Source organism: Nesterenkonia sandarakina (genome assembly GCF_013410215.1).
Lineage (GTDB): Bacteria > Actinomycetota > Actinomycetes > Actinomycetales > Micrococcaceae > Nesterenkonia > Nesterenkonia sandarakina.
Map to the genome: position 1 here is coordinate 1 of NZ_JACCFQ010000001.1, position 904,241 is coordinate 904,241.

Sequence of the window (904,241 nt, forward strand, 5' to 3'; positions counted from 1 at the left end):
CCTCCTGGACGCGGAACAGGCCGTAGTGGGTAGCTAGCACTACCACTCCATCGGAGGGATCACGCGCGATGCCATGGACATGACCGACCGCAGCGTCGCCCTGGGAATCTGCACCGTTCTGGGGTCCTGCGCCGGTGCCGGTTCGTTCTGAGGAATCAGGTCCGGCGCAGGCGGTGACAGCACCGGCCCCCAGCAGGCCGAGTCCTCCTGTGAGCAGGAGCCTTCGGGTCAAGGTCGCCATAAAGCCTTTCCGGTTCATACCGCGGGTTTGCCGAGGAGATCGACCCCCAATTTTATCTGCCGTCCTGCCGCTGACAGGCTCGGTTTTTCTGAAGATTCAATGAAGCTGAGTACGAAAACCAGCTCTTGCACCATACCCCCTGGGGGTATATACATGGCGTAAGAGAAACCCGTGCCGTCCGAGTCGATCCAAGGAGCCTGAGATGACCACCGAATCCCGCCCGACCCTGCCGATGGCCTCCACCGGCTGCAGCTGCTGCGCCCCGTCCACCACTAACGACCGAGAAGTGTCCTCCCCTCCCTCTGCAGAGCTCTCGACCAGAACCACCTCCTACGCCGTGGAAGGCATGACCTGCGGACACTGTGTCGGCACGGTCATCGAAGCCATCAAGGCGCTGGAAGGAGTCGAAGATGTGCGGATCGATCTGCAAGCCGGCGGTGTTTCTACTGCAACCGTGACCGGTTCAACCGCCTCTGCGGCCTTGCGCACCGCGATCGAGGACGCTGGTTACTCCCTGGCCAGATCCTGAGCACTGAGTCCTGAGCGCTAAGTTCAGAGCACTCATCAGGCGATCTCGCGCTGACTCTCCCGCAACCCCTTGACCTCCGGAATCCCTCGGACTGCTGATTCCCCGGGCTCAGTGGAAGGAACACGATGAGCACCCCGCACCACCACGGCGACCATGTTGACGCCGACACCCACGGACAGGCCATGCCCGACGCTCACGCCCACTCGGGCCTGGACGAGGACCATCAGAAACACAGTCACGGAGAACACGCAGGGCACTCCACGGCGATGTTCAAGAACAAGTTCTGGGTCTCCCTGGTGCTCGCGATCCCGGTGGTCATCTTCAGCCCCATGGTGGGACACCTTCTCGGCTACGACCTCCCCGAGTTCCCCGGCGCTACCTGGATCGCCCCAGTCCTGGGCACCGTGATCTTCTTCTACGGTGGGACTCCCTTCCTCAAAGGCGGGCTCACTGAGCTGAAGTCCCGCCAACCGGGCATGATGCTGCTCATCGCCATGGCCATCACCGTGGCGTTCATCGCGTCCTGGGTCACCACCCTGGGAATCGGGGACTTCAACCTCGACTTCTGGTGGGAACTGGCGCTGCTGGTGGTGATCATGCTGCTGGGGCACTGGATGGAGATGCGCGCCCTGGGCGCCGCCTCCTCCGCCCTGGACACCCTGGCTGAACTTCTGCCCGATGAGGCAGAGAAACTCATCGACGGTGAGCCCACCACCGTCTCCATCGGCGAACTGACCGTCGATGACATCGTGCTGGTTCGCTCCGGAGCGCGGGTCCCGGCTGATGGAACGATCACTGATGGTGCAGCCGCGTTCGACGAGTCCATGATCACCGGGGAATCCCAGGCGGTCTCACGCGAGGTCGGTGACACCGTGGTCGCGGGCACAGTAGCCACCGACAGCGCCGTGCGAGTCCGAGTCGGGGCAACAGGTGAGGACACCACCCTGGCCGGCATCCAGCGGATGGTGGCCGATGCCCAGGAATCCTCCTCCAGGGCCCAGGCCCTGGCAGACCGCGCCGCCGCCCTGTTGTTTTGGTTCGCCCTGGCCGCAGGGATGCTCACTGCCATCGCCTGGACCATCCTCGGCAGCCCCGACGATGCGGTGGTGCGCACGGTCACCGTATTGGTCATCGCCTGCCCCCACGCCTTGGGGCTCGCCATCCCGCTGGTCACTGCCATCTCCACCGAACGGGCAGCCCGCTCCGGAGTGCTGATCAAAGACCGGTTGGCGCTGGAGCGGATGCGCACCATCGACGTCGTGCTCTTCGACAAGACCGGGACACTCACCCAGGGTGCTCATGCCGTCACGGGCACCGCTGCGGCTGCCGGGACCAGCGAGGGACGCCTGTTGGCCTATGCCGCAGCGGCGGAGGCCGACAGTGAGCACCCGGTGGCTCGAGCCATCGTCACCGCCGCCGGGGACAATGCGGAGGCCGCGCAACTGGGTCTGCGTGGGACCGGGTTTCACTCCACCTCCGGCCGCGGTGTGATGGCCACCGTCGACGGCACCGAGATCACTGTCGGCGGACCCAACATGCTCCGTGAGCACAACGTAGCCGTCCCCTCTGACGTCGCTGAGCACACACAGGCCTGGACCGACCGTGGTGCGGGCGTCCTTCATGTTCTCGCCGACGGAGAGGTCATCGGGGCACTGGCAATGGAGGACAAGGTCAGGCCTGAATCTCGGGCCGCAGTGGCAGCTCTGCAGGCCCGCGGGGTGAAGGTCGCCATGATCACCGGGGACGCGAACCAGGTCGCCCAAGCGGTAGGCGCTGAGCTGGGCATCGATAAAGTCTTCGCAGAGGTCATGCCCCAGGACAAGGACACCAAGGTCGCCCAGCTGCAGGAACGCAGAAACACTGTGGCCATGGTCGGAGACGGCGTCAACGACGCCCCCGCCCTGGCCCGGGCTGAGGTCGGCATCGCCATCGGCGCCGGCACCGATGTGGCTATGGAGTCTGCCGGAGTCGTCCTTGCCGGCAATGACCCTCGGGCGGTGCTGTCAATGATCGAGCTGTCCCGGACCAGTTACACCAAGATGGTCCAGAACCTCGTATGGGCCGCAGGTTATAACGTCGTCGCAGTTCCCCTGGCAGCAGGGGTGCTCGCGCCCATCGGGTTCGTGCTCTCCCCCGCCGTCGGGGCGATCCTGATGTCGGTGTCGACCATTGTGGTGGCGCTCAACGCTCAGCTCCTACGCCGCATCGACCTCAACCCCGCACACCTAGCCGCCACCGAAACAGGCCGGTTGGTTCCCTGAAGATTTGATGAAGCTTGAGCGCGAGAGGTGCTCTTGACGTGACTCCTCCTCCACACGGGACCACACTCAACGCAGGGAGGTTAGCGCAGGGTCCGTAGCGCGGTAGTCGGTCCTAGTCTGTGCATCGTCTCCCGTGACGAAGCAACTACACGGGCACGGTTCAATCCTTCCAAGATGCACTTGAGTTTGATCTCTAATATTCGACAACCGAAGCAGAAATTGACGAAGGAGCAACATCATGACTCATCACGTGACGTCCATGCTGGACACGTATCCGAAAGATATTTCGTGGGTGGACAAGCAGAAGCTGGCTGAGTGCATCGAAGCGTGTTTCGAGTGCGCTCAGACCTGTACCGCCTGCGCCGACGCGTGCCTTGCAGAAGACATGGTGGCGGAACTGACCACCTGCATTCGAACAAACGCGGACTGCGCCGATATTTGTGCGATGACCGGCAACGTTCTTTCCCGGCAGACCGGGGTCAATATTGATCTGGTCCGCGCCGTTGTCGAAGCATGCCGCATCGCTTGCCGGGCCTGCGCGGATGAGTGCGCTCAGCACGCTGACCATCACGAGCACTGCCGCGTCTGCGCCGAGGCGTGCCGCCGGTGCGAGCATGCCTGCGCCGACCTGCTGGCCTCCCTGGGCTGAGCACTATCCCGGGCGGCTCCCCGCGGCCCGGATTGCCACGGGAGCTGCCCGGGAGGTTCGGGCGGACGCTCTAGCATTTCGCGGCACACCTCAGGGATGCGGCCTGCTCGAAAGCCTTCTCCTTGGCCGTTCGGAGCGGGCATTCTCATCCGAATTTTCTGGACTGAATAGACACGCAGTCCCTCAACCCCTCAGAGAACGGAGCTTGCCCCATGTCAGATACTCACCAGGACCGCACGCAGGGCCGCGGTCACCAGGGCAAGCACTCCTCGCATCAGATGAAGATGTATCTACGGTTCGGGGCCATGATCCTGACCGGGATGGTGGTGATGTACGGCGTCATGTTCGTCAGCACCTGGGAGTGGAGCCACGTGCGCCTGAGTGAAAGCCGCATGATCATGGCGCTGACCATGGGCGGTACCATGGGACTGGTGATGTTCGCGTGGATGATGAACATGTACAAGAACACCAAGGCCAACATCGCCGTCGTCGTGATCAGCGTGCTGCTGCTCGGCACTGGTGTCGCCCTGGACCGCAGTCAAGTGACGGTGCAGGACACGGGGTACATGAAGTCGATGATCCCGCACCATTCGATGGCGATCACTCGTTCGGAACGTGCGAACCTCGACGATGTCCGGGTGTGTGAGCTCGCGGTGGCGATCAGTGAGGCTCAGCGGCGCGAGATCGCGGAGATGGATTGGCTGATCCAGGACATCGACAGCAACGGCACCGCCACCACCGCTGAGGAGGCAGAGTCTCGTCCGGTCCCCGAGTACGACGACACCGCCGACCTCGAATGCCCCACAGACTGAGTGGGCTCTCCCAGACTCCAAACTAGTTGGCCTGGATTCAACCATCCTCGGAGTATCGCCAACCGCACTCAGCTAACGTTGTATGACCGATCGGGCATTCCCTCAGCGCCCGTCTCCTTCTAGACCACGAGCCCCGAAAGGTTCGAGTGATTCTGCTGAGGGGTCCGTGAGGTCATCTGCGTCCTCAAAATCTCCCTGATGGAGCCACGGCCGCAAGGTAAGCATTGACCGTCAGGTACCAGAATCACTAACCATCGTCTGCGTCCGTAAGCCGATCCTTCACCGTGCGCTTAGTCGGGCGGGTTATACGTGCACCACGGAGTCGCGTTTGTATCGACTTGTGAGTCGCGGTGCTATAGAAGCGCACCAACCGCGGAAGAGGACCCGGGACGCGTCACACACCTGGCTTCAGAGTGAACATACTGTTAGTCGCAGTGAGAACGGTGATCCATCCGCTGCGGTCCATCGACGTCTCGAGCGAGCGTAGGAGGCCCGGATAACGCACAACAGCGGCCTACCTCACCGGATCGGAGAATGGCGTTCGCGGCAGCACTAATGTCCAGCCACTGCCAAGATCGACTGCGTAGCGTAAATGCATGAGTGCAACTCACAAGATCAGAGATTCTGTCGTTGTCATCACCGGCGCGTCCTCCGGCATAGGACGGGCCACCGCGCTGCGGTTCGCCAAAGCTGGTGCCGACCTCGTGCTCGCAGCGCGTCGCGAACCCGCACTGCAGGAGGTGGCCGCCCAGTGTCGCAAGCACGGTGTACGAGCACTGGTCGTCCCGGCCGACGTCACTGATTCCGAAGCCGTTGAGGCTCTGGCGGATGCAGCGGTGGAGGCCTTTGGACGGATCGATGTATGGGTCAATAATGCCGCAGTTTCACTGTTCGGTGCCTTGAACAGCACACCCCTCGAGGATTTCCGCCGGGTCCTGGATGTCAACATCATGGGTTACGTCCACGGGTCACGTGCCGCGGTGAAGCATTTCCGTCGTCAGAAGACCGGCGTGCTTATCAATGTTTCCTCTGTGGTGGGCGAGGTGCCACAGCCGTTCACCGCCTCCTATTCCATCTCCAAGGCGGGCATCAACGCGCTCTCGGCCAGCGTCCGCTCCGAGTTGTTCCTAGAGAAGCTCCAGGACGTCCACGTGGTCACCGTGCTGCCCCCGACTGTTGACACTCCTTTATTCGACGAGGTGGCCAACTACACGGGGCGTCGCGTTGTGCCGATGCCGCCGGTCTACTCGCCCCAGCGCGTAGCCGCCACCATCTTGAAGGGTGCGAAGAAGCCTCAGCATGAAATGCCCGTCGGCCAGGTAGCCCGACAGATGCTCAGACAGCATCGAATCTCTCCTGCGACGGCAGAGAAGATGATGGCCAAGCAGGTAGACAAGAAACACCTCTCCCGCACCGAGCCCTCCCGTGCGAACGCGGGAAACCTCTATGAGCCTGCCCCGTATAAGAGCGCAGACGTCCAGGGCGGATGGGACGGCCGGAAGCGGCAAGCCGCACGCCGTCTCCTAACGCTCGCGGCACTGGGCGGCGGCACCCTCGTCGCCGTGCCCGTCGCGATTAAGGCGGGCAAGGCGACGCTGGCCGTGGCAGCTACCCAGGCAAGCCGAAAATTATCCGCCAACGCTGGCAAGAAGGCCCTCTCGAAGGTCGGAGGTCGTCGATGATGCGTGCCAAGAAGGCCAAGAAGTTCGTGCAGCGTCTACAGGGTGCGCAGATGATCACTGATTTCGAGTGTTCTATCAACGCTGTGCGCGCCACGGCCAGCTACCTGCGCGGCCATGGACACGGGGCGATGTCCACAGGTCCAAGCAGCCGCGTGCTCGGCAAACTCGGCTCCCTTCCTCCGTCCCGTGTGCGCGCAGAGGCATTCCGGATGGCAGCGAGACCACAAGGCTTACCGCTGGAGCAGGCCCGGGAAATCGACGTGGATCTCATCGACACCTGGGTGACGCAGCAGTACGGTCCCGGCCCGTATCCAGCGGTGCTGATCGGTGCACCCAACGGAGCCGCCTTCCACCTTTCTGCAGCCTTGGGGGTGCCGTTTCTGCCGCAGACCACACTGGTCTCGGTCAAGGACACCGGAACTCATGAGGATGACCCAGTCCAAGCGATGGAGGCTCTGGCGCCCACTGCGCAGCTGATTGCGCAGAACAATCCGCGCGTGAAGGTCTATCACATGCATGATCCAGCCCAGGATCGTCCCATGATGCAGCAGCTGGCCTTCATGCGGCTCAAGCGTCTCTCCCTGGGGCCGGTCTATGAGAAGTTCCTGCGGGAACGCCTGGCCCCGGGTGCGACCATCATTCAGCTCGAGAACACACGAGATTGGCGCACCACATCCACCGGGGAGCGCACCGTGTTCCAGTTCGGCTGCCTGGGCGGGGTCCCCGAAGAGGAGTTCCACAACAGCGGGGAACGGATCAAGAAGTTCCTGGAACAGGAGAACTCCTCATACCGTCGCTGGGATCCGCCGCAGACAGATGACCGCAGTCCCGACGGTGAGTGGGGGTGGGATCCCGCCTTGGACGACAGCATCGCCCGGGTCGCCGAAGAGTCCAACCTGCAGCGCCGGCGACTGGTGGTCAACGAGCCTCAGGACGCTTCTGGCTTCATCGCGGAGCTCTATCGGGACTGGTATCGCAGCATGGGTTGGGAGGATAACCGCCTGTTGGTCCAGACCTACGCGCACGTTGATCCCGCTTGGACCCTGAATACCGGCTCCGTCCCACTGTGGAACAGGTTCCACGCCAGTCCGGAGTTCGATTCGGTGCAGGCTTACCTGGAGCAGGCACGCCCTTACGAGGACGTCTACATCAGTCTCTTCGCCCACGGCCTGGATTCACCCGGGATTGTTCCCATCGAAGACTGGGAGATATTGGCGCAGCGCCACGCCACCCGTCAGGGGAAGGTGATCGGCGTCGATCATGACGCCCACCCCATCGATCCCGGAGCGGTCTTCCGCTACCAGAAGGCGATCAAGGACATCCCGGCCCGCAAGCCAGCACCGAGCCCGCTGACGGTAAGTCTCATCGACGAGTTCTACCGGCGAGCGACCACCGAACAGAGCGGCGCCATCGGTCACGCACAGTGGCTGGTTCCATGACGTCGTCGAGTCGCGCACTCCACGGCTGAAAACTCCTGGAGACGCAGAGACACCGCAAAAGGGTCAGCGCGACGGGTGGAGCGATCAACCCTCAAGTGATCAATCAATGAGAAGTCAACCGCAAGAGGAGGCGCCATGACCGCAGAATCGATCTCCCCCGTGAAGAATCCGCTCCCGAAGGCCACCCTGATGGAGACCGCCCAGGTGCTCCGCGACGTGCAGATTCCGATGATCGCCAAGGGCCCCATCATCCGGCGCCCCAAGGTCGTGGCCGCTTCAGAACGCTTAGACCTCGACGGTCGGGCCGTGCGCAGGACCCAGACCCTGGCCAACAAATATGGCCGGGGCCCGCTGATGTTGAACATCCCAGGTCGTGACATGGCGTTGATCCTGGATCCCGACGACGTCCACCGCGTGTTAGAGGATTCCCCTGAGCCCTTCGCCACCGCCGAGACGCTCAAGACCAGCGCGCTGAAGCATTTCGAGCCCAAGGTGGCCCTGATCTCCCACGGGGCCGAGCGCGCCCAGCGTCGTCGTCTCAACGAGGAGGCCCTGGACCACGGACACCCAATCCATCACATGGCCGCCACCTTCATGCCAGTGGTCAAAGAGGAAGCCAAGGCGCTGGTGGACCAGGTGCGCGGCAGCGGCGGGACGCTCGACTATCAGACCTTCATCGATGCATGGTTCCGGGTCGTCCGGCGCGTGGTCCTGGGTGATTCCGCCCGCGAAGACACCGAGCTCACCGAGCTGACCGAGAAGCTGCGCGCCGACGGGAATTGGGGGTTCTTCAAGCCCGTGGACAAAAGCGGTCGTGCGGAACTACTCGATCGCATACAAGCGGCGCTGGACCGGGCAGAGCCCGGAAGCGTGGCGGCTTTCATGGCTCAGCTGCCTAAAGAATCAGACGCCGAGCCGGCCCAGCAGATCCCACAGTGGCTCTTCGCCTTCGATCCTGCAGGGATGGCGACCTTTCGCGGACTGGCGCTGCTGGCCGCAGATCCTAAGACCCTGGATGCCGCCCGGCGGCAGATCCGGGAGGAGCAGGAAGAGGCTGCTCCGATGCTTCCGCTGCTGCGCTCCACCGTGCTGGAGTCCCTGCGCCTTTGGCCCACCACACCGATGATTCTGCGCGAGACCACCACAGAGGTGGAGTTCGACCACGGGGTGATGCCAGCTGGGACCTCTGTGCTGGTCTTCGCCCCGTTCTTCCACCGCGACGACCGGAATCTGGATTTCGCGCACCGCTTCGCACCAGAGCTGTGGGGGCGCCCGCGCACCCGGAAGGACTGGCCGCTGGTACCCTTCAGCGCCGGGCTGGGAATCTGCCCAGGACGGCACCTGGTGCTGCTGTTGACCTCGAACTTCATGGCCGAGATCCTCGGCCACAGCGAGCTTGAACTGCAGTCACACACCCTCGATCCGGAGAGCCTCCCCTCACTACTGAACAACTATGGTCTGCGGTTCCGGCTGCACTGAGAAAACCGGCACAGGTCTTGGAGGCGCCGTCACAGCATTGCTCCGTGGACCTGTGCCCAGCGGGGACGCGCCCGCGGTCTCGGGAACTCACCTGCAAACTCCGAGCCCACCGGCATCTCAGCACGGGACGAGAATCCAGAAGATTCGGCACCACGGACCGAGGCTCCAAGCCCCGGTGGAAACGAGGCCGCTAGAAAGGAAGCATGAGCTCTTCCACCCCGAAACGACGAGTAGTCCCCCGGTGGGCCTCCCTCAAGACCCTCCCGCTGGGGGCGGCGGGGGCCGCTCTGGCAGTCCCGTTCACTGCAAGGTTGTGGGTCCTCACGGTTGGCGGCAACGTCACCCCATGGCGCGGGTCACGGAATGGGCGCTGAAACCGCTGCGCTCCGTGCTCTAATCCCTGCGAGCGATCGATATCTCTACGGTTGAGCGGCAACTGACCAGCCAGTCGCTCTGGATCCACACCTCAAGTTCCTATGTGAACCTCTGCAGGAAGTGTCGCGACCGGTGCCACCACGACGTCTGCGAGCTTCCAATCCATCTCAACAATTCCAGCTCGAAGTTCTTGGAGCTGGCCCAGGGTCAGTGAGGCACCGTCTTTGGGCACGATGAATAGTTCCGTATGGAAGACGTGCCCCTGGTCCCGGACCCGGGCGCCGGCGTCTTGGACCCACTCGAGACCGCGCGCATAATTCTCAACCGCCATGATCAACGGGTGAGGCGCGTTTCCCTCAATGGTGCGTGCCCGAGAATCGGTCAGGTCCGTGACCGCCACTGACATGTTGCTCACGCCGTCTTTGACGACGCTGAGTCCCACGAAGATCGCGGCGGCGGCATCGAACCACCACAGGCCGAACCCCACCCCCGCGACACCTACAGCGGTGCCCAAGCTGGTCCGCCAATCAGCCTTGAGCATGTCTGCATCGGCGTAGAGCACTTTGTCGTGCAGAGCGCCAGCGAGTTTGATCTTCATCCGTCCCAAGATCACTGGCACCGGAATGAGCAGCAGCATCACCACGATCATGAACCACCCCTGCCAGAGGGTGTGGCCGAAGAGGTGAAACGTGCCGATGGGCGGATGCTCACCCTTCACCAGGCCAATCGCGGACTCCAGGATCAGGAGCGATCCCATCACCAATAGTGCCGCGGCGGAGATCAGATGCCCCACCCCTACAGCGCGGTGCTGACCATAAGGCCTCCGACGCGTAGGCGGCTTCTTGATGATGGCCACGGCTACGAGGAATGCGATAGGAGGAATCAGAGCGAGCATGTCTTCGACCCACGCAGCCCTCATAGCCTGGGAATTCCCCATGACCGCGGCAATGAGCGAAACGGTGACGACTAAATACCCTATGGTGAACCATTCCAACCGGATCGCTCGGCGGACGGTCTGCTGAAGCTCCGGCGGCAGCTCGGTGCGCCCGAAGTTTAAGTCCTTTTTCACTGTGGCTCTGGAGAGGATTCGTCGAGATATGCCTCGAGTGTGGTGAGGAACTGGTTCTCTCCCATCGGTGCCGCGAGGACGAACTCAGTCACGGTGCCATCCGGAGCAGCGCGTTCCACGTAAGAACGCGTGATGGCCGCGTGAGTCGACCACGGTGTGTCTGTGGTGAAGCCCCCCGCGCCCAGATGGAGGTCACCTTCCTCGATGGCGGTCATGACAGCTTCCTCACCCGCTACCGTCCATTCGACATCGGCGTCGATCCGATCCGCGAACCCTTCGATGAGCTCCACTTCAGTCCCGCTCGGTGCAGGTCCTGTGGCATCGACGTGGGGCGGGTGGTGCACGATGCCCACTCGCAGGGTTGAGCCCGACACCTCATCCAGAGTTCTCTCCGGGTCCGCTGGGTAACCCGAGGATGTACAACCCATCAAGGTCAATGCCGCGACAGCCACGAGAGCGCCTCCACCTAAGGAGCGCACCAGTAGGTGAATCGCCACTGAACCCTCCCTCCTATGTGAGGTCACTGACCGTCCACAAACCCCAGCGAAAGATGAACCACTACTGGTCCGCTGGAGACTCTGATCAGCTTCGATCATGATTACCACTCTCGAGGAAAAGCTGCCAGAGCGCCACAGCCCGCGCATCGACTGTTGAGAAGCATGTCTTTACGTTCTGGGACCTGACCGATATCTTGAAATCAGCTCTAGCCACGGGCCCAACCCTTCGACACGGGGCCCAGCTATCGAGCACACACTCCTCCAGCCCTCGCTGCAGAAATCGCCTCCTGCCGCGACCTCGGAGCAGGCGAGCAAGCATTCGCCGCGATCCGCCAACTCACAGAGTCGCCCGAACGTCCTGCCACCGGAGGCTTTCTCCGGGGAATCTGGCCCACTCCAGCGACGCAACTACATCCATTCCAGCTCCCCGTACTTCTTAGAACCTGTGAAGGAGTTTTCTCATGAAGGCACTTGTATGGCACGGCGTAGGCGATATTCGTCTCGACAGTGTCCCCGACCCCAAGGTCCAGGAGTCCACTGATGCGATCGTGCGCATCACTCGCAGCGCGATCTGCGGAACCGATCTCCACTTCATCCGGGGCACGATGGCCGGGATGCGCGAAGGCACGATCCTCGGTCACGAGGCTGTGGGCGTGGTCGAGGAAGTCGGCGCCGCAGTGCGCGGACTGACCCCCGGGGACCGGGTCCTGGTGTGCTCCACCATGTCCTGCGGGGTCTGCCGCTACTGCCGGATGGGCCAGACAGCACAGTGCGATGTCGCCAACCCCAACGGCCCTCAAGCCGGTACCTGTTTCTTCGGAGGCCCTGCCCCCACCGGTTCTGTCGACGGGCTGCAGGCTGAATATGCGCGAATCCCGTGGGCTGCCAACACGCTGATCCCGTTGCCGGAGAAGATCTCCGACGACGACGCCCTGCTGCTCTCCGACATCTTCCCCACCGCCTGGTTCGGCGCCGAGCTGGCCGGGATCAGGCGCGGCGACACCGTGGCCGTCTACGGGGCAGGGATCGTGGGACAACTGGCCATCGCCTCGGCCTACCGCCAAGGAGCCGGGCGAGTCTGGGCCATCGACGGAGTCCAGACGCGGCTGGTCAAGGCAGCGGAGCAGAAGGCAGAGGTCATCGACTTCAACCGTGAAGACCCGGTGGAGGCCCTCATGGACGCCACCCTGGGAGTCGGAGTCGATGCGGTGATCGAAGCGGTAGGAGTCGATGCCCAGCGACCCACCCGCGGACCAGCCGCGCAGAAGTACGCCGCCCAGGCAGAGAAGTTCGACGCCGAGGTCGCCCAGACCGCACCCGAGACCAACATCGAAGGCGAGAACTGGGTACCGGGCGACGCGCCCTCGCTCTCTGCGCAGTGGGCGGTGGAATCGGTAGCCAAATACGGACGGATCGGCATGATCGGGGTCTTCTCTCCGGACCTGACATCATTCCCGCTCGGGATGGCCACGAACAAGAACCTCACCCTGCGTGGCGGCAACTGTGACCACCGCTCGGTGACGCCGCCGCTGTTGGACCTGGTGGCCGGCGGGTTGTTCGACCCCCCGCCGTTCATCACCCAGGAAGAACCGTTGGACGACGTCGTTGAGGCGTATCTGAGCTTCGACCGTCGAGAGGAGGGTTGGCTGAAGACCGTTCTGGCCCCGCAGTGAACACCCCCGAGAGCCGGCCCACCCGACCCTAGGAGATCCCATGTCCACCGCAGCCCTGTTATTGACCATCGCAGGCGCCGTCGTCGTGCTCTTCCTGCTCATCATGCAGCTGAAACTCCACGCCTTCGTCGCCCTGCTGCTGACCAGCATCCTCACCGCTGTGATCGTGGGGATCCCGCTTCACGAGATCATCGATACCGTCGAAGAGGGCATGGGCGGGGTCCTGGGCTTCGTCGCGATCATCGTGGGCCTGGGCGCAATGTTCGGCCAGGTCCTACGCGCCACCGGCGCGGCCGAGAAGATCGCCGACACCCTGGTGGAGGCCTTCGGAGAGAAGCGTCTCCCCTGGTCTTTGGGTGCGACCGGTCTGATCCTGGCGATCCCGGTCTTCTTCGACGTCTTGTTAGTGATGCTGATGCCGCTGGTGTTCAGTCTGGTGCGCAAAGCTCAGACCACCCTTGTGGTGCTCGCGCTGCCGCTGCTGGCAGGGATCAGCGCGGGCCACAGTCTGGTCCCACCCACGCCCGGTCCGGTGGCGGCTGCCGGGGTGCTCGGAGCTGACCTGGGGTGGGTGATCGCTTTGGGCCTGGCTGCCAGTGTGCCTGCGGTGATTCTGGGTGGGGTGTTCTACGGGAAGTTCATCAGCCGGTACGTCACCGTCGGGGTGCCTGAGGACCTTGATCAAGACGATGAGGACGAGGACGGACCCGAGTCGGACTCCACGCCCAGCTTCCCGCTGATCCTGACCATCCTGGCTATCCCGCTGGCGCTGATCCTGGGAAACACCGCCTCAGAGGCGCTGTTGGATGAGGACCACATGGTCACCCAGGTCCTCGCCTTGGTAGGAGACCCGATCGTCGCGCTGATCATCGCGGTCCTGTTGGCGTTCTACGTCCTGGGCGCACGGCGTGGGCTGGGTCGCGAGGACCTGCAGAAGGTGGCCTCCAGCGCGCTGACCCCGGTGGGTCTGATCCTGCTGGTCACCGGTGCTGGCGGGGTCTTCGGTCAGGTGCTGGAGGACTCCGGGGTCGGTGAGGCGCTCGAGGAGACGGTCGGCGGCCTTGGGGTCCCGGTGATCGTCCTGGCGTTTCTGACCGCCGCGCTGCTGCGCATCGCGCTGGGCTCCGGCACGGTGGCCACGGTGACTGCTGCCGCGATCATCGCGCCGCTGCTGGAGGGCGGCGAGCATACAGCCGGGATGGTGGCGGCGGTGGTGGTGGCCATCGGCGCCGGCGCCACAGTGCTCTCTCACGTTAATGACTCCGGGTTCTGGCTGGTCAACCGGTACCTGGGTCTGAATGAGAAGCAGACGCTGATGACCTGGACAGCCATGCAGACCATCCTCGGGGTCACTGCCTTCGGCACAGTCTGGGCGATCAGCCTGGTCGTGTGACTGTCGACGTCCTGGTCGATGGTGAGACAGCCTCAAGTTGGGACCTTTACCAGTCCGAGAAACTGAAGAAGGAGACGATTGTGGCTATTTTCTCTCACGAGAACCCACCAAAGAGCCCGCGGGACGTGCGCATCTACGCGGCATTCGAGCTGCTCTACACCGGACTCGACGTCGGCGCGTCGATCATGTTCCTCACCGGCAGCATCTTGTTCTTCTCAGGATCCACCATGACCGCTGGCACTGTCTGCTTCCTGGTGGGTTCCCTCTTCTTCTTGGCCAAGCCGGTCTCCCGCTTCATCCGCGAACTGATCTTCACCCGAACGAACACTGGCATCCAGGAACTTGCCGACAGAGCAACCCCAGGACTCCGCGAACGCTGAAGAGCTCAGCCTTCTCCGGAGAACCCAGAGCTGATAGCCACGCCCAGTTCAGCCTGCCGAGTGTCTACGTGACGCAGCTGAATCACCAACGCAGCGTCAGACTCCACTGTGATGCCGTAGGCCACTCCCAGCGGGATCGCCTGGGGGTCGATCAGGTCGTTGATCCGCACGTGGCGGACCCTACTCGCGGGCACCTCGATCAGATAAGGCCCCACCGGGTCATCTTCGACGTGGAACACCGTGACCTCGGCGCAGACTGTTTCACTTCCGGTGTTGAGCAGGCACAGCTCGTCTCGGCTGGTGAACTCCGGCTCGTGCCCGGTGGACCCATCAGGCATGAACCCAGCAGCGAAGGCCCAGCTAGTCCGTCCCATGGTCTTCTGCTCACCCATCACTGTTCTCCTTCCGCGCCGAGGATCCGGCGCAGGTAGTCGTTGAGATAAGTCCCTTGCGGATCCAGCTGCCGACGGATCTCACCGAACCGGTCCCAGTGGGAGTACATCTGGCTCAGCTGCTCCGCAGTGCAGGTGTGCTTCTTCCCCCAATGCGGGCGCCCACCGTCGCCCAGGAACAGCGGCTCCATATCCTTGAAGTATTCCTCGTAGTCGAGTTCCGCGTTGTGCAGCAGCGCGATTGTCATGGTCGGGCGCTCTCGGGCGTTGGAGAGCATCGCCTGGTCAGCAGCGATGGTCCGGACCAGGACCCGCCACCCGACGCTGGACCGGTGACGCTCCTTGATCCTCTCCCGGGCCGCACGGAACGTCTCCAGCCCGGTGGCGCGCGGGAGCATGTACTCCATCTCGTCGAACCGCAGATCCCGGTGGTTCGGGATGATCTCATACGAGGATCCGGTCTCTTCGCGCTTGACCCGACCGGGTGGGCGCAGCCCATCGAGCCGACCGGGTTCATCAAGGATTCTCACCTGGGCGTGATCGCTGCGCGGATACCAGTAGAAGTCCACATGGCGATAAGTCGCGGCCAATTCATCGAAATGCTCGAGGACCCAGTCGATATGGGTCATGATGTTGACCCGGTGCAGCTCATAGGCCGGGCGAACCCGCAACGTTAACGAACTCAGCGTCCCCAACGCACCGAGGGAGACCTGGACTGCTCGGGTCAGTTCAGAGTCCGGGGCTTCTCCCGCATCGACTCCAAACGGCAGAACTTCGCCCGTGCCGGTGACCAGTCGCCCGCCCACCAGAGTGGAGGAGAGATTCCCCAGAGTCTCCCCCGTGCCGTGGGTCCCGGTCCCGATGGCTCCAGCGATCGTCTGATAGTTCACGTCCCCGAAGTTCTCCAGGGCGAGCCCTACCTCGGCGAGTTCACCACCAAGGGCCTCCAGGCCGGTGCCCGGAAGGATAGTCGCTGTTCCTGCGTCGGCGTCGTGGCTTACCACCCCGCTCATCTGATCGAGGGAGACCAGGGTGTCTTCGGTGCGCATGATCGGGGTCGAGGAGTGCCCGGACCCGACAGGCCGCAGAGTCTCACCATTGTGTGCACTCTGGCGGACGAGCCCGCTGAGCTCCTCTTCGGTCCGCGGGGACGCCCGCTGTTGGGCGGTGAAGGAGAGGCTCCCCGACCAATTGGTGAAGCGGAAGTCCTTCTCGAGAGAACTTGTGTGCGTCATCTGTGGTTCCTTCCGTGTTGTTCGCTCTGGGGCGTCTTCGGTGCCCGCTCTCCCGCGTGCAACGTGGCGATCTCCTCGGGGGATAACCGAGGTTCAAGACGCACCGGGGCACGGTATTGCGGCCGTTCGGGAGGTCCATCCGTGGGGGCTGTTCCCGTGGGGGCTGTTCCCGTGGGATGTGGGCCGGAGCAGAATGCCCGATTTTGCGTGAGGGGGGGGGCTTGCTCGGGGGCCCTCGGGTGCCGGGAGGAGTCCGGGCGTCTCCCGGTCACAGGTCGTGGAGGAACACACGAGTCACGCGACGAAACGCCTGCAGTGGTATCGCACCACAGGTGCAGCGGATGCATCATAGCGGGACCTTGAACATCGTCAGTCGAGCGCCCGGGGCTAGAGCTACCACCATCGTATCGGTTGCCTGCTCAGCCTGCTGGCGTCGCAGGTGCTTCTGTCCGGTGCTTTTCATCAGGTGCGATCAAGCTCTGCACCCTTGCGCACTGGGTGCCCCGACCGTAGCGTGCTGCCATGGATACACAGCTGCACGCAGTGGCACTGAACTGCACGTTGAAACCCTCCCCCGACCAGTCCAGCACCGACGTGATCACCGACCAGCTGCTGACCGAGCTGGCGTCCCACGGTGTCACCGCAGAGACCATCCGTATCGTCGACTACGACGTCAAACCAGGTGTCGAAGCGGATATGGGGACCGGGGACCAGTGGCCGCAGATCCTTGAGCGGATCAACGCCGCCGACATCCTGGTCTTCGGCACCCCGACCTGGGTGGGTCATATGTCCAGCGTGGCCCAACGGGTGCTGGAGCGCCTGGATGCAGCGTTGTCTGCCACCGATGACCAGGGGCGTCCGGTCATGTTTGGCAAGGTCGCGTTGGTCGCAGTGGTGGGCAACGAGGATGGTGCGCACAAGATCATCGCCGATGCCTTTCAAGGACTCAACGACATAGGGTTCAGCATCCCCGCCCAAGGCGGGACCTACTGGAACCACGAGGCGATGAACCCGAAGGACTACAAAGACCTCGACGAGACGCCTCCTGCGGTGGCCGCGACCAATAAGACCGCCGCCGCGAACGCAGTCCACCTTGCCCGCCAGTTGGCCCGGGATCAGTACCCGGCCACATAAGTGGCCCTCCGGGAGTCCGCTCAAAGGGTGCGTGACACTTCTGTCCTGAGAGTCGCTCCTGACATCGAATCCATCAGGGCCCCGCCGGCCCGCTGCTAGACCGACGAGGTGCGGCGAGCCTACGCCCGCTCCCTCCCGGCTCGTTTAAGTCCCGGTGAATGTGACGTGGTCACCAACCGGTTCCGTAGACCGGCACTGCTGCAAGTCCTGCCCAGACTTGCTGGCGGAGCGCATCGTCGGCGGGCTCGGCACTGGCGGTGAGCCCTGGCCTCAGTGCTCTATAGCCTGTCCTTAGAACAAAGCCTTATGCACACCAGCACAACGAGCCTAGAAGCCCCGCCGCCCACTCGGTCCAGCACTCCGCCAGCAGTAACGAGCGGGCGACCGCGACGGGGCCCTCGGCATCACTCCTGGCTACCAATCCGGGGTACCGGATCCAGGCGCGCTCCTTGTGCATCAGACACATGAACAGGGACCATGGTCCTGACGTCACTGACATCTCTGGAGCGAATGGGATCAGAGGTGGACAGAGTAGAAGTCCTTGCTAGAAAAGGAGGTTCCACGGCGAGTCCGACCCCGGTCCTGCTGCTTGCGTCCGGGGGATGCGTCCTCGGCATGCCTGTTCAACACGGGCGCGGCTGCTGGGTCATGCTGCCTCGAGATTCGCCCGACTGCCCGGTCGACCCGGCGCCGCAGAGAGGTCCAAAGCGGGAGGTGCTTCGGTTCTCGCCTCGGGGAGCTCTGCGGTTGTGGTGGGGGTACCTGCTGCGGCGATCGCGCTGCTGGTCAGCGCTCCTCGCAGTACACCGCCTTCCACTACTGGCAGGTACTCGACCTGGTGGGTCGCCATCAGGGCCAGTGCTTCGTCGACCGTACTGCTCATCGAGACTAACGGTGTCGTGGTGGTCATCAGGTGCTGGGCCCTGAGTGAGTAGGCGAGATCTCCCATGGAGCTCAGTGCCCGCTCCAGAGCAACGTAGGTGACGATTCCCAGGTAGGACCCATCAGGGTCACACAGTGGCAACGCGTCAGTGCCAACCTGAGTCAGTCCGCAGGACGCCTCGGTGAGTGAGGAGTCCATGCGCAGCCACATCGGCGTGGAGTCCATCAAATCTTTGATCGTGTGCATCAAGGGCTTTCTCTTTTTGGGTTAATGCCAACTACTGTTAGACGTTCTGCGCGCGATCCCGAACAAGGGCCAGGGCCTCACCAGCAAGACCCACGCAAGCGGTGGGTAAAACATCCATGCCGCCGGGCCGCGGCTTTAGGTCGCTGGTGTTCCCGGAAGAAGCTCTACCGTGTGCTCGGGCTTCCGGTGCGTGGTTGCGCGGTAGATCATCGTGCACGCCTGAGCGCTGAGAAGAACTGTCAGGATCATCAGCGCCGCGAGGACGAAGCCGTTGATCGTGTGAAGAAGTGCCATATCCATGGGTGAGTCCTTTGAGATCATTCGGGACAGATAAGACCGTCAGCACACCAGGTGAGACGTGGGTGTGGTGCCCGGGTCAGCGCGCAGTTGAAGCGCCGGGAGTGAACGCGAATCGCAGGTCTCGGGAGGCGAAAGATTCCCCGAGCAGCGAGCCTTAAAGCCGATGTCTTATTGGGCGCAGTGTTCGCAGCAGAAGACGTCCCCGTTTTTGCGTACCCCGTGTCCGATCACGCGACTGCCGCAATGAGCGCAGCTCGGTGCCATCTTGTGGATCGCGCACTCGAAACTGTCGAAGGTGTAGGTGTTTTGGTCTTGGGTGATGGTCATCGCGCTGTTGTAGTCGTTTCCGCACGTGTCGCACACGGTCATGTCTTCCTCCTGAGATAGTTCTGGATCGTGAGGTGAGCGATCTGCCCAGCACGACCCATCTCACGCAGAGAATCTGGTGTCTGGATGTCCCGTGCCTGTCACGGGCCGGTCCGGCGACGAGGACGCGCTGTCCTCGTGTTCTCGCCGAACCGGCCCGTGTTGAGTCGCCTGTGGACTCACCAGGAATGCTCGGGTCTAGCTGTTGCGTCCGCCCTTGGCCTTGTCCTCAGTGGACTGGGCCTGAGCTCCCTGCTGGCCGGCCTGGCTGGGATCGGCCGAGTTGGAGTCTCCGAAGCTGCCGGAGCTCTGCTGGCCACCCTTCTGACCAGCCTGGCTCGGGTCAGCCGAGTTGGAGTCTCCGAAGCTGCCGGAGCTCTGCTGGCCACCCTTCTGACCTTCCCGGCTCGGGTCAGCCGAGTTGGAGTCACCGAAGCTGCCCGAGCTCTGCTGGCCACCCTTGCTGGCCTGGTCTTCGGTGTCGTTGCGGTTGCCGAACTGTCCTGAGTTGTTCTGATCAGCCATCACAATGCTCCTTACCTATTCGTTTCAGTCTCATTCGAGACCTGTACACGAGGCGCAATGCCTCTCCGTTCAGCGCCAGAGAGACTCGTTCTAGGGGTCTGGCTCTCTGGCGCCCCGCCCCGGCACCCGGTCCTTCGAGTAGCGGGGGCGTGGATCTAGGGTGGTGCCCCGTTCAGGGACGCCCACGCTGGTCGTGGCCACGGTGGGGAAGTTCCTCGTGAGTGCGGCGAGGCAGGAAGGACAGGGCGATCATGGTCACGCCGAGTCCCAGGTGCAGCCAGTCATTAGCGGTGTTCAGCGGCACAAAATTGGCCATGGAGTTCTTGTCGATGACAAGCCCGTAGATCCAGAGCCCGAGGTAGACCACGCCGCCCCAGAGCAGGAAGTGCCGGGCCGCGGTCCCGGTCCGGGCCAGGGCCACCCCGACCACGCCGTAGAGCAGGTGCACGATGTTGTGCAGCACCGAGACTTGGAAGATGCCCAGCAGCATCGCTTCTGAGTGATGCCCGGCGAAGGCCATAGTGTCGTATCCGGTGGTGATACCGGGGATGAAACCGGCTGCGCCGACCAGGAGGAACACTGCCCCGTAGGCCAGGGCCGCCCATTGCACCGGGGACCTCACGGTCTGTCTCTTCTCTGCTCGGGTCGTCGTCATCATGCTCCCCTTTCCTTCTTCGATCCTTGTCTGGACCCATCTGGCCTATCTGGCCTATCTGTCATCACCGTTGTCGCGGTGCCAGCTCGCCACCCTCGCTCCCGGTGTGAACCCCCTTGCGGTGACTGCCTCCGGGTGGTTCGCGGATGGTTGGTGGGTGGTTACTCGTAGGAGATGAGTTCCACCAGTTCCCCGGCGCGGTCCTCCGGCATGGCCCGGGCAATATCGGCCTGAGCGAGCATCCCGACCAGGTCGTGGCCATCGATCACCGGAAGCCGCCGCACCTGGTGGCTGGTCATGGTGGCGATGGCTTCTTCGATCGTGTCGTCAGCACCGATCGTGACCGGCTTGCCTGACCCGAGTTCACCGGCTGTGACCTCACGGGGGTCAGTGCCTGCGGCGATGCATTCGCGCACGATGTCGCGGTCGGTGAGCATCCCGTGAAGCCGGTCGTTCTCCCCACAGATCGGCAGCGCCCCGACACCGAGGTCTTTCATCTTCCGGGCAGCCTCTTGAAGGGTCTGGTTCTCCCCGATGCACTCGGCACCGGCGGTCATGATCTCGCGTGCTGTGGTCATCTCAACTCCTTGATATCGGTGGGTTACTCGCTTCAAGAAAACGTTCGCCACTACCGGTGGCTCCCGACAGGGGCCGATTCTGAGGGCCGCGGCCGGTGGGATTCCGACGGGCGCGGCCGGTGGCTGGTCGAGCGGGCCCGATCGGCGAGTTCTTCGACCATGGCGCCGTCGCGCTGGGCGCACCATTGGAAGACCTCAGTCGGGTGCAGCACCCCTACAGGTTCTTCACCGGCGAAGACCACCACAGGTCTGACCCCGTGGGCCTGGTAGTACGTCACGCACTCCTGGATCGGATCATCAGGACCCAGTAGGGCCGGCATGTGGGTCACCGTGCTCGCGCAGCGCTTGTGCCCCCACGCGTCGGGGTGGGTTGCCTTGATGGTTTTGAGGTCCTCACGGGTGAGCACACCGATAGGCCGGTCGTGGAGATCCCGGACGAGGACCATCTCGCTCTGGGTTCTGGCCAGAGCCTGGTGCGCGGCCTCGACCGACTGGGTCTCACACACCGAACATCCCAACGGGCGTAAGAGATCACCAATTCGTGTAGACATCCTTACCTCCTAAAGAAGATCCAAGACGGGTCAAACGGCTCGGTTCATTCCCCGGTCTCAGGGCGCGCACCGGAGTCGTGGCCTGCACGGTTTCAGCCGAGCCGAGGAGAGACACCTCCGAGCGCGCGTGCTGCACCGACACAGACTCCCCACCGGAGGCTTGTGACTCACCGCCGCACCGGTCCGGGGAGACGAACGTCGGGACGCTAACTGGAGCTGTAGCAGTGGTGGCGGTGATCCGGGTGAAATCTAAGTGCGGCTGATCCAGGCACCAGAGGAATACTGGTTCTGGGTAGAGAATCCCCACCGGTTTCCACCCGTTCAGCACCGCCAACGGCCGGACGGTTTCGGTGCGGTAGCGCCACAGCACCCCTTCGACCGGCTGGCCCATCCGGAGGAACTCGACCCCACCAGAACACGCATCAGCGCACACGCCCTGGCGCCACCCTTCGGGGTGCTCGGCGGCTCTGGTAGCCAGGTCCTCATCAGTGAGCACTCCGAGGGTACGACCACCCGGGTCAACCACCAGCACGGCAGTATCCGAGCCGCGCAGCAGTTTTGCGGCGTCATCGAGAGGTTGGTGTGAGCTCAGGGTGTGCTGCACCGGGGACATCAGATCCGCTACACAGGTCATGGGGCCACCGCCTGGCAGTCACAGGGCAGCGCCGGCAGGGCGGTGGTGATCCTTGGGAGGCCATCTTTGGTGCGGAGCTGGTCGATGTAGAGCTCCAAGGCGGCAAACCCGGCCGGATCGAGATGGTCCAGGGCTTGGAGATCGACCACCAGGTCAGGACACGAGATGAACCCGGCGCCGCGGTCTAAGATTTCGGTGACCGTCTGGACGGTGTCCAGGGTCAGGCATCCCAGTACCTGGAGGCGTATGGGGCCAGCGAGGCCAGCAGCGTCGATGGTAACGCGAGAGGAATGCTCCACGGGGGTAGTCCTTGAGAAGAGATTCAAGTGCCCGTGGCCTGAGCAATTCCAAAGTTAGTCGAAACACCGTGGGACTGTAAAGGCCCAGGAACCGATCTCCTTGGATCCCCTGTGTGGGCGATCCGCGACGGCGTGCCGCGGGATTGCGCACAAGCTGACCCAATTCGGAGGCAGCCCCCAATTAGGAACGGAGCCTGCCATGGATACCGCCGATTCCCCGCGCGATCTTTCTGAACTCCACCAGGTCCTTCTCGATATGACAACGAAGAAATGCATTTCCTGGGCAGCCGTCTGTCTCATAACGACCGCTAGCATCCAGGTCATCTAGCTCTGTCTCTCACGACCGAGGACGGTCCTTTGTGGCCCGAACTTCCTTACCGGCGTCGTACCCCCCGTGCTCTCTGTCTTCCATGCTCGCCTGATGTCTATCACCGGCACCCTCGTCGGTGCCGCAGTGGGCAACTGGCTCACCTCCAGATCGTCGGTCGCAAAAAGCGCCGTCGAAATCGGTCAGATAACCGGATCGACGGGAAGGCCTATCGGCGAGACCTAGCGCTGCAGAGTTAACCTGAACTGCGGCAATTCGTGCAGGACCGAGCCCTGCACGACGAGATCCCACCACCCTTTACAACCCCGTAGAAGCAGCGCTAGCTTAGGAGTTGCTCAAGCCACGGGCACCTGATCCTTTAGTCAAGGACTATCCCCGTGGAGCATTCTCCCCGTGTTGGCATCGGCACCACAGACCTCGCTGTGCGAACCCAGCTGAAGGCACCGGGCCGTCGAACCAGGGAAGAGCTTCCTGCGATCACCGCGACCTTGGACCCCGGGGCCAGGTTCATCCTCGGACCAGATGTTGCTGCGGACCTGAAGGGCGCCGAGCCCACTTACCCGAACGGGCTGAGGGCTTCAGAGTTATACATCGCCAAGCGCTGCGCCGAGGTTGGATTATCAGGGATCATCCCCTCACCTCCAAGGTTCCTCCGCCAGTGTCGAGCGCTGTGCCCATCGGTGTGGCGGAGGGGGCGGTCTCCCCCTCACCGCCTTGACACCGCGAAGCCCAATTCTCGGTTTCGCACCCGCACCCAGTGATTGCATCCGTTGTTCCATCTCCCAGGAGGCACCATGTTTTATCACAGACAGGCCCTGCAGTATCGAGCTACACCCGAGAAGCCCGACGCCGTCTACGCCCGCAAGCTTCAAGAGGTGATCGGTGGTCAGTACGGTGAGATCACGGTCGCCATGCAGTACAGCTTTCAGGCCTGGAACGCGCATATCCCTGGAAAGTACCGGGATCTGCTGTTCTCCACCGCGGCCGAGGAGTTCGGTCACGTGGAGATGCTCGCCACCATGGTGGCGCAGCTGCTGGAGAAGGCGCCCCATGGGATCGCCGAGGACGCGGTGCAGAACGATCCCACCGTGGCAGCGGTGGTCGGGGGCATGGACGTTCAGGACGCGATCCTCGCCGGTGCCGGGGCGCGTCCGGTGGACAGCAACGGCAACCCGTGGAACGCCGGCTACGTCACCGCCAGCGGGAACCTGCTGGCCGACTTCACTTCGAACATCAACGCTGAGATGCAGGGCCGGATCGCGGTGGCCAGGCTCTATCACCAGACTGATGACCCGGGGGTCCGGGATCTGCTGTCGTTCCTGCTGGCCAGGGATACGCATCATCAGAATCAGTGGCTCGCCGCGGCGAGGGAGCTTCAGGAGCAGAGGATCGAGGAGCTGCCGGTTCCGAGCAACTTCCCGATCAAGAAGGAGCATCGGGAGTTCTCCTACCAGGCGATCAACTTCTCCGACGGCGCCTCGATGGCTGACGGCCCCTGGGCGTCGGGGCCCAGCCCCGACGGTCTCGGTGAGTTCAGCTACGTGGACACCCCGATGGAAGGCGTTCCCATGCCGCCCCCGACCCATCCCGACTCCCGGTTCTACGGAACCACTGAGCTGCCCAATGCGGTGGAGAAGACCGCGGGAGCGGTGCAGGACAAACTCAAGAAAGAATAAGCCCCCCGAGGTGGTACGGCTGGGCTCAAATCAACACACAGGCAATTCGCTCCTCAGGACGCCAAAGCAACTCGGCCGCAAAACTACCCTCCTGTGGCGGATATTACATTCATGCCAAAACAAAATAACAAGTTAGGAATCTAAAAATGTCTATTTTTCGGCGAGTAAGCCTTGGCGCTGTGACGGCGCTGGCAGCGATGTCCTTGGCTGTTTCTCCGGCTGCGGCGCAGCCTTCTGAGCAAGATGCTGGATGGATGGTGAGCTCCCACCAGGGAAACCTCGCTGAGATCGCAGCTGGCGAGGCTGCTCTGGAGTACGGAACCAGCGACACGGTACGAGACATGGGGGCAACCCTCATCGAAGACCATCAGGCCCTGGATGAGGACCTCACGGCGGCAGCCGCAGACTTCGGGGTGGAGCTTCCAGGAGAACCGACCGCGGAGCAACAAGCCACGTTGGAGGACGTGTTGAGCCATCAGGGTGAGTCATTCGACACCGCTTGGATCGCCTCCCAGATTGAAGCCCATCAGATGTCACTGGCAGCAACCGAAACCCAGATCGCGTCGGGTTCCGAACCCGCGGCGATCGAGTTGGCAGAGGCCGCGGCTCCGGTCATCCAGGGGCACCTGGATCACCTGATGGAACTCTCCAGCGGTACGCCCGATCAGGTGCCCAGCGGTCTGGCAGCTGCGGGGCCACCGATGCTGCTCGGAGTCTCGATGATCACTCTGGGTCTGTTCGCTGGGGCCGGTTCACTGATGTTCTTTATCCGCCGCAGGCGACATGAGGCCTGAGAACCTACACGGCGTATCCCCACCCCCACCCCGGTCGGCCTCTAAATGGAGCGTCGCTCTGGCGGCGGGGGTGGGGATCTGCCTCGTCACCGGCGGAGTGCACGTGCTGGGCCAGCAGCCCGTTGTCGTCGCGGAGTCTTTTCAGGACGTCTCGGCTGCACCGGGCCATCCGGCCGACCCGGCGCAGTCCTCCCTGAACGACCCCACACCCAGGGACCCCACACCTCGGGACCCCACACCGGAGCGCCCGACACCGGAGCGCCCGACACCGCAGGATCCCGCGTGGGCGGAACAACCGCCCCCGTCCCCGCGCGCAGACAAAGACCAACGCGTGTCAAGGACAACTCCCCTATTGCCCCCGGGCCAGCTGTTATTCGTGGACACTGATGTTGCCCCTGAGGTCACCCCAGTGGGAGTGCTGCCTTCTGGTGCACTGCAGGTTCCGGATGACCCTCAGCGGGTGGGTTGGTGGAGCGGTGGAGCCCTGCCAGGCGATTCAGCAGGGACCCTGGTGCTGGTTGGACACATGGCCGGGTGGTCGCAGGACAGCGCGATGAGCACTCTGCTCAGCGTGAGCGAGGGAGAGACCGTCGAGATCGAAGACCGTGGTGGCACGACCCACCAGTACCGCATTGATACGCGCAGCAACACTCCGAAAGATGAACTCGATCCTTCCCTGTTCGCCACCGATGGTCCGCACAAGCTTGTTCTGATCACCTGCGGTGGCGTTTTCGACGAACAAAGCGGGCGATACTCAGAGAACATCGTGGTCACCGCTGAACCTCTTGGACCTTGAAGTGGTGCGCCCCAACGTGCGGGAGTCTCCTAGGCGATCAGGCCGCGACACAGACCCTTAGAAGAAGACCGTGGGATCCATACAAAGGTCTCGGCTGAGCGACGGGCTGGCGGGCACCTCGTTGACGCTACCCTCTGATCTGCTTACTGAAGTAGACACGGCGGTAGCGGTCTTCTGTATTGCGATGAGTCTCTATATAGCCACAGCGCGGATAGAAACTAGGAACTGCCGCACCTTGGCTGACGGGTGGGGCTATGCGCGCTGGTATACCAGCGAGAAGCAGCGCCGTGACACTCCGGCGGAATGGTTCCACGAATAGAGTCATCACTGACCCCACACCGCCTGCGGGAACAAGCCACCCATCACCAGATTGACTAACCTGTCAGGTCAGTACAGCTAGCCCTTGAGAAGAAATTCAAATGCCCGTGGCCTCAGCAATTCTCGAGGTAGCGGGTGGCTCCCGGGTTGTAAAGACCTGGACAACGAGCGGGTGACGACGAATGGCCGGGGCCGGGGTGACAGGCGTAGTCTCGAGTACAAGCTGTCCCCGGTTTGGAGGCAGGCCCCACCCCAACAGGACGGAGCCTGCCATGGCTACCGCCGATATTGCCCGCGATTTCTCCGCTGAACTCCACCAGGTCCTCCTCGACGATGAGAACATCTCCCGGGTATTGGGCTCGATCACCCAGCTCGCCGTCGAGCATCTCTCCGTCAACCGTCGCGTGCTCTGCGGGATCGTGCTGACCCGCGACCGCAAGAACATCGTGGTCGCCTCCAGCTCCGACGAGGCCCAGCAGATGGACGAAGTCCAAGCCGGCTTCAACGAAGGACCATGCTTAGAGGCCCAACGCTCCAACACGCTGATCCGCGTCCCCGACGTCCGGTATGAGAACCGGTGGCCCAACTACATGAACGAAGTCCGTGACCACGGGCTGCGCAGCGTCCTGGCCGTACCGTTGGGTCTCAACGAGAGGGCCAGTGCGGCGATGAACTTTTACGCTGTGGAACCCGGTGCCTTCCGTGATGAGGACGGCGAGTCAGCCCGGCGCTACGCCGATGTCGCCTCAGCGGTAGTCGGGATCGCGCTGCGCATCGCCACCCACGCTGAAACCGCTGAGGACCGCAGGCTGGCTATGGAATCGCGCACCACGATCGACCTCGCCGCAGGGATCATCATGGGGCAGAACCGGTGCAGCCAGGACGAAGCGATGACCATCCTCAAGAGCGCGTCGAATCACCGCAACATCAAACTGCGCACACTTGCCGAGCAGATCATCTCCCAGGTCGGGCACGGACCAGCATCAACAAACTTCGAATCCTAACCAAGCACAAACAGCTGTTCGGACGTCACGACTCTCGTGGGGATGCGGAGCGGCTGATCACCGGCGCCTCGATCCCACCGCCTTCGATATCTTGGACCTCGCCCCCGGCAAGCACCGTGTTGCCCGCACGAACCCCACGGTTCTCCACGACCCCCGCGACCCGGGAGGACCCCGCGAGCCGGCCCAGGGCGGCGACCTTTACCACCGCACCGGCAGCGACCTCGGTGGGACCATTCTGGAGACCCTCGACATCCAGGCGTGCTCCTTCTGCCACGTGCAAGGGACCCAGATGCTCCCCCACCAGGTGCCCGGTGCTCCCGGGGTAGAAGGTCAAGGGCCCGTAGTGCTGTCCGTGCTGCGCGATCGTAAACGAAGCACCTTGAGGGACATGGACCGCCCCAGAAAACGACCCGCTGAGCTGTTCGTGACCCTCGATCACCCACGGTTCGGCTGTCCCGTAGCTCTGGAATGAGCCGCTCGGGGGGTGTGCTGGATCGTCGTTGTGGTTCACGCTGAGACTCCTCTATGCCGGTAGAACGATCCCAAGGAACCGTCACGTTAAGACTCGAAATTATAGGCGGTGCCACCCCTGAGCGTGCGGATTCCCTGCCGCTTCAGCCGGTGGGCTCACTGGGCTCACTGAGTTCTTCTTCGCCGCCCTCGGATGGCACCTCAGCCTCGCCTCCACTGTCTTCGACGAGTTCCTTAAATTTCTGCAGATCCTTCTGGGCCGAGTTCCGCACCACCTCAACACTGCTGCTGCCCCCAGGCGCCTCCTCTTGGTCTGGGAGTTGATACTCACAGACCAAATGAATCTCAGTCTCTGCCTCGTCAGTCTCAGTGAAGGTCGCAGTCCCAGAATTCACCGCACCATCGACACCAGCCCAGGACACCTTCTGATCAGGCACCAACTCGAGGACCTCCGCTTCCCACTGCTGCCGGACACCCTCTGGTTCAGCGACCCACTCCAACCGGTTATCTGTCAGGAACCGCACACTGATCACCCCACCCATGAACTGCGGGAACTCCTCAAACTGTGTCCATCGGGTGTAAACGGCGCTGATCGGCGCCTGCACAACAATCGTTCCCTCGACCCTGGTCGCCATCGCTTCTTCTTCCCGGTAGAGAACGCTTCGCACCTTCGGTTGCCCTCACCTTGACTGCCTTCAGGGGAGCCCACAGGTGAGGTCATAGGCCCACTGTCTTGGTGCAACGGGAGAACTTTCGGCAGTACTCAAGCTTCTGCCGGGGATTGAACCGCACCGTCATACAAGGACTACACGGGTTCGTGCTTGATATTTCCAGGTCAGCCCTCCTCTTACCAGCGATTCTCCGGCTGAGGGACGGATTCGGGGGAAACCCATACGTGCCGTCCAGGGGGTGCACAGAAGACACCTATGGCTAAGGACACTAACTATTGGCAGAATCCGCCGCCCCCACTCCTGAGATCTTCTGGCATGAGAGTGCCCGTAAGCCGGTCGCTCACCGGGCACTCCCCCACCCCAGAACCACTCCATACGAACACTGGCGTGACAGTGCCCGTATACCCCGCCCGATTAAATGCACGATGAAGGTGCCCTATCTGCACCACTTGGATCGCGCTTGCACTGGAGATCGGATACGACCGCGTTTCACCCAAGCCATAGTCAGGTCGAACTTGTAGAACTTTGGCCTACGCACCTCGGGCCACGTAGGCCAAAGTTTCACGAAACAGAAACGCCCGGGAGAGCCGCTATCTCACCGTAACGGGCTCTGCGATCTACTTACCTTGGTACGCGAGGAAGCAACGCATCGCTGGCCTCCCAGAGTGCTTGGAGACGCGACAAGTCGTTTCTCCACTCTTCAATGTGAATGCCCCGGAACCTGGAGGCTCTTGTCCGCCCGTGAAGAACGTCTGACGTTTCGCGGTAGACATGAGCAGCTTGCCTAGCTGCCCTAAAGGCTTCCAGTCGAACCCCATCGTTCGTCATGGTGGCGAGCAAGAGAAGTCGACGTTCGACATGCCTTGCAGATACTTGGCTCCGAGGCAGACCGGAAGCAGTCACCCAAATCTCTACCGAAACTGATTCGATTGCCCGTCTCACGCGAAGGGCTTCCCGTTTGATGTTGTAAGGAAGCATGGTCACCAACGGATCCCGCGAAGCACATCGATTGTCTTCTCTGCGGTGTCAAAGTCTGTATCCAACTGAGCGGCGTCAGGGACGGCGGATGGATCATGCACGGCCTTAGACCATCGTTTCACCGACGACGCAACTAACTGCCACGCTTGTGTCAGTAGGCCCAGTTGCACCGGGCTATCTGCAAGAAACTGCCTCAGCGCCTTCTTTCGGTGTTCCGTAAGCATCGCTTGGTCGAAGGTTCTACGTGCCTCCTCGGCCTCGGTGACGCTGAGTCTCGCAAAATGGCGCAGAGCGACGTGCTCAAAGGCCTCGTCTAACGCCATGCGCAGCAGCGCCGTGACCTCAGCTCGACCTTCTGGCGCCTCAGCCTTTGTGAGGTCGGTGGCAAGTTCACGTCCGAACTTGATTAGTTCTGCTGGAGGATCCAGCGTGGGCGTCAGTGTCATTTGTCCGCTGCTGTCCCGTGCTGTGGCGAGGACTACGAAGGCCAGCGTGGCGTGGACACGCAGATACTCGACGAACCTGGCATCGTGCGTTGTGAGCACGAGCGATTGGTTCTTCCCAATTTCAGCCAATGTCGAAGACAGCTTATCGACCCGGAAGTCATCGAAAGCGTGCACAGGATCGTCCAAAATTGAAAACGCAAATATTCCGGACTCTGCTGTCGCAATTACTGGCCCGAGGATCAGTGCATTTCGTTGACCAGCACTGAGATGCGCCAGCTCTACGCTCTCTCCCTTGTCGTTTTGGAGATCCAGTCTGCTCTCGGATTTAGTGATGTCAATTGCGGACACTGAGATTCCGACATCCCCGAGAAGACTTTCGACCGCAGGTCCTACGAGGGCGTGCAGACTTGAGCTTCGTTCACGGCGAATCCGAGCAAGGTGGCCGTTCCATTTTCCTCGTGCCTTCTTCAACGTCGCTGTTTTGCTGGCGAGATGAATATTCTCGTCGAAGGCTGAAGCGTAGGATGTGACTGCATCCCAACGGTTGCAACGCCATTGGTGCTCGAGGCCAGAGGCCGCCAAAGCGGCTCTCTTTAGTGAGCGAGCTTCGGGCCGGTCGCTCCACTTGGCTAAACTGCGGATGGCCGTCAAGAGACTTACGTTCAAATCATCAGTGCTGTGCGATGCCTCGTCTACCTCTTTAAGCAGATCCTCGAGACCTACGGTTTCTGTCCGGTCAAAGTCGGAAGGCAGGACGAGTAGACACGCCCTAAGCGGCTCGACCATGTCATTCCGACTTCGTCGGACAAGTCTCTTGAGTTCGGAGGCCGCCTCTCGGGCTTCTGTGAGCCTGTTGGCTTCCTCTCGTAGATGTCTGCGCCAATCCGTATGCGGGGTGCCACACGTGGGGCAGACCCCGTCATTGTCGCCCTGCTGTGAACTAACGACACGAGCGTGCATATCGACAAGGGAGTCCGTGACCTGGGCCGTTAGAAGTGCCTTGGTCGCGGCATTCGACCATTCTTCCCATGCGCTCGTGAAGGCTGCACTGTACTTAGGGAGCGAATCCATAAAGTCTGCATCTAAGAAACTCTCGCGCTTCTTCCTTTCCGTAAGATCGTTGGCTTGCAACCAACATGTCAGTTCCTCTTGCGACTTATGCTCTACCCACTCGAGCGGTTTGATATCCCGTACACCCTGTCGCCGTGCTTCTTCGTCCGCCTCGGCAACCGCAGCGACACTTATTTGCTTCGCAGAATTGATGGTCTTTTCCGCATGTACAGAGGCGTCAACCTCTGCTTTTACACGGGAGTCGAATACGCGGCTGGCGTTGTCCATCGCTAGGCACGAAGTGAGCCAAATTTGCAGATCCTTCTTTTTCTGCAGTTCATCCGCTAGTTCGGCGTAGGCCAGCACCGGGGGCGAGGCTCGGATGGCATCGGCCCAGACGTTCCATGCTGGTGATCCACTGTCTAGCTCGAGTCGTTCATTGCTACTTTCGAGAAGTCCAGTCCGTTTCACACCACTCTCTGTGATCGTCGCCAGTATTTTGAGAGTGTCGGTCGTTGCCTCGTCAACGAGTACAACCCTTACTGTCGCGTTCTCGACGCCTTGGCTCCGTTGATCGTTCGCACCCCAGAGTTCGTGGACGGTTCCGTTGGTGCCAAGATGAGTGGCTCCGGTTCGTCCTTCAAGAGCTACCCGGACTGCCTCGGCAAGACTGGATTTGCCTGATCCATTTTCCCCAAAGAGAACCGTAACGCCTTGTAGATTGTCGATCGTGAGATTGACCTCGTGTTTTGCCCCTCGGAATCCGGTGACCGAAACTCTTCGGAGCAGCCACTTCCGATTCTTGGTCAGCAAGTCGATTCTGTCGCCGCTGTTTAACTCGTCAGCCATCTGAGTCAGCGCCTCCCAGGCCGTGCTATCAGCCCCGGTTTCGGAAAATGCTTGGGCGCGCAGAGACTCTGCAAGGTCTTCCAGCGTGAGTTCGGTCAGCTTGTTCATTCGCTCCCCCTGTGCATGAAGATCAGTCGATATGTTGCTGGCCCTGGACCGAGTTATGCCTGACCGCGCATTCGGATCGTTCCAGGGGCAGACCCGAAATGTTTCAACCCCGCTACCGCTGGACGTCGACCAGTTCGGCGATCTTGACGGCGATGTCTGCCATTGAATCCTCTGAGGTGCTCAAACCACTGCGCGAGCCCAACAGGGGGCTAACCGCCCTAAGAGCTTCATACGACGTACCGTGTACGACCGGAACGAGCTGGTCTCGAGCTAGGAGCTCTGAAAGTTCTTTATCGGCGATGCCTTCGGACTCAAGGCGCCTCAATAACCCAGGGGTGACCAACACGATCCCGGCACGAGATTTCGCTAATCCCTTGTCAATGGCGCGCAGTAGCGGCGCACCAAGCATGACGTCCTTCTCGCTGAACCAAACCGACACTTCATTGAGTTCGAGCAGGTCGTGCAGGTCTTTTGCAACACCACGCCGGTCATCCCAAGCGTGACAGAGAAACACATCACGAAGGTCAGGGTAAGCACGCGCTCGCGCCTCGACCTCACGACGAATCGGAGTAAGTGTCCGCACTTCGGCAGCTGTGTAGGTCACCGAGGAATTACTAGAAGACCAGTTCGGCCGTGCTTTGCTGCTTGATGCTCCTCGGCTGTTTGCGCCCCTACCACTGTGCGGATTGGAAGTCGGATAGTAGGCCCGGGGAGAGTATGACCTGAAACTCCCTCCGCAAGCAGGGCAGTCCGCCTGACCGCTCGCTGTGCGGTGGCCTTGGACCGGCGCGGTGCATCTAGTCGTGAACTAATGGGAACAAACTGTGGTTCAAATAACCTGTAGTACAAACGTCAATTTTATATACTCTTCCCGTGGCCGGCGTCCGAACACAGCAAACCAGCACTGGAATTTAGGACTGCCTACGCGGGAGGCGGCTACCGTATTCCACGTTCTCCGCAAGAATGCCTATACATCTCACTCTTCGGGGCCCCTGTGTCGATAGAAAGTCGCCCGACTCCACCCCACCAGCCTAGCCGCCTCAGTGGCCGTCCGACCTCGAGCCCGAGCTTCCTGGACGACCCGCAGTTTCTCCGCGATCACCGCAGGATCGGATGGTGGCCGACCAAAACGTGTGCCACTTTGCTTTGCAGCCGCGATGCCGGCGTTGACTCGTTCGGTGATGAGCTCTCGTTCGTACTCCGCGAGTGTGGCGAGCATGTTCAGCATCAGCCGGCCCGTCGAGGTCGCGGGATCAATCCCGTCACTGATGGACTTCACCGCTACTCCCCTGTCCCGGAGAAGGTTCACCGTGTTCAACACGTCAATGAGCGACCGGCCTAACCGGTCAACGCGCCACACCACCACGGTGTCCCCGGATTCCGCATACTCAAGCAGTTTTTTCATCCCTGGACGAGAGACCGCGGTCTTCGATCCCGAGGTGACGTCGAAGAAAACATCCCTACGCTGCACCCCCTCCCCCAGCAATGCATCGACTTGCAGCTGGGAATCCTGACTCGCCGTGCTGACCCGCGTGTACCCCAAAAGCCTCATGAGACAAGAATGCCCCACAAAAGTGCCCACAGTCGTGTTCTGAGACGGATTACGTCGAGACGTGTTTGTGAGACATCGCAAGTCCCAGATTCCCGCGGAGTTGGAGGTGGAGTAGAAAGTCCGTACAGAGTGTCTTGTAAGACTACAGATTTATAAGACACGATCATCTGGTCCCGGAGTCGACACTTAATCACAGACCGTCTTCTCTTTGCCTATGCGCGGCCACGTTGCCCCACCTCTCTTGACTTTCTTACAGCCAACGGGCGAACGAGAGCTACCCAGACTCGTGCCAACGAGGTCGCGGCCGCGAGGGCACCGACTGCACGTGTGGCACCGCTAAGGATTGCTGGTCCCAACCCCCAGTATCCGGACCTCCACCTGAGTAGCAGCACGCTGCTCCGCTGTCACCAGCGCGAAGACGCAGCCGTGGACGGCATTCACGACGTCCCCTGCTGGGCGGGATCCGTCGATGTACAGATCGATGTACACCAAAACCTCACCGTCACGGGCGACCACATCGACTACGGCCGCATCGGAGCCGTCTGCGCCGAAGAACTGCTTTGTCGCTGACGCAAGAACGTCTCGAAAGCTTGGAACCAGCCGGGATACTCCCGGAATGTCAGGAACTACCGTGGCGAGGGAGGAAGACAACGTCTCCGTCCGCGCAGGTGCAGGGTCATTCATCGTAGATATCCTCCGCAATCAGATCGAGGGTTCGGGTCCGGAGTCCTGCGGCTTCGCGGAGTCGAACCGTGATGCCCGCACGCAGCCGAACCTGCAGGTCAGAGATGGAACTGTGAGACGACATCGTCACGCTCAGGCGCAGATCGATGGTCATGGTGTCCTGGTCAAGTTCGAGGACGTGGACCCTGCGAGCCTGCACTCCGAGCTCCGCATCGACCACGGCGCGGACTTCCGCACGCAGGGCGGCCAGGAGCATGGCGTAGGTATGGCCCGCCGGAGTCGTCAGCTCCACGCTGGGGCCTCGGGCGAACTCGCGCCGCACTACCTCCATGATCCGCGACTTAATACTCGTCAGCTCGGCATCATCATTGATGCTCCTAGCCCGGTAGTCGGTGACCACTGCACGAAGTCGGTCATAGTTTCCGATTCCACGGGCGCTCTCGAGCGCTCCCCGAGTCTGTGGGATTTCAGGGATCCGCTCCGCACGATGATCAGTCCAACGGGGTTGATCCTTTGGCTCGTGCTTGGGGTTGGGGGCTGCTGACCTGGATGTCATGCCTGTCCTTCCCTGCCCTGGCGATGGCGTACTGGGCTCGTCGGATTCTTTCGCGCACTAGGTACGGAGAAACTCTGAGGATCTGCGCGATCTCGACAAGAGTCTGGCCGTCGACATCGTGCAGCATCCACGTCAGATGGACTTCCAGAGAGACCGCAAGCTACGCCGATGCCTGCGCCCGGATCTCCGCATACATCTCCATCAGCGGCGGTGCGTCGAAAAAGCTGCTTCCGGTGCGCGTCGGGGCCCCACCACGGTGGCGGACGAATCCGGTTGTGGACTTCTGGGAGGCCGGCCTCGGAGCACAAAGTGGCTGTGGTGCGCTGCGATCCAGAACAACCAGGAGGAAAAGTCTTCAGCGTCCCTCAGTGAGTCGAGTCGGCGCCACGCGGTCAGTAGAATCTCGTCCACCACGAGCTTCGTCTCCGCCTCGTGGTGCAGGATCCACAGGCACAACTCAAAGATGAGCGGCTCGTGAGCTTCCAACAGAATGGCGAAGGCCAGGAGGTCTCCGTCACGGGCTCGTAAGACGAGATTGCCCTCTTCGTTCTGCGCTGGGTCGGCGGCTCCAGCGGTTCCTAGACGAGTCCTGTCGTGATCTGTGGTCTCAGATGGTGGTCCCACTGCGGTGGTGTTGTCCTCCTGGTCGTGGATTCCTCTGTGAGATCAACTCCCGCGCGTTCGCGGCTGCGTCGATTCCGATACGGCCGCTGGGGGTTGGCCGGGCGGTGCAATTCGGTCCTTCGAGACCTGTATGCCCTCTCTGGCCTTCTTGCGAGAATCCCGGCGACCCGCCACGCTGCGCAGGTCACCGGGATCTCTTGCGAGAGCTGGGACCGCTTAGTTGAACATGTCCTTTGCGGCGTCCTTGGTCTTCTCTCCGGCCTGCTTGGCTTCGGCCTTGTTCTTCTGAGCCACGCCTTCGGCCTGGGTCTCCTCATTCCCGGTGGCCTTGCCCAGGGCTTCCTTCGCTGCCCCTGCGGCCTTCTCAGCGGCATTGCTGAAATTGTCTGCTGCACTCATGGTGAAACGTCCTTTCGATAGGTGATTCTCAAATCCACGGTTGTGGTCTGTTTTCGATGGTCAGGACAGTTCTACCTCATGAGATTCGGAGCGGCGTGTGCGCCGGACCGGGTCTACGATGAGCCTCACAGAACTCAGCTCCGCCTGGAGGGACTGCTCGACCTCGCGGAATGTCCGGCGGTACAGCTGGGACACCGAGTCAGCAATATCGCTGCGCTCATCGATCTCAACCTTCATCAACAGCCCCGGCGATTTCGCGGTTCCTTCAAGCCGAACGGTGCTCCCCACAACTCCTGGGACCATTTCGGCCGAATCGGAGATCGCACGCTGAAGCACCGTGGTGTTCAACCGAGTCACTCCCTCACGGCCATCGGTGTGCAGCTGGAACTCTCCCGCCTTGTCCGTGCGCGGGACTGCGGTGATGATCCACCAGAGGCTGAGCACCACCAGCCCCGCGCTGACGGCCAGGACTGCTCCCGGTAACCAGGCCGGCAACGCATCGGCGGAGCCCAGGGCATCTCCAGGCTGGGGTGAATGTTCCCACCCGCCGAGAAGCTGACTGAGCAGACCCATCGCCGTCACCAGGACCCCGGCACCGACGAGCAGGAGCAGCAGCCCCAGAATGAGGAGGATGAACCTGTTCGGAGCTTTCGATACTGCGATCATCGCTTCTCCTTCTTCGTGGTGTTCACCGAGACCCGTGGACTCCGGCGCAGACCCATGGAGCTGAACCGGTCCTGAATTCTTCCGGAGAGCTCGCGCTGCACCTCTTTGGTCCCGGGTGCCACAGTGCTCACCGAAAGCTTGACTCGGTTCGGTCTGGCATTGGCCCGGGTGGAAACTGTGCCATCGACGCGCTCAGCTTCAGCTGAGGCGATCCGGCCCAGCCCGCGGGTGGTCAGCACCGTCTTCTGGTGGGTTCCCGCGTCGGGAACCGTCATCTCGACCACCGCTGCACGTCCCGGCTTCAGAGCCAGCACGATCAGGACCAGTCCGATCAGGGCGAAGAGCACCGCCAGTGCGACCAGGATGGGAGCACCCCAGGTGAGCTCGACCAGCGCGTCCAGGCCAGTCAGCGCCTCTTGGTGGGTCACGGCGATGATGGACCACCAGAGCCCCAAGGCACCTAGGATCAACAGGACGGTCGCGACGGCGAGGGCAGGGACGCGCCGGTCAGGACGACGGCGGATCTTAGGGTGACTCATTGCAGTGTCCTTTCCCCGGTTCCCACCAGCAGCTGATCGATGCGCACATCGACCCATCCCACGCTGACCCCGGTCAGCCGGGTCACTTCATCGCTGATATGACGCCGGGCATCATCAGTGAGCTTCTCCAACGGGGCTGGATACGGCAGTGCCAGATGCACGGTGATGTTCGCGATTCCCCCGGTGATCTCCACCTCAGTCTTGGGTCGGGGGCGATTTCCCGGGCCGATACCGATCCCCGCGATGGTGAATCGGTCAGTGGCAGAGACACCGCTGAGCTGGCCGGCGATATACGCTGCCGTGTGCTCCACAGCGGCGTCTTTCACCGTGAGCCGACCACGAGTCTCCGCCGGGGTCATCGCCCGCTCTGGGGTCGGCGCCGAGCGCGCCGAGGCGTGGGCAGCGGCAGGGGTAGGTGCAGCGATACTCATCGCCGGCGCCGATCTGCAGCGGTGAGGTCATTGAGGTCGATCCGACCGTCTATGACCATTCCCACCACTAGTCCCAGCCCACCGAGGAACGCGACCCCGAGGAAGGCCAAGAAGCCAGCCCATATCGCGACGATGCCAAGGATGAGCCCGACGAAAAGTCCTACGTGTGATGTTTTCATGGTGTGTCTCTTTCACTGAATAGAAGAAGGAACCGCTCCCCCGCCCCACGGGCCGGACGTGGACTACCAACCAGTCGCGAGCCCGCCGGGGCGGGGGTGGTGAGCTTCATGACCTAGAAGATCGCAGGAATCAGGCGAGTTCCACACCGGAGTCGCGACGCTGGTCGTCTTCCTCCTCGGGCAGGTGCACATCAGCGACGCTGATGTTGACCTCGACCACCTCAAGGCCGGTGCCGTGCTCCACGGAGCGGATCACGTTGCGCCGGATCTTTTCGGCGACCTCGACAATCGAAACCCCGTATTCGACGATCACGTTGAGGTCGATAGCGGTCTGGCGCTCACCCTTCTCTACAGAGACACCGCCGGAGACCTGGGTGCTCGAACCTGGGATCCGCTCCGAGATCGCGTCGAAGGCGCGCCGGGCAGCGTTGCCCATGCCGTAGACACCGGGGACCTCACGGGTAGCAATACCAGCAAGCTTCTGGACCACGTTCTCTTCAACTGTGGTGATCCCCTGCTCGGTGATCAGCGGGCTCTTGGCTGCAGCCTGCTTGCGAGTCAGCTCCGCGCTCTGGGCGTTGCCGTTCTGGGCTGACCCCTGGTGGGCAGTCTGGCCCGGCTTGGCAGCGGCGGAAGTGTTCTCAGTCATGGTGTCTCCTCGTAGATCTTTCGAGCGGCAGACCGCTCGTGGATGTAGATTCGAGCCGACCTTTTCGGTCGGACACAAGCTAAGACGCACCGCAGCCAGAATCCTCACGCAGAATCTCAAACTTTTTTCTCGGCCCCGACGAGTGCCGACTCTCGGGCTCGATCGAGCGAACACTCGCCAGGCCTCTTGCAGACGAAAGGGCGGGACCCCACCATGGACACATAGTGGGATCCCGCCCTTTCTGCCGTTATCTGATCAGTACGCGGCTGACTGTCCTCCGTCGATAGGGATCACGGCGCTGTTGATGTAGCTGGCCTCGTCCGACAGCAGGAACGCCACGACGGCCGCGACCTCGTCGGCCTCCCCGTAGCGCTTGGTGGGGTTGGTCTGAATGAACTCCTCGGCAGCCTCCCGCGGGTTCTCTGCGTTGATCTGCTTCATAGATCCTTCGACCATGGCTGTCCAGATGGCCCCCGGTGCCACAGCGTTGACCGTGACGCCGTACTGGCCGTACTCGGTGCCTGAGTTCCGGGTGAGCCCGACAACTCCGTGCTTGGCTGCTGCATACCCGGACTGGTTGCCCACACCTCGTATGCCACCCACTGACGCGGTGTTGACCACGTGTCCATTGCCTTGGGATCGCATGACCTTGAGCACTCCAGCCAGGCTGAGGAAGACTCCTCGCAGGTTCACCGCGAGTACTTTGTCGAACTCCTGGGAGCCGAAGTTCTCGGTCAGGTTCTGCTTGCCCTCGATGCCAGCGTTGTTGAAGAAGCAATCAATGGTGGTGAATTCTTCAACGGTCTTGGTGATGAAGCTTTCGACCTGTTCGTCATCTGTCACATCAGCTGTGATGGTGAGGACTCGGGCGTCGGCGTTGGCCTCGAGAATTACCCGCTTGGTGTCCTCGAGCCCCTCCGCCGAGAGATCTACGAGGCTCAGGTTGGCGCCCTCAGAGGCCACGCGGGCCGCCGTAGCGCGACCAAGCCCCGATCCAGCGCCGGTGATCAGTACGGTCTTTCCTGTGAAACGTGCCATGAAGCAACGGATCCTTTCGTGGTGCGTGATGTATCTCTTGCAACTTTGAAACACCCGAGGAAAATTCCTGCACTGCAGTGCGACATTCTCTGTCATGCCCCAGAAGAATCTGCGAGAGTCTGGGGATGAACGATGACGATCTTGACTCACTGATCGAGGCCACCGAGCTCGTGGTGATGACCCAATTCGGCTCGACCCCCATGTTGCAGCGAAAGCTTGACCTGACTTACGCCGAAGCCGGGCAGATGATGGACCTCTTGGAGTCCCACGGCGTGGTCGGTCAGGAGCAGGAATCGAGGACGCGTGACGTGAGGATCCCGGTTTCCCGTCTGGCAACCACCCTCGATCGCCTCCGGCGTGAAGGGGGCGCAGCATGACGCATCCTATGGCGTATGGCGTGAGCGAAGTGACCAGGCCCCAGCGAGTCCTTGTTCTCGGTTCCACTGGATCGGTCGGCACCCAGGCGCTCGATCTGCTCGCTCAACATCCCGATCGTTTCGAACTCGTCGGCATCACGGCAGGGTCAAACCGCGCATTGCTCGCGCAGCAGTCGGCACGGTTTCCCGCGGCCCGGACCGCTCTCGGCATCGAGGGTGCAATCGACCTGATCCACGACGTTGCCGCGGACGTCATCCTCAACGCGATCACCGGTTCGGTAGGGCTCTCCGCGACCCTAGCCGCGCTCGACACTCCGGCCCGATTAGCACTGGCCAATAAAGAATCGCTCGTCGTCGGCGGTGCGCTGGTGCGTGAAAAAGTGCGACCAGGGCAGCTCCTGCCGGTCGATTCAGAGCATTGCGCGATCCTGCAGACTCTGCGCGCGGGTACCCACAATGAGGTACGCCGACTCATCGTCACCGCCTCCGGAGGTCCGTTTCGCGGACGCCCCCGCGATTCGCTGGGCGAGGTCACGCCCGCCGACGCGCTGGCACATCCGACTTGGAACATGGGGCGGGTCATCACCACGAACTCCGCCACACTCGTCAATAAGGGGCTCGAGGTAATCGAGGCGCATCTGCTCTTCGATATCGACTATGACGCTATCGACGTCGTCGTCCACCCGCAGTCGATTGTGCACTCGATGGTCGAGTTCATCGACGGTTCGACGATAGCGCAGGCTTCGGTGCCAGATATGAGGCTTGCGATCGCGCTGGGTCTTGACCCGAACCGCAGAATGCAACCGGTCACCCCGATGCTGGACTGGACGACGTCGAGCTCTTGGACGTTCGAACCACTCGATAATGAGCTGTTCCCCGCGGTAGAGCTCGCCAAGCAGGTCGGCAAAGCGGGGGCGACGTACCCGGCCGTCTACAACGCGGCGAATGAGGTCGCGGTCCACGCCTTCCACGATCGCGCGATCAGTTTCCTGAGCATCGTCGAGATCGTGCAGCGCGTCGTGGAGGTCCACGATGCCCCAGGCGAACTCACGCTCGAATCACTTGCAGACTCCGAACGCTGGGCTCGAGCGGAGGCAACCGCTCTCGTGTCCTGACCGCATCCCTCAGTTGACCCAGGACGGCAGACACATGTCCGGCCGTCTTAGGAGCCTAGGCCTTTTGAGACAGGCTCGCTTCGACGAATCCGGACAACCCCTCAGCGTCGTCACGTCGGCAGGCTGACCTCTAGCGTCGGCCTTCTAAGGCCCGCTCCAACGGGATGCGGCCGTCCTGCCAGGGTGTGAGAACCCATACCAACAGATACACCCCGACTCCCAACACTGGAAGCAAGAAGGACAGGAAGATCAGCAGGCGGACCAACCACACGTTGAGTCCGAACTTCGCGGCGAGGCTTCCCCCGATGCCTGCAACTACGCGTCCAGGTCCACGCCGGTAACCGATGCCACGAATGGAGTCAAAGAGTTTTTCCATGCTTCTCATAATAGCCGCGCCCAACCCGTTCACCCTCGCGCCGAGGTCACAGGCCGGCTATTCACCGCCGTCTTGCTGCGCCTAGAAGGCGGTGCTGGGCAGGTCCTTCTCGCCGTCGGTGATCGCCGTGATGATCCGCGCGGCCACCCGGTCGGGATCCAGCGGCTCGCCGAATCGCGGTGCCGAACCGGCGATCGGGTGCTCGGACAGCGAGGTGCCGGTGTGTCCCGGGCGGGCATCGACCAGTCGGATGCCTGCGCGGCGATATTCGCGCGCGGCTGCGACGACGAAGGCCGCGAGCCCGGCTTTCGACGCCGAATAGGCGGCCAGTCCCGCGACGGGTGTCTCCGCGACGACGCCGCTCAGTGTCACCACGAAGGGCTCCCGCCCGTCACCTGCCGAGGACGCGAGGTAGGGCTGGCTCTGGGTGATGAGATGGATCGCGCTGGTGGTGTTCACCGCGAACAGTTCCTCCACAGTGGCGGCCTCGAGCTCGGGAGCCGCACCGAAGGCGACAACCCCGGAGGCAACCACCAGCCCGTCGAGGCGCCCATGCTCCGCCTGCACACCCTCCAACACCTCCGGGATCGCAGCAGGTTCCCGCAGATCATGCCCCGCCGATTTCGAGGACCGGGCCACGATGGCCCCCTCGTCCTCCAGCTGCTCGGCGATCCGCGAGCCAAGCCCGCCGGTGGCGCCGACGACCAGAACAACCGCACCCTGAAGATCAGTCATGGATAGACCCTAGATCACCGGCGGCTGGCCGCGCGGTACAAGTCGGTGCGCCCGACCCGTATGAAAACCTGTGGAGCTGTACGTTGAACCGGAACTCCACCACGTTGCGTCACCGGATAGCCTCTGCTGTGGAAGACTGCCAGCATGGAGGCTCCAACGCGCAATCACGACATCGTCCTCTTTGGTGCGACCGGCTTCGTCGGGGAACTGATCGCTGGGTACCTTGCACACCACGCTCCACCGGACCTGCGAGTGGGACTCGCTGGGAGGTCGAGGGCAAAGCTCGAAGCCGTACGGTCCAGACTGCCCGCCGCCGCTCACGACTGGGCCCTCATTGAGGCCGATACCGAACGTCCTGACTCGCTCGCGGCAATGGCCTCGGGCACCAGAGTTCTCTTCACCACGGTGGGTCCCTACGCGAAGTATGGGCTGCCGGTTGTCGAGGCGTGTGCCCGCGCCGGCACCCACTACGGGGACCTGACGGGAGAGGTGTCCTTCGTCCGTGAAGCGATCGACCGTTGGGATGCCCTTGCGAGGACTTCAGGGGCAAGGATCGTCCATGCGTGCGGCTACGATTCCGTCCCGTCGGACCTCGCGGCGCTCCTCCTGCACCAGGCCGCGCAGGCTGATGGCGCGGGCGGGCTGACCGAGGTGCAGCTCGTGGCCAGGGCGAAGGGCGGTGTCAGCGGCGGCACCATCGAGTCCATGCGTGGACAGCTCGACGGTATCCGGACGGACCCTGAGCTGCGATCACTTGCGGGCGATCCCTACTCCCTCAGTCCAGACCGGACGGCGGAACCCGCAACGCGGCAGCCTCCGGATCTGGGCTGGGTCGGTCGCTCGGATGACGGCCCGTGGTTCGCGCCGTTCATCATGGCGTCGGCGAATACGCGGATCGTTCGTCGCAGCAATGCCCTGCAGGGTTGGGCCTACGGCAGGTCCCTGCGGTACGGCGAGGTGATGGGTACCGGGCGAGGGCCTGTCGGCGCCGTCACCGCCGGGGCGACGGCGCTTGGCCTGCGGCTGTTCGGAGCCGCACTGGCTCTACCACCCACGAGGAAATTGCTGGACCGTGTCCTCCCCTCGCCCGGTGCGGGCCCGAGTGAGGCCGCGCGGCGCTCTGGCTGGTTCCATTCCCAGGTGACAGCGTACACCGAGAGCGGCCAGCGCTATCGCGCCACCGCAGCGGGGCCCGGCGATCCGGGATACGCCGCCACCGCCGTGATGGCCGGGGAGACCGCGCTCTCACTTGCCCTCGACGGCGACCGACTGCCACCCGCCACAGGATCGCTGACCCCGGCGACCGCCCTCGGTGACGTTCTGGTTGAGCGGTTGCGCAAGGCAGGCCATACCTATGAAGTCACGGCCCTCACCTGACGCCGAAAGTGGGGCACTGGTCGTGCTTAACGTCTACAGAGAAGTTGGGGGCCCGCTCAGCAGGGAGGAAAGCAAGCCGTGTCCGCAGGCAGACAAGCGAATCAGCTCAAGAAACAGGAATTTTGCGTGGACCCGTAGACCCGTCACCGGCCCCTACTGGAACCTTTCGCCGTCCCACTGAGGGCAAGTCACAGCTCGATGGCGGGAGTGAACTCTCTAAGGACGCCGATTGAGTGGCCAAACCTGACCACGACGAGAACGGTCGGAAAGAGACGAAGTCTGTGGTCAGGGGCTCGCACTAAACATTGGATCTAAACTCCACCACGTTCCGTCACAGAAAAAACCGCACGCCCAAGATTCGTCGCGGTCACGTCAGCCGATGTGATGGTCACTCCTTCTTGCGTGGCAGCGATGCCGGCGGCGCGGCATCGTCACCACCGAGACCGGTCGCTCCGATCCCAATCGACTGACCGACCGCAATGACGGAGTCCATCCAGTCGTTGGACGCGACTGGCCACACCGTGGGTGGTGAGACACCCGGCAGTGCGATACTCGCCGAGTCGCCCCGCTTCCCCGAACCGGGGCACTCAATCGGATGTCGAGCGACCCCGCGACCACCGCTCACTCTTGTGGTTTCGGAAAGCAACCTCTCGAGCGACGCATCAGTGTGACACCTGTTGCCAGGTCGAAAGAACTTCGAGCAACAGGAGGATTTCTCGCTGCAGGCAGTCCACCCCAGAATTCTGTCCAGGCCTCACAGGCTTGATTCAATGCGCGCGCGCTCCTGCGGCGCCAACGAATCCCACCAACATTCGCTCGCATACCAGTCCAGAGTTCCATCCTCGAGGAATTTCCTCAGTGTGGAAGCAATGGTCTCACGCGACAGGTACTGGCTGACATAGCTGGGCAGAAAGCCATCAAAATCGACCTCAATGGTCGCGATCACCCGCGAATTACCATCATTTGGAAGCAAAGTTATCGATATGAGCGGCGCAAGTTTGGTCTCGAGAGTGATCGTCGAAATGAATGAGAACCCCTGGTCGTCGAGATCTTTCACAAATAGCCAGTCGGGGCTAACCTCACTTTTTGACAGCACGAACGCTTCTACACGTCGCAGCGTCGGCATCAAGCGGATTTGCATCCGTTCTTGGAGGCGAACATACGCTTCACACGCGTCCAGAACGGCCCTTAGGTCCTTCCCTTGTTCTTGTGTTAGAAAGTTGAGCTCAGTACTCAGCGAGAAAATTTTGTGAATCAACGTGCAAACAAGATCGGCGATTACTCGTCGTGATTCCACAAGCCAAGCTTCACGATGAAGTACGCGCATGATTTGGAGAGCATCGTCTCTCGGCGTAGACAAAAGAATGGCGTTCTCGAATTCAAAGGCATCCTCGTGGGTCACACAGTATCCAGGGAACAGGCTGGCGTTTTTCGCTGAAATAAGCCCAACGTTCAGCGCATATTCGCCACGGCTCCAGATCGGGCTATAGAGCTGGTTTCCGAGGGATTTACGCAGCGCGGCTGCCTGAATGGAGTGAGAGTTCTTTATGCTGTTCTTCGAGCAGCCGGGGTATGAGCACTGCACGGGTGCGAACCAATCGTCAGCTTTCGACTGCGCGGAACTCATCAGGGATTTCAGGTCTCTAGCATGCTGACTGTGAGTAGCCGACCCTTGCTTGATCGCAGCTAGGGCGACCGGCCGCACCTTATTCAGCAGCTCAATCGGTGGAACATCTCCCACGAGTGCACCTCCTATGCGTTCGCTCCAGCTACGGTGATGCTTCTTCTCATGAGAGAAGTCGCCCAACTTGCAGCGTATGCGAATGGGCACGATGTCTATCAAGACGTCAACCGTTCAACGTCACACATTAAGCCGGAACTCCACCAAGTTTCGTAGCCAAACAACCTGAGGAGTTCTCGTCCAACCTCGTTGTGTGCGAGATTTCTTTGTTCACCAGATTCTGCAGGACTTGCAGTGCTGACGGCGGTGGGGGGGCGCCGCGCATGAGCTTCCAATGGATGTGACAGGATGGGCGCAGTCGGCCGCCCCGTCGCGACAGCTTGGGTACTTGTGGCTGGGCCCGCCGCGCTGAAACGGTGAACTTGCGAGGAGAGTGTGTACCTTGGTTGCTCCTGTGTCGGAACACACTTCGGCCTCGACGAGCACTCACGTCCCTGCGGTGACCGCCGCCGCTGCGGAGGCCACCGCCACAGCGCACAACCGAACGCTGACCAGTTTCCTTACTACCGACCAAAAGACTCAACCTACGTCCCAGAAGTGCACGTGGTACCTGAGTACCGCGGTAGGACTTACCCCAGTCGAGCGAGCGGCAGTTGCGTGGATCATTGCTGAGGCGCTGATGCAGAACCGCGGTGGCAAATCGATGGTCTACCAAACATGGCGAACCGCTGCGCTCGCTAATGTAAAGCTGACCGGGACCCCACGCGAGCTCGTAGTGGCGTTCGTCGAAAGCGTCTTCGGCCTGCCGCCCGAGGGCAAGAGCGAGGATCATCTGGTCGGGCACGTGGCGGAGTGGATGTGGTACCTCCATGCCTCCGAGACGGTCGACCCCGTGCGCACTCCCGTCGTGCTGGAGCCCCCAAAATTCAACGTCACCGAGCCGGGTGCCGACGGGTTCATCGTCTTCCACGAGACGGTCACCGATGAGTACTACTACCGCCTATGGGAGCTGAAGAAGCACACCGCCTTCGGGCCGGTCTCTTCGACTGTCGGCACCGCCTACCATCAGTTACGCACAAACGCCATGCGTTACCTTGCGCAGCAGGTCTCGATCTACTCCACAACCGAAGGTCCTATTGGCGAGCTGTGCAGCAATCTCGTCGAGTTCTGGCTCGAGAGCCACGAACGTGCCGGGGCCGGTGTGGGGGTGACGTCTGCGACTATACCCCCACCTTCGACGTGCTTCACCACGATGGGCCAGCAGTTCCCCGGGTTCGTCAAGCCCGGGCAATTAGAGGGCCTTCTTCTTGCCGTCGAGGACCTTGTGGAGATTGCGAAGGACGTGCGGGGGTACCTGTGGATCGTGCTCTGAATCCTGAGATGCTCGCGGAAGCTCTCGGCGAGCATTCCGACGGAGTCCTGCCCACTGTGGCAGAGCTCACGGCACTCATCGCCGAGGTAGAGGTCCGCACTTTCGTCGAGCCGACCGACATCGACGACGACCTTCTGCGCACGGCTTGGTACCTGCACGGCGTCGCGTCGGCGGAACAAGCAGAGGACCTCTACACCCCGGCGCGACGGCAGCGTGCATTCGCCGTGTCCGCGCACATCTTCGACTTAGCTTTAAATGGCCCGGGCCGAACAATCCACTATCAACTGACCCTTGCCTTCGGCGCACAGGTCGGGTACCGCCGCGGAGACTTGGATCCAAACGCGACAGCCATCTGGCGCCGCGTCGACAGTCACCTGGATGATCCTGTGCCTGAGGCCGAAGAATCTGACAGCGGGGATTCTAGCGACCGGGCATCGAACATAGCCCACACAGATCACAGCCAAGCACTCGGCAGACTTCCCCGAAGCCTCGCGACGATGGCCCTCCGTGCCGGTGTCGCGTTCCTCGGACTCGATGTACGTCGCATCCAAGTCCTCCTGAGCCGGTGGCGAGCCGACATCTCCTCGATGCGGGCACTGATCAACCAGGACTCCCTCGCCTCGACAATGTTCGGTCCGGCGGAGTCAATTGCACAAGCGGTGGGGGACCTCATGGACTTCCTTCGCTATGGTGACCGCGACCGACTTATAACCGCCCAAGTAGCCTTGCGCTCCGTGGTGAACCTCGAGTCCGGCCAGGGCGATCACGACGGACGGTGGGTCGCCGTGCACCTCCTTCACATCGCCGAGGGGATGAAGAGCTCGAGCGTTTGGAGCGTTCTACCCGACGACACGCCACCTATCGTCGCCCAGGCTTTCACCGTTGGAACGCCTCCGGTGCTGACCCTGTGGCCGCCGCAGCGTGACCTTCTGACCCGTTCGGACCTGAACCCGCTCGACCCCGCCACGCGACGAATGCTGTTGTCGGTTCCCACCAGCGCTGGCAAGACCCTGATCGCTCAGCTGCTGATCTGTCATCATCTCGTCACCCAGCCGGGCAACGTCTGCTATGTCACGCCCCTGCGAAGCCTCGGACGAGAGATGCGTCAGTCGCTGACGGGGCGAATACGCATCCTTCAAAAGGGCTTGGCCGCCGACTTCGCCGATTTCGGCAACGTCACCATCGAGCACCTATTCGACCTGATTGGCGAGCCTGCCGAAAGCTCGGTAGAGGTGATGACACCAGAACGGCTAAGCCACCTGTTGCGTCACGATCCAACGTCTGTACTCGAGCGGTATTCGATGTTCGTTGTCGACGAGGCCCACCTGCTCGCCCAGCCGGGCCGCGGACTGCTCCTTGAGACCGTCCTCGGCGCCATCATGACGACGGACGCACGTGTCGTGTTGCTATCTGGCGTTATGGGTAACGCGCACCAGATCGCCTCATGGCTCAACCCGAAAGAGGCAGCGACACTGTTCGAATCAGGTTGGCGCGGACCTCGTCGCCTCCACGCGCTTCTCTACTCGAACGTCGAATGGAGCGAGCTTGATCGCCTCCCGTCGAAGTCGACGACCTTCACCCATATAGAGCGCTACCCAATCACCGCCGATCTCCGAGTGCGTCCAGCCGAGGGAGCTATGCGGAAGCTGGCGACTTCCATCGATACCCCGATCGGTCACCTAGAGCGCAAGGTGCGCCCGCCTAATGCGAGCCAGCGCAGGCGTAGGCGTAGCGACGACAGTTACGACGCGTTCTACAAGATGTGCGCGCGGACAGCGCTCAGGTTCCTCGATGCGGGTACTCTGTTGATGATTTTGTCGCAACGCGCGTATGCCCGTAACGCTGCACAAGAGCTCGTTAAACGGCTCGAGGTCACCGAGACCACCGATGACCTATGCGAGTTCCTTATCGGACGACTCGGAGCTGAGCACCCCCTCATCGACTGCGTTCGTCACGGTGTGGCCTATCACCATGCAGGACTCCCCATCGACGTCTTGGACGAGCTTGAGCAGGCCATGCGCGCTGAGACGCTGCGAGCGATGTTCGCCACTTCTACGTTGACTGACGGAGTCAACTTGCCGGTCCGCACCGTCCTGATCTGCGAGACTCGCTACGAAGGACAGGATCCGGGTCAGCAGCTCGACGGCCCGCGACTGCTCAATGCCGCCGGCCGTGCCGGACGCGCCGGTAAAGAAACCGAGGGCTGGATCGTCCTAGGTCTGAACCACCAGCCGCGCCCCGGAGATTTCGATGAACTACATCCGGCCGATAGCGATTTGGAGATCACTTCGACGCTCAACTCCGAGGCGGCGCTCGCGCGTCTGGCCGAGCTCGAGACACTCGTCGCGACCACCGCCGATGCGCTCTTCACTATCGCAAAGGGCGAGGCCGCCGACTTCGCTGCATATGTATGGTTCGTCCTGTCCGCCCAGGAACGCCTCGCTGACCTCGCGGCCGAGGCTGACCTTGCTGGCGCGATCGACGGGTTGTTGGCGTTCGTGCAGCTGCAGCCGGACATCGCGGCACGATGGATGGCTTTAGCCGAGCACGTCCGCGAGCAATACGAGGCAACTCCAACCGAGAGCCGATTGCGTTGGACCCTGACCGGGACGACACTAGCCAGCGCGCGACGCATCGAGAAGATTGCCATCACCGTCGCCGAGCAGACAACAACGCTGCTCAGTGAGATGCAGCACGAGAATGGCGGTTCCGTTTCGCGACCTCTAACCCTTGAGGAGTCCATGAGCGTTCTCGACCGCTCCGGTGCTCTTCGAGCCCTCCTGGAACTGCCCGAGGGCGCCGGTGTATGGAAGTTCAAGCCTTCCGTGGGCGCTAGGACAACCATTGATGTCTCAATCGCAGATGCATTGGGCGCATGGTTGACCGGTTTCAACATGCCGGACCTCGCTCAACGTATGCTGCCGGGGGTGCCGGACGTGTCGTGGAGGCTAGAGCAGACGGTTGACGCGGTCAGCGGTGCGTTCGAGCACTTTCTGAGCTGGACGATTGGAGTGGTCATCACTCAGGCGAACGAACTGCTGGTACGTGAAGGCAGTATCGAGGCGCTCCCCGAAGACCTTGCATACTTCGTCCGGTATGGAATCGACACGACGATCGCCCATAACCTGCTCACGAGCGGCATCCGGTCACGGAGGGTGGCGCACGCGATCAGTCGCGGTGCCACCGCACACGGACTGGACTGGCCGCAGGTCCGCGACTGGCTTCGCGGCCTCCACATCGACGGGTGGATAACGGAGTTCGCTGCTGCTCGACGGGAGATCGAAGATCTGCTCGAGTTCTGCCGCTCGCCGGCGATGAGTCCGCTGCGACAGTTGCTGGAGCAACACACGACCTCCGTTGAGCTACACACATCCACGGACGTGCCTCCGGTTGCTGGCACGATACCGGTCGAACTGCGGATCACGAGCAACTCCAAACCGATCGAGGTCTGGGCCTCAGGTACCGCCACCTTCCGAGTCGGAGTCATAGCCACTGCGTCACATGCAGATGTCTTCTTGCTTGATCTCAGCGGCCTGGAGTACAAAGCGGAAACAGATGGCATTTCAGTAATGATCCACGAGGTGCGACGACCTTGATAAACGCAATCGACGCCTCTACCACCAACCAGACCGGTGTTGTCGACACTCCCTATGTCAGCCGCTTGTTCCCGCGGCGGTTGGCGAACTCTCCACGGATGGAAGTCCCAGAACGCCTCGTGGTCGGTGCGATCCCCGCGTAGGAGGCCAGGTGGCCTGCGGTCTTGAAAATCTTCGCCCACCACTTCGGTGAGGATCCTGGCTGCGGTCCTGACTCCGATTCCGGGCATCGAAGTCAGGACCTCGTGAAGAGGGTGGGCCTCCACGAGAACCTCGACTTGGGACAGGACTCCGGCGCGCTGCCGGGTGAGGTCTTGGAGCTGTTGGGCCAGTATCGGCGTGATCGTCGTCGCCGTCCCGGTGCCGGCGACCACCACCGTCTGGGCCTCCATGGCGGAGAAGATCTCTTCAGAGACTCGCTCTACGAGTCGCGGGTTGTACTTTTTGATCCGGTTGCGCACACTACCCCGCCCTCCGTTGGGCCGATGATCCAACCCCAGCCCCTGTGAGGTTCGCAGACCCAACAAGTCCACGGGACCCAAGAAGGAAGCACTTCGCGTGTAGGCGCTCGCTATGGCGGATTTACACACAGGCGTCCGCCATTCATCGCAAACCTTGAACAGACAGGTAGCCATTGACTACCGCCCCCGCGTCCAGCGTGGTGAGAAGGACAAAGGAGTGCGGCGATTTTCGCGCGGATTCCGATAGGTCCCGACAAACGTCGTAGGACAAGTACGGGCTAGATAGGAAGACATCCCCATCAAGTGAAGCCAGACACTCACTGAGCCAAATGTCGGCCTTCTCAATTAACTCCATTGAGGTTGTCATGACCAGATCCTAATCGAGCACTAGTGCCTGGTCCCTGGAGTGGATCGCAGTTGCGATGACTAGAGCTCACGAGCCAAGCCAGCGAGACGTTGAATAAGAACTCGACTAAACGTTGAAGCGGAACTCCACCACGTCGCCGTCCTTCATGATGTAGTCCTTGCCCTCGATCCGCACCTTGCCGGCGGACTTGGCGTCGGCCATCGACCCGGCCGCAACCAGGTCATCGAAGGAGACGATTTCGGCCTTGATGAAGCCGCGCTGGAAGTCGGTGTGGATCACGCCGGCTGCCTCGGGCGCCGTCGCCCCCTGGTTCACGGTCCAGGCGCGGGTCTCTTTCGGCCCCGCGGTGAGGTAGGTCTGCAGCCCGAGGGTGGAGAAGCCGACGCGGGCCAGCTGGTCCATCCCGGACTCTTCCTGGCCGTTAAGCTCGAGCATCTCGCGGGCCTCCTCCTCGGAGAGCTCCACCAGGTCGGCTTCGAGCTTGGCGTCGAGGAACACGGCGTCGGCCGGGGCGACCAGTTCGGCAAGTTCGGCCTGCTTCTCGGGCGAGTTCAGCACGCCCTCATCGGCGTTGAACACGTAGATGAAGGGCTTGGCGGTGAGCAGGTTCAGCTGGGCCAGCTGCTCCATGTCCAGCTTGTCCTTCTCGATGGAGCTGAAGATGGTGTCCCCGCGCTCCAGCGTCTCCTGCGCCACCAGGTAGGCGTCCAGCGTGGCCTGCTCGGCCTTGCGCCCCTTGACCTGCTTCTCCAGCTTGGGCACCGCATTCTCCAGGGTCTGCAGATCCGCCAGCACCAGTTCGGTGTTGATGGTCTCCATATCCGAGGTCGGGTCCACCTTGCCGTCTACGTGGATGACGTTGTCGTCCTCGAACACGCGGACCACCTGGGCGATCGCATGGGCCTCACGGATGTTCGCCAGGAACTGGTTGCCCAGCCCCTCCCCCTCGGAAGCGCCCTTCACGATCCCGGCGATGTCCACGAAGGACACGGTCGCCGGGAGGATCCGCTGCGAGCCGAAGATCTTCGCCAGCGCGTCCAGCCGCTCATCCGGGAGATTCACGATGCCCACGTTGGGCTCGATGGTGGCGAACGGATAGTTCGCCGCCAAGATCGACTGACGAGTCAGCGCGTTGAACAGGGTCGACTTGCCCACATTGGGAAGTCCTACGATTCCGATAGTCAAAGCCACGGTCACCTAACCTACCGCCCCGACGGACTCTCCGGCGACTTCCGAGGGCCTTAGGACCCTTCCGTGTTTCGCCGTAGAATGAGGCTCCGTTCACTATGTGGAACGGTTCTTCCGAGTTTCAGGAGATCCGACTCACATACCGCGCCTGTTCGCATCCTGGACACGCTGGACCTGTGCCTAGGATGCCTGAGGCTTCATCACTCGCCGAACACTGATACTCAAGCGAACTGACACAGCACCGGAAGGAACATAATTTCATGGCATCGGCCACTCAAGACGTCCCGAGCGACGTCCCGAGCGATGTCCAGGGGGACGGCTCGTCAGGTACTCCTGCACGCTCAAAAGTGAATCTGCCGGTCTTCATCGGCTCCGCGGTGATCATCATCGCTTTCACCCTGTGGGCCTGGCTCGCGCCAGACACCGCCTACACCACCCTGGAATCCGTCTTCCTCTGGATCGGCGCGAACCTCGGCTGGTACTACATCCTGACCGCCGGCACCGTGGTGGTCTTCGTCCTGATCGTGGCCTTCTCCCGGGTGGGCCGGACCAAGATGGGACCGGATCACTCCACCCCGAAGTACAACCTCTTCACCTGGACGGCGATGCTCTTCGCCGCCGGCATCGGCGTGGACCTGATGTTCTTCGCCATCTCCGGACCCGCCACCAACCTCACCACCGCACCGGGCAATGAGGCGGGCTCCTCCGGCGCCACCGAGATGGCCGTGCTCTGGACCCTCTTCCACTACGGCATCCCCGGCTGGGCGATGTACGCCCTGATGGGCATGGCCTTCGGCCTCTTCGCCTACCGCTACCACCTGCCGCTGAGCATCCGCAGCGCGCTCTACCCGATCATCGGCAAGCGCGCCCAGGGCGCCACCGGCGACGGCATCGAGATCGCCGCCGTGATCGGCACCATCTTCGGGATCGCCACCAGCCTGGGCATCGGCGTGGTCTTCCTGAACTACGGCCTGGAATGGCTCTTCGGGATCGAACAGGGCACCGGCGCCCAGATCGGGCTGATCGTGCTCGCCGTGATCGTCGTGATCTTCTCCTCGGTCTCCGGAGTGGACAAGGGTATCCGTCGCCTGGCGGAGCTCAACGTGGTCTTCGCCGTGGTCCTGCTGCTCTACGTGCTGATCGCCGGAGAGACCACCTACCTGCTCAACGCGCTGGTGAAGAACATCGGCGACTTTGCCGCGTTCTTCCCGTCCATGCTCTTCGACACCTTCGCCTACAACCCGCCCGAGGGCCAGTGGCTGGAATGGTGGACGCTGTTCTTCTGGGCATGGTGGATCGCCTGGGCCCCCTTCGTGGGTCTCTTCCTGGCCCGGATCTCCCGCGGCCGCACGCTGCGCCAGTTCGTCGTCGGCACCCTGATCATCCCGTTCGGGTTCATCCTGCTGTGGATCTCGATCTTCGGCAACGGCGCCATCTGGGAGTTCCTCAGCGGGAACACCGACTTCATCACCAACGCGGTGGAGAGCCCGGAGGCCAGCTACTACCTGCTGCTGGAGCAGTACCCCGGCGCCACCTTCACCATCGGGCTCTCGGTGCTCACCGGGCTGCTCTTCTACATCACCTCCGCGGACTCCGGTGCCCTGGTGATGTCCAACTTCACCTCCAAGTCCCTCAGCGCCTCCGACGACGGGGCCCCCTGGCTGCGCGTCTTTTGGGCGCTGGCCACCGGCGCGCTCACCCTGGCGGTGCTGATGCTCGACGGGGTCTACACCCTGCAGATGGCCACGGTGATCATCGGTCTGCCGTTCTCGGTGGTGATGTACCTGCTGATGATCGGGGTCTGGCGAGCGCTGCGCATGGAGCGCTACAACCGGGACTCCCGGGAGGCCACCCTGCCCTGGATGGTCTCCGAACGCAGCCAGGGCTCCGGGGACCGCGGCGGCATGAGCTGGCGCCGTCGTCTGGCCAGGGGCATGCACTTCCCCTCCGCGAAGCAGGCCACCGAGTTCATCGAGACGGTGGCAGCCCCTGCGGTGGAGGACGTCGCCACGGAGCTCAAGGAACAGGGCGCCGAGGTCAGCTGCGAGCGCGGCCTGGTGCCGGACACCGACATCCCGCACATCGACCTGCACGTCTACTTCGGCGAGCAGACCGAGTTCAAGTACCAGGTCTACCCGGTCGCCTACTCCGTGCCGAGCTTCGCACGCAGCATGCGTCCCACCGAGGAGACCTACTACCGTGTGGAGACGTTCTCGGCCACCGGTTCCGAGGGACACGACCTCATGGGCTACACCCGGGAGCAGGTCATCGCCGATGTCCTGGACTCCTACGAGCGTCACCTGACCTTCCTCACCATGAGTGAGGAAGGTGGCCAGTCCGGCTCGCTGCACGCCGGAAGCAACATCCCAGATGACTGGGACCACGACCGCACCAACGGAAGCTGAGGAGCATCAATGAGCACAGCAGAACAGGTCTCCACGCTTTTCATCGACGGCAAATGGGTCCCCGCCCAGTCCGGTGAGACGCGCACCATCCACTGCCCCGCGGACGGCTCCGAAGTGGGTGTGGTCTCCGAAGCCGGCGAGGCCGACACCCTCGCTGCGATCGCCGCCGCACGCAAGGCCTTCGACTCTCACGTCTGGGCGGACACCCCCGCCGCGGAGCGCGGCGCGTTCGTGCTCGCAGTGGCCGACGCCATCGAGGCACGTAAGGACGAGTTCGCCCGGGCTGAGGCGCTGGACACCGGCAAGCGCTTCGTCGAGGCGCAGATCGACATGGACGACATCATCGGCTGCTACCGGCACTTCGGGAAGCTCGCCGACGTCGAGGCCGGCCGTCTGGTCGACGCCGGGGATCCCACCGTGATCTCCCGGGTCGTCTACGAACCGGTCGGGGTCTGCGGGATGATCACCCCGTGGAACTACCCGCTGCTGCAGGCCGCCTGGAAGATGGCACCGGCCCTGGCCGCGGGCAACAGTTTCATCCTCAAGCCCGCGGAGCTGACCCCGCACACCGGAATGCTGATCATGGACGTCTATGACTCCCTGGGGCTGCCCGCCGGTGTGGCGAACCTGATCACCGGGCCCGGCGCCACTGCCGGCGCCCCGCTGTCCTCCCACCCAGATGTGGACATGGTCTCCTTCACCGGAGGCGTGGTCACCGGTCGCAAGATCGCCGCCACGGCCGCGGAGACGGTGAAGAAGGTCGCCCTGGAGCTCGGCGGGAAGAACCCCAATGTGGTCTTCGCCGACGCCGACTTCGACGCCGCCGTGGACAATGCGCTCAACGCCGGCTTCGTGGACTCCGGGCTGGTCTGCTCCGCAGGCACCCGGCTGATCATCGAGGAGTCCATCAAGGAGAAGTTCGTCACCGAGCTGGTCCGCCGTGCCGAGAACATCCGGATGGGCGGGCCCTTCGAGGAGGCCGCCGAGACCGGGCCGCTGATCTCCGCGGAGCACCGTCAGAAGGTCTATGACTACACCCAGCGCGGCATCGAAGAGGGCGCCACGCTGCGCACCGGGCACCACTTCGGCGGCGAGGAGCACCGCAACGGCTACTTCTACGCCCCCACCGTGCTCGACGACGTCAAGCGCGGCATGTACGTGGTGAAGGAAGAGGGGTTCGGCCCGGTGATCACGGTGGAGACCTTCACCACCGAGGCCGAGGCCATCGAGACCGCCAACGACACCATCTACGGCCTGGCCGGAGCGGTCTGGACCTCGGACAGCGGCACCGCACACCGGGTGTCCTCCCGGCTGCGCCACGGCACCATCTGGATCAACGACTACCACCCCTACCTGCCGCAGGCGGAATGGGGCGGCTTCAAGCAGTCCGGCGTGGGCCGGGAGCTGGGCCACATGGGTCTGGATGAGTACCGCGAGGCCAAGCACATCTACGAGAACACCGAGCCCGCCGTCACCGGCTGGTTCAGCATGCCGGAGAAATAAGGAGATTCCGTGGAGAAGACCACCTACGACTACATCGTGATCGGCGGCGGCTCAGGCGGCGCCGCCGTCGCCGCTCGCCTGTCCGAAGACCCCAACGTCACGGTGGCCCTGCTGGAGGCAGGACCTACCGACGCGGACAAGCCCGAGGTGCTCCAGCTCAACCGCTGGATGGAGCTGCTGGAATCCGGCTACGACTGGGACTACCTCATCGAGCCCCAGGAGAACGGGAACTCCTTCATGCGTCACGCCCGCGCCAAGGTGCTCGGCGGCTGCTCCTCGCACAACTCCTGCATCGCCTTCTGGGCGCTGCGCGAGGACATGGACGAATGGGAGGCGATGGGCGCCACCGGCTGGAACGCCGAGTCCACCTACCCGCTGTTCAAGCGCCTGGAGACCAACGACGCCCCCGGGGACCACCATGGCCGCAGCGGCCCGGTGAACCTGATGACCATCCCCCCGGAGGACCCCTGCGGGGTGGCGCTGCTGGACGCCTGTGAAGAGAACGGCATCCCCCGGGTGCAGTTCAACACCGGAGAGACCGTGCTCAAGGGTGCGAACTTCTTCCAGATCAACCGGAAGGAAGACGGCACCCGTTCCTCCTCCTCGGTGTCCTACCTGCACCCGATCCTGGATCGTCCCAACCTGAGCATCCTCACGGACCACTGGGTGCGCGAGATCATCTTCGACGGCGATCGCGCGGTGGGCGTGGACACTGTGGACAACGCGTTCGGCCGGGCCCGGCGGATCAGCGCGAACAAGGAGATCGTGCTCTCCGCGGGCGCCATCGATTCCCCGAAGCTGCTGATGCTCTCCGGGATCGGACCCGCTGAGCACCTGGCGGAGTTCGGGATCGAAGCCCGCGTGGACTCCCCCGGTGTGGGCGAGCACCTGCAGGACCACCCCGAGGCGGTCATCGCCTGGGAGGCCAAGCAGCCCATGACCGAGGACTCCTACCAGTGGTGGGAGATCGGGATCTTCGCCTCCACCCGTGAGGGCCTGGACCGGCCGGACCTCATGATGCACTACGGTTCGGTGCCCTTCGACATGCACACGCTGCGTCAGGGCTACCCGAGCGCGGACAACACCTTCTGCCTGACCCCGAACGTGACCCACGCGAAGTCCCGCGGGACGGTGCGGCTGCGCTCAAAGGACTACCGAGACAAGCCCAAGGTCGATCCGCGCTACTTCACCGACCCGGAGGGCCATGACATGCGCGTGGCCGTAGAGGGCATCAAGCTGGCCCGTGAGATCGCGGCGCAGCCGGCGATGTCGGAGTGGGCCGGTCGCGAGCTGTTCCCCGGTCAGGACACGCAGACCGATGAGGAGCTGGCGGACTACGTGACCCGCACGCACAACACGGTCTACCACCCGGCCGGATCCGTGCGGATGGGCGCCGACGATGACGCGATGTCACCGGTGGACTCCCAGCTGCGGGTCAAGGGCGTGCAGGGGCTGCGGGTGGCCGATGCCTCGGTGATGCCCGAGCTCACCACGGTGAACCCGAACATCACCACCATGATGATCGGTGAGCGTTGCGCGGACCTGATCAAGGCGTCGAACGCCTAGATCCTTCGCGCTGGGCGGATTCCGCCCGGCCGCTCACACATCGAGTGTGCAATCTGTGCAGGTTTCTTCCCCGTTCGGGGTGGAAAAGCTGCACAGATTGCACACTCGTTTTTTATGCCGGTTGTTCCGGATCAGATCGCCGGGGTCTCCGCCACCGGGTGGGACAGCTCGGGGTTCAGCAGCTCCGGGGAGAGGTTGATCAGCCGCAGCCGTGCGTGATCGGCGATCTGCTCGTTGCTCAGCGCCCGGATCGCGCGGGCCTCGGCGTCGTCGTCGTGCTCATCGTCCAGCCCGGAGTTCGGCAGCGAGGAGGACACCGAGCCTGAGGTCAACGGGATGTCGAGCACGGTGACCGCGGCTGGGGTCAGCGGGATGAACTGGCGTCGATCCAGCAGCCCGAGCCCCTCGAAGAGCACTCGCAGCGCAGCCCCGTGTGAGACGACGACGGCGGTGCGCACCTCGAAGCTCAGATCCGCCGAGGCGGTGGGAGCGATCTCCGCGGTGCCGCGCACGACGTCACTGAAGGCGCCCGTCATCCGCGCCTGCAGGTCCGCGTGCGCCTCTCCCGCGGCGGGGGTGTAGCTGCCGGCGCGCCAGCCCTCGAAGTTCTCCGGCTCGGCGTCGCGGATATCGGCGGCGTAGGCGCCCTCCCACTCCCCCAGGTTCTGCTCACGCAGTTCATCCCAGATCCGGGGCTGGAGGTCCAGTCCGAACTCGGCGAAGGTCTGCTGGGTGCGCACCAGGCTGGAGACATGCGCCTGTGCCGGGTTCTGCGCGCGGACGAAGGCCCCGGTGGTGCGCGCCTGCAGCTTCCCGGACTCGGCGAGCGAGATGTCCGAATGTCCCTGGAGCCGGTGGGCCTTGTTCCAATCGGTCTCTCCATGGCGGACGAGCAGAATTCTGATCATGGGGCTCCTCTGGTTCGGGCGGGCAGCGCCTTCGGCTGCGCGGGTTCTCTGCTGCAACCCTATGTCAGCGGAATCGGCGGTGCGCAGATCACCCACAGGTCAGCGTCCAGATCCGTCTCCAGACCAGCGTCCAGATCAGCCGCCAGCTCAGCCTGGATGTCACCCGCCGGGTCACGCTCCTGTCGCAGTCCATCTCGCGGTCCATGTTCCTGACCATGTCGCGGTCCATGTTCCTGACCATGTCTCAGTCCATGTCTCAGTCCATGTCCCTGACCATGTCAGTGCCCAGTGGCATGCTGGATGGCATGACCATTCTGCACTTCGTCCTCGCGGTTCTCCTCGGTGTCCTGCTCGGCGTCCTGGGCAGCTGGCTGGTGCTCCACCTGCTGCGCCGGGGCACCGAGGATCCTGCCGCGCTGCGGGGCCAGCTGCAGCAGGCCCGGTCTGACCTGGCCGATTCGCAGCAGCGGCTCGTGGCCGTGCAGCAGGAGCTGGCCGGGGCGGAAGGGCGGCTCTGGGAGCTGGAGCGCCGCCGGGAGGAGGACTCCGAGGCGGCCCGGGAGCGCGAGACCCTGGTGGAGATGCTGCACCCGGTGCGCCAAGGGGTGACCGAGATGCACCGCCGGGTCCAGGAGCTGGAGACCGAGCGTGCCGCCCAGCATTCCCGGCTCTCTCAGCAGCTGAGCTCGGCGGCGGAGACCGATGCCCGGATCATCGAGTCCACCCAGGCGCTGCTGGGGAGTCTGCACTCGAGCTCGGCGCGCGGACATTGGGGCGAGGTCCAGCTGCGCCGGGTGGTGGAATCCGCCGGGATGCTGCCCCATGTGGACTTCACCGAACAGTTCAGCGGGCGCGGGGCTGATGGGCAGCTGCTGATCCCGGACATGGTGGTGCACCTGCCCGGAGGCCGCCAGCTGGTCCTCGATGCCAAGGCCCCGCTGAACCCCACCGACCCGATGGCGCAGGCCAAGGCGCTGCGTTCCCGGGTGGATGAGCTGGCGAAGAAGCGCTACTGGGAGGCCGTGGAGCTCTCCCCCGATGTGGTCTTCTGCTTCGTCCCGGCCGAGTCGCTGCTCTCCGCGGCGATGGAGGCGGACCCGATGCTGCTTGATGACGCGCTCTCCAAGGGTGTCACGCTGGTCTCCCCGGCCTCGTTGCTGGCCTCGTTGAAGGCGGTCTCTGCGGCCTGGCGGCAGGAGCGTCTGGCGCAGAACATCCGTGAGGTCGTGGATCATTCCCGGGACCTCTACCGGCGTCTGGCGAAGATGAGCGAACATCTCTCGCGCACCGGAGAGCGCCTGCGGCAGGCGGTGACCTCGTATAACTCGCTGATCGGCAACATCGAACGGCAGGTGCTGCCCAAGGTGGAGGCGATGAGCCGGCTGGAGGTCGGTGAGCCCACCGCGGCCTCCACCGAAGGGCTTCTCGAGGATCTCGGCGAGACCCTGAGCACCACCACGGTGACCACCGAGGTCAACCCGCTGGGCCCCCGGCTGGAGGCCGGACGCGCCGAGGCGGAGCGCTGAGGCCAGACGCGCTGAGGCGGAACGCTGAAGCTAGAAGCGCTGAAGGCAGAACCGCCCAGGCGCGGCGAGTCGAGTCCGGACACGCTGAAGGGCAGTGAGCCTCGGCGTCACCGATGACTCACTGCCCTTCAACCACGCCCCTCCACGGCCGGGCGTGCGGCTCGTGCGGCGTGCGGCTCGTGCGGCGTGCGGCGTGTGTGGCGTGCGCGGCGCTGCTAGAGGGTCAGCCCGAAGACCCAGACCAGGATGGTCATGCAGACCGCGGTGATGATCACGACGCCTGCGATGTTCAGCCACACCCCGCCCCGGATCATCTGTCCGATGGTGACGTAGCCGGAGCCATAGGCGATCGCGTTCGGCGGCGTGGCCACCGGGAGCATGAAGGCACAGGTTGCGGCCAGCGCCACCGGAGCGGCAAGGATCAGCGGGTCCACCCCGGTGCCCATGGCCACACCCGAGGCCACCGGGAGGAAGGTCGCAGCCGTCGCGGTGTTCGAGGTCATCTCGGTCAGCAGCAGGATCCCCACAGCCGCGACCAGCACCAGGACCCACACCGGGATTCCGGCCAGTCCCTCGACCTGGGTGCCGAGCCAGGTGGAGAGTCCGGAAGAGCTGAACTGCGAGGACAGTGCCAGTCCGCCGCCGAAGAGCAGCAGCACTCCCCAGGGCAGCTTCGCGGCGTACTCCCAGTCCAGCAGGCGCACACCCTTGGCGGCGCCACCGGGCAGCAGGAACAGCAGCAGGCCGACGACCATGGCGATGCCGGCGTCGGAGATGAACGGGTCATCCATGTCCAGGAGATTGGTGGAGATCAGCGGGATGGAGACCCAGGAGAGTGCGGCGAGCACGAAGATGATCAGCACGCGCAGCTCGGCGGAGGACATCGGACCGAGCTTGCTCAGCTCGCCGCGGATCAGGTCGCCGCCGCCGGGGATGTCGTCGATCTCGGGCTTGAACAGCACCCGGGTGAGCAGGACCCAGGCGATGACCAGCATGATGATCGAGATCGGGACGCCCACCAGCATCCACTGGCCGAAGCCGATGGTCAGATCGTGGGTCTCGGCCATATGGCCCACCAGCAGCGCGTTCGGCGGGGTGCCGATGATGGTGCCCAGTGAACCGATCGAGGCGGCGTAGGCGATGCCGAGCATCAGCGCGGTGCCGAAGTTGGACTTCAGCGCGTTGTTGGTCTCGTCCTCGCCGGCCTGTGCTGCCGTCGCGGGGTCCTCACCCTTGACGATCTTGCTCACCAGCATCAGCACCGAGACGCCGATCGGAAGCATCATCACGGCGGTGGCGGTGTTCGAGACCCACATCGAGAGGAACCCGGTGGCGATCATGAATCCGGCGATCAGGTTCACCGGCTTGGAACCCATGGCGCGCAGGGTCAGCAGCGCGATCCGGCGGTGCAGGTTCCAACGCTGCATCGCCAGGGCCAGCATGAACCCGCCCATGAACAAGAAGATGATGTTGTTGCCATAGCTGGCGCCCACGTCATCGACCGAGACTCCGCCCACGGCCTCCTCGGCGCTGCCGAAGTCGCCTGCGGGGACCAGCAGCGGGAAGATGATCAGCGGCAGCAGAGCGGTCGCCGGGATGGGGATCGCCTCGGTCATCCACCACACAGCCATCAGCACGGCGGTGGCCGCTGTCAGCCGGGGCCAGACCTCCATGTCCCCGGGCATCACCAGGTACACCAGAAGTCCCAGCCCCACGCCACCGGCGAGCCCGATCATCCGGCGCAGCAGCGCGGGACGCTCCAGGCCCTCCGCGCGGGCACCGACCGAGAGCTCCTCAGCCTCCGCCTCCGACTGTGTTCGGGGGTCATACTTCTTCAGGTGATCACCTGAAACACGGGAACGCGGAGGCGTCATTGCCGGTACTCCTGCTGGTGGGGTATGGATGGCGCGCTATCTCGCGATAGGGCTCACAGAGTCTACGGGGCCGGTGAAGAAGTTGCCACCTTGAACCGAATCGCCGGGGCCGGGCTGATCTGGACCGTGCAGTCCGTCGGCCCACCCGGGGCCTCGAGCCGAGCAGGGCGGGGCGCCGTCGTCGTCGGGGTGCCGTGCGCCGTCGTCGGGCTTCAGTCCTTGGGCAGGACGATGGCGGCCAGCAGGGTCGCCAGGCCGGCCAGCCCGAGCACCATCAGCACGGTGCCGGACCAGCCCGCCAGGTGCAGCGCGGTCCCGCCGAGGTAGCCGAAGATCGAGGAGCCGCCGTAGTAGCCCAGGTTGTACAGCGAGGCGGACTGGGCGCGGCCGGCGGTCGCCGCGGCGCCCACCCAGCCAGAGGCCACCGCATGGGCGGCGAAGAAGCCCGCGGTGAGCACCACGGTGCCCATGATGATCACGGCCAGATGCGGCACCAGGGTCAGCCCCACGCCCAGGATCATGATCAGATTCCCGGCCAGCAGCACCGGCTTGCGCGAGTACCGCGCCGCCAGCCGCCCGGCGCGCGGTGAGGACCAGGTCCCCGCCAGATAGGCCAGGAACACGAAGGAGGCGATCCCCAGCGGGATCGAATAAGGCGGAGCGGAGAGGTGGAAGCCGAGGAAGTTATACATGGCCACGAACCCGCCCATGGTCAGGAACCCCTGCAGGTAGAGGGTCCACAGGGTGGGTGAGCGCAGATTCCCGGTCAGCGCGGGCAGGATCTCGCGCACCTGGACCCGGCGCGGGGTGAAGTTCTCTGCGGTCGGTGCCAGCCGGAGGAACACCACCACACAGGCCACCGCGAGGATGGTCACGGTGAGCATGCCGATCTTCCAACCCAGTTGCTCGCCCACCGGTGCCGCGACGATCCGCCCGGTCAGTCCGCCCAGAGAGGTGCCCGAGATGTAGGTGCCGGCCGCGGCCACCGCGATCTTCGGGCTGACCTCCTCGTTGAGGTAGGCCACCGCCAACGCCGGCACCCCGCCGAGCATGAAGCCTTCGATGAAGCGCATCGCCAGGGCGAGCTCAAAGCCGTGGTTGGCGAACACCGCAGGCATGAGCACCGCCAGGAGCCCGAAGAAGCAGGCGAGGCTGATCGCGGCGATCATCGCCTTCTTCCGCCCGTAGGCGTCGCCGATATAGGACCAGGGGATCACGCCCAGCGCGAGTCCCAGCGTGGCGGTCGAGATCATCAGGGCCGCCCGGTCCGCGGAGACGTCCTGCTCCGCCGCGATCAGCGGCAGCAGCCCCTGGGGCGAGTAGAGCTGGGCGAAGGTCGCCACGCCGATGAAGAACAGGGCGATGAGCAGCCGGCGGCTGTGAGCGCTCTGCGCGGTCATGCCATGACGTCCAGGGTGCCGCGGATGATCGCCCCGGCTCCACCGAGCCCGGCCAGGGTCATCGCCAGCGCCCTCGCGGTGGGGATCGGCACCCGCTTAGCCAGCTGGGTGCCCAGTAAGATGCCCGCGATCACGGTCGCCACGATCAACGGGAACAGCCAGCCCAGCGGCGGCCCGGCCTGGCCGTTGACCTCCACCGAGCCCATCGCCAGCTTCGCGATCACTGAGACGGCGCCCATGGTCATGAAGATCGGCTGCAGCGTGGCGGCGAAGCTGCGCTGGTCCCAGCGGGAGACCCGGGAGTAGATGACCATCACCGGTGCCGCCACCCCGGAGGTGGTGTTGAAGAATCCCCCGATCAGACCCGCCGTGAGACCGGCTGACCGGCCGGGCAGATGCGGCAGCCGCGGCAGCGCCACGGTGACTGCCAGCGCGAACACCACGATCGCGCCCACGATGATGGAGAGCCAGCCGGCACTGAGCTGCCCGACGACCCAGGCTCCGGGAATGGCTCCCAGCACCGAGGCGGGCATGATCAGCCAGAAGCGCCGCCAACTGACATGGGACCACACCGCGATCATGATCAGGCAACCCGAGACGAAGGTGGTCATATTGGTGACCAGCACCCCGAAGGCGGGGCCCAGCAGCAGCGAGAGCACGGGGGCGACCACCAGCCCGACGCCGGTGCCGGTGACCCTCTGCAGGATCGTGCCGATCAACACCGCGGCCGCGATCACCGCAGTCATGCCCAGCACCGTCATGGACTCATCGTATGTCAGCCCAGGTCATGCCCGAATCCGGCGGGCGTCCCCGGCTCAGAACCCGCTGCGCGCAAACGTCGCATCGCTATGCCAAGTCCCATCGTTTTGGCGGGAAATAACCATGGGACATGGCAAAGGGATGCGACAAACTGAGGCGGGGGCCCGCGGGCGGCAGACGCTCAGGAGGTGGAGCAGGGGCTGGACTTGCGACCGCCGCGGCCGACGTCGTCGTGTCCTGCCTGGGTGAGCGCCTTCCGGATCTCCTTGGGCAGCGAGAAGACGATGTCCTCCTCGGCGGTGACGATCTCTTCGACCTCGCCGTAGCCATACTCGGCGAGCAGCCGCAGGACGTCGTCGACCAGCACCTCAGGCACCGAGGCGCCGGAGGTGACCCCGATGGTGGCCGCGTCCTGGAACCAGGCCTCATCGACCTGGTTGGCGTAGTCCACCCGCTCGGCGCGGGCGGCGCCGTATTCCTTGGCGACCTCTTTCAGCCGCACGGAGTTCGAGGAGTTCTCCGAGCCCACCACGATCACCAGGTCCGACTGCGGGGCGACCTTCTTGATCGCCGCCTGCCGGTTGGAGGTGGCGTAGCAGATGTCATCCGAGGGCGGATCCTGCAGCTTGGGGAAGCGCTCGCGCAGCTTCTGCACGGTCTCCATGGTCTCGTCCACCGACAGCGTGGTCTGGGAGAGCCAGATCAGCTGGTCCGGGTTCCGGACCTGAAGATCCTCGACCTCCCAGGGCCCGTTGACGATCGTGGTGTTCTCCGGGGCCTCGCCATAGGTGCCTTCGACCTCTTCGTGGCCCTCGTGCCCGATCAGCAGGATCTCGTAGTCATCCCGGGCGAAGCGCACGGCTTCACGGTGGACCTTGGTCACCAGCGGGCAGGTGGCGTCGATGGTCTGCAGGTCCCGGTCCTCGGCCATCTGCTTCACCGCCGGGGACACGCCGTGGGCGGAGAAGACCACCAGCGCGCCCTCGGGCACCTGGTCGGCCTCCTCAACGAAGATCACGCCCTTCTCCTGTAGCGTCTCCACCACATGGCGGTTGTGCACGATCTCCTTGCGCACGTAGACCGGAGCGCCATAGGTCTCCAGCGCCTTCTCCACTGCAATCACAGCGCGGTCCACGCCGGCGCAATAGCCGCGCGGAGCTGCGAGCAGCACCTTCCGGGGACCGGTGAAGGTGGACTCGGCGGCCACTTCCTCGGGGCTGCGGCGCCTGCGGGGCACCATCGGCACGGGGACCGCGATGTGCTGTCGCCGGGCCGGAGCTGCGGGGGCGGTGGCAGTGGAAGTCATGGCCCCGAGTCTACCGGCGGGGGCGCGGCACCGTCACACCGTGTCCCTGGTTGACGCCGGGGTCACCGCCGGCCTGCTCCGCGCGGCCACGCTGCCCAGCAGCCCCACGACGACGACGGCGCCCGCCGCTGCGCTGAAGATCCACCAGGCCGGCTGGGCCCAGTCCGTGAAGCGCTGCTGCAGCTGTTCGACCAGCGGCGCGGCGGCCTGATCCGCCACCGGGCCGAACTCCGGGGCGGCCACCGTGAGAGCGATCCAGAGTCCCAGGCCCACCCCGAGGAGTCCGCCGAGGGTCAGCGCCACCCAGCGGCTGCGACCCGGTCCCAGCAGCAGCCCCACCGCGGCCAGCACCCCGGCGAGCGCGGCGAGGACCAGCCAGTGCTTGCTCACCTCGGCAAGCAGCGCCCAGGTATAGGGGTCGGCGCCCTCGGCGATGGTGGCCTCGACGTCCACCACGACCTCGGGGGCGAGAAATTCGAAGCTTGAGGTGTCCAGGAACGGCAGCCAGCCCAGGGCGGAGTCCAGCCCTTCGCGCAGCGGTCCGGTGATCGCCTCAGCCATCGGGCTCAGGTCCACGGCGAGGTCAAGATCGCTGGCCTCACCGGTGGTGCCCTCGTCGAACAGGGTCTCCAGCTGCGCCGTGTAGCCCGACCGGGTGTCCTGCAGGGTCTGATCCCAGGCTTCGTCGACCTGCTCATTCTCCAACATGGAGGCCACGATCGAGTCCACCACGGAGTCTGCCCGGTCACCGAGCAGGCTGGTCAGGGCTCCGGGCAGCTCGGACTCCAGGCGCGTGAGCAGCGTCTCGGAGACCAGCTCGCTGAAGCCGTCCTGCTGGGGCAGCTCCCCGGCGATCTGCCGGATCGGCTCCTCCTCGCGCAGCAGCTGATTGGTCTGGAACCCGGCCAGCGCCGCCGCGGCCAGGAGCGCAGCCAGCAGCAGCGAGAGGACACTGAGCACCTGGCGCATGTGGATAACTCCTTCAACCATGTCAGGACGGTGGCATAGGCTGTAAGCACCATAGCGAACCTTCCGGGGAGACCGTCGATGATCGAAGGCAGGACATGAGCGAGCCGGCACAGGCGCAGGACACCTCGGCCGAGACCCCGTGGCCGCTGAGCACCTACTCCGGCAAGCTCAAGGCCCACATCGAGGCCGCGCCGCCCACCTGGGTGGAGGGCCAGCTGGTGGAGTTCAACCTGCGCAACGGCAACGCCTGGATGACCCTGCGGGACCTGGAACAGGAGGTCTCCTTCTCCACCGTCGCCTGGCGGAACGTGGCGGGCAGCCTCAACGGCACCGTCCAGCCCGGCTCCCGGGTGGTGGCGCTGGTCAGGCCGAACCTCTATGAGAAGTCCGGGCGGCTCTCCCTGGTGGCGCATCAGATGAAGCCGGTGGGGCTGGGCGATCTGCTGGCGCGGATCGAACAGCTCAAACAGCGCCTGGCCGCAGAGGGCCTGTTCCGGGCGGACCGGAAGCAGCCGCTGCCGGTGCTGCCGGGCCGGATCGGACTGATCACCGGACGGAACTCCGACGCCAAGAAGGACATCCTGCGCAACACCCACGCCCGCTGGGCCGCGGCGCAGTTCGAGATCCGCGAGGTCGCGACCCAGGGACCCAGCGCACCGCAGGAGGTCGCCGCGGCCCTGGCGCAGCTCGACGCCGACCCCGCGGTGGAGGTCATCGTGATCGCTCGCGGCGGCGGGGCGCTGGAGGAGGTGGTGCTGCCCTTCTCCGATGAACGCCTGATCCGCGCGGTGGCCGCGGCGCAGACCCCGGTGGTCTCCGCCATCGGGCACGAGGCCGACCGTCCGCTGCTCGATGAGGTCGCCGATATGCGCGCCTCCACCCCCACCGGGGCTGCGAAGCTGCTGGTGCTCGATGAGGCCCAGGAGCGCGAGGCGCTCACCAACGCCCGGGCTCGCATGTCAGCCGGGGTCGAGCGGGTCATCGGGCGCGAGTCCGAATGGTTGGCGACGCTGCGTTCCCGGCCGGTGCTCGCCCAGCCGCAGGACATGATCACCGGACGCGCCCAGGAGCTGATGATGCTGCGGCGTCGCTCGCTCTTCGGCATGGAGACCGCGGTGCGCCGCGGCACCGACTGGATCACGCAGACCCGGGCGCGAGTCCGGTCGCTCTCCCCGCAGTCCACCCTGGACCGCGGCTACGCGGTGGTCCAGACCCGCGGCGCCGCCGGCTGGGACGTGCTGCGCGATGCCGGCACCGTCAGCCCTGGAGACGAGCTGAGCGTCATGGTCGCCTCCGGCGAGCTGACCGCTCGTGCCGAACAGATCTACCCCGAGGACCGCACGGCCGCCCACGCGGCGACCTCAGCGCAGGCCGAACCTGCTGCGACGACCCCAGACACCCAGAACCGAGAGGCAGCCCGATGATCGACGACGCAAGCACCCCGCAGGCTTCGGCCTCGAAGTCCACCGAGTTCAGCACCGCGCAGACCGAGGACATCGAGACCATGAGCTATGAGCGCGCCCGCGAGGAGCTCGTCTCGGTGGTGACCAAGCTCGAGAACGGCGGCGCCCCGCTGGAGGAGTCACTGGCCCTGTGGCAGCGCGGCGAGGCGCTGGCCGACCGCTGCGAACGCTGGCTCGACGGTGCGCGGACCCGGCTGGAGGAGGTCCGTGAGGAGCTCACCGAGGACCGCTAGACCCGCAGCATCCTCATACGCCGCTGGCGAGCACGACAGGCTGCCACACCAGGATGAAGACCGAGATCAGGCTCAGCGCGATGATGTTCATCCAGAACCCGGCCTTGACCATGTCATCCATCTCCAGGTACTCCGAGGAGAACACCGCCGCGTTCGGCGGGGTCGAGATCGGAAGCATGAACGCGCAGCTGGAGGTCAGGGCGACCAGCGCCATGATCGCGAAGGGGTCCACCCCCATGCCCAGGGCCAGTCCGACGCTGACCGGGATCAGCATGTTCGACACCGCGGTGTTCGACATCACCTCGGTCATGAACAGCACGATCGCTCCGAGCACGACGACGATGATGACATAGGGCAGGACGTCGAGACCGCCGAGGATCTCCCCGAACCATGGGGTCAGGTCGGAGTCGTCGAAGGCGGCCGCCAGTGAGAGTCCGCCGCCGAAGAGCAGCAGGATGCCCCAGGGCAGTGCCTGCATGTCCTTCCAGACCAGGATTCCCCCGCGCCTGCCGTCCTCATCGGTCTGCCGGGCTCGCAGCAGGAACATCGCGGTGGCGCCGATCATCGAGACCGTCGTATCTGTGAGCGGGATCCCCCACTCCTCGGGGAGGAACCCGATGGTCATCCACATGGCTCCGACGACGCCGAAGATCGTCAGGACCATCTTCTCCTCATAGGACATGGGCCCGAGCTCGCGGAGCTGCTCCTGGGCGAAGTCCGGTGAGATCTCGGCCTGCGCGACGAGTCGGAACTGGACCTTGGAGAGGTAGAAGTAGAGCAGCACCAGCAGGATCACGGTCAGCGGTGCCGCGAAGACGAACCACTGCGCGAAGCTCACGGTGATGTCGAAGTGCAGGGAGGCCTGGGCGGCGAACACCGCATTCGGCACCGAACCGATCAGCGTCGCCAGGCCGCCGATCGAGGCGGCGTAGGCGATCGCCAGCAGCAGACCTTTGGCGAACTTCTTCAGGCCCTCCTCATCGAAGAATCGCTTCTCCTTGACCTCTTCGATCAGCGCCAGGCCGATCGGCAGCATCATCAGCGCCGTGGCCGCATTGGAGATCCACATCGAGAGCCCGGCCGTTGCCAGGATCACCCCGAGCATCAGGCGGTTGCCCTTGGTGCCCACCATCCGGATGATGCTCATGGCGATCCGCTTGTGCAGGTTCCACTTCTGGATGGCCAGGGCGATGGTGAAGCCGCCCATGTACATGAACACGATCGGATTCGCGTAGGCCATCGCGGCGGTCTCTTCGTCGGTGCCACCGGTGAGCGGGAGCAGAAAGAGCGGAAGCAGCGAGGTCGCCGGGATCGGCAGCGCCTCGGTGATCCACCAGGCGGCGACCCACAGCGTGACGGCGAGCACCGCCCTGGGGGCGTCCTCGAGACCGGTGATCGCCGGGACGAAGTAGAAGACGGCGAAGAGGGCCGGGCCCAGCACCAGTCCTACGCGTCTTCGGCTCAGCAGGGGTGATCGCTCGGTTCTGGCCTCGATGGTCTCCATGACGCACGAGTGTTCCAGACCACAACCTCGGGCTCCAAGTCAACGCCCAGCGCGCAGCTGGGAGAACCCGGGTTCAGGCCCGGAGCGCGGCGTCGCGGTAGTCCGCGAGGAACTCCGCGATCCCAGCGATGGCATGCTCGAGATCCTCGACCCCGGGGAGGGTCACCAGCCGGAAGTGGTTGTCGTCGATCCAGTTGAACGCCCGCCCATGGGAGACGAGGATCTTCTGCTGGCGCAGCAGCTCGATGACGAACTTCTCGTCATTCTCGATCGGGTAGATCTCAGGGTCCAGCCGCGGGAAGAGGTAGAGCGCGCCGTCGGCCTGATGCACATCCACGCCTTCGATCTCCCGGAGCAGCCGGTAGGCGGTCTCGCGCTGTTCGAAGAGCCGTCCACCGGGATCGATCAGGTCCTTGATGGACTGGTGTCCGCCCAGTGCCGCCTGGATCGCGTGCTGAGCTGGGACGTTGGCGCACATGCGCATGTTCATCAGGAGGGTGAGCCCCTCCATATAGTTCTTCGCACGGTGGGTCGGTCCGGAGACGTAGATCCAGCCGGAACGGAACCCGGCGACCCGCCAGGTCTTCGAGAGCCCGGAGAAGGTGATCGTGAAGACGTCATCGGCCAGCGTGCAGACGTTGATCATCTCGGCGTCGTCGAAGGTGATGTTCTCGTAGATCTCATCCGAGAGCAGCATCAGGTTGTGCCGCCGGGCGATGTCCACCATCGCCTCGAGGATCTCCCGCGGGTAGACCGCACCCGTGGGGTTGTTGGGGTTGATGATCACCAGCGCCTTGGTCCGATCGGTCACCTTCGACTCGATCTCCTCCGGGTCCGGCCACCAGCTGTTGTCCTCGTCGCAGATGTAGTGCACGGCTCGTCCCCCGGCCAGGGTGGTCGCCCCCGTCCACAGCGGGTAGTCCGGGGCGGGGATCAGCACCTCATCACCGGGGGCCAGCAGCGCCTGGAGCACCATGGAGATCAGCTCGGAGACCCCGTTGCCCAGGTAGATGTCTGAGGGATCGGCCTCGGTCATCCCACGCGCCTGGTAGTACTGGGCCACCGCGATCCGGGCCGAGTAGATCCCCTGCGAGTCGGAGTAGCCCTGCGCGTCGTGGAGGTTGCTGATCATCGCCATCCGGATCGAGTCCGGGGCCTCGAAGCCGAAGGGCGCGGGGTTCCCGATGTTCAGCCGTGTGATGGCGTGCCCTTCGCGCTCAAGCCGGGCCGCCTCCTGCGCGATCGGGCCGCGCACGTCATACCGGACGTCCTGAAGCTTGGGCGACTGGGTGAAGTCTTCGAATTCCTGCATCCTGGAGTTACGCACTGTCCTATCCTGCACCTTTCGAGGTGTTGGTACCCCTGTCGTTTCACATGCTGGGCGCGCCGCAGCCCTTCGGCCGCTGCGCACGTTCCGGCGGTCAGGCTCGGGCGAACGCGTCCCGGTAGGACGCGAGGAAGTCCGCGATCCCGGCGATCGCCTCTTCGAGCTCCTCCACCGGCGGCAGGGAGACCAGCCGGAAGTGGTTGTCGTCGATCCAGTTGAACGCCCGCCCATGGGAGACCAGGATCTTCTGCTGACGCAGCAGCTCCATCACGAAGGCCTCGTCGTTCTGGATCGGGTAGATCTCAGGGTCCAGCCGCGGGAAGAGGTAGAGCGCGCCGTCGGCCTGGTGCACATCCACGCCTTCGATCTCGGAGAGCAGCTTATGCGCCACATTGCGCTGCTCGTAGAGCCTGCCCCCGGGACGGATGAACTCTTCCACGGACTGGTAGCCGCCCAGCGCGGTCTGGATCGCGTGCTGGGCCGGCACATTGGGGCACATGCGCAGGTTCGACATCAGGTTCAGGCCCTCGATGTAGTTCTTGGCCCGATGCTTGGGACCTGACATGTAGAGCCAGCCCGAGCGGAACCCGGCCACCCGCCAGGTCTTCGAGAGCCCGGAGAAGGTGATCGTGAAGACGTCATCGGCCAGCGTGCAGGCGTTGATCATCTCGGCGTCGTCGAAGGTGATCTTCTCGTAGATCTCATCCGAGAGCAGCATCAGATTATGCCGCCGGGCGATGTCCACCATCGCCTCGAGGATCTCCCGCGGGTAGACCGCCCCGGTCGGGTTGTTCGGGTTGATGAGCACCAGCGCCTTGGTCCGATCGGTCACCTTCGACTCGACCTCTTCCGGGTCCGGCCACCAGCGGTTCGCCTCGTCGCAGATATAGTGCACCGCCCGCCCGCTGCACAAGGTGGTGATCCCGGTCCACAGCGGGTAGTCCGGGGCGGGGATCAGCACCTCGTCGCCCGGATTGATCAGCGCCTGCAGCACCATGGTGATCAGCTCAGAGACCCCGTTGCCCAGGATCACGTCGGAGACCTCAGCCTCGCGCATGCCCCGGGACTGGTAGTACTGAGCCACCGCGGTGCGCGCGGAGTAGATGCCCTGGGACTCGGAGTATCCCTGCGAGGTGGGCAGATTCTTGATCATGTCCACCAGGATCGAGTCCGGGGCGTCGAAGCCGAAGGGCGCCATATTGCCGATGTTCAGCTTGGTGATCCGATGTCCGGCGCGCTCGAGCCGAGCGGCTTCCACCGCGATCGGGCCGCGCACGTCATACCGGACATTGCGGAGCTTCTGAGCCTGGGTGAAGTCCTCGAATTCCTCCATGAACAGATTGTGCCTCATGCAACACGCTGCGCCGGGACGTTACGGTCTCGGATCTGTCTCGGCGCGTTGCCGCGCCCGGTGCGACGACGGCTTCGCACCCGCGGCGCGACGCCAACCACGCGCCCGGTACACCGACGGCTCAGCCCCAGTCCTCGGGCTCCGCGACAAATCCTTCCTGGACCAGCCAGTACTCTGCGGCCTCCTGCGGGCTGAGCCCCTGCTCGCCGTCGGTGAGCCGGCGCAGCGTCACCAGCGCCTCCTCATTCAGCGCCTGCGCCAGCTCCGTCGCCACCGGTGGGACCTCCTCGGCGATCTCCGCGGAGACCACCGGGACGAACTGCTCCTGCGGGAAGGCCCGCTCGGCGTCGGTCAGCGCGATCAGCGCCTGCTCCTGGATCCCGGGGTGGGAGGTGGTGAGGATGGCGGCGTCGAGCTCGGCAGTGATCACACCCTCAAGCAGCTCAGCCTCTCCGGCGACGACGATCTCGGCGGGCTCGCAGTCATAGACCTCGGCCAGCAGGGGCTCCGGCTCGGGCAGGTTCGGGCGCACACCGATGCGCAGCTCGTCGCAGGCCTCGGCGAAGGCAGGGTCATCCACCTCCCCCTCGGTGGCGATGTCGTTGAGCTCGGCGGTGACCGAGGTGATCACCAGCGAGCTCCCGAGCACGGCGGCACTCGGTTCCAACAGCGTGGCCTGCTCATCGAGACCGTCCCCGATCACGCCCAGCAGCTGCGAGGAGCTCGGCTGCTCCAGCTCGACGAAGCCTTCCGGGTCGACCTGCCGGGCCAGTGCCATGGACCGCCCGATGAACATGTCGCCGCCCCCCTCGGTGATCGCCTCCGCGGGCCGGCGCTCCGAGGTCTCCACCACCGCAGGGGTGTCACGGGAGTTCAGCGCCAGGGCGTAGACATTGGCGATGGTCTGATCCAGCGGATGCTCGCCCACCGCGATCGTCCAGGCCCGCTCCGCGGCGCTCCCGGTAGGTTCCTCGGCCGGTGGCGGCGGGGAACAGCTGGTCACGGCGATGGCGGCGGCGATCGCGACCGCCGCGGACCCCGCGACGCCGCGGACACGCCGAGGCGTCGAGGGGGGAAAAGTCATGGGCCTCATTCTACGACGGCAGCGGTTCGGCGTTACTCTGGTGCAGATGACGAGTCCGCTGATTCCGCGTCTGTCGGCACTCCTCGAGGCCGCCGGCGGCACGACTGTGCCCGCTGTTGATGCCGAAGGCTGGCTGGACCTCGCTTACGAAGGCGCCTACGGGGAACGGTACCGCTCAGCCGCCGAGGCCGCCGAGGCGGGACTGCGCTCCCCCGGCGGCGAGGACCCGGAGAATCGTCTGATGCTGCTGCGGATCCTGGCCGGTGTCCATGAGATGCGCGGTGACTCGGCCGCGGCGGCTGGCTACATCGCCCAGCGGCTGAGTCTGCTGCGCGAGCTGGGCCGGTTCCGCCAGGCCCGGGTGGAGGACGACCTCGGGGCGATGCTGCTGCGCGAGCCGGACCGGGTGGAGGGTGAGATCCTCTCCCGGGTCGCCGAGGATCTGCGCGCGGAGGATCGCTCCGCGGGCCGGGTCACCGTGGAGCTGGCCGATGTGCTCTCCTCCCTCGCGGTGCGACGACTTCAGGATGCGGGACCGGAGCCCACGCTGCCGCTGGTGCAGGAGGCCTGCACCATCCTGACCACCCTGGACCGGCCGGAGGCGCTGGCCGGGGCCCGGATGTTCCTGGCGCACACCCTGCTGCTCACCGGAGAGACCGACCAGGCGCTGAGGACCGCCGAACTGGTACTCGCCGCCCCGGCGAATCGCGCCGTGCATGGAGCCATGGCGATGCTGCAGGCCACGATCCACCACCATGAGGACCGCAACCGTGAGGCCATCGAGTCCGCGCTGCGCTCTGTGGAGCTCTACGCCGCAGCCCGGGTGCGCAAGGGGGCGGCCTCGGCGGCGGCGCTGCTGGCGGGGTTGACCGGGGAAGACGACGACGGCGAGGCCTCGGTGCTGGCCTGGCGGGTCGCCGTGGCGCAGGCTGAGCTCGGCGAGTTCCGCGAGTCCAGACTGTTGAGCCTGGCGCTGGGCCAGCAGCTCCTGGAGCTCGATGACTATCCCGAGGCCGAGAAGGTCCTCGATGCCCTCTCGGTCCGCCTGGGCGGATCCGAGGAGGACCGGTCCACCCGAGCCCGTGCGCTGATGGGGCTCGGTCACGCCGTGACCCACATGAACCGTCCCCTGGAGGCGATGTCGCACTGGAACGAGGCCGCTGAGCTCTTCGAGGAGATCGCGGAGACCGATGAGGCCGCCCGTGCCCATCTCGCCGCCGGCGCCCTGGCGGCGTCGCTGGAACGCCTCGACGTGGCGCGCAGACACTATGAACGAGGTCTGAAGCTGGTGGAGCACAGTGAGGACCTGGACCCCCAGGTGCTGCTGCAGGCGCTGCATTCTTTGGGCCACCTGCTCACCCGCACCGAGGATCACACCGGGATCGACCACCTGAACCGGGCGCTCGCGCTGGCCCGCGAGCACGGGACCACCTGGCAGCGCGCCGATATCACCGACTCGCTGGCCCGCGGGTGGACGGCGCTGGGTGAGGGGACCAAGGCGGTGGCCGCCGGTCTGGAGGCCGCTGACCTCTTCACCGAGGCCGGAGATGAGGACGGCGCCGGAGACGCCGAGGTCTTCGCCGCGAAGGTGCTCCTGGAGATGGGACGGGCCGACGAGGCCGAGACCATCTTCCGGATGTCCACCGATGAGCGTGAGGCCAGCCCTGCGCTGATGGCCGAGGCGCTGGAGGGCCAGATCGAGGCGCTCATGCGTCAGGGCAAGGCCGAGGCCGCGGCTGACCTGCGCCGGAAGCTCACCCGGCTCAAGCGCCGGATGCGCAGCTGACCCGCGCCGGCCCTAGATCCCCGGCCACTGCGGCAGCCCTGGATCCGGGGACCCCAGGCCCACCACGGCTTCCGCGCAGCTGAGTCGGTGCTCCGCCTGAGCCTCCCATTGACTCCGGCGCGTGTCCCGGGCACCGGCCACCAGTGACAGCGCCACCGATGCGGTGCGCACGCGCAGACCCGCACCATCCACGGTGGCGGCGAACCCTGCGGCGAAGCGCTGGAAGGCGGCCGGGACGTGCACGTAGCGTGCATCCACGGCCGGCAGCACCGCAAGGTGGCCCAGGAAGCAGGCGAGATCATCCACCCGGTGCCCCGGCCCCAGCGAGTCCACGTCCAAGAGCGCGGAGACCTCTCCGGCGCGCATCAGCAGGTTGGCCTCGTAGAAGTCGCCGTGGGTGGGCACCACCGGCCCACGATCCGTCCTGGGCAGCACCGCGCTGATGTGCTCCACCAAGGTGTGGATCCGACCTGCCGCCTCCGGCAGCGCCGAGGCGGCGGCCGAGGCGTAGGCGGTGAGCCGATCGGTCCAGGCCTCCCGGGCCGGCAGCGCCATGACCTCCGCCGGAAGCTTGTCGAGCAGGTCGATGAACAGCCCGGGGGCCGAGGCGGTGCCGCCGTCGGCGAGGAAATACTCCGCCAGGGACTCCCCCGGGCCCTCGCGCAGCGCGACGACGTCGAGCACCGGCTCGCGCACCGGCACCGCGGCCGGGACACCGGCATCGAGCAGCAGCTGGTGCCGGGTGTGCAGCTGCTGCGCCCGGCGGGTTCGCAGGACCTTCAGGAACAGCCGCGTGCCGTCGTCGAACTCCGCGGCGATCACGGCACGACGCAGCGGCCGGTAGCTGATGGTCTCCAGGCTGACCAGGTCACGTCCGGCACCCCAGACGCTGCGGACCGAGTCTGGGTCGGTGGCGATGCGCAGCCCCGGCAGCGCGGGGTCCAACGGATGCTGCCAGATGGAGAGCCGGCCATAGGGGCTGTGCGACTGGATCAGCCCTTCGGCGTCGGAGGGCACCTGCTCCGTGGTCATCCCGACGTAGAGCTCATCCACATGATCGGAGGTCTCGGTGTAGACCCCCGCAGGCCCTCCGCGCGGCATCACCGGTCGCCCGGTCGCCACCCGGTAGACCCCGGTGACTCCGGCGCCGGGACGGTGCTGCAGGGATTCCAGGTGCACGCTGGTGGCGTAGACCCCGGTGTGCTGGATGGCTTCCGCGATCGGCGGATGAGCGTCGTAGGACTCCATGAACGCCAGCTGCCGGGCCTCCAGCTCTGCTGGAGTCATGCCTCTGGACATCAGGCGCGCCGGCGCTTGAGCACTTCGTCGATGTCCATGGAATCTTGCTTCGGCGCGCTCAGCGGCTGTGCAGCGGCGGGCTCCTCGACGGGGGCCTGCGGGTCCAGGAAGCGCTGCTGGGTGAGCTTGACCTCGCCGCTCGGAGCCGGGGTCTGCACCTCGAGCGCCTCCGGTGCCTGCCGCTGCGCCTTGTCCAGGTCCAGGTACTTCGGGCGCGGAACCGAGCGAGGCTGCCAGGGCTCGACGGGCTCTCCGGCCTCGCCCAGCACCGGGCCGGAGGTCTGCACCTCGGCGCCGAAGGTGCGTTCCAGCCCCACCGGCAGTCCGTCTTCGTCGGTCTGCTGCAGCGAGTTCGGTCCGCCGGCGCCGCGCCGGTCGGCGCTGAGCGCGTCGAAGAGACCGGCGTCGGGACGATGCTGCCAGGGCTGGGCCTGCAGCGGGTTCATGGCCTCCTCGATGGCAGACTGCACGCGCGCCCGACGTCGGCTGCGTCGGCGCAGCACCGCCATGGTGCGCAACCCGATGAGGCTGAGCAGGAAGACCCCCGCGGCGCCCAGCGGCAGACCGGCCGGGATCGCGGTCAGCGGGGCCAGGACACCGGTGACCAGGGCAGTCAGCACAGCGAGCACGCCCACCAGGGCCACCAGGGTGCGCCCCCAGTGCAGGTGGAATTCGCCCGACTCAGGCTGCGCGGGCCGCCCGGGCTCAGCCGGGGAGGTCTCAGCGCCGGTGGCGCGGGCCTTCGCAGGATCAGTTCTCCCGGCGCTGGCAGGGATCGAGCCGGTGCGGGATGAATCGTGGGTGGAAGACATGGTCGCCCCTCGGTCGGTGTCGGGGTGGGCGGTGGCGCTGCTCGGCGGCATCGCCTCGATGTGGCTGGCCTGCCGCTGCCCGCGCAGGACCAGGGTCCCCAGGAAGAGCACGGCGATCAGCGCGATGAGCGCGGAGGAGGGAATGGGCAGGCTCTGGACAGCGGAGAGGAAAGCGCTCTCGGTGTGTTCCATGCCCAGCATCTCTGGCCCCCGCCCTTCATGAAGTACAGGGTGAGCCTATCTGACACCGGATTGTTATCCGCGGCAACGCGCCACAAGACCCGCGCCGATCTCCTCCCGGGTCAGTGCGAAGCAGCGGTGGTCCCGCCAGGCGCCGTGGATGTGCAGGAAGCGCAGCCGCAGGCCCTCCTCGCGGAACCCCAGCTTCTCCACAACTCGCAGGCTCGGCGCGTTCTCCGGACGCACCGCGATCTCCACCCGGTGCAGCCCACGGTGGAAGAAGAGATGGTCCACCGCGAGCGCCACCGCCATCGGGGTGATGCCCTGCCCGGCGTGTCCCTCATCGAGCCAGTAGCCCAGGGAGGTGGTCCGGGCGGAGCCTCCGATCACCGGTCCCACGGTCAGCTGCCCGACCAGTCGAGGGTGCTCACCGGCCGGGGTGAACCAGATCAGCCAGGGCAGATGGCTTCCGGCGCGGGCGCTGCGGTTCAGCGCCCGGGCCATCTGACGGAAGCTGCCCGCGGAGTCGCGGGGGTCTGGGTTCTCCGGGGTGGTGGCGTCCCAGGGCTGCAGCCAGGCCGCGTTGAGCAGGCGCAGCGCCATGAACCGGTGCTCGTCGTGGAGTCCCAGCGGGCGAAGCTCCACCCGGCCCGCCGGGATCTGCCCGGCAGGGCTGACCGGCCAGTCTCGGGACCGACCGGGAAGCAGCCTCATCGCCGCATGGCGAAGCGCAGCGTGTCCAACCCGATCATGCCCAGGCCGAGCAGCTCGGTGTGGAAGGCCCTCAGGTCGAAGGTCTCACCGGCCTGCTGGGCGGCCGATTCACGGTCCGCGCGGATCTGCTCGAAGACCCGCTGCCCGACCTTGTACGACGGCGCCTGGCCCGGCCATCCCAGGTAGCGGGTGAACTCGAAGTCCAGCTGGGCGGGAGAGATCGGCAGGTGGGCCCGCAGGAACTCCTTGCCCTGTTCCGGGGTCCAGGTCCCGCCGCCGTGCTCGGCGGGGGCGTCGAAGCCGCAGTGCACCCCGATGTCGAAGACCACCCGCGCGGCGCGCATCCTCTGCATGTCATACATCCCCATCAGGTCCCCGGGGTCGGTGAGGAATCCGAGCTCTGCCATGAGCTGCTCGGCGTAGAGCGCCCACCCCTCGGCGAAGCCGGATACGAAGCTGCCGTGCCGGCGCCAGGAGTTCAGCCGGTCCTTCACCAGGGTGGCGGTGGCGATCTGCAGGTGATGCCCGGGGACACCTTCGTGGTAGACGGTGGTGGTCTCGGTCCAGGTGGTGAAGCGATCATCCTCTGGCGGCACCGACCACCACATCCGGCCGGGCCGGGAGAAGTCGTCGCTGGGTCCGGTGTAGTAGACCCCGCCGTCCTGGGTCGGTGCGATCATGCACTCCAGGACGTCCATCGGGGCCGGGATGTCGAAGTGCACGTCCTTCAACGCGGCCAGCGCCTCATCGGAGAGTCGCTGCATCCATGCCTGCAGCTCCGCGGTGCCGGAGAGCTGCCGGGCGGGGTCGGCATCCAGGATCGCCTTGGCCTCGGCCACCGAGGCCCCGGGCTTGATCTGCTCGGCGACCTCCTCCTGGGCGGCGACCAGCCGGGCGAGCTCGGCGAGTCCCCACTGGTAGGTCTCCTCCAGGTCCAGGGCGGTGCCGGTGAAGTACTGGCTGTGCAGCCGGTAGGCCTCGCGGCCCACGGCGTCGGTCTCTGGAGCCTGCGGCAGCAGCTCGTGCTCCAGCCGCCCCGCGAGCACCCGGTAGGCCTGCTGCGCGGCGTTGGTGCCGGCGGCCAGCTCCTGCTCGGTGGCGGAGCTGGCCTGCGCCTGCTGACCGCTGTGCAGGTAGCCGGCGAGCGCGCCGTCCTCGGCGGCGTAGCTGCGGCACTGCTGCGCCACGGCCTGGACCTGGCGGCGGGCCGGCACCTGGCCGCGTTCAGCGGAGTGCACCAGGGAGGCCCAGTAGCCCTCGAGCGCGCCGGGCAGGTTGTGCAGCCGCCCGGCGATGTGGCGGAAGTCCTGCTCGGTCTGGGCGGGCATCAGCTCCAGGACCATCCGCACTCCCTGCGGCGCGGAGGCGAGGTTGTTCAGCTCGGTGCGCCCGGAGTCGTGCAGCGCCACATCGAGTCCGATGCGCTCGGCCATCGCGTGCAGCGTCACCTCATCGACCGGGTCCGCGGGCTGCAGCTGGGCCAGCCGGGTCAGCGTCTCGCGCTGCAGCTGCGCGACCTCCTCGCGGCCGGCCGGGGAGTAGTCGGCGTACTCCGTCTCGACCCCCGGGCGGCCCAGCACCGTGGCCTCCTCCGGGTTCAGCGCGAGCAGCCGCTCGAAGTAGTCCTCGGCGAAGGCGTCCACCTCGGTGGGTGCGCGTCCGCTGCTGGATCCAGGGGTGTTCGAGCTCATGCGGGGTCAGTCCTCGGGGTCGGTGACGTGCAGGTGGAGCCGGCGGGCGGCCTCGGAGATCGACCCGGTCAGCGAGGGATAGACCGTGAAGGTCGTCGCGACGTCGTCGACGTGGAGCTTATGCGTGACCGCCAGGGCCAGCGGGAAGATCAGCTCGGAGGCGCGCGGAGCGACGACGACGGCGCCGATCACCGTGCCGGAGCCCTTGCGCGAGAAGATCTTCACGAAGCCCTCGCGGATGTTCATCATCTTGGCTCGGGCGTTGGTGGCCAGGTCCAGCTTGATCACATCGGCCTGGTACTTCCCGGAGTCGACCTGTTCCTGGGTGACCCCGACGGTGGCGATCTCCGGGGAGGTGAACACGTTGGAGGCGACCTGGTGCAGCTTCAGCGGCTTCACGCTCTCCCCCTGCATATGCGCCACCGCCACCCGGCCCTGCATCGCGGCGACCGAGGCCAGCGGCATGACCCCGGTGCAGTCCCCGGCGGCGTAGATGTTGTTCGCGGTGGTCCGCGAGACGGTGTCCACCTGCACGTGACCGGACTCTGAGATCTCCACCCCGGCCTCCTCGAGCCCGATCCCGGCGGTGTTGGGGATCCCGCCCACAGCCATCAGGCAGTGCGAGCCCTGGAGCACCTCGCCGTTGGTCAGCCGGACCTCGACGCCGTTCTCGGTGCGCTGCACGGACTCCGCCCGGGTCAGCGAGGCGACGTGGACCCCGACGCGTTCGAAGGAGTTCTCCAGCACCGTGGCGGCGTCGGAGTCCTCCCCGGGCAGCACCTGGTCCCGGGAGGAGACCAGGGTGACCTCCGCGCCGAGCCGGCGGTAGGCCGAGGCGAACTCGGCGCCGGTGACCCCGGAGCCGACGACGATCATGTGCTCCGGGACCTCGGTGAGGTTATAGGCCTGGGTCCAGTTCAGGATCCGCTCCCCATCGGGCTTGGCGGAGGCCAGTTCTCGGGGGTGTGCCCCGGTGGCCACGATGACGGCGTCGGCGTCGATCTGCTCCCCGGCGTGGGCGCCGGAGGTGACCTCGATGCTGTGCGGGGGCACCAGCGCGCCGCGCCCGATGATCACCCGCACCCCGTAGGACTCCAAGGTGGCGTGGATGTCCCGGGACTGGCTGTGCGCGAGTTTGAGCAGTCGTTCGTTGACCTTGGAGAAGTCGGCCCAGGCCTCCGCCTCCACGGCGGACTCGGTCTGGGACCCGTTGCCACGCTCTCCCATGCGCTCGCCGAAGCGCACGCCGAAGGCGGTGGAGATGTTGACCCGGCGCATCGCGTCCGCGGTGGCGATCAGGGTCTTGGAGGGCACCACGTCGGTGAGCACCGCGGAGCCGCCCAGGCCCTTCTCCTCGATGATGGTGACCTCCGCGCCGGCGTCGGCGGCGACCATGGCCGCCTCGTACCCTCCGGGGCCGCCCCCGAGGATGGCGATGCGGTCAGGGGCGAAGCGTCGGCGCGAGTTAGTTGGAGTCACAGCCCCATTCTGCCCAGTTGCCGGGGCAATGTCATACGCCGGACGAGGATGTGACGGCTTCGGGGCCCCTGGTCTGCTCACCCTCGGGCAGGCCGCACCAGGGTTACGACCCCCGGTCGCGGCTGCGGCGGCGCGCACGGCCGCGTCTGCCTGCCGCGGTGTCTGACTCAGGCGGTAGATTGTGCTGTGTGAGCCACGACAGAGTCCAGACCCAGCCCAGTGCCCCGACCAGCGACCGCCTCGACGACCATGTGGTCGCCCAGCCGGAGCTGACTCCCACCAATGACCCCACGGCCCCGGCGAACCAGCGCGCGGAGGCTGCGGCGCGCGCGCTGCGCGAGCAGGCCGGGGTCGACTCCATCGACCTGGCCTGCACCCTGGGCTCGGGCTGGGGTGAGGCCGCCGCGCAGCTCGGTGAGATCGTCGCGGAGATCGACGCCGAGCAGGTGCCCGGCTTCCACTCCTCCGGGGTCTCCGGGCACAGCGGAACGCTCAAGGTCATCCGCACCAGCTCCGGGGCGCACGTGCTGGTGATCGGCGCCCGCACCCACTACTACGAGGGGCGGGGCGTGGACGCCGTCGCCCATGGGGTGCGCACCGCCGCTGCGGCAGGGGCCCGCACCATGGTGCTCACCAACGGCTGCGGCGGGCTGAACCCGCAGTGGAAGCCGGGCACCCCGGTGCTGATCTCGGATCACCTCAACCTCACCGGCACCTCCTCGCTGCGCGGGGCGCACTTCGTGGACATGACCGACCTCTACTCCCCCCGGCTGCGCGAGCTTGCCCGTGAGGTCGACCCGGACCTGCCCGAAGGCGTCTACGCCCAGTTCCCCGGGCCGCACTATGAGACCCCCGCCGAGGTCAGGATGGCCGGGGTCCTCGGTGCCGACCTGGTGGGCATGTCCACGGCGCTGGAAGCGATCGCGGCCCGGGCCGCCGGGATGGAGGTCTTCGGCATCTCCCTGGTGACCAACCAGGCGGCCGGGATCTCCCCGGAGCCGCTGAGCCACACCGAGGTCCTCGACGCCGGGCGCGAGGCCGCGCCTCGGATCTCCGCGCTGCTGGCCACGGTGATCGGGCGCATCCTCGCCCCCTGAGCCGGACCCCGTAGACCCCGAGCCGTGAACACAGACCCGATACTCCGACCCGAATGAGGGAGCAGACCGCCATGACCGAGAAGCTGATCGGCACCGTCCGCCGCTGGATCGAGCAGGACCCGGACCCCAGAACCAGGTCAGCGCTGCAGGAGCTGGTCCAGCGTGCGGAGTCCTCCGACACCGCCGCGACCACCGAGCTGGAGCGGCTCTTCGCCGGTCGGCTCGCCTTCGGCACCGCGGGGCTTCGCGCCGAGCTGGGCCCAGGCCCGCTGCGGATGAACCGTCTGGTGGTGCGTCAGACCGCGGCCGGGATGCTCAGCTACGCCGAGGAACAGCTCACCGAGGCCCGCACCAAGGCGGACAACCCGCAGGACCTGCTCAGCCGCGGGGCGCGCAAGATCGTGATCGGCTTCGACGCGCGGCACCAGTCCGATGAGTTCGCCGCCGACACCGCCGAGATCTTCTCCGCCGCCGGCTGGGAGGTCCATCTCTTCACCCGCCCCGGCCCGACGCCGCTGCTGGCCCGGCAGGTGCTGGTCCTCGACGCCGAGATCGGGGTCATGGTCACCGCCAGTCACAACCCGCCCCAGGACAACGGGTATAAGGTCTACCTCGGCGGAGAGCTCTCCCGCTTCCTGGAACCGCACGGGCGTGGCGTCGGCGCCCAGATCGTGGCCCCGGTGGATCAGGACATCGCCGCCCGGATCGCCGAGCTCGTCGAGGCCGCAGCCGATTCCCCCGAGGCCGGCGCTGCGGCCGACGCTGATGCACCGGCCGGCGCTGCCACCACTCACCCGGTCACCGAGGAGGCCCGCCGCAGCTACGAGCGCGAGGCCCTGGAGCTGCTGGACCCGCAGAACTACCCCGAGCGTGAGCTGCACGTGGTCTACACCGCGATGCACGGCGTGGGCGGGGAGATGGTGACCTCGCTGCTGCGCGCCGGCGGGTTCACGGTGACCCCGGTGGCTGAGCAGTTCGAACCGGACCCGGACTTCCCCACCGCCGACTTCCCCAACCCGGAGGAGCCAGGCGCCCTGGACCTGGCGCTGAAGGCCGCCGAGGCGCACAACGCCGACCTGGTGCTGGCCAACGACCCGGACGCCGACCGGCTCTCCGCCGCGGTCTATGACGAGGTCGCCGGGGCCTGGCGGCAGCTCTCCGGAGATGAGATCGGGGCTCTGCTGGGCCGGCATCTGCTCGAGCGCGGGCCGCTGCGCCCCCAGGCCGACGGCGGGGCTCCGGTGCTGGCCAGTTCGGTCGTCTCCTCCCGGCTGCTTCAGCGGCTGTGCCAGGTCCGCGGCGTCGGGCACGCCGCCACGCTGACCGGCTTCAAGTGGCTGGCCCGGGTCCAGCACATGAGCTTCGGCTACGAGGAGGCCATCGGCTTCAATGTCGACCCCGAGCATGTCAAGGACAAGGACGGCGTCTCGGCCGCGCTGATCTTCGCCGAGATGACCGCCTCGCTGAAGGCCCGCGGGACCAGCCTGGTCGCCGCCCTGGACGAGATCGCCGCCGAGGCAGGAGTCTTCGTCACCGGGCAGGTCACCATCAGGGTGGGTGACCTCTCCGAACTGGGCAAGGTCACCGCGGCGCTGCGCGCCCAGCCGCCTGCGGAGATCGCAGGCTCCGCCGTCGTCGAGTCCCTGGACCTCACCCAGGACCCGCTGCCTGGCACGGAGCTCAGCGAAGCGACCAAGACCGATGCGCTGATCTACCTCACCGAGGCCGGGGACCGGGTGATCGTGCGGCCCTCCGGGACCGAGCCGAAGGTCAAGTGCTACCTGGAAGCGGTCGCGGACACACCCGGGGTCGATGCCGCCCCCGAGGCGATCAGTGCCGCCCGGGCGCAGGCCGCCGGGCGTCTGGAGCAGCTGCGCAGCTCGATGGAGACCATGCTCAGCTGAGCCTCACCCCACCCCACCACCACTGATGTCACCGACTTGAGGACCCCTGATGACCCACACCCCCACCCCCGCCGAGATGGCGCCGCTGATCGACCACACCGCCCTGAAGCCGGACACCGATGAGGCCACCGTGCGCCGGGTCGTCACCGAGGCGCTGACGCATTCCTTCGCCGCGGTCTGCATCAACCCGCGCTGGGTGACCCTGGTGGCCGCCGAGCTCGCCGGCAGCCCGGTCACGACCTGCACCGTGGTCGGCTTCCCGCTGGGGGCCTCCACCACCGCGGCCAAGCTCGCCGAGACCGTGGAAGCGGTCCAGCTCGGTGCCCAGGAGGTGGACATGGTGGTGGACATCGCGGCGGCCAACGCCGGTGACCACAGCTATGTGGAAGCACAGATCCGGGCGCTGGCGGATGCCGCCCACGCCGGCGGCGCGATCCTGAAGGTGATCCTGGAGACCGCACTGCTCAGCGAGTCCGCCAAGACGCTGGTCTGCCGGGCCGCAGAGGCCGCCGGTGCCGACTTCGTGAAGACCTCCACCGGGTTCGCCGGAGGCGGGGCCACCCTGGCCGACATCACCTTGATGCACTCGCTGGTCGGCGGCCGGCTGGGCATCAAGGCCTCCGGCGGGGTCCGCAGCTACGACGACGCCGTGGCCATGGTCTCCGCCGGCGCCACACGCATCGGCGCAAGCTCCTCTCTTGATATCGTGGAGCACAGAGATTCCAGCACATCCGGTGCTGCCGGAGACTACTGAGTCAGGCTTCCAGCAGACCGCACCGCATCCTAAGGGGAGCACATGATCAGCAACGGTAAGGTCAAGGCCTATTCGGGCCAGGGCAACTTCGTAGGAAACTTCGCCGCGTTCTCCGTGGTCTTCCTGATGCTCGTCGGTTCGATCGTCGCGCTGAACTTCTGGGATCTGGACCAGGTGTGGCTTCCCGGTCTGATCTTCATCGTGCTCTACACCGGGTCGTTCCTGGTGGCCAAGGAGGTCATCGGCCGCTCGGACTCGCTGGAGCAGCAGGACCTCCACGGCGAGCATGGTGAACCGCTGGACGCCATGGCCTCCCGGGCCGCCTCCTCCCGCGAATCGGCTGCGGAGCCTCACGTCCGCTGACCCTCGCGTCAGCTGACCCCGCACGCAGAACTGCCATGACCACCCCGGCGCTGCGGCCCGTGAGCGCCCGGAATCTCGGCATCGACCTGCTGCGGGTGATCTCGGTGGCCGCCGTGGTCATCGGGCACGCCTGGGCGGGAATGCCGGGGGCGGACTATCTGCAGATCTGGCGGATGCCGCTGTTCTTCTTCCTGGCGGGCTTCTTCTTCTCCACCTCCAGGACCCTGCGTGGGGAGCTGCAGGCCCGCACCCGCAGCCTCGCGGTCCCCTACGCGGTCTGGCTCCTGCTGCTCAGCGCCGGCGTCCTGGCGATGACGCAGACCCCCTGGCCGTTCGAGCCTGGCACCATCCGCGGGGCGCTGATCGGTGGTGCCCGCACCGATATGCCGTTCCTGGCGTTCTGGTTCATCTCGGTGCTCTTCTTCGCCGCGCTGCTGCTGCGCGCGGTGCTCGCCCTGCCCTGGTGGGCCGGCGCGGCGGTGGGCCTGGCGGGTCTCACCCTGGCCCAGCTGCCGGACTCCGCCATGGCCTACACCCCACTGGGCGTCGGACTGGTCCCCGCCTGCATGGCCTTCATGCTCGCCGGTCACTGGTTCGGCCGGTTCATGCGCTCCCCGCGCGGACTCAGCCTGCCGGGCAAGCCCTGGATCGGGCTGCTCTGCCTGGGCATCGGCTTCGGCGCCCTGGCCGCAGGCGCGGGGACCATGAACATCAAATGGTCCGGCTTCGGCACCTTCCTGCTCTCCCCCGCGGTCTCCGTGCTGATCAGCATCGGGCTGGTGCTGCTGTTCTCCACCACGGTCAACGCCCTGCTCGGCGGGCCCCGGCCGGCCGAAGCCGGCCCAGACGGGGCTGCCACCCACCGCAGCACCGAGTCGCCGCGCGGGCGGGTCCTCGGCGTCGTCATCTCCGAGCTGGTGCAGACCGCCACCTTCGTGGTCTTCGCCCACGCGATGGTGCTCTACCTGTTGCTGCGGCTCTTCGAGCTGGAGAACCCGGTGCTGCGCACCGTGATCGCGCTGATCATCTGCTGGGGCCTGGGAATCCTGGTCAACCGCACCCCGCTCTCAGGCCCGCTGAACGGGCTGCCGCGGTCCGCGCTGCGCCGCCGGAGGGCGGATCACACCGGCGGGAAGATCGCCTCGAAGACCTGATTCAGCCAGGCCAGCAGCTCGCCGTCGGTGAGCTCCACCCCGGTGATCCCGCTGGTCTTGGGCTTGGGGATCAACACCTGCTTCATCGAGACCTTGTGCTGGCTGCCCGGATACAGGCGTTCCATGCGCATGGTCTTGGACTCGGCCAGCTCCGCCACCGGGCCGAAGCGGATGAACTTGCCCTGGGTGCCGACGTCGTGGATGCCCGCGGCCCGGGCGCGGTTGCGGAACCTCGCCACCTCGATCAGGTTGGTCACCGGGTCCGGCAGGTCCCCGTAGCGGTCCTGCCATTCGGTGATGACCTCGGCGATCTTCTCCTCGGTGTCTGCCGCGGCGAGCTTGCGGTAGCCCTCCAGGCGCAGCCGCTCGCCGGGCACGTAGTCGTGGGGCAGGTGGGCGTTGATCGGGAGTTCGATCTTGACCTCGGTGAAGGTCTCCTCCTCGTCGCCGCGGTAGTCGGCCACCGCCTCACCGACCAGACGCAGGTAGAGGTCGAAGCCGACCCCGGCGATATGCCCGGACTGCTCGCCGCCGAGCATGTTCCCGGCGCCGCGGATCTCCAGGTCCTTCATCGCCAGCTGCAGGCCGGCGCCGAGTTCGTTGTTCGCCGCCACGGCACGCAGCCGCTCCAGGGCGACCTCGCCCAGCGGCTTCTCCGCCGGGTAGAGGAAATACGCGTAGGCGCGCTCCCGGGAGCGCCCCACCCGGCCGCGCAGCTGGTGCAGCTGGGAGAGCCCGTAGGTGGAGGCGCGGTCCACGATCAGGGTGTTCGCGTTGGAGATGTCCAGACCGGTCTCGATGATCGTGGTGGAGACCAGCACGTCGAAGCGCTTCTCCCAGAAGTCCTGGATGATCTGCTCCAGCCGGGACTCGCTCATCTGACCGTGGGCGACCTCCACGCGCGCCTCCGGGACCAGCTCACGGACCCTGGCTGCGGTGGCGTCGATCGAGGAGACCCGGTTGTGCACGAAGAACACCTGACCCTCGCGCATCAGCTCGCGCCGGATCGCGGCGGAGACCTGCTTATCGGTATAGGGCCCCACATAGGTGAGCACCGGGTGGCGCTCCTCCGGCGGGGTCGCCAGGGTGGAGGTCTCCCGGATCCCGGCCATGGACATCTCCAGGGTGCGCGGGATCGGGGTGGCGGACATGGCCAGGACGTCCACGTTGGTGCGCATCTTCTTCAGCTGTTCCTTGTGCTCGACCCCGAAGCGCTGCTCCTCGTCGATGATCACCAGGCCCAGGTCGTGGAACTCCACCTCTTTGGAGAGCAGCCGGTGGGTGCCGATCACGATGTCCACGCTGCCTTCCCGCAGGCCGAGCATCGTCTCCTTGGACTCCTTGGCGGTCTGGAACCGCGAGAGCGGGGCCACCCGGACCGGGAATCCGGCGTAGCGCTCGGTGAAGGTCTCATAATGCTGGGAGACCAGCAGCGTGGTGGGCACCAGAACGGCGACCTGCTTGCCGTCCTGGACCGCCTTGAAGGCGGCACGGATCGCGATCTCGGTCTTGCCGTAGCCCACGTCGCCGGAGATCAGCCGATCCATCGGGATCTCACGCTGCATGTCCGCCTTGACCTCGTCGCTGGCGGTGAGCTGGTCCGGGGTCTCGGCATAGGGGAAGGCGTCCTCCAGCTCCGACTGCCAGGGCGTGTCAGGGCCGAAGGCGTGCCCGCGGGAGGCCATGCGTGCCGCGTAGAGCCTGATCAGCTCGCCGGCGATCTCCTTGACCGCCTTCTTCGCCTTGCGCTTGGTCTGCGACCAGTCGCTGCCGCCCATCTTGGACAGCGAGGGCGCCTCCCCGCCCACATACTGCGAGACCTGGTCGAGCTGGTCGGTGGGGACCATCAGCCGATCCTTGGCGCCGCCGCGCTTGGAGGCGGCGTACTCCAGCACCAGGTACTCCCGGATCCCGGCGGTGCCCGCCTTGATCGCCTGCGGGGAGCCGACCTTGCGCTGGATCAGCTCGACGAACTGGCCGATCCCGTGCTGTTCGTGGACCACGTAGTCCCCGGGCTTCAGCGCCAGCGGGTCCACCACATGACGACGACGCCGCGCAGGCACCTTCCGTGCGGAGCCGGAGTCCTGCCGGATGGAGCGCCCGAGCATCTCCGACTCGGTCAGCAGCGCCAGCTGCAGCGGGTCCACGGCGAAGCCCTCGGAGACGTTCGCGGTGGAGATCGTGATGGTCCCCGGCGCCGGTGGCTGGTCCAGGGAGTCCACCCGGACGCAGGGGACTTCGTGTTCGGTGAGCAGCTCATGGACCCGCTGTGCGGAGCCTGCCGCGGCGGTGGTCACCACCACGGTCCAGTTCGCCTTGGCCCGCTCGCCCAGGAAGGTCATCACGTCCTCGACGCTGCCGCGGTAGCCGATCGGCTCCCGGGAGTCCAGGGAGACGATGTCGGCGTCCTGCTCCAGCTCCTCGTCCAGGCCCAGCGAGGTCATCGACCACCAGCCCGCGCCGTGGGCGATCGAGGCTTCCCGGGTCTCGGCCAGACTCGCGAACCCTCCGGCGGCCAGGCCCTGCTGCTCGCTGCCGATCTGGGCCCCGCTGAGGTCCAGCGGGGCGGCCGCACCGTCGGGGGCCGCGGACCAGGCGGCGGCGAGGAACTCCTCGTTGGTGGCGGCGAGGTCATGGGCGCGTCCCCGGGTCTTCTCGGGTTCGATCACCACGGTCAGCGAGCCGGCGGGCAGCTGCTCCACGAAGGGCACCATCTCGGGCACCAGCACCGGGGCCAGGGACTCCATGCCCTCGGCGGCGATCCCTTCGGCGAGCTTGGTGAGCAGATCCGCGGCGTGCGGCATCTGCGCGATGAGCTCCTTCGCGCGGGCCTGCACGGCCTCGGTGATCAGCAGTTCGCGGCAGGGAGCGGCGTCGAGCACCTGGGGGTGGTCGGTGGACTCGGTGTCCAGTGAGCGCTGATCCGCCACGGCGAACCAGCGCATCTGCTCGACCTCGTCGCCGAAGAACTCGATGCGGATCGGATGCGGCTCGGTGGGCGGGAACACGTCGAGGATCCCGCCGCGCACCGCGAACTCGCCGCGCCGGGTGACCATGTCGACCCGGGAATAGGCGGCATCGGCGAGCTGGGCGACGGTCTGATCGAAGTCCGCGAACTCCCCGACCTCAAGGCGCACCGGGGCGAGGTCTCCGAGCCCGGTGACCAGTGGCTGGACCACCGCGCGGACCGGGGCGACGACGACGTCGAGGACTCCCCCGGCCTCATCCGGGTGCGCGAGCCGGCGCAGCACCCCGAGCCGGCGGCCCACGGTGTCCGAGCGCGGGGAGAGCCGCTCATGGGGCAGCGTCTCCCAGGACGGGAAGTGCGCCACGGCTGCGTCCGGGGCGTAGGCGGCGAGCGAGGTGGCCAGCTCATCGGCTTCCCGGTCGGTGGCCGTGACGGCCAGCAGCGTGCCGGTCGCACTGGTGCCGCGCAGCTTGGCGGCGATCTCCGCGATCAGCGCGGGGCGCAGCCCGGTGGTGGAGGCGATCTGCAGCTCTTCGGTGCGCTCCCGGGCAGGGTGCGCGGCAGCGGAGGCGACGCGCTTGAAGGACGGGTTCGCCGTGAGCGCGGTGCGCAGACCTGATAGAGCCATGGGAGAGTGACGCCTCGTTTCGCAGACAGTTTCGCAGACAGTTTCACAGGCAGATCGGTGCCGGGGCTCCGCGGGCGGGGTCTCGGCGAGTGCTGAGATTCTTCAGTTCAGGCCTCACACAGGATACTCGGTGCGACGGTCATGATGCCCCGGTCCGGCCCGGCTCCTCGGCGGCCTCCGCGGGGCCCGAGGAGCCTCCGGGGCTCTCGGCTCGGGCGGCTCGGCGAGTGCGCAGCACCCCCACCTCGTATCCGACCAGCGCCGTGATCCACAGCGCGGTGATCGGCAGCACGAACCAGAGCATCGCGGCGCTGAAGGGCTGCAGCGCGTCGTGTCCGGCGGCGTAGAGCACCAGGTAGACGACGTAGGCGCTGTAGAGCGCCACCAGGACCAGACCTTCCAGGCGGCCGATGGAGGCCGCGGTGAACGCCAGCGGCAGCAGCACCAGGGCGGCGGCGATCATCACCGGCAGGTCGAAGTTCACGGCAGCGGCGGCGACTTCCACGCCGTCGGGAGAGATGATCGCGGTCAGCCCGAGCACGGCTCCGATGTTGAAGATGTTGCTGCCCACCAGGTTGCCCACCGCCATATCGCGCTCGCCGCGCAGCGCCGCGATGACGCTGGTGGCGAGCTCCGGCAGCGAGGTGCCGATGGCCACGATGGTCAGCCCGATGATCAGGTCGCTCACCCCCAGGGAGAGCGCGATGGTGCTCGCGGCGGAGACCAGCATCTGGGCGCCGACCACGAGCAGCGCGATGCCGACCGCGAGCAGCACCAGGTCCACCATGACCGAGCGCAGCTTGGTGGTGCGCAGGCTCTTGGTCAGCTTCACCGAACCGCCGCCGACCGCCCGGTCCACGTCCAGCGGCTCTGCGCGGACTGCGCCGTCTGCCCGGTCTGGGCCAGCCTCCGCCCCAGTCTCAGCCTTTGTCGCTTCCTGAGCGTCGGACTTCTCGCCCCGAGTCTGGCGGCGGGCGAGCACCACGGTGACCACCAGGTAGAGCACCAGCATGCCCACCAGCACGGCACCCTCGAGGGTGCTGATGCCCCCATCGAGGGCCATCAGCAGGGCAATCACGGAGAACCCGATCATGATCGGGATATCGGCCTTGATCAGCTGGACCTTGACCACCAGGGCCCCGAAGATGGCGGTCAGCCCGAGCACGAAGAGGATGTTCGCGATGTTGCTGCCGACCACGTTGCCCAGCGCCAGACCGGGCGAGCCGCTCAGCGCCGCTCCGGTGCTCACCGCAAGCTCCGGAGCCGATGTCGCCGAGGACACCACGGTGAGCCCGATGATCAGCGAGGACAGGCCGAGCGTGCGACCCAGCGACGCGGCGCCCCGAACCAGGGCCTCACCGCCGCCGACGAGCAGCAGGAAACCGCCGAGGAGCAGGAGAAGAGTCATGATGGTCACTGGTGCAACTCTACAATGGGTAGGTTCCGTGACCGCCGTCGCAGAACGCCTTCACCACGACGTCAACGAGGAGACCATCCAGTGGCACTTGAATCAGAGCTCGTGATTCCGCACAGCGCGCAGGACATCATCGAGGCCTACGCGGACCGCGACTTCAACGAGCACCTCTCCAAGAAGGTCGGTGCCTCGCTGCGCAGCTTCGAGGTCGTCGGACCGCTGGACGGACCGTTCGAGATCGTCACCGAGCAGTCCATGTCCGCGGAGAAGCTTCCGGACGTCGCCAAGAAGGTCATCAAGGGCGAGGTCACCGTGCATGTGACCCACTCCTGGGGCGCCCCGGACGCTGCCGGCTCCCGCCGGGCGGACACCGCGGTGAAGATCGCTTCGGCCCCGGTGACCGCCCAGGCGGCGCAGAACCTGCACGTCCGTGGGGCCGAGGAGACGCTCTCCACGGTGCGCGGCGAGGTGAATGTGAACATCCCCATCGTCGGGAAGAAGATCAAGACGGCCGCCGAGCCCTATATGCGCAAGTTCGTGGACCTGCAGGCCCGCGAGGTCAGCGCCTGGATCTCCCGTCGCGGCTGACCCAGAGGTCTGGACCTCGTAGTGCTCGACGACGGAGGGGGCCGCATGGACCGCGGGATGCGACCCCGGGCTCATGCGGCCCGCTTCCCGGGGTGCTCCTCGACTGCTCCGGCCCCTGCTCTCCCGGCAGAGGCCGCAGGCCCTGCTGCCTGGCCGGGACCGGCCCTGGGCCCCCTGGTGTTCAGGTAGATCATCACGAAGAGCACTGGCACGAAGACCAGTGAGAGCAGCGTGAAGAAGGACCAGATCAGGTTCCAGAAATAGAGCCCGTCAAACATCACGCCCCCTGGCTGATGCATGCGCCTCAGTAGGGGCGCACGTTGAGTCGATTCTCGATCGCGACGACGTCAGGAGAGGACCAGGTGACCGCGTCTGCCTGGGCCCGCTGCGTCAGAGACTTCACATACCCGGTGAGGATGACCGTGTTCCCCCGCACCGAGACGCTGATCCGGCTCGCATCGATCTGCGGATTGCGGAACAAGGCGCTGCGGATCGTCTCCGCCGCGTCATCGGCCGCCGGACGGGGAATCAGCGTGATCTCGTTGCGGACGGTGTGCACGCCGCGGATGTTCTCCACGGCCCGTTCCGCCGCCTCACGCTGGAAATGCCAGTCCACCTGACCGGTGAGCGTGATGCATCCCGCCTCCACCCGGCAGCGGACCGAGCCTGGAATGTTGGCAGACCAGGTCAGGATCCGCTCAGCGACGCCAGCGATGTCGGGGTCGGTGACCCACCTGGCTGAGCGTGGTGTGACCTCCAGGCGGTTGAACACCGCCACGACGCCGTGGACCCGGCGCATGGCACGCTCGGCGGCCAGGTACTCGAAGTGATCCCGGACCTCTCCGGTAAGGGTGACGATTCCAGCCTCCACCTCGACTCGTATCTCCGAGGCATCCACCTGCGGCGTCCATTCGAGTTCGGCAAGAACCAAGGAATGGATCTTGGTGTCGGATCGGGTGCGTGTAGCAATGATCACAGCAGAATTCCCTTCTCGCGGGTCGCGGGCTGGACTCAGCCTCCCTGAACCTCCACTATCCGTGTAGGGCCAGAGGTCCTATCAGACACGCTCCAGGCTCGCCAGAGACCTGGCCTATTGTGGAGAAGCCGCCCGGGACGGGAGCCTCCCCATGTGGGGGGCCTTCTGATGCCTGCAGCCGATCCAGCGGTGCTGGTCGCCGATTCACCGATCCTCCTGGGATGGGATCGGGACGTGCCACCGGGCCCGGGTTCCGCCGCCCCGCCTCGGTGTGAGCTCGAAGTCGCCGCCGCGAGCCCGCGCCCTGGCACTGAGATTCGCGGTTCCGCTGGCCGCCTCGTCGCAGCGGCCGGGGCCCACGCCGTCGTCCTCCACCGTGACCGAGACCTCCCGGGCTGCGGCGAGAATCTCGATCGCGATGTTCGTCGCCTTGGCGTGGCGGGTCACGTTGGCGAGGGATTCGCGCAGCACCGCCATCACGTCATCAGCCAGGTCTGCGGTGATGGCGGCATCCACCGGGCCGACCAAGCTCACCCGGGGAGCCTGAGCGAGCCCGGTGGAGAGCTCCGTGACGACGTCGAGCAACCGGTGCTGAACTGTCCTGGTGGTGTCTCGGGTGCGAAGCGTGAAGATCGCGCTGCGGATGTCTTCGATCGCGGCGTCGATCTCCGCCACGTGTCGGTCGATGGTCGCTGCATGACGCGGGTGGGCTGAGGCAAAGGCCTGAAGTCCGAGTCCGGTGGCGAAGAGCCGCTGGATCACATGGTCGTGGAGGTCGCGCGCTGTGCGAGCGCGATCTTCGATCATGCTGAGCCGCTGCCGATCAACCCGGGCCCAGGAGAGCGCGACGGCGAGGCCTGCCTGGGTCGCGAAGTCGGCAAGCAGCGCAAGGTCGGCAGCCCCGAATGCCGGCCTGGCCTCGTCCCGGGTGGCGCAGAGAGCCCCGATCCGGTCGCCGGAGACCACCAGCGGGACAGCGATCACCGAGGAACTCGGAACGAGGTCCCCGAACGGTGGGGCATCGGTGCCATCGGGAGGTGAGATGCTCGCCTCACCCTCCATGGCGCGGGAGACCGCGCAGTCCACCCAGGGCAGGACGTCGCCTTCGATGCGTGAGGCCCCGGAACCACGAGCTGTGTCGATGCGCAGCTCCTGCCCTGCCCCATGGGAGGTCACGATGCCCGCGAAATCTGCCTCGGTCAGTGTCATGACCCCTTGGGCCAGGACCCCGAAGACGTCGATGGTCTCGGAGGCCAGCAGCGCCGAGGTGAGATCCCCCAGGACCACGCTGAGCTGCTGGGCGCGCCGGGTCTCCTCGTAGAGCCGGGCGTTGCTGATCGCCGTCGCGGCCGCTGCCGCCAGAGCGGTGACCAGTTCCTCGTCCTCTGCGGTGAACGGCCCATCGGCTCGGTTGGTGAGGTAGAGGTTGCCGTAGGCCTCACCTCCGATCGTGATCGGGACCCCCAAGAAGCTGCTCATCGGCGGATGGTGAGCGGGGAAGCCTACGGACCGCGGGTCGGCAGTGAGGTCATCCAGCCGGATCGGCTGCTGTTTCTCTATGACTGCGCCCAGGACGCCGAGCCCGCGCGGCAGGTCTCCGATCTTCGCGGCCTGCTGGGTCGGCACCCCCACGTGGATGAATCGTTCAAGACTCCCGTCCGCGGAGAGGACACCCAATGCGGCGAACTCCGCGTCCGCCACTCTCCGGGCCTCCTCGGCGATGCGCCGCAGCACCCGCTCCAGGTCCAGATCGCTGACCACCACGTTGCTGGCATCCAGCAGGGTCTGGAGCCGTTGCTGAGAGCTGAGCACCCGGAGGGTCCTCGCGAGGGATTCCCCCACCTCGCCGGTGAATCTGAACTCGTACGGCGGCAGGTCAGCAACACGCAGTTCCTCGGAATCCATAACCATCCTCGCGCCAAGAACTGACCCCATTTTAGGCATTCGTCCAGGAAAGGGAACCCCTTCGGGGCCGGTACAGCACGGCATGTCAGGAGCAGGCTGCGGCGCGAGGAAGGCGCGCCCCGAAAAGTCGGTATCCCCGAGAAGGTGCAGTCCGGCAGGAGGTTCGGTGGCGGCGGCGAGATCCATCCACCAGCCAGTTCAGTGCACCGCGTTCTGAGCGGCGGGCAGCCCCTCGGAGACCAGCAGCTCCACGGCGTCCGCGAGCCGGGAGATGAAGATGCCCAGCTCCTTCTGTTCGGCGGCGCTGAACTTCTGCAGCACGTAGTCGGCGCTGTCCATGCGGCCGGGGGGCCTGCCGACTCCGGCGCGCACCCGCAGGTAGTCCCGGTCACCGCCGAGGTGGGAGGTGATGGACTTCAGCCCGTTATGCCCGCCCTCGGATCCGCCGCGCTTGAGCTTCACACGTCCGAAGTCCAGATCGAGCTCGTCGTGGACCACGACCAGGCTCTGTGTGGGCACGGAGAAGTAGTCCATCAGCCCTCGCACGGGCTTGCCGGAGAGGTTCATGTAGCCCTCAGAGACCGCGAAGACCACCTTCGGCCCGCCGGCCCCGAGTCGGGCGGTGACGGCCTTGGCCCCGAACTTGGTCCGCGTGTACTTCGCGTCCATGCGCTCGAGGAGTTCGTCGAGCACCATGTGCCCGATATTGTGCCGGGTATGACGATAGCGGGACCCGGGGTTCCCGAGTCCCGCTATCAACCACGTCTCTGAAGCCATGCTTCGAGCCTAGTGGAGTTCCAGCCTCAGCTGGTTCAGCTCTCTTCGCCTTCGGCGTTCTCCTCGGACTCGCCTTCGGCGGTCTCGCCTTCGGCGGCCTCTTCCTCGGTGGTCTCTTCCTCGTCGCCCAGGTCCTGCTCGACGGGCTCGTGGATGGAGACGACCGGGGACTCCAGGTCGGTCATCGCCAGCGTGACACCCTTGGGCAGCGCGATGTGCTCCGGCAGGGCGTTCTCGTCACGGTCGGTGATGTCCACGGTGACGTGCTCGGGCAGGTGGGTGGCCTCGGCCTCGACGGAGACGGTGGCCTGCTCCAGGATCCACTCGAAGCCGACGGCCGGCTCGCCGGTGACCTCGACGTAGACGTCGACGACAACCTTCTCGCCGCGGCGCACGGTGAGCAGGTCCATGTGGTCGATGCTGCGCTTGATGATGTCGCGCTGGATGGCCTTGGGGATCACCATCTGCTCGGTGCCCTCGATGTCCAGGGTGATCAGTGCGTTGGGGTTACGCACTGCCAGGTGGGTCTGGTGACCGGGGAGCACCACGTGGATGGGGTCTTCGCCGTGGCCGTAGACGACTGCCGGGATCAGGTCCTCGCGGCGGGCCTTGCGGGCAGCGCCCTTGCCGAACTCGGTGCGCTTGGTGGCGGGAATGACGATCTTGTCAGCCATGGTGTTGTCCTTCGTTGGTTGGATTCGTATTGATCCAGGCACCAACGACAAGTGAATTTCAGGCTCTCCGCGCGATGAGCGGCGGTGATGTTTCCTGTCAGTTCGCCTCGTCGATCACGGGGCTGAGGTCTGCGGAACCGATCCGTGACGCTCGCCCCCTCGCCTGGGCACAGCTGATGACTATACCAGCTGGCTAGCCGGCGATCACCACCGGAAAATCGAACCGCTGCACCAGCTCCTCGGCTTCGATCCCGTAGGCCTCGCGCAGCACCAGCTGGAGCCCGTCCGCTGCCTGTTCGATCAGGAAGACCCCGTGGTCGGTGTAGACCCGGCTCACGCAGCCCAGCCCGGTGACCGGGTAGCTGCAGTCGGCCACGATCTTCGGGGTGCCGTCCTTCGCGAAGAGCGACATCATCACGAAGACCTCCTTGGCACCGATGGCCAGATCCATCGCGCCGCCCACCGCGGGGATGGCATCGGGCGCGCCGGTGGACCAGTTGGCCAGGTCCCCGCCGGCGGAGACCTGGAAGGCGCCGAGGACGCAGACGTCGAGGTGGCCGCCGCGCATCATCGCGAAGGAGTCGGCGTGGTGGAAGTAGCTGGCTCCGGGGAGTTCGGTGACCGGGATCTTGCCCGCGTTGATCAGCTCCTCGTCGATGTCTTCTCCGTGCGCCTCAGGTCCCATGCCCAGCATCCCGTTCTCGGTGTGCAGGGTGACCTGCTGCTCGGGCGTCAGGTAGTCCGAGACCTTGGTGGGCTGCCCGATGCCCAGGTTCACATAGGAGCCCGGCGCGATGTCCGCGGCGACGAGCTTCGCGAGGTCTTCCCGGGAGAGCGGCTGCTGACCCGTCTGGCTGGCGGTGCTGTTCTGGGTGCTCATGCTTCCTTCGCTTCCTGGTTCTGGATGGAGCCCAGGGTCAGGGCGGTCACCGTGTCCACGTAGATGCCGGGGGTGACGATGTTCTCCGGATCGAGGGATCCGCTGGGGACCAGTTCCGCGACCTGGACCACGGTGTGCGAGGCGGCGGCGGCCATGACCGGGCCGAAGTTCCGGGCGGTCTTGCGGTAGACCAGGTTGCCGGCGTCGTCGGCCTGCAGCGCCTTGATCAGCGCGACGTCGCCGCGGATCGGGTGCTCCAGCACGTAGTTCCGGCCCTCGATCTCGCGGGTCTCCTTGCCCTCGGCGAGGCTGGTGCCGTATCCGGTGGGGGTGAAGAAGGCGCCGATCCCGGCACCGGCGGCGCGCAGCCGCTCGGCGAGGTTGCCCTGCGGGACGAGCTCCAGCTCGATCTCCCCGGCGCGGTAGGCCGCGTCGAAGTGCCAGGAGTCTGACTGTCGCGGGAAGGAGCAGATCACCTTGCGCACCCGGCGCTCCTTGATCAGCAGCGCCAGCCCACGGTCGCCCTGCCCGGCGTTGTTGCTCACCACGGTGAGGTCAGTGGTGCCTGAGTCCAGGAGCGCGTCGATGAGCTCCATGGGCTGTCCGGCGTTGCCGAAGCCGCCGAGCAGCACGGTGGCGCCGTCGCGCACGCTGCTCACCGCCTCTGCGGCCGTGTCTACGAATTCAGTCATCGTTTCTTCTCTCTCCCTGTGGGTGGCCTGGCTAGGCTCAGCTGCTGGCGTTCTCGAGGACGACGGCGAGGCCCTGGCCCACGCCGATGCACAGTGTGGCCACGCCCCAGCGTTCGCCGCCCAGCTGCATCCGCTTCGCCAGGGTGGCCAGCACCCGGGTGCCCGAGGCGCCGAGCGGGTGACCGATCGCGATCGCCCCGCCCCAGGCGTTGACGATCTCCGGGTCGACCTCCCACGCGTCGAGGCAGGCCAGGGACTGCGCGGCGAAGGCCTCGTTGAGCTCCACCGCGCCGACCTCGGCCCAGCTGATCCCGGCACGGGACAGCGCCTTGTTGCTGGCTTCGACCGGGGCGTAGCCGAAGTACTGCGGCTCGTTCGCCGCCGCGGCCCAGCCGGCGATCCGCACCTGCGGGGTCAGGCCCAGCTGCTCTCCGCCGGCCGCGGATCCGAGCCAGACGGCGGAGGCGCCGTCGTTCATCGGGGAGGCGTTGCCGGCGGTGACGGTGCCGTTCTCGCGGCGGAAGACGGTGCGCAGCCCGGCGAGCTTCTCTTCGGTGACCCCGGCCCGGATGGTCTCATCGATGTCCAGGTCCACGCCGGGCACAGCCACGGTGAGATCCCTGAGGTGCCCCTCTGACCAGGCGTTGGCGGCGAGCTCGTGGGAACGGGCGGCGAAGGCGTCTTGGCGTTCGCGCTCAATGCCGTGGCGCTCACGCAGCTGTTCGGTGGCCTCGCCGAGCGAGACGGTCCACTGGCTGGGCATGCGCTCATTGATCAGCCGCCAGCCCAGCGTGGTGTTGGCCAGCTCGAGGTTGGCCATCGGGAAGGGGCGTTCGGTCTTGGGCAGCACCCAGGGGGCGCGCGACATGGACTCCACGCCGCCGGCGAGGACGACGTCGGTCTCCCCCAGCGCGATCTGCCGGGCTCCGGAGATCGCGGCCTCCATGGAGGAGCCGCAGAGTCGGTTGATCGTGGAACCCGGCACGGTCACCGGCAGCTGTGCGAGCAGCCAGGCCATGCGCGCCACGTTGCGGTTCTCCTCGCCGGCGCCGTTGGCGTTGCCGAAGATCACCTCCCCGACGATCTCCCCGGCGTTCTCCGGGGTCAGCCCCGGGGCCTGTTCCACGAGCGTGGAGATCACCAGTGCGGCGAGGTCATCCGGACGTTGGCCGGACAGGGCACCGCCGACCTTGCCGAAGGGGGTGCGCAGACCCTGGTAGATGAAGACATCCTGCATATGAGCTCCCCTGTCCTGAGCGAATCAACACGCGATGTTCGCTATGCAAACATCTGTGCGCTATGTAGAGCCCAGCATAGTGGGCGACGGCGGGTCGCGCCAGAGGTGCCGGTCAGGTGTACGAGTCAGAGGCCCTGGGGCACGGTGAGCCTGTCGACGTCCTCACCCAGGGACCCGATCAGGTCTTCCACGGCCGTGGCGCAGTCCAGCAGCTGGGGCAGCGTGCGATCCAGCGACTCCTGGACGGACTCTCGACCGGCCGGGAGCGAGGTGTTCAGCGCGAGCACCACACGCCCGCTGCGATCCCGGACCGGGACCGCCACGGAGCGCAATCCCAGTTCCAGCTCCTCGTCCACCACCGCCCAGCCCTCGGCGCGCACCTGCGTGATGATCTCGCGCAGTCGCTCAGGGTCGGTGACCGTGCGGGAGGTGAAGGCGCGCCGCTCGGTGCTGTGCAGGCGTTCCTCGAGCACCGCGTCCTCGAGCCCGGAGAGCAGCACCCGGCCCATCGAGGTGGCGAACGCGGGCAGCTTGGTGCCCAGTCCGAGGTCGATCCGCATGATTCGTCGGGTGTGCACTCGGCAGACGTACATCACCTCATCGCCGAAGAGCAGCGCGGCCGAGCAGGATTCGCCCAGTGCTGTGGAGAGCTCCCCCAGCGATGGCTGGAGCAGCTCGTGCCAGCCGCGGCCGGACCAGTAGCCCTGCCCCAGGCCCAGCACCTTCGGAGTCAGCTGGAAGTACCTGCCGTCTGCGTGGGCGTACCCCTCACGGACCAGGGTGAGCAGCATCCGCCGGGCGGTGGCTCGGCTGACCCCGGCCCGACGGGCGACGTCGGAGAGGGTCAGTTTCGGTTCGGTGGCCGAGAAGGCCTCCAGGACGCGCAGGCCGGTGGCGAGGGATCGCACGAACTCATTGCGATTGACGCCGGACTCGGCGGGGCTCTGCTGATCCATGCAGTGATCCTATCCACCACCGGTCACAGCAGCGCTGTCTCTGCAGTCCTCGGACCGGTCATGAGTGTTCGAGATGACATCCAGCCCGAAGACAACGAATATCGAGGGATCTGTTGGACCAGCCGGCTCGGCTCTCGCGCCGAGCCCTTCGTTGTGATGGTATTCATTCACGTGTCTAGGGCCGCCGGTGAGTTTAGGAGAGACATATCAGATGAGTCCAGAGGTCATAGGGTTCGCGATCGTCATGCTGGCAGCGGTGATGCTGTTGGGAAAGTATGTCAGGGTCAAGGTGCCCTTCATCCAGAAGCTATTGCTGCCCAGCGCCATCATCGCCGGCTTCATCGGACTCATCATCGGCCCCCAGGTCCTGGGCCGTCTCGGGGAACCCCTGGGTTGGGAATGGCTGGAGGACGGTGGACTGCTGACCACTGGAATCTTCGACGTCTGGGCCGAACTGCCGGGGCTGCTGATCTCGGTGGTCTTTGCCACCCTGTTCCTGGGCTCAAGGATTCCCTCCCCCGTTCGGGCCGCCAAGCTGGTGGGGCCGCAGCTCTCAATCGGTGTGGCCTACGGCTCCGGTCAGTACGTCGTGGGAATCGTGCTGGGACTGCTGGTGCTCTCTCCGCTGCTCGGAGTGGATCCGATCTTCGGCGCGCTGCTTGAGATCGCCTTTGAGGGCGGTCATGGCACCGCAGCCGGCATGCAGCCGGCCTTCGATGACATGGGCATCCCCGAAGCGACAGACCTCGCTCTGGCCATCGCCACGGTCGGGCTCGTCTTCGGCATCCTGATCGGCATCGCTGTCATCAACTGGGGCGTGCGCACCGGACGAACCCGAGTGATCAAGAACGTGTCCAAGCAGTCCAAGGCGGAGCTGCGCGGGCTCTACGGCAAGAAGGAGAACGTCTCCACCGGTCGGATGACCGCTCGTCCCAGCTCGATCGAACCGCTGACGCTGCACGTGGCCATCGTGGGCCTGGCCATCATCATCGGGTGGATCATCCTGGAAGGCCTGGTCTGGGTCGAGGACCAGCTGTGGGGCCAGCCGGGATCGGTCTTCTCCGAGGAGGGCCTGACCCTGTTGGGCTACGTTCCGCTGTTCCCGCTGGCCATGATCGGCGGAGTGATCATCCAGCTGATCCTGGATCGCACCGGCAACACCAACCTCGTCGACCACGAGACGATGAAGCGGATCCAGGGCCTGGCCCTGGACATCCTGATCGTCGCCGCATTGGCGACCATCTCCCTGGAGGTCATCGCGAACTTCTGGGAGACCTTCCTGATCCTTTCGGTGGCCGGGATTCTGTTCTGCACCACCATCTTGCTGCTGTGCACCCCGCGCATCATCCCGGAGTTCTGGCTGGAGCGCGGCATCGCGGACTTCGGTCAGTCCATGGGCGTCACCGCCACCGGCCTGGTCCTGCTCCGCGTGGCCGACCCCTATGACGAGTCCCCAGCACTGGAGGCCTTCGGGTATAAGCAGCTGTTCTTCGAGCCCTTCTTCGGTGGTGGGCTGGTCACCGCCCTGGCGATCCCGATCATGGTCGCCACGGGCAATGTCTACATCGTGCTGATCCCGATGGCCGTGTTGTTCGTCGGTTCCCTGGTGGTAGGCCGGATCTACTTCCGGGGAGTGCGCTCGGGCCGCTGGAAGGACCCATCGGTGGAGGCGGCCAAGGTCAAGCAGGATTGAGCCGAGCCGCGCTCCCGCGCCGCCGCCCCTCGGCAGCTGGACTCAGCTGCCCGGGCGGCCGTAGCTCTCCAGGAGCCGCAGCCAGATCTCGCTGATCGTGGGATAGGCAGGCACTGCGTGCCACAGCCGGTCCAGCGGCACCTCGGCGGTCACCGCGATGGTCGCGGCATGCAACAGCTCGCTGACATCGGGGCCGACGAAGGTCACCCCCAGGATCACCTCGCGCTGCTCATCGACGACCATGCGCGCCTTGCCTGCGTATCCGTCGGCGTGCAGCGCCGCACCTGCCACGTTGCCCAGCTCGTAGTCCACCACGCGGATCTCGTACCCTGCTTCGCGGGCCGCCGCAGCGGTGAGCCCGACAGAGGCCACCTCGGGGTCGGTGAAGGTGACCTGCGGAACCGCGCGCTGATCTGCCGTGGCCACATGGGCGCCCCAGGGGGCATCGTCGACTCGAGCACCCCGGGCGCGAGCAACGATCACGTCCCCGGCGGCCCGCGCCTGATACTTGCCCTGGTGGGTGAGCAGGGCACGATGGGTCACGTCGCCGACGGCGTAGAGCCAGTCGAAGCCCGGGACCTGCATGGTGTCATCTGTCTCGATCCAGGAGCCCGGCTCCAGGCCGACGGTCTCAAGACCCAGGTCCCCGGTGCGCGGGGTGCGTCCCGTGGCGACGAGCACCTCCTGGACCACCAGGGTCTCCCCGTCGGAGGTCTCCAGGCGGACCTCCTCCCCCGCGCGGGTCACCCGTTCCGGGGCGGTGTGCAGCCGCAGCTCCACCCCTTGGGACTCGAGCGCTTCCCCGACGAGCTCACCGGCGAAGGGCTCCATGCCTCTCAGCAGACCGCTGCGCGCCAGGACCGTCACTCTGCTGCCGAGGCCGGCGTAAGCGGTGGCCAGTTCTGCGGCCACCACACCGCCGCCGATGATCGCGAGGCTCTTCGGCACGCTCTGCGCGCTGGTGCCCTCTCGGCTCGTCCAGGGATGAGATTCGTGCAGCCCCGGCACCTCGGGGATCGCAGCGGCCGAGCCCGTGGCGAGGGTCACGGCATGCCTGGCAGTGATCGTGGTGGCGGATCCGTCGGCCGCGGTGACGCTCACCTGCTTGGGGCCGGTGAGTCGACCCTGCCCGCGCACCAGCTGGATCCCCGCGCCTTCAAGCCAGTCGACCTGCCCCTTGTCCTTCCAGCCGCTGGTGAAGGAATCTCGGCGATTCAGCACCGCGGCGACGTCGAGGTCCCCGGTGACGGCACCTGCAGCACCGGCCACCCCGCGGGCAGCCCGCAGAGCCTGCGACGAGCGCAGCAATGCCTTCGACGGCATGCATGCCCAGTAGGAGCATTCCCCGCCGACCAGTTCAGCTTCGACGATCGCTACGCTCAGCCCGCCCTGCGCTGCCCGACCCGCCGCGTTCTCACCGACCGCTCCGGCACCGATCACGATCACGTCGAAGGTCTGGTCAGTGGCGGATTCCTGATCGGGTCCATCGGTGCGGGGTTCCATGGCTGCTCCTGAGATAGATCGGGCCTGCTGGAACAGACATCCGGCGATCGCGTGTGTTGCGAGCCGCCTGTGCCTGCTCCCCTGCGTCAACAGTCCATGGCCAGCATGTATTCGACCGTGTGGCCCGCGGCCGCCAAGAGACTCACCGGAGAACGGCCCCCGACGCGGGAACGCGGAGTGCAGCTGGCGGCTATGCGTGTCCGTCGAACAGTGAGGTCACCGAGCCGTCGGTGAAGACCTCCTTGATCGCCCGCGCCAGGATCGGCGCGATGGAGAGCACCGTGAGGGTCTCGAAACGCTTGTCCTCCGGGATCGGCAGCGTGTTGGTGACCACGATCTCGCGTGCACCGCAGTTGGCCAGCCGCTCGGCGGCGGGATCCGAGAACACCGCGTGGGTGGCCGCGATGATGACGTCCTTGGCGCCGGCGTCCTTGAGCACCTGCACCGCCCCGGAGATGGTTCCCCCGGTGTCGATCATGTCGTCGATGAGCACGCAGGTGCGTCCCTCGATGTGACCCACGACCTGCTTGGAGACCGCCTTATTGGGCTGGGTGACGTCGCGGGTCTTGTGCACGAAGGCCAGCGGCGCCCCGCCCAGACGCTCGGCCCACTGCTCGGCCACCCGGACACGACCGGTGTCCGGGGAGACCACGGTGACCTCGTCGTCGGCGACGCGGGCGCGGATGTGATCGGCCAGCAGCGGGACCGCGAAGAGGTGGTCCACCGGGCCGTTGAAGAAGCCCTGGATCTGCGCGGTGTGCAGGTCCACGCTCATGATCCGGTCCGCGCCTGCGGCCTTATAGAGGTCCGCGACCAGGCGCGCCGAGATCGGCTCACGGCCGCGTCCCTTCTTGTCCTGCCGGGCATAGGGGTAGAAGGGCGAGACCACGGTGATCCGCTTGGCGGAGGCTCGTTTCATGGAGTCCACCATGATCAGCTGCTCCATGAGCCAGTTGTTCATCGGTGCCGGGTGGGACTGCAGCAAGAAGATGTCCTTGCCGCGGACCGACTCCGAAGAACGGACGTAGATCTCTCCGTTGGCGAAGTCGTAGGCACTGATCGGCAGCAGCTCGGTGCCGAGCTCCTTGGCGATCTCCTCTGCCAGCTCCGGGTGTGCGCGCCCGGATGCCAGCACCAGGGTCTTTTCCCCGCTCAGCCTGATTTCGTCCATGGGTGTTCTTGCCTCTCGCCGGCGTTGCTGGTGGGTGGTGAAGTCTGTGGTCTCGGGTGGATCTGTTCTACGGGGCGTCGCGACCGGTGGTCTTCTCGGCGGTGCCGGTGGCACTCACCGCGTTGGCGGCGGGCCCGGTGGCACTGGCCGCATCGGCGGCTGCGGACCCTGGCCGTTTGGCCTGGACCCAGCCCTCGGCGTTGCGCTGTGGGGCGATGGAGAGCGCCAGCGCGCCGGCGGGCACGTCCTTGCGCACCACGGCGCCGGCGCCGGTGTAGGCGCCGTCGCCCACTGAGACCGGGGCGACGAACACGGTGTTGGAACTGGTGCGCACGTGGGAGCCGATCTGGGTGCGGTGCTTGTTCTCGCCGTCGTAGTTCGCGGTGATGTTGCCGCAGCCGATGTTGGTGAACTCCCCGATGGTCGCGTCTCCGGCGTAGCCGAGGTGGCTCAGCTTGCTTCCGCGTCCGATGCTCACGTTCTTGGTCTCGTAGAAGGCACCGATCTTGCCCGTCTCTCCCAGCACGGTGCCTGGACGCAGGTAGGTGAACGGTCCCACGCTGGCGCCGGCGCCGATCTGGGCTCCGGAGCCGTGGACCCGGGTCAGCGTGGCGCCCTCGCCGACGATCACGTCGGTGAGCGTGGTGTCGGGGCCCACGGTGGCGTTGCGGCTGATGTGCGTGGCACCGTGGAGCTGGGTGCCCGGGAGGATGGTGGTGTCCTCCTCCAAGGTCACGGTGGCGTCGATCCAGGTGGTCCCGGGGTCGATCACCGTGGTGCCGGCGCGCATGGCGCGCTCCACGATGCGACGGTTCATCTCAGCGCCCAGGGCCTGCAGCTGGACCCGGTCGTTGGCGCCTTCGACCTGCCAGCGGTCCTCGGTGACCACTGCGGAGACCCGGCCGCCCTCGGCGCGAGCGATGGAGAGCACATCGGTGAGGTACATCTCACCCTGGGCGTTCTCGGTGGTGACCTGGGCCAGCGCGCGGTTGAGCACCGCGGCGTCGAAGGCGTAGATCCCGGAGTTGATCTCGGTGATGCGGCGCTGCTCGGGGGTCGCGTCCTTATGCTCCACGATCCCCAGCACGTCCTGCGGGTCCTTCTCGCTGCGCAGGATCCGACCGTAGCCGGACGCGTCCTCGAGCACGGCGGAGAGCACCGTGACGGCGTTGCGGTCGCGCTCGTGGGCGTCCACCAGCTCTGCGAGCATCTGCGTCTGCAGCAGCGGGACATCGCCGTAGGTGACGACGACGGTGCCGGTCTCGGCGGGTGCACCCGCGGCGGTGAGCGCCTGCAGGCCGCACGCCACGGCGCGTCCGGTGCCGGGGACCTCGTCCTGGTCAGCGATCACGGCGCCCGGCTCGACCGTGGCGATATGCCCGGCGACCTTCTCCCGCTGGTGCCGCACGACCGCGACCAGATGCTGCGGGTCCAGACCCTTCGCCGCGCCCAGCGCGTGTCCGATCATGGAGACGCCACCGATCGGGTGCATGATCTTCGGCGTGCTGGACTTCATCCGGGTCCCGGCTCCGGCCGCGAGCACGATCACGGCGGTGGGCTGGGCGGTCTGGGCGTTGGTCACGAAGGCTGCTCCTCGACGCGGTTCATGGGACTCCTCAGTGTAGGCAGGCCCGGCGATCTTGACTGCCGTTCCGCCTCTAGGATTCGAACCTAGACTGCACAGCTCCAAAGGCTGGCGTGCTGCCATTACACCAAGGCGGAGTGCGACGGCGGTCGAAGAGTGCTCGGCGCTGCGAACACTCTCGGCTCCGGCCACGCGCTGGACCATCTTCGCATGGGCCGCCTTGCCGGAGGAAACCGCGGCCACAGCGGGGCATTACCCTGGATGGGTGGCACATCTTCTCGGGGCCGAGGCCCTACACCTGGAATTCCCTACCCGCACCGTCTTCGATTCGGTGACGATCGGCATCAATGAGGGCGACCGCGTCGGCGTCGTCGGACGCAACGGCGACGGCAAGTCCTCGCTGCTGGCCATGCTCACCGGCCGGCTGGAGCCCGACTCAGGACAGGTCACCCGGCGCAAGGGGGTGCAGTTCGGTGTGCTGGACCAGTCCGATGACCTCGTCGATGAGCACACTGTGGGCTATTCGGTCGTCGGCGACGCCGATGACCACGAGTGGGCCTCCGATGCGAAGATCCGGGATGTGATCGCCGGACTGGTGGCCGATATCCCGTGGGAGGCGAAGATCTCCGAGCTCTCCGGCGGGCAGCGGCGTCGCGTGGCGCTGGCGAAGCTGCTGGTGGGCGAATGGGACATCATCGCGCTGGATGAGCCCACCAACCACCTCGACGTGGAGGGGATCTCCTGGCTGGCGAACCACCTGAACCGTCGCTGGCCGCGCAGCTCCGGCGGTCTGCTGGTGGTCACCCACGACCGCTGGTTCCTCGACGAGATCAGCACCACCACCTGGGAGGTCCACGACGGTGTGGTCGAGCCCTTCGACGGCGGCTATGCGGCGTATGTCCTGCAGCGCGTGGAGCGGGACCGTCAGGCCGCTACAGTGGAGGCCAAGCGGCAGAACCTGATGAAGAAGGAGCTGGCCTGGCTGCGTCGCGGCGCCCCCGCCCGCAGCACCAAGCCGAAGTTCCGCATCGAGGCGGCCAACGCGCTCATCGCCGACGTCCCGCCTCCGCGCAATCCGATCGAGCTCAAGAAGATGGCCACCGCCCGATTGGGCAAGGACGTGGTCGACGTTCTGGATGCCTCCATCGGCTTCGACGGCAAGCCGATCCTCAACGAGGTCACCTGGCGGATCGGTCCCGGTGAGCGCACCGGAATCCTCGGCGCCAACGGCGCGGGCAAGTCCACGCTGCTGAACCTGGTGGCCGGGAAGCTGGAGCCAGACACCGGCCGCGTCAAGCGCGGCAAGACCGTGCGCCTGGCCACCTTGGATCAGCAGTTCTCCCAGCTGGCGGCCATCGAGGGCGACCGGGTCCGTGAGGTCCTGGCCCGCGAGAAGACCCAGGTGGTCATCGACGGCAAGGAGCACACCCCGGCGCAGCTGCTGGAGCGCCTCGGGTTCTCCACCGCGCACCTCTCCGCGCGGGTCGGCGAACTCTCCGGCGGACAACGACGCCGCCTGCAGCTGCTGCTCGTGCTGCTCTCCGAACCCAACGTGATGATCCTCGACGAGCCCACCAACGACCTGGACATCGACATGCTCGCCGCCATGGAGGACCTGCTGGACTCCTGGCCCGGAACCCTGATCGTGGTCTCCCACGACCGGTACCTGCTCGAGCGCGTGACAGATCAGCAGTACGCGATCTTCGACGGCCAGATGCGTCATGTCCCCGGCGGCGTGGAAGAGTATCTGCGGCTGAAGGCCGCCCGCGCCAACGGCGGCTCCGGCGAGCCGAAGGGCGCCGGCTCAGGGGGCTCCGGCTCTGGAGGTGGCGCCGCCAGCAACGGGGCAACGTCCGGGAAGGCCGCGGCCGCGGCACGCCGTGAGGCGAGGAAGACCTCCTCCCCGTCATCGGCCGGCGGGACCACGCTGAGCGGCGCCGAGGAGCGCGAGGTCCGCAAGGAGGTCGGCGCGCTGGAGCGCAAGATGCAGAAGCTGATCACCCAGATCGAGAAGAAGCAGCGCCAGATGAATGATCACGATCCCAGCGACTTCGAGGGTCTGGGCAAGCTCACCGCCGATGTGACCCGGCTGCAGGCCGAGAACGAGAAGCTGGAGGAGCGCTGGCTGGAGCTCTCCGAGAAGGTCGGCTGAGGTGGGGCGGTCTCGAGGCCGGCGATCGCAGGGACGCACCGAACTCCGGGAGGCGCCGAGATCCGGGACGCGCCGAGATCCAGGCCGACGGACCCCCGGCACCCCCGGGGCCGATGGCTGGACTGTACCGGACCGACTGATCACAGGGGCTTCTGAAAAGCCCGGTGTCGCGCGGGGTCAGCTCAGTCGCTCTCCCGGCTGTTGATCAGCCGCGCCCCGGGAGCTGGGCCGGTGACGGGCACGGCCCAGACCTCGGTCCGTTCCTCCAGGCTGGTGCACAGCTGGTGGGCGGACTCGGCATCCCGGGCCAGGAACACCAGAGTGGGTCCGGAACCGGACACCATGCCCTGCAGCGCCCCTTCGATCATGCCGATGTCCATCATGTCCTCGAGGGAGGGCAGGCTGGCGACGGCCGGGGCCTGCAGATCGTTGGCCATCAGTGAGGCCACCAGTTCGGCGTCGGCGGTGCAGACCGCCCGCACCAGGTCGGAATCCAGCTCCGGCGCCTCGGCCTGGACGCCTGCCGCGGCGCGCATCTCATCCAGCGTGGCGTACACGCTGGGCGTGGACAGCCCGGTGTTGGCCGGCACGATGACCAGATGCAGCTCGCCTCGGGTCAGCAGTGGAGAGAGCTGGTCACCCACGCCCTGCCCCACGGCGGCTCCGCCCAGGATCGCGAACGGCACATCGGCGCCGAGCTCGGCGCCGAGCTCCGCCAGCTGCTCCTTGGAGAGCCCCGCCTCCCAGAGAGCCGAGCACGCCACCAGCGCGGCGGCTGCATCGGCGGAGCCTCCGCCCATGCCCCCGGCGACCGGAACGTTCTTGGTGATCGTGAGGTCCACCCCGTCGGTGATCCCCAGCCGGTCGCGCAGCTTCGAGGCCGCCCGGTGCGCCAGGTTCCGCTCGTCCAGCGGGATCGCCGCGGCGACGATTTCACCGGTCTCCGGGTCCCGGGTCTGGACCTCGGTGAACACGGAGTGTTCCGAGAGGCTCACCGTGATCGCGCTGTCTTCGCGCCGCTCGGCGCAGACCTCCTCGTAGAGGGAGACCGCAAGATAGAGCGTGGCGACCTCGTGGTATCCGTCTTCGCGCAGCGGACCGACCCGAAGGCTCACATTGATCTTGCCCGGAGCCACGGCCGTGACATGTCCGAAGAATTCGCTATCGCGCATGCCTCGACCCTACTTCTCGCCACTGACACGCGGAGCCGCACCGGCTGGACCCGAGTCGTCGACCTCGGCCGCGGCTTCGGTACCGGCTGGGGCGTCGACGTCGTCGACGTCAGCGTCGGCCGGGGCGTCGCGCAGCGCGGCGGCGATCGCGGTGAACCCGGTGATCTCCAGGGTCTCACCGCGGGCCGAGGGGTCCACCCCGGCTGCTCGCAGCGCCGCCTCGGCGCGGGAGGGCGAGCCGGCGAGCCCGGCGAGGCAGGCACGCAGGGTCTTGCGTCGGGTGGCGAAGGCGGCGTCGATCACGGCGAAGACCTCTTCGCGGCTCAGCTCAGAAGAGGCCTCGGCGCGCCGGTCGAAGCGGACCAGTCCCGAGGAGATCCGCGGCTCCGGCCAGAACACGCGCTTGCCGACCACGCCAGCCTTGCGCATGTTCGTGTCCCAGGCTGCCTTCACACTGGGGACACCGTAGATCTTGGAGCCAGGACCCGCGCACAGCCGGTCCGCGACCTCCTCCTGCACCATGACCAGGCCCTTGCGCAGCGAGGGCAGGATCTGGAGCAGGTGCAGCACCACCGGGACCGCCACGTTATAGGGCAGGTTCGCGACCAGGACCGACGGGCCCTGACCGTCCCCGAGGTCGGTGAAGGAGGCAGGGGTGAGCTTCAGCGCGTCCTGTTCTAGCACGCGCAGGTTTCCGGCACGCTCGGGTCGGAACCGCTGCACCGTCTCAGGCAGCTGAGCCGCCAGCTTGGGGTCGATCTCGACGGCGCTGACCATCGCAGACTCATCCAGCAGACCCAGGGTCAGCGAGCCGAGCCCCGGGCCGACCTCGAGCACGTGTTCGCTGCCGTCGAGCTCCGCGAGGCTCACGATCCGCCGGATCGTGTTGGGGTCGATCACGAAGTTCTGCCCCCACTGCTTGGTGGGGCGCACGCCCAGCTGCTCGGCCAGCGCACGCACATGCGCGGCGGAGAGCAGCTGCGGGGCTGAACCCTGCGCTGTCGCTTCCTGCGCTGCTGGTTCCTGCGCTGCTGGTTCCTGCGGGGCTGGCTGGTCGCTCATGTCCAGCTCCCGTAGGCCTGCGTGGTGTTGAGCATGACCTGTTGACACAGCGAGTCCAGGCCGGTCTCGCGCACCTCGGCCATGAGCCGGATGGTCTGCGGGATCAGGTATGGCGCGTTGGGCTGGCCGCGGTGCGGGTGCGGGGTCAGGAAGGGAGTGTCGGTCTCCACCAGGATCAGCTGCGGATCAGCCACCGCGAGCGCCTCGCGCAGCGCATGGGCGTTCTTGAAAGTGACCGTGCCGGCAAAGGACATGTACCACCCGTTGGCGTTGCAGATCCGGGCCAGCTCGGCGTCTCCGGAGAAGCAGTGGAAGACCACCGCGCGGGGCAGCGCCGGCGCGGCGTCGAGCACCTGGACCACCTCCGCGTGGGCGTCGCGATCATGGATCTGCAGCGCAAGTCCGCGTTCGACGGCGAGCGCGATGTGGTCCTCGAAGCTGCGTCGCTGGGCGGCGATGCCCTCCTCACCGGTGCGGTAGAAGTCCAGCCCGGTCTCCCCGATCGCGACCACCTGATCATGGCGGGCGAGCTCGGCGATCCTGGCGAACGCGGCGTCGTAGCCTCCCTGGGCCGCGAGCACCGGAGCGTCATTGGGGTGCAGCGCCACTGCGGCCTTGAGCTGGGGATGTTCTTCGGCTGCGGTCACGGAGAACTCCGAGGAGGCCACGTCATAGCCCACGCAGAGCGCTCCGAGAACCCCGACGGCGCGGGCGGCCTCGAGAGCCTGCTGCACCGAGACCGCGATCTGCCCGTCCCGGAAGTCCAGGTGCGCGTGGTTATCGATCACCGGGACCGACAGCGGCTCGGGGGCCGGCGGGTACTGCAGCCGACGCTTCTTCCCGGACTTCTCCTCTGTCTGGTCCCGCGCGGGACCAGACCCCGCGCCGGAGGCAGCGGCGGCGATCGAGCGCGCGTCGTCGTCGGACTGCGCCGGACGGTAGGCGGGCGGGGTCTCCCCCGGCACCGCAGCGGGGCTGGACTCGGCCTCTGCGAGGTTTCGCTGCTGTTGACTCACGGTGATCAACTCTATCGCCCACCCCCTGCCGGACCGCCCGCGCCCCGCCCGTGACGCCGACCCAGCAACCGAGCACCAGCCCGGCGGCGGCCCCGCACAGCGGCCCGCCCGAATCCCCGGGGCGAGAACAGGTGGAACGACGCGTGAATCCGTGCCCATAACCCCCGTCTCTGCCCCACGGATGCCTGATAGGTCACCCTCGACGGTGTGCAATGACGCCGCGCACCTGCCGCACTGCGGATGCGAACCCCTCAGCGTGATCCCGTGCGTTGAAGCGCAGCACGATCCAGCTTGCGGCGAGAAAGACGTTGTCCCGCCTCTGATCAGCCATCGCCTGCTCTGCGCTGAAATGGGTCGCACCCTCGTATTGGATGGCAATCTTCAGATCCGGATATCCGAGGTCGGCGCACCGCGCCCGCAGGTCCCCAGGGTGCACAGAGACTTGAAGCGAAGGTTCGGGCAGCCCGGCACGCACCAGAGACAAGCGCAGCCGGGTTTCCGCGGCCGAGTCAGCTCCCACGCGGACGTGCCGCACAGCCTCCAACGCCCGACGTCGACCCGGGACGCCGTTCGCGCGGGCCAGGGTCTCGTGGAGCTCGCGGATCGTCGTATACGGTTCTCGCCTCGCCTCGAATCGCGGATAGGGATGACGCACCAGGTGATCACCGAAGCAGATCAGCTCCACCTCCCCGAGCTGCCCGGCGAGGTCCAACCAGGTTCGCGCCGGGCTCGCCACCCGGGCCCCGGCGATCATCCACTGATCCTCAGCGTCGGCGGCCTGCCGGTGACTGATCACCTCGAGGCGCCTGATTCGACGATTCGAACCCCGCGGCTGAGTGAGATGGATGCTCTCGCGCTCCCCCAACCTGCGCGGCAGGTCCCATCCGTAGAGTCGGGCCGCCGTGGCGTGCGAGACCCAACACTCCGGCAGCATGCGGGCGAGCTCCAGTGCATCGCTGAGGGAACCCTGCCCTGAAACTGCGGTGTACAGTCCCTGGGTCAGGCGGCGAACGTCGCGACGACGGACCCGCTCCTCCGAGAGTTCGAGCGAGCGAAGATCGGCACGTGTGAACGCCCGGTCCTGGAGATTCGGAGGAAGCTGCTGCGGACGCCGCATGGGGAACAGCCTGACCTAGTTCTGGGGTCCCTCCGAGTTCTCCACAGTCCCAGGCCCACAGAATCGAGATCTCGGCATCGCTGGGGCGAATTCAGGTGGAACAGGCCCTGCATGTGGGGCTATTCCACCCGTTTGCGCCCCAGCGATGCCGCGCACGCCCGAGACCCGGCGGGTCAGTTCGCGTAGACCGAGTCGATGACGCCCTGGAAGTCGGCGAGCACCCGGTGCCGCTGCAGCTTCAGTGAGGGCGTCAGGTACCCGGACTCCTCGGAGAGTTCGACGTCGAGCAGCTCGAACTTCCGGATGGACTCTGCCCGCGAGACCCGCCGGTTCGCGGCCTCCACCGAGAGGCCGATCTCCTGGCGCACCTTGGGGTGCTTGGCGGCGTCGATCAGCGACAGTGACCGGTACCCGTTGAGCCGGCACCAGTCCGCGACCGCATCGGCGTCCAGGGTGACCAGCGCCGCGACGTAGGGACGGTCGTCTCCCACGACGAGGGCCTGAGCGACCAGCGGGTGTGCCCGGATGACCTCTTCCATCGGCATCGGGTAGACGTTCTTGCCGCCTGCGGTGACGATCAGATCCTTCTTGCGCCCGGTCAGGGTGAGGAACCCGTCCTCGTCCAGGGTGCCCAGATCCCCGGTGCGGAAGAAGCCGTCGTCGTCGAAGGACTCAGCGGTCGCCTCGGGCTTGTTGTGGTACCCGTCGAAGACCACCGGGCCCTTGAGCAGCACCTCAGAGTCTGCAGCGATCCGGACGGTGTTGCCCGGCACCGGGATCCCGACGGTGCCGATGCGCGTGGCACCAGGGATGTTGAGCGTGATCGGCGCCGTGGACTCGGTGAGCCCGTAGCCTTCTTGGACCGGCAGCCCGATTCCGGTGAAGAAGTGCGCGATCTCGGAGTTCAGCGTGGAGGCGCCGGAGATCATGTAGCGGACGCTGCCGCCCAGACGGGCATGCAGCTTGGAGTAGACCAGCCGGGCGAACATCGCTCGCCGGGCTCGCAGCCGTACCGAGGGACCGGGCCCCTCCCCCGCGGCCTCGACCTGGAGCGCCCGGGAGTACGCGACCGCTGTCTCTCGTGCGGCCTCGAAGATCTTGCCCTTGCCTTCGGCGCGGGCCTTGGTCGCCGCCCCGTGGTAGACCTTCTCGAAGACCCGCGGCACTCCGAGCAGCCAGGTGGGCCGGAAGCTGGCGAGGTCTTCGAGCAGCGTCGCTGAACCGGGGGAATGCGCCACCTGGACCCCACGGTGCAGACACATCAGCTGCACCGCGCGTGCCAGCACATGGGCCAGCGGCAGGAAGATCAGCGTGCGGGACTCCCCCTCGCCCAGGATCTCGTCCGCGAAGGGCAGCATGTTCGCCGCCCCCTCGGCCAGGTTGCGGTGGGTGATGCGCACACCCTTGGGCCGGCCAGTGGTCCCCGAGGTATAGACGAGCGTGGCGACGTCGTCCAGCCCGGCCCGGGAACGGGCGGCCTCGAGCTGCTCGTCGGAGATGTGCTCACCGGAGGCGGCGAGGTCGTCGAGCTGACGCAGCTCCTCGATGGGCAGCACGGTGGGCCGGTTCCCCTTGAGCTTCGCCCCGGCGGCGCGCAGGCAGTCCTGCAGCTCGCTGCTGCCGGCGAGTGCCAGCTTCGCACCCGAGTCCTCCAGAAGCTCACCGACCTGGTGCTGGGAGCTGGTCTCATAGATCGGCACCGAGATCGCGCCGGTGAACCAGATCGCCTGGTCGACCACCGCCCAGTTGTAGGAGGTCGGCGCCATCACCGCGATCCGGTCCCCGGGCTCCAGGCCGAGCGCGATCAGGCCCTTGGCCACGCCGCGGACCTGGTCGAGGAAACTGGTGATCGAGACGTCTACCCAGCCCCCGGTCCCGTTGGGCACGGCGTACACCGGCTGGTTCGGGCGGGCGGCGAAGAGATCGAGGACCCCGTCAGTGGCGTTGCGCTCTGGCTGAAGCCACGCGACCTGCGCCGTGGCCGCCTCGCGGATGGTCGTGCTGCTCGTCTGAGCAGCCTGTTCGCTGCCCGTGTGCTCCTCGGTCATGGCCCCGCCTGCTCATCGATTCCCCTGCGCTGGAGTGCCTCTCCGCTGTGCGGCTCAGTCTACTGTTCCCGCTGACCTTTCGGCGCGCCTGCGGAGCAGGGCCGCGTCGTAGACCTCGCTGGCCGGGACCCCGTGCGCCGCACCGGTCTCCTTGGCCGCAGTCTTGAGCTTGACCCCCTCGGCCACCCGGTCCAGCACGACGCCGGCCAGCTCCTGGAGGCTCATCGGCTCGCCGCCGGCCCCGGCGGCTGAGCCGCCGCCGATCACCAGGACCATCTCCCCGCGGAGCTGGCGCTGCGCAGCTTCCGCGGCGAGTTCGCCGAGCCCCCCACGCAGCACCTCTTCGTAGCGTTTGGTCAGCTCCCGGGCCAGCGCCGCCGGACGGTCCTCGCCCAGCGCCACGGCGAACTCGCGCAGCGTGGCAGCGATCCGGTGCGGGGACTCGAAGAGCACTGTCGTCCACTCTTCGGTGATCAGCCGGTCGAGCAGCTTCTTGCGCTCTCCGGCCTTGCGCGGGACGAACCCGGCGAAGCTGAACCTGTCGGTGGGCAGCCCGGAGAGCGCCAGCGCCGTGGTCACCGCCGAGGCTCCGGGGGCCACGGTCACCCCGACGCCGGCCGCGATGGCAGCCTCGACCAGCCGAAAGCCCGGATCAGAGACCGAGGGCATGCCGGCGTCGGAGACCACCAGGATCCGGGTGCCTGCTCTGGCCTGCTCCACGAGTTCCTCGGACCGGGATGCCTCATTGTGCTCATGCAGGCTGACCATCCGGGCGTGGAAGGTGACTTCCAGCGCCCTGGCCAGGTGGCGCGCGGTGCGGGTGTCTTCGGCGGCGATCACCTCGGCGCTCGCAAGCAGACGCTTGAGGCGGTCGGTGGCATCGCCCAGGTTCCCGATCGGGGTCGCGGCGAGCACGATCGGGGTGTCCCACAGGCTGGCATCGGCGGGCTCCCGGGTGCTCGCTGGTCGCGAGGTCTCGGCTGGATCCATGACACGCCCGCTTCTGATCGGTGACCGGCTTGCGCCAAGTAGCATACCCATAGTGATCCCCGCTGAGCCTGCCCGCCTGAAGCCGGACCCTGCCGGGGTGGCCGGTGGCCCTCGCGAGCCCGCGGCCGATCGGCTCGCTCAGCTGCAGCGTCGGCTCCACGCCGAACCGTTCCGTCCTGGTCTCTGGGGTTGGGTGCTTCCCGCGCTGATCACGCTCTTCGCTGGAATTCTGCGTCTGCGTGACCTCTCCACCCCGCATCTGCTGATGTTCGACGAGACCTATTACGCCAAGGACGCCTATGCGCTGATGCTCACCGGGTATGAGCTGGTCTGGCCGGAGGAGGCCGACGACGCCTGGCTCGCCGGTGACCCGCAGCCCACCGAGGACGGCTCCTATGTGGTGCACCCGCCGTTGGGCAAGTGGCTGATCGCTGCCGGGCTGCGGGTCTTCGGGCAGGACAGCGCCTTCGGCTGGCGGATCTCCTCAGCCGTGGCGGGAACTCTCGCGGTGCTGCTGATCATTCTGATCGCGCAGCGGATGTTCCGCTCCGTCTTCCTGGGCGCCTTCGCCGGGCTGCTGACCGCCATCGAGGGCCACCATCTGGTGATGAGCCGCGTGGCGCTGTTGGACATCTTCCTGATGCTCTTCGTGCTGGCGGCGTTCGGGGCGCTGCTGGCGGACCGGTACAGCGGACGACGGCGGCTTGCCGCCTGGGCGCTCAGCCGCGAATCTGACCTGGAGCAGTCCCGGGGCTCCGTCGGGAGCTCGGGCAGTCCTGGTCCGCGACGCCGCAGGCCCCGGGGAGCCTCACCAGCGGTCCGGCATCCACAACACGGCGGCCGGAGGCAGGAAGACGGGCGGGCTCTGCCAGGTGGACCGTGGCTGGGCGTCCGGCCATGGCGTCTGCTGGCCGGTGTGCTCTTGGGGGCGGCTGTGGCGGTGAAGCTCTCGGCGCTGGCCTTCCTCGCGGTGTTCGGGATCATGGTCATCCTGTGGGATCTGCAGGCACGGCGCCTGGCCGGCGTCGAGCGTTGGGCCCGGTCCGGGCTGCTCAAGGACGCGGTGCCTGCGGTGCTCACGGTGCTTCCCCTCGCGGCCGCCACCTACCTGGCCAGCTGGACCGGCTGGCTCAGCTCGCAGGGTGGATGGGGGCGGCAGTGGCACCTCTCGCACCCGGCAGAGGGCCTCGCCCGGTTGATCCCGGACCCGATCCGGTCACTGTGGAACTACCATGTCTCCGCCACCGAGTTCCATCAGGGGCTCAGCAGCGGACACGACTATGCGTCCTCCCCGTGGACCTGGCCGTTTATGGGGCGGCCGGTCTCGATGCACTATGACTCGATCTCCGCCGGGGAGGTCCATGAGCCCACCGGGGAGGTGTGCGGGGCGAAGACCTGCTCCTCCGCCGTCCTGGACCTGGCGAACCCGGTGATCTGGTGGGCCGGGCTGCTGGCGCTGCTGCTGGTGGCGCTGCTCTGGGCGGGACGCCGGGACTGGCGCTATGGCGCGATCCTCTCGGGCTTCGCGGCCGGGTATCTGGTGTGGCTGCTCTTCCCCGAGCGGACGACCTTCTTCTTCTACACGATCAGCTACCACCCGTTCCTGATCCTGGCCCTGACCGCCGTCGCCGCTCTGGTGCTGCGCATCGGCACCGGTGGTCACCGGGCCGACGGCACCGCGCGCAGCGTCGCGGCGGTGTTGGCGGCGCGCCAGCGCAACACGGTGATCCTGCTGTGCTTCGTGATGCTCTGCGTCGCCGCCTCGGCGTTCTTCCTGCCGATATGGACCGCGGAGATGATTCCCTACCAGCAGTGGCGGATGCGGATCTGGATCGACTCCTGGCTCTGAGGTTGCCCACACGCCCGGCCGGCAGCGGTGGTCTCCGGCGGGCCGGGCCTAAGCTGGAGAGAGCAGAACCTGCCGAGAGGAACGCCACCCGCATGCTTGACCCCGCCGCATCACTGCCCTCGCGCACCCAGTGGGCCGAGGGCGCTCGCTGGTCGGTGGAGCGGGCCTGGCCGGTCCCCGGTCAGCCGCGGGTGCTGGCGGTGGAGGTCACCTCCGCCGAGGAGAGCGAGGAGACCGAGCGGTCCGATCCTCCGGCCGGTGCTGGGCGTCGCGGTTCTTCCCCCTCGCGGCGTGCTCGTCGGGCGGGCCACTACCGCGTCCAGGATGACGACGGCGCCGCCGGCGGCAGCGCCGTGCTGGACCTGTTCCCGCACCATACCGATCCCGGGCTGCCTGCTCTGCACCAGGCTGCCGACGCAGCAGTGGTGATCGCCCATGAACCCGGACTCAGAGCCGTGGTGCATCACCGCACCGGGGCGGAGGAGAGTTACACCGTGGTGCTGCCCCCTGGCCAGGCGCAGTCGCTGCTCGACGGCCTGCGGCGCGCGCAAGCGTTCTCCGGTCCGTTCCGGCTCCCCCGGCTGACCGGCCACTGCGATTCCACCGCCACCTTCCAGGCGCTGCCCGGGGTCTCCCTGCACCGACCGCACCGGCTGGGCGCCGAGGTCTGGGAGACCGCCTGGGATCAGTCGCTGGATGCCTGGTCCACCGCGATCCAGCACCCCGGCGAGCTTCCCGCCAGCGCCCCGGTGCACGGGGCGGCCGCGGAGATCCGACGACTCCAGCACTGGGAATCGCTCATCCGGCCTTACATCCTCGGCGCTGAGCTCTTCCACGCCAGCGTGAGCGCGGCCTGTGATGCCCTGGCGGCGATCCCGGAGCGTCGGATGGTCCCGGCTCACCGCCAGCTCCGCGATGAGGACCTGCTCTACTCCGCCGATCAGGGACCGGCCCTGGTCAAGGTCTCCAATGCCGGGTGGGCGCATCCCGCGCTGGATCTGGGCGGGCTGCGCGCCTGCGCCAAATGGAATGAGCTGCGCGGGCTCTGGGACGCCGCCAGTCGCGCGGTGGTCGTGGGGCTGATCAATGACACGGCCTACCGGAACGGGGTCCCCGCCGACGCCCTGGAAGCCTACGAGCGGGCCGCACTGCTGCGGCTCAGTGCCCAGTTCACCTTTTCCCCCCGTCTGGCCGACGCCGCGGAGGCTCTGCGCGCCAGCCTGGTCCAGTCCGAATCCCTGCGCTGAACCGATGGCAGACAACGATCCCCAGAGCACCCCGGGCCTCGGTGCGGAACCCCGACCCGCACTCGCCGACCCGGCAGGCGAGGGTTCCGACCGGGCAGCCGGTCTGCCCGACTCGGCGCACGGCTCGGGGCCGGGCTCAGCGCACCGCTCAGCGCACGACTCGGCTCCCGGCTCAGCGCGGGTGACGGACGGCGCCGAGCCCGGCGGCGCAGCTGCCAAAGCTGCAGCCCGAGCCCGGCTTCGAGCGGCACGGCGGCGCCTGACACCCGCGGAGATCGCGGGCCGCGGCCAGGCGCTGGCCAGGGTCCTGTCCTCGCTGGTGCCCCCGGGCGTCGCCGTGGCGGGGTACCTGCCGATGCCCGGGGAGCCCGATGTGCGCGCCTTCCTCTCCGATCACGCCGCCGGCGGGGGCGCCGTGTACGTACCGGTGATCGCCAGCCCGGACAGCCGTGTCCTCGAGTGGGTGCGCTGGACTCCTGAGGCGGTCCTGCAGCGCAGCGCCTTCGCCCGCATCGATGAGCCCCAGGGTGACCGGCTGAGCACGCAGGCACTGCAGGAACTTCACACGCAGGGACTCTCCATCCTGGTTCCAGGCCTGGCCGTGGACGACCAGGGCGCTCGCATGGGCCAGGGGGGCGGCTTCTATGACACCGCGTTCGGAGCCGGCAGCGACCTCGGCGCCGCGCTGCGTCTGATCGCCGTGGTGCACGCCGCAGAGGTGCTCAGCCCGGGGGCCTTCCCCGTGGAGCCCCATGACCTGCGGGTGCACGCCATCGCGACCGAGCGCGGAGCCACCAGGCTGAGGGCTCTATAATCGACTGGCAGCATTGCCCCGGCCGACCGGTGGCAGCTGACCTACCAGCGACCTTCACCTCTGAGGAACCGATGCCCACTTATGCCTATGCCTGCAAGGACTGCAGCCATGCCTTCGACATCGTGCAGACCTTCAGCGACGATTCATTGACCATCTGCCCCGAATGCCAGGGCACGCTGCGCAAGAAGTTCGGCTCGGTCGGAGTCTCGTTCAAGGGCTCCGGCTTCTACCGCACGGATTCCCGGGCCGCGTCCAGCGCCGGGACCGACTCCTCGAAGCGCTCGAGCACGGACGGGGCATCCGGCAGCTCCAGCAGCTCCTCTGAGAAATCGGGCTCGGGAGCCGGCGCGAACAAGGCCTCGTCCGGGGCGCAGGCCTCGAAGGCCGGGGCCTCCAGCTCGGGCTCATCGAGCTCCTCCAGCTGAGTCCTCGGCGGGTCCCCTCTGCCGATCTGCGGGGCCGGGCGGCTCCACGGTACCGCGCAGGCTCAGGTGCAGCCGTCCCTCCTGCGTGGCTTCGGCGATGGACTCTGCGGTCGCTGGGTCCACGGCGAGGATCACCACCCCACCCGGTTCGGTCCCGCTGGGCAGCCAGTTCTCCGAGTCGTCTCGCGGAGTCCAGAGCACAGGCGCCGCAGTCGCCACGAGCTGCGAGGATGAGCCGCGTTCCAGGGTGTCGCTGGAGGCCAGCACGTCCACCCGCTGGCCCGGGGTGAGCAGCGCCACCATCGCAGGATCAGCCGGTCGCACCGGCACCGCGACGGTGCCCGGGTCCTGCCCGGCGAGCAGGCCTGGGCCCACCAGCTGCTCCGGGTGGATCAGCGCTCCTGCCGGTATCGGAACCGCGACCTGCCGCCCGAGCATCTGCTCGACTTCCACGTCGTAGTCGCGCGGGACCGCCGCGGCGTCGACCTGGACCTCCTCGATCACGGCGGCGCTCAGCCGCTCCCCCACGCCGAGATCAGCCGTCACGCGCAGCGCCGAGGTGGTCTCCAGCTGACCTTCGGCACCGGCGAGCACCGACGCCGCGGCGGCGCCCAGTCCCAGCAGCAGTGCCAGCGGTATCCGGAAGCGCTGCACCCAGCGCGGCAGGCCAGGACCACGCAGGCGCCGGTTGACCCGTGGTGGTCGCACCGAGGACTCACGGACCCTCCTCCGCCGGCCCGGCACGCCAGGCGCGGAAGACCGGCGCTCCGAACGGACCGCGCGACCCGAGCTGGCCAGGCTCTCCAAGCGACCCGAACTGCCAAGGCTGCCTGAAATGTCCAGGCCTCGCGGGCGACCCTGGCGACCCTGGCGACCCGAGCTGCCCGGGCGAGCCAGACTGCTGGGTCCGCCCTGTCGTGGATCCGGTCCCGGGACCGGCATTCGTGCCCGCCGGGGTCGCTGCGGAATGAACGCTGCGGTGGTCTCACGGGGAGCCGCCGGCGTCCGGCGAGCTGAATCGGCGTTCTGCATGCCTCCCAGCGTCGCCGGAGCGGCCCTCTGAGGCGTCGTCGCGGGCAGATCTGTGGAGATCAGGTGCGGCCTCGGCCGGGCCGGCACGCTGGGGAATACCCCGCCACGCCGGCGCTGCCTGAAGCCTCAGCCCCAGTGCGGCGGGCGTTGGCTGAGGATCCAGGCCTCGTGGGCGCTCAACGGCGCGGCAGCGACCGCGTCGCGGCGCACCGTCGCGCCGTGCAGAGTCTCTCCGGGGGCTGCTGGGGCCGACTCTGCGCCGTCGGACGCTGTGCTGTCGGGCGCTGTCCCGCCCGGTCGCCGTGCCGACCCAGACGAGCCTGCCGAATCGTCGGGCTCCGGGGCCAGGAACGGGTCCGTGAAGGCGGACTCGACCTCATGGGACTGTCCCGAGGTCGGGGGCGCGACCACGCGCCGTCGGCCCCGCCGCCGCCCCTGCCGACCGGCACCTCCAGCCCGGGAGGTCTGGTCCTGCTGCCCCCCTGAACCAGGCTCTACTGCTTCCATGCCCCGCGCTCCCTGGGCGGCAGCCACTTCTTGGATTTGCGGTGCGAATCCTCATCCGCGAGGTCAGCCGCTCCGCCGAACCGAATCCCCTCGCTGCGGGCCTGCTGTTCACGGGCCCGGCGGCTGCGCGCGGTCTCCCCGGCAGTGTGCACGGTGATCCGACCTGACTCGGCGAACTCCGGCCCCGAGGCCAGCCCGACCTGCTCGGCGACGAACTCGGTGCAGCGCACCGGGTTGGAGAAGACCTCAATGGTCCAGAGCACCATATAGCTCCAGCCCAGGGCCTCGAATGCGGCAGGGCGCTGCCGGGAGCGTTCACGCACAGACATCGCGCCGTAGCTCTTGGTCCCGTCCGAGACCATGGCCACCGGGACCATCGACTGGTCTGGGGTGAACCTGCGGGAGCAGGCGGCCAGGTCCAGGGTGCCACGGAACCCGTCCTCCACCCGTCCGCCGCGAGCCCGGATCCGATCCACCAGGTCCAGCACCAGCGGGTCGGTCAGCTGCGCGGAGGCGGTGGGGTTGTCCGAGCCCTCCAGGCCCAGGCTGATCAGGTCGTGGATCTGGGCGCCACCACCGGTCAGCGAGCCGCGGTCCATATCGGTGTGGGAGAGCGAGGTGACCACCCGCAGGTGCTCGCGCGCCCGGGTCAGTGCGATCGCGACGTGTTCCTGGCCGCGCGCCTCGGAGAGCTCGCCGAAGCGGGTGGCGGGTTCGCCCTTCACAGAACGCCCGAAGCCCAGGCTGAAGATCACGTCATCGCGGACCAGGCCCGCCGCGCGCTCCACCGGAGTCACGACGAAGCCCTCGCCATGGGCGCCCTGGGTGAAAAACGGCTTGGCCCAGACGTGGTTGGCCAGATTCAGCCGGATCGCATCGGCGACTCGGCGCGCATGCCAGGCGGAGCCGGTGACCACGGCCAGCGAATGGCCTCGGCGGGAGCGCACGTGCTCGAAGACCATGTCCACCACCCGGTTGACCTCACCGGTGGGCGATTCCACGGCGTCGCGGTATCCGGCTCGTCCGCCGGCCACCAGCTCCACGGTGAACCGGCGGTCCTGGCCGGTGAGCTGCGCGGCGTCGGGGAGCCGTGTCAGCTGATTCTCGTAGAGGGCAGAGGAGAGCAGCCCGGTCAGCTCCTGGTCCACCCCGCGGTGCACCTGGCGCAGCGCATAGTGCGGCAGCACGGCCGCCAGCTCGTTGTAGATGGAGGCCGGGCGGTGTTGTTCGGTCTCGCGCGCGAGCGGATCGGCCGAGACGTGGAAGGGCGTGGGTGACCCTGCCACCGGGTCGCCGAACGCGATCACCTGCTCGGCCCGGGTCACCGCATTCAGCGCGGTGGGCACGGCGAGGGACTCGGCGTCGAGGAGGATGACGACGTCGGCGCGGTAGTCCATCGGGAACTGCTCACCGAGCCCGAGTGGGGAGGTCATCCAGATCGGGACCAGCGGCTGGGTCACCTTGGGGTTGATCGCCTCCAGAGCTTCAATGCTCGGCGTGGCATCGCGCAGCATCCCGCGCAGGCTCGCGGCGGCCTGCGGATGGGCCTCCACGGCCGACTTCCAACGCACGGCCAGCGCATGGCCTAGCCGTTGCGCGCTGGACTCGATGTGCCCGGCATCGGCGTCGCGGAACGTCTCCTCGATGCTGCGCAGGTTCTCTCCGGTGGTCATCGCCAGGTAGTCGTCCCCCGAGATCATCGCCTCCAGTGCGGACTGCCACCAGGCGAGCTCCAGCTCTTCGGCGACGACGTTCGCGCTGATCTCGCGCTCGGAGAAGTCCTCCATCAGGTCCCGGAAACCCTGCTCGCGCAGCTGCTCACCGAGCAGGGTGCGCTCCGGAAGGGTCTCCAGCGGCTTCTCGTCGGCGGCAAGGGTCTCCACGGTCTCCAGCAGCTGCTCCACCGGCATCTCGCTGAGCGCTCCGGTCTCCACGACCTCGTCGAGCCGCTGCAGCCGGGCCTGGACCTTGCCGAAGGTGTCGCAGAGCTGGTCCAGCCGGTGCGGCACCTTCGGTGCGGAGCCGGACCTGGCCCACTGGTTCCACTCCTCCCGCTCGGACTGGACGTCGATCAGCGAAGAGTGCAGATCCCCGATGGCCACACCGGGGCGGACGTACTCCTTGGCGACCCGGCGCAGCCGCGAGCGGGTCACCGACGTCATCTCCACGTTGTTCTGCCGGCGCCACCAGCCCGGGGCCGTGGCAGCGATCAGGTCGTCCACCGCGCGGACGTAGACATCGTGGCTGAACCTGCCCAGAGATTCCTGGACCCGCTGGAAGAGCAGCACCTGGCTGTTCCATTCGCTGAAGGTCGCTCCCGGCGTGATGCCAGCGGCCTGACAGGCCGAGACCATCATCTTCTGCAGCTGCGGAAGCTCCTCGCGCAGCTGCACCACCAGGGCCATCGCGTCGCGGGTCTCCTGGCGGTTGGACAGGCGGGCGTTGAACCAGGGACTGTTCCGGGTCTCAGCGGAGAAGGCACCGAGCTCTGCGGCGCGCTTGAGCTTCACCGTGATCTGGCTGCGGTCCACGGTGTTGTCCAGCACCGAGCGTTTGAGCCGGACCGAGGTCGACGGCGCCGGGTTCAGGCTGGTCAGCGCCGCGAGTGCCTGCATGGCCTGGTAGGGCGAGCAGTCCCAGCGGCGACGCACATTGTGCAGCGACTTCACGTGATCCAGCAGCTGGTGGCGGGACTTCTTCAGCCTCGACTGCAGGGTTCCCAAGCGCGGGGGTTCGGCCCGTTCGTTGCGGCGTATGGCCCGAATGAGCTGGTCACGGATCTCCTCGGAGGTCGAGGCCGCGGAGATGTTGCCTGCCAGGGTGCCCAGGTGAACCTCGGAGAGCCGGTGCTTGAACTGCTCCAGCGTCGCGGTGCGCTCGGCCAGCACCAGGACCCGTCTGCCCTGCCACGCGAGCCCGGCGGCGGCGTTGATCGCGGTCTGCGTCTGGCCGGTCCCAGCCGGCGCGGAGATCACCGCAGACTGGCCCGCGAGCACGGCATCCAGTGCCGCCTGCTGGTCCGGGTCAGCATCGGCGACCAGACGCTCGTCACGTGGTTCCCGCTGGTCCACCGGGGGCAGCTGCTGCCGCGCCTGCTCCGCCTGGGTCTGCCCCAGGGGTTCACCGGTGGCCATCGCGTGAATGACGGGATGATCCAGCTGAAGTCCCGAGGGATCACCCAGGAAGGTCAGGTCCGCGAAGGTGGAGACGTAGAGCTGGCGCCAGACCTGGACCGAGTGCAGCGTCTGCACGCCCCCGGCGATCCGGGCGAGCGCGTCGGCCGGACGATTCGGATCAAAGCGTGCGGTCACGTAGCCGGTGTTGTGGAACTCCACCGGGTCCAATCGGGTGCTGTGCCGGGTCGCCAGGTGGCGGACCAGGGCAGGGTTGAGCCGGGCCGCGGCGCTGAACTGGATCTCGAAGTCCCCGCTGCCGTCTTCACGTGGTCGCAGCGTGATCGGCACCAGCATCACCGGAGCGGTGAAGTCCTCGGTGAAGCGCTCTCCGGAGGAGACCTCGCCGGCGTCCTCGGTCCAGCTCACCACACCGGCGGCCAGGAAGCCGACGTCGATCCCGCGCTCCTCAGACATCTCCCGGGTCTTCGCCCGGATGCCCTGCGCCGCCTGCTTGCCCAACGTGAACGCACTCTGGTCATTGAGCAGCGTGGAGAGCCGGGTCTTGCGGCCCGCCATGAGCTGCATCATGCCTGAGGCGTTGGCGTCGGTGAGGTCGATGGCATTGTGCTGGCTTGGGGAGAAGCGCAGCATCGTGTCGTTCTCGGTCCCGGAGCCCACTGATTCCAACCAGGCAGCCACCGGATCCCGGCCCTGGTCCCGCATGGATGTCGGATCGGCGGAGGCCGCCGACTCTGCAGAGGCCGCGGAATCAGCAGACGCGGCGGAGGCGGCCGAAGCGGGCGTGGTGGGAGATCCCGGGGAGTCTGGTGAGTCGGGAGAATCTGCGGAGCTCGGCGAGGCGGGGGAATGTGGGGAGGCCGGGGAGCTCGGGGAGGCAGGCGAGTGCGGCGAGGCAGGAGACCCTGCAGAGCGCGGGGAATCCGGCGAGTCGGGCGAACCCGGCGAACCGGCAGAATCCGTGGTGGGCGCCGAGGCGGCCGAGCCCCCGGAGTCCTCATTCCCCGCGGACCCGGAAGGTCGCGAGGCGGCGCGGGCGTCGTCGTCGGCGGTGTGCTCCTGGCCCGCAGCTGCGGCCTGCGCATTCTCGAACGGCAGGTCCCGCTCCCCAGCGGCTGGTTCTCTACTCACAGACGACCTTCCAGAATCCCCAAAGGGATGAGCTTACGCCCACTCCCGCATCCCCGTCTCCCTCAGAGATGACGGGGATCGCTGATAATGACATGGCTTGAAGTCTAATGAGCCCGCGGGCCCAACCTCCAACAGGTTTCAGCCTGACCTTGAAGCCGCCGGTCCGCTCCCGGTCAGCCCAGGAAGTGGACCAATGAGCCGATCAGAAACGCCGAGATCGCCAGCCCGGCGAGCAGAAACTCGAGCAGGATTCCCAGACCCACGGCGCGCAGCGCGTACAGGCTCGCGGTGCCCGCGGCGCGGAAGTCCCGGTCCCGGCGGACGAACTCTGCGCAGAAGAGCCCTGACGCGAAGCCGATGAACAGACCCAGCGGCGGAAGCACGAAGATCCCGATCAGCCCGGTCCCGATGGCGATCAGGATCGGCCCGCGCGGGATCTGCTGCCGGTGCAGCGAGCGACCGGTCAAGACGGTGGAGCTGCCCCACCCGATCACGGCCAGCACCACGCCGAGCAGCGCGGCGGTCCAGACCACCGGGCCGCCGAGCAGCACTGCCCAGACGATCAGGGTGATGATGATCAGCAGCGAACCCGGCAGGATCGGCAGCACCACACCGAGCGCGCCGAGCACCAGGAGCAGCCCGACGAGGACGGTGGTGAACGTCTCGGCGGCGGCAGAGTCAAGCATGAGTCCTCCGACTCACTCCCATTCGATGGTGCCAGGGGGCTTGGACGTCACGTCCAGGGTGACCCGGTTGACCTCTTCCACCTCGTTGGTGATGCGGTTGGAGATCTTTGCGAGCAGGTCATATGGCAGGCGGGACCAGTCGGCGGTCATCGCGTCCTCGGAGGAGACGGGGCGCAGCACGATCGGGTGGCCGTAGGTGCGGCCGTCGCCCTGGACCCCGACCGAGCGGACATCGGCGAGCAGCACCACCGGCATCTGCCAGACCTCCTGGTCGAGACCCGAGGCGGTGAGCTCCTCGCGGGCGATCGCGTCGGCCTTGCGCAGAATGCGCAGCCGGTCCTCGGAGACCGAGCCGATGATCCGGATGCCCAGGCCGGGGCCGGGGAACGGCTGGCGCTGGACGATCTCGGCGGGAAGTCCGAGCTCTGCGCCGACCGCGCGGACCTCGTCCTTGAACAGCGCACGCAGCGGCTCGACCAGCTTGAAGACCATGTCCTCGGGCAGGCCGCCGACGTTGTGGTGGGACTTGATGTTTGCAGCACCCTCGCCGCCGCCGGATTCGACCACATCGGGGTAGAGCGTGCCCTGGACCAGGAACTCGACCTTGGCGCCGTCGGCCGCAGCCTCGGCGAGGACTGCCTGTTCGGCGCCCTCGAAGGCGCGGATGAACTCCCGGCCGATGATCTTGCGCTTGGTCTCGGGATCGGTGACGCCCTCCAGAGCGGCCAGGAAGCGTTCACGCTCATCGGCCACGTAGAGCTTCGCACCGGTGGCCGCGACGAAATCGCGTTCCACCTGCTCGGCCTCACCTTCGCGCAGCAGCCCGTGGTCCACGAACACGCAGGTCAGCTGGTCCCCGATGGCCTTCTGCACGAGGGCTGCCGCCACGGCGGAGTCCACACCGCCGGAGAGCCCGCAGATCACCCGGGAGTCACCGACCTGGGCGCGGATCGCGGCGACCTGCTCCTCGACGATGTTGCCGGTGGTCCATTCCGGGGTCAGACCGGCTCCGTTGTAGAGGAAGTTCTCGATGACCTGCTGGCCCTGGGGCGAGTGACGCACCTCCGGGTGCCACTGCACGCCGTAGAGCCTGCGCTGCTCATCGGCGAAGGCCGCCACGGGGGCACCTTCGGAGGAGGCCAGGACCTGGAAGCCCTCGGGGGCCTGCTGCACGGAGTCGCTGTGTGACATCCAGGTGGACTGGACCGCATCGGTGCCGGTGAGCAGGGAATGCGGGGCGTTGACGCTGCGCACCTCGGTCTTGCCGTACTCGCGGTCACCGGTGCGGGCCACCTCGCCGCCGAGGCTGTGCGCCATGGCCTGGAATCCGTAGCAGATGCCCATCACCGGGATGCCGGCCTCGAAGAGCTCTGACTCGACCGCGGGGGCGCCCTCGGCGTAGACCGACGCCGGTCCGCCGGAGAGGATCACGGCGGAGGGGTTGCGCGAGATGATCTCAGATGCGGCGAGGGTGTGCGGGACGACCTCGGAGTAGACGCGGGCCTCACGCACGCGGCGAGCGATGAGCTGGGCGTACTGCGCGCCGTAGTCCACCACCAGAACGGTCTGGGCCTCGGAGTTCGAACGTTCCACGGCGGGGACGGCAGAGTCTGCGGAATCAGGCTGAGAAGTCACCGTCCCATCCTAGCGGCCCGGGCGGGCAGGCGGCTTCCGGGCACCCTGCCCTTCCGCTCGCCTCTCGCTCCTCTCGTGCTCGCTCATCGCTGGGGCGCAAAGCGGCGGAATGACCGCGCATGCGTTGCTGACAGCGACCGTCTGCGCCCCAGCGATGCAGCTCCGTCTGTGCGGCGTGCGACCGCGCGTTCCCGTCACGCTGGCGGGCGCGCCTAGGATGTACGGGACCGCAAGCGCCCCATGCAGGACAGGAAAGACGCACCATGACTGCCGAGCCAGCTCAGCTCCACGCCCAGCACGTCGGTGAGACGGGTGAGACCGTGGTGTTTCTGCACGGGCTCTTCGGTCAGGGCAAGAACTTCACCCAGATCGCCAAGGCGCTCACCCCGGATCTGCAATCGGTGCTGATCGATCTTCCGAACCATGGCGGTTCCGAGTGGACCGAGACGTTTGACTACATCGAGCAGGCAGACCTCGTCGCGGAGCATCTTCGGAGCACAGTGGCCAGTGAGCGTCCGGTGCACCTGGTGGGGCACTCCATGGGCGGCAAGGTCGCGATGGTGCTGGCCCTGCGGCACCCGGAACTGATCAGCCGCCTCGCTGTGGTCGACATCTCCCCGGTGGCGCGGGAGTCCATGGGTGAGTTCGATCATCTCATCGGCAGCCTGAGCCGCCTGGACCTGGCGGAGCTCTCCTCCCGCGGCGAGGCCGATGAGCTTCTGCAAGAGCCGATCCCCGAGCGGATGGTCCGCGGCTTCCTGCTGCAGAGCCTGGTGCGCGACGGCGAAGGGTTCCGTTGGCGGGTGAACCTTGACCTGCTCCACGAGTCTCTGCCGCAGATCGGGGGCTTCCCGGAGTTCACCGAGGAGACGTTCGAGGGCCCCGTGCTCTGGATCGCCGGAGCCGAGTCCGACTACGTGCAGGATGACTTCGCTCCTGCCATGCGCGCGCTGTTCCCGCGCGTGAGCCTGACGACGATCAAGGACGCGGGTCACTGGGTCCACGCGGAGAAGCCCGAGGTCTTCTCAGCCGTGCTCAAGGCCTTCTTCACGGCGGACTAGCCCCGAGAACGACGACGGCGCTCCCCCGCGCCGGCATTCGCTCCCCCGCGCCGACATTCGCTCCCCCGCGCCGTCATTCGCACCCCCGCGCCGGCATCAGCGTTGCTGGGGCGCGAACAGGCGGAATCATCGCGTGACGCGAGCTCAGAACACCCGTTCGCGCCCCCGCGACGGGGATGACGCCTCAGCTCGGCGGAGGATCGGAGCAGGCGGCGGTCTATGATGCGGGCATGACTCACGGGGACGCTCGGACGCGGACATTCACGCAGCGATCTCGGGCGAAGCGGACCGAGGCGAAGCGGACCGAGGCGAAGCGAGCCGAGGTGCAGCGGCGCACCCTAGTCGTCGTCGTCTTCAGCCAGATACTCGGCGGCGCCGGACTGGCAGCAGGGGTGACCGTGGGTGCCCTGTTGGCGGAGGAGATGCTCGGCTCTGCGAGCCTGGCCGGGCTGCCCATCGCACTGTTCACGCTGGGCTCTGCGCTGGCCGCGTTCTCCGTGGGGCGGGTGAGTCAGCGCTGGGGTCGCCGCGTCGGGCTGGGTCTGGGCTTCACTGCCGGAGGGCTCGGTGCGATCGGTGTGGTGGCCGCGGCGATCGCGGATCACGTCCCGCTGCTGTTCTTGGCGCTGTTCGTCTACGGGGCTGGGACTGCGACGAATCTGCAGGCCCGCTACGCCGGAACTGACCTGGCGCCAGAATCACGCCGTGCCACGGCGATCAGCATCGCCATGGTCTCCACGACCTTAGGTGCGGTGGCCGGCCCGAATCTGGCCCAGCCGCTGGGGGATCTTGCAGCGGGCCTGGGCATCCCCCCGCTGGCCGGGCCCTTCCTGCTGGCCGCCGCCGCGTACCTCGCCGCCGGAGCGATCCTGTTCGTGTTCCTGCGCCCGGATCCGTTCCTGTTGGCGCGGGAGCTCGCGGAGATTGAAGCTGCTGAGGCCTCCAGCATCACCCAAGCCGTTTCCGGAGCCGCCGCTGCATCCGCCGCCGAACCCGCCTCCACAGGCGATGCCGACCCCACCTCCGGGGCAGGATCCTCGGCCTCTGCACCTCCCGCCCCCGCCGCCAGGCCCGGCAACGGTGCATACATCGGCGCCACCGTGATGGTGCTGACCCAGGTGGCCATGGTCGCGATCATGACCATGACTCCGATCCACATGCTCGCCCATGGCCACAGCCTGGGGTCGGTCGGGCTGGTCATCGGGCTTCATGTGGGCGCCATGTGGCTGCCCTCGCTGGTCACCGGAGTGCTGGTGGATCGGTGGGGACGGATCCCGATGAGCGTGACGGCAGCTGTGATCCTGCTCGGCGCCGGGCTGGTGGGCGCCGTCGCCCCCGGAGATTCGCTCGGTCTGCTGATCCTGGCTCTGATCCTGCTCGGGGTGGGCTGGAATGTGGGCCTGATGGCTGGCACTGCGCTGGTCGTGGACGCCACCGTCCCGGAGAATCGCGCCCGCACCCAGGGCGGTGTGGATGTGCTGATCGCCCTCGCTGGAGCTGGAGGCGGCGCAATGTCGGGCATGGTGGTCTCCGCCACGAGCTTCGAGCACCTCTCGCTGGGCGGTGGGCTGCTCGCACTGCTGCTGATCCCGGTGCTGTTCTGGGCGCGCCGCTCCCCCGCGCGGTCAGCGGAACCCGCTCAGTAGCGGCGCACGGCCTCCGGGTTGGACTCCATGTCGACCCTGACCTCGCGGGCGATCTTGCGCTCCACCACGAAGCTCAGGAACGGCACGACGCCACCGAGCACGATGGTGACCAGCCGGCCGACCTTCCAGTTCATCAGGTACCAGAGCCGGAATCCGGCGATGATGTAGACGACGTAGATCCAGCCGTGGATCACCGCGATCCAGTAGGAGATCCCGGTGCCGTCCACGACCGAGTCCTTGGGGTGGAAGCCCAGCGTGTTCTCAGCTCCGTCCGCGGTCGTGCCGCCGGCGTAGAGCTCGTAGCCGAAGCCGTAGTCCATGATCATCTTGGCGACCAGGATCAGCAGCATGATGCCGGTGATGAAGGCGAACGCCTTATAGAAGGTCAGCGATCCCTGGATCTGCGCGGCGGTCCCGCCGAAGCGGCGCTGCCTGGGCCGCGGCGGAGCCGGCGGGAGGTCGTCGTGCACTCCGGCCTCGTGCACCGAGGCGTCGTGCGTCGAGGCATCGGTCGCCGAGGCATCGGTCAGGTGGTCGCCGGTACGGGAGTCACTCATGGGTCTCTAGTCTTTCGCTTGGTTCTGCTGCCGCAGGGCGAGCTGCTCGGCGCGCCACTGCTCCTGCCATTCGCGGTCCAGCCGCTCTTCCTCCAGCTGCTTCTCATGGGCATCCTTGACCAGGCGCCACCACAGGTAGAAGGCAAAGCCGGCGAAGACCGTCCACTCGACCCCGTAGAAGAGGTTCAGCCAGTTGATGTCCGAGGTCTCGGGCTGCGGGTCGACCCGCACCGGTTCCATGGTGGAGGACGACGACGCCGCGCCCAGCTCCGTCCCCTCGGCGTCCAGGGTCTGGAACGCCACGAGGAAGCCGGAGTAACCCGGCTGGTCCCACACGTTGATCAGCTCCGCCGGGGAGAGCGTGGGGAAGATCTGTGTCCCATCGGCGGACATCCCCCGCTGACCGGGACCGGGAGCCTCGGGGGGAAGCAGGCGGCCTTGGATCTCCAGCGGCTGTTCAGCCGGAAGCTCCTCGGCGGCGCCAGGGTCCTCGACCCAGCCACGGACCACCGGGATGATGTTCTCATCGGGCGCGTCCTCGGGGCGGAATGCCGCAACGACCCAGTAGCCGGATTCCCCGTCCTGGAGTCGTTCCTCGATCAGCACCTGGGTGTCCTCGAGGAACTCGCCGCTGGTGTCCACGATCCGGTCGGCCTCGGCCACCGTCATCGGCTGCTGCGGCTCATGCACCTCGGTGAGCGGGACCGCCGTCTCGGTGATCTCCTCGGTGGGAGGCGGTTCAGAGCTCGATTCGCTGAACTGCCAGGCGCTCAGCACCACGAAGACCGTGGCCAGGAGCAGCGCCAGGGCGAGGGTCCCGATCCATTTGGGCTGTAGAGCGGTCTTGAGCACCTATCAAGGATACGCGCCATGCGCAGGGCCGGGTGCGTCGGCGTCGCGATATTTCTACATTCAGTAGAAAAATGTGGAATAAGTATGAATATTCATCAGGATTTATATCTGCGCGTCAGTGGTGCCATGATGTTCTCATGATGCGCCTCGATCACGTCTCCTATGCAGTTGGTCCCGATGGAATGGAAGCCACGGTGGAACGAATCACCGATGCGCTGGGCGTGGAACGCGTCCGCGGCGGCATCCATCCACGCTTCGGCACTCGCAATGCCATCATCCCGCTCGAGAACCGGCAGTACCTCGAGATCGTCGAGGTGCTGGACCACCCCAGTGCCGACAAGGCCCCGTTCGGCCAGGCGGTGCGCAACCGCTCCCTGGTGGGCGGAGGCTGGATGGGCTGGTGCGTGTGCGTCGATGACCTCTCCCCCTTCGAGGAGCGGCTGGGACGCAAAGCGGTGCCGGGCAACCGCAAGTTCCCGGACGGCCAGGAGCTGACCTGGCAGCAGATCGGGATCAAGGGGCTCATCGCTGACCCCCAGGTGCCCTACCTGCTGCGCTGGAACGAGGGCAGCGACGAGCTGCACCCCTCCCAGGCCTATCCCCCCGAGGCGACGCTGACCAAGCTGAGCATCGCCGGCTCTCCGGACCGGGTCACCGAGTGGCTCGCCAGCCCGAGGGTGGATCCCTTTGAGGATGTCGATGTCGAATGGATCGCCCCCTCCGGAACTCCCGGGATCATGTCAGTGACCTTCCAGAGCCCCAAGGGCGACGTCACCATCTGAGGTGCGGTGTCGGCCGGTCAGGGCAGGGGCGAGCGCAGAGCCCCCTCGGTCTCCCAGCGCATAGAGGTCCGACGCAGAGAGAAGCGGGGTCCGCCGATGGCGGACCCCGCGATCTCCAGTCCTGCGATTGCTAGCTGCGCTTCAGCGCGTCCTGAACGGCCCCAGCAGCCTTCTCCACGAAGTTCGGCGCCTCGGTGGTGCCGTAGAACCTCGAGTCGGGGTGGGTCGGAGGCGGCATCGGCACGCCCTCCATTGGGGTGTCCACATAAGTGAACTCACCAAGCCCGTCCGGACTGGGCCCCGAGGCCCAGGGGCCCTCCGCCATGGATTCGCCATCGGAGAAGTTGATCGCCTGGTAGGAGAACTCTCGGTGCTCCTTCTTGATCGGGAAATTACTCGGTACTGGCAGCTGCTCCACACCGGACTCCTGCAGCTCCCGCGCTGCGGCCAGCCACTGGTTCTGGTGATGGGTGTCCCGAGCCAGCAAGAAAGAGAGCAGGTCCCGCACCCCGGGGTCATCGGTCTGGTGATAGAGCCGGGCAACCGCGATGCGGCCCTGCATCTCCGCGTTGATATTAGAGGTGAAGTCCGCCAGCAGGTTCCCGCTGGCGGTCACGTATCCGGCGTTCCAGGGGTTGCCGTTGCTGTCCACCGGGCGAGCCCCAGCACCAGCGAGGATCGCGTCCTGGACGTCCATCCCACCGACCACAGCGGCCACGGTGGGATCATCCTGCACCGCGTCATCGGTGATCCCGTGCGGGGCCTTCTCCAGCAGCTGGGCGACCATGGTCGCGAGCATCTCTACGTGGCCGAATTCCTCAGCGGCGGTGGAGAACAACAGGTCCCGATATTTGCCTGGTATGTGTGCGTTCCATGCCTGGAAGCTGTACTGCATGGCTACGGTGATCTCCCCGTACTGGCCTCCGATGACCTCCTGGAGCTTGCGGGCGTAGACCGCGTCTGGCTTCTCCGGGGAGGCACTGTACTGCAGGGCTTGTCTGTGCAGAAACATAGGTATCTCCTGTTCAATTGCAGGTGAGTGACGTTCTACGACGGTGTCGCCGGGCGGGCGTTCCCCCAGCGTTGCAGGCCTCAGCTCCGGCGGACCTCTTCCGCCGAGGATCTGGCGGAGTCTGTGAGCTGATCCTTCTGCTGCTGGCCTTCAGACTTGAGGTTCTGGGCGCTCTCGCCGGCGGATTCCCGGACACGCTGCGCAGATTCCTGCGCGGGTTCCTTGAGCTCCTCGGCCATGGACTGCGCCTGCTGCTTCGCGTCATCGATGACGGGCTGCGCGTGGTCCTCCAGCCTCGCGGCTGCCCGCTTCTCGGGCTGAGAGGCCGGAAGGACGGAGGCGGCGAGCCAGCCCGCCCCCAATGCGATCAGACCGGCGGCCAGCGGGTTCCCTCGGGTCTTGCGCTGAACCTGCTCAGGTGCCCGCTGCGCGCCGTCGGCAGCACTGTGGGCATGATCTGAGACCTTGTCGGAAGCCTCCTCGGCGGAGCCCATCACACTGTCCTTCCAACCTCCGACGGTGCTGCGAATCTTCTCGGTCTGGCGCTGGGCAGCCTTGGACGGGGAGACCTTATCGGCAACCGCGTCGACGTCGAGGGAAAGGCTGCTGCGGGTGCGCTCGATATCGGCGCGGATCTCTTCGGGAGTCTGCTGTGTCATCGGGTGTCCTTCGAGGGGGTGAGAGCGTCGGGAACTTCTTTGAGGGTCTGCGCCGTCTGCGGGACACCTTGGACCTGGTCGATGTTCTTCTTGCCCAGGACTGCAAGGATGGCGGCGATGATCGCCCAGATCACGGCGAGGATCACCGCAGACCAGGCAGCGCCCAGGTCGGTGGTGCTGAGGCCGGCCCAGAGTGCGATGGAGAGGAAGAGCAGGACGAAATGACCAGCGACGCCGGCGCCACCGAGCATTCCAGCGCCCTTCCCGGCCTTCTTGGCGGTCTCGGACAGCTCTGCCTTCGCGAGGGCCGTCTCTTGCCGGATCAGAGTAGAGAGGTCATTGCTGACCTGGGACATCAGCGAGCCCAGAGACTCCTGCTCTGCCTTGCGCTCCGGTTCGGTGGCTGGATGGATGCTGTTCATCGGCCACCACCGAGGTATGGATCCGTGACCCGGGCATCACCGGAGGTGGGCCCGGCGGAATTCGCTTGGTAGATCGGGTCGCCTGGCACAGGCGCACCTGACTGGTCCTCCCGCACGGCGTCGTTCCGCATGATGTCGGGGATGGCCCCTGTGGTGGACTCGGTGCGCGGGCCGGACCCGTAGCCGGTGTGGTCCCGCGGGGTGTCCTGCGAACCGTCCCGCGAGGCTGCGGAATGCGGGCCGGCATCCTCGGCATGGTTCTGCGCGATTCCGCGGGTCAGCCGTCCGGCGGCAAAGCCGACCCCGGCGGCGATCGCGAGGAAGGCGACCGGGCGACGACGGGCGAAGCTCTGTACCTCTTGGAGCACTTCCCTGGGGTCGTGCTGCTCGAGCCAGGTCGCGGCGGCCTCGGCCCTGGAGTCGAGCTGGTTCAAAAGGTCCTTCGCAGCTCCCTCTTCGGGCTCTTCTCCGCGAGCGATGCGGCCGACGTCGTCGCTGAAGCTGCGCACTGTGCCGGCGGCTCGGTCCAGCTGCTCGGAGGCTTGGGACTCCAGCACTGTGCTGGCCTGGCCCCCGAGACGCTTGGCTTCACGGACGGCATCGTCCTTGACCCCGGCAGCTTCCTCCGCTGCGGCGTCTCGGACTGCCCGGCCGGCGCCCTTGGCGTCACCGGCCACATCCCGGGCAGCCTCTTGGGCCTGCGGGGCCCTGCTGTCCCCGGTGGCACCGTTGCGGTCGCCCGGCTGACCGGTGTTGTGCTGGCCGTCGCTGGTCTGGCCTGCAGAGGGCTGACCGGCGCCCGGCTGCTGGCCGCCCGGCTGACCGGCACTGGGTGGACCGGTGCGGGGCTGCTCAGCCCTGGATCGTTCGGTGGTGCCCGGAGCCTGCACGTCTGAGGCATGCCGGGCCGAGTAGCCCGGCTCACCGGTCACGGACTCCAGCCCGGGAGGAGCCGCGTCGACCACCGGCACGGGGGCTGTGATCTCAGAGGCTGAGGCAGGTGAGGCATCGGTCGGGGAAGTCCCCTGCGGATCCTCGTCATGGGGCTCTGATCGCGGGGGTGTGGCGTGGGACTCTGTCATGACTGCCTTTCGAAGAGGTACTGCCTGACATGTTCTAACGGTAATTACGGACCTGACGGTAAGTTCGGTTCCTGAGTCCTGCCTGACGATCTCCCGGCAGTTGCCGGGACGCATGCGCGTCCTGGTCGGCGCTTCCCGTGCTGCAGCGCAGCGACTTCAGGCTGAAGGTAGTCGCCGACTCCGGCTGCCAGACGCAGCGTCGATGGAGATGGAATGCGCCAGACACCAGGCGAAGACGTCATCGGGAAGCAGCGTGCCCACGGCCTGCATCCGATCGAGCACCAGAAGGGGCAGCGGATCGCCGGTGCGGTACCTGGCCAGCGCGCACTCCACGGGATCTCCCGGGGCGAGGAAGTCCGCCGTCGACTTGACCAGGCAGGCACAGCGCATGCGGCGCCACCGCTCGGGGTGCCGGGCAGCCCGCTCCGCCAGATCAGACTCGGTGATCAGCCCCACCGGTCGGTGCGAGAGGTCTAACAGCACGGCGCCGCCATCGACTCCGTCGATGAGGCGTGCCGCCTCTCCCAAAGACTGTGTGACGGAGATCCGGCGTCGGATCGGTGTCATCAGCGCTCGGACCGTCGTCATCCCGGACCCCGGGAAGGACGTGCTGCGGGCGGTCAAAGAGTGGCTGGATCGTGAAGAGAAGGGCTCCATGGGTCTCCCTTGCATTCAGAAACAAGAGCCCGTTGCTGGAGCTGGTGCGAGCGTACCGCACCCGGGAGTTCATTTCGAGGGTCTTCCGCCCGCGTGATGTCTGCGCTTGTATGACACGATGAAACCCAGGGAAGCTCCTGGCACAGCGCCATGCTCGCCCGGAGGCCATACGCTGAGGGAACGGAAGCCCCGATGAACACCCCAGAGCCGACGCCTGACCTTGCGGCCCAGCTGACCGAGGTGCTGCTGCGCGACCACGATGTACCCGCGGTGCTGGGAGCCATCGCCGAGCTCGCCGCGGCGCAGCTCTCCGGGGACCGGGTGGTGCTCTGCGGCATCATCCTCAAACGTGCCAAGCGGAACACCGTCGTCGCCACCAGCTCCGCCGAGGCGCAGGTCATGGACGAACATCAGGCCGGCTTCGACGAGGGTCCATGCTTAGAGGCGCAGAAGACGGAAGCCCTGATCAGTGTTCCGGACGTGCGGCACGAGAACCGATGGCCGAAGTACATGCTGGAAGTCCGCGACCACGGGCTGCGCAGCATCCTGGCCGTGCCCCTGAAGATCGGGACCACCGCCACGGCGGCGATGAACTTCTACGCCCGTGACACCGGATCCTTCGATGAGACCGACATCGCGATCGCCCAGCGCTACACCGAAGTCGCCTCTCAGATGGTCGCGATCGCTCTGCGCATCGCGCAGCACGCCGAGGACGCGGAGGACCGCAGGAGAGCGATGGAGTCTCGCACCGCGATCAATCTGGCGGTGGGCATCATCATGGGCCAGAACCGGTGCAGCCAGGAGCAGGCGGTCGGCATCCTCAAGGCCGCGTCCAACCACCGCAACGTGAAGCTGCGTGAGCTTGCGGAGCAGATCACCAATAAGGTGGGCCAGGCCACGCCCTCCACCAGCTTCGAACCCTGAGCCGAGTCGAAGTCTCGACGGCGCGCCTTCAGCGCAGAGTGCCGGCCTTGGTGACCACTCGGTTGGCCAGCAGCACGGCGGGATCCACCAGGGGACGAGGAGACTCCTCGGTGGTCATCGCCAGCGGGATCTCGGTGCATGCCGCCACGATCACATCGGCCCCCTGAGCTACCAGAGACTGCGCGACTCGAATCAGCTGTGCACGCAGCTCCGTGGTGAGGCTGCCTGCCTTGACCGCGTAGATCGCTTCCATGACGGTGTGCTGATCCGCCGCCTGGGGCACGATCGGTTCCACCCCGAAAGCGGTGAGACTGTCCTGGTAGAGCCCCGCGCTCAGCGTGGCATCGGTGGCGAGCAGGCCTGCTGCCTTCACGTAGGGCAGCGCGCTGAGGTGCTCTGCGGTCACCTCGATCATGGAGACATAGTCCAGCTCCACCTGTTCCCGGACCCGCGGTAGGAAGGCGTGGGAGCCGTTGCAGGCCGCTACGTAGAACGCGGCCCCGGCGTCCTTGAGCTTCTGGGCGCCCTCTACGAGCTTCGCGGTGGGGTCCTCCCCGCGTCCCACGATCGCCTGAGAACGGTCCGGGACGGTGGGATCCGCCCAGATCATCACCCGCAGGTGCTGCTGGTCGGTGGCCGCAGGGGTGGCGGCGATCAGCTTCGAATAGAAGTCGACGGTGGCGGCAGGACCCATGCCGCCCAGGATCCCCACGAGAGGGCCCTGGGCGGCATCGGCTGCGGCGCTGTTATCACTGGTCATCAGCGAAGAGTGTACCCGTGGCGCCTGCAGGACAGGCGCCCTCGAGCGCTCTCGGATCAGCCCACCGGGGTGGTCTGATCCTGATCGAACCGGCGATCAGCCTTCCGGCCACGGGCCGGGGTGTGCGCGGGGGTCTCGGCGTATGCGCCATTGCCCTTGTTCAGCTCATCCACCAGCTTCACCTTGCGGCGTTCGTGCACCTCGGCCAGGCGGGCCGCCCGGCGAGCCCGACGACGGCGGGTCGGCCAGGTCGCGATGAGCAGGATCACGGCGAAGAGCACCGCGAGCGCGACGACGGCGACGCCGGCGTCGATCCAGAACTGCTCGGGGTAGAGCTGGATCAGCGTGGAGTCGTTCGGGAAGGTCCAGGTGCCGTCCGCGAAGAAGATCCGGTGGAACTCGGCGAAGAAGAGCTGGAAGTCGATGATCGCCAGCACCGCGACCGTGATGATCACTCCCAGGGTCACCCAGGCTCCGGCGAAGAGGCCGCGTGCCACTCCCCCGGGGCGCCAGGCACGCAGCAGCAGCGCCAGGATCAAGGTGAGCACCAGCAGGATGACTCCGGCCAGCATGGCCCAGAGGACCACGAACTTCACATCGACCATGTGCGAGACCTCAGCGTCGGTGAACAGCTCCTGACCCCCTGGGGCGAGCTCCGAGAGGTAGCGGGAGTTCGCAAGGTTGGTCAGGAAGTCAGTGCCGTAGGAGCCGTAGACCAGCCGGTCATCGGGGTTCATCGAATAGGCGCCCTCGGGGATCCAGGGCCGGTTATATGCCAGCCAGAGGAAGAGCGGGGAGGCGACCAGCCGCACCGCGGCGACCAGGAGCAGGATCGGGGTGAAGATCGCGATCAGGACCTGGAAGAAGCGGGAGACACCGCGCTTGGAGCGGGCCACCTCCTCGTCGAGGTCAGCGTCGGTGACCGACTCGTCCGAGCGGGTGGACAGCTGGGACTGGCTCGCAGCGGTCCGGTCGGAGTGATCGCCGGACCCGCCCCGCGTGCCGGTCCCGGTCGAGCTGCCTGCGGCTGCGCCGGCACCGGCCGCGGCTGCGCCGGTGGCGGCTGCTCCGGTGGCGGGAACCACCGCGGTGTCCTGGTCCTCGTCCTTCGTGGCCGCACGATCGCGACGACGCTGCTCGCGTCGGCTGAGCTCGGCCGCGTTCTCCGTGGGCTGCTCGGTGTCAGCGCCGTGGTGGGCGACGTGGGAACCATGGCTCGACGTGGCGGGGGTCGGGCTCGGCGTGTCCTGCTGGGCGGTCCTGGGCGCTGCGGCGGCACCTGAGGCGGAGGTGCCGGCCCCCTGGGCGGCGGCCGCCCCGGTGAAGGTCGCCGTGTCGTCCATGGACCGGTTCTCTCGGGACGTGCGCACATCATCGAGGGAGCGCGTGGCGTGGGGACTCTCGCCACCGGCCTCTCGAGCTGGTGTCCGTGCCACGGTCTCGGTGGGCGCGTCGTGGCCTTGCCCGGTCCGGTCCGGCGCACTCTGGGACTCGCGCGTCACCGGCAGGGCCTGAGTGGCCTGGGTGTCCGGCTGACCGGGTTCCGACTGGATCGGTTCCGACCGGCTGGTCTCCACCCGGCTGGCTTCCGGCGCTGCTCTTCGGGCAGCCGACTGATCCCGCGCGGCATTGAGGTTGTCATCGGGGAAGTCGGGCTCTTCGGATGCGAATGCACCGTAGTCAAGTCCGGATTCAAAATCTTCGTTCTCGCCGGCGGGCCTGCCGGCCTCGTTCCGATCGGAATTCGCGCTCATATCTGCCTCTCCACGCATTACTGACTCTCCTCAACAGTATGAGCGCGGCGGGTCTAATGTGGGGAGGAGGCGCGGAGAGTCGGCGAGGAGCATTTCTCCAGATGCGGTCGAGGGACGCGTCTCGAGTGGGTCAGGTGCCCCTGATGGTCCCTCGTGCCTGCGAGAGCGATCGATCAGCGTCCTTGAGCAGGGCCCGAGCCTGGGCCAGAGGGCCTCCCGGGGCCGACTCAGACGCCGCAAGACTCGGGTCCGTCCTGGGTGACCCGTGAACCTGCGCCAGCGGCTCCGAGGGACGCGTCTCGCCCGCAGAGGCTCAGGCCGTGAGCTCCACCGCGCCGGCGTCGTACTTCCCCAGGTCCCCGGTGACTCCGGCCCGGTGCGCCCGGCCACCCAGGACCAGGGTGTAGACCCAGTACCCGGCTAGCACTGCCGCGCCGATGCCGATGCGCAGCCAATGCGGCAGGTCCGAGGGGGTCACGAAGCCTTCTACGACTCCGGAGATCAGCAGCACCAGCACCAGGCCGAAGGCCACGGTGATCAGTCGGCGCCCCTCGGCGGCCAGCGCGGCGGAGCGTCGCATCTGACCCGGCGCGACCCAGGCCCAGAAGATCCTCAGTCCGGCGGCGCCGGCGATGAAGATCGCGGTGATCTCCATGAGTCCGTGCGGCAGGATGTAGAGCCAGAAGGTGGCGGCCTCGCCCTGCTCGGCCATCACCCCTGCCGCGACGCCGAGGCCCTGAGCGTTGACGAAGAGCACAAAGGGGACGAAGACCCCGGTGACCCCGAAGGCGACCTCCTGGGCCGCGATCCAGGCGTTGTTGGTCCACACCTGGGCGGCGAAGCTGGAGTTGGGGTGTTCGGAGTAGTAGTTGACGAACTCGGTGCCCGCGTAGCTCTGCCGGGCCTCCTCAGGCATGAGCAGATCGATCTGCGGGTGGTGGATGGTCCAGAGCGCGAAGGCGAGGGTGACCGCGATGAAGGCGGCTCCCAGGATCACGGTGAGCCATCGGATCCGGTAGAACGCCACCGGCAGGGTCTGGGTGAAGAAGTAGGCACTCGAGACGAAGACGTTCTCTCCGGTCCCGGTCAGATGCGCCCGAGCCCGACCCAGCGGGGCGGAGAGCGATGCCACCACCGGCGAGTCCGGCTCGGCGGCGCGGATCATCGACAGATGCGTGGAGGTCCGCTCGTAGAGGCGCAGCATCTCATCGGCCTCGCCGGCCGAGAGGCTCCGGCGCGAGGCCAGCTTGGCAAGCCGGTCCCACTCATGCTGATGCACGGCGATGAAGGCGTCGATGTCCACGCCATGAGACTACCGTCTCAACGGTCCGCCCAGGTGGGAGAGACCCGAGCCGTCTTCCCACGGGGTCGAGCATGTGCCACGATGCGGGGATGACTACTTCAGCACACTACGCCCAGCGCCTACTCGAGCTGCACCACCAGGCCACTCCGGTCATCCTGCCCACCGTCTGGGACGCCTGGTCCGCCGAGACCTGCGCGAGCCTGGGCTTCTCGGCCCTGACCATCGGCAGCCACCCGGTGGCGGACTCCCTGGGACAGGCCGACGGCGAGGCCATGGAGCTCGGCGAGGTGCTCGCCGTGGTGCGGCGGATCACCGACGTCGTCGAGATCCCGGTCTCGGTGGACCTGGAGTCCGGATACGACACCCCCGCGGAGGAGCTGGTGCACCGGACCCTGGAGGCCGGGGCGGTCGGCATCAACATCGAAGACACGGTGCACTCCATCGATGAGATGCGATCCGCCGAAGAGCACGCCGCCTACATTGCGGCGATCCGCGCGGCCGCCGACGCCACAGACACGCATCTGGTGATCAATGGACGCACCGACGCGTTCACCACAGACGCGGACCCGGAGGCCCAGCTGAAGGATGCCCTGCACCGGCTGCACCTGCTCGAGCAGGCCGGAGCCGATTCGCTCTACCCGGTGAAGGTCCCCACCCGGGGCCACCTGGAGACGATCCTCAGCGCGGTGAGCACTCCACTGAACGTGACAGCGCACCCCGTCAACGGCGCTGTGCCCGAAGGGCTGAGCCTGCAGGAGGTCTCCGCGATGGGCGTGAAGCGGATCTCCTTCGGCCCGCTGCTCCAGCGCAGCCTCACCGATGCCATGCACGAGATCCTCCAGCCGTGGACCCCCGCCTCGTAGCACCCCCTGCCCCGAGGGGCCCGCAGCCGGCAGCGCTGCAGGCCGCTCGGGTTCCGCCATGGACGGCGAGCGCTAGGCTTGGGCCATGCGCAATGTGATCACCGGTGAAGGCGTCGAGCTTGAACTCCCCGCTGCCTCGCTGATCACGCGCGCGGCCTCGCTGATCGTGGATCTGATCCTCGCCTGGGTCGCGCTGCTGGCCTTCGTGATCCTCTCCGGGATAGCCGCAGGGGCCGGCGTCGTGGACCCCGCCATGGAGGCCGCGATCATGCTCGGCGGCGCAGTGCTGTGCCTGGTGATCCTACCGATGACGGTGGAGACCCTCTCCCGGGGCCGATCCGTGGGCCGGCTGATCTTCGGCACCCGGGTGGTGCGCGACGACGGCGGCGCGATCCGACTCCGGCATGCCGGCATCCGCGCGCTGGTCGGCTTCGGGGAGATCTACCTCAGCTTCGGCATCATCCCGCTCTTCGCTGGGATGTTCAGCCGGCGGACCAAGCGTCTGGGCGACATGGTCGCGGGCACCTACGTGATCCGGGTCCGCCAGCCGGTGGTGCGACCGATGCTGCTCCCGGTCCCGGCTCAGCTGACCTCCTGGACCCAGATCGCTGACCTGGGGCGGATCCCGGACACGGTGGCCGCCCGCACGTCACGCTTCCTGCGCACCATCCAGGAGAGTCCGCGGGGGCACAACTCCCAGGCCCTGGAGCACACCGCCGACCGGCTCGCCCGGGAGATCGCCGGCCACGTCGCTCCCCCGGCTCCGCCCTCCTCGGCCACCGAGTTCCTCGTGGCTGTGATGGCCGAGCGTCGCAACCGCGAATACCGGCGGATGCGCATTCAGGCAGAACGCCAGCACCAACTCGGCCAGCGGCTGCACCAGCTGCCCTACAGCTGAACCCGCCCGTCTTCCTGGCTGGTTGAGTAATCCGGTAGATACGTTCGGACCGGATAACTCAACCAGCCAGGAGGGGCGAGGAGCGGGTGGGGCATGCGGCGGCACCCGCTCCGCTAGGCCTGAGTAGGGAACCTTCGCCGAAGCCGATCCCGCGCACTGTCTTGACCGCGCCCAAGCTCCACGGACTCGGTCGCCGCACTGAGCCCCGCGATAGGCGTGTCCACCGAGACCGACTCCACCTGCGCCACCACATAGGTCTCGTGCCAGATCCCGACGGCGCCCGGAACCTTCTTCGCACCCCGGTTGAACGCGGCCCATGCCGGTCGATGCAGCCCCTCCCGATCCGAGGCGTAGTCATAGAGACGCTCCGCGGAGGACCAGTACTGGATGCACAGCGGGCCCCCGCGGCCGATCACCAGTCGGTAGCCGAGCAGACCTGAGGCCGGGTCCCGCATGAGCTCTTCGAGCATCTTCGGCATCGCTGCGAACACCGGAAACCAGCTGCGCACCCGCAACGGCTGATTGATCGTCATCCCCACCATGAACACCACCAGGTCCCCCTCGTGGTGATGCGTGCGTCGACCGGTCATCACCTTGCGCATCCGCACTCCTTCGATCAGATCGGTGCACCCTTGGATCAGACCGGTGCACCCCAGGGGTTGAACTGATGAAGATTCTCTACCAGTGTTGCGCATCACATCTACCCATCGTAAAATGAACCGTAATCATTATTTGCATCTGGAGGAGATCTCTGTGAGCTCGCGGCTTGAGAACTACATCAACGGATCGTTCGTCGCGGCCAGCGGCTCGGGGGACTTCGACGTCACCAGCCCGGTCACCGGGGAGCGCGTCGCGGTCTCTCCGGTCTCCGACGCGGCTGACGTCGACGCCGCCTTCCGCGCGGCACGAGAAGCCTTCGGCTCCTGGAGATCGGTGACGCCCTCCGAGCGACAGCGCTGCCTGCTGGCCCTGGCGGACAAGATGGAGCAGCATTCTGAAGAGCTGGTCGAGGCGCAGCACCGCAACACCGGGCAGCCCCGCAGGATCATCGCGGAGGAAGAGGTGGCCGCGGGTGCGGACCAGCTGCGCTTCTTCGCCGGCGCCGCACGGCTGCTCGAAGGACGCGGAGCCGCAGAGTACCTGGAAGGGCACACCTCCTACGTCCGGCGTGAACCGCTGGGCGTCGTCGCACAGATCACTCCGTGGAACTTCCCGCTGATGATGGCGGTGTGGAAGATCGGACCCGCCCTGGCCGCCGGCAACACCATCGTGCTCAAGCCCTCAGAGACCACCCCAGAATCCACGCTGGTGCTCGCGCGCCTGGCTGGAGAGGTCTTCCCCGCCGGAGTCTTCAACGTGGTGCTCGGCGACGGCAGCACCGGACAGCTGCTCTCAGAACATGGCACCGCCGCAATGGTGGCGATCACCGGCTCGGTCCGTGCCGGCCAGGCGGTCGCGACCTCCGCCGCGAAATCGGTCAAACGCGCGCACCTGGAGCTTGGTGGGAAGGCTCCCGCGGTGGTCTTCGCCGACGCGGACCTTGAGAAGGCCGCGGAGATGATCCTGACCTTCGGCACCTTCAACGCCGGTCAGGACTGCACCGCCGTCACCCGTGTGCTGGTCCAGGACAGCGTCCACGACGAGTTCGTGACGCTGCTCGCCGCCCAGGCCGCGAAGCTCACCACCGGGGAGCTCGATGACGCCAAGAACGACTACGGCCCGCTGAACAACGCCCGCCACTTCGAGACGGTCTGCAACAAGCTGAAGAACATCCCCGAGCACGCCACCGTGATCACCGGGGGCGTCCCAGCGGAGGACGCCGCCGGATTCTTCGTGGAGCCCACGATCATCACCGGCCTGCATCAGGACGACGAGCTGGTCCAGGAGGAGACCTTCGCCCCGGTGCTCACGGTCCAGCCCTTCAGCTCCGAGGCACAGGCCGTGGAGCTGGCCAACGGGGTGGACTACGCACTGGCCTCCAGCGTCTGGACCACGAACCAGGGGCAGGCGATGCGGATGAGCCGGGACCTCGACTTCGGCTGCGTCTGGGTCAACACCCACCTGCTGCTCGTGGCGGAGATGCCACACGGCGGATTCAAGTCCTCCGGCTACGGCAAGGACCTCTCGATCTACTCAGTGGAGGAGTACACCCGGGTCAAGCACGTCATGCATGCCCTGGACTGAACGCCTCACCGCTGCGAACCCGTCGGGCGACCCCCTCCACCAGGATCTCCAGGGTCATCTCGAAGGCTCGGTCCGCCGAGGCGCGGGCGTCGGCGGCTCGCAGCTCAGCGGCTTGGGCAAAGGTGGGGGCGATCTCCACGCTGGCGCCGGGGTCAAAGATGTTCGCCGGGGCTGAGGCGTCGTAGGCGGCCCCGAACACCAGCGCCTCGATCCCGACGATGATGTCCACCGCGTCGCGGCCCTCGATCCCCGCGGAATGCAGCGCATGGAAGACCCGCTCGTACATCCGCAGCGACTGCGGGGCATCGGCGACGGGCAGCACCGCGATCAGCGGAATCAGCTCAGTGTGCTCGATGTAGCACTCCCGGTAGGAGCGCGCCCAGGCGATCAGCGCCTCAGGCCACGGGAGGCGATCGAAGGCGCTGCAGTCGATTCCCTCGTTGAGGCGTTCCTGGATCAGCACCAGCACGTCCTGCTTGGACGCGACATGGTTGTACAGCGCAGAGGCCGAGACTCCGAGCTTGCGCGCCAGGCCCGCCATCGTCAGGTGGTCATACCCGCGCTCCTCCACCAGGGTCATCGCCTTCCCGGCGATCACCGCACGGGAGAGCACTGGGGAGGTCGGTCGGCCTCGCCCTCGAGATCGCATCTTCTCCGGCGTCACTGCGCTCGTTCCTTTGCTCATGTCCCGCACATGCGGGCGCTGCCACGCGCTCGTTCGGTCCCGTGGCAGTCGGTCACAGATCGTCAGTCTATGAGCCCGACCTCGCACCGATGAAAATCTGCCCCAGGCCTTGACAACCGTCTGCGGCTGTCCGTTAATGAATATAGTTAATTTATCTGTGAAGGGGAACACCATGGATGCCAAGCGATCACTGGGCAGCAGCCAGGCGCGAGAGTGCGACGTCGTCGTCGTCGGTGCGGGGCCGGCCGGACTGATGGCCGCCCGGACGCTGCGTGCAGCCGGCCTCTCCACGATCGTGCTGGAGGCGCGCGACCGTGTCGGGGGACGCACCTGGTCCCAAGAGATCGACGGAGCCTTCCTGGAGATCGGCGGCCAGTGGGTCTCACCGGACCAGACGGTGCTCCTGGAGCTGCTGGAAGAACTGGGCATGGAGACCTTCTCCCGCTACCGCGAGGGAGCCAGCGTCTACCTGGACCGGAGCGGGGTGCGCCACGAGTTCACCGGCGAGATGTTCCCCGCCAGCGAGCAGACGGTTGCGGAGATGGAGCGGATCATCGGGACCCTCGATGAGCTGGCCGCGTCGATCGGACCCCAGGAGCCCTGGTCGCACCCCGCTGCGCGCGAGCTCGACACGGTGACCTTCAATGAATGGCTGCGCAGCCAGACCGAGGATGAGGCGGCGCGGGAGAACATCGCGATCTTCCTCGCCGGCGGCATGCTCACCAAGCCCGACCACGCATTCTCCGCGCTGCAGGCGGTCTTGATGGCGGCCTCCGCAGGATCCTTCAGCAACCTGGTGGATGAGGACTTCATCCTGGACCGGCGTGTGGTCGGCGGGATGCAGAGCGTCTCTGAGGCGATGCACGCCGGCCTCCCGGAGGACTCGGTGCAGCTCTCCTCCCCGGTGCGCACCATCGCCTGGGACCCTGCAGGCGGAGCCACCGTCTTCTCGGACCGGCTCACCGTCCGTGCCCGGGAAGTCGTCGTCGCGGTGCCGCCGAACCTGTACTCGCGGATCAGCTTCGAACCGCCGCTGCCGCGGCTTCAGCATCAGATGCACCAGCATCAGTCCATGGGCCTGGTCATCAAGGTCCACGCCGTCTACGGCCGCCCCTTCTGGCGCGAACAGGGACTCTCCGGCACCGGCTTCGGTCCCAACGAGATCTGCCAGGAGGTCTATGACAACACCAACCACCTGGACAGTCGCGGCACGCTGGTCGCGTTCGTCTCGGACGAGCTGGCCGATCAGATGTTCAGCCTCCCCGCCGAGGAGCGCCGGGAATCCATCCTGAGGTCCCTGGCCGCATACCTGGGCGAGCAGGCGCTGACCCCGGAGGTCTACTACGAATCGGACTTCGGTGCCGAGGAATGGACCCGGGGCGCCTACGCGGCGAGCTTCGACATCGGCGGCCTCTCCCGCTACGGCGCGCATCAGCGCAGCGCCGTGGGACCGCTGCACTGGGCCTGCTCGGACCTGGCCGCGGAGGGTTACCAGCACGTCGACGGCGCCCTGCGGCAGGGACGACGGGCCGCCCAGGACATCGTGCACCGGCTCAACACGGGCGGCGACCACGGCGACCACAACGGCCAGCGCGGCGACCAGGTCGCGGAGCAGACCGATCCTTTGGAGGTGAACCATGGCTGAACACGGCATCCGCCGGGTGGCGGTGGGCTTCGGCGGCGATGAGCGCAGCCACGATGCCCTGGCGCTGGGCATCGCCCTGGCCCGCGCGGCCCAGGCCCGGCTGGACCTGATCCTGGTGGTCCGTCAGGACTCGGCGTTCAAACAGGAGTACCCCCCGGTGGGCAGCGTGGTGGAGATCATCACCGAACAGGCGCAGCGCTGGATCGCCGAGGCCGAGGCCGTCATCCCGGAGCAGATCCGGCACCACAGCCATATCCGCCCGGCAGGCTCGGTGGCCGAGGGTCTGGTCAGCGCGGTGCAGGAGCTGGAGTCCGACGTGCTGGTCACCGGTTCCGGCATCGGGTTCGGCCGAATCATGACCCACCCTGCGGTGACCGCCCTGCTGCACAGCTCCCCGGTGCCGGTCGCCCTGGCCCCTTCCGGATACCGCGCGGAGACCCAGATCACCGATGTGATGGCGGCGGTCTCCGCGGCTCACCCGGATCATCAGGTGACCCGTTCCGGTCAGTCCTGGGCCGCTCAGCTCGGCACCGAGCTGACCTATGTGACCTTCGAAGACAAGGAATCCAGCGCCGGCAACAGCACCGGCCCCGGGACCGGGGATCCTAGCGCCGCAGCTGCTACGGGGCCCGGCGATCAACGTCTCGCCGGGTCTGACACGGGATCCGAACAGTCGGGCCGGCACATCCTCGCCACCGGACGCACGCTGCGCCACGCAGTGGGCACGGTGGACTGGCCGCAGGGCGGGATCCTGCTCATCGGCTCCTCCCCGCTGGCACGACGCCGGCACATCTTCCTGGGCATGACGGCCGCCCGGGTGCTCTCCCACCTTCCGATCCCCATGGTCCTGCTGCCGCGCGACCCTGACACCGGTGCGCCTGGCGCGCGCTGACCGAGGAGACCATCATGACCGAACCACGCAGCACCGGCGTCCAGGCGCCAGGCCAGCACACGCACAGCAAGGGACTGAGCATCGGCAGCATCGGCGCCCTCGGCGCCGTGGTGATCGGCGTGTCCACGATCGCTCCCGCCTACACCCTCTCCGGGGCGCTGGGCCCGACCGCCTCCGCCGTCGGGGACCACCTGCCGGCGGTGCTCATCGTCGGGTTCCTGCCGATGCTGCTGGTCGCGCTGGGTTACCGTCAGCTCAACCGGGCGATGCCTGATGCCGGGACCACCTTCACCTGGGCCTCGAAGGCCTTCGGCCCGTGGATCGGCTGGATGGGCAGCTGGGGGCTGCTCGCCGCGACCATCCTGGTGCTCTCCAACCTGGCCGGGATCGCGGTGGACTTCTTCTACCTCGCGATCAGCCAGATCACCGGAGTCGACTCCATCGCGGAGCTGACCCGGAACGTTCCGGTCAACGTGATCACCTGCGTGATCTTCATGGCGGCGGCCGCCTATGTCTCCTACCGGGGCATGGAGACCACCAAGACCGTGCAGTATGTGCTGGTCTCCTTCCAGGTGCTGGTGCTGCTGTGGTTCGCCGTCGCGGCCTTCCGGCAGGTCGCGGCTGGCTCAGCCTTCGACGCGACCGCCTTCAGCTGGGAGTGGTTCAACCCCTTCGGCATCGAGTCCTTCTCCGCCTTCTCCGCAGGCATCGCGCTCTCGGTGTTCATCTACTGGGGCTGGGACGTGGTGCTGACCATGAATGAGGAATCCCGCGGCACCACCACCACCCCGGGCCGGGCCGCCATCCTGACCATCCTGGTGGTGGTCAGCCTCTACACCGTGGTCACCCTGGGTGCGCTGACCTTCTCCGGGGTCTCCGACGGCGAGTTCGGCCTGGGCAACCCAGACATCCAGGAGAACGTCTTCGCCGCGCTGGCCGGTCCGGTCATGGGACCGATGGCGATCCTGATGTCCCTGGCGGTGCTCTCCTCCTCGGCGGCCTCGCTGCAGTCCACGATGATCTCCCCGGCCCGGACGATGCTGGCCATGGGCCACTACGGAGCGCTGAACCGCAAGTACTCGCAGGTCAGCCCGCGGTACCAGACGCCGGCCTACGCCACCGTGGTCGCGGTGGTGATCGCCTCAGCGTTCTACGTGGTGATGCGCATCATCTCGGAGAACGTCTTGTGGGACACCATCACCACGCTGGGCATGATGGTCTGCTTCTACTACGGGATCACCGCCCTGGCCTGCGTCTGGTACTTCCGCAAGGAGGCCACGACCTCGGCCGGAGATTTCTTCAACAAGCTCCTGGCACCCCTGGTGGGCGGGATCCTGCTGCTGATCTTCTTCTTCCAGACCATCTGGGACTCCATGGATCCGGACTACGGCTCGGGCTCGGAGATCGGCGGCGTCGGCCTGGTCTTCATCCTGGGCATGTTCGTCTTCGTCCTGGGCATCGCGGCGATGTTCTGGCAGCACCACAAGCGGCCGGAGTTCTTCCGCCGCCGCTTCGAGACCACCGAGTTCCCCACCACCTGACGGAGCCCCATGACCTCCCCTGACACCACACTGCGCATGCCCCCGGAATGGGCCCCTCATGAGCGCACCTGGATGGCGTTCCCGCCCGCCAATGCCACCTTCGGAGAGCCCGGCTCCGCCACACTGGGCGCCGCCCGGGAGGCCTGGGCACGCGTGGCGCGGAAGATCGCTGAGTATGAGCCGGTCACCGTGGTGAGCGCGCCGTTGGACCTTCCGATCGCCCAGGAGCTGCTCGGCGACGCCGTGACGCTGCGCCCGATGCCCCTGGACGACGCCTGGATGCGCGATATCGGCCCCAGCTTCGTGCACCGGGCTGACGGCGAGCTGGCCGCCGTGGACTGGGTGTTCAACGGCTGGGGTGCCCAGAGCTGGGCCACCTGGACCAAGGATGAACACATCGCGGCCGCGATCACCGCGGTGACCGGAGCGGCCCGGGTCTCCAGCCTGCTGGTCAACGAGGGAGGCGCCTTCCACGTGGACGGACGCGGCACGGTCCTGCTCACCGAGACGGTGCAGCGCGATCCGGGCCGCAACCCGGAGCTCTCCCACGCCCAGGTCGAAGCCGAGATCCACGCCCTGCTGGGCACCACCCAGGCCGTGTGGTTCCCGCGCGGACTGACCCGTGACTACGAGGAGTTCGGCACCCGCGGCCACGTGGACATGTTCGCCGCCTTCACCCCGTCCGGGAGCATCCTGCTGCACCGGCAGGATGACCCGGAACACCCCGACCATGCGGTCACCCGTGAGCTGCGCACCTTCCTGGAGACCGCGCGCGACGCCGCCGGCGAGCCGTTCCAGATCATCGACGTGCCGGCTCCGAAGACCATCCTGGACGACGGTGAGCACGTGGACTGGACCTATATCAACCACTATGTGGCCAACGGCGTGGTGCTGCTGTGCGCCTATGACGACCCGCACGACGACGACGCCGCCGCGATCCTGGCGCAGGCCTACCCCGACCGGCGCATCGAGCTGCTCGACGCCCGGGACATCCTGCGATTCGGCGGTGGCATCCACTGCATCACCCAGCAGCAGCCGGCGCCGGTCAACCGCGCCGCTCCGCTGGACCAGAGGGCTCCGCTGGACCAGAAGGCACCGGCAGGCCAGAGCGCGCCGGCAGGCCAGAGCGCAGGGCCGGGTCGCGGATGAGCGCCACGACCTTTGACGTCGTCGAAGCCACGATCCCCGAGCTCCGCGCGGCTCTGGAGGGCGGCGAGGTCACCAGCGAGGCGCTGGTGCAGGCCTACCTGGATCGGATCGAGGCCTATGACCAGCGTGCCGGCCGCCACGGACCCGCGCTGGGCTCCGTGGTCGTGCTGAATCCACGCGCCCTGGAAGAAGCCCGGGCCAGCGACGCCCGGCGCGCCGCCGGTGAGCCGCTGGGCTCCCTGGAGGGGATCCCCTACACCGCCAAGGACAGCTATAAGGCGGAGGGGCTGACCGTGGCCGCCGGCTCCCCCGCCTTCGCGGAACTGGTGGCCGGCCAGGATTCCTTCGTGGTGGGGCGGCTGCGCGGCGCCGGCGCGATCCTGCTGGGGCTCACGAACATGCCCCCGCTGGCCAACGGCGGGATGCAGCGCGGCCTCTACGGCCGGGCGGAGAGCCCCTACAACTCCGAGTATCTGACCTCGGCCTTCGCCTCGGGGTCCTCCAACGGGTCCGGCACCGCCACTGCGGCCAGCTTCGCCAGCTTCGGCCTGGCGGAGGAGACCTGGTCCTCTGGCCGCGCCCCGGCGTCGAACAACGCGCTCTGCGCGTACACCCCCTCCTGGGGGGTGATCTCCATGCGCGGGAACTGGCCGCTGGTGCCCACTATGGACGTCATCGTGCCGCACACCCGCAGCATGACCGACATGCTCGAGATCCTGGAGGTCATCGTCGCCGATGATCCGCACCCCCGGGGAGACTTCTGGCGCGTCCAACCCTGGCACCGGCTGCCCCCGACCTCAGCCCTGCGCCCCGCCTCCTACACCAGCCTGGGCGCACCAGATGAGGAGACCGCCCGCGAGATCCTCACCGGGGTCAGCATCGGCGTGCCACGGATATACCTGGGCGAGGACCCGGAGGCCGGGACGCGTGGCCCAAGTCCCAGTGGGATCACCGGCATCGGCGGGTCCACCGGGCGCCCGGTGTCTCCGCGCGCCTCGGTGCTCACCCTGTGGGAGACCGCCGCAGAGAGCCTTCGCGCCGCCGGTGCCAGGCTCACGCGCAGCGACCTGCCGGTGGTCTCCAACTACGAGGGCGACCGGCCCGATGCGCCGAGCATCACGACCCGGGGGCTCGTCCCCCCGGAGTACCTGCGCCAGGAGGTGGGGCTGCTCTCCGCCTGGGCCTGCGAGGACTTTCTGGCCGCGAACGCGGATCCCGCGCTGCACAGCATGGTCCGCGTGGACGGGGCGCAGATCTTCCCGACTCCGCCCGGGGCGCTGCCGGATCGCTACGACGGCTTCGAGGATGACATCGCGACCCTGCCCGAGCTCGTGCGCGAGCACCCCAACCTGCGCCTGGAGACCCTGCCGCTGATGCGCGAGGGCATCGAGGGTCTCCTGCGCACCCGGGAGCTGGACTTCGAGCAGTGGCTGGACCAGCACGGCTTCGATGTGATCGCCTTCCCTGCGGTGGCCGACGTGGGCCCCGCCGATGCCGACACCTCCGAGGCATCGGCCGAGCTGGCCTGGCGCAACGGGGTCTGGGTGGCCAACGGCAACCTGGTCTGGCGCCACCTGGGGATTCCCACCGTGACCGTGCCCATGGGCACCATGGCCGACACGTCGATGCCGGTGGGACTGACCTTCGCCGGGCGCGCCCATGACGACGCCCGGCTGCTGCAGATCGCCGCCGCCTTCGAGGCCACGGGCAGGCGCCGCACCGAACCGCCGCTGACCCCGCGGCTCTGAACCGCCCCGTTCACGCCAGAACCGACACTGGGCTGGCACGCAGCAACCCGGCACCGACTCCCCTCCCCACTCCTCCCCCGCACCCCCAGCGCAGCACATCCCTCTTGTGAAAGGCAGACTCCGATGACCACCCCGACCAGCACCACCCCCGGCCCGCCCCAGTCGCTCACGGACCTGCCGACCCGGCTCCCACAGCGCCGCGAGCTGCTCACCGAGGTCCCAGGACCGGCCTCCAGGGAGCTGGCGCAGCGCCGAGCGGCCGCCGTGCCCTCCAGCGCGGTCTCCGTGATGCCGGTCTACGTCGCCGACGCTGACGGCGGCGTGATCCGCGACGTCGACGGCAACAGCTTCGTGGACCTGGGCTCCGGGATCGCGGTCACCTCGGTGGGCGCCAGCGACCCCGCCGTGGTCACCGCGGTGGCCGAGCAGGTGACGCACTTCACGCACACCTGTTTCATGGTGACCCCCTACCAGGGCTACATCGAAGTCGCCGAGGAGCTGGCCCGACTGACCCCGGGCGAGCACACCAAGCGCACCGTGCTGTTCAACTCCGGGGCCGAAGCAGTGGAGAACGCGGTGAAGATCGCCCGGCTCGCCACGGGCCGGCAGGCCGTGGTGGCCTTCGACCACGCCTACCACGGGCGCACGAACCTGACCATGGCGCTGACCGCGAAGTCCATGCCGTATAAATCCAACTTCGGGCCCTTCGCCCCGGAGGTCTACCGGATGCCGATGAGCTACCCCTACCGCGACGCGCACCCGAAGATCAGCGGCAAGACCGCGGCGAAGCGGGCCATCGATCAGATGGAGAAACAGATCGGCGCCAGCTCCATCGCCGCGATCCTGATCGAACCCATCCAGGGCGAAGGCGGATTCATCGTTCCTGCCGAAGGGTTCCTGCCCACCCTGGCGGACTGGGCGCAGAAGCACGGCGTCGTCTTCATCGCTGATGAGGTGCAGTCCGGGTTCTGCCGCACCGGTGACTGGTTCGCCTCCCAGAACGAAGGAGTGGTCCCGGACCTGGTCACCATGGCCAAGGGGATCGCCGGAGGCATGCCGCTCTCAGCGGTCACTGGGCGCGCCGAGCTGCTCGACGCGGTGCACCCCGGCGGGCTCGGCGGCACCTACGGCGGAAACCCAGTGGCCTGCGCCGCAGCCCTGGCGGCGATCAAGACCATGAAGGACCACGACCTCGCCGGGAGGGCCCGCGCCATCGAAGCGCTGGTGCTGCCTCGGCTGCGCACCCTGGCCGATGAGCTGGGCACCGATCAAGGCCCCATCGGTGACATCCGGGGCCGTGGCGCGATGCTGGCCCTGGAGCTGGTGAAGCCCGGCACCACCGAACCGGACCCGGAGACCACCCGCGCCGTGGCCGCGGAGTGCCTGGCTCAGGGCGTGCTGATCCTGACCTGCGGCACCTACGGCAACGTGATTCGGCTGCTCCCCCCGCTGGTGATCAGCCAGGAGCTGCTGGAGGACGCACTGGGAGTCCTGGAGAACGCGCTGCGCCGGCACAGCATCACTGGCGGAGAGGGCTGAACCATGGACACTCCAGCATCCCAGCACCCGGTCCAGGACGACGCCGCCGCCCAGACCCGCACCACGCAGACCCGCACCACGCCGAGCCGCGCCACTCCAAGCCGGCAGCGCATCGACGCGCTGCTCGCCGCGACGCCCACCGACCTGTTCATCAACGGGCAGTGGCGGCAGGCCGCCGCCGGAGCCAGCTTCGCAGTGGAGGACCCGGCCACCGGAGAGACCCTGACCCGGGTGGCCTCCGCCGATGAGACCGATGCGCTCTCCGCCATGGACGCGGCAGCCGAGGCCCAGGACTCCTGGGCGCGCACCCCTTCCCGGGTCCGCGCGGAGATCCTGCGGCGCGGCTTCGACCTGGTCCAGGACCATGCCGAGGAGCTCGCGCTGCTGATGACCCTGGAGATGGGCAAGCCGCTGGCGCAGTCCCGCGGAGAGGTCAGCTACGGCGGGGAGTTCCTGCGCTGGTTCTCCGAGGAGGCGGTGCGTGATCATGGACGCTACGCGGACACCCCGGAGGGGAACCTGCGGATGCTGATCACCCGCAAACCGGTGGGCCCCTGCCTGCTGATCACCCCGTGGAACTTCCCGCTGGCGATGGCCACCCGGAAGGTCGCCCCGGCCCTGGCCGCTGGATGCACGATGATCCTGAAACCGGCAGCGCTGACCCCGCTGACCTCGCTGTACTTCACAGCTCTGATGTCTGAGGCCGGGCTACCCGGCGGGGTGCTCAACGTGCTGCCCACCGACTCCCCGGCGTCGATCTCCGGGCCGCTGATGGCGGATCCGCGGCTGCGCAAGATCTCTTTCACCGGCTCCACCGCGGTGGGCAAGCAGCTGATGAAGCAGGCCACCGAGAACGTGCTGCGCACCTCCATGGAGCTCGGCGGGAATGGGCCGCTGATCGTGTTCGAGGATGCAGACCTGGACAAGGCTGTGGCCGGGGCGATGGCGGCGAAGCTGCGCAATATGGGCGAGGCCTGCACCGCGGCCAACCGGGTCCTGGTCCAGGAATCGGTGGCCGAAGAGTTCATCGCGAAGCTGGCTCAGCGCATGTCCGCGCTGCAGGTCGGGTCCGGGCTCGAGGACGGCGTCGACGTCGGCCCGCTGATCGACGCGAAGGCCTGCACCTCCGTGGCGGAGCTGGTCGATGACGCCGTGCGCCGGGGCGCCGAAGTGGTGGTCGGGGGCCAGCGGGGAGACGGCCCGGGGCACTTCTTCGCACCCACGCTGCTGCGCAACGTCTCCCCCGAGGCCAGGGTGGTGCGCGAGGAGATCTTCGGGCCGGTGGCGCCGGTGCTGACCTTCAGCACCGAGGATGAGGCGGTGGCGATGGCCAACGCCACCGAGTACGGGCTGGCCTCCTACGTGTTCACCGAGAACATCTCCCGCGGGCTGCGCATCGGGGACCGGCTCGACTTCGGGCTGCTCGGCCTCAACGTCGGGGTGATCTCCAACGCGGCGGCGCCATTCGGCGGAGTCAAGCAGTCCGGGCTCGGACGCGAGGGCGGCGCCGAGGGCATCGCGGAGTACACCAGCACCCAGTACGTCGGGATCGAGAGCCCCTGGAGCGGATGAGCTGGCGCCGGCCTCGGCACGCAGGTTTCTCTTTGCCGGGGCTATACGCGAACGGCGCGCCCACCAGCACAAGGCTGGCGGGCGCGCCGTCGTCGTGGTCGCGCGAGGATCAGTAGCGGTAGTGCTCGGGCTTGTACGGTCCGGCCACGTCCACGCCGAGGTAGTCGGCCTGTTCCTTGGAGAGCTCGGTGAGCTTGGCGCCCAGGGCGTCGAGGTGGAGTCGGGCGACCTTCTCGTCCAGGACCTTGGGCAGCACATAGACGTCGGTCTCGTAGCGGTCCTCCCCGGTGTAGTCCGGGGCGGTCTTGGCGAAGAGCTCGATCTGCGCGATGGTCTGGTTCGCGAAGGAGGAGCTCATCACGAAGCTGGGGTGCCCGGTGGCGTTGCCCAGGTTCAGCAGCCGGCCCTCGGAGAGCAGGATGATCGAGTGACCCTCGGCGCGGGTGCCGTCGGCGGGCATTACCCACTCGTGCACCTGCGGCTTGATCTCGACCTTCTGCACGCCTTCGATCGCGGCCAGACCGGCGATGTCCACCTCGTTGTCGAAGTGGCCCACGTTGCCGACGATGGCCTTGTTCTTCATCTTCTGCATCGCCTCGGCGGAGATGATGTCCTTGCCGCCGGTGGTGGTGATGAAGATGTCGCCGGTCTCCAGCACGTCCTCCAGGCGGGCGACCTGGTAGCCGTCCATGGCGGCCTGCAGCGCGTTGATCGGGTCGATCTCGGTGATGATCACGCGGGATCCCTGCCCGCGAAGCGCCTCGGCGGCGCCCTTGCCCACGTCGCCGTAGCCGCAGACCACGGAGACCTTGCCGCCGATGAGCACATCGGTGGCGCGCATGATGCCGTCGGGCAGCGAGTGGCGGACGCCGTACTTGTTGTCGAACTTGGATTTCGTCACCGAGTCGTTGACGTTGATCGCTGGGAACAGCAGCTTTCCCTCGCGAGCGAACTGGTACAGCCGGTTCACACCGGTGGTGGTCTCCTCGGTGACTCCGCGCAGGTTCTTCGCGATCCCGGTCCAGCGCTGCGGGTTCTCCTGGAGAGATTTCCGCAGCGTGGCCAGCACGTAGTGGTACTCCTCGGGATCGGTCTCCTGCGCCGAGGGCACCGCGCCGGCGGCCTCGAACTCGACACCCTTGTGCACCAGCATGGTGGCATCTGCGCCGTCGTCGAGGATCATGTTCGCACCCTTGCTGGGGTCCTCATCCACGCCGGGCCAGGCGAAGATCTGGCTGGCGGTCCACCAGTACTCCTCGAGGGTCTCGTTCTTCCAGGCGAAGACCGGGACGCCCTGCGGGTCCTCCACGGTGCCGTGGGGACCGACGACGACGGCGGCTGCCGCCTCGTCCTGGGTGGAGAAGATGTTGCAGCTGGCCCAGCGGACCTCGGCGCCCAGCGCGGTGAGGGTCTCGATCAGCACGGCGGTCTGCACGGTCATGTGCAGCGAGCCGGCGATCCGAGCCCCTGCCAGCGGCTGGGAGTCGCCGTACTCCGCGCGCAGGGACATCAGTCCGGGCATCTCGTGTTCGGCCAGACGGATCTGGTGCCGGCCGGCTTCGTGCAGGGAGATGTCCGCGATGCGGTAGTCAAAACTCATAGGTGTGGGATCCTTTGCGGGTCGCGGATGGAAAATCATGGGCCTTCGCCGGTCAGGGCGCTCGGCAGTACAGAAACCCGGCTCAGCGCGGGGCGAGCAGCTTCGGCACGCCGCGCTCGATCGGGTAGCGCAGGCTGGGGTCGGTGACGGAGATCAGCTGATCCCCGTCCTGCCGCAGCGTGCTGCCGCTGACCGGGCAGCGCAGGATCGCCAGCAGTTCTGCGGGGAGTGCGGCGGCGGCCCGGTTCGGACTGGGCGCGGCGGAGGGCTGGGCACTTGGCATGTCTCCAAGCCTACCGCGCAGGGCATGCCGGAGGGCCGGCGTCGTCATCTGCGGACACCGGCCCTGTGTGCGGCCCCTCTGGAGCGGGTGGGCTCAGTGACCGGCGCCGAGGTTGCCGGCCATCCTGCCGTGCAGGTCTGCGCTGGCGGTGTTCAGCCCGGAGATCTCCACCCGCTTGCCGTATTTGGAGTACTTCTCGGTGATCGCGTCCAGCGAGGCCACCGTGGAGGCGTCCCAGACATGGGAGTTATACATGTCGATCACCACGTGATCGGGATCCTCCGCATAGTTGAACTGGGTGTAGAGATCGTTCGAGGAGGCGAAGAACAGCTCACCGGTGACCTCGTATTTGGCGATCTCCTCCCCGAAGTGCGTCTCGATTCGGCGCTGAACCGTGGCCAGGTGCGCCACGCGGCGGGCGAAGAGCACCATCGCGGTGAGCACACCGAGTCCGACACCGATGGCCAGGTTATGCGTCCAGACCGTGGCGATCACGGTGACCACCATGACCGAGGTCTCGGACTTGGGCATCATCTTCAGCGTGGAGGGCTTGATGCTGTGCCAGTCGAAGGTCGCGATCGAGACGAAGATCATCACCGCCACCAGCGCGGCCATCGGGATCATCGCCACGATCTCACCGAGGCTGACCGCGAGGATGAGTACGAAGATGCCCGCACAGAAGGTCGATATCCGGGTCCGCGCCCCGGAGGCCTTCACGTTGATCATGGTCTGCCCGACGACCGCGCAGCCCCCGATGCCGCCGAGGAACCCGCTGATGATGTTGGCCGCGCCCTGGCCCCAGGATTCACGCACCTTGTCCGAGCGGGTGTCGGTGACGTCGTCGACCAGCTTCGCCGTCATCAGCGACTCCAGCAGCCCGACGGCGGCCATGCCCAGCGCGTAGGGAGCGATGATCTGGAAGGTCTCCAGGGTGAGGGGGACATCCGGAGTGAACAGCTCCGGGAGCGACTGCGGCAGCTCGCCCTTGTCCCCCACTGTGGGCACGTTCAGGGCGAAGACCACGGCCAGCACCGTGATCAGCACGATGGCGATCAGCGGGGCCGGAAGGACCGTGGTGATCCGTGGCAGCAGGTAGATGATCACCAGACCCAGCGCGACCATCGGATAGACCAGCCACGGCACACCGATGAGGTCGGGGAACTGCGAGGTGAAGACGAGGATCGCGAGCGCGTTGACGAATCCGACCATCACCGAGCGCGGAATGAAGCGCATCAGCTTGGCCACCCCGAGCACCGCCAGGAGCACCTGGAAGATGCCCGCCAGGATCACTGTGGCGATGAGGTATTCGACTCCGTGACTCGCCATCAGAGGGGCGATCACCAGGGCGGTGGCCGCGGTGGCGGCGGAGATCATCGCAGGTCGTCCGCCGAGGAAGGCGATCGAGACGGCCATGGTGAAGGAGGCGAAGAGGCCGTAGCGCGGATCGACGCCGGCGATGATGGAGAACGCGATGGCCTCGGGGATCAGGGCCAGCGCCACGACCAGCCCGGCGAACAGCTCCGTCTTGAGCAGGCGCGGGGACTTCAGCGTGCGAAGGACTGACTGGCGCTGTTCCGGGGTCAGCTCCTCGGCGACGGCCGGAGGCGTACGTGCCATGAGGCTCCGTTCTCGGGTGGGGACACAGCGGTGTCCATGGGATGCAATGCGTCGGGCAGGTGCGCGGCGATGCGGGAGAGGAAAGGGAGGGTGGCGAGGCAGGCCCCCACCGGTGACACCAAAGACTCTACCCTAACGTAAGGGTAGGGTTATAGCTGTGTGAGCAACGCCTCAGCTGCGGGGACGCGTCAGCTGTTGAGCTGACCGCGCAGCTGATCAGCCAATAGGTCTGCCTGGACCAGATAGGCCGCAAGCTTCTCGCGCTCGCGCACCACGTGCTCCAGGGACGCCTGTGCACGTTCCCGCTGGTCGGCATCGAGGGAATCCAGCTCGAGCAGCGCCACCACCTCGGTGAGCTCCTCGAGGCTGAACCCCAGCGGCTTGAGGTACTTGATCCGCATCAGACGCTGCTGATCCGCCTCGCTGTAGAGCCGGAATCCGCCTTCGGTGCGGCCGCTTGCTGGCAGCAGCCCGACGTCGCCGTAGTGCCGAATGGTCCGCAGGGACAGCCCGGTGCGTTCTGCGAGTTCACCGATGTGCATCGTCTGCGCGTGCGGACCTGTTCCCACGTGACCTCCCGGAGTCTTTGGCACGTCACTCTACCAACGCGCGACGATGCTGTGGACCGGCCCGAGCGCTCAGGCCCGGCCGGCTCGATGCACTCTTCGGCGCACCCTCTGGTGCACCCTGGGCGGAGTCTTCAGCTCAGTCCTCGAACACCTGGGCGCCGCAGCTCAGTCCTGGATCATGCGCAGGTGCCCGCGTGAGATCCCGGGGCTCCCGGCGCGCACGGGTGGAGCCATCCGGTCCCGGGAGGAGCGCATGGGCAGCTCGGGCTCCTCGGCGCGCTCGGCCTCATGGCCGGACTGCTCTGCCTCGCGCTGGGCCTTCTGTGCCAGCGCCCAGGCGGCCTGGACCTCGGGAGACTCGCGCACGGCGTCGGCCAGTGCCAGCAGGTCATCCTCCTGCTTCGGTGCTGAGCTGAGCGTCAGCCGCAGCACCTCCCAGCCGCGCGGCGGCGTGACCGAGGTGGCGTGCCGATCGCAGAGATCGTAGGTGTGCGGCTCCGCGTAGACGCTCAGCGGGCCCACCACCACCGTGGAGTCCTTATACGAGTAGGTCAGAGTGGCGGCTGCGGGCCGCTCACAGCTGTTTCTGGTGCATCGACGCAAGGAATCCACGAGAGACCACCCTAGCAACCACTCCCTGAGACCTCCGTGAGGCACAACGGCAGGCGGCGGATCGGGGTCGATCGAGGCGGATCGGCCCGCGGCTCTGGAGCACGGCTTCACGCGCGACTACGGTGGTCAATCCGCGCGCTGCTGTGCCTCGGGGCAGCTTCTGCCAGGTCCGCCGACGTGCTCCGCCTTCCACTGATGAGGCTTGTCATGACTGCTGACTACACCTGGGACGTCTTCTGCACCCTCGACGGCTTTGGCGCCTTCGCCGAGGGCGCGGACTGGGGCGGTTACTGGGGCAGACAGGGGCCTGAGCTGTTGGAGCATCGCGCAGGACTGCTCGAGCCCGATCAGCTCATGATCTTCGGTGCCACCACGTTCCGCGAGGTCGCGGAGATCATGTCTGCAGGGACCGATCCGAACGCTCTCGATGCGTGGAACCAGCATCTTCTGCGGAAACCTGCAGCTGTGGTGTCCTCGACGCTGCAGAGCACTCTGGGCTGGCCTGACGCGCGGATCCTGCGTGGGGACGCCGCGAGGATCGTGCGGAGGTTGAAGGCGGAGTCTGCGGTGCCGCTGCGCTCCCAGGCGAGCCTGTCGCTGAATTGGTCGCTGCTGGCCGCCGGACTGGTTGACCGCATCCAGGTGACCATCTTTCCGGTCATCTCAGGCCACACCGGGGCCAGCCCGATCCTCCGAGGCGCAGGCGATCTTGATCTCGAGCTGCTGGAGAGTCGAACCCTCGACGGGCATATCCAGGCGCTGGTGTACCGCCCGACGCCGCACCGTTGAGCCGGGCCCGCGTGAGACGGCTCCTCAGCTGTGGGGAACCATCTGGTCGAGGAAGTCCAGGATCGCGCGCGGTGATCTCCGGCTGCTGGGACTGCGGAGAGTGGCCCGCCTCGGACACCATCACGACCTCGGCCTGCAGGGTCTCCCCGCTCCAGTGTGCCTCCGCTGCGGGGCCCTTGGAGACGGGGTCGCGCTCGCCCATCACGACCGGGGCGGGAGCGCTGACCTGGAGCAGCCTGGCCTCGGCCGGGGCGTGGTCGGTCTGTCTGGTGGTGAGCGAGAACGTCTTGCCGTCTTCGGGGCGGCGGAGGCTGGCGCCGACCTTCTCGCGGTATTCCTTGAAGTCCGCCGGCTTGCTGCCCGAGTAGAGGGTGGGCATATAGGCCTTCCACATCCTGGCCACCCAGAACGGCGTCGTCATCGCTCGGAAGATCGCCAGGCTGATCCTGGAAGCCGGTGGGTTCCGCACGAAGGGGCCCAGCAGGACGAGTCCGGTGACCTGTTCGGGAGGATCCGCCGCCGCGGGAGATGCACTCATGCCGGCAATGCTCCAGAGTCGCTGCCAGAGGTGTCAATGCTCCCCGGAGCGGCTCAGCGCAGCAGCCGCACCGGCACGTACTCCTCGGCTCCGCGCAGCGGCGAGACCGGGGTCAGACTGAACTGACCGTCGTCTGTGGAGGTGGACATCATCGCGTGCACGCTCCCCTCGCCGTCGAGCTGCGGATCGGCGAAGACGATCACCACGGGGCCGCCCTGGCTGCCCTCCGGCGCGGCCGCGGTCAGGTCCTCGGCGGAGATGACGCTGGCACTCTCGGCCGAGAGATCGAGACTCTGTTCGGCGCCGAAGCCCCCCTCGGCGTCGAGCACCCGGTAGGCGATGCTTCCCGAGGCGCCGGTGGCGAAGAGGTGCAGCTCGGTCTCCCCGAGCTCTGGCAGCAGCGTTCCGGACCCCTCCCGCAGCGGCGCCGCGGGTGCAGCCCAGCCGAAGTCGGTGCCCTCCTCGGTCTCGCTGCGCACCCCCACGTAGGCGGGCACGTCGGTGCGCACGCGGATATCGCTCACTCCGGGTTCCAGGCCGCGCAGATTGACCGCGTCGATCTCGCCTCCGTTGACGGTGAAGACGCCGGGGGTCTCGATGACCTGCTGGCCGTCCTCCCCGAAGACCTGCAGCTCCACGGTCGCGCCCTGGTCACCGGGGACGTGGATCCACAGCTCCGGCGGTGCGGTGGACTCCTCATCGTCGTCCTCGCCCGAGGCGGGGACGCCATCGGGGATCGGGACGCCCGGCATCAGGTGCTCGGTGCCCGGCGCGGTCATCCCGGGCAGGAACTCCACGCCGGTGCCGGTCAGTCCGGAGGCGCGGGAGGACTGCAGCTGCGCGGTCACCGGCGCTCCGGCCGAGCGGACCTGGACGCCCAGATCCGAACCGGAGGAGGCCAGCCCGGCGATGTTCACCGAACGGGTCGTCTCTCCGGGGACGACGATGGATCGGGTGCCGGAGGTCCCACGGTCGCCGTCGGAATCAACGCTGGAGATCTCCACCGTGGCGGAGCGGTCGAACGGATTGGCCAAGGTCAGCAGCGAGGCGGATCCGGCGGCGATCTCGGGTCCGAAGAACCATTGGCTGCGCTCGGGCGCGGTGCAGGCTCCGACCGCGAGTCCGGCCACCGGGCCTGCGTCGGCCTGGTATTCGTAGAGCGCGGCCGCCGCCTGGGCGCTGCCGTCAGCGGTCGCGGCCGTCTCCAGCAGCGGGGGCCGGGCGAGGTCGGCGGCGGAGGTGTAGACCGCCTCGCGCTGACTCAGCGGGGCAGCCGCGGCCGCCGCTTCCCTGGAGTCGGCCTCGTCCGCGGCGGAGGCCTCGGTCAGGGTGGTCTCGTTGATGCGACCCTGCTCGTTCAGCTGGGCCCAGGAGGCTTCCGAGAATGAGCCGCTCAGGTCGGTGGCGAAGAGCACTGCGGAGAACCGGGAGGAGGCTGAGGAGTCTCGGTCCCGGTACTCCACCAGGCCATCGGTGGTGAGGGAATCCGGCTGTCCCGGCAGCGGCGGACAGATGAAGCTCTGCCCGGCCTGCGAGGCGGTCACCGATGCTGCGCCGAGCGCGGCCGTCGCCCCTACGCCGGAGGTGGCGGCGTGAGAGCGGCCATCCATGAGCCCGTCCAGCGCCACCGAGCCAGCCATGGTGGCGAGCACTCCGGCGGTGACGACGACGGCGGCGGTGCGGGCCCTGGCTGCGCCTCGCGGCCTCCCCGCCGAGGCGGCAGAGGCGTCAGGCCCAGGACCAGGCTGGGTCTCATGCTCAGGACCGGGCTCGGTGTCATGCTCGGGACCGGTCCCGGTGTCACGCTGGTCGGAGCGGTCGGCATCCCCAGCGCGACCGGCGCGACGACGGCGCTCACGTCGGGTCTGCCTGGTGCTGGCGGGCTGCGCCGGGGTCGTAGACGCCGCGGCTGCCGAGGTCGCGGCAGCACCCGCTGTCACCGCACCTGACTTGGGGCTGAGACTGGGGCTGGGGCGATCACGGTCCTGCTCCTGCTGCCGCTCGCGCCCCTGTGCCTGCTCCTGCTTGCGCTCCTGCTGCTGCCGGGTGCGTTCCTGGTTCTGCTTCTCGCGCGTCTGCTGCCGCTCCTGGCGCTGCCGCTGCTCCTCGGCCTTCAACTCCGCGCGGGCTGAGGCCGCGTCCTGCTTGGCCTTCAGCGTGGCAGCGCGCTCCTGGTCACGGATGGCGCGCTTGCGTGCCCGGCGCTGCTCCTTGATGAGCTTCTTGACCCTGACCTTCTTGCCGCTCATCCCCTGCGTCCTTCCAGCTCATCGGTGTCCGCCACCGGAAGCATGCGGCTTCCGCGCGGCAGCGGGATGGCGATCAGCACCACCAGCAGCAGCAAGGCTCCCAGGGTGATTAGAACCGGCAGCTGGTAGGCGCTGCGGTGCTCGGCGCTGAGCTGCCCCTGCAGCCCGGCGCCCTGATCGGTCAGCGCCTGGTCGGGCAGCTGGAACCGCTGCGTCCAGGCGGCGGGTGCATCAGCCTCCGCGGCCGTCGCGTCGGATGTCACCGGCACAGCCTCCAGGTCCTGGCCGTCCCAGCTCGCTCGCCAGCCGCTGGCCTGCTCGGTGGAGAGCTCCACCAGGTACTCGCCCTGCGGATCCAGGCCCAGCCCCGCGCCGTCCTCGGCGGTGACCTGCTCCAGATCCACATCGAGTGACTGTGACCCGCTGGGCAGCAGCGCCTGGAGCTCACCGTCGGAGTTCACGATCCGAGCCCAGCTGGTGGGAACGCCGAAGAGTCCCTCTCCGGAGGGCAGCAGCGCGTCCTCGTCGACCTCGGCCCGCCAGAGCTCACCACGATCGGTCACTCCGACCGAGACCAGGCCGGCTGCGGTGTCCACGGCGTCGGTGAGCACTGCGGGCTCCCCCTGGTCGATGAGCACGTAGCCCACACCGAGTTCGGCCATCAGCTCCTCGGTCTGCACGGCGCCGGGAGTGATCAGCGCGGCGATCAGCGAGGCCAGGCGCTGCTCGGCGGCAGAGAACTCGGTTCCCGCCTCGGTCGCCTCGGGACCCGCCCCAGCCGGTTCGGTCGCCGCGACGGCGTCGTCTCGGGTGCCTCCGAGCAGGTTCGGCAGGAGTTCTGGCTGCGCCCAGAGCGGCAGGTCACCGGCGGCGACCACGGCGCGGGACTTCTCCAGTGTGCGTCCCTCGCCGGAGACGAGTTCGCCGGTCACGCCGGGATCGGCCGCGGAGAGCACCAGCGTGCGCAGCTGTGCGGGACCGGTGCCCTGGTCTGCGGCAGTGGCCGGGAGCTGTCGCAGCGTGCCGGCCTCGATGAGCGTGGGTGCAGCGTTCACGGCGGTCAGCGGCTGACCGGTCAGGGGTGCCCCGGGCATGACGCGGGGGCTGTAGAACAGGACCAGCGAGGCGCCGATGGCGAGCACCAGAAGCGTGGAGATCACCGGGGTGATCGTGCCGCCGACTCTTGGGAAGGCCAGCGGGAACCGATCCAGGGAGGCCATGCCTGCGGCGAGCAGGCAGAACACCATCACCGAGACCACCGGTCCGGGGTTGCCCGTGATCACGGCGGTGCCGTCGGATCCGGCGGCCAGCAGCCCGAGGAGCGCGGAGAGTCCGAGGGTTACAAGCAGCAGGGCGCCGGCCACGATCGGCAGCGGCCGGGTGCGGCCGCCGGTGATGATTCCCAGCAGCGCGATCAGCAGCAGCGGCAGACCGATCAGCAGCGCGATCCGCAGACTCCAGAAGTCCCCGGCCAGGTAGGCGGGCAGCCAGGAGCTGGCGGCGGTGGCGGAGGCCAGCCCTGCTGCGGGATCGAAGGCGCGGGAGAAGCCGAGCAGCTGCTGCCACAGCGGAGCGGCGTCGACGGCCAGCGCCGCGCCGGGTTCGTGGGCCAGGACCGCGGCGAGGTTCTTCCCCTGCAGCAGGGCGGAGGCGATCATCGGGGCGGCCACCGCGAGGGAGGTCAGCGGGATCAGCCAGAGCGGACGGCCGCGGCGCCCCAGGACCGCTGCGAGCACGATGCCGGTGAGCACCACCAGGGGCAGCAGCGCCGGGGAGGCGGCGGTGAGCACCATCAGCAGCAGCGCGGCACCGGTGGCGTACTCCCAGCTTCCGGCGACACCGAGTCCGACGGCGGCCCGGCCGACCGCGCGGACGGTGGCCACCACCGCCACCGGGAGCAGGATGTGGACCAGGACCGCGCCGATGCGCCCCTCCCCCACGGCGATGTGCAGGGTCGGCACCGCGGTCCAGAGCAGCGCCGAGACCACCCGTCGGGAGGCTTTGGTGGACCAGAGTCCGGCGGCGTACCAGGCGCTGAGTGCGCTCAGCGGCAGCGCCAGGATCAGCAGCCAGACCAGCACGGCGGAGGCGTGGCCGAAGCTCAGGGCGGAGAGCGCCAGCAGCAGCAGGTTGAAGGGGTCCGCGGCGGAGAGCGCGCCGAGGCTGTCAGCGGCCAGGAAGCTCACCGAGTGGGCGAAGACCTCCTGCAGCGAACCGGCCACCGGGAGCGCGGCCCCGCCGGTGATGGCTTCAGCCGAGAGCAGGTCGCGGAAGGCCAGGAGGGAGACTCCGGCCAGGGCCAGCAGCATCAGGAACAGGCCGAGGCGGTCTCCGGAGCGGCGCGATGGCATCTCGTCGAACTCGCCGTCGGAGGCGCCGATCTCCAGCAGCGCATCCTCGTTGTTCTCTCGCTCGGCGGTGTCCTCGGGCTCGCCGTAGAACCCCGGGGTGAACCGGGTGCGCGGGACAGAGACGGTCTCTGCGGTCATCGCGGAGCGCCGCTGCGCGCGGAGGTCGCTGCCGCTGAGCATCATGCGCGCCTCTGACTGTCTTCCGGCGCGCAGGACCTCGGTGGTGGAGCGGATCTGCTCGTCCCGGTGCAGGCGCGCCAGGGCCGCCTTGCGTCCCTGCGCGGCGAAGCGACGCGTGTGCCCGATGGCACCCCAGCTGAACAGGGCACGCACCGTGGCGAAGAACTCACCGGCGCCGGCGTCGGGGGCCTTGACCACGGTGAGTCCGATCAGCCGCAGCAGGGCGGCGATCCACATGCCCAGCCACAGGAACGGAACCGCCAGCGGTGTCACCGTGGCCAGGCGTCGGCGGATCTGGCTCACCCGCTGTTCGGCGGGAAGATACAGCGTGCCACCGAGACGGTGCACGGTATCCCGGCGTGGCGGGTCCTCGCGGAGCACCCGGGCGGTGGGTTCCACGACGATGTGCGCGCCGACCTCCCGGGCGCGGCGGCAGAACTGGGCGGCGGCGTAGTCTCCGGTGAGCGCCGGATCGAAGCCGCCGAGGTCACCGAAGAGCGAGGCGTGGACCAGCATGCCCTCGCCGGAGACGGCGGGGACCGCGTCGCGGCCGTCGTACTGGCCCTGGTCCAGCTCCTTGGGCTCGGTGGCGGTGAGCACCTCGGCGGAGCGGGCGTTGTAGAGACCCACATTGACCAGGCGCTCCGGGGTCTCGGCGGCGAGCTGCTTGGCGCCGATGACCTGGATCTGGGCGTGCGTCTCCTCGTCCTTGACCGTGAAGAGGCGCTCTTCGAGGCGCTCAAGCGCGTCGGAGGTGGGGATGGTCCCCGCAGGCAGGATCCACAGCCACTGGTGACGCGGCGCGAAGCCGTCGGGCAGTCCTCGCTCCAGGCTGCGCCAGAGCTGGGTGACCGTGGTCCCGCCGGGTCCCTTGCGCGCGGTGCTGCGCGCCTGCCGCCGGTCCTCCAAGAGTGCCGAGCGCACTGAGCGGGACAGGTCCTGGACGCCTCGATAGCCGGGCCCGGCGAGTTCGATGACGTGATCCGGCGCCCGGGTCTGCGCGGCAAGCGCCTGCCTGGTCCGCTGCGCCGCACTTTCCGGCTCATTGCCGGGGACGCCGGAACCGGCTTCTGGAGCGCCTGGTGTGGTGCCTGCTGCGGCGGGATCTGGAGCGGACGGCAAATCGCCGCCGTCGTGCAGGACGACGGCGGCGATGTGGGGTCCTGTTGGACCGTTGATCAGAGTGCTCTCTTCCGAAGCTTGCGCCGCTCGCGCTCGGAGAGTCCGCCCCAGATGCCGAAGCGCTCGTCGTTGCCCAGCGCGTACTCCAGGCATTCCTGCTTCACGTTGCAGGCGCCGCAGACCTTCTTGGCGTCACGGGTGGAGCCGCCCTTCTCAGGGAAGAAGGCCTCCGGGTCGGTCTGCGCGCACAGCGCGTCCACCTGCCAGGCGAGTTCGCCTTCGATCTCCTCGGTGGGGACCAGCGTGGGCAGCCCCAGCCAGGTGCGGCTGGGCTCTGCCGGTCGCGTCTGGGGCGCTGAGGTCTCCAGAGACTCATGACGCGGAGCCTCGTGGGTCGGCGCCTCAGTGCGGCGGGAAGGAGCCTCACTGAGGGCGGTGACCGAGGAGCTCGTCGCGGCGGAGGAGCCCTCGTCCGCGAGCCGTTCGGCCTCCTCGTGGGCCGCGAGGAAGGCGGTGGCCTGGTCCTCCAAGGTCTTGCCGTGCTCCAGGCGCTCAGCGGCCTGGGGATCAGCAGGGTCCACGAACCAATCAGCAGGAACCTCGAGTCCCGTCCTGCGGGCTATGGCCGTGGTGCCGGGCCGTTCTGCGCCCAGCCGCTCTGCGTTCCCCATCAAAGGGCCTCCCGAGATTGATCCTGCGTGTACTGCACCTAATTACACTGGCGTAAGTAATGATCCGTCAAGTGAGCGACTTAAGTCGCCACTACCAGACCGTCAACCCCTTGATCACGCCCGACACGCCGTCGAGAATTCGCTGTGCGCGAGGCGTGGCGAACTCAGGAGAGATCTTATGACCCCGCTCACACTCAGTGGTTCCACCGCCGGCCCGCCGCAGACCTTCCCCGCCCTGCTGGACCTGCTCGAGGCCCGTCCGCAGCCGGCGCTGATCTGGTACGGAGCCGGTCAGGGCGAGGAGCGCGTGGAGCTCTCCGGGCGGGTGCTGCAGAACTGGACGGTGAAGTTGATCGGGCTCTTCGACCAGGAGTCTGAGATCGAGGCTGACGACGCCGTGCTGATCCACGCCGCCGCGCATTGGAAGGCCGCAGCCGTTCTGCTCGCCGCGGGGGCCCTGGGCTGGAGGATCTCCGTGATCGATCCCGGAGCCCCGCAGAGCGACCAGGCGGTGCTTGCCGCCGCCATCGCAGCACAGCAGCCAGGACTGGTGGTCACCGAGCGTCCCGGCGACTGGACGGGATCCGGGACCTGGGGACAGCTACTGGGGGACGCGGAGCTCGCTGCGCTCTCCCCCGGACTGCTGGATGCCTCCTTCGAGGAGGCCACCGGCCAGCGGCTCCCGGCTTGGGCGCTGGACATCTCCGCCGAGGTGCGCCAGCATCCGGACCAGCTGCCGGCACCGCTGCCGCCGCGTGGGCTGTCCGAGGTCCTGGTGCCGGAGGGGGCACGCTCAGAGCCCGGCGCCGCGGCTGGGCGCAGCGGCGGGCTCGTCGTCGTCGGAGCCTCGCCGCAGGCGCCCCTGCAGGACTGGGGACTCACCCACTGGGGTGCGGCAGACCTGCTGCCGAAGATGCTGGCGACCTGGGCGCAGAGCCGACCGGTGGTGCTGTTCCAGGGCGATCCGGCCGCGCAGCCGCAGGCGTGGGAGCAGATGCTGCGCAATGAGGCGGTCCGCTGACCCTGTGCGCCCGGCGCGGGAGTCCGGCGTCAGCTCGGATCAGCGGGAGGTGACCTCGGCGGCGTCGGCGGCCGGGTCCTGGTCCGCGGGAAGATCCGGGAGTGAGCCGCGATCGGTGGTGAAGACCCAGTACTTATAGGCGAAGAACCGGAAGATGGTGGCCAGCACCAGTCCGATCACGTTGCCGGCGATGAAGACCTCGGTCACTGAGTCCAGGCCCAGCAGGTATTTGGACACGCCGACGCAGCCGGTCTGGATGCCCAGTCCGATGGCGTTCATCAGCAGGAACAGCATCAGCTCGCGGGTCTTGCCGGTGGAGCGCTTGTGCCGGAAGGTCCAGTAGCGGTTCGCCATCCAGGAGAACAGCGTGGCGACGACGCCGGCGACCACCTTGGCCTTGAGCTGCGAGTCGTCCATGGGTCCGCTGATCAGCCAGAGGAAGATCGCGGAGTCGATGATGAAGGCGACACCGCCCACGGCGCCGAACTTGGCGACCTCGCGCCAGAGCGTGAGGAAGAGGTTCTCGATACGCCGCCACAGCTTGGTGATCATGGGCGTGGGTGCTCCTGGTCTGGGCTGACGGAGGTGGTGTGGGCCACGAAGGCCTGGGCGTGAGCGAGAGCGCTCAGCCGGTGGCCGGTGGGGTCCGGCAGGAAGGCTGATTCGCCCGGTCTCAGGGTCAGCATACGAGAGGTTCCTGCGGAGTCGGTGACTGCAGACTCCTGGACCGGACGCTCAGGCTCCGCCGGGGCGCCCAGTGTGAGCTCTCCGGCCGTGCACAGCACGATGGCGCAGCCCGCGCCTTCGAGCACCGTCTCCCCCGGGAACTCCAGGCTCTCGAGCTGAAACTCTGGGAAGGGCGCCTGGTACTGGGCTCGACTCGGAGCCGATCCGGACCGTCGCACCGGGCAGTGCGGAACAGGCAGGACCTCCCAGTCCGTGACCCGCAGCAGCTCCTCCACGTCGAGGTGCTTGCTGGTCAGTCCGCCACGCAGCACGTTGTCGGAGTTCCCCATCAGCTCCACGCCCACTCCGTGCAGATAGGCGTGCAGGTTCCCCGCCGGGAGGTAGATGGATTCCCCGGGCTGCAGCCGGACCTGGTTCAGCAGCAGCGTGACGAAGATGCCGGGATCCGCGGGGAATGCCGCACTGACCTGGAGCAGCATTTCTCGGGTGCCGGGGTCCAGGGAGTCATCCAGCTCCGTAGCCGGGTGCTCTGCGGAGCCGGAGGAGAACTGCAGCAGCTCATGCAGCTCCTGCGCGGCGGCCTCGACCTCGGCGCGTCCGCTCCCGAGCAGGTGTTCCAGCGCCGCCCGGTAGTCCTGCGCCGCGACGAACCCCTGGAGCCGGTCCAGCACCGCGGGCAGCCGGGTCTGCTGTGCCGAACCTCCGGCCAGGGCCAGCGCGGCGCGCAATGAGGTCAGCACCTTCGACGCCTGCGGGTAGGGCCGGAAGCCGCAGAGCGCCGAGAATTCGGTCAGCGCCACGATCAGCTCCGGCTTGGCGTTGGGATCCTTATAGCTGCGATGCGGAGCATCGGCGGCGATCCCGGCGGCCTCCTCGGCCGCGAAGCCGCGGCGGGCACGGTCCGCGGTGGGGTGTGACTGGATCGAGAGCGGACGGTCGGCGGCGAGGACCTTGAGCAGAAAGGAGAACCCGTCGGGGAGCTGCTCGGCCTCGCGTAGATAGTCCGGCAGGGAGATGACCTCACCGCAGGCTCGCGGCGCCTCACGGGGGCGGGTCGCATCGGGAGCCTGGGTGGCGCCTGCTGCTCGGTCCGCTTCTGCGGCCTGGGCGGCGGGCAGGGTCCGGGAGGACTCTGCACCCAGCTCCAGACAGGAGGGATCTGAGGGATGGGCACCCATCCAGATCTCCGCCCGCGGAGTCGCCGAGGCGGCCCAGCCGAAGAGCTCGCTGAACGCGGTGGTGGAGCCCCACGCGTAGTCGCGAACAGGGTTGATCATCTTGAACATCGGGAGAACCCTACCAGCACTAATTCACGGGGTCGCAGCGGTAGTTCGAGGAGGCAGCCTGTTCCAGCACACCGGTCTGACCGGTCATCTGGGCCTCGATCAGGTACTCCCGGGTCAGTTCGGAGCCGTCCGGCTGGGTGGGCGGCGGCGTGGGGTCGATCGAGGGTTCGTCCTCCTCCACGGCGCCGGCGGCCTGCCCGCTGGCCGGAGGTGTCGCGAGCATCACACCGAGAGCACCGGACTGGGCGGGCAGGAACCCGGCGGAGCCGAAGAGCCCGCCGGCGTCGTCGGCCTGCTCGTTGGCGATCAGCTCATCCACCCGGCGTTGGATCTGCTCAAAGTCCGGGTAGGTGGAGAACAGGTCTCCGGAGGCGCCGAAGTCCGGGGCTCCGAGCACCAGGCGCTGCGGAGTCTGGCCCTGCGCGTCCACCGCGAGGTCGAGGAAGGAGCCCAGCTGAGACTGCGGCAGGTTGGTCTCCACCACGTTCCCGCCGGCCTGCATGATCTCACTGAAACGGGTCAGCAGGGTCTGCGGGTTGAACTGGGACATCATCGCCTGCTGAATGCACTGTTGGCGCTGGATCCGGTTGTAGTCGGAGCTGTAGGTCCGGGAGCGGGCATAGGCCAGCGCCTCCTGGCCGGAGAAGGTGTAGACCCCCGGGCCCCACCAGTTGTCCCCCCAGCTGCCATCGGGAAGCGGGCCGCGGTAGGGCACCCATCCGCCGGAGTCCACGGTCACCCCGCCCATGGCGTCGATCAGGTTCTCGAAGCCGCCCATATCGACCATCACATAGCCGGAGACCTCGAGGTTCAGACTGCCGGAGACCGCGTCCATCATGGCCTCGGCGCCGGGGTCCTCAGCATCGGGGTAGAGGTCCTGATGGTTGTTCATCACATCGGTGTAGAGGAAGTTGATGATGCACTCGTCCCCGCAGTCGTAGCCGGTCGGGTAGACGGCGTTCAGCGGTGAGTCCTCATTGAACTGGGCGTTCTGGAAGTTGCGCGGGATCGAGAAGATGATGGTCTCCGCGGAGTCCTCATTGACGCTGACCACGTGGATCGAGTCTGGGCGCAGTCCCTCGCGTCCCTCCCCGGCGTCGGCGCCCATGAGCAGGAAGTTATAGCGTCCGTCCACGGCGTCGATGGCGGGCCCAGAGGCGAAGATCCCGTCCAGCGCGGCGCGGCCCTCGTTGACCAGCTTGGCGCCGTAGCCCAGGGACCCGGAGGTCACCGCCATCAGCACCACCAGGACGACGGCGACGATCGGTTTCAGCCCCGGCGCCAGAGAGGTGAAGTGGATCAGCCGGAAGGTGTCCAGCCAGAGGATGAACCAGCCGATGGCCAGGGCGCCCAGCACCACTGCGCTGAGCCAGAGCATGAACGGCTGGGTCAGCAGCGAGAGCACCACGGAGCGCATGGTGAGGAACATCAGTCCCAGCAGCAGTGCGGTGAACCAGCAGGCCACCGTCACTGCCAGGGCCGCACGGCCCAGCTTCTTGGAGCCTGCCGCGATCTGGGCGGAACCGGGGATGAACAGGGTCATCCCGAGCAGCATCAGGGCACGCCGGGTGCGGTCGGTCTCGGTGCCGCGCTGGGGGCTGCGGATCACCTCCGGCTGGCTGTCGAACCGGTGATAGCTGATGGCGGAGTCGGTCATCGTGTGCGGTATGTCCCTAACTCGGCGGCTTCTTCGCGCAGCGCAGCGCCCTTGGCCTGGGCCTCGAGTGCCAGCGACTGTTGGAAGTCGAGCAGCTGCTCGCGCAGTCGGGAGGCCTGCGCGGAGTCCCCGGCGGCAAGGGTGCGCACCGCGAGCAGTCCGGCGTTGCGGGCGCCGCCGACCGAGACGGTGGCCACGGGGACTCCAGCGGGCATCTGGACGATGCTCAGCAGGGAATCCATGCCGTCGAGGTGCTTCAGCGGCACCGGGACGCCGATCACCGGCAGCGGGGTGACCGAGGCCAGCATGCCCGGCAGGTGGGCGGCTCCCCCGGCTCCGGCGATGATCACGCGGATCCCGCGCTGGTGCGCGGTCTTGCCGTAGCTGATCATTTCCTCGGCCATGCGGTGGGCGGAGACGACGTCGGCCTCAAAGGTGATCCCGAACTCGTCGAGGGCCTGAGCGGCGGCCTTCATGACCGGCCAGTCGGAGTTCGATCCCATGACCAGGCCGACCTGGGTGGACTGGGTCTCTGCGGGCTGAGTTTCTGCGGGCTGGGGCTCTGCGGGCGCTTCCGGCGCGGAAGGGTTCTCGGCGGGCTGGCTCATTGGGCAGGTCCTTCCACGATGATCTCGGCCACATCTGCTGCGGCTCGGCGCACGCGCTGGAGCCGGGCTCGCCGGGCCTCCCAGGTCTCCTGCGTGGAATGGGTCTGGGTGAGGATGTTCACATGTCCGATCTTGCGACCTGGCCGGGCGGCCTTGCCGTAGAGGTGGATCTTCGAGCCCTGGGAGCGACGCATCGCGGCGGGGAAGGACTCATGCAGTGACCGCTCTGCACCCGAGGCGCTGCCGAGCAGGTTCTTCATCACGGTGTAGCCCCCGGCGCCGCCCTTGACCTCGGTCGCCCCGAGCGGAAGCCCCAGGACCGCGCGCAGGTGCTGCTCGAACTGGCTGGTGATGGAGCCGTCCATGGTCCAGTGCCCGGAGTTATGCGGGCGCATGGCGAGTTCGTTGATGTAGATCCCGGCGACGGTGCCGGTCTCGGGGTCGGCCTCGTCCTCGCTGATCTCGAAGAGCTCCACGGCGAGCATCCCGGTGACCTGCAGCTGCTCTGCGATGGTGCGAGCAATGCGTTCGGCGACCTCGACGTGGTCCTGGCTGGTCAGCGGGGCGGGGGCGATGACTTCGTCACAGACCCCGTCGGTCTGCGTGGATTCCACCACCGGATAGGTGACGGTCTCTCCGGTCGCGGAGCGGGCCACCTGCGCGGAGAGCTCGCGGGTGTAGCGGACCTTCTCCTCGGCGAGCAGGCCCGCGCCGGATTCCTCCGCGCGCGAGAACCAGTCCTGGGCGGTCGACGCCGCATCGGCGGAATCGATCATGCGCACGCCTTTTCCGTCATAGCCGCCGCGCGGGGTCTTCAGCACGACGGGCCAGCCGGTCTCCTCACCGAAGGCGCGCAGCTCCGCGACGCTGCGGACCTCCGCCCAGCGCGGGTTCGGCAGGCCCAGCTGCTCCACGGCGCGTCGCATCGCGAGCTTGTCCTGCGCGTAGAGCAGCGCGTCCGGCCCGGGGTGCATGCTGACGCCGTCGCGGGTGAGCGCGGCGAGGACCTCGGCGGGGACATGTTCATGATCGAAGGTGATCACGTCGACCTCGGCGGCGAAGGCGGAGACCTGTGCTGGGTCGGTGTAGTCGCCCAGGGTGGTGTGCGGGATGACCTGGGCGGCTGAGGAGTCCGCGGAGCCGGCGAGCAGGTGCAGCTCCACGCCCAGCTCGACAGCGGCGGGAGCCATCATGCGAGCCAGCTGGCCGTCGCCGATGACCCCGATCCTCGGCGTGCCGGCCGGGCCGCGGGGGCCGTTGGGCGGGGCTGGGTTGCTGTCCTGTCGCGTCACAGTCCCCAATTATGCGTCATCAGTTCTGTCCCCTCGCACAGGGAAACACCCCCGGTCGGAGTGATCTGCGCCGGACGGTCGGCCGCTGGGAACAATCTCCAGGTCACTCGGCTGGTGTGCAGGTTGCGACCCTAGCCTGGTGCACACTTGTCGGCGCGGCGCAGAGATGGGACAGCCATGGAACGTTTCGTAGTGACCTTTGACACGACAGATCCCGAGATGTTGGAACGCGGAGCTCCCGGGCTGCTCAGCGCCCAGGGATTCTCCACCGACATCTATTTCCCGCGGCTCGGCGTGGGTGTGGTGGACGGTGAGCCCGGGGAGCTGGAGGCCTTCAGCGGGCGGTGCCGGGAGCGTCAGGCGCCGATGAGCTACAGCCGGGAGCTGACCTACTACGCGATCGGCGCGACACCTGCGGATCGCAGCCGGGTCGATGCCGGCGCGGTCAATACCAGCGCGGTTGAAGCCGGCGCGGTCGATGCCAGCGCCGCCACGAACGGCGCCATCTTCGCTGAGTACTCCGACACTGCCGCGCTGACCTGGGGGTTGCAGGCCGTCGAGATCGGTCGTGCCCAGGAGATCGGACTCACGGGTGCCGGGGTCCGCGTCGCGGTGCTCGACACCGGCTTCGACGTCGGGCATCCGGACTTCGCCGGGCGCAGCGTGACCGCGGAGTCCTTCATACCCGGGGAGGGCCCCGAAGATGTGCATGGGCATGGCACACATTGCCTGGGCTCTGCCTGTGGCCCCTGGGCGCCCCCGTCCGGTCGAGGCTTCGGAGTGGCCCCCGGGGTCGAGATCTTCTCGGGCAAGGTGCTCGGCGCGGACGGCTCCGGCTCGGACGCCTCGATCCTGGCCGGGATCGACTGGGCGCTGGCGAACGGGTGCCAGATCATCTCGATGTCGCTGGGCGCCGATGTGCGCGAGGTGCATCCGCCCTATGTGACCGCGGGCCGGCGGGCGCTGGAGCAGGGGTCGCTGCTGGTCGCAGCCGCAGGCAATAATGCCGGGCGTGCTGCCGGAGATCCCGGATTCGTCGGAGCGCCGGCGAACAGCCCCTACGTCATGGCGGTGGCCGCACTTGACCAGGGGCTGCGCGTGGCGGACTTCTCGGCCCGCTCTCTGCCGCACGACGGTGGCGCGGTCGACATCGCCGCCCCCGGTGTCGACATCTATTCCTCCTGGCCGCGACCCGAGCTGCACCGGAGCATCAGTGGCACTTCGATGGCCGCCCCGCATGTCTCCGGCGTCGCCGCGCTGCTCTCGGCTTCCACCGGGCTGCGCGGCCAGGCCCTCTGGGATGAGCTGACCCGGACCGCGCGCCCCCTCGAAGGCGCCGAGGTGGAGGATGTCGGGGCGGGTCTGGCCGTGGTCACACCTGAGGACGGGCGGTGAGCATGGCGGAGCAGCAGTGGGTCATCACCGTCGATGAGGAGCACCTGGACGGGATCGACGCTGTCGTCACGGAGCTCGAAGCCGCCGGACTCGTGGTGGACCGGGTGCTGCGCAGTCTGGGCCAGATCACCGGGCACACGCAGACCTCACCTGGGGTCCAGACCCAGACAACAGGGGCCGCGCCGAGCTTCTCGGCTGTGTCAGGCGTGGCCTCTGCCGATGGTGCCCAGCGGCACCACATCGCCCCGCCCGACGCCGAGGTCCAGTAACCGCCCTGACGAGGTGGGACGGAACCGGACCGTGGCCGGACCGGGACTGGGGCATCTATTTGAGCGGGGACCCGACCACATCGAACTGGTAGCCGCCCATCTCACCCGTGAGCAGAGGCATCGCCTCCGCGATGAGAGCCCGGACCGCAGGGAGCCGGAGTGACTCCCGATGCGCCTCGGCTGAGGTCCACAGTTCGGCGACGAACACCGTCTCGGGGTGCTCCTCACTGACGCCTACCTCGTAGAGGAGACACCCGGCTCGTTCCAGCTCCGCATTATGGCGGGTCAGGATCGCGACGACTTCCTCCTTCGCACCGGGCGCTACTCCCAAGGTCCCCACGTTCGCGAAGGTCATGGGATCACAGTAGAGGCGCCGCGCGGACCTGTCAGCCCCTCCGGGCGCGAACCCGTGCGTCACTGCCGGGTGTAGGACTCCCATTTGCGCGCCTGGTGCTCGGCGTCGATGATCCGGACGGTTCCGGACTTCGAACGCATCACGATGGACTGGGTGGTGACCTTGTCGCCCTGGTACCGGACGCCGCGCAGCAGGTCGCCGTCGGTGATGCCGGTGGCGGCGAAGTAGCAGTTGTCGCCTGTGACCAGCTCGTTGGTGGTCAGGACCCGGCTTACGTCGTGGCCGGCGTCGAGCGCCTTCTGCGCCTCATCGTCATCGGTCGGGGCGAGTCGGCCCTGGATGACGCCTCCGACGGCCTTGATGGCGCAGGCGGTGATGATCCCTTCGGGAGTGCCGCCGACTCCCATGAGCACGTCCACCCCGGAACCCTCGCGGGCTGCGGCGATGCCTCCGGCCACGTCGCCGTCCATGATGAAGCGGGTGCGGGCTCCGGCTTCGCGGATCTCCTCGACCAGCTTGGAGTGGCGCGGACGGTCCAGCACGCAGACATTGAGCTGACTGATCCGCTTGTTCTTGGCCTTGGCGATCAGGTGCAGGTTCTGCTTCACCGGCAGACGCAGGTCCACCATGTCGGCAGCCTCGGGACCGGTGACCAGCTTGTCCATGTAGAAGACCGCGGAGGGATCGAACATGGTGCCACGCTCGGCGACGGCGAGGACCGCCAGCGCGTTGTTATATCCCAGTGCAGTCAGTCGAGTCCCATCGATCGGGTCCACGGCGACGTCGGCCTCGGGCCCGGTGCCGTTGCCGACCCGCTCGCCGTTGTAGAGCATCGGGGCCTCGTCCTTCTCACCCTCGCCGATCACCACGATCCCGTTGAGGTTCACCGTGTCCAGCAGGGAGCGCATGGCGTCCACCGCGGCACCGTCGGCGGTGAGCTTGTCCCCCATGCCCACCCAGGCGCCTCCGGCGATGGCCGCTGCCTCGGTGACCCGCACCAGTTCCATGGCGAGGTGCCGGTCCGGCTCGGAGTCTCCGACCGCCAGCCGCGCCGAGAGGTGGGAGAAGTCCTGGGAGGACCCGTCGTCGGAGCGTTTGCCGCTGTGCTGCGAAGAATCGTTCATGGGCTTGGGCCACCTTGTCGTCTCGGCTTCTGGCCGGCCTCGTCGCCGGCCCTGCGGACATCATAGTCGGCGGCGTTGACGCGGCCCGTGGTCACGCGCCCTGGCATGTCCGCCGGCGGTGACACAATAGAGGGGTGACCGAGCCAGAGAACACCCCCACTCCGCAGCTGACGCAGTCCCAGGCGAAGCGGCTGCGCCAACCCCTGATCGGCGTCGTGGTCACCGTGGCCATCACGATGTTGGCGGTGTTCGCGGTGATGGGGCTCCGCCCGGAGCGTGATGTGACCTTCACCCCGGACGTGGACGTCGAAGAGGCCGCCGGATGGACCAGCGACGTGGCCCAGTTCCACGCCATCGTTCCCGAGGTGCCCGAGGGTTGGACCGCGAACTATGCCCGGTGGGAGAACCGGGCCGAGCTCGGGGTCACCGCCTGGGAGGTGGGGTACTCCGTGCAGGAGCACAGCTTCCTGAGCTTCGCTCAGACCGACGAGCCCAATCCCGCCTGGGTCAACGACGCGACCCGGCAGATCGGTCCCACCGGGGAGGAGACCGTGGCAGGGCTGAACTTCGAGGTTCGCGAGAACGACGAGCGGAGATACTACGTCCTTGAGGCCGAGGAGAACACGATCGACGGCACGGCCATCGTGCTGGGTGGCGAAGCCACTGCGGAGGAGTTCGAGATCTTCCTCGAATCGGTCGCCGAATCGATCGATGCTGAGGTAGAAACAGGGGAAGACAACGGAGGTTCCACAGAATGACCGCATCGACCGCACCTGCCCAGCCGCTGCCCGCCGAGGTCTGGGAGCTGCTGAAGGCCGGCAATGACCGCTTCGTCTCCGGAGAGTCCAAGCACCCCAACCAGAACGCCGCCCGCCGCTCCTCGCTGACCGAGTCCCAGCACCCGGTGGCGACGATCTTCGGCTGCTCGGACTCGCGGCTGGCCGCAGAGATCATCTTCGATGTCGGCCTGGGCGATGTCTTCGTGGTCCGCACCGCCGGGCAGGTCACCGACGACGCCGTGCTGGGCTCCCTGGAGTTCAGCGTCGCCGAGCTGAAGGTCCCGCTGATCGTGGTCCTCGGACACGACTCCTGCGGGGCAGTCTCCGCCGCGCTGGCGTCCACGGAGTCCGGAGTCACTCCCAACGGTTTCGTGCGCAGCCTGGTGGAACGCATCACACCCTCGGTGCTGGCCGCTCAGCGCGCCGGGATCACCAGCGTCAACGAGACCGTCGAAGAGCATGTGAAACAGACCGCGCATAGGGTGGTGGATCACTCCCGGGTGCTCCACGACGCGGTGGCCGAGGGGCGAACCGCCGTCATCGGTGTCACCTACCGGCTCTCCGAGGGGCGCGCCGACGTGGTCACCAGCATCGGCGAGATCTGACCAGCTGAGTCGGCGGCATCTGCGCCGCTTCTCCCCATTGCGGTCCTGCCCATTTTCGGGACCGACCCTGGGGTCTAGGGTGAAGGTGTGATCGCGTTCATCACTGAGCTGCTGAGCTCCGGGTCTCTGGGGCACGCCTCTGCAGGCCTGTTGCTGCTCATCGGTGGGATCGTCTTCGCGGTCTGCGCCATCGCGCTGAGCTTCATCGATCTGCGCGAACATCGACTTCCGAACCGGGTCATCTACCCGTGGACCGTGCTGACCGCGGCGCTCCTGGTGCTCGCTGCCCTGCTCCTCGGTGAGCCGCTGGCAGCCGTGCGCGCCTTCGCCGCCGCCCTGGTCTGGGGCGGATTCTTCCTCACGGTGCGCCTGCTCGCTCCCCCAGCTCTGGGCATGGGGGACGTGAAGCTCGCCGTGGTGCTCGGGCTCTACACCGGGTTCCTGGGGTGGAGCACCGTGCTGGCCGCCGTCGTCCTGTCCTTCCTGCTCGGCGGACTGCTCGCGGCGGCACTGCTGGTCTCCGGCCGCGGCACCGCCAAGACCGCGGTGCCTTTCGGGCCGTTCCTGCTGCTGGGCACCTCGGTGTCGTTGATCTTCAGCGGCGGTGTCTCGCTAGGCTGAGCACATGCCCACCCCTGATTTCATCAAAGAGCTGCGTCAAGACATCGGCACCAAGGAGCTCTGGGTGCCTGCGACTCGGGGCGTGGTGCTCCGCCGGCCCCCGGCACAGAACCACGCGGCCGACGGCGCCGCCGCGACGATCGGTGAGGGCTCCCCCGCCGAGATCGAGGTGCTGCTGGTGCGCCGGGCGGACAACGGGGCGTGGACCGTGACCTCGGGGATCCTCGACCCCGGCGAGGATCCAGCGGTCGGGGCCGTCCGAGAGATCGAGGAGGAGACCGGCGTCCTCGCACGCCCGGTGCGGGTCGCGGGGGTCTTCGCCACCGGACTGGTGCGCTACCCCAACGGGGATGCCTGCCGGTATCTGGACACGGTCCTGGAGATGGAGCCGGTCTCAGGACAGGCCCGGGTCAACGATGAGGAGTCGGTGGAGGTCGGCTGGTTCCCGGTCTCCGCGCTGCCGGAGCCGATCAGCGAAGACCAGCGGATGGTCATCGACTGGGCCCTGGACACCGAAGCCCCGGCCCGCTTCCGCAGCTGATCCACAAAAAACCTGGGTGGTTGAGTTCTCCGGTCACTGCGTAGCAACCGGAGAACTCAACCAGCCAGGAAGGGTGGGGGTCAGCCGGGGTGGGTCATGCTCATCAGGTCCAGGGACTCATCCAGCTGCGCCTCGGTGAGGTCGCCGCGCTCGAGGTAGCCCAGCTCGATCACGGCGTCGCGCACCGTGAGCTTGTTCTTCACCGCGTGCTTGGCGATCTCCGCGGCGGCCTCGTAGCCGATGTGCTTGTTCAGCGGGGTGACCACCGAGGGTGACGCGGCGGCGAGGAACGCGGCGCGCTCCTCGTTGGCGGTCAGGCCCTTGATCATCTTGTCCGCCATCACGTAGCTGGTGTTCTTCAGCAGCCGGATGGACTCCAGCAGGTTCGCGGCCATCACCGGGATCCCGACGTTGAGCTCGAAGGCGCCGTTGGTGGAGGACAGCGCGACAGTGGTGTCGTTGCCGATCACCTGGGCGCAGACCTGGATCGCGGATTCGCAGATCACCGGGTTGACCTTGCCGGGCATGATCGAGGAGCCAGGCTGCAGGTCCGGGATCGCGATCTCACCGAGTCCGGTGTTCGGGCCCGACCCCATCCAGCGCAGGTCGTTGTTGATCTTCATCAGCGAGTACGCGATGTTGCGCAGCTGTCCGGAGGCCTCCACCAGCCCGTCCCGGTTGGCCTGCGCCTCGAAGTGGTCCCGCGCCTCGGTCAGCGGCAGCCCGGTATCCTCGGCCAGGCTGGCGATGGCCTTCTCGGCGAAGCCCTCCGGGGTGTTGATCCCGGTGCCCACCGCAGTCCCGCCCAGGGGAACCTCGGCTACGCGCGGCAGCGCCGAGTCGATGCGTTCGACGCCGTAGCGCACCTGTGCGGCATAGCCGCCGAACTCCTGGCCCAGGGTCACCGGGGTGGCGTCCATCAGGTGCGTGCGGCCGGACTTCACCACGGAGGCGAACTCGGAAGACTTCGCCTCCAGCGCCTCGGCGAGGTAGGCCAGCGCCGGCTGCAGGTCGTTGACCAGCGCGGAGGTGGCGGCGACGTGCACCGAAGTGGGGAAGACGTCGTTGGAGGACTGGGAGGCGTTGACGTGATCGTTGGGGTGGACTTCCTTGTCCGAGCCCTTCTCCGCCAGGTAGCGGTTGGCCAGGGTGGCCAGCACCTCGTTGGTGTTCATGTTCGAGGAGGTCCCGGATCCGGTCTGGAACACATCGATCGGGAAGTGCTCATCGAGGTCTCCGGTCTCGACCTGCTCAGCGGCGTGCACGATCGCCTCGGCGAGCTCGGCGTCGAGCACCCCGAGTTCCTGGTTCGCCCGGGCGGCGGCCTTCTTCACGCGCGCGAGGGCTTCGATGTGGGCACGCTCCAGGGTGCGTCCCGAGATCGGGAAGTTCTCCACGGCGCGCTGGGTCTGGGCACGGTAGAGCGCCTGGGCCGGCACCTTCACCTCGCCCATGGTGTCGCGCTCGATACGGTATTCGGTCTCAGCAGTGTTCTCGGTCATAGCCTCAGTCTAATAACCGATCTTGCGGCGCCTGACCAGTGACGCGCCTCAGCCGACGCTGGCGATCAACCCGTGGAGGAACTTGGCCACAGCGGCACGCTCTGCCTCATCGAGGCTCTCCACGCTCTGGAGCATCCGGGTGTGCATCGCGGAGAGCGTCTGGCGCACCTCATGGTCCCCGGAGATGGTGGGCTCGATCGCCACGGATCGGCGGTCACCGGGGATCGGCACCCGGCGGACGTGCCCGTCGCGGATCAGCCGGTCCACCATCACGCTGACCGAGGCGGCGCTGATCTCCAGCTCACGGGCGAGATCGCGCTGTCGCAGCAGCTCCCCGGCGCTCTGGGCACGCAGGATGTAGCGCAGCGCGAGCAGGTCGCTCTCCCCCATGCTCATCGAATCCCGGGTTCGGGAACGCATCCTGCGCTCGGCCTCCCGGTAGCTGCGCAGCAGGTTCAGCACCTCCACCGAGCTCGGCGCGTGAGAGGAGTCCTGATACCAGTAGCCTCCCGGCCGCGCGGGCGGTGCAGCGTGGTCCTCGGGCGCAGCGGGCTCCGGGAGCGTCAGGGGCTGCGCAGCGGGCGCGGGGTCCAGGTCCGCCGCGTCGGGGGAAGGGGGCACCGCCTCGGGAGCCAGCACACTGACCATGTCTTTCTGGGGTCCGGGTTCGACCTTCGACATCTCCACCTCTGGATGGCCTGCCGACCACCACATCTCGATAGTTGCGCAGACTAAGTGTTAGCTGCTCGAGGCAATGGTAGGGCACCGATGGTCACCCCGCCACCGGTGTCACACCTTAGAGCTCGCGTCTGCGTAGCATGGAGTGATGCGCAGAGAATTCCAGCGACGCGGATCAGGCGAGCCCAGCGGCGTCGAATCCGGTGATTCGTGGGGCTCCCTCGGCACTGACCTGAAGTCCACCGCGGGGCGCACGTTCCTGCCCGTCGTCGTGCCGCTGGTGGGCATGTGGGCGGTGTACCTGGTGATGGTCTTCACCGGGAACTGGCTCAACCGGGCACTCGGGCTGCAGGCTCGGGAGGCGGAGGGCCTGATCGGGATCCTGTTCATGCCGCTGCTGCACGGCAGCTTCGGGCACATCCTGAGCAACTCGATGTCCTGGTTGGTCCTGGGGGGCATGCTCTCGCTGCTGACTCGGCGCTTCGCGATGATCACGGCCATGATCTGGCTGCTCTCGGGGGTGCTGCTCTGGATCGGGGGCACCCCGTGGATCTGCAACGCCCCGGCCGGCTTCGACTGCGGAGGACTGCACATCGGTGCCTCCGCCGTGGTCTATGGCTTTGCGACGTTCCTGGTCGCCTACGGCTTCATCACCCGCCAGATCCTGGCGGTCATCTTCTCCCTGGCGGTGCTTTTCCTCTACGGATTGAGCATGCTGATCGGAATGACACCGATCAGCCCTGGTGGCGTGTCCTGGTCCGGTCACCTGGCGGGGGCCGTGGCCGGGCTCATCGTCGCATTCATCTTCACCAGGTCCATCCGCGCCGAGAAGGCCGCGAAGAAGCTCGCCCGCGGCTGATCGCCCCGCCCACCGAGGGCGGACGGGGCGATCCCTCGCGATGTGAGGCGATGCGTCGGGGATTCGAGGGCTATGCGTCCTCGAGCAGCTCCGTGACCAGGGCGGCGATCCGCGAGCGCTCGGACCGGGTGAGGGTCACGTGGCCGAAGAGCGGGTTGCCCTTGAGGATCTCCACCACGGCGGCGATGCCGTCATGCCGGCCCACCCGGAGGTTGTCACGCTGCGCGACGTCGTGGGTGAGCACGATCTTGGAGTTCTGTCCCATCCGCGACATCACGGTCAGCAGCACGTTCTTCTCCAGGGACTGCGCCTCATCCACGATCACCCAGGCATCGTGCAGCGACCGGCCCCTGATGTGGGTCAGCGGCAGCACCTCGAGCAGCCCGCGGTGCATCACTTCATCCAGGGCGTTCTCGGAGACCAGCGCGCCGAGCGTGTCGTAGACCGCCTGGCCCCAGGGGTTCATCTTCTCCGCCTCGGAGCCGGGCAGGTAGCCCAGCTCCTGGCCGCCCACCGCGTAGAGCGGACGGAAGACGATGATCTTCTTGTGCTCACCACGCTCCAGCACGGCTTCGAGCCCGGCGCAGAGGGCCAGCGCGGACTTCCCCGTTCCGGCTCGACCTCCCATCGAGACGATGCCCAGTTCCGGGTCCATCAGCATGTCGATGGCCAGGCGCTGCTCGGCGGAGCGGCCGTGCAGCCCGAAGACCTCGCGATCTCCGCGGACCACCTGGACGTATTTGTGTGAGGCGCCGTTCTGCTTCACCCGGCCCAGCGCGGAGCCGCGATCGGAGGAGATCACCAGTCCGGTGTTCACCGGCAGCTCCTCGGCGTCCTCGAGGTCGATCTTCTCGCCCTCGTAGAGCTGATTGATCTGCTCAGAGCTGGCGCTGACCTCGGCCAGGCCGGTCCAGCCGGAGTCGGTGACCCATTCGTTGCGGTACTCATCGGCCGCAAGTCCCATGGCGGAGGCCTTCACCCGCATAGGCAGGTCCTTCGAGACCACGGTGACTTCCCGGCCCTCGTCGGCGAAGCTCTTGGCCACCGCGAGGATCCGCGCGTCATTGTCGGCATCTCGGAAGCCATGTGGGAGCACCTCCAGCGAGATGTGGTTGAGCTCCACGAGCAGCTTCCCGCCCAGGTCGTTGAGCGGGATCGGCCGGTTCAGCGCCCCATGCTTCACCCGGAGCTCATCGAGAAGCCGAAGCGCCGAGCGGGCGAAGTAGCCCAGCTCGGCGTCGTGACGCTTCTTCTCCAGCTCGGAGATCACGACGACGGGGAGGATCACCTCATGCTCGGCGAACCTCAGGAAGGCCTTCGGGTCGGAGAGCAGCACGGAGGTGTCGAGCACGTAGGACTTCTGCGCGATCGCGCCGGCGACGGTCGAGTCGAGCGCGTCACCCCTGACGGAGTCAGGGGCTGCAGGGGTCAGATGCGAGGAGGCCACGGTTTCTCCATATCCGGAAACACAGAAGGTTCCGTCCACGGGGCCGTGTGGCAGGCGCCTGGCGGCTCGTGGCGGAACCTTGTGCTGTCCCCGTTGTGATTCTCAGGGGTGGTCGGTTCAGCCCTGCGGGGCCGGTCCGACCCCTTCTCCGTGATGCCTGTGGCATACGTGATCGGGCCTCTCCGGTCAGTGTTCTGACATTTCTCAGAGTACTCCGGTGCAGAACTACATGGGAGTAGTTCTCGGTGATCTACGTGTGACGAGTCGGTAAACTCTTCGGCCCCGGACGCCTGTGAGGCTCAGTTCCCGAAGCGCCGTTGCCGCTGTGCGTAGTCGCGCAGTGCGCGGATGAAGTCCACCCGGCGGAAGTCGGGCCAGAGCGCCTCGCAGAAATAGAACTCCGAATACGCGGACTGCCACATCAGAAAGCCGGAGAGACGCTGCTCCCCAGAGGTGCGGATGATCAGATCGGGGTCCGGCTGGCCGCGGGTGTAGAGCCAGTCTGCGATCGAGCCCGGGGTGAGCTCCTCGGCGACTTCACTGATGCTGCGACCCTGCGCCTCGGCGTCGCGCAGCAGCTCCTTGACCGCGTCGACGATCTCCTGGCGCCCGCCGTAGCCCACCGCCACGTTCACGTGGACCGCGGGCTCCTGGTCGGTCTGTGCCAGTTCAGCGTCCATGCAGCGCAGACGTTCCGCCAGCGGCGCCGGCAGCAGCTCGGGCTGACCCACGGGATGGACCCGGACGGGGCGTCCTCCGGGGCGGGACTCGCAGAGCCGCTCCAAGGTGTCTGCGATGATCTCCATGAGCTGGTCCAGCTCCTCGGCGGAGCGGCTCATATTGTCTGTGGAGAGCATGTAGAGGGTCACGGTGGGCACGCCGAGCTCGGCGCACCAGTCGATGAACTCCACGATCTTGTTCGCACCAGCCAGGTGCCCGTCGGCGGTGGGAGTGCCGGCCAGCTTGGCCCAGCGCCTGTTCCCGTCCACCACGACACCGATGTGCTGCGGGATCCGATCCTGCGGCAGCGCACGGCTGATCTGCCGTTCATAGACGGCATAGGCGAGGGAACGCAGCCCCATGGGACCTCCTGCGGTATTGACGCATTCCCCACCCTAAGGGACGGCACCGCGATCTCCGCCAGGAGAGGGCAGGTCGTCGAGTGCGGCGTGCGACACATGATGTTACTGGTGAGTCACCTGTGGCTCTACACTGGTGTCGTGGCCCCGAAAGAGCATGAGACCGAGCTTCCCGACCGCAGGACCGCGCCCGCTGAGCGGCTCTTCGACTCCGAGGTGCCGCTGAAGCCGCGAATGCGCGGCTGGCTTCACGCGGGCATGGTGCCGCTGGCCCTGATTGCAGGGATCGTGCTGATCGCCCTGGCGCCCTCCGGCACGCTGCGCGCGGCCTCGGTGGTCTACGTCATCACCGGACTGCTGCTCTTCGCAGTCTCCGCCACCTATCACCTGGGGACCTGGTCGGCGCGCACACAGCGGGTGCTCAAGCGGCTGGACCATACCAACATCATGCTGATCATCGCCGGCACCTACACCCCGCTGACCCTGGCGCTGCTCCCCGAGCCCCGCGATGTGATCCTTCTCGCCGCGGTCTGGATCGGCGCCCTGGGCGGGGTCGCGTTCCGGGTGTTCTGGACCGATGCCCCGCGCTGGCTCTACACCCCGGTCTACATCATCCTCGGACTCGCGGCCGTGGTGTTCCTCGGAGACTTCTTCGCCGCCGATGTCGCCGCGGCCACGCTGATCTGCGTCGGCGGGCTGTTCTACATCGTTGGGGCGGTCTTCTACGCGCTGAAGCGGCCGAACATCTCGCTGCACTGGTTCGGGTTCCATGAGCTCTTCCACGCCTGCACCCTGATCGGGTTCATCTGCCACTACATCGCGATCATGTTCGCGCTGCTGGACTGATCCCTCAGCCGCGCAGCGCGTCCAGCGCCTGTTCCACCGAGCTTACCGGGGGCAGGCAGACCATCGCGCCCACGGAGTTCAGGCACACGCTCAGCTGAAGGTCAGCTTCAGGGCGCTGGGACCCCTTCTCGACGGGCTCCACCGGGACCCCGAGCAGCGCACCCGTCCGGCGCACCTGCACGAGGTCCTCCGTGGTGCCGGCGATGAAGCGGAAGGCTGGGGACCTGCGACCCGCCCGCCGGGCGACCAGCAGGGAAGCCCCGATCACCGTGGGGGCCTTGGCCGCGGCAAGTCTGACGTGCTGCAGGATCTGCTCCGGCCTGAGGTCCTCGGCGTCGAGCAGCTCCAGCGCCTCCGCCATCTGCAGCGCCTGGGCCAAAGCGGCGACGCTGCTGGGCTCCGGACCGTCCAGCGGAGTCGCCAGCAGCGGACCCTGCTGCGCCGTGGCGAGCAGCCCGGCGGTGTCCGGGTTCTCCAGGATCTCGATCACACCGTCCTGCTCACGCACGAAGTTCTGCAGGATCTGGCGCAGCACCGCGGCGCCGCGGCGGATCCACCCGGGATCCGCCCCGGCGGAGCTCAGCTGGAAGCAGGCCACGGCGAGGTGTGCGTGATCGGCGAGTCCGCCCAGCCCAGAGGCGGGGACTCCGGCGTAGGAGATGCGCCGCACCCGCGCCCGGCCGGCGTCATCCTCAGCGGGCATCCCTTCGGCAGCGCCGGAGGCACCCCTGGAATCGGCCTCGGATGCTCCGGTCGGCTCCTGCTGCACGTGGACCTGCCAGAGCCGGTCCGCGAGCGCCTCGGCCTGCCCCAGAAGCGCGGAATCCTCCCAGAGCGCGGCAGCGGTCGCCATCGAAGAGATGGCCTGCGCATTCCAGGCGGCGACGACCTTCTCATCCCGGGCCGGCTGATCCCGCAGCACCCGACGACGGCGCAGCTCCGGCACCAGCTGCTGCCACAGCTGCTGCTGGGCCTGACTCAGGGGCGCGTCGAAGTGCAGCGTGCGCGGGGTGTCTTCGTCGATGTGCAGCGGAGCACCCCGGGTGATCGCCTGTTCATCGGCAGGCACCCCTCGATTCAGCGCCACCAGCAGCTCCTGGCGCTGCTCCCCCAGACCCACGGCCGCGGCGGCATCGCGCAGCTCGGCGTCGGAGAACAGGTAGGTGGCACCTTCGGCGTGGTGGCCCTGGGCATCCACCGTGTCGGCATCCAAGGAGGACGCGAGCAGACCGGTCTCTGCCAGCCGCATCCGTTCGCGGAGCCAGTCCAGGCTGAGCCTGGCCACCCGCTCGGCGCGCTCTCGGCAGGGCTGATCCGCCGCCGGGTGCACACTGAGCCGGGCGTAGTGCCCGATGAGCGGGGCGTTGTCGTAGAGCATCTTCTCAAAGTGCGGCAGCGCCCAGGCCAGGTCGGTGGCGTAGCGCGCGAAGCCGCCTTCGACCTGGTCGAAGAGCGCGGAGCGGCCGAGGGTCTCCAGCGTGCGGACCGCCAGTCCTGCCGCGGCGGAGCCCGGATCCCAGGCGGACTCCTCGAGCAGGAAGCCCAGCAGCGGGGAGGGCGGGAACTTCGGTGCGGAGCCGAAGCCGCCATGGACCCGGTCCTCCTGTTCGGTGAGCACCGCCAGCGCCACGGTCACGAGCCCGTCGAGCTCTTCGGAGTCCATGCCCGCCGGGCGCGGCGTCCCTGAGCGCGGCCCGGCGCCCTCGGGGCCACCAGGCCCCTCTGGGACGCCCGGCTCCTCGCGGCGGCGGGGCGCGGCGTCGTCGTCCTGGGTGGTGACCGTGGTGGCGAGTCCTGCCTGCTGCCGCCGCTGGGAACCCAGCGATGCTGCGATCTGGCCTGCGGAGGTCTCCACCTCGGCCCGGCGCTGGGTCCAGGCCTGGTGCACGGCGTCGAGGACCTCGCTGAAAGAGGGGACCTGACCCACCCGGCGGGGCGGGAAATAGGTCCCGGCGTGGAAGACCCGCGCGTCGGGCAGGGTGAACACGCTCATCGGCCAGCCGCCCTGCCCGGTCATCGCCTGGGTGGCGGCCATATAGGTGTCATCCACATCCGGGTGCTCCTCGCGATCCACCTTGATCGCGACGAACCGCTCATTGAGCTTCTCGGCGAGCCCCGGGTCCGCGAAGGACTCCCGCGCCATCACGTGGCACCAATGGCAGGCCGCGTAGCCGATGGACACGAACACCGGGACATCCCGGCGGCGCGCCTCGGCGAACGCCTCGGCTCCCCAGAGGTGCCAGTCCACGGGGTTCTCCGCGTGAGAACGGAGGTAGAGCGACGAGCTTGCGGCGAGGCGGTGTCCCATCAGCCCAGTCTCGCGCACCACCGAGCGAGCGTCGAGCGCCCCTCGGGTGTCAGCCGGCCACCCCCCTCCGCGTTGAGAGGCGGAATCTGCGCGCATCTCGGGGTCCGATCCCACTCAACTGCTCGGAGAATCAGCCGCTCAAGATTGACGCGGGAGGGGTCAGCGGCTCAATTCGAGGTGTGGGATCCCCGCGGGCTCGAAGCCGAAGATCTGGCCGTAGAAGCTCAGCGAGGCCTCGAAGCTGGCGATGATGTTCTCGGCCTTGCGGAATCCGTGCTGCTCTCCGGCGAAGAGCAGGTAGGCATGCGGGATGGACTTCGCGGCCAGGGCGTCGCGGAACATCTCAGCCTGGTTGGGTGGGACGATCGGATCCTCGTCGCCCTGGAGCAGCAGCACCGGGCAGCTCAGGGAGTCCACGTGGTTCAGCGGGGCCCGCTCGCGGTAGATCTCAGCAGCCTCCGGATAGGGACCCACCAGCCCGTCGAGGTAGCGGGATTCGAAGTCGTGGGTGTCCTCGGCCAGCGCCACCAGGTCCGCCACGCCGAAGCTGGAGACGCCTGCCGCGAAGGTCTCGGTGCGGGTCAGGCACGCCAGGGTGGTCCATCCTCCGGCGCTCCCGCCCTCGATCCCCAGCCGCTGCGGGTCGGCGATGCCCTGGTTGACGAGGTGCTCCATCACCGCGACGGTGTCTGCCACGTCCACCACGCCCCACTGGCCCTTGAGCCGGTCGCGGTAGGCCCGACCGAATCCGGTGGATCCGCCGTAGTTGATGTCCACCACGCCGATGCCGCGCGAGGTGTAGTACGCGATGCCCAGCGAGAGCCCGACGGCGGCCTGTCCAGTGGGTCCGCCGTGGACCTGCGCGATGAACGGCGGCAGCTCCCCCGCCGGCGCCGCGTATCCGGTCTGGCGCGGCCGGTAGAGCACCGCGTGGACCTCTTCGCCCCCGGGCCCGGGCACCGTGATCGGCTCCGGGCTCGGCAGCAGCCCCGGATCTGGCGCGTCCTCACGGGAGGACCGGACGACGCCGAGCTGGTCGAGCCGCCACTGAGGTTCGGGGGCGCTGAGCCGCCCCACGCTGATCGCGGAGAACTCGGTCCGGGAGGCGCCGTGCAGCGCAAGCGCTCCGTCCGGGCGCAGGCTGACCCCGGTGATGCTGGTGTGCGGCAGCTCCAGCGGGGTCACCTCGCCGGTGTTCAGATCCAACACACCCAGCGTCTCCGTGGCCGTGCCATGGATGCTCAGCGCATGGTCGGCGTCGATCAGGCTGAGCCAGCTCGCACCCAGCTGCCACAGCGGACCGGCATACTCTTGCGGATCCTGAAGCAGCTGGCGCGGAGCCGGTGCCGCAGAGGGACCTGCTGAAGTCTGGACCGTCCAGGGATTCCACCAGCCGGAGCGGTCGCTGAGGTAGAGCAGCTCGCCGTCTCGGCGCCACTGCGGCTGCAGCACCGAGACCTCGGTTCCCCCGTCGAGCACCGAATCCTCGACCACGATCCCGCCGGCGACCCGGCCCAGGCGCAGCTCGGTCCCGTCCCACGGCATCTGCGGGTGCTCCCAGGAGATCCAGGCCAGCTGGGTCCCATCGGGTGAGAGCTGCGGGTGCGCCAGGAACCGGGAGGAGGGCGTCACCTTGCGCACCATCGACTGATCCTCGGCCGCGGCGCCATCCAGCGGGAGCGCCGCGATGTAGCGCTCGATCAGCGGGGCGCCGTGTACGTCTGCTCCGTCGAGGTGCTCCTCGCAGACCCACCACACCTCCGTGGCGCCATCGGAGAGCCTGACCGCAGTGGGCTGCGCCCAGCGCAGCGACGGTCCCCCGGCGGAGCTCACCTCGGGCCCCACCGGGCTGATCGGCTGCGGGGTGCCGCCCTCGACGAAGGCGTAGACCCGCTGATCGGTGAAGTTCACGAACAGCACCACCGGAGCCTGCGCCGCGCCGCCCTCGGGCAGGACCCCAGCGGGCAGGGCCCCAGCTGGCAGCGACGCGACAGGGGCTCCACCGGTGACGGAACAAGCAGCCTGCGAGTCGGCAGCGTGCGAGTCAGCAGCCGGTGAGTCAGCAGCCGCGGGCAGCGCGATCCAGGAGGCACCGCCGTATTCATGGACCCGAGACCGGGCATTGAACGGTGCCGGCAGCACGGTCACCGTTGCGGAGGGCGGCGGGGAGCTGGGGCGGGCGGCGCCGTCGTCGGCGTCATCAGCGCTGCGCGGATCCGCGTGGGTCCGGACGATGGTCTGCCGGCCGCCCTCGGCGGCGAGCGCCTCGCTCCAGAAGAGCTGCTCGCCCACCCACTGCGGGGAGCCCAGTCGGTTGCCACCGACGGCGAGCTGTTCAGCGGAGATCATAGAGGGCCAAGAGCCGTACGGAAGAGTTCTCACCATGGCGCCAGTGTAGGACACCCCACCGGCTGGTTGAGGGGCTGAATCTGCGGGTATCTGGCGCCGAGATCCCACTCAACTGCTCGCGAAATCCGCCCCTCAACGCAACGGCGGCGGGGGGAGGTTGGGCTCAGCGGGAGGGCGGCTGGGGTTCGTTCTCCACCGGCGGGGTCGCCGTGGTGGGGGCCGGGCCGAAGCGCGCCTCGGCGGCAGCGTCGCGGGAGCGCTGCTGAGCGGCGGAGATCTCCGCCTCGGTGATCTCCCCGGGGAACTCGGCCTCGTCCTCGACGGACTCCGCCTCTACCTGCGCCCGGTACTTCATCCGGCGCATCCGCTTGACCAGGTCGCGGACCACCACGATCAGCAGCACCACGACCAGAGCGGTGAACAGGAAGCCCTCGATCCCCGGCGTGATCTCGGCCTCTTCCAGGCCAGGACGGAGCTCGGGCGCGTCACCGCCGTCGCCACCACCTGGCCATGGGTTGTTGACCGAGGGAATTAGAACCACAGGTGTCTCTGCCTTCGAACGTCGTCAGTCCTGCCGGACCGGGCCTCTTCGACAGCCGCCGACGGCGACCGCTGGTCCAAGTCTACGCGCTGTAGAAATCCAGCGGTGAACCGAGTCGTCAGCGCAGTCCGCTGAAGAGATCGTGTTCCGGCAGCTCGGTCTCCACCCGGGAATCCACCAGCACATAATCGTCCCAGGGCCACACCTCGCGCAGGAACTCGTTGGGCGTCGCGAAGAAGAAGCCATCGGGCTCCACCTGGGTGCGGTGGGCGCGCAGTGCGCGGTCCCGGTGCTCCAGGAACGTGCCCACCGGGATCTGCGTGGTGACCTTGTGCTCGGTCATCCATGGGATCGAACCGTCCCGGAAGCGCAGGAGTCGATCCTCGTACGGGGACTCGTGTCCGGCTTCGATCAGGGCGTTATGGATCGCCTCGAACCTGCCTGGGTTGAAGGCGCGGTCGTAGTACAGCTTCTGCGGCTCCCAGGCCTCCCCCAGGCCCGGATACTGCGTGGGATCCCCGGCGGCACGGTAGGCCTCCACCGTGATCTTGTGGCTCATGATGTGATCCGGATGCGGGTAGCCCCCGACCTCGTCGTAGGAGAGGATCACGTGCGGCCGGAAGCGGCGGACCAGGCGCACCAACGGAGCTGCGGCTTGTTCCAGCGGCAGCGTCGCGAAGCTGCCGAACGGCAGCGGCGGGGTCGGGTCGCCCTCGGGGAGACCGGAATCGGCGAAGCCCAGCCAGACGTGGGAGATGTTCAGCGCCTCGGCAGCCTCGGCCATCTCCATCCGGCGTACCCCTGGGAGGTCGCGGTGGGTCTGCAGGATCTCTTCGGCCGCGGGATTCAGCAGATCACCCTGCTCACCGCCGGTGGCCGTGGCCACCATGACCTCCGCCCCGGCCGCGGCGTAGGCCGCCATCATCGCAGCACCCTTGGAGGACTCGTCATCGGGGTGTGCGTGCACGGCCAGCATGCGCAGCCCGCTCGAGGGCGGCAGGCTCCGGGCCGCAGCTCCGGTCACCTGAGTATGGACCACGTCGGTGCTCATATCGGTGCCGTGATGTTCGGTGCCGGGCTGTTCGGCCGCGCGAGGTGCGGGATCGGTGTGCGTATCCAGTGAGCCCTCCTGGTCTCCGGCCAGCGAGCTCTTCTCAGCCGAGGAACGGGTGGAGGCATCCGTCGAGGACGTCTGCGGGAGGGTGCGATGTGAACTCTGCATAAGCACCTAGAATAGTCCTGATGACTGAGTCCAGCACCACCGACGCCGAGTCCTCCACCGAGCTGGAGTCACGGTACGGCGCCCGCAGGCGCAGCGCCTCGCCGAAGTCCCAGCGCTGGATGATCATCGGCGCCCTGATCCTCGCGCTCGGCGCGATGGTCTACTTCACGGTGGGCAACGCGGTCGGTCAGATTACGCACAACGACGTCGGATACACGATCATTTCGGACACCGAGGCCACCGTCGACTTCGAGGTCTCGAAGGACCAAGATGTTACGGTGCAGTGCATGATCCACGTGCTGGACAACAGCTATGCGGTTGTCGGCGCCCGGGTCATCACGATCGGCCCTCACGAAGGGTCGGAACCAGGAGATCGCAGCGAGTACTACCGCACCGAGCTGCGGACCGAGTCCCGCGGAGTCACCGGAGTGGTGGACTCCTGCTGGGACATCGAGTAGCCAGCTGCCTCTTCGCATCACACAAAGAGCTCTAGCAGACGGGCTCCACACCCTTTTGGGGGCCTGCCCATGAAACCCGACTCTCTCTTCTACCGCATGCGCGGCGTGATCGCTCTGGTGCTGCTGCTCTGCTTCGTCGCCGCCTTCGTGCTCAGCGCCTGCGGTCCCGCCACCCAGATCTCCACGGCAGACCAGCGCAGCGTGAAGGTGCTCGCCGCACCCTCCACCGCCCCGGCACTGGATGCGCTCAACGCCGAGCTCCACGACCGGCAGAGCGGAGTCTCCGCCCACGTCGAATACCTGGACAGCGAGGCCCTGCAGCGCAGGGTCGAGACCGATCCCGACGCCGACCTGATCCTCACCGCCTCCCGAGAACAGATGCAGTCGTTCACCCAGGCTGGAGACATCGACGGCGACGCGCGTGCCCTGGCGAGCAATCGCCTGGTGCTGGTGGCCACGGCGGAGAACCCGCAGGCGATCACCGGCTTCGATGACTTCACTGCGCGGGCCGCTGATCTGCGGGTGAGCACCTGCGCCGGGGATGCTCCCTGCACCGAGGCGATCACCGGCCTCGCCGGGGACTTCGACCTCGACCTCGGCGTCGATGAGTTCGATGTCACCCCTGCAGGACCCAACTCGGAGCCGCCCCACCCGGTGCAGAGCCTGACGGCCGGCGAGAGCGACGCCGCCCTGGACTACGTCACCGAGGTGCTGGCCCAGGATGCGGCCCTTCAGACCTTCGACATTCCACAGTCCTTCCAGAGCACCACCCAGATCTGGGGTGCCGTGCTGGCCGAGCCCACCAGCGCCGGCGACGCCAACGAGTTCATGGGCATCCTCACGTCAGAGCGCGCACGTTCAGCGTTCAGCGGAGCAGGTTTCCTTCCCGCCCCGGCCGCGGAAGCCGAGGCCAGTTCCGATCAGTAGCCACGGTCCTGATTGAGAATCCGGAGCACCCCCACTAGCATGTGGGGAACGCATCAACACCCCGCCGAGGCATGTTCCGGGCCCAAGGCCGAACACCATGCCGCCCCACGGCGGGGTCTTTGCATGAATAAGGAGAGATGAAAAGTGTCAACGAACACCCCCGAGATCGACGAGAACGCTCAGTGGCTGACCCAGGAGGCCTACGACCGGCTGGAGAGCGAGCTCAAGCACCTCAGCGGACCCGGTCGCCAGGAGATCGTTGACCGCATCGAGTCTGCTCGCGAAGAAGGCGACCTCAAGGAGAACGGCGGCTACCACGCGGCCAAGGAGGAGCAGGGCAAGGCCGAGGCGCGGATCCGCTACCTCAGCGACCTGCTCGAGAACGCCTACGTCGGCGAGGCCCCCACCGGAGACACCGTGGTTCCCGGAATGCTCGTCGAGGCCAAGATCGCAGGCAACACCATGAAGTTCCTCTTCGGCAACCGCGAGATCGCTGGGGACACCGACCTCGAGGTGTACTCCGAGCGCTCCCCCATCGGTGAGGCCATCAACGGCGCCAAGCCCGGAGACAAGCTCAGCTACTCCGCGCCCAACGGCAAGGACATCCCGGTGGAGATCGTCTCCGCCGAGCCCTTCGGCGGCTGAGAGCCAGGCTCACAGCGCATAACGACGACGGCGGCTCCCTCCACCACGGAGGGGCCGCCGTCGTCGTCTGTGTACAGCCCGATGCTGCCAGGGCGTCAGTCCTGCAGTCCGGCGATGCGGGTCAGTGCTGCCGAGTCAGTGTTGCGGAACCATCGGTTCGTAGCCCTGGGCGCGGAGCCGGTTGAGCACCCGTTCGGAGTGTTCGGCGCCCTTGGTCTCCATGTTGATCACGATGGAGACCTCCCCCATGGACAGCGCCCCGCCGATCCGGCTGTGGTCGACTCCGGTGACGTTCGCGTCGGCGTCGGCGATGATCTGAGAGATCGTCGCGAGCTCCCCGGGCAGGTCCTTGAGCATCATCTTCACCGTGAGGAACCGGTCGGCCGCGGAGAGGCCGTGCTGGATCACGCGCAGCATGAGCATCGGGTCGATGTTGCCCCCGGAGAGCACCGCGACGATGTTCTTGGAATCGATGCCCAGGTCCGCGAGCTTGCCCTCCATCAGCGCGGCGACCGGCACCGCACCGGCCGGTTCCACGACCATCTTTGAGCGTTCCAGCAGGAAGATCAGCGCGCGTGCGATCGCATCCTCGCTGACCGTGACGACCTCATCGACCAGGTCCTTGATGATCTCGAAGGGGATCTCCCCCGGACGGCCCACGGCGATGCCGTCGGCAATCGTGCGCTCCCCCTCGATCGGAACCAGGGCGTCGGCCGCGAGCGAGGGCGGATACGCGGCCGCGTTCTCCGCCTGGACGCCGATGATCTTGACCTCACGACCCAGCCGGGCAGCCTGTTGTTTGATCGCGACCGCCGAGCCGGCGAGAAGTCCGCCGCCGCCGATGCCCATGATCACGGTGTCCACGTCTGGCTCCTGCTCCAGGATCTCCAGCCCGATGGTCCCCTGCCCGGCCACGACGTCAGTGTTGTTGAACGGGTGGATGAAGACCGACCCGGTCGCATCAGACTCCCGCTGCGCCTCGGCCAGTGCCTCGTCGACGTTGGAGCCGTGCAGGATCACCTCGGCCCCGTGGTCACGTGTGGCGGCGAGCTTGGGCAGGGCGACGCCGCGCGGCATGTAGATCTTCGCGGTGATCCCCAGCTTCTTCGCCGCCAGCGCCACACCTTGGGCGTGGTTGCCTGCTGAGGCGGCGACGACGCCGCGAGCCTTCTCCTCCTCGGAGAGCCGCGCCATGCGCACATAGGCCCCGCGCACCTTGAAGGACCCGGCGCGCTGCAGATTCTCGGCCTTCAGGTGCACCGTGGCATCCACCATCCGGCCCAGGGCTCGCGAGTGCTCCATGGGGGTGCGCACGATGATGTCGGCGAGCAGCTTCTGCGCGGCCTCGATGTCCTCAAGCTGCACGCTCAGCTGCGCGCCGGGTCGATCCTGCGCGTCGTGCTGGATCTGCGTCATGCTCGCCCGCCCTCGTCGTCGTGCCGCGAGTCGTGCCGCGAGTCGTGCCGCGCAGGGCCGGCCTGGCCGTGGTCCTCACCCGCATGGTCAGCGTCGGGGTGCGGTCGCGTCCCGGCCGCGGTGTGCGTCTCGGTGCGAGTCAGGTGCCCCTCGGGGGCGTCTCCGCGGCGGCCGAAGCCGCGCTTCTCCGGGTCCAGTCCGGGGATCGTCTCCTTGAGCCGGCGGGTGATGTTCGCCAGGGAGGCCTGCTCCTCGGCCTCGTGGACCTCCTTCTGCGCGGCGCGCTTGATCGCTTCCTCCTTCTCCAGCTTCTCCATCTCTTTCGCCTCGGGGTCGCCGCGCCACTCCTCCTTCACCAGGTACCTCGCGGCGCGAGTGACGAAGGCCAGCACCGGCACGGCGAAGAGCGCGCCGACGATGCCCAGCAGAGTGGTGCCGGCGGTGACGGCGAGGATCACGGCCAGCGGGTGCAGCCGCACGGCCTTGCCCATCACGATGGGCTGCAGGATGTTGGACTCGATCTGCTGGACCAGCAGCACCACGCCGACCATGAGCAGCGCGTTGCCCAGGCCGTTGGCCACCAGGGCCAGGATCACCGCGACGGCACCGGTGACCACGGCGCCCACGATCGGGATGAAGGAGCCCAGGAAGACCAGCACGGCCACCGGCAGCGCCAGCGGGACGCCCAGCAGCGCCGCGCCGATCCCGATCCCGACGGCGTCGACGGCCGCGACGAAGACCTGGACCCGCATATAGGAGCCCAGCGCGGTCCAGCCTCGGCGGCCCGCGCCATGAATGGCGGGACGGTGCTTGCCGGGGGCGAAGAACACCAGGAAGTCCCAGATCTTGCGACCATCGGCGAGGAAGAAGATCAGCGTGAACAGGGCCAGAATCCCGCCCACAACGATGTTGCCGGCGGTGGAGCCGATGGCCATCGCTCCGCCGAGGATCGTCTCGGAGTTGTCCTGCAGATAAGTCAGGCCCTCTTCAAGACCCTGGTTGATCTGGTCGGTGGAGAGCTCGATCCCGAACCCGGCGGCGGTCTCCTCGGCGAGGGTGACCAGCTCGAAGAGGCCCGCGGTGACCTGGCTGGCCATGTCGGCAAAGCCCTCCACGAGCTGCTGGCCGACCAGCCAGAGCAGTCCCGCGACGAACCCGATGAGCACCAGCAGCGTGGTGATCGCGGCGACCACGCGCGGGAACTTCCACTTCACGAAGAGGTTGTGCAGCGGGCGCAGCAGCGTGGCCAGCAGCGCTGCCACCAGCAGCGGGATCAGCAGCAGCGAGATGTGACTGAGCAGCCAGATCAGCACGCCCGCGAAGAGCAGGATGATGATGACGCGCCAGGACCAGGCGGCGGCGATCCGGATCCCCCACGGGACATCGTCCTGGATTCGCTGCTCCTCGGCCATCCTGGGCGGGACGTCCTCTTCCATCAGCTCAAGCTTCTCGACGGTGTTCATTGCTACATCCTGCCATGGCGGTCGGGGGTCAAGACGACGACGGGCCCGCCTGATGCGCTCACGCATCGGACGGGCCCGGTGTCTACGGCGGAGAGTCCATCACGTGCGCTCTTCAGCGCAGAGAAGGAACTCGGTTCAAGGGTGGGCCTATTCGGCCATTGATCGGACGATGGCGATCACCCGGAGGATCTCGATGTAGAGCCACACCAGGGACACGGTGAGCCCGAAGGCAGCGGCCCAGCCGTACTTCTGCGACACCCCAGCTTCGACACCCTCCTGGATGTTGGTGAAGTCCATGACCAGGGAGTACGTGGCCAGCAGGATGGCGAAGGCGCCGATGGCGACTCCCATCCAGCCCGCACGCAGACCGAACATTCCGATATCGGTGAACATCACCAGGCCGAAGTTCATCAGCGAGAAGACCGCGTAGCCGATGATCGCCACGAAGAACATCTTGTTCAGCTTCGGGGTGGCGCGGACCTTGCCGGACTTGAACAGCGCCAGCACGGTGCCGAAGACCGCCAGAGTGGCCAGCACGGCCTGCACCGCGATACCCGGGAACATCATCTCCATGACCATGGTGAAGGCACCCAGGAAGAAGCCCTGGGTGGCCGAGTAGGCCAGGATCAGAGCCGGGTTGGGCTCCTTCTTGAAGGCGTTGACCAGGCCGAGCCCGAAGCCGGCCAGGGCGGCGACCAGCGCCAGCGCCATGACCGCGCCCGGCATCACCAGACCGATGGCGACGGCGCCGGCGGCACCGAGCAGCACGACGGCGAAGCTGGTGACGGTCTTGCGGATGACATCGTCATAGGTCATCGCCGCACCCTGGGAGCCGGCGGCGTCGGGCAGGTTGAACTGCTGGTTGAGCTGGTCTGCACCGGCACGGCCGGCCTGCTGGCCCGGCATGCCGTATTGAGCGGCGAAGGGCTGGCCCTGCCCGGGGCTCTGCTGGCGCGACTGCTCGGTCACACCCTGGTCATTCATGTAGAACCGGCGCCGTTCGCGCTTCTTCTCGTTGAACTGGTCAGGGAAGGCACCGGTGTTGAAGATCGGGTTGGACATGTGTGACCGCACTCCTATCGGTGCTCGGTTGAATATCTCGACATCCGCCCTCACCGGACACGGGTGATCCACTGATCTGGTGAGGGACGTCTCCTGAAGTATTCTACCGTCCGGTCCCCGCCTGAGCTGGTGATTACCTGAGAATCTGCCAGCGGCGGACGACCCAGACCCGCAGAGGCTATATTTGAACGGTGTTCAACAGATCTCAGGTCGCCTCCGCGCCGACGCGCCCAGCCTCCATCGCGCCCGCCTCACCCAGTGCCGCCGTGCGTGGGATCAGCCAGATGGCCATGTTCGCCGCGCTCATCGCAGTGCTGGGACAGCTCCCCGCCATCCCCCTGGCCGGCGGCGTGCCCATCACCCTGCAGACGCTCGGGGTGATGCTCGCCGGCGCCGTGCTGGGCCCGTGGCGCGGAGCCGGGGCCGTCATGCTCCTGCACGCGCTCGTCGCCGCGGGTCTGCCGCTGCTCGCCCAGGGGTCTGGCGGGCTCGGGGCCTTCGCCGGACCCAGTGCCGGCTTCGCCCTGGGCTGGATCCCGGGGGCGTTCCTGGTGGGTCTGATCACTCAGGCGTCGTGGCCTCTGCGGCTCTGGCGCACCATCCTCGGCGTCACGCTCGGCGGGATCGTTGTGGTCTATGCCTGCGGACTGCCGGTGCTGGCGTTCCAGATGGGCCTGAGCCTGGAACAGGCCGCACTGATCAACCTGGCATTCCTGCCCGGCGACGTGCTGAAGGCCGTGATCGCCGTGGCGCTGACCCATTCGCTGGCTCGCGCCTACCCGACCCCGTTCAGCCACGCCCGGCGTCGCAGGCGGTGATCCCGCTCTACCGACCCGGGACCTCGCTGCTGCACCGGCTGCCAGTGGGTGCGAAGTTCCTGGGGATCTTCCTGGCCGCACTCATCGCCTCGATGTTCCGGGAGAGCCTCGGCGTGCTGCTGGTCATCTGGGCCGCGAGCCTGCTGGGGTTTCTCCTCGCCGGGATCGGGGTTCGAGGGCTGCTCGCCCAGCTCTGGCGGCTGAAGTGGCTGGTGGTGGTGCTGAGCGTCCCGCAGCTGATCTTCCTGACTCCGGCGGAGACCGGCTACAACGTGGCGCGCGTGCTCGCCGTCGTGCTGCTGGCGGCGCTGTTCACGCTGACCACGGCGACGTCCGAGATCCTCGCCAGCTTCGAGCGGGTCCTGCGACCGCTGGATCCGTTGCTGCGCAGGCTGGGACTCAGCGCCGAACGGATCTCCTTGGCCCTGTCGCTGACGATCCGTTCGGTGCCGGTGATCCTGTCCTTCTACGCCGAGATCCGGGAGGCGCAGCGGGCCCGTGGAATGCGCCCGACGCCGCGCGGCACGGTGCTGCCGCTGCTGGTGATGAGCCTGCGCCACGCGGAGGAGACCGCCGAGGCGCTGGCTGCGCGCGGAGTCCGCTGAGCCGCCGCCGCACCCCGGCAGATTGCACGCCCGCCAGGATCCGTGCGGTTCAGCCCTGTGACTCGGGTTCCGGTCCGGTCCAGGTCTGGAGCCGGCCGCACATGCCCCAGAGCCGAGGTTCCGGGCGAGGTGTCCCACGGATGACCGCGGCCTCGCGCAGATGACTGCCATCGCCTGTGCCCAGCGCCTGCAGCTGAGCCTTGGTGCGCCGAGTCTCGGTCTCGACGTTGTCCTCCCAGATCTGCCGCCAGTCCCCCACCCGGGGACGGACCAGAGCCACCGCGAGCTCGTGGAAACGCCGCATGGCTTCGGCGCCGTCGGCCTGGATCCTGCCCAGCAGCTGCTCGTAGCCGTCGATGGCCAGATCCCGGCGGGCCCGCGCGGCGTCGGCACGGGCGCCTTCGTCACCTGCGGCGGGCAGCGTCACCGCTTCTCGGTAGCGCTGCGGATCGGCGACGATCTCCTCGGGGAAGGTCAGCACCGCGTCCCCTGCCTCGGGAAGCCCGGCGTTGGACATGATGACCTGCATCTGCAGCTGGTCCTGGTTGACCAGCCGGTGCACGGTGCCCGGGGTGAACCAGAGCAGCGAACCGGCGGTGAGCTCGTCCACCGCCGGACCGGCAGCGCTGATGGTGTGCACCTCGCCTCGGCCGGAGGTGACCACATAGGCCTCGGTGGAGAGCGTGTGCAGGTGCGGCGAGCCGCCGTGCAGCCCGTCGGAGGTCTCCCAGTCATAGACGCACAGGTGGCTCAGCGAGGTTCCGCCGGGAAAACGAGGCAGCGACCGTGGCAGCGACCGATGCGCCGCCCGGGCCGGATCAGGGATCGAGCTCTGGTCCTGGACCGGGCCGCCCGTGCCTGGATTCTGGCTGCCCATCAGAGCGTGAACTCCTGCCCGATCCGCGTCCGCTCCTCGGGCTCCAACACCCGGGCGATGAAGAGGAAGCGGTGGTGCAGCCGCAGGGTGGCCCCGGCCGGGAGATGGATCTCTTCGTCGAACGCAGGAGACTGGCTGGCCACGGCGAAGATCGAGCTGCGGGTGAACCACTTGATCGGCGGCAGAGCGGTTCCGGCGCATTCGGAGGTGCCTGCGAAGGCCATGATGGTGCCGCCGCCGTCGAGGTCATCGTGCTCGGAGGAGAAGGCGACCCAGTCGGCCACCTGGCCCATGGTGTTCTCCTCACCCTCAGCCCCGGCCGAGTTGACCACCTGGCAGCCGCTCCAGGAGCGGGGCCCGCGCCAGAACCAGCCGGTGTATCCGGCATTGGGGCGCCCCGCCGTCGTCGGGCTGCCCAGCGGCAGCGTGTCCCCGGAGACGTTGGTGAGTTCGGTGGTCAGGTCGATGGCCCAGATGCCGCGCGCGGTGTCCAGGGAGTGCACGCGCTGGACCCGGTGCTCGTCGATCCAGTGCTCCTCGCGGGAGGTGATCCATTCCAGGGTCTCGTCGAAGACGACCTCGTCGCCTCCGCTGGGAGTGGCGCTGAATCCCTTGTGGTCCATGCGCCCCAGATTGCCGCGCATCTTATAGCCGTCCTCGGCGGCGAAGGTGGGCCCGCCCCAGAAGTTCTGGTCGGCCACATGGGACCAGGTGAACTGCAGCCCGGTGTGCCAGCGGTGGTCCCAGGGGCGACGGACGGAGGCCTCGCCGCCGTCGAGGAAGCGCAGCGGATACAGATAGGGCTTGGGGGCCTCCTCCTGCGGGGAGTCAGGGTGCGTGACGTAGCGCAGGATCTCGGTGCCTGCGGCGGTGACCACGATCTCCTTCTCCCCGGGGGTGACCTCGAACTGGGCGGCCTCGACGCCTGCGTGAGTCCCGGCGGCGGCCTCTGCCGCAGTCGTGGTGGTCTGCTCGGTGGTCATCGGATCAGCCCTGCTTTCCATAGGTGTGGGACTCGTCGTGCATGGCGGTGTAGTAGGTGCCCTCGTTGCGCAGCTCGGAGCGCTTCACGCTCTTCCCGGTCTCCGCGGACTGATACAGCGCCGCGATGAACTCCAGGGTGCGGCGGCCTTCCTCCCCAGAGGCGCGCGGCCGTTCCTTGGCCTCCATGGAGTCCAGCAGCTCAGCCAGCTGCTGCCGGTGCGAGGAGGGCACGTTCTCCTGCGGAGACCAGGAGTCCACGGTCGCCAGATCCTCAGCCGCATGCGGTGCCGGGGTCCACCTCCAGGAGCTGTTGTCATAGCCGTAGAGGTGCTCGACCTCCACGGTGGCGTCCTGGAAGTCGAAGCGCAGGTAGGAGACCTCTCGGGGGGAGAGCACGGACGTCACCACGGTGGCGATCGCACCGTTGGCGAAGCGCACGATGGCGGAGGAGAAGTCCTCGGTCTCCACATCCCGGTCCAGCTTCTCGGCCACCGCGGTGATCTCGGTCCACTCCCCCAACACCTCCAGGAGCAGGTCGATCTGGTGGATCCCGTGGCCCATCGCCGGGCCGCCACCCTCGGTAGCCCATTTCCCGCGCCAGGGCACGTCGTAGTAGGCATGGGGCCGGTACCAGAGGGTGTTGCACAGCGCGACCAGTGGGCGGCCCAGAGTGGCCTCGGCGACCTGCTTCTTCAGCGTCTTCGCCCCGGAGCCGAAGCGGTGCTGGTAGACGTAGGACGCATACGGGCCGCCCTCGGCCTCCTCGGCGGCGACTGCGTCGTATTCAGCCAGGGTGAGCACCGGTGGCTTCTCACACCAGACCCAGGCACCGGCCCGCAGGCCGGCGATGGCCGCGTCCTTATGCGCCGAGGGTGGGGTGCAGATGATCAGCAGGTCAGGGGACTCTGCGTCGAGCAGCTCCTGCGCGGAGCGGTAGCGTCCCGCGATCCCCCACTCGTCGGCGACCTGACCCACCCGATCAGGATCCAGATCGGCGATGCCGACGACCTCCACTCGGTCCTGGTGGGCCTTCAGCGTGGGCAGATGGGCGATGGTGGCGATCCCGCCCGCGCCGATGAGCCCGGCTCGGATCTTGCGATCCGGACCGGTCGGTGAGTGTGCGGCCTCTGACATGCGATCTCCTCGGTGACGGGGCGATGGGCAGGTGACGCCCGAATGTGAACGATCACTTTGATCGTCCCACCTGAGGTTATTGACTCTGCAGTGTGACTGTCAACACATTCCCTCAGGCGCATCGATCACCCGGTGTGCGAGGATCATCGCAACAGTCCACATCCGGTTCCGATCCAGTCCAGGAGCACCCCATGACCAGCCGACCCCCGCGCGCGGCCACTCTGCACGAAGTGGCTGCCCTGGCCGGGGTCTCCCACCAGACGGTCTCCCGGTTCCTGCACAACCGGGGCCCGTTCAAGCCAGCCACGGTGGAGCGGGTCGAGGCGGCCATCAAGGAGCTGAACTACCGCCCGAACATGATCGCGCGCTCGATGCGCACCCGTGAGACCGGGATCCTGGCGGCGATCCTGCCCTCACCAGTCACCGCCATGCCGACACCCACCCTCGCGGCCGCCGCGGAGGTGGCCCGAGGCAGCGGCTATTTCATGGAGATCTCTGTGATCGAGGGGCCCGCGACGGACCGCGCCCGACGCGCCCAGGAACTCCTGGACTCCGGACGACTGGAGGGCGTGCTGTCTCTGGGGTCACTGCCCGGCATGGCGGAACAGGCACGCACCTCCTCGACGACGGCGCTGGCGATCCTTGATCAGTACGATGACAAGCTGCGCGGGATCGGTCCGCTGGCGGACGCCTCGGTGCTGCGGGAGATCATGCAGACCCTGGCTGACATGGGGCATCGTCGCTTCCTGCACATCCAGGGGCCGCAGGAATGGTCCTCCGCGCGTGCCCGGCGCGAGGAGTACCTGCGCAGCATCGAGGTCCTTGGGCTGGAGTCCCATGGGGTGCGAGGCGGCGATTGGACCACCGAGTCCGGCTACTCGGCGATCAGTGGACTGGAGGAGGACTCTGGGGTCACTGCCGTGATCGCCGCCAATGACTACCTCGCCCTCGGTGCGGTGCGGGCGGCCCATGACCGGGGGTGGCAGGTGCCCCGGCGCCTGAGCGTCACCGGCTGGGATGATCTGGCCACCGCACGGTATGCCATCCCGTCGCTGTCCACCGTGACCGTCGACCGGGCCTCCCAGGGACGCTCCGCGATGCAGCGGTTGATCGCCCTGGTGCGCAACGAGCCCGCGCCGCAGCCGCAGATCCCGGCGAGCCGGTTGATCCTGCGCGAGTCCACGGGCCCAGCTCCAGAACTGGAGCCATCCGGGCTCCAACGGTGAACCAGGGCGAGCAGCCAGCCTCGAAACTCCGCGTGAACGTTCACAGGGCGTTCTGCACCTGGCGCACACCAAGGCTCAGCGCGGTCGGCCGATCGGTCGGATCGTCGCGATCGGCATGACGGGTTGCCGCTCCGCGACCAACGGGCCGTCAGACTGCGGCGACGCATAGAGCAGCGAGGACGGCGAGGTCGAACCGAGCATCCATTGATGGCACTCTGACGGCCAGCACCCGAGAGGGCCGACGCCGCGGCAAGATCCAGAGCGAGATGAGCTCACACGACGGCTCTCTGACCACGGTGGATCTTCGAGACACCCGCGGGGGGTGCCGTCGCTGACGGCCCACCCCGCCGGACCCTGCTGTGTACCGTGGGGCAGAAGAGAGAATCTTTACGGGAGACATATGAGACACAGAACCGCACCTCAGACCGCCTTGCTCTCGACGTTGGCTTCCCTGCTAGCGCTGGCGATGGTCGGCTGCGGCAGCTCCGAGTCGACCTCAACGGACCCCTCCCCGGGCTCTGCTCCGGAGGTGTCTGATACGCCCAGCTCCGACGCGGACTCTTCGGCCCCCGTCGATAGCGGGGACCTTGCCGATCCGCAGGAACCAGAGGGCTCAGCGTCTGAGGACGCCGAGGAGCCCCAGAGCGCCGAGGAGACCGAATCTCAGGAACGGCGGGCTCCAGGCAGCGGACTCCCGGCGGGCGGTGTCGAGCGCCTCGCAGCGGATGACTTCGACGAGGAGCGTCACGGCGAGGATGCCGAGAGGATCTACAACTCCGAAGAGGGCGACGAGGTCGGGGTTGCCGGGCTCGACCCGGTTGAGGAGCCACTTCCGGTCTACGCCGAACCCACCCGGTCCAGCGAGGTCACGGCGGAGCTCCAGTCACTCGATGCTGTGAACCTGGGCGGCCGGGAGCGTCATCACCCCAGCGGAGCCGATCGTGGCGACCTTCTGGAAGACGCCGAAGATGACCAGGGCGAACCCTCAGAGTCATCGGTTCAGGAGCAGACCTCCAACGGCGCAGCGGAGGATGAAGGCTTCTGGAGCGAGATCGAGCTCTCCGACGGCTACGGGTGGTTCCACCGCTCGGCGCAGGACGCCGGGCTCTTCTGGTTCGGCGAGACCACGGAGGTCACCGAGGACTTCGCCGAGGTGTCTGCGGCCCAGGACCCGAACGAGCTCGCAGAGTCGGTGGGCGTCCGCGCCACCGAGAGCCGCCAGGAGCCGGGGTTGGACTCCGAGATGGGGCCCTCCTGGGTGCTGGTGAGCGAACCGGCGGATTTCGATGAAGACTTCTATCGGATCGATGTGACCGGCGCCCTGGACGACTCGGTGGCCGGCCAACGCTTCTTCGTGCACGTGGATCAGGCTGAATACGGATACGAGCTCACCCGGGTGGAGCAGACCCTGCTCTGTTCCCGTGGCGTGGGTGAGACTGGGCTCTGCGCCTGAGCGGGGCTGTGTCAGCCTCGCCCCGCGGGTGAGGGCGCTCAGCTACGCGGCTTGCGGCGCGGGTGACCCGAGCTGGCACGCCAGCATCGATGAACTCCGCTGCAAGGTGCCCCCAGTGGGACTCGAACCCACACTGGACCGATTTTAAGTCGGTTGCCTCTGCCGATTGGGCTATAGGGGCAGAAGGCGGGCTGTCATGGACAGCCCGCCTTCTTGTTCAGTCTTGCGAGATCCTCACGCTCAGCCCTTGGCGGCTTCCTTCTTCTTCACGCCGCCGGCAGCCTCCTGGAACTGGCCGTAGGGGTTCTCCAGGTCGCGCACCGGGGTGTAGTCCCGGCCCAGCACCAGTTCGTTGACCCAGCCGCCGATCACGCGGATCTTGCGCTCCACGGTGGGGATGGCCAGTGCGTGGTAGCCGCGGTGAGCCATCCAGGCGGGGAATCCGTTGATCTTGACCTTCAGCGGGTTGCCCACGCCCTGGAACATGCCCAGACCGGCGACTGCTCCGAGGGAGTCGTGCTTGTACTCGCTGAGCTGGCCCTGGCCGTAGCTGGCCGCCAGCAGGTTCTTCGCCAGCACCTTGGCCTGCCGGGAGGCGTGCTGCGCGTTCGGCACGCAGGTGCCGTCGGGCAGTCCGCCGCCGCTGAGGTCCGGGATCGCGGAGATGTCGCCGGCGGTCCAGGCGTTCTGCAGCACCTTGCCGTCTTCATCTGCGATCTGCAGCGTGGCCGTGCCGGTGACGCGGCCGCGCGGATCCACCGGGAAGCCGGAGTTCTTGGCCACCACGTTGGCGGCCACCCCTGCGGTCCACACCAGGGTGTCGGACTCGAATCGATCAGCCTCGGACTTGTCCTTCATGTTGACCAGGCGCATCTCGCCGTCCACGACGGAGCCCAGCGAGGTGTTCAGCAGCACCTCGATGCCGCGGCCGCGCAGGTGCTCGACGACGCCGACGGCCTGGTCCTCGGTGACCTCGGGCATGACCCGACCCATGGCCTCGACCATCAGGATGCGGACATCGGTCTGGCTGATGCGCGGGTTGGCCCCCACGGCGGCCCGGATGATGTCTTCCATCTCGGCCACGGTCTCGATGCCGGCGAATCCGCCGCCGACCACGGTGAAGGTCAGGGCGCGGGACTTGGCTTTCTCATCCGTCATCACCGAGGCGGCCTCGATGCGCTCCAGGACGTGGTTGCGCAGAGTCAGCGCCTCTTCGATGGTCTTCAGGCCGATGCCGTGCTCGGCGAGGCCCTCGATCGGGAAGGTCTTGGTGGTGGCACCGGCAGACATGATGATGTCCTGGTACGGAAGCTCCACGGTCTCACCCTGGGAGAGCTCCACCGTGGCGGTCCGGCCGTCGTGGTCCACGGCGGTGACCTTGCCGGTGATGATCTCGGAGTCCTTGAGGTGACGGCGATGCGAGACGACCGCGTGGCGCGCCTCGATGTGGCCGCCCACGACCTCGGGAAGGAAGGGCTGGTAGGTCATGTAAGGCATCGGGTCGACGACGGTCACGATCCCGCCGGCAGCCTTCACCTTCTTCTGAAGCAGCTGCGCGGTGGTCAGACCGACATAGCCGCCGCCGACGATGAGAACACGGGGTTTCGCGGAAAGCGTCTGTGGGATAGCCATATGCATCATCCTATACGTAGCTCGATTGTGAGTGGTCAACGTCTGAGCCCCTGGGCGGAACTGGGTCGGGGACTTCAGCGATCTTGCTGGCGGTGGAGGAGCCGGTAGTGGATGGCGGCCATGCAGAGCACGGCGAGCACCAGCAGTGCGGCCGCGCTGACGGCCACCGGACCGGCCCAGTCCTGGGCTGTGCTGGACGCCTCGGGCTGGGGCATGGCGCGCGGCTCTCCCTCGGGTCCGGCCACCACCCCGGAGTCCTCGGGAATCTCATTGGTCGCGGTGTCCTCGACCTCGCCTCGGCGGTGGACTCGCACCCACTCCTGAAGCGTCGGGTACTGCGAGGCGTCGAAGGCGGGAACATCACCGGTGACCGCATCGGCGACATTGAGCACTCCGTGCCCGTACTCGGGGTCGACCCCCTCTGCACCTTCGGAATCCGCGGTGGAGAGCACCCGGTGCTTCACCTCCTGGGCGCTGAGCTCGGGGTTTGCGGCCCAGACCAGCGCGGCGGCGCCGGCGACGATGGGCGAGGCTCCGGAGGTGCCGTTCCACTGCATGTAGTCGTCCCCCGGCAGCGCGCCGACCAGCGGCTCTGAGGCGGCGGCGATCCCGATCGCGATGCCCTGCGAGGAGGAGTCCGCGCTGATCCGGCGGGACTCATCCACCCCCGCCACAGCGATCACTCCCGGGATGGTCGCCGGGGCGCCCACGGAGAGGTGCCCCGAGGCGCGGTTGCCCGAGGCCGCGACGACGAGCACGTCGTTCTGCTCTGCGTAGAGGAACGCCTCGTCCCATGACTCAGGCCATTCCTGGAAGCCCGAGCCCAGGGACATGTTGATGATGTCGGCGCCGTTGTCCACGGACCAGGTCACCGCCGCGGCGATCTGCTCCTCGGTGCCGCCGCCGTAGGGGTTGGGATCCTGCAGCAGCAGCGAGACCGAGAGGATGGAGGCCTCAGGTGCGACCCCTACGACCCCGTCGTCGGGGTTCTCCGCCTGGGTCAGCTCGCGGGGGGCAGACCGGGTCTGCTGAAACTCATCGAGGGCGTCGGGGTCGACCTCGTCCTGCCAGTCCTCGCCGTAGATCTCCTCCAGCGCGGCCTCGAAGTCCTCCCACCAGTCTTCCCACTCCTGCTCATCGAGGTCCTCGACGTTCTCCTCCACCAGGGCGGCCACCTCGTCGGCCTCTGCCGAGGTGCCGCGCCCGGCGGCCAGTGATGCCACCAGTGTGCCGTGTTCGGTGGCGATCTGGTCCACCGGGGCCCCGCCGTCGCCGGCGCCGGAGACATCGGTCCCGCCCACGACCGCACCGGAGAGGGTGGGGTGGCCCGAGTCCACGCCGGTGTCGATGACAGCGATCGTCATGCCTTCCCCGCGGGTGGTCTCCCAGGCCTCGGTGATGCCGTAGTCCTCGAGCCAGTACTGCTGGTCTCGCCACTGATCCGCGTGCGCTGCCGGGGCGGAGAGGAACACCGCGCTGACCGCGAGGCCGGCGGCCAGCGCGGCTCCGAGCGGGCGTGCGGCTGCTGTCATCTCTGCTGCTCCGCACCTGACGGTGCGTCTGGGACGGCCTGGATGTGCGTGGGGCTCGGGGCGGGCGAGACCCCCTTCGAGTGCGCCAGGGACATCGCGATGCCGTCGAGGATGTCGTGTTCGGAGGCGACCGCGGAGGTGACCCGCCCGTCGGTGACCTTGTTCAGGTAGTCCAGGATGGTGCCCCAGATCAGCGCGCCGGCACCGATGACGTCGACCCTGCCGGGATGCATGATCGGCATCTGGGCTCGCACGTCTCGGGTGGAGTGCACCAGCTGATCCACCGACTGATGCAAGGTGTCGAGGTCGATCCGTGCCCCGTGGATCAGATCCGGCTCATAGTCTTCCAGGCTCAGTGCATGCGCGGCCACCGTGGTGACGGTGCCGGCCACCCCGATGACCACCTCGGTCTCGTGCAGCGGCATCACCTCGGAGACGTTCTCGAGGAAGGAGAGCGTCTCGAAGCTCGCCATCGAGGTCTCGGTCTCCGTGGGCGGGTCGGTGCGCATGTGTCGCTCGGTGAAGCGCACGCAGCCCATGTCGGTGGAGATGGCGTGCTCGACCCCGGCGGAGGTGCCCAGCACGAACTCCGTGGATCCCCCGCCCAGGTCTACGACCAGGATCTTGCGCTCGGCGTCCCAGTCCAGCACCGAGGCGGCCCCGGCGAAGGAGAGTCCGGCCTCCTCGCTGCCGCGGATCACCTCGGGCTCCACACCGAGCCGATGCCGGACCCCGTCGATGAATCGGTCTCGGTTCGCTACGTCCCTGGAGGCGGAGGTGGCGACGAACCGCACGGCGTCCACGTGGTGCCGACGAATCAGCGCGCCGTAGTTGTCGACGGCGGCGAAGGTGCGGGTCAGCGCATCGTCTGAGAACTCTCCGGTCTCATCCACACCCTCGCCGAGGCGGACCACGGTCATCTGCCGGACCACATCGGAGACCCGGCCGTTGTCGTGGACATCGGCGATCAGCAGTCGGATGGAGTTGGTTCCGCAATCGATGGCAGCAACTCTCATGGGGTGTCCTTCTCCTCGCCGGTTCTGGTGTGGGATCGACGGTGCGACCGTCGATTCGGGGTCCTTCCGAGCACTCTATGCCGTCTCTTCGCTCGGCTGCGAGGCGGGGTGCGGCGCGGCGGACTTCTCCCCTCGGGCGAAGCCCTGGTTCCCCCGGCGCACGTGTCGGCTGAGATCGCGCTGCGGGACGGCGGCCTCGTGGTCCCAGGACGTGGCGCAGACACAGGTGTCAGGCGTGAACTCATCGGCGATGAGCCCCAGCACCTCATCCCCGAGCGGGTTGATCCCCGGTCCGACCGCCAGCGAGTGCCCGACGAGCACGTGGAGGCACTTGACCCGTTCCGGCATTCCCCCGGCGCTGATGCCTTCGATCTCCCATACCGGGTCCAGCCCGGCGAGGCCACGGATCCGTTCCCGCTCGGTGAGGTAGCTCTCGTGAGCGCCGCGGTAGGCCTGGGCCAGCTCCGCGTCGGCGCTCAGCCGCTGGGTCATCTCGGCCATGACTCCGGCGGCCTCCAGGCGGGAGACGGCTGCGGTGGCGGCCGGGTGGGTGAGGTAGAAGGTGGTCGGGAAGGGGATCCCGTTGCTCAGCCGCGGGGCCGTGGCTGCCACCAGGGGGTTCCCGCAGGTGCAGCGGGCAGGAATCTCGACGACGTCGCGCACCGGCCGGCTCAGCTGCAGGCTCAGGGTGTCCAGGTCTTCAGGCTGCGGAGTAGTCGAGTTCACGGGAGCCGAGTTTACTGCACCGCCGGGCCTCCCCGGCTCAGTCCGGGGCCTCCCTGGCTCAGTCTTCGGCGGCGGAGCGGACCAGGGAGTCCCAGAGCGCCTCGGCCCAGGGCAGATCGTGACGCACTTCTTCGGAGTCCAGCTCCGGGGCCTGCTCGGGGCTCGGCTCGGACTCACCCATGACCTGATAGCGGCGCTCCCCCGGCATGACCAGGTTGATGCGCTCCCGGGCCTGCTGGCGCACGAAGTCTGGATCATCCCAGCGCACCAGTTCCGACTGCAGCTGGGCCTGTTCCTCCTGCTCCGCGGCGATCTGGGTCTGCAGCTCGTTCATCTCCGAGCGCTGCTGGAAGAAGCTGTTCACGGTGGGCACCAGGAAGGAGATGACCACCAGGACCACGATGCTCAGCACGATCATCCTGCCGGGGAAGGTCCGCTCCGGAACCACCGTGGCGGCACTGACCGGGGTCTTCGTCGACCCGGAGGCGCTGGAGCTGCGCTTCTTGCGCCGGGCCGTGATGTCTGCGGGGGTGCGGATCTCTGAAGAGACCTGCTCGCGTTCGGCCAGTCGGCGCGCCTGGGCCGCGCGCGCTTTGGTCTGCGCTGAAGAGGCACGTCTGTTCGGCACGAGATGTCACCGCCTAGGAGGGGAAGAGGGGGAAGTCGGCGTGGCTTCCAAGGATATCGGGACTGCGGCCCGGGTTCGGATCTGACACGCGAACACGGCGGGGCGCCAGGTGGTGAGTCGTCGGTCGAAACCACGACTCCGCCCCTGACGCCCCGTGTGCTCAGTGCTCAGTGCTCGGACTTCCAGTGCTCAGTGCTCGAACTTCCAGTGCTTAGCCTCGCTGAACACTGGAAGCCCTGTGCGCTACGCCTTGAAGCGCGGGAAGGAGGAGGCGCCCGCGTAGCGTGCGGCGTCGCCGAGCTCCTCCTCGATGCGCAGCAGCTGGTTGTACTTGGCCACCCGCTCGGACCGGGCCGGCGCGCCGGTCTTGATCTGTCCGGCGTTGGTCGCCACCGCGATGTCCGCGATGGTGGTGTCCTCGGTCTCGCCCGAGCGGTGCGAGATCATCGTGGTGTAGCGGCTGCGCTGGGCCAGGGAGACCGCATCCAGGGTCTCGGTGAGCGAGCCGATCTGGTTGACTTTGACCAGCAGCGAGTTGGCGGTGTCTGCGGCGATGCCCTTGGCGAGGCGATCCGGGTTGGTGACGAAGAGGTCATCACCGACCAGCTGCACCTTGTCCCCGATCTGCTCGGTCAGCGTCTTCCAGCCGGCCCAGTCGTCCTCGTCCAGCGGGTCCTCGATGGAGACCAGCGGGTAGGCGTCGACGAGCTCGCCGTAGTAGGCGCTCATCTGCTCGGGGGTCTTGGACTCACCTTCGAAGGTGTAGACGCCGTCGGAGTAGAACTCGGTGGCCGCCACGTCCAGTGCCAGGGCGATGTCCTTGCCCGGGGTGTAGCCGGCGCGCTGGATGGCCTCGGTGATCAGGTCCAGGGCCTCCCGGTTGGAGGCGAGGCTCGGCGCGAAGCCGCCCTCGTCGCCGAGCCCGGTGGCCAGGCCCTTCTCCTTGAGCAGCGCCTTGAGCGCGTGGTAGACCTCCACGCCGGAGCGAAGCGCCTCGGAGAAGGTCGCCGCGCCGATCGGGGCGATCATGAACTCCTGGATGTCCACGTTGGAGTCCGCGTGGGAGCCGCCGTTGAGGATGTTCATCATCGGCACGGGCAGCAGGTGTGCGTTGGGACCGCCGAGGTACTTGTACAGCGGCAGATCCGAGGCGTCGGCCGCGGCCTTGGCCACGGCCAGGGAGGCCCCGAGGATCGCGTTCGCGCCCAGGGAGGCCTTGTTCTCGGTGCCGTCGAGGTCGAGCAGGATCTGGTCGATGACACGCTGCTCGGTGGCGTCCTGTCCCTCCAGGGCGGCGGCGATGACGTCGTTGACGGCGCCCACGGCCCCGAGCACGCCCTTGCCGAGGTAGCGGTCCTTGTCACCGTCACGACGCTCAACGGCTTCGAAGGCGCCGGTGGAGGCGCCGGAGGGGACTGCGGCCTGGCCGAAGCTGCCGTCCTCGAGGAGGACATCGACCTCGACGGTCGGGTTGCCTCGCGAGTCGAGGATTTCGCGGCCGTACACACTGACGATCAGAGACATATTCTTCTCGGCTCCTTGTTGTTCATTCGGTGGGAAACTCTTCGGGGGTGCCGAGCGCGCCTTTGCGCCGGTGCGTTCTTCTTCGCGAGCTGGCGGATCTTCTCGTTCCGCAGTTCCTGGATCAGGTCATGCGGTTCAGGTGGCTGCGCAGCGCCCGCTCCGGGTCCTGACCCGCAGCCCGTGCGGTGCGCACCACAGCAAACAGTAGTTCACCGAGCTCCTCCTCGTCAGCCGCCGCCACCGTGGTCGAGCCAGTGTTGGGCAGATGTTCACTGCGCTCCCTGCCCAGCCGGTCGATCACCTTGGCCGCCTTGGCCAGCGCCGGCAGGTGCGCCGGAAGCGACCCGACGACGCCGGAGAGGTGGGTGCCGCCGTCGTCGGCTCTGGTCTCTGCCTGCTCCGGGTCTGCAGGCGCGGCGCTCTCCGAGCCGGGGTTCTCACCTTCAGCGTGCGACGCCGCAGCCTTCTCCTGAGCCTTGATCTGGGTCCAGGCTGCCTCCACCTGTTCGATGGTCGCGTGCGCGTCCACCGAGAGGCGCCCATCGGCGGTGAAGACGTGCGGGCTGCGGCGCACCAGCTTCGCCGTGATGGCTTCAGCCACCCCGTCGAGGTCGAAGCTGCCGCGCTCCTCGGCCAGCCGGGCGTGCAGCGCGATCTGGAAGAGCAGGTCCCCCATCTCCTTGCGCAGCCCCTCATCCAGGCTGCCGGCCTCGATCTCTTCGAGCACCTCGTAGGCCTCCTCCACGAGGTACTCGGTGAGGTCCCCGTGGGTCAGCTGTGAGGTCCAGGGGCAGTGCTCGCGAAGCTGAGCGATGACCCAGCGCAGCTTCGCCACCTGGTCCTGGGGACCGGTCTCGGAGCGGTCCGGGCTCATCGGGTGTGCCTCGGGCAGGGTCACTGCCAGGCTTCGAGGATCATGCCGGCCAGGGCCTCGCGCTCCTCGTGCCCGAGGAAGGAGGATTCCAGGGCGTTGATCTGGAAGTCGGCGAGCTCGCCGAGGCCGTAGTCGAAGGTGCTGGCGATCAGCGCGAGCTCCCCGGAGAGGGTGACCCCGGAGACCAGCCGGTTGTCGGTGTTGACCCCGACGTTGAAGCCCAGCTGGTAGAGCATGTCGAAGGGGTGGTCGCTGAGCTCAGCGGCGTCCCCCTCGGCGAAGCCGGCGATCGCGCCGGTCTGCACGTTGGAGGTGGGGCTGACCTCGAGGTGGATCTGGCGGTCCCGGACCCAGCGGGCCACGGGACCCAGCTCCACCTGGAAGACCTCTTCTCCGGCCTCGGAGTCGGCGTCGCTCTCGATCACGCTGATGTCCTCGGCGACACGCACCCCGTGGCCCAGGCGCTGAGCCCGGCCGGAGACCAGCGCATCGCGGACCGACTCGATGCCGTCTCCTTCCCCGGCGTGGACCGTGGCGGGCAGCATCTCGGTGGCCAGTCGGGTGAAGGCATCGGCGAAGCGGCTGGGCGGGAAGCCGGCCTCGGGGCCGGCGATGTCGAAGCCGACGACGCCCTTGTCGCGGTGGCGCAGGGCGACCTCGACGATCTCATCGGCGCGGTCGGACTGACGCATCGCGGAGACCAGCTGGCCGACGACGATCACGCCGTCCTGAGCGGCCACGGTCTCCATGCCCTGGTTGAGTCCCTCCTGGACCGCCTCCACGGCCTCGTCCAGGCTCAGGCCCTGCTCCTGATGCTGCTCCGGGGCCCAGCGGACCTCGGAGTAGATCACACCGTCGGCTGCCAGGTCCTCGACGTACTCCTTGGCGACGCGGCGCAGGTTCTGCGCGGTCTGCATCACCGCGGTGGTGTGCGCGAAGGTCTCCAGGTACTTCTCCAGGGATCCCGAGTTCGCGTTCTCGCGGAAGTGCACCGCGAGCTCCTCGGAGTCCTGGGAGGGAAGCTCGTGGCCGATCTCGGCGGCCAGCTCGATCAGCGTGCCCGGTCGGAGGGACCCGTCCAGGTGATCGTGCAGCGAGACCTTGGGCAGGTTGCGCAGCTGCTCTTCGAGCTTGGCGGCGGCGGAACGGAGATCTGCAGCAGTGGAAGTCATGGTGATGAGTCTATCGAGGACCGGAGCTGAAGTCGCCCGAGACCACGACCCGGCGCGCGCCTCAGCGGGGCAGGCCATCCTCCGGAGGGTTTTCGTGATCCCGCCGGTGGCCGTGGCCGCGCGGGTGGTCGTGGTCCTCATCGTGATCCCCGCGGTCGCGGTGCAGCCGCAGCGGGGGCTCCACCGGCAGCGCGGCGGTGTCGAAGTAGCCCTCCGGGTCCAGGTGCACGCCCTTGCGATCCAGCCAGCGCGTGAGGAGTCGGAAGATCCGGTCGAAGATCCAGCCCAGCAGCACCGCCCCGGTGATCGAGACCGTCATCGCGACCAGCACCGAGTCGAAGATGTTCGCGCTGATCGCACCGATTCCCACCGAGTAGGACGCCCAGACCAGCGAGGCGATGGCGTCGATCACCAGGAATCGGCGCAGCGAGAACCCGGTGGTGCCGGCGACGAAGTTGATCGCCACCCGGGCTCCGGGGATGAATCGGCCGACGAAGATCAGCAGCACCCCGCGCTTGTCGAGCTCGTGGCGGGCCCAGATCAGCGTGCGCTGCGGGGTGGGGCGGCGCATCCACCCGAAGCGCATCGGCCCGATCGCGCGCCCGATCCGGTAGGCGATGAAGTCTCCGAGCAGCGCCCCCGAGGCCGCGACCAGGATCACCCAGAGCAGGAACGGAGTGCCGGGCTCCCCGGAGAGCGATCCCAGTCCGACCACCAGCGAGTCGGAGGGCACGAGGGGGAAGAACCCGTCGACCACGCACAGCACGAAGAGTCCCACCAGGGTCCACCATCCGGAGGCGGCCTCCAGGATGGTCTGGTTGATGGCGTCGAGGATCTGCCCAGGACTCATCCGGGCGGCCTCAGTCGGTCAGATCCGAGGCACTGATGCGATCAAAGACCAGCTCAGGGGTCTCGTACGGGCCGCCCTCGGCGTCGACGTCCACGGCACCCTCGAGCGCCTGCTGCGCCCTGGCGATCCGGTGCTCGTCATCGGTGAGCAGGGTGAACAGCGGCTGACCTTCGGTGATCCGGTCCCCGGGCTTGGCGTGCATACGCACCCCGGCTCCGGCCTGCACGGCGTCCTGCTTGCGCGCCCTGCCGGCTCCGAGCCGCCAGGCCGCGAGACCCACAGACATGGCGTCCATCCGGGTCATGGTGCCGGAGACCCCGGCGTTGATCGTGTGGCTGTGCGCCGCCTGCGGCAGCGCCGCGTCGGGATTGCCGCTCTGCGCGGCGATCATCTGGCGCCAGGAGTCCATGGCGCGTCCGTTGCGCAGGTTCTCCGCCGGGTCTGCCCCGGTGATCCCCACCGCGGTGAGCATCTCCTGCGCCAGCGCGACGGTGAGTTCGACGACGTCGGCCGGTCCGCCCCCGGCGAGCACCTCCACGGACTCCTCGACCTCGATGGCGTTGCCGGCGGTCAGTCCCAGCGGGGTGTCCATATCGGTGAGCAGCGCGGTGGTCTTCACCCCGGCGTCGGTGCCCAGGGCGACCATGGTGCGCGCCAGTTCGACGGCGTCGGCCCGGGACTTCATGAAGGCGCCGGACCCCGCCTTGACGTCGAGGACCAGAGCGTCGGTTCCCTCGGCGATCTTCTTGGACATGATCGAGGAGGCGATCAGCGGGATGGCTTCCACGGTGCCGGTGACGTCACGCAGCGCGTAGAGCTTCTTGTCGGCCGGAGCCAGGCCGGGGCCAGCCGCACAGATCACGGCATTGACCTCGTCGAGCTGGCGCAGCAGCGCGTCGTTGCTCAGGTCCGCCTGCCAGCCGGCGATGGCCTCAAGCTTGTCCAGGGTGCCGCCGGTGTGCCCCAGCCCGCGCCCGGAGAGCTGCGGGACGGGCACGCCGAAGCTTGCCACCAGCGGTGCCAGCGGAAGGGTGATCTTGTCCCCGACACCCCCGGTGGAGTGCTTGTCCGCGGTGAGCCTGCGTCCGCCCTCGGGCGTGCGCAGGGAGGAGAAGTCCATCCGCTCGCCGGAGGCGATCATCGCGGCGGTCCAGTGCCCGATCTCCTCACGGGTCATCCCGTTGAGCAGGATCGCCATCGCCAGCGCTGACATCTGCTCGTCCCCGACGTAGCCGTCGGTGTAGGCGGCGATCATCCATCGGATCTGCTCCTGGGAGAGCCGGCCGTGGTCTCGCTTGAGCCGGATCAGCTCGACGGCGTCATGGGCGGAACGGTCATAGGTGGCAGCTGTCATCGGGTCTCCATGGTGTTGATCTCAAGGTCGCGGGGGCCGAAGGACTGCGGCAGCAGCGCGTCCAGCGTGGTGGCGCCCTGCGCGGTGCGCACGTGCATGGTCTCGGCGGAGAACTCCAGCAGCAGCTGGCGGCAGCGGCCACAGGGGGTGATGTACTCGCCCTGTCGATTCACGCAGGTGAACGCCACGATCTTGCCTCCCCCTGCCATCTGCAGCGCACCGATCATGGTGCATTCGGCGCAGAGGGTGAGCCCGTAGGAGGCGTTCTCCACATTGCAGCCGGAGATCACCGACCCGTCCTCCAACAGCGCGGCCGCCCCGACCGGGTAGTCGGAGTAGGGCACATAGGCGCGGGTCATCGCGATCCTGGCCTGGGTGGTGAGGCGCTCCCAGTCGGCGTCGTGGTCCGGAACCGGGATGCGGGCGATCCGTCCGGTCAGAAAGTCATCGTCCTGAGTCATAGGGCTCATCCTACGAGGCCGTGCGAGGACCCGGGCGCCGATGTTGCAGGCGCGGAGCAGATTCGGCTAGCCGCGGCGAAGCTCGTTGATGGCGCTGAGCGCCGTGGTGACCATGATCTTGGTGCCGTAGCCGATGCAGCGCTCATCCGGGACATAGTCTCCGCGGTGCAGATCGAAGTCGGCGCCTCCGGGGGTCTTGGTCCCGAGCCGGAACATGGCCCCGGGAAGCTCCTGGGTCATCCAGGCGAAGTCTTCTCCACCCATGGACTGGGGAGCCAGTTCCAGGCCCTCCGAGCCGAGCACCTCGCGACCGGCATGCTCCAACAAGGTGGTCTCCCGTTCGCTGTTGATCACCGGCGGCACGCCGCGGATGTGTTCGAGCTCCACGTCGACCCCCCAGGGTGCGGCGACCTGTTCGACGATCTCGTCCAGAAGCTTCCCGGCGTCGCGCCAGGCATCGGCGTCGAGGATCCGCATCGTGCCCACCAGGGTGCCGCTGGAGGGGATCGCGTTGTGCGCGCTGCCAGCCTCGATCTGACCCCACACGAGTGAGACCGCGGAGCGCACGTCGACCCGGCGGGAGAGCACCGCGGGGACGGCAGAGGCGATGTGCGCCAGCGCGGAGACCATGTCCTCGGTCAGGTGCGGGCGGGAGGTGTGTCCACCGCGGCCGGTGACGTTGATCCGGACCACATCGGCCGCCGAGGTGATGGCCCCGATCCGTGTCCCGATCATGCCCACCTCGATGCGCGGGTCGCAGTGCAGCGCGAAGATCCTGGGCAGCGGCTTCAGGACGCCCTGCTGGACCATCTCCAGGGCACCTCCGGGCATGGTCTCCTCAGCGGGCTGGAAGATGACGCGCACCTTTGCGCCCAGCCCGTCCGGCTCGCCGCCTTCGATCCGGTCCTGATGCAGCCGCTGCAGGCTCAGCGCCACGCCCAGAGCGATGGTGGTGTGGATGTCGTGGCCGCAGGCGTGGGCGACGCCGGGGTGGGTGGAGGCGAAGGGCAGCTCCGTCAGCTCAGCCACCGGCAGCGCATCGATGTCCCCGCGGAACCCTGCGGCGAACTCCCCGGTGCCGATGTCCACGTAGAGCCCGGTGGTCTCGGGCATAAGCTCGGGCTGAAGGCCCGCTGCCTGCAGCTGTGCGGCGAGTCGCTCGGTGGTGCGTTCTTCCTTCCACGAGAGCTCGGGGTGGGAGTGGAGGTCTCGGCGCACCTCTATCAGGGACGCTTCCAACGCGTCGACCACCTCGGAGGCCGAGGCGTGGGCGGCCTTGAGCATCACCGTGTGGGGCGCGGGCTCAGAGGACATCGGATTCTCCCTGCGCCCGCAGCGCCTCCACGGCCTGCTTCACCGACTGTGCGTGGTCGGTGGTCGTCACCAGCAGCGCGTCGGGGGTGTCCACCACCACGATGTTCTCCACCCCGATCAGGGCCACCACCCGCTGGGTGTCGGAGACCACCACTCCGGAGGACTGGTCCGAGTAGACCCGGGCCTTCTCTCCGAGCACCGTCATGGATTCCTGTTCCCGCGCCGGGTTCAGCCGCGCGATCGCCGCGAAGTCCCCGACGTCGTCCCAGGTGAAGTTCCCGGGAATCACCGCGACGTCCCCGGCCGCAGCGGCCGGTTCGGCCACGGCATAGTCGATCGCGATCTTCGGAAGCTCCGGCCAGACCCGTGCGGTGACTGCGGCCTGCTCAGGCGTCCCCCATGCGGCGGCGATCTCGGTGAGCCCGGCGTAGAGCGCGGGCTCGGCGCGGGCGAGATGATCCAGCAGCAGCGCCACCGGGGCGACGAACATGCCGGCGTTCCAGAGGTACTCCCCCGAGTCGACGTACTTCTCAGCGAGCTCCTGGCCCGGCTTCTCGACGAACTCCGCGACGTCCCTGGCGTGCGGCGCCCCCTCGATCGGTGCGCCGTCGACCTCAAGCGTCGCGCCCTTGCGGATGTAGCCGAAGCCTGTGGAGGGGTGCGTGGGGGTGATCCCGATGGTGACGATCCGGCCCGTGGCCGCAGTCGCGACGGCCTCCCGCACCGCCTGCTGGAAGATCTCCACCGGCGCGATGACCTGGTCGGCGGCGAAGGAGCCCATGATGATCTCGGGGTCCCGGCGGTGCAGGATCGCTGCCGCCAGGCCGATCGCGGCCGCAGAGTCCTTCGGCTCGGACTCGAGCACGAGGTCGTTCTCGTCGAGCTCGGGGATCTGCACCCGAACGGCCTCCCGATGCGACTCCCCGGTGACCACCATCACGCGAGGGCCGGTCAGCGGGGCGAGCCGCTCGTAGGTGCTGCGGATCAGCGTGGTGCCGGACCCGGTGAGGTCGTGGAGGAACTTCGGCGCGCTGGCCCGGGAGAGCGGCCAGAGCCGCGTTCCCACCCCGCCTGCGGGGATCACGGTATAGAACTTGTCCAAAGATTCCTGTGAAGTCACCTCACCAGGGTAGTCCCATCCGTCCTGCAGCCCGCTCCGCCGCGCAGCGGACCCTGCAGACGAGGAGCGCCGGGCCGGCCAGGACGCCGCGCAGGTGCGTCTGCAGGCGCTGCACGCCCCCTCGGCGGATCCCGGGCCGCGCGGTGCGGAATTGAGTCTTCATATTGCGGTTTTTCTACACGTTGTAGAAGTCATTTGGCTCTCGCCGCCATTTCGCCAACAAGCCTGCATCAGGTCTAGGCTGAGCGGCGCAACAAAGCCTCCTGAAAGGCACCACGAGCCGCATCGACGGTTGCGGTGCTCTAGTCTGGTAGCTGAGAACAGACTCGCATCGGCGTCACGCATTCCGCACCGCCGCAGCGAAGAAAAACACGTACGTGACTGTGCGGCGCGGAACGCCATGCAACGATGCAGGGAGGTAATGACAGGTGACGCAGACTAAGGGCACCCTCTACAGAGGCCGGGAAGGCATGTGGTCCTGGGTGGGACACCGGATCACAGGCGTGGGGATCTTCTTCTTCCTCCTGGTCCATGTGCTCGACACCTCTCTGGTGCGAGTCTCTCCGGAGGCCTACGACGCGGTGATCGGCGCGTATAAGAACCCGATCATGATCGTCGGTGAGATCGGCCTGGTCGGCGCGATCGTCTTCCACGCGTTCAACGGACTGCGGATCATCCTGGTGGACTTCTGGTCCCAGGGCACCCGCTACCACCGTCAGATGCTGTGGGCCGTGATGGGCCTCTGGGTCATCACGATGATCGGCTTCACCGTCCGCCACTTGATGCTGTTCCTTGACGGCTGGGGAGGGTTCTGAGAATGACCACCACGCAATCTGACGCACTGCTGCCCGCGCAGGGCATCGAAGCCCCGCGCTCCGGTCGCATCGACCCGAAGTACCTGCGCAGCGGCTCCTCGAAGTCCAGCAGCTTCGAGATGGCCGCCTGGGTCTTCATGCGCGTCTCCGGCGCCGCCCTGGTGGTCCTGATCTTCGTCCACCTGGCAGTGAATCTCCTGGTCGGCGAGGGCATCCACCAGATCGACTTCGGCTTCGTCGCCGGCAAGTGGGCCAATCCGGTCTGGCAGTTCTGGGACCTCACCATGCTCTGGCTGGCGATGCTGCACGGCGGCAACGGGATGCGCACGATCATCAACGACTACGCAGAGAAGGACTCCACCCGAGTGTGGCTCAAGTCCATCCTCTACCTCTCGGTGATCGTCATCATCGTCCTGGGCACCATGGTCATCTTCACCTTCGAGCCCTGCCTGCTCGACAACGCTGGCCAGCTGCTCGAGTCCTCCCCCTCCTTCTGCCAGAACGTCTGATGCGCACCGGGTCCGCCCGGTGCGCATCCGTGCGCGTTCACATGCCTTTCGAACACCAAGAAAAGAGAGCCACAAGCTGATGCAGGTTCACAAGTACGACGTCGTCATCGTCGGCGCCGGTGGCGCCGGAATGCGCGCAGCCATCGAATCCGGGCAGCGCGCCCATACCGCCGTGCTGACCAAGCTCTACCCCACCCGGTCCCACACCGGCGCGGCGCAGGGCGGCATGTGTGCCGCGCTGGCCAACGTCGAGGAGGACAACTGGGAGTGGCACACCTTTGACACCGTCAAGGGTGGCGACTACCTGGTGGACCAGGATGCCGCCGAGGTCATGGCCAAAGAAGCCATCGACGCCGTGCTGGACCTGGAGAAGATGGGCCTGCCCTTCAACCGCACCCCCGAGGGCAAGATCGACCAGCGGCGCTTCGGCGGGCACACCCGCGATCACGGCAAAGCCGCCGTGCGTCGCGCCTGCTATGCCGCGGACCGCACCGGGCACATGATCCTGCAGACGCTGTACCAGAACTGCGTGAAGCACAACGTCGAGTTCTACAACGAGTACTACGTGCTGGATCTGCTCACCGTGGACGAAGAGGTGACCCGTGAAGACGGCACCACCTACATGCAGAAGAAGACCGCCGGCGTCGTCTCCTACGACCTGGCCAACGGTGAGATTCACGTCTTCCAGGCCAAGTCGGTGGTCTTCGCCACCGGTGGTCTGGGCAAGATCTTCAAGACCACCTCCAATGCGCACACGCTGACCGCCGACGGCATGGCTCTGGCCTACCGCGCGGGCATCCCGCTGGAGGACATGGAGTTCGTGCAGTTCCACCCCACCGGCCTGGCCGGGCTGGGGATCCTGCTCTCCGAGGCCGCACGCGGCGAAGGCGGGATTCTGCGAAACTCCGAGGGAGAGCGCTTCATGGAGCGCTACGCCCCCACCATCAAGGACCTCGCCCCACGTGACATCGTGGCCCGGTCCATGGCCAACGAGGTGCGCGAAGGCCGGGGTGCGGGTCCGAACAAGGATTACGTGCTGCTGGACCTGACCCACCTGGAGCCGGCGCACATCGACGCCAAGCTCCCGGACATCACCGAGTTCGCCCGCACCTACCTCGGTGTGGAGCCCTACACCGAGCCGGTGCCGGTCTTCCCGACCTGCCACTACGCCATGGGCGGGGTGCCCACCACGGTGAAGTCCGAGGTGCTTCAGGACAACGACACCATCGTCCCGGGCCTCTTCGCCGCCGGCGAGGTCGCCTGCGTCTCGGTCCACGGATCCAACCGCCTGGGTACCAACTCGCTGCTGGACATCAACGTCTTCGGCAAGCGCGCCGGCCTGGCCGCCGCCGAGTACGCGGCCACCGCCGAGTTCGTGGACATCCCGGAGAACCCGACGGCGTTCACCGAGAACCAGCTCAACGCGATGCGCGCCTCCACCGGTGGAGAGCGCACCGCGACGCTGCGCGCCGAGCTGCAGGAGACCATGGACGCGAACATGCAGGTGTTCCGCTCCGAGGAGACCATCAAGGAAGCCCTTGCGGTCATTGCTGACCTGCGCAAGCGCTATAAGAATGTGCAGATCCAGGACAAGGGCAAGCGCTTCAACCTGGACCTGCTCGAGGCTGTGGAACTCGGCTTCCTGCTGGACATGGCCGAGGTCATGACCGTGGCAGCCCTGCACCGCAAGGAGTCCCGCGGCGGACACTACCGCGAGGACTTCCCGGAGCGTGATGATGAGAACTTCATGCTCCACTCGATGATGTACCTGGACCCCGAGTCCTCGACCGATGGCACGAACGGCATCCGCGCCGACACCAAGCCGGTCGTCTTCACCCGTTACGAGCCGATGGAGCGTAAGTACTGATGAGCACTCCCACCAAAGAAGCCGCAGAGCCCGCCTCCAAGATCGACATGAAGGAGAGCGGGGGCGGAGGCGAGGTCCCCAGCTTCGACGTGACCATCCAGGTGCGCCGCTATGACCCGGAGTTCTCCGACGAGGCACGCTGGGATGAGTGGACGGTCACCATGTACGGCACCGACCGTGTGCTCGACGCGCTGCACAAGGTCAAGTGGGAGATCGACGGCTCGCTGACCTTCCGCCGCTCCTGCGCCCACGGCGTCTGCGGCTCGGACGCGATGCGCATCAACGGTCGCAACCGCCTGGCCTGCAAGGTCCTGCTCAAGGATCTGGACCTCTCCAAGCCGGTCCTGGTCGAGCCCATCAAGGGTCTGCCCGTGGAGAAGGACCTGATCGTGGACATGGAACCTTTCTTCCAGTCCTACCGCGAGATCATGCCCTTCATGGTGAACAACTCCCCCGCCCCGACCGGCGAGCGGATCCAGTCCCCGGAGGAGCGGGAACGCTTCGATGACACCACCAAGTGCATCCTGTGCGCCGCCTGCACCTCCTCCTGCCCGGTCTTCTGGACCGACGGGCAGTACTTCGGCCCGGCGGCGATCGTCAACGCGCACCGGTTCATCTTCGACTCCCGCGACGACGCCGGCGACATGCGCCTGGAGGTCCTCAACGACAAAGAGGGAGTGTGGCGCTGCCGCACCACCTTCAACTGCACCGACGCGTGCCCGCGCGGCATCGAGGTCACCAAGGCCATCCAAGAGGTCAAGCGTGCGGTGCTGACCCGCAGCATGTGATCCACTGTGCCTTCAGAGGTGGGGCGTCGGGCGCGAGCAGCACTCGCACCCGGCGCCCCACCTCTTGGTGCATCCCGCTCCCCTACGATGAGGTGTTGTCATGCAACGTTACGATGAGGCCGCCCGGCATCTGATCGAGGTGGGTGTGGGTCCGACCAACTTCACGAACATCGTGGTCGCCGCGGAGGCGCTGGAGCGCGGCATCACGGTCCGCAAGTCCACCAGCAGCCGCAGGATGGTCCTGGAGCACCAGGGACGCATGCGCACCTGGAGCGGCGGGAGCACCAACCACAACAGCGACCTGGTCAAGAAGATCGCCTCCTATAAGGATGTGGCCAGCCGGCTCTTCCGCGACCTGAAGATCAGCGCCCCGGAGAACGCCGTCTTCGCCGTGACCGAGGTCGAGCGGGCCTGGGCCTGGGCTGCTCCCTTCACCCGCAGCGTGATCAAGCCGCACAACGGCAGGCAGGGCCAGAACGTCCACGCCGGACTGCAGACCGAGGCGGAGTTCCACGCCGCCTTCGAGAAGGTGGCCGCGAAGAGCAGCCAGGTGCTGGTCGAGGAGTTCTACACCGGGGTGGAGCATCGATGCCTGGTCGTAGAAGGTCGCCTGGTGGCGGCCACGCGACGCCGGCCCGCGAGCGTCCTGGGAGACGGTGTCAGCAGCATCGCGCAGCTGGTCACCGCGAAGAACCGGGACCGCGGCCCCATCCACAAGGACCTGGTCCTCGACGGCGACTCCCGCGAGTATCTCGCCAGGCATTCTCTGGCCCCGGACTCAATCCCGACGGCCGGTGAACGCATCTATCTCCGGAGCACCTCCAACCTGCATACAGGCGGGGACGCGGTGGACGCGACCGATGAGCTGCGCGCGCCGGAGCAGGAGCTGGTCGAGCGTGCGGCCCGGGCCCTGCCCGGGCTGAAGATCGTCGGTTTCGACGTGCTGCTCCCGCGCGGCGAGGCGGACCTGCACGAACCCTCGATCCTGGAGATCAACGCCAGCCCGATGGTCTCGATGCACCATTTCCCCTGGTCTGGCCAGCCCCGCGACGCGGCCCGACATGTGGTCGACTCGCTCTTCCCGCGCACCGCACGCAGCTGAGACCCCACGCACCTCGGGCCGTGCGGCAGCTGAGGCCGTGCGGCAGCTCGGGCCGTGCGGAAGATCAGCGGCTGCGCGGGCGGAGCGCTCGGCTGCGGTCGTCGGTGGCCAGGGCTGCCCAGGAGGCGCAGAGCAGGTAGATCAGGCTGAGCAGGAAGAAGTAGACGAAGAAGCCCAGCACCGTGGCGAAGGAAGACACGATCAGGTTTCCGTCCTCCACGCCGCTGAGCAGGAACGTCGAGAGGTGGCGCAGCAGCGATGAGCCGACGGCGGCGATCAGCGCCGCACGCCACAGCACCGAGACCGGCATCACCACCCGTGAGGCCACCCGGAAGATCAGGATCGCCACCAGCACGTCCAGGATCAACGGCACGGCGAGGGTGATCACCGTGCCGACCAGTCCTTGCAGCACGTTGAGGTTCCATCCCAGCAGGTCTTCGCTGAACACCAGGACAGATTCTGAGAGCAGGCTGGTGGCGGTGGCGGCGAGCAGCATCACGGCCAGCAGCAGCATCACAGCCAGATCCCGTGACTTCACCACGAACACGTTCTCATCCATCAGCGGCCGGTCGAAGATGCTGCGGATACCCGCGCGCAGCCCGTTGATCCAGCTCAGCGAGGCCACCGCGGCGACCAGCAGCGAGACCACCAGGGTGAGCCCGAAGCCCTCGGTGTTGAAGAGCTGCGCCTGGGTCGCCAGTCCGTCCTCGCCGATCACCCCGGGCAGCGCGTCATTGGTGAGGTCCACGATCGTGTCCTGCAGCTGTTGATCACCACCGATGACCAGTCCTGCCACGGAGAACCCAGCCACGAGCGCAGCCGAGACGGAGAAGAACATCATGTAGGCCGCGCCGGCGGCCATCACCGTGCCGTAGTGGAACAGGAAGAGGTTGAATATCCGCATGCCGCGGGTGGTGTCGAGTCGGGTGAGGCCCCAGAACAAGGTCAGCCCGAACATGGCGGCCCCGCTGCGACCCTCCCGCCGGGCATGGCCCCAGGCCTGGCGTGCCCGGACCTCGCGGCGACGCAGCCCCTCGAGGTCCAGCGGGTTGACCATGCCGGAGACTTCCTCGCGGTCATTCATCGCCTTCGCCGCGGCACGCGCGTGCCCGGCGATCAGCCCGTGACCGCCGGTGCGTGGTCGCAGTCTGGAGGGGTCCTCGTTCACCGCAGGCTCACCCTCTGCTCAGCGCCCGCTCGCCGGAAGGAACCCGACCTTGTCGTAGACCTCGGCGAGGGTCTCCCCCGCCACGGCCCGCGCCTTGGCGGCTCCGGTGGCCAGCAGCGCGTCGAGCTGGGCCGGGTCTTCCAGCAGCTCCTCGGTGCGATCGCGGATCGGACCGAGCTTGGCCACCACCACCTCGGCCAGCTCCACCTTCAGGTGCCCGTACATCCGACCCTGGTACTCCTCGACGATCTCAGCGATCGGGCGGTCGGTGAGCGCGGAGTAGATGCTCAGCAGGTTCGAGACACCCGGCTTCTCGGCCTGGTCGAAGCGGATCTCGGCGCCGTCGTCGGTCACGGCGGACTTGATCTTCTTCGCGATCTGCTTGTCGGTGTCCATCAGGTTCAGCAGCCCGGCGGGCGAGGCCGCGGACTTCGACATCTTCGCCGTGGGGTTCTGCAGGTCATAGATCCGCGCCCCGGCCTCGGGGATCAGCGGCTGGGGCACCCGGAAGGTCTCCCCGTAGCGGTGATTGAACCGTTGGGCGAGGTTGCGTGAGAGCTCCACGTGCTGCTTCTGGTCCTGACCCACCGGGACCCCGTGCGGCTGGTAGAGCAGGATGTCAGCGGCCTGCAGCATCGGGTAGGTGAAGAGCCCGACCCCGGCCGCATCGGCGCCCTGCTTGGCGGACTTGTCCTTGAACTGGGTCATCCGGGCGGCCTCCCCCATCCCGGTCAGGCAGGTCATGATCCAGCCCAGCTGCGCATGTTCGGGCACGTGGGACTGCACGAACACCGTGGAGCGCTCGACGTCGAGGCCTCCGGCCAGGTACTGGGCCGCGGTCCGACGCACCCGGGTGCGCAGCTCAGCGGGGTCCTGGTGCACGGTGATCGCATGCATGTCCGGGATGAAGAAGAAGGCGTCATAGCGCTCCTGCATCTTCACCCAGTTGACCAGCGCTCCCAGGTAGTTGCCCAGGTGCAGGGAGTCAGCGGAGGGCTGCATCCCGGAGAGTACGCGCTCAGTCACGGCGGTTCCTTCGTGTTGTCGGGGTCAGGCGGGGGCGGGTCCGCCGGAGGTAGGGCCGGTGTCCTTCGGGAGCCGGTGCCCTCTAGGGGCGGTGTCCTTCGGGGGGGGGCCGCTCAGGGCAGCTGGTAGTCCACGACCAGCGGGGCGTGATCGGACCAGCGCAGCGAGTAGTCCTGTGCCCGGTCCACCTTGAGGTTGCCCGCCAGCTCGGCCAGGGCCGGGGTGGCCATGTGATAGTCGATCCGCCATCCGGTGTCGTTGTCGAAGGCCTTCCCCCGGTAGGACCACCAGGTGTAGGGGCCATCAATCTCTCCGGCCAGGTCTCGTGCGACGTCGCGGAAGCCGAGCTCGCCGAAGTAGGCATCGAAGTATGCCCGCTCCTCCGGGAGGAACCCGGAGTTCTTCACGTTGCCCTTCCAGTTCTTGATGTCGAGCTCGCGGTGGCCCACGTTGAGGTCACCCATGACCAGCAGATGATCGGTGCGCTGCGCGAGCTGCGGCAGGTACTCGGTCATGTACTGCAGGAATCGCATCTTGTGGTCCTGCTTGGGCGAGCCCACTTCCCCGGAGTGCACGTAGACGCTGACCACGGTCAGCGTGGAGCCGTCGCCGAGCTCATAGTCGGCTTCGATCCAGCGGCCGTCATCCTCGGGGTGGCCCTCGCCGATGCCGCGGCGGGTGGCGATGGGCGGCTTCCGGGAGATGATCGCGACGCCGGCCCGGCCCTTGTCGGCCGCTTCATACTCATGCACATGCCAAGTCTCGGGGGCGGTCATCTCACCGACCAGCTTGGTCAGGATCTCCTCATTGGCACGCACCTCTTGGAGCGCCAGGATGTCGATCTCACGGTCCGCGAGCCATTCACCCATGCCTTTGCGGTGCGCGGCGCGGATCCCATTGACGTTGACCGAGGCGATCCGGGTCTGCTGGCCCGATTTGGCGTCCTGGATCCGGTGCGGGTGCTCGCCGAAGTCTGCTGCCTCGGTGGGGGCGGCGCTGGACGCCGGGGCGGTCTTGGGCGTGGCTGTGCTGTTCGGGGTCACCTGGGGTCCTCTCAGGGCACGATCTCGCCCGTGATGGGCTGGTCGTCGTCGTTGTTCCGGGTCTTCGCGCGGCTGTTCTGGTCTCGGCGCCGGCTGTCGGGGGCGTCCTGGCGCTCCTGCGTCGAGTCGCCTGCTCCGCGCCCGACGTGCTCTGCGAGCATGTCTCGGCCGTTGCCTGCGGTCATCTCGATGGTGTCCAGGGCGCGATCCACCATGGCAAGGTCTGCCTCTTCGCCCTTGGCGAGCTCCTGAGCGATGACCCGCTTCTGGACCTCGACGATCTTGAAGGAATGATCCAGCTTCAGGTTCCTTCCGTGGGTGTCCTCGTCGACCACGGTGGCGCCGCCCAGGGTGTCGGCTCGGCGGGAGGCCGCGTCGGCGCGCGCCGAGTCCAGCGTCTGCCCGAACTTCTTGGCCCCGGAACGCACCGAGACCACCAGCACGGTGGCCAGCAGCAGCCAGCCTCCGGCGATGACGGCGATGATCCAGCCGATCACGTCGTTCTGGTTGGCGGCGAAGATCAGGGCCACCAGGAGCACAGTGATCATCACCGCGAAGCTGATGCCTGAGGTCCGGCGGCCGAAGTTCTTCAGGGTTTCCTGCGCGCCAGATGCGCCACCCGTGGGCAGTGACTGCTGAGAGCTCATGGGGCGATTATCCCTGCGATCACGGCTTGATGGCGAATCGACTCCCCCGCCGGACTGCCACGCGGCTGCTCCCCCGCGGCAGCCTGCTCGGAACTGCCTGTTGGTCTCTTATGATGGCCGTGGACCTCGTCCAGAACTGTCCCGACGATCCAGGAGGACCCGATGGTCGCCCAACCCGAGACCCCTCGCCCCGCAGACGCCGCCGAGCGGACCACGTATATGCGCCGCTACGCCCTGGACCCGGCGCTGGCCGAGGAGTTCGTCAGCTTCCTCACCAAGCAGGTCATCCCGGCGCGTGAGGAGCGCGGGTTCACCGTGGAATCGATCTGGCTCTCAGACGGCAAGGACGAGCTGACCTGGTTCGTCAGCCGCCCCGGCGATCGCGAGGAGTTCGCCCAGGCGGAGCAGGCCTGGGAGGAATCCGACGAGCGCGCGGAGATCTTCGCCGGGGCCCCGGCCTATGTGAAGGCCAAGGACCTGCGCCCGGTCACGCGTCTGCGCTGAGCCGGACCACTCGGCGCTGCGGCAGACCAATCGGCGCTTCACCAGCCCCGGTGGGCCAGCGCTGACCTGGTTCTACGCGGTCTGCTGGTCCTGGGCTGCCTGCTTATTCTGAACCTCCTGCTGATCCTGCATTTCTCGCTGGCCCTGGGCTCCCTGCTGGTCATGGGCTGCCTGCCGGGCCTGACGGGCGGCGAAGAGCGCGGCCGCCACCGAGGTGAGCATCAGCGCCGCGATCACCAGCGAGCTGGTCACGATGGCACTCTGATGTCCGGCGTCTGCGCTGACCGAGAAGTAGATCCCGGTGACCACCGCGATGCCGATCGCGGTGAACACCCGCTGAGCGGTCTGCGCCACCCCGCCTGCGGCGCCGGCCATGGGCTCCGGGACCTCCCGCATGGACAGCGTCTGTGCGCTGGGGATGATCAGCGCCTGGGAGAGACCGACGACGCCCAGAGCGGCGCCGATCAGCCAGAGCGAGCCGTAGCCGGTGCCCATGAGCGCCGCCGCTCCGGCCAGGGAGAGCATCGCGACGACGCCGGCCAGGGTTCCGCTGACCAGCATCCGGGGCCCCTTGCGCTCCACCGCCCGGCCCACCCGTGCCGAGAGCAGCATCACCATCACGGCGCTGGGCAGCGTCACCAGCCCGGCGATCAGCGCGCCCTCCCCGCGACCCTGCTGGACGTAGACCGCCACCACCGCCCAGGTCGCTGGCATCCCCGCGAAGTACAGGCCCAGCACCAGGGAGTTCAACGTATAGCTGGGCAGGGTGAACAGAGCCAGGTTGACCATCGGGGCATCGGCGTCGCGCCGGCCCAGCCGGCGCTCCCAGAGTGCCCACAGCACCAGCACCCCCACTCCGGCGGCGCCGAAGAGTCCGCCGAGCAGGCTGCGGAACTGGATGAAGGGCAGCATCAGCAGCAGCACTGCGACGCTGAGCAGCACCACTCCGAGCGGATCGAGCCGGGCGATGCCGCGCGTAGCAGCCCTCGGCTCGGCCGGTTCGGATGTCCCGCGCGGCGGGGTGGGCCTCGACTCCGCAGCGGCTTCGGGCTCCGCGGCGGGTTTGGGCTCCGCGGCGGGAGTCGGTTTCTCGGTGGCAGCCGGGGGCTCGGCGTCGTCGAGGGTCTTGGGCAGCCACGCCACGATCGAGATCAGCGCGATGATGGTGACCGGAACATTGATCAGGAAGGTCATCCGCCAGCCGAGGTCTGATCCGGTGGTGTCGATGATCAACCCGCCCAGCGCCGGCCCTGCCGCGACTGCGACCCCGATGACGGTGCCCATCATCCCGTAGGCCCGCCCCCGCGCGGCACCGCTGAACAGGCGCTGGATCATCCCGATGACCTGCGGGGTGAGGATGCCCGCGGCGAACCCCATGAAGACGCGTGCGATGTTGAGCACCAGCGGGGTCAACGCCAGAGCAGCGCCGAGGGAGGCCAGACCGAAGAGCAGCACGCCGAACATGAACAGGCCACGCCGGCCCCAGATGTCTCCCGCACGGCCGGCCGGGACCAGTGCCATGCCGAAGGCCAGCGCGTAGCCGGAGAGCACCCACTGCAGATCCGCCGAGGCGGCACCGAGGCTCTCCTCGATCGCTGGCAGTGCGACATTGACGATGCTGATGCTCAGCAGCGAGGCGAAGAGCGGCAGGAACATCGCCGTCATCATCCGGCGCGAGCTGCCCGTGGCAGAGGTCTGGTTCACCAGCTCAGCCTATCCCCGCGAGCGCCTCGCGGATCTTCATGTAACTCCTCCCGGATCTCCCGGTGCAGCGGTCACGACTCGGTGCAGCGGTCACGACGCAGAACGGGGACGCCCCCGTGAAGGAGCGTCCCCGTCGAGCAGGAGAAGAGACTACCGGCGGAACTGCGCCAGGTAGGTCTTGACCTCGGAGCTGAAGGCCAGCACCAGCCAGTAGGCGGCGACGCCCACGTGGGCCAGCGCGAGCACCAGGGTCAGCGGGTCCGCGCCGATGACGCCGATCATCGTGAACACTATGCCCAGGATCGCGAAGACGATGCCAGTGATCCGCGCCCAGTTCTTGTTCTTCTGGAGCCCGAAGAACACCAGCAGGTAGAGCCCCACCCCCACGATCAGGCTGACCCAGATGAAACCGGTCAGGAGTCCCCCGAACAAGTCCGCAGCCTCGGCTGCCTCGGCAGCCGTCATCCCTTGCTGCTCCATGCCGGTGATCATCTCTTGCCGAGTTGCGTCACCGCTGAGGAAGAGGCCCGGCAACGAGCTCAGCACGTAGACCGCCAGCGAGACCAGGGTCATCGTCTTGAGCAGGCTGTACTTCTTGGGCTCCGCGACCGGTCCGCCGTAGCTGCCCGGCGCGTAGGGGTCGGTGCCGTACTTCGAGGCGGGTGCCCCCTGGCCACCGCCCTGCTGGGCCGGGTAGCCACCCTGCTGGACCGGGTAGCCACCCTGCTGGGAGGGGTAACCGCCCTGCTGCGCGGGGTAGTCACCCCCCGGCTGGCCGCCGTAGCCGCCGGACGGGTTGGCGCCGTAGCCGCCTGGCTGGCCGGACTGGCCGCCGGGGACGCCGGGCTGCTCGCCTTGGGGAGGGTTGCTCATGTCTGCTCCTTGTTCATTGGTTGTGTTCACGAATCACTCTAGGCCCCGCGGACCGCGCTCACTCGTAGCGAAGCGCCTCGATCGGGTCCTTCTTCGCGGCTCGTGCCGCCGGCAGCGTTCCGGCGAGGAACGCGATGAACACGATCAGTGCGGTGATCCCCAGGATCGCCAGCGGATCCACGGCGAAGAGCGTCAGTCCCGCCACCGCACCCAGCGGACCGCCTTCTCCGGTGAGCCAGGCGTTGCCGGCCAGGCCGGCGCCGAGTCCGAGCACCACGCCGATGACCGATCCCAGGATCCCGATGACCACGGCCTCCATGGAGAAGAGCCCGAAGACCTTGCCGCTGGACATGCCCAGCGCCTTCATCAGGCCGATCTCTCGGGTGCGTTCCTGGACCGACATCAGCAGCGTGTTCACGATGCCGAAGCTGGCCGCGAGCAGCGCGATCAGTCCGAAGCCGGAGAGCACCCAGGCGACGGCGTCGATCACGCCCTGGACGGCCCCGATCTGATCCTCCACGGTCAGACCCAGCAGGTCCTCCTCGAGCAGCGCGTCCTTGACGCCCTGCTCGTTGGCCTCGATGTCATCGACGTCGAGCACGGCCATGGCGTAGGCGTTCTCTGCCTGGCCCTGGTAGCCCTCCATGGAGAGGTCGTTGAGCTCCTGGTTCAGCTCCCGGGAGGGCATCGGGGTCGCGCCGATCCCGGAGAGCGCCTCCTCGGAGACGCCGACGATCTCGGCCTCCACGGTGGACTGCTGACCGGTGACATCGCTGATCCCGATGCTCACGGTCTCGCCGAGGACCTCTTCCGCGTCCTCGGTGTCGAAGATGCTCAACCAGTCTGCCGGGATGCTGAGCTCCATCCCATCTTCACCGGGGGCCTCCCCGGCCTCGAGCTCGAGCCCCAGCGCGTTGGCCGGGACGTCGAGCTCCATGTCGTACTGAGACCCGTCGGGGGTCTCGATATAGTCCGGCGAGACGAAGACCATCGGGTCCACCGCCGAGACGTTCTCGATCTGCTCGATCGTCTCGATGTCCGAGTCGGTGAGCACACCTCCGCCGGAGCCCGGCCCGAACATGCCGCCGGTGCTGGCCGCGGCCTCCGGGTCATACTCGGCCGGACCATCGGTGGGCTCCGCATCGGAGGCCCCGGTGCTCATCACGAACATCTGCGAGGACCCGCCGAAACCGGCGACCACATTGTCCACGTATTTGTTGACTCCGGCGCCGAGCCCCGAGGTCAGGGTCAGCGTGAAGGAGCCGATCACGATGGCGACCACCGTCAGGGCGGTGCGCAGCTTGGAGCGGAAGGTGTTGCCCAGCGCGGTGCGTGCGACGTCGACTGATCTCATGCGTGCACCCCCGTCGCGCCGTGCTCCTCGGCGTGGATCTCGCCGTCCTGCATCATCAGGCGACGCTGACACTTCCCGGCCAGGTCCTCGTCGTGGGTGACCACGACCAGGGTGATGCCGTGGTCCCGGTGCAGACCGAAGAGGATGTCCTCGACGATCTCTGAGGTGGCGGTGTCCAGGTTGCCGGTGGGCTCATCGGCGAAGAGCACGGTGGGCCGGTTGACCAGGGCGCGCGCGATGCAGGCGCGCTGCTTCTGTCCGCCGGAGAGGTTGGTCGCCTTGTTCTTGGCCTTATCGGCCATATCCAGCTGTTCCAGGACCTCCATCCCGCGGCGGTTGCGCTCAGACTTGCCCACCCCGGCGATCTTCAGCGGCAAGGTGATGTTCTCCAGCACCGTCTGGTTCGGGTTCAGGAAGAACTGCTGGAAGACGAACCCGAAGGTGGCGTTGCGCAGCTGGGAGACCTTCTTGGGCTTCAGCGCGGTGACCGGCTCGCCTCCCAGGGCGACGACGCCGGAGGTCGGCTCGTCGAGCAGCGCCAAGAGGTGCATGAGGGTGGACTTGCCGGAACCTGATTTACCTACGATGGCGACGGACTCGCCCTCATGGATCTCGAAGGTCAGGCCTTTGAGCGCATCAAAACGAGTTGCGCCCTTGCCATAGACCTTGACCAGGTTCTCGGTCTCGAGAACTGGGGTGGACATTGCATACCTTTCATCCTGCGGTGACATCGTGCTCGGTGGGCTGCTGAGGTGCTCCGCAGCCCGAAGATTCGACTACCCGTTCATTCTCCCGGATGAGAGCACCGGGCACATCGGCCCAAAGGATGAGCCTCAGCCTGGCCAGAGCCCCAAGATCAGGCCCATCTGGCTCTCACCAGGGATCATCACCCCGAGTACACTGCAACCCATGCCCGTTGAACATGCGATCCGCGCCACAGGTCTGACCAAACGCTACGGTGATTTCACCGCAGTGGACGGCATCGATTTCACGGTGAACCGAGGTGAGTCCTTCGGCCTGCTCGGACCCAATGGCGCAGGGAAGTCCACGACCATGCGGATGATCGCCGCGGTGGCCTCGCGCAGTGCCGGCACGATGTCTGTGGCCGGACTGGATCCGGAGCAGAACGGACCCGAGGTCCGGGCGCGGCTGGGGGTGATCCCGCAGCAGGACAACCTGGATGAGGAGCTCAGCGTCCGGGAGAACATCATCATGTACGGGCGCTACTTCGGTCTGCCGCGTCGCTGGCTCAACGCCAAGACCGAGGAGCTTCTGGAGTTCGCCCAGCTCAGCCACAAGGCGACCGCCCGGGTGGAGGACCTCTCCGGGGGCATGAAGCGCCGGCTCACCATCGCCCGCGCGCTGGTCAACGAGCCCGAGATCCTGCTCCTGGATGAGCCCACCACCGGCCTGGACCCGCAGGCCCGGCACATCCTCTGGGACCGGCTGTTCCGACTCCGGGAGTCCGGGACCACGCTGGTGCTCACCACCCACCATATGGATGAGGCGGAGCAGCTCTGCGAGCGCCTGATCGTGGTGGATGAAGGCCGCATCATGGCGGAGGGCTCCCCCGCGGGACTGATCCGAGACCACTCCACCCGCGAGGTGCTCGAGCTGCGCTTCGGCATGGACCGCAACCAGGAGCAGGCTCAGCAGCTGACCACGCTGCTCTCCTCCGTCGACGCGGGCTCCCATGGCGCCGCAGCCGGGGACCTCGGCTTCAGCCACGTGGAGGTGCTCCCAGACCGGCTGCTGGTCTACGCCGGCTCCGCCGAGTCTGCGCTGGAGCGCATCCACGCGTCCGGACTGCGTCCGATGACCTCGCTGGTCCGCCGGTCCTCCCTGGAGGACGTCTTCCTGCGACTGACCGGGAGGACCCTTGTCGACTGATCACCTGACCCGGGATCCCGAGCTGAAGGACCCCGTCGGTCCCGCCGCGGACAAGCACACCATGGCCGGGCGGGCACGGCGCTTCGGTGCGCTGCACCAGGCCGAGCGGACGCTGCGCAGCATGCGCGCCTATGGCACCGTGATCCTCTTCTCCTCGGTGAGCCAGCCGATCATGTACATCCTGGCCATGGGGCTCGGACTGGGCATGCTGGTCGGCGAGGGCGGGGACTTCGCGGAATACGGGGCCAGCAGCTACCTGATGTACATCGCACCTGCGATCCTGGCCTCCACCGTCGCCATGGCCGCCGGCATCGAGTTCACCTTCCCGGTGATGGAGGGGTTCAAGTGGCGGCGGCTCTACTACGGCGCCCAGGCCTCCCCGCTGAGCCCGGGCCAGATCGCCTCTGGCCACCTCCTGGCGGTCAGCGTGCGCTTCGGCATCCACGCCGCGATCTTCACCCTGGTGCTCTACCTCTTCGGGGCGATCAGCTCCCCGCTGGGGGTGCTGATGATCGCCAGCGCGATGCTCGGCGGGCTCGCGATCGGGCTGCCGATCATGGCGTATGTCTCCACGCTGCGCGATGAGAAGGGGCAGATGTCCCTGATCCAGCGCTTCGTCATCATGCCGCTCTTCCTCTTCTCCGGCACCTTCTACCCACTGACCAACCTTCCGGCATTCCTGCAGGTCCTGGGCTGGTTCTCCCCCATCTGGCACGCCAATGAGTTGGGCCGGGTGCTCGCCTTCGGCCAGCCCACCCCGGCCTGGCTGATCCTGATCCATGTGCTCTACCTCCTGGGCATCACCGTCGCCGCCTGGCTCGCCACGGTGCGGATCTTCACCCGCCGGCTGGGTCTGGAAGAGTGGCGCGGCCGGACCCCGGGCGCCAAGGCCGATGCCAGACGTCAGGACCGGCTGGCGGTGAAGGACGCGGCCGACGTCGACCGATCGGTCGACACCGGGACAGCCAGCACGCCGGCACGCGCCGAGCTGCCCCGGATCTCGTTCCGCCGCGGGTTCGGCGCGAACTACTACTCCGGGAACATCCGCGCGGTGTTCGGGCGAGGACTCACCGCGATCCGAAACAACCGTGGCGTCATCTTCCTCTCCGGGCTGCTGGAACCGGTGCTGTTCCTGACCTCCTTCGGCCTGGGCATCTCCCCGATGATCGCCGGGGTCGACTCCGAAGCGGTGGGACTCAGCGGCGGGGGGACCATCAGCTACGCGGCATTCATCGCCCCGGCGCTGTTGGCGGTCTCCGCGATGAACGGCGCGATCTTCGACTCCACCTGGAACGTGTTCTTCAAGCTCAAGATCACCAAGCTCTACCGCACCATGATGTCGACATCGCTGGGCCCGGTGGACGTGGCGGTGGGCGAGATCTGCCTGGCGCTCTTCCGCGGCGGACTCTACGCGCTGGGCTTTCTGGGCGTGCTGATGGTCAGCGGCCTGGTGGATCCGCTGGCGGCGGTGCTGATGTGGTGCACCGCGCTCTTCGTCGCACTGGGCTTCGCGTCGATCGGGATGGCGGTGACCTCCTTCATGACCCGGTTCCAGCAGATGGACTGGATGATGATGGTGCTGATGCCGATGTTCCTGTTCTCGGCCACGCTCTTCCCGATCAGCGTCTACCCCGCGGGAGTGCAGGCGTTCATCCAGGCGCTGCCGCTCTGGCACGCGGTGGAGCTGATGCGCGATATCGCGTTCTGGGACTTCAGCGGCCTGACCCTGGTGCACATCGGTTACTACCTGGTGATGATCGTGGCCGGTCTGGCGTTGACCACGTACCGGATGAAGAAGCTCTTCCTGCGCTGACCCCTCCCCGCTTCCTGCGTTGAGGGGCGGTTTCTGCGTGTACTTCAGGCCTTCTGGCCCATGAGATGCCCGCAGAATCCGCCCTTCAACGAGTGTGGGTGAGCGCGTGTCCTTGAATATCTCAATCATTGACTTCTTGAACTATTGGCGGCCGGCCTCTATCCTGAATGAGATGTGTTCTGCATCACAGTGGAGACAACTTCACGGTGGTGATCCGAGCAACCTTGCACAAGGAGTCATAGATGACTGATGAGAGCTCCGGCCTGGGGCCGGTCCCCCGCGGCGAAGCCCCTCACGCCCGCGATGCCGAGATCCACCGGCTGCACCGCTGGGAGGCCTCCGCCGCCACACACCGCAGGGGCGGTGACATCCGCCGGCACACCGACGTCTCCACCTCGGCAGCCCTGGACATCGCCACTCGACCCGACCCCGCAGCGCCGCTGACCTCGGTGGCGCAGAGCGGTGCCACCGGTCGCGCGACGACCTCGGGGCCAGGGCGGGCCCGACGACGACGACGGCGCGGACTCGGCACCAAGGCCCTGGGCGCCGCCGGCGTGGTCGGCATGCTGCTGACCTGGGAGATCGTCCCGCGCACCGGGCTGGTCAATGAGCGGTTCATGCCGCCGGCCTCCGAGGCCATCGGCGGCCTGATCAGCAACTTCGGGCTCACCGACTTCTGGGTCGCGGTCGGCGACACGATGCACGCCTGGGCGCTGGGCATGGTCATCGCGGTGGTCGCAGCCACGGTGCTGGGCTTCGTCATCGGCTCCTCGACGTTCCTGCGCCGCTTCACGAACTCCACCATCGAGTTCCTGCGCCCGGTCCCCTCGGTCGCGCTGATCCCCCTGGCGGTCCTGCTCTTCGGCGTGGGCATCGAGTCCTCCCTGATGCTCATCGTCTACGCCTGCTTCTGGCAGGTCCTGATCCAGGTGCTCTACGGCGTGGCCGATGTGGACTCGGTGGCGATGAACACCGCACGGTCCTACGGGTTGGGACCGATGGCACGGATGCGCCACGTGACCTTTCCGACCGCCCTGCCCTACATCATGACCGGGGTACGTCTGGCGGCGGCCGTGGCGCTGATCCTGGCGGTCACCGCCCAGCTGATCATCGGCACCCCAGGGCTGGGGGCTGAGATCAGCCGAGCCCAGTCCGGAGGCAACTACGTCTCCATGTACGCCCTCGTGCTGGCAACCGGCCTGCTCGGGGTCCTGATCAATCTGGTCATGCGGATGGTCGAGCGCAAGGTCCTCTCCTGGCACTCCTCGGTCCGCACGGAGGTGGCGGCATGACATATATCCGGAGTTTCCTCAATATCGTGGCCCTGCCGCTGATCCTGCTCTTCATCTGGTTCCTCGCCACGCTCGGGGAGGAGAGCTTCTTCGTCCCGACCCCACAGCTGCTGGTCGAGACCTTCATCAACACCTGGACCGTGGACCGCTTCGTCGGCGACGTCTTCCCCTCGCTGGGGCGGCTCATCGTGGGCATCACGCTCTCCATCCTGATCGGGATCATCGGAGGCCTGCTGATCGGCTCCTTCCGCTGGCTGCGGGCCCTGCTGGAGCCCACCCTGGAGTTCTTCCGCGCCATCCCACCTACGGTGCTGATCCCGGTGCTGATGCTCCTGGTCGGCATCGGCGACGAGATGAAGGTCTCGGTGATCGTGCTCGGCGCCGTCTGGCCGATCCTGCTGAACACCATCGAAGGTGTGCGCTCCATGGATGAGGTGCTGGCCGACACCAGCCGGACCTACGGGATGACCAAGATCAACAGCATCCGCTATCTGATCCTGCCCTCGGCCATGCCGCAGATCATGGCCGGGATCCGGCAGTCACTCTCCATCGCGCTGATCCTGATGGTGATCTCGGAGATGTTCGCCTCTACCGAGGGCCTCGGCTTCACCATCGTGCAGTTCCAGCGCTCCTTCGCCATCCCTGAGATGTGGTCCGGGATCGTCCTGCTGGGACTGATCGGCGTGATCCTCTCGTTCGTCTTCCAGCTCGCCGAACGCTGGATCCTGGGCTGGTACCACGGCCTGCGCGAGATCGAACAGGCTGCCTGAGCACCACGCAGCGCAAACACTTCCGCCGGGCACACCCACCCGGCCCCATTGCCAAGAGAAGGGACCCGGAGATGACCTCCGCACACGCACAGCCCAGCAATCCCGTGATCAGCCAGTCCAGGATCCAGGACACCCCCGATGGCCGGATCCCCGTGGGGAAGACCATGCCCGACGAGCAGCCGATGCTCTCGGTGAAGAATCTGAAGAAGGTGTACCACACCGACGGCGGCGACATCGAGGCGGTCAGGAACCTCACCTTTGACCTCCCCAAAGGTCAGCTGGCCTGCCTGGTGGGACCCTCAGGTTCGGGCAAGACCACGCTGCTCAAGTGCATCTCGGGCCTGATGGCGCCCAGCGCCGGGGAGGTCACCCTGCACGGGGAGAAGGTCACCGGGCCGCCGAAGTCCATGGCTGTGGTCTTCCAGGAGTACGGCCGCTCGCTCTTCCCCTGGCTGCGCGTGGCCGAGAACGTGGAGCTTCCGCTGAAGAACCAGGGCATGGACAAGTCCACCCGCAAGGACATGGTCGCCGAGGCGCTGGAGGCCGTGGGGCTCTCCCATGTGCCGAAGTCCTATCCCTGGCAGCTCTCCGGCGGCATGCAGCAGCGCGTGGCCATCGCCCGGGCGGTGGCCTACCAGCCGGAGGTGCTGCTGATGGATGAGCCCTTCGCCGCGGTGGACGCGCAGACCCGCGCCGATCTGGAGGACCTGGTCCGGGGCGTCTGGAAGAAGCTGGGCGTCTCGGTGCTCTTCGTCACCCATGACATCGACGAGTCGGTGTACCTGGGCGAGCGGGTGATCATACTGTCCTCCTCACCGACGATCATCCAGGAAGACGTGCTGGTGGACCTTCCGGCCGAGCGGGATCAGCTCGAGACCCGATCCTCCCAGCGCTTCGCCGAGCTGCGCCACCATGTCTATGAGCAGATTCAGCTCGCCAAGAAGGGGTTCCGGCCCGAGGACGCCGCGGCGATGACCTAGTCACAGCCGAGCGACCCTGGGACCGTGGGGCTCGGCGCAGAGTCTGGGCTCAGCCCCAGGCCCAGGCCCAGGCCCAGCCCCAGCCCCAAACCCAAGCTCAGAAGACGATCTTGGCGAGCAGCTCGCGCAGCTGATCCCGCTCGGCCGGGCTCAGCGCCTGCAGGGTCTGCTCCTCGGCCTCCCGGGTGCGCTCGGTGGCCTGGGCGTAGAGCTCGCGGCCGGTCTCGGTGGCGACCAGGATCTTCGAGCGCCGGTCCCGCGGGTCCGATTCCCGACGGATCGCACCGCGCCCTTCCAGCACGTCGACCAGCGCCACCACCTGACTGGGATCCAGGTCCAGGAATCCACCGAGCTCGCGCTGGGAGGGATTGGTCCCGGAGCATGCCATGGCGAGCACCGAGAAGTGCCGCACCTTCAGGTCCAGATCGGCCAGCAGCTGATTCGCCAGAGCGTTCCCGCGGCCTCTGGCGCGGGCGGTGAGGAACGCGACCTCCCGTGCCAGCGGGGACTGTCGGAAGCGCTCCTCGCTCGTCTCGGGTGTCGCGGACTTCTCGGCTGACGGGGCGGGCGCCGCGGGGGTCGAGGGGGGCATGGATTCTCCTAGCAGCGGGTCCCGCTTCGGGGGTGGAACGGATTGAGAAGACAAATCATTGACTTTCTCAATATTATCAAGTGAGATGTATCACAGTAAGCATAGGCCGTGAGGTCCCACAGAAGGAGAGACTATGTCGTTGCAGGACAAGGTAGCCATCGTGACCGGTTCCGGAGCGGGGCTCGGCCTGGCATATGCCCAGGAGCTCGCCGCCCAGGGCGCCGCCGTCGTCGTCAACGACGTGGACCAGGCCCATGCAGATGCCGCCGTGGCAGCCATCGAGTCCGCCGGCGGGCGTGCCGTGGCCGTGGTGGCCCCGGTGGGCTCCACCGAGACCGCCGAGCAGCTGGTCGAAGCCGCGGTGAGCAGCTTCGGCGGCCTTGACATCCTGGTCACCAACGCCGGGATCCTGCGTGACAAGTCGCTGCTGAAGATGTCAGACGATGACTTCGACGCCGTGATCAACGTCCACCTCAAGGGCACCTTCACCTGTGTGCGGGCCGCGTATAAGCACTTCAAGACCGAGGGTGTGGCCGGACGGATCGTCTGCATCGGCTCCCCCACGGGTCAGCGCGGGAACTACGGACAGACCAACTACGCGGCGGCCAAGGCCGGCATCGTCGGGATGGTGCGCACCTGGGCTTTGGAGATGACACGTGCCGGGGTGAGCGTCAACGCCGTGATCCCGGTGGCGGCCACCGCGATGACCAAGACCGTGCCCTACTTCCAGAAGGCCGTCGAGGCCGACGAGCAGGGTGAGCCCATGCCCGACTTCTTCCGCAAGGGCCTGGGCTTCGGCACCGCCCAGGACGCGGCCGGCGTCGTCGCGTTCCTCTCCTCCGATGCGGTGAACGGCATCACCGGCCAGGTCATCGGCGCCGGCGGAGACCGGCTGCAGGTCTGGAGCCATCCGGAACCGGTGGTTCAGGAATTCCACGACGGCGGCTGGGACTACACCACGCTGCAGACCCAGGGGCGGGAGATCCTCCAGGCGAACCTGCAGTCGGTGGGCGAATCCATGCCGGAGCTCCCCGCCGAGCTGCAGCCCACCAGCTAGTCCACCCGCCCGCTCCACCCGAGCCCAGCAGGAGAGGTTCACCGATGCGCTACCAATCCGCGATCGACGTGCACGCCATCGAGGCCGTGGACACCCACGTCCACCTGGAGATGGACTCGGCAGGACATCGCGCGCTGCCCGAGCTGTTCTTCGAAGCCTCCGCGAAGTACTTCAAGACCGCCGAGCGCACCCCGAGCATCGATCGCATCGCGGAGCTCTACCGGTCCCACCGGATGGCCGCGGTGGTCTTCACCGTGGACGCCCGGACCCAGATGCAGCACGCGCCGAACTCCATCGATGACCTGGTGGCGGGGTGCCTGCGCAACAACGACGTCCTGCTGCCCTTCGGCTCGGTGGACCCGCGCACCGGCCCGGCGGCGCTCATCGAGGCGCGGCGGCAGGCCGAAGAGCTCGGCGTGCGGGGGTTCAAGTTCCATCCCACGGTGCAGGGCTTCGACCCCTCGGATGCGCAGTTCTACCCGCTGTGGGAGACGCTGCAGGAGATCGGGCTGCCGGCGATCTTCCACACCGGGCAGAACGGCATGGGGGCCGGCACGCCGGGCGGGGCTGGGTTGAAGCTGAAGTACTCCAACCCGCTGCTGCTCGACGACGTCGCCGCGGACTTCCCAGGACTGCCGATCATCATGGCGCACCCCTCGGTGCCCTGGCAGGATGAGGCGATCTCGATCGCCACGCATAAGTCCAACGTCTACATCGACCTCTCCGGGTGGTCCCCGAAGTACTTCCCCGAGGTTCTGACCCGCAGCGCGAACAACATCCTCGCCTCGAAGCTGCTCTTCGGCACCGACTACCCGCTGATCACCCCCGAGAAGTGGCTCGGCGCCTTCGCCGAGCTGCCGATCAAGGAGGAGTCCCGGCCCAAGATCCTCAAGCACAACGCCGTGAAGCTGCTGGGACTCGACGCCGGAACGTCCACGGAGCCCGGCAGCCGCGCCGGCTCGGTGGACGCCGCGTCCTCAGGGGTCCACGATGCGTGAACCGGTCACCGGCAGCGTGATCCCCTCGGACCTCTACGGCTTCGCCGAACGGCTCACCCCGGCCGAGCGCGCGGTGATCACCGAGCTGCGCGGGGTGCTCACCGAGAGGGTGCATCCGCACCTGAACGCGGCCTGGGACGAGGCGCGCTTCCCCGAGGAGATCATCGCCCCGCTGCGAGAACTGCACCTGATGGACCCGCCCGCGCTGCGCGAGGCCGGCGAGGGAGTCCGCGAGATCTTCCTGGGCTTCCGAAACTTCGAGCTCACCCGGTGTGACATCAACGTGGCCACCTACTACAACGCCCAGGCCAGCCTGTTCCGCACGGTCTGCACCATGGGCGGCTCCGCCGAGCAGGCCCGTGAGCTCGACGCCAAGATCGCCTCCTATGAACTCACCGGGGTGTTCGGACTGACCGAGCCCGAGCACGGCTCCGACGTCGCCGGAGGCCTGGCCACCGCAGCCACCCAGGACCCGGAGACCGGCGACTGGACCATCGACGGCGCCAAACGCTGGATCGGCGGCGCCACGGCGGCCGACGTCGTCGCCACCTTCGCCCGGGACACCGCAGACGGGCAGGTCAAGTGCTTCCTGGTCCCCACGCATGCCCCGGGGGTCACCATGGAGGTCATCGCTCGCAAGGCCTCGCTGCGGATCATGCAGAACGCCGAGATCACCTACCAAGGGGTCCGGGTCCCGGACAGCGCGCGGCTGCAGCGGATCAACAGCTTCTCCGACGTCGCCGGATGTCTGCGCCGGATGCGCTCCGATGTGGCCTGGATGGCCACCGGGGCGATGGCCGGCGCCTACGAGGCCGCCCTGGCCTACGTCGCGCGCCGTGAGCAGTTCGGCCGCCCGATCGCGGGCTTCCAGCTGATCCAGGAGAAGCTCGCGCTGATGCTGGGCAACCTGACCGCCGCACTGGGGATGGTCGTCCAGCTCACCGAGCAGCAGGCCGCCGGGATCTACCGGGACGAGGACTCGGCGCTGGCCAAGATGTACACCGCGCTGCGGCTGCGCGAGACCGTGGCGCTGGCTCGCGAGGTCTGCGGCGGCAACGGAATCACCCTGGACACCGATGTCGCCCGCTTCCACGCCGACGCCGAGGCCATCTACTCCTACGAGGGCACCCATGAGATCAACGCGCTGATCGTGGGGCGTGCGGTGACCGGAGTAGGAGCGTTCACCTAACCCCTCCCCTGCCCCGCAGATCTCACCGTCGAGATTTCACCTGGGCATACGTCTACCCAGATCCAAATGTGACCCAGAACACACTGGGCATCACGCACCACCTCAAGGAGCAGCATGACCGACACCCACACCGCCCGTACCGTCGTCTCGTTCGAGGACGCCCGCAGCATGGCCGGGACCGACCTGGGCGAGACCGACTGGCGCGAGATCACCCAGGAGATGGTCAACACCTTCGCGGACGCCACCGATGATCACCAGTGGATCCACGTGGACCCGGAACGCGCCAAGGACGGCCCGTTCGGAGCCCCCATCGCCCACGGCTTCCTCACCCTGTCCCTGATCATCCCGTTCTGGGGCGAGCTCTTCGATGTCACCGACGTCAGCACCAAGCTCAACTACGGACTGGACAAGGTCCGGTTCACCGCGCCGGTGACCGTGGGCTCGAAGGTGCGGATGCGCGGGCGCATCAGCGCCGTGGAAGAGGTCAAGGGCGGAGGCCTCCACCTCGTCGTCGACGCGACCTTCGAGGTCGAGGGTCAGGAGCGCCCCGCGGTGGTCGCGACCTTCCTGGCCCGCTTCTACCCCTGATCCACAACCCCCGCAACCGTCACTTCACACCCACTGAGGGCCGCCGTTCTGCGACCCCGCACCTGAAGGAGCACCCATGAAGAAGAACATCGCATCGATCACCGGACTCGCAGCGGTCAGCATCCTGGCTCTGAGCGCCTGCGGCTCCGGCTCCCCCTCCGGCGGGGACGAGGCCGAGAACGGCGCCGAGGCCGGCGGCGGAAACGGCGAGATGACGCAGATCACCGTCGGCGTGCTGCCGATCGCCCCCTCGGTGGGGATCTACTACGGCATCGAGAACGGCGTGTTCGAGGAGCATGGGCTCGACGTCGAGCTCTCCGACTCCAACGCCGGAGCCGCGATGCTGCCCGCCGTGAGCAACCAGCAGCTGCAGTTCGGCATCGGCAACCCGAACTCGGTGCTCAACGCCAACGACCGTGGCCTGGACATGCGGATCATCACCGGATACTCCAACTCGCTGGCCGAAGGCGATGACATCGCCGGCGTCGTCGCCACCGCGGAGAGCGGCATCGAGGACTGGGATGACCTCGAGGGCAACACGGTCTCGGTCAACGCGCTGCAGACCCAGGGCGACCTGACCATCATGGAAGCGGTGGAGCAGGCCGGCGGCGACCCCAGCGCCGTGGAGTTCTCCGAGATGCCGTTCCCCGATATGCAGGCGCAGCTGGAACAGGGCAACACCGACGCCATCTGGGTCCCCGAGCCGTTCCTGAGCAACGCACTGGCCGACGAGGCGAACCAGCTGGTCGGCTATTCCTTCCAGGACTCGATCCCAGGCATGCCGACCATGGTGAGCTTCAGCTCCGGGGAGTACGTGGAGGAGAACCCCGAGGTCGCTCAGGCCTTCAGCGATGCCATGAACGAGTCGCTGCAGATGGCAGAGGAAGACCCCGACGGCGTCCGCGCCCTGCTCCCGGAGTTCATCGACCTGCCCGAGGAGGCGGCCGAGAACCTGCGCATGGAGGAGCTCGACGGTGAGATCCGCACCGAGCAGCTCGAGCAGGCCGGGGAGCTGATGGTGAAGTTCGACTTCATCAGCGATGAGCCCGACACCTCCACGCTGTACTTCGACGGCGAGTAGCCCCACCCACCGCACCGCGCTGGTGGGCGGCAGAATCTGTTCTCCTGCCGCCTGCCACCGCGCCTGCGAGATACCCTGACCCCACCGCACATCGGAGAATCACCATGAAACACCCCTCCCATGGGGCCTTCGCCCTCTGCGCCGTTCTCGCCCTCACCGCCTGCGGCAGCGGCTCACCCTCCGGCGACGCCGACGGCGAGCCCGCCGAGGAGAACGCCGCGGCCGACGGCGAGCTCACCGAGGTTGAGCTCGGCCTGATCCCCATCGTCGATGTCGCTCCGATCTACCTGGGACAGCGAGAAGGCATCTTCGAGGAGCACGGCCTGGACCTGACGCTGACCCTGGCACAGGGCGGCGCCGCGATCATCCCCGCTGTCTCCTCCGGGGATATGGACTTCGGGTTCTCCAATGTGACCTCGCTGCTCATCGCGGCGGACAACGGGCTCCCGCTGCAGACCGTCGCGGCAGGACCGCAGACCACCGGCGATTCCGAGAACGACTTCGGGGCAGTCCTGGTCAAGCCGAATTCCGGCATCGAATCCGCCCAGGACCTCGAGGGCCAGCGGGTGGCGGTGAACACGCTGAACAACATCTCCGACTCGATGATCTCCCAGGGCGTGCTCGAGGCAGGAGGGGACCCCTCCGCCGTGGACTTCGTCGAGGTCGGCTTCCCCGACATGCTCGCCCAGCTGGAAGCCGATAATGTGGACGCCATCTTCGCCGTAGACCCCTTTGCGAGCATGGCCGACGATGAGGGACACGACAGGATCTTCGCTCCCTACGCCGACGTCGTGGAAGACCTGGGCGTGGGCACCTACTTCGCCTCCCAGCAGCTGGTCGATGAGGACCCCGAGCTGGTGGAGAGCTTCCACACCGCGGTGCGGGAGTCCCAGGCCTATGCCGAGGAGAACCCTGAGGCGGTGCGGGAGGTGCTGCTGGAGTACACCAGCATCGATGAATCCATGTTGGAGGAGATCAGCATTCCGGCTTTCCCGGAGGATGTGAACCTGGGTTCCTTGGAGGAGGTCGCGGAGATCTCTGAGCGGCATGGGCTCATCGGCGAGCTCCCCGACGTCGAGGATCTGGTCTGGGAGGGCGCCCGATGAGGAATCACGGACTGGGCGACTGGATCCACCGCCGCCGGGTGCGTTCGGCCGGTCAGACCGCGCTGATCAGTGCGGGTGGCGAACAGACCTATGACCAGCTGGCGCAGCGCATCGACAAGCTCGCCGACGCCCTGGCCGAGCGCGGGATCAGTCCCGGGGACCGAGTGGCGTATCTCGGGGAGAACTCCGCGGCCTTTCTTGAGACGCTCTTCGCCACCGGGAGCCTGGGAGCGGTGTTCGTGCCGCTGAACACGCGACTGGCTCCGCCGGAGATCGCGTTCGCGCTGCAGGACTCCGGGGCCCAGCTGCTCATCGCCTCCACCCCACTGATCCCGTTGGCGGCTCCGGCCTGCCGGGAGACCGGGGTGCAACGCGTGCTGACCGTGGCGGAGGGAGCCGCTGCGGGTGGCGAGCTCGCCGAGTTCCCGGTACCCGTGGAGGATTTCGCGGCGGCCCTGGAGGCAGGCGCGGAGTTCCACCGCGACGTCTCCGTGGAGCTCGACGACCTCGCCGTGATCCTCTACACCTCAGGGACCACCGGCAATCCCAAGGGCGCGATGCTCACGCACGGGAATCTGACCTGGAATGCGATCAACGTGCTCACCGACTTCGACCTCTCCAGCACCGACGTCGCACTGATGATCGCACCGCTCTTCCACGTCGCAGCGCTGGGCCAGGGGGCGCTGCCAGTGCTGCTCAAGGGTGGGAGCATCATCTTGGAGCAGCGCTTCGAACCGGGCCGGGTGCTGGCGCTGATCCAGGAGCACCGGGTCACCAACATCTCCGGGGTGCCCACCACGTTCCAGCTGCTGTGTGAGCATCCGACGTGGCAGGACACAGACATCTCCTCGTTGCGCAACCTCACCTGCGGGGGCTCCGCGGTGCCGCTGCGGGTGCTCGACGCCTACGAGAGCCGTGGACTGGCCTTCACCATGGGCTACGGGATGACCGAGACCTCCCCGGGCGCCACCACGCTGCCCCCGGCGTACTCGCGATCGAAGCAGGGCTCCGGCGGACTCCCGCACTTCCACACCGATGTCCGGGTGGTGGACCCGGCCGATCAGCCCTGCCCGGTGGGCGAGGTCGGTGAGATCCAGGTGCACGGCCCCAACGTGATCGCTGAGTACTGGAACCGACCCGAAGCGACGGCCTCCTCCTTCGTCCAGGAGCCTGATGGCCGCTGGCTCAAGACCGGGGATATGGGGTACTTCGATGAGGACGGCTTCCTCTTCATCTCTGACCGGCTCAAGGACATGATCATCTCCGGTGGAGAGAACATCTACCCGGCGCAGGTGGAGCAGCAGATCGCCGCTCTCGAGGCGGTGGCCGCCGTCGCCGTGATCGGGGTCGAGGATGCCCGCTGGGGCGAGGTCCCGCGTGCGGTGATCGTGGTGCGCGAGGGTCACGAGCTCACCGAGGAGCAGGTGCTGCGTCATCTGGACGGCAAGCTTGCCCGCTACAAGATCCCGAAGTCGGTGGTGTTCGTGGAGTCCATGCCGCGCACCGCCTCGGGCAAGATCCGCAAACCTGACCTGCGCCGGCAGTACGCCTAGGCGGTGGTCGAGGAGCCGGCCTCGGGGGTCTCGCCGGGCGATGCCGCGGGGTTCTCGGCGGGCGATGCCGCCTGCGGGGTCTCCTCGGGCGCTGCCGCGGCGTCGAGCGTTTCCAGCAGCTCCAGGCCCCGGTGCGCCCAGTCCACCTCGGCCTGGGCCTGGCGGATCAGCCCCTCATAGGCGAAGGCCTTGAAGGCGACGATGCGCTCGTGCTGCTCGGCGGGGTAGCGCTCGAGCCGGGCGGCGATCATCGGATGTTCATGGGACTCGATCGCCTGGACCTGGCTGCTCCACTGCGCGATCTGCTCGGTGTAGTGCGCCGCGTGCTGCGTCAAGTGCATGCGCACGCTCGCCGGGTCCGCCCATTCGAAGTACGCGGCCTGCATATGGGCCACATCGCGCCAGGGGGCATATTTCAGCGGAGTGGCCATCCACTCGCGGAACGCCGTCACTCCGGCCTCGGTGATGTAGTAGCGCGTCTTGGTGCCCTTCGGACCCCAGCGTTCCTGGCGTCCCTCCACCAGCGCCTCGGACTCCATCCGGCGCAGCTCGGGATAGATCTGCGAGTCCGGGGCATGCCAGACGTGCCCCACCGAGCCCTCGAACCGCTTGGCGGTCTCGTACCCGGTCAGCGGAGCTGCGGTGAGGATCGCCAGGAGGGCGTAGCGCAGGCTCAAGGCGTGGGGACCTTCCATGATGGGACAGATGCTTGCCCTCCACTATATCCAGAGCTATTGTGTGACTCGGAACACATATAACTATGGAGATAGCTATTGGCGTGGGCGAGTGGACCGGATGGGCCGCCGCGGCGTCGCAGAGCCTCAGGAGGCGGACATGACAGATCTCAGCCCGAGCGGCGCCACCGCGAAGAACATGGCCTACCCGCTCAACGCCTGGTACGTGGCCGGATGGGACTACGAGGTCAACCGGAAGAAGATCCTCTCCCGGAAGATCGCAGACCGTCCGATGGCGCTCTACCGCACCGAGGAGGGCCGCCCGGTGGCCTTGACCGATGCCTGCTGGCACCGGCTGGCTCCACTGTCCATGGGCTCCCTGGTGGGGCCCGACGGGGTCCAGTGTCCGTATCACGGCCTGCAGTACAACTCGGCCGGACGCTGCACCTTCATGCCGGCGCAGAAGACGATCAACCCCTCGGCGATGGTGAACTCCTTCCCGGTGGTGGAACGGCACCGGTTCATCTGGGTCTGGCCCGGGGACCCGATGCTCGCCGATGCCGCCCTGATCCCGGACATGCACCAGATGGGCTCGGATGAGTGGGCGGGCGACGGCAAGACCATCGAGGTGCGCGCGAACTACCAGCTGGTGCTGGATAACCTGATGGACCTCACCCACGAGGAGTTCCTGCATTCCTCCTCCATCGGGCAGAAGGAGCTCAGCGAGTCCGACATCGAGGTGACCCACGACGATCGCACCGTCACCGTCTCCCGGTTCATGGAGAACATCGACGCGCCGCCGTTCTGGCTGAAGAACATGCGGGACAAGTTCCCGGACTTCGAGGGCAAGGTGGACCGCTGGCAGATCATCGAGTTCCAGATGCCCTCGACCATCTGCATCGACGTGGGCGTCGCGAAGGCCGGCACCGGTGGGCTCACCGGGGACCGCAGCCAGGGCGTGAACGGGTATGTGATGAACACGATCTCCCCGGTGGATCAGGCCAATGCCATGTACTACTGGGCCTTCATGCGCAACTACCGGTTGGAGAGCCAGCGGATCACCACCGAGCTGCGCGACGGCGTGCACGGGGTCTTCGCCGAGGACGAGGAGATGCTCACCGCCCAGCAGCAGGCGATCGTGGAGAACCCGGATCACGAGTTCTACAACCTCAACATCGATGCCGGCGGCATGTGGGTGCGCCGGCTGATCCAGCGCGCCGTGGAGGCGGAGCGCTCCATGATGGCCTCCGACGCCGATCTCTCTGACGCCAAGGGCTGATCCCGGATGTCACAGGGAACCCAGCTGCGCTGGCAGCGCGCCACGGTGCTCTCACATCGGGCCGCCGCCGAGGAGATCGCCGAGATCGTACTCGCCGGGGAGGCTCCGCTGTTCACCGAGCCCGGCGCGCACATAGATGTGCGAGTACTCCCGGGCCGGACCGATTCAGAATCGGTGCGTTCCTACTCGGTGGTCGAGGGCGCGGCAGACGGCAGCTGGGTGAAGGTCGGGGTGCGCCGCTCCCCCACCTCGCGCGGCGGGTCCCGGTTCATGCACGCCCTGAAACCCGGGGATGCGCTGGAGGTGACCGCTCCGCTGCAGAACTTCCCGCTGCGGGTGGGTGCCCCGCGCTACGTGCTGCTCGCCGGCGGCGTGGGCATCACCGCGATCCATGCGATGGCCCGGGTGCTCAAACGCCTCGGCACGGACTATCAGCTGATCTTCGTCGGACGCTCCCGCCCGGCGATGGCGTTCCTCGAGGAGCTGCGCGAGGAGCACGGACCCCGGCTGCGGCTCTCGGTGGATGACGAGGGCGACGTCCTCGACGTGCACGAGCTGCTCGCGGATGTGGACGCCTCCACGGAGTTCTACATGTGCGGCCCCATCCGACTGATGGACGCGGTGCGCCGAGCCTGGATCGAGCGCGGGCTGCCGCTGCCGAACCTGCGCTATGAGACCTTCGGCAACAGCGGCTGGTTCGACCCGGAGGAGTTCGAGCTGCGGATCCGCGGGTCCGAGCGCAACACTGTCGTCTCCTCGGAGGAGTCGATCCTGGAGGCGCTGGAGCGGGTCGGGGTGGAGCCGATGTACGACTGCCGCAAGGGAGAATGCGGGCTCTGCGTGGTCAAGGCGCAGCAGCTGAACGGGGTGATCGACCACCGGGACGTCTTCTTCGACGAGGAGGAGAAGAGCTCAGACACCAAGCTCTGCGTCTGCGTCTCCCGGGTGGCCTCGCGCAGCGGGGCTGGTGCCGAGGCGTGCGGCGCAGACTCATCGGCCCACGCCCGGCCCTCGCTGACCCTCGACTTCCCCTGACCCCTCCCCCCAGCGTTGAGGGGCGGATTCGGCGGGTATCTCATGGGCGAGAAGGCCCCAAGTGGTCGCAGAATCCGCCCCTCAACGAAGGAGGCTGGGTGGGTGGGCTATTTCCAGCCCAGCGGCTTGGCCACGTGTTCCATCAGGGATTCGAGGATGTGGGCGTTGTAGTCCACCCCCAGCTGGTTGGGCACGGTGACCAGCACCGTGTCCGCGGCCTGGACGGCTTCGTCCTTGGCGAGCTCCTCCACCAGCACGTCCGGCTCGGCGGTGAAGCTGCGGCCGAAGATGGCCCGGGTCTTCTCGTCGATCATCCCGATCTGGTCCTGGGAGTCGCGCTGGCCCAGGAAGTAGGCCCGATCCTGGTCCGAGACGATCGGCAGGATCGAGCGGGAGACCGAGACCCTCGGTTCGAAGCCGTGGTCGTGCTTGGCCCATTCCTCGCGGAAGGCCTGGATCTGCTTGGCCTGCTGGATGTGGAAGGCCTCGCCGGTCTCGTCGTCTTTCAGCGTGGAGCTCATCAGGTTCATCCCGCGCGAGGCAGCCCAGCGCGCGGTGGCGTCGGAGCCCGCGCCCCACCAGATCCGCTGACGCAGACCCTCGGAGTGCGGCTCCAGGCGCAGCAGCCCGGGCGGGTTGGGGAACATCGGGCGCGGGCTGGGCTCGGCGAAGCCCTGCCCGGAGAGCACCTGCAGTGCCACCTCGGTGTGCCGGCGCCCCATGTCGGCGTCGGACTCCCCCTCGGCTGGCTGGTAGCCGAAGTGCCGCCAGCCCTCCACGGCCTGCTCTGGTGAGCCCCGGGAGATGCCGAGCTGCAGCCTGCCTTCGGCGATGAGATCTGCCGCTCCGGCGTCCTCAGCGAAGTAGAGCGGGTTCTCGTAGCGCATGTCGATCACGCCGGTGCCGATCTCGATCCGCGAGGTCTTGGCCCCGACGGCGGCGAGCAGCGGGAACGGCGAGGCCAGCTGCCGGGCGAAGTGGTGCACCCGGTAGTAGGCTCCGTCGACGCCGAGCTCTTCGGCCGCGACAGCGAGGTCGATGGACTGCAGCAGCAAGTCAGAGGCAGAACGGGTCTGCGAATGCGGTGAGGGCGTCCAGTGTCCGAAGGAGAGGAATCCGAGTTTTTTCACATTTGAAATAACACCCCCTCCGCCGGGACTATTCCGAGAGCGCGCGCTCCGCGGTGAGCACCACGTTGGCCAGCAGCTCGGCCCGGGTCATCGGCCCCACGCCTCCGGGGTTCGGCGAATACCAGGAGGCCACCGCCTCGATGCCAGGAGCGAAGTCCCCGTAGATCTTGGCCTTGCCGGTCTCCGGGTTCACCTCCCGGGTGACTCCCACATCCAGGGCGATCACACCGGGCTTCAGGTCCGCCGGGTCGATCATGTGCTTGACCCCGGCGGCGGCGACGACGACGTCGGCGCTCCCCAGATGCGCGGGGAGGTCCTTGGTCCCGGTGTGGCACAGGGTGACGGTGGCGTTGATCTCGCGCCGGGTCAGCAGCAGCCCGATCGGCCGACCGATGGTGACCCCGCGTCCGACGACGACCACGTGCTTGCCGCGCAGGTCCAGCCCGTAATGGTCCAAGAGGTCCACACAGCCCTTGGGCGTGCAGGGAAGCGGGGTGCTGATCTCGTCATTGACGTTGGCGACCAGCCGGCCCAGGTTCATCGGGTGCAGCCCGTCGGCGTCCTTCTCCGGGGAGATCGCCTCCAGCACCTTCTGCGTGTCCAGGTGCTTGGGCAGCGGCAGCTGCACGATGTAGCCCGTGCAGGCGGGATCGTTGTTGAGCTTCTCGATCTCGGTGAGCAGCTGCTCCTGGGTGGTCTCCGCCGGGAGCTCCACCTGGATCGAGGTGATCCCCACCTCGGCGCAGTCCCGGTGCTTGCCTGCCACATAGGACTGGCTTCCGGGGTCTGCGCCGACCAGCACGGTGCCCAGGCCGGGGGTGATGCCGCGGGCCTTGAGCGCGGCGACGCGGTCGGCGAGGTCAGCCTTCAGCGCCTTCGCGGTGGCCTTGCCATCGAGGACCCGAGCGCCGGCCGGGGCGCCGGCGTCGTCGTTCTGGGGGGCAGCGGGGGTCTGCGTCATACCTGGGTTCACCACTCCTCGAGGCCCTCATAGAGCGGGAAGGCCTTGGTCAGCGCGCTGACGCGGGACTTCAGCCCGTGCAGGTCCGCGTCTGGCTTGAGCGCCTCGGCGATGATGTCGGCGACCTCGCTGAACTCCTTCTCGGCGAAGCCGCGGGTGGCCAGGGCCGGGGTGCCGATGCGCAGCCCGGAGGTGGTCATCGGCGGGCGCGGATCATTGGGCACCGCGTTGCGGTTCACGGTGATGCCGACCTCGTGGAGCCGGTCCTCGGCCTGCTTGCCGTCCAGCTCGGAGCCGCGCAGGTCCACCAGCACCAGGTGCACGTCGGTGCCGCCGGTGAGCACCGAGACGCCGTGCTCGGTGACATCCGCAGCGATCAGCCGCTTGGCCAGGATCTGGGCACCTTCGATGGTGCGCTTCTGCCGCTCGGCGAACTCCTCAGAGCCGGCGATCTTGAACGCGATGGCCTTGGCCGCGATGGCGTGCATCAGCGGGCCGCCCTGCTGACCGGGGAAGACCGCGGAGTTGATCTTCTTCTTGTGCTCTTCCTTGGTCAGGATGATGCCCGAGCGCGGACCGGCAAGGGTCTTGTGCACCGTGGTGGTGACGACGTCGGCGTAGGGCACCGGGTTCGGGTGCAGTCCGGCGGCGACCAGGCCGGCGAAGTGCGCCATGTCCACCCAGAGGATCGCGCCGACCTCGTCGGCGATCTCGCGGAAGCGGGCGAAGTCCAGCTGCCGGGGGTAGGCCGACCAGCCGGCCACGATCATGTCGGGCTGCTCGGCGATGGCCTGCTCGCGGACCTTGTCCATGTCGATCACACCGGTCTCGGCGTCGACCTCGTAGGCGGCGATCTCGTAGAACTTCCCGGAGAAGTTCAGCTTCATGCCGTGGGTCAGGTGACCGCCGTGGGCCAGGGAGAGGCCCATGAGCTTATCGCCGGGCTTCAGGAAGGCGGTCATCACCGCAACGTTGGCCTGCGCGCCGGCGTGGGGCTGGACGTTGGCGTGCTCTGCGCCGAAGAGCGCCTTGGCGCGTTCGATCGCGAGGTTCTCCGCGACGTCGACGAACTCGCAGCCGCCGTAGTAGCGCCGCCCCGGGTAGCCCTCGGCGTACTTGTTCGTGAGCACTGAGCCCTGGGCCTGCAGGACTGCGCGGGGGACGAAGTTCTCACTGGCGATCATCTCGAGGGTGTCGCGCTGGCGTCCCAGCTCATCCGAGATCGCCTGCGCGATCTCTGGATCGACCTCGGCCAACGGGGCGTTGTTGATATCCGGTGTGCTCATGGACTGAAGCTCTCCTTGCGGATGAAGACGGGGCAGCGTGAGTCAGTCTATCGTCCAGTTCCGGCGCGCACGCCGAAGAGAGCGGGACGACCCCGTCAGGACAGGGATGTGGCCGTATGTGACACGTATCGGGTTTTATTGTGAATGATTCATAAGTGCGGCACACTGGAGTCATGATCACCTCCGACTGGCCAGACCGGCTGCGCGAACGCGGACTCCGCGTCACCCGCCAGCGTCTCGCCGTCCTTGAGGTGGTCGCGGCGCAGCCACATAAGCCTGCCGATGCCATCCATAGTGCCGTGAAGGAGCAGCTGCCTGAGATCACCGTGCAGTCGGTCTACACGGTGCTGCATGATCTCACCGCCCGCGAGCTGCTGCGCAGATTCGATCCCCCAGGATCCCCGGCCTGTTACGAGACCCGCACGCATGACAACCACCATCACGCGATCTGCACCCGATGCGGTCGGATCGAAGATGTGGAGTGCGTCCATGGGGAGGCCCCGTGCCTGCAGGCCCCGGCCAGTCTGGGAATGCAGATCCAGGTCGCCGACGTCGTCTTCCGGGGCATCTGCCGCGAGTGTGCCGCAGCCTCCGAAGATCTCGTGGGCTCCGGCGCCGCCGAGGCCTGAGGCCTTTCCCAAGCGTGATCCCCACGGGCGTCCGGTAACGCTCCCTTAGGTGGGTAGACCTGCACGACGAAGAGAGCCCCTGCGGGGAGCTGACGCTCTCCGCAGGGGCTCTCTCGAGAAAAGACGACGATCACATGTCTTCGTCTTCATCCATGGTCTCGTCCTCCATCGGGGACTCCTCCATGGTCTCGTCCTCCATCGGGGACTCCTCCATGGTCTCGTCCTCCATGGGGGTCTCCTCCTCCATCGGAGTCTCTTCCATGGTGTCTTCCTCGGTGGCCGGATCCTCGACTGCCGGATCCTCGGTGCCGCCGTCGTCGCAGGCGGTGGCGCCGAACAGGGCCAGGGAGCCGACGCCGACCACGCCGGCGAGGGTGCGAAGCTTGCTGGTTTCGGTGGTAGCCATAATTCGTTTACCTCCGTCATTCGCATCGAGAGATGCTGCGCGGTCTTTCCGCGGTCTGTCATCGTTGAGTGACCGTGTGGGGTCCCGTTGATGACCTGATTCCATCCTGCACAGATCGCAGGCCTCGGGAAAAGCCGAGGCGGGCCCCGGTGCGGAATTCACGGTGAACTCGGACGGGCTATGGAGCTGATGTTGTCCTGGAACGCGTTTTCTGAGCAAATCCTGGGAATCTCCCGAGCGTCGGTGTCCGCGCCGAGCAGCAGGTCCTCAGGTCAGACCAGGGCGTTGAGGATCTCCTGGAGCTGTTCATCGTTGATGACGGTGTCCTCCTCGGGCTGCTCGGGAGTCTCGGCCTCGTCCCAGTCTGAGAGCGTGGCCTCCAGGTCCTCGGTCTCACCGGGCAGGACCAGGCCGACCAGCGCAGGTGAGTCGGAATCTGCCAGCACGGCGATCTCCATGTCCTCATTGGAGTAGACCCAGACGTTCTGGCCCTCTCGGGTGTCCACGGTGGAGTCCAGGTCGAGCTCCGCCAGCGAGTCCACCTCCAGGGACTCGGTGATCTCCGCGCGCAGCATCTCCAGGACGGCGGCCGGGGTGCGCGGCACCGCTGGCTCGGCAGTGCTGACGTCGACCCATTCGCCCTCTGCTCGCAGGGCGGTGTCCAGCTGCGCAGCGTCCACCTCGGGCTCGACCTCTGGGGGGACCTGTGCCTGGTAGTCGAAGACGAAGGCCTCCAGGGACTGATAGACCTCGTCGCCGAAGCTGCGCACTTCGAACTCGGGTGTGTAGTCCAGCCTGGTGGTCGCGTCGCCCTCGAGCTCTCCGCTGACCGCGAGCTCGAAGCTCTCTCCCTCGCCCTCGTAGAAGTCTGGGGCGTAGCCGAAGAGCTCGTGGCCCCGGTCCAGGCCTGCGGTCATGGTGATGCTGACGCTCTCACCCTCCATGGAGGCAGCCCAGATCTCTTCTTCGATCTCCGCGATGTCCGCGGCCTGCTGATCGTCCTCGTTCTCTGCGATCTCATCCGAGGACACGCCCTGGTCCTCGGCTCCTGAGGGATCCAGGTCCTCCTGCGGATTCTCCTCGACCCGGGGGTCCTCGTCTGCCGCGCCGCAGCCGATCAGGGCCAGGGCCGCGATGCCCAGTGCCGCCGTGGTGCCCAGGGTCCGGGTGACGCCCCAGGAGGGACTCTGCGTAGTGTTGCTCATGGTCTTTCCCTTCGGATGTGTCGGGGACCCGGCTGTGGTGTCCAGGTTCCCCGTTTCTGCACAACCCCCCGTTGTGTTGGTCTTTCTGCGGCTCAGGCTCCCGTGTCAGCGTCCCCCGTGGACCAGCCCTGCTCGGCGGCGATCGCGTCGAAGATCTCATCCAGGGTCATCACGTTCTCCGGCGCCTCGGGACGCTGCGCCTCGTTCCAGGCGCTGAATCGGTAGCTGGACTCTTCGTCGCGCATCTCCAAGAGATAGGGGGCGCCGGTCGCCGCCACCACGAACTCAGTGGAGCCCTCCGCGGCGGAGTAGACGTAGACCTCGGTGCCGTCTCGGGTCTCCGCGATGCCTTCGAGCGTGGCGATCTCCGTGTCATCGAGCTCGCGCCGCCAGGTGCTGATGAGATCCTCAGCGGAGAAGACCGCCTCGGCGCCGTCGGTGTTGAACTGAACCCACTGCTCGGCCACCACGGAGACGAGGAAGTCCTCCTCGATCAGGGCCGCGATCTCATCGTCCAGCTCGCTCATCAGCAGCGAGGCGAAATCCTCGCCGCGGAAGTACTCTGCGCCGTCGATGGCGCGCTGGGTGAAGCTGACGTCCCCGGCGGTGAAGGTCATCTCGGAGTCGCTGCCGTCCACGGCCCCGATGATCAGCAGATCCCCGGTGTCGGTCTCGTCGATCTCTTGGAACATCTGGTCGACGTCGGCCTCGGAGGCCTCGATCTCACCTTCGATGCTCACAGTGTCGGCGGTCAGCATGGCGTCCCACATGCGGTCCTGGATCTCCCCGAAGCTCGGAACCTCAGGCTCGGCCTCCGCCGCCCCGTCCTTGAAGGGGTTGCCGCCGCAGCTCGTGAGCAGGACGACGGCGGCCAGACCGCTGCCAGCCAGAGCCGAACGCTTCATGGGGTCTCCTATAGGGGGTGTCACGGCGCGCACCGGTGAACGGTGTGAACGTCCCGCGCGGGTAGAGGTCTTCAGCGTAGCGCCTCACGGGCGCCTGACTGCGGCGATCTCAGCGGTCGGATGTCGCAGAGCCGGCGGGCGACAGACCGGACCTGCCTCGGCGCCGGGCGGTATCTCAGAGCAGCCGGGGATCACCCGGGCGCTTCACGCGCAGCCAGCGGTAGCCGTACCCCTCCAAGGTGACCTCGGTGCGCTGCTGGGCATCGATCCCACAGGCACCATCTTGGAGCAGGTCGATGAGCTCGCTGCCCTGGTCGTGCTCGTCCAGCGTGAGCGGCACCGTGAGGGACTTTGGTGAGAGGTTGTGCAGCAGCACCATGGACTGATCCCCGCTGGTCATTCGATGCGCGAGCACCTCCTGGTGCGGCTGTTCCAGGATCCTCAGCTCGCCCCATCCCAGTTCCGGGCAGTCGCGGTAGCGTCGCGCCAACCGGCCGATGTGGTGCAGCAGCGAGTCGGGGTCCCTGCGGGCTTGGGCGGCGTTGACATGTTCCGGGCCGAAGGGGCCTTTCACGACCTTGCGTGCCAGCTTCGAGGGCTTGGCGGAGGAGAAGCCGCCGTTCTTGTCCCGACTCCACTGCATCGGTGTCCGAACCGCCTCGCGACCGGGGACCTCGAGGTTCTCCCCCATGCCGATCTCCTCGCCGTAGAAGAGCACCGGGGTGCCCGGGAGTGCGAACAGCAACGAGTAGGCCATCTTGATCCGCCGTGGGTCTCCGTCGAACATGGCTGGCAGGCGTCGGCGCAGTCCACGTCCGGCGAAGCGCATGTCCTGCTCCGGGCCGAAGGTGTCCAGGACCTCGTCACGCTGCTCAGCGCTGAGCAGGTCCAGAGTGAGTTCGTCGTGGTTGCGCAGAAAGTTCGCGTACTGGGTCTCGGTGGAGAGGTTCTGCGGGCGCTCCGAGAGCGCCTCGGCGAGCGGCCTGGCATCTTCGCGGGCGAAGGACAGGAAGGCCATTTGGTTCACGGCGAAGTCGAACTGCATGGTGAGCTCGTCACCGTCCTCCCCACCGAAGAACGCCAGCTGTTCCTCGTGTGGGAGGTTCACCTCACCCAGGATCATGGCGGAGCTCGTGCCAGTGGACCGTCGCTGCAGGAAGGCGCGCAGCGTGCGCAGGTAGTCATGGGGTTCCAGGAACTCGTGCTCATCCGCGCCGCTCAGTGTGGTCTGATTGATCGCGAACGGGACCGCGTCGACCCGGAAGCCGTCGACGCCGAGCTGGAGCCAGAACCCCATGGTCTTGGTGATCGCCTCGCGGACCTGCGGATTGGCGGTGTTCAGGTCGGGCTGGGTGTGTAAGAAGTGATGCAGGTACCACTCCTCGGTCTTCTCGTCATAGGTCCAGATCCCATCTTCCTGGCCGGGGAACATGGCCTCCTCGGAGGTGTCCGGCGGAGTGTCGCTGCGCCAGACGTAGAAGTCCCGATAGGGGTTCTCCTTCGACGCCCGTGACTTTCGGAACCAGGGGTGCTGGTCCGAGGTGTGGTTGATGACCAGGTCCACGATCACGCGGATCCCGCGGTCGTGGGCCACCCGGACCAGCTCGACGAAGTCACCGTGATCGCCGTAGCGCGGGTCCACGCCGAACATGTCGGAGATGTCGTAGCCGTTGTCGCGCCTCGGAGAGGGATAGAAGGGCATGAGCCACAGGCAGCTGACCCCGATGTCGGCGAGGTAGTCGATGCGCTGGGTGAGGCCTGGGAGGTCACCGATACCGTCGCCGTCGGAATCCAGGTAGGTCTCGAGGTCCACGCAGTAGATGACGGCGTTCTTGTACCAGAGGTCTGCGGTGTCGGTGATGCGCATCAGGCGCCCTTCAGTTCGGGGAGGATCGCCTTGCCGGCGAGGTCGAGCCAGTCCTGCTGTTCCTGACCCACGTGGTGCAGGTACACCTGGTCGAAGCCCGGTTCAGCGGCGGCAGCGATCCAATCCGTCAGCTGGCCGGGCTCCGCGGAGATCCAGACCGCCTTCGCCACGGTCTCGAGGCTGACCTCGGCGGCGGCAGAGTCGAAGTGCTCGGGGGTGGGCAGATCCTGGTCCAGCGGTGCGCCGAAGGTGTTGGTCCGCCACTGGTCGTGGGCGATGGCCTCGGCCCGTTCCCGGGTCTCCGCCCAGCTGAGGTGGACCTGCAGCATCGCGGGGCCCTCGCCTCCGGCCTCGCGGTAGGCGCTGAGCACCTCGTTCTGGACGTCGTCGGGCTGGTTCAGCGTGATCATGCCGTGGGCCCAGGTGGCGGCGAGGCGCGCGGCCTCGGGGGTGATGCAGGTGGCGTAGAGCGGGATGGGCTCGGCGGGACGGTCGTAGAGGTAGGCGTCGTCCACGCTGACGAACCCGCGGTGGCTGATGATCCGTTCTCCGCGGTGCAGCCGGGAGATGATGTCGGCGCACTCCGCGAGTCGGCGTCGTCGGGTCTCCTTGTCCATCCAGAGCTCTCCGGTGACATGCTCGTTCATCGCCTGGCCGGCACCCAGGGCGGCCCAGTAGCGGCCGGGGAACATCTCTCCGAGGGTGGCCGTGGCCTGGGCGACGATGGCCGGGTGGTAGCGCTGACCGGGGGCGATCACCGATCCGATGGGGAACTCTGTGGTGGCCAGTGCGGCGCCCAACCAGGAGAGGGTGAAGCCCGAGTGGCCCTGCCGGTGGGACCAGGGCATGAAGTGGTCCGAGCTCATGGCCGCCTGGAAGCCGACCGTCTCGGCGTGCTGGACGTCGCGCAGCAGCTGGGAGGGGGCGATCTGTTCCTGGGATGCGTGGAACCCGTAGATGGTCATATGCGAGTGCCTCTCGTCGGGTGTGCTTCTCTCGAGGCTACTGAGAGTGCCCTGGTGATCGCCTGGACGTGGGAGAACTGTTACCTGGCGTCGTCGCCCTGCGCGACGCGGTGCGCGTCCTTATGCCCCAGGTAGACCTCGGCGTTGCCGCGCAGTCCGGCGATCTCCTCGGCGGTGAGCTCGCGTCGAACCTTCGCGGGGACTCCAGCGACCAGGGAGCGCGGCGGGACCTGCGTGCCTTCGAGCACCACGGCGCCGGCGGCGATCAGGCTCTGCTCGCCGATCACGGCGCCGTTCATGATGGTCGCGCTCATGCCGATCAGCGAGCCGTCACCCACGGTGCAGCCGTGGACCACCGCGGCGTGCCCCACGGAGATCCCGGCCCCGAGGGTGCAGGGGTGGCCCGGGTCGGCGTGCAGCACCGCGTTGTCCTGCAGGTTGGTGCCTTCGCCCACCACGATCGGGGCCGAGTCGCCGCGGACCGAGACGCCGTAGAAGGCGGAGGAGTCAGCCGCCATGGTGACCTCCCCGGTGATCGCGGCGGTGGGAGCCAGGAACACGCGCTCACCGATCTGTGGCGTGTGTCCGTTGACGGTGAGCACATGTGCCATGTGGGTGACTCCTGGGATCCGGAGGGTATCGGGACGTGCGGGGAGGCTGCGGGGATCAGTATCCCTGAGCGGGGTCCACCAGGCCCAGCATCGGTTCACCGGCGCTGAAGCGTCGATGGTTCGCGAGGATCCGCTCGCGCAGCAGCGGGACCACCATCTCGGTGGTGTCCGCGGTGTGCGGGGTGATCAGGCAGTTCTCCAGGCCCCAGAGCGGGTCGGTCTCCGGGAGCGGCTCGGGTTCGGTGACGTCCAGCCCGGCGCCGCGCAGGGCGCCCGAGCTCAGTGCCTGCGCGAGTGCCGCCTGGTCCACCAGGCTGCCGCGGCCGACGTTGGCCACCACGGCGCCGTCGGCGAGCAGTGCCAGCCGTTCGGCGTTGAGCAGGTGCCGGGTGGTCGGCGTCGCTGCGGCGGCCAGGGCGACCACGTGGGCACCCTGCAGCGCCTGGTCAAGACCCTCGAAGGCCACGGTGACATCGGCGTGCTCCACCGGTTCTGAGGTGCGACGGACCACGGTGACGTGGGTGTCGAAGGCCTTATAGAGCCGGACGATCTCTGCCGCAACTCCGCCTCCGCCGACGACGACGCAGCGCAGCCCGTTTAGCGAGATCCCACCCTCAGTGCCCCAGCTGGTGGCCAGGGCACGGGTCTTCAGCCCGCGCAGCGCGGCCAGGGTCAGCGCCAGCGCATGTTCCCCCACCGGCTTGGCGTAGGCGCCCTTCGCCGAGGTCCAGGTCAGGTCGGGGAACCGCTGCAGGATCTCGGAGTAGAGCTCGATCCCGGCGCTGGGCAGCTGCACCCATCGCACCTGCGGGTTGGCCTCGAGCACCTCGGTGAGGTTGAGCTTCTTGAACATGCCGGTGACGATGACGCCCTCGGGCTGCTCATCCGCGCCGACCAGCTCGGCGCCCTGCTCGCGGAGCCCGGCGGCGAGCTCGGGGGCAGCTTCGGGCATGATGTGAAGTCGTCGAGTCATGGATTCATCCTGCCACGCCCACTCCCCCACCCCCCGCATTACCTGGGCTTATGTGTTCTACCGGGCCTGCCGTGGGCCCGGTAGAACACGTAAGGGGAGGTAAAACGCTCAGGGGGTCAGGCCTTGAGGCCGTCGACGATGCTGTTCAGCGTCGCCGAGGGGCGCATCGCGGCGAAGGCCTTGGCCTCATCGGGACGGTAGTAGCCGCCCAGATCCACCGGCTCGCCCTGGACGCCGTTGAGCTCACCCAGGATCTGCTCCTCCTTGGAGGTCAGCTCCTCGGCCACCGGAGCGAAGCGCTGGGCCAGTTCGGTGTCCTCGCTCTGCGCGGCCAGCTCCTGGGCCCAGTACATGGCCAGGTAGAAGTGCGAGCCGCGATTGTCGATGCTGCCCAGCTTGCGTCCCGGGGAGCGGTTATCCATCAGGAAGGTCGCGGTGGCGCGGTCCAGCGCGGAGGCGAGCACCTTGGCCTTGGGGGCCTGGGCCTGATCGGCGTACTTCTCCAGTGAGGGCACCAGGGCGAAGAACTCGCCCAGGGAATCCCAGCGCAGGTAGTTCTGCTCGGCCAGCTGCTGGACGTGCTTCGGAGCGGAGCCGCCGGCGCCGGTCTCGAACAGCCCGCCGCCTGCCATCAGCGGCACGATCGAGAGCATCTTCGCGGAGGTGCCCAGCTCCAGGATTGGGAACAGGTCGGTGAGGTAGTCACGCAGCACGTTGCCGGTCACAGAGATGGTGTCCTCGCCGCGGCGCAGGCGCTCCACGGTGTACTTCGTGGCCGAGACCGGGTCCAGGATCTCGATCTCGAGTCCCGAGGTGTCCAGCTCTGCCAGGGCGTGATTGACCTTCTCGATCATGGTGCGATCGTGGGCGCGCTTCTCATCGAGCCAGAACACCGCAGGGGTGTCGAACTCGCGGGCGCGGGTCACGGCCAGCTTCACCCAGTCCTGGATGGGAGCGTCCTTGGTCTGGCAGGCGCGCCAGATGTCGCCCGCGGAGACCTCATGCTCGAGCAGCACGTCACCGGCGGCGTTGGTCACCTGCACGGTGCCTGCGGCCTCGATCTCGAAGGTCTTGTCGTGGGAGCCGTACTCCTCGGCCTTCTGCGCCATGAGACCGATGTTGGGCACGGTGCCGATGGTCGTGGGGTCGAAGGCGCCGTGGGCGCGGCAGTCCTCGATGACCGCCTGGTAGACCCCGGCGTAGGAGGAGTCCGGGATGACTGCGAGGGTGTCGTCGGTCTCCCCGCTGGGGCCCCAGGCCTTGCCGCCGTTGCGGATCATGGCGGGCATGGAGGCATCCACGATGACATCGGAGGGGACATGCAGGTTGGTGATGCCCTTGGAGTCATCGACCATCGACATCCGGGGGCCCTCGGCCAGGCCCTTGCTGATCTCCTCCTTGATGCCCGCTCCGGCTTCGCCCAGCTTCTCGGCTCCGGCGAGGATCGAGGCCAGTCCGTCATTGGCGGAGAGCCCTGCCTCGGCGAGGGTCTTGCCGTGCTTCTGGAACAGGCTGGGCAGGAAGGCCCGGACGATGTGCCCGAAGATGATCGGGTCCGAGACCTTCATCATGGTGGCCTTCAGGTGAGCCGAGAAGAGGACGTCTTCTTCCTTGGCACGGGCCACCTGGGCGGCGAGGAAGGCGTCGAGCTCGGCGGCGCGCATGACGGTGGCGTCCACGACCTCCCCGGCCTTGACCGGCAGGGATTCCTTCAGCACGGTGGTGGAGCCGTCGCTGGAGACGTGGGTGATCTTCAGCGTGTCCTCGGTGTCGAGCACCACGGACTGCTCGTTGGAGGCGAAGTCGCCGGAGTCCATGGTGGCCACGTTGGTCTTGGAGTCGGCGCTCCAGGCACCCATGGAGTGCGGGTTGGCGCGCACGTAGTTCTTCACCGAGGCCGGCGCGCGGCGGTCAGAGTTGCCCTCGCGCAGCACTGGGTTCACCGCGGAGCCCAGGACCTTGCCGTAGCGGGCGCGCACGTCGCGCTCCTCATCGGTGGAGGGGGACTCCGGGTAGTCCGGGAGCGCGTAGCCGGCGGACTGCAGCTCGGCGATGGCGGCCTTGAGCTGCGGGATCGAGGCGGAGATGTTTGGCAGCTTCACGATGTTGGCCTCTGGCGTCTTCGCCAGGTCTCCGAGCTCGGCGAGCGCGTCGCTCTCCCGCTGATCCTCACGCAGGTAGTGCGGGAACTGCGAGATGATGCGGCCCGCGAGGGAGATGTCGCGGGTCTCGACCTCAACCCCGGCGGGGGCTGCGAAGCCCTCCACGATGGGCTTCAGGGAGAAGGTGGCCAGCATCGGCGCTTCGTCGGTATTGGTATAGATGATCTTTGCCGTCGGCATGGATCTCCTCAAGTTCGGTTATATGTTGTTTCCCTGATCACAAATCTACCCCAGATGGGCCTGCTGGCCCTGTTGACCCAGGGCTCGGCTCCGGGGCTCAGATCCCCAGCACGGTGCGGGCGATCATGAAGTACACGATGAGTCCGGTGGCGTCGACGAAGGTGGAGATGAACGGGTTCGCGAAGACCGCCGGGTCTGCCCCGAGCTTCTTGCCCAGCAGCGGCATCAGTCCGCCCGCCGAGGCGGCGAGGGTGCAGATGGAGAACAAGGTCAGTCCGATCACGGTGCCGATGTCCCAGCCGTAGAACAGGCCGGCGACCAGGAAGCCCAGCACGCCGATCGTGGCGCCGAGCGTCATGCCCACGCGGACCTCGCGCCAGAGCACCTTGAACACGTCGCGGGTGCCCACATCGCCCAGCGCCAGCGCGCGCACGACCGTGGTCGCGGCCTGGTTCCCGGTGTTGCCGCCGGTGCCGATCAGCAGCGGGACGAACAGGCTGAGCACCACCATGGATTCGATGGTCCCCTCGAAGACGTCGAGCACCTGCACGGTCAGTGCGGCGCCCAGGGCCAGCACCAGCAGCCACACCACGCGGGAGCGCATGATCTGCAGCACCGGAGTCGAGAGGTAGGGCCGGTTCAGCGGCTCGGCGCCGCCGTGGCGGGCGGCGTCCTCGGATTCCGCGCGCTCCAGGATGTCCAGCGCGTCGTCGACGGTGAAGATCCCGACCACCCGGTGTTCGGAGTCGGTCACCGGCACGGCCAGGTGCTTGCGGTCCGCGCACATGCGGGCGGCATCCTCGGCGTCGTGGTCGGCGTCCACCGAGTCGGCCTCACGCATCAGGTCCACCACGAGCGCCTCCCCGGGGCTGCTGACCAGGTCGCGCAGCGAGACCACACCCTTGAGCAGCCGACCGTGATCGACCACCGGGAGGGTGTAGAGCGTCTCCGCGTCGTCGCCGGCCTTGCTGACCTTCTCCAGGGCCTGGGCGACGCTGAAGTGCTCCGGGATCGCGACGAACTCCGGGCTCATCTGGCGCCCGATGGTGCCGTTGGGGTAGCCCAGCACGATGTTGGTCAGGCTGCGCTCGCGCGGGTCCAGGTGACGCAGCATCCGACGAGCCACCGAGGCGGGCATCTCATCCATGAGCCGGACCCGGTCATCGGGGTCCAGTGACTCGAAGTAGTGGGCCACCTCGGCGTCCTTGAGGCCCTCGACGATCTCGCTCTGCAGCGCCTGATCCAGCAGGTCGAAGGCCTCCACGGCCACACCCTTGGAGAGCAGCCGGAAGGCCACCGCCCGGTCCTTCACCCCGAGGCGTTCCAGGAAGTCGACGATGTCCCCGACGTTGAGGTCATCGAAGGCGCGGCGCAGCTCCGTGAGCCGCTCCTCCCGGATCATGTCTTCGAGCTCGTCGAGCAGTTCGTTCACGGGTTCCACCCCTTTCAAGGGCACCGGGCGGGCATAGCGGCAGGTGTGCCGCGAGAACAGTCAGGACACTCAGTGGGGAGTCTCAGTCGTCACACACGATCAGGGCACGTGGCGGGGGCTTCGTCACGAGGTCTCCGCCGTGGCGGCCGGTCACCTGACCCGGACTTCCGGGCCGGGGCACGGCCTGCGTCGTCGCGGTCTCCCCTGTGCCGCGGCGCCGCAAACGATCAATGGAAGAAGTGGCGGGTTCCGGTGAGGTACATGGTCAGGCCGGCGTCCCGGGCCGCGGAGATGACCTCCTCGTCGCGCTGGGATCCTCCCGGCTGGACGACGGCGCGCACTCCCGCGGCGATCAGGCTCTGCAGCCCGTCGGCGAAGGGGAAGAACGCGTCGGAGGCCGCGACGGACCCGCGGGCCCGCTCCACACCGTCACCGGCGAGCGTGTTCGCCCGCTGGACCGCGAGCCGGCAGGAGTCCAGCCGGTTCACCTGGCCCATGCCGATCCCCACCGTGGCCTGGTGCTTCGCCAGCAGGATCGCGTTGGACTTCACCGAGCGGATGGCGCGCCAGGCGAAGTCCAGGTCTGCCAGCATCGCCTCGTCGGCGACCTCGCCGGAGACCAGCTTCCAGCCGGAGGTGGTGTCCCCCTCGGCGTCCACGGCGTCGGAGGCCTGCAGCAGCATGCCCCCGGAGATCTGCTTGTACTCCACCCGATCGCGCCGGTGCCCCTCGGGCAGACGCAGCAGCCGGATGTTCTTCTTCTTGGTCAGGATCGCCAGCGCCTCCTCCTCGAAGGCCGGGGCGACGACGACCTCGGTGAAGATCTCCGCCACGGTCCGCGCCATCTCAGCGGTGATGGTGCGGTTCGCGGCGATGACCCCGCCGAAGGCCGAGAGCGGGTCACAGGCGTGGGCGGTCCGGTGGGCCTGCGCCACGGTGGCACCCACGGCGACGCCGCAGGGGTTGGCGTGCTTGATGATCGCCACGGCAGGCTGGGCGAAGTCGAAGGCGGTGCGCACGGCGGCGTCGGCGTCGACGTAGTTGTTGTAGCTCATCGCCTTCCCGTGCAGGGTCTCCGCCTGGGCCAGGCCGGGGCGGGCGCTGGAGTCCGCGTAGAGCGCGGCGGGCTGATGCGAGTTCTCCCCGTAGCGCAGGGTGTCCAGGCGCTGCAGCGCGAGTCCGGCGTAGGGCGGGAAGTTCAGCTTCTTCTCGGTGCGGCTCAGCGGCGAGGCCGGCACGGAGGCGGCGTCGAAGTCGTCGTCGAACTGCTGGGAGGTCCAGCGCGCCACGGCGGTGTCGTAGGCGGCGGTGTGCGCGAAGGCCAGCGCGGCCAGGCGCTGCCGGGCGCTGAGCGTGAAGCCTCCGGCCTCGGCGGCGGTGATGATGTCGTGATAGCGCAGCGGGTCCACCACCACGGCCACGGAGGCGTGGTTCTTGGCGGCCGCGCGGACCATCGAGGGTCCGCCGATGTCGATCTGCTCCACGATCTGATCCTCGGCGGCACCGGAGGCCACCGTGTCGGCGAAGGGGTAGAGGTTCACCACGACCAGGTCGAAGGGCTCGATCTCCAGCTCTTCGAGCTGGGCCCGGTGGTCCTCGCGGCGGCGGTCGGCCAGGATCCCGGCGTGCACCCGGGGGTGCAGCGTCTTGACCCGACCATCCAGGCACTCCGCGAAGCCGGTCACCTCCGAGACCTCCACCACCGGCACCCCGGCGGCGGCGATGCGCTGGGCGGTGGAGCCGGTGGAGACGATCTCGACCCCGGCGGCGTGCAGACCGGCGGCGAGGTCCTCCAGCCCGGTCTTGTCATAGACCGAGATCAGGGCGCGCCGGATCGGCTGCCGGGCCTGGGCGCCGGAGCTGCCCGACGGTGCAGCCGCGGTGGGGTTCTGGGCTGCGGAATCGCTGACGGGGCTCATGCACACTCCTGGGGTGGGGACGACGCTTCAGGGACCTGGGTCAGTCTACCGACTCGGTTCAGGACTCAAACTTGTAGCCCAGCCCACGGACCGTGATCAGGAACTCCGGCCGTGAGGGGTCCGGCTCGATCTTCGCGCGCAGCCGCTTGACGTGGACGTCGAGGGTCTTGGTGTCCCCGACGTAGTCCGAGCCCCAGACCCGATCGATCAGCTGGCCCCGGGTGAGCACCCGTCCGGCGTTGCGCAGCAGCATCTCCAGAAGCTCGAACTCCTTCAGCGGCAGGCTCAGCGGCGCGCCCGCAACCTCCACGGTGTGGCGTTCGATGTCCATGCTGACCGGCCCGGCGGTGACCAGGGAGCCGTCGTCGACCTCGGTCTCCACCCGGCGGCGCAGCACCGCCCGGACCCGGGCGAGCAGCTCCCGGGAGGAATAGGGCTTGGTGACATAGTCATCGGCGCCGAGCTCCAGCCCCACCACCTTGTCGATCTCGGAGTCCTTCGCCGTGAGCATGATCACGGGAACATTCGACTGCAGCCGGATCTGCCGGCACACCTCGGTGCCGGACTGGCCCGGGAGCATCAGATCCAGCAGGACCAGGTCGGCCCCCTCTCGAGTGAAGATCTCGACGGCGTCGAGCCCGTTCTCCGCGACGACGACGTCGTAGCCCTCCTTCTCCAAGGTGTAGGACAGTGCCTCTGAGAATGAAGGCTCATCCTCGACGAGCAGAATTCTGGTCACGCGTCTCCTCCTTCGCCGGCCCTGGTGTGGCCGGATCTTCTGCCTGATGGTGCGGTGCGGTGTCCTCAGTGACGGCCTGCTCGGCGCGGGTCAGCGCGGGCATGCCGCGGCCGAGCCCTTCGAAGGTATCCAGGCTCTCGTCGAGCTCGGGCAGGCGCACCGTGAACGTGGAGCCCCTGCCCTGCTGCGACCACAGCGCGACCTCGCCGCCGTGGTTGGTGATCACGTGTTTCACGATGCTCAGCCCCAGGCCGGTGCCGCCAGTCTGCCGGGAGCGCGCGGCGTCGACCCGGTAGAAGCGTTCGAAGATCCGCTCCTGGTTCTCCTTGGCGATCCCGATCCCCTGGTCGGTGATGGTGACCTGAGCGATCCCGTCCCGGCTGGAGAGCCCGATGCCGACCCGGGTGGACTCCGGGGAGTAGCGCACCGCGTTGTCGATCAGGTTCCGGAACGCCATCGCCAGCTGGTCGGCGTCGCCGTGGACCCGGTGCGGCAGCGCGCCCCCGATCTTGAGCTCGATGTTCTTCGCCTCCGCCGGCAGCCGGGAGCGGTCTGCGGCGTCGGCGATCACGTCTTCGAGGTCCACCGGACGCCCGGCGTGCACCACGTTCTTGCCCTGCACCCGGGAGAGCTCGATGATGTCCTGGACCAGCGCCGCGAGCCGGCGGGACTCCTTGTGCAGGCGCTGGGTGAAGCGGCGGACGGCGACGTCGTCGTCGGCTGCGTCCTCGATGGTCTCGGCCAGCAGCGAGATCGCCCCGACCGGGGTCTTCAGCTCGTGGGAGACGTTGGCGACGAAGTCGTTGCGCACCGCCTCTATGCGGGAGAACTCGGTGCGGTCATCGGCGAGGACCAGGATGTACTCGTCCCCCAGCGGGGCCACGCGCAGATGCACCACCAGGGAGGTCTCCCCCTGCAGACCGCGGGCCAGCTCATGCTCCTGATCGATGATCACCCCGTCGCCTCGGACCCGCGCGGTGAGAGCCAGCAGCTGCTGGTGCACCACGGTGTGCCCGCGCACCAGGCCGAAGGCGTAGGCGGCGGGGTTCGCGCGGACCACCCCGTCCACGGTGTCCACCACGATGTAGGCCAGCCCCAGGGAGGCCAACACCTCGGTGGCGCCGGCGGGCATCGAGGGTTCGTCCACGTCGATGCCGGCGCCGCGCTGGGCCTCACTGACACGGAAGGCATACATGCCGACCACGCCCAGTGCCAGGCCGACGACGCCGGAGAGTGCGGCGATGAGCAGGGGATCCACGAGCTACAGCTTAGGCCCGGCTCCCGGTGCCCGGCACCACATGGCCCGGGCGGCGCCCAGGGTTCAACCAGCGTTCACCTTCACGTTGACTGCTGACTTCGCTGGTGTTCATCTGCGCCAGCGAGGATTCAACGTCGGGATACTCCACGGCGGGAAAGGAACGCGAACACGTGCGAAAGCTCTTTCAGGCAGACCTCATCAATCTCGGTGAGCAGCTGATCCAGATCACCTCTTTGGTCCATACGGCGATGGAGAAGGCCTATACCGCCTTCGACACCACCGATCTCCAGCTCGCGGAGGAGGTCATCGCCGCCGACGCGCAGATCGACCGGCTGCAGGTGGAGCTCGACGAGAAGGCCATCGAGCTGCTCGCGCTGCAGGGCCCGGTGGCCTCTGACCTGCGCATGATCGTGGGTGCGCTGCGGATGAGCACCTCGCTGGAGCGCATGGGCGACCTCGCGCGGCACATCGCGCAGCTGGCGCGGATGCGCTACCCGGACCGGGTGGCCCCGGAGGCGCTGCACCCGGTCTTCGAGAAGATGGCCAAGCTCACCACGCAGATCTCCGCCCGGCTGGTCACGCTGATGGAGACCCGCGAGCTGCACCTGGTGGCGGAGATCCATGCCCTCAACGAGCAGCTCAACGATCTGCACGCCTCGGTGTTCACCATCGTGGCCGCCGAGGACTGGCAGCAGAGCCCTGCCACCAGCGTGGACTCCTCCCTGGTCAGCCGGTTCTTCGAACGCTACGGCGATCACGCGGTGGCCGTGGCGAACAAGGTCGACTATCTGGTCACCGGCTCCTGGGACTCCCGCGAGCTCTCCTGAGTCACTGCCTCCGGTGACCCGCATCCGGTGACGCGCCGGGTGATGCTCGCCGGGTGACCCGCTGGGTGACCCGCTTCGACCGATGCATATCGGTCAACGCACATCGCTGGGGCGCAGACAGGCGGAACGATCGCATTCTCTGCGAGAATTCCACCCGTCTGCGCCCCAGCGATGTCTGCGACGGCTGCTCGAGCCGCGGCTGGTTGGGCCTTGGCTTGAGCCTTACTTCTTGCCCTGGTTCGCGACAGCCTGGATCGCGTCCTTGGCGGCCTCGGGGTCCAGGTAGGTCCCGCCCGGGTTCATCGGCTTCAGGTCCTCATCCAGCTGGTAGTGCAGCGGGATCCCGGTGGGGATGTTCAGCCCGGCGATGTCCGCGTCGGAGATCCCGTCGAGGTACTTCACCAGGGCGCGCAGCGAGTTGCCGTGCGCGGCCAGCAGCACGGTCTTGTTCTCGCGCAGGTCCGGGACCACCGCGGACTCCCAGTAGGGCAGCATCCGGTCCACGACGTCCTTGAGGCATTCGGTGCGCGGCGCGGCGTCACCGAGGTCTGCGTAGCGCGGGTCCCCGATCTGGGAGAACTCGTCGTCGGCGGCGATCTCCGGCGGCGGGGTGTCGTAGGAGCGGCGCCACATCATGAACTGGTCCTCGCCATACTGCGCCAGGGTCTCGGCCTTGTCCTTGCCCTGCAGCGCGCCGTAGTGGCGCTCGTTGAGCCGCCAGTCGCGCTTCACCGGGATCCAGAGCCGGTCGGCGGTCTCCAGCGCCAGGTGGGAGGTGGTGATCGCCCGCTGCAGCAGCGAGGTGTGCACCACGTCGGGGAGCAGCTGGTGCTCCTTGAGCAGCTCACCGCCGCGCGCGGCCTCTTCGCGGCCCAGCGCGGTCAGCGGGACGTCCACCCATCCGGTGAAGAGGTTCTTCTCGTTCCAGTCGCTCTGTCCGTGGCGGAGCAGGATCAGGTCATAGGCCATGGAGTGTGTCTCACTTTCGGAGTCGGACGTGCACATCGATGCAGCGCGTTCGGTCGGTCAGGTCCGGGGCGGAGGCGCCCGGCCACCGGGTCAGTTGGAGACTTCGGGGTTGACGTCGGTCAGGTAGACCATCGCCATGCAGGCCGCAGCCACTGGGAAGATCAGGCCGAACGGGCCGGCCCCGAAGGCGCCGAGCAGCGCCAGGACGACGGCGCCGCCGGTCATGCCCAGCCAGAAGCCCTTGGTCCGCTTGAACGCGACGTCGAAGCGCTGCGCGTTCTTGGGGATGCACTTGGCCAGTGCGACCACGGCGAGCCCGAGGCAGACCAGGGCGAAGGCCAGGTGCATCCAGGCTTCGGTCTGCAGGACGAAGATCCAGAGGTCAGAGAGGGGTGACTGCATACCTCGATGTTATCGGATGGGCTCCGCATCCGGCGGGTCTGCGACCGCGGCGGTGCGCAGCGCGTTGAGCAGGTCCGCGAAGAGGTCCTCCACGTCCTCGATCCCCACCGAGAGCCGGATCAGACCGTCAGGGACCGAGGCGGGCTCCCCGGGATGACGACGACGGCGCTCGGCCAGGGACTCCACGCCGCCCAGGCTGGTGGCCGGGGTCCAGAGCCGCAGCGCGCCGAGCACGGCGTCGGCCACTTCGGCCTCGGTCCGCTGCCCTGCCGCGGCCGAGGCACCGGGCCCTGCTGAAGCACCGGGCTGGTCGGCGTCGACCTCGATGGTCAGGATCGCGCCGAACCCGCCGAGCTGGGCGGCGGCGCGCGCATGCTGCGGATGTCCCGGCAGGCCCGGGTAGTTGACTCTGCGCAGCGGCAGTCCGACGTCCTGGCTGAGCTCTTCGAGCCGGCGGGCCAGCTCGGCGGCGCTGGCTTCCGAGGCGTCCAGGCGCACGGCGAGGGTGCGCACCCCGCGCAGGGCCAGGAAGACCTCCATCGGTCCCGGGATGGCGCCATGCAGGGTGCGGTGCTGGTGCAGCCGCGCGTGGATCTCGGGGTCTGCGGTCATCGCGGCGCCCATGATCAGGTCTGAGTGTCCGGAGAGGAACTTGGTCACCGAGTGGACCACCACGTCGGCACCGTGTTGCAGCGGACGCTGGCGCAGCGGGGTCGCGAAGGTGTTGTCCACCGCGGTGAGCACGCCGCGCTTCTTCGCGGCCGCCAGCAGCGCCGGGAGGTCCGCGACCTCCAACATCGGGTTGGTCGGGGACTCGATCCAGAGCATCACCGCGGCGTCCTGAGCGCTGGCCAGCGTGGCGACGTCGTGCAGCGTGGTGGTGACCTGCTCGGTGTCGGCGATGTCCACCCGGTGCAGCGTCAGCAGACCCTGATCGGCCATCTGCTGGGCCAGCGCGGAGAACCCCATATAGCTGTGTCGGGGCATCACCAGATGGCTTCCCGGGGCCAGCAGGTGGACCACCGCAGAGATGGCAGCCATCCCGGAGGAGAACAGCAGGCCCGGCAGCACCGGGACCGGATGCTCCTGCGCGGTGGTGAGCAGCCCCTGCGAGGCGGAGCTGGTGCGGGTCCCGGCCTCGAGCTGGGCCAGCAGCGCCTCCAACGGCTCCCAGGACGGCATGCCCTCGCGGGCATAGTCCAGCGCCGCATGGACGCCGGGCCGGTAGGAGTAGGTCGAGGTGAAGTCCACCGGCATGTTCACGGGCTGGTTCGGTCCGTGGGCGCCGCGGCCCGCATTGACCACAAAGGTGCGTTCGCGCTGGTTCACACCGTTACGGTACCGCAGCGCGCGGCGCGAGCCCGGTGGCCGGTCGCCCAGACTCAGATTCGCGGCGTCAGGTCCGTGTCCGTCCGGCTGGGTAGGCTGGGTCCGTGACCCATCTCAGACGCGGAGGATTCCTCGCCTTCGAAGGCGGCGACGGCGCCGGCAAGACCACGCAGCTGGACCTGCTCGAATCCTGGTTCCAGGAGCTGGTGGTGCCCTATGAGCGCACCCGCGAGCCCGGCGGCACTGTGATCGGCGAGCGCATCCGCTCTCTGGTGCTCGAGCACGATCAGGGCGAGGTGGACCCCCGCACCGAGGCGCTGCTCTTCGCCGCCTCCCGCGCCGCCCATGTGGTCCAGCGGATCGAGCCTGCGCTGCAGGCCGGCCGGTTTGTGCTCTGTGACCGCTACGTGGACTCCTCGGTGGCGTATCAGGGTGTGGGCCGCGAGCTCGGCGCCCAGGCTGTGGCTGAGATCAACGCCTTCGCCACGGGCGGGCTTCAGCCCGATCTGACCGTGGTGCTGGACATCGACCCATCCGCCGCGCGGGCGCGCCGGGAGGGTCGCGACGGCCTCTCTGACCGGATCGAATCCGCCGAGGACGCCTTCCACGACCGGCTGCGGCACGCCTTCCTCGACCGCGCCGCTGCTGCGCCCCAGCGGTATCTGGTGCTCGACGCCGCCGCCTCGGCCCAGGCGCTCCAGGCCGCGATCCGGGAGCGGGTCCAGGAGATGCTGGGTCAGGAGCTGCCGAACCCATGAGCGTCTACACCGAGCTGGTCGGGCAGGACGGGGTCGTGGAACAGCTGCGTCGAGCCGCGGGCTCCGGCACCCCGGCCCACGCCTGGCTCTTCACCGGCCCCCCGGGGTCGGGGCGGTCCAACGCCGCCCGGGCCTTCGCCGCCGCGCTGAACTGTGAGCAGGAGGAACCGGCGGCCCGGGGCTGCGGAGAGTGCCGGTCCTGCCGACTGGTGGCCGCGGAGAGCCACCCCTCGGTGAAGCTGGTCTCCACGGAGAACGTGACCTACAAGATCGACGACGTCCGTGAGCTGATCACCACCGCGCAGGAGAAGCCGCAGGGCGCGCGCTGGCGGGTGATCGTGGTCGAGGACGCGGACCGGATGACTGAGCGCGCCACCAACGTGCTGCTCAAAGCCATCGAGGAGCCTCCCCCGCATACGCTCTGGGTGCTCTGCGCCCCGAGCCCGGCGGATGTGCTGGTGACCATCCGCTCCCGCTGCCGGCTGGTGAGCCTGCGAATCCCACCCACCGAAGCGGTGGCCCAGCTGCTGACCAGCCGCGACGGGCTCAATGAGCAGCAGGCGCAGTTCGCCGCGCGGGTCTCACAGAACCACATCGGGGTCGCCCGGCGGCTGGCCCGGGACCCGGAGGCACGTCGTCGTCGGGAGCAGGTGGTGACCCTGCCGCTGCGGCTGACCTCCTCCTCGGCCGCGATCAAGGCGGCCGGGTCCCTGGTGGAGATGACCCAGGCGGATGCGGCAAGCACCGCAGAGGCCCGGCTGGAGTCGGAGCAGGCCTCGTTGCGCCGGTCGCTCGGCCTGGAGGCCGAGGAGAAGATCCCGCCCAAGCTTCGCAGCCAGTTCAAGAAGCTCGAGGAGGAGAACACCCGACGGGCCAAGCGCGCCGTGGCGGACTCCCTGGACCGGGCGCTGATCGACCTGACCGCCGTCTTCCGTGACGTGCTGAGCCTGAAGCTGGGCACCGGCGTCGAGCTGATCAACGAGCATCTGCGCGAGGAGCTGCAGCGCTATGCAGAGTCCCTCAGCGCCGAGCAGACCCTGGCGGGGCTGGACGCGATCAATGCCGCCCGCACCCGGATCACCCAGAATGTCCCCCCATTGCTAGCCATGGAGGCCCTGATGATGCAGTTCCTACCCGGGAGGTCCCGTGCCTGAGCGCCTCACCCTGTCCCGCAGAATCCGCCTGGCGAGTCTCACCGCCGTCTCCGCGCTGCTGCTCTCAAGCTGCTTGAGCTCGGGCGGAGAGTCCGGCGCAGAGGAGACCGAGGCGGAGCAGCCGATCACCCCGACCTCGGTGCCCGCCGAGGCGCTGCCCGGTGAGCCTGCGGGCTACACCGAGTACTACGAGCAGAAGCTGGACTGGAGCGCCTGCGAGGAGACCATGCGGTGCGCCGAGGTCACGGTGCCGATGGACTGGGCGGAGCCAGGCTCCGGGGAGGATCTGCAGATCCAGATCATCAGTTCCGATTCCGGCGGTGAGGACGCCGAGTACCTGCTCACCAATCCGGGTGGGCCCGGGTCCTCCGGCTACGACACCGTGGCAGAGGCGGCCTCGGCCGCGTTCAGCCAGGAGCTGCTGGAAGGCTTCAACGTGATCGGCTTCGATCCGCGCGGGGTGCACCGGTCCGCGCCGGTGACCTGCTTGGACGACGACGAGATGGACGAGTACCGCGAGCAGGTCACCGACGAGCAGCTCGACACCGAAGCCGCCTACGCGGAGGCCCGCGAGTCGGCCTCGGAGCTGGCTGAGGCCTGCGAGTCCGAGAGCGGGGAGCTTCTCGGCCATGTGGACACGCTCTCTGCGGTCCGCGATATGGACGTGATCCGAGCCGCCCTGGGGCAGGACGAGTTGAACTACCTGGGCTTCTCCTACGGGACGAAGCTGGGGATGACCTACGCCGAGCACTACGGCCCACGGGTCGGACGCTTCGTGCTGGACGGGATGCTCGATGTCTCCATCGATGCCCATGAGCTCAACCTTGGACAGGCCCGCGGCTTCGAGGAGGCACTGGAGAACTACGCCCAGTGGTGCACCGAGCAGGAGACCTGCCCGGCTGGTGACACCGTGGAGGAGGTCACCGCCAGCGTGCAGGATCTCTTCGCCGGGGTCGAAGAGAGCCCGGCGCAGGGCGCAGACGGACGCACCATCAACGTCTCCACCCTGGTCAGCGGTTTCATCACCCCGATGTACAGCCGCGAGGCCTGGCCGGTGCTCTCCGAGGCGCTGAGCATGGCGCTGCAGCAGCAGGACCTCAGCGCGTTCCAGTACTTCGCCGACCTCCAGGCCGGGCGCACTCCCGATGGCAGCTATGAGTGGATCAACAACTTCGCCTTCACGGCCGTGATGTGCCTGGACTACCCGATGCCGGAGGATCCCGAGCAGATCGAGGCCGAGTTCGAGGAGGTCTCTGAGGAGGCGCCCACGTTCGGCCCCTACCTGGGGCACCGCGCCGTGGTCTGCGAGGAATGGCCCGCCGAGAACGTCTCAGAGCCCTGGGAGCCGGACCTCGCCGAGGTCGAGAAGCTGCTGATGATCGGGACCACCGGGGACCCGGCCACCCCGGTGGAATGGGCTGAGAACATGCACCAGGAGGTGCCACAGTCCTCGCTGATCATTCGGGAGGGAGAGGGACACCTGGCGTACCGGTCAGGCAACAGCTGCGTGGACGAGGCGGTGGACGGTTACCTGCTCGACGGGGAGCTCGCCGAGGGCCGCACCGATTGCTGAACTTTCTTCTACCTCTTGTAGAAATGCGCAGGTAGACTCAGATCACCGGTGACGACGACGTCCACTCGGCCTCTCTGACTCATCGGCATCATTCAGCTGATCTGCGTTAGGACGCTGCCATGAACATTGAGTCCCCTGCCACTCCCGCTGCGACCTCCTCGGAGTCCAGCCAGGCCCATGACGCCCACGACCTCGCCCCAGAACCCACCGCAGCCGGTGAACAGCAACGCGCCCCACGACCGCTGGGGGTCCTCGTCGGATTCGACGGTTCGGCCAATGCCACCGCGGCGCTGCGCTGGGCCGCGCGTGAGGCGCACTTCCGCGCTCTGCCGCTGACCGTGATGAGCTCCTTCACCATCCCCCCAGCGGTGAGCGGATACCTGGAGAGCTTCCCGGATGCCGGGGGTCAGACCCTGGCACGGCAGGCCACTGAACGGACCCTGAACCTGGCCCGGGAACAGCTCGCAGGACATGCCGGAGAGGTCACCTACCGGCTGGAGCACGGCGACGCCGCCGGGGTCATGGTGAACCTGTCCGGGTCGGCCGAGTTGTGCGTGGTGGGAAGCCGCGGACGCGGCGGATTCACCGGACGGATCCTTGGCTCGGTGGCCGCGGCGCTGCCCTCCCACGCACACTCCCCCACCGTGGTGGTCCCGCACACCGATGAGTCCAGCGTGGGCGAGGGTCCGGAGGCGATCAGCACCGCTGACACCCGGCCTGTGGTGGTCGGCATCGATGGGTCTCCGCACTCCCGCAAGGCCGCGGTGGAGGCCGCCCGGACCGCGATCAGCCACGGCACCCGGCTGCAGCTGGTGATGGCGCTGCCACCTTTGACGACGGCGGCCATGTGGTACCCGGAGCTGGCGGCCCGGGAACAGGCCATGGTGCAGACCAGGGTGGATGACCTGAACAAGGACCTCGACGTGGAGGTCGGATGGGTCCAGGCCCAATTCCCGGAGCTCTCGGTCACCGGTTCCGTGGAAGAGGGCTTCCCGGTCAACGTGCTCCAGTCCATGGGCGGACGGGTCCAGCTGACCGTGGTGGGCACCCGGGGCCACGGCGGGGTGCGCAGCGCACTGCTGGGCTCGGTCTCCCGGGAGCTGCTGCACCACGCGAGCGCACCCGTGATGGTGGTCCCCGCGCACGACTGAGCGAGCTTTGACCGCGGTGAGGCGCACCAGTAAAGTAGACCCTCGTGCGCCTCACCGCGGCGCCACGCCGCCTTAGCTCAGTCGGTAGAGCGATTCACTCGTAATGAATAGGTCGCCGGTTCGATTCCGGCAGGCGGCTCCACGAAAACCCCGCCAACTCAACGAAGTAGGCCCCTCCGGGAAGATTCCCAGAGGGGCCTACTTCGTTCTGACGGCCTTTCTGAACGCCTTTATTGGTTTTGCGCCCAAAACTTCTAGATCCACAAACCCGCTTGTCAAGTAAGTTAGGAGCAATCACTCGACACGTCGGAGAGGCCCCATGAAACGTTCCGCGCCCGCAATGCTCATTGGCGTAGCCCTTCTAGCGGTTTCGTGTTCTGACGACCAACTCGCCTCTCCCGCACCGGAGGAGACAGCGAGCGAGTCGCCCGACACTCAGACAGAACCGCCTACCGAAGACGCGGCCAGCGATACTCCAGAGCAGTCAGAGCCCCCAACGGATCCAGACCTCCCCTCTGACGACGACATCGAGTCGTTCGTCAGCGCCATAGCAACCTCCTCAATTTCCGACTTGGAGAGTGCGCGAGACCTCGTCGTCGAGGACTCCCCTGCCGCCAACTACCTGACCTATTACAGGCATTCTGAAGAGGCAGCGATCGATGGCGGGCTGCCCGCCCTCGAAGGCAACCGAGTCGGCGAAATCGATGCGGGTTTCGAGATATGCGCAACGGAGGAGGGCGAGGAGCGATGCTCGACTTACACGGACTTTGAAGGCGACGAGGGACGGATTACCAGTTTCCAAATCCAGGACAGGAATCTAACGGACCGTTTGGAGATGGGAACTGGCGAGGAGGTGAAGGGACCAGGGGGTTCGACATTCAAACTCGTGGCCGCATACAGAAACGCGAACGACAGCCACCTCCTGGTCGGATACGAAATGCGCAGTGGCGACCGAGAGCTAGAAATGCCACTGGCGAGTTACAGGGGGGCCGAGGGGAGGCAGTCGTCCTCCGACGGTCACATCGGCAGCTTCTCGCTCGCCCCAGATTCAATGAGCCACTACGTGGTGTCTATCCCCAATGCAGATCCAGGCGGCGAGCTATTTCTTGAGGTGTATGGCGACGACATCGGCCTCGAGACCGTGACTCTTACTGCGGCCGACTAAGGGGCGATGAGATAATAGGGCTAGCCCGCTCGACGGGCCGCGAAGTCCGCGAAGCTGACCACCGTGGAATCGGCCTCGGGCTCGGGCTCCGGGGGCGGTGTGGGCTCCGGTTCGGGCGCCGAGGAGCCTCCGAACAGCGCGTCTCCCATCTTCCCGCTGGCCTCGCGCAGCAGCTCCTCCATGACGTGCTGATACCGGTTCAGCATTGACATCTGCGACCAGCCCATCATCTCCATAACCACCCGCTCTTCCACGCCCTGCAGCAACAGCATCGTCGCGGCCGTATGCCGCCGATCGTGAACCCGCATAGGCGAGACGCCCGCGGAGGCGAGGAAGGCCCGCCACCGGTCCAGGTCAGCCTCGGAGGTCCACGGCCGACCATCGCCCTGGTGGAACGCCAACTCCACGGAGGTGCCCGCCGGGTCGACATAGGACGGCCTGCCCGCCTCGACATGCTGGGCGTGCAGGGCCCGGAACTTTTCGAGCAGCGGGGCCGGCAGGTAGTTCGTCCGGGTCGAGGCGCTGGACTTCGCTACGCCGAAGTAGAGACCACCGCCATGAGCTTGCGTGCAGTAACGGGCGTTCCCATCTGAACCTGAACAGCTCCTAGGGTCGGAGCAGCCACGACCGCTTCGGTCGACCCCACCCGCTCAGCCCCGCCGAGGAGTCCGGCTGGCAAGCACCCCGCGGCCCCATCGCAGTCGACACCATCTGCTACCTCGCCCGACCAAAAGGCCACTAGCGCACCGGCCGATACGCCGACCTGCTCAGAGACACAGCCCCCACCTTCCACACGACCAAGCCCGATAAGGACAAGCTCGAGCGAGCGACCACTGACGCGCTCACCAGCTCAGGGGTCATCATCGACGACTCCAAAATCGTCGGAGGCTCCACCTGGAAGCAGTTTGCAGACACCCGCACCCCCGGAGCCCACATCATCATCCGAGACCTGCAGGAGCACACAGCATGAGCACCACCGCCCAGATCAAGACCACCGCCACCTGGCTACTCGAAGGACACGACCCGCTCGCCGAGCTTCGCCACAAAGGCACCCCCCCCCGGCCCTGGAAGCAGACAGACCTCACCGCCGAGCAGCGAGCGCACGCCGACGCCGGGGTCCTCGCCGAGCGGGCCCACCCGAACCTGGCGTCCTGGTCCATATCGATATTCTCGACGACCACACCGACCAGCAGCGCACCGCCCGAAGCACCGCCACCAGCATCGCCAGCAGCTCGGCGACGACACCATGCACGTCCAGCTCACCCGACAAGCCGACACCACCGCCACCGATGTGCTGCGATACGTCCGCGCAGCAGCACCGAGGCTCGACCCCGCCCAGCACGCCGAGGTCCTCGCCACCACCGCAGCGAAGCTAGACCAGATGAAGACGACCACCGCCCGCCACATGACCGAGGGCCAGCGGCTCAAGACCGAGTGCCCCTGGTGCCGCGGCGAGCAGCTCATGGTCCGCAGCATCGGAGCAGAGAAGAACCCGGGGGTGGTGATCCGATGCGAGACGGGCGCCTGTGAGCCCAGCCCGGGAGACTGCGGCACATGGCACCACGGGATGCCCTGCTGGCCACTGCACGAATGGGACTGGCTCACCCGGATGATCGACTGGTCCATGACCCGGACGAAATAGGAGCCACTCACGTCGCCTGACAGGTAGTTATGCTGAGAGGATGCCCAAACAGATAGACGAGGTCTTTGGGGTCTCCACTTCAATCCTTAGCGATTCATACGTAGACCGCGGTGACCTCGACGAGAAGATCACCTCATACCTCCGGCGAGACAACCACATCGCCATTCGAGGAGCGTCAAAGACCGGCAAGTCTTGGTTGCGACAGAAGGTCATCCCCAACGCGCTTGTTGTGCAATGCAGACTCAATAAGACGGTCGAGGATATCTACCGTGAGGCCCTGGGACAGCTCGGTATCCGGCTAGAGATTTCCCAGAGCGCCACCAGATCGCTCTCAGGCACGGTGGAGGCCCAGACGGAGTTCGGCACATCCCTCATTGGCAAAGTCAGCGCGAAGCTGGGCATCACGGGCAGCACTAGCAAGGCAATCGAAACGCAGGCTGTTCGCCAGAACATAAACGATCTGGATTTCATCTGTCAGCTGCTCAGAGAATCCGGCAAGCGGCTCGTGATCGAGGACTTCCACTACCTCAATCACGATGAGAGGAAGCGGTTCGCATTCGACCTCAAGGCCATGTGGGACCTAGAGCTTTTCGTGGTTGTAGTAGGAGTCTGGAGCGACACTAACCTCCTTCTACACCTGAACAGCGATCTGACCGGCAGAGTCCGCGAAGTGTCGGTCCTTTGGAGCGAGTCCGACTTGCTCGAGATATTGCGCCGCGGATCTCGTGCGCTCAACCTCCAGATCAGCCCCAAGTTGGCCACCGAGCTCGTAAGCATCAGCTACAAGAATGCCGGAATCCTTCAGCGGATAACCCTCGACTCTCTGGATGAAGCGGGCATCACAGGTGGGAAGGCAGCGGCGCAGAACCTCGATAGCCCCGAGTCGGTGAGCACCGCCGCTATGTTTTACGCCGAAGAGTTGAACAGCGTCTATCAGACCTTCGCGCAGAACGTGTCTGCGGGGATCAAGAAACGCAGCAACTCCACCGGGATCTATGCGCACGCCCTTGCAGTGGTGCTCGCAGCAGAAGATCAGGACCTAATAGAAGGGGTGCCGGCAAGTACCATCTTCGCCACGGCGCACGCCCGGGAAAGTCGCATCCAACAGGGCAACCTGAAGACCGCATTGGGCAACATAGAGCGACTCCAGATCGACGAGGATGGCCGAGGGCTGGTCCTAACCTTCGCCGACAACAAGGTGCGAGCTGTGGACCAGCAGTTGTTGTTGTACAGGCGCTTTGCGACTGTCCGCTGGCCGTGGGAAGACATGATCGCCCAGGCGGACGCCGCCGGGGAAGACTACGCTGCGCCCACTTCAGGGGATCTTGAGTAGACCAGATAGCCGCTTCGTCCACGTAGAAGACGATGAGGCAGCACGGAGGGTGCTTGCCGACAAACAGACCAACGACATCGCCGGCGACGACGACGGCGAGTTTGCAGACCTACTGGACTCGCTGGCGACCCTCGACGGCACGGAGTTTGGCGCGGCCAGTGTCGAGGAGAGCTTCTCCACGGCACCGGGCAGGACCCGACCCAGGCACCGGACAGTGCCCATGAGCTGCCGCTGATGGCGGCGCTGGTCGTCGATCGTGAACCTCGGCGAACCATCTCGCGGGACCGAGCAGCGCAGTTCCAAACGCACGAGACGGTGCACGCGGCGACCGCGATGACGGCCGGGGCAAAGGCTTCATCCTGCACCTTCGTTAGACCGAACACCAGGGTGTGCCGGCACCGTTCCCCCCAGGAAGAGATCACCCGCGACGTGATCCTGGCCCAATAAGCGGCCAGCACCGCCGGGGACCTTGCCATCCCGCCGGGATACCCGAGGATGACGGCAGGTTCCCTCACCCCGTAATCCCGCGGGTATCTCCGCTGTTAGTCGGAGGTCTGGATGAGCGCGTAGACCCGCGACGGGCTTGCAGTTCCATCTACGATCGGCAGCGGAGCGACCACCAGCATCGCCCCCACCGCCGGCAGCTTGTCCAGATTCTGCAGCGAGGTGATCCCGTATTTGTCGTTACCCAGCAGGTGATAGTGGACCGGGAAGGGCGGGTCCAGTTCGGCGCCGCGGCCGGCGTCGATCCCGACGGTCTCCACACCGATGCCGGAGAGCGAGGTCTCTTCCGCGAGCCACAGGGCTGCCTCAGCCGAGATGCCAGGGGTGTGGGAGCCGGTCTCGTCGGCATTGAGGAACGCTTCCTGGTCCTGGGAGAAGCGGTCCCAGCCGGTGCGCAGCAGCAGCCAGCCATTCTTCGGCAAAGGACCGTGCTTGCTCTCCCAGGCGCGGATGTCATCGATCTGCAGCAGGAAGTCAGGATCCTGCTCGACCTGCGCCCTGATGTCGAGCACGGCGGCCGGCCCGATCAGTCGCTCGGGCGGGATCGAGGCCACATCGTGACCGCCCTTGCCTGAGACCCAATGGACCGGCGCATCGAGATGGGTCCCCACGTGCTCGCCGGTGTGGATGTTGTGGTGCTTCCAGAACGGACCTGGTGCGTCGTACTCTGCAACCTTGTCCAAGCTGAAATCGATCAGGTTGACGAAGGGCTCCGGCAGCTTCAACGTCGGCGTTGAGGCCGAGAGCGGAGTTGTCATGTCAACGATGCGCACGGAGTTCTCAGACAGGCCTGCGATCAGCGCGTTGACTGCGGTCATGTGGTTCCACCTTTTTCTGGTCGGGACGCTGCTGGTGAGGATATCGGAGCGTCAGTGGCCCTTGAAAGCCTCCGCCAGCCACCAGGAGCCTCCATCGTCTGCGATCTTCGCGTCGATCACCATTGGTGCATCCGGGTTCGACGCGACCCATTCACGCAGCGGCTCCAGATCGTCCGTGGAGCGGACGGTCATTCCTTGGGCGCCGAATCCTCGGGCGACCGCGGCGATGTCGGTGTCAGGGAACGTCACCGTCGTCAGGTCTTGCTCCCGGCCGAAATGGTGGACTTCGGCGGAGTAGGCGGCGTCGTTGTAGACCACCACGACCAGTGGCAGCTTCAGACGCACGGCGGTCTCCAGCTCCTGCACGGCCATCAGGAAGCCGCCGTCTCCCGTTCCCAGAACCGGCATCCGCGAGGGCTGCGCCACAGCTGACCCGATCGCGGTGTACAGGCCGAGTCCGATCGACTGGAACGCCTGGGTGAAGCAGAATCCAAACTCATCCGGGACGTCGAAGTACTGACTGGGGTACCCCATGAAGTTTCCGGAGTCGATGCTGACGATGCGCTCGGCGGGAAGAATGCGGTTGATCTCCTTGGAGAGTTCCCGCGGATCCACGCTCTGACCGGGAGTGCCCAGGACCTCGGTCGGGGTCTGATCCCAGCGCGCACCGGCGGCGATGCGCTCTTGCACACCACGGGTGCGGTAGCGGACCTTCTCCCGGTCACCACACCCTTCTTGCAGCGCCCTGGCCACGGCGGCCGAACTGCCGAGGATCGGAATGTCCACCGGCCGATGCGCCGCGAGCGCGGAGTCCTCCACGTCTACCTGCGCGACCACAGTGTCGGGACCGATGAGCTTCCCGTGCCAGGTGGTCCACATGTTCAGGGCACAGCCGAACGCCACGATCAGGTCGGCGTTGCTGATCAACTCTGCACTCAGAGGCGATGCGAAGCCCCCGGAGATGCCGAGACTGAAGTCATCGTCGTTGAACAGCCCCTTGGCAACCGCGCTGGTCGCCAGCAGCGCCCCGGTCGCCTGAGCCAGGGACGCGATCTCCCGTTTCGCCCCGCGTGCACCACGCCCAGCCAGGAACACCGGCCGTTGGCTCCGCGATATCGCCGCTATGAGCGGCTCAAGCTCGTCCTGGGTCGGCACGATCTCGGGACGGGGATCCACGCCGAGCTGCGGGATCGCTCCGACCGCCGCTGCTGCCTGGAGGTCCAGGGGCAGGTTCAACACCACGGTGCGGCGATCTCTGAGGGCTTTCCGGTAGGCCCTCAGCGTGTCTGCGAGCGCCGATTCCGCGGAGTGGACGCGCTCAGCCTCGGCGCCCAGAGCTCCGGCGAAGCCGCTCTGGTCCATGGCGAAATTTGAATGAACCTGGTGGGCGGCGGCCTCGGCGGCCAGCACGACCATGGGGGTGCGCGATTTCGCGGCTTCTGCGATCCCAGTGCCGGCGTTGGTCAAGCCGCACCCCTGGTGCAGGCTCAGCACGCTGACCTGACCACTCATTCGTGAGTAGGCATCCGCCATCGTCGCCGCACCTCCTTCATGCCTGGCTGCGATGAAGGGGACTCCCGCCTCACGCAGCGCGTTGGTCACGACGAAATTGCCACTGCCGACAACTCCGAAGGCGTGGCCCACACCAAGGCGGGCCAGATATGCACCGATCTGCTCTGCGACCGTCGTCATCTGAACTCCTTCTTCGTGCGGAAGCGGCGCGCCCTGTTCCATGACCGGCGGCCCGGTGCGGGAGGCCAGCGGATCGAAGAATTCGCGACCCTGGCGGATGAGCGGATTCCCGCGCCCCCGGACAGGTTGCACTGCCCGGGCCCGGCCTCTTGAATCCAACCCGACCGAGCATAAGACTTCGTCAATGACTAGTCACCTGCTCACCTGGTCCGGCATCGATGATCCCGACCGGCTCGACCACGCCTGCGTCGAGATAGATTCGACCTCGATGCACGCCGTCGGAGGCACCCAGGCACGCCACTTCAGCTCGAGCTGGGAGCTCGAGATCGGCGAGGACTGGACGACGCGATCACTGCATGTGACCACCCGCGGGTTCGGCTGGTCACGCTGGCTGGAGCTCACCCGCGCCGAGTCGGGACGGTGGTCTGCCGAGTCCGGCGGCCGGGGCGACACCAAGCTGCCCCCGCCGGGCCTGGAGGAGCCCGCCACCCTGGATGACGCCACCGACTGTGATCTGGGCCTGTGTCCGGTCACCAACACGATGCCGATCCGCAGACTCGGGCTCCTGGACCGAGACGTGCCCTCCACCCACCTGGTCATGGCGTGGGTGGAGATGCCCTCGCTGCGCGTGCAGCGCAGTGAGCAGGTCTACGCCTCGAAATGGACCGATGAGCGCCGATTGGTGAAGTACAGCACTCTGCGCGGCGACTTCAGCGCAGACCTGACCGTGGACTCCTATGGATTGGTCATCGACTACCCCACGCTGGCCCACCGAATCTCCAGCGACGAGTGATCAGTCCGCCACCACCAGGCCCAGATGCTCGGCCAGCGACGGGGCCAGCTGCAGCAGCTGTTCCTCACTGATCACCGCACCCTTGAGCCCGGAGAGCCCCACGATCCGGCTGAGCTGAGCGCCACGCAGATCAACATCTTTGAACTGGGCGTGACCGACCTCCAGGGTTTCCACAGTGCACTCGGAGAACTTCATGCGCGTGGCGCGGGCCCCGGAGACGTCCAGCTCAGTGATCGTGCAACTCTCGAAGAGCACATCGCTGAGCACGGCGCTGCGCAGGTTCACCAGATCCAGCTTGCACCCGCGCAGCACCAGGCCGGTGACCCCGGCGTCGTAGAGCTCCGCGACCCCGAACCGGCTGGCCTCGATCACGACGTCGCGCCAGGTGGACCGTGGGGCCTTCAGATGTGGTGCGCTCACCCGCTCCCAATGGGATTCCGCCACCGAGGCCGCGGAAAGGTCCGCCTCCGCCAAGGTCACCGAGCGCAGTCTGCATTCGGTGAGCCTGCCTCCGGAGAGATCCACCCCGGTGAGGTCGGCGTCCTGAAGGATCAGATGATCCCCCTGACCGGTGCGCTGCAGCTCCGCGGCGCTGCCGATCTCCAGCTGGTCCAGTCGCGGGGTGCGGAGTTTCGGAGCCTGAAGCTTCGTGGCCTGGAGTTTCGGGGCGGGGATCGGGGCCTCGGTCGGTCGCATCAGTCTGCCTCTCAGTCGCGCCCAGCCTAGCCCGGTGCCCAGACATGGCCCGGTGTTACAGTGCCAAGATGGAACTTCGCGTAGCTGCCTATGCCGTGATCACGGACCAGGATGGGCGGATGTTGCTGCCGCACTGGCATGTCAGCGGCACCGCCAAGGGGTGGACGCTGCCCGGCGGCGGACTGGACCCGGGCGAGGACCCTGCCGACGGCGTCGTCCGTGAGGTCTTCGAGGAATCCGGCTACCAGGCCGAGGTGCAGGAGCTGCTGGGGATCGATAACTTCATCATCCCCGGTGAGCGCCGGATCCACCCGAGCGAGCGCGGCACGCCGTTGCAGAATCTGCGCATCATCTACCGGGCGCGGGTCACGGGAGGCTCACTCACCGTGGAGCCCGAGGGGTCCACGGATGATGTGCGCTGGTTCAGCCACCCCGAGATCGACGCCCTGCACCGGGTCTCACTGGTCGACGTCGGGCGCCGCTTCGCAGGCCTGCTGACCGACGCCGCGCACTGAACCCAGCCCGCTCGCTGAACCACGCTCAACCCGCGCTGAGCCCACAGGGTCAGCCGCTGCTCAGCCCGCCGCGTCGGAGGCGTCCTTGAGCGCCTCCTTCACCTGATCGGCCCGGCGACGCACCGCCACCAGCTCCCCATGACCCAGGCGCACCATCGCCGCGGCCTCCGCGGTCGTGGCCAGGTGGTTCGCGGCCCGAGAGAGCGAGGAATGCAGCTTGGTGGCTCCTCCGGGCACCTGCAGGCCGTCGCTGAAGTGGCTGATCTGCGCCCTGCGGCAGAGCTCGTAGACGGTGTCCAGCTGCTCGGCCAGCTCGTCGCCGATCAGCACCAGCTGGCTGTAGGTGGCGTCGTCCTTCACGCCGTCGATCACCTGGTGGTACCGATCCAGCCCGCGCACGTAGCGGTCGTGGGCCTGCCGCCACAGCCCCTTGCCCAGCTCTTTGTCCAGGCGGCGGGCGCGGCGGCGGCGGGGAAAGAGCTTCATCATGATGCCGGTGAGTCTATCGAACCCGGACTTCCGCCACGCACCGTGGCCTCATGATCCGTCACGGTCTCCCCCACGCGTTGAGTGGCGGATTCCGCGGCTGTTTCGGCCCGAGAACCCAGTCAACTAATCGTAGAATCCGCCGCTCAAAGCCGGCGTGCGGGTCGGGAGGGGTCACTGCATAGTGAGCAGGATCTTGCCGGTGTGGCTGCCGGAGTCGAAATACTCCTGGGCGGCGGCGGCCTCATCCAGCGGGAAGGTCCGGTCGGTCTGGACGGCGATGTCCCCGGACTCGATCAGCGGCCAGATCTCCTCCCCCACGGCCTGAACGATCTCGGCCTTGGCCTCGGCGTCCCGGGCGCGCAGGGTGGTGGCGATGATCCGCAGCCGCTTGGCCAGCATCAACCCCAGGTCCAGCTCGGCGCTGCGCCCACCCTGGAGCCCGATGATCACCAGCCGACCGGCGGTGGCCAGGGAGCGCAGGTTGGTCTCCAGATACTTCGCCCCGACGACGTCGAAGATCACGTCCACCCCGCGCCCATCGGTGAGTTCCTGGATCCGGGCCGCGAGGTCCTCCTCCCGGTAGTTGATCACCTGATCGGCTCCGAGTTCGACGGCGAGGCTCGCCTTCTCCGCCGAGCCGACCGTGGTGAGCACCTGGGCCCCCAGAGCGCGCAGGTACTGCAGCGCGAAGGACCCGATCCCTCCGGTGCCGCCGTGGACCAACACCGTGTCTCCTGGCCGGACTCCTGCCTCACCGCGCAGATTCGAGTGCACCGTGGCGGCGACCTCGATCAGCCCCGCGGCGTCGGTGAGACTGACCCCGGCCGGGACCGGCAGCACGTGCCGGGCGTCCACGGCGACCTTCTCGGCGTAGCCGCCTCCGGCCAGCAGCGCGACGACCTGCTTCCCGACCAGCTCCTTCACCGCGACGTCACTGCCCTGGCCTGCGGCGACGACGCGGCCGGAGATCTCCAGCCCGGGGGTCTCGGAGGCCCCCTTCGGCGGCGGATAGACCCCGAGGCGCTGCATCACATCGGCCCGGTTCAGCCCGGCTGCGGCGACCTCGATCAGCACCTCACCGGTGCCGGGAGTGGGATCCGGCATCTCGGTGAGGCTGATGACCTCGGGACCTCCGGCGTCCTGGTACTGGACTGCTCGCATGCGCACGCTCCTCAACTCGATCCGGCTCTGGGACTCACGTATAGTCTGTGTCTGGAGTTTTCCACGAAACGCTGGGGAGCTCCATCAGGGCTGAGAAGTCCAGGAGCGCTGTCCGAGCGGCCGAAGGAGCTGGTCTTGAAAACCAGTGTGCGGCAACCCCGTACCGTGGGTTCGAATCCCACGCGCTCCGCTCAATGATGAGGTGGGGTCCCGAGAACGGGGCCCCACAGTGGTTCCCGAGCAGGTCTCCCGAGTTGCGTCCCGCACCGAGCACGCGGACACCGGTGGTGAGTCGGAGGTGCGGATGCGCAAGGACACGGCCGGTCCCGGACTGCTGAGCGTGCTGCTCGGAGCGGTGGCCGTCGGCCCGCTGCTGCTCTATGGGCTCAGCGCCACCAGCGCAGAGATCATCACCGACCTCGGCATCAATGAGGCCCAGTTCGGGCTGCTGGCCACGGTCTGCTTCGCCTGCGCCGCAGTCGGCAATGCCACGCTGGGACGCCTGGCCGACCGGCACTCAGACCTCGCGCTGATGACCGTGATCTTCCTGATCGCCTCGCTCGCCCTGGGTCTCGCCGGGATCCCCGGCGGCTACCTGGTGCTGGTGATCGCCGCCGGGCTCTCCGGCATCGCGCAGTCCTTCCCCAACGGGGTCACCAACCGCATCCTGCTGGAGCGGGTCCCGGCCAGCAAGCGGATCGGCTGGGTGGGGGTGAAACAGTCCGGGGTCCAGGTCAGCCAGCTCGTGGCCAGCCTGAGCTTCCCGCTGCTGGCGGTGCTGCTGGGCTGGCGCGGCACGGCCCTGCTCGCGGCCCTGGTGCCGCTGGTCCTGCTGGTGGTGACCTGGCGGATCCTGCGCAGTGTCCCGCCGCTGCACCCCCGGCGCGACGCCGCGAGCTCCCCCGCCGACGGCGGCCGTGGCACCTCCGGGGCGCCCGGATCCAAACCTGGGTCCGGTACACCCAGTGACTCCGGCGCGAGCCGCGAGGCCTCCGAGCCCCACCCCGCGGCGCCGCGCGGTCATTCCGCGGCGGTCTGGGCCCTGGCGGCCTTCGGCTGCCTCAACGGGATCGGGGTGCAGGCGACCAACGTCTACCTGCCGTTGTTCGCGGTCCGGGAGCTGGACTTCTCGCTGGTCCTGGGCGGCGCGACGGCCGCCGTCGCCGGTGTGGTCGGTGTGACCGCCCGCATCGGCTGGGCCCGAGTGATGGCCCGGGGCACCTCCGGGCCGCTGCTGCTGCTGGTCCTGGCACTGACCGCACTGGCCGGCGTCGGCGCGTTCCTCGGCGCTGATGCCACCGGCTGGCCCGCGCTGCTGTGGACCGCGGTGGTCCTGCACGGCGCCTCCGCCCTCGGGGTCTCGGTGGTGCTGATGAGCGTGCTGCTGCGCAGCATCCCCTCGTCGAAGATGGCCTCCTCCTCCGGGGTGGTCACGGCGGGGATGTTCACCGGCTTCGCGATCGGACCGCTGGGGATGGGCCTGCTGGTCAGCTCCGCGGGAGGATTCACACTGGGCTGGGTCGCGGTCGCAGGGGTCTACCTGCTCTCCACGCTGCTGGCGGCGCTGCTGCTGCGCCGGCGTCGCCGGCCTTCGGGCCGCTGAGCGATCCCTGAGCAATCGCTGAGCCGCAACATACCGGTGACAGGGTTCGCGCGCGCAGTACAGTGACACCTGAGCAGACCCTACCCAGGAGGTCACCCATGACCGGTCACACGCCCCCGCAGGACGTCCAGCATGCCGCACAGCGGGCACTGAGCTGGATCGATGAAGGAAAAGCCGGTAAGGGATTCACCGACACCGGCCGGAACCGGGCGAAGGAGCTCGCCGAGGGCGCCGAGGTTCCGCTGGAGCACATCCGCAAGATGCGCCAGTACTTCGCCCGGCACACCGTGGACCGCGACGCCGAGGGCTTCCATCACGGCGAGAACGGGTACCCCACCCCGGGTCGGGTCGCGTGGGACGCCTGGGGCGGAGACCCCGGTGAGACCTGGGCCAACCGCGAAAAGTTCGACGACGCCGACTGATCATCCACCGCAACACTGATCCTCCACCACAGCAGAGAGCAGGCACACCCCATGGCATTCAGCAAAGGCGACAAGGTCTCCTGGAACACCCCGCAGGGCAAGACCCACGGGACCGTGAAGAGCAAGCACACCAAGGATCTGGAGCACCAGGGCCAGACCTTCAGGGCGTCCTCCGAGGACCCGGTCTACCTGGTGGAATCCGAGAAGACCGGCGCCGAGGCCGCGCACCACGAGAAGGCACTGGACAAGGGCTAGCCGTTCCGGACCAGGCCCGGCCGCCGGGTCAGGCCTGGCCGGTCAGGGCAGGTTCCTCAGAGCTGCACGCTCAGGACCGGTTCGCCGCGATCCGCGAGGGTGACCGCACGAAGAACGCCCCTGCCACGGCCGCCAGGGAGACGATTCCGGCGATCATGAAGGCCGACTGCGCTCCGGAGGCCTGGGCCGCGATCTCCCCGAGGGAACCTGCCTCCTGGCTGGCCACCCGGGACATGGTGGTGATCAGGACCGCCACACCGACGGCGCCGGCCACCTGCTGCAAGGTGTTCAGCACCGCGGAGCCGTGGGAGTACAGGCTCGGCCGCAGCGAGCTCAGCGAGGCCGAGAAGAGCGGTGTGAAGGACATCGCCAGACCGAAGGACATCCCGATCTGGATGCTGGTGAGCAGCGCGACCGAGGTGTCCTCCCCGACCATGGAGTAGGACCAGAGGCCGACGGAGACCAGGATCGTCCCGGGAATCAGCAGCGGCCGGGGACCGCGGGCATCGTAGATGCGACCGACGATCGGCCCGAGCACGCCCATCACCACGGAACCTGGCAGCACGATCAGTCCGGCCTGGGTCGCCGAGAGGCCGACGACGTTCTGCAGGTAGAGCGGCAGCAGGGTCAGGCTGCCGAACATCGCCAGCGCCAGGACGGACATCACCACGACCGCCATCGTGAAGTTCACCGAGCGGAAGACCCGCAGGTCCAGCAGCGCCTGCTCGCGACGCTGCAGTCGCAGCTGACGCCACACGAACAGAATCAGCGCCACTGCTGCGGCGCCGAGCATCAGCGCCACCAGGCTGATTGGGGTCTCTGCGGATTCTGCCCCGTGGGCGCTGCCGAGCTGGCTCAGCGCGAAGACCGCGCCGCCGAAGCCCAGCGCGGAAAGGATGACCGAGGCCACGTCGATCCGGCGGTACTGGGACTCCCCCAGGTTCAGCATCCACTTGGCGCCGATCAGCAGCGCGATCACGGCGATGGGCAGGATCAGTCCAAAGATCCAGCGCCAGCTCAGCGAATCCAGGATCACACCCGAAAGCGTGGGGCCGACGGCGGGGGCGAGCGCCATCACAATGCCGGCCCGGCCCATGATCCGCCCACGGGAGTGTTCTGGCACCACGTTCATCACGGTGGTCATCAGCAGCGGCATCATGATCGCGGTGCCCGAGGCCTGTACGATGCGGCCCAGCAGCAGCACCGCGAAGCCGGGGGCGACGAGACAGATCAGCGTGCCCAGGGTGAACAGGGTCATGGCGGCCAGGTAGACCCCGCGGGTGCTGAAGCGCTGCAGGACCAGGCCGGTGATCGGGATGACCACGGCCATGGTCAGCATGAAGGCGCTGGTCAGCCACTGCCCAAGGGTGGGCGCGATGCCGAGCTCCACATTCAGCTGCGGGATCGCGATGCCCATGGTCGTCTCGTTGAGGATCGCGACGAATGCGGAGATCAGCAGCAGCCAGATGACGCGCATCCCACGGGGATCGATCGCTTCTGGTCGAGCTTCGGTCTGGATGCTGACGGCCACTGCGGAACTCCTTGGCTGAATCACGGGACACGGGCGCGGTCTTGCGCGACGCCACGGAGAGACACTATATGACTATCGTGGCAGAGTCTGCCAAAAGTGAACGTTAGACTGGACACATGGAGCAGTCACCGGCCCTCGGCATCAGAGAACGAGCCCGTGGCGCGCTGCGCGGAGAGCTGGCAGATGTGGCGCTGCGCCTCTTCGAAGAACGCGGCTACGACCAGACCCCCGTGGATGAGATCGCGTCCGCGGCGGGCATATCGCCACGGACGTTCTACCGCTACTTCAGCACCAAGGAAGACGTGCTCTTCGGTGATCTGCCCCCGACCAGCGTTGATCTGCCGGCGCTGCTGGAGGACCACCTGACCCGGGTGGGTCCCTGGGAGGCGCTGCACCTGACACTGCGCCACGTGGCGGAGAACATCCGCACCGAACGTGGCCGGTGGTCCCGGCTGCTGCGGGTGGTCAACACCAGCGACACCCTGCGTGCCGGCCATCTGGAGCAGCAGATGAATCTGGCTCAGTCTTTGATCCCCACGCTGATCCCGGCATTGGAGGGTCCTGCGGGCTGGAGCGATCTGCGCGCCCGCGTGCTGGTGCACGCCGGGCTCACCTGCTTCGACACTTCCTTCTCGCACTGGGCCGAGCACGAGGGCGACATCGAGATGCTCGACGCCCTGGACATCGCGTTCACCACATTCCCGCGCACGGATACCGCGAAGTGTTGAATCCCGGGCTTTCCAGCAATGGAACACGGACCGGATCGGCGCCAGCCACCTAGGAGAAATGTCATTTCTCTTGGACACAGCGGCCGAAAGATTGGTCCAAGTTCTAGGGTCGTTCCGGATGTCGCTCGCCCGGATGCCCTCCGGAGAGCGCTCGTGCAACGACCACAGCTGCGGACTGAGCTGCAACTTCACCCCCGTCTTGTCGCATTGCAGTGAGTGACGAGCGGGCACTCATCGGGGTTGCCTTTTAGAAGTCTCTCCACGCCCGGGACGCCGACTAGGCCTTCAGGGGGCATGCTGCTCAACCGCGACGCTGACCTAGGTGAATCGCTCTCGAAGGACGTGGCGAAAGTCCTCGGCTGGAAGTAGGGTTCCCCTAATTGCGCACGCGTGGCTGCAGCGGAGTCGAGTAGCCGGCCGGGGGTTTGCGGAAACCTAACCTCCATCGTTCACGAGGGAAAGATTGGTCGCGATGCTTGATACGAGTCGGCTGCCGAACGGTGAGGTCGGTTGGGGAAAATTGCTCGATTTTGTCCTCGAGGCTGGGGACAAAGCCGAAGCTCACTTCCTTGAGGTGAAGGGCCCCCTGGATCTGGGCACTCAGCCCCATCGAGCGAAGGTAGCGAAGTTCCTGCTCGGAGTAGCGAATCGGCAGCCAGACACGGCTGCAAGAGACTACAAAGGCTATGCGGTTCTAGTCGTGGGTGTTGGCCAGGGTCGCGCGGATGGCGTTCCCACTGGGACGGAGCACCACAAGCTGTCGGACTCCCTCAGGAGATACCTCGGGGATGACTACCCTGGCTTTGATCTGCAACGGCTCCCACGTCCTGACGGCAGGGAAGTGCTGTTCATCATTGCATCCCCACCCAAAGCGGGCGATCCACTCTATCCCTGTCACGCCAGCCTTGATGATGAGGCGAGCAAGCGGAAGCCAAAGCAGCACCTCCTTACCGAGGGGGCGGTCTACGTTCGATCCACGACGGAGACGCGGGTCGCTACAGCACAGGACATCAAGATGTTGAGCACTCGCGCTCAGAGCGTGGGCGCAAAGGCCATCGCCTTGGAGGTCCGCAATGTTGGTCCGATCCACAACGTCCCAGACCTAGACGAGGTGATCCTCGGCCTGTACCAGGTCACAGACGAACGATATCGAGGGAGGTATCTCAACCACCCCAAGAAGAGAGTCGAACCAAGCGTCCTCGTGCAGGCATTGGGGCGCATGGACCAAGGTCTAGGCGGTTATAGAGAGGTCAGCGCAGAAGAGCGCCAGACCCGACTGATGGTCTGGAGGTCAGAATGGGATCAACTCCTCGTTCAGGCCCGAGAGAGGTTCCTCGGCACGCTGTTGTCCGGATTTAGCTTCACAGTCGTGAGTCCCGGAACATTCATCGAGGAACCGCGGCTTGAGATTCGCCTGCACGGTTGCGAAGCGGCGGAGGTCACTCTCGATGATTCCCCACACTTGGATGACTTCATCAAACCCGTGCCGGAACCGCGAAACTCCCTCATTCCACCGCATATGTCGTTTAACCCGGCGGCGCTGCGACGACATGGCGAGGATCCGATCTCGTGGCACCTTGACGGCGATGACGTGGTCGTTGTGATGGAGCGTAACGACTTGCGTCCTCACACGCCGTGGCAGGCACCCGATGACGAGCTTTCGGTCCTGGTCCGAGATGCGTCGGCTCAGACAATCAAGATCTCTTGGCGACTGACAGTGAAGGGAAGCCACGAATCCTGGGTGGGTGAAGAGGAAATCCCTACAGAGCAATCCCGCGACGCGCTGACGATCTTTCGGGAGCTCGTCGAGTTCGACTGACCGGCACGTGCGACGGTCGCACGGACAGTTCATCGTCCGCCGAGCGGGGGCGCATCAGGCTGCCCCTGGAGCGCCTACTTCAGGGAGCTCGTCACTTTTCGGAAATGAATGCTCGGGCACCACGTCCGTCATGCCCAGAATGGGTCTGAGCCCCCGTTCAGGTCTTGCGAGCCGCTAGGCCTTTACAGCAAGCGACGGCGGTCCATCCAGTGTTCTAGGTGCGGCCCTCAGGCCGCCCCTCACGACCGAGAGCCAGCAAGCTCAGACCAGTCTCGCGCCTTACCTGCACATCAATATCCGCTTCAGCCTGCATGGCCTCAGACGTCCGCCGCATGTGGGTGAAGACGTAGATTCCGAAGGCTATTGCTCCGACCAAAAGTACGTGACCAATGCCGGGGATCAATGTGAGGAGAGCCCCGAGCACAATCGACGTCACGAGGGCCGCGGTTGCCCCAGCACGCATGGTCCTCGGAGACGACTTGCGATCCGCATCTCGGACTGTGACAGGCTTGCCCCTCACTGAGTACCTGACGGTATTGCGCTCATCCCCCTCGAAGCTCAGGAGGGCGATGTCACCGACTTCGGCGAAAGGCTGACCTGGATCATCGGATAGCTCCACCAATCGGGACCCTCTATGGCCACTCGACTCAGACGTGGCGGGATTTCTTGGGACACGAGACGGTTGCACGCTGGGAGACTCTTGTCGAGGTCTTTTCGTGGGCCGTTCCGTCGAGGTATTGCGTCCATTGCGAGAGGAATTGCTGGAGTAGGCGGGAGGCACTTCGTAAGAGCGCGCTTCTGAGACCAGTCGCGGGAGGATTGGCATGGAACGCAACCACTGGTCTGGGACCTCTGTGGACTTAGCGCCATGGATCGTAAGTTCGGCCGCGAGTCCAGAGCCCGTCAATTTGGACCAGACTCCGATGGTGCGCTCCATGTCGTTCGCGTGCTGGACGAGCGGCAGGTAATGCCTGGAGGTAGCGGTCGTCAGTTCACCGACTCGTTCATCGTCTAAACGCAGCTCTATGGTCTCCCGGATGCTCCCATTTTTCAGCGTCGATTCATTACGGTGCATCGTCAAGATGACCATTCCGGTTCCGCTGCTCGGCACGTAGTTGAACAGGTGCTCGAAGTGGTCTTCCTCCTTGGTGACTTGGTAAGAACGGCCGTATGGAAGAACGGCCGTGTTTGACGGATAACCATCGTTGACGGGGATCATCATTTCCGGTTCGGGCAAAGCCACACGGACATTGATCTGCGGTTCACCCTTCCACTGGTTAACGTAGGCGTGGGCAGACGCGGCCGCTCTGACTCTTGCGCCGGACGCCACGATCCGTTGTACGGGGAGGGAGTACTCTGCGGCCATCTCTCTCGCGAGGTAGCCCAACACCTTCCCGTGTGAGCGCACTGAAACAGCCCTACGATCGTGCGGGTTGTCTTTCTCCGGGACGAGGTCGATGTGCAGCTCAGCCTGGACGGGATCACCGTTGGACGGCAGGCGAGGCAGTAACGCCAGGATCGCATCAGAATAGTAAAACTCACCGACAACATCCTTACTGGCCCACCCGCGGGCGGGGACCACGTACTCAAGACCTATCGCTTCGTCACTCATTCTTTCCCCTCAGGTAAGTCCAAACCAGTATTCCAGGTAATCGGTACATGACTAGGTAATTTTGGAAAGATTGAGGTCTCTCTCCCGGGCGGCATGCCCCTGAGCCATTCCTGGTCTACCGGAATTCAAGACCACCAAGGCCAGAACTCGCCAGTGACGCTCAAGACTGGCAAGAAGGGCAGAAGTAGATCACCCGGTCGGCCACCGCGGCCTTGCGCAGCTCCGCCTCGCCCAGCTCGCTCTTGCGCACCCGGGTCCCGCAGCGCATGCAAGGTTTCCCGCCGCGCCCGTAGACCCAATACGGCGGCCCTGAGGTGGGGTTGGCGGTGGTACACCGCCGGATGCGAAGCCGGTTCACGGTCAGCAGCTTCTCGCTGAGCTCGATGACCCGAGCGAGATTGGCCACCTCTGCGACGGGCCGGGTGGGCAGGATTCCCGCGAGGAAACAGATCTCACTGCGGAATACGTTGCCGACGCCCGCGAGGTTGCGCTGGTCCAGCAGGGCCACGCCGATGCTGCGCTGGGGCGCCGAGAGCAGCCGCCGGGTGGCTTCCGCAGCGTCCCAATCCGGACCCAGCAGGTCGGGCCCCAAATGAGCGAGTCGCTCCGCCTCCTCTGCTGGGGAGAGCACGCTGAGCTCCCCCAGCGAGAAGCCCACGGCTTCCTGGTCCTGGGTGCGCAGCACGCAGCGCGCAGTATGAGCCGGACGTCGCCACCGAGGTCGTCCGCCCTGCTCATCACGGGGGTAGACGTGCCAGGTGCCCTCCATCTTCAGGTGGGACTGCACGGTGAGATCACCGAACTGCATCAGCAAGTGCTTGCCGCGGGCGATCACCCGTTCCACGGTCCTCCCGGAGAGATCCACGGTGGCGTAGCTGGGCACCCGGAAATCGCTCGAGGTCAACACCTTCCCGGCGAGGGCGGCGTGCAGCACGGCCGCCTGCCGGAACACGGTATCTCCCTCGGGCACGTCAGGTCTCCGTCAGTGGCCCGGCGGGCGCCGTGGCGGGTTCGCTGGAATCCATCGAGGAGAGGTCCACGGATGCATACTGATCGTCCTGTACCCGCTCCTCCGGCTTCGCGCGAAGCTTCGGGGCTGGCGGGGTCCACGGCTTCAACCGTTGCAGCACGCGCCCGTAGAAGTCGTCGATCGAGGTGCCCACGGAGTCGATGAACGATGACTTCGCACGGGTGGATTTGGCTACGCCCATGGGATAGATGTGGGTGATCTTGAACCGGGTGATCTCCTTGTCGGGATCAGGGGCCAGGACCTTCTCGTCTTTGCGGATCTCGGTGATGGGTGCCGCCATCTTGCGACCTCGTCCGCTGGCCTCGATCACAACGTTCCCGAGGTCTTCCGAGAGCTGGCGCATCAGCCAGCGCACACGGGTCTCGCTGCGCGAATGGCCCGAGGCCGGAACAGTGACCGAGACGTGGATCTGCTGACCCCGGAGATCACACTTCACCTCGAGGTCCGCCACCGTGTCGGGGATCCGAATCCGCGCGGCAAGACAGCTGTCTGCCACAAGTTCATCGACGAGCTCCGCCGTGCGCTCCTTCGGGTTCTGCAGCTGACGCCGCGGAAGCTGGGGGAAGACCTCGGTCCCCAGTTTCTGGCCCAGCCTCAGGCAGGTGTATCGAACGAGCGCATCGAACTTGGTCGCCACATCCACGACGTCTGGATCGCTCTTGCGCAGCACACCTTTTCGGGCGTCCTCACGCACCTTGGTCCACGAGGCACCCATGTCGGTGAATGCCAGCGCCCCCGAGTTATCGTGCTCCAAGTAGCGAATGAGCTCGCCGAGAATCCAGGCTTGATCGGGATCCTGGACGCCGTGGACCTCCTTCTGCATGAGGGCGATAGAGACGATCCGCACCCAGGAGAAGTGATACACCGGCACGCTTTTGACCTTGCGCTTGTCCAACACCAGTGGGTGGCTTCCCGCCACCGGTGGAATCTCGTTGGAGATGGTGATGACGGCGTCGTAGCCGTTGTCTTTGGCAAGATCGAGGTAGTTCTCCACCTGCTCCACCTGGAGCTCATTGGAGGAGGTCTTCACCTCGACGAGAGCGGTCCACTCCCGCTTGCCGCGCGATACCCGAATGACTCCGTCGGGCCGCAGCGCCTTCTTCCCCAGCTCAAAAGGGACTTCGACATAGGTCTCCACGTGTCCAGCCGGTGCGCCACAGGGCTTGAGCAATGCTCGGCCGAACTCATCGACCGCGCTGATGACAGCCAGCAGCGCAGAGGTCGCTCTTCGCTCCTGCTCAATCGGACTTCCGATGCCCGATGTGGGAATAAGCCGAGCTTCATGCCAAGTCTTGGGAACCATCCGAATACCCCTTCGTACGCGAGAATTCACTCGAGCCTATAGGGATTTGCAATCCACCTGAGGGATTTCTTCTAAAAAACTCGTATCACTCTCGCGCTGCGGAGGTTCCGGAAGAAGGTCAGGTCTGGTTCTTGAAGACCACGAGGAACTTGCGGGCTTCCTCTTTGGTCAGCGGGGAGTGGGCGGAGAGCAGCTCGGCCGCCTCATCCACCAGGTCATCGCGGAGCAGCGCGTAGAGCTGGTCGTGGACCCAGGGCTCCAGATCATCGTGGGAGAGAGTGATCTTCTCGTCCCCGCGCTGGACTTCGAGGTGGAAGCCAGCCATCTCTTCTTCATCGGTGTCCCAGTCCGCGGGGATGGTCAGCTCATCCTCGGGATCGAACCCGGACTCTTCCATCAGACGCTTAGCACGGGCGTCCACATCGTGGGGAGCCTCAGCATCGTCCTTGTCGCCGCCCGGGATGTTCGGGATCTGCTGCGGGTTCTCCCCGATGATCTCGCCGGTCTGTGGGTCGGCCTCGCCCAGCGGCTTGGAGGGATCCCGCTCCGCACCGCGGCGATCCGAGGAGCCGGCGTCGTCGCGGACCCCGTCGATGACGTCTTCGATCAGCTCACCGTCGAGGACCTCATCCTCAGGAATATCGCGATCAGCGCCGCTGCGATCGGGGGCACCGAAGCCGGCGGCGTCGTCGGACCCGCCCAGTTCATCTGCGGCGCGCAGTTCAGAGGGCGACTGCTGTGGGTAGGCGTGCAGCGCCTGGACCGCGATGATGCAGTCCTTGATCGGCGCACCGGTGGACTGCTTGAAGATCGCCAGCGCGCGGCGGCCGTCCTCGGCGCCGATGGCGCGGTAGACCTCGCGGTGCTGCTCATCGGAGAGCGCTAGCGCGGCCTTGCGCGCGTTCTCCGGGGTCACCGCGTCCTTGATGCCGTCGTTGAGCTTCTGAGCCTGCCGCTGCATGAGCATGCGGATACCCAGGAACAACATGACACCGACTGCGAGCACTACCAGTATTTCCACACCACCAGTCTACGTCGCTTCACCTGGGCGCGAGCCAGATGAATCCCGCTCACGTACGATAATGCGCGTGACTATTGATCTTTCAGCCTCCTTTAAGGCATACGACGTCCGCGGACTTGTGGACGAGACCATCACCGAAGAGTCGGTGCGCGCCGTGGGCGCCGCCTTCGTCGACGTCCTGGGCCTCTCCGGGCAGACCGTCCTGGTCGGCGGTGACATGCGCGCCTCCTCCGGGGACTTCACCGCAGCCTTCACCCAGGGCGCCACCTCGCGCGGCGCGAACGTCACCCAGCTGGGCCTGATCTCCACAGACATGCTCTACTTCGCCTCAGGCACCATGGACGCCCCCGGTGTTGTCTTCACCGCCAGCCACAATCCGGCGCAGTACAACGGGATGAAGATGTCCAAGGCCGGCGCCGTGCCGCTCTCCGCCGAGACCGGACTGGAAGACATCCGCGACGCCGCCCAGGCCTACCTCGACGCCGAGGAGATCCCGGCCGTGGACGAGCCCGGCTCGGTGGAGCTGACCAACATCCTCTCCCAGTACTCCGAATACCTGCGCTCCCTGGTGGACCTCTCCGAGATCAGGCCGCTGAAGGTCGTCGTCGACGCCGCCAACGGCATGTCCGGGCTGACCACCGGGGCAGTGCTCGGAGATGACCTGCTGGCCGGGCTGCCGCTGGAGATCACCCCGCTGTTCTTCGAGCTCGACGGCAGCTTCCCCAACCACCCCGCCAACCCGCTGGAGTCGGAGAACCTCCGCGACCTCCAGGCCAAGGTGCGCGAGACCGGCGCAGACATCGGTCTGGCGTTCGACGGCGACGCGGACCGCTGCTTCGTGATCGATGAGCTGGGCGAGCCGGTCTCCCCCTCCGCGGTCACCGCGCTGGTCGCCCGTCGCGAGATCACCCGCGCCCAGGCCGAAGGCGAATCCACCCCCGTGGTGATCCACAACCTGATCACCTCCCGGGCGGTGCCCGAGGTGGTGGAGCAGGCCGGGGGCCGCGCCGTCGAGACCCGGGTGGGGCACTCCTACATCAAGGCCGTCATGGCGAAGGAGGAGGCGATCTTCGGCGGAGAGCACTCCGCGCACTATTACTTCCGTGACTTCTTCAACGCGGACACCGGCATGCTCGCCGCCATGCACGTGCTGGCCTCCCTGGGACACCAGGACCGTCCGTTGAGCGAACTCGCCGCCGAGTTCAACCCCTACTCCGCCTCCGGGGAGATCAACTCCGAGGTCGAGGACAAGGCCGGCGCCGCAGAACGGGTCGAGGCCGCGTTCACCGACCGCGACGTGGAGATCTCCCATATGGACGGGCTCACCGTGCGGGCCACCGACGGCACCTGGTGGTTCAACCTGCGTCCGTCGAACACCGAGCCGTTCCTGCGCTTCAACGGCGAGGCCCACAGCTCCGAGCAGATGGAGTCCGTGCGCGACGAGGTCCTCGGGCTGGTCACCCAGGGCTGATCGCGAGTTGATCACCGGCTGTTCCTAGCAGCGCGGGGCCCGGCACCTGGTGCCGGGCCCCGCGCTGTCTGGTCCAGCTCAGCTGCGCGTGGTGCGCTTGAGCAGCCACAGCAGGTACGGCGGGCCCAGCACCGCCACCACCAGCCCAGCCGGCAGCTGATCCGGGGCGATCACGGTGCGTCCGAAGGTGTCCGAGACCGAGACCAGCACCGCGCCCAGCAGTGCGGCCACCGGCAGGAACCAGCGGTGCTCCCGGCCCACCAGCATCCGGGCCATATGCGGCGCCGCCAGACCGACGAAGCTGATCACCCCGACGCCGACCACCGCCACGGCGGAGAGCAGCACCCCGATGATCAGCGCGGCGGCGCGCACGCCGGAGAGCCGCACCCCGAGGATCCGCGGGGTGAGGTCATCGATGCTGATCAGGTCCAGTTCCCGGCGCAGAAGGATCAGCACCGGGATGGAGAGCAGCAGCATCAGCAGGATCGGGGCCAGGTCGCTCCAGGTGGTCCCGAAGGTGGAGCCGCCCAGGAAGGAGATCGCCATCGCCTGGTTATAGGGGTTCGTGGAGGAGATCAGCAGCTGGGTGATCGCCTGCGCCGCGGTCATCACCCCGATCCCGACCAGCACCACCTTCTCCGGGGAGCTCCCGCGTGATCCCGCGAGCAGGAAGACCACCAGACCCGCGAGCACCGCCCCCACGCTCGCTCCGGCGGACATGGTCCACGCCGAGGTGTTGAACAGGATCAGCGCAACCACAGCCCCGGCGCCTCCGGAGGCGGCCACGCCGAGGATCCCGGGGTCCGCCAGCGGGTTCCGAGTCACGGTCTGCACCAGCGCCCCGGCGATCGCCAGCACCGCGCCGGCCAGGATGGCCGCGGCCACGCGGGGGCTGCGGAAGTCCAGGGTGATCTCGATGGCGCGCGCCGCCTCCCCGGAGAGCCACAGCTGCACATCCCCCAGGCGCAGCCACCAGTCCCCCAACAGCAGACCCACCCCGGCGAGCACCAGCAGCAGCACCGCCGCGGCGATGCTCAGGGTGACCCGGCGGCTCAGCGTGATCCCATGCGGCAGCGGCATCGCAGAGATCTCCTGATTGCCTCCGGCGCTGCGCATCCGCAGCGCGAGCACCACCAGGAACACCGCGCCCACCAGGGAGGTGACCACACCGGTGGGGATGGCCACAGCCAGGTTCGGCCCTGCCACCGCAAAGACCAGGGCGCGGACGGCGACATCGGCCCCGATCACGATCAGCGCGCCGAGCAGCGCGGAGCCGGTCAGCGCCCAGGTGAAGCGGCCCAGTCGGCTGACCCGGGACGCGAGCAGCCGCACGATCGCCGGGGCGCAGAGACCCACGAAGCCCAGCGGCCCCACCATGGTGACCGCGGCCGCCGAGAGCGCCACCGCGCAGACCAGCAGGCCCCCGCGCAGCAACGCCACGTTGACGCCCATGGACTGGGCGGTGTCCGCGCCCAGGGAGAGCACATCGGTGCTGCGCGCGAGCAGCACCAGGCCGATGGTCGCGGCGATCACCACCGGCAGCAGCGGCAGCAGCCCGGAGAGCCCCGCCAGGTTCAGCGTCCCAGCGCCCCAGAGGAAGAGCCCTTGGGTGGACTGGGCGTAGAGCATCAGCAGCGCCGCGGTCACCGAGGCCAGACCCATCGCCACCACGGTCCCGGCGAGCACCAGCCGGATCGGGGCATGTTCGGAGAATCCGGCCAGCAGCAGCACGACGCCGGCCGCCACCCCGCCGCCGAGGAAGGCCAGCGCCGCGGAGCTCAGCAGCGGCAGCGAGATCCCGAAGGCCGCGGCCGCGGTGAGCGCCAGGTGCGCCCCGGCGTTGACCGCCAGGGTGTCCGGGGAGGCCAGCGGGTTGCGGGTCATCGCTTGCAGGGCGCACCCGGCGATCCCCAGTGCCGCGCCCACCACCAGCCCGCCCACCAGCCGCGGAAGCCGCGAGTCCAGCGCGAGGGCCCGCAGCTGGGAGGCGGACTCGCCGTCGTCGGGGCTGAAGAGTGCCGCCAGCAGGTCCCCCGGCGAGGTGCCGGAGGTGCCCTGGGTCAGGTGGATCACCGAGAGCAGCCCCAGCAGCACCCCGGCGAGGACCAGCGTCCCCAGCGCGGTGGCGCGCGCCTTCGCCGGGGACCCCTGGGGTTCCCGGACCGGCTCGCGGGCAGGCGCGCCGGATGCCTGGGCGGCACTCTTCAGCTCAGTCACAGCGTGTCAGTTCAATCTCTGCAGGTCAGGTCAATCACTGCTGACCGGCGGTCTCGGCTGCGGTCTCGGCGAGGTAGTCGATCCACTGACCTGCCGAGGCGGGGCCGCCGTAGATCCAGATCTCCTCCACCGGGTGGGTGGCCTCATTCTCGACGAAGCCCAGCGAGTTCCAGACCGAGTTTTCCTCCAGCGCGGAGAAGGGGTCCTCGGGCTCCGTCTCGGCGGTCCACCAGTACAGGATCGTGTCATCCTCCAGCGCGGTGAGGCCCTCGATGTCGGACTGGCTGATCGCGAAGGCCTCATCGCCCTCGTCCTCCCAGGCCGACTCCAGCCCGATCTCCTCACCCAGGGTCTGCGCGAGGGCGCCCGGGCCGTGCATCCGGAAGGTGGCCGTGTTGCCCTCCACCGTCGGGTAGACCAGCACGAACGGAGTCCCCTCGGCGCCAGCGGCTTCAATGGCCTCAGCACCGGCGTCGCGGGTGGCCTCGAAATCGGCCCAGACCTCGTCCGCGCGGTCTTCGGCGCCGAGCAGCTCCGCGGTCATCCGGAAGTTCTCCTCCATGTTCCCCAGCGGATCCGAGGCGTCGGCGCCGGGCTGCAGCACCACCGGCGCGATATCCTCGAGGTCCTCCAGCAGCCCCTCCGGCACGGAGACGTCCACGCCGAGGATCAGGTCCGGGTCCGCCTGGCCGATGGCCTCCAGGCTGGGCTCGGTGCGCAGCCCCACGTCGGTGGTGTCCTCGTCCAGCGGAGCCGCGGAGTTCCACATCCCGTAGCCCTCCAGGTCAGCCACGCCGACCTGGTTGCCGCCGAGGATCTCGACGTTCTCCGTCTGCGCCCACTCCAGGGTGACCACGCGTTCCGCCGGGGCGTCGAGGGTGATCTCCTCGCCGCGGTAGTCGGTCACGGTGACCGGGCCGGAGTCGGCGGCCGCGGCGTCCTGCTCGGTCTCATCGACATCGGTGGTGCCACAGGCGGTCAGCGCCAGCAGGACGACGGCGGCTGCCGCGGTGGTCCTGCCGAGGCGGTCAGTGCGGTTCATAGTGGGCGGGGTTCCTTTCGGTAGGGGTGAAGCGAGGATGGAGATCTTGAGGCGGGCACGGCTGATTCCGGGCGCGACCGGGTGAGGGTCGGCCGGCCCGGCGTGCGGGGAGGCTCAGGCGGAGAGCAGCACCGGCTCGGCGAGCTCTTCGATCCGGGAGGTGGAGCGCCGACCGGCCCGCTGGGCGCGCACGGCGATCCCGCCGAAGGGCAGCGGGGCGACCTGGATGTCGACTCCGAAGGTGGCGCTGAGCCGTTCCGCGGTCATCACCTCGGTCGGGGTTCCGGCGGCGGTGATCCGGCCTTCGGAGACCAGGATGACGCGGTCGGCGATATCGGCGGCCTGCTCCAGGTCATGGAGCACCACTCCGATGGTCAGGCCGTGGGTGTCGGCGAGATCGCGGATCAGGTCCAGCAGGCTCATCTGGTGCTTGAGGTCCAGGAACGTGGTGGGTTCATCCAGCAGCAGCACGTCGGTCTCCTGGGCCAGGCAGGTGGCCAGCCAGACCCGCTGCAGCTGCCCGCCGGAGAGTTCCGCGACGGGACGGTGACGCAGCTCCTCGAGACCGGTGAGGCCGATGGCGCGCTCCACGGCGTCTCGGCAGGCCTGGTCGGTGCGGCTGAAGCGCCTGCGGTGCGGGTGGCGTCCGAGCTCGACCACTTCGGTCACGGTGAGACCGCCGGGGGTGGGGCGCTGCTGGGCGAGGATGGTCAGCCGCTTGGCGAAGGCCCGCGGTGAGAGTGCTGCGCTGTCCTCACCGTCCACGGTGACCTGCCCGGTGGTGTGCGCCAACCGGCAGATCCCGCGCAACAGAGTGGACTTGCCGCTGCCGTTGGGGCCGATCAAGGCGGTGACCCCTCCGGGGAGCAGCTCGATGCTGGCGTCGTGGACCACCGGGGAGGCTCCGTAGGAGACCGAGACGGACTCGGTGCGCAGCGCGGCGGGCTTCTGTTTGATTCGCACATCTGCATGTTAGCAAATTATTGGGAAGGTGAACCTAACTCGTTCGCAGAAGTTCCGTGGACCTGGTCCAGAGCCGCCTGGCATTCTCGGGGTCCAGTGCATAGGCCTTCACACCGTGGGTGCCGTTGACGATCTCCTCGACCGTCTCTGCCTGCTGGCAATCCTCGAGGTAGAGCCCGCCGACGCCGTCGAGCAGCGGGGATGCGGCGGCGAGGACCGACGTGGCAGCGCCCTGAGCGGGCGTCTTCACCGCGATGCCGGCCTCTGCCACATAGGCCTTGGTGTCGGCGAGCGCCTGCGGCTCCCAGTGACGCTGCAGGTTGGTCCAGATGCCTCCGGGCATCACGGCGTTGGCGGTAATGCCCGCTGTGGCCCACCGGCGTGAGGCCTCCACGGCGAAGAGCACGTTCGCGGTCTTGGACTGGCCGTAGGCCTGGCCGGGATCGTAGGTCCTGCGCTCGAAGAACAGGTCTTCGTAGACGATGTCTGACATCCCGTGTCCGGAGGAGCTGACCGAGACGATTCGGGCCTCGCCGGACTTGAGAAGTCCAGCATGGAGTCCCAGTGTGAGGGCGAAATGGCCGAGATGATTGGTGGCGAACTGCAGCTCCCACCCCTGCGGGGTCCGCAGCTCGGGCGTCATCATGATGCCTGCGTTGTTGATCAGCAGGTGCAGCGGACCTGACCAGCGGTCTGTGAACCGCTTCACCGAGCTGAGGTCGGCCAGGTCGAGTGCTCTGACCTCCAGGGAGGCCCCTGGATGGGTGCCGGCGATGTCATCGGCGGCTCGGCGGCCCGCCGGCACATCGCGCACGGCAAGCACCACGTGAGCTCCGGCCCCGGCGAGTGCGCGGGCGGTCTCCACCCCGATCCCGGAGGAGGCTCCGGTCACGACCGCGGACTTCCCGCGCAGATCAATCCCTTCCAGAACCTCGGAGGCGGTGCTGGTCGCGGTGAAGCCGGAGGTGAAGCGTGCCATCGGTATGGTCCTCTGATCCTTGGGGCATATGGGCTCCCACCTTCCACCGACAGTCTGGATGCTCGCCCGAAGCCGGGCGTCGCCAACCGGTGGTCGCATGGACTCCTCCCCCGGCCCCATAAGCTGATCACTATGACGCTCTCCAGCCCGCTGCCCGAGACCCCGGATCCGGCCGACGCCGCACCCGGGGAGGCCACGCTGACCATGTTGAACCCGGACTTCCCGTTCAGCTACGACCACTACCTGCAGCACCCGGCGGGTCTGGGCAACCTCCCGGAGCAGGCACAGGGCACCGAGGTCGCGGTGATCGGGGCCGGGCTGGCCGGCGTCGTCGCCGCCTATGAGCTGATGAAGCTGGGGCTGAAGCCGGTGATCTTCGAGGCGGGCGAGATCGGCGGCCGGCTGAAGACCCAGCCCTTCGCCGCGGCCCCGGAGGTGGTCGCAGACCTGGGCGGGATGCGCTTCCCCACCTCGGGCAAGGCGTTCTACCACTATGTGGATCTGCTGGAGCTGCCCACCCGGGAGTTCCCGAACCCGCTGACCCCGGCGACACCTTCTACGGTGATCGAGCTCAAGGGCCAGTCGCACTATGCCGAGGACGCCAGTCACCTGCCGCCCTTCTTCGCCGAGGTGGCCCAGGCCTGGCAGCGCGCCCTGACCGAGGACGCAGAGCTCGCGGCGGTGCAGCAGGCTATCTGCGAGCGCGACGTCGCCGAGCTGAAGCGGCTGTGGAACCAGCTGGTGCAGCGCTTCGATGATGAATCCTTCTACGGCTTCCTCTCCTCCACCCAGGCGTTCAAGGAGCTCAGCTTCGAGCACCTTGAGGCCTTCGGTCAGGTCGGCTTCGGCAGCGGCGGCTGGGACACCGACTTCACGAATTCGATCCTCGAGGTGCTCCGCGTGGTGTTCACCGGGGCCGATGATCACCACCGCAGCATCCTCGGCGGCGCCCAGCGGCTGCCGGTCCAGCTCTGGAAGCACTCGCCGGAGCAGCTGGCGCACTGGCCCGCCGGGACCTCGCTGGAGTCGCTGCACGGCGGCGCCCCGCGCGGCGCGGTCTCCGGGATCCACCGCGGCACCAGCCAGTCGCTGCCCGGCGGCGGGGTGCGGGTCACCGAGAAATGGGGCCGCACCCAGGAGTTCGCCGCCGCAGTGGTGACGTGTCAGTCCTGGCTGCTCTCGGCGCGGATCGACACCGATGAGAACCTGTTCGCCCCGTCGATGTGGACCGCGATCGAGAAGAGCCACTACATGCTCTCCTCGAAGACCTTCGTGATGGTGGACCGGCCGTTCTGGCGCGACATCGACCCGGAGACCGGGCGCCCGGTGATGTCCATGACGCTCACCGACCGGCTCCCGCGTGCCACCTACCTGCTGGATGAGGGCCCGGACCGGCCTGCCGCGATCCTGCTCAGCTACACCTGGAACGACGACGCGCTGAAATGGCTTCCCCTGGACGCCGCGGAACGGACTCGGCTGATGCTGCACTCGCTGGCGAAGATCTACCCCGGGGTGGACATCGGCGCGCATATGATCGGCGAGCCGATCACCGTCTCCTGGGAGGCAGACCCGAACTTCATGGGCGCCTTCAAGAACAACCTGCCCGGGCACTACCGCTATCAGGAGCGGCTCTTCGGACACTTCATCCAGGACCGGCTGCCGGAGCACCAGCGCGGGGTCTTTCTCGCCGGGGATGACATCTCCTTCACCGCGGGCTGGGCCGAGGGCGCGGTGACCACGGCGTTGAACGCGGTGTGGGGCGTGCTGCACCACCTGGGCGGCACCGCCTCCCCGCAGAACCCGGGCCCGGGTGATCTCTGGGAGGACCTGGCCCCGGTGCGGCTGGACTGAGCGGGCGCTCGAGGCCGAGCGCAACCTCTGGTGAACGGGCGCTCGCGACTGCTGGTGAGCACGGCTGCTGGTGAGCGCAACCGCTGGTGACCGCGCGATGCGCGGCTGAGGCTCCGCTCCTTACAGCCAGCCCCGGTGCAGCTCTGCCCGTCGGTCCTGCAGGTAGTCCGCAGTGGCGGCGCCGGGACCCTCGCTGAGTTCGGGCAGGTCCACCACCAGCAGTCCCGGTTCCGCGCCCAGCTGCCCCAGCGGCTGCCCGGCCGGTCCCAGGACGACGCTGCGACCGTCGAAGATCAGCCCACCCTCGGTGCCGCAGTGATTCGCATAGGCCAGGGTGATCCCGTTCTCCACCGCGCGCGCTGGCAGCAGGATCCCGGGCACCGAGGCCTCGTCCCCGGCCAGCGCGGTGGGCACCATCAGCAGCTCAGCCCCGCGCACCGCGGCGGCGCGGACCATCTCGGGGAACTCCACGTCGTAACAGACCAGCAGCCCCAGCCGCCGTCCACGCCAATGGATCACCGGCGGGGGCTGGTCCCCGGGGAGGAACGCCGCCCGCTCCTCGGGTCCGAAGAGCTGGACCTTCTGGTAGCTGGCGAGCAGCTCGCCGTGGTCATCGGCGAGCTCGGCGGTGATTCCGCGCTGGTCCGGCGCCTCGGTGCCGGGCAGGGACCACACCAGGGCGATCCCCCGCTCCCGCGCAATGCTGAGCAGCCTGGACCGCGCGGCCTCGACCTGCTTCGGGCTGACCTGGGCGCGGATCATCTCCGGGACGTAGCCGAAGCCGAAGAGCTCCGGGGTGAGCAGCAGCTGCGCCCCCTGCGAGCGGGCCTGGGCTGCGGCGTCGTCGATCAGATCGATATTGTGCTCCAGCGCCAGCGGGCGGGCGGTCTGCTGCATCAGGGCGATTCGCATGGGCCTAGTATCTCCCGAGCCCCTGATCGCGCGAGCCCCTGCGCACGGCGGCGCTCAGCGGCGTCGACCCTTGGTGCGTTCATTGGACTGCAGCCGCTTGGTCAGTGGGCGCATCAGCACGTCGCCGAGCACGATCCCGGCGGCGATCGCCATGATGATGATCAGCGCGTCGAAGATCTCGTAGAGCCCGGCGGTCCGGTTGACCGAGGACTGGCTGATGGCGATCTGGTACATCCCGCGGAAGACGATCAGCCCGGGGAGCATGAACATCATCGCCGGGACCGCCACCACCAGCTGCGGGGCGCGCAGTCGCAGCGCCACGACCCGGGCCAGGGCCCCGACCACGGTGGCGCCCAGGATCGGGGTGAACCAGCCTCCGAAGCCCATCATCTCCCCGACCGAGACTCCGCCGAACCCGAGCGCGGCCACGGCTCCGGTGGGCAGCAGCAGCCGGTAGGGCGCCTGCTGCACGATGGCCGCGGTGATCGCGGTCAGGAAGACCAGTGCGGTGAGCACGCCCGGGTGGTAGATCCGCATGATCTCCCGGGTCACGTCCAGCTCCGGCGCTCCGGCGCGCCCGGTGAGCACGACGCCGACCATGATCCCTGCGGTGAGTCCGGAGAAGGCCACCAGCGAGGAGACCAGACGCCCGGCCGCAGTGATCGGGAAGGCGTTGATCGCGTCCTGGATGGCCGAGACGATCCGCACGCTGGGCAGCAGGATCATCAGTCCCCCGGCGACCACCATGGAGGTGGTGATCGGGGCGCCCAGGGTGAGCGCACACAGCGCCACGGCCGTGGCGAGGAAGCCGCCCACCGCGAGGGTGAAGATCTCCGGCACGCGCCAGATGGTGAGCTGGCGGATGACCGCGAGGACCAGAAGTGTCGCGAGGAACCCCAGCGAGGCGTCCAGCAGCGGGGCCCCGGTGTAGCTCGCGAAGAGCCCGGCGAAGAGCGCCCCCGCGGTGGCCACCACCCAGCGCGGGTATGGCTTGGGGTCCCGGAGGATGTCCTGCAGCGTCTCCTCGGCCTCGGCCCGAGTGATCCGTCCGAACGCGATATCGGTGACCAGGGTGTGCACCTCGGAGAGCGCCCGGAAGTTCGCGGACCAGGAGCGCACCACCCGCACCCGCGAGTAGGGCACCTTTCCGGGTGGGGACCAGTTGAGGATGATCGATTGGTTGGTGATGTCCACGTCGGTGTTCTTCATCCCGAACGCCGAGGTCACCGCGAGGATCGAGGTCTCCACCTCGAGTGCGCCCGCGCCGTACCGGAAGAGCGCCTCCCCGAGGTCCAGGACCAGGTTGATGGTGACGAGCTCGTCGGCCTCGCCTGGCTCCTGTGCCTGGTGCGGGTTCTCGAACGGGGTGCCGGAGAGCCAGTCCAGGGTCGACATCTGACCGGTCGCCTGGGAGACCTGGGAGACCGGTCGGATGAGTCTCTGCGCCAGGAGCCGGCCAGGGAAGCTGGCCCGGCGGGCCGGGGTGAGCCCGTCCTGCTCGGGAGCCTCGGTGTGCCCCGTTGCGGGTGGGGCTCCCGCATCGGCGGGCCGGCCGGATCCTGGAACCGTCGCCGCGCCGGTCACCACGCCTGTGCCCGGGTGAGCTCCTACCCCCGTTCCGGTGTCCGGGGGGAAATAGGTTCCGGTGGGAAACAGCGGCGGGGCGCTGGAGTCTTCGAAGCGATAGGGCTCCCGGTCCGGCGCGGAGTCCTGGTCCTGGCGCGACTCCGGCCAATCCAGGTGAGCCTCCTCGGCGGCGGAGTGGTTCCAGGAGTCGACCACATGCTGGGTCAGGCTCTGCGTGAAGCTCAGCTCCGTCTCGGGCTCCTCCGCGGGACGCACGATCGGCCGGGGCAGGGCCGCCTGGTCCTGCCGATCGATGCGCGGATCGATCGCGGCACCCTGACCGCCGGCGTCGACACCGGTGCCGTTGATACGCGTGCTCTCACCACCAGGGCCGCCAGCGTCATTGCCGTCGACACCCGGGCCATCGACCCCCGAGCCGTCGACACCCGGCCCGTCGACATTCGGGCCGTGGACGCCTGAACCGTGGGCACCCGGGCGGCTGTCACCTGCGGCCGCTTGAGACTCGGCTGTGACGTCCCCGCTCGACGGCGAGAGTCCCGTGTCTGACCGGCTTGAGTTCTGGGGCAACATAGGGCCTCCGCGACGTGGAGCATCCGGGACGCACCCTGATCTGTGGTGTCAGTCTGTCACGCGCGAAGGACCTGAGAAACCCTTGCGCAGGATCAGATCTCGGCCCGGCGGTGGAGCTGCCCGACGGTGCCGTCCAGCACCGCCTGCTCCCGGCTCCGACCCCTCAGAACCTGACCAGTCACAGCAGCGACCACCCATGGCTCGGATGGTCGGTGGAGCCGGCTCAGAACACCATGTCGAAGGCGAGCGGGCCCAGGAGCACCGTGAAGATCGTGATCAGGATGACGCCGACCACGTTGAGGACCAGGCCGCCGCGGACCATCTCGGTGATCTTCACATAGCCCGTGGCGTAGACGATGGCGTTGGGCGGGGTGCCCACCGGGAGCATGAAGGCGCAGGTCGCGGCGAGCGCGGCCGGAATCAGCAGCGTCATCGGGTCCACCCCGATGCCCACGGCGACACCGCCCAGGATCGGGATGAAGGTAGCCGCTGTGGCAGTGTTGCTGGTGATCTCGGTCAGCAGCAGCACGATGAGCACCACCACTGCCAGGAGCAGGACGATCGGCAGTGCGCCGAGTCCGCTGACCTGCTCGCCGAACCAGGCGTCGAGCCCGGTGGCGGCCACGGCTGCGGCCAGCGAGAGTCCGCCGCCGAAGAGCAGCAGCACGCCCCAGGGCAGGCCCTCCTCGGCGTCCTTCCACTGCAGGGTCATGTTCCCGCGCTTGTCCCCGGGGATCAGGAACAGCAGGACGCCGGCGCCGATGGCGATCACGGTGTCATCGAAGAGCTCCAGCCAGGGCAGCTGCTCCGCGAGGTTTCCGATGCCGGAGAGCACGCCGGGAACGATCCAGCAGAAGGCGGCGGTGACGAAGACCCCGAGCACGACCTTCTCGCCCTGGCTCATCCGACCCAGACCGGCGATCTCCTCGTTGATCAGCTTCTTGCCGCCAGGGATCTCCTCGAGCTGGAAGCGGAACATCACCCGGGTGATCAGCAGCCAGGACAGACCGATGAAGACGATCACGATCGGCACACCGAGCAGCATCCACTGGGCGAACCCGACGGTCTGGCCCAGCTCATCGCTGATGTACCCGGCGACGATGGCGTTCGGAGGTGAGCCCAGCAGCGTGCCGAGCCCGCCGATGGTCGCCGCCCAGGCGATGGAGAGCACCAGGGCGACGCCGAAGACCCGCACCTCGCGGTTCTCGATGACGTCGCTGATCGCCTTGCCCGAGCGGATCTCCTCGGAGAGGGACGCGCTCTCGGCGCTGGTGCCGGTGTTCCGGCTGTTCTCCACGACCAGGGTCAGCACGCTGAGCCCGATGGGCAGCATCATCAACGTGGTCGCGGTGTTGGAGACCCACATGGAGAGGAATGCGGTCGCGATCATCATGCCCAGGATGATCTGCCGCGGATGTGTGCCGACCCGGCGCAGCGTGAGCAGCGCGATCCGGCGGTGCAGGTTCCATTTCTGCATGGCGATGGCGATCAGGAAGCCACCGAGGAACAGAAAGACGATCGGGTTCGCATAGGGAGCCGTGACCTCAGCGATCTCCAGCGCGGTCAGCACCGGGAACAGCACGATCGGCAGCAACGAGGTCACCGAGAGCGGCATCGATTCGGTCATCCACCACACGGCCATCAGCACCGCCACGGCGGCGACCGTGCGTGCATCCGCCGAGAGGTCTGCCGCACCGAGCAGCGCCCACACCAGGATCGCCAGCGCCACCCCCAGGCCGCGGAAGGCCCAGGTCCTCCCCGGAGCCCGGGCGGGCCCCGCCTCGTCGATGACGTCGCTGCGCTGCGCCGGGCCCGGCGTCGCACCCTCAGAATGATCAGTCAACGCACTGTCTCCTTCGTCATCTTCGATGTCACACAACCTCGTGTGACACGAACCACGTGCAGCTCGCAGCTAAGAGTACCTGCGGCGCGCTGGCCAGGGCCACAGGGTCGCGGGCTCCGCGGCCGACCCCGATCCGCCGGCGGCCACGGCACCATCACACACATCAGGTTCAGTATGCTGGTCCCCGATGTTCTGGCACTCGCCTGCGCATTCGTCGCGGCGGGCTGCAGGCTCGATTCGCTGAGCCAAGGACGTGTGAGACAGATGACCAGCCAGCACCAGAGGCCCGCTGCGGGCACCGACGCCGAACGCAATGGCACGGGACCCAGCGACACAGGACCGAGCGACCGGGGACCAAGCGGCCCGCACCAGGGCCTCGGGGAGAACCACGCCGAACGCAACGGCGCGACGCCTCCCCGCTCCCGCCCCAGTGGGGTCTTCATCGTCTCCGTGGCGGCGCTGCTGAGCTTCGTGCTTTGGGCGGCCCTGGCCCCGGAGAGTCTGAACCTGGTGATGACGGCGGCGTCGAACTGGTCCTCACAGAACATCGGCTGGGCCTACCTGGTGGTCACCGCCGGGTGCATCGTGTTGATGATCTACCTCGGGCTGAGCCGGTTCGGGAAGATCCGCCTCGGCGCAGATGATGACCGCCCGCAGTTCAGCAACTGGTCCTGGATCGCGATGATCTGCGGCACCGTGATGGGCATCGGACTGATCAGCTACGGCGCGGCAGAACCGATGAGCCACTTCATGGTGCCCCCGCACGGGCTCGCCGAGCCGGAGACCATGGATGCCGCCGTGCGCGCCATGCAGTTCTCCTACTTCAACTGGGGACCCAATGCGTGGGCGCTGTTCGGCGTCTTCGGTCTGGCCATCGCCTACTCCACGCACCGGCTGCACAACACCGGACTGATCTCCCCGATGCTGCGCCCGGTGCTCGGCAAAAGCATGGACGGGTGGGCGGGTCAGCTCATCGACATCTTCACCATCATCGCCACCCTCTTCGGCACCACCACCTCGCTGGGGCTCGGCGCGGCGCAGATCGCGGAAGGGGTCAACAGCCTCACCGGCATCCCCTCGGACCTCTTCGTGCAGGTCATCATCATCGCCGGGATCACCGTGGTCTTCACCCTCTCCGCGATGTCCGGAGTCACCCGCGGCATCAAATGGATCAGCAAGGCGACCATGCTGGCTGCGGCCGCGCTCGGGCTCTTCGTGCTGATCGTGGGCCCGACCAGCTTCATCTCCAACCTCTACTTCCGCTCCATGGGGCAGTTCGTCGCGGAGCTGCCGATGGTCGCGCTGCTCACCCCGGGCACCCCCGAGGATCTGCAGTGGATGCAGTGGTGGACCTACTTCATGATGGCCTGGTGGCTGAGCTGGGGCGCCTTCGTGGGAATCTTCCTGGCAAAGATCTCCAAGGGGCGCACCATCCGGGAGTTCGTGGTGGCGGTGCTGGGGGTCCCGACGCTGGTCTTCAGCCTGTGGTTCACCATCTTCGGCGGCGCCACGATCCACCTGGACATGTTCTTCGGGACCAGCCTCGGCGAGGCGACCCTGGAGGACACCAACGTGACCTTCTTCGCGCTGCTCGCCGAGCTGCCGCTCACCGCGGTGACCTCGGTGCTCACCGTGGCCATGGTGATCCTGTTCTTCGTCTCCAGCGCGGATTCGAACACCTTCGTGCTCAGCGTGCTCTCCTCCCGCGGCTCGATGCAGCCCAGGCGCCCGATGCTGGCCACCTGGGGCCTGCTGACCGGGCTGTGCGCCGTCGTCCTGCTGATCGCCGGCGGACTCGAGGCGCTGCAGCAGACCGCGCTGCTCTCCGCGGTGCCGTTCACGATCATCGTGACCCTGCTGGGGATCTCGCTGATCAAACAGCTGCGCGCCGATCCCCGGTTCACCCACGCCGGGGCGCCCCGCGCGGCGCCCGGCACCTCCGGCGACGCCGAGCCGCGCCCCTAGCCAGCACCGAGCCCGCGCTGTTGCCGCGATCTGGGCAGTCGCCGCGCAAGAATGAGGCGTATGAGCACCCACGACGCGCACGCAGATCACCCGGATACACCTGCAACCCCTGAGTCAGCAGAGGTCCCGCGGTCCCCGGTGGGGCCCCGGGACAGTTCCCGTACGCCGCGCTTCGCCGGGGCGGCGAGCTTCGCGCTGCTGCCGCTGCTGGACGCCGTGGGCACCGCAGACATCGCGGTCACCGGGGTGCCGTTCGACTCCGGGGTCAGCTACCGGCCCGGCGCCCGGTTCGGACCCTCCCATGTGCGGGAGTCTTCCCGGCTGCTGCGCCCGTACAACCCGGCTCAGGACATCGCGCCCTTCGCGGTGCAGCAGGTGGCCGACGCCGGGGACATCGTCGCGAACCCGTTCGACCTGGACGAGGCCATGGAGCAGGTCTATCAGGGCGCGAAGCAGCTGCTGACCCGGGCGGACCGGCTCGCGGTGATCGGCGGGGATCACACGATCGCGTACCCGCTGCTGCGCGCTGCGGCGGAGAAGCACGGGCCGGTGGCGGTGCTGCACGCCGACGCGCACCTGGACACCTGGGACACCTATTTCGGGGTGCCGCTGACCCACGGCACCCCGTTCCGGCGCGCCTCCGAGGATGGGTTCATCGATCTGACCGCGAGTGCGCATCTCGGGATCCGCGGACCGCTCTACGGCAAGGGCGATCTCACCGAGGACGCGGCGCTGGGCTTCCAGATCACCAGCAGCGAGTTCATCGAGGAACACGGGGTCCCCGCGGCGATCACCCGGCTCAAGGAGCGCCTGGCCGGGAAGCCGGTCTACATCTCGGTGGACATCGACGTGCTGGACCCGGCTCACGCCCCCGGAACCGGGACACCGGAGGCCGGGGGGCTCACCAGCCGGGAACTGCTGCGGATCATCCGCTCCCTGAGCGATCAGCAGATCGTCGGGGTCGACGTCGTGGAGGTCTCCCCCGCCTACGACCACGCCCAGCTGACCGGGATCGCGGCCGCGCACGTGCTCTACGAGCTGATCTCCGCCATGGGCGCCGAGAAGGCCCGGCCAGCGCGTTGACCGCGCCGGCCGGGCCTCAGGGCTCAGCTCGGGTCCTCAGTGCACCTCAGGGGGTCAGACGACGTCGCAGCTCTTCGCTCTGGGCCGCGATGGACTCCGGCAGGGAATCGCCGAACTGGGCGAACCATTCATCGATGCCCTCCAGTTCGGTGATCCACTCGTCGCGGTGCACGGTGATCGAATCGGTCAGCGCCTCGGGAGAGATCTCCAGCCCGGAGAGGTCCAGGCCGTCCATCGTGGGGGTGAAACCGATCGGGGTCTCCACGGCCTTCCCGCCGCCCTCCAGGCGTTCGGTGACCCACTTGAGCACCCGAGAGTTCTCGGAGAACCCGGGCCAGGCGATCTTCCCGTCGCGACCCTTGCGGAACCAGTTCACCAGGAAGATCTCCGGCAGCTTCGCCTGATCGGCCTCATCGGAGACCTCCACCCAGTGCTTGAGGTAGTCCCCGGCGTCGTAGCCGATGAACGGCAGCATCGCCATCGGGTCACGGCGCACATTGCCCACCGCCCCCTCGGCCGCCGCGGTGGTCTCCGAGGAGAGCGTGGCGCCGAAGAAGATCCCGTGGTTCCAGTCACGGGCCTGGGTGACCAGCGGGACGGTGGTCTTGCGCCGGCCGCCGAAGAGGATCGCATCCAGCTTCACCCCGTTGGGCTCGAAGTACTCCTCGGCGAGCATGTCGGTCTGATCGATCGGGGTGCAGAACCGGGCGTTGGGGTGCGCCGCGGGCAGATCGGACTCCGGAGTCCAGTCCTCACCGCGCCAGTCGGTCAGGTGCGCCGGGGGCTCCTGGGTCATGCCCTCCCACCAGACCCCGCCGTCGTCGGTGAGCGCGCAGTTGGTGAACACGGAGTTGCCCTTGGCGATGGCTCGCATGGCATTGGCGTTGGTGTGCCAGCCGGTGCCCGGGGCGACGCCGAAGTAGCCGGACTCCGGGTTGATGACCCGGAACTCGCCGTCGTGCCCGGGCCGGATCCAGGTGATGTCATCACCGAGGGTCTCGGCCTTCCACCCATCCAGGGTGGGGTCGATCAGCGCGAGGTTCGTCTTCCCGCAGGCCGAGGGGAAGGCGCCGGCGATGATGTAGCTGCGGTTCGCGGGGCTGGTGAGCTTGAGGATGAGCATGTGCTCGGCCAGCCAGCCCTCGTCCCGGGCCATCACCGAAGCGATGCGCAGGGCGTAGCACTTCTTCCCCAGCAGGGCGTTGCCGCCGTAGCCGGAGCCGTAGGACCAGATCTCTCGGGTCTCCGGGTAGTGCACGATGTACTTCTCCTCGTTGCACGGCCAGGGGACATCGCGCTGCCCTGACTCCAGGGGCGCGCCGACCGAGTGCACCGCGGGGACGAAGAACGCGTCCAGCTCCTGAATCTTGTGCAGCACATCGGTGCCGATCCGGGCCATGATGCGCATACTGGTGACCACATAGGCGGAGTCGGTGATCTCCACGCCGAATTTGGGGTCCTCCGCGTCGAGGTGGCCCATCACGAAGGGGATCACGTACATGGTGCGCCCGCGCATGGCGCCGTCGAAGACCCCGCGCAGGGTCTCGCGCATCTGCGCCGGCTCGACCCAGTTGTTGGTGAAGCCGGCATCGCGCTCGTTCTCGGAGCAGATGAAGGTGCGCGACTCCACCCGGGCCACATCGGCCGGGTCGGAGAACGCGGCGAAGGAGTTCGGGAAGTCGGGGCTGGTGAGTCGGGTGAATGTGCCCGCCTCGACGAGTTCGTCGGTGAGTCTGCGGTGCTCCGCCTCGGATCCATCCACCCAGTGGATCCGGTCTGGCTGGGTCAGGGCTGCGATCTCCTCGACGAAGCTCAGCAGCGGGGGGTGTGTCGTGGGAGCATCAGCAGTGATCGCGGAATCCGAGGTCCTCGATCCACTGGCCTTATTCGCACCGGGCGCCGTTGCAACGGTGTTGACCATTGTTTCCCTCCATTGGGTACAGGTTCTCTCTGACCCCCTCCTGGTTGGTGCGACCAGGACCCAAGGAAGTGGACATCGTCGATGCCCCGAGTGAGCACAGCATTGTGCCCCCTCATCCCTGCGTCCCCGTCAACACCGATGGGGACCAGCTGTAGACCACTGTAGCGGTCCAACATGACAGGGCTGTAAACGACGGAGCCCCACCGATGATTTGTTCGCCCCCACGGGTCCGTGTATAGTTTTCTAGGTCGCGATCGCCCAGCGGTCAGGCAGAAATAATTGAAGATGCGCCTATAGCTCAGCTGGATAGAGCGTCGGTCTACGGAACCGAAGGTCAGGGGTTCGAATCCCTTTGGGCGCACCAGATATATCCGAGAACACCCCTTGAATCCCAGGATTCAGGGGGTGTTCTTGTATGTCCTGAGACCCTGCAGATGAGACCTTGCCGCCCAGACCTGCACTGGCTAGTCTCGGCCCAGGCCGCTCAACGGCGCCACCCCTGGGAACGAGGTTCCGCCATGACCACAGCAGGACGAGGCTGGCTGAGCAACGGCGTGGCCGGGCTGCGGATCGTGGGCCACCTGCTGACCGGGCCGCTGCTGCGCCGTCGCCGGATGAGCTGGGGAGCCACCAGCTCAGATGTCGAGGCCTCGTGGCCGGGCGGTGAGCTGATCCCCGATCCGGCGTGGACCGCGACCCACGCGGTGACGGTCGCCGCGCCTGCGGAGCAGGTGTGGCCCTGGGTGGCTCAGCTGGGACAGGGTCGCGGCGGGTTCTACAGCTTCGAACGGCTGGAGAACCTCCTCGGGTGTCAGATCCGCAATGCCGATCGGGTCCTTCCGGAGCATCAGGACGTCGCCGCGGCCGGAGAGATTCGACTGGCACCTCAGATGGCGATGCGGGTGGCACGGGTCCAGAGCGCCGCCGACCTGGTCCTGGTCGTGGACTCGAGGCCCGGAGATGACTCGAGGCCCGGCGATGACGCAGGGCCCGGCGATGACGCAGGGCCCGGCGAGCCGGCTGCGCTCGTGGCGGGCCTCTGGTCGCTGCACCTGCGGCCGGCTCCTGGCGGCGGCACCCGGCTGGTCGAACGACTCAGCTACCCCAGGCAGAGGTCCATCTCGCAGCGGATCTTCAGCTCCCGTCATCTGATCGAACCGATCAGTTACGTGATGAGCAAGGAGATGCTGAGCAACATCAGAGATCTTGCACAGCGCCGCGAGATCACCTCTGCCTCCGACGAGGATCTCGCCCAGCCGAGTCTTCTCTGATCTGAAAGGTTCCCCCTGCCCGAGCCCGGTCCTACTCTTGAAACACGATCTACCCACAGATCCAGCCAAGAGAGCCCGTGATGTCACAGACCTCTCCACCCAGCGCGCACCGGGACTCCCCCACCTCCCCCAAGATGAGACCGGGACAGTGGGTCCTGTTGATCCTCGGTGTGCTGCTCGGCAACCTCGGGGTCACACTCCTGCTCGGCGCCCTGCTCAGGGCCCTGCTTCCGGAACCCGATGAATGGCGGGTCATGAAGCACCAGGAGGCGTCCGACTGGGGTATGCAGCAGGCCACCGACGCCTGGGAACGGCTGCAGGACCTGGCACCCACGCTGGCGATCATCGGGTCGATCGCATTGCTGATCGGCGTGGCCGGGGTGCTGCTCGGCGCGGCCGGACTCGGACGTGACATCGACCCGCAGCGGCTCGCCGCGGCATCGGATGCTCCCGGCGCACCGGGGGCATCCACTGCGCCCGGCCCCCAGGGCTCCCCCGCGGGCCCGGCCCCCGCCGTCGTCGGCTATCCGGTGCGGCTGATCGGGCTCCTCGACTCCCCGCCCTCCCGTGCGCTCTGGCTGGTGAAATGGCTGTTGGCGATCCCGCACTACCTGGTGCTGGCGCTGCTGTGGTCCGCGCTGGTGGTGACCACCTTCGCAGCGGGGCTGGTGATCCTGTTCACCGGCCGCTACCCGCGGGCATGGTTCTGCTTCAGCGTGGGGGTGCTGCGCTGGTCCTGGCGCGTCGGGTTCTACGGCTACGCCGCACTGGCCACGGACCGGTATCCCCCGTTCACCTTGGCCCCTGCGGACTATCCCGCGGATCTGAGCATCGCCTATCCGCAGCGGCTCTCCCACGGACTGGTGCTGGTGAAGTCCTGGCTGTTGGCGATTCCACACCTGCTGCTGATCGGGATCTTCACCAGCCCCTCTGGCACCGGGTGGCAGGGCAGCTGGGAGAAGGCCGGCAACACCACGGGCGGCGGCGGGGGCTTCTCGCTGCTGGGCCTGCTGCTGCTGATCACCGCGGTCATCCTGCTCTTCACCCGGCGCTACTTCACCGGGATCTTCGACCTGGTGATGGGGCTGAACCGGTGGGTCAACCGGGTCGGCGCCTATGTGCTGCTGATGCGAGACGAGTACCCGCCGTTCCGGCTGGATCAGGGACCCGAGGAAACCGACCGGGCCCGCCTGCCTGGTCACGAACCCTCCGAGCAACGCCCCGGGACCAGTCCTGCCACCTGGTCGGACTGGGTGTAGGCCTCTGATGAGAGCATGGTGCGCCAGTTCGATCAGCTCCACGCTGGAACGAGCCGAGATTCCGGTTCCGACCCCGGAGCCCGATGAGCTGCTGCTGCGCGTGGAGGCCTGCGGGGTGTGCCGGACCGATCTGCATGTGATCGATCACGACCTGCCACCGCACCGGGCCGATGTGGTGCCGGGGCACCAGATCATCGGGATCGTGGAGGCTCGCGGAGCGGCGGTACGACGCATCGAGCTCGGGGAGCGCCTCGGCGCCGCCTGGCTCAGACGCACCTGCGGCAGCTGCCGCTGGTGCCGGGCCGGCCGCGAGAACCTCTGTCCGGACTCCCTCTATACCGGGTGGGACGCCGACGGCGGCTTCGCCGACTACGTCACGGTCCCGGCCGGATTCGCCTACCCGCTGGGAGAGCGCGTGGAACCGGTGCAGACGGCTCCGCTGCTCTGCGCCGGGATCATCGGCTACCGGGCGCTGAGCCGCAGCATGCTGCCACCCGGGGGCAGGCTGGGCATCTACGGCTTCGGCTCCAGCGGGCATCTGACCGCGCAGCTCGCCCTGGCCGCCGGGGCCCGCGTCTGCGTGATGACCCGCGGGGAGCCGAATCGCAGACTTGCTCGGCGGCTCGACGTCGAGTTTGTCGGTGACGCCTTTGCGGATCCTCCGGCACCGCTGGACGCGGCGATCATCTTCGCACCCGCCGGGGATCTGGTGCCGGCCGCGCTGCAGGCAACCCGCCGGGGCGGCACCGTCACGATCGCGGGGATCCATATGAGCGACCTGCCCTCGATGCAGTACCAGGGAAGCCTCTTCTATGAGCGAGATCTGCGCAGCGTCACGGCCAACACCCGCGCGGACGGCGCCGCATTCCTGGGCCTGGCCGAACGGCTCGGCATCCACGCCCAGGTGACGCCCTACAGGTTCCAGGACCTTCCCGTGGCGCTGGAGGACCTGCGTCGTGGCCGCGCCTCGGGCTCGCTGGTGCTGACCTTCTAGGCCTCGACTACTCGAGGCGTCCGCCTGTCCAGGCGTCAGCCGCGACGACCCTCAGTGCCTGTGCCAGCGGTGTGGCTTATGCGTGGGGATCACCAGCACCGGGCAGACTGCTCGGTTGAGCACGGCCTGGCTCACCGAGCCCAGCAGCAGCCCGGAGAACCCGCCGTGTCCGCGGGTCCCGATCACCACCAGCTCCGCGGTCCGCGAGGCCTCGGACAAGACACCCGCCGGGGATCCGTCGAAGAACTGCCAGCGCACAGAGACCCCGGGGGATCTCTCCGCCACCTCCTGGGTCATCGCTTCCAGGTGGTCGGTATAGCGTCGGCGCAGATTCGGCAGTTCCAGGTTGTGCTCCACCGTGTTGGGGTACCAGTGGCCCTGCGCGTTCAGCGGAGCCGCGGAGACCAGGGTCAGCGGAGCCTTCACCAGCTCAGCGGCCTCGGCCGCCAGGTGGACGACGTCGGCCGCGCGGTCGCCGACGTCGACCCCGACCACGATCTCAGAGTCGAAGTTCAGCGCCTCGGTGACGTTGGCGAAGGACCGGCGCCGGTGGTCCCTGGCATGGGACTCCTCCATCAGGCTCACCGGCTCCTCATGCTCCGCCTCCGCACCGGGCCGGTCCTGTGCGGGAGCGAGCAGCTCCGTCTCGGAGTCAGACTCCCAGCGCTCCGGGACCACCAGGGTGGGACAGTGGGCATGCGCGGCCAGCTTGCCCGAGACGCTGCCCAGGAAACGTCCCGCGAACCGGTTGCGGCCTCGCTTGCCGACGACGGCGAGCCGGGCCTCCTGGCTCTCATCGACCAAGGTGGCGCCGGGGTCACCCTCCGCGGTGCGCGTGCTGACCTCGACCCCGGCCTCGGTGGCGCGGGCGGAGTATTCATCAAGCAGCGTCTGCACAGTGTTCGCGGCCTCAGATCGATACTGATCGAGCTGACGCACATAGTAGTCATCGGTGACGACCGGGCGGACGAAGGTCCCGATCAGACGCAGCGGCCACTGCCGCTGCTTGGCGACCAGCAGTCCCACCTTGAAGGCGCGCTCGCTGCCGGCCGAGCCATCAATGCCGACGAGCACGCGGGGGACGTTGCTGCTTTCGGATTTCTGGGTGTGTTCCATATCACGATGCTAGACCCGAAACAATGAACTTTACAGGCAGCGGGAGTCGGCAATTTCAGCCGGTTCTCCGAGCCTGCACCGCGGCCTGCGCCGCACGTCGGCCTCCCTCCACCGGGGACCCCGGGTAGCCGCGCAGATAGCTGGCAAGGACCCCGGTGTAGATCAGAGCCATCTCATCCGCCAACTCCTGGGCCTTGACCTGGTTCTGCGCGAGGGGCCGCGAGAGGTGCAGCAGGCGCTCGGTCAGGAGATCGGTGTGCGAGGCGAGCACCTGCGCAATCGCCGCAGGAGCACTTGGGAGCTCATCGGCGGCGGCGAGGAAGGCGCACCATCCTGCGGGGTGATGCTGCTCCTCGCGGTAGGTCGCCACGGCGTCGAAGATCGCCAGGAGTCGTCCTTCGTCGTCGTGGGCCGCGACCACGCAACGGTCCCACACCATTCGCCAGTCGTGGAGCCTGGTGTCGAGGACCTCCGCCACGAGTCCATCCTTGCTGCCGAAGTGCGTGTAGAGGGTGGAGACAGAGACCCCCGCCTCGCGCAGCAGGTCATCGACCGGGGTCGCCCGGATGCCTTGCTCGAAGAGCACTCGGTCTGCAGCGTCGAGGAGCCGGGTGCGGGCGGGAGGTCGTCGGGCTTCCGTCATCGTCCCAGCCTACCGATTCGGACTGCATAAACGTTTACCATGCTGTAGCGTAACGAACGTTCTGTTTTTTGATAGTGAGTGAGTATTCGATGAGGTTCTACATCTTCAGCGCCATGAGCCTGATCGCAGCCACCTACGGGTTGGCTCGATTCGGCTACGGGCTGTTCCTGCCACGATTCACCGAGACCTTCGAGATCGGCGCGGCAGCCTCGGGGTCGATCCAGGCGGGGAACTTCCTCGCCTTCTGCCTGGCCGCATCGCTGGCGATCCGCATCGACGCCCATCCGCGCCGGGTGATCATCTGCGCCGGAGCAACTGCCGCGATCGGGGCGGCAGGGGTGGCAGCCGCTCCGAATGTGGGCGTCTTCGCCGCAAGCGTGGTGCTCGCCGGCGCCGGGGCCGGCTTCGCCACACCAGGCCTGGTCACCCTGACCGCGCGCAACGTCATCGAGGCGCGCCGCGAGAGTGCGCAGACGATCGTCAACGCCGGAACCGGCGCCGGAATCGTCGTCGCCGGCATCCTGATGTTCCTGACCATGAGTCAGTGGCGCCTGGGATGGGCAGCCATGGCGCTGCTGATCGCTCTGGTCACGCTCTCCACGCTGATCAGTGACCGCCCCGACGAAAAGGCCCCGCCGCGCCGGTCGGCGCTGAAGCTGCGCCGCGAGATCCTTCGGCCATTGGCCTGGCCGATCCTCGCCGCGCTGCTGGCGGGAGCATCCAGCGCCGCCATCTTCACCTTCGGGCGCGAGATCATGGAGGAGGCCCGCCCCGATCAGGAGGCCTATTCCATCCTCGCCTGGATGACCCTGGGGGCCTTCGGCGTGCTCGGCGCAGCCGCCGGCCGCATGGCCCAGCGGTGGACCCCCGAGTTCGCCTGGAACCTGACCGTGGTGATCATGGCATTGAGCGCGGTCCTGCTGGCGGGCTTCCCCGGCATCACCCTCCCGGCCTTCACCTCGGTCGCGCTCTTCGGCGCCAGCTACACCGCGATCTGCGGAATCCTCATCATCTGGTCCTCCCGGATCATCCCGGATCGGGCCTCAGTGGGCACGGCCGTGCTGTTCATCGCACTGGCCATCGGACAGGCTGCCGGCGCCGTGCTGCTCGGGATCCTCATGGAATCCACCACCACCCTTCTCACCTTCCTTACAGCCGGGGCGCTCGGCGTCGCCGCGGTGATCCCAGCCGTGCGACTCAGTGCCACAAAAAGCGACCCAGAAACGGTTGCGAACACAGGCAAACACAGATAAAGTCTGTCTAAACCAACACGCACGTGTTGCAGATCACGATCCAGGGGGACCCATGACACTGCTCGCCCCCGAGCGGCACGAGCGGATCCTCGACCGGCTGCGCCGCAGCGGCACCATCACGGTCCAGGAGATCGCCGATGACCTCCAGGTCACCAAGGAGACTGTCCGCCGTGACCTCGACCAGCTCGAGATCGCCGGTTCACTCCAGCGGGTCCATGGCGGCGCCGTCGCCAGTTCCGCGCCTTCGCGCCGGGAGACCTCGCTGCGGCAGCGGCAGAACGAACACTCCCGCCAGAAGCGCGCCATCGCCCGGGAGGCCTTGAGCTTCGTGCCCTCCTCCCCGGATGCCTCCGTGCTGCTCGACGCCGGCACCACCACCGAGGCGCTCGCCGATCTGCTCGGTGCCGAGACCCAGGAGCGGCACACCCGGTTCGTGACCACCAGCTCGGTCCCGATCGCGCAGAAGCTGGCAGAGGTCAGCTCCCTGGACGTGGAGGTGCTCGGCGGGAAGGTCCGCGGGATCACCGGCGCCGTGGTGGGCGCGCAGGCCGTGGCCACACTCTCCCGGCGCCAGGCCGATGTCGCCTTCATCGGCACCAACGGGGTGGATGCCGGCTTCGGCCTGTCCACCCCGGACACGGCAGAGGCCGCGGTGAAGTCCGGACTGGTCCACGCCGCCCGCCAGGTGGTCCTGCTGGCAGATTCCAGCAAGCTCGGGCAACGCACCCTCGTACAGTTCGCAACCCTGGAGGAGATCGATGTGCTGATCACCGATGACGCACCGCACCCGGAGCTGGCCCACGCCCTGCAGGATGCCGATGTCCGAGTCCTGGTGGCGGTGACCCCATGATCGTGACCTTCACCCCCAACCCGAGCCTGGACAAGACGCTCGAACTCGACGCTCCGCTGCGCCCCGGCGCGGTGCAGCGCGCCATCGGGCACACCGCAGAGCCTGGCGGCAAGGGCGTGAACATCTCGCGCGCGCTCACCGCAGCCGGCACCCCGTCGGTGGCGGTGCTCCCGGGCGACCCGAAGGATCCGGTGCTGCTCGCCCTGCAGGAGCTCGGCGTCCCGGCGCGGGCGCTGCCGCTGGGCGCTCCGCTGCGCACCAACACCGCGATCACCGATCCGCAGGGCGTGACCACCAAGATCAACGAGCCCGGGCCGGCGTTCGACGCCGCGCTCACCGATGCGCTGCTTCAGCTGCTGCTTCAGGCCTCGGCCGGCGCGTCCTGGGTGGCCCTGGCGGGGTCGCTTCCGCCGGGAGTCCCGGTGGACTTCTACGCCCAGGCGATCACCGCACTGCGCAGCAGCTTCGGAGACCAGGCACCGCTAATCGCCCTGGACACCTCCGGGGAGCCGATGGCCGCCGCTCTGCCCGCGGAGCCGGATCTGATCAAGCCCAACGCCGAGGAGCTCCTTGAGCTGCATGCCGCCTTCGCTGGATCCGTCGCGCCTGACGCCTCGGGTGCTCAGCGACTCGCCGAGGAGCTCGAGACCGACCCGGCCCGCGCCGTGCAGCTGGCCACCGAGCTTCAGCATCACGGGGCTCGTGCCGCGCTGGTCACCCTCGGCGCCCATGGCGCGGTGCTCATCCCTCGGCTGACCCGCCGGGACGACGACCGTGCACCTGTTGCGCTGCGCGCCTGGGGGCCACCGATCGTGCCGCGTTCCACCGTGGGCGCCGGTGATGCCTCACTGGCGGGCTTCCTCGCCGCCGCCCAGGCCGGCGCCTCCGAGACCGATTCACTCAAGCACGCCATGGCCATGGGACGAGCCGCCGCAGAGCTGCCCGGCTCCATCATGCCGACCCCGCACCACCTCAGCACCGAAACACTCAGCACCGAACACCTCATCCTCAATCCGAGCACCACTACTGTGAATGTGGAGACACCATGAACACCATCATCACGCCGGAGCTGGTGAGCCTCGACAAGCTCACCGCCGGCAGCAAGCGCGAGGTCATTGATGCCCTCGCCGCCCTCGTCGGCTCCGCCGGACGCAGCACCGCCGTCGACGAGCTCGCCGCCGATGTCTGGGCTCGGGAGGAGACCTCCGAGACCGGCATGCCCGGTGGCATCGCCATCCCGCACTGCCGCACCGGCGCCGTCTCTGAAGCTACCCTGGCCTTCGCCCGGCTGGCTGAGCCGGTGGACTTCGGCTCCTCCGACGGACCGGCTGATCTGGTCTTCATGATCGCCGCCCCCGACGGCGCGGACCAGGCCCACCTGAAGATCCTCTCCGCCCTGGCCAGCTCGCTGATCAACGAGGAGTTCCTCGCGGAGCTGCGCAGCGCCGGATCCGAACAGCGCGTGGTCGACCTGGTCGCCGAGGCGGTCCAGCCGGCACCGGTGACCGCCGGCGCCGGGGCCCGCGGGTCCTCCTCGCCGGCGGCATCCACCGCCGGCACCGGGGAGGCCACGGGCCAGAGTTCGACGACGGCCGGTCGCCTGGTCGCCGTGACGGCTTGCCCCACCGGCATCGCGCACACCTATATGGCAGCCGACTCGCTGAAGAAGGCCGCGAAGGAAGCCGGCGTGGAGCTCCAGGTGGAGACCCAGGGCTCCTCCGGCTCGACCCCGCTGGGCGCCGAGACCATCGCCGCCGCCGACGCCGTCATCTTCGCCACCGACGTCGACGTCCGGGATCGCCACCGCTTCGCCGGAAAGCCAGTCATCGCCTCCCGGGTCAAGCGCGGCATCGACGAACCCGCCAAGATGATCGCCGAGGCACTGGCCGCGGCGAAGGACCCGAACGCCGCCGTCGTCGCCTCGGGCGGATCCGGTGACTCCGAGGGCAGCACCGCTGCCAGCGGGGAGCGCGAAAGCTTCGGCCGCGCGACCCAGCGGGTCCTGATGACCGGTGTCAGCTATATGATCCCCTTCGTCGCCGCGGGTGGTCTGCTGATCGCGCTGGGCTTCCTGCTCGGCGGCTACAACATCACGGAGGTCGCCAACGACGTGGCCCTGGGCAACTCGCTGTGGAACCTGCCGACGCCTGATCAGCTGCCCGAGGAGTTCCTCGGCTGGGGTGCACTCGGCGGCTACCTGGGCGCGGTCTTCTTCACCCTCGGTGGGGCGGCTATGGGCTTCCTGGTCCCAGCGCTGGCCGGCTACATCGCCTTCGGCATGGCCGATCGCCCCGGCATCGCCCCCGGCTTCACCGCCGGTGCGATCGCGCTGACCATGGATGCCGGCTTCATCGGCGGCATCGTCGGCGGTGTGCTCGCAGGTGCGGTGGCCCTGTGGTTCCGCAAGCTCAACGTTCCCCGCTGGCTCTCCGGGCTGATGCCCGTGGTGATCATCCCGCTGCTGGCCACGCTGGTCGCTGGTGGACTGATGCTGCTGGTGCTCGGTGGACCGATCGCCTCGCTGACCGCAGCCCTGGAGGGTTGGCTCAACGGAATGACCGGCTCGGCCGCGATCCTGCTGGGCATCATCCTTGGTCTGATGATGTGCTTCGACCTCGGTGGTCCGGTCAACAAGGTGGCCTACTCCTTCGCTGTGGCCGGCCTCTCGGCAGCGGTCGCCGATGGCAACACCGGTCCGCTGATGATCATGGCCACGGTCATGGCCGCAGGCATGGTGCCCCCGCTGGGCATGGCGTTCGCGACCTTCATCGATTCTCGACTGTTCAGCCCGGCCGAGCGGGAGAACGGCAAGACTGCCGTGCTGCTCGGCGCGGCGTTCATCTCCGAAGGCGCCATCCCGTTCGCGGCGGCCGATCCGCTGCGCGTGCTGCCGGCTTCCATGATCGGTGGCGCCGTCACCGGCGCTATGACCATGGCCTTCGGCATCACCTCCTATGCACCTCACGGCGGCATCTTCGTGCCGTTCGCCATCGAGAACTTCTGGCTTTTCCTGGTCTCGGTGCTGGTGGGCTCCCTGGTCACGGCGTTCTCGGTGATCGCCCTGAAGCGCTGGGCGCGTAAGGGTGTAGCCTCTGCTGCATGATTGAACGCACTGCGGTGATCGCCGCGGCGGCCGGGCTCCACGCCCGGCCTGCCGCGGCTTTCGCGTATGCGGCGGCAGAACAACAAGTCCCGGTGGAGATCGCGAAGCTCTCCGCGCCAGAGCTCTCCGTCCAGGCCGACTCTCTTCTGGGCGTGATGAGCCTGGATGTGGCCCACGGGGAGCGAGTCCTGCTGCGAGCCCGAGGCGAAGGTGCCGAGCAGGTTCTCGAGACCCTGGTGCAGCTGCTGGAGGAGTCACCGTGACGCTTGGCCGCCCCTACGGGTTCGCCGCTGTGACGAATTCGAGGCGCTGCCCAAGAAACGCCTCACCCTGAGGAGCCATTCGGATTCCGGCAGCCGCACCGACCGCGACGGTGAGCCCGCCGGCATCGATCTGCCGGCGGGCTCACCGGATCAGGCGCGTTCCACGGGGAGCCACAGGTCGCAGGTGGCCGTGCTGAAGTCATCTGCGCGCTCCAGCACCGCCACCATTGAAGGTCCCGGCCGGAGCCGCCACGGGTTCGATGGGAACCACTCTGTTGCGCTCGCCGCCCAGGCCGACTGCAATGCGGCAGGGTGCTCACCCTGGGTACGGAATACCACCCACGTGCCGGCCGGAACCTCGATCGTGTCGAGGTCCTCAGGAACTGGGGCTCCCTCTGTCACGGCGACGCCGTGGAGGTAGGTGAGTTCGGCACCTTCCGTGTAGTCCGGGTCGACATCGTCGCTGACCTGGAGCAGGCCCGGTGGCTCCGTGTTGCTCAGTTCCTTGAGCCGCGAATGCTCCGTCACAGGCAATGAGGCGATGTGCTGCTGGATATGAGAATTGGCGCCCTCATGGATGAGAGGCACGCGGGCAGCGTGGCCGACGAGCATGAAGGCTGGTCGTTCAGAGATGCGGGCGTCCATAGTGCTGTTCCCTTCTACGGTCAGGCGGAATCTGATCTGCGGTTGTGTGCGAAGGAAGCCGCCGTGACGGCGCACCTCACCGTGGCCGACCCCGTGAACTGATCGAAATGCTCGCCCGAACGCCTCGGTCGACCCGTAGCCGTAGCGCACCGCGATGCCCAGAAGGTCCTCGTTGCCGAGAACATCTGCGGCGGCAAGGGTCATGCGGCGTCGCCGGATGTACTCGGAGAGTGGCATCCCGGCCAATGATGAGAACATCCGCCGGAGGTGATACTCCGTGGTGCCAAGGTCCATGGCAAGCGCAGCCACGTCGATGTCCTCGGCCAGACGCTGCTCAACCGACTCCACCAGCGCGTTCAATTCGGCGATCATGGCACTCCCTTCAACCTCCATGCTTCCGGGCCGCAGGGAAGGGGCGCCCTACTATCTCTGCCCTATTCCATCGGGGTGGATCTAGGCCATTCCGCTCACTCGATCCGGACTCAGCCGGCGGTGAAGAAGTCCGTGAGCTCGGCGTCGCGCCCGTCCAGCTCTGCCCAGGGCTTGTGCACCTGGAACCGGGCGATTCCGGCAGGCGGCCAGGACCCCCCCATCTGGATCACGGGGTCCTCCTGGGACTGTGCGGAGGCCAGGTCCATGCTGAGCTCCTGGACCCCGGGCATATGGGCGACCACCAGCAGCGTGCGCACCGTCTGAGGAACCTCATTGATGATCGAGAGCATGGTGCGCGGGGCGGCCAGGTAGAGCCGCGAGTCCAGGTACGGCGTCGGAGCCTTCTCCCCCAGCTCGTGGTTGACCCAGATGCAGGTCTGCCGGGTGCGCATCGCGTCCGAGCAGACCGTGTTGTCCGGCAGATTGCCCGAGCCGACCAGCCAGCGTCCGACGGCGCGAGCCTGGTCCTGCCCGTGGCTGGTCAGGGTGCGGCTGTGATCCTCCCCGGAGAAGGAATGGCCGGCCTCGCCGTGACGCAGGATCAGCAGTTCAGGCACAGCGGACTCAGATCGAGTATTCCGGGGCCGCCCAGACGGTGACCTCGGGGTGCTCGTAGAAGCGGTATCCCTGGCCCCGCACGGTGCGCACGGTGTTGGCCAGGCGCCCCAGCTTGGAGCGCAGCCGGCGGATGTGCACGTCGATGGTGCGCTCGTTGGGCATCTGGTCCGGATCCACGTTGCGCCACAGGGTGGTCAGCAGCTCCTCGCGCCCCACAGTGCGGGACCCGTTGTCCACCAGGTAGTTCAGCAGCTCGAACTCCTTGAAGGTCAGGTTCAGGCCCTCCCCGTCCAGGCGCACCTCCCGGCGGGACAGGTCGATCAGGACCCCCGAGCTCGAGGGGGCCGGTGGGGTGTTGATCGGGACCTCGACTCCGCGGTGGGTGACGGTGGGGTCACCGAGCGCCTGTCGGACGACCTCCAGGTTGCTGCCCTCGTGGGCTGCAGAGGCCATCGCCATGGCGATGTGCACCTGAGACTCGGCCGCGATGTGCTCCACGTAGTCGCGCAGCTCGGTGGCGATCTTGTGCAGCGAGGTTCCTGCCGCACTGGCGGCGTCCTCATCCAGGCCGACGTAGACGACGAAGCCGCGGGTGACGATGTCGGGCTGGACCATCTGCGGACCACCGCCGTTCTGCGCCACCACCGGCACCGGCGCGGTGCGCGGGTGCGCGTCCCCGGCCTCATGGGTGGCGTTGGCCGCGCGGACCCGTCGGGCCATCTCGGCTCGGCGAGCGGCGTTGCGCACCGAGACATGGACGTAGCCAGGGTTCTGGGGCTGACTCAGGTGTGCGGACATGGTGGGCAACTCCCCCGCTGCTTGTGGACGGTGGTATCCATTACAGCGTGTCCGTCACATTTTGAATCCGCAAGTAACAAAAGGGGGGATCTTCCACATAATGAGATCGCGAGACCTATTTGTGACCGGGAACACCCATTGGGCGCCCTTGAGGCCTTGACTGCGGGCTGGAAGTGTTACTGAGCGAGCCCGTACAGCCGATCACCGGCGTCGCCCAGGCCGGGGACGATGTAGGACTTCTCGTTGAGCTTCTCGTCGATCGCGGCGAGGTAGAGCTCGACCTCGATGTCCCCCACCTTCTCGCGCAGCCGCTCGATGCCCTCAGGAGCTGCCAGCAGGCAGATGCAGGTGATCTTCGCGGCGTTGGCCTTCTTCAGGAAGCGGATCGCCTCGGCGAGGGTGCCGCCGGTGGCCAACATCGGGTCCAGCACAAAGACGTGGCGCCCGGTGAGGTCATCGGGAAGCCGCTCGGCGTAGGTGATGATGTCCAGGGTCTCTTCGTTGCGGGCCATTCCGAGGAATCCGACCTCAGCGGTGGGGACCATCGCGGTCATCCCGTCCAGCATGCCGAGTCCGGCGCGCAGGATCGGCACGACGAGCGGCTTGGGATCCGCCAGCTGAGTACCGGTCATGGTGGCCACAGGAGTCTGGATCTCCACCGGCTCGGTGGCGATGGAGCCGCTGGCCTCGTAGGAGAGCAACATCACCAGCTCGCGGGTGAGTTCCCGGAACTGGTTCGAGGCGGTCTCCACCCGTCGCAGCTGGGTGAGTTTATGGGAGATCAGTGGGTGTTCCACAACCTGTGCGCGCATGGTTCCAAAACTACCAGCACGCCTTCGACCAGGCCCCAGAAGGCCCGAGATCGCGGCGCAGAATATGCTGGGGCGGTGACAGGGAACTCTGAGCTCAGCCCATCGTGGTCACCACGCGCGCGAGCCGATCAGGAGGTGGCGCTCGGGCGCTGCCTGGAGCTGGCCGCCGAAGCCGGCCGCGGCGAGGACGTGCCGGTGGGCGCCGTCGTCTTCTCCGCTCAGGGGACGGTGCTCGGCGAGGGATTCAACACTCGGGAGCGCGATGCGGATCCGGCGGGCCATGCGGAGATCGCCGCGCTGCGGGCCGCCGCGTCAAGCCTCGGGACCTGGCGGTTGGACGGATGCGTGTTGGCGGTGACGCTGGAGCCGTGTCCGATGTGCGCGGGGGCGATCTATCAGTCGCGGATCGGGCATGTGATCTTCGGCGCCTGGGACGAGAAGGCCGGGGCGGCCGGATCGGTGTTCGACATCCTGCGTGAACCCCGGCTCAATCACTGGGTGGAGGTCCACCCAGGGGTCCGCGCGGAGGAGTGCGCCGCGCAGCTGCGGGCGTTCTTCGAAGCGTTCCGCGGATAGGCTTGGGCCCGTGTCCACACCCTCCTCGCCGCAGCTGTCCATGCCCTCCCCCGCGCGGTTGGCCCACGCAGAGTCGCTCTTCGCCGTGACCCCTGACTTCCCTGAACCCGGGGTCCTGTTCCAGGACATCTCCCCCGTGCTGGCCGATCCGGCGGCGCTGCGCACCATCGCGGAGGGGCTGCTCGCGCCCTTCGCCGGGAGCTTCGACATGGTCGCCGGGATCGAGGCGCGCGGGTTCACCTTGGCCGGGATGATCGCCGCGCTCACCGGCACCGGCTTCATGCCGATCCGTAAGGCGGGGAAGCTGCCCGCACCGGCCGGTCGGGTGGAGTACACCTTGGAGTACGGCACCGCGGTGATCGAGGCCCCCGATGTGCTCCAGCCTCAGCACCGGGTGCTCATCGTCGATGACGTGCTCGCCACCGGCGGCACCCTGGCCGCGACCCGTGAGCTGATCGGCCAGCTGGACTGCGAGGTGGCCGGCGCCGCCGTCGTCCTGGAGATCCAAGCACTCGGCGGACGCAAGCTCTGCGGCGAGGTCCACGCGCTGTTCCAGAGCTGAGGCTCCTCTCCAGATCCTGGCCCCTCGCGCGCTTTTGGGTGAGCGCGAGATGTTTGCGTATACTCAACGGGCCTGGTGACGTGTCCGAGCGGCCGAAGGTGCAGCACTCGAAATGCTGTGTGCGGTTACCCCGCACCGTGGGTTCAAATCCCACCGTCACCGCCAATGAAGAAGGCCCCTGCACCCTTAGATACCCGAGGGATGCAGGGGCCTTTCCTCTGCATCGAGCAGAGCGGCTCGCAAATGTTCGGCCAGCATCCATCCGACGCAGGGGTCGCCACACGCGGATAAGGCACGCACACCTTGGATCGACGCGGCCTACCCGGAATCGGTCACGCCAAACCGGGACTCGCGCCTCGTGAACTGACCCGCCGTGCAAGGTCTTGCCGCCGCCCTCGTCATGACTGGCACCACTCGCCATGACCCGCCGGCCCGTGCTGTGGACCGAGCCACTTCCTATGAATGCTGGTCCTGCCATGGCCTTCCTGCCTCATTGCATGCGGGTCTACGATGAAGCATGGACGCAGAACCCGCGAGTGAGACTGAACGGAAGTTCGACGTCCCGGAGAACATCGAACTTCCTCAGTTGACAGACCTCCCCGGGGTCAAGGCTGTCGATCAACCGATCGAGCACCGCCTAGAAACCGAATACTTCGATACCGCAGACCTGCGGTTGGCGTCGCGCAGCATCACTCTGGGCCGCCGGATCGGAGACGAGGACGCCGGGTGGGAGCTGAGACATTCCGCTCGCGCTGACGAGCGCCGCGACCACCATGCGCGGCCCCGTCGAACCTCCGACGATGTCCCGAAGACGCTCCTGCAACGGGTCCGGGTGTATAGCCGGGACAGCGCGCTGATGCCGGTGGCCCGGTTGAGGACTCGGCGTATCGTGTATCGGCTCCGCGACGACGACGGAGACGCTGTAGCGGCCTTCACCGATGACCATGTGAACGCTCAGACGCTCCATCCTGAACCGGCGTCGCAGTCGTGGCGCGAATGGGACTTCGAACTCTGCGATGCGCCGAAGGATCTTCTGAATGCCGGCAACAATCTCATCCTGGCCGCAGGCGGACACCCTTCAGCCCATGGTTCCGAACTGGCCCGGGCGTTGGGGACATTCCTGCACAACACTGTCAAGAGGGATTCTTCGCCCCCATCGACCAACCGGGCCGGAGATGTCGTCTTCGCCTACCTCCAGGAGCAGCTTGAGGTGATCCGGGACCAGGACCCCCGGGTGCGTCAGGACGATCACGACGCCGTCCACAAGATGCGGGTCGCCACCAGGCGCCTCCGATCCGTCCTGGCAACGTACGGGTCCCTGCTGGAGGACCGTGACACCGTTCACGTGGTCCGCGGCGAGTTGCGATGGCTCGCCGGTGTTCTCGCAACCGCGCGGGACACGGAGGTCATGCAAGGAAGACTCATGGAGATGATCGCGAACGAGCCAGCCGAGCTGCTGTCAGGCCCGGTGGCGCGCAGAATCGAAACCGAACTCGGGGGCGACTACAAGAAGGCATACCGGCGGGTGATGCGGGCACTCAACGGGAAACGCTACTTCCGTCTCCTCGACTCCCTCGAGTCTCTGATCGGCGCTTCCACGCTGTCGCCGCGGGGCGCGAAACCGGCGAAGAAGGCCCTACCCCCACTCATCAACCAGGACATCAAACGACTCCGACGCGCCGTCAAACATGCTCGCAGACACCCGGCAGGCACCGGTGATCCTTCGGCATTGCACGACGTCCGAAAAGACGCCAAGCGCCTGCGATACGCGGCCGAAGCAGCACGGACACTCGGTCGGAAGGAAACTGAGCGCCTTGCCGAGACAGCACATGGCATCCAGAAGATCCTTGGCGACTATCAGGACACTGTCGTCACCCGTGCTCTCCTGCGACGCCTGGGGGCCGAAGCCTTCGCCCAGGGAGAGAACGCATTCAGCTACGGCCGGCTCCACGCGCTGGAACAATCCACCGCCGTGAAAGCGGAAGCCGCGTTCCATCGGGGCTGGCAGCGCATTCCCACCCTGTCCGCGAAGAAGTAGACGGCCGCGCGTGCACCGGAGAGCGCTCGCAACCGCGTCTAGCTGGTTCGGCGCAGCACACCCCACAGCCGCTGGACCAGGAAGATCACCACGGCGAGGACCGCGAGCACCAGCACGATGTTCGAAAGCACACCGCTGAATTCTGCGAGCACCGGTTCGATGCTCGGTCCCAGTGCGAATCCCAGACCGATCCAGATGCCGTTCCAGATCGCGGAACCGATCAGCGTGAACAGCAGGAACGTGGACCAGCGCATCCGGGTGATCCCCGCCGGGATGGAGATGAAGGAGCGCACGATCGGTACGCAGCGCCCCAGGAGCACCGCCCAGGGGCCCCACCGATGGAACCAGCGCTCCGCCTTGTCGAAGTCCTGCACCTTCAGCAGCGGCAACCGGCCCATGATGCCCCGGGTCCGGTCAGCACCCAGCGCGGCACCCACGGCATACCAGAGCACAGCGCCGAGCAGGGACCCGAGATTGGCCCAGAGCCACGCGGCCCAGGGACTCATCAGGCCGGCATAGGCCAGGAAGCCGGCGCCGGGGAGAATCGCCTCGGAAGGGATCGGTGGGATGAAGTTCTCCAAGAAGATCGCCAGGCCCACCCCGGGTTCACCGAAGCGCTCCATGAGGCTGAGCACCCAGCCGATGAACCCCTGATACTCGCTGGCCCCGGGCGTCGGCGTGAGGCCAGTCGCCTCGAGATTGAATCTCATGGCAGAACACTAGCCCCACCCCCTTGCGGCGACGATGACAGAAGCCCAGGTCAGGCTAGTGTGATCAAAGACTCCTGCTCCCCGCACGGGTCCGTCACCCGAACTTGATGAGGTTCTCCGATGCTGCCGAAACTCCCGGGGCGCTCCTCCGCGTCCAAAAAGCGCTCCCGCCGCAGGAAGCACAGAGGTTCCGGACGGAACCGCTTCAAGCAGTGGCCGCTGATCGCTAAGATTCCGGCCATCGGATGCGCCGGAGTCGTCGCGCTGTTTGCGCTCCTGCTCGTCATAGGGATCATCGGTGTCGCGCTAGATCCCGAGGAGGCCGATGATCGCGCCGCGGAGACCGAGGAGCAGGAGCTCGTCAGCCAGGAGCCCGAGGAGTCTGCGGAGCCAGAGGAATCCGAGGAGCCCTCGGAGAAACCGACCGACTCCGAGACGCCCTCTGCCTCACCGACCCGCACAGCAACGCCGACGCCGTCTCCCACACCGAGCCCCACCCCGTCTCCCTCCCCCACTCCGACACGAACTCCGACACCCAGCGCGGACCCGAACGAGCACACCGCGGTTGTGGTGCGCATCATCGACGGAGACACCGTGGAGCTGGACTCCGGGGACACCGTGCGGATCAGCGGGATCGACACCCCGGAACGCGGGGAATGCCACTTCGACACCGCCTCCGCTCGGATGGGTGAACTGGTGCTGGGCAAGACCGTCACGCTGACTCGCGACCGCGAGGACACCGACCGCTACGACCGGATCCTGCGCTATGTCGACGTCGACGGCACCGACGCCGGCATCACGCTGATCGAAGAGGGTCTCGCCAAGGCACGCTATGACTCCCGGGACGGCTACGGGTTCCACACCCGGGAGCCGGACTACATCTCCGCCGACGACGGCGCCCCGCTGCAGACCTGCGCGCCAGAGCCGGCACCAGCCCCCGCGCCAGCCCCGGCGCCGGGACAGCAGGGCGCGAACTGCGATCCCAACTACACCCCCTGCATCCCGGTCTTCCCGCCGGACATCAACTGCGGCGATCTCGACGTCTCGGTCAGGGTCATCGGCACCGACGTGCATGGCCTGGACCGCGATGGGGACGGCGTCGGATGCGAGGGCAATGACTGAGGCACTATCGTGCTGACATGGCACAACGGCGCACATCCGGCGAAGATCAGCGCGTGGAACAGTTCACCGCTGACCCAGCTGTGCTCGAGTGGGCCACCGGTGGCAGATTCTGGACCCGTTGGCAGAGCGCGGTGGCGGTCATGGGCATCCCGCTCATCGCGTGGATGTATCTGGCCCCCACGGAGCTCCAGCTGACCCCAGGCTGGTACCTGGTGTCCTGGGTGGCGATCTTCCTCATCGCCTCCGTCGCGGGACGGGTGCGCCGACGCTTCTGAGCCGCAGTCTCAGGCCCAGACCGACCCCCGGCCGGAACCCCCTGCCGAACCTCACCCGCGGCGCATCGGCACGTGCGGGATCTCGTCTTCTAAGAACGCCTCCCCACACCGGGTGAAGCCGAAGGACTCATACCAGCTCTGCAGCGGCGCCTGGGCATCGAGCACCACCGCAGAGGAGGCTGACTGCCCCGCGCAGAACTCCAGCGCCCGGCGCATCAGCTCAGCCGCTACCCCGGTCCCCCGCGCCGCAGGACTCGCCACCACGCGCCCTATCCGGAAGCCCTCCGGCTCCCGGAGCACCCGCAGCGTGGCGGTGGGCGCGGCGTCGTCGTCGGTGGCCTGCTCATCAGAGGTGCCGCCTTCCGCCCAGAGCATCACCGCGCCAGGCTCCAGATCCCGGCCGTCGAGCTCCGGGTAGGCGCACTGCTGCTCGACCACGAACACCTCGATGCGCAGCTGCAGGATCCGGTAGAGCGTGACGGGGTCCATCTGAGCCACCGGGGCGGCGTGAAACTGAACAGGCATGGGCCCCATCCTAGGGTTGCCGGTAGTCTCGGGCGCATGAGCATCACTGCCCTGGCCATCGGGAAGAAGCATGAGAAATGGGCTCTGGAGGGGATCGAGCGCTACACCAAGCGGCTGCGCAAGCCCTATGACCTGGACTGGAAGCTGCTCCCGCATTCCTCCCGGGAACACGATGCCGCGCGGCAGGAGGAGTCCGAGCGGATCCTCGCCGCCCTGAAGCCGAAGGACCACGTCATCCTGCTCGATGAGCGCGGGAAGAACATCAGCTCCACCAGTCTGGCCGAGCATCTCCAGGGCAGCTTCGACGCCGGGCAGCACGTGGTGGTGATCATCGGCGGGGCCTACGGGGTCACCGATGAGCTGAACCACCGCGCCGACTTTGTCTGGTCGCTCTCCAGACTCGTGTTCCCGCACCAGCTGGTGCGGATGTTGCTCGCCGAGCAGGTCTACCGCGCCCAGGAGATCTCCGGCGGACGGTCCTACCACCATGTCTGAGCTCGAAGCGGTGGTCGGGATCCTCGGCGCCGGACGCGCCGGCACCGCCTTCGCCCGGGCCCTGCTGCGCGCCGGGATCGCCGTGGACATCGCCTCCACCCGACCGCCCCGCGCGCTGCAGCATCACCTGAAGATCTACGCCCCCGGCGCCGAGCCGGTCCTCGGTGCAGACGTCGCCGCCCGCGCCCGGACCAGCAGCGGGCTGGTGATCCTCGCGGTCCCGCAGGAGGAGCTCGACGAGGTCGACCCGGACTGGGTGGCCGGCACCGTGCTGATCGACGCGACCAACACCTGGCAGGACGAGCTGCTTCCGGGGTGGCTGCAGGCCGCCGTGGATGAACAGCTGCCCACCTCCATGGCGCTGGCGGGCCGGTTCGGCGCCGCCCGGGTGGTCAAGGCGCTGAACCACATCGCCCACACCGAGTTCGACGACGCCGCCCAGCCCGGCGCCGAGCTCACCCAGCGCCGGGCGTTGGCTGTGGCTGGCGACGACGACGACGCCCGCGGCCTGGTCATGGGGCTTCTGGTCCGCATGGGATTCGACCCCGTCTCTGTGGGCGGCCTCGCCGCGGGACGGATCATGGAGCCCGATGGTCCGCTGTTCAACCGTCCGCTGCGCCGCGAGGACATCCTGCGCTTCGCCCGCTGACCGGGTGGGCGTTGGCCCGGTCCGGCCGCACCCGCTCAGGCCGGCCGCACCCGCTCAGCCCGGCCGCACCCGCTCAGCCCGGCCGCACCCGCTCAGTCCGGGCGGCGGACGAAGATCAGATGCACCACGCCGCTCGGTGACGGGGTCGCCTCGATGTCGAAGCGCTCCTCGAGGCCCTCGAGCCCGTCCCAGAGCCGCTCGCCCCGTCCCAGCAGGATCGGCACCAGGACCAGATGCATCAGGTCGATCAGGTCTGCCGCCAGGAACTCCCGGAGCGTGGTCACCCCACCTCCGATTCGCACGTCGCGATTCCCGGCGAGCTCCCGGGCCCGGGAGAGGGCGGAGACCGGGTCGGCGTCCAGGAAGTGGAAGGTCGTCCCGCCTGCCATCTCCAGCATCGGTCGCGGGTGGTGGGTCAGCACCAGCACCGGGGTGTGGAAGGGCGGCTCGGCGCCCCACCACCCTTCCCATTCGGTGTCGGCCCAGGGGCCGCGCTGCGGGCCGAACTTATTGCGCCCCATGATCTCGGCACCGATACCGGCAGACCATCGGCTGGCGAACGCCTCGTCCACACCTCGGGACCCCGTGGTCTTCCCGGGAAGGCCCATCTTGCGGAAGGTGCGCGTCTTGAACGCCCATTCCATGAGCCGCTGGTCGGCATGACCGAAGGGAGCCTCGAAGGTCTGTCCGGCCCCGGTGCCGAAGCCGTCGAGGGAGACCGAGAAGTTGTGCACGCGGACCAGGGACATGGCGTCTCCCCAAGGTGCTCATAGGTATGATCGCCCCACGCTACTCCCGGGTCTGGGGGACCGCTATGCTCTCGCGGCCACCTGGATGCGTCAGACCATGTCCGTCCCGCCCTTTAGAGTGAGAACATGACCGCCCTGGGACCCTTCACCGAGCCGACCCGGCGCTGGTTCCAGGCCTCCTTCGGCCAGCCCACGGCGGCTCAGGCCGGAGCATGGGAGGCCGTGGCGCGGGGAAAGAACGCGCTGGTGGTCGCCCCGACCGGCTCGGGCAAGACGCTTTCAGCCTTCCTGTGGTCCATCGATCGGCTCTTCGCCGAACCCACCGAGGGCACCTCGGTGCTCTACATCTCCCCGCTGAAGGCGCTCGGCGTGGACATCGAACGCAACCTGCGCAGCCCGCTGGTCGGGATCGCGCACACCGCCCGCCGACTCGCCGCGGAGGGTGCAGCGGCGGAGCCGGCAGAGATCACCGTGGGTGTGCGCACCGGTGACTCCACCCCCAAGGAGCGCCGGGACCTTGTCCGCAAGCCGCCACAGATCCTGATCACCACTCCTGAGTCCCTCTACCTGATGCTCACCTCCCAGGCGCGCAGCACCCTGGCCGGGATCAAGACCGTGATCCTCGACGAGGTCCACGCCCTGGCCGGCACCAAGCGCGGGGCGCACCTGGCGGTCTCCCTGGAACGGCTGAACAACCTGCTGGAGACCCCAGCTCAGCGGATCGGGCTCTCCGCCACGGTGGAGCCCCGCGAGGAGGTGGCGCGCTTCCTGGGTGGCTCAGCGCCGGTGGAGATCGTGGCGCCGAAGTCGGAGAAGACCTGGGACATCACGGTCTCCGTCCCGGTGGAGGACCTGGCCTCCCCCAGCACCGCCCCTCCCCAGAACGCGACCCGCCCAGAGCCTGCCGCGATGGGCCCGGACGCTGGCCCCGAGGCTGTCACGAAGGCTGCCCCAGGCGCGGAGGGCTCCGCGGATGACGGGCAGCCGAAGGTGCTCTCCGATGTGCTCGCCGATCTCGCAACGGATGATGCGCTGCTCAGCGATCAGCCGCTGCAGCCCAGCATCTGGCCGCACGTGGAACACCGGATCGTGGACCTGGTCACCGAGAATCGCTCCACGATCGTCTTCGTGAACTCTCGTCGTCTTGCGGAGAAGCTGACCGGACGGATCAACGAGATCTGGACCGAGCGCCAGCCTCCGGCCGCCGAAGCCACCGAGGCCGAGGCGCCGGGCCCCGGAGAGGATGCGCAGTCCGCCGAGTCAGACCCCTTGGCCCGTTCCCACCACGGCTCGGTCTCGAAGGAACAGCGCAAGCTCACCGAGGAGGCGCTGAAATCCGGACGTCTGCGCTGCGTGGTCGCCACCTCGTCCCTGGAGCTGGGCATCGACATGGGCGCCGTGGACCTGGTCATCCAGGTGGAAGCGCCCTTCGCGGTCTCTGCCGGACTCCAGCGCATCGGCCGCGCCGGTCACCAGGTCGGCGAGGTCTCGGTGGGCTGGTTCTTCCCCAAGCACCGCGGTGACCTGGTGAGCACCGCCGTCGTCGTGGAACGGATGCTCGCCGGGCAGATCGAGGCGCTGCACATCCCACGCAACCCGCTGGACATCCTGGCCCAGCAGACCGTGGCCGCCTCCGCCATGGACGCCCTGGACGTGGAGGCCTGGTTCGAGACGCTGCGCCGCAGCGCCCCCTTCGCCACCCTGCCGCGCTCGGCCTATGAGGCCACCCTGGACCTGCTCGCCGGGAAGTATCCCTCAGACCGGTTTGCCGAGCTGCGCCCCCGGGTGGTCTGGGACCGCGACGCCGGCACCATCAGCGGGCGCCCCGGGGCGCAGCGGATCGCGGTCACCTCGGGCGGCACGATTCCCGACCGCGGGCTCTTCGGGGTCTACCTCGCCGGCGGGGAGGACTCCGGCTCGGCGCGCTCCGGCGGACGCCGGGTCGGGGAGCTCGACGAAGAGATGGTCTACGAATCCCGGATCGGGGATGTCTTCGCCCTGGGCGCCACCAGCTGGCGGATCGAGGAGATTACCTTCGACCGGGTGCTGGTCTCCCCAGCCTTCGGGCAGCCCGCGTCGCTGCCCTTCTGGCGCGGAGACGGCTTCGGCCGCCCCGCCGAGCTCGGCCGCGCGCTGGGCCGGTTCACCCGTGAGGTCCATTCCGGGGCGTCCGAGCCCACTGCGGAGCGGCTCACCGCCCTGGGCATGGACACCTGGGCGCAGGAGAACCTGCTGCGCTACTTCACCGAACAACACGACGCCGCCGGGGTGCTCCCCAGCGACACCACCCTGGTGGTGGAGCAGACCAAAGATGAGCTGGGCGACTGGCGGATCGTGCTGCTCTCCCCCTACGGGCTGCAGGTCCACGCGCCCTGGGCGCTGGCGGTCGGCGAGCGCCTGCATGATCGCTTCGGCCTGGACGGCTCCGCGATGGCCAGTGATGACGGGATCGTGCTGCGGGTCCCGATGATGGATGAGGACCCGCCCGGCGCGGAACTCTTCATCTTCGATCCCGATGAGCTCGAGGACCTGGTCACCGGCCAGGTCAGCTCCTCGGCCCTGTTCGCCGGGCGATTCCGAGAAGCCGCCGCCCGCGCCCTGCTGCTGCCCAAGCAGAACCCGGGTCAGCGCACCCCGCTGTGGCAGCAGCGGCAGCGGTCCTCCCAGCTGCTGGAGGTCGCCTCCGGCTACCCGGACTTCCCGGTCATCATGGAGGCCATGCGCGAGGTCCTCCAGGACGTCTATGACATGCCGGCGCTGCTGGAGCTGCTGCGCAGCATCGCGGCGCGCAAGCTCAAGATCGTGGAGACCACCACCCCTAAGCCCTCCCCCTTCGCCCAGTCCATCCTCTTCGGCTACATCGCCCAGTTCCTCTACGAGGGGGACTCACCGCTGGCCGAACGCCGGGCCGCGGCCCTCTCGGTGGATCCCGCACTGCTGGGCGAGCTGCTGGGCAGGGTGGAGCTGCGCGAGTTCCTCGACGCCGCGATCATCGCCGAGTCCGAGGCCTATGCCCAACGGCTGATCCCCTCCCGGCACCTGCGCGGGGAAGAGGGCGTCGCAGACCTGCTGCGCCTGCTCGGCCCGCTCAGCGTCGAGCAGCTCTCCGCCCGGCTCGAGGAGGGTGAGCCCGCCCAGAACCATGCCGAGGCCCTGATCGCGAACCAGCGCGCCTTCCGCGTGAAGTGGCGCACCGCGTCCCCGGGCGCTGCTGGCTCGGCCTCCGACCCCGATCAGACCGAAGAGCGCTACGCCGCCATCGAGGACGCCTCCCGGCTGCGCGATGGGCTCGGGACCCCCATCCCGGTGGGCATCCCCTACGCCTTCCTGGACCCGGTGGATGACCCGCTCGGGGATCTCGTGGGGCGCTATGCCCGCACCCACGGCCCCTTCCTGGTGGAAGAGGCGAGCGCTGAGCTGGGCCTCAGCCGCGCCGTCGTCGTGGACACGCTGACCCGGCTGGTGCGGGAGCACCGCGTGGTCGAGGGCCTGTTCCGCCCGGACCGGGTGCTGCCCAGCGATGCTCGCACCGAGACGGTGGAGTACTGCGACGCCGAGATGCTACGCCGGATACGACGCCGCTCCCTCGCCGCGCTGCGCGCCCAGGTCGAGCCCGTGCCGACCCCTGCCTACGCCCAGTTCCTCCTGGAATGGCAGGGCATCACCGCAGCCCGCGGCCGAGGCTCCTCCTCCTCGGGAGTCTCCGCGGTGGCGGAATCCCTGGCGCAGCTCTCCGGGGCCGCCGCCCCGGCCAGCGCGTGGGAGTCCTACATCCTGCCCGCCAGGGTCCCGGACTACCGCCCGGGAATGCTCGATGAGCTGCTCTCCGCCGGAGAGTTCCTCGCCGTGGGCAAGGGCGCGCTCAGCGGACACGACGGCTGGCTGGCGTTCTACCCCCGGGAGGATGCCGAGACCCTGTTGGCGCAGCCCGGCGGCGCCGGCCTGCGCGGCACCGGGTCAAACGGCCCTGGGTCGAACGGCGCAGGGTCGAACGGCGCTGGGTCGAACGGCGCAGGGTCGAACGGCGCAGGGCTCAACAACGCCGGGGATGCTTTCACCCCCACCGCGCTGCAGACTGCCATCCTCGAGGTGTTGGGGCGTGGCGGTGCCTGGTTCATCGAGGCGCTGCACGATCAGCTGGACTCCGAGCTCACCGGCTCGCGGGAGACCACGAAGAACGCGCTCTGGGAACTGTTCTGGGCCGGGCAGGTCGCCCCGGACAGCTTCGCCGCACTGCGCAGGTTCATGTCCACCGGGACCACCGCCCATAAGAAGCAGCCCACCCCGGCGCGGCCGCGGCATACCTCCCGGAGGATGGCGCTGCGCCACGCCGCTCAGTCACATCGCACCCGAGTCGCAGGATCCTCCGCCACCGGGCCCACCGGCGGCGGTGCGGGCGGACGCTGGCAGCTGGTCCCCACCGGGTCGGTGGACCCCACGGTGGCCGCACACACCCGCGCCGAGATCCTGCTGGACCGCTACGGCGTGGTCACCCGAGGTTCGGTGATGTCTGAACAGCAGTCCGGGCTCGGCGCAGCGTCGAAGGGTGGCTTCGCCGCGGTGTACAAGGTGCTCTCCGCCGCGGAGGATTCCGGGCAGATCCGCCGCGGTTATTTCATCGAACAGCTCGGCGCCGCCCAGTTCACATCCTCAGCGACCATCGACCAGCTCCGCTGGATCTCCGAGCGCCTCGAAGACGCCGCCGAACAGACCAGCGCGGAATCCAGCGCCGGATCCTCCTGGGCGGAGACCCCCGGACCGGCGGCCACGGGGGCAGCCAAGAAGCAGGATGTCGCCGTGGTGCTCGCCGCCACCGACCCAGCCAATCCCTACGGGGCGGCCCTGGACTGGCCGGAGCTGGAGAATTCCACGCACCGGCCAGGACGCAAGGCGGGCGCCGTCGTCGTGCTCTACCGCGGGCAGCTGGTGCTCTATATGGAGCGCGGGGGCCGGACGCTGCTGCTCTTCACCGAGGACGAGTCCACCATGGACCTGATCTCTCGCGCCCTGGTACCTGCCCTGCGATCCGCGAAGACCGGCCGGATCGCCGTGGAACGGGTCAACGGCGACCGCATCCTCACCCACCCGCTGGGTCAGCTGCTGCGCGACGCCGGCTTCAACTCCTCACCCTCCGGGCTCAGGTTCGCCCCATGACCACCGCAGCAGCAGCTCCATGTCAGCCCCGCGAACGGCAGAAGCAGCGTCCAGGACCAGGCACCCCGACTCCGCCGCACTGCCCCGCGAGCGGCGCCCAGCACGCAGAGACCGGGGACCCAGGATTTCCAGTTAGGGTGATGGCATGACTCTTTGCATTCCGTTTCTGATGTTCCAGGGTCAGGCTCAAGAAGCGATCGATCACTACCTCGAGGTCTTCCCTGACGCTGAACTCCTGGAGATCGTGCACCACCCTGACGGCACCGAGATCTACGACCCCGCCCCGGCGCCCTCCGAGGAGACCGAGTCCGTAGATCCCGCAGACCTTGAGGTCCCCGAGGACTCCGACGCCGGGGACTCCGACGCCGGGGACGCGCCGGGCAGCTCCGACGCCGGGGACGCGCCAGGCAGCCCCGACGCCGCAGCAGCCCCAGAGGCATCCGCAGATCTCGGCGAGAGTGCCTCCGAGGCCGATGCCTCCACGGAGACCACCCTGATCACCGTGGAGCACGAGCAGGACGACTCGGAGGAGCGAGAGAGCGTCAGCGTCCCGGTCCCGCTGGTCGCCACCGCGCAGCTGAAGATCGGTGGACAGGTCCTGATGATCCAGGACAGTCTGATGAAGCACCAGTTCAGCTTCACCCCCTCGATCTCCGTGGCCGTGGTCGTGGACTCCTCGGCTGAGTTCCACCAGATCGTCGACAGCCTCGCCTCCGGTGGGGAGTTCCTCATGGAGCCCGGCGACTACGACTTCGCCACGAACTTCGCCTGGATCAAGGACCGGTTCGGCATGTCCTGGCAGGTCAACCAGCCCCTGGCGCAGCCCGAGCCCACCGCCAGCGCAGAAGCGCCGGTCTGGGGCTGAGCCGCCGGCACCGCTCCGAGCACTGACCAGTGACACAGAAGTCTCCTCTCCCCGTGCGCAACGGCGTCAACGCCACGCGCCTGCGGGTCCCGCTGACCGGGCCGTGGCCCACCGTGCATGACTATGTCCTGGAGACCTTCGGGCACATCGACCACGGAGGAATCACCCAGCGCTTCGACGATGGCGACGTCGTCGATGTCCACGGGCAGCCGCTGAGCACCTCCACCGCGCTGGGCGCCCTCGAGTTCCTCTGGTACTACCGCTCGGTCAGCCAGGAGGTTCCGCTTCCGGTGACCGAGGAGCTCATCCACGAGGACGAACACCTCGTCGTGGTGGACAAGCCGCACTTCCTTCCCACCACACCGGCTGGACGCTACGTTCAGGAGTCACTGCTGGTGCGGCTGCGCAACACCTTGAACCTCCCCGACCTGGTGCCGATCCACCGGTTGGACCGCGGGACGGCCGGGGTCGTGATGTTCTCCAAACAGCCCACCACGCGGGGCGCGTATCAGCTGCTCTTTGAGAACCGTGTGGTGCAGAAGTCCTATGAGTGCGTCAGCGCGATCCCGACCGGGCTGAGCCCTGCCGCCATGGCTTCGCGGTTCCCGCTCACCGTGCGCAACAAGATCGAGAAGACCAAGGGGGTGGTGATCTCCCAGCTGGCCTCCTACGCGCCGGAGCACTCGGGCAAGCGCCCGCATGATCGCACCGCCCGGCAGGGCAAGCGCCGCACCGACCCCATACCGGGGGCGAACTCCTCCTCGCAGATCGAGCTGCTCACCACGGGCCGCAGCCCCTCCGGGCACGACGTCGGCCATTTCCGGCTCAACCCGCACACCGGGAAGACTCACCAGCTGCGCATCCACATGGCGCTGCTGGGCCTGGGTATTCTGAATGACCGGTTCTACCCCGACCTTCTCGATGACGCCCCGGATGAGTTCGACAAGCCGCTCCAGCTGCTGGCCAGGACGCTGGACTTCACCGATCCGCTGAGCGGGATGCCGCGTCGCTTCATCTCGTCTCGAACCCTCCAGGAGTCTCCGCAGTGACCAACCCCGCGATCGCCTTCGGCATCAACGACCTCGGCGATCCGGCGCTCTACCAGGAGTGGGGGCTCTACTACTTCCTGGTGCTGGCCGTGGCGGTGGCCTTCACCGCGATCGTGCCCCCGTTCCCCTCCGAGGTCATGGTGATCGCCTCGGGCACGATGGCCGCCGAAGAGATCTTTCCGCTGCTGCTGGTACTCTCTGTCACGTTCCTAGGCTGTCTCGCCGGTGACATCGGGGTGTATCTGCTCTTCCGCTACAAGCTCATCCGGCTGCTCTATCGGTGGAGATGGGGACGTCGGATGCACCGAAAGATGCTGCGAATCTCGCTGCGCGCCGGCGGCGCCTCCACCTGGGCCGGCCTGCTGCTCATCCGCGGCATTCCGGGGGGCCGTTCGGCCTCCATGGCCACCGCCGGGCTCGTCCGGCTGGGCGGTCGCTCCATCGTGGCGCTGTGCCTGCTGGGCGCGCTCACCTGGAGCCTCTGGCTGGTCGGCTTAGGTTACATTACGGGAACAACTACCGGGCTCCCACCTTGGGCCAGCACGGCAGCGGCCATCGTTGTGGGTACCCTGGTGGGGTTGGGAATCACGGTGCTGATGACCCGGCAGCGTTCGCGTCGGGGGTCCGAACGAGAGCCGGCGAGAACCTGACCAGCGCGTTTGACGGGGTGCCAGGCTCCGGCAGCGACCAGATACGCCACCCATGACTTAGAGGGGGAACACGGGCTTGACCGAGAAGTCCCAGGACGAGTCCGCCGAGACGCTCTCCGTCGCCGAGACATCCGGCGCGGAATCCGCGAACTCACCTGCGTCCAGCAGGGACAGCTCCGCCGAGGACACCTCGACCGGGCCCAAAGGTTCTCCTCAGACGCAGGATCCCGCCACCACGGTCCCAGGGACCACGACCCCAGGCACTACCGAGTCACCCGAGTCGGGCGCCCCGGATTCTGCGGCCGATGCTGAGCCGGAACACGCCCCGTCAGGCGACTCCCCCTCACACGACTCCGCGATCACCCCGGACGGCTCCCCCGCCGACGCCGCGGCCCCATCCGCCGAGGCCCCGGCCGTCTCCTCCGCCGAGCCTACGACAAATTCCGAGCCCGATTCCGAGCCTGATTCCCCGGCTGACTCTGGGGACGAAGACGCGGCAGATCCGCAGGACAAGAAGCTTTCGGCAGCCCCGGCGGCCGCCGGATCCGCGGTGCGCTGGAGCCAGCCGACTCCCAAACTGCAGACGTCGAAGGAAGCCGGCACGGCAGACTCCGACATCAGCAGCTTCTTCGATGACCTCGACGAGAAGTTCATGGCCGGTGCACGCAGACTCGGATCCTACTTCCGCCGCACGGCGCCCGACGCCACCTCCGATAGCTCCGATAGCTCCGATGCGGGCAGCTGGGATCAGCCCTCGACTGCTCCGAGCCATGCCCCTCCGGCTCCACCTGCCGGTGACCGGGATTCTTCGTCCCACCCCGAGCCGGCGCACAGCAACGGCGTGAGCTACTCCGACTCGGAGCTCGACGGGACGAGCTCAACCTCGGAGGCGGCCCAGCTGCACCTCCCTCGGCCTCGACGCGCCCTGGACGAACAGCGCCAGCGCGACGTCATCCTGAGGAAGGCTGCGGCCATCGAGGCGGCCACCGACTGGAACCACCGGCCGGCAGGACGCGAAGTCTTCGAGTCCGCCGACGATGAAGAGGACCTCTTCACCTACATCCCGCCCTATAACCTGCCCTCCCGGGATCCTGACCCGGCGCCGTCGCGCACCGACCTGTACCGGCAGATCTTCGTGACCATCGGCGCCCTGGCGTCCCTGGTCTCCCTGTTGTGGATGTTCGGGATCTTCACGGACGCCCCGGCGATCTTGGGCGGCAATGGACTCGATGAGCTCGCCGACGGCTGGTACTCCGGGGGCCAGGCGCTGCTCTCTCCGGACGCGAACTTCTACTGGTTCTGGCCGATCATCGTGCTGGGCCTGCTCGCGCACGCGGTCCATCAGTGGACCACCACGCAGATCTCCACGCCGCGGCAGCGCCGCTCCGGCTGGCAGGTCGGCTCGGCGTCGCTGCTGATGCTGATCTGGACCGCGGCGGTCCATCACGACCTGCTCACGCTCGCGGCGCTGGCCGCGCTGGCCGCCGCGCTGGCGCTGATCGACGCGATCCGCCAGTTCACCTTCCGCACCGCACGCACCAGCTCAGAGCGGCGCTTCGCCGACACCCCCACAGGGCTCTTCACGGGCTGGGCGATGGTGGCGGCGATGTCGTCGCTCTCGGTGTGGCTGACCGCCATGGGCTGGCGCGTCCCCGGGATACCCGCGGTGCTCTGGGCGCTGCTCGGACTGGGCGTGTGCATCTGGGCCGCCGCCTACTATGCGATGACCGAGCGCGGCAGAATCGCCCTGGCCATCGGCATGGGCTGGGGCATGTTCTGGCTGATCTTCCCGCGGCTGCTCTCTGACGTCACCTCGGTATGGGTCGCCATATCGGCCGCGATGGGAGCCTTCGTGGTGATCCTGGCCACCGAGTCCCGCCGGCACAAGATCAACCACGCAGAACGACGCGCCGCCATGGGACGCCCACTCGAAGACATCATCTGAATCTGAGCCGGACCGACCCAGACCACCGCACAGGAGGCACGATGAGGCACCCCCGCAGCAGCCATCTCACCGCACTCGGGGCAGCCATGCTGCTGCTGGCCTCTTGCGGCTCCCCCGCCGCCGAGCAGGACTCCGCCCCCGCGGAGGACTCCACCTCTGATCAGGCATCCCAGCCCACCGCGGACTCGACCGCCGACCCGTCGCCTCAGGAGAGCGAGGACGCGCCGTCCTCGGAGGAATCCCCGCAGGAGACCCAGCAGCCGGAGGACACCGCCACCCCCGACTCCGCGTCCCCGTCCCCGTCCGAGGAGCAGGACGACGACGCCGGCGCAGCGGACTTCAGCACCGAGGCCCAGGAGTCCGAGGGCTTCCCTGGGGAGTTCACCACCGGTGATGAGCCCTCGTACCTGGTTGACGTCCGTTCTGGTGTCCACGACGGCTTCGACCGGGTGGTCTTCGAGTTCGCCGGCGACGTCGTGCCCAGCTGGCGCGGTGAGTACACCGAGTCCGCAGCCGAACTGGGCCGCGGTGAACCGATCGATGTCGCAGGCGGGAACATTCTGGAGATCAACGTCAACGGCCCCTCCTGGATGCTGGGGGACGAGCCGACGGATCAGCTTCCGACCCAGGAATACTACGAGCGCGATCGCGGCGGGGCCTTCGAGGAGATCTTTGTCCAGGGACCCTTCGAGGCGCATTCTCAGTACCTGATCGGCATGGAGGAGGAACTGCCCTTCCAGGTCCGGCTGCTCGAGGAACCGACCCGCCTGGTGGTGGACCTCGCCACCGAGCAGTGACTCGCATCTGAGCCCTGATCCGCGGCAGGCTGGGTTGTGGTGCATGATGGGACTATGAGCATTCGAACCCCAGATCCGAACCCCGGATGGTTGAACGAGGATGACCTGTACGAGGCCCGGCGTCGACTTCCGATGGTCTATGTGGAAGCGATCCCGGTCCGGCTGGATCCGCTGGGCTGCATCACCGAGCTGGGCCTGCTCTACACCGCAGACGCTGAGGGGCACTTCTACCGCACCGTGGTCTCCGGACGAGTGATCTACCGCGAGACCATCAGGGCCGCGCTGCTGCGTAACATCGAGAAGGATCTGGGCTCGATGGTGATGCCTCAGATCCCAGCCTCTCCGGTGCCGTTCGCTGTGGCCGAATACTTCCCTTACCCCTCGGAGACCGGCCTGGTCGATGACCGCCAGCACGCGGTCTCGATGGCCTATATCGTGCCCGTCTCCGGGGACTGCTCACCGCGCCAGGATGCGCTGGAGCTGAGCTGGATGACACCCGATCAGGTGCTCAGCCCGGAGGTCCAGGCGGAGTTCCTCGGAGGACGGGAGAAGCTGATCCGGCAGGCTCTCGCCCACCTGGGTCACACCGGCTGAGCTCCTCCAGCTCCGGCCGGTAGAATCAGGCCAATGACCACCCCCGCCCCAGAGAAGTCCGCCCGCCGCAGAAGACCATCCCGTCAGCGCGATTCCGGACCGCGTCCGGTGCTGCGACTCGGGGTGGCGGGGTGGATCGTCTCCTGGTTGATCCCCACCGCAGTGATGGGCGGCCTGCTGCTGACGCTGGGCTTCATCCCGGGCCTGACCGACGATGGATTCCTGGCTCCGCTGATCCCGCTGATCGCGGCTGCCGCCGTCGTCGTCGGGATCCCCGGCACCCTGCTGGTGGGCCGGCTCTATCGGCACCAGCTGCGCCCCACTGTCCACATCCTGGGCTATATCCTCGTGGGGCTGCTCTACGGCCCCGTGGTGCTGGTGGTCGGAGCCGGAGGGCTGATCCCGATGCTCATCCCGCTGATCGGCTTCCCGGCCGGGCTGCTGCTGGGAATCGGCCGCTGGATGGCCCAGCCTCTGGCACGGGTGGAGCACCCGGACCAAGACGACGCCGAGACCCTGACCACCGATCCGGACGCAAGCCACGACCCCGTCCAGACCCGCGACGCAAAGGACCCTGAGAATGCCTGAGACCACTGCTGCTCCCGCCATGACGCTGACCATCGCGGGGTCTGAAGCCACCGGCGGCGCCGGCGCGCAGGCGGATCTCAAGACCTTCCAGGAACTGGGCACCTTCGGCATGGTGGCGCTGACCTGCATCGTCTCCTTCAACCCCAAGGATCAGTGGAACCACCGCTTCGTTCCGGTGGAGACCCAGGTCATCCAGGACCAGATCGAAGCGATCTTCGGCAACTACGGGTCTGAGGTGCTGGACACGGTGAAGCTGGGCATGATGGGCTCGCCAGCGACCATCAGCACGGTGGCTGCGGCAATCGCAGCGCGGAAGCCCAAGAACCTGGTGCTGGATCCGGTGCTGATCTGCAAGGGCCAAGAGCCCGGACATGCCCAGGACACCGACAACGCGCTGAAGGCTGAGCTGCTTCCGCTGGCCAGCTTCGTCACGCCCAACCACTTCGAGACTGAGCAGCTCTCCGGGATGAAGATCGAGACCCTGGAGGACCTGCAGACGGCGGCAGCCGAAGTCCATCGACTCTCCGGTGCGGCGGTGCTCGCCAAGGGAGGTGTCCGGATCGCCGGAGAGGACGCAGTGGACGTCTTTGTCGACGCCGACGGCCTCGAGGTGCTCCGCGCGCCGAAGATCGGTGAACATGCGGTCTCAGGTGCCGGCTGCTCTCTGGCTGCTGCGGTCACCGCTGAGCTCGCCAAGGGTGCGACGCCCCGGGAGGCGGCTCGGCGCGCCAAGGAATTCGTCACCGCTGGGATCGAGCAGCGCGTGGCCGGCAACACCCCGTTCGACGCCCTCTGGCAGGGCGGTCTGCGCGGCTGATCCGCGCGCGCCCCGCGCGCCACGCACGCGAGCCGACACGGAGGACGCTCAGGGCCTCATGGGCGCTTTTTTGCGGTGACGGCCGCGGCCTGCTTCAGCCAGACTGTTCCGCGTCGCGCTCGTCTTCGAGCTCTGGTTCGATGAAACCCAGCTGAGTCGCCCGGATCAGCAGCTGCACCCGGTCTCGCACGCCGAAACGAGTGCATAGGCGGCCCAGGTGCGCCTTGATCGCACCTTCGGTGAGCACCATCCGCGTCGCAATCTCGCGGTTGCTGTATCCCCGCGCCAGAAGATTCAACACCTCTGATTCCCGGGGTGGGATCCGCGGCAGATAGTCCGATCCAGCGAGCGCCGCAGAGAATTCCTCGGCCTCGTTGACGGCGTTGAACTCAAGCCTTCGCGCCACGTCCGGAGAGATCGGCACCGAGCTGCCGTGCACCTGCCTGACCGCCTCCAACACCTCATCCGCGGTGGCGTCTTTGACGATATAGCCCTTGGCTCCGGCGTTCAGGGCCTGCAGCGCGTGCCCCTCCGAACTGAACGTGGTCACGGCCAGCACCGAGGTCTCCGGAGCGATCGCCATGACCGCGGCAGTCGCCTCGACCCCACCCATCTCGGGCATCTTCAGATCCATGATGACGACGTCGGGCCTCGTCTCGCGAACGACTTCTACGACCTCGAGCCCGTTGGCCGCCTCTCCAATACATTCCATATCTGGGGCGGAGTCCACATAGGCGCGCAGCGCAGCGCGCATGATCGGGTGGTCGTCAGCTACGACGAGACGGAGCATCGCTGAACCTGTTCTTTCTCGGCCTTAGGCACCTGGCGCGGTGCTCCAGCCTATCCGACCTACCCGGTGGCACCCCTCGACGGGCAGCTTTCTGTGGCCTGAGACACCAAAATCAAGCAATTCCGGATAAATTAGCTACTTAAGTCCACTATACCTAAATCTAGGCACACCTTAATCTAATATTACACGCTACAAACTCTCAGGTACACCCTCGAAAGGAACAGAAAATGTCTCTATCTTTGTTTGTCTACCAAATTGCCGTCACTTTCGCATTAGTAACCACTGCTGTTCTTGGATTCTTTGATATCACAGGCGTCGAGGCTGAAGGGTTTATACGTTCATTCTTTTGTCGAGCCTTTCCCAACGCTTCGGCCTGCTGACCCCTTCCTGACATCGGGTCTTGAGGCGTATCCTGGAGAGTGACTTTTTCGAGTGATGTGACCCCTAGCCGTCGAGTCCTGACGATCCTCACGCTGGGCACCCTCGGCGGAATATCGGCCGACATCACGCTGGCACTGATCTTCGATCCGGATTACCTCAGCGTGACACTGCAGTACGGTTACCTGATCTGGGTTCTCGCCGTTGCCCTCTTCTGGCTGCACCCCGCGGCTGGGGCACTCGCAGCACTCGCTGGGGCGGCCTTGGGACTGGTCACAGGTTCCCCATTCGAAACTCTCATCCTGGTCACCCTGTTCAGCGGGCTGTCTGCGCTGTACTGCGCTCCGTGGGCACGGCGTATTTATCTGGCGCTGGCATTATGCCTTGCCGTCAACGTCGGCCTCGCGGAGAGTGACCCCATCCTCGCCGCCGGATTCGGCCTGACAACGGGAGCCTTGATGACTCTCTCCTACACCGTGGGCCGAGCCACTCGAAAGCAGATGTCATCCCGCCTGTCGGCCGAACGCGACCTTGTACAACTTCAGGCGACCCACGAGGAGGCTCTCGCAGGAGAGCGTCGCTCGATCGCCAGGGACCTCCATGACATCTTGGCCCACGACCTGACCGTGATCTCCATGCAGACCCAGGTGGCCGCTGCCACCGGCACCCCCGAATCTCGCGCAGCCGCCTTGAAGCAGATCTCCACCTCTGCCAGCGCGGCCCTGCACGATCTGCGACGCGTACTCCTGGTGCTCCAGCGGGAGAACATCATCGAGGCCGGACCGGGCGACGCGCCCGAGCTGGACCTGGAGTCCGGCCTTCGGAGGTTCACCGACCGACTCCAGGACCTCGGCTTCAAGGTGGAGACTTCGGTGCACGGCGACCTCGGGCGGCTCTCGCAGTCCGTGGGGGCATGCCTCTACAGGATCCTCCAGGAGTGCACCACAAATGTGGTGAAGCACGGCTCGAAGGGAAACGAGAGCAACGACTGCACCATCGAGGTCGAGGTGAAGGCAGATACCGTGAACCTCGCCGTGACCAACCGCACCGAGGACAATCACGTCTCTGCCCTGCGACACCCCTCCTCGGGAACCGGGCTGATCAGCATGGAGGATCGCGCGGCAACCTTCGGGGGAACCGTGGACGCCGGAGCGCCGGCTCATGGGATCTGGAGCGTGCAGGTCACCGGCATCCAGATGCGCCTGCTGCGCTGAGACTGGGACCGCACTCTTCGGTGCTGCAAGACCCCTGAACAGCGGCAGGGCTCCAGGCGCGCAAACAGCTCGCTACCCGAGACTGACCTTGGACACAGAGAGGCTCGGGCGGTGCCGTTCCCACCGCCCGAGCACTGGAATCAGCCGAGGTTCCGCTCCGAACCCTTGCACCGTAACTCGGAGCTCCTCGAGGCTGATGCCTCTTCCCTGAATCATGCATTAGTGATGCACGTCCAGCTTCAATTATAGACCTACGCCCCGGTCTGACTAGTGGACTTTGGTCCAGTGTTTGAAGATGCAACTAAGCACCACAGCTTGTGACTATCGAGTAACATGTGTGCCATGACACACCATGCTCCCGATGCCTCCGTTGACCCGGTCTATGACGTCTCCACCGCGCAGGACCTTGACTACTACGGGGTGTTTGATGACCTCCCCGAGGCTGACCGGCTGTGGTGGGCGCGCGCGAGAGAGTTCACCTCCGGGCTGGAGACGCGGATGGCCCAGCACTGGGAGCACGCCGAATACCCGGTGGACCTGGTCCGCAAGGCCGGTGGCCTGGGCCTGCTGACCGACGGTGTAGACGTCTCGGCGGCCTCGATGGAGACGCTCTCCCCCATGGCCGCCGGTCTGGTCAACATGGAGACCTCTCGCGCCGATGGCTCGCTGGGCACAGCCCTGGCGGTGCAGGGCGGACTCGCGCTGCGTACGCTCGCCTATTTCGGCTCGGCCGACCAGAAGGCTGAGCATCTGACCAAGCTGGCCACCGCGGAGACCCTGGGCTCCTTCGCCCTGACCGAGCCGGCGCACGGGTCCGATTCGGTGTCCCTGTCCACCACGGCTCGTCTGGTCGGTGACGAGGACTCCGGGTACTACGTGCTCAACGGCGCGAAGAAGTGGATCGGCAACGGGGCTTCCGGCGGCCTGACCTTCACCTGGGCTCGAGTGGCCGGTGGCGTCCATGACGGCAACGTGCGGTGTTTCCTGGTGGATCAGGACACGCGTGGGTACCGGGCCGAGGTGATCCAGGGCAAGGCCTCGCTGCGGGCCATCCACCAGGCATTGATCCAGTACGAGGACGTGGAGGTTCCAGCACACGCGGTGCTGCCCGGGTCCAAGACCTTCAAGGATGCCTCCAAGGTGCTCTTCGCCACCCGACTCGGCGTGGCCTGGTCCGCCGTCGGACATGCCTCAGCCCTGGTGGAGGCGGCGCTGAGCTACTCGAAGCAGCGCGAGCAGTTCAGCCGGCCGTTGGCCAGCTTCCAGCTCGTCCAGGAGCGGCTGACCTGGATGGTCTCAGAGCTGACCTCGATGCAGCTGCACGTGCGCCAGGTGACCGAACGCGATATGGCCGGGACCCTGACCGGACCGCAGGCCTCGCTGGCGAAGTACCACAACACCCGAAAGGCCCGGGCGATCGCGCAGGTCGCACGCGACATGCTCGGCGGCAACGGGATCCTGCTCAAGAACAAGGTTCCGCGTCACATGGCAGACATCGAGGCCATCCACACCTATGAGGGCACCGAATCTGTGCAGAGCCTGATCATCGGGCGGGATCTGACCGGCTATTCAGCCTTCGCCTGAGGCGACCTGCCGTCCCGAGACCCCACCGTCCGAGGCCCTGGGGCCTGAGCCCTGAGCCTCGGACGCCGGCCGCCGGGCGCTGTGCGCTCAACGCTCAGCACTCAGCACTCAGCGTTCAGCACTCGACGACGTTGACCGCGAGGCCGCCCAGGGCCGTCTCCTTATACTTCGAGGACATGTCCTTGCCGGTCTCGCGCATGGTCACGATGACCTCATCCAGGGAGACCCGGTGCTCGCCGTCGCCCATCAGCGCCATCCGCGCGGCATTGACCGCCTTGGTCGCGGCCATGGCGTTGCGCTCGATGCAGGGAACCTGGACCAGTCCGGCGATCGGATCGCAGGTGAGCCCGAGGTTGTGCTCCATGGCGATCTCCGCGGCGTTCTCCACCTGCATCGGTGAGCCGCCGAGCACCTCACAGAGTCCGGCAGCGGCCATCGAGGACGCGGAGCCGACCTCTCCCTGACAGCCGACCTCGGCGCCGGATATGGAGGCCTGCTCCTTATAGAGCACCCCGACGGCGGCCGCGGTGAGCAGGAACCGCACGGCAATGTCCTCCCGGTCCTCCTCTCCCGCGTAGCTGGCACCGGGCCCGTAATGGGTGGCGTAGAAGCCGACGGCGGGAATGATCCCCGCGGCCCCGTTGGTGGGGGCGGTGACCACCCGTCCGCCCGAGGCGTTCTCCTCATTGACCGCCAGCGCCACCAGGTTCACCCACTCCTGCCAGTAGGCGTGGGTGCGCCCCGGGTCGTCCTTCCACATTCGGGCGTGCCAGTCCGGAGCCCGACGGCGCACCTTCAGCCCGCCGGGCAGGTGTCCCTCCCGCTCCAGGGCAGAGTTCTTGCAGTCCTCCATGACCTGCCAGAGGTGCAGCACCTGCTCGGTGATCGCCTGCTCGGCCTCCGCCTCGCCGCCGCCGTGGCGAGCCCGGTGCAGCGCGCGCTCATTGGCCAGCATCACCCGGGAGACCGGCAGCCCGGAGCGGGCGCAATGCTCCATCAGCTGCGCGGAGGTGGTGAACGGGTACGGCAGCTCTGCCTCCGGGGTGGCCAGCGCCTCCCCCAGTGAAGCGTCGGAGCCCACCGCATCGGACTCCGAGAGCACGAAGCCACCGCCGATGGAGTAGTAGATCTCCTTCGCGACCTGCTCCCCCGCGGCGTCGCGGGCGGTCAGCGTCATGGCGTTGGTGTGCCGGTCCATGACGGTGAGCGGGCGTTGGATGAAGTCCTCCACCCGCAGCGGGATCTCCTTGCCGGTCTCGTGGTGCTGGGCGCCCAGCTGGACCGTGCCCGAGGCCTCCATGACTGCCAGCCGGGTGTCCACCTGTTCGGGCAGGATGGTCTCCGGGTCCCAGCCCTCAAGTCCGAGCAGCACCGCGGTGAAGGTCCCGTGCCCGCGTCCGGTGGCGGCGAGCGAGCCGTAGAGGTCCACCTGCACCGTCTCGGTCCTGGCCAGGGCCTCAGGGCTGGAGAGCTGCTCGGTCACGAAGCGCCGGGCGGCCCGCATCGGACCCACTGTGTGGGAGGAGGAGGGGCCGATGCCGACCCGGAGCAGGTCGAAGATGCTGATCGTCATAGAGTCTCGAGTTCCGGTCGTCTCAGCGTTCGCGGCGGTAGAAGGGCAGCGGGATCACTTCAAAGGGCTGTGGCTTCCCGCGCAGGTCCACGTCGAGCCGGGTGCCCGGCTCGGTGTGGGCGATGTCCACATAGGCCATCGCGATCGGGTAGCCCAGGGTCGGGCTGGGCAGCCCGGAGGTCACCGCTCCCACGGTCGCCCCGGCGTCTTCCCCCTCGACCGCGAGCACCGGGTAGCCGCCGCGCCCGGCCCGTTTGCCCAGTCCCTTGAGTCCGACGAGCCGCTGGCCTGTGGTCTTGCCCCGACCCTCGGCCTTCGCCGCCTCCAGCGCGGCGCGCCCTCCGAAGTTCTCCTCCTTGCTGAAGGAGACCACCGGCAGGCCGGCTTCGAAGCTGACCCGTTCGGTGGAGAGCTCGTTGCCGTAGAGCGGCATCCCGGCCTCCAGGCGCAGCGAGTCCCGGCAGGCCAGACCGCAGGGCACCAGGCCGTCATCGGACCCGGCTTCCAGCAGCGCCAGCCAGAGCGCGTGCGCCTTGTCATTGGGCAGGAACAGCTCGAACCCGTCCTCACCGGTGTACCCGGTGCGGGCGAGCAGGATCTCGTCGCCGCCGATGCTCACGGTGGTGAACGCGTAGTAGCCGAGCTCCTCGACCAGGAAGGTCTCATTGGCGCGCACCACGGAGCTGATGATCTTCTGCGCGGCCGGTCCCTGGACCGCGATCAGGCTGATCCCCTCGGACTCGTCCCAGACCTCGACCTCGAACCCGGTCCCTTCTGGTGCGGCACCGTCGGCTGCGGCGCCGGCCGGGCCGGCAGCGGCACGTTCGCTCAGTGCCGCGGCGACCACCTCGCGGTTCGCCGCATTGGGGACCAGCAGGTACTCGTTCTCATCGATCCGGTAGGCGATCAGGTCATCGAGGATCCCGCCGTCCTCCTGGCAGATCAGCGTGTACTTGGCCTTGCCGATCTTAACCGCGGCGAGGTTGCCCACCAGCGCGGTGTTCAGGAAGGTCGCGGCGTCGGGGCCGATGATCCGGATCTCGCCCATATGCGAGAGGTCGAAGAGCCCGGCAGTGGTGCGCACCGCGTGGTGCTCCTCGAGTTCGGAGCTGTACTTCAGCGGCATCTTCCAGCCGCCGAAGTCGGTGAAGCTGGCGCCCAGTTCGGCGTGGGCGGCGCTCAGCGCGGTCTCTCTCATGCGGTGCTCTCCTCGAGTTCGAAGGCCTCCGGCGGGGGGCAGGAGCAGACCAGGTTGCGGTCGCCGTGGGCTCCGTCGATCCGGCTCACCGGCGGGAAGTACTTGTCCTGGCGCAGGTTGGCCACCGGGAAGGCCGCCTGCTCACGGGGATACGCCCGGTCCCAGGCGTCACCGGCGACGACGGCGGCCGGGTGCGGAGCCAGGCGCAGCGGGGAGTCTGCTGCGCTGATCTTCTCCTCGATGATCTCCTGGATCTCCGCGCGCACCCCGATCATCGCGGCGATGAACCGGTCGATCTCCGCCAGGTCCTCGGACTCGGTGGGCTCCACCATCAGGGTGCCGTTCACCGGGAACGCCAGCGTGGGGGCGTGGAAGCCGTAGTCGATGAGCCGCTTGCAGACGTCCTCGGCGGTGATCCCCGAGGCCTTGGTGAGCTCACGCAGGTCCAGGATGCATTCGTGGGCGATCAGCCCGTTCTCCCCGGTGTAGAGGATCGGGAAGTGCTGCTTCAGCTGCTCGGCGATGTAGTTCGCGCTCAGCAGCGCGTGGGCGGTGGCGCTGGTCAGACCCTCGGATCCCATCATCGCCAGGTACGCCCAGGAGATCGGCAGCACTCCGGCGGAGCCGAAGGGGGTGGAAGTGACTGGAGCCCCGTCGCGACCTTCACCCTCGTGCTCACCGGTGGCCCAGGAGGCACCCACGGAGGTGCTGGGCAGGAACGGTTTCAGGTGCTCGGCCACGGCCACCGGGCCGACGCCGGGCCCGCCGCCGCCGTGCGGGATGCAGAAGGTCTTGTGCAGGTTCAGGTGCGAGACGTCGCCGCCGAACTCGCCCGGCTGCGCCAGGCCGACCAGGGCGTTGAGGTTCGCGCCGTCGATGTAGACCTGCCCGCCGGTGGCGTGGACTGTGGAGCAGACCTCGCGCACCTCGGCCTCGTACACCCCGTGGGTGGAGGGGTAGGTCAGCATGATCGCGGCGATCCGGTCCGGATGGGCTGCGATCTTGGCTTCCAGGTCGGCCATATCGATCGTGCCGTCCTCCGCGGTGGCGACGACGACGACCTGCAGTCCCGCGAGCACCGCCGAGGAGGCGTTGGTGCCGTGCGCCGAGGCGGGGATCAGACAGATGTCCCGGGCGGCATCGCCCTGGGCCAGGTGGTACTGGCGGATGGCCAGAAGCCCCGCGTACTCCCCCTGGGAGCCGGCGTTGGGCTGAATGGAGACCGCGGCGTAGCCGGTGACCTCGGCGAGCCGAGACTCCAGATCCGCGATCATCTCCCGCCACCCGGTGGTCTGCGCGGCCGGGGCGTAGGGGTGGATCCCGGCGAACTCAGGCCAGGAGATGGCCTCCATCTCGGTGGCGGCGTTGAGCTTCATGGTGCAGGAGCCCAGCGGGATCATGGTCCGGTCCAGGGCGAGGTCGCGGTCCGAGAGCCGGCGCAGGTAGCGCATCATCTGCGTCTCGGAGCGGATCTCGTGGAAGATCGGGTGGGTCATGAACTCCGAGGTGCGGGTCAGGGACTCCGGGAACGCGAAGCCATCGCCCTGTGATGAGGTCTCTGTCTGCGCGGCACCTCCGGAGGAATCCGCACCTAGAAGGGGATCCTCGACGCCGAAGGCCCGGGCCACTGAGGTGAGCTGCGCCGGCGTCGTCGTCTCGTCCACGGAGATCCCGGCGACGTCCTCGCTGACCCGGCGCAGGTTGACCCCTGCGGCTTCAGCGGCGGCGATCACGTCCTCGGCACGATCGTGGGAGTCCAGCCGAACCTGAACGGTGTCGAAGAAGGACTCAGCAACCAGCTCGTGGCCTGCGCCGCGCAGCGCGGTCGCCAGAGTGCGCGCGTGGCCGTGCACCCGCTTCGCGATCCGGGTCAGCCCTTCGGGACCGTGGTAGACCGCGTACATGGACGCGGCCACGGCCAGCAGCGCCTGGGCGGTGCAGATGTTCGAGGTGGCCTTCTCACGGCGGATGTGCTGCTCGCGGGTCTGCAGGGCCAGCCGGTAGGCCGGGCGGCCCTCGGCGTCCTTGGAGACTCCGACGAGCCGGCCAGGAAGCTGACGCTGCAGACCGGACTTCACGGCCATGAAGGCCGCATGCGGGCCGCCGAAGAACAGCGGGACTCCGAAGCGCTGGGAGCTGCCCACGGCAATGTCGGCGCCCTGTTCTCCCGGTGAGGTGATCAGGGTCAGCGCCAGCAGGTCTGCGGCGATGGTCACCATGGCCCCGCGCTCCTTGGCCTCGGCGATGACCGCGCGGTGGTCGACGACGGCGCCGGAGTCGGCCGGCTGCTGCAGCACCAGTCCGCAGATCTCACCCTCGGGCAGACCGTGCGCGGCGATGTCCACGGTCTGAAGCTCGATGCCCAGCGCCTCGGCCCGTCCGGTGACCACGGCGCGGGTCTGCGGGAAGATGTCGGCGTCGAGCACGATCTTCGCGGTGGCCCGCTTCTTGTTGCCACGGCGCATCAGCAGGATCGCCTCGGCGACGGCGGAGGCCTCGTCGAGCAGCGAGGCGTTGGCGATGTCGAGACCGGTGAGGTCCGCGACCATGGTCTGGAAGTTCAGCAGCGCCTCCAGCCGGCCCTGGGAGATCTCGGGCTGGTACGGGGTGTAAGCGGTGTACCAGGCCGGGTTCTGCAGCACATTGCGCAGGATGACCTGCGGGGTGTGGGTGTCGTAGAAGCCCTGCCCGATCATCTGGGTGCGCGGCTGGTTCTTCTCCGCATAGCCGCGCAGCGCCTGCAGCGTCTCGGCCTCGGTCAGGGCCTCGGGGAGGTTCAACGGGGCGGGCTGCCGGATCGCCTCGGGCACTGCGGCGTCGACGAGATCGGTCAGCGAGTCATATCCGAGGGCGGCCAGCATGGTGCCGGCGGTCTCGGAGGTGGGCCCGATGTGCCGGGCGGAGAACTCGGTGGCATCCGGGGCGAGGGTGGAGCTGCGAATTGCAGATGTGACGGTCATTGAGGAACCTTCCAGGCATGGAGATGGCGCGGGTTCCTCCCCCGCTCTGTGATGGACCTGAGAGATTCACCGGTGGCTGACCGCCGTGGGGCGGAGCAGGCCGGCTTGCACCTTCGGTGAGCACCTCGGGGGTCAGACCCGACGTGCTGCTTTCCAGAGTTGCCACCCCTGTACGGTACTGAGTGCCTGAGAGGTTCCCGGGGAGGATATTGCTCCTTCGGCGCCGGATCCGCGCCCCGTGGGCAGTGTCAACACTGCCCTGGGCGCCAGCCGGACTCTCCCACACAGGGGACGTGGCGATGATTGAGTTTCCCTTCATTGTGCCACAGCAGTGTTTTCGGCCACGTTTCACGATGCCCTCATTCGGCACCGGCGCTGCGGTCGCCTGGGGCTTCCGGAGTCTGCCTGGGCTGCCGCTCGGAGGCCTCAGCGGGATGGTGCTGCACGTGCTCGGGGAGCAGACCGACCCCGACCAGGTGGGCCAGGATCCGGCGCAGCACCGGTGAGCCCAACCGCAGCAGCCGCACCGCGCCCGGGGAGAGCACCCGGTGTCCCACCGTGGCGCGAGCGATCACCCGGTGCCCGCGGCCCTGGATGGCCTGCATCAGCTTCACCGGCCGCTGCCGGCGGGTCTGCACCGCGATGAGCGAACGCTCCGTCACCGTTCCCTGCCGCAGCTGCGGGATGATCACGTTCGCCAGCGCGACTGCGTCCTGGATGGCGTAGTTCACCCCTACTCCGAACATCGGTGACATCGCATGGGCGGCGTCGCCGATCGCGATGAAGCCCGGCCGGTGCCAGCGCGGGAGCCGGTTGATCTGCACGGTGAGCAGCTTGATCTGCTCCCAGTCGGTGAGGCTGCCTGCGACCTCGGCGAGCACCGGGGCAGCCTGCACCAGCCGGGTGCGGAACGCGGCGATGCCCGCCTGCTGGATGACGGGAAAAACGCCCTTCTTCACGATCAGGCCGGACTGGTAGGTCTCACCCCGGTCGATGGTCAGCACCATGCCCGCTGAGGAGACGTAGGCCAAGGTGGCCGGCGGCGGGTCGGAGGGCTTGGGGAGGCTGAACCAGAGCACGTCGATGGGCACCCCGAACTCCGCGGGTTCCAGCCCGGCAGCCTCTCGCAGCAGCGAGGTGCGCCCGTCTGCGGCCACGGTGAGCCGGGCGCGGATCTCCTGCTCACCGCCGGATGAGCGGACCCGCAGCCCGCGGACGGCAGCCTCGCCGTCCAGCAGATCCACGGCTTGTGTGCCCATCTGCAGGTCGAAGCCTGGCATGCGCCGTGCCTCCCGGGCCAGGAAGTCCAGGAAATCCCATTGCGGGGCCAGGACCAGGAAGTCATCGGGACCGCGCAGCACGCCGAAGTCCACCAGCGTCATCCGCTGGCCCTCGACGACGGCGTCCAGGGCGGAGAGCCGGGTGACCGGCAGTGCCAGGAACCGCTCGCGCAGTCCAAGCTCGCCGAGCAGCGTGAGCGTGGAGGGATGCACGGTGTCCCCGCGAAAGTCACGGAAGAAGTCCCGGTGCTTCTCGACCACGGTCACCTCAAGTCCGGCGCGGGCCAGCAGGTAGCCCAGCACCATCCCGGCAGGTCCTCCCCCGGCGATCACGCAGTCGCGCTCCCGTGCCGCCGTCGGGGGCCGCCGGCTCTCGAATGAGCTGCTCATCTCGGCCAGTCCGGGGCAACGGTCTCATCCGCGGGGAATCGGTCGGTCCGCTCCGGCGAGACCACGGAGTCGTTGAACGGGAGGCCGCAGCGAACCGTGGTCTCCACTTCGGCAGGCAGCCGCTCGCGAAACTCACGGAACACGATGGGCACGCCCTGGACGCGGTGAAGCTGAAGACCATCCATGACTTGGAGGTGGATATGCGGCTGGGTGGAGTTTCCGCTGTTCCCGCACTCACCTATCAGCTGCCCTGCACTGACCGTCTCCCCGGACCGGACCCGGATCGACCCTTGCCGCAGGTGCACCACCGCGATGAAGCACCCGCTCTGCGGCTCTTCGAGGATCACATGATTACCGGCGATGGCCGCAGGTCCCTGCCGGATCCGAGCGGGCTGACCCAGCGCGTAGCGGAGCAGGCTCAGCGGCGAGCGGCGCGCCGCGTGATCGGCTTCCCCGTCATGGGCCACCCGCACGGTCCCCGCGCGCGGTGCCAGCACGCCGAGGCCGTAGCCGAAGAACAGCTCCGGCGGCTTGGTGGTCAGAGCGCTGCGCCAGCTTCTGGACGCGGCGGACCGGCCCTGGCGGTCCACGGCGATGAAGTCGATGGCGTACCGGGCCCCGAAGAGATCGGTGCCGTGACTGGGCACCCGGTTCGCCGGGCTGTTCTGCACCGTCCATGTGCCGTGAAAGGGCAGGTGCAGTTCAAGCGGGTGCGGTGCAGAGGGCCGGTGCCGCGGTGGCATAAGTCCAGCGTAGACCCGGGCCGCCCGGGAGTCTCTAGCTCCCGATCTGCACGATGCCCCTTGTCAGAGCGCTGGTCTCTGGGAGAATCAGCCCATGGCTCTCCACGACTTCGTCCCAGCAGCGAACCAGGGTGGCGACCCTGCGGTGTACGAGATCGAGAATGAGGCGATCGACCCGCAGGGCACGCTCTGGGAGGCACTCCGGCGGGCTGCGGACTGGCGTCACAAGGTGCTGGTGGACCTCGGCTGCGGCTCGGGCTACTGGTTGCCGAAGTACTCCGAGTCAGAGAAGACCATCGGGATCGAGCCCGACGAGCGGCTGCTGGAGGCGGCGCGGGCCCGGACCCGGCGGGCCCATGTCTATCACGGCTCGGCGGAACATATCCCGCTGGCTGACTCCAGCGTCGAGTGGTCCATGCACGCTTCGCCTACTTCTTCCCCTCGGAGTCCTTCGACCCCTCAGCCGGGCTGGAGGAGGTGGCCCGAGTGCTGCGCCCTGGAGGTCGACTTGTGGTGATCGATAACGATCACGTGCTCGGGGAGTTCGCGGCGCTGCTGCGCTCCAGCGCCCCGGCTGCGGGGCAGGGCCGGGACAGCTATCCCTCCACCTGGTGGCGGGAGAAGGGCGCCAGGACCCTGGCCGTGATGAGCGGGTGGATGTTCCACCGGCGCACCGACCTTGAGCGGGTCCTGCATCTGGAGTTCCCGGAGGAGCTCGCGCAGCAATGGCTGAGCAGCCACCCGGAGCGACTCGGTCTCTCCTACGGCTATCTGCTGCACATCTGGACCAAGCCCTGAGCGTCGGACGGGCGCGGAGCACGCGCGGAGCCGGTGCCGGAGGGCGAGCCGAGATTCGCTCATGCTGCCGCATGTCACAATTCGCAGGGGGAGCGTTTCGACCCAGCTGCGCACGCTATCTTTCAGAGCAGGGCACCACGCCCCTCACTTCTGAAAGGTCCCACGTTGACTCAATACCGCGTAGCTCTGACCCTGGAACGCTCTCTGGATGAGCAGGAGATCCAGAACCTTCGTGAGCAGCGCGGCGAGCCGATCTCGGACTACGAGATGGATGGCGACAACGTGGTCCTGGCGGTCCTCAATGCCGCAGACTCGCTGACCGCCCGTGACACCGCCGAGGCGCTGGTCTCACGCGCCACCGGGGTCGGGATCCAGTCGGCGCAGCTGATTCCCTGATCACCCCAGCACCCCAGCACCTCGTCACCTCAGCACCTCAGTGCCTGAGAAACTCAGCACCTCAGACCTTCAGCGCCTCAGCGCCGTCGCGCGGAGGGGCTCGGGACCTGGTGGATCAGCCCCAGCGTGAACAGGGTGACCGCCGCGCAGAGGTGCAGCAGCAGACCCATCAGCGGCACCAGCCCCGGTCCGATGCTCTCAGTGGGCATGGCGCGCACCAGGACCTCGCCACCGAGGAACAACGCCGCCGCCAGCACCGCCACCGCGCCCAGCAGCAGGTGCAGGGTCCGGGCCGGCGCGGCGCGGTGCAGCGCGTAGAGCGTGCAGCCCGCTGCGGCCAGTGACCCGGTCCCGGCGGCGAGGCTGAACTGGCTCAGGCTGATGACACCGGAGACGACCAGCGCGAAGGCCACTGGCGGCAGGAGGTTCAACAGCGCCGCGGCCAGAAGCGCTCCACGGGACCGACGCCGCGCCGTCGTCCTCCGGCTCACGCTCAGCGCGCCTGGCGCTGGGACAGCCGGTAGTCCAGGAGCACCAGCACCAGCACGACGGCGAACCCTGCGGCTCCCAGCCCCAGGGCCAGTCCGAGGTTCTCACCTGGGCCCAGCAGTCCCCTGGCTTCGTCCTGCCAGGGCCACAGCGTGCGCAGCGCCCCGACCATGACCCCGGCGAGCACGATCATGGTGATCCGGTGCCGGTGATCGAGCAGCCACTTCAGGCCCTTGACGATGCAGATCATGCCCAGCGCCAGGCCCAGCGCGAAGATGCTCAGGTAGCCGAGGTCGAGGTCGGCAGCGGCGCGCAGGGTCGGTTCATAGAGCCCGAAGGTCAGCAGCAGGAAGGACCCGGAGAGTCCGGGCAGCAGCAGCGCCGACACGGCGATGGCGGCCGCGGGCAGGATCACGTACCAGGTGGGCTCCACGGACGTGGCGGGCAGCGAGACCAGCCAGAAGGTCAGGGCTGCGGCGAGGATCCCGGCGAACAGATGTGAGACCTTCAACGGCCCGGATCGGTCGAACCAGGCCATCTGCAGCGGCACGAAGATCGAGGCCAGCACCATCCCGAAGAAGGTCGCGCGGGTGAGCTCGGGATAGGTCTCCACCGCCGTGGCCATGGGGCCCGCCACGGTGAACACGGCGATCACCATGCCGATCATGACCGGGATGATGATCTTCCACTCGGCCTGGCGCAGGTGGTGCATGAAGCCCGCCCGACGGTCCGGACCGGTGATCAGCGCCTTGCCGGCGGAGACCACGTGGGAGGCTGAATCGATCAGCTGCCGGTAGATCCCGACCACCAGCGCCACGGTGCCGCCGGAGACTCCGGGCACGGTCTCCACCGTGCCGATCATCGCGCCGCGGATCAGGTTCCCCGGCAGCGAGGTGCGGCGAGCTGGCGGCGGGGTGTGGGGCGTATCCCGGGGCGCCGCGGGCGCGACGTCGCCCTGCGGACCGGCCGGTGAGGCGGAAGACTCGGCAGCGATGATGGACTCCTGGGTGATGAGTTTCGGGAAGCGGACGCGGTGACCTCATCTGGGCCCCACGACGTCGGACATTATCTCATCGGGCGCGGACCGCTCCCAGCGTCTCTGGGTCCACGGCCTGGAAGCGCACCTCGGCCCCTGCTGGCAGCTGTGCCGCCAGGGAGAGGTCCTCGCGCACCACCACGCCGAGCACGGGCTCGGTGCTGGTCACCGGGTGTTCGGCGAGCGCCACCGAGGGCTGCCCGGACTCCGTGACGCAGATCGCTCCCCGCAGCAGCGGTTCCGCCGGCAGCGGCTCGGGCTGGGTTCGTCTGATCGGGTCATCGCCCTCCAGCACCAGAGCTGACCTGCCGGAGCCGGCCATGACCTCCCAGGGCTGACCTTCGAGCCGGGCGAGACCCGCGGCCCCGGCGCGTCGGGTGCCGAAGTAGTCCACCCGGGGCCCGGGCACGTAGCGCAGCACGGTGGCCTCCCCCGGCACCGGCAGCGGCGTCGGCGCCACCGAGGCGATGCCCACCAAGCGAGACGCCGCGCCGGCAAGCTGGAATCGATCGTCAACCTGCACCGGGGCCGGGCCGATCTTTGCACCCGTGTCCGTGGAGGCGCTGCCCAGCACCGCCGGGACCTCGAGTCCGCCGGAGATCCCGAGGTAGCTGTAGACCCCGCGCTGCGGCGGCCCGATGTGCAGCACCTCTCCGGGGAAGACCCAGAATGGCGCGCGCCCTGGCACGCTGCGGGTCCGTTCGGTGAGCTGGGCCACCTCGGTGCCGCCGCGGGAGACCGGGGCCGCCTCCTGCGTGGTGATCTCCAGTGGCACCTCCGCGCCGGTCACCGCGAGGATCGAGGTCTGGCACAGACGCAGTCTGAACGCGCCGGAGCAGATCTCGAACACGGCGGCGGAGTCGTCATTGCCGATCAGTCGGTTCGCCTGCCGCGCGGCGGAGAAGTCGGCTGGTCCGGCGCGGCCCACACCCTGGGCGCCGAAGCCGAACCGGCCCGGGTCCTGAACCAGGACCACCCCAGGGATCTCCTCGGCGATCAGTGGCAGCACCTGCACCACGGCCTCACGCTCCTGCGGTCGCAGTCCCGCGGCATAGGACCGCGGGACACTGGGCTTCGAGGGTTCTGTGCCGCTGCGGCGGCGCAGCTTGAGCCGCTTGGCCGGCTTCAGCGCCGCCTGGGCGTCCCGGCGCCGACGGAAGTCCACCAGAACGGTCTTCTCCCCCGGGATCAGATCGAGCTGCCCGGTGAAGGGCTGCTCGCTCAGATGCGTCATCAGGCTGGGGCCGTCCTTCGCCGCGATGACCTCGATGAGGAGGGCCCGCTGCCCCACTTCCCGGACGCTGTGAATCATTCCCCCAGCGTGCCATACCCCGGCGGACACACCGGGATTCCGAGGAGGGGCGAGAACTGGGCGCCGGCAGTCGTTTCCCCTGCGAACCATGAAACAATCAGGCTGTGATCCCACCCAAGAAGTCCGCAGCTGCCCCGAAGGAGCCGCTCTTCACCCGGGACTTCCTGTTGGCGATCCTGATCAATCTCTTCCTGGCCATCGTGTTCTTCGTCCTGGTCACCGGCCTGGCGGTCTATGCCGCAGAGGAGTTCTCCGCCGGAGAGACCGCTGCGGGGTTCGCCGCCTCGGCCTTCGTGGTGGGCGCGCTGGCCGCCCGGATCTTCGCCGGGAAGTACGTGAACTTCTTAGGCAGACGGCGCACCGTGCTGGCCTGCCTGGTGGTCTATGTCCTGGCGGGCCTGGCCTATCTGGTGGTGGACAGCTACGAGATGCTCATCGCGCTGCGCGCGGTGCACGGGATCTCCTTCGGCTTCGGACAGACCGCGCTGAACGCCGGAGTCTTCGCGATGATCCCGCATACCCGCCGCGGCGAGGGTGCCGGGTACTACCTGCTGGCGAACTCGCTGCCCCCGGCCATCGGGCCGCTGGCCGCGATCCAGCTGACCCAGCGCTATGACTTCTGGGCGATGTTCGTCGCGGTCACCATCGTCTCGGTGATCGCGCTGATCTTCTCGCTGTTCCTGCGCCTGCCCGAGGACAAGCCCTGGCGCATGAGCCTGCGTGAGAAGCTGACCCTGCGCCCCCGCGACATCATCGAGCCGCGCGCGTTCAAGATCTCGCTGGTCGCGATGCTGCTGGGCATCGGCTTCGCATCGGTGATGACCTTCCTCAACGGCTACGCCCGCAGCCTGGACATGGTCGACGCAGCCTCGATCTTCTTCGTGATCTACGCCGGCGCCGTGCTGGTCTCCAGGCTCTTCATGGGCAAGATCCAAGACCGCTTCGGGGACAACGCGGCGGTGTACCCGGCGGTGATCTTCTACATCATCGCCATGGGACTGCTCGCCTGGGCCCCGAACCAGACGGTGCTGCTCACCGCCGGGGTGCTGGCCGGCTTCGGCTTCGGCTCGCTGCTGCCGGTGCTCCAGGCGATCATCGCCTCGGACCTGCCGGCACATCGCACCAGCATCGGGATCTCGACCTTCTTCATCATGCTCGACGCCGGCTTCGGCTTCTCCCCGCTGCTGCTGGGCCCACTGGTCAGCTTCGCGGACTACCGCTTCATGTACGCGATGTGCGCCGGCGTCGTCGTGGTCTCCCTGGTGCTCTACTGGCTGGTCCATGGCCGACACGACGTGCACCAGGGCGTGGCGCGACGGATCCCACGCTGCGGCACCCGGGGCAAGGACGACGGCGGCGCCGGGTCCAGTGCGCAGGCCGGCTGACGCCGAGGGGCCCAGTGCCTGCTCGGCGCTCGATGAGCGGTCGCCGCGCACATAGGCGGGGCGACGCATCTGCGCCGCCCCGCCTATGTGCATCAAAAAGCTGCTCCGGTCTCAGTGACCACTACGGCGTGGGTGTGCCGCCGTTGGCGTTGAGCGTCTCACCGCTGACGTAGCTGGACTCCGGGGAGGCCAGGAACACGAAGGCCGGCGCCATCTCCACCGGCTGCCCGGGACGACCCAGCGGGGTGTCGTGGCCGAACTCGGGCAGCTTCTCCTTCGGCTGACCATCGCTGGGCTGGATGACCGTCCAGACCGGGCCCGGCGCCACGGCGTTGACCCGGATGCCCCGGGGGCCCAGCTGCTGGGCCAGACCCTTGGTGAAGTTGTTGATCGCGGCCTTGGTGGCCGCGTAGTCCAGCAGCATCGGGTTGGGCTGGTAGGCCTGGACCGAGGTGGAGTTCACGATGGTCGAACCCGGGCCCATATGCTTCAGCGCGGCGCGGCTGAGCGTGTACATCGACTTGATGTTGATCTGGAAGGCCTCATCGACCTGCTCGTCGGTGAGCTCCTCCAGGGAGTCGTTGACGATCTGCTTGCCGGCGTTGTTGACCAGGATGTCCAGTCCACCCAGGCCCTCGGCGGCGGCGTCCGCCAGGCCCTCGCGGTAGTCCTTGTCCATCAGGTCACCGGGCAGCGCGACCGCGGTGCGTCCGGCGGCTTCGATCGCGGCGATGACGCGCTCGGCGTCCTTGCCCTCGGCGGGAAGGTAGGCGATGGCCACATCGGCACCCTCACGGGCGAAGGCGACGGCAGTGGCCGCGCCGATCCCTGAGTCACCGCCGGTCACCAGAGCCTTCCGGCCCTGCAGGCGACCCAGTCCGCGGTAGGAGTCCAGCCCGATGTCCGGCGTCGGCTCGGCGTCCACCTCCAGGCCCGGCTCGGCCTGATCCTGCTTCGGCGGGGAGATCTTGCTGTGCCGGGTGGTGGGATCGTCGAAGGCCAGCTGGGTGCCCTGCAGCTCGCTGATGGCGGGGAAGGATGTCTGGGTTGATTCGGTGCTCATGCCTTCGACTGTATGGCCGCAGCCAGAATACCCGCAAGGACCGTCTCACGACAATGCCCATGAGGTTTCCCACACCGGTCTCGGGAATGAACCGCAGCGTCCAGCACCGCAGGTGGCGCCCAGCCCCCTCGGTGGGACCGGTGGTGCCCAGCCCCCTCGGTGGGACGCGTGGCGCCCGGCAGGCCCGCGCCACAAGCGCGCTGATGTCTGGTGGCCCGAGGCTCAGGGCACCTGCAGCGCCGTGTTGGGCAGGTCGGTGATCAACATGTGCCCCGGGGCGTGGCTGATCGCCAGCTCCGGTGCAGACTCCATCACCGCCGCCTGCGGGGTGACCCCGCAGGCCCAGAACACCGGGGTCCAGCCCGCGGGGATCTGCACCGGATCCCCGAAGTCCGGCGCGTCGAGGTCCGTGATGCCCAGATCGGCGGGGCTGCCGATGTGCACCGGAGCGCCGTGCACCCCGGGGTAACGCGAGGTGATCCGGACCGCGTCGGCGATCAGATGCGCCGGCAGCGGGCGCATCGAGACCACCAGGGGTCCGCTGAGCCGGCCCGCCGGTTCACAGCGGATGGCGGTCTTGTACATCGGCACGTTCACGCCCTGCTCGATGTGGGCGATCGGGATCCCGGACTCGAGCAGCGGGGCCTCGAAGGTGAAGCTGCACCCGATCAGGAAGGCCACCAGGTCCTCGCGCCAGTGCTGTGTTGCGTCACCAGGTTCGGCGGTGAGCTCACCCTCGCGGTAGACCCGGTAGGCCGGGATGTCGGTGCGCAGATCACCCTCTGCCAGCAGCGGATTCGCCGCGCCGGCGTCGTGGAACTGCCCGGGTTCAAAGACGCCGAGCACCGGGCAGGACTTCGGGTTGCGCTGGGCGAAGAGCAGCATGTCGAAGGCCAGCTCTCGGGGCAGCGCCAGCAGGTTGACCTGGGCGAAGCCAGGGCTGATCCCACTGGTGGGCCGCCGCAGCCCGGCGCGGAACTGGGCGCGGGCTGCGGCGGGACTCAGCGCAGCTGTGGAACCTGCGGCCTGGCTCATCCTTCGGTCCAGAGGCTGGCCAGACCGCCCAGCGAGTTGTAGCCCATGTAGATGGTCAGCAGCCAGACCAGCACGCCGAGGATCAGCAGCCACTTGGGGTACTTATAGCCCTGGAGCAGGTCACGGCGGCGCCAGGCGGCGTAGAGGATCACGGCGAAGCCCAGCGGCAGCACGGTGCCGTTGAAGGCTCCGGCCATGATCAGCAGGGTCTGTGGTGCCTGACCCAGCATCAGGAATACGCCGGTGGTGAGCACCAGGAATCCCAGGAAGTACCAGTTCTTGGTCCGGGCCGTGGTGTTCTTCGTCGTCAGGAAGGACACCGTGGTGTACGTGCAGCCCAGGACCGAGGTGATCGCGGCGACCCAGAAGACCGCGCCGAAGACGCGCAGCCCGATCTCGCCGAGCGCCACGGAGAACGCGTCCGCGGCGACGTTGTCCTCAGCCAGGACCACACCGGTGGAGACCACGCCGAGCACGGCGAGGAAGAGCAGGAAGCGGATCACGGTGGCCACCACGATGCCCAGGATGGAGGTCTGGGAGATCGCCTTGACGTTCTCGACCCCGGTGTTGCCCGAGGCGATCAGCCGGTGGGCGCCGGCATAGGTGATGTATCCGCCCACGGTGCCGCCGATCAGGGTGGTGATCACCAGGAACTCCACCTGGTCGGGCACGAAGGTCTGGCGCAGCGCCTCGCCCAGCGGCGGGGCGGTGGTGGCGGCCATGAAGATCATCAGCAGGATCAGCACGGCGCCACAGGCCACCACGATCCGGTCCAGCGCGACCCCGGCCTTCTTGGAGAGGAAGATCAGCAGCGCGAAGATCACCGAGAGGCCGCCGCCGATGCGGGCGTCCATGCCGGTCATCGCGTTCAGGCCCAGCCCGGCACCGGCGATGTTGCCGATGTTGAACACGACCCCGCCGAAGAAGATCAGCGCGGCCAGCGCCCAGCCCAGTCCGGGAAGGATCCGGTTGCCCAGGGTCTGCGCGTAGAGCCCGGAGACCCCGAGCACCCGCCAGACGTTGAGCTGCACGGCGATGTCCACCAGCACCGAGATCAGGATGGCGAAGCCGAAGGCGGCGCCGAGCTGGTAGGTGAAGGTGGCGGTCTGGGTGATGAAGCCCGGACCCACGGCGCTGGTGGCCATCAGGAACATGGCACCCAGCAGCGCGGTGCGACGGGTGCGGATCAGCACCGGTCCGCTGGGTTCGGGAGTCTCGGTCTGGGAGCTGCGGGGTGCATCCGCGGCAGAGGATCTGGGGGTTGAGGCGTCAGCCACAGGAGCCCTCCGGGGTGAGTAGGGGGAACACCGTGGGCACTGCGCCGGTGGCACATGTGACGCACGTCTATTCCGTGGATCACAGCTCACAGTACTGTTGTTCAACAATCCAGGCAAGGGATTGTGGAACAATCCGCCCAGGTTTTACATGCCCGTCACACGCCCGGCGGCTTGGAGCACGGTCAGGTCCCGGAGAGGATCCGCTGGTTGATGCCGTGGCCGAACCCGAACCAGATCAGTGTGCCCATGATCGGAAAGCCCACCAGCACGATCACCCAGCACACCCGCAGCACCGGGGGCAGCAGCGGTTCGCGAGCCACCTGGATCAGGGCGACCACGATGAAGGCGATGACGGCGATGACTGCTCCGAGCCCGAAGATCAGCATCAGGCTGGACATGGCGGCGTTGGTCATGTGTGTGACCCTAAGCGGCGGCGACTCCACGCTCAAGGGCGGGCTGACCTGGGGTGGGGCGCGGCATCGGAATGCGAGTAGCGTGGTGTCGGTTGTGGCCTGTGCGCTCAACGGTGCCGTCGCAGCCAGCGCGGCACCCGGGAAGATCTTGGGGGTTAGTGCGTGAGCATGGAACGCGCGGCATGGGGCTCGCTGTACAGCATGACCCACGCGAAGAAGGACTACCGGCCGTTCAACCGGGAGACGCTGACCCGGATCGGCCGGTTCGCCCGCCCGCATCGCACCAGGCTGATCTGGTTCCTGATCCTCTCGGTGGTCACCGCCGCACTGGCGGTGGCGACTCCGCTGCTGGCAGGCCAGGTCATCAACGCGATCACCAGCTCCGCGGAGGTGGGGGTCGTGATCCGACTCGCCGTGCTGATCGCGATCATCGCCGTGGCCGACGCCGGGTTCAACATCCTGAGCCGCTGGCTCTCCTCACGGATCGGCGAGGGCCTGATCCTGGATCTGCGCACCGCCGTGTTCGACCACGTGCAGAAGATGCCGATCGCGTTCTTCACCCGCACCCGCACCGGAGCGCTGGTGAGCCGGTTGAACAACGACGTCATCGGTGCTCAGCGCGCCTTCAGCGGCACCCTCTCCGGCGTCGTCGGGAACCTGGTGATGGTGCTGCTCACCATCATCGCGATGCTCTCGCTGTCCTGGCAGGTCACGCTGCTGGCCCTGGTGCTGCTTCCGGTGTTCGTGGTGCCTGCTCGTCTGATGGGCGGCCGGCTGGCCAAGCTGCAGCGCGAGGCGGCAAACCACAACGCCACCATGGGCACCCAGATGACCGAACGCTTCTCTGCCCCGGGCGCCACACTGATCAAGCTCTTCGGACGCCCCGAGGAGGAGTCCGCGGAGTTCGAGCGGCGCGCCCGCCGGGTGCAGGACATCGGAGTCAAGACCGCGATGCTGCAGTCCACCTTCATCACCGCGCTGACCCTGGTCTCCGCGCTGGCCCTGGCTCTGGTCTATGGCCTGGGCGGCTTCTACGCGATCGCCGGCGACCTCGAGGCTGGCGCCGTGGTCTCCCTGGCGCTGCTGCTCACCCGGCTCTACGCGCCGCTGACCGCCCTGGCCAGCGCCCGGGTCGAGGTGATGAGTGCGCTGGTCAGCTTCGAGCGCGTCTTCGAGGTCTTGGACCTCAAGCCGCTGATCACCGAGAAGGAAGACGCCCAGCCGCTGCCCAAGGGCCCCACCGCCGTCGAGTTCGAGAACGTCAGCTTCTCCTACCCCTCCGCGGAGAAGGTCTCGCTGGCCTCCCTGGAAGAGGTCGCCACACTGGACCAGCGCGGCGGCGAGGAGGTGCTGCACGGCATCAGCCTGCGGGTGGAGCCCGGTCAGACCGTGGCCATCGTGGGGTCCTCCGGGGCCGGGAAGTCCACCATCGCCGCGCTGCTGGCCCGGCTCTACGATGTGGACTCCGGCGCGGTGCGCATGGCCGGCGTGGACCTGCGCGAGACCACCTTCGACTCGCTGCGCGCGACCCTCGGTGTGGTCACCCAGGACGGACACCTGTTCCACGACACCATCCGGGCCAACCTCACCCTGCCGGCGCCGGATTCCACCGACGAGCAGGTCTGGGACGCGATCCGCCGGGCCCGACTGGAGGAGGTCGTGCATTCCATGCCCGATGGCCTCGACACCGTGGTCGGGGAACGCGGCTACCGGCTCTCCGGCGGCGAGCGCCAGCGGATGACCCTGGCCCGGCTCCTCCTGGCCCAGCCCCAGGTGGTGATCCTCGATGAGGCCACCGCCGCCCTGGACTCCACCTCCGAGGCCGCCGTGCAGGCGGCCCTGACCGAGGCACTGGTGGGCCGGACCGCCCTGGTGATCGCCCACCGGCTCTCCACCGTGCGCGCAGCGGATGCGATCCTGGTGGTCGAGGCCGGGAAGATCGTCGAGCGCGGCACGCACACCGAGCTGCTTGCCGCCGATGGCCGCTACGCCGAGCTCTACCGGACCCAGTTCGCCACCGAGGGTTCGACGACCCCTCCCCCGCACGAGACGACCCCTACCCGAGGAGAGACCCCCGCATGATCGCACGGTTCGAAGAGCTGGACTGGCAGCAGACCCCGATGGGTGAACTGATGCTGCGTCGGCGCACCGAGCCCGGCACCGGCACGCAGATCTATGAGGTCAAGCTCGGCGAGGAGTTCCTCATGTCGAGCCTGTTCACCGTGGCGGAGGAACAGATGTCGGTGCTGGGTCTGGCTGCGACCAGGGGCGAGCAGCTCGACGTCGTCGTCGGCGGTCTGGGCCTGGGCTACACGGCGGTGACCGCGCTCGGTGATCCCCGGGTCCATCGGCTGCAGGTGATCGACGCGCTCCCAGCGGTCATCGACTGGCACCGGCGCAAGCTGCTGCCGGTCTCAGCAGAGCTCGTCGATGACCCTCGCACCACCCTGCGCCACGACGACTTCTTCGCGGTGATGGGAACCCCGCCGGCCCCTGATGCAGCTGGCCATGACCTGATCCTGCTCGACGTCGACCACTCCCCTCGGCACACGCTTCACCCCAGCCACGCCGATCTCTACACCACCGACGGGCTGGGCGTCCTCGCGCAGCATCTCACCGAGCGCGGGGTCTTCACCCTGTGGTCCGATGATCGGCCTGATGAGCAGTTCATGGCCACTCTCGGGACGGTCTTCGATGACACCGCGGCGCACGTGGTGGAGTTCGCCAATCACCTCACCGGTGGGATCTCCTCGAACACGGTCTATGTGGGGGTGCGGCGGGATGACCCGCCCCGGGCCTGAGACCAGTTCTCTCAGACCACCCAGCCGAGGTGCGGCCGCCCCGAAGCGATGGTGCGATCAGCCTTCGAGCTCACCGATCTCAAGCTCGGCCAACTGGGATTCAGGGGCGGAGTCCCCGCCGTGCTGGGCTCCGAAGTCCTCGGTGGCGTCGGTGCCGCAGAGCTGCTCGATGCGCGCCTCGCCGCCGGGGTGTTCCTCGATCCAGGTCGTCAGGTCATAGACCGTCTCATCCAGGACGGCCCAGCAGGAGTCTGGTGAGTCGTTGGACTCCACCTCGGCCATGGAGATCGCCTGCCCCGCACCCTCGGAGTCAGTGCCCTCGGGCTGCTCCTCCTCGGCCTGCTCCTCCTCGACAGGGTCCTCGCCGGGGGCAGTCTCATCGAGCTCTGTCGTCTCCGCCTGCTCCGCCTCCTGGTCCTCGGCCGGGGACTGTTCCTGGGAGCTCTCGCCACAGGAGGTGAGCAGCAGCAGAGCCGGCAGGGCCAGGGACGCCAGCAGGGTCTTGGGCAGCGCAGCGCTCGGGGCAGAATCAGTCATCATGGTCTTCCTTCTCGGAGAGTCTCGCGCCGCGGGTCGGCGTCGAGCGGGCGGTGGGCGTCGAGGGACGGGGCGTCAGGGTGGTCGAGAACGTCCAGAAGGCGAGTCCCGCTGCCATCAGGGTCAGCACGACAGAGCCGGAGATGTGCTGCGCGATGTCCAGTCCGCTGCCCAAGGATGCCTGGAGGAACGTCAGGGCGAACAGCGCCACCGATACCGCGGCCGCGACTCGACCGGTCTTCGCACGCCAGGCCAGCACCAGGAGGTTCAGGGCCAACACCCCCGAGGTGACATGGAACGCGATGGCGCCGAATCCATGGACCCCCAGGGCGCGGGACTCCTCCACCAGGAGCCCGGCGGAGACGAAGAGCAGGATCACCACGGCCACGTTGATCAGGGCGGTGACTCTCGCCGCCACCAGCAGCTTCTGGGAAAGATCCATGTCAGCACCTTACTTGCCGGGACAGACCGGTGCTCTTCTGTGACTCGGCATCCTCTCGGCAGCGCCACAGGCAGTCCCGCTTCGCCGCGTTCCTCGGAGTCGCCGGTGCACTTCGGAGCACTTGGAGACAGCGTCGGAGCGACACCGGGGTGCAGACGCTCCTGCGCGGCGACACCTGGTCGCACGGCCGGTCATGTAATACGACGTAATGTGAGGTCAGCGGCACGCGAGGTCTTCCCAACCGGGCTTCTCCGAGTGATGATGACGGTGAGCGAGAGCTCACCGATCCTCTGCACCGCAGCCATGCGGCGCCGACATTGTTCAGGAGAAGCAGCCATGACTGAGAGCACCCGCCCCGAGAGCGTGAACCCACAGGGAAACCAGCCCCACCAGATCGGTGACTGGGCAGATCTCGGCCAGGAGATGTGGTCTTACCTCACCGGCCGGGGCGCCGTGGTGAACTACACGCTCCAAGACATGACCGTAGAGGTCCCCCGCGACATCGGCCCGGACGCTCCACGGGCGATCTGGAAGTTCAACGGCACCCTGCGGGTGACCACCAGCGACGACGCAAGCTGACGGTGAACGACTGAGGTTGGAGGAGCCATGCGTCTAGACATCGATCTTGCCGTGAGTCTCACCCAGGTCGCAGAGGACGGCACCCCGGCTGCGCCGGTGAACGCCACCATCACAGCAGCCGGCCGCCACATCGAGGTCCGCACGGACGATTCTTCCCTGCTCGATGGGATGCCGCGCTCGATCACCCGCGTCGCCGACGGATTCGCCAGTCAGCTCGCGGCGCGGGACCTGACGCTCTCCATCATCGGTCCCGACGGGGAGATCGTGAGCCTCGGGGCGGTGAAGCCCACGATGATGAGCCGGGTGCTGACCCGGTCGAAGCATATCCGGCTGGGTTCGCTGAAGTCTCTGCCGCGCTTCGCCGGTGCCGGATCGGGTGACACCCAGGGCGCCTCTTCGCTGATCCCGCCGGAGACCCCCTGGCCCCCGGCTCCGACCTTCAACCGCATGATCCGACGCCGGGTCACGACCACCCACGCCCCGCGAGGGGCGGGACGTCCCCGGCTGATCATGAGCCGGACGGACTACCCCGGGGCGGGCCCGCTGGAGTTCAACCTGGTCTCGGATCGAACCCTGATCGGCAGCGATGAATCCTCGGATCTCCTGCTCTCGGGGTTGGAGCCGCTTCATGCCGAGATCCTGCATGATGAGTTCGACGAGTATGTGATCGTCCGGCACGGCTCCATCGGCGGCTCTCGGAGCGCCGAGCCCGGAGCTCCGGTCACCCTGCGCACCGGTTCCCGGATCGACCTGGGCGTCTGGCGGGTGGTGTTCCTGCGCGAGGAGTACGCCGATCACGGTCGCCCATACGGGGGACGCCAGGGTGGAGAGTACGCCTACCAGAAGCCGCAGTTCGATCCCTACCGGCAGAAACGCTGATCTTCGGGGCTGAACCCTTCAGGTCCAGCCCCGAAGAACCCGTCAGCTCCAGCCCCGTCGAGCTCAGCTGTCCAGGTGTTCCAGCAGCTCGGCCTCGGCCGCGTCGAGGTAGCTCAGCAGGTACGCCTCGGCGGCGGCCCGATCACCCTGGCTCAGCAGCCGTGCCAGCTCTCGGTTGCGCACGATGTAGGTGTGATGGAAGCTCGGCTGCTCGGACTTGGCGTAGAACGCCAGTCGCATCCGCGCCAGCACCTGTTCCATGAGCGCGTCGATCATCGCGCTGCGCACCTGGGCGGCGATGGTGCGGTGGAAGACCTGGTTCGCCTGCGCCATGGCGGGGATGTCTCCGCGCTCGCGCGCCAGCTCGGCGGCAGAGACGATCCGATGCAGCTGCTCCAGCTCCTCCGGAGGAAAATCCGCGGTCCGCACGGCCCCGACCTCCAGCACCCGGCGGACCCGGTAGACCTCCACGACGTCGGCCGCCGTGGGCTGGTGCACGAATACCCCGCGGTTGGGGTGCCGCTCCACCAGGCCTTCCGAGGCCAGGATCTGGAAGCCGCTGCGCAGCGTGTGTCGAGAGATGTCCAGCTGCCGGGTGAGCTCCACCTCGGGGAGCTTCGACCCCGGACGGATGGTGCCGGCTGAGATCGCTCCGCGCAGCAGCTCCGCGACTCGTTCCGGCGCCTGAGCGTGCTCATGCAGCCCTTCGGCGGACAAGGAGCTCCACGTCACGTCGGTCATGACCTCAATCTATCCGAGACGCCTCCCCTGCACCTCAACGTCTGGCAGTCCGTGTCATTCGATGCTGCCGAGCACCTGACCGGCCTGCAGCGCCGCACCCGGCGCGAGGTCCTCCCGGTGGAATCGTCCACCGCGCGGCGCCGCCACAGTGGACTCCATCTTCATCGCCTCCACCACCGCGATCGGATCCCCTGCGGCGACCTCGGCCCCGTCCTGGACCGCGAAGCTGACCAGGCTGCCCGCCAGCTTCGAGACCACGGCGCCGGGTGCGGTCTGCCCCGGGGTGGTGGCCGCGGCGTCGTCGTCCGGGCTGGTCGCCTGACTGCCGCCGGCGTTGAGCAGGTTCAGCAGAGCCCCGGGCAGTCCCAGGCTCACGGCTCGGCCGTCGATCTCCACGGTGGTGCGACGCATCCGCTGCTCACGGTGGCGCAGCGCCGCGGCCAGATGCTCGGACTCGGCCATGGACTCGCCGTAGGCGGCCTCGAACTCGGTCTCGATCCAGCGGGTATGGACGCGGAAGCTCTCGGCTCCCTCGGCGGCGAGGAAGTCCTCGGCCTCCAGGACCTGGCGGTGGAAGGGCAGCACGGTGGGCAGGCCCTCGATGCGCATCTCGGCCAGGGCCATCTGGGCGCGGCGCAGCGTGGTCGCCCGATCCGGGCCGGTCACCACGAGCTTGGCCAGCATCGAGTCGAAGGCCCCGGAGATCTCATCACCGCTGCGCACCCCGGTGTCCACGCGGATGCCGGGCCCGGTGGGCGCGGCGAAGAGCTCCACCGGCCCCGGGGTGGGCAGGAACCCGTGGGCTGGCTCCTCGGCGTTGAGCCGGAACTCCACCGAGTGTCCGCGCGAGGGCGGATCCTCGGTGAAGCGCAGCGGCTGGCCCTCGGCGATGCGCAGCTGCTCAGCCACCAGGTCCACGCCGGAGGTCTCCTCGGTCACCGGATGCTCCACCTGGAGCCGCGTGTTGACCTCCAGGAAGCTCAGGAGTCCGGGCTGCTCCCCCTGGCCGGGGCTGAGCAGGTACTCCACGGTGCCCGCCCCGATGTAGCCCGCCTCGGCGCAGATCGCGCGGGCGGAGCGGTGGATCTCCGCGCGCTGGTCCTTGCTGAGGAACGGCGCGGGGGCCTCCTCGACCAGCTTCTGGTTGCGCCGCTGCAGCGAGCAGTCGCGCGTGCCGATGACGACGACGTTGCCCTGGGTGTCCGCGAGGACCTGAGCCTCCACGTGCCGGGGCCGGTCCAGGAAGCGCTCCACGAAGCACTCCCCGCGACCGAAGGCCGATTCTGCCTCCCGCACGGCCGAGGCGAAGGCGTCTTCGATCTCAGCCTCCTCGCGGACGATGCGCATGCCGCGCCCGCCGCCGCCGTGTGCGGCCTTGATCGCCACCGGCAGACCGTGCTCGGCCACGAACCGGCGGATCTCCTCGGCGCCGGCGACCGGGCCGTCGGTGCCGGGCACCAGGGGTGCACCGACCTTGACCGCGAGCGCCCGGGCGGTGACCTTGTTCCCTAGCGATTCGATGGTCTCCGGTCGGGGTCCGATCCAGGTGAGCCCGGCATCGATGACCGCCCGGGCGAAGTCGGCGTTCTCGGAGAGGAAGCCGTAACCCGGGTGGATCGCGTCGGCGTCGACCTCGCGGGCCGCGGCGAGCAGCTTCTGCTGATCCAGATAACTCTGGGCCGGGGTGGTGCCGTGCAGCGCGACGGCGTCGTCGGCGAGCTGCACGTGCAGCGAATCAGCGTCCTGATCCGCGTAGACGGCTGCGGCGTGATACCCGGACTCGCGGGCGCTGCGGATGATGCGGACGGCGATCTCGCCACGGTTGGCGATCAGGATGCGCTTCATGGGGAGGTCTTCTCTTCTGCGTCAGGGGTCGTGGCGGTCTGGGTGGCAGGGGCTGCCGGAGTGTCCGGGACAGTCGGGTCGTGGGGACCTGGCAGCGGGGTGAGCGTGTCGGGGTCCACCGGCAGGAGCGTGATCTGGTCTCCAGGGGCCAGCTGGGCCGCGCGGGGCAGGTCTTCGTCGATCACCACTCCGATCACGGGGTATCCCCCGGTCACGGGGTGGTCGTTGAGGAAGAGCACCGGGGTGCCCGCCGGGGGCATCTGCAGCGAACCACGGACCACGCCCTCACTGGGCAGCTCGCCCTCCTTCAGCCGGCGCAGCGGGCGCATGGCTCCGGCGGCCTCATCGGTGTCGTGCTCGGGGACCCCGAGTCGGATGCCGATCCGGTTCGAGGACTGGGACACGGACCAGGGCTGAGCCGCCAGCCGGGCGGCCTCCTCGGGGCTGAACCAGTCGGCGCGGGGGCCGTAGGTGAAGCGCAGCACGGGACCGGCCTCGGTGGAGCCGTGCTCCGCCCCGGGCTGGGGTCCGGGGTCCATCGGCGGCTCGACGGCGCCGCGGACGGCCCCGGCGGTGCGCAGCCGGTCGCCGACCGCGAGCGGGTCGGGGCCCAGCCCAGACATGGTGTCTGCTGAGACGCTGCCCAGCACCGGGGTGGCGTGGACACCTCCGCGCAGGCCGATCACGCTGCGCAGTCCACGCTCGGGGCTCCCCAGTCTCAGGATCTCCCCCGCGCTCAGGGCGAAGGGGGCGCGCAGCGGGACGCTCCGGCTGGCGCCGTCGGGGGCGGTGACCTGCATCGGCACCTGGGCACCGGACACGGCGAGCACCACGGTGGCCTCTGCCTGGAGGGTGAGTCCGCCGTGCAGCGCTTCGATCACCGCGGCCTGCGGGGCGTTGCCGAGAAGCCGGTTCACCTGGCGGGCGGCGGCTTCGTCGGCGACCCCCGCGCGGGAGACGCCGAGGTCGCTGAGCCCGCTGCGGCCGAGGTCCTGGATCAGGGCCTGCAGGCCCGGGTCCAGGACCGTGAGCGCGGCGTCCTCCTCCTGCTGGGTCTCTTGCCTTGAGGCGGGCTGCTCGGAGGTGGATCCGCTGGTGACCGACCGGGCGGGCACGGGCTTATAGCGCACCGAGTCTCCTGGGCGGACCAGCGCCGGTGACTCCCCGTCGGCTTCGCGGGAGAGGTCCCACATGGTGGCCTGGGTGTGGCCGATCAGCTGCCAGCCGCCCGGGGAGACTCGCGGGTAGACCGCGGAGAACTCACCGGCCAGGGCGACGGCACCGGCGGGCACGGCGGTGCGTGGGCTGCTGCGGCGCGGCACGTCGAACCGCCCGGACGCCACCGAGGCGGACTCGTCCGAGACAGCATCGCCGGACTCGTCCGGGAGGTCCTGACCGGACTGGCCCGAGAGGTCCTGACCGGACCCGGCGCTGGGCACGCAGTAGGCGAACCCCGGGGCGAAGCCGCCGAAGGCGCCGGTCCAGGTGGTGCTGCTGTGCCAGTGGATCAGTGCCTCGGCGCTGATCCCCAGCTCGGAGGCCAGGTCCTCGAGGTCCGCGCCGTCGTAGACCACCTCCAGCTCCACGTGGCGGGCGTCTGCGGCGGAGAACTCCCCGAAGGTCAGGGTGGAGAGGCTCTCTCGCGCCTGGCGCAGCGCCGGACGGGCGGTGAAGCGCAGCAGGATGGTGCGCGCCGCCGCGACGGCCTCCAGCTGACCGGGCAGCGGTTCGCGGCGCAGCTGCTGGTGGCAGGCGAGCACCTCATCTAGGGTCTGGAACTCCAGCAGCAGCGCGCGGGGGCCGGCCTCTCGAACGGAGCTGATCATGCGAAGCTGCGGATCTCGACTCCGGCGCCCTCCAGGGCGGTGCGCACCGCGTGCGCCATGGCCACCGCCCCGGCCGTGTCGCCGTGGGTGCAGATGGACTCGGCGCGGGTCTCGATGCGGGTGCCGTCCCGGGCGATCAGCACCGACTCCTCGGCCAAGCGCAGCATGTTCTCCACGATCTGCTCGGTGTCGTGGAGCACCGCGTCGGGTTCGCGCCGGGAGACCAGTGTGCCGTCGGGGTTGTAGCTGCGATCGGCGAAGGCCTCGGAGACCCCGCGCAGACCGGCTTCGGCAGCGAAGTCCAGGGCGATCGAGCCCGGCAGCAGCAGCACCGGCAGATCGCGTCCGGTGCTGCGCTGATAGGCCGCAATGGTGTCGATGACGGCGTGGGCGTGCTCGGTGTGCGAGATCATCGAGTGGTAGAGGGCACCGTGGGGCTTCACGTAGCGGATCTGGGAGCCGGCCGCGGCCGCGATCCCCTCCAGCGCGCCGAGCTGGTAGAGCACATCGGCGGCAAGCTCGTCCCGGGAGCATTCCAGGTGCCTGCGGCCGAATCCGGCCAGATCGCGGTAGCCGATATGCGCACCGATGACGGCATCGTTCGCCACCGCTTCGGCGGCGGTGGCACGAATGGTCATCGGGTCCCCGGCATGGAATCCACAGGCGATGTTCGCGCTCGAGACGGTGCGCAGGATCGCGGCGTCGTCGCCGATGGTCCAGTTGCCGAAGGACTCTCCGACGTCGCTGTTCAGGTCGATCTGTGCCACAGGGTCCTCCTTGAGCAGATGTTGCCCACGTCTCAGTGTGAGCTGAGTCAAGAATGCCTGACTCCGCAGGATTGTTCAACAATCCAACTCGGGATTTCCCCGCCCGGATGCACCCGGACAGGCCCGGCCGTCCACCAGGATGCTCAGTCCTGACGCGAGTGCCGCTCCAGGAACTCATAGACCTCGGTGGTGTCCACTCCGGGAAACGCTCCCTGCGGCATGGCCGCGAGCAGGTGGCTGTTGGCGCGCGCCGCCGGCCATGCCTGACCCTCCCAGCGAGCGGCGAGCTCGGTCGGGGGCTGCCGGCAGCAGGTCGGATCATCGGGGCAGCGGGAGGCGGATCGGGAGGTGGTGTCGGAGCCGCGGAACCACTTCACATGCTCGAAGGGCACGCCGATGGAGAGCGAGTAAAGCCCCGAGGAGTGCGCCTCGGTGCGCGCAGTGCACCAGAAGGTGCCCACCGTGGTGTCGGTGTACTGGTGGAAGGAGCGGAACTTGTCGTCGACCTCGAAGACCTGCCGTGAGGTCCACTGCCGGCAGATGGTCTGGCCTTCGATGGCCCCGGAGTGATCCGCCGGGAAGTTCACGCCGTCGTTCTCATAGGCCTTGTGCAAGATCCCGGACTCATGGACCTTCTGGAAATGACACGTGATGCCCAGATGCTCGGTCGCGAGATTGGTGAACCGGTGTGCCGCCGACTCGTAGGAGACCGCAAAGGCATCCCGCAGGTCCTCGATCGCGATCTCCTTGCGCGCCTTGGACTCCTGGAGGAACTTCACCGTGGTGGCCTGGGGCATCAGCAGACTCGCCGCGAAGTAGTTGGTGTAGACCCGCTGACGCAGGAACTCCGAGTAGTCCTCCGGCTCGGTGTGACCCAGCACCTGGTGACCCAGCGCCTGGAGCAGCACCGAACGCGCGTCCCACTGCCGGGAGGCGCCCTGGGTGAGATAGATGATCCGGTTCTTCTGATCCGTCAGCGAGCGGGTGGACTCCGGCAGGTTCTTCACGAAGCGCAGCGAGAACCCCAGATGCGCCGCGATGTCCGCGGCGACGTGGTGGGACAGCGGACCGTCGCGGTGATCCACCGCCTCCAGCAGCCCCTGGGCGGCAGCCTCGATCTCGGGATAGTAGTTGTGCTTGGCGCGCATCTCTTCGCGCAGCTCGGTATTGGCTCGCCGCGCCTCCTCGGGAGTCGCGGCCTGCTCCTCCAGACGACGGCGCAGCTCGCGCTGCAGCGCCACCAGGGATTCCAAGACGTCCATGGGCAGCCGGTTGCTGATCCGCACCGGGGGAAGGTTCAGCGCTGCGTAGAGCGGGCCGCGCTGCGCCTTCTCCAGCTCGATCTCCAGGGCGGCGCGCTTCGAAGGCGGCTCGGCGCCGAAGAGGTCGTCGAAGCTGACCTCGAGCACCTTCGCCAGCTGCTGCAGCTGCGAGAGCTTGGGTTCGCGGCGACCGTTCTCCAGCAGCGAGAGCTGGCTCGGCGCGGTGCCCAGCGCCTCCGCGAGGGCATCGAGGGTCATTCCGGCCTGTTTGCGCAGGTGGCGCACACGCCTGCCGAGCGCGATCAGATCGAAGCCGTCCTCTTCAGACTCGACCGAGGCGCGCTCGATGGAGCGCAGCTGCCCGGAGGTGACCGGAGGTCTGGATGGTGTCGGGGCGGACCTCGGTGTCCGCTGCGGCTGAGCTGTGCTCATGGAGTCGAGTCTACCCAGTGAGGTGCCACACAGTTTCCTCTCGCGCGCAGCGGGACTCCCCGCCCCAGTCGCCCTCCGAAGGACCCGGCCGACCTGCCGGTTTCTTCTTCAAGCCTCGGGGACGGGGAGCGCACGCTGACGTTGATCATCGAGCCGCTCAGCGGGCCCGCTTCTGCAGCAGGACGGCCCCGCCGGCGTCGTCCTGCTCGGCGCTGAACGTGATGGCCCGGATGGTGCCGGCGGGAAGTCCGACCAGCTCCTCGGCGCGGGTGAACATCTCCTGCCAGATCTCGAGCTCCTGCTCACCCTCGATGCCGAGCAGCGAGATGAACGGAGCCCTGCCCTCCGAGACCAGGCGACGGGCCCGGCGCTGGATGTGCAGCGCGAAGTCGACCAGTCCGGCCGAGAGCGGCTGCCCCTGCGAGAAGATCCGGTCCTCGGACCGGGTCAGTCGCCGGGGCGTCGTGAAGGCCGCGGGTGGCTCCACCAGGTACCGCTCGACCAGCGCCTTCCAGGAGGCCTCGGCCTCCTCCGCACTGCCGCGCCGGCCCGTCGGGCTCGGTGCGAAGTTCCGCTGCGGCTGCAGCTCCGGCGCCTGAAGTTCGGCGATGCGTGTGCCGAATTCGCGGTGCAGGGTGCTCAGGAAGGTCAGCGCATCCGCGGTGAACACCTCGTTCTGCCGCGGTGCCCGCGGTGCCGTGAGGGTGATCCCGTTGATGGTGATGCCGGTGCTCTGCGTCTCCTCGGTGGGACCGGCGATGCTCTCATTGCGGCGTTCGGTGCTGGACTGGATGGATGTGCTGGTCTGGGCGTTCATGGCTGACTCCTTTGTCAATGCCGGTGGATCAATGAAATTGTCCTGCTTCGGTGGAGCCCTTATAGGCCACCGTGGAGGACTCGGGGTTCAACGTGGTGGAGATGGCGTCGAAGTAACCGGTGCCGACCTCGCGCTGGTGCTTGGTGGCGGTGTAGCCCTCGGCCTCTGCGGCGAACTCCTTCTCCTGGAGCTCCACATAGGCCTTCATCTGGTTCTCCTTGTATCCGCGTGCCAGCTCGAACATCGAGTAGTTCAGCGCGTGGAAGCCGGCCAGGGTGATGAACTGGAAGGTGAAGCCCATGGCGCCGAGCTCGCGCTGGAACTTCGCGATGGTCTCGTCGTCGAGGTGCTTCTTCCAGTTGAAGGAGGGCGAGCAGTTGTACGCCAGCATCTGGTCGGGGTATTCGGCCTTGACCGCCTCGGCGAACTGCTTGGCGTACTCCAGGTCCGGGGTGCCGGTCTCCATCCAGATCAGGTCCGCGTAGGGCGCGTAGGCCTTGGCGCGGGCGATGCAGGGTTCGATGCCGTTGCGCACCTTGTAGAAGCCCTCGGCGGTGCGCTCCCCGGTGATGAAGGGAGTGTCACGCTCGTCGACGTCGGAGGTGATCAGGGTGGCCGCCTCGGCGTCGGTGCGGGCGATGACCACGCTGGGGGTGTTGTGCACATCTGCGGCCAGCCGGGCCGACTGCAGCGTGCGCACGTGCTGACCGGTGGGGATCAGGACCTTGCCGCCGAGGTGTCCGCACTTCTTCTCCGAGGCGAGCTGGTCTTCCCAGTGCACACCGGCCGCGCCGGAGGCGATCATGGACTTCATCAGCTCGTAGGCGTTCAGCGGCCCGCCGAAGCCGGCCTCGGCGTCGGCGATGATCGGGACCAGGTAGTCCTCCACGGTGCGAGTGCCCTCGAGGTAATCGATCTGATCCGCGCGCAGCAGCGCGTTGTTGATCCGGCGCACCACAGAGGGCACCGAGTTCGCCGGGTAGAGCGACTGGTCCGGGTAGGTGTGCCCGGAGAGGTTGGCATCACCGGCGACCTGCCAGCCGGAGAGGTAGATGGCGCGCAGCCCGGCCTTGACCTGCTGGACCGCCATGTTCCCGGTCAGTGCGCCCAGGGAGTTGGTGTACTTGCCCTCGGCGTGCTCTGCGGTGAGCTGGCTCCAGAGCTTCTCGGAGCCGCGCTTGGCCAGCGTGTGCTCCTCCTGGACGTTGCCCTGCAGCTTGATGACCTCGGCTGCGGAGTAGTCACGCGTGGTGTGCTCCCAGCGCGGGTTGGTGTCCCAGTCCTGCTGCAGCGCGTCGACCTTCTGCTGGAAGACCTCTTGGGTCTCGGGGCTGAGCGTGCCCTGGGGCTGCGAGGTCTGCGATGTCTCGAACTGCGGAGTAAGTGTCTCGGTCATCTGAATCTCCTTTGAATCGTGGACCGTTTTTCGGGGACAACCCCAGTTCACGCCCTGTGAACCCCCAAGACCAGAGATTCTTCATCAAAGATCTGCGATTCTTTGCGCAATCGAAGAAACTGCGGAAGATTCGAGCCGATCCCATCTTCTACACTGTGTAGAAGACGCAGGACCCCGAGATTCAGCCCATCCGAGACCACGAGGAGCACCCATGACAAACCCCGAAACCTCCACACACCCGACGACGACGCCGGCCGCCCCCTCCAGCCCGATGCCGCGGCTGACCCTGATCGTGGGCGGGCTGCTGCTGGTGGTCGGCATCATCGGCTACGTGGCCACCTCCTTTGCGAGCATGACCGCACTGATCCCCTCGGTGGTGGGTGTGCTGCTGCTGATCAGCGGCGGCATCGCGCTGAAGAACCGCAAGCTCGGGGTGCACATCGCCCTGGTGGTCGCGCTGCTGGGCGCACTCGGCATGATCATGCCGCTGATGAGCCTGCCCGAGCTATTCGCCGGCGAGTCCGAGAACCCTGGCGCCGTGATCTCCGCCCTGGTCACCGTGATCGTGCTGGTGGTCTACATCATCCTGGGCGTGCGCAGCTTCATCGCTGCGCGCCGCTGGAGGAACGCACGCTGAGACTGACTGAACTGGGCAGAGCTGTTCCGAGCCGCGCCGGATCGCACCGAGCTGGCTGAGCGAACTCAGCCGGTGGAGCAGCGCAGCTGGCCGGGGACCATCTCGAGGTCCCCGGCCTCTTCCATGTCCAGGACCGAGAACTCAGATCCCAGGATCAGATCCACGCTGTAATCATCGCGCTCATCGACGTCGACCATCGTGCCGGGGATGTGCTGCTGGAGGGTGTACGCCTGGCGCAGACCCCGGTCCCCCACCCGGATGATCCCGGCGAAGCCGGTGTCCGCGAAATAGTCGTTGTCCACCTCGGCGACTCGGAAGCTGCGATCACGGAGCTCGTCCGCCACCTCGTGGGCGAGCCCGGCGGCGTTGGTGGTGTTGAACACCGAGATCCGCACCCGCTCGGGCACCACCGGCTGCTGCGTGCTGGAGGGGCACTGCTCGGCGGTCGGGATCGATCCGCGGCCGAAGATGCTCAGCGGAAGCGTCCCGTTGATCATCAGCCAGCTGGCCCCGCTGATCATCCCGATCACCGCGAAGGTGCCCAGCCAGATGAGGAGCCTTCGGGTGCGCGTGCTCGCGGGCCGGTGATCCATGGGTTCGATTCTAGAAGCTCACAGCGGCCGCAGGTCCTGCCCCGGTCGAACCTGGCGCGCCGGAGACATGAAGAGCCCCACGTGCACCTGCCAGAGCCCACTTACCCTTGCTACCTTCCGGTCCTGGGGGAGTTCAGCAGGATGGCACCGCACGTGGGGCCGGGGTTCATCGTATCTCGGCCTCAGGGTCCAAGGCCAATGGAGCTCATCGCTTGAGCGCGTTGGCCACATCTTCGAGCAGCTGCGGGATGTCATCGCGGTCGGTGATCGCCTCGATGAAGACCAGCTTCTCGCGGTTGCTCATGGTGTCCTTGCAGGCCGCCAGCAGCTCCGCCTCGGTGGTGACCCGGCGGTAGAGGTAGTCCTCCTCTTCCGCGCCGAAGAGCCGGGGCACCAGCTCCCAGCGCCAGGGAGCGATGTCGTTGTAGATCTCGTCGGGTCCGTGGATGGCGCGCTCCACGGTGTAGCCGTCGTTGTTCACCAGCACCACCACCACGGGCAGCTTCTCGCGGATCATCACGCCCATCTCCTGGATGGTCAGCTGCGCAGAGCCGTCACCGATCAGCAACACCGGGCGGCGGCTGGGATCGGCGAGACCGGCACCGATGATCGCGGGCAGGGTGTAACCGATGGAGCCCCACATGGGCTGTCCGATGAACGTGGACTTCGCCGGGAACCGGTGGGAGGCCATCCCGAAGTAGCTGGTGCCCTGGTCGGCCGCGACGATGTTCGCAGATTCCAGCTGGGAGGCCAGCACGGACCACAGACCGTCCTGGGTCAGCGGACCCTCGGCCGGATCCCGTGGCGTCTGGGTGGCCGGGGCATGCGCCGCGGGCATGGGGGCGACGTCGTCGAGCTCGGTGGTCACTCGGTGCAGCACCGCCAGCGCGTCCTGCAGCGAGATCGGGGTGAAGACCTCGTCCCCGACCCGGGCGCCGAAGCGGGAGACGTCGATCATCCGTGCCGGATCGAGATCCATGGAGAAGCCCGCGGTGGTGTTGTCGGTGTATTCCACTCCCAGGGTGATCAGCGCATCGGCTCCCTCGATGACCTCGCGCACCCTCTCCTGCGAGGCGGCTCCGGCGTAGATGCCCACGAAGTTCGGGTCCGATTCATCGACCAGGGTCTTGCCCCAGGCGAGGGTGGCGAAGGGCAGCTCGGAGTCGGTGAGGAAGGAGGCCAGCTCCTCGGTGGCGCCGAGCCGGTGGACCAGCAGATCGGCGAGCACGGCGGTGCGCCGTCCGGGCAGGAAACGGCGCACGGCGTCTTCGAAGGCGGCGACGGCGCGCGGGGTGGTCACCGGGAGATCGGTGGTCAGCGGCTCCGAGGGCGGGTAGGCGGCCACCTCGGCGACGTCGGCGGCGAGCATCAGATAGCCGGGGCGACGGCGGAAGACGACGTCGCGCAGGACGCGGTCGATCTCCCAGGTGGCGGTGGGAGCATCGAGATCGGCGTGGGCGCAGGTGACCTCTTCGGCCATGCGCAGGAAGTGCTTGAAGTCGCCGTCGCCCAGGGAGTGGTGGATCTTCCGGCCCGAGGCCTGGGTCTCCTTCGGCGGGGCCCCGACGATCTGGACCACCGGGACTGATTCGGCGTAGGAGCCGGCCACCGCGTTGATCGCGGAGAGCTCCCCGACCCCGTAGGTGGTCAGGAACGCGCCGATGCCGCGGATCCGGGCATAGCCGTCGGCGCTGTAGCCGGCGTTGAGCTCGTTCGCGGAGCCGACCCAGCGGATGCTGCGGTGGGCGACGACGTGGTCCAGGAAGTGCAGGTTGAAGTCTCCGGGGACGCCGAACAACTCGGTCAGGCCGAGCTCGGCCAACCGATCCAGCAGGTAGTCACCGATGGTGTAGTTCTCGAGGGACTCTTCCTGGGTGACTTCGGTCTTGTTCTCTTCGGGCATGGGTCTCGCCTTCATGGTCTTGGCCGGCTCCAGCGATGCGGGTGGTTCGACTGGGCGGCCAACGGTCTACGGTGCGCTCAGTCTACGTGGGAGCCGTCACAGCAGATTGCCGCAGGAATAGGCGTCCGCGATCTCCTGTTTTCGAGCGCATACCCCCGAATGGAAGTAGGAGAAGATGCGCGCAGTCACCCAGCAGACCTTCGGAGAGCCCTGGGACGTCCTTGACGTCGAAGAGGTCTCCACCCCGGAACCCGGTGCCGGCGAGGTGCGGGTGCGGACCCTGCTCTCCCCGATCCACAATCACGACCTCTGGACCATCCGCGGGTCCTACGGCTTCAAGCCGGAGCTGCCGGCCCGCACCGGGTCTGAGGCCGTCGGGGTCATCGACGCCCTCGGCGAGGGCGTGGAGAACCTCGAGCTGGGTCAGCGGGTCGCCGCTGGTGGCGTCTTCGGCGCCTGGGCGGAGTCCTTCACCGCGCCGGCGGCGGGCCTGATTCCGGTGGACGACGACGCCGACGACGAGGTCGCCGCTCAGCTGGTCGCGATGCCCTTCTCCACCATCGCGCTGCTGGACTGGTTGGATCTGAAGGAGGGCGACTGGATCATCCAGAACGCCGCCAACGGCGCCGTGGGGCGGATGCTGGCCCAGCTCGCGCCGACCAGGGGCATCAACGTGCTCGGCCTGGTGCGTCGCGACGACGGCGTCGAGGAGCTCAACGCTCAGGGCATCGACCAGGTCGTCTCCACCGAGTCATCGGGCTGGCAGGACCGCGTCGCCGAGATCACCGGCGGGGCGAGGGTCGTCGCCGGCATCGACTCTGTGGGCGGGGATGCGAGCAACCATGTGCTCTCCCAGCTGGGCGAGGACGCGACACTGGTGATCTTCGGCGCGATGGCCGGGGGCACCATGGGACTGAACTCCGGGGCCATCATCTTCAACAACATCACCGTCAAGGGCTTCTGGGGCTCCCGCGTGATGAGCGAGCTGGCGCCGCAGCGCCGGGGCGAGCTGTTCACCGAGCTGCTCACCCGCGTCAAGGACGGCACCCTCTCGCTCACCGCCGAGGCGACCTACCCCTTCGATCAGGTGCGCGAGGCGTCGAAGGCGAACTTCGTCCCAGGCCGCAAGGGCAAGATCCTGCTGCGGCCCTGAGTCCCAGCGGGGGCCCGGGGTCTGGACTGACCAGGGCATCGACTTCCCGGGGTATCGACCCTCAGGGGGTGTCAGCTGGCCGGGGGCTGAAACACCCACGGTTCGCTGGGCAGCGCCTGCGGGTCGAAGGACCTCAGGGCCCGGTCCAGCGGGCCCGCGGGCAGTCCCAGTGAGACCAGCAGCAGGTCGCGCAGCGCCTCGGCGTCGACCCCCTGGTCCTTCAGCGCGGCGCGGGTCACGGCGCCGTCGCGCTTGGCCAGGCGTTTGCCCTCGGTGTTGAGCACCAGCGGCACGTGGGCGTACTGCACCTGCGCGGCGGCCTCGGCGCCGTAGAGCAGTCCGCGCAGATAGGCCTGGTTCGGCGTGGAGGAGGCCAGGTCGTCTCCGCGAACCACCTGGTCCACCGCGGTGAGCTGATCATCGACCACCACCGCAAGGTTGTAGGCCGGGGCGCCGTCGTTGCGTCGGATCACGAAGTCATCCACCGCGGTGGTGATCCGGCCCAGCAGCACGTCCTCGGCGGAGAACTCCTCTGCGACGCCCGCTCCGGACCGGGGGGCCCGCAGCCGCAGCGCGGCTGGCCGCTGCGCCCGACGGAGCGCCCGCTGGTCCTCGCTGAGGTTCCGACAGGTGCCCGGGTATACGCCGGTGGGCGCGTGGGGTGCTCGGGTCGCCTCGCGGATCTCTCGGCGCGAGCAGAAGCACTCGTAGGTCATCCCGTTCTGCGTGAGCTCTGCGATGGCCGCGGCATAGCGATCCATCCGTTCTGACTGCCGGATCAGCCCGGCGCCGTCCTGGTCGTCGAAGCTGACTCCCATCGCGCGCAGATCCTCGGCCTGCTGCTCCTCCGCCCCGGGCACGGTGCGCTCGAGGTCGAGGTCTTCGAAGCGCAGCAGGAATCTCCGGCCGGTGGAGCGGGCGAAGAGCCAGGCCAGCATCGCGGTGCGCAGATTGCCCAGATGCAGCTCCCCTGAGGGACTCGGTGCGTAGCGTCCGGCGGGCATCGGTATCCCCTCTCCTCAGGTCAGATCACGGCAGTGACCCATCCTACGGGGGCCCGATGTGCATTATGCGTCGGTTCTCCGCTAGTATGAAGTCTGCTCTCGAGGGCCGTGCCGATAAGGCAGGCCAGCGGGGAGCAGCCAGGAGGATTCGCCTAGCGGCCTATGGCGCACGCTTGGAACGCGTGTTGGGTTCACGCCCTCGGGGGTTCAAATCCCCCATCCTCCGCCGATGGAAGCCCGTCAGTCTGAGAGATCAGACCGGCGGGCTTCTTCGTGTCTTCACCCGCGCCTGGCACCAGCGGGACAGGTTCAGCGGCCGAAGATCCGGCTGAAGAACCCGCTCGAGGGTGCCGGCTCGTGCCCCGGACAGCGCTGGGCGGCACTGACCCCGCGCATCACCTGATCCACGTGCTGGCCGCATCCGGCCCAGGTGGTCTTTCCGCAGGTCTTACAGGTCACGGCTCGGCACATGGTGGCTCCTTCTTCTCGGGGGAACAGTGACTCCATAATACCCCAGGGGGTATACAGGGTCCGCCGTCCGCTTCGCCGCCGCGAGGCACAACGGTTCGCGTGCTCGCCGCCGAGCTGGAGGAAGGGGGTTTCCCTCGCCGTAGCATCCTGTTCACATGACTTTGCTTGGATTCGAGGTGGTCCCGGTCGGCGGCGGTCTGCTCGCGGCCCGCCCGACCCTTGGATGCAGCACTGACGTGACCATCGGTGAGCGCAGGACGATCACCTAGACCCGAAGAGGACTCCACCTTGATGAACACCTCCCGCGACGTCTCCCCACCCGGGCGAGGACGACCACTCCCCCGCGCACTTGCCGCGCTGGGGCTCAGCGCGGCCCTGCTGGCCCCAGCTCCGGCCTTCGGCTCCACCGCCCCACCAGCCCCCGAGGAGACCGACAGCGAGGGCGGCGCGAACTGCGTCGTCATCAACGAGGCCTTCCCCAACGGCGGCAGCGGTTCCGCTGCACTCTCCCACCGGTTCGTGGAGCTGCTGAACACCTGCGAGGTGGCCGTGGACCTCAGCGAGTGGTCCCTGCAGTACCGGGCCAGGACGACGACGGGCGCGCCGAGCACGACGATTCCGCTCGGCGGGGAGATCGCCCCCAATGGCCACTACCTGATCCAGGGCGGCGGCAACAACGGCGACGGCGCCACCCTGCCCACCCCGGATGCCCAGACCGGAGCGGCCATCGGCGCGGCTGCCGGAGGCACCTTCATCCTGGCCAGCACCTCCGAGACGCTCAGCGAGCTGCCCGTGGACTCGGTGGTGAACCACGACCAGGTGGCAGACCTGCTGGGCTTCGGCACCAGCAACACCTTCGAGACGGCACCGGCTTCCACCGGCACGAACGCCACATCGATCAGCCGCACCTCCGGTGCTGACACCGATGACAACTCCGCTGACTTCACCCGTGGCGAGCCCTCTCCGACCAACGCCGCCGGGGAGACCCTGGGAGAGCCGGGCGAGCCGGAACCCACTGAGCCGGGCGAGCCTGAGCCGACGGATCCGGACGAGCCCGGTGAACCGGGACCCAGCGAGCCCGCCGATCCGGAACCCACAGACCCTGAGCCCACGGATCCCGAGCCCACCGATCCCGAGCCCACCGATCCCGATGAGCTCGAGATCGCCGAGATCAACCAGGCCCTGGACGGCGCCGGTGAGGAGGACCTCCCGGTGACCACCCGCGGCGTGGTCACCGCGGTCTACCCTGCGCAGCAGAGCTTCAACGGCTTCTACCTGCAGACCGCCGGCACCGGCGGGGACGTGGATCTCGAAGACCACGAGACCTCGGATGCGATCTTCGTCTACTCCCCCACTGCGATCGCTGAAGACAGCGTTCAGATCGGTGACTTCGTGGAGATCACCGGCGACGCCACGGTCTACTTCGACAACCCGCAGATCGCGCTCTACCCGGGGTCCACGCAGACCCCGCACCACGAGCTCGCACTGATCCAGGACGAGCCCTTCGAGGCGGTGAAGCCGGCCTCCATCGAGGTCCCGGAGAATGCGGAACAGCGTGCATCGCTGCTGGGCATGCTGCTGGACCCGCAGGGAACCTACACCGTGACCGACCACTACACGCTGAACCAGTATGGCGAGATCGGCATCGTGCTCGGCGAGGAGCCGCTGGTGAATCCCACCTCGGCGTTCCGGCCCGGACCTGAGGCCCAGGCGCTGGCCGCTCAGAACGAGGAACGGGTGATCTACCTCGATGACGCGGCGTCGACCTCCTGGCAGTCCTGGAGCGCAGACCGCGCACAGCCCCTGCCGTACCTGACCATCGAGGATCCGATCCGGGTCGGCGCCGAGGTGCTCTGGGAGACCGACGTGATCATGGACTACCGCTTCGAGGAATGGCGTCTGCAGCCGCTCTCCAAGCTGACCCCGGAGACCGCCGAGCAGGTCCAGCCGGCCAGCTTCGAGAACACCCGGGAAGGCAACGAGTCCCCGGCGGAGCGCGAGGGCGATGTGCGAATCGCCGGATTCAACGTGCTCAACTACTTCATCTCCCTGGGTGAGGATGAGCCGGGCTGTGAGTTCTACACCGACATCGACGGCGAGCCCACCACGAACGACTTCTGCGATGCCCGGGGCGCCTACAGCCAGGCCAGCTTCGAGCGTCAGGAGTCCAAGATCGTCGCGGCGATCTCCGGGCTCGACGCCGACGTCGTCGCGCTCCAGGAGATCGAGAACACCCGGCACTTCTTCGAAGACGGCGGCCGGGACCATGCCCTGGCGGCACTGGTCCAGGCGCTGAACCAGGCCGAGGGCAGCGCAGGTACCTGGGACTACGTGGAATCCCCGGAGCAGGTGCCCGCGGCGGAAGACGTGATCCGCAACGGATTCATCTACCGCACCGACCGGGTGGCCCCGGAAGGGGATTCCCGGATCCTCTTCGAGGACGGCGTGGAAGACCTGGACCAGAGCCAGCTCGGGGAGCTGGACCTGGACGCGATCTTCTCCAACGCCCGTGAGCCGCTGGCCCAGGAGTTCACCGCGGTGGACGCAGGGGCACAGGGAGGCCAGGCAGAGTCTGAGGACAGCTTCCTGGCGATCGTGAACCACTTCAAGTCCAAGGGCGGCAGCGGCAGCGGAGACAACGCCGACACCAACGGGCAGGGCTCCTTCAACGGGGACCGGGTGCGCCAGGCCGAGGCGCTGGTGGCCTTCGCCGAGGCCCTGGAGGAGGAGGCCGAGACCGAGAAGGTCTTCCTGATGGGCGACTTCAACTCCTATGAGATGGAGGACCCGATCCAGGTCATCGCCGACGCCGGCTATGCGAACCTCTCCGCGGAGACCGGCGGGTACAGCTACATGTTCGGCGGCGCCGTGGGGTCCCTGGATCACCTCTTCGCCTCCGAGGCCGCTGCGGCGGACGTGGTGCAGACCGAGATCTGGAACATCAACGCCGTGGAGCCCCTGGCGCTGGAGTACAGCCGGTACAACTCGGTGGGCACCTTGCTGCACACCCCGGACCAGTGGCGCTCCTCCGACCACGACCCGATCCTCGCCGACCTGGCGCTCTCCGGCCCCGCGGCCCCCGGAGACGGTGACGACGGAGACGATGAGGGCGACGGAGACACCGGCGAGACCCCCGAGCACCCGGCCTGGGACTCGGCGGCGGTCTACACCAACGGGGACACCGTGAGTCACGAGGGCGGGGTCTACCGGGCGCTCTGGTACACCCAGAACCAGACCCCGGGAGCCACCCCGTGGAGCGCCTGGTCGCAGATCGGTGCGCCCACCATGTGCGGCGGCGAGAGCCTGCCGCAGTGGGCGCCGAGTTCCCAGTTCGACGGCGGCGAGACCATCGTGCACGAGGGGCTCAGCTACACCGCGAAGTGGTACACCCGGAACCAGGAGCCGGGGAACCAGTACGGCCCCTGGGAAGCGGCCGGCAGCTGCTGAGCTGGTCCAGCCGTCGCTGAAGCCGGCGCAGCGGGTGAGGCGTCGGTGAGCAGGGTGGGATGTCGCAGGGTGGGATGTTGCAGGGCGTGAGCCCCGCGGCATCCCACCCTCGCGCCGAGAGCAGGTTCTAGGACAGACCCCGAGCGGCGCGGCGGGCGGCGATGGCCCCGGACTTCCGCAGGCCCAGCCAGGTCAGCACGGCGACGGGCAGGCTGGTCGCCAACAGGCCCAGGACGCTGGCCATGCCGCCCCAGGAGAAGATCCCGAGCGACATGCCCAGCGCCACCACGGCGGCCCCCAGCAGGGGCTCGAAGCGCACAGTCTTCTCAGTCCCGGAGAATCTGCGCAGGAGCTGCACTGCGAGCACGGCAGCGCCGGCGCTGAGCAGCGCGGGAAACACCACGATGATGAACACCACCGGGTAGAAGCCCCAGGTGGCGGCGCTGGTCGACCCGGCGAGGAGCACCTCGCCCAGGCCGACCAGCAGAAGTCCCCCGGCCACGCCCAGTACGGCAGCCGCGAGGCACATCAGGGCGTCGAGGCCCACTATCCTGCGGGCAGCCGGAGCCAGATTCTGAGTCATGGACCGGATACTACCCAGCGGTGCGATCTCAGCGGGTCTGCTGGCCCATCGGGGAGACGATCGCGTCCACGCGCTGGAAGGACTTCAGGTCCACGTAGCCGGTGGAGGCCATCGCGTGGCGCAGCCCGCCCATCAGGTTCGAGGAGCCGTCGGTGTGGTGCGCGGGGCCCCAGAGGACCTCCTGCAGCGGCGCCACGGTGCCCACCCGGGTGCGGTGCCCGCGCGGGAAGTCCGGGTGCACCGCTTCGAGTCCCCAGTGCCAGCCCTTCCCCGGCGCCTCCTCGGCGCGGGCCAGGGTGGTCCCGAGCATCACAGCGTCGGCGCCCATGGCGAGCGCCTTGACCAGATCCCCGGAGGAGCCCATGCCGCCGTCGGCGATCACATGGACATAGCGGCCTCCGGACTCATCCAGATAGTCCCGGCGGGCAGCGGCGATATCGCTGATCGCGGTGGCCATCGGGACTCGGATCCCCATGGCGCGGCGGGTGGTGGTCGCGGCGCCGCCGCCGAAGCCCACCAGCACCCCGGCCGCACCGGTGCGCATCAGGTGCAGCGCCGGGGTGTACCCGGCGGCCCCACCGACGATCACCGGCACGTCGAGCTCGTAGATGAACTCCTTGAGGTTCAGCGGGTCACCGTTCTGCGCGACGTGCTCGGCCGAGACGGTGGTGCCGCGGATGACGAACATGTCCACCCCGGCCTCGATGACCGTGCGGTAGAACTCCTGGGTGCGCTGGGGAGTCAGCGAGCCGGAGACGACGACGCCGGCCTCGCGGATCTCGGCCAGCCGTGCGGTGATCAGCTCGGCCTTGATCGGCTCGGAGTAGAGCTGCTGGAGCCGTCGGGTGTTCTCTGCCGAGACCTCCTCGGCGCCCAGCGCCGCGATCTCGGCGAGCACCGGGGCCGGGTCCTCGTAGCGGGTCCAGAGCCCTTCGAGGTTGAGCACGCCCAGCCCGCCCTGCCGGCCCAGCTCGATGGCGGTGGCCGGGGACATCACCGAGTCCATCGGCGCGCCGATCACCGGCATGGAGAAGTTATACGCATCGATGCGCCAGTCCAGACTCACGTCTGCGGGGCTGCGAGTGCGCCGGTTCGGGACGATGGCGACATCGTCCAGAGCCCAGGCCCGACGGCCGTTCTTGGCCAGGCCGATGGGGATCTCGTTGCTCAAAGCTGCTCCTTTACTAGCGCCGGTAGTTCGGCGCTTCCACCGTCATCATGATGTCATGCGGGTGCGATTCCTTGAGTCCGGCGGAGGTGATCCGCACGAACTTGCCCTTGTGCTTCAGCTCGTCGATGGTGTGCGCGCCCACGTAGAACATGGTCTGCCGCAGACCACCGGTGAGCTGGTGGAACACCACCTCGAGCGGTCCGCGGTAGGGCACCTGGCCTTCGATTCCCTCGGGGATGAGCTTCTCGTCGGTGGGCACATCGGCCTGGAAGTAGCGGTCCTTGGAGAAGGAGGTGTTCTTCCCGCGGGTCTGCATCGCCCCCATCGAACCCATGCCGCGGTAGGCCTTGAACTGCTTGCCGTTGTAGAAGACCAGGTCTCCCGGGGACTCCGCGGAGCCGGCCAGCAGCGAGCCGAGCATCACCGAATCGGCCCCGGCGACCAGCGCCTTGCCGATGTCTCCGGAGTGCTGCAGGCCGCCGTCGGCGATCAGCGGGACCCCGGCGGGGATGGCCGCCTTGGAGGCTTCGTAGATGGCGGTGACCTGAGGCACTCCGACTCCGGCCACGATGCGGGTGGTGCAGATCGAGCCAGGCCCGACACCGACCTTCACCGCGTCGGCCCCGGCGTCGATGATCGCTTGGGCGCCTTCCCGGGTGGCCGCCTGACCACCGATCACGTCCACCCCGGCAGCGGCCGGTTCGGCCTTGAGCCTGGCGATCATGTCCAGCACCCCGCGGGTGTGCCCATTGGCGGTGTCCACCACCAGGGCGTCCACGCCAGCGTCGATCAGGGTCATCGCGCGTTCGAAGCCTTCACCGAAGAAGCCCACGGCCGCCCCCACGCGGAGCCGGCCCTCGGAGTCCTTGGTGGCCTGCGGGTAGCGGTCGGCCTTGTCGAAGTCCTTGATGGTGATCAGGCCCTGGAGCACGCCCTGGTCATCGACCAGCGGCAGCTTCTCCACCCGGTGCTCGGAGAAGATCCGCAGCACCTCTTCATTGGGGATCCCGACGTGAGCCGTGATCAGCGGCTGCGGGGTCATCTTCTCGTAGACCTTGGTGGTCAGGTACTGCTCGCGCGGGATGAACCGGGTGTCACGGTTGGTGATGATGCCCAGCAGCTTGGACTCCCCATCCACCACCGGAAGCCCGGAGACCCGGTAATGGGCGCAGAGCTCGTCGAGATCGGCGATCGTCGCGTCCGGGGTGATCGTCACCGGGTCGCTGATCATCCCGGACTCGGAGCGCTTGACCTTGTCCACCTGCCGGGCCTGGTCCTCGATGGAGAGGTTCCGGTGCAGGATGCCGATCCCGCCCTGGCGCGCCATGGCGATGGCCATCGGCGCCTCGGTGACGGTGTCCATCGCCGCGGAGGCCACCGGGGACTGCAGCTCGATGTTGCGGGAGAACCGGGTGGTGGTGTCTGCCTCGGAGGGGATGACGTCGGTGGCGCCGGGGAGCAGCAGGACGTCGTCGTAGGTCAGTCCGACGAAGCCGAAGGGGTCGTGCTCCGGTCCTCCGGCGGCGCTCGTCTGATGATGAGTTTCAGTCACGGTGGGGCCTCTCGGGGTCAAAGCGAATAGCTCAGCGACAAGTCTACGTCCCGTGCCCGTCCGCCCGGAGCCAAAGCCTTAGCACTCTGCTTGACCGAGTGCTAAGGCCGTCTATAAAGTCAGACTTAGCACTCGGGACCCTCGGGTGCCAGCTTGTCCGTGGGCCGTCAACCTGCGGAGATCAGCCTGACGGGGCACCATCCGGCACCGCGACGACGGTTGGCCACTCCTAAGGCGTGCGAGAAGATTTCGGCTCGTCGAGCACCCCGGACGCACCGGGAGGCTCAGCACGGGCCTGTGCAGATAAACCGAATCCACACCACGCAAAGGAGAGTACTGACGTGTCAGTCTCCATCAAGCCTCTCGAAGACCGCATCGTTGTCCGCCCCCTGGAAGCAGAGCAGACCACCGCTTCCGGTCTGGTCATCCCCGACACCGCCAAGGAGAAGCCCCAGGAGGGCAAGGTCGTCGCCGTGGGCCCAGGCCGCTTCGATGAGAAGGGCAAGCGCATCCCGGTCGACGTCTCCGAGGGCGACGTCGTCATCTACTCCAAGTTCGGCGGCACCGAGGTCAAGGTCAGCGGCGAAGAGTACCTGGTGCTCAACGCTCGCGACGTCCTGGCCATCATCGAGAAGTAAGAACGGACCGCTGAAGGCTCTTCACGGATCGCCTCACGTTCCGATTCTCACACTCTCAAAGGAGCACTAACCTATGGCAAAGCAGCTTGAATTCAATGACGCTGCACGCCGCGCTCTGGAAGCCGGCATCGATAAGCTCGCAGACACGGTCAAGGTCACCCTCGGCCCCAAGGGTCGCAATGTGGTCCTGGACAAGTCCTGGGGCGCACCGACCATCACCAACGACGGCGTCACCATCGCCCGTGAGGTGGAGGTCGAAGACCCCTACGAGAACCTTGGCGTGCAGCTGGCCAAGGAAGTCGCCACCAAGACCAACGACGTCGCAGGCGACGGCACCACCACCGCCACCGTCCTCGCCCAGGCTCTGGTCAAGGAAGGCCTGCGCAACGTCGCCGCCGGCGCGGCGCCCAGCGAGATCAAGCGCGGCATCGAGACCTCGGTCGCCGCTGTGACCCGCCGGCTGCGCGAGAACGCTCGCGACGTCGAGGGCCAGCAGGTGGCCAACGTGGCCGCAATCTCCGCGCAGAACGACGAGGTCGGCGAGCTGCTGGCTCGTGCCTTCGACGCTGTGGGCACCGACGGCGTGATCACCATCGAAGAGGGGTCCTCGACCTCCACCGAGCTGGAGATCACCGAGGGCATGCAGTTCGACAAGGGCTACCTCTCCCCGCACTTCGTCACCGACGCAGAGCGCCAGGAAGCGGTCCTCGAAGATCCACTGATCCTGATCAACCAGGGCAAGATCTCCAACATGGCGGAGTTCCTGCCGGTCCTGGAGAAGGTCCTGCAGGCCAAGCGCCCGCTGTTCATCATCGCCGAGGACGTCGAGGGCGAGGCCCTCTCCACGCTGGTGGTCAACAAGCTGCGCGGCACGCTCAACGTGGTCGCAGTGAAGGCTCCCGGCTTCGGGGACCGCCGCAAGGCCATGCTCGAGGACATCGCCGTGCTCACCGGTGCACAGGTCATCTCCCCTGATCTGGGCCTGAAGCTCGACCAGGTGGACCTGGAGTCGCTGGGCACCGCTCGTCGGGTGACCGTGACCAAGGACGCGACCACCATCGTCGACGGCGCCGGGTCCAAGGAAGATGTGGACGCTCGCGCGGCCACCATCAAGGCCCAGGCTGACGCCTCTGACTCCGAGTGGGACCGCGAGAAGCTCCAGGAGCGTCTGGCGAAGCTCTCCGGCGGCATCGGCGTCATCAAGGTCGGCGCCGCCACCGAGGTGGAGCTCAAGGAGCGCAAGCACCGGATCGAAGATGCCGTCTCCTCCACCCGCGCGGCTCTCGAAGAGGGCATCGTGGCTGGCGGCGGCACCGCCCTGATCAACGCACTCTCGGTGCTGGATGAGGACGCTGATGTCAAGGCGCTCACCGGTGATGCCGCAGCTGCTGTGGGCATCGTGCGCCGCGCCCTGGTCCAGCCGCTGCGCTGGATCGCGCAGAACGCCGGGGAGGACGGCTTCGTCGTCTCCTCCAAGGTCTCTGAGATGGCACCGAACCACGGCTTCAATGCCAAGACCGGCGTCTACGGCGATCTGATCGCCGATGGCGTCATCGACCCGGTGAAGGTCACCCGTTCTGCCCTGCAGAACGCCGCCTCCATCGCGGCGCTGGTGCTGACCACCGAGACCCTGGTGGTCGAGCGGAAGGACGAGGACGAGGAGCACTGACCTCGCCTGAACCCTGACCACGTGGGGCCCTGACCGTTCTCGGTCAGGGCCCCACGTGCGTCGCAGCTACTGCAGCGAGGCCAGCCGCAGCACCAGCGGGAACGCCAGGAACGCCACCACATCGAGCAGCAGGTGGGCGATCACCAGCGGCATCACCCGTCCGTAGCGCTGATAGAGCCACCCGAAGATGATCCCCATCAAAAGATTCCCGATGCCCGGGCCGAAGCCCTGGTAGAGGTGATACGCCCCGCGCAGCAGCGCGGCGGCCAGGATGATCAGCCAGATCCCCGCTCGGGGCCAGATCCGACGAGCGCGGTCGAAGAGGTAGGCGACCATGATCACCTCCTCCAGCAGCGAATGCCGCAGCGCGGCGAGGATCAGCACCGGGGAGGTCCACCAGTGCTCCCCGACGTCGGCCGGGATGATTTCGGTGGTGATCCCCGCGGCCCGCCCGGCGCCGTAGACCACCAGCGTGCCCAGCCCGATGATCAGGAAGAGCCCGACGCCGAGGCTGAGGTCCCGGGCCGGCCGGCGCAGGTCAAGCCCGAAGCGACGGAACGGGTTCACCCCCTGGAGGAAGAACAGGTAGCAGACCAGCGCGACCGGGAAGAGCGCGAACAGCGAGTCCAGCACCTGATAGCTGAGGTCGAAGAACTCCGCCCGCGACCGTGAGGTCTGCACCGTGGCGCTCTGCTCTGCCAGTGGGGCCAGCGTCAGGCGCTCCGCGAGCTGGAGCACCGCATAGACCGCCGAGCGCCCCAGCGAGAGCCCCAGCACGATCGCCAGCTCCCAGCCCAGGAAGCGCCGCGTCATCGACATCGGTCCTCCCGCCGAGTTCTCAGCGGTGGTGGCGGGGGTGCTGGCGGGCTGCGGACCGGAGACCTCCGGCGTCGTGGGCTTCACGCTCATGAGTCTAGATCTGCCCGCGGCCGATCAGTGTGGTCAGATGGAAGATATGACTGAGACCTACACCCTGCTCGCCGTCTGCACCGGGAACATATGCCGCTCCCCCGCCATGGACCGGCTGCTCGCCCACGTCTTCGCCTCCGAGGACGGCATCGAGGTGCGCTCGGCCGGCACCCAGGCGCATGTCGGAGACGATATGGAGCCCCAGATGAAGCACCGACTTCTCGACTACGGGGCCGTCACCGAGAACTTCGTGGCCGAACAGCTCAGCCCCGAGATGATTTACGGCTCCGAGCTCGTGCTCACCGCCACCCGCGGGCATGTACGCGATATCCTCACCGACGTCCCCGAGAGCGAACCGAAGGTCTTCACGCTGCGCGAGTTTGCGCGGCTGCTGGATTCCCTGGAGCCAGCCGCCCTCACCGAGGTGATGGCATCCTCGGAGACCACCGCGCAGAAGCTCGCGGCCCTGGTCCCGCTGGTGGCGGGCCAGCGTAATCACGCTGCGACCGCCACGGCGCAGGACGACGTGGTGGACCCGTACCTGATGCCCGATGAGGTCTTCGACGAGTCCTTCGCCCAGGTCCGCGGCCCGATCGAGACGCTGCGCGACGCCCTGCAGCGCTGAGCAGGCGACCCAGCGCTCAGCGGCTGCTCCTGGATGCGAGCTGCAGCACAGACTCCGCAGCACTCAGGGTGGGCCCGCTGTAGCTGGCCCCGAACAGCAGCCAGTGCACGCTGAGGCAGAAGAGCTGATGCAGCGGAATCCGCTCCTGCCAGCCCTCGCGCAGCGCGTGCTGCTGCTGGTAGCCGCTGATCACGGCGTCGAGCTGCGGGAGTCCGAAGAGGTGCAGCAGCGCGATGTCGGTCTCCCGGTGACTGGTGTGCGCGGCCGGGTCGATCAGCACCCCCTGCGCCTGGCCGGAGTCGGTGGACGCCCAGACCACATTGCCGGCCCAGAGGTCCCCGTGGATCAGCGCGGGCGGCTCGGCGTCGTCGAGCGCCCCGCTGCCGATCGTCTCCCGTGCCGAGCGCAGCAGCCGGGCGTCCTCTCGCGTGATCCTTGGCTCCAGCGCCGCCAGCACCGGGTCCAGGCGCTCCGCGGCGAGGAAGGCGCCCCAGGAGTCGTGCACACCGGTGCCCAGCTCCAGGGGCTGGTCCGCAGGGCCGAAATAGGCCGGGGTCCGCGCCGGGTGCTCCGGGGGCAGCGCCCCGAATCCAGGAGCATCGGTGGTCTGTGCAGCCAGCCAGTCGTGTGTCCGCGCCAGCGCGGCGCCGAAGTCCCGGGCCGCCTCCGGGTCCGGGGCCACCGGGGTGAGCTCTTGAAGCCTCAGCTCACCGCGCCGCACCTGCGGTCCTGGAGAGCGATCGGCTCCGGAGGCCTCCCCCGGGGAGGCGGCGAGGACCGGCACCACTGGGGCGCCGCCGTCCTGGGCCGCCTGGGCGAGCCAGCGAAGCCCGGCAGCTTCGACCATGGTGGCCTGCGGGTGATCTGCGGGGGCCTGCTTGAGGAAAGCCATGTGTCACACCCTAGTCAGGACTAGACTCGGACGAGTGAGCGAATCAACCAAGACCCCCGCCGCTGACTCCCCCGAGGCCATCCCCTCCCATGCGCTGCGCGAGGAGTACGTGGAGCTGGTGGAGGAGGTGCGCAAGCACCGGATCGCCTACTACCAGGACAATGATCCGATCATCTCCGACGCCGAGTTCGATGTCCTCTTCGAACGCCTGGAGGCGATCGAGGCCGAGCACCCGGAGATCGTGGCCGTGGACTCCCCCACCCAGGAGGTGGGCGGTGAGGTCGCCGAGGCCTTCTCCCCGGTGCAGCACCTGCAGCGTCTGTACTCGCTGGAAGACCTCTTCACGCTCCCCGAGCTGCGCACCTGGTACGACCGCGCCACCGCCTCGCTGGCCTCCCTGCGCCCGGAGGAGACCGTGAAGTGGCTCGTCGAGGTCAAGATCGACGGTCTGGCCATCAATCTGCTCTACCGCCGGGGCAAGCTGGTCCGGGCCGCCACCCGCGGTGACGGCACTACCGGTGAGGACGTCACGCACAACGTGCTCACGATCAAGGACATCCCCGCCCAGCTGGCCGGGCAGGACCACCCCGAGGAGCTGGAGGTCCGCGGCGAGATCTTCATGCCGACGGCAGACTTCCATGCCTTCAACGACCAGCTCACCGAGGCCGGCAAGGCCCCGCTGGCGAACCCGCGCAACGCCGCCGCAGGTTCGCTGCGGCAGAAGGACCCCGCAAAGACCGCCCAGCGGCCGCTGTCCATGTTCGTCCACGGCATCGGCGCCCGCACCGGCTTCGAGCCGGAGAGTCAGCACGCCGCCTATGACCAGCTCGCCGCCTGGGGTCTGCCGGTCAGTCCCTACACGGCGCTGCTCGATGATTACGCCGCCATCGAGGCCTACCTCGATGAGCATGAGAAGAAGCGGCACTCGCTGGTTCATGAGATCGACGGGGTGGTCATCAAGGTCGATGACTTCGCCGCCCAGCGCGGACTGGGACACACCTCCCGAGTCCCGCGCTGGGCCGCGGCGTATAAGTACCCTCCCGAGGAGGTCCACACCCGGCTGCTGGACATCATGGTCCACGTCGGGCGCACCGGGCGGGTCACGCCCTTCGCCGTGCTCGAGCCCAAGAAGGTCGCCGGTTCGGTGGTCTCCCGGGCCACGCTGCACAACCGCGACGTGGTCAAGGCCAAGGGGGTGCTGATCGGGGACGACGTGATCGTGCGCAAGGCCGGTGACGTGATCCCGGAGGTGGTCGGACCGGTGCTTCCTTCACGGAAGAACCGCGAGGATGAGCTGGTGGAGTTCAGCTTCCCCACCCACTGCCCGGTCTGTGGCACCGAGCTCGCCCCGGCCAAAGAGGGCGACGTCGACTACCGCTGCCCCAACGCCGAGAGCTGCCCGGCCCAGGTCAGCGAACGCGTGGTTCACATCGGTTCTCGCGGCGCCCTGGACATCGAGGCCCTCGGCGAGGAGGCCGGACTGGCGCTGACCAACCCTGATCTGCGCCGTCCCATCCCTGAGCTCATCGACTGGGCGGAGACCAAGACCTCTGGCATCGAGCTCCCGCTGGACGACGACGGCGCGCCGCTCCCCCAGGAGCCGGTCCTCCATGGCGAGGCTGGGCTCTTCGACCTGCGCGTGGAGGACCTCAAGGAGGTGTACGTCTGGCGGGAGACCCGGCGCAAGAACGAAGAGACCGGGGAGCGGGAGCCCACCGGCAAGTGGGCGCCCTCACGGTACTTCTACACCAAGGCCCAGCTCGCCAAGGACGGCACCGTGAAGAAGGCCTCCGAGCCCACGGCCAACACCGTCCAGCTCTTCGCCGAGCTCGAGAAGGCCAAGGCCCAGCCGCTGTGGCGGGTGCTGGTCGCGCTCTCGATCCGCCATGTCGGGCCGACCGCCTCTCGCGCGCTGGCCAACGCCTACGGTTCGATGGCCAAGATCCGCGCCGCCAGCCAGGAGGAGCTTGCCGGGATCGACGGCGTGGGCCCGAGAATGGCCACCACGCTCACCGACTGGTTCAGCACCGACTGGCACGTGAGGATCGTGGATCGCTGGGCGCAGGCCGGGGTCCGGATGGTCGATGAGATCGACGACTCCACACCGCGCACCTTGGAGGGGCTCAGCGTGGTGGTCACCGGCTCCCTGGAGGGCTACTCCCGGGACGAGTCCAAGGAGGCCATCATCACTCGCGGCGGTCGAGCCGCCGGGTCGGTCTCGAAGAAGACCCACTACGTGGTGGCCGGCGCGAACGCCGGAACCAAGCTCGAGAAGGCCGAGGCGCTGGGTGTGCCGGTGCTCGATGAAGAAGCGTTCACTGTACTGCTGAACAAGGGTCCCGACGGATTGGATGATGCATGACGAAGCCGAACCCGCAGAAGCTGCAAGACCTGCTGGAGATCGCCCACGAGGCTGCCGCCGCCGGCGCCGGCGTCCTGGCCGAGCGCGAGGAGGTCTCTCCCTCGGGACTGGTCCTGGGACAGGAGCACTCCGGGGTGCAGACCAAATCCTCGGCCTCGGATCTGGTCACCGATTTTGACCGGCGCGCGGAGCAGGCGGTGCGGGAGGTCATCCATCGGCGGCGACCCTCGGATGAGGTCTCCGGGGAGGAGTATGGGACCACCACCCCTGCCGAGCCCAGCGGCTACCGCTGGTCCATCGACCCGCTGGACGGAACCACGAACTTCGTGCGCGGGATCGTGTACTACGGCACCTCGGTGGGCCTGCAGGGCCCGGACGGGACCTGGCTGGCCGGCGTCGTCGTCGCTCCGGCGCTGGCCAGGATCTGGTGGGCCAGCGCCGGCCAGGGCGCCTGGAGCACCCACGCAGACTCGGAGCCGAGCCGGCTGAGCGGGCCCGCAGGGGCGCTTGACGCCGGACTGCTCTCCACCGGATTCGGGTACGATCCAGCGCGGCGCGCCGAGCAGACCGCCGCCGTCACCGCGATGCTGCCCCACTTCGGCAATATGCGCCGCCTCGGAGCCGCCGCCCTGGACATCTGCATGGTCGCCGACGGCACCCAGAACGCGTATGCCGAGTACGGCATCTGGGAGCACGACTGGGCCGCCGGCGCGCTGATCGCCGAGGAGGCCGGCGTCTTCGTGCGCCGCCCCATCGCCGCAGACAGCAGCAAGACCCCGGACTGGACCGTTATCGGGGACATCGGCATCGACCCCAGCGAGCTGTCGCCGGCTCCGCTGACCCGTTGAGCCCCATGCCGCAGCGATCGAATCAGCACGCCGGGCCGGCCCCGGCGCGGCACGGGCTTGCGCCGATGCGGATCCGCGCCGCCACCGAGGCCGACTGGGACCGGATCGCGGAGCTCACCGTGGCCGCCTACGTCGACGGCGGCTTCCTCACTGCCGGGGACTCCTATGTGGCCCACCTCAGCGACGTGGCGACCCGTGCCCGCGGCTCGCAGCTGCTGGTCGCCGAGGTCAGCACCGCCGATGGTCCCGCCGTGGCCGCCTCGGTGGCGGTCACCGACGCCGGGGGTCCGATGGCGGAGGTCTCCCTGCCCGGGGAGATGGAGTTCCGGATGCTCGCCGTGGCGCCGGAGCACCAGGGCCGTGGGATCGCTCGGGCGATGCTGCGCCACATCATCGACCTGGCCGAATCACGACCGGAGATCCAAGCGCTGACCCTGTGCAGCCTGACCTCGATGACCGCAGCCCACGCGCTCTACCGCTCGGAGGGCTTCCACGCGATGCCCGAGCGGGACTTCTATCTGCCGGAGAAGTCGGCACGCTTCCCGTTCTTCCTGCGCAGCACGGTCCAAGACCCGGTCTGAGCCGCAGCACAGCTCCTGGACCGCAGGACGTCGAACCCAGCGCCCTCCTCCAGCGCCGCGGTCCAGCCCCCTCCTTCAGCGCCGCGACTGCTCTGCTCCAGGCACGAAGAAGCCCGGTGGCCCCTCTCCCCTCGAGAGGTGCCACCGGGCTTCTTGCTCGGCTCAGCGCGAGGTCTCGCGCTGGGCCATCAGGATCAGCGGCGCTCCGCCAGCTCGTGCGGAAGCGGCTCCGGATCCTCCAGCAGACGGCCGGCCTTGCGGTCTGACATGTACTGCTTCATCTCTTCCTTGACCTTGGGCGCCAGGATGACCAGGCCGATCACATTGATGAAGATGCACATGAACAGCGCCGAGTCGGCGAAGTCGAAGATGTTCTGCGTGGAGACCAGGCAGCCGATGACGACCAGGACCAGTGCGATCGAACGGAAGATCGCATCACCGACCTTGGTGGTGCCGAAGAGGTGGCGCCAGGCCTGGATGCCGTAGTACGCCCAGGTGATCAGCGTGGAGTAGGCGAACAGCAGCACTGCGATGGTCAGCACGATGTTGAAGCCCGGCAGGAACGAGTCGAAGGCCGCCGAGGTCAGCCCCACAGGGTTGTCCGCGCCGCCGGCGTCGAGTGCTTCCTGGTACTCCGGGGTCCAGGCGAAGATGATGACCAGCGCGGTCATGGTGCAGATCACGACGGTGTCGATGAAGGGCTCCAGGGCGGCGTTGAAGCCCTCGGAGATCGGTCGACGGGTCTTCACCGCAGAGTGTGCGATCGGTGCGGAGCCGATGCCGGCCTCGTTGGAGAACGCCGCACGGGTGACACCGATGATGATCACGCCCAGCACGCCGCCGGAGATGCCCTCCGGGGAGAACGCGCCGCTGATGATCGCACCGAAGGCCTCGCCGATGTTGCCGAAGTTGACCGCGATCACGATCAGGCAGGCACCGACGTAGATGATCGCCATGGCGGGAACGAGCTTGGCCGTCACCGAGCCGATGGATTTGATGCCACCGATGATGACCACGCCGACCAGTGCGGCGAACACGACGCCGAAGATCAGCGCTGCCAGGTCCGAGCCGAAGACGCCCTCTTCGCCGCCGGTGGCTGCGCGCAGCTGGCCGAAGGCCTGGTTGGCCTGGAACATGCCGCCGCCGACCACGCCGAAGAGCATGATGGCGATGGCGAAGAGTCCGGTGATGATGGCCACCGGGATGCGGCCCAGCTTGTGGTAGGCCACCTTGAGGTACTGGAAGGGTCCGCCGTGGACCACCCCGTTCTCATCGATGTAGCGGTACTTCACACCCAGGGTGCACTCCACGAACTTGGTGCACATCCCGAAGAGACCGGCGACGATCATCCAGAAGGTGGCGCCGGGGCCGCCCAGAGAGACCGCGGCAGCCACACCGGCGATGTTGCCCAGGCCCACGGTGGCGGAGACTGCAGAGGTCAGCGCCTGGAAGTGTGAGACCTCGCCCGGGTCCTTCTCGGTGGTCCACTTGCCGCGGACGACCTCGAGGCTGATCAGGGGCGTGCGGAACTGGACGAATCCGAAATAGATCGTGAAACCGATGGCGGCCAGAATCGACCACAGCACCACGACCGGTGCGTCGAAGCCGCCCAGCGGGACGGTGGCGAAGATGATTCCGGCGAAAAACTCAGTGATTCCCGCGAACCAGCCGTCCACGGTGGTGGCGGCCCCTTGCAGCGCGGATTCCTCCGTGGCTGCCGCCGAGATAAATGCACTCATGGTGCTCATGTGATTCCCTCACTCGATGATCGGTGCAAAGCGCGTGCGAACTGACACTCCAGGGCCAGGCCCTGGGTTGCGCAACAATCTACTCCCCCACTATTACCGCGAGTTTGCGACACGCAATGATTGTGTATCGTGCATGTTTCCAGGTGGTGGAATATTGCACAAGAGAGAATTGTGCCATAGAACACAGAAACGGCCCAGAATCGCGCATGGGGGCGGATTCCGGGCCGTCTAAGGGTGTGTCAGTGGCTCTGCGGCTCAGCCGGGGTGAGGCCTGCGCAGCAAGGGGTCAGCCGTCGATCCCCAGCTTCGCCAGGACGATCTCGCGGACCTTGCCGGCGTCGGCCTGGCCGCGGGTCTCCTTCATCACCGGACCGATGAGCGCGCCGATGGCCTTGAGCTTGCCGGCGGCGATCTTCTCCACCACGTCGGGGTTCTCGGCCATCGCCTTCTCCACGGCGGCGGTGAGCGCTCCGGAGTCATCCGAGACGACCTCCAGGCCGCGGGCGGTGACGATCTCCTCGGGGGTGCCCTCGCCGGCGATCACGTGTTCCAGGACCTGCCGGGCGATCTTGTCATTGATCCGGCCCTCTTCGATCAGTGCGTTCAGGGCGCTGATCGTGGCGGGCTGCACCCCAAGGGCGGACGGTTCCAGGTCCCGGGCGTTGGCGAGCCGGGAGATCTCACCCATCCACCATTTCCGCGCCACGCTGGGGGCGACCCCGGTGGCCACGGTCTGATCGATCTCATCGAGCAGGCCAGCGGCGATCACGTCACGGAACTCCTGGTCCGAGAAGCCCCAGGCGGCGAGCAGCCGACGGCGGCGCTCGGCCGGGGGCTCGGGCAGCTGGGAGCGCAGCTCCTCCACCCAGGCGGCGGTGGTGACGATCGGCACCAGGTCCGGCTCGGGGAAGTAGCGGTAGTCATCGGCGTCGGACTTCGGGCGGCCCGAGCTGGTGGTGCGGGTGCCCTCCTGCCAGTGCCGGGTCTCCTGCACGATTGTCCCGCCGGCGGCGAGGATCCCGGCGTGCCGGCGCATCTCGTAGCTGACCGCGTGCTCCACGGCGCGCATCGAGTTCACGTTCTTGGTCTCGGAGCGGGTGCCGAAGGTGGTGCTGCCCTTGGGCATCATCGAGACGTTGGCGTCACAGCGCACATTGCCGCGCTCCATCTTCGCGTCCGAGATGTCCAGGGCCTTGACGATGTCGCGCACCGCGGAGACATAGGCGCGCGCCAGCTCCGGGGCCCGGGCGCCGGCGCCCACGATGGGCTTGGTCACGATCTCCACCAGCGGGATACCGGAGCGGTTGTAGTCCACCAGGGAGTAGTCCGCGCCCTGGATCCGGCCGGAGGTCCCGGCGTGGGTCAGCTTGCCGGCGTCTTCCTCCATATGGGCACGCTCGATCTCCACGCGGAAGACCTCCCCGTCGGCGAGCTCGATGTCGAGGTAGCCGTCGAAGGCGATGGGCTCGTCGTACTGCGAGGTCTGCCAGTTCTTCGGGGTGTCCGGGTAGAAGTACTGCTTGCGGGCGAAGCGGCAGCGCTCGGCGATCTCGCAGTTCAGCGCGAGACCGAGCTTGACCGCATACTCCACCGCCTTGCCGTTGACCACAGGCAGGGTGCCGGGCAGGCCCAGGCAGACCTCGTTGACATTGGTGTTGGGCTCGTCGCCGAAGGCATTGGGCGCCGAGGAGAACATCTTGGTCTTGGTGTTGAGCTCCACGTGGACCTCGAAGCCGAGCACCGGGTCGAACTTCTCCAGTGCCTCCTCGAAGCTCAGCGGGGCTGCCTCAGTCAGCGTCTGCGTCATCTCTTCCTTCACTTCCCGGCGGGGTGAGCCGCCGCTTCCGATGTCTCCGCGAGCTCCGGGGCCTGGGCCCAGAGCGGTTCAGCGTCCTGGGTCAGCAGCTTCTCCAGGGCGGCGCCGGCGCGGTAGACCCGTGCGTCCTCCCGGATCGGGGCGAGGAACTGGATGCCCACCGGAAGGCCCTCGGAGAGTCCGCCCGGCACCGAGAGGCCGGGGATGCCGGCGAGGTTGGCGGGGATGGTGGCCACGTCGTTGAGGTACATCGCCAGCGGATCGTCGTCCTTCTCACCCAGCGGGAACGCCACAGTGGGCGAGGTCGGGGAGATCAACACGTCGGTCTTGGTGAAGGCGGCGTCGAAGTCCTGCTGGATCAGCGTGCGGACCTTCTGCGCGGAGCCGTAGTAGGCGTCGTAGTAGCCGGCCGAGAGCGCGTAGGTGCCCAGGATGATCCGGCGCTTGACCTCGTCGCCGAACCCGGCGGCGCGGGTGGAGCCCATGACCCGTTCGATGGTCATCGGGCCATCCTCGGGCAGCACCCGAGTGCCGTAGCGCACGCCGTCGAACTTCGCGAGGTTGGAGGAGGCCTCGGAGGGCATGATCAGGTAGTAGGCGCCCAGCGCGTAGTCGAAGCTGGGGCAGTCGACCTCCACAATCTCGGCCCCGGCAGCGCGCAGCGCGTCCAGCGCCTCGTGGAAGCGGGCGAGCACGCCCTCCTGGTAGCCCTCGCCCTGAAGCTGCTTGATCACCCCGATCCGCAGGCCGGCCACATCGGCGCCGCGGACGGTCTCGGCCAGGGCCGGGACCTCTCCGGTGAGCGAGGTGGAGTCCTTCGGGTCGTGTCCGGCGATCAGCTCATGCAGCAGCGCGGCGTCTTCGGTGGTCCGGGCCACCGGGCCGATCTGGTCCAGCGAGGAGGCCATCGCGATGGCTCCGTAGCGGGAGACCGCGCCGTAGGTGGGCTTCCCGCCCACAGTGCCGGTCATCGCGCCGGGCTGGCGGATGGAGCCACCGGTGTCGGTGCCCAGCGCCAGCGGGGCCTCGAAGGCGGCCACCGCGGCGGCGGACCCGCCGCCGGATCCGCCGGGGATCCGGCTGAGGTCCCAGGGGTTGCGGGTCACGCCGTAGGCGGAGTGCTCGGTGGAGGAGCCCATCGCGAACTCGTCCAGGTTGGTCTTGCCCAGGATGGGCAGCATCGCGGCGCGCAGCCTGGTCACCACGGTGGCGTCGTAGGGGCTCATCCAGCCGTCGAGCATCTTGGACCCGGCGGTGGTGGGCTGGCCCTGTGTGACGATCAGGTCTTTGACCGCGATCGGCACCCCGGCCAGCGGGTGCAGGGCCTCGGCCTCGGCGCCACCGGCGGCGCGGATCGCGTCGACCTCGGCGGCGGTGCGCAGCGCCTCCTCGGCGGAGACATGCAGGAAGGCGTTGATGCCGCGCTCACCGGCGTCGACGGCGGCGATCCGGTCCAGGTGCGCCTGGGTCAGCTCCACCGAGGTGATCTCCCCGGCGCGCAGCTTCGCGGCCATCTCGGCGGCGGTGAGCCGGATCAGCTCATGGGTGTGGGTGCTCATATCGGGGGTCACTCCTCGTCCAGGATCGCCGGGACCTTGAAACGGCCGGCTTCAGCGTCAGGTGCATTGAGCAGCGACTGTTCTTCGGTGAAGACATGCCCGACCTCGTCCTCACGGAAGACGTTGGTCAGCGGCAGCGGGTGGCTGGTGGCGTGGACCTCGCCGGAGACGGCCTCAGAGACGGTCGCCACGGAGTCCACGATCACGGCCAGCTCCCCGGCCATCTTCTCCAGCTCCTGCTCGGTCATGCTGATGTGGGCCAGTTTTGCCAGATGCTCGACGTCTGCGCGCGAGATCTCAGACATGCAGCTCCCTCGGGGATCGGTGGTGGATGAACTCGGTCCAGTCTATCGGCCAGGACACGACGACGGCGGCCGCTCACCTGTTCAGGTGGGCGGCCGCCGTCGTCATGTGGTTAGGCTGATCAGTCGATTCGACCGGTGGCTCGGAGCGCTGTCTTGAAGCAGCGTCTTAGGCGCCTGTCCCGGTCAAGCTGGTCAGCCCTCAGATTCTGCCCTGGGCTCAGTCCGCGACGTCCTGGACCGGAGCCTGGTAGCGCAGGATCGCGGCAACGTCCCCGGAGACCGGGGCGCCGACCAGGCCGAAGGAGGCGCCGCCAGCGGTGGCGTCCGCCAGCAGCTGGTCCTCGCCCTCGGCGCGCTCGTGCTGGCGCAGCAGCAGGGTCTCGACCGCACCCAGCCGGATCGCTGCCCGGACCTCTTCGGCGCCCTCGGCGGAGCGGCCGTGTCCGGTGGCCTCGCCGTAGCGGTCGGTCGCCTCCTTGCTGCGGGCGATCACGACGCGGCGAGCGATCACGGTGAGCTCGTCACGCAGCGCCTCCTCGGTGCCCTCGTCGGCGCTGCCGGAGGGGATGCCGCCGCCGGTCTCGGCCTCGACGGTGAGTTCCTGCAGGGCCTTGGGGAGCTCCTCGTGGAGTCCGCGTCGGCCCTGGGTCTCACCGGCGACCACGATCACGTCGGGGTTCCAGGAGTCTGCGATCTTCGCGACCCGCTGGGAGATGTCCCGGATGTTCTGGGTGGCGGCCTCGTCGGCGGAGCGCTGGATCTGCTTGTGGCTCAGCGCGCCCTGGCGCGGCTTGTGCACCGACTCGCTGCTGCTGCCCTGGACCGATTCCTCGGCGCCGGAGGCGAGCAGGTCATCGCCGGAGACCACCAGGCGGCGGATCACGGCCTGCTGCTGGTCAGCGATGACCACCAGCATCCGGGCGGCGCCGAGGCGGTGCCGGACGTAGTCCCCGAGCTGCGGTGGCTCGCCGACGGTCGCGATGTCCCCGGAGCCCTGGGCGGCGTCGAAGTGCTCATCCAGGATCACCCGGTTCTGATCGGCGACCAGGACACGGCCCTCGGTGTGGACCTCGGTGGGTGCCGGGCCGGTGACGGACTCGTCCAGCTCGCTCAGGGCCGCGTCCGGGGTGCCGGCGTCGGCGAGCTGGCTGCGCAGGTCCTGCCAGCGCAGACGGAGCTGGTCCTCGGCGTCGGCGGCGGGGGAACGTGCTTCAAGATAGACGGTGGCGAACGGGCCCTGGGCCTCGTAGACGCCTCGTAGATTGGTCAGCTGCATCGTGAGCTCCTTCCTGCGCCCATGATGCGGCGGAAGCTGAGCTTCGCACCGTGGGACGCGAGCTGTTGGTGGCAACAGGTGACTGTCTTCGACGCTATCGAGGACGGAAAGGCAGGGTCAAACGACCTGTTCCTGGACGTCGACGACGACGACGGTCACGTTGTCCCGGCCCCCCGCGCGCAGCGCCTGGTGGATCAACCAGTCGACGGTGTCCTGGGCATTGCGCCCGGCGCCGAGGATCTTCTCGATCTCGGAGTCGTTGAGCTCTCCGCTGAGACCGTCGGAGCAGATCATCAGCCGCTGCCCGGCGCGCACCGGGGCGCTGAAGTAGTCGGCGTCCCACATGTCTCCGGCACCCAGCGCCCGGGTGATCACGTTGCGCTGGGGATGACTGTGCAGCTCCTCGGCGGTGATCAGTCCGGACTCGAACATGTCCTGGACCTGGGAGTGGTCTCGGCTGAGCTGCCTCAGAGCGGAATCCTCGAAGAGGTAGGTGCGGGAGTCCCCGATGTTGAAGACGGTCCAGTTCAGGCCCTCGCCCTGGTCTTCGAGCAGCGCACCGGAGACCGTGGTGCCGGCCTTGGAGTCGGTGGCCTCGCGGATCCGCCGGTCCGCCTCGGTGAGGAACCCCTGGATCTCGTCCCGGGAGATCCGCCCCTCGGCCTGGTTCCAGCCGTCGGCCAGGGTCTGCACGGCCAGCGCCGAAGCGACCTCGCCCGCCTCGTGTCCGCCCATGCCGTCGGCCACCGCGAAGAGCGTGTCGGTGATCACCGAGGAGTCCTCGTTGAGCTCGCGGCGCAGGCCCACATGGGACCCGTATCCGTAGTCGAGGTAGAGGCCTGCGGGCGGGGTCTGCTGCTCCCGGGGTTCCTCTGAGCTGTCTGTGCTGGCTGCCACACGCCCATCTTGTCACGGGGTCGGTCACTGTGGTGACCGTATGGCGCGTTTCGCGGCCCCTCGCCCGTGCTCAGCGGGATCTTGTGATCAGCGAGGCTCTGTGCTGATCCCAGCGCCCTGGCCGCGCAGCAGCATGTTCGGCTGGACCTCGCCGAAGCCGCGCACGATCCGTGGCGGCTGCGGCACCAGCAGGTAGTCCGGGTTGGACTCCAGGGTCTGGGCGGTGACTTGGTCCACCAGGATGGTGCCAGGGTCTGCCAGTGCGGTGAGTCGGGCCGCCAGGTTCACGGTGGGACCGTAGATGTCCCCCATCCGGGAGAGCACCCGGCCCCAGACCACTGAGACCCGCGCCTCAGGCAGGACGCCGTCGGCGGCGATCGACTCTGCCAGGGCCAACGCGATCTCGGCTCCGGCCTCAGGGGTCTCCGCGTTGTAGAGCACCTCGTCCCCCACTGTCTTGACCAGTCGGCCGCCGCCGATGGAGATGATCTCGGCGCATTTGGACTCGAAGTGCTGGACCATGTGGGCCAGGGTGCGTTCGTTCATCTGCCGTGAGAGTGAGGTGTAGGAGACCAGGTCCGCGAAGCCGACGGCCCGGGCCAGCGGCAGGGCGGCGTCGTCCTCGGCGCCGGTGCGTCCCTGCTCGGTGGCCGCCAGACCCGATTCCACTCGGACCGTGAGGCGCTGCAGGGCCGCGGAGAGCTGGCGCCGCCAGGTGTAGCCCATGAGCTTCTGGATCGGCTCGATCAGCTGCGGCAGCGTCTCCACCACCTGGGACCGAGCCACCGCGTCGGAGAGCTGACCGTTGGCGATCTTGTCCTCGACCAGGGCCTCGATCTGCCAGACCACCATGCGGTCGGTCATCTGACCCACCGAGCGGGTCATCGAGATCGCGGTCTCCTCGTTGAGGTGCCCGTCCCGGACCAGCTCGATCATCGTGGCCAGGGCCTCGACGTCGGTCTTGGTGAAGGCCTTGACGTCGTCGTCGAGGTTGGGGAAGCCCAGGGCACGCCAGAGCCGCCTGGCCGAGCGGGTGGAGACGCCCAGCTGATCGGCCATCTGCCGGTAGGTCAGGGTGCGTTCGGCGCCGAGCAGCCGGTGCTCCAGCTCACGGATGGTCCGGTGCCATTCGCGCTGCTCCATGCTGGGAATCGGGATCGCGGCGGTCTCCGGCGAGCGCTCGTGACCGTTGAACGCCGCGGCGTTTGTCTTGGTCGAGCTCCGGGTGCCGGTGTCAGCGCCGGTGCCCAGACCGGTGTTGGTGTCCGTGCCAGTGCCCGGCGCGCGCTGGTCGGAGCGATCGGCGCCGACCTCCGGCCGGTCCTGGTCGGCGACGCCGGGGCCGCGATCGGCGAGACCCTCTGCGGGGACTCGCGGTTCCGGGCTCACGGTGATCCGGGCCTCGCCGGCCTCCTGCAGAACCGTCCGGCGGACCCGGCCCTGGAGTCGGGGGGAATGGAAGTCGGACCAGTCCTGGCGGGCAGCCTCGAGCTCCGCGGAGGAGTAATGGGCCGAGACCTCGTTGGAGGGACCGTCGGCTTCCGCGGCCTCTGCAGATCCGGCGGCCTCCGCAGAGATCCGCATCGGTTCACCGCTGAGCTCGAGGCCGTGGCTGGCTCCGGGCGGGGTGAAGCGCACCGCCCGCCAGGAGGCGTCGGTGTCCTCCCCGCCGAGATAGATCGGCGGAGCATCCGGGCGCGCGAGCGACTCAGGCCGCTCGTGGCCCGGCGATTCCGAGCGAGCGGGCGACTCGGTCCGCTCATGGCCCGACGATTCCGAGCGAGCGGGCGACTCAGGCCGCTCATGGCCCGGCGATTCGGCTCCCGTGCGGGGCTCAGGCATAGCGCGGCTCTCCGTATCCTCCAGGAGCAGGCGCCTGGCTCGCGTACTGCGCGGCGACGTGGCGTCGGTACTGGCCCAGTTCCTCGGCGATGACGGTCTGAAAATGCGCGGCGTCGGGCATGTTGCTCAGCCGCGTGCGCTGATGCTGCCCATACGCGCCGTGGAGCAGGAGCAGTTCCCCGGCCTCCGACATGGCCTGCAGCCGGGACTGCTTCAGCTGCACCTCAGAGAGCAGCCCCAGGGGCACCACGCTCGCTTGCGCCGCCCCGATCAGGTTTTTCTGCACCACACGGTGGCTGGTGAGATACGTCATCCGGTTGGCCCAGGTAAGCAGGGGCTTGAGCGTGCCGAAGGCGAGCGCGAGGAGCCCCCCGGCCCAGATCAGGAACACCCCGATGTGGTGATAGTGCGCGATGAACGCTGGCTGGTCCGCGCGGGCGATGTAGCCCAGCAGGAAGCTCATCACCATCACCACGATGAGAAAGTTCAGCAGTGCCGGGAGCAGGGCACGGTGATGGGCACGGGTGCGGATGATCACCTGCTCGCCGTCGACCAGCTTGAGCTTCATCGTGAGCCACAGCCTCCTGCCGGTCCTTGTCCACCCCTGGCTCCCCGAGCCAGGTCGTGCCAGTTGATGTGCGTGCTGAAGCCAAGTCTACCGGGGGTCGCTGAGCACGAGCTTGACCCCTCCCCCACCCCACCCCCAGCTTTTACCGGGCCCGCCGTGGATGACCGGGCCCACCGTCGGGCAGGTATCCCACCTATGGCCCGGTAAAACGTCAGGGGTGGGCAAATACGTCAGGGGGTGGGTCGGAGGTGGGTCACGTCCCCGGCGGAGAAGGCTGCGAGCGCAGGCATCACCGGCGTCCACTCCAGCTCCGGTGCTGCGCGACGGTCCGTCACCTCCACCTGCAGCGCACCCAGCGGTGTGAGGCCGACGGCGACGCCGCGCTGGGCGCTGCCGTCGGGAAGCTCCACCCGGACCTGCTGACCGAGCGTGGCCAGCACCTCGGAGACCTGCGCGATCAGCAGCTGCGGCACCGTCTCCGGGTCCCGCTCGGCGGCGGATTCGACGCAGTGCAGAAGGGCCGCGAAGCGCTCCAGAAAACTGCACAGCAGCTCGGTGCGCAGCGGTCCCAGCTCCGAGCTGCCCAGCTCCAGGCTGCTCGACTGCGGGCTGCTCGACTGCGCGCTGCTCGCCTCGAGCCCGGCTCCCTGTGGTCCCCGCGGTCCATGAGCGGCGCGGCGGCGCAGCTCGATCAGCACCGAGGTGGAGTTCTCGATGGGCAGCTGCTCCGGAGTGAGCAGCACGTTGATCCCCACTCCCAGCACGACGGCGCCCGGCCCGGTCCGCCGGGGCCCGGTGGACCCTGCCGAAGTCACCGCCGCCCGGGCGCCGGTCGAGACGGGTCCGAGCGGGATGGCTGATGAGCCGGGGGCAACTGATCGGGCGGCTGTGGCGGATGAGGCCGGGGAGACCGCAGCGGCGAGGATTCCGCTGATCTTCTTCGCCGGTCCCTCGGCCTGGGTCACCTGAACATCGTTGGGCCACTTCAGGATCGCGCGCTGGCCCTCGGCGTCCAGCCCGCAGTCCTGGCGCAGCGTGTCCACGAGCGCGCGCCCGGCCAGCATGGATAGCCAGCCCAGGTGAGCAGGGTCCAGCTGCGGGCGCAGCACGATCGAACTCGAGAGGGACGCGCCCTTCGGTGAGCTCCAGGCCCGCCCGAGCCGGCCCCGCCCGCTGGTCTGTTCCTCCACAGTGAGCACCGAGAGATGCGGCCACGCAGTGCCCCGCTGCTCGGTGGCCTCGGCGGTGAGCGCCTGGGTCAGCCACTGATTGGTGGACCCGACCGAGTCCATCCGTTGGATCCGGGAGTAGGCGCCGCCGGCATCGGTGAGCAGTCGTCGGGCGAGCAGCCCCTCGTCGAGCGGGGGCAGGGCGGCAGTCATCTGCTCAGATTAGGCCACGGAGCCCCCACCCTGCCTCAGAGGAAGGCGTCGGCGATCAACTCGGCGTCGGGGTCCACGGCGTAGTCCGTGAAGTCCTCGACGCCGAGCCGGCGCAGGACCTGCTCATCGGTGAGGAAGGCTCCGCTGATCGGCCGTTGCGAGCCGTCGGGCGCCGTCTCGCGCACCTGGCCGGAGAGCATGGCCACGGCGGCGTCGGCGACGATGTCCACCCGACGGGCGCCGCGGATCATGGTCTCGCCCTGTTCCCCGGCGAGCGCGGCGAGGTTCCGGATGGCGGCGGTGTCGATGTAGGTGGCGGGCCACAGTGAGTTCACCACCACGCCGTCGGGCTCGAGCTCGGCCGCCAGACCCACCGTGGTCATCGACATCCCGTATTTGGACATCGTGTACCCCAGGTGCCGGCCCAGCCAGACCGGATCCAGGCCGGACTCGCGCAGCGCCAGCGGCGGCGAGAGGGTCAGGATCTGCGGGGTGAAGCCTTCCTGTGCCGCCGCTGCCGCGGCTGGGCCGGCCGCCCCGGAAGCCGAGCGCGCGTCGTCGTCGGTGCTGGCGTCGGTGCCGGCGCGGTGCTTTGCGGCGCTGGTGCGCAGGTGTGGGGCGGCGGTCTTGGAGAGCAGGAAGGTTCCCCGGACGTTGATGTCATGCATCAGGTCATAGCGCTTCATGTCCAGCACCTCGGTGGGTGAGAGATCGATGGCCGAGGCGTTGTTGATCACGATGTCGATCCCGCCGAAGGCCTGGACGGTCTGCTCCACGGCGGCGATCACGTCCTCATCGCGGCGCACGTCGCCGACCACGGCCAGCCCCTGGCCTCCGGCGGCCTGGATGTCCTCCACGGCGGTGTGCACCGTGCCAGCGAGCTTGGGGTGCGGGGTGTCGGTCTTGGCCAGCAGGGCGACATTGGCTCCGCGGGCGGCCAGCGCGACGGCGATGGCATGACCGATGCCGCGGGATCCGCCGGAGATCAGCGCGGTGCGTCCGGTGAGGTCGTCGGTGGCGGCCAGGCTCGGCGCCACGGCCGGGGCGCTCTCGGAAGGTGTGAACTGAGTCATGGCGACACCCTACCGGTGGGTAACCTCACGTGGAAGCGTCCGACCCGGTCGGAGCACGCAAGTCCCGCCGGGCTTTTTGTAGAGAGTCCACAGCGGAACCACCCTCGGCCGTGGATAGACTGGCCGCTGAATTGTGGACTTCCTCCAGCCTGCGATCGGAAAGGTGCCCCCGCGCAGCCATGACGTCAGATCTCACCACCACCGCCGGCAAACTGGCAGACTTCCGCCGGCGCCGCGACAAGACCCATGCCCCAGCCGGGGAGGAAGCCGTGGCCAAGCAGCACAGCCGCGGGAAGAACACGGCTCGCGAGCGGATCGACATGCTGCTGGACCCCGACTCCTTCGTGGAGCTCGACGCGCTGGCGGTGCACCGCTCCACCTCCTTCGGGATGGAGACCCGCCATCCGCTCGGGGACGGCCTGGTCTCGGGCTACGGGACCATCGATGGCCGACTGGTCGCGGTCTACTCCCAGGACTTCACCGTCTTCGGTGGCTCGCTCTCGAAGGTCAACGGCGAGAAGATCGTCAAGGTCCAGGAGTTCGCGGCCCGCAACGGCTGCCCGGTGATCGGGATCAACGACGGCGGCGGCGCGCGCATCCAGGAGGGCGTGGCCTCACTGGCGATGTTCGCCGACATCTTCCGGAACAACGTGCACTCCTCCGGAGTGGTCCCGCAGATCACCCTGATCATGGGACCTGCCGCCGGCGGCGCGGCCTACTCTCCTGCCCTGACCGACTTCGTGATCATGGTGGACAAGACCTCGCACATGTTCATCACCGGACCCGACGTCATCAAGTCGGTCACCGGTGAGGACGTGGACATGGAGACCCTGGGCGGGGCCCGTTCCCATTCCACGGTCACCGGGACTGCCGCGTATATGGCCTCCGACGAGGCCGACGCCGTGGAGTTCGCCAAGGAGCTCCTGGAGTTCCTGCCGCTGAACAACCTCGCCGAGGCCCCCATCGAGGACCACGAGGAGCGGCCCAAGATCGAGACCGGGGACGAGGCGCTGAACGCGCTGATCCCGGATGCCTCCTCCGCGCCCTATGACATGCGCACGCTGATCGAGCAGATCCTCGACGACGGCCACTACCTGGAGCTGCAGAGCCTCTACGCGCCCAATGTCAGCATCGGCTTCGGCCGGGTGGAGGGCCGCTCGGTCGGCGTGGTCGCCAACCAGCCCTCGCAGTTCGCCGGCACCCTGGACATCGCGGCCTCCGAGAAGGCCGCCCGCTTCGTCCGGTTCTGTGACTCCTTCAACATCCCGATCCTGACCCTGGTCGACGTCCCGGGTTTCCTGCCCGGCACCGACCAGGAGTTCAACGGGATCATCCGGCGCGGCGCGAAGCTGCTCTACGCCTACGCCGAGGCCACCGTCCCGAAGATCACGGTGATCACCCGCAAAGCCTTCGGCGGCGCCTACATCGTGATGGGATCCAAGAAGCTCGGCGCCGATGTGAACCTGGCCTGGCCCACGGCGCAGATCGGCGTGATGGGCGCTCAGGGCGCGGTGAACATCCTCTACCGACGGGACCTCGCTGCAGTGGAGAAGTCCGGCGGCGATGTCGAGGGACGCCGGAAGTCCCTGATCGCTGACTACGAGGCCGAGCTGCTGAACCCCTACCAGGCTGCCGAGCTGGGCTACATCGACGCGGTGATCGAACCCGCCGAGACCCGCTGGCAGATCGCCAACGCGCTGCGCGCCACCCAGCACAAGCGCGAGGCGCTGCCGGCCAAGAAGCACGGGAACATTCCGCTCTAGGAGGGCCCCAGAACATGACCGATGCGACCCTGGACACCGAGACCGAGCACACCGCCGCGACGGGCACCGCTGCCGACTCCGCCGTCGACTCCGAGGTGAGCCCCGATCTCGACCCCGAGACTGACCCGGAGGCCGAGAACGAGGACGAGGCTGAGGACGGGCAGACCACCGGAGCCGAGGAGGGATCGGACCTGCAGCTGGCCGGAGGGTCCCTCACCGCGGAGGAGCTCGCCGCGGTGACCGCCCTGCTGGGCACCCTTGCCGGGGCCGCTGAGACCCAGGACACCGGGGCCGGCAGCACCGGGCCGAAGGACCGCACGCTGCAGCGGCGCCGTCGGCTCGGCCTGTGGGGTCGGCCCGGACCGGACTCCTGGCGGCATGCGGCGGGCCTGCGGTGACCCGCCTGATCCTCGGCTCCGCCTCAAGCAGCCGGGCGCGGATCCTGACCCAGGCCGATATCAGCTTCACCGTGCGCGTCTCTGATGTGGACGAACCCGCTGCGGTCGCCGCCGCGACGTCCACGCTCGACGGCGAGCAGCTCACCCCCGCCCTGGAGGCGCAGCTGCTCGCGGACCTGAAGGCCGCCGCCGTCGCGAACCTGCCCGGGATCAACGGCCGGCCCTCGGTCCTGGTGCTCGGCTGCGACTCGGTCTTCGAGCTCGACGGCGAGAGCTACGGCAAGCCCTTCGAGGTGTCGGTGGCGGTGCAGCGCTGGAAACAGATGCGTGGCCGCACCGGGGTGCTGCACACCGGCCATACTCTGGTGGACGCGGCCAGCGGCGCTCGGGCCCAGCGCACGCTCTCCACCCGGGTCAGCTTCGCAGAGCCCAGCGACGCCGAGATCCTGCGCTATGCCGAATCTGGTGAGCCGCTGCACTGCGCCGGAGGGTTCACCATCGACGGGCGCGGCTCCGCCTTCATCGAGGAGATCGAGGGTGACCACCTCTCCGTGATCGGTGTCTCCCCCGCCGCACTGCGCTCGATGCTCTCCGAGCTGGGGCACTCCATCACCGACCTCTGGTCTCCGCCGACGCGGTGACCACCCCCTGACACACACCAGGTGCGGGACGTCCCGCGCCCACACACCCACCGACGGGTGAGAACGACACAGAAAGAGGAACCATGACCGAGTTCACCAAGGTCCTGATCGCCAACCGCGGCGAGATCGCCGTGCGCGTGATCCGCGCCGCCCAGGACGAGGGGCTCACCGCCGTCGCCGTCTACGCCGACCCGGACCGTGACTCGGTGCATGTGCGCATGGCCGAGGAGGCCTACGCCTTGGGCGGCGCCACGGCTGCCGAGAGCTACCTGAGCATCCCCAAGATCCTCGCCGCGGCCCGCGCCACCGGCGCCGACGCGGTGCACCCGGGCTACGGGTTCCTCTCCGAGAACGCCGAGTTCGCCCAGGCAGTGATCGAAGCCGGGCTGACCTGGATCGGGCCTCCGCCGAAGGCCATCGACACCCTCGGTGACAAGGTCTCAGCACGCCAGCTCGCGGAACGGGTCGGCGCGCCGCTGGCTCCGGGGACGAAGGAGCCGGTCAAGGACGCCAAGGAGGTCCTGCGCTTCGCCGAGAAGCAGGGACTGCCGCTGGCCATCAAGGCCGCCTACGGCGGCGGCGGGCGCGGGATCAAGGTGGTCCGCGAGTACGACGAGATCGCCGAGCTCTACGAATCCGCGGTGCGCGAAGCCGTCTCAGCCTTCGGGCGCGGCGAATGCTTCATCGAACGATTCCTGGACTCCCCGCGCCACGTGGAGACCCAGTGCCTGGCGGACGAGCACGGCAACGTCGTCGTGGTCTCCACCCGCGACTGCTCGCTGCAGCGGCGGAACCAGAAGCTCGTGGAGGAGGCCCCCGCGCCGTTCCTGACCCGGGCGCAGAACCGACAGCTCTACCGCGCCTCGAAGGCCATCCTGAAGGAGGCCGGCTATGTGGGCGCCGGCACCTGCGAGTTCCTCATCGGCCAGGACGGCACCATCAGCTTCCTGGAGGTCAACACCCGGCTGCAGGTCGAGCACCCGGTCTCCGAGGAGGTCACCGGCATCGACCTGGTCCGCGAGCAGTTCCGGATCGCGCGCGGCGAGCGTCTGGGCTATGAGGATCCGGAGATCCGCGGGCACAGCATCGAGTTCCGCATCAACGGCGAGGACCCGGGCCGGAACTTCATGCCGGCACCGGGCACCCTGGAGGTCTTCGACCTGCCGCACGGACCAGGGGTCCGGGTGGACTCCGGGGTCCACGCCGGAGAGACCATCTCCGGGGCCTTCGACTCCATGATCGCCAAGGTCATCATCACCGGCGCCACCCGCGAGCAGGCGCTGCGCCGCGCCCGACGCGCGCTGAAGGAGATGAAGGTCGAAGGCATGCCCACAGTGCTGCCCTTCCACCGCGCGGTGCTCGAAGACAGCGCGTTCGCTCCGGAGCTGGTCTCAGAGGGCGCCGGCTCGGCCTCCAGCAGCTCCGCTACAGCCGGTGGCCACGGCAACGCGGTCTCCCAGGCGGCGGAGCGACTGGCACGACGACGGGCGCAGGCCCCGGAGCGCTTCCATGTGCACACGCGATGGATCGAGACCGAGTTCAACAACCAGATCCCGCCCTATAACGCGCTGATGGCCCACCCGGCGCACGAGCACGAAGCCCCGCGCGAGTCAGTCGTGATGGAGGTCAACGGCAAACGGATCACCGTGAACCTGCCCGCCGCCCTCTCCGGCGGCAAGCTTGGGGGCAAGCCGGCCGGGGGCAGGAAGCGGCGCAAGACCCGCAGCGCCGCGGCCGCCGCGGCCTCCGGAGATGACCTGACCTCGCCGATGCAGGGCACGATCGTCAAAGTGGCCGCGAAGGACGGCGCGAAGGTCGCCGAGGGCGATCTGGTGCTGGTGCTGGAGGCGATGAAGATGGAGCAGCCGATCACGGCGCACAAGGCCGGACGACTCAAGGGGCTCAAGGCGAAGGCCGGCTCCACGGTGACCGCCGGCCAGGTCGTGGCCAGCATCGTCGACTGAGCCCCACCGGCACACGCAGACGATCAGGCCCGCCCCGGCGGTCTGTCGCATGCCTGTGCCATGTCCCATCGTTGTTTCCGTCTAAAACGAGGGGACATGGCACAGCGGTGCGACGGATGCGGACGGGGCCGCGGTCAGCGCTGCCGCGCGGCGACCAGCTCGCGGACCCTGCTGAACAGCGGATCCGCCGGGCCCAGGCCCGTGACCTCGGTGGTCAGCGCGTCGGCGTCGAGCTCGGTGAGCAGCTTCTGCAGCTGCTGGGCCTGCTCGTCCTCCGCGGATTCGAAGTGCAGGGCCGCCTCGATCACCGCGAGCAGCCCCTCCACGCGCAGCCCTCGTTCCTGAGCCTGAACGGCGGGGCCGATCAGACGCTCATGCCGGGAGAGCTTGCGCAGCGGCTGCCGCCCCACCCGGTCCACGGTGTCGGGCAGCTCCGGATTGCGGAAGCGCTCCAGGATGGTCTCCCGGTATTCCGCCATCTCCGCCTCGGCGAAGCCGTGCTTGGCCACCAACAGCGCTGAGGTCTCCTCCAGCGCCGCCCGCACTCCGGCGAACACCGCCTCATCGGCCAGCGCCTCGGCGATCTTGCTGCGGCCCGCGCGGGAGCCCAGGTAGGCCGCGGCCGCGTGCCCGGTGTTCACTGTGAAGAGCTTGCGCTCGATATACGGTCCCAGGTCCTCCACGAAGTGGGCCCCCGGGATGTGTGGACGGTCCGCACCGAAGGGCCCGGATTCGATGGCCCACTCGTAGAAGGGCTCCACGGTGACATCGATCCCGGCGTCGGCGGGCTGTCCCGGCACGATCCGGTCCACCGCGGTGTTGGCGAAGACCGCCCGGGCGGAGAACTCCTCCCACTGGTCCCCGGCCAGGTCCTGGATGTGTCCGCGCAGCGTGTCGGTCGCACCCAGGGCGTTCTCACACGCCATCACCTGCAGCGGTTTGGCCTCGGCAGGACGCTGCAGCAGTCCCGCGAGGACATGGGGAGCGATGAACCGCAGGATCGCAGGACCCACGGCCGTGGTGACCACATCGGCCGCGGCGACCTCGGCGGCCACCGCCTCAGGATCCTCCGCGCTGTTGATCGCCCGGAAGTTCTCCACCTCCCGGTCGACGCCGCCGGCTCCGACCTCGTGGACGGTGTAGCTCTGCGCCGCGGACAGCGCGTCCACCAGGGGTGCGGCGACGTCGGAGAAGACCACCTCATAGCCGCCCTCGTGCAACAGAGTGCCTACGAAGCCTCGACCGATGTTTCCCGCGCCGAAATGGACTGCCAGCATGTTGACTCCTGAAGATTGAGTGCTCAGATTCATGTCGTGTGTACAGATGCGAAGGGGGTGCGCCCCCGGGGTGACCCGGCGTGACGCACCCCCTTCGGCTCAGCTGGTGCGCGCAGGCACCGGCAGCAGCGGACTCAGCTCGCGTTGACCGCCGAGAGCAGCTGCAGCAGCTCCTCCTCGGTGGAGGCCTGCTTCAGCCGGGCCACCTCCGCATCGTCGGAGAAGAGCTCCGCGATCTTGGAGAGGATCTCCAGGTGCTCGTCGCCGACCCCGGCGATGCCGATCACGAAGGTGACCTTCTCCCCGGACCAGTCCACGCCGCCGTCGTAGCGGGTCACCGAGAGGGCCGAGGCCTTGATCGCCGACTTCGCGTCGTTGGTGCCGTGCGGGATGGCCAGCTCGTTGCCCATGTAGGTGGAGACCGTGGCCTCGCGCTCCTTCATGGCCGAGAGGTACTCCCCGGTGACCGCGCCGGCCGCGCCGAGGATCTCGGCGGCTTCGGTGAGCGCCTCGTCCTGGGTGGCAGAGCCGGCGTGGATCCGGACCTGGGAGCGGGTCAGGATCTGCGCCTCGCTGCGCACCCGGGTGTCTGTGGCGACTCCCCCGGCGGATGCGTCCTGTGTATCCGTGGTCCCCTCCGGGTTGGACCCAGAGGACTGGGCCTCGCTCTCGCGGATCAGCTCGACGACGTCGTCGTACTCCGGGGCGTTCATGAAACTGTCCACGGAGACATGCACGGCCTGGGGCTCCTTGGCGCGCGCCCGGTCGGTGAGCTGCTGCTGGGTGATGACCAGATCAGCGTTGCCCGGCAGGGAGGCGACGGCCTTGTTAGTGACCGTGACACCCTCGATGCCGGCACCGATGATCTTCTTGCGCAGCACCGAGGCGCCCATGGCGGAGGACCCCATTCCGGCGTCGCAGGCGAAGATCACATTGGTGATCTTCTGCGCCGGGACCTGGGCCGCGGCAGAGAGGTTCGCAAGATGTGAGGAGGACTTGCCCTTATTCGCGGCGGTCTTCGCCACCGCGGCGGAGAAGCCGTCCTCGGTGGCCAGGAGGTCACGCTTGCGGCTGGAGAGCAGGATCGCCGAGGCCACCGCGAAGGTGACACCTGCGGAGAAGATCACCGAGAGGATGACGCCCACGTAGGAGTCCGATGCCGTCTGCAGCATCACTGCAAAGATGGAACCTGGCGCAGCGGGGGCGCGCAGTCCGGCGTCGAAGACCATGTTGGTGCCGACACCGGTGGCGCCGCCGGCGACGACTGCCAGCAGCAGCGCAGGCTTCATCAGCACGTAGGGGAAGTAGACCTCGTGGATGCCGCCGAGGAACTGAATGAGGATCGCGCCCGGTGCCGTGGCCCGCGCAACTCCGGTGCCGAAGACGGTGAAGGCCAACAGCACACCCAGCCCTGGGCCGGGGTTGGCCTCGAGCAGGAAGAGGATCGACTTGCCGTTCTCGGCGGCGTCCGCGATGCCCAGTGGCGTCAGGACGCCGTGGTTGATGGCGTTGTTGAGGAAGAAGACCTTCGCGGGTTCGATGATGACCGAGGTCAGGGGCAACAGGTTGGTCTCGATGAGCCAGCGCACCGCCGTGCCCATGACGTCCATCAGCGCGTTGATCACCGGAGCCAGCCAGTAGAAACCGGCCAGAGCAAGCAGGAATCCACCGATGCCAGCGGAGAACATGTTGACCAGCATCTCGAAGCCGGACTTGATCTTGCCCTCCCACAGACCGTCCAGTGCCTTGATCGCATAGGCACCCAGCGGGCCCATGATCATCGCGCCGATGAACATGTGCACTGGATTCAGCTCAGCCGCACCTTCGGGGAGGGTCGCATTGAACTGCAGGACGAGCCAGTCGGAGCCTGCGATGACGCCCATGGTGGCGATGGCGCCGACCACCGCGCCGCGGGTCTCATAGATCATCCGTCCGCCCTGCATGGCGATCAGGATCGGCAGCAGATAGTGGATCATCGGTCCGACGATCGAGGCCAGACCTTCATTCGGGAACGGACCGACGTCGATGAACAGCGCGGTCACGATGCCCCAGGCGATCAGGGCCGGAATATTGGGCATGATCATGCCCGAGAGGAACGAGCCGAATCTCTGGACGGCTACTCGGGCGCCGCCCGTCTTCTTCGTCTCAGCTGACACCGTTGTCATGACGGGGCCTCTTTCTTGTACTGGTGCGACGCTCCCGAGGGAGCCTCAAAGGTGGTGGCCCTCGGATGAGGGACCAGTTTCAGTGATTCAGGCAGTGCTTCATTCAGTTGTGGCCCCGCCGTGGCTCAATGCGGCACCGCGGGCTGGACCGTGTCCTGGACTGCGTCCTGAGCGGCCTGCTGCGCGGTCTCCCGGGCCTGTCCCGCCGTGGCGGCGGTGAGCGCGGCGGCCGCGATCCCGCGCGCCTGCTCCAAGGTGTGCAGCTTCAGCTCGGCACGGACCTCGGCGAGCGCCGCCGGAGACATCGAGAGCGTGTTCACCCCGAGCCCGACCAGGACGACGGCGAGCAGCGGGTCAGCGGCCGCCTCGCCGCAGACTCCCACCGGCTTTCCGGAGGCGATTCCCGCTGCGCCGACTTCACGGATGAGCCGCAGCACCGCGGGGTGCCAGGGATCCTGCAGCGAGGCCACGGAGCCGAGCAGCCGGTCGGCCGCCATCGTGTACTGGGTCAGGTCATTGGTCCCGATGGAGGCGAAGTCGGTGCGCGAGAGCAGCTCGTCGGCCATCAGCGCGATGGAGGGAACCTCCACCATCACCCCGGCAGTGGCCAGGCCGTGCTCCTTGGCCAGGGCGGTGAACGCCTCGGCCTCCTCCACGGTGGAGACCATCGGAGCCATCACCCAGACATCGGCCTCGGTGCTCTCCTGGGCCTGGGCCAGGGCGGTGAGCTGGTCGCGAAGGATCTGCTCGTTGGCCATCAGTGCGCGCAGCCCGCGCAGGCCCAGTGCCGGGTTCTCCTCGGGTGCGTCGTTGAGGAAGCTCAACGGCTTGTCCGCACCCGCGTCGAGAGCCCGGACCACGACCTTCTGGCCCGGGAAGGCCTCGAGCACGGACTGGTAGGCCTCGCGCTGTTCCTCGACTGAGGGGGCTTCGTCGGCGCTGAGGAAGAGGAACTCGGTCCGGAAGAGCCCCACGCCTTCGGCGCCCAGCGCCACGGCCTTCTCGGTGCTCTTGGCGGAGCCGAGGTTCGCCAGCAGCGGCACCGCGGTGCCGTCTGCCAGGGCGCCGGGGGTGATCGGCGCCTCGGCCTGCGCCGCGTGTGCCGCGCGGCGGGCCTGGGCCTCGTCGAGCTGCTCCTGAGTGGGTTCGGTGATCACGGCACCTGCTCCGGCGTCCACGATCACCTGCTGGCCCTCGGTGAGGCTCGCGGCCTCGGCGACGCCGACGATGGCGGTGATCGACTTCTCCCGGGCCAGGATCGCGGTGTGCGAGGTCGGCCCGCCCTGGATGGTCACCAGGGCCTGGACCTGGTCCAGGTTCAGCAGCGCGGTGTCCGCCGGCGCCAGGTCCTCGGCCACCAGGATGAACGGGTGGCCGGGGTCCGGCACGCCTGGGGCGGGGAGCCCGCGCAGGCTGGCGATCACCCGCTGGGAGACGTCGGAGAGGTCCGAGGCGCGCTCACCCAGGTATCCGCCGAGCTCTTCAAGCGTGGCGCGGAACTCGGCGAAGGCCTCATGCACGGCGTACTCACCGGTCTTGCCGGCCTGAAGCCGGGTCGCGACAGCCTCGTGCAGGGTCGGGTCCTGGGCCATCATGGCTTGGGCCTCGAGCACGTCGCGCGCCATGCCCCCGGCGGTGCGGCCGCGGGCTTCAAGCTCGGCCGCCACCTCGGCGACCGCCTTCTGCACACGCTCGGTCTCGGCCGCGGCGCTGCGCTCGGAGGCTTCATCGGCGGGCGCCGGCGGCGGAGGGGACATCCGTGCCACGGGTCCCGCGGCGATGCCCCTTCCGACGCCGATTCCGGAGAGCTCCGGCATCAGGAGGCCTCGTCGTGGTCGGTGGTGAGGAACTGCTCCAGGCTGTCCAGGGTCTGCTCCTCGTTCTCGCCCTCGGCGGTGAGCTGCACCTGGTCATCGCGCTCCACGCCCAGCGAGAGCACGCCGAGGATGCTGGCCGCGTTCACGGACTTCTCACCCTTGGCGATGCTCACCTGTGCACCGGAGGCCTGGGCGGCCTCCACGAACAGCTTGGCCGGGCGGGCGTGCAGGCCCTGGGAGGAGGCGACGGTGACAGTGCGAGTTGAGCTCATGAGAGTCCCTTTCGGGTTGATGCGGCGGCAGCCACGTCGGGCATGGGGAGCACCTCGAGGATCAGCGCCAGTGCGCTGGTCCCCTCGAGGTCGGTGTAGATGTCTTCAGGAAGCAGCCTCACCTGGGTGCCTGCCGGCGCGGTGAGACCTCGGATGTCCTCAAGCGAGTCCGCGAGGTGCGGGCCCAGCAGGATCAGATCCGCGGAGTCGAGATCATGGAGCAGGGAGGCCTGGTTTCCGGCGCGCACCGCGTAGGGGACGCCGGATGAGCGCATCGCCTGCTTCAGACGTTGCGCGACGAAGGTGCTGGACGCACCAGCACCGCAGACCACCAGGATCTCCATTGATCACACACTCCTTCCTCTTCGATTGTGCAGTGATTCAGGGCACACCGCACCGGGATGGGGCCGAGAGTTCTTTCCGCCGGGGAGGAAATAACGAGTCCCCCCTAGACGGGTGCCCGGTAAGGTTTGAGCGTGGAGAGGATGAACAGACGCCAGGAGCAGCTGATCACTGTGCTCCTGCGTGAGCCCGGATGGATCACCGCCGGCTCCCTGGCCGATCTGCTCGGCGTCACCCCGCGCAGCGTCCGCTCCTATATCGCACAGCTCAATGCCCGCGTCCCCGCCGGTGCCCGCGCAGCCGACTCGCAGACGGCCCTGATCGAATCCGGCCCCGCGGGGTACCGAGCGGACCGGGCCGCGCTGGCGTCCCTGCGCAGTGACTCTGGTCGCGCATCGACCCGAGACCGGCTCCACGGTCTGGTGCGCGATCTGCTCGAGGCGCAGAACGGAGTCGATCTGCGTCGGACTGCCGAACGGCTCTACGTCTCGGTGGCCACGGTGGAAGCAGATCTGGGACGGGTCCGCGAGCTGCTCGCGGGCACCGGCAACACCGTCCACCGATCAGGCTCCCGTGCGTTCCTGGTCGGTGATGAGCTGGCCCAGCGGCGGCTGGTCTCGAAGCTCGCCCATGAGGAGATGGAGCACGGATCCTTCGACGGCGAAGGACTGCGCCGCGCGGCAGGGCTGGGGTCCCTGGAGGCGGAGGCCTTCGGTCCGTTCAAGCGCGAGCTGGCGACACAGCTGGCCGAGCAGGGCTACTACGTCAACGAGTTCGCCTCCACGGACGTGGTCCTGCACGTGGCCATCGCCGCGGATCGGGTCAGTCACGGCCACCCCCTGGCGGGGACCCATCTTCAGCCCAGCGCCCAGCAGGAGCGGCTGGCCGGCGTCGTCGGGAAGCTGGCGTCTGCGCATTTCGGAGTCAGCCTGGGCCAGGGCGACCTGCAGCATCTGGCCTCGCTGGTGCTGACCCGGGTGGTCGCCTCCGACGGCAGCGCGGGCACCGAGGTGCCGCTGGACGCCGAGGTGGAACGCGCGGTGGTCCGCGCCGTGGGCCACGCCGCAGAGGAGTATCTGGTGGACATCGCTCACGCGGACTTCATCCGGCGGCTGAGCCTGCACGTGCAGAACCTGGTCCACCGGGCACGGGAGCAGGCGTTCTCACGCAACCCGCTGACCAAGTCGCTGAAGTCCACCTATCCGATGATCTTCCAGGTGGCGGTCTCCATCGCCAGTGACATCGCTGAGCAGCTGGATGTGCTGATCCGTGAGGATGAGATCGCCTATATCGCCATGCATGTGGGCGGACGCCTGGAGCGCAGCCGCCGCACCGAGGCGGCGCTGACCGCGACCATCGTGTGCCCCGGCTACTACGAGCTGCACGACCTGCTGCGCTCCCGGCTCGATGAGTCCCTCGGTCCGGGCATCGAGGTCACCGCAGTGGAGACCCGGACCGACCCGGATTGGGCCTCCATGGCCACCGATCTGGTGCTGACCACGATCGAACCGCCGGTGCCCGATGAGCGCACCGTGCAGCTGGCCCCGTTCATCACCGACGCTGACATCCAGCGCATCGCCGCGGTGGCCTCGAAGCGGCGTCGCGCCCGGCGGCTGACCCGGCTGCGCGGGGAGCTTGAGCGGTATTTCAGCCCCGAGGCGTTCATCCGCCCGCTCAAGGCCAAGGATGAGGAGGACGCGATCCGCCAGCTCAGCGCCCCGCTGCTGGCACAGGACATCATCGATGAGGACTATCTGCGCGGCACCATCGAGCGCGAACGTCTCTCCTCCACGGCCTTCACGGAATCGCTCGCGGTCCCGCACGCGCTGAGAATGACCGCCCGGCGCACCGCGCTCTCCATCGGAATCGCCGAGGGCTCGATCCGCTGGGGCGAAGGAAGGATCCAGGTCGTGGCCCTGGCGGCATTCTCCGAGTCCGAGCGCGACGCGTTCCAGACCATCTTCGAACAGCTCGTCGAGGTGCTCAGCGAACGTGACTCGCTGCAGCGGATCCTGCGCCGCGGCACCGACTTCGGTGGATTCCTCGATGAGCTGGTCGCGGTGATCGACGGCTGAGCCGACCTGCGACGTCCCGCTGCCAGCCCTAAGACACAGCATTGCCCCGCCCCAGGAACGCCGCTCACCCCAGACACAGAGCTGCCCCGCCCCTGGCTCACGAACCGGGGACGGGGCAGCTGGGGCCGGCTGATTACTTGGCGGCCTCGGTGTAGAGCGACTTCTTCGAGGTCTCCGGGGCCAGGATCAGCGCGATCAGAGTCAGCACGCCCAGGCCTGCCAGGTAGAGCCCGACCGCACCGACCCCGTAGGCCTGGACCAGCCAGGCGGCGACGAAGGGAGTCAGCGCCGCACCCAGGATGGAGGCGGCGTTATAGGCCACGCCAGATCCGGTGTAGCGGGTGTTGGTGGGGAAAAGCTCCGGCAGCACTGCCGACATCGGGCCGAAGGTCAGCCCCATCAGCGACATGCCCACGGCCAGGAAGGCCAGCATCTGCCAGACGTTGAGGTCCTCGCCGGTGCCCATGGAGCCCGCGGAGAGCCACCATCGGAAGCTCAGGCCGAAGATCATGATCGCGATGGTGACCACGATCAGCATCGGGCGGCGGCCGAAGCGGTCGGCCAGTCGACCTGCCACCGGCACGAAGATCGCGAAGAAGGTGATCGCGACGATCTGCAGCACCAGGAAGTCCTGGTAGCCGTAGCTCAGGCCCCCGACCTCGGCGCTGCCGATGGCGTAGGAGAGGATCCAGGTGGTCATCAGGTAGAACAGCCCGTAGGTGGCCAGCATGATGAAGGTGCCCAGGATGATCTCCCACCAGTTGCGCCGGAAGACCTCCCCGATGGGGGCCTTGACCCGCTCGTTGCCGGCCATGGCCTTGGCGAAGACCGGGGTCTCCTCGATTCGCAGCCGGACGTAGAGCCCGACGACGACCATGACCACCGAGAGCAGGAACGGCAGCCGCCAGCCCCACACCAGGAACGGGTCGTTGAGGTCCCGAGCGGTGGAGTCATAGGCGAAGAGCGTCGCCAGGATCAGGAAGAGCCCGTTGGCGAGCATGAAGCCGAACGGGGCGCCCAGCTGCGGCCACATGGCGGCCTGCGCGCGCTTGCCCGGCCGGGCGGTCTCCGAGGCCAGCAGCGCGGCGCCTGACCATTCGCCGCCCAGGCCCAGTCCCTGGCAGAAGCGCAGGATGGTCAGCATCGCCGGCGCCCACAGTCCGACCTGGTGGTAGGTGGGCAGCGCACCGATCAGGAAGGTGGCGATGCCCATGGTCAGCAGCGCGCCGACCAGCGTGGCTTTGCGCCCGATCTTGTCTCCGTAGTGACCGAAGATGATGGCACCCAGCGGGCGGGCCACGAAGGCGGCCCCGAAGGTGGCCATGGAGGCCAGCAGTGCGGAACCCTCATCGCCGTAGAAGAAGAGCAGCGGGAAGACCGACACGGCCGCGGTGGCGTAGATGTAGAAGTCGTAGAACTCGATCGTGGTCCCGATCAGCGAGGCCATGATGATCCGGCGGCGCGGGACCGTCAGATTCTCATCGGCCACGTCGTCGACTTTTCGGCTCGAAGCACCGGGCCCGGTGGGGTCAACAGAGGTAGACATTGCTGGGCATCTCCACAGAAGTATTGGTGGTGAACAGCACCGAGTCCGGCGCAGACCCAAAATGATAGGTCGGGGCTTGCGGAGCGATGTACCCAGGTTCAGGCAGTCTCAACTGTTGAGACCCGACGCAGCCGCCTGTGAGGCCGGAGGGATGCTCAGTAATACACCGCCAGCGGCCCGCGCGGGCCGTCGATCACGGTGACCTCGGTGTCGAAGACCCTGCTCAGCACCGCATCCTGCATGATCTCCGCCGGGGTTCCGTGCTCCACCACCACCCCGTCCTTCATGGCTAGGATCTTGTCCGAGTAGCGGGCGGCGAAGTTGATGTCGTGCAACACGATCACCACGGTGCGGCCCAGTTCGTCGGCGGCGCGGCGCAGCTGCTGCATCATCTGCACCGCGTGCTGCATGTCCAGGTTGTTCAGCGGCTCATCCAGCAGCACATAGTCGGTGTCCTGGGCCAGCACCATCGCCACATAGGCGCGCTGGCGCTGACCCCCGGAGAGCTGGTCCAGGTACCTGCCTTCCAGGGCGGTCAGATCCAGGAAGTCGATGGCCTCGGAGATATGCCGCTCGTCCACCGCGGTGAGCCGGCCCTGTGAGTGCGGGAACCGACCGAAGCCCACCAGCTGGCGCACCGTGAGCCGGGTGACGAAGTGGTTCTCCTGGCGCAGGATGGAGAGGATCTTGGCTATGGTCTTCGAAGGCGTGCTCACCACGTCGTGCCCGGCCACCTCGATCCGGCCTGCATCCACCTCGAGCAGCCGCCCGATCATGGTCAGGATCGTGGACTTTCCGGCACCGTTGGGCCCCACCAGCGCGGTGACACCGCCCGCGGCGATCTCCACGCTGACCGGGCCGATGGCGACGGCGTCGTCGGCCTTCCCGGAGCCGTAGTTCTTGGTGACCTCGGTCAGGCTGATCACAGGCGACCCTTTCGCATCAGGACTATCAGGAAGACGACTCCGCCCAGGAGCTCGATGATCAGGGTCACCGCGCCCTGCGCGTAGAAGATGTTGCGCATGATGAAGTACGCCCCAGCAAGGACGGTGTAGCCGATCAGGATGGCCATCGGGAAGAGCATCCGGTGGGAGTAGGTGTCGGCGAACTGATACGCCAGGGTGGCGACCAAGAAGCCCAGGAAGGTCATCGGGCCCACCAGCGAGGTGCTCATCGCCATCAGCACCGAGACCAGCGTGAGGATCAGCATCACCTCACGCCGGTGGTCCACCCCGAGGTTCTCTGCGGTGTTGCGTCCCAGGGCGACCACGTTGAGCCGGCGCGCCCGCCACCACAGCAGCAGTGCCGCGGCCAGCACGATCGGGAGCGCGTAGGGCAGGTACTCGCTGCGGGCATTGCCGATATTGCCGAAGAGCCGGGCGGTGAGCACGTCGAACTCGCTGGGGGTGAGCACCCGCTGCATGAAGGTGGCGAGCGAGCCGAGCCCGCCGCCGAGCACCACACCCACCAGCAGCATGATGTGGATGTTGGAGAACCTCCCACTGAGCAGCCAGGAGTAGAGGATCACGGCGAAGAGCACCATGGCGGCGGCCTGCATCAGGAACTGCGGCAGACCGGTGACCAGGGTGACCCCGGCGATGCCGAAGAAGAACACGGCACCGGTCTGGATCGCCACGTAGAGCGACTCGAACCCCATGATGGAAGGGGTGATGATCCGGTTGTTGGTCGCGGTCTGGAACGCCACCGTGGCCATCGCCTGAGCGAGAACGACGACGCCGATGACCAGCACGGTCTCAGCGCGCATCCTCGCGATCAGCCAGTATCCCTCGGTGCCGAAGGGCATCGGGTTGTCATAGCCGAGGATCCCGGCCGTGAAGAACACCGAGAGCCCGCCCAGCAGCGCCATGACGCCCCAGTAGCGCACCCGGTGGCGCCCAGTGGTGATCGCCCCGGAATGCCGACTGAGCTGCGCGGGGGTTTCCCGGTCAGGGGCCTCGTCGCCCGGGGCTCCGCCACCAGGGGCGGTGGTCCCGGAGTCGGCGGGGCCGCCGGCGGCCGACTGGCCGGTGCGGCGCGCGCGATCCAGCTGCTCGGTCATGCGACCAGCCCGCCTTTCCGCCGCTGCCGCAGCAGCAGCCCGATGAAGACCACTGCTCCGAGAAGGCCCAGCACCAGTCCCACCGGGATCTCGAAGGGCGCCCGGATGGTGCGACCGATCAGGTCACAGGCGGTGACGGTGGCGATCCCCAGCAGCGCCACCCAGGGCAGGTTGCTGCGCAGGTCATCGCCGCGGAAGAGCGAGACGATGTTGGGCACGATCAGCCCGAGGAAGGGCAGGGTGCCCACCACGGTGGCGGTGACGCCGGTGGCCACGGCGACCATGGCGGTGCCCAGGAACAGCACGGCGGTGTAGTTCAGCCCCACGTTGGTCGCCATATCGCGTCCGAGTCCGGCCACTGTGAACCGGTCGGCGGTGAGGAAGACCAGGACGGTCACCACCAGCACCAGGAACATCAGCTCATAGCGCCCTTCCACGACCCGGGTGAAGGATCCGGCGAACCAGATGCCCAGGGTCTGCAGGTGGTCGGTCATCAACGCGATGTAGGTGGTGAAGGAGCTGACCACCGCCCCCAGCATGATGCCGATGATCGGCACGATCAGCGAGGACTTCAGCGTCACCCGCTGCAGGAAGAGGAAGAAGATCACAGTGCCGATGAAGGCCATGGTCACGGCCCCGCTCATCCGGGCGAGCATGGAAGCGCCGGGGAAGAGCCAGAGCACCAGGATCAGTCCCAGTCCTGCCCACTCGGTGGTGCCAGTGGTGGTGGGCTCCACGAAGCGGTTCTGGGTGAGCAGCTGCATGATCAGCCCGCACATGGCCATGGAGGCACCGGCGAGCACCAGTGCCACGGTGCGCGGCACCCTGGTGATGCCGAACATCCAGAACCCATCTTCGGAGAAGACGGCGTACTGCCCGGTGCTCAGCGAGAGCAGCAGCAGTCCGAGGGTGACCAGGATCCCGATCAGCAGTGCCGGGGTGAACCGGCGCTGCCTGCGGATCGCGCGGGCATCCGGGAACGGCGACGGCGGCTGCGGCGGGGTCTGCTGGAGGGATCGCCGCGGTGGCTCCGGACGGGCGGATCGGTGGCGATGCGGTGCCGCGGAGGTGGTGTCAGGCATAGGAGGCTTTCACGAGGACGAAGGCAAGGCTGAGCATCGAAGCATGCAGTGCCGCCCAGTGGACACGTATTAGCGGATACCGGCGTGTTGATATTGGGACGGTCCCGCGCAGGTTGTCCAGGCCTGCACGGGACCGTCGGGCGACCATCATTCACCGACTGGCAAGAGAGTGAACTGCGGTCATTCCGCGGCTTCGAGTGCGTCTGCGAAGTCGCGGAAGAATTCGGTGTACGCCTGGATGTCCTCGGTGAGGTAGAAGTTCTCCGGCAGGTACACGATCTGGTCGTTCTCCACGGCGGAGACGTTGGCCAGCGCGGCCGAGTCCTCCACGATCTCGGCCGCGGGACTGTACTCCTCACCCTCGTCCAGGGTGAGCCGGGCGTCGCGGTCCAGCACGAGCAGCCAGTCCGGGTCCGCTGCGGCGATCGCCTCCACGGAGATGTCATCACCGTGGGACTCGTTCTCACCCTCCTGCTCCAGCGCAGGGGTGAGGCTGAATGAGTCAAAGACCGGGCCGATGGCTCGACCATCGGGACCTGGCGCCACGTAGCTCATGTCACCGCCGGAGGTGAGCAGGCCCATCACGGTGGATTCGCCGTCGTAGGCGTCCTGGACCCGAGTCATCTCGGTCTGAAGCTCCTCGACCAGCTCTGCGGCGACGTCTTCCTTCCCGAAAACCTCGCCGAGCGACTCGGTCTTGCGGATCAGCTCTTCGACCAGGTCAGCGTCGGGCTGCGGTTCGAACTCCAAGATCGTGGCGTCCGGCGCCAGGGCACTGAGATCCTCGTAGTAGTCCTGGAAACGCTGCCCGTTGATGATCAGGTCAGGCTCCGCGGCGACCACGTTCTCCAGATCGGGCTCACGATGATTCCCCAGATCCAGGATGGACTCATCCTCCGCATAGGCGTGGGTCTGGGCATCCATCAGACTGCGGGCGGCGGCGGTGGGCTCGACCCCGAAGGCCTCCAGTGTGCGGTAGGACCTGTTGTCGGTGACCACGACGCTGCTGGGATCCGTGGAGACCTCATGGGTGCCGTGATCATCCTGGATCGTGACGGTGCCAGAGCCCTCAGCATCGCCCCCGGCCTCCTCAGCCGTCTCACTGGCACCGGCTTCATCGGCTGCCGCGTCGGAGCCGCAGGCGCTGAGTGCGAGCAGGGCGATCACACCGACGCAGAGTCCGCCCAGGATCCGGGACCCCGGCGCTCCGGTGGAGCTGCGCATCGGGGACCGCTTCTCACCCTCGGGGCCTCCGCGGATGATGCGACCGGTGTTCTGGGATGCGAGTTCTGCAGTGGGCATAGCCCTGCCTTTCAAGGTCTGGGGTGCGAAGTGCGCGACATGGCGTCGCTGGTTAGTCTGTCCTAAGCTAAATAGAACTTACATAGTTAACTAATTCAGCGCAAACGGTGACTGCGATGTGACGCTTTCTCGCCATTCGCACATTCAACTGTGAGCTATTCTCCTGCGCGTCCCGCGGCGCAGCGCCTCCACTCGGCGCACTCGGCCCGGTAGCGTAGGGGCGATGTCCTCTCCCGCCGCAGATGCGCTCGACCCCGTCCTCACCCCGGAGGGGTGGGAGCTGCTGAACTCCCTGCCGCCCTATGACGAGCAGACGGCGCTGCAGCTGAACCTGCGGCTGCGCGACGCCGGTCACCCGCCTGAGCGGGTGGCCTCCGCCCTGACTCAGTCCCGGCTGCGCGCGGCCGGACGCCAGAAGTTCGGCGAGTTCGCCGCGCGGATGCTCTTCACCCATGAGGGGCTGCAGCAGTCCACGCGGCTTCCCGTGGCGGCGCGCCACGCCCAGCGCTTCCGCAGCGCCGGCCTGGACCGGGTGGTCGATCTTGGCTGCGGCCTCGGCGGTGATGCACTGGCGGCGGCGTCCCTGGGGCTGAGCGTGACGGCCGTGGAGGCGGATGAGAACACCGCTGCGGCGGCCACCATGAACCTGCATCCGTTCCCGGAGGCGAACGTCCAGCACGGCACCGCCCAGGACTTCGCGGCGACCTTCGATCTGCTCCGGGCAGGGGCCCCCAGAGGCTGGGGGCTGTGGCTGGATCCAGCGCGCCGGGATCCGCACGCGGCCCAGGAGACCGCGGCGGCCGGACCCACCAGGCTCTGGGACCCCGAGTCCTTCTCCCCGCCGCTGAGCTTCGTGAAGGCGCTGGCCAGCACCGGCACCCCGATGGGGGTCAAGCTCGGTCCGGGGCTGCCGCATGAGCTGATCCCCTCCGACTGTGAGGCCGAGTGGGTCTCAGTGGACGGAGATCTGGTCGAGTTGGTGCTCTGGTTCAACGCACTGGCCCGGCCCGGCGTCCGGCGGGCCGCCACGCTGCTGCCTGAGGACGGCAGCGCCGCTGTGGAGCTGGTCAGCGACACTGACTTCGGCGCCGGCGTCCAGGCCGAGCCGTCGGGGCGAGCAGGGCTCGTCGGAGTGCTGCATGAACCAGACCCTGCGGTGATCCGATCTGGACTCATCGCCGAGCTCGCGGACTCGCTGGGAGCTCATCTGCTGGATGAACACATCGCCTACTTCTGCGCCGATGAGCCCGTGACCGACCCCGACTACCGGCTCTCCCGGCAGTTCCAGGTGCTCGAGGTCGACTCCTTCAACCTGAAGACGCTCAAGGCCTGGGTCACCGAGGCCGCAGTGACCAGTCTGGAGATCAAGAAGCGCGGCGTCGACGTCGTCCCGGAGAAGCTGCGCCAGCAGCTGCTGCCGAAGAAGCGGCCCAAGGGGCCGAAGCGTCACGCCACGCTGGTGATCACCCGGCTGGGCGAGGAGCGGGTCTTCGCGGTGGTGGAGCCGCTGTGATCGCTCAGCATGCAGAGTGGCCGCGAGGCAGCTCTCCCACCTCCACCGGGAGCGTTCCCGGCGCCTGAGTTCCGGCGAGCACCGCGGCGAGAGCCTGGAAGGACTCCTCGGTGCGCCCGTAGAGCGCGATCTGCGTGGCCGCATCGGCTCCAGCCAAGACCTCGGGGCGGTCCAGGGCGACCGCGACGTCTCCCCCGGCGGCGCTGGACTCCCCGACCAGGTTCACCACAGTCCCGGTGCCCACGCTGAGGCCGGCGGCCTCGGCGGCTGCGGTCAGCCGGGAACGATCCTGTTCACTGCCGCCCACGATGCTGATGCCGGAGGCGGCCAGGTCCGCCTCGCACTCCCCAGCGACCAGGGTCACCGCGGATTCACTCAGCTGCGCCGCAGTCGCTTCTGCACTGCCGGAATCCGATTTCGCGGCGGCGTCTTCATCCTCCTGCTCCCCGCGCAGCTCCTCGGGCAGCTGAGCTCCCGGCCCGGCGGCGAGATCCCCGGCGGCCAGCTCGGCCTGCCAGAGCTGCAGCGCAGCGACACGTTCCGCCGCCTCCTCAAGGCGTTCGCGGTCCAGCTCGCCCGACTCCACGGCCGCGAGGATGCCGGCGTGCGCGCCGCGGACATCGGCGGGCATCAGCAGCAGGTCCGCGCCTGCGGTGAGCGCACTCACGGCGGCCTGGTCACCGCCGTAGCCCTGGACGATGGCGCCCATGTTCAGCGCGTCGGTGACCACCACCCCGTCGTGACCCAGTTCGCGCAGCTCGGTGTAAGCGGCGGCGGAGAGAGAGGAGGGCACGCCTTCTTCCAGCGCGGGCACCTCGATGTGGCCCATCATGATCATCGGCACACCTGCCTCGGCGGCCTCGGCGAAGGGCGCCCAGTCCCGGGTGCGCAGCTCCTCGAGGCCGGCGTCCTGGACCGGGAGCGTCTGATGGGAGTCCTCGGTGACCGACCCATGCCCGGGGAAATGCTTGATCGATCCGGCCAGGCCACCCTCGGCCAGACCCCGGATGCCCTGCATCGTCAGCTCGGTGACGGCCTCGGCGTCGGAGCCGAAGGAGCGCGAGCCGATGGTCGGATCTGTGGCCCCCGCGGTGACGTCGCCGTTGGGCGCGAAGCTGGTGCTGAATCCGAGCTCGGCGAGCTCCGAGGCGAGGAACCGGTGCCCGGTGCGGGCGAGCGCGTCGTCGTCGGGTCCAGCCTCGTCCTGATCAGCCTCGTCCTGATCAGCCTCGTCCTGCCCGGCGGCCGCTCCGTAGGCCATCGGGGTGGGCCATTCGGTGAGCGGGGCGCCGACTCGGGTGACCAGTCCACCCTCCTGATCCACGCTGATCATCGGGGGCACCTCCCGCTCTCCGGCGGCCTCGCGCAGGGTGCTCAGCTGGGCGGCCAGCTCCTCGGTGGCCACACCCTGATCCGCGCTCGGCACGTTGGCCCCCATGATGATGGCGCCGCCCAGGTGCAGCTCCTCGATCAGGTCCGCCATCGGCGCAGCATCGGTGGTGGCGTACTCCCCCACCAACACCGACCCGGCCAGCTCGGTCAGGGAGTACTCCGCGACGATCTGCTCGGCGCGCTCCTGATGCTGCGGCCCAGGTCCCGCGAGCGCGGCCTCCCGAGCCTGCTCGGCCTCGACGCGACGCTGCTCTTCCGCGGCGGCCGCGGACTCCTCGGTGCTCTGCCCGCCGGGGCTGGAGGTGTCCTCGGGGGTTTCAGGACCAGCTCCTGGGGCGCAGGAGCTGAGCAGCAGACAGGACAGCGCGGCGGCAACCAGCAGCGGGCGAGGACGCGAGGAACCGGCAGAAGACATGTACCTCAGGGTATCCGCGCCGGCTGGACGACAAGGGCAGCGACCGCGGGCGTGACCTTGCACGCCGAGGCAATGTCCTGCCGGGCGCCAGGCAATGACCGGTCTGGGCAGTATTCTGTGTGGTGATGCGGCCGCCGGCCCCGACACCTGAGGAGCCACTGTTGGAACTACCCTTCGCTGAATCACGACGTTCCACCCTGGGCCTCGAGTGGGAGCTGGCGCTGGTGGATCGGCAGACCGGAGATCTGCGCTCGGTGGCGGACCGCGTCCTGCGCGCCTGTCATCAGGATCTTCCGGAGCTCGGCTCGGAGGATGAGCATCCCTACGTGAAGCAGGAGCTGCTCACCAACACCGTGGAGCTGGTCACCGATGTCTGCCCAGACGTGAACACCGGGGTGGACCAGCTGCGCGAGACCGCGCGCAACGTGATGCGCCACTGCGAGCCGCTCGACGTCGAGCTCTACTGCCAGGGCTCGCACCCGTTCGCCGCACCCACCGCGCAGGAGGTCACGGACAAGGAGCGGTACGCGGAGCTGATCAGACGCACCCAGTGGTGGGGCCGCCAGATGGTGATCTACGGGGTCCATGTCCACGTGGGCCTGGACGACGTCGCCCAGGCGATGCCCGCGGTCAACGCGCTGTGCAACTACAACGCGCATTTCCAGGCGCTGACCGCCTCCTCGCCGTACTGGTCAGGTGAGGACACCGGCTACGCCTCGCAGCGCGCCCTGGTCTTCCAGCAGCTGCCCACCGCCGGGGCCTCCTTCCAGTTCGAGGAGTGGTCCGGCTACGAGAAGGCCGTGAGCGACTTGGAGCACACCGGGGTGATCAACGACGTCACCGAGGTGCGCTGGGACGTCCGCGCGGTGCCGAGGCTGGGCACCGTGGAGCTGCGGGTCTGCGACGGCCTGGCCACGCTGGAGGAGATCGCCGGAGTCGCCGCGCTGACCCAGTGCATCGTGCACTCCACGGTCAAGGACCTGGAGAACGGCGGCAAGGTGGTCTCGATGCCACCCTGGTTCGTGCAGGAGAACAAGTGGCGGGCCGCGCGCTACGGCCTCGACGCCGAGATCATCCTCAACGCCGAGGGCGACGAGATGCTGGTCACCGATCATCTTCAGCAGGAGCTGAACCGGCTGGAACCGGTGGCCAAGGAACTGGGATGCGCCGATGAGCTGGCGCTGGTCGAGCAGATGATGCGCGACGGTGCGGGTTATATGCGGCAGCGCCAGGTTGCGGAGACCCACCAGGGGGACCTGCGCCAGGTGGTGCTCGATGCGGCGGCGCGCACCCGGATGTCGATCAACGGGCCCCGACGGGTCTGATCCGACCAGCCCTCAGCGGGAGCCGGCTCAGACGCTGATCCGCTGAACCGGCTGGGAGGAATCGGCCGGGATCGAGAGCGAGGACGGCGCCGTCCCGGCGGCGACGAGCTGGGCGCCCAACGCGGCGACCATCGCGCCGTTGTCGGTGCACAGGCTCACCGGGGGGATCTGCAGCTCGATGCCGGCGTCGGCGCAGCGGTGCGCCAGCAGCTCGCGCAGCCGCTTGTTCGCCGCGACTCCCCCGCCCAGCAGCAGCGTGGTGATCCCGTGCTCCGTGGCGGCGCGCACCGCTTTGGCGGTGATCACGTCCACCACGGCCTCCTGGAAGCTGGCCGCGATATCGGCCACCGGGACCGGCTTTCCGGCGGCCTCGAACTGCTCCACCGCGCGGGCCACCGCGGTCTTCAGCCCGGAGAAGGACCAGTTGTGCCGGTGCTTTCCCGGGGTCTGCGCAGAGCCTTCGAACTTCGGCAGGGTCAGCCCGCGCGGGAACCGGAAGGCCTGCGGATCCCCGCTGGCTGCCGCGGCGTCGATCGCGGGTCCCCCCGGGTAGCCCAGGCCCAGCAGGCGCGCGGTCTTGTCGAAGGCCTCACCGGCGGCGTCGTCGATCGTGGAGCCCAGCAGCTGGACATCACTGGTCAGCGAGCCGACCCGCAGGATCTCCGTGTGCCCGCCGGAGACCAGCAGCGCCCCGGAGTTCTGCGGCAGCTCCCGCATACCGGATTGCCCGGTGCCGTTCGCCGCAGTGCCGTTCCCTGCGGTGCCGTTCTCTGCAGTGCCGATCCCCCCGGGACGGTGGTGCTCCGCCGGGTCCAGCAGGCCCACGCCGACGTGGGCGACGAGGTGGTTGACCCCGTAGAGCGGCTTGCCGGCGGCCAGGGCGAGTCCCTTGGCGGCGGAGAGTCCCACCATCAGGGCGCCGGCCAGGCCGGGGCCCGCGGTCACAGCGATCGCGTCCACCTCGTCGAGCTCGATCCCAGCGGTGTCCAATGCCTGGCGAAGCGTAGGCCGGAAGGCTTCGAGGTGCGCGCGGGCGGCGATCTCCGGGATCACACCGCCGAAGCGGACGTGCTCCTCCATCGAGGAGGAGACGGTGTTCGCCAGCAGCTGGGTTCCTCGGACGATCCCGATGCCGGTCTCGTCGCAGGAGGTCTCGATGCCGAGCACCAGCGGGGCGCGGGGAGCCGGGGAAGTCTCGGTCATGGGGTGGGGCTCCTGAGGTCTGTCGCCGAGCTGGGCGCGGAGAGGTCGGTCAGAGGCTTCGCCATGATCAGCGCGTCCTGGCCGTCGGGGTAGTACTGCGCCCGGGTGTGGATGTGGGTGAAGCCCTCACGCCGGTAGAGGGCCTGCGCCCCCGGGTTGTCGGCGCGGACCTCCAGCAGGATCTGCTCGGCGGCGTCCTGACGTGCGGCGAGGATCAGCAGGCGCAGCAGACGGGTGCCAAGCCCACGGCCCTGCGCCTCGGGCGCCACCGCCAGGGTCTGCACATCGGCCAGCGGCAGCAGGCACATCATCCCGGCGTATCCGGCGAGCTGACCGGCGGCATCCCGGGCCACCCAGTAGCGCCGGGTGGGCGCCTCGCCGGAGCTGCCGGTGGTGTGCGCGAGCTCGTCGTAGAAGAAGCTCTCCGGCCAGGCGTCGTGCGGGAAGAGCCGGTTCTCCAAGGCGAGCACCTCGGGCACGTCCAGCGCCGTCATCTGGCTCACCTGGTGGCGCTCCGAGTCCGAGCGTTGCACTTCTGGGCTGCTCATGAGGCCTGCCTGGCTCTCATCTGGGCCGGCACCTTGGCGTCGGACTCCCGGAGGTAGAGCGGGAGCGGGTCGCGCAGCACCACACCGGAGCGAGTCTCGGCGGAGCGAGACTCGGCGGGGCGGGGCTCGGCGGAGGGGTCGCGTTCGAGCGCGCGCTCGGCGAGCTGGCCCAGCTCCACGGCATCGGGCAGCCAGTGCCCCTGTTCCGCCGAGCGCGGGGTCAACACCTGTGGATAGAGGCTCGCCGCGATGCCCACCACCGGCAGATCCGGCAGTTCGCTGGCGGCACTGACCTGTGGCCCCTCCAGCAGCTCCGCGAATCCATGGGCATCGCTGCGGTAGCGGGCCCAGTACACCTCGCGGCGCCGAGCATCGCTGGCGGCGAGGAATTCCCCACTCGCGGGTCCTGAGTCCTCAGCCGACGCGTTCTGGGCAGACTGGTTCTGGGCAGGCTGGTTCAGGGCACGCTGGGCCAGCGAGTCCAGGCTGCACACCCCGTGCAGCGGCACGCCCCAGACCTCGGCGAGCGAGTGCGCCAGCGCCAGTCCGACCCGCAGCCCGGTGAAGGGACCCGGCCCCACGCCGACGACGACGCCGCGCAGCCCTGCTCCGGTGACCGCGGCCTCGCGCATCGTCTGCGCCACCGCTTCGGCGAGCACCTCGGCATGGGTCGTCGTCTCGGCGGTGCGCCACTGGGCCCGCACCTGGCCGTCGTCGAGCACGGCCACAGAGGCGCCGGCGGAGGAATCGATCGCGAGAAGCACCCCTCCATCGTAGTTCGTCACAGCTGCGGCGGCTGCGTCCAGTCCGGGCCGTAGCCGCGCAGGACGGCGCGCCGTCGGGCTCCGAGCAGGTCGGCCTCGGTCTCCGAGAAGTCGGTGCGGATGGTGTCGGCTCCTGGTTCTGTCCCCGGGGTGGAAGCGGCTGCCGGGTCCCGGATCAGCTCGAGATCCAACCAGGACCCATCAGCCCCCATCAGCGCCGTCTCAAGGATCCCGCGGCCCCACTCCACCACGGTCACGGAGTCCGCCAGGGTGGAGGCCAGGTCCAGAGACTCCAGGCTCCCTGACGCGGCCCGGTAGGCATCGACGTGCACCAGGTCCGGACCCTGGTCCTGCGCTCGGTGGATCCTGCTGAGGATGAAGGTCGGTGAGCTGATCGATCCGCTGACCCGCAACGCGCTGCCCAAGGACTGGGTGAAGGTGGTCTTGCCTGCGCCGAGGCCTCCGGTGAGCACCAGCAGATCACCGGGCCTGAGCTGACCCGCGAGCGCCTCGGCGAACTGCGCAGTGGCGCTGAGGTCCTCCAGGATCACCTCACGGCTCCAGTGCTCACCCGGCAGCGCGGCGACCGGCCCCTGGTCGCGGCTCATGCGAGATCCCGCCGCTCTCCCCCGTCTGGGGTGCCCGCAGCGTCCGGCCCTGCGTTCTGTCCAGAGTCCAGCCCCGAGTCCTGCACGATGCGGGGCACGCGTTCCCCGATCCGGGTGATGATCTCGTAGTTGATGGTTCCGGCGGCGCTGCCCCAGTCGGCGGCTTCGATCCCGGAGTCTCCGCCGAAGATGACCACCTCATCCCCGACCTGGACGTCGGTCTCCTCCTCCCCGAGGTCGACCACGAACTGGTCCATGGCCACACGTCCCACTGACTGGTAGCGCCGGCCCTGGATCCAGACCGGGGCGTGGACCGCCACTCGTGGGATGCCGTCGGCGTAGCCCATCGGGATCAGCGCCAGGCTGGTGGGGCGGTCCACCCGGTGGGTCAGCCCATAGCTGATGCCCTGGCCGGTGGGGACGCGTTTCACGTTGGCCACTGTGGTGCGCAGCTCCATGGCCGGGCGCAGGCCCAGATCCTCGGCGGTCCGGTCCGCGAACGGGCTGTGTCCATAGACCCCGACCCCGACCCGGACCATGTCGAAGTGGGCGTCCGGGCGGGAGAAGGCGCCGGGAGTGTTCGCCACATGCCTCAGATCCGGCACGATCCGATGCTCTTCGGCGAGCTCGAGTGCGCGCCGGTAGACCGCGAGCTGCTCATCGGTCTCGCGACGGTCCGGCTCGTCGGCCACGGCGAGATGGGTGAAGATCCCCTCCACGCTGAGCAGGCCGCGCTCCTGGTACTGCGCGGCCAGGCGCAGCAGCTCGGGCCATTCCTCGATGGTGCAGCCGTTGCGACCCAGGCCGGTGTCGATCTTCAGGTGCACCCGGGCGGGCTTCTGCAGGGACTCGGCCGCGCGCGCCACGTGATGGATCTCCCAGCCGGAGATCCCCAGGTCGATGTGCTCTCCGAGTGCGGCGGCGAAGTCCGTTCCCCGGGTGTGCAGCCAGGCCAGGATCGGCGCCTGGATTCCGGCTCTGCGCAGCACCAGCGCCTCACTGACATGGGCGGTGCCCAGCCAGTCGGCTCCTGCCTCGAGCGCGGCTCGGGCCGCGGTGACGGCGCCGTGTCCGTAGCCCTCGGCCTTCACGGCCACCAGCACCTTTGCTGGCTGCACATAGGACGCGATGGTGCGCACGTTGTGCCTGATCGCCGCAGGGTCGATCACCGCTGCGCGCTCAGCGGCCTCGGGGTGGAAGGTGGCGCGGGGGTCGCCGTGGATGCTCATGGAACCACCCTATCGAGTGCCATGGACACGGTCGCGGCGCGGCCGCTACTCGCGCAGCGCGCCGACGAGCGCGCTGGCACCGAAGTGCCCGCGGCCCTCGGGGTCCAGGCGGGCGGCAGCGGCGGAGTGCAGACGCGCGCCCTCGGCGGCGATGCCGGAGAAGCTCAGATCAGGGGTGCGCGGTGCGGTGGCCAGCAGCGCCCCGATGATCCCGGTCAGCACATCCCCGGTCCCCGCCGTGGCCAGCCCGGGGGTCGCCGCGCGCACGATCCACGCCGGCTCGTCCGTGGGGCCGGCCACCACGGTGCTGGGCCCCTTGAGCAGGACCGTGACCCCCAGCGCCCGCGCCAGGGCCCGCGCCGCCTCGAGAGTGTTCGGTTCACCGGCCAGAAGTTCCTGCAGCGCGTCGTCCTCCAGTGCCTCTGCCAGGCGCCGGGCTTCCCCCAGGTGCGGGGTCACGATCAGCTGCGCCCCCAGATCACCGGCGCTCAGCAGGTCACCGCGCAGCAGCTCCAGGCCGGTCGCGTCGAGCACGCAGGGCAGCTCGGCCTGCACTGTGCCGCGCAGCATGGTCTCAGCCTCCACCAGTCGTGACCGGTCCCGTCCCAGTCCCGGGCCGATGGCGACGGCGGTGGCCCCCTCGAGCGCCTTCTCAGCGCGGCCCTGACTCATCACCGCCTCCGGCCAGGAGTGCAGCACGGAGGAGGAGACGGCCGGCTCGGCCTGGAGCCGGACCATGCCGACTCCGGAGGTGATCGCAGCACCCACGGTGAGTTCGGCGGCCCCCGGGAACTGGCCGGAGCCGGCGACCACCTGCAGGATGCCGCGGGTGTATTTGTGGTCCCCCGGACGTGGTCGTGGGGCGCCGTGTGCGGGACCGGTCAGCTCACGCGCGGCGGGGGCCGGCAGCTGGTCGCCGAGGCCGATGTCCACGGTGTGGATCTCGCCGCTGAGCAGCCCGCCTTCGCCCAGCAGCAGACCCAGCTTCGCAGCGCCGAAGCTCACGGTGTGCTGGGCGGCGAGCGCGTCTCCGGGGCAGCGTCCGGTGTCGGCATCCACCCCGGACGGGATGTCACAGGCGACGACGGTGCTGCTGCGCGCGGCCTCGGCCAGGCCCGGGATCGTGGGCAGCGTGAAGGCGCCGCGCGCTCCGGTGCCCAGGATCGCGTCGATCAGCACCGTGGTCTGGCCCGGCACCTCCTGGCTCAGGCGCCCTCCGGCGCGCCGGAACTCTTCCAGCGCCGCGGCGTGGGCTCGCTCGGTGACCAGCACCGCTCGCGCGTCGACGCCCCGGGCGCGCAGCTGAGCCAGCGCGTAGAGCCCATCTCCGCCGTTGTTGCCGGAACCGATGAGCCCGACCACCAGGGACCCATAGATGCTGCCCTGGCTGCGCAGCAGGCTCAGCACCTGGCTGGCCAGGCCGTGGGCGGCCCGGCGCATCAGAGCAGGCCCCTGACCCTCTGCCAGCAACGGCTCTTCGGCCGCACGGATCGCGGAGCCGGAGTAGACGGGCAGCGAGGCAACAGGCATGCTCAGCCCTCCGCGATGACCATCGCAGTGGCCACATCACCGTCGTGGGAGAGCGAGAGGTGCCAGCGCTTGACCCCCTTGGACTCGGCCACCTGCGCCACGGTGCCGGAGACCTCCACATGGGGTGCGCCGGCGGAGTCCATGACCACCTGTGCGTGCTGCCAGTTCATCCCGGCAGGGGCGCCCAGCGCCTTGGCCACCGCCTCCTTCGCGGCGAAGCGGGCGGCCAGGGATCGGGTGTTCAGCTCCCGCTCGGCCGGGACGAAGAGGCGCTGCCGCAGCGCCGGCGTCCGCCTCAGCTGGTGCTCGAACCGGGTCACCAGGACGACGTCGACGCCGATTCCGACGATCATATGCTGCTCCTTCTGCGCGAGGGGTCACTCCGATGCCGGGTCACTCCGATGACCGGGTCATCCCGCGGATCGGGCAACCTGATCAGCGGGCCGACCTGCTGATCGGGTCACCCGATCAGCAGGTCAGTGCATACCGATGGTCACTCCACAGTGACCGACTTGGCCAGGTTGCGCGGCTGGTCGACGTCGTAGCCCTTCTCGGCGGCCAGCGCGCAGGCGAAGATCTGCAGCGGGACGGTGGTCAGCAGCGGCATCAGCAGCGGCTGGGTCTCGGGGACGTAGAAGACCGTCTCGGAGTAGTCCACGACGTCGCCGTCGCCGGCCTCGGCCACGGTGATCGTCCTGGCACCGCGTGCCCGGACCTCCTGGATGTTCGAGACCACCTTCGCGTGCAGCGAGTCCCGGCCGTGTGGGGAGGGGACCACGACGAACACCGGCTGGCCCTGATCGATCAGCGCGATCGGGCCGTGCTTGAGCTCACCGGCGGCGAAGCCCTCGGCGTGGATGTAGGCGATCTCCTTGAGCTTGAGTGCGCCCTCCATCGCCACCGGATAGCCGACGTGGCGGCCCAGGAAGAGCACCGAAGGCTCCTGCGCCATCTCGCGGGCGAGCTCGCGGATCTGATCCCCGCCGTCGAGGACCTCTTGGATCTTGCCGGGGATCTTGTGCAGATCGGCCAGGATGTCCTCGATCTCGCCCTGGAAGAGCTTCCCGCGCAGCTGCGCCATGTAGAGGCCCAGCAGGTAGGAGGCGGTGATCTGCGCCAGGAATGCCTTGGTGGAGGCCACCGCGATCTCCGGTCCGGCGTGGGTGTAGAGCACGGCGTCGGACTCACGCGGAATGGTGGAGCCGTTGGTGTTGCAGATCGCCAGGGTGCGTGCGCCCTGCTCCTTGGCGTAGCGCACCGCCATCAGGGTGTCCATGGTCTCGCCCGACTGGGAGAGCGAGACGATCAGGGTGGAGTCGTCGATGATCGGATCGCGGTAGCGGAACTCGTGGGAGAGCTCCACCTCCACGGGCACCCGCACCCAGTGCTCGATGGCGTATTTGGCGACCATGCCGGCGTAGGCGGAGGTGCCGCAGGCCAGCACGATGATCTTGGAGATGCCCTTGAGCTCTTCCGGGTCGATCCGCAGCTCGTCGAGGACCAGACGGCCGGAGGCGTCGGTGCGGCCCAGCAGGGTGTCCTCCACGGCCTTGGGCTGATCGTGGATCTCCTTCTCCATGAAGGTCCCGAAGCCGCCCTTCTCCGCGGCGGCGGCGTCCCAGTTCACCGAGAAGCGCTTGCCCTCCGCGGGGGTGCCGTCGAAGTTGATGATCGTGACGTCCTCGGTGGTGATGGTCACCACCTGATCCTGCTCCAGCTCCACGGCTTCCCGGGTGAAGTCGATGAACCCGGAGACGTCGGAGCCCAGGAAGTTCTCTCCCTCCCCCAGCCCGACGACCAGCGGGGAGTTCCGCCGCGAGGCGACCACACGATCCGGCTGGTCGGCGTGCACGGCAAGCAGGGTGAAGGCGCCCTCGAGCTCGCTGGAGGCCAGTCGCATCGCCTCGGTGAGGTCACCGGCCGCGGAGCCGGTGAAGTACTGACCGATCAGCTTCGCGGCCACCTCGGTGTCGGTCTGCGAGCTGAACTCTTCCCCGGCTGCGACCAGCTTCGCCTTGAGCTGGGCGAAGTTCTCGATGATCCCGTTGTGGATCACGGCGAGCTTGCCGCCGTCGGCCAGGTGCGGGTGGGCGTTCTGATCCGTGGGAGCTCCGTGGGTGGCCCAGCGGGTGTGCCCGATGCCCACCGAGGCTGCCTCCATCGGGGCGGCGTCGATCTCGGCGAGCAGGTTCGCGAGCTTGCCGGACTTCTTCCGCGTGGAGACGGTCCCCGCCGCCACGGTCGCCACACCGGCGGAGTCATAGCCGCGGTACTCCAGGCGACGAAGTCCCTCTAGAAGCACGTCGAGTGCTGAGTGCTGACTGGTCTTCTCGGGCAGGCCTATATAGCCGACGATTCCACACATGGGGGATAGCGTATCGTGTCAACGTGTCTGAGCACCCATCCGAAGATCCTCACCCGCGCGCCTCCACGGGGCCGCTGCCCGCCCTGGTGGCGGGCACCGCACCGTGGGCAGGATCACCCTCCAAGCCCGAGCCGCCGAACACCTCCCACTCCCCTTTCGCGGAGCTGGACCGGCAGGCCTGGGCCCGGTTGGCAGACACCATCGAGCAGCCGCTGAACCAGGACGACGTCGACCGGCTGCGTGGCATCGGCGAGCACCTCTCGCTCAACGAGGTCGAGCAGATCTACCTTCCGCTGAGCCGGCTGCTCTCGATCTACGTGGAGTCCGCCGCGCAGCTGCGCTCCGCGGCGAACGAGTTCCTGGGTGAGCAGACCCTGCGCACCCCCTTCGTCATCGGGGTGGCGGGGTCGGTGGCGGTGGGCAAGTCCACCACCGCGCGCGTGCTCCAGGAGATGCTGCGCCGCTGGCCCTCCACCCCGCGGGTGGAGCTGGTCACCACAGACGGCTTCCTCTACCCCAATGCCGAGCTGCAGCGCCGCGGCCTGATGGACCGCAAGGGCTTCCCGGAGGCCTATGACCGCCGGGCGCTGCTGCGGATGGTCTCCGAGGTGAAGTCGGGCAAGCCTGAGGTGCGCGCCCCCTGGTACTCCCACCTGGTCTATGACATCGTCCCGGATCGTGAAGTGGTGATCCGGCAGCCTGACGTGCTGATCGTGGAGGGACTCAACGTCCTGCAGCCCGCCCGGGTGCGCGAGGACGGCACCACTGGGCTGGCGCTGAGCGACTTCTTCGACTTCTCCATCTACGTCGACGCCAAGCCCAAGCACATCGAGCAGTGGTACGTGGATCGGTTCATGCGCTGGCGGGACGGGGCATTCGCGAACCCGGAGAGCTACTTCCACCAGTACTCCTTCCTCGACGACGAGCAGGCCCAGGCGCGCGCGACGGATATCTGGAGCCGGATCAACGGCCCGAACCTGCGCGCCAACATCGCCCCGACCCGTTCCCGGGCCCGCCTGGTCATGGCCAAGGGCGAGGACCATTCGGTCTCCCGGGTGCTGCTGCGCAAGGTCTGATTCTCAAGATGTTCTTGCCGCCCCTGTGTGTCCCCTGCCCCGTCCGCCGCAGCCGGCCCCGGTTCGGGGGCCTGTGATGCCACGAGCCCGGCTCACCGACCAGGGGCGCCGTGAGTTCCAGGAGCAGGCGGACCGCCGCGCTCGGATCTATCGTCGGCGTCGAGCGCTGGCAGCGGTGCTGGTGATCGGCGTACTGCTGCTGATCGGCTACTTCGTGCCGCGCGCCTTCAACGCTGTGGCCACAGGGCTGGGCGCGGAGCAGCCGCTGGCCGAGGTGCGCGGGGACCAGCTCCCGCAGGCCCCGGATCCCGAGTCCGAGTCCGACGGGGCGTCAGGCGCCGAGTCCGACAGTGCGTCAGGCGCCGGGGCTGATGCGGATCCCACCGAAGAACCCGCCCCGGAGTCGACTCCAGAACCGACCCCGGAACCGACGCCGGAGCGCGCCAGCGAAGCCTCGTGGGACCCCGACTCGATCCACGTGCTGGTGAACGCGCGGAACCCGTTGGAGCCCCTGAGCTACGCGCCTGAAGACCTGGTGGTGCCAGAGGTGCGGATGACCACCCAGAACCAGTTGCTGCTGCGCGAGCCGGCCGCCGAGGCGCTCGCCCAGCTCATCGAGGCCGCGAACCAGGACGGTGAGGTCCTCGCGATGACCAGCGGCTACCGCTCCTACGAGGCCCAGCGAAGCATCTACACGAATCGGCAGGCGGCGGTGGGCACCGAGGAGACCGATGAGCTGGTGGCCCGGCCGGGCTACTCGGAGCACCAGACCGGACTTGCGGCAGATGTGATCAGCATCGAGAACCCCGAGTGCACCCAGGGTCATTGCTTCGCCGAGACCTCCGAGGGCCGGTGGGTCGCGGAGAACGCGGCCGAGCACGGCTTCGTCATCCGGTATCTCGAAGGGGCTCAGGAGATCACCGGCTATGAGTTCGAACCCTGGCATCTTCGCTATGTCGGCCGGGAGACCGCCGAGGAGGTCGCGGCACAGGGGCTGACCCTGGAGGAGTACTGGGACCAGCCGGCGGCACCTGACTACGACTCCGCGGAGCCGGAGCTGCCCGCAGCCCCCTGACAGGACGACGGCGGCGCCACGGCTGGCCCTGCGAGCCTCGCCTGGCCGTCATCTTGGCCGCTACGGGACGCCGCCGTCGCAGGTCAGTGGTGTCCTAGACTTCTCTCATGCTCAAAGGATTCAGGCACTTCATCACGCGCGGAAACGTCGTGGACCTGGCCACTGCAGTGGTCATCGGAACGGCATTCACCGCCGTCGTCAGCGCCCTGGTGGAGAGCGTGCTCATGCCGCTGATCTCCGCGCTGGTCGGGACCCCGGACTTCGACGACTTCGCCGTGGTGATCCTCAACGACACCCCCATCCGGTTCGGGGTGCTGCTGACCGCGATGGTGAACTTCCTGCTGATCGCCGGTGCGGTCTACTTCGTCATCATCGCCCCGATGACCCGGATGGTGGAGGCCCGGGAGCGTCGGGCGAAGACGGCGCCGCCCGCCGTCGAAGACGAGAACATCTCGCTGCTCCGCGAGATCCGCGATCAGCTCAAGGCCCAGACCGAGGTCACCAACCCCGCGTTCCTGGCCTCCCTCGCCGAGGCGCAGCGGCAGGCGGCGGAGGAGGCGGAGCAGAGGAGCTCCCAGGAGCCCAGGCGTCACCCAGTGCTGGGCAAGGCCAAAGACGTGGTCTGGGGCAAGGGCTAGCCCCTCCCCCAGCCGTCGAGAGTCGCCCCGAGAGGACCTTCAGCGAGGTGCCTGTGCAGCTACAGGGCGAGTTCGGCCTTGACGATGTCCGCCAGCGCCTCGGACTCGGCGCGGGCCAGCTCCGCGGTGGAGGCCTCCACCATCACCCGGACCACCGGTTCGGTGCCCGACGGACGCAGCAGCACCCGCCCGGTGGCTCCCAGCCGGGCTTCGACCTGCGCGACGGCCTCCTGCACCGGCTCGTGAGTCTTGACCCGGGTGCGGTCCACGCCCTTGACGTTGATCAGCACCTGCGGGAGACGGGTCATCGCCTCATCCGCCAGGGTCCGCACGGAGCGGCCGGTGGCCGCGACCCGGGCGGCCAGCTGCAGGCCGGTGAGCAGGCCGTCACCGGTGGTGGCGTAGTCCGCGAAGATCAGATGGCCCGACTGCTCCCCGCCGAGGTTGTACCCGGAGGCGCGCATGGCGGCCAGCACGTAGCGGTCCCCCACGGCGGTCTCCACCAGCTTGACCCCGGCTGCCTCCATGCCCAGCTTCAACCCCAGGTTGGACATCACGGTGACCACCAGGGTGTCATCGATCAGGGTGCCGGCTTCCTTCTGCGCGATCGCCAGGATGCCCATGATCTGGTCGCCGTCGATCACCTCGCCGGTATGGTCGACCGCCAGGCAGCGATCGGCGTCGCCGTCGTGGGCGATGCCCAGGTCGGCGCCATGCTCGCGCACCGCCTCCTGCAGCGGACCCAGGTGGGTGGAGCCGTAGCCTTCGTTGATGTTCAGCCCGTCGGGCTCCGCGCCGATGACGATCACTGCGGCCCCGGCGTCGGTGAAGGCCTGCGGGGAGACTCCGGCGGCGGCGCCGTGGGCGCAGTCCAGCACGATCTTGAGCCCCTTGAGGCTGGTGCCGTCCAGGGAGCGCAGCAGGTGCACCAGGTAGCGGTCCTCCGCGTCGGCGAACCGGCTGACCCGTCCGACATCGGCCCCGGTGGGCCGTGGCGGCGTCAGTCCCATCTGGGTCTCGATCGAGTCCTCCGCGGCGTCATCGAGCTTATGCCCGCCGCGGGCCAGGAACTTGATGCCATTGTCCGGGGCCGCGTTGTGCGAGGCGGAGATCATCACGCCGAAGTCCGCGTCGATGTCGGCCACCAGGAAGGCGGCTGCAGGGGTGGGCAGCACTCCGGCGTCGAAGACGTCGACGCCGCTGCTGGCGATGCCCGCCTGGACGGCGGCGGAGATGAATTCTCCCGAGATGCGCGGGTCGCGCGCGACCACCGCGGTGGGTCGGGTGCCCGGGAGCACCTGACGGTGGCCGAGGACGGTTGCTGCTGACTGGGAGAGGGTGAGGGCGAGTTCAGCGGTGAGCAGCTCGTTGGCCACACCGCGCACGCCGTCAGTGCCGAAAAGTCGTGCCATGATGACGTTCAGTGTACTGGCCGAGGCCCGCTCAGACGCGAAGAACCCCGCCGGAGAGTCTCCGGCGGGGTTCTTCGAGCGGAACGATCAGTCCCGGGGCAGCGCGTCGCGCCCCGGGAGCAGGTCGATCAGCGCTTGGAGTACTGCGGGGCCTTGCGGGCCTTCTTCAGACCGGCCTTCTTGCGCTCCACGGCGCGGGCGTCGCGGGTCAGGAATCCAGCCTTCTTCAGCGGCGCACGGTTGTGGTCACGGTCGACCTCGTTCAGCGCCCGGGAGATGCCCAGCCGCAGCGCGCCGGACTGACCCGAGGGGCCGCCGCCGTCGATGCGGGCGATGACGTCGTAGGCGCCCTTCAGGCCGAGCAGGGTGAAGGGGTCATTGACCTCCTGCTGGTGCAGCTTGTTGGGGAAGTACTCCTCCAGGCTGCGACCGTTCAGGCTCCACTTACCGGTGCCCGGGGTGATGCGCACACGGGCACGGGCGCGCTTGCGGCGTCCGATGGCGGCGCCGCCGACGGTCAGCGGTGCACGCTCGGACTCGCCGGCGGTCTCCTCGGTGGGGGTTGATTCCGAGGTGTAGCTTGAAAGCTCCTCGGTTTCGGTGAGCTCTTCAGTGTTCTGAGCCACGATTCTCCTTGAAAATTCTAGTGTCGGGTGGCCAGGACTACTGAGTGACCTGGGAGATGTCGAACGGCTTCGGCTGCTGCGCGACGTGCGGGTGCTCAGCACCTGCGTAGACGCGCAGCTTCTTCAGCTGTGCCGTGCCGAGCTTGTTGTGGGGCAGCATGCCCTTGACCGCCTGGTAGACGGCGCGGGTCGGGTAGCGCGTGACCATCTCGTTGAAGGTCAACGACTTGATGCCGCCGGGGAAGCCGGAGTGGCGCCAGTAGCGCTTCTTCTCGGCCTTGTCGCCGGTCACGGCGACCTTCTCGGCGTTGATGATGATGACGAAGTCGCCCATGTCCTGGTGAGGGACGAAGGTCGGCTTGTGCTTGCCGCGCAGCAGCGTGGCGGTGTGGGAGGCGAGACGGCCCAGCACGACGTCAGTCGCGTCGATGACGTGCCACTGGGCATCGGCGTCGCCAGGCTTCGGGGTGTACGTACGCACGTTGGTATGCCTTCGGTCGATGTTCTACGGTTCAGTGCACTGGACTCTGCGATGTGTGAGAAGCACCGAGCGTCAATGACTGTTTCTTCGCGAGTGCGACATCCGGATTCCCAGGTGAGGACTGGGAAAAGACCGGGCCCGTGAGTTCCCCTGCAGTCCGTGGAGGCTGACGACCATGCAACTGAGCCGCCTCGACACGGACCCACGCAGGGGTGGACACGCACAACAACCAATAACTATACAGAGCGCCCCCGCCTTTGAGCAAAGTCGCGCTGCGGGCGGGCCGCTGGCGGGACGCCCAACGGGGCGGGGGCGGCACTGGTTCTGGGGGGCCTGCCAGCTGAGCCGGCCGGGGATCGCGGGCGCAAGTCAGCGTGTCTTCGCGACCCGCGGCGTCTTCTCGTAGGCGGCGTCTGACATGTCTTCGAGCTCGCGCCCCTTGGTCTCGGGCACCCATTTGAGCACGAAGAACATGGAGAGCAGCGCCGAGGCCGCGTAGAAGCCGTAGGCGAAGACCAGGGAGAACGCCGCCATCTCGGGGAAGAGCATCGAGATCAGGAAGTTCGCGGCCCAGTTCGCGGACGCGGTCACGCCCAGCGCCACGGCGCGGACCCGGTTGGGGAACATCTCCCCCAGCAGGACCCACATGAACGGCCCCCAGGTGGCTCCGAAGAAGAGCACGAAGACATTGGCGGAGACCAGCGCGATCATTCCCCAGGCGCCGGGGAGCGAGACCAGCTCTTCGCCGTCGGCTCCCACGGTGATGATCGCCTGGCTGAAGGCCACCGCCATCATGCCCAGTCCTGCGGCCATGCCTGCAGAGCCCACGGCGAGCGGGATCCGGCGACCCACCCGGTCCACGATGATGATGCCGATGACGGTGGCCACGATGTTCACGCTGGTGGTGATGATCTGGACCAGGAATGCCTGGTCCTCCGCGATGCCCACCGCCTGCCACAGCGTGTTGGAGTAGTAGAAGATCACGTTGATGCCGACGAACTGCTGGAAGACCGCCAGGCCCAGTCCCACCCAGACGATCGGGGTGAGCCGCCCGCCCACGATCAGGTCCCGGAAGCGCTGTCGGGCCTCCATGTTGATGGTCTCGCGGACGTCTTTGATCTTCTGCGCGATGGCGGCCTCACCCTGGATGCCGACGATCTCCTGCAGCACCTTCGCCGCCTGCTTGTCCCGGCCTCGGGAGACCAGATAGCGCGGGGATTCCGGGATGGAGGAGGCAAGCAGGGCGTAGAGCAGCGCCGGACCCGCCTCGAGCAGGAACATCCAGCGCCAGGCCTCCAGTCCGAACCACAGCTCCTCGGCTGCCCCGCCAGCGAGGTTGGCGATGAACGCGTTCGACGCGGCAGCCATGAAGATGCCGACCACGATGGCCAGCTGCCAGGTGGAGCCCAGGCGTCCGCGCAGGTGTGTCGGGGCGACCTCGGCGATGTAGGACGGAGCGATCACTGAGGCCATGCCCACGCCGATGCCGCCGAGCACCCGCCAGAGCACCAGGTCCGCGGCGCCGAAGGCGAGTCCCGAGCCGATCGCAGAGATGAAGAACAGCGCCGCGGCCACCATCATCGCGCGCTGGCGACCGATGCGGTCTGAGAGGCTCCCGCCGGCCCAGGCGCCCACCATGCAGCCCAGCAGGGCCGAGGAGACGGTGAAGCCGATGGCAAGGTCTGAGAGTGAGAACTGGTCCTGGATGGGGCCGACGGCCCCGTTGATCACTGCGGTGTCGAAGCCGAAGAGGAAGCCGCCGAACGCGGCGACCAGTACGACCCACGCGACGCCGCCTAGACCGGATTCCTGGGAGCGGGGAGTGGTGCTCATCAGAGGTTGGTTCCTTAGCAGGTCAGGGATGAGGGCCTTCGTCGATGAAGGCAAGCCCGAATGAGTATGCTGCCTGAACGTGAACCACGCCACCCCCGGACCCCCGGGTGACCCCCGCCCGCCTGGGCTGATGCTGGCATTCTCCCGCGCGGTGACAGGCTTCAGGCACGCCAGGACCTGACTGAAAGACTTCCTCCGATGTGCTTGATATCACAGCTTTGCGCGCAGCTCAGGTCTGCTCGGCGCTGCGCCGAAGCGCCCGGGTCTGCTCGGCGCGGTGGCCCAGCTGCTCCGGAGCCGGGTACTGCACCGATTCCAGCACCAGCCCCGCGGGCTGGGCGAGCCTGACCGACTGGTCCCAGCTCGGCTCGGCGAGGCGGCTGCTCAGCCAGCCAGGGGCTCGGCGCCCCTCCCCCACGTCCAGGCAGGCGCCGATGAGCGCACGCACCATGTGATGGCAGAAGGCGTCGGCGGTCAGTTCCGCGACGATCACTCCCTGCGGCTCACGCCCGATGTTGAAGCCGTGGAGCTCCCGGATGGTGGTGCTGCGCTCCCGAGGCCGACAGAAGCTCCCGAAGTCCTGGAGTCCGGCCGCAGAGGCTGCTTCCAGGCGCATCGCCTCCGCGTCCAGGGGCGTGCGATGCCAGGCGGTGTCCCAGCGGCGCAGCGGGTCCTGCAGCGCCGGGGCATCCGCGATGCGATAGCGGTAGCTGCGACTCAGCGCGGAGAACCGAGCGTCAAAGCTCGGCGGCACCGCGGCGGCGGAGAAGACGACGACGGCGCCGTGCTCCCGGTGCAGGACCCCGGCGAGCCGGCGCACCAGTGCCTGATCGGGGGTGATCCCCCGTCCTCGGCCGAGACCGGAGTACTCGGCGTCGCTCAGGTCCAGGTGGACGACCTGCCCCCGGGCATGAACCCCGGCGTCGGTGCGTCCGGCGACCACCAGCGGCACCTCGCGACGGAAGAGTGTGGCCAGACCCTCCCGGAGAGTTCCTTCCACGGTGCGCAGACCCGGCTGTGCGGCCCAGCCGTGGTAGGCGCTGCCGTCATAGGCGAGATCGAGACGCACCCGCTGAGTCGGGTCCTGATGGGCTTCGCGGACGCGCATGGGCGCTCATCCCTTCCTGCGGCTTCCGTGCTCGCACCGGATGTGCCCCCGGTGCGCAGGGCGGTTCAGACGTCGCTGCAGACACGTCAGGCGCCCGCGATCGGTGAGATCGGGGCGCCTGAGGTGTGCGTTGTTGAGAGGCTTACTTCTGGCTCTCACCCTCGGTGGACTCCGCTGCAGCGGACTCCGCCTCGGTGTCGGCAGTCTCGGTGGACTCGACCTCGGCGGTCTCCTCCTGGACCGGCTGCGCGGCGGGGGTCGCGGTGGCCTGCTCGGCCTCCTTGACCACTGCCTGCTTCGGCGAGACGGGCTCCATGACGAGCTCGATCACGGCCATGGGCGCGTTGTCACCCTTGCGGTTGCCGATCTTCACGATGCGGGTGTAGCCGCCTTCGCGCTCGGCCATGGCCGGGGCGATCACGGTGAACAGCTCGTGGACGATCGCCTGGTTGGTCGCGCTGTTGGCGCTGATCTTGCCGACCACACGACGACGCGCGGCGATGTCGCCCTGCTTCGCCATGGTGATCAGACGCTCGGCGTAGGGACGCAGGCGCTTGGCCTTGGTCAGCGTGGTGGTGATCGAGCGGTGCTCGAACAGGTTGGCGGAAAGGTTCGCCAACATCATCTTCTCGTGCGACGGGCTGCCGCCCAGGCGCGGACCCTTGGTGGGGGTAGGCATGGTCTGGTTCTCCTTGAGTGGTGCGCAGTCGGTTCAGGTGAACGTCAGCGCGAATAGTTGTTCTGGGCCGCAGTTCTTCAGAACCGCTGCTGCTCTTCTTCGACGTAGTCCTCGTCGCCAGCATCCTGGAAGCGAGCCGCGGTCGGGTCGAAGCCTGCCGGGGAGTCCTTCAAGCTCAGGCCAAGCTCGACGAGCTTGTCCTTGACCTCGTCGATGGACTTGGCACCGAAGTTGCGGATGTCCATCAGATCAGCCTCGGAACGTGCCACGAGCTCACCCACGCTGTGGATGCCCTCGCGCTTGAGGCAGTTGTAGGAACGCACCGTCAGTTCCAGGTCCTCGATCGGCAGAGCCATGTCCGCGGCAAGTGCGGCGTCGGTCGGCGACGGGCCGATCTCGATGCCTTCTGCCGCCACGTTGAGCTCGCGAGCCAGGGAGAAAAGCTCCACCAGGGTGGTGCCCGCCGAGGCCAGTGCGTCACGGGGCTCCATGGAGGGCTTGGTCTCCACATCGACGGTGAGCTTGTCGAAGTCGGTGCGCTGCTCCACACGGGTAGCCTCGACCTTGAAGGAGACCTTCAGGACCGGGGAGTAGATGGAGTCCACGGGGATCCGGCCGATCTCTGCGTCGGCCATCTTGTTCTGAGCCGCCGAGACGTAGCCGCGGCCGCGTTCCACGGTCAGCTCCATGTCGAGCTTGCCGTGCTCGTTCAGCGTGGCCAGGTGCAGCTCCGGGTTGTGGAACTCCACTCCTGCCGGAGGGGTGATGTCGGCCGCGGTGACGGGGCCGGGGCCCTCCTTGCGGAGGTAGGCCACGACGGGCTCATCGTGCTCGGAAGAGACGGAGAGCCGCTTCACGTTGAGGATGAGTTCGGTGACGTCTTCCTTTGTCCCGGCGATGGTGGTGAACTCGTGGAGCACACCATCGATCCGGACGCTGGTGACGGCGGCACCGGGGATGGAGGAGAGCAGGGTGCGACGCATGGAATTGCCGAGGGTGTAGCCGAAGCCCGGCTCGAGGGGCTCGATCACGAAGCGGGAGCGATTCTCGGCGACAACTTCTTCGGTCAGCGTGGGGCGCTGTGCAATGAGCACTGATTGTTCCTTTCAGAGTGCGTCCGCTATATGACGCATTCTCACTGAGTAATGATGCTCGGCCTGCCCCCGGCGCGACGGCCGGGGGCAGGCTCTAATGTCTTTTAAAGAAGTTCGCTCAGACGCGGCGGCGCTTGGGCGGGCGGCAGCCATTGTGCGCGCTCGGGGTGACGTCCGAGATGGAGCCGACCTCCAGGCCAGCGGCCTGCAGCGAGCGGATCGCAGTCTCGCGGCCTGAACCGGGTCCCTTGACGAAGACCTCGACCTTCTTCATGCCGTGCTCCTGGGCGCGCTTCGCGGCCTGCTCGGCGGCGAGCTGTGCGGCGAAGGGCGTGGACTTGCGGGAGCCCTTGAAGCCGACCTCACCCGAGGATGCCCAGGACACGACGGCGCCCTGCGGATCGGTGATCGAGACGATGGTGTTGTTGAAGGTCGACTTGATGTGCGCCTGACCCTGCGTGATGTTCTTGCTGACTTTGCGGCGCGGCTTGCGTGCCGCTGCGCGTGACTTTGGTGGCATTTCTTCTCCGTGACTGAGTTCTTCGGATCAACTGCTGACTCGATGTGAGTCTGCGCTGCTGAACTACTTCTTCTTACCTGCGACGGTCTTCTTCGAGCCCTTGCGGGTACGAGCGTTGGTCTTGGTGCGCTGACCGCGGACCGGGAGGCCGCGACGGTGGCGGATGCCTTCGTAAGAGCCGATCTCGACCTTGCGGCGGATATCGGCGGCGACCTCACGGCGAAGGTCGCCCTCGACGGTGAGGTTGCTCTCGATGTAGTCACGCAGAGAGATCAGCTGATCGTCAGTCAGATCCTTCACGCGGGTACCAGCTTCGATACCGGTTGCTTCCAAGGCTGCTTCGGCGCTCGTGCGCCCAACGCCATAGATATAAGTGAGTGCGATCACCGTGCGCTTTTCGCGCGGGATGTCTACACCTGCCAGACGTGCCACAGTGGCAGTCCTCCTTGTTCTCTTCCGAAGGTCTTCAGCAGTGCAATTCCCTCTGGGACCTTCACGGTCCGACATCGGAGGTGATGTCATCAGCGGGTCCCCGGCCTTCGGAAACCGGGGGTGTGCCCGTCCAGCTCAGTGACGGGCTGCACTGCATATGATGTGAGCTGTCCAGCGCGGGTGCGCCCTCACTTACGAGGTGTAAGTGAAGGACTCAGCCCTGGCGCTGCTTGTGGCGTGGGTTTGACTTGCAGATCACGCGGATCACGCCGCTGCGGCGGATGACTTTGCAGTCGGTGCAGATCTGCTTCACGCTCGGCTGAACCTTCATGGGTTCTCCTCTTATTCGGTCGCGTGCGACAGGTTTTTACGTTGACCGACGCGTTCGTCGACTCACTTATAGCGGTAGACGATGCGCCCACGGTTGAGGTCATACGGGCTCATCTCCACCACTACGCGGTCCTCGGGGAGGATGCGAATGTAGTGCTGGCGCATCTTGCCCGAGATGGTCGCGAGGACAACGTGCTCGTTCTCCAGACGCACGCGGAACATTGCATTCGGCAGGGCTTCAGAAACCCGGCCCTCTACTTCGATGACGCCTTCTTTTTTACCCATATGCTCCACATACCGTTCGTGACCCGGGGCCGATCGAAGCACGCGCTGCGGCGCAGCGCGCTTCCGACCGACCATAGGGTCTGATTCGATTGCTGCGGCGTCTCGAGATCCGCCAGTGCAGGCACCGTGTGAAGACACCGTGTGCAACACCGTGCGCAGGCACGCAGAACGGCAGAGACAACCAGCAGTAAAGCCTACAGGACGGTTCTGCCCCGGACAACTCGCACCCTGGAGGGCAGGCACGTCTGGGACGCCGCGTGGACCGCGCGGAAGTGCTCAGTGCGCGGGCAGCGGCACCGGCGTGACGCCCAGCGGCGCCAGCTCGGCGGCGCCGCCGTCGGCCGCGGTCAGCACCCAGATGCCTTCGGCGTGCCGGGCCACGGAGTGTTCCCACTGGCTGGCTCGGGAGCCGTCACTGGTGACCACGGTCCAGTCGTCCTCAAGCACGTCGGTCTCGATGCCGCCCCGGGTGAGCATCGGCTCGATGGCCAGCGCCATGCCGGGGCGGACCTTTGCTCCTTTGAACCCGGTGGCGTAGTTGAACACGTCCGGGGGCATGTGCATCTGAGAGCCGATGCCGTGGCCCACGTAGTCCTCCAGGATGCCCAGCTTCTTCCCAGGCTGGGAGGAGACGTAGTCCTCGATGGCCTCACCGATCTCCCCGGTGCTCTTCGCCGTCGCGAAGGCCGCGATCCCCCGCCACATGGCGGCTTCGGTGACGGCGGAGAGCCGCTCATCCTCAGGATCGGCGGTGCCTTCCTGGGAGGAGCCCAGGATCCGGGTGCGGGCGGAGTCTGAATGCCAACCCTCGACGATGCAGCCGCCGTCGATCTTCAGCACGTCTCCCTGCGCAAGGACCCGCTCCCCCGGGATCCCATGGACGACCTCTTCGTTGACCGAGGCGCAGATATAGCCCGGGAACCCGTGGTAGTTCAAGAAGTTGGGCTTCGCGCCGCGAGAGGTGATCACCTCGGCGAACACGTCATTGAGCTCCCCGGTGGTCACCCCTGGCGCGGCGGCCGCCAGCGTGGCCTGAAGCGCCTCATTGAGGATCTCTCCGGCCGCGGCCATGTGGCGCAGCTGCTCGGGGGTCTTCAGCTCGACGCGGCTGCGGGAGAACATCAGGGCTTCAGCGCTTCCATGATGCGCGCGTTGACCTCATCCACGGCGCCCAGGCCGTCCACTCGGCGCACCAGTCCGCGCGCATCGTATTCAGCGATCATCGGGGCGGTCTCGGAGGCGAAGATCTCCAGTCGACGGCGGATGGCGTCCTCGTCGGCGTCGTCCTCTCGGCCTTCGATCTCCGCACGCTTCTTCAGGCGCTGGATCAGCTCCTCGCGGTCCGCGGTGAGCTCCAGCACGACGTCGAGGCTGACATCGAGCCGGGAAAGCATCTCATCGAGTGCGGCGACCTGGGTCCGGTTCCGCGGGTAGCCATCGAGCAGGAAGCCGTTCTTGGCGTCCTCCCAGGTCAGTCGATCCTCGACCATCCGGTTCGTGACCGAGTCCGGCACCAGGTCGCCGGCGTCCACGTAGCCCTGCGCCTCGCGGCCGAGCTCGGTCGCCTCCTTGATGTTCACCCGGAAGATGTCCCCGGTGGAGATCGCGACGATGCCCAAGTCCTCGGAGATCCGCTTGGACTGAGTTCCCTTGCCCGAGCCGGCCGGCCCGACTATCAACATGCGCGTCATCGCAGCAACCCTTCGTAGTTCCGTTGTTCCATCTGTGCGTTGATCTGCTTCACGGTGGTCAGTCCGACTCCGACCATGATCAGGATCGAGGTGCCGCCGAACGGGAAGTTCTGGTTCGCCCCGATCAGCACAAAGGCGATCAGCGGGATCAGGGCGATCAGGCCGAGGTAGAGCGCGCCGGGGAAGGTGATCCGCGAGATCACATAGGCGAGGTAGCTCTCAGTGGGCTTGCCTGCTCGGATCCCGGGGATGAATCCGCCGAACTTGCGCATGTTCTCGGCGACCTCATTCGGGTTGAACGTGATCGTCACGTAGAAGTAGGTGAAGAAGATGGTCATCAGGAAGAACGCCGCCATGTAGAGCGGGTGCGTCCCGCCGACGAAGTAGGTCTGGATGAACTGGATGAAGGCGGAGGGCTCCTCACCGGGACCGGGCTGGTTGAACTGCGCCAGCACCGAGGGCAGCATCAGCACCGAGGAGGCGAAGATGACGGGGATGACGCCCGCCATGTTGACCTTGATCGGGATGTAGGTGGAGGTCCCGCCCACGGTGCGACGGCCCACCTGGCGCTTGGCATACTGCACCGGGACGCGACGCTGTGACTGTTCGACGAAGACCACGGCGGCGATGGTGACCAGACCGATCAGCATCACCGTGCCGAAGGTCCGCCAGCCCTGGGTGGTCCAGATCTCGCCCATGGCTCCGGGGAACCCGGCGGCGATGGAGACGAAGATCAGGATGGACATGCCGTTGCCCACGCCTCGCTCGGTGATCTGCTCGCCGAGCCACATGATCAGCGCGACGCCGGTGACCAGGGAGAGGATCATCAGCAGCACGACGGGGAGCACGTCCTCGGTGATGATCGGGATGTCACAGCCCAGCAGGGCCCCGGTGCGGACCATGGAGACCAGGGTGGTGGCGTTGAGCAGGGCCAGTGCGATCGTCAGATACCGGGTGTACTGGGTGAGCTTGGACTGACCCTGGGGGCCCTCGCGCTGGAGGTTCTCGAACCGTGGGATCACCACGCGCAGCAGCTGCACGATGATGGCCGCGGTGATGTAGGGCATGATGCCCAGCGCGAAGATGGACACCTGGAGCAGAGCTCCGCCGGAGAACATGTTCACGAAGGAGTAGAGGCCGCCCTCAGTCGTCCCCAGTGCCAGGCACTGCTGCACTGCTGAGTAGTCCACCCCGGGTGCCGGGATGAATGCGCCGATGCGGTAGATCGCGATGATCGCGATGGTGAACCAGATCTTTCGACGCAGGTCGGGTGTCTTGAACACCCTTGCGATCGCGCTGAACAAGCGGCCTCCTGATGCGTGAATTGCCGTTGCGCGGCCATCGGCCGCACAGTCAGTCATACTAACGCGCAGTGCGCACGGTAAAAGAATCCTATGGCCGGGACCGGCCGGGAGATGACAGGCCGGAACCGGCCAGGATATGACAAGACCCCCGTGGGAACCACGGGGGTCTTCATCATGGCGAGCCGATCAGGCCTGCTTGGAAGCAGCCTTCAGCGGCAGCTGCTCGGTGGAACCACCGGCAGCCTTGATCTTCTCTTCGGCGCTGGCCGAGAAGGCGTGAGCCTTCACGGTCACGGCGACCGAGATCTCGCCGGAGCCCAGGACCTTCACCGGGCGGCCCTTGCGGGCAGCCCCCTTGGCGATGAGGTCATCGGCGTGCACGTCGCCGCCCTGGGGGAACATCTCGCTCAGCTTGGTCAGGTTGACCGGCGAGTATTCCACCCGGAACGGGTTCTTGAACCCGCGCAGCTTCGGAAGGCGCATGTGCAGCGGGAGCTGCCCACCTTCGAAGCCGGCGCGGACCTGGTAACGGGCCTTGGTGCCCTTGGTGCCACGGCCTGCGGTCTTGCCCTTGGAGGCTTCACCACGTCCCACACGGATGCGGGACTTCTTGGCGCCGCGTGCTGGACGCAGATCGTGGACCTTGAGGACGTTGGATTCTTCAGCGGTGTTCTCTGGCATCCTTAGTTCGCCTCCTCAGCCTGCACTAGATGCTTCACACTGTTGAGCATGCCCACGGTCACGGCGTCGGCGTCACGGACCACGGTGTGGCCGATCCGCTTCAGACCAAGCGAACGAACAGTCTCGCGGTGCTTGGGGTTGGCACCGATCAGGGACTTCACCTGAGTGACGGTGAGCTTGTGCTCGCCGACCTTCAGGTTCCGCGCGGTGTTGTAGTTGACGGTACTGCGCAAAGTCATGCACCTGCCTTCTGTGCACGGGCTTCGCGGTCAGCCGCCATGGTGCGCAGCATCCGGGCCGGTGCGATCTCGTCGAGAGCCTTGCCGCGGCGAGCCGCCACGGCTTCGGGCTCTTCGAGCTGCTTGAGGGCGTCGATGGTGCCGTGAACGATGTTGATGGCGTTCACCGAGCCCATGGACTTGGTCAGCACGTCGTGAATGCCTGCGCATTCCAGGACCGCGCGGACCGGACCGCCGGCGATCACACCGGTACCCGGTGCGGCCGGACGAAGCAGGACGACACCGGCTGCATCCTCACCCTTGACCAGGTGCGGGATGGTGGAACCGACGCGCGGGACGCGGAAGAAGCTCTTCTTGGCCTCTTCCACACCCTTGGCGATGGCTGCCGGGACTTCCTTGGCCTTGCCGTAGCCGACGCCGACCAGGCCGTCGCCGTCTCCGACGATGACCAGGGCGGTGAAGCTGAAGCGACGACCGCCCTTGACGACCTTGGACACACGGTTGATGGTCACGACGCGCTCGAGGAACTTGTCCTTCTCCTCTTCGCGTCCGCCACGACCACCACGACCGCCGCGGCCGCCGCTTTCGCCGCGACCACCACGACCGCCGCGGCTCTCACCGCGGCCGCCGCGCTCACCGCGAGCAGCATTGCTGTTCTCGCCGGCGGCCTGAGTCTGCTGGGCAGTCTCGGGTGCGGCGGTTTCCTTGGCCTCAGTCACAGACGAGTCCTTCTCAGGGTTGTTTGCGTTCTCACTCACAGCTTCAGACCACCTTCCCGGGCGCCGTCGGCGACGGCGGCCACGCGACCGTGGTACTTGTTGCCGCCGCGGTCGAAGACCACAGCGTCGATGCCGGCAGCCTTGGCGCGCTCGGCGATCATCTCGCCGATCTTCTTCGCCTTGGCGGTCTTGTCACCGTCGAAGCTGCGCAGGTCTGCCTCCATGGTGGTGGCGGAGACCAGGGTCTTGCCCTCCAGGTCGTTGACGACCTGAGCGACCATGTGGCGAGCGGAACGGTTGACCACCAGGCGCGGACGCTCGGGGGTTCCGTTGAGCTTCTTGCGCAGGCGGAGGTGGCGGCGGCCGCGGGCAGCGGATTTGGATTTGCCCTTGATACCAATAGCCATGGTTTACTTACCTGCCTTTCCGGCCTTGCGGCGAACCTGCTCGCCCTCGTAGCGCACGCCCTTGCCCTTATACGGGTCAGGCCTGCGCAGTTTACGGATGTTCGCGGCGACCTCGCCGACCTGCTGCTTGTCGATGCCGCTGACAGAGAGCTTGGTCGCGCTCTCCACCGCGAAGGTGATGCCCTGGGGGGCCTTCACCGGAACGGGGTGGGAGTAGCCGAGTGCGAACTCCAGATCGGAGCCCTTGGCCAGCACACGGTAACCGGTGCCGACGATCTCGAGCTTCTTGGAGTAGCCCTCGGTGACGCCGATGATCATGTTGTTGATCAGGGTGCGGGTCAGGCCGTGGAGGGAACGCGATTCGCGCTCATCGTTGGGACGGGACACCGTGAGGGTGCCGTCCTCGTTCTCGACGGTGATGCCTTCGGCAAGGCTGCGGGAAAGTTCGCCCTTGGGTCCCTTCACAGAGACCTGGCGACCTTCCAGCTTGACCTCGACGCCGGCAGGGATGGTGATCGGAAGACGACCGATGCGTGACATAGTGCTTCGACTCCTTCCGGTTACCAGACGTAGGCGAGGACTTCCCCACCCACACCCTTCTTGGCTGCCTGCCGGTCCGTGAGGAGACCGGAGGACGTGGACAGGATCGCGATGCCGAGGCCACCCAGGACGTGCGGGAGGTTCGTGGACTTCGCGTACACCCGGAGACCGGGCTTGGAGATGCGGCGCAGGCCGGCGATCGAACGCTCACGGTTCGGGCCGAACTTGAGGTCGATGGCCAGGGTCTTGCCGACCTCGGCCTCCTCTTCGCGCCATTCGGAGATGTAGCCTTCCGCCTTCAGGATGTCAGCCAAGCGAACCTTCAGCTTGGAGCTGGGCATGGAGACCTGATCGTGGAAAGCCGAGTTGGCATTGCGCAGACGTGTCAGCATGTCTGCGACTGGGTCAGTCATTGTCATGAGGGGCTTCTGCCCTTCCTCGCCGTGGTTTCAGATCTCCGAAGGAACTCGAGCCTGAGCATGTGACTGCTCAGGGTTCGGAACCTTTGGTGAAAGGACCTGCGGCGTAGTGCTTGTTAGTCGGTCTTGAAGGGGAAGCCCAGCGCCTTGAGCAGCGCACGGCCTTCCTCGTCAGTCTTTGCGGTGGTCACCACGGTGATGTCCATGCCGCGGGGGCGATCGATCTTGTCCTGATCGATCTCGTGGAACACCGACTGCTCGGTCAGCCCGAAGGTGTAGTTGCCGTTGCCGTCGAACTGCTTGCCGCTGAGTCCGCGGAAATCGCGGATACGGGGCAGCGCGAGGGTCACCAGGCGGTCCACGAATTCCCACATGCGGTCGCCACGCAGCGTGGTGTGCGTACCGATGGGCTGTCCTTCGCGGAGCTTGAACTGCGCGATGGACTTCCGTGCGCGGGTCACCTTGGGCTTCTGACCGGTGATCTTGGTCAGGTCCTCGACGGCGCCCTGGATCAGCTTGGAGTCGCGAGCTGCCTCGCCCACGCCCATGTTGACCACGACCTTGACCAGGCCGGGGACCTCCATGACGTTGGAGTATCCAAACTCATCCTGCAGCGTGGAACGGATCTCCGCGCGGTACTTGCCCTTGAGACGGGGGGTGGTCTTCACAGTCTCGCTCTGAACCTCAGTCATCACAGGTCCTTTCCGGAAGCTTTGGCGAAGCGGACGCGCACAGTCTTGCTGACGCCGTCACGCTCCACGGTCTCCTGCCGGTAGCCGACGCGAGTGGGCTTGCCCGTCTCGGGGTCGACCACGGCGACGTTGGAGATGTGGATAGCAGCCTCAGACTCCACGATGCCGCCCTCGGTGCTGCCGAACTGGCCGGCACGGAGGTGACGCTTGACGCGGTTGACGCCCTCGACGAGGACGCGCTCCTTGGCGGGCATGACCTGCAGGACCTTGCCCTGCTTGCCCTTGTCTTTGCCGGTGAGGACCTGGACGAGGTCGTCCTTCTTGATCTTGGCCATGAGTCAGAGCACCTCCGGAGCGAGCGAGACGATCTTCATGAACTTCTTCTCGCGCAGCTCTCGACCCACGGGCCCGAAGATACGGGTACCGCGCGGTTCGGGAGTCTCACCCTTAAGAATCACAGCAGCGTTCTCATCGAAGCTGATGTAGGACCCGTCGTTGCGACGGATCTTCTTCTTGGTGCGCACGACAACAGCCTTGATGACGTCGCCCTTCTTGACGTTTCCGCCCGGAATTGCGTCCTTGACGGTGGCGACGAATGTGTCGCCGATACCTGCATAGCGGCGTCCCGATCCACCGAGGACCCGGATGACAAGGACTTCCTTGGCACCGGTGTTGTCGGCGATCTTGAGCCGCGATTCCTGTTGAATCACTTGTTCTCTCCTGTCGTCTCACTGGTTCTCGCAGTCGTGCCGAGCCTTGTGGAACTTCTAGCCTGAGCCGGGGCACCGTCGGCGGCGATCATGCCGTCGAGCGCCTCGGCTTAGATGACAAGTCCCCTGGCCGCTTACCCACACACTCTCCATCCCTGTCGGGACGGGCAGATGAATGCATGGCCGAGGCGGCGTTTCCCGGGACCCCGCGGGGCCCTTTCGGGGACATGCGCTGTCCTTTGAGGTGGATAGCCTCATCGATAAGGGCGCACAGCCTCAATATCTTACACGAGATGCACCAAGGGCCCAACTCCCACACCGGTGAGGTGTGGGCGTCGGGCCCTTGGAGGACGCAGAATGCCGTGTTCCGCGATCAGCCTCGGAGCGTGCCGGGCTGATCGCGGAACACGAGGATCACTCTGCCTTTTCGAGGATCTCGGCCAGCCGCCAGCGCTTGGCTGCCGAGAGCGGGCGGGTCTCGGAGATCAACACGGTGTCCCCCACGCCTGCCTGCTCGTTCTCATCGTGTGCCATGAACTTCTTGTGCCGCTTCATGATCTTGCCGTACAGGCCGTGCTTACGACGGTCCTCGACCTCGACGACGATGGTTTTGTTCATCTTGTCGGAGACGACGACGCCGCGCAGGGTCTTACGGTCATTGCGGGTCTCTGCAGTTGCTTCGCTCATGCTCAGTCCTCAGTCTTCTTCTCGTTCTGCTCATCAGCCGAATCCGAGGAGTCCGCGGCGGCATCGACATTCTCACGAATGCCCAGCTCACGTTCACGCACCACGGTGTAGATCCGGGCGATGTCGCGCTTGATGTCCTTGAGCCGGCTGGAGCTCTCCAGCTGGCCGGTCGCGGACTGGAAGCGGAGGTTGAACAGCTCTTCCTTGGAAGAGCGCAGCGCCTCTGCCAGGGCTGCTGAGTCCATCTCTGCGAGCTTCTCAACGGTCAGCTCTTTGGTTCCAACTGCCATTGTCACTCACCACTCTCTCGGCTGATCACGCGTGCCCTCATGGGCAGCTTGTGGATTGCCAGGCGGAGCGCCTCTTTGGCGACTTCCTCCGTGACACCGGACAGCTCGAACATGACGCGTCCGGGCTTGACGTTGGCGATCCACCACTCCGGGGAACCCTTACCGGAGCCCATGCGGACCTCGGCAGGCTTCTTGGTGAGCGGCTGGTCCGGGTAGATGTTGATCCAGACCTTGCCGCCGCGCTTGATGTGGCGGGTCATGGCGATACGCGCAGATTCGATCTGGCGGTTCGTCACGTAGGCGGGGTCAAGGGCCTGGATGCCGTACTCGCCGAAGGCGAGCTCGGTTCCACCCTTGGCCCGGCCGCGGCGCTTGGGCCGGTGCGGCTTGCGGTACTTGACTCGGCGGGGCATCAACATCAGTTCTGCCCTCCTTCCGCTGCAGCTGAGGCTTCGGCAGGCGCCTGGGCGCCAGCCTCGCGACCGCGGCCCGGACCACGACGACGGCGCTCTTCGCCTCCGCCACGGGGTCCACCGCGACCGCCGCGTGCTCCACCGCGGCCAGAAGGCTGTGCAGCCTGCTGCGCGGCGAGCTCCTTGGCGGTCAGATCGCCCTTGTAGACCCAGACCTTCACGCCGATGCGGCCGAAGGTGGTCTTGGCCTCGTGCTTGCCGAAGTCGATGTTCGCGCGCAGGGTGTGCAGCGGAACGCGACCTTCGCGGTAGAACTCGGAGCGGGACATCTCTGCACCGCCGAGGCGGCCGGCGCACTGGATACGGATACCCTTTGCGCCCGAACGCATCGCCGAGGTGATGGCCTTCTTCATCGCGCGGCGGAACGCCACACGAGCTGCGAGCTGCTCGGCCACACCCTGGGCAACCAGCTGAGCATCGGTCTCGGGGCTCTTGACCTCGAGGATGTTCAGCTGGATCTGCTTGGCGGTGAGCTTCTCCAGCTCGCTGCGGATCCGGTCCGCCTCGGCGCCGCGGCGACCGATGACGATGCCTGGGCGTGCCGTGTGGATGTCCACACGGACCCGATCGCGGGTGCGCTCGATCTCAACCTTCGAGATGCCGGCGCGCTCCACGGTCTTGGCCAGGAGTTCACGAATCTGGACATCCTCTTTCACGAAGTCCTTGTAACGCTGACCGGCCTTGGTCGAGTCGGCGTACCAGTGCGAAACGTGGTCAGTGGTGATGCCCAGACGGAAACCATTGGGGTTGATCTTCTGTCCCACTACTGATCCCCACCTTTCTCTTCGGCGCCGACCACGATCGTGACGTGGCTGGTGCGCTTGTTGATGCGGAACGCCCGGCCCTGAGCCCGGGGACGGAACCGCTTCATGGTCGGACCTTCGTCGACGCGTGCCTCGGTGATGAAGAAGGCGTCCTCGTTAAAGGCGACTCCTTCCTTGTCTGCGTGCTGGCGAGCGTTCGCCAGCGCAGAAGCGACCACCTTGGCCACCGGCTCTGTAGCGCCCTGGGGGGCGAACTTCAGAATAGCCAGTGCTTCGTTGGCCTGCTTGCCGCGGACAAGGTCGACGACGCGCCGGGCCTTCATAGGCGTCACACGCAGGTAGCGCGCAATTGCCTTGGCTTCCATTGCTTTCCTTCTCTCGTCTTGTGACACGAAGTACAAGCTCACTCATCGCTCCTCGGTAGAGGAAGCGATCAGCGGCGCTTGCCCTTCTTGTCGTCCTTCACATGGCCGCGGAATGTACGCGTCGGAGCGAACTCGCCGAGCTTGTGCCCGACCATCGACTCAGTGATGAACACGGGGATGTGCTTGCGCCCGTCATGCACGGCAACGGTGTGTCCGAGCATGTCGGGGATGATCATGGAACGGCGGGACCATGTCTTGATGACATTCTTGGTGCCCTTTTCGTTCTCAGCGACGACCTTGAGGTACAGGTGCTGATCGACGAAGGGGCCCTTCTTCAAGCTGCGTGGCATGTCTCCAGGCTCCTATCGCTTGTTCTTGGTACGACGGCGACGCACGATGAGCTTGTCGCTTTCCTTGTTCGGACGGCGGGTGCGGCCCTCCGGCTTGCCATTCGGGTTGACCGGATGACGACCACCGGAGGTCTTGCCCTCGCCACCACCGTGCGGGTGGTCCACCGGGTTCATCACGACACCGCGGACGGTGGGACGAACACCCTTCCAGCGCATGCGTCCAGCCTTGCCCCAGTTGATGTTGGACTGCTCGGCGTTGCCGACAGCGCCGATGGTCGCCCGGCAGCGGACGTCGACGTTGCGGACCTCGCCGGAGGGCAGACGCAGCTGGGCGAACTTGCCCTCGCGGGCCACCAGCTGGATGCCGGCTCCTGCGGAGCGGCCCAGCTTGGCGCCGCCTGCAGGACGCAGCTCCACTGCGTGCACCACGGTGCCCAGAGGGATGTTGCGCAGCGGCAGGTTGTTGCCCGGCTTGATGTCGGCGTTGGCGCCGGACTCCACGGCTGCACCCTGCTCCAGCTTGGCCGGGGCCAGGATGTAGCGCTTGGTGCCGTCGATGAAGTGCAGCAGGGCGATGCGTGCGGTGCGGTTCGGGTCGTACTCGATATGAGCGACCTTTGCCGGCACGCCGTCCTTGTCTGCACGGCGGAAATCGATCACGCGGTACTGGCGCTTGTGGCCACCACCCTTGTGACGTGTGGTGATCTTGCCCGAGCTGTTTCGGCCGCCGGTCTTGGACAGCGGACGCAGCAGGGACTTCTCCGGGGTGTCCCGGGTGATCTCTGCAAAGTCGGCCACAGACGAGCCGCGCTGGCCCGGTGTGTTCGGCTTGAGGTTACGGATAGCCATATTCTTCTTCCTCGATCAAGTGGTTCCGATCAGCCGTTCAGGCTGCGGATCCTCCGAAGATGTCAATGTTGTAGCCCTCTTTGAGGGTGATGATCGCCCGCTTGGTGCCGGTGCGCGAGCCCCATCCGAACTTGGTGCGCTTGCGCTTGCCAGCCCGGTTGATGGTGTTGACCGAGTTCACACGCACGGAGAAGATCTTCTCCACGGCGTACTTGATCTCGGACTTCGTGGCCCGGGGGTCCACCAGGAAGGTGAACTTGCCCTCATCGATCAGGCTGTAGGACTTCTCCGAGACGACGGGTGCGATGACGACGTCGCGCGGGTCCTTGCTAGTCAGGACGCTCACTTGGTCTCCTCCTTCGCAGTGCCCTGGGCCAGGAAGGCGTCATAGCCGGCCTGCGTGAACACGATGTCATCGGAGACGATGACATCGTAGGTGTTCAGCTGATCGGCGTACAGGGTGTGGACGTGCGGCAGGTTGCGAGTCGAGAGCGCGGCGACGTCGTCGCTGCGGTCGATCACGACCAGCCAGTTGCGGTTCGCGCCGCCGAGACCGGCCAGCGCAGCCTTGGCCGCCTTGGTCGAGGCCTGGCCGGTGACCAGGGAGTCCACGACGACGATGCGGTCGTTGCGTGCCCGGTCCGAGAGGGCTCCGCGCAGGGCGGCGGCCTTCATCTTCTTGGGCGTGCGCTGGGAGTAGTCACGCGGAGTCGGGCCGTGGACGATGCCACCGCCGATCATGTGCGGACCGCGCATGGAACCCTGACGGGCACGGCCGGTGCCCTTCTGCCGGAACGGCTTGGCGCCGGTGCCGGAGACCTCTGAACGAGTCTTGGTCTTGTGGGTGCCCTGGCGTGCCGCAGCGCGCTGCGCGACGACCACCTGGTGGATCAGCGCGACATTGGTCTTGGCGTCGAATACCTCGGCGGGGAAGTCGACGGAAACCTTGTTAGCCATGTGGATCATGCTCCCTTCACTGCGGTGCGGACCAGGACGACCTGGCCGCGAGCACCCGGAAGGGCGCCCTTGATCAGCAGCAGGTTCTTCTCGGGGTCCACGGCGTGGACGGTCAGGTTATGGGTGGTCTGGCGGACGCCGCCCATCCGACCTGCCATGCGCAGACCCTTGAAGACGCGACCCGGGGTGGATGCGCCGCCGATGGAGCCTGGCTTGCGGTGGTTCTTGTGGGCACCGTGCGAGGCACCCACGCCGCCGAAGCCGTGACGCTTCATGACACCGGCAAAGCCCTTGCCCTTGGTCTTGCCGATGACATCGACCTTCTGGCCGGTCTCGAAAGACTCGACGGTGAGGTCCTGTCCGAGTTCGTAGGACCCGGAGTCACCGGTGCGGATCTCCACCACGTGGCGGCGCGGGGTCACGCCTGCCTTCTCGAAGTGACCTGCCAGCGGCTTGGTCACCTTGCGGGGATCGATGCGTCCGAAACCGATCTGGACGGAGTTGTAGCCGTCGCTGTCGGTGGTGCGGACCTGGGTCACGACGTTGGAGTCGGCCTGGACAACAGTGACTGGGATGAGAACGTTGTTCTCGTCCCAGACCTGGGTCATGCCGAGCTTCGTGCCCAGCAGTCCCTTGACGTTCAGTTCAACGCGGGAAATATTGGTCATAGTGTTCTCAGCACCTCCCTGCTAGAGCTTGATCTCGATATTGACGTCTGCAGGCAGGTCGAGTCGCATCAGGGAATCGACGGCCTTGGGCGTCGGATCCACGATGTCGATCAGGCGCTTGTGGGTGCGCATCTCGAAGTGCTCGCGAGAGTCCTTGTACTTATGGGGAGAACGGATCACGGCGTACACGTTCTTCTCGGTGGGCAGCGGCACTGGGCCGACAACCGTTGCACCAGCACGTGTGACCGTGTCGACGATCTTCCGGGCCGAGGTGTCGATGACTTCGTGGTCATACGACTTCAGCCGGATGCGGATTTTCTGTCCCGCCATGCGTTGAGCCTCTTTCTGGTGTTCTGACATTCGTCTTACGTCGCAGCCCAAGACCGGGACGGAGCCATGGGGCTCCCAGAGAGGCATTCAGCGCTGGCCCCTGGTGGGGCGCAGGCGGTACTGACCTTCTGCAGTTATGGGCTGCGCAGCCGCGACACGATCTGCTCGATCTCCCGAGCCTGACGATGAGGCAGCAGCTGCACGACCCGCTCAGTCCGAATCCGTGCCTGCGAATCCTGCATGACACAGGAGTCGACGGGTTCCTCGGGCTGACGGGCTACCGACCCCCGCGGTCGGGCGTGTCGCTTATATGAGCAGGATTCCTGCGCACAGCGAAACACATCGCGAGGTGTCGGATGGTAAGTTTCGGTATTCGCTCCACACGGTGGACCCGAGGGCACACCGGGGCATAGCGCCCGTGAGCAACCTGTCTATTCTCACACAGATCCCCGACCATGACAAACAGAAGACCCCGGTGGCCTCAGCCACCGGGGTCTTCTGTTCATCGCACTGCGCTGCGGGGCTTCTCAGCCCTGCGGCGCTGCTCTGAGGTTGGTGATTACTTCAGGATCTTCACAACTCGACCCGAACCAACGGTGCGTCCACCCTCGCGGATGGCGAAGCCGAGGCCGTCTTCCATCGCGATCTCCTGGATGAGCTCCACGGTCATCTCGGTGTTGTCTCCGGGCATGACCATCTCGGTGCCCTCGGGCAGCGAGATGACGCCGGTGACGTCGGTGGTCCGGAAGTAGAACTGCGGACGGTAGTTGGTGTAGAAGGGGTTGTGGCGACCGCCCTCATCCTTGGAGAGGATGTAGACGTTGGCCTCGAACTGGGTGTGCGGGGTGATGGAGCCGGGAGCTGCCACAACCTGGCCGCGCTCGACGTCATCGCGCTTGAGACCGCGCAGCAGCAGGCCACAGTTCTCGCCGGCCCATGCCTCGTCGAGCTGCTTGTGGAACATCTCGATGCCGGTCACCGTGGTCTTCTGCTTGGCACGGATGCCGAGGATCTCGACCTCGGAGTTGATCTTCAGCGTGCCGCGCTCGGCGCGACCGGTGACCACGGTGCCGCGACCGGTGATCGTGAAGACGTCCTCGATGGGCATCAGGAACGGCTTGTCCTTATCGCGCTCCGGCTCGGGGATGAAGCTGTCCACAGCCTCCATCAGGTCCTCGACGGTCTTGACCCACTCGGCGTCGCCCTCGAGAGCCTTGAGGCCCGAGGTGCGGATGACCGGTGCGTTGTCGCCGTCGTAGCCCTGGGAGTCGAGGAGCTCGCGCACCTCCATCTCGACCAGGTCCAGGAGCTCTTCGTCCTCGACCATGTCGGACTTGTTCAGTGCGACCAGCAGCGAGGGGACGCCGACCTGGCGTGCCAGCAGGACGTGCTCGCGGGTCTGTGCCATCGGGCCGTCGGTGGCGGCGACGACCAGGATCGCGCCGTCCATCTGGGCGGCACCGGTGATCATGTTCTTCACGTAGTCAGCGTGACCGGGGGCGTCCACGTGTGCATAGTGGCGCTTGTCGGTCTGGTACTCCACGTGGGAGACGTTGATCGTGATGCCGCGCTCGCGCTCCTCGGGAGCGTTGTCGATCGAGGCGAAGTCACGGCCCTGGTTGAGGTCCGGGAACTTGTCCGCCAGGACCTTGGAGATCGCGGCGGTCAGGGTGGTCTTGCCATGGTCGACGTGACCGATGGTGCCGATGTTAAGGTGCGGCTTGTTACGCTCGAACTTTGCCTTGGCCACAGGTTCCTCCTATAGAACTTGTTCAGGTAAGAAGACTTACTCCAGCCGCACTGTCAACGAGGCTGAAACTCATGCAAGTCTACTAATCGCTAGGTATTTGGTGAAATTCTCTGCAATGGTGCTGGGTGAGGAGCGGCGGAGGTCACTGGAGACCTCGCATCCTCGCGGCGCTGGGCCCGCCTGGGTCCGGCCGGCCCCGGGTCCGCCGCGCGGCGGCGACGAACCCGGGGAGCCGAAGCGGGATCAGGCGCCGCGGTTCTTCTCGATGATCTCTTCTGCCACGGCCTTCGGAACCTCCGCGTAGGAGTGGAAGGACATGGTGAAGACTGCGCGGCCCTGAGTGCGCGAGCGCAGCTCACCGATGTAGCCGAACATCTCCGAGAGCGGCACGAGTGCCTTGATGACCTTCACGCCCGCCGCGTCATCCATGGACTGGATCTGTCCGCGGCGGGAGTTCAGGTCGCCGATGACCTCGCCCATGTACTCCTCGGGAGTACGGACCTCGACCGACATCATCGGCTCGAGCAGCACCGGGCTGGCGCGGCGTGCGCCCTCCTTGAACACCTGGGAGCCTGCGAGCTTGAACGCCATCTCCGAGGAGTCCACGTCATGGTAGGCGCCGTCGACCAGTTCGGCCTTGACACCGACCATCGGGTAGCCGGCGAGCACGCCGAGCCCCATGGCGTCCTGGATGCCTGCATCCACCGAGGGGATGTACTCGCGGGGGATGCGGCCACCGGTCACCAGGTTGGCGAATTCGTACATCTCGCCGTCGGAGGTGTCCAGGGGCTCGAAGTTCATCAGCACCTTGGCGAACTGACCCGAACCACCGGTCTGCTTCTTGTGCGTGTAGTCGACCTTCTCCACACGCTTCTTGATGGTCTCGCGGTAGGCCACCTGGGGCTTGCCCACGTTGGCCTCGACGTTGAACTCACGCCGCATGCGGTCCACCAGGATGTCCAGGTGCAGCTCACCCATGCCGCCGATCTCGGTCTGGCCGGTCTCGTCGTTCTGGGTGACGGTGAAGGTCGGGTCCTCGGCGGCCAGCTTCTGGATCGCCGTGGAGAGCTTCTCCTGGTCGCTCTTGGACTTCGGCTCGATGGCCACGGAGATCACGGGCTCCGGGAAGGTCATCGACTCGAGCACGATCTGGTCGTTCGGGTCGCACAGGGTGTCACCGGTGGTGGTGTCCTTGAGTCCGATGACCGCGTAGATGTGCCCGGCCTGGATCTCGTCGACCGGGTTCTCCTTGTTGGCGTGCATCTGGAAGAGCTTGCCGATGCGCTCCTTCTTGCCCTTCGTGGAGTTCACGATCTGCGCACCCGCGGCGAGCTTGCCGGAGTAGACGCGGATGAAGGTGAGCTGCCCGAAGAACGGGTGGGAGGCGATCTTGAACGCCAGAGCGGAGAACGGCTCGTCCTTGCTCGGGCGACGAGTCAGGATCTCGTCTTCCTTGTTCGGCTTGTGACCTTCCATGGCCTCGACGTCTGCCGGGGTGGGCAGGTAATCGATGACCGCGTCGAGCATCGGCTGGACGCCGCGGTTCTTGAACGCGGAGCCACAGAAGACCGGGTAGGCGGCGGAGGCGACGGTGAGCTTGCGCACACCTTCCTTGAGCTCGTCGTTGGAGATCTCTTCGCCCTCGAGGTACTTGTTCATCAGCACGTCGTCGGCTTCCGCGACCTGCTCGATGAGCGTGTTGCGGTACTCCTCGGCCTGCTCCTGCATCTCCTCGGGGATCTCACGGGTCTCGTACTGAGCACCCATGGTCACATCGCCCTTGGCGTCGCCTGGCCAGACCAGCGCCTTCATCTGGAGCAGGTCCACAACACCGACGAACTCGCTCTCGGAGCCGATCGGCAGCTGCATCACCAGCGGGGTGGCACCGAGGCGGGACTTGATGGTGTCCACGGTGTAGTAGAAGTCAGCGCCGAGCTTGTCCATCTTGTTGACGAAGCAGATGCGCGGGACGTTGTACTTGTCGGCCTGGCGCCAGACAGTCTCGGACTGCGGCTCCACGCCCTCCTTGCCGTCGAAGACTGCGACGGCGCCGTCGAGGACGCGCAGCGCACGCTCCACCTCGACGGTGAAGTCGACGTGGCCGGGAGTGTCGATGATGTTGATCTGGTTGTCGCCCCAGAAGCAGGTCACCGCGGCGGAGGTGATCGTGATGCCGCGCTCTTTCTCCTGCTCCATCCAGTCCGTCGTGGACGCACCGTCGTGGGTTTCACCGATCTTGTGGTTCATACCGGTGTAGAACAGGATGCGTTCGGTTGCGGTGGTCTTACCGGCATCGATGTGGGCCATGATGCCGATGTTGCGGACCTTCTTGAGGTCAGTGAGCACGTCTTGTGCCACGGTGATTCCCCTTTTCTATTACCAGCGGTAGTGGGCGAAGGCCTTGTTGGACTCAGCCATCTTGTGAGTGTCCTCGCGGCGCTTCACAGCAGCACCGAGGCCGTTGGAGGCATCCAGGATCTCGTTCATCAGGCGATCCGTCATCGACTTCTCGCGGCGATCCTTGGAGTAGCCGACGAGCCAGCGCAGGGCCAGCGCGGTCGAGCGACCGGGCTTGACCTCGACCGGGACCTGGTAGGTCGCACCGCCGACGCGGCGGGAGCGGACCTCCAGGGCCGGGCGGACGTTGTCCATGGCCTTCTTCAGGATGGTCACGGAGTCCTCACCGGACTTCTTTGCGACACCATCGAGCGCGCCGTAGACGATGCGCTCTGCGGTGGACTTCTTGCCGTCGACCAGGACCTTGTTGATCAGCTGGGTGACCAGCGGGGATCCGTGGACCGGATCCTGGACGAGAGGGCGCTTGGGTGCGGGTCCCTTACGAGGCATTACTTCTTCTCCTTCTTCGCGCCGTAGCGGGAGCGAGCCTGACCGCGACCCTTGACACCCTGGGTGTCGAGGGCGCCGCGGACGATCTTGTAGCGGACGCCGGGAAGGTCCTTCACACGACCGCCGCGCACGAGCACGATGGAGTGCTCCTGCAGGTTGTGACCCTCGCCCGGGATGTAGGCGGTGACTTCGACGCCGCCGCCCAGGCGCACACGGGCGACCTTGCGCAGTGCGGAGTTCGGCTTCTTCGGGGTCGTGGTGTACACACGGGTGCACACGCCACGACGCATCGGGCTGCCCTGCAGGGCAGGGGTGTTGTTCTTGGTGCGCTTGGGATGACGCCCCTTGCGCACAAGCTGCTGGATAGTAGGCACTATGCGTTCTCCGTACGTGTAGTGAGGGAAGCAGAGCCTGAGGTCTGCCCGCGGTCGAGAGTTCTATACACTGTCCGCGGGCTCTGGTCCCCAGGCGTGCAAAAATGTGGCATGTGTTGCGCACCTTCCCCGCAACCCGGACCGAGTCCCTCTGCCACATCAGAAACAATCAGGTTAACACTACCAGGTGCACCCGCGGAGCGCGAACGCACCCCGGGACGCCGAAGAGGTCCGGGCGAGCATCGCTCCCCCGGACCTCTTCGTGAACCTCAGCCGCCGGACCCCGACCTGCGGATCCGTGCGACCTCAGATGTCAGCTGCGCTCAGCGGAAGTCGACATCGGTGTTGTAGTCGTCGAGCGGGATGGCATGGAACTCGCCGTCGCCCTCGGCTCCTGCGTAGTCGAAGCTCGAGCCGTAGAGGCTCGGGCCGGTGAACAGGCTGGCCTTGGCCTCCTCGGTCGGCTCCACCGTGGACTGGGTGTACCGGTCCAGACCGGTGCCGGCCGGGATCAGCTTGCCGATGATCACGTTCTCCTTCAGGCCCAGCAGCGGGTCGGACTTGCCTTCCATCGCCGCCTGGGTGAGCACCCGGGTGGTCTCCTGGAAGGAGGCCGCCGAGAGCCAGGAATCCGTGGCCAGCGAGGCCTTGGTGATGCCCATCAGCTCGTCGCGCCCCGAGGCCGGCTGCGCACCCTCGGCGACTGCCTTGCGGTTGGCCGCGGTGAAGCGGAACCGGTCGGCAAGCTCGCCCGGGAGCAGATCGGTGCCACCGGAGTCGATGACGGTGATCCGGCGCAGCATCTGCCGGACGATGACCTCCACGTGCTTGTCGTGGATGCCCACGCCCTGGGACTGGTAGACGTCCTGGACCTCGGAGACCAGGAACTTCTGCGCGGCGCGGGGGCCGAGCACACGAAGCACCTGCTTGGGATCCACGGCACCTGCGACCAGCTGCTGACCGACCTCGACGGCTTCACCGTCAGAGACCAGCAGACGCGCACGACGCAGGATCGGGTAGGCGTGCTCCTCGGACCCGTCATCCGGAGTCAGCACCAGGCGGAGCTGCTTCTCGGAATCGTCCAGGTGCACCCGACCAGCGACCTCCGCGATCGGCGCCACACCCTTGGGGGTGCGGGCCTCGAAGAGCTCCTGGATACGGGGCAGACCCTGGGTGATGTCGTCCGCGGAGGCGATGCCGCCGGTGTGGAAGGTACGCATGGTCAGCTGGGTGCCCGGCTCACCGATGGACTGTGCGGCGATGATGCCCACCGCCTCACCGATGTCCACGGTCTGCCCGGTGGCCAGCGAGCGTCCGTAGCAGCGAGTACAGGTACCCACGGCGGACTCACAGGTGAGCACCGAGCGGATCTTGATCTCGCTGATCCCGGCGGCGAAGAGCTCATCGATCAGCACGTCCCCGACGTCGGAGCCTGCCTCTGCGAGCAGGTTGCCCTTGGCGTCGCTGACGTCGACGGCGAGCGTCCGCGCATAGGCGGAGTTCTCGACCTCTTCATGCAGCTTCAGCTCACCGGAGTCATCGGCCACCGCGATGGTGACGGTCAGCCCGCGGGAGGTCCCGCAGTCCGCTTCACGCACGATGACGTCCTGCGAGACATCGACCAGACGACGGGTCAGGTAACCCGAGTTCGCCGTCTTCAACGCCGTGTCCGCCAGGCCCTTGCGGGCGCCGTGGGTGGCGATGAAGTACTCCAGGACCGAGAGGCCCTCCCGGTAGGAGGACTTGATCGGACGCGGGATGATCTCACCCTTCGGGTTGGTCACCAGACCACGGATGCCCGCGATCTGCCGGACCTGAAGCCAGTTGCCTCGGGCACCGGAGGTGACCATCCGGTTGATGTTGTTGTGCTCATCCATGCCGGCCTGCATCGCTGCGGCCACCTCGTCGGTGGCCTTGGTCCAGATCTCGACCAGCTCGGAGTGGCGCTCGTCGTCGCCGATCAGACCCATGTCGTACTGGGACTGGACCTTCGCGGCCTGGTCCTCGTAGACGTCCATGATCTTCTTCTTGTCCATGTTCGAGGTCACGTCGGAGATCGCGACGGTGACACCCGAACGGGTGGACCAGTAGAAGCCGGCGTCCTTGAGGTTGTCCAGGGTGCGCGCGGTGACGATGTTCGGGTAGCGCTCGGCCAGATCGTTGATCAGGGTCGAGAGCTGGCCCTTGTCCGCCACCGAGTCCTGCCAGGGGTAGCCCTCCGGCAGCAGCTGGTTGAAGAGCACCTTGCCCATCGTGGTGGTCAGCGTGGCCGGAGTGCCCGGCTCCCAGCCCTCAGGGGCCGGGACCGCCGCCGAAGGGGTATAGCCCTCCACGGTGATCTTCACGGGCGCGTTGATGTGCAGCTCCCGCAGGTCAAAGGCCATCTGAGCCTCACCGATGGAGGAGAAGGCACGGCCTGCGCCGGTCTCGTCCTCGCGCTGAGTGGTCAGGTGATGCAGACCGATGATCATGTCCTGCGAGGGCAGCGCCACCGGGCGTCCGTCCGAGGGCTTCAGGATGTTGTTCGAGGAGAGCATCAGGATGCGCGCCTCGGCCTGGGCCTCGGGTGAGAGCGGGAGGTGGACTGCCATCTGGTCGCCGTCGAAGTCGGCGTTGAACGCCGAGCAGACCAGCGGGTGCAGCTGCAGCGCCTTGCCCTCCACCAGCTGCGGCTCGAAGGCCTGGATGCCCAGACGGTGCAGGGTGGGTGCGCGGTTGAGCAGCACCGGGTGCTCGGTGATGATCTCTTCGAGAACATCCCACACCTGGGGACGCTGCCGCTCCACCATGCGCTTGGCCGACTTGATGTTCTGCGCGTGGTTCAGATCCACCAGGCGCTTCATCACGAAGGGCTTGAACAGCTCCAGCGCCATCTGCTTGGGCAGACCACACTGGTGCAGCTGCAGCTGCGGGCCCACCACGATGACCGAACGGCCCGAGTAGTCCACGCGCTTGCCCAGCAGGTTCTGCCGGAAGCGTCCCTGCTTGCCCTTGAGCATGTCAGAGAGCGACTTCAGCGGACGGTTGCCCGGTCCGGTGACCGGACGACCGCGACGACCGTTGTCGAAGAGCGAGTCCACGGACTCCTGGAGCATCCGCTTCTCGTTGTTCACGATGATCTCGGGCGCACCGAGATCCAGCAGACGCTTCAGACGGTTGTTGCGGTTGATCACGCGACGGTAGAGATCGTTCAGATCCGAGGTCGCGAAGCGACCGCCGTCGAGCTGGACCATGGGCCGGATCTCCGGTGGGATCACCGGGACGGCCTCCAGGACCATGCCGCGCGGAGAGGTGCCGGTGGAGAGGAACGCGTTGAGCACCTTCAGCCGCTTCAGAGCACGCGTCTTGCGCTGGCCCTTGCCGGTGGCGATGATCTCGCGCAGTCGCTCTGCCTCGGCCTCCATGTCGTAGCTGGCCAGGCGACGCTGGATCGCCTCGGCCCCCATGGCGCCTTCGAAGTACTGGCCGTACCGGGTGCGCATCTCGCGGAAGAGCGCCTCATCGCCCTCGAGGTCGGAGACCTTGAGGTTCTTGAAGCGATCCCAGACCCGCTCGAGCTGCTCGATCTCGGCGTCGGCGCGCTTGCGCACCTGTGACATCTGCTTATCAGAGGTGTCACGTGCCTTCTTCTTCTCGGCAGCCTTGGCGCCCTCGCCCTCCAGTCGCTCGAGGTCACCCTCGAGGTCCTTGGAGATCGCGGCGATGTCGGCGTCGCGCTGATCTGCCAGGTGCTTGAGCTCCTGGTCGATCTCGGCCTGCAGGTTCGGCAGGTCGTCATGGCGACGGTCGGTGTCGACCTCGGTGATCATGTAGGCGGCGAAGTAGATGACCTTCTCGAGGTCCTTCGGCGCCAGGTCGAGCAGGTAGCCCAAGCGCGAGGGAACGCCCTTGAAGTACCAGATGTGGGTCACCGGCGCGGCGAGCTGGATGTGGCCCATCCGCTCGCGACGCACCTTGGCCCGGGTCACCTCGACGCCGCAGCGCTCACAGATGATGCCCTTGAAGCGCACGCGCTTGTACTTCCCGCAGTAGCACTCCCAATCCCGGGAGGGTCCGAAGATCTTCTCGCAGAAGAGTCCGTCCTTCTCGGGCTTCAGGGTGCGGTAGTTGATGGTCTCAGGCTTCTTGACCTCACCATAGGACCAACCACGGATTTCGTCACCGGTGGCAAGCCCGATACGCATTGTGCCGAATGAGGATTCTTGGGACATAGTCCGGTATCTCTCTTTTCTCTAAAGATTCGTGACGGAGTGAAGGTGCATCGGTGAGGTCCTCAGACCTCTTCGACCGAGCTGGGCTCTGCGCGGGAGAGGTCGATGCCAAGCTCCTCCGCAGCGCTGAACCCGGTTTCCTCCGAGTCACGCATCTCGACCTTGCTGCCGTCTGCGGAGAGGACCTCCACGTTGAGGCAGAGCGACTGCATCTCCTTGATGAGCACCTTGAACGATTCCGGAACGCCGGGCTCCGGGATGTTCTCGCCCTTCACGATGGCCTCGTAGACCTTCACACGACCGTGGATGTCATCGGACTTGATCGTCAGCAGCTCCTGCAGCGTGTAGGCGGAGCCGTAGGCCTCCAGGGCCCAGACCTCCATCTCACCGAAGCGCTGACCGCCGAACTGCGCCTTGCCGCCCAGCGGCTGCTGGGTGATCATCGAGTACGGTCCGGTGGAGCGGGCGTGGATCTTGTCGTCGACCAGGTGGTGCAGCTTCAGGATGTACATGTAGCCCACTGCCACACCCTCGGGGAACGGCTCGCCGGAGCGGCCGTCGAAGAGCTGCGCCTTGCCGTTGGCGCCCACCAGCTGCTCGCCGTCGCGTGACGGGTTCACAGACTCCAGGATTCCGGTGAGCTCGGCCGGCTCGGCGCCGTCGAACACCGGGGTGGAGACCTTGGTGGGTCCGGTCTCACGGGGCAGGTTCGGCAGCTTCTGGATCCACTCGGGCTCGCCCTCGATCTTCCAGCCCTGCTTGGCGGCCCATCCGAGGTGGACCTCCATGACCTGACCGATGTTCATACGGCCCGGCACGCCCAGCGGGTTCAGCACGATGTCCACCGGGGTGCCGTCGGGCAGGAAGGGCATGTCCTCCACAGGAAGGATCCTGGAGATGACGCCCTTGTTGCCGTGGCGCCCGGCGAGCTTGTCGCCGTCGGTGATCTTGCGCTTCTGCGCCACGTAGACGCGCACCAGCTGGTTCACGCCCGGGGGCAGATCGTCGCCGTCCTCCGCGTCGAAGATCCGGACACCGATCACGGTGCCGGACTCGCCGTGGGGCACCTTCAGCGAGGTGTCGCGGACTTCGCGGGACTTCTCCCCGAAGATCGCGCGCAGCAGCCGCTCCTCAGGGGTCAGCTCGGTCTCGCCCTTGGGCGTGACGCGACCGACCAGGATGTCGCCTGCCGAGACCTCGGCGCCGATGTGGATGATGCCGCGCTCGTCGAGCTGGGCGAGCATCTCCTCGGAGACGTTGGGGATGTCACGAGTGACCTCCTCGGCACCGAGCTTGGTGTCGCGAGCGTCGACCTCGTGCTCCTCGATGTGGATCGAGGTGAGCACATCGTCCTGGATCATCCGCTGCGAGAGGATGATCGCGTCCTCGAAGTTGTGACCCTCCCAGGACATGAACGCCACCAGCAGGTTCTTGCCCAGGGCGAGCTCGCCGGCCTCGGTAGAGGGTCCGTCGGCGATGATCGACTGGCGCTCCAGGCGATCTCCCTCGGAGACCCGCACCCGCTGGTTGTAGGCGTTGCCCTGGTTCGAGCGCTGGAACTTCATGATCGGGTAATGGATCTGAGTGCCGTCGTCGTTGAGCACGGTGACCATGTCGGCGGCCACACGGGTGACCACGCCGGGCTTCTCGGCGGTGACCGAGTCTCCGGCGTCGATGGCGGCGAACTTCTCCATGCCGGTGCCCACCAGCGGGGACTCCGACTCCAGCAGCGGCACAGCCTGACGCTGCATGTTCGCGCCCATGAGTGCACGGTTGGCGTCGTCGTGCTCCAGGAACGGGATCAGGGCGGTGGCCACAGACACCATCTGGCGCGGCGAGACGTCCATGTAGTCGATCTCTTCGGGAACGGTCAGCACGGGCTCGCCCTGCTCACCGGTGCCATCGGCACGACCACGGCAGAGCACGGTGGCCTCGGTGAAGGTCCCGTCCTCGTTCAGCGGCGCGTTGGCCTGAGCGATCTGGGAGATCAGCTCGTCATCGGCGGTGAGGTACTCGATCTGGTCGGTGACCACACCGCCCACGACCTTGCGGTACGGGGTCTCGATGAAGCCGAACGCGTTGATCCGTCCGTAGGTGGCCAGCGAGCCGATCAGGCCGATGTTCGGGCCTTCCGGGGTCTCGATGGGGCACATGCGGCCGTAGTGCGAGGGGTGGACGTCACGGACCTCCATGCCGGCGCGGTCACGGGAGAGACCGCCCGGGCCCAGCGCGGAGAGGCGACGCTTATGCGTCAGTCCGGCCAGCGGGTTGTTCTGATCCATGAACTGCGAGAGCTGCGAGGTGCCGAAGAACTCCTTGATGGAGGCGACGACGGGGCGGATGTTGATCAGCGTCTGCGGCGTGATGGCCTCGACGTCCTGAGTCGTCATCCGCTCGCGGACCACACGCTCCATGCGGGACAGGCCGGTGCGGACCTGGTTCTCGATGAGCTCCCCGACCGCGCGGATGCGTCGGTTGCCGAAGTGGTCGATGTCGTCCACGGTGATGTGGACGTCGATCTCTTCAGCGTCGCGGATCCCCTTGATGGTCTCCTTGCCGGCGTGCAGCGCGGCGAGGTAGTGGATCATCGCGACGATGTCGGCCTCGCTGAGCACCGAGGCGTCGGCGTCGGTGAAGGCCTTGTCCACGCCGAGCTTGCGGTTGAGCTTATAGCGGCCCACCTTGGCGAGGTCGTAGCGCTTGGGCGTGAAGTAGAGCCCGCGCAGCAGCGACTCGGCGGCCTCCACGGTCGGCGGCTCGCCCGGGCGCAGCTTGCGGTAGATGTCGATCAGCGCATCGGCCTGGGTCTCGAAGGCGTCCTTCTCCATGGTGGCGCGGATCGAGTCATACTCGCCGAACTCTTCCAGGATCCGGGACTCGGTCCAGCCCAGCGCCTTCAGCAGCGCGGTCACCGGCTGCTTGCGACGACGATCCAGACGCACGCCGACCTGATCGCGCTTGTCGATCTCGAGCTCGAACCAGGCCCCGCGGGAGGGGATGACCTTCGCCGTGTAGATGTCCTTGTCGCTGGTCTTGTCCGGGGTGCGCTCGAAGTAGGCTCCCGGGGAGCGGACCAGCTGGGAGACGACGACACGCTCGGTGCCGTTGATGATGAACGTGCCGCGATCGGTCATGAGCGGGAAATCGCCCATGAACACGGTCTGCTGCTTGATCTCACCGGTGTTGTGGTTCATGAACTCGGCCTTGACGTACAGCGGAGCGGAATACGTGGTGTCCCGCTCCTTGCACTCGGCGACCGGCATCTTGGGGTCGGCGAACTCGGGATCGGAGAAGCTCAGGGACATGGTGCCCTGGAAGTCCTCGATCGGTGACATCTCTTCGAAGATGTCGGAGAGTCCGGAGGTTTCGGAAACGCCCTTGATGCCCTTCTGCCGGGCCTCCTCGACCCGAGCAGCCCAGCTGTCGTTGCCGATCAGGCGGTCGAAGGAGTCGATCTGCAGAGCCAGCAGCTCCGGAACATCGAGGGGTTCGTGAATCTTTGCGAATGAGAGTCGGCCTGCGTATTCAGCAGTGCGGGCCGAGGCAGCGGTTTGCGTCGTTGAGGTGCTCGAGGCGACCAAGTTGGATCCTTCCACAGACCTTCGTAGCTTCCGTAGGAATCACGCATAAATTCAACTGCCCACCGCTATTTGAAGGCACTGATGTAGAGAAGATGCGCAAAGGTACAGAGTAGACCATGAAGGCAGCCCAGGGCAAGAGAAAGCCGCTGGGGCGAAAGACGCGAGGGCTGAGCCTGGCGCCGAACGGGAAGGCCGGCGGAGAGTGAAGATGGGCCTCCGGGCTTTCTGGGCAGTAACTGTACCAGCCTGCACCGCCGGGCGTGCGGTGCGACACATCCACGGCGCGCCCAGGTCGGTGAGGGATCAGACGATCCTGCGCCGCTCCGCCCAGCGGGTGAGCTCATGGCGTGAGGAGAGCTGGAGCTTGCGCAGCACCTTCGAGACGTGGGTCTCCACGGTCTTGATCGAGAGGAACAGCTCGCTCGCGATCTCCCGGTATGTGTAGCCGCGGGCGATCAGCCGCATCACCTCCACCTCGCGTGCGGAGAGCCGGTCGAGCTCCTCGTCGCGGACATCGGCGACGCCGGCGGTGCCGAAGGCATCCAGCACGAATCCCGCCAGCCGCGGAGAGAAGACCGCATCTCCGGTGGCCACGCTCTCCACCGCTGCGGCGAGCTCGGTGGTGGAGATGGTCTTGGTGACATAGCCGCGCGCCCCGGCGCGGATCACCGAGACCACGTCCTCGGCCTGGTCCGAGACGCTGATCGCCAGGAAGCGCACCTGGGGCAGATCCCGGCAGGCACGCACGACCTCGGCCCCTCCCCCGCCGGTCCCGCCCGGGAGGTGGACATCGAGGAGCACCACCTCTGGCAGCGCGGCGCGGACGGCGGCGATCGCGGAGTCGACGTCGTGCCCCTCCCCGACGACCTGGACCCGTCCGGACATCTCGGACTTCAGTCCGGCACGGAAGATGCCGTGGTCATCGATGATCACCACCCGGCGCAGCGCGGGCGCCTCCGTGGCGCCTGCCAGCTCAGCCATGGGTCTCCTCTCGCTGGGCCGTCGGTTCCACCGGCGTCTCCGGTCCGCCCGCCACAGCCACGGGCATCCGCAGCTGGACCTCGGTGCCGGTCTCACCCGAGCGGATCCGTACCGAACCCCCGGCGCGCTGCATCCGTCCGATGATCGATTCGCGCACTCCCAGCCGGTCGGACTCGATCCCCGAAGGGTCGAATCCGGCCCCGCGGTCACGGATGAACACCGCGTCCTCGGCGGGAGTGGACTCCAGGTACACCGAGGCCGGTCCGGCGTGCTTGAGCGCGTTGACGATGCCTTCCCGTGCCGCCGCGACCAGGACCCGGTGGTCGCTGCGCCGTGACTCGCCGACTGCGATCAGCTCCACCGGGTCGTGGTGCAGCTCCTCCAGCTCGGCGGCGACGCTGCTCAGCTGCTCCTTCAGGGTTCCGGTCTCGGGGCTGTCCCGGGAGTACAGCCAGCCGCGCAGCTGCCGCTCCTGCCGTCTCGCCAGCCGCTCCACAGCGGCAGGATCATGGCGGTGCTTCTGGATCATGGCCAGCGTCTGGAGCACGGAATCGTGCAGGTGGGCGGCGATGTCCGCGCGCTCGGCCTCGGCGGCGGCACGGGCGCGTTCGCTGTTGGAGGTGCGGTAGAGCCGGATCAGCCAGGGAGCGGTCACCAGGGCGACGCCGGCGAGCAGCATCGCGGCCACCATCAGGCCCAGCAGCAGGTCAGCGGCGGGCAGGAAGCCACCGGCCAGCAGCAGCAGGGCGAGGATCACTAACAGCGCACCGATGGAGAACTGCCAGAGGATCGCCTGCCGGGAGCGCGCGGTCGGCGCGTGCAGATCGGGATCCTGATCCCCGGTGCGCGGCCCGATGGCGTCGACCTGGGACCAGGCGAGCAGCACCCCGACGCCGAGGATCAGCGGGGGCCCGATGAGCCACCAGTTGATCTGGGCACCCAGCAGCTGCAGCGCGATCAGACCGGCGCCGCCGAGCAGCGCTCCGCCCAGCAGCACCTGCGGCGAGCTGGTCAGCGAGTGCAGGAGTTCGCGTCCCCGGGCACTCCAGTACTGGACAGGCTCCGCCCCAGGGTCGATGCCGCTGGCGGCGCTGCCCCAGGACCTGGTGCTCGCTGCGCCCTGGGAGGTGTCACCCTCGACGGCCGGTCCGCTGAGCCCTCGGGCCGCGGCATCGGGGCGCGGCTCGTCCTCCCGGGGGACGAAGATCCAGAGCCAGCAGTAGAGCAGCAGACCGATCCCGCCGGCGATGCTGAGTCCGATCATCACGGTGCGCACCGAGGTCACCGAGACACCCAGATGCCGGGACAGGCCCAGGCACACCCCTGCCAGGGGGGTCTGCGCGGCGCGCAGCAGAGGGAGCCGCTGCGGGCCTGCGCGCTTCGACGCCGGGGGCGGCGGGCTGGCGCTGTCCATATCTTCCATACTGCCACGCCACCCGGCGCACTTCGATGGCTCAAGCCCCATATCCGGGGCGCTGGAGCCAGGATTCAGGGTTCAATCAGGGTGCCCCCTCATGGCGGGGACCGGCGGGTCCGGCGGAGACTGGAGGCATGGACAATCAGAAGCCTGAGACAGGCCGCCGCTTCTTCGACTGGATGCGCACCACAGGACTCACCCGTCCCGAGGAAGGCTGGCTCGGAGGGATCTTTGCAGGAATCTCACTGAAGGTGGGATGGGACGCCGCCCTGGTGCGCGGGCTCGGCGTCGTCGCGTTCATCATCTTCTTCTCCCCCGCGGCTCTGCTCTACGGGCTGGCCTGGATGTTCGTCCCGGACCGGGCGGGCAGGATCCATGCCCAGGAGGCGGTGCGCGGGGACTACACCTCGGGCTTCATCGGCGGCGCGGTGCTCGCGGTGATCGGTGCGCTGAACATCTTCACCCCGGTCAGCGTCGCGGGTCCGCTCGCGGTGCTGCTGAACCTGGTCATCCTGGCAGCCGTGGCCTGGCTGGTCTACGTGATGGTCCGCAATCACCGACGCAACTCCGGCGCCGCGCAGACCCCGGGATCCGGGCCGGCCGGTGCCGATGGAGGGTCCACACCGGGCCGCTTCGGCACCTCGGGGCAGGACGCGCCGGGAAAAGCTGAGGCCGGGAGCTCGAAGCCGCCGCGCGCGGACGGGAAACCGGCCTGGTACCCCAAGGAGGAGTCGCAGGCTCCCAGCCCGGCTCCAGGCTCGACGGCGCAGGCCTCCGCCGCCGGCACCGCCGGTGGTCACCCCTCCCCCGCTGTCACCCCGGCGAGCTCGGTGTCCACCAGGAGCCGTGAGTCCCGCCCGCAGGACTCACCCCGCGAACGGGCCGCCCGACGGCGTCGTCGTCAGCTCAGCTGGGGGCTGGGGATGCTGGCGGTGCCGGTCATCGTGGGCCTCGCCTGGCTGGGCGGGACCCTCGGGCTCTCCACCATCACGGTGGCCCTGGCGGCCACCGCCGGGCTGGTGCTGATCCTGGGGCTGACACACTTCACCGCGGCGCTTCAGGGCCGGCACGGGACCCCCGGGCTGCTCGGGCTGAGCACCGCCGTGATGCTCGTGCTCTTCGCGGGTCAGTCGGCTTCCGGATTCGGCGGCGGCGCGAACCACGTGTTCGGTGACTACAGCACCTCGGAGTCTCAGGTGCAGAGCGTCTTCTCCAACACCACGGTGGACCTGCGCGAGCTTCCCGCGCAGGACGGCCCGGCCGATCCGAGCGTCTGGGACGCCCAGGTGAACCAGGCCTTCTCCAATGCCACCGTGATCGTCCCGGATGAGACGCGGGTGATCGTCAGCAACGGCCAGGCGTTGAGCAACCTGGAGATCCTCACCCAGGATGAGCGCCTCGAGCGCTCCGGGATCTCCGGCGATGATGTGGTCATCGGCCCTGAGGAGTCCCAGGACGAGATCCACCTGGAGCTGAACTCCGCCTTCGGGAACACCACGATCTATGACTCCACCACCTATGAGCAGGAAGAAGCTGAGCTGTGATGAACCCGGAACGCCCAGAACCCGAGGCCGGCACCCACCCCACCAGGCCGCTTCCGGCCGAGCCCGCCGACGTCGACGAGCTGCTGGCGGAGTCGCTGCGCGCCCAGAGCGAGCGCGACTTCACCTGGAAGGAGCCCGAGCGCGGCCCCCGCTGGTTCGAGCGCGCCGAGCAGCAGGCGGCGCTGAGCGCAGCCGCCGCTGCGTCGAGCCACTCGGTGGCGGTGCCCGAGCCGCAGTCCCCGCCGGCGGGGAGATCTGGCCGCGCGGGTTCCCGATCCGGCGGCGGACCGCGCATCGCCGGGGTGATCTACGCGGCCATCGCCATGGCGCTGGCGCTCTGGGTGCTCGCGAGCATGGTGCTCGGCATCTACATCGACTGGCTGATCGTGGCGCTCGGGGTGTTCGCCCTGGCCGGACTGGCGCTCGTGGTGACCGGGCTGATGCCCAAGCCCGGCACGCGACTCTGACCCGCCAGCCAGAGATCCCCCAGACGCAGATCCCCCCCCCCGAGACAGAGAGATCTTCAGACGCAGAGAGATCCCGATACACAGAGAGAGATCCCCCGGGAGGAAGCCTTCCGGGGGATCTCTCTATGCAGTCAAGACTGCCTGGCAGCGGCTGAAGCCGCACCGATCACTTGAGGGTGACGGTGGCGCCTGCGCCTTCCAGTGTCTCCTTGGCCTTGTCGGCGGTTGCCTTGTCGACACCCTCCAGGACGGCCTTGGGTGCGCTGTCGACCAGGTCCTTGGCTTCCTTCAGACCCAGGGAGGTCAGACCGCGCACCTCCTTGATGACGCCGATCTTCTTCTCGCCTGCGGACTCCAGGACGACGTCGAACTCGGTCTGCTCTTCGGCTTCCTCAGCTGCGCCGGCTGCCGGAGCAGCTGCTGCTGCCACGGGGGCAGCTGCGGTGACGTCGAAGGTCTCCTCGAAGACCTTGACGAACTCGGAGAGCTCGATCAGGGACATGTCCTTGAACTGTTCGATCAGTTCTTCGTTGCTCATCTTCGCCATGGGGGCGCTCCTTCTCAATGTTTAGGGGGTGTTGCTTGCGGATCAATGCTGAGCTCGAGCTCAGGCGGCTTCCTGCTTCTCGCGCAGCGCCTCGACCGTGCGAACGGTCTTGGACAGCGGCGCCTGGAAGACGGCAGCGGCCTTGGACTGGACGCCGATGAAGGCACCAGCCATCTTGCTGAGCAGAACTTCACGGGATTCAAGATCCGCGAGCTTCTTCATACCTGCCTCATCGAGGGCGGCGCCATCCATATAGCCGCCCTTGACGATCAGTGCAGGATTGCTCTTGGCGAAGTCACGCAGCGCCTTGGCCACGTCCACGGCGTCGCCGTGGACGAAGGCGATCGCGGAGGGTCCGGACATCTTGCCTTCGAAGGCGTCGATGCCGAGTTCCCGTGCCGCAATCTCGGTAAGCGTGTTCTTCACCACAGCGTAGTGTGCGTTCTCTCGCACGGACCGGCGCAGTGTCTGCAGCTGGCCCACGGAGAGGCCGCGGTATTCCGTGAGCACTGCGGCAGTCGATGCGTTGAAGAGTTCCTTCAGCTCATCGACGGCGGCAGCCTTCTCAGGATTCGCCATGGCACTCCTTCCGATCATATAAGCCGGTCACCTGCTTCGGGCTGGGCATAAAAAATGCCCCGCTGCGCAAGGCACGGGGCATATCTCCGGCGAGCAGGCTGACCGCGAATGATCGCAGACGGCGTGATACAAGAAGAGCTGAACGTGTCCTGCGCAGGTCGCCCGATTAGGGTCTTTACGTTGCATCGCATCACAGACTTGGTATCTGCTGACCGCGCAGATCAGCCAATGATCTGCGCACGAGAACAACGACCGGCGGTCTTTGGTCAGCCCTTACTCTACACGGGGATCCGGGCACCCGCAACGCAGGAACAGCAGAAGGCCCCCGTCCGAGGACGAGGGCCTTCTGAGCTGCTGCACCAGGAGCTGGTATCAGTCAGCGATCACCTTGGTGACGTTCGGGTCCACGGGGATGCCGGGGCCGAAGGTCGTGGTCACGGTGGCCTTGGAGATGTAGCGACCCTTGGACGCCGAGGGCTTCAGCCGAAGGATCTCCTCCAGGGCAGCGGCATAGTTCTCCGCCAGCGCCTTGGCATCGAAGCTGGTCTTGCCCACGATGAAGTGCAGGTTGGCGTGCTTGTCCACGCGGAACGTGATCTTGCCGCCCTTGAGCTCGTTGACCGCCTTGGCCACGTCCGGGGTGACGGTGCCGGTCTTCGGGTTCGGCATCAGGTTGCGGGGACCGAGCACCTTGCCCAGGCGACCGACCTTGCCCATCATGTCCGGGGAGGCGACGGCGGCGTCGAAATCGGTCCAGCCGTCAGCGACCTTGGCGATCAGCTCATCGCCGCCGACGTGGTCGGCCCCGGCCTCTTCGGCCTTGGCGATGTTGTCACCCTGGGTGAAGACGACCACGCGGGCGGTCTTGCCGGTGCCGTGGGGCAGGATGACCGTGCCGCGGACCATCTGGTCCGCCTTGCGCGGATCCACCGAGAGGCGCATCGCGACCTCCACGGTGCTGTCGGTCTTGGAGGGGTTGATCTCCTTGGCCAGGGCTACCGCCTCGGCCGGGGAGTACAGGGCATCCTCGTTGACCTTCTGTGCCGCTGCTTCATAAGCTTTGCTGCGCTTTGCCATCTGCGTTGTTCTCCTTAGCAGTCGTGGTACGCGGGTCGCGCTCGACCCTTCCCACCGTCCGACTCTGGGCCGGACTGTTTGTCAGTTGATGATGGGCGTGAGCCCGGTTCAGCCTTCGACCGTGATGCCCATGGAGCGGGCAGTTCCGGCGACGATCTTGGAGGCCGAGGCGAGGTCGTTCGCGTTGAGGTCCTCCATCTTGGTCTGAGCGATCTCTTCGACCTGTGACTGGCTGAGCTTGCCGACCTTCTCGGTGTGCGGCACGCCTGAGCCCTTGGCCACGCCTGCTGCCTTCTTGATCAGCTCGGCGGCCGGCGGGGTCTTGGTGACGAAGGTGAAGGAGCGGTCCTCGTAGACCGTGATCTCCACAGGAATCACATTGCCGCGCTGGGACTCAGTCGCGGCGTTGTAAGCCTTGCAGAACTCCATGATGTTGACACCGTGCTGACCGAGTGCGGGACCGATCGGCGGGGCCGGGTTAGCGGCGCCTGCGTTGATCTGCAGCTTGATCAGGCCGGAGACTTTCTTCTTCGGGGCCATGTTCAGCGTCCTTTTCATGCGTGGCGGGTTCTGCCCTCCGTGCCGAGAAGCGGCACGGCGTCGAACCCTCACCTGGTGTCCCTGTGCCACAGGAGCGTGACGCAGGGGGGTGGCCATCATGGCGTGATGACCGGTTCGGCGCCGCCGGCCAAAGCCACCTGCGGCACCGAAAGTCTCTAGGTCTCACACGGTGCGCTCCGACGACATCGTCGGTGCGCACCTGCGAGGAACATCAGTAGATCTTCTCGACCTGGTTGAAGTTCAGCGTCACCGGGGTCTCGCGCTCGAAGATCGAGACGAGCACCACCAGCTGACGCGAGTCTGCATGGATCTCCGAGATCGACGCCGGGAGGGTGGCGAACGGGCCGTCGGTGACGGTGACCGACTCCCCGATCTCGAAGTCCACCTTGATGTCGGAGGCCGCCGCTGCGGGGGTCCCGTCCTCGCCGACGCCCTGCTTGGGTGCATCGGGCTTGCCCAGCAGGTGATCCGAGAGCATGTCGAAGACCTCGTCGGAGCTCAACGGGTGCGGGTCGTGGGCGTTGCCGACGAATCCGGTGACACCTGGGGTGTGGCGCACCACGCCCCAGGAGGCGTCGGTGAGCTCCATGCGCACGATCACGTAGCCGGGGATCCGCACCCGGCTGACGACCTTGCGCTGGGTGCCCTTGATCTCCACGACCTCTTCCATGGGGACCTCGATCTCGAAGATGTGGTCTTCCATGTCCTGGGTCTGGATGCGGGTCTCCAGGTTGGACTTCACCCGCTTCTCGTAGCCGGCGTAGGTGTGCACCACGTACCAGTCACCGAGCTGGCGGCGCAGCTTGGACTTCAGGGCGGCGGCGCGCTCCTCGTAGGACTTCTCCTCCTCGGGCACCTCGGCGTCAGCCTCAGACGTGGCCTCGGCGTCAGTCTCTGCCTCAGACTCGTCTCCGGTCTCGGCGTCCTGCGCCGCATCCTCGCTCGGGGCGTCGGTCTGCTCGGCCGTCTCGACAGCGGCTGAGGCGTCCTCGGTGTCCGCGGCTGCTTCGGCGGCGGCATCCTGGGCGGCGTCGACCTCTTCGGTCTGCTGCGAAAGATCCTGTTCAGACACTGTTCTCCTGCTTTCCGTGGTGCTCACCGACGCACGGCGAGCTCTCGTTCACGTGGTGGATGCCCCGGCTGCGGCATCACATCATGGTCATCTGGTGAGCCCTGCTCAGTCCTCGACTCCGGCCGGCGGCGCGGCGGGCTGCTCCACGCCACCTCCGGTGGAGCCGAAGAGCGCCTCGGCGCCCCGGCTGAAGACGGCGTCGAAGCCGGTGACGATCCCGATCACGATGACCACGAAGACCAACACGACCAGCGTGTAGTTGGTCAGCTCTCGACGGGTCGGGACGACCACCTTGCGGAGTTCGTCGATGACCTGGCGGAGGAACAGCCACAGCTTCCCGAACGGGCCCTTCGCATCGCCACCGGCGGGCGTGGAGCCCTGATCTGGCGTCGAAGGCGACTGGGACACGAAGACTCCATCTGTTCACGGTTAAGGCGGATGCCTAGCAGGGCAGACAGGACTCGAACCTGCAACCTACGGTTTTGGAGACCGTTGCGCTACCAATTGCGCCACTGCCCTAGGGGACTCTTCAGCTTCCGTCACGCTACCGCACCGAGGACCGGAAGTCCGGTTTCGGGGCACGATCGATCGGGGCGCCTGAGACACCGAACGACCACTTTACGCCCTCGGCCCGGCGCAGGACAAACCGGTAGGCTGGAAACAGTCCATGAATCCCGAAAGGATCCCTCAGACATGACTGCTCCGAGCTCCCGCATCTCCGATCGCATCGGCTCCATCGCCGAGTCCGCCACCCTCGCGGTGGACGCCAAGGCCAAGGCCCTGAAGGCCGCGGGTGAAGATGTCATCGGCTTCGGCGCGGGTGAGCCGGACTTCCCCACCCCGGACTACATCGTCCAGGCGGCTCGCGAGGCGGCGCTGAACCCGCGCTTCCACCGCTACTCCCCCGCGGCAGGCCTGCCCGAGCTGCGCGCCGCGGTGGCGGAGAAGACCACCCGGGACTCGGGCTACCGGATCCAGGGCAAGGCGCTCGAGTCAGGGAACGTGCTGATCACCAACGGCGGGAAGCAGGCGGTGTACAACACCTTCGCCACCTTGCTGAACCCCGGTGATGAGGTGATCCTCCCGGCACCCTTCTGGACCACCTACCCGGAGGCGATCAAGCTCGCCGGCGGCGTGCCGGTGGAGGTCTTCGCCGGACCCGAGCAGGGATACAAGGTGACCCTCGAGCAGCTCGAGCAGACCCTGACCCCGGCCAGCAAGGTGCTGGTCTTCGTCTCTCCCTCCAACCCCACCGGCGCGGTCTACTCCGCCGAGGAGGTGCGCGAGATCGGCCGCTGGGCGGCGGAGAAGGGCCTGTGGGTGGTCACCGATGAGATCTATGAACACCTCACCTACGACGAGACCGAGTTCACCTCGATCGCCTCGCTCGAGGAGCTCGCCGATCAGGTGGTCATCCTCAACGGGGTCGCCAAGACCTACGCGATGACCGGCTGGCGGGTGGGCTGGATGGTCGGCCCCAGCGACATCATCAAAGCCGCCGCGAACCTGCAGTCCCACGCCACCAGCAACGTCGCCAACGTCTCGCAGATGGCGGCGCTGGCCGCGGTCCAGGGCCCGCTGGACGCGGTGGTGGAGATGAAGACCGCCTTCGACCGACGACGCCGCGCGATCGTCACCGGGCTCAACGCCATCCCAGGGTTCTCCTGCCCCACCCCCGAGGGCGCCTTCTACGCCTACGTCGATGTCCGGGGAGCACTGGGCCGCGAGGTCGCCGGTCGCACTCCGCAGACCTCGGCGGAGCTGGCCGAGGTGATCCTGGAGGAGGCCAAGGTCGCCGTCGTCCCGGGTGAGGCCTTCGGCCCCAGCGGGTTCCTGCGGCTCTCCTACGCCCTGGGGGATGAGGACCTGGCCACCGGGATGAGTCGGCTGAAGGACCTGCTCGGGGGATGACCCACGCGCCGCCGGACCCCATAGACTGAGCCGCAGCAACCTGCCGAGGACGTCAGGCCTGAGATTTATCCTGAAATCCATGAAGGGACGAGCTGAATCACCATGCGCATCGGACTGCTCACCTCCGGCGGCGACTGCCCCGGCCTGAACGCTGTCATCCGCTCCGCCGTGCTGCACGGCATCAAGAGCTACGGCGACGAGTTCGTCGGCTTCAAAGGCGGTTGGCGAGGACTCATCGAGGGAGACTACATCGATCTTCCCCGGCAGTCGGTGCGCGGACTCTCCCGCGAGGGCGGCACCATCCTCGGCACCTCACGCACCCACCCGTACAACCACCCGGGCGGCGGGCCGCAGAGCATCGCCAAGCAGCTCAAGCGCCATGACATCGACGCCGTCATCGCCATCGGCGGCGAGGGCACCCTGGCCGGCGCCAAGCGGCTCGCCGACGACGGAATCCCGGTGGTGGGCGTGCCCAAGACCATCGACAACGATCTCAAGGCCACTGACTACACCTTCGGATTCGACACTGCGATCTCCATCGCCACCGACGCGATGGATCGGCTGCGCACCACCGGGGAGTCCCATCACCGGTGCATGGTCGCCGAGGTCATGGGCCGCCACGTGGGCTGGATCGCGCTGCACTCCGGCATGGCCGCCGGCGCCCACGCGATTCTGATCCCGGAGCACAAGGTCTCCATGGATCAGGTGTGTGAATGGGTGGAGCAGGTGCACTCGCGCGGACGCTCACCGCTGGTGGTCGTCGCGGAGGGCTTCATCCCCGAGGACGCCGAGTCCGCGCTTGCGGGCAAGGGCGAGGAGTCCGATGGACGCCCACGGCTGGGCGGCATCGGGGAGTGGGTGACCCGCCAGATCGAGACCAAGACCGGGATCGAGTCCCGCCACACGACCCTGGGCCACATCCAGCGCGGCGGCAACCCCACCGGCTATGACCGGGTGCTCGCCACCCGGTTCGGCATCCGTGCCCTGGATCTGGTGCATGAGCAGGCCTGGGGTCATATGGCCGCGCTGCGCGGCACCGAGATCGTCAAGGTCGATCTCGCCGAGGCGCTGGACGGGCTCAAGACCGTGCCGCCCGAGCGCTACGAAGAGGCTCAGATTCTCTTTGGCCGCTGAGGAAGCACCGGGCGGCGGCCTCGCGGAGCACACCCGCAGCATCATCGCGCTGTCCTGGGCCCGCAGGCTCGGCCTCGGCGACGAGGATCTGCTCGGCCCGGGCTCCCGGCATGAGCTCAGCACCCCCGCGGGATCCCCGGTGAGCTTCCTGCGACTCTTCGACCACACGGTGCTCAGCGCACCGAGCGAGGTGCTGCACCAGGCACGCCGGCTCGCCGATGCCGAGCTCGCTGATGAGCGCAGCCTGCTCGCCCTGGCGCGCCGCTGTGCCGCCGGTGCGCGCAGCCTCGGTGCAGCCCAGCTGCTCTACGCCGAGGAGCCGCCGATCCTGACCGCCGCCCAGCGCGGCGCGATCTCCTTCGAGCCGGAGGCGGTGCAGGCGGCGATCGCAGCCTCACCGGCCGATGACGTCCAGGCCTCTGGGATCGGGGCGGCGCCCTGGAGGGCCGCCCTGGTCGACGAGGACACAGGGGTCAGCCTCGGCGCCGCCGGACGCGAGATCTGGGCCGGGATGCTGGCCCAGCTGGGCGTGCTCACCGTGCCGGGCCAGCGTCGCCGCGGGGTCGGGCTGCAGCTGGCCGCCGTCGCGGCCGAGGAGGCGTTCACCGAGGGACTCATACCGCAGTGGCGAGCCGGCACCGAGTCGCTCGCCGCGCTGCGGATCGCCGCCGGGCTGGGGTTCAGCTCCGCAGGGACCCAGACCACGGTGACCCTGGACTGAGCCCCGGCCGTGGGCCAGGCTCAGCGGCGCTGGCCGCGCAGGAAGTCGCCCTGGGGACGCCCCACGGCCTGCCCGGCATCCGGGCGGACGATGACCTCCTGAGCGGCGGCATAGAAGGTCGCCTCCTCGGCGGCGCCGTCGCGCACCACCAGCTGCACCGCGGGGTCCACCTTCCGCTTCACCAGTGCGAGCGCGATCGGGCCCATCTCATGATGCCGTGCCACCGAGGTCACCTTCCCCACGGGGCGCTCCTGAGCCAGATCCTCCGCAGTGGCCTCCGGGCCGGCGGAGAGCACGTCGGAGCCGACGGCGGGCAGCGTGTGCTCGCTGCCGTCGAGGTGCAGGAAGACCAGGCGGCGCGGTGGATGTCCCAGGTTGTGCACCCGCGCCACGGTCTCCTGACCCTTATAGCAGCCCTTGGACAGGTGCACGGCGGTGCGGATCAGGTCCAGCTCGTGCGGGATGGTCTTCTCGTCCACCTCACGGGCCAGCCGAGGCCGCCAGGCAGCGACGCGCAGCGCCTCGGACGCCATGGTCCCAGCCAGGGTCCACCCCGCCTGCTCCAGCTGCTCCACCACGCCGTGCAGCCCCGTGCGCGGAACCACGCTCAGCCACCAGGACCAGTCGAGGCCGGGATGCTCCTCCTCGGCGACCTGGGCGTAGCTGGAGGCGCCGGGGCCCAGCTTCGGCCACGGGTCCTCCCAGGCGACGGCGAGCTCGGCGTCGGCCGGAGTCGGCAGCGGCGCAGTGGATCCGAGCACGGCATAGTCCGCGGTGCGATCGGTGATCTCCACCCGGAGCATGAACTTCATCGAGTCCAGCCACTGGGCCAGGTCGGCGCCGTGGGAGTTCTCGGTGATCAGCCAGACGGTCTCGCCGTCGTCGACCACGGCGGCATCATGTTCGATGCGCCCAGAGATGTCCAGCAGCAGCAGCTCGGTGGACTCCCCCGGGGCCAGCCCGGCGATCTGCTGGGAGGACAGCGTGGTCAACCAGCTCAGCCGGTCCGGTCCGGTGACCGTGACCACGCTGCGATGGGAGAGGTCCACGACGCCGGCGCCGCGGGCCAGCGCGCGCTGCTCCCGGGTGGGGTCTCCGTAGTGCGCGGCGACCGGGGCGTCATCGCCGGCCTCGGGGACGGCGCCGGAACGCTCTAACAGGGGCGACTTCGAATACTCTTCCACGGGCGGACTCCTTCATCGGTGCGGCGGGTGCGCGGGGGCGCACCGCGCGCGAGGCCTGCCGGGGGCAGGTGCGAGCGGAGCTCAGGCGGTGCGCGTGGCGCTGACCTCTTCGGCGGAGGCGGTGCGGTCCAGGATCGCCGAGGCGTGCGGGACCATCTCACCGTCGGCCGCGCGCAGGTCCCAGCGCCAGAACAGCTGGCTGTTCACCAGTCCGAACATCCGGGAGGCGCTCGGGTATTCCGCGGCGTGCTCTCCGCGCATCACGGCGTCCGTGGCCAGATGCAGCTGCGGTCCCTTGATCTTGCCGTAGTAGAGCTCTGCGATGCTGCCAGGATGGGCGATGGTGGCGGTGATCGCGAAGGACCCGTCTGACTCGGCGAGCTGGTCGACCTCGGCCGCGCTCTTATACGCCGGCACCACATCGGCCGGCTCCAGGCCCGGTCCGACGTCGGCGTCGGTGCGGGCACGGTCCAGGGACCAGAATCCGGATTCCACGGAGAGCGGGCGCAGACGTGCCCCGGCCTCATCGGAGAGCCAGGTCTCCGCGCGGTACTCCACGAACTCCAGCCCGGTGTCACGGAACGTGACGTCCTGGGTGAAGATCGGATCATCCTGCTCCCCCGAGCCGAGACGGCCCTGGCCGCGCCAGCTGCCGAGCAGCCAGTACAGCGGTGCCAGCTCCGGGGTCAGGTCGGTGGGAAGCTCCATCGGGGCCATCGGCTCAGCTCCTGGGCGCGCGGTGGACGAGGCCCGGACGGGCCGTTTTCGGGCGGCGGTGCAGGCGGATCAGCGCTGACCCTTGTACAGCCGGGAGATGACGGTCCAGGAGATGCCGGCGATCATCAGCGTGACCAGGACCAGCAGCCCGATGAAGAAGATCTCCAGTGCCAGCAGTGACACGTTCTGCAATGCAAAGTTCATGGGGGAAGTGTACAACTTCACACCAGCAGAAGACGCTCCGTGAAGTAGGTCAGCGCACCCATGGCCGCGATCGGTGCCGCGCCGACCGCGATTCCGGAGAGGACCCCCTGCGGCGGGCCCTGGGTGATCAGGAACCGGCGGAAGGACCCGAGCAGCAGCCCCGCGATCAGGCCCAGCGTCCCGGCGAAGAGCAGGGTGAGCTCGCCCCAGGCCAGGGTCATGCCCAGGGCGGCCGCGGTGCTTCCCACCACCACCAGCAGCATCGCCCACATGTTCGGCAGCGGGATCACGGCCAGCAGGGTCGCCACGATCAGAGTGCCTGCGGCCAGCGTCACCACCGCGAGCTCCCCGGAGGCGCCGGTGACCGCAAGCAGCGCGGTGTCCTCGAAGAGCAGTCCCCGCACGGCCAGCAGCCCTCGGGCACCCTCTGCCCCGGAGGCCTCGGCGAGCTCCACCGGGTAGCGCAGCCCGGCCACCCACCCGGCTCCGGTGGTGGCGATCAGCACGCCGGCACAGGCTCCGATGGTGGACTCCAGGCGGTGCGGCCTGCCGGTGCCGCGCAGGACCTGGATCAGGAAGACGCTCATGACGCCGAAGGCCAGTGCCACCGAGGACCAGAAGAACAGATCACTCGCCGAGCCGACGACCCCGGCACCGAGGGCCGAAATCACGCCGGCGCCGGCGATCACCGCTGAGAGCGAGCGCCGAGCGGAGACGCCCATCAGCTGGGGCCATCCCAGGGCGATCAGGATCGAGAGCCCGCAGACCACCATGGTCATCGCGAAGGCTCCGGCCCAGGAGGCCAGAGCGAGCGCCATGGCTGCGAGCAGGGCGGAGGCTGCCACTGGGATGTACTTCACAACAGGCCATCCTAGGGGGCGGCGCTTCACACGTCGCATATACTCAACGGCAGATCGCTGAATCGCGTTTTCACATTGTGAAATCCCTGGCGTTGAAGACCGCAATCACCGTTGAAGACCCTGCGGGACCCGGACAAGACAGTGACCCAAGGGGAAGGAGTCATGGATGGCTCAAGTTCTGCTGCTCTCAGACACCCCGGACGACGCGCTTCCGTCCCTGGAGCTGCTCACGCACCGCATTCGCAGCTTCCCCGCGGAGGCCTCCTCGATCGTGCGTGCTCCCAATGTGGATGTGACGCTGATCGATGCGCGCAGCAAGCTCGCCCACGCCCGCTCGCTGTGTCAGCTGGTGAAGTCCTCCATGCTCTCCCCGGTGCTGGTCATCGTCACCGAGGCCGGGCTGGCCACGCTGAACGAGTCCTGGCAGGCCGATGACTTCATCCTCGGCGAGGCCAGCCCCGGCGAGATCGACGCCCGGATCCGACTGGCTGCGGTGGAGACCGTGGAGGAGACCCCGGTGGGGGAGATCCGCGCCGGGGGCATCACCATCGACGAGACCACCTATATGGCCACGATCAACGGGCGTCTGCTGAACCTGACCTATAAGGAGTTCGAGCTGCTCAAGCACCTGGCTCTGCACCCGGGCCAGGTCTTCACCCGGGACCGGCTGCTCCACGATGTCTGGGGCTATGACTACTTCGGCGGCACCCGCACCGTGGACGTGCACATCCGACGCCTGCGCGCGAAGCTCGGACCCGACCACGAGTCCCTGATCGGGACGGTGCGCAATGTGGGATACCGCCTGGTGATCAGCGGAACCGACACCGTGGACCCCCCGGAGGGCGACCGAGAGGACGACGGCGCGGACGCTGCCTGAGCCGGTGACCCCAAGGGTTCAGCTCCGATACAGTGAGCCCATGAACCCAGGCGACGTCACCCCAGAAGGCAGCGACCCAGCAGTCGTCGAGCTCAGCGAAGGCGCACCCGACGCGGATCTGCACCACGCGCTGCTCGAGCTGGCCGCCGTGGCCACCGAGGCCGACGCGAACCCGCCGTTCTCCGAACAGACCCTCATCGAGCTGCACCGAGCGGCAGACCGGCGGGCGACCGAGGCCGGCACCCGGTCCGATGTCGCTGATGCCAGCGAGTCCGCTGATGTTCAGGCGCAGGGGCGCATTCCGCTGCGCATCGTCTATGCCTGGACCGACGCGCGGCCGGACTCGCGGCTGCTCGCCGGAGCCGGCGTCGTCGTCGAAGGTGAGACCGGGGTCCCGGACGTGCTGGAGATGGTGGTCCGTCCGGACTGCCGACAGCGCGGGATCGGCGCCGCCCTGGTCGAGGCGCTCACCGAGGCCGCCCCCTCCCCCGAGTCGGGCCGGGTGCAGCGCGCCTGGGCCCACGGGGAGCACGACGCGGCCGCCCGCCTGGCCCGTCGCTTCGGCTGGGCCCCGGTGCGTGAGCTCTGGCGGATGCGCCTGACCGACCTCGATGAGGCGCCTGCTCCCCAGCTGCCGGAAACCGTCTCGATCCGCGCCTTCCGACCCGGCGTGGATGATCAGGCCTGGCTGAGCGCGAACGCCGCGGCCTTCGCCGATCACCCCGAACAGGGACGGCTGACCCTGGAAGACCTGCATGACCGCATGGCCGAGGACTGGTTCGACCCGGAGGGGTTCCTGCTGGCCTGGGAGGGCGAGACGCTGCTCGGCTTCCACTGGACCAAGGTCGCGGACCCGGAGCTCGGTGAGGTCTATGTGGTCGGCGTGGTGCCCGAGGCCCAGGGTCGAGGACTGGGCCGCAGTCTGACCCTGGCGGGGATCGAGCATCTGCACCAGGCGGGACTCGCCGCCATCATGCTCTACGTGGACGCCGACAACGCCGCCGCCGTGAAGCTCTACAAGAAGCTCGGTTTCACCAAGTGGGACGCGGACACGATGTACGCCCCGACCGTGGAGGCTGCGGCGGAACCAGCCTGATATCTTGGTCTCTCGTGAGCTCCCCCGAGACCATGAGCAAGGTCCCCCGCCGCAGAACTGTCACGGTCTCCGATGACGGGCTCGACGCCGAGATACTCGCCGCCGGCGCCCTGTGCTGGCGCCTGCGCCGCTCCGAGCTTGAAGTGCTGGTGATCCACCGGCCGCGCTATGACGACTGGTCCTTCCCCAAGGGGAAGCTCGATGAGGGCGAGACCCTCCCGGAGTGCGCGGTCCGAGAGGTCCGCGAGGAGATCGGGCTGAAGGTCCGGCTCGGCATGCCGCTGCCGATCACCCGCTACTGCGTGGGCAAGGCCCGCGGCACCAAGAACGGCAACGGCGGCAAGGACAAGGCCGTCTGGTACTGGGCCGCGCAGGTCTCCGAGGGCACTCCGGTGCCCGATGGTGACGAGGTCGACGAGACCGCGTGGGTCAGCGTGGCCCGGGCCCGGGAGCTGCTGAGCAATCCGGGCGACGTGCTGCCGCTGGACGAGCTCGAACGGCTCCACGAGGATCAGCGCCTGCACACCCTGCCCTTCATCGTGCTGCGCCATGCCAAGGCCAAGCCGCGGTCCTCCTGGTCGCGTGCCGAGTCGGAGCGTCCGCTCGCCGCGACCGGCAAGCGGCAGGCCCGGGCCGTGGAACGGCTGCTGGTCTGCTGGCGACCCCGGCACCTGGAATCCAGTCCGTGGCGGCGCTGCGCGGAGACCATCGCTCCCTATGTGAAGGCCCACCGCAACCGCGCCACCTACCGGAAGTCGCTCACCGAGAAGCGCGCCGAGGTCCACCCGGAGCGCACCCAGGCTCGGGTCCGACGGGCCCTGGAACTGCTGCTGCCCACCCTGATCTGCAGCCACCGCCCGGTGCTGCCGCTGATCCTCGAGACCACCAGCGGCTGGCTCCAGGACCGGGCGCTGCTGGAGGCGATCCCGGATGAGGACCCCTACCTGCGCCCCGGCGCCGTGCTGGTGGCTCAGCAGGCCATGGACCGCGGCGGGGAGATCGTCTCGATCGAGGTCTACGAGCCCTTCGAGGACTGAGCCTCGCCGGCTCGGCCGCCAGGACTGACAATCACGGACTGTGACGGTACTCTCAGTCCATGAGTGCGCCGAAGAACGTTCATCCCACCGCCGAGCTCAACATCGACGAGGACCGAGGCCGTGCGGAGCTCTGGGACACCATCAATGGCCGGCGCACCTTCATCGGGTTCATCGGGTTCACCCCCGAGACGCTTCGCGGCCAGGAGGTCACACTTCTGCAGCACACCATCGTGCACCCGCAGTACGGCAGGCAAGGCTACGCCCGCTGCCTGGTCACGCTGCTGCTGGACCAGCTGAAGGCGGAGGACCGGCTCTTCGCCTCGGAATGCACCTATGTGGATGCCTATCTGCACCGCTACCCGGAGTACCGCTCCCAGCAGGCCACGTTCTCCTGAGCCGCCGGACGCGGTGACCGGCAGCCGCTGCGAGCCGGCCATCAGCCGGACTGCGACGGCGGACGAAACGCCTCAGGTGCGCTTGGCCTGCACCGGTATGCTGGGTCCGTGAACTCGCCGATCCCCACCCCTTATGAGGACCTGCTGGCTGACGTGCTGCGCACCGGCACCGCCAAGTCCGACCGCACCGGAACCGGCACCCGAAGCGTCTTCGGACGCCAGATCCGGTTCGACCTCAGCGAGTCCTTCCCGCTGATCACCACCAAACGGGTCCACTTCAAGTCGGTGGCCCTGGAGCTGCTGTGGTTCCTGCGCGGGGACTCCAACGCCGGCTGGCTCCAGGAGCGCGGCGTGCGGATCTGGAACGAATGGGCCGGTGAGGACGGTGAGCTCGGCCCGATCTACGGAGTGCAGTGGCGCTCCTGGCCGACTCCGGATGGCAAGGACATCGATCAGATCCAGCAGCTGATCACCTCGCTGAGGACGAACCCCGATTCCCGGCGCCACGTGGTGAGCGCCTGGAACCCGGCGCAGATCGATGAGATGGCGCTGCCGCCCTGCCACATCATGTTCCAGTTCTACGTGGCCGACGGGCGACTCTCCTGCCAGCTCTACCAGCGCAGCGCAGACATGTTCCTCGGTGTGCCCTTCAACATCGCCTCCTACGCCCTGCTCACCCGGATGGTCGCCCAGCAGGTCGGGCTGCAGCCAGGTGAGTTCATCTGGACCGGCGGCGACTGCCACATCTATGACAACCACGTGGAGCAGGTGCGCGAACAGCTCTCCCGCGCCCCCTACCCCTCCCCCCGCTTGGAGTTCACCCGCACCCCGGAGTCGATCTTCGACTACGAGTTCGAAGACTTCGACGTGCGTGACTACCAGCACCACCCGGCGATCAAGGCCGTCGTCGCCGTATGAGCGGGGACCCCACCCCGGCACAGATCGGCATGATCTGGGCCCAGACTCAGAACGGTGTGATCGGCGACGCCGGGGCCATGCCCTGGCACCTGCCCGAGGACCTGGCGCACTTCAAGGCCACCACCGGCGGCGCCCCGGTGGTGATGGGCCGCCGGACCTGGGAGTCCTTCCCGGCGAAGTACCGTCCGCTCCCCGGGCGGCAGAACATCGTGATCACTAAGGATCCGCATGCCGCGGAGCAGATCCGCGAGCTGGGCGGACATCCGGTGACCAGCCTGGACGAGGGGATCAAGATCGCCTCGGAGCTCGCGACGGAGAAGATCTGGATCATCGGGGGCGGGCGGGTCTATGCCGAGACCGTGGACCGAGGCCTCGCGGATCTCGCCGTGATCACCGTGATCCAGTCCGACGCCTCCGGCGACACCTCGGCCCCGGCGCTGACCCCGGAATGGGAGCTGACCGAGCGTGAGCCCGCTGCCGGGCGGCATCAGGGAGCCAACGGGCTGGCGTTCCACATCGAGACCCACCGACGAAAGCCTGAGATGACACCGACCTCCCTCTCCACCGAGGACGCGACCCGCAGCGCCGAGACGAGCTCCCAGGCCACCTCGACGAACCTGATGCTGCTCGGCCTCGGCGGTTACCTGATCCTGCCGTTCCTGGCTCTGTTCACGGTGACACTGGGCTTCGTGCTGGTGCTCAACGACCGGATCATCCCGGGCCTGGCCTTCCTGTTCGTCGCCCAGCTCTGGGTGGCCGGGGGGCTGTGGGCGCATCTGAAGCGCCGTCGTCTGCTGCAGGAGATCAAGGAAGCCAGCGCCTCCACGAACCACCAGGAGAACCTCGGCGCCGAGGGCTGACTCTGACCCGCTGAGTCGACTCCGCTACCCTGGAGGCATGACTTCTGCAGTGAACTCCTCCGTGTCCCCTGCCCTCTCCGCCGTCGCCGGCGAGTCCCCTTCGGTGGGCCTGATCGGTTGGCGCGGCATGGTCGGCTCGGTGCTGATCACCCGCATGCTCGAAGAAGGCGACTTCGCGCACATCAACCCGGTCTTCTTCTCCACCTCGAACGCCGGGGGTCAGGCGCCGAGCTTCCCCGGGGTCACCCCCGAGGAGACCACGCTGCAGGACGCCTTCGATCTGGACACGCTGCTGAAGCTGCCGATCATCGTCACCGCCCAGGGCGGGGACTACACCTCCGAGGTCTACCCGAAGCTGCGCGAGGCTGGCTGGAGCGGGATCTGGATCGACGCCGCGTCCACGCTGCGCATGGCGGACACCTCGATCATCGCGCTGGACCCGATCAACCGCGATGTCATCGACGCCGGCCTGGAAGCCGGCGTGAAGGAGTACATCGGCGGCAACTGCACCGTCTCGAACATGCTGATGGGCCTGGGCGGGCTCTTCACCCATGACCTGGTCGAGTGGGGCACCGCGATGACCTACCAGGCGGCCTCCGGGGGCGGCGCCAAGCACATGCGCGAGCTGCTCAACCAGTTCGGCACCCTGCACTCCGCCGTCGCCGAGGACCTCAGCGATCCCGCGGCCGCGATCCTGGACATCGACCGCGCCGTGCTCGAGGCCCAGCGCAACGACCTCGACGCCACCCAGTTCGGCGTCCCGTTGGCCGGCTCGCTGATCCCCTGGATCGACGCAGACCTCGGCAACGGTGTGGCCAAGGAGGAGTGGAAGGCCGGTGTGGAGACCAACAAGATCCTGGGCCGCGGTGAGAACCTCGCCCCCGGGGTGACCTCCCGGGGCGCCGCAGTGCCCTTCGACTCGCTCTGTGTCCGGGTGGGCGCGCTGCGCTCACATTCCCAGGCGCTGACCCTGAAGCTGCGCGAGGACCTGCCGCTGGCCGAGATCGAATCGATCATCGCCTCGGGCACCGAGTTCTCCAGCTTCGTCCCCAACGAGAAGGACGCCACCGTCGCTGCACTGACCCCGGTCGCCGCGACCGGCTCGCTTCAGATCCCCGTGGGGCGGATCCGCAAGCTCGAGATGGGTCCGGAGTACATCTCGGCGTTCACCGTCGGGGACCAGCTGCTCTGGGGTGCGGCCGAGCCGCTGCGCCGGATGCTGCTGATCAGCGTCGGCAAGCTCTGAGCCCAGCCCCGGAGGACACCTGAGTCCATCCCGGGGAATCGGCTGCGCCCGGGCCCGGAGAATGCTTCGGCCCCGGGCGCAGCCCCGCTGCGGGCCTGTGAGAGCCCCTGAAAGTCGCTGCGAGGCGCTGCGAGGCGCGCTTAGAGCGAGTGACCGATCAGCACCGGCTCTTCGTGCATCGTGATGCCGAAGGCCGTGGAGACCTGATCCCGCGCGGCCCGTGCGACAGCCAGCAGGTCATCGGTGGTCGCCGTGCCGCGGTTGGTCACCGCCAGGGTGTGCTTGGTCGAGAGTGACGCCCGGCCTCCGGCGATCCCGGCCCCCTGGGCTCCGCGTCCGGCCACCGGACCATCGGGCAGCCCGAAACCCTTGCCGCAGCCCGCGTTGTCGATCAGCCAGGCCGCGGAGAGCTTGACCAGGGGGACGCCCGCGTCGTCGACCCCGGCGGAGAACTTCGGGGCTGCGCTGGGCAGCGCTGCAGCGACCTCGCGGGGAACGATCGGGTTGGTGAAGAAGGAGCCGGTGGACCAGGTGTCGTGGTCACCCTCCTGCAGCACCATGCCTTTGCCCTCACGCAGCCGCAGCACCGTGCTGCGGACCTCTTTCAACGGCGCCCGGCGCTCGTGGTCCGCGCTCTCGGCATCCAGGCCCAGGGTCCGGGCCAGCTCGCCGTAGCGCACCGGCGCGGAAAGCCCGTCTCGGCGGTTCTGAAGCATGAAGCGGACCTGGAGCACCACGTAGCGCGGGGAACCGTGCACGGTGGTCTGCTTGAGCACCGAGTCGCGGTAGCCGAACGCCAGCTCGGCGTTGCTGAACCGCACCAGCTCTCCGCGCTCCCGGTCCCAGGCCTGGATGTCTTTGAGCGTGTGGGCGACGTCGGCGCCATAGGCGCCCACGTTCTGCACCGGGACCGCGCCGGTGGAGCCGGGGATCCCGGAGAGCGCCTCCAGCCCGGTCAGGCCGCGCGCCACGCTGAACCGGACGACGTCGTCCCAGTTGTGCCCTGCGGCGACGGTGAGCAGCACATCATGCTCGCCGTGGAACTCGGTGCTGATGCCGTGGAATGCCAGCTGCAGCACCGTACCGGGGAACCCGTCCTCGGTGACCAGCAGGTTTGATCCGCCGCCCAAGACGATCAGGGTGTCCTCCCCGCGTTCACGCGCCGCGTGATCCGGCAGCGGGTGCGCCTGCAGCACCTGAAGCGCCTGCTCCTGGGTGTCCGCGCGGACCCACCGGCCGGCGGGCCCACCGACACGGGCGGTGGTGTGAGCGCTGAAACGGCTGGGGGCTGCGAGGGAGGAATCGTCGACACTGGTCACAGCCCAGAAGCCTACCCGGCGTCGCGGCAATGGGCATCTGCGCCCCGGCGAAGCCAGTCGGGACCCCTGGGAGCCCGGGTGGACCCCCGGGACTGAGGTCTTGCTACTCGCCGAGCGGATTCAGCACCCGGCGCAGGAAGTCCTGCGTGCGCGGCTGCTGCGGGTCGCCGATGACCGCCATGGCCGGGCCCTCCTCGACCACGAGACCCTGGTCCATGAAGACCACGCGGTCCGCGACCTCGCGGGCGAAGCCCATCTCGTGGGTGACCACGAGCATGGTCATCCCGGCCTGAGCGAGCTTGCGCATGCTCGCGAGCACGTCACCCACGGTCTCCGGGTCCAGCGCGGAGGTGGGCTCGTCGAAGAGCATCAGCTGCGGCTTCATGGTCAGTGCCCGGGCGATGGCCACCCGCTGCTGCTGACCACCCGAGAGCTGGTCGGGGCGGCGCTCGGAGAGGTGCTTGAGCCCGACGGCGTCGAGCTGGGCCATCGCCTCCGCCTCGGCCTCCGCCTTGGACTGCCCCAGCACGCGCCGTGGCGTGATGGTGCAGTTCTCCAGCACGCTCAGGTGCGGGAACAGGTTGAACTGCTGGAAGACCATGCCGATCTGCCGACGCATGGCGTCGAGGTTCACGTCTGGATGCGTGGCCTCGTGCTCGCCCACCGTGATGGTGCCTGCATTGGGCGTCTCCAGACGGTTCACGCAGCGCAGCAGCGTGGATTTGCCCGAGCCGGAGGCGCCGATCAGGCAGACCACTTCGCCGGGGGCCACGCTCATGTCGATGCCTTTGAGCACCTCGTTGTCGCCGAAGGACTTGTGCAGTCCGGTGATGGTGACCCCTGCGGCGTCTGTGCCGTGGCCTCCGGGCACGCCCTTGGCTGAGGCGGCGCGTGCTGCCGGGACTTCTGGGGACTCGCTCTGGCTCATGTTCGCGTCCATCTCTACTTCTTCGCCGTCCGGGGGTTGCGGTGCTCCATGCGGCGCGCCAGCAGCGAGAGCGGCACGGTGAGCAGCAGGTAGCAGAATCCAGCGACCACCAGCGGGGTCAGTCCCGCCTGGTAGATGTTGATGCCGTCACGGCCCATCTTGGTCAGCTCGGCGGCGCCGCCGGCCATGCCGACCACGAAGATCAGCGAGGAGTCCTTGGTGAGCAGGATCGCCTCATTGGTCAGCGGGGGCAGCACGACCCGGAAGGCCTGCGGGATCTGAATCGTGACCATGGCGCGCCAGGCCGGCATGCCCAGCGCGCGGGCCGCCTCCAGCTGGCCCTTGGGCACGGCCTGCAGCCCGGCACGCAGGGTCTCTGCGATATAGGCGCTGGCCACGATGGCCAGCGCGGAACCGGCGATCTGCAGGGTGGAGAGGTTCCAGCCGAAGGCCAGCGACGCACCGAAACCGAGCGCGATGAACACCAGGATCGCGGGGATGCCCCGGAAGAACTCGATGTACGCGGTGGCCACCCACCGGTAGATCGGGAACGAGGACATGCGCATCAGCGCCAGCAGGGTCCCGCCGAGCAGACCGAAGAAGAAGCCCACCACGGTGTACTGGACCGTGTTCACCAGTCCGACGGTGATGATCTCCGGGAACATCGGTCCCAGGTTCTCGAAGGCGAAGAAGCTGCCGCGGATCGCGGTCCAGTCGATCAGGACGGCCAGCACGATCACGACTGCCAGGAAGATCGCTGCCTGGATCCCGAGGCTCAGTCGCGCTCGGTCACGGGTTGTCATGGCCATGAGGGTTATTCGTCGCCCTCGTCCTCGGTGGCTGCGTCCTCAGTGGGCTCCTCGGAGGCCTCACCTTCGGCGTCGCCCTCTTCAGGGGTGTCACCCTCGCGGAACCAGCTGTCTTCGAGCTCCTGCATCTCACCGGATGAGTCCATCTCGGCGAGCGCCTCGTTGACCGCGTCGATCAGCTCGGTGTTCTCGCTCTGCGCGGCGATCCCCAGCTGCTCTCCGGTGTCGATCTCTTCGATGAACTCGGAGGTGTCAGACTCCCCGGCCTGGTAGCCGAGGATCGAGATGTTGCCGATCGCGGCGTCGACCTGTCCGGACTCCAGGCCCTGGATCAGCAGGCCGGAATCCGGGTAGTCGCGCACGTCGTATCCGGCCTCGGTCGCGTAGTCCGCGCCGGTGGTCTCGGTCTGGACTCCCACGGTGAGGCCTTCGAGGTCCTCCAGCGAGGCGACATCGGCGTCGGTGGCGGCGAGCAGGCCCAGGTTGTCATCGAGGTACGGCTCGGAGAAGAGCATGTTGCCCGCGCGCTCCTCGGTGATGGTCATCCCCGAGATCGCCAGGTCGCAGGTGTTCGAATCCAGCGCCACTCCGGACTGGATGCCTTCAAATCCGGTCTGCACGATCTCCAGCTCGACGTCGAGCGACTCTGCGATCGCCTCGGCGATGTCGATGTCGAAGCCGACGACCTCACCCTCGGCGTCGTAGTACTCGAACGGCGGGTAGGGAACGTCGGAGCAGACCTGGAGGGTGCCGGCGTTGTTGAGCATCTCCTGGTCCGCGTCACCGGACCCGTTCTCGTCGCCGCCGCAGGCGGTCAGGACGAGCGCTGCCAGCGCGGAGGCGCCTACGGCCTGGGCCGCGGTCTTATGCATAGCCATGTTGGGATCCTTAGGTTGATCAGCAGAAACCGAAGTCTGACGGTCCCGGCGATTATACGGTGAAGCTGTGTTTCCGCCCTATGACCACCGGGCAGGAGCTTGACGGCGTGTTGTGTCTGAGCTCGACTTCGCGAGCTGGGCGCCACCGGGCGCGGCTTGCGACCTAGAGCTGCACCAGGGCCTGGGACTTCGCGAGCACCTTCGTGCGGACGGGTTCCGCAGTCTCATCCTGGGATTCATTCGTTCCCGCCTCGGGGGCGGGCTCGGTGAGCAGCTCTACGCTGAGGTCCACCCGGACGCGGCGCTCATCGAGGTCCAGCGCGCCGATCTTCCCGCTGATCACCAGCCGTGCGGTGGGCGTATCCGGTGCCCCGGAGGCGGCGTCGGGCACGGGCACCGGTTTGGTGAACCTGGACTGGTAGTCGACGACGGCGCCCGGATCGCCCGCCCAGGCGCTGACCAGGTCCACCGCGGAGCCCATGGTGAGCATGCCGTGGGCGATGACCCCGTCCAGGCCGACCTCCCGGGCGAACCTCTCGTTCCAATGGATCGGGTTGTGGTCCCCGGAGGCGGCCGCGTAGCGGATCAGATCGGCACGGGAGAAGCGCAGCTCGCGGGTGCCGATCTGCTGTCCCTTCTCGAGCTCTTCGAAGACCGGGGCGCTCATGCGTCATCCTTCTCATTGCGGGCCGGCGAGTCGGCGGGATCATTGCGGACCAGCAGGCTGGAGGTCACGGTGGTCCGGGGCGAGCCGTCCTCGGCGCTGATCTGCACCACGGTGGTCACCATCGCGCCGGCGCCCATGGTGCGGATCTTCTCCAGGGTGACCTGGGAGCTCAGCGTGTCTCCCGCCAGGATCGGGCTGTGATGGGTGAAGCGCTCCTCGGCGTGGACCACGCGGGAGAAGTCGATGCCAGCCTCGGCGTCGTTGACCACGGCGGCCTCGGCGCGCTGGGCGATGATCACTGCGAAGCTCGGCGGGGCCACCAGGTCTCGGTGCCCCAGTGCTCGGGCGGCGTCGACGTCGTGGTGGGCCGGGTGCTCGGCCTGCACCGAGAACGCGAACTCACGGATCGCCTCCCGGCTGACCTGGTAGGGCGCGGCGGGCGGGTACTGGTGACCCTGCCGGTCGGGGTTGATCATTCAGTCGTCCTTCGACGCTCGGCGGGAGAGGATCTGCACGGCCTGGCGGCGGCGCAGCCCTATGGAGATCAGGTGACTCAGGATTCCGGCGCCCAGCAGGACCAGGCCGATGCTGCGCAGCGCCGTCGTCGCCTCTGCGGAGTCCAGCATGGCCGCCAGGATCACCAGGATCACGCCCACGGCGGTGCAGGCCATGCCCAGGACCAGGGTTACCCGGTAGGCGCGCGTCCCGCTGTTCCACGGATCGAAGGGCTGAGTGCTCACGGCGGCCAGCTTACAGGCCCCGAGGAGGCGAGCTCGAAAAACCTCACAGTGACCGGCGCAGAGCTGGTTTCGGACTGGGTGAACGCGATCCGGCACCTGCTCGACACCCGCCCGACTCTGCACCCCAGTGGCCGCTGCTTCGAGAATCACCTCCGCGCGGCGGATGATGCCATACCGAGCGCGGGCCGGTGCGCAGGTGTCCCGCGTCATGAATCCCCCTGCGAAGGCTGAGATTCGCCCCGCACGCGGTACGCTGGCTGGGCCCTCCCGGCGGGGCACGCTCCATGCGTCGATCTCTTTCACGGATCCGCTGGACCAGCTTGTGCACCGGGACGTCTCTGCCGAGACTGCTCGGACGTCCCTCACCCCGCCGCGGGTGCAGTGTGGGCTCTGTCCCGCCGAGAGGAATGACCCATCGCTCCAAGGAGGACTCCGTGGCTCGAGGAGCCCAGCGTCAGAACCCCACGCGCAGCCGCGCCCGCCGGCGACCCCGCCGACGCGAGGACGGCGGGATCATCGCGCTGCTCGCCAAAGTCGTGCGCGAGGTCGAGTCCGCGGTCCAGCGCGGCCTCGACCTGCCCTCGACCCGGACCAAGTTCCAAGTGGTGGCGCTTCTGGTGCGGGAGGAGCGCGCCCGGCTCAAAGCGGTGGAGGCCAAGACCGGATCCCGAGGCGCCGAGGACCTGAAGCGGCTCGACGGCGTCGCCACCATCCTCGCGACCACCGCCGCCCGCGACACCTCGCTTCTGGGACTGCTCGCCGACGACGCCGTCATCTCCGACCGCGCGCGCTCGCTGCGCCGGGAGCTGCTGGAGTCCGCCGGCATCGAGGTCCCAGACGAGCCCGCCAAGGCGCCCGAACCGGCCGCCCCCAGAGAGGACCGGCAGCGCCGAGTGGTGCCGGTCTCGGTGGAGTCCCGCCAGCTCGCCAACCCCTTCCTGGAGCCTGACTACTCGGCGGTCGCCAAGCGCACCGCCAAGCCGCGTCGCCTCGTGGGCTGGGAGCTCATCGAGCCGCTGATGAAATCCTTCGCCGAGGGCGGCTCGCTGGCCTGCATGGACCTGCCGCAGCCCGGCGCTTCCCGGATGAGCCGGGAGCTGGACCTGATGCCGCACCAGGCACGGCTGGTCGCCTCCGCCGCGCAGGGACACCGGTCCTTCCTGATCGCCGACGAGCCCGGTCTGGGCAAGACGGCACAGGCGCTGCTGGCCGCACAGGCAGCCAACGCCTACCCGCTGCTCGTCGTCGTGCCGAACGTGGTGAAGATGAACTGGGCGCGAGAGGCTGAGCTGTGGACGCCGAATCACCCGGCCACCGTGGTCCACGGCGACGGTGAGCGGATCGACGGCTTCGCGGACATCATCATCGTGAACTACGAGGTGCTCGACCGGCACGCGGGATGGCTGCAGGAACTGGGGCTGCGCGGGATGGTGGTCGATGAGGCGCACTACATCAAGAACCGCCGCTCACAGCGGTCACAGAACGTGCTGCACCTCTCCGAGCGCATCCGCACGCGGATCGCTGACCCGCTGCTCATCGCGCTCACCGGCACCCCGCTGATCAACGACATCGAAGACTTCCGGGCGATCTGGCAGTTCCTCGGCTGGGTCGATGAGACCAATCCGATCGGTGAGCTGATGGAGTCGCTCGAGGAGATCGGCCTGACCCCGGCCGACCGCGGCTTCTCCCCGGCGGCCCGCGCGGCCGTGATCAACCGCGGCATCGTGCGCCGGCGCAAGATGGACGTGGCCGCCGACCTGCCGGCCCGCCGGGTGGCCGACGTCCCGGTGGAGATCGACGACGCGGCCGCGCGCTCCATCCGAGCCGCCGAGCAGAAGCTCGCCGATCGCCTGCTCACACGCTATGAGCGGGCGCTGGCGGCGAAGCCGGCGGGCGAGGCCGCTGAGGGCACCGACCACGCGCTGGTGCGTCAGGTCGCCGCACAGGAGCGTGCGAGCAAGTCCACGAAGAAGTCCACCGAGAACGTGTTCACCATGACCCGGCGCATCGGTCAGGCCAAGGCCGGGCTCGCGGCCGACTATGCCGCGCAGCTCGCCCGCAGCGCGGGCAAGGTGGTCTTCTTCGCCAAGCACATCGATGTCATGGACATCGCCGAGGAGACCTTCGCCAAGCAGGGCATCCGGTACGCCTCGATCCGAGGAGACCAGACGGCCTCGGCCCGGCAGAAGCACATCGACGCGTTCACCAACGACCCCGACGTCAGCATCGCAGTGTGCTCCCTCACGGCCGCAGGCGTCGGGCTGAACCTGCAGGTCGCGTCGAACATGGTGCTCGCGGAGCTCTCCTGGACCGACGCCGAGCAGACCCAGGCCATCGATCGCATCCACCGCATCGGGCAGGAGGAGCCGGTGACGGCGTGGCGGATCATCGCGGCGCAGACCCTGGACACCAGGATCGCTGAGCTCATCGACGCCAAGGCGGGGCTGGCTGCTCGGGCGCTGGACGGGGCCGAGCAGGAGCTCCCAGACTCCGCAGATGTGCAGCTCGAGGCGCTCGTCACGCTCCTGGAAGCGGCTCTGGAAGAACGCGGCATCCGGCAGGAGCCCTGAGGCTCCTCGGCGAGGCGGCAGAACGGGTGGGCCCGGTCCTGGAGCGTGAAGCGGTCCAGGCCGCCCGCCGATGGGCGGAGACAGATCGGGCCCCCACGCGGTGATGCGTGGGGGCCCGAATCGTCTCGCTCGCCTGTGCGGCGTGTGGTAGCGGTGCCGGGGCTCGATCCCGGGACCTCACGATTATGAGTCGTGCGCTCTAACCAGCTGAGCTACACCGCCATACCCCGTTCCTCCGGCTCGCTGTGCGGGTGGAGAATCGGTGTGAATGAGAAACACCCGCGCCGCGCAATATGCTGCGCTGCGCGGGCTCTCAATCAGAGCCCCAAGCGGGAATCGATCCCGCGACCTCAGTCTTACCAAGACTGCGCTCTACCACTGAGCTATTGGGGCAACAGCACTAAACTCTACCATCAGTCCAGCACCGTTCAAAAACCGGTCAGAGGTGAGCTGCGTCTCCCCTGACCGGGGGTCTTCGCCGCCACAGATCGAGACCTGCGGCGACGAAGACCGACCCCCTCGCGGGGGACGAGATCACTTCCAGCGGGGCTTGCGATCCTTGTTGCCGAATCGGCTGTCGCCGGAGCCTGCGCGGCCGCCTCGATCGCTCGAGCCGCCGTCACGCTTGCCGGCGTAGCCGCCGCGGGACTCGCCGTAGCCGCCCTCACGCTTATAGCCGCCGCGATCGCTGGAACCGCCGCGATCGCTTGAGCCGGAGGGAGCGCCGGTGTCACGCTCGATCTTCAGCAGCTCGCCACCGATGCGGGTCTTCGCCAGGGCGGCCCACTGCTCGGAGGAGAGCTTCTCGGGCAGCTCCACCAGGGAGTGCGTGGGGCGGATGTCGATCCCGCCGATCTCGCGGGCGCTGAGCCCAGCCTCGTTGGCGATCGCCCCGACGATGTGCCCGGGGTTCACCCCGTTGCGACGGCCCACGGCGATCTTGTACATCGCATTGCCCGGACCGGCGGTGCGCGGTCCGCGGTCCCGCGGTCCACGCTCGGGGCGGTCCCCGCTGGGGCGGATCTCGCCGACCTCGCGCTTGGACTCGCGAACCAGCTCGTCGTCGCGCTTCTCATCGAGCAGCAGCGGCCGGCCCTCGTGGACCATTGCCACCAGGGCGGCGGCGACGTCCTCGGCCGGGGTGTTGTGCTCCTGGGTGTAGGAGGAGACCAGTCCGCGGTACTCCTCGAGCTCCTCAGAGGCCAGGGTCTCGGTGATCCGCTCCGAGAAGCGCTCCAGCCGCGAGGAGTTCACGTCCGCGATGGTCGGCATGGACATCTGCTCCACCGGCTGGCGGGTGGCCTTCTCGATGGCGCGCAGCATTCGCTTCTCTCGAGGAGTCACGAACAGCACGGCCTCGCCGGAGCGACCGGCGCGGCCCGTGCGCCCGATCCGGTGCACGTAGGACTCGGTGTCCAGCGGGATGTCGTAGTTGAACACGTGGCTGATCCGCTCCACGTCGAGCCCGCGGGCCGCCACATCGGTGGCGACCAGCACGTCGACTCGACCGGCCTTGAGGTTCTCCACGGTCTTCTCGCGCAGGTTCTGCGGGATGTCACCGTTGATCGCCGCGGTGCGGAACCCGCGGGCGGCGAGCTTGTTGGCGACCTCCTCGGTGGCCGAGCGGGTGCGCACGAAGACGATCGCGGCGTCGTGCGGCTCGGTCTCCAGGATCCGGGTCAGGGCCTCGTGCTTCGCGGAGTGCTTGATCAGCACGAAGCGCTGCCGGATGTTGGTGCCGGTGGAGGTCTTCGACTTCACCGAGACCTCGACCGGGTCGTTGAGGTAGTCCGCGGAGATCCGGCGGATCGCCTTGGGCATGGTGGCGGAGAACAGCGCGACCTGCTTGGTCTTCGGGGTGCGGGCCAGGATCTGGTCCACCTCCTCGGCGAAGCCCATGCGCAGCATCTCGTCGGCCTCGTCGAGCACCAGGTGCTTGATCGTGGAGAGGTTCAGCGAACCGCGGGTCATGTGGTCGATCACGCGCCCCGGGGTGCCGACGACGACGTGCGCGCCGCGGCGCAGGCCCTCCAGCTGCGGGCCATAGGGGGAGCCGCCGTAGATGGGCAGCACGGTGATCCCGGGCACGCCCTGGGCGTAGGTGGAGAACGCCTCGGCGACCTGGATCGCCAGCTCACGGGTGGGCGCGAGCACCAGGGTGGAGGGGGAGTTCCCGAGCTCACCGGAATCGTGGGCCCGAGCCATGTGCGAGAGCGCCGGCAGCGCGAAGGCAGCGGTCTTGCCGGTGCCGGTCTGGGCGAGGCCCACGACGTCGCGGCCCTGGCTCAGCAGCGGGATGGTCTGCGCCTGGATCGGCGACGGGGTCTCGTAGCCCAGCTTGGTCACCGACTCCAGCACCCGGTCATCCAGGCCCAGCTCCGAGAACTTCGGTCCGGTGGACTCTTCGGCGGCCTTCGGAGCCTTCTCGGCCGGGGCCTCAGCCGCCGGAGCCGCGTCAGCGGCCGGAGCCTCAGCGGGTGCGGCCTCGGCAGCGGGAGCCTCAGCGGCCGGAGCCTCAGCAGTGGGGGCAGTCTCCGGCGACTGCGTCGCGCCGGACTCGGTGGTGGCCGCCGTCTGAGCGGCAGCTGCGGTCTCCGCGTCGGCCGGCGTGGGCTCGGTGGGGAACTGGTCCTGGATGGTCATGTTGACTCCTCGTCACATGTCACGCGACCGAGAGTCCCCGCTGAGGATCCAGTCCCAGAAACCTGCACAATCAACCACCGCTGCTCGAAGCAGCTGGGCATGCCGAATGGCACTGCACGCAGCCGCTGCATGGGCAGGGCAGGTTGCTCAAGGTTCTAGGACGGGACTGGATCAGTCACAGGGACTCGGCCGCTTTGTCGGCTCCGGAGTCGACCCGTGGATACACACAACCCTCAACGAGCTTCCGGCCCCATGCGGATGGGGCACGCTCGGAGTCAGCAAGAGAAAACGGGATCATCCGGAGAATGCCCATTGAGTCTAGCCCACATCATCCTCAGCTGTCGCCTTAGGAGACGAAGCTCACGATGTGCCGGATGCGCTGGCGGCTCAGTCGCCCGGGCGAGCCAGGGCCGGGCCCCGCCGCAGCGCAGTCTCCCGGATGCTGGGGCCCGGGGTCTCTGGGATCGCGCTCACCACGGCGCGGTCTCCCGCCTGCACGGTGCCGGGAGTGATCACCTTGAAGTAGGTGCCGGGCCGGCCGGCCGCCAGGAAGCGCCTCACCCAGCCGGGCTCGCCCAGCCACCGGCCGAAGGTGGCGCAGGGGATCCGTGGGACCGTGGCCTCGAGCACCACGTGATCCCCGATCTGCCAACGCTCCCCAGGGTGGGCGCCGTCCAGGTCGATCCCGGAGATCCGCAGGTTCTCCCCGAAGCTTCCTGCGGGGATCTCCCGTCCCAGCTCCTGGGCCCACCAGGCGGCGTCCTCGGCGGTGTAGCCGTAGATCGCCTTCTCTGCTCCACCATGGTGCTTGCGGTCGGCCTGGACATCACCGTGGAGTCCCAGGGTGCGCACCCGGACCGGGCCGGAGACCGGGCGCTTGTCGATCCCGCTGACCCCGACCTGCCCGACGTCGTCGGCCACCAGCTGGTGCACCACACAGACCGCATCGATCGTGCCGGTGAGTCCCAGCCGGTCGGCCGCGCCCGCCAGACAGGTCGGTGACGCCTCGGTCATCGGATCAGAGTCCGGCGAGCGCGGTGTCGAGGTCGTTGATCAGGTCCGCGACATCCTCGATGCCCACCGAGAGCCGCAGCAGGTTCTCCGGGACGGCGAGCTCGGTGCCGCGCACCGAGGCGTGGGTCATCTCATGCGGGTAGTTCATCAGCGACTCGATGCCTCCGAGAGACTCCGCGAGGATGAACAGCCGGGTGCCTTCGGCGACCTTCCGGGCGGCAGCCTCACCCCCGGCGAGCTGGACCGAGACCATCCCGCCGAAGCCGCTCATCTGAGCCTTGGCCAGCTCGTGGCCGGGGTGGTCCGGCAGACCCGGGTAGAGCACCCGTTCCACGGCGGGGTGGTCCACCAGGTGCTCGGCGATCGCCTGGGCGTTGCTGCAGTGCCGGTCCATCCGCACCGCGAGGGTCTTCAGCCCGCGGGTGGTCAGGTAGGCATCCAGCGGGCCGGAGACCGCACCCACGGCGAACTGCTGGAAGCCGATGGCGGCGGCCAGCTCGTCATCGGAGGTGACCACCGCGCCGCCGACCACATCGGAGTGCCCGCCGATGTATTTCGTGGTGGAGTGCACCACGATGTCCGCGCCCAGCGCCAGCGGCTGCTGGAGGTACGGGCTGGCGAAGGTGTTGTCCACCAGCAGCAGCGCGTTGTGGGCATGGGCGATCTTCGCCAGGGCCGCGATGTCGGTGATGGCCATCAGCGGGTTCGAGGGGGTCTCCACCCAGAGCAGCGTGGCCTCCGGCGCCGAGATCTCAGCCTCGACCCGGTCGAGGTCGCTCAGGTCCAGCGGGGTGTTCGCGATCCCCCAGTCGCCGTGGATCCGGCTGATCAGCCGGTAGGAGCCGCCGTAGGCGTCGTTGCCCATCACGATCCGCTGCCCGGGGCGGGTCACCGCCCGGATGATCGCGTCCTCGGCGGCGAGCCCGGAGCCGAAGCTGAACGCGTGGCGCCCACCCTCGAGTGCCGCCAGCTGGGTCTGCAGCGAGGTGCGGGTGGGGTTGCCGGCCCGGCCGTAGTCGTAGCCGCGGCGCAGGTTGCCGATACCGTCGGGGGCGTAGGTGGTGGAGAAGTGCAGCGGCGGCACCACAGCACCGAAGACCTCGTCGATCTCCTGTCCGGCGTGGATGGCGTCGGTGGCGAATCCGTGGCGGTTCTCGGTCATCGGGTCTCCTTCTTCTGGGCACCGGAGAGGTGCGCGAGCAGGTCGTTTCGGGTGAGCACTCCTACGATGTCGCCGTTCTCGGCGACCAGCAGGGTGGGGCTGGTCCGCAGCTTCTTCAGGATCTCCGGCAGCGTCTCGGTGATCCCGACCAGCGGCAAGTTGATGTCCAGATGCTCGGAGACCAGTTCATCGGGGGTGGCATGACCGATGATCAGGTCCTCGGAGAGGTGCGCGACGTCGACGACGCCGTAGACCTCCCCGATCCGGGCCACCCGGCCGGGCTGGTCGATCACCGGGACGATGTCGATGCCGTAGCGGTTCATCACCGAGACCGCCTCGCGCAGCGTGGTGTGCCGGGAGATCGAGACCACCTCGGGCATCGCGGAGGAGAACAGCGAGCTCTTCGCCAGCAGCACGTCGGAGGCGGTGACCGGTTCAGCGTCCTGACCCCCGGACTCCTCGGCGGCCTGGGCCTCGCCGTCCTCGGGCTCGGCGCCGATCAGCCCGGTGCTGACCGCCTCGCTGAGCTCTGCGGAGGTCTTCACGCTGATCTCCACGCCGGTGGAGTTCGAGACCACGGCGCCGAAGCCGTGGTCGATCATCCACTGGTCGTTGAAGATCTTGCCCAGGTAGCCGCGGCCGGAGTCGGGCAGCACCGCGACCACCACATCCTCGGGGCCGAGGTCCTTGGCGATCTTCAGCGCGGCGACCACGGCGGTGCCGGAGGAGCCGCCGACCAGCAGACCCTCCTCGGTGGCGAGCCGGCGCGCCATCGCGAAGGACTCGGCGTCGGAGATGGCGTGGTGCTCATCGGGGATCGAGGCGTCGTAGTTCTTCACCCAGATGTCCTCGCCGACGCCTTCCACGAAGTAGGGGCGGCCCTCCCCGCCGGAGTAGATGGAACCGTCCGGGTCGGCCACCACCACGCGGACGGGCCCCTGTGGGCGATCCGCGGAGACCTCCTTGAGGTAGCGCCCGGAACCGGTCACGGTGCCCCCGGTGCCGGCGCCGACCACCAGGTGGGTGATCTTGCCCTCGGTGTCCTCCCAGATCTCCGGCCCGGTGGTCTCGTAGTGCGAGTTCGGCGCGGCCGGGTTGGAGAACTGGTCCGGCTTGTAGCCGCCCTTGATCTCTTCGGCCAGCTGATCCGAGATCCCGTAGTAGGACAGCGGAGACTCCGAGGGGACACCGGCCGGGCCCACGACGACGTCGGCGCCATAGGCGCGCAGCACGTCACGCTTCTCCTGGGCCACCTTGGGAACCGTCACGAACACCGCCCGGTAGCCCTTCTGCTGGGCCACCAGCGCCAGGCCGACGCCGGTGTTCCCGGAGGTCGGCTCGACCACCACTCCCCCGGGCTTGAGCAGGCCCGCGGACTCGGCCTCCTCGATCATCCTCAGCGCGATGCGGTCCTTGATGGACCCGCCGGGGTTGAGGTATTCGAGTTTCACAAGGACAGTGGCGGAGACGCCCTCGGTGATCCGATTCAGCTTCACCAGGGGGGTGCGGCCGATCAGCTCGACGACAGACTGGGCATATTTCATGCCGCCAACTCTACCGACCTGGGAAGCGGATCAGTCAGGCCCGGTCTTCTGAGGAAACCTCACCCCGCTGATCTGGGTCTGTGGGGGCCCACCGGACGGGCGCCGGGACGATGCCGCGGGCCTGTGCCACAGTGGAACCATGACCACGGGAGCAACCACCGGCGCGACCCCGGGCCCGACCCCTGCGGCGACCCCGGCGGCGCACCATCACGAGGTGCTCCTGGACCTCGGCGGGCCGATCGATCTACCGCGCACGCTCGCGGTGCTCCAGCGCGGCGCCGGCGACCCGAGCATCAGGCTGGATCCGGGTGCCGCGTCGATGACCGGAGGCCCGCGCGGCACTCCCGGCGCGGGCGCATGGATGTGCCAACGGATCTATGACCCGACCGGGGCGCAGCTCGGGGCGACGACCTGGCGCTTCGATCAGCGCACCGCCTCTACGGTGCGGGTGCGCGTGGCCGCAGCAGGCCCCGGGCTCGAGGCCGAGGCGGTGGCCGATCTCGCCGCCCAGCGGGGCGGGCAGATCCTCGGCGTCGAGGATGACTGGCAGGAGGTGGAGCTGCTGCTGGACGCCCTTGGAGACCAGCTCTCGGCCGCGCTGGTGCGGGTGCGACGTCGGCATCCCGGTGTGCGCCTGCCGGCCACCGGCGGGCTCTTCGATCAGCTTGTGACAGCCACCTTCGAACAGAAGGTCACCCACGATCAGGCGCGCAGCGGATGGCGGGAGCTGCTGCGTCGGCATGGTGAGCTCGCCCCAAGCTCGGCGCATCTGCCGGCTCCACCGTGGATGCGGCTTCCGCTGACCGGTGCGCAGCTGCGCCGGGTGCCCTCCTGGGAATGGCATCGGCTCTGGGTCCAGCCCGCGCTGTCCAAGACCATCCAGCGGGTGGCGGAGCGCGCCAGCACCATCCATCAGCTCAGTGCGCGCACCGCCGCGCAGATCGACGCAGTCGCGGAGCTGGCTCAGCGGCTGCGCTCGATCCCCGGGATCGGGGAGTGGACGGTAGCGGAGGCGCTGCAGCGCTCCCATGGGTCGGCCGATCTTCCCTCGGTCGGGGACTATCACCTGAGCAACTTCGTGGGGGCCGCGATGACCGGGGCGCGCACCGATGATCCCGGCATGCTGCGCCTGCTCGCGCCCTATTCCCCGCACCGGCAGCGGATCATCCGACTGCTTAAGCTCTCCGGCTTCCGGGACCAGAAGTATGGTCCCAAGCTGACCCCGGCGGATCACCGGGGCCGCTGAGTGAGGTCAGGCCTGCGGAGTGGTGTCCTGCGTGGCCTGGTCCTCGGCGATCTGCTTATGCACCTCAGCCATGTCAAGGTCCTTCACCGCAGTGATGACCTCGTTGAGCTGCTCGGCGTTCAGCGCGCCGGGCTGGGAGAAGACCAGGACCTTCTCCCGGAAGGCCATCAGGGTCGGGATCGAGGTGATGTTCGCGGCGGCGGCGAGCTCCCGCTCGGCCTCGGTGTCCACCTTGGCGAAGGTGACGTCGGGGTGCTGCTCGGAGACCGCGGAGTACACCGGGGCGAACTGCTTGCACGGGCCGCACCAGTCGGCCCAGAAGTCGACGAGCAGGATGTCGCTGTCCTCCAGGGTCTGCTGGAAGTCTGTCGTGGTCAGGTCAGTGGTAGCCATGCCTCGCCACCCTACGCGAGCACGCGCGGATTGTCGGCCCCCGCCCTGCGCCCCCGGGAGCACTTAAGCGTCCAGCGGAACCCGCGTCCGGGGAACACCGTTGAAGACTGCAACCGGGCATTCAGGACATGATGTTCAGGTGATACAGATCATCCTCACCGGGATCTGGCTGGGACTTCTCTACAACGCCGCCCCTGGTCCGATCTTCACGGAGTCGCTGCGCCGCGGGGTGCGCGGCGGGTTCCGGTCCGCACTCGGGGTCCAGCTCGGATCCCTGGTAGGCGACGCCGTGTGGGCGGTTCTGGGGCTCGCCGGGGCGGCGGCCCTTCTCACCCAGCCTCATCTGCACATCCCGATCACCCTGGCAGGCTGCCTGGTGCTGGTGATCCTGGGGGCGCAGGGGATCTACGCCGCGTCCGGGCGCGCCGTCGCCCCCGCGACGGGCAGCAGCGCACCCGGTACGCACCTGCTTCGAGGTCCACTGGCAGCCGGGGCGCTGCTGTCGGTGGGCAACGTCTGGAACGTCGTCTACTGGGGCGGAGCCGGCGGCGCGGTGGCCGGAGCACTCGGGGAGGATGCCGCGCTGAGCTCGCTGCTGGTCTTCTTCATCGCCTTCATGATCACGTCCCTGCTCTGCTGCTTCCTCTGCGCCGGCTTCATCGCCGGGGTCAAGCGCACGCTGAGCTCCGCCTGGATCCGCGTCGTCGAGGGCGGGTCCGGTCTGGCCCTGCTGGTGATGGCCGTGCTGCTCGCGCTGCAGGCTCTGACCTGAGCCGCTGGGACGGACTTGGCACACGAAGAAGGGCCCTGAACCGAAGTTCAGAGCCCTTCTCTGATGTCCTGAGACATCCCATGGTGGCAGATGAGGGATTCGAACCCCCGTAGGCGATGCCAGCTGATTTACAGTCAGCCCCCTTTGGCCGCTCGGGTAATCTGCCGTGCAACCATGCGGACGCTCCCTGAGGAGTTTCCGGCGCCCCGTATGAGGCACCCCATTACTTTAGCGACAACAGGGGAAATTTTCGAATCCGCGGCTCATACCAGGAGTAGGGTTGAACTCATCATTGCTGCGTGTTCGACGATCCCCGTTCAGATCGTCGACGTCGACGCATGCCCGATCCCTAGCACCCATCTCAAGGAGCACCGTGGCCGATATCGAGGCTGAGACACTGGCTCGACACCTCAGTGAACGCAGTCCCAATGGAATCGCCGAGCAGGTGCGCGAGCTGATCAGCGCCGGCACCCTCAGTGGCGGGATGCGCCTGCCCACCGTCCGTGACCTGGCCACCGAGATCGGTGTCAGCGTAGGGACGATCGCGCAGGCCTGGAGCCTGCTGCGAGAGTCCAACTTGGTCGAGACCCGCCGCCGCGGCGGGACTCGGATCGTGGAGCCCGGCGACGTCGGCGGGCCGAACTTCCGCAACTGGTCCGGAGTCGATCTGCTGCACTCCAGCCCGGATCAGCGACTCCTGCCCTCCTTGGAGGAGGGGCTGGTGCGCAGCCTCAAACAGCCTCAGCTGCACAGCTGGAGCCGGGAGCACATCCTGCCGGAGCTCCAGCGCGCCATGGAGAAGAAACTGGGACACCCGGCCGAGCCCGCTCGCGGGCGCAGCTTCGCCGCCGTCTCCTCCGCCACCGAGGGGCTGTGGCTCGCGACGCGATCCGTGGCTGGCAGCGGTGCCCTGATCGCCGTGGAGGAGCCCGCCTCCCCCGGTTATCTCTCCGTCCCGAAGAGCTTGGGACTGGGCACCATCGGGGTCCCGGTGGATGAGCACGGCCCGGTCCCCGAGGCGCTGCAGCGGGCGCTCGACGCCGGCGCCGTGGCGTTCCTGCACAGCCCCGGCGGCGCCTTCTCGCCACGCCACGTGTTGAGCTCCGAGCGCGCTCAGGAGCTCGCGCAGGTGCTGGAGTCCTCCCCTGAGACCGTGATCATCGAAGAGGACCCACTGGGCCCGCTCGCCGAGGAGACACCGTTCGCGCCCTCCCTGGACGCCCTGCTGCCCGAGCGCACGCTGCGCGTCATCGGGTTCGAACGCGCCTATGGCATGGACCTGCGCACCGCCGTGGTGGCCGGGCCCAAGCACCTGATCACCGCGGCGATCGCGGAGCGCTCCGGAGGTGTGAGCTCGAACAGCCGGATCCTGCAGAACACCCTGGCGTTCCTGCTGCGCGACCCGGCTGCCGCTCGACGGGTAAACAGCGCCAGGACACGCTATGCCAATCGCCGTCGACTCGCGCTGGAGGCATTCACCTCAGCGGGGCTCTCGGCACAGGCAGGTCCCGGCAGCTGGGCCATCTGGGTCCAGGTCCCCGATGAGCGCGCCGCTGCGCTGACCCTCAGCGCCCAGGGCGTCATCACCGATGTGGGGACCAGCTCCTTCATCACCGAACAGCCCACCGGCCTGCTGCGCCTCTCGATCGCTCAGCTTCCCGAGGACATGGAGCTGCTCGACGGACTGGCGCAGCTGGTGCTCCACGCCACCGAGGACGGACTGAACTCCACCTTCGTCTGAGCAACCCCTGCGCAGGAGCATCGCTCGAGCGGGCGAGGTGCTGCGTCGTCGTCGGACCGGTTCCTCCGCTCGGAGCGGCCACAATGATCGCCGTGGCCACAATGATTAGACTCAGCCGCATATATCCATGCCGATCAGGAGGTACTCATGGCCAAGGACTCGACGTTCGACGTCGTCTCGAAAGTGGACAAGCAGGAGGTCGCCAATGCGCTGAACCAGGCGCAGAAGGAGATCGCGCAGCGCTATGACTTCAAGGGCACCGGTGCGGAGATCGACTATTCCGGCGAGAAGCTCCTGATCAAGGCCAACTCTGAGGAGCGCGCCAAGGCCGTGGAGGACGTCTTCGGCTCCAAGCTGGTCAAGCGCGGGATCTCGCTGAAGTCCTTCGACTCCGGGGAGCCCTACGCCTCAGGCAAGGGGTTCCGGATCGAGGGGACCATCAAGGAGGGCATCGATCAGCCCACCGCGAAGAAGATCACCAAGCTGATCCGCGATGAGGGCCCGAAGTCCGTGAAGGCCACGATCCAGGGTGATGAGCTCCGTGTGACCTCGAAGTCCCGGGACGATCTCCAGGAGGTCATCACGATGCTGAAGAACTTCGAGGACGCCGACCTGCAGTTCGTCAACATGCGCTGACCCTCCCCGACACCCCAAGAAACCCGGCTGGTTGAGTTCTCCGGTGGATACGTATCCACCGGAGAACTCAACCAGCCGGGTTTTCTGGTGCCGGACCGGTTCTAGGGTCGCGAGGTAGCCTCGCCGTGCCCGGCTCGTGCTCGGCGGCTCTGGCGGCACAGCAGCAGCGCCAGGATCGGTCCGAGGATCGGCGCGCTCAGCGTCAGAAGCAGCAGCACACCCTTGGCGGTGATATCCAGGGTCGCGGTGCGCATGACCACCACGATGGCCCAGATCGCGAGCGCCAGCGCGAGCAGCGGAACGATCAGGAAGAAGCCGAGCCCGAGCACGTCCACGGGGTTGGGCACCATCGGGTTGGTGTCACCGGCGCTGAGCAGCGTGGTCAGGGTCATGGGGTCCTCCATGTCGATGTCATGGCGCTGACCTGCGCGATCAACGTCCAGCGCCCCACGCTAGTGCGACTCCACACACGAATAAACCCCGTTGGTTGAGTTCTCCGGTGGATACGTATCTGCCGGAGAACTCAACCAGCGGGGTTTGGTGGGGTGTGAGGCTCAGAACAGGATGCTCAGGCCGATCAGCGTGAGCGGGACGAGGACGAAGACGCCGAGCACCCAGGTGAAGGCCCAGAGCTTCTTCTCCGCGGCCAGGTCGGCCAGCCAGGTGGCGCCGCGCGGCGGGAGGTCCCGCAGCCACGGGGTGCAGAAGATGATCAAGGTGGCCATCACGTTGAACAGCAGGTGCGCCAGGGCCGCAGTGAGCGCGATCTGCCCCGCGGGGCCGTCGAAGGCGAAGGCCGCGATCAGCGCGGTCACCGTGGTGCCGATGTTCGCCCCCAGGGTGAAGGGGTAGAGCTGCTTGAGCGAGAACGCGCCGGAACCGGCCAGCGGCACGATCAGCGCGGTGGAGGTCGAGGAGGACTGCACCATCACGGTGACCGCCGCCCCGGAGCCGATGCCCGCGATCGGACCGCGGCCGATGGCGGCGTGGAGCACCTGACGGGCCTTGCCGACCAGCAGCACCTTGAGCAGCTTGCCGATGAAGTTGATCACCAGCAGGATCAGCACGATCGCGACGACGATCATCGCCACCCCGTGCCAGCTGCCCGGGATGAAGCTCAGCGAATCCTCGATCAGGTTCGCCAGCGGCTTGGTGCCGGCCTTGATGGTGGAGCCCACGCCTTCAAGCACATAGGCGACCGGGCCGCCGTCGGTGCCCACCGCGAGTCCGGCGAAGAAGGTGGAGAGCCGCTCGAGCAGGCTGAACATCATCTCCAGCGGCAGGAAGATCACGACTGCGATCAGGTTGAAGAAGTCGTGCACGGTGGCGGCGGCGAAGCCGCGGCGGAAGGACTCCTGCTCGCGCACCATGCCCAGGCTGACCAGGGTGTTGGTCAAGGTGGTGCCGATGTTGGCGCCGAGGATGATCGGGATCGCGATCCCCAGCGGCAGCCCGCCGGCGACCAGGCCTACCGTGACCGAGGTGGTGGTGGAGGAGGACTGGGTCAGCGCGGTGGCTGAGATGCCGATCATCAGACCGATCACCGGGTTGCTCGCGAAGGCGAAGAGGCTCTCGGCCTGATCCCCGGTGGCGATGCCGAAACCGGTGCCGATCACGTTGACCGCGGTGATCAGCACGTAGATCGCCAGGGCCACAGAGACCCAGTTGGCGGCGTCGAGGGGGCGCCCGGTGAGGCCGAACCGTTCGAAAGGACTGAAGGTCCGCGTGGCGGGTGCTTCGTCTACGGTGCCGGCGACCCGCTGCGGGGCCTGAATCGACGGTGCGGACATGCAATCTCCTCTTGGAACACGAGCGTGGTGAGCCCTGTTTGAGTCTTGGCGCTGGCACTTGAGCGAACCGATCCTCACAGCGTCTGCGAGGCGCATCACAGGGGCGGATACCACTGCCGGATGAAGGGCCGTGGAACACTGTGCACCGCGTGCTCGACGAGCGTCACACGGGAAGGTGAACTGCAGGTGAACGATCCACCGAAACCGCTCGAGAGTAGGATGTCATTGGTCACATGGCGACCATCAAGACCCTGATCCCCCTCTAGGAGAGTCCATGCACCAGCACCACGGACGGCTGCGCACAGCGGGTCTGCTCGCGTTCCTCTTCGCGATGCTCCTGCTCGTCGGCGCCGTGATCGCCTATGCCACCCAGACCCCGGGACTGATCTTCGTCTTCGGGCTGATCGGCCTGGTCTCCGTGGCCTACTCCTACTGGAACTCGGACAAGATCGCGCTCAAGGCGATGAAGGCCTATCCGGTGACCCGGGAGCAGGCGCCCCAGCTCTACCAGATGGTCGAGGAGCTGGCCCAGCGCGCCCAGCAGCCGGCCCCGCGGATCTTCATCGCCCCCTCCCCCACGCCGAACGCCTTCGCCACCGGTCGTAATCCGGAGAACGGCGTGGTCTGCTTCACCGAGGGCATCCTGAACCTGCTCAACGAGCGTGAGCTGCGCGGAGTCACCGGCCACGAGCTGATGCATGTCTACAACCGCGACATCCTGATCTCCTCGGTCGCCGCGGCCGTGGCGGGCTTCCTGACCACCATCAGCCAGTTCTTCCTGCTCTTCGGCGGCGGCCGGGGCAACAACCAGGGCGGCAACCCGCTGGCCCTGATCGGGGCGATCGTCGCGGTGTTCCTGATGCCGATCGCCGCCAGCCTGATCCAGATGGCGGTCAGCCGCACCCGGGAGTACGACGCCGACGCCGACGGCGCCGCGCTCACCGGAGATCCGCTGGCGCTGGCTTCCGCCCTGGACAAGCTGGAGCGCGGAATCTCGCGCTACCCCCTGAAGGAAGATCCCAAGCACGACGCGCACGCGCACATGATGATCGCCAACCCCTTCGGGGCCCGCGCGAAGAAGCTCTTCAGCACCCACCCGCCGATGCCGGAACGGATCGCCCGACTCGAAGCGATGGCCGGTCACAACCCGAGCTGAGCCGGCTCCGGCTGAGCCGGACCCGGCTGATTCAGGCCGAGGGAACCAAGCCCGGCTAGATCCACCCCCGGGTGATCCGCCCCCGGACGCAGCGATGCCCCCGCGCCATCAGGCGTGGGGGCATCGCTGCGTCCGGGCTCTGGCTGGGACGCTCGCGCCGGCTCAGCCCTCTCGGGAGATCCGGATCATGTCCTCGCGCTCGACGACCTTGACCCGCTCCCGGGCACCGCCGTCGGGCAGCGGGCCGTAGGCCTCGCCCAGGGAGACCTCGTGGGCATCGAGCTTCTGCCAGCCGTCCCAGGTGGTGTACTCCACGCTGCGGGATTCCAGCAGCTCGATCACCGCGTCCTCGGCGGGCTCCGGCGCCACCGGCAGGTGGTGCAGGTCCTCGAGCAGGCAGCCGATGGTCTCCAGGGCGTCGCCCTTGGTGTGCCCGATCAGCCCCACGGGTCCGCGTTTGATCCACCCGGTGGCGTAGATGCCAGGGACGTGGGCGCCGGCGTCGTCCTTGACCCGGCCGGCCTCGTTGACCAGCACGCCTCGGCGCTGGTCGAAGGGCAGCCCGGGGATCTCCGAGCCGAGGTAGCCCACCGCGCGGTAGACCGCCTGGACCTCGAAGTCCTGGAACTCACCGGTGCCGCGCACGTTGCCGGTCCCGTCGAGCTCCATGCGCTCGAACCGGATGCCTGCCACGGCGCCGGTGCCCTGTCCGGCCTCGTCGGTTCCTTCGAGGATCTCCACCGGCTGCAGCAGGAAGTGCAGGTGCAGGCGGCGGGAGGCCTCGGACTCACGCTCCTCCTGCTCGACCAGCCAGTTGCCCAGGGTGTTGACCATCGTCTTGACCTGGTTATTGGTCCTGATCGCCTCGTCGGAGCCGGCGTCGAAGTCGAAGTCCTCCTCGTTCAGGATGATGTCGACGTCGCGGCTGTGCGAGAGCTCGCGCAGCTCCAGCGGGGTGAACTTCACCTGCGCCGGGCCGCGCCGCCCGAAGACGTGGACATCGGTGACCGGGGAGGCCTTCAGTCCGGTGTAGACGTTCTCCGGGATCTCCGTGGTGAGCATGTCCTCGGCGTGCTTGGAGAGCACCCGGGCCACGTCCAGGGCGACGTTGCCGTTGCCGATGACCGCCACCTGCTCGGCGTCGAGCGGCCAGTCGCGGGGGTAGTCGGGGTGCCCGTCGTACCAGGAGACGAAGTCAGCGGCGCCGAAGCTGCCCTGCAGCTCGATCCCCGGGATGTCCAGCTCGGCGTCCTTGATCGCGCCGGTGGCGAAGATCACGGCGTCGTAGTGTCGGCGCAGGTCCTCCAAGGTGAGGTCCTTGCCGATCTCGACATTGCCGATCAGCCGGATGTCGCCGCGGTCCAGGACCTTGTGCAGCGCCTTGACGATCCCCTTGATCCGCGGATGGTCCGGGGCCACGCCGTAGCGGATCAGCCCGAACGGGGCCGGGTAGCGGTCATAGAGGTCGATGCTGAACTCAAAGTCGCTCTTCTTCTGCGCCTTGGCCAGGATGTCGGAGGCGTACACGCCTGCGGGGCCGGCGCCGACGACGGCGACTCGGATGGCCCGGTCTGCTGGCCGCTGCGAGGAATTCTGGGACACGGATAGGTTCCTATCGATCGATTAACTCAGCACAGTATGCCGTATTGGTCTCAACGTCGGCGGCGAATGACTCTGTTCCCGGTCTTCTAGACTGTGGCCATGGCTGATATGTTCCTCGACAAGTTCCGCGCCCTGGTGCCTGCCTATCTCGACGCCAAGTGGACCCCCGCCGAGGGCCTCACCGTCGATCAGCTGCGCCAGATGATCGCCGATTCCGAGCTGCCCGACGAGCTCAAGGCCCGCCCGCGGCTGCCCCAGGTGCTCGAGGAGTTCTACCTGGCGCTGGGCAGCTGCGAGGAGATCATGGAGGCCTACCACTTCTTCTTCGATCCCGATGAGCTCATCGTCGAGGACGGGCACCTGCTCTTCCTGGAGGATGAGCAGGAACGCTGGGTCTGGGGCGTCGATGTGGACACTCTGGATGTTCCGGACCCGCTGATCGTGCGGCGCAGCAACAACTCCGGAATGTGGAACGACGAGGGCGCCACGGTCAGCGAGTTCATCTTCGACCTGCTGGAGTTCTCCTTCGAGGAGGAGGACTCGCCATGAGTGCCCCGGATCTGGCGCAGCTGTGGAGCTCGCACGCCCCGGAAGGCTATTCCTGTCCGTTCTGCGGACTCGCCCGCGGGGATGTGGCGGACCCCGGGAACCGGTGCGAGCTCAGCGACCTGGTGCACCAGGATGCGGATGTTTTGGTCTTCATGGCCTGCGACGGCTTCGGCCCGCATGAGGGGCACGCGATGATCACCCCGGTCCAGCACCGCGAGGCGCTCTACGACCTCGACGACGAGCTGCTGGGAAAGATCGCGATCATGTCCCGCGAGGTCTCCAAGGCGATGAAGCTGGCGTGGAACCCGGAGGGCACCTCGGTGCGGCAGCACAACGAGCCCGCCGGGAACCAGCACGTGTGGCACTACCACCTGCATGTGTTCCCGCGCTACGCCGACGACATGCTCTACCGCCAGGTCCGGCATCCGGTCGACGTGGAGGTGCGCGCCGAGAAGGCCCGTGAGCTGCGGTCAGCCCTGATCCAGGTCCTCGCCGAGCGCAGCTGAGCCACCTCGGAGAAGGTCACCTCTGTCGAGGGCACCTCCTATGAGGCCACCTCCGAGGAGATCACCTCCGGGCAGCTCCGGACGGGCTCAGCCCTCGCGCTCGACCACCGCGTCGGCGAAGGAGAGCAGCGCGGACTTCACCGTGGACTCCGGCAGCTCGGCGATGGCGTCCTTGGCCCGCTCGGCCCAGCTGTGCGCCACCTGCCAGGATTGCTCGGTCACCGGATGGGCGACGACGGCGGCGACGGCCTGCGCCAGCGCCTCGTCCGAGCTGAGGTCGGCGTCGATCATGGCCAGCAGCCGCGCCGCCTCCTGCTGCCCCTGCACCGAGTCGGCATTCTGGGCCTGCTGGCGCAGCAGCAGCACCGGCAGCGTGGCCACCCCTTCGCGCAGGTCGGTCCCTGGAGTCTTCCCGGAGGATTCCGGGTCTGCGGTGAGGTCTATGACGTCATCGGCGAGCTGGAACGCGACGCCGACCGCCTCGCCGTAGCTGGCGAGCATCGCGATGGTCTCAGCGGAGCAGCCGCCGAAGTGCGCACCCAGCCGTGAGGCCGCGGCGACCAGGGAGCCGGTCTTGTCACCGATCACGCGCAGGTAGTGCGCGTACGCGTCCTCGCCCTCCTGTGGGCCGACGGTCTCATGCAGCTGACCCATGACCAGACGCTCGAAGGTCTGGGCCTGGATCTCCGAGGCCTGCACGCCGAGCTCGGACATCAGCCGGGAAGCCCGGGCCAGGATCAGGTCCCCGGTGAGGATCGCCACGGAGTTGCCCCACACCTGATGGGCCGCGGGCGCCCCGCGGCGCACCGGCGCGGAGTCCATCACGTCATCGTGGTACAGCGTGGCCAGATGGGTCATCTCCATGACCGCCGCCGCTCGGCGGACCCGGTCATCGACCCCGTCGCCGAGCATCGAGGTCAGCACGGTGAGCAGCGGACGGACCCGCTTGCCGCCGGCCTGGGCCAGGTATCGCGCCGAGGCGTTGACCAGCTCATCGGCGCTGGCCAGGGAACCCAGGAGGTCCTCCTCGACCTGGGTCAGGGCCTCGGCGACCTCGGTGGCCAGCGCCACGTCGTCGGCCAGCACGTCGAACCCTGCCGGAAGCTTCGCGGTCAGGGGGTCAGCAGCTGATTCAGTCATCGGTGTCTAGCCTATCCAGGGTCAGGATGCGAGGAGGTCGCCGGGCTTGGTGGCGTGATGAATCGCGACGATTCCCCCGCTGAGGTTGCGGTACTTCACCGCGGCGTAGCCGGCGGCAGAGATCTCGGCGGCCAGGTGGTCCTGATCCGGCCAGGCCCGGATGGACTCGGCGAGGTACACATAGGCCTCCGGGTTCGAGGACACGGCCCGCGCCGTGGGAGGCAGCGCGCGCATCAGGTACTCGTTATACACGGTGTTGAAGACCTTGTTCGTGGGGTCGGAGAACTCCATCACGGCCAGGCGTCCACCGGGCCTGGTGACCCGCAGCATCTCGCGCAGCCCGGCCAGCGGATCCACGATGTTACGCAGACCGAAGGAGATCGTGACGGCGTCGAAGGTGTCATCGGCGAAGGGCAGGTTCATCGCGTCCCCGGCGATGAAGCTCATGTCCGGACGGCGGCGCTTGCCCACCTGGAGCATGCCCAGGGAGAAGTCGCAGGCCACGGCCTCGGCACCGGCGTCGTGGAAGGGTTCGGTGGAGCTCCCGGTGCCTGCGGCCAGGTCCAGGACCCGCTCACCTGGGCGGACCGCGAGCGCGGCGACCAGCTTCCGGCGCCAGCGCCGGGTCTGTCCCAGCGAGAGCACGTCATTGGTGATGTCGTAGCGGTCGGCGACCTCATCGAACATCGAGGCGACGTCCTCGGGCTTCTTCGCGAGGCTTGCGCGGCTTCCGGTGCTGGGGCGATTCACCTTGGCATTCTCCCACATGCGCCGATCCCTCCCACCGCCATGTCCTAGACTTGTCCAGCCATGACAGCGCTCCCCGGTTCCCTCGACTCCACCACCCTGGTGGTGGATCTCCCCCTCGGAACCACCCTGGCGGACCTGTTGCCGGGGCTCGAGCCCAGCGGGGTGTGGCTGCTGCGCGGGGAGGGCCTGATCGGTCTGGGCACCACCGCGCACGTGCGCACCCGGGGAGCGGAGCGTTTCGCCGAGCTGGCGGAGTGGCATGCCCAGCATCTGACCCCGCTGGCCGAGACCTCGCCGCTGCCGGACGAGCTCCGTGGAATCCCCGGGGCCGGGCCGGTGGCGCTGACATCGATCACCTACTCCTCCACCTCCGGCGCCGATTCCCACCTGATCCTTCCCGAGCTGATCCTGGGCGCGGCCGAGGGCACCGCCTGGGTCACCGCGGTGGTCCGCACCTCCGCTCTGGACGAACCGATCGACGCGGAGGACGACGCCGCGCGGCTATCTCAGGTGCAGCAGCTCCTGGCGAAGCATGCCCTGCAGCTGCGAGAGGGACGGCTGAGCCTGGCCGATCCGGGCGAGACAGGATCAGCCGGGGCCGGCACGGCTGAAGTGGGCACCTCAGCGGCCACCTCGTTGATCCAGGGCGCACATTCCGAGCAGCACTATCTGCAGGCGGTGCGCGCCGGTGTGCAGGCGATCGGGCACCGCAGGCTGGAGAAGCTGGTGCTGGCCCGCGACGTCGTCGTCGCCGCCGACGCACCGCTGGCGACCGGTCCGGTGCTGGCCGCGCTGGCCGCCGACTACGCCGACTGCTGGACCTACCTCGCCGGAGACGTGCTGGGCGCCACCCCGGAGATGCTGGTCAAGATCCGGGGCCGCCAGCTCTCGGCCCGGGTGCTGGCCGGGACCGTGGACGGCGGCACTGGTCTGCAGCAGGCGCGGGCCCTGCTGCTGGAGGATCCGAAACAGCGCGACGAGCACCGCCTGGCCGCCCAGTCGCTGCTGGACCAGCTGGCGCCGGTGGCGCAGCATCTGCACGCCCAGGATCCTCCGGCGGTGCTCCAGCTGCCCAACGTCTTTCACCTCTCCACCGACGTGACCGGCGAGCTGACCGCCCAGACCCCGGCGCTGCTGGTGGCCGAGCGCGCCCACCCCACGGCTGCGATCTGCGGCACCCCCACAGCGACCGCCGCCGAGCTGATCTCCACGCTGGAGGGTCTGGACCGCGGCGCGTTCTCCGGGCCCGTGGGCTGGCTCGACGCCCAGGGCAACGCGGACTTCGGCATCGCGCTGCGCGGCGGGGTCCTGGAGGAACAAGGCACCCAGATCCGGCTGTTCGCCGGCTGCGGGATCGTGGCCGGGTCAGATCCCGAGGAGGAGCTCGCCGAGACCTGGGCCAAGATGCGCCCGATGCTCGGTGCCCTCGGCGTCCGCCAGCCCTGAGGCTTCCCCTCGCCAGCGTTTTACCGGCCCTTGGCGGTGTTACTGGGCCTGCCGTAAGGCCGGTATCTCACGTAGAGCCCGGTAAAACGCGGGGAGGGGGGTGCGGGCGGGAGGGGTCAGAGGTCGGCGGCCGCGGCGCGGAGCCGGGCGTGGAAGTCCCGCAGCACGCTGCGGTCGGTGCGCACCTCGATGATCCGGATGCCCACCCGGTCCTCGAGCCCGGAGAGTCCTTCGCCCAGCGCCTCGAGGTCCTCGGCGAAGTGGTAGTCGTGGCCGTAGGCATCGGCGAGCGCCTCGATGTCCACGGTCTGCGGGGTGCCGAAGAAGCGCTCTACCGCCTCGGCCTGGCCCTCTCGGCGCCCGACCGCCCCGTGCTCGAGCTGGTCGAAGATCGCGCCCCCGGAATCGTTGACCACCACGATGTCCAGGTCCGGCTCGCGCTCGGTGGCCGGAAGCAGCAGCGCATTCACATCGTGCAGGAAGGTCAGATCCCCGACCAGCGCGGTGACCCGGGTGCTGCGGGCCAGCGCGATCCCGGAGGCGGCGGAGAGGTTGCCGTCGATCCCGGACAGACCGCGCATCGCATAGATCCGCCGGGCGTCGTCGCGGGCGCCGAGCACGGTGCGGTTGAGCACCGCGGCGAGATCCACGTCGCGGATCACCGAGGAGGAGCCCAGCAGCAGCGGGGTCTTCACCGTCTCCGCCACGAACTGCGCCACCCGCACCGAGGAGAGCTCTCCCTGGGCGAGGGCCTCCTGCTCGGTCAGCGCCGCGTCGATCAGGCGCTGCGCGGCCAGTCCGCGTTCGGTCCAGGAGTCATGCCACCCCGGGGGCGCCTTGCGGGCGAACTGCGCCAGCGCGAGCAGATCGGGAAGCACCCGCCGGGCAAGCCGGTGATCGAACCAGGCCTCCCCACCGGGGGCGTACTGCACCGCCTCGACGTCGGACCGGTTGATCAGCGCCTGGACCGGTCGGGTCAGCGTGGGCCGACCGGCGACGACGACGCGCTCCACGCTGTCGGTGAGGATGCCCGCGGGCGAGCCCTCCGGGGCCTGCAGGATCAGCCGGTAGCCCTGGATGGTGCCCAGATCGCTCCAGCGAGCGTCGCTGCTGGGTTCCGCGAGCAGCGGGTGCCCGAGCCGGCGGGCCAGCTCACGGGCTTCTGCAGGGGCGTCGGCGCCCATGACGAAGACAGTGCGCGCCGTGCCCAGCCCGGCCTCGAACCGGGCCGCGGCCTCGGCCGGTGACTCCCCCGCCGCAGCGGACGCCGCATCCGACGCCGCATCCGACGCCGCATCGAGCGCCGGATCCGCCGACACGGGGGCCGGCCCCTGCGCACCTGGGGCATTCGGCGCCTGGTCCGAGGACTCCCCCGGCTGCGGATCGGCCGCAGGGCCGACCGCTTCCGTCAGACCGGGAGCCGTCTCGGTCCCGGCGTCGAGGATCTCGCTGCCGATGATCTCGGCGCGCAGCTGCTCGGCCGAGTCGGTGCCTCGGCTGCGCCGGACGATCGGGGTGCGGGCCCAGCGCTGGACGCCGCTGGGCCGATCCTGCCCCGGCGCGGCCGGGACCAGCGGGTCGCGGAAACCGATGTTCAGGTGCACCGGTCCGGGCGAGGTCCCGGTGGCGGCGCGCAGCAGCAGTCCCACCTGGGTCTCGGCGGCGAGCATGTCATCGCGGGACTCCGGCTCCAGTCGGGCCTCACCCTGTTCCAGGTGGATCTCATCACGGACTCGACCGGCGAACATCCCCTGCTGCCAGGTGGTCTGGTTCGCGCCGGTGCCGTGCAGCTCCTCAGGCCGGTCGGCGGTGATCGCCACCAGCGGGATCCCCGAGAGGTCAGCCTCCATCATCGCCGGCAGCAGGTTCCCGGTCGCCGTGCCGGAGGTGGTCACCACTCCCGCGGGGGCCTTGGTGGCCAGCGCGATGCCCAGCGCGGTGAAGGCCGCGGAGCGCTCGTCGATGCGCACATGCACCGTGATCGCGCCGAGCTCCTCCGCCTCACGCAGCGCGTAGGCCATCGGTGCGGAACGCGAGCCCGGAGCCAGCACGATGTGCCGCATGCTCATGGTCAGGCCCCGGATCACCCGACGGGCCAGGCGCAACGACTCCACGTCATAGGCGTCGTCGAACTCACGGAACGGGCGCCGGGGTGTACTCATGCCCTCAATCCTAGAAGCTCTGCGGCGAGCACCTGGTGGGCGTCACGTAGACGCTGGACCCACCACTGTTCCCGGTCTGCCTCGACTCGGTGCAGCTCGAGCAGGGCCGCAGAGGGCTCCACGGCCCCCGGCAGCACCAGTTCCCCTGCGGTGGGCAGCAGCGGGGCGTCGACAACGTCATGTTCGAACAGGGCGGCGGTGCCCAGCCCGCAGGCGTAGGGCAGGCTGGGCAGCCGGGCCGCAAGCGCCAGCCCTGCGGCCAGACCCACGGAGGTGTCCAGCGCCGAGGAGACCACCGCGTCCAGACCCGCCTGCTCCACGATCTGCAGCGCCCGCCGCACCCCGCCCAGCGGGGGGACCTTGACCACGATCAGGTCCGCCGCGCCGAGCCGGGCCACCCGCAGCGGGTCCTCGGCCTTGCGCACCGCTTCATCTGCGGCGATCCGCAGCGGGGCTCCCGCGGAGCTGATCCCGGCGGCGGCGAGCGCCTCACGCAGCTGCGCCAGCGGCTCGACGCCGGCCACCGGCTGTTCGGCGTATTCGAAGTTCCCGTCGGAGATCTCGGCGAGCCGCTCCAGCGCTGGCACTGCCTCGGCGATGCTCCAGCCGCCGTTCGCGTCCGCGCGCAGCCCGGCCTGAGGTGCCAGCCGGCGCACCTCCCGGAACCGGGCGACGTCGTCCTGGAGGGTCTGACCCGGTTCGGCGACCTTGATCTTCACTGCAGGGATGGACTCCACCGCGCCGAAGCGGGCCAGGACCGATTCCACCTGGCCCGGTGAGACCGCCGGCATGGTGGCGTTGATCGGGATGCGGCGGCGCAGCGGCGCCGAGAGGTCCTGCCAGCCGGCTTCCAGACCGGCGCGCAGCCAGGCCGCAGACTCACCGGCGGCGTACTCCGGGAAGGGCGCGAACTCACCCCAGCCGGCGGGTCCGCGGAACAGCATCGCCTCGCGGCGGGTCTGCCCGCGGAAGCGGGTGCGCAGCGGCAGCGAGACCACATGCGCCTGGGCGAGGATCTCCTCCACCGCGGGCAGCTGCCAGGTCTCACGGTTACCGAGGGAACGCGCAGTGTGGGGGTCCATGGCGTTCAGTCTAGGCAGAGCCGGACCTGCGATACTGGTGGACATGTCAGCTGCCAGCGCGCTTCGTCCCCCGGCCCGGCGGACCGGCCTGTGGATCCTCGGAATCCTGCTCTGCTGCGCGGTCTTCATCGCCGTCTATGAGTACTTCGTCCGCTCCGACTCTGGCCAGTGGGTGGAGTATGCGATGCTCGACGCCGCGGCGGAGCGGGTGAGCTCGCTCTCCGAGCGCGGCTACGACCTGTGGTGGCTCAGCCCGGTGATCATCGCGCTGCCGGCGGTGATCTTCCTGGTGATCGTGCTGGTGCGGCAGCGTTTCCTGGCCGCCCTGATCGCGGCCGGTTCGGTGGTGGGCGCGAACCTCTCCACCCAGGTGCTCAAGACCTACTGGCTCGAGCGCCCCGATCTCGACAACGGCGTCCCCTACTGGACCGGAAACTCGCTGCCCTCCGGGCACACCACCCTGGCGGCGTCAATGGCAGTGGCGGTCTTTCTGGTCAGCTCCCCCCGGCAGCGACCCTTCGTCGCCGTGCTCGCCGCCTCCTACGCCGGGCTGGTCGGGGCCTACACCTTCACCGAGACCTGGCATCGTCCCGCCGACGTGATCGCGGCCTACCTGGTGGTGGCCGTCTGGGCGCTGATCGGAGGCTGGCTGGTGATGCGCACCGGCCCGGAATGGAACACCGCCGTGGTGGACTACGAGCCGGAGACCGCACCGCTGGCCGGGCTCGCCTGGTTCCTCGGTGTCACCCTGACCGTGGCGGCGGTGCTGTGCTTCCTCTTCTCAGGCGGATGGAGCGGGATCGCGCTGGCCGGTGAGGAGCCCAGCCTGTGGCACTGGTTCGCCGGACTGCTCTTCTCCATCGGGCCGGGCTTCCTGATGGCGGCCGCCGGGATCAACCTCTTTGGCGCAGAGACCGGGCGGCGCCAGCGCGGCGCCCCGGTTCCCTCTCCCAAGGGCGAGACTGTGCGGTATCCGATTCCCCCGGAGTTCAGCGAGCTCTACCGGGTCTGAGCCGATCCGCAGCTCAGCGGCCGCGCAGCCGGGTGATCAGTTCGCGAGATTCCCCCGGGCCGTAGGGGATGATCGGGATCGCCTTGGTGGCGTCGTTGACCGCGTCCCGGATCGCCTGGGAGGAGACGTTGTAGCCCTGCTGCATCCTTCGGCGCATCGATCCGATGAACTCCGCATCCACCTCCTGGCCGTGACCAGGGATGAAGCGGCTGTAGGTGCCCGACATGGAACTCAGCCGGCCCAGCGAGCGCACCCATTCCTTGGGGTAGGAGTCGTGGAACTCGGGATCATCGCCCTCCCGGACCAGATCTCCGCAGAAGATGATCCCGGTGGAGTCCTCGGCGCGGACCCCGACCACCAGGTCACCTTCGGTGTGCGCCCGGCCCAGATGCTCCAGGACGACGTCGACGCCCCCACCCAGGTGCAGCGTCACCGGTTCGGAGGAGACCAGGTCGGTCGCGGTCGTCACCCCCGCGTCGGCATGGGCGAAGATGCGTCGCACGCCCTCCCGGAGCAGCAGCTCATTGGCCCCGATGTGGTCAGGGTGGCCGTGGGTGTTGACCACGACGAGCTCGGCGGAGCTGAGCTCACGCACGGCGGCCAGCAGCGCCTGATGGTCTCCCTCGGCTGGGCCTGGGTCGACGAGGACTGCGGTGTCCTGTCCCAGGATCAGGCCCACGTTCAGCGGCGTGGGACCCCCCAGTTCGGCGAGGAAGACGTGGTCGTCCAAGCGGCGGAAGAGAGCGGATTCGGGAGCGTGGTCCATCATGATCACCTTCTGTGAAACCGTAGTTCCCCCCATTCTGCCTCACCATCCGCACAGAGGCTGGGAGCAAGCTTGGGGCGCCGTGGGCGGTAGAGTCTGGCCATTATGACTATGGACAATCTCCTCGACTCGATCGGCGCGGTCGAAACCCTGGCCTGGAACACCGTGGGCATCTTCGTGATCCTCGCCGTGGGCGTCTACCTCGGTTACCGCACCCGGCTGGTCCAGCTGCGCCACATCCCTGACATGTTCCGAGCCATCACGGACAAGGCCACGAGTGATGCCGAGGGTCGGACGCGATCACTCTCGGCCTTCCAGACCTTCACCATCACCGCCTCCGCCCGGGTGGGCACCGGCAACATCGCCGGAGTGGCCGGCGCGATCGCGCTGGGCGGCCCCGGTGCGGTGTTCTGGATGTGGCTGATGGCGATCTTCACCTCGGCGGCCTCCTTCGTGGAGTCCACCCTGGCGCAGCTCTATAAGGTCCGTCGGTTCGACACTTTCAAGGGCGGGCCCGCCTACTACATCGAGCGCGGTCTGGGCAGCCGGTCCGGGGGCATCGTCTTCGCGGTGATCTTCATCTTCTGCTTCGCGCTCTCCTTCACCTCGCTGCAGTCCAACACCATCGTCGACGCCGCCACCGGTGCGGCCACCGAGCTGGGCCTCGAAGACACCACCAGCATGGTCTGGATCCTGGCCATTGCCCTGGCCGGGCTCACCGGACTGGTGGTGCTCGCCGGGCTGCGCCGGGTGGCGCAGGTGACCCAGCGTGTGGTTCCGCTCATGGCCATGGCCTACATCCTGCTGGGCCTGGTGGTGGTCGCGCTGAACATCGAGGCGATCCCCGCCGTCTTCGGGATGATCTTCGGAGAGGCGTTGAACTTCACCTCCGCCGCGGGCGGCGCCTTCGGCGCGATGATCATGGCCGGGGTCCAGCGCGGCATGTTCTCCAATGAAGCCGGCATGGGTTCGGTGCCCAATGTGGCGGCCACCGCTGATGTCTCACACCCGGTCAAGCAGGGCCTGGTGCAGACCCTCGGGGTCTACCTGGACACGCTGATCATCTGCTCGGTCACCGCGTTCATCATCCTGGTGACCTTCCCCGATCAGGCGGTCCGGGCGGAGACCAACCTCGGCGGTGAGCTGACCCAGGAGGCGCTGACCGCGAACTTCGGGGCGTTCGGCGCCATCGCGCTGGCGGTGATCATCCTGCTGCTGGCCTTCACCTCGATCCTGGGCAACTACTCCTACGGCGAGATGAACGTGCTGTTCATCTCGAGCTCGGAGAAGAGCCGCAAGATCTACGCGGTGGCGCTCACCGCCGTCGTCTTCCTCGGCGCGATCATTCCGGTGGACCTCGCCTGGGCGATCGCCGGTGTGACGATGGTCATCATCGCGGTGTACAACCTGGTGGTGATCTCCCTGCTCGGCGGGACCGCGGTGCGGCTGCTCAAGCACTACGAGGCGCAGAAGCGCCAGGGGCTGGATCCGCTGTTCCTGGCCTCTGACATGCCAGACCTTCGCAACATCGAGTGTTGGGGTGAAGCCGACATGGCCGATCATCGGGCAGGACCTGCAACAGAGTCCCGGACCTCGGCGGGGCGGCAGGACACGCGCAGCCAAGGCTGAACGGTGCGGCAGAATGGCCGCATGCCCTCACACAGCAGAAACCCGGCCTTCCACCTTGAGCGGTGGGTGGCCGGGTTTCTGCTGTGTGTGGCGCTCTTCGGGGTGCTCTACCTCGGGGCGGTGCGCACCGGAGGCGGTCAGCTATTGGATCAGATGATGCAGCGCACCGCCGCCGGGACCTGGAACCCGCTGCCGGAGCTGAATGCGCACAGGCAGTGGGCCACGGTCTGGATCCTGCTTCCCCCGGTGCTGGCCTGCCTGGCGCTGGGCCATCAGCGTGGACCCCATCAGCGCTGGCTGATCCTGCTCTGCGGGGCCGCGGTGGCGCTGGGCTCCAACATCACCACGCAGCTGATCAAGCTCATCTGGTCCACGCGTCCGGCGCTGGTGACGCTGAGCGAGGAATGGTCGGCGAACTCGCTGCCCAGCGGTCACACCACCATGGCCGCCGGCGCCGCGGCCGCCGTGTTCCTGATCTGCCGCCCCCGGGACCGCGCCTTCTGGGGAGTCCTGGCAGGAGTGTGGGCCGCCGGATGGGGCGGCTACATCTTCATCGAGGGATGGCATCTGCCCAGCGACATGTTGGCGGCCTACCTGGTGGTGGCGGCGTGGACTCTGCTCGGCGGGGCCGTGGTGCATCACGTCGAGGCGACGGACCCGCAGCTGGCGCCGCTGCCCGCGGAGCCGGGGATCCCCGGAGGTCGGCAGGCCGGGATGTGCCTGACCCTCGGGGTCATGGGCACTGCGATCGGATTGGCGGCGCTGTTGGGACCAGTGGCGCGCCACGGACTCGCCGAGGCGACCGCCTCGCCCACTCCGTGGCTGTACATGGCCGGTGCGGCCCTGTCCTCTGCCCCGGCGTTCCTGCTCGGCGCGGTGCTGATCCCGCTGTTCTCCAGCGAGACCAAGCACCTGACACGCACGGCGCGGCGGAGCTGATCCCTGGCTGGTCTCAGCGAGGACGGTACTGGTTCATGATCGGGCAGTCCATGGGATCCGCGTAGCCCAGACCCACCCGGTTCAGGTAGGTGACGACCATGCCGTAGGACTGGACGAGTCCGGTCGCGGTGTAGCTGATGCCCTTCTCGGCGCAGAACTCCTCCACGATCGGCTTGACCTTGTGCAGGTTGGGGCTGGGCATCCGCGGGAAGAGGTGGTGCTCGATCTGCAGGTTCAGCCCGCCCATCGCCACATCCATGACGCGCCCGCCCTTGATGTTGCGGGAGGTCAGCACCTGGCGCCGCAGGAAGTCCATGTCGGAGTCTTTGGGGATGATCGGCATGCCCTTGTGGTTCGGGGCGAAGCTGCCGCCCATGTAGACCCCGAAGACCAGCAGCTGCACGGCGAGGAAGCCCAGCGCCAGGCCGGGGCTCATGGCCAGGAACAGCAGCACCGGGAAGCCGAGCAGGCGGATCGCCAGCATGGCCAGCTCGGACTTGCGGCGCTTGAGCTTCTTCGCGGTGAACACGGTCTTCAGCGCGTTATAGTGCAGTGCGATCGCGAACAGGGTCAGCAGCGGGAAGAACATCCATCCCTGACGGCGCGCCAGCCAGCCCATGAAACCGGTGCGCTGGGCGGCGTCCTCGGCGACGAAGACCAGGGCGCCGGGAGCGATGTCGCCATCCTTGCCGATGGTGTTCGGGTTGGCGTGGTGCTTGCCGTGCTTCTTGGTCCACCAGCCATAGGAGAGACCGACGATGAGGTTGCCGGTGACCCGACCGAACCACTCGTTGCGCTTGCCGGTGCGGAAGACCTGCTGGTGGGCGCCGTCGTGAGAGAGGAACGCGACCTGGGTGAAGAGGATCCCGAAGATCGCGGCCAGGCCGAGCTGCCAGAGGCTGTCACCGAGGGTGAACATCGCCACGAAGGCGCCGGCGAAGGCCAGGGTCAGCACCACCACGCGCGCCACGTAGCTTGAAGCGCCCCGGTCCATCAGGCCCTCGTCCTTGACCCGCTGGGCGAGTTCGAAGAATTCGTTGACCTGCTTATTGCCTGCCGGGCGGGACCGCGGGGCCGGCGACCGTGTCTCGGTGATTGTCATACCCCCACGGTATTCAGCCGGGCACTGCCGGGCGTCACCCGGCGGAGCCAACTTCACCCCCTACCCGGGTAGGGGGTGAGGGTCAGGTCGGCGGGCTCACAGCGGGAAGGAGGCCCGGATGAAGTATCCGCCGTCTGGGGTCTCACCGGTCTCCACCGTCCCGCCGACTGCGCTCACCCGTTCCCTGATCCCGTCCAGGCCCAGGCCGGCACCCGGGGCGGGCACCGAGACCGGGTGCGGCGGTGCGGTGTTGCGCACCTGGAGCAGCAGGTGCCGGGTGTCGGTGGGCGCGCCCGGCTCATCGGGGCCGCCGAGCAGCTCCGCGCTGACCTCGATGGTGGAGGACGGCGCGTGGCGCAGCGCGTTGCTCAGTCCCTCCTGGACCATCCGGTAGGCCGCAAGCCCCACGGCGGAGGAGGCCTCCACGACGTCGAGCCCGGTGACCCGGATCGGGGTGCCCGAGGCCCGGGTGGCCTCCACCAGGGAGTAGATGTCCGCCAGGCCCGGGGTCGGCCCGGTCGGCGCCTCTTCCTCGCTGCGCAGGGTGCCCAGCAGCATGCGCATCTCACCGAGCGCCTGCCGGGAGGAGCGGGCGATCTCCTCGAACTCCTGCTGCGCCTCGGGGGTGATCGCGGGGAGCCGGTATCGGGCGGTGGCGGCCTGCACGCTGATCACCGACATGGAGTGGGCGACCACGTCATGGAGCTCCCGGGCGATCCGGTTGCGCTCCTCAAGCTCACGACGACGCCGGCTCTGCTGGGCGCTGGTGCGTTCTGAGACCTCAAGCCGGTCGGCGTCGCGGATCCACTGCCGGGTCAGGCTTCCCAGCACGGCGACGCCCACCCCTACCGAGGCGAACACGATCCCGGTGCTCACCGCACCCTCGGGCAGTCCGGGGGCGGCGGTGACGATCGCCGCGGCGGTCAGCAGCGCACTGGCGGCCCAGCCGCTCGCCGCGCAGTACCAAGGTTCGCGCAGCGCCGCGACCAGGATGACCCCAAACTGGATGAGCATGGCGGTCACCGGCCAGGGCCAGACTCCCACCCCGGCGTCTGCGGTGGCGCCCATCAGCGCCGCCGAGACCATCACAGAGGCGCCGATCCCGGCCCACGGGAACTTCAGCGTGAGCACCAGAGAGAGGCAGTGCGCGAGGGTCAGCACCAGGGAGAAGGCCGGGTGGACCCCGTAGATGCTGCTGGTCAGCGGCCAGGCCACCGCGAAGCCCACCACCGCGGCGAAGCAGATCCCGATCCAGGACCAGGCTGCGGCGCTGAAGGAGGCCGAGGATTCCTGCTCCTGGGAGGTCTGGAACCCCGGCGGCGGCGCGGCGACCCGGGAGAGCGTGCGCTCCAGCGGGTGCGCCTGGGGATGTTCCAGGGGAATCAGCCGCCCGCGCCCGCCGGCGCCGAGCAGGCTGGTGGCCAGCAGCGCGTCCAGCGCCGCGAGACCGCGCATCACCGCCGGCAGGGTGACCAGGAAGACCACGCCAAGGATGAAGAACACCGCAGAGTCCAACAGGTACTGCCAGAACTCAGAGTCCGGGACAAGCGCCGGGCCGATGAGCTCCAGCAGCCGGATCAGCCCGCGCTCACCGGGGATGAAGCGGGACCAGAAGAAGTAGGTGATCCCCACCGGGCCCATCAGGATCCAGAGCAGCGCCACCACGAAGGTGACCAGCCGCACCGGTAAGGCCAGGACCATCTCGAAGATCAGGTCCAGCCAGCGGCGTGGATCCCCCACGGGTCGCAGCCGTCCGGAGATTCCCCGGTCCCGTGGCAGGTAGCTCACCGGGTCCAGCACCGCGCCCCAGATCCGCAGCCTGCGTCGGGAGAGCTCCGCGAACTCCGAGGCCGTGACCAGGGTCAGGGGCAGCACCAGGGCGCCCACCCACAGCGGCGCCGTCGCGATGGAGACCACCAGCAGGGTCAGCAGCAGACTGGTCCCGAAGAGCGCGATCGGCAGTCCCGGGAGCACATAGGCGCTGTCCCGCAGCAGCCGTCGGATCAGAGATTCAGGGCGAGGACTGTGCACGGAGAAGATCCTGGGCTGGAGGCATGGTGCTCACATCACACCACAGGCACCGGGGCGTGCGGTACCGGGGTAGCGTTGCACCATGTCCCCCGTCGTTCCCGCCGCGCCCTCGGCTCCGCTCCCCGGTCCTGCCATCCGGGTGCTCATCGTCGATGATCAGTCCATGATCCGCGCCGGGTTCGCCGCCCTGCTCGACGCCCAGTCCGACATCACGGTGACCGGCACCGCAGAAGACGGTGCCGGGATCGAGGAGGTGGTGCGCAGCACCACCCCGGACGTGGTGCTGATGGACATCCGGATGCCTCGGGTCAACGGGCTCGAGGCCACCCGGCAGATCCTGAGCATGGACGGAACTCCTCCGCGGATCCTGATGCTGACCACCTTCGACGCCGATGAATACGTCTTCGACGCGCTGCGCGCCGGGGCCAGCGGCTTCCTGCTCAAGGATGCGACCCCCGAGGAGCTGGTCCAGGCGGTGCGGGTGGTGGCCCAGGGCGAAGCGCTGCTCTCGCCGAAGATCACCCGCACCCTGATCTCGGACTATGCCGGGCGTCCCACCGCCACCCCGGTGCAGTCACAGATGCTCTCGGAGCTCACCGACCGGGAGCAGCAGGTGATGATCGCCGTCGCCCGTGGCCGGTCGAACGCGGAGATCGCGGGGGATCTCTACCTGGCGGAACAGACCGTGAAGACCCACGTCTCACGGATCCTGACCAAGCTGGCGCTGCGGGACCGGACCCAGATGGTGGTCTACGCCTACGAGTGCGGGCTGGTGCGCGCCGGGGAGTGAGCCCAGAGTCGCGCTCGGGACGCCAGCCGGCACTGGGCGGTCTGGTTGAATGGCGGCATGTCTGATTCCACTGCCCCGCAGGCCAAGCAGGTCCCCACCGAGCGCACCCACCACGGGGACACCTTCGTGGATCACTATGAATGGCTGCGCGAGAAGGACTCCCCCGAGGTCCTGGAGCACCTGCACGCGGAGAACGCCTACGCCGAGGCGGTGACCGCGGCGCAGAAGCCGCTGCGAGAGCGCATCTTCGAGGAGATCAAGCACCGCACGGTGGAGACCGACCTCTCGGTGCCCTCCCGCCGGGGCGACTGGTGGTACTTCACCCGCACCATCGAAGGCGAGCAGCACCCGGTCTACTGCCGGGTCGCCGCCGGCCCAGCAGCAGATGTCAGCCCCCAGGAGACCGGGGCCGGTCAGAACGACGGCGAGCACGGGTCCTGGACTCCGCCTGAGGTCGAGGCCGGCGTCGCGCTGGAGGGCGAGCAGACCTTCTTCGACACCAACGCCGAGGCGGCGCAGCACCCGTTCTACCAGCTCGGCGGACTCTCGCTGAACGCCGAGGGGACCCTGCTGGCCTACTCCGAGGACACCTCGGGCGATGAGCACTACACCGTGCGGTTCCGGGACCTGGGCACCGGGGAGAACCACCCCGAGCAGATCGGCAACGTCCATGGCGGACCGGTGCTGGACCCCACCGGGCGGCGCGCGTACTACATGGTCGCCGATGCCGCGTGGCGGCCGTACCGGCTCTACATGCACACCCTGGGCACCCCGGCCGAGCAGGATCGGCTGGTCCTGGAGATCAGCGACGAGCAGCTCTGGACCGGCGTCGGGCTCTCCGCAGACAAGCGCGAACTGGTGATCATCTCGGGGAACTCCGAGTACGACGAGTCCCGGCTGCTCGATGTCACCGACCCTGATGCGGAGCCGGTGCTGCTGATCGGCGCCGAACGGCGACTGCTGCACAGCATCGACCCGATCGAGGTCGACGGCGAGCGCCTGCTGCTGATCACGCACAACCAGTCCGGGCCGAATAATGCACTCTCGGTGACCACCGCCGAGGCGCTGACCGCGCAGGCCGCTGGCGTCGGCTCTGACCCCGATCAGCCGCTGGACCTGGGCAGACCGGTGCTGCCACATGAGGAGACGGTCAAGCTCGAAGGGGTCACCGTCACCGCCGCGCAGGTCATCGTGACCGCGCGCAGAAACACCGTGGAGTCCGTGCAGCTGCTGAGCGTGGACGCGCTGCGGGCCGCACGCACCGGCGCCGATCCGGTGCGCACCTCCACCCTGCCCGGCCCGGCCTTCGAGGAGGAGCTTTACACCTGCGCGGTGATCGCTGCGGAGTACGAGGCGCCGCTGTTCCGGGTCGCCTATGAGTCCTGGCTGACCCCGACCCGGATCTATGACATCGACCACCGCACGGCCGAGCCGGTGCTGCGCCGGGAGACCCCGGTCCATGATGTGGACCTCGAAGCTTACCGGGCCACCCGGATCTGGGCTCCCACCGGGGACACCCGCGCCGACGGCTCCGCGATCGAGGTTCCGGTCACGGTGCTGCACCATCGCGACGTCGTCGCCGACGGCACCAACCCCACGCTGGTCTACGGGTATGGCTCCTATGAGATGAGCATGGATCCCAGCTTCGGGATTCCGCGGCTCTCGCTGCTGGATCGCGGGATCGTCTTCGCGATCGCGCATATCCGCGGCGGCGGCGAGCTGGGCCGCGGCTGGTACGAGGACGGCAAGAAGCTGAAGAAGATGAACACCTTCACCGACTTCATCGCCGCCACCGACCATCTGATCGATCAGGGCTGGGCGGATCCGGCCCGAGTCGCGGCCCTGGGCGGTTCCGCCGGGGGCCTGCTGATGGGCGCGGTGGCCAACATGGCCCCGGAGAAGTACGTGGCGATCCTGGCCCAGGTGCCCTTCGTGGACAACCTGACCACCATCCTGGACCCGGAGCTTCCGCTCTCGGCGCTGGAGTGGGAGGAGTGGGGCAACCCGATCACCGACCCCGAGGTCTACCGCTACATGAAGTCCTACGCCCCCTACGAGAACGTCCGCGAGCTGGCCTACCCCGCGATCGCGGCGGTCACCAGTCTCAACGACACCCGGGTGCTCTACGTGGAGCCCGCGAAATGGGTGCAGGTGCTGCGTGAGCACCAGCGCGGGGAGTCCCCGGTGGTGCTGAAGATCGAGATGGACGGCGGCCACGGCGGCGCCTCCGGACGGTACGAGACCTGGAAGGAACGCGCCTGGGACTACGCGTTCATCGCGCACCACCTGGGGGCGGACCAGAAGCTCGGCGCGGGGCAGGACCTCAGCGGCAGTGAGCCGCGCCGATGAGCTTCCCCGAGGCGCCGGGCCCCGGGACCCCCGCGAGCGCGGGCGGCTCCGGCGACTCCAGCCAGCACAGAGCCCCCGAGGTCGACCCGGTCTTCGCCTGGGTGAGCGACCCGGAGCTGGTGGCGATCTATGACGTGGAGAACACCGGCGGCTGGGACCACGAGTTCTACCTCGAGCTGGCCCAGGAGCTCGGGGCCGAACACGTGGCCGACATCGGCTGCGGCACCGGGGTCTTCGGGATCCTGCTCGCCGAACATGGCATCGCGGTCACCGGGGTGGACCCGTCGGCGGCGATGATCGACGTCGCCCGCGGCAGGACCCCGGCGGACCGCGCCGAGGCTGGCTCCGCAGAGCCGACTCCGCCGCCGCGCTGGATCCATGGCTTCGCGGATCAGCTTCCTGCGGGGGTCGCGGACCTGGCTGTCATGGAGGGCCATGTGGCGCAGTACTTCCTGACTCGCGCGGACTGGGAGGCGGTGCTGAGCCACGCCTTCTCCGCGCTTCGACCGGGAGGCCACCTGGCCTTCGAGGTGCGCAACCCGGCGGCCCTCGAGCTCGACGACTGGGACCCGGAGTCCACCCGAGAGACCCAGCCGCACCCCGACGGCGGCGAGTTCACCTCCTGGCTGGAGATCGTCAAGGTCACCGAGGATCCTGCCGAGGGCGCGCTGATCACCGCGCGGAGCCATAACATCCTGCCTGATGCCCGCACGATCATCGCCGAGGAGACCTTGCGCTACCGGCCGCTTCCGGCGCTGCGCGAGACGCTGAGCGCCGCGGGGTTCCGCGAGGTGCGCATCTGGGGAGACTGGGACCGCGAAGAGCTCACCGAGGACTCCCCCGAGATGATCTTCCTGGTCCAGAAGCCCGGCTGAGCAGCAGCCTCGGTGCGTCCCCGCTCCTGGGTGGCAGCACGGGGTGGCGGCACAGGATCGGGTCAGAGCCGAGTCGGGTCAGGGCAGCGCAGCGCCGGTTCAGCGCCGCAGCGCTCGGGCGGACTGACCGTGCGGGGCTGTGCGCGCGAGCGGCTGGCCATCGAGGCTGAGCACGAATCCGGATTCTGACACGGTCTCCCCTGGGAGCTGCTCGGCGATTCCGTCGACCACCCGCAGCCCCTCGTTGCTGACCCAGCGGGCACCGGAGGCTTCCACCTGCCGGCGGAACCGCCGCCGGTCCTCCCGGCTCAGGTAGGCCAGGACCGCGGTGTGAAAGACCACCGGGATCATCGAGGCCGGCACCTGGGCCAAGACCTCGGCGAGTCGTTCGTTGAGGTCTCCGGCGTGGAGCTGCGGCGGGTCTGCGGCCACCAGTTCAGCCCCCGCGGCCAGCCGAGGGGTCCGGTGTTCCATGCCGGGCCAGATCAGCATCTCCAGCCAGCGCAAGTCTCCCTCAGCGGTGACGTCCAACGGGTTCAGGTCGATCCCCGCGCGGTGGCCGACCCGAGGAAGCGCGGCAGGAGCGTCGAGCCCGTGGAGCTCACATTCGAGCTCCACGGTGCCGCACAGCTCGCCCTGGACCGGGCTCAGCAGCACCTCCGCCGTGGCCCCGGTCCGGTATCGCACCGGCCAGGCGTCAGGGTAGAGGCAGAGCCCGGCGGAGGCGCCGACCTCGATCAGCGCCAACGGGGCCGGCTCCTGCGTCTGGATCCGCGCGAAGGCCAGGTTCAGCGTGGCGATCCGACCGGGTTCATTGGTCTGCGTGGCGCGGGTGCGCATGGTGGCCTCGATCTGTGGCCAGCGCAGGCTGATCAGCGCGCGCGCCTGGGACCAGGCCTCCGCCTCGACTCCGTGCAGCCGGGCCGCGGCGAAGAGCAGGTTCGCTTGGCGCTTCGCGGCGGGAAGCCGGGCGAGCCGGGTGAGCATCTCCGCATCCTGGCTGACCCCGTGCGCCCAGTCGGTGTAGCGACGCGAGACCCAGGCCGCCTCCACCTGGGCGAAATGCCGGTAATAGGTCGCAAGCTCCTCTAGGGCGGCTTCGTCCTGGGCCTCGCGACCGGGCAGTTCACGCATCGGTTTCACCTCTCATCAGGATCTCAGCGACCTGGCAGTACACCACCCCTGAGCTCAACACCCCTGAGCTCAACACCCCGAGCTCCCCACCCCGAGGCTCATCACCCCCGGCGCTCAGCCGACCGGCCAGTTCTCCCGCCGGTGGGCTGCGTCCCAGAACATCCACTCGTACTGACTCGCCCGGAGGTAGGCGGCGTGCATCGCGGCCAGGGTCGCTTCGCTGGCCGTGGCGGCGAGCTCATCGACCACCCGCTTCGCGGTCTCGGTGAGTTCGTGGAACTCCGGGTCACCGTAGGCGCTGATCCAGTCCGCATAGGGGTGCTCCTCGAGCCCACCCACCCGGGCCTTGAGCCGGGTGCCGACGTCGTCATAGATCCAGAAGCAGGGCAGCACCGAGGCTGCGAGCACCGGCAGGGAGCCGGCGGAGGCCAGCGCGAGCTCGTAGGAGGTGTAGGCCACGGTGGTGGGTGAGGGCTGCACGGTGGAGAAGTCCATCACATGGCTCGCGTGCAGCGCGCGCTCCTCCTCGATCGCTCCGGCGGCGGCCCGGGACCAGAAGATGATGTGTTCCGGGTCGCTGGACTGCGCGGCGCAGGCGGCGAGCGCGCGGGCGTAGGCGGTCAGGTACAGCGCGTCCTGGCCCATATAGTGCTCGAAGACCTCCCGCGGCAGCGATCCGTCTTCGAGCTGCTGCAGGAACGGCAGCTCATCGATCGCAGCGCGGATCCCCGCGGTGCTCGCCCAGGCCTGCTCGGTGAATCGTCTCGCGCTCATGTTCTGCCTCTCCATCACCGCCTGACCAGCGGCTTCAACGGTCATCCAGGTCTGCTCACCCCAACGTATCGCAGGACCGCCTCTGAAGAGTGGACCGGGGCCAGGACGACGACGCACCCAGGCTCCTCGGTAGACTCGGGCTCGTGACCGGATCCGATACCCCCAGCAGCCCGACCGTTCCCAGCCTCCCCCCAAAGGTCTCTGACATCTTCGACCCCTGGCAGTGGCGCAGTGTGGAGGGCTTTGACTTCACCGACGTCACCTACCACCGGCGCGTGCAGCGCGACGCGGCCGGCACGATTACCGCTGATCTGCCGGCGGTGCGCATCGCCTTCGACCGCCCCGAGGTGCGCAACGCCTTCCGCCCCGGCACCGTGGATGAGCTGTACCGGGCGCTGGACCACGCGCGGATGACTCCGGACGTGGGGGCGGTGCTGCTCACCGGCAACGGGCCCTCCCCCAAGGACGGCGGCCACAGCTTCTGCTCCGGCGGCGACCAGCGGATCCGCGGCCGCGACGGATACCGCTACGCCGAAGGGGACACCGCTGAGACCATCGACCCGGCGCGCGCCGGACGGCTGCACATCCTGGAGGTGCAGCGGCTGATCCGCACCATGCCCAAGGTCGTGATCGCGGTGGTCAACGGCTGGGCGGCCGGGGGTGGGCACTCGCTGCACGTGGTGGCCGACCTGAGCATCGCCTCGCGGCAGCACGGGAAGTTCAAACAGACCGACGCCACCGTGGGCTCCTTCGACGCGGGCTACGGCTCGGCGCTGCTGGCCCGCCAGGTGGGGCAGAAGAAGGCCCGCGAGATCTTCTTCCTGGCCCGGGAGCACTCGGCTGAGGAGATGGTCGCCGCCGGAGCGGTCAACGAGGCGGTGGACCACGAGCTCCTCGAGGAGGTCGCGCTGGGCTACGCCACCGACATCGCCCAGCAGTCCCCGCAGGCCATCCGGATGCTGAAGTTCGCCTTCAACGCCCCCGACGACGGCCTCGCCGGCCAGCAGGTCTTCGCCGGGGAGGCCACCCGGATGGGCTACATGACCGACGAGGCGGTGGAGGGCCGGGACGCCTTCCTGGGCAAACGGTCACCAGACTGGTCGGCGTTCCCGTACTACTACTGATTCGGGGTATCACCGCAGGTCAGCAGGCTGCGGGCGTTCTACTGGGCACAACAGGAGTCGCTAGGCACAATGGGGCATCGAAGCAGGCGGCAGCAACCGCCGCCGGGGGAAACCGTGCAATGCACCCCCTAGCTAATGGATATCCCCGTGGGCGACACACGCGAACTGACCTTGGCCTCAGACACCACCCTCACCTTCACCACCGGACTCAACCTGAGCGGCGACATCGTCATGCTGTGCCGTGCCGGCTCCTATATCCCGTCCCAATTGATGCTGACCACCCCCTGAGGGCGACCTGGAGCACCTCTCGATCACCTATGGGCCCGGCTTCCGCGCTATGTGCCCAAATCCGATCTGCTGATCAAGAACTACAGTGAGCACACCGGCCTGCCGGCAGCACTGGAAGCAGCGGGAGTCGGCGTCATCACTGACACTCTCGAGCTCCCGCCCTTAGGATCCGAGATCTGCAGCTTCCAGCCGCCTCTGGCCTCACAGGCGGTCAACGCCATCCTCAGCGAGCAGATTGCGGCGTTCGATGCTGTGACCGCTGATCCTGACTGGGAGTGGGCCCGATGGTGGAAGCCGAGCGCAGGCGCTATCAGCGCAGCTGATCCGCAGCCAGAGACGAGACAGCCCCGTAGCCTGATCGGCTGCGGGGCTGTCAGCGATTGGGCACAGAAGATGCATCAGCTGAGCGCCACACTGGTCGCCGAGGGCCTGGAGACCAAGCAGCTGACGGCATTCGAGACCGACGAGGCGTTCTGGCAGGCTCATCCCGCCTACGAAGACCTGCCGGTGAGCTTCTATTAGCCAGCCACCGGAAGAGCTGCGGCGCAGCTTCTGGCCGATCACGGGCTCGACATCGACTTCCGAGGAGGATCGGACAGCGGCGACTGACAAAGAGAGCGTCGCTGATGAGGTTCGCCAGATGCAGCAGCAGATCACTGCGAAGGAATCGGAGCTCGCAGACCTTGTCGCCAAGCGCAGCCAGGTCCTGATCGATGCTACTGAAGCGGGGCTAAACATGTCCGCCATCGCGCGCGCCGTCGGGGTCGCGGGCCCGCGCCTGTTCAATATGCGCCGCGGAAACCCGCAGTGGAAGACGAAGGCCGACTGACCGGGCTTCAGCGCTTTCTCACCGCGGCTCTACCGCTTGCCGCGCTTGCCCAGACTCGGAAGTCCGCTGGAGGTGATCGAGCCGATCTTCTTTCCCTTGATCTGTGCAGGCCGCACAGGTCCGGAGCCCTCGATCCCGGGCGAGTAGTACCGCAAAAACTCCAGCGTCGATCGGCAGTGGCCAAGCCGGCGCAATGAGTCGCGCCGATCGTAATCGTCCTCGACCCGCTCTGCCTCAGCACGCAACGTGTCGATTTGCTTGATCGTCTGCCGTGCGACTGGGTAGAAGTCCTCCGAGCCCTTCTCCCAGAGCCTCAGTGCCATCAGGACGTACTTCTCGATCCGGCTGACCGCGTAGTCCGCGCCGTGGGGATCCTCTTGTCCCAAATGCACTTCTGGGAGCTCGATGACTCTGTCGTCGTTCTTGACTCCCCGAACATGACCGTGGCCGTCGCCGCTCATGGCGTAAGCGGTGCCGGAGCGGTACCGGAAGGCAATCAGCTCCGGCATTCTCTCGCCGCTCTGCACACGCTGTGCTGCCAACAGGTCCTGGAAGTGGATTCGCATCTCAGCTGTGAGGATTACCTCACCAAAGGGTCGCTCTCTCACCGGCCACTGACGCGATGTGATCTCATTCAGCCGACTCAGGGGCAGCCGCCCGTACTTGGCGAAGACCATATCGAGGATCTTTGCCTCAGCTTCGGTGTAGGTGGGATCACTGTCCTTCTCCAGCACTTCTTCGCGACCTCTGTCGTCTAGCAACGCTGGCCACTCTGGACCGGACTCTCCTGCGAGAACCGTGTCGTCGATCAGGGTCACTCCCTGTATGCCGAGGCTGTAGCCCTCTATGAGATACAGCAGACGATGGATCTGGCCGAATGAGATCTCTTCATTGCTGCGGGCCAAGAGGTCGCGGGCGACCATCCATGTGCGGCCTCTATGGTGGCTGTTCCACACCCCTCGTCGACCTGACATGCTGTCGATCCCCCTCTGACTGGCTGTTTGTCCAGCATAGGGGTAGGGCCGGACTCTCTTTTTTCTTCAGCGGAGATCGCACGTCCGGCCGTCGATTACCTTGCGCACCTTTTCAAAGATTTCGGGGTACGAGTGGCACAGAGACGCGATGTCCGTGCTGATCGGTAGAGTTACACACGAGAAAGGCCGTGATCAAAGTCGTACAACCCAGTTAAGCTCGTCGAACGGGTTGATGAGCTGCGAGCTGCCGAGGAAGTCGAAAACTCACGCATCTACGAGTTTCTCCTCTCGGGGGAAGAGAGGAATCAGCTTCTCAACATCCGCCTTTCTAAGGGCAACATCGTCGATCACACCTACAAACAGCAGAGACAAGGCCGAGGCCGAAGGTCTGTCGAACTGCCCGCTCTGCGCCATCAGCGGCACATCGAACGCTACGAAGATTTGGAAGAAGTCCGAAATGGACGCTGATCACGTCGCCGCGTGGTCAAAAGGCGGAAAGACTGACTTGGATAACTGTCAGATGCTCTGCAAGACCCACTACCGCGCCAAGGGTAACAACTGGCCTCTCTGAGCCTCAACCAATCCCCAGCACATCTGAGCGGTTAGCTTCCTGTCTCCTGAAAGCGCGTCCTGACTTTACGAGCAAACTCTTCAATTTTCTGGCGGTTCTTGAAGAAAGACATAGGAAACCCACCTGGGTTCTCATTCTCGTGAAGCTCTACGACTATCGCGGCGAGCCCATATATGTCTGCACCTTTAGAAGAGACCCAGGATTCAACATCAAGGTCAATGTCGCTGAAGTCCAATTTTTCGTTTCGTGCTTTCTGCATGAACAGGGCACACGCCATATACGTAGAGTTCTTGATGATCCCGCCGGATCGCGTGTCCATCCACCTGCTTGACGCCATGTATCTTTCGTCAAAAACTCTGCGAAACTGTACGGCGTTATACATCGTGGCGGGATGGAGGTTGCGCGGGAAGAGTTCACGGTATGGGTTTGCGGTGATATCAGACCACATGCGCCCGATTTCCCGTTTGGCACGCGTTGCGTTGTCCACTCCGGTAAGGCACGCCAAGGCTCGGGTGGCTTCCTCTAAATCGAAAGCGAAGGCGTGTTCATCATAGTCCAGTGTCTGTCCCGTTCGGAACGAGTACTGGATCTGCTCCGAGAGCAGACTTTCACTCAGCTCTTGCTGGTAGGGGTCGAGAGAAACGAACTCGCGATTCGTTACCTGGTTCTGAGTGTTTGTGTAGCGGGTTACCTTCTTCGTGAAATCCTCTGAGTGTCCCTCCTTGGACATGACGCGGACAGTTACACGCACATCTTCTAATGGTGCGTTTTCGCGCAGGGCTCGCCCCAGTGCCCCACATGTCTGCGCACCGTTGACGACACTCAGACCCTGTAGCTTGAAGGTCTCGTCGGCTGTTCGAGGGCTCGTTCTTGCGCAGCTTATGGAGTTCGAAACGATTGTTATACCATTGTTATAATACCAAAAGTCTTGAGGAGATCTTTCGAGAGTTGCGTCCAGGATTTTGTTCGTGTCAGTGGCCTTGAGTACAGCGCGGATATTCTTATCGAATAACCTCTCGTTGAATGAATCGACCATTCGCGCAAGTTGGTCGCCCGTCACGACGCCCATAATTTCCGACCGGTAATCATTCATAGTGATCCAACGCTCAAAGACAAGATCGTAGTCTGGCAGACCCAACCCGCTGGCAATGTTGCGATTGTCGTGATTCTCACGAAGACCTTGATACTGAAAGTCAAGGATGTTGCCCGACGAGTTAACCTCGGAAAGCAACTTGTCACTTAGCTTTGTAGCCGCCTCGTCAGTCTTTTGTGCGCCAAAGTGCGAAAAGATGGCTATGACCTTGACGTCGTCTTCAGAGGCGGCCTCAATTTCCCCGCGACGTTTCTGCGTCTTTCCTCCGAGACTGTCCCAGTCCCAGTCAAGGAGGTATCGAATCCCCTGATTGAACTTCAGAACCTCTGTCGGGCTTGGGGAACCCGATGAGGCCTTTGCCTGAACGACGTAGATTTCCCCGCGTGCGAGCGTAATGCCGATGGCATCAAGTCCTTCGTCTCCGGACTCATCAACGACTGAAGCGCAAGCATCCTCGACAGAAATCTGTGCATTTGCGGCAATGGTCAGTGCAGCGAGGGCTCGCGAAGTACGAATCTTGGCTTGTTCTTCTTCGTTGTGGTGCTGAGAGTCAGACATGTCAATGAGAGGCTCAAAGTCCTCTCTAAGCCGTTTGCGTAGCTGCCGTTCTTGAAGTTCCAACTCAAGGCCCCCTAAAAGATAGTCTGAAACGGATCCTACCGAACAGTGCGGGGCATGGGGTTGCACGGGTGACCCGCTGGCTTACAGACACGGTGTAGATATGACACAAGCGGTCACTCACCTTCGTTGTCGCTGCCGCAGGACTCGCTGATCCCCATCGGCCTCAGCGACGGCAAAGCCCGCGGCCACCTCCGTGTCGACCTCGTGCCGCTATCCACTTTTCCAGGAGCGCAGGCCCAAAAGCTCGCCGACTGGATGCTCACCGACACAGCCAAGGCCCTTCAGACACTCGCTGTGCTTGTCGCGGACCAGAACCAGCTGCTCACCGAAGAGGAGACTGAAGCGATCTCCAGCGCCGTCGGCACTGTCTTCAACGATCGAAACGTCTTCATCGCAGCAGAGCATCGGCTCACAGATCACCAGCACTATCTGCTCAGCCTGCAGTAAGCGCTGGAGAAGCAGCCGCAGCTGGCTGTGGCGACCGCTGATCCTGTCACTGAGGCTCGGGAATGGCTGAGCCGTCCGGCTGAGGCGATCACGTATCCCGACAACCACAGCCTCGATGTGCTGCTTCCGGACCTGGTGGAACTGGTGGTTCAAGCCGAGCAGCCCGATTGGTCGACGATCGATGAGCTGGAGACTGCCATCGATGCGGCTCTTCCGAAGACGAATTCGGACTATCAGCACCTTCTCCGAGCAGCGAAGGCTTTGGTCGTTCACGCCAAGGGCAGAGCAACCGCTGCCGGCGCGCACCTCGAGAACATCGGCAACGAGGACAACCCTGTCGCGCGGTTCGCACGTCTGCAGCTCCAGCATGTCCACCGCTTCGCGCTCAGCTATGCAAGCAGCTACTCCGCGTACAAGAACAAGCAGTGACGCCACCCTCAACGCAAAGAGACCCGGTGCCAATGCGGCATCGGGTCTCTTTGTTTTTCTCAGCTGACCGATGCGCTGAGACCGTTCTGCGCGATGCGGATGATGTTTCTGACACATTAGAGGGGGCTGTACTTACGTCAGCAGTGCGTCACAATGGAGAAATGAATAACCCTGAAAGTGCAGAAGAGCTCATTGAGCGTTTGGGACACGAAGCACGAACGGCCGCTACCCGTCTCGCCTTCGACCAACGCGCTGAACTGATCCGAGCCGTCGTCAGTGGCGTTCGCGACGGCGTGAAGTTCGACGCGACGTTGGGCGGTGCACCCGAAGGGCGGGAGTGGGAGCTGGAGAGACTGACCCCGATCCACACGGCAGCCGAGGACCACTACCACGAGACTCTCTCCGCAAAAGCAGCAAGGGCAACGGACTAGACGACCGAATGAGGATCCGCACCCTCAATGAAGAAGAGACCAGGTGCCCTAAGCGCATCGGGTCTCTTTCTTTTTCGGATCCTCGTCGTTCTAACTACCTTCGCCGAAGTTCCGGAGGGTTTCGCCGGCTCCTTCTGCCACATCGAAGATCAGTGCACGGCCTGTGGAGACAGCGGCTTCGCCCAGCATGATCAGAGGCAAGATCTGGCTCAGCCTCACTGGCGTACCTGCCTGCCGGCGGGGGAGGTGTGATCAGCCGCCGGAACAGCCTGATTCCGCCCCAGACCAGCGCCGCCATCCCGATCAGGCCCAGGCCAAGACCGCCGAAAGTCTGGATGGCATTGTGCGCGTTGCCCAGCAGGTTCTCCAGCGTCCAACCCGTCAGCACCGCCGTTATCTCAGTGCCCCATGACGAAGCGTTCGGTATCGCCGCAGAGGCCGATAAAGCGCGGCATCACGTCTTCGCGATCGTCGTCACTGACATAGCCGCCTGCAGCGTTGCTGTAAGCATTGAACTCCAGCTCCCGCTCGGAGATCGCCACATCGCGCACCCGGTCATCTGCGTGATTCAGCGGAGAATCTCCATAGCTGATGTTGATGTCGAAGAGCTCGTCGTCATAGCGAGCGTCGCTGAGACTGCCGATGCCGGTGTCCGTCTCGTCACCGATGCAGTTCCACCGCGAGTATTCGTTCTCGGTGCCGGCGCCTACCGTCTCAGCGTCGCCGTCGTGGAGAACGACGAAGCGCTCCAGGCTCGGATTGAAGGAGCGGTGATAGCCGAAGTACACAAGCACTTCGTCCTCATCCTCGGGCATCAGCGCGACCTCCGCAGCACCGGCAGCAGAGCCGCCCGAGATCCCGTCATCGCCCAGGATCTCGCCGACCAGGGACGTCGAGCCCTACCGCGGGATCAAAGCCATCATCTGCCCGCCGAATTACAACTCCTACAGGACTGTCGCCATTCCAGATGAGCTGATCGAGATTCTGCTGGCTCACTTCGCCCTGCACACACCCGACGGTGCTGCCGACCGCTGGCTATTCAGTGATGATGAGGGCCCGCCGCACACCGACAACTCGATCAACTGGCGCTGGAGGGGTACCTGCAACGCGGCTGGCATCACCGGCTTCAGCCTGCACGACCTCCGTCACTTCTACGCCTCGGGACTCATCCATGCAGGTTGTGACCTCATCACTGTGCAGAAGGCGCTGGGACACAAGAGTGCCACCACAACGCTGAACACCTACGCGCATCCCGATGCTGGCGACCGCACGCGCACAGCCGCTTCGGAGCTGGCCCAGCAGGCCCTGGCCCCGCAGGCTACTGGGCACAAAAGGCTCGAAAGCCACCCTCTCTCACCAGCACGACAAACATTCTCTGGACGCATAATGACTGATCAACTGCGGCTACTAGCGCTCACAAACCATGCCAATGAGGAATATACGATCACCCACAGTTCCCGTACTACTACTGACTTCCCCGCGTGCAGGCGGTTCCGATGGAATCGCAGCCGCTAGGAAGAGGTTGCCAGTGCGTGCTTCTTGATCGCCTCGAACTCCCCCGGCGTGATGGTGCCCGCGTCGGCCAGCGCCTGTGCCTTGGAGATCTCCTCTGCGGGGCTGCTCTGCCGGGCGACGCTTCGGATACGTTCATCCACGGCCTTCTGTGCCTGCTCGGTCGCGGTGGCTGCGCGTTCCTGCATGCCGGTTCCTCGTGCGATCAGGTAGACCAGGACTGTGAGGAACGGGACGAAGATCAGGAAGACCATCCAGGCCGCCTTGCCCCATCCACTGAGCTTGTGGTCCCGGAAGAGGTCACCGATGACGGAGAACAGGGCCATCAGGTAGGCGATGAATGCGAAGATCCAGAAGAAGGACCAGACCACGCTCCAGAATTCAGACCAGTCGAACATCGTTCTTCCTTTCGTCGGTACCTATGGTTCTGTTTCACGCGGCCCGACTCGGTCGCATATCCAGCGTGGCCCCGCGCATCAGCGATTCCCAGGGCCGAAGGTCACACCCCTCCATCCCACCCCCGTGCAGACCATGCCTCGGCGCCGGACGGCTGGCACAGCGCACCGGCCCACGGTGAACGGGAAGCACGGTGAACGGGGTGCACGGTGAACCGGAAGCACGCCCCGGGCGCTGAGGGACCAAGGACCCTGGCCACCTCACGTGAGACCGACCAGAGTAGATCGAGGCGCGCAAGAGGGCGTGCCTGAATCGAAAGGCTCGGCACATGGCAACCGCTCCGCCCCATCAGACCGACGCTCCGCGCGCCACCCTCACTGCTCCAGCACCGCCGAAGGCCACACACGAGCTGTGCAGCCCGGGGGCTGTGCGGCGAAGTGTAGAGAACGCACTACACCACACCCGGAATCAGCCGACCCACCTCGTGATCGTCACCATCGTGGAGAACACCGTCGTGCTCAGGGGACGCGTGAAGTCTCGAGCCGAGAAGAAGCGGGCCGGTCTGGCCGCCTGGGCATCTCCCGACGTGCTGCGAGTCGACAATCGCCTGCAGATCCGCCACTTCTGAGCCTTTCTCATGAACCAGACGTGGACACCGCCACGCGGGGCACGCGTGGGCTCCATGAGTGAGGCCCCCAGTCAGTGCGCCGCCGATGTTGCGGGCGCTGTCGGCATCGGCGGGCGCGCTGTCGGCGCTGCCATCGGCATCGAGGAGGAGTTCCTCCTGATCGACCAGGAGCAGCTGCTGCCCGCCACGCCCACCGCGGGCCAGACCCGCATCCTGCAGGCGATCACCCCAGGCGGCGGGACCACCTCGCAGGAGTGGCTCTCCTGTCAGGTGGAACACGCCTCCGCTGTGCTCGACGACGCGACCGCCGCCACGGCGGCCCTCTCCGGCTTCCGACGGGAGCTCGCCTCCACCGCGCAGCGGCTCGGCATGTTCGCCGCACCCCTGGGCGCTGCTCCGAACATCGGCGCAGGCTCCGCAGCCATCAGCGAGAACCCTCGGTATCAGCAGATGACTGAACTGGCCCCGGCCATCCCCGCAGAGCAGCACATCAACGGCATGCACGTCCATGTCAGCATCCCAGATCCAGAGACCGGGATTCGGGCGCTGAACGGGATTCGCCGGTGGCTCCCTCTGCTGACCGCGCTGGGGGCCAACTCGCCGTTCTGGCGCTGTCGCGACTCCGGCTTCGCCAGCTGGCGATCGATCCACTACCGACGTTGGATGATCAATGGAGCACCCCCGGTCTTCCAGGACTTCGCGGACTATCAGCAGCGCATCGGCGCGCTGGTGAATTCCGATGTGGTGGCCGATCAAGGAGGCGTGTGCTGGCTCGCCCGGCTCTCCCAGAACCATCCCACCCTGGAGGTGCGCGCCTGCGACGTGCAGCTGGGAACACTCGACGCCGTGACCCTGGCCTTCTTCATCCGCGCCCTGGTCTGTGCTGGTGCGGAAGCCTCTGCCGACCCGCAGCCGGCACCCGAACTCTTGGACGTCGCGCATTGGCAGGCCGCGAAGTTCGGCCTCCAAGCGCGACTGCTCGACCCCTGGTCCGGAAGCTCGGTTCCCGCCTCGAGGGTGGTGCGGCAGGCACTGAGCCACGCGCGGCCCTACCTGATGCAGTTCGGCGATGAGGAGTTGGTCCATGCCGGGCTGGAGCGGATCCTGCGCCAGGGCACCGGGGCATCCCGGCAGCGCAGCCTGGCCCAACGCTCCGGCCTCACCGGGCTGCTCCGAGGCTCAGGAGAGTCGATCGCGGATCTCGATCTGCACCTCACCGCGAGCCCCTGACTGAAGAATCTAGATTCCCGAGGTGAGATGAATGCGCAGCATCGCCTCCGGCCGGCGACCCGGCTCGCTTCGGTGAAACTCGCAGGCCAGGACCTGCCCTTGGCTCACCACCAGGGCCATCAGAGGGTCCCAGAAGCTTGGCGCCGCCTGTATGCTCAGGCCCATACGCCGAGGGGAGAAACCCATTGGATTCACCAATTCACCATTCCGGAGACTCTTCAGGCGCTGAAACCACCCTCCCGAACCCCAAAAACGTTTCCGATGATAACCAATTGCAGGCTATGCAGAGCAGATTCCAGAATCTTCTCGCGGCCAGCCAGCTGGTCACCGGCGAGCTGGACCTGGAACAGGTGCTTCGGCAGATCGCGGAATCAGCGGTCACTCTGGTGAACGCCCAGTACGGCGCCCTGGGGGTTATCGATCCCGATGGCCACCTGGAACGCTTCATCCATGTCGGGATCCCGGCGGACCTGGTGGACCGGATCGGGCACCTCCCGGAGGGTCATGGGGTGCTGGGCGCTGTGATCGACGCGGCGAGACCGATCAGGCTCCCGAATCTCAACACCGACCCGCGGGCTGTGGGCTTCCCCGAACACCACCCCCCGATGGATTCCTTCCTCGGAGTCCCGATCACGATCCACGGCGAGACCTTCGGGAACCTCTACCTGACGAATCGGTCGGGCGGCCCGTTCACGGCAGAGGATGAAGATCTGGTCACCGCCCTGGCAACCACGGCGGCCACGGCCATCAACAATGCGAGGGTCTACGGGGAGGCGCGCCGCGCCCAGCGCCTGAGCGCTGCACTCGGCGAGGTCACCTCGGCCCTGCTGGCCTCCAATGACGCTGACGTCTTCGGTGTCCTCACCCAGAGCGTCGCCTCCCTGACCGGAGCGCAGCTGGTCAGCGTGGTGGTCTGCGAGGCCGTGGGCCGGGAGCTCTACGTCGACACCGCCCGCGGGGATCAGGCAGCCGAGGTCGAGGGGACGTCGGTCCCTTGGATGGACTGCGTGATCTCCCGCGCCATGGAGGGCGAGCCCGGCATGACTCCGGAGGGGGAAGACGAGCCGGTCCCCTTCGCCGCCGACATCCCCAGCGCCTCGATGATCGCCGTTCCGCTGGTCATCTCCGGAGACCGCATGGCAGCGCTGTGCGCCACGCGCTCGACAGACCAGGCTCCCTTCCACCGTCGTGATCTGGAGCTGCTCTCCGAGTTCGCCGCACAGGCCGGTCTCGCCGTGGCGCTGGTCTGGAGCCGGGCCGACCAACAGCGCCTGGAGATGGTCGAGGAACGGACCCGCATCGCCAGGGACCTCCACGATCACGTCATTCAGAGACTCTTCGGCACGGGGCTGGGTCTGGAGGCACTGGCATCGACCTACCCGCACCTGGCCACCAGCATCGACACCCACGTGACGCAGATCGACGCGGCCATTGCCGATATTCGCGCCGCGATCTTCGCGCTCCAGACCCAGGCACCCTTCCAGAACGTGAGGCACCGGCTCTTGGAAGTCATGACTGAGCTCTCGCCAAGACTCTCGACGATTCCCCGCCTGATCTTCACCGGACCTGTCGATCTGATCCTGGAAGGCGCACTCGCCGACGACGCTGTCGCGGTGCTCCGGGAGTCCCTGAGCAACGTCGCCCGTCATGCTCAGGCCGAGACCGTCTCCGTGGAGATCACCGCGACCGAAGCTCAGATCACCATCACGGTGGACGACGATGGCATCGGGGTGCCCTCCGACTCCACCCGGCGCAGCGGCACCAAGAATCTCAGCGCCCGCGCGCAGGCCTGGGGCGGAGACTTCACGCTCTCCCCCCGCATCGCCGGAGGGACCCGCGCCCTGTGGCAGGCCCCAGTCGGCTCGGAGGTGCGCCCATGACCCGGGTCTTCCTGGTCGATGACCACGAGATCGTGCGACGCGGGATCGCCGGTCTCATCGACGCGGAGCCCGGCTTGGAAGTCGTGGGTGAGTCCGCCACCGCACGGGGGACGCTCGCCCGGATCACCGCGACGCTGCCCGACGTCGCGGTCCTCGATGTCCAGCTGCCCGACGGCAACGGCATCGAGCTGTGCCGCCGGATCCGGTCCGCGCATCCGGAGATTCCGTGCCTGATCCTCACCGCCTACGACGACGACGCCGCCAGCATCGCCGCCGTCGTCGCCGGCGCCTCGGGGTACGTGCTGAAGAACATCCGAGGACGCAACCTGGTCGACTCGATCCTTCGAGTCGCGCAGGGCGAGAACCTGGTCACCCGGGATCTCGCCCGCAGGGTGCACTCCTCGCTGAGCGCCCAGCGGGTCCAGAAGGCCCAGGCCGCGCGGGACCCCCGACTCGATCTGACGCTGCGCGAGACCCAGGTGCTGAAGCTGATCACCGAGGGACTCACCAACCGGCAGATCGGTCAGCGGCTCAACCTCAAGGAGAAGACGGTCAAGAACTACGTCTCCGGCCTGTTGGCCAAGCTCGGGATGGACCGCCGCACACAGGTCGCGGTCTATGGGGCGACGCTGGGCGCAGAGGGGCTGAAGGGGTAGTGCGGAGCCTCTTGCTGCGCAGCGCGGCACCCAGCACGTCACCGGGAAGGGACTAACGGCCCTAACGGACTTCGGGCCCGCGGGCCAGAGTGGAACCAGACGCGCAACCTCGTGCCGTCAGCCTGTCATCCCCGTGCGCGCAGACTGGAGGATTCCACCCGTGCAGACCGCCTCACCGATCGGAACTCCCCGGGATCTGAGCCTGGACACCGCGCTGCTCGCGGAACTGGAATGGACACCGGACCTGGACGCCTCTCCGTGGGTCCCCGACATCGACCTTCACAGAGACGTCGAGCGGGCCCTGAACGCATCCACCGTCGTGCCCCGAACCGTCACCGCTGAGGTGCGCCACCGGCACGTCACCCTGAGCGGAGAGGTCGACTGGGACTTTCAGCGCGATGCCGCCGCGCAGGCGATCCAAGACCTTCGCGGAGTGGCGTCCCTGGACAATCAGGTGCAGCTGATCCCTGGCAGCGCGGTGGTCAACTCGGAGCGGCGACTGCGCAGCGCGATGCTGCGGAACCCCCAGCTCGACCCGCGCCACGTGACGGTCACGATCCTAAAGGGCACGGCGATCCTCACCGGCCATGTGAGTTCCCTGGAGGAGAAGAAACAGGCGGGGTTGGCGACCGGGGTCTGCCCCGATGTGACCCGAGTCGAGAACCGGCTGCTGGTCCGTCCGTACTGACCAGCACATCCTGTGCGACCAATGGCCCTAGGAAGGGGTTTTCAGGTCGCGCACACTGGGCTCAGGTCACTTCACCAGTCCAGAGAGGCACTGCCATGAGCGGCTACTCCCCCACCCGGCGATTGCTCGCCGCCACTCTGATCAGCGGGGTGCTGATCATCGGTCCAGCGGCAGGAGCCTTCGGGACCTCCTCCACCCTCGACGCCCCAGACTCCACCCCCTCCAGCTCAGACTCCGCCACGATCCTGGCATCAGCCGACGCCTCGCCGGGCAGCGACGGGCAGGGCCCGCAGTTCTACAACGGATCCGTCATCGACGTCTCGGAGGATGTCCAGGGGGATGTCTATGCGGCCGGACAGCACGTCACCATCAGCGGCGATGTCAGCGGCGACGTCATCGCGGCAGCCCAGACCATCGAGATCACCGGGACTGTCGACGGCAACGTCCGACTGGCCGCCCAGAATGTCTCGATCAGCGGTGAGGTCGAACGCAGCGGCACGATCTTCGCCGCCACCGTAGACCTCACCGAGCGGGGTTCCATCGGCACCGACCTGGTCGGCGCCGCAGCCGAGATCGACATCAGCGGCGCCATCGAGAGAGACATGGTGGCCAGCGTCGAAGAGCTCCAGATCGATGGCTCCGTCGGCGGGGACGTGACCTACTACAGCGCAGCCGAGGCGAGCATCAGCAATGACGCTGTGGGCGGTGAGGTGGAGCGGATCACTCCCAGCCCCGCTGCTGAGCAGCCCGAGGCCTCCCCAGGCCAGATCTTCCTCTTCTGGCTGCTGGGGCTGCTCTACGCCCTCGTGGCGCTGAGCCTGATCACGGTGCTCGCCGGACTGCTGCTGCCACGCCGGCTGACCCTGGTGACCGATCAGCTGCGACACTCCCCCTGGAAGGCTCTGCTGGTGGGCTTCGTCGCCGCGGTCACGGTTCCTATCGTGCTGGTGGTTCTGCTGATCACCATCATCGGCGCGCCGCTTGCCCTGCTCGGCGCTCTGATCTGGCTGTTGATGACCCTGGCGACGTTCGTCTACGCCTCCTTCTTCCTCGGGCGGCTCATCCTGCGAAACTCCAGGCCACCGGTGGTCATGGCGCTGCTCGGCGGGGTGATCCTGATCATCGCGCTGCACATCCCCTGGGTGAACATCCTCGTCTGGCTGGCGATGGTGTTCTTCGGTCTCGGCGCGCAGCTCCTGGACCTCTACGACCACCGGACACGCCGGGCCCCGCGGCAGCCGGCCGCTGCTGTTAGTGAGACGAGCCCGTGAACACCCACACCGACGTGGCCCCACGTCCGATCGACTTCGACCCGGCAGCCCGTCTCGCAGGAGTCCTGGTCGGCTTCGACGGCTCCACACAGTCCATGCTGGCGCTGCACTACGCTGCCGTGGCAGCCCGGCACAGCAGCCGGGCACTCACCGTGGTCACGGCCTTCGGCGCCACGGCCCAGATCGAGACCGCCAGGAGCTCCACAACAGATCGATCGGGGTCCGATCATGCGCTGGAAGCGGCGAAGATCGTGCTCAATGACGCGCGACGGTACCTGAGGAGCCATCCGGGCCCGGTCGCCTACCGGGCAGAACGCGGCGACCCCTCCGGAGTCCTCGCGAACCTGTCCGCGGAGGCCGAGCTCGTGGTGGTGGGGGCCCGGGGCCGCGGCGGCTTCCTGGGCCGGATCATGGGATCGGTGTCCTCCGCGCTTCCAGCACACGCGCACTGCCCCACCATCGTGGTGCCTCGGCACTACCAGATCGCCGCGCCAGAGGCACAGGGTCGATCTGCCAGCCCAGGTTCCGGTCCGCGCCCGGTCCTGGTCGGCGTGGACGGTTCTCAGCACAGCAGGATCGCGGCCCTGCACGCCGCACAGTTCGCCCAGGATCAGCACGCGCCGCTGCATCTGCTGCTGGTCCTGCCGTCGCTGGAGGGCTGGCTGGACTGGTACCCGGAGCTCGACGCCCCTGATCAAGGCTTCATCGACCGGCGGAGGGTGCAGCTGGAGGACTTTCTTCACACCGAGGCGACCTGGGTGCGAAAGCACTATCCGGGGTTGAGCGTGACCTGCTCGGTGCGACCGGGAGATCCCGCCGCGCAGTTGAGCAGGTCCACTCGGGAGGCTCTGCTGACCGTGGTCGGCACTCGCGGGCGGGCCGGATTGAGCGGGGCTCTGCTGGGGTCGGTCTCACGCAGCGTGCTGCTCCAGGCAACCGGCCCCGTCATGGTGGTCCCGGAACTTCACGACGCGCGGCTCCGCGATCAGCCCGGACCGCTGCGCTGACCTCCCCGCGTTGCCGGGTGCGGTCTCTCCCGGGCTGAGGAGCACAGTTGCTAACCTTAGGACATGCCTTGGGTCGCGTGGGTCGCCATCATCGCCATCATTGTGTTCGGTGTCACTCAGATCGTGAGCATGGCCACCGGACGCCCGCTGCCCTGGGGCTCAGACTCGGAGGAGGAGATCGAGGCGCTGCGCAAACGGCTGAAGAAGCTGGAGAAGGGCGGCGCCGCGCAGCTTGAGGAGCCGAAGCTCCCCTCGAAGTCTGAGGAGAACATGTCCGCCGAAGACCGTTGGCGCCTGGACATGCTGGAAGCTCGGCTCGAAGAGCTGGAGAAACGCCGCCGCGATGACCAGGACACAAAGGACGACGGCGGCAGCTGAGGTGCCAGAGACCACTCCCCCGACCGATTCCTGGATCCCGGCGGCGCTGAGCGCGCTTGCGGCAGCCCTGAAGACGAACTCCGGTTCGCGATCCGACTCCGGAATCGACGCGCCCCCGCTGGAGTTCCAACCCGCCGATCCCACGGAGAGCCCCACCTGGGTCACCCGACCCGAGGTGCCTGTTGATCTGGCGGCGGTGATCGTGCGCACCTCCGGCTCCACGGGCACCCCGAAACAGACCCTGCTCCCCGCCACGGCCATCCGCGCCTCAGTGGCGGCCACCGCGCAGGCACTCGGCGGGCACGGACAGTGGCTGCTGACCCTGCAGCCCAGCTACGTGGCCGGACTCGCCGTGCTGGCCCGCAGCCTGGCGGCAGGCACCACCCCGGTGGCCCTGCTGGAGCACACCACCGACCCGCTCGCCTTCACCCTGGCCGCGCAGCAGCTCACCGCGGAACGCCGATACGTCTCTCTGGTCCCCACCCAGCTGCAGCGCCTGCTGGAGCACCTGCCGCACGAGAAGGCGCTGGCCGCAGCACTCGCCCGCTTCGACGCGATCCTTCTCGGTGGCGGCGCCTCCTCGGAGGACCTGATCGCCCGCGCGCAGGCCCACGGGTTGAACCCGGTGCGCACCTACGGGATGAGCGAGACCTGCGGCGGCTGCGTCTACGACGGACGGCCGCTGCCGGGCGTGCAGCTGGAGACCGTGGGCACCGGGAAGCAGACCCCCTCCCGGGTGCGGATCAGCGGTCCGATGGTCGCTGCCGGCTACCTCGACGACGCCGATCTCGACGCAGCGCATTTCAGCTGGGACCCTGGCTCCGGTCAGCGTCGGTTCCTCACCGATGACCTCGGGGAGCTCAGCACGGACGCTCAGGGCCAGCTGCTGCGTCTCTCCGGCCGGGCCGATGATGTCATCAACACCGGAGGCGTCAAGATCTCGGCGGAGCGGGTCCGCTCGGTGCTGCTGAGCCACCCACAGGCCACCGAGGTGTTCGTCGGTGCGCTCCCAGATCCGGAGTGGGGGCAGATGGTCGGCGCCGCCGTCGTCATCTCCACCGGCCTGGACGAGGGTGAGCTCGACCAGGATGAGCTCGGTCGCGAGCTCCGTGAGCTGGCCGGGGACGCGCTGGGCCGTCCCGCGGCACCGAAACGGCTGCTGTTCCTGCCCCGGCTTCCGACGCTGGCCAGCGGGAAGCCGGATCGGCAACGGCTGCTGCAGATGCTGAGGGCTCAGGCAGGGTAGAGACCCGCTGGGGAGCCGGGGTCGGCTCGGCTGACCCGGCCCGACACGGGCGAACTCGCACCGAGATCCCGTGGTGATCACGCTTGACCGCGTAAGAAGAGAGCAACGAGAGGACACGATGTGGCAACTGTGAAGGAATGGGCAGCGGGTGCGCGGCCGCGGACCCTGCCGCTGGCCGTGGCCCCGGTGATCATCGGCGCCGCCGCCGCGCAGGCCCTGGGGCGCTTCGATCTGACGATCGGCCTGCTCGCCCTGGTCGTGGCGCTGGCCCTGCAGGTCGGCGTGAACTACGCCAATGACTACTCCGACGGGATCCGCGGCACCGACGACGTCCGGGTGGGGCCCATGCGCCTGACCGGGTCCAAGGCGGCGAAGCCTCGGCAGGTCAAGGACGCAGCGTTCTTCAGCTTCGGGCTGGCCTCGCAGGCCGGACTGATCATCGTGATCCTGACCGGCATGTGGTGGATGCTGGCAGTGGGCGCAGCCTGCGTGCTGGCTGCGTGGTGGTACACCGGGGGCTCCCGACCCTATGGCTACCGCGGGCTGGGCGAGATCATGGTCTTCGTCTTCTTCGGCCTGGTCGCCACCCTGGGCACCACCTGGGCCATGGCGGCGCAGCTCAGCGTTCACGCGTGGATCGGCGCCGTGGGCTCGGGACTGATCGCAGCCGCCCTGCTGATGGCCAACAACGTCCGTGACATTCCCACCGATCGCGAGGCCGGGAAACTCACCCTTGCGGTCCGGCTCGGCGATCAACGTGCCCGGATCAGCTACGTCCTGATGGTCGGACTCGCACTGGTGCTGCCGCTGACGCTGCTGGTGCACAGCCTATGGTTCCTGCTGGTGCTGCTGGCCTGGCCGCTGGCGCTGGGACCGGCCCGGATCATGCTCTCACCCGAGAAGAAGGGCCACGCACTGATCAAGGTGCTGCAGCTGACCAGCCTGATCGGGATGGCCTTCGCGCTGAGCTATTCGGCAGCGCTGATCCTCAGCTGAGGCCGACCCCGTCCAACCCTGGCCCCGTCCAACCCTGGCCCCGTCTGACCCTGGCCCCGTCCAACCCTGGCCCCGTCGAGGCTTCGCTGGCGCCGCCGCCGGGCGGAGTGCCGCTCGGCTTCCCAGGGCCAGGCCCAAGAGCAGCTCAGCTCTGCGGGGCGGGCGCGGGTCCGTCGTCGTCATCTGAGGACTTCTTGCGGGTGCCCTCGGCGTCCTCATCCACCGGGCGACCGTTGCTCGAGGAGCCGCCCGCGGCCTCATCCTGCCCTGCCTCCGGCGCGGCGGTGTCCCCCGCGACGGCGGCATCGGCGGCCTCGCCGAGCTGCTTCTCACGCTCATCGTCGCTGCGCGACTGCAGCTCCCGCTCCTTGCGGCGGGCTTCCGCCTCACGCTGGCGCTGCTCCTCGGCGCGCTGACGCTGCCGACGCTGGATCTCCACCTGACGCAGGAAGTCGGGGTCGTCATCGGGCGAGCGCGGACGGCGCGAGGCCGCAGCACCATTCTTCGGGGCGCGGACGCGACCAAAGCCCAGCCACAGGCTGGCTCCGATGATCGGCAGCAGCACGATCACCGCGATCCATGCCAGCTTCGGCATCACGCGGATCCGATGGCGCGGGGTCTGCAGGCATTCGATCAGGCTGTAGATCAGCAGCCCCAGCCCCACGATTCCCAAGCCGATAATGATCCTCATCATCCTTCCAGGGTAGTTGATCCGTGAACTCGGATTCACCAGCGTGCAGACCTACACTGGGGGCATGTCTGTGCTGAAATATTCGCTGCTGCGCCTGGGGGCCTTCTTCATCGTCTTCGCGGCGTGTCTGCTGCTGGACCTGGGGCAATACACGGTGTTCTTCGCCCTGATCGTGGGTCTGATCGTGTCCTGGGCGCTGGGGTATCTGTTCTTCAACAAGCTGCGCCTCGAGGCAGGCCAGGAGCTCGCCCGGCGCTTCGGCGGAGGCCGCAAGCTGGGCGGCTCTGAGCTCGATGACAACGCGGCGGAGGACGCCCTGGCCGAGGACTTCCACCTCAGCCAGGAGCAGCTGCGCGCGCAGCAGCGCGGCGCGGAGGAGAACGGGCCCCAGTCCGGGTCCACCCGCTAGCCGCCCACCCCGGGACGACCTGCTCGGGGCGGGCTGCTCGGGCAGCCCGGCAGGTCGACTCGGGCAGGTCGACTCGGGCAGCCCGGCCCGGGCAGACCTGCTCGGGAACGACCTACTCGGGCAGGCCGGCGTAGGAGTGCAGGCCGGGGAAGTAGACGTTGACCACCGCGTAGTTGAAGATGATGCAGCCGTAGCCGATGATCGAGAGCCAGGCGGCGCGGTTGCCGGTCCAGCCGCGGGTCGCGCGGGCGTGGAGGTAGCCGGCGTAGACCGTCCAGATCACGAAGGTCCAGACCTCCTTGACGTCCCAGCCCCAGTACCGGCCCCAGGCCTCCTCAGCCCAGATGGCCCCGGTGATCAGCGGCCCGAGGGTCCAGAAGACGAAGCCCACGGCGTTCATCCGGTAGGCCCAGTTCTCCAGCGAGGTCGCCGAGGGCACCAGACGCAGGAACTGCCAGCCGCTGCGCCGGGTGGCCTGCCCTGCGGCCTGGGCGAGTTCCCGACGGTGCTGGATCAGCTGCAGCACGTTCATCGCGAAGGTCAGCGTGAACAGCGAGATGGCCATGACCGCGAGCGAGACGTGGATCGCGATCCAGGGACTCTGCAGAGCCGGCTGCACATGGGCCACCGGCGTCGGGAAGCCGATCGTGGCGCCGGCCATCATGGTGACCACCAGGCCCAGCGCGAAGGTCCCCAGGAACCGGACGTCCTTGCGGGTGAGCACCAGCAGGTAGACCGCGGCGACCACCAGGCCCCCGGTGACCAGGAACTCATACATGTTCGCCCACGGCACCCGGTTCGCCGCGATCCCGCGGGCTGCGACGGCGAAGGCATGTGCGGCCACGCCGAGCACCGTCAGCGCCACCGCGACGTTGGCGAACGGCCGAGAGGTGCCCAGGTAGGCCATCTCCTCATCGACCAGCTCCTCGGCCGGTGCGGCGGCCGGACGTCCGGCGTCGTTGTCCGCCTCGGCCGACCCGGCGGAGACGGACCCCGCACCGACCAGCTCGCGCTCGGCGGCGTTCTCAGCCGCCAGCTCGGCCTCGACCCGGCGGATGGTGGCCGAGCTGCGGATCATGTCCACCGCGAAGAGCATGAATGCACCGGTGTAGATGAACGCGGCGATCAGCGTGAACAGTTCGCTGTACTGCGCCAGCTCCATATTGATGGATTGCATCAGGATTCCTTCTCTGGGTCGCGCACCGGCCACTTCTTCTCGAACTGGGCGCGCAGGGCAATGTTCTCATCTCGCAGGCGGAAGTCCTCCCCGCGGGAGAGCAGGCCGTAGCGCACCAGGGTGCGTCCGGCCGGTGTGGTCTCCACGGTCACCCAGGCGCGACGACGGCGCAGGAAGAGCGAGAGCACGAGACCGCCGAGTGCGGTCAGCGCGAAGATCAGCACTCCCTGCTGCGCCGGGTTGTAGTGGATGTCGATGGCGATGTAGTCCTTGACCCCGTCGAAGCTGATCGAGCCCATGCCTTCGGGGAGTTCGTAGGTCTCGCCGGGAGAGAGCACGATGCCGCCGGCGTCGAGCTCTCGGGAGTTCAACGTCTCGAGAGATTCGGTGTCGAGCACGTAGACGTTCTGGGCGAGCCCGTCGTCGAGGCCGAGATCGCCGTAGTAGGAGTTCAGCTGCAGCTCCGGGTTGCCCAGCTCGGGGTCCACCGAGACGGCGAGGCCGTCACCGGAGTCCTGTGAGGTCGGCAGGAGCAGCCCCACGAAGCCGAGCTGCTCGGGGGCGGCGTCGGGTGCCTTGATCACCGCCATCGAGGTGTAGACCTCGTCCTCCGGGCGGGTCACCACCGGGCCGGAGAAGGCGACGTCGCCCGCGCCGTCGCGCACCGTGACCTCCGGGGCGTAGCCGTTGCCGACCAGGAAGACCCGGGCTCCGTCCATGGTCAGGGGCTGGTTGACCTTCAGCTCCTCGGTCTGCGGCTGACCATCGGCACCGAGTCGGGTGGTGACCTCGGCGGTGAAGTCCAGGGCCTGGCCGAAGTGGGTGGTGGACTCCCGGTCGAAGACCCGCTCGAAGCTGTCCAGCCGGACCGAGAAGGGCTGCATCTGATCCTCGTTGAAGGAGCCCCCTGGGTAGAAGTTGTCATAGGCCACCAGGGCGTTGACGAAGCTCTCATCCTCCACCAGGACCTTCTGTCCCCGGTAGCTGAACATCGAGCCCAGCGCGACGCAGATCAGCACCCCCACCAGCGACACGTGGAAGAGTAGATTCCCGGTCTCCTTGAGGTAGCCACGCTCGGCCCCCACGGAGGTCTCTCGCACGTCGACCCGGTAGCGGCGAGCCTTCAGGATCGCAGCGGCGTCTTCGAGCGCCTGATCCCTGCCGGGGCCGTCCTGGGCGTCCCCGGCGGCCGAGGACGCCAGCTCCAGGGCCCCTGACTCGGGGAGCCGCTCCAGTCGGAGCGGGGTGCGCGGCGGCGGCGAGCTGATCTGCTGCCAGTGCTTCTTCGCACGCGGCAGGATGCAGCCGATCAGGGAGATGAACAGGAGCAGGTAGATCGCGGAGAACCAGATGGAGGAGTAGACGTCGAAGAACTGCAGGAAGTCCAGCACCTCCCCGACCCCGGGGTTGTCCTCGATCCAGGTGGCCACCGCGAAGGAGTCCTGCACCCGCTGCGGGAAGATCGATCCGGGCACGGCCGCCACGGCGAGCAGCAGCAGCAGCATCAGCGCAGTGCGCATCGAGGTCAGCTGGGTCCACGCCCAGCGCAGCATGCCCTTGACGCCCAGCGCCGGAGCGGTCACATCCGGCTTGCCGCCGGTGCCGCGCGGGGTGTTCTCGGCTGCTTCGGGGGCGTCACGGTGCCCGGCCGGCATATAGGTGTTCTCGCGTTTCTCGGCCATCAGATGGGCAGCCTCACTTCATTGGCGAACCAGTCCTGCAGAGCATAGACCCAGGTGTTCCAGATCCCGGAGAGCATCAGCAGTCCGACCAGGATCAGGATGGCGCCGCCGAGGCGCATCACGGCGACCTTGTGTCGGGTGAAGAACGCCAGCGCAGTCATCCCGCGCTTGAGTCCCAGGCTGATCAGGATGAACGGGATGCCCAGACCCAGGCAGTAGATGAACATCAGGAAGACTCCGCGGCCTGGGTCTCCCCCCATCGGAGTGGCCAGGGCGAGCACGGCGGCCAGCGTGGGCCCGATGCATGGTGCCCAGCCGATGCCGAAGGTCGCACCCAGCAGCGGCGCGCCGAGCAGGCCGTCGGGCGGGCGGCGCTCGATCTTGCGTTCCCGCTGGAAGAAGCTGAAGGCCCCCATGAAGACCAGACCCATGATCACGACGACGCCGCCGAGCACCTGGGTCAGCCAGCCCCCCTCCACCCGGAGCCAGACCATGGCCTGGGTGAAGACCACGCCGATGAGCACGAAGACCACGGAGAAGCCCAGCACGAAGAGCGAGGCGCCGAGCACCATCCGGGACCGGCGGCGATCATGGAGCTCCACCCCGGAGAGACCGGTGACGTAGCCCAGGTAGCCGGGTACCAGCGGAAGCACACAGGGCGAGAGGAAGGAGACCAGCCCGGCGAGCAGCGCCACCGGGGCGGAGATCAGCAGAGACCCGTCGAAGACGATCTCGGCGAAGCGGTTGTCTGCGGCACCCGCCAGCGGGGCCGCCAGAAGCAGTGTGTCCGTCACGGCTGCGCAGACTCCGAGTCTTCATCCAAGGCGGTGTCGATCAGCGCACGCAGGGTGGCCGGCTCGGCGATCCCAAGGATCCGCGCGGAGACCCGACCCTGCTTGTCCAGCACCAGGGTGGTGGGCACCGCTGATGGTGGAACATAGTCGGTCATGGCGAGCATGACCTCACCGCTGCGATCCTCCATGGAGGGGTACTCGATGCCGAAGGTGCGTTCGAACGCCTCGGCGGTGGGCTGGGTGTCGCGGGTGTTGACCCCATAGAACTGCACCCCCTCGTCTTCGAACTCCGCGTGCAGGTCCGCCAGGTCAGGAGCCTCCACCCGGCAGGGAGCGCAGGCGGCGTACCAGAAGTTGATCACGGTGACCTCGCCCTCCCAGCGTTCGGGACCCACCGGGGAGCCGTCGAAGAGCGTGGACTCGAACTGCACGGGTTCGCCCCGATCCGCGACGGCCAGCTCCTGGACCGAGCCGTCTCCCGCGACATAGTTGGTGCCATCATTCTGGGCGCGCTGGCTGAGCTCGTCGTTGGCGGAGCTGCATCCGGCGAGCGCCAGCATCGAGGCCAGGGCCACTGCGGCCAGGGCGCTCAGGCGTGACGTCCGGGGGGTGGTCTTCTCAGTGACGGTCATGCGCGCGGTGTCCAGATCTGAAGAGGGAGTCAGGGTCAGCCGAGCACTAATTCTACAGTCCGTAGAAGTGCTGCCGGAGCCAGAAGTCACACAGGGGTCTCCTGGCGGTATTCCCCGCCGTCTCGGCGCACCGGTGGTGTGGAGCGGACGTGGTGAGCCGATGGCGGTGGGCCGGGCAGAGAGATCAGGCGCCGGGGAGGTTCGCGGCGTTCTTGAGGAGTTCGTGGTTGGGCTCGGCGTAGCTCACCGACTCCACCCCATCGGGGCCGATGTGCAGCGAGGTCACCGAGGTCAGTGAGCACTCGCGGTCACGCGGGTCATGGAACAGCGGGCGGCCCTCCGCCCAGAGCCTGGTCACCCAGATCGGCAGCTGGTGGGAGACGACGACGACCTCGGCGCCATCGCCATGCTCGGCGACGGCCTGGTCAGAGAGCTCTTTGACGGCGGCGAGCACCCGGTTGACCTGCAACTTATAGGGTTCACCCCAGGAGGGACGCCACGGGTTGACCAGCAGCGGCCACCAGCGCGGGTTCTTCAGCTGCCGCTTGACCTCGGAGAGACCCTCGAAGGCGTTCTCCGCCTCGAGCACCCGATCCTCCACGGTGACCGGGAGCCCCAGACGTGCCGAGATCGGGGCCACGGTCTCTTGGGCCCGCTGCAGCGGCGATGCCGCCAACATGTGAACCGGGCGTCCGGAGTCGGCGCGCGCCTGGAAGTACTCGGCGATCCCCTGGGCCATCTGCTGACCCAGCACCGAGAGCCCGAAACCGGGGAGCCTGCCGTAGAGCACCCGGTCCGGATTATGCACCTCACCATGGCGCACCAGGTGCACGGTGGAGCCTGCCAGCGGCGCTGTGAGTGGATCCGTGTTATCCCGAGGTTTCATGGCGCACAGTCTTGCAGAAATCTCTGCGGCCGCCACACTTCCAGGCAGAGCACGGGTACGGTGCGCGCCGGCCCGCCGATACAGTAGTGCTGAGATCGGACCGCGGCAGCGTCGCAGGTCATGCTCTGCACACGGTGCACCGAGCGGACCCAGGCGCGGAGGAGGCACAGCATGAGCAGCACACCCGAAGAGAATCTCCCCCCGGAGCAGCCCCGTTGGGGTCAGCGCCGGCCCGAGACACCGGCCCCCCAGCACCAGCCGCCGCAGGGCTCGCCACAGCCCCAAGGCCCGGGGGCTTCCTCCGGCTACGGCCAATCATCGGGCTACGGCCAGCCATCGGGTTACGGCCAGCCCTCCGGCTACGGCCAGCCATCGGGTTACGGCCAGTCCTCCGGCTATGGTCCGCCCTCCGGTCAGGGCGCATCAGGGGGCTATGGCGCCCCGCAGGGGCAGCAAGCCGGTCCCGGACGGCATCAGGGCGGCTACGCCCAGCCCGGCGCACCGGGTGCCGCCGGAAAACCGAAGCGGCCGCTGACGCTGATCCTGGCCATGGTCCTGATGCTGCTTGCAGGCGCGGCAGCATTGATCCTGAGCATCTTCAGCTTCCTGGACTTCACCTCCATGGACCCTCAGGACGTCGACCCGTTCTGGACCGAGGTGGCGGAGGAGTCCCAGGCCCAGCAGGGTCCCGGCGCCGAGGAGCTCTCGGTCCAGGACATCATGCTCGGACTCGGGGTGATGGTGCTGCTGGGAGGGATCATCCTGGCGGCGCTGTACACCGTGTTCGCCTTCGTCGGCACCATGACCGGCAATGTGGGGCGCATTCTGGCCACCATCTTCCTCGCCGGCAGCGTGTCCATGATCCTCTTCGGTCCCGCGAACCTGATCGTGACCGGCCTCAGCCTTGCCGCTCTGGTGGCGCTCTGGCTCCCGGCCAGCAATGTCTACGTGCGCGATCGCAAGGCCTTCAAGGATGCCGCGCGGTCACCGGGCCCCTACGGGGGTCCCGGTCAGCCCGGGCCGCAGAGTCCTCAGGGACTGGGTCCAGCATCGCCGGGCCAGCATCAGCCGGGTCCCTACCATTCCGGCCCGTACCAGCAGAACCCGTACCAGCAGAGCCCCGGCCAGCAGGACTCACCGCAGCAGAACCCGTACCAGCAGGGTCCTTACCAGTCGGGCCCGCGCCCGCAGGATGATCCTTATGGCGGCTCTACTCCACGGTGATCTCACCGGCGCCGAGCCCGCGCAGCGTCTCCACCAGCAGGCGTCGTTCCTCGGTCTTGATCCGTTCGTGCAACGAGTCCTGATCGTCCTGCTGCTGCACTCTGACGGCCTCCTGGGCGAGGATCGGGCCGGTGTCGACTCCTGCGTCGACCTGGTGCACGGTGCACCCGGTGATCTTGACGCCGTGGGCCAGCGCGTCGCGGACCGCGTGAGCGCCGGGGAAGCTGGGCAGCAGCGCCGGGTGGGTGTTGATGATCGGCGCGCCCACCCGCGCGAGGAACTCGGGCCCCAGGATCCGCATGAATCCGCTGGAGACCACGAGGTCGGGGTCATGTTCGCGGACGGCTCGGGCGAGTTCCAGGTTCCATGCCGAGCGGTCGCCGCCCTTGACCAGGGGCACCGCGAACGTGGGGATCTGCGCCGCCGTCGCACGCTTGAGCCCGCCGCAGTCCGGGACGTCAGAGCCCACCGCGGCGATCTGAAGGTCAAGCTCACCGCCATGCACGGCATCGATGACGGCTTGCAGGTTCGTCCCCGCACCGGAGACCAGGGCCACTATTCGCATGACCGCCAGCCTAATGCCGGTTCTTCGACTCGGCAGTCCCGGCCCTTGCTGGTGCACGGATAGGGTGGTGGACCATGAGCATGACACCACCGGGCCGCAGCCGCGCCGCTGACCTTGATGAGAAGACCTTCCGCTTCTACGGTCGCTTCACCGGGTGGCTCGTCCTGGCCCTGTTGCTGAGCTACCTCGGGCTGCAGCTGCCGCTCCCCTACAGGCTGCTCGCAGTGGTCGCTGGTCTGCTGGGCATCGTCGGAGGGATCATCCTGCTCGTCGCCTGCTTCCGCCGGCGACTGCCGGTCATGATGCATATCAGCGCGATCGCGGCCCTGCTGTGCTGTGGGATCTTCACGTTCACGGCCGGTTCGCAGGCGATCTTCTGGCAGGCCACGGTGGACTTCGACCAGTGCCAGGCCAGCGCCCTGACCGAGCGGTCGATGCAGCGCTGTCTGCTCGAGTACGAGGACGGCATGATGAACTCGGTCCCCGGCCTCGGCCGCTGATCCCAGTTGAGAGCCGGGCTTTCTCAGCTCCTGGTCCGACGGCGCAGCCGCTGGGCCCCGAGGGAGATGCTGTAGCCCAGGATCGCACCGAGGGCGACCCAGGCGCCGAGCATCCCGGCGCTGAGCAGGGCATGCGGTCCAAGATCGGTCATCCGCCCCACGCCCAGGGAGATGTGGGAGAGCCAGAGCGGGCCCAGGGCCAAGAGGCCGGTGACCAGACCGGTGAGGACCCCAAGCGCAAGGGTGGAGAGTCCTGCCGCGAGCGGCCGGAAGGAGATTCGCAGCGTGAACCAGTCGTCCAGGTGATTCTCGCCCTCCCGCATCAGCCACCACCCGGCCATGACGCCGGCGAGCACCGGCAGCCCCAGCACGAGCAGGCTGTAGGGGGACGCCTCTGCCGGCAGCGCGGCGAGCACCGGCACCGCCGGCACGGCACCCAGCTCGGTGCTCAGCGGTGAGACCAGGGTGCCGGTGCCCAGCGCGAAGCCAGAGCCCGTGGAATAGGCCAGGGCCCAGAGCACCAGGTTCGGGGCCAGGCCAAGATGCAGCACGGTGAGCCCCGTGACACCGGCAACACCGGGGTTGAGCTGCTCGTAGACGTTGGCGATCTCCATCCACCGCATGCCCAATGCTCCGGCGAGCAGCAGTGCCGCCAGCCCGCAGGCCGCGATGCAGCCGACGAAGCCCGCCCTGGCCACTGCCCAGGCATAGGAGCCGGCCCAGCGCAGCCGCTGCGAGAGCGCATCGATCCGCTCCTCGAGGTCTGTGCCGAACATCCGCCCCGCGCTGCGCGCCTCGGCGTAGCAGCCGGCGAGCGCGGCAAGGCTCATCAGCACCGCGGCGCAGAGCGCTCCCAGCAGCGGCATCACCTGGAAGGTCTCGCTCTGGGCCAGCCACGCCAGCCCGGCGGCCCCGCTCGCGTACCCCAGGATCAGTGGCAGCAGCCCCTGCCAGAGCTGGTCCGAATAGGACCCGCGGGCGATGCGCCCCCCGGCGCGCCACCCCAGCCAGAGCGGGATCAGGGTGAGCCCCAGCGGCACCAGGTGGAACCAGCCGGGCGCAGGCACGGTGAGACCTCCGCCCAGGGCGGCCGCGTCTGAGTCCAGGACCAGCTGCACCGGGGTGCCGTGGAGCACCAGCCAGGCCTGCGCGGTCAGCTCCGCCACCGCGCCCAGGTCAAACCCGGAGAAATCTCCGGCCAGGCTCATCACCAGCACCGGCAGCCCCACCAGCAGGATCGTGATGAGCAAGATCTGAGCCGCCTCCACCAGTCCGATCAGTCACAGCGGAGGGGCCGGCAGGCGGAAGCGGCGTCGGGGCCCCGAGGGGGCGCCGGGCCGGGAGCGCGCGGCGGCGCTGGGGGTGGAGTCGGTGGTGGCCATCGCTTCTATGGTGCCAGCAGGTGCTGGTCTTCGGCTGGAGCAACAGGCCTCAGTCGAGCATCAGTCGCAGACCTGTGATCAGAGCCATGATCGAGCCGATGAAGGCCAGGATGAGCACCAGCCGCCGCACCAGGGTCTCGTCGATGCGGCGCTGGAGCCACTCCCCGATCCCGATCCCGACCACGATCGCCACCACGGAGCCCGCCCAGGCCCACCAGGGCAGCCCGGGCAGCGCGCCGTCGTCGAAGGACCATTTGATCCCGAAGGAGCCCAGGGAGAGCAGGATCCAGATCGGCTGCAGCGTGGCGATCATGGACATGATCGGCCAGCGCGAGACCACCGCGTAGATCGTCATCGCGGGGCCGCCGACCCCGGCGATCACGGTGCCGGCACCGGACCCGAGTCCGGCGATCACCCGGGTGGTGACCCCGTCGGCCTGGAAGGTGATCCGGCTCAGCAGCATCGAGGTGATCAGTCCGATGATCACCAGCGCCGCGACCACCACGTAGAGCGGACCGGAGGAGGAGTTCACCGAGATCCACGCCGCGGCGGGCATCACCGCGAGCGCAGGGAGTCCCAGCCAGAGCACCTTGCGCCATTCGATGTCGCCCCAGATGCGGGGCAGCACCAGGATCGGGGCGAAGATGCTCAGGAAGTTCACCAGCATCACGCCCTCGTGGGCGCCGATGAGCACCACCAGGAACGGTGCCATCACCATGCCGAAGCCCAGACCCACCAGACGTTGGATGACGGCGGCGAGCAGGACCAGGCCGACGACGGCGAGAGGGATCAGTGACTCCACCTGGTCACCCTATCCGCTGGGCAGGAAAACGTTTGAGCGGCGTTCACAGAGCGGTCACGACGACGTCGACCCGTGCTTCTCCGGGCTTCCTAGCCTGAGGGCGTGAGAGTTCTCGTGGTCACCGAATCCTTCCTGCCCCACATGAACGGCGTGACGAACTCCGTCCAACATGTGCTCGCCCATCTGCGTCGCCGCGGCGACCAGGTCACGGTCATCGCCCCCTCGGAGTCCATGTTCGACATCGGCCCGCGCACCGACCCGGGCGCCCTCGGCGGGGAGCTCCATGAGGGTTTCCCCGTCATCCGGGTGCCGTCGCTGCCGCTGCCGGACTATCCGAAGGTCCGGGTGGCGGCGGGATCCGTGACCCGGATCCGCCAGATCCTGGAACGGGTCCGCCCCGATGTGGTCCACGTGGCCTCACCCTTCGTGCTGGGCTGGCGTGCCATCCAGGCGGCCGCCGCGCTGGGCGTGCCCACGGTGTCGATCTATCAGACCGAGGTGCCCACCTACGCGGCGCGCTACCGGCTGCCCTGGGCCACAGAGCTGCTCTGGCAGCACGTGGATCGGATGCACACGGCTTCTACGCTGACCCTGGTGCCCTCCTCCTTCTGCCGGGAGCAGCTGACCCGGCGCGGGATCAGACGGCTGAAGACCTGGCGGCGCGGTGTGGACACCAAGCGCTTCAACCCGGCCCGACGCAGCGAGGCGCTGCGGGCGCAGATCCGCAGCAGCGCCGGGGCGCGTTCCGGTGACACGAACCCCGAGGAGCTGCTCATCGGCTTCGTCGGGCGGCTCGCCGCGGAGAAGCAGGTGGAGGACCTGGCGGTGCTCGACGCGCTGGAAGGCACCCGGCTGGTGATCATCGGTTCGGGCCCGCAGGAGGACGCGCTGCGCCGGAGACTCCCGCGCGCGCACTTCGCCGGTTTCCAGTCCGGTGATGCGCTGGGCACCCACGTGGCCAGCCTGGATGTCTTCGTCCATCCCGGAGAGGCTGAGACGTTCTGCCAGACCATCCAGGAGGCGATGGCCGCTGCGGTGCCCGTGGTGGCGGTGGGCCGGGGCGGGCCGCTGGACCTGGTCGACGTCGGACGCACCGGCTGGCTCTACCGGCCCGGTGACCTCACCGGACTGCGTTCGGCTGTGGAGCACCTGCTCAGCGATGACTCGACGCGCCGGGACTTCGGGCTGCGAGCCCATGAGAGCGTGCAGTCACGCACCTGGGAGGCGCTCTCGAACGAGCTGATCGGGCACTACGCCCGCGCGGTGGAGGTCAACCGGCGCGTGCTCAGCGGCGATGCCCGGCCACGGCGGGCCGAGTCCTGGACCACGGAGGTCAGCTCAGCACGCTGAGCGGTGAAACCCCACTGCCGCCGGGCTGCCGTGCCGCCGGGGGCTGGGAGCGCGTCGGTGCTCCGCGGCCTCCGCTCAGGAAGGCGCCTGCTGGGAGAGCAGTCCGTGCTGGGAGAGCTTCGCGGCGATGTCCTTGCCGTCCGGCCCGTAGATCCACGGGATGCGGCGATCTCCGGCGAGCTGGACCGCATCGGAGGGCTCCGTGGGGTCGCCGTAGTTGAGCAGATCGTTGCCCGCCGGGTCCTCGGCGCGGCCACCGGCCAGCATCGCCTCGGAGTAGGTCAGCTCCCGGATGATCACCGCGGTGACGTGCTCCGGGTGACGGCGGACGAAGTCGGCGTAGATGCTGGGGTCATGCTGGCCGTCATCACCGATCAGCACCCAGGACATCTCCGGGAAGTCCTGGGCCAGCCGCTCCAGCTGCTGGACCTTGTGCTCGCGACCGGAGCGGAACCAGCGGTCCTCGGTCGGCCCCCAGTCGGTGAGCAGCAGCGGCCCATGCGGGTAGAGGTTCCGGGTGAGGAAGCGGGTCAGGGTCTGGGCCACGTTCCAGGCGCCGGTGGAGATGTAGATCACCGGGGAGCCGGGGAAGCTGACCATCAGTCGTTCCATCATCACGGCCATGCCGGGGGTGGGGGTGCGGGCGTGCTCGTCCAGCACGAAGGAGTTCCAGGCCGCCAGCAGCGGGCGCGGCAGCGTGGTGACCACCACGGTGTCGTCGATGTCGCAGACCACCCCGGTGAACGTGTCATCGTCGATGATGTGCACATCGGCCGTGGTCGGCTCGCTGCCGGGGGCACGCAGGGTGACCTGCTGCCAGCCCGGCTGGAGATCGGTCTCGATCACTGCGTCCACGATCCCGCCCCGGTCGGCCACCACTTCGAACTGCCGGCCTGCGATCTCCACGGTGAGCTCCGCGAAGGGAACCGGGGCGGAGACGAAGTTGCGCCAGCCGCGGACCCCGTCGGCGATGACCTTCGCCACGCGCATGCCGTTCTCGAAGTCGGAGTCCGGGGCCATCACCACTCGGGAGAAGATGCGCACCCAGCGGCGGCAGCCGTAGCCGGTCATGGAGAGCATGGTGACGTTCTGCCCACGCCGCCGGGCCAGGCCGAGCCGGAACTGGTGCCAGCGGTCCTCGGTCTTCATCACCCGGTTCCGGGTGCGGTCGCTGTAGTGGGACCGCGCGGCCGCATCGTCCTGAATGACCTCGGTGGGCTCTGGGTTCGTCATCGGCTCGATCATACCGGCTTGTGCCCTGGGCCACTGCCGCATCCCCGGGTGGGTAGGGTGAACATGTGCCGAACACCACCGCCGCCCGACCCTCCACGCGCGAGCTGCGCAGGATCGCCCTGCACGCCGCGCAGACGGCGGGGCTCCCGCTCATCGAGGCCTTCCGCCCCTGCGCCGAAGCCAGCCCCTCATCGGCGAGCCCAGCGGCAGCCGGCCCCGCAGCAGGCAGCCCGACTGCGGCCCGCCCAGCCGCGGCCCACCCAGCCGCGGACCCGTCCCGCTCGGACATGGGCGTGCGCGCGAAGACCAACAGCCATGATCTGGTCACCTTCTACGACGGCGCCACCGAGGACGCCCTGGCCCTGGCACTGACCCGCGCGGTCCCCGACTCCTGGGTCACCGGTGAGGAGTCCGGGGCACGCGGCAGCGGCTCCCTGGAGTGGATCATCGACCCCATCGACGGGACCAGCAACTTCGCGCACGGCTTTGCGATGTTCTCGATCTCCATCGCGGCGGTCTTCGGCGGCGAGGTGATCGCCGCGGTGGTCCATGACCCGGTGAATCGGCTCAGCTTCTCCGCCGACGACGACGGCGCCTACCTCTCCTCCTCCCAGCGGCCCGAGATCCGACTGGGATCCCCCCGTGAGGCGCCGCGCTCGGGCGCCGCGCTGAACCTGATGACCAGCTATCCCTCCGCGGAGGTGCTGGCCCAGGAGGGACCCCTGGCCCTGGAGGCCTTCGGGGAGATGGTCACCAGCTTCTCCACGGTGCGCCGGGTGGTCTCCGGAGCACTGGAGCTCTGCCACGCGGCCGCGGGATGGACCGATGTCGTGCTGGGCGTGGACACCAAGCCCTGGGACATCGCGGCCGGGATGCTCATCCTTCGTCGGGCCGGGGGCAGCTACCTCGCCTCCCGCGGCACCACGGATGATCTCGGGCAGAGCCCGGACCACCTGGCGCCGGACTATCTGGGGCTGGGCCCCGGGGTGGACTCCCCCGCAGCCCGCCGACTCTTCGACGCGGCCAGCGCGCGTCGTCGTCGGTTTAGCCATTCCTGAACTTCGTCACAGGCCGTCCAGAGGTCCGCGGCGAGCATAGATCGGGAAGACTGAGCTCAATGAGCTCCCCAGATCCCGCAGACCCGTCAGCGCCTGCCCGCCCCGCGAACACCCCGAGCACGAAGGCCTCACCCCCGACTCCGCGGCAGATCCGCCGCTGGCGCAAGTACCTCGCCGATGAGCAGGCCGAGGGTCGGCTCTACACCGCACTGGCCGAGCGCAAGCGCGGCGAGGAGCGTCAGATCCTGCTCGGGCTCGCCGCAGCGGAGAAGCGTCACGAGCAGCACTGGCGGGATCTCCTGGGCGCTGACGCCGAGCGGCTGCCCGCACCCTCCGCGCACCGGGTGCTGCTGGGCTGGATGGCGCGCATCTTCGGCTCTGTGTTCATCCTGGCGCTGGCCCAGCGCGCCGAGGGCGGCTCGCCCTACGACCAGGACGACGATGCGACCGCCCGCATGGCCGCCGATGAGGCCATCCACGAGGAGGTGGTCCGAGCCCTGGCCACCCGCGGGCGCGAGAAGCTCTCCGGGGGGTTCCGCGCCGCGGTCTTCGGCGCCAATGACGGGCTGGTCTCGAACCTGGCGCTGATCGTGGGCATGGGCGGCACCGGGGTCGGGGCCGGTGTGATCCTGCTGACCGGGATCGCCGGACTGCTCGCCGGGGCTCTCTCGATGGCCGCCGGGGAGTTCGTCTCGGTGCGCAGCCAGCGCGAGCTCCTGGACGCCACCCGGCCCACACAGGTCACCCTGCGCGCAGCACCGGACCTGGACTTCGACCACAATGAGCTGATCCTGGTCTACCGGGCACGCGGCATGAGCCAGGCCGATGCCGAGCACCGCGCCCTGGAACGGCTGAACGTCTTCACCTGCGACTGCAGGCCGGAGCTCTCCCATGACCCCGAAGAGCCTGCCGATTCGCACGAGATCGTGGGATCGGCCTGGACCGCGGCCGGCTCCAGCTTCGTGTTCTTCGCCGTGGGAGCACTGATCCCGGTGCTGCCATATCTGCTGGGCAGCGAAGGGATCACCGCGATCGTCATCGCCAGCTCGCTGGTCGGGGTCGCGCTGCTGGCCACCGGCGCGGCAGTGGGACTGCTCTCCGGGGCCTCACCGCTCAAGCGCGGCCTGCGCCAGCTGGGCATCGGCCTCGGCGCGGCCGCCGTGACCTATCTTCTGGGCACGCTGCTCGGCGGCACCGTGGCCTGATCCCCCGCCTGAGGTCCCCCGGGACGCCGGCGCGGCCCCTGGAGACGGGACCGGGAAGCAGGTCTAGACTCGGTGGGGCATGGTGAGCTGCATCACACATCCCTGACGAGAGGCGGCGACGATGTTCGAACACGTTGAGGGCGAACCGGTCCTGGTGCTCAGCGAGGACCGGTGCTGGGCCCTGCTGGAAGGCGTCGCCCATGGCCGGCTGGTCACCGTGGTCGGCGGGCGGGCCGATATCTTCCCGATCAACTGCGCCGTCGCAGACCGGAGGATCGTGCTGCGCACCGCTCCGGGCTCCAAGCTCGCGGAGATGGCCGTCAATGAGAGCGTGCTCTTCGAGGCCGACGGGATCCTCTCGGATCAGGCCTGGTCGGTGGTGGTGCGCGGCACGGCCGCCCGGCTGGAAACCTCCGCGGACCGGGAGGCCGCCGAGGCGCTGCAGATCAAGCCGTGGGTGCCCACCGTGAAGGACTACTTCGTGCGGATCACCCCGCAGGAGATCAGCGGACGTCACTTCCGCTTCGGCGAGCACCCGGAGCGCGAGCTGGGCGAGGGCTCCGAGGGCGGCTGAGCGCACAGACGAGGACGGGGCCGCCCCTGATGATCAGGAACGGCCCCGCTCTGTGACTGTTGAGCCTGCGGCTGGTCAGGCTGCGAGGTGCAGTGAGCCTCAGCCCTTGAAGACCTCGCGGAGCAGCGCGGCGGTCTCGGACGGCGTCTTGCCGACCTTCACACCGGCGGCCTCCAGGGCCTCCTTCTTGCCTTCTGCCGTGCCCGAGCCGCCGGAGACGATGGCGCCGGCGTGGCCCATGGTCTTGCCCTCGGGAGCGGTGAAGCCGGCCACGTAGCCCACCACGGGCTTGGTGACATGTTCCTTGATGTAGTCCGCGGCACGCTCTTCTGCGTCGCCGCCGATCTCACCGATCATCACGATGGCCTTGGTCTCCGGATCGTTCTCGAAGGCCTCCAGCGCATCGATGTGCGTGGTGCCGATGACCGGGTCGCCGCCGATGCCGATGGAGGTCGAGAAGCCGATGTCGCGCAGCTCGTACATCATCTGGTAGGTCAGCGTCCCGGACTTCGAGACCAGGCCGATGGGTCCGGCCTCGGTGATGTTCGCCGGGGTGATGCCGGCCAGGGCCTGACCCGGGGTGATGATGCCGGGGCAGTTCGGGCCGATGATCCGGGTGACGGGCTTGCCGTCAGGACCGGTCTTGGTCAACGAGAGGTTGAAGAACTCCGCGGAGTCCTGCACCGGGATGCCTTCGGTGATGACCACCAGCAGACCGATGCCGGCCTCGATCGCCTCCACAGCGGCATCCTTGGCGAACTTCGGCGGCACGAAGGCCACGGAGACGTCGGCCCCCGTCTTCTCCATGGCCTCGGCCACGGATTCGAAGACGGGCAGCTCGACCTCGTCGCCGGCCTGGTCCTTGTGGGACACGGTGGTGCCGGCCTTGCGGGCGTTGACGCCGCCGACGATGTTGGTGCCTGCTTTGAGCATCAGGGCGGTGTGCTTGGTGCCCTCGCCGCCGGTGATGCCCTGGACGATGACCTTGGAGTCCTTGTTCAGGTAGATAGACATTGTGTGAGCAGGTCCTTACTTGTCAGTCCGCGCGGAATGCGCAAGTTCGGCGGCCTTGTCGGCGCCGGCGTCCATGGTGTCAGCGGTGGTGACCAGCGGGTGGTTCGCCGCTTGCAGGATCCGGCGCCCCTCCTCCACGTTGTTGCCGTCGAGGCGGACCACGAGCGGCTTGCTGGCGGAGTCGCCGAGGATCTCCAGAGCCTTGACGATGCCGTTGGCCACGGCGTCGCAGGAGGTGATCCCGCCGAAGACGTTGACGAACACCGATTCGACCTGCTCGTCGCCGAGGATGACGTCGAGGCCGTTGGCCATGACCTCAGCCGAGGCGCCGCCGCCGATGTCCAGGAAGTTCGCCGGCTTCACGCCGCCGTGGGCCTCGCCCGCGTAGGCGACGACGTCCAGGGTGGACATGACCAGACCGGCGCCGTTGCCGATGATGCCGACCTGGCCGTCAAGCTTGACGTAGTTCAGGTCATTGGCCTTGGCCTTGGCCTCCAGCGGATCCTCGGTCTGCTCGTCCACGAGCTCGGAGTGACCCGGCTGGCGGAATCCGGCGTTCTCGTCGATGGTGACCTTGCCGTCGAGGGCGATGATCTGCCCGTCGCCGGTCTTCACCAGCGGGTTCACCTCGACCAGCGTGGCGTCCTCCTTGGAGAACACGGTCCACAGCTGCACGAAGGCGTGCGCCAGCTGATCGTGCTGCTCGGCGGGGAAACCGGCCTTCTCGGCGATCTCCTTGCCCTTGGCCGCATCGATGCCGGTGTTCGGGTCCACGTTCACCCGTGCCAGCGCCTCGGGCCGCTCTTCGGCGAGCTGCTCGATCTCCACGCCGCCCTCTTTGGAGCACATCACGAGGTAGTCGCGGTTGGCTCGGTCCAGCAGGATCGAGAAGTAGTACTCATCTGCGATGTCTGCACCCTGGGCGATCATCACGCGGTGCACGGTGTGCCCCTTGATGTCCATGCCCAGGATGGCTTCAGCATGCTGCTGCGCTTCATCGGCGCTCTTGGCCAGTTTGACGCCGCCGGCTTTGCCGCGGCCTCCGACCTTTACCTGAGCCTTGACGACGACGACGCCACCGATCTTCTCGGCGGCCGCCTTCGCTTCTTCCGGGGTCTGCGCCACGATTCCGGCCAGCACGGGAACACCGTGTGCCTCGAAGAGATCGCGCGCCTGGTACTCATACAGGTCCACGTGTGTGTCCTTCTACGTCGAAGTCATCTCTACATGTGAAGGCCCGCGGCGCGGCGCGGTTCACGCGCAGCGCTCAGCTGACCTTCTCCAGTGGAGCATATCGCAGGAGGAGTCGCTTCTCGGACCCGGCGAAGCTGACCTTGGCCACGGTCTTCGCCCCTGAACCTTCCACCGCGAGCACCTCACCCACCCCGAACCGCTGGTGACTGACCCGATCACCGGGGCTCAGACTGGGCAGCTCCCGGTCCGGGTCCACCTGACTCGGCGCGGCTCCTCGGGTGGCCCCGGGCAGCGAGGAGGAGACCTTCTCGCTGCCGGCCGCGCCGTAGATGGTGGCGCCTGAGCGCGGTGCCCCGGAGCCGTAGGAGTTCGACCCCGAGCCCCAGCCGCCGCTGAGGCTGCCGGCCCCGCCCTGGATGGAGCCCCCGAAGCCGGAGGATCCGAAGCCGCCCGAGCCGAAGCGCGGGCCGCGGGAGGAGGTGGAGGACGCGGCGTCGACCTCGATCAGCTCCTCCGGGATCTCTCCGAGGAACTGGCTCGGCGGGTTGAACTGGTGCTGGCCCCAGAGATGCCGGGACTCAGCCCGGGAGAGGTAGAGCCGCTGACGAGCACGGGTCAGACCGACATACGCCAGCCGGCGCTCCTCGGCGAGCTCCTCGGGATCAGACATCGACCGGGAGTGCGGGAAGATCCCGTGCTCCATGCCGGTGAGGAAGACCACCGGGAACTCCAGGCCCTTGGCGGTGTGCAGGGTCATCAGGGTCACCTGGCCCTGCTCCACCGCCAGCCGCTGAGACTCGGCGTCCTCCGCGGAGGGGATCGCGTCGGCGTCGGCGACCAGAGAGACCTGCTCCAGGAAGTTCGCCAGCGCACCGGGGCCCTCCTGCGGTCCCGCGCCGGTGAGCCCGGCGTCGGCGCTGGCGCCGGCGGTCGACCCGGTCTCGGTCTCCAGGAAGTCCTCGCCCGGGACGACTCCCCCGGAGACGGTGTCCCCGTTGGTGTCTCGGGCGGAGTCTGCGGCGGCGGCCTCGGTCTCGTATTCCTTGACCACGGCCACCAGCTCACCGAGGTTGTCCGCCCGGGATTCGTCCTGGAGGTCCTTGGACTGGCGCAGCGCCTCGAGCATCCCGGACTGCTCCAGCACGGCCTCGAGCACCACTGAGGGCCGGCCGTCCTGGTTGAGCTGGATCAGGTCATCGATCATCCGCACGAAGGAGGCGATGGCCTTGAGCGAGCGGGTCGCGATCCCGGGGGCCTGATCGGCCCGGCGCAGCGCCTCCAAGAAGGTGGTCCGGTCCCGGGTGGCCAGGGTGGCCACGGCACCTTCGGCGCGCTCCCCGATCCCGCGCTTGGGCTCGTTGAGGATCCGGCGCAGGTTGACGTCGTCGTCGGGGTTGTTGACCACCCGCAGGTAGGCGAGGGCGTCCTTGATCTCTTTGCGGTCGTAGAACCGGGTGCCGCCGATGACCCGGTACGGGATGCCCCGGTTGATCAGCCGCTCCTCCAGCGAGCGGGACTGCGCGTTGGTCCGGTAGAACACGGCGACGTCGGAGGGCTTGATCCCGTGCGAGTCGCCGAGGGAGTCGATGGTGCGCGCGATCCATTCCGCCTCGTCGTTCTCCGAGGGGGCCACGTGCAGCACCACCGGGGACCCCTCGCCCAGGGCGGTCCAGAGCTTCTTCTCGGTGCGGTTCGGGTTCTGCGAGATCACCGCGTTGGCGGCGTTGAGGATGGTCTGCGTGGAGCGGTAGTTCTGCTCCAGCTTGATCGTGGTGGCATCGGGGTAGTCCCGGGCGAATTCGACGATGTTGCGGATGTCGGCGCCGCGGAAGGCGTAGATGGACTGATCCGAGTCCCCGACCACGGTGAGCTCCGCGCCGGGCGTGGGGACCTGGTTCATCGCCTCCGCTGCGGTCTCGGTGGGGCCGGTGAGCTGGCGGACCAGTCGGTACTGGGCGTGGTTCGTGTCCTGGTACTCATCGACGAGCACGTGCCGGAAGCGGCGCCGGTAGCTGTCCAGGATCCGCGGGAAGGCGTCGAACATGTAGACCGTCTCGGCGAGCAGGTCATCGAAGTCATAGGCGTTGGCCGCGCGCAGCCTCTCGCTGTACTCCCGGTAGACCGTGGCGACCGCCTCGGAGAACGGCTCATGGGCGGCGGTGGACTGGAACTCATCGGCGTCCACGAGTTCGTTCTTCAGCGCCGAGATCTTGTTCTTCAGCGCACGCGGGGCGAACCGCTTCGGGTCCAGGTCATGGGACTTCGCGATGGTGGTGATCAGCCGCAGCGAGTCCGCACTGTCATAGATCGTGAAGGTGGAGCGACGACCCAGGTGGGCGGCCTCGGCGCGCAGGATCCGCACGCAGGAGGAGTGAAAGGTGGAGATCCACATCCGCTCCGCCGAGGGGCCGATCATCTCCGCGATGCGGTCCTTCATCTCCCGGGCCGCCTTGTTGGTGAAGGTGATCGCGAGGATCTCATGCGGCCGGGCGGCTCCGCTGCGCAGCAGGTGTACCACCCGTCGGGTCAGCACCCGGGTCTTGCCGGAGCCTGCACCGGCCACGATCAGCAGCGGGGATCCTGAGTGCAGCACGGCCGCCTGCTGCTCGGGGTTCAGCTCGGCGTCGGCGTCGGCGGGCGGCTGAGCGGCCGAGGGCTGGGACTGCTGCAGCACGGCGGGCCCGCCGTCGTCCTGGGGTTCGGAACTCTCGGCAGCGCCGGGGCTGGTGGGCTTGCGTGAGTGCTCGGCGGGCGCGGCCTTCGGCGGGGTGAAGAGGAAATCCATGGTGGACCCAGTCTAAGCGCCGGAGCTGACACCCACCCGGGGCGTGCGCGGGTGAAACCTCTGCCAGACTAAGAGCACGCGGATCTATCCAGGAGGGTCATGTCCAAGCGGCGCAAGAAGGTGCGGGGCAACCCCGCGCGCGAGCCCACGCAGCCAGAAGCCTCGGGAAGCCCGGGTGCTGCCGGCGGGCTCCGGGCGTTTCGGCAGGCCCGCCGGGAGGGCCGCGACATCTCCACGACGCCGCAGCGGCGCGACGACGTGCGCCCGGGCTACCTCAGCGAGGCGAGCCAGCGGGCCGGGGCGGGCACGGATTCCAATCCGCACCTGCTGCTCTACGCGCTGCTGGGCCTGATGGCCTTCCTCTTCGCCTACCTGCACCTCTATGCGCTGCCGCAGATGAATTATTTCGCCGGCGGCTTCTCCATGCCGGACAGCCGACTGCTGGGCTACTCGGTGGAGGACATCGAGAGGCTGCGCAATGGCATGGACGCCGACGGCACCGGGCAGCTCAGCTTCCTGCACCGCACCGCCGGCATCCTCTTCCCGCTCTCCTTCCTGCTCGCGAGCTGGGCCGTGGTGGGGCTGGTGATGAAGCGCGGAGTGATCCGCTGGATCGTGCTCAGCGGGGCGGTGCTCTTCGCCGCGGTGGACATCACCGAGAACTTCCTGATCGACCGGATCCTCACGATGGAGCCGCTGGATCCCGGACTGGTCGCCGTCTCCTCGGTCTTCACCGTCACCAGTTGGGCGCTGCTGATGATCCTGGGGGTCGTGGTGCTCGGTTCAGTGGTGATGAGCCTGATCCGACAGGGCGTGGAACGGCGCTAGCCCGCAGGCCAGCTCCGGGCGGGACGCGCCCCAGGTAGGATGGTCCGGTGCCGCGCAGGACTCACGGCATACGGTGGTCTCCACCGGTCAACCCTCCGTAGCTCAGGGGATAGAGCACCGCTCTCCTAAAGCGGGTGTCGCAGGTTCGAATCCTGCCGGGGGGACCATGCCTGCCTCAGCCACCGCATTGCCTGGCCGAGTTCAGCATCAAAAGACGCCGAACCGGGTGCAGTGTGGCAGAACACATCTACAGTAGACCTAGCCGGCCCGCTCAGGACCGGGGCTAACTGGAGGAGAGCGACATGTCCGAGACCAATTTCCAGGATGAGGTCCTGCATAAGCTTCGGTCGCTGGAAGAGTCGAATCAGAGAATCGAACGCGAGCTGCGGCTGATCAAGAACTACCAGCAGGAAGTCGTAGACGACCACACCGACTACACGACTCGAGGCTGAGCCGCGCAGCAGCCTGGGGTCAGATGCGCTGCTGCAGGTCTCACGAGAGGGCCGGTCCTGGTGACCGGCCCTCCCTCATGTCCTGAGGGTGCGGGAGATGCACCTACCTCGACTCAGCGCCCGAGGTGGCGCTGCAGCGCCTCGGCCCGCTCGGCTCGTCCCATCAGCCGGTAGGCCGCCAGCCATTCCTCCGGACGCGCCATCCTCAGGCCCTGCCACATATGCCCGGGCCTGGCCGGAATGCTCACCACGCGACCCTGCGACTCCAGCGCGAAGCCGACCAGCACGTCGATGCTGTGGTCCCCGGCATCGACCTGCAGGGCGGCGCTGGTGCGGAAGATCCCGGACCGCTCCCGGCGCAGGTGCCGCAGCCCCATCGCCGCCAGCACCTGCTCCACGGCGGGCACCGGGTCGACCCAGCGCCCGCCCTGGACCCCCGCCTCTGAATCGATCACCAAGTCCCAGTCCTGGACCGTCTGGATGAGCCCCAGGCTTGCCAGCAGCCAGGATCCACCGACCACACTCTCGATCCCGGCCTCGCTCAGCGCCGACTGGAGCCTGGTCACCGTCTGCAGCGGCGGGATCGACGGGGCAGCACTGGCTGCGAAGACATCCATCGCTCCACGATATCCACCCGGGACTGTGACCTTCGCCCGGATCAGGAATCGAAGCCGCCCGGTGACGGTTGGTCTGTGCAGAACGGACCGGGCGCCTCCTTCACCGGGGGCGCGCGGACCACCACGGATGAAAGGACCTTCTCCATGACCACTGCCGCTGAGACCAGCCAGGTGCAGGACACGCTCTTCTCCCCGCTCTCTCTGGGAGCCATCGAGATCCGCAACCGGCTGGTGATGGCCCCGCTGACCCGGATCCGCGCCGGCGAGGACGGGGTGCCCAATGAGCTGATGGTTCAGTACTACACCCAGCGCGCCTCGCTGAGGCTGATCGTCACTGAGGGCACCTTCCCGGTGATGGAGGGACGCACCTGGATCGGTCAGCCCGGACTGCAGACGCCCGAGCAGGTCGCCGGCTGGCGCAGGGTCACCGATTCGGTGCACGCCGCGGGCGGGAAGATCATCGCCCAGATCATGCACGGCGGGCGGATCGGCCATGAGCTGATCTCCGGCACCGGCCGCGTCGTGGCACCCAGCGCGCTCGCCGCCCCCGGTGAGATCCGCACCCCTGAGGGCAAGGCGCCCCACCCGGTGCCGCATGCGCTGAGCGCCGAGGAGGTCGCACAGACCATCACCGATTTCACCGAGGCCTCGCGCAACGCGATCGAGGCGGGCTTCGACGGCGTGCAGCTCCACGGCGCCAACGGCTACCTGCTCCATGAGTTCACCGCCCCAGGGTCGAACACCCGCACCGACGGCTACGGCGGCTCCCCGCAGAACCGGGCGCGGCTCTCGGTGGAGGTCGCGGCCTCGGTCTCCGCGGCGATCGGCGCTGACCGCACCGGCATCCGGCTCTCCCCGCAGCACAACATCCAGGGGGCCATGGAGGAGGACCACGACGACGCGATGGCCACCTACCGCGCCATGGCGGAAGGTTTCGCACCCCTGGGACTCAGCCACATCGATGTGCTCAACGCAGACCCGGCCAGCGAGATCGTGCAGCTGATCCGTTCCGTCTCCGGCGCCCCGCTGATCGCCAACTCAGGCTTCGGCGTGCAGACCACCCGCGAGGAGGCGCTCCGGCTCCTCGAACAGAACCTCTCCGAGGCTGTGGGCGTGGGCCGCTCGGCGATCGCCAACCCGGATCTGGCTCGCCGCTGGGAGCTCGGACTCGAGGAGAACGAGCCCGATCCCTCGACCTTCTACGTCGGCGGAGAGCGCGGCTACACCGACTACCCGGCGCTGCGGAACTGACCCGGCGGAGCGTCGGCTGAGGGCACTGCCAGCGGCGGCACCGTCAGAGGCAGCGCCGTCAGGGGTGATCACCGTCCGGCGGCGGTCACCGGCTGGCGGTGCCTACCGGATGCCGGTGACCGCCGCTGAGCGCTGCGGCACACGCAGCTCCAGGTGACTCGCGCCCGGGGCCTGAAGCTCGAAGCTGGCCACCGCGCCGTCGACCTCGAGCTCATAGCCGCCGAGGAAGCCCTCCAGGCTGACCCGGCCGGCCTCGTCGGTGCGCAGCGGGGTCTCCGGGGTCCACCATTCGCCTTTGATCAGCTCATGGAGCCGGTCGTAGGCGGGCTTGGGGCTGCCGTCGCGGCGGAGCAGACCGCCGGGGGCGTTGAGCCACATGTCCTTGTCCGGCAGACCCCAATAGGTCAGGGACTCTACGGCCGGGTGCGCGAAGAGCCGTCGGTAGTGGGCCTGGATCTCCTCGGCCTGGCGCGCTTCCCCCTCCTCGGTGGAGGGCCACTGCGCGGCTGAGACCTGCCAGTCGTTGAGGTCGGAGATGTGCTCGGGCACCGGGGTGCCGGAGAGGATCGTGGTCTCGGTGAAGTGGATCGGGATGTTGAAGCGCGAGAACCGCTCCAGCACGTCGTGGGTCTTCTCCTCACCCCAGGCGCCCTGGTGCATATGGGACTGCAGACCCAGCCGGTCGATCTCCACCCCTGCCTCCAGCGCCGCCTCGATCAGACACTCGTAGCCGGTGGACATGTCGAAGTCGTTCAGCAGCAGGGTGGCCTCGGGGTTCGCCGCTCGCGCCTCCTCGAAGGCCAGCCGCAGCATCGCGACCCGCCCCTTCTGCCGGGCGAGCGTTGTGACCGCATTGGGCTCGGCGGTGAACACCGGCATGATCACGGCCTCGTTGATCGCATCCCAGGTGTCGATTACTGTGCTGAAGTCCGCCACCTCGCGGCGGATCCGCTCGCGGAGCGCCTGGTCGATCTGCTCGGCCCCCAGGTCCATCAGCCACGGCGCGGTCAGCGTGTGCCACAGCAGCGGGTGGCCTTTGACGCCCACGCCGCGGTCCTTGAACCACTGCGCGGCGGCACGCAGCTCGGCGGTCTTCGGCTCGCCGCGGACCGCCTCGAACCGGCCCCAGTAGAACGGCAGGGTGGCCTTGTTGAACAGGGCCGTCCAGCGCCGCGCGAGCTCGGCGTCGCCGGTCTCGTCCTGGGATCTCCCGTTGATCCAGTCGATGAGCTCGAACCCGATGCAGCCGAACCCGAAGGCGTGGTCCCGCTGGCGCACCAGCACATCCTGCTCCGCCAGAGGCGACCCGTCCTCACCGGTGACGGTGAGCGTGGCCTGGGCCCGGCGGTGCGCCAGACCGGGGTCGGGGCGGAGCGATGATCCGGGCGAGGTGAAGAGCGAGGTCATGGTTGAAGTCTGCCATGGACATGTGACTCAGCGCATAGTCGCCTATCGAAGCCGCCTGAACCCCTCGGTCTTCTTGGCCGGCCCGGAGACCAGGATGATGTCGTCGGCGGCCAGCACGGTCTGCGCGGTGGCCGGCTCCCATCCCCTGCCGGCGTGCTTGACCGCGGTGATCGTGACCCCGTGGCGCCGCCGGACGTCGAGGGCGCCCAGCTCGCGCCCCAGAATCTCCTGGTGCGGTGTGGTCTTGGCCAGGGCATAGTCCTCGTCGATCAGGATGTAGTCCTGCAGACTCCCGCGCACCATATGCGCCACCCGGCGCCCCATGTCCTGCTCCGGGAAGACGATATGGCGCACGCCGAGCTGCTGAAGGATCGCCCGGTGCGGCTCGCTGACCGCCTTCGCCCAGAGCTCGGGGATGTTGAACTGCAGCATCAGTGAGGTGACCAGGATGCTGGCCTCCAAGTTCGAGGCGATGGCGATGACCACGTGGTCGAACTCGTCCACCGCGAGTTGGCGCAGCGCCTCCTCGCTGGTGACATCGGCCACCGCGACGTGGGTCAGGCGCCCGTTCAGCGACTGCACCACCGACTCGTCCTGGTCGATGCCGAGCACATCGGTGCCGTGGGACATCAGCTCCAGGGCCAGGGCGCGGCCAAACCGGCCCAGTCCGATCACCGCGACCGAGTCCGGCCCTGCGACGTCGCCGGGGTTGGTTCCTCCGAAGAGCTTGAAACTAGCCAATGATCGGCCTTTCCTTGGGGAGTTCATAGAGGGTTCGGCGCTCGCGCAGCGCCAGTGCCGAGGCGAAGGTGATCGGGCCGACCCGCCCGATGAACATCAGCAGGACCAGCATCAGCTGGCCCAGCATCGGAAGCTCCGCGGTGATCCCGGTGGAGAGCCCCACGGTGGAGAACGCCGAGACGGTCTCGAAGAGCACCTGATCCAGGGGCAGGCCGCTGAGGTGCATCAGCGCCCCGGTGACCACGACCACGAGGCTCCCCGCCAGCAGCACGACGGCGATGGCCTGCCGGTGCACCGCCCGGGAGAGCCGTTTGCCGAAGATGTTCACCGCGGCGTCTCCGCGCAGCTCGGTGAAGACGATGAACAGCAGCACCGCGACGGTGGTGACCTTGATCCCGCCGGCCGTGCCGGCAGGGGCGCCGCCGATGAACATCAGCACGTCCATCCCCAGCCAGGTGGTCGGCTTCATGGCAGAGATGTCCACGCTGTTGAAGCCGGCGGTGCGGGTCTGGACCGACTGGAAGAAGCTGGCCAGCAGCTTCTCTGGCCAGGACATCGGTCCCAGCGTCGCCGGGTTCGACCACTCCAGCGCCAGGATCATCCCCGTGCCCAGCACCAGCAGCACGCTGGTGGCCCAGACCACGATCCGGGTATGCATGGACCACAGCCGCGGTGTCCGGAACCGTCGGCGCAGCTGCATGATCACGGGGAAGCCCAGTCCGCCGAGGATGATCGCGGCACACAGCGGCAGGCCGATCACCGGGTCCCCGACGAAGCCCATCATGGAGTCGCTGTAGAGCGCGAAGCCGGCGTTGTTGAAGGCCGAGACGGCGTGGAAGCTGCCGTGCCAGATCGCGTCCCCGAGGCTCATGTCGTAGCCCAGGTGGAGCCGCAGGGAGAGGATCACCGCGAGCACCGCCTCGATGACCAGCGAGATCTTGATGATTCCCAGGATCAGGGAGCGCAGGTCTGCCAGGCCCAGGCTCTTGGCCTCGGTCGCGGCCAGCAGCTTCGAGCGCAGCGAGAGCCGGCCCAGCACCATCAGGCCTACCACGGTGGCGAAGGTCATCACCCCGAAGCCGCCGAGCTGGATGAGCACCAGGATCACCACCTGACCGAACACGGAGAAGTGGGATCCGGTGTCCACCACGGTGAGGCCGGTGACGCACAGGGCGGAGGTGGCGGTGAACAGCGCGTGGATGAAGTCGGTCTGCCCTCCCGGGGCCGTGGCGGCGGGGAGCAGCAGCAGTCCGGTTCCGGCAGCGGTGACCAGGAGGAAGCCGAGGAAGATGAGCTGGACCGGTCTGACCCGGCGCAGCATCGCCCGCTGATCAGCGGGCAGGGGCTGATTCACAAAGCTGAAGCGTAGACCTGCAGGCACCTCCGGACAAGGCCTGCGGCGGTATGACCTCGGTCGTAGCGATCAGCCCGGGTCGGAAGGGGGATAAACCCAGAAAAAAAGACCGACCCCTGGACTCGCAGCTGCGAGTCCAGGGGTCGGTCTCTATGAGGTTCTGTTCATCGAACCCGAGGTGCTCAGCGTCAGACGGCTAAGAAGCCATCCTCGGCGAACTCAGTGGAGTTCAGAGCGGGTTGACGTTCTCAGCCTGGAGACCCTTGGGGCCGCGGGCGGTCTCGAACTCAACCTTCTGGTTCTCCTCGAGGGAACGGAAGCCGGAAGTGGTGATCGCGCTGAAGTGCACGAAGACATCGTCTGAACCGTCTTCGGGGGCGATGAAGCCGTAGCCCTTTTCAGCGTTGAACCATTTAACTGTGCCAGTGGCCATGATGTTTCCTTAATATACTTGCTCTTGCTACGCATCGATCTCACGATGCATGTGCCGCAACCAACCTGGCCGGTCGAGAGCGGTGTCTACTGGACGACCGCATAAGTGTAGAAGCCCGTGTAGTACTCCGTCAGCCTACGCTAATAATCGGCTGGGGTCACTACTGGTCTCGGGAGCATCATCATATGCCCACTGTGGCCGTGAAGCCCCGGCGTTGGCACACCCTCCCGGCTTAGCTCTCCTCTGCCGGGATCCCGTTGTGGGCCTGGAACCGGACCATCATCGCCTTGAACCCCGGGGTGTTGGATTCCCGAGCGACCAGATTCCGGTGGGTCAGCGCGTTGGCCTCCGGGTAGTAGGCCGCCACGCAGCCGCGCGCCGTGGGGTAGGCCACCAGGTGGAAGCGCTGCGCGCGGCGCTCCTCGCCCTGGAACACCGAGATCACGTCGACCAGCGCCCGGTCCTCGAAGCCGGTCTCGGCCAGGTCCTCCGGATGGATCAGGATCACCCGGCGGCCCCCTGAGATCCCCCGGTAACGGTCATCGAGCCCGTAGAAGGTGGTGTTGTACTGATCGTGGGAGCGCATGGTCTGCAGTACCAGGTGCCCCGGGGGCGGGGTGAGGTACTCCAGGGCGCGCACCGTGAACCCGGCTCGGCCGTCCGCGGTGGCAAAGGAGCGGTGATCCCGGGGCGGGTTGGGCAGCACGAATCCCAGCTTGCCCCGGATCCGGCGGTTGAAGTCCTCGGTGCCCTCCACCACGCGGGAGGCGTGGTCACGGATGACGTCGTAGTCCTCCGCCATCGACTGCCAGTCCACCACGTGGTCGGGCCCGAAGATCGCCTGCGCCATGCGGGCGATGATGACCGGCTCCGCGAGCAGGTGGTCCGAGACCGGCTCCAGTCGCCCCCGTGTGGAGCTGACCACCGACATCGAGTTCTCCACGGAGAGGAACTGGGCGCCGCCGGGGTGCTTGTCGTCGCGGTCGGAGCGTCCCAGCGTGGGCAGGATGATGGAGGTCTCCCCGTGGACCACGTGCGAGCGGTTGGGCTTGGTGGAGATGTGCACCGTCAGGCCGGTGCGCTTCAGCCCGGCCTCCATCACCGCGGTGTCGGAGTTCGCGGCCGCGAGGTTTCCCCCCATGGAGACGAAGACGTCGACGTCTCCGGCGTCCATGGCGGACATCCCGTGGGTGGAGTCGTAGCCGTGGGCTCGCGGGGAGCGGATGCCGAACTCGGCGTCGAGCCTGGCCAGGAAGGGTTCGGTGGGCTTCTCCCAGATCCCGAAGGTCCGGTCTCCCTGGACGTTGGAGTGCCCGCGCACCGGACAGGCTCCGGCCCCGGGCTTGCCGAAGTTGCCCTGGAGCAGCAGCAGGTTGACGATCTCCTTGATGGTGTCCACCGAGTGCGGCTGCTGGGTCAGTCCCAGCGCCCAGCAGAAGATCGTCGCCTTCGAGGCCGCCATCAGATCGGCGATGTGTTCGATCTCTTCGCGCTGCAGGCCGGTGGCCCGCTCGATCTCGGTCCAGTCCAGGGTGGCGCGAACCTGGGCGTATTCGGCGAAGCCCCTGGTCTTGGACTCCACGAACTCCCGGTCGACCACGGAGCCGGGGTGCTCCTGCTCCTTGCGCAGCAGCAGGTGGCCCAGGGCCTGGAACAGGGCCTGGTCTCCGCCGACCTTGATCTGGAGGAACTCGTCGCTGATCCGTTCCCCGTCCCCGAGCATGCCCTTGGCGGTCTGCGGGTCCTTGAACCGCAGCAGCCCTGCCTCGGGCAGCGGGTTGACCGAGACCACCTTGCCGCCGTTCTTCCTGGCCTCGGCCAGGGACCCGAGCATCCGGGGGTGGTTGGTGCCGGGGTTCTGACCGACCACGAAGATCAGCTCGGAGTGCTCGATGTCCTTCAGCGAGACGGTGCCCTTGCCGATGCCGATGGTCGGGTTCAGCGCGGTCCCGGAGGACTCGTGGCACATGTTCGAACAGTCCGGCAGGTTGTTGGTGCCCAGCGAGCGCGCCAGCAGCTGGTAGAGGAACGCGGTCTCGTTCGCCGTGCGCCCGGAGGTGTAGAACATGCACCGCTCCGGCGTCGTGGCCCGGACGTGCTCTCCGATGGTCTCGAAGGCCTCGGTCCAGCTGATCGGTCGGTAGTGGGTCTCCCCGGCCCGGATCATCATGGGGTGGGTGATCCTCCCGGACTGGCCCAGCCAGTACTCGGTCTTGGTCTCCAGCTCGGCGATGGGATGTTCGGCCCACCACTGCGGGGTCACGATCCGGGTGGTGGACTCCTCCGCGAGCGCCTTCGCACCGTTCTCGCAGAACTCCACCGGCTTGCGCTTGGTCTCGGTGGGCTCGGGCCAGGCGCACCCGGGGCAGTCCACGCCCTGGGACTGATTGACCCGGTACATCGACCGCACGGTGCGGGAGAGCCCGCCCTGGGCCATGCCGCGGGCGAAGGAGACCTCCACCGCCTTGAGCCCGGCCGCGTGGGTCTTGGGCTCGCTCACCTGCAGCGAGTCCTCGTCGATGTCCTGGAACTGCGCGGCGTGGCCGCGGACTGATTCATCACGCACCTTGGTCATGAGTCCTCGTCCTCCCTCTCGATGCGCTGGAAGTGGGTGTAGAGATTGATGGATCGGCCTCGGGAGAATCCGGCAAGGCTCAGTCCGGAGCGTTCGGCCAGGTCCACCGCCAACGACGACGGCGCCCCCACCGCGCTGAGCATCTCGATCCCCGCCAGGGCGGCCTTCTGCACCAGCTCGAAGGAGGCCCGTCCCGAGACCTGGAGCACCGTTCCGGCCAGCGGGAGCCGCCCCTGGGTCAGCGCCCAGCCGACCACCTTGTCCACCGCATTGTGCCGTCCCACGTCTTCGCGCAGGCACAGCAGCTCGCCGGCGGCGTCGAAGAGGCCTGCGGCGTGGACACCGCCGGTCTTGGAGAACAGCGTCTGGGACTCGCGCATCCGCTCCGGAAGCTGCAGCAGCGTCTGCGGGTGCATCCGCAGCGTGTCCGTGGGGTGCGCGGGCAGGGTCTTCTCCACCGCGTCGATGGAGGTGGTTCCGCAGATCCCGCAGGCCGAGGTGGTCAGCACGTTGCGAGTGCGCAGCAGCGAGGTCGGCGGCAGCGCCGGATCCAGTTCGGCGTCGATCACGTTATAGGTCTGATTGCCCTGCTCGTCGGTCCCGGCGCAGTAGCGCAGGCTGCGCAGGTGCTCCTGGGCGCTGATGATGCCCTCGGCCACCAGGAACCCGGCGACGAGCTCGAAGTCGTGACCCGGGGTGCGCATGGTCACGGTGAAGGACTCCCCCGCCAGGCGCAGCTCCAAGGGCTCTTCCACGGCGAGCAGATCACCCTTGCTGCGGGTCCCGTCGGCGCGCAGGGTCAGCACCCGGCGACGTTGGGTCAGCCGTCCCATATCGACTCCTGGGCGTGCTGTCCGGGGACCGGGAGACACTCCACCGGTTCCCCTGCGGCCACCCCGCGGGGAGGGACGATCGCCAGCGCATCGGCGTCCGCGAGGCCGCGCATCATATGTGGCCGACTGTGACCGGCCGGGCGCATCCCTTCCGGGCAGCGCCGCACCGGCAGCAGCCGGACCCCGCGGCGCGCACCGGGCAGCGGTTCGGCCGCGGTGGCAGAGAGCACCCGGGTGCGTGCTTGAGCATCGATCCCGCGCAGCGCGCGCAGCAGCGGCACACCCAGCGCGGTCAAGCCTGAGAATCCTGCCAGCGGATTTCCGGGCAGCCCCAGCAGGTACAACGGTCCCTTCCGGCGCGGGAGCTGTGCCAGCAGCACCGGATGACCCGGGCGCATGTCCACCGAGTCCACCACCAGGCTCGCGCCGAGCATCTCCAGGGCTGGTCGCAGCGCGTCGGCGCGGGAATGGGCGGTGCCGCCGCTGGTGATGATCAGGTCGGCGCGCCCGGCCTGCGCGACCTCGGCCAGCGTGGCTGCCAGCACCTGGGGGTCATCGCCCAGCCGCTGCGCGTCCACCGAGGCGGCGCCCATCTGGGTGAGCATCTGCGGCAGCGCCAGGCCGAAGACGTCGCGCACCTGTCCGGGGGCGGGGATGCCGGTGGTGGTCACCTCCTCACCGGTGAGCACCAGCTGCACCTCTGGTCGCGGGATCACCGTGACGTGATCGTGGCCGGCCACCGCGGCGACGGCGGCGCGCGCCGGGGTCAGCATCGCGCCGGCCGGGACCAGCAGGTCCTGGGCACGGCACTCCTCCCCCGCCAGGCGCACGTTGCGCCCGGGCGCGGTGTCGGGGCTGGTGCTCAGGGCCTGCAGCTGTTGCCCCTCGGTGATGCCGTGCTCGGCACGCAGCACCGAATGTGTGCCCTGGGGCAGCGGGGAACCGGTGAGCACCGCCGTGGCCTCTCCGGGGTGCAGCGGGGACTGCCGGACGGCAGGGCTGTGCGCGATGCCGGCTCGCAGCGCCCAGCCCCGGTCTGCTTCGGTGCGCGCCAGGGGCTCGGCGGTCAGCGCCCAGCCGTCCATCGCGGAGGTCGAGACATGCGGGATGTCCTGCAGGGCCCGGACCGGGCTGTGCAGCACACCGCCGATCCCGTCCTGGAGGCTCACGCGCACCGGAGACAGGGATTCGGCGGCAGCGGCCCGGTCCCGGGCCTGGGTCAGGGTCAGCATCACAGGGCAGGCATCGATCAGCCCACGGCTCCGGACCGGCGCTCAAGCAGCTCTGCGGCCACCCGGGAGGCGGCGCGTGAAGCCGTCTGGAAGTCGGCCTGCCCAGTGGCCTCGGCAAGCCCGGCGACGTAGCCGATGAGGTAGGTGGTCACCGGCGCCGCGGGACGGACCACGGTGTGCGCGGCCTGTCCGGCGAGTGCCAGGACCGCATCGATGTCGATCTCGATCCCGTCCACCTCAAGATGATGGGCGAGTTCCTTGACCCAGAGCTCGATGGGCTCGTGCGGGTGGGTCGATTCAGCGGTCATCTCGGCTCCTTCATTGACTGGCTCAAGAGTCTCACAGTCGGGTTGGTCGGGGCAGCTGGACTGGTCAGGGCAGCCGGACTGGTCAGGGCAGCCGGATGCCGAGTCGCTGGGCGTCCGCAAGGGTGTCCACATCTGTGCAAAGTCCGTCCGGGATCACGGGCTGCCGCAGCCGGGCTGCCTCCTGAAGCCCGTGGAGCAGCCAGCGCAGCGGCTGGTTCTCGGCCTGGGCCGGGGTCAGCTGCTCCACCCGGCGCAGCAGCCAGCCTGTGGGGACCGCCGCGCTGAGATACTGCCGGCGTCCGGTGGCGTCACAGGGGAGCACCGCGACCGACTCTGGACCCGGATCGTCATCGGGCACCTGCGGGAGCGGTGGGAGCTGGTGCAGCAGCCAGTCCAGCAGCGCGGCGGGTTCGGTGAGGTCCACGGCGAGCAGCAGGGTCCAGCCGGGCAGGTCGGCAGGGTCGACGTCGGGACCGGGAGCGAGGCCGCTGCGTCGCAGTTCACCAGCACCAGAGAGGACGGCGGCAGCTGGTCCGGAGTAGGCGGGCTGCTCTTGGACCAGCGGGACCGCGGCGCCGATCACCCCTCGCAGCGACGCCGGGCCCACCACGACGGTGCCGATGCCGCGGCTCTCCAACGCCTGGAGCCAGCGCTGGATCTGAGACTGCCCGTCGCTGCGCAGCAGCGACTTCTCCACTCCTCCCAGGCGGCTTCCCCTCCCTCCGGCGAGCAGGATCGCAGAGACCGAGGACGCGCGGGGGCGCCCGGTTCCGGACGGGGGGTCAGTGCGTTGCACGATGGGCCAGGAAGGGCATCCAGACCTCGCGCGGCGCCTCGAGCTCCACCGGCATCCAGACATGGTGCAGCGGCGCCGCCGGCGTGATGCTCAACATCCAGCCGAGCTCGTCGAGGGTCTTGCTGCCTTTGCGCGCATTGCAGGCTCCGCAGCAGGCCACCAGGTTCTCCCAGCTGGAGTCGCCTCCGCGGGCCCGCGGAATCACATGGTCCACGGTGGCGGCGGGGCGCTGGCAATAGGTGCACGTGCGGCCGTCGCGGCGCAGGATGCTGCGTCGCGAGGGGGCGGCCGGGCGCCGTCGTGCGACCCTGACGTAGTGATGGAGCAGGATCACCGCCGGGCGCGGGACCATCGCCGTGGGCGTGGCGATCGGAGTGAGGTCCTCAGCGAGCACGCTGGCCTTGCCGTGCATCACCAGCACGGCGGCGCGGCGTGAGGTGACCACGCTCAGCGGCTCATAGCCTGCGTTGAGCACCAGTGTGCGCATATCGGGGCTCCCGTGCGTTCACCCCTGCTCGTCGAGCTGCCGATGCATGCGCCTCAGGGCGCTTCTCGGCGCGGTCCTCACAGGGTTCCACAGCGTTCTGCTCTGCCTGTACAGGCTCAATATAGACGGTGCGCTCGATGATGCCCACTTGATGACATCGCATCTGGCGACACAAAAGCCGCAGGGCACGATCCCGGTGATGGATCGCGCCCTGCGGCCGAGGTGTCTCTTACCGCCGAGGCGGAAGAAGCATCAGTTGACGCTGAGGTACATGGTGTTGGACCAGTACGGAGAGTTCAGCGGGTACTGCACGGTGCCGACGCGGGGGTTGTTCGCGCCGATCAGCTGGCCGTTGCCCACGTAGATCGCGGCGTGGCTGCCACCGTTCTGGATGACGATGTCGCCCGGGGAGGGCGAGGAGACCTGGCGCAGCGAGCCCATCATGGCGTAAGTGCTGCGGGGCACGTCGATGCCGGCCTGGCCGTAGGCCCAGTTGATGAACCCGGAGCAGTCCCAGCCGGCGGGAGTGGTGCCGCCGAAGGAGTAGGGGTTGCCGAGGCCGGCGTAGGCTGCGCCCACCACCGAGCCGTTGCCGCCGCCGGAGGAGGCCGGAGCCTGATCCTGCGAAGAGGAGGTGGAGGCGACCTGGGTGTTGCCCTGGGACTGCTGGCTGGTCTCGGCCTGCTGAGTCTGCTGGCCGGTGTTCTGCTGCTGACCGGTGCTCTGCTGCTGACCGGTGCTCTGCTGCTGGCCGGTGCTCTGCTGCTGGCTGGTGCTCTGCTGCTGGGGCTGCGCGGGGGCGCTGGCCTGCACGGCCTCCTGCTGGGGCGCCTCTGCGGCCTGCTGCACGGGAGCTTCCGGCTCTGCCTGCGGTGCGGCGGGAGCGGTCTGGACCTCTTCCACCACGGGAGCGGGCTCCGGTGCGGGCTCCGGCTCGGGAGCCGGGGTAGAGGTCACCACGGGACGGTCGAAGGAGAGCTGCACGTCCTGCGCGGCGGTCACTGCCACCGAGGAGGTGGTGCTGGCGCGCTCCACGCTGAGACCGGACGCGGTCACGTCCAGGGTGGTGACCTCGGGGGTCTCGATGTCGGTGCCGGCGTTCGCGGCAACTCCCGAGGAGATCACGAGGCCGGAGGCGGCGACGGCGACTGCCGCGCCTCGTCCGACGGTGCCGGCGTTGGATGCCACGGCCTGTGCCAATGACGGCTTGGCCTGGCGGCGCCGGTCACGGCGCGAGACGAAAGTCATGTCTGTCACTTCTCTGGAAACCTCTCCCTGTAGTTGTGGGGCCGCCTACGTGAAGTGCGAGCCGGGAAGCTCACGTTCTTCAGGTCCTGATCGACCGCGATGCCCCACACCCTGCCGTGCGGTAGTTTTCGTGGAACGGCTCCGGTCAGCGGCAGGAGAAGATCTGACCAGAGGGGCTGCGACTTCGGACATCGGCCGCAAGCACGAGTAAGACGTTATAACAGATCGATAAAATTGTCACGCTCAGGTCACGGTCTGCGCAGAGATCTCCGCGATTCTCCTGCTTCACGGTGCCCGTCAGCAGCCAGCAGACACTGTTAGACAGACTAAAACCGCATGTCAGAGCGATTTCTAGGCAGATCACGCAAGGTATCGAACGGATCACGGATACTACGAGATCTGTGACCATGTGCGTCATCTCACCGTGACATTGCGCGGTGCGGGCGCCCCCGGAGTCGCCTCAGGAGGCGGCGGCGTGCTCCACGAAGAGGTGCTGAGCGACCTCCAGCGGCAGCTCCACCTCCACGTCCTCCTCGGATCCGAGGACGACTTGGAGCATCACGTAGGCCTGGTTCACGCCACGCAGCCGCACGGCGCCGCCGGGGCGCAGGCCGGCCTCGAGCAGCTGCTCCAGGACTTCAGGCTCCATCTGGATGGACTCCGCGAGCCGCTTGAGGATCCAGAGCTGGGAGCTGCTGCCCGCCGGGTCCGCTTCGGCGGCCTGGCGCAGCGTGATCTTGGTCGGCACCGGAGGCTCCTCGTCGAAGACCACTCCGAGCTGGTCCAGACCCGGGATCGGGTTGCCGTAGGGGGATTCCACCGGAGACTGCAGGATCTCCACCAGTCGGCGCTCCACCCGCTCGCTCATCACATGCTCCCAGCGGCAGGCCTCCTCATGGATGTACTGCCACTCCAGCCCGATCACATCTGAGAGCAGCCGCTCCGCGAGACGATGCTTGCGCATCACCTGCACGGCCAGCTCGCGCCCGGAATCGGTGAACTCCAGCCGACGGTCCGAGGTGAGCACCAGCAGGCCGTCGCGCTCCATACGAGCCACGGTCTGGGACACCGTCGGACCGGAATGCTCGAGACGTTCAGCGATGCGGGCACGCAGCGGCACGATGCCCTCTTCCTCGAGGTCGAGGATGGTGCGCAGGTACATCTCAGTGGTGTCGATCAGATCGGTCACGTATGACTCACTCTCCTGCGCCGCGCACTTGATAACGTGAGCTTCGGCGCTGTTCGTCCTGGTGGAAGCAGCTGCTGTACAGCATAGTTCCGCACCGGAACCCCTCGGCAACGACGCTGACCGATGCGACTGTCCAAGAACCCCGTGAGCGCACCGCCTCACCCGATCGAGGAGTCACCATGTCCCAGCGCGTCACCATCCCCCGCGAGCTGCTGCCCCAGGACGGTCGCTTCGGCGCCGGGCCCTCCAAGGTGCGCTCGGCACAGGTCGAGGCGCTCTCCGCCGCAGGCCGTGAGCTGCTGGGCACCTCGCACCGTCAGGCCCCGGTGAAGAACCTGGTCGGCGAGCTGCGCGAGGGCCTGCACAGCTTCTTCGGCGCCCCGGAGGGCTACGAGCTGATCCTCGGCGTGGGAGGATCCACCGCCTTCTGGGACATCGCGTCCTTCTGCCTGGTCGAGCGCAAGGCCCAGCACCTCTCCTTCGGCGAGTTCGGCTCCAAGTTCGCCAAGGCCACCGACAAGGCTCCCTTCCTCGAGGCCTCCAGCATCCTGACCTCCGAGGCCGGCACCCTGCCCGCGCCCTCGGCCGAGGCGGGTGTGGACGCCTACGCCTGGCCGCATAACGAGACCTCCACCGGAGTGGCGGCGCCGGTCAGGCGAGTCGCCGGAGCTGACGACGGCGCGCTGCTGCTCGTCGACGGGACCTCTGCCGCCGGAGGCCTGGCGGTGGACGTCACCGAGACCGATGCCTATTACTTCGGTCCGCAGAAGAACTTCGCCTCGGACGGCGGACTGTGGCTGGCCATGATGTCGCCGGCGGCCCTTCAGCGGGCGGAGAAGCTCGCCGCGCAGCGCTGGGTGCCGGACTTCCTGCAGCTGACCACGGCCATCGAGAACTCACGCAAGAACCAGACCTATAACACTCCGGCGCTGGCCACCCTGATCACACTGAACGAACAGGTCCGCTGGCTCAACGGCAACGGCGGCATGGACTTCGCCGCGGCGCGCACCGCAGACTCTGCGGGTCGGGTCTACGCCTGGGCCGAAGCCCATGACCTGGCCCAGCCCTTCGTGACCGATCCGGCGGAGCGCTCGAACGTGATCACCACGGTGGACTTCGCCGAGGAGGTCGATGCCGCAGAGCTGGCTCAGACGCTGCGCGCCAACGGGATCGTCGACGTCGAGCCTTACCGCAAGCTCGGGCGCAATCAGCTGCGCATCGCGACCTTCACGGCCATCGAGCCCGAGGACATCACCGCCCTGCTGAACTGCATCGACCACGTGCTGGGGCACTGAGCCAACGGGGCCGGGCGCCTGGGCTGCTCCAGGACCGGATCGGGCTCGAGCAGCCCAGGGCCGGAATGGAGCAGCTCCGCGCTCAGCCAGCGCTGGATCAGCTCCGCGTCCGGTTGAGGCCGGAGCGGGTCCGCGCCCGGTTCAGGCTGGAGCGGGTCCGCGCCCGGTTGAGGCCGGATCAGCTCCGTTCGGAGTCGGCCTGCTCAGCCTGGTGGGCCTGCTTCTCCTCGTCGTTCATCCGCTCCAGCCACGGGACCCATGGGGGCGCGATCAGCGCCTGATCCCCAGGCAGCAGACCGATCTCGCAGACCGTGACCTTCTTGGCGCGAGGCGCTCGGGCCACGGTGACGAACCATTCCCAGCCCCGGTATCCGGGCTTGTCCGCGGCGAAGCGGTGCGTGAGCAGCCGATCCTCCTCTGCGCTGACCCCGAGGTGGTCCCCCACCTGTTCGGGGGCGGCGATCTCGTGGAGCGCCTCATGGGCAAGCTCCACGGCCGCCGAGAGCACCGGGTCCACCTTCGGCTTCCCGGGGCGCCGCTTGCGCGCCACCGGCTCTGCGGGTGCAGGCGTGGCGGGCGCATCGGTCGACCCCGAGCCGGACTGCTCAGGGCTGGACTGTTCACTCATCAGGCATCAAACTCATCGGCCACGCGACGCAGCATGGCGGCGATCTTCTTCGACTGCGCGGTCTGCGGGTAGTGCCCGTTGCGCAGCGCTCCGGTGGAGTTGTCCAAGACGTTCACCAGGTCCTGGACCAGCTCCGCCATCTCATCGGCGGGCTTGCGCGTAGCACGGGCCACGGAGGGGGCCTCCTCGAGCAGGCGCACGGAAAGCGCCTGCTTGCCCCGTCTGCCGTCGGCGATCCCGTATTCCATGCGAGCGCCTGCTTTGACGCTGGGCACTCCCGCCGGCAGGGCCGAAGAGTGCAGGAACACTTCCTGGCCGTCATCTGAAGTCAGGAATCCGAAGCCCTTCTCGGCGTCGAACCACTTCACTTTCCCGGTTGGCACGGTGTTCTTACCTCATGAATCGCTGTAGACGGATGCTGATGATCAAGGCCTCTAGAGTACCGCCGTCCACGCCTGAGCCCGAACTTCGGCCCCGGACTCACAGGCCCGCGCGCTAGAATCGGGACATGTCCCCAACCACGACCGCCGTTCACGGCTCGGATCGGCGCCGCACTTCCCGCCCCGGTCAGGCGCTGCTGTGGTCAGGAGTGGTGATCACCGCACTCTCCGGGATCGCGCTGCTGGTGATCCTGAGCCTGTACTTCATGCAGGCCGATCCGCATCCTGTGTTCTACGGCCTCGCCCTGTGGGGCTTCCCGCTGGGATTCGCGCTGCTGGTCGGCTTCCTGCTGTTCTCGGTGAATCGGCGCCGCCGCGGCACCGGCATCGGCTGAAGTGTCGCTGCTCAGCCTGGAAGCTCTGCTGGAGCGCCTCGAGACCTGGGACCAGGATCGACTGGCCGCACTGCTGCGACTGCGCCCGGACCTGCTGCAGCCCAGCCCCGGGGATCTCACCACCCTGTCTGTCCGGGCCGGCTCCGAGTCCAGCATCCGCCAGCACCTGCAGCGCCTGGACGCACCGACGCTGCGCGCGGCCACCGAACTCTCGCGCGCGGCGACGCAGTCAGCGTCTGAGGCCGAGGTGGCCCCGGCCGAGCGCGCCGCACTGGACGCCGCAGGACTGTTCTTCGACGAGCCCGCAGCGCCCGAGGGCGCAGGCGAATCCGCCGGGCACTCCGTCCCTCATGCCTCTGAGTCGGCAGAGGTGGCGACCCCGGCGCGGGTGCCACACATCATCGACTCCCTGCTGGCGCACCTGCCGCAGCTCACCGACAACCTCGTCGCGCAGAGCCCCGCCGCACCGTCCCCGGCCGGAAGCTCGACCGGGGTCTCCGCCGCCGTGCTTGAGAACGCCTCCCTGGCAGCGATCTCGGAGCTGCTCGACGACGTGGCGGAGCTGCTCTCACTGCTCGCCGACTCCCCCGCCGCGACCCTGCGCACCGGCGGGGTGGGCATGCGTGAGCTGCGGAGGATCGCCGCGACGTCTGCCCGCTGGGGGGCTCCCAGCTCTGGGCAGCGCGGACGCCCCAGCTCCAGCCTCGGAGCCGGTGCGGGAAGCGATGCCGGCGTCGGTGAGATCGGATGGCTCTTGGAGCTCCTGGCCGCATCCGGACTCATCGAGCTCACCGACGCTCAGGCCTGGTCCCCGACCCGGCTGGCTGAGCAGTTCAGCGCCGCGGCGCGGCACCATCAGCACCAGCTGCTGGTCTCCGGGTGGCTGCTGGCGCCGCGCGCGCCGATGCTGCTGCGCGAACCGCACCCCACGAGCCGGATCGCCCCGACCCTGGGGTTGGACCGGCAGCGCGGAGATGCCGAACGGCTGCGCCGGACGCTGCTGAGCACCGCCGGGACGCTCAGCGCAGAGGCCGCCGATCCGGGGGCGGTCCTCTACGCGCTGAACCTGCCCGAGGATGATCTCCCCGGACCCGATGCGCTCAGCGGCACGCTGCCGCAACGACTCCAGTGGGAGCGCCCGCTGATGAGCGCGCGCGTGGCCCACCTGATGCCGTGGCTGGTGCGCGAGGCCGAACGCCTGGGCCTCTTCGCCGTCGGCGCCCTCAGCCTCGCAGGAGCCGCGCTGCTCAAGGGCGCAGCAGCGGATGGCTCTGCAGAGGGTGCGGCGCGGGAGGCACCCGCGCCACTACCACCGATGACCGGATCGGACTGGCGAGCGGGGCTGAACAGGCTCGCCGAGCAGCTGGCCTCTGCCATGCCGGCCCAGGTGGACACGATCCTGCTGCAATCGGATCTCACAGCGATCGCCACCGGTGCGCTCTCCCCCGCCAGTGCCGCGGCGCTGGCGGACTTCGGTGAACGTGAGGGACACGGCTCGGTGCCGACCTTCCGATTCAGCCCCGATTCGCTGCACCGCGGGCTCGGCAGAGGATGGACCGAAGCGGAGATCCTTGACTGGCTTCAGACGCACAGCCTCACCGATGTGCCCGCCCCGCTGCGGACCCAGATCCAGGACGCCGCCCGCACCTGGCGCGGGGTCCTGATCGGTGAGGCCGGCGCCTGGCTGCGCGTCTCGGATCCCGCGCAGCGCGAAGCCCTGCTCGAGGACCCGGTGCTGCGCGAACTCGGACTGCGCGTGATCAGCGAGGACACCATGATCTGCCGCGCCTCCCCGGCCGCACTTCACAAGGCCCTGCAGGAGGCGGGATTCAACACCGCACGCGAGACCCCGACCGACCCCGGCCCGACCCGAGGCGGATCCCCCGCGGCCCCCGCGCAGCACACCGCCTCCTGGTCGCTGGAGGCCTCCCCCTGGGAGCAGTCCCCGGTGCACAGCAGCAGTGCAGAACCCGGCCAGGTGGACGAGTCGCTGGTGCACTCCACCGCCGCCGCGCTGCTCAAGGCCGGACGCGCCGCGCCCTCCTCCTCCGCCTCAGCCGCCGCCCAGGACGTCATCGGGGTCCTGCGCTCGGCGCTGGCCGCGCGGCGCGAGGTGCGGCTGACCAGGGTCTCTCCGCAGGGCAGCACGCACCGACTCACCGGGGTTCCCACCGGGATGAACGCTGGCAGGGTCCGGATCAGGGTGCGCGAGGACGACGGTGAGGCTACGGTGATGCTGCACCGGATCGCCGCCGTCGAGGAGACCTCTGCGGCGACTGCGGCGGAGCACAGGAGCACTAGCGAGGAGAGCAATGGCTGATGGACCGCTGATCGTGCAGTCGGACAAGACCGTGCTGCTGGAGGTCGATCACCCGCAGGCCGACTCTGCTCGCCGGGCGGTGGGCGCCTTCGCCGACCTGGAGCGCGCGCCGGAGCATATCCACACCTACCGGATCACCCCGCTGGGGCTCTGGAACGCCCGCGCCGCCGGCTTCGACGCCGAGTACGTGGTGGACACCCTGCTGAACCATTCCCGGTTCCCGGTGCCGCACTCGCTGCTGGTGGACATCGCCGAGACCATGAGTCGCTACGGGCGGCTGCGCCTGGAGAAGGACCCGGTGCATGGGTTGGTGCTGCGCAGCCAGGAGCCGGAGATCCTCAGCGAGGTGCTCCACTCCAAGACGCTGACCTCCCTGCTCGGTCCCGAGATCGATGAGACCACCGTGGCGGTGCACGGCCAGGCCCGCGGCGAGCTGAAGCAGCAGCTGCTGCGGCTGGGCTGGCCGGCAGAGGATCTCGCCGGTTTCGTCGACGGCACCGCTCATCCGATCGCGCTGCGTCAGGACGGCTGGGCGCTGCGCGGGTACCAGCAAGAGGCGGTGGACAACTTCTGGCAGGCGGGCTCCGGCGTCGTCGTGCTGCCCTGTGGCGCGGGCAAGACGCTGGTGGGCGCGGCCGCGATGGCCACCTCGGGGACCATCACCCTGATCTTGGTGAACTCCACGGTCTCGGCGCGGCAGTGGAAGGACGAGCTGCTCAGGCGCACCTCGCTGACCGAGGAGGAGATCGGCGAGTACTCCGGGGCCAGGAAGCAGGTCCGCCCGGTGACCATCGCCACCTACCAGGTGCTGGCCTCCCGGCGTCATGAGCTGTTCACCCACCTGGAGCTGCTCAACGGCCACGACTGGGGACTGATCATCTACGACGAGGTCCACCTGCTGCCCGCCCCGATCTTCCGGATGACCGCAGACCTGCAGGCCCGCCGCAGGCTCGGACTGACCGCGACCCTGGTCCGCGAGGACGGTCGGGAGCGTGAGGTGTTCTCCCTGATCGGACCGAAACGCTATGACACGCCCTGGAAGCAGATGGAGGCTCAGGGCTGGATCGCCCCGGCGACCTGCATCGAGGTGCGCACCGACATGCCGCGCAGCCTGCGGATGGAGTACGCCTCTGCCGCGGACAAGGAGCGCCACCGGCTCGCCGCCGGGGCCGAGGTCAAGGACGCCGTCGTCGCCCGGTTGGTGGCCCGGCACCGGCACCGCGGTGAGCAGGTCCTGGTGATCGGCCAGTTCGTGGACCAGCTGCAACGCCTGGGAGAACAGCTCGGTGCCCCGGTGCTCACCGGCTCCGCCTCCGTCGCCGCACGCCAGAAGCAGTTCGACGCCTTCCGCGCCGGCGAGCTCGAGGTGCTCGTGGTCTCAAAGATCGCGAACTTCTCCATCGACCTGCCCCAGGCCTCGGTGGCGATCCAGGTCTCGGGAACCTTCGGGTCCCGGCAGGAGGAGGCACAGCGCCTGGGTCGGCTGCTGCGCCCCGGTGAGTCCGCCGACGGCGAGGACCCCAAGCGCGCGCACTTCTACTCCGTGGTCACCCGCGACACCGTGGACATGGAGTACGCGGCCAAGCGCCAACGGTTCCTCTCCGAGCAGGGTTACGGGTACTCCATCCTGGACGCCGAAGACATCGTCTGAGCACCCCGGGCAGCCGTGGCGCGTCCCCACCGCAGGCATGGACCGATGCGTCACCGCGCAGCCAGGTAACGTCCAGCGAGTTTCCAGGAGTGAGGAGCATCCTGGACGGGTGAGTGAGAAAACCCCTGAAGCCAAGCTGCTCGTCGTCGACGACGAGCCCAACATCCGCGAGCTGTTGGCCACCTCGCTGCGGTTCGCGGGATTCGAGGTCGCCGCGGCCGGCAACGGTCGAGAGGCGCTGGAGATCGCCGAGGAGTTCCAGCCCGACCTCGCCGTCCTGGACGTGATGCTCCCAGACATGGACGGCTTCACCGTCACCCGCCGGCTGCGCGCCGCGGGGAAACACTTCCCGGTGCTCTTCCTCACCGCTCGCGACGACACCGATGACAAGATCACGGGTCTCACCGTGGGCGGGGACGACTACGTCACCAAGCCCTTCTCCCTGGATGAGGTGGTCGCCCGGATCCGGGCCGTGCTGCGCCGGACCGCTCCGTTCGAGGACGAGGACGCCGTGATCATGGTCGACAACCTCGAGCTCGACGACGACGCCCACGAGGTCCGTCGCGGAGGTGAGATGGTGGAGCTCTCCCCCACCGAGTTCAAGCTGTTGCGCTACCTGATGATGAACCCCAACCGGGTGCTCTCCAAGCAGCAGATCCTGGATCATGTCTGGGAGTACAACTTCAACGGCGACGCCTCCATCGTGGAGTCCTACATCTCCTATCTCCGCCGGAAGATCGACTCCGGCTCCGAGGGAGCTCCGATGATCCAGACCAAGCGCGGGGTCGGCTATGTGCTCCAGACCTGGGAGCGCCGGCAGCGCTCGCAGGGGCTGTAACAGACTGCCCGGACCCGTCGCGGCCTCCACCCCGATACGCCGCTGCGCGTAAGGTCTGAGTATGCGCCCGTTGAGCTCCGCCACCCAGACCTGGCGCAAGGCGTCGCTGAGGACCCAGCTGGTGCTGATCATGTCCGGGCTGCTGGTGCTGACCCTGTTCGTGACCACCTTCGTCTCGGCCTCGCTGTTCCGCCAGGAGCTGCTGCGCAACCTCGATGAGGACATCTACGCCAACGCGAACAACGTCTCGGTGTTCCTCACTCGGCGCAGCGCCCCGGAGTTCGGGGACACCCAGTCCATCCTGCGCTTCTACGGGATCCTGATGGACTCCGAGGGGCAGCCGCTCCAGGCGACGGCGGGCCCCGGCGGAGATATTCCTGAGATCCCCAGCATGACCTTCGACGAGGTCTTCGAGCTCTGGCAGGACGGTGAGCACCTCGACGTCGCCGGCACCCAGGAGGGCTCCCGGGGCTGGCGCGTGCACGTGATGCCGCTGGAGAACGGGGAAGACACCCTGGCGGTGGCCCTGCCGCTGGAGCAGGTGGAGACCTCGGTGGAGCGCGCCACCTTCCTGGTGGCGACCATCGGGCTGATGGCCACGCTTGGGGCCTCCACCATCGCCTACGCCCTGGTCACCCGCGCCTTCCGCTCGCTGTTCCATGTGGAGAAGACCGCCGCGGAGATCGCCGGCGGGGACTTCTCCAAGCGTGTCGAGACCACCGCTCCCGCGGACACCGAGATCGGCAGGCTCTCCCGGTCGCTGAACGTGATGCTGGAACAGATCGACACCTCTTTCCAGGCCAAGAGCGCCTCGGAGGAGAACATGCGGCGCTTCATCCAGGACGCCTCCCATGAGCTGCGCACCCCGTTGGTCACCATCCGCGGCTTCTCCGAGCTCTACCGGCAGGGCGGGGTCAGCGACAACCCCGAGGCGGTGGGGATGGCCATGGGACGGATCGAGTCCGAGGCCAAGCGGATGGGACAGCTGGTCGAGGACATGCTCACCCTGGCCCGTCTCGATGAGCAGCGTCCGCTGCAGAAGGCTCCGCTGGACCTGAACCTGATCGCTCACGACGCGATCATGGACCTGGCGGTCAACGCGCCGGACCGCGAGACCCGGGTCACCGGGCTCGACGGCGGCGCCCCGGTCCCGGCCCCGGCCGTGGGCGACGAGGGCAAGATCCGCCAGATCGTGACGAACCTGGTCACCAACGCGCTGCGCTACACGCCGCAGGGGACTCGGCTGGAGATCGCAGTGGGCACCCAGGAGCGCACCGACTCGCAGATCGACGCCGTCCTGGAGGTCCGCGACCACGGCGACGGGATCTCCGAGGAGGACGCCACGAAGATCTTCGAGCGCTTCTACCGGGCAGACAACTCACGTCAGCGGGAGACCGGCGGCACCGGCCTGGGCCTGGCGATCTGTGCCGCGATCGCGGCTCAGCACCAGGGCACCGTCCGACACAGTCCCACGCCGGGCGGCGGCGCCACGATGACGCTGCGACTGCCGATGGTGGCCCCCGACGACCAGAGCGACCACGAGACCGACATCGACGAGGATGAGCTGGACCAGCTCCGCGCCGCAGCCAGGGAACACCACACGCCTGACTGAGCCACCGCGCCACCGGCCGGTCTGCCCCGGTTGGGTCTGGCCCGCTGGTCTGCCTGCTGGTCTGCCTGCTGTGCTGGACCATCGCGGTCTGCCCCAGCGCGTTCTGCGCCTGGCGTCCCAGCCCGGGGTTCCACAGCGGAAGCTGCAGCGCCCGATGTGTGCTCGGCCCTCGGTAGCGTCCTGTGCCATCGGCGGGGCAGCGGGTCCCGCCAGATCCCTACTACGCACCGGTTGGACCGGTCACCCGAGGAGAGAACCATGGCACTGCTACAGATCGACACCGCCGAGCTGCTCGCCAAGAGCCAGACCGTGGAGGCCACGCTGGGCCGCATCCAGAGCGATGTCAGCTCGATGGAGTCCCAGCTGCGTCAGCTGCAGGACTCCTGGAAAGGCTCGGCGTCCACGGCCTTCCAAGAAGTGCTCACCCAGTGGCGCGCCACCCAGGTCCAGGTGGAGCAGTCTCTGGCCAGCGTGCGCCAGGCGATGGCCTCAGCCTCCAGCCAGTACGAGGAGACCGAATCGGCGAACACCCGGATGTTCGGCCACTGAGCAACGTCCCCGCGCAATTCGTCTGAGCAAGGTCAGGGGGCAAGGTCGCTGGGCGAGGTCACTGGGCGCCCTCGCTGGGCAACCTGTCAGGGCAGACGAAGAACCCCGCCACAGACCAGGTCTGTGGCGGGGTTCTCAGCTAGCGACGGTGCGCGAGGGATCGGCTGGTCAGCTGATCACATCATGCCGCCCATGCCGCCCATCGGGTCCATGCCCTCGGCGCCGGCGCCGGCAGCGTGCTTCTCCGGCTTGTCGGCGACGACGGCCTCGGTGGTCAGGAACAGCGAGGCGATGGAGGCGGCGTTCTGCAGCGCAGAGCGGGTGACCTTCACCGGATCGTTGACGCCTGCTTCCAGGAGGTCCTCGTAGACACCGGTGGCGGCGTTGAGGCCGTGGCCGTCGGGCAGGCCGCGGACCTTCTCGGCCACCACTCCGGCCTCCATGCCGGCGTTGATGGCGATCTGCTTCAGCGGGGCCTCCACGGCGAACTTCACGATGTTCGCGCCGGTCGCCTCGTCTCCGCTGAGCTCCAGGGCCGCGAAGGCGCGGGCGCCGGCCTGGATCAGGGCCACGCCGCCGCCGGCGACGATTCCCTCATCCACAGCGGCCTTGGCGTTGCGCACGGCATCTTCGATGCGGTGCTTGCGCTCCTTGAGCTCGACCTCGGTGGCGGCGCCGGCCTTGATGACGGCCACGCCGCCGGCCAGCTTCGCCAGGCGCTCCTGGAGCTTCTCGCGGTCGTAGTCCGAGTCGGAGTTCTCGATCTCGGCCTTGATCTGGGCCACGCGACCGGAGATCTCGTCGGCCTCGCCGGCACCTTCGACGATGGTGGTCTCGTCCTTGGTGACAACCACCTTGCGGGCGGTGCCCAGCAGCTCCAGGGTGGTGTTCTCCAGCTTCAGGCCGACCTCTTCGGCGATGACCTGTCCACCGGTGAGGATGGCGATGTCAGCCAGCATGGCCTTGCGGCGGTCACCGAATCCGGGGGCCTTCACGGCCACGGACTTGAAGGTGCCCTTGAGCTTGTTGACGACCAGCGCTGCCAGGGCCTCGCCCTCGACGTCTTCGGCGATGACCAGCAGCGGCTTGCCGGACTGCATGACCTGCTCGAGGACGCCGATGACGTCCTTGACCGAGGAGATCTTGGAGTTCGCGATCAGGATGTAGGGGTCCTCCAGGACGGCTCCCTGGCGCTCGGCGTCGGTGACGAAGTACCCGGAGAGGTAGCCCTTGTCGAAGCGCATGCCCTCGGTGAGCTCGAGCTCCAGACCGAAGGTGTTGGACTCCTCGACGGTGATGACGCCTTCCTTGCCGACCTTGTCCAGTGCCTGCGCGATCAGTGCGCCGATCTGGGGGTCTGCGGCGGAGATGGAGGCGGTGGCAGCGATCTGCTCGGTGGTCTCGATCTCCTTGGCCGACTTGAACAGCTCGGCGGTGACGGTCTCCACGGCCTTGTCGATGCCGCGCTTGAGCGCCATCGGATCGGCACCGGCCGCGACGTTGCGCAGGCCCTCCTTGACCAGGGCCTGGGCGAGGACGGTGGCAGTGGTGGTGCCGTCGCCGGCGACGTCGTCGGTCTTCTTGGCGACCTCCTTGACCAGCTCGGCGCCGATCTTCTCGTAGGGGTCCTCCAGCGTGATCTCCTTGGCGATGGAGACACCGTCGTTGGTGATCGTGGGGGCACCCCAGGACTTCTCCAGCACGACGTTGCGGCCGCGGGGGCCCAAGGTGACCTTCACGGCATCGGCGAGGACGTTCAGTCCACGCTCGAGGCCGCGGCGGGCCTCTTCATCGAATGCAATAGTCTTTGCCATAGTGGCGCGTGTCCTTCCTGGACTCGGCTTGTCTCAAGCCGTGGTGTGTGACTGTCAGACGTGTTCGCGTCTGCTGGGTCGAACCATTCCAGGTGCCCGCGACGGACGGCCGTTCCCGCGTCACCGGGAACATCTGTATGGCCTCACCTGCTCAGGTTCCTCTAGCAGTCTCGACACGAGAGTGCTAAACCAATTTTTAGCACTCTGACCTATCGAGTGCAAACCTCTGCGCCGAGGGCGGATCCAGCCTCCTCCGGCGGACCGCAGGCCACCGCCGGGACCACCACCGGCAGCCGCGCTCCGCTCCCCGAGTGCGGGACCGGCCTGCGCAGCTGATCTCCCAGTCGCCGGGCACGCAGACGGTACCCTTGAGGCGTGATGGAGCATAGAGATTCAGGCGTCGCCGCCGCGTACCAGGTCCGCCCGATCAGCACCCAGGAGCACACCCGCTTCCTCGCTGATCACAAGACCGCATCCTTCCTGCAGAACCCGCGCTGGCCCGCGGTGAAGAAGGAGTGGCAGGCGCAGAGCCTCGGAGTCTTCGAGTCCGGATCGGGCTCCGACGCCTCGCCGGTGGCCGCCGCGCTGGTGCTCTTCCGGCGACTCCCCATCCCCGCAGCGGTGCCGCTGCTCGGAGGGAAGAAGCTCGCCTATATGGCCGAGGGCCCGGTGATGGACCCGGCGGCCGCGGATCTGGAGCAGCTCCTGCCGCCGCTGATCGATCATCTGAAGTCCTCCGGCGCGTTCCTGATCCGCATGGGTCTGCCCTCGGTGCTGCGCCGCTGGGAGGCCAAGGAGGTCCGCCGGGCACTCGCCGCCGGGGAGAACACCAGCATCGAGGAGCTCGCAGAGCTCGAGGTCGACACGGCAGGTTCCGCCCAGGCCCGCCAGTGGCAGGAGCAGCTGCGCAGACTGGGATTCAAGGCCCCCGCGCCGAGCACCGACTTCGAAGCCGGACAGCCGCAGTTCCAGGCTCGGATCCCGCTCACCGATCCCTCAGGCGCTCAGCTCTCGATCGATGAGGTGCTGGCCCGGATGGATCAGTCCTCGCGCCGGCAGACCAAGAAGTCCACACGCTCGGAGCTGACGGTGAGCGTCGGGGCGGAAGCTGACCTTCAGGCCTGGCACACGCTCTACGCGGAGACCGCCGAGCGGGATGACTTCACCGGTCGGCCGCTGAGCTATTTCCAGGACATGTACTCAGAGCTCAACGCCTCCCCGTTGAGCGAGTGCACGCTCTACCTGGCGCACTTCGAGGATCAGCTGCTCGCCGCGGCGATCTATGTCCGGCAGGGCGAGTTCGCCTGGTACGTCTATGGCGCCTCCTCCGCTGCGGAGCGCAAGCGCTACGCGCCGCGGGCGCTGCAGCTGCGCCAGATCGAGGACTCCCTCGCCGCGGGCTGCCAGTTCTATGACCTCGGTGGGCTCAGCCCGTCACTGGACCCGGAGTACCCGCTGGCCGGGCTGACCCGGTTCAAGACGACGATGGGCGCCGATGTGGTGCAGACCCTCGGTGAGTGGGACTACGAGGTCAACCCGCTGCTGGCGAAGGCGTTCAACCTCTACATGTCCCGGCGCTGAGCCCGCGCTACTCCGGGACCGCGATGGTCAACGACGCGATCAAGCCGGCCTCGTCCAGGACGAAGCTGCTCCGGAGATCGACCCGGCCGCCGGGGAAGTCGCCCTCCACGCGTTCGGTGATCTCCACGACGTCCTGTGCCTGCTCAGCAGACACCATGGTCTTGGTGTAGCTGAAGGCCTGCGCGACCTCACTGCGCCACCTGGCGATCTCCTCGCGCCCGTGGTGTCGTCTGCCGTCGTCGACGACGACCGCGTGTTCGTTGAACAGCTCGGCGAGGGCCCGCGGTGAGCTCGACGCCTCGGCGTCGAGGTAGGCCGTCACCACGGCTGGCAGCGCGGTCGGGTGTGTGGTGCGCTCTGTCATGAGGTGGCTCCTGTCCATGCAGTGGTTCGACTCTGGTGGGGTTCGGCGCAGTCCGCTGGGCGAGTTCTCGCGCCCACGTCCCGCTCTGGCCACGCTGCCCCTTCCCCTTGGGGCAAGGTCAAGCGCTGGGCTGGATCCGCGAGTCGGCATTGGCGCTGGCCGAGTGTCAGGGGTGAGGATGTGTCCATGGCTGCCTATATGACCATCGGAGACTTCAGCCGGGCGACGAGGCTGAGCGCCAAGGCGTTGCGCTTCTACCATCGGGTCGGCCTGCTGGAACCGGCAGTGATCGACCCGGTGAACCACTATCGCCTCTACGAATCGGCGCAGATCCCCGAGGCCCGGATGGTCCAGCGGCTGCGCTCCCTGGACATGCCGGTCGACGAGATCCGGCGGATCCTGGGCTCGACCGACCCGGCTGCCGGAGCGCAGGCGATCGCGCATCATCTGCACCGGATGGAACAGCGTCTGAGCGAGACCCGAGACGCCGTCGCTGCGCTGCGCGAGATGCTCACGGAGCCAGAGACACCCCTGGAGATCCGACGGGTTCCCGCCCTGGACGTGGTGATCATCAGAGACTCCATCGAGCTGCCCCAGCTCGGAGACTGGTTCACATCCGCCCGGCGGGAGCTGCGCGCTGGGCTCGAGGCGGCCGGGGTCGACGCCGTCGGGCCCCTGGGCGGGTTGTTCTCCACCGAGCTGTTCCTCCACGAGGCGGGCGACTGCGCCCTCTTCCTTCCAGTGGAAGCCGCACCCCGCGCGGCGTGCGGCGGACGGGCGACCTTCGAGACCCTTCCCGCCACCCGGATGGCGGTGGCGGTCCACCAGGGATCCGACCACACGATCTCTCGCGCCTACGCCGCGCTGGGAGCGCGTGTCGCAGACCGCGGCGACAGCGCAGCAGGCCCGATCCGGGAGACCTATACCGGCGACGCCCCCTCCGGTGTCGGCACCACGGAGATCGGCTGGCCGCTCACCGACGCAGCCGCGACCTAGGTGCAGAGCCGCCAGACCTCACGGCGCACCAGTCAGCCCTGACCGGTGCGCTCCTCCTGCAGCACCCGACGCCCGATGCTGAACGCCGTGTTCGCCGCGGGGACCGAGCAGTAGATGGCGCATTGCAGGAAGACCTCTTTGATCTGATCCTCGGTGAGCCCGTTGCGCAGCGCCGCGCGGATATGCATCTCCAGCTCCTCCCAGTACCCGCCGGCGATCAGGGCGGTCAGCGTGATCACCGAACGGGTCGACCGGTCCAGCCCGGGGCGGGTCCAGATCGAGCCCCAGGCGTAGTTGGTGATCAGTTCCTGGAAGTCCTCGGTGAAGTCGTCCTTCTTGGCCTCGGCGCGGTCTACGTGGGCGTCGGAGAGCACCTCGCGGCGGACCTTCATGCCGTCCTGGTAGTGGGGATCAGTCATTGAGGAACTCCTTGAGCAGTCGGGCGGTGGCCTCCGGGGCTTCGGCCGGGGCCTGATGGGCGACGCCGTCGAGCACCGCGGTCTGGGTGTGCGGGGCTGCGGCGAGGTCCTGCACCGCCGAGGGCGGACACACCGGATCCTCCACCCCGCTGATCACCAACAGCGGTCGGGCGACGCCGGCGAGCTCGGCCGTGAGGTCATAGCGGCCCAGAGCCCGGCAGGCGGCGGCGTAGGAATGCCGGTCGGTGTGCTGCAGGCAGTGCAGCAGCCCGGTGACCACCTCTGGCTCACGGGCCATGAACCCCGGGGCGAACCAGCGCTGCGCGGAGCCCTCGACCATGGTGGGAGTTCCCGCCTGCGCGACGAGCTCCGCGCGTTCGCTCCACATCTGGGGGTCACCGATCTTCGCCGCGGTGCACAGCGCCGCCAACCGGGTGAACCGCGTGTTCCCGCGCAGCGCGAGGGTCAGACTGACGGTCCCTGCGATCGAGACCCCGGCGGCGTAGACCGGAAGATCGGCGGGCAGTCCGTGGTTGTCGGCGAGCTCGGCGACGAGCTCCTCCAGCGCGTCGGCGAGGTCGCTGATCTCGAAGGACTCGGTGAAGGGCTCCGCATCGCCGTGGCCGGGCAGGTCCCAGCCGATCAGCGTGAAGCTCTCCTGCAGATGTGCCAGGGCACCCTGCCACAGGACGGCGACGCTGGTCCCCAGCGAGGGGCCCAGCACCAGCACCGGCCGGGCGCCGGTGCGCAGATCCTCGACGGACCCGGAGAGCAGCTGCGGGGTCAGGGTCAGCGTGGCGGCTGACCCCGACGCATCCGGGTGGGGCAGGTGTGATTCAGACATGATCGGTGGATCCTTCCGGCTGCACGAGGGTCTGGTCGGGGTGCGGTGGGTGGATGTCGGGCTGGGTGGCGCTGTGCTGAGTGGCGCTGTGCTGCGCGAACTCCTCCACGGCGGCGTCGATGAACTCCTGCGCCCGGCCCAGATACTGCAGCGGGTCCAGCAGCTCATCGAGCTCCGCCGCGGTGATCCGATCCCCGAGCTGGTCCTCGAGCAGGCCTCGCAGCGGCACCGCTTCGACGACGCTGCGCCGCACCAGATCCTGCAGCGCCTTGCCTCCGCCGGGAAAGGAGCCTCCCAGACGCGCCATCAGTCGTTCGCTGAGCACGGCGTCGCCGCTGAGTCTCAGGTTGGCGCGCATCGCGTCGGGGCGCACCACCAGTCCCTCGAACAGCTCGGCGGCATGAGTGGCGGCGCCACCGGCGAGCCGGCTCAGCTCGACCAGGCTGGGCCATTCCGCGTGCCAGGCTCCCGCCGGCCGCTCGTCCTCGGCGGTGGCCGCCGCCAGGTAGAGCGTGCTCAGCTGCCCCGGGGCGCTCAGCGCCGCGGAGCGGATCAGCGTGGAGAGCACCGGGTTCTGCTTCTGCGGCATGGCAGAGGATCCGCCGCGACCCGGCGCAGCAGGTTCGCGCAGCTCGGCGATCTCGGGGCGCTGCAGCGTGAGCACGTCTCCTGCGGCCTTCCCCAGCGCCGCGAGCAGGCCTGCCAGCCCCGAGCCGAGATCCAGGATCACCTGGCGCTGGGTGTGCCAGGGGCGGGTCATCGGGCGCAGATCAAGACGGTCCGCGAGGTCAGCCGTGAGCGTGCCGGTGCGCTGGGCGCCGAGCGAGTCACTCAGCGAGGCCTGGGTGCCCACGGCCCCGCCCCACTGCAGCGGGAGCGCTGCCGCTGCCAGCTGAAGCCGCTGGATCGCCTGGGTCAGCCCGTCGAGCCACCCCGCGCAGCGCAGTCCGAAGCTGGTCGGCAGCGCGTGCTGGGTCAGGGACCGGGCCACGCAGATGGTCTCCCGATGCTCCTGGCTCAGGCTGCTCAGCGCCGCCCCTGCCCGGCGCGCCTCGTCGAGGACCTCGGCTGCGGCGTCGCGGCAGAGAAGCATCAGCGCGGTGTCCAAGATGTCCTGGCTGGTGGCGCCGCGGTGCAGCGCGGCGTCGGACTCCCCGGACTGGGCCAGGGCGTGACGGACGGCGGCGAGCATCGGGATCACCGGGTTGCCCCCGCCAGGGCCCTGCGCCGCGATCGCCTCGACCTCGATTCCGGCACCCGCGGGGTCCTCGCTGATCGCCTGGATGGCCGCGGCACTCTCAGCAGGTGCCTGGTCGGCATCGGCGAGCGCCTGGGCCCAGGCGGCCTCCACGCGCAGCATTGCCCGCAGGATGGATTCCTCGGACATCAGCCGCGCCGTCGAGGTGCCGGCCCATGCCGGGCTCAGGATTCCGAAGGGTCCGGTCATGGTCGGGGCACGCTCCTGTCGATCACTCCACCGGGCCGGTGAACTGCGGGGTGTTGGGATAGGTGAGGAACACGGTCTCCTGGGCACCTTGGAAGTGGATGTCGAAGCCCAGACTCCCGTCGGGCTCCCGGGTGGCGATCAGCGTCTGGCGGCGATCGGCCGGCACCGAGCTCAACAGCCGGTCCTGCTCGAGGGTGGACGGGTCGGCAGGCAGATAGGCCCGGGTGAAGAGTCGATCCATGAGCCCGCGGGCGAAGACCGTGACCAGGAAGTACGGTGCCACGCCGTCGCCGGTGCTGCCCGGTTCCACGGTGGTGAACGAGTAGTGCCCCACCCCGTCGACGGCGGCGCGGCCCCATCCGGTGAAGGTGTAGCCGTCGCGGTGCAGGGATCCCGGCTGCTGGGAGATCCCGCCGTGCTCATCGGGCTGCCAGATCTCCAACAGCGCGTCGGGCACCGGCACGCCGTCGCCGTCGTAGACGGTGCCGTGCAGCCGCACCGCGCCGGGGTGCGAACGGTCCACCAGGGCCTCGCCTCCGGCGTAGGGCAGCGCGTAGCCGAAGAAGGGCCCCACGGTCTGTGCGGGGGTCGGGGTGAGTCTCATATCAGTGCTCCTCCTCCTGCTCGGCCCAGGTGCGGTTGCTTCCGGAAAGGACGATGTCCCAACGGTAGCCGGTGTTCCATTCGTGCTGGGAGACCGAGTGGTCGTAGGTGGCGACCAGGCGATCCCGGGCGGCCTGGTCGGTGATGGACTGGTAGATCGGGTCCAGGGCGAAGATCGGGTCCCCGGGGAAATACATCTGGGTCACGATCCGCTGGGTGAAGTCGGTGCCGAAGAGCGAGAAGTGGATGTGCGCCGAGCGCCAGGCGTTGTTGTGGTTCTTCCATGGATACGGCGCCGGTTTGATGGTGGTGAAGCTGTACTCACCGTTGGGACCGGTCAGGGTGCGCCCCACCCCGGTGAAGTTGGGATCCAGCGGCGCGGGGTGCTGGTCACGCTTGTGCATATAGCGTCCGGCGGCGTTGGCCTGCCACATCTCCACCAGCTGACCGGCCACGGCGCGTCCGTCCCCGTCGATCACCCGGCCGGTCACGATGATCCGCTCCCCGATCGGCTCGCCGTTGTGCTGGATCGTCAGGTCCGCCTCCAGCGGGGAGACGTCGCGGTGACCGAAGGCCGGGCTGTAGAGCTCGATATCCTCGGGGTCCGCGTGATGCAGGGACTTCGTCGGGTGTCGCAGCAGCGAGCTGCGATACGGCGGGAAGTTCAGCCGGGCGTTGGTCTCGACCTGGCCGCCGGCGTCGCGCTGGGCGCGATACTCTCCGTGGATGGCGGCGATCTCGGCGTCGATCTCTGCCTGAGAGAGCGCGGCGGCATCCGGGTTCGTGTTCTTCTCAGCCATGGGTCCAGGCTCCTTGACGGGGATCGGCGGTGTGCGTCGCCAGTGTGTGACGTGGTTCTCACTCAGTCTGCTCAGGGCAAGCCCGCACCCGCCACACCATTGCCATTCAATGGCTCAACTGGCTAGACCGGCCGGACGGGCTGAGCTGGCTGGTTGGGCCGGACTGGCTGAGCTGGCTGGGCTCAGTGGCTCATGCCCTCCAGCGCACGGGTGATGCCGCGCCCCGCGGTCTGCAGCGCCATCAGGAACTGTGGGATCTCGGCAGCGTCGCGCGGGACCACCACGGTCAGCGCCGCGACGGCGTGGCCGCCACCGCCCAGCACCGGCACCGAGACGCCGGTGGTCTCCGCGTTGATCACCCCGCTGAGCTGGGCATGCCCCCGGGTGCGCGCCTCCGCCAGCTCCCGGTGCAGCTGCGGCCGAGCCTCCTGGATCTGCGCTGCCCGGGGAGCCCACCAGCGCTGGACCACGTGGACCGGGGAATGGGCGAGCAGCACATGCCCCATCGAGGTCAGATGCGCCGGCATCGTGGTGGCCACCTCCGCGGGATTGATCACGGCCCCATGGCGGGAGAGTCGCTCGACGATCAGCACCCCCTGGTCATCAAGGACCGCAAGCTGGGTGGTCTGCCGGACCACGGCATTGACGTCCTGCATGAAGGGAAGGGCCGCGGCCCGCAGGGTCCGGCTGATCGGGGCACCCTGGGCGATCTCCCAGAGCCGCTGCCCCAGCACCAGCTCCCCGGAGTCCGAAGCGGCGAGCAGGCCATGGGCGCGCATGGTCCGCAGCAGCCGGTATCCGGTGGTTCGAGGCAGCCCCGCGGCGTCGATGAGCTCACCCGCAGGCAGGCTGGGGTGAACCTCAAGGACGGCGAGGATCCGCATCGCACGGTCGAGCACCGCGTCACCGCTGGACGAGTTGGCCATGACGCCAGCCTAGCCAAGCCTGCAGCGTCAAGGCTTCGCCCGTTGAATGAGCCGTCGGACGCTTTTCGAGCCGCGCAATTGTGTCTCGGGTCACGAAGGGCTAACGTCCGGTGAGTTCTGTGACCTGAGCCACGGCACGTCACCACCGTCCAAGGAGATCCTCATGACCCAGACCAGCCTCCGGGAATCGATCGACTCCCGCCCGATGAGCCGCTACCAATGGTTCGTCGTGGCGCTGGCCACTGCCCTGATGGGACTGGACGGCTATGACGTGCAGGCCATGGCGTTCACCGCCAACCCGGTCTCTGCCGACCTGGGCCTCACCGGCACCGAACTCGGCCTGCTGCTCAGCGGAGGGCTGATCGGCATGGCCCTGGGCGCGATCTGGGTGGGACCCTTCGCAGACCGCTTCGGACGGCGCCGGATGCTGGTGATCGCGATGATCATCAACGCCGCTGGGCTCTTCCTCTCCGCCACCGCATCCTCGATGCCGGAGCTGATGGCCTGGCGAGTCATCACCGGGCTCGGCGTGGGTGGGATCCTGACCTCCGGCACCGTGCTGGTCTCGGAGTATTCCAACGCCAAGTACCGCGGCCTGTGCATGAGCATCTATGCCGCCGGCTACCCGGTGGGCGCCACCCTGGGCGGACTGGCCGCGATCCCACTCATCGGGAACTTCGGCTGGCAGGCGGTCTTCCTGCTCGGTGGCGCGGTGACCGTGCTGGCCGTGATCTTCGTCTGGCTCAAGATGCCGGAGTCCCTGGACTTCCTCGGCGCGCGCGCCAGCGGGCCGCAGGCGAGCGGCGACGGCTCCGAACAGCGCCGCGCCGAGGAGATCGCCGCGCGGATGGGCATCACCGGCCCGGTGACGCTGGAGCGCGAGGATCCCAGCGACACGGGGACCCCGGACCGCTCGAAGAACTCCTATGCAGCCTTGTTCAGCCCGGAGAATCGGAGTCGCACGCTGCTGCTGTGGGCGATGTTCTTCATCGTGATGTTCGGCTTCTACTTCGCCAACACCTGGACCCCGCAGCTGCTCACTGAAGTGGGCTTCTCCACCGACGAGGGCATCATGGGCGGGATCATGCTGATGATCGGAGGCACCATCGGCGCGGTGCTCTTCGGCGTGTTCGCCTCCCGCTGGGACGTCCGCCGGGTCCAGGCGGTCTTCGCCATCTGCTCTGGCGCGATGTTCATCGTCTTCATCAGCGCCACCGCCTGGCTGCCCGCGGCGCTGGTGGCCGGAGTGCTGCTGGGCATGATCATCAACGGCTGCATCTCCGGGATCTACACGATCGCTCCGATGACCTACGCGCCCCGGCTGCGCTCCACCGGGGTGGGTGTCGCCCTCGGCGTCGGGCGCACCGGCGCGATCATCGCCCCGATCGCCGTCGGTGCACTGCTGGACCTCGGAGCCACCCCCACGGCGCTCTACATCGGCGCCGGAATCATCGTGGCCATGGCTGCGGTCGTGGTGCTGCGAATCTCGCTGCACCAGCGCACAGCGAGCGAGCTGCGCGCTGATCCGGTCGCGGCCCGGGACTGAGCCGTGGGCACCGCACGGCACCGGGGACCCCGCCCGACACCGGAAGCTAGCATGTGAGCCATGGCGAACTCCCCCACCGGTGACTCGGTGCTGACCCGGCTGGACCGGGTGCTCTCCACCTTCTCTGCCGCGGAGAGCCTGCTCAGCGCCGCAGAGATCGCTCGTCGCACGGGACTTCCCCCGGCCACCGCACACCGGCTCTGCCGGGACATGGCGGAGCTGGGCTGGCTGGAGTCGCTGCCGGCGGGGTACATGGTGGGGACCCGACTCTGGGAGATGACCAACCGCTCAGCGCCGACGATGAAGCTCGCCGTGCGAGCCCGCCCCTACCTCACCGATGTCCACGCCGTGATGGGCCAGCACGTGCAGCTCGGGGTCATCGAGGGTCGCGAGGTGCTCTTCGTGGATCGGCTCTCGGCCCGGGAGGCCCCAAGCATCCATGGCGGGGTGGCCGGCCGGCTGCCGCTGCATGTCTCTGCCACCGGGCTGGTGCTGCTTGCTCATGCGCCCTCGGAGTTCCGCACCTTCTACCGCACCCAGCACCAGGACGCCGCCGGAGGACAGATCATCTCCGAAGACCGGCTGGAACAGGTGCGCCAGCAGGGCTACTGCGCACAGACCGGAGTGATCGAGCGCGAGGTGACCGGGGTCGCGGTCCCGATCCGGCAGCGCGGCCGCTCGGTGGTGGCGGCCCTGGGCGTGGTCACCGACGACGACGACGTCGCTCGCCGCCCCGCACCCTGGGTGCAGATGCTCCAGATCGCCGCCCGGGGCATCCAGCGCGAGATCAGCGGCAGAAGCTGAAGCCAACTCGCTGCATCCTCGCATTCAATGAGATGACTGTGGCGCCACACACACCGGGTGCGCAGACTGAGGCACAGAGACAGACGTGGCTGGCCACCCGGAGGACCGGAGGCTGCTTCGAGAGGGAGAGACATGACCGAGCACACCACCCGAGTCGACGTGGGCATCGTGGGCGGCGGCCCGGCAGGGCTGATGACCGCGCTGCTGCTGAAGCGCCGGGGCATCTCCGCCGCGGTGATCGAGACCCGCACCAAGGACACCATCCACCACACCCAGCGCGCGGGGATCCTGGAGGCCGCCACCGTGGACATGCTGGTGGACGCGGAGGTCGGATCGCGGGTGCTCACGGCAGGCCATGAGCACGAGGGCACCGTGCTCAGCTTCGACGGGGAAGCGCACCGCATCGACTTCCAGGCACTGGTCGGCCGCTCGGTCTGGCTGTACCCACAGAACGAGGTGTTCTTCGACCTGGCCAACGCCTGGGAGCGCGAGGGCGGGGAGATCCACTGGGCCGTCACGGACACCGAGGTCCACGGGGTCGAGACCGCCTCCCCGCGGATCAGCTTCACGGACGCGCACGCTGCGCAGCGCAGCATCGAGGCCGATCTGATCATCGGCACCGACGGGTCCAGGTCGATGTGCCGCAAGCTGATTCCCGAGGCGGTGCGCACCGATCACTTCATCTCCTATCCCTTCGCCTGGTTCGGCATCCTCTGCGAGGCCCCACCCACCGCGCCGGAGCTGATCTATGCGAACTCCGAGCTCGGCTTCGCGCTGATCTCCCAGCGCAACGAGACCGTCCAGCGGATGTACTTCCAGTGCGACCCGGACACCGATGTCCAGAGCTGGTCCGAGGACGCGATCTTCGACCACATCCAAGCGGTGCTGGGCACCGAAGGCGGCGTGCAGCTCAAGCGCGGACCTATCATCGAGAAGACCGTGCTGCCCTTCCGGTCCTACGTCTGTGACCCGCTGAGCCACGGCCGGCTGGTCCTCGCCGGCGACGCCGGGCACACCGTGCCGCCCACCGGGGCCAAGGGGTTGAATCTGGCCTTCGCGGATGTGCGAGCCCTTGTCCCGCGCGTGGAGGAGTTCATCACCGAGCTGCGCGAGAACCGCACCGCAGATCCCGCCAAGGGGTCCGAAGGGCCTGAATCAAAGGAGCCTGGAGCAGCGGTCGAGACTCCGGAGGCGCTGCGCCGCTACTCGCGCACCGCCCTGGACCGGGTGTGGAAGGCGCAGAACTTCTCCTATTGGGCGACGAACCTGCTGCACCGCCAGCCCGAGGAGAACCCGTTCACCCATCAGCGCCGCCGAGGCGAGTTCGAGGCGATCACCGGCTCGGTGTACGGGCAGGCATACTTTGCGGATTCCTACACCGGGTGGAGCGACTGAGGCCTCGGGTCTGGTCCGGCAGGCCTCTGGTCCGGCAGGTCTCCGGACCAGCCCGGTCTGCGGTCCGGTCGGGGACCGCGAGCGCCTCGGCTACCTGGGCTCCAGTCGGATCGCCCCGTCGAGCCGGATGGTCTCGCCGTTGAGCATCGGGTTGCCCACGATATGCATCACCAGCCGGGCGTAGTCCGTCGGCTCACCGAGTCGGGCCGGGTGCAGCGTCTTGGCCCGCAGCGATTCCCTGGCCTCCTCGGGCAGTCCCGCCATCATCGGGGTCTCAAAGAGCCCCGGGGCGATGGTCATCACCCGGACGGCGTGACGGGCGAGCTCGCGGGCGGCGGGCAGCGTCAGCGAGGCCACCGCACCCTTGGAGGCGGCATAGGCGATCTGACCGATCTGACCTTCGAAAGCCGCCACTGAGGCGGTGTTGATCAGCACCCCGCGCTCACCCTCGGTGGGATCGTTGTGCTGCATCGCATCGGCAGCCTGGCTCATCAGATTCACCGTGCCACCGACGTTGATGCCAAGCACTCCCATGAACTGCTCCGCCGAGAGCGGGCCATCCCGACCGAGCAGCTTTCCCGGGGTGGCGACCCCGGCGCAGCTCACGGCCACCCGCAGCGGTCCCCGGACGACTGCCATCTCCACGGCGTCGCGGGAGGTGGCAGGGTCGGTGATGTCGCCGGCGCAGAAGGCGGCGCGCTCACCGAGCGAGGCGACGGCCTCGGCGCGCTCGGTGCTGCCCTCCGCGTCGGGCAGGTCCACCACCACCACCTGCGCGCCGGCCCCTATCAGGGCCTGGGCGGTGGCATGACCGAGGCCTGAGGCGCCTCCACTGACAACCGCACTGGCTCCCGACAGCTCCATGCTGGTCTCCCTGTTCCTTCCGTCGAGCCGGCCGCGACGGTTCAGATACCGGTCGCACGCGCGATAGTTGCACATCCAATAACTCGAGCCTACGCTAACACAGTGAGAGCTGCATCACAGGTGCCGCCGAGTGGATCAGCTCCGGCACAGGCGCCCTGCGGCCGATCTCAACGCGAAGGAGTTCGTCCATGACAGAGCTGACCCACTTCATCCATGGCAAGCACGTGCAGGGCGCCTCTGGCAGGAGCCGAGAGATCTTCAACCCGGTCCGGGGCGAGCTCACCGCACGGGTCCCCCTCGCGAACTCCGCGGAGGTGGCACACGCCATCGAATCCGCTCAGGAGGCCTTCGGTGCCTGGTCGGGCATGAACCCGCAGCGGCGCGGGCGCATCCTGCTGAAGTGGGCGGAGGCGATCAATACGCATCGCGATGAGCTCGCGGAGACGCTCTCCAATGAACACGGCAAGACCTTCGAGGATGCCAAAGGTGACATCCAGCGCGGCGTGGAGGTGGTGGAGTTCGGCGCCGGAGCCCCGCACCTGCTCAAGGGCGAGTTCTCCCACGATGCCGCCGCCGGGATGGATGTCCACAGCCTGCGCCAGCCCTTGGGCGTGGTCGCCGGCATCACCCCCTTCAACTTCCCCGCCATGATTCCGCTCTGGAAGGCCGGGACCGCCCTGGCCGCGGGCAACACCTTCGTGCTCAAGCCCTCCGAGCGCAATCCCTCCGTGCCGCTGCGCCTGGCCGAGCTCGCGCTTGAGGCCGGCATGCCGCCGGGCACGCTGAACGTGGTCAACGGGGACAAGGAAGCGGTGGACGCGCTCATCGAGGACCTCCGGGTCAAGGCCATCGGCTTCGTGGGTTCGACTCCGATCGCCCAGGCCATCTACACCGCCGCCGCGGCCGCGGGGAAACGCGCCCAGTGCTTCGGCGGGGCGAAGAACCACATGGTGATCATGCCCGACGCGGACCTCGACCAGGCCGCCGATGCCCTGATCGGCGCCGGTTATGGCTCCGCCGGTGAGCGGTGCATGGCGATCTCCGTGGCCGTCCCGGTGGGTGAGGCCACCGCCGAGGCATTGCGGGCCAAACTCCTGGAGCGCATCGAGAAGCTGGTGGTGGGACCCTCGCTGGATCCCTCCAGCGATTTCGGTCCGGTGGTCGGCGCGGACGCCAAGTCCCGGATCGAGGGCTACATCGGGCTCGGCGTCGAGGAAGGTGCCGAGCTGGTGGTGGATGGGCGCGGCGTCGTCGTCGAGGGCCACCCCGACGGGTACTGGATCGGGGCCACCCTCTTCGACCACGTCACGCCGGTGATGCGGATCTACCAGGAGGAGATCTTCGGTCCGGTGCTGTGCATCGCGCGGGCCCGGGACTACGAGGAGGCGCTCCGGCTGCCCACCGAACACCAGTTCGGCAACGGCGTCGCGATCTTCACCCGCGACGGGGACACCGCGCGAGACTTCGCTTCCCGAGTGGAGGTGGGGATGGTCGGGGTGAATCTGCCGATCCCGGTGCCGATCGCCTACTACACCTTCGGCGGGTGGAAGGCCTCAGGATTCGGCGACCTCAATCAGCACGGCGTCGACGGGCTGAAGTTCTACTCCAAGACCAAGACGGTGAGCACACGCTGGCCCTCGGGCACCAAAGAGGGCGCCAGCTTCACCATGCCTGAAGGGAGCTGAACCATGGCGACGGATTCAGGAGGAACGTCCTTGAGCAGCACCAGCAGCGAGACACCCTCGCACCCGAGGGTGGCGTTCATCGGACTCGGCAACATGGGCGGGCCCATGGCTGCCAATCTCGCCCAGGCGGGCGTGCCGGTCTCCGGCTTCGACCTCAGCGCCGAGGCCCTGGAGACCGCCCGGGCCAAGGGCGTCGAGACCGTCACCGACCCGCTCGAGGCCGTCGCCTCCGCCGAGGTGGTGCTCACCATGCTCCCGTCTGGCCAGCACGTGCTCTCGGCCTACCGGGATTCACCGGGACTGCTCTCGGCAGCCAGGCCCGGGACGATCTTCCTGGACTGTTCGACGATCAACATCTCCGAGGCGCAGCAGGCCGCAGAGCTGGCCGAGCGCGCCGGATTCCGGGCCGCCGATGCCCCGGTGTCCGGGGGCGTGGTGGGTGCGGAGGCCGGAAGCCTGGCGTTCATGGCCGGGGGCCGAGTCGAGGTCTTCGAAGAGATCCGCCCACTGCTGGAGATCATGGGCGCCCGCGTGGTCCACTGCGGCGGCAGCGGCCTGGGCCAGGCGGCCAAGCTGTGCAACAACATGATCTTGGGCATCAGCCAGATCGCCGTGGGAGAGGCCTTCGTCCTGGGCGAACGGCTGGGACTGGACCACCAGGCGCTCTACGACGTGGTCTCCAACGCCTCGGGTCAGTGCTGGGCGCTGACCACCAACTGCCCGGTCCCTGGACCCGTGCCGAGCTCCCCGGCCAACCGAGACTTCGCCCCAGGCTTCGCCGGCGCGCTGATGGCCAAGGACCTCACCCTCGCGAACAACGCGCTTCAGGATCAGGGAGTGGACGCCCAGCTGGGTCGACTCGCCGCCGCCATCTTCGCCGAGTTCGCGCAGGGCCCCGGGGCACGGCAGGACTTCTCCGGCATCATCAACACCATCCGAGACAACTCCACACACCCAGGAGCCTGAGGCATGACCGACTATTCCACGATCCTGGTCTCCGCCGAGGCGCGGGTGGGCCGGATCACGCTGAACCGGCCGGAATCACTGAACGCCCTGAACACCGTGCTGATGGAGGAGGTGGTGCGTGCCGCCGGCGAGTTCGACGCCAGCACCGAGATCGGTGCGATCCTGATCACCGGCTCGGAGAAGGTGTTCGCGGCCGGAGCCGATATCACCGAGATGGCGGAGCAGGACCACCCCGGGATGTACGCCGCCGACTGGTTCCGCCGCTGGGACGACCTCACCCGGCTGCGCACCCCGATCGTGGCCGCGGTCAACGGCTACGCCCTGGGCGGCGGCTGCGAGCTGGCGATGATGGCCGATGTGATCGTGGCCGGAGAAGGCGCGAGCTTCGGTCAGCCCGAGATCAACCTCGGCGTCATTCCCGGGATGGGGGGCTCGCAGCGCCTCACCCGATCGGTGGGCAAGGCCAAGGCGATGGACATGATCCTCACCGGGCGACGCATCCACGCCGAGGAGGCCGAGCGCATCGGCCTGGTCTCACGAGTCGTGGCCGATGCCGACACGCTCACCGAGGCCACCAGGGTCGCCGAGCTGATCGCCTCGAAGTCCAAACCCGCGGCGCAGATGGCGAAGGAGGCTGTGGGCGCGGCCTTCGACTCCTCGCTGCATCAGGGCCTGAGCTTCGAGCGGCGGATGTTCCATTCGCTGTTCTCCCTGGAGGATCAGTCCGAGGGCATGCGCGCGTTCCGCGAGAAGCGGGAACCGCGGTGGAGGCATCGCTGAGCAGCGGCTCAGGAGGGGAAGTCCCCCGCTCGCTGGCGGAACTTCGCCAGGATGGTGTTCAGTTGATCGATCTCCTGTTCTTCGAACCCGGTGTGCTCGAAGAGCTGCTCATTCAGCGCCCGGGTCGCCTGTTCGGCCACTTGTTTGCCCTCCGGGGTGAGGACCAGGAGCATCGCGCGCCGGTCGGAGTCATGCGGCTCCCGGCGCACCAGGCCTGCTGACTCCAACCGGTCCACGGCGTTGGTGATCGATGTCGGATGGACCTGCAGCAGCTGGCTGGCCTTGTTCATCGGCAGCCGCTCCTCCCGGGAGAATCCCAGCAGTGCGAGCACCTCATAACGGGCGAAGGTCAGCTTGAACGGTTTCAGGATGTCCCGTGCTCGCCCCAGGAGGATCTGCTGGGTCCGCATGATGGCGGTCACCGCCGCCGCCGGGGCAGCCGCGGACGTCCATCCCTGCCGCTCCCAGTTCTTCTGGATCTCAGCGATGGGGTCCTTCGCAAGCGGGGGCTGCATGTGGGGCGTCTCCTCTTCCGTGCTCGGTCAGACAAGTGTGCGGATGCACCGGAGTTTATCGGGGAATCCGCGCAGGCTCGGACCTGCCGGGGGAGCCGAGGCAGCGCCGTCGGACCGTCTCCTCACCGAACCGGACCGTCTCACGGGCGCTTCAGCCCCAGATCGACATCTCGGTACTCCACACCGAATCCTGCTGGGCTCGCACCTGCCTCGGCTCGCTGCGCCTCGGACTGGCGCAGCTGGACCCGCCGGATCTTCCCCGAGATCGTCTTGGGCAGCTCGGAGAACTCGATCCGCCTGATCCGCTGGTAGGGCGCCAGCCTGCCCAGCGTGAACTGGAGGATCTCCGCCGCGGTCGCCTCATTGGGCTCCCACCCGGAGGCCAGCGTCACATATGCCTTGGGAACGGAGAGCCGCAGCTCGTCCGGGGCCGGCACGATCGCTGCCTCCACCACCGCCGGATGCTCGATGAGCACCGACTCCAGCTCGAAGGGTGAGACCTTATAGTCGCTGGACTTGAAGACGTCATCGGCTCGTCCCACATAGGTGATCACGCCGCTGCTGTCCCGTGAGGCGATGTCTCCGGTGTGGTAAAGCCCCTCGCGGAAGACCTCCGCGTTCTTCTCGGCGTCGCCGTAGTACCCCTTCATCAGACCCACCGGGCGCGGGTCCAGAGCCAGGCAGATCTCCCCCTCATCCGCCTGCGCGCCGGTGACCGGGTCGATCAGGACGACGTCGAATCCCGGCAGCGGGAGGCCCATCGCGCCGAACTTCACCGGCCGTCCCGGGGTGTTCGCGATCTGCAGCGAGGACTCGGTCTGCCCGAAGCCATCCCGGATGGTCCTCCCCCAGGCCCGCTGAACCTGTTCGATGACCTCCGGGTTCAGCGGCTCGCCGGCGGAGACGGTGACCCGTGGCGGTGTTTGCAGCTGTGCGAGGTCCGCCTTGATGAGCATCCGCCAGACCGTGGGCGGAGCGCAGAAGCTGCTCACCCCGGCGTCGTCCATCGCATGCATCAGGGCTTCGGCGTCGAACCTGCTGAAGTTGTACAAGAAGATCGTGGCCTCCGCGATCCACGGTGCGAAGAAGTTCGACCAGGCATGTTTGGCCCAGCCCGGTGAGGAGACGTTCAGATGCACATCGCCGGGCTCGAGTCCGATCCAGTACAGCGTGGAGAGGTGGCCCACCGGATAGGAGGTATGGGTGTGCTCGACCAGCTTCGGCTTCGACGTCGTGCCGGAGGTGAAGTAGAGCAGCATCGTCTCCTCGGCTGAGGTCAGCACGACCTGCTCGAGCTCCGCTGATGCGGCGTAGGCATCGCAGTAGGAGTTCACGGTGCGCTCCGACACCTGCGGCACGACCGCTGCCTCCCGGTCGGCATACACCCCGGGCACGTGGATCAGCGCGTAGTCCCCCTGGACCTGCGTGAACTTCTTCAGCGTCGCGGAGTCCCCGACCACCCAGCTCGCCTCGGCCCGCTCGACCCGGTCCTGCAGATCGCGTGGGCCCATCTGTGTCGTGGTGGGGACCAGCACCGCGCCGAGCTTGATCGCCGCGAGCATCGTCTCCCACAGCTCGACCTGGTTGCCCAGGATCAGGAGGATCCGGTCACCCCGACGGACCCCGATGCTTCTCAGCCAGTTCGCCACCCGATTGGAGTCATCCCGAAGCTCGGCAAAGGTGCGGGTGAGCCGGGATCCGTCCTCCTCCACGATCACCAATGCGTCCTGACCGGAGCGTTCGGGACGCTTGGCGACCTGGTCGAACCAGTCGAAGCCGAAGTTGAAGTGACTGAAGCGGGGCCAGACGAAGTCCCGGCGGGCGCGCTCCCAGTCCTGCTGAGCGCTCACGAGCTGATCCCGGGCCGCGCGGAACTCTTCGGTCACTGTCATGGTGGTCTCCCTCGCGAAATGCGTGATGCAGGTCACTTTCGAATATACTTGGAAGTCATATAGTCGGTAAAGATGCTGTTTCACGTGCATCGACATGCCGTCTTCGCCAGAGAGGCCCGGGACGACCGGCTGAGAAGGAGACTCCGATGACCACTCAGGACACCCACGGTGCCACTGCCTCCATCTCCGAGGATCCGGACCTGATGCAGCTGGCCCGCCACCTCAGCCCCGAAGAACGTGAGCGGCTGCGCTTCATCGAGGATCACGCCCAGCGCACCGTTCGGCACCAGTCCCTCGAGGCCTGGAATGAGGCTCGCCTTCCGCTCGACATGCTCTCCGGACTGGGAGACATCGGACTGGGGCAGCTGCACCTGGACGGCTCCTCGCCGCTGCTGCGCGGACTCGTCCACGCCGCACTGGCGCGCGCCGATGTCTCGATCTCGGCGGTGATCGGGATCCACAACGAGCTCATCGTGGGCATGATCCATGCCCTGGGATCCCAGCGTCAGCGCGAGGAGTGGCTTCCGGATCTGCGCCGGCTGCGCACCTTCGGCGCGTTCTGCCTCACCGAACCCGACCATGGCTCCGACGTGGCCGGAGGACTGGCCACCTCGGCGACGCTGCGCGGCGGGCAGTGGCGCATCCAGGGAGCCAAACGCTGGATCGGGATGGGCACGGCGGCCGACGTCGCCCTGGTCTGGGCTCGAGACACCGCCGATGGGCAGGTCAAGGGATTTCTCGTCCCCACCTCGAGTGCCGGGTATCAGGCTCGAGAGATCACCCATAAGACCGGGCTGCGCATCATGCCCAACGCGGACATCGAACTCGATGTCACCGTGCCGCAGGACGCACTGCTGCCAGGAGCGACCTCGTTCGCCGCCACGAACACCGGACTGCGCAGCTCCCGAGCCTGGGTGGGATGGCAGGCGGTCGGCGCCCAGCAGGCCCTGCTGGACATCGCGCGAGACTATGCATCGCGGCGCGATCAGTTCGGAGTTCCGCTGGCATCCTTCCAGCTCATCCAGGCTGCGCTGGGCAAGGTGGCCGGGAACCTGGCGGTCTCCACCTCCTTCATGGCCGAACTGACCAGGCTGCAGGCCGAGCGTGGACTGACCATGATGCACGCATCCCTGGGCAAGGCGACGCTGACTCGACTGGCGCGGGACTCGGCCGCCGCCGCGCGGGAGATCTTCGGCGGCAACGGCATCCTGAGTGACCACGAGGCCGCCAAGATCGCCGGAGACATCGAGGCGATCTACACCTACGAGGGGTCCCAGGGCATCAACCTGCTGATCGTCGGCCGGGAACTCACCGGAGTCTCCGCCTTTGCGCCGCACCGCAGGCCCGAAGGCACGGGCGTCAGCGTTGCGGCGGCGCAGTCCCAGGTTCAGAGCTGAGCGGAATCAGCCCTGGTATTCGTCCCCGATGATCAGCGTGACGTAGCTGGCCTGGTCATGGGACTCCACGGTCTCCGCCCCGAAGCTCTCGGCGAGCTCCTCGGCGAGCGCCTGCTCGGCCTCCCCTGAACCGGCGGGGTAGACCACGGCCGGGGTTTCGGCGCGCTCTTCGAAGTTCCAGCTGCCGTTCCAGACCACGTTGTAGTCGAGCTCCTCGAGCTCGGCGCTCATCGCCGTCTCCCCGCCTTCGACGCCCTGGTAGTTCGCGACCTGGACCGGGGTCTCGGTGTCACTGGCCGGCTGCGGCCCTGCGGGCTCCTCAGCTTCCGCCGTCTCACCTTCCTCGGCGGCGCCGTCTTCCGCCGCGTCCTCCTCGGTCACCGCGGCGTCCTGCTCCTCCGCCGTGGTGTCGGCGTCGGAGTCTGAGAGCATCGGCACGATGAAATAGGCGAACGCCCCGACCAGCAGCACGAACCCTGCCAGCAGCCCGATCCAGCGCAGCCCGCTGCCACCGGCGCCCCCGGTCCCGGAGGCCCCCGGCGCCCGGTGCTTGCCGGCCTCTCCTGCCTGGTAGGGCGGGACGTCGTCGAACTCGTCGTGCGGGTGCTGGCTCATAGGTCCTGTCCTCAAAGGTGCGTGGTCGATGCTCGGCGCTGCGGGGCCCGACCGGGTCAGCGGCGGGTCGCGCGGGCCCGGTGCCGGGCGTCGCGCTGCCGACGCAGGCGTTTGACCAGCATCGGGTCGTGGGCGAGTGCCGCCTCTGTGTCGATCAGTCGATTCAGCGCCTGGTAGTACGCCACGGCTGACATCTGCAGCGCGTCACTGATGGCCTCGTCCTTCGCGCCGGCGTACTTCCACCACTGGCGCTCCAGGTCGAGCATCTTCTTCTCCGGTTCGGTGATCATCTCACCGTCATCTTACGGCGGGCCGACGAGCATTGCCGGAATATCGGTGCAGATGAACCCGGCGGTGTGTTCCTGGGAGCACGCTGTCTATGGTGGTGGAGATGACATCACAGACTGAACTGATCGCTCCGCTGGAATCCGGCTGGCAGCGCGCCCTGGCCGGGGAATCCGCTCACTTCCAGAATGTCCGGGATGAGCTGACCCGCCGCCGCGACGCCGGGGAGCAGGTGCTCCCCGCCCCGGAGCTGGTGCTGCGCGGGTTCCGCCAGCCGTTCGAGGCGGTGAAGGTGCTGATCCTCGGGCAGGACCCCTACCCGACACCGGGCCATGCCATCGGGATGTCCTTCGCGGTGGACCCGGAGGTGCGCCCGCTGCCGCGCAGCTTGAGCAACATCTTCACCGAGCTGGAGTCTGATCTGGGGATCCCGCGGAGCCCGCATGGAGATCTCAGCGACTGGACCACGCAGGGCGTGCTGCTGCTCAACCGGGTGCTCACGGTCACGGCCGGCGCACCGGCCTCGCACCGGGGCATCGGATGGGAGCAGATCACCGAGGCCGCGCTGAGCGCCCTGGTGGACCGCGGAACCCCGCTGGTCTCGATCCTGTGGGGGGCCGACGCCCGGAAGCTGGCGCCGCTGCTGGATCGGGGCGAGCACACCGCGGTGCTCACCAGCCCGCACCCCTCACCGCTCTCGGCTCGGCGCGGGTTCTTCGGCTCGCGCCCGTTCTCACAGGCCAACGAGGCGCTCAGCCGACTCGGTGGGGAGCCCGTGGACTGGCGGCTGAATCCCGCCGAGCAGGCCGAGCAGGCCGGGCAGGCCGGGCACGCCGGGCCCTGAGGCTCGCGGCTTCGGAGAAGTCCTCAGCGACGTCGGGTGCGGGAGCGTTCGTGGGACTGCAGCCCTGCGGTGAACGGGCGCATCAGCACATCTCCGAGCACGATCCCGGCGGCGATCGCCATGATGATGATCAGCGCGTTGAACAGCTCGGTCAGTCCGCCCATCATGCCCACGGTGGAGGCGTCCATGGCGATCTGATACATCCCGCGGAACACCATCAGCCCGGGCAGCATGAACATCATCGCGGGGACCGCGACCACCAGCTGCGGCGAGCCCATGCGCAGCGCCAGGACCCGTCCCAGCGCCCCCACCACCACGGCTCCGAAGACCGGGGTGATGCGTTCGCCCAGGCCGATGACCTCGGCGGCGTAGTAGGCGCAGAAGCCCAGCGCCGAGACCGCGCCGATCGGCAGCAGCATCCGCCAGCTCGCCTGTTCGACCACGGCGGCCGCCACGGCCGCCAGGAACACCAGTGCCACCAGGACCGCCGGGTGGTAGAGCCGGGTCAGGCCCACCGCCACCTCGATCTCCGGGGCGCCGAGCATATTGGCGATCACCACCGCGGCCATGATGCCGGAAGTCATCCCGGCGAAGGCGATCATCGAGGACATCAGACGACCGGCAGCGGTGATCGGGAACCCGTTGATCCCGTCCTGGATGGCTGAGACGATCCGGGCTGAGGGCAGCAGGATCATCAGCCCGCCGGCGACCACCATGGACGGGCGGATCGGCATGTCCATCGCGAAGGCCCCCATGGCGAACGAGGTCGCCATGAACCCTCCGGCCGCCAGTCCGAAGTACTCCGGCACCCGCCAGGTGGCGAGCTGCCGGGTGGTCCAGAGCACCAGGATCGTGGCGAAGAAGCCCATCGAGGCGTCCAGCAGCGGGGCTCCGAGGAATGCGGCGAAGAAGCTTGCGAAGATCGCACCGCAGATGGTGACCATCCAGCGTGGATACGGCTTGGGCTCGCGAGTGATCTCCCGCAGCCGGTCCTCCGCGTCGCCGCGGGTGAGCCGGCCGGAGATGATGTCGGTGACCAGCTGATGCACCGAGGCCAGCGCCCGGAAGTTGTTCGACCAGGACCGCACCACTCGCACCCGGGAGTACGGGATCTTCCCGTCCGGGGCCCAGTTCAGGCTGATCGACTGGTTGGTGATGTCTGCGTCGGTGTTCTTCATCCCGAAGGCGGCGGTGACAGCGATGATCGAGGTCTCGACCTCCAGCGCACCGGCCCCGTAGCGGAAGAGCGCCTCCCCGAGGTCCAGCACGAAGGCGATCGTGGCCAGCTCATCGGTCTCGACGTGCGCCTCGGCCTGGTAGGGGTTCTCGAAGGGCGTCCCGGCGAGCCGGTCCAGGATCGGCACGGTGCCGGTGGCCGCGCGCTCGGCCTGCATGATCCGGCGCAGCACCTGGGGCGAGCGCGGCCTGCGATCGAAGACGCTGGGGTCGAAGTCGGGGTCGCGCCGAGCCGAGCCGCTCAGCTTGGCCTTGAGCCAGGTGGGACGAAGCGCGGTTCCCCGGCGTGGGGAGTGGCTCAGCGGTGACTGCCGCAGCCGAGCCCCGGGGGCGCTGTGCGGCAGGCTGATCAGACCCGAGGAGGTCGGTGAGGCGGGCTGCTCGGTCCGCTGCGTCCAGGAGGTCGTGGTCTCCTGCGGTCCGGTCGGGATCTGCGGACCCAGCGGATCGGTCTGATGCCAGTCCCCGGTGGCAGGAAAGGCGTAGTGGTCCGTGGGCTCGCTCGCGCCGGGGGCGGTGGTGTAGGACTGCTCGAAGCTGGGATCCGCGACGTATTCGTGGCGGGCCGCGTCGTTCTCGTCCTGTTCTGCGGCGCGGGCCACCGCCTCGGCGTCGTACTCCTCCCATTCCAGCGCGGCCTCGGCCTCTGCGGAGGCGTGCCAGGAGGAGGCGAAGGAGCTGCGCAGCGTCTGTACGAACCCGGTGGGGGTGGCTTCCTCCAGCACTTCCTGGGTGGAGTGCACCACGGGGATGTGCGTGACATCGTCGGTGGGCTCGGTGCGCAGCGGGTCGATCGCTTCGGCGACGTAGTCTCCCGTGGGATGCCGGTCAACGTACTCGGGTGCCACGAACCCTCCTCGCAGGCAACTGAACCACAAAAGGACCCTGGCAGATGCCGGGGCCTTGCGGGGTGTGTGAGTGGTGGTGCCTGGATCACAGGCCAAGAGAGTGGATCTGAATGGACTCGAACCATCGACCTCTCGCGTGTGAGGCGAGCGCTCTAACCAACTGAGCTACAGATCCTGAGGCACCTGAGCGCGGAATCCCGCGTTCACGTGCCTCAGAAGGTTATCACCTGTTCAGACTCAAGACGAAACCGATGCCAGTGCCTCCGGGATCGGGGTCTTGCCATCGAGGAAGTTCACAGTGGCGCGCACCGCGGCGCCGCTGCGCAGGGTCTCGGTGATGACCTCCGCGACGTTCTCCCGCGAGGTGTCCGTTGAGGTCTCCTCGCTGGACATGGTCTCCCCGGCGGTGGCCGGGTCGAGCACGGTGATCTTCCCGCTGGCAGGCTCCAGGGTCAGCGCACCCGGGCCCAGGATGGTGTAGTCCAGGGAGGTGCTGCGCAGATGGTTGTCCGCCTGGTGCTTGGCCAGCGCGTAGGGGTAGAACGAGCTGTTGGGGTCCACCGTGTTGATGTCGGTCTCGCTGCGCGCGTAGGAGACCATCACGTAGCGCGACACGCCTGCCTCGGCGGCGGCATCCATGCTGCGCACCGCGGCCTCGTGGTCCACGGCCTTGGTGCGGGCGGGGTTGCCTCCCCCAGCCCCGGCGGCGAAGACCACGGCGTGCGCGCCGGTGAACGCCTCGGTCAGTTCGGCGGTGTCGGCGGACTCGATGTCCAGGACCCGTGGGGTGGCTCCGGCTTCGGTGATGTCCTGGGCCTGATCGGGATCTCGGATCAGGGACTCGACGCTGAAACCGGCGGCGGTGAGCTTCGGTGCTGCCAGGAGTGCGATCTTGCCGTGGCCGCCGACGATGACGACGCGCTGAGATTCAGCCATGGGGTGCTCCTTCGGGTCAGGGTGCCTTCTCGAGTTCAGGCCCGCCGGGATGGGTCTTCCCGACGGTTCTCTCCCCACAACGTCACAGCGCCCGCACTATTCCTGCGGGCGCTGCGGCGGGCCGATCTCCCACGGCGCGGCCCGGCTGGTGCCGTGGCACCCTGGCCGCGGGACCCGCGCCGGGTGACCGGCGCCGGGTGAGGCCTTAGCCCCGGGGCTGAGGCATCAGCCTCGGGGGCTGGGTCCTGCCTGTGCGCGGTCCTCGATGTCGGTGTCGGCAGCGGCGCCCGTGAGCTTGGGATCTGCGACCACGGAATCCGTGACCTCAGGATCTGCAACTTCAGAATCCGTGACCTCAGGGTCTGCAATCTCAGAATCCGCGACCTCATCGCTCGTCGCCTCGACCGCGGGGGTGGCGCGCAGCGTGGTGGCCAGGATCAGGGTGCCGATGCTCAGCCCCGCAGCGAGGCGGAACGCCACGCGGAAGCCCTCCACGGCGGCGTCGTCCGGGTTCATCCCGGAGTTCACCGCGGCGGCGGTGCCCAGGCCGACGGCGGCCACCAGGGCGGCGGTGCCGATCGCGGCGGCCAGCTGCTGCAGCGTGTTCAGCGCCGCGGTGCCGTGAGAGTACAGCGCCTTGGGCAGCGGGTTCAGCGCCGTGGTGAAGGCCGGGGTGAATAGCAGCGCCAGGCCAGAGGAGAGCAGCAGGTGCAGGCCCAGCACCAGCGGCACCGGAGTGGTCGGCGAGAGCAGGCTCATGCAGAACAGTGCCACGATCAGGATCGAGGCGCCCGGGATGACCAGCGGCTTGGGTCCCACCCGGTCGTAGAGGCGGCCGACGAAGGGCGCCATCAGCGCCATCAGCAGCCCGCCAGGCAGCAGGATCAGCCCGGTCTGCAGCGTGTCCAGGCCTCGGATGGTCTGCAGGAACAGCGGCAGCAGGATCAGCGCTCCGAAGAGCGCGATCATCATCAGCAGCATCATGGCCAGAGCGCGGGTGTACATCGTGTACGCGAAGGGCTTCAGGTTCAACAGCGCGGAGTCGGTCTTCTGCAGCTTCACCTGCAGCAGTCCGAAGCCGATCAGGCACAGCACACCTGCCACGAGGACGGCGATGGCCACCGGGTCCACGCCGGGGGCCGCGTCCGCGGAGACCTCCTGGGTGCCGTGCCCGCCGCCGATCTGGCTGATGCCGTAGACCACGCCGCCGAAGCCGGGGACCGCCAGCAGCAGCGAGGGGATGGAGAGTCGCTTCCCGGCGGTGCCGGGGTCCTTGTTCAGCCGGGGACGGCCCAGGAACAGCGCGATCACCGCGATCGGCAGGATCATCAGGAACAGCCAGCGCCAATCGGCCAGGTGCAGGATCAGACCCGAGAGCGCCGGCCCGGTGGCCGGAGCCACCGAGATCACGATCGAGATGTTGCCCATGACCACGCCCCGGCGGTGCAGCGGCACCAGGGTCAGCACAGTGGTCATCATCAGCGGCAGCATGATGGCGGTGCCGCTGGCCTGGACCACGCGACCTGCCAGCAGGACCTCGAAGCCGGGGGCCGCGGCGGCCAGGGCCGTGCCGGCGATGAACAGGCCCATGGCGGCGGTGAACACCGCGCGCAGGCTGTAGCGCTGCATCAGGAAGCCGGTGATCGGGATCACCGTGGCCAGGGTGAGCATGAACGCGGTGGTGAGCCACTGGATGGTCGGCTCGCTGACCTGGAACTCCTCCATCAGCGGCTGCAGCGCCACGTTCATCAGAGTCTCGTTGAGGATCATCACGAAGGTGGAGACCAGCAGCGCGCCGATGGTGAGCTTGTCTGCCGAGGGCAGTCGGCCGCCGTCGGGCGTCTTCACCTGCGAGCGGTCGTTGTGGGGTGAAGCGGGCACAGATCCTCCATAGAACACTAAAGAACCCCAGAGCGGTTCACCGCTGGGGTGACACCACTCTGGGGTTTTCGGAGCCCCCTGCCGGGTTCGAACCGACGACCTGCTGTTTACAAGACAGCTGCTCTACCAGCTGAGCTAAGGAGGCGAGGCGCCCCGCCAGGCGGGGCGCCAGTCACCGATGGTATCAGTTCGTCAACGTCAGCTCTCCGACTGGTATTCCTCGATGTGCTCTTCGACGAGTTCCCGGAAGGGGCGCTCGGAGTCGGCCCAGGAGACCTCGTCCACGTAGACGCTCGGGGTGCCCTCGATGCCCGCGGCCTGCGCGTGGCGGGTGGTGTAGCTCGCGAACGCCCGGTAGGTGCCGTCCTCGATGCACTCGCCGATGTCCGCGTTGAAGGTCTCGCTGGCGAGCTGGGTGAGCTGATCGTTGGACATCTCGTCGTTGTTCACCCGGTTCGCGGTGACCTGCCCGAGGTACTCGCTGTAGTTCTCCGGGGACTCCTCGGCCATGCAGGCGAAGGCGTTGGCCGCACGTGCGGAGTAGTTCGTGGAGGAGGAGAGGTAGGACACCGACCGGTACTCCGCGGTCACCAGACCCTCGTCGAGCCATTCCTGCATCTGCGCGGAGTGCTCAGCCTCGAAGTTCGCGCAGTGGATGCAGTAGGCGTCGGTGTAGATGATGATGTGCGGAGCCTCTCCGGTCTCGCGCTCGGCCACCCCGGGCGGCAGCTCGGACTCGGGGTCTGCGACCTCGGAGGCGTCGATCTGGCCCAGGTCATCACCCTCGGCCAGCTCGGTGGAGGAGCTCAGCACGAAGCCGCCCTGCTCGTTGGCCGCTGCCGGCGCCGGACCCTCGCTGGGCGCGGCACCGGAGTCGTCACGGTTGAGCACGAAGAGGGTCAGGCCCACGACGACGGCGAGCGCCACCACCACCACGCCCACTCGCAGCAGCACGGAGCCGAGCTTCTGCTTGCGCTCCTGCTCCTGCTGGATCTTGCGGGCCTGTTCACGCGCGTTGCCGCTGCGCGGGGATTCTGTGCTGCGAGCCATGGTGTTCTCCGGTGACTATCTGGATCATCTCTGTCCTGGTGCCCAGGACGATGATCGGGGTGTGGCTGGGGTCGAGATGACGCCGGGATCTGAATCCGGCAGTGCTCAAGATACAGGGTCAGCCTCGGGGCGGATGCCAGGGTATAGGCTCATGACGACGGCATCGCTGTCGCCAGGGGGTGTCTGCAGCTATCCACGGAAGGTGTCTCACGTGCCAGAGAGCAACGAGAACGGCAACGGCTATGACTTCGTGGTGGTGGCCAACCGTCTGGCCGTCAACCACGTCACGAACGAGGATGGAACCACCGGCTGGGAGCGTTCCCCCGGCGGTCTGGTCACCGCGCTGGCGCCTCTGATGGAAAGCTCCGAGGGCGCCTGGGTCGGCTGGCACGGCGCCGCCGACGACGTGCTCGAGCCCTTCGACCACGGCGACATGCACCTGGTCCCGGTCCCGCTGAGCAGCGAGGACATCGAGGACTATTACGAGGGATTCTCCAACGGCACGCTGTGGCCGCTCTATCACGATGTCATCGCCCGGCCAGATTTTCACCGCCACTGGTTCGAGGCCTACCGCCGGGTGAACCAGCGCTTCGCTGAGCACACCGCGCAGGTCGCCGCGCCCAAGGCCACCGTCTGGGTCCAGGACTACCAGCTGCAGCTGGTGCCCGCGATGCTGCGAGATCTGCGTCCGGACCTGACCATCGGCTTCTTCAACCACATCCCGTTCCCTCCCCCGGGCCTCTTCGCGCAGCTGCCCTGGCGGCACTCGGTGCTGCGCGGGCTGCTCGGAGCGGACCTGATCGGCTTCCAGCGTGCCTCTGACGCCTCGAACTTCCGCCGTGCGGTGCACAACCGGATGGGCTATTACGTGGAGGACGAGATGATCCACGTGCCGCTGCAGACCAACGCCCCGGATCACGGCTCCCCGCTGGCCGGCTTCAACGCCGACGCCGACCGCGGCACCGCGGTCCGGGTCAACAGCGCGCCCCCGGCCGGCGTCGCGCGCCTGGTGGAGGCCAAGGAGTTCCCGATCTCCATCGATACCGCCACCATCACGGCGCTGGCCAAGCGGGAGGACATCATCGCCCGCTCCCAGGAGATCCGTGAGGAGCTGGGCAACCCGGAGACCGTGCTGCTCGGGGTGGACCGGTTGGACTACACCAAGGGCATCCGGCACCGGATGAAGGCCTATGAGGAGCTGCTGCAGAACGGCTCGCTGACCGTGGGCCAGGTCTGCATGGTCCAGGTGGCGAGTCCTTCCCGGGAAGGCGTGGAGAGCTACCGGCTGCTCAAGGAAGAGATCGAGCAGACGGTGGGCCGGATCAGCGGCGAGTTCGACACGCTCTCCCACCCGGCCATCCGGTACTTGCACCACTCCTACCCGATCGAGGAGATGGTGGCGCTCTACATGGCGGCCGATGTCATGCTGGTCACTGCGCTGCGTGACGGGATGAACCTGGTCGCCAAGGAGTACGTGGCGGCCCGGCGCGGGGACGACGGCGTCCTGGTGCTCTCCGAGTTCACCGGCGCCGCCGATCAGCTGCGCCAGGCGCTGCTGATCAACCCGCATGACGTCGACGAGCTCAAGGCCGCGATCCTGCGCGCGACCACCATGGACAGTGAGGACGCCAGCGCTCGGATGGAGAACCTGCGCCGACAGGTGGTCCATCACGATGTCCGCCGCTGGGCCACCGACTTCCTGGACCGCTTGGGCGAGCTGACCGGCGTCGTGAGCGTGAAGGGATGAACATGGAGGCCTCCGTGGACACGGACCGTACGCTGCGCGGCGCTGTAGAGCGCTTCGCCGATCACCCGCGGATCCTGATCGCCCTGGACTTCGACGGCTGTGTGGCCGAGCTGGTCTCCAACGCCGCCGATGCCCGCCCGGTCCCGGCGAACGCCGAGGCCATCGCGGCCCTGGCAGAGCTGGACGGGGTGGACGTGGCCTATGTCTCCGGGCGCTCCCTGGAGTCCCTGCGTGAGCTTGCGCAGCCACCCGCGGGGGTGCTGCTGATCGGCTCGCACGGCGCGGAGAAGGATCTCGGCGAGGACGCGCCCGGCCTGGAGCTGAGCACCAACGAGACGCTGGCCCGTGGACAGATCATCTCCACCCTCGAAGAGGTCGCCGCGGATGCCGAAGGCGCCTGGGTGGAGCACAAGCCGGCCGGGGCGGCGCTGCACGTGCGCAACGTCGACGGGGATCAGCTCGGCGAGCAAGTGCTCGAACACGGACGGGCCGCGCTGTCCCTGGTCGACGGCGCGTACCTGAAGAACGGCAAGAAGGTCCTGGAATCCGTGGTCGTGCTGGCGACCAAGGGCGAGGGGATCACCGAGCTGCGCCAGCACACCGGCGCGGACGCGGTGCTCTTCGCCGGGGACGATGTCACCGATGAACATGGCTTCGCGGTCCTCGAGGGAGAGGACCTCGGCATCAAGGTCGGCGAGGGTGAGACCGCCGCCGGTCACCGGATCGCCGAGCCGAAGGACCTCGCCGGCGTGCTGCGCCTGATCGTGCAGCGGCGCAGCACCGACTCGGAAGCCCGACCGACCCGCTAAGGACCGCCCATGACCACCCTGCCCGGACTCGGCCTCACCGCCTCAGGCACCATTCCCCAGGAGCTGCTGGATCTGCCCTGGCAGCTTCCGCTGGAGGACTGGCCCGAAGAGGTCATCGCCGCACTTCCGCGCGGCATCTCTCGGCACATCGTGCGCTTCGCCTATCTGGGCGGCTCGGTGATCGCGGTCAAGGAGACCTCGGAGCGTGCCGCGCGGCATGAGTACCGGATGCTGCGCCAGCTGGGCAAGCTGGGCGCGCCCTGCGTGAAGCCGGTGGCCGAGGTCACCGGGCGCACCACCCCGGAGGGTGAGGAGCTCTCCCCCGCCCTGGTCACCCGGCATCTGCGCTTCTCCCTGCCCTATCGCGCGGTGTTCAATCAGATGATGCGCAAGGAGACGCTGCTGCGGCTGATCCACGCCCAGGCGCTGCTGATGGTGGAGCTGCACCTGATCGGCTTCTACTGGGGCGACGTCTCGCTGTCCAATACGCTCTTCCGGCGCGACGCCGGCGCCTTCGCCGCCTACCTCGTGGACGCCGAGACCGGCGAGATCCATCCGAAGCTCTCCACCGGTCAGCGGGAGTATGACCTCGACGTCGCCCAGGTCAACATCGCCGGGGAGCTGATGGACCTGATGGAGGGCGGCATGGTGGACGAGGAGGTGGACCCGATCGCGACCTCGCACCAGTTCATCGACGCCTACCGCGGTCTCTGGCAGGAGCTCACCGGTGACACTGCGTTCAACCCGGACCAGCGGTGGCTGATCGAGGAACGGATCCGGCGGCTCAACGAGCTCGGCTTCGACGTGGAGGAATATGACATCCGCACCGTGCGGGAGGACTCCAAGCTGCTGCTGCGCCCCAAGGTGGTCGACCCGGGTCACCACCAGCGACGCCTGATGAATCTCACCGGACTCGACGTGCAGGAGAACCAGGCGCGGCGGCTGCTCGGTGCGATCGACGCCTACCGGGCCGAGTCCGACCCGCACGGCGACGAGGCGGTCGCCGCCCATATGTGGACCCAGCAGGTCTTCCAGCCGCTGATCGCGCAGATCCCCAAGGAGCTGCGCAATAAGCTGGAACCTGCGGAGATCATGCACCAGCTCATCGACCACCGCTGGCGGCTCTCCGAGCGGGAGCACCGGGACATCAGTCTGGAACAGGCGCTGCCCTCCTTCATCGACGAGGAGCTCAAGGGCCTGCGCGACGAGGCAACCCTGATGATCGATCCTCCCGGGGAAGTGATCGATCAGATGAACCGGCTCAACCGCGGCGAGGGCTGAGCCGGCTCATCCGGCGGCCGATCTCCACTGCGGTGCGGCGCATCAGCGGCACCGCATGTCGGACGAACCCGTCATGCATCCGGCCGGTGGGGCCCGAGACCGAGAGCCCCATCGGCGAGGGACCGTGCGGCACCACGACGGCGAGGCAGCGCACCCCCATCTCCTGCTCCTCGTCATCGAGGGCATAGCCCTGGGCAGCGATCCGGGGCAGCTGGTCCAGCAGCGCCTGCGGCCGGGTCAGCGTCTTCTCGGTCAACGAGGGCATCCCGGTGGCGCCGAGGATCTCCCGCACCCGCACCGGGTCCATTCCGGCCAGCAGCGCCTTGCCCACCCCGGTGGAGTGCAGGTGTGCTCGTCGTCCCACCTCGGTGAACATCCGCATCGAGTGCGGCGAGGGGACCTGCCCGATGTAGACGATCATCTCGGACTCCATGGCCGCCAGGTTCACGCTCTCGCCCAGCTCGGCCACCAGGGCCTGCATCTGGGGCACGGCGGGGCCGCCCAGCTGGCGGGTGGCAGACTCCCCCAGCGGCACCAGATTCGCACCGAGCGCATAGCGCCGGTCGCTGAGCTGGTGCACCACCCCCACACCCATCAGGGTGTGCAGCAGCCGGTGCACGGTGGGCCCGGCGAGCCCGGTGGCGGCCTTGAGCTCCCCGGCCGTGGCGGACCCGCCCAGACCGGCGAGCACCTCGAGCAGCGCGAAGGCGCGCTCCACCACCTGTACGCGCTGTGAGTCCGCATTGCGGACATTGGCTTCCATGATGCGAACTCTATGCCATAGGAATGGAGCAAGCGAGAGCATCCGCGTCGTCGTCATCTCTGCAAAGGAGCAGCGCATGAGCATCACCATCCACGCCCCCTATGAGGTTCCCGGCACCGAGGAGATCCTCACCGATGAGGCCCTGGCATTCCTGCAGGAGCTGCACACCAGGTTCGCGGACACCCGCAACGAGCTGCTCGAGGACCGGCGCGCCGCGCAGGCGCAGGCGGCGAGCACCGGGACCGTGGACTTCCCCGCCGAGACCGCGCAGGTGCGAGACTCGGACTGGACGGTCGCCGAGCACCCCGCCGCGCTGCAGGATCGCCGCGTGGAGATCACCGGCCCGGCCGCTCCGGCGAAGATGGCGATCAACGCGCTGAACTCCGGCGCGAAGGTCTGGCTGGCCTGCTTGGAAGATGCGCTGGCCCCGAACTGGTTCAACGTGATCGACGCCCAGCGCAATCTTGCCGGTGCCGCCTCCGGGACCTTGGAGTTCACCTCTGCTGAGGGCAAGCAGTATCGGCTCCGCGACGACGTCCAGGCGCCCACCGTCGTGGTGCGCCCGCGCGGCTGGCACCTGCCGGAGAAGCACCTGAAGCTGGACGGAACTCCGATGATCGGTGCGCTGGTCGACTTCGGGCTGCACTTCTTCCACAACGCGAAGACGCTCACCGCACAGGGCCGGGGCCCCTTCTACTATCTTCCGAAGCTTGAGCACTATAGGGAGGCGCGGCTCTGGGATGAGGTCTTCAGCTTCGCGGAGGAGAAGCTCGGGATCCCCCATGGCACGGTCCGCGCCACCGTCCTGATCGAGACGCTGCCCGCGGCGTTCCACATGGAGGAGATCCTCTATGAGCTGCGCGATCACGCCTCCGGGCTCAACGCCGGACGCTGGGACTACCTGTTCTCCTTGATCAAGTACTTCCGCGCCGCGGGCGAGAAGTTCGTCCTGCCCGACCGGGCGCAGGTCTCCATGACCCAGCCCTTCATGCGGGCCTACACCGAATTGCTGGTGCAGACCTGTCACAAGCGCGGAGCATTCGCCATGGGCGGGATGGCGGCGTTCATCCCGAACCGGCGCGAACCCGAGGTCACGGCCAAGGCCATCGAGAAGGTCCGGGATGACAAGTCCCGCGAAGCCGCCGACGGGTTCGACGGCTCCTGGGTGGCTCATCCGGATCTGGTCGAGCTCTGCAGCGAGGAGTTCACCGCCGTGCTGCAGGAGCAGCCGAACCAGCTGCACCGGCAGCGCGAAGACGTGTCGGTCTCCGCGGCAGACCTGCTCGACGTCGCCGCGGCGGAGGGTGACGTCACCGAGGCCGGCGTGCGGATGAACCTGTACGTGGCCGTCTACTACACCGCCATCTGGCTCTCCGGCAACGGCGCCGTGGCGATCCATAACCTGATGGAAGACGCTGCCACCGCGGAGATCTCACGCTCCCAGGTCTGGCAGCAGATCAACAATGGGACCGTCACCGCCGACACCGGCGTGCCTGTGACCAATCAGCTGGTCTCGGGGCTGCTCGACGAGGAGGTCGAACGCCTGCGCTCGGAGATCGGGGACGCCGAGATGTTCTCGAAGTACTTCGAGCCGGCCGCCGAGATCGTGCGCTCCCTGGTCCTGGATGAGGACTACATCGATTTCCTCACCCTGCCGGCCTACGAGCTCATGCCCTGACACCAGCCGCATAGCGCCTCCGCGAAGGTGCTGAGAATCGGTTCTCAGCGCGGGGGTGCCAGCAGACGTTGCAGGCCATGGCGGTAGATTCTTTCTGCGGCCATGGCCTGCGGCGCGCCGGGGCCCCGCCCGGTAGCGGGCTGGGCCGGCTGCAGCAGCGCCTGATTCTGCTCGGTGGCCACGGCCCCCAGGGCGAAGCGCATCACCACTGCGGTCGTCTGCTCCGCCTCAGCCGGCGCCCACCCGGCATCCCTGAGCCGCTGCGGCAGCAGCTGCGCCGGTGGCAGCGTGGTGTCGAGCGCGTAGGCCAGCAGCAGCAGATCGCCAGCATCGCGCAGCGGAAGCACAAGCAGGCGGAACCGAAGCATGAGCGCCAGTGCGTCCCCGGGCTCATCCAGGAGAGGGTCCAGGATCTCCTGGGCCACCGTGCGCAGCAGCTCCTGTTTGCTGGGCACGTGGTAGTAGAGCGCACCGGGGGCGACGTCGAGCTCCCTGGCCAGTCGACGCATGGAGACGTCCTGGAGACCGTATTGGCTCAGCAGCGATCGCGCCGTGGCGGTGATCAGCTCCAGGGAGAGTGCCAAGAGGGTCGGTTCCTCACGTGATCAGGGACAGAGGGTGAAACGCTGGGGCGGCGGTCTCCCGCCGTGCCTGGCAGCCGGCGCCGGGAGCCGCACACAGGCGACGCCCACCGGGCCGCGCAGGGCAGGCAGCAGCTACAGGCCGTTGTCGCGGAAGAGCTTCTCGTCCGGGTCCGTCAGGGACTCTTCGATCAGCCAGCGGTTGGTCTGCAGCGCCTGGAGGTTCTTGGAGACCAGGGTGTCTCGGGTCTTGGCCACACCTTCAGCCAACAGCGCGATCTGCCCCTTGAACTCCGCGGCGTGCTGCGGCTTCTCGCTGTCGGGCAGAGCCAGAAAGAGCTCCAGTGTGCGTGGCAGGTGACGTTGGATGGTGCGATTCACCGCATCCTGATGTTCGGGATACCGCGAGAGAGTGTCCCAGCGATCTACGATCTCCTCGAGACCGACCAGCATCATCCGGAGCTGACCCTTGGTCGAGGGGGGCAGCTGCGCGGACCGGTCTCGCACGGTGTCGCTGATCTGCGTGAGCTGGGCGTGCAGTCGCTGCTGGTCATCGTTGATCCGTTCGGTGCGCCGCAGTCGACTCTGCGCACTGCCGACGACGACGCCGTAGGTCCCGGCGGCGGCGGCTCCTCCGACCATGGCGCCGGCGAGGATCGCCCAGAGATTGGGCAGCATGACCAGCAGCATCAGCCCGAAGCCGAGCAGGAACGCCAGGAGAGGCAGGGCGATGTGCGTGCGGCGCTGGGCATCGGTGCCCTGCGGTTCGCCGCGCGAGAGTTCAGAGCCGATGGGAACCTCCTGCTCACTGCTGCTGGGTATCACTCAAGGATATAGCCCGCCGATGGACAGACTCTGGACGAGGCATGAGGCAGACCTGGCGGCAGGCACCAGGGTCTGGAGGGGGCCCGTGCGAGCCAGGCCTGCCAACCCCGGGCCGTCACCGAACCAGGGCGGTCAAGAACCTGGGCGGTCAAGAACCCGGGAGGTCAAGAACCCCGGCTGGTGGAGCAGCGGCGGACCTGTCCCGGAGGATGCATCGGATGGTGAACCCAAAGATGGGCCGGGGTCCTGCCTGGCGGCAGATCCACGGCCCATCTCATCAGTGGTCGGGGTGACAGGATTTGAACCTGCGACCTCGTCGTCCCGAACGACGCGCGCTACCAAGCTGCGCCACACCCCGTGATCCCACGCCCCGAGAACCTTCATGGTCCAAGGGCGCAGACTGTCATCCTATCCAGGAAGGCATCCGCTGAGCAAAACGGCGAATACCATCCCGGATACAGGTCAAGCCCGGACCCCCGCAGGGGACCGGGCTTGAACCCTCTTTACTAAATAGTGTCCGGCGGCGACCTACTCTCCCACACACTCCAGTGTGCAGTACCATCGGCGCAGTGGGCCTTAGCTTCCGGGTTCGGGATGGGACCGGGCGTTTCCCCCACGCTATGACCGCCGTAACTCTAGAACAACACCTCATGTTTTCCCACACCACCACACACCCCGTACATCTGGGCTCTTGTGGTGGGGTACTCACCGGTGCTGTAAACCTAAACTCACAACAACACTCTTCACTTATCCCCCACACCGGCCCCTCGAACACTCGAGGAACCAGCACACATGGGGGTCTGACCTGACCCACACCACCACCAACAGGCCCCTCAAAAAGAGAGGGCGCGGTGGTGTTGTGGGGTTGTTGGCAGAGAACCGCCTAGTGGACGCGAACACGCAGTGTTCTAATGAAACTCACCGAGCACACTTGATAAGTGTGGTGTAAGTGATCGGCTTATTAGTACCAGTCAGCTTCACGCATTGCTGCGCTTCCACATCTGGCCTATCAACCCAGTAGTCTAGCTGGGAGCCTTCACACCTTAAAGGTGACGGAGATCTTATCTTGAAGCCGGCTTCCCACTTAGATGCTTTCAGCGGTTATCCATCCCGAACGTAGCTAATCAGCGGTGCACTTGGCAGTACAACTGACACACCAGAGGTTCGTCCGTCCCGGTCCTCTCGTACTAAGGACAGACCTTCTCAAATCTCCTGCGCGCGCAGCGGATAGGGACCGAACTGTCTCACGACGTTCTAAACCCAGCTCGCGTACCGCTTTAATGGGCGAACAGCCCAACCCTTGGGACCAACTCCAGCCCCAGGATGCGACGAGCCGACATCGAGGTGCCAAACCATGCCGTCGATATGGACTCTTGGGCAGGATCAGCCTGTTATCCCCGAGGTACCTTTTATCCGTTGAGCGACGGCCCTTCCACACGGTGCCGCCGGATCACTAGTCCCAACTTTCGTTCCTGCTCGAGCTGCCGCTCTCACAGTCAAGCTCCCTTGTGCACTTACACTCGACACCTGATTGCCAACCAGGCTGAGGGAACCTTTGGGCGCCTCCGTTACTCTTTAGGAGGCAACCGCCCCAGTTAAACTACCCACCAGGCACTGTCCCTGGACCCGATCAGGGCCCGAAGTTAGATGCCTAACAACACCAGAGTGGTATTTCAACGATGACTCCACAACCACTAGCGTGGCCGCTTCACAGTCTCCCACCTATCCTACACAAGTGATGTCAAACACCAATACCAAGCTATAGTAAAGGTCTCGGGGTCTTTCCGTCCTGCTGCGCGTAACGAGCATCTTTACTCGTAGTGCAATTTCGCCGAGTCCACGGTTGAGACAGCGGGGAAGTCGTTACTCCATTCGTGCAGGTCGGAACTTACCCGACAAGGAATTTCGCTACCTTAGGATGGTTATAGTTACCACCGCCGTTTACTGGGGCTTAAATTCAGAGCTTCGCCACAAGGACTAACCCTTCCTCTTAACCTTCCAGCACCGGGCAGGAGTCAGTCCGTATACATCGTCTTACGACTTCGCACGGACCTGTGTTTTTAGTAAACAGTCGCTTCCCCCTGGTCTCTGCGACCACCACCAGCTCACCAAAGCAAGCCTGGATCACCAGGGTGGTCCCCCTTCTCCCGAAGTTACGGGGGTATTTTGCCGAGTTCCTTAACCGTGGTTCTCTCGATCGCCTTAGTATTCTCTACCTGACCACCTGTGTCGGTTATGGGTACGGGCGGTACAAGCCCTCGCGCCGATGCTTTTCTTGGCAGCATAGGATCACTGAATCCCCCACATAGTGGAGTCCCATCAAGTCTCACCCTTATAACGAGTCCCGGATTTGCCTAGGACTCGGGCTACACTCTTAGACCCAGACAACCATCGCTGGGCTCAGCTACCTTCCTGCGTCACACCTGTTAATACGCTTGGCTCCCCGGTTCAGGTCCTGCGCTCCTCGTACACGTCGATCCCACAAGGGGACCGCTCTAGCACGATTCGGGCAGTTAGTATCACCAGTTCACCATGGGCGGTCTTATACCGGTACGGGAATATCAACCCGTTGTCCATCGACTACGCCTGTCGGCCTCGCCTTAGGTCCCGACTAACCCAGGGCAGATTAGCTTGACCCTGGAACCCTTAGTCATTCGGCGGACACGTTTCTCACGTGTCTTTCGCTACTCATGCCTGCATTCTCACTCGAACACACTCCACAGACGAGCTTACGCTGCTGCTTCACCGCAGTGTTCGACGCTCCCCTACCCATCTAATCCTCAAGGGACTAAATGCCACAGTTTCGGTGGTGTGCTTGAGCCCCGCTAAATTGTCGGCGCGGAATCACTTGACCAGTGAGCTATTACGCACTCTTTCAAGGGTGGCTGCTTCTAAGCCAACCTCCTGGTTGTCTAAGCAACTCCACATCCTTTCCCACTTAGCACACGCTTAGGGACCTTAACTGGTGGTCTGGGCTGTTTCCCTCTCGACCATGAAGCTTATCCCCCACAGTCTCACTGCTGCGCTCTGACTTGACCGGCATTCGGAGTTTAGCTGACGTCAGTAACCTTGTAGGGCCCATCGGCCATCCAGTAGCTCTACCTCCGGCAAGAAACACGCAACGCTGCACCTAAATGCATTTCGGGGAGAACCAGCTATCACGGAGTTTGATTGGCCTTTCACCCCTACCCACAGCTCATCCCCCCAGTTTTCAACCTAGGTGGGTTCGGTCCTCCACGCGCTCTTACACGCGCTTCAACCTGGCCATGGGTAGATCACTCCGCTTCGGGTCTAGACCCAGCGACTAAAAACGCCCTATTCAGACTCGCTTTCGCTACGGCTTCCCCACACGGGTTAACCTCGCCACTGAGCACTAACTCGCAGGCTCATTCTTCAAAAGGCACGCCATCACACCCCTCAAGGATGCTTTGACGGATTGTAGGCACATGGTTTCAGGTACTATTTCACTCCCCTCCCGGGGTACTTTTCACCATTCCCTCACGGTACTGATTCACTATCGGTTAGTAGGTAGTATTTAGGCTTACCAGGTGGTCCTGGCTGATTCACACAAGATTCCTCGAGCCTCGTGCTACTCGGGATACATCTACAGGCCGGCGGAACGCATTACGACTACGGGACTCACACCCTCTACGGCGAAGGACTCAACCTTCTTCGTCTATACGCCCGCACCTCAACCCCAAGGACTGGTAGATCCTCAACGAGATGTCCCACAACCCCGGCCACGCAACCCCTACCAGGTATCACACGCAACCGGTTTAGCCCCATCCGCTTTCGCTCGCCACTACTCACAGAATCACTACATTGTTTTCTCTTCCTGTCGGTACTGAGATGTTTCACTTCCCGACGTTCCCTCCAACCGGTCTATACATTCAACCGGTGGTCACACACCACAACAGCATGCGGGGTTTCCCCATTCGGAAATCCTGGTATCAACGCTCGGTTATCAACTCCACCAGGCTTATCGCAGATTCCCACGTCCTTCATCGGCTCCTACTACCAAGGCATTCACCATGCGCCCTAAAACACTTACGACCATCATCACAGTAGCTGCGATGACACTCACAACATTAAGTGCTCGACTAAAAATTGACACAAAGAACACTGACCACACCACACGGCGTGATCAGCATGATTCGAGTACTTTCGTTCAATTAAGAACAAAGATGCTCGCGTCCACTATGCAGTTCCCAAACAACAACCCCCACCACCATCACCAACCCCACTGACGGGGCCGGCTACCTGAAGCCGAGGGCCAGATCATGAAACAACCATTGTTGTCTCAGGACCCAACAGTGTGCCAAGCACCATGACCACCAGGCACTGACTCTCTTCCCAACCCGAACCCCACACAAGGTGAGGATCAGGCGTACCGGAGAAACCAGCGCCAAGACCATGATGACGATTCGTTGATATTCCACCCTTGAGCAAACCACCAGTCACACGAACGGTGACATCAAGTGGCGGACCCGACTCGGGTCCAGCTCCTTAGAAAGGAGGTGATCCAGCCGCACCTTCCGGTACGGCTACCTTGTTACGACTTAGTCCCAATCGCGAGTCCCACCTTCGACGGCTCCCCCCACAAGGGTTAGGCCACCGGCTTCGGGTGTTACCCACTTTCGTGACTTGACGGGCGGTGTGTACAAGGCCCGGGAACGTATTCACCGCAGCGTTGCTGATCTGCGATTACTAGCGACTCCAACTTCACGAAGTCGAGTTGCAGACTTCGATCCGAACTGAGACCGGCTTTTAGGGATTAGCTCCACCTCACAGTATCGCAACCCATTGTACCGGCCATTGTAGCATGCGTGAAGCCCAAGACATAAGGGGCATGATGATTTGACGTCGTCCCCACCTTCCTCCGAGTTGACCCCGGCAGTCTCCCATGAGTCCCCACCATGACGTGCTGGCAACATAGGATAGGGGTTGCGCTCGTTGCGGGACTTAACCCAACATCTCACGACACGAGCTGACGACAACCATGCACCACCTGTGAACCGACCCCGAAGGGAAACTGCATCTCTGCAGCGGTCCGGTCCATGTCAAGCCTTGGTAAGGTTCTTCGCGTTGCATCGAATTAATCCGCATGCTCCGCCGCTTGTGCGGGCCCCCGTCAATTCCTTTGAGTTTTAGCCTTGCGGCCGTACTCCCCAGGCGGGGCACTTAATGCGTTAGCTACGGCGCGGAAAACGTGGAATGTTCCCCACACCTAGTGCCCAACGTTTACGGCATGGACTACCAGGGTATCTAATCCTGTTCGCTCCCCATGCTTTCGCTCCTCAGCGTCAGTAACAGCCCAGAGACCTGCCTTCGCCATCGGTGTTCCTCCTGATATCTGCGCATTTCACCGCTACACCAGGAATTCCAGTCTCCCCTACTGCACTCTAGTCTGCCCGTACCCACTGCACACCCGGGGTTGAGCCCCGGGCTTTCACAGCAGACGTGACAAACCGCCTACGAGCTCTTTACGCCCAATAATTCCGGATAACGCTCGCGCCCTACGTATTACCGCGGCTGCTGGCACGTAGTTAGCCGGCGCTTCTTCTGCAGGTACCGTCACTTTCGCTTCTTCCCTGCTGAAAGCGGTTTACAACCCGAAGGCCGTCATCCCGCACGCGGCGTCGCTGCATCAGGCTTTCGCCCATTGTGCAATATTCCCCACTGCTGCCTCCCGTAGGAGTCTGGGCCGTGTCTCAGTCCCAGTGTGGCCGGTCACCCTCTCAGGCCGGCTACCCGTCATCGCCTTGGTGAGCCATTACCTCACCAACAAGCTGATAGGCCGCGAGTCCATCCAAAACCGATAAATCTTTCCACCAGCACCCCATGCGAGGACTGGTCGTATCCGGTATTAGACCCAGTTTCCCGGGCTTATCCCAGAGTTAAGGGAAGGTTACTCACGTGATACTCACCCGTTCGCCACTAATCCAACCGTGCAAGCACGGTCTTCATCGTTCGACTTGCATGTGTTAAGCACGCCGCCAGCGTTCATCCTGAGCCAGGATCAAACTCTCCATTAAAAAATTAATAAGAGAAAGCATCCACAACTAACAACAAACAGACCAGACCCTGCCAGAAAAACAAGGCCCTCACGATCCGTTCATCACCAGCCACAGACACCTGTTTAATGAATCCTTGGCTAAATTTGCGATCACTACCACGGGGGTGGTAATGTCACTGTTATAACCAAATAAATAATTTGGTATCAACAAACTTGGCACACTATTGAGTTCTCAAACAACAACCGCTACCGGCACCATCAGGACTGTTGTTTTCCTGAATCGCTCCGAAGCAACTTTGTAAGCTTACCAACAAGCTTCCGCATCGTCAATTCGGTGTTTCCACCGTATTTGACTGACATGATCAGCACCACGCGGCTGCAGCGAAGATTCGCTGTCTGCCAGACCGTGCTGCTCGTCGTCTGCGCGGTTCTCAACTCTACGTCGTGATCCTCGCTGGCGTCAACTCGAGGTCAACACCAGATGAACACCATAAAAACAGTAGAACGAGAACCCCCTGATCAGTGGTTTCCCTTCGCTGGTGTGGGGCCTGATTGGTCCGAAAACCCAGGCCGCCGCAGCGAGGAACTCACTGGTGGGGTGAAGCTATGTGGTTATCAAATCCGCTCCGAGTTCCAGCCGGTCTGCCTCTCGGCTTTCCGCTGTGCCCCGTGAGCACGAGATAGAACTTTACACACACCCCAGACCAGCGCGCAAACCAGATCCGCTGCGACCTCGGTCACACCCCTGGATCCCCGCGAGCCGGGGGTTCACTCGGGGTGCAACGCCAGGGAACGGCCGAATATCCATCGCCCCTCGCTGCGCTGCACCAGCTCCAGCGCCTCGGTGAGCACCGCGGCGTGGAACAGGGTCGAGTCCAGACCCGCCTCGGCAGCGTCGCTGTGTCGGTATCCCTCCAGCAGAGCGGTGGTCACCTGCTCGCACCAGAGTTCGCCGTCCAGCTCCGACGCATCGGCCTGCGCAGATCTCGGTGTCTGTGCCGATGCCGTCGTCGATGCCGGTGTTGATTCCGTGGTCATCCTCTGCATCGTGAGCTCCGCGATGGAGATCAGCACGGCGACCACGTCGCGAAGCGGCAGAGCGTGGTCCGACATGCCGCCCTGCTCGTCGATGATCCAGGGACCTTCGGGGCCGGTGGCCCGGATGCGCTCCAGGTTCAGTGCGCCGTGGATCTTCTGCAGGCTCATCGCCTGGTCGGTCTCGCGGAGCTGGGTGATCAGCCGGTCTACCGTCGCACCCAGCACATCGGCTTCGGATTCCTCGAGGGTCGTGTGCACCTGGGACCAGCTGTGCTCCAGCGCTGCCACGGCCTGGTCGATCGTGGTCCTGCGCTGCTGATCCGTCTGCGGATAGGCCCCGAAGGTCCCGGCCAGATCAGCGTGGAAGTTCCCGAGGGTGCGCCCGATCTGTTCAGCTTCGCTCTGGAAGTCCGATGCTTCGAGCAGCGCGGCATCCACCTGGGCCGAGGCAGCCGGGGCACCGAGAGAGGCTTCACGGATGAGCCCGAGGTCACAGGAGACCCACGGCTGTTCCGCCGCTTCGGAGTCCGCCTCGGGCCAGGTTCCGGTGACCACTCCCAGAACGCGGGAGACCGTGCGGCTGCCCGTGCGTCCCATCCGCACCACCGTGTCCAGGGCACCGGAGCGCTGCTCTGGTCTGCGGGGGAAGTCGATGATGGTGCGCTGGTCCTGCCCGGTGCCGGCCTCGAGGGTGATCGCGGTGCGAGTCATCGCTGCGGTGGGCGCCTCGAGCACCGTGCGCTGCAAGGTGGCGCTGAAGGCGGGCCAGTCGGCGAAGTCCTCGAAGGCCTGGCCGCGGGAGCGCCCATTGCGGCTGCCCTGTCCGCGGCGGACCATCTCGTGGATGGCTGCCAGGAAGGCACGATCGTGTGCGCCGTCGTAGACCCAGAGGTCTCCATCGACTCCGCGAAGGCGACCGATGAAGGCGGCCTTGCCGGCCAGCGCGGAGGGCCTGCTGCGCAGCGCCATCGGCACCGCGAGCCGCTCCTGGCCGGCGGCGTGCTCCACCAGAAAGACATGCAGCTCCAGGCGCACCCTCTGGTCGGGCTCACCCTCCGGGGCGGGAAGCCGCAGACCACCGACGCGGGTGATCACGCGGCGACCTGGTGCAGCCGTGAACCAGGACTGCTGGGACAGCCAGGTCCCCACCAGATCCAGGAACCCTGGCTGCTCCTCGCCTCGGAAGCTGCGCATCTACCGCTGAGCCCCCTGGCGCCGCATCGCGATCTCGTAGAGGCTGATGCCCACCGCCATGGAGGCGTTCAGCGACTCGGTGGCCGAGGTGATCGGGATGGAGACGATCTGGTCGCAGGTCTCACGGACCAGGCGGGAGAGTCCCTTGCCTTCGGAGCCGACCACGATGATCACCGGCTCCTGGGCGAGTTCGATGTCTTGGAGCGAGATATCGCCCCCGCCGTCGAGGCCGAGCACGAAGTATCCGAGCTGCTTCGCCTCCTTCAGCGTCTGGGTGAGGTTCTTCGCCCGCGCCACGGGAATCCGTGCCGCGGCTCCCGCAGAGGTCTTCCAGGTCGTGGCGGTCACCCCGGCGCTGCGCCGTTCCGGGATCAGCACCCCGTGGGCGCCGAATGCGGAGGCGGCGCGCAGCATCGCGCCCAGGTTGCGCGGATCAGTGATCGAGTCGCACGCCAGGAACAGCGGCTGGTGGGCGATGTGTCCCTTGGCCGCGCGTTCCAGCTCGTCCTCGGCCAGATCCAGCGCGTCGAGGTAGTCATAGGGCTCCAGCAGCAGCGCGAGTCCCTGGTGGACCGCTCCCCCGGTGGCGTTGTCCAGGTGGCGGCGGGTGACCTCGCGGACCCGCACCCCGGCCTCGGCGGCGAACTGCAGAGCCTCGCGGACCCGACCGTCGGACTCGACGTCCGTGGCGACGTGGAGTTCCTTGGCAGGGACTCGTTCGCGCAGCGCCTCGAGCACCGAGTTGCGTCCGGCGACCATGTCCTCGGCGCCGAACCCGGAGCCGCGCTGGCGCGGTGCGTTGCTGCTGGACTTGGTGGCCGCCCGTTCGGCGAGCATCTTCTGCCGGTGCGCCTTGTGATACACCCGGTCCTCGGCCTTCGGCGTGGGGCCCTTGCCGCGCAGCGCGCGCCGCCCCTGACCGCCGGACCCGGTCTGGGGGCCCTTCTTCTCTCGTCGGATCGCGGCCGACTTGGGCCGTGAATCTCTTGCCATGATCAGCCTTTCCTCGCCCCGGTGGCGGGGCTGGTGGTCGAACCCGTCCGGGCAAGCGCCCAGCGGGTTCCATCTTTGGAGTCTTCCAGCGCGATCCCGGCCTCGGTGAGCCGGTCGCGCAGAGCGTCGGCGCGGGCGTAGTCCTTGGCGGACTTCGCCTGCACGCGCTCATTGAGCAGCGCCTCGACCAGCTCAGCCAGAGACTCTTCGGCCTCAGAGCTGCCCGACTCCCCGGCTTCGGGGACATCGCTGAGTCCGAGCACCCGCATCATGGTGTTCACGGCTGCCGCGCTGCGGGTCATAGCTTCGGTGTCCCCGGCGTCGAGCGCGGTGTTGCCGGCCCGCACACTCTCATGCAGCACCGCCAGCGCCTGGGGAACGTTGAGGTCGTCGTTCATCGCCGCGGCAAACGCCTCGGGCACGGTCTGACCACCGCCCAGGTCCTGGTCTCCGAGGCTGCGCTGGGCACGCGCCAGGAAGGTCTCGACCCGTTCGACCGCTGACTGGGCCTCCTGCAGGGAGGTGGGTCGGTAGTCCAGCTGGGAGCGGTAGTGCGCCTGCCCCAGGAAGTAGCGCACTGCGCGCGGGCGGGCCGCGGCGAGCATCTCCTCCGGTGCGATGGTGTTGCCCAGGGATTTGGACATCTTCTCTCCGGCGTAGGTGACCATCCCGTTGTGCAGCCAGAAGCGTGCGAAATCGTCGCCCGCGGCCGCGGACTGCGCCAGCTCGTTCTCGTGGTGCGGAAAGCGCAGGTCCAGGCCGCCACCATGGATGTCGAATTGGCTGCCGAGGTACTTGGTCGCCATCACGGAGCACTCCACGTGCCACCCGGGACGCCCGGCGCCCCAGGGCGCGTCCCAACGGGCGGTCACCGGGTCGCTGGACTTGTGGCCCTTCCACAGCGCGAAGTCGCGGGGATCGCGCTTGCCCCGTGCGTCGGCGTCGGCCGCGTCCTGCATGTCTTCGGCCCGCTGATGGGTCAGCTCCCCGTAGCGGGGCCAGGAGCGGACATCGAAGTACACGTCCCCGGAGCCGTCCTGGGCCGGGTAGGCATGCTCGGCGTCGATCAGCCGCTGGATCAGTGCGAACATCTCGGTCATATGTCCGGTGGCGCGCGGCTCGTAGCGTGGGCGCTTCACTCCGAGCGCGTCGTAGGCCTGATGAAACGCCTGCTCGAAGCGGTACGCGAGGGCGAACCAGGGCTCCTGCGCCGGGTAGTCCGGGGTCGCGGCATGTTCTGGCAGGTGGGACTGGGCCGACTTCTCCAGGATCTTGTCATCGATGTCGGTGACGTTGCGGACGCTGAGCACATCGAAGCCGCTGTGTTCGAGCCAGCGGATCAGAATGTCGAAGGCCACCGCGGATCGCACGTGCCCGACGTGGGGACGCCCCTGGACGGTGGCGCCGCAGTAGTACAGGGACACCCGTCCCGGTTCCAGGGGCTCGAAATCCCGCACGGTCGCCGTCTTGGTGTCATAGAGTCGCAGTCCCACGCGCTCAGCCTATCCGGTCCTCGGTTCGCAGCGTGTAGACCACAGCGGTGGCGGTGGCCAGGATGCCCTCGCCGCGCCCGGTGAAGCCCAGTCCGTCCGAGGTCGTGGCGCTGATCGCGACCGGCGCTCCTGCCGCGGCGCTGAGCACCTGCTGCGCCTCAGCTCGGCGCGGGCCGAACTTGGGGCGCTGCCCCACGAACTGCACCGCGATCGAGCCGATGCCGAAGCCCTCCCGGGCCAGGATGCGCGCGGCCTCGGCCAGCAGCTGCGCCCCCGAGGCGCCTTCGAGCTCCGGGCGGGCGGTGCCGATGGTGTCTGCCCCGAAGTGCACGCCCAGATCGCCCAGCCCAGCGGCACTGAACAGCGCGTCGCAGCAGGCGTGGGCCACGGCGTCGCCGTCGGAGTGTCCGGTCAGTCCCTGCTGGCCCGGCCAGTACAGCCCCGCCAGCCAGAGGTCCCTCGGCTGGTCCTCCGGGGCGAAGCCATGGACGTCGTGCCCGATCCCCACCCGCGGGAGCACCGGCTGGGCTGCGGCGCCGGTGGTCTGGATCAGCGACTCGGCCGCCGCGAGATCGGAAGGGCCGGTGATCTTCACGGCCTGCTCGGAACCAGGCACCACAGCGACCTCGACTCCCATGGCTTCAGCGATCATGGCCTCATCGGTCAGCGTCTCCGCCTGGGCGTCCGGGAGGTCTCCGATGAAGTCGAAGGCCCGCTGCAGCAGCTGAAGGGTGAAGCCCTGCGGGGTCTGCACCGCGCGCAGCTCGGACCTCGGCACCGTCTCGAGGACCGTCTCCGCACCGGTGGCCGCGCCAGGCTCGGTGTGCACCCGCTTGATGGTGTCGGTGACCCGCAGAGCCGGGACGACGGCGGGGGCGCCTGCCTCCACGGCGGCGAACACCGTCTCGTAGACGCCCGGTGGGGTCATCGCCCGGGCGGCGTCCTGGATCAGCACCGAGGTGGACGCGGGATCCCACGTGCCTGCTGCCGCGCGCAGCAGCTCATGGACTCCGGCGCGCACCGAGGAGGATCTGCTGGCGCCGCCCCGGGTGAGGTGGACAGGGACCCCCGTGGCGGTGCGGAACTGCTCCCCCACGGCGGTGAGCGTCTCGACGCTGCTCTTATCCGCAGGCAGCACGAGCACCACGGCGTCCAGGCCCGGAGCCTCTGGGTCTGGAGTCCCCGGGCCTGGAGCCGCCCCGCCTGGGTTCATGGGGCCCTGGGTGAGCTCCTGGATGCGCTGCATCACATGGGCGAGAATCGGGCGTCCCGCCAGTTCCACGCAGGCTTTCGGTATGCCGCGGCCAAGCCGCTCTCCGCTGCCGGCGGCCACAACGATGATCGCCCGGCGCGCTGTGACAGGTGTCCCTGTCCCGGCGTCCGGGCGATTCATCGACGAGGCTCCCTGAGGAGCTTCCCTGGCTGCCGGTGCGACCTGTGGTCCCACCTGGCTCATATCTACTCGGCGACCTTCTCGGGCTCTGCAGCCGTCGGGGCCTGATCGAGGATCTCGTCGAGGAGCTTTGCGGCGTCCTCCTCGTCGAGCTTCTTCGCCAGCGCCAGCTCCGAGACCAGGATCTGCCGGGCCTTGGCCAGCATGCGCTTCTCCCCGGCGGAGAGACCGCGATCATTCTCGCGCCGCCACAGGTCACGCACGACTTCGGCCACCTTGTTCACATCGCCGGAGGCGAGCTTCTCAAGGTTGGCCTTGTACCGGCGCGACCAGTTGGTGGGCTCCTCGGTGTACTCGGCACGCAGCACGTCGAAGACATGCTCCAGACCTTCTGCACCGACGACATCACGCACACCGACCAGGTCCACGTTGTCTGCTGGCACCTCGATGGTCAGGTCACCCTGGGAGACCCTGAGCTTGAGGTACATCTTTTCCTCGCCGCGAATGGTGCGGGTCTTCACTTCTTCAATCGTCGCCGCACCGTGGTGTGGGTATACGACCGTCTCGCCGACCTCAAAATTCATGTAATGATTCCCCTTTCCCGACCTCAAGTTTATCACGCGTCACAATCGGCTCCGCGTGTCGCACCGGGGCGCCTGCGCCGTCACCACATAGGGTTCGCCGCCATCTGATTTCGACATCCTGTAGAATTGTGCTCAGTTCAGACCGGCACGAAGGCGAGGATTTCCGCGCTGACGTGGACGACATCTGCGACGCACACTGATCTCCGGGCACCGACACCGCGTACCCTGGAGCTGATCTGCATCGCCCCAAGCCCGTGAGGAGACTCTCCCCGTGAAGTTCTCAGCCGATAAGACCCGCCGCCTGGCAGCGGTCTCTGTGGCAGCTGCCGCGCTCCTGGGCGCCAGCGGCTGCAGCGCCGTCAACTACCAGGCCACCACTCAGCAGTACGCCGCCTCCGACGGCACCCGCGCCGACGTCGAAAACGTGCAGTTCCGCCACATGGCCTTCGTCACCGACGAGGCCGGCAACCCTGCCCGGGCGATGGGCTCGATCATCAACAGCGGCGCCGAGGACGTCGAGGTGGAGCTCGACGTCGACGGCGAGAGCTTCTCCGCGACGCTTCCGGCCGGCGAGAAGGTCTCCCTGGAGCTCGACGAGGAGCTCGTCGTGGAGTCCTTCCAGGGCGATCCCGGCGAGATGCATGAGATCACCGTCAGCGTGGACGGCGAGTCCGAGCAGATCATGGCTTCGGTCTTCGACGGGGTCCTCCCGGAGTACCGGCACCTGCTCCCCAACGGCTTCGACGAGTCCATGGCAGAGCACCTCGTGCATGGTCCCGACACCTGGGGCAGCGGCGCAGCGCACCACGATCCAGACGACGAGGGCCACTGAGGCTCAGTGACACGACGAAGGACCCACTTCACGATGAGGTGGGTCCTTCTTCGTGTCCGGGGGCTGATCGTCCTCAGGACCCCGCAGTGGCCTCTCGGAGCAGCCGTCGCAGACGCTGCGGGTCGATGCGCCAGAAGTCCCTGACCCGCCCATCGATGCGCAGCACCGGGATCTCCTCGGCGAAGCTGGCCAGCAGCGTCGCGTCCTCGGTGATGTCGTGTTCGATGAATGTCACGGAGAACTCCGCGCAGGCTTCGCGGGTGACCGCCACGGCCTCTTCGCAGAGGTGGCAGCCCTGCTTGGTGAGCAGCTCGACCTCGACCGTGTGACCCATGACGGGGCCTCCCCTCTCGGTGGTTTCCTGATCCGACGAAGAAACCCCGGCCGCCTGTGGGCTGCCGGGGTTTCTTCACGCGTCCAAGAAGTCTTATTTCTTGTTGCGGCGCTGGTGACGAGTCTTCCGCAGACGTTTGCGGTGCTTCTTCTTCGCCATGCGCTTGCGGCGCTTCTTGATCACTGAGCCCATGGGGTGCAGTCCTTGTCTGTAGGTAAACAACGAGAAAAAGGTCTCGGAACAGTGTAGCCGCAACGCCCTGCTGGCACAGAATCGGCGGATCCGCCCAGGATCAGTCGAACCAGGGGTCGAGCCCATAGAGCGGGAAGATCTCCCTGCGGGTCTGCATCACCGCGCGATCCACGGCATCGGATGGGTCGTAGCCGAGCTCCCAGGAGCGCCACCACAGCTCGGCGTCGTCGCCCATGGTCTCCGGTGTGAGCACCTGGTGGCGCTCACGCACATAGTCCCGCCAGGCCCCCGGCACCGGGGTCTTCAGGGAGAGCGGCGCCCCCACGATCACCCCGGTCAGATGGGTCCAGCTGCGCGGGACCACGGTGTGCACGGCGTAGCCGCCGCCGCCGGTGGCGATCCAGCGCCCTTCGCAGTGCTCATCGGCGAGGTGGGCGATGTCCAGCGCGCTCTGCCGATGCGCGTCCACGCTGAGCAGCAGATCAGACAGCGGGTCATCGCGGTGCGAGTCGCAGCCGTGCTGGGAGACGATGACCTCGGGCTCGAAGGCCGCCACCAGCTGCGGGACGACCGCGTGGAAGGCGCGCAGCCAGCCGGCGTCGCCGGTGTTCTCCGGCAGCGCGATGTTCACGGCGGAGCCCTCGGCGCCGGGTCCTCCGGTCTCGTTGGGGAACCCGGTGCCCGGGTAGAGCGCGACCCCGGTCTGATGGATCGAGATGGTCATCACGCGGGGATCGTCGTAGAAGATGTCCTGCGTGCCGTCCCCGTGATGGGCGTCCACATCGATGTAGACCACCCGGCGGGTGCCCTGCTCGAGCAGCAGCGCGATGGCCACCGCGGAGTCGTTATAGACGCAGAAGCCGCCTGCCCGGGATCTCGCGGCATGATGCATCCCTCCGGCGAAGTTCAGCGCGCGCACCGCGGTTCCCTCCACCAGCGCCTGGGCGCACTGCCGGGTGCCGTCGACGATGCGGGCCGCGCCGAGATGGATCTCGCTGAACACCGGGGTGTCCTCGGTGCCGAGACCGTGATCTTCCGAGGCGTGCCCGCGCTCGGCGGCGTTCTTCACGGCGCTGATATAGTCGCCCGAGTGCACCGTGCCCAGCACGGCGTCCGAGGCGATCCCGGTCTCCAGCCGCTGCACGTGCGCGCCGTCGAAGAGGCCGAACTCCCGGCAGAGCCGCGCGGTGAGGTCCAGCCGCACCGGATCCATGGGGTGGTCGGAGTTGAAGCGATACTCGAGCAGCGCCTCGTCCCATACGAGAGCGACAGGAAGTTCTCCCACGGGTGGCCTCCTCAGGCGTGGTCGGCGAAATACTCCAGCTGGGAGACGTCTCCGGAGACGATGATGGTGTCTCCTGCGGAGACCAGGGTGTCGGGCTGGGCGTAGACGAAGTCCTTTCCCGGTGACTTCACGCCCACCACATTGACCTTGTGCCGGCGCCGGGGCTGGCACTGGTCGATGGTCTTGCCGTGAAGCTCGCGCGGCGGGCGCATCTTCACGATCGCGAAGTCGTCGTCGAACTTGATGAAGTCCAGCATCTGACCCGAGACCAGGTGCGCGGCGCGGACCCCGGCGTCGTGCTCCGGGTAGATCACGTGGTGGCACCCGATCCGGGTGAGGATCTTGCCGTGGGTCGGATTGATCGCCTTGGCCCAGACCTGACTCACCCCCAGGTCGACCAGGTTCGCGGCGATCAGCACCGAGGATTCGATGGAGGTGCCGACGCCGACGACGGCGGAGTCGAACTCCTGGGCACCGACCTGACGCAGCGCCTCGATATCGGTGGCATCGGCCTCGACCACATGGGTGAGCATGTCGGCGTACTTCTGGACCAGGCTGCGGTCCCGCTCCACGGCGAGAACTTCCTTGTTCTGGCTCACGAGCTGGTTGCTCAAGGCGATGCCGAAGCGGCCGAGGCCCACGACCAGGACCGGCTTGTTGCTCTGGGGGTTCAGCTTGGCCACGAATGCGTCCTTTTCCGCGAAGAGGCTGCTCGGCCCTGCGGAGCCGAGTCTTGAAGTGCTGACTCAAGGGTAAACCCCCGGACTCGCCCCGGCGGCACCGGGAAGACGCCCCGCTTCCGGGGATCCGCCCGGATTCCAGGGGGACCTCAGCCGATCATCGGACGACCCTCGGGGTAGCGGTAGCGGACCCGGCTGCGCTGACGCACGGTCAGCGAGGCGGCGAAGGTGATGATTCCGACGCGGCCGGCGAACATCAGTGCGGCGAGCACGTAGAGCCCCTCCGGCGGCAGGTCCTCGGTGAGCCCGCTGGTGAGACCCACGGTGGCGAAGGCGGAGACCGACTCATAGAGCGGGCGTCCCATGTCGAGTCCGGTGATGTACATCAGCCAGACGGTGGAGATCAGCACCAGGGTCGCACCCATGGCCACCACCGAGACGGCCACCCGCACCGCCGAGGGCGGGATGGTGCGTCCGTGTGCGGTGGACTCGGTGTCGCCGCGGGCCTCGGCCAGGAATGCCAGCCAGATCACCGCGATGGTGGTGACCTTGATGCCTCCGGCGGTGGAGGCGGACCCGCCGCCGGCGAACATCAGCGCGTCTGAGATCAGCATGGTCTCGGAGTTCTGCAGGTTCGACTCGACCACCGAGAACCCTCCGGAGCGCATGTTCACCGAGGCGAAGAGCGAGTTCTGCAGCTTCTCCGCGACGCTCATATCGCCGATGGTGGAGCTGTTGGACCATTCCATGACCCCGTAGAGCACCGCGCCGATCACCATGAGCAGCAGCGTCACCTCCAGGGTCAGCTTGGTGTGCAGGTTCCAGCGCCGGACGTGCCAGCGGTTGGTCCAGAGCATGAAGAGCACCGGGAAGCCCAGGCTGCCCAGGAAGACCCCGACCATGATGGTCCAGATGACCACCGGGTCGTTGCCGAAGCCGGCGAAGCCCTCGGCGTGCGCCACGAATCCGGCGTTGTTGAATGCGGAGATGGCGTAGAAGGTGCCGTCCCAGACCCCGCTGGAGATATCTCCGTTGATCTGGATGAAGCGCGGAATCAGCACCAGCATCAGCAGCGCCTCCACCACCGCGGAACAGATCACGACGGTTCGGATGACCTGGCCGGTCTCCCCCATCGATCCGGTGGAGATGCCGCCCTCCTGGGCCACCAGCCGGGTCCGCAGCCCGAGGTTGCGGGTCACCGAGATCGCCAGCAGCGCGGCGATGGTGATGATGCCCAGGCCGCCGACCTGGATCCCGATCAGGATCACCAGCTCACCGGCGAAGGACCAGTGCTCAGCGGTGTTCACCGGGGTGAGCCCGGTGACGGTCACTGCTGAGGTGGCCACGAAGAGCGCCTCGTGGAAGGCGGCGGACGACCCTGACGCGGTGGCCCAGGGCATGTTCAGCAGCGAGGCGAACACCGCGATGGTCACCCCGAAGATCAACATCGCGGCGCGGGCCGGCGAGGTGCTGGTCAGTCGTCGCGTCCAGTGCTTCAGGTAGGCCCGGAACCCGACTCGGCGGCCTCCGCCGGGCTCAGTCTGCGCTGCGGAGCTCATCGGTGATCTCGGCTGAGCGGTGTGCACTGGCGCTGACCGCGGCGCGGACGGCCGCCGGCAGCCCGTGGTCGTCGAAGGCGTCGATGGCGCGCTCGGTGGTCCCGTTCGGGGAGCAGACCGCACGGCGCAGCCCCGCGGCGTCGGCGGTGCCCGCGCGCTGGTTCTCGACCAGCATCTTTCCTGCCCCGTAGATGGTCTGGGCGGCCAGATCCGCGGCCAGCGCCGGATCCAGTCCCAGCTCTTCCCCGGCCCGCGCCATCTGTTCAGCGAGGTAGAAGGCGTAGGCGGGCCCGGAGCCGGAGATCCCGGTCAGCGCGTCGATCTGAGACTCCTCGATCACATGCACCGCACCGCTGGCACCGAGCAGCTCAGCCACCGTCTCGGTGTCTGCTGGGCTGACGTGGCTGCCCGGGACCAGCCCGACCACGCCGAGCCCCACCGAGAGCGGAGTGTTCGGCATCGACCGGATCACCGGCTGACCCGCGGGCAGTGCGTCCTCGAGCATCTCGACACTGATCGCGGCGGCCACAGAGACCACCACGGCCCCCGGCTTCAGCGCCTCGGCGATCTCTGCCGCCAGGGCCGTGGTGCCGTGCGGCTTGACCCCGAGGAAGATGATGTCGGCCTCCGCCGCGACGCGCCGGTTGACCTCGGCGTCGTCCTGCTCGGCGAGCACCCGGATCCCATAGTGGGCCGCGCGCTCCCCCGCGGTGGCGGCGCTGCGGGTGGTGGCCTGGACCTGCTCCGGGGTCACCGTCGACTCCAGCAGACCCGCCAGGATCGCCCCGTTCATGGAGCCCAGGCCGAGCATCGCGATCTGCGGCGCGGCGGGAGTGCTGGTGCTGGTGCTGGTGCTGGTGCTGGTGCTGGTGCTGGTGGGCATCGTCACTCCTGGCCGAGGTGGGTGCGGGCGAAGGCCAGGGATTCGGCGAGCCAGCGCTCGCGATCTCCGACGTTGCGGGCGGTGCGGGTGGCGACCTCCACGGCGACGACGCCGTTGAAGCCGGTCTCGGCGAAGTCCGGACGAGCCAGCAGCTCCATGGCCTCGGCCACCCGCTGCTCTCCCTGGCCGGGGATCAGGTGGTCGTCCTTGAAGCCGTTGGACCAGCCGTCGGTCAGGTGCACATGGCGCAGCCGCTGCCCCAGGGCGCGGACCGCCTCCAGCGAGTCGGCCTCAGCCGTGGCTGCGTGGGAGAAGTCCCAGGTCACGTGGGGGTAGGGCTGGTCCACCGGGTCCCAGTGCGGGAGGTACATGGTGGCCTCCCGGGTCCCGGCCCGCCACGGGTACATGTTCTCCACGGCGAAGAGCACGCCGGTCTCCTGCTCCAGCTGCTCGATCCCCTCGGCGAAGCCTTCGGCGTAGCCGACCTGCCAGCGGAAGGGCGGGTGTGCGACGACGACGCCGGCCCCGACCTCCTGCGCGAGTGCGGCGCTGCGCTTGAGCTTCTCCCAGGCGGAGCCCCAGACCTGCTGGGTGAGCAGCAGGGTCGGAGCGTGGATGGCCATGATCGGCAGACCGAAGCGCCAGGAGAGCTCGTTGAGCGTGGAGGCCTGCTGCGACTCGCTGCGGTGGGTCACCATGACCTCCATGCCGTCGTAGCCGAGGTCGTCCGCGATGGAGAATCCCTCCGCGACTCCCATCGGGTAGACCGAGGAGGTGGAGAGCGCCACGGGAATCCGGGGCAGCTCGTGGGGCGGGCGCGGCTGGACGTCTTCAGTGGGCATGTTCCACCGCCGCCGCCGCCAACGGCCGTCCGCCGGGGATCTCGCCGCGGGAGGGCTTGCGCAGCTCGCGGGCGAGGTTGACGTGTCCCACGCCGGGGGCGGTGGGCACAGCCACGGCTCCCTCGCGGACCAGCGAGTCCAGCCGACGCAGGATCAGGCCCTCGCGCAGCGCCCAGGGGCAGATCTGCAGCGTCTCGATGCCGAAGACCTTCATCGCCTGCTCGGCCACCAGCGCCCCGGCGAAGACCTGTCGGGCGCGCAGGGTGGAGACCCCGGGAAGCTCTGCCCGTTCCGCCGCGCTCATCGTCGCCAGGCGCTTCACCAGCGGCTTCAGCTCGGCGTGGGCCAGGCCTCGAGGCACATAGGGGCCCTCCGCGGAGGGTGCGGCACCGGTCATCCGAGCCAGCGAGCGGAAGGTCTTCGAGGTGGCGAGCACCTCGGTATGTCCGCTCAGGGTCGGGAACTCGCGGCGCGCCGCCTCGAGCTCCTCGCGGACATAGCTCTTCAACGCCTTGACCTGATCCTTGCTGGGCGGGTCCTCGCCCAGCCAGTCCCGGGTGAGTCGTCCTGCTCCCAGCGGCACCGAGACCGCCGTGGAGGGCAGCTCGTCGCGACCGTAGGCGATCTCGAAGGAACCGCCCCCGATGTCGAAGTTCAAGATGTCCCCGGCGCTCCAGCCGCGCCAGCGCCGGGCCGCGAAGAAGGTCATCGCCGACTCCTGGGCGCCGCTGAGCTCGGTGAGCTCCACACCGGTCTCAGCCGCCACCCGTTGAAGCACCGCCTCCCCGTTCGCGGCCTCGCGCAGTGCAGAGGTGCAGAATGAGAGCAGGTCTTCGGCGCGGTGCCGGGCGGCGAAGCGCGCGGCCTCGGCGATGAAGCCGGTGAGCTCGCGCTGGCCCTCTTCGGTGATCGCTCCCTGCTCGTCGAGGTGCTTGACCAGGGAGAGCGGTCGCTTATGGGAGGCGAAGGCCTCGGGCTTGGCTCCGAGGTGAGCATCGACCAGCAACAGGTGCACGGTGTTCGAACCGATATCCAGCACGCCCAGACGCATCAGGTGACTCCTTGACTAGGATCCGGTCTTCGCGGTGGTCTTCTTGGCTGGTGCCTTCTTCTTGGCCGGAGCCTTCTTCGCAGCAGGCTTCTTGGCCGCGGGCTTCTTCGGGCCTGCGGCTCGCTTCTCGGCGAGCAGCGAGTACGCGTGCTCCTTGGTCAGCGTCTCGAGTGAGACGCTGCGCGGGACCGTCACGTTGGTCTCCCCGTCGGTGACGTAGGGGCCGAAGCGGCCGTCCTTGACCACCACCTGCTTCTCGGAGGTCGGATCGGCGCCGAACTCGGCAAGCGGGGGCACCGCGGCCCGCCGGCCGCGCTGCTTGGGCTGGGCGTAGATGGCCTTCGCCTCCTCGAGGGTGATCGAGAACATCTGGTCCTCGGTCTCCAGGGAGCGCGAATCCGAGCCCTTCTTCAGGTAGGGGCCGAAGCGGCCGTTCTGCGCCGTGATCTCCTCGCCGTCCTCGTCGACGCCGACCACGCGTGGCAGCGAGAGCAGGCGCAGCGCCTGCTCCAGCGTCACGGTCTCCAGCGTCATGTCCGAGAGCAGCGAACCGGTCCGGGGCTTGACCTTGGCCGGCTTCTTCTTCGGCTTGGGCTTGCCGTTCTTGTAGTACTCGGTCGGCATCGCCGCCATATGCTCTTCGAGCTGGGCCTCGGTCAGCTCTTCGATGACCTCGGTGACGTAGGGGCCGTATCGTCCGTCCTTGGCGACGATCTCGCGACCGGTCTCCGGATCGGTGCCGAGCACCCGTCCGGAGTGCTGGGCCTGTTCGAAGAGCTCCTCGGCCTTGGCGGAGGTGAGCTCGTCGGGGGCCAGGTCCTGGGGCAGGTTGGCACGCTGGGGCTCGAGCTCTCCCTCGGCGTTGACCACGCCATCGGGGTTCGGCCGCTCCAGGTAGGGGCCGTAGCGGCCCACCCGCAGATTGACTCCGGGAGCGATCTCAATGGAGTTGATCGCCCGGGCGTCGATCTCCCCGAGGTTCTCCACGACGTGCTTAAGCCCTTCGACGCCGTCTTCGGCCCCGAAGTAGAAGCCCTGCAGCCATGCCTCACGCTGAAGCTCGCCGCGGGCGATCTGGTCCAGGTCTTCTTCCATGCGAGCCGTGAAGTCGTAGTTCACGTACCGGCCGAAGTGCTCCTCCAGCAGGCGGATCACGCTGAACGCGGTCCAGGAGGGGATCAGCGCCGACCCGCGCTTGGTGACGTAGCCGCGGTCCATGATGGTCGAGATCGTCGGCGCATAGGTGGAGGGACGTCCGATCTCGCGCTTCTCCAGCTCCGCGACGATCGTGGCCTCGGTGTAGCGCGCCGGCGGGGTCGTCTCATGGCCCTTGGCCTGGACGTCGCGCCCGGTCAGGCGCTCCCCGGTCTCGATCTTGGGAAGCCGCTTGTCGGTCTTGCCGGCCTTGGCGTCCTCGTCCTCTGCGGAGCTCTCGCGGACCTCCTCGTAGGCGGCGAGGAACCCGGGGAAGGTGATCACGGTGCCGGAGGCGCCGAAGGTGGCGGTGGTCCCGGCCTGGGCTCCTTCGGAGACCTGGGCGCTGAGCCGGACCGAGGCGGTGAAGCCCTTGGCGTCGGCCATCTGGGAGGCGACGGTGCGCTTCCAGATCAGCTCGTAGAGCTTGAACTCATCCTTGGAGAGTTCCTGGGCGACCTGGCCGGGGGTGCGGAAGTGATCCCCCGAAGGGCGGATCGCCTCGTGCGCCTCCTGTGCGGTCTCGTTCTTCTTGGCGTAGTGCCGCGGGCTGGAGGGCACGTGATCGGAGCCGTAGAGCTCGGTGATCTGCCGGCGAGCCGCGGTGATCGCCTCGGTGGAGAGCGTCACCGAGTCGGTACGCATGTAGGTGATGTAGCCGTTCTCGTAGAGCCGCTGCGCCACCTGCATCGTCGCCCGGGAGGAGAAGCGCAGCCGTCGGGAGGCCTCCTGCTGCAGCGTGGAGGTGATGAACGGGGGCTGCGGGCGGCGCGAGTAGGGCTTGTCATCCACCGAGTCCACGGTGAACTGCGCCTGGGTCAGTCCCTCCGCGAGGGCCTCCGCGGCCTCCCGGTCCAGGACGCTGACCTCGGTCTTGGACCGGGTGGATTTCAGCTCGCCACGGTCGTTGAAGTCCGATCCGGTGGCCACCCGGGCCCCGTCCACGGCGTTGAGCTTGGCGGTGAACTCCTCACCGGCGGCGGTGGCGAAGCCGCCGGAGAGGTCCCAGTAGCCTGCCGGGATGAAGGCCATGCGTTCGCGCTCGCGCTCGACCACCAGCCGGGTGGCCACGGACTGCACACGGCCTGCGGAGAGGCCCTTGCCGACCTTGCGCCAGAGCACCGGGGAGATCTCGTAGCCGTAGAGCCGGTCCAGGATGCGTCGGGTCTCCTGCGCGTCGACGAGGTCGTCGTCGATCTGACGCACGTTCTGCAGCGCCCGGGTGATGCCTTCTTTGGTGATCTCGGTGAAGGTCATCCGGTAGACCGGGACCTTGGGCTTGAGCACCTGCAGCAGGTGCCAGGCGATGGCTTCACCCTCGCGGTCGGCGTCAGTGGCGAGGTAGAGCTCAGAGGCTTCCTTCAGCGCACGCTTGAGCTCGGTGACCTTCTTCTTCTTGGAGTCAGAGATCACGTAGTAGGGCGCGAAGCCGTCGTCGGGGTTCACCGCGAACCGGCCGAAGGGGCCCTTCTTCATGTCCGTGGGCAGCTCGGAGGGCTGTGGCAGGTCACGGATATGCCCGGCGGAGGCGTCCACGATGAACTCATCGCCGAGATACTTGGCGATGGACTTGGACTTCGCCGGGGACTCGACGATGACGAGTTTCTTGCCTTCGGGCACTGATCTCCTTGAGGGACTTCTTGCGGTGCAGCTTCGGGCGCTCAGCAGTGGGCTGGCCGTCGAGTGCTCAATATATCAGCGAGCAGAACACGTCGAGGCCGGGGAATCAAGACTCCCTGAGGTAGCCCTCCACGTAGAGCTCGAGGACCTCACGGCGCAGCGCCTGCTCGAGATCCTCCTGCTCTGCAGCCTCGGCAGCGGTCAGTGACGCGACCGCTGTGATCAGCGCTCCGGTCTGATACTCCCCGTCGGAGGCGCCCAGCAGACCCGCCGCGGCGCTGGAGACGGGACGGCTGCGGCGCAGCCCGGAGCCCTGACGTGCCAGGATCACCTCGGGGTGGGCAGCGCCGAAGCGCTGGTGGCGCTCCTCGGTGACATCGGCGCCCACGCACAGCGCCGTCTCGAACACCGCCTCAGGGTTCGCTGCGGCGCGCTGGGCCCGGGCGGCGGTCGCACCGATGACCGGTCCCAGCGGCTGCTCCACGGGCCCGGTGAGCTCCTCGAATCTCCTCCAGGGCAGGTTCTCGGCCTGGTCTGCGCCGCGCCGGCGCAGGAAGATCATCCCGAATCCCACGGCGAGCACCGAGCGGGAGCCGAAGTCCTGCAGATACGCGGTGTAGCCCTGGCGGTACTGCTCGGGGTCGCGCTGCGTGGAGGCGTCGCGCAGCCAGGTCTCGGCGTACTGCGAGCCCTCCTGCCGGTCGCGCTGGATGAACCAGGCGTCCATCTCTGCCGGGAGCTGTTCGCACCACAGGCGGGGTCGCGCGTCCCAGGCTTGCTGGTCCTGGATCTCCCAGTTGCCCAGCAGCTGCGCGATCCCGGAGTCGGTCAGGTGCTCGGGCAGTCCGGAGATCAGCTCCGCCATCAGCTCATCCCCGGCCCGGCCGCCGTCGCGGTAGGTGTAGCGGGCCTGTGTCTGCTCATCCGCGGTGCGCGGGGTGATCACGAAGGGCGGGTTGGAGACGATCAGGTCGAATCTGCGTCCGGCCACCGGTTCCAACAGGCTGCCCTGGATGAGCTCCACGCGGGCACCGAGGTCCTCCGGGTCCAGGTCCAGCGCAGGCGCGTTGAGAGCCAGGTTGAACTCGGTGAAGGCCAGGGCGCGCGGGCTGAGGTCTGTGGCGACCACGTGCTCGGCGTGATCGAGCAGGTGCAGCAGCTGGATCCCGCAGCCGGTCCCGATCTCCAGGGCCTGCGGCACCGGGGCGCGGTGGATGCTGGCGGCCAGGGTCAGGCTCGCTCCGCCGATGCCGAGCACATGCTCCGGATGCAGCGCGGCCTGACGCTGCGCGGCGGGCAGGTCGCTGAGCACCCAGAGATCGGTGAGTCCCTGGGACTGTTCTGCCTGATAGGGCTGCAGGTCGACGCTGGGGCGGTAGCGTTCTCCAAGCTGCGGCTCCCCGGACACCTGGTGCACCAGGTTCAGCCGGCGCAGCCCCTGCACGCCGAGCTGCGGCAGCGCGGCCTGCAGCTGCCCGGCGGGGATCGGGTGCCCGAGCAGCCAGAGCTGGGCGAGCACCGCGCAGGGGTCGGGAGCAGGCTCGGCGGCCAGCAGCTCTGAGAGCTCCAGCTCCGCGGGCAGGAACTGATCCCGGTCCAGCGCGGCGAGCGCGTCGGCGCTCAGCAGCTGCGCGATCCGCTCGTTGGTGAACCGTGCGGCGTCCAGGTCAGCGCGCAGCGCAGCGATCAGCTCCCGGTCGGCCACCGGCGCGGGAAGCTCCTCGGCACGGTCTGCGCGGCTCATGCGCGGCGCACCTTTCCCAGGGCTCCGGCGTTGGGGTCATCGGGGTCCTGCTCCAGGCGGGCCCGGCAGTTCTCGCAGCGGGTGGTCTCGGGAATGTGGCGGTGTTCCTCGCAGTAGAGCTCCAGCGTGGAGCAGCCGCGGTCCATGCAGTTATAGAAGGAGCTGGTCGCCGCGGAGCAGCACACGCACTGCCCGAGGGTCTTCGCCTGCTCGGAGAAGCGGGTGTTCATCCGGGAATCGAAGACGTAGAGCTCTCCTTCCCAGAGGCCCTGGTCCCCGAAGGTCTCTCCGTAGCGGACGATCCCGCCGTCGATCTGGTAGACCTCCTCGAAGCCGCGCCGACGCATCAGCGCCGAGAGCACCTCACAGCGGATCCCGCCGGTGCAGTAGGTCACCACCGGCTGGTCCTTGAGATGGTCATACTTTCCGGAGTCCAGCTCGGCGATGAAGTCCCGAGTCGTCTCGGTCTCCGGGACCACGGCGTTCTTGAACCGGCCGATCTGGGCCTCCATGGCGTTGCGGCCGTCGAAGAACGCGACCTCCACCCCCTGCGAGCGCTTGTGCTCCACCAGGTCGTGGACCTGCTGCGGCTGCAGGTGCTCACCGCCGCCGACGACGCCGCGCTCATCGACCTCGATCTCCTCGGGCACGCCGAAGGCGACCAGCTCGGGGCGCACCTTGACCGAGAGCCGCGGAAAGTCCTCTGCTGCACCCTCGGACCATTTGAAGGCCATGTCCGCGAAGGGGGCGTAGGCCCGAGTCTGCTTCACGTACTGTTTGACCGCCTTGATCTCACCGCCCACGGTGCCGTTGATCCCCTGCGGCGAGATCAGGATCCGGCCCCGCAGGCCGAGCTCCCGGCACAGCGTGTGCTGCCAGAGTCTGACCGCTTCCGGGTCTGAGAGGGGGGTGAAGGTGTAATACAGGACGATCCGGGACATGCTCACCTCTCAAGGGTAGTTCTGAACAACATCTTTATGAACTCGTTGTCCGGTCCTCTCACGGGGACTGGTTTTTCTTTGTATGGTCGGACTATGACTTCTGAGCTCAGCGATGACCTTGTCCGCCATTGGGTGACCGGATGGGCGCGAACTCACGACTACGACGTCCAGCATGAGGGCAACGTGCACTCAGCTCTGCGCTCCGGGGACTCCGATGAGTGGGAGTACGTGCTCTACTCCCCCCAGGACACAGATCTGCGCAAGATCGCCTCGGCGGTGTCCAAAGACTCCGCTCGGCTGCTCACCGTGATCGCCGAGCCCGGTGCGCCGGCGCTGAGCCAGAACCCGGTGGACGGTCTGCAGCTGATCAGCGACGAGGAGAAGCTGATGGTGGTGGACATGGAGACTCAGGACGTCGAGGATCCGATCACCCCTGAGGGATACACCACCAGCCGCGAGGACCACGAGGGATGGACCCGCCTCACGGTCCACGACGGGGACAAGATCGCCGCCCGCGGGCGCGTGGCGACGGTGGGGCACTACGCCATCCTGGACCGGATCTACACCAACCACGACTACCGTCGGCAGGGCCTGGGGACCTTCGTCACCCGCGCGCTGATCGCGATCGCCCATGAGCACGACGTGGAAGAGGGCCTGCTCGTGGCCACCGCAGACGGCCAGGAGCTCTACGAGTTCCTGGGCTGGACCCTGCTCGGCGATGTCCACGTCTATGGTGCGACCTCCGGATCCCGGCTGCAGCCCAGCCACTCGCAGTTCGACGACCTCAACGACTAGGCACCCCGCCGCACCTCGGGTAGCATCGGCGCACAGCTGCATTAAGTTCAATTGTTCACCTGACTTTTGAGGTGTGCAGCTCCGCAGACTCGCCGAAGGAGCCGCCATGAACGGGAACCCGCTGACCGACCGCCTGGACACCGGGCCGCTGCTGTGCGCCGAGGGCTTCCTCTTCGAGCTCGAGCGGCGCGGCTACCTCACCGCCGGGGAGTTCGTCCCGGAGGTGTCGCTGGAGAACCCCGACGCGCTGCGCAGCCTGCACCGAGACTTCCAGCGGGCCGGCTCTGACATCGTCGAGGCGTTCACCTATAACGGGCACCGCGAGAAGATGCGAGTGATCGGCAAGGAAGAGCTGCTGGAGCCGTTGAACCGCTCGGCGCTGCGCATCGCCCGCGAGGTCGCCGACACCCGGCCCGGTGACCTGATGGCCGGGAACATCTCCAACACCAACATCTGGGATCCTGCCGACCCGAGCCGCCAGGACGAGGTTCGCGGAATGTTCGAAGAGATGGTCGGCTGGGCGGTGGATGAGGGCGCAGACCTGATCATCGGGGAGACCTTCTACTACGCCGGGGAGGCGCTGACCGCGCTCGAGGTCGCCCGCTCCTCCGGTCTGCCGGTGGTGCTGACCCTGGCACCGATGGCCGCCGAGGCCATGGCGGATGGACCTGGCGTGGTGGAGACCGCTCAGCGCCTGGAGCAGGCCGGGGCCGACGTCGTGGGCCTGAACTGTTTCCGCGGACCGGACACCATGATGCCCTGGCTGCGTCAGATCCGAGCGGCGGTCTCCTGTCATGTGGCCGCCCTGCCGGTGCCCTACCGCACCACCCCGAGCGAACCCACCTTCTTCAACCTCTCCGATGTGCAAGCCGGGGTGCCCTCCCCGCACGGCCGGACCTTCCCCACCGCGCTGGATCCGCTGTTCACCAACCGCTACGAGATCGGCGCCTTCGCCAGGGAGGCCTACGAGCTGGGAGTCCACTATCTGGGGGTCTGCTGCGGCGCCTCCCCGATGCATATCCGGGAGACCGCCGAGGCGGTGGGACGTCAGACCGAGGCCAGCCGCTACTCCGAGCGGATGGAGAACCACTTCATGTACGGCTCCCACGACCGGCTCCCGGCACATATCCGCTCCCTGGGCGAGCGCGCCTGAGTCTGGGCGGCGCAGGGCTGCGAGCCCCATCCTGACGTAGCCTGAGGGTGATGCCCGATCAGGACCCCTATGAGCTGCTGCGCCGTGCAGGTCTGCCGGCAGAGATCGGCGATGCCGGTCCGCTGCGGCATGTCCGCACCCTCCCAGCTCGTGCGGCGCATACTGCGGCCTGGCCGGAGTGGGTCCCCGAGGAGCTGCGCGCCGGGTACCGCCAGCTGGGGGTCACCGGGCTCTACACCCACCAGGTGCGCGCGGCTGAGGCGCTGCACGCCGGGCACCATACGATCCTGGCCACCGGCACCGCCTCTGGGAAGTCGCTGGGCACCCAGCTGCCCGGACTGGCGGAGATCTGCGGGGGCCGACGCGGACGCTCGACGACGGCGGGCCTCGGCGCTCCCCGGGCAGGCTCACCCGAGGGCCGGAGCGCCGAATCGGGCACCGCACCCGGCGCGGGCACGACCATGCTCTACCTCTCCCCCACCAAGGCACTTGCCGCGGACCAGCTCGACGCGCTGACCCAGCTGGCCGAGGCCACCGGGCCCGCCGGGACCCAGGGCGGCATCCGCGCCGCCGCCTATGACGGCGACACCGACCCGCAGGAGCGCCGCTGGGTCCGGCAGCATGCCAATGTGGTGCTGACCAACCCGGACATGCTCAACGTCGGCATCCTGCCCAACCATCGCGCCTGGGCCCGGTTCTTCGCCCGGCTGCGCTATGTGATCATCGACGAGGCGCACAGCTGCCGGGGGATCTTCGGCTCGCACATCGCGCTGCTGCTGCGCCGGCTGCGTCGGATCTGCGCGCACTACGGGGCTGACCCCGTCTTCACCGGCGCCTCGGCGACCAGCGGTGACCCGGCGACGTCGTTCTCCCGGCTGATCGGCCACCCCGAGACCTCGGTCCAGGCCATCACCGAAGACGCCTCGCCGCACGGCGCGGTGGATGTCTACCTGTGGGAGGCCTCGAACTCCGCGCTGACCGGGGACAACGCGGCTCCGCTGAAGCGCAGCCTCACCGTGGAGGCCGCCGACATCCTCACCGACCTGGTGGTCGCCGGGCACCGGACGCTGAGCTTCATCAAGTCCCGCCGCGGAGCCGAGACCATCGCCCAGATCGCCGCGGACTCCCTCGCGGAGGTGGACCCTGACCTGCGTGGACGGGTGGCGGCCTACCGCTCGGGGTACCTGAAGGAGGAGCGCCGCGAGCTCGAAGACGCGCTGCGCCAGGGGCGGCTGCTCGGCGTCGCCTCGACTCCCGCCCTGGAGCTCGGGATCGACATCTCCGGGCTGGATGCGGTGATCATCGCGGGGTGGCCGGGCACCCGCGCCTCGTTCTTCCAGCAGCTGGGCCGGGCCGGACGGTCCGGCCAGCGTGGCGCCGCGTTCTTCATCGCGGGCGATGACCCGCTGGACTCTTACCTGCTGGATCACCCGGAGGCGATCTTCGAGACCGCTGTCGAGGATGCGGTCACCGACCCGTCCAACCCGCATGTGGCAGGCCCGCACATCCTCGCCGCCGCGCAGGAGCTGCCGCTGACCACGCCGGACCTGGAGCTGTTCCCGGCTTGGCTGATCGACTCGCTCACCGAGCAGGGACATCTGCGGCGCCGACCGCGTGGCTGGTTCTTCGCCCACGACGACGTCTCTGCCGCCGCCTGGGTCAAGCTGCGCTCCGACGGCGGGGGGCCCTACACGATCGTGAACTCCCAGGACGGCACCGTGATCGGGGACATGGGTTCCGCCCAGGCCCAGCCGCAGGCGCATCCCGGGGCGGTCTATCTCCACCAGGGGCGCAGCTACATCGTCGAGGAGCTGGATCGGGAGAACAGCGCGGTGCTGGTCTTCCCTGCGAGCCCGCCGTATTACACCCAGGCCCGAGCCACCACCTCGATCGAGGTGCTGCAGATCGAGGAAGCCGTGGACTGGGGCCGCTACCGGCTGCATACCGGGATGGTGGAGGTGACCAGCACCGTGGTGGGCTTCCAGCGCAAGGCGCTGGGCTCCTCCGAAGTGCTCTCCGACGAGCCGCTGGACCTTCCGCCGTCCTCGCTGCGCACCCAGGCGATGTGGATCACCGCTCCGGAGACCGAGCTCGCGGCCGCCGGGGTCACCCCGGAACATGTGCCCGGTGCGCTGCACGCCGCAGAGCACGCGATGATCGGGCTGCTGCCGCTGCTGACCTCCGGGGACCGCTGGGACATCGGCGGGGTCTCCACCGCGCTGCACCGGGACACCGAGCTGCCCACGATCTTCGTCTATGACGGGCACCCCGGCGGGGCAGGCTTCGCCCGGCGCGGGTTCGAACTCGCCGCCGAATGGATCTCCGCCACCGCGGAGACCATCGCCGGCTGCGACTGCGCCACCGGCTGCCCCTCCTGCGTGCAGTCCCCGAAATGCGGCAATAAGAACAATCCGCTGGAGAAGCAGCCGGCGCTGCACCTGCTGCGCGCGATGCTCGCAGCCCGTCCCGAGGCGCCCACCGCCGGTTCGGGCGTCTCGACGGAGTGAGGCGTCCGGCCGGTGGGAGTGACCCCGCGGGCGTCTGACGTCTCCCCCGGTGCGTGACGTCTCCCCGGTGCGTGACGTCTCCCCGGTGCGAGGCTGAACACACTGCGCTCTGTGACGGAACATGAATCCCCGTCCGGAGGCTGAGAAACCTGAGTTATGATGGAACCTGCTTCACGAGAAGTGACCTGGGGATCCGCCGTCGGCGGTGACCCGACGATCCGTTCACGGTCACTCACCAACCCCATGTTCAAGGGTGGTCCCGGATCACGAAGCGGCTTGTTCTCACCAGAAGTGGGGCCCATGGGCCTCAGCTGAGGTGCTGACCGGAACAGGCAAGAGCAGCGTCGAAAGGACATTCCCCTCCCACGCACCCATCGGTGCGTTCTTCGCTCGTGCGTGAACATTCGCGAGCACTCCAGGCACATTTCCCTGGACACCCTGTCTTCATTTCGGGCGAGGATCCGCCCGTACTGACCGAAGGATCACTCATGACTCACCAGCAGACCCCCGCCGGACCCCTCTCCAACCAGCGTCGCCGTGGAATCAGCGCACTGGCCCTCAGCGCCACACTCGCGCTGGTGCTGAGCAGCTGCAGCGCCTTCGATCGCGGCGACGCGGCCGAGGCCGCGCCAGAGGACCAGCAAGAGTTCACCATCGGCGTCGTCGGCGCCACCGAGAGCCACCGCGAGGTCGAGCGGATCGCGGAGGAGGAGCTCGGCTACGAGATCGAACTCGTCGAGTTCACCGAGTACACCCAGCCCAACCCGGCGCTGACCAGTGGTGACATCGACGCCAACTGGTTCCAGCACATCGCCTACCTGGCTGACTACAACGTCAGCTCCGGTGAGGACCTGCAGCCGATCGGCTCCACCGCCGCTGTGCCGCTGACCCTGTACTCCAACGAATACACCGACGTCAGCGAGTTCGCCGACGGGGACACCATTGCGATCCCCAATGATGCGGTGAACCAGGGGCGCGCGATCAACGTGCTGGTGGAGGCCGGGCTGCTGGAGCTCTCCGAGGAGACCCGCCAGCCCGAGCCCCGGCACATCGATGAGGAGGCTTCCACCGTGACGGTGCAGCCGGTCGCCGCCCAGCAGACGGTCAACGCGCTGGAATCGGTGGAGGGTTCGGTCATCAACAACAACTTCGCCCAGGACGCCGAGCTGGACCCCGAGGGTGACGGCATCTTCGCCGATGACCCCACCGACGCCTCGGCGTTCCCCTACATCAACGCCTTCGTCACGCGCGCCGAGGACAGCGAGAACGAGGCGCTGCGTGAGATCGCGGCGGTCTACCACGATGAGCGGGTACTGGAGATCGAGGACGAGCTCTCGGCAGGCACCTCGGTCCCCGCCTCCGAGGTGACCCCGGAGCAGCTGCAGGAGGCGCTGGTGGACTACGAGGACTCGCTGCGCAACGCTGGTACCGAGTCCGAGGACGAGAATGGCTCCGACGACGAGGAAGCGGACGAGGACGCGTGAGCCCAGCTCCGCTGATCGAGTTCAACAACGTCACCCGGACCTTCGGGTCGGGAGACAAGACCGTCACCGCGGTCGACGAAGTGAGCCTGCGCGTCGACCGCGGTGAGGTCTACGGGGTCATCGGGTTCTCCGGGGCCGGGAAGTCCACCCTGATCCGCCTGGTCAATGGACTCGAGCGCCCCACCGCCGGGTCCGTCCATGTGCTGGGCCAGGAGATCTCCGCAATGCGGGAGGGGCAGCTGAACAAGGTCCGCTCCCGGATCGGGATGGTCTTTCAGCAGTTCAACCTCTTCCACTCCCGCAATGTCGCCGGCAACGTGGCGTATCCACTGAAGGTGGCTGGGTGGAAGAAGGCCGAGCGTGAGGCCCGAGTGGAGGAGCTGCTGGAGTTCGTGGGACTCACCGAGAAGGCAACCCAGTACCCGGAGCAGCTCTCCGGTGGGCAGAAGCAGCGTGTTGGCATCGCCCGCGCGCTGGCCGCCAAGCCGGACATCCTCTTGGCGGACGAGTCCACCTCTGCGCTGGACCCGAAGACCACCGGAGAGGTGCTGCGGCTGCTGCGTCGCGCCAATGAGGAGCTCGGCATCACCATCGTGGCGATCACCCACGAGATGGAGGTCATCCGCTCCATCGCGGACCGGGTCGCCGTGATGGACCAGGGTCGGATCGTGGAATCCGGACTGGTCTATGACGTCTTCTCCAGCCCGCGCGAGACCAAGGACGCCAGCTTCGTCGGCGCCGCATTGAAGAACCGCCCCACGGCCGAAGATGTGCAGCGGATCCGCGGGCACGCCACCGGTCGGCTCGTGGTGGTCTCGCTGCAGAACGCGGCGGCGGTCAGTTCGGTGCTGGGCGAGGCTGCGTCGCATGGGGTCTCCTTCGAGATCGTGCACGGCGGCATGAACACCACCAAGAACGCCTCCTACGGCCTGCTCACGCTCGCCCTGGAAGGTGATTCCCGTTCGGTCGAGGCCTTCGTGGCGGCGCTGAACTCAGCCGGAGAAGTCCAGGAGGTGCACGAATGATCGACACATATCGAGCTCTGGACTGGAGCTACTACGGGCCCGAGCTGCTCGAGGCGATCTTCGACACCATCTACATGGTCGCCTGGGCCTTCCTGCTCGGCGGCTTCATCGGGCTGACCATCGGACTCACGCTCTACACCACTCGGGAGGGCGGGCTGCTCTCGAACAAGTACGCCTATATGGCGATGAACGTCATCGTGAACCTGATCCGCCCGATCCCCTTCGTGATCCTGATCGCCGCCCTGCAGCCGGTGACCATCTTCGTGATCGGATCCGGGATCGGCAATGATGCGGTGATCTTCGTGATGATCTGGGCCTCCACCTTCGCGATTGCCCGAATCGTGGAACAGAACCTGGTCTCGATCGACCCAGGCGTGATCGAGGCGGCCCGAGCCATGGGTGCTTCCCGACTGCGCATCATTCTCACGGTGCTGCTGCCGGAGGCGCTGGGCCCACTGATCCTGGGGTATACCTTCGTGATCATCGCACTCACCGACATGTCGGCGCTAGCGGGGATCATCGGCGGCGGCGGCATCGGCAACTTCGCCATCGTGGAGGGTTACAACAGGTTCCGCCCCGAAGTGACCTGGCTGGCGGTGATCGTGGTGATCCTCTTCGTCCAGTCACTGCAGCTGGTGGGCAACTGGTTGGCGCGCAAGGTGATGCGGCGCTGACCCAGGAATGGCGCGGGTGACGGTCTCGCGCTCCCTGGACGGTGTCTCCGAGCGCAATGCGGGCATCAGATGGCGGCGGAGCTGCGGACCGAGACGGTTTGCCCCAGCCCTGATGATCTGCTCGGCCTGTGTCCCGCCAGTGCACAGCGCGAGACTCTTCGTCCTCGCCGGTGGTGCAGCGGCCAAGACTGGTGGGACCTGCAGCCAGCAGGTCCCACCAGTCGTCGGCTCTGCGGAACCGCGACCGTCACGGAAGGCACGGTCATGAACAGCATGGTCATCACACGCGCGGACCAGGAGAGGACTCCGAAGGGTCCCGCTGCGCAGCGGGTCGAGGTCTGGGCTCGGCAGCTGCATCAGGAGGAAGACGGCCTGGCGACCGCCGAGTACGGCATCGTGATGCTTGCCGCAGTCGGCTTCGCGGGACTGCTGGTCGCGGTGCTGAGCTCCGGCACAGCCCGCGGACTGCTCACCGGCATCATCGAACGTGCGCTCTCCTTCTGAGCGCGGCTCGATCAGCGCCGAGTTCGCCCTCGCGCTGCCCTCGGTGGTGCTGGTGCTGCTGCTCGTGCTCTCCCTCGGGCTGCACGGAGCGACCCAGGTCAGCCTGGAGGCTGGCGCCGGCGCCGCGGCCCGCGAGCTCGCGCGTGGGCAGGGACCGGAGGCTGCGCAACGGACCGCCAGACGGATCGCTGGCGAGGAGGTGTCCTTCGCGCTCGGCCACGACCAGGATTACGTCACGGTCTCACTGACACGTCCCGTGCGAATCCTAGGAGGGATCGAGGTCGCGATGACCCAGGACGCTCAGGCCACCGCCCGGGTCGAGACCCTGCCGTGAGTCACCTGAGGCGTACCACCGAGGAGCGCGGCTCGGGAACGGTGGCGGCGCTGGGGCTGATCATGGTGCTGCTCCTGCTGCTCGCGGCGGCGCAGGTTGCGAGCCTGGTCGCGGTCTCCTCCGCGCAGGCTGCCCGCGGGGCGGACCTGGCGGCGCTCGCCGGAGCCGATGCGGCGCGCGGGCTGAGCACCGGCAGCCCGTGCGCCGTGGCGGAGGCTGTGGCCCTGCGCAACGCGGTTCAGCTCACCAGCTGCACTGTGACCGGCGAACACGGCACCGAGGTGCTGGTGCGCACCGCAGTGCCGATCCTTCCCGGCCGACTGATCGACCCCGGTGGCGTGGACCTCTCCGCACTGCTCAGTCGTGGTGCGGCGCGCGCCGGGCCTCCCGGGTGAGCCTGGATCAGAGCCGGGACAGCAGCGCCGCCAGCAGCGCGATCCGTTCCGGGATCGATTCCAGCCGGACCTGTTCGTGATCGGCGTGGGCCCCTGCACCGTCAGGACCGAACCCGTCGAGGGTCGGCAGCCCGGAACCGAGGAAATTGGTGTCTCCGGCGCCAGCCGCAGGACGACCGCCGACGCCGGGAAGTCCGGCGTCCTGGGCAGCGGCCTCCACAGCGGCAAGCAGCTGCTCATCCGCGGCGTCGGCCTGCCAGGCGGGACGCTGGGACAAGGTGTGCACCTGCAGCTGGGCATCTGGACGCACCGGAGCCAATCCCCGGATCGCCGCCAGCACCTGCTCCTCGACCTCGGGGGTGCGGAACCGCAGTCCCACCTCCACAGATGCCGCCGCGGGCACCACGTTGGTCTTCCCTCCCCCGGTGATGGTGCCGACATTGCACAGCACGTCTGCCGGGGCGGCCTCTTGGGCAGCACCGATGATCTTCCGCAGCGCCAGGATCTGATCCACCAGCTCCTCGATCGCGTTGATCCCACCCTCGGGGTCCAGTGCGGCATGCGAGGCGCGCCCGGTGACCTGCAGCCGGAGCCTGGTGCTGCCCAGCCGACCCACCTTCAGCGCCCCACCCGGGTGTGGCGACTCGAAGCCGAGCACGGCACTGACCCCCTGCGCACTGGTCAGCAGCAGTTCCCGCGAGCTGGGGGAACCGATCTCTTCATCCCCGACCACGATCACGCGCACCGGCGGCCGGGAGAGCCCCAGTTCGGTGCTCACGCTCAGGCCTTGGTGCATGATCAGCAGCCCGGACTTCATGTCGAAGATTCCGGGCCCATAGGCGATGCCGTCCTCGATGCGGAACGGCATGTTCTGCAGCGTTCCGGTCGGCCACACGGTGTCAGAGTGCCCGACGAAGAGCACCGGAGCAGCATCCCGCTGCTCCCCGGCTCCCGGAATGTCCAGCACCAGGTGGGTCCCCCACTCCCCGGTCTGGGCAGAGACTTCGGCGTCATGTTCGGCGAAGAGCTCGCGCACCTGATCCGCGACGGCGGTGACTCCCGCTGCGTCGCCGGTGGGAGACTCGACTCCTACCATGCGTTCCAGAAGTTCCAGGGTGCTCTCGTAGCGATTCCTCGCCAGATCAAGCAGGGCAGTGGGAGAAGGGGTATCCATGGGACTATGATACGCAACGTAAGAACATTGACCAGGCTTCGAGAGGACCGCATGAGAGACCAGGATGCCGTCGCACCCGCTGCCCCCGCCATGCCGGAATCGGTCAGCCTGGCAGACGGGGTGCAGGTCAGGGGCCTCACCGAGGTCGCCGAGCTGGAAGCTGCCTGCCGGCTCTATCGCGATGTCTTCTCCTACAGCGGGGAGGATCAGGGCATCAACGCTCGGCTGCTGAAGAACCTGCTCACCTACGGGGGCACCGTCGTCGGGGCGCTCGACGCCGCGGGCGCCGTGCGCGGGATGGCGTTCGGCTGGACCGCCGTGGAGACCGATCCGGAAGACCCGCACATCTATCACTTCTCCCAGGCCGCGGTGATCGCCCAGGACCTGCAGGGCCAGGGGGTGGGCCGTGCGCTGAAGAACGTCCAGGCCGCCGTCGCACACCGGCAGGGTGCAAGCCGGATGCGCTGGACCTATAACCCGATGATCAGCCGCAACGCGCACTTCAACCTGGACGTGCTCGGCGCACAGGGCCGCTGGTTCACCCGGGACGCCCTGGCCGGCCCAGGCACCGATCGCATCACCGTGGAATGGCGCCTCGGCGGTGACAGCGCCCCGACGCTGCCCGGCGCATCCCATGAGTTCGACGCCGAACTGACGGAGCAGCCGCTCACCGCTCCCGGAGAGACCCGGTCTCATGGCGACTCGATGGCGCTCGCCGTTCCCGCCCAGCAGCCCACCGATCCGGCAGTCGTCGTGGTGCTCCGGAGCCGCTTCAGCGAGATCTTCGACCAGGGGTTCGTGGCAGTCTCCTGCCGCCGCGTAGATGAGGATCTGGCCGTCTACAGCTTCACGAGGCCATCGTGAGCAGCAACGGAACCAGCAACAGCCGCGACGATATGCCGGGCCAGGACCCGGGCACGGCGCCGGAGGAGCAGGTGCCGGACGAGCAGGTGCCGGAGGAGCTTCGGGGGCCGGATAGTCCCGCGGCACGCTTCGGAGCCAGCATGACTCCTCGTGCCTCGGCCAAGACCCTGCAGGCGAGGTTGATCCGCAAGGAGCGCGAGAACCTGGACCGGGTCTTTGCCAGCTTCGAGACCGAAGACTCCGTCGCCCGAGCCGCCGCGTTGATCGCCGGGGCCCGCCGTCGGTTCATCGTCGGTCATGGGAGGTCCGCCGCCTTCGCGCACCTGCTGGATCTGGATCTCTCTCACGGGCTCTCTCAGGTCTGGCTGATCGATGGCCAGAGCACCCGCGGACTCGACGTGCTCACCGATGTGCGCGGCACCGATGTCCTGGTCGCGTTCTCGATGCGCCGCTACCGCCGCGAGACTGCAGAGCTGGTGCAGGCCTTCGCCGCGCGCGGTGGCACGGTGGTCGTGGTGACCGACTCAGCGGAGGCACCCGTGGTGGAACCGGCCAGCGAAGCAGTGATCGTGCTCACCGACTCCGCCTCCGTCACGGACTCCGCCACCGGCATCGCCGCAGTGATCCACCTGCTCACTGCGTTGACCACGGCAAGCGCCAAGGGAAGCCGACGCCGGCTGACCGAGAGGGAATCACTGATCCAAGAGATGGGACTGTATATCTGATGCGCGCCACCGAGATAGTGCTCCACGACGTCGAGCTCCCCCTGCGGCATGCCTTCGAGACCAGCTCGCACCGGAAGTCCTCGCTGCGTCACCTGCTGGTGGAGATGATCGCCGAGGACGGGTCCGTGGGCTGGGGCGAGATCGCCTCACCCGCTGGACCCTTCTACGCCCCCGAGACCACGACGACGGCGTGGCAGACCGCCGTCGAGCATCTGATCCCCGCCGTGCTCGGCGCCCAGTGGGAGCACCCCGATGAGATCGCCGGACTCTATGCCAAGGTCCGCGGAAACTACTTTGCCAAGGCCGGAATCGAGATGGCCGCCTGGACCCTGTGGACGCAGGCGCAGGGTATCCCGTTGGCAGCAGCACTTGGCGGTGAACGCGACAGCGTCATCGCGGGGGTGTCACTGGGCATCGAGCCGAGCATCGAGGCGCTGCTCACCGAGGTGGCCCGGCATGTCGACTCGGGCTACCCGCGGGTGAAGCTGAAGATCGCCCCGGGCTGGGATGTGGAGCCGGTGCGCGCGGTGCGCGAAGCCTTCCCCGACCTCGATGTCCACGTCGACGCCAACGGGGCCTACCCGGGATCCACCGAACCCGGCGGTGAGGCAGCCTTCGAGGTGCTCCGCACCCTGGACCCCTACCGATTGACCATGATCGAACAGCCCTTCGCCCCGAAGAACTTCTTGGACCACGCGCGGCTGACCGCCGCGCTGGAGACCCCGGTCTGCCTGGACGAGTCGGTGGAGACCCTCGATGACCTGCGCACCGCGCTGGCCCTGAAGGCGGGCAACGTGCTCAACATCAAGGTCTCCCGGATGGGTGGGCTCAGTGCAGCCCGAGACGCCCACCGCCTCGCCGCCGAGGCTGGTTGGCCGGTCTGGTGCGGAGGCATGCACGAGTTCGGTGTCGGCCGGCTGGCCAATGTGGCGATCTCTTCGCTGCCCGGCTTCACGCTGCCCTCAGATGTGTCAGCCTCCGGGAAGTACTACGCGGAAGACATCATCGACCCTCCGGTCACCGCGGACCAGGGAGTGGTGCAGGTCCCGACCGCACCAGGGCTCGGCCACGGCGTGCGCCGCGAGGTCATCGACGCCCATGCCACCAGGCAGGAGCGCTTCCGGGCCTGACGCGTCCCTGCGGCGCACTATCCTGACATCAGTACCCTGAAGAGTCGGCAGTCCTCGCGACGTCTCATCTACTGAGAGGCAGAGAAAGACCATGGTCACCGCATTCGTGATGATGAAGACCGATCCGCACCGGATCCCCGAGTCCGCGCAGGACATCGCCAATATCGACGAGGTCCAGGCCGTGTATTCGGTCACCGGCAAGTGGGATCTGGTGGCGATGGTGAAGACTCCGAACCTGGAGGATCTCAGCGACCTGGTCCCGGCGAAGATCTCCAAGGTGGCCACGGTCCATGACACCGAGACCATGGTCGCGTTCCGCACCTACTCGGATCAGGAGCTCGAAGCCAGCTTCAGCCTGGGCGGAGAGTAGCCCGGGCTCTGCTCAGACACTGAGGGCCCGACCGGAATCCGGTCGGGCCCTCAGTGACTGCTCGGGGTAGAGCGTTTCAGGCCTTCAGCGCCTCGGGTTCAGCATCCCGCGTGCAGCGCCTGAGGGACTCCACCCGCTGCGCCTGGACTCAGGCCATCCCCGGTGCGGGGTTCTCCACGGAACCGCCGCCGCGGGCGGTGACCCGTGCGCCGTCGTCCTGGGGCTCAGTCGTCTCAGACGACCCGTCCCCGCGGCCACGCCGGACGACCTGCAGGACCACGGCCACCGCGAGGGCCGCCATGCCGCCGACCGAGATCAGCAGATCCGGGTAGATCAGCATCAGACCGCCCAGGATGAGCAGCACCCGCTCGACGACGTTCGCGCGCAGCAGCAGATACCCGGCAAGGCCTGCGGCCAGCGCGATCATCCCCACGATCACAGTGAGCAGGGACGTTGCCAGTTCGTCCCAGGTGCCCTGCAGCAGCAGCGCCGGCTGCAGGATGAACACGTACGGGATCAGGAACCCGGCCAGCGCGATCTTCACCGCCGCCACACCGGCCGCCATCGGGTTCGCCCCGGCGATGCCGGCACCGGCATAGGCGGCGAGACAGACCGGTGGTGTGATGTCTGCCAGGATGCCGAAGAAGAACACGAACATATGCGCCGCGATCAGCGGGACGTCGAAGTTGTTGTACAGGATCGGCGCCGCCACGGAGGCGGTGACCACGTAGTTCGCGGTGGTCGGCAGGCCCATGCCCAGGATGATGCAGGCGATCATGACGAAGAAGAGCACCAGCAGGAAGCTGCCTCCGGCGATGGAGACCAGCCCGCGGCCGAGCTGACCACCGAGTCCGGTCGCCGTCACGGTGCCAGCCACGATGCCCGCCGTGGCGCAGGCCGCGATCACCGGCAGCGCAGTCCGTGCCGCCGCGATGAAGAGCTCCACGAACCCACGCAGGTTCAGTCGCGTGGAGGAACGGAAGAAGCTCAGCACGATCGCTGTGGCGATGCCCAGCAGCGCCGCCCGCGTGGGGGTCAGCCCCGAGATCAGGGTGCCGATGATGACCACCAGCGGCAGCAGCAGGTCCGCCCGGGTCAGCAGGGACCGGATGCTCGGAAGCTCCTCCACCGGAAGTCCCTCGATCTGCTGACGCTTCGCCTCGAAGTGCACCGAGAGGAAGGCCCCCAGGAAGTAGAGCAGCGCAGGGATGATCGCGATCACGATCAGGTCGTTGTACTCCACGTTCGGGACGTTCTGCGCCATGATGAACGCCGCAGCGCCCATGATCGGAGGCATCAGCTGCCCGCCGGTGGAGGCGGTGGCCTCAGTGGCCGCGGCGAAGTGTGGCTTGAACCCTGCCTTCTTCATGATCGGGATCGTGAAGGAGCCCGAGGCGACGGTGTTGGCCACCGAGGACCCTGAGACCATGCCCTGCAGACCTGAGGCCGCGACGGCGGCCTTCGCCGGTCCGCCGGTGTACTTGCCCGCAGCCCGGAAGGCCAGGTCGTTGAAGAACTGGCCGATGTTCGTGCGCAGCAGGACCACGGCGAAGAGCAGGAACAGGAAGATGAAGTTCGCTGAGACCTGCAGCGGGGTGCCGAAGATGGAACGGGTGGAGAGGAAGGTCTCCGCGGCGAAGGCATCCAAGGATCGCCCGCGATGCGGGAAGATCGGGCTCATGTTGCCCCAGATGCCGTAGGCGATGGCCACGCTGGCGATGATCACGATCGGCAGACCCACGCAGCGGCGGGTCGCTTCCAGGACCAGCAGGGTCCCGGCCACAGCCACGGTGTAGTCCAGCGCGCTGAAGCCCAGGATCTGCACGGCGTTGCCGACCAGGTAGTCGTAGCGGAAGACGATGTAGAGGTTCACCGCCATGCCAGCTGCCGCGAGAACGGCGTCATACCAGGGCACACCGCGGCCACGACCGAGCAGCAGGTCCTTCCAGAGGACCCCGCTGGGCGGGACGTTGAGCAGCTTCTTGCTCGCTGGGTAGAGCAGGAAGACCAGGGAGGTGGCGCCTGCCAGGTGCAGGGCGCCGTGGATCCAGCCCGTGAAGGGCCGCTCGAGAGCGTAGTAGAGGTGGTACAGGGTGAAGGCCACGGAGAGCCCGCCGACGAGCCAGGTCCACCATCCCAGGTCCGTCCGGAATCGACTCGAGGTGTCGTGCTGCCGAAGAACCTCGGCCGCCCGCTCCTCCGCACCGACCCCCGGCTCCTGCTGATCCGCAGGAGCCGGGGAGCGATTCTCAGCGGTGCTGCGTGTCACGGCAGTTCGATGCCCTGCTCTTCGAAGTACCGCTGCGCACCGGGGTGCAGCGGGATGTCGCCGATGCCGGTCAGGGCGTTCTCCTCGGTGATGTTCTCGCCGACCTCGAGGGTGATGTCGCCGGCGTTCTCCAGCGTGGCGGCGGTGATCTCGTAGCCGAGATCCTCGCTGACCTGGGTGGTGGAGGCGACCAGCGCGGCGAAGACCGAGACGGTGGTGACGTCCTCGTCGAGGAAGTCGTAGGCGTCTGCGGAGATGTCATAGGACTCAGCGCCGGAGTTCTCCGAGATCGCGTCGGTCATGTCATCTTCGATTCCCAGAAGCCTGACATCGGTGGAGGCCGCCAGCTGGGTCAGCCCGGCGACCGGGGTGCCGACCACGAAGATCGAGGCGTCGATCTGGCTGTCCGCGAGCATGTCCGTGGAGGTGCCGAAGTCGGCGACCTCCGCGGTGTAGTCGCCCTCCTCGATGCCGTGGGCGGCCAGGATGGCGTCGGAGATCGCGCGGGTGCCGGAGCCGGAGTCGCCCACGGCGATGGTCTGACCCTCGAGGTCCTCGATGGACTCGATGCCGGAGTCCTCGCGGACGATGATGTGCGCGGCCTCCGGGTAGAGGTTGGAGATCCAGCCGAAGTTGTCCAGCTCGATGCCGTCGAGGTCCTCGATCTCACCGGCCACGCCGCTGGCGGCGGTGTCGTTCTGACTCAGGCCGAGCTGCATCTCCTCCTGATAGATCCCGCCGAGGTTGTCTGCGGATCCGCTGGTCTCGATGGCGGTGACCGAGACGTCCTCGATGTTGTCCTCGAAGATCGCGGCCAGCTCGTCTCCGAGCGGGAAGTAGGTGCCGGCGGTGCTGCCGGTGCCGAAGGTCAGCTCATTGGTGAAGCTGTCCTCGTCGCCGGTCTGGACCTCTGCGTCCCCACCTTCGTCGTCCCCTCCGCAGGCGGACAGGGCCAGTGCGGCTGCGGCGGTCGCCGCAATTGCTGTTCGACGCATTTTCATGAGTCTTCTCCTCAGTCGGGTGATATCAAGGTGCGTGGGATGTCCAGAGATGCGTTGAGCAGCCCACGGATTGAGTACACGGTGCGATGTGTAGTCAGCCACTTTACCGTGGTGCAAGACACTTTAGTGGCTAGATGGCGACCCTCCTTAGACTGTCCTATACGGATGATCAGGGTGTTTCGTGTTTTTCGCAGCGTGGAAACCACGCGCCGAGGCGTCGAGAGTCGGGAGGAGCTGGGATGACGATCTATATCGACCCGCCGACCTGGCCGGCGCACGGCACCGTGTTCTCCCACCTGATCTCGGATCACTCGCTCGAGGAGCTCCACGAGGCCGCCCAGGCCGCCGGCGTGAGCATCCGCGCCTTCGATCGGGATCACTATGATGTGCCGGCCCACCGGTTCGATGACCTGGTGGGGCGTGGGGCGGTGCCGGTCTCAGGGCGCGAGCTGACCCGGATCCTGCTCGGCTGCGGGTTGCGGATCCCAGCCGCGCAGCGCCCGGAGAAGCTGCGCCGGAACCTGACGCGCGCCTGGGACCGGTTGGGCGCGCAGTGGGACCAGACCCGGCGCAGCGCACCCGCCTCCGGGCCCCGCGAGACCGACGACGACGGCCCAGCCTCCCGGCTCGCCGGCGCAGACGAGCCGTGGGTGGCGCTGGGCGAGGAGCTGCTCGGCCGCTGGTCCGAGCCACACCGGAACTACCACTCACTGACCCATCTCGGCTCGGTGCTGCACGGGGTGGGTGCGCTCCAGCGGGCCGGAGAACTGACGTCACAGCAGCGCCCGGTCGTCGCGCTGGCCGCCTGGTTCCATGACGCCGTCTACGCCGGGGCGCCGGAGACCGATGAGGAGCTCTCTGCGAGGCTTGCGGAGGAACGGCTCGAGGCGCTGCTCCCCGCAAGTGCGGTGGCGGAGACCGCACGGTTGGTGCGGCTCACCGCGCACCATGACCCTCAGACCGGGGACCGCTCAGGGGCGGTGCTGGTGGACGCCGATCTCGCAGTGCTGGCCCAGGCGCCGGAGCACTACTCGCGCTACGTCGCAGCCGTGCGTGCGGACTACAGCCACGTGGACGAGGAGGACTTCCGTCGCGGCAGGGCGCAGGTGCTGCAGCGGCTGCTCGCAGCGCCGTCGCTGTTCCGCACCGCCACCGGGGTCCAGCGGTGGGAGCCGCAGGCTCGGGTGAATCTGATGCGCGAGCTCGAGCAGCTCAGTCGCCGCTGAGGCGCTGCTCGAGCCGGGTCACCTTCTCGGTGAGCTGCCCGGTGAATCCCTCGCGGATATCCGCCTTGACCACGAGGCTGACCCGGGAGCTGACCGCGGCCACGGCCTCGGTGGCGCGTCGGATGACATCGAAGACCTCGTCCCAGTCGCCTTCGACGGTGGTGAACATCGACGTGGTCTCGTGCGGCAGCCCAGACTCACGCACCACACGGACGGCTTCGGCCACGGCCGCGCTGAGCGACCCGTCGGGGATGTCCACGGCGACGGGCGCGACGGAGAAGGCTGCCAACATGAGTCACAGATTACGTCAGTTCCTGGACCATGCCCAGGACCACGGGGATCACGCCGATCAGGATGAAGCCCGGCAGGAAGCACAGCCCCAGAGGCAGCACCATCTGCACTCCCAGCCGAGCGGCCTGCTCCTCCACGGCGCGTCTGCGCCGTCTGCGCGCCTGGGTCGCGGTGAGTTCCAGAAGCTCTGCGGTGGGCGCACCGGTGGCGTGAGCGAAGGCCAGTTCCTGCCCGTACTCGCGCAGCGGGGTGTCACCGGCTACACAGGACCAGGCGTGCTTCCACTGCTGACCTGCGGCGAGTCCACGATGTACCCGGGCCAGCGGTGCGCAACCCGGGACGTCCTCGCCCAGCCGCTGGACTGCAGCGTCGATCCCGACACCAGCGCGCAGCATCGCCGCCGTGAGGTCCAGAAGCGTCGCCGCGTCGGGGGCGCGCGGCGACGCGGATCTCTCCGCGGAGCAACTCTGCGCTGGGGATCTCGCGGAGGATCTCTGCGCGGTGAACTTCTGCGCGGCGAAGCCGCCTGCGGGGGTTCGTCGCTGGCGAGGCACTGGTGGGACCGACACCAGCAGCACCAGGAGACCTACCAGCAGCGCGCACACGAGTCCCGAGAGCAGCTGCCACTCAGCCATGCCGCGCCACCGACCGGATCATGGCGCTGCTCCAGTGCCAACCCAGGAGCATGCACCCCAGGCCCAGCAGAAGACACCCCCAGCCCAGCACCGAGCCGAACAGGACTGCGAGCGGAGCAGCGCCCATCAGTGCCCCCAGCACCACTCCGCCCACGGGCAGTGCGGCGAGGATGCCTTGGGTCAGACGCGGACCAGCCGCCGCGGCGCGCACGGCGGCCTCCAGCGCAGCCGAGTCCTCCATGGAGTCGGCCGCTTTACGGCAGAGCCTGGCCAGTGGCGCGCCCGTGGATTGAGAGAGCGCATGGCTGCTGATCAGACTCTCGAGGACCTCTGCGAGGACCCCCTGAGCGCCGGGCGAGGCACCGGACCCGAGGACCCGGGAGTGCACAGTGGCCGTCGCAGTCCACAGGCGCCGCCCCCAAGCCGAAGACCCCGGGATGCTCAGCGAGTCCAGGCTGCGCCGGAGCCCGACCACGGCACCGAGTCCCGCCTGCTCCGCCGCGGCCGCCAACACACAGACCTGGGTCAGCGGGTGCTCGGTGTCCCGCGAGCGCCAGTGTGAACTGAGGTCGGCCCAGGCCTGCGCCTGCGACCTTCCCGACTGCAGCAGCGACGCGTATTGGTGCAGCAGCACCTCGGCGCTGCCGCGCAGCTCATCCTCACCACCGCCATGAGACCTGCTGCCTCGCAGAATCCCGCTGACCAGCGGAATCACCCTGAGCACCCGGCGCCGCAGACCACCGGACGCCCGGCGAGACGGCGGAACCCCGAGGAGACCTGCGATCGCCGCGGCCGTCCCGAGAGCGCAGATCAGCAGCAGCTGCGCCGGCTCGGTCATCGCAGACCGATCCGGCGGGTCAGCTCGTCCCATCCGCTCTGGGTCTGCACGTCCGCTCGGCCAGCCGAGCCGAGCGGCCCGCCCACCAGCGCCGGCACCATCTGCAGCACCCGTTCTCGGCAATGGACCAGGGAGATCGCCACCGGCATCCGACGTCCGCAGCGGCGCTCCATGTGGATGACAGCGTCCAGGGCGGCCCCGGCCTGAAGCGCCACCGATTCCGGTGAGAGCTCGGCGAGCGCGCCCATCGCGGTGAGCCGGGCTGGCACCGCTTGAGGAGAGTTCGCGTGGACCGTCCCCACCGCCCCCTGGTGCCCGGTGTTCATCGCCGCCAGGAAGTCCTTGAGTTCACTGCCCCGGCACTCCCCGACGATGAGTCGGTCCGGGCGCATCCGCAGCGTCTCTCGGACCAGCTGGCCGATTCCCAGCGCACCGGCTCCTTCGACGTTGCCCCGGCGCTGCTGCAGGTGCAGCACATGCGGGTGGTCCGGGCGCAGCTCCGTGGTGTCCTCCACGATGATGATCCGCTCCTGCTGCGGGCACTCGGCGAGCATCGCTGCCAGCAGGCTGGTCTTCCCGGAGCCGGTGGAGCCGGAGATCAGACAGTTCATCCGGGCCTCGATGATGCCGCGCAGGACCGGCAGCCACACCTCCGGGGCGTCCCACTGCTGCGCGAGGTGATCCAGGCTCGAGGTTGAGCCGCGGGAGATGCGCACCGAGATCATCGTGCCCTCCACCGCGACCGGCGGGATCACGGCGTGGATCCGGCAGTCCCCGATCCGGCCGTCGGCGCAGGGCTGGCCTTCATCGAGCCGACCGCCCGAGAGTGCGATCAGTCGCCGCGCCAGACCGCGCACCTGCGCCTCCGTCGCGAAGCTCACAGCGGTCAGCCTCAGTCCGGCCTCTCCGTCGGTCCAGACCTGCCGGAGCCCATCGATGAGCACATCGGTGACATCGGGCTGGTCGACCAGCGGCTGCAGCGGCCCTAACCCGACCAGCTCATCGCGCAGCGCCCTGACCAGCTCACCGGTGCTTCGAGCTCCCAGCGCCAACCCTGCGGCGCGGACCGCCTCAGCGATGCGCGCGGCGGTCACCGGCTCCGGAGAGCTGGTCAGCTTCTCCCGGAGGGCCTGAAGCTGCTGATCACTCATGGCGGACCCGTTGTTCCAGGTCCAGGACCTCCAGCAGCGCTCCTATACAGGAGGCGCCTCGCCGCGAGCGCAGCAACTCATAGGCTGCACCGAGGTCCTCTTCGCGGCGGAGCCAGCGCTGTTCGGGGATCGCTCCGGCCAGTGGAAGATCCGCGGCGAGCGTCAGATCGTTGAGATCCCACCCAGCCTGCGCGGCTCCGTTGACGACCAGCATCCGCGGGGCTCCGTCTGCGTCGCCCAGCTGCCGGGACGCGGCGGCGCCGCGTGCGCTGCACGGGGTGACCAGCAGCAGCTGATCCAGGTGTTCGCGCACCAGCGACTCTGTTTCGGGATCCCGTCCGAGGTCGATCAGCACGGTGTCGAAGGCTCTGCGGGCCGCACGCACCACCGGTTCCAGCATCCGCTGCCGCACCTGGCGACCGGGAGCTCCGCTGAGCACGTGCACTGCGTCCCGGACCGGCAGCGCGGCGGCCAGCTGCGTGGCGGCTATCTCTCCCTCCAGGTCGGCAAGCTCCTCCCACCCGAATTCTGCGGCTCCCTCTGCGCTGTGCCCTGGCTCCGGCCTGCGACGTGCATCTGGGGTGGGCATCCCCACTCCAGATGCCATCCGATGTGACCGGGCATCTGAGAGTGTTGCGATCCCAGACCCCGGCGCCGGGTCAGCATCGATGAGCAGCACCGACGCCCCGCGCACTGCCTGCTCCGCCGCCAGGAGATACGCCACGGTGCTGGCTCCGACCCCGCCCAAGACGCCGGCCACTGCCACGACCCGGCCGGGGCTGCGGTCCAGGAGCTGCTCGCTGAGGTGCCGGGCCAGCCATCCCTCTGCGGCGGGCAGCGGGACCGGCCGCAGCCCGGTGTGCTCTGCCGCGATCTTCCACAGCCGCTGCTCCTCTCCGGGACCCCCGCCTGGGTCTCCCAGCAGCAGAGCGCCCCGCCCGTGGCGGGCCGACGCGGGCGGGGCGTCAGCACCGCACATCAGGACCGCCCAGTCCCGGGACGCGGCGGCATCCCAGCTTTCACGACACTCCAGCGCAGCACCCACGGTGGCCGCGATCAGTGCGACGTCGTCACGCAGCACACGGTTCGCCGTGATCAGCAGAAGGCGAGGTTCAGGGTCCATGCCTTCACCCTGCCGCGGGTTGGGGCTGGGGTCCGCCGGGGCTGCCGAGCTGTGGGCCGCTCCATCGGGGAGCGGGATCTCACCCGAGGTGGGGAAAAGTCCACAGAGGAGACACACCCCGGCTCCGAACCCGTCTGCGTGCGCCAGAGGTGCCAAGAGCTCCAGCCCCTGCGCACCGCGACGGCCGCCTCTAGACTGGGCCGATGAGCCCAGACTCCTCTCCCCTGCCCACCTATCAGGACTCCGAGCTGCGCCGGGTGCTGTGCGTGGTGGCGCACCCTGACGACATGGAGTACGGCGGATCGGCCGCCGTCGCCCGCTGGACCGCGCGCGGCGCCGAGGTCTCCTATCTGCTGCTCACCGCTGGGGAAGCCGGGATGCGCAGCCGAGACCCCGAGGAGGCCGCGGAGATCCGCGCCGAGGAGCAGCGGCGGGCCTGTGAGCTGGTCGGCGTCTCCGACCTGGTGATCCTGGATCTCCCGGATGGGACGCTGGAACCCTCCCTGGACGCCCGACGCCAGATCGCCCGGCGCATCCGGCAGCTGCGCCCCGAGGTGGTGCTGACCCAGACCTGGGAGCTCGAGGTGGCCTGGGGACTCAACCATGCCGATCACCGCGCGACCGGGCTCGCCACCCTCGACGCCGTCCGGGACGCCGATAATCCCTGGGTCTTTCGTGAGCTTCTCGAGCAGGAGCGGCTTGAGCCGTGGGCGGTGCGTGAGCTGCTGGTCTTCGGCTCGGCACCGACGCATGTGATTGACATCAGCGGGGAGCCGCTGCAGCAGGGCCTGGCCTCGCTGGAGGCTCACGAGCAGTACCTTCAGGAGCTGGGAGGCGCCGCGGAGACCCGGCAGATGCTGGAGTCCATGGCTGCAGAGCAGGCGGCGGATCTGCCCGGAGTCGACCATGCCCTCGGCGTGGCCGTGCACCAGATGAGCTGACCTGCGACCCGGAAACCCGGACTCATCTGCAGCGGGAGAGCCCGCCTGGGCATCGGGACCTAGAGCCCGGGCAGGTACTCCCCCGGGTCCACGCTGCGCTCGGGGTCCCAGGGCTGCTCCCAGCCCAGCCGGTTGAGCACCCGGTCCACCAGGATCCCCGTGAAGCCCCAGATCAGCGTGCCGTCCACGAGGAACGCCGGGGCCTTGAACACGGTTCCTGCGCGCCGCAGAACGGTCATCCGGCGATTCTCCGGCTCGACCAGGGCGTCCAGTCGCACGGTGAGCACCCGCTCGACCTCACCGGTCTGGGGCACCAGCGCACCGGTGTGTCCGGTCATGCCGATCACCGGTGTCACCATGAAGCCGCTGATCGGCACCGGAGCCGGCGGGAGCGAGCCCAAGACCCGGACCCGGGCGGGGTCCAGGCCCACCTCTTCCTGAGCCTCGCGCAGTGCCGCGGCGGTCGGATCGCGATCGAACTTCTCCTGCGCCCCGCCGGGGAAGGAGATCTGCCCGGGGTGCTTCTTCAGCCCCGGGGAGCGTTCGGTCAGCAGCAGGTGCGCCTGGTCTTCGTCGGGGGTGGGGGCGCAGAAGAGCATCAGCACCGCGGCCTGCCGGGCGTTCTCCATACCTGCCGGAGTCTTCTTCGGGGGCACGGTGATCGGGCGCGGATTCCACCAGCCGCCGGAGCTTGAGGATTCCGGATGCGTGCTCGCGTACTCGCGCCCCTGCTGCAGCAGGGCCTCGAGCCGGGTCGGGACCGCGGCGCCGGTCAGCGAGAACTCCGCAGGGACTCCCCCGCCGAGCACATCGGGTCCCTGCCGCGCGGCCTCGGCATCACGCACTGAGCGGGTATCCCTGCGCGCGCAGCTCCCGGCGGGTGTGCCCGGCCTGCATCTTCGCCAGCAGCTCCTCGCGCCCCGGGGCCAGCTCGTACTTCAACAGGGTGGCCGCCGTCTCCGGATCGACCTCCCCGGCGCCGAAGGACGGACACAGCGAGGCGATCGGGCAGGCTCCGCAGGCAGGGCGCCGGGCATGACAGATCCGCCGCCCATGGAAGACCAGTCGGTGGGACAGGTCGGTCCAGTCGCGCCGCTCGAAGAGCTCGGCCACCTCCTGCTCCACCTTCACCGGGTCCTGCTGCTGGGTCATCCCCAGCCGGCGGGCGAGCCGGCCGAAGTGCGTGTCCACGGTGAGTCCCGGTTTGCCGAAGGCGTCCCCGAGCACCACGAACGCGGTCTTGCGCCCGACCCCGGGCAGCTTGACCAGCGCGTCCAGGGAACCGGGCACCTCGCCGTCGTGCTCGGTGACCAACGCGTTGCAGAGCCCCAGCAGCGAGCGGGTCTTGGCCCGGTAGAAGCCCGTGGACCGGATGACCTCGGCCAGTTCATCCTCCTCGGCGTGGGCCATGGCGTGGGCGTCGGGCCAGCGGCGGAAGAGCTCCGGGGTGATCGTATTGACCCGCACATCGGTGGTCTGCGCGGAGAGCACCGTGGCGACCAGCAGCTCGAAGGCGTTGCTGAAGTCCAGCTCGGCCACGGCGTAGGAGTAGACCTCCCCCAGGACACGATTGATCCGGCGCACGCGGCGCTTCTTCCCCAGCAGGGTCTCTTGACTCATCGCAGACCATTCTACGAAAGCCTCATGGGTGCGTCCGCTATGTGATATCCACCTCAGACCTGGCGGCCCGGAAGATGTATTGTGAGCGGGAACACAGGAGTATCCAAGGAGGAGCCGCATGACCCAGAATCCCCAGCAAGAGAACAAATTGGACTCGATGCAGAAATCGGGTCAGGTATTCCCCCCGAGCGAGACTTTTGCGAAGAACGCCGTGGCCACCCAGGACCGGTATGACAGCGCAGCCAAGGATCGACTGGGCTACTGGGCCGAGCAGGCCCGCTCCGTGCTCAGCTGGGACAAGGACTTCACCGAGGTGCTGGACTGGTCCGAGGCCCCGGTGGCCAAATGGTTCGTCGGCGGCGAGGTGAACGCGGCCTACAACGCAGTGGACCGCCACGTCGAGGCCGGCCACGGCAGCCGCGTCGCGCTGCACTTCGAGGGCGAGCCCGGAGATTCCCGCAGCATCACCTACCAGGAGCTGGCCGACGACGTCGCCCGCGCCTCCAACGCCTTCGAGTCCCTGGGCCTCACCAAGGGTGACCGGGTGGCCATCTACATGCCCATGATCCCCGAGACCATCGTGACCATGCTGGCCTGCGCCCGCATCGGCGCCATCCACTCCGTGGTCTTCGGCGGGTTCTCCTCCGATGCGCTGCGCTCCCGCGTGGACGACGCCGAGGCGAAGCTCGTGGTCACCGCCGACGGCTCCTACCGCCGCGGCAAGCCCTCCACCCTGAAGCCAGCCGTCGACGACGCGCTCGCCGAGCCCGGACACACCGTGGAGCACGTGATCGTGGTCAAGCGCAACGGTGAGGAGGTCGCGTTCAACGAGGACCTCGACGTCTGGTGGCACGATGTAGTGCCGCAGCAGTCCACCGAGCACTCCTATGTGGCACACGACTCCGAGCACCCGCTGTTCATCCTCTACACCTCCGGGACCACCGGGAAGCCCAAGGGCATCCTGCACACCACCGGCGGCTACCTGACCCAGACCGCGGTGACCCACCGAGACAGCTTCGACCTGCGTCCAGAGACCGATGTCTACTGGTGCACCGCCGACGTCGGCTGGGTCACCGGGCACTCGTACATCGTCTACGGCCCGCTGGTCAACGGCTCCACCCAGGTGATCTACGAAGGCACCCCCGACTCCCCGCATAAGGGGCGGCTCTGGGAGATAGTGCAGAAGTACGGCGTCACGCAGTTCTACACCGCGCCGACGCTGATCCGCACCTGCATGAAATGGGGCCGGGAGATCCCGGACCAGTTCGATCTCTCCACGCTGCGCGTGCTCGGCACCGTGGGCGAGGCGATCAACCCCGAGGCGTGGCTGTGGTTCCGCGACGTGATCGGCGCGAACAACGGCGTCGGCAAGGACCCCAAGACGGAGCCCGCCCCGATCGTGGACACCTGGTGGCAGACCGAGACCGGGGCGCATATGATCGCGCCGCTGCCCGGTGTGATCGCCACCAAGCCGGGCTCCGCGCAGACCCCGGTCCCGGGGATCTCGATCGGCATCGTCGATGAGATGGGCACACCCCTTGAGAAGGGCGAGGCCGGGCTGCTGGTCATCAAGGAGCCCTGGCCGGCCATGCTGCGCGGGATCTGGAAGAACCCGGAGCGCTACCAGGAGACCTACTGGTCCCGCTTCGGTGACGTCTACTTCGCCGGCGACGGCGCGCGCACCGATGAGGACGGCGACGTCTGGCTCATGGGTCGCGTGGACGACGTCATGAACGTCTCCGGACACCGGCTCTCCACCACCGAGATCGAATCGGCCCTGGTCTCCCACCCCTCGGTGGCCGAGGCCGCCGTCGTCGGAGCCAAGGACGCGACCACCGGCGAAGCCGTCGTGGCGTTCGTGATCCTGCGCGGCGACGCCGAGGGAGGCGATAAGGAGCAGATGGAGCAGGACCTCCGCGCCCATGTGGGCAAGGAGATCGGCCCGATCGCCAAGCCGCGCAACGTGCTGGTGGTCCCTGAGCTGCCGAAGACCCGCTCGGGCAAGATCATGCGGCGGCTGCTCAAGGACGTGGCCGAGGGCCGGGAGGCCGGCGACGCCTCCACCCTGGCTGATCCGACGGTGATGCTGCAGATCGCAGAGGACATGCGCGCCAAGCACGGCGCGTCCTAGCTCCACCGGGTCTCCCCACCTCGTTGAGGGGCGGATTCTCCGGGCATTCTGACCCCTCAAGGGGATGAGATGCTCGCAGAATCCGCCCCTCAGCGCGTGGTGGGGGCTTCTGCGGGCCGGTAAAGTGTGTCCATGCCCACTGAGACTCCCCGCCTGCTGATCATCAACGGCCCCAACCTGAACCTGCTGGGCACCCGTGAGCCGGGGATCTACGGGGCCTCCACACTGGCCGACGTCGAGCAGCTGTGCCGGGAATCGGCCTCCGCGCTCGGCTTCGAGGCCGAGCTGCTGCAGTCCAACCATGAGGGCGTCATCATCGACGCGATCCAGGCTGCCAGGAACAACGCGGTGGGCATCGTGATCAACCCCGCGGCCTACACCCACACCTCGGTGGCCATCGCCGATGCGCTGCGCGCGGTGGAGCTTCCCGTGGTGGAGGTGCACCTCTCCAACGTGCACTCCCGGGAGGAGTTCCGCCGGCACTCCTACGTCTCCCCCGCCGCGGTCGCGGTGATCGCCGGCGCCGGGATCAACGGCTACCGCTACGCGGTGGATCACCTGGCCTCGCTGCTGCGCGAAGACTGAGCTGCTGCTCGAGAGCTGAGTGCTCAGCTGCCCATGGAGCTGCGCCACGCGGCGTCGAGCTTGGCGTAGTAGCCGCCCTGGGCCGCCAGATCTGCGGGAGCCCCGTCCTCGACCACCCGGCCGTCGTCGATCACCAGGACCCGGTCGGCGATCGCCACTGTGGAGAGCCGGTGCGCGATGATCAGCGCGGTGCGGTTGCCCAGCAGCCGCTCCAGCCCCTGCTGCACCAGCGCCTCGCTGGGCAGGTCCAGCGAAGAGGTCGCCTCATCGAGGATCAGCACCGCCGGGTCGGCGAGGAAGGCGCGGGCGAAGGAGATCAGCTGGCGCTGACCGGCTGAGAGCCGACCGCCGCGCTTGTTCACATCGGTGTCGTAGCCCTCGGGAAGGTCCATGATCAGCTCGTGACATCCCACGGCCCTGGCCGCGGCGATGATCTCTGACTCGGTGGCCTCCGGGCGGCCCAGCGCGATGTTGCCCCGGATGGTCCCGGAGAAGAGGAACGCCTCCTGGGTCACCATCGCCACGTGCCGGTGGTGATCGGCCACGGAGAGGTCTCGCAGGTCCACGCCGTCCAGGCTGACCGAACCGTCGCTGACATCGTAGAAACGCGCCAGCAGCTTGGCCAGGGTGGACTTCCCCGCCCCGGTGCGCCCCACCACGGCCACCGTCTGACCGGCGGGGATACGCAGGTCCAGGGCATGGAGCACCTCGGGGCCATCCTCGGAGTACCGGAAGGTGGCCTGGGCGAACTCTAAGTCTCCGCGGGCGGAGGGAAGGCGTCGCGGGTGCTGCGCCTCGGTGACTGTGGGGCTCTCCTCGAGCAGCCCGGAGACCTTCTCCAGCGCCGCGGTGGCGGACTGCAGGGAGTTGTAGAACATCGCGATCATGTCCAGCGGCTGGAATACCCGCTTGCTGGCCAGCACCAGGGCCACGAGCACCCCGATGCCCAGATCCCCTTCCAGCACCCGGTATCCGCCCCACAGCAGCACCACGGTGACCGTGACGTTGCCGATGAGCATCAGCGAGGGCTGCAGCACGCCGAAGAGCGAGATCGAGCGGACCATGTCATCGCGGTAGTCAGCCGCCAGGCGGCGGTACTGCCGGGACCGGGAGTCCTCCCGGCGGAACGCCTGCACGGCGCGGATGCCGGTCATGGACTCCACGAAGTGCACGATCATCCTCGCCGAGGACACCCGGGTGCGCCGGTAGGCCACCTCGGAGTTGCGCTGGTACCAGCGGGCGAGCACCGTGATCGGGATCAGCGCCGCCACCAGGACCAGCCCGGAGCGGAAGTCCATGATCCAGATGGTCACGGCGGTGAAGAACATGAACATCACGCCTTGGACCAGCGAGTTGACCCCGCCGTCGAGCAGCTCGCGCAGCGACTCCAGGTCCGAGGTCTGCCGCGAGATCACCTTCCCGGAGGTGTAGTCCTCATGGAAGTCCAGGCTCAGCGCCTGGGTCTTGCGGAAGACCTCCCCGCGCAGCGTGAAGAGCATCTGCTGCGAGGCCTCGGCGGTCATCCGGGTGTAGTGGAAGATCAGCACCCCTGCGGTGACCGCGCAGGCGATGTAGGACAGTCCCGGCAGCCACATCCCGGAGCTGTCCCCCTCGGTCATCCTGGGCAGCCCCCAGTCGATGGCCCAGGCGACGATCAGCGGGATCGAGGCCTGCGCGGCCTGGGCGATCACCACGAACAGCGCGGTGATCAGCAGCTTGCGCCGGACCCCGACGGAGAGCTGGACCAACAGCCTCCAGGAGCGGTGTCGGATGAATCCGCGCTCCTGCTTGTCCAGCTGGATCTGCTCCTCACCGGCGGTGCCGCGCAGGTGCGCGAAACGATCCGACTCCGGGTCACCGGACTGCGCGGGAGCCTCACTGAGCCCGGGCAGGCTCCGAGGTTCTTCGCTCTTGCGGGTCTGGCGGCTGGACTCACTCATGGCTGAGCACCTCTTCGGCACTGACGGGGCGGATGCTCGCGCTCATGACCTCGCGGTAGGCGGTGCTGCGCTCCAGGAGTTCGGCGTGGGTGCCGACGTCGCTGATCCGGCCGTGCTCCAGCAGCGCCACCCGGTCGGCCATCGCCACGGTGGAGGGACGGTGCGCGACGATCAACGTGGTGGTCCGGTGCAGCACCTCGCGGAGCCGGTGGGTCACGGCCTCCTCGGTGCGCACGTCCAGGGCGGAGAGCGGGTCATCGAGCAGCAGCACCGAGGGTGCGGCGGCGATGGCACGGGCCAGTGCCAGACGCTGGCGCTGACCGCCGGAGAGGCTCAGCCCCTCCTCCCCGACCGGGGTGTCGACGCCCTGGGGCAGGGTCTCGACGAACTCGGCGTCGGCGGTGAGCAGCGTGCGGCGCAGCACCTCCTCGAGCTCCTCCGGAGCGGGGGCCGCGTCGCGGTGCGGGTCCTGGGGATCGTCCACGTCGCGCAGATGGGAGGTGCCCAGCAGCACGTTGGACTTCACCGAGGTGGAGAACAGGATCGGGTCCTCGAAGGCCACCCCGATCCGGGAACGCAGATCCGCCAGGCTGAAGTCCTTCACGTCGACACCGTCGATCCGGATGGCACCGCCGGTGGCCTCGTAGAGTCGGGGGATCAGGTTCAGCAGCGTGGAGGTCCCTCCACCGGTGGCGGAGACCAGGGCCATGGTCTCTCCGGGTCGCACGTGCAGGGTGACCCCGTTGATCAGGTCACGCTCCCCGGTCTTGGTGTCCGGGTAGCGGAAGTGCACGTCGTCGAGTTCGAGCAGTCCGCGCTCCGGGGCGCGGACCGGCGAGGCCGGGGACGTGATCTCGGTGCGGGTGTCCATGACGTCGACGTGCCGGTCGATGGCGGTCTTCGCGGTGAAGGTCATGCCCAGCATCATGCCCACGCCTTCGATGGGGCCCTTGAGCACGGCGGCGGTGGCGAAGAACGCGGCCAGTGCGCCGACGCTGACCCCGGTGCTCTCCTGGTTGGCGACCTGCCAGAGTCCGATCAGCAGGCACAGTCCCAGGATCCCTTCGGGCAGGATCACCATGGCCATCAGGAACTTCGCCAGGGTGCGGGCCTTGGAGACCTCGAGGTCGCGCAGCTCATCGGCCTCTTCGGTGAAGCCCTGCAGCGCGTGGTCGCCGCGGCCAAAGGCCTTCAGGACCCGGATGCCGTGGACGGACTCCTCCACCTTGGTGGCCACGTCTCCGGCCTGGTCCTGGGAGGCACGCGAGTAGTGCACGAACTTCTGCCGGAATCTCGGTCCGATGATCATGATCGGCAGCGCGGCGCCGAGGAACACCACGGCCAGCAGCGGGGAGAGCGTGGCCATCAGGGTGAAGCCGACCACCAGGCTGACCACCGAGGTGATCAGCATCAGCGAGCCGAAGGCGAACCAGCGGCGCAGCAGGTTCAGGTCTGCGATGGCGCGGGACTGCAGCTGCCCGGCGCCCCAGGCGGCGTGGAAGGAGGCGGAGAGGTCCTGGAGCTTGTCGAAGAGCCCGGTGCGCATCGAGGTCTCCGCATCCGAGGCCGGGGGGATCACGAAGAACCGGCGCAGATAGACCAGCCCGGCCTCCAGGATGCCCAGACCGAGGATCACCGCGCCGGCGGCCCACACCGCGCTGACCTGGGCGCCGTCGTCGAGCAGTGAGTTGACCAGGACCTGGAGCACCTGAGGGATGGACAGCGCGACGACGCCGGCGCCGATCGCCGCGATCAACCCCAGGGTCCAACGCAGCTTCAGACCCTCGAGGTAGGGCCCTAACCGCGCAAGCGACTGGAAGAGCGTACGACGGCCCCCGTCGGTCTCAGCCTTCTCCACCCCGGTCGCTCGTTGCATCAAGCAACTAACCTATGTGGTTTCCTGCTGAACTTCAATGAGTGTGGCCTCGGGTGGGCAGAACAGCCGCACCGGCGCGGTCCGGGAGGTTCCGATGCCTGCAGAGACATGGAGCGGGACGGACCGGGCAGGCTGCTCCGGATGGCCTGGCGGCTTGCGCGCCGGAACCTGCACCGAGCTCAGCCCCTTGGCCCGCGGACGCGGCAGGTCACAGTTGGTGACCAGGGCGCGGCCGCCAGGCAGGCAGACCTGTCCACCGTGGGTGTGCCCGGCGAGGATCAGCTCGGCCCCGCTGCCGGCCAGCGTGTTCAGCGCCGCGGAGACCGGGGCGTGGGCCACACCGATGCGCAGCAGACCGGTGCTCGAGTCCTGTTCCGGCGAGGCTGCCGCGTCCGTGGGCCAGCCCTGGAAATCGTCGCGACCGATGTGCGGATCATCCACCCCGGAGAAGGCCAGCGGCTGCCCGGCCACGCTGAGTGTTGCGGTCTGATTGTTGAGGTTCTTCCAGCCGCTGGATTCGAAGCTGCTGAACAGGCGCTGCCAGTCCAGATCCTCAGGGTGCGCATCCAGGCTGGAGGGGCCGCGGAAGTAGCGCAGCGGATTCTTCCAGGTGGGCGCGTAGTAGTCATTGGATCCCCCGACAAAGACCCCGGGCAGTTGACGCAGCGGCTCCAGCGCCTCGAGCACCTCGCCCACGGCGTTCGGGTGCGAGAGGTTGTCCCCGGTGTTCACGACCAGGTCTGGCTGCAGCTGCGCCAGGGACTGCAGCCAGGCGAACTTCTTCCGCTGACCCGGGACATAGTGGATGTCCGAGATATGCAGAATCCGCAGTCCCGCACCGGCTCGCAGCGGCAGCGCGAGGCGGCGGGTCCGGAAGTCAGTGACCCCCAGGCCGACCACCTTCAGAGACGCGACGGCGCTCAGTTGTCGTCCCCGCCGTTGTTGCCGCCGTTGTTGTTGTTGCCGCCACCTCCGTTGTTGGAGTTGCCGCCGTTGTTGTTCCCGCCGCCTCCGTTGTTGTTGGAGTTGTTCCCGCCTCCGTTGTTGGAGTCGTTCTCGGAATCCTCATCGGACTCGTTCTCGCTGGAGTCTCCCCCTCGCGAGACGGTGCCGCCGTCGCGGTAGCGTGCGCGGTCGCGACGATCATCGAAGGGCGAATCATCGGCCTCGCGGAAGTCGGAGGTGTCATAGTCGCCGCCGACCTGCTCCATGTATGCCAGCCACATGGGGGCGGCCAGGGTGGATCCGAAGAGCTCCTCGTAGCGCTCGCCGTTGATCACCCGGTCCCGGTAGCCAGTGCTGCCCTCGGGGTTCCCGACCCAGCTCGCGGTCGAGACTCCGGAGGAGAAGCCGACGAACCAGGTCTGGGCGTAGTCCTCGGAGGTGCCGGTCTTGCCCGCCATCGGGAACGGCGGGTTCCCGGCGGCGATCGTTCCTTCGGCGATGTTGATAGTGATGTCATTGACCTGCGCGACGACGTCCTCATCGATGACCTGCTCGCAGTTCGCCTCGGGGACGTCGTAATCATTGCCACGAGCGTCGGTGACCTCAAGGATGGCGCGCGGTTCGCAGAAGTTTCCGTCGTCGGCGAAAGCCGCGTAGGCCGCGGCCTGAGTCAGCGGCGCGATCTCATCGGTCCCCAACACGAAGGACGGGTTCTGAGGCGACAGGCCCAGGCTGGTGTCCGAGGCGCGGTGGATGCCCAGGCGGTCGGTGAGATCCGTGATGGCGCAGAGGTCCATATCCGCGGCCGTGGCGATGGTCGCGGTGTTCACCGAGAAGTAGACGCCGTAGTCGATGGTCATGCGACGATTGGAGTCCTCTTCGACGTTCTCCACGTTCCACTCACCGTCGGTCCTGGCGAAGCCGCCGTCGAGGCAGCTCGCCTCCCAGCGTTCGGTGTCGGCCCACTCATCCCCGGAGGCGTCCACCACGTCATCGGTGGCACCGCCTTCTTCAATGTGAGCGGCGACGACGAAGGGCTTCAGCGAGGAACCGGGCTGGAAGCCGATGCCGCCGCCGTCCTCCTGATCGACGTTGTAGTTCAGCGTGGTGTTGCCGTCGCCCTGCTCCGGCGTGTACACCCGGTTCTGGGCCATGGCGATAATGTTGCCGGTACCGGGCTCGACCGAGGAGATGGCGGCACCTGCACCGGAACCGTCCGTCGCCGGAACGGTCTCGTCAACCTGGTCCTGCGCGACGGTCTGAGCGTCCGGGTCCAGGGTGGTGGTGATCCGGAGACCGCCACGGTCGAGCAACTCCTCGCGGGCCGCCTCGTCGGGACCGAAGGTGTCGCTGGCCAGGATCTCGCGGCGCACATAGTCACAGAAGTATGGCGCCATGGAAGCCGAGACACAGCCGACCTCTTCGCGGTTGATCTCCAGGCCCAGGTCTGAGGCGATCGCCTCGTCGTACTCCTCCTGGGAGATGGCGCCTTCGTCGAGCATCGCGCCGAGCACCACGTCGCGGCGCCCCTGGGATGCCTCCGGGTTGACCTCGGGGTTGTAGCCGTTGGGCGACTGGACCATGCCGGCCAGCACTGCGGACTGCGCCGCGTTCAGCTCCGAGGCCGGGATCCCCCAGTAGTACTGCGCAGCGGCCTCCACACCGTAGGTGCGGCCACCGAGGAGCACGATGTTCAGGTAGCCCTCAAGGATCTCGTCCTTGGTCATCTCCTGCTCCACGGCCACGGCGAGCTTCATCTCACGCAGCTTGTCCGCGTAGGTCTTCTGTCCGGTGCCGGAGATGGTCAGCCGGCCCTCACCGGTGAGCACCACCGCGTTGATCAGCATGTTGTTCACATACTGCTGGGTCAGGGTCGACGCGCCCTGCTGGGTATCTGAGGTGGCGTTGTGCACCAGCGCGCGGGAGAGGCCGCGGGCATCGACGCCCCCATGCTGGTAGAAGCGCTCGTCCTCGATCGCGATGATGGCGTCGATCATCTCCTGTGAGATGTCCTCCAGGGCGACCGGCTGCCGGTTCTCCGCGTAGAAGGTGGCCAGCTCGGTGCCATCGGAGGCGTAGATGTAGGAGGGCACGCTCAGCGGCTCCTCCGCCAGCTCGGCGGGGATGTCCTCCAGGATGTCCGTGCCGGCTGCCGCGGCGGCACCGCCGGAGGCCGCCAGCGGGAAGATCAGCCCTGCTGCCAGCAGGCCGCAGAGAGCACTCACGCCCAAGAAGGACATGATCTTGCCGACCGTGGTGGCAGTATCAAACAGGGGAGATTTACGAGACGCCATGGGCTGTATCTTACCGGCAAGGTCCAAGCGGCCGTGTGAGGTGACATCGAGGTGATCGGGGCGGTCCCTTCAGGCTGACGGCGAGCGTCCGTTAGTCTGAGGATATGAGTGCATCGCAGACCCAATGGGAATACGCCACGATTCCGCTGATCATCCACAACACCAAGGGCATCCTTGACCAGTGGGGCGAGGACGGCTGGGAGCTGGTGACCGTCCTGCCCGGACCAGAGGGCAACGCCCCGGTCGCCTATCTCAAGCGCCCCCGGAACTGAGCAGGTCGGCGTGGCTGAGCAGGTCTCTGCAGTCGAATCCCGCCTGGCCGAGCTTGGCCTGAGCGTCCCCGAGGTGGTTCCCCCGGTCGCCTCCTACCAGCCGGCGGTCATCGCCGACGGCGTGGTCTACGTCTCCGGGCAGCTGCCCTTCGTCGACGGCGCCCTGCCGATGACCGGCAAGGTCGGCGCAGAGGTCACCGAGGAGCAAGCTCATGAGCTCGCGCGCCAGTGTGCGCTGAACTGCATCGGCGCGCTGAAGTCGGCACTGGGCGATCTGGATCGCGTCACCCGGATCGCCAAGGTCGGCGGCTTCGTCGCCTCAGCACCAAGCTTCACCGGTCAGCCCAAGGTGCTCAACGGCGCCTCGGAGCTGCTCGGCGCGGCCTTCGGCGACGCTGGGCAGCACGCCCGCAGCGCCGTCGGCGTGACGGTGCTGCCGCTGGACACCCCCGTGGAAGTCGACCTCATCGCCCATGTCCGCTGAGCCCGCCGTGGTCCTGACTCAGGACAGTCGGTGGCAGAAGCAGGAGCGCGCCTGGGCCGCCGTCGGCTTCGCCCCGGTGATCATCGGCGGTGACGCCGGAGCCTACGGGGCCGCCCGGGCGTTCCATGAGGCCTACGGCATCACCTCGCTGGTGCTCTCGAAGCACCAGATGTGGATGATCAAGCATTCCAAGATCATCACGCATCTCGAGATCGAGAACGGCACGGTGATGGAGCATGTGCGCACCGGGCTGAACCTGGCACCGATCCGCCGACTGCGCGATCAGGGCATCCCGATCCTGCTCCTGGGGGCGATCGACTCCACCGTGCAGGCCATCATCGAGCTGCGCGAGGCCCACCCGGAGGACCTGGGCGAGGACGTCGTCGTCCCCTATGTGGACCGGGCCCGGTTCGACGCCGCGACCGTGAAGGACAACTTCACCGCGCTGGCCGAGAAGCTCGGCGTGGACCACCCCGTCACCCGGGTGGTGGACTTCAGTGCGGACCTGGACACCCAGCTGCCGCTGGATCTCAGCTTCCCGGTCTGGGCGAAGCCGGCCGATGTCACGGCCTGGTACTGGACCGAGTTCGAGGGCAAGCACAAGGTGCACCGGGTCGAGACCCCCGATGACCTGGCTGAGCTCTTCGGCAAGGTCTACGCGGCCGGCTACCGGGCCAGCTTCGTCGTCCAGGAGGAGGTCCCCGGTGATGATCAGAACATGCGGGTCCTGACCTGCTATGCCGATCAGAACTCGCGGATCCGCTTCGCCTCCTGGGGCGAGACCGTGGTGGAGGATCACTCTCCCGCCGCGCTGGGGAACCCCTCGGTGATCCTCACCACGAAGAACTCCGAAGCGGTGGACCAGGCGCAGAAGCTGCTCACCGCGTTGGACTGGGTGGGCTATGCGAACTTCGACCTGAAATACGATCCCCGCGATTCCAAGACCAAGTTCTTCGAGCTGAACCCTCGGCTGGGCCGCTCCAGCTACTACATCACCGGGGCAGGGAACAACCCTGTGGAGTACTACGTGCGGGACTTCATCCGCGGCGAGCTCTCCGCCGACGGCGGGACCTCCCGGGTGGAGGACCAGGCCGAGACGGTCTACACCGTGCTGCCGGGTTGGCTGGCGGCTCGCTACGTCTCGGACCCGGACCGACGACGCCGGATCCGGCGCGTGCTGCGCTCCGGTGGCACGCGGAACCCGTTCTTCTATGCCGCTGACCGCAGTCCGCGACGGATCGGGCTGCTGCTCGCCGCCCAGGCCTCATTGGTGCGCAAGTTCCTGCGGTTCTACCCGCCCTCGCGCGTCACCGGGGAGTAGCGCCCCGCACAGACACCAGACATAGAAGGAGCGCCCGGCAACATGCCGGGCGCTCCTTCTATGTCGTGGGAACGATCTCTCGGGAGTCAGCGCTGGTCGCTGCCAGCCGGGTCAGCTCAGCGGGAGCGCTGGCGGATCCGCTGGATGTCCAGGATCACCACGGCTCGCGCCTCCAGACGCAGCCAGCCGCGCTGGACGAACTCGGCCAGCGCCTTGTTCACGGTCTCGCGGGAGGCGCCGACCAGCTGGGCCAGCTCCTCCTGGGTGAGCTCGTGGGCCACCAGCACGCCGTCGGGCGCCGGGCGGCCGAAGCGGTCAGCCAGGTCCAGCAGCGCCTTGGCCACGCGGCCTGGGACGTCGGAGAAGACCAGGTCCGCGAGGGACTCGTTGGTCCGGGTCAGGCGCTTGGCCAGGGCCTGCAGCAGCTGGACCGAGACCTCGGGGTTGGTGGTGATGACGTTGCGCAGGCTCTCGTGACGCAGGCCTGCCAGTCGCGTCTCGGACACGGCGGTGGCCGTGGCGGTGCGAGGGGCCGGGTTGAACAGGGCCATCTCGCCGAAGATCTCGCCCGGGCCGAGCACGGCCAGCAGGTTCTCGCGACCATCGGGGGTGGTGCGTCCCAGCTTGATCTTCCCAGAGATGATGAAGTACAGCTGATCACCCTGGTCACCCTCGTGGAAGACAGAGGAGCCACGGGAGAGGTCAACCTCATTGAGCTCTTTGATGAGGGCGCTGAAGACGTCGTCGTCGAGCGTGGCGAACAGCGGTGCGCGGCGCAGTACTTCAAGGTCCATGGGCGATCCGTTCTTCCTGGATGTGTGAGATGACAGACTCTCGGTGCTTAGAAGTTACCAGTTCGCCTCGACGTGCGGAAACGTTCGGCAGGCGGCCAAGGATTCTATGTCATTCTTGAAGCAGCGATTCTGCGGCCCCCGCGCGCCGGGGTTGCGCCCCTGCAGCTGCCCGAGAAGGCGCCCCGCTGCACAGACCACCCTGGACCATAAGGAGCCCGCCACTGATGGGAATCACCCTGCTCGACGTGATCTTGGTGGCGGTGCTTCTGGGCTTCCTGATCGCGGGATTGCGCCGAGGCGTCTGGGCCACCCTGGGCGGGGTCTTCGGGTTCCTGGTGGGGGCCACCGCGGCGTTCTTCGCCATCCCGCTGGTCGCCTCCTGGGTCGCGGACCCGCTCTGGCGGGTGATCGCGGTGATCGCTGCGGCAGTGGCGCTGGTGGCCGCCGGTCATGGACTGGGATCCGCCGCCGGCGCCGAGATCCAGCGGATGTTCCGCTCCCGCGCCGTGCGTGGCATCAGCGCGCTGATCGGTGGTGTGCTCAACGTGGTGGTCGCCTGCTTCGTGATCGCGCTGCTCTCCTTCTCGATCTCCGCAATGGGGTTCCCGGCGGTGAACCAGGCGATGAAGCAGTCCACCGTGCTGGAGACCATCGACTCGGCGGTGCCGGAGCAGGCGGAGTCCTGGTTCGCGCAGGTCCGCTCGGCGGTCCTGGAGTCTGACATCCCGGAGATCGCCCAGCTGGTGCCGGAGCCGGCAGAGCCGCCGGAGAGCCAGGACCTCAACGACGCCGGGCTCGCCTCGGCAGCCTCCGTGGGCCGGATCACCGGGGTGGCCGAGCAGTGCGGGCAGTCTCAGTCAGGCTCGGGCTTCGCCGTGTCCCCTACCCGGGTGGTGACCAACGCCCACGTGATCGCCGGAGTGGGCGAACCTGCGGTGGAGATGCCCGACGGCGAGGTGCTCACCGGCCGCGCCGTGCACTTTGACCCCGCCTCCGACCTGGCGCTGATCGCGGTGGACGGCCTCGGCGTGGAGCCGCTGCAGGTCAGCGACGGGATCGACGTCGGGGACTCGGGCTACGTGATGGGCTACCCGGCCGGCGGGCCGTTCTCCGCAGGCAGCGCCACGGTGCAGGCTCGCGACGTCTCCCAGGTCAACAACATCTACGGCAGCTCCCCGGGCTCGCTGGAGATCTTCCAGCTCAGCGCGGATGTGCGGCAGGGCAACTCTGGCGGTCCGCTGATCGATACGTCCGGGGACGTGGCCGGTGTGGTGTTCGCCCGCGCGGTGGAGGGCAGCAACGTCGGCTTCGCGATCACCGCGGACCAGGCCGGGAGCGTGCTGACCGACCCCGACCGCTACACCGAGACCGTCTCCACCGGTCAGTGCACCGACCGCTGACCCGCCCCCAAGCTCTAGATGGGCCGGTGGCCGCGGCTAGAGCAGCAGCTCGGTGCCGGTGAGGCGCTGATAGGCATCCAGGTAGCGCCGACGGGTTGCGGCGATGACCTCCTGCGGCAGCTCCGGGGGCGCCTGGCCGGAGTTCCGGTCCCAGCCGGATTCCGCCGAGGTCAGCCAGTCCCGGACGAACTGCTTGTCGAAGGAGGGCTGCGCGGTGCCGGGCTCCCAGCTCTCGGCAGGCCAGAATCGTGAGGAGTCCGGGGTCAGGACCTCATCGGCGACGGTGAGCGCCCCGGCCGGGTCGAAGCCGAACTCCAGCTTGGTATCGGCCAGGATCACGCCCGCCTCCCGGCAGGTCCCCTCGGCCAGCGCGTAGATGCGCAGCGTGGCTTCGCGCAGCCGCGCCGCCAGCTCTGCGCCCACCTGCTCGCTGAGCGTCTCGAAGCTGATGTTCTCATCGTGATCCCCCTGCTCCGCCTTCGACGAGGGGGTGAAGATCGGTTCCGGCAGCGCGGAGCCATCGGTGAGCCCCTCGGGCAGCTGCAGCCCGGTCACAGTCCCGGTGGAACGGTATTCGGCGAGCCCGGACCCGGTGAGGTAGCCGCGAGCGATGCACTCTGCGGGCACCATCTGCAGGTTCCGGCAGATCATCGCGCGCCCGGCCACGGCCTCGGGCACCTCCACGGAGACCACGTGGTGCGAGATCCCCGCGGCCTCGAGCTGGTCGAACCACCACAGGCTCAGCTGGGTCAGGATGATGCCCTTCTCCGGGATCGGGCTGCTCAGCACATGGTCGTAGGCGCTGATCCGGTCGCTGGCGACCATCAGCACCACGTCCTGCCCGTCCCAGGGCGAATCCGGCGCGGGGCGGTAGAGCTCCCGGACCTTTCCGGAGGAGACATGCACCCAGCCCGGCAGGTCCTCGGTCGTTTCCTCCCGCGGGTGCGCCTGCCCCGTCGCGTCCTGTGTGGTCAGCGCGATCTGACCGGCGAGCGCCTTCGCGGCGATGTCCGTGCGATGCTGTTCCCCGTCCCAGGAGATCTCCTGAACCCCGGCGTAGGCGCCTCGCACTGCATCGCTGAGCGAGTCCCCGGTGCCGACGACGGCGAGCACCCGGCCACCGTTGGTGATCAGCCGGCCCTGGTCGTCGAGGGCGGTGCCGGCGTGCAGCACCGCCACGCCCTCGAGGCTCTCGGCCTGGGCGATCCCGGTGATCGGGTCACCCCTGCGGGGGGACTCCGGGTAGTTCTCGGCGGCCATCACGACGTCGGCGGCGTAGCCTCGGGCCCATTCAAGGGTGCGTCCCGGGCCCAGCGAGCCGGTGGAGCACTCCAGCAGCAGGGCTCCCAGCGGGGTGGCCAGTCGTTCCAGGACCGCCTGGGTCTCCGGGTCTCCGAAGCGGGCGTTGAACTCGATGACCCGCACGCCGCGGGAGGTGACGGCGAGCCCGCAGTAGAGCACCCCGACGAACGGGGTGCCGCGGCGGGACATCTCGGCCAGGGTCGGGGCGGCCACGGTGTCCACCACGATCTCCACGAAGTCACGCTCGGTGCCCGCAGCGTCGGTCTCGGTGTACCCCTGAAGCCAGTCCAGCGGGGTGTAGGCGCCCATGCCGCCGGTGTTGGGGCCGGCGTCGTCGTTGAAGATCCGTTTGAAGTCCTGGGCCGGGGACAGCGGGACCAGGTCCACCCCGTCGGAGAGCACGAAGAGCGAGACCTCGGGACCGTCGAGGAACTCTTCGACGACCACGGTGCCGCCCGCGGCGAAGCATGCCTGGGCGTGGTCCAGCGCCTCGGCGCGGTCCTCGGTGACCACCACTCCCTTGCCGGCGGCCAGCCCGTCGTCCTTGATGACATAGGGCGCACCGAAGTCATCGATGGCGGCCTGCGCGGCGCCGAGCTCGCTGACGTGGACGGCTCCGGCGGTGGGCACTCCGGCAGCCGACATGACCTCCTTCGCGAAGGCCTTGGAGGCTTCCAGCCGGGCCGCGGCAGCAGAGGGTCCGAAGGCGGGGATCCCGGCCTCGCGGACCGCGTCGGCCACACCTGCGGCCAGCGGCGCCTCAGGCCCGATGACCACCAGATCGAAACCGCCGGCCACGGCGAGCGCCGCCACCGCGGCCCCGTCCTGGGCGTCGAGGTCGTGGCAGCGGACCTGCACCGCGATCCCGGCGTTGCCCGGTGCGGCCTCCACGGTGGTGACTGCTTCATCACGCAGCAGTGCTCGGACGATGGCGTGCTCGCGGCCCCCGGGGCCGACTACAAGTACCTTCACGCCGCTCAGCCTATCGAACGGCGACCTGTGCCGGTCTGTCTCGCGGCGCGCGGCCTGGCCGCTTCCGTAGACTGAGGCCATGACTGATGCGCGCCGCTCCCCCGTTGCACCTTCGGTGCCCGCCCCGCACAGCTCCGCGGTGGGTTCCCCTGACCAGCGGGAGCTGCAGCCGGCCTCGGTCGCGGAATCGGCCGAGCTTGCGGTGGTGACCCGCGCCGGCGTCGTGGAGTCCCGGCACATCGGCTCGGCGGTGCTGGTGGGACCCGGCGGTGAGGTGCTGGAGTCCATCGGCGCCCCGGAGCGGCTGATGTTCCCGCGCTCCACGCTGAAGCCCTTCCAGGCCATCGCCGCGCTGCGCTCGGGAGCCCTGATCTCGCCGGAGGCGGTCGCCCTGGCCTGCGGCTCCCATGTGGGTTCGCGCAAGCACCAGGAGCTCGCCGCCAGCGTCCTGCAGGCCGAAGGACTGGACGAGTCCGCCCTGAAATGTCCCAGCGCCTGGCCCGCACGTCACGAAGACCTGCGGGTGCACCTGCAGGCGGGCAAGACCGAGACGCCGCTGGCCTTCAACTGCTCCGGCAAGCATGCCGCGTTCCTCGCCGCCACACGGACCAACGGCTGGCGCCTGGCCACCTACCTGGAGCGCTCACATCCGCTGCAGCAGGTGATCATGGAGGTGATCGCCGAATACTGCGGCGAGGATCCCACCGAGGTCGGGATCGACGGCTGCGGGGCCCCCGCCCCGGCGCTCTCCCTGACCGGGCTGGCCCGAGGCTTCTCCAAGCTGGCCGCCGCCACCTCGCGCCGCGACGCCGAGGTCCACGCCTTCACGGTGAACCAGGCCATGCTGGACTACCCCTGGGCGGTGCACGGCTGGGGCGAGGCCAACACCGTGGTGCTCGAAGATCTGGGGCTGACCGCGAAGCTCGGCGCCGAGGGTGTCCTGGTGGTCGCCGCACCGGACGGCACCGCCGCGGCGGTCAAGGTCCTCGACGGCTCCTCCCGCGCCACGAACTTGGTCGCGCTGAGCCTGCTCGCCGCCCGCGGGGTGATCGATGTCGAGGCGCTGGGCCCGGTGCTGCGCAAGATCGTCAAGCCGATCACCGGCGGTCTCGCCGCCGAACAGGTGGGCAGCATCCGGCTGGCGCCTGCGCTGATCGACAGGCTCTGAGAAGCACCTGCGGCGCAGGACCTGCAGCTCAGGAGGACCCGGCGGTTTGTAGCTGACATTCAGGTTCCTGCCGTCCAATGAGGTCTGCGCAGCCGCTGCCCGCAGCGGCACCCGAGAACCGCGCCCGGACTCCGACGACCCAGTCTGCGCCCCGGGCGGCTGATGAGGAGAACCACGCATGCCACGCCTGAAGCGGGTGATGCCCGGCAAAGACCCGGGCATCGAACGGATCGCCGGAGACTCTGGGTTCAGCTACCAGGACGACGACGGGGCCCCTCCGAGCCCAGAGGATCTCGAGCGCATCGAGGCGCTCGTGATCCCACCCGCCTGGACGGACGTCTGGATCTGCCCGATGCCACACGGACATGTCCAGGCCGTGGGCACCGACCAGGCGGGTCGCCGCCAGTACCTGTACCACCCCGACTGGACCTCCCGGCGGGACCGCGGCAAGTACGCGAAGGCGCTGACCCTGGCCTCGGCCCTGCCCCGGGCTCGGGCCCGGGTCACGGTGGCGCTGCGCGCGGAGACCGTGGACCGGGACCTGGTGCTGGCAACCTCTTTCCGGCTCCTGGACGTCTCGGCGCTGCGGGTCGGCTCCAAGCGGCACCTCTCCCGCACCGGCAGCCGCGGCATGACCACCCTGCAGTGCCGGCACGTGCGCATCGAGGAGTCGCAGATCTCCTTCACCTTCCCCGGCAAGTCCGGGCAGCGCCAAGCCATCGTGGTGCAGGACCCCGAGCTGGCTCTCTCCATGACCTCGTTGGTCTCGGCAGGTCAGCGCGCCCCGCTGCTGGCCTGGAAGGAGGGACGACGCCGGGTGGCGCTCACCCCGCAGCAGGTCAACCGGTATGTCGGTGAGCTCACCGGCGGTGCGTTCACTGCGAAGGACTTCCGCACGCTGCGCGGGACGATCATCGCCGCGCAGACCCTGGCCGAGATCGGGGACCCCGGCACCAAGCGGGAGCGGGATCGCGCGGAGCGCGCCGCGGTGGCGGCGGTGGCGGAGGCGCTGGGCAACACCAGCGCCGTGGCGCGGGGCTCCTACATCGATCCCCGGGTGTTCGCTCGGTACCGCCGGGGAAGGGTCCTGGACACCTCACGGGCCCCGGAGTCTGCGCTGCGGTCCCTGCTGCTCACCCGCTGAGCCGCCGAGCCGCTGGGCCGCTGGACACCTGAGCCGCCTGAGCCGCCCGAGACGTTGAGCCGCCTGAGCCGGGCCGTCCGCTCAGATGACAGCACCAACCCGGGTTTTTATTCCGCACCTCGGGTGCATTTCGCGCATCGGTGAACTGCCCGCCCCAGCGCCGCATCGGCTTGTGTCAACCGGGTCGGGACCATAGCGTCGAGGAGTCCGCCGCTTCGGCGGGCAGGTCACCGATCGACCACTGAAAAGCGAGGCAGAGATTCCCATGGCCGACTACAAAGTCACCAACCCAGCCACCGGAGAGGTCGAGGCGGAGTTCGCCACCCTCACCGACGATCAGCTGCGCGAGTCCCTGGACCGCACCGCTGAGACTTTCACCTCCTGGTCCGAGTCCGAGCTCTCCGAGCGCGCGCAGCTGCTGCGCCGCGCCGCGGAGCTCTACGAGGAGCGCAAGGACAAGCTCGCCGAGATCATCACCCGCGAGATGGGCAAGCCGGTCAAGCAGGCGCGTTCCGAGCTGGACATCGTGATCTCGATCTTCAACTACTACGCCGATCACGGCGCCGAGTTCCTGCAGGACGAGGAGATCACCGACGCCCCCGACGGGCGCGCCTTCATGCAGAGCGAGCCCGTGGGCGTGCTGCTGGGCATCATGCCCTGGAACTTCCCGTACTACCAGGTGGCACGGTTCGCCGCGCCGAACCTGATGATCGGCAACACCATCCTGCTCAAGCACGCCTCCCAGTGCCCTGAGTCTGCGGCCGCGATCGAGGAGATCTTCCACGACGCCGGCTTCCCGACGAACGCCTACACCAATGTCTACGTCTCCAGCCAGCAGATCGCTGAGATCGTCATCCCGGACCCCCGGGTCCAGGGCGTCTCGCTGACCGGGTCCGAGCGGGCCGGCACCAAGGTCGCCGCCACCGCGGGGGAGAACCTCAAGAAGGTCGTCCTCGAGCTCGGCGGCAACGACCCGCTGCTGGTGCTCGATCGCGAGATCCTGCCCAAGGCCGTCAAGGGCGCCGTCTCCGGCCGGATGGCCAATGCCGGACAGGCCTGCAACGCCGCCAAGCGGGTGATCGTGCTCGAGGAGTTCTACGACGAGTTCATGGAGGCGTTCCGCGAGTCCCTGGGCAAGATCGAGCTGCGCGATCCGCTCTCCGAGGAGGCCTTCATCGGTCCGATGTCCTCGGTCTCCGCAGCCGAGGACCTGCACGAGCAGGTCCAGGACACCGTGAAGCAGGGCGCGACCCTGCACATGGGCGGGGACTTCGATGAGCGCGGCGGCGCCTGGTACCAGCCCACGCTGCTGACCGACATCACCCCGGAGATGCGCGCCTATGGCGAGGAGCTCTTCGGGCCCGTGGCGATGGTCTACAAGGTCGCCGACGAGGAGGAGGCCATCCGTCTGGCGAACGACACCCAGTACGGTCTCTCCGCATCGGTCTACTCCACCGATGAAGCACGCGCCCAGCGCGTGGGAGAGCGGATCCAGACCGGGATGGTCTTCGTGAATCAGCCTCCAGGAACCTCCGCGGAGCTTCCCTTCGGCGGCGTGAAGCGCTCCGGTGTGGGCCGCGAGCTGGGCCCCTACGGCATGGCGGAGTTCGTGAACAAGCGTCTGGTGAAGATCGCCGGATGACGAGCCGCTGAACATGGCACGACGTCGCATCACCGCCGACGACGGCATGGCCGCGGTCCGCGCTTGGGAGTCTGGAGACTCCGAGCGCCGGACCGTGGCCACTGCTGTGCGGTACTTCCTCGAAGAGCTGGCCGAGACCGCGCCTGGGAACTCCGTGGAGGTCCGAGTCCCGCCCTTCGGGGTGACCCAGTGCGTCGAAGGGCTCTCCCACTCCCGCGGCACTCCCCCGAACGTCGTCGAGCTGGCCCCGCAGGACTGGCTGGAGCTGGCCACCGGGGTCACGGACTGGCAGAGCGCGCGATCCCAGGGGCGGATCTCCGCCTCCGGCACCCGCGCGGACCTCTCGGCGCTGCTGCCGCTGACCCGAGGCTGACCCAGGTGCTGGCGCGAGGCTGACCCAGGGGCTGGGACGGGCAGAGCCGGCACCCAGGCAGGGCCGGTAGCATGGAGGACATGTCATCACGTGAGCAGACGGGCGAGCCGCAGCCTCGGCAGGTGACCGTCCGCCCCACCCCGCGACTGAGCCCGTTCCTGATCGCCGGCGTGGTTGCGGCCGTGCTGGCCGCCGTCGTCGTGGTGCTGGTCACCGGCCCCGCCGATGACTACTCGCTGCGCGGCTCGCTGGGCTATCTCATCGTGGCCTTCGCGATGCCCGGGCTCGCCCTGGGCGCTGTGACCTGGCTGTTCATCGACTGGCGCTCACGCAAGCGCACCCGCACTTATGACCTGCAGAAGATCGACTCTGCAGAGAGGACTCCTGCGCATGACCCGGAATGATGGTCGGTTGAATTTCAATCTGCTCGACGAGGACCCGCTGCCCCAGGATGAGTGCGGGGTCTTCGGCGTCTGGGCGCCAGGGGAGGAAGTCTCCAAGCTGGCCTACTACGGGCTCTACGCCCTGCAGCACCGCGGTCAGGAATCGGCCGGGATCGCGGCCTCCGACGGCAAGAGCATCCGGGTGTATAAGGACATCGGCCTGGTCTCTCAGGTCTTCGACGAGTCCACGCTGAACTCACTGACCGGGCACATCGCGGTGGGTCACTGCCGCTACTCCACCACCGGAGCCAGCCAGTGGTCCAACGCCCAGCCCACCCTCGGGGACACCCCACACGGGACCGTGGCGCTGGGCCACAACGGCAACCTGACGAACTCCGCAGATCTGCGCGAGCGGATCATCGAACGCCACGGGCGCGCCGATTTCGGCGAGCTCAACCAGGGCAACACCACCGACACCGCCCTGGTCACCGCACTGCTCAAGGATCAGCCCGGAGACAGCCTCGAAGCTCAGGCGATGGCGCTGCTGCCCACCCTGGAAGGCGCGTTCTGCCTGGTGTTCATGAACGAGAACACGCTCTACGCCGCCCGAGACCCGCACGGAGTGCGCCCGCTGGTGCTGGGCCGCCTGGCCAGCGGCTGGGTGGTCGCCTCGGAACAGTCCGCACTGGCCACCGTGGGCGCCTCGGTGATCCGGGAGATCGAGCCCGGTGAGCTGATCGCGATCGACTCCGACGGCGTGCGCTCGCACCACTTCGCCGCCGCCACTCCGGCGCGCTGCGTCTTCGAATACGTCTACCTGGCCCGCCCGGACGCGAACATCAACGGCCGCTCGGTCTACGAGTCCCGGGTCGAGATGGGCCGCCAGCTGGCCCGCGAGGACACCCACGACGCCGACATCGTGATCCCGGTCCCGGAATCCGGCACCCCGGCGGCGGTGGGCTACGCCGAGGCCTCCGGGCTGCCCTTCGCGCAGGGGTTCATCAAGAACGCCTATGTGGGCCGGACCTTCATCCAGCCCTCGCAGACGCTGCGCCAGCTCGGGATCCGGCTCAAGCTCAACGTCCAGGATCACGTGGTGCGCGGCAAGCGCGTGGTGGTGGTCGATGACTCGATCGTGCGTGGGAACACCCAGCGCGCCATCGTGCGGATGCTGCGGGAGGCCGGTGCCGCCGAGATCCATGTGAAGATCTCCTCGCCGCCGGTGCAGTGGCCCTGCTTCTACGGCATCGACTTCGCCTCCCGCGCGGAGCTGATCGCCAACGGCGCCACCATGGAGGAGATCACTCAGGCAGTGGGAGCGGACTCGCTGGCCTACATCTCCGAGGACGGGATGATCGCGGCCACCCAGCAGCCGCGCTCCACCCTGTGCACCGCATGCTTCTCCGGGGTCTACCCGATCAAGCTGCCGCCGGAGAGTCGGCGCGGAAAGATGCTGCTGGAGACACCCTCGGCCACAGACGCCGGTTCCACGCAGAACCCCGGTGGCGGCTGTGACCCCGGTCCGGACGCCGAATTCGACATCGACGAGATCCCCCTCGCGGAGGCCAAGAAGTGACTGCACAGAACACCAGCGCCGCATCAGCTTCCGGCGCTCCGATCACCTATGCCTCCGCCGGAGTCGACGTTGAAGCCGGGGACCGCGCGGTCGAGCTGATGAAGGCCCATATCGAGGCCACGCACACCCCGCAGGTGATGGGCGGGGTGGGCGGCTTTGCAGGGCTCTACGACGCCTCTGAGCTCAAGCGGCTGCCGCGGCCGCTGCTGGCCACCTCCACCGATGGGGTGGGCACCAAGGTGGCCATCGCCCAGGCCATGGACATCCACGACACCATCGGCTTCGACCTGGTGGGCATGGTGGTCGATGACATCGTGGTGATGGGCGCCAAGCCGCTGTTCATGACCGACTACATCGCCACCGGGAAGGTGGAGCCGGCCCGGATCGCCGCGGTGGTCTCCGGCATCGCCAAGGCCGCCGCGGAGACCGGCACCGCGCTGGTCGGCGGGGAGACCGCCGAGCACCCCGGGCTGCTGGAGCCGGAGGAGTACGACGTCGCCGGTGCCGCCACCGGCGTGGTCGACGCCTCCGCCGTGCTGGGCCCGGAGCGGGTGCGCGCCGGGGATGTGATCATCGGCATGGCTTCTTCCGGCGTCCATTCCAACGGCTACTCGCTGGTCCGCCGGGTGATCTCCTCCGCCGGCTGGGACTATGAGCGCGAGGTCGAGGAGTTCGGCCGGACGCTGGGTGAGGAGCTGCTGGAACCGACCCGGCTCTACACCACGCCCTGCCTGGACCTGGTCACCGCACTCAACGGGGATCCGGCCGAGACCGAGGTCTCCCCGGAGGCTCCGGTCCGCGGCTTCAGCCATGTCACCGGCGGCGGTCTCGCGGCCAACCTGGCGCGCGTGCTGCCGGCTGGACTGATGGCGACCGTGGACCGCTCCACCTGGTCCTGGCCCGCCGTGTTCTCCCTGATCGCGCGGCTCGGCTCGGTCCCGCAGGCCGATCTGGAGCGCACGCTGAACCTGGGCGTGGGCATGATCGCCGTGGTCGCTGCGGAACGGGCCGAGGACGCCGTGTCCATGCTCAACGCAGCCGGGCAGAGCGCCTGGGTGATGGGTGAGGTCAGCGCCTACAGCGCCGACGAGTCACGGGTGGCCCAGGCCGGTCTGGACTTCGTCCAGGGCGCCAAGGGCGTCGACGGCGGCGGCGTGCTGCTCACCGGGCGCTACAGCTCCTGATCCGCCCCTCAGCGCCGGCGCTGACTTCAGGGGCGGCGCGGCTTCAGGCCCGGCGCGACGTCAGCGGGGGTCTGCGGAGGGGTCGTTCACGCTCTCCGTCAGGGCGCGCAGGAACTTCGCAGCCCCGGCGCGCTCCTGCTCGCTGAGCGCCTCGGTCACCGAGATCATCCTCGCGTGCATGCCGCTCAGAGTGGCCTTGACCTCACGATCCGTCTCGCCCAGGACCTCGATCGCCACCGAGCGCCGGTCATCTGGATGCGGGATCCGGCGGACGTAGCCGTCGCGGCTCAGCCGGTCCACCAGCACGCTGGTCGCGGCTGCGGTGAGGCCGAGCGCCTCCGCCAGATCACGCTGGCGCGGGGTGCGTTCGGCGGAGCGCTCCCGGACCAGGAAACGCAGGGCCACCAGATCCGTCTCCCCCATCCGCATGGAGTCGCGGGTGCGGGCGCGCATCTTCTTCTCGGCCTCGCGGTACTCCCGCAGCAGATTCAGCAGGTCGATGGAGGAGAAGGTTTCCTCGTTGCGTCCGTACCAGTAGCCGTCCCCGGGGTCTCCACCGGGGGCGGCGCTGCGGTCCGGTCCTGCGGCGTCTGCGATAGGCGCCTGGAGTCTTGACGCGGTGTTGGTGGCGCCGGAAGTCCTAGATTTCACGTGTGCCTCCTTAAGTCACTGACTAGTCTACCCGCTTGCGTAAGTCCGTCTAACCGTTATATCTTCTAACTGTTACCTGTTGAACAGTTTTCAGAGGGAACAGATATGCGACGACATCGACCCGCTCAGCTCTTGTGGGATCAGTGGACGTCCGGCAGCCGCCTCGTCACCCAGGAGAGCACGATGAACCACCCAGCCCCCGCCACGCCCCTCAGAACCTCCACCGCCGCCGTCTCAGCCGTGCCAGACACCGCCGATGCAGAGCTGGCACGCGCCGCGGAGGCCGCACACTCGCTGCCGGAGCTGCCGGATCAGCGGTACAGCCAGATGGCCAAGGCCGCGTCGACGGGGCTGATGGCCCACCAGCACGTGGACAGCGCAATCGTGGAGATCTCCGGCACCGCCGGGGACCTCGTCTTCCACCTGCAGTGCGCCCTGGTGCCAGGATCCGAGTCCTCCTCGGTCATGGAACTGATCACCCACGGCGTGGTCCCCAACATCGAGCGCATGCTGGGTGAGGCGTTCACCTCCAGAGACCTGCACTTCTCCTTCGCTCCAGCCTCCTAGGCACCTTCCCAAGGCGTGCTGACAACGCCTTCTCCCACTTCATCCTCCGCCCCGCCGCTGAAGCGGAGCACCTTCTTCGAGGAGTCCTCATGGACCTGGCTCTCATCTACACCATCAACGCCTTCGCAATGCCGCTGCTGCTCATCGCAGCGACTGCACTGATGGTCAAAGGACTGATGCTTCTGCGCGCCCGGCTGCGACCTGGCATGACCGGCGACCCGGTTTCCCCTGCGCTGCCCGGCGCTGAGACCTCACCCGCAGCCACCCCGCTGCGACTGAACTGACCCCGTCGCCGAGACCCACCGGAGACTCCCTTGGGTGACGTCATGCCAGAAGATCACCTGGATTCCGCGCAGAGCCTGCGCCAGGACCCGGCGGACCGGTGCGCGGAGCTGCTGGTGAAGATCCAGGCCGGGGACGAGCAGTCCTTCGTTCAGCTCTACCGGGACCACGGCAGAATCCTGCTGCTGATCCTGCGCAAGGCGCTGCCCGAGAAGGCTGCCGCGGAGCGCGCGCTGCGGGGCGTGTTCGCGCAGATCTGGGCACAGTGCGCCTCCTTCGACCCGGCGCAGACCAGCGGGTCCGGATGGATCACTCGGCTGGCCCGGGAGCAGATCCTCAACCAGGCCAAGAACCCGGTCCCAGGACCCGAGGTGCCAGAGCCTCGACTCAGGACGCCGGGCCTCTGGTCACCCCCAGGACGCGTACCCGCAGGGTGAAGCTGCCGGGCGTCCCGGGGTGCGGCGCATCCGCACCGGTCGAATCCGCGCCGGTCGAATCCGCGCCGGTCGAATCCGTACTGGCTGACTCCCCACTGGGTGAATCGGCGTCGAGGATTCCGTGCACCGCCCGGTGGATGTCGTCGACAACATCACCGGCGGGTCGTGAGCCGTCGGTGTAGAGGTCGATGAAGACCTGCGTCTGATCGTCTTCGGTGACGATGTCGACGACCCGGGCCTGGGAGTCGCCGGCCCCGAAGAACTCTTTGGTCGAGGCCGTGAGCGCTTCCTTGAAGCTGGGCACCAGACGGTCCACCCCGGGAAGGTCCGAGACGGCGTCGACGATCGACGCCGAGAGAGCCTCGAGCGAGGTCGGTGCAGGGTCAGTCATCATGGATGTCCTCCGCGATCAGATCGATGGTGCCGGTGCGCAGACCCACGGCGTCGCGGAGACGCTCCGCGATGCTGGTGCGCAGCCGGTCCTGTAGGTCGGGGATGACGGTGGACGCAGAGAGCGTCATCGTCACCCGAAGGTCTAGTGTCATCTGGGCAGCGTCGATGCTGCCCAGATGAACTCGGCGGGCGTACACGCCGGGTTCCTCGTCCACGGCCTCGCGCACCAGCGCGCGCAGCGCGGAGAGGGTCATGGCGTAGTCGCGTCCCAGAGCCGTGGTCAGGGCGGCGCTGGGACCTCTGGCGAGCTCTTGGGCGAGGATCTCCATGACGCGGGACTTCACTCGTGAAAGCTGGGCCTCATCGCCGAGGCTGCGGTCTCGGTAGTCCAAGACCACCTGCCGCAGCCGAGAATCTCCGTCCAGGATGCGGGGCTCGCCATCGGGGCGTCCGGCGTTGTGCACCGGTTCCGGGGGCACTGGTTCTTCAGGCACTGGTCTGGTCGTCATGCCTGTCCTTCCCTGTCGGTGAGGAGGGCTCGCTGCGCTCGTCGGATCCTTTCGCGCACTCGTTGCGGAGCCACCTCGAGGATCTCCGCGATCTCTTCGGGTGTCTGACCGTCTACCGCGTGGAGCAGCCACGCCAGATGCTCCTCGACCGGGAGACGAAGCAGCGCGGTGTGCGCCGCCTGGACCGGGTCCCCGGCGTCCGGTGAGACAGGTTGCTTGCGCAGCACGAAGAGGCTGTGGTGGGCGGCCATGCGGCTGAGCCAGTCGGGGAACTCCTCGGGGCGCTGCAGGGCGTCCAAGCGTCGCCATGCGGTCAAGAACGTCTCTTCGACGATCAGTTCTGCTTCGGCCTCATGATGCAGGATCTCCCGACACAGGGCGGTGATCCGGGGGCCGTGGGACTCCAGGAGCAGCGCGAAGGCCAGCAGGTCGCCGTCCTGGGCCCGGAGGACCAGAGTGGACTCGTCTGTTCCGCGGAGGCCGGGGTCGTCTTGGGCAGTGCCAGGCGCTGCGGCTGACGGGTCGTGCACAGCTGGTTCTTACCTCCAGGTGATCTGTTGCGGCGCCCGAACCTCCTGGTCCCGGCGCGGGCCGCCGGCCCCGGGGGTCTCCGGGGCCGGCAGCGGTGTTTCAGCTGGTGAAGCCGTCGCGGACGTCTTTGGCGGCGTCCTTGGTCTTCTCACCGGCCTGCTTCATCTCGGCCTTCTGCTTCTGCGCAGCACCCTCGGCCTGGGTCTCACGGTCCCCGGTGGCCTTGCCCACGGTTTCCTTGGCCGCGCCGGCCGCCTTCTCTGCGGCGTTGCTGATCTTGTCTCCGATACCCATGATCTGGATTCCTTTCGTGTTCTTCGTCTAGTTCTCCACGGTTGTGGCCTGGCCCGGTCAGTGCAGCGGGTTCCCTCCACCGGCCCCGGACGCCATCTCCACCTCTGCGTCGCGGGATCGGCTGGAATGCCGCACCGGGTCTACGATCAGTCGCACCGCGCTGAGCTGCGCCTGCAGGGACTGCTCGAGCTCACCGCAGGTGTCTCGATGGATCCGCTCCACGGCGGCCCGGACGTCGCTGCGTTCATCGATCTCGACCTTCATCAGCAGCCCCGGCGCCTTCGCGGTGCCCTCCAGCCGAACGGTGCTGGAGACCACGCCGGGGACCGCCTCAGCGGATTCGGCGATAGCGCGCTGAAGCACCGTGGTGTTCAGCCGGGTCACGCCCTCGCGGCCGTCGGTGTGCAGCTGGAACTCTCCGGCGCGTTCGGACCGCGGGACTGCGGTGAGGATCCACCACAGGCCCAGCAGCACCAGAAGGGCGCTGACGGTCAGGGCCGCGGCTGGAAGCCAGGCGGGCAGCGCATCTGCGGCTCCCAGTGCATCCTTGGGTCCGGGCGCCTGGTCCCAGGAGCCGAAGAGCTGGCTCAGCAGGCCCAGCGCGGTGGCGAGCACGGCTGCGCTGGCCAGAAGAAGCACCAGTCCCAGCAGGAACAGGATGGCCCGGTTCGGAGCCTTCGATACGGCGATCATCGCTTCTCCTTCTTGCTCGTGCGCACTGTGACCCGCGGGCTGCGACGCAGGCCCAGGGCGTTGAACCGCTCCTGGATCCGCCCGGTGAGCTGGGCCTGGACCTCACGTCCGTTCGGAGCCACGGTGGCGACGTCGACCTGAACCCGGCCGGGCCGGGAGTCTGCCCGCGAGGAGACGGTGCCGTCTGTCCGGTCAGCCTCCGCGGCGGCGATCCGCCCCAGTCCGCGGGTGGTGATCACCGTGGTCCGGCCTGGGCCGAACTCCTGAAGCGTCATCTCCACCACCGCGGCGCGGCCCGGCTTCAGCGCCAGCACCAGCAGGACGACGCCGATCACGGCTGCCAGTCCCGCGAGCAGCACCACGGGGATCGCGCCCCAGGTGAGCCCCTCGAGACCATCCAGTCCTGCGAGCGGCTGGGCAGCGGCGACCGCGGTGATGGACCACCACAGGCCCAGGGCGCCGAGGGCGACGATCAGGGTCGCGACGATCAGCGCGGGGACGCGGCGGTTCGGCCTGCGGCGAATCTTCGGGTTGCTCATTGCAGCGTCCTTTCCCCGGTTCCCACCAGCAGCTGATCGATGCGCACGTCGACCCATCCCACGCTGACCCCGGTGAGCCGCTGGACCTCGGCGCCGATGTGGCGCCGGGCGTGGTCGGTGAGCTTCTCCAGAGGGGCCGGGTAGGGCAGGGCCAGGTGCACGGTGATGTTGGCGACCCCGCCGGTGATCTCCACCTCGGTCTTCGGCCGGGCCCGGGGTGCGGCGCCCAGGCCGATCCCGGCGATGGTCATCCGCTCGGTCGCGGAGACTCCGTTGAGCTGCCCGGCAAGGTGCGCGGCGGTCTTCTGCACCGCAGCGTCCTTGACGATCAGCCGCCCACGAGTGTCAGCGCCGGCACTCATCGCCGGGACCGTTCTGCTCCGGTCAGACGATTCAGATCCACCTGACCTTCGATGACAAGACCCACGAAGAGCCCCAGCCCGCCAAGGAAGGCGACGCCCAGGAACGCCAGGAAACCCTCAAGGATCGCGACGATGCCCAGGATCAGGCCGGTGAACAGTCCTACATACGATGCTTTCATGTGCTTTCTCTTTCACTCGATGGACGGCAGGTGTCCAGCTCGGCTGGGGTCTCAGGCGAGCTCGTGACCGGAATCCCGGGGCTGGTCGTCCTCTTCGGGGAGGTGCACGTCGGCCACGCTGATGTTGACCTCCACGACCTCCAGTCCGGTGCCGTGCTCCACCGCGCGGATGACGTTGCGACGGATGTTCTCGGCGACCTCGACGATGGAGGCGCCGTATTCGACGATCACGGTCAGGTCGATCGCCGTCTGGCGCTCGCCCTTCTCCACCGAGACGCCGCCGCTGACCTGGGTGCGCGAGCCGGGGATCCGCTCGGAGATCGCATCGAAGGTGCGGCGCGCGATGTTGCCCATGGCGTAGACGCCGGGGACCTCGCGGGCGGCGAGACCGGAGAGCTTCTGCACCACGGTCTCTTCCACGGTGGTGGCGCCGTACTCGGTGACCAGCGGGCTCTTCGCGGCGGCCGCGGCCTGCTTGCGGGTCAGCTCGGCGCTCTGCCCGTTGCGGTCCTGGGCGGCGGTGTTCTGGCCGTTCTTCAGGTTGGCGGAGGTGTTCTCAGTCATGGTTCTCTCCTTCTTCATCGCCGAGCGCTGCGGAGCGCACTGTGCAGTGGTGTCTCGCTGACCTGTCCGGTCAGTCACAAGCTAAGACGCACCAGCTCGGAGATCCTCACGCAGATTTCTCAAGTTTTTTTCTGGCGTCTTCTCGAGCCGCCCGAAGCTCCTGGTCCATGCGGGCAGACTCGGCCTGCTCCGCCTGGCTCGGGCGCATCGCCAGCAGCGCCCAGCCGATGCAGGCCAGGTCCACCACCTCTTGGAGCCAGGCGCCGAGGATCGCGGGCAGCAGGCCTGCCGCCGCCAAGATCATCAGCCCCACGGACATGCCGACCCCGAGCCAGATCGCCTGCCAGGCGATGCGCATGGTGCGCCGCCCGATCTGGACTGCGCGGGCACTCCGGGAGAGGTCATCGACGGTGACCACGACGTCGGCAGACTCACTCGCCGCGCTGGACCCGCGCGCCCCCATCGCGACCCCGACGTCGGCGACCGCGAGCACCGGCGCGTCGTTGACCCCATCCCCGACCATCATCACCGGACGTGGCTGCGCGGCCTGCACCGCGGAGACCTTGTCCTGCGGGAGCAGGTCTGCGCGGACGTCGTCGATGCCTGCCTGCTGCGCGATGTGGCGGGCGACCTGCTCGCCGTCGCCGGTGAGCATCACGGTGCTTACGATCCCCGCGCGGCGCAGCGAGGCCATAGTGGCCCGGGTCTCCAGGCGCAGCTCATCGGCCAGCGCGATGCACCCGGCGTAGGCGCCGTCCACCGCCACGTGCACGCCGCTGGCACCCGCCGGCGGCGCCTCGGTGCGCTCACCGGTCTCTGCGGTGATGAACCGGCCGCTTCCCACGACGACGGCGCGGCCCGCCACCACTCCGCGGACCCCGTTGGCCGGGACCTCGGTGACGTCCTGGGCGCGCGGCACACCGGTGGTCTTGCCCCGGGCGGCCGCGACCACCGCGGCGGCCAGCGGGTGCGAGGAGTACTGCTCGATTCCGGCGGCCAGTGCGAGCATCTGGTCTGGGCCGATCCCGACGGCGTGGACCTCGGTGACCTGGGGCCGGCCGTGGGTCAGCGTGCCGGTCTTGTCGAAGGCCGCGGTCTTCACCCGGGCCAGCTGCTCCAGGGTGCCGCTGCTCTTGACGATGATGCCGTTGCTGGCCGCGCGGGACATCCCCGCCATGAAGGCCACCGGTGCCGCGATGATCAGCGGGCAGGGTGTTGCCACGACGAGCACCTCGGCGGCGCGGGAGGGATCCCCGGAGACCGCCCAGGCCCCGGCGGCGAGCGCCAGCGCACCCAGGGTGAACGGCACCGCGACTCGGTCGGCGAGTCGGACGAAGGGCGCCTTGGACTCCTGCGCCTCGCGCACCAGGGCGATGATCCGTTGGTACTGGGACTCGGAGGCGTTGGCGGCGGCGCGGACCTCGATGGCCTCACCGCCGTTGACGGCGCCGGAGAGCAGCTCCTCCCCGCGGGTGCGTTCCACCGGCAGGGACTCTCCGGTGAGTGAGGACTCGTCGAAGGTGGCCGCGGCGCTCAGCAGAACACCATCCACCGGCACCACCTCGAAGGGCCGCACCAGCAGTCGGTCGCCGACCTCGACCGCTTCCACCGGGACATCTTCGGGTCCGCCGCCGGTTTGCAGGCGGTGGGCGGTGTGCGGAGCATTCTCCAGCAGCCCGGTCAGCTCCCGACGGGCGCGGCCGGCGGCGTAGTCCTCCAGGGCTTCACCCCCGGAGAGCATCAGGCAGACCACCAGGGCGGCCCAGTACTCCCCCACTGCCACCGTGGAGCCGATGGCGGTGATCGCCAGCAGGTCGATGCCGTAGGTTCCGGCGCGCAGATCCTTGATCATCCGTCGGGCCTGGAGCAGCGCGATGAGCACCGCGAAGCCGGAGATCAGCCAGCGCGCGCCGTCGGACTGGCCGCTGATCTCCAGGACGCCTCCGAGCAGACCGACGGCCACGGTGGCGAGAACCATCGGGTAGCGTGCCAGGCCGAGCGCGGTCTTGCGCATGCTTCAGTGATACGCCGGAATCCTGTGGCTGTATAGCAAGGCGTCACTAGCCGCATTATGGCCAGCGCTCAGGGGCTATTCCCGGTGCGCCCCCACGAGGGCGTCCCCCTCGGGACGGGAACTGATCCGCACCGAGGCGGGCCCGGCCGAGCAGGACTGGCACTTGGAGGAGGCCGGGTAGAAGACTCCTGCGCCCTGCACGGTGAGCTGGACCTGGGTGCCCGGGGCCAGCGGGACCGCGTTGAGCCGGCGCAGCCGCAGCGGTGAGGCCACACCGTCGAGCTGCACCAGGGCGGTGGTGTCGTGACCGAAGTACTGCGAGCTGAGCACTGTGGCTGCCACACCGTGGTCGCTGAGCGTGATCTGTTCCGGGCGCAGCATCACCTGACCTGTGGCGCCGCGCACGGTTTGGTGGGCGCTGTCCAGGTTGGGGCAGACCAGTTCCACGTTCACGCTGCCCAGGGCGGTGGCGGCGTCCCAGGCCGTGCGGGCCTGGCCGGACTGGTGGTCCAGGTGGCCTGCGCCGAGCGGGTCGGGGAGCTGACTGAGGAGCTCTCCGGGCAGCAGCACCGCGTCGCCGAGGAACTGGGCGGTCTCCACGTCGCAGGGCCGGGTGTAGACCTCTTCGGGGGCACCGATCTGGCGCAGCCGCCCGTTCTTGAGCACTGCGACCTGATCGGCGAAGGACAGCGCCTCGTCCTGGTCGTGGGTGACCAGGATGGTGGTGGTCCCGGTGACGTGCAGGATCTCGCGGATCGCCTGCCGGGTGCTCTCGCGCAGCCCGGCGTCCAGGGCGGAGAACGGTTCGTCGAGCAGGATCATCTCGGGCTGCCGGGCCAGCGCCCGGGCGAGTGCGACCCGCTGACGCTGCCCGCCGGAGAGCTGGTCCGGGCGTCGGGCGGCGTGATCTCCGGTGAGGCTGACCAGTTCCAGCAGCTCCGTGACCCGGCGCTGCCGTTCTCGGCGGGGGGTGCCGCGCGGAAGTCCGAACGCGATGTTCCCGGCCACGTCGAGGTGCGGGAACAGCGCGCCGTCCTGGGCGACCAGCCCGATGCTGCGCCGGTGCGCGGGCACTGCCGTCACGTCGGCGCCGTGGAGCCGGACCGCTCCGCGCTCAGGCACCAGGAACCCGGCGATCACCCGCAGCAGCGAGGTCTTGCCCGAGCCGGAGGGGCCGACGATCGCCGTCGTCGTCCCGGTCTGCACGCTCAGGTCGATCTCATGCAGGACCGGCTGGTCGCCGAAGCACACCTGGACGCCCGAGACTTTGAGCATCGTGGCGCCGGCGTCAGCGGCGGTGCCAGCAGCGGCGGTGCCTGCGGGGGTGGGGCCAGCGGCAGGGGTGTCACGAACGGTGGCGTTCATCGGACCTCCTTGAGTAGTCGCGAGATCATCATCCAGGCCGGGACCGCTGCGAGGAGCACGAGCAGCGCGGCGAACGGGGCTGCGGCGGCATAGGATTCGCCGCCGGTGTAGGTCCACAGCCGGGTGGCCAGGGTGTCGAAGCCGGTGGGGCGCAGCATCAGGGTAGCCGGGAGTTCTTTGATCGTGGTCAGCAGCACCAGCAGCGCACCGGAGAGGATCCCGGGCAGCATCAGCGGCAGCGTCACGCGCAGATAGCCCATGCCGGGGCTGCTGCCCAGGGACTGGGCGGCCTCCTCCAGCTCCGGCGGCGCGGAGAGCGCGGAGGCGAGCACCGGTCCCAGGGCCAATGGCAGCATCAGCGCGCAGTAGGCCAGGGTCAGCATCCACATGCTCTGGTAGAGCGCCGGGAGCACGGCGATCCCGAGCATCACCACCGAGAGTCCGATCACGACCCCGGGCAGCGAGTGCGCCAGGTAGGCGGTGCGCTCGAGCAGCCGGGCCAGCCGGGAGGGACGCCGCGCCAGCCACAGCGCCAGCGGGATCGCAATCGCGGTGGTGGCCAGCGCGGCAAGACCGGCTGCCCAGAGCGAGCTCAGCAGCGCCGAACCGATCTCGGCCAGCGACCCGGGCCGGGAGACCCCGCGCAGGCTCCAGACCAGCAGGGCGGAGAGCGGGACCGCCAGCGCGGTCAGCACCGGCGCCCAGGCCAGCGCGAGGATCGGGAGCCCCCACCGGCCCATGCTGAAACGAGCCGGGCGGGCGCGTCCCTCGCCGGAGAGCGTGGAGTACCGGGTCCCGGTGCGGCGGACCCGGCCTTCGAGGATCAGCAGGCACAGCGTGAAGACCAGCAGCACCGAGGACAGCGCGACCCCGCCGAGCCGGTCGAAGCCCATCGAGAAGCTGGTGAACACGGCCCGCGTGAAGGTGTCCACCCGCAGGATCGAGACCGCACCGAAGTCGGCGATGACGTAGATCGCGCAGAGCAGGGTTCCCGCGGTGATCGCCGGGGCGGCCTGCCGGACGGTGACATGGAAGAACGTGTCCACCGGGCCGCGGCCCAGCGCGCGGGCCGCCTCCTCCTGGGCCGGGTCCACCGAGACCAGGGCGGCGACCACCGGGAGGTAGATATACGGGTAGGTCACCGAGGTGATCACGATCGCCGCGGCGAGGAAGCCTTCGAAGCTGGTGCCCGGGTTGATGAGGGCGTTCATGGACTGCCAGCCGAAGGCGGCGACGTAGCTGGGGACCGCCAGCGGCAGCGCTGCGGCGACCCCGAGGATCAGCCGCCCCGGGAGCTGGGTGCGGGTGACCAGGAACGCCAGTCCCACCCCGAGGACCAGGCAGGCCACGGTGACGGTGCCGGTGAGCGTGAGAGAGGTGTAGGCCAGTCGGGCGCTGCGCGCGCTGAACACGGTGTCCAGGAAGTCCGGCAGCGGGAACTGGGCCAGCCGGATGATCAGGTAGATCAGCGGCAGCAGCGCCACCGAGGTGGCGATGAGTGCGGCGGCGCGCAGCCACAGCGGCACCGCCACGCGCCCGTTCCCTGCGGAGACGGAGCGTGCGGCGGTGCACGCGGGTGCTTGCAGCTGCGGGGAGATGGGTCAGCCCACCAGGCCCGATTCGACGATCATCTCCACGGAGGTCTCCAGGTCATCGAGCTGGTTCAGGTCGATCTCGGGGGCGTCGAGCTCCTCCAGGCTGGGCATGCCCTCGGGCCCGTCGACGCCCTCGATCAGCGGGTACTCCGCGGTCTCCTCGGCGAAGTAGGTCTGACCCTCGGTGCTGAGCATGAACTCGGTCAGAGAGGCGGCGGCGGGGTTCTCGGAGTTCAGCACGCCGACACCTGCCACATTGACCAGCGAGCCGACGTCGCCGTCGCTGAAGAGGTGGTTCGCCACGTTCAGCTCCTCGGGGGCCTCACCGAGCTCCTTGGCGCGGCTGTAGAGGTAGTAGTGGTTCACCAGACCCATATCGAGGACACCCTCGGCGACGTCGGTGACGATCTCACCGTTGCCCTCGCGGATCTGCGGATCGTTCGCGGCCAGATCGTCGAGGAAGCTCTGGGTCTGCTCCTCGCCCTCGATCTCGCGGTGCGCGGTCACGAAGGACTGGAAGGAGGCGTTGGTGGGGGCGACTCCGACCCGGCCGGTGTAGTCGGCGCCGGTGAGCTCATCCACGCTCGCAGGAAGGTCAGCCTCATCCACGGTGTCGGTGTTGTAGATCAGGGTGCGGACACGGCCGGAGAGACCGACCCACTGGTCCTCGGTGTCACGGTAGGCCTCGGGCACCTGCTCGAGAAGCTCGGCGTCGAGCTCATCGAAGAGGTCCTCGGCGGCCACGGCTCCGAGTGCTCCGGCGTCCTGGGCGAGGAAGACATCGGCGGGTGAGCCCTCCCCCTCCTCCAGGATCTGCGCGGCGAGCTCGGCGGTGTCTCCGTACCGGACCTCGACCTCGATGCCGGTCTCCTCGGAGAAGGTGTCGATCAGCGGCTGGATCAGTTCCTCATTGCGCCCGGAGTAGAGCACCAGGCTCTGCGCCTCGGCGCTGGCCTCCCCGCCTTCGGCGTCGGCGTCGGACTCGGCGGTGTCGCCGCAGGAGGTGACGGTCAGCGCGAGGATCGCGCCCAGAGTGACCGCCAGGGAAGTTCTGCGCATAGCTGTGTTCCTTCTTCTCGCATCGCAGGCTCACCCGTCCGGAGCCTGATTGATCTGATCCAAGGTTACCCTAAGATACGCAAGACAAGTGTGTCTTAATTGAATAAGGCTCTCTATGTAGCGGGGCCTTCGGGTGCACCCGGCACAATGGGACGGGTGATCCCTCTCTTCCTCGACTGTGACCCCGGCATCGATGATGCACTCGCGCTGGGCTGGCTGTTCTGCCAGGACGACGTCGAGATCACCGGCATCGCGGCGAGCGGCGGCAACGTCTCCACCGCCCAGGTGCTGACGAACACGCTGGGCTGGCTGCAGCTGGCCGGGCGCACCGACCTGTGTGTGCACGCAGGGGCAGAGCACCCGCTGGCCGGAGTCAGCGAGTACGCCGAGGAGACCCACGGCGACACCGGCGCCGGCTATGCCCAGCTGCCTGTCGGTGGGATCGCCGGCGGATTCACCGCCGATGCGCTTCCCGCCGCGCAGGCCTGGGTCCGGGCGGCCCACGCTCATCCGGGTGAGCTGCTCGGAGTGCTCACCGGACCGGCCACCAACCTGGCCCTGGCACTTCAGCTGGAGCCCCGGCTCCCGCAGCTGCTCAAGCGGCTCTTCATCATGGGCGGGGCCTTCAACTACCGGGGCAACACCCGGCCCACCACCGAGTGGAACATCAGCTATGACCCGGAGGCCGCGAAGGGCGTGCTCGACGCCTTCGGTGCCGCAGCCCGGCTGCCGGTGATCGGCCCGATCGAGGCCACCGAGGCGGTGGCGCTGACCCCTGATCTGCTGGCGAGAATGCTCGAAGGTCCCTGCTCCGCGCAGTGGTCAGCCTTTCTGGAGCAGCTGGCCGAGGCGCTGCGGTTCTACTTCGAGTTCCATGAGAGCGATGGCCACGGCTACCTCGCCCATGTCCACGACCCCTATGTCACGGCCGCCGCCGTTCTCTGGGCGCGAAACCAGGCTCAGCACCAGCCGCAGACCCCCGTCCGGCGCCATCAGGAGAGCCCCTCCCCCACGGCGAAGGCTGACCCAGATTCGTCCGCACCTCCCGCAGACGGGATAATTCCCTGGGCGCGCAAGACCGAGCAGGCAGCGGTCGACGTCGAGCTCATCGGCTCCCTGACCCGTGGCGAGACCGTGGCCGATTGGCTGGGCCGCTGGGGCCGTGCGCCGAATGCGGAGATCATCCGCAGCCTGGACGCCGAGGCGTTCCTGGATCACCTCACCACCACCTTGAGAAGAGGACCACAACACCATGACTCACACTGACCCGCACTCTGGGCAGGGGTCCGTCACCGCGGCGGATCCCGGAGAAACCCCGAAGACGCACCCGCAGCAGACCCGCACTCCTAAAGCTCGCACCGCCAAGACTCGCGACACCGACCGCGCGGGCAACCAGCTCCGCCCCGCTCCCCCGCTGTGGTCGACTCTGGCGCTCACCGCCGGCGCCGCCGTCATCCTGGGCACCTATCTCTGGGTGCTGACCAGCCAGCCCGCCACCCTCGGCGCCGACCTGGGCCACACCACGCTCGGCGTGATGGTCGGCTACCTGCTGGGCGCCGCGCTGATCGCAGCCGGCACGCTGCCGCGGATCCCGCGCAGCGTGCTCGCCCTGATGCCGGTGATGATCGCGCTGAACATCGCCACCGGCCAGATCGTGGGCACCATGACCCCGATCCCGCTCTACCTGGATTCCCTGGGCACCGTAGTCATCGGCGTCATCGCCGGCCCCGCCGCCGGAGCGCTGACCGGAATCCTGACCAATGTCATCTGGGGCGTGACGATCAACCCCACCGTCATCGCCTTCACCGCCGGCTCCGCCTTCATCGGCGCCGCCGCCGGCTGGGCCGCCCGGCTCGGCGGCTTCCGCCGCATCTGGTGGGCCGTGATCGCCGGAGCCCTGGCGGGGATCCCCACCGGCCTGATCGCCACCCCGGTGGCCGCCTTCATCTACGGCGGAGGTCTCGGCGTGGGCACCGGGAGCCTCGTCGCCGCCCTGCAGGGGGCCGGTGCCTCGATGCTGGGTGCTGCCACCATCCAGGGGCTGGGCAGCGACGTGGCCGATAAGGCGATCATCTTCGCTCTGGCCTTCCTGGTGCTCGCCGCGCTGCCGAACCGGCTGCGCAGCCGATTCCCGTTCACCGAACACTCCCGGGTGAGGCGCCGGAACCGGACAGACGCGGGACCTGCGCATGCGGCTGCATCCGGCCACTGAGCTGGTCCTGCTCGGCTGTGCGCTGCTGCTCGTCTACGGGGTTCCCTCCCCGCTGATCCCGGCCGCCGTGCTTCTATGCGCGGTGGCCGGGGCGGCGGCCTCCCCACGAGTCCGCTTTCGCAGCTGGGCGCTGACCCTGGTGGTGCTCGCCGGACCCATGCTGGTCATGGTCGGGATCATCCAGGGACTGTTCTATCCCGGCGAGCAGGCCCAGGTCCTCGCCGAGTTCGGGCCCGCCGCGGTCACCGTGGAGGGCCTCGCGCTGGCGATCCAGCTCTGGCTGCGTGTTGCCGCGATGGTCGCGGTGTGCGCACTTTTCGCCTTCGGCTCGGATCCCTCGCGCGCCTTCGACGGGATGCTCACGCTGCGCCTTCCGCTGTCCCTGGCCTATGTCTGCGCCGCCGCGATGAGTCTGATCCCGCTGGCGCGGCACCGAATCTGGGCGGCGCTCACCGCCCGCTCGGCACGCGGCTGGGACACCGACAGATTCCTGGTGCGGCTGCGCCTGCTCCCCGGAGTGCTTGCCGGCCTGCTGATCACCGCCATCACCCAGCTGGACCAGCGCCATGACGCGCTGACCCAGCGCGGGTTCGGCCTGACCCCGCGCCCCACCCCTGCCCGGTTCTATCCCGCAGGGCCCGGTCAGCGCGGGCTGCGCTGGGGCGCCGTCCTCGGGTCCTGTCTTCTCGTGGGCGCCTCCCTGGCCGGGCTGCTCCCGCTGCCCTCGGCCACCGACCTGCTCGGAGTCCTAGATGTCTGATCCCACGATGTCTGATCCCTCGACGCCCGATTCCAGGACGCCCCCGCCCGCAGTCGTGCCCTCGGGGTGTTCCCCGCTGCTGCGTCTGACTGACTTCGGATTCACGTACCGCGGCGCCGAGACCCCGGCCCTGCAGAGCGTGGACCTGGTGCTGCGCCCCGGTGACGCCGTGGCGGTGCTCGGCCCGCAGGGCGCGGGCACCTCCACCCTGGCCCGCGCCGCCGCAGGGCTGCTGGGTGAACATGGGCAGAGCACCGGGGTGCGTGAGGTGGCCAAGGACCGCGTGGGCATGCTCGGCGATGACCCGGAGGCCCAGCTCACCGGCCTGACCGGCACCGTCGAAGACGAGGCCGCACTGCCGGGGCGGCTCCTCGGGCTGCCGCTGAAGGACTGCCTGGAGCGTGCCGAAGCCAGCCTGCAGGCGCTGGGCATCGCCGCCCTGGCGCAGCGTCAGCTAACCACGCTCTCCGGCGGGGAGCGCCAGCTCACCGCGCTGGCCGGGCTGCTCACCCTGCGGCCCAGCGTGCTGGTCCTCGATCAGCCCTCACAGGCCCTGGACGCGGGCGCACGACGGCGACTGGCCCGGTCCCTGCGCGCGTTCCGGGATGCCGGGGGCGCGGTGCTGCTCACCGGACATCAGCACGATGATCTCACCGCGGACTGTGACCGGGTGCTGTTCCTGGACCAGAGCCGACCGGCCACTGATGCAAAGGAGGAGCGCTCAGCACCGGACCGCGTCACCGAGCAGCCTGGTCAGGGGGAGCCAGCGCAGCCTGACCTGGCGGAGCCAGACCAGCCGGATCAGGCGTCGGGGAGGCCTGACCAGCGACCCCAGGATGAGCTGCGGCTGGACCCCGCGCGGCTTGATCGGCATGGGATCTGGGATGTCCGGCGCGCACCCTCCCGCCCCGCTCCGCAGCCCGCCCCGACCACGCAGCCCGCCCCATCACGGCAGTCCGCCCCAGCCCGGCACCCCGAAGCAGCATCCAATCCTGCCCCGGAGCCCAGCCGCGATGCGGCAACCGGCCGCAACACAGACGTGCAGCTGCACGTGCAAGGACTCTCGGTCACCCGAGGTGACCGCCCGGTGCTCCAGGACCTCGGGCTGGAGCTGCGCGCCGGGGAGGTCACCGCCCTGCTGGGCGCCAATGGCTCCGGGAAGTCCACGCTGCTCGGCGCCCTGGCCGGACTGCTGCCCGTGGCGCCGGGGGCCCAGATCACCGGGCCGCGCGGCGTCGAGCTCGCGGGGACCCCGGCGCATGTCCGGGCCGCTCATCTGGCCTGGGTGGGCCAGGACCCCGGGGACCAGCTCTCCGCCTCCACGGTGCGCGCGGAGCTGCTGCGTGCGGCACCGCTGGGCCCCGGCGGGCGTCGGCTGCGCCGGGCGGATCGTCAGCGCGCCCGGGCTCAGCGAGAACTAGCCGTGGACCACGTGCTGCAGACCGCGGGACTCACCGACCACGCGCAGGAGCACCCCTATGATCTGGTGCCCGCCCAGCGCAAGGATTGTGTGATCGCCTCGGCGCTGCTGCTGGGGCCTGCGGTGCTGCTGCTGGACGAGCCCACGCTGGGCCGGGATGCGGCCGGGATGGATCGGCTGAGCACCCTGGTCCGCGGATTCACCGCGGCGGGGGGCGCGGTCTTGGTGGCCACCCATGATCAGCGCTGGGCGGCGGAGATCAGCGAGCATCAGCTGCGCCTGGACGGAGCAGACTCACCTTCGCAGTGATCCAAGGCCCGCACCGACGCGAGGTCGCTGCGTCGGCACCCTTGAAGCGGCACCGCACCTAGACCGGCGCCACACCTAGAGCGGCAGCGACTCCCAGGTGTCCACGATGGCGGGCACCACCGAGGCCACCAGCAGTCCGGCCATGACCAGGTTGAAGATCAGCATGTGCTTCGGCTGGGAGATCACCTTGCCGGCGCCGACCCCGAGCAGGGTCCAGGCCACGGTGAAGGGGGCGCCGAAGGTGCAGGCCACGAGCGCGATCACGGCGACCTCGAGCATGAAGGAGTCCCAGAAGCCGGTGAAGGCGCTCAGCGCCGCCACCGAGAGGGTCCAGGCCTTCGGGTTCACGAACTGGAAGAGCGCCATCTGCACGAATCCCGGCGGGGTGGCTCCGGGCTTGGGGGTCAGCGTGGTGGGGCCGTTGGCGATCTTGAACGCGAGCCAGAGCAGATACAGGATCCCGATCGGACGCAGGATGTCGAGGATCACCGGCCACTGCTCCAGTGCCTGGCCCAGACCGATTCCCACCAGCAGCACCATGGTCGGGAAGCCGACGTTGACTCCCAGGATCGCCGGCAGCGTGCGCTTGAAGCCATAGGCGGCTCCGGAGGCCATCACGATGGTGTTGTTAGGTCCCGGGGTGCCCGCGCCGGCCACCACGAAGAGCATCAGAGAGAGAATCGCCACTGGTCGAGACTACTCTGCCGGTACGGTCGCGTTCTGCGCGAGCGCGATGATCTCCTCGGTGACTCGTTCCCGCAGCCGGGGGTCCAGCCGTTCGGTGGAGAGCGCCTCGTAGAACCACAGTCCGTCGGCGGCGAGCCGCGCGATGAAGCGCTGGACCGCGGCGGCTTCCGCGGCGTCGTCGTCGGAAGCCTGCGCCGTCTCGGGGGGCTGCGGGGCCCAACGGGCGAAGATCTCATCCCAGGCGGCGTTGGCCACCGGGTCCTCGGATGCCTCGAGCATCAGCAGCAACTCCGCGCGCTCCGGGTTCTGCGAGAGCCGCACGAAGGCGCGGAAGCGTTCGTCCCGGTTCAGCTGGGCCGCGGTGCCGCCGGCCTCTGCCTCCAGCGCCAGCTCCCAGTTCTCCGCCACGTGCCGGTGCAGCCCGAGCAGCAGCTCCTCCCGGGACGGAAAGTGATACAGCAGCCCGCCCTTGGTCATTCCCGCCTCGGCGGCCACGGATTCATAGGTCAGGGTGGTCACGCCTTCGCGCTGGACCACACGGGTGGCGGCGTCGAGGATCTCGCGGCGTTTGGAGGGTCGCACAGGGGTTCGTCTCCGCTCAGTGGTTCTCGGGGTAGGCCTGGGACTCGGTGCCCGGAGTGTAGCGGCGCAGCATCCAGGAGGAGGCGACGGCGGCGAGCACCATCACCACCGCCACACCGATCAGCACGCCCAGGTAGGCGATGTCGAAGGCCTCCGCAGCCGCGGCCATCGCCGGGGCGTCCCCGGATTCCAGCACCGCGGCGGGCGCCTGAGAAGCGTATTCCTCGGAGCCGGCGGGCAGCACCAGCACCCGGGTGTAGACGAAGGTGAGCAGGCTGCCCAGCAGCGCCACCCCGACCAGTCCGCCGAACTCGTAGGAGACCTCCTCGATGGAGGCCGCCATGCCGGCCCGGCGCGGGGGAACATTGCCCATGATCGCGGTGGAGGCCACCGACATCGAGGCACCCAGCCCGGCGCCGAGCACGCAGAAGCTGATCACCAGCAGCACCAGAGAATCCTCCAGGGTGGCGTAGATCGAGCCCAGCGCGCCCACTGCGGCCAGCGCCATGCCGCCGCCGATCAGCGTGAGCAGTCCGGCGCGGTGCAGGATCGCGCCGCCGAAGAGTGCGAAGGGCATCGAGCCCACGGCGAGGGCGGAGACGATCAGGCCGGCGTCCAGCGGGGAGAAGCCCTCGACCAGCTGGAAGCGCTGGGTGGTGCCCAGCTGGACCCCGACGATCGCGAAGATGCTGGCGCCGGCGGCGATGACTCCGCCGCTGAACCCGCGGTTGCGGAAGATCGTGAAGTCCACCAGAGGCTCGGCGGTGCGGGTGAGTCGCATCTGACGCCGGGCGAAGACGGTGAGCATGACGACGGCGACCACCACGGAGACCACGAAGCGCACCCAGTCCACCGGGGTCTCGGCGATGGTCTTGATCGCCAGCACGGCGGCGGTGAGCCCGATCATCACCTGGGCCGAGGACAGCCAGTCCCAGCGGCGGCCCGGGCTGGCGATGTTGGCCGGGCCGACCACCAGCATCAGGACCAGGGCGGCGACCACGATGGGCACGTTGACCAGGAACACCGAGCCCCACCAGAAGAACTCCAGCAGCACCCCGGAGACGATCGGGCCCAGCGCCATGCCCACGGTGGCCACTGCGGCCCAGATGGCGATGGCCATATTGCGCTCGCGCTCCACGGAGAAGGTCAGCCGGATCAGCGCCAGGGTGGCGGGCATCATGGCGGCCGCGCCCACGGCCAGCAGGGCCCGGGAGGCGATGAGCATCTCGGAGCTGGGTGAGAAGGCTGCCAGGATCGAGGCGACACCGAAGATGCCCAGGCCGACCTGGAAGATCCGTTTGTGACCGAACCGGTCCCCCAGCGCGCCGGAGCCCGGCAGCAAGCCGGCGATCACCAGCGGATAGGCGTTGATGATCCACAGCTGCTGGGAGGAGGAGGCGCCGAGCTCCGCGGTCAGCGTGGGCAGGGCGGTGTAGAGGATCGTGTTGTCCAGGGCGATCAGCAGCAGCGCCGAGGAGACGATGGCGAGCATGGTCCAGCGCTGCCACGCGCTGAGGGCGGGCCGGGCGTCGGCGCGCACAGAAGGAAGGGTCATCACCCGAGTAACTATACTATACGTACGGTATAGTTACTGGTGATCCTGCTCACCCAGCAGAGCGTTCAGACTCTGCAGCGCCGGGGTGATCCGGGTCCGCCAGCGCCAGTCGGCCTTGGTGTCAGCGCGGGAGGGTCCACCGTTGATCACCCCGATGGGCCGATTCGACTGGTGCATGGTCAGCGCGATCTTGAATCCGCTCATCACCGCCATGGAGCTGCCTACCACCAGCAGGGCCGAGGAGGCCGCGATCAGCTCCTGCACGGCGGCCTTGCGCTCAGCGGGCACGGATTCGCCGAAGTAGACGACGTCGGGCTTGAGCTTCTCCGAGCCGCAGACCAGGCAGGTGACCATGTGGAACTGCTCCACCCAGGACTGATCCAGGGTGACATCGCCATCGGGGTTCACGTTCTCGGCCGCGGCGAAGGCGGCCTCGGCGTAGCCAGGGTTCGCCTCCTGCAGCCGGGTGTCCAGTGAGGAGCGCATCTCGCGGTTGCCGCAGTGCAGGCAGATCACGGAGTCCATGTCGCCATGCAGGTGGATCACCGGGTCTGCCCCGGCGGCGCGATGCAGGCCATCCACGTTCTGCGTGATCAGGCCGCTGAGCAGACCCTCAGCCTGCCAGTCGGCGAGCAGCCGGTGCGCCTCATTGGGCTCCGCGCGGTGCATCTGGCGCCAGCCGACGAAGCCGCGGGCCCAGTAGCGGCGCCGCGAGGCGGAGTCGTGCTGGAACTCCTGGTAGGTCATCGGGCGGTGCCGATGCAGGGATCCCTGGGGTCCGCGGTAGTCCGGGATCCCGGAGTCGGTGGAGACTCCGGCTCCGGTCACGCAGAGAACATCGCCGGAAGCCAGCATCTCGCGGATGCCCTCGCGGGCGATCTCCTCAGGTTGCGGTTCGGCGGTGTCGTGCACCACCCGTGCGATGGATCGCAGAGCCGCCTTATGGGCGTTCTCGACGGGCTTGGTGAAGGCCGCTGGGGTGGGCTCTTCCACAGGTCAGCGCCCGTACTTATCCTCGTACGGGTCGAAGCCGCTGCTGCGCTCTTCAGTGTCCGGCCGTACTGGGCGGCTGGACGGCTCCCTGTCGCCACGGGTCTTGGCGAGCTCCCTCTCGAGAGCGGTCAGGTCGGTGTCAGGAGTGTAGTACTTGATCTCCCGAGCCTGCTTTGTAGCTTTCGCCTTCTGACGGCCACGCCCCATAAGCGAGACCCCCTCTGTCTTCTCGTGTCCCTGTGCGATGCCGGGCAGGCGCTATCGCGGGATTAGCCGTATATGAAGTAGTTCGTGATCACTAGGTTAACATGACTGGCGCTGCGTCGTCGTCCGATGCACGCTCAAGGTCAGCACGATCACATGCAGATCGGCCCTCCCCGCAGCTCAGTCATCCGGTACAACGCCGCGGCAGCGCCGTCTGTTCCGCAGCATCGACCCGGGATCCAGGCGTGAGTGGACCTTGCCCGCTGAGCGGTGGAGAATTTGGTTTATGACTGCCGCACCGCCGCTTGAAGAGTCCTACCTGCCCGAGCTTCGCTGGTGCTCGGCATCCCTGGAGGGCCTGGGCGCGATCGTGGTGATCTACTCCCCGGAAGATGACACCATCCGCGCCGCCTCGCTGGCGCAGGCCTCCGGGGACGAACCGGAGGTGGCCGCCATCGGGCGGGTGCTCCTAAAGCTGATGGACCAGCTCGAGGTGCTGGCCCCGGCCACGGCGGCCCGAGAGATGAAGCCGCTGCCGGCAGGATCAGGCCCGGTGCCCGAGGCGGTGGCGGCCTATGCCGCCGGGGATCATGCAGCACTCGACGCACTGACTGTGGTGCAGCCGGGTTCGGCCTACCGTCAGGAGGTCTGGGCCGCGATGCGCGAGGTCCCGGCCGGGGAGACGGTCTCCTACGGAGAGCTGGCGCAGATGGCTGGGCGCCCGCTGGCGCACCGGGCGGCGGCCAGCGCGTGTGCGAACAATCTGGTGGCCTTCGCAGTGCCGTGTCACCGCGTGATCCGCTCCGACGGGAGCCTAGGCGGCTACGGCTTCGGCGGCGTCGAGACCAAACGCGCCCTGCTGGCCCGCGAAGGCCTCCCCCTCCCCCGCTAACCCCTTCCTGGCTGACCCCTTCCTGGCTGGTTGAGTTCTCCGGTAGCTACGTACCGACCGGAGAACTCAACCAGCCAGGAGGATGTCCGGGGTGCACGCTTCCCTAGCCGTGACAGCCTGCCCGCCGTGGTGCAGAATCGAGCTCTTCGACTCGGGAGGTCACATGGCCAGGGAATTGGTGTGGACAGGTTTCATGACGCTGGACGGGGTCGTGGACTCCCCGGGCGGGAGCAGCGAGGGACATCCCAGCGGCGGCTGGGTGCTCGGCACCGAGTTCCTGCCGGAGGCATTCGCGCTGAAAGCCGAGGAGCTCGAAGACACCACGGCGCTGATGTTCGGGCGGCGCAGCTATGAGGCCTTCGCCCCGATCTGGGCCACCTCCGAGGATCACGCGGGTTACCAGGACCTCCCCAAGTACGTGGCCTCGACCAGCCTGGAAGAGGACGCCCTGGTCAGCAACTGGGGACCGATCACCCTGCTGCGCTCCACCGAGGACATCGCGGCGCTCAAAGACGACGACGGCGGCGCGATCTTCATCCACGGCAGCGCCGAGCTCGCGCGGAGCCTGCAGGATGCCGGGCTGATCGACCGGTACAACCTGTTGATCTTCCCGGTGCTGCTGGGCTCCGGGAAGCGACTCTTCACCGCCGAGGACCGGGAGTCGACCGCGCTGAGCCTGCGCGAGTCAGCCCACTACCCCAATGGAGTCATCAAAGCGGTCTACGAGGTCCATCACTGAGCCCCTCCCGCACCGACCCCTTCCTGGCTGGTTGAGTTCTCCGGTGGTGACGTTCCGACCGGAGAACTCATTCGGCCAGGAGGAGGGGGGACTTCGGCTTCTTGGTCACGGTCAGACCATGCACGGACTCCCCTTCCAGGGTCAGCTCCTCACGGTCCACCAGGACGGTGTCGCCGTCCTCGACCTCCCCGGAGAGCAACGCGCGGGCCAGCTGGTCACCGATTTCGCGCTGCACCAGCCGGCGCAGCGGCCGGGCACCGTAGGCGGGGTCATAGCCGGTGAACGCCAGCCAGTCCCGGGCAGCCTCGGTGACCTCCAGGGTCAGCCGGCGCGCCGCCATCCGCTCCTGAAGCAGCCCGATCTGCAGCTGCACGATCCCACTGAGCTGATCCATGCTCAGTGGATCGAACATCACGATGTCGTCCAGCCGGTTCAGGAACTCAGGCTTGAAGGAGGCATGGACCACGTCCATCACCCGCTGATGCTTCACACGAGTCTCCAGGGCCTGGTCCACCAGGAACTGGGAGCCCATATTGGAGGTCAGGATCAGCACCACGTTGCGGAAGTCCACGGTGCGGCCCTGCCCATCGGTGAGCCGGCCGTCGTCGAGCACCTGGAGCAGGATGTCGAAGACCTCCGGATGGGCCTTCTCCACCTCGTCCAGCAGGATCACCGAATAGGGACGACGCCGGACCGCTTCGGTGAGCTGACCCCCCTGGTCGAAGCCCACGTAGCCGGGGGGCGCCCCGACCAGGCGCGCCACGGAGTGCTTCTCGGAGTATTCGGACATGTCGATCCGGATCATGGAGCGCTCGTCGTCGAAGAGGAACTCTGCGAGCGCCTTGGCCAGCTCGGTCTTGCCCACGCCGGTCGGGCCTAGGAACAGGAAGGAACCGGTGGGCCGGTCCGGGTCGGAGACTCCGGTGCGGGCGCGACGGACCGCGTCGGAGACCGCGCCGACGGCCTTCTCCTGCCCGATCAGCCGGGAGCCGATGAGCTCCTCCATCTGCAGCAGCTTCGCGGTCTCGCCCTGGAGCAGCCGGCCGGCGGGGATGCCGGTCCAGGCGGAGATGACTCCGGCGATGCCGTCGGCGTCGACCTCATCGGCGACCATCTTCTTCTCCGGGGCGGGGGTGGAGGCGTCTTCCTCCTCGGCGGCGGCCAGGTCCTTCTCCACCTGCGGGATCTCCCCGTAGAGCAGCCGGGAGGCCTCGGCGAGGTCACCGTCGCGCTGGGCGCGTTCGGCGGCGGACTTCAGCTCATCCAGGGTCACGCGCAGCTCACCGGCACGGTTGAGCTCGCCCTTCTCGGCCTCCCAGCGGGCGGTGAGCTCGGCGAGCTCCTCCTTGCGGTCGGCCAGGTCCTCGCGCAGGGTGATCAGCCGCTCGGCGGAGCCGGCGTCGGTCTCGTTCTGCAGCGCGAGCTCCTCCATGGTGAGCCGGTCCACCACGCGGCGCAGCTCGTCGATCTCCACCGGGGCGGAGTCGATCTCCATGCGCAGCCGGGAGGCGGCCTCGTCGATGAGGTCGATGGCCTTGTCCGGGAGCTGCCGGCCGCTGATGTAACGGTCGGAGAGGGTGACCGCGGCGACCAGCGCGTTATCGGCGATGCCGACCTTGTGGTGCGCCTCGTAGCGTTCCTTGATCCCGCGCAGGATCGCGATCGCGTCCGGCACCGAGGGCTCGCCCACGTAGACCTGCTGGAAGCGGCGCTCCAGGGCGGCGTCGGCCTCGATGTTCTCCCGGTACTCATCCAGGGTGGTCGCGCCGATCAGGCGCAGCTCCCCGCGGGCGAGCATCGGCTTGAGCATGTTGGAGGCGTCCATGGAGCCCTGGGAGGCGCCGGCGCCGACCACGGTGTGGATCTCGTCGATGAAGGTGACGATCCGGCCTTCGGCGGCCTTGATCTCCTCGAGCACGGCCTTCAGCCGCTCCTCGAACTCGCCGCGGTACTTCGCCCCGGCGATCATCGCGCCGAGGTCCAGGGAGATCAGCGTCTTCTCGCGCAGGGACTCTGGGACGTCCCCGGCGACCATGCGCTGGGCCAGGCCCTCGACGACGGCGGTCTTGCCGACCCCGGGCTCACCGATCAGCACCGGATTGTTCTTGGTGCGGCGCGAGAGCACCTGGACCACGCGGCGGATCTCGGAGTCGCGCCCGATCACCGGGTCCAGCTTGCCCGAGCGCGCGATCTCGGTCATGTCGGTGCCGTACTTCTCCAGGGCCTGGAAGGTGTTCTCCGGGTCCGGGGTGGTGACCTTCCGGTCCCCACGCAGCCCCGGCAGCTCGGCCTTGAGCGCCTGCAGGGTGGCGCCGGCATCGGCGAGCGCGCGGCCGACCGGGCCGCCGTCGGTGGCGGCACCTATGAGCAGGTGCTCGGTGGAGACGAAGTCATCGCCGAAGTCCTCGGCCTGGGCCTGGGCGGCCTTGATGACGTTGAGTCCTGCGGGTGAGAACTGCGGGGCGGCCACGGAGTCCCCACTGGTGGCGGGCAGAGACTTGATGATGGCAGAGGCGCGTGTGCTCACGGCGTCGGGATCCGCGCCAGCGGCCTTGAGTAGCGCGACGGCCATGGATTCACGCTGATCCATCAGCGCCTTGAGGATGTGCGCCGGTTCCACCTGCGGGTTGCTCGCGGTGTTGGCGTTCATGGCGGCCGCGGAGACGACCTCCTGCGATTTGGTCGTGAGCTTGACGTCCATGTCTTCCCCTCCCAGTGCTAGGTGACGCCGGATGCACGACGACGCCGAATAAACTTGAGTCCATCCTACTCAACTTTGAGGCGAGCGGAAGTATTCCAGGAGATGTCACCTATTGGTTCGGAAGCACTCCTTCCACCCGGTTGGGCGCCCTGGGTTCCCGGCAGGGCGGCATCGTGGTTGTCTCATCCTGGAACAGGCATTGACCCCCAGCGCTACCGCTGGCGCCTGTCTTGATCTCGGCATGTAGCTTCACCGGAAGCCGCGAGGACGATAGCGGCCTCTCGCTTGTTGGCATGATCTCCATGGCGTTCTGCACCGTCGTGGGAACACTCGTCGCCCTCGGTATCACCCGCTTTGCGCGTAGCTTGAGCGAACAACGCAAGTCCGCCGCCGCTCGGCGGACACGGCTACCGTCCTCGACCAAGTGACCCATCCGACGTCGACAATACTGCCGGCTTTCCTGGCGGCTGAGTTGTCCTTCAACGCAGATTCTCCCGCATGAGCTGTCCCGAAAAACAGCGGATCTCGATGACACAAGAAACGATGGTGGTCGCTCCACCCGTAGAGGTGAAGCGACCACCATCGTTAGAAGCGATCCAAATCTGCGCTGAGTGGTTACTCAGAACTGCGCAGTGACCATCCTTGCGTGAAATTGCGTCGAATCCGCCGCAGTGCCTCGCGGCCACTCGCGGTCATCACCGTCGCACCGATCGCGGCTAAGGCTGCGCTGATGTACAACACGAAGGCCAGGTTCTCCGAGCCGGTGAGCATCCCACCGACAACTAGTAAGGCGAAGAGCAGCACGAAAAGTCCGGCTCGCATATCGATACCTCCTGTTACCAGCCCATGTAGACGGCCAGAGCACCGCCGGCTCCGGCGACACAACTGATGGCAAGACCTGGCCCGATCTTACCGCCGATGAACTTCACGAGCGCCCAGTACGAGACTCGCTTTTCCAAGATGGAGACGATTGCGTCGAAACCGATAACGCCGCCCGTGCATCCAGCGATCGTTGAAGCGATACCTCCCAGTGCACCCTTGCTGCTGGACTGGGCCTGGGCGCTGGATTCAATGCCAGCGTTCGCCGCAGAGGCTGCTGTCATTTCATCTTCCATGGACCCAGCACTTGCCAGCTGCACTTCTGAGCCATCATCTAAGACCACGACGGCATCGCCTTCCGCGTTGAATCCCAGAGCATGAGCATCCGCGGTGAGAGTCTCTTGCCCGACGGCAGTGAGATCTTCGTTGATCGCTTCACGCGCGGCGTCATCCAGGACCTGACTGTTTTCTAAGTCGGATGCAGCCTGTTCTGCAACTGATGGGACGCTCGCGGCGGCACCTGCGACCCCGGTCGCCATCAGTGATCCCGTAACAAGGAGTGCTGGAATTCCTCAAGACAGCGTCTTCATAACTCTCCGTTCCTGATACGGTCGTCGACCTCTTCGACGGCCAGGCCTTCGTCCCCGTCTGAACGACGGCTTAACACGACCAAATCACAGCTAATACACAAACTGAAGGATAGTTGCTAGATTCACACAGAATATACAGAAAAGGAATGCTTACCTTAAAGATAGCTGTCCAATATATACTAAAGAAATTCAAGTTTTAAGCAACAAGCCACATAAGGTGCCTTTGACGCACCACAGGGGGAACCATCTTCAGCCACAAACCCACGCTCGAAGGTCAGCTAGTCCGTCTGCGACCCATCCAGGGGCAAGACGCCGAGGTGATCCACCGACTGATCCACGATCCTGAAGTCGCGGTCCTGACCGGCTCGGTTCACACCAGCGCACCCCAGCCTTCATCGTGGTCGGTGGAGGCCCTTCGAGAGACCTACCAACAGTGGAGCACCTCGGAGGACCGTCTCGTGCTCGCAGTGATCGAGCGGAAGACCGAGACAATGGTCGGTGAAGTAGTCCTCAATGACTGGCACGAGGAGAACCGCTCCTGCGGCTTCAGAACCCTCATCGGTCCGGAGGGCCGTGGCAAGGGCCTCGGCACCGAGGCCACCCGCATGATCATCCGCTATGGACTGCAGTCCCTCGGGCTTCATCGGATCTCGCTGGAGGTCTACGATTTCAACCCGCGCGCTCGGCACGTCTACGAGAAGGTCGGTTTCACTCACGAGGGGACCGGACGGGACGCCTTGTGGTTCGAGGATCGGTGGGTCGACGTGCACTACATGTCGATCCTCGACACCGATATCTTCGGAGGCGCCAGCTCGCGGTGAAGCATGATTGCGAGGATCAGCTCCGCGCGTCGTCGTCGGCCTTCACGTCCCCTGGGGCAAGAGACTCGCGCCGTCGCGCCCCTAGCCCCGGCCACCACTCCCGGGCCCCAGCGTGCGAAGCAGCCCGTCCATGGTCATCATGGCTCCGCCCAGCACCGCCGGCAATCCGCCGCCGGGATGAACCGAGGCGCCTACCCGCCACAGCCATGGCCGCGTCACACTGTGCCGAGCCGGACGGTGCAGCGGCCCGCTCATCACCAGGGGGCGGATCGGGCCATACAGGGAGCCTCCGGAAGAGCCGGCGAGACTGAAATAGTTCGGATCTAGGATGGTGTACTCCTCAGCGCACGTCTCGAAGCTTCCGGGAAGCCCCACCGTGTCCCACACGCGGCGCAGTTCCCGGTCGACGAAGGCATCATCGAGGCCGTAGCGCCGCCCATTCGGAGGCGCTGTCAGCAGCACTGCGAGCGTGTCAGCGGTATTGGCGCCTGAGTCCGTCGCCGGATAGTAGTTGAGAAACGCCATGGTCTGGCCCGGCTCCCGCTGGGCCTCGAGGCTCGCGTAGAGCTCCCGTGGATCCTCGGGCAGCACCACACTGTGCTGTGGCGTGCCCTCGGGAAGGGGGCGCTTGAGCGCGGCGTACACCGCAACCGCGGAGCAGGAGAGCTTCTGCGGTGCTCGAGGTGTGCGCCCAGGCAGCAGCGCCTCGAGGCGGTGCGCCTCTATACCGCTGACCACTGCGTCGGCCCGATACTCCCGCTGAGCGGTCCTGACTTTTCCCCGTTCCAGGCCCAGGACGGGCTCATCGGTGCGAACATCGACCCCTGCGGCTCGCGCCAGACGCTCCAGGGCCCGCACCAGCTCGTAGATGCCACCTTGTGGCACCCACACCCCGTCTTGGGCCATCACCGCGGGCATGCTGGCGTAGAGCGCCGGGGTCCGGGAGGGGCCCACCCCCGCATTGAGTGTGTGGATAGCGATCACTTCGCGCAGCCCATCCGGCAGCCAGGTGAGACTGTCGAGATAGCTCCGGGTCGTGAGCCGGTGCCCATAGAGGCGCTGCATCCGAGCCAGCGAAGGGTAGGCCTCGCGCGATAGTGGCGCGGTGGTCAGCAGCCGGGTCACGTCCGGCCCGATCGGTCCGTGCAGCGCAGCGAAACGCTCCCACGCCGGGTGCCATGGGTGCCCCGGCGGCACCGGCAGCGAACAGACTTCCCCGCGGAAGTAATACTGGCCTACCTCCGACAGCCGCTGAAGATTCAGCCCTGCTGTCTCTTCGGCCGCTAAGGAGGGATCCCGGTTGGAGTCATCCAGGCGGCGCAGCAGCTCCTGCCAGACGGCAGGGAAGGTGAACAACGACGGGCCGGTGTCGATGCGTTGACCAGCGACTTCGATGCGGTGGCTCTTCCCGCCCAGCGTTGAGCCCGCTTCCAGAAGCGTGACAGCGTGTCCTGCCCAGGCGGAGAGGACCGACGCCGTCAGGCCTGCCACTCCGCCACCGACCACTACGACGCGACTCATGGGTACCACCCCAGCAGCAGCGCCGCGACCAGTTGAATACCTGCCACCGCTCCGGCGACGTAGGGAAAGGCAATGGAATACCGGTACAGACCGTGGGCGGTGCTGGTGAGGGGCGAGCGGAACAGCCTGTAGAGCAGCCACCCACTGATCAGCGCATTCACCAGCGCAACCGGAATATTGACCATGGCAAAGCCGATGGTAGCCGAAGCCCACCAGAACCCGCTCCAGAACACCGCCCCGCGCACCCCCAGGCGCACCGCGGTGGTGGTGATTCCGGCAGCCTGGTCTTCCTCGATGTCCTGCACCGCGTCATAGGTGTGCTTAGCCACGCTCCAGGCCATCAGCGCCAAGGCAGCGGCCCAGACCGGACCGGCACCCAGGGCCAGCGGCACAAAGACCATCGGCAGGGCGTAGGCGGCGTTGCTCAGCGAATCCAGATAGGGGCGGGCCTTGAATCGCAGCGGTGGCGCCGAGTAGAAGACGAACACCACCAGGTAGAGCGCGATCCACAGCAGTGCTTCACCGGGAAGTGCCCACACGAAGTACGCCAGGAACGGAAGATTGGCCACGAGAACGGCGATCCAGATCGAGGAGACCTCCGCGGCGCGAATCCGGGCGCCTTCGAAGGATCCCTTGCGCGGATTCAGCGCGTCGGTCTCTTGGTCAAAGATGTCGTTGACGCCGTAGATGAGCAGGTTGAACGGCAGCGTAAGCCATAAGAGCAGGGCCAGTGCATCCCAGTGCCATAGATGACCGGCCAGCCACATCCCCAGGACGGCGGGACCGACGGTGTTGATCCACAGCACCGGCCGGGAGATATGGAGCATTCTGTGGAAGACAGATCCAGCTTGCGAATGAGTTTCGACGGTGGAGCCCCTTCTGCCTCGTGAAACAGCTGCGCCGGAATCACCACGTACCCATGTCAGCCGGCAATCTGACTCTGTAGCGTCCAATCGCCGACGGCGGAGGGCCCACTCTCGCCATGCTACGTCAGCCGTCCCTAGGCACTTGACGGCCTACGATCACAGCGCCTGCCGCAGCAGAGGAGTACGCTCAGAATTGGACGGGTGGCGTGAAGCCCGAAGCCCTTCGCATAGAGAACTACCCGCGATGTTCGTGAGGATGTGAGGATGCCATGTCGACCCCCAGTAGCCACCAGCCGGATGCGCCCCAGGGTGCCCGTCGAAGCGTGACGCCGGACCAAGCGCAGCTGACTCCCGAAGAGAACTCCGGTAAACCTCCTCGCACGACGGCGTCGCTGCTGGCGATCTTCGCCCTGATCTGTCTGGGCCTGTTGTTCCTGCTCCTCATCGGTGAGATCGGAGTGTTCGAGATCGGAAACTGATGCCGAAGGTGGAGGGCCGGACGTCCTCCCCCAGGTGAATTCCGTCCTGGACTATTAGACAGATCGGGGCTGAGCCGCGCCGTCGGCGGTTTCTACTTGCCCGCGCAGAGCAGCGTTCGGGACCAGAGGTCCTGGTGGTGCCGGACGTACTCGGCGACGGCCCGCCAATGCGCTCCATGGCCTTTCTCGAACATGGATCCCCAAGGTTCTATGTCCGCCTCGTTCGAGTGCTTCAGGAGGTCGTACATCGCCGTCGTCCGCGCAGCCATGGCTGCGGGCAGTGCTGCGCGCAGGTCGTCTTCGGCGTCGTATCCACCGACGAATGCCGCCAACCCCGGGGCAGCCTGCTCTGGTGCCTGATCGGGGTCAGGCAGCGCAAACGCCTGCGCCGCGTACGCGAGGTCCCAGAGCCGGGTGCTCGGTGCCGCGGCATCCCAGTCGATGAAGGTCCACCGATCTCCGATGACGAGGTTCCAAGGAGCAAGATCGTTGTGGCAGATCAGTTCCTCCCCCGGTGCCGGAATCGCGGTGGTCCAGACAGCGCGGGTCTCCGGTCTGTAGGCCTGGCTGGCGTCGTGAATCGCTCGGACCATCGAACCCACCCTGGCGAGTTCTGAGTCCGTCAGCGGGGCGGAGTTGATGGCGAGTTCTCCCGGGATGAACTCGGTGACCTGCCGACCCAGCTGATCCCGACCCAAGGGTGCGGGCACATCAACACCGGTCGCAGCAAGGAAAGTCATGTACCGGAACACGCTGGGGCTGGCATCAGTCCACGGCTTACGCACCGTCTGTCCCAGGCGGTAAACCGAGTCACTCGAGTGTCCGCCAGTGAGCAGCTGCTCCTCCTCCATGGGCCGACCCTATCTCCTGGTCGTCTCCGTTTCGCCGCGAGCAGCGTCCTCATACGCGCCAAGCCGCGACGCTACCGCCACGTGCCGTAGCGTCGGCTCCATGGCGATGCACGACGACGAGCTCCGAGTCAGTGCCGACACCGCACGGCAACTGATTCTCGATCAGTTCCCGGCGTGGGGCGACGAAGCAATAGAGGAGATCCACGGGGCCGGAACAGACAACACGATCTTCAGAGTCGGAACGACCCGAGCGGCGCGGTTTCCTCGTCGACGCGCAAACGCGACGATTCTCGGCGCAGAACTTCTCCGTGAGGCCGCTGCCATGCGAGAACTTGCCGAGGTGGCTCCCGTACCGACACCCTTGCCGGTCGCGATCGGACGTCCCGGCCATCAGTATCCGTTGCCATGGACCCTCCAGTCATGGATTCCTGGCACGGTCGCGACGCCGCTGGGGTCTGCCCATTCCACGGGACTGGCCCGCCAAGTGGCCGAGCTCATCGCCACGTTCCGTGACGCCCCGACACGGGGCCGACAGTTCGCCGGCACCGGACGAGGCGGAGACCTCACCGCCTCCGACCAGTGGATGGATACCTGCTTCTCAGAGAGTGCAGGCCTGCTGGATGTTCCTCGTCTACGAGCCATGTGGGCGGAGTTCCGGCAGCTTCCCCGAGACCAACCGGATGTCATGACCCATGGAGACCTCACTCCACCCAATCTCCTCCTGCTCGAGAGTCAACTCGTGGGCGTTCTCGACGCTGGGGGTTTCGCCGCTGCCGATCCGTCCCTGGATCTGATCGTGGCGTGGCACCTCTTCGACGACGACGGCCGCACCGTTCTTCGGGATGACCTAGGGGCCGATCGGCTGGAGTGGCAGAGGGGCGCCGCGTGGGCGTTTCAGCAGGCCATGGGATTGGTCTGGTACTACCAGAACTCGAACCCCGGGATGGCTCAGCTCGGTCGCAGCACCCTCGCCCGCATCTCAGGCGACCTGGAGCTGTCTCGGACGCTCTTCGGCGCGCCCTGAGAAACTCCCACGGGGCGCCTTGCCCCCGGAGGCACCACCGGCTGAGACCCTCCAGCGACTAGAACCGGGCCGGCGCACCCGAATCGAGGGCCCACTGGATGCGCTCACGGTGACTCTCCGTGAACGGTTCCGGCAATGCGTTCGCGGGAAACCACGCGACATGCGTGGATTCGTCATCGCCAACCTGCGGAACCCCCGAGATCCACTCCAGTTCGAACGCGACATCTACGAATCGACACTGGTCCCCATTGGGGTAAACCGATGGCGGGGTCGCGGATACTCCGGCCACCCGAACGACCCGCGCTTGAACCCCAGCCTCTTCCTGAACCTCGCGCTGGGCCCCGGAGGCTGGCGAGTCACCAGGTTCAAGGATCCCGGAGATGGCGCTCCAGTGAGCGTTGTCTGATCTCTTGACCAACAGCACCTCTGGCCCCTCGAGGGCCGTCCGGGTTTCATCTTCGCGCCGAAGCACCACGCTCGTGACACCTGGAAGGAAGAGCTCCTTGTGCCCAATCTCTTCACGCAGGTCAAGTACGAAGTCGGGGGTCGCCATCGATCCAGCCTATGTCTTCGGTGTTCCAACCGGGATCGACGATCGATTCGTCGCGTGCGCGGCGGATGGATCTTCCTACAGCTGTCTCCTGGTGAACAACGTAGTCCCGCTATCAGGGTGCACTTCCCTGCGATCAGTCTCGGTAAATCCGACCTTGGCCAAGACACGGCGAGAAGCAGTGTTCCAATCCCAGACCGTAGCCCACAGCTGTTCATACCCAGAGGATCTCGCCCAGTCCAAGACCACCCACGAGGCCTCCGTCGCGTAGCCACAGCCCCAGGTGCGGCGCAGCAGCTCAAACGCCAGCTCCGGCTCACCCGCCGTGCCACGCCCGCTCGCCACCAACCCGCAGTACCCGATCACGCCCGGTACGGCCTTGCGTTCAATGGCGAGCAGACCAACTGAGGATGGCCGGTTGGCGCGGATGGAATCTTCGAGTTCATCCAACGTGGGGCGCCCCTGCGCATCTATTCGGCGGTGGGGTGGCACACGAGGATCTCGTTCGCTCCATAGTTCACGCAGGACCCCAGCCTCGCTCACCCTCCAGGGCCTGAGTCGCAGTCGAGGCGTCTCCAACAGGGGTGCACGGTCTTGGGCAGCAGCTTCGGTCATGCCAGCGATTCTTGCATTCGCTGCCATCACGGTGGCCTATCCCCGAGAGCTTCCTGCAGCACGAAGACTGCCGGGGGCGGGTTCTCACTTGCCTTGTTAGCGTGATCGCATGCCCGACCTGATACTGCTCAATGGCGCCCCGGCCAGCGGGAAGTCCACCCTGGCGCGACTATTAGCCGACGACCAAGACCTGATGCTCGTCCTGGACATCGATACGGTCCGCGGGCTTCTGACTCGCTGGGAAGCTGCTCCAACCCCCGCTGGCCACGCGGCTCGGCGTCTGGCGCTCAGCATGTGCCGAACTCATCTGTCAACCGGGAATGACGTGGTGGTGCCCCAGTTTCTTCAACGCGAGGCATTCATTCTTGAGCTCGCTTCCGTGGCAGCCGAGACGGGCGCTCGTTTCATCGAGATCTGCTTGACCAATACGCCGGAGATCGCCTCGTCGATGTTTGCTGCACGCGCCTCATCTGATGAACCGAACCATCGGGCGGCGAAGCTGCTCCAGGGGGATCCGGAAGCCGTCCCCGTCTCGGATCTCTACAACACCATGATCGGCATGCTCGCAGCCAGACCCCAGACGATCTTTGTGGAGTCGGTCCCTGACGACGTCGGACGAAGTCTTGAGAATCTGCGCACCGCGATCGACCACAGGTTCGGTCTGGAGTCGCGCTCCTGACCTGGGCGTGAGCCCGACTTAGACTTGATCGCGTGACCCACCAAAGGAGCAGCGCGGCGTATTCACGGCGCGCAACGGAGTACATCGAACGTCTTGGGCTGATGGACCCCGTGCATCCATCGGATCGCGAGCTCGTCTCCACGTGGGCATCCGGCGTCCACGAGGCCATCGACGCTGGATGCGGACCAGGTCACTGGACGAACTTCCTTGCCGAGCAAGGTGTCATTGTCCGCGGGGTCGACCTTGTTCCTGAGTTCATCGCGCACGCCCGGAACACGTACCCCGCCGTGCGCTTCACAGTCGGTGATCTCGCTTCCCTCGATGCCGCGGCCGACTCGGTCGATGGGATTCTCTCCTGGTACTCCCTCATCCACTACGAGCCGCAAGCGATTCAGTCCCCCTTGCGCGAGTTCGGGCGCGTGCTCAAGCCCGGAGGCACGTTGCTCGTCGGTTTCTTCGAGGGACCCACGGTGGAGAAGTTCGCTCACGCGGCCACGCCGGCGTACCAGTGGCCGGTCGACGACCTCGGCGCTGAGTTGCTGGCAGCTGGCTTTGACGTCCTCGAATCCCACGTTCGCAAGACCCCCGATCAGCGGCCTCACGGAGCAATCATCGCGCGGTGTCGCGGCACACGCTGAAGGGTGGCCCATCGGGTACTTGGCCCGCAATAAGTGACCCCTAGACCGGCTCTAGACCTCTGACTCACCCCAACCCGGCACTCGGTGCCTCTGCAGCGGCACTGGTGATGACCTCAGATACTTTCTGGACCGCACGGGACTGGGCTCGGCGCGGATCAATGACGAGTCGCACGGGATAGTCCGGACGAGGCAGTCCCGGTACACGTGCGATGCCTTCAGAACGAGCCATGCACGCCGCAACTGGGAGCACCGCAAGCCCCAGACCCGCTTCCACACACGCCCGAGCTGCCTCGATGCTGCCGAAGCGAGTCACCCGCGGGGCCCTCGGCAGTCCTTCTGAGAGATCCCGGAACAATGCATCCGAGTAGCCACAACCATCCTCGAGCAGATAGAAGACCTCTTCGGAGAGTTCTGACCACTCCACCGATTTCTGCTGCGTCAACGGGTGTCCCTGGGCAGCGAACACGGCTACTTTCTCATGGCCGATAACGTCTATATCCAGCCTGGAGGTGGGCGGCGCTTCCTCGACAATGAGGCCGATGTCGAGGCTGCGATCTGAGACCCCGGCTAGGGAAGCTCTCGTATCCGAGGGGACCAGATGCAAGTTGATACGCGGATGCTGCTTCCGAACCTCGGCAATCACGGAGGGGAGACGATACGCACAGATCGACTCGGGAGCCCCCACGACCACGTCACCCTGTGGCTCTGCCTCATGGCCGCGAACCGCTAGGGCCATTGAATGCTCGAGGTCCAGAAGCTGCTGGGCTTGCTCATGAATCCGTTTGGCAGCTTCCGTCAGGTGCGCCCCAGTCGGGGTGCGCTCAAACAGAGGCGCACCAAGCTCACGCTCCAACAGCTTCACACGGGCGGTGACCGTCGACTGCGCCAGGTGGAGCTCGTCAGCTGCGGCGGTGAAATTGTTCCACCGAGCCACGGAGAGGAAAGTCTTCAGCAACGATGTGTCCATACAACCAGGCTATCGACAGAACCGATGCAGCACATCAGAAACTATCGTTGGAATCGATTGACCGAATTGACCAGACTTGGCGTCATGGACGAAATCCTTCACTACACCGCCTTCACCTCCGACCCCTCTGGAGGCAACCCCGCCGGAGTTGTTCTCGATGCTCAGAATCTCTCCGACGAGGAGCGGCAAGACCTCGCGTCGCAGATCGGCTACTCTGAGACCGCCTTTCTGGAGTCCGGCCCAATCGCCGGTACGTACCGCGTACGCTTCTTCAGTCCACTTGCTGAGGTGGCCTTCTGCGGGCACGCCACGATCGCAACGGCCGTCGCACTAGCGCACCGATCCGGCGTCGCCGATGTTGTGTTCGAGACATTGGCAGGTCCCATCCCGGTCTCAACCCAGGCCGTCGATGGGGTTGTCCGTGCGACGCTGACCAGCACTGAGACCTGGAGTCGACCAGCTTCCGCCTGGCAGATCCAGTATGTGCTCGACGCACTGGGGTGGTCTGCCGAGGATCTCTCGACTGAGTTTCCACCCCACGAAGCTTTTGGCGGGGAAACCCACCTTGTTCTCGTCACCGCGTCTCGTCGACGGCTCACCGACGTCGAGTATGACTTCGACGCACTGAAGGCGATCATGCAAGACTACCGGTGGACCACGGTTCAACTGGTCTGGTTCGAGAACGAGCATCTGGCGCACTCCAGAAACCTGTTTCCTGTCGGCGGTGTGGTGGAGGATCCGGCAACTGGCGCTGCGGCCGCGGCCTTGGGAGGTTACCTACGCAGCCTCGGCCGCGTGCACGGCAGGTGCGAACTGACAATTCTGCAGGGCGAGGACATGGGCAGACCTAGCCGACTCGACGTCGTGGCTCACGCCGACTCCAAACGCGTCACTGTCGCCGGATCGGCGGTGCCGATAACGCATTAGAGGGCCTGCATTGTGAGACAGGACAGTCGCTCAGCGGGAACTCTCCCCTCGTTCCGATGCGCCCAGATTCGACGCCACGTTCCGCCCATCCCTGGTGAGTCGACCGAGAGCTCCGCCGGGGTTCGGCCTCACCTATGAGGCAGGGGTGATATGTCGGGAAGGGACGGGACTCGAGTAGACAACGCTGGTGGTGATTCCACCAAGGGTTGCGAGTCTACCGGTGATGCGTTCGAGGTCCCTCATGGACCGCGCGAGGACTTTGATGATGAAGCAGTCCGCACCCGTGACGTGATGGGCCTCGATGATCTCAGGCAGCGAGTCCACGAGATCGTGGAACGGCTTGTAGTTGCCTGTGGGGTAGGCCAAACGCGCGAAGGCAGTGACGTTGTATCCGAGGGCCTCGGGATCGACAGTGATCGAGTAGCCGGTGATGACCCCGGCATCGGTGAGACGACGCAAACGATCAGCCGTCGCGCTGGGGGACAGATTGATGGCGCGCGCGAGCTGCGCCACGCTCATCCGGCCGTCCTGTTGCAGGTTCCCGATGATGGCGTGATCGGTGTTGTCGAGATCTATCCGTGGATTCGAGGGCATACAGCAGAATGTACCGCTCAAAACGTTGCCGTAGGAGCAGACTGACAACGATCACATCTTCACGGAGAAACTGATCAGCGGATTCAATCGAGTCATGACATCTTCTATCTCCGCCACGGAATTCTTCGCCGCGAAACTCACCTATGAGATCGACCCCGCAGACCTCGCGGCCGCCCGGACCTCCGACTCCCCGCCCGTGGTCATCGACACCCGCTCAGCAGCAGCCTGGAGTCAGGGACGCATCCCCGGAGCGATCCACATCCCTAATGCCGAGCTGGACGCGCGGATCGCCGATGCCGTGCCTGATAAGAACGCCGCCGTCGTCGTCTATTGCTGGGGGCCTGGCTGCAACGGCAGCACCCGCGGCGCACTGATACTGACAACCCTGGGTTATACCAATGTGCGAGAGCTCATTGGTGGGTTCGAGTACTGGGCCCGCGAGGGACTGGCCACGGTCAGCGATGCTGGTCGGGGCCGACTCGCTCCGGACCCCCTGACCGCGCCTGCCTCATGACCTCGCATCAACCATCGGCGCGGCTGGCGCCTGGGGCTTCCGTGAACACGCTCACTCGGGCGCAGCGTGGACGACAACGGACCAAGCCCCTGCCTCCGACGCCCCGTAGCCCTGCGCGGTCACTGCGTTGACATCGTCTCAGCCTATGACACGGGGGCCTCGTCCACCCCAACCCTAGAACCTGCGCCCTGAGGGTGTTCCCCCTACCTGGCCCGATCCAAAGTTGTGGCTGGCACACTGGCCACATGGCCTTCGAACGGTTTCCCCTCCGAAGATTGAGCGAAGATCCCTCCAACACCCTGGACCGGAAGATGTGGCCAGCGACGTTGGCGCCTGTAGCCACGATCCTCGATCGTGGACTGGACCTCGGCATGGCGACCGTCCTGGTGGGCGAGAACGGGTCCGGCAAGTCCACCATCATCGAGGCAATCGCGTTGGCCTACGGACTCTCCCCGGAGGGCGGCTCAACCGGAGCCCAGCACCGAACACGTTCCACGGAGTCCGTACTCGCCGATCACCTCAAAGTGGTCCGCAACGCCGGCGCCACCCGACGCGGGTACTTTTTGAGAGCCGAAACGATGCACAGCTTCTTCAGCTACCTCGAATCACATCCCAGCACCAGCGGTCGGCCTGACCTTCCGTTCCACGAGATGTCCCATGGTGAATCGTTCCTCGAACTCGTCGGTGATCGATTTCGTGGATCAGGTCTGTGGCTCCTCGATGAGCCAGAATCAGCCCTGTCCTTCTCGGGCTGTCTAGCGTTACTCAGCGTCCTGAAAGACATTGTGGCCGCCGGGGATTCCCAGGTGATCCTCTCGACGCACTCGCCCCTCCTGGCCGCTCTGCCCAATGCTCAGATCCTCGAAGTAGGCAGCTGGGGCCTCCGCCCTCGGCAGTGGGCGGATCTTGACCTGGTCACGAGCTGGCAAGCGTTCCTCGACTCGCCCGAGCGCTACCTCAGGCACCTCTAACTGACAGCTGAATGGACGCCTCCGCACCGCATCTGGTGAAGCTCCGGCCCGTTCGTTGCTGACATCATCATGTTCATGATTGCCCTCGCGTCTGTGGTGCTTCACGCTCTCACCGTCTGACCCAGCGCGCCGCGCAGCCACTGCCATCAGAGATTCGTCCATCAAGGAGAGAGACCATGCTCGAGAAAACCATCATCCTCACAGGTGCCAGCGACGGAATCGGAGCTGCAGCTGCCCGCCAGCTGGTCGCAGATGGCCACACAGTCGCCCTTGTGGGGCGCTCGAAGCAGAAGACGGAAGCCTTGGCGCAGGAGCTCGACGCCGACTTCTTTCTCGCTGACTTCACGAGGTTCTCCGAAGTCAGGACACTGGCTGCGCGCCTGAAGGACGAATATCCCCGGATAGACGTTCTCGTCAACAACGCTGGCGGCATCTTCGGGGATCAGACCCGCACTGAAGATGGGTTCGAGAAGACGCTGCAGGTGAACCACCTGGCGCCGTTCCTGCTCACCAACCTCTTGATGAACACCCTTACGGCGAGCAACGCTTCGATCATCAACACCGCCAGCGTGGGCGCGCGCTTTTTCGGCAAGATCGACCTCGATAACCTCAATAACGAGCGGAGGTACTCCGCCAACAAGGCCTACGGCGACGCGAAGCTGGCCAATATCCTCTTCGCCAAGGAACTTCACCGCAGGTTTTCCCACCAGGGGATCTCCGCCGTCGCCTTCCACCCCGGAAACGTGATGACAAGTTTCGCCTCAGACACCACAAGCGTGCTGCGCTTCATCTACCAGACCCCCTTGGGTCGTATGACTGGTCTCATCAGCCCGGAGCAGGGCGCACTACCCCTGGTGTGGCTTGCTGAGGGCGAGTCGGGCAGGGAGTGGGTCTCGGGTGAGTATTACGAGAAGCAGAAGATCGCCAAGACCAACCCCCAAGCCGCAGACGCGCAACTGGCAGCCGGACTGTGGGACAAGAGCGCTGAGTTCGTAGGGCTCTCCACCCCAGCGCAGTAGGCGTCTGGTCGGGCAGGAGGCGTCTTGTCTGTTTTGGCGGTGCCCGTTAGCCGATCGGCGGATTCCCGCGGTGATTGCAACAGGTGAAGTGCCGACCATAGAAAGTCTGGCATGAAGTCTCCAATCCCTCGGGCAGGCCGACATACCTACCTGTAGCGCTGCGTAGTATCGCGGACGACGAGTTCAGGTTCTGAAACGCGGGTATGGGTATCGCCTGCACCAGCAACTTGTTCTCGCAGGAGCTCTAAACAATTGCGTGCAATCTCATCGAACGGGATCCGCACTGTACTGAGGGGGGCCGAAAGGTACCTTGCTAAGGGGATGTCGTTGTAGCCAACCACCGAGACATCCTGCGGGACGGATCGGCCGGCGCCCCTGAGTGCGGAAATCGCCCCGACTGCGAGGTTATCTGTAGCAGCGAAACATGCACTGAATGACGCTTGTCCCTCGAGAAGGTTCCCCATCTGATGCTCCGCTGACGCTGTAGTGAAGTCAGTCTCGCGCATCAGCGAGGCATCAACCTCGATCCCAGCCTCCTCATGGGCTTGGCAGTATCCGGCACGACGCCCCCGGGCGCTGGAGGCGAAACCGGGGCCATTTATCAAAGCGATCCTCCGGTGTCCCAGTTCGAGTAGATGCGAGGTCGCAAGATAGGCCCCCTGAACGTCGTCTCCCAGGGCAGCATCACTCAGACCCTCTGTACGGAGAGCACAGACGTGCGGAACCCCTAACTTGCGCAGCTTAGCTACCGTCGGATCCTCTGCCTGATCCGTAGTCAGGATGAGTCCGTCGACTCGCCGCTCGAGCAAGGTGTCGACCGCTTGCTCTACTGCCTGAATGCTGTTCTCCGAGGTAGCAACGATCGCGAGCTTGTGCTCCGCCTGGCAGGCTTTCGAGATCTCTTCATAGAGCACCGCCATCGTCGTGTCGGTCAACCGCGGAACTATCAACCCGATCGTGTTCGTCTCGCCACGGCGCATGCCTGACGCGAAGATGTTTCGCTGATAACCCAGCTCACTTGCGGCCTGACGGACCCTCTGTGCATGCGGTGACCCGGAGTTTCTGCGTCCGTCGAGAACTCTTGAGACGGTCGATTTACTCACGCCAGCAAGTTTCGCGACATCGAGGATCGTCGGTTGACTCACCACTTCCCTGCCCTGGGCTCCCTGTGACAACTCGCCGCACTTCCTTCTATTCAGTCTGCCTGGGTCCTACAAGAGATTCTGCGTCCGGGTGGCGCGATCTCATGATCTAGCTTACGCTGTGACGTGGGACACGTGGGAACGTTCCCACCACTCATATTTCGACATAGGAGAGATACCGATGGACGTCATGGATCTTCGAGGACTCAACCCCGCACCCGTCACCGTTTTCACCCAAGACGGCGGCGTCGACCATGAGGCGAACGCGAAACTGGCCAAATGGCTGGTCTCCGTCGAAGGAGTCAAAAGCCTGGTCTGCCTGGGCCACGCCGGCGAGGGCACGTTCCTGACCACCGAGGAACAGACCGCACTCATTGAGACTCTGGTCGAGGCTGTCGGCGACCAGGTGCCGATCATTGCCGGCATCACCGGTGAAGGAACAGAGGTTGCCGCCAAGGAAGCAAAAAGGGCAGCCGACGCAGGTGCGGTGGGTGCACTGGTGTACCCGTCTCATGGATGGCTCCGCTTCGGCTACCAGGCAGGAGCTCCTCAGGAGCGCTACCGCGCGATCCATGAAGAATCAGGGTTGCAGAGCATCCTCTTCCAGTACCCTGATGTCACCAAAGCCACGTACAACCTGGATACCCAGCTGGAGATCGCCTCCCAGCCAGGGGTAGTCGCCACCAAGAACGGTGTGCGCAACATGAAGCGTTGGGACACCGAGATCCCAGTGCTGCGTCGCGAGCACCCGGATCTGCAGATCCTGACGTGCCACGATGAGTACCTCCTCCACACCATGTTCGACGTCGATGGCGCACTCGTCGGATACGGCGGGCTGGCCCCGGAACCGCTCGTCGACTTCATCCAGGCCGGCAAGCGTGGCGACTACGCGGCAGCCCGCGCCATCCATGACCGGTTGCTGCCGCTGACCAAGGTGGTCTATCACCGCGGATCACACATGGAGGGGACCGTCGCGCTGAAGCTTGGCCTCGTGGAACGGGGAATCATCCCGACCGCAACAGTCCGGTCACCTCTGATCGATCTTCCGGATGAGGCACGTATCGCCATTCGAGAAGCGCTCCAGGCGGCTGAACTGGCATGAGTGCGACCCATGAGAGGAAGTCCCAGTCGCGCGGCCTGGGCCCACCTGAGGGATCCAGGCCGGGATGGGGCAGAAGACTCGTTACCGGACTGGCCATCATGGGGCCGGCCTTCATCGCGGGTGCGTGGCAGTTCGGGCCCGGCGCCCTGACCACCGCAGTCCAAGCAGGAAACCGCTACGGCTACGTACTGCTGTGGGTTATCGTCCTGTCCACCGTGCTGGCCATCATGTTCACCGACATGAGCGTCCGAATCGGCCTGAGAAGCGGCAAATCGGTTATCCAGACAGCGAAAGACGCATACGGTTCAGCCGTGGGGGCTGCTTCAGGTCTCGGGGTCTTCCTCATCACGCTGATCTTCTCCGTGGGTAACGCCGTCGGCACCGGCATAGGACTCAGCGCACTGTTCGGCGGACCCGCGATCATGTGGACGATCATTGCCTCCCTGGCCGTGGCTTTCGTGGTCTTCGCGAAGAACGTCTATCGGATCATCGAGCGAATGCTTATCGCCATGGTGGCGGTGATGGCCATCGGTTTCGTGGTCAGCGCTCTCATGACATCCCCGGAGTGGGGTTCAGTGGCGACCGGGATCGTGATACCCACCATCCCTGCCGGAGGAGAACTCCTGGTCGTGGCGCTGGTTGGGACGAACTTCTCGATCAATGCCGCCTTCTACGTGAGCTACGCGATTCGTGAGCGCCAGATGAAAGAGCAGCAGTACCGAACGATCACCCTGCGTGACACGATTCCAGGGATCGCCGCACCGGGCATCATGGCGGTCTTCGTCATAGTTGCAGCTGTTGCCACGAGTGAACGAGGTCTCGAGTCCAATACACTCCAGGAACTGGGCGTAGCACTCGAGCCCGTGGCGGGACCTGTCGCGTCCACTCTGTTCTCTCTGGGATTCTTCGCCGCTGCATTCTCCTCTATGACAGCCAACGCAGTGGCCAGCGGCACGGTACTCTCCGACGCTCTGGGACGTGGTCACAAGTTAGAGACCAAGAGCGTGAAGGGATTCATTCTGATCCCCCTGGTGTTCGGCGCTACCGTCATGATCGTTGCCGGGGGTAATCCCATACAGCTGATCGTTTCCGCCCAAGCACTGATCGTGCTGGTGGCACCGTTCGTGGGGATCATCCTGGTGTTGCTCTCTAGCAGGCGCACGCTCATGGGAAAACTCGTCAACGGACCAATCAGGAAATCTATCGGGGTCATCGGCATATTGATCCTTCTAGCGATGAGCTTCCAGCTCGTACTGTCCTGGTTCTGATAGAAACCACGCGAACCCGATGCGGGTGTGCCTAGGGAATCTCCTGAGCACACCCGCATCGCTCTGTGCCGAGGAATCATTCCGGTCAACGTCGACCGGTTCTCTCACCAATGTCGGTGCACGCAAGCCGATGGTCTAGCGGGCACTGAGGAACCCAGCGCGCATAGCTGGGACCATCAGAGGCCATGGGCGCTGACCAATCAACGCGGCGAGGTCTCACCGCGCCAGCTCTGTACTGGTAGCTCATGGTCAGTGGTTCGGTGACCGTCTCGCGATCGCCACCGCGACCATTACCGCGCTACCCAACAGGATCAGTGACAGCAAGAACATCGCCGTGGAGTACCCGAGATGTGAACCCGCCATCCAGCCCACCAGCGCAGGACCGCCTGCACGGCCCACAGCGATCGCCACAGCCTGGACACCCATGAGTGCCCCGAAACGCGGACCGGTAAACCAGTCGCTCATGATCACGGCGCGCAGCGGCATGAAGGCACCGAATAGCAGGCCGAAGATGATGAAGTGCCCATGGAGTTCCCAGGCTTCGGTCCCGCGTACCGCCATCCATACAGAGGGCATGATCAGTGCCGTGCTGATCAACCACAGTTTCGCCGGGTCAAACCTGTTCGCCAGAACCGGGAGCAAGAACCTCGCCGGAAGACTGAGCAATCCAACAGCCGCGGCCCACCAGGCCACCATCGTGGGATCAAAACCACTGTCTTCGAATCGCGCGATGCGGTGGACGTTGAACGCTTCCAGGACTGCCATCGTCAGCAGCACGCCCAGAGTCAGCGGGATGAACCCCGTGGGGAATCTTTTCAGAGACTTTGACTTGCGGGGCGTGATGGCTTCCTCCCCGCCGGCACTAGGGGCAGGTGGGTGAACACGCAAGGACCATCCCGCCACCGCGAGACTCACCACGAGAACGACTGCGCCCAGCACGATTGCGGTGGCCCGCCATCCAAGTTCCTCCGCGAGGTAAGTGGTGGTGGGTATGAAGATGGGTCCGGCCAGCCCGGTGATCAGTGTCAGAGTGCCAGCGGCCTTGTTCCTGGCTGTCCTGTCGAACCATTGTTGGATCCCGATGAAGGCTGGTTCGAAGAGCACCATAGCGCTGCCCGGACCGATCAACGCCCACCAGCAGCCGAGCACCTGCCACGGCGTCTGGCTCAGCGCGAACCCGATGAAACCCAGGGCCACCAGAGTGCCTCCGAGCGCAGTGATACCGCGGATTCCATGACGGTCCCCGTAGCGACCTACCGGTACGGCGAAGATCGCGCCGGTGAGGACGGACCCGGAGAACGCCGTAGACAAAAGAGCGACGGAGAACTCTGCGCCGGCCGCGGTTGAGGTGATCAACACGGAGGTGCCGAAGAGAATAGCGCCAAAGCTGACCCCGACGCTCAGAGCTAGCGGGTAGATCAGTCGACCAAAGTGCGGCGCTGGGTTGGTCTGAGGTGGCGGAGTCTGGGACATGTGGTGAAACCTTCTGGTGGGTGGGCATCGTGAGATGCCGACACCATTCCTGCAGGTTTCTATCCCTTGAGATCAATTCCGCTTTTGAGCGGGCTACCGCGGCGCTTGAACCAGACTCGACGCCCGTAGTGCGTCGACGGAACCCTAGCCGCCAGTGTTGGTCGGTGACCCAAGCATACAGAAGCCCCTAGTGCCTTCCTGCCGAGAGATTGTGGCCTCGCCGCTCGGTGGACTGTCCGGGTCGTTCACAAACCGATCCTTTTGCGTGCCTATATTCGCGCGGGGTATTCGTGCAGCAGCTACATCGTCGGCGTCGATATGCTCGCACGATGTTTGGAGGATTCACCACCGAGATGATGGCGGTGAATCAACGAACGCTGTGCCCCACTCATTCATCAACGCCACCAGCGGTGCTAACGACAATCCCCATTCGGTAAGCGAGTACTCGACCTTCGGGGGCACCTGCTCGAACACCTTGCGTGTCACGATGCCGTCTTGCTCCAGCTCACGCAGCTGACGAGTCAACGTCTTGGTATTCGCCGTCGGTACCCGGCGCCCCAGCTCCCCGAAACGGTGGGTCCCTTCCAGCAGGTACTTCACCAACGTCAGTTTCCACGCCCCACCGAGCACCGAGACCGCCACCTCGACCGGGCACACCTGCATCGCTCGCTCCACCGGTACACGCATGCGAACCTCCTGGCGACAAAAATGACAGTACTACCCAAGTATCGCCTGACACGTGACGATAGGTCTATGACCGAAAAGCACACCGTTCTCTGGGTGAGTGCTCACCCAGAGCCTCAGTCCTTGACACATCAGCTCCGCCGCGACGGCATCGCTCACCTTCGCGCGCAAGACCACAAAGTCCTGGAGTCTGATCTCTACGCCATGGGGTGGGACCCTGTCCTCCGGTCCTCGGATGCTCACCTCTCAGAGGGTCAGCGGTTCCGGGTCTCCGCCAATGTCCGGCAGGCCTACCTCGAGGACGCACTACCCCCAGAGCTCCGCACGGAGCACGAGAAAATCCTGCAGGCCGAAACGATCGTCATTCAGTTCCCGCTGTGGTGGTACGGCATGCCGGCCATCCTCAAAGGATGGTTCGACCGCCTGTTCGTCAGCGGCTTCGCCTTCGGCAAAGACCCCGACACCGGAAAGCGACTGCGCTACGAAAAGGGCCCCTTCAGCGATAAAAGAGCGCTGGTCCTCACCACACTGGGCGACCGTCCGGCTTCGATCGGCCCCAGGGGCAAGAGCGGTGAGATCACCGAGCTGCTCCACGGCGTCCTGCACGGCACGTTCGCCTACACCGGGATGAACGTCCTGACCCCATGGGCTCTACCCAGCGCGGACTTTACCGAAGACTACGACCAGGTGCGTCAGAACCTGCTGACCAAGTTGGACCAGCTGCCCACCGAACCACCGATCCCTTACCGTCCCCAGTTCACCGGCCAGTACACCGACGAATGGGAACTGGTCCCAGACATCGCCCCAGGCAAGTCCGGGCTCTCCATCCACATCGATAACACTGATCCTTCTTCGGCGGTGCGGGGTGGTTGATGTCGCAGTCCTGCCGGCGTTTATCGCCGTCATCTTGCTGTTCTTAATCCCTCCGGGGCCCGATATGGCTTTCATGGTGGCCGTGGGTCTCGAGCGAGGTCGACGGGCTGCCGTCACGGCGATCCTCGGCATCGGGACCGGGATGAGTCTCTACGCCGCGGGAGCCGTCGCTGGGATAGGACAACTAGCCCAAGCGCACCCGTTGCTCTTCGACCTGGTGAAGCTACTCGGCGCCGGTTACCTGATCTGGTTGGGAATCGGAACTCTTCGTAGCGCCCGTCGGGCCACAACTGATCATGACGTCAGCGTCACGGCACGGCCCTACGTGCGGGGTCTGTTGATCAGCCTCACGAACCCGAAGATCATCCTCTTCTTCGTCGCTGTGCTGCCCCAGTTCCTAGGAGAGGCCCAGAACACAGGGCTCCAGCTAGCGATGTTGGGAGCGGTCAACGTCATGATGGAAGTCGTCCTGTACGGCGCTATTGGATTGCTGGCCGGGACCTTCAACGCACGCTTCGCGAGCTCTGGAAAGGGAAGAGCGGTGCTGAGCTATATGGCCGGTGCCGTATACCTAGTGCTTGCTGGTGTTGCCGTTGCTGACGTTGTGAGCGCAGGGTTCTTTCCATGAACCCCAAACCCGTCGAAAACGACACAACGACCGGTAGAGCATCCCTCTGCGTGCGATGACCCCGTTGTACACGATGGCGGCTAGCCCATTGAGCTTGGCGGAGAGAAGGACCCCTACCTTCCGGGCCCCTCGGTATCTAAGGCGCCCATGGTCCGCCAGCCGTGCTCGATTCAGGGACGCTCTGCTTACACGCGGCTGAGTCTGTCGCCAATGAGATCCGGAATCGCAGGGTCAATTTTGATGGTTGCTCTGAACAGCATCACCATAGGCTCGTACCCCTGGAGGAAACAATGAAAGTTCAGACGACCTAAAGATATGACCTCATCTTTGGACAAATCCCCTGACCCAGCTATCAACTTGGACACTGCGGCCTTCGAGTCGCTAGCCATGATGAGAAGGACAGCCTCTCCTGGCGCGAGTTCAGGGTCTGCCGTGTGCCACTGCCGATGTGGCTCCCCAGGAGCTGGCACTACTGAAATCTTCCGCTCGTGATCCATAGCTCCTAACTGTAGGCCCGCCTTCAACCACGTGCACTTGTCTTTGAACCCTTAGGTTGCAAGGCATCGGCCACTCGACCTAACAGTCGCGAGGTTTGCACACTTCGCCGTCTCAGATAAGAAGCACGAGCGAAACGTCACCGCCAAGCTCAGCCTCACGGACCACGATCACGCAGTTGGGTCGCTTTACTCCAACACGGTCAGATGCTGTGCCCGTAAGCCGGTCGACAACCGGGCGCGATTCCTCGGACCGGAAACGGCGGGCCCGCCCCATCATTGGGATGCCCGTTTACCCCGCCCGATGAAGATGCCCGCCCCGGTGCCTTATCTGACACATGGATCGCCTCTCCAGCAGCCCGTTGCAAGCCGCATTCGCTGCGAGTGCGTAGCATCGGCCAGATGCATCTCAATGACATCGCCCAACGCATCGAGAACCTCTCGGTCCAGTACGCCCAGGTGTACGGGATCAACCGCTCTGCCGAATGGGCGCTCCTCAAGCTCACCGAAGAGCTCGGGGAACTCACCCAGGCCCACCTCACGGCGACGGGACAGAGCAGAGATCGTGATCTCAGCGCCGAGGAGCGGCAGAATGTAGTGGCTCGCGAGCTTGGAGATGTCCTGGGGATGTGCCTGGTCTACGCGAAACAACTCGGAATCGACCCAGAGACGGCGATTGCTGAGAAGTGGTTCCCCTACGAGAAAACGCCAAAAATCTCGGCCAAGTAGCGCGACACCCCGACGTCGCCACTCCCCAGGCTTATGGGCCAGCAGATAACGTTCACTCGATGACAGCGATTCACGCCTCAGACCTCTACGACGCGGTCAATCAGTGGAGCCCCAGCGATGACTTCTTCTTGGAGTTCCTCACCAAGACACCCCGCCCCCACGCCCTCGACCTGGGATGCGGCACCGGCGAAATCACCCTCGCGGCGGCAGAGGCGGGCTGCGAGATGGTGGGCATCGACCCCGACCTGCCCTCGCTCCAGGCGGCTGAGGCGAAGCCCGGCGCCCACCGGGTCCGGTGGATAGAAGGCACCTCGTCTGCGATTCCTGCCGGAACCAGCTTCAACGCCGCAATCATGTCCTCGAACGTCGTCCAGGCCATCCTTGACGACGCCGAACTCGCCACGTCCTTCCACGACATCGCCTCCCACCTGAAGCCCGGGGGCCGCCTGGCCTTCGACACCCGAGACCCCGACGCCCGCGGCTGGGAAGCCTGGACCAAGGAACGTTCACACCGCCTGGTCAGCCTCCCCGAGGGCGAGGCTCAGCACTGGTACCAGACCACGCAGGTCGAGGAGGAGACCGGACTCGTGGATTTCCGCGCGCACGAGATCGCAGAAGATGGCACCGAATCGGTGCAGCCCTCGCGAATACGCTTCCGGTCACAGGACCAGATCCGCAGCATGCTCATCGAAGCGGGGCTGGCCGTAGAGGACGTGTTCGGTGGATTCCGCTCGGAACCAGTGGGGCGAGGAGTAGGTGCATTGGTGTTCATCGCTCAGCGCCCCTAGGGTCACGCCCCTAGCTGGAGAGGTCCTTGCAGTACCGCGCCACCGGCCACCTCTGGAAGCCGGCCGCCTCGGAGGTGCGCCCTGACGGTTCATGTCCGGGGTCATCGCCGGTTCCGACCAGCACCATGCGCATGCCGGCTTTCCGGCCCCGCTGGAAGGCATGCTCCATGAGCATCCGAGCGATCCCCCGCCCATGTGCTGCGGATCCACTGCCAGCACGTAGACCTCACCTATGCTGTCCTCCGGATGAAGGCGGGTGCAGACCCAACCCACCACGGTGGAACCCTCCACCGCCTACCCAGCTACTCACCACTCCACCGCAGAGGCACCCCCGGCTCGGCGAAAACCGTGTTCACCCCCACGTGACACGAGTGAAACATTCGTTTCGTACGGTGTGAAACATGGTTGCTACCCAGTCGCAGGAGACCACCGCCAAGCGCGGTTTCCAGATGCCGCATATCTACGTGATCCTCTTCGTGCTCTCCGCGCTGGCCGCACTGACCACGTACCTCATCCCGGCCAACGAGTTCCAGCGGGTCGAGGGACCTGACGGCAGGGAGGTCATCGACCCAGACTCCTATGGGCCCGTGGAGGCGAGCCCGACGTCGTTCCTGGAGTTCATCACCGCTATCCCCCGCGGCCTGGTCGACGCCGGTGAGGTGGTGTTCTTCACCTTCATCATCGGTGGGGTCTTCATGGTCATCCGGCGCACCGGCATCATCGAGAACGCCCTGGACCGGCTGCTGCGGGCCTTCGCCAACCGCCGGCTGCTGCTGATCCCGGTGCTGATCACCCTGTTCGCGGCCCTGGCCTCTCTGATCGGCACCCAGGAACTGGCCCTGGTCTACATCCCGGTGCTCATCCCGGTCATCATCGCCTTGGGCTATGACTCCATGGTGGCAGTGGCGATCGCGCTGGTGGGCACCACCGCGGGCTTCACCTCCGGGGTGCTCAATCCGATCAACACCGGGCTGGCCCAGCAGATCGCCGGGGTCGAGACCTTCTCCGGGGCGGGACTGCGCGGGGCGCTCTTCCTGGTGATGATCACGCTGGGCTCCTACTGGGTCATCCGCTACGCCCGCCGCATCGAGAAGGACCCCGCGAAGAGCCTGGTCTACGGCGAGGACGCGGAGGCAGAGAAGCAGCGCCTCTACTCCTCCGGGGCCGAGGGAGAGGCCAAGCGGATGACCCGCCGGCAGAAGATTTCGCTGCTGCTCTCCGCCCCGGTCCTGGGGGTCACGATCTGGGGCGTCTCCTCCCAGGGCTGGTTCATGATCGAGATGGCCGGGATGTTCGTCCTGCTGATGCTGATCATCGGCTTGGTCAGCGGGCTGACCCCGTCCACGATCTCCAGCTCCTTCTCCGAGGGCATGCGCAGCGTGCTCGAGGGCGCCATCATCGTAGGCGTCGCGCGCTCCGTGGCGGTGGTCCTGGAAGATGGACAGATCCTGGACACCATCGTGTACTCACTCGGCAACGCGGTCAGCGGGATGCCGGGGGAACTTGCCGCCGTCGGCATGTTCGCGGTGCAGACCGGCTTCAACTTCGTGGTGCCCTCCGGCTCCGGCCAGGCGGTGGTCACCATGCCGATCATGGCTCCGCTCGCGGACCTCCTGGAGGTCACCAGGCAGACCGCCGTGCTGGCGTTCCAGCTCGGCGATGGGCTGACCAACATCCTCTACCCGACCTCCGGGTACTTCATGGCGGCCCTGGCCATCGGCGGGGTCCGGTGGGAGAAGTGGCTGAAGTTCTACCTGCCGCTCTTCGGGCTCTGGGTCGCCGTGGCACTGGCGTTCCTGGTCTTCGCCCAGATGACCGGCTGGAGCTAACGGCCGGGTGCCGGGCGCCTGCCACCCCGCGAGGGTAACACCGCATGCAGCAGCGGAACCAGAGAGATCCCCATCAGCACCGGCCCGAACAGGCTGTCCTGGGATTCCAGCAGCGCGCCGGTGACCAGCAGTCCGGTGAACAGCACCGCTGAGATCAGCCTCCTGCCGACCCGCTCCAAGGCCGTGGTGCGCCGATCCAGCTCCGGGGTGCGCACCGCGATCCGGCCATCTTCCAACCTCTCGATGACGTCGGAGATCCGGCCTGGCAGCCGCGCAGCGGTCAGCGCGGTGTTGAACACCTGCCGGGCGGCGTCCTGCACCGCGGGCCGACCCTGGTCCCGGATCAGCTGCTCGGCGTAGGGCTCGATGGCGTCCCAGAGGTTGAATCGTGGGTCCAGGGTGCTGCAGACCCCGGAGATCAGCGAGACGGTGCGCAGCATCAGCAGGAAGTTCTCGGGCAGCTGGAACGGCAGCGAGCGGACCAGCTCGCCGAACTCATTGGCGAAGTCCCGGAACTCCCGCGGGTCGACCTCCTTGAGCTCGGCGAAGCCCATCCCGCCGAAGCGGGCGAAGAGCTGGGTCATGGCGCGTTCCAGCTCGGCGGTGTCCGCCGAGGGCAGCAGCACCCCGACCTCTTGGATCGCGTCGACCAGGCCCTTGCCGTCTCGCGAGGCCGCGGCGATGAACACCCGGCGCAGCCCGTCGCGCAGGGTGTCCGGGATCTCGCCCATCATCCCGAAGTCGATGAAGGTCAGGTGCCAGGGAAGCGGCTGCCCCTCCCCGGGAAGCCCCTCGGCTGCTGGTCCGGCCGCCGGGGGCGCGGCTGGCGCCGTCGTCGTCGTGACGAAGATGTTCCCGGGATGCGGGTCGGCGTGGAAGAACCCGTGCACGAAGATCTGATCGAACATCACGTTTGCGAACTGGGTGGCGACGGCGGTGGGGTCGATTCCCAGTGACCTCAGCCGCTCCACGTCATTGATCTTGATCGCGCTGACATCCTCCAAGGTGAGGACCCGCCGCGTGGTGCGTTCCCACATCACCTCCGGGACCGAGACGCGCGGGTCCTGGGAGAAGTTCCCCGCGAAACGTTCCGCATTGGCCGCCTCGTGGAGGTAGTCGATCTCCTCCAGGCTGGTCGCAGCGAACTCTTCGACCAGCGCCGGGGCGTCCACCCGGTTGCTCACCAGTCGGATCCGCGAGAGCCAGCGACCCACCCGGCGCAGCGCGGCCAGGTCGACGTCGACGATCTCACCGATCCCAGGACGCTGGATCTTCACGACGGCGGCGCCGAATCCTGCCAGCTCAGCGTCCTGCGCGGTGGGCGTGGCCTGGTGCGCCTGACCCAGGGAGGCGGCAGCCAGCGGGGCACCGTCCACGGCGGAGAACACCTCATCCAGCGGCGCTCCCAGTTCCCGCTCGGCGGCGGCCTGGATCTCGGCGAAGTCCACAGGACTGACCTCGTCCTGCAGCCCCTCCAGCTCCTTGGTGATCTCCGGCGGCAACACGTCTAACCGGGAAGACATGAACTGGCCGACCTTGATCATCAGCCCGCCCAGATCGACCGCAAGCTTGTGGAAGCGCTGCGCGAGCCGCCGCATGCGCCGGGATCGCCCCGCGCCGGCCAGCCGAGACAGACCGATGCGCGGCAGGAACAGCTCGAACCACCACACCTGCACCAGGTGGAGCGCGGCGAACCGCAGAATGCGGCGGTAGCGTGAGCGCAGCGTCTTGGCAGTGGGGCTCACTCGACGTCCCGGACGCCGCGACCGCGCTGGTCACCTGGTGCAAGCACGCAGTTCAGTCCTGGGCGAGGATGGCGTAGAGCTTGCGGCGCACCGCGTCGATCTCCTTCTCCGCCTGGTGGATCTGCTCCGGAGTCCCCGAGCGGCCCACCTGCGCGGCGGCCTGCGCGAGCTCCATCCCAGCCTTGGACAGGGTGCGCACCGCGTGGCCGCGATTCTCCGCGCCCTGCCATTGCGCCGGCCACTGATCTGCGGCGGCTGCGGCTTCGCGCCCCTCATCGGTCAGCGAGTAGGTCTTGCGTCCACCCTCGGCCTCGGCGTGGATGAGTCCTTCATCGGCGAGCAGCTGCAGGGTCGGGTAGACCGAGCCGGGACTGGGCTTCCAGGCCCCTGCGCTGCGCTGCTCGATCTCGTGGATGATCTGGTACCCATGCATCGGGCGTTCCGCGAGCAGCACGAGAACCGCTGCACGGACATCACCTCGGCTCGCGCGCGGAGCGGATTTGTCCTTGAACGCCCCCCGCAGCTGATCCAGCGCGTCCCACAGGTCAGCCGGTGGGCCTCCTGGAGCTGGCCGGCGGTCCCCGAAGAACCCCCGGGCATGCGAGTCGCCTGTAAATGATCCAGTCATGACAGCCTCCTAAGCGCCGCACCCAGGGTGGGCCCGGTACAGGCTAACGATATATCGCCCGGCGCTGGGGCGTGAAGATGTGACGCCAGACCTCACGCGTGGTCACCCTTGGCCCAGGCGACGTCCTCCAGGGAGAGCTGCCGGGTCATGTCCTGGAGGAAGCCGATGATCACCTCGCGCTCCGAGACGCTCAGCGCCGCGGCAGAGTGGAAACGCTTGGCCTGTTGCCGCCCGACGGTCTCCATCGCCGCGTCGGCTGTGCCTGGCGTGACCCGGACGGCGAAGGCGCGCCGGTCGGCCTGGTTGACCTCGCGCGTGACGTGACCGCCCTGTTCCAGGCGATTCAGCAGCTTCGTGGTGGACGCCGCCGAGATCTCCAGATGGGCGGCGAGCATCCCTGGGGTCACCGTGGTTCCGCGATTATGCGCCACGATCAGGTAGTGGATGGCGCGCATGTCCAGCTGACTCAGCTTCATGTACCGCTGGGAGGCCTCGGAGAGATGCTCCTCGGCCGTCCGGAGCTCGGAGAGCGCCCGCATGAGTCGACCGATCTGCACGAGGTCCTCGGGGGACATCTCGGATCGATCCACGAGGCGCTGCCGCGGGTCGGTGGCATCGACCTCATACAGGCGCTCCGATATGGGATCCGAACCGATCTCTCCTGCTGCCATGGTGACCACCTTACGACGCGGCGACGACCCTCTCGACGTTTATTATCTTCCGGTGTACTTTATCCTCAGGGACAGCATATAGTTCCGTCAAGGAATTCGTCTCGTCAGGGGAGAAGAACATGTCGCACACCGCCACGGACACCCGCAGGTCACCGCATCGAGGCGCGGGCACCCCGCGCGGTGAGCGCCCCACCCGAAGCAGCGTTCCCCGGTGGCTGCGGGTCTTCCTGCCCGCGGCCCTGATCCTGCTCTGGCTCACCGGCACCGCCATCGGCGGCCCCTACTTCGGCCGGGTCGCTGAGGTCTCCTCCAACGATCAGACGACGTACCTCCCGGAGTCCGCAGACGCCACCGCGGTGCAGGAGCTGTTGGGTGAGTTCAATGACTCCGACACCATTCCCGCCGTCGTCGTCGCCACCTCGGACTCGGAGCTCAGCGAATCGCAGCTGACCGCGATCGAGGACGCGGTCGCCCAGCTGCCCGAGATCTCCGGGGTCCAGGATGACCTCTCCCCGGTCATCACCTCGGAGGACGGACTCGCGGTCCAGGCGTTCGTGCCGATCGGATCCGAGGAGGAACTCGGCGCCATCGTCGAGGAGATCTCGGAGACGCTGCGCGCAGACCTTCCCGACCTCGAGGTCTTCGTGACCGGTCCGGCCGGGTTCACCGCGGACCTCGCCGCCGGCTTCGAGGGCATCGACGGCCTGCTCCTGGCAGTCTCCCTGGCCGCGGTCTTCCTGATCCTGATCGTGGTGTACCGGTCGCTGCTGCTGCCGCTGGCCGTGCTGGCCACCAGTGTCTTCGCACTCACGGTCTCGCTGTTGACCGTCTGGTGGCTGGCGTATGCAGACATCCTGCTGCTCAGCGGACAGACCCAGGGCATCCTGTTCATCCTGGTGATCGGCGCGGCCACCGACTACTCGCTGCTCTACGTGGCGCGCTACCGGGAGGCGCTGCGGGTCCACCAGGACAAGTGGACCGCCTCCTGGAAGGGCCTGCGCGGATCCTTCGAACCGATCCTGGCCTCGGGAGGCACCGTCATCGCGGGCCTGCTGTGCCTGCTGCTGAGCGACCTGAAGTCGAACAGCACCCTGGGTCCGGTCGCCTCGATCGGCATCCTCTTCGCCATGGCCTCGGCACTGACCTTCCTCCCCGCGATCCTGTTCATCCTTGGGCGTGCAGCCTTCTGGCCCCGCCGCCCCCGGTTTGAGCCCGAGGTCGTCGCCGCTGAGGACGGGATCCCCAGCCGCGGCATCTGGGCACGGACCGGGCGCGTTGTGGAACGACGGCCGCGCCGGATCTGGATCGCCACGACCCTGGTGCTGTTCCTGGGCGCCGTGGGTGTCACGCAGCTCGACGCGCAGGGGGTGCCGCAGTCGGAGCTGGTGCTGGGCGAGTCCCAGGCGCGCGACGGCCAGGTCGCCCTGGGCGAGCACTTCCCCGGAGGGTCGGGCAGTCCTGCCTACGTGGTCACCGAGGAGGGCTCGCTGCAGAGCACCGCTGATGTCCTGCTGGAGAACAGCGGGGTCGACGGGGTCACCGTGGTGACCGACGACGACGCCGGCTCCGCCCCGGTGGACTCAGACGGGGTCAGCGCCTTCGGCCCTCCCGGGACGCCTGCCCCCGAGCCTCTCGTGATCGACGGCTCGATCATGCTCCAGGCCACCCTGACCGAGGCAGCGGATTCCGCCGCCGCACAGGACACCGTCCGCGAGCTGCGGGACAGCTATGCAGACGCAGACTCCGAAGTGCTGGTGGGCGGGGTGACCGCCACCGCGATCGACACCAACGACGCCGCGATCGATGATCGAAACCTGATCATCCCGCTGGTGCTGGTCGTCATCCTGCTCATCCTGATGATGCTGCTGCGCTCGGTCCTCGCCCCGGTGCTGCTGGTGCTCACGACCGTGCTGTCCTTCGCCACGGCGCTCGGGGTCTCAGCACTGGTGTTCAACGGGGTCTTCGAGTTCCCGGGAGCCGATCCGACCGTGCCGCTCTACGGCTTCGTGTTCCTCGTGGCACTGGGCATCGATTACAACATCTTCCTGATGACCCGGGTGCGGGAAGAGTCGCTGAGCCACGGGACGCGCCGCGGGGTCATCCGTGGACTGACCGTCACGGGAGGGGTGATCACCTCGGCCGGGATCGTGCTCGCTGCAACCTTCGCGGCGCTCTCGGTGATCCCGATCCTGTTCCTGGTGCAGATCGCGTTCATCGTGGCCTTCGGCGTCCTGCTGGACACCTTCCTGGTGCGAGCGCTGCTGGTGCCCGCCCTGGTGCACGACATCGGACCAGCGGTCTGGTGGCCGTCCAAGCTCGCGAAGGGTGACCGGGGAGGCTCCGATCAGAGGCTCAGATCTGGCACTGCGGGGAACTGATCCCACGCATCCTCCCCATGCGGAGCCAGTTCCAGGTAGCTGAGCCGGTCATCGTCGATGAACAACAACAGTGACGCCTCCGGGTGCTCGGCGCTCAGCACGACGCTCCTGCCACCTTTCGATGTCCGACCGCGCCCATCCTCCAGTTCGATCGACGGGCAGGCGTCACACACGCAGCCCGGGCCCGCCAAGGTGGCAGGGATGGACCGGCGCCATCGTGCGCGCGCGGCGGCGGGCACAGGTTGGTCACCTCCCGGGGGAAGGGCGTTCTCGATCATGAATCTCAGCACGTCTCGCTCGCGCTCGGTGAGAGGTCGTCCCATGTCCGGATCATAGAGGGTCGCGGCGCTGCGAACCGCTGCCGACCCGAGGAATCTCGCGTGAAGCAGGTTCAGGCCCGTGACACCCAATAGGGACTTTAGTCCCTGTCCTGGGGCAGGCTGCGGTGATTGACTGCCTGAAAGAAGCAGGATTCAGGTCTACAACAGCAGACCCGCCCTCGGTGTGTCTCCTTGCACCGGATAGGACCCCGAGGGCAGTAAGGGACATCCGTCATGCCTGTCTATCTCACCGTTGATCACCGTTGCTTCACCCCGAAGCTGACCACTCAGGCGCGCCAGGATCCGGGTCTCGCCCCGCCCTATGCTGCCCTGGCAAGCACCGCCGTCGTCGCTGCGCGGGCCGGAATGCTGGCTGGACTGCTGGCTGGCGACCGGGCTAGAACACCAGGAGGCCTCTCCCATGCAGACTGAGATTGAGGCCGTCTTCAACGTCGCTGAGTCCTATGCCGCCCACGGCAGCGTCCTCTTCGCCTACGCCCTGAACACGCTGGGAGACCGCGAGGAGGCCGAGGACTGCGTGCGGGAGACCTTCATCCGCGCCTGGAGCCGCAATGATGAGCACACCAGCCCTCCTGGTTCGGTGCGGACCTGGTTGTTCGGCATCTCCCGGCACCTGATCAGCGATTCCCTGCAGGAACGCGCTGCACATCCGGACCCCACGCACTCGCGGGGGGTCGACTTCGCGCAGGGGCAGGATGCCGCGTCCAAGCAGGGCGCCGGACTTGAGCAGCAGTCCGTGTCCCAGCAGCAGTCCGTGTCCCAGAATCCTGCTGCCCCTGAGCAACAGGCCACCCCAAAGCAGGCTGCTGCGGAGCAGACGGCAGAGGACCCGGCCGTGGCGGAACGTCTGCTGCTCTGCGAGTCACTCGCCACTCTCCCACCCGATCAGCGCGAAGTCCTCTCCGCGGTCCAGCTGGACGGCAGGAGCTACCAGGAGCTCTCGGAGACCACCGGGGTCCCCATCCCGATCCTGCGGATGCGGATGTACGAGGGACTGAAGGCACTGCGCGCAACACTGGGAAGCGATTCGCCGGTCCCCCGGGACTGAACACCGTGTTGCTGGCGCTCTCCCCTCTCGAGCCACCCAGGGGTGAGTTCTCGGGGTAGTACGTGGCGACTTTGGTCTCCTCGTGCCCGGCCCCGGGGACCCGAGTTCTCTGCGGTCTACTTGGCAACTTTGGTCTCCTCGTGCCCGGCCCCGGGGGACCTGAGGCTCTTGGGTGTACGTGGCGACTTTGGTCTCCTCGTGCCTGGCCCCGGGGGGCCTGAGGCTCTGCGATCCCCAGCACCTTGGGACCGGTCACCGTGGTGGATCACGTGGGGACTTTCGTCTCCACGTGATCCACCACTGAGAGACTTTCGTCCACACGGGCTTCCGGTCGACGGTCGGCCTCCCCGCCCCGTCGTCGACCGCCTTCGACTGCGCCGTCAGCTCGCCCATCTGGAAGACTCAAGGGCACCGACGAGATGACGGAGGGGAAGGCTTTGACATCCATGCTCGATCGCACCGCCTGGATCGGGTCCGAGGTCTTCTCTCCCCCGGTATTGGTCGCGGCGATGCTGGCCTCCTTGGCCGTGGTCACCGATCCTCGCTGGGCACTCACCACTGTGATCTCAGTGTTCGCGTTCGCCGTGGTTCCTCAAGGGGTGGCCATCGCGATGACGCTGCGCGGGCGCGCAAGCGACAAGTTCATCGTCAACCGACACCAGCGCCACCTGTTCTACGCGATCGTGATGGCCTCGACTCTGTTGGGCGCCGCCGCCACGGCGCTGGTCACCGAGAGCACCTGGGTGAGATGGACATGCGTCATCGCCGTCGGGCTGGTGATGATGGTCGCCGCGATCAACCTTGTCTTCAAGATCAGCCTCCACGGGCTGATCTCCGCGCTTTCCGCCGTGGTGATCGCCAGCGCATTCTCCTGGTGGGTGCTTCTGGTGGGCATCCCGGTCTGGGCGCTGGTGATCTGGTCTCGGGTCTACCTGCGCCGTCACTCGGCAGGCGAGGTGGCCGCCGGCTCAGTGCTCGGCTTCGCAGCGGCGGGAGTGCTGCTGGCCGCGGCCGGGATCCCAATGCGCATCACCTGATCCACGTGCCCAACGACCCATTCCGAGGTGAAGGGACCTGTTCTCAGCAGCCAGCGGTGCAGGATCGCACCGAGCAGAAGCTCCGCCGCCAGCTCCGGCACTCGGAAGCCGGCCTTCTGAAACCTCTCGGCAACTGCCTCGAACTGCGGCCGCCAGAGGCGCTCGCGATACTGATCCGCCAGTTGCTGATCGGTCTGGATGCTGGCAGTCACGGCCCGCAGCAGCGGCTCGACGGCGGGGTCGGTGAGCTCATGGACCGTGTCAGTCACCAGGGATTCCAGATCCGCCCGAAGTTCGCCGGCATTGGGCACCAGGACGGACCCGTCCGCGTCCTGGCTACGGGCGAGCAGGGCGTCGAAGACGATCTCTCCCGGCGAGGACCAGGTGCGGTAGAGCGTCTGCTTGCTGACTCCTGCACGCCCCGCAATACCCTCCATGCTGAGCGCGCCGATGCGCCCAGACCCGGCGAGCACAAGGACGGCCGCGTAGACCTTGTCTCGAGTTTGTGTGCGAGCCATGCACCCACTCTAGTCGGCTAAACGAGACGGTTCGTCCAGTTTCGGAGTACTCTGGGGTCATGACCTCCCACGGGACCTGGCTCATCACCGGCGCCGGCCGGGGCTTGGGCCGTGCGATCACGCTCGCCGCCTTGGACGCGGGGCACTCCGTCGTCGCCACCGTCCGCGGCGCGCACGACCTCCCGGCATCCGATCAGCTCCTGGTGCGGGAGCTCGATGTTCGGGACCGGGCCGCCGTCTTCCGGGTCACAGAGGACGCCGTCACGCGGTTCGGCAGCCTCGACGTCGTGGTGAACAACGCCGGCTACGGGATCATCGGCGCGGTGGAGGAGATCACCGAAGGTGAAGCGCGAGAGATCCTGGACACGGATCTTTTCGGACCACTCTGGGTCTCTCAGGCTGCGATCCCGGTGATGCGCAGGCAGGGACGCGGACACATCATTCAGATCTCCACCGTGGGCGCGGCGGGGACCATGCCCACCTTGGGGCTCTACAACGCTGCCAAGTGGGGGCTGGAAGGTTTCAGCGAGGCGATGGCCGCGGAGGTCGCGCAGTTCGGGATCCGGGTGACGCTTGCCGAGCCCGGCGCCATCGCCACTGATTGGGCGGGGAAGAGCATGCGGTTCAGCTCCCCGGTCCCTGCCTATGACGAGCTGCGCGAGAGTCTCTTCGGCAGCCCGACCGTGCCCTGGCCCGCCAGCGAGACCGATGACGGCACCAGCGACGGCACCCCGGCGTCGGAGATCGCGGCAGCCCTGCTGGCCCACGTGCAAGACCCCGGGGACACCCGGCTGAGGCTGCTCCTCGGGGATGACGCCCCCGGGCAGGTGCGGGCGGCACTGGATCTGCGGCTCCAGGACTACGGCCGAGACCCACGGTTCAATTGACCCGCCGCACCCCCCCATCCTGCGTGGTTGAGTTCTCCGGTCGGTACGTAGCCGCCGGAGAACTCAACCACGGGGGTGGGGTGGGGGTGGAGCGGTCAATCGGCGGTTGCCGTCAGGTCAGCTCTTCGGCAGCGGCGCCTTCGGAGAGATCAGCCCCTCCTGGGCCAGCTCCTCCCAGAACGCGCCGGGGATCTTCGCCGACAGTGCGGCGATGTCCTCCGAGATCCGGCCAGGTCGGCTCGAACCGGGGATCACGGCCACGCTGGCGGGGTGCGCGGTGGAGAACTGCAGCGCGGCGGCCTTGAGGTCGACCTCGTGGCGAGCCGCCACGTCAGTGAGTGCTGCGACCTGATCCTTCACCGACTGCGGCGCCTCGGCGTAGTCGAAGTGATCCCCGCCCAGCAGGGCTCCGGAGTTGTACGGGCCGCCCACGATGATCCCCACACCCTGGGCCTCCGCCCGGGGCATCATCCGCTCCAGGGCCTTCTCGTGCTGAAGGATCGTGTACTGGGTCGCGGAGAGGCTCACATCCGGCGGGGTCTCATCGAGCTGCATTGCCAGCTCGATGGGCTCGGTGGTGTTGACCCCGAGCCCCCATCCCTTGATCAGCCCCTGCTCGCGCATCTCAGTCAGCACCCGGAAGGCGCCGGTGCGGGCCTCTTCGAACTTCGCGAGCCACTGGTCCCCGTGGAAGTCCCGCGAGATGTCGTGGACGAAGACGAAATCGATCCGGTCGGTGCCCAATCGCTGCATGGACTGCTCCAGGGACTTCCGGGTGGCCTCCGCGGTGTAGTCCGTGACGACCTTGTTGCCGCGACCGTCCGCGAAGAGCCCCTCCTTCTCTTCGGTCTCCTCCGAGATGTAGCGCCCGACCTTGGTGCTGAGCACGAACTCATCCCGCGGCTTCTCACCCAGGGTGGCACCGAGTCGCTTCTCGGCGAGCCCGGCACCGTAGAACGGGGCCGTGTCGAAGTACCGGATGCCGGCCTCCCAGGCGGCTTCGACGGTGTCCCGGGCCTCCTCCTCGGGGATGTCGCGGAACATGTTGCCCAGAGGCGCAGTGCCGAATCCGATGGTGTTGTTCAGCAGCTGGTGCAGCTCGCTCATAAGATCAAAAGTCCTCACTATCGGCGGTGTTTCTCTCCCCGGGGGAACACCCTTGGCGCCGGGGTTTATTTCATCGCGCACCCGCCGGCCGTATCTTGGGTTCCATGACACCCAGCACCTGCTGGTCCGCTGAGTCCGGCGCAGGCGAGCAGCTCCTGCTCCTGCACCCCGGTGGCACCGACTCAGCGGCGATGGGCCCGCTCGCGGAACACCTCACCGGCTACCGCCAGGTGGTCCTGGACCGCCCCGGGCATGGCCGCTCAGCGGACGTCGACGGGGACTGGTCCTTCGCGATGATGGCGGACGCCGTGGCGGAGGTCCTGCAGCGGCATCCGACGCCGGCCCACGTCGTGGGGTGGAGCGACGGAGCGATCGTGGGGCTCTACCTGGCGCTGCGACGGCCCGAGCTGGTGCGCAGCCTCGTCTTCGGTGGGGCGGTTTTTCACCATTCCGGCTGGCGTCCGGGGGTGCTGGACGGGGAGCCGCCGGAGTTCATGCGGGAGGCCTACGGCGCGGTCTCCCCCGACGGGGTGCAGCACTGGGACGCCGTCGTGCAGAAGGCCCGGGAGCTGCACCTCCGGGAGCCTGATCTCAGCGTGGCGGACCTTCACGGTGTCGGCATCCCGGTGCTCATCGTGGTCGGTGATGATGATCAGGTGCAGTGGGGGCACCTGATCGAGATGCTGGAGGCCCTGCCCGACGGTGAGCTCGCCGTGCTCCCCCGCGCCACCCACGGGGCGATCGTCGAGAAGCCGGCGCTGCTGGCCAAGTTGATCCGCGAGTTCCACCATGGGGACCGCGACGACGGCGTCGCCCCGCTCCGTCGGCGCCCCTGACCCCCCCCTTGACCTGCTGGGATCCTGGCTCTGGCCGCATAGTCGATACGATGGCCCATCAGGGGTGCCGCCTGCCTCCCACTGACGTCCGTACTCGGCAGATCCTAGGGGCCTGATGTTCCAGAGAAGCGCCCCACCTGCGGGGTCCAGCACACGACGCCTGCAGATCGACGGTCACGCCGTGGATGTCCGCGGGACCTTCTCCCCGCAGCGACCTGCGATCGTCATGGTTCACGGGCTGGGGATGTCTGGGGAGTACTTCCTGTCCCTCGCCGACGAGTTCGCGGCCACCCACGACGTCTATGCCCTGGACCTTCCCGGATACGGCAAGACCCCGAACCCGGACCATGCGCTGAGCATCTCTGAGCTCGGCGAGGTGGTGGCCGGAGTGGTCCGCGCCCTGGGCCTGGATCGCCCCGTCGTCGTCGGGCACTCCATGGGGTGTCAGATCGCCGCAGACGTCGTCGCGGCCGACCCAGAGCTGTTTGCCGGGTACATCCTGATCGGGCCCACCGTGGATCCGTCGGCGCGCAGCCTCCTGGGCCAGGGCGCGCGACTGATGCGGGACACGTGGCGCGAACCGCTGCGCAATAACCTCGTGGTGTTCCGCAACTACCTGCGGATGGGCCCGCTGCGCTACCTGCACACGGTCCGGCATATGCTCGCCGACCGCACCGAGGACTCGATCCGTGCCTGCACGATCCCTGGGCTGGTGATCCGCGGCGAGCAGGACCCGATCGCCTCGGCGCCATGGGCCCGGCAACTGGTGGACCTTGCCCCGGATGCTGCTCTGCTGGAGATCCCCGAGGCCCCACATGCCCTGCAGATCAGCCAGGCCCAGCAGCTCGCGTCCGGGTGCGCTCCGTTCCTGGCAGCCATCGACGGCGCGCGACCGGGCCCGCAGCCCACGGCACCCGCCGCGTGACCCGGCTGCCGCCCACCGATCCCCCTGCCGGGGCGGCGCGCCTGCGCCTGCGCGCGGCCACCGAGCTGGGGCTCAACCTGAGCGCCTGGGGCCGGGACTATGCCTACGCGCTGCGCCGGCAGGCCTCCGGGCTGCTCCGCAGACCTGACCCGCGGGCCTACCGGCAGCCGGAGTCACCGCGGCCTCCGGTGTTGCTGCTTCCGGGGATCTATGAGGCCTGGGCGTTCATGCTTCCGGTGGCCAATGTGCTGCGGGAGCAGGGCTACGACGTGCACGCCGTGGTCGACCTGGGGTACAACGGCGGCAATCTCGAAGACATGGCGGATCTGGTCGATGAGTACCTCCGCCGTGAGGGGCTGCACCGCTGCGTGCTGGTGGCGCACAGCAAGGGTGGGCTGATCGGCAAGCTGCTGCTCACCCGGCACGCCCAGTCTGATCTGCTGCTCGGTCTGGTCACGATGAACACCCCGTTCGAAGGGTCACCGCTGGCGCGCGCGCTGCCGCTTCCCGCACTCCGGCTCTTCCTGCCGCGCTCCCCCGAGCTCGCCGAGCTGGACGCCCACCGCGAGGTGGACCAGAGGATCGTCTCGATCTATGGGCGCTTCGACCCGCACATCCCCGGTGGCAGCCGGCTGCCCGGAGCCCGCAACGTGGAGCTGGGCACCCGGGGACATTTCCTGCCCCTGGGCGACGCCCGGGTGCACCGGGCGGTGCTCGACGGGGTCCAGCAGCTCGGGGGCTGAGCAACGGCCCTGCTCCCCAGCTGTCGAGATCAGGCGTCGAGCGACCTCGCTCCCTGGTGTCCGGCAAGGGCCTCCCGCCGTTGCTTCTGCTCCACCGGGTCCGGCACCGGAACCGAGGCCAGCAGTCGCTGCGTGTAGGTATGCTGCGGGTCAGTCAGCACCTGCTCGCCGGTCCCATGCTCGACAAGCTCTCCCCGGTAGAGCACCCCGATGTGGTCCGCGAGCATCCCGACCACCGCCAGGTCATGGCTGATGAACAAGGTCGCGAAGCCCAGGCGCTGCTGCAGCTCGCTGAAGACCTCCAGGACCCGAGCCTGCACTGAGACGTCCAACGCCGAGGTGGGCTCATCGGCCACCAGCAGCTCGGGGTCCAGGGCGAGCGCCCGCGCCAGGCTGGCTCGCTGCCGCTGACCACCGGAGAGCTCGTGCGGATACCGCTGGGCGTAGTGGGTGGGCAGGTGGACGGCGTCGAGCAGCGCTTGCACCTTTTTCTTGGCACCCGCGGGGTCCTCGGAGACCCCGTGGATCAGCAGCGGCTCGGCGATCGCCTCTCCCACGGTGAGCAGCGGGTTGAAGCTGGTGGCCGGATCCTGGAACACGAATCCCATCCGGGAGCGCAGCGGTCGGAAGGCGCGCTCCTTGAAGCCCACCATCTCATGGCCGAGCACGCTCAAGGACCCCCCGGTCGCACGGGTCAGCCCCACGATGGCCCGGCCGATCGTGGTCTTCCCGGACCCGGATTCACCCACCAGGCCAAGCACCTCACCAGGGGCGATGGTGAAGTTCACGTCTTTGACGGCGTGGAACCCGGCCCGGCCCAGTCGTCCCGGGTAGACGATCTGCAGGTCCCGCGCCTGGACCACCGGGGTGGCCGGCTCGGCCGCGGAGGCCGTAGGCCGGTAGACGGTGTGCGCGCCCAGGCGTGGCACCGCGCCCAGCAGATGCTGGGTGTATTCGTGTTGGGGATGCGCGAACAGGTCGCCGACCGCCGCCTCTTCGACCACCTCGCCGCGATACATCACCGCGACCCGGTCCGCGAGGTCCGCCACCACACCCATGTTGTGGGTGATCAGAACGATGGCGCGACCGAAGTCGTCGCGGACACGGCGCAGCAGGTCCAGGATCTCGGCCTGCACGGTGACGTCCAAAGCCGTGGTGGGCTCATCGGCGACGATGACCTTGGATCCCAGGGCCAGGGCCATGGCGATCACCACGCGTTGCTTCTGCCCGCCGGAGAATTGGTGCGGATAGTGGTCCACCCGCTTCTCCGGGTCGGGGATGCCGACCGTGCCGAGGATCTCCACGGCGCGCTCTCGTGCCTGTTTCTTCGAGTACTTGCCATGCGCGCGGAGCCCCTCGGCGATCTGCCATCCCACGGTGAACACCGGGTTGAGCGCGGTGGAGGCCTCCTGGAAGACCATGGCGACATCTCGACCGCGCACCTGGCGCAGCTCTGAAGGGTTGAGCTGGACGACGTCGTTGCCTGCCAGCACCACGGCACCGGAAACTGTCGCGTTCTCCGGCAGCAGACCCAGGATGGACTTGGCGGTGACCGTCTTGCCCGACCCGGACTCCCCGACGATGGCGAGCACCTCACCGGGCTGGACGTGGAGGGTGACGCCTTCAACCGCGCGGACAGGTTCGGCGTCCGTGGCGAAGCTGATCCGCAGGTCGCGGATCTCCACCGCGGGATCGACCGCGGGCTCAGGCTCGGTATGGTTCTGCACGAGACTCATCACGCAGCTCCCTTCATGGCGGTGGCGGTCTTCCGGGGCAGCTTCGTGGGGCGGCGGCGCATCCGCAGCCGGGGGTCCGAGAGGTCGTTCAGCGACTCGCCCACCAGGGTGATGCCCAGCACCAGCAGCACGATGGCGACACCGGGGAACACCCCGGTCCACCAGATTCCACCGGCGACGTCGGAGATGGCGCGGTTGAGGTCATAGCCCCACTCCGCGGCTGCGGTGGGGTTGATACCGAAACCGAGGAAGCCCAGCCCGGCCAGGGTCAGGATCGCCTCTGAGGCGTTGAGTGTGACGATCAGCGGCAGCGAGCGCGTTGCATTGCGCAGCACATGCCGGGAGAGGATCCGCGGAGTCGACGCCCCCAGCACGCGGGCCGATTCGACGAACGGCTCCGCCTTCAGGCGCACGGTCTCGGCGCGGACCACACGGAAATACTGCGGGACGAAGACCACGGTAATGGACAGTGCGGCCGCGAGGATCCCGCTGAGGAACCCGGACTCTCCACCGGAGATCACGATGGAGACCACGATCGCCAGCAGCAACGACGGAAAGGCGTAGATGGCATCAGCGATGGTGACCAGGATCCGGTCGAGCCAACCTCCGAGGTAGCCGGAGATCAGACCCAGCGCGATGCCGAGGAAGATCGAGGCGAGGACGGCGAGCAGAACGGTGAGCACCGCGGTCTGCGCGCCCCAGATCACGCGGGAGAAGACGTCATACCCGCCGACCGTCGTGCCCCACCAGAACTGTGCGGAGGGTGCGGCTTGGCGGGGGAAGTTGCCCTCGGCGTCGGAGAGCTGGTTGAAGCCGTAGGGGGCGATCAGCGGAGCGAGGACCGCCATGAGGATGAACATCACGCAGAGCACCAGCCCGGCGATCAGCATCCCGCGCTGGAGCCCGACGCTGCGGCGCAGCTGCCAGACCACCGGCAGTCGCTTCCAACGGGGTTCCCGCTGGGCGACCTCGCCATGGGCGACTGGATCGGCGGCCACGGGATCGGGAGCCACCGGATCGGCAGCCGGGTTCGGCCCGGCGGCTGGCGTGGTGTCGTGGTTGGGGGCGTTCATGCTCAGTACCTCACTCGGGGGTCGATCAAGGCGGCGATGACGTCGACGATGAAGTTGGTCAGGGCGACGATCACGGCGAGCAGCGCCACAATGCCCTGGACCGCGACGAAGTCCCGGGCGCCGAGGTACTGCGCCAGCTGGAAGCCCAGCCCACGCCAGCCGAAGGCGGTCTCGGTGAGGATCGCGCCTCCCAGCATCAACGCGATCTGCATGCCCATCACGGTGATGATCGGGATCAGCGCGGGCTTATAGGCGTGCTTGCGCAGCAGTCGACCTTCCCGCACGCCGCGTGAGCGCGCGGCGTCGACATAGTCCATGGAGAGGGTGCCGATCAGGTTGGTCCGCACGAGTCGCAGGAAGACCCCGGCTGTGAGCAGCCCCAGGGCCACGGCAGGAAGCACGGCGTGGGAGAGCACATCCGAGATCAGGTCCCAGCGTCCGGTGCGCAGGGCATCGATGATGTTGATCCCGGATGAGCCGGAGATCCGGTCCAGCACCAGCTGAGTCTCGGTGCTGGCGCGTCCGCCCAGCGGGAACCAGCCCAGCCAGACCGAGAACACCAGCTTCAGCAGCAGCGCGGCGAAGAACACCGGGGTGGCATAGCAGAGGATCGCGAAGATGCGCAGCGCGGCGTCGGGGATCTGGTCCCGGTGGTAGGCGGCGAAGCGGCCCAGCGGGATGCCCACCACCAGGGCGACCACCAAGGCGTAGAAGACCAGTTCCAGGGTTCCCGTGCCGTAGGTGACCAGGATTTCACTGATCTCACGGTTGTCCGTCAGGGTGCGCCCGAAGTCACCGGTGAAGATCTGACCGATGTATTCGAAGTACTGCACCAGCACCGGCCGGTCGTAGCCGGCCTCAGCCAGCCGGGCGTCGAGCTGGGCGGGGGTCAGCCGCCCGCCCACGGAGGCGGAGATCGGGTCACCGACCACGCGCATGAGGAAGAAGACCAGCGTCACCAGGATGAACACGGTGGGGATGATCAACAGGAATCGCACCAGGATGTAGCGGCCCAGACCTCCGCCGCCGGAACTCTTCCCGGGAGCGGTGGTAGGGGTGGTTTGTGCAGCGACGGTCACGCTGGTCCTCTTCTCTCAGGCTCTCTCGGTGGTCCGGGGACTCAGCGAGACAGCGGGGCGTAGCGGAACTTGAACGAGGCATCCAGGGTGACGCCGGTGATGTCGTTGCCCGACACCGCGACCTGCGCGCCCTGAAGGTACGGCAGCGTGGAGAGATCCTCAGCCACCAGCTCCTGGGCCTCTTCGATCAGCGCAGTGCGCTCGGCTTCAACGGCGGTGCTGGACTGCTCCAGAATGGTCTCCTGGACCTCGCTGTCGGAGTATCCGTTGACCAGGAAGTTGTCCTCCTGGAAGAACGGGCTGAGGTAGTTGTCAGCATCTGAATAGTCCGGGAACCAGCCGAGCTGGTAGGCCGGATAGACGCCCTCGACACGCTCGGCGTTATAGGTGTCCCAGAGCGTGGACTGCAGGTTCACCTCGAAGAGGCCGTCGGCCTCGAGCTGGCTCTCGATCATGGCGTACTCCTCGTCCGAGGAGCTGCCGTAGTGATCCGGGCTGTACTGCAGGTTCAGCTCGACCGGGGTCTCGATGCCGGCCTCTTCCAGGACCGCAGCGGCGGCCTCTGCGTCCGGGCCGCCCTCACCGTCGCCGTACATCTCCAGCAGCGGCTCGTTGGCGCCGGTCAGACCCTCCGGGACGTAGGAGTAGAGCGGGGTATAGGTGCCCTGGTAGATCTCCTCGCTGAGCGCCTCACGGTCCAAAAGGTCCGCAGCCGCCTGGCGCACGGCCAGGGCCTGGTCCTCGTCGGCGTCCTCGGTCTCAGCACCGAAGGGCTGTGAGTTGAAATCGAAGACGATGTAGCGGATCTCTCCGCCCGGACCGTCGTGGACGGTGACGTTCTCGTCCTCGCGCAGGTCACCGAGGTCGGTGGGGCTCAGGTTGCGGTAGGCCAGGTCGACATCGCCTTGCTGCACGGCGAGCTTGAGCTGCGTCTCCTCGGTGAAGTACTGGGCGGTGACGACGTCGGTCTCCGGAGCTTCGAGCAGACCGTTGTAGTCCTCGAATGCCTGATAGCGGATGAGCTCGTTCTCGGTGTAGTCGGTGATGGCATACTGCCCGGCGAAGGCGTTGCCCTCGACGATGTCCTCGGAAGGGGTGAGCTCGGTGGCGGAAAAGACCTCCTCATCCACAATCGGTCCCACCGGAGAGGAGAGGATCTGCGGGAAGGTCTGGTCATCTTCGCTCGCGAGGTTGAAGACCACGGTGAGATCATCTGGCGCTTCAACGCTCTCCAGGTTGTACAGCAGCGAGGAGGGACCGTTGGGGTCGGCGATCTCCAGCTGACGGTCGAAGCTGAACTTCACATCCGAGGATGTCAGCTCGTTGCCGTTGGCGAAGGTCAGACCCTCTTTGAGCGTGACGGTGTACTGCGTGGGTTCGGTGAACTCGGCCGACTCGGCGATGTCCGGCTCGACGTCCGGGCTGCCGTAGGGGGTGTTCAGCAGGAAGGGGTACACCTGGTTCTGCACAGAGAACGAACCGTTGTCGTAGGAGCCGGCAGGATCCAGCGAGGTCACGACGTCGGTGGTGCCGACGGAGATGCTGCCGCCGCCTTCGCCCTCGGTGCCTCCTCCACCGTCGATGTTCTCGGTGTCTGCACATGATGCGAGCACCAGTGCGAGAGATGCGGTGAGGCCGACCGCGCTGAAGGCGCGGCGCCGCTGTCCAGAAGATGCCATGTTTCACGTCCTTAACGGTGATGGACGGTCCACGGCAGAGCACTGCCGCGACCGGGGTCGCGGCGAATCGTCGTGCCCAGGGAATAGTGAAACACACAACTATCTCGATTCGCGTGAGGAGCCACACTTTCTTCGCCACGGTGCAGACTGTTTTTCGTCCTTGAAACCTGGTCCTCTGCCAGGGTGCGAGGAGTAGTCTGCGAGCGTCCAGCCAGCCTCGGACCGACCCCTCAGGAGATGAGCATCATGCGCGCAGCACGCTTCTACGATCGCAAAGACATCCGCATCGAAGACATCGACGAACCCCCGCTGAAACCGGGACACGTGGCCATCGACGTCGCCTGGTGCGGGATCTGCGGCACTGATCTGCACGAGTATCTGGAAGGCCCGATCTTCGTCCCGGCCCACGGCCACCCACACCCGCTCTCCGGCGAGTCCGCGCCGGTCACGATGGGCCACGAGTTCTCCGGCACGGTCACCGAGGTGGCGGCCGACGTCGACGATCTCGGCCCCGGCCAGAAGGTGGTGGTGGAGCCCTACATCCTCGGAGACGATGTCGAGGTCAAGCCCGGAGTGGACTACCAGCTCTCACCGAATATGAACTTCATCGGCCTCGGCGGGCGCGGCGGCGGACTCAGCGAGAAGATCGTCGTGGAACGCCGCTGGGTGCACCCGATCGCGGACCACGTCGCCTTGGACCACGCCGCACTGATCGAACCGCTCGCCGTGGGCCACCACGCCTTCATCCGGTCCGGGGCCAAGGCCGGGGACGTCGCGATCGTCGGCGGCGCCGGACCCATCGGGCTGCTCACCTCCGCGGTGCTCAAAGCTCAGGGGCTCACCGTCTTCGTCTCGGAGCTCTCCGAGGCGCGCAAGGCCAAGGCCCGGGAGACCGGGGTGGCCGATGAGGTTTTTGATCCGCGCGAGGTCGACGTCGCCGCGGAGGTCCGGAGCCGCACCGGAGGCCGCGGGGCCGACGTCGGCTTCGAATGCTCCTCCGTGCCGGTGGTCCTGGACATGCTCCTGGACGCGGTGCGACCCGCCGGAACCATCGTGAACGTCTCGATCTGGGGCCACAAGCCGGAGGTCGACATGCCGAAGCTGGTGCTCAAGGAGATCGCCCTGCTGGGCACCATCGGTTATGCCAATGATCATCGGCGCGTGATCGAACTCGTCGAGCAGGGCAAGATCGACCTGGGCCCGTTCATCACCGGTCGGATCGGTCTCGACGGGCTGGTCTCCGAGGGGTTCGATCAGCTGATCAACAACAACGAACAGCACGTCAAGATCCTGGTGAACCCCCGAGCCTGACCCTGCCAGCAGCTGCGGGGGCAGGCCTGCGCGCCGGGCCTGGCCCCGGGCCCCAGCGGTGCACCCCGTGGTAGGAAGAGAGCTATGACTCCCGTGCCTGCCGTGCTGGTCTTCGACGTCAACGAGACGCTCTCCGACATGCGTCCCCTGGCGGGGGCGTTCGAAGACGCCGGGCTGCCACCCGGCGCGGCGTCGTTGTGGTTCTCAGAGGTGCTCCGCGACGGGTTCGCGCTGACCACCACCGGGGTGAATCCGGACTTCGTCACGATCGCGCGCGACGCGCTGCTCCGCCATCTGGCTGCGTCGCCTGCGCCGCGGGATGGCGAGGAGAGCGCGGATCGCATCCTTAAGGTCTTCAAGCATCTGGACCTTCACCCCGACGTCGCGCCGGGCGTCACCGCCTTGAGCCAGACCGCCGAGCTGGTCACGCTCAGCAACGGCTCTGCGGCGATCGCGGAGGCCCTGCTGGAGTCCGGCGGTGTGCGCGGGCTCTTCGCGCAATGCCTCAGCGTCCAGGACGCACCCCGGTGGAAACCTGCGCGAGAGGCCTACGACTACGCCGTGCGGCAGATCGCTCGGGAGGCGCAGGAGCTGATGCTGGTCGCGGTGCACCCCTGGGACATCCACGGGGCCGCCGCCGCGGGTCTTCGCACCGCGTGGATCAACCGGACCGGGGCCGCGTACCCGAGTTACTTCCAGGCGCCGGAGATCGAAGCAGAACACCTGGTCGGTCTCGCGGACATACTCACAGCGACCGAGGACTGAGCACGCGGCCACCGCTCAGCGCAGCACCCGGACTTTCTCCTGCAGACCCCAAGGCGGCGATCGCAGCACGGGCTCGTCAGTGGTGCCAGTGTGGGCGGAACTCCACGGACGCGCAGACCCGCGCTCAAGGAGACGCGCACCGAGAGTGTGGTTAAGTTCAATGATGAGTCTGGGCCGTCGATTCCGCGTGCTGCTGGGCGCCAGTGGTCTCTCGAACCTCTCAGACGGCCTGGCCTTCGTCACGATGCCGCTCCTGGCCGCCTCGATGACGGACGATCCGCTGTGGATCGCTGGGCTGGCAACCATGTACGCCCTCACGCGGCTCTTGGTCGTGCTGCCCATCGGTGTCTACGTGGATCAGCTGGATCGCCGGTCCCTCATGGTCAGCGCCAATCTCCTCCGAGGACTGGCACTGGTGCTCCTAGCTGCCAGCATCCAGTTCGGCGCTGCCTCTTTGCTGGCGCTCTACACAGTGATGGCGGTCGTGGCGACCCTGGAGAGCCTGGCGGATGGCGCGGCCGTGGCCATGCTGCCCGGCGTGGTGCCCAAACCTGCACTCGACCGGGCGAACTCTCGCATCGCCAGTGTCCAGCTGATCAGCGACGAGTTCGTCGGCCCACCGCTGGGCGGCCTTCTCTTCACCGTGGCCGCTGTTCTGCCGGTCTACGTCATGGGCGGAGTCTGGGCCGCGGCCGGCGTACTTGCTCTCGCTCTGCCCAGGAGCGACGATCCGAAGGCGCGGGCTGAGTCGCGGCAGGCGTTCGGCACGCAGGTCGCGGAGGGCGCACGGTGGCTCACCGGACACCGGACCATCGGCAAGCTGTCGTTGATCGGCGGGCTCGCCAGCGCGGGGTACATGCTGCCCTTCTCGGTCTTGGTGATCTTCGCTCAAGACCGACTTGATCTGGCGAGCTTCGGCTATGGGCTCATGCTCGCCGGATCGGCGCTCGGCGGGCTCCTTGCTGCCCTGCTCGTCCCTCGACTGCGGCGTCGGTGGAACTACAGGACTCTCATCACAGCCAGCCTCGCACTCGGATCATTGAGCCTCGCCTGCTTGGCCTGGACATCGGCACCGATGCTCGCCGCGATCCTGCTGGCTCTGTACATATTTCATGCGGTGCTGTGGAACATCTGCGCCACGTCGTTGCGCCAGTGGCTGGTGCCAGGCGAGCTCCTCGGGCGGGTCGGTGCCGCGACAAGCGTGGTGAGCCTGCTCGGACTGGCCATCGGCTCCGCCCTCGGTGGGTTGCTGGCTGGAGTCGATATCCGGCTGCCAACCGCCTCAGGAAGCCTCGTGTTCGCTGCCTGCGCCGCGCTCGCCTGGTTAGGCCTCCCGGGCCGAGACCCTGACTCGAGCAGCTAGCTCCGCGCCTCGAGCACGAAGAACATGAAGCAGATGAAGGAACGCCCCACCAGTGGCGGTGGGATCAGCTCCAGCGGAGTGTTCGGGTCATAGGGCGGTTCGGTGATCGAGGAGATCTCGAAGCCGGCCTGCGTGAACGCCGCGGTGATCGCCGGCAGCGGGCGGTGCCAGTAGGTCAGCGTCGCCTCCTGACCCGCGAAAGTGAACTCATCGGAGAACTGGGTCCTCGCGAAGTAATCGGCCTTCGGGTGATTCAGCATGTAGGCGTAGGGGTGGTTGACCGAGAGGATCAGCCTGCCGCCGGGCTTGAGCACACGGTGCAGCTCCGCCAGCGCCGCCGTCCAGTCCTCGAGGTAGTGCAGCACCAGGGAGCCGACCACGTCGTCGAAGGAATCATCCGGGTAGGGCAGTGGCTCGCCGAGGTCGGCCACGCGCAGGTCCGCGTCCGCACCGAGTCGCTGGCGCGCAATCTCCACCATCTCCGGGCTCAGGTCGAAGCCGACGACGTCGGCGCCCCGGTCGATCAGCGCAGCCGCCAGAGGCCCGGAGCCGCAGCCGGCGTCGAGCACCCGGCGCCCGGCCACATCACCCGCCAGATCGATCATCGCGGGGCGCTCATAGTGCCCGTTCACGAAGTTGGATTCGTTGTCTGCCGCGTAGGCCGCAGCGAAACTGTCATAGGGCGCTGTCTGCATTGCGTGGACTCCCGTTCATAGGCTCGGCATGAGAAACCCCCTGAGCAGCCCATTTCAGCACGTTCGGCGTCCCGTGACCGGAGCAACACCCGAAACCCGCTCACCCGGTTGGAGATGGGAGTTCACACAGCGCGCGTAAGCTGGTCCGCTCCCAGCATCCTGCGTCGGACCATGGCGCTGAGCTGCTCAGCAAGCAGCACCACGACCAGGATCATGAGGATGATCGCGAATGCCGTGTCGAATTGGCGCAGAGTGAATGCCGTGGTCAGCTCCCCGCCGATGCCACCTGCACCGACCATCCCCAGCACGGTGGCACCGCGGATCGACTTCTCCAGGCAATAGAGGCTGGTCGCGGTGAACGAGGCGAATGATGCCGGCAGCACGGCCCCGACCACGATTGAGATCTCGTTGGCCCCGGTGGAGCGCAACGCGTCGATGGGCCCGCGCTCAACCTCCTCGATCCGCTCGGCGAAGAATCGTCCGGCGAAGCCGATCACGTCCACGGCGATCGCTAGGATCCCCGCCAGCGGACCCAGGCCCACGGCCATGACGAAGATCAAGGCCCAGACGAGGTCGGGGATTGCGCGAAGCGACGTGAGCATGAACCGCACCGCATGCGCCAACGGCTTCCACGGGGTGGTGTTCTGTGCGGCCAGAAGGGCAGCGGGCACGCTGAGCACCACCCCGATGATGGTGCCGATCAGCGCGATCTCGATGGTCTCCAGCATCGCTTCTGCGAAGTTGGGAAACCGCTGCGCATCGGGCGGGAACGCCCCGGAGAGGAATCTCCAGACGTTCTCGGGTGCGCGGAACAGGCGCTCGATCGAGATGTCCATGCGGATAAGTCCGTTGACCGAGATTCCCAGGAGGATCACCACGATCACGGTGGTGGACCAGCGCGGAGGCTTGCTTCGGCGCGGAGCCATCGGTGGTCCCTGCGTCGCCGGTGGGTTCCGCAGGGCAACATCGTTGCTGGGATACGTCATCACGCGGCTCCTTCAAAGACCTCGTGAGACGGAGAGTCCCCCTGGTCCTCGGTGGTGTAGAGCCCCTGGAGCTGTTCATCCGCCACCTTGGACATCACGGTGTCCATATCCATGGCCCCGTCGCGAAGGGCGATCACCCGGTGGCCGTAGGCTCGGGCAAGTTCTAACTGGTGCAGAGTGCAGAGCAGGGTCAGACCTCGCTCCTCGGTGATTTCCCACAGAAGGTCCATGACCGACCTCCCGGCCCTGGGGTCCAGGGCCGCCACAGGCTCATCAGCGAGAACCACCCTGGGCTGCTGCATGAGCATGCGCGCGATGGCGACGCGTTGCTGCTGACCTCCGGAGAGCTCGTCAGCCCGGCGCTGCGCCACATGTGCCAGCCCTACACGATCCAGGGCCTCCATGGCTTCCTCGCGCTGATCTTTCCGGGCGGTCCCGGCGAACCAGTTCCGCGGGCTGCCCACCCGTCCCAGCGATCCGTGGATGACGTTGGTCATCACCGAAAGTTCCCGCACCAGGTTGATCCTTTGGAACACCACTCCGACCTGGCGCCGCAGTGCGGTGATCTCGCGAGTCCCGGCAGTGGTGATCTCTGTGTCGAGAACCCGTACTGAACCGGACGTGGGTTCGACCAGCTTGGTCAGGCACTTCTGCAGGGTCGACTTGCCCGAACCGTTGGCTCCGAGGAGCACCACCGTCTCACCTGCGTTGACCTGGAAGTTGATCCCGCTCAGGGCCTGTGTGCCGTTGATGAACCGCTTCGCCAGATCCGAGACCTCGATGATCGGAGGCTGTCCGGAGAGGTCGCGCACCGACATCAGTCTTCTTCGACGTCGTCGTCTGCTTCAGCTGGTTCATTCTCGTCAGGCAGCTGCGAGTAGTCGGAGTACCCGGCAGCCTCGAAGGAACGGCGCACCGGGTCGTAGTCTCCATCCTGCGCATCGACGAACTCGGAGCCGATGTACTTATCGTTCTCCCCGGTCCCCACGATGGCCTCCAGGAGCACCTCCTGGTTCTCCAGCAAGGACGCCTTGAGGTAGTCAGCGCACTCCTCGCCGAGTCCGGTGCGAGCAACGAAGAGATCATTGGGAAGATCCGGTCCCTCCTCGAGCATCTGGACCTGATCTTCGCCCATCATGTCCTGGAGTTCTTCGAAGTCGGAGATGCCGCTGCCGAGGGCGTCCCCGTCGCCGCCGGCAAACGCTTCGAGCTGGGTGTCAGCCAGCGGAATGACCTCGATGTCACCCAGCGTCGGGTCAAGGCCGGCAGAGTCCAGCATTTCCAGCGGGCCAAGGTGCCCCGAGGTCGACCCGACCTCCTTGGTGATGATCTGCCCGCCGGCGAGATCCTCGACGGACTCGGCGTCGGAGTCTGTGCGGGTGAAGATCGCTGCCTGGTAGTTCTCCCGGGTGACACCCACGATGGGCAGCGCGTCCGCGTCGTGCTTGAGCACCACATACTCCGCGGGCCCGGTCAGCAGCACGTCGAGGTCGTCGAACTCCAGCGCGGTGGCCGCAGCGGTCCGCGAGGACATGGGCTGGAACTCGATCTCCAGCTCTGTTGCCTCCTCCAAGGCTGCCCGGAAGTCCTCGAACTCCACCTGCAGGACCTCCAGACCCTCCACCCCGGTGTCGGAGAAGCGCAGCGGCTCGGTCCCGCATGCCTCCTGCCCCTCCCCCGATGGTTCTGAGGCGGCGGCGTCTGGTTCGCTGCTGCACGCAGCCAGCGCCAGCCCGGCAAGAGCAAGGAGTGAGACAGCGGACGTCACGCGAGGCGCGGAGTGGTTGAGCACGGGAATCCCTTCGGTGTTTGCCTGGTCTGCCCTGACCCTCACGGACCGATGTGACCGGCATGCCGCTGATCGGTGAACGAAGATCGAACAGCAGACCACATCCCCAAAAGAGACTGCTCAGCGTTCGCACAGGGCGGGACGGCACTGTGGTCCCCTCGTCCAGCGCCTTGCGGTCTGAACGTTCTCGACGACGACGTCGACGCGGCTCGCGAATCTGGACAAACACTGCGCGGTGCGCGGGTCAGTCCAGCTTCCACAAGTCTTAGGCTGCTTGCAGCCGGGGTACGTCCCCTGTCCGGGATGATGACCGCGCAGAGAAACCCTGGGTAGGCTGGCGCGATGAATCACACGCTCCTGGAAGTGGAACACGCGTTCCGAAACGCCTGGGGTGCCGACACCACATGCCTGGCCCCTGGAAGCCTTCCCGAGTGGAGCCCTGATAACCCCTCGCATGGGCAGTGCGGACCGACGGCTCTCGTCCTCCAGGACCTCTTCGGTGGCGATCTGCTTCTCGCAGACGTCAGCGCCGGCGTGGGTGGAGTGAGCTCGGTCCATTACTGGAACCGGCTTCAAGGTGGCCTCGAGGTCGACCTCACTCGGGATCAATTCGCGAGCAGCCACACCGTGGGGGAACCGCGTGTCGTCGTCCGGCCGGCGGAGGGTCCACGCGCGCACCGCAGCGAGTACCAGCTTCTGCGCCGCCGGGTATTCGCGGCCTTAGGGCTTGGGAAACGGCACGACGGCGCAGAGACCGTCGCCTGAGATGCGAATCGACTACGTGGAGCCCGACCGTGAAGTGGTCATCGAGCTTGTAGAACAGCTCCTCCATGACTCTGGCCACCGCTCGGCCCCGGAACGGTGGCAATGGATCCACGTCGGATCATCGTCTCTCGTGGTGCTCGCTGACCAGGTCGCGGTGAGAATCGGGCGCGATGACGAATCGGCCCGGCAGATGCAGCGGAGCCAGCGGCTCGTGGACAGACTCCCTCGATTGAGCTTCGAGGTCCCGCGCTCGCTGGTGGCCCCACGCACCCACGCCGGTGTCACCGGAGTCGCGGTGATCCGGATCCCCGGAGAGCCCCACCCACCTGGGCCGGCGGACCCGCACGTGTTGCGAGCACTTCTCGATGAGGTTCACGCCGTTCCGCTCGACGACCTGAGACCGTTCCTGGCGCCGGCCCGCGCGTTCTATGGCGGAGACTCCTGGCGCGAGGTGTTGCGTGAGCAGGTTGTTCCGCTCTTTCCAGAGTCCGCGCGTGCACAGGCGCAGAACAGACTCGACGCACTGGAATCGCTTCATGCGCTGGCCGCATCACACCAGACTTTCAACCACAGCGACCTTGCCGGGATGAACATCCATTGGCGGTCCGGGAGAGTGGTCGGCGTCCTCGACTGGGACCTGGCCAGTGAGGATGACCCGGCTGAAGACCTTGCCAGCCTGGCGAACTGGCACGGCTGGGACCTGATCACGGAACTGGCCGAGACCCCGACGGTCCGCCGCGCCGAGGTCTACCGGGACGCGTTCCCACTCATGATCGTCGGCTTCGCGGTCTTGCGCGAGCGTCCAGAATCTGAGGTCGAAAGAACCTTGGAGCGTGCCACTGCCAAACTACTCCGGTGAGCCGGCCACCGCTGCCCCGGCGCCGCAGCACCAGAGCTCACGCCCTGCCTCGGGAAGCGATCACCTTCAGCGGCGGTTGACTCTGAGGCAGGCACCACCCCGGTGCCGAGATCTCGAGGAGAAGACATGAGCATCGTCGTCACCGGAGCCACCGGTCATCTTGGCCGCCAGATCATCGAGCAGCTCCTCGCCCGAGGGGCCACAGCCTCGGACATCCTCGCGGGAGGTCGCAACGCTGCCGCGCTGCAGGATCTCGCCGCCTTAGGAGTGCGCACCGCGCGGATCGACTACGAAGATCCCGCCACACTCGACGCCGCCTTCGCCGATGCCGAGAAGATCCTGCTCATCTCCGGAAGCGAGGTCGGCCGGCGCGTCCCCCAGCACGCCGCGGTCATCGACGCCGCCAGAAAGGTCGACGCGACACTGGTCTACACCAGCGCCCCTGGTGCGACCACCTCCACCCTGGTGCTCGCACCAGAACACAAAGCCACCGAGGAGCTCCTCGACGCCTCCGGACTGACCCACACCGTGCTGCGCAACAGCTGGTACACCGAGAACTACGACGAGACCATCCAGCAGGCAATCACCACCGGCGCCCTGCTCACCAGCACCGGGGACGGCAGGATCGCCAGCGCCCCTCGCCGGGACTACGCGGAGGCAGCCGCCGTGGTGCTGCTCTCTGAGGATCACGACGGCGCCGTCCTCGAGCTCAGCGGAGATCACCCCTGGAACTTCGAAGAGCTGGCAGCGACCATCACCGAGGTCTCCGGACGCGAAGTCCGCGTGGATCAGCTCTCCACCGAGGACCACCTCGCCGCCCTGCTGAGCTTCGGCCTGGACGAGGGCACCGCAGGCTTCGTCACGGCCCTGGACGCGAACATCAGGGACGGCCTGCTCGCCGGTGCCGACGGGACCCTGTCACGCCTGCTGGGGCGCCCGACGACGACGCTGCACCAGCACGTGCGCACGCTGCTCGCAGAATGACCCGACCTGCCCCCCACATACAGACGACAAGGTGACCACGATGAACAGCATCGAGCTTCTCCACGACATCGCGCGCCGTCCGTTGGAGCAGGCGCAGCATCTGCGTCCGGCGCTGACCGCGCAGGCGCTCAACGCCCACCCGCATCATGACAACTCCATCGCCTGGCTGCTCTGGCACTCGGCGCGAGAGATCGATGAGCAGCTCGCCGGCCTCTCCGGAGAGCCGACGGTCTGGACGGCCCAAGGCTTCGCCGCACGGTTCGCCCTGGACCTGGACGAGCACGAGATGGGGTTCGGCCACACCGGCACCGACGCGCGGAGAATCCAGGCCAGCGATCCGGACCTGCTCCTGGAACATCTGCGCGCCGTCGTCGCTGCCCAGCTCGCCTACCAGGAGACCCTGAGCGAAACCGACCTCGATGAGGTGATCGACGCCGGATGGAACCCACCGGTGACCCGGGCGGCCCGGTTGATCAGCATCTCGCTGGACGCCGTGGCGCACATCGCTCAGGCCGCCTACATCACCGGGATGGATCCTGCCGGGTTCGAGGAGCCCCAGCCCCGGGAGCAGCCGAGCTAGAAGCTCTCCGCGCCGACCGGAGGCGGTGACGCAACCACGCCGGAGCCTCGAACAGCCAGTCCTGACCCAGCCTTTGGGCCGAGGCGTAGACCAGCAGCGGGCCGATCACCCCGCACAGCGTCGGCAGGACCACATGGGCGACCAGGGCATCGACCCCCAGCAGGCTCAGCGCGATCCGCGCGCTCGCGGTGAAGAAGACGTGAGCCACGAAGATCACCAGGGAGAGCTCCCCGATCCGGGCAAGCCAGCGGGTCCTGCTCCCCACCCGGGCCAGCAGCAGCGCCACCGCCACGATGGTGAGCACCCCAGCGCTCGAGGCGAGGACACCGAGTGCGATGCTGGGCACCGTGCGGCTGCCGCCATAGGCCGTGGGCGGGGTGGCCAGCAGCGTGGACCCCAGGAACAGCCACACCGACCCGGCGAGGAGCACCAGCAGCACCGCTTGGCCGACCCTGGCGCGCTGGACCCAGCCGAGCAGGCGCCTGCCGGTGAGCACCACGCCGAGGAAGAAGAACACGCTCAGCGCGAGCCCCTCACCACCGAGCACCCTCCAGTTCAGCCCCCACACCACGGCGGATCCCAGGCCCGCCAGGCTCAGCGTCAATACGGCGGCCCGCGGGCTGCGCCAGGGTCTCGAGGCGGCGGCGAGCAGCATCATCAGGGTGATCCAGCCGAAGAACCAGAACTGCTCCTTCGGCTCCCAGATCCGCAGCAGCTCGGCCGGATGCACCGGATCATTCACCGCCGAGCCCAGAGCGATCTTCATCCCCAGCTGCAGCGTGGACCACAGCGTATAGAGCCACAGGAAGGTCACCGAGCGGGCCGCGGCGTAGCGCCACGCTCCGTCTCGACGCATCCCCGAGGCGACGAAGAGGCCCGCCAGAAACGCGAAGACGGCGAGGTGAGACATGTACAGCACCGAGTCCACCTGGGTCAGCAGCGGGTCCTCCACCAACCCCGCCGGTTCCAGGGCACGCCATACGTGGCCGAGAACAATCAGGATTATCGCCAGCGCCTTAGCGATGTCGATCGTGGCATCCCGCGCCGGCTGCACAGAGTCTGGCGTCACGCGATGATCAAATACCAGATTCCTCTTTTCGACAAGCCCTTTTCCAGATTTACCGTCAGTTCGCCCAGTTCCCTGTGACCGAGACACTCAGGGGCGTGGTTAAGTGGTGACATGTCCGCGCGCATCGTCTCCATCGGCACGGCCCTGCCGGCCACCTCGGTGCCGCAGCACCAGCTGCGCGCCTTCTTCGCCGATCAGCCCGACACCACCCGGCTGACCCAGCGGCTCATCGGAGCAGCGTTCGACGCCGCCGGCATCGAGAACCGCCACACCGTGCTCACCGGTCTGGGCGGCGCCGAGGACGGGGTGTTTGTCGGCGAGGGTGCCCGGCTGCTCTCCCCCACCACCGGCACCCGCAATGAGCTCTACCGGCACAGCGCACCGGAACTGGCGGCCGACGCCTCCCGGTCCGCGCTGACCGAGGCGGAGGTCGACGCCGACCAGATCACGCACGTGGTCACCGTCTCCTGCACCGGGTTCTTCGCCCCCGGCTTGGACTTCCGCCTGATCCGCGACCTCGGCCTGCCTGAGACCGTGGCACGCAGCCACCTGGGATTCATGGGCTGCGCCGCGGCGCTGCCAGCCCTGCGCAGCGCCACGCAGATCACCGCCGCGGATCCGGACGCCGTGGTGCTCGTGGCCTGTGTGGAACTCTGCTCGCTGCATATCCGCGACACCGCAGACTCCGAGCAGATCGTCGCCGCCTCGGTCTTCGCCGACGGGGCCGCCGCAGCAGTGATCACCGCCAGGCAGGACCTCGGTCTCCCCGGGGGCCTCGATCTGGAGCGCTTCGCCACCGCCCTGACTGACCAGGGGGAGTCCGATATGGTCTGGACCATCGGAGACCGCGGGTTCAACATGCGGCTCTCCGCGGAGGTGCCTCGGATCATCGGCCGGGAGATCCGCGCCGCCGTGGACCGCTTCCTCGGCGCAGATTCGGCGCCGGCCCGCTGGGCGGTCCACCCGGGAGGACGCAGCGTGTTGGACCGGGTGGAGGCCGGGCTGGAGCTTGAGGCCTCTGCGCTGAATGCCTCTCGAGCGGTGCTGCGCGACCACGGCAACATGTCCAGCGCCACGATCCTGTTCATCCTGCGCCAGCTCCTCGCCGATCCCTCGGTGAGCGGGCGGATCGCGGCGCTGGCCTTCGGGCCCGGTCTCACCGTGGAATCGGCCCTGCTGAGCAAGACCCGGTGACCCGGTGAGCCGGGTCAACCTCTCCCTCCGCGATGAGCAGCTGCGTGAGCTCATGGATGACCCCGACTGTGACCCGGTGCGGCTGGAGGCGACGCTGCGCCGCTTCCACCGGGTCAACCGGCTGATCTCCGGCTGGGACCAGGTCTACCGGCGCCGGCTGCGCCCGCTGCTGACCGGTCTTCACCGGCCGGCCCGGGTGCTGGACCTCGGCTCCGGCGGCGGGGACGTGGTCACCCGGCTGGCCCACCTGGCCTGGCGTGACGGCCTGCAGGTCCACTGGACCGGCGCCGATCCGGATCCACGGGCGCACGCCGCCGCCCTGGGCGCGCAAGAGCAGCACACGCAGGACCAGCTCCCTGAAGAGCAGCGCGTCGAGGAGTCTGCGCAGGTCAGGTTCCTGTGCGCGGACGCGGACGCGCTGCTGCGGCAGGGCGAGAGCTTCGACGTCGTCATCTCCAACCACGTGCTGCACCACCTGGACGCCCCGGGCCTGCTCGACTTCAGCCATGCCTCGCGGCAGCTGTGCACAGGCACCGTGCTGCACAGCGACATCGCCCGCAGCCGGCTGGCCTACAGCCTCTACGCCGTCGGGATCACCCCGCTCGCGCCCGGGACGTTCCTGCGCACCGACGGGCTGCGCTCGATCCGGCGCAGCTACCGGCGCGAAGAGCTCTCCGCCGCGCTGGGCGCCGAGTGGACCGTGACCTCCCCCGCCGCGTTCCGGCTGATCGCGGAAGCGCCCGGTCTTGGCTGAGGTGATCGTGGTGGGCGCCGGTCCGGTGGGGCTGCTGCTGGGCGCGCTGCTGCGCGGTTCCGGGGTCGATGTTCAGATCCTGGAGCAGCGCAGCGAGGGCAGCGGCGCCAGTCGCGCCATCGGAGTCCACGCTCCGGTGCTCACCGCTCTGGAGGACTCCGGTCTCACCGCGGGCCTGCTGGAGCAGGCCGTGCGGGTCACCCGAGGGGAAGCTCGGGCCCAGGGAGAACTCCTCGGCGTCGTGCGCTTCGACCGGCTCTCCACCCGGTTCCCCTTCGTCGCCACCCTTCCGCAGTCCGGCACCGAGGCGGTGTTCGCCCAGGCCGCCCCGCCCCCGCAGCGCGGCGTCAGCGTCAGCGCGGTGCGCACCTGCCCGGACCATGTCGAGCTGGAGACCAGCCACGGAGACCGGCGCGCCCCGGTGGTGGTGCTCGCCGGCGGTCCGCGTTCCAGGGAGCTGGTCTACCGATCCGCGCAGGCGCACACCTACCCGGATCGATACCTGATGACCGATGTCCTCATCTCCGACGATCTTGTGCCCAATCGTCCGGTGCCAGGTGACCAGACCTCTCAGGACCAGCTGCCGGAACATTCGGCCGCACACACTGCGCTTGTGCACCTGGAGCCCGGTGGTGTGTTGGAGTCCTTCCCGCTGCCGCAGGGACGACGCCGGCTCGTCGCCTGGGACTCTGCTGGCGCCGCCCAGAACCCTGCGCTTGAGGACCCGGCAGCCCAGCGGGACCGGCTGCAGCGCCGATTGGCCGCCCACGGGCAGGAGCTCACCGGGGAGGTCAGCAGCTTCGGGGTGCGCCGGTTCCTCGCCCCGGCGCTGCGCCGGGGCCGACTGCTGGTGATCGGCGACGCCGCGCATGAGGTCAGCCCGATCGGGGGCCAGGGGATGAATCTGGGCCTGCTCGACGCCGCGACCCTGGCCCCGCTGCTGGCATCCTGGGTGAACACCGGGGCGGCACCGGAGGCCGCGCTGCGGGAATGGGAGCGGACCCGGCTGCGCTCGGCACGCCGGGCAGCCCGACTCGCCGCGCTGAACACCCGGCTGGGCCGTCCGCTGCCAGGGGCCGGTGATGCTGTGCGCCGCACCGGGGTGCGGCTGATGCTGGGCCCGGGCGCCGGAAAGGCGTTCGCCCACGCCTACTCGATGGGCCTGGACACCGCCTCCCGAGGTCCGGCCGGCAATTCCTGAGGTTCAGCCGATGTGGCCTGAGGCGCCGTCGGTGAATCCTGAGGCTCAACCGGCGAGCGAGCCTCCGGCCACCACCAGCTGTGCCGCGAGCAGCAGTGCCGCCAGCATCACGAGGCGAAAAAGCATCCGGCCCGAGCGGGCGCGCACCGCCATCACCAGCGCCAGCAGCGCCACCGAGCCGACCGCGGCGAAGAACACCCAGGAGATCACCGGCACCTGCTGCAGCTGCCACCCGGCGGACCCGGCCGTCACGGCGATCCCGCCGGCGAGCACCGCGGCTGCGGCCAGTGCGGCCGAGGGACGCGCACCGAGCCGGTGCGGCAGGCCGGTGATGCCGGTGCGGGCGTCGTCGTCGAGGTCCGGCAGCACATTGGTCAGGTGGATGGCGGCACCTAGGGCACCCCCGGCGAATCCGGCCCAGGGTGCGGCGAACCCGGGGTCTTCGGCCGCGAGGGTCGCGAAGGAGGGGAACAGACCGAAGGCCAGGATGAAGGGGGCCAGCGAGAACACGCTGGCCTTGAGCCCGGCGTTATAGGCCCAGGAGGCCGCCAGGAACACCGCGTGGGCGCCGAGCAGCCACATCCCCAGGGGTGCGGAGAGGGCCAGGCCCAGCACCAGGCACCCGATCGCCGCCGTCCAGGCTGCGCGCACGCTGAGATCCCCACGGGCCAGCGGCTTGTCAGCGCGTCCGACGGCGCGGTCCCGTTCCGCGTCGAAGGCGTCATTGGAGATCCCCACCGAGAGCTGACCCAGGAAGACCGCCAGCCCGAGCAGCAGGATCCGATCCAGGCTCAGCCCGGCGGAGACCGCGAGCGCCACCGCGAGGGTCGTCACCACTACGGTTGGTCCAGGATGAGAGGATCCCCACAGGCCTCGAGTCACTTTCAGGATCGGCATCCGGTCAGTGTCTCACCCCGGACCGGACGTCGATCCGGTCCACGCCGCCCCGAACACGCCAGCTCGACACCCCCGCTCTGGAGGATCTGATGAATAGCACCGCGCGCGCCGCATCGATGGCTGGGCTCCTGGGAGCCACCGGGGTGCTGCATTTCCTGCGGCCCGCCGTCTTCGACTCGATCGTGCCTCCGCAGCTGGGCAATCGCCGCCTGATCACCTACGTCAGCGGCGTCGCCGAGCTGGGCTGCGCAGTCCTGCTGGCGGTTCCTGCGACCCGACGGGTGGGCGGGGTGTGCACTGCGGCGCTGATGATCGCGGTCTACCCGGCGAACATCTACTCGGTGCAGAAGTACTGGCACCGTCCCACGGCGCGGAGCATCGCGCTGGCTCGGCTTCCGCTGCAGCTGCCACTGGTGCGCAGCGCGTGGCGGATCGCCCGGGAGGCCTAGGCCGCGCGCTACCTCGGCGGTTCGGTGCGAAGGCTGGGTTCGGCGGCTGGATGCGGCGGCTGGGTTCGACACTCGGCGGGGGTCCGTGGTTACGGTGGGAGGACCGGCACGACGGGCCCGCCCGCGGGGCACCGACCCCGCGAGCACGTGGAAGCGGACGTTCTCGTCTCCGCGCACGGCCCGCCGGCCTCAGCAAGCAAAGGAGCACTCGATGCGCCACGACGAATTCCTGAAGACCGTCTCCGAGAAGGGCGGTCCCACCGACCGCGATCAGACCAGCCAGCTGGTCCACGTGGTCCTGGAGGACCTCGGCAAGCGACTCAAGGGCGGCGAGGCGGAGAACCTCGCCGCGCAGCTGCCCGCGGAGCTGAAGGCCCCGCTCACCGCCGAGACGCAGAACCAGATCGCCGATGACGTCGATGAGTTCCTGCGTCGGGTCGCGAGCAAGCTGGAGCCGGGCCTCGGCACCGAAGAGGTCCTCCCGCAGGTCAAGGCGGTGTTCTCCACTCTTGCGGACTCCGTGTCCGAAGGTGAGATCAAGGATCTGCGTTCCCAGCTGCCCACAGGCTTTGCACCGCTCTTCGCCTAGAGTGTGCACACCTGCCCACTGCAGGGCACCTCGCTGGGCCACCGGCCCAGCGAGGCAGGGCCTCGAGATGAGACCCCATCCACAACAGCTAAGGAGCCCCTGAGGCTGTGTCTGAGTCAGAGTCCGAGCCCGCCTCCGAGACTGCGTCTGGGCCTGAGCCCGCGTCAGGGTCCGTGTCTGCGAAACCGTTCCACATCCTGCTGCTCGCCGATCCGGGTCTGCCCACCCGGCGGGTGAAGTCCATCCGGGAGTCCTTCACCGCCCGAGCCCGTCAGCTCATCGACGGCGAGGTCACGGTGTCCGCAGAGACCCGGATGCTGCGCATCCACCCCGACGCCACCTTGGACATCGACTCGGTCCGCAAGATGGAAGAAGATCATGCCGACGCCGACGCGGTCATCATGCTCACCGAGATCCCCCGCCACACCCACGGCTACCCGCTGATCTCGGAGATCTTCCCCGAGCAGAACGTCGCGATCGTCTCCTGCCCGACCCTGGGCGCCTGGGCGACCAAACGCCGCATCCAGAAGGTCTTCACCGGTTCTCTGCTGCGCCTGCTGCCCCCGGGCACCGGGCCAGACCCGGAAGAGTACGACCAGCGCTGGAGCCGATGGCAGTCCACCGAGCGCGGAGAGGCGCTCGGCCTGTTCGCGCACACGATCACCGGCGGGCCGCGCACCGTGCTGGGCATGGTGCTGGGCAATGATCCGCTGCGCACCGTCCCGAAGCTCTCCAGCGCCCTGGCCGCAGGTGCGGCCACCGGAGCGTTCGGGATCTTCTACAGCTCGATCTGGCAGATGGCCGATGCGTTAAGCCCTCTGCGCCTGGTAGTGGTCGGGCTCGCCGCGATGATCACCATGATCGTCTGGCTGATCATCCGCGACGGGCTCTGGGACCGGCCTCGGAACCGCAGCCTCACCACCGTGGTCACCCTCTACAACGGGTCCACCGCGATCACCTTGCTGGTCTGCATCCTGATGCTCTACCTGGCCCTGGTCGTGGTGATCTTCCTGGCCGGGCTGGTGATCATCGACGCCGAATACCTGGCCAGCGTGATCAGCAGCGAGGTCAGCGTGCTCAACTACCTGAACATCGCCTGGTTCAGCGCCGGGATGGGGGTCTTCGCGGGCGCCATCGGATCAAGCTTCGACTCCGGCGTGGACCTGCGCCGGCTCACCCACGGGCAGCGCGAACGCCAGCGCGAATACACGGAGAGCGCATGAGTGACCAGCAGACCCTGGTGCGGACCCTGACCTCGATCGACGGGCGCGGATACGCCTCTTATAAGCAGCTGAGCGGCCGCTACACCCTGGGCCGGTTCACCCTGAGCGTGGACAAGGTCCAGGTGGACCCGTACGCCCCGCCCTCCCTGATGCAGATCAGCCTGCGCCGGGAGGACGCCGAGCTCCCCGCTGACCTGCTCGATGACCGGCTTGGACGCATCGCCGTCAGCGACTTCCTGACCCGCGCCTTCGGCGACGCGCTCAGCGAGGGTCCCTCGGAGCGCTCAGGTGCCGCTGCCGGGATCAGCATCGGGCGACCCGGCCAACAGGTGCTCGAGCGCACCAGCGTGGTGATCACCGAGGAGCTGATCACGGCCCGGCTGTCCGTGGCGCTGCCCGCCGCGGGACGTCGGGCCCTGGGACGCAAGGCCGCCCGGCTGCTCACCGAGACGCTGCCGCGGATCGCGCAGGCCGCATTGCTGCACAGCAGCCTGGACCCGGAGGCGCTGCGCTCCCACGTCGCGCTGCTGCGCGATCAGGAAGATCTCCGCACCCAGCTCGAGGCCGCGAAGCTGGTCTCCTTCCTGGCCGATGGCTCGATGCTGCCGCGCCGGTCGGGGGACTCCGATCTGCCCCTCGGGGCGGACGCGGTGGCCTTCCGCAGCCCCGAGGCGCTGCGCCGCTCCTTCACCCTGGCCTCCGGTCGTCAGGTCACCGGGATGGGCGTCCCCGAAGGCGTCACCGTGATCGTCGGGGGTGGCTATCACGGCAAGTCCACCCTGCTGCGCGCCATCGAACGCGGGGTCTACCCGCATATCGCCGGGGACGGCCGCGAATGGGTGATCACCACCAGCTCGGCGGCGTCCATCCGGGCCGAGGACGGGCGCTCTGCTGCCGGCGTGGACATCTCCGCCTTCATCTCCGGGCTGCCCTCGGGGGCCGATACCCGGAGCTTCTCCAGCAGCAACGCCTCAGGCTCCACCTCCCAGGCCACCAACCTGATCGAGGCCGTGGAGTCCGGGGCCACGGCCCTGTTGATCGATGAGGACACCTCGGCGACGAACTTCATGATCCGCGATGACCGGATGCGCCAGCTGATCCCGGCCGACCGGGAGCCGATCACCCCATTCGTGGACCGGGTCCGCGCGCTCTTCAGCGAACGCGGGGTCTCCACGGTGCTCGTGGCCGGCGGATCGGGGGCCTTCTTCGAGGTCGCCGACCAGATCATCGCGCTGGAAGACTACACACTGCGCGACGTCACCGCGCAGGCCCACCAGATCGCCGCAGAGCACAAGCGGACGACGTCGCAGCCGGCCACCCCGGACGCAGCTGGCCCCGCCTCGGACGGCCCCGCTGAGCGGCGCTTCGACAGCCTCCCAGCGCGCGTCCTCCGCCGCGACTCGCTGCATCCGCCGAAGAAGACCAAGCCCGCCCGCAGCCGTGGGCCCCGGATGATCCAGTACGGCCGCGAGGACATCGACCTGACCGCCGTGGCCCAGCTGGTGGACCCCGCGCAGACCGAGGCGCTGGCGAAGGCGCTGGACCGCCTCGCTGAGCAGTCCGATGCGGAGCATGACATCACGGCCCTGGTCGAGAAGCTGGTGCGCCGTCTCGACACCGAGGGACTCGACTCGCTCTCCCCGCACCGCGGACACCCCGGGCATCTGGCCCGCCCCCGTGCCCAGGAGATCCACGCCGCACTCAACCGCTATCGCGGCCTGACCGTGCACTGATGCTCGGCCCGGGGTGCTCCCGGTTCGGGCATCGCCGCGCCGAGGTCAGGGACACCACCGAGGACTGCCCGGTGACTCACCGTCGTTGGGCTACCCTGAGAGCCAGTCCGACATCGCCGCAGGTCCTGATCCTGCCGGGATCACAGGGGGGGCTCCATGACGATCACCACGCGGCGCTTCACCGCCGAAGGGACAAGTTCCGCAGCGGACTCTGCAGGCGGCCTCCCGAACGGAACTCCGCCCAGTGGGCTGACGTGGGTGGATCTCAGCACGGCAGACCTTCCAAGCTTCGGGGCCACGGCCACCGCGCTGGGGCTGCGGGAGGCTCAGGTCGACTTCCTGCGCGGCAGCCGGAGCCGACTGCCGATCCCCACGCGCTCTGCGGAGTCGGTGGCGGCTGTGCTGCACCGCGTCGCCATCACCACCGAGGAGGACGGCCCCACCGCGGAGTTCCGCTTCTCGGAGCTGCGGATCCTCGCCTTGGACGCACTCGTGGTGACCGTGCAGCCGGAGAACCCCGGGCAGCCGCCCCTTCAGCTGCAGACCCTGCTCGAGAGCGCACACCCCTCTCCGCCGAAGCGCCCGCTGCGGGCCTCGGATGCCATCTCCGGGCTCATCGGTGCGGTGCTGCGGGACTACCCGGTGGCGCTGGACGAGCTGGAGACTGCGATCGAGTCCATGGAGAGCACCCTGTTCCAGGAGGCCCGGCTCGATGCGGCGCTCTCGCATCGGATCTATCAGCTCCTGCAGAAGGTGCACCGCTTCGACTGGGCGCTGCGGCCGGTGGAGTCACTGGCCACCGAACGTGGCACGGACGCCGTTGAATCCAGCCCTGCCGGTGAGGAGTCCTCCACTCGGGCCGATCTGATCATGCGCGCCAGGCGGATGCGAGACCGGGTGGAGCTGCTGCGCTCGCACCTGGAGAATGCGGTGGCCCTGCATTCCACCTTGCTGACCATCGAACAGAACGAGGCCACCCGTCGAGTGGCTGACGCCTCCTATGCCCAGGGCGAGCAGAGCAAGAAGATCTCCGGGTGGGCCGCGATCCTCTTCGCCCCGACCCTGATCGCCTCCATCTACGGCATGAACTTCCGGCACATGCCAGAACTCTTCTGGTCCTGGGGCTACCCGGCGGCGGTGGGGCTGATGCTCGCGCTGAGCCTGACGCTGTGGGTCATCTTCAAACGTCGCGAGTGGCTCTGAACCGGTGCAGACCGGCTGCCAGCACCAGCCCCCAGAGCAGAAGCATCGGATACCAGAGCAGCGCCTGTCCCAGCCGTGCCGCAGGGTCCTGAAGGGACAGACCGGGCCAGAGCAGCAGCCCGGTGTTGATCAGCAGACCAACCGCCCCGTAGAGGATCAAGCCGGCAGCGACCAGTCGGGAGGCGTTCCACCACAGGACCCGATGTGCCCGGCGTCGCGAGGATCCGGCCGCACCGGCGGGCAGCGCGTGGACCGCCACCAGCGGAATGATCGCCGCACCCGTCTTTCCCAGAGCGATTCCCAGCAGGGCAAGGCCGGTCAGCACCGGCATTGCATCCCGCAGGTCGATCAGCCACTGCCCGATGCTCGGCCGCAGCGCGTCTCCGCCGAAGGCCCAGTAGTAGCTCGGTGCCGCATTGAGCAGACCCAGCAGCGCGGCGACCCAGATCAGACCGGTGGACCGGGTCAGCCCGGTGGAGCGAGTCATGTCAGCGACCTGGTCATGTCAACGATTGGAGACGCATCGATTCCTCCGCTCCGAGCAGCGCCTCGGCTGCCCGGCGGGCCTTGCAGGCCATCGAGGAGTCCCCGGTGATCGCTGCGGTGGTCTGTGCGCCTTCGGCCAGCAGCATCAGCTGATCCCCCAGCTCCTCGGAGAACCCCGCCTCCACGGCGAGCTGTTCCATATAACGCCGGAAATCGCGTTTATGCGCCGCCGCCTTGGCGGCCACGGCGGGGGATTCGGTGGCCAGCTCGCCGAAGGCATTGATGAAGACGCAGCCGCGGAAGGAATCCGACTGGAACCATCCGGCGAGGTAGTCATAGATCGCCAGCAGGCGCGCCCTCGGGGAGTCTTGGAGCGCCATCGCCGTCGCGATCTCATCCACCCAGATCTGGTGGCGGTAATCCAGGACCGCGAGCACGATGGCCTCTTTGGAGGGGAACACCGTGTAGAGACGCTTGAGCGAGACGCCGCTGCGCTGGCGCAGCGCGTCCATCCCCACGGCGCGGAAGCCATGGGCGTAGTAGAGCTCATCCGCCGCCTCGATGATGCTGGCGCGCAGCGGATCGCTGGACTGGTGCAGGTGGGCGTCCCCCTGACGCGTCATCCTGGGCCTCTCCTTAGAATTTCCGGGATCTTCATGGTGCGGTCATTCCAGTGTACTTGCCAGAGAACGTTGGTTCTCCTAGGCTGGAGAACGTGGAGAACGAACGTTCTCCCACCTACAAGGAGGAACTGACATGTCACACGTCACCGTCGGAACCGAGAACAGCACAGACATCTCGCTCTACTACGAGGATCACGGCGCGGGCCAGCCCGTCGTGCTCATCCACGGCTACCCCTTGGACGGCTCCTCATGGGAGAAGCAGACCGCGGCACTGCTCGACGCCGGCTACCGCGTGATCACCTATGACCGTCGCGGGTTCGGGAAGTCCTCCCGCCCGACCACCGGACACGATTACACCACCTACGCCGCTGACCTCAACGCCCTGATGGAGTCCCTGGATCTGCGCGACGCCGTGCTGGTCGGCTTCTCCATGGGCACCGGCGAGGTGACGCGCTACCTGGCCAACCACGGATCGGACCGGGTGAGCAAGGCGGTCTTCCTGGGCTCGCTGCAGCCCTTCCTGCTGCAGACCGAGGACAACCCCACAGGTGTCCCCCAGGATGTGTTCGACGGCCTCTTCGACGCCGTGACCACCGATCGCTACGCCTTCTTCACGGCGTTCTTCGATGACTTCTTCAACACCAAGGACAACCTGGGCAGCCGGCTCAGCGAGGAGGCCCTGGCGGCGCACAAGAACTTGGCGTACGCCGCCTCCCCGCACTCCTCGGTCTGGGCCCAGCCGACCTGGCTCACCGACTTCCGGGAGGATGTCGCCGCCGTCGGCCGTTCCGGGGTCAAGGCGATGATCGTCCACGGCACCGCCGACAACATCCTGCCGATCGATGCCACCGGCCGGGTCTTCCACAAGGCACTGCCCTCGGCGGAGTATCACGAGATCGACGACGCGCCCCATGCCATGCTCTGGACCCATGCCCAGGAGGTCAACGAGCACCTGCTGACCTTCCTGCGCTCCTGACCACGTTCAGGAACCATCCGGACACAGCGACAAGACTGACGCTGGAACCACCAACTCAAGGAGACTCACTATGCCTACACGCACAGCCCGCACCGCCTGGAACGGATCACTCGAAGAGGGCTCCGGCCAGGTCGAGCTCAGCAGCTCCAAGATCGGCACCTACGAGGTGTCCTTCCCCAAGCGCGCTTCCGACGAGGCCAATGGCAGCACCAGCCCGGAGGAGCTGATCGCCGCAGCGCACTCCTCCTGCTTCGCCATGCAGCTCTCCGCCGTGCTCTCCGGCGCCGGAGGCACCGTGGAGTCCCTCGACGTCCGCGCCGACGTCTCCATGGGCCCGGATCAGGCAGGTGGCTTCAAGCTCACCGGCATCAAGATCACCGTCCACGGCGAGGTCACCGGCATCGACGAGGACACCTTCGTGAAGTCCGCCGAGGAGGCCAAGACCGGCTGCCCGGTCAGCAAGGCACTCACCGGGGTGGAGATCACCCTGGACGCCACCCTGGAGAGCTGAGCCCGGGACCCCACCGGGTCCACCAGATTGTTGCAGGGTCGCGGCGCGCATCCATTGCCCGCTGCGGCCCTGCGCCATGTCCACCGTTCTTCCCCATCAGCTTTAAGGAACCACCCTTCATGACCACCACGATCACCGCACTCCAGGCCGACAGCGCCGAGTCCAGCTTCACCACCCGCACCCTTGAGCGGCGCAGCCTGGCCGCCGACGACGTGCGGATCGCCATCCGTTACGCCGGCATCTGCCACTCCGACATCCACCAGGTCCGCGACGAGTGGGGCGGCACCACCTTCCCGATCACCCCGGGCCACGAGATAATCGGCGAGGTCGTCGAGGTCGGCTCCTCGGTCTCGAAGTTCACCCTCGGCGACACCGTGGGTGTGGGCTGCTTCGTGGACTCCTGCATGGAGTGTGAGGCCTGCAAGGACGGCGAGGAGCAGTTCTGCAGCCAGGGCGTCGTCGGCACCTATAACGGCCAGGACAAGTTCGGAGAGAACACCCACGGCGGCTACAGCCAGCAGATCGTGGTGCGCGACCACTTCGTGCTGAACATCCCTGAGGGCATGGATCCCGCCGCAGCCACCCCGCTGCTCTGCGCCGGGATCACCACCTATGCCCCGCTCAAGCGCTACGGCGCCGGCCCCGGCGTCAACGTCGGCGTCATCGGCATGGGCGGCCTGGGTCACGTGGCCGTGAAGATCGCCGCCGCCATGGGCGCCGAGGTCACCGTGCTCAGCCGCACCGACTCCAAGAAGGAAGACGGCCTGGCCTTCGGCGCCAAGGCCTACCGTGCCACCGAGGACGGCTCGGCGTTCAAGGACCTCGCCGGCAGCTTCGACCTGGTCATCAACACCGTGGGCGCCTCGGTCAGCCTGGACTCCTTCCTGGGCCTGCTGGGCCGCGGCGGCACCATGGTCAACGTCGGCGCACCCAGCGAGGAGCAGTCCTTCCAGATGTTCTCGCTGCTCGCGATGCGGCGCAACTACGCCGGCTCCATGGTCGGCGGGCTGCCCGAGACCCAGGAGATGCTGGACTTCTGCGCGAAGCACGGCATCACCTCCACGATCGAGCTGATCAACGCCGACCAGGTGGATGAGTACTACGAGAAGGTCGTCTCCGGCGACGTGCGCTACCGCGCGGTCATCGACATCGCCTCGCTGGAGTCAGCCGCCGTCTGAGCGCTCGGCAGGTGCGGTGACGCTGTCAGCCCGGCGCTATGGTCGCCGCTGACCCTGCGGCATCGAGAACGCCCCGTCCCGGAGGAGCCCTTCCAGCTCTGTTCCGCGGCGGGGCGTTCCTCGTGGCGCTTGATGAGACCCCCGGCAGCAACGAAAGCCGGTGATACGAGCGACCGGAGCTCGACCCCTCTTCCAACGCACACCGAGTAGCCCCGGAGGGTCAGGGCTGGGAGGTTCGGGATGCCGCGCGCCGGACCCTCGCGGAACGCTGCGTCCTCCGGGAGAATGCCGTCATGGGCAGCACACGCCAGGATCAGCGACTTCAGACCCTGGTGCTGCTGCGCAAGGTGCGCGATCGGATCGATCGGGAGTACGACAGGCCGCTCGACGTCGATCAGCTCGCGCGCGGGGTGCACCTCTCCGCCGGGTATCTGAGCCGGCAGTTCAAGCTCAGCTTCGGGGAGTCGCCGTATTCCTATCTGATGACTCGCCGGATCGAACGGGCGATGACCCTGCTGCGGCGGGCGGACATGACAGTGACCGACGTCTGCTTCGCCGTCGGCTTCTCCTCGCTGGGCACCTTCAGCACCCGATTCGCCGAACTGGTGGGTGTCCCGCCACGGATCTACCGGGAGAGTGCGGCGGGGGCCTTGGAGGGGGTCCCGCCCTGCCTGGCCAAACAGGTCAGCCGACCGATCCGGGCCGGCACGACGGCATCACCCATCGCGTCGAACGGGAAACTGGTCAGGAATCGAGAAGCGCGGGATGCCGCGCCTGCCTAGGCTCGTGGCCATGAACAACATCACGATTCATTACACGTTTCTGCCACACACCGACCCCGAGGCCTCCCTCCGGTTCTACCGCGACCTGCTGGGCTTCGAGGTCCGTCAGGATGTCGGCTACGAGGACATGCGCTGGATCACCGTGGGACCCGTCGAGCAGCCTCAGACCTCGATCGTGCTGCAGCCCCCGGCGGTGGACCCGGGCATCACCGATCAGGAGCGGGAAGTGATCCTCTCGCTCATCGCCAAGGGCAGCTTCGCCGGGATGACGCTGGCCGTCGATGACCTGGATGCCTTCTACCAGCAGCTGGAGAGCGCCGGAGCTGACGTGGTCCAGGAGCCGATCGACCAGGACTACGGGGTCCGGGACTGCGCCTTCCGAGACCCCGCCGGGAATCTGCTGCGCATCAGTCAGCGGTGAGCGCCTCGCTCTCAGTCCTTGTTTCCGCATAGGAAACTCGCTAGTGTTTCTTTCATGGAAACACCAAGGTCCACGCCTAGCCCGGATGAGGCCCGCCGCGCCCTGGACGCTGCCCAGCGCGAAGAACAGGCCACCATCAATCGACCGGTGCCTGTCTGGTACTTCCCAGCCCTCGCCGGCTTGATCCTCGCCCTCTTCGGGCTCAATGCGCTCGGAGGGCTGAGCGGCCCTGCCCGGATACTCCAGGCAACGTTGATCATTCTGCTCGCCGTCGGGATGGGCGCCCTAGTGGGGCGGGTCAGCTTCAACCAGCCTGCTTACCGGGGCACCCGCGTGCCGTGGGTGACGGTGGGCGCGTCAGGACTGCTGGCAGGCGCAGTCCCGATCACGGCGATCCTCCTGGACGACGTCCTGGGCTCCTGGGTGTGGCTGATGGCCGGCGTCATCCTCGCGGCAGGGATCCTCGCTCTCGGCGTTCCCTATGAGCGGCGGCATCGTGGCGCCTGAGCCACAGTTCGACGCACTGATCCACGCCCCGCACCGACTGCGGATCTGCGCGATGCTCTCCCAGGCCACGGGGATCGAGTTCGGCGAGATCCAAGAACGCACCGGGCTCTCGAAATCTGCGCTGAGCAAGCACCTCGGTCAGCTCACCGATGTTGGATACCTCAGCGAGGAACCGATCCTCCGGGCAGGACACTCACGTCTGGTGCTCTCGCTGACTCAGGCAGGGCGTCAGGCTTACCTCGCACACAAGGAGGCGCTCAAGCTGCTGCTGGAGGACCAGGATCCGTGACCCGTGGTCACTGCAGCGGGAGTCTGACCTGCCGCTGAGAGCGAAACGCTGTTGCCCCTCCCGGGATCTTCACGTTGGATCGGCCTATGAGACGGATCTTGATCCTCGGCGGCACCGGGTGGCTCGGTGCCGAGATCGCAGCCGCCGCGGTCGCCCAGGGCCACCAGGTGACCGCGCTGGCTCGCGGCGTCTCAGGATCCGCACCCGCAGGGGTCCAGATGGTCCACGCCGACCGGACCGAGTCCGGAGCATACGCACCGGTGCAGCATCCGTGGGATGAGGTCATCGAGCTCAGCTACACGCCAGAGCTGGTGGAGTCGGCGCTCCACGCCCTCGCCGCATACGCCCGGCACTGGACGCTGATCTCCAGCGTCTCGGTCTATGCGCGCAACGATCAGTCCGACGCCGAGGAGACGGCGCAGCTGCTTGTGCCCCAGGATCTTCAGGACTACGCCGACGCCAAGGTTCACGCCGAGAACATCTCCCGGGCCCGCCTCGGGCCGCGACTGCTGATCATCCGCCCCGGGCTGATCAGCGGACCCGGTGACCCCAGTGATCGGTTCGGATACTGGCCCGGCCGGTTCCAACGCGGCGGACGGGTGCTGGCCCCCGAACCTGCTCACCGTTGGGTGCAGACCATCGATGTGTCCGACCTTGCCGACTTCATCCTGGGACCGGGCTCCACCGTGGCCGGGACAGCTATCAACGCCGTCGGACTCCGCATCACCCTGGAGGAGTTTTTCGCCGAACTCCAAACCTCCGCTCCGGCGGGCACCACATTGGCTCCGGCGGAGGATCCATGGCTGCTGGAGCACGGCGTGAACTATTGGTCAGGCCCGCGATCCCTGCCGCTGTGGCTTCCGCTGCGTGACGCCGGCTTCGCCCAGCGCAGCAACGACCGCTTCGTGAATGCCGGCGGCACGCTGAGGTCTTTGACTGAGACCATCGCGCGGGTGCTGGTCGACGAGACGCGGCGGGGCCTGGACCGAACACGCCGTTCCGGACTGAGCGCTGAGGAAGAAGCTGACCTGCTCCGAATGCTCCCGACTGCAACAGCGGGAGCGCCACTGAAGGATCAGGACCAAAACAACGGATCACGGTGACGCTGGCACCCGCCAAGAGCCTAGACTCAGTCGAGTGAAAACCCCAACAGCGCCTGAGGTGCACGCGATCGTGGTGATCCCCGCCCACGATGAGGCGACCACCGTCGGCGCCGCGGTCACCTCGGTCCAGGCGTCTGCCCGGCGCGCGGCTCTGCGGCTGCGGCTGATCGTGGTCGCCGATGCCTGTGCCGATGCGACGGCTCCCACGGCACGTGCCGCGGGGGCCGAGGTGATCGAGATCGGCGCCAACAACGTCGGCGCCGCGCGGGCCGCTGGATTCACCCACGCCTTGAGCACCACGGGCCCGGACACCGGCTCACACCCCGGCGCGCTGCCCTGGCTGGCCACCACTGACGCCGACACTCAGGTCCCACTGGACTGGCTCGCCAAGCACGCCGCGTATCGGGACCGCGGTGCCGACGTCGTCGTGGGCACTGTCCTGCTCGCCCCGGTAGACGGGGAAGACCCGGTGGGCCGCGCCTGGGCCGAGGAGTACGCCGAGAAGATCACCGCAAGCGGACACCGGCACATCCACGGCGCGAACCTCGGCTTCAGCGCGCACGCCTATCTCAGCGTGCAGGGGTTCCGCAGCCTCGCCGACGATGAGGACGTGGACCTGATGGCCAGGCTGCGCCTCAGCGGCGCCGTGATCGTCACCGCCACCGACCTGCCGGTGGTGACCTCGCGGCGCACCACCGGCCGCGCCCCGCGCGGATTCGCCCGAACCCTGGGAGCCTTGAACGCATGACCGACCTTCTGCACCAGCTCCACGAGCAGCTGCGCCGACCCAGCCCTGCGCTGCCCGGACGCGGCGACACCGCGGCCCGCTGGCAGCGCCTGGCCGCCATCGCGGCGCAGAACACCGTGCTGGGTCGGCTCTATGAGGCCCATGCCGACGCGGTCGCGATCACCTCCGACCTGCAGCACCCAGACCTGGTCTCTGCCGGTCAGCTCTGGGGAGTCTGGGCGGCTGAGCCCCCGAGCCCGGTCCTCACCGCTACCCGCGGCGATGCCGGCTGGACCCTCTCCGGCAACAAGCCCTGGTGCTCCGGCGCCTCCCTGTGCAGCCACGCCCTGCTGACCGCGACCGTGACCCAGGAACCCCAGGCCGAGGACGACGGCGGCAACTACGACACCGGCGCCGCGCAGAAGATGTTCTTCGCAGTGGACCTCTCCTCCCCCGGCGTCGCCCCGGTGCCTGACACCTGGCATGCGGTGGGCATGGCGGCCAGCGACTCCGGCTGGGTGTCCTTCGACCAGGTGCCGGCCCAAGCGCTGGGCACCCACTCGGACTACCTGGACCGGGCCGGCTTCTGGCACGGCGGCATCGGGGTCGCCGCCTGCTGGTACGGCGCCGCGCGCGCCATCGCCGAACCCCTGCTCCTGCGCGCCACCGGCCCTACAGCCGCGCCGATCCTTCGAGCACACGCCGGAGCAGCGGGCGCCGCGCTGACCGCCGGATGGGCCCTGCTGCGCGGAGCTGCCCGCACCATCGACGCCGACCCGCAGAATCTTCCGCTGGCGAAGGCGGAGGCCTTCGCGGTGCGCACCTACATCGATCGCATGGCCGCTGAGGTCATCGACCGCACCGGACGCGCGCTGGGACCAGGCCCGCTCGCCTCAGACCCCGCCCACGCCCAGCGGGTGGCCGATCTCAGCGTCTATATCCGCCAGTCCCACGCCGAGACCGATGAGGCGGCGCTGCCCGCGATCATCGCCGAGCACGGCCTGAGCTGGGACCACCTGATCGGAGACGCTCATGGCACCTGGTGAGACCCCGCCGACCTTCCACGGCACCCAGGCCCCACGCAGCAGCCTCAGCGCCTGGCAGGACTACGACGCCGACGTGCCGGAATGGGGCATCGGGGCGCTCGACCACGCCGGACGGTGGATCCCTCACCAGCTGCCCGGACTGCTGGTGCTGGCTCCGCACCCTGACGATGAGGTGCTCGGGGCGGCCGCGCTGATCGCCGCCGGGCTGCGCAGCGCAGCCCCGGTGAAGATCCTGGCCGCGAGCGACGGCACCGGATCCCATCCGCCCGAAAACATTCCCGCTGATCAGCTGGCGAGGATCCGCACTGCGGAGTCCGAGGCCGCCTTGGATGAGCTGCGCACCCTCGGCGCTGGCTCCTCCAGCGGACTGGAGCGGCTGAGGCTGGAGCTGCCCGACGGTGAGCTCAGCGCCCACCAGGCAGCGCTCACCGAATCCATCGGGGCCGCGCTGGAACAGATGCCCCGCGGCACCCTGCTGGCCGCCCCACTCTCCCATGACGGTCATCCTGATCATGACGCCTGCGGTGAGGCCGCGCGGGCGGCAGCAGCCGAGCACAACGTGGCACTGGTGCAGTACCCGGTGTGGCTCTGGCTGCACAGCGCACCTCCCGGGTCGTCGGGAGAATCCGAAGCAGCTGCGGAGGTCCCCTGGTCGGCGGCGCGCTCGATCCCGATCGATGCCGAGCTCGCGGAGGTCCGGGCGCGCGCCGTCGCGGCCTTCGCCTCCCAGCTGGGCACTGAACTGGGCACCCCGGTGGACCGCGGGCCCGGGGAACCGGTGCTGACCTCGCACATGCTGGCAACCGTGCTGCGCGATCAGCAGATCGTCTTCCCGGCAGCGCCGCTGGACTTCGAAGGCCTGCATGCCGGGCGTGAGGACCCCTGGTCGGTGACCAGCCGATGGTATGAGCAGCGCAAGTACACCCTGACCATGGCGGTGCTGCCGCGCAGGCGCTACCGCCTTGCCTATGAGCCGGGGTGCTCCATCGGCGGGCTGACCGAGCTGCTCGCCGAGCGCTGCGATGAGGTCCTTGCCACGGACATCTCAAGCTCAGCGCTGGAGGCTGCGGCTCGGCGGGTGCCTGAGAGCAATGTGCGCTTCCAACAGGCCAGCATCGAAGACTGGCCCGCCGCTGAGATCGACCTGATCCTGATCAGCGAGCTGGCGTACTACCTGAACGACTCTCAATGGGCGGCCGTTCTGGGACGCGCGAAGACGACCCTGGCCTCGGGAGGACACCTGGTCTCCGTGCACTGGCGCCACCCCGACGCCCAGGCGTACCGCAGCGCAGCGCAGATCCGCGCGGACCTGCGGGGAGTCCCGGGCTGGGAGCTCCATGCCAGCTATCAGGACCCGGACATGCTGATCGACGTCCTCGGCCCATCAGGTCCCAGCGTGGCGCAGGCCGAGTTCCTGGACTGAGATCAGGGCTGGCGGAGGGTGCCGCGCGCCGGACGAAGCTCCGGTGCACCGGAGATGAGGCGGCGCAGGTTCCCGGCCGTGGCCCAGAGGCCAGCGGTGATGAGCACCGGTCCGGCCAGCACGATGGCCGCCAGGAAGAACGCATTGAACGTCTGGATCAGGGTGATGCCCACGGCAGGCTCCTTAGGTGTGCGGGGATGGGTGGAGGCTTGAGCTGGCGGGCTCAGGCGGCGCTGTACAGACTGCGGTTGAAGTGGAGCCTGCGCGAGGCGAACTCCGTGCCGAGCATCCGCTCGATGTTCGGCACCACACCGCGAGCGACCGTCTCCATCAGATCCGAGGGGTCAGACTCTGCCGTGATCGTGCAGTTCAGGTGAAAGACCAGGTCAGCCTGGTCCCCTGAGATCTCCACGATGGCGGACTCCACATGCGGGTGGGCCATGAGTCCAGCCGATGCGGCCTTGGCCATCTGGTCATAGCGGGTGCAGCGCAGCCGCTGCGCCCGGCTTGCCTGGAAGGCAGGGCCGGTGCTCTCGGGCAGTGGCCGCTGTGGCGCTTCTGCCTGCGTGAGTCCTGCCTGCGGAAGCGTGCTGGTGGGGACTGGCTGTGTACTCATCTGGCATCTCCGTACCCTTCGGTGGCTGCCCCCTGTTGCAGTCACGCCCGATCCTGTTCATTGACGTTACTGTTAGAACGTATAACTATTCGATGCACTCGCGCAACGTGACTAAAGGTGCCAGTTGCTCCTGTCGGTCGACGAGCTGGGAAGAGCTGGCGCATATCCGCGTCTGTAGGGTGAGAGCACCACCCTGACCTGAGAGGTTCACCTATGCCGTACACCCCGTCCGAGGCCCGCAGCCCTTCCCTCAAGAAGCTCGCCACTGCCCCGGCAGCCGTCGACGCCGGCGTCGCGGAAGCCAAGAGGGTATTCGCCAGCGGACGGACCCGGTCGATGGACTGGCGGAGGGACCAGCTGCTGGGCCTCCAGCGCCTGCTGCAGGAGCGGGCCACTGAGATCCACGCCGCGATGCATGCGGATCTGGGCAAGAACGACGTCGACTCTCACCTCACCGAGGTGCTATCCGTGAAGTCCGAGGTCAAGCAGACGCTGAAGCACCTGACCCAGTGGACCCGAGACCGGAGCACCCCAGTGCCGCTGCTGGTGGGCAGCGCGCGCGCCCATGTGCAGCGCCAGCCGCTGGGCACGGTGCTGATCATCGGGCCGTGGAACTACCCGTTCCACCTGCTGCTGATGCCGTTGATCGGCGCCCTGGCGGCGGGGAACTCGGTGGTGCTGAAACCCAGCGAGCTGGCCCCGACCGTCTCCGCCACGGTGGCGCGGCTGATCCCGCAGTACCTCGACCCCGAGGCGGTGCAGGTCATCGAGGGCGGCGTGGAGGAGACCACACGCCTGCTGGAGCACCCCTTCGACCACATCTTCTACACCGGCAATGGCGCGGTGGCTTCCATCGTGATGACCGCTGCGGCCAAGCACCTGACCCCGGTGACCTTGGAACTGGGCGGGAAGTCCCCGGTCTGGGTCGACCCCTCTGCGGACCTCACGAGCACGGCGGAGGCGCTGGTCTGGGGCAAGTTCAGCAACTGCGGTCAGACCTGCGTCGCCCCGGACTACCTGCTGACCACCCCCGAGATCGCTGAACCTTTGGCCCGAGAGATCGCCCGGGTCACGCGACGCGCCTTCGGGACAGACCCGTCCACCGCCGAGAACTACGGCCGGATCATCAATGAGCGTCACACCGAACGTCTGACCGAGCTGCTGGGCTCTGGCCGCGTGGTCATCGGAGGCGAGACCGACGCCGCCGCGCGCTACGTCGCCCCCACGGTGCTGCTAGGGGTCGGCCCCGACTCTCCGGTGATGCAGGAGGAGATCTTTGGTCCGATCCTGCCGATCCTCACCGTGGCAGATCACCGGGAGGCGATCGACTTCATCAACGCCCGTCCGAAACCGCTGGCGCTCTATGCCTTCACCGAGCGCGAGGAGGTGCGGGAGGACTTCCAGGAACGGACCTCCTCCGGCGGGCTGACCTTCAACACGGTGATGACCCAGCTGGCGGTGTCCAGCCTGCCGTTCGGCGGTGTCGGGGCGAGCGGCATGGGGCGCTATCACGGGGAGTACAGTGTGGCGACCTTCAGCCACGAGCGCGGCGTGCTGCGCAAGCTCCCCGGCTTCGATCCCACCCGGTGGGCGAAGGCGCCGATCTCTTGGGGGATGCGCAAGATCCTGCTCAAGGGCTGAAGCGCGCCGGACCGCTGGGCTGGCGGAGCGCCGGACCGCTGGGCTGGCGGGGCGCCGGGTGGCTCAGCTGGCAGGGCACCCCCCCCGGTTTGGCCAGGCCTGGCCTGCGAGCCCGCCCGTTCAGGCGTGCCGGTAGGTCGGCAGCACCGCGTTGGAGGCCACGATCACCTTGCCCAGCGGCATCAGCGAGACCGGGATCAGCTTGAGGTTCGCGATGCCCAGCGGGATCCCGATGATGCTGACGAACATCGGGATCGCGGTGAGCACGTGCCCGATGGCGATCCAGATCCCCGCCACCAGAACCCAGATCACATTGCCGATGGTGGTGAAGAGCCCTGCGCCTCGGGGGCTTCGATCCACGATCGTGCGGCCGAAGGGCCACAGCGCGTAGGCCCCGATCCGGAAGGACGCCAGCCCGAAGGGGATCGTGATGATCAGCAGGCAGCACACGATTCCGGCGAGGAAGTAGCCCAGCGCCAGCCACAGACCGCCGAAGACCAGCCAGATGACATTGAGAATCGTGGAGATCATGGAGTTCATCTCTCCATTCAATAGCATCAGGCGCCGTGTTCGACAGGGCAAAGGTCCCCTATGGCGCCATTACTCCGTTTTCGCGGCTGGTATTCTCAGATAATGCCGCAGATACGGATCTCAGACGCCGCTCGCTTCCTGGCTGTCAGCGATGACACCGTCCGCCGCTGGGTGGCCAAGGGAGACCTGCAGGCCGAACATGACTCCAACGGTCCCATGGTGCTCGACGGCGCCGAGCTGGCCCGCTTCGCGCAGGCGCGGGCGGCCGCCCCAGCGGAGCTCGGCGGTGCACAGAGCTCTGCCCGGAATCGGTTCACCGGCCTGGTCACCGCGGTGACAAGCGACCCGGTGATGTCCCAGGTGGAGCTGCAGTGCGGGCCGTTTAGGGTGGTGTCCCTGCTCAGCACGGAGTCTGTGCAGGAGCTGGGGCTGGAGCCCGGCGTCGTCGCCACGGCCTCGGTGAAGGCCACCCAGGTTGTGCTTGAGCGGCCTGGGAGCCAGCCCTGATGCACCGGACCCCGATGTACCGGGCCCCGATGCGCCGGACCTTGATGGGCCGGACCCTGGGCGCCGCAGCGATGCTGCCGGTGCTGCTGCTGAGCGCGTGCTCCTCCGATGGGCCGGGCCCAGGCCCGATCCAGGTGTTCGCCGCCGCCTCCCTGACTGAGACCTTCACCGAGATCGGGGAGCGGTTCCACCAGGAGACCGGAGTCGAGGTCGCCTTCAACTTCGCCGGCTCCTCGGACCTCGCCGCGCAGCTGGACCAGGGAGCCCCGGCGGATGTCTTCGCGGCGGCCGACGAGGACACCATGGACCAGATCGTGGACGCAGGGCTCACTGGGTCGACCCCGGTCAGCTTCGCCTCGAACACGCTGACCCTCGTCACCCCGCCGGGCAACCCCGCCGGCGTGACCGGACTGGCGGACCTGACCGGCGACGATGTCGTCACTGTGGTCTGTGCCCCGCAGGTCCCCTGCGGGGCCGCCACGCAGCGCCTCGCCGCAGTCGCCGGCGTCGAGCTCTCACCGGCCAGTGAAGAATCAGCCGTCACCGACGTGCTGGGGAAGGTCCGGGCCGGTGAAGCCGATGCCGGGATCGTCTACATCACCGACGCCGCCGTCGCCGCTGAGGACGTGGAGCAGATCGATCTCCCGGAATCCGAGGAGGTCGTGAACCACTACCCGATCGCCACCCTGGAGTCGTCCGCGAACCCCGCAGCGCAGGAGTTCGTGGCCTTCGTCGAAGGTGAGCAGGGACGAGAGGTGCTGCGCGAGGCCGGGTTCGGGCGGCCATGACACTGACCCCCTCCACCGCAGCCTCGCCGCGGAACGGTCGGCATGCCTCCCCCGGCCCACGATGGCTGCTGCTCCCGGCCGCCGTCGGCATGGCGCTGATCCTGGTGCCGCTCCTGGCGATCGTGCTGCGGGTGTCCTGGAGCGACTTCCCTGCCCTGGTGACCTCGTCCTCCTCCGTCTCGGCCCTGGCACTGAGCCTTCGCACGGCCGCGACCTCCACGGTGCTCTGCGTGGTGCTGGGAGTGCCGATGGCGTTCCTGCTCTCCCGGATGCACTTCCGCGGAAACGGGGTCCTGCGAGCGCTGGTGCTGCTGCCCATGGTGATGCCGCCGGTGGTGGGCGGCGTGGCGCTGCTCTACACCTTCGGACGCCAGGGCCTGCTGGGTGAATCCATGAACGCGCTCGGGATCAGCATCGCGTACTCCACCACCGCGGTGGTCCTCGCTCAGACCTTCGTGGCGCTGCCGTTCCTGGTGATCACAGTGGAGAACGCGCTGCATGGACTTGATCCACACGTCATCGAGGCCGCCGTGATGGACGGAGCGGGCCCCACCGCCGTGCTGCGCACGATCATCCTGCCGCTGATCACCCCGGGGCTGATCTCCGGCGCGATCCTCGCGTTCGCCCGCGCCCTGGGAGAGTTCGGCGCGACCATCGCCTTCGCCGGGAGCCTGCAGGGGGTCACCCGCACGCTGCCCCTGGAGATCTACCTGCAGCGCGAGACCGACCCGGATGCCGCCGTCGCCCTGTCCCTGCTGCTCATCGCCGCCGCGGTGCTGGTCGTGGGACTAGCTGGGGCCCGGCACCCGAGACACTGAGGCGCCGCGGCGCGCGCGCAGCCCCAGCAGCAGATCGATCACGAGGAAGACGACCAGGCTGACGCCGAGCACGGGCAGGAACCACCCGATGCCACCCAGCACACCGACGGTCAGGAGTTTTCCCCACCACGGGGCCCGGCGGAACGCGCCTCGCGCGGGGGCCGGACCCAGAGTCTTGCCGCTGTGCCGTGGGCGGCGCTGCCACCACATCACATAGCCGAAGATCACCATGGCGATGATGCCCAGCGAGATTCCGAGCAGCAGAACCTGATTGGCCAGCCCGAAGAGGGTCCCCATGTGCAGCCAGATCCCCCACTGGGCGAGTTTCGCGACGAAGGGAAAGTCGTCGAAGTAGAGCACGTCGTGGGCTTGAAGATTCTCAGGGTTGACCGAGACGCTGTGCACCTCAGGAGCTGGAAGCGCAAGACTGACATCGCGCATGCTCCACGCCTGGCCCTCCTCCGCCGGGGTGATGATCTCCAGCTGTGTGGAATCAAATCCTGCGGCCCGACCCGCTGTCAGCACCTCATCAAAGAGAGACGGGTCAATCGCGCCTGTTGCCGGGGCGTCGGAGGACCCGGAGCTGCCGTGGTCGTGTCCGGCATGAGCGTCCCCAGTGGATGATCCCTCCAGCTCGGTCTGCACCGACGGGGTCTCCCAGCTCAGCGCCGCGCGGGCATCAGAGACATTGGCTCCGCCGTAGGTGGACCAGGTGATTCCGGTGGCTGCGAGGAACAGGGCGCCCACGGAGAGCCAGATGCCCACCGACGCGTGCCAGGACCGGGTCCTGGCGTAGCCCTTCCGGGAATGATCCGGAACGAGCAGACCCTTGACCGGCGTCGTCGAAGACCTTCGACGACGAGCGGTGACCCACCGTGAGACCCAGAGACCGAGCCCCGCCAGGACCACCACCGCGAGCCAGGACGCGGCCAGCTCGCTGTACAGCCGACCCCAGTCTCCGAGGAAGAGGTGCCGGTGTGCCTGCGCGACGTCGAACCGGAAGGGCAGCGAGCCGCTGGACCCATAGACTGCCTCCTGCCCCAGCACCTCGGCGGTGTCCGGGTCGACGAAGACTCCCATATGTTGCGATGCCGCGAGGTCTTCATCATTGAACATGACTCGGGTGGTCTCGCCAGGCTCGGCGGCGGGACGCACCGCGGCAATGGCTGCACCCTCCCCCATGCTCAGCTGCGCAGCCTCGACCTGATCGGCGAGCGGGAGCGGATCCGTGCCGCCGTCGACCTCGAGCACGTCACCGTAGAGGGCGGCTTCGATCTGTGGTGAGAAGGCGTAGAGCGCGCCGGTCGCGGCGGCGATGAGGATGAACGGGCCCACGAAGATCCCGGCGTAGAAGTGCAGGCGGCGCAGCAGCGGGGCGAACCACGGTGGCTGTCTCCGCGGCGAACCCTCGTGGGGGAGACGCGCTCGACTCGATGGGGGTTGTTTCTCAGCGGGCTCCGTGGCCCTGGTATCCGTAGTCATGGGGTGCTTTCTGAACAAGAAGGTTTAAGTGAGGAAGTCGCCGATGAAGCCGCCGGGCTGACACCCCGGTGGCACGGCGAAGACGGCGCTGCCGATCGGGGTGGTCCACTCGTTGAGCCGGTCCCCTTCTGCGAGTCGCCTCTGGATGGGCAGGAACTGGCGCTCCACGTCGGCCTGATACGACATGAAGATCAGACCCGAGTCACTGATCCGCTCCCCGGAGGGTGGATCGTCGTAGTTGTAGCCGCGACGCAGGATCTGTTCCTCAGGTGCCATCTGGCGTGCCCGGCGGATATGGGCGAACTCTTCGATCACCGGGAAGCCCAGCGCGCTGGTGGCCTCGAAGTCCGGATCCTCGTGTTCCCGGGTGCCGGTCAGCGGTGCCCCGACGCTCAGATCGCGCCCTACCGAGGACTCCTTGCCGCTGCGGGCCAGCTCGTCCCACCCATCCATGTCCAGCCGGATCCGGCGGATGACCAGCGAGGTGCCACCCTCCACCCATGGGCTGAGCGAGCTGGAAAACCCCTGCGGTGGGTGACCCCAGACGGCGAACTCGTTCCCGTCACCGCCCCGCTCGGGCTGCACGGTCTCATCAACCTGACCGAAGAGGTTGCGCATCGAAGAGCCTTCCTCCTGCGCCCCATGCGCCGAACGAAATCCGTCCTGGACCCAGCGCGGACGGGCCTCGCTGCGCGCGGACTTCAACATGATCCGGCGCGCATGAGCCAGCGAGATCGGGTTGTTCCCACAGATCTGCAGCAGCAGATCACCACCGCACAGCGCCGGATCCAGATCATCGATCTCGAAGTCCGGCAGATCCTTCAGCCACGTCGGCGCGGCCGAGGGGTCCAACGCCTCGATGAGCCGAGGACCGAAGCCGAAGGTCACCGTCATGCTCGCGGGATGAGCGGCGAGCTCCGGCTCGGTGTCCGCCAGCGCCGGCCTCCCGGCGGTCAGCCGGGAGGCGTCGTCACTGAGCAGCCGCAGCAGCCGGGTGACGCTGTTCGGATCGGTGGGATCACGCAAATCCAGGGCGACCAGCACGGCATGGGCCTGGGCGGGGGTTTCGATGCCCGCCTGCCGCGCGCCGTAGAACGGCACCGTCTCCGCACCGTAGCTGATGCTGCGCACCTCGGGCTGCGTCTCACCCCAGCCCAGGGCGCTGCCCATGCTGGCCGCGGCGGCGACTCCTGCCCCGCCCACGCCGGCGCCGAGCAGGAGCCCTCGGCGGGAGAAGCCGCGCCGGGAGGTCCCTCGTTCGGGTCTGCCCCGTTGAGCTGGTCCCTGACCGGCGCCCGTCGGATCAGGCCGCTCAGTGCTCATGATCATCGGAGTCGTGATCAGCCTCAGCGGCGTCATGGTCCATCTCGTCCATGTCTTCGCTATGGTCCATCTCGTCGCCGTGGTCCATGCCCTCCATCTCATCGCCGTGCTCGTAGGGCTCATCCTGCCCGCCGTCGTCGCGGACCATGGCTTCAATGGACTCCTGCGTGCCGTCCTCGAACTCCAGCGAGATCTCCAGCACCTCGCCGGGCAGCAGCTCCTGTTGCAGATCCATCAGCATCAGGTGGTCCCCTCCGGTCTCCAACTCCAAAGCGCCTGAGGCCGGGATGGTGAAGCCGCCGTCGATCTCCTGCATGACCTGCTGGCCGTCTTCCTCCACGATCTCGTGGAGCTCCGTGATGCCGGCGACCTCAGAACTCGCTGCGACGACCGTGAGGTCCTCATCGGTCAAGTTCTCGATGGTGCCGAAGACGCTGGTCATCTCAGAGTCCGTGGCGCGTGCCCAGACATCGTCTTGACTGCTCTGGATCAGAGCATTGTCGCCCGACTCAGCCTGGGGGGCCTCGGACTGAGTCGTCTCAGCCTCGGTTTCAGACTCTTCAGGCTCGGTTCCTGCGTCTGCGCAGGAGGTCAGCGTCAGCGTTGCGGCTGCCGCGAGGGCGGAGAGGGTCCAAGTGGTGTTCTTCATGACAGTGGTGTCCTTTCGGGCGTATGACCCTGAAGCCCGAGGGCGCACTGAGGCGCGACGGGCATAGGTGTGTTGGGTGAGGAGGCGATCCGCGGATGCGGCTCTGCTCAGCTGCACCTGGCCACAGAAGAGAGGCAGGCCAGCATTGACCTGATCAGGGGCTGCGTGAGGGCAGCACCGGGACAGGCGTGGGAGCTCGACGTCGACGAGTCAGGCGCGGAGTTTCCGCCGCGACAGCTCAGGCGCGTTAGGTCAGGCGCGACGGGTCAGGCGCGGGGGTTCTTCCGCCCGCGCAGGACAGCGGTCGCGATCGCGGCGATGCCACCGACTACGACGATGCCACCGAGCACGAACGCCCAGACCGGAAGCCCGGAATCCTGCTGGGTGTCAGCAGCGGCGTCACCCGCGACCGGCTCCTCCGCCTGATCAGGATCAGCGGCGCTGGAGTCGGCGGCGTCGTCGTCCTCTGCTGGCGCAGCGGATTCAGTCTCCGTCTCGGCCTCATCCTCGGTCTCCTCCGAAGCGGAGGCCGTGGGCTCTGGCGTCGGCTCAGGCTCCGGGGCGGTCTCCTCGACTTCGAAATCGAAGGACTGCTCCTCGGCGTGGCCATCGGAGTAGACCACTCGGTAGGCCACCGTGTAGTCGCCTCCGGGGAGATCCTCAGGGAACTCCGCTGACATGGTCGCACCTTCGACCTCGGTTTCGCCCTCCCAGTTCTCCCCGTCGGCATCGCTGACCTGGATGATGTTGGTGATTCCATCACCTGTGGTCAGGCCGCCTCCGGAGAACTCGAGGGTGATCTCCTCGGGGCTCTCCTGCAGGACCTCCCCCGCCTCCGGGGAGGAGGCGATGAGCGAATCGTGCGCCCAGGCCGGAGCGGCCATCGTGGTGACCGCCAGGCCGAGCGCCGCAGTGGTGGAGAGCGCGGTGATGCGACCGGCGCGTCGGCGACGCGTGGTGGGCGTACAGGGTGCAGTGGTGTTCGGTGACATGGGGTTGTGCTTTCCGTCGTGAAGTGACTGGTCCCCGGCGTCGTGCCGTGGGGACCACGGGTGATGTCAGCTCACGAGGACAGGCGGTCCACGCAGCGTCTGCGCGCCACCGCCGCACCAGAGATCCTGCAGGATCACGGTGGAGAAGGAGTCATGCGCGCGGATCGCCCGGGGCCCGGTCAGCGACACCGGGCGCAGGAACAGCAACAACACCGGGCGCAGCAGCAGCAGGGAGCCGAGCGCGTGCAGGATCAGCTCGCCGCGACGGATCACCGCGAAGGTGAAGATCCCGGCACAGACGTGGGCGAAGACCATCGGCGCGTCGGGCAGCACCTGAGCCACCGCACTTGTCTCCCCCGCTCCCGCGACGGTCACGACGTGATCATGGACCGCATGTCCGGTGTGCGCTGCGGCGTCGCTGTGCACGGTGGTGCTGGCTGACGAGCCGGTGGCCGGGAAGAGCGCAAACAGGCCGTGCAGCATGGCCTGGCTGAAGACGACGGCGACGCCGAGCCGGACGCGGCTGAGCCGGACGGCGGAGAGCGAGGCGCAGACGGGCAGGCTCACCGCGAGCGCCAGGACCAGCACGATCCAGTGCGGCATGTGATGCCCAGCAGCGGTGTGCGAGACGGCGGCGGACCCGATGGCCAGGCTCGCGGCCAGCAGTCCCCGGCCCAGCCGGGCGGGACCCGAGACGAGGCGCGGCGAAGGGGTGATGTCCGCGGCATTGACCACAGGAAACCCCCTCCTTCGGCTGATGTCGGCGAGTCTACTACAGCGCGTAGAACCGTTGCCGGGTGGATCGCTGCTTGTCGGATCGGTTACGGGGCCCGCTCCGCTCATGGACGCCTCGCCCCGGTTCGTGTCATCGATTGTGCAATCTGTGCAGGTTCTCCGCCTCCTGGCGGATGAAACGGCGGTCGAATTGCACAATCGATGCAGGCAGGGCGGCTTCACCGGACTAAATCGCCCCGGAGTGGCTCGCGCGGATGACTCGGGGCGGGGACATACTGGCGCTATGTCGAGCAGCCAGTCACCGAGGGCCCACCGCATCGGGTGGGCGAGTCGATTCCTGCGCATCACGGCTTGGGCGGCGTTCCTGGTTGCGGGGACGGCCGGGACCTGGTTCGGGACCCTCGCCCTGCTGCCCTGGGGGCTGGGCTACAGCTACGACACGGCCACTGGGATTCAGCACGGCCCTCCAGTGCCGTGGCAGTTCCTGGTCTGCGGCGTCCTGCTCCTGGGCATCGCGGTGGTGACATCCTGGAACCGGTGCTGGCCTACGGTGCTGCTGCTGCCGCCGTCGCTGACTCTGGCCTGGTCCATGACCGCCAGCAGCGAGGACATCACCGGCCTCTGGCTGGTGGGGGCGGGCTTCATGGCGGTGGGCAGCACGCTGGGGACGCTGGTGGTCCTGGGCGTCACCAGATTCGCCCGGCCCGAGCACACACTGCCGAAGTCCCCCTTCGACGGCGGCACCCGCGTGTCGCAGCGTGACTGACTCTGCCTCGAACATACTGACGCGATGACCACCCTTCCGCCGGCCGGACCTGCCGACCGCAGCCACTCCTGGGGAAGCTCGCGCTTCCTGGCCTGGGCGCTCTTCGTGATCCTCGGGTCCACCGGCGCCTGGTTCGCGTGGATGGGCTGGGACCAGGAGTATCAGGTGGACCCGGTGACCGGACTGGCGCACGGCCCCTATGAGGCCTGGCAGGTGATCGGCTGCGGCATCACCCTGTTGGCGGTGGCCGTGCCGGCTTCTTGGGGGCGGCACTGGAAGTCCGTGCTGCTGCTGCCGCCGTCGTTCACTGTGGCCTGGAGTGTCACCGCGGCCAGTGAGGACAGCAGCGGACTGTGGCTCGTCGGTGCGATCATGGTGCTCATCGGCAGCAGCCTGGGCACAGCCGTGGTCCTCGGTGTCACCGGCGGTGTCGAGAGCCTCCTCGGGCGGATCCGGAGACCCGGAGCTCCGCGCGAGGTGGGCTCAGGTCACCCCTGAGGCATCGAGTGTGCAATTCGTGCAGGTTTTTCCTCGGGATCCGTGCTCTGCGGCGCTCGAATTGCACAATCGATGGCGCGGGGGGCGGAGGCGGGACGGGTGGGATGCGCGGGGTGGGAGAGGCGGGACGGGTGAGCCTGCCGCCCCACGGCGGCTCAGCGCTCCAGGGTCGTGGCCAGCGGCTTCTCCTCCACGAAGAGCAGCATCACGGTGGCGATCAGCGCCAGCGGGACCATCCAGAGGAACAGCGGCACCAGTGCCTCGTTATAGGACTCCACGACCACCGTGTAGATCGGATCCGGCAGTCCGCGCACCAGCTCCGGGGTCAGCGAGTTCGCGCCGACCCCACCGGCGGCGTCGGCGGGCAGCCGTTCGGTGAGCATCTCGGTGAGTCGGCTGGCGAACAGCGAGCCGATCACGGCCGAGCCCAGCGTGGCCCCGACCTGGCGGAAGTAGTTCTGCCCCGCCGTCGCGGTGCCCACGTGACGCAGCGCGAAAGAGTTCTGCGCGACCAGGGTCAGCAGCTGCATGGTGCAGCCCAGTCCGAGGCCGAGCACTCCGAGGTAGAGGCATTCCAGGATCACCGGGGAATCGGCGCTGACCGTGGAGAGCAGCCCCAGCCCGAGTGCGGTGATCACGCTGCCGATCACCATCGTCTTCTTATACCGGCCGGACTTGCTCACCCGGCGCCCGACGATGATGGAGGCGACCAGCAGGGTGCCCATCATCGGGATCATCAACAGTCCGGCCTGGGCGGGCGTATACCCGGTGACCATCTGCAGGTAGGTGGGCATGTACCCCAGCGCGCCGAACATCGCCACGCCGGTGATCAGCCCGGCGACCATGGTCAGCACGAAGTTGCGGCTGCGGAAGAGCATCAGCGGCAGGATCGGTTCCGGGGTGCGGTGCTCGATCCAGGTGAAGAGCAGGCCTGAGATCACCAGCGCGCCGAGCAGCCCAAGGATCATCGGGGAGGTCCAGGCGTATTCGCCCCCGCCCCAGGTCGCCACCAGCACGACGGCGGTGGTGGCCACACCCAGCAGCGCCATCCCCCACACGTCGATGCGACCGCGCGCCTCGGGCTCGCGCGGCGGCAGCTTCAGCAGCATCACGATCCCGATCAGCGCGAGCACGCCCAGCGGCACGTTCATCCACAGCGTCCAGCGCCAACCGGGGCCATCGGTGAGCCAGCCGCCCAGCAGCGGGCCGGCCACCGAGGAGAACGCGAAGACCCCGCCCATGACTCCCATGTAGCGGCCGCGCTCACGCGCCGGGACGACGTCGGCGATGGTCGCCTGGGACAGGATCATCAGACCTCCGCCGCCAAGGCCCTGGATCACCCGGGCTCCGATCAGCTGGGACATGCTGTCCGCGGCCCCGCCGAGCCCGGAACCGATGACGAAGGCGATGATCGCGAAGATGAACAGCGGCTTGCGCCCGAACATGTCCCCGAGCTTGCCGTAGACCGGCATCATCACCGTGGAGGCCAGGATGAACGCGGTGATCACCCAGGCCATGTGCTCCACCCCGTCGAGCTCCCCGACGATGGTCGGCAGCGCGGTGGCCAGCACCGTCTGACCCAGGGAGGCCATCAGCATCGCCAGGATCAGGGCGCTGAAGATCCACTTGAGGTGTCCGGTCTCGGGCTCCGGCGAGGTGCTGGCGTCGGTGGCCGGGTTGCTGGCGTCGGTGACCGGGTCGGCGGCGCGGTCGGTCACGGGCTCGGCGGCAGAGTCGGTGACCGGCTCAGTAATCGCGTCGGTCTCCGCGGCCTGCCCCTGGGTCTGGGACGGCGGTGTGGCCTTCGGCAGCGAAGGCGTCTCTGGCTTGGTCATCGGGTGGTCTCTACGACTTTCCTGAACAGGGCGATGGTCTCGCCGATGAAGGGGTCCAGACTTTCCGCGCCGGACTCGTGGTACCGGGAGAAGGCGAACTTGGTGATGCCCCCGGCCAGCGCCAGCAGGGCCTCGAAGGCGTGGGCTCCGGCTCCTTCGGGAAGCTGCATCCCGCCCTGGTCGGCCTCGGCGTGGACCGCGGAGTACACCAGCCCCTCCACCTGCGCCAGCAGCTCGGCCAGGCGGGCGCGCAGCTGCGGATGCTCGGCGATGATCGCCCGGCGCTGCGCGGCGGTCTCCTCCGGGAGACAGGTGCGCACCACGGACACGAACAGATGCACCACACGGGTGAGCTCGTCCTCGGTGGAGGCATGGAAGCGTTCGACGACGGCTGGGTCCAGCTCGGCGGTTCGGGTGCCGAGCACGGCATCCTCTTTCACCGGGAAGTAGTTGAAGAAGGTGCGGCGCGAGACGCCCGCGCGGGACGCGATCTCATCCACCGTGACGGCTCCGGGACCACCGGCCGATGCCAGGGCGAAGGCCGCCTGGTGGATGGCGTTCCAGGTGTCGCGCTGGTTGCGTTTGCGCTGAGTCAGATTTTCTTGCACCAGTGCATCTTATGCACTGCTATAAGTTTGCACAAGTGCACGTCTTTGACCTGCGGCGCGCCGGGCGGATCACCCCTCAGGCTGACGCTTACGAGCCGCTCCTCCGAAATAATGAAGCAATGCTCGAATCACTCACACTTGCCTCAGACGTCGCCCCCTCGGTCACAGGGGACAGCTGGATCGCCGGCCTGCAGAACTGGACCCAGGGGCTGCCGCCCGCGCTGCAGTGGCTCGGCGTCATCCTGGTCTCCGCCATTCCCTTCGTCGAGTCCTACGGGGGAGCTCCGATCGGGATCATCGCCGGCCTGTACCCGGCGGTGGCGATCTTCGCCGCCGTCGTCGGGAACATGCTCTCGCTGATCCTGGTGGTCTATGTCGCCCACTGGGTGCGCACCGCCGTGCTGCACAAGCGCCCGCAGCGCCCGGCCCCGGAGAAGTCCTCTAAGCGCGAGAAGGTCCGGCGGATCTTTGATCGCTTCGGTGTCCCCGGGGTCTCCATCCTGGGGCCACTGGCCCTGCCGAGTCAGTTCACCGCACCGTTGATGGTCTCCTTCGGGGCCTCCCGCCACGCGGTGATGGCCTGGATGCTGGTCTCGGTGATCCTCTGGGGCGTCGGACTGGGACTGCTCGCGCTCTTCGCGCTCGCCGCCATCGCCTGACCCGGCTGACCCGAAGGGGTGGGCGGGGCGCCAGGCCTTAGGGGCGGCCGGGCCCGTGGGACACCGGGGCCGTAGGCGCACCAGGAGCACTGATCCGACCGGGCACCCGAAGCGCAGGTCTCAGCGCTGCTCGGCGTCCTTGGGGTAGCGCTGGAGTTCGCGAGACCCCTGCGTGAGGTTCTTCAGCTCCACGGTGTCGTCGAAGTTCGCTCCGATGGCCCCGGCGAAGGTGCCCAGCGAGGCTGAGAGCCACGCGATCTCCACGTAGTTCATGAAGCCTGTCCCCTCACCGAGGATCTGCGCCATGAATCCGGGTTCGATCAGCAGCAGCCCGACCACCAGGATGGAGATGAAGAGCCCGAAGTACAGGGCGGCAACGCTGGTCAGCAGGCTCACCACCGTGGAGATGTTGTACATGGCGGCCTCCCGGGCGCCGCCGACTGCCGCCGATCGGTCCCAGAGGCGGTTGCTGATGATCAGCCAGGCGCTGACGATCCCGACGGCGGCCAGCGAGACGATCGCCAGGCGCCAATGCGGCAGGAAGTTCGCCATCTCCCAGATGGTGGTGAAGAAGATGCCGAAGGCGCCGGTGGCGGCTGCGGCGGCGAAGACGCCGGAGAGCTTGGGCAGGGACCACAGCGGCTCATTGGCCGCCACCATCCCCAGGGTCATCCAGAGCCTGCCGGGGAAGAGCATCCCCGGGGAGATGAAGAAGGTGTCGTCGCCCTTCTGCTCCTCCACGTGGGCGTAGTAGCCGCCGTACTCGCGTGCCGCGTCCACCGACTGATTGAGCAGCGCGGTGACCACCCGGTAGAGCTCTCGACGCAGCGAATGCATGATGAACACCGGCCCCAGCGCCGGCAGCGAGACGATCGCGAGCCTGTCTGAGAAGTGCAGCTCCGCGGTCTTGGGGCGTTCACCGGCCATGCGCGGGATCTCGGTGATGATCACCGTCATGTCAGCCTCGGCTTCGCGGGCCCACTGCTTGGCCACGTCGAGGTCGAGCGTGGCGTCTTCTCGCAGCGGGATCAGCACCTGCTCCTGGGTGACCTCGGCACCCCGCGCCCAATGCGCGTTGCGCCCGCGCGGGGGCTGCTTGAGCATCTGGCGCACCAGCAGGGAGGTGCGTCCCGGGTCGGAGTAGACCACGATGCTGCCGTCCCCGACCGGCAGGTCGGCCTCGGAATACTGGCTTACCTGACCCTGGTTCTGGGTGTCCTGCTCCCCTGGTGCCGTGCCCTGATTCGATTCCTCATGCGTATCCTCGGAGGTTTCCTGCGATGCCATGTCATCACAGTACCGTCGCGCGCTGATGACGGTGTCGGCGCGATCCAGCGCGCCGACACCGCCTGCAGGGCCGCTCAGGAGTCGCTGAGCATGTCCAGCACCAGGGGCTTGACCTGGCTGCCGTAGAGCTCGATGGCGCTCATCATGTGCTCATGCGCCAGGCTGGCGTTGCCGTATTTCATGCCGAACCGGCTGTTGCCCAGCAGCTTCTGGGTGCGCACGATCTTCTTGGCCACCGTCTCCGGGGAGCCGACATAGAGCGCTCCCTGGTGGACCTCCTGCTCGAACTGCGCCCGGGACGGGTGCCCGTTGCCCCAACCGCGCTCACGCCCCAGCTTCGCCATGGATTCCGCCCAGGACGGGTAGAAGATGTCCAGCGCCTCCTCGTCGGTGGGGGCCACGAATCCATGCGAGTGCACCGCGATGCGGCGGTTGCCGCTGTGACCAAACTCATCGAGCGCCTTCTGGTAGAGCTGCGCCAGCGGCCGGAAACGCTCGGGGGCGCCGCCGATGATCGCCAGCTCCAGGCCCAGGCCGTGACGCGCGGCTCGCACCACGGAGTTCGGCGTGCCGCCCACAGCGATCCAGGTGGGCAGGCCGTGCTCATGCTCGGTCTTGGGGTAGATCTCCTGGTTCTTCAGCGACCCCCGGGTATTCCCCTGCCAGCTGATCGCCGCCTCGCTGCGCAGTCGGGTGAACAGCTCCACCTTCTCCTCGAAGAGCTGCTCGTAGTCGGAGAGGTCGTAGCCGAAGAGCGGGTAGGACTCGATGAAGGAGCCGCGCCCCAGGGAGACCTCGGCGCGACCACCGGTGAGGCCGTCGATCGTGGCGAAGCGCTGATAGACGCGCACCGGGTCGTCCGAGGAGAGCACGGTGACCGCGGAGGTGAGCTTGATCCGTTCCGTGGCGGCACCGATCGCGGAGAGCACCACGTCCGGGGCGGAGATCGCGTAGTCAGGGCGGTGGTGCTCGCCGATGCCGATCACATCCACTCCAGAGGCGTCGGCCATCTTGGCCTCCGCCAGGACGTTGCGCAGCACCTGGGGCTGCGGGACATCCTGCTCGCCGTCGAGCGTCTTGGTGACGTCTCCGAAGGTGTGCAGGCCGAGTTCGAACTGGTCGCTGTGGCGCTCTGTGCTGATGGTCATGGTCGGTGCAACGCCAAGCCCCGCCACTCCATTCCTAAAAATTTGAAGGACTTTTCAAGCTCGCCCTCAGCGCATGCGGGCCGCCGCCCTCACCGCATGCGGGCCGCCGCCCGACGCACGGCGCCGGTGAGCCGGTCCATCACCGCAGTGGTGCTGGACCAGTGCTGCCAATGCAGGACCGTCTCCTGCAGTCCGATCTCCTCCACGACCGCGAGATCGGGATGCGTCCCCTCCCGCACCCCCGGGGGCATCATCGACTCCGGGATCATTCCCCACCCCAGGCCGTAGCCGACCGCCGCGTTATAGGCCTCCACGGAGGGCACCATATGCGTGGTCGGCGTGCCGGAGACCCCGAGGCGGCGCAGCCCGGTGCGCTGCAGCGAATCGCGGATCCCGTACTCCACCAGCGGCACTCGCTGCCAGTCCACCACCCGACCCGGGGAACGGTGCCGGTCCAGCAGCTCGGTGCTGGCCACCGGCCAGTACCGCATCACGCCCAGCACCGTGGAGCGGCACCCGGAGACTGGGGTCGGATTCTCCGCCACCGCCGCCGCCACCGTGCCGTTGCGCAGCAGCTCATGGGTGTGCTCCTGGTCCTCGGCGTAGAAATGCAGCTCCACGTCATCCCAGGTCGCAGCCTCCTGCAGCACCCGCAAGAACCAGCTGGCCAGGGAATCCGCATTCACCGCCACGGAGAGGGTCACCGTGGGGGCCGCCTCCCCGGGGATCCGATGGAAGCCCAGGCTCCGCCGCGCCTCATCCTCGAGCATCACGGTCTGCCGTGCGATGCGCAGCAGCTCCGCCCCTGACTCTGTGGGCGCCACCGGGACCGTGCGAGTGAGCAGCACATGCCCGACCTCCCTCTCCAGGGCCTTGATCCGCTGGGAGAAGGCAGATCCGGAGATCTGCAGCAGCGCCGAGGCGGACTCGAAGGTCCCCTCATCCACCGCTGCGACGAAGGCGCGCAGGTGATCTGTGTTCATGCCACCAGCCTACCGAGGGATCTGAAGCATTGCTTCAGATCATGAAGGATGATGAGCTGGTGCGGATGCGCCTGGACACTCCAAGATGGAGCCATGACCACCTTGCTCACCGGACTCCTGACCTGCCTGGCCCTCATCGTCGCGATCGGCCCGCAGAGCGCCTGGCTGCTGCGCCAGGGCCTGCGCCGCGATCGAGTGTTCCTGGCCGTGGCCTGCTGCATCTTCGGTGACATCCTGCTCATTGCCCTGGGCACCGCCGGCGTCGGCGCGGTGCTCGACCACGCCCCCTGGCTGATGGAGGTGCTGCGCTGGCTGGGCGTGTCCTACCTGACCTGGTTCGCCTATCGCTCCTTCCGCTCCGCCCGCCGGGCGGGCCAGGCCCTGAAGCCCGGGGTCCACGTCGAGCTCACCAGCACGGACGGCGGACCCTCCGGCCGGGACGACGACGGCGCGCCCACCTCCCCCGGCTCGGGCGGCACCGCCGTGAAGCAGGCACAGCAGGTCCAGGTCACCCGGATCTCTGCCATCGCCGCCACCGGTCTCAGCGTGAGCATCCTGAACCCCCACGCCTGGGTGGACACGATGGTGGTGCTGGGCACCATGGCGAACACCTTCGGGGATCAGCGCTGGCTCTTCGCCGCCGGCGCCGTGCTGGCCTCGATCATCTGGTTCAGCTCCCTGGCACTGGGCGGTGCGGTGCTCTCGAAGTGGTTGAACCGGCCCCGGACCTGGCAGGTGCTCGACATCATGGTGGGTCTGATCATGCTCGTGGTCGCCGGGCTGCTCGCCTTCAGCGGCTTCTGATCCCGGCTCCTGGCCTGGCTGCTGACCCCAACGGCCGGTCCACACGCATGATGCCGGCTTCTGACCTGCCCGCTAGCCCCGGCGCAGCACCGACTGCGCCGCGTGGAACCCGGCCATCCCATGGGCTCCACCACCGGGGGGCGCCGAGGCGGAGCAGAGGTAGACCGCCGGGGCCTGACCTGCCGCGGTCAGGACGGATGTCACACCTTCGGGGGCTCCCGGGGCCTCGTCCCCGGCATGGGGCACCCGATACGGATCCGGTCGCAGCGCAGGCCGGGCCAGGAACTGGCGCAGCGTGGGAGCCCCGGCGCTGATCGAGCCGTCCACGAGGTTGGGATTCCATTCCTGGAGGTCCGCCGGGCTCCACAACTTGCGGGCCTGCACGGTGCTTGCGAAACCAGGCGCCTGGGCCTCGATCTCGGCCTCGATCATCCCCGCGGCCCGGGTCACCGCGGCCCCGGAGAGCCCACCGGGGACATGGGCGTAGGCCCAGGCCACAGTGCGCTCATCGGGCGTCCTGGACGGGTCCGCGGCGCTGGGCTGGGTCAGCAGCACATACGGGCGGCCGGGCAGCGTGCCGCTCACGGCGGCGGCCTCTGCAGCCGCCATCTGCCGGGCGCCGCCGCCCAGATGCACGGTGCTGGCCTGGCCCATCGCTTCATGCCGCCACGGGATGGGGCCTTCGAGCAGATAGTCGATCTTCACGATCCCGGTGCCGTAGTTCCATCGGCTCAGCGCACGGGAGTATCCGCGCGGCAGCCGGAGTCCGCCGAAGCTGCGCAGCTGACGCGGGGTCAGATCCAGCAGCACCGCATCCGGGACGTGCGCACCGGGGCCGGTGCTGCCCGGGATGCGCAGGTCCTCCAATCCGGAGACCCGGCGACCGGTGAGGAGCTTCCCGCCATGGGCTTCGAGCTCTGCCACCAGGGCCCGCACCACCGCGCCGGAGCCTCCCTGGGCCACCGGCCAGCCGCTCGCCTGTGCCGCCGCTCCCAGCAGCAGCCCGAAGGCCGAGGTCAGGGGTCTGCGCAGATCAGTGGTCGCGTGCCCGGCGAGCCCGGCGAAGAGCGCCTTCGCCGGGGCTTCGGCGAAGAGCTGCTGCAGCCAGGTCGAGGGCCAGGCGCCGCGGGCTCCGATCTGGACCAGGGACTGCATCCGGTGCGCTCTCGAATCGGACTGCAGGTTGCTCAACGGAGCGGTCACCGGGGTCATCCCCGCACGCAGCACCCGATCCCAGTCCCGCACCAGCGGGCCGAAGATCCTGGTCCACGCGGCACCGTCCGGGCCCAGCCCGGCGGCGGTGGCACTCACCGAGGAGTGCAGCAGGGCCGGGGGTGCGCCGTCGTCGAGCCCGTGCGCGGCCGGGAACCCAGCGTGGAGATACTTCAGGCCGTGGCGCTCGACCCCGGGAACCGGCGGCGGGCCGAAGGGGAACACACTGGCCCCGAGGTCACTGATCACTCCCTCCGCACCCGGGACCGCCGGGCCGAACTCTCCGGCGAAGAGCTCTGCCGAGCGCATCGCACCTCCAGGCGCGTCCGCGGCCTCATAGACGGTCACCTCCCAGCCGGCCTGGGCCAGCAGGCAGGCCGCGGTCAGCCCGTTCGGACCTGATCCGACGACGGCGGCTCGCTTCATAGGGCTGGACCTTTCAGCTGGGCCACCAGGGCGGCGATGTTGCGGATGAACACGACCATCCAGGAGAACAGGACGGCGGCGCCGATCAGCTCCAGGGAGGTCAGGTTGTAGTAGCCGATGGGCTCCCAGAGCGCCCCGGCGAAGACCACGGCCGCCGCCGCCAGGTAGCTGACCAGATAGAAGGTGCGCGGGAAGCCGGGCAGCAGGTAGGGCATGCCGATCAGGAGGATCAGGAAGGCCAGCCCGAACCCGGCGGTGAAGAGCACGTGGAGGTCATGGTGCAGGCTGATCGGGACCAGTCCGACCCCTGCCAGAGAGACCCCCATGCCGATCATCACCGTCCGGAGCATCCCGATCCTGGGCCGGGAGATGTGCCGGGAGACTGCTGCGCGGAGCCGATGACCGAGGGCGGGCCGGCCATTGCGACGTCGGCCTTCTGCCTGCCGCTGCTCCAGCCTCTCCTCCCGGCGGGTGGTGATGTGCTCGGACCAGATCTCCAAGTCCCGAGTGATGAACGCGGTCAGCGTGGTGATGATCGTCCCGGAGACCACCAGCGTGGTGTTGAAGGTCCAGAACGAGGTCAGCCCGGCCTGGCCGGTGCCCAGCTCCGAGAACATCACATGCCACCAGAACGGGTTCTCGGCGAAGATCATCGAGACCAGCACACCGGAGGCGGTGAACAGCGCCAGCAGCGTGGAGAGCGTGAACGCGTTGATCCGGGCACCGGAGTTGAAGCTGAAGTACCCCGAGGTGCCGCCGACGATGGCGAGCAGCACCGCGCCCGCGATGTAGTCCACGGTCAGCCCGATGAACGCCTCCTGGAAGACCCGGAAGAGGCCCAACGACACCATCACCGCGATCGAGGAGTGGACGACCAGCAGCGCGAGAGTGTCCATCACCTGACGGATCCGCGGGCGCTGACCCAGCCAGATGTTCGCCAGCCGGGTGTTCAGCGAGAACCCCAGCAGAAAGCCCAGCCCGGCGGTGACCCCGCCGATGATCGAGCCGTAGACCTGGATGGACTCCTCCCCGGCCAGCGGCGGCCGGTGCTCACCGAAGACGAAGAACCCCAGCCCCAGACCGATCAGCGCACCACCGATCGCGCACCAGATGGCGCGCGATTCGATGAGCACCTGAAGCCGGGCCTGCGTCTCGGCCTGGGACCGGGTGGTCTCGGCCGGGTGGGTGGCCTCCTCCACCGCGGCCTGCGCCGCGAGCCGGCGGGCCGTGCCATGGGTGGAGGGGGAGCTGGTCACGGTCCAAGCCTTGCCGCAGGTGGGACTTCTTGCAAGCTGGCCCGGTGATCTCCCGGGGATCGGACCCCGCCACGCCGGCACAGCAGACCTAGACTGCCCGGTATGACATCAGCGCCTCACACCCCGCCGAACCCGCCCTCCGCTCCGGGGCAGGTGTACCTGGGAGATCACATCGTGGCGTTCAGCGCCGAAGTGGCGGCCTCCCCCGACGAGATCTTCGCCCTGATCGCCGATCCGCACCGCCACCATGAGATCGACGGTTCGGGCACCGTGCAGCGGCGCGCCACCGGGCCGCACCAGCTCAAGGCCGGGGACCGTTTCAGTGTCGACATGCGGGTCTTCGGGATCCGATACCGGCTGCCGCTGCGGGTGCTGACCGCGCAGCCCCCGGAAGGCGGGCGGCCCGGCGTGCTGGAATGGGCCCAGCCCACCGGACACCGATGGCGCTGGGAGCTGACCCCGCTGCCGCAGGACCCGGCGCGCGAGGAGAAGGGACGCACATGGGTCACCGAGTCCTACGACGCACGGGCTCAGCTCCGACCGGTCCGAGCGGCCCTTTCTCTCTCGAAGGTCTACTCCCGCAACGCTCGCGGCATCCAGGCGTCACTGTCCAGGCTGCAGAAACGCTTCGCCTCTGACAGGTGAGGACAGTTCCGGCACATGAGCAGACCTTCGGTGCGCTGCGGTGATGGACTAATATTGGCCCCACACCAGTGCCCGCCGCCGCGAGGCCGCGGATCTCGGACGGGTGCTATGACCTCGGGAGAGGAGATGCATGTTCGATGTGGATACTGACCGAACCCTCGTAGCAGCAGCCGACCTGGTGAACACCAGCGATGGTCTGCGCAGCGCTACACCCGGTCTGGACCAGCTCACCACGGTGACCCAGCTCAAGGAGTATCTGAGTGCGCGGGATCCGGCGATGCGGTGGCCCGTGTCCGGGGCTGACAGGACGCAGCTGGAGAAGGTGCGGAACCTGCGGGAGAAGGTTCAGCGGATATGGAGCGCGGCCCCGATCGAGTCCGACGCCCCGGTGCAGGTGCTCAACGAGCTCCTGACCGGAGTGGGCCTCAGGGTCGCTCGCGGTTCAGACGGTGACTACCGTGCTGAGCCGGTGCCGGCGTCGAAGGAACTCGTAGATGTGATGACAGCCAGCGTGGCCACCGCCATCCAGCACCTCGTGGTGCGGGATGAGACGGCACGGATGCGCACCTGCAAGGGGGAAGGCTGTGATGCGGTCATCATCGACCTCACCCGCAACCGTTCCCGGCTGTTCTGCGATTTCGGCAACTGCGCCAACCGTGCTCACGTGCGGGCCTACCGGGCCCGTCAGGCGGCACATCGCAAGAGCTTCTCCACCGGTGCAGACACGGCATCGGCAGCAGGGCGTCCCGTCCGGCACGTCGGATCTCATGCGGACACCCTGGAGAGTCCGCGACTGGTCAAGCCGAGCGCGGCAGAGAAGGCGGCACAGATCGAAGTGCCCACATCTCAGTCCGCGGTCGCGGCCAAGGAGTTCCGGGACCGGATGCGGGACGAGCTGATGGAGAAGCGTGAGAAGAAGTCAGCCAAGAAGCTGAAGAAGGACAAGAAGAAGGCCAAGAGATAGCCGCAGGACTGAGGGACCGTCACGGAAACAGGAGGCTGTGACGTGCTTGTCAGTCAGCGACTATGACCCCGGGTCGGTCGGGACTGGTGCTGCTGCACCGGGATCGGCGGACTCGGGGTCAGCTGCGGTCTTCACGGCGGCCGTAGGGCGGCTCGTCCGCCGGGGGCTCCCCGGCGTCGCGCCGGGCCTGGGCCGCCTCATCGGCTTGTTTCCGGCGAGCCTGCTCGCGGCGCTTGGCCACCTGCTGGCGGTAGAGCTCCTCCGAGTTCCGGTTCACCCCGGAGCCTTCGGAGAGGTGCTCGGGATTGTCCCGCGAGGCGAGGTGGAGCATCGAGATCAGCAGCAGCGTGGCGATGAAGGCGATCCCGAACGCGATCAGCCCCAGGTCCAGCCGCGCCGGATTGTCGGTGCCCCCGGAGGCCGTGATCAGGGTGACGAAGCCCGCCACGAACCCCATGGCGAAGGAGAAGATCAGCGGAGCCTTGACCGTCTCGAGCAGAGATCGGCGCCCCTTGTCGTCTTCAGCCACTGGGAGTTCCTCGTTCCTGAGCATCGGTATCTGTTCTGTGATGGGCTGCGCCCGCACCACCTGATCAATTCTACGTCCTGTAGTAGAACCGCGGCGATTCAGCGACTCAACGAGTCGAGCTTCGCCCGCGCTTGACGTCGTGGAGCAGGCCGGCCCCGCTGATCAGCAGCACCACGGCCATGATGGTCACGCCCATCCCGGCGAGCCCGAGGATCCCGTGCGGATCCAGCTGAAGCCCGATGGCCAGGGCGAGTCCGGTGAGCACCCCCACGGCACCGAGGATGATCTGGTCCCGGGCGGGCACGAAGTCATTCCGGGCCCGGAGACCTCCGACGAGCTCGGCCAGGCCCATCGCAGTGAACCCGATGGCGGCGATCACGGCGGCCGCGGTCGCGGTGTTGACGAAGATCACCGCCACCCCGGAGAGCACCCAGGCCGCGGCACCCATGGCCAGCGGGCCGCGCAGCGTGTTCGGCACCGCCTCGACCTTGGCGTAGTCCCAGATGGCCGTGGCGCCGAGCACGAAGAAGCCGGCGATGGAGATCTTCAGCAGCGTGACGGTCTCTCCCTGCCAGAAGATCGCGACCACGGCGAAGACGACGGTGATGACCGCGCGCAGCCAGACCGGACGGGTCAGCTCTTCGGCGGTGGCGGCGGGGATCTTCTGCACAGACACGCAGCAGAGTCTACCGCTGCCGTCTCACACCGCGTCCCCCGGGGCGCCCCGGGGGACGCGGTTCAGCGATGCTCTCCGGCGATCATCCAGCGCTCCCCCCGGGCCCGGACCCCGAGGGTGACCGCGCGCGCGCCCATGAACACCACGGCGAACCCTGCCCAGAGCCAGAGGATGGCCTCGGTACCGGTGAATCCGGCACGCGAGATCCACCACAGCAGCGGCAGGTACACCACCAGGTTCACCAGGCCGACGACGGCGAGGTAGCGCACGTCCCCGGCGCCCATCAGCACGCCGTCGAGCACGAAGACGAACCCGGCGATCGGCTGGGCGAGCGCCATGACCAGCAGGGCTGCGGTGATGCCAGCAGCGACCCGCTCATCGGGGGTGAACAGCGAGGGGACGAAGGGCGCCGCCAGCGCGATCACCGCACCGGTGACCACCCCGAACCCCAGACCCCACCGGGTCATGGTGCGGGTCATCTCCCGGGCCTGGAGCACCCGGGAGGCGCCGAGCTCCTTGCCGATCAGCGCCTGGGCCGCGATCGCCAAGGCGTCGAGCACGAAGGCCAGGGTGGAGAAGATGGTGAAGGCCACCTGGTGCGCGGCCAGGGTGTGCGGGCCCAGGTCGGTGGCAATCAGCACCGTGGCCACGATGGCGGCGCGCAGCGAGACGGTGCGCAGCATCATCCAGGAGCCCACGCTGGCCGCCTGGCGCAGCGCGATCGGGTCCACACCCAGGGGCACGCCGGCGGCGCGCATCCGCGGCACCAGCATCACCAGGTAGGTCAGCGCCATGCCCCACTGAGCGATCGAGGTGCCCAGCGCCGCTCCGGCGGTGCCCATCCCCACCGGGTGCACCAGGATCAGGTTCAGCACGATGTTCGCCCCGAAGCCCACCGCGGCCACGATCAGCGGGGTCTTGGTGTCCTGGAGTCCGCGCAGCATCCCCACCGCGGCGAAGACCAGCAGGATCGCCGGGACCCCGGGAAGCGAGAAGAGCAGGTAGTTCCAGGCGTGGACCTGCATCTCCCCGGAGCTGCCCATGGCCAGGAGGAGCTCCTCGCCGAAGGCCAGTCCGGCGAAGCCGAGCACCGCACCGAGCATCACGGCGAGCCAGAGCCCGTCGCGGCCCGCGGCGAGCGCCCGGGAGAGCCGCCCGGCGCCGAGCAGACGAGCCACTGCCGGGGTGGTCGAGTACGCCAGGAAGATCATCAGCCCGGTGACGGTGTGCATCACGGTGATGCCCAACGCCGCCCCGGCCAGCTCCTGGACCCCGAGTCGCCCGATGATCGCAGTGTCCGCCAGCAGGAACAGCGGCTCGGCCACCAGCGCGCCCAGCGCCGGGACCGCCAGGGCGAGGATCTGCCGTCCCAGCGGGCGTGGGTCTCGTGCGGCGGGGGACTCCTGTTCTGAGCTCTCCGCCATCAGCGCCGCTGGTTCACTTGCCGCCGGTCAGCGTCAAGGTCGTCTCGGTGAGCAGCCGCAGCAACGCCGTCGTGTGCGAGATCAGGCCGCCGACCCCCTCCATGCCGTTGTCCTCGAGGAACTGCTCGAGCCGGGGCTGGACGAAGTAGGCCATCACCAGGGCCATCACGTTGTTGAAGGCATGCAGCAGCCAGGCGTAGACCAGCGAGCGCCCGGTGAGGATGTAGGCCAGGGTGAACACCGAGCCCATCACCACATAGGGCACCACCGAGATCAGGGTCAGATCCGTGGGAGCGCTGGGGTCGGCCAGCATCAGCACCAGCGCGGGGATGAAGTGCAGCAGCGGGAAGGTGATCACCGAGAGGACGCCGCAGATCCAGATGTTGATATACCGCGAGAGCTTGCCGATGAGCAGGTGCCGGAAGAAGTACTCCTCCACATAGGGCCCCAGCAGCCCCATCACCAGCACCGCGGCGAGGAACGGCACGAAGGCCAGCATCGACTCGATCGCGAGCTGGTTCTCCGAGGTCTCCGGCTCTCCGCCCAGGCTGAGCACCAGCAGCGCGGTGAGGATCAGCGTGCCCACCCACGCCACGGGCACCAGCAGCAGCTTCAGCCACCACAGGTAGCCGAAGGCCCGCACCGATCGGATCAGCGCCTTGCCGGAGAGCGCGAGCGCGATGACCACCATCACGGTGTAGCCGACCACGTTGATCAGGAACAGCCCCTGCTGCTCCTGCTCCTCGACCCCAGAGCCGAGCATCGTGGAGAAGGGCGGGATCAGGGCCAGCAGGCTCACGCCGCCGACCAGCATCACCACCACATATGCCAGCACCGCGATGAGATCGCCCCAGATGAACCGGCCCGGCTCGGAGTCGCGCTGCCGCTTGCGCGGCGGGTACGACGGCGCCCCGCCCTGCCCCGGCATGACCCCCTGCGGGTGCTGGCCGTAGTTCCGCGGCGGCTGACCGTAGAGTCCGGGCTGCTGGGGCTCACCATAGGGCCCCGCCTGCGGCGGCTGCCCGTAGAGTCCGGGCTGCTGGCCGTAGTCCTGCGGCGGCTGCCCGTAGGGTCCGGGCTGCTGGGTCGGGGGGCCCAGGTGATCGGGGCCCGGGCAGTTCGGGTCCTGCCCATAGGGGTTCTGTGGAGGCTGAGTCATCGCATACCAGTTCAGTTCTGTGAGGTGATCGGGCTGGGCGTCAACAAGGTGGCGTTGCGCAGGTCACGCAGCCGGCGCGCCCGGGCCGCCACCGCGTGATCCTCATCGGTGATCGGCTCCCAGGGCGCGATCGCACGGGCCGAGCCGGTGCCATCCGGGGCGACCATCACGGGAAGCCCGTAGGCCACCACCGCAGGGTGCTTCTCTCTGCGGTCCCCGGCGCGGACCCGGACCAGCACGTGCATGGATTTGGATCCGGTGAGCACCAGCCGGGCGTCGACCTCGACCAGGTCCCCGACGGTCACCGGCCGGTAGAAGCGGACCCCGCCGGTGAGCACGGCCGCGACGTCGTGGCCGCTGTAGCGCTCGGCGCAGATCTCCGCGGTCTTGTCGATCCACTTCATCACCGCGCCGCCGCGGATCTTGCCGTCGGGGTAGCGCTCGTCGGTGTCGGCCAGGAACCGCAGGGTGAGTGCCTCGGAGCTGCCCATTCCCTCGGGCAGCGACTGGATCGTCTCTTCCATCTGCCGGCGGTAGACCATGCGCTGGGAGGCGTCGAGGTCCCGGCGTCGCTCCAGCTCGGTCTGCGGCTCGAAGGCCTCCGCGGGGGCCGGTTCGCCGTCGTCGCCCACGGCCACATAGATCATGAAGCACTCGGTGCAGACCACCCAGCCCTGCTCCTTGCGGATCAGCACCCGGGTCTGGATGTGCACCGAGGTGCGTCCGGTGTGGACCACCCTGGCCTGCACGGTGACCGGGGTCTCCCGCGGGACCGGCACGGTGAAGTGCATATTGCCCACATAGGAGGTGACGCAGTCGGTCCGGGTCCAGGAGGCCGCGCAGGCGTAGGCGGTCTTGTCGATCCAGTCCACCACGGTGCCGGCCGCCACGAAGGAGTCCGGAGCGGTGCCCGCCACCTCTCGAAAAGTCAGTTCGATGCTGCTTCGCCGCGCCATGACAAAGACGCTAGCACCCCCACATGGGAGACCTGCGCCATAGGTGGACACCCGCTGGGTGTATATCGTTGACCCTAGAGACCTAGGATGGGGCACCGTGCCCGAGCGGAGACGCCACCGTTCTGGGGACAGACACCCGACCTTTGCACCATCTCAGCGTGAGGCAGATATGCACCCCTTTGAGAATCCGTTCCGACACAGTGCCGAGGCCAAACGCCATGCACTGCGCCATTTCCGTGCCGTGATCTTCGACATGGACGGGGTCGTCACCGATACCGCCGGGGTGCACACGCGCGCGTGGAAGGAGCTCTTCGACACGGCGCTGCCGGAGATCGCCGGCTCCCCGCAGCCGGAGTTCACCGAAGAGGACTACCTGAACTTCGTGGACGGCCGGCCCCGGGAGGACGGGGTGCGCTCGCTGCTGCGGGCCAGGGACCTCCACGTCCCCGAGGGCAGCCGGGACGACGCGCCGGACACGCTGAGCATCAACGGACTCGCGGCGCGCAAGCAGGGCTACTTCGAGTCCGTGCTGGCCCGCGACGGCGTGGAGGTCTTCGGCACCACCGTGGAGCTGATCACACAGCTGCGCAAGGACGGGATCCCCACTGCGCTGGTGACCTCCTCGCGCAACGGTCGCGAGGTGCTCACCATCGCCGGACTGCTCGACGCGTTCACCGTGATCGTGGACGGCTCCGACGCGTTGGAGCTCGGCCTTCCGGGCAAGCCGAACCCACACATGTTCCTCCACGCCGCGGAGCTGCTGCGCGTGGAGCCCCAGGACACCATCGTGATCGAAGATGCGGCCTCCGGGGTCCAGGCCGGACGGGCCGGGGACTTCGGCATGGTCGTGGGACTGAACCGCGGGGATGACCCGGCTCGGCTGAAGGAGGCGGGCGCCGACGTCGTCGTCACCGATCTGGCGGTGATGAACCTCTCCACCCGCACCACCCGGCCCTATGACTCGGACTGGGTGCTCTCCTATGAAGGCTTCGATCCGAAGCTGGAGCCGACCCGCGAGGTGCTCATGGCCATGGCCAACGGCTACTGGGGCACGCGCGGGCACTACCCCGGCACCGCGGCGGACGCCACCCACTATCCGGGCAGCTACATCGCCGGGGTGTTCAACCGGCTCAAGACCGACCTGATGGGCAAGACGGTGGAGACCGAGCACATGGTCAATGTGCCGGACTGGACCTTCCTGCAGGTGACCCCGGACGCCGGGACTCCGCTGCTGCCCGGCTCCCCGGAGCTGATCCACTACCACCAGGAACTGGACATGCGGCGCGGGGTGGTCACCCGGATCGCGCGCTACCAGGACCTCCATGGGCGTCGCACCAAGGTCACCATGCGCCAGTTCCAGTCTCTGGCCGGGGTGCAGATCGCCGCCCTGGAGATGAAGATCGAGGCCGAGAACTGGTCCGGCAACGTCAACGTCCGCTCGATGATCGATGGCCGGGTGGCCAACCGCAACGTGGACGCCGACCGCGAGCTCGCCGGGAACCATCTGGAGCCGGTGCAGTCCCGTGAGGTCGACGGCGACACGGTGCTCCTGGAGACCCAGACCAACCAGTCCGAGGTGCGCATCGCCCTGGCGACCCGCACTACGGTGACCACCTCCGGGACCAGCAACCCGATGCGCCGGGCGATCCACGAGGGCGAACTCGTGGCCGGCCACGACATCTCCCTGGCCCTGGAGTCCGGGAAGCCGGTGATCCTGGAGAAGATCGCGGCAGTCTCGAACTCGCACGACCAGGCCATCTCCACGGTCTGGCACAACGCCGTCAAGAAGGTGCAGCGGGCCTCCAGCTTCCGCACCATGCTGACCTTCCACGAGGAGATGTGGGGCGTGCTCTGGCACCGCTTCGCGGTCTCGATCGGGGAGAACGCCTCGCGGCAGCAGATGGCGCTGAACCTGCACACCTTCCATGTGCTGCAGACCGCCTTCGGCGCCCGGCACGACCTGGACGCCACCCTGCCGGCACGCGGGCTCACCGGTGAGGGCTACCGCGGGCATCTGTTCTGGGACGAGATGTTCATGTATCCGATGCTCACGCTGCGCCGGCCCGAACTGACCCGTGGCCTGCTGCTCTACCGCTACCGGCGGCTCAGCGAGGCCCGGGCGATGGCCCGCAGCGAGGGCTATGACGGGGCGATGTTCCCCTGGCAGGCAGGATCCGACGGCCGCGAGGAGACGCCCAGCGAACTGTGGAACCCGCGCTCCGGGATGTGGATGCCGGATAACTCGCACCGCCAGCGCCACGTCTCCCTGGCGATCGCCTACTCGGTGCTGCAGTACTTCGAGACCACGCAGGACTACACCTTCCTGGCGGACTATGGGGCCGAGATCCTGGTGGAGATCTCCCGGTTCTTCGTCTCCATGACCAGCTACGACGCCGAGGCTGACCGGTTCAGCATCGACGGGGTGATGGGTCCCGACGAGTACCACGACGGCACCGCCGAGGCGCCCGGGACGGGTCTGCGCGACAATGCGTACACCAACGTGCTGACCTCCTGGATGCTGCGTCACACCGCACGCCTGGTGCGCGACCTCGACGGTCGCGATGACCCGCTCTCGGAATGGCTGGACATCTTCGAAGACGAGCTGGATCACTGGGAGCACATCGCCAAGCGGCTGCACGTGCCCTTCCACGAGGACAACGTGATCAGCCAGTTCGAGGGCTACGAGGCCCTGGAGGAGTTCGACTGGGAGGGCTACCGGGCCAAGTACGGCAACATCGGGCGGCTTGATCTGATCCTGCAGGCCGAGGGCGACTCGACCAACCGGTACAAGCTCTCCAAGCAGGCCGATGTGCTGATGCTGTGCTACATCTTCTCCGCCGATGAGCTCGTGGAGACCCTGGACCATATGGGCTACACGCTCTCCATGGAGGACTTCGGCCGCACGGTGGAGTACTACCTTGCCCGGTCCTCCCACGGCTCCACGCTCTCCCGGCTGGTCCACGGCTGGGTGGCTGCGCGGTTCGACCGCTCAGGCTCCTGGAACCTGTTCAAGGAGGCGCTGGAGGCTGACCTCGCCGACACCCAGGGCGGCACCACCCGCGAGGGCGTGCACCTGGGCGCCATGGCGGGCACCGTGGACATGGTGCTGCGCTGCTACGGCGGCGTGGAGACCCGCGCCGACGCGCTGTGGCTGCACCCGCTGCTGCCCGATGAGCTGCCCTCGCTGACCTTCCGGATGCGCTACCGCAACCAGCCCATCGTGGTCTCGATCAACCACGACGAGGTCGAGCTGAAGCTCTCCGAAGGCTCGGCGGAGCCGATCGACGTCAACGTCGAGGGCACGCGCAAGACCATGGCCCCGGGTGAGACCTGGACGGTGAAGCTGGCCCACTCAGCCCGGGTGCATCAGCGCCAGCCCGCTGAGGTCTGAGCCCGAAGAGCTGACCACCTGAGGACGACGACGACGGCCCGCCCGGTTCTGACCGGCGGGCCGTCGTCGTCTCTGCCGCATCCTCGTCTCAGGTCCTGCGGCCTCACGCCGCGAGCAGTGCCCGAATCGGCCTTCGGTGTCAGAGCCGATTGACGGCGGAAAAAAATACTCCATAGGCACTGTTCAAAGATGAATCAGCGGTTATCGTATTCACAGAACATTGCGCTGCGGATCAATGTGCGATTCCCCGGTGCACCTGCAGGGACAGCAGTGCCCGTAACCTCCCGGGCGCGGTCTCTTCATCCACCGTAGACGCCCACCGGCCACTGTTTCGATGACCTTCTGGGAGGGTCCCCATGACACCGACGCCAGCTGAGCAGCCGAGCCGGGCCAGCAACGAGGACAGCACTGCGAGCAGCGCAGGAGACCCATCACCCAGCGCCGGTGACACTGCGGCGGCTGAGCCTCGCTCGGACATCACCGCCGAGGTGCTCTCCCCCCGGCAGATCCGGATCAACGGGGAGCCCCACACCGTGACTGAGGGGGAGAATCCCTACCGGGAGGTCTACGCGCAGGCCCACCAGCATGCTCAGCAGACCGGCACGCCTGCGGTGGTCCATGGAATCGACCATGTCCGCGGCGAACAGAGCTGGTTCTCGATGTCCCCGGCGGGTGAGGTCGCCGCACACGAACAGCCGGGCAACGGCCGGGCCCCGGCAGCGCCCCTCGCCGAGGCCCCCGGGAAACCCCCAGCGCAGCCCGAGCCTCCCGTGCAGGCCGCCCCTCCGGCGCAGTCCGAGCCCTCCGCGAAGCCACAACCCGGCGCGCAGGCCGGTCCGGCAGATCCGGCTCGAGCCACCGTCTCGATCCCTGCCAACCCGACAAGTCTGGATCCCGCGGCGCAGCAGACACGGGCGGAGCGCCGTCGCATCGCAGAGGCCGGACGGCCCTTCGTCGCGGAGGCCGCGGAGAAGCCTCAGGGCGGGTTCCGGCGCTTCCTCTATGACGCCACCGGCGGCGCGATCAACATCGGTCCCAGCCAGAAGGAACTGCGAGAGCGGGAGCTGATCGAGCGGATCGCCCGGCCGCTGCAGGGCAGCCACAACACCGCCGTGCTCTCACTCAAGGGTGGGATCGGCAAGACCTCCACCACGGTGGGGGTCGGCATGATCCTGGCCCACCACCGCGGGGACATTCCCTGCGCCATCGACGCGAATCCGGATTCCGGGGATCTGGTGGAGCGCGCCCTGGGCGAGCGCGCGATCCAGGCGCATCAGCCGCCGAGCATCTCCGATCTGCTCAAGAAGCTCGACGGCGTGGACTCGCTGACCGCGCTGCAGGGCTATCTGCAGCAGGCCGGGCGACTCCATGTGCTCGCCGGGGAACAGGATCCAGCCCTCTCGGACAGCCTCACGGCCGAGGAGTGGCGCCGGATCCATGCGGAGTTCGCCAAGTACTACTCCGTGATCGTCACCGACTGCGGCACCGGGGTCACGCACAACGCCATGAAGGGGATCCTGCACACCGCGGACAACATCGTGATCGCCGCCGGGTTCGCGGTCTCCGGAGCCCAGCGCGCGCTGCAGACGCTGAACTGGCTGGCCAACCACGGCTACGAGCGGCTGGCCCGGGAGTCCATCGTGGTGATCACCGATAAGGAACGGGTCTCTGACCGGGTGGACAAGCAGGCCATCCAGGAGAGCCTGCGCGGATACTGCGGGAAGCTCGTGGTGGTGCCCTTCGACCGGGCCGTGGTGGACGGGGACCGGATCCACCTGGACATGCTCCAGGAGGAGACCCGCCGGGCCTATATGGACATCGCAGCCGCCATGGTGGACGGGTATAAGTAGCCTCCGCCGAGCCCGGAAGACATCCTGTGCCGGCTGGGAATCACACCCGGCTCAGCCGGAAACTCAGCCAGGACGTCGCGACCAGCCCTGGGTCAGGTTGCCGCGGATCCGGCGCACCGAGACCCGTCCTGGTTCTCCAGCAGTCCATCACAGCACCCGCCGTCTGGGAACCCCCAGAGCAGTGAGCGGGATCAGTGGGCGCAGGGCCTCGCCCCGCAGCACGACGACGGCCGCCCACCTGGGTGCAGGTGGACAGCCGCCGTCGTCGTCGTGGTGCGGGAGGGTTCCTCAGGTCAGCCGAAGATCCCGACCAGGGCGAAGTAGAAGACCGAGGGGCCCAACAGGCAGCCCAGGCCGGTATAGAAGGTCGCGGTCATCGCGCCGTAGGGCACCAGTCGTTTGTCCGTGGCGGCCAGTCCGCCGGCCACCCCCGAGGTGGTGCCCATCAGCCCGCCGTATGCCATGGCCGACTTCGGATTGTTCAGGCCGATGAGCGGGGCGATCAGCGGGGTGCAGACCATCACCACCACCGCCTTGATCAGTCCGGCGGCCACCGAGAGGGCGATCACCTCGGAGCTCGCCCCGATCGCGGTGCCGGTGACCGGTCCCACGATGTAGGTCGCGGCGCCGGCGCCGATGGTGGCCATGGATTCGGGGTCGGTGTAGCCGAAGGCGGCAGCCACCGCGGCGCCCACGATGAACGAGACGACGATTCCGGCGAGCAGCGCCAGCACGCCGGCGGCCCCGGACTTCTTGATCTCCTGGAGGTCCACGCCGTAGGCGGTGGCGACGATGGCGAAGTCGCGCAGCATTGCGCCGCCCATCAGGCCGAGACCGCTGAAGATCGCGATATCGGCGAGGCCGGATTCTCCACCGGTCTGGATGCCGCCGAAATAGGCCAGCACCAGTCCGAGCATGATCGCGATCGCGGAGCCCTGCAGGCGTCCTCGAGTCAGCGTCTTGGAGAGCCAGCCCGAGATCATCATCAGGCCACCGACCACCACGAAGGCGAAGAGCAGGCCGTTGCGTTCAAGCACATCAGCGATGATGTCCATCTCAGGCCTCCTGCTTCTCTTCTTCGGTCATCGCGGGCAGCGGTTCAGACTGTCCCCCGATCCGCGCGATCACCGGGACCAGCGCCGCGCCTGCGGCCAGCGCCCCGAGGCCGGCGATCGCGGCCATGGGCCCGCCGCCGATCGCTTCGGCCACATTCTGCGTGGACGCCATCGCGATCACGATCGGGATGTACAGCGCGGACCAGAACAGCACCCCCTGCTCGGTGGGCTTCGGGAACAGCCCGCGCTTGCGCAGCCGGTCCGTGGCCACCACGAGCAGGATCATGGCGAAGCCCACCCCGCCGACATTGGCGTCCACACCTACTGCGACACCGAGGACATCACCGATCAGCATTCCCACGAGCATGCACAGCGCCAGCGCTGCAACTCCATAGAGAACCATCGTCTACTCCTGACTTGCGGTTGAGGTTTCTTGAGCGAGCATTCAGCTGCTGAAGAGGTCTGTGTACTGCTTGCGCAGCTGCGCCTTCTGGACCTTGCCCATCACGTTGCGCGGCAGCGCGTCCACGAAGCGGACGGCGCGGGGCTGCTTGAACCGGGCCAGCTCACCGGCGAGCGCCCGCAGGATCGCGGTCTCCTCGGGGGCGTCGTCGCCGGTCGGGACCACCACGGCCACCAGACCCTCGCCCAGATCCGGGTGCGGCACCCCGATCACGGCGGATTCGAAGACACCGGGGTGATCGTCGATGAGTCCCTCGACCTCTTTGGGGTAGATGTTGAATCCCCCGGAGATCACCAGATCCTTGTCGCGGCCCACGATGCTCAGGTAGCCCTGCTCGTCGATCACGCCGAGGTCTCCGGTGATGAAGAAGCCGTCCTCGCGGAACTCCTCGGCGGTCTTCTCCGGCATGTTCCAGTAGCCGGCGAAGACGTTGTCGCCGCGCACCTCGATGATCCCGACCTCACCCTGGGGCAGGCTTGCCTGGCTCTCTCGGTCCACGATCCTCACCTGGACCCCGGGCAGCGGGTGTCCCACGGTGCCGGGTCGGCGCGGCCCGTCGCGGTAGGGGTTGGAGGTGTTCATCCCGGTCTCGGTCATTCCGTAGCGTTCCAGGATGGCGTGCCCGGTGCGGGCCTCGAAGGCCTCGTGATCACTTGCCAGCAGCGGAGCGGAGCCGGAGACGAAGAGCCGCATCCCGGCGCAGGCCTCGGCGCTGAGCCGCTGCGAACTCAGCAGCCGGGTGTAGAAGGTGGGCACCCCCATCAGCACGGTGGCGCGGGGCATGGCATCGAGCACGGCGTCCGGGTCGAACTTGGGCAGCCAGATCATGGAGGCGCCGGAGACCAGGGTCATATTGACCGCCACGAAGAGGCCGTGGATGTGGAAGATCGGCAGCGCGTGGATCAACACGTCTTCTTCGGTGTACTCCCAGGACTGGATCAAGGAGGCGCAGTTCGCCGCGAGGTTCCCCTGGGTCAGCACCGCACCCTTGGAGCGGCCGGTGGTCCCGGAGGTGTAGAGGATCGCGCCGGGATCTGAGGGGCTCAACTGGGCGACCTCGGCGTGCTCCTGCTCCGCGGCGAGCAGCGTGCCCTCTCCGCCCGCACCCAGGGTCTCTACGACGATCCCGTCCTTGCCGCGCTGCACGTGGGCCGCGGTCTGGCTCGGGTCGCAGACCAGCACCCGAGGCGCGGCGTCGGACATGAAGTAGTCCATCTCGGCCCCGGTGTAGGCGGTGTTCAGCGGCAGGTACACCCCGCCCACCTGAAGGGTGGCCAGGTAGAGCGCGATGGCCTCCGGGGACTTCTCCACCTGCGCAGCGACCCGGTCACCGGGTACGACGCCGTCGCCGATCAGCTTCGTGGCGATGCGCCGGGAGCTCTGGAGCACCTGGGAGTAGGTGAGCGTGCGTCCCTCCGGGAGGTGGAACAGCGGCTTCTCCGGATGGGTCTGGGCCTGCCGGAGGAAGCCTTGATAGATGCCGTCAATCTGGTGGTCCACTGGTGTGGTTCCCTTCTCGCTGCTGCTGTCTGTTCTGGAAGAGTCGGAGGTGGTGCTGGCTGTGCCGGATTCGGCACGGGCTGTGCCGGTGCGGCTGCCCGCACCGGAGGGAAGCAGGCCCGAGACCTTCTCCCCCACCGCGATGGACCCGTGCCGGACGTAGTCCTCATGGCGCTGCTCCACCAGGGCGGGGTCGTAGCGGTAGTTGATCATCGCCCCGTAGGACTGCTCCCACATGTAGTCCGCACCGCTGGCCGCGGTGTGAAGCTGCCAGGCGGTGGCCCCGTTGCCCAGGTGGAAGCGGGCCACCGGATCCACCGGCTGACCGTCCGGGCGGCGTTCCACCGCGACGTAGTGCGCCAGCGCCGCGGTGAGCCGCTCGGCAAGCTGCTTCGCGCCGGGCGCCTGGGCTCCGGCTGCCGCGGAGAACTTCGCTGCGCCGCTGGAATCGACTGGGCCGCTGGGATCGACTGTGCCGTTGGGATCCGCTGGGCTGTGGAGCTCGAAAGGGCTGTTCAGCTCCTGGAGGTCCATGTGCAGCGCCGCGAGCTCGGCGGATGTCGCCGTCCGGGCCTGTTCACGCAGCCAGCTGCGGAACCCTGGGATCGGGGAGAGCGTCACGAAGTGCTGAAGATGCGGCAGCTCGGCGGAGACCTGGTCGATGACCTGCTTGATGAGCAGGCTGCCGAAGGAGATCCCGGCCAGCCCTTCCAGCGAATTGTTGATTGAATAGAGCACGGCCGTATCTGCCTTGGCCGGAGCGAGCTCCTCGGTGGGGGCCAGCAGCGGTGCCACGCTGCCGGGGATTCCCTTCACCAGGGCGACCTCTACGAAGATCAGCGGGAGCTCCCCGGTGGCGGGGTGGAAGAAGGCATAGCAGGTGCGGTCCTTCGGCCGCAGCCGGCGCTTGAGGTCATTGAGGTCGCGCATCGGGTGGACCTTCTCGTAGCGCAGCAGATGATTCTTCATCTCTCGGGAGGAGTCCCAGCCGAGCTGTTCCATCCGGAGGAAGCCGCGGTTGAACCAAGACTGCAGCAGGTGCCTGAAGTCCCGGTCCAGCGGAGCCAGCTCCGGATGGTCCCGGAGCGCCCGGCGCAGGTCGGCGCGCATGTTGACCAGGTGCAGAGTGCCCTCGGGGGCGTGGTTGAGTCGCCGCAGCAGCGCCTGGCGGCGCGGCTCGCTGGCGTCGAAGAGGTCGGCCAGTTCGGCCTGTCCCTCCTCGGCGTCCCACCGGGCGTAGGCGTGGCGCAACGCTTGAGGGTCCACGGCATAGGAGTGGAGCATATGGGCGAAGAACTCCGCCCGCGCGGCGGCATCGAGCTCCCGGTAGGTGGCGAGCGCCCGATCGGCCACGGCCCGCATGGACGCTTCCCCCAGGTCCCCCATCAGCACCGCACAGCCTGCGGTGAGCTGAGCCAGGCCTTCGGATCCCGGGGTCTGCACGCTCGGCCGAGGCTTGTGCCCGCCCAGGCTGCGCAGCAGATCCGCAAGCAGCCATCCCTGCGTGGTTGCCATGATCCCTCCCTACGTGTATATCAGTAGCCGTGATGTATATAACAGCGACTATAGGGGATTAACGTGATCCACGCCACACTCTGTGGCTGGCGATATGCTCATCAGAGGAGGTGTCATGGTCCGAGTCCCGGAATCCCAACGGGTGCGTGATGCGCTGGAGAACGCCATCGTCGACGGACACTACGGTCCCGGGCAGCGTCTGGACCCTGCCAAGCTGCAGGAGGAGTTCGGCTGCTCGCGCACCCCGGTGCGGGAGGCGCTGCAGGGGCTGGAACGTTCCGGATTGGTGCGCATCCGCCCCAAGCAGGGCACCTATGTCACCGAGCTGAGCCTGCCGGAGCTGGCGGAGCGCTTCGAACTGATGGCTGAGCTCGAAGGAATGGCCGCACGGCTGGCTTCGAGTCGGATCGAGCGCGAGCCCCTGGCAGAACTGGGCAAGGCACTGAAGGAATGTGAGCGCTTCGAGGCACTCGGTGACGCCGACGGCTACTACTACGCCAACGCCTTGTTCCACGGCATGATCTACGACTCCTGCGGCAACGGGTATCTGCAGCAGCAGGCACACCATCTGCGACGCGTGCTGCAGCCCTACCGGCGACTGCAGCTGCGCGCCCCGGACCGTATGCGTCGCTCCCTCGCCGAGCACCTCGCCATCGTGAACGCGATCAGCGCCGGAGACGGTGAGACTGCGGAGAACACCGCCCGTGACCATGTCCTGGTCCAGGTCAAGGAATTCAGCCAGCTCGTGCGGACCTGGACCAGACTGCGCGAGGCCCGCGCCGATCACGTCCACACCGCGTCCTCCTGAAGAAAGGAACCAGATGTCACCGGAGCGCAGCCCCGAGTTCATCGAAGCGATCTCGCGCGGGTTGTCGGTCATCAAGGCCTTCACCCCCGAGTACCCCATCCTGACCCTGAGCCAGGTGGCCAAGGCCACGGATCTGGCGCGTCCCACCGCACGCCGGATCCTGATGACCCTGCAGGAGCTGGAGTACGTGCGCGCAGAGAACGGCGCCTTCGCCCTGACCCCTCGAGTGATGGAGCTCGGGATGGCCTACGTGAGCTCCCTGGGCCTGTGGGAGGTGGCGAGGCCTCATCTGGAGGCGCTGGTCACGCACACCCACGAGTCCGCTTCGATGTCCCAGCTGGACGGCCCGGACATCGTCTATGTCGCCCGGGTTGCGGTGCCGAAGCTGATCGGGCTGCGAGTGGACATCGGGACCCGCTTCCCGGCTCCGCCGACCTCCCAGGGCAAGGTGCTCTTGGCAGACATGGAGCGTCGGGAGATCCTGCAGCGGCTTTCCGAGGCTTCGCGCTCCTCGGTCATTCCGGTGGTCCAGTGGGACCAGAAGTCCTTCCTCGAAGAGCTGGACCGGGTGAAGCAGCAGGGTTACGCACTCGCCGATGAGGAGCTTGCCCGTGGCATCCGTTCCGTCGCCGTTCCGGTCCGTGATGCCCAAGGCCGAGTGCTGGCCTCGATGAACACCACCGTCCATGCCGCCGAGACCAGTGTGGAGACGCTGCTGAACAAGCACCTTCCTCCGCTGCGCGAGGCTGCTGCGGCGGTCACCGAGGATTGGACCCGCTGGCAGTCACTGCCGAGTCAGGTCCGCGAGCGCGACCCCGCCGACGTCGGCCGGATCCCGCTGCTGGTCTCCCCGGAGGAGTAGCCCAGCCAGACCGCCCAGCCACCCCGCCCATTCAGCCCGTTCAGCCCGTTCAGCCCGTTCAGCCAACCCGTCCGGACCGCAGGCCCCGCCGTAGGGGACAGGGCTGCAGCGTCTTGCTCACATGGCGACCGAGGGGTAGTCCCGGCCGGTCCAGTGGCCCAGCTTCTGCGCCATCTCGGTCTGGAACGCCAGCGGACCCTTGGCGGCGGCGTACTCCTCGTCGAAGAGTGCGATGAACAGGGTCAGGTTCAGGAAGAAGTGGGCGCCGTGCTCGAAGAGCCAGACGTAGTCGTGGGTGGCCAGCGCCTCGCGCTCTTCTTGAGTGAACTCCAGCCAGCTGGTCTGCTCCACCGGATTCAGCCAGCGCCCGACCTCCTTCTCCCAGCGGAGGACGGTGGCCCGCGGATCCTCGCGATAGCTGGCCACCCATTCGGGGTCCCGATCGATGGTGAAGAGAAACTTGTTCACGTAGTACTTGCTCATGCCTGCTCCTGACTCACGCGGAACTGATCCCAGGCCGGGTCGGAGGCGTAGATCGGGCCGGTGCTGGCCTCCGAGGTCTCCGCGGCCCGGGCGGCCGCATCGAGCTGACCGGGAGTCTTGTTCGGGTACCAGGTCATGTACATCTCCCGGGTGTGGAAGAGATCCAGGTGATCGACGTAGTCGGCGTGGACTCCGGGGCCGGCGATGCCCATCATCAGCAGCAGGTCCATGAAGCCGTGGGTGGCATTGCCGGCTCCGGCCATGGACGCGTGGGTGACGTTGTCCAGGATCGCGTCGACATTGCCGGTGGAGAGCCATTCGATCGCATCGGCGTCGAAGAGCGGGTCGGGGCCGTGCTCACCGAACTGGCGCGGCCCGCCGAGCTCCAGCGAGAGATGCCCGGTGCCGATGGCTGCCACTTTCTTCTCGCTGGGGAAGCTGTCGATGATCTCCCGGATGGCCCTCCCCACCTGGTAGAACCGACGCGGGGAGGGCAGCGGGGGCACGAAGATGTTGGTGTAGATCGGCACGATCGGCAGATCCGCTTCGGGGCGGACCGTGATGATCGGGCAGATGATGGAGTGATCGATCTTCAGCTCATGACTGACCGAGAAGTCGAAGTCCTTGCCCAGCAGCTCCTCATGCATATAGCGGGAGAGCTCGATGTCCCCGGCGAGGGTGTACTTCGGGATCCCGAACTCGCGCTCCTCGTTGTAGAAGGTCGCGTCGTAGCTCTCCTGCTTGCCGATCAGGAACTGCGGATAGTTGTCCAGCCAGAGCTGGTGGAAGTGATCCGCCCCGACCATCACCAGGATGTCAGGCTCCGCGGCGGTGAGCGTCTCGCGGTAGGCCTCGACCTTGCGCTGCCAGTCGGCGGCATAGGGCGGTCGCTGATCTGCCGGAGACGTGGTGGCCTTGTAGTAGAACGGGTGATGGGTGCTGGCGAGCACCGCGGTCAGCTCTGCCATGCTCAGATCTCCTTCGACTCACCGGCGTCGTCGCCGCTCAGCGGGACGAACCTCGCGTTCCGGTCCACATGCATATAGATCTCGTTGGCGATCGGGTTCCGCCGCTCCTCCGCGATCTGTCCCAGCAGCCCGGCAGTGCGGGCCAGCAGCGCGAAGCCGCGCAGGAAGTCCACCGGGAGGCCCAGGTCAGCCAGGGCTGCTCCGCAGACCCCGGCGCCGTTGAGCGGCAGCTTCTTGCCCAGCACCTCTTCACTGACCCGACCCATGGCCTCGAACAGGCGCAGATGCTCCCCGCGGGTGTCGCCCTCCTCAGCGATCTGGATCAGCCGCGGGGTCCGCGGGTCCCCCTGCTTGTGCACCGGATGGCCCAGGCCGGGAACGATCTGCTTCGCGGCCCGCGCCCGGGTGATCGCCTCCCGCGCCAGCGCGTCGTAGTCCGCCTCGGTGCTGCGCTCGCCGTCGTCGGCCTGAAGCACCTGGTGCAGGAACCTCCCGGTGTCCTCGGTGACCCCGAGGAAGCGGGAGCCCCCGCCCAGCAGGCCGGCGGCGATGGCGCCCTGAATGGACTCCGGGGCCGAGAGGTAGGTCAGCCGGGCCGCGATCGCGGTGGGGGTGAAGCCGTGATCGGCCAGTGCGACCAGCACCGCCTCGAAGGTGCGCAGCTCACCGGGGGTGGGCCGGCGAGTGGCGGTCATCCAGAAGGCCAGCTCGGCGAACCCGACCTTGCCCATCAGGTCCTCGGAGAGGGACTGGCCCATCAGGCTGATCTCTTCGGTGGTGGAGGTTCCCAGCGAGGTGGGGTAGCTCGGTGTCTGATCCTCGTGCGCTGCGGTGCCCATCAGTGGGTCCTCTCGGCGGGGTGCTGCCCGCTTCGCGTGGAAGCCGGCTGCTTCAGCCAGGCCTTGATCTCCTCGGTGTGCTCGCCCAGCTCCGGCGGGGCCAGCTCATAGCGCGGAGTCATGGTGTTGAAGCTCAGCGGGTGCCGGACCCCGGGCACAGCGGACTCCCCGCTGCCCACCTGGACCACCGGCTTCAACCCCAGCGCCTCGGCGTATTCCACCCCCTGTTTGATGGTGTTGATCGGCCCGCAGGGCACTCCGACCTCATTGAGCTTCTCGAAGAGCTCCTGGGCGGTGTGCTTGGCGAGCTCCGCCTCCAGGATCGGGCGCAGCTCGTCACGGCGGTCGGTGCGGTCTCCGACCTCGGCGAAGCGCTCATCCTGGGCGATCTCCGGGATTCCCAGCACCGTGCAGAGCCTGCTGAACTGAGTGTTGTTCCCGGCGGCGATGATCACGTCGTCGTCGGCGGTGGGCATGGCCTCATAGGGGTAGAGCGAGGGGTGGGCGTTGCCCATCCGCATCGGGGTGGTGCCGCCGCCCACATAGGCGTGGGTCTGGTTCACCAGGCCGGACATGGCCGAGGCCATCAGGGACGCCTCGACGTGGGTGCCGTCGCCGGTGCGATCGCGCTGGCGCAGCGCGGCGAGGATGCCGATGGTCGAATGCAGCCCGGCCATCACGTCGAACACGCTGATCCCGGCGCGGTAGGGCGGGCCGTCCGGGGAGCCGGTGAGGCTCATCAGCCCCGACATCGCTTGGACGATCAGGTCATAGCCGGGGTACTTCGCGCCCTCCCCCTCGGTGCCGAAGCCGGTGATCGAGGAGTAGATGACCTGCGGATTGGACTCCGCGACGGCGTCGTAGTCCAGTCCGAACTTCTTGAGCCCGCCGGGCTTGAAGTTCTCGATCACCACGTCGGCGCGCTGCGCGAGCGCCTGGGCGGCGGCGAGGTCCTCGGCGTCCTTGAAGTCCAGCACGATCGACTTCTTGTTCCGGTTGATCGCCGCATAGTAGGTGGAGACTCCGTCCGGACGGCGGGGCGGGACCCAGGTGCGGGTGTCGTCTCCCCCGGCGTTCTCGACCTTGATCACCTCGGCTCCGAGGTCTCCCAACAGCATGGTGGCGTAGGGGCCGGCGAGCACCCGGGAGAAGTCCGCGATCAGGATGCCCTCCAGCGGCAGGCCGCCGCCGGCCTGCTGGGGCCGCGCATCTGCGGCGCTGGTCTGATCTGGATGATGTTGGCTCATCTCGGAGTCCTCCTTCTGCGAGTCCCACACAGGTCCTGTCACACCCGGACGTGTCGTCATGCGGACACTCGTCCGCACGTGTCGTGATCAGTTTCACACCGGCTGCCTGTGGCCGTCAACCCCGGGATCACCTGGGCCAGAGTCCCTAGACTGGATTACTTGGGCCGACTTCACGAGGTAAACGGACTCTTGTCCACTGTGCGAACGACCGCTATCGTGAGCAGCATCACAGAGAACTTCAATGGAGGCTGATATGAGTTCTGAAGCCGCATCCAACGGCACCGGCGCGCCCGTCCTGTTCAAGAACGGGATCGTGCTGACCATGGACAAGCAGCACAGCGTCTTGACCAGGGGTGACGTCCTGGTGCTGGGTGACACCATCGCGGCCATCGGCCCGGACCTCGAGGCGCCCGAACATGCCCGGGTGATCGACGCCGAGGGCGGGATGATCACCCCCGGCTTCATCGACACCCATCGGCATATGTGGCAGACCGCCATGCGCGGCTACGGCGCCGACTGGACACTCACCCAGTACTTCGTCTGGAACTACTTGGAGCACGGCAAGAAGTTCCGACCCGAGGACATCTATGCCGGGAACCTGCTCTCCGCCGTGGAGGCCATCGACTCCGGGGTCACCACCTCGGTGGACTGGTCCCACGGGCTCTCCACCGTGGACCATGCCGATGCCGCGGTGGACGCACTCCAAGAGGTCGCCGGGCGCTTCGTCTTCGCCTATGGCAACATCCACGCCGGGCCCTGGGAATGGTCCGCCTCACCCGAGTTCCGCGACTTCGTGGACCGTCGGATCCCCCGCTCCGGAGGCCAGCTCGGCGATGACATGCTCGGATTCCAGATGGCCTTCGACGTCACCGGTGACCCGGAGTTCCCGGAGAAGAGGGCCTTCGAGGTCGCCCGGGAGCTGGGCGTGGGCGTCACCACCCACGCCGGGGTCTGGGGTGCGACCAACGACGACGGCATCCGACTCATGCACGAACACGGGTTCATGGATGAGAAGACGGTTTATGTCCACGCCGCCACTCTGAACCAGGACTCCTACCAGCGCATCGCCGCCACCGGGGGTGCCGCCTCGGTCTCGGCGGAGTCCGAATCCAGCTGTGGGCAGGGCTACCCCTCCTCCTGGCAGCTGCGCAGGCACGGGATTCCGGTCTCCCTCTCGGTGGACACCTCGGTCTGGTGGAGCGCAGATCCCTTCGCCGCCATGCGTTCCACGCTCAGCTCCGACCGGGCGCGCGAGCATTTCGAGCACCACGCCACCGGGGAGACCTGCACCAACCTGGGCCTGCGCGCCGACCAGGTGGTCGGCTGGGCCACCCATGGCGGCGCGGAGGCGCTCGGGATGGGAGACTCCATCGGCTCCCTGGAGGTCGGCAAGAAGGCCGACATCGTGCTGATCAAGAACGATGACTCTCCGGCGATGTTCCCGATCCTGAACCCGCACGGCCACGTGGTGTTCCAGGCCCAGCGCGGGGATGTGCACACCGTGATGGTCAACGGGCGGATCGTGAAGCATGCGCACAAGCTGGTGGATGTGGACCTGGCCAAGGTGCGGCGCACCGTGCAGGCGACCGTGGACCACATTGCCGCGGAGCTGGGACAGGCGGAGTGGGAGGCCGGGATGAGCCCCGAGGTTCCGGAGACCAAGATCCTGGACAACCCGTACACCTACACCGAGTACCGCTCCGAGAAGACCCATACCGCCCAGGGGCGCGGCCCCGGGGCGTGAGCAGGCCGAGCGCCTGGACTGGATCCGGGCACGCGTGGTGCGTGCGATCGACGGGGGCTGCGCCGGCGAGGGGAGCACAGCCCCCGCGAGCGCGGCCCCCGTTCTGCTGCGCTGCGAGTCGCGCCGGTCCTCAGCCGGTGACTCTGGCGCGGCGAACCAGCAGCGCAAAGGGCACTGCGGCGATCCCTGCCGCAAGGAGGATCAGGATCCCCACCCAGGTGGCCGGCTCCTGGATCAGCGTGCTCCAGAGCTCACCGGAGAACTGCGCATCCACGGCATGGGCCCCCGCCCCGGTGAAGCCCAGCACGGCGGCGGCGGCCGCGAGCACATAGGGATACTCCCCGCCCCCGGCGATGTTCCAGAATGCCCCGGAGTTCAGCTGCATGGTCAGACCCGCCACCATCATGGTCCCGGCCGCGAGCAGCGCCCCGATGGGTGTGAGCAGACCCAGGAGCAGCAGTGTGCCGGCGAGCAGCTCGGAGAGTCCCGCAGCGAGCACCATTCCGCGGCCCGGTCGCAGCCCCAGGGAGGCGAAGATCTCCCCCTGACGGCGCAGCCCGTTGCCCCCGAACCATCCGGCGAGCTTCTGGCTGGCGTGGGTGAAGAGGATCAGCGCCAGCACCAGGCGCAGCAGCAGCAGACCGATGTCCATGATCACCTTTCATTCAGCGGACGAGTGTCCGTTTGGCAAGTGTCGCCCGCCAGCACTCGCTCGTCAAGGGTTTCCCCGCCGCATGCAGCACCAGTCATCCGACCCTGGGCGCTGCTCTGGCGTAGCATGAGGTGCCTCACACCAGTGGGCAGGATCTCTCGGAGGAAGGGGACGGGCCGTGGCACATGCAGCTGGCCATCAACCCCGAGCCGAGGAGCCGGCCAGTCTGTGGAAGCGGTTCAACGCCGGGCTCCACGAGTTCTACGTCGCCCCGTACCGGCGGGTCTTCGCCCGCGCCAAGCGCGATGAAGAGGACCTGTTCATGATGCTGGTGCTCTCCGAGGCGCTGGGCCTGCCGAACCCCGCCTCGGGGATGACCCTGGAGCTGCTGCCCGAGATGCTGGACCGGATGCATGAATGGCACACCCGCCAAGGGTTGGAGCACTCCCCGATGGATGGACTGAGCTGTTGCTGAAAGGACTCGGTACATGCTGCTGGAGCTGATTCAACGACGCCGCGTGCTCTTCCTCGGCGGCAAGGGCGGGGTCGGCAAGACGGCCACCGCCTCTGCAGCGGCGCTGCACCAGGCCGCCTCCGGGCGACGCGTGCTGCTGGTCTCCACCGACCCGGCGCATAATCTGGGCCACCTGTGGGACCAGCGGGTGGGCGATGAGCCGGTGGAGCTCTACCGCGACGACACTACCGGCGGGGTGCTGCGCGGAGTGGAGATCGACCCGCAGCGCACCATCGACGAGCACCTGGCGGAGGTCGGGGCCACGCTGCGCGACTTCATGCCGGAACACCTCCACCCACAGGTCGCCGCGCATCTGAAGCTCTCCGCACACTCCCCCGGCACCCATGAGTCGGCCATCTTGGAACGCATCGCCGTGCTGATCGAATACGGGCTCGACGCACATGATCTGATCGTCTTCGACACCGCCCCCTCGGGTCATACGGCACGGCTCATGGCCCTGCCGGAGATCATGTCGACCTGGATGTCTGGACTGCTGACCCGGCGCAGCAAGGCAGAACGCTTCGGTGCGGCGGTGCGGGTGCTCGACGGAGACGATGACCCGGCGTCGAACGCTCCGAGCAACCGGGATCAGCGGATCCGGCAGGTGCTGACCCGCCGCAAGGCACGGTTCGAGATGCTGCGCGAGGTGCTCAGCAACCCCAAGACCTGCAGCTTCGTGGTGGTGCTGACCCCCGAACGACTCCCGGTGCTGGAATCCGTGGAGCTCTGCGCGCAGCTGCGCGAGTCAGGGGTCGACGTCGGCGGCCTGGTGGTCAACCGACTCTCTCCCCGCGATGCCGGGGAGTACCTGGCGCAGCGGCGGGAACAGGAGCAGCGTCATCTGGACTCCCTCTCCGAGCTGCTCCCCGGGGTGGCGGTGGACACCCTTCCGATGCTCTCCGGGGATCTGGTCGGCCCGGCGGCGATCCAGCGTCTGGCCCACGAGCTGCGCTGAGCCCCCGCTCGCCTGAGTCGACAGCTCTTCTCCGGCAGCAGGAGTCCCGGGCTGGATCAGCCTGTTCAGCCCCGGGCGTGACGCCTGAGATACTCGCGGATCCGGGCCACGGCGTCCTCGGCGATGTGGTGCTCCTCGTCGCGGTAGACGCTCAGCGTGGTGACCGCGGCGAGTCCCTCGAACGCCGCGGCGGTGTCCTTCACCCGGTGCAGCGGCACCCAGGGGTCCTCATCGGCGCAGAAGAGCTCGATGGCGCGCCCGCTGAGCCCGGGCTCGGAGGCCGCATCGAAGCTGCGTGGTCGCGGCCCCAGATACCCGCCGGTGTGCAGCAGCGCCCCGTCCACCGCCGGCTGGACCGTGAGCAGGTACTCGGCGAGCAGGCAGGCTCCCTGGGAGAACCCGAAGACGACCACCGGGGCGCCGTCGTCGTCGCGGGTGTCAAGCAGCTTGCAGAGCTGATCCTTGACCACCGCGAGGGCCTGGCCGAGCTGGGGCTGGTTGGACTCGAACGGTTCCATGAACTTCCCCGGATACCAGGAGTGCCCCGCCGCGCTGGGCAGCCACCAGCAGATGCCGTCCACGCCGATACGCTGCGCGAGGTCGATGAAGAACTGCGGGCTCTGGGTGCGACCATGGACCCCGTACACCACCAGCCGCGCCTGCTCGGGCTCGGCGCCGTGGTGCACGAGGTCCATCTGGTGATGGGTCAGCACGGCGGATCAGTCGTCCACGCGCAGCGGCTCGAGCTGGGACATGATGTGCTCGCGCTCGTGCTCGAACTGCGGCGGCAGCATGAACTTCCGGCCCAGCTCCTCGGGGGACTCATCGCAGTCCCAGCCGCCGTCGGCATGGGTCACCGCCAGCTCGAAGAGCGCCCCTCCGGGGGTGCGCACGTAGTGGGACTTGAAGTAGGTGCGGTCCTTCAGCTCCGAGATGTCGGTGTAGCCCGCGCCCTCGATCTGGAACTTCGAGGCCTCCTGGTTCTCCAGGGTGTCGAAGTTCCAGGCGAAGTGGTGGTAGGTGCCGGCGGCGAATCGCCAGGTCCCCTGATCATCGGTGCGGTTGCCGCGGAGCTGGACCCAGTTGCCGTAGTCATCGGAGCCGACCTTGAACCGGGCGACGTCGCCGGCCTCGCTGATCTCACCGTCGAAGAAGAACACGTCCTTGGCGAAGTCCACCATCCGGTCCTGGTCATAGACGTGGATGCCCATGCCGTAGATCCCGTGCACCGCGTGCTCCGGGGGCACCCCGTGTCCGGGATGCCCGACTCGCGGGTCACCGTGCACCCCCACCAGCACGTATTCCAGACCGCAGGGGTGGTGGAACTCCAGCCGCCGTTCACCGAAGAGCTCGGACTGCTGGTGATCGATCTGCATGGAGCTCAGCCGCTTCGCCCAGAAGTCCAGTGAGTCCGCCGGCACCGCGAGCATCACCTCGCGGGCCTGATTGGTGCCGCGCGTGCCGAATCGTCCCTGCTGGGCCCAGGGGAAGGTGGTGACCACCGCGGAGGGGTCCCCGTGGGCGTTGGAGTAATACAGGTGATAGATCGGGATCGAGCCGTCGTAGAGCACGGTCTTCTTGATGAAGCGCATCCCCAGGACCTTGGTGTGGAAGTCGACGTCCTCCTGGGCCTTGCCGACGGAGAGCGTCACATGGTGGGAGCCGAGCAGATACGTCATGGTGGTGCCCTTCTGTGGAAGTGACTGCTGCGTTCTGGGGACTAGGGTGACCTGCTGCCTTCCAGGTGCCGGACGGGACGCTCCAGCGCGGAGGCATCCGCTCCGGAGAATGCCGCCCGGATCAGCTCGGCCGCATCGGTGGCGGTCATCTTCCGGGGATTGCTCGCCGGGACGACCTCCAGGATCAGGCTCGCAGCACGGTCCAGATCGGCCTCCTTCAGCCCGTGGTCCCGCAGTGCACGCGGGGCATCGATCTGGGTGCGCAGCCGCTCCAGGCCGGTCAGCGGATCCGGGGCGTCGAGGGCCTGCGCAATGCGCTCCCCGGCCGCGGGCGCATGAGGCAGGTTGAAGGCGAGCACGTGGGGCAGCAGCACGGCGTGGGTCTGGGCGTGGGGCAGCCCGAAGGCTCCACCGAGCATGTGGCAGATCTTGTGGTGCAGCCCGGAGCCGGCCGAGGCGAAGGCCGTGGCGGCGAGGTAGGCCCCGTACTGCAGCTGCTGGCGGGCCTGCAGCTCGGCGCCGGCGGAATCGGCGGCCCCTGAGGTCCCTGGGCCTGCTGATCCACCTGGGTTTCCTGATCCACCTGAGTTCCCTGATCCATCTGAGTCCCCGGCGAGCGGGCTCATGCCGCGACGCAGGGCACCCATGGCCTCACCGGCGAGCAGAGCGTTGAGCGGATCGGCCCGCGGGCCCCAGAGCGAGTCGATGCAGTGCGCCAGCGCGTTCATGCCGGAGGCGCTGGCCAGCTCCTGTGGGAGGTCACGGACCAGCTCGGCGTCGTAGACCACCCCGGCAGGCAGGACGACCTCGTCGGTGCCGGTGGCCTTGGCGCCGGCCTCGGTGACGCCCCAGACGTTCGTCGCCTCGGACCCGGCGTAGGTCGTGGGCACCGCGATGATCGGAGCGCGGGTCTTCAGGGCAACGGCTTTGCCCAGCCCGATGGCTGAGCCTCCGCCCACGCAGAGGATCAGGTCGGCCTGGGCCTGGGTCGCGGCGTCGCAGGCGGACTCCACGTCCTCCACGGGAACATGCTGACGGGCGCCGTCGATCCGGTGCGCGATCCGCAGCGTGGCATGCAGCTCATCCGCGGCAGCGACGGCGCTGCCGGAGGCGATCAGCAGGATCTGCTGGGCCTGGTGACGCGTCACCTCACTCCGGACGTCTCTGGTGAGGTTCCCGACGCCGAAATGGACCTGCTGGCCCAGCGTCTGATGGCTGAAGCTCATGGGCATAGGTGTCTCTCCTCCCGCGCAGCGGCGGAGTCAGGACGGCGGGCACCACGACTGGGCGCAGGTTTCGGACAGCTGTCCGAGCGCCATTATGTGATGTAGACCACGCAGTATGTCAAGGGGCTGCCGTCTGACGCTCGGTCAGCACCGGGCGGCAGGCGTGATCATCCCGCCCGGCGGAACGCGGTCTCGATCTGCTCCAGTGTGCGCTCCTTGGTCTCCGGGACCTTCTTGAAGGTGAAGAGGAAGGCGGTGAAGCAGATCAGGGAGAACCCGGCGAAGATCCAACCCACCCCGAAGGCCGCCAGCGCCGTGGGGAACAGCAGCGAGACCAGCCCGTTGGCCAGCCAGTGCGCGGTGGTGACCACGCCCATCGCGGCCGCGCGGACACCCAGCGGGAAGATCTCCCCGAGCACCACCCAGACCAGGGCGCCCCAGCTGACCTGGAACATGAAGATGAATACCGCCAGGCAGGCCAGGGTGGCGATGCCCAGCGCGCCGAGCCCGTCCGGTGCGGGCATGAGCAGGTTCACCGCGGCGAGCACGGCCAGCGCCAGCGAGGTGCCCAGCGCCCCGACCAGCAGCATCGGCCGCCGTCCCCAGCGGTCGGTGTAGCTGATCGCGATCCAGACCGCGACGATGTTCAGCGCCCCGATGATCAGGTTTGAACCGATCGCACCCTCGTCGGAGAAGCCGACGTTCTGCAGCGTGGTGGGCGCGTAGTAGAGCACCGCGTTGATGCCCATCACCTGCTGATAGACCCCCAGACCGAAGCCCACCCCGAGGATCGAGAGCACCCAGGGCCGGCGCAGTGCGCGCAGACCCGAGACGCCGTCGCGCTGCTCCGCCTCATGGACCTCATGGATCTCGCCGAGCTCCCGGCGGGCCTCTTCGGGAGTCCGGTCGCGCAGCAGCATCTGCTCCGCCTCGGCCTCCCGGCCGCGGTGGACCAGCCAGCGCGGAGTCTCGCGCACCACGGTCAGGCCCAGCGCGAAGAGCACCGAGGGGATCACCGAGAGCCCCAGCATCCAGCGCCAAGACTCCACCGGGGCGAACGCCACCCCGACCACGAACCCGAGGAACTGCCCGATCACGATGGCCAACACGTAGGAGGCGGTGACCCGGCCACGGATCCGCGCCGGGGCGATCTCGGAGAGATACACCGGGAGCACGACGGCGGCCAGGCCAGTGCCCAGCCCGACCACCAGCCGGGCGGCGAAGAGCACCTCGGGGTTCGGGGCGAAGGCCATGCCCAGTGGGGCGATCAGGAACAGGGCCGCGGTGACCAGCAGCACGGCCCGGCGGCCGTAGCGATCGGAGAGCCGTCCACCCAGGCCGGCGCCGATCGCGGCGCCGACCATCAGCCCGGTGACGATGGCGCCTTCCGTCCAGCTGCTGAGCTGGAAGTCACGGCGCAGGTACACCAGCGCCGCGGAGATCACCCCGGTGTCATAACCCCAGTTCAGCCCGCCCAGGGCGCCGAAGAGGTAGATCAGGGTGGAGCCCCGGCGGCGTTGGGCGGTGGTGGGCGCTGCTGTGCTCATTCGATTCCATTCTGCTGCTGTGCTCCAGGCTCCAGACGCCGACCTGCGCATGGAACGAACGTCAGACTAGTCCGTGAGGCCACCGGTGGCAGAATATCGAGCATGCGCATCACCGAGGGGACCCTGGATCATCCTGCCGTGCGGGAGCTGATCACCGAGCATCTGCGGGACATGCACGAGACCTCACCGCCGGAGAGTATCCATGCCCTGGACATTCAGGCGCTCAGCGGACCTGGGATGACGTTCTTCAGCGCCTGGTTCGAACCCGAGGAGGCGCTGGCCGGCTGCGCCGCGCTCAAGGAGCTGGAGCCTCGTCACGTGGAGATCAAGGCCATGCGCACCTCGAAGGCGGCGCGCGGTCAGGGCGTGGCCAGCGCCATGCTGGAGCACCTGATCAGCGTGGCCAGTGCCCGCGGCTGCACCCGGCTGAGCCTGGAGACCGGGGTGGAGGACTACTTCGCCGCCGCGCGTCGGCTCTACCTCCGGCACGGGTTCACCGAATGTCCGCCCTTCGGCAGCTACCGCCCGGATCCCAACAGCGTGTTCATGACCCGGACCCTGGGCTGAGGCTGGTGGAGGGGGTCACCGCAGCCCCGCGGCGATGGTCTCTTTCAGGATCTCGCTGGTGCCGCCGAAGATGGTGAGCAGACGCACTGCGAGGTAGGCCTGGGCCACCGGATAGTCCAGGATGTAGCCGTAGCCGCCGTGCAGCTGCAGGCAGGCGTCCACCGAGGACTTCGCCTGCTCGCTGGCCCAGAGCTTCGCCTTCGAGGCGCCGACCAGGTCCAGCTCACCGGCGTTGAACCCTGCCACGGCAGCCGCGACGTAGCGCTCGGTCGCCTCAAGTCCCACCTGCAGCTCGGCGAGCTGGAATCGGGTGTTCTGGTGCTCGCTCACCGGCTGCCCGAAGGTCTCCCGCTGGGCGACGTAGTCGCGCGTCTGGCGCAGCACCTCGGCGGTGATCGCCGCGGCTGAGGTGGCGATGCCGAGCCGGCCCTGCGGCAGGATCGCCTTGGCGTATTCCAGGCCCCGGCCCGCCTCGCCGATCAGGTTGGCGGCAGGGATCTGCACCCTGGCGAAGAACAGCTCGGCGGTGTCAGAGGCCGTGAACCCCATCTTCTCCAGCTGGCGTCCCGGCTGGTACCCCGGGTTGTCCTGCTTCTCGACCAGGAACAGGCTGAAGGAGTCCTCGGCGCCGCGCTGACGGACATCGGAGCCGTCGGTGCGCGCCAGCACCAGGGCCCCGTCGCCGGAGATGCCGTTGCCGATGAAGGTCTTCTGCCCGTCGAGGGTCCAGCCGCCGTCGTCGTTCTTCACCGCTTTGGTGCGCACGGCGCGCAGGTCTGACCCGGCGCCGGGCTCGGTGAACGCCACGGAGGAGACGAAGGAGCCGTCCATGAACCGCGGAAGCCAGGCCGCCTGCTGCTCCGGGGTGCCGAACTTCAGCAGCGCCGGGAGCACCCAGTCATCGTGCAGATGCAGCGCGAGGGAGACCGCGAGCGCGCCGGCGCGGGCGAGCTCCTCGTCCAGGATCATCCGGAACCGGTAGTCCCCGAGCCCCATGCCGCCGTGGTCCTCCTGAACCGCGAGCCCGAGCAGACCGTTCTCTGCCGCCGCAAGCCACATCGAGCGCTCGATCATGTGCGCAGATTCCCACCCCGGGTAGTGCGGGGTGACCTCGCGGGCGACGAACTCGCGCACCACCTCGCGGAACTCCTCGTGGATCTCGTCGTAGAAACCGGCAAACATCGTAGGCGGGTGACCTTTCAGGCGGTGGAGGTTCAGGTGGTCGCGGTCGGTGCGGTTGGGGGCGGTGCTGCGGCGCGCCAGGCGCGGCTCAGACGACCCTGCCGATGGACTCGAAGCGGGTCAGGATCCGCTGGACCTGGATGATCACCGGCATGTCGATCATCTCACCGCGGAAGCTGAAGGCCCCTGAGAGCTCCGGGTCGGCGCGATGTCCGGCACCGGGAGCCAGTCCCGCCGTGTTCTCGAAGGCGGCGATGACCCCCTTGGCCCATTCCAGATCCGTGGCCGTGGGGGTATAGGCCTGCCGGATCGGGGCGATCTGCTTCGGGTGGATGCAGGCCTTGCCGATGAAGCCGGAGGCGCAGGCGTCCTCGGTCTCCACCGCCAGGCGCTGCAGGTCCGGGACCCGGGTGAAGACCGCGTCGATGATCGGCACCCCCACGGCGCCGGCGGTGAGCAGCAGCCGGTTACGGGTGAAGCGGATGATCTCCCGCTGCGAACCGTCGCTGTTGCGCGAGGTGGTGCCGCCGATGCCGGCGATCAGGTCCTCGGTGCCCCACAGCAGCGCCACGGTGGCCCGGTGCTGGGCCAGCGCGACGTCGTTGAGCACCCCGACCGGCGTCTCGATCTGCGGGATCAGGCCGACGCCGGGCAGCGCAGCCGCCACCCGGTCCAGGACCTCGGTGCGCTCCGCCTTGGAGACCACCACGAAGCGGATCTCGGTGCCCGCGAGGGCACGCAGGTCATCCTCGAGCTCCCCGGAGCCCGGGGCGTTGACCCGCACCAGGGTGCGCGCGGGATCAAGGGGCCTCTCCCCCGCGTTCAACGCCTGCACCGCGTGGTCCCGGGCGATCTCCTTGGCCCCGGAGACCACGGCGTCCTCGAGGTCGATGATCACCGCGTCGGCGGCCTCGGCGGCCTTGCCGAAGAGCTCGGGACGGCTTGCCGGGCAGAACATCAGGGCTGGGCCAAGCCCGAAGCGGTCTGAGGCGAGGTGGGACATGGATCTTCTCCGAGCGTGGTGGGCGAGCCGGGGGTGGTGCGGGTACCCGGTCCTGATGGGCGAGCCCGGTGCGGGTGGGCCGATGCGGGGGCGAGCCCGGGGTGGAGCGGTTCAGACGCGCGGGGTCATCCCTTGCGCCGTCGCAGCTCCTCGATCATCTGCGGGATGACCTCGTGCAGGTCCCCCACGACGCCGAAGTCGGCGATCTCGAAGACCGGGGCGTCTTCGTCCTTGTTGATCGCCACGATGGTGCCGGCGGTCTGCATCCCGGAACGCTGCTGGACCGCCCCGGAGATCCCCGCGGAGATGTAGAGCTGCGGGGAGACCGTCACCCCGGTCTGGCCCACCTGGGCGGCGTGTTCGATCCAGCCGGCGTCGGTGGCCGCGCGGGAGGCGCCCAGTCCGGCGCCGAGTTCGTCGGCGAGCTCCTCCAGGGGCGTGAAGTCCCCGTCGACTCCGCGGCCGCCAGCGACGACGACGCGCGCCTCCGCCAGGGCGGGACGGGCCGAGACCTTCAGCGCCTCGCGGTGCAGGACCTCCACACCGCCCTGGGAGGGACGCACCGGCAGCACGGTGCCATCGGGCTGGTCTCCGGCGTCGAGGAGCGCGTCGACCCGCTGCGGGTCCAGGCTGTTGGGCCTGAACGTCGCGATCAGCGGGCGACTCAGGCCCGGAGCGAGCTGCGAGACCGTCGTGTAGGAGCCGGCCAGCTCAGATTTCGTGGCGAGAAGCTCCCCGGTCAGCGCGGCGATGCTGCAGATGATTCCGGTGTCCAGCCGGACCGCCAGCCGGGCCAGGGCGTCGGTGACGTCCGCCGTGGAGGAGCCCAGGATGACCTCGGCACCGCATTCGGCCACTGCGGTCTCTAACAGGTCCACCACGGCGACCTCGGGGGCGGGCAGGCTGGCCTCGGCCAGGTAGACCTCGCCGACGCCGCTGATCGCCAGCGCCGGGGTGGGGTCACCCTGGTAGGCGCCGATGGCGATGTGGACCTCTCCCAGTGACTGGGCCTGCGCGATCAGCTCGCGCTGGGTGAAGCTCAGCGTCTCGCCGAGGACATCGAAGAAGACCAGGACATTGCTCACAGCAGACGCTCCTTCGCCAGGAACTCGACGATCTTCAGACCGGCGTCCCCTTCATCGGTGATGATCTCTCCCGCGGTGCGCGCGGGACGGGCCTGGGTGCTCAGCACCCGGACCTTCGCGGTGACCTCTTCGGCGCGCAGCCCGAGGTCAGCAAGGCTGAACCGGGTCAGCGGCTTCTTCTTCGCGGCCATGATGGCCTTGAAGTTGGGGTAGCGCGGGTCGTTGGCCTGGTCGGTGACCGAGACGACGGCGGGCATGCGCACCGCGACCTTCTGCGACTCGGTGCCTCCGGACCGGGTGACGATCAGGCGTTCCGGCTCCAGCTCGAGCCCGGTGGCGTAGGTGACCACGTGGGCGCCGAGACGCTCGGCGAGCTGGGCGGGGACCGCGCCGGACTCGCCCTCCTCAGAGGCCATGCCGGTGAGCACCAGATACTCCGGCTCGCCGGACTCGAATTCGGCGGCCCCCGCCACGGCCTCGACCGCGGCCTTCAGCGCTACCGAGGTGGCCCAGATGTCGGCGCCGATCAGGGCGTCGTCGGTGAGCTGGTAGCCGTCGTCGGCCCCGATCTGCAGGGCCTTCTTCACAGCCGTGCTGGAGCCGGCGGGGCCCATGGTCAGCGCGGTGACCCGGACTTCGCGGTCCGCCGCCGCCTCGCGCAGCTGCAGCGCGGCCTCCAGGGGGTATTCGTCGAGTTCGCTGAGCACGCCTTCGGAGCGGTCGATGCGCGCCTCGGCGTTGTACCGGCGCTCCAGCTGGGCGTCCGGGACCCATTTGACCAGGGTGATGATGTGCAGGGGTGCATTCACCATGCGGTGCTCCCGCCTCACTCTCGAGATGTATGGAGAAACAGACCTTTTCCATGGTCGCATGAAACCCGGCTCCAGGCAGGGTCGTGAAGCCCCACGACACCTCCCCCCCGAGCCCCGTCCACCCCACCCCTCCTGGCTGGTTGAGTTCTCCGGTTCCGACGTTCCGACCGGAGAACTCAACCAGCCAGGAAAAGTTGGCACGCTGTGATCGGTGGAGATTCGCTTGTCTGACTATATGATCACTCTGTTCAGGAGTGGATCCTGCTACCGCCCCGTCCCGCGCAGCGGACGCCTCACACTGGAGACGAATGCCATGGGAGCCTCCCAGCATTGGCGGACCTTCACCTCGGTCCTGACCACCACCGTATTGGCCGCCACTCTGATCGGGGCTTCAGCGCCGCCGCCAGAGCTGACGACGACGCAGCTCAGCCACTCTGCACTCAGTGTCTCTACACTCCGTGCCTCCGCGCAGGCGGCTCTCCCGCTGAGCGGGGCCCCGGCGTCGTCCACGTCGTCCGTCGCAGCACCCGCAGCAGCGCCCGTGGTGCCGGACATGAGCAGGGCTGCGCTGAAGACGCTTCGCGCGCCCACCCCGACGATCTCGGGAGCCGCCGCTGTGGGCACGAAGCTCACCGCTAAGCCGGGCACCTGGACCAGCGGGACCGCTCGCAGCTACCGGTGGTACGCCGACGGCAAGGCGATCAGCGGTGCCACGCGCAGCACCTTCACCCCGAGCACCGCACAGCAGGGCAAGCGGATCACCGTGCAGGTGACGGGGAAGCGCTCCGGCTACAGCACGGTCACCCGCACCTCGAAGGCCACGCTGAAGGTGGCGCGGTCCTCCACCCCGAAGATCACCGGCTCGGCGACCGCGGGGAAGACCCTCTCGGCCAGCGTCGGGACCTGGACGTCCTCGACCTCGTTCTCCTATCAGTGGCGCGCCAACGGCACCTCGATCAAGGGCGCGACCAGCCGGACCTATAAGGTGGCCAGCGCGCACACGGGCAAGCGGATCTCCGTGGTGGTGACCGGCAGGAAGTCCGGGCACACCACGCTGACCCGCACCTCGGCGTCGACCGCGACGGTGCAGAAGGCAGCTCCGGCGAAGACGCCGACCCGGGTGAAGATCACTTCCTCGACCTTCAACTGCCCGAAGGGCTACCCGGTCAAGGGCAACGCCGACTCCGGGATCTACCACGTGCCCAGCGGAGCCTTCTATTCCCGGACCAAGCCCGAGGAGTGCTTCACGACCACGGCGGCCGCCAAGAGCGCCGGGTACCGCGCGTCTAAGCGCTGACCCCTCCCTTTTCCTGGCTGGTTGAGTTATCCGGTCGGAACGTCACCGCCGGATAACTCAACCAGCCAGGAGGGGTGGGGCCTCAGCGGGCGCGGGGGACGAGCCGTTCCAGCTGGGTCACGTGCTTGGGCTCAAGCTCGGCGAGGTTCGGGACCTCCAGCAGCTTCATGGTGCGTTGGACCTGATCGGCGAGGATTTCGATGGTCCGGTCCACCCCGGCCCGGCCGCCAGCCATCAGACCGTAGAGATACGCCCGCCCGATCAGGGTGAACTTCGCGCCCAGGGCGATCGAGGCCACGATGTCCGCGCCGTTCATGATCCCGGTGTCGATGGTCACCTCGAGGTCCTCGCCCACCTCGCGGACCACCTCGGGCAGCAGATGGAATGGGACCGGGGCGCGGTCGAGCTGCCGTCCGCCGTGGTTGGAGAGCACGATCCCGTCCACCCCGAGGCTGGCGAGTTGCTTCGCATCCTCGACGTTCTGCACTCCCTTGACCACCAGCTTGCCGGGGAACAGCTCCCGGATGATCTTCAGGTCCTCGAAGCTGATCGAGGGGTCCATCGCCTTGTCCAACAGCTCCCCCACTGTGCCGCCGGTGGAGGAGAGTGAGGCGAACTCCAGCGGCGGGGTGGTCAGGAAGTCATACCACCACCAGGGCCGCGGGATCGCGTTGAGCACGGTGCCCAGGCTCAGCTGCGGCGGGATCGAGAACCCGTTGCGCTTATCCCGCAGCCGTGCCCCGGCGACCGGGGTGTCCACGGTGAAGAACAGGGTGTCGAACCCGGCCTTCCCGGCGCGCTCGGTGAGCGCATAGGAGATCTCACGGTCCTTCATCACATAGAGCTGGAACCAGTTGCGCCCGTCCGGGTTCGCCTCCTTCACCGCCTCGATGGAGGTGGTGCCCAGCGTGGAGAGGGTGAACGGGATCCCCGCGGCACCGGCTGCGGTCGCCCCGGCGATCTCGCCCTCGGTCTGCATCAGCCGGGTGAACCCGGTCGGGGCGATCCCGAAGGGCAGCGCGGAGCGCCCGCCGAAGATCTCACACGAGGTGTCCACCTCGGAGACATCACGCAGGATCGAGGGGTTGAACTCGATGTCCTGGAACGCCTCCCGGGCACGGGTGAGTGAGAACTCGCCCTCCGCGGCGCCGTCGGTGTAGTCGAACGCCGCCTTCGGGGTGCGCCGCTTGGCGATCTTGTGCAGGTCCTCGATGGTCAGCGCCGCATCGAGCCGGCGACGGGAGGCGTTGAAGTCGAACTTCTTGAACTTCATCAGCGGCGCGATGTCGCGCGGCTTGGGCAGTTGACGCTGAACCATGGGTTGCTCCTAGACCGGTCGCTTCGACGACTGTGGAATTTCAGGACTGTGGACGGTACGTGATGGGAGAATACGTTCGGATGATCAGCTCGCGCAGGTCCTCGAGGCTGCCCGAAAGCGTCCCCGCGGTGCGCGCCTGGACGAGCAGATTCCCTATGGCAGTGGCCTCCACAGGCCCGGCCACCACAGGATATCCACTGCGATCGGCGGTGGCCTGGCAGAGCAGCGCGTTCAGCGACCCTCCACCGACCATATGGACGACGTCGACCCGCCGGTCCGCGAGTTCACCGGCGGTCCGCAGCGCCGCGGCGAACTGGTAAGCGATGGACTCCACGATGCTGCGCACCAGCTCCGCCTTGCCCGCCGGGATCGGGGAATCCTGCTCCGCGCAGAGCTGCCCGATCCGGGCCGGCATGTCACCAGGCGCTACGAACCGCTCATCCTGGACATCAAAGACGACGACGGCGGCCGGGTTCACCTCGGAGGCCGCGTCGAGCAGGCCGACCAGATCCTGGCTCTTCCCCTCCTGACGCTCCCAGGTGCGCAGCGTCTCGGAAAGCAGCCAGGTGCCCATGACGTTGGTGAGGAACCGGGTGCGCCCGTCGACTCCGCCCTCATTGGTGAAGTTCGCCGCGCGGGAGGCGTCGCTGACCACAGGAGTGTCCAGTTCCAGGCCGACCAACCCCCAGGTGCCGCAGGAGATATAGGCGGCGTCGGGAGTGGAGAGCGGGGTGCCCACGATCGCGCTGGCGGTGTCGTGGGAGCCGACCAGGGTGACCGGCAGCTGGCACCCGCCGAGCAGCGGCTTCAGCTCGGCGCGGATCGGGCCCAGCGTGGTGCCCGGTGCGGCCACGGGCGCGAAGATCCGCGAGGACAGGCCAAGCGTGGACATGAGATCGGTGTCCCACTCTTTGGTGTGCACGTCGAGCAGTCCCGTGGTCGAGGCGTTGGTGACCTCGGTGAGCTGCTCGCCGGTGAGCCAATAGCCCAGGAGGTCCGGCACCAGCAGCAGCCGATCTGCATGCGGCGCCAGTCCCTCCTGGGCCAGCTGGTAGAGCGTGTTGAAGGGTAGGAACTGCAGTCCGTTCCGTCGGTAGAGCTCAGCGAAGGAGACTCTGCCGTGGACCTTCTCCACGCCGGCCGCGGTGCGCTCGTCCCGATAGTGGAACGGGGTGCCCAGCAGCTGCATTCGGTGCGGGTCGGTTCCGGTGAGCAGACCGTAGTCCACCGCCCAGGAGTCGATGGCCACAGAGGCGAGTTCGCCCTCGGTCTCCCGGACGGCCACACCGAGCCCGGCGAGTGCCTGTTCGTAGAGGCCCGCGAGGTTCCAGTGCAGCCCATCGGGCATAGGGACCACGCCATTGGAGAACCGCGCGGCCTCGTAGAACTCGAGCGTGTCCGGGCCCACCCGACCGAGCACCACGCGTCCGGAGGAGGCGCCGAGGTCGACGGCGGCGTGCGTCGTCGTCGGCGCCGCGGCTCTCCCCGCTCCCGTGTTCGTCGCTGGGTGCATCAGCGCAGGAACGCGGCAGCCACGCCGGCGTCGACGGGCACGTGCAGTCCGGTGGTGTGCGAGAGCTCGGGTCCGAGCAGGGCGAATACCGCGTTGGCCACGTTGCGCGGCAGCACCTCGCGCTTGAGGATGGTGCGCTGGGCATAGAAGGCGCCCAGGTCCTTCTCCTCGATGCCGTAGGTGGCGGCACGATTGGCACCCCAGCCGGAGGCGAAGATGCCCGAGCCCTGGACGACGCCGTCGGGGTTGATGCCGTTGACCCGGATCTGGTGCTCGCCAAGTTCGGCGGCGAGCAAGCGCACCTGGTGCGCCTGATCCGCCTTGGTGGCGGAATAGGCGATGTTGTTCGGGCCCGCGAAGACGCTGTTCTTCGAGGAGATGTAGATGACGTCTCCGCCGAGGCCCTGGTCGATGAGCACCCCGGCAGCGGCCTTGGAGACCAGGAAGGAGCCCTTGGCCATCACGTTGTGCTGCAGGTCCCAGTCCTTGGCGGTGGTCTCCAGCAGGGACTTCGACAGGCTCAGCCCGGCGTTGTTGACCACGATGTCCAGGCCGCCGAAGGCCAGCAGGGTCTCGTCGATGGCCTTGACCACGGCATCCTCATCCGAAACGTCCACGGCGATGCCCACTGCCTTGTCAGGCCCGCCGATCTCGGCGGCGGCCTCCTGGGCCTTGGCAAGGTTCAGGTCCGCGATGGCGACGACGGCGCCCTCCTCGGTGAGACGCTCCGCAATGGCCTTGCCGATGCCGGAAGCGGCCCCGGTCACCAGGGCGATCCGGGTGGCCAGCGGCTTCGGCGCCGGCATGCGCTGCAGCTTGGCCTCCTCCAGGGCCCAATACTCGATGCGGAACTTCTCCGACTCCTCAATCGGCGCATAGCTGGAGAGGCCCTCCGCGCCGCGCATCACGTTGATGGCGTTCAGGTAGAACTCACCGGCCACGCGGGCGGTCTGCTTGTCCTTGCCGAAGCTGAACATCCCGACGCCGGGGATGAGCACGATCGCCGGGTCGGCGCCGCGCAGCGCCGGGCTGCTTCCGCTGGCGTGACGGTCGTAGTAGGCCTGGTAGCCCTCGCGGTACGTCTGGTGCAGTTCGCGCAGCCGGGCGATGGAGTCCTCCACCGAGGCATCGGCGGGCAGGTCCAGCACCAGCGGCTTGACCTTGGTGCGCAGGAAGTGGTCCGGGCACGAGGTGCCCATCTCGGCAAGCCGGGGGTGCTCGGCGTGGGCGAGGAACTCGAGCACGGCGTCGTCGTCGCTGAAGTGGCCGATCTGCGGCTTGTCCGCACTGGCGATGGACCGGATGGTCGGGATCAGCGCGGCGGCCTTGGCGCGGCGCTCGGACTCATGCAGCGCCGAGAAGCCCTCGAGTGCGGGACCGAAGGGCTCCGGGCTGGAGTGTTCGGCGATGTAGGCGGCTGCGGTGTCGATGATCCACAGCGAGTTCTGCTGGGACTCCTCCGAGGTCTCACCCCAGGCGGTAATGCCGTGACCGCCGAGGATGCAGCCGATGGCCTGCGGGTTCGCTTCCTTGATCGCGGCGATGTCCAGGCCGAGCTGGAAGCCGGGACGGCGCCAGGGCACCCAGACGACCTTCTCACCGAAGATCTTCGTGGTCAGCTCGGGTCCGTCAGCGGCGGTGGCGATCGCGATCCCGGAGTCCGGGTGCAGGTGATCCACGTGGGCGGCGTCCACCAGACCATGCATGGCGGTGTCGATGCTCGGGGCGGCGCCGCCCTTGCCGTGCAGGCAGTAGTCGAAGGCGGCGACCATCTCATCCTCGCGCTCGACTCCGGGGTAGACATGTTGAAGCGCGCGCATCCGGTCCAGCCGCAGGGTGGTCAGGCCGGACTCCTTGAGGGTGCCGAGGTCTCCGCCGGAGCCCTTGACCCAGAGCAGCTCGACCTCTTCGCCGGTGACCGGGTCCTGCTCGGTGCCCTTGGCCGAGGTGTTGCCGCCGGCGTAGTTGGTGTTCTTCGGGTCCGCGCCGAGGCTGTTGGACCGGTTGATCAGGTCGTTGACCGTGGGGTTCATGGGGGTCTCCTTCACCAGCTGAGCTGGGTTCCGCCGACGCGGTCGGCCTCGATCGTCTCTTGGTATCCCGACTCGGCGTAGGCGCGCATCGGCGAGGCCGGGAGTCCGCGGGTCTCGCGCCAGGCGGCGAGGTCGGCCCGGACATCGGTGTAGAAGGCATCCATGAAGACCTCGTGGGCGCCGAGCACGTCACCGGCCTGCTGAGCGGCGGCGAGTGACTCGGTGTCGACCATCAGCGCGCGGGAGGTCATCTCCTGGACATTGAGCACGCTGCGGATCTGACCGGGGATCTTCTTCTCCACGTTGTGGCACTGGTCCAACATGAACGCGACTCCGGAGTCCGCGGCGTAGCCTCCGCCGCGGACCACTTCGAACATGATCCGGAACAGCTGGAACGGATCGGCCGAGCCGACGATGAGGTCGTCGTCGGCGTAGAACCGGGAGTTGAAGTCGAAGGATCCGAGCCGCCCGAGTCGCAGCAGCTGGGCCACGATGAACTCAACATTGGTGCTGGGGGCATGGTGGCCGGTGTCCAGGCAGACCATCGCCTTCTCTCCCAGGGCCTGGACCTGCACCAGAGCGGTGCCCCAGTCGGGGACATCGGTGTGATAGAACGCCGGTTCGAAGATCTTGTACTCCAGCACCAGGCGCTGATCGTCCTTGAGCTCGGCGTAAATGGCGGCCAGGGACTCTGCGAGCCGGTCCTGGCGGGAGCGCATATCGGCCTGCCCGGGGTAGTTGGAGCCGTCGGCCAGCCAGATCTTCAGGTCCTGGGAGCCGGTGGCGTCCATGATCTGCAGACATTCGAGGTGGTGGTCGATGGCCTTGCGCCGGATCACCGGGTCGTGGTGGGTGAGCCCGCCGAGCTTGTAGTCGTCGTCCTGAAAGGTGTTGGAGTTTATGGTGCCGATCTGCACGCCCTGCTCGGCGGCATAGGCGGTGAGCGCGGCGTAGTCATCGACCTTGTCCCAGGGAATGTGCAACGCGACCTTCGGCGCCAAGCCGGTGAACCGGTGCACCGCCGCCGCGTCGGCGATCTTCTCCTGAACGGTCCGCGGGGTCCCGGCAGAGCCGAAGACCTTGAACCGGGTCCCGGAGTTGCCATAGGCCCAGGAGGGGACCTCGATGGCTTGATGGTCCAGCTGCTGGGAGATCTGCTCGAAAGTAGGCATGGTTCCTCTAGTTCTGCGGCGTCTGGTGGTTCTGCGGTGTCGGGTGGTTCTGCGGGGTCTGGGCGGCGGACCGCTCGACGGTGGCCAGCTGGTCCTCGAGGTGGAAGACCTCATGGAGCTGGAGGAAGCCGGTGTCCGGCCTGGCCCCTTCGAGGTCGATGAAGAACTCCCCCATCTGTTCCTGCCAAGCGGCGTTGATCGGCTCGGCGTCCATCGCGGCCTGCGCGGCGGCGATGGAATCGACCTCCATGTACCCGATGAGCAGCCCGTCCCCGCGCAGGAACAGCGAGTAATTGCGCCACCCGGAACGCTTCAGCGCCTGCAGCATCTCGGGCCAGACGGCTCGATGCCGAGCGGTGTATTCCTCCAGGCGTTCCGGCCTGACCTGAAGCTGGAAACAGACTCGTTGCATGGGGGTCCTCTCGGCCGCTAGGGCCAGCATCGCCGGTGTATTAAATCGTTTCAATCATTGCCCATGATCGTATGATCCTCATCACAGCGTGTCAACGAGGGCTTAGACCGAGATTCCCGAGCCTACTGAGGAACCACACGTAGCGTTCCCCGCCAACGAAATCGGCGGTCCAGCGCGATCGCCGACTTTGCTGGAGCGGCGCAGTCCGCACATCAGAACCATCTCGGCACCGCATGATGCCGTTCAGGCATCAGTGGCATCGACGCTTCCAGCGGACTCCCCAGCCGCAAGCCGTGCATCCAGCCACCGCGAACCGAATGCAGCGCCGGCGCCGATCAGAATGATCCAGCCGATCTGCGCCCATGCCGCCAATGGCGCCCAGAGCAGCCCGAAGGTCGCCATCGCCCCAACACCTGTGGCGGTGACCCCTGCGAGCACGGCCGTTCCGCGCGGCCGGGTAGCCGTGGACCAGCGTGAGTAGGCACCCACGCCACCGCCCAGCGCCCCGGCGAGCCCGGCCACCGGGATCATGGCCAGCGCATAACTGCCGGCCGCCCGAATCAGGTCCCCACCTTCGAGGAACCCCTGGATGACGTCCAACGGCAGGGCCACGAGCAGGATCAGCACCGCGCCCAGGGCTGCGCCAGCCGCGCAAAAGAGAACTCGGCGGCCGGGGGCTGGGGGCTGAAGCGGTGCGTCCATGGCCCTCATGATGCCTGAACCCGCGAGGTATTCTGAATCTCATGGCACTGGCTCAGGTACGCGACGTGGCTGCACGAGCCGGAGTCTCCCCCGCGACCGTCTCCAATGCGCTGAATCACCCAGACAAGGTTTCCCAGGCCACGCGGGAGCGCGTTCAGGTGGCCATCGCCGATCTCGGTTATGTGCGCAATGATGCAGCCCGACAGCTGCGTCAGCAGCAGAATCTGGCCGTAGGCATGATCGTGCTCGACATCGGCAACCCCTTTTTCGCAGACGTCGCCCGAGGCGCGGAGAACAGCCTCGAGGTGTTCCACCGACCGCTGCTGCTGGGAAACTCAAGTCAGAGTTCTCAGCGCGAGCTGACCCAGCTGCGGCTTTTCGAAGAACAGCGAGTCTCCGGGCTCCTGGTGACCCCGGTGGGTGACATCATCGAGCGGCTCCAGGAGATCAGGCGGCGCGGGATCGCTGTGGTCCTCGTGGACCGCGACGCGGGCGCCGATGCGCTCTCCTCGGTCTCCACCGACGACGTGCTCGGCGGGCGCCTGGCCACCGAGCACCTGCTCGAGCTGGGACGACGTCGTATCGCCGTGGTCGGCGGTCCGCAACGCATCCGCCAGGTCGCCCACCGACACCAGGGTGCGCTGGCGGCGGCCCAAGAGTACGACGGCGCGCAGGTGCGCCTCGTCGACACCGGAGCCATGGACGCCACCGCCGGCCGCGAGGCGTCCCGGAACCTGCTCGAACTCCCGGAGACACAGCGTCCCGACGCGATCTTCGCCACCAACGACTTGGTCGCCCTGGGTGCCCTGCAGGAGCTCTCCCGCGCCGGGGTTCGGGTGCCCGAGGACATCGCACTCATCGGCTACGACGACATCGCGTTCACCGCATCGGCCACTGTGCCGATCAGCTCCGTGCGGCAGCCCGCTGAGGAGATGGGCGCCCGCGCGGCAGAGCTGCTGGTCGCAGCGATCGAGGATCCCGAGGCGCCCGTGGAGCACCAGGTGTTCACCCCCTCACTGCTGGCCCGAGAGTCCACCCTGGGGCGCTGAAGCTTCTCCGTCCACTCTTGTATAACAAGTAATCCACTTGTACGATCACTGGATGTCCTACACCCCAGACGCCATCCGGCACATCACCCTCTCCGCCGCCACACTCCCGCTGGCCGGCCCGATCTCCGACGCCAAGGTCTTCACGGGTAGGCAGAAGCCGATGACCGAGGTGGAGGTGCTCTTCGCCGAGATCACCACGGAGCAGGGCTTCGAAGGGGTCGGGTTCTCCTACTCCAAGCGCGCCGGCGGGCCGGCGCAGTACGCCCACGCCAAAGAGGTGGCCCAGCTGACCATTGGCGAGGACCCCAGCGACATCGCCAAGCTGTATGACAAGCTGCTCTGGGCCGGCGCCTCCGTGGGTCGTTCGGGCGTGGCCACCCAGGCGCTGGCGGCGATCGACATCGCCCTCTATGACCTCAAGGCGCGCCGGGCGGGCCTGCCGCTGGCGAAGCTGCTCGGCTCACACCGCGACTCGGTGCGCACCTACAACACCTCCGGCGGCTTCCTTCAGGCCTCCATCGAGGAGATCCAGCACAACGCCTCCGCTTCCCTGGAGGCGGGGATCGGCGGCATCAAGATCAAGGTCGGACTTCCAGACACCCGCGAAGACCTCCGCCGGGTCACCACGATCCGCGAGCACCTCGGCCCCGATGTGCCGCTGATGGTCGACGCCAACCAGCAGTGGGACCGTGCCACAGCGCTGCGCATGGGCCGGCGGCTCGAAGAGTTCGACCTGAACTGGATCGAGGAGCCGCTGGATGCCTACGACGTCGAAGGCCACGCCTCCCTCACCGCCGCCCTGGACACCCCGATCGCCACCGGCGAGATGCTCGCCTCGGTCTCGGAACACGAGAAGCTCATCGCAGGCCGCGCCTGCGACATCCTCCAACCCGATGCCCCGCGCATCGGTGGGATCACCCAGTTCCTGCGGCTGGCAACCCTCACCCATCAGGCGGGCCTCGCCCTGGCACCGCATTTCGCCATGGAGATCCACCTGCACCTCGCCGCGGCCTACCCCACGGAACCCTGGGTGGAGCACTTCGACTGGCTCGACCAGCTCTTCGAGCAGCGACTCGAGATCGCGGATGGCCGGATGCTGGTCCCGGCACGCCCAGGGCTGGGGATCTCGCTGAGCCCCCGCGCCCGGAGGCTGACCCACGCGACCGCCGAGTTCGGCCGATCCTGAGGGCTTCGGGGCTTCGGGGCCTAAGCTGATCTCTGACGAAAGCAGGCCATGAACCGCACCGAGAACCTCTCCGCCCAGCTGCGCCAGCAGATCCTCGACGACACGCTGCCGATCGGCACCAAGCTGCCCAGCGAATCGGAGCTGATCAGCGCGCACGGCGTGAGCCGCACCGTGGTTCGTGAGGCGCTGACTCAGCTGCGCGCCGAGGGCCTGATCCACACTCGGCGCGGCACTGGCAGCTTCGTGCTGGCAGCTCCCGCCGAGACCTCGCCCACCTCAACCCCCGCCCCCCGCACAGCACAGGACCGAGCGCTGCTCATCGAATACCGGATGGCCCTCGAATGTGAGGTGGCAGCGCTGGCCGCGGTCCGCCGCACGCAGCACCAGCTCGCCGCGCTGGCGGCGGCACTGGAAGGGTTTGCGGCCGCCGTCGAACATCCCGCCACCGCAGTGGAGCAGGACTTCGCGTTCCATCGCACCCTGGCTGAAGCTGCGGGCAACCCGCACCTGATCGAGGCGGTGAGTCGCCTGGGTCCCACGATGATCTCGATGCCGCGCACCCGCCTGGAGGCCAGTGCCGACCGGCATCAGCTGGCCGCGCTGGAACACCGGGCGATCCTCGACGCCGTCCGCGAGGCCGATTCGGCAGCCGCTTCCGCGGCGATGCGCCTACATCTGACTGCCTCGCGCCGGCGGGTGCTCGAGCTCGACTGAGCTGCGCGCCTGCGGCAGACCCCCCGGGGCGCGGGACTGGGCCACGCTGCCCGTAGGGCTCAGGACTCGGGGCTCAGGACTCGGGGCTCAGGACTTCATTGCGCATACGGCACCACATGATCCCCATCGTGCATCGCAGTCGCCCGTGCTTGAGCCGGCGTGACCCACATGACACGATGATGCTCAAACGCTTGTTGAGACCCGCTACTGATACTCGGAGTGCATTGTGTTCACCTTGGACCAGACCCGAAGCTTCGTCGCCGTCGCCGAAGAGCTCCATTTCGGGCGAGCCGCAGAGCGCCTCAATATGACTCAGCCGCCGCTGAGCAGACAGATCCAGAAGCTGGAGAAGTCCGTTGGAGTGCAGCTCATCGAGCGCGACAACCGCAAGGTGGCGCTCACCACGGCCGGCAGGGCCTTCCTCGCCGACGCCCGCAAGCTGCTCATCGCGGCCGATCAGGCTCCGCTGACCGCGCGCCGGATCGCTCGTGGACGCGCCGGAGTGCTGCGCATCGGCTTCACGGCGACCTCCGCGCTCAGCATCTTGGGCCAGGTCCTCAGCACCGCCGCCGAACACCTCCCCCAGGTCGACATCGACCTGCGCGAGATGGTCACCCGAGAACAGCTCGCGGCATTGAACAGCGGCGGCATCGACCTGGGCCTGGCACGTCCACCCATCGACCCGGATCGTTTCGAGTCCAAGCTCGTGCAGACCGAATCCCTGCGCCTTGCCGTGCCCGATGAGCATCCCCTGACCCAGCTGGACCGCCCGGTGGAGGCCGCGGACCTCCGGGAGACTCCGCTGATCATGCATTCGCCCCTGAAGGCCCGCTACTTCTACGACCTCGCGATCCGACATATGCCGATCCAGCACGGGAACGTGGTGCACACCGTGAGTCAGATCTTGACCATGGTTTCTCTCGTCGGAGCCGGACGCGGTGTTGCCTTCGTCCCAGAGTCCGCGGCACGACTGGGAATCGCCGGAGTCACTCACCTGGAGCTCGCTGAACAGGCTCGGGACGTCGTGGAGCTGCACGCGATCTGGCGACGCAACCACCGCAACCCAGCATTGACGAGTCTCCTCGAGATCCTCGGGGACACACCGCTGCGCTCGGGACACCGACCAGGCTGAAGATGCTTTGAGTGCATCAATCCATACGAAACAAAGCTTAGACGGGCATCACTGGCGGAACCTAAGGTGGGAAGGACTATGCCCCGAGCTGCCGCTCAGAGGCACCGCAACGATGAGAGTTCGCCTCCTGGGAGGCATACCCTCCGAACCACAACCTAGGAAGGTCTCCGTGGCCAAGTACACCCCGCATGAACTGGCGGCACAGCTCAAAGAGGGACTGCTGTCCTTCCCCGTCACCGCTTTCACGGCTGATCTCGAGGTGGACGAGGAATCCTACCGTCGGCATCTGAACTGGCAGGCCCGGCAGGGTGTTGCGGGGCTCTTCGCCGCCGGCGGCACGGGTGAGGGATTCAGCCTGTCCCCGGAGGAGAACGCATTCGTGGCACGAATGGCCGTGGAAGAGGCCGGCGACGTCGTCCCGGTGCTCGGCTCCGCCGGAGGCGCCACCTATCTCGCGGTGGCCAACGCCCGCGCGGCACAGGCCGCCGGCTGTGAGGGTCTGCTGCTGCTGCCGCCCTACCTGACCGAATGCGACCAGCTGGGCCTGGAGGCCCATGTGGATGCCGTCTGCTCGGCGGTGGACATCGGAGTGATCGTCTACAACCGCGCCAACGCGATCTACCGGGCCGATACGATCAGCCGGCTCGCCGCCAAGCATGAGAACTTCATCGGCTTCAAGGACGCGACGGGTGACATCGAGGCCGTCACCCGAGTGGTCGCCACCGCTGGAGACCGACTCTTCTACCTGGGCGGACTCCCGACGGCGGAGACGTTCGCACTGCCGATGCTGCAGCTGGGAATGAGCACCTACTCCTCGGCGATGTACAACTTCGTCCCGGAGTTCGCCCTGGAGTTCTACGCCGATGTGCGCCGTCAGGACCGCATCGCGGTGACCGAGAAGCTCAACCGCTTCGTGCTTCCCTACCTGGAGATCCGAGACCGGGTGAAGGGTTATGGCGTGTCCATCGTCAAGGGCGGGCTCAAGGCGGTTGGCCGCGACGCCGGACCGGTACGCCCGCCGCTGCAGGACATGACCGCCCAGGACATCCAAGACCTCTCCGATCTGATCGACGCCGCCGGGATCCGGCCGGCAGAAGCACCGGCCCTGGCCAGTGCCTGAAAGGAACTCCCCCATGACCACAGAGACCCTAGAGACCCAGAACCTGACCGGAGCCTCGCTCATCGCCGGGCAGAGCGTGCCCGGAGCCGGTCGAACCGTCAACGGCGTCAACCCCGCCACCAATGAAGCGCTTGAGCCGGGCTACACGCTCATCGATGAGGCCCAGCTCGCCGTCGCGACCGCGGCCGCCGCCGAGGCCTTCGACTCCTTCTCCCAGCTGGACCCAGAGACCCACGCGAGGTTCCTGGAGAAGGTCGCGGAGAACATCGAGGCTGAAGCCGAACCGCTCACCGAGCGAGTCATGGCCGAGACTGGTCTGCCCCGGGCCCGGGTGCAGGGCGAACGGGGCCGCACCGTGAACCAGCTGCGGCTCTTCGCCTCGGTGGTGCGCCAGGGCGACTTCCGCGGCACCCGCTGGAACACCGCAGATCCCGAGCGGAAGCCGCTGCCCAAGCCCGACGTGCGTCAGCGCTTGATCCCACTGGGCCCGGTGGCGGTCTTCGGCGCATCGAACTTCCCGCTGGCGTTCTCCGTGGCCGGCGGGGACACCGCCTCGGCCCTGGCCGCGGGCTGCCCGGTCGTCTTCAAGGCGCACAACGCCCACCCAGGCACCTCCGAGATCGTGGGGGCGGCCATCACCGCCGCGGTCAAGGAGATCGGCCTGCACCCAGGCGTGTTCTCGCTGATCTATGGACCCGGAGCCTCCATCGGGCAGGCGCTGGCCAGCGACCCCGCGATCAAGGCCGTGGGCTTCACCGGATCCCGCGGGGCCGGCGTCTCACTCATGCAGGCCGCCGCCGCGCGTGAGGTGCCGATTCCGGTCTACGCCGAGATGAGCAGCATCAACCCGGTGTTCTTCTTCGAGCGCCTGCTCGAGGACACCGTGGCCGCCGGCGAGGACGCCGTGGCGGACTTGGCCAATGCCTATCTCGGCTCCGTGACCGGGTCCTCCGGTCAGCTCTGCACCGCGCCCGGACTGGTCTTCGTGCCCGCCGGTGCCAGCGGAGATGTGTTCCTGGCGGCCGTGGGCGAGGCCGCGAAGCCCGCCGCGGGCCAGACCATGCTCACCAAGTCCATCGCAGCCTCCTGGAACGAGGGCGTCGAAGAGCTAGCCTCCCAGTCGGGGGTCGAGCT

The 904,241-nt window shown here is 67.6% G+C and carries 846 protein-coding genes, 15 tRNA genes, 3 rRNA genes, 1 other RNA gene, 2 pseudogenes and 2 riboswitches (1 of these 869 running past the window's edge); of the genes and pseudogenes, 361 read left to right on the forward strand and 506 right to left on the reverse strand.

Annotated features, from left to right (window positions below):
• Positions 1–241, reverse strand: a pseudogene (locus HNR11_RS13835) (F510_1955 family glycosylhydrolase); the annotation flags it as partial.
• A gap of 202 nt (positions 242–443) precedes the next feature.
• On the opposite strand from HNR11_RS13835, the gene HNR11_RS00005 reads away from it, so the two are divergent.
• The 7 genes from HNR11_RS00005 to HNR11_RS00035 all read left to right on the forward strand — a co-directional run bounded on the left by HNR11_RS00005 (position 444) and on the right by HNR11_RS00035 (position 9,092).
• Positions 444–770, forward strand: coding sequence for a heavy-metal-associated domain-containing protein (locus tag HNR11_RS00005; RefSeq protein ID WP_179440562.1), 327 nt, complete (start codon positions 444–446; stop codon positions 768–770).
• 125 nt (positions 771–895) lie between these two features.
• Positions 896–3,031, forward strand: coding sequence for a copper-translocating P-type ATPase (locus tag HNR11_RS00010; RefSeq protein ID WP_179440563.1), 2,136 nt, complete (start codon positions 896–898; stop codon positions 3,029–3,031).
• A 238-nt stretch (positions 3,032–3,269) separates the two neighbouring features.
• Positions 3,270–3,680, forward strand: a complete 411-nt coding sequence (locus HNR11_RS00015; RefSeq protein ID WP_179440564.1) for a four-helix bundle copper-binding protein — start codon at positions 3,270–3,272, stop codon at positions 3,678–3,680.
• A 212-nt stretch (positions 3,681–3,892) separates the two neighbouring features.
• Positions 3,893–4,492: a DUF305 domain-containing protein gene (locus HNR11_RS00020; RefSeq protein WP_246310273.1), complete on the forward strand. Its 600-nt coding sequence runs from the start codon at positions 3,893–3,895 to the stop codon at positions 4,490–4,492.
• A gap of 596 nt (positions 4,493–5,088) precedes the next feature.
• Positions 5,089–6,174 (forward strand): SDR family oxidoreductase, encoded by a 1,086-nt coding sequence (locus HNR11_RS00025; RefSeq protein ID WP_179440565.1) that lies wholly within the window; start codon positions 5,089–5,091, stop codon positions 6,172–6,174.
• Positions 6,171–7,613 (forward strand): hypothetical protein, encoded by a 1,443-nt coding sequence (locus tag HNR11_RS00030; protein ID WP_179440566.1) that lies wholly within the window; start codon positions 6,171–6,173, stop codon positions 7,611–7,613. The genes HNR11_RS00025 and HNR11_RS00030 overlap by 4 nt, the downstream gene beginning before the upstream one ends.
• Before the next feature lie 135 nt (positions 7,614–7,748).
• Complete coding sequence (locus tag HNR11_RS00035; RefSeq protein ID WP_179440567.1) at positions 7,749–9,092, forward strand: cytochrome P450; 1,344 nt, start codon at positions 7,749–7,751, stop codon at positions 9,090–9,092.
• Between the two features lie 466 nt (positions 9,093–9,558).
• On the opposite strand, the gene HNR11_RS00040 is transcribed toward HNR11_RS00035, so the two are convergent.
• Together HNR11_RS00040 and HNR11_RS00045 are read right to left on the reverse strand one after the other, a co-directional pair.
• Positions 9,559–10,536, reverse strand: a complete 978-nt coding sequence (locus HNR11_RS00040) for a cation diffusion facilitator family transporter (RefSeq protein WP_343050530.1) — start codon at positions 10,534–10,536, stop codon at positions 9,559–9,561.
• Entirely contained in the window at positions 10,533–10,988 is a 456-nt protein-coding gene (locus HNR11_RS00045) for a transglycosylase SLT domain-containing protein (protein ID WP_179440568.1), read from the reverse strand. Before HNR11_RS00045 ends, HNR11_RS00040 begins: the two co-directional genes overlap by 4 nt.
• Positions 10,989–11,494: 506 nt before the next feature.
• Between HNR11_RS00045 and HNR11_RS00050 the strand changes: the two genes are divergently transcribed.
• The 3 genes from HNR11_RS00050 to HNR11_RS13905 are packed head-to-tail and all read left to right on the forward strand — an operon-like array spanning position 11,495 to position 14,479.
• On the forward strand, positions 11,495–12,706 hold the full coding sequence (locus tag HNR11_RS00050) for an alcohol dehydrogenase catalytic domain-containing protein (RefSeq protein WP_179440569.1): 1,212 nt from the start codon (positions 11,495–11,497) through the stop codon (positions 12,704–12,706).
• Positions 12,707–12,746: 40 nt separating this feature from the next.
• On the forward strand, positions 12,747–14,099 hold the full coding sequence (locus HNR11_RS00055; protein WP_179440570.1) for a GntP family permease: 1,353 nt from the start codon (positions 12,747–12,749) through the stop codon (positions 14,097–14,099).
• The gene (locus HNR11_RS13905; protein WP_343050531.1) at positions 14,096–14,479 is read left to right on the forward strand and encodes a YrhK family protein; all 384 of its coding nucleotides are present in this window, start codon (positions 14,096–14,098) and stop codon (positions 14,477–14,479) included. Before HNR11_RS00055 ends, HNR11_RS13905 begins: the two co-directional genes overlap by 4 nt.
• Before the next feature lie 5 nt (positions 14,480–14,484).
• Here HNR11_RS13905 and HNR11_RS00065 read toward each other — a convergent pair whose 3' ends face one another.
• Positions 14,485–14,871, reverse strand: a complete 387-nt coding sequence (locus tag HNR11_RS00065; RefSeq protein ID WP_179440571.1) for a sensory rhodopsin transducer — start codon at positions 14,869–14,871, stop codon at positions 14,485–14,487.
• Complete coding sequence (locus HNR11_RS00070) at positions 14,871–16,106, reverse strand: D-arabinono-1,4-lactone oxidase (RefSeq protein ID WP_179440572.1); 1,236 nt, start codon at positions 16,104–16,106, stop codon at positions 14,871–14,873. The genes HNR11_RS00065 and HNR11_RS00070 overlap by 1 nt, the downstream gene beginning before the upstream one ends.
• Positions 16,107–16,628: 522 nt before the next feature.
• Here HNR11_RS00070 and HNR11_RS00075 point away from each other — a divergent pair.
• Entirely contained in the window at positions 16,629–17,240 is a 612-nt protein-coding gene (locus HNR11_RS00075) for a flavodoxin family protein (protein WP_179440573.1), read from the forward strand.
• 646 nt (positions 17,241–17,886) lie between these two features.
• Here HNR11_RS00075 and HNR11_RS00080 read toward each other — a convergent pair.
• The 7 genes from HNR11_RS00080 to HNR11_RS00110 form a co-directional block, all read right to left on the reverse strand.
• Entirely contained in the window at positions 17,887–18,369 is a 483-nt protein-coding gene (locus HNR11_RS00080; protein ID WP_179440574.1) for a CBS domain-containing protein, read from the reverse strand.
• An 864-nt stretch (positions 18,370–19,233) separates the two neighbouring features.
• Positions 19,234–19,560, reverse strand: a complete 327-nt coding sequence (locus HNR11_RS00085) for a stress protein (protein WP_179440575.1) — start codon at positions 19,558–19,560, stop codon at positions 19,234–19,236.
• Between the two features lie 172 nt (positions 19,561–19,732).
• A complete protein-coding gene (locus HNR11_RS00090; protein ID WP_425488267.1) occupies positions 19,733–20,215 on the reverse strand; it encodes a DUF4383 domain-containing protein in 483 nt (160 codons plus the stop codon).
• Between the two features lie 161 nt (positions 20,216–20,376).
• The gene (locus HNR11_RS00095) at positions 20,377–20,793 is read right to left on the reverse strand and encodes a CBS domain-containing protein (RefSeq protein WP_179440577.1); all 417 of its coding nucleotides are present in this window, start codon (positions 20,791–20,793) and stop codon (positions 20,377–20,379) included.
• Positions 20,794–20,843: 50 nt separating this feature from the next.
• Entirely contained in the window at positions 20,844–21,299 is a 456-nt protein-coding gene (locus HNR11_RS00100) for a CBS domain-containing protein (RefSeq protein WP_179440578.1), read from the reverse strand.
• 25 nt (positions 21,300–21,324) lie between these two features.
• Positions 21,325–21,978 (reverse strand): CBS domain-containing protein, encoded by a 654-nt coding sequence (locus tag HNR11_RS00105; protein WP_179440579.1) that lies wholly within the window; start codon positions 21,976–21,978, stop codon positions 21,325–21,327.
• Positions 21,975–22,277 carry a hypothetical protein gene (locus HNR11_RS00110; protein WP_179440580.1) on the reverse strand — a complete coding sequence of 101 codons (303 nt, stop codon included), beginning with the start codon at positions 22,275–22,277 and terminating at the stop codon, positions 21,975–21,977. Before HNR11_RS00110 ends, HNR11_RS00105 begins: the two co-directional genes overlap by 4 nt.
• A 1,122-nt stretch (positions 22,278–23,399) precedes the next feature.
• On the opposite strand from HNR11_RS00110, the gene HNR11_RS00115 reads away from it, so the two are divergent.
• The 5 genes and pseudogenes from HNR11_RS00115 to HNR11_RS00135 all read left to right on the forward strand — a co-directional run bounded on the left by HNR11_RS00115 (position 23,400) and on the right by HNR11_RS00135 (position 27,193).
• Positions 23,400–24,281, forward strand: a complete 882-nt coding sequence (locus tag HNR11_RS00115) for a manganese catalase (protein WP_179440581.1) — start codon at positions 23,400–23,402, stop codon at positions 24,279–24,281.
• Positions 24,282–24,478: 197 nt separating this feature from the next.
• Positions 24,479–25,075: a DUF4142 domain-containing protein gene (locus HNR11_RS00120; protein ID WP_281366248.1), complete on the forward strand. Its 597-nt coding sequence runs from the start codon at positions 24,479–24,481 to the stop codon at positions 25,073–25,075.
• Positions 25,065–25,871 (forward strand): class F sortase, encoded by an 807-nt coding sequence (locus HNR11_RS13915; protein WP_246310275.1) that lies wholly within the window; start codon positions 25,065–25,067, stop codon positions 25,869–25,871. The genes HNR11_RS00120 and HNR11_RS13915 overlap by 11 nt, the downstream gene beginning before the upstream one ends.
• A gap of 229 nt (positions 25,872–26,100) precedes the next feature.
• A pseudogene (locus HNR11_RS00130) lies at positions 26,101–26,271 on the forward strand (IS481 family transposase); the annotation flags it as partial.
• Between the two features lie 190 nt (positions 26,272–26,461).
• Positions 26,462–27,193 carry a GAF and ANTAR domain-containing protein gene (locus HNR11_RS00135; RefSeq protein WP_179440584.1) on the forward strand — a complete coding sequence of 244 codons (732 nt, stop codon included), beginning with the start codon at positions 26,462–26,464 and terminating at the stop codon, positions 27,191–27,193.
• A 25-nt stretch (positions 27,194–27,218) separates the two neighbouring features.
• Here the strand turns inward: HNR11_RS00135 and HNR11_RS00140 are convergent, their stop codons facing one another.
• The 14 genes from HNR11_RS00140 to HNR11_RS00210 form a co-directional block, all read right to left on the reverse strand.
• Positions 27,219–27,527, reverse strand: coding sequence for a hypothetical protein (locus tag HNR11_RS00140; RefSeq protein ID WP_179440585.1), 309 nt, complete (start codon positions 27,525–27,527; stop codon positions 27,219–27,221).
• 280 nt (positions 27,528–27,807) lie between these two features.
• A complete protein-coding gene (locus tag HNR11_RS00145) occupies positions 27,808–28,299 on the reverse strand; it encodes an SRPBCC family protein (protein ID WP_179440586.1) in 492 nt (163 codons plus the stop codon).
• A gap of 1,016 nt (positions 28,300–29,315) precedes the next feature.
• Positions 29,316–31,766, reverse strand: coding sequence for an AAA family ATPase (locus HNR11_RS00150; protein ID WP_179440587.1), 2,451 nt, complete (start codon positions 31,764–31,766; stop codon positions 29,316–29,318).
• 112 nt (positions 31,767–31,878) lie between these two features.
• The gene (locus HNR11_RS13920) at positions 31,879–32,370 is read right to left on the reverse strand and encodes a toll/interleukin-1 receptor domain-containing protein (RefSeq protein ID WP_343050532.1); all 492 of its coding nucleotides are present in this window, start codon (positions 32,368–32,370) and stop codon (positions 31,879–31,881) included.
• A 372-nt stretch (positions 32,371–32,742) separates the two neighbouring features.
• Complete coding sequence (locus HNR11_RS00160; RefSeq protein ID WP_179440588.1) at positions 32,743–33,318, reverse strand: recombinase family protein; 576 nt, start codon at positions 33,316–33,318, stop codon at positions 32,743–32,745.
• Between the two features lie 676 nt (positions 33,319–33,994).
• A complete protein-coding gene (locus HNR11_RS00170; protein WP_179440590.1) occupies positions 33,995–34,402 on the reverse strand; it encodes a hypothetical protein in 408 nt (135 codons plus the stop codon).
• Positions 34,403–34,759: 357 nt separating this feature from the next.
• Positions 34,760–35,182, reverse strand: a complete 423-nt coding sequence (locus HNR11_RS14325) for an RNA polymerase sigma factor (protein WP_425488251.1) — start codon at positions 35,180–35,182, stop codon at positions 34,760–34,762.
• Between the two features lie 216 nt (positions 35,183–35,398).
• Entirely contained in the window at positions 35,399–35,581 is a 183-nt protein-coding gene (locus HNR11_RS00180; RefSeq protein WP_179440592.1) for a CsbD family protein, read from the reverse strand.
• A gap of 60 nt (positions 35,582–35,641) precedes the next feature.
• On the reverse strand, positions 35,642–36,247 hold the full coding sequence (locus HNR11_RS00185; RefSeq protein WP_179440593.1) for an Asp23/Gls24 family envelope stress response protein: 606 nt from the start codon (positions 36,245–36,247) through the stop codon (positions 35,642–35,644).
• Positions 36,244–36,786, reverse strand: a complete 543-nt coding sequence (locus HNR11_RS00190) for a DUF6286 domain-containing protein (protein ID WP_179440594.1) — start codon at positions 36,784–36,786, stop codon at positions 36,244–36,246. The genes HNR11_RS00185 and HNR11_RS00190 overlap by 4 nt, the downstream gene beginning before the upstream one ends.
• Positions 36,783–37,217: an Asp23/Gls24 family envelope stress response protein gene (locus HNR11_RS00195; protein ID WP_179440595.1), complete on the reverse strand. Its 435-nt coding sequence runs from the start codon at positions 37,215–37,217 to the stop codon at positions 36,783–36,785. The genes HNR11_RS00190 and HNR11_RS00195 overlap by 4 nt, the downstream gene beginning before the upstream one ends.
• Positions 37,214–37,396, reverse strand: a complete 183-nt coding sequence (locus tag HNR11_RS00200; RefSeq protein ID WP_179440596.1) for a hypothetical protein — start codon at positions 37,394–37,396, stop codon at positions 37,214–37,216. The genes HNR11_RS00195 and HNR11_RS00200 overlap by 4 nt, the downstream gene beginning before the upstream one ends.
• Positions 37,397–37,526: 130 nt before the next feature.
• Entirely contained in the window at positions 37,527–38,045 is a 519-nt protein-coding gene (locus HNR11_RS00205; protein WP_179440597.1) for an Asp23/Gls24 family envelope stress response protein, read from the reverse strand.
• A 255-nt stretch (positions 38,046–38,300) separates the two neighbouring features.
• Complete coding sequence (locus HNR11_RS00210; RefSeq protein ID WP_179440598.1) at positions 38,301–39,083, reverse strand: SDR family oxidoreductase; 783 nt, start codon at positions 39,081–39,083, stop codon at positions 38,301–38,303.
• 125 nt (positions 39,084–39,208) lie between these two features.
• Between HNR11_RS00210 and HNR11_RS00215 the strand changes: the two genes are divergently transcribed.
• A complete protein-coding gene (locus HNR11_RS00215) occupies positions 39,209–39,460 on the forward strand; it encodes a DNA translocase FtsK (protein ID WP_179440599.1) in 252 nt (83 codons plus the stop codon).
• A gap of 20 nt (positions 39,461–39,480) precedes the next feature.
• Positions 39,481–40,575 carry a 1-deoxy-D-xylulose-5-phosphate reductoisomerase gene (gene dxr, locus HNR11_RS00220; RefSeq protein ID WP_425488252.1) on the forward strand — a complete coding sequence of 365 codons (1,095 nt, stop codon included), beginning with the start codon at positions 39,481–39,483 and terminating at the stop codon, positions 40,573–40,575.
• A gap of 130 nt (positions 40,576–40,705) precedes the next feature.
• Here the strand turns inward: dxr and HNR11_RS00225 are convergent, their stop codons facing one another.
• Together HNR11_RS00225 and HNR11_RS00230 are read right to left on the reverse strand one after the other, a co-directional pair.
• Positions 40,706–40,951, reverse strand: a complete 246-nt coding sequence (locus HNR11_RS00225; protein ID WP_179440600.1) for a PspC domain-containing protein — start codon at positions 40,949–40,951, stop codon at positions 40,706–40,708.
• Between the two features lie 81 nt (positions 40,952–41,032).
• Positions 41,033–41,686 (reverse strand): SDR family NAD(P)-dependent oxidoreductase, encoded by a 654-nt coding sequence (locus HNR11_RS00230; protein ID WP_179440601.1) that lies wholly within the window; start codon positions 41,684–41,686, stop codon positions 41,033–41,035.
• Positions 41,687–41,830: 144 nt separating this feature from the next.
• Between HNR11_RS00230 and HNR11_RS00235 the strand changes: the two genes are divergently transcribed.
• A complete protein-coding gene (locus tag HNR11_RS00235; RefSeq protein WP_179440602.1) occupies positions 41,831–43,063 on the forward strand; it encodes a saccharopine dehydrogenase family protein in 1,233 nt (410 codons plus the stop codon).
• A 754-nt stretch (positions 43,064–43,817) separates the two neighbouring features.
• Here HNR11_RS00235 and HNR11_RS00240 read toward each other — a convergent pair.
• Complete coding sequence (locus tag HNR11_RS00240) at positions 43,818–44,804, reverse strand: hypothetical protein (RefSeq protein WP_179440603.1); 987 nt, start codon at positions 44,802–44,804, stop codon at positions 43,818–43,820.
• Positions 44,805–45,423: 619 nt separating this feature from the next.
• Here HNR11_RS00240 and HNR11_RS00245 point away from each other — a divergent pair.
• Both HNR11_RS00245 and HNR11_RS00250 read left to right on the forward strand, forming a co-directional pair.
• Positions 45,424–46,116: a hypothetical protein gene (locus HNR11_RS00245; RefSeq protein WP_179440604.1), complete on the forward strand. Its 693-nt coding sequence runs from the start codon at positions 45,424–45,426 to the stop codon at positions 46,114–46,116.
• An 8-nt stretch (positions 46,117–46,124) separates the two neighbouring features.
• A complete protein-coding gene (locus tag HNR11_RS00250; protein ID WP_218849622.1) occupies positions 46,125–49,712 on the forward strand; it encodes a DEAD/DEAH box helicase in 3,588 nt (1,195 codons plus the stop codon).
• Between the two features lie 52 nt (positions 49,713–49,764).
• Here HNR11_RS00250 and HNR11_RS14330 read toward each other — a convergent pair whose 3' ends face one another.
• Positions 49,765–49,884, reverse strand: coding sequence for a transposase (locus HNR11_RS14330; protein WP_425488268.1), 120 nt, complete (start codon positions 49,882–49,884; stop codon positions 49,765–49,767).
• 761 nt (positions 49,885–50,645) lie between these two features.
• Positions 50,646–51,731 (reverse strand): redox-regulated ATPase YchF, encoded by a 1,086-nt coding sequence (gene ychF, locus HNR11_RS00260; RefSeq protein ID WP_179440605.1) that lies wholly within the window; start codon positions 51,729–51,731, stop codon positions 50,646–50,648.
• 257 nt (positions 51,732–51,988) lie between these two features.
• Here ychF and betT point away from each other — a divergent pair, with 257 nt between their 5' ends.
• The 3 genes from betT to HNR11_RS00275 are packed head-to-tail and all read left to right on the forward strand — an operon-like array spanning position 51,989 to position 57,202.
• Positions 51,989–54,133: a choline BCCT transporter BetT gene (gene betT / locus HNR11_RS00265; RefSeq protein ID WP_179440606.1), complete on the forward strand. Its 2,145-nt coding sequence runs from the start codon at positions 51,989–51,991 to the stop codon at positions 54,131–54,133.
• A gap of 9 nt (positions 54,134–54,142) precedes the next feature.
• Positions 54,143–55,636, forward strand: coding sequence for an aldehyde dehydrogenase family protein (locus HNR11_RS00270; protein WP_179440607.1), 1,494 nt, complete (start codon positions 54,143–54,145; stop codon positions 55,634–55,636).
• 9 nt (positions 55,637–55,645) lie between these two features.
• Positions 55,646–57,202 (forward strand): GMC oxidoreductase, encoded by a 1,557-nt coding sequence (locus HNR11_RS00275; RefSeq protein WP_179440608.1) that lies wholly within the window; start codon positions 55,646–55,648, stop codon positions 57,200–57,202.
• Positions 57,203–57,333: 131 nt separating this feature from the next.
• Here the strand turns inward: HNR11_RS00275 and HNR11_RS00280 are convergent, their stop codons facing one another.
• Positions 57,334–58,110, reverse strand: coding sequence for a histidine phosphatase family protein (locus HNR11_RS00280; protein WP_179440609.1), 777 nt, complete (start codon positions 58,108–58,110; stop codon positions 57,334–57,336).
• 305 nt (positions 58,111–58,415) lie between these two features.
• Between HNR11_RS00280 and HNR11_RS00285 the strand changes: the two genes are divergently transcribed.
• Positions 58,416–59,636, forward strand: coding sequence for a DNA recombination protein RmuC (locus HNR11_RS00285; protein WP_179440610.1), 1,221 nt, complete (start codon positions 58,416–58,418; stop codon positions 59,634–59,636).
• A 215-nt stretch (positions 59,637–59,851) separates the two neighbouring features.
• Here the strand turns inward: HNR11_RS00285 and HNR11_RS00290 are convergent, their stop codons facing one another.
• From HNR11_RS00290 to HNR11_RS00310, 5 genes are all read right to left on the reverse strand, one after another.
• A complete protein-coding gene (locus HNR11_RS00290) occupies positions 59,852–61,510 on the reverse strand; it encodes an SLC13 family permease (protein ID WP_179440611.1) in 1,659 nt (552 codons plus the stop codon).
• Positions 61,511–61,722: 212 nt separating this feature from the next.
• Complete coding sequence (locus HNR11_RS00295; protein ID WP_179440612.1) at positions 61,723–62,910, reverse strand: MFS transporter; 1,188 nt, start codon at positions 62,908–62,910, stop codon at positions 61,723–61,725.
• Positions 62,907–63,671 (reverse strand): sulfite exporter TauE/SafE family protein, encoded by a 765-nt coding sequence (locus HNR11_RS00300; protein WP_246310277.1) that lies wholly within the window; start codon positions 63,669–63,671, stop codon positions 62,907–62,909. The genes HNR11_RS00295 and HNR11_RS00300 overlap by 4 nt, the downstream gene beginning before the upstream one ends.
• A gap of 179 nt (positions 63,672–63,850) precedes the next feature.
• A complete protein-coding gene (locus HNR11_RS00305) occupies positions 63,851–64,975 on the reverse strand; it encodes a 4-hydroxy-3-methylbut-2-enyl diphosphate reductase (RefSeq protein ID WP_246310278.1) in 1,125 nt (374 codons plus the stop codon).
• Between the two features lie 33 nt (positions 64,976–65,008).
• Positions 65,009–65,965: a hypothetical protein gene (locus HNR11_RS00310; RefSeq protein ID WP_179440613.1), complete on the reverse strand. Its 957-nt coding sequence runs from the start codon at positions 65,963–65,965 to the stop codon at positions 65,009–65,011.
• Positions 65,966–66,039: 74 nt separating this feature from the next.
• Between HNR11_RS00310 and xseA the strand changes: the two genes are divergently transcribed.
• Together xseA and HNR11_RS00320 are read left to right on the forward strand one after the other, a co-directional pair.
• Positions 66,040–67,368: an exodeoxyribonuclease VII large subunit gene (gene xseA, locus HNR11_RS00315; RefSeq protein ID WP_179440614.1), complete on the forward strand. Its 1,329-nt coding sequence runs from the start codon at positions 66,040–66,042 to the stop codon at positions 67,366–67,368.
• Positions 67,365–67,640: an exodeoxyribonuclease VII small subunit gene (locus HNR11_RS00320; RefSeq protein ID WP_179440615.1), complete on the forward strand. Its 276-nt coding sequence runs from the start codon at positions 67,365–67,367 to the stop codon at positions 67,638–67,640. The genes xseA and HNR11_RS00320 overlap by 4 nt, the downstream gene beginning before the upstream one ends.
• 13 nt (positions 67,641–67,653) lie before the next feature.
• On the opposite strand, the gene HNR11_RS00325 is transcribed toward HNR11_RS00320, so the two are convergent.
• The 4 genes from HNR11_RS00325 to HNR11_RS00340 all read right to left on the reverse strand — a co-directional run bounded on the left by HNR11_RS00325 (position 67,654) and on the right by HNR11_RS00340 (position 72,906).
• Positions 67,654–69,144: an SLC13 family permease gene (locus tag HNR11_RS00325; protein WP_179440616.1), complete on the reverse strand. Its 1,491-nt coding sequence runs from the start codon at positions 69,142–69,144 to the stop codon at positions 67,654–67,656.
• Positions 69,145–69,217: 73 nt separating this feature from the next.
• The gene (locus HNR11_RS00330; protein WP_058887232.1) at positions 69,218–70,456 is read right to left on the reverse strand and encodes a pyridoxal phosphate-dependent aminotransferase; all 1,239 of its coding nucleotides are present in this window, start codon (positions 70,454–70,456) and stop codon (positions 69,218–69,220) included.
• A 109-nt stretch (positions 70,457–70,565) separates the two neighbouring features.
• A complete protein-coding gene (locus tag HNR11_RS00335) occupies positions 70,566–71,804 on the reverse strand; it encodes a pyridoxal phosphate-dependent aminotransferase (protein ID WP_179440617.1) in 1,239 nt (412 codons plus the stop codon).
• A 139-nt stretch (positions 71,805–71,943) separates the two neighbouring features.
• Positions 71,944–72,906 (reverse strand): glycine betaine ABC transporter substrate-binding protein, encoded by a 963-nt coding sequence (locus tag HNR11_RS00340; protein ID WP_179440618.1) that lies wholly within the window; start codon positions 72,904–72,906, stop codon positions 71,944–71,946.
• Between the two features lie 46 nt (positions 72,907–72,952).
• Between HNR11_RS00340 and HNR11_RS00345 the strand changes: the two genes are divergently transcribed.
• Entirely contained in the window at positions 72,953–74,692 is a 1,740-nt protein-coding gene (locus HNR11_RS00345) for a tetratricopeptide repeat protein (protein WP_179440619.1), read from the forward strand.
• A 12-nt stretch (positions 74,693–74,704) separates the two neighbouring features.
• Here HNR11_RS00345 and HNR11_RS00350 read toward each other — a convergent pair whose 3' ends face one another.
• The 5 genes from HNR11_RS00350 to HNR11_RS00370 all read right to left on the reverse strand — a co-directional run bounded on the left by HNR11_RS00350 (position 74,705) and on the right by HNR11_RS00370 (position 80,783).
• Positions 74,705–75,979, reverse strand: coding sequence for a phosphotransferase (locus tag HNR11_RS00350; protein ID WP_179440620.1), 1,275 nt, complete (start codon positions 75,977–75,979; stop codon positions 74,705–74,707).
• Between the two features lie 11 nt (positions 75,980–75,990).
• Positions 75,991–76,995, reverse strand: coding sequence for a hypothetical protein (locus HNR11_RS00355; RefSeq protein WP_179440621.1), 1,005 nt, complete (start codon positions 76,993–76,995; stop codon positions 75,991–75,993).
• 63 nt (positions 76,996–77,058) lie between these two features.
• On the reverse strand, positions 77,059–77,697 hold the full coding sequence (locus HNR11_RS00360; protein WP_058887237.1) for a GNAT family N-acetyltransferase: 639 nt from the start codon (positions 77,695–77,697) through the stop codon (positions 77,059–77,061).
• Positions 77,694–79,388 carry a DUF885 domain-containing protein gene (locus HNR11_RS00365; RefSeq protein WP_179440622.1) on the reverse strand — a complete coding sequence of 565 codons (1,695 nt, stop codon included), beginning with the start codon at positions 79,386–79,388 and terminating at the stop codon, positions 77,694–77,696. Before HNR11_RS00365 ends, HNR11_RS00360 begins: the two co-directional genes overlap by 4 nt.
• A 6-nt stretch (positions 79,389–79,394) precedes the next feature.
• The gene (locus HNR11_RS00370) at positions 79,395–80,783 is read right to left on the reverse strand and encodes an NAD(P)H-quinone dehydrogenase (protein WP_425488269.1); all 1,389 of its coding nucleotides are present in this window, start codon (positions 80,781–80,783) and stop codon (positions 79,395–79,397) included.
• 353 nt (positions 80,784–81,136) lie between these two features.
• Between HNR11_RS00370 and HNR11_RS00375 the strand changes: the two genes are divergently transcribed.
• The 5 genes from HNR11_RS00375 (at position 81,137) to HNR11_RS00395 (ending at position 86,139) form a co-directional block, all read left to right on the forward strand.
• On the forward strand, positions 81,137–81,964 hold the full coding sequence (locus tag HNR11_RS00375; RefSeq protein WP_179442781.1) for a purine-nucleoside phosphorylase: 828 nt from the start codon (positions 81,137–81,139) through the stop codon (positions 81,962–81,964).
• A gap of 71 nt (positions 81,965–82,035) precedes the next feature.
• Positions 82,036–83,868 (forward strand): phospho-sugar mutase, encoded by a 1,833-nt coding sequence (locus HNR11_RS00380; RefSeq protein WP_179440624.1) that lies wholly within the window; start codon positions 82,036–82,038, stop codon positions 83,866–83,868.
• 49 nt (positions 83,869–83,917) lie between these two features.
• Positions 83,918–84,622 carry a deoxyribose-phosphate aldolase gene (deoC, locus tag HNR11_RS00385; protein ID WP_179440625.1) on the forward strand — a complete coding sequence of 235 codons (705 nt, stop codon included), beginning with the start codon at positions 83,918–83,920 and terminating at the stop codon, positions 84,620–84,622.
• Positions 84,623–84,664: 42 nt separating this feature from the next.
• Positions 84,665–84,985: a hypothetical protein gene (locus tag HNR11_RS00390; protein ID WP_179440626.1), complete on the forward strand. Its 321-nt coding sequence runs from the start codon at positions 84,665–84,667 to the stop codon at positions 84,983–84,985.
• 35 nt (positions 84,986–85,020) lie between these two features.
• Positions 85,021–86,139 (forward strand): acyltransferase family protein, encoded by a 1,119-nt coding sequence (locus HNR11_RS00395; protein ID WP_179440627.1) that lies wholly within the window; start codon positions 85,021–85,023, stop codon positions 86,137–86,139.
• On the opposite strand, the gene mfd is transcribed toward HNR11_RS00395, so the two are convergent.
• A complete protein-coding gene (mfd, locus tag HNR11_RS00400; RefSeq protein ID WP_179440628.1) occupies positions 86,106–89,735 on the reverse strand; it encodes a transcription-repair coupling factor in 3,630 nt (1,209 codons plus the stop codon). The genes HNR11_RS00395 and mfd overlap by 34 nt on opposite strands.
• Before the next feature lie 139 nt (positions 89,736–89,874).
• Positions 89,875–91,143, reverse strand: coding sequence for a calcium/sodium antiporter (locus tag HNR11_RS00405; protein WP_218849712.1), 1,269 nt, complete (start codon positions 91,141–91,143; stop codon positions 89,875–89,877).
• A gap of 90 nt (positions 91,144–91,233) precedes the next feature.
• Here HNR11_RS00405 and HNR11_RS00410 point away from each other — a divergent pair, with 90 nt between their 5' ends.
• A complete protein-coding gene (locus HNR11_RS00410) occupies positions 91,234–91,737 on the forward strand; it encodes a DUF2505 family protein (RefSeq protein ID WP_179440630.1) in 504 nt (167 codons plus the stop codon).
• A gap of 71 nt (positions 91,738–91,808) precedes the next feature.
• Here HNR11_RS00410 and HNR11_RS00415 read toward each other — a convergent pair whose 3' ends face one another.
• The 9 genes from HNR11_RS00415 to HNR11_RS00455 all read right to left on the reverse strand — a co-directional run bounded on the left by HNR11_RS00415 (position 91,809) and on the right by HNR11_RS00455 (position 99,834).
• Positions 91,809–92,036, reverse strand: a complete 228-nt coding sequence (locus HNR11_RS00415) for a hypothetical protein (RefSeq protein ID WP_179440631.1) — start codon at positions 92,034–92,036, stop codon at positions 91,809–91,811.
• Positions 92,037–92,041: 5 nt separating this feature from the next.
• Positions 92,042–92,713: a BON domain-containing protein gene (locus HNR11_RS00420; protein ID WP_179440632.1), complete on the reverse strand. Its 672-nt coding sequence runs from the start codon at positions 92,711–92,713 to the stop codon at positions 92,042–92,044.
• 204 nt (positions 92,714–92,917) lie between these two features.
• Positions 92,918–94,618 carry a GAF domain-containing protein gene (locus HNR11_RS00425; RefSeq protein ID WP_179440633.1) on the reverse strand — a complete coding sequence of 567 codons (1,701 nt, stop codon included), beginning with the start codon at positions 94,616–94,618 and terminating at the stop codon, positions 92,918–92,920.
• A 198-nt stretch (positions 94,619–94,816) separates the two neighbouring features.
• Positions 94,817–95,395 carry an aminoacyl-tRNA hydrolase gene (gene pth / locus HNR11_RS00430; protein ID WP_179440634.1) on the reverse strand — a complete coding sequence of 193 codons (579 nt, stop codon included), beginning with the start codon at positions 95,393–95,395 and terminating at the stop codon, positions 94,817–94,819.
• A gap of 35 nt (positions 95,396–95,430) precedes the next feature.
• Complete coding sequence (locus tag HNR11_RS00435; RefSeq protein WP_179440635.1) at positions 95,431–96,069, reverse strand: 50S ribosomal protein L25/general stress protein Ctc; 639 nt, start codon at positions 96,067–96,069, stop codon at positions 95,431–95,433.
• Between the two features lie 193 nt (positions 96,070–96,262).
• Complete coding sequence (locus tag HNR11_RS00440; protein WP_179440636.1) at positions 96,263–96,949, reverse strand: 3-oxoacid CoA-transferase subunit B; 687 nt, start codon at positions 96,947–96,949, stop codon at positions 96,263–96,265.
• Entirely contained in the window at positions 96,946–97,641 is a 696-nt protein-coding gene (locus HNR11_RS00445) for a 3-oxoacid CoA-transferase subunit A (protein ID WP_179440637.1), read from the reverse strand. The genes HNR11_RS00440 and HNR11_RS00445 overlap by 4 nt, the downstream gene beginning before the upstream one ends.
• A 37-nt stretch (positions 97,642–97,678) precedes the next feature.
• Positions 97,679–98,878, reverse strand: coding sequence for a thiolase family protein (locus HNR11_RS00450; protein WP_179440638.1), 1,200 nt, complete (start codon positions 98,876–98,878; stop codon positions 97,679–97,681).
• Positions 98,879–99,003: 125 nt separating this feature from the next.
• Complete coding sequence (locus HNR11_RS00455; RefSeq protein WP_179440639.1) at positions 99,004–99,834, reverse strand: IclR family transcriptional regulator domain-containing protein; 831 nt, start codon at positions 99,832–99,834, stop codon at positions 99,004–99,006.
• Positions 99,835–100,045: 211 nt separating this feature from the next.
• Between HNR11_RS00455 and HNR11_RS00460 the strand changes: the two genes are divergently transcribed.
• Entirely contained in the window at positions 100,046–101,527 is a 1,482-nt protein-coding gene (locus HNR11_RS00460; protein WP_179440640.1) for a sodium/glutamate symporter, read from the forward strand.
• Positions 101,528–101,569: 42 nt separating this feature from the next.
• Here HNR11_RS00460 and HNR11_RS00465 read toward each other — a convergent pair whose 3' ends face one another.
• The 4 genes from HNR11_RS00465 to HNR11_RS00480 all read right to left on the reverse strand — a co-directional run bounded on the left by HNR11_RS00465 (position 101,570) and on the right by HNR11_RS00480 (position 105,923).
• Complete coding sequence (locus HNR11_RS00465) at positions 101,570–103,030, reverse strand: dihydrolipoyl dehydrogenase family protein (protein ID WP_179440641.1); 1,461 nt, start codon at positions 103,028–103,030, stop codon at positions 101,570–101,572.
• 190 nt (positions 103,031–103,220) lie between these two features.
• On the reverse strand, positions 103,221–104,201 hold the full coding sequence (locus tag HNR11_RS00470) for a ribose-phosphate diphosphokinase (protein WP_058887268.1): 981 nt from the start codon (positions 104,199–104,201) through the stop codon (positions 103,221–103,223).
• Between the two features lie 67 nt (positions 104,202–104,268).
• A complete protein-coding gene (gene glmU / locus HNR11_RS00475; RefSeq protein ID WP_179440642.1) occupies positions 104,269–105,783 on the reverse strand; it encodes a bifunctional UDP-N-acetylglucosamine diphosphorylase/glucosamine-1-phosphate N-acetyltransferase GlmU in 1,515 nt (504 codons plus the stop codon).
• A gap of 68 nt (positions 105,784–105,851) precedes the next feature.
• Positions 105,852–105,923: transfer RNA gene (locus tag HNR11_RS00480), tRNA-Gln, on the reverse strand.
• A gap of 128 nt (positions 105,924–106,051) precedes the next feature.
• Here HNR11_RS00480 and HNR11_RS00485 point away from each other — a divergent pair.
• Positions 106,052–107,938 carry an ATP-binding cassette domain-containing protein gene (locus HNR11_RS00485; protein ID WP_179440643.1) on the forward strand — a complete coding sequence of 629 codons (1,887 nt, stop codon included), beginning with the start codon at positions 106,052–106,054 and terminating at the stop codon, positions 107,936–107,938.
• 182 nt (positions 107,939–108,120) lie between these two features.
• Here HNR11_RS00485 and HNR11_RS00490 read toward each other — a convergent pair whose 3' ends face one another.
• From HNR11_RS00490 to rsmI, 6 genes are all read right to left on the reverse strand, one after another.
• The gene (locus tag HNR11_RS00490; protein WP_179440644.1) at positions 108,121–109,110 is read right to left on the reverse strand and encodes a 4-(cytidine 5'-diphospho)-2-C-methyl-D-erythritol kinase; all 990 of its coding nucleotides are present in this window, start codon (positions 109,108–109,110) and stop codon (positions 108,121–108,123) included.
• A 9-nt stretch (positions 109,111–109,119) separates the two neighbouring features.
• Positions 109,120–110,172, reverse strand: coding sequence for a 16S rRNA (adenine(1518)-N(6)/adenine(1519)-N(6))-dimethyltransferase RsmA (gene rsmA, locus HNR11_RS00495; RefSeq protein WP_179440645.1), 1,053 nt, complete (start codon positions 110,170–110,172; stop codon positions 109,120–109,122).
• Positions 110,169–111,188 carry a TatD family hydrolase gene (locus tag HNR11_RS00500; protein ID WP_425488253.1) on the reverse strand — a complete coding sequence of 340 codons (1,020 nt, stop codon included), beginning with the start codon at positions 111,186–111,188 and terminating at the stop codon, positions 110,169–110,171. The genes rsmA and HNR11_RS00500 overlap by 4 nt, the downstream gene beginning before the upstream one ends.
• Positions 111,189–111,381: 193 nt before the next feature.
• The gene (locus HNR11_RS00505) at positions 111,382–112,305 is read right to left on the reverse strand and encodes a hypothetical protein (protein WP_179440647.1); all 924 of its coding nucleotides are present in this window, start codon (positions 112,303–112,305) and stop codon (positions 111,382–111,384) included.
• A 173-nt stretch (positions 112,306–112,478) separates the two neighbouring features.
• Positions 112,479–114,353, reverse strand: coding sequence for an AMP-dependent synthetase/ligase (locus HNR11_RS00510; RefSeq protein WP_179440648.1), 1,875 nt, complete (start codon positions 114,351–114,353; stop codon positions 112,479–112,481).
• A gap of 54 nt (positions 114,354–114,407) precedes the next feature.
• The gene (rsmI, locus tag HNR11_RS00515; protein WP_179440649.1) at positions 114,408–115,343 is read right to left on the reverse strand and encodes a 16S rRNA (cytidine(1402)-2'-O)-methyltransferase; all 936 of its coding nucleotides are present in this window, start codon (positions 115,341–115,343) and stop codon (positions 114,408–114,410) included.
• 52 nt (positions 115,344–115,395) lie between these two features.
• Here rsmI and HNR11_RS00520 point away from each other — a divergent pair, with 52 nt between their 5' ends.
• From HNR11_RS00520 to HNR11_RS00535, 4 genes are all read left to right on the forward strand, one after another.
• On the forward strand, positions 115,396–117,192 hold the full coding sequence (locus tag HNR11_RS00520) for a dolichyl-phosphate-mannose--protein mannosyltransferase (RefSeq protein ID WP_343050535.1): 1,797 nt from the start codon (positions 115,396–115,398) through the stop codon (positions 117,190–117,192).
• 92 nt (positions 117,193–117,284) lie between these two features.
• A complete protein-coding gene (locus HNR11_RS00525; RefSeq protein WP_179440651.1) occupies positions 117,285–118,439 on the forward strand; it encodes a hypothetical protein in 1,155 nt (384 codons plus the stop codon).
• 4 nt (positions 118,440–118,443) lie between these two features.
• Entirely contained in the window at positions 118,444–119,253 is an 810-nt protein-coding gene (locus HNR11_RS00530) for a 5-formyltetrahydrofolate cyclo-ligase (protein ID WP_179440652.1), read from the forward strand.
• Between the two features lie 71 nt (positions 119,254–119,324).
• Positions 119,325–119,678, forward strand: a complete 354-nt coding sequence (locus HNR11_RS00535; RefSeq protein WP_179440653.1) for an FmdB family zinc ribbon protein — start codon at positions 119,325–119,327, stop codon at positions 119,676–119,678.
• Here the strand turns inward: HNR11_RS00535 and cpaB are convergent.
• From cpaB to guaA, 5 genes are all read right to left on the reverse strand, one after another.
• Complete coding sequence (gene cpaB / locus HNR11_RS00540) at positions 119,658–120,386, reverse strand: Flp pilus assembly protein CpaB (RefSeq protein WP_179440654.1); 729 nt, start codon at positions 120,384–120,386, stop codon at positions 119,658–119,660. The two genes, HNR11_RS00535 and cpaB, sit on opposite strands and share 21 nt — an antisense overlap.
• A 450-nt stretch (positions 120,387–120,836) precedes the next feature.
• Positions 120,837–121,217 carry a hypothetical protein gene (locus HNR11_RS00545; RefSeq protein WP_179440655.1) on the reverse strand — a complete coding sequence of 127 codons (381 nt, stop codon included), beginning with the start codon at positions 121,215–121,217 and terminating at the stop codon, positions 120,837–120,839.
• A complete protein-coding gene (locus HNR11_RS00550; protein ID WP_218849624.1) occupies positions 121,205–125,482 on the reverse strand; it encodes a DUF4011 domain-containing protein in 4,278 nt (1,425 codons plus the stop codon). The genes HNR11_RS00545 and HNR11_RS00550 overlap by 13 nt, the downstream gene beginning before the upstream one ends.
• Positions 125,483–125,655: 173 nt before the next feature.
• Complete coding sequence (locus HNR11_RS00560) at positions 125,656–126,168, reverse strand: DUF456 domain-containing protein (protein ID WP_179440657.1); 513 nt, start codon at positions 126,166–126,168, stop codon at positions 125,656–125,658.
• A 12-nt stretch (positions 126,169–126,180) separates the two neighbouring features.
• Positions 126,181–127,761, reverse strand: coding sequence for a glutamine-hydrolyzing GMP synthase (guaA, locus tag HNR11_RS00565; protein WP_179442783.1), 1,581 nt, complete (start codon positions 127,759–127,761; stop codon positions 126,181–126,183).
• 305 nt (positions 127,762–128,066) lie between these two features.
• Between guaA and HNR11_RS00570 the strand changes: the two genes are divergently transcribed.
• Together HNR11_RS00570 and HNR11_RS00575 are read left to right on the forward strand one after the other, a co-directional pair.
• Positions 128,067–128,864: an alpha/beta fold hydrolase gene (locus tag HNR11_RS00570; RefSeq protein ID WP_179440658.1), complete on the forward strand. Its 798-nt coding sequence runs from the start codon at positions 128,067–128,069 to the stop codon at positions 128,862–128,864.
• Between the two features lie 230 nt (positions 128,865–129,094).
• Positions 129,095–130,510 (forward strand): MFS transporter, encoded by a 1,416-nt coding sequence (locus HNR11_RS00575; RefSeq protein WP_179440659.1) that lies wholly within the window; start codon positions 129,095–129,097, stop codon positions 130,508–130,510.
• Here the strand turns inward: HNR11_RS00575 and HNR11_RS00580 are convergent.
• Together HNR11_RS00580 and HNR11_RS00585 are read right to left on the reverse strand one after the other, a co-directional pair.
• Positions 130,504–131,067 carry a DUF3817 domain-containing protein gene (locus HNR11_RS00580; protein WP_179440660.1) on the reverse strand — a complete coding sequence of 188 codons (564 nt, stop codon included), beginning with the start codon at positions 131,065–131,067 and terminating at the stop codon, positions 130,504–130,506. The two genes, HNR11_RS00575 and HNR11_RS00580, sit on opposite strands and share 7 nt — an antisense overlap.
• Positions 131,068–131,073: 6 nt before the next feature.
• The gene (locus HNR11_RS00585) at positions 131,074–131,919 is read right to left on the reverse strand and encodes an SURF1 family cytochrome oxidase biogenesis protein (protein WP_179440661.1); all 846 of its coding nucleotides are present in this window, start codon (positions 131,917–131,919) and stop codon (positions 131,074–131,076) included.
• A gap of 137 nt (positions 131,920–132,056) precedes the next feature.
• Here HNR11_RS00585 and HNR11_RS00590 point away from each other — a divergent pair, with 137 nt between their 5' ends.
• Positions 132,057–132,701, forward strand: a complete 645-nt coding sequence (locus HNR11_RS00590) for a VOC family protein (RefSeq protein WP_179440662.1) — start codon at positions 132,057–132,059, stop codon at positions 132,699–132,701.
• A 130-nt stretch (positions 132,702–132,831) separates the two neighbouring features.
• Here HNR11_RS00590 and HNR11_RS00595 read toward each other — a convergent pair whose 3' ends face one another.
• The 5 genes from HNR11_RS00595 to HNR11_RS00615 all read right to left on the reverse strand — a co-directional run bounded on the left by HNR11_RS00595 (position 132,832) and on the right by HNR11_RS00615 (position 136,533).
• Complete coding sequence (locus HNR11_RS00595) at positions 132,832–133,713, reverse strand: manganese catalase (RefSeq protein ID WP_179440663.1); 882 nt, start codon at positions 133,711–133,713, stop codon at positions 132,832–132,834.
• Positions 133,714–133,793: 80 nt separating this feature from the next.
• Positions 133,794–134,372, reverse strand: a complete 579-nt coding sequence (locus HNR11_RS00600) for a DUF3618 domain-containing protein (RefSeq protein WP_058887286.1) — start codon at positions 134,370–134,372, stop codon at positions 133,794–133,796.
• The gene (locus HNR11_RS00605; protein ID WP_179440664.1) at positions 134,369–134,794 is read right to left on the reverse strand and encodes a phage holin family protein; all 426 of its coding nucleotides are present in this window, start codon (positions 134,792–134,794) and stop codon (positions 134,369–134,371) included. The genes HNR11_RS00600 and HNR11_RS00605 overlap by 4 nt, the downstream gene beginning before the upstream one ends.
• Entirely contained in the window at positions 134,791–135,876 is a 1,086-nt protein-coding gene (locus HNR11_RS00610; protein ID WP_179440665.1) for a hypothetical protein, read from the reverse strand. Before HNR11_RS00610 ends, HNR11_RS00605 begins: the two co-directional genes overlap by 4 nt.
• Positions 135,877–136,032: 156 nt before the next feature.
• Positions 136,033–136,533, reverse strand: a complete 501-nt coding sequence (locus HNR11_RS00615) for a CBS domain-containing protein (protein WP_179440666.1) — start codon at positions 136,531–136,533, stop codon at positions 136,033–136,035.
• Between the two features lie 192 nt (positions 136,534–136,725).
• On the opposite strand from HNR11_RS00615, the gene HNR11_RS00620 reads away from it, so the two are divergent.
• Entirely contained in the window at positions 136,726–137,457 is a 732-nt protein-coding gene (locus tag HNR11_RS00620; protein WP_179440667.1) for a GAF and ANTAR domain-containing protein, read from the forward strand.
• Between the two features lie 28 nt (positions 137,458–137,485).
• Here the strand turns inward: HNR11_RS00620 and cuyB are convergent, their stop codons facing one another.
• The 3 genes from cuyB to HNR11_RS00635 all read right to left on the reverse strand — a co-directional run bounded on the left by cuyB (position 137,486) and on the right by HNR11_RS00635 (position 141,274).
• Positions 137,486–138,217, reverse strand: a complete 732-nt coding sequence (cuyB, locus tag HNR11_RS00625; RefSeq protein WP_179440668.1) for a cysteate racemase — start codon at positions 138,215–138,217, stop codon at positions 137,486–137,488.
• A 56-nt stretch (positions 138,218–138,273) separates the two neighbouring features.
• On the reverse strand, positions 138,274–139,971 hold the full coding sequence (locus HNR11_RS00630; protein WP_179440669.1) for a TIGR01906 family membrane protein: 1,698 nt from the start codon (positions 139,969–139,971) through the stop codon (positions 138,274–138,276).
• 313 nt (positions 139,972–140,284) lie between these two features.
• Positions 140,285–141,274, reverse strand: a complete 990-nt coding sequence (locus HNR11_RS00635) for a stage II sporulation protein M (protein ID WP_179440670.1) — start codon at positions 141,272–141,274, stop codon at positions 140,285–140,287.
• Positions 141,275–141,363: 89 nt separating this feature from the next.
• Between HNR11_RS00635 and HNR11_RS00640 the strand changes: the two genes are divergently transcribed.
• Complete coding sequence (locus tag HNR11_RS00640; RefSeq protein ID WP_179440671.1) at positions 141,364–142,137, forward strand: isocitrate lyase/PEP mutase family protein; 774 nt, start codon at positions 141,364–141,366, stop codon at positions 142,135–142,137.
• 85 nt (positions 142,138–142,222) lie between these two features.
• Positions 142,223–143,035, forward strand: coding sequence for an RDD family protein (locus HNR11_RS00645; RefSeq protein WP_179440672.1), 813 nt, complete (start codon positions 142,223–142,225; stop codon positions 143,033–143,035).
• A gap of 113 nt (positions 143,036–143,148) precedes the next feature.
• On the opposite strand, the gene HNR11_RS00650 is transcribed toward HNR11_RS00645, so the two are convergent.
• Positions 143,149–143,637, reverse strand: a complete 489-nt coding sequence (locus HNR11_RS00650) for a DUF4188 domain-containing protein (RefSeq protein WP_058887295.1) — start codon at positions 143,635–143,637, stop codon at positions 143,149–143,151.
• Between the two features lie 151 nt (positions 143,638–143,788).
• Between HNR11_RS00650 and HNR11_RS00655 the strand changes: the two genes are divergently transcribed.
• Positions 143,789–145,219 carry an aminobutyraldehyde dehydrogenase gene (locus HNR11_RS00655; protein WP_179440673.1) on the forward strand — a complete coding sequence of 477 codons (1,431 nt, stop codon included), beginning with the start codon at positions 143,789–143,791 and terminating at the stop codon, positions 145,217–145,219.
• On the opposite strand, the gene HNR11_RS00660 is transcribed toward HNR11_RS00655, so the two are convergent.
• The gene (locus HNR11_RS00660; RefSeq protein WP_179440674.1) at positions 145,200–145,904 is read right to left on the reverse strand and encodes a TetR/AcrR family transcriptional regulator; all 705 of its coding nucleotides are present in this window, start codon (positions 145,902–145,904) and stop codon (positions 145,200–145,202) included. The genes HNR11_RS00655 and HNR11_RS00660 overlap by 20 nt on opposite strands.
• Positions 145,905–146,076: 172 nt before the next feature.
• On the opposite strand from HNR11_RS00660, the gene HNR11_RS00665 reads away from it, so the two are divergent.
• From HNR11_RS00665 to HNR11_RS00695, 7 genes are all read left to right on the forward strand, one after another.
• Positions 146,077–147,549 (forward strand): flavin monoamine oxidase family protein, encoded by a 1,473-nt coding sequence (locus HNR11_RS00665; RefSeq protein WP_179440675.1) that lies wholly within the window; start codon positions 146,077–146,079, stop codon positions 147,547–147,549.
• Positions 147,542–148,441, forward strand: coding sequence for a universal stress protein (locus tag HNR11_RS00670; protein WP_179440676.1), 900 nt, complete (start codon positions 147,542–147,544; stop codon positions 148,439–148,441). The genes HNR11_RS00665 and HNR11_RS00670 overlap by 8 nt, the downstream gene beginning before the upstream one ends.
• Before the next feature lie 14 nt (positions 148,442–148,455).
• Positions 148,456–149,982, forward strand: a complete 1,527-nt coding sequence (locus HNR11_RS00675) for an APC family permease (protein ID WP_179440677.1) — start codon at positions 148,456–148,458, stop codon at positions 149,980–149,982.
• Positions 149,983–149,991: 9 nt separating this feature from the next.
• Positions 149,992–151,131: an agmatine deiminase family protein gene (locus HNR11_RS00680; protein WP_246310280.1), complete on the forward strand. Its 1,140-nt coding sequence runs from the start codon at positions 149,992–149,994 to the stop codon at positions 151,129–151,131.
• Entirely contained in the window at positions 151,128–152,879 is a 1,752-nt protein-coding gene (locus tag HNR11_RS00685) for an amidase (protein WP_179440678.1), read from the forward strand. Before HNR11_RS00680 ends, HNR11_RS00685 begins: the two co-directional genes overlap by 4 nt.
• A gap of 123 nt (positions 152,880–153,002) precedes the next feature.
• Positions 153,003–154,418 carry a 4-aminobutyrate--2-oxoglutarate transaminase gene (gene gabT / locus HNR11_RS00690; RefSeq protein WP_179440679.1) on the forward strand — a complete coding sequence of 472 codons (1,416 nt, stop codon included), beginning with the start codon at positions 153,003–153,005 and terminating at the stop codon, positions 154,416–154,418.
• A 3-nt stretch (positions 154,419–154,421) separates the two neighbouring features.
• On the forward strand, positions 154,422–155,990 hold the full coding sequence (locus tag HNR11_RS00695; protein ID WP_179440680.1) for an NAD-dependent succinate-semialdehyde dehydrogenase: 1,569 nt from the start codon (positions 154,422–154,424) through the stop codon (positions 155,988–155,990).
• A gap of 109 nt (positions 155,991–156,099) precedes the next feature.
• Here HNR11_RS00695 and ahcY read toward each other — a convergent pair whose 3' ends face one another.
• The 5 genes from ahcY to HNR11_RS00720 all read right to left on the reverse strand — a co-directional run bounded on the left by ahcY (position 156,100) and on the right by HNR11_RS00720 (position 160,671).
• Entirely contained in the window at positions 156,100–157,590 is a 1,491-nt protein-coding gene (gene ahcY, locus HNR11_RS00700) for an adenosylhomocysteinase (protein WP_179440681.1), read from the reverse strand.
• A gap of 82 nt (positions 157,591–157,672) precedes the next feature.
• The gene (locus HNR11_RS00705; protein ID WP_179440558.1) at positions 157,673–157,873 is read right to left on the reverse strand and encodes a hypothetical protein; all 201 of its coding nucleotides are present in this window, start codon (positions 157,871–157,873) and stop codon (positions 157,673–157,675) included.
• A 93-nt stretch (positions 157,874–157,966) separates the two neighbouring features.
• Complete coding sequence (locus tag HNR11_RS00710; protein WP_179440682.1) at positions 157,967–159,490, reverse strand: SulP family inorganic anion transporter; 1,524 nt, start codon at positions 159,488–159,490, stop codon at positions 157,967–157,969.
• 188 nt (positions 159,491–159,678) lie between these two features.
• The gene (locus HNR11_RS00715) at positions 159,679–160,059 is read right to left on the reverse strand and encodes a helix-turn-helix domain-containing protein (RefSeq protein ID WP_375139258.1); all 381 of its coding nucleotides are present in this window, start codon (positions 160,057–160,059) and stop codon (positions 159,679–159,681) included.
• 165 nt (positions 160,060–160,224) lie between these two features.
• Entirely contained in the window at positions 160,225–160,671 is a 447-nt protein-coding gene (locus HNR11_RS00720; RefSeq protein ID WP_179440683.1) for a DUF3499 family protein, read from the reverse strand.
• Positions 160,672–160,878: 207 nt separating this feature from the next.
• On the opposite strand from HNR11_RS00720, the gene HNR11_RS00725 reads away from it, so the two are divergent.
• Positions 160,879–161,460 carry a dihydrofolate reductase family protein gene (locus tag HNR11_RS00725; protein ID WP_179440684.1) on the forward strand — a complete coding sequence of 194 codons (582 nt, stop codon included), beginning with the start codon at positions 160,879–160,881 and terminating at the stop codon, positions 161,458–161,460.
• A 591-nt stretch (positions 161,461–162,051) separates the two neighbouring features.
• Here the strand turns inward: HNR11_RS00725 and HNR11_RS00730 are convergent.
• From HNR11_RS00730 to HNR11_RS00740, 3 genes are read right to left on the reverse strand one after another with little or no spacing between them, the layout of a single operon-like run.
• Complete coding sequence (locus HNR11_RS00730; protein ID WP_179440685.1) at positions 162,052–164,247, reverse strand: DUF5719 family protein; 2,196 nt, start codon at positions 164,245–164,247, stop codon at positions 162,052–162,054.
• Positions 164,244–167,900: a glycosyltransferase family 2 protein gene (locus HNR11_RS00735; RefSeq protein WP_179440686.1), complete on the reverse strand. Its 3,657-nt coding sequence runs from the start codon at positions 167,898–167,900 to the stop codon at positions 164,244–164,246. The genes HNR11_RS00730 and HNR11_RS00735 overlap by 4 nt, the downstream gene beginning before the upstream one ends.
• A gap of 56 nt (positions 167,901–167,956) precedes the next feature.
• Positions 167,957–168,571 (reverse strand): WhiB family transcriptional regulator, encoded by a 615-nt coding sequence (locus HNR11_RS00740; RefSeq protein ID WP_179440687.1) that lies wholly within the window; start codon positions 168,569–168,571, stop codon positions 167,957–167,959.
• Between the two features lie 178 nt (positions 168,572–168,749).
• Here HNR11_RS00740 and HNR11_RS00745 point away from each other — a divergent pair, with 178 nt between their 5' ends.
• Positions 168,750–169,592, forward strand: coding sequence for a TIGR03089 family protein (locus tag HNR11_RS00745; protein WP_179440688.1), 843 nt, complete (start codon positions 168,750–168,752; stop codon positions 169,590–169,592).
• A gap of 39 nt (positions 169,593–169,631) precedes the next feature.
• On the opposite strand, the gene HNR11_RS00750 is transcribed toward HNR11_RS00745, so the two are convergent.
• From HNR11_RS00750 to HNR11_RS00770, 5 genes are read right to left on the reverse strand one after another with little or no spacing between them, the layout of a single operon-like run.
• Complete coding sequence (locus tag HNR11_RS00750) at positions 169,632–170,144, reverse strand: GtrA family protein (RefSeq protein WP_179440689.1); 513 nt, start codon at positions 170,142–170,144, stop codon at positions 169,632–169,634.
• Positions 170,141–171,565, reverse strand: coding sequence for a mannose-6-phosphate isomerase, class I (manA, locus tag HNR11_RS00755; RefSeq protein ID WP_179440690.1), 1,425 nt, complete (start codon positions 171,563–171,565; stop codon positions 170,141–170,143). Before manA ends, HNR11_RS00750 begins: the two co-directional genes overlap by 4 nt.
• Before the next feature lie 19 nt (positions 171,566–171,584).
• Positions 171,585–173,222, reverse strand: a complete 1,638-nt coding sequence (locus HNR11_RS00760; protein WP_179440691.1) for an LCP family protein — start codon at positions 173,220–173,222, stop codon at positions 171,585–171,587.
• Complete coding sequence (gene purE, locus HNR11_RS00765) at positions 173,219–173,830, reverse strand: 5-(carboxyamino)imidazole ribonucleotide mutase (protein ID WP_179440692.1); 612 nt, start codon at positions 173,828–173,830, stop codon at positions 173,219–173,221. The genes HNR11_RS00760 and purE overlap by 4 nt, the downstream gene beginning before the upstream one ends.
• Complete coding sequence (locus HNR11_RS00770; protein WP_179442785.1) at positions 173,827–175,023, reverse strand: 5-(carboxyamino)imidazole ribonucleotide synthase; 1,197 nt, start codon at positions 175,021–175,023, stop codon at positions 173,827–173,829. Before HNR11_RS00770 ends, purE begins: the two co-directional genes overlap by 4 nt.
• A 276-nt stretch (positions 175,024–175,299) precedes the next feature.
• Between HNR11_RS00770 and HNR11_RS00775 the strand changes: the two genes are divergently transcribed.
• Both HNR11_RS00775 and HNR11_RS00780 read left to right on the forward strand, forming a co-directional pair.
• Positions 175,300–176,517 (forward strand): S8 family serine peptidase, encoded by a 1,218-nt coding sequence (locus tag HNR11_RS00775; RefSeq protein ID WP_179440693.1) that lies wholly within the window; start codon positions 175,300–175,302, stop codon positions 176,515–176,517.
• A gap of 2 nt (positions 176,518–176,519) precedes the next feature.
• On the forward strand, positions 176,520–176,786 hold the full coding sequence (locus tag HNR11_RS00780) for a hypothetical protein (protein ID WP_179440694.1): 267 nt from the start codon (positions 176,520–176,522) through the stop codon (positions 176,784–176,786).
• Positions 176,787–176,841: 55 nt separating this feature from the next.
• Here HNR11_RS00780 and HNR11_RS00785 read toward each other — a convergent pair whose 3' ends face one another.
• Positions 176,842–177,141 (reverse strand): putative quinol monooxygenase, encoded by a 300-nt coding sequence (locus tag HNR11_RS00785; protein ID WP_179440695.1) that lies wholly within the window; start codon positions 177,139–177,141, stop codon positions 176,842–176,844.
• Positions 177,142–177,200: 59 nt separating this feature from the next.
• Positions 177,201–178,265 carry a class II fructose-bisphosphatase gene (glpX, locus tag HNR11_RS00790; RefSeq protein ID WP_058887317.1) on the reverse strand — a complete coding sequence of 355 codons (1,065 nt, stop codon included), beginning with the start codon at positions 178,263–178,265 and terminating at the stop codon, positions 177,201–177,203.
• Positions 178,266–178,399: 134 nt separating this feature from the next.
• Between glpX and HNR11_RS00795 the strand changes: the two genes are divergently transcribed.
• From HNR11_RS00795 to HNR11_RS00810, 4 genes are all read left to right on the forward strand, one after another.
• The gene (locus tag HNR11_RS00795; RefSeq protein WP_179440696.1) at positions 178,400–179,023 is read left to right on the forward strand and encodes a DUF4245 family protein; all 624 of its coding nucleotides are present in this window, start codon (positions 178,400–178,402) and stop codon (positions 179,021–179,023) included.
• Positions 179,020–179,649, forward strand: a complete 630-nt coding sequence (locus HNR11_RS00800; RefSeq protein ID WP_179440697.1) for a carbonic anhydrase — start codon at positions 179,020–179,022, stop codon at positions 179,647–179,649. Before HNR11_RS00795 ends, HNR11_RS00800 begins: the two co-directional genes overlap by 4 nt.
• 87 nt (positions 179,650–179,736) lie before the next feature.
• Positions 179,737–180,270, forward strand: coding sequence for a prepilin peptidase (locus tag HNR11_RS00805; protein ID WP_179440698.1), 534 nt, complete (start codon positions 179,737–179,739; stop codon positions 180,268–180,270).
• A 4-nt stretch (positions 180,271–180,274) separates the two neighbouring features.
• Positions 180,275–180,811: an NUDIX domain-containing protein gene (locus tag HNR11_RS00810; protein WP_179440699.1), complete on the forward strand. Its 537-nt coding sequence runs from the start codon at positions 180,275–180,277 to the stop codon at positions 180,809–180,811.
• An 80-nt stretch (positions 180,812–180,891) separates the two neighbouring features.
• On the opposite strand, the gene HNR11_RS00815 is transcribed toward HNR11_RS00810, so the two are convergent.
• Both HNR11_RS00815 and HNR11_RS00820 read right to left on the reverse strand, forming a co-directional pair.
• A complete protein-coding gene (locus HNR11_RS00815) occupies positions 180,892–182,313 on the reverse strand; it encodes a class II fumarate hydratase (RefSeq protein WP_179440700.1) in 1,422 nt (473 codons plus the stop codon).
• A gap of 48 nt (positions 182,314–182,361) precedes the next feature.
• Entirely contained in the window at positions 182,362–182,994 is a 633-nt protein-coding gene (locus tag HNR11_RS00820) for a MarR family winged helix-turn-helix transcriptional regulator (protein WP_246310281.1), read from the reverse strand.
• Between the two features lie 145 nt (positions 182,995–183,139).
• Here HNR11_RS00820 and HNR11_RS00825 point away from each other — a divergent pair, with 145 nt between their 5' ends.
• Positions 183,140–183,850, forward strand: coding sequence for a rhomboid family intramembrane serine protease (locus HNR11_RS00825; RefSeq protein ID WP_179440701.1), 711 nt, complete (start codon positions 183,140–183,142; stop codon positions 183,848–183,850).
• 70 nt (positions 183,851–183,920) lie between these two features.
• Here HNR11_RS00825 and phoH2 read toward each other — a convergent pair whose 3' ends face one another.
• Both phoH2 and HNR11_RS00835 read right to left on the reverse strand, forming a co-directional pair.
• Positions 183,921–185,219, reverse strand: a complete 1,299-nt coding sequence (gene phoH2, locus HNR11_RS00830) for an RNA 5'-3' helicase PhoH2 (RefSeq protein ID WP_425488270.1) — start codon at positions 185,217–185,219, stop codon at positions 183,921–183,923.
• 377 nt (positions 185,220–185,596) lie between these two features.
• Positions 185,597–186,379, reverse strand: coding sequence for an isoprenyl transferase (locus tag HNR11_RS00835; protein ID WP_179440703.1), 783 nt, complete (start codon positions 186,377–186,379; stop codon positions 185,597–185,599).
• A gap of 231 nt (positions 186,380–186,610) precedes the next feature.
• On the opposite strand from HNR11_RS00835, the gene trhA reads away from it, so the two are divergent.
• Positions 186,611–187,222, forward strand: coding sequence for a PAQR family membrane homeostasis protein TrhA (gene trhA, locus HNR11_RS00840; protein WP_232301682.1), 612 nt, complete (start codon positions 186,611–186,613; stop codon positions 187,220–187,222).
• A gap of 4 nt (positions 187,223–187,226) precedes the next feature.
• Here the strand turns inward: trhA and HNR11_RS00845 are convergent, their stop codons facing one another.
• The 4 genes from HNR11_RS00845 to mca form a co-directional block, all read right to left on the reverse strand.
• On the reverse strand, positions 187,227–189,530 hold the full coding sequence (locus tag HNR11_RS00845) for a thioredoxin domain-containing protein (protein ID WP_179440704.1): 2,304 nt from the start codon (positions 189,528–189,530) through the stop codon (positions 187,227–187,229).
• Positions 189,531–189,689: 159 nt separating this feature from the next.
• Positions 189,690–191,915 (reverse strand): prolyl oligopeptidase family serine peptidase, encoded by a 2,226-nt coding sequence (locus tag HNR11_RS00850; RefSeq protein ID WP_179440705.1) that lies wholly within the window; start codon positions 191,913–191,915, stop codon positions 189,690–189,692.
• A gap of 127 nt (positions 191,916–192,042) precedes the next feature.
• The gene (locus HNR11_RS00855) at positions 192,043–192,420 is read right to left on the reverse strand and encodes a hypothetical protein (RefSeq protein ID WP_179440706.1); all 378 of its coding nucleotides are present in this window, start codon (positions 192,418–192,420) and stop codon (positions 192,043–192,045) included.
• Positions 192,421–192,538: 118 nt separating this feature from the next.
• Positions 192,539–193,396, reverse strand: coding sequence for a mycothiol conjugate amidase Mca (gene mca / locus HNR11_RS00860; RefSeq protein WP_058887692.1), 858 nt, complete (start codon positions 193,394–193,396; stop codon positions 192,539–192,541).
• Between the two features lie 266 nt (positions 193,397–193,662).
• Here mca and HNR11_RS00865 point away from each other — a divergent pair, with 266 nt between their 5' ends.
• The 3 genes from HNR11_RS00865 (at position 193,663) to greA (ending at position 195,672) form a co-directional block, all read left to right on the forward strand.
• Positions 193,663–194,100, forward strand: coding sequence for a DUF4307 domain-containing protein (locus HNR11_RS00865; protein ID WP_179440707.1), 438 nt, complete (start codon positions 193,663–193,665; stop codon positions 194,098–194,100).
• A gap of 69 nt (positions 194,101–194,169) precedes the next feature.
• On the forward strand, positions 194,170–195,027 hold the full coding sequence (locus tag HNR11_RS00870; RefSeq protein ID WP_179440708.1) for a molybdate ABC transporter substrate-binding protein: 858 nt from the start codon (positions 194,170–194,172) through the stop codon (positions 195,025–195,027).
• 144 nt (positions 195,028–195,171) lie between these two features.
• Entirely contained in the window at positions 195,172–195,672 is a 501-nt protein-coding gene (gene greA / locus HNR11_RS00875) for a transcription elongation factor GreA (RefSeq protein WP_058887329.1), read from the forward strand.
• A 135-nt stretch (positions 195,673–195,807) separates the two neighbouring features.
• Here the strand turns inward: greA and ilvA are convergent, their stop codons facing one another.
• From ilvA to HNR11_RS00890, 3 genes are all read right to left on the reverse strand, one after another.
• A complete protein-coding gene (ilvA, locus tag HNR11_RS00880) occupies positions 195,808–197,088 on the reverse strand; it encodes a threonine ammonia-lyase (protein WP_179440709.1) in 1,281 nt (426 codons plus the stop codon).
• Complete coding sequence (locus HNR11_RS00885) at positions 197,085–198,551, reverse strand: AI-2E family transporter (protein ID WP_179440710.1); 1,467 nt, start codon at positions 198,549–198,551, stop codon at positions 197,085–197,087. The genes ilvA and HNR11_RS00885 overlap by 4 nt, the downstream gene beginning before the upstream one ends.
• Before the next feature lie 147 nt (positions 198,552–198,698).
• Positions 198,699–199,613, reverse strand: coding sequence for a Bax inhibitor-1/YccA family protein (locus HNR11_RS00890; protein ID WP_179440711.1), 915 nt, complete (start codon positions 199,611–199,613; stop codon positions 198,699–198,701).
• Positions 199,614–199,804: 191 nt separating this feature from the next.
• Between HNR11_RS00890 and HNR11_RS00895 the strand changes: the two genes are divergently transcribed.
• Complete coding sequence (locus HNR11_RS00895) at positions 199,805–200,431, forward strand: biotin transporter BioY (RefSeq protein WP_343050537.1); 627 nt, start codon at positions 199,805–199,807, stop codon at positions 200,429–200,431.
• The gene (locus tag HNR11_RS00900) at positions 200,428–201,036 is read left to right on the forward strand and encodes a CbiQ family ECF transporter T component (protein ID WP_179440712.1); all 609 of its coding nucleotides are present in this window, start codon (positions 200,428–200,430) and stop codon (positions 201,034–201,036) included. Before HNR11_RS00895 ends, HNR11_RS00900 begins: the two co-directional genes overlap by 4 nt.
• Before the next feature lie 49 nt (positions 201,037–201,085).
• On the opposite strand, the gene HNR11_RS00905 is transcribed toward HNR11_RS00900, so the two are convergent.
• The 3 genes from HNR11_RS00905 to HNR11_RS00915 are packed head-to-tail and all read right to left on the reverse strand — an operon-like array spanning position 201,086 to position 204,031.
• Positions 201,086–201,913, reverse strand: coding sequence for a cupin domain-containing protein (locus HNR11_RS00905; RefSeq protein ID WP_179440713.1), 828 nt, complete (start codon positions 201,911–201,913; stop codon positions 201,086–201,088).
• Positions 201,913–202,896: a DUF6807 domain-containing protein gene (locus tag HNR11_RS00910; RefSeq protein ID WP_179440714.1), complete on the reverse strand. Its 984-nt coding sequence runs from the start codon at positions 202,894–202,896 to the stop codon at positions 201,913–201,915. The genes HNR11_RS00905 and HNR11_RS00910 overlap by 1 nt, the downstream gene beginning before the upstream one ends.
• A 4-nt stretch (positions 202,897–202,900) precedes the next feature.
• Complete coding sequence (locus tag HNR11_RS00915; RefSeq protein ID WP_179440715.1) at positions 202,901–204,031, reverse strand: Gfo/Idh/MocA family protein; 1,131 nt, start codon at positions 204,029–204,031, stop codon at positions 202,901–202,903.
• 191 nt (positions 204,032–204,222) lie between these two features.
• Here HNR11_RS00915 and HNR11_RS00920 point away from each other — a divergent pair, with 191 nt between their 5' ends.
• Complete coding sequence (locus HNR11_RS00920) at positions 204,223–205,257, forward strand: LacI family DNA-binding transcriptional regulator (RefSeq protein WP_179440716.1); 1,035 nt, start codon at positions 204,223–204,225, stop codon at positions 205,255–205,257.
• 529 nt (positions 205,258–205,786) lie between these two features.
• On the forward strand, positions 205,787–206,710 hold the full coding sequence (locus tag HNR11_RS00925) for a hypothetical protein (protein WP_179440717.1): 924 nt from the start codon (positions 205,787–205,789) through the stop codon (positions 206,708–206,710).
• A gap of 107 nt (positions 206,711–206,817) precedes the next feature.
• On the opposite strand, the gene HNR11_RS00930 is transcribed toward HNR11_RS00925, so the two are convergent.
• The 14 genes from HNR11_RS00930 to HNR11_RS00990 all read right to left on the reverse strand — a co-directional run bounded on the left by HNR11_RS00930 (position 206,818) and on the right by HNR11_RS00990 (position 220,913).
• A tRNA-Leu gene (locus HNR11_RS00930) sits at positions 206,818–206,891 on the reverse strand.
• Positions 206,892–206,950: 59 nt separating this feature from the next.
• Complete coding sequence (locus tag HNR11_RS00935) at positions 206,951–208,342, reverse strand: NAD(P)/FAD-dependent oxidoreductase (protein ID WP_179440718.1); 1,392 nt, start codon at positions 208,340–208,342, stop codon at positions 206,951–206,953.
• 74 nt (positions 208,343–208,416) lie between these two features.
• Positions 208,417–209,874: a S8 family peptidase gene (locus HNR11_RS00940; protein WP_179440719.1), complete on the reverse strand. Its 1,458-nt coding sequence runs from the start codon at positions 209,872–209,874 to the stop codon at positions 208,417–208,419.
• Entirely contained in the window at positions 209,871–210,890 is a 1,020-nt protein-coding gene (locus HNR11_RS00945) for a Ppx/GppA phosphatase family protein (RefSeq protein ID WP_179440720.1), read from the reverse strand. The genes HNR11_RS00940 and HNR11_RS00945 overlap by 4 nt, the downstream gene beginning before the upstream one ends.
• 75 nt (positions 210,891–210,965) lie before the next feature.
• Positions 210,966–211,616 carry a DUF501 domain-containing protein gene (locus tag HNR11_RS00950; protein ID WP_343050538.1) on the reverse strand — a complete coding sequence of 217 codons (651 nt, stop codon included), beginning with the start codon at positions 211,614–211,616 and terminating at the stop codon, positions 210,966–210,968.
• A gap of 58 nt (positions 211,617–211,674) precedes the next feature.
• Complete coding sequence (locus HNR11_RS14220) at positions 211,675–212,244, reverse strand: FtsB family cell division protein (RefSeq protein WP_343050539.1); 570 nt, start codon at positions 212,242–212,244, stop codon at positions 211,675–211,677.
• 243 nt (positions 212,245–212,487) lie between these two features.
• Entirely contained in the window at positions 212,488–213,768 is a 1,281-nt protein-coding gene (gene eno / locus HNR11_RS00955) for a phosphopyruvate hydratase (protein WP_058887340.1), read from the reverse strand.
• Between the two features lie 121 nt (positions 213,769–213,889).
• Positions 213,890–214,666, reverse strand: a complete 777-nt coding sequence (locus tag HNR11_RS00960; protein ID WP_343050540.1) for a MazG nucleotide pyrophosphohydrolase domain-containing protein — start codon at positions 214,664–214,666, stop codon at positions 213,890–213,892.
• A complete protein-coding gene (locus HNR11_RS00965; protein ID WP_179440722.1) occupies positions 214,663–215,814 on the reverse strand; it encodes an adenosine deaminase in 1,152 nt (383 codons plus the stop codon). Before HNR11_RS00965 ends, HNR11_RS00960 begins: the two co-directional genes overlap by 4 nt.
• A gap of 61 nt (positions 215,815–215,875) precedes the next feature.
• Positions 215,876–216,664: a DedA family protein gene (locus HNR11_RS00970; protein WP_179440723.1), complete on the reverse strand. Its 789-nt coding sequence runs from the start codon at positions 216,662–216,664 to the stop codon at positions 215,876–215,878.
• A gap of 10 nt (positions 216,665–216,674) precedes the next feature.
• On the reverse strand, positions 216,675–218,018 hold the full coding sequence (locus tag HNR11_RS00975; protein ID WP_179440724.1) for a thymidine phosphorylase: 1,344 nt from the start codon (positions 218,016–218,018) through the stop codon (positions 216,675–216,677).
• On the reverse strand, positions 218,015–218,479 hold the full coding sequence (locus HNR11_RS00980) for a cytidine deaminase (RefSeq protein ID WP_058887345.1): 465 nt from the start codon (positions 218,477–218,479) through the stop codon (positions 218,015–218,017). The genes HNR11_RS00975 and HNR11_RS00980 overlap by 4 nt, the downstream gene beginning before the upstream one ends.
• Positions 218,480–218,545: 66 nt before the next feature.
• Positions 218,546–219,763 (reverse strand): amidohydrolase, encoded by a 1,218-nt coding sequence (locus HNR11_RS00985; protein ID WP_179442790.1) that lies wholly within the window; start codon positions 219,761–219,763, stop codon positions 218,546–218,548.
• 19 nt (positions 219,764–219,782) lie between these two features.
• Positions 219,783–220,913: a mannose-1-phosphate guanylyltransferase gene (locus tag HNR11_RS00990; protein ID WP_058887346.1), complete on the reverse strand. Its 1,131-nt coding sequence runs from the start codon at positions 220,911–220,913 to the stop codon at positions 219,783–219,785.
• A 428-nt stretch (positions 220,914–221,341) separates the two neighbouring features.
• Between HNR11_RS00990 and sdhC the strand changes: the two genes are divergently transcribed.
• The 5 genes from sdhC to HNR11_RS01015 all read left to right on the forward strand — a co-directional run bounded on the left by sdhC (position 221,342) and on the right by HNR11_RS01015 (position 225,994).
• Positions 221,342–221,728, forward strand: coding sequence for a succinate dehydrogenase, cytochrome b556 subunit (sdhC, locus tag HNR11_RS00995; protein ID WP_083504545.1), 387 nt, complete (start codon positions 221,342–221,344; stop codon positions 221,726–221,728).
• A 2-nt stretch (positions 221,729–221,730) separates the two neighbouring features.
• Positions 221,731–222,237 (forward strand): succinate dehydrogenase hydrophobic membrane anchor subunit, encoded by a 507-nt coding sequence (locus HNR11_RS01000; protein WP_179440725.1) that lies wholly within the window; start codon positions 221,731–221,733, stop codon positions 222,235–222,237.
• 79 nt (positions 222,238–222,316) lie between these two features.
• Positions 222,317–224,104, forward strand: coding sequence for a succinate dehydrogenase flavoprotein subunit (gene sdhA / locus HNR11_RS01005; RefSeq protein WP_058887349.1), 1,788 nt, complete (start codon positions 222,317–222,319; stop codon positions 224,102–224,104).
• Positions 224,104–224,892 (forward strand): succinate dehydrogenase iron-sulfur subunit, encoded by a 789-nt coding sequence (locus HNR11_RS01010; protein ID WP_058887350.1) that lies wholly within the window; start codon positions 224,104–224,106, stop codon positions 224,890–224,892. Before sdhA ends, HNR11_RS01010 begins: the two co-directional genes overlap by 1 nt.
• 100 nt (positions 224,893–224,992) lie before the next feature.
• Positions 224,993–225,994, forward strand: a complete 1,002-nt coding sequence (locus HNR11_RS01015; protein WP_179440726.1) for a hypothetical protein — start codon at positions 224,993–224,995, stop codon at positions 225,992–225,994.
• Positions 225,995–226,058: 64 nt separating this feature from the next.
• On the opposite strand, the gene HNR11_RS01020 is transcribed toward HNR11_RS01015, so the two are convergent.
• From HNR11_RS01020 to HNR11_RS01035, 4 genes are all read right to left on the reverse strand, one after another.
• Positions 226,059–227,162 (reverse strand): YhjD/YihY/BrkB family envelope integrity protein, encoded by a 1,104-nt coding sequence (locus tag HNR11_RS01020; protein WP_179440727.1) that lies wholly within the window; start codon positions 227,160–227,162, stop codon positions 226,059–226,061.
• 18 nt (positions 227,163–227,180) lie between these two features.
• Positions 227,181–228,188, reverse strand: a complete 1,008-nt coding sequence (trpS, locus tag HNR11_RS01025; protein ID WP_343050541.1) for a tryptophan--tRNA ligase — start codon at positions 228,186–228,188, stop codon at positions 227,181–227,183.
• Between the two features lie 113 nt (positions 228,189–228,301).
• Entirely contained in the window at positions 228,302–229,138 is an 837-nt protein-coding gene (locus tag HNR11_RS01030; protein ID WP_179442792.1) for an exodeoxyribonuclease III, read from the reverse strand.
• Between the two features lie 104 nt (positions 229,139–229,242).
• A complete protein-coding gene (locus HNR11_RS01035) occupies positions 229,243–229,878 on the reverse strand; it encodes a hypothetical protein (protein ID WP_179440728.1) in 636 nt (211 codons plus the stop codon).
• Between the two features lie 162 nt (positions 229,879–230,040).
• Between HNR11_RS01035 and HNR11_RS01040 the strand changes: the two genes are divergently transcribed.
• Positions 230,041–230,382 carry a hypothetical protein gene (locus tag HNR11_RS01040; RefSeq protein WP_179440729.1) on the forward strand — a complete coding sequence of 114 codons (342 nt, stop codon included), beginning with the start codon at positions 230,041–230,043 and terminating at the stop codon, positions 230,380–230,382.
• 72 nt (positions 230,383–230,454) lie between these two features.
• Here the strand turns inward: HNR11_RS01040 and HNR11_RS01045 are convergent, their stop codons facing one another.
• The 4 genes from HNR11_RS01045 to HNR11_RS01060 all read right to left on the reverse strand — a co-directional run bounded on the left by HNR11_RS01045 (position 230,455) and on the right by HNR11_RS01060 (position 235,017).
• A complete protein-coding gene (locus tag HNR11_RS01045; protein WP_179440730.1) occupies positions 230,455–232,086 on the reverse strand; it encodes an MFS transporter in 1,632 nt (543 codons plus the stop codon).
• 150 nt (positions 232,087–232,236) lie between these two features.
• Entirely contained in the window at positions 232,237–232,959 is a 723-nt protein-coding gene (locus tag HNR11_RS01050) for a hypothetical protein (protein WP_179440731.1), read from the reverse strand.
• A 58-nt stretch (positions 232,960–233,017) separates the two neighbouring features.
• Positions 233,018–234,313, reverse strand: coding sequence for an ABC transporter permease (locus tag HNR11_RS01055; protein ID WP_179440732.1), 1,296 nt, complete (start codon positions 234,311–234,313; stop codon positions 233,018–233,020).
• Positions 234,310–235,017 (reverse strand): ABC transporter ATP-binding protein, encoded by a 708-nt coding sequence (locus HNR11_RS01060; protein WP_058887358.1) that lies wholly within the window; start codon positions 235,015–235,017, stop codon positions 234,310–234,312. Before HNR11_RS01060 ends, HNR11_RS01055 begins: the two co-directional genes overlap by 4 nt.
• A 205-nt stretch (positions 235,018–235,222) precedes the next feature.
• Here HNR11_RS01060 and HNR11_RS01065 point away from each other — a divergent pair, with 205 nt between their 5' ends.
• From HNR11_RS01065 to HNR11_RS01085, 5 genes are all read left to right on the forward strand, one after another.
• Positions 235,223–236,203: an ABC transporter ATP-binding protein gene (locus HNR11_RS01065; RefSeq protein ID WP_179440733.1), complete on the forward strand. Its 981-nt coding sequence runs from the start codon at positions 235,223–235,225 to the stop codon at positions 236,201–236,203.
• Entirely contained in the window at positions 236,193–238,016 is a 1,824-nt protein-coding gene (locus tag HNR11_RS01070; protein ID WP_246310282.1) for an ABC transporter permease, read from the forward strand. The genes HNR11_RS01065 and HNR11_RS01070 overlap by 11 nt, the downstream gene beginning before the upstream one ends.
• A gap of 563 nt (positions 238,017–238,579) precedes the next feature.
• A complete protein-coding gene (locus HNR11_RS01075; protein WP_179442794.1) occupies positions 238,580–239,308 on the forward strand; it encodes an ABC transporter permease in 729 nt (242 codons plus the stop codon).
• Complete coding sequence (locus HNR11_RS01080) at positions 239,305–240,078, forward strand: ABC transporter permease (protein ID WP_179440734.1); 774 nt, start codon at positions 239,305–239,307, stop codon at positions 240,076–240,078. The genes HNR11_RS01075 and HNR11_RS01080 overlap by 4 nt, the downstream gene beginning before the upstream one ends.
• 182 nt (positions 240,079–240,260) lie before the next feature.
• Positions 240,261–241,058 (forward strand): ABC transporter ATP-binding protein, encoded by a 798-nt coding sequence (locus HNR11_RS01085; RefSeq protein ID WP_179442795.1) that lies wholly within the window; start codon positions 240,261–240,263, stop codon positions 241,056–241,058.
• Between the two features lie 97 nt (positions 241,059–241,155).
• On the opposite strand, the gene HNR11_RS01090 is transcribed toward HNR11_RS01085, so the two are convergent.
• Positions 241,156–241,650 (reverse strand): MarR family winged helix-turn-helix transcriptional regulator, encoded by a 495-nt coding sequence (locus HNR11_RS01090; RefSeq protein WP_179440735.1) that lies wholly within the window; start codon positions 241,648–241,650, stop codon positions 241,156–241,158.
• Positions 241,651–241,783: 133 nt separating this feature from the next.
• On the opposite strand from HNR11_RS01090, the gene HNR11_RS01095 reads away from it, so the two are divergent.
• From HNR11_RS01095 to HNR11_RS01125, 7 genes are all read left to right on the forward strand, one after another.
• The gene (locus HNR11_RS01095; RefSeq protein ID WP_179440736.1) at positions 241,784–242,707 is read left to right on the forward strand and encodes an SDR family NAD(P)-dependent oxidoreductase; all 924 of its coding nucleotides are present in this window, start codon (positions 241,784–241,786) and stop codon (positions 242,705–242,707) included.
• Between the two features lie 44 nt (positions 242,708–242,751).
• Positions 242,752–243,705, forward strand: a complete 954-nt coding sequence (locus tag HNR11_RS01100) for an amidohydrolase family protein (protein WP_179440737.1) — start codon at positions 242,752–242,754, stop codon at positions 243,703–243,705.
• A complete protein-coding gene (locus HNR11_RS01105) occupies positions 243,698–244,894 on the forward strand; it encodes an acyl-CoA dehydrogenase family protein (protein ID WP_179440738.1) in 1,197 nt (398 codons plus the stop codon). The genes HNR11_RS01100 and HNR11_RS01105 overlap by 8 nt, the downstream gene beginning before the upstream one ends.
• Before the next feature lie 114 nt (positions 244,895–245,008).
• Positions 245,009–245,482 (forward strand): MaoC family dehydratase, encoded by a 474-nt coding sequence (locus HNR11_RS01110; protein WP_179440739.1) that lies wholly within the window; start codon positions 245,009–245,011, stop codon positions 245,480–245,482.
• 76 nt (positions 245,483–245,558) lie between these two features.
• Positions 245,559–246,563 carry an ABC transporter substrate-binding protein gene (locus tag HNR11_RS01115; RefSeq protein WP_179440740.1) on the forward strand — a complete coding sequence of 335 codons (1,005 nt, stop codon included), beginning with the start codon at positions 245,559–245,561 and terminating at the stop codon, positions 246,561–246,563.
• Between the two features lie 104 nt (positions 246,564–246,667).
• Positions 246,668–247,669 (forward strand): ABC transporter substrate-binding protein, encoded by a 1,002-nt coding sequence (locus tag HNR11_RS01120; RefSeq protein WP_179440741.1) that lies wholly within the window; start codon positions 246,668–246,670, stop codon positions 247,667–247,669.
• Complete coding sequence (locus tag HNR11_RS01125; protein WP_179440742.1) at positions 247,666–249,222, forward strand: acyl-CoA synthetase; 1,557 nt, start codon at positions 247,666–247,668, stop codon at positions 249,220–249,222. The genes HNR11_RS01120 and HNR11_RS01125 overlap by 4 nt, the downstream gene beginning before the upstream one ends.
• Here the strand turns inward: HNR11_RS01125 and HNR11_RS01130 are convergent.
• Positions 249,219–249,917, reverse strand: a complete 699-nt coding sequence (locus tag HNR11_RS01130; protein WP_343050543.1) for a PadR family transcriptional regulator — start codon at positions 249,915–249,917, stop codon at positions 249,219–249,221. The two genes, HNR11_RS01125 and HNR11_RS01130, sit on opposite strands and share 4 nt — an antisense overlap.
• 139 nt (positions 249,918–250,056) lie before the next feature.
• Between HNR11_RS01130 and HNR11_RS01135 the strand changes: the two genes are divergently transcribed.
• The gene (locus tag HNR11_RS01135) at positions 250,057–251,175 is read left to right on the forward strand and encodes an aromatic ring-hydroxylating dioxygenase subunit alpha (RefSeq protein ID WP_179440743.1); all 1,119 of its coding nucleotides are present in this window, start codon (positions 250,057–250,059) and stop codon (positions 251,173–251,175) included.
• Positions 251,176–251,181: 6 nt separating this feature from the next.
• On the forward strand, positions 251,182–252,210 hold the full coding sequence (locus tag HNR11_RS01140; protein ID WP_179440744.1) for a PDR/VanB family oxidoreductase: 1,029 nt from the start codon (positions 251,182–251,184) through the stop codon (positions 252,208–252,210).
• 107 nt (positions 252,211–252,317) lie between these two features.
• Here the strand turns inward: HNR11_RS01140 and HNR11_RS01145 are convergent, their stop codons facing one another.
• Genes HNR11_RS01145 through glyA form a run of 3 tightly spaced genes read right to left on the reverse strand, consistent with a single transcriptional unit; the run spans position 252,318 to position 255,587 of the window.
• Complete coding sequence (locus HNR11_RS01145) at positions 252,318–253,340, reverse strand: LLM class flavin-dependent oxidoreductase (protein ID WP_179440745.1); 1,023 nt, start codon at positions 253,338–253,340, stop codon at positions 252,318–252,320.
• Between the two features lie 28 nt (positions 253,341–253,368).
• A complete protein-coding gene (locus tag HNR11_RS01150) occupies positions 253,369–254,301 on the reverse strand; it encodes a bifunctional methylenetetrahydrofolate dehydrogenase/methenyltetrahydrofolate cyclohydrolase (RefSeq protein WP_179440746.1) in 933 nt (310 codons plus the stop codon).
• An 8-nt stretch (positions 254,302–254,309) separates the two neighbouring features.
• The gene (gene glyA, locus HNR11_RS01155; RefSeq protein WP_179440747.1) at positions 254,310–255,587 is read right to left on the reverse strand and encodes a serine hydroxymethyltransferase; all 1,278 of its coding nucleotides are present in this window, start codon (positions 255,585–255,587) and stop codon (positions 254,310–254,312) included.
• A 173-nt stretch (positions 255,588–255,760) separates the two neighbouring features.
• On the opposite strand from glyA, the gene HNR11_RS01160 reads away from it, so the two are divergent.
• On the forward strand, positions 255,761–256,216 hold the full coding sequence (locus tag HNR11_RS01160; RefSeq protein WP_179440748.1) for a Fur family transcriptional regulator: 456 nt from the start codon (positions 255,761–255,763) through the stop codon (positions 256,214–256,216).
• A gap of 130 nt (positions 256,217–256,346) precedes the next feature.
• On the opposite strand, the gene HNR11_RS01165 is transcribed toward HNR11_RS01160, so the two are convergent.
• From HNR11_RS01165 to HNR11_RS01220, 12 genes are all read right to left on the reverse strand, one after another.
• The gene (locus HNR11_RS01165; RefSeq protein WP_179440749.1) at positions 256,347–256,622 is read right to left on the reverse strand and encodes a hypothetical protein; all 276 of its coding nucleotides are present in this window, start codon (positions 256,620–256,622) and stop codon (positions 256,347–256,349) included.
• Between the two features lie 272 nt (positions 256,623–256,894).
• A complete protein-coding gene (locus HNR11_RS01170; RefSeq protein ID WP_179440750.1) occupies positions 256,895–257,827 on the reverse strand; it encodes a hypothetical protein in 933 nt (310 codons plus the stop codon).
• Positions 257,828–257,919: 92 nt separating this feature from the next.
• Complete coding sequence (locus tag HNR11_RS01175; protein WP_179440751.1) at positions 257,920–258,732, reverse strand: hypothetical protein; 813 nt, start codon at positions 258,730–258,732, stop codon at positions 257,920–257,922.
• 175 nt (positions 258,733–258,907) lie between these two features.
• Positions 258,908–260,599: an alpha-amylase family protein gene (locus tag HNR11_RS01180; protein WP_179440752.1), complete on the reverse strand. Its 1,692-nt coding sequence runs from the start codon at positions 260,597–260,599 to the stop codon at positions 258,908–258,910.
• Entirely contained in the window at positions 260,599–261,564 is a 966-nt protein-coding gene (locus HNR11_RS01185; RefSeq protein ID WP_179440753.1) for a TIGR03885 family FMN-dependent LLM class oxidoreductase, read from the reverse strand. The genes HNR11_RS01180 and HNR11_RS01185 overlap by 1 nt, the downstream gene beginning before the upstream one ends.
• A gap of 80 nt (positions 261,565–261,644) precedes the next feature.
• On the reverse strand, positions 261,645–262,175 hold the full coding sequence (locus HNR11_RS01190; RefSeq protein WP_179440754.1) for a gamma carbonic anhydrase family protein: 531 nt from the start codon (positions 262,173–262,175) through the stop codon (positions 261,645–261,647).
• Between the two features lie 55 nt (positions 262,176–262,230).
• Positions 262,231–263,148, reverse strand: coding sequence for an NAD(P)-dependent oxidoreductase (locus HNR11_RS01195; RefSeq protein WP_179440755.1), 918 nt, complete (start codon positions 263,146–263,148; stop codon positions 262,231–262,233).
• Between the two features lie 116 nt (positions 263,149–263,264).
• Positions 263,265–265,490 carry an NADP-dependent isocitrate dehydrogenase gene (locus tag HNR11_RS01200; RefSeq protein WP_179440756.1) on the reverse strand — a complete coding sequence of 742 codons (2,226 nt, stop codon included), beginning with the start codon at positions 265,488–265,490 and terminating at the stop codon, positions 263,265–263,267.
• 97 nt (positions 265,491–265,587) lie between these two features.
• Positions 265,588–266,922, reverse strand: a complete 1,335-nt coding sequence (mgtE, locus tag HNR11_RS01205; RefSeq protein WP_179440757.1) for a magnesium transporter — start codon at positions 266,920–266,922, stop codon at positions 265,588–265,590.
• 227 nt (positions 266,923–267,149) lie between these two features.
• Positions 267,150–268,841, reverse strand: a complete 1,692-nt coding sequence (gene purH, locus HNR11_RS01210) for a bifunctional phosphoribosylaminoimidazolecarboxamide formyltransferase/IMP cyclohydrolase (RefSeq protein ID WP_179440758.1) — start codon at positions 268,839–268,841, stop codon at positions 267,150–267,152.
• A 58-nt stretch (positions 268,842–268,899) separates the two neighbouring features.
• Entirely contained in the window at positions 268,900–269,580 is a 681-nt protein-coding gene (locus HNR11_RS01215; RefSeq protein ID WP_179440759.1) for a response regulator transcription factor, read from the reverse strand.
• Entirely contained in the window at positions 269,552–270,838 is a 1,287-nt protein-coding gene (locus tag HNR11_RS01220) for an ATP-binding protein (protein ID WP_179440760.1), read from the reverse strand. Before HNR11_RS01220 ends, HNR11_RS01215 begins: the two co-directional genes overlap by 29 nt.
• Positions 270,839–271,008: 170 nt before the next feature.
• On the opposite strand from HNR11_RS01220, the gene phoU reads away from it, so the two are divergent.
• A complete protein-coding gene (gene phoU, locus HNR11_RS01225; protein WP_179440761.1) occupies positions 271,009–271,665 on the forward strand; it encodes a phosphate signaling complex protein PhoU in 657 nt (218 codons plus the stop codon).
• Between the two features lie 222 nt (positions 271,666–271,887).
• On the opposite strand, the gene HNR11_RS01230 is transcribed toward phoU, so the two are convergent.
• From HNR11_RS01230 to HNR11_RS01240, 3 genes are all read right to left on the reverse strand, one after another.
• Positions 271,888–272,634 (reverse strand): phosphoglyceromutase, encoded by a 747-nt coding sequence (locus HNR11_RS01230; protein WP_179440762.1) that lies wholly within the window; start codon positions 272,632–272,634, stop codon positions 271,888–271,890.
• Positions 272,635–272,724: 90 nt separating this feature from the next.
• Entirely contained in the window at positions 272,725–273,036 is a 312-nt protein-coding gene (locus HNR11_RS01235) for a DUF2516 family protein (RefSeq protein WP_058887377.1), read from the reverse strand.
• Between the two features lie 9 nt (positions 273,037–273,045).
• Positions 273,046–274,365 (reverse strand): trans-sulfuration enzyme family protein, encoded by a 1,320-nt coding sequence (locus HNR11_RS01240; protein ID WP_343050544.1) that lies wholly within the window; start codon positions 274,363–274,365, stop codon positions 273,046–273,048.
• Between the two features lie 104 nt (positions 274,366–274,469).
• Here HNR11_RS01240 and tmk point away from each other — a divergent pair, with 104 nt between their 5' ends.
• From tmk to HNR11_RS01270, 6 genes are all read left to right on the forward strand, one after another.
• Positions 274,470–275,123: a dTMP kinase gene (gene tmk, locus HNR11_RS01245; protein ID WP_179440763.1), complete on the forward strand. Its 654-nt coding sequence runs from the start codon at positions 274,470–274,472 to the stop codon at positions 275,121–275,123.
• Entirely contained in the window at positions 275,120–276,277 is a 1,158-nt protein-coding gene (locus HNR11_RS01250) for a DNA polymerase III subunit delta' (RefSeq protein WP_179440764.1), read from the forward strand. Before tmk ends, HNR11_RS01250 begins: the two co-directional genes overlap by 4 nt.
• On the forward strand, positions 276,270–277,850 hold the full coding sequence (locus tag HNR11_RS01255) for an alpha/beta fold hydrolase (RefSeq protein ID WP_179440765.1): 1,581 nt from the start codon (positions 276,270–276,272) through the stop codon (positions 277,848–277,850). The genes HNR11_RS01250 and HNR11_RS01255 overlap by 8 nt, the downstream gene beginning before the upstream one ends.
• A 119-nt stretch (positions 277,851–277,969) precedes the next feature.
• Complete coding sequence (locus tag HNR11_RS01260) at positions 277,970–279,001, forward strand: universal stress protein (protein WP_179440766.1); 1,032 nt, start codon at positions 277,970–277,972, stop codon at positions 278,999–279,001.
• A gap of 66 nt (positions 279,002–279,067) precedes the next feature.
• A tRNA-Thr gene (locus HNR11_RS01265) sits at positions 279,068–279,143 on the forward strand.
• A gap of 177 nt (positions 279,144–279,320) precedes the next feature.
• Positions 279,321–280,166 (forward strand): hypothetical protein, encoded by an 846-nt coding sequence (locus HNR11_RS01270; protein WP_179440767.1) that lies wholly within the window; start codon positions 279,321–279,323, stop codon positions 280,164–280,166.
• Positions 280,167–280,186: 20 nt separating this feature from the next.
• Here HNR11_RS01270 and HNR11_RS01275 read toward each other — a convergent pair whose 3' ends face one another.
• Entirely contained in the window at positions 280,187–280,567 is a 381-nt protein-coding gene (locus tag HNR11_RS01275; RefSeq protein ID WP_343050545.1) for a tyrosine-type recombinase/integrase, read from the reverse strand.
• Between the two features lie 362 nt (positions 280,568–280,929).
• Between HNR11_RS01275 and HNR11_RS14335 the strand changes: the two genes are divergently transcribed.
• From HNR11_RS14335 to HNR11_RS01295, 4 genes are all read left to right on the forward strand, one after another.
• Positions 280,930–281,136 (forward strand): RusA family crossover junction endodeoxyribonuclease, encoded by a 207-nt coding sequence (locus tag HNR11_RS14335; protein ID WP_179442799.1) that lies wholly within the window; start codon positions 280,930–280,932, stop codon positions 281,134–281,136.
• Between the two features lie 276 nt (positions 281,137–281,412).
• On the forward strand, positions 281,413–281,808 hold the full coding sequence (locus tag HNR11_RS01285) for a hypothetical protein (protein ID WP_179440768.1): 396 nt from the start codon (positions 281,413–281,415) through the stop codon (positions 281,806–281,808).
• Between the two features lie 40 nt (positions 281,809–281,848).
• Entirely contained in the window at positions 281,849–283,141 is a 1,293-nt protein-coding gene (locus tag HNR11_RS01290) for a hypothetical protein (RefSeq protein ID WP_179440769.1), read from the forward strand.
• Positions 283,142–283,190: 49 nt separating this feature from the next.
• Positions 283,191–283,376: a hypothetical protein gene (locus tag HNR11_RS01295; protein ID WP_179440770.1), complete on the forward strand. Its 186-nt coding sequence runs from the start codon at positions 283,191–283,193 to the stop codon at positions 283,374–283,376.
• Between the two features lie 307 nt (positions 283,377–283,683).
• Here HNR11_RS01295 and HNR11_RS01300 read toward each other — a convergent pair whose 3' ends face one another.
• Positions 283,684–284,463 (reverse strand): cyclase family protein, encoded by a 780-nt coding sequence (locus tag HNR11_RS01300; protein WP_179440771.1) that lies wholly within the window; start codon positions 284,461–284,463, stop codon positions 283,684–283,686.
• A 51-nt stretch (positions 284,464–284,514) separates the two neighbouring features.
• Positions 284,515–286,155, reverse strand: coding sequence for a thiamine pyrophosphate-binding protein (locus HNR11_RS01305; RefSeq protein ID WP_179440772.1), 1,641 nt, complete (start codon positions 286,153–286,155; stop codon positions 284,515–284,517).
• A 184-nt stretch (positions 286,156–286,339) separates the two neighbouring features.
• On the opposite strand from HNR11_RS01305, the gene HNR11_RS01310 reads away from it, so the two are divergent.
• Positions 286,340–286,948 carry a putative glycolipid-binding domain-containing protein gene (locus HNR11_RS01310; RefSeq protein WP_179440773.1) on the forward strand — a complete coding sequence of 203 codons (609 nt, stop codon included), beginning with the start codon at positions 286,340–286,342 and terminating at the stop codon, positions 286,946–286,948.
• On the opposite strand, the gene HNR11_RS01315 is transcribed toward HNR11_RS01310, so the two are convergent.
• Positions 286,949–287,644 carry a pentapeptide repeat-containing protein gene (locus HNR11_RS01315; RefSeq protein WP_179440774.1) on the reverse strand — a complete coding sequence of 232 codons (696 nt, stop codon included), beginning with the start codon at positions 287,642–287,644 and terminating at the stop codon, positions 286,949–286,951.
• 68 nt (positions 287,645–287,712) lie between these two features.
• Here HNR11_RS01315 and HNR11_RS01320 point away from each other — a divergent pair, with 68 nt between their 5' ends.
• Entirely contained in the window at positions 287,713–288,159 is a 447-nt protein-coding gene (locus HNR11_RS01320) for an NUDIX hydrolase (protein ID WP_058887389.1), read from the forward strand.
• Between the two features lie 60 nt (positions 288,160–288,219).
• Here HNR11_RS01320 and HNR11_RS01325 read toward each other — a convergent pair whose 3' ends face one another.
• Both HNR11_RS01325 and HNR11_RS01330 read right to left on the reverse strand, forming a co-directional pair.
• Positions 288,220–288,648: a hypothetical protein gene (locus tag HNR11_RS01325; protein WP_343050546.1), complete on the reverse strand. Its 429-nt coding sequence runs from the start codon at positions 288,646–288,648 to the stop codon at positions 288,220–288,222.
• Positions 288,649–288,819: 171 nt separating this feature from the next.
• On the reverse strand, positions 288,820–289,809 hold the full coding sequence (locus HNR11_RS01330) for an NAD(P)H-quinone oxidoreductase (protein WP_179440775.1): 990 nt from the start codon (positions 289,807–289,809) through the stop codon (positions 288,820–288,822).
• 102 nt (positions 289,810–289,911) lie between these two features.
• Here HNR11_RS01330 and HNR11_RS01335 point away from each other — a divergent pair.
• From HNR11_RS01335 to HNR11_RS01350, 4 genes are all read left to right on the forward strand, one after another.
• Positions 289,912–289,999, forward strand: a tRNA-Ser gene (locus HNR11_RS01335).
• 39 nt (positions 290,000–290,038) lie between these two features.
• On the forward strand, positions 290,039–291,412 hold the full coding sequence (locus HNR11_RS01340) for an MFS transporter (protein ID WP_343050547.1): 1,374 nt from the start codon (positions 290,039–290,041) through the stop codon (positions 291,410–291,412).
• A gap of 98 nt (positions 291,413–291,510) precedes the next feature.
• A complete protein-coding gene (locus HNR11_RS01345; RefSeq protein WP_179440776.1) occupies positions 291,511–291,834 on the forward strand; it encodes a hypothetical protein in 324 nt (107 codons plus the stop codon).
• A gap of 51 nt (positions 291,835–291,885) precedes the next feature.
• Positions 291,886–292,089, forward strand: a complete 204-nt coding sequence (locus HNR11_RS01350) for a hypervirulence associated TUDOR domain-containing protein (protein WP_179440777.1) — start codon at positions 291,886–291,888, stop codon at positions 292,087–292,089.
• Positions 292,090–292,159: 70 nt separating this feature from the next.
• On the opposite strand, the gene HNR11_RS01355 is transcribed toward HNR11_RS01350, so the two are convergent.
• A complete protein-coding gene (locus HNR11_RS01355) occupies positions 292,160–293,566 on the reverse strand; it encodes an MDR family MFS transporter (protein WP_179442802.1) in 1,407 nt (468 codons plus the stop codon).
• 170 nt (positions 293,567–293,736) lie between these two features.
• On the opposite strand from HNR11_RS01355, the gene HNR11_RS01360 reads away from it, so the two are divergent.
• Positions 293,737–294,348 (forward strand): TetR/AcrR family transcriptional regulator, encoded by a 612-nt coding sequence (locus tag HNR11_RS01360; RefSeq protein WP_179440778.1) that lies wholly within the window; start codon positions 293,737–293,739, stop codon positions 294,346–294,348.
• 472 nt (positions 294,349–294,820) lie between these two features.
• Positions 294,821–296,167, forward strand: coding sequence for a hypothetical protein (locus HNR11_RS01365; protein ID WP_179440779.1), 1,347 nt, complete (start codon positions 294,821–294,823; stop codon positions 296,165–296,167).
• A 214-nt stretch (positions 296,168–296,381) separates the two neighbouring features.
• Here the strand turns inward: HNR11_RS01365 and HNR11_RS01370 are convergent, their stop codons facing one another.
• The 4 genes from HNR11_RS01370 to HNR11_RS01385 form a co-directional block, all read right to left on the reverse strand.
• Positions 296,382–297,779: an HIRAN domain-containing protein gene (locus HNR11_RS01370; protein WP_179440780.1), complete on the reverse strand. Its 1,398-nt coding sequence runs from the start codon at positions 297,777–297,779 to the stop codon at positions 296,382–296,384.
• A 160-nt stretch (positions 297,780–297,939) separates the two neighbouring features.
• Positions 297,940–298,749, reverse strand: coding sequence for an Fpg/Nei family DNA glycosylase (locus HNR11_RS01375; RefSeq protein ID WP_179440781.1), 810 nt, complete (start codon positions 298,747–298,749; stop codon positions 297,940–297,942).
• A 1-nt stretch (position 298,750) separates the two neighbouring features.
• Positions 298,751–299,947: a hypothetical protein gene (locus HNR11_RS01380; RefSeq protein ID WP_218849628.1), complete on the reverse strand. Its 1,197-nt coding sequence runs from the start codon at positions 299,945–299,947 to the stop codon at positions 298,751–298,753.
• A gap of 283 nt (positions 299,948–300,230) precedes the next feature.
• Positions 300,231–301,133: a hypothetical protein gene (locus tag HNR11_RS01385; protein WP_179440783.1), complete on the reverse strand. Its 903-nt coding sequence runs from the start codon at positions 301,131–301,133 to the stop codon at positions 300,231–300,233.
• Positions 301,134–301,194: 61 nt separating this feature from the next.
• On the opposite strand from HNR11_RS01385, the gene HNR11_RS01390 reads away from it, so the two are divergent.
• Positions 301,195–302,604, forward strand: coding sequence for a phosphomannomutase/phosphoglucomutase (locus HNR11_RS01390; protein ID WP_179440784.1), 1,410 nt, complete (start codon positions 301,195–301,197; stop codon positions 302,602–302,604).
• Positions 302,605–302,682: 78 nt separating this feature from the next.
• Here HNR11_RS01390 and HNR11_RS01395 read toward each other — a convergent pair whose 3' ends face one another.
• The 4 genes from HNR11_RS01395 to HNR11_RS01410 form a co-directional block, all read right to left on the reverse strand.
• Positions 302,683–304,821 carry an iron chelate uptake ABC transporter family permease subunit gene (locus HNR11_RS01395; RefSeq protein ID WP_218849629.1) on the reverse strand — a complete coding sequence of 713 codons (2,139 nt, stop codon included), beginning with the start codon at positions 304,819–304,821 and terminating at the stop codon, positions 302,683–302,685.
• A gap of 34 nt (positions 304,822–304,855) precedes the next feature.
• Positions 304,856–305,863 carry an ABC transporter substrate-binding protein gene (locus HNR11_RS01400; protein WP_179440785.1) on the reverse strand — a complete coding sequence of 336 codons (1,008 nt, stop codon included), beginning with the start codon at positions 305,861–305,863 and terminating at the stop codon, positions 304,856–304,858.
• A gap of 114 nt (positions 305,864–305,977) precedes the next feature.
• Positions 305,978–306,826 (reverse strand): ABC transporter ATP-binding protein, encoded by an 849-nt coding sequence (locus HNR11_RS01405; protein WP_343050548.1) that lies wholly within the window; start codon positions 306,824–306,826, stop codon positions 305,978–305,980.
• Between the two features lie 34 nt (positions 306,827–306,860).
• Positions 306,861–307,805: an SDR family NAD(P)-dependent oxidoreductase gene (locus HNR11_RS01410; protein ID WP_179440786.1), complete on the reverse strand. Its 945-nt coding sequence runs from the start codon at positions 307,803–307,805 to the stop codon at positions 306,861–306,863.
• 132 nt (positions 307,806–307,937) lie between these two features.
• On the opposite strand from HNR11_RS01410, the gene HNR11_RS01415 reads away from it, so the two are divergent.
• Entirely contained in the window at positions 307,938–309,656 is a 1,719-nt protein-coding gene (locus tag HNR11_RS01415) for a flavin monoamine oxidase family protein (RefSeq protein WP_179440787.1), read from the forward strand.
• Between the two features lie 120 nt (positions 309,657–309,776).
• Here HNR11_RS01415 and HNR11_RS01420 read toward each other — a convergent pair whose 3' ends face one another.
• The 3 genes from HNR11_RS01420 to HNR11_RS01430 form a co-directional block, all read right to left on the reverse strand.
• Entirely contained in the window at positions 309,777–310,568 is a 792-nt protein-coding gene (locus HNR11_RS01420) for a carbon-nitrogen hydrolase family protein (RefSeq protein WP_179440788.1), read from the reverse strand.
• A gap of 54 nt (positions 310,569–310,622) precedes the next feature.
• Entirely contained in the window at positions 310,623–312,725 is a 2,103-nt protein-coding gene (locus HNR11_RS01425) for a threonine/serine exporter family protein (RefSeq protein WP_179440789.1), read from the reverse strand.
• A 223-nt stretch (positions 312,726–312,948) separates the two neighbouring features.
• Positions 312,949–314,568, reverse strand: a complete 1,620-nt coding sequence (locus HNR11_RS01430; protein ID WP_218849630.1) for an SLC13 family permease — start codon at positions 314,566–314,568, stop codon at positions 312,949–312,951.
• A gap of 264 nt (positions 314,569–314,832) precedes the next feature.
• Here HNR11_RS01430 and HNR11_RS01435 point away from each other — a divergent pair, with 264 nt between their 5' ends.
• Positions 314,833–316,533, forward strand: coding sequence for a BCCT family transporter (locus HNR11_RS01435; RefSeq protein WP_179440790.1), 1,701 nt, complete (start codon positions 314,833–314,835; stop codon positions 316,531–316,533).
• A 60-nt stretch (positions 316,534–316,593) separates the two neighbouring features.
• Positions 316,594–317,616 carry an agmatinase gene (gene speB, locus HNR11_RS01440; RefSeq protein ID WP_179440791.1) on the forward strand — a complete coding sequence of 341 codons (1,023 nt, stop codon included), beginning with the start codon at positions 316,594–316,596 and terminating at the stop codon, positions 317,614–317,616.
• Between the two features lie 46 nt (positions 317,617–317,662).
• Here speB and HNR11_RS01445 read toward each other — a convergent pair whose 3' ends face one another.
• Complete coding sequence (locus tag HNR11_RS01445; protein ID WP_179440792.1) at positions 317,663–319,537, reverse strand: phosphoenolpyruvate carboxykinase (GTP); 1,875 nt, start codon at positions 319,535–319,537, stop codon at positions 317,663–317,665.
• A gap of 287 nt (positions 319,538–319,824) precedes the next feature.
• On the opposite strand from HNR11_RS01445, the gene HNR11_RS01450 reads away from it, so the two are divergent.
• The 4 genes from HNR11_RS01450 (at position 319,825) to HNR11_RS01465 (ending at position 323,061) form a co-directional block, all read left to right on the forward strand.
• Positions 319,825–319,901 (forward strand) — tRNA-Arg (locus tag HNR11_RS01450).
• Between the two features lie 154 nt (positions 319,902–320,055).
• Entirely contained in the window at positions 320,056–320,808 is a 753-nt protein-coding gene (locus tag HNR11_RS01455; protein WP_179440793.1) for a hypothetical protein, read from the forward strand.
• 80 nt (positions 320,809–320,888) lie between these two features.
• The gene (locus tag HNR11_RS01460) at positions 320,889–322,067 is read left to right on the forward strand and encodes a DUF4389 domain-containing protein (protein WP_179440794.1); all 1,179 of its coding nucleotides are present in this window, start codon (positions 320,889–320,891) and stop codon (positions 322,065–322,067) included.
• Between the two features lie 7 nt (positions 322,068–322,074).
• Complete coding sequence (locus tag HNR11_RS01465; protein ID WP_179440795.1) at positions 322,075–323,061, forward strand: zinc-dependent alcohol dehydrogenase family protein; 987 nt, start codon at positions 322,075–322,077, stop codon at positions 323,059–323,061.
• Between the two features lie 51 nt (positions 323,062–323,112).
• Here HNR11_RS01465 and HNR11_RS01470 read toward each other — a convergent pair whose 3' ends face one another.
• Together HNR11_RS01470 and HNR11_RS01475 are read right to left on the reverse strand one after the other, a co-directional pair.
• A complete protein-coding gene (locus HNR11_RS01470; protein ID WP_179440796.1) occupies positions 323,113–324,177 on the reverse strand; it encodes a universal stress protein in 1,065 nt (354 codons plus the stop codon).
• Positions 324,178–324,232: 55 nt separating this feature from the next.
• Positions 324,233–324,820, reverse strand: coding sequence for a TetR/AcrR family transcriptional regulator (locus HNR11_RS01475; protein ID WP_179440797.1), 588 nt, complete (start codon positions 324,818–324,820; stop codon positions 324,233–324,235).
• 89 nt (positions 324,821–324,909) lie between these two features.
• Between HNR11_RS01475 and HNR11_RS01480 the strand changes: the two genes are divergently transcribed.
• From HNR11_RS01480 to HNR11_RS01500, 5 genes are read left to right on the forward strand one after another with little or no spacing between them, the layout of a single operon-like run.
• Positions 324,910–326,073, forward strand: coding sequence for an MFS transporter (locus HNR11_RS01480; protein WP_218849631.1), 1,164 nt, complete (start codon positions 324,910–324,912; stop codon positions 326,071–326,073).
• A 52-nt stretch (positions 326,074–326,125) separates the two neighbouring features.
• Positions 326,126–326,923: a DeoR/GlpR family DNA-binding transcription regulator gene (locus HNR11_RS01485; RefSeq protein WP_343050552.1), complete on the forward strand. Its 798-nt coding sequence runs from the start codon at positions 326,126–326,128 to the stop codon at positions 326,921–326,923.
• Positions 326,920–327,972, forward strand: a complete 1,053-nt coding sequence (locus HNR11_RS01490) for a 1-phosphofructokinase family hexose kinase (protein WP_179440798.1) — start codon at positions 326,920–326,922, stop codon at positions 327,970–327,972. The genes HNR11_RS01485 and HNR11_RS01490 overlap by 4 nt, the downstream gene beginning before the upstream one ends.
• Entirely contained in the window at positions 327,969–330,026 is a 2,058-nt protein-coding gene (locus HNR11_RS01495; RefSeq protein WP_179440799.1) for a PTS fructose transporter subunit IIABC, read from the forward strand. Before HNR11_RS01490 ends, HNR11_RS01495 begins: the two co-directional genes overlap by 4 nt.
• Positions 330,023–330,289, forward strand: a complete 267-nt coding sequence (locus tag HNR11_RS01500) for an HPr family phosphocarrier protein (RefSeq protein WP_179440800.1) — start codon at positions 330,023–330,025, stop codon at positions 330,287–330,289. Before HNR11_RS01495 ends, HNR11_RS01500 begins: the two co-directional genes overlap by 4 nt.
• Positions 330,290–330,439: 150 nt before the next feature.
• Here HNR11_RS01500 and HNR11_RS01505 read toward each other — a convergent pair whose 3' ends face one another.
• The 4 genes from HNR11_RS01505 to upp form a co-directional block, all read right to left on the reverse strand.
• On the reverse strand, positions 330,440–331,306 hold the full coding sequence (locus HNR11_RS01505) for an AraC family transcriptional regulator (protein ID WP_179440801.1): 867 nt from the start codon (positions 331,304–331,306) through the stop codon (positions 330,440–330,442).
• Positions 331,307–331,416: 110 nt separating this feature from the next.
• Positions 331,417–331,923, reverse strand: a complete 507-nt coding sequence (locus tag HNR11_RS01510) for a histidine phosphatase family protein (RefSeq protein WP_179440802.1) — start codon at positions 331,921–331,923, stop codon at positions 331,417–331,419.
• Between the two features lie 7 nt (positions 331,924–331,930).
• Positions 331,931–332,722: a winged helix-turn-helix domain-containing protein gene (locus HNR11_RS01515; protein WP_179440803.1), complete on the reverse strand. Its 792-nt coding sequence runs from the start codon at positions 332,720–332,722 to the stop codon at positions 331,931–331,933.
• A gap of 176 nt (positions 332,723–332,898) precedes the next feature.
• Positions 332,899–333,534, reverse strand: coding sequence for a uracil phosphoribosyltransferase (gene upp / locus HNR11_RS01520; RefSeq protein ID WP_179440804.1), 636 nt, complete (start codon positions 333,532–333,534; stop codon positions 332,899–332,901).
• A 135-nt stretch (positions 333,535–333,669) separates the two neighbouring features.
• Between upp and HNR11_RS01525 the strand changes: the two genes are divergently transcribed.
• The 4 genes from HNR11_RS01525 (at position 333,670) to HNR11_RS01540 (ending at position 336,710) form a co-directional block, all read left to right on the forward strand.
• Positions 333,670–334,110 (forward strand): nucleoside deaminase, encoded by a 441-nt coding sequence (locus HNR11_RS01525; RefSeq protein WP_343050685.1) that lies wholly within the window; start codon positions 333,670–333,672, stop codon positions 334,108–334,110.
• A 40-nt stretch (positions 334,111–334,150) separates the two neighbouring features.
• A complete protein-coding gene (locus tag HNR11_RS01530; protein WP_179442808.1) occupies positions 334,151–334,672 on the forward strand; it encodes an adenine phosphoribosyltransferase in 522 nt (173 codons plus the stop codon).
• 74 nt (positions 334,673–334,746) lie between these two features.
• Positions 334,747–334,837: transfer RNA gene (locus HNR11_RS01535), tRNA-Ser, on the forward strand.
• Positions 334,838–335,189: 352 nt separating this feature from the next.
• Complete coding sequence (locus HNR11_RS01540) at positions 335,190–336,710, forward strand: CYTH and CHAD domain-containing protein (protein ID WP_179440806.1); 1,521 nt, start codon at positions 335,190–335,192, stop codon at positions 336,708–336,710.
• A gap of 38 nt (positions 336,711–336,748) precedes the next feature.
• Here the strand turns inward: HNR11_RS01540 and HNR11_RS01545 are convergent, their stop codons facing one another.
• Positions 336,749–337,420 (reverse strand): DedA family protein, encoded by a 672-nt coding sequence (locus HNR11_RS01545; protein ID WP_179440807.1) that lies wholly within the window; start codon positions 337,418–337,420, stop codon positions 336,749–336,751.
• Positions 337,421–337,540: 120 nt separating this feature from the next.
• On the opposite strand from HNR11_RS01545, the gene HNR11_RS01550 reads away from it, so the two are divergent.
• Both HNR11_RS01550 and HNR11_RS01555 read left to right on the forward strand, forming a co-directional pair.
• The gene (locus HNR11_RS01550; RefSeq protein WP_179440808.1) at positions 337,541–338,542 is read left to right on the forward strand and encodes a thermonuclease family protein; all 1,002 of its coding nucleotides are present in this window, start codon (positions 337,541–337,543) and stop codon (positions 338,540–338,542) included.
• Between the two features lie 17 nt (positions 338,543–338,559).
• Positions 338,560–338,817, forward strand: coding sequence for a hypothetical protein (locus HNR11_RS01555; protein ID WP_179440809.1), 258 nt, complete (start codon positions 338,560–338,562; stop codon positions 338,815–338,817).
• 51 nt (positions 338,818–338,868) lie between these two features.
• Here HNR11_RS01555 and HNR11_RS01560 read toward each other — a convergent pair whose 3' ends face one another.
• On the reverse strand, positions 338,869–339,342 hold the full coding sequence (locus HNR11_RS01560) for a GNAT family N-acetyltransferase (RefSeq protein WP_179440810.1): 474 nt from the start codon (positions 339,340–339,342) through the stop codon (positions 338,869–338,871).
• Between the two features lie 36 nt (positions 339,343–339,378).
• Between HNR11_RS01560 and HNR11_RS01565 the strand changes: the two genes are divergently transcribed.
• Together HNR11_RS01565 and HNR11_RS01570 are read left to right on the forward strand one after the other, a co-directional pair.
• Complete coding sequence (locus HNR11_RS01565) at positions 339,379–339,837, forward strand: 23S rRNA (pseudouridine(1915)-N(3))-methyltransferase RlmH (RefSeq protein WP_179440811.1); 459 nt, start codon at positions 339,379–339,381, stop codon at positions 339,835–339,837.
• On the forward strand, positions 339,830–340,486 hold the full coding sequence (locus HNR11_RS01570) for an NADPH-dependent F420 reductase (protein WP_179440812.1): 657 nt from the start codon (positions 339,830–339,832) through the stop codon (positions 340,484–340,486). The genes HNR11_RS01565 and HNR11_RS01570 overlap by 8 nt, the downstream gene beginning before the upstream one ends.
• Positions 340,487–340,578: 92 nt before the next feature.
• On the opposite strand, the gene HNR11_RS01575 is transcribed toward HNR11_RS01570, so the two are convergent.
• On the reverse strand, positions 340,579–341,235 hold the full coding sequence (locus HNR11_RS01575) for a dihydrofolate reductase family protein (protein ID WP_179440813.1): 657 nt from the start codon (positions 341,233–341,235) through the stop codon (positions 340,579–340,581).
• A gap of 126 nt (positions 341,236–341,361) precedes the next feature.
• Here HNR11_RS01575 and HNR11_RS01580 point away from each other — a divergent pair, with 126 nt between their 5' ends.
• From HNR11_RS01580 to HNR11_RS01620, 9 genes are all read left to right on the forward strand, one after another.
• The gene (locus HNR11_RS01580) at positions 341,362–346,389 is read left to right on the forward strand and encodes a DEAD/DEAH box helicase (protein WP_179440814.1); all 5,028 of its coding nucleotides are present in this window, start codon (positions 341,362–341,364) and stop codon (positions 346,387–346,389) included.
• A gap of 145 nt (positions 346,390–346,534) precedes the next feature.
• On the forward strand, positions 346,535–347,254 hold the full coding sequence (locus HNR11_RS01585) for a VOC family protein (RefSeq protein WP_179440815.1): 720 nt from the start codon (positions 346,535–346,537) through the stop codon (positions 347,252–347,254).
• Positions 347,255–347,307: 53 nt separating this feature from the next.
• A complete protein-coding gene (locus HNR11_RS01590) occupies positions 347,308–348,303 on the forward strand; it encodes a pseudouridine synthase (protein ID WP_343050553.1) in 996 nt (331 codons plus the stop codon).
• The gene (locus HNR11_RS01595) at positions 348,300–348,953 is read left to right on the forward strand and encodes a VTT domain-containing protein (RefSeq protein ID WP_179440817.1); all 654 of its coding nucleotides are present in this window, start codon (positions 348,300–348,302) and stop codon (positions 348,951–348,953) included. Before HNR11_RS01590 ends, HNR11_RS01595 begins: the two co-directional genes overlap by 4 nt.
• Positions 348,954–349,029: 76 nt before the next feature.
• Positions 349,030–350,898, forward strand: a complete 1,869-nt coding sequence (locus HNR11_RS01600) for a hypothetical protein (protein ID WP_179440818.1) — start codon at positions 349,030–349,032, stop codon at positions 350,896–350,898.
• A 41-nt stretch (positions 350,899–350,939) separates the two neighbouring features.
• Positions 350,940–351,695, forward strand: a complete 756-nt coding sequence (locus HNR11_RS01605; protein WP_179440819.1) for an AMIN-like domain-containing (lipo)protein — start codon at positions 350,940–350,942, stop codon at positions 351,693–351,695.
• Between the two features lie 54 nt (positions 351,696–351,749).
• Positions 351,750–352,289, forward strand: a complete 540-nt coding sequence (locus tag HNR11_RS01610; protein WP_058887432.1) for an NUDIX hydrolase family protein — start codon at positions 351,750–351,752, stop codon at positions 352,287–352,289.
• 33 nt (positions 352,290–352,322) lie between these two features.
• Entirely contained in the window at positions 352,323–352,877 is a 555-nt protein-coding gene (locus HNR11_RS01615; protein WP_179440820.1) for a hypothetical protein, read from the forward strand.
• The gene (locus HNR11_RS01620) at positions 352,870–353,694 is read left to right on the forward strand and encodes a hydroxymethylpyrimidine/phosphomethylpyrimidine kinase (RefSeq protein WP_179440821.1); all 825 of its coding nucleotides are present in this window, start codon (positions 352,870–352,872) and stop codon (positions 353,692–353,694) included. The genes HNR11_RS01615 and HNR11_RS01620 overlap by 8 nt, the downstream gene beginning before the upstream one ends.
• Positions 353,695–353,788: 94 nt before the next feature.
• Here HNR11_RS01620 and HNR11_RS01625 read toward each other — a convergent pair whose 3' ends face one another.
• Positions 353,789–354,484 carry a response regulator transcription factor gene (locus HNR11_RS01625; RefSeq protein ID WP_179440822.1) on the reverse strand — a complete coding sequence of 232 codons (696 nt, stop codon included), beginning with the start codon at positions 354,482–354,484 and terminating at the stop codon, positions 353,789–353,791.
• A gap of 419 nt (positions 354,485–354,903) precedes the next feature.
• Between HNR11_RS01625 and HNR11_RS14225 the strand changes: the two genes are divergently transcribed.
• Positions 354,904–356,076 (forward strand): histidine kinase, encoded by a 1,173-nt coding sequence (locus HNR11_RS14225; RefSeq protein ID WP_179440823.1) that lies wholly within the window; start codon positions 354,904–354,906, stop codon positions 356,074–356,076.
• 342 nt (positions 356,077–356,418) lie between these two features.
• Positions 356,419–357,660 (forward strand): acyl-CoA dehydrogenase family protein, encoded by a 1,242-nt coding sequence (locus tag HNR11_RS01635; RefSeq protein ID WP_058887436.1) that lies wholly within the window; start codon positions 356,419–356,421, stop codon positions 357,658–357,660.
• Positions 357,661–357,775: 115 nt separating this feature from the next.
• On the opposite strand, the gene HNR11_RS01640 is transcribed toward HNR11_RS01635, so the two are convergent.
• The 5 genes from HNR11_RS01640 to HNR11_RS01660 form a co-directional block, all read right to left on the reverse strand.
• Positions 357,776–359,233 carry an L-serine ammonia-lyase gene (locus HNR11_RS01640; RefSeq protein ID WP_179440824.1) on the reverse strand — a complete coding sequence of 486 codons (1,458 nt, stop codon included), beginning with the start codon at positions 359,231–359,233 and terminating at the stop codon, positions 357,776–357,778.
• A gap of 22 nt (positions 359,234–359,255) precedes the next feature.
• Positions 359,256–360,431: a glycine cleavage system aminomethyltransferase GcvT gene (gene gcvT / locus HNR11_RS01645; protein WP_179440825.1), complete on the reverse strand. Its 1,176-nt coding sequence runs from the start codon at positions 360,429–360,431 to the stop codon at positions 359,256–359,258.
• Positions 360,428–363,391 (reverse strand): aminomethyl-transferring glycine dehydrogenase, encoded by a 2,964-nt coding sequence (gene gcvP / locus HNR11_RS01650; RefSeq protein WP_179440826.1) that lies wholly within the window; start codon positions 363,389–363,391, stop codon positions 360,428–360,430. The genes gcvT and gcvP overlap by 4 nt, the downstream gene beginning before the upstream one ends.
• Positions 363,392–363,427: 36 nt before the next feature.
• Positions 363,428–363,554: riboswitch (glycine riboswitch) on the reverse strand.
• Positions 363,555–363,684: riboswitch (glycine riboswitch) on the reverse strand. It lies immediately after the preceding riboswitch.
• Positions 363,685–363,750: 66 nt separating this feature from the next.
• Positions 363,751–365,061, reverse strand: a complete 1,311-nt coding sequence (locus tag HNR11_RS01655; protein ID WP_179440827.1) for an FAD-dependent oxidoreductase — start codon at positions 365,059–365,061, stop codon at positions 363,751–363,753.
• Positions 365,058–365,732 (reverse strand): M23 family metallopeptidase, encoded by a 675-nt coding sequence (locus HNR11_RS01660; RefSeq protein ID WP_343050555.1) that lies wholly within the window; start codon positions 365,730–365,732, stop codon positions 365,058–365,060. The genes HNR11_RS01655 and HNR11_RS01660 overlap by 4 nt, the downstream gene beginning before the upstream one ends.
• 166 nt (positions 365,733–365,898) lie before the next feature.
• Here HNR11_RS01660 and HNR11_RS13935 point away from each other — a divergent pair, with 166 nt between their 5' ends.
• From HNR11_RS13935 to HNR11_RS01670, 3 genes are all read left to right on the forward strand, one after another.
• Entirely contained in the window at positions 365,899–366,321 is a 423-nt protein-coding gene (locus tag HNR11_RS13935) for a methyltransferase domain-containing protein (protein ID WP_246310284.1), read from the forward strand.
• Positions 366,318–366,602, forward strand: coding sequence for an ammonia monooxygenase (locus HNR11_RS13940; protein ID WP_343050556.1), 285 nt, complete (start codon positions 366,318–366,320; stop codon positions 366,600–366,602). The genes HNR11_RS13935 and HNR11_RS13940 overlap by 4 nt, the downstream gene beginning before the upstream one ends.
• A 165-nt stretch (positions 366,603–366,767) precedes the next feature.
• Positions 366,768–366,998, forward strand: coding sequence for a hypothetical protein (locus HNR11_RS01670; RefSeq protein WP_179440829.1), 231 nt, complete (start codon positions 366,768–366,770; stop codon positions 366,996–366,998).
• Between the two features lie 77 nt (positions 366,999–367,075).
• On the opposite strand, the gene HNR11_RS01675 is transcribed toward HNR11_RS01670, so the two are convergent.
• From HNR11_RS01675 to HNR11_RS01685, 3 genes are all read right to left on the reverse strand, one after another.
• A complete protein-coding gene (locus tag HNR11_RS01675) occupies positions 367,076–367,489 on the reverse strand; it encodes a hypothetical protein (RefSeq protein ID WP_179440830.1) in 414 nt (137 codons plus the stop codon).
• Between the two features lie 2 nt (positions 367,490–367,491).
• Positions 367,492–368,337 carry a DUF368 domain-containing protein gene (locus tag HNR11_RS01680; protein WP_343050557.1) on the reverse strand — a complete coding sequence of 282 codons (846 nt, stop codon included), beginning with the start codon at positions 368,335–368,337 and terminating at the stop codon, positions 367,492–367,494.
• A gap of 220 nt (positions 368,338–368,557) precedes the next feature.
• A complete protein-coding gene (locus tag HNR11_RS01685; RefSeq protein ID WP_179440832.1) occupies positions 368,558–369,835 on the reverse strand; it encodes a 5-oxoprolinase subunit C family protein in 1,278 nt (425 codons plus the stop codon).
• Between the two features lie 104 nt (positions 369,836–369,939).
• Between HNR11_RS01685 and HNR11_RS01690 the strand changes: the two genes are divergently transcribed.
• Positions 369,940–371,220, forward strand: a complete 1,281-nt coding sequence (locus HNR11_RS01690) for an MFS transporter (RefSeq protein WP_179440833.1) — start codon at positions 369,940–369,942, stop codon at positions 371,218–371,220.
• A 121-nt stretch (positions 371,221–371,341) separates the two neighbouring features.
• Here HNR11_RS01690 and HNR11_RS01695 read toward each other — a convergent pair whose 3' ends face one another.
• The 4 genes from HNR11_RS01695 to HNR11_RS01710 form a co-directional block, all read right to left on the reverse strand.
• On the reverse strand, positions 371,342–372,283 hold the full coding sequence (locus HNR11_RS01695) for an SDR family oxidoreductase (RefSeq protein WP_058887448.1): 942 nt from the start codon (positions 372,281–372,283) through the stop codon (positions 371,342–371,344).
• A gap of 222 nt (positions 372,284–372,505) precedes the next feature.
• The gene (locus tag HNR11_RS01700) at positions 372,506–373,318 is read right to left on the reverse strand and encodes a putative hydro-lyase (RefSeq protein WP_179440834.1); all 813 of its coding nucleotides are present in this window, start codon (positions 373,316–373,318) and stop codon (positions 372,506–372,508) included.
• The gene (locus tag HNR11_RS01705) at positions 373,315–374,595 is read right to left on the reverse strand and encodes an NRAMP family divalent metal transporter (protein WP_415859995.1); all 1,281 of its coding nucleotides are present in this window, start codon (positions 374,593–374,595) and stop codon (positions 373,315–373,317) included. The genes HNR11_RS01700 and HNR11_RS01705 overlap by 4 nt, the downstream gene beginning before the upstream one ends.
• A 182-nt stretch (positions 374,596–374,777) precedes the next feature.
• On the reverse strand, positions 374,778–375,008 hold the full coding sequence (locus HNR11_RS01710; protein WP_179440835.1) for a hypothetical protein: 231 nt from the start codon (positions 375,006–375,008) through the stop codon (positions 374,778–374,780).
• A gap of 162 nt (positions 375,009–375,170) precedes the next feature.
• Here HNR11_RS01710 and HNR11_RS01715 point away from each other — a divergent pair, with 162 nt between their 5' ends.
• Together HNR11_RS01715 and HNR11_RS01720 are read left to right on the forward strand one after the other, a co-directional pair.
• Positions 375,171–377,090 (forward strand): ABC transporter ATP-binding protein, encoded by a 1,920-nt coding sequence (locus HNR11_RS01715; protein WP_343050558.1) that lies wholly within the window; start codon positions 375,171–375,173, stop codon positions 377,088–377,090.
• Complete coding sequence (locus HNR11_RS01720) at positions 377,087–377,809, forward strand: polyamine aminopropyltransferase (protein ID WP_179440838.1); 723 nt, start codon at positions 377,087–377,089, stop codon at positions 377,807–377,809. The genes HNR11_RS01715 and HNR11_RS01720 overlap by 4 nt, the downstream gene beginning before the upstream one ends.
• A 57-nt stretch (positions 377,810–377,866) precedes the next feature.
• Here the strand turns inward: HNR11_RS01720 and HNR11_RS01725 are convergent, their stop codons facing one another.
• Both HNR11_RS01725 and HNR11_RS01730 read right to left on the reverse strand, forming a co-directional pair.
• Entirely contained in the window at positions 377,867–378,346 is a 480-nt protein-coding gene (locus tag HNR11_RS01725; RefSeq protein WP_218849632.1) for a cytochrome b5-like heme/steroid binding domain-containing protein, read from the reverse strand.
• Entirely contained in the window at positions 378,339–378,788 is a 450-nt protein-coding gene (locus tag HNR11_RS01730; protein WP_179440841.1) for a hypothetical protein, read from the reverse strand. Before HNR11_RS01730 ends, HNR11_RS01725 begins: the two co-directional genes overlap by 8 nt.
• A gap of 336 nt (positions 378,789–379,124) precedes the next feature.
• Here HNR11_RS01730 and HNR11_RS01735 point away from each other — a divergent pair, with 336 nt between their 5' ends.
• Both HNR11_RS01735 and HNR11_RS13945 read left to right on the forward strand, forming a co-directional pair.
• Entirely contained in the window at positions 379,125–379,367 is a 243-nt protein-coding gene (locus HNR11_RS01735; protein WP_058887454.1) for a hypothetical protein, read from the forward strand.
• 27 nt (positions 379,368–379,394) lie between these two features.
• Entirely contained in the window at positions 379,395–380,246 is an 852-nt protein-coding gene (locus tag HNR11_RS13945; RefSeq protein WP_246310285.1) for an FHA domain-containing protein, read from the forward strand.
• Positions 380,247–380,309: 63 nt separating this feature from the next.
• Here the strand turns inward: HNR11_RS13945 and HNR11_RS01745 are convergent, their stop codons facing one another.
• The 7 genes from HNR11_RS01745 to aceA form a co-directional block, all read right to left on the reverse strand.
• On the reverse strand, positions 380,310–380,987 hold the full coding sequence (locus tag HNR11_RS01745) for a GntR family transcriptional regulator (protein ID WP_179440843.1): 678 nt from the start codon (positions 380,985–380,987) through the stop codon (positions 380,310–380,312).
• A 54-nt stretch (positions 380,988–381,041) separates the two neighbouring features.
• Positions 381,042–382,832 (reverse strand): acetyl/propionyl/methylcrotonyl-CoA carboxylase subunit alpha, encoded by a 1,791-nt coding sequence (locus HNR11_RS01750; RefSeq protein ID WP_179440845.1) that lies wholly within the window; start codon positions 382,830–382,832, stop codon positions 381,042–381,044.
• Entirely contained in the window at positions 382,829–384,658 is a 1,830-nt protein-coding gene (locus tag HNR11_RS01755; protein WP_179440847.1) for a 5-oxoprolinase subunit B/C family protein, read from the reverse strand. The genes HNR11_RS01750 and HNR11_RS01755 overlap by 4 nt, the downstream gene beginning before the upstream one ends.
• Positions 384,655–385,425: a 5-oxoprolinase subunit PxpA gene (locus HNR11_RS01760; protein ID WP_179440848.1), complete on the reverse strand. Its 771-nt coding sequence runs from the start codon at positions 385,423–385,425 to the stop codon at positions 384,655–384,657. Before HNR11_RS01760 ends, HNR11_RS01755 begins: the two co-directional genes overlap by 4 nt.
• A 143-nt stretch (positions 385,426–385,568) precedes the next feature.
• Positions 385,569–387,119 carry an XRE family transcriptional regulator gene (locus HNR11_RS01765; RefSeq protein WP_179440850.1) on the reverse strand — a complete coding sequence of 517 codons (1,551 nt, stop codon included), beginning with the start codon at positions 387,117–387,119 and terminating at the stop codon, positions 385,569–385,571.
• Between the two features lie 157 nt (positions 387,120–387,276).
• A complete protein-coding gene (locus HNR11_RS01770) occupies positions 387,277–387,936 on the reverse strand; it encodes an aldolase/citrate lyase/malate synthase family protein (RefSeq protein WP_179440852.1) in 660 nt (219 codons plus the stop codon).
• A 28-nt stretch (positions 387,937–387,964) separates the two neighbouring features.
• A complete protein-coding gene (gene aceA, locus HNR11_RS01775; RefSeq protein ID WP_179440854.1) occupies positions 387,965–389,332 on the reverse strand; it encodes an isocitrate lyase in 1,368 nt (455 codons plus the stop codon).
• Positions 389,333–389,543: 211 nt separating this feature from the next.
• On the opposite strand from aceA, the gene HNR11_RS01780 reads away from it, so the two are divergent.
• Entirely contained in the window at positions 389,544–389,969 is a 426-nt protein-coding gene (locus tag HNR11_RS01780; RefSeq protein ID WP_246310286.1) for a hypothetical protein, read from the forward strand.
• A gap of 65 nt (positions 389,970–390,034) precedes the next feature.
• Here the strand turns inward: HNR11_RS01780 and HNR11_RS01785 are convergent, their stop codons facing one another.
• The 3 genes from HNR11_RS01785 to HNR11_RS01795 form a co-directional block, all read right to left on the reverse strand.
• On the reverse strand, positions 390,035–390,562 hold the full coding sequence (locus tag HNR11_RS01785; protein ID WP_179440856.1) for a LytR C-terminal domain-containing protein: 528 nt from the start codon (positions 390,560–390,562) through the stop codon (positions 390,035–390,037).
• Between the two features lie 67 nt (positions 390,563–390,629).
• An RNA gene (gene ffs / locus HNR11_RS01790) (signal recognition particle sRNA small type) lies at positions 390,630–390,726 on the reverse strand.
• A gap of 41 nt (positions 390,727–390,767) precedes the next feature.
• On the reverse strand, positions 390,768–392,465 hold the full coding sequence (locus HNR11_RS01795) for an alpha-keto acid decarboxylase family protein (protein ID WP_179440858.1): 1,698 nt from the start codon (positions 392,463–392,465) through the stop codon (positions 390,768–390,770).
• Positions 392,466–392,640: 175 nt separating this feature from the next.
• On the opposite strand from HNR11_RS01795, the gene HNR11_RS01800 reads away from it, so the two are divergent.
• On the forward strand, positions 392,641–393,618 hold the full coding sequence (locus HNR11_RS01800; RefSeq protein ID WP_179440860.1) for a zinc-binding dehydrogenase: 978 nt from the start codon (positions 392,641–392,643) through the stop codon (positions 393,616–393,618).
• 71 nt (positions 393,619–393,689) lie between these two features.
• Here the strand turns inward: HNR11_RS01800 and gluQRS are convergent, their stop codons facing one another.
• Positions 393,690–394,622 (reverse strand): tRNA glutamyl-Q(34) synthetase GluQRS, encoded by a 933-nt coding sequence (gene gluQRS, locus HNR11_RS01805; protein WP_179440862.1) that lies wholly within the window; start codon positions 394,620–394,622, stop codon positions 393,690–393,692.
• A gap of 141 nt (positions 394,623–394,763) precedes the next feature.
• Here gluQRS and HNR11_RS01810 point away from each other — a divergent pair.
• Positions 394,764–394,848, forward strand: a tRNA-Ser gene (locus HNR11_RS01810).
• A 536-nt stretch (positions 394,849–395,384) separates the two neighbouring features.
• The gene (locus HNR11_RS01815) at positions 395,385–398,540 is read left to right on the forward strand and encodes an ExeM/NucH family extracellular endonuclease (RefSeq protein WP_179440863.1); all 3,156 of its coding nucleotides are present in this window, start codon (positions 395,385–395,387) and stop codon (positions 398,538–398,540) included.
• 127 nt (positions 398,541–398,667) lie between these two features.
• Here the strand turns inward: HNR11_RS01815 and HNR11_RS01820 are convergent, their stop codons facing one another.
• Genes HNR11_RS01820 through guaB form a run of 3 tightly spaced genes read right to left on the reverse strand, consistent with a single transcriptional unit; the run spans position 398,668 to position 401,846 of the window.
• On the reverse strand, positions 398,668–399,123 hold the full coding sequence (locus tag HNR11_RS01820; RefSeq protein ID WP_179440865.1) for a hypothetical protein: 456 nt from the start codon (positions 399,121–399,123) through the stop codon (positions 398,668–398,670).
• 28 nt (positions 399,124–399,151) lie between these two features.
• Positions 399,152–400,294, reverse strand: a complete 1,143-nt coding sequence (locus HNR11_RS01825) for a GuaB3 family IMP dehydrogenase-related protein (protein ID WP_058887470.1) — start codon at positions 400,292–400,294, stop codon at positions 399,152–399,154.
• Positions 400,295–400,307: 13 nt separating this feature from the next.
• Entirely contained in the window at positions 400,308–401,846 is a 1,539-nt protein-coding gene (gene guaB / locus HNR11_RS01830) for an IMP dehydrogenase (protein WP_058887471.1), read from the reverse strand.
• A gap of 341 nt (positions 401,847–402,187) precedes the next feature.
• On the opposite strand from guaB, the gene groES reads away from it, so the two are divergent.
• Positions 402,188–402,484: a co-chaperone GroES gene (groES, locus tag HNR11_RS01835; RefSeq protein WP_058887472.1), complete on the forward strand. Its 297-nt coding sequence runs from the start codon at positions 402,188–402,190 to the stop codon at positions 402,482–402,484.
• A 73-nt stretch (positions 402,485–402,557) separates the two neighbouring features.
• A complete protein-coding gene (gene groL / locus HNR11_RS01840) occupies positions 402,558–404,153 on the forward strand; it encodes a chaperonin GroEL (protein WP_179440866.1) in 1,596 nt (531 codons plus the stop codon).
• A 66-nt stretch (positions 404,154–404,219) separates the two neighbouring features.
• Here the strand turns inward: groL (HNR11_RS01840) and HNR11_RS01845 are convergent, their stop codons facing one another.
• On the reverse strand, positions 404,220–404,972 hold the full coding sequence (locus tag HNR11_RS01845) for a CPBP family intramembrane glutamic endopeptidase (RefSeq protein WP_425488271.1): 753 nt from the start codon (positions 404,970–404,972) through the stop codon (positions 404,220–404,222).
• A 136-nt stretch (positions 404,973–405,108) separates the two neighbouring features.
• Here HNR11_RS01845 and HNR11_RS01850 point away from each other — a divergent pair, with 136 nt between their 5' ends.
• Positions 405,109–405,687, forward strand: a complete 579-nt coding sequence (locus HNR11_RS01850) for an arsenate reductase/protein-tyrosine-phosphatase family protein (protein ID WP_179440870.1) — start codon at positions 405,109–405,111, stop codon at positions 405,685–405,687.
• A 16-nt stretch (positions 405,688–405,703) separates the two neighbouring features.
• On the opposite strand, the gene HNR11_RS01855 is transcribed toward HNR11_RS01850, so the two are convergent.
• Positions 405,704–406,579: a fructosamine kinase family protein gene (locus tag HNR11_RS01855; RefSeq protein ID WP_179440872.1), complete on the reverse strand. Its 876-nt coding sequence runs from the start codon at positions 406,577–406,579 to the stop codon at positions 405,704–405,706.
• Between HNR11_RS01855 and ligA the strand changes: the two genes are divergently transcribed.
• Genes ligA through HNR11_RS01870 form a run of 3 tightly spaced genes read left to right on the forward strand, consistent with a single transcriptional unit; the run spans position 406,578 to position 410,370 of the window.
• The gene (gene ligA / locus HNR11_RS01860) at positions 406,578–408,941 is read left to right on the forward strand and encodes an NAD-dependent DNA ligase LigA (protein WP_179440873.1); all 2,364 of its coding nucleotides are present in this window, start codon (positions 406,578–406,580) and stop codon (positions 408,939–408,941) included. The genes HNR11_RS01855 and ligA overlap by 2 nt on opposite strands.
• Positions 408,938–409,789, forward strand: coding sequence for an inositol monophosphatase family protein (locus HNR11_RS01865; RefSeq protein WP_179440875.1), 852 nt, complete (start codon positions 408,938–408,940; stop codon positions 409,787–409,789). The genes ligA and HNR11_RS01865 overlap by 4 nt, the downstream gene beginning before the upstream one ends.
• Positions 409,790–409,794: 5 nt before the next feature.
• Positions 409,795–410,370 (forward strand): GNAT family N-acetyltransferase, encoded by a 576-nt coding sequence (locus HNR11_RS01870; protein ID WP_179440877.1) that lies wholly within the window; start codon positions 409,795–409,797, stop codon positions 410,368–410,370.
• 194 nt (positions 410,371–410,564) lie between these two features.
• Here HNR11_RS01870 and HNR11_RS01875 read toward each other — a convergent pair whose 3' ends face one another.
• The 10 genes from HNR11_RS01875 to HNR11_RS01920 all read right to left on the reverse strand — a co-directional run bounded on the left by HNR11_RS01875 (position 410,565) and on the right by HNR11_RS01920 (position 422,836).
• Positions 410,565–412,109: an alanine/glycine:cation symporter family protein gene (locus tag HNR11_RS01875; RefSeq protein ID WP_246310287.1), complete on the reverse strand. Its 1,545-nt coding sequence runs from the start codon at positions 412,107–412,109 to the stop codon at positions 410,565–410,567.
• Positions 412,110–412,404: 295 nt separating this feature from the next.
• Entirely contained in the window at positions 412,405–413,925 is a 1,521-nt protein-coding gene (gene gatB, locus HNR11_RS01880) for an Asp-tRNA(Asn)/Glu-tRNA(Gln) amidotransferase subunit GatB (RefSeq protein ID WP_179440879.1), read from the reverse strand.
• A gap of 8 nt (positions 413,926–413,933) precedes the next feature.
• Positions 413,934–415,493 carry an Asp-tRNA(Asn)/Glu-tRNA(Gln) amidotransferase subunit GatA gene (gatA, locus tag HNR11_RS01885; RefSeq protein WP_179440880.1) on the reverse strand — a complete coding sequence of 520 codons (1,560 nt, stop codon included), beginning with the start codon at positions 415,491–415,493 and terminating at the stop codon, positions 413,934–413,936.
• 8 nt (positions 415,494–415,501) lie between these two features.
• Positions 415,502–415,798, reverse strand: coding sequence for an Asp-tRNA(Asn)/Glu-tRNA(Gln) amidotransferase subunit GatC (gene gatC / locus HNR11_RS01890; RefSeq protein WP_058887481.1), 297 nt, complete (start codon positions 415,796–415,798; stop codon positions 415,502–415,504).
• A 217-nt stretch (positions 415,799–416,015) separates the two neighbouring features.
• Positions 416,016–417,074: a baeRF2 domain-containing protein gene (locus tag HNR11_RS01895; RefSeq protein WP_179440881.1), complete on the reverse strand. Its 1,059-nt coding sequence runs from the start codon at positions 417,072–417,074 to the stop codon at positions 416,016–416,018.
• 117 nt (positions 417,075–417,191) lie between these two features.
• Positions 417,192–417,971, reverse strand: coding sequence for a protein phosphatase 2C domain-containing protein (locus tag HNR11_RS01900; RefSeq protein ID WP_179440882.1), 780 nt, complete (start codon positions 417,969–417,971; stop codon positions 417,192–417,194).
• Positions 417,972–418,058: 87 nt separating this feature from the next.
• Positions 418,059–419,813, reverse strand: a complete 1,755-nt coding sequence (locus HNR11_RS14340; protein ID WP_425488254.1) for an adenylate/guanylate cyclase domain-containing protein — start codon at positions 419,811–419,813, stop codon at positions 418,059–418,061.
• Positions 419,806–420,381 (reverse strand): hypothetical protein, encoded by a 576-nt coding sequence (locus tag HNR11_RS01910; protein WP_179440883.1) that lies wholly within the window; start codon positions 420,379–420,381, stop codon positions 419,806–419,808. Before HNR11_RS01910 ends, HNR11_RS14340 begins: the two co-directional genes overlap by 8 nt.
• A 230-nt stretch (positions 420,382–420,611) precedes the next feature.
• Positions 420,612–421,763 (reverse strand): biotin--[acetyl-CoA-carboxylase] ligase, encoded by a 1,152-nt coding sequence (locus tag HNR11_RS01915; RefSeq protein WP_179440884.1) that lies wholly within the window; start codon positions 421,761–421,763, stop codon positions 420,612–420,614.
• Between the two features lie 35 nt (positions 421,764–421,798).
• On the reverse strand, positions 421,799–422,836 hold the full coding sequence (locus HNR11_RS01920) for an SDR family NAD(P)-dependent oxidoreductase (RefSeq protein ID WP_179440886.1): 1,038 nt from the start codon (positions 422,834–422,836) through the stop codon (positions 421,799–421,801).
• A 179-nt stretch (positions 422,837–423,015) separates the two neighbouring features.
• On the opposite strand from HNR11_RS01920, the gene HNR11_RS01925 reads away from it, so the two are divergent.
• The 4 genes from HNR11_RS01925 (at position 423,016) to HNR11_RS01940 (ending at position 427,602) form a co-directional block, all read left to right on the forward strand.
• Positions 423,016–424,599: an acyl-CoA carboxylase subunit beta gene (locus tag HNR11_RS01925; RefSeq protein WP_179440888.1), complete on the forward strand. Its 1,584-nt coding sequence runs from the start codon at positions 423,016–423,018 to the stop codon at positions 424,597–424,599.
• 14 nt (positions 424,600–424,613) lie between these two features.
• Positions 424,614–424,997, forward strand: a complete 384-nt coding sequence (locus tag HNR11_RS01930; protein ID WP_179440890.1) for an acyl-CoA carboxylase epsilon subunit — start codon at positions 424,614–424,616, stop codon at positions 424,995–424,997.
• Positions 424,994–425,638 (forward strand): Maf family protein, encoded by a 645-nt coding sequence (locus tag HNR11_RS01935; protein ID WP_343050560.1) that lies wholly within the window; start codon positions 424,994–424,996, stop codon positions 425,636–425,638. Before HNR11_RS01930 ends, HNR11_RS01935 begins: the two co-directional genes overlap by 4 nt.
• Positions 425,639–425,721: 83 nt before the next feature.
• Positions 425,722–427,602 carry an ATP-binding protein gene (locus tag HNR11_RS01940; protein ID WP_179440892.1) on the forward strand — a complete coding sequence of 627 codons (1,881 nt, stop codon included), beginning with the start codon at positions 425,722–425,724 and terminating at the stop codon, positions 427,600–427,602.
• A gap of 134 nt (positions 427,603–427,736) precedes the next feature.
• Here the strand turns inward: HNR11_RS01940 and HNR11_RS01945 are convergent, their stop codons facing one another.
• The 5 genes from HNR11_RS01945 to HNR11_RS01965 form a co-directional block, all read right to left on the reverse strand.
• Positions 427,737–428,879 (reverse strand): mannitol-1-phosphate 5-dehydrogenase, encoded by a 1,143-nt coding sequence (locus HNR11_RS01945; protein WP_179440894.1) that lies wholly within the window; start codon positions 428,877–428,879, stop codon positions 427,737–427,739.
• Positions 428,880–429,013: 134 nt separating this feature from the next.
• Positions 429,014–431,044: a PTS mannitol transporter subunit IICBA gene (locus HNR11_RS01950; RefSeq protein ID WP_179440896.1), complete on the reverse strand. Its 2,031-nt coding sequence runs from the start codon at positions 431,042–431,044 to the stop codon at positions 429,014–429,016.
• A gap of 125 nt (positions 431,045–431,169) precedes the next feature.
• Entirely contained in the window at positions 431,170–432,861 is a 1,692-nt protein-coding gene (gene ptsP / locus HNR11_RS01955; RefSeq protein WP_179440898.1) for a phosphoenolpyruvate--protein phosphotransferase, read from the reverse strand.
• Positions 432,861–433,133 carry an HPr family phosphocarrier protein gene (locus HNR11_RS01960; RefSeq protein ID WP_179440900.1) on the reverse strand — a complete coding sequence of 91 codons (273 nt, stop codon included), beginning with the start codon at positions 433,131–433,133 and terminating at the stop codon, positions 432,861–432,863. Before HNR11_RS01960 ends, ptsP begins: the two co-directional genes overlap by 1 nt.
• Positions 433,130–433,477, reverse strand: a complete 348-nt coding sequence (locus tag HNR11_RS01965) for a PTS sugar transporter subunit IIB (protein ID WP_179440902.1) — start codon at positions 433,475–433,477, stop codon at positions 433,130–433,132. Before HNR11_RS01965 ends, HNR11_RS01960 begins: the two co-directional genes overlap by 4 nt.
• Positions 433,478–433,618: 141 nt before the next feature.
• Here HNR11_RS01965 and HNR11_RS01970 point away from each other — a divergent pair, with 141 nt between their 5' ends.
• Positions 433,619–435,550, forward strand: a complete 1,932-nt coding sequence (locus HNR11_RS01970; RefSeq protein ID WP_179440904.1) for a BglG family transcription antiterminator — start codon at positions 433,619–433,621, stop codon at positions 435,548–435,550.
• Between the two features lie 133 nt (positions 435,551–435,683).
• On the opposite strand, the gene HNR11_RS01975 is transcribed toward HNR11_RS01970, so the two are convergent.
• The 5 genes from HNR11_RS01975 to HNR11_RS01995 form a co-directional block, all read right to left on the reverse strand.
• The gene (locus tag HNR11_RS01975; protein WP_179440906.1) at positions 435,684–437,096 is read right to left on the reverse strand and encodes an MFS transporter; all 1,413 of its coding nucleotides are present in this window, start codon (positions 437,094–437,096) and stop codon (positions 435,684–435,686) included.
• Positions 437,097–437,251: 155 nt separating this feature from the next.
• On the reverse strand, positions 437,252–438,022 hold the full coding sequence (locus tag HNR11_RS01980) for an ATP-binding cassette domain-containing protein (RefSeq protein WP_179440908.1): 771 nt from the start codon (positions 438,020–438,022) through the stop codon (positions 437,252–437,254).
• Positions 438,019–439,155, reverse strand: a complete 1,137-nt coding sequence (locus HNR11_RS01985; protein ID WP_179440910.1) for an iron chelate uptake ABC transporter family permease subunit — start codon at positions 439,153–439,155, stop codon at positions 438,019–438,021. Before HNR11_RS01985 ends, HNR11_RS01980 begins: the two co-directional genes overlap by 4 nt.
• Positions 439,152–440,237, reverse strand: coding sequence for an ABC transporter permease (locus HNR11_RS01990; RefSeq protein ID WP_179440912.1), 1,086 nt, complete (start codon positions 440,235–440,237; stop codon positions 439,152–439,154). The genes HNR11_RS01985 and HNR11_RS01990 overlap by 4 nt, the downstream gene beginning before the upstream one ends.
• Positions 440,238–440,417: 180 nt before the next feature.
• Entirely contained in the window at positions 440,418–441,539 is a 1,122-nt protein-coding gene (locus tag HNR11_RS01995; protein WP_246310289.1) for a siderophore ABC transporter substrate-binding protein, read from the reverse strand.
• A 223-nt stretch (positions 441,540–441,762) separates the two neighbouring features.
• Between HNR11_RS01995 and HNR11_RS02000 the strand changes: the two genes are divergently transcribed.
• Positions 441,763–443,052, forward strand: coding sequence for a class I SAM-dependent methyltransferase (locus HNR11_RS02000; RefSeq protein ID WP_179440914.1), 1,290 nt, complete (start codon positions 441,763–441,765; stop codon positions 443,050–443,052).
• Between the two features lie 4 nt (positions 443,053–443,056).
• On the opposite strand, the gene HNR11_RS02005 is transcribed toward HNR11_RS02000, so the two are convergent.
• Positions 443,057–444,859, reverse strand: a complete 1,803-nt coding sequence (locus HNR11_RS02005) for a glycoside hydrolase family 3 N-terminal domain-containing protein (protein ID WP_179440915.1) — start codon at positions 444,857–444,859, stop codon at positions 443,057–443,059.
• A 161-nt stretch (positions 444,860–445,020) separates the two neighbouring features.
• On the opposite strand from HNR11_RS02005, the gene HNR11_RS02010 reads away from it, so the two are divergent.
• Positions 445,021–446,184, forward strand: coding sequence for a glutamate--cysteine ligase (locus tag HNR11_RS02010; protein WP_179440917.1), 1,164 nt, complete (start codon positions 445,021–445,023; stop codon positions 446,182–446,184).
• A gap of 27 nt (positions 446,185–446,211) precedes the next feature.
• Here HNR11_RS02010 and HNR11_RS02015 read toward each other — a convergent pair whose 3' ends face one another.
• The 8 genes from HNR11_RS02015 to glmS all read right to left on the reverse strand — a co-directional run bounded on the left by HNR11_RS02015 (position 446,212) and on the right by glmS (position 454,431).
• Positions 446,212–447,387, reverse strand: coding sequence for a tRNA (adenosine(37)-N6)-threonylcarbamoyltransferase complex transferase subunit TsaD (locus HNR11_RS02015; protein WP_179440919.1), 1,176 nt, complete (start codon positions 447,385–447,387; stop codon positions 446,212–446,214).
• On the reverse strand, positions 447,384–447,935 hold the full coding sequence (gene rimI, locus HNR11_RS02020) for a ribosomal protein S18-alanine N-acetyltransferase (RefSeq protein ID WP_179440921.1): 552 nt from the start codon (positions 447,933–447,935) through the stop codon (positions 447,384–447,386). The genes HNR11_RS02015 and rimI overlap by 4 nt, the downstream gene beginning before the upstream one ends.
• Positions 447,932–448,699: a tRNA (adenosine(37)-N6)-threonylcarbamoyltransferase complex dimerization subunit type 1 TsaB gene (tsaB, locus tag HNR11_RS02025; RefSeq protein WP_179440922.1), complete on the reverse strand. Its 768-nt coding sequence runs from the start codon at positions 448,697–448,699 to the stop codon at positions 447,932–447,934. Before tsaB ends, rimI begins: the two co-directional genes overlap by 4 nt.
• Before the next feature lie 17 nt (positions 448,700–448,716).
• Positions 448,717–449,307 (reverse strand): tRNA (adenosine(37)-N6)-threonylcarbamoyltransferase complex ATPase subunit type 1 TsaE, encoded by a 591-nt coding sequence (tsaE, locus tag HNR11_RS02030; protein WP_179440924.1) that lies wholly within the window; start codon positions 449,305–449,307, stop codon positions 448,717–448,719.
• Positions 449,304–450,536, reverse strand: a complete 1,233-nt coding sequence (gene alr / locus HNR11_RS02035) for an alanine racemase (RefSeq protein ID WP_179440925.1) — start codon at positions 450,534–450,536, stop codon at positions 449,304–449,306. The genes tsaE and alr overlap by 4 nt, the downstream gene beginning before the upstream one ends.
• A 45-nt stretch (positions 450,537–450,581) precedes the next feature.
• Entirely contained in the window at positions 450,582–452,066 is a 1,485-nt protein-coding gene (locus HNR11_RS02040; RefSeq protein ID WP_179440927.1) for an NAD(P)H-hydrate dehydratase, read from the reverse strand.
• A 2-nt stretch (positions 452,067–452,068) separates the two neighbouring features.
• Positions 452,069–452,419: a holo-ACP synthase gene (locus tag HNR11_RS02045; protein ID WP_058887504.1), complete on the reverse strand. Its 351-nt coding sequence runs from the start codon at positions 452,417–452,419 to the stop codon at positions 452,069–452,071.
• A 140-nt stretch (positions 452,420–452,559) separates the two neighbouring features.
• Positions 452,560–454,431 carry a glutamine--fructose-6-phosphate transaminase (isomerizing) gene (gene glmS / locus HNR11_RS02050; RefSeq protein WP_179440929.1) on the reverse strand — a complete coding sequence of 624 codons (1,872 nt, stop codon included), beginning with the start codon at positions 454,429–454,431 and terminating at the stop codon, positions 452,560–452,562.
• Positions 454,432–454,517: 86 nt separating this feature from the next.
• On the opposite strand from glmS, the gene coaA reads away from it, so the two are divergent.
• The 3 genes from coaA (at position 454,518) to mscL (ending at position 457,220) form a co-directional block, all read left to right on the forward strand.
• Positions 454,518–455,507, forward strand: a complete 990-nt coding sequence (coaA, locus tag HNR11_RS02055) for a type I pantothenate kinase (protein ID WP_343050686.1) — start codon at positions 454,518–454,520, stop codon at positions 455,505–455,507.
• A gap of 76 nt (positions 455,508–455,583) precedes the next feature.
• The gene (locus tag HNR11_RS02060; protein WP_179440931.1) at positions 455,584–456,582 is read left to right on the forward strand and encodes a M15 family metallopeptidase; all 999 of its coding nucleotides are present in this window, start codon (positions 455,584–455,586) and stop codon (positions 456,580–456,582) included.
• Between the two features lie 107 nt (positions 456,583–456,689).
• A complete protein-coding gene (mscL, locus tag HNR11_RS02065) occupies positions 456,690–457,220 on the forward strand; it encodes a large conductance mechanosensitive channel protein MscL (RefSeq protein WP_179440933.1) in 531 nt (176 codons plus the stop codon).
• Between the two features lie 59 nt (positions 457,221–457,279).
• On the opposite strand, the gene glmM is transcribed toward mscL, so the two are convergent.
• The 42 genes from glmM to HNR11_RS02275 all read right to left on the reverse strand — a co-directional run bounded on the left by glmM (position 457,280) and on the right by HNR11_RS02275 (position 494,313).
• On the reverse strand, positions 457,280–458,632 hold the full coding sequence (gene glmM, locus HNR11_RS02070) for a phosphoglucosamine mutase (RefSeq protein WP_179440934.1): 1,353 nt from the start codon (positions 458,630–458,632) through the stop codon (positions 457,280–457,282).
• A 128-nt stretch (positions 458,633–458,760) separates the two neighbouring features.
• Positions 458,761–459,258, reverse strand: coding sequence for a 30S ribosomal protein S9 (rpsI, locus tag HNR11_RS02075; RefSeq protein WP_058887508.1), 498 nt, complete (start codon positions 459,256–459,258; stop codon positions 458,761–458,763).
• A 37-nt stretch (positions 459,259–459,295) separates the two neighbouring features.
• Positions 459,296–459,739, reverse strand: coding sequence for a 50S ribosomal protein L13 (gene rplM / locus HNR11_RS02080; RefSeq protein WP_058887509.1), 444 nt, complete (start codon positions 459,737–459,739; stop codon positions 459,296–459,298).
• 369 nt (positions 459,740–460,108) lie between these two features.
• The gene (locus tag HNR11_RS02085) at positions 460,109–461,572 is read right to left on the reverse strand and encodes a sugar porter family MFS transporter (protein ID WP_179440935.1); all 1,464 of its coding nucleotides are present in this window, start codon (positions 461,570–461,572) and stop codon (positions 460,109–460,111) included.
• 229 nt (positions 461,573–461,801) lie between these two features.
• Positions 461,802–462,680 (reverse strand): tRNA pseudouridine(38-40) synthase TruA, encoded by an 879-nt coding sequence (gene truA, locus HNR11_RS02090; protein ID WP_179440936.1) that lies wholly within the window; start codon positions 462,678–462,680, stop codon positions 461,802–461,804.
• 142 nt (positions 462,681–462,822) lie between these two features.
• Entirely contained in the window at positions 462,823–463,359 is a 537-nt protein-coding gene (rplQ, locus tag HNR11_RS02095; protein WP_179440937.1) for a 50S ribosomal protein L17, read from the reverse strand.
• A gap of 77 nt (positions 463,360–463,436) precedes the next feature.
• Positions 463,437–464,453 (reverse strand): DNA-directed RNA polymerase subunit alpha, encoded by a 1,017-nt coding sequence (locus HNR11_RS02100; protein ID WP_179440938.1) that lies wholly within the window; start codon positions 464,451–464,453, stop codon positions 463,437–463,439.
• Between the two features lie 118 nt (positions 464,454–464,571).
• The gene (gene rpsK, locus HNR11_RS02105; protein WP_036473271.1) at positions 464,572–464,973 is read right to left on the reverse strand and encodes a 30S ribosomal protein S11; all 402 of its coding nucleotides are present in this window, start codon (positions 464,971–464,973) and stop codon (positions 464,572–464,574) included.
• 63 nt (positions 464,974–465,036) lie between these two features.
• Positions 465,037–465,405: a 30S ribosomal protein S13 gene (gene rpsM / locus HNR11_RS02110; RefSeq protein ID WP_058887514.1), complete on the reverse strand. Its 369-nt coding sequence runs from the start codon at positions 465,403–465,405 to the stop codon at positions 465,037–465,039.
• 214 nt (positions 465,406–465,619) lie between these two features.
• On the reverse strand, positions 465,620–465,736 hold the full coding sequence (gene rpmJ / locus HNR11_RS02115) for a 50S ribosomal protein L36 (protein ID WP_036473268.1): 117 nt from the start codon (positions 465,734–465,736) through the stop codon (positions 465,620–465,622).
• Between the two features lie 62 nt (positions 465,737–465,798).
• Positions 465,799–466,020: a translation initiation factor IF-1 gene (gene infA / locus HNR11_RS02120; protein ID WP_036473267.1), complete on the reverse strand. Its 222-nt coding sequence runs from the start codon at positions 466,018–466,020 to the stop codon at positions 465,799–465,801.
• A 276-nt stretch (positions 466,021–466,296) separates the two neighbouring features.
• Entirely contained in the window at positions 466,297–467,145 is an 849-nt protein-coding gene (gene map, locus HNR11_RS02125; protein ID WP_179442813.1) for a type I methionyl aminopeptidase, read from the reverse strand.
• Entirely contained in the window at positions 467,142–467,711 is a 570-nt protein-coding gene (locus tag HNR11_RS02130; RefSeq protein WP_179440939.1) for an adenylate kinase, read from the reverse strand. Before HNR11_RS02130 ends, map begins: the two co-directional genes overlap by 4 nt.
• A complete protein-coding gene (gene secY / locus HNR11_RS02135) occupies positions 467,708–469,015 on the reverse strand; it encodes a preprotein translocase subunit SecY (protein ID WP_058887517.1) in 1,308 nt (435 codons plus the stop codon). Before secY ends, HNR11_RS02130 begins: the two co-directional genes overlap by 4 nt.
• Before the next feature lie 186 nt (positions 469,016–469,201).
• Positions 469,202–469,696, reverse strand: a complete 495-nt coding sequence (gene rplO / locus HNR11_RS02140) for a 50S ribosomal protein L15 (protein WP_179440941.1) — start codon at positions 469,694–469,696, stop codon at positions 469,202–469,204.
• A 2-nt stretch (positions 469,697–469,698) separates the two neighbouring features.
• Positions 469,699–469,935 carry a 50S ribosomal protein L30 gene (gene rpmD / locus HNR11_RS02145; protein WP_058887519.1) on the reverse strand — a complete coding sequence of 79 codons (237 nt, stop codon included), beginning with the start codon at positions 469,933–469,935 and terminating at the stop codon, positions 469,699–469,701.
• Positions 469,932–470,693, reverse strand: coding sequence for a 30S ribosomal protein S5 (gene rpsE, locus HNR11_RS02150; protein ID WP_058887520.1), 762 nt, complete (start codon positions 470,691–470,693; stop codon positions 469,932–469,934). The genes rpmD and rpsE overlap by 4 nt, the downstream gene beginning before the upstream one ends.
• Positions 470,690–471,061, reverse strand: a complete 372-nt coding sequence (rplR, locus tag HNR11_RS02155; protein ID WP_058887521.1) for a 50S ribosomal protein L18 — start codon at positions 471,059–471,061, stop codon at positions 470,690–470,692. Before rplR ends, rpsE begins: the two co-directional genes overlap by 4 nt.
• A 3-nt stretch (positions 471,062–471,064) precedes the next feature.
• Entirely contained in the window at positions 471,065–471,601 is a 537-nt protein-coding gene (rplF, locus tag HNR11_RS02160; RefSeq protein ID WP_179440943.1) for a 50S ribosomal protein L6, read from the reverse strand.
• 20 nt (positions 471,602–471,621) lie between these two features.
• Positions 471,622–472,020, reverse strand: coding sequence for a 30S ribosomal protein S8 (gene rpsH, locus HNR11_RS02165; protein ID WP_036473257.1), 399 nt, complete (start codon positions 472,018–472,020; stop codon positions 471,622–471,624).
• A gap of 116 nt (positions 472,021–472,136) precedes the next feature.
• On the reverse strand, positions 472,137–472,712 hold the full coding sequence (gene rplE, locus HNR11_RS02170) for a 50S ribosomal protein L5 (protein ID WP_058887523.1): 576 nt from the start codon (positions 472,710–472,712) through the stop codon (positions 472,137–472,139).
• Positions 472,712–473,047 carry a 50S ribosomal protein L24 gene (gene rplX, locus HNR11_RS02175; protein WP_058887524.1) on the reverse strand — a complete coding sequence of 112 codons (336 nt, stop codon included), beginning with the start codon at positions 473,045–473,047 and terminating at the stop codon, positions 472,712–472,714. The genes rplE and rplX overlap by 1 nt, the downstream gene beginning before the upstream one ends.
• A gap of 3 nt (positions 473,048–473,050) precedes the next feature.
• Complete coding sequence (gene rplN, locus HNR11_RS02180; RefSeq protein ID WP_036473253.1) at positions 473,051–473,422, reverse strand: 50S ribosomal protein L14; 372 nt, start codon at positions 473,420–473,422, stop codon at positions 473,051–473,053.
• 414 nt (positions 473,423–473,836) lie between these two features.
• Positions 473,837–474,109 carry a 30S ribosomal protein S17 gene (gene rpsQ, locus HNR11_RS02185; protein WP_083504573.1) on the reverse strand — a complete coding sequence of 91 codons (273 nt, stop codon included), beginning with the start codon at positions 474,107–474,109 and terminating at the stop codon, positions 473,837–473,839.
• A gap of 2 nt (positions 474,110–474,111) precedes the next feature.
• A complete protein-coding gene (gene rpmC, locus HNR11_RS02190) occupies positions 474,112–474,399 on the reverse strand; it encodes a 50S ribosomal protein L29 (RefSeq protein ID WP_058887526.1) in 288 nt (95 codons plus the stop codon).
• 2 nt (positions 474,400–474,401) lie between these two features.
• The gene (rplP, locus tag HNR11_RS02195; RefSeq protein WP_058887527.1) at positions 474,402–474,818 is read right to left on the reverse strand and encodes a 50S ribosomal protein L16; all 417 of its coding nucleotides are present in this window, start codon (positions 474,816–474,818) and stop codon (positions 474,402–474,404) included.
• Positions 474,818–475,636, reverse strand: a complete 819-nt coding sequence (rpsC, locus tag HNR11_RS02200; protein ID WP_058887528.1) for a 30S ribosomal protein S3 — start codon at positions 475,634–475,636, stop codon at positions 474,818–474,820. The genes rplP and rpsC overlap by 1 nt, the downstream gene beginning before the upstream one ends.
• Positions 475,636–476,001: a 50S ribosomal protein L22 gene (rplV, locus tag HNR11_RS02205; protein WP_036473246.1), complete on the reverse strand. Its 366-nt coding sequence runs from the start codon at positions 475,999–476,001 to the stop codon at positions 475,636–475,638. The genes rpsC and rplV overlap by 1 nt, the downstream gene beginning before the upstream one ends.
• Before the next feature lie 68 nt (positions 476,002–476,069).
• Entirely contained in the window at positions 476,070–476,351 is a 282-nt protein-coding gene (gene rpsS / locus HNR11_RS02210; protein WP_058887529.1) for a 30S ribosomal protein S19, read from the reverse strand.
• 12 nt (positions 476,352–476,363) lie between these two features.
• On the reverse strand, positions 476,364–477,200 hold the full coding sequence (gene rplB / locus HNR11_RS02215) for a 50S ribosomal protein L2 (protein WP_179440945.1): 837 nt from the start codon (positions 477,198–477,200) through the stop codon (positions 476,364–476,366).
• A 37-nt stretch (positions 477,201–477,237) separates the two neighbouring features.
• Complete coding sequence (rplW, locus tag HNR11_RS02220) at positions 477,238–477,546, reverse strand: 50S ribosomal protein L23 (protein ID WP_058887531.1); 309 nt, start codon at positions 477,544–477,546, stop codon at positions 477,238–477,240.
• Positions 477,543–478,157: a 50S ribosomal protein L4 gene (gene rplD, locus HNR11_RS02225; RefSeq protein ID WP_179440947.1), complete on the reverse strand. Its 615-nt coding sequence runs from the start codon at positions 478,155–478,157 to the stop codon at positions 477,543–477,545. The genes rplW and rplD overlap by 4 nt, the downstream gene beginning before the upstream one ends.
• A 5-nt stretch (positions 478,158–478,162) precedes the next feature.
• The gene (gene rplC / locus HNR11_RS02230) at positions 478,163–478,825 is read right to left on the reverse strand and encodes a 50S ribosomal protein L3 (protein ID WP_058887532.1); all 663 of its coding nucleotides are present in this window, start codon (positions 478,823–478,825) and stop codon (positions 478,163–478,165) included.
• A gap of 21 nt (positions 478,826–478,846) precedes the next feature.
• On the reverse strand, positions 478,847–479,155 hold the full coding sequence (gene rpsJ / locus HNR11_RS02235) for a 30S ribosomal protein S10 (RefSeq protein ID WP_022871716.1): 309 nt from the start codon (positions 479,153–479,155) through the stop codon (positions 478,847–478,849).
• A gap of 559 nt (positions 479,156–479,714) precedes the next feature.
• A complete protein-coding gene (gene tuf, locus HNR11_RS02240) occupies positions 479,715–480,905 on the reverse strand; it encodes an elongation factor Tu (protein ID WP_179440949.1) in 1,191 nt (396 codons plus the stop codon).
• A gap of 243 nt (positions 480,906–481,148) precedes the next feature.
• Positions 481,149–483,263, reverse strand: coding sequence for an elongation factor G (fusA, locus tag HNR11_RS02245; protein WP_179440951.1), 2,115 nt, complete (start codon positions 483,261–483,263; stop codon positions 481,149–481,151).
• 18 nt (positions 483,264–483,281) lie between these two features.
• Positions 483,282–483,752, reverse strand: coding sequence for a 30S ribosomal protein S7 (rpsG, locus tag HNR11_RS02250; RefSeq protein ID WP_058887535.1), 471 nt, complete (start codon positions 483,750–483,752; stop codon positions 483,282–483,284).
• Complete coding sequence (gene rpsL, locus HNR11_RS02255; protein WP_036473238.1) at positions 483,752–484,126, reverse strand: 30S ribosomal protein S12; 375 nt, start codon at positions 484,124–484,126, stop codon at positions 483,752–483,754. Before rpsL ends, rpsG begins: the two co-directional genes overlap by 1 nt.
• A 323-nt stretch (positions 484,127–484,449) precedes the next feature.
• Entirely contained in the window at positions 484,450–488,337 is a 3,888-nt protein-coding gene (locus tag HNR11_RS02260) for a DNA-directed RNA polymerase subunit beta' (protein WP_179440953.1), read from the reverse strand.
• Positions 488,338–488,399: 62 nt separating this feature from the next.
• Positions 488,400–491,918 (reverse strand): DNA-directed RNA polymerase subunit beta, encoded by a 3,519-nt coding sequence (gene rpoB, locus HNR11_RS02265; RefSeq protein WP_179440955.1) that lies wholly within the window; start codon positions 491,916–491,918, stop codon positions 488,400–488,402.
• Between the two features lie 303 nt (positions 491,919–492,221).
• Positions 492,222–492,899, reverse strand: coding sequence for a LuxR C-terminal-related transcriptional regulator (locus HNR11_RS02270; RefSeq protein WP_058887538.1), 678 nt, complete (start codon positions 492,897–492,899; stop codon positions 492,222–492,224).
• Positions 492,892–494,313, reverse strand: coding sequence for an ATP-binding protein (locus HNR11_RS02275; RefSeq protein WP_179440957.1), 1,422 nt, complete (start codon positions 494,311–494,313; stop codon positions 492,892–492,894). The genes HNR11_RS02270 and HNR11_RS02275 overlap by 8 nt, the downstream gene beginning before the upstream one ends.
• A 137-nt stretch (positions 494,314–494,450) precedes the next feature.
• On the opposite strand from HNR11_RS02275, the gene HNR11_RS02280 reads away from it, so the two are divergent.
• Together HNR11_RS02280 and HNR11_RS02285 are read left to right on the forward strand one after the other, a co-directional pair.
• Positions 494,451–495,860: a PspC domain-containing protein gene (locus HNR11_RS02280; protein WP_179440959.1), complete on the forward strand. Its 1,410-nt coding sequence runs from the start codon at positions 494,451–494,453 to the stop codon at positions 495,858–495,860.
• On the forward strand, positions 495,860–496,327 hold the full coding sequence (locus HNR11_RS02285) for a hypothetical protein (RefSeq protein WP_179440961.1): 468 nt from the start codon (positions 495,860–495,862) through the stop codon (positions 496,325–496,327). Before HNR11_RS02280 ends, HNR11_RS02285 begins: the two co-directional genes overlap by 1 nt.
• A gap of 166 nt (positions 496,328–496,493) precedes the next feature.
• On the opposite strand, the gene rplL is transcribed toward HNR11_RS02285, so the two are convergent.
• From rplL to HNR11_RS02320, 7 genes are all read right to left on the reverse strand, one after another.
• Positions 496,494–496,874 (reverse strand): 50S ribosomal protein L7/L12, encoded by a 381-nt coding sequence (gene rplL / locus HNR11_RS02290; protein ID WP_058887542.1) that lies wholly within the window; start codon positions 496,872–496,874, stop codon positions 496,494–496,496.
• 60 nt (positions 496,875–496,934) lie between these two features.
• Positions 496,935–497,453, reverse strand: coding sequence for a 50S ribosomal protein L10 (gene rplJ, locus HNR11_RS02295; RefSeq protein WP_179440962.1), 519 nt, complete (start codon positions 497,451–497,453; stop codon positions 496,935–496,937).
• 372 nt (positions 497,454–497,825) lie between these two features.
• Positions 497,826–498,530 (reverse strand): 50S ribosomal protein L1, encoded by a 705-nt coding sequence (gene rplA, locus HNR11_RS02300; RefSeq protein WP_179440963.1) that lies wholly within the window; start codon positions 498,528–498,530, stop codon positions 497,826–497,828.
• Between the two features lie 108 nt (positions 498,531–498,638).
• The gene (rplK, locus tag HNR11_RS02305; RefSeq protein ID WP_179440964.1) at positions 498,639–499,070 is read right to left on the reverse strand and encodes a 50S ribosomal protein L11; all 432 of its coding nucleotides are present in this window, start codon (positions 499,068–499,070) and stop codon (positions 498,639–498,641) included.
• Positions 499,071–499,302: 232 nt separating this feature from the next.
• Complete coding sequence (gene nusG / locus HNR11_RS02310; RefSeq protein WP_179440965.1) at positions 499,303–500,163, reverse strand: transcription termination/antitermination protein NusG; 861 nt, start codon at positions 500,161–500,163, stop codon at positions 499,303–499,305.
• A gap of 105 nt (positions 500,164–500,268) precedes the next feature.
• On the reverse strand, positions 500,269–500,571 hold the full coding sequence (secE, locus tag HNR11_RS02315) for a preprotein translocase subunit SecE (RefSeq protein ID WP_179440966.1): 303 nt from the start codon (positions 500,569–500,571) through the stop codon (positions 500,269–500,271).
• Between the two features lie 38 nt (positions 500,572–500,609).
• A tRNA-Trp gene (locus tag HNR11_RS02320) sits at positions 500,610–500,682 on the reverse strand.
• A 174-nt stretch (positions 500,683–500,856) separates the two neighbouring features.
• Here HNR11_RS02320 and HNR11_RS02325 point away from each other — a divergent pair.
• The 3 genes from HNR11_RS02325 to HNR11_RS02335 all read left to right on the forward strand — a co-directional run bounded on the left by HNR11_RS02325 (position 500,857) and on the right by HNR11_RS02335 (position 503,929).
• On the forward strand, positions 500,857–502,074 hold the full coding sequence (locus tag HNR11_RS02325; RefSeq protein ID WP_179440967.1) for a pyridoxal phosphate-dependent aminotransferase: 1,218 nt from the start codon (positions 500,857–500,859) through the stop codon (positions 502,072–502,074).
• Positions 502,075–502,176: 102 nt separating this feature from the next.
• Complete coding sequence (locus HNR11_RS02330) at positions 502,177–503,208, forward strand: 6-phosphofructokinase (protein ID WP_179440968.1); 1,032 nt, start codon at positions 502,177–502,179, stop codon at positions 503,206–503,208.
• Positions 503,198–503,929, forward strand: coding sequence for a hypothetical protein (locus tag HNR11_RS02335; protein ID WP_179440969.1), 732 nt, complete (start codon positions 503,198–503,200; stop codon positions 503,927–503,929). Before HNR11_RS02330 ends, HNR11_RS02335 begins: the two co-directional genes overlap by 11 nt.
• A gap of 20 nt (positions 503,930–503,949) precedes the next feature.
• On the opposite strand, the gene ygfZ is transcribed toward HNR11_RS02335, so the two are convergent.
• The 4 genes from ygfZ to HNR11_RS02350 all read right to left on the reverse strand — a co-directional run bounded on the left by ygfZ (position 503,950) and on the right by HNR11_RS02350 (position 506,894).
• Positions 503,950–505,113 (reverse strand): CAF17-like 4Fe-4S cluster assembly/insertion protein YgfZ, encoded by a 1,164-nt coding sequence (ygfZ, locus tag HNR11_RS02340; protein WP_179440970.1) that lies wholly within the window; start codon positions 505,111–505,113, stop codon positions 503,950–503,952.
• 81 nt (positions 505,114–505,194) lie between these two features.
• A complete protein-coding gene (locus HNR11_RS02345) occupies positions 505,195–505,830 on the reverse strand; it encodes a nitrobindin family protein (RefSeq protein WP_179440971.1) in 636 nt (211 codons plus the stop codon).
• A 69-nt stretch (positions 505,831–505,899) separates the two neighbouring features.
• Entirely contained in the window at positions 505,900–506,034 is a 135-nt protein-coding gene (locus HNR11_RS14150; protein WP_255342456.1) for a hypothetical protein, read from the reverse strand.
• A 17-nt stretch (positions 506,035–506,051) separates the two neighbouring features.
• Positions 506,052–506,894, reverse strand: coding sequence for a hypothetical protein (locus tag HNR11_RS02350; RefSeq protein WP_179440972.1), 843 nt, complete (start codon positions 506,892–506,894; stop codon positions 506,052–506,054).
• A gap of 166 nt (positions 506,895–507,060) precedes the next feature.
• Here HNR11_RS02350 and HNR11_RS02355 point away from each other — a divergent pair, with 166 nt between their 5' ends.
• From HNR11_RS02355 to asd, 7 genes are all read left to right on the forward strand, one after another.
• Positions 507,061–507,771 (forward strand): response regulator transcription factor, encoded by a 711-nt coding sequence (locus HNR11_RS02355; RefSeq protein WP_058887553.1) that lies wholly within the window; start codon positions 507,061–507,063, stop codon positions 507,769–507,771.
• A gap of 40 nt (positions 507,772–507,811) precedes the next feature.
• Positions 507,812–508,867 carry a mycothiol synthase gene (gene mshD, locus HNR11_RS02360; RefSeq protein WP_179440973.1) on the forward strand — a complete coding sequence of 352 codons (1,056 nt, stop codon included), beginning with the start codon at positions 507,812–507,814 and terminating at the stop codon, positions 508,865–508,867.
• 14 nt (positions 508,868–508,881) lie between these two features.
• Positions 508,882–509,904 carry an NUDIX hydrolase gene (locus HNR11_RS02365; RefSeq protein ID WP_343050564.1) on the forward strand — a complete coding sequence of 341 codons (1,023 nt, stop codon included), beginning with the start codon at positions 508,882–508,884 and terminating at the stop codon, positions 509,902–509,904.
• A 59-nt stretch (positions 509,905–509,963) separates the two neighbouring features.
• A complete protein-coding gene (locus HNR11_RS02370; protein ID WP_179440974.1) occupies positions 509,964–510,299 on the forward strand; it encodes a GNAT family N-acetyltransferase in 336 nt (111 codons plus the stop codon).
• Between the two features lie 108 nt (positions 510,300–510,407).
• On the forward strand, positions 510,408–511,217 hold the full coding sequence (locus HNR11_RS02375) for a thymidylate synthase (protein WP_179440975.1): 810 nt from the start codon (positions 510,408–510,410) through the stop codon (positions 511,215–511,217).
• Positions 511,214–512,077 (forward strand): dihydrofolate reductase, encoded by an 864-nt coding sequence (locus HNR11_RS02380; RefSeq protein ID WP_179440976.1) that lies wholly within the window; start codon positions 511,214–511,216, stop codon positions 512,075–512,077. Before HNR11_RS02375 ends, HNR11_RS02380 begins: the two co-directional genes overlap by 4 nt.
• A gap of 37 nt (positions 512,078–512,114) precedes the next feature.
• Positions 512,115–513,323, forward strand: a complete 1,209-nt coding sequence (gene asd, locus HNR11_RS02385) for an aspartate-semialdehyde dehydrogenase (protein ID WP_179440977.1) — start codon at positions 512,115–512,117, stop codon at positions 513,321–513,323.
• Positions 513,324–513,463: 140 nt separating this feature from the next.
• Here the strand turns inward: asd and HNR11_RS02390 are convergent, their stop codons facing one another.
• The 7 genes from HNR11_RS02390 to HNR11_RS02420 all read right to left on the reverse strand — a co-directional run bounded on the left by HNR11_RS02390 (position 513,464) and on the right by HNR11_RS02420 (position 518,664).
• Positions 513,464–514,642, reverse strand: coding sequence for a UDP-N-acetylmuramate dehydrogenase (locus HNR11_RS02390; protein WP_179440978.1), 1,179 nt, complete (start codon positions 514,640–514,642; stop codon positions 513,464–513,466).
• Between the two features lie 103 nt (positions 514,643–514,745).
• Positions 514,746–515,570, reverse strand: coding sequence for an amino acid ABC transporter ATP-binding protein (locus tag HNR11_RS02395; RefSeq protein WP_179440979.1), 825 nt, complete (start codon positions 515,568–515,570; stop codon positions 514,746–514,748).
• A 14-nt stretch (positions 515,571–515,584) separates the two neighbouring features.
• A complete protein-coding gene (locus tag HNR11_RS02400; protein ID WP_179440980.1) occupies positions 515,585–516,379 on the reverse strand; it encodes an amino acid ABC transporter permease in 795 nt (264 codons plus the stop codon).
• A gap of 5 nt (positions 516,380–516,384) precedes the next feature.
• Positions 516,385–517,257, reverse strand: coding sequence for an ABC transporter substrate-binding protein (locus HNR11_RS02405; RefSeq protein ID WP_232301670.1), 873 nt, complete (start codon positions 517,255–517,257; stop codon positions 516,385–516,387).
• Positions 517,258–517,420: 163 nt separating this feature from the next.
• On the reverse strand, positions 517,421–517,924 hold the full coding sequence (locus HNR11_RS02410) for a MaoC family dehydratase (protein ID WP_058887560.1): 504 nt from the start codon (positions 517,922–517,924) through the stop codon (positions 517,421–517,423).
• A complete protein-coding gene (locus HNR11_RS02415) occupies positions 517,921–518,400 on the reverse strand; it encodes an FAS1-like dehydratase domain-containing protein (protein ID WP_058887561.1) in 480 nt (159 codons plus the stop codon). The genes HNR11_RS02410 and HNR11_RS02415 overlap by 4 nt, the downstream gene beginning before the upstream one ends.
• On the reverse strand, positions 518,401–518,664 hold the full coding sequence (locus tag HNR11_RS02420; protein ID WP_179440981.1) for a hypothetical protein: 264 nt from the start codon (positions 518,662–518,664) through the stop codon (positions 518,401–518,403). It abuts the gene before it with no gap.
• A gap of 407 nt (positions 518,665–519,071) precedes the next feature.
• Between HNR11_RS02420 and HNR11_RS02425 the strand changes: the two genes are divergently transcribed.
• Entirely contained in the window at positions 519,072–521,234 is a 2,163-nt protein-coding gene (locus tag HNR11_RS02425) for a DEAD/DEAH box helicase (RefSeq protein WP_179440982.1), read from the forward strand.
• A gap of 145 nt (positions 521,235–521,379) precedes the next feature.
• Here HNR11_RS02425 and HNR11_RS02430 read toward each other — a convergent pair.
• The 6 genes from HNR11_RS02430 to HNR11_RS02455 all read right to left on the reverse strand — a co-directional run bounded on the left by HNR11_RS02430 (position 521,380) and on the right by HNR11_RS02455 (position 527,597).
• Positions 521,380–521,456: transfer RNA gene (locus HNR11_RS02430), tRNA-Met, on the reverse strand.
• 99 nt (positions 521,457–521,555) lie between these two features.
• Positions 521,556–521,627: transfer RNA gene (locus HNR11_RS02435), tRNA-Thr, on the reverse strand.
• A 141-nt stretch (positions 521,628–521,768) separates the two neighbouring features.
• Entirely contained in the window at positions 521,769–523,877 is a 2,109-nt protein-coding gene (locus tag HNR11_RS02440; protein WP_179440983.1) for a DEAD/DEAH box helicase, read from the reverse strand.
• A 387-nt stretch (positions 523,878–524,264) separates the two neighbouring features.
• Positions 524,265–524,891: an MOSC domain-containing protein gene (locus HNR11_RS02445; RefSeq protein ID WP_179440984.1), complete on the reverse strand. Its 627-nt coding sequence runs from the start codon at positions 524,889–524,891 to the stop codon at positions 524,265–524,267.
• 4 nt (positions 524,892–524,895) lie between these two features.
• Positions 524,896–526,053, reverse strand: a complete 1,158-nt coding sequence (locus HNR11_RS02450) for a cystathionine gamma-synthase (protein WP_179440985.1) — start codon at positions 526,051–526,053, stop codon at positions 524,896–524,898.
• Positions 526,050–527,597, reverse strand: coding sequence for a pyridoxal-phosphate dependent enzyme (locus HNR11_RS02455; protein WP_179440986.1), 1,548 nt, complete (start codon positions 527,595–527,597; stop codon positions 526,050–526,052). Before HNR11_RS02455 ends, HNR11_RS02450 begins: the two co-directional genes overlap by 4 nt.
• 139 nt (positions 527,598–527,736) lie before the next feature.
• Between HNR11_RS02455 and HNR11_RS02460 the strand changes: the two genes are divergently transcribed.
• On the forward strand, positions 527,737–528,843 hold the full coding sequence (locus HNR11_RS02460; protein WP_246310290.1) for a DNA-3-methyladenine glycosylase family protein: 1,107 nt from the start codon (positions 527,737–527,739) through the stop codon (positions 528,841–528,843).
• A gap of 6 nt (positions 528,844–528,849) precedes the next feature.
• On the opposite strand, the gene trxA is transcribed toward HNR11_RS02460, so the two are convergent.
• Positions 528,850–529,236: a thioredoxin gene (gene trxA / locus HNR11_RS02465; RefSeq protein WP_179440987.1), complete on the reverse strand. Its 387-nt coding sequence runs from the start codon at positions 529,234–529,236 to the stop codon at positions 528,850–528,852.
• Between the two features lie 139 nt (positions 529,237–529,375).
• On the opposite strand from trxA, the gene HNR11_RS02470 reads away from it, so the two are divergent.
• Complete coding sequence (locus tag HNR11_RS02470; RefSeq protein WP_179440988.1) at positions 529,376–530,008, forward strand: LysE family transporter; 633 nt, start codon at positions 529,376–529,378, stop codon at positions 530,006–530,008.
• An 81-nt stretch (positions 530,009–530,089) separates the two neighbouring features.
• Here HNR11_RS02470 and HNR11_RS02475 read toward each other — a convergent pair.
• Positions 530,090–530,174, reverse strand: a tRNA-Tyr gene (locus tag HNR11_RS02475).
• Positions 530,175–530,381: 207 nt separating this feature from the next.
• Here HNR11_RS02475 and HNR11_RS02480 point away from each other — a divergent pair.
• Together HNR11_RS02480 and HNR11_RS02485 are read left to right on the forward strand one after the other, a co-directional pair.
• The gene (locus tag HNR11_RS02480; protein ID WP_179440989.1) at positions 530,382–531,749 is read left to right on the forward strand and encodes an aminotransferase class I/II-fold pyridoxal phosphate-dependent enzyme; all 1,368 of its coding nucleotides are present in this window, start codon (positions 530,382–530,384) and stop codon (positions 531,747–531,749) included.
• Positions 531,750–531,896: 147 nt separating this feature from the next.
• On the forward strand, positions 531,897–532,385 hold the full coding sequence (locus HNR11_RS02485; protein ID WP_179440990.1) for a YajQ family cyclic di-GMP-binding protein: 489 nt from the start codon (positions 531,897–531,899) through the stop codon (positions 532,383–532,385).
• Between the two features lie 101 nt (positions 532,386–532,486).
• Here HNR11_RS02485 and HNR11_RS02490 read toward each other — a convergent pair whose 3' ends face one another.
• Together HNR11_RS02490 and HNR11_RS02495 are read right to left on the reverse strand one after the other, a co-directional pair.
• Positions 532,487–532,777: a hypothetical protein gene (locus tag HNR11_RS02490; RefSeq protein ID WP_179440991.1), complete on the reverse strand. Its 291-nt coding sequence runs from the start codon at positions 532,775–532,777 to the stop codon at positions 532,487–532,489.
• A 162-nt stretch (positions 532,778–532,939) separates the two neighbouring features.
• Positions 532,940–534,175 (reverse strand): Na/Pi symporter, encoded by a 1,236-nt coding sequence (locus HNR11_RS02495; RefSeq protein WP_179440992.1) that lies wholly within the window; start codon positions 534,173–534,175, stop codon positions 532,940–532,942.
• 274 nt (positions 534,176–534,449) lie between these two features.
• On the opposite strand from HNR11_RS02495, the gene HNR11_RS02500 reads away from it, so the two are divergent.
• The gene (locus HNR11_RS02500; protein ID WP_179440993.1) at positions 534,450–535,331 is read left to right on the forward strand and encodes a M48 family metalloprotease; all 882 of its coding nucleotides are present in this window, start codon (positions 534,450–534,452) and stop codon (positions 535,329–535,331) included.
• Between the two features lie 162 nt (positions 535,332–535,493).
• On the opposite strand, the gene HNR11_RS02505 is transcribed toward HNR11_RS02500, so the two are convergent.
• Positions 535,494–536,933 carry an FAD-dependent oxidoreductase gene (locus tag HNR11_RS02505; protein ID WP_179440994.1) on the reverse strand — a complete coding sequence of 480 codons (1,440 nt, stop codon included), beginning with the start codon at positions 536,931–536,933 and terminating at the stop codon, positions 535,494–535,496.
• Between the two features lie 99 nt (positions 536,934–537,032).
• Here HNR11_RS02505 and HNR11_RS02510 point away from each other — a divergent pair, with 99 nt between their 5' ends.
• Both HNR11_RS02510 and HNR11_RS02515 read left to right on the forward strand, forming a co-directional pair.
• The gene (locus HNR11_RS02510) at positions 537,033–537,482 is read left to right on the forward strand and encodes a hypothetical protein (protein WP_058887577.1); all 450 of its coding nucleotides are present in this window, start codon (positions 537,033–537,035) and stop codon (positions 537,480–537,482) included.
• Positions 537,479–537,988, forward strand: a complete 510-nt coding sequence (locus tag HNR11_RS02515) for an HIT family protein (protein WP_179440995.1) — start codon at positions 537,479–537,481, stop codon at positions 537,986–537,988. The genes HNR11_RS02510 and HNR11_RS02515 overlap by 4 nt, the downstream gene beginning before the upstream one ends.
• A gap of 87 nt (positions 537,989–538,075) precedes the next feature.
• On the opposite strand, the gene HNR11_RS02520 is transcribed toward HNR11_RS02515, so the two are convergent.
• Positions 538,076–539,128, reverse strand: coding sequence for a polyprenyl synthetase family protein (locus HNR11_RS02520; RefSeq protein WP_179440996.1), 1,053 nt, complete (start codon positions 539,126–539,128; stop codon positions 538,076–538,078).
• Between the two features lie 21 nt (positions 539,129–539,149).
• Positions 539,150–539,878 carry a demethylmenaquinone methyltransferase gene (locus HNR11_RS02525; protein ID WP_269745502.1) on the reverse strand — a complete coding sequence of 243 codons (729 nt, stop codon included), beginning with the start codon at positions 539,876–539,878 and terminating at the stop codon, positions 539,150–539,152.
• Positions 539,879–539,938: 60 nt separating this feature from the next.
• On the opposite strand from HNR11_RS02525, the gene HNR11_RS02530 reads away from it, so the two are divergent.
• Positions 539,939–541,324, forward strand: coding sequence for an isochorismate synthase (locus HNR11_RS02530; RefSeq protein WP_179440997.1), 1,386 nt, complete (start codon positions 539,939–539,941; stop codon positions 541,322–541,324).
• A 116-nt stretch (positions 541,325–541,440) separates the two neighbouring features.
• Here HNR11_RS02530 and menD read toward each other — a convergent pair whose 3' ends face one another.
• On the reverse strand, positions 541,441–543,486 hold the full coding sequence (menD, locus tag HNR11_RS02535; protein WP_179440998.1) for a 2-succinyl-5-enolpyruvyl-6-hydroxy-3-cyclohexene-1-carboxylate synthase: 2,046 nt from the start codon (positions 543,484–543,486) through the stop codon (positions 541,441–541,443).
• A complete protein-coding gene (locus HNR11_RS02540) occupies positions 543,483–544,568 on the reverse strand; it encodes an o-succinylbenzoate synthase (protein WP_246310292.1) in 1,086 nt (361 codons plus the stop codon). Before HNR11_RS02540 ends, menD begins: the two co-directional genes overlap by 4 nt.
• A 43-nt stretch (positions 544,569–544,611) precedes the next feature.
• Here HNR11_RS02540 and HNR11_RS02545 point away from each other — a divergent pair, with 43 nt between their 5' ends.
• Positions 544,612–545,580 (forward strand): phosphatase PAP2 family protein, encoded by a 969-nt coding sequence (locus tag HNR11_RS02545; RefSeq protein WP_179441000.1) that lies wholly within the window; start codon positions 544,612–544,614, stop codon positions 545,578–545,580.
• A 13-nt stretch (positions 545,581–545,593) separates the two neighbouring features.
• On the opposite strand, the gene HNR11_RS02550 is transcribed toward HNR11_RS02545, so the two are convergent.
• On the reverse strand, positions 545,594–546,346 hold the full coding sequence (locus HNR11_RS02550; RefSeq protein ID WP_218849635.1) for an MBL fold metallo-hydrolase: 753 nt from the start codon (positions 546,344–546,346) through the stop codon (positions 545,594–545,596).
• Between the two features lie 105 nt (positions 546,347–546,451).
• Between HNR11_RS02550 and HNR11_RS02555 the strand changes: the two genes are divergently transcribed.
• Together HNR11_RS02555 and HNR11_RS02560 are read left to right on the forward strand one after the other, a co-directional pair.
• Positions 546,452–547,975 carry an alanine/glycine:cation symporter family protein gene (locus HNR11_RS02555; RefSeq protein WP_246310293.1) on the forward strand — a complete coding sequence of 508 codons (1,524 nt, stop codon included), beginning with the start codon at positions 546,452–546,454 and terminating at the stop codon, positions 547,973–547,975.
• 21 nt (positions 547,976–547,996) lie between these two features.
• Positions 547,997–548,914: a phosphatase PAP2 family protein gene (locus HNR11_RS02560; protein WP_179441002.1), complete on the forward strand. Its 918-nt coding sequence runs from the start codon at positions 547,997–547,999 to the stop codon at positions 548,912–548,914.
• Between the two features lie 13 nt (positions 548,915–548,927).
• On the opposite strand, the gene HNR11_RS02565 is transcribed toward HNR11_RS02560, so the two are convergent.
• Together HNR11_RS02565 and HNR11_RS02570 are read right to left on the reverse strand one after the other, a co-directional pair.
• Entirely contained in the window at positions 548,928–550,016 is a 1,089-nt protein-coding gene (locus HNR11_RS02565) for a fatty acid desaturase family protein (RefSeq protein ID WP_179441003.1), read from the reverse strand.
• Positions 550,017–550,112: 96 nt separating this feature from the next.
• Positions 550,113–552,047, reverse strand: a complete 1,935-nt coding sequence (locus HNR11_RS02570) for a sensor domain-containing protein (protein ID WP_179441004.1) — start codon at positions 552,045–552,047, stop codon at positions 550,113–550,115.
• A gap of 82 nt (positions 552,048–552,129) precedes the next feature.
• Between HNR11_RS02570 and HNR11_RS02575 the strand changes: the two genes are divergently transcribed.
• From HNR11_RS02575 to HNR11_RS02585, 3 genes are read left to right on the forward strand one after another with little or no spacing between them, the layout of a single operon-like run.
• The gene (locus HNR11_RS02575) at positions 552,130–552,837 is read left to right on the forward strand and encodes a response regulator (RefSeq protein WP_179441005.1); all 708 of its coding nucleotides are present in this window, start codon (positions 552,130–552,132) and stop codon (positions 552,835–552,837) included.
• Between the two features lie 57 nt (positions 552,838–552,894).
• Positions 552,895–555,186 carry a S9 family peptidase gene (locus tag HNR11_RS02580; RefSeq protein ID WP_179441006.1) on the forward strand — a complete coding sequence of 764 codons (2,292 nt, stop codon included), beginning with the start codon at positions 552,895–552,897 and terminating at the stop codon, positions 555,184–555,186.
• On the forward strand, positions 555,183–556,061 hold the full coding sequence (locus HNR11_RS02585; RefSeq protein ID WP_179441007.1) for a class I SAM-dependent methyltransferase: 879 nt from the start codon (positions 555,183–555,185) through the stop codon (positions 556,059–556,061). The genes HNR11_RS02580 and HNR11_RS02585 overlap by 4 nt, the downstream gene beginning before the upstream one ends.
• A gap of 99 nt (positions 556,062–556,160) precedes the next feature.
• Here the strand turns inward: HNR11_RS02585 and HNR11_RS02590 are convergent, their stop codons facing one another.
• Together HNR11_RS02590 and HNR11_RS02595 are read right to left on the reverse strand one after the other, a co-directional pair.
• Positions 556,161–557,195, reverse strand: coding sequence for a DUF2332 domain-containing protein (locus HNR11_RS02590; RefSeq protein WP_179441008.1), 1,035 nt, complete (start codon positions 557,193–557,195; stop codon positions 556,161–556,163).
• Between the two features lie 114 nt (positions 557,196–557,309).
• On the reverse strand, positions 557,310–558,014 hold the full coding sequence (locus HNR11_RS02595; protein ID WP_246310294.1) for a TenA family protein: 705 nt from the start codon (positions 558,012–558,014) through the stop codon (positions 557,310–557,312).
• 98 nt (positions 558,015–558,112) lie between these two features.
• Between HNR11_RS02595 and HNR11_RS02600 the strand changes: the two genes are divergently transcribed.
• From HNR11_RS02600 to HNR11_RS02615, 4 genes are all read left to right on the forward strand, one after another.
• Positions 558,113–559,093: a 1,4-dihydroxy-2-naphthoyl-CoA synthase gene (locus HNR11_RS02600; RefSeq protein ID WP_179441009.1), complete on the forward strand. Its 981-nt coding sequence runs from the start codon at positions 558,113–558,115 to the stop codon at positions 559,091–559,093.
• A 147-nt stretch (positions 559,094–559,240) separates the two neighbouring features.
• Positions 559,241–559,381 carry a hypothetical protein gene (locus HNR11_RS02605; RefSeq protein ID WP_179441010.1) on the forward strand — a complete coding sequence of 47 codons (141 nt, stop codon included), beginning with the start codon at positions 559,241–559,243 and terminating at the stop codon, positions 559,379–559,381.
• A gap of 51 nt (positions 559,382–559,432) precedes the next feature.
• On the forward strand, positions 559,433–559,903 hold the full coding sequence (locus HNR11_RS02610) for a hypothetical protein (protein ID WP_179441011.1): 471 nt from the start codon (positions 559,433–559,435) through the stop codon (positions 559,901–559,903).
• Between the two features lie 118 nt (positions 559,904–560,021).
• Entirely contained in the window at positions 560,022–560,210 is a 189-nt protein-coding gene (locus HNR11_RS02615) for a hypothetical protein (RefSeq protein ID WP_179441012.1), read from the forward strand.
• A gap of 29 nt (positions 560,211–560,239) precedes the next feature.
• Here the strand turns inward: HNR11_RS02615 and HNR11_RS02620 are convergent, their stop codons facing one another.
• Positions 560,240–561,133, reverse strand: a complete 894-nt coding sequence (locus HNR11_RS02620) for a Panacea domain-containing protein (RefSeq protein ID WP_179441013.1) — start codon at positions 561,131–561,133, stop codon at positions 560,240–560,242.
• Positions 561,134–561,416: 283 nt separating this feature from the next.
• Between HNR11_RS02620 and HNR11_RS14345 the strand changes: the two genes are divergently transcribed.
• Entirely contained in the window at positions 561,417–561,755 is a 339-nt protein-coding gene (locus tag HNR11_RS14345) for an HNH endonuclease (protein ID WP_179442818.1), read from the forward strand.
• A gap of 31 nt (positions 561,756–561,786) precedes the next feature.
• Here HNR11_RS14345 and HNR11_RS02630 read toward each other — a convergent pair whose 3' ends face one another.
• Complete coding sequence (locus HNR11_RS02630) at positions 561,787–563,406, reverse strand: AIPR family protein (RefSeq protein WP_246310295.1); 1,620 nt, start codon at positions 563,404–563,406, stop codon at positions 561,787–561,789.
• Positions 563,407–563,595: 189 nt separating this feature from the next.
• Between HNR11_RS02630 and HNR11_RS13840 the strand changes: the two genes are divergently transcribed.
• The 3 genes from HNR11_RS13840 to HNR11_RS02645 all read left to right on the forward strand — a co-directional run bounded on the left by HNR11_RS13840 (position 563,596) and on the right by HNR11_RS02645 (position 564,776).
• The gene (locus tag HNR11_RS13840; protein WP_218849637.1) at positions 563,596–563,916 is read left to right on the forward strand and encodes a hypothetical protein; all 321 of its coding nucleotides are present in this window, start codon (positions 563,596–563,598) and stop codon (positions 563,914–563,916) included.
• A 27-nt stretch (positions 563,917–563,943) separates the two neighbouring features.
• Positions 563,944–564,345 carry a hypothetical protein gene (locus tag HNR11_RS02640; RefSeq protein WP_179441016.1) on the forward strand — a complete coding sequence of 134 codons (402 nt, stop codon included), beginning with the start codon at positions 563,944–563,946 and terminating at the stop codon, positions 564,343–564,345.
• A 161-nt stretch (positions 564,346–564,506) separates the two neighbouring features.
• On the forward strand, positions 564,507–564,776 hold the full coding sequence (locus HNR11_RS02645) for a hypothetical protein (RefSeq protein ID WP_179441017.1): 270 nt from the start codon (positions 564,507–564,509) through the stop codon (positions 564,774–564,776).
• Between the two features lie 398 nt (positions 564,777–565,174).
• Here the strand turns inward: HNR11_RS02645 and HNR11_RS02650 are convergent, their stop codons facing one another.
• On the reverse strand, positions 565,175–565,591 hold the full coding sequence (locus tag HNR11_RS02650) for a hypothetical protein (RefSeq protein ID WP_179441018.1): 417 nt from the start codon (positions 565,589–565,591) through the stop codon (positions 565,175–565,177).
• A 106-nt stretch (positions 565,592–565,697) separates the two neighbouring features.
• Between HNR11_RS02650 and HNR11_RS02655 the strand changes: the two genes are divergently transcribed.
• A complete protein-coding gene (locus HNR11_RS02655; protein ID WP_343050687.1) occupies positions 565,698–566,291 on the forward strand; it encodes a tyrosine-type recombinase/integrase in 594 nt (197 codons plus the stop codon).
• Here HNR11_RS02655 and HNR11_RS02660 read toward each other — a convergent pair.
• Complete coding sequence (locus HNR11_RS02660; RefSeq protein WP_179441019.1) at positions 566,288–566,686, reverse strand: PLD nuclease N-terminal domain-containing protein; 399 nt, start codon at positions 566,684–566,686, stop codon at positions 566,288–566,290. The genes HNR11_RS02655 and HNR11_RS02660 overlap by 4 nt on opposite strands.
• A gap of 326 nt (positions 566,687–567,012) precedes the next feature.
• Between HNR11_RS02660 and HNR11_RS02665 the strand changes: the two genes are divergently transcribed.
• The 10 genes from HNR11_RS02665 to HNR11_RS02710 all read left to right on the forward strand — a co-directional run bounded on the left by HNR11_RS02665 (position 567,013) and on the right by HNR11_RS02710 (position 576,664).
• Entirely contained in the window at positions 567,013–567,312 is a 300-nt protein-coding gene (locus HNR11_RS02665) for a BON domain-containing protein (RefSeq protein WP_179441020.1), read from the forward strand.
• Between the two features lie 54 nt (positions 567,313–567,366).
• The gene (locus HNR11_RS02670; protein ID WP_179441021.1) at positions 567,367–568,542 is read left to right on the forward strand and encodes a carboxylate-amine ligase; all 1,176 of its coding nucleotides are present in this window, start codon (positions 567,367–567,369) and stop codon (positions 568,540–568,542) included.
• A 281-nt stretch (positions 568,543–568,823) separates the two neighbouring features.
• The gene (locus HNR11_RS02675; RefSeq protein ID WP_179441022.1) at positions 568,824–570,422 is read left to right on the forward strand and encodes a sensor histidine kinase; all 1,599 of its coding nucleotides are present in this window, start codon (positions 568,824–568,826) and stop codon (positions 570,420–570,422) included.
• On the forward strand, positions 570,419–571,078 hold the full coding sequence (locus HNR11_RS02680; RefSeq protein WP_179441023.1) for a response regulator transcription factor: 660 nt from the start codon (positions 570,419–570,421) through the stop codon (positions 571,076–571,078). The genes HNR11_RS02675 and HNR11_RS02680 overlap by 4 nt, the downstream gene beginning before the upstream one ends.
• Before the next feature lie 160 nt (positions 571,079–571,238).
• The gene (locus HNR11_RS02685) at positions 571,239–571,766 is read left to right on the forward strand and encodes a BON domain-containing protein (RefSeq protein ID WP_179441024.1); all 528 of its coding nucleotides are present in this window, start codon (positions 571,239–571,241) and stop codon (positions 571,764–571,766) included.
• A 95-nt stretch (positions 571,767–571,861) separates the two neighbouring features.
• Positions 571,862–573,037 (forward strand): polymer-forming cytoskeletal protein, encoded by a 1,176-nt coding sequence (locus tag HNR11_RS02690; protein ID WP_179441025.1) that lies wholly within the window; start codon positions 571,862–571,864, stop codon positions 573,035–573,037.
• Positions 573,034–574,044 carry a universal stress protein gene (locus HNR11_RS02695; protein ID WP_179441026.1) on the forward strand — a complete coding sequence of 337 codons (1,011 nt, stop codon included), beginning with the start codon at positions 573,034–573,036 and terminating at the stop codon, positions 574,042–574,044. Before HNR11_RS02690 ends, HNR11_RS02695 begins: the two co-directional genes overlap by 4 nt.
• Before the next feature lie 63 nt (positions 574,045–574,107).
• Positions 574,108–574,422 (forward strand): hypothetical protein, encoded by a 315-nt coding sequence (locus HNR11_RS02700; RefSeq protein ID WP_179441027.1) that lies wholly within the window; start codon positions 574,108–574,110, stop codon positions 574,420–574,422.
• Positions 574,388–575,668, forward strand: a complete 1,281-nt coding sequence (locus tag HNR11_RS02705; RefSeq protein ID WP_179441028.1) for an AMP-binding protein — start codon at positions 574,388–574,390, stop codon at positions 575,666–575,668. The genes HNR11_RS02700 and HNR11_RS02705 overlap by 35 nt, the downstream gene beginning before the upstream one ends.
• 120 nt (positions 575,669–575,788) lie before the next feature.
• Entirely contained in the window at positions 575,789–576,664 is an 876-nt protein-coding gene (locus HNR11_RS02710) for a 1,4-dihydroxy-2-naphthoate polyprenyltransferase (RefSeq protein WP_179441029.1), read from the forward strand.
• A gap of 145 nt (positions 576,665–576,809) precedes the next feature.
• Here the strand turns inward: HNR11_RS02710 and HNR11_RS02715 are convergent, their stop codons facing one another.
• Positions 576,810–577,358, reverse strand: a complete 549-nt coding sequence (locus HNR11_RS02715; protein ID WP_179441030.1) for a PLD nuclease N-terminal domain-containing protein — start codon at positions 577,356–577,358, stop codon at positions 576,810–576,812.
• Positions 577,359–577,419: 61 nt separating this feature from the next.
• On the opposite strand from HNR11_RS02715, the gene HNR11_RS02720 reads away from it, so the two are divergent.
• On the forward strand, positions 577,420–577,764 hold the full coding sequence (locus HNR11_RS02720; RefSeq protein WP_157075324.1) for a DUF4229 domain-containing protein: 345 nt from the start codon (positions 577,420–577,422) through the stop codon (positions 577,762–577,764).
• Positions 577,765–577,876: 112 nt separating this feature from the next.
• Here HNR11_RS02720 and ccsB read toward each other — a convergent pair whose 3' ends face one another.
• From ccsB to HNR11_RS02745, 5 genes are all read right to left on the reverse strand, one after another.
• Positions 577,877–578,941: a c-type cytochrome biogenesis protein CcsB gene (gene ccsB, locus HNR11_RS02725; RefSeq protein WP_058887605.1), complete on the reverse strand. Its 1,065-nt coding sequence runs from the start codon at positions 578,939–578,941 to the stop codon at positions 577,877–577,879.
• Complete coding sequence (gene resB / locus HNR11_RS02730; RefSeq protein WP_425488255.1) at positions 578,941–580,623, reverse strand: cytochrome c biogenesis protein ResB; 1,683 nt, start codon at positions 580,621–580,623, stop codon at positions 578,941–578,943. The genes ccsB and resB overlap by 1 nt, the downstream gene beginning before the upstream one ends.
• Entirely contained in the window at positions 580,623–581,417 is a 795-nt protein-coding gene (locus HNR11_RS02735) for a cytochrome c biogenesis CcdA family protein (protein WP_343050567.1), read from the reverse strand. The genes resB and HNR11_RS02735 overlap by 1 nt, the downstream gene beginning before the upstream one ends.
• Complete coding sequence (locus tag HNR11_RS02740; protein ID WP_179441031.1) at positions 581,414–582,049, reverse strand: TlpA family protein disulfide reductase; 636 nt, start codon at positions 582,047–582,049, stop codon at positions 581,414–581,416. The genes HNR11_RS02735 and HNR11_RS02740 overlap by 4 nt, the downstream gene beginning before the upstream one ends.
• A gap of 184 nt (positions 582,050–582,233) precedes the next feature.
• Positions 582,234–582,935, reverse strand: coding sequence for a histidine phosphatase family protein (locus tag HNR11_RS02745; RefSeq protein ID WP_179441032.1), 702 nt, complete (start codon positions 582,933–582,935; stop codon positions 582,234–582,236).
• Positions 582,936–583,106: 171 nt separating this feature from the next.
• On the opposite strand from HNR11_RS02745, the gene HNR11_RS14155 reads away from it, so the two are divergent.
• The gene (locus tag HNR11_RS14155; protein WP_179441033.1) at positions 583,107–584,159 is read left to right on the forward strand and encodes an exosortase/archaeosortase family protein; all 1,053 of its coding nucleotides are present in this window, start codon (positions 583,107–583,109) and stop codon (positions 584,157–584,159) included.
• Here the strand turns inward: HNR11_RS14155 and purN are convergent.
• Entirely contained in the window at positions 584,146–584,724 is a 579-nt protein-coding gene (gene purN / locus HNR11_RS02755; protein ID WP_179441034.1) for a phosphoribosylglycinamide formyltransferase, read from the reverse strand. The genes HNR11_RS14155 and purN overlap by 14 nt on opposite strands.
• A gap of 74 nt (positions 584,725–584,798) precedes the next feature.
• Here purN and HNR11_RS02760 point away from each other — a divergent pair, with 74 nt between their 5' ends.
• Positions 584,799–585,224 carry a hypothetical protein gene (locus HNR11_RS02760; protein ID WP_157075326.1) on the forward strand — a complete coding sequence of 142 codons (426 nt, stop codon included), beginning with the start codon at positions 584,799–584,801 and terminating at the stop codon, positions 585,222–585,224.
• A 23-nt stretch (positions 585,225–585,247) separates the two neighbouring features.
• Here HNR11_RS02760 and HNR11_RS02765 read toward each other — a convergent pair whose 3' ends face one another.
• Entirely contained in the window at positions 585,248–586,474 is a 1,227-nt protein-coding gene (locus HNR11_RS02765; RefSeq protein WP_179441035.1) for a cell division protein PerM, read from the reverse strand.
• A 181-nt stretch (positions 586,475–586,655) separates the two neighbouring features.
• Positions 586,656–587,408, reverse strand: coding sequence for a TSUP family transporter (locus HNR11_RS02770; RefSeq protein WP_179441036.1), 753 nt, complete (start codon positions 587,406–587,408; stop codon positions 586,656–586,658).
• A gap of 102 nt (positions 587,409–587,510) precedes the next feature.
• On the opposite strand from HNR11_RS02770, the gene HNR11_RS02775 reads away from it, so the two are divergent.
• On the forward strand, positions 587,511–588,758 hold the full coding sequence (locus HNR11_RS02775; RefSeq protein WP_179441037.1) for a glycosyltransferase: 1,248 nt from the start codon (positions 587,511–587,513) through the stop codon (positions 588,756–588,758).
• 75 nt (positions 588,759–588,833) lie between these two features.
• On the opposite strand, the gene HNR11_RS02780 is transcribed toward HNR11_RS02775, so the two are convergent.
• Positions 588,834–589,991: an App1 family protein phosphatidate phosphatase gene (locus tag HNR11_RS02780; RefSeq protein WP_179441038.1), complete on the reverse strand. Its 1,158-nt coding sequence runs from the start codon at positions 589,989–589,991 to the stop codon at positions 588,834–588,836.
• 65 nt (positions 589,992–590,056) lie between these two features.
• Between HNR11_RS02780 and HNR11_RS02785 the strand changes: the two genes are divergently transcribed.
• The 3 genes from HNR11_RS02785 to HNR11_RS02795 all read left to right on the forward strand — a co-directional run bounded on the left by HNR11_RS02785 (position 590,057) and on the right by HNR11_RS02795 (position 592,828).
• Entirely contained in the window at positions 590,057–591,049 is a 993-nt protein-coding gene (locus HNR11_RS02785) for an inositol monophosphatase family protein (protein WP_343050568.1), read from the forward strand.
• Positions 591,050–591,108: 59 nt separating this feature from the next.
• On the forward strand, positions 591,109–592,254 hold the full coding sequence (locus HNR11_RS02790; RefSeq protein ID WP_179441039.1) for a VIT1/CCC1 transporter family protein: 1,146 nt from the start codon (positions 591,109–591,111) through the stop codon (positions 592,252–592,254).
• Positions 592,255–592,375: 121 nt separating this feature from the next.
• Positions 592,376–592,828, forward strand: coding sequence for a pyridoxamine 5'-phosphate oxidase family protein (locus HNR11_RS02795; RefSeq protein ID WP_058887616.1), 453 nt, complete (start codon positions 592,376–592,378; stop codon positions 592,826–592,828).
• Positions 592,829–592,927: 99 nt separating this feature from the next.
• Here HNR11_RS02795 and sucD read toward each other — a convergent pair whose 3' ends face one another.
• From sucD to HNR11_RS02810, 3 genes are all read right to left on the reverse strand, one after another.
• Complete coding sequence (sucD, locus tag HNR11_RS02800; protein WP_179441040.1) at positions 592,928–593,842, reverse strand: succinate--CoA ligase subunit alpha; 915 nt, start codon at positions 593,840–593,842, stop codon at positions 592,928–592,930.
• 15 nt (positions 593,843–593,857) lie between these two features.
• Positions 593,858–595,036 carry an ADP-forming succinate--CoA ligase subunit beta gene (gene sucC / locus HNR11_RS02805; protein WP_179441041.1) on the reverse strand — a complete coding sequence of 393 codons (1,179 nt, stop codon included), beginning with the start codon at positions 595,034–595,036 and terminating at the stop codon, positions 593,858–593,860.
• A 73-nt stretch (positions 595,037–595,109) separates the two neighbouring features.
• Complete coding sequence (locus HNR11_RS02810) at positions 595,110–597,821, reverse strand: ATP-dependent helicase (RefSeq protein ID WP_179441042.1); 2,712 nt, start codon at positions 597,819–597,821, stop codon at positions 595,110–595,112.
• Between the two features lie 99 nt (positions 597,822–597,920).
• Between HNR11_RS02810 and HNR11_RS02815 the strand changes: the two genes are divergently transcribed.
• From HNR11_RS02815 to HNR11_RS02825, 3 genes are all read left to right on the forward strand, one after another.
• Positions 597,921–598,649, forward strand: coding sequence for a hypothetical protein (locus HNR11_RS02815; RefSeq protein WP_179441043.1), 729 nt, complete (start codon positions 597,921–597,923; stop codon positions 598,647–598,649).
• A 91-nt stretch (positions 598,650–598,740) separates the two neighbouring features.
• Positions 598,741–598,816, forward strand: a tRNA-Arg gene (locus HNR11_RS02820).
• A 135-nt stretch (positions 598,817–598,951) separates the two neighbouring features.
• On the forward strand, positions 598,952–599,101 hold the full coding sequence (locus tag HNR11_RS02825; protein WP_179441044.1) for a hypothetical protein: 150 nt from the start codon (positions 598,952–598,954) through the stop codon (positions 599,099–599,101).
• 113 nt (positions 599,102–599,214) lie between these two features.
• Here HNR11_RS02825 and HNR11_RS02830 read toward each other — a convergent pair whose 3' ends face one another.
• Positions 599,215–599,718: a hypothetical protein gene (locus tag HNR11_RS02830; protein ID WP_179441045.1), complete on the reverse strand. Its 504-nt coding sequence runs from the start codon at positions 599,716–599,718 to the stop codon at positions 599,215–599,217.
• 144 nt (positions 599,719–599,862) lie between these two features.
• Between HNR11_RS02830 and HNR11_RS02835 the strand changes: the two genes are divergently transcribed.
• The gene (locus HNR11_RS02835; RefSeq protein ID WP_179441046.1) at positions 599,863–600,969 is read left to right on the forward strand and encodes an alkene reductase; all 1,107 of its coding nucleotides are present in this window, start codon (positions 599,863–599,865) and stop codon (positions 600,967–600,969) included.
• A gap of 102 nt (positions 600,970–601,071) precedes the next feature.
• Here HNR11_RS02835 and HNR11_RS02840 read toward each other — a convergent pair whose 3' ends face one another.
• From HNR11_RS02840 to HNR11_RS02895, 12 genes are all read right to left on the reverse strand, one after another.
• Complete coding sequence (locus tag HNR11_RS02840; protein WP_179441047.1) at positions 601,072–602,376, reverse strand: endo-1,4-beta-xylanase; 1,305 nt, start codon at positions 602,374–602,376, stop codon at positions 601,072–601,074.
• 42 nt (positions 602,377–602,418) lie between these two features.
• A complete protein-coding gene (locus HNR11_RS02845; RefSeq protein WP_246310296.1) occupies positions 602,419–603,117 on the reverse strand; it encodes a potassium channel family protein in 699 nt (232 codons plus the stop codon).
• The gene (locus HNR11_RS02850) at positions 603,110–604,438 is read right to left on the reverse strand and encodes a TrkH family potassium uptake protein (protein ID WP_179442823.1); all 1,329 of its coding nucleotides are present in this window, start codon (positions 604,436–604,438) and stop codon (positions 603,110–603,112) included. The genes HNR11_RS02845 and HNR11_RS02850 overlap by 8 nt, the downstream gene beginning before the upstream one ends.
• Positions 604,439–604,700: 262 nt before the next feature.
• The gene (locus tag HNR11_RS02855) at positions 604,701–604,904 is read right to left on the reverse strand and encodes a cold-shock protein (protein WP_036473143.1); all 204 of its coding nucleotides are present in this window, start codon (positions 604,902–604,904) and stop codon (positions 604,701–604,703) included.
• A gap of 232 nt (positions 604,905–605,136) precedes the next feature.
• The gene (locus HNR11_RS02860; RefSeq protein ID WP_179441049.1) at positions 605,137–607,479 is read right to left on the reverse strand and encodes an FdhF/YdeP family oxidoreductase; all 2,343 of its coding nucleotides are present in this window, start codon (positions 607,477–607,479) and stop codon (positions 605,137–605,139) included.
• On the reverse strand, positions 607,476–608,312 hold the full coding sequence (gene fdhD / locus HNR11_RS02865; protein ID WP_179441050.1) for a formate dehydrogenase accessory sulfurtransferase FdhD: 837 nt from the start codon (positions 608,310–608,312) through the stop codon (positions 607,476–607,478). The genes HNR11_RS02860 and fdhD overlap by 4 nt, the downstream gene beginning before the upstream one ends.
• Positions 608,300–609,544, reverse strand: a complete 1,245-nt coding sequence (locus HNR11_RS02870; protein WP_179441051.1) for a molybdopterin molybdotransferase MoeA — start codon at positions 609,542–609,544, stop codon at positions 608,300–608,302. Before HNR11_RS02870 ends, fdhD begins: the two co-directional genes overlap by 13 nt.
• 17 nt (positions 609,545–609,561) lie before the next feature.
• Positions 609,562–609,852, reverse strand: a complete 291-nt coding sequence (locus tag HNR11_RS02875; RefSeq protein ID WP_179441052.1) for a DUF6457 domain-containing protein — start codon at positions 609,850–609,852, stop codon at positions 609,562–609,564.
• 82 nt (positions 609,853–609,934) lie between these two features.
• The gene (gene mobA, locus HNR11_RS02880; protein ID WP_179441053.1) at positions 609,935–610,648 is read right to left on the reverse strand and encodes an NTP transferase domain-containing protein; all 714 of its coding nucleotides are present in this window, start codon (positions 610,646–610,648) and stop codon (positions 609,935–609,937) included.
• On the reverse strand, positions 610,635–611,135 hold the full coding sequence (locus HNR11_RS02885; RefSeq protein ID WP_179441054.1) for an HNH endonuclease: 501 nt from the start codon (positions 611,133–611,135) through the stop codon (positions 610,635–610,637). The genes mobA and HNR11_RS02885 overlap by 14 nt, the downstream gene beginning before the upstream one ends.
• A 252-nt stretch (positions 611,136–611,387) precedes the next feature.
• The gene (locus tag HNR11_RS02890) at positions 611,388–612,383 is read right to left on the reverse strand and encodes a C40 family peptidase (RefSeq protein WP_179441055.1); all 996 of its coding nucleotides are present in this window, start codon (positions 612,381–612,383) and stop codon (positions 611,388–611,390) included.
• Positions 612,384–612,843: 460 nt separating this feature from the next.
• Positions 612,844–613,572: an iron-dependent transcriptional repressor DtxR gene (locus tag HNR11_RS02895; protein ID WP_179441056.1), complete on the reverse strand. Its 729-nt coding sequence runs from the start codon at positions 613,570–613,572 to the stop codon at positions 612,844–612,846.
• Between the two features lie 179 nt (positions 613,573–613,751).
• Here HNR11_RS02895 and serC point away from each other — a divergent pair, with 179 nt between their 5' ends.
• Positions 613,752–614,867, forward strand: a complete 1,116-nt coding sequence (gene serC, locus HNR11_RS02900) for a phosphoserine transaminase (RefSeq protein ID WP_179441057.1) — start codon at positions 613,752–613,754, stop codon at positions 614,865–614,867.
• Between the two features lie 178 nt (positions 614,868–615,045).
• Here the strand turns inward: serC and HNR11_RS02905 are convergent, their stop codons facing one another.
• Together HNR11_RS02905 and HNR11_RS02910 are read right to left on the reverse strand one after the other, a co-directional pair.
• Positions 615,046–615,495: a DUF3027 domain-containing protein gene (locus HNR11_RS02905; protein WP_179441058.1), complete on the reverse strand. Its 450-nt coding sequence runs from the start codon at positions 615,493–615,495 to the stop codon at positions 615,046–615,048.
• On the reverse strand, positions 615,495–615,878 hold the full coding sequence (locus HNR11_RS02910) for a cold-shock protein (protein ID WP_058887633.1): 384 nt from the start codon (positions 615,876–615,878) through the stop codon (positions 615,495–615,497). The genes HNR11_RS02905 and HNR11_RS02910 overlap by 1 nt, the downstream gene beginning before the upstream one ends.
• Positions 615,879–616,003: 125 nt before the next feature.
• On the opposite strand from HNR11_RS02910, the gene HNR11_RS02915 reads away from it, so the two are divergent.
• The 6 genes from HNR11_RS02915 (at position 616,004) to HNR11_RS02940 (ending at position 623,240) form a co-directional block, all read left to right on the forward strand.
• Complete coding sequence (locus HNR11_RS02915; protein WP_179441059.1) at positions 616,004–616,270, forward strand: hypothetical protein; 267 nt, start codon at positions 616,004–616,006, stop codon at positions 616,268–616,270.
• 1 nt (position 616,271) lies between these two features.
• Positions 616,272–618,590: a helicase-associated domain-containing protein gene (locus tag HNR11_RS02920; protein WP_179441060.1), complete on the forward strand. Its 2,319-nt coding sequence runs from the start codon at positions 616,272–616,274 to the stop codon at positions 618,588–618,590.
• Complete coding sequence (locus HNR11_RS02925; protein ID WP_179441061.1) at positions 618,583–620,241, forward strand: DNA repair helicase XPB; 1,659 nt, start codon at positions 618,583–618,585, stop codon at positions 620,239–620,241. The genes HNR11_RS02920 and HNR11_RS02925 overlap by 8 nt, the downstream gene beginning before the upstream one ends.
• A gap of 109 nt (positions 620,242–620,350) precedes the next feature.
• Positions 620,351–621,079: a response regulator transcription factor gene (locus HNR11_RS02930; protein ID WP_058887637.1), complete on the forward strand. Its 729-nt coding sequence runs from the start codon at positions 620,351–620,353 to the stop codon at positions 621,077–621,079.
• A gap of 61 nt (positions 621,080–621,140) precedes the next feature.
• Positions 621,141–622,691, forward strand: coding sequence for a sensor histidine kinase (locus HNR11_RS02935; protein ID WP_179441062.1), 1,551 nt, complete (start codon positions 621,141–621,143; stop codon positions 622,689–622,691).
• Between the two features lie 258 nt (positions 622,692–622,949).
• Positions 622,950–623,240, forward strand: a complete 291-nt coding sequence (locus HNR11_RS02940; RefSeq protein ID WP_058887638.1) for a WXG100 family type VII secretion target — start codon at positions 622,950–622,952, stop codon at positions 623,238–623,240.
• 176 nt (positions 623,241–623,416) lie between these two features.
• Here the strand turns inward: HNR11_RS02940 and groL (HNR11_RS02945) are convergent, their stop codons facing one another.
• The gene (gene groL, locus HNR11_RS02945; RefSeq protein ID WP_179441063.1) at positions 623,417–625,054 is read right to left on the reverse strand and encodes a chaperonin GroEL; all 1,638 of its coding nucleotides are present in this window, start codon (positions 625,052–625,054) and stop codon (positions 623,417–623,419) included.
• A 378-nt stretch (positions 625,055–625,432) separates the two neighbouring features.
• Between groL (HNR11_RS02945) and HNR11_RS02950 the strand changes: the two genes are divergently transcribed.
• Positions 625,433–626,635 carry a lipid II:glycine glycyltransferase FemX gene (locus tag HNR11_RS02950; protein WP_179442824.1) on the forward strand — a complete coding sequence of 401 codons (1,203 nt, stop codon included), beginning with the start codon at positions 625,433–625,435 and terminating at the stop codon, positions 626,633–626,635.
• Between the two features lie 7 nt (positions 626,636–626,642).
• On the opposite strand, the gene HNR11_RS02955 is transcribed toward HNR11_RS02950, so the two are convergent.
• On the reverse strand, positions 626,643–626,999 hold the full coding sequence (locus tag HNR11_RS02955; RefSeq protein ID WP_179441064.1) for a nuclear transport factor 2 family protein: 357 nt from the start codon (positions 626,997–626,999) through the stop codon (positions 626,643–626,645).
• Between the two features lie 186 nt (positions 627,000–627,185).
• Between HNR11_RS02955 and HNR11_RS02960 the strand changes: the two genes are divergently transcribed.
• Entirely contained in the window at positions 627,186–627,995 is an 810-nt protein-coding gene (locus HNR11_RS02960) for a MerR family transcriptional regulator (RefSeq protein WP_179441065.1), read from the forward strand.
• 32 nt (positions 627,996–628,027) lie between these two features.
• On the opposite strand, the gene pcaC is transcribed toward HNR11_RS02960, so the two are convergent.
• From pcaC to HNR11_RS02990, 6 genes are all read right to left on the reverse strand, one after another.
• Positions 628,028–628,414: a 4-carboxymuconolactone decarboxylase gene (gene pcaC / locus HNR11_RS02965; RefSeq protein ID WP_179441066.1), complete on the reverse strand. Its 387-nt coding sequence runs from the start codon at positions 628,412–628,414 to the stop codon at positions 628,028–628,030.
• On the reverse strand, positions 628,407–629,258 hold the full coding sequence (locus HNR11_RS02970; protein ID WP_179441067.1) for an alpha/beta fold hydrolase: 852 nt from the start codon (positions 629,256–629,258) through the stop codon (positions 628,407–628,409). Before HNR11_RS02970 ends, pcaC begins: the two co-directional genes overlap by 8 nt.
• A complete protein-coding gene (locus tag HNR11_RS02975) occupies positions 629,251–630,705 on the reverse strand; it encodes a lyase family protein (protein WP_179441068.1) in 1,455 nt (484 codons plus the stop codon). Before HNR11_RS02975 ends, HNR11_RS02970 begins: the two co-directional genes overlap by 8 nt.
• A gap of 22 nt (positions 630,706–630,727) precedes the next feature.
• Positions 630,728–631,309 carry a protocatechuate 3,4-dioxygenase subunit alpha gene (gene pcaG, locus HNR11_RS02980; RefSeq protein ID WP_179441069.1) on the reverse strand — a complete coding sequence of 194 codons (582 nt, stop codon included), beginning with the start codon at positions 631,307–631,309 and terminating at the stop codon, positions 630,728–630,730.
• 1 nt (position 631,310) lies between these two features.
• Positions 631,311–632,108: a protocatechuate 3,4-dioxygenase subunit beta gene (gene pcaH / locus HNR11_RS02985; protein WP_179441070.1), complete on the reverse strand. Its 798-nt coding sequence runs from the start codon at positions 632,106–632,108 to the stop codon at positions 631,311–631,313.
• Between the two features lie 182 nt (positions 632,109–632,290).
• Entirely contained in the window at positions 632,291–633,034 is a 744-nt protein-coding gene (locus HNR11_RS02990; protein WP_179441071.1) for an IclR family transcriptional regulator, read from the reverse strand.
• Between the two features lie 163 nt (positions 633,035–633,197).
• Here HNR11_RS02990 and HNR11_RS02995 point away from each other — a divergent pair, with 163 nt between their 5' ends.
• The 3 genes from HNR11_RS02995 to HNR11_RS03005 all read left to right on the forward strand — a co-directional run bounded on the left by HNR11_RS02995 (position 633,198) and on the right by HNR11_RS03005 (position 636,779).
• Positions 633,198–634,580, forward strand: a complete 1,383-nt coding sequence (locus tag HNR11_RS02995) for an MFS transporter (RefSeq protein WP_179441072.1) — start codon at positions 633,198–633,200, stop codon at positions 634,578–634,580.
• 60 nt (positions 634,581–634,640) lie between these two features.
• Positions 634,641–635,384 (forward strand): IclR family transcriptional regulator, encoded by a 744-nt coding sequence (locus HNR11_RS03000; protein ID WP_179441073.1) that lies wholly within the window; start codon positions 634,641–634,643, stop codon positions 635,382–635,384.
• 132 nt (positions 635,385–635,516) lie between these two features.
• Positions 635,517–636,779, forward strand: coding sequence for a 4-hydroxybenzoate 3-monooxygenase (locus tag HNR11_RS03005; protein ID WP_179441074.1), 1,263 nt, complete (start codon positions 635,517–635,519; stop codon positions 636,777–636,779).
• A gap of 90 nt (positions 636,780–636,869) precedes the next feature.
• On the opposite strand, the gene HNR11_RS03010 is transcribed toward HNR11_RS03005, so the two are convergent.
• Entirely contained in the window at positions 636,870–637,643 is a 774-nt protein-coding gene (locus HNR11_RS03010) for an SDR family NAD(P)-dependent oxidoreductase (protein ID WP_179441075.1), read from the reverse strand.
• A gap of 188 nt (positions 637,644–637,831) precedes the next feature.
• Here HNR11_RS03010 and HNR11_RS03015 point away from each other — a divergent pair, with 188 nt between their 5' ends.
• Genes HNR11_RS03015 through HNR11_RS03025 form a run of 3 tightly spaced genes read left to right on the forward strand, consistent with a single transcriptional unit; the run spans position 637,832 to position 641,074 of the window.
• Complete coding sequence (locus tag HNR11_RS03015) at positions 637,832–639,328, forward strand: CoA-acylating methylmalonate-semialdehyde dehydrogenase (RefSeq protein WP_179441076.1); 1,497 nt, start codon at positions 637,832–637,834, stop codon at positions 639,326–639,328.
• A 30-nt stretch (positions 639,329–639,358) separates the two neighbouring features.
• Positions 639,359–640,294, forward strand: a complete 936-nt coding sequence (gene mmsB / locus HNR11_RS03020; RefSeq protein WP_281366228.1) for a 3-hydroxyisobutyrate dehydrogenase — start codon at positions 639,359–639,361, stop codon at positions 640,292–640,294.
• A gap of 3 nt (positions 640,295–640,297) precedes the next feature.
• Positions 640,298–641,074 carry an enoyl-CoA hydratase-related protein gene (locus tag HNR11_RS03025; protein WP_179441078.1) on the forward strand — a complete coding sequence of 259 codons (777 nt, stop codon included), beginning with the start codon at positions 640,298–640,300 and terminating at the stop codon, positions 641,072–641,074.
• 8 nt (positions 641,075–641,082) lie between these two features.
• Here the strand turns inward: HNR11_RS03025 and HNR11_RS03030 are convergent, their stop codons facing one another.
• Both HNR11_RS03030 and HNR11_RS03035 read right to left on the reverse strand, forming a co-directional pair.
• Positions 641,083–641,589, reverse strand: coding sequence for a MarR family winged helix-turn-helix transcriptional regulator (locus HNR11_RS03030; protein WP_179441079.1), 507 nt, complete (start codon positions 641,587–641,589; stop codon positions 641,083–641,085).
• A gap of 140 nt (positions 641,590–641,729) precedes the next feature.
• On the reverse strand, positions 641,730–643,481 hold the full coding sequence (locus HNR11_RS03035) for an AMP-binding protein (RefSeq protein WP_179441080.1): 1,752 nt from the start codon (positions 643,479–643,481) through the stop codon (positions 641,730–641,732).
• A gap of 146 nt (positions 643,482–643,627) precedes the next feature.
• On the opposite strand from HNR11_RS03035, the gene HNR11_RS03040 reads away from it, so the two are divergent.
• On the forward strand, positions 643,628–644,878 hold the full coding sequence (locus HNR11_RS03040) for an acyl-CoA dehydrogenase family protein (RefSeq protein WP_179441081.1): 1,251 nt from the start codon (positions 643,628–643,630) through the stop codon (positions 644,876–644,878).
• A 6-nt stretch (positions 644,879–644,884) separates the two neighbouring features.
• Here the strand turns inward: HNR11_RS03040 and HNR11_RS03045 are convergent, their stop codons facing one another.
• Both HNR11_RS03045 and HNR11_RS03050 read right to left on the reverse strand, forming a co-directional pair.
• Positions 644,885–645,493 carry a LytR C-terminal domain-containing protein gene (locus HNR11_RS03045; protein WP_179441082.1) on the reverse strand — a complete coding sequence of 203 codons (609 nt, stop codon included), beginning with the start codon at positions 645,491–645,493 and terminating at the stop codon, positions 644,885–644,887.
• Positions 645,494–645,549: 56 nt separating this feature from the next.
• The gene (locus tag HNR11_RS03050; protein ID WP_179441083.1) at positions 645,550–645,783 is read right to left on the reverse strand and encodes a DUF3263 domain-containing protein; all 234 of its coding nucleotides are present in this window, start codon (positions 645,781–645,783) and stop codon (positions 645,550–645,552) included.
• Between the two features lie 101 nt (positions 645,784–645,884).
• On the opposite strand from HNR11_RS03050, the gene HNR11_RS03055 reads away from it, so the two are divergent.
• Positions 645,885–646,622 (forward strand): uracil-DNA glycosylase, encoded by a 738-nt coding sequence (locus HNR11_RS03055; RefSeq protein ID WP_179441084.1) that lies wholly within the window; start codon positions 645,885–645,887, stop codon positions 646,620–646,622.
• A 23-nt stretch (positions 646,623–646,645) separates the two neighbouring features.
• Here the strand turns inward: HNR11_RS03055 and HNR11_RS03060 are convergent, their stop codons facing one another.
• From HNR11_RS03060 to HNR11_RS03085, 6 genes are all read right to left on the reverse strand, one after another.
• On the reverse strand, positions 646,646–648,706 hold the full coding sequence (locus HNR11_RS03060; RefSeq protein WP_179441085.1) for a threonine/serine exporter family protein: 2,061 nt from the start codon (positions 648,704–648,706) through the stop codon (positions 646,646–646,648).
• A gap of 101 nt (positions 648,707–648,807) precedes the next feature.
• A tRNA-Val gene (locus HNR11_RS03065) sits at positions 648,808–648,881 on the reverse strand.
• Between the two features lie 62 nt (positions 648,882–648,943).
• On the reverse strand, positions 648,944–649,642 hold the full coding sequence (locus HNR11_RS03070; protein WP_179441086.1) for an NAD(P)H-binding protein: 699 nt from the start codon (positions 649,640–649,642) through the stop codon (positions 648,944–648,946).
• 225 nt (positions 649,643–649,867) lie between these two features.
• On the reverse strand, positions 649,868–651,523 hold the full coding sequence (locus HNR11_RS03075; protein ID WP_343050569.1) for an MDR family MFS transporter: 1,656 nt from the start codon (positions 651,521–651,523) through the stop codon (positions 649,868–649,870).
• 72 nt (positions 651,524–651,595) lie between these two features.
• Positions 651,596–651,668: transfer RNA gene (locus HNR11_RS03080), tRNA-Thr, on the reverse strand.
• 53 nt (positions 651,669–651,721) lie between these two features.
• Entirely contained in the window at positions 651,722–652,573 is an 852-nt protein-coding gene (locus HNR11_RS03085; RefSeq protein ID WP_179441088.1) for a DsbA family protein, read from the reverse strand.
• A 151-nt stretch (positions 652,574–652,724) separates the two neighbouring features.
• Here HNR11_RS03085 and HNR11_RS03090 point away from each other — a divergent pair, with 151 nt between their 5' ends.
• Genes HNR11_RS03090 through HNR11_RS03100 form a run of 3 tightly spaced genes read left to right on the forward strand, consistent with a single transcriptional unit; the run spans position 652,725 to position 656,410 of the window.
• Positions 652,725–654,320, forward strand: coding sequence for an alpha,alpha-trehalose-phosphate synthase (UDP-forming) (locus HNR11_RS03090; protein WP_179441089.1), 1,596 nt, complete (start codon positions 652,725–652,727; stop codon positions 654,318–654,320).
• Positions 654,317–655,129, forward strand: coding sequence for a trehalose-phosphatase (otsB, locus tag HNR11_RS03095; RefSeq protein ID WP_179441090.1), 813 nt, complete (start codon positions 654,317–654,319; stop codon positions 655,127–655,129). The genes HNR11_RS03090 and otsB overlap by 4 nt, the downstream gene beginning before the upstream one ends.
• 9 nt (positions 655,130–655,138) lie before the next feature.
• Positions 655,139–656,410: a DUF4032 domain-containing protein gene (locus tag HNR11_RS03100; RefSeq protein ID WP_179441091.1), complete on the forward strand. Its 1,272-nt coding sequence runs from the start codon at positions 655,139–655,141 to the stop codon at positions 656,408–656,410.
• Here the strand turns inward: HNR11_RS03100 and HNR11_RS03105 are convergent.
• Positions 656,391–657,173 carry an IclR family transcriptional regulator gene (locus tag HNR11_RS03105; RefSeq protein ID WP_058887662.1) on the reverse strand — a complete coding sequence of 261 codons (783 nt, stop codon included), beginning with the start codon at positions 657,171–657,173 and terminating at the stop codon, positions 656,391–656,393. The genes HNR11_RS03100 and HNR11_RS03105 overlap by 20 nt on opposite strands.
• A 76-nt stretch (positions 657,174–657,249) precedes the next feature.
• On the opposite strand from HNR11_RS03105, the gene aceB reads away from it, so the two are divergent.
• Positions 657,250–658,851: a malate synthase A gene (aceB, locus tag HNR11_RS03110; protein WP_179441092.1), complete on the forward strand. Its 1,602-nt coding sequence runs from the start codon at positions 657,250–657,252 to the stop codon at positions 658,849–658,851.
• A gap of 44 nt (positions 658,852–658,895) precedes the next feature.
• On the opposite strand, the gene HNR11_RS14160 is transcribed toward aceB, so the two are convergent.
• From HNR11_RS14160 to HNR11_RS03165, 11 genes are all read right to left on the reverse strand, one after another.
• The gene (locus HNR11_RS14160) at positions 658,896–659,435 is read right to left on the reverse strand and encodes a TetR/AcrR family transcriptional regulator (RefSeq protein ID WP_179441093.1); all 540 of its coding nucleotides are present in this window, start codon (positions 659,433–659,435) and stop codon (positions 658,896–658,898) included.
• 132 nt (positions 659,436–659,567) lie between these two features.
• Complete coding sequence (locus tag HNR11_RS03120) at positions 659,568–660,257, reverse strand: hypothetical protein (RefSeq protein WP_179441094.1); 690 nt, start codon at positions 660,255–660,257, stop codon at positions 659,568–659,570.
• A gap of 281 nt (positions 660,258–660,538) precedes the next feature.
• Positions 660,539–660,615, reverse strand: a tRNA-Pro gene (locus HNR11_RS03125).
• Between the two features lie 157 nt (positions 660,616–660,772).
• Positions 660,773–660,889, reverse strand: a 5S ribosomal RNA gene (rrf, locus tag HNR11_RS03130).
• A 309-nt stretch (positions 660,890–661,198) separates the two neighbouring features.
• Positions 661,199–664,310: ribosomal RNA gene (locus tag HNR11_RS03135) — 23S ribosomal RNA — on the reverse strand.
• A 457-nt stretch (positions 664,311–664,767) separates the two neighbouring features.
• Positions 664,768–666,292: ribosomal RNA gene (locus HNR11_RS03140) — 16S ribosomal RNA — on the reverse strand.
• The 16S, 23S and 5S rRNA genes sit together here with 1 tRNA gene alongside, the layout of an rRNA operon.
• Before the next feature lie 749 nt (positions 666,293–667,041).
• Positions 667,042–668,505, reverse strand: a complete 1,464-nt coding sequence (locus tag HNR11_RS03145; RefSeq protein WP_179441095.1) for a maltokinase N-terminal cap-like domain-containing protein — start codon at positions 668,503–668,505, stop codon at positions 667,042–667,044.
• Positions 668,506–669,498 (reverse strand): 23S rRNA (guanosine(2251)-2'-O)-methyltransferase RlmB, encoded by a 993-nt coding sequence (gene rlmB, locus HNR11_RS03150; protein ID WP_179441096.1) that lies wholly within the window; start codon positions 669,496–669,498, stop codon positions 668,506–668,508.
• Between the two features lie 2 nt (positions 669,499–669,500).
• Positions 669,501–670,991, reverse strand: coding sequence for a cysteine--tRNA ligase (gene cysS, locus HNR11_RS03155; protein WP_179441097.1), 1,491 nt, complete (start codon positions 670,989–670,991; stop codon positions 669,501–669,503).
• A 4-nt stretch (positions 670,992–670,995) separates the two neighbouring features.
• On the reverse strand, positions 670,996–672,384 hold the full coding sequence (gene ispF, locus HNR11_RS03160; protein ID WP_179441098.1) for a 2-C-methyl-D-erythritol 2,4-cyclodiphosphate synthase: 1,389 nt from the start codon (positions 672,382–672,384) through the stop codon (positions 670,996–670,998).
• 65 nt (positions 672,385–672,449) lie between these two features.
• Entirely contained in the window at positions 672,450–672,968 is a 519-nt protein-coding gene (locus tag HNR11_RS03165) for a CarD family transcriptional regulator (protein WP_058889612.1), read from the reverse strand.
• A 271-nt stretch (positions 672,969–673,239) separates the two neighbouring features.
• Between HNR11_RS03165 and HNR11_RS03170 the strand changes: the two genes are divergently transcribed.
• Complete coding sequence (locus HNR11_RS03170) at positions 673,240–673,800, forward strand: hypothetical protein (protein WP_058889611.1); 561 nt, start codon at positions 673,240–673,242, stop codon at positions 673,798–673,800.
• 73 nt (positions 673,801–673,873) lie between these two features.
• On the opposite strand, the gene HNR11_RS03175 is transcribed toward HNR11_RS03170, so the two are convergent.
• The 11 genes from HNR11_RS03175 to trhO all read right to left on the reverse strand — a co-directional run bounded on the left by HNR11_RS03175 (position 673,874) and on the right by trhO (position 686,131).
• Complete coding sequence (locus tag HNR11_RS03175; protein ID WP_179441099.1) at positions 673,874–674,134, reverse strand: glutaredoxin family protein; 261 nt, start codon at positions 674,132–674,134, stop codon at positions 673,874–673,876.
• Between the two features lie 93 nt (positions 674,135–674,227).
• On the reverse strand, positions 674,228–674,326 hold the full coding sequence (locus HNR11_RS03180) for a 30S ribosomal protein bS22 (protein ID WP_081652675.1): 99 nt from the start codon (positions 674,324–674,326) through the stop codon (positions 674,228–674,230).
• A 100-nt stretch (positions 674,327–674,426) separates the two neighbouring features.
• Positions 674,427–675,572, reverse strand: a complete 1,146-nt coding sequence (locus HNR11_RS03185) for an acetoin utilization protein AcuC (RefSeq protein WP_425488272.1) — start codon at positions 675,570–675,572, stop codon at positions 674,427–674,429.
• 50 nt (positions 675,573–675,622) lie between these two features.
• Positions 675,623–676,294, reverse strand: a complete 672-nt coding sequence (locus tag HNR11_RS03190; protein WP_058889609.1) for a potassium channel family protein — start codon at positions 676,292–676,294, stop codon at positions 675,623–675,625.
• Positions 676,295–676,440: 146 nt separating this feature from the next.
• Positions 676,441–677,850, reverse strand: coding sequence for a TrkH family potassium uptake protein (locus HNR11_RS03195; RefSeq protein WP_179441100.1), 1,410 nt, complete (start codon positions 677,848–677,850; stop codon positions 676,441–676,443).
• The gene (gene proC / locus HNR11_RS03200) at positions 677,828–678,661 is read right to left on the reverse strand and encodes a pyrroline-5-carboxylate reductase (RefSeq protein WP_425488273.1); all 834 of its coding nucleotides are present in this window, start codon (positions 678,659–678,661) and stop codon (positions 677,828–677,830) included. Before proC ends, HNR11_RS03195 begins: the two co-directional genes overlap by 23 nt.
• 74 nt (positions 678,662–678,735) lie before the next feature.
• Entirely contained in the window at positions 678,736–679,575 is an 840-nt protein-coding gene (locus tag HNR11_RS03205) for a sugar phosphate isomerase/epimerase family protein (RefSeq protein ID WP_058889607.1), read from the reverse strand.
• Positions 679,565–680,626: a Ppx/GppA family phosphatase gene (locus tag HNR11_RS03210; RefSeq protein WP_179441102.1), complete on the reverse strand. Its 1,062-nt coding sequence runs from the start codon at positions 680,624–680,626 to the stop codon at positions 679,565–679,567. The genes HNR11_RS03205 and HNR11_RS03210 overlap by 11 nt, the downstream gene beginning before the upstream one ends.
• 15 nt (positions 680,627–680,641) lie before the next feature.
• Entirely contained in the window at positions 680,642–683,440 is a 2,799-nt protein-coding gene (gene topA / locus HNR11_RS03215; RefSeq protein ID WP_179441103.1) for a type I DNA topoisomerase, read from the reverse strand.
• 106 nt (positions 683,441–683,546) lie between these two features.
• Positions 683,547–685,184, reverse strand: a complete 1,638-nt coding sequence (locus tag HNR11_RS03220; protein ID WP_179441104.1) for a DUF7059 domain-containing protein — start codon at positions 685,182–685,184, stop codon at positions 683,547–683,549.
• On the reverse strand, positions 685,181–686,131 hold the full coding sequence (trhO, locus tag HNR11_RS03225) for an oxygen-dependent tRNA uridine(34) hydroxylase TrhO (RefSeq protein ID WP_179441105.1): 951 nt from the start codon (positions 686,129–686,131) through the stop codon (positions 685,181–685,183). The genes HNR11_RS03220 and trhO overlap by 4 nt, the downstream gene beginning before the upstream one ends.
• Positions 686,132–686,218: 87 nt before the next feature.
• Here trhO and HNR11_RS03230 point away from each other — a divergent pair, with 87 nt between their 5' ends.
• The 9 genes from HNR11_RS03230 (at position 686,219) to HNR11_RS03270 (ending at position 694,996) form a co-directional block, all read left to right on the forward strand.
• Positions 686,219–686,920 carry a GNAT family N-acetyltransferase gene (locus HNR11_RS03230; protein WP_179441106.1) on the forward strand — a complete coding sequence of 234 codons (702 nt, stop codon included), beginning with the start codon at positions 686,219–686,221 and terminating at the stop codon, positions 686,918–686,920.
• 106 nt (positions 686,921–687,026) lie between these two features.
• The gene (locus HNR11_RS03235) at positions 687,027–688,073 is read left to right on the forward strand and encodes a homocysteine S-methyltransferase family protein (protein WP_179441107.1); all 1,047 of its coding nucleotides are present in this window, start codon (positions 687,027–687,029) and stop codon (positions 688,071–688,073) included.
• A 50-nt stretch (positions 688,074–688,123) separates the two neighbouring features.
• Positions 688,124–690,580, forward strand: a complete 2,457-nt coding sequence (locus HNR11_RS03240; protein WP_179441108.1) for a DEAD/DEAH box helicase — start codon at positions 688,124–688,126, stop codon at positions 690,578–690,580.
• Positions 690,581–691,068: 488 nt separating this feature from the next.
• Entirely contained in the window at positions 691,069–692,064 is a 996-nt protein-coding gene (locus HNR11_RS03245; RefSeq protein ID WP_179441109.1) for a MetQ/NlpA family ABC transporter substrate-binding protein, read from the forward strand.
• Complete coding sequence (locus HNR11_RS03250; protein ID WP_179441110.1) at positions 692,061–693,089, forward strand: ATP-binding cassette domain-containing protein; 1,029 nt, start codon at positions 692,061–692,063, stop codon at positions 693,087–693,089. Before HNR11_RS03245 ends, HNR11_RS03250 begins: the two co-directional genes overlap by 4 nt.
• A complete protein-coding gene (locus HNR11_RS03255) occupies positions 693,086–693,763 on the forward strand; it encodes a methionine ABC transporter permease (RefSeq protein WP_179441111.1) in 678 nt (225 codons plus the stop codon). The genes HNR11_RS03250 and HNR11_RS03255 overlap by 4 nt, the downstream gene beginning before the upstream one ends.
• A 264-nt stretch (positions 693,764–694,027) precedes the next feature.
• Positions 694,028–694,267 (forward strand): DUF4244 domain-containing protein, encoded by a 240-nt coding sequence (locus tag HNR11_RS13845; protein ID WP_218849638.1) that lies wholly within the window; start codon positions 694,028–694,030, stop codon positions 694,265–694,267.
• Complete coding sequence (locus tag HNR11_RS03265) at positions 694,251–694,601, forward strand: TadE family type IV pilus minor pilin (protein ID WP_179441113.1); 351 nt, start codon at positions 694,251–694,253, stop codon at positions 694,599–694,601. Before HNR11_RS13845 ends, HNR11_RS03265 begins: the two co-directional genes overlap by 17 nt.
• Positions 694,598–694,996, forward strand: a complete 399-nt coding sequence (locus HNR11_RS03270; RefSeq protein WP_179441114.1) for an Rv3654c family TadE-like protein — start codon at positions 694,598–694,600, stop codon at positions 694,994–694,996. The genes HNR11_RS03265 and HNR11_RS03270 overlap by 4 nt, the downstream gene beginning before the upstream one ends.
• A 7-nt stretch (positions 694,997–695,003) precedes the next feature.
• On the opposite strand, the gene HNR11_RS03275 is transcribed toward HNR11_RS03270, so the two are convergent.
• Positions 695,004–696,170: a M20/M25/M40 family metallo-hydrolase gene (locus HNR11_RS03275; RefSeq protein WP_179441115.1), complete on the reverse strand. Its 1,167-nt coding sequence runs from the start codon at positions 696,168–696,170 to the stop codon at positions 695,004–695,006.
• A 51-nt stretch (positions 696,171–696,221) separates the two neighbouring features.
• Between HNR11_RS03275 and HNR11_RS03280 the strand changes: the two genes are divergently transcribed.
• The 4 genes from HNR11_RS03280 (at position 696,222) to HNR11_RS03295 (ending at position 699,259) form a co-directional block, all read left to right on the forward strand.
• Positions 696,222–697,034: a GNAT family N-acetyltransferase gene (locus tag HNR11_RS03280; RefSeq protein WP_179441116.1), complete on the forward strand. Its 813-nt coding sequence runs from the start codon at positions 696,222–696,224 to the stop codon at positions 697,032–697,034.
• On the forward strand, positions 697,031–697,759 hold the full coding sequence (locus tag HNR11_RS03285; protein ID WP_218849639.1) for an SIS domain-containing protein: 729 nt from the start codon (positions 697,031–697,033) through the stop codon (positions 697,757–697,759). Before HNR11_RS03280 ends, HNR11_RS03285 begins: the two co-directional genes overlap by 4 nt.
• Positions 697,759–698,889: an o-succinylbenzoate synthase gene (gene menC, locus HNR11_RS03290; protein ID WP_179441117.1), complete on the forward strand. Its 1,131-nt coding sequence runs from the start codon at positions 697,759–697,761 to the stop codon at positions 698,887–698,889. Before HNR11_RS03285 ends, menC begins: the two co-directional genes overlap by 1 nt.
• A 91-nt stretch (positions 698,890–698,980) precedes the next feature.
• A complete protein-coding gene (locus tag HNR11_RS03295) occupies positions 698,981–699,259 on the forward strand; it encodes an Lrp/AsnC family transcriptional regulator (protein ID WP_058889587.1) in 279 nt (92 codons plus the stop codon).
• Positions 699,260–699,407: 148 nt separating this feature from the next.
• Here the strand turns inward: HNR11_RS03295 and HNR11_RS03300 are convergent, their stop codons facing one another.
• Positions 699,408–701,528: a TRAP transporter fused permease subunit gene (locus tag HNR11_RS03300; protein ID WP_179441118.1), complete on the reverse strand. Its 2,121-nt coding sequence runs from the start codon at positions 701,526–701,528 to the stop codon at positions 699,408–699,410.
• On the reverse strand, positions 701,525–702,523 hold the full coding sequence (locus HNR11_RS03305; protein ID WP_246310299.1) for a TAXI family TRAP transporter solute-binding subunit: 999 nt from the start codon (positions 702,521–702,523) through the stop codon (positions 701,525–701,527). The genes HNR11_RS03300 and HNR11_RS03305 overlap by 4 nt, the downstream gene beginning before the upstream one ends.
• Before the next feature lie 245 nt (positions 702,524–702,768).
• Here HNR11_RS03305 and HNR11_RS03310 point away from each other — a divergent pair, with 245 nt between their 5' ends.
• A complete protein-coding gene (locus tag HNR11_RS03310) occupies positions 702,769–703,755 on the forward strand; it encodes a DUF4031 domain-containing protein (RefSeq protein WP_179441120.1) in 987 nt (328 codons plus the stop codon).
• Here HNR11_RS03310 and HNR11_RS03315 read toward each other — a convergent pair.
• The 5 genes from HNR11_RS03315 to HNR11_RS03335 are packed head-to-tail and all read right to left on the reverse strand — an operon-like array spanning position 703,742 to position 707,793.
• Positions 703,742–704,047, reverse strand: coding sequence for a thiamine-binding protein (locus HNR11_RS03315; RefSeq protein ID WP_179441121.1), 306 nt, complete (start codon positions 704,045–704,047; stop codon positions 703,742–703,744). The genes HNR11_RS03310 and HNR11_RS03315 overlap by 14 nt on opposite strands.
• Positions 704,048–704,057: 10 nt before the next feature.
• Positions 704,058–704,681: a type II secretion system F family protein gene (locus tag HNR11_RS03320; RefSeq protein WP_179441122.1), complete on the reverse strand. Its 624-nt coding sequence runs from the start codon at positions 704,679–704,681 to the stop codon at positions 704,058–704,060.
• Complete coding sequence (locus HNR11_RS03325; RefSeq protein WP_179441123.1) at positions 704,674–705,519, reverse strand: hypothetical protein; 846 nt, start codon at positions 705,517–705,519, stop codon at positions 704,674–704,676. The genes HNR11_RS03320 and HNR11_RS03325 overlap by 8 nt, the downstream gene beginning before the upstream one ends.
• A complete protein-coding gene (locus HNR11_RS03330; RefSeq protein WP_179441124.1) occupies positions 705,516–706,670 on the reverse strand; it encodes a TadA family conjugal transfer-associated ATPase in 1,155 nt (384 codons plus the stop codon). The genes HNR11_RS03325 and HNR11_RS03330 overlap by 4 nt, the downstream gene beginning before the upstream one ends.
• Complete coding sequence (locus HNR11_RS03335; protein ID WP_179441125.1) at positions 706,663–707,793, reverse strand: CpaE-like family protein; 1,131 nt, start codon at positions 707,791–707,793, stop codon at positions 706,663–706,665. Before HNR11_RS03335 ends, HNR11_RS03330 begins: the two co-directional genes overlap by 8 nt.
• A 203-nt stretch (positions 707,794–707,996) precedes the next feature.
• Between HNR11_RS03335 and HNR11_RS03340 the strand changes: the two genes are divergently transcribed.
• Positions 707,997–708,734 carry a PIG-L deacetylase family protein gene (locus HNR11_RS03340; protein WP_179441126.1) on the forward strand — a complete coding sequence of 246 codons (738 nt, stop codon included), beginning with the start codon at positions 707,997–707,999 and terminating at the stop codon, positions 708,732–708,734.
• 59 nt (positions 708,735–708,793) lie between these two features.
• Here HNR11_RS03340 and HNR11_RS03345 read toward each other — a convergent pair whose 3' ends face one another.
• On the reverse strand, positions 708,794–709,579 hold the full coding sequence (locus HNR11_RS03345) for an NUDIX domain-containing protein (protein WP_218849640.1): 786 nt from the start codon (positions 709,577–709,579) through the stop codon (positions 708,794–708,796).
• A complete protein-coding gene (gene nth / locus HNR11_RS03350) occupies positions 709,572–710,354 on the reverse strand; it encodes an endonuclease III (RefSeq protein WP_179441127.1) in 783 nt (260 codons plus the stop codon). The genes HNR11_RS03345 and nth overlap by 8 nt, the downstream gene beginning before the upstream one ends.
• Before the next feature lie 118 nt (positions 710,355–710,472).
• On the opposite strand from nth, the gene acs reads away from it, so the two are divergent.
• Entirely contained in the window at positions 710,473–712,485 is a 2,013-nt protein-coding gene (gene acs / locus HNR11_RS03355; protein WP_179441128.1) for an acetate--CoA ligase, read from the forward strand.
• A gap of 132 nt (positions 712,486–712,617) precedes the next feature.
• Entirely contained in the window at positions 712,618–713,070 is a 453-nt protein-coding gene (aroQ, locus tag HNR11_RS03360) for a type II 3-dehydroquinate dehydratase (protein ID WP_058889576.1), read from the forward strand.
• Between the two features lie 23 nt (positions 713,071–713,093).
• Here aroQ and HNR11_RS03365 read toward each other — a convergent pair whose 3' ends face one another.
• Genes HNR11_RS03365 through HNR11_RS03380 form a run of 4 tightly spaced genes read right to left on the reverse strand, consistent with a single transcriptional unit; the run spans position 713,094 to position 720,125 of the window.
• Entirely contained in the window at positions 713,094–715,010 is a 1,917-nt protein-coding gene (locus HNR11_RS03365; protein ID WP_179441129.1) for an ABC transporter ATP-binding protein, read from the reverse strand.
• Positions 715,003–716,886, reverse strand: coding sequence for an ABC transporter ATP-binding protein (locus tag HNR11_RS03370; RefSeq protein ID WP_179441130.1), 1,884 nt, complete (start codon positions 716,884–716,886; stop codon positions 715,003–715,005). The genes HNR11_RS03365 and HNR11_RS03370 overlap by 8 nt, the downstream gene beginning before the upstream one ends.
• A gap of 12 nt (positions 716,887–716,898) precedes the next feature.
• Complete coding sequence (locus HNR11_RS03375) at positions 716,899–717,786, reverse strand: metallophosphoesterase (RefSeq protein ID WP_343050571.1); 888 nt, start codon at positions 717,784–717,786, stop codon at positions 716,899–716,901.
• A 20-nt stretch (positions 717,787–717,806) separates the two neighbouring features.
• A complete protein-coding gene (locus tag HNR11_RS03380) occupies positions 717,807–720,125 on the reverse strand; it encodes a transglycosylase domain-containing protein (RefSeq protein WP_179441131.1) in 2,319 nt (772 codons plus the stop codon).
• Positions 720,126–720,229: 104 nt separating this feature from the next.
• Here HNR11_RS03380 and sp36 point away from each other — a divergent pair, with 104 nt between their 5' ends.
• Genes sp36 through HNR11_RS03395 form a run of 3 tightly spaced genes read left to right on the forward strand, consistent with a single transcriptional unit; the run spans position 720,230 to position 722,202 of the window.
• On the forward strand, positions 720,230–720,397 hold the full coding sequence (gene sp36, locus HNR11_RS03385; protein WP_179441132.1) for a Sp36 family protein: 168 nt from the start codon (positions 720,230–720,232) through the stop codon (positions 720,395–720,397).
• A gap of 10 nt (positions 720,398–720,407) precedes the next feature.
• Complete coding sequence (locus tag HNR11_RS03390) at positions 720,408–720,881, forward strand: RidA family protein (RefSeq protein ID WP_058889572.1); 474 nt, start codon at positions 720,408–720,410, stop codon at positions 720,879–720,881.
• Complete coding sequence (locus tag HNR11_RS03395; RefSeq protein ID WP_246310300.1) at positions 720,871–722,202, forward strand: carboxylate--amine ligase; 1,332 nt, start codon at positions 720,871–720,873, stop codon at positions 722,200–722,202. The genes HNR11_RS03390 and HNR11_RS03395 overlap by 11 nt, the downstream gene beginning before the upstream one ends.
• 116 nt (positions 722,203–722,318) lie before the next feature.
• Here the strand turns inward: HNR11_RS03395 and HNR11_RS03400 are convergent, their stop codons facing one another.
• Positions 722,319–722,996 (reverse strand): Crp/Fnr family transcriptional regulator, encoded by a 678-nt coding sequence (locus HNR11_RS03400; RefSeq protein WP_058889571.1) that lies wholly within the window; start codon positions 722,994–722,996, stop codon positions 722,319–722,321.
• Positions 722,997–723,220: 224 nt separating this feature from the next.
• On the opposite strand from HNR11_RS03400, the gene HNR11_RS03405 reads away from it, so the two are divergent.
• Positions 723,221–724,396 (forward strand): MarP family serine protease, encoded by a 1,176-nt coding sequence (locus HNR11_RS03405; RefSeq protein ID WP_179441133.1) that lies wholly within the window; start codon positions 723,221–723,223, stop codon positions 724,394–724,396.
• Between the two features lie 36 nt (positions 724,397–724,432).
• Here the strand turns inward: HNR11_RS03405 and purD are convergent, their stop codons facing one another.
• Complete coding sequence (purD, locus tag HNR11_RS03410; protein ID WP_179441134.1) at positions 724,433–726,670, reverse strand: phosphoribosylamine--glycine ligase; 2,238 nt, start codon at positions 726,668–726,670, stop codon at positions 724,433–724,435.
• Positions 726,671–726,749: 79 nt separating this feature from the next.
• Here purD and HNR11_RS03415 point away from each other — a divergent pair, with 79 nt between their 5' ends.
• The 7 genes from HNR11_RS03415 to purM all read left to right on the forward strand — a co-directional run bounded on the left by HNR11_RS03415 (position 726,750) and on the right by purM (position 734,140).
• Positions 726,750–727,838: an asparaginase gene (locus tag HNR11_RS03415; protein WP_179441135.1), complete on the forward strand. Its 1,089-nt coding sequence runs from the start codon at positions 726,750–726,752 to the stop codon at positions 727,836–727,838.
• 178 nt (positions 727,839–728,016) lie between these two features.
• A complete protein-coding gene (locus tag HNR11_RS03420) occupies positions 728,017–728,982 on the forward strand; it encodes a DNA topoisomerase IB (RefSeq protein WP_179441136.1) in 966 nt (321 codons plus the stop codon).
• Between the two features lie 265 nt (positions 728,983–729,247).
• Positions 729,248–730,624 carry an NAD-dependent succinate-semialdehyde dehydrogenase gene (locus HNR11_RS03425; RefSeq protein ID WP_179441137.1) on the forward strand — a complete coding sequence of 459 codons (1,377 nt, stop codon included), beginning with the start codon at positions 729,248–729,250 and terminating at the stop codon, positions 730,622–730,624.
• 13 nt (positions 730,625–730,637) lie between these two features.
• Positions 730,638–730,997: a sterol carrier family protein gene (locus HNR11_RS03430; protein ID WP_179441138.1), complete on the forward strand. Its 360-nt coding sequence runs from the start codon at positions 730,638–730,640 to the stop codon at positions 730,995–730,997.
• 80 nt (positions 730,998–731,077) lie between these two features.
• Positions 731,078–731,401 (forward strand): hypothetical protein, encoded by a 324-nt coding sequence (locus HNR11_RS03435; RefSeq protein WP_179441139.1) that lies wholly within the window; start codon positions 731,078–731,080, stop codon positions 731,399–731,401.
• The gene (gene purF, locus HNR11_RS03440; RefSeq protein ID WP_179441140.1) at positions 731,388–732,956 is read left to right on the forward strand and encodes an amidophosphoribosyltransferase; all 1,569 of its coding nucleotides are present in this window, start codon (positions 731,388–731,390) and stop codon (positions 732,954–732,956) included. The genes HNR11_RS03435 and purF overlap by 14 nt, the downstream gene beginning before the upstream one ends.
• Complete coding sequence (gene purM / locus HNR11_RS03445; RefSeq protein ID WP_179441141.1) at positions 732,953–734,140, forward strand: phosphoribosylformylglycinamidine cyclo-ligase; 1,188 nt, start codon at positions 732,953–732,955, stop codon at positions 734,138–734,140. The genes purF and purM overlap by 4 nt, the downstream gene beginning before the upstream one ends.
• A 60-nt stretch (positions 734,141–734,200) precedes the next feature.
• On the opposite strand, the gene HNR11_RS14230 is transcribed toward purM, so the two are convergent.
• Positions 734,201–734,791 carry a MarR family winged helix-turn-helix transcriptional regulator gene (locus tag HNR11_RS14230; protein WP_343050572.1) on the reverse strand — a complete coding sequence of 197 codons (591 nt, stop codon included), beginning with the start codon at positions 734,789–734,791 and terminating at the stop codon, positions 734,201–734,203.
• Between the two features lie 183 nt (positions 734,792–734,974).
• Here HNR11_RS14230 and HNR11_RS03455 point away from each other — a divergent pair, with 183 nt between their 5' ends.
• The 3 genes from HNR11_RS03455 to HNR11_RS03465 all read left to right on the forward strand — a co-directional run bounded on the left by HNR11_RS03455 (position 734,975) and on the right by HNR11_RS03465 (position 736,077).
• Positions 734,975–735,358, forward strand: coding sequence for a hypothetical protein (locus HNR11_RS03455; protein ID WP_179441142.1), 384 nt, complete (start codon positions 734,975–734,977; stop codon positions 735,356–735,358).
• Positions 735,359–735,447: 89 nt separating this feature from the next.
• Positions 735,448–735,642, forward strand: a complete 195-nt coding sequence (locus tag HNR11_RS03460) for a hypothetical protein (protein WP_179441143.1) — start codon at positions 735,448–735,450, stop codon at positions 735,640–735,642.
• Positions 735,643–735,684: 42 nt separating this feature from the next.
• Entirely contained in the window at positions 735,685–736,077 is a 393-nt protein-coding gene (locus HNR11_RS03465) for a sigma factor (protein WP_179441144.1), read from the forward strand.
• Here the strand turns inward: HNR11_RS03465 and HNR11_RS03470 are convergent.
• From HNR11_RS03470 to HNR11_RS03530, 13 genes are all read right to left on the reverse strand, one after another.
• Positions 736,028–736,468 carry a hypothetical protein gene (locus tag HNR11_RS03470; protein WP_179441145.1) on the reverse strand — a complete coding sequence of 147 codons (441 nt, stop codon included), beginning with the start codon at positions 736,466–736,468 and terminating at the stop codon, positions 736,028–736,030. The two genes, HNR11_RS03465 and HNR11_RS03470, sit on opposite strands and share 50 nt — an antisense overlap.
• Positions 736,461–736,979: an Asp23/Gls24 family envelope stress response protein gene (locus tag HNR11_RS03475; RefSeq protein ID WP_179441146.1), complete on the reverse strand. Its 519-nt coding sequence runs from the start codon at positions 736,977–736,979 to the stop codon at positions 736,461–736,463. Before HNR11_RS03475 ends, HNR11_RS03470 begins: the two co-directional genes overlap by 8 nt.
• Positions 736,976–737,509 carry a sigma factor-like helix-turn-helix DNA-binding protein gene (locus tag HNR11_RS03480; protein WP_179441147.1) on the reverse strand — a complete coding sequence of 178 codons (534 nt, stop codon included), beginning with the start codon at positions 737,507–737,509 and terminating at the stop codon, positions 736,976–736,978. Before HNR11_RS03480 ends, HNR11_RS03475 begins: the two co-directional genes overlap by 4 nt.
• 100 nt (positions 737,510–737,609) lie before the next feature.
• Positions 737,610–737,804 carry a CsbD family protein gene (locus HNR11_RS03485; RefSeq protein WP_179441148.1) on the reverse strand — a complete coding sequence of 65 codons (195 nt, stop codon included), beginning with the start codon at positions 737,802–737,804 and terminating at the stop codon, positions 737,610–737,612.
• A gap of 57 nt (positions 737,805–737,861) precedes the next feature.
• Positions 737,862–738,497 carry an alkaline shock response membrane anchor protein AmaP gene (gene amaP, locus HNR11_RS03490; RefSeq protein ID WP_179441149.1) on the reverse strand — a complete coding sequence of 212 codons (636 nt, stop codon included), beginning with the start codon at positions 738,495–738,497 and terminating at the stop codon, positions 737,862–737,864.
• Entirely contained in the window at positions 738,494–739,036 is a 543-nt protein-coding gene (locus tag HNR11_RS03495; RefSeq protein WP_179441150.1) for a DUF6286 domain-containing protein, read from the reverse strand. Before HNR11_RS03495 ends, amaP begins: the two co-directional genes overlap by 4 nt.
• The gene (locus HNR11_RS03500; protein ID WP_179441151.1) at positions 739,033–739,398 is read right to left on the reverse strand and encodes an Asp23/Gls24 family envelope stress response protein; all 366 of its coding nucleotides are present in this window, start codon (positions 739,396–739,398) and stop codon (positions 739,033–739,035) included. Before HNR11_RS03500 ends, HNR11_RS03495 begins: the two co-directional genes overlap by 4 nt.
• The gene (locus HNR11_RS03505) at positions 739,395–739,577 is read right to left on the reverse strand and encodes a hypothetical protein (protein WP_179441152.1); all 183 of its coding nucleotides are present in this window, start codon (positions 739,575–739,577) and stop codon (positions 739,395–739,397) included. Before HNR11_RS03505 ends, HNR11_RS03500 begins: the two co-directional genes overlap by 4 nt.
• Positions 739,578–739,628: 51 nt before the next feature.
• Positions 739,629–740,141: an Asp23/Gls24 family envelope stress response protein gene (locus tag HNR11_RS03510; RefSeq protein WP_179441153.1), complete on the reverse strand. Its 513-nt coding sequence runs from the start codon at positions 740,139–740,141 to the stop codon at positions 739,629–739,631.
• 106 nt (positions 740,142–740,247) lie between these two features.
• Positions 740,248–742,155 (reverse strand): heavy metal translocating P-type ATPase, encoded by a 1,908-nt coding sequence (locus HNR11_RS03515; RefSeq protein WP_179441154.1) that lies wholly within the window; start codon positions 742,153–742,155, stop codon positions 740,248–740,250.
• Positions 742,156–742,230: 75 nt separating this feature from the next.
• The gene (locus tag HNR11_RS03520) at positions 742,231–743,520 is read right to left on the reverse strand and encodes an ABC transporter ATP-binding protein (protein WP_218849642.1); all 1,290 of its coding nucleotides are present in this window, start codon (positions 743,518–743,520) and stop codon (positions 742,231–742,233) included.
• Complete coding sequence (locus HNR11_RS03525) at positions 743,517–745,052, reverse strand: ABC transporter permease subunit (RefSeq protein ID WP_179441155.1); 1,536 nt, start codon at positions 745,050–745,052, stop codon at positions 743,517–743,519. Before HNR11_RS03525 ends, HNR11_RS03520 begins: the two co-directional genes overlap by 4 nt.
• A gap of 69 nt (positions 745,053–745,121) precedes the next feature.
• Complete coding sequence (locus tag HNR11_RS03530; protein WP_179441156.1) at positions 745,122–746,174, reverse strand: iron ABC transporter substrate-binding protein; 1,053 nt, start codon at positions 746,172–746,174, stop codon at positions 745,122–745,124.
• Between the two features lie 147 nt (positions 746,175–746,321).
• On the opposite strand from HNR11_RS03530, the gene HNR11_RS03535 reads away from it, so the two are divergent.
• Genes HNR11_RS03535 through HNR11_RS14165 form a run of 4 tightly spaced genes read left to right on the forward strand, consistent with a single transcriptional unit; the run spans position 746,322 to position 750,875 of the window.
• On the forward strand, positions 746,322–747,440 hold the full coding sequence (locus HNR11_RS03535) for a nucleoside hydrolase (protein ID WP_179441157.1): 1,119 nt from the start codon (positions 746,322–746,324) through the stop codon (positions 747,438–747,440).
• The gene (locus HNR11_RS03540) at positions 747,427–748,386 is read left to right on the forward strand and encodes an ECF transporter S component (protein WP_246310301.1); all 960 of its coding nucleotides are present in this window, start codon (positions 747,427–747,429) and stop codon (positions 748,384–748,386) included. Before HNR11_RS03535 ends, HNR11_RS03540 begins: the two co-directional genes overlap by 14 nt.
• Complete coding sequence (locus HNR11_RS03545; protein ID WP_179441158.1) at positions 748,364–749,146, forward strand: energy-coupling factor transporter transmembrane component T family protein; 783 nt, start codon at positions 748,364–748,366, stop codon at positions 749,144–749,146. Before HNR11_RS03540 ends, HNR11_RS03545 begins: the two co-directional genes overlap by 23 nt.
• Positions 749,139–750,875 (forward strand): ATP-binding cassette domain-containing protein, encoded by a 1,737-nt coding sequence (locus HNR11_RS14165; protein ID WP_179441159.1) that lies wholly within the window; start codon positions 749,139–749,141, stop codon positions 750,873–750,875. The genes HNR11_RS03545 and HNR11_RS14165 overlap by 8 nt, the downstream gene beginning before the upstream one ends.
• Positions 750,876–750,950: 75 nt before the next feature.
• On the opposite strand, the gene HNR11_RS03555 is transcribed toward HNR11_RS14165, so the two are convergent.
• The 5 genes from HNR11_RS03555 to HNR11_RS03575 are packed head-to-tail and all read right to left on the reverse strand — an operon-like array spanning position 750,951 to position 754,899.
• Positions 750,951–751,562 carry a LysE family transporter gene (locus HNR11_RS03555; protein WP_179441160.1) on the reverse strand — a complete coding sequence of 204 codons (612 nt, stop codon included), beginning with the start codon at positions 751,560–751,562 and terminating at the stop codon, positions 750,951–750,953.
• 9 nt (positions 751,563–751,571) lie between these two features.
• A complete protein-coding gene (locus HNR11_RS03560; protein ID WP_179441161.1) occupies positions 751,572–752,144 on the reverse strand; it encodes a TetR family transcriptional regulator in 573 nt (190 codons plus the stop codon).
• Positions 752,145–752,160: 16 nt separating this feature from the next.
• The gene (locus tag HNR11_RS03565) at positions 752,161–753,699 is read right to left on the reverse strand and encodes an MFS transporter (RefSeq protein WP_246310302.1); all 1,539 of its coding nucleotides are present in this window, start codon (positions 753,697–753,699) and stop codon (positions 752,161–752,163) included.
• 33 nt (positions 753,700–753,732) lie between these two features.
• Positions 753,733–754,692: a Sir2 family NAD-dependent protein deacetylase gene (locus tag HNR11_RS03570; protein ID WP_179441162.1), complete on the reverse strand. Its 960-nt coding sequence runs from the start codon at positions 754,690–754,692 to the stop codon at positions 753,733–753,735.
• A gap of 3 nt (positions 754,693–754,695) precedes the next feature.
• A complete protein-coding gene (locus HNR11_RS03575; protein ID WP_179441163.1) occupies positions 754,696–754,899 on the reverse strand; it encodes a DUF3073 domain-containing protein in 204 nt (67 codons plus the stop codon).
• 283 nt (positions 754,900–755,182) lie between these two features.
• Here HNR11_RS03575 and HNR11_RS03580 point away from each other — a divergent pair, with 283 nt between their 5' ends.
• On the forward strand, positions 755,183–755,788 hold the full coding sequence (locus tag HNR11_RS03580; protein WP_179441164.1) for a methylated-DNA--[protein]-cysteine S-methyltransferase: 606 nt from the start codon (positions 755,183–755,185) through the stop codon (positions 755,786–755,788).
• A gap of 163 nt (positions 755,789–755,951) precedes the next feature.
• Positions 755,952–756,527 (forward strand): dihydrofolate reductase family protein, encoded by a 576-nt coding sequence (locus HNR11_RS03585; protein ID WP_179441165.1) that lies wholly within the window; start codon positions 755,952–755,954, stop codon positions 756,525–756,527.
• Between the two features lie 67 nt (positions 756,528–756,594).
• On the opposite strand, the gene clpB is transcribed toward HNR11_RS03585, so the two are convergent.
• The 3 genes from clpB to HNR11_RS03600 all read right to left on the reverse strand — a co-directional run bounded on the left by clpB (position 756,595) and on the right by HNR11_RS03600 (position 760,586).
• Positions 756,595–759,228 (reverse strand): ATP-dependent chaperone ClpB, encoded by a 2,634-nt coding sequence (clpB, locus tag HNR11_RS03590; protein ID WP_179441166.1) that lies wholly within the window; start codon positions 759,226–759,228, stop codon positions 756,595–756,597.
• Positions 759,229–759,843: 615 nt separating this feature from the next.
• Positions 759,844–760,050 carry a hypothetical protein gene (locus HNR11_RS03595; RefSeq protein WP_179441167.1) on the reverse strand — a complete coding sequence of 69 codons (207 nt, stop codon included), beginning with the start codon at positions 760,048–760,050 and terminating at the stop codon, positions 759,844–759,846.
• A 14-nt stretch (positions 760,051–760,064) separates the two neighbouring features.
• Positions 760,065–760,586: a hypothetical protein gene (locus HNR11_RS03600; protein WP_179441168.1), complete on the reverse strand. Its 522-nt coding sequence runs from the start codon at positions 760,584–760,586 to the stop codon at positions 760,065–760,067.
• A gap of 347 nt (positions 760,587–760,933) precedes the next feature.
• Here HNR11_RS03600 and HNR11_RS03605 point away from each other — a divergent pair, with 347 nt between their 5' ends.
• Positions 760,934–761,458 carry a GNAT family N-acetyltransferase gene (locus HNR11_RS03605; RefSeq protein WP_343050688.1) on the forward strand — a complete coding sequence of 175 codons (525 nt, stop codon included), beginning with the start codon at positions 760,934–760,936 and terminating at the stop codon, positions 761,456–761,458.
• An 81-nt stretch (positions 761,459–761,539) separates the two neighbouring features.
• On the opposite strand, the gene HNR11_RS03610 is transcribed toward HNR11_RS03605, so the two are convergent.
• The gene (locus HNR11_RS03610; RefSeq protein ID WP_179441169.1) at positions 761,540–762,979 is read right to left on the reverse strand and encodes a phytoene desaturase family protein; all 1,440 of its coding nucleotides are present in this window, start codon (positions 762,977–762,979) and stop codon (positions 761,540–761,542) included.
• Complete coding sequence (locus HNR11_RS03615) at positions 762,976–763,806, reverse strand: UbiA family prenyltransferase (RefSeq protein WP_179441170.1); 831 nt, start codon at positions 763,804–763,806, stop codon at positions 762,976–762,978. The genes HNR11_RS03610 and HNR11_RS03615 overlap by 4 nt, the downstream gene beginning before the upstream one ends.
• A gap of 308 nt (positions 763,807–764,114) precedes the next feature.
• On the opposite strand from HNR11_RS03615, the gene HNR11_RS03620 reads away from it, so the two are divergent.
• On the forward strand, positions 764,115–764,324 hold the full coding sequence (locus HNR11_RS03620; protein ID WP_179441171.1) for a hypothetical protein: 210 nt from the start codon (positions 764,115–764,117) through the stop codon (positions 764,322–764,324).
• Between the two features lie 92 nt (positions 764,325–764,416).
• Here HNR11_RS03620 and HNR11_RS03625 read toward each other — a convergent pair whose 3' ends face one another.
• Entirely contained in the window at positions 764,417–765,064 is a 648-nt protein-coding gene (locus tag HNR11_RS03625) for a phosphotransferase (RefSeq protein ID WP_343050574.1), read from the reverse strand.
• Positions 765,065–765,275: 211 nt separating this feature from the next.
• Here HNR11_RS03625 and HNR11_RS03630 point away from each other — a divergent pair, with 211 nt between their 5' ends.
• A complete protein-coding gene (locus tag HNR11_RS03630) occupies positions 765,276–766,199 on the forward strand; it encodes a phosphotransferase (protein ID WP_179441173.1) in 924 nt (307 codons plus the stop codon).
• A gap of 58 nt (positions 766,200–766,257) precedes the next feature.
• Here HNR11_RS03630 and HNR11_RS03635 read toward each other — a convergent pair whose 3' ends face one another.
• On the reverse strand, positions 766,258–766,752 hold the full coding sequence (locus HNR11_RS03635) for an NUDIX hydrolase (protein ID WP_179441174.1): 495 nt from the start codon (positions 766,750–766,752) through the stop codon (positions 766,258–766,260).
• A 75-nt stretch (positions 766,753–766,827) separates the two neighbouring features.
• On the reverse strand, positions 766,828–767,391 hold the full coding sequence (locus tag HNR11_RS03640) for a GNAT family N-acetyltransferase (RefSeq protein WP_343050575.1): 564 nt from the start codon (positions 767,389–767,391) through the stop codon (positions 766,828–766,830).
• Positions 767,392–767,473: 82 nt separating this feature from the next.
• Between HNR11_RS03640 and HNR11_RS03645 the strand changes: the two genes are divergently transcribed.
• Both HNR11_RS03645 and HNR11_RS03650 read left to right on the forward strand, forming a co-directional pair.
• Positions 767,474–768,043 carry an AAA family ATPase gene (locus HNR11_RS03645; RefSeq protein WP_179441176.1) on the forward strand — a complete coding sequence of 190 codons (570 nt, stop codon included), beginning with the start codon at positions 767,474–767,476 and terminating at the stop codon, positions 768,041–768,043.
• Positions 768,044–768,075: 32 nt separating this feature from the next.
• Complete coding sequence (locus HNR11_RS03650; RefSeq protein WP_343050576.1) at positions 768,076–768,681, forward strand: class I SAM-dependent methyltransferase; 606 nt, start codon at positions 768,076–768,078, stop codon at positions 768,679–768,681.
• 64 nt (positions 768,682–768,745) lie between these two features.
• Here the strand turns inward: HNR11_RS03650 and HNR11_RS03655 are convergent, their stop codons facing one another.
• Positions 768,746–769,648, reverse strand: coding sequence for a LysR family transcriptional regulator (locus HNR11_RS03655; protein WP_179441177.1), 903 nt, complete (start codon positions 769,646–769,648; stop codon positions 768,746–768,748).
• Between the two features lie 84 nt (positions 769,649–769,732).
• Between HNR11_RS03655 and HNR11_RS03660 the strand changes: the two genes are divergently transcribed.
• Positions 769,733–770,575: a PhzF family phenazine biosynthesis protein gene (locus tag HNR11_RS03660; protein ID WP_179441178.1), complete on the forward strand. Its 843-nt coding sequence runs from the start codon at positions 769,733–769,735 to the stop codon at positions 770,573–770,575.
• Positions 770,576–770,707: 132 nt separating this feature from the next.
• Here HNR11_RS03660 and HNR11_RS03665 read toward each other — a convergent pair whose 3' ends face one another.
• Positions 770,708–771,169: an Lrp/AsnC family transcriptional regulator gene (locus HNR11_RS03665; protein ID WP_179441179.1), complete on the reverse strand. Its 462-nt coding sequence runs from the start codon at positions 771,167–771,169 to the stop codon at positions 770,708–770,710.
• Positions 771,170–771,263: 94 nt separating this feature from the next.
• On the opposite strand from HNR11_RS03665, the gene HNR11_RS03670 reads away from it, so the two are divergent.
• The 3 genes from HNR11_RS03670 (at position 771,264) to HNR11_RS03680 (ending at position 773,673) form a co-directional block, all read left to right on the forward strand.
• Entirely contained in the window at positions 771,264–771,683 is a 420-nt protein-coding gene (locus HNR11_RS03670) for a rhodanese-like domain-containing protein (protein WP_179441180.1), read from the forward strand.
• Positions 771,684–771,928: 245 nt separating this feature from the next.
• Positions 771,929–772,654 carry an AAA family ATPase gene (locus HNR11_RS03675; RefSeq protein WP_179441181.1) on the forward strand — a complete coding sequence of 242 codons (726 nt, stop codon included), beginning with the start codon at positions 771,929–771,931 and terminating at the stop codon, positions 772,652–772,654.
• Positions 772,655–772,830: 176 nt separating this feature from the next.
• Entirely contained in the window at positions 772,831–773,673 is an 843-nt protein-coding gene (locus tag HNR11_RS03680) for an SDR family NAD(P)-dependent oxidoreductase (protein WP_179441182.1), read from the forward strand.
• Positions 773,674–773,819: 146 nt separating this feature from the next.
• Here HNR11_RS03680 and HNR11_RS03685 read toward each other — a convergent pair whose 3' ends face one another.
• Positions 773,820–774,821 (reverse strand): LacI family DNA-binding transcriptional regulator, encoded by a 1,002-nt coding sequence (locus HNR11_RS03685; protein WP_343050689.1) that lies wholly within the window; start codon positions 774,819–774,821, stop codon positions 773,820–773,822.
• 175 nt (positions 774,822–774,996) lie between these two features.
• Between HNR11_RS03685 and HNR11_RS03690 the strand changes: the two genes are divergently transcribed.
• Together HNR11_RS03690 and HNR11_RS03695 are read left to right on the forward strand one after the other, a co-directional pair.
• Positions 774,997–775,917: a dihydrodipicolinate synthase family protein gene (locus HNR11_RS03690; protein ID WP_179441184.1), complete on the forward strand. Its 921-nt coding sequence runs from the start codon at positions 774,997–774,999 to the stop codon at positions 775,915–775,917.
• Positions 775,918–776,015: 98 nt separating this feature from the next.
• Positions 776,016–777,185: an Nramp family divalent metal transporter gene (locus HNR11_RS03695; protein ID WP_218849643.1), complete on the forward strand. Its 1,170-nt coding sequence runs from the start codon at positions 776,016–776,018 to the stop codon at positions 777,183–777,185.
• A gap of 249 nt (positions 777,186–777,434) precedes the next feature.
• Here HNR11_RS03695 and HNR11_RS03700 read toward each other — a convergent pair whose 3' ends face one another.
• The gene (locus tag HNR11_RS03700; RefSeq protein WP_179441186.1) at positions 777,435–778,658 is read right to left on the reverse strand and encodes an MFS transporter; all 1,224 of its coding nucleotides are present in this window, start codon (positions 778,656–778,658) and stop codon (positions 777,435–777,437) included.
• A 342-nt stretch (positions 778,659–779,000) separates the two neighbouring features.
• Positions 779,001–779,345 carry a winged helix-turn-helix transcriptional regulator gene (locus HNR11_RS03705; protein WP_179441187.1) on the reverse strand — a complete coding sequence of 115 codons (345 nt, stop codon included), beginning with the start codon at positions 779,343–779,345 and terminating at the stop codon, positions 779,001–779,003.
• A gap of 66 nt (positions 779,346–779,411) precedes the next feature.
• Here HNR11_RS03705 and HNR11_RS03710 point away from each other — a divergent pair, with 66 nt between their 5' ends.
• From HNR11_RS03710 to HNR11_RS03725, 4 genes are all read left to right on the forward strand, one after another.
• On the forward strand, positions 779,412–780,215 hold the full coding sequence (locus HNR11_RS03710) for an NAD(P)H-dependent oxidoreductase (RefSeq protein WP_179442835.1): 804 nt from the start codon (positions 779,412–779,414) through the stop codon (positions 780,213–780,215).
• The gene (locus tag HNR11_RS03715; RefSeq protein ID WP_179441188.1) at positions 780,208–780,843 is read left to right on the forward strand and encodes a LysE family transporter; all 636 of its coding nucleotides are present in this window, start codon (positions 780,208–780,210) and stop codon (positions 780,841–780,843) included. The genes HNR11_RS03710 and HNR11_RS03715 overlap by 8 nt, the downstream gene beginning before the upstream one ends.
• Before the next feature lie 896 nt (positions 780,844–781,739).
• Entirely contained in the window at positions 781,740–782,066 is a 327-nt protein-coding gene (locus tag HNR11_RS03720; protein WP_179441189.1) for a nucleoside triphosphate pyrophosphohydrolase family protein, read from the forward strand.
• Between the two features lie 59 nt (positions 782,067–782,125).
• Entirely contained in the window at positions 782,126–782,854 is a 729-nt protein-coding gene (locus HNR11_RS03725; protein ID WP_179441190.1) for a class I SAM-dependent methyltransferase, read from the forward strand.
• 10 nt (positions 782,855–782,864) lie between these two features.
• On the opposite strand, the gene HNR11_RS03730 is transcribed toward HNR11_RS03725, so the two are convergent.
• A complete protein-coding gene (locus HNR11_RS03730; RefSeq protein WP_218849644.1) occupies positions 782,865–783,029 on the reverse strand; it encodes a hypothetical protein in 165 nt (54 codons plus the stop codon).
• A gap of 226 nt (positions 783,030–783,255) precedes the next feature.
• Between HNR11_RS03730 and HNR11_RS03735 the strand changes: the two genes are divergently transcribed.
• Positions 783,256–784,683: a YfcC family protein gene (locus tag HNR11_RS03735; protein WP_218849645.1), complete on the forward strand. Its 1,428-nt coding sequence runs from the start codon at positions 783,256–783,258 to the stop codon at positions 784,681–784,683.
• Here HNR11_RS03735 and HNR11_RS03740 read toward each other — a convergent pair.
• From HNR11_RS03740 to HNR11_RS03750, 3 genes are all read right to left on the reverse strand, one after another.
• On the reverse strand, positions 784,680–786,428 hold the full coding sequence (locus HNR11_RS03740; protein ID WP_179441191.1) for an AarF/UbiB family protein: 1,749 nt from the start codon (positions 786,426–786,428) through the stop codon (positions 784,680–784,682). The genes HNR11_RS03735 and HNR11_RS03740 overlap by 4 nt on opposite strands.
• A gap of 52 nt (positions 786,429–786,480) precedes the next feature.
• Entirely contained in the window at positions 786,481–787,056 is a 576-nt protein-coding gene (locus tag HNR11_RS03745) for a PadR family transcriptional regulator (RefSeq protein WP_083504627.1), read from the reverse strand.
• 92 nt (positions 787,057–787,148) lie between these two features.
• The gene (locus tag HNR11_RS03750; protein ID WP_179441192.1) at positions 787,149–787,727 is read right to left on the reverse strand and encodes a MarR family winged helix-turn-helix transcriptional regulator; all 579 of its coding nucleotides are present in this window, start codon (positions 787,725–787,727) and stop codon (positions 787,149–787,151) included.
• A 119-nt stretch (positions 787,728–787,846) separates the two neighbouring features.
• Here HNR11_RS03750 and HNR11_RS03755 point away from each other — a divergent pair, with 119 nt between their 5' ends.
• Entirely contained in the window at positions 787,847–790,105 is a 2,259-nt protein-coding gene (locus tag HNR11_RS03755) for an MMPL family transporter (RefSeq protein WP_179441193.1), read from the forward strand.
• Here the strand turns inward: HNR11_RS03755 and HNR11_RS03760 are convergent.
• Positions 790,072–790,428: a hypothetical protein gene (locus HNR11_RS03760; RefSeq protein WP_179441194.1), complete on the reverse strand. Its 357-nt coding sequence runs from the start codon at positions 790,426–790,428 to the stop codon at positions 790,072–790,074. The two genes, HNR11_RS03755 and HNR11_RS03760, sit on opposite strands and share 34 nt — an antisense overlap.
• A gap of 418 nt (positions 790,429–790,846) precedes the next feature.
• Between HNR11_RS03760 and HNR11_RS03765 the strand changes: the two genes are divergently transcribed.
• Together HNR11_RS03765 and HNR11_RS03770 are read left to right on the forward strand one after the other, a co-directional pair.
• The gene (locus HNR11_RS03765) at positions 790,847–791,494 is read left to right on the forward strand and encodes an RNA polymerase sigma factor (RefSeq protein WP_179441195.1); all 648 of its coding nucleotides are present in this window, start codon (positions 790,847–790,849) and stop codon (positions 791,492–791,494) included.
• A gap of 446 nt (positions 791,495–791,940) precedes the next feature.
• The gene (locus HNR11_RS03770) at positions 791,941–792,531 is read left to right on the forward strand and encodes a hypothetical protein (protein WP_179441196.1); all 591 of its coding nucleotides are present in this window, start codon (positions 791,941–791,943) and stop codon (positions 792,529–792,531) included.
• Here the strand turns inward: HNR11_RS03770 and HNR11_RS03775 are convergent.
• On the reverse strand, positions 792,435–793,049 hold the full coding sequence (locus HNR11_RS03775) for a TetR-like C-terminal domain-containing protein (protein ID WP_179441197.1): 615 nt from the start codon (positions 793,047–793,049) through the stop codon (positions 792,435–792,437). The two genes, HNR11_RS03770 and HNR11_RS03775, sit on opposite strands and share 97 nt — an antisense overlap.
• 59 nt (positions 793,050–793,108) lie before the next feature.
• On the opposite strand from HNR11_RS03775, the gene HNR11_RS03780 reads away from it, so the two are divergent.
• Complete coding sequence (locus HNR11_RS03780) at positions 793,109–793,936, forward strand: SDR family NAD(P)-dependent oxidoreductase (RefSeq protein WP_179441198.1); 828 nt, start codon at positions 793,109–793,111, stop codon at positions 793,934–793,936.
• Positions 793,937–794,053: 117 nt separating this feature from the next.
• On the opposite strand, the gene HNR11_RS03785 is transcribed toward HNR11_RS03780, so the two are convergent.
• Positions 794,054–795,043, reverse strand: a complete 990-nt coding sequence (locus HNR11_RS03785; RefSeq protein WP_179441199.1) for an aldo/keto reductase — start codon at positions 795,041–795,043, stop codon at positions 794,054–794,056.
• Positions 795,044–795,147: 104 nt separating this feature from the next.
• Between HNR11_RS03785 and HNR11_RS03790 the strand changes: the two genes are divergently transcribed.
• The 3 genes from HNR11_RS03790 (at position 795,148) to HNR11_RS03800 (ending at position 797,547) form a co-directional block, all read left to right on the forward strand.
• On the forward strand, positions 795,148–795,879 hold the full coding sequence (locus HNR11_RS03790; RefSeq protein WP_179441200.1) for an alpha/beta fold hydrolase: 732 nt from the start codon (positions 795,148–795,150) through the stop codon (positions 795,877–795,879).
• Positions 795,880–795,994: 115 nt separating this feature from the next.
• Complete coding sequence (locus HNR11_RS03795) at positions 795,995–796,804, forward strand: alpha/beta fold hydrolase (RefSeq protein ID WP_179441201.1); 810 nt, start codon at positions 795,995–795,997, stop codon at positions 796,802–796,804.
• Positions 796,801–797,547 carry an esterase/lipase family protein gene (locus tag HNR11_RS03800; protein ID WP_343050577.1) on the forward strand — a complete coding sequence of 249 codons (747 nt, stop codon included), beginning with the start codon at positions 796,801–796,803 and terminating at the stop codon, positions 797,545–797,547. Before HNR11_RS03795 ends, HNR11_RS03800 begins: the two co-directional genes overlap by 4 nt.
• A 29-nt stretch (positions 797,548–797,576) precedes the next feature.
• On the opposite strand, the gene HNR11_RS03805 is transcribed toward HNR11_RS03800, so the two are convergent.
• From HNR11_RS03805 to HNR11_RS03820, 4 genes are read right to left on the reverse strand one after another with little or no spacing between them, the layout of a single operon-like run.
• Positions 797,577–799,283: an ABC transporter ATP-binding protein gene (locus HNR11_RS03805; RefSeq protein ID WP_179441202.1), complete on the reverse strand. Its 1,707-nt coding sequence runs from the start codon at positions 799,281–799,283 to the stop codon at positions 797,577–797,579.
• Complete coding sequence (locus HNR11_RS03810) at positions 799,283–800,356, reverse strand: ABC transporter permease (protein ID WP_179441203.1); 1,074 nt, start codon at positions 800,354–800,356, stop codon at positions 799,283–799,285. The genes HNR11_RS03805 and HNR11_RS03810 overlap by 1 nt, the downstream gene beginning before the upstream one ends.
• 2 nt (positions 800,357–800,358) lie before the next feature.
• Positions 800,359–801,435, reverse strand: coding sequence for an ABC transporter permease (locus HNR11_RS03815; protein WP_343050578.1), 1,077 nt, complete (start codon positions 801,433–801,435; stop codon positions 800,359–800,361).
• 41 nt (positions 801,436–801,476) lie between these two features.
• Positions 801,477–803,114: an ABC transporter substrate-binding protein gene (locus HNR11_RS03820; protein ID WP_179441204.1), complete on the reverse strand. Its 1,638-nt coding sequence runs from the start codon at positions 803,112–803,114 to the stop codon at positions 801,477–801,479.
• Between the two features lie 246 nt (positions 803,115–803,360).
• Between HNR11_RS03820 and HNR11_RS03825 the strand changes: the two genes are divergently transcribed.
• The 3 genes from HNR11_RS03825 to HNR11_RS03835 all read left to right on the forward strand — a co-directional run bounded on the left by HNR11_RS03825 (position 803,361) and on the right by HNR11_RS03835 (position 806,553).
• Entirely contained in the window at positions 803,361–804,425 is a 1,065-nt protein-coding gene (locus HNR11_RS03825; RefSeq protein WP_179441205.1) for a 2,3-butanediol dehydrogenase, read from the forward strand.
• 84 nt (positions 804,426–804,509) lie between these two features.
• Entirely contained in the window at positions 804,510–805,190 is a 681-nt protein-coding gene (locus HNR11_RS03830; protein ID WP_179441206.1) for a haloacid dehalogenase type II, read from the forward strand.
• Positions 805,191–805,350: 160 nt separating this feature from the next.
• A complete protein-coding gene (locus HNR11_RS03835; protein ID WP_246310305.1) occupies positions 805,351–806,553 on the forward strand; it encodes an MFS transporter in 1,203 nt (400 codons plus the stop codon).
• Here the strand turns inward: HNR11_RS03835 and HNR11_RS03840 are convergent.
• From HNR11_RS03840 to HNR11_RS03855, 4 genes are all read right to left on the reverse strand, one after another.
• A complete protein-coding gene (locus HNR11_RS03840; RefSeq protein WP_179441207.1) occupies positions 806,550–807,248 on the reverse strand; it encodes a class I SAM-dependent methyltransferase in 699 nt (232 codons plus the stop codon). The two genes, HNR11_RS03835 and HNR11_RS03840, sit on opposite strands and share 4 nt — an antisense overlap.
• Positions 807,249–807,370: 122 nt before the next feature.
• Positions 807,371–808,234, reverse strand: coding sequence for a phosphonate ABC transporter, permease protein PhnE (gene phnE / locus HNR11_RS03845; protein ID WP_179441208.1), 864 nt, complete (start codon positions 808,232–808,234; stop codon positions 807,371–807,373).
• On the reverse strand, positions 808,234–809,052 hold the full coding sequence (gene phnC, locus HNR11_RS03850) for a phosphonate ABC transporter ATP-binding protein (protein WP_179441209.1): 819 nt from the start codon (positions 809,050–809,052) through the stop codon (positions 808,234–808,236). Before phnC ends, phnE begins: the two co-directional genes overlap by 1 nt.
• Positions 809,052–810,002 (reverse strand): PhnD/SsuA/transferrin family substrate-binding protein, encoded by a 951-nt coding sequence (locus tag HNR11_RS03855; RefSeq protein WP_179441210.1) that lies wholly within the window; start codon positions 810,000–810,002, stop codon positions 809,052–809,054. Before HNR11_RS03855 ends, phnC begins: the two co-directional genes overlap by 1 nt.
• Before the next feature lie 363 nt (positions 810,003–810,365).
• On the opposite strand from HNR11_RS03855, the gene HNR11_RS03860 reads away from it, so the two are divergent.
• The 4 genes from HNR11_RS03860 (at position 810,366) to HNR11_RS03875 (ending at position 813,211) form a co-directional block, all read left to right on the forward strand.
• Positions 810,366–810,788 carry a YunG family protein gene (locus HNR11_RS03860; RefSeq protein ID WP_179441211.1) on the forward strand — a complete coding sequence of 141 codons (423 nt, stop codon included), beginning with the start codon at positions 810,366–810,368 and terminating at the stop codon, positions 810,786–810,788.
• A gap of 1 nt (position 810,789) precedes the next feature.
• On the forward strand, positions 810,790–811,647 hold the full coding sequence (locus tag HNR11_RS03865) for a phosphotransferase family protein (RefSeq protein ID WP_179441212.1): 858 nt from the start codon (positions 810,790–810,792) through the stop codon (positions 811,645–811,647).
• 126 nt (positions 811,648–811,773) lie between these two features.
• A complete protein-coding gene (locus HNR11_RS03870; RefSeq protein WP_179441213.1) occupies positions 811,774–812,631 on the forward strand; it encodes an SDR family oxidoreductase in 858 nt (285 codons plus the stop codon).
• Positions 812,632–812,671: 40 nt separating this feature from the next.
• Complete coding sequence (locus HNR11_RS03875) at positions 812,672–813,211, forward strand: mycothiol transferase (protein WP_179441214.1); 540 nt, start codon at positions 812,672–812,674, stop codon at positions 813,209–813,211.
• On the opposite strand, the gene HNR11_RS03880 is transcribed toward HNR11_RS03875, so the two are convergent.
• Positions 813,153–814,280: an acyltransferase family protein gene (locus HNR11_RS03880; protein WP_179441215.1), complete on the reverse strand. Its 1,128-nt coding sequence runs from the start codon at positions 814,278–814,280 to the stop codon at positions 813,153–813,155. The genes HNR11_RS03875 and HNR11_RS03880 overlap by 59 nt on opposite strands.
• 111 nt (positions 814,281–814,391) lie before the next feature.
• Between HNR11_RS03880 and HNR11_RS03885 the strand changes: the two genes are divergently transcribed.
• The 3 genes from HNR11_RS03885 to HNR11_RS03895 are packed head-to-tail and all read left to right on the forward strand — an operon-like array spanning position 814,392 to position 817,429.
• On the forward strand, positions 814,392–815,474 hold the full coding sequence (locus HNR11_RS03885) for a type III polyketide synthase (RefSeq protein ID WP_179441216.1): 1,083 nt from the start codon (positions 814,392–814,394) through the stop codon (positions 815,472–815,474).
• Between the two features lie 4 nt (positions 815,475–815,478).
• Positions 815,479–816,228 carry a methyltransferase domain-containing protein gene (locus HNR11_RS03890; RefSeq protein WP_343050579.1) on the forward strand — a complete coding sequence of 250 codons (750 nt, stop codon included), beginning with the start codon at positions 815,479–815,481 and terminating at the stop codon, positions 816,226–816,228.
• Position 816,229: 1 nt separating this feature from the next.
• Entirely contained in the window at positions 816,230–817,429 is a 1,200-nt protein-coding gene (locus HNR11_RS03895; protein WP_343050690.1) for an FAD-dependent oxidoreductase, read from the forward strand.
• A 45-nt stretch (positions 817,430–817,474) separates the two neighbouring features.
• On the opposite strand, the gene HNR11_RS03900 is transcribed toward HNR11_RS03895, so the two are convergent.
• Positions 817,475–818,263: a UbiA family prenyltransferase gene (locus HNR11_RS03900; protein WP_343050580.1), complete on the reverse strand. Its 789-nt coding sequence runs from the start codon at positions 818,261–818,263 to the stop codon at positions 817,475–817,477.
• 152 nt (positions 818,264–818,415) lie between these two features.
• Between HNR11_RS03900 and HNR11_RS03905 the strand changes: the two genes are divergently transcribed.
• The 5 genes from HNR11_RS03905 to HNR11_RS03925 all read left to right on the forward strand — a co-directional run bounded on the left by HNR11_RS03905 (position 818,416) and on the right by HNR11_RS03925 (position 823,523).
• The gene (locus HNR11_RS03905) at positions 818,416–818,775 is read left to right on the forward strand and encodes a DoxX family protein (RefSeq protein WP_246310307.1); all 360 of its coding nucleotides are present in this window, start codon (positions 818,416–818,418) and stop codon (positions 818,773–818,775) included.
• A gap of 211 nt (positions 818,776–818,986) precedes the next feature.
• On the forward strand, positions 818,987–819,364 hold the full coding sequence (locus HNR11_RS03910) for a DUF2267 domain-containing protein (protein ID WP_179441218.1): 378 nt from the start codon (positions 818,987–818,989) through the stop codon (positions 819,362–819,364).
• A 107-nt stretch (positions 819,365–819,471) separates the two neighbouring features.
• Positions 819,472–820,587: a hypothetical protein gene (locus tag HNR11_RS03915; RefSeq protein WP_343050581.1), complete on the forward strand. Its 1,116-nt coding sequence runs from the start codon at positions 819,472–819,474 to the stop codon at positions 820,585–820,587.
• Entirely contained in the window at positions 820,584–822,320 is a 1,737-nt protein-coding gene (locus HNR11_RS03920; RefSeq protein ID WP_179441219.1) for an ABC-ATPase domain-containing protein, read from the forward strand. The genes HNR11_RS03915 and HNR11_RS03920 overlap by 4 nt, the downstream gene beginning before the upstream one ends.
• Before the next feature lie 258 nt (positions 822,321–822,578).
• Positions 822,579–823,523, forward strand: a complete 945-nt coding sequence (locus tag HNR11_RS03925; RefSeq protein ID WP_179441220.1) for a CorA family divalent cation transporter — start codon at positions 822,579–822,581, stop codon at positions 823,521–823,523.
• Here HNR11_RS03925 and HNR11_RS03930 read toward each other — a convergent pair.
• Complete coding sequence (locus HNR11_RS03930) at positions 823,501–824,010, reverse strand: DUF3995 domain-containing protein (protein WP_179441221.1); 510 nt, start codon at positions 824,008–824,010, stop codon at positions 823,501–823,503. The genes HNR11_RS03925 and HNR11_RS03930 overlap by 23 nt on opposite strands.
• A gap of 13 nt (positions 824,011–824,023) precedes the next feature.
• Positions 824,024–824,632, reverse strand: coding sequence for a TetR/AcrR family transcriptional regulator (locus HNR11_RS03935; protein ID WP_179441222.1), 609 nt, complete (start codon positions 824,630–824,632; stop codon positions 824,024–824,026).
• 133 nt (positions 824,633–824,765) lie between these two features.
• Here HNR11_RS03935 and HNR11_RS03940 point away from each other — a divergent pair, with 133 nt between their 5' ends.
• From HNR11_RS03940 to HNR11_RS03990, 11 genes are all read left to right on the forward strand, one after another.
• On the forward strand, positions 824,766–825,608 hold the full coding sequence (locus HNR11_RS03940) for an alpha/beta fold hydrolase (protein ID WP_179441223.1): 843 nt from the start codon (positions 824,766–824,768) through the stop codon (positions 825,606–825,608).
• A 70-nt stretch (positions 825,609–825,678) separates the two neighbouring features.
• On the forward strand, positions 825,679–826,119 hold the full coding sequence (locus tag HNR11_RS03945) for an OsmC family peroxiredoxin (protein ID WP_058887793.1): 441 nt from the start codon (positions 825,679–825,681) through the stop codon (positions 826,117–826,119).
• A 119-nt stretch (positions 826,120–826,238) separates the two neighbouring features.
• Positions 826,239–827,297 (forward strand): NAD(P)-dependent alcohol dehydrogenase, encoded by a 1,059-nt coding sequence (locus tag HNR11_RS03950; RefSeq protein ID WP_179441224.1) that lies wholly within the window; start codon positions 826,239–826,241, stop codon positions 827,295–827,297.
• A 293-nt stretch (positions 827,298–827,590) separates the two neighbouring features.
• On the forward strand, positions 827,591–828,079 hold the full coding sequence (locus HNR11_RS03955; protein ID WP_179441225.1) for a helix-turn-helix transcriptional regulator: 489 nt from the start codon (positions 827,591–827,593) through the stop codon (positions 828,077–828,079).
• 10 nt (positions 828,080–828,089) lie between these two features.
• A complete protein-coding gene (locus HNR11_RS03960; protein ID WP_179441226.1) occupies positions 828,090–828,500 on the forward strand; it encodes a VOC family protein in 411 nt (136 codons plus the stop codon).
• 54 nt (positions 828,501–828,554) lie between these two features.
• Positions 828,555–829,007, forward strand: coding sequence for a hypothetical protein (locus tag HNR11_RS03965; RefSeq protein WP_179441227.1), 453 nt, complete (start codon positions 828,555–828,557; stop codon positions 829,005–829,007).
• Positions 828,997–829,296, forward strand: a complete 300-nt coding sequence (locus HNR11_RS03970; RefSeq protein ID WP_179441228.1) for a transcriptional regulator — start codon at positions 828,997–828,999, stop codon at positions 829,294–829,296. Before HNR11_RS03965 ends, HNR11_RS03970 begins: the two co-directional genes overlap by 11 nt.
• An 86-nt stretch (positions 829,297–829,382) precedes the next feature.
• Complete coding sequence (locus HNR11_RS03975) at positions 829,383–830,399, forward strand: NAD-dependent epimerase/dehydratase family protein (protein WP_179441229.1); 1,017 nt, start codon at positions 829,383–829,385, stop codon at positions 830,397–830,399.
• Positions 830,400–830,433: 34 nt separating this feature from the next.
• Positions 830,434–831,147: a glycosyltransferase gene (locus HNR11_RS03980; protein ID WP_179441230.1), complete on the forward strand. Its 714-nt coding sequence runs from the start codon at positions 830,434–830,436 to the stop codon at positions 831,145–831,147.
• Entirely contained in the window at positions 831,144–832,172 is a 1,029-nt protein-coding gene (locus HNR11_RS03985) for an acyl-CoA dehydrogenase family protein (protein WP_179441231.1), read from the forward strand. Before HNR11_RS03980 ends, HNR11_RS03985 begins: the two co-directional genes overlap by 4 nt.
• A complete protein-coding gene (locus HNR11_RS03990; protein WP_179441232.1) occupies positions 832,159–833,595 on the forward strand; it encodes a bifunctional PIG-L family deacetylase/class I SAM-dependent methyltransferase in 1,437 nt (478 codons plus the stop codon). Before HNR11_RS03985 ends, HNR11_RS03990 begins: the two co-directional genes overlap by 14 nt.
• Positions 833,596–833,597: 2 nt before the next feature.
• Here the strand turns inward: HNR11_RS03990 and HNR11_RS03995 are convergent, their stop codons facing one another.
• Both HNR11_RS03995 and HNR11_RS04000 read right to left on the reverse strand, forming a co-directional pair.
• Entirely contained in the window at positions 833,598–833,768 is a 171-nt protein-coding gene (locus HNR11_RS03995; protein ID WP_157075346.1) for a hypothetical protein, read from the reverse strand.
• Between the two features lie 50 nt (positions 833,769–833,818).
• Positions 833,819–834,211 (reverse strand): hypothetical protein, encoded by a 393-nt coding sequence (locus tag HNR11_RS04000; RefSeq protein WP_179441233.1) that lies wholly within the window; start codon positions 834,209–834,211, stop codon positions 833,819–833,821.
• A 213-nt stretch (positions 834,212–834,424) separates the two neighbouring features.
• Here HNR11_RS04000 and HNR11_RS04005 point away from each other — a divergent pair, with 213 nt between their 5' ends.
• Positions 834,425–835,852, forward strand: coding sequence for an aldehyde dehydrogenase family protein (locus tag HNR11_RS04005; RefSeq protein WP_179441234.1), 1,428 nt, complete (start codon positions 834,425–834,427; stop codon positions 835,850–835,852).
• Positions 835,853–835,972: 120 nt separating this feature from the next.
• On the opposite strand, the gene HNR11_RS04010 is transcribed toward HNR11_RS04005, so the two are convergent.
• Complete coding sequence (locus HNR11_RS04010) at positions 835,973–836,380, reverse strand: YccF domain-containing protein (protein WP_058888130.1); 408 nt, start codon at positions 836,378–836,380, stop codon at positions 835,973–835,975.
• A gap of 105 nt (positions 836,381–836,485) precedes the next feature.
• Between HNR11_RS04010 and HNR11_RS04015 the strand changes: the two genes are divergently transcribed.
• The 3 genes from HNR11_RS04015 to HNR11_RS04025 are packed head-to-tail and all read left to right on the forward strand — an operon-like array spanning position 836,486 to position 838,496.
• Positions 836,486–836,890: a TOBE domain-containing protein gene (locus HNR11_RS04015; protein ID WP_058887806.1), complete on the forward strand. Its 405-nt coding sequence runs from the start codon at positions 836,486–836,488 to the stop codon at positions 836,888–836,890.
• The gene (gene modA, locus HNR11_RS04020; protein WP_246310309.1) at positions 836,890–837,678 is read left to right on the forward strand and encodes a molybdate ABC transporter substrate-binding protein; all 789 of its coding nucleotides are present in this window, start codon (positions 836,890–836,892) and stop codon (positions 837,676–837,678) included. Before HNR11_RS04015 ends, modA begins: the two co-directional genes overlap by 1 nt.
• On the forward strand, positions 837,675–838,496 hold the full coding sequence (locus HNR11_RS04025; RefSeq protein WP_179441235.1) for an ABC transporter permease: 822 nt from the start codon (positions 837,675–837,677) through the stop codon (positions 838,494–838,496). Before modA ends, HNR11_RS04025 begins: the two co-directional genes overlap by 4 nt.
• Here HNR11_RS04025 and HNR11_RS04030 read toward each other — a convergent pair.
• The 5 genes from HNR11_RS04030 to HNR11_RS04050 all read right to left on the reverse strand — a co-directional run bounded on the left by HNR11_RS04030 (position 838,467) and on the right by HNR11_RS04050 (position 843,677).
• Positions 838,467–839,978: a PepSY-associated TM helix domain-containing protein gene (locus HNR11_RS04030; protein WP_179441236.1), complete on the reverse strand. Its 1,512-nt coding sequence runs from the start codon at positions 839,976–839,978 to the stop codon at positions 838,467–838,469. The two genes, HNR11_RS04025 and HNR11_RS04030, sit on opposite strands and share 30 nt — an antisense overlap.
• 24 nt (positions 839,979–840,002) lie before the next feature.
• Positions 840,003–841,301: a Dyp-type peroxidase gene (locus tag HNR11_RS04035; protein WP_179441237.1), complete on the reverse strand. Its 1,299-nt coding sequence runs from the start codon at positions 841,299–841,301 to the stop codon at positions 840,003–840,005.
• A complete protein-coding gene (locus tag HNR11_RS04040; protein ID WP_179441238.1) occupies positions 841,291–841,950 on the reverse strand; it encodes a copper chaperone PCu(A)C in 660 nt (219 codons plus the stop codon). The genes HNR11_RS04035 and HNR11_RS04040 overlap by 11 nt, the downstream gene beginning before the upstream one ends.
• Positions 841,951–842,216: 266 nt before the next feature.
• Positions 842,217–842,942, reverse strand: coding sequence for a copper resistance CopC family protein (locus HNR11_RS04045; protein WP_179441239.1), 726 nt, complete (start codon positions 842,940–842,942; stop codon positions 842,217–842,219).
• A gap of 66 nt (positions 842,943–843,008) precedes the next feature.
• The gene (locus tag HNR11_RS04050; RefSeq protein ID WP_179441240.1) at positions 843,009–843,677 is read right to left on the reverse strand and encodes a hypothetical protein; all 669 of its coding nucleotides are present in this window, start codon (positions 843,675–843,677) and stop codon (positions 843,009–843,011) included.
• 283 nt (positions 843,678–843,960) lie between these two features.
• Between HNR11_RS04050 and HNR11_RS04055 the strand changes: the two genes are divergently transcribed.
• Both HNR11_RS04055 and HNR11_RS04060 read left to right on the forward strand, forming a co-directional pair.
• Positions 843,961–844,443: a hypothetical protein gene (locus tag HNR11_RS04055; RefSeq protein ID WP_179441241.1), complete on the forward strand. Its 483-nt coding sequence runs from the start codon at positions 843,961–843,963 to the stop codon at positions 844,441–844,443.
• Positions 844,444–844,467: 24 nt separating this feature from the next.
• Positions 844,468–844,941 (forward strand): hypothetical protein, encoded by a 474-nt coding sequence (locus HNR11_RS04060; protein WP_179441242.1) that lies wholly within the window; start codon positions 844,468–844,470, stop codon positions 844,939–844,941.
• A gap of 155 nt (positions 844,942–845,096) precedes the next feature.
• On the opposite strand, the gene HNR11_RS04065 is transcribed toward HNR11_RS04060, so the two are convergent.
• Both HNR11_RS04065 and HNR11_RS04070 read right to left on the reverse strand, forming a co-directional pair.
• Positions 845,097–846,776 carry an MDR family MFS transporter gene (locus HNR11_RS04065; protein WP_179441243.1) on the reverse strand — a complete coding sequence of 560 codons (1,680 nt, stop codon included), beginning with the start codon at positions 846,774–846,776 and terminating at the stop codon, positions 845,097–845,099.
• Positions 846,773–847,384: a TetR family transcriptional regulator gene (locus HNR11_RS04070; protein ID WP_218849647.1), complete on the reverse strand. Its 612-nt coding sequence runs from the start codon at positions 847,382–847,384 to the stop codon at positions 846,773–846,775. The genes HNR11_RS04065 and HNR11_RS04070 overlap by 4 nt, the downstream gene beginning before the upstream one ends.
• Before the next feature lie 119 nt (positions 847,385–847,503).
• On the opposite strand from HNR11_RS04070, the gene HNR11_RS04075 reads away from it, so the two are divergent.
• Positions 847,504–848,043 (forward strand): small multi-drug export protein, encoded by a 540-nt coding sequence (locus HNR11_RS04075; protein WP_246310310.1) that lies wholly within the window; start codon positions 847,504–847,506, stop codon positions 848,041–848,043.
• A gap of 120 nt (positions 848,044–848,163) precedes the next feature.
• On the opposite strand, the gene HNR11_RS04080 is transcribed toward HNR11_RS04075, so the two are convergent.
• The 3 genes from HNR11_RS04080 to HNR11_RS04090 all read right to left on the reverse strand — a co-directional run bounded on the left by HNR11_RS04080 (position 848,164) and on the right by HNR11_RS04090 (position 851,461).
• A complete protein-coding gene (locus HNR11_RS04080) occupies positions 848,164–849,330 on the reverse strand; it encodes a hypothetical protein (protein WP_179441244.1) in 1,167 nt (388 codons plus the stop codon).
• Positions 849,331–849,404: 74 nt separating this feature from the next.
• Complete coding sequence (locus HNR11_RS04085; RefSeq protein ID WP_179441245.1) at positions 849,405–850,478, reverse strand: LLM class flavin-dependent oxidoreductase; 1,074 nt, start codon at positions 850,476–850,478, stop codon at positions 849,405–849,407.
• An 89-nt stretch (positions 850,479–850,567) separates the two neighbouring features.
• The gene (locus HNR11_RS04090) at positions 850,568–851,461 is read right to left on the reverse strand and encodes an ArgP/LysG family DNA-binding transcriptional regulator (protein WP_179441246.1); all 894 of its coding nucleotides are present in this window, start codon (positions 851,459–851,461) and stop codon (positions 850,568–850,570) included.
• 93 nt (positions 851,462–851,554) lie between these two features.
• Here HNR11_RS04090 and HNR11_RS04095 point away from each other — a divergent pair, with 93 nt between their 5' ends.
• Positions 851,555–852,265, forward strand: coding sequence for a LysE/ArgO family amino acid transporter (locus HNR11_RS04095; protein WP_179441247.1), 711 nt, complete (start codon positions 851,555–851,557; stop codon positions 852,263–852,265).
• Between the two features lie 72 nt (positions 852,266–852,337).
• Here HNR11_RS04095 and HNR11_RS04100 read toward each other — a convergent pair whose 3' ends face one another.
• Both HNR11_RS04100 and HNR11_RS04105 read right to left on the reverse strand, forming a co-directional pair.
• Positions 852,338–853,903 carry a phytoene desaturase family protein gene (locus HNR11_RS04100; protein ID WP_179441248.1) on the reverse strand — a complete coding sequence of 522 codons (1,566 nt, stop codon included), beginning with the start codon at positions 853,901–853,903 and terminating at the stop codon, positions 852,338–852,340.
• Positions 853,900–855,159, reverse strand: a complete 1,260-nt coding sequence (locus HNR11_RS04105; RefSeq protein ID WP_179441249.1) for a hypothetical protein — start codon at positions 855,157–855,159, stop codon at positions 853,900–853,902. Before HNR11_RS04105 ends, HNR11_RS04100 begins: the two co-directional genes overlap by 4 nt.
• Before the next feature lie 102 nt (positions 855,160–855,261).
• Here HNR11_RS04105 and HNR11_RS04110 point away from each other — a divergent pair, with 102 nt between their 5' ends.
• Both HNR11_RS04110 and HNR11_RS04115 read left to right on the forward strand, forming a co-directional pair.
• Complete coding sequence (locus HNR11_RS04110; RefSeq protein ID WP_218849648.1) at positions 855,262–855,804, forward strand: SRPBCC family protein; 543 nt, start codon at positions 855,262–855,264, stop codon at positions 855,802–855,804.
• Positions 855,805–855,943: 139 nt separating this feature from the next.
• Positions 855,944–856,768: a CGNR zinc finger domain-containing protein gene (locus tag HNR11_RS04115; protein ID WP_179441250.1), complete on the forward strand. Its 825-nt coding sequence runs from the start codon at positions 855,944–855,946 to the stop codon at positions 856,766–856,768.
• A 118-nt stretch (positions 856,769–856,886) separates the two neighbouring features.
• Here HNR11_RS04115 and HNR11_RS04120 read toward each other — a convergent pair whose 3' ends face one another.
• From HNR11_RS04120 to HNR11_RS04140, 5 genes are all read right to left on the reverse strand, one after another.
• The gene (locus tag HNR11_RS04120; RefSeq protein ID WP_179441251.1) at positions 856,887–857,297 is read right to left on the reverse strand and encodes a hypothetical protein; all 411 of its coding nucleotides are present in this window, start codon (positions 857,295–857,297) and stop codon (positions 856,887–856,889) included.
• A 106-nt stretch (positions 857,298–857,403) separates the two neighbouring features.
• Positions 857,404–857,973 carry a hypothetical protein gene (locus HNR11_RS04125; protein ID WP_179441252.1) on the reverse strand — a complete coding sequence of 190 codons (570 nt, stop codon included), beginning with the start codon at positions 857,971–857,973 and terminating at the stop codon, positions 857,404–857,406.
• Positions 857,974–858,035: 62 nt separating this feature from the next.
• Positions 858,036–859,397 carry an MATE family efflux transporter gene (locus HNR11_RS04130; RefSeq protein WP_179441253.1) on the reverse strand — a complete coding sequence of 454 codons (1,362 nt, stop codon included), beginning with the start codon at positions 859,395–859,397 and terminating at the stop codon, positions 858,036–858,038.
• A gap of 13 nt (positions 859,398–859,410) precedes the next feature.
• Entirely contained in the window at positions 859,411–860,556 is a 1,146-nt protein-coding gene (locus HNR11_RS04135) for a CPBP family glutamic-type intramembrane protease (RefSeq protein ID WP_179441254.1), read from the reverse strand.
• Positions 860,557–860,567: 11 nt separating this feature from the next.
• Positions 860,568–861,512: an acyl-CoA thioesterase gene (locus tag HNR11_RS04140; protein WP_058887824.1), complete on the reverse strand. Its 945-nt coding sequence runs from the start codon at positions 861,510–861,512 to the stop codon at positions 860,568–860,570.
• A 169-nt stretch (positions 861,513–861,681) separates the two neighbouring features.
• Here HNR11_RS04140 and HNR11_RS04145 point away from each other — a divergent pair, with 169 nt between their 5' ends.
• Both HNR11_RS04145 and HNR11_RS13850 read left to right on the forward strand, forming a co-directional pair.
• Entirely contained in the window at positions 861,682–864,903 is a 3,222-nt protein-coding gene (locus HNR11_RS04145; protein ID WP_058887825.1) for a beta-phosphoglucomutase family hydrolase, read from the forward strand.
• 356 nt (positions 864,904–865,259) lie between these two features.
• Positions 865,260–866,753, forward strand: a complete 1,494-nt coding sequence (locus HNR11_RS13850; protein WP_218849649.1) for a MinD/ParA family ATP-binding protein — start codon at positions 865,260–865,262, stop codon at positions 866,751–866,753.
• A 293-nt stretch (positions 866,754–867,046) separates the two neighbouring features.
• Here HNR11_RS13850 and madM read toward each other — a convergent pair whose 3' ends face one another.
• The 3 genes from madM to HNR11_RS04165 are packed head-to-tail and all read right to left on the reverse strand — an operon-like array spanning position 867,047 to position 871,286.
• Positions 867,047–867,808: a malonate transporter subunit MadM gene (gene madM, locus HNR11_RS04155; protein ID WP_179441255.1), complete on the reverse strand. Its 762-nt coding sequence runs from the start codon at positions 867,806–867,808 to the stop codon at positions 867,047–867,049.
• Position 867,809: 1 nt separating this feature from the next.
• The gene (gene madL, locus HNR11_RS04160) at positions 867,810–868,211 is read right to left on the reverse strand and encodes a malonate transporter subunit MadL (protein WP_083504639.1); all 402 of its coding nucleotides are present in this window, start codon (positions 868,209–868,211) and stop codon (positions 867,810–867,812) included.
• Between the two features lie 42 nt (positions 868,212–868,253).
• The gene (locus tag HNR11_RS04165) at positions 868,254–871,286 is read right to left on the reverse strand and encodes an AMP-binding protein (RefSeq protein WP_179441256.1); all 3,033 of its coding nucleotides are present in this window, start codon (positions 871,284–871,286) and stop codon (positions 868,254–868,256) included.
• A gap of 115 nt (positions 871,287–871,401) precedes the next feature.
• Here HNR11_RS04165 and HNR11_RS04170 point away from each other — a divergent pair, with 115 nt between their 5' ends.
• Entirely contained in the window at positions 871,402–872,094 is a 693-nt protein-coding gene (locus HNR11_RS04170; RefSeq protein WP_179441257.1) for a GntR family transcriptional regulator, read from the forward strand.
• Positions 872,095–872,107: 13 nt separating this feature from the next.
• Positions 872,108–872,956 (forward strand): IclR family transcriptional regulator domain-containing protein, encoded by an 849-nt coding sequence (locus tag HNR11_RS04175; RefSeq protein WP_179441258.1) that lies wholly within the window; start codon positions 872,108–872,110, stop codon positions 872,954–872,956.
• Between the two features lie 117 nt (positions 872,957–873,073).
• On the opposite strand, the gene HNR11_RS04180 is transcribed toward HNR11_RS04175, so the two are convergent.
• The 4 genes from HNR11_RS04180 to HNR11_RS04195 are packed head-to-tail and all read right to left on the reverse strand — an operon-like array spanning position 873,074 to position 876,493.
• Positions 873,074–873,439: a hypothetical protein gene (locus HNR11_RS04180; protein WP_058887840.1), complete on the reverse strand. Its 366-nt coding sequence runs from the start codon at positions 873,437–873,439 to the stop codon at positions 873,074–873,076.
• Positions 873,436–874,407 carry a DODA-type extradiol aromatic ring-opening family dioxygenase gene (locus tag HNR11_RS04185; RefSeq protein WP_179441259.1) on the reverse strand — a complete coding sequence of 324 codons (972 nt, stop codon included), beginning with the start codon at positions 874,405–874,407 and terminating at the stop codon, positions 873,436–873,438. The genes HNR11_RS04180 and HNR11_RS04185 overlap by 4 nt, the downstream gene beginning before the upstream one ends.
• 2 nt (positions 874,408–874,409) lie before the next feature.
• Entirely contained in the window at positions 874,410–875,246 is an 837-nt protein-coding gene (locus tag HNR11_RS04190) for a citryl-CoA lyase (RefSeq protein ID WP_179441260.1), read from the reverse strand.
• On the reverse strand, positions 875,246–876,493 hold the full coding sequence (locus HNR11_RS04195) for a CaiB/BaiF CoA transferase family protein (protein ID WP_179441261.1): 1,248 nt from the start codon (positions 876,491–876,493) through the stop codon (positions 875,246–875,248). The genes HNR11_RS04190 and HNR11_RS04195 overlap by 1 nt, the downstream gene beginning before the upstream one ends.
• Positions 876,494–876,746: 253 nt before the next feature.
• On the opposite strand from HNR11_RS04195, the gene HNR11_RS04200 reads away from it, so the two are divergent.
• Positions 876,747–878,237: an amidohydrolase family protein gene (locus HNR11_RS04200; RefSeq protein ID WP_179441262.1), complete on the forward strand. Its 1,491-nt coding sequence runs from the start codon at positions 876,747–876,749 to the stop codon at positions 878,235–878,237.
• 130 nt (positions 878,238–878,367) lie between these two features.
• Here the strand turns inward: HNR11_RS04200 and HNR11_RS04205 are convergent, their stop codons facing one another.
• A complete protein-coding gene (locus HNR11_RS04205) occupies positions 878,368–878,889 on the reverse strand; it encodes a DoxX family membrane protein (RefSeq protein ID WP_179441263.1) in 522 nt (173 codons plus the stop codon).
• Positions 878,890–879,067: 178 nt separating this feature from the next.
• On the opposite strand from HNR11_RS04205, the gene HNR11_RS04210 reads away from it, so the two are divergent.
• Entirely contained in the window at positions 879,068–879,364 is a 297-nt protein-coding gene (locus HNR11_RS04210; protein WP_375139276.1) for a cory-CC-star protein, read from the forward strand.
• 13 nt (positions 879,365–879,377) lie between these two features.
• Positions 879,378–880,358: an ArsA family ATPase gene (locus tag HNR11_RS04215; RefSeq protein WP_179441264.1), complete on the forward strand. Its 981-nt coding sequence runs from the start codon at positions 879,378–879,380 to the stop codon at positions 880,356–880,358.
• A gap of 65 nt (positions 880,359–880,423) precedes the next feature.
• Here HNR11_RS04215 and HNR11_RS04220 read toward each other — a convergent pair whose 3' ends face one another.
• From HNR11_RS04220 to HNR11_RS04235, 4 genes are all read right to left on the reverse strand, one after another.
• Complete coding sequence (locus HNR11_RS04220; protein ID WP_179441265.1) at positions 880,424–881,071, reverse strand: alpha/beta hydrolase; 648 nt, start codon at positions 881,069–881,071, stop codon at positions 880,424–880,426.
• 6 nt (positions 881,072–881,077) lie between these two features.
• On the reverse strand, positions 881,078–882,037 hold the full coding sequence (locus tag HNR11_RS04225) for a VOC family protein (protein ID WP_179441266.1): 960 nt from the start codon (positions 882,035–882,037) through the stop codon (positions 881,078–881,080).
• 41 nt (positions 882,038–882,078) lie between these two features.
• Complete coding sequence (locus HNR11_RS04230) at positions 882,079–883,263, reverse strand: iron-containing alcohol dehydrogenase (RefSeq protein ID WP_179441267.1); 1,185 nt, start codon at positions 883,261–883,263, stop codon at positions 882,079–882,081.
• Positions 883,264–883,430: 167 nt separating this feature from the next.
• Positions 883,431–884,810: a sugar porter family MFS transporter gene (locus HNR11_RS04235; RefSeq protein ID WP_179441268.1), complete on the reverse strand. Its 1,380-nt coding sequence runs from the start codon at positions 884,808–884,810 to the stop codon at positions 883,431–883,433.
• A gap of 102 nt (positions 884,811–884,912) precedes the next feature.
• On the opposite strand from HNR11_RS04235, the gene HNR11_RS04240 reads away from it, so the two are divergent.
• Complete coding sequence (locus tag HNR11_RS04240) at positions 884,913–885,377, forward strand: GNAT family N-acetyltransferase (protein ID WP_179441269.1); 465 nt, start codon at positions 884,913–884,915, stop codon at positions 885,375–885,377.
• Positions 885,378–885,392: 15 nt separating this feature from the next.
• On the opposite strand, the gene HNR11_RS04245 is transcribed toward HNR11_RS04240, so the two are convergent.
• From HNR11_RS04245 to HNR11_RS04260, 4 genes are all read right to left on the reverse strand, one after another.
• Positions 885,393–886,559 (reverse strand): acyl-CoA dehydrogenase family protein, encoded by a 1,167-nt coding sequence (locus HNR11_RS04245; protein WP_179441270.1) that lies wholly within the window; start codon positions 886,557–886,559, stop codon positions 885,393–885,395.
• Between the two features lie 88 nt (positions 886,560–886,647).
• Positions 886,648–887,562, reverse strand: a complete 915-nt coding sequence (locus HNR11_RS04250; RefSeq protein ID WP_179441271.1) for an HpcH/HpaI aldolase/citrate lyase family protein — start codon at positions 887,560–887,562, stop codon at positions 886,648–886,650.
• A gap of 125 nt (positions 887,563–887,687) precedes the next feature.
• Positions 887,688–888,647, reverse strand: a complete 960-nt coding sequence (locus HNR11_RS04255) for an FAD-binding protein (RefSeq protein ID WP_179441272.1) — start codon at positions 888,645–888,647, stop codon at positions 887,688–887,690.
• Entirely contained in the window at positions 888,644–889,459 is an 816-nt protein-coding gene (locus HNR11_RS04260) for an electron transfer flavoprotein subunit beta/FixA family protein (RefSeq protein WP_246310312.1), read from the reverse strand. The genes HNR11_RS04255 and HNR11_RS04260 overlap by 4 nt, the downstream gene beginning before the upstream one ends.
• A 553-nt stretch (positions 889,460–890,012) precedes the next feature.
• On the opposite strand from HNR11_RS04260, the gene HNR11_RS04265 reads away from it, so the two are divergent.
• On the forward strand, positions 890,013–890,756 hold the full coding sequence (locus tag HNR11_RS04265; protein WP_179441273.1) for a sunset domain-containing protein: 744 nt from the start codon (positions 890,013–890,015) through the stop codon (positions 890,754–890,756).
• Positions 890,757–890,838: 82 nt separating this feature from the next.
• Here the strand turns inward: HNR11_RS04265 and HNR11_RS04270 are convergent, their stop codons facing one another.
• The 6 genes from HNR11_RS04270 to HNR11_RS04295 form a co-directional block, all read right to left on the reverse strand.
• Positions 890,839–892,074, reverse strand: a complete 1,236-nt coding sequence (locus HNR11_RS04270) for an alpha-hydroxy acid oxidase (RefSeq protein ID WP_179441274.1) — start codon at positions 892,072–892,074, stop codon at positions 890,839–890,841.
• A gap of 40 nt (positions 892,075–892,114) precedes the next feature.
• Positions 892,115–893,587, reverse strand: a complete 1,473-nt coding sequence (locus tag HNR11_RS04275; protein WP_179441275.1) for a rhamnulokinase — start codon at positions 893,585–893,587, stop codon at positions 892,115–892,117.
• Positions 893,587–895,620 (reverse strand): bifunctional aldolase/short-chain dehydrogenase, encoded by a 2,034-nt coding sequence (locus HNR11_RS04280; protein ID WP_179441276.1) that lies wholly within the window; start codon positions 895,618–895,620, stop codon positions 893,587–893,589. The genes HNR11_RS04275 and HNR11_RS04280 overlap by 1 nt, the downstream gene beginning before the upstream one ends.
• A gap of 11 nt (positions 895,621–895,631) precedes the next feature.
• Complete coding sequence (gene rhaI / locus HNR11_RS04285) at positions 895,632–896,792, reverse strand: L-rhamnose isomerase (protein ID WP_179441277.1); 1,161 nt, start codon at positions 896,790–896,792, stop codon at positions 895,632–895,634.
• 7 nt (positions 896,793–896,799) lie between these two features.
• Positions 896,800–897,204 carry an L-rhamnose mutarotase gene (locus HNR11_RS04290; protein WP_179441278.1) on the reverse strand — a complete coding sequence of 135 codons (405 nt, stop codon included), beginning with the start codon at positions 897,202–897,204 and terminating at the stop codon, positions 896,800–896,802.
• Between the two features lie 243 nt (positions 897,205–897,447).
• Positions 897,448–897,906 (reverse strand): hypothetical protein, encoded by a 459-nt coding sequence (locus HNR11_RS04295; RefSeq protein ID WP_179441279.1) that lies wholly within the window; start codon positions 897,904–897,906, stop codon positions 897,448–897,450.
• A gap of 41 nt (positions 897,907–897,947) precedes the next feature.
• Here HNR11_RS04295 and HNR11_RS04300 point away from each other — a divergent pair, with 41 nt between their 5' ends.
• The 6 genes from HNR11_RS04300 to HNR11_RS04325 all read left to right on the forward strand — a co-directional run.
• Entirely contained in the window at positions 897,948–898,955 is a 1,008-nt protein-coding gene (locus HNR11_RS04300; protein ID WP_179441280.1) for a LacI family DNA-binding transcriptional regulator, read from the forward strand.
• Positions 898,956–899,007: 52 nt separating this feature from the next.
• Complete coding sequence (locus tag HNR11_RS04305; protein ID WP_179441281.1) at positions 899,008–900,141, forward strand: L-talarate/galactarate dehydratase; 1,134 nt, start codon at positions 899,008–899,010, stop codon at positions 900,139–900,141.
• 48 nt (positions 900,142–900,189) lie between these two features.
• A complete protein-coding gene (locus HNR11_RS04310; RefSeq protein ID WP_179441282.1) occupies positions 900,190–900,855 on the forward strand; it encodes a FadR/GntR family transcriptional regulator in 666 nt (221 codons plus the stop codon).
• A gap of 226 nt (positions 900,856–901,081) precedes the next feature.
• Positions 901,082–901,987 carry a LysR substrate-binding domain-containing protein gene (locus tag HNR11_RS04315; RefSeq protein ID WP_179441283.1) on the forward strand — a complete coding sequence of 302 codons (906 nt, stop codon included), beginning with the start codon at positions 901,082–901,084 and terminating at the stop codon, positions 901,985–901,987.
• 169 nt (positions 901,988–902,156) lie between these two features.
• Positions 902,157–903,107 (forward strand): 5-dehydro-4-deoxyglucarate dehydratase, encoded by a 951-nt coding sequence (locus tag HNR11_RS04320; protein ID WP_179441284.1) that lies wholly within the window; start codon positions 902,157–902,159, stop codon positions 903,105–903,107.
• Positions 903,108–903,120: 13 nt separating this feature from the next.
• Positions 903,121–904,241, forward strand: partial view of an aldehyde dehydrogenase (NADP(+)) gene (locus HNR11_RS04325; RefSeq protein WP_179441285.1) — the 5' portion only. 508 nt of this gene lie beyond the right edge of the window; 1,121 of the gene's 1,629 nt are visible here — the first part of the coding sequence; the start codon lies at positions 903,121–903,123; its stop codon lies off the right edge, out of view.

What these genes read in the sequence shown, in the direction of transcription:
- HNR11_RS00120 (WP_281366248.1), top strand. Translation starts at nt 24,479, where the DNA reads ATGTCCTTGGCTGTTTCTCCGGCTGCGGCGCAGCCTTCTGAGCAAGAT.
- HNR11_RS00620 (WP_179440667.1), top strand. Translation starts at nt 136,726, where the DNA reads ATGAACACCCCAGAGCCGACGCCTGACCTTGCGGCCCAGCTGACCGAG.
- HNR11_RS02270 (WP_058887538.1), bottom strand. Translation starts at nt 492,899, where the DNA reads ATGGCTGAGCTGGCAGGCGCCACGGAGGCGCCCGCGCTGCGCCGGGTG.
- HNR11_RS03945 (WP_058887793.1), top strand. Translation starts at nt 825,679, where the DNA reads ATGCCTACACGCACAGCCCGCACCGCCTGGAACGGATCACTCGAAGAG.
- HNR11_RS02830 (WP_179441045.1), bottom strand. Translation starts at nt 599,718, where the DNA reads ATGGATGTCTTCGCAGCCAGTGCTGCCCCGTCGATCCCGCCGCTGCAG.
- HNR11_RS04180 (WP_058887840.1), bottom strand. Translation starts at nt 873,439, where the DNA reads ATGAGCAAGTACTACGTGAACAAGTTTCTCTTCACCATCGATCGGGAC.
- HNR11_RS04095 (WP_179441247.1), top strand. Translation starts at nt 851,555, where the DNA reads ATGACCACCTTGCTCACCGGACTCCTGACCTGCCTGGCCCTCATCGTC.
- HNR11_RS03255 (WP_179441111.1), top strand. Translation starts at nt 693,086, where the DNA reads ATGATCGACACATATCGAGCTCTGGACTGGAGCTACTACGGGCCCGAG.
- HNR11_RS02395 (WP_179440979.1), bottom strand. Translation starts at nt 515,570, where the DNA reads ATGAGCCAGAGCGAGTCCCCAGAAGTCCCGGCAGCACGCGCCGCCTCA.
- HNR11_RS01685 (WP_179440832.1), bottom strand. Translation starts at nt 369,835, where the DNA reads ATGATTCACAGCGTCCGGGAAGTGGGGCAGCGGGCCCTCCTCATCGAG.
- HNR11_RS02990 (WP_179441071.1), bottom strand. Translation starts at nt 633,034, where the DNA reads ATGGCCAACTCGTCCAGCGGTGACGCGGTGCTCGACCGTGCGATGCGG.
- HNR11_RS02425 (WP_179440982.1), top strand. Translation starts at nt 519,072, where the DNA reads ATGACCCATCGCTCCAAGGAGGACTCCGTGGCTCGAGGAGCCCAGCGT.
- HNR11_RS03755 (WP_179441193.1), top strand. Translation starts at nt 787,847, where the DNA reads ATGTCGCACACCGCCACGGACACCCGCAGGTCACCGCATCGAGGCGCG.
- HNR11_RS00725 (WP_179440684.1), top strand. Translation starts at nt 160,879, where the DNA reads ATGACTGCTGACTACACCTGGGACGTCTTCTGCACCCTCGACGGCTTT.
- HNR11_RS00820 (WP_246310281.1), bottom strand. Translation starts at nt 182,994, where the DNA reads ATGTCGAAGGTCGAACCCGGACCCCAGAAAGACATGGTCAGTGTGCTG.
- modA (WP_246310309.1), top strand. Translation starts at nt 836,890, where the DNA reads ATGCACCGGACCCCGATGTACCGGGCCCCGATGCGCCGGACCTTGATG.
- HNR11_RS04200 (WP_179441262.1), top strand. Translation starts at nt 876,747, where the DNA reads ATGAGTTCTGAAGCCGCATCCAACGGCACCGGCGCGCCCGTCCTGTTC.
- purE (WP_179440692.1), bottom strand. Translation starts at nt 173,830, where the DNA reads ATGAGCCAGCCCGCCGAGAACCCTTCCGCGCCGGAAGCGCCCGCAGAG.
- HNR11_RS03965 (WP_179441227.1), top strand. Translation starts at nt 828,555, where the DNA reads ATGGAAACACCAAGGTCCACGCCTAGCCCGGATGAGGCCCGCCGCGCC.
- HNR11_RS03640 (WP_343050575.1), bottom strand. Translation starts at nt 767,391, where the DNA reads ATGGCAGCGAATGCAAGAATCGCTGGCATGACCGAAGCTGCTGCCCAA.
- HNR11_RS01795 (WP_179440858.1), bottom strand. Translation starts at nt 392,465, where the DNA reads ATGCCCGAAGAGAACAAGACCGAAGTCACCCAGGAAGAGTCCCTCGAG.
- HNR11_RS04170 (WP_179441257.1), top strand. Translation starts at nt 871,402, where the DNA reads ATGGTCCGAGTCCCGGAATCCCAACGGGTGCGTGATGCGCTGGAGAAC.
- HNR11_RS00305 (WP_246310278.1), bottom strand. Translation starts at nt 64,975, where the DNA reads ATGACTTCCACTGCCACCGCCCCCGCAGCTCCGGCCCGGCGACAGCAC.
- HNR11_RS04075 (WP_246310310.1), top strand. Translation starts at nt 847,504, where the DNA reads ATGCTCGAATCACTCACACTTGCCTCAGACGTCGCCCCCTCGGTCACA.
- HNR11_RS03930 (WP_179441221.1), bottom strand. Translation starts at nt 824,010, where the DNA reads ATGACTCGCTCCACCGGGCTGACCCGGTCCACCGGTCTGATCTGGGTC.
- HNR11_RS03045 (WP_179441082.1), bottom strand. Translation starts at nt 645,493, where the DNA reads ATGAGCCAGCACCCGCACGACGAGTTCGACGACGTCCCGCCCTACCAG.
- HNR11_RS03010 (WP_179441075.1), bottom strand. Translation starts at nt 637,643, where the DNA reads ATGGAGCTGTCGGGAGCCAGTGCGGTTGTCAGTGGAGGCGCCTCAGGC.
- rplF (WP_179440943.1), bottom strand. Translation starts at nt 471,601, where the DNA reads ATGTCACGCATCGGTCGTCTTCCGATCACCATCCCTGCCGGCGTCGAG.
- HNR11_RS01945 (WP_179440894.1), bottom strand. Translation starts at nt 428,879, where the DNA reads ATGCTGGCAGTCCATTTCGGCGCGGGAAACATCGGTCGAGGCTTCGTA.
- HNR11_RS00645 (WP_179440672.1), top strand. Translation starts at nt 142,223, where the DNA reads ATGCGCAATGTGATCACCGGTGAAGGCGTCGAGCTTGAACTCCCCGCT.
- HNR11_RS01815 (WP_179440863.1), top strand. Translation starts at nt 395,385, where the DNA reads ATGAACACCTCCCGCGACGTCTCCCCACCCGGGCGAGGACGACCACTC.
- HNR11_RS03660 (WP_179441178.1), top strand. Translation starts at nt 769,733, where the DNA reads ATGGACGAAATCCTTCACTACACCGCCTTCACCTCCGACCCCTCTGGA.
- HNR11_RS01200 (WP_179440756.1), bottom strand. Translation starts at nt 265,490, where the DNA reads ATGCCGACGGCAAAGATCATCTATACCAATACCGACGAAGCGCCGATG.
- HNR11_RS00020 (WP_246310273.1), top strand. Translation starts at nt 3,893, where the DNA reads ATGTCAGATACTCACCAGGACCGCACGCAGGGCCGCGGTCACCAGGGC.
- HNR11_RS03180 (WP_081652675.1), bottom strand. Translation starts at nt 674,326, where the DNA reads ATGGGCTCAGTGATCAAGAAGCGCCGCAAGCGCATGGCGAAGAAGAAG.
- HNR11_RS01345 (WP_179440776.1), top strand. Translation starts at nt 291,511, where the DNA reads ATGACCGGTCACACGCCCCCGCAGGACGTCCAGCATGCCGCACAGCGG.
- HNR11_RS03675 (WP_179441181.1), top strand. Translation starts at nt 771,929, where the DNA reads ATGGCCTTCGAACGGTTTCCCCTCCGAAGATTGAGCGAAGATCCCTCC.
- HNR11_RS00085 (WP_179440575.1), bottom strand. Translation starts at nt 19,560, where the DNA reads ATGGCTGATCAGAACAACTCAGGACAGTTCGGCAACCGCAACGACACC.
- HNR11_RS01100 (WP_179440737.1), top strand. Translation starts at nt 242,752, where the DNA reads ATGCGCTACCAATCCGCGATCGACGTGCACGCCATCGAGGCCGTGGAC.
- HNR11_RS02705 (WP_179441028.1), top strand. Translation starts at nt 574,388, where the DNA reads ATGACCAGGACACAAAGGACGACGGCGGCAGCTGAGGTGCCAGAGACC.
- HNR11_RS01270 (WP_179440767.1), top strand. Translation starts at nt 279,321, where the DNA reads ATGAAACGTTCCGCGCCCGCAATGCTCATTGGCGTAGCCCTTCTAGCG.
- gluQRS (WP_179440862.1), bottom strand. Translation starts at nt 394,622, where the DNA reads ATGCCCGCCGGACGCTACGCACCGAGTCCCTCAGGGGAGCTGCATCTG.
- HNR11_RS03630 (WP_179441173.1), top strand. Translation starts at nt 765,276, where the DNA reads ATGGCGATGCACGACGACGAGCTCCGAGTCAGTGCCGACACCGCACGG.
- HNR11_RS03505 (WP_179441152.1), bottom strand. Translation starts at nt 739,577, where the DNA reads ATGAAAGCATCGTATGTAGGACTGTTCACCGGCCTGATCCTGGGCATC.
- HNR11_RS01635 (WP_058887436.1), top strand. Translation starts at nt 356,419, where the DNA reads ATGACACACCATGCTCCCGATGCCTCCGTTGACCCGGTCTATGACGTC.
- HNR11_RS03520 (WP_218849642.1), bottom strand. Translation starts at nt 743,520, where the DNA reads ATGAACGCCACCGTTCGTGACACCCCTGCCGCTGGCCCCACCCCCGCA.
- HNR11_RS02005 (WP_179440915.1), bottom strand. Translation starts at nt 444,859, where the DNA reads ATGTCTTCTGCCGGTTCCTCGCGTCCTCGCCCGCTGCTGGTTGCCGCC.
- HNR11_RS00525 (WP_179440651.1), top strand. Translation starts at nt 117,285, where the DNA reads ATGCTTGACCCCGCCGCATCACTGCCCTCGCGCACCCAGTGGGCCGAG.
- acs (WP_179441128.1), top strand. Translation starts at nt 710,473, where the DNA reads ATGACCCAGAATCCCCAGCAAGAGAACAAATTGGACTCGATGCAGAAA.
- HNR11_RS03860 (WP_179441211.1), top strand. Translation starts at nt 810,366, where the DNA reads ATGAATCACACGCTCCTGGAAGTGGAACACGCGTTCCGAAACGCCTGG.
- HNR11_RS00340 (WP_179440618.1), bottom strand. Translation starts at nt 72,906, where the DNA reads ATGACTTTTCCCCCCTCGACGCCTCGGCGTGTCCGCGGCGTCGCGGGG.
- HNR11_RS04130 (WP_179441253.1), bottom strand. Translation starts at nt 859,397, where the DNA reads ATGGCGGAGAGCTCAGAACAGGAGTCCCCCGCCGCACGAGACCCACGC.
- HNR11_RS03210 (WP_179441102.1), bottom strand. Translation starts at nt 680,626, where the DNA reads ATGCGTCTGGGCGTGCTGGATATCGGTTCGAACACCGTGCACCTGTTG.
- HNR11_RS03435 (WP_179441139.1), top strand. Translation starts at nt 731,078, where the DNA reads ATGTCATCACGTGAGCAGACGGGCGAGCCGCAGCCTCGGCAGGTGACC.
- HNR11_RS01925 (WP_179440888.1), top strand. Translation starts at nt 423,016, where the DNA reads ATGACGTCAGATCTCACCACCACCGCCGGCAAACTGGCAGACTTCCGC.
- HNR11_RS03960 (WP_179441226.1), top strand. Translation starts at nt 828,090, where the DNA reads ATGAACAACATCACGATTCATTACACGTTTCTGCCACACACCGACCCC.
- HNR11_RS03465 (WP_179441144.1), top strand. Translation starts at nt 735,685, where the DNA reads ATGCCAGAAGATCACCTGGATTCCGCGCAGAGCCTGCGCCAGGACCCG.
- HNR11_RS03735 (WP_218849645.1), top strand. Translation starts at nt 783,256, where the DNA reads ATGGTTGCTACCCAGTCGCAGGAGACCACCGCCAAGCGCGGTTTCCAG.
- HNR11_RS00090 (WP_425488267.1), bottom strand. Translation starts at nt 20,215, where the DNA reads ATGACGACGACCCGAGCAGAGAAGAGACAGACCGTGAGGTCCCCGGTG.
- HNR11_RS00180 (WP_179440592.1), bottom strand. Translation starts at nt 35,581, where the DNA reads ATGAGTGCAGCAGACAATTTCAGCAATGCCGCTGAGAAGGCCGCAGGG.
- HNR11_RS04145 (WP_058887825.1), top strand. Translation starts at nt 861,682, where the DNA reads ATGCACCCCTTTGAGAATCCGTTCCGACACAGTGCCGAGGCCAAACGC.
- HNR11_RS00595 (WP_179440663.1), bottom strand. Translation starts at nt 133,713, where the DNA reads ATGTTTCTGCACAGACAAGCCCTGCAGTACAGTGCCTCCCCGGAGAAG.
- HNR11_RS00455 (WP_179440639.1), bottom strand. Translation starts at nt 99,834, where the DNA reads ATGGATCAGCAGAGCCCCGCCGAGTCCGGCGTCAATCGCAATGAGTTC.
- HNR11_RS02720 (WP_157075324.1), top strand. Translation starts at nt 577,420, where the DNA reads ATGTCTGTGCTGAAATATTCGCTGCTGCGCCTGGGGGCCTTCTTCATC.
- HNR11_RS01555 (WP_179440809.1), top strand. Translation starts at nt 338,560, where the DNA reads ATGGCACAACGGCGCACATCCGGCGAAGATCAGCGCGTGGAACAGTTC.
- HNR11_RS00210 (WP_179440598.1), bottom strand. Translation starts at nt 39,083, where the DNA reads ATGGCACGTTTCACAGGAAAGACCGTACTGATCACCGGCGCTGGATCG.
- HNR11_RS01015 (WP_179440726.1), top strand. Translation starts at nt 224,993, where the DNA reads ATGCAACGTTACGATGAGGCCGCCCGGCATCTGATCGAGGTGGGTGTG.
- HNR11_RS01710 (WP_179440835.1), bottom strand. Translation starts at nt 375,008, where the DNA reads ATGACCAACGCCGCCATGTCCAGCCTGATGCTGATCTTCGGGCTCGGA.
- HNR11_RS01550 (WP_179440808.1), top strand. Translation starts at nt 337,541, where the DNA reads ATGCTGCCGAAACTCCCGGGGCGCTCCTCCGCGTCCAAAAAGCGCTCC.
- HNR11_RS04215 (WP_179441264.1), top strand. Translation starts at nt 879,378, where the DNA reads ATGCTGCTGGAGCTGATTCAACGACGCCGCGTGCTCTTCCTCGGCGGC.
- HNR11_RS00935 (WP_179440718.1), bottom strand. Translation starts at nt 208,342, where the DNA reads ATGGCTATCCCACAGACGCTTTCCGCGAAACCCCGTGTTCTCATCGTC.
- HNR11_RS03420 (WP_179441136.1), top strand. Translation starts at nt 728,017, where the DNA reads ATGCCACGCCTGAAGCGGGTGATGCCCGGCAAAGACCCGGGCATCGAA.
- trhA (WP_232301682.1), top strand. Translation starts at nt 186,611, where the DNA reads ATGCGCGGCTGGCTTCACGCGGGCATGGTGCCGCTGGCCCTGATTGCA.
- HNR11_RS04185 (WP_179441259.1), bottom strand. Translation starts at nt 874,407, where the DNA reads ATGGCAGAGCTGACCGCGGTGCTCGCCAGCACCCATCACCCGTTCTAC.
- HNR11_RS00215 (WP_179440599.1), top strand. Translation starts at nt 39,209, where the DNA reads ATGAACGATGACGATCTTGACTCACTGATCGAGGCCACCGAGCTCGTG.
- HNR11_RS02835 (WP_179441046.1), top strand. Translation starts at nt 599,863, where the DNA reads ATGACCACTGCCGCTGAGACCAGCCAGGTGCAGGACACGCTCTTCTCC.
- rlmB (WP_179441096.1), bottom strand. Translation starts at nt 669,498, where the DNA reads ATGGCAAGAGATTCACGGCCCAAGTCGGCCGCGATCCGACGAGAGAAG.
- HNR11_RS03615 (WP_179441170.1), bottom strand. Translation starts at nt 763,806, where the DNA reads ATGCTCCATATCTCCCGGCCGGTGCTGTGGATCAACACCGTCGGTCCC.
- HNR11_RS02495 (WP_179440992.1), bottom strand. Translation starts at nt 534,175, where the DNA reads ATGTCCGCACCGTCGATTCAGGCCCCGCAGCGGGTCGCCGGCACCGTA.
- HNR11_RS02260 (WP_179440953.1), bottom strand. Translation starts at nt 488,337, where the DNA reads ATGTCCCAAGAATCCTCATTCGGCACAATGCGTATCGGGCTTGCCACC.
- manA (WP_179440690.1), bottom strand. Translation starts at nt 171,565, where the DNA reads ATGTTCAAGATGATCAACCCTGTTCGCGACTACGCGTGGGGCTCCACC.
- rplJ (WP_179440962.1), bottom strand. Translation starts at nt 497,453, where the DNA reads ATGGCGAATCCTGAGAAGGCTGCCGCCGTCGATGAGCTGAAGGAACTC.
- rpsS (WP_058887529.1), bottom strand. Translation starts at nt 476,351, where the DNA reads ATGCCACGCAGCTTGAAGAAGGGCCCCTTCGTCGATCAGCACCTGTAC.
- HNR11_RS00030 (WP_179440566.1), top strand. Translation starts at nt 6,171, where the DNA reads ATGATGCGTGCCAAGAAGGCCAAGAAGTTCGTGCAGCGTCTACAGGGT.
- HNR11_RS00920 (WP_179440716.1), top strand. Translation starts at nt 204,223, where the DNA reads ATGACCAGCCGACCCCCGCGCGCGGCCACTCTGCACGAAGTGGCTGCC.
- HNR11_RS03695 (WP_218849643.1), top strand. Translation starts at nt 776,016, where the DNA reads ATGGGGCCGGCCTTCATCGCGGGTGCGTGGCAGTTCGGGCCCGGCGCC.
- HNR11_RS03680 (WP_179441182.1), top strand. Translation starts at nt 772,831, where the DNA reads ATGCTCGAGAAAACCATCATCCTCACAGGTGCCAGCGACGGAATCGGA.
- HNR11_RS04060 (WP_179441242.1), top strand. Translation starts at nt 844,468, where the DNA reads ATGACCACCCTTCCGCCGGCCGGACCTGCCGACCGCAGCCACTCCTGG.
- HNR11_RS02810 (WP_179441042.1), bottom strand. Translation starts at nt 597,821, where the DNA reads ATGGATTTCCTCTTCACCCCGCCGAAGGCCGCGCCCGCCGAGCACTCA.
- HNR11_RS02000 (WP_179440914.1), top strand. Translation starts at nt 441,763, where the DNA reads ATGTCCTCTCCCGCCGCAGATGCGCTCGACCCCGTCCTCACCCCGGAG.
- HNR11_RS02670 (WP_179441021.1), top strand. Translation starts at nt 567,367, where the DNA reads ATGAGTGAGGCCCCCAGTCAGTGCGCCGCCGATGTTGCGGGCGCTGTC.
- HNR11_RS00965 (WP_179440722.1), bottom strand. Translation starts at nt 215,814, where the DNA reads ATGACTTCCACTGCTGCAGATCTCCGTTCCGCCGCCGCCAAGCTCGAA.
- HNR11_RS04100 (WP_179441248.1), bottom strand. Translation starts at nt 853,903, where the DNA reads ATGAAGCGAGCCGCCGTCGTCGGATCAGGTCCGAACGGGCTGACCGCG.
- HNR11_RS03870 (WP_179441213.1), top strand. Translation starts at nt 811,774, where the DNA reads ATGAGCATCGTCGTCACCGGAGCCACCGGTCATCTTGGCCGCCAGATC.
- HNR11_RS00730 (WP_179440685.1), bottom strand. Translation starts at nt 164,247, where the DNA reads ATGAGCGGCAAGAAGGTCAGGGTCAAGAAGCTCATCAAGGAGCAGCGC.
- HNR11_RS00390 (WP_179440626.1), top strand. Translation starts at nt 84,665, where the DNA reads ATGATCAGCAACGGTAAGGTCAAGGCCTATTCGGGCCAGGGCAACTTC.
- pth (WP_179440634.1), bottom strand. Translation starts at nt 95,395, where the DNA reads ATGGCTTCAGAGACGTGGTTGATAGCGGGACTCGGGAACCCCGGGTCC.
- HNR11_RS02130 (WP_179440939.1), bottom strand. Translation starts at nt 467,711, where the DNA reads ATGACGCGCATGTTGATAGTCGGGCCGGCCGGCTCGGGCAAGGGAACT.
- rplL (WP_058887542.1), bottom strand. Translation starts at nt 496,874, where the DNA reads ATGGCGAAGATGAGCAACGAAGAACTGATCGAACAGTTCAAGGACATG.
- HNR11_RS03730 (WP_218849644.1), bottom strand. Translation starts at nt 783,029, where the DNA reads ATGCTCATGGAGCATGCCTTCCAGCGGGGCCGGAAAGCCGGCATGCGC.
- HNR11_RS01505 (WP_179440801.1), bottom strand. Translation starts at nt 331,306, where the DNA reads ATGATCGCCGAATTGAACGCGCTGGTGGAGTCGGTTGAGCAGCGTCTG.
- HNR11_RS04310 (WP_179441282.1), top strand. Translation starts at nt 900,190, where the DNA reads ATGAACCGCACCGAGAACCTCTCCGCCCAGCTGCGCCAGCAGATCCTC.
- HNR11_RS03625 (WP_343050574.1), bottom strand. Translation starts at nt 765,064, where the DNA reads ATGACTTTCCTTGCTGCGACCGGTGTTGATGTGCCCGCACCCTTGGGT.
- HNR11_RS01545 (WP_179440807.1), bottom strand. Translation starts at nt 337,420, where the DNA reads ATGAGATTCAATCTCGAGGCGACTGGCCTCACGCCGACGCCCGGGGCC.
- fdhD (WP_179441050.1), bottom strand. Translation starts at nt 608,312, where the DNA reads ATGGGACGGCTGACCCAACGTCGCCGGGTGCTGACCCTGCGCGCCGAC.
- HNR11_RS03305 (WP_246310299.1), bottom strand. Translation starts at nt 702,523, where the DNA reads ATGCGTCGAACAGCAATTGCGGCGACCGCCGCAGCCGCACTGGCCCTG.
- HNR11_RS01580 (WP_179440814.1), top strand. Translation starts at nt 341,362, where the DNA reads ATGACCGCCCTGGGACCCTTCACCGAGCCGACCCGGCGCTGGTTCCAG.
- HNR11_RS03405 (WP_179441133.1), top strand. Translation starts at nt 723,221, where the DNA reads ATGGGAATCACCCTGCTCGACGTGATCTTGGTGGCGGTGCTTCTGGGC.
- HNR11_RS03035 (WP_179441080.1), bottom strand. Translation starts at nt 643,481, where the DNA reads ATGACAGTGACCGAAGAGTTCCGCGCGGCCCGGGATCAGCTCGTGAGC.
- HNR11_RS00425 (WP_179440633.1), bottom strand. Translation starts at nt 94,618, where the DNA reads ATGGATTCCGAGGAACTGCGTGTTGCTGACCTGCCGCCGTACGAGTTC.
- HNR11_RS02620 (WP_179441013.1), bottom strand. Translation starts at nt 561,133, where the DNA reads ATGGTCGCCCGCGACCTCTTGGCCCGCAGCAATGAAGAGATCTCATTC.
- HNR11_RS00815 (WP_179440700.1), bottom strand. Translation starts at nt 182,313, where the DNA reads ATGACCGAGAACACTGCTGAGACCGAATACCGTATCGAGCGCGACACC.
- HNR11_RS03565 (WP_246310302.1), bottom strand. Translation starts at nt 753,699, where the DNA reads ATGACCCTTCCTTCTGTGCGCGCCGACGCCCGGCCCGCCCTCAGCGCG.
- trxA (WP_179440987.1), bottom strand. Translation starts at nt 529,236, where the DNA reads ATGGCTACCACTGACCTGACCACGACAGACTTCCAGCAGACCCTGGAG.
- HNR11_RS04235 (WP_179441268.1), bottom strand. Translation starts at nt 884,810, where the DNA reads ATGAGCACAGCAGCGCCCACCACCGCCCAACGCCGCCGGGGCTCCACC.
- resB (WP_425488255.1), bottom strand. Translation starts at nt 580,623, where the DNA reads ATGGCCGAGAAACGCGAGAACACCTATATGCCGGCCGGGCACCGTGAC.
- HNR11_RS03000 (WP_179441073.1), top strand. Translation starts at nt 634,641, where the DNA reads ATGGCGAACTCCCCCACCGGTGACTCGGTGCTGACCCGGCTGGACCGG.
- eno (WP_058887340.1), bottom strand. Translation starts at nt 213,768, where the DNA reads ATGTCTCTGATCGTCAGTGTGTACGGCCGCGAAATCCTCGACTCGCGA.
- HNR11_RS02530 (WP_179440997.1), top strand. Translation starts at nt 539,939, where the DNA reads ATGACAGCGCTCCCCGGTTCCCTCGACTCCACCACCCTGGTGGTGGAT.
- HNR11_RS00865 (WP_179440707.1), top strand. Translation starts at nt 193,663, where the DNA reads ATGACTGAGTCCAGCACCACCGACGCCGAGTCCTCCACCGAGCTGGAG.
- HNR11_RS03635 (WP_179441174.1), bottom strand. Translation starts at nt 766,752, where the DNA reads ATGGCGACCCCCGACTTCGTACTTGACCTGCGTGAAGAGATTGGGCAC.
- HNR11_RS01960 (WP_179440900.1), bottom strand. Translation starts at nt 433,133, where the DNA reads ATGAGCTCAACTCGCACTGTCACCGTCGCCTCCTCCCAGGGCCTGCAC.
- HNR11_RS02630 (WP_246310295.1), bottom strand. Translation starts at nt 563,406, where the DNA reads ATGTCTGACTCTCAGCACCACAACGAAGAAGAACAAGCCAAGATTCGT.
- HNR11_RS01250 (WP_179440764.1), top strand. Translation starts at nt 275,120, where the DNA reads ATGAGCGTCTACACCGAGCTGGTCGGGCAGGACGGGGTCGTGGAACAG.
- HNR11_RS01115 (WP_179440740.1), top strand. Translation starts at nt 245,559, where the DNA reads ATGAAGAAGAACATCGCATCGATCACCGGACTCGCAGCGGTCAGCATC.
- HNR11_RS00870 (WP_179440708.1), top strand. Translation starts at nt 194,170, where the DNA reads ATGAAACCCGACTCTCTCTTCTACCGCATGCGCGGCGTGATCGCTCTG.
- HNR11_RS03575 (WP_179441163.1), bottom strand. Translation starts at nt 754,899, where the DNA reads ATGGGGCGTGGCCGTCAGAAGGCGAAAGCTACAAAGCAGGCTCGGGAG.
- HNR11_RS04015 (WP_058887806.1), top strand. Translation starts at nt 836,486, where the DNA reads ATGCCGCAGATACGGATCTCAGACGCCGCTCGCTTCCTGGCTGTCAGC.
- HNR11_RS04080 (WP_179441244.1), bottom strand. Translation starts at nt 849,330, where the DNA reads ATGGCATCGCAGGAAACCTCCGAGGATACGCATGAGGAATCGAATCAG.
- HNR11_RS03470 (WP_179441145.1), bottom strand. Translation starts at nt 736,468, where the DNA reads ATGACTGACCCTGCACCGACCTCGCTCGAGGCTCTCTCGGCGTCGATC.
- HNR11_RS02275 (WP_179440957.1), bottom strand. Translation starts at nt 494,313, where the DNA reads ATGGACAGCGCCAGCCCGCCGCCCCCGGCGTCGAAGCGCGCAGGCCCG.
- HNR11_RS03720 (WP_179441189.1), top strand. Translation starts at nt 781,740, where the DNA reads ATGCATCTCAATGACATCGCCCAACGCATCGAGAACCTCTCGGTCCAG.
- menC (WP_179441117.1), top strand. Translation starts at nt 697,759, where the DNA reads ATGCGCGCCACCGAGATAGTGCTCCACGACGTCGAGCTCCCCCTGCGG.
- HNR11_RS01435 (WP_179440790.1), top strand. Translation starts at nt 314,833, where the DNA reads ATGACCAGCCAGCACCAGAGGCCCGCTGCGGGCACCGACGCCGAACGC.
- HNR11_RS14340 (WP_425488254.1), bottom strand. Translation starts at nt 419,813, where the DNA reads ATGCCTGAGCCCCGCACGGGAGCCGAATCGCCGGGCCATGAGCGGCCT.
- HNR11_RS00905 (WP_179440713.1), bottom strand. Translation starts at nt 201,913, where the DNA reads ATGGGCAGCCAGAATCCAGGCACGGGCGGCCCGGTCCAGGACCAGAGC.
- upp (WP_179440804.1), bottom strand. Translation starts at nt 333,534, where the DNA reads ATGCGCGCACAGGTTGTGGAACACCCACTGATCTCCCATAAACTCACC.
- HNR11_RS02700 (WP_179441027.1), top strand. Translation starts at nt 574,108, where the DNA reads ATGCCTTGGGTCGCGTGGGTCGCCATCATCGCCATCATTGTGTTCGGT.
- HNR11_RS03710 (WP_179442835.1), top strand. Translation starts at nt 779,412, where the DNA reads ATGACCGAAAAGCACACCGTTCTCTGGGTGAGTGCTCACCCAGAGCCT.
- HNR11_RS02280 (WP_179440959.1), top strand. Translation starts at nt 494,451, where the DNA reads ATGGACAATCAGAAGCCTGAGACAGGCCGCCGCTTCTTCGACTGGATG.
- HNR11_RS00770 (WP_179442785.1), bottom strand. Translation starts at nt 175,023, where the DNA reads ATGATGGCTCCCGCCGCTGTCGAGCTGGGCGTGGAGCTGCACCTGCTC.
- rpsK (WP_036473271.1), bottom strand. Translation starts at nt 464,973, where the DNA reads ATGCCACCAAAGTCACGCGCAGCGGCACGCAAGCCGCGCCGCAAAGTC.
- HNR11_RS00890 (WP_179440711.1), bottom strand. Translation starts at nt 199,613, where the DNA reads ATGTCCAACCCGATCTTCAACACCGGTGCCTTCCCTGACCAGTTCAAC.
- HNR11_RS02680 (WP_179441023.1), top strand. Translation starts at nt 570,419, where the DNA reads ATGACCCGGGTCTTCCTGGTCGATGACCACGAGATCGTGCGACGCGGG.
- HNR11_RS03460 (WP_179441143.1), top strand. Translation starts at nt 735,448, where the DNA reads ATGGACCTGGCTCTCATCTACACCATCAACGCCTTCGCAATGCCGCTG.
- HNR11_RS01910 (WP_179440883.1), bottom strand. Translation starts at nt 420,381, where the DNA reads ATGAAGCTCAAGCTGGTCGACGGCGAGCAGGTGATCATCCGCACCCGT.
- HNR11_RS02860 (WP_179441049.1), bottom strand. Translation starts at nt 607,479, where the DNA reads ATGACCAAGGTGCGTGATGAATCAGTCCGCGGCCACGCCGCGCAGTTC.
- HNR11_RS00355 (WP_179440621.1), bottom strand. Translation starts at nt 76,995, where the DNA reads ATGGAACACACCGAGAGCGCTTTCCTCTCCGCTGTCCAGAGCCTGCCC.
- HNR11_RS02940 (WP_058887638.1), top strand. Translation starts at nt 622,950, where the DNA reads ATGGCACTGCTACAGATCGACACCGCCGAGCTGCTCGCCAAGAGCCAG.
- HNR11_RS01855 (WP_179440872.1), bottom strand. Translation starts at nt 406,579, where the DNA reads ATGGCTTTCCTCAAGCAGGCCCCCGCAGATCACCCGCAGGCCACCATG.
- HNR11_RS00545 (WP_179440655.1), bottom strand. Translation starts at nt 121,217, where the DNA reads ATGGAAGCAGTAGAGCCTGGTTCAGGGGGGCAGCAGGACCAGACCTCC.
- HNR11_RS00560 (WP_179440657.1), bottom strand. Translation starts at nt 126,168, where the DNA reads ATGCTTGACTCTGCCGCCGCCGAGACGTTCACCACCGTCCTCGTCGGG.
- HNR11_RS02955 (WP_179441064.1), bottom strand. Translation starts at nt 626,999, where the DNA reads ATGACAGAGCGCACCACACACCCGACCGCGCTGCCAGCCGTGGTGACG.
- HNR11_RS01495 (WP_179440799.1), top strand. Translation starts at nt 327,969, where the DNA reads ATGAACACCATCATCACGCCGGAGCTGGTGAGCCTCGACAAGCTCACC.
- HNR11_RS00600 (WP_058887286.1), bottom strand. Translation starts at nt 134,372, where the DNA reads ATGACACAGCAGACTCCCGAAGAGATCCGCGCCGATATCGAGCGCACC.
- HNR11_RS01620 (WP_179440821.1), top strand. Translation starts at nt 352,870, where the DNA reads ATGCCTGAGACCACTGCTGCTCCCGCCATGACGCTGACCATCGCGGGG.
- HNR11_RS02825 (WP_179441044.1), top strand. Translation starts at nt 598,952, where the DNA reads ATGTCCGAGACCAATTTCCAGGATGAGGTCCTGCATAAGCTTCGGTCG.
- HNR11_RS00160 (WP_179440588.1), bottom strand. Translation starts at nt 33,318, where the DNA reads ATGAGGCTTTTGGGGTACACGCGGGTCAGCACGGCGAGTCAGGATTCC.
- HNR11_RS00055 (WP_179440570.1), top strand. Translation starts at nt 12,747, where the DNA reads ATGTCCACCGCAGCCCTGTTATTGACCATCGCAGGCGCCGTCGTCGTG.
- HNR11_RS00845 (WP_179440704.1), bottom strand. Translation starts at nt 189,530, where the DNA reads ATGGGACACCGCCTCGCCGCAAGCTCGTCGCTCTACCTCCGTTCTCAC.
- HNR11_RS00710 (WP_179440682.1), bottom strand. Translation starts at nt 159,490, where the DNA reads ATGGCACGTACGCCTCCGGCCGTCGCCGAGGAGCTGACCCCGGAACAG.
- HNR11_RS00195 (WP_179440595.1), bottom strand. Translation starts at nt 37,217, where the DNA reads ATGAGTATCGCTGCACCTACCCCTGCCGCTGCCCACGCCTCGGCGCGC.
- HNR11_RS01485 (WP_343050552.1), top strand. Translation starts at nt 326,126, where the DNA reads ATGACACTGCTCGCCCCCGAGCGGCACGAGCGGATCCTCGACCGGCTG.
- pcaH (WP_179441070.1), bottom strand. Translation starts at nt 632,108, where the DNA reads ATGGCTGAGAAGAACACGAACCCGGATGCCGCCGCGCTCTCTCAGGCA.
- HNR11_RS00200 (WP_179440596.1), bottom strand. Translation starts at nt 37,396, where the DNA reads ATGAAAACATCACACGTAGGACTTTTCGTCGGGCTCATCCTTGGCATC.
- HNR11_RS03610 (WP_179441169.1), bottom strand. Translation starts at nt 762,979, where the DNA reads ATGAGTCGCGTCGTAGTGGTCGGTGGCGGAGTGGCAGGCCTGACGGCG.
- glpX (WP_058887317.1), bottom strand. Translation starts at nt 178,265, where the DNA reads ATGAACGATTCTTCGCAGCACAGCGGCAAACGCTCCGACGACGGGTCC.
- HNR11_RS00370 (WP_425488269.1), bottom strand. Translation starts at nt 80,783, where the DNA reads ATGGTCGCCGCCGACGCCGGCGCGGAGGTCACCATCATCGAGGAGAAG.
- rplP (WP_058887527.1), bottom strand. Translation starts at nt 474,818, where the DNA reads ATGTTGATGCCCCGCCGAGTCAAGTACCGCAAGCCGCACCGGCCCAAG.
- nth (WP_179441127.1), bottom strand. Translation starts at nt 710,354, where the DNA reads ATGAGTCAAGAGACCCTGCTGGGGAAGAAGCGCCGCGTGCGCCGGATC.
- HNR11_RS03335 (WP_179441125.1), bottom strand. Translation starts at nt 707,793, where the DNA reads ATGGACCCTGAACCTCGCCTTCTGCTGATCACGGCGAACCGTGTGCTG.
- HNR11_RS02815 (WP_179441043.1), top strand. Translation starts at nt 597,921, where the DNA reads ATGTCCAAGCGGCGCAAGAAGGTGCGGGGCAACCCCGCGCGCGAGCCC.
- HNR11_RS00605 (WP_179440664.1), bottom strand. Translation starts at nt 134,794, where the DNA reads ATGAACAGCATCCATCCAGCCACCGAACCGGAGCGCAAGGCAGAGCAG.
- HNR11_RS00465 (WP_179440641.1), bottom strand. Translation starts at nt 103,030, where the DNA reads ATGGAACCCCGCACCGATGGACCCGATCAGGAATCCGCCACTGACCAG.
- HNR11_RS14345 (WP_179442818.1), top strand. Translation starts at nt 561,417, where the DNA reads ATGAGCTGCGAGCTGCCGAGGAAGTCGAAAACTCACGCATCTACGAGT.
- HNR11_RS00235 (WP_179440602.1), top strand. Translation starts at nt 41,831, where the DNA reads ATGGAGGCTCCAACGCGCAATCACGACATCGTCCTCTTTGGTGCGACC.
- HNR11_RS02045 (WP_058887504.1), bottom strand. Translation starts at nt 452,419, where the DNA reads ATGATCGTCGGAATCGGCGTCGACGTCGTCCTGGTGACCCGGTTCGAG.
- truA (WP_179440936.1), bottom strand. Translation starts at nt 462,680, where the DNA reads ATGCGCGTCCGCGAAGCCCATCAGGACCCGACTCAGCGGGTGCGTCTC.
- HNR11_RS01080 (WP_179440734.1), top strand. Translation starts at nt 239,305, where the DNA reads ATGACATATATCCGGAGTTTCCTCAATATCGTGGCCCTGCCGCTGATC.
- HNR11_RS01460 (WP_179440794.1), top strand. Translation starts at nt 320,889, where the DNA reads ATGTCACAGACCTCTCCACCCAGCGCGCACCGGGACTCCCCCACCTCC.
- HNR11_RS03795 (WP_179441201.1), top strand. Translation starts at nt 795,995, where the DNA reads ATGTTCCAGAGAAGCGCCCCACCTGCGGGGTCCAGCACACGACGCCTG.
- HNR11_RS01995 (WP_246310289.1), bottom strand. Translation starts at nt 441,539, where the DNA reads ATGCCCACTGCAGAACTCGCATCCCAGAACACCGGTCGCATCATCCGC.
- HNR11_RS00330 (WP_058887232.1), bottom strand. Translation starts at nt 70,456, where the DNA reads ATGCAGGAATTCGAAGACTTCACCCAGTCGCCCAAGCTTCAGGACGTC.
- HNR11_RS00415 (WP_179440631.1), bottom strand. Translation starts at nt 92,036, where the DNA reads ATGCATCAGCCAGGGGGCGTGATGTTTGACGGGCTCTATTTCTGGAAC.
- HNR11_RS01500 (WP_179440800.1), top strand. Translation starts at nt 330,023, where the DNA reads ATGATTGAACGCACTGCGGTGATCGCCGCGGCGGCCGGGCTCCACGCC.
- HNR11_RS01530 (WP_179442808.1), top strand. Translation starts at nt 334,151, where the DNA reads ATGCCCTCCCCCGCGCGGTTGGCCCACGCAGAGTCGCTCTTCGCCGTG.
- HNR11_RS00270 (WP_179440607.1), top strand. Translation starts at nt 54,143, where the DNA reads ATGAGCACAGCAGAACAGGTCTCCACGCTTTTCATCGACGGCAAATGG.
- rplQ (WP_179440937.1), bottom strand. Translation starts at nt 463,359, where the DNA reads ATGCCTACCCCCACCAAGGGTCCGCGCCTGGGCGGCAGCCCGTCGCAC.
- HNR11_RS03785 (WP_179441199.1), bottom strand. Translation starts at nt 795,043, where the DNA reads ATGAGCGAGCTGCACCAGCTGCTGAACAACACCATCGGATTCGGCACT.
- HNR11_RS03585 (WP_179441165.1), top strand. Translation starts at nt 755,952, where the DNA reads ATGGCCAGGGAATTGGTGTGGACAGGTTTCATGACGCTGGACGGGGTC.
- HNR11_RS02905 (WP_179441058.1), bottom strand. Translation starts at nt 615,495, where the DNA reads ATGAGTGAACAGTCCAGCCCTGAGCAGTCCGGCTCGGGGTCGACCGAT.
- HNR11_RS14165 (WP_179441159.1), top strand. Translation starts at nt 749,139, where the DNA reads ATGTCTGATCCCACGATGTCTGATCCCTCGACGCCCGATTCCAGGACG.
- HNR11_RS01565 (WP_179440811.1), top strand. Translation starts at nt 339,379, where the DNA reads ATGAGCATCACTGCCCTGGCCATCGGGAAGAAGCATGAGAAATGGGCT.
- rplR (WP_058887521.1), bottom strand. Translation starts at nt 471,061, where the DNA reads ATGGCTATTGGTATCAAGGGCAAATCCAAATCCGCTGCCCGCGGCCGC.
- HNR11_RS01920 (WP_179440886.1), bottom strand. Translation starts at nt 422,836, where the DNA reads ATGACTCAGTTCACACCTTCCGAGAGCGCCCCGGCCGTGGCGCCGAGC.
- HNR11_RS04040 (WP_179441238.1), bottom strand. Translation starts at nt 841,950, where the DNA reads ATGAAGAACACCACTTGGACCCTCTCCGCCCTCGCGGCAGCCGCAACG.
- ccsB (WP_058887605.1), bottom strand. Translation starts at nt 578,941, where the DNA reads ATGCAATCCATCAATATGGAGCTGGCGCAGTACAGCGAACTGTTCACG.
- HNR11_RS02855 (WP_036473143.1), bottom strand. Translation starts at nt 604,904, where the DNA reads ATGGCCACTGGCACAGTTAAATGGTTCAACGCTGAAAAGGGCTACGGC.
- HNR11_RS01140 (WP_179440744.1), top strand. Translation starts at nt 251,182, where the DNA reads ATGTCACAGGGAACCCAGCTGCGCTGGCAGCGCGCCACGGTGCTCTCA.
- HNR11_RS02885 (WP_179441054.1), bottom strand. Translation starts at nt 611,135, where the DNA reads ATGCGCACACTGGTGCTCAACGCAGGCTATGAGCCGCTGAGCGTGGTC.
- HNR11_RS01425 (WP_179440789.1), bottom strand. Translation starts at nt 312,725, where the DNA reads ATGTTGCCCCAGAACTCAAGCCGGTCAGACACGGGACTCTCGCCGTCG.
- HNR11_RS02875 (WP_179441052.1), bottom strand. Translation starts at nt 609,852, where the DNA reads ATGACCGCTGAATCGACCCACCCGCACGAGCCCATCGAGCTCTGGGTC.
- HNR11_RS00615 (WP_179440666.1), bottom strand. Translation starts at nt 136,533, where the DNA reads ATGGAGCCCTTCTCTTCACGATCCAGCCACTCTTTGACCGCCCGCAGC.
- HNR11_RS00395 (WP_179440627.1), top strand. Translation starts at nt 85,021, where the DNA reads ATGACCACCCCGGCGCTGCGGCCCGTGAGCGCCCGGAATCTCGGCATC.
- HNR11_RS03535 (WP_179441157.1), top strand. Translation starts at nt 746,322, where the DNA reads ATGGGACGGGTGATCCCTCTCTTCCTCGACTGTGACCCCGGCATCGAT.
- HNR11_RS01540 (WP_179440806.1), top strand. Translation starts at nt 335,190, where the DNA reads ATGGACGCAGAACCCGCGAGTGAGACTGAACGGAAGTTCGACGTCCCG.
- HNR11_RS04110 (WP_218849648.1), top strand. Translation starts at nt 855,262, where the DNA reads ATGACATCAGCGCCTCACACCCCGCCGAACCCGCCCTCCGCTCCGGGG.
- HNR11_RS03430 (WP_179441138.1), top strand. Translation starts at nt 730,638, where the DNA reads ATGGCACGACGTCGCATCACCGCCGACGACGGCATGGCCGCGGTCCGC.
- HNR11_RS00015 (WP_179440564.1), top strand. Translation starts at nt 3,270, where the DNA reads ATGACTCATCACGTGACGTCCATGCTGGACACGTATCCGAAAGATATT.
- HNR11_RS00245 (WP_179440604.1), top strand. Translation starts at nt 45,424, where the DNA reads ATGCAGAACCGCGGTGGCAAATCGATGGTCTACCAAACATGGCGAACC.
- mca (WP_058887692.1), bottom strand. Translation starts at nt 193,396, where the DNA reads ATGCTGGCCGTGCACGCACACCCCGATGACGAGTCCTCCAAGGGTGCT.
- HNR11_RS00300 (WP_246310277.1), bottom strand. Translation starts at nt 63,671, where the DNA reads ATGACGGTGCTGGGCATGACTGCGGTGATCGCGGCCGCGGTGTTGATC.
- HNR11_RS03920 (WP_179441219.1), top strand. Translation starts at nt 820,584, where the DNA reads ATGAGTGACCAGCAGACCCTGGTGCGGACCCTGACCTCGATCGACGGG.
- HNR11_RS02760 (WP_157075326.1), top strand. Translation starts at nt 584,799, where the DNA reads ATGAGCATGACACCACCGGGCCGCAGCCGCGCCGCTGACCTTGATGAG.
- HNR11_RS01870 (WP_179440877.1), top strand. Translation starts at nt 409,795, where the DNA reads ATGCCGCAGCGATCGAATCAGCACGCCGGGCCGGCCCCGGCGCGGCAC.
- HNR11_RS01895 (WP_179440881.1), bottom strand. Translation starts at nt 417,074, where the DNA reads ATGCAGCTGACCAATCTACGAGGCGTCTACGAGGCCCAGGGCCCGTTC.
- HNR11_RS02950 (WP_179442824.1), top strand. Translation starts at nt 625,433, where the DNA reads ATGGAGCATAGAGATTCAGGCGTCGCCGCCGCGTACCAGGTCCGCCCG.
- rpsJ (WP_022871716.1), bottom strand. Translation starts at nt 479,155, where the DNA reads ATGGCGGGACAGAAAATCCGCATCCGGCTGAAGTCGTATGACCACGAA.
- HNR11_RS01010 (WP_058887350.1), top strand. Translation starts at nt 224,104, where the DNA reads ATGAGCACTCCCACCAAAGAAGCCGCAGAGCCCGCCTCCAAGATCGAC.
- HNR11_RS01755 (WP_179440847.1), bottom strand. Translation starts at nt 384,658, where the DNA reads ATGATCAGCTCCGTTCGAGAGGCCGGCCCCCGCGCGCTGCTGCTGGAG.
- rplO (WP_179440941.1), bottom strand. Translation starts at nt 469,696, where the DNA reads ATGCCAGAGAACACCGCTGAAGAATCCAACGTCCTCAAGGTCCACGAT.
- gatB (WP_179440879.1), bottom strand. Translation starts at nt 413,925, where the DNA reads ATGACGCAGACGCTGACTGAGGCAGCCCCGCTGAGCTTCGAGGAGGCA.
- HNR11_RS01800 (WP_179440860.1), top strand. Translation starts at nt 392,641, where the DNA reads ATGCGCGCAGTCACCCAGCAGACCTTCGGAGAGCCCTGGGACGTCCTT.
- HNR11_RS02715 (WP_179441030.1), bottom strand. Translation starts at nt 577,358, where the DNA reads ATGATGAGGATCATTATCGGCTTGGGAATCGTGGGGCTGGGGCTGCTG.
- rpsH (WP_036473257.1), bottom strand. Translation starts at nt 472,020, where the DNA reads ATGACAATGACTGACCCAGTCGCAGACATGCTGACACGTCTGCGCAAT.
- HNR11_RS00985 (WP_179442790.1), bottom strand. Translation starts at nt 219,763, where the DNA reads ATGCTCAAGGCCGCCCACGCCTCGGCCTCCGAGGTGGTCGACGCGTTG.
- HNR11_RS03325 (WP_179441123.1), bottom strand. Translation starts at nt 705,519, where the DNA reads ATGACCGAGCCGGCGCAGCTGCTGCTGATCTGCGCTCTCGGGACGGCC.
- HNR11_RS01780 (WP_246310286.1), top strand. Translation starts at nt 389,544, where the DNA reads ATGACAAACCCCGAAACCTCCACACACCCGACGACGACGCCGGCCGCC.
- HNR11_RS03595 (WP_179441167.1), bottom strand. Translation starts at nt 760,050, where the DNA reads ATGCGAGCCGGACTTTTCGTGCTGCTCTTCGCCTTACTAGTTGTCGGT.
- HNR11_RS00070 (WP_179440572.1), bottom strand. Translation starts at nt 16,106, where the DNA reads ATGACGCACACAAGTTCTCTCGAGAAGGACTTCCGCTTCACCAATTGG.
- HNR11_RS14150 (WP_255342456.1), bottom strand. Translation starts at nt 506,034, where the DNA reads ATGAACTTTGCATTGCAGAACGTGTCACTGCTGGCACTGGAGATCTTC.
- HNR11_RS03015 (WP_179441076.1), top strand. Translation starts at nt 637,832, where the DNA reads ATGACAGAGCTGACCCACTTCATCCATGGCAAGCACGTGCAGGGCGCC.
- HNR11_RS00910 (WP_179440714.1), bottom strand. Translation starts at nt 202,896, where the DNA reads ATGACCACCGAGCAGACCACCACGACTGCGGCAGAGGCCGCCGCCGGG.
- madL (WP_083504639.1), bottom strand. Translation starts at nt 868,211, where the DNA reads ATGGTTCTCTATGGAGTTGCAGCGCTGGCGCTGTGCATGCTCGTGGGA.
- ligA (WP_179440873.1), top strand. Translation starts at nt 406,578, where the DNA reads ATGTGTCACACCCTAGTCAGGACTAGACTCGGACGAGTGAGCGAATCA.
- HNR11_RS00080 (WP_179440574.1), bottom strand. Translation starts at nt 18,369, where the DNA reads ATGCACACGATCAAAGATTTGATGGACTCCACGCCGATGTGGCTGCGC.
- HNR11_RS00695 (WP_179440680.1), top strand. Translation starts at nt 154,422, where the DNA reads ATGGACACTCCAGCATCCCAGCACCCGGTCCAGGACGACGCCGCCGCC.
- HNR11_RS03220 (WP_179441104.1), bottom strand. Translation starts at nt 685,184, where the DNA reads ATGAGCCGCGCAGACCGTGCCGAGGAGCTTCCCGCGCCGGTGGCCGAC.
- rsmI (WP_179440649.1), bottom strand. Translation starts at nt 115,343, where the DNA reads ATGGATCCAGCCGAGACCTCGCGACCAGCGAGCACCCGGGAGCCCGCC.
- HNR11_RS03665 (WP_179441179.1), bottom strand. Translation starts at nt 771,169, where the DNA reads ATGCCCTCGAATCCACGGATAGATCTCGACAACACCGATCACGCCATC.
- HNR11_RS04250 (WP_179441271.1), bottom strand. Translation starts at nt 887,562, where the DNA reads ATGTCCCACCTCGCCTCAGACCGCTTCGGGCTTGGCCCAGCCCTGATG.
- HNR11_RS04035 (WP_179441237.1), bottom strand. Translation starts at nt 841,301, where the DNA reads ATGAGCACTGAGCGGCCTGATCCGACGGGCGCCGGTCAGGGACCAGCT.
- HNR11_RS00050 (WP_179440569.1), top strand. Translation starts at nt 11,495, where the DNA reads ATGAAGGCACTTGTATGGCACGGCGTAGGCGATATTCGTCTCGACAGT.
- HNR11_RS01865 (WP_179440875.1), top strand. Translation starts at nt 408,938, where the DNA reads ATGACGAAGCCGAACCCGCAGAAGCTGCAAGACCTGCTGGAGATCGCC.
- HNR11_RS00290 (WP_179440611.1), bottom strand. Translation starts at nt 61,510, where the DNA reads ATGACGCCTCCGCGTTCCCGTGTTTCAGGTGATCACCTGAAGAAGTAT.
- rhaI (WP_179441277.1), bottom strand. Translation starts at nt 896,792, where the DNA reads ATGCCTACTTTCGAGCAGATCTCCCAGCAGCTGGACCATCAAGCCATC.
- HNR11_RS00225 (WP_179440600.1), bottom strand. Translation starts at nt 40,951, where the DNA reads ATGGAAAAACTCTTTGACTCCATTCGTGGCATCGGTTACCGGCGTGGA.
- HNR11_RS03230 (WP_179441106.1), top strand. Translation starts at nt 686,219, where the DNA reads ATGACTTCTGAGCTCAGCGATGACCTTGTCCGCCATTGGGTGACCGGA.
- HNR11_RS02555 (WP_246310293.1), top strand. Translation starts at nt 546,452, where the DNA reads ATGACTATGGACAATCTCCTCGACTCGATCGGCGCGGTCGAAACCCTG.
- HNR11_RS02455 (WP_179440986.1), bottom strand. Translation starts at nt 527,597, where the DNA reads ATGAAATATGCCCAGTCTGTCGTCGAGCTGATCGGCCGCACCCCCCTG.
- HNR11_RS03205 (WP_058889607.1), bottom strand. Translation starts at nt 679,575, where the DNA reads ATGCCCACTGAAGACGTCCAGCCGCGCCCGCCCCACGAGCTGCCCCGG.
- HNR11_RS02410 (WP_058887560.1), bottom strand. Translation starts at nt 517,924, where the DNA reads ATGAGCGCCCCGGTCTTCGAAGAGCTCGAGAAGGGACAGCAGATCGGC.
- HNR11_RS01055 (WP_179440732.1), bottom strand. Translation starts at nt 234,313, where the DNA reads ATGAGATCAGTCGACGTCGCACGCACCGCGCTGGGCAACACCTTCCGC.
- HNR11_RS01455 (WP_179440793.1), top strand. Translation starts at nt 320,056, where the DNA reads ATGACCACAGCAGGACGAGGCTGGCTGAGCAACGGCGTGGCCGGGCTG.
- HNR11_RS03515 (WP_179441154.1), bottom strand. Translation starts at nt 742,155, where the DNA reads ATGCGCAAGACCGCGCTCGGCCTGGCACGCTACCCGATGGTTCTCGCC.
- HNR11_RS01290 (WP_179440769.1), top strand. Translation starts at nt 281,849, where the DNA reads ATGCCCAAACAGATAGACGAGGTCTTTGGGGTCTCCACTTCAATCCTT.
- HNR11_RS04135 (WP_179441254.1), bottom strand. Translation starts at nt 860,556, where the DNA reads ATGACTCAGCCTCCACAGAACCCCTATGGGCAGGACCCGAACTGCCCG.
- rplA (WP_179440963.1), bottom strand. Translation starts at nt 498,530, where the DNA reads ATGGCAAAGCGCAGCAAAGCTTATGAAGCAGCGGCACAGAAGGTCAAC.
- HNR11_RS01560 (WP_179440810.1), bottom strand. Translation starts at nt 339,342, where the DNA reads ATGCCTGTTCAGTTTCACGCCGCCCCGGTGGCTCAGATGGACCCCGTC.
- HNR11_RS03705 (WP_179441187.1), bottom strand. Translation starts at nt 779,345, where the DNA reads ATGCGTGTACCGGTGGAGCGAGCGATGCAGGTGTGCCCGGTCGAGGTG.
- HNR11_RS03655 (WP_179441177.1), bottom strand. Translation starts at nt 769,648, where the DNA reads ATGGACACATCGTTGCTGAAGACTTTCCTCTCCGTGGCTCGGTGGAAC.
- mscL (WP_179440933.1), top strand. Translation starts at nt 456,690, where the DNA reads ATGCTCAAAGGATTCAGGCACTTCATCACGCGCGGAAACGTCGTGGAC.
- HNR11_RS00650 (WP_058887295.1), bottom strand. Translation starts at nt 143,637, where the DNA reads ATGCGCAAGGTGATGACCGGTCGACGCACGCATCACCACGAGGGGGAC.
- HNR11_RS03975 (WP_179441229.1), top strand. Translation starts at nt 829,383, where the DNA reads ATGAGACGGATCTTGATCCTCGGCGGCACCGGGTGGCTCGGTGCCGAG.
- HNR11_RS00970 (WP_179440723.1), bottom strand. Translation starts at nt 216,664, where the DNA reads ATGAGTCCTGGGCAGATCCTCGACGCCATCAACCAGACCATCCTGGAG.
- groL (WP_179440866.1), top strand. Translation starts at nt 402,558, where the DNA reads ATGGCAAAGCAGCTTGAATTCAATGACGCTGCACGCCGCGCTCTGGAA.
- HNR11_RS03825 (WP_179441205.1), top strand. Translation starts at nt 803,361, where the DNA reads ATGCGCGCAGCACGCTTCTACGATCGCAAAGACATCCGCATCGAAGAC.
- HNR11_RS04280 (WP_179441276.1), bottom strand. Translation starts at nt 895,620, where the DNA reads ATGAACCCCACGGTCAACGACCTGATCAACCGGTCCAACAGCCTCGGC.
- otsB (WP_179441090.1), top strand. Translation starts at nt 654,317, where the DNA reads ATGAACATGGAGGCCTCCGTGGACACGGACCGTACGCTGCGCGGCGCT.
- HNR11_RS03315 (WP_179441121.1), bottom strand. Translation starts at nt 704,047, where the DNA reads ATGTTGGCAGCCTTCTCCGTCGCGCCCGTCGCCGTGGACATCCCCGAC.
- HNR11_RS01120 (WP_179440741.1), top strand. Translation starts at nt 246,668, where the DNA reads ATGAAACACCCCTCCCATGGGGCCTTCGCCCTCTGCGCCGTTCTCGCC.
- HNR11_RS02485 (WP_179440990.1), top strand. Translation starts at nt 531,897, where the DNA reads ATGGCCAAGGACTCGACGTTCGACGTCGTCTCGAAAGTGGACAAGCAG.
- rplD (WP_179440947.1), bottom strand. Translation starts at nt 478,157, where the DNA reads ATGGCTAACAAGGTTTCCGTCGACTTCCCCGCCGAGGTATTCGACGCC.
- HNR11_RS01135 (WP_179440743.1), top strand. Translation starts at nt 250,057, where the DNA reads ATGACAGATCTCAGCCCGAGCGGCGCCACCGCGAAGAACATGGCCTAC.
- HNR11_RS01615 (WP_179440820.1), top strand. Translation starts at nt 352,323, where the DNA reads ATGACCACCCCCGCCCCAGAGAAGTCCGCCCGCCGCAGAAGACCATCC.
- HNR11_RS00405 (WP_218849712.1), bottom strand. Translation starts at nt 91,143, where the DNA reads ATGACTCTTCTCCTGCTCCTCGGCGGTTTCCTGCTGCTCGTCGGCGGC.
- HNR11_RS00675 (WP_179440677.1), top strand. Translation starts at nt 148,456, where the DNA reads ATGACCGAACCACGCAGCACCGGCGTCCAGGCGCCAGGCCAGCACACG.
- HNR11_RS04305 (WP_179441281.1), top strand. Translation starts at nt 899,008, where the DNA reads ATGTCCTACACCCCAGACGCCATCCGGCACATCACCCTCTCCGCCGCC.
- HNR11_RS01390 (WP_179440784.1), top strand. Translation starts at nt 301,195, where the DNA reads ATGCGCGTGACTATTGATCTTTCAGCCTCCTTTAAGGCATACGACGTC.
- HNR11_RS03645 (WP_179441176.1), top strand. Translation starts at nt 767,474, where the DNA reads ATGCCCGACCTGATACTGCTCAATGGCGCCCCGGCCAGCGGGAAGTCC.
- HNR11_RS04290 (WP_179441278.1), bottom strand. Translation starts at nt 897,204, where the DNA reads ATGCAACGAGTCTGTTTCCAGCTTCAGGTCAGGCCGGAACGCCTGGAG.
- HNR11_RS04005 (WP_179441234.1), top strand. Translation starts at nt 834,425, where the DNA reads ATGCCGTACACCCCGTCCGAGGCCCGCAGCCCTTCCCTCAAGAAGCTC.
- HNR11_RS01720 (WP_179440838.1), top strand. Translation starts at nt 377,087, where the DNA reads ATGATCGCACGGTTCGAAGAGCTGGACTGGCAGCAGACCCCGATGGGT.
- HNR11_RS01035 (WP_179440728.1), bottom strand. Translation starts at nt 229,878, where the DNA reads ATGAGCTCTCAGCAGTCACTGCCCACGGGTGGCGCATCTGGCGCGCAG.
- rpsG (WP_058887535.1), bottom strand. Translation starts at nt 483,752, where the DNA reads ATGCCTCGTAAGGGACCCGCACCCAAGCGCCCTCTCGTCCAGGATCCG.
- ahcY (WP_179440681.1), bottom strand. Translation starts at nt 157,590, where the DNA reads ATGAGTTTTGACTACCGCATCGCGGACATCTCCCTGCACGAAGCCGGC.
- HNR11_RS01745 (WP_179440843.1), bottom strand. Translation starts at nt 380,987, where the DNA reads ATGACCGACGTGACGTGGAGCTCCTTGTCCGCCGAAGGGCTGCATGAG.
- HNR11_RS03865 (WP_179441212.1), top strand. Translation starts at nt 810,790, where the DNA reads ATGCGAATCGACTACGTGGAGCCCGACCGTGAAGTGGTCATCGAGCTT.
- HNR11_RS02040 (WP_179440927.1), bottom strand. Translation starts at nt 452,066, where the DNA reads ATGCCTGTTGCCTCGCTGCCCGTCTACTCCGGCTCCGCGATCCGTGCG.
- HNR11_RS03280 (WP_179441116.1), top strand. Translation starts at nt 696,222, where the DNA reads ATGAGAGACCAGGATGCCGTCGCACCCGCTGCCCCCGCCATGCCGGAA.
- HNR11_RS02675 (WP_179441022.1), top strand. Translation starts at nt 568,824, where the DNA reads ATGCAGAGCAGATTCCAGAATCTTCTCGCGGCCAGCCAGCTGGTCACC.
- HNR11_RS00660 (WP_179440674.1), bottom strand. Translation starts at nt 145,904, where the DNA reads ATGAGCAAAGGAACGAGCGCAGTGACGCCGGAGAAGATGCGATCTCGA.
- HNR11_RS02490 (WP_179440991.1), bottom strand. Translation starts at nt 532,777, where the DNA reads ATGACCCTGACCACGCTGCTCAGCGCCGGTGACACCAACCCGATGGTG.
- HNR11_RS02935 (WP_179441062.1), top strand. Translation starts at nt 621,141, where the DNA reads ATGCGCCCGTTGAGCTCCGCCACCCAGACCTGGCGCAAGGCGTCGCTG.
- HNR11_RS00745 (WP_179440688.1), top strand. Translation starts at nt 168,750, where the DNA reads ATGACCCCGCTCACACTCAGTGGTTCCACCGCCGGCCCGCCGCAGACC.
- HNR11_RS01490 (WP_179440798.1), top strand. Translation starts at nt 326,920, where the DNA reads ATGATCGTGACCTTCACCCCCAACCCGAGCCTGGACAAGACGCTCGAA.
- HNR11_RS02285 (WP_179440961.1), top strand. Translation starts at nt 495,860, where the DNA reads ATGAACCCGGAACGCCCAGAACCCGAGGCCGGCACCCACCCCACCAGG.
- HNR11_RS01110 (WP_179440739.1), top strand. Translation starts at nt 245,009, where the DNA reads ATGACCGACACCCACACCGCCCGTACCGTCGTCTCGTTCGAGGACGCC.
- ilvA (WP_179440709.1), bottom strand. Translation starts at nt 197,088, where the DNA reads ATGACGCAGATCCAGCACGACGCGCAGGATCGACCCGGCGCGCAGCTG.
- HNR11_RS01975 (WP_179440906.1), bottom strand. Translation starts at nt 437,096, where the DNA reads ATGTCTACCTCTGTTGACCCCACCGGGCCCGGTGCTTCGAGCCGAAAA.
- HNR11_RS00105 (WP_179440579.1), bottom strand. Translation starts at nt 21,978, where the DNA reads ATGACCTGTGTAGCGGATCTGATGTCCCCGGTGCAGCACACCCTGAGC.
- HNR11_RS01700 (WP_179440834.1), bottom strand. Translation starts at nt 373,318, where the DNA reads ATGAGCCAGGCCGCAGGTTCCACAGCTGCGCTGAGTCCCGCCGCAGCC.
- HNR11_RS00510 (WP_179440648.1), bottom strand. Translation starts at nt 114,353, where the DNA reads ATGACCGAGGAGCACACGGGCAGCGAACAGGCTGCTCAGACGAGCAGC.
- HNR11_RS02645 (WP_179441017.1), top strand. Translation starts at nt 564,507, where the DNA reads ATGAATAACCCTGAAAGTGCAGAAGAGCTCATTGAGCGTTTGGGACAC.
- HNR11_RS02595 (WP_246310294.1), bottom strand. Translation starts at nt 558,014, where the DNA reads ATGACCGTTGAAGCCGCTGGTCAGGCGGTGATGGAGAGGCAGAACATG.
- HNR11_RS01475 (WP_179440797.1), bottom strand. Translation starts at nt 324,820, where the DNA reads ATGACGGAAGCCCGACGACCTCCCGCCCGCACCCGGCTCCTCGACGCT.
- HNR11_RS03540 (WP_246310301.1), top strand. Translation starts at nt 747,427, where the DNA reads ATGACTCACACTGACCCGCACTCTGGGCAGGGGTCCGTCACCGCGGCG.
- HNR11_RS01465 (WP_179440795.1), top strand. Translation starts at nt 322,075, where the DNA reads ATGAGAGCATGGTGCGCCAGTTCGATCAGCTCCACGCTGGAACGAGCC.
- HNR11_RS00785 (WP_179440695.1), bottom strand. Translation starts at nt 177,141, where the DNA reads ATGACCTTCGCGAACGTGGGGACCTTGGGAGTAGCGCCCGGTGCGAAG.
- HNR11_RS03985 (WP_179441231.1), top strand. Translation starts at nt 831,144, where the DNA reads ATGACCGACCTTCTGCACCAGCTCCACGAGCAGCTGCGCCGACCCAGC.
- HNR11_RS04240 (WP_179441269.1), top strand. Translation starts at nt 884,913, where the DNA reads ATGCGCATCACCGAGGGGACCCTGGATCATCCTGCCGTGCGGGAGCTG.
- HNR11_RS03070 (WP_179441086.1), bottom strand. Translation starts at nt 649,642, where the DNA reads ATGGCTGAATCTCAGCGCGTCGTCATCGTCGGCGGCCACGGCAAGATC.
- HNR11_RS03320 (WP_179441122.1), bottom strand. Translation starts at nt 704,681, where the DNA reads ATGGCTGAGTGGCAGCTGCTCTCGGGACTCGTGTGCGCGCTGCTGGTA.
- HNR11_RS00575 (WP_179440659.1), top strand. Translation starts at nt 129,095, where the DNA reads ATGACTCACGGGGACGCTCGGACGCGGACATTCACGCAGCGATCTCGG.
- glyA (WP_179440747.1), bottom strand. Translation starts at nt 255,587, where the DNA reads ATGAGCACACCGGATATCAACAACGCCCCGTTGGCCGAGGTCGATCCA.
- HNR11_RS01415 (WP_179440787.1), top strand. Translation starts at nt 307,938, where the DNA reads ATGACGCTCTCCAGCCCGCTGCCCGAGACCCCGGATCCGGCCGACGCC.
- HNR11_RS00135 (WP_179440584.1), top strand. Translation starts at nt 26,462, where the DNA reads ATGGCTACCGCCGATATTGCCCGCGATTTCTCCGCTGAACTCCACCAG.
- HNR11_RS02345 (WP_179440971.1), bottom strand. Translation starts at nt 505,830, where the DNA reads ATGGCCCCGATGGAGCTTCCCACCGACCTGACCCCGGAGCTGGCACCG.
- HNR11_RS01285 (WP_179440768.1), top strand. Translation starts at nt 281,413, where the DNA reads ATGCACGTCCAGCTCACCCGACAAGCCGACACCACCGCCACCGATGTG.
- HNR11_RS00445 (WP_179440637.1), bottom strand. Translation starts at nt 97,641, where the DNA reads ATGACTGAATTCGTAGACACGGCCGCAGAGGCGGTGAGCAGCGTGCGC.
- HNR11_RS03600 (WP_179441168.1), bottom strand. Translation starts at nt 760,586, where the DNA reads ATGGCGACCGGGGTCGCAGGTGCCGCCGCGAGCGTCCCATCAGTTGCA.
- rplB (WP_179440945.1), bottom strand. Translation starts at nt 477,200, where the DNA reads ATGGCTATCCGTAACCTCAAGCCGAACACACCGGGCCAGCGCGGCTCG.
- HNR11_RS01470 (WP_179440796.1), bottom strand. Translation starts at nt 324,177, where the DNA reads ATGGAACACACCCAGAAATCCGAAAGCAGCAACGTCCCCCGCGTGCTC.
- purF (WP_179441140.1), top strand. Translation starts at nt 731,388, where the DNA reads ATGACCCGGAATGATGGTCGGTTGAATTTCAATCTGCTCGACGAGGAC.
- HNR11_RS03940 (WP_179441223.1), top strand. Translation starts at nt 824,766, where the DNA reads ATGTCACACGTCACCGTCGGAACCGAGAACAGCACAGACATCTCGCTC.
- HNR11_RS03500 (WP_179441151.1), bottom strand. Translation starts at nt 739,398, where the DNA reads ATGAGTGCCGGCGCTGACACTCGTGGGCGGCTGATCGTCAAGGACGCT.
- HNR11_RS03395 (WP_246310300.1), top strand. Translation starts at nt 720,871, where the DNA reads ATGTCCGCTGAGCCCGCCGTGGTCCTGACTCAGGACAGTCGGTGGCAG.
- rplX (WP_058887524.1), bottom strand. Translation starts at nt 473,047, where the DNA reads ATGGCCAAGATCAAGAAGGACGACCTCGTCCAGGTCCTCACCGGCAAA.
- rsmA (WP_179440645.1), bottom strand. Translation starts at nt 110,172, where the DNA reads ATGAGCGACCAGCCAGCCCCGCAGGAACCAGCAGCGCAGGAACCAGCA.
- HNR11_RS03935 (WP_179441222.1), bottom strand. Translation starts at nt 824,632, where the DNA reads ATGACGCGTCAGGGGGACGCCCACCTGCACCAGTCCAGCGATCCGCTG.
- HNR11_RS01075 (WP_179442794.1), top strand. Translation starts at nt 238,580, where the DNA reads ATGCTGCTGACCTGGGAGATCGTCCCGCGCACCGGGCTGGTCAATGAG.
- HNR11_RS01370 (WP_179440780.1), bottom strand. Translation starts at nt 297,779, where the DNA reads ATGAGTGACGAAGCGATAGGTCTTGAGTACGTGGTCCCCGCCCGCGGG.
- HNR11_RS03240 (WP_179441108.1), top strand. Translation starts at nt 688,124, where the DNA reads ATGCCCGATCAGGACCCCTATGAGCTGCTGCGCCGTGCAGGTCTGCCG.
- HNR11_RS03105 (WP_058887662.1), bottom strand. Translation starts at nt 657,173, where the DNA reads ATGGAAGCCAATGTCCGCAATGCGGACTCACAGCGCGTACAGGTGGTG.
- HNR11_RS02515 (WP_179440995.1), top strand. Translation starts at nt 537,479, where the DNA reads ATGAGTGCCCCGGATCTGGCGCAGCTGTGGAGCTCGCACGCCCCGGAA.
- HNR11_RS00365 (WP_179440622.1), bottom strand. Translation starts at nt 79,388, where the DNA reads ATGAGCTCGAACACCCCTGGATCCAGCAGCGGACGCGCACCCACCGAG.
- HNR11_RS02325 (WP_179440967.1), top strand. Translation starts at nt 500,857, where the DNA reads ATGACTGCTCCGAGCTCCCGCATCTCCGATCGCATCGGCTCCATCGCC.
- HNR11_RS01970 (WP_179440904.1), top strand. Translation starts at nt 433,619, where the DNA reads ATGAACAGACGCCAGGAGCAGCTGATCACTGTGCTCCTGCGTGAGCCC.
- HNR11_RS01625 (WP_179440822.1), bottom strand. Translation starts at nt 354,484, where the DNA reads ATGCTCCGTCTCGTCGTAGCTGACGACCACCCGATCATGCGCGCTGCG.
- HNR11_RS01185 (WP_179440753.1), bottom strand. Translation starts at nt 261,564, where the DNA reads ATGACCATCTACGGGTTCCACGCATCCCAGGAACAGATCGCCCCCTCC.
- HNR11_RS04140 (WP_058887824.1), bottom strand. Translation starts at nt 861,512, where the DNA reads ATGGCGCGGCGAAGCAGCATCGAACTGACTTTTCGAGAGGTGGCGGGC.
- HNR11_RS00435 (WP_179440635.1), bottom strand. Translation starts at nt 96,069, where the DNA reads ATGGCTGACAAGATCGTCATTCCCGCCACCAAGCGCACCGAGTTCGGC.
- HNR11_RS00980 (WP_058887345.1), bottom strand. Translation starts at nt 218,479, where the DNA reads ATGACTCAGGACGATGACTTTCTGACCGGACGGATCGCCCGCATCCCG.
- groL (WP_179441063.1), bottom strand. Translation starts at nt 625,054, where the DNA reads ATGGCAAAGACTATTGCATTCGATGAAGAGGCCCGCCGCGGCCTCGAG.
- HNR11_RS01150 (WP_179440746.1), bottom strand. Translation starts at nt 254,301, where the DNA reads ATGACGCAGACCCCCGCTGCCCCCCAGAACGACGACGCCGGCGCCCCG.
- HNR11_RS02355 (WP_058887553.1), top strand. Translation starts at nt 507,061, where the DNA reads ATGGCTCAAGTTCTGCTGCTCTCAGACACCCCGGACGACGCGCTTCCG.
- HNR11_RS04025 (WP_179441235.1), top strand. Translation starts at nt 837,675, where the DNA reads ATGACACTGACCCCCTCCACCGCAGCCTCGCCGCGGAACGGTCGGCAT.
- HNR11_RS02450 (WP_179440985.1), bottom strand. Translation starts at nt 526,053, where the DNA reads ATGACCGAGAACCGCCACGGATTCGCCACCGACGCCATCCACGCCGGA.
- HNR11_RS00740 (WP_179440687.1), bottom strand. Translation starts at nt 168,571, where the DNA reads ATGGGGAACGCAGAGCGGCTGGGCGCAGAACGGCCCGGCACCACGGCC.
- HNR11_RS00705 (WP_179440558.1), bottom strand. Translation starts at nt 157,873, where the DNA reads ATGCCAAGTGCCCAGCCCTCCGCCGCGCCCAGTCCGAACCGGGCCGCC.
- aroQ (WP_058889576.1), top strand. Translation starts at nt 712,618, where the DNA reads ATGCCCACTGAGACTCCCCGCCTGCTGATCATCAACGGCCCCAACCTG.
- HNR11_RS03025 (WP_179441078.1), top strand. Translation starts at nt 640,298, where the DNA reads ATGACCGACTATTCCACGATCCTGGTCTCCGCCGAGGCGCGGGTGGGC.
- HNR11_RS01365 (WP_179440779.1), top strand. Translation starts at nt 294,821, where the DNA reads ATGCTTGATACGAGTCGGCTGCCGAACGGTGAGGTCGGTTGGGGAAAA.
- HNR11_RS02585 (WP_179441007.1), top strand. Translation starts at nt 555,183, where the DNA reads ATGAGCTTCCCCGAGGCGCCGGGCCCCGGGACCCCCGCGAGCGCGGGC.
- HNR11_RS01785 (WP_179440856.1), bottom strand. Translation starts at nt 390,562, where the DNA reads ATGGATCACCGGCCCGCGAGCACGCGCACCCGAAGGCTCCTCATCTGG.
- HNR11_RS03830 (WP_179441206.1), top strand. Translation starts at nt 804,510, where the DNA reads ATGACTCCCGTGCCTGCCGTGCTGGTCTTCGACGTCAACGAGACGCTC.
- HNR11_RS03005 (WP_179441074.1), top strand. Translation starts at nt 635,517, where the DNA reads ATGACCGAGCACACCACCCGAGTCGACGTGGGCATCGTGGGCGGCGGC.
- HNR11_RS01575 (WP_179440813.1), bottom strand. Translation starts at nt 341,235, where the DNA reads ATGTCCCTGGTCCGCGTGCACAACTTCTCGGTCTCCCTCGACGGCTTC.
- HNR11_RS01765 (WP_179440850.1), bottom strand. Translation starts at nt 387,119, where the DNA reads ATGAGCACAGCTCAGCCGCAGCGGACACCGAGGTCCGCCCCGACACCA.
- sucD (WP_179441040.1), bottom strand. Translation starts at nt 593,842, where the DNA reads ATGTCTATCTACCTGAACAAGGACTCCAAGGTCATCGTCCAGGGCATC.
- HNR11_RS00535 (WP_179440653.1), top strand. Translation starts at nt 119,325, where the DNA reads ATGCCCACTTATGCCTATGCCTGCAAGGACTGCAGCCATGCCTTCGAC.
- HNR11_RS01190 (WP_179440754.1), bottom strand. Translation starts at nt 262,175, where the DNA reads ATGGCACATGTGCTCACCGTCAACGGACACACGCCACAGATCGGTGAG.
- HNR11_RS00065 (WP_179440571.1), bottom strand. Translation starts at nt 14,871, where the DNA reads ATGGGTGAGCAGAAGACCATGGGACGGACTAGCTGGGCCTTCGCTGCT.
- rpmJ (WP_036473268.1), bottom strand. Translation starts at nt 465,736, where the DNA reads ATGAAGGTTCAGCCGAGCGTGAAGCAGATCTGCACCGACTGCAAAGTC.
- HNR11_RS02550 (WP_218849635.1), bottom strand. Translation starts at nt 546,346, where the DNA reads ATGGACCACGCTCCCGAATCCGCTCTCTTCCGCCGCTTGGACGACCAC.
- HNR11_RS03365 (WP_179441129.1), bottom strand. Translation starts at nt 715,010, where the DNA reads ATGAGTGAGTCCAGCCGCCAGACCCGCAAGAGCGAAGAACCTCGGAGC.
- HNR11_RS01410 (WP_179440786.1), bottom strand. Translation starts at nt 307,805, where the DNA reads ATGGCACGCTTCACCTCCGGCTTCACCGCGACCAGCACCGCCTCCGAG.
- HNR11_RS00295 (WP_179440612.1), bottom strand. Translation starts at nt 62,910, where the DNA reads ATGACCGCGCAGAGCGCTCACAGCCGCCGGCTGCTCATCGCCCTGTTC.
- rplV (WP_036473246.1), bottom strand. Translation starts at nt 476,001, where the DNA reads ATGGAAGCCAAGGCAATTGCGCGCTACCTGCGTGTGACGCCTATGAAG.
- HNR11_RS13915 (WP_246310275.1), top strand. Translation starts at nt 25,065, where the DNA reads ATGAGGCCTGAGAACCTACACGGCGTATCCCCACCCCCACCCCGGTCG.
- HNR11_RS03745 (WP_083504627.1), bottom strand. Translation starts at nt 787,056, where the DNA reads ATGACTGGATCATTTACAGGCGACTCGCATGCCCGGGGGTTCTTCGGG.
- HNR11_RS02415 (WP_058887561.1), bottom strand. Translation starts at nt 518,400, where the DNA reads ATGATCAACCCCGACCGGCAGGGTCACCAGTACCCGCCCGCCGCGCCC.
- phnC (WP_179441209.1), bottom strand. Translation starts at nt 809,052, where the DNA reads ATGTCGGTGCGCGACCTCTCCGGACAGCCTCCGATCATCGAGGTCTCG.
- HNR11_RS00205 (WP_179440597.1), bottom strand. Translation starts at nt 38,045, where the DNA reads ATGACTGAGAACACTTCCGCCGCTGCCAAGCCGGGCCAGACTGCCCAC.
- HNR11_RS02085 (WP_179440935.1), bottom strand. Translation starts at nt 461,572, where the DNA reads ATGAGCACCACTCCCCGCTCCCAGGAATCCGGTCTAGGCGGCGTCGCG.
- HNR11_RS04055 (WP_179441241.1), top strand. Translation starts at nt 843,961, where the DNA reads ATGTCGAGCAGCCAGTCACCGAGGGCCCACCGCATCGGGTGGGCGAGT.
- glmM (WP_179440934.1), bottom strand. Translation starts at nt 458,632, where the DNA reads ATGGCACGACTTTTCGGCACTGACGGCGTGCGCGGTGTGGCCAACGAG.
- HNR11_RS02540 (WP_246310292.1), bottom strand. Translation starts at nt 544,568, where the DNA reads ATGGACCCCCACACTGCGCGTTCCCTCGGTAACCGTGAGACCTGGCAG.
- HNR11_RS01000 (WP_179440725.1), top strand. Translation starts at nt 221,731, where the DNA reads ATGACCACCACGCAATCTGACGCACTGCTGCCCGCGCAGGGCATCGAA.
- glmS (WP_179440929.1), bottom strand. Translation starts at nt 454,431, where the DNA reads ATGTGTGGAATCGTCGGCTATATAGGCCTGCCCGAGAAGACCAGTCAG.
- HNR11_RS01930 (WP_179440890.1), top strand. Translation starts at nt 424,614, where the DNA reads ATGACCGATGCGACCCTGGACACCGAGACCGAGCACACCGCCGCGACG.
- HNR11_RS03510 (WP_179441153.1), bottom strand. Translation starts at nt 740,141, where the DNA reads ATGACTGAGAACACCTCCGCCAACCTGAAGAACGGCCAGAACACCGCC.
- HNR11_RS00670 (WP_179440676.1), top strand. Translation starts at nt 147,542, where the DNA reads ATGGCTGAACACGGCATCCGCCGGGTGGCGGTGGGCTTCGGCGGCGAT.
- HNR11_RS01170 (WP_179440750.1), bottom strand. Translation starts at nt 257,827, where the DNA reads ATGAGCAACACTACGCAGAGTCCCTCCTGGGGCGTCACCCGGACCCTG.
- HNR11_RS04265 (WP_179441273.1), top strand. Translation starts at nt 890,013, where the DNA reads ATGAGCAGGGCTGCGCTGAAGACGCTTCGCGCGCCCACCCCGACGATC.
- HNR11_RS03100 (WP_179441091.1), top strand. Translation starts at nt 655,139, where the DNA reads ATGACCACCCTGCCCGGACTCGGCCTCACCGCCTCAGGCACCATTCCC.
- HNR11_RS00230 (WP_179440601.1), bottom strand. Translation starts at nt 41,686, where the DNA reads ATGACTGATCTTCAGGGTGCGGTTGTTCTGGTCGTCGGCGCCACCGGC.
- HNR11_RS03040 (WP_179441081.1), top strand. Translation starts at nt 643,628, where the DNA reads ATGACCACTCAGGACACCCACGGTGCCACTGCCTCCATCTCCGAGGAT.
- HNR11_RS03380 (WP_179441131.1), bottom strand. Translation starts at nt 720,125, where the DNA reads ATGGCGTCTCGTAAATCTCCCCTGTTTGATACTGCCACCACGGTCGGC.
- HNR11_RS04190 (WP_179441260.1), bottom strand. Translation starts at nt 875,246, where the DNA reads ATGGGCACCGCAGCGCACGAGGATCAGACACCGAGCTACCCCACCTCG.
- mshD (WP_179440973.1), top strand. Translation starts at nt 507,812, where the DNA reads ATGAACCCAGGCGACGTCACCCCAGAAGGCAGCGACCCAGCAGTCGTC.
- rpmD (WP_058887519.1), bottom strand. Translation starts at nt 469,935, where the DNA reads ATGACTTTGCGCAGTACCGTCAACTACAACACCGCGCGGAACCTGAAG.
- HNR11_RS03955 (WP_179441225.1), top strand. Translation starts at nt 827,591, where the DNA reads ATGGGCAGCACACGCCAGGATCAGCGACTTCAGACCCTGGTGCTGCTG.
- HNR11_RS01770 (WP_179440852.1), bottom strand. Translation starts at nt 387,936, where the DNA reads ATGAACGCCCAGACCAGCACATCCATCCAGTCCAGCACCGAACGCCGC.
- HNR11_RS04205 (WP_179441263.1), bottom strand. Translation starts at nt 878,889, where the DNA reads ATGGACATCGGTCTGCTGCTGCTGCGCCTGGTGCTGGCGCTGATCCTC.
- HNR11_RS04300 (WP_179441280.1), top strand. Translation starts at nt 897,948, where the DNA reads ATGGCACTGGCTCAGGTACGCGACGTGGCTGCACGAGCCGGAGTCTCC.
- HNR11_RS04260 (WP_246310312.1), bottom strand. Translation starts at nt 889,459, where the DNA reads ATGGTGAATGCACCCCTGCACATCATCACCCTGGTCAAATGGGTCCCG.
- HNR11_RS00470 (WP_058887268.1), bottom strand. Translation starts at nt 104,201, where the DNA reads ATGGACGAAATCAGGCTGAGCGGGGAAAAGACCCTGGTGCTGGCATCC.
- HNR11_RS02615 (WP_179441012.1), top strand. Translation starts at nt 560,022, where the DNA reads ATGCAGCAGCAGATCACTGCGAAGGAATCGGAGCTCGCAGACCTTGTC.
- HNR11_RS04195 (WP_179441261.1), bottom strand. Translation starts at nt 876,493, where the DNA reads ATGAGCCAACATCATCCAGATCAGACCAGCGCCGCAGATGCGCGGCCC.
- HNR11_RS01610 (WP_058887432.1), top strand. Translation starts at nt 351,750, where the DNA reads ATGAGCATTCGAACCCCAGATCCGAACCCCGGATGGTTGAACGAGGAT.
- HNR11_RS02445 (WP_179440984.1), bottom strand. Translation starts at nt 524,891, where the DNA reads ATGACCGAGGCGTCACCGACCTGTCTGGCGGGCGCGGCCGACCGGCTG.
- HNR11_RS01090 (WP_179440735.1), bottom strand. Translation starts at nt 241,650, where the DNA reads ATGCCCCCCTCGACCCCCGCGGCGCCCGCCCCGTCAGCCGAGAAGTCC.
- HNR11_RS01050 (WP_179440731.1), bottom strand. Translation starts at nt 232,959, where the DNA reads ATGAGCAACCCTCCCCAAGGCGAGCAGCCCGGCGTCCCCGGCGGCCAG.
- HNR11_RS03910 (WP_179441218.1), top strand. Translation starts at nt 818,987, where the DNA reads ATGCGCCACGACGAATTCCTGAAGACCGTCTCCGAGAAGGGCGGTCCC.
- pcaG (WP_179441069.1), bottom strand. Translation starts at nt 631,309, where the DNA reads ATGAGACTCACCCCGACCCCCGCACAGACCGTGGGGCCCTTCTTCGGC.
- HNR11_RS01130 (WP_343050543.1), bottom strand. Translation starts at nt 249,917, where the DNA reads ATGGAAGGTCCCCACGCCTTGAGCCTGCGCTACGCCCTCCTGGCGATC.
- HNR11_RS00630 (WP_179440669.1), bottom strand. Translation starts at nt 139,971, where the DNA reads ATGAGCGCGAATTCCGATCGGAACGAGGCCGGCAGGCCCGCCGGCGAG.
- HNR11_RS00850 (WP_179440705.1), bottom strand. Translation starts at nt 191,915, where the DNA reads ATGGTGAGAACTCTTCCGTACGGCTCTTGGCCCTCTATGATCTCCGCT.
- HNR11_RS00490 (WP_179440644.1), bottom strand. Translation starts at nt 109,110, where the DNA reads ATGCGCGATAGCGAATTCTTCGGACATGTCACGGCCGTGGCTCCGGGC.
- HNR11_RS03760 (WP_179441194.1), bottom strand. Translation starts at nt 790,428, where the DNA reads ATGGGACGACCTCTCACCGAGCGCGAGCGAGACGTGCTGAGATTCATG.
- HNR11_RS00075 (WP_179440573.1), top strand. Translation starts at nt 16,629, where the DNA reads ATGGATACACAGCTGCACGCAGTGGCACTGAACTGCACGTTGAAACCC.
- HNR11_RS02745 (WP_179441032.1), bottom strand. Translation starts at nt 582,935, where the DNA reads ATGAAACCTCGGGATAACACGGATCCACTCACAGCGCCGCTGGCAGGC.
- HNR11_RS01260 (WP_179440766.1), top strand. Translation starts at nt 277,970, where the DNA reads ATGAACATTGAGTCCCCTGCCACTCCCGCTGCGACCTCCTCGGAGTCC.
- HNR11_RS01040 (WP_179440729.1), top strand. Translation starts at nt 230,041, where the DNA reads ATGGTCGCCCAACCCGAGACCCCTCGCCCCGCAGACGCCGCCGAGCGG.
- HNR11_RS03475 (WP_179441146.1), bottom strand. Translation starts at nt 736,979, where the DNA reads ATGACGACCAGACCAGTGCCTGAAGAACCAGTGCCCCCGGAACCGGTG.
- HNR11_RS01400 (WP_179440785.1), bottom strand. Translation starts at nt 305,863, where the DNA reads ATGAACCGCACTGACCGCCTCGGCAGGACCACCGCGGCAGCCGCCGTC.
- xseA (WP_179440614.1), top strand. Translation starts at nt 66,040, where the DNA reads ATGAGCGAGCCGGCACAGGCGCAGGACACCTCGGCCGAGACCCCGTGG.
- HNR11_RS03085 (WP_179441088.1), bottom strand. Translation starts at nt 652,573, where the DNA reads ATGGCTCGCAGCACAGAATCCCCGCGCAGCGGCAACGCGCGTGAACAG.
- HNR11_RS00590 (WP_179440662.1), top strand. Translation starts at nt 132,057, where the DNA reads ATGATGCGCCTCGATCACGTCTCCTATGCAGTTGGTCCCGATGGAATG.
- aceA (WP_179440854.1), bottom strand. Translation starts at nt 389,332, where the DNA reads ATGACCGAGACACTTACTCCGCAGTTCGAGACATCGCAGACCTCGCAG.
- HNR11_RS01305 (WP_179440772.1), bottom strand. Translation starts at nt 286,155, where the DNA reads ATGACGACGGTCGCAGAGCAGATCGGTGCATATCTGGCCCGCCTTGGT.
- HNR11_RS02590 (WP_179441008.1), bottom strand. Translation starts at nt 557,195, where the DNA reads ATGCGTGAACTGCCCGGTCGCGAGGCCCAGGACGAAGCCGCCCTAGAG.
- HNR11_RS03765 (WP_179441195.1), top strand. Translation starts at nt 790,847, where the DNA reads ATGCAGACTGAGATTGAGGCCGTCTTCAACGTCGCTGAGTCCTATGCC.
- HNR11_RS03415 (WP_179441135.1), top strand. Translation starts at nt 726,750, where the DNA reads ATGACTGATGCGCGCCGCTCCCCCGTTGCACCTTCGGTGCCCGCCCCG.
- mfd (WP_179440628.1), bottom strand. Translation starts at nt 89,735, where the DNA reads ATGGCTCTATCAGGTCTGCGCACCGCGCTCACGGCGAACCCGTCCTTC.
- HNR11_RS03055 (WP_179441084.1), top strand. Translation starts at nt 645,885, where the DNA reads ATGACATCACAGACTGAACTGATCGCTCCGCTGGAATCCGGCTGGCAG.
- HNR11_RS00885 (WP_179440710.1), bottom strand. Translation starts at nt 198,551, where the DNA reads ATGAACACCGTCGAGAAGCTTGAGCTGATGGAAGAGGACGTCCCGCCC.
- HNR11_RS01085 (WP_179442795.1), top strand. Translation starts at nt 240,261, where the DNA reads ATGCTCTCGGTGAAGAATCTGAAGAAGGTGTACCACACCGACGGCGGC.
- HNR11_RS02060 (WP_179440931.1), top strand. Translation starts at nt 455,584, where the DNA reads ATGCCACGAGCCCGGCTCACCGACCAGGGGCGCCGTGAGTTCCAGGAG.
- HNR11_RS01480 (WP_218849631.1), top strand. Translation starts at nt 324,910, where the DNA reads ATGAGGTTCTACATCTTCAGCGCCATGAGCCTGATCGCAGCCACCTAC.
- HNR11_RS00460 (WP_179440640.1), top strand. Translation starts at nt 100,046, where the DNA reads ATGAGTCCAGAGGTCATAGGGTTCGCGATCGTCATGCTGGCAGCGGTG.
- HNR11_RS00250 (WP_218849622.1), top strand. Translation starts at nt 46,125, where the DNA reads ATGCTCGCGGAAGCTCTCGGCGAGCATTCCGACGGAGTCCTGCCCACT.
- HNR11_RS01325 (WP_343050546.1), bottom strand. Translation starts at nt 288,648, where the DNA reads ATGATGAAGCTCTTTCCCCGCCGCCGCCGCGCCCGCCGCCTGGACAAA.
- HNR11_RS00810 (WP_179440699.1), top strand. Translation starts at nt 180,275, where the DNA reads ATGCCCACCCCTGATTTCATCAAAGAGCTGCGTCAAGACATCGGCACC.
- HNR11_RS01950 (WP_179440896.1), bottom strand. Translation starts at nt 431,044, where the DNA reads ATGACAACGGTGTCAGCTGAGACGAAGAAGACGGGCGGCGCCCGAGTA.
- HNR11_RS01585 (WP_179440815.1), top strand. Translation starts at nt 346,535, where the DNA reads ATGACTCTTTGCATTCCGTTTCTGATGTTCCAGGGTCAGGCTCAAGAA.
- HNR11_RS01640 (WP_179440824.1), bottom strand. Translation starts at nt 359,233, where the DNA reads ATGACGATCAGCATCTTCGACCTGCTCCGGGTCGGCATCGGCCCCTCC.
- HNR11_RS03425 (WP_179441137.1), top strand. Translation starts at nt 729,248, where the DNA reads ATGGCCGACTACAAAGTCACCAACCCAGCCACCGGAGAGGTCGAGGCG.
- HNR11_RS03310 (WP_179441120.1), top strand. Translation starts at nt 702,769, where the DNA reads ATGACGATCTATATCGACCCGCCGACCTGGCCGGCGCACGGCACCGTG.
- HNR11_RS00570 (WP_179440658.1), top strand. Translation starts at nt 128,067, where the DNA reads ATGACTGCCGAGCCAGCTCAGCTCCACGCCCAGCACGTCGGTGAGACG.
- HNR11_RS00115 (WP_179440581.1), top strand. Translation starts at nt 23,400, where the DNA reads ATGTTTTATCACAGACAGGCCCTGCAGTATCGAGCTACACCCGAGAAG.
- rplK (WP_179440964.1), bottom strand. Translation starts at nt 499,070, where the DNA reads ATGGCCCCGAAGAAGAAAGTCTCCGGCCTGATCAAGCTGCAGATCAAC.
- HNR11_RS03455 (WP_179441142.1), top strand. Translation starts at nt 734,975, where the DNA reads ATGAACCACCCAGCCCCCGCCACGCCCCTCAGAACCTCCACCGCCGCC.
- HNR11_RS04030 (WP_179441236.1), bottom strand. Translation starts at nt 839,978, where the DNA reads ATGACTACGGATACCAGGGCCACGGAGCCCGCTGAGAAACAACCCCCA.
- HNR11_RS02960 (WP_179441065.1), top strand. Translation starts at nt 627,186, where the DNA reads ATGGCTGCCTATATGACCATCGGAGACTTCAGCCGGGCGACGAGGCTG.
- HNR11_RS02795 (WP_058887616.1), top strand. Translation starts at nt 592,376, where the DNA reads ATGTTCGAACACGTTGAGGGCGAACCGGTCCTGGTGCTCAGCGAGGAC.
- HNR11_RS00320 (WP_179440615.1), top strand. Translation starts at nt 67,365, where the DNA reads ATGATCGACGACGCAAGCACCCCGCAGGCTTCGGCCTCGAAGTCCACC.
- HNR11_RS02380 (WP_179440976.1), top strand. Translation starts at nt 511,214, where the DNA reads ATGAGCGGGGACCCCACCCCGGCACAGATCGGCATGATCTGGGCCCAG.
- HNR11_RS00750 (WP_179440689.1), bottom strand. Translation starts at nt 170,144, where the DNA reads ATGATCACCAAGCTGTGGCGGCGTATCGAGAACCTCTTCCTCACGCTC.
- HNR11_RS03485 (WP_179441148.1), bottom strand. Translation starts at nt 737,804, where the DNA reads ATGGGTATCGGAGACAAGATCAGCAACGCCGCAGAGAAGGCGGCCGGC.
- HNR11_RS00780 (WP_179440694.1), top strand. Translation starts at nt 176,520, where the DNA reads ATGGCGGAGCAGCAGTGGGTCATCACCGTCGATGAGGAGCACCTGGAC.
- HNR11_RS02925 (WP_179441061.1), top strand. Translation starts at nt 618,583, where the DNA reads ATGGCTGATGGACCGCTGATCGTGCAGTCGGACAAGACCGTGCTGCTG.
- tsaE (WP_179440924.1), bottom strand. Translation starts at nt 449,307, where the DNA reads ATGAGCCGCGACCAGGGGCCGGTCGCCGCGCTGCCGGGTGAGCACTGG.
- HNR11_RS04085 (WP_179441245.1), bottom strand. Translation starts at nt 850,478, where the DNA reads ATGACCATCAGCACAGAGCGCCACAGCGACCAGTTCGAACTCGGCCTG.
- HNR11_RS03840 (WP_179441207.1), bottom strand. Translation starts at nt 807,248, where the DNA reads ATGCAGACAGCGCCCTATGACAGTTTCGCTGCGGCCTACGCGGCAGAC.
- HNR11_RS01195 (WP_179440755.1), bottom strand. Translation starts at nt 263,148, where the DNA reads ATGACTCGACGACTTCACATCATGCCCGAAGCTGCCCCCGAGCTCGCC.
- HNR11_RS01695 (WP_058887448.1), bottom strand. Translation starts at nt 372,283, where the DNA reads ATGAGCACCGAATCAACCCAGACATCCTTCCCCGCCATCAGCGAGCTG.
- HNR11_RS03790 (WP_179441200.1), top strand. Translation starts at nt 795,148, where the DNA reads ATGACACCCAGCACCTGCTGGTCCGCTGAGTCCGGCGCAGGCGAGCAG.
- HNR11_RS03885 (WP_179441216.1), top strand. Translation starts at nt 814,392, where the DNA reads ATGTCCGCGCGCATCGTCTCCATCGGCACGGCCCTGCCGGCCACCTCG.
- HNR11_RS00310 (WP_179440613.1), bottom strand. Translation starts at nt 65,965, where the DNA reads ATGGTTGAAGGAGTTATCCACATGCGCCAGGTGCTCAGTGTCCTCTCG.
- HNR11_RS01315 (WP_179440774.1), bottom strand. Translation starts at nt 287,644, where the DNA reads ATGCGACCGACCGAGGCCCCGATCCCCGCCCCGAAACTCCAGGCCACG.
- HNR11_RS01750 (WP_179440845.1), bottom strand. Translation starts at nt 382,832, where the DNA reads ATGAAGCGCATCCTGATCGCCAACCGTGGCGAGATCGCCGTCCGCATC.
- HNR11_RS00350 (WP_179440620.1), bottom strand. Translation starts at nt 75,979, where the DNA reads ATGACTCCAGCAGAGCTGGAGGCCCGGCAGCTGGCGTTCATGGAGTCC.
- HNR11_RS00775 (WP_179440693.1), top strand. Translation starts at nt 175,300, where the DNA reads ATGGAACGTTTCGTAGTGACCTTTGACACGACAGATCCCGAGATGTTG.
- HNR11_RS00640 (WP_179440671.1), top strand. Translation starts at nt 141,364, where the DNA reads ATGACTACTTCAGCACACTACGCCCAGCGCCTACTCGAGCTGCACCAC.
- HNR11_RS04165 (WP_179441256.1), bottom strand. Translation starts at nt 871,286, where the DNA reads ATGGCAACCACGCAGGGATGGCTGCTTGCGGATCTGCTGCGCAGCCTG.
- HNR11_RS02565 (WP_179441003.1), bottom strand. Translation starts at nt 550,016, where the DNA reads ATGACAATCACCGAGACACGGTCGCCGGCCCCGCGGTCCCGCCCGGCA.
- sp36 (WP_179441132.1), top strand. Translation starts at nt 720,230, where the DNA reads ATGAGTGCATCGCAGACCCAATGGGAATACGCCACGATTCCGCTGATC.
- HNR11_RS03175 (WP_179441099.1), bottom strand. Translation starts at nt 674,134, where the DNA reads ATGGGTCACACGGTCGAGGTCGAGCTGCTCACCAAGCAGGGCTGCCAC.
- HNR11_RS00145 (WP_179440586.1), bottom strand. Translation starts at nt 28,299, where the DNA reads ATGGCGACCAGGGTCGAGGGAACGATTGTTGTGCAGGCGCCGATCAGC.
- HNR11_RS02560 (WP_179441002.1), top strand. Translation starts at nt 547,997, where the DNA reads ATGCCCTCACACAGCAGAAACCCGGCCTTCCACCTTGAGCGGTGGGTG.
- HNR11_RS02780 (WP_179441038.1), bottom strand. Translation starts at nt 589,991, where the DNA reads ATGACGAACCCAGAGCCCACCGAGGTCATTCAGGACGATGCGGCCGCG.
- HNR11_RS02890 (WP_179441055.1), bottom strand. Translation starts at nt 612,383, where the DNA reads ATGACTTTCGTCTCGCGCCGTGACCGGCGCCGCCAGGCCAAGCCGTCA.
- HNR11_RS02740 (WP_179441031.1), bottom strand. Translation starts at nt 582,049, where the DNA reads ATGACCGTCACTGAGAAGACCACCCCCCGGACGTCACGCCTGAGCGCC.
- ispF (WP_179441098.1), bottom strand. Translation starts at nt 672,384, where the DNA reads ATGAATCGCCCGGACGCCGGGACAGGGACACCTGTCACAGCGCGCCGG.
- HNR11_RS01735 (WP_058887454.1), top strand. Translation starts at nt 379,125, where the DNA reads ATGACTGAGAGCACCCGCCCCGAGAGCGTGAACCCACAGGGAAACCAG.
- HNR11_RS03700 (WP_179441186.1), bottom strand. Translation starts at nt 778,658, where the DNA reads ATGTCCCAGACTCCGCCACCTCAGACCAACCCAGCGCCGCACTTTGGT.
- cuyB (WP_179440668.1), bottom strand. Translation starts at nt 138,217, where the DNA reads ATGACCAGTGATAACAGCGCCGCAGCCGATGCCGCCCAGGGCCCTCTC.
- HNR11_RS04270 (WP_179441274.1), bottom strand. Translation starts at nt 892,074, where the DNA reads ATGGTTCAGCGTCAACTGCCCAAGCCGCGCGACATCGCGCCGCTGATG.
- HNR11_RS01105 (WP_179440738.1), top strand. Translation starts at nt 243,698, where the DNA reads ATGCGTGAACCGGTCACCGGCAGCGTGATCCCCTCGGACCTCTACGGC.
- HNR11_RS01605 (WP_179440819.1), top strand. Translation starts at nt 350,940, where the DNA reads ATGAGGCACCCCCGCAGCAGCCATCTCACCGCACTCGGGGCAGCCATG.
- HNR11_RS00915 (WP_179440715.1), bottom strand. Translation starts at nt 204,031, where the DNA reads ATGTCAGAGGCCGCACACTCACCGACCGGTCCGGATCGCAAGATCCGA.
- HNR11_RS01230 (WP_179440762.1), bottom strand. Translation starts at nt 272,634, where the DNA reads ATGGCCTATGACCTGATCCTGCTCCGCCACGGACAGAGCGACTGGAAC.
- HNR11_RS03835 (WP_246310305.1), top strand. Translation starts at nt 805,351, where the DNA reads ATGATGAGTCTGGGCCGTCGATTCCGCGTGCTGCTGGGCGCCAGTGGT.
- HNR11_RS00760 (WP_179440691.1), bottom strand. Translation starts at nt 173,222, where the DNA reads ATGACCGACTCCGCCATCAGCTATCACCGGTTCGACAGCCAGCCGGAG.
- HNR11_RS00025 (WP_179440565.1), top strand. Translation starts at nt 5,089, where the DNA reads ATGAGTGCAACTCACAAGATCAGAGATTCTGTCGTTGTCATCACCGGC.
- HNR11_RS01125 (WP_179440742.1), top strand. Translation starts at nt 247,666, where the DNA reads ATGAGGAATCACGGACTGGGCGACTGGATCCACCGCCGCCGGGTGCGT.
- HNR11_RS01570 (WP_179440812.1), top strand. Translation starts at nt 339,830, where the DNA reads ATGTCTGAGCTCGAAGCGGTGGTCGGGATCCTCGGCGCCGGACGCGCC.
- HNR11_RS03820 (WP_179441204.1), bottom strand. Translation starts at nt 803,114, where the DNA reads ATGGCATCTTCTGGACAGCGGCGCCGCGCCTTCAGCGCGGTCGGCCTC.
- HNR11_RS03620 (WP_179441171.1), top strand. Translation starts at nt 764,115, where the DNA reads ATGTCGACCCCCAGTAGCCACCAGCCGGATGCGCCCCAGGGTGCCCGT.
- HNR11_RS03165 (WP_058889612.1), bottom strand. Translation starts at nt 672,968, where the DNA reads ATGAATTTTGAGGTCGGCGAGACGGTCGTATACCCACACCACGGTGCG.
- HNR11_RS01965 (WP_179440902.1), bottom strand. Translation starts at nt 433,477, where the DNA reads ATGGAGATCCTGGTGGTCTGCGGTGCTGGTGCGTCCAGCACCTTCGTC.
- HNR11_RS02870 (WP_179441051.1), bottom strand. Translation starts at nt 609,544, where the DNA reads ATGCTGACCCTGACCCAGGCCCGGGACCGGGCCGCTGCCGCCGAATCC.
- HNR11_RS01360 (WP_179440778.1), top strand. Translation starts at nt 293,737, where the DNA reads ATGGAGCAGTCACCGGCCCTCGGCATCAGAGAACGAGCCCGTGGCGCG.
- HNR11_RS01940 (WP_179440892.1), top strand. Translation starts at nt 425,722, where the DNA reads ATGACCGAGTTCACCAAGGTCCTGATCGCCAACCGCGGCGAGATCGCC.
- HNR11_RS00185 (WP_179440593.1), bottom strand. Translation starts at nt 36,247, where the DNA reads ATGATCGCAGTATCGAAAGCTCCGAACAGGTTCATCCTCCTCATTCTG.
- HNR11_RS03690 (WP_179441184.1), top strand. Translation starts at nt 774,997, where the DNA reads ATGGACGTCATGGATCTTCGAGGACTCAACCCCGCACCCGTCACCGTT.
- HNR11_RS01915 (WP_179440884.1), bottom strand. Translation starts at nt 421,763, where the DNA reads ATGACTGCCGCCCTGCCCCCGCTCGACGAGGGGCTGCTCGCCCGACGA.
- HNR11_RS04065 (WP_179441243.1), bottom strand. Translation starts at nt 846,776, where the DNA reads ATGACCAAGCCAGAGACGCCTTCGCTGCCGAAGGCCACACCGCCGTCC.
- rpmC (WP_058887526.1), bottom strand. Translation starts at nt 474,399, where the DNA reads ATGGCAGTTGGAACCAAAGAGCTGACCGTTGAGAAGCTCGCAGAGATG.
- HNR11_RS02575 (WP_179441005.1), top strand. Translation starts at nt 552,130, where the DNA reads ATGTCCCCCGTCGTTCCCGCCGCGCCCTCGGCTCCGCTCCCCGGTCCT.
- HNR11_RS03670 (WP_179441180.1), top strand. Translation starts at nt 771,264, where the DNA reads ATGACATCTTCTATCTCCGCCACGGAATTCTTCGCCGCGAAACTCACC.
- HNR11_RS02330 (WP_179440968.1), top strand. Translation starts at nt 502,177, where the DNA reads ATGCGCATCGGACTGCTCACCTCCGGCGGCGACTGCCCCGGCCTGAAC.
- clpB (WP_179441166.1), bottom strand. Translation starts at nt 759,228, where the DNA reads ATGGACGTCAAGCTCACGACCAAATCGCAGGAGGTCGTCTCCGCGGCC.
- HNR11_RS01180 (WP_179440752.1), bottom strand. Translation starts at nt 260,599, where the DNA reads ATGCGCATCACCGACACCGCAGACCTCTGGTACAAGAACGCCGTCATC.
- HNR11_RS02660 (WP_179441019.1), bottom strand. Translation starts at nt 566,686, where the DNA reads ATGTTCGACTGGTCTGAATTCTGGAGCGTGGTCTGGTCCTTCTTCTGG.
- HNR11_RS00530 (WP_179440652.1), top strand. Translation starts at nt 118,444, where the DNA reads ATGGCAGACAACGATCCCCAGAGCACCCCGGGCCTCGGTGCGGAACCC.
- HNR11_RS03330 (WP_179441124.1), bottom strand. Translation starts at nt 706,670, where the DNA reads ATGAGTGATCAGCAGCTTCAGGCCCTCCGGGAGAAGCTGACCAGCTCT.
- HNR11_RS00825 (WP_179440701.1), top strand. Translation starts at nt 183,140, where the DNA reads ATGCGCAGAGAATTCCAGCGACGCGGATCAGGCGAGCCCAGCGGCGTC.
- HNR11_RS02580 (WP_179441006.1), top strand. Translation starts at nt 552,895, where the DNA reads ATGTCTGATTCCACTGCCCCGCAGGCCAAGCAGGTCCCCACCGAGCGC.
- infA (WP_036473267.1), bottom strand. Translation starts at nt 466,020, where the DNA reads ATGGGTAAAAAAGAAGGCGTCATCGAAGTAGAGGGCCGGGTTTCTGAA.
- HNR11_RS03370 (WP_179441130.1), bottom strand. Translation starts at nt 716,886, where the DNA reads ATGCAACGAGCGACCGGGGTGGAGAAGGCTGAGACCGACGGGGGCCGT.
- HNR11_RS00095 (WP_179440577.1), bottom strand. Translation starts at nt 20,793, where the DNA reads ATGACCACAGCACGCGAGATCATGACCGCCGGTGCCGAGTGCATCGGG.
- HNR11_RS00940 (WP_179440719.1), bottom strand. Translation starts at nt 209,874, where the DNA reads ATGACAGCAGCCGCACGCCCGCTCGGAGCCGCGCTGGCCGCCGGCCTC.
- HNR11_RS03775 (WP_179441197.1), bottom strand. Translation starts at nt 793,049, where the DNA reads ATGGCTCGCACACAAACTCGAGACAAGGTCTACGCGGCCGTCCTTGTG.
- HNR11_RS00685 (WP_179440678.1), top strand. Translation starts at nt 151,128, where the DNA reads ATGAGCGCCACGACCTTTGACGTCGTCGAAGCCACGATCCCCGAGCTC.
- HNR11_RS02690 (WP_179441025.1), top strand. Translation starts at nt 571,862, where the DNA reads ATGAGCGGCTACTCCCCCACCCGGCGATTGCTCGCCGCCACTCTGATC.
- HNR11_RS02460 (WP_246310290.1), top strand. Translation starts at nt 527,737, where the DNA reads ATGACCACGGGAGCAACCACCGGCGCGACCCCGGGCCCGACCCCTGCG.
- HNR11_RS04275 (WP_179441275.1), bottom strand. Translation starts at nt 893,587, where the DNA reads ATGCACCCAGCGACGAACACGGGAGCGGGGAGAGCCGCGGCGCCGACG.
- rimI (WP_179440921.1), bottom strand. Translation starts at nt 447,935, where the DNA reads ATGAGCAGCCCAGAAGTGCAACGCTCGGACTCGGAGCGCCACCAGGTG.
- HNR11_RS01320 (WP_058887389.1), top strand. Translation starts at nt 287,713, where the DNA reads ATGGAACTTCGCGTAGCTGCCTATGCCGTGATCACGGACCAGGATGGG.
- HNR11_RS01235 (WP_058887377.1), bottom strand. Translation starts at nt 273,036, where the DNA reads ATGCAGTCACCCCTCTCTGACCTCTGGATCTTCGTCCTGCAGACCGAA.
- HNR11_RS03875 (WP_179441214.1), top strand. Translation starts at nt 812,672, where the DNA reads ATGAACAGCATCGAGCTTCTCCACGACATCGCGCGCCGTCCGTTGGAG.
- asd (WP_179440977.1), top strand. Translation starts at nt 512,115, where the DNA reads ATGACTTCTGCAGTGAACTCCTCCGTGTCCCCTGCCCTCTCCGCCGTC.
- ptsP (WP_179440898.1), bottom strand. Translation starts at nt 432,861, where the DNA reads ATGCCGGAGCTCTCCGGAATCGGCGTCGGAAGGGGCATCGCCGCGGGA.
- HNR11_RS01160 (WP_179440748.1), top strand. Translation starts at nt 255,761, where the DNA reads ATGATCACCTCCGACTGGCCAGACCGGCTGCGCGAACGCGGACTCCGC.
- HNR11_RS00035 (WP_179440567.1), top strand. Translation starts at nt 7,749, where the DNA reads ATGACCGCAGAATCGATCTCCCCCGTGAAGAATCCGCTCCCGAAGGCC.
- HNR11_RS03805 (WP_179441202.1), bottom strand. Translation starts at nt 799,283, where the DNA reads ATGAGTCTCGTGCAGAACCATACCGAGCCTGAGCCCGCGGTCGATCCC.
- HNR11_RS01060 (WP_058887358.1), bottom strand. Translation starts at nt 235,017, where the DNA reads ATGTCCACCCCAGTTCTCGAGACCGAGAACCTGGTCAAGGTCTATGGC.
- HNR11_RS01515 (WP_179440803.1), bottom strand. Translation starts at nt 332,722, where the DNA reads ATGTCCGCACACCTGAGTCAGCCCCAGAACCCTGGCTACGTCCATGTC.
- HNR11_RS04230 (WP_179441267.1), bottom strand. Translation starts at nt 883,263, where the DNA reads ATGAGCTTCAGCCATCAGACGCTGGGCCAGCAGGTCCATTTCGGCGTC.
- HNR11_RS00580 (WP_179440660.1), bottom strand. Translation starts at nt 131,067, where the DNA reads ATGAGTGACTCCCGTACCGGCGACCACCTGACCGATGCCTCGGCGACC.
- amaP (WP_179441149.1), bottom strand. Translation starts at nt 738,497, where the DNA reads ATGATCGCCGTATCGAAGGCTCCGAACCGGGCCATCCTGTTCCTGCTG.
- HNR11_RS04175 (WP_179441258.1), top strand. Translation starts at nt 872,108, where the DNA reads ATGTCACCGGAGCGCAGCCCCGAGTTCATCGAAGCGATCTCGCGCGGG.
- HNR11_RS03780 (WP_179441198.1), top strand. Translation starts at nt 793,109, where the DNA reads ATGACCTCCCACGGGACCTGGCTCATCACCGGCGCCGGCCGGGGCTTG.
- HNR11_RS04090 (WP_179441246.1), bottom strand. Translation starts at nt 851,461, where the DNA reads ATGAACACAGATCACCTGCGCGCCTTCGTCGCAGCGGTGGATGAGGGG.
- HNR11_RS03195 (WP_179441100.1), bottom strand. Translation starts at nt 677,850, where the DNA reads ATGAGCTCCGCAGCGCAGACTGAGCCCGGCGGAGGCCGCCGAGTCGGG.
- HNR11_RS01355 (WP_179442802.1), bottom strand. Translation starts at nt 293,566, where the DNA reads ATGCGCGTCATCTGGCTGCTGCTGATCTCCGCATTCGTCGCGATCCTC.
- proC (WP_425488273.1), bottom strand. Translation starts at nt 678,661, where the DNA reads ATGCTCGGCCTGGGCTCCATGAACGGGGCGATCCTGGCGGGTCTGCTG.
- HNR11_RS00010 (WP_179440563.1), top strand. Translation starts at nt 896, where the DNA reads ATGAGCACCCCGCACCACCACGGCGACCATGTTGACGCCGACACCCAC.
- HNR11_RS02370 (WP_179440974.1), top strand. Translation starts at nt 509,964, where the DNA reads ATGAGTGCGCCGAAGAACGTTCATCCCACCGCCGAGCTCAACATCGAC.
- HNR11_RS04245 (WP_179441270.1), bottom strand. Translation starts at nt 886,559, where the DNA reads ATGTTTGCCGGTTTCTACGACGAGATCCACGAGGAGTTCCGCGAGGTG.
- HNR11_RS02510 (WP_058887577.1), top strand. Translation starts at nt 537,033, where the DNA reads ATGGCTGATATGTTCCTCGACAAGTTCCGCGCCCTGGTGCCTGCCTAT.
- HNR11_RS03990 (WP_179441232.1), top strand. Translation starts at nt 832,159, where the DNA reads ATGGCACCTGGTGAGACCCCGCCGACCTTCCACGGCACCCAGGCCCCA.
- HNR11_RS02405 (WP_232301670.1), bottom strand. Translation starts at nt 517,257, where the DNA reads ATGGCTATGCATAAGACCGCGGCCCAGGCCGTAGGCGCCTCCGCGCTG.
- purH (WP_179440758.1), bottom strand. Translation starts at nt 268,841, where the DNA reads ATGAGCCCCGTCAGCGATTCCGCAGCCCAGAACCCCACCGCGGCTGCA.
- HNR11_RS02545 (WP_179441000.1), top strand. Translation starts at nt 544,612, where the DNA reads ATGTCAGCTGCCAGCGCGCTTCGTCCCCCGGCCCGGCGGACCGGCCTG.
- gabT (WP_179440679.1), top strand. Translation starts at nt 153,003, where the DNA reads ATGACCACCCCGACCAGCACCACCCCCGGCCCGCCCCAGTCGCTCACG.
- HNR11_RS13945 (WP_246310285.1), top strand. Translation starts at nt 379,395, where the DNA reads ATGCGTCTAGACATCGATCTTGCCGTGAGTCTCACCCAGGTCGCAGAG.
- menD (WP_179440998.1), bottom strand. Translation starts at nt 543,486, where the DNA reads ATGAGTACACCCCGGCGCCCGTTCCGTGAGTTCGACGACGCCTATGAC.
- HNR11_RS02850 (WP_179442823.1), bottom strand. Translation starts at nt 604,438, where the DNA reads ATGCTGCGCCGGGTCAGACCGGTCCAGCTCATCTTCCTCGGCTTCCTC.
- HNR11_RS01850 (WP_179440870.1), top strand. Translation starts at nt 405,109, where the DNA reads ATGACTGAGACCTACACCCTGCTCGCCGTCTGCACCGGGAACATATGC.
- HNR11_RS02650 (WP_179441018.1), bottom strand. Translation starts at nt 565,591, where the DNA reads ATGCCCGAGGATGAGGACGAAGTGCTTGTGTACTTCGGCTATCACCGC.
- HNR11_RS00345 (WP_179440619.1), top strand. Translation starts at nt 72,953, where the DNA reads ATGACGAGTCCGCTGATTCCGCGTCTGTCGGCACTCCTCGAGGCCGCC.
- HNR11_RS03275 (WP_179441115.1), bottom strand. Translation starts at nt 696,170, where the DNA reads ATGGATACCCCTTCTCCCACTGCCCTGCTTGATCTGGCGAGGAATCGC.
- HNR11_RS00005 (WP_179440562.1), top strand. Translation starts at nt 444, where the DNA reads ATGACCACCGAATCCCGCCCGACCCTGCCGATGGCCTCCACCGGCTGC.
- HNR11_RS01095 (WP_179440736.1), top strand. Translation starts at nt 241,784, where the DNA reads ATGTCGTTGCAGGACAAGGTAGCCATCGTGACCGGTTCCGGAGCGGGG.
- HNR11_RS01985 (WP_179440910.1), bottom strand. Translation starts at nt 439,155, where the DNA reads ATGACCGAGCAGCTGGATCGCGCGCGCCGCACCGGCCAGTCGGCCGCC.
- pcaC (WP_179441066.1), bottom strand. Translation starts at nt 628,414, where the DNA reads ATGACTGATCCCCACTACCAGGACGGCATGAAGGTCCGCCGCGAGGTG.
- HNR11_RS03530 (WP_179441156.1), bottom strand. Translation starts at nt 746,174, where the DNA reads ATGCGCAGAACTTCCCTGGCGGTCACTCTGGGCGCGATCCTCGCGCTG.
- HNR11_RS02970 (WP_179441067.1), bottom strand. Translation starts at nt 629,258, where the DNA reads ATGTCTGAATCACACCTGCCCCACCCGGATGCGTCGGGGTCAGCCGCC.
- madM (WP_179441255.1), bottom strand. Translation starts at nt 867,808, where the DNA reads ATGGACATCATCGCTGATGTGCTTGAACGCAACGGCCTGCTCTTCGCC.
- HNR11_RS03810 (WP_179441203.1), bottom strand. Translation starts at nt 800,356, where the DNA reads ATGAACGCCCCCAACCACGACACCACGCCAGCCGCCGGGCCGAACCCG.
- HNR11_RS01330 (WP_179440775.1), bottom strand. Translation starts at nt 289,809, where the DNA reads ATGCGAGCAGTCCAGTACCAGGACGCCGGAGGTCCCGAGGTCATCAGC.
- HNR11_RS01310 (WP_179440773.1), top strand. Translation starts at nt 286,340, where the DNA reads ATGACTAGTCACCTGCTCACCTGGTCCGGCATCGATGATCCCGACCGG.
- betT (WP_179440606.1), top strand. Translation starts at nt 51,989, where the DNA reads ATGGCATCGGCCACTCAAGACGTCCCGAGCGACGTCCCGAGCGATGTC.
- sdhA (WP_058887349.1), top strand. Translation starts at nt 222,317, where the DNA reads ATGCAGGTTCACAAGTACGACGTCGTCATCGTCGGCGCCGGTGGCGCC.
- HNR11_RS02500 (WP_179440993.1), top strand. Translation starts at nt 534,450, where the DNA reads ATGCACCAGCACCACGGACGGCTGCGCACAGCGGGTCTGCTCGCGTTC.
- HNR11_RS01065 (WP_179440733.1), top strand. Translation starts at nt 235,223, where the DNA reads ATGCCCGTTGAACATGCGATCCGCGCCACAGGTCTGACCAAACGCTAC.
- HNR11_RS03905 (WP_246310307.1), top strand. Translation starts at nt 818,416, where the DNA reads ATGAATAGCACCGCGCGCGCCGCATCGATGGCTGGGCTCCTGGGAGCC.
- HNR11_RS00800 (WP_179440697.1), top strand. Translation starts at nt 179,020, where the DNA reads ATGACCGCATCGACCGCACCTGCCCAGCCGCTGCCCGCCGAGGTCTGG.
- HNR11_RS02520 (WP_179440996.1), bottom strand. Translation starts at nt 539,128, where the DNA reads ATGACTGAATCAGCTGCTGACCCCCTGACCGCGAAGCTTCCGGCAGGG.
- HNR11_RS03340 (WP_179441126.1), top strand. Translation starts at nt 707,997, where the DNA reads ATGAGCCCAGACTCCTCTCCCCTGCCCACCTATCAGGACTCCGAGCTG.
- HNR11_RS03090 (WP_179441089.1), top strand. Translation starts at nt 652,725, where the DNA reads ATGACGACGGCATCGCTGTCGCCAGGGGGTGTCTGCAGCTATCCACGG.
- HNR11_RS01655 (WP_179440827.1), bottom strand. Translation starts at nt 365,061, where the DNA reads ATGAGCAGCTCATTCGAGAGCCGGCGGCCCCCGACGGCGGCACGGGAG.
- phnE (WP_179441208.1), bottom strand. Translation starts at nt 808,234, where the DNA reads ATGACGTATCCCAGCAACGATGTTGCCCTGCGGAACCCACCGGCGACG.
- HNR11_RS03495 (WP_179441150.1), bottom strand. Translation starts at nt 739,036, where the DNA reads ATGAGCAACCCGAAGATTCGCCGCAGGCCGAACCGCCGCGTCCCCGCG.
- HNR11_RS02790 (WP_179441039.1), top strand. Translation starts at nt 591,109, where the DNA reads ATGAGCTCCCCAGATCCCGCAGACCCGTCAGCGCCTGCCCGCCCCGCG.
- HNR11_RS00325 (WP_179440616.1), bottom strand. Translation starts at nt 69,144, where the DNA reads ATGGAGACCATCGAGGCCAGAACCGAGCGATCACCCCTGCTGAGCCGA.
- HNR11_RS03545 (WP_179441158.1), top strand. Translation starts at nt 748,364, where the DNA reads ATGCGGCTGCATCCGGCCACTGAGCTGGTCCTGCTCGGCTGTGCGCTG.
- HNR11_RS02975 (WP_179441068.1), bottom strand. Translation starts at nt 630,705, where the DNA reads ATGACCGGACCCTTCGGAATCCTGAGCCCGGCATGGGCCGGCACCTCG.
- HNR11_RS00285 (WP_179440610.1), top strand. Translation starts at nt 58,416, where the DNA reads ATGACCATTCTGCACTTCGTCCTCGCGGTTCTCCTCGGTGTCCTGCTC.
- HNR11_RS01820 (WP_179440865.1), bottom strand. Translation starts at nt 399,123, where the DNA reads ATGACTCAGAATCTGGCTCCGGCTGCCCGCAGGATAGTGGGCCTCGAC.
- HNR11_RS04295 (WP_179441279.1), bottom strand. Translation starts at nt 897,906, where the DNA reads ATGGACGCACCGCTTCAGCCCCCAGCCCCCGGCCGCCGAGTTCTCTTT.
- HNR11_RS04225 (WP_179441266.1), bottom strand. Translation starts at nt 882,037, where the DNA reads ATGACGTATCTGCTCGGCTCCCACCATGTGACGCTCTCCGTCGGCAAG.
- aceB (WP_179441092.1), top strand. Translation starts at nt 657,250, where the DNA reads ATGAGCATCACCATCCACGCCCCCTATGAGGTTCCCGGCACCGAGGAG.
- HNR11_RS01875 (WP_246310287.1), bottom strand. Translation starts at nt 412,109, where the DNA reads ATGAGTGCATTTATCTCGGCGGCAGCCACGGAGGAATCCGCGCTGCAA.
- HNR11_RS00945 (WP_179440720.1), bottom strand. Translation starts at nt 210,890, where the DNA reads ATGAGAGTTGCTGCCATCGATTGCGGAACCAACTCCATCCGACTGCTG.
- rplC (WP_058887532.1), bottom strand. Translation starts at nt 478,825, where the DNA reads ATGACCAATATTTCCCGCGTTGAACTGAACGTCAAGGGACTGCTGGGC.
- HNR11_RS00280 (WP_179440609.1), bottom strand. Translation starts at nt 58,110, where the DNA reads ATGATCAGAATTCTGCTCGTCCGCCATGGAGAGACCGATTGGAACAAG.
- gcvT (WP_179440825.1), bottom strand. Translation starts at nt 360,431, where the DNA reads ATGAGAGAGACCGCGCTGAGCGCCGCCCACGCCGAACTGGGCGCCAGC.
- HNR11_RS01845 (WP_425488271.1), bottom strand. Translation starts at nt 404,972, where the DNA reads ATGTCGATGACGCGGCGCTTCCTGGGCTGGGAGCTGGCGATCGTGCTG.
- HNR11_RS04000 (WP_179441233.1), bottom strand. Translation starts at nt 834,211, where the DNA reads ATGAGTACACAGCCAGTCCCCACCAGCACGCTTCCGCAGGCAGGACTC.
- HNR11_RS00150 (WP_179440587.1), bottom strand. Translation starts at nt 31,766, where the DNA reads ATGAACAAGCTGACCGAACTCACGCTGGAAGACCTTGCAGAGTCTCTG.
- HNR11_RS13850 (WP_218849649.1), top strand. Translation starts at nt 865,260, where the DNA reads ATGACACCGACGCCAGCTGAGCAGCCGAGCCGGGCCAGCAACGAGGAC.
- HNR11_RS03050 (WP_179441083.1), bottom strand. Translation starts at nt 645,783, where the DNA reads ATGATCACCGAACCGGAGAAGAAGATGCTCGACCTGGAGCGCCAGTGG.
- HNR11_RS01300 (WP_179440771.1), bottom strand. Translation starts at nt 284,463, where the DNA reads ATGACCGCAGTCAACGCGCTGATCGCAGGCCTGTCTGAGAACTCCGTG.
- HNR11_RS13935 (WP_246310284.1), top strand. Translation starts at nt 365,899, where the DNA reads ATGGCTCTCCACGACTTCGTCCCAGCAGCGAACCAGGGTGGCGACCCT.
- speB (WP_179440791.1), top strand. Translation starts at nt 316,594, where the DNA reads ATGAGCACCCACGACGCGCACGCAGATCACCCGGATACACCTGCAACC.
- HNR11_RS03030 (WP_179441079.1), bottom strand. Translation starts at nt 641,589, where the DNA reads ATGCAGCCCCCGCTTGCGAAGGACCCCATCGCTGAGATCCAGAAGAAC.
- HNR11_RS00335 (WP_179440617.1), bottom strand. Translation starts at nt 71,804, where the DNA reads ATGGAGGAATTCGAGGACTTCACCCAGGCTCAGAAGCTCCGCAATGTC.
- HNR11_RS01730 (WP_179440841.1), bottom strand. Translation starts at nt 378,788, where the DNA reads ATGGATCTTTCCCAGAAGCTGCTGGTGGCGGCGAGAGTCACCGCCCTG.
- HNR11_RS00610 (WP_179440665.1), bottom strand. Translation starts at nt 135,876, where the DNA reads ATGACAGAGTCCCACGCCACACCCCCGCGATCAGAGCCCCATGACGAG.
- HNR11_RS03580 (WP_179441164.1), top strand. Translation starts at nt 755,183, where the DNA reads ATGACTGCCGCACCGCCGCTTGAAGAGTCCTACCTGCCCGAGCTTCGC.
- alr (WP_179440925.1), bottom strand. Translation starts at nt 450,536, where the DNA reads ATGAGCATCCACGGCGACCCCCGCGCCACCTTCCACCCCGAGGCCGCT.
- HNR11_RS00505 (WP_179440647.1), bottom strand. Translation starts at nt 112,305, where the DNA reads ATGCGGCGTCCGCAGCAGCTTCCTCCGAATCTCCAGGACCGGGCGTTC.
- deoC (WP_179440625.1), top strand. Translation starts at nt 83,918, where the DNA reads ATGACCCACACCCCCACCCCCGCCGAGATGGCGCCGCTGATCGACCAC.
- HNR11_RS03950 (WP_179441224.1), top strand. Translation starts at nt 826,239, where the DNA reads ATGACCACCACGATCACCGCACTCCAGGCCGACAGCGCCGAGTCCAGC.
- HNR11_RS01420 (WP_179440788.1), bottom strand. Translation starts at nt 310,568, where the DNA reads ATGCGAATCGCCCTGATGCAGCAGACCGCCCGCCCGCTGGCGCTGGAG.
- HNR11_RS01350 (WP_179440777.1), top strand. Translation starts at nt 291,886, where the DNA reads ATGGCATTCAGCAAAGGCGACAAGGTCTCCTGGAACACCCCGCAGGGC.
- HNR11_RS00680 (WP_246310280.1), top strand. Translation starts at nt 149,992, where the DNA reads ATGACCTCCCCTGACACCACACTGCGCATGCCCCCGGAATGGGCCCCT.
- HNR11_RS01165 (WP_179440749.1), bottom strand. Translation starts at nt 256,622, where the DNA reads ATGGCTACCACCGAAACCAGCAAGCTTCGCACCCTCGCCGGCGTGGTC.
- HNR11_RS00360 (WP_058887237.1), bottom strand. Translation starts at nt 77,697, where the DNA reads ATGAGGCTGCTTCCCGGTCGGTCCCGAGACTGGCCGGTCAGCCCTGCC.
- gcvP (WP_179440826.1), bottom strand. Translation starts at nt 363,391, where the DNA reads ATGACCGTCACATCTGCAATTCGCAGCTCCACCCTCGCCCCGGATGCC.
- HNR11_RS02840 (WP_179441047.1), bottom strand. Translation starts at nt 602,376, where the DNA reads ATGACCTCGCTCTTCACCTCGCCCGGATCATCGCTCCGCCCCGACCCC.
- purN (WP_179441034.1), bottom strand. Translation starts at nt 584,724, where the DNA reads ATGCGAATAGTGGCCCTGGTCTCCGGTGCGGGGACGAACCTGCAAGCC.
- HNR11_RS02440 (WP_179440983.1), bottom strand. Translation starts at nt 523,877, where the DNA reads ATGACCATCCAGGACCAGTTCCCCACCGAGCCCACGCCGGCCGACGCG.
- HNR11_RS00835 (WP_179440703.1), bottom strand. Translation starts at nt 186,379, where the DNA reads ATGGGGCTGCGTTCCCTCGCCTATGCCGTCTATGAACGGCAGATCAGC.
- HNR11_RS03245 (WP_179441109.1), top strand. Translation starts at nt 691,069, where the DNA reads ATGACTCACCAGCAGACCCCCGCCGGACCCCTCTCCAACCAGCGTCGC.
- gatA (WP_179440880.1), bottom strand. Translation starts at nt 415,493, where the DNA reads ATGAGCACCCACACCCATGAGCTGATCCGGCTCACCGCCGCCGAGATG.
- gatC (WP_058887481.1), bottom strand. Translation starts at nt 415,798, where the DNA reads ATGTCTGAGATCTCGCGCGCAGACGTCGAGCATCTGGCAAAACTGGCC.
- serC (WP_179441057.1), top strand. Translation starts at nt 613,752, where the DNA reads ATGTCCCAGCGCGTCACCATCCCCCGCGAGCTGCTGCCCCAGGACGGT.
- HNR11_RS00380 (WP_179440624.1), top strand. Translation starts at nt 82,036, where the DNA reads ATGACCGAGAAGCTGATCGGCACCGTCCGCCGCTGGATCGAGCAGGAC.
- HNR11_RS03750 (WP_179441192.1), bottom strand. Translation starts at nt 787,727, where the DNA reads ATGGCAGCAGGAGAGATCGGTTCGGATCCCATATCGGAGCGCCTGTAT.
- HNR11_RS00665 (WP_179440675.1), top strand. Translation starts at nt 146,077, where the DNA reads ATGGATGCCAAGCGATCACTGGGCAGCAGCCAGGCGCGAGAGTGCGAC.
- HNR11_RS13845 (WP_218849638.1), top strand. Translation starts at nt 694,028, where the DNA reads ATGAACAGCATGGTCATCACACGCGCGGACCAGGAGAGGACTCCGAAG.
- HNR11_RS00440 (WP_179440636.1), bottom strand. Translation starts at nt 96,949, where the DNA reads ATGAGCACCCAGAACAGCACCGCCAGCCAGACGGGTCAGCAGCCGCTC.
- HNR11_RS00450 (WP_179440638.1), bottom strand. Translation starts at nt 98,878, where the DNA reads ATGCAGGATGTCTTCATCTACCAGGGTCTGCGCACCCCCTTCGGCAAG.
- HNR11_RS00975 (WP_179440724.1), bottom strand. Translation starts at nt 218,018, where the DNA reads ATGACAGCTGCCACCTATGACCGTTCCGCCCATGACGCCGTCGAGCTG.
- HNR11_RS01175 (WP_179440751.1), bottom strand. Translation starts at nt 258,732, where the DNA reads ATGAAGCGTTCGGCTCTGGCTGGCAGCGGTCTGGCCGCCGTCGTCCTG.
- HNR11_RS02400 (WP_179440980.1), bottom strand. Translation starts at nt 516,379, where the DNA reads ATGGCCATGACAACCCGTGACCGAGCGCGACTGAGCCTCGGGATCCAG.
- HNR11_RS01445 (WP_179440792.1), bottom strand. Translation starts at nt 319,537, where the DNA reads ATGGTCAACACCGTTGCAACGGCGCCCGGTGCGAATAAGGCCAGTGGA.
- HNR11_RS03145 (WP_179441095.1), bottom strand. Translation starts at nt 668,505, where the DNA reads ATGCGCAGCTTCCGAGGCGAGGAGCAGCCAGGGTTCCTGGATCTGGTG.
- HNR11_RS02915 (WP_179441059.1), top strand. Translation starts at nt 616,004, where the DNA reads ATGTCCCCAACCACGACCGCCGTTCACGGCTCGGATCGGCGCCGCACT.
- HNR11_RS03295 (WP_058889587.1), top strand. Translation starts at nt 698,981, where the DNA reads ATGGTCACCGCATTCGTGATGATGAAGACCGATCCGCACCGGATCCCC.
- HNR11_RS14155 (WP_179441033.1), top strand. Translation starts at nt 583,107, where the DNA reads ATGAGCAGCACACCCGAAGAGAATCTCCCCCCGGAGCAGCCCCGTTGG.
- rplE (WP_058887523.1), bottom strand. Translation starts at nt 472,712, where the DNA reads ATGACTGAGGTTCAGAGCGAGACTGTGAAGACCACCCCCCGTCTCAAG.
- HNR11_RS02665 (WP_179441020.1), top strand. Translation starts at nt 567,013, where the DNA reads ATGGCAACCGCTCCGCCCCATCAGACCGACGCTCCGCGCGCCACCCTC.
- HNR11_RS04045 (WP_179441239.1), bottom strand. Translation starts at nt 842,942, where the DNA reads ATGTCACCGAACACCACTGCACCCTGTACGCCCACCACGCGTCGCCGA.
- HNR11_RS00190 (WP_179440594.1), bottom strand. Translation starts at nt 36,786, where the DNA reads ATGAGTCACCCTAAGATCCGCCGTCGTCCTGACCGGCGCGTCCCTGCC.
- HNR11_RS03725 (WP_179441190.1), top strand. Translation starts at nt 782,126, where the DNA reads ATGACAGCGATTCACGCCTCAGACCTCTACGACGCGGTCAATCAGTGG.
- HNR11_RS01725 (WP_218849632.1), bottom strand. Translation starts at nt 378,346, where the DNA reads ATGACTGATTCTGCCCCGAGCGCTGCGCTGCCCAAGACCCTGCTGGCG.
- HNR11_RS02995 (WP_179441072.1), top strand. Translation starts at nt 633,198, where the DNA reads ATGACCCAGACCAGCCTCCGGGAATCGATCGACTCCCGCCCGATGAGC.
- HNR11_RS03400 (WP_058889571.1), bottom strand. Translation starts at nt 722,996, where the DNA reads ATGGACCTTGAAGTACTGCGCCGCGCACCGCTGTTCGCCACGCTCGAC.
- rpsQ (WP_083504573.1), bottom strand. Translation starts at nt 474,109, where the DNA reads ATGAGCGAAGCAACTGCAGAGACCCGCAATGACCGTAAGACCCTGCGC.
- HNR11_RS02015 (WP_179440919.1), bottom strand. Translation starts at nt 447,387, where the DNA reads ATGACCGAGACTTCCCCGGCTCCCCGCGCCCCGCTGGTGCTCGGCATC.
- HNR11_RS03770 (WP_179441196.1), top strand. Translation starts at nt 791,941, where the DNA reads ATGCTCGATCGCACCGCCTGGATCGGGTCCGAGGTCTTCTCTCCCCCG.
- HNR11_RS01990 (WP_179440912.1), bottom strand. Translation starts at nt 440,237, where the DNA reads ATGCCTGACACCACCTCCGCGGCACCGCATCGCCACCGATCCGCCCGT.
- HNR11_RS03235 (WP_179441107.1), top strand. Translation starts at nt 687,027, where the DNA reads ATGAACGGGAACCCGCTGACCGACCGCCTGGACACCGGGCCGCTGCTG.